At 36.4% G+C, this 922746-nt stretch carries 740 protein-coding genes, 2 tRNA genes, 1 other RNA gene, 1 pseudogene and 2 riboswitches (2 of these 746 cut by a window edge); of the genes and pseudogenes, 395 read left to right on the forward strand and 349 right to left on the reverse strand.

All coding sequences use genetic code 11. From position 1 onward, the window contains the following. Positions 1 to 584, reverse strand: partial view of an NAD(P)H-dependent oxidoreductase gene (locus tag DKG80_RS01255; RefSeq protein WP_109829468.1) — the 5' portion only. The gene continues 46 nt to the left of window position 1, outside the view; only the first 584 of its 630 coding nucleotides appear in the window; its start codon is at positions 582 to 584; its stop codon lies beyond the left edge, outside the window. 193 nt (positions 585 to 777) lie between these two features. Beyond that, complete coding sequence (locus DKG80_RS01260) at positions 778 to 1332, reverse strand: pentapeptide repeat-containing protein (RefSeq protein WP_162555611.1); 555 nt, start codon at positions 1330 to 1332, stop codon at positions 778 to 780. Between the two features lie 55 nt (positions 1333 to 1387). On the opposite strand from DKG80_RS01260, the gene DKG80_RS01265 reads away from it, so the two are divergent. Continuing rightward, positions 1388 to 1957 carry an acyl-CoA thioesterase gene (locus tag DKG80_RS01265; protein ID WP_109829470.1) on the forward strand — a complete coding sequence of 190 codons (570 nt, stop codon included), beginning with the start codon at positions 1388 to 1390 and terminating at the stop codon, positions 1955 to 1957. A 22-nt stretch (positions 1958 to 1979) separates the two neighbouring features. Here the strand turns inward: DKG80_RS01265 and DKG80_RS01270 are convergent, their stop codons facing one another. Next, on the reverse strand, positions 1980 to 2522 hold the full coding sequence (locus DKG80_RS01270; protein ID WP_109829471.1) for a YceI family protein: 543 nt from the start codon (positions 2520 to 2522) through the stop codon (positions 1980 to 1982). Between the two features lie 209 nt (positions 2523 to 2731). Between DKG80_RS01270 and trhO the strand changes: the two genes are divergently transcribed. Continuing rightward, positions 2732 to 3757 carry an oxygen-dependent tRNA uridine(34) hydroxylase TrhO gene (gene trhO, locus DKG80_RS01280; RefSeq protein WP_109829473.1) on the forward strand — a complete coding sequence of 342 codons (1026 nt, stop codon included), beginning with the start codon at positions 2732 to 2734 and terminating at the stop codon, positions 3755 to 3757. Between the two features lie 40 nt (positions 3758 to 3797). Here trhO and DKG80_RS01285 read toward each other — a convergent pair whose 3' ends face one another. The 3 genes from DKG80_RS01285 to queD are packed head-to-tail and all read right to left on the reverse strand — an operon-like array spanning position 3798 to position 5628. After that, positions 3798 to 4031 carry a ferredoxin gene (locus DKG80_RS01285; protein WP_109829474.1) on the reverse strand — a complete coding sequence of 78 codons (234 nt, stop codon included), beginning with the start codon at positions 4029 to 4031 and terminating at the stop codon, positions 3798 to 3800. Continuing rightward, positions 4031 to 5275, reverse strand: coding sequence for a peptidase U32 family protein (locus tag DKG80_RS01290; RefSeq protein ID WP_109829475.1), 1245 nt, complete (start codon positions 5273 to 5275; stop codon positions 4031 to 4033). Before DKG80_RS01290 ends, DKG80_RS01285 begins: the two co-directional genes overlap by 1 nt. Beyond that, positions 5272 to 5628, reverse strand: coding sequence for a 6-carboxytetrahydropterin synthase QueD (queD, locus tag DKG80_RS01295; protein WP_109829476.1), 357 nt, complete (start codon positions 5626 to 5628; stop codon positions 5272 to 5274). The genes DKG80_RS01290 and queD overlap by 4 nt, the downstream gene beginning before the upstream one ends. Positions 5629 to 5954: 326 nt before the next feature. Here queD and DKG80_RS01300 point away from each other — a divergent pair, with 326 nt between their 5' ends. Next, positions 5955 to 6791, forward strand: coding sequence for an energy transducer TonB (locus DKG80_RS01300; RefSeq protein WP_245906939.1), 837 nt, complete (start codon positions 5955 to 5957; stop codon positions 6789 to 6791). Positions 6792 to 6799: 8 nt separating this feature from the next. On the opposite strand, the gene DKG80_RS01305 is transcribed toward DKG80_RS01300, so the two are convergent. Together DKG80_RS01305 and DKG80_RS01310 are read right to left on the reverse strand one after the other, a co-directional pair. Further along, a complete protein-coding gene (locus DKG80_RS01305; protein ID WP_109829477.1) occupies positions 6800 to 7171 on the reverse strand; it encodes a response regulator in 372 nt (123 codons plus the stop codon). A gap of 108 nt (positions 7172 to 7279) precedes the next feature. After that, positions 7280 to 8437 carry an MFS transporter gene (locus tag DKG80_RS01310; RefSeq protein ID WP_109829478.1) on the reverse strand — a complete coding sequence of 386 codons (1158 nt, stop codon included), beginning with the start codon at positions 8435 to 8437 and terminating at the stop codon, positions 7280 to 7282. A gap of 230 nt (positions 8438 to 8667) precedes the next feature. Here DKG80_RS01310 and DKG80_RS01315 point away from each other — a divergent pair, with 230 nt between their 5' ends. Then, positions 8668 to 10695 carry a transketolase family protein gene (locus DKG80_RS01315; RefSeq protein WP_109829479.1) on the forward strand — a complete coding sequence of 676 codons (2028 nt, stop codon included), beginning with the start codon at positions 8668 to 8670 and terminating at the stop codon, positions 10693 to 10695. A 72-nt stretch (positions 10696 to 10767) separates the two neighbouring features. Beyond that, positions 10768 to 11424, forward strand: coding sequence for a fructose-6-phosphate aldolase (gene fsa, locus DKG80_RS01320; protein ID WP_109829480.1), 657 nt, complete (start codon positions 10768 to 10770; stop codon positions 11422 to 11424). 128 nt (positions 11425 to 11552) lie between these two features. On the opposite strand, the gene DKG80_RS01325 is transcribed toward fsa, so the two are convergent. Further along, on the reverse strand, positions 11553 to 12029 hold the full coding sequence (locus DKG80_RS01325; RefSeq protein ID WP_109829481.1) for a GNAT family N-acetyltransferase: 477 nt from the start codon (positions 12027 to 12029) through the stop codon (positions 11553 to 11555). Between the two features lie 398 nt (positions 12030 to 12427). Here DKG80_RS01325 and DKG80_RS01330 point away from each other — a divergent pair, with 398 nt between their 5' ends. Further along, on the forward strand, positions 12428 to 14824 hold the full coding sequence (locus tag DKG80_RS01330; RefSeq protein ID WP_162555612.1) for a response regulator: 2397 nt from the start codon (positions 12428 to 12430) through the stop codon (positions 14822 to 14824). 12 nt (positions 14825 to 14836) lie between these two features. Here the strand turns inward: DKG80_RS01330 and hemE are convergent, their stop codons facing one another. After that, a complete protein-coding gene (gene hemE / locus DKG80_RS01335; RefSeq protein WP_109829483.1) occupies positions 14837 to 15865 on the reverse strand; it encodes a uroporphyrinogen decarboxylase in 1029 nt (342 codons plus the stop codon). A gap of 154 nt (positions 15866 to 16019) precedes the next feature. Further along, complete coding sequence (gene dnaK / locus DKG80_RS01340; RefSeq protein ID WP_109829484.1) at positions 16020 to 17948, reverse strand: molecular chaperone DnaK; 1929 nt, start codon at positions 17946 to 17948, stop codon at positions 16020 to 16022. A 213-nt stretch (positions 17949 to 18161) separates the two neighbouring features. Here dnaK and DKG80_RS01345 point away from each other — a divergent pair, with 213 nt between their 5' ends. The 21 genes from DKG80_RS01345 to DKG80_RS01445 all read left to right on the forward strand — a co-directional run bounded on the left by DKG80_RS01345 (position 18162) and on the right by DKG80_RS01445 (position 40077). Further along, positions 18162 to 18728 (forward strand): M23 family metallopeptidase, encoded by a 567-nt coding sequence (locus DKG80_RS01345; RefSeq protein WP_109829485.1) that lies wholly within the window; start codon positions 18162 to 18164, stop codon positions 18726 to 18728. A 413-nt stretch (positions 18729 to 19141) separates the two neighbouring features. Beyond that, complete coding sequence (locus DKG80_RS01350) at positions 19142 to 20176, forward strand: lactonase family protein (protein WP_109829486.1); 1035 nt, start codon at positions 19142 to 19144, stop codon at positions 20174 to 20176. A 120-nt stretch (positions 20177 to 20296) separates the two neighbouring features. Then, positions 20297 to 21880, forward strand: coding sequence for a peptide chain release factor 3 (locus DKG80_RS01355; RefSeq protein WP_109829487.1), 1584 nt, complete (start codon positions 20297 to 20299; stop codon positions 21878 to 21880). Positions 21881 to 21906: 26 nt separating this feature from the next. Beyond that, the gene (locus tag DKG80_RS01360; protein WP_109829488.1) at positions 21907 to 24351 is read left to right on the forward strand and encodes a DUF5686 and carboxypeptidase-like regulatory domain-containing protein; all 2445 of its coding nucleotides are present in this window, start codon (positions 21907 to 21909) and stop codon (positions 24349 to 24351) included. A 49-nt stretch (positions 24352 to 24400) separates the two neighbouring features. Further along, on the forward strand, positions 24401 to 25141 hold the full coding sequence (locus DKG80_RS01365) for an RluA family pseudouridine synthase (RefSeq protein ID WP_109829489.1): 741 nt from the start codon (positions 24401 to 24403) through the stop codon (positions 25139 to 25141). Then, positions 25141 to 25455 (forward strand): DUF6787 family protein, encoded by a 315-nt coding sequence (locus DKG80_RS01370; RefSeq protein ID WP_109829490.1) that lies wholly within the window; start codon positions 25141 to 25143, stop codon positions 25453 to 25455. The genes DKG80_RS01365 and DKG80_RS01370 overlap by 1 nt, the downstream gene beginning before the upstream one ends. After that, positions 25439 to 26419 (forward strand): aminodeoxychorismate synthase component I, encoded by a 981-nt coding sequence (locus tag DKG80_RS01375; RefSeq protein WP_109829491.1) that lies wholly within the window; start codon positions 25439 to 25441, stop codon positions 26417 to 26419. The genes DKG80_RS01370 and DKG80_RS01375 overlap by 17 nt, the downstream gene beginning before the upstream one ends. Continuing rightward, positions 26403 to 26999 carry an aminotransferase class IV gene (locus DKG80_RS01380; RefSeq protein WP_109829492.1) on the forward strand — a complete coding sequence of 199 codons (597 nt, stop codon included), beginning with the start codon at positions 26403 to 26405 and terminating at the stop codon, positions 26997 to 26999. Before DKG80_RS01375 ends, DKG80_RS01380 begins: the two co-directional genes overlap by 17 nt. A gap of 94 nt (positions 27000 to 27093) precedes the next feature. Beyond that, on the forward strand, positions 27094 to 27714 hold the full coding sequence (locus DKG80_RS01385) for a SiaB family protein kinase (RefSeq protein ID WP_109829493.1): 621 nt from the start codon (positions 27094 to 27096) through the stop codon (positions 27712 to 27714). Between the two features lie 131 nt (positions 27715 to 27845). Continuing rightward, positions 27846 to 28250 carry a DUF1987 domain-containing protein gene (locus DKG80_RS01390; RefSeq protein WP_109829494.1) on the forward strand — a complete coding sequence of 135 codons (405 nt, stop codon included), beginning with the start codon at positions 27846 to 27848 and terminating at the stop codon, positions 28248 to 28250. A gap of 103 nt (positions 28251 to 28353) precedes the next feature. Then, entirely contained in the window at positions 28354 to 29649 is a 1296-nt protein-coding gene (locus DKG80_RS01395) for an ATP-binding protein (protein WP_109829495.1), read from the forward strand. A gap of 17 nt (positions 29650 to 29666) precedes the next feature. Further along, positions 29667 to 30947, forward strand: a complete 1281-nt coding sequence (locus tag DKG80_RS01400; RefSeq protein ID WP_109829496.1) for a response regulator — start codon at positions 29667 to 29669, stop codon at positions 30945 to 30947. Position 30948: 1 nt separating this feature from the next. Beyond that, on the forward strand, positions 30949 to 31614 hold the full coding sequence (locus DKG80_RS01405) for a chemotaxis protein CheW (protein ID WP_162555613.1): 666 nt from the start codon (positions 30949 to 30951) through the stop codon (positions 31612 to 31614). Between the two features lie 10 nt (positions 31615 to 31624). Beyond that, a complete protein-coding gene (locus DKG80_RS01410; protein WP_109829498.1) occupies positions 31625 to 33802 on the forward strand; it encodes a methyl-accepting chemotaxis protein in 2178 nt (725 codons plus the stop codon). A gap of 27 nt (positions 33803 to 33829) precedes the next feature. Next, a complete protein-coding gene (locus DKG80_RS01415) occupies positions 33830 to 34591 on the forward strand; it encodes a ParA family protein (RefSeq protein ID WP_109829499.1) in 762 nt (253 codons plus the stop codon). 4 nt (positions 34592 to 34595) lie between these two features. Beyond that, entirely contained in the window at positions 34596 to 35399 is an 804-nt protein-coding gene (locus tag DKG80_RS01420; RefSeq protein WP_109829500.1) for a chemotaxis protein CheW, read from the forward strand. Positions 35400 to 35408: 9 nt separating this feature from the next. Next, positions 35409 to 36443, forward strand: coding sequence for a chemotaxis-specific protein-glutamate methyltransferase CheB (cheB, locus tag DKG80_RS01425; protein ID WP_162555614.1), 1035 nt, complete (start codon positions 35409 to 35411; stop codon positions 36441 to 36443). Between the two features lie 6 nt (positions 36444 to 36449). Then, complete coding sequence (locus DKG80_RS01430) at positions 36450 to 38198, forward strand: chemotaxis protein CheA (RefSeq protein ID WP_109829502.1); 1749 nt, start codon at positions 36450 to 36452, stop codon at positions 38196 to 38198. 33 nt (positions 38199 to 38231) lie between these two features. Next, the gene (locus DKG80_RS01435) at positions 38232 to 38867 is read left to right on the forward strand and encodes a hypothetical protein (protein WP_109829503.1); all 636 of its coding nucleotides are present in this window, start codon (positions 38232 to 38234) and stop codon (positions 38865 to 38867) included. A gap of 15 nt (positions 38868 to 38882) precedes the next feature. Then, positions 38883 to 39698 carry a CheR family methyltransferase gene (locus DKG80_RS01440; protein WP_109829504.1) on the forward strand — a complete coding sequence of 272 codons (816 nt, stop codon included), beginning with the start codon at positions 38883 to 38885 and terminating at the stop codon, positions 39696 to 39698. A gap of 16 nt (positions 39699 to 39714) precedes the next feature. Next, entirely contained in the window at positions 39715 to 40077 is a 363-nt protein-coding gene (locus DKG80_RS01445) for a response regulator (RefSeq protein ID WP_109829505.1), read from the forward strand. A gap of 273 nt (positions 40078 to 40350) precedes the next feature. Here DKG80_RS01445 and DKG80_RS01450 read toward each other — a convergent pair whose 3' ends face one another. Beyond that, positions 40351 to 40698 carry a 4Fe-4S dicluster domain-containing protein gene (locus DKG80_RS01450; RefSeq protein WP_109829506.1) on the reverse strand — a complete coding sequence of 116 codons (348 nt, stop codon included), beginning with the start codon at positions 40696 to 40698 and terminating at the stop codon, positions 40351 to 40353. A gap of 109 nt (positions 40699 to 40807) precedes the next feature. Here DKG80_RS01450 and DKG80_RS01455 point away from each other — a divergent pair, with 109 nt between their 5' ends. Then, positions 40808 to 41803 carry an acyl-CoA reductase gene (locus DKG80_RS01455; RefSeq protein ID WP_109829507.1) on the forward strand — a complete coding sequence of 332 codons (996 nt, stop codon included), beginning with the start codon at positions 40808 to 40810 and terminating at the stop codon, positions 41801 to 41803. 168 nt (positions 41804 to 41971) lie between these two features. Here the strand turns inward: DKG80_RS01455 and porU2 are convergent, their stop codons facing one another. Next, positions 41972 to 46969 carry a putative type IX secretion system sortase PorU2 gene (gene porU2, locus DKG80_RS01460; RefSeq protein WP_109829508.1) on the reverse strand — a complete coding sequence of 1666 codons (4998 nt, stop codon included), beginning with the start codon at positions 46967 to 46969 and terminating at the stop codon, positions 41972 to 41974. Beyond that, entirely contained in the window at positions 46959 to 48044 is a 1086-nt protein-coding gene (locus DKG80_RS01465) for a putative type IX sorting system protein PorV2 (RefSeq protein WP_109830182.1), read from the reverse strand. Before DKG80_RS01465 ends, porU2 begins: the two co-directional genes overlap by 11 nt. Positions 48045 to 48375: 331 nt before the next feature. Here DKG80_RS01465 and DKG80_RS01470 point away from each other — a divergent pair, with 331 nt between their 5' ends. Both DKG80_RS01470 and DKG80_RS01475 read left to right on the forward strand, forming a co-directional pair. Further along, on the forward strand, positions 48376 to 48711 hold the full coding sequence (locus DKG80_RS01470) for a PadR family transcriptional regulator (RefSeq protein ID WP_109829509.1): 336 nt from the start codon (positions 48376 to 48378) through the stop codon (positions 48709 to 48711). 13 nt (positions 48712 to 48724) lie between these two features. Then, positions 48725 to 51163, forward strand: a complete 2439-nt coding sequence (locus tag DKG80_RS01475) for a PspC domain-containing protein (RefSeq protein ID WP_109829510.1) — start codon at positions 48725 to 48727, stop codon at positions 51161 to 51163. Positions 51164 to 51173: 10 nt separating this feature from the next. Here DKG80_RS01475 and DKG80_RS01480 read toward each other — a convergent pair whose 3' ends face one another. Both DKG80_RS01480 and DKG80_RS01485 read right to left on the reverse strand, forming a co-directional pair. Beyond that, positions 51174 to 52130, reverse strand: a complete 957-nt coding sequence (locus tag DKG80_RS01480) for an MlaD family protein (RefSeq protein ID WP_162555615.1) — start codon at positions 52128 to 52130, stop codon at positions 51174 to 51176. Positions 52131 to 52138: 8 nt separating this feature from the next. Further along, on the reverse strand, positions 52139 to 52924 hold the full coding sequence (locus tag DKG80_RS01485) for an N-acetylmuramoyl-L-alanine amidase family protein (protein WP_109829512.1): 786 nt from the start codon (positions 52922 to 52924) through the stop codon (positions 52139 to 52141). A gap of 77 nt (positions 52925 to 53001) precedes the next feature. Here DKG80_RS01485 and DKG80_RS01490 point away from each other — a divergent pair, with 77 nt between their 5' ends. The 3 genes from DKG80_RS01490 to DKG80_RS01500 are packed head-to-tail and all read left to right on the forward strand — an operon-like array spanning position 53002 to position 57805. After that, positions 53002 to 55914, forward strand: coding sequence for a putative LPS assembly protein LptD (locus tag DKG80_RS01490; RefSeq protein WP_162555616.1), 2913 nt, complete (start codon positions 53002 to 53004; stop codon positions 55912 to 55914). A gap of 9 nt (positions 55915 to 55923) precedes the next feature. Continuing rightward, complete coding sequence (locus DKG80_RS01495) at positions 55924 to 57105, forward strand: MFS transporter (RefSeq protein ID WP_109829514.1); 1182 nt, start codon at positions 55924 to 55926, stop codon at positions 57103 to 57105. After that, a complete protein-coding gene (locus tag DKG80_RS01500) occupies positions 57098 to 57805 on the forward strand; it encodes a lysoplasmalogenase (RefSeq protein ID WP_109829515.1) in 708 nt (235 codons plus the stop codon). The genes DKG80_RS01495 and DKG80_RS01500 overlap by 8 nt, the downstream gene beginning before the upstream one ends. A gap of 21 nt (positions 57806 to 57826) precedes the next feature. Here the strand turns inward: DKG80_RS01500 and DKG80_RS01505 are convergent, their stop codons facing one another. The 3 genes from DKG80_RS01505 to DKG80_RS01515 all read right to left on the reverse strand — a co-directional run bounded on the left by DKG80_RS01505 (position 57827) and on the right by DKG80_RS01515 (position 62895). Beyond that, positions 57827 to 60748 carry a M16 family metallopeptidase gene (locus DKG80_RS01505; protein WP_109829516.1) on the reverse strand — a complete coding sequence of 974 codons (2922 nt, stop codon included), beginning with the start codon at positions 60746 to 60748 and terminating at the stop codon, positions 57827 to 57829. Positions 60749 to 60815: 67 nt separating this feature from the next. Continuing rightward, complete coding sequence (locus DKG80_RS01510) at positions 60816 to 61193, reverse strand: YccF domain-containing protein (RefSeq protein WP_109829517.1); 378 nt, start codon at positions 61191 to 61193, stop codon at positions 60816 to 60818. 37 nt (positions 61194 to 61230) lie between these two features. Next, positions 61231 to 62895 (reverse strand): PAS domain-containing sensor histidine kinase, encoded by a 1665-nt coding sequence (locus DKG80_RS01515; protein WP_109829518.1) that lies wholly within the window; start codon positions 62893 to 62895, stop codon positions 61231 to 61233. A gap of 201 nt (positions 62896 to 63096) precedes the next feature. Here DKG80_RS01515 and DKG80_RS01520 point away from each other — a divergent pair, with 201 nt between their 5' ends. Together DKG80_RS01520 and DKG80_RS01525 are read left to right on the forward strand one after the other, a co-directional pair. Next, positions 63097 to 64794: a 1-acyl-sn-glycerol-3-phosphate acyltransferase gene (locus tag DKG80_RS01520; RefSeq protein ID WP_109829519.1), complete on the forward strand. Its 1698-nt coding sequence runs from the start codon at positions 63097 to 63099 to the stop codon at positions 64792 to 64794. After that, positions 64772 to 65818 (forward strand): NAD(P)H-dependent glycerol-3-phosphate dehydrogenase, encoded by a 1047-nt coding sequence (locus DKG80_RS01525; protein WP_109829520.1) that lies wholly within the window; start codon positions 64772 to 64774, stop codon positions 65816 to 65818. The genes DKG80_RS01520 and DKG80_RS01525 overlap by 23 nt, the downstream gene beginning before the upstream one ends. Here DKG80_RS01525 and DKG80_RS01530 read toward each other — a convergent pair. Beyond that, positions 65808 to 67046 (reverse strand): M48 family metallopeptidase, encoded by a 1239-nt coding sequence (locus DKG80_RS01530; protein WP_109829521.1) that lies wholly within the window; start codon positions 67044 to 67046, stop codon positions 65808 to 65810. The genes DKG80_RS01525 and DKG80_RS01530 overlap by 11 nt on opposite strands. Positions 67047 to 67238: 192 nt before the next feature. Beyond that, the gene (locus tag DKG80_RS01535) at positions 67239 to 69407 is read right to left on the reverse strand and encodes a TonB-dependent receptor plug domain-containing protein (RefSeq protein WP_162555617.1); all 2169 of its coding nucleotides are present in this window, start codon (positions 69405 to 69407) and stop codon (positions 67239 to 67241) included. A 686-nt stretch (positions 69408 to 70093) separates the two neighbouring features. Between DKG80_RS01535 and DKG80_RS01540 the strand changes: the two genes are divergently transcribed. Next, positions 70094 to 70789 (forward strand): DNA-binding domain-containing protein, encoded by a 696-nt coding sequence (locus DKG80_RS01540; RefSeq protein WP_109829523.1) that lies wholly within the window; start codon positions 70094 to 70096, stop codon positions 70787 to 70789. 935 nt (positions 70790 to 71724) lie between these two features. Then, entirely contained in the window at positions 71725 to 72897 is a 1173-nt protein-coding gene (locus tag DKG80_RS01545; protein ID WP_109829524.1) for a T9SS type A sorting domain-containing protein, read from the forward strand. A gap of 192 nt (positions 72898 to 73089) precedes the next feature. Here the strand turns inward: DKG80_RS01545 and DKG80_RS01550 are convergent, their stop codons facing one another. Beyond that, positions 73090 to 73281, reverse strand: a complete 192-nt coding sequence (locus tag DKG80_RS01550; RefSeq protein WP_109829525.1) for a hypothetical protein — start codon at positions 73279 to 73281, stop codon at positions 73090 to 73092. Between the two features lie 154 nt (positions 73282 to 73435). On the opposite strand from DKG80_RS01550, the gene DKG80_RS01555 reads away from it, so the two are divergent. The 3 genes from DKG80_RS01555 (at position 73436) to DKG80_RS01560 (ending at position 74988) form a co-directional block, all read left to right on the forward strand. Continuing rightward, a complete protein-coding gene (locus tag DKG80_RS01555) occupies positions 73436 to 74017 on the forward strand; it encodes a zeta toxin family protein (RefSeq protein ID WP_109829526.1) in 582 nt (193 codons plus the stop codon). Then, positions 74014 to 74172, forward strand: coding sequence for a hypothetical protein (locus tag DKG80_RS21035; protein ID WP_162555618.1), 159 nt, complete (start codon positions 74014 to 74016; stop codon positions 74170 to 74172). Before DKG80_RS01555 ends, DKG80_RS21035 begins: the two co-directional genes overlap by 4 nt. Positions 74173 to 74355: 183 nt before the next feature. Beyond that, the gene (locus DKG80_RS01560) at positions 74356 to 74988 is read left to right on the forward strand and encodes a hypothetical protein (protein WP_109829527.1); all 633 of its coding nucleotides are present in this window, start codon (positions 74356 to 74358) and stop codon (positions 74986 to 74988) included. A 154-nt stretch (positions 74989 to 75142) separates the two neighbouring features. Here DKG80_RS01560 and DKG80_RS01565 read toward each other — a convergent pair whose 3' ends face one another. The 3 genes from DKG80_RS01565 to DKG80_RS01575 all read right to left on the reverse strand — a co-directional run bounded on the left by DKG80_RS01565 (position 75143) and on the right by DKG80_RS01575 (position 76796). Next, complete coding sequence (locus DKG80_RS01565; protein WP_109829528.1) at positions 75143 to 75349, reverse strand: hypothetical protein; 207 nt, start codon at positions 75347 to 75349, stop codon at positions 75143 to 75145. A 54-nt stretch (positions 75350 to 75403) separates the two neighbouring features. Then, positions 75404 to 75685 carry a hypothetical protein gene (locus tag DKG80_RS01570; protein WP_109829529.1) on the reverse strand — a complete coding sequence of 94 codons (282 nt, stop codon included), beginning with the start codon at positions 75683 to 75685 and terminating at the stop codon, positions 75404 to 75406. Between the two features lie 88 nt (positions 75686 to 75773). Continuing rightward, positions 75774 to 76796: a PorP/SprF family type IX secretion system membrane protein gene (locus DKG80_RS01575; RefSeq protein WP_109829530.1), complete on the reverse strand. Its 1023-nt coding sequence runs from the start codon at positions 76794 to 76796 to the stop codon at positions 75774 to 75776. Positions 76797 to 77107: 311 nt separating this feature from the next. On the opposite strand from DKG80_RS01575, the gene DKG80_RS01580 reads away from it, so the two are divergent. Both DKG80_RS01580 and DKG80_RS01585 read left to right on the forward strand, forming a co-directional pair. Next, positions 77108 to 82270 (forward strand): PKD domain-containing protein, encoded by a 5163-nt coding sequence (locus DKG80_RS01580; RefSeq protein WP_109829531.1) that lies wholly within the window; start codon positions 77108 to 77110, stop codon positions 82268 to 82270. A 364-nt stretch (positions 82271 to 82634) separates the two neighbouring features. Beyond that, on the forward strand, positions 82635 to 82907 hold the full coding sequence (locus tag DKG80_RS01585) for a hypothetical protein (RefSeq protein WP_109829532.1): 273 nt from the start codon (positions 82635 to 82637) through the stop codon (positions 82905 to 82907). 71 nt (positions 82908 to 82978) lie between these two features. Here DKG80_RS01585 and DKG80_RS01590 read toward each other — a convergent pair whose 3' ends face one another. Next, complete coding sequence (locus tag DKG80_RS01590) at positions 82979 to 84172, reverse strand: hypothetical protein (RefSeq protein WP_109829533.1); 1194 nt, start codon at positions 84170 to 84172, stop codon at positions 82979 to 82981. 165 nt (positions 84173 to 84337) lie between these two features. On the opposite strand from DKG80_RS01590, the gene DKG80_RS01595 reads away from it, so the two are divergent. Next, entirely contained in the window at positions 84338 to 87076 is a 2739-nt protein-coding gene (locus tag DKG80_RS01595) for a T9SS type A sorting domain-containing protein (protein WP_109829534.1), read from the forward strand. Positions 87077 to 87151: 75 nt separating this feature from the next. On the opposite strand, the gene yaaA is transcribed toward DKG80_RS01595, so the two are convergent. From yaaA to DKG80_RS21040, 4 genes are all read right to left on the reverse strand, one after another. Then, a complete protein-coding gene (gene yaaA, locus DKG80_RS01600; RefSeq protein WP_109829535.1) occupies positions 87152 to 87913 on the reverse strand; it encodes a peroxide stress protein YaaA in 762 nt (253 codons plus the stop codon). A 101-nt stretch (positions 87914 to 88014) separates the two neighbouring features. After that, entirely contained in the window at positions 88015 to 91299 is a 3285-nt protein-coding gene (locus tag DKG80_RS01605) for a CHAT domain-containing protein (RefSeq protein WP_109829536.1), read from the reverse strand. Between the two features lie 67 nt (positions 91300 to 91366). Continuing rightward, complete coding sequence (locus DKG80_RS01610) at positions 91367 to 91825, reverse strand: DUF502 domain-containing protein (protein ID WP_109829537.1); 459 nt, start codon at positions 91823 to 91825, stop codon at positions 91367 to 91369. A gap of 239 nt (positions 91826 to 92064) precedes the next feature. Further along, positions 92065 to 92265 (reverse strand): hypothetical protein, encoded by a 201-nt coding sequence (locus tag DKG80_RS21040; RefSeq protein WP_162555619.1) that lies wholly within the window; start codon positions 92263 to 92265, stop codon positions 92065 to 92067. A 183-nt stretch (positions 92266 to 92448) separates the two neighbouring features. On the opposite strand from DKG80_RS21040, the gene DKG80_RS01615 reads away from it, so the two are divergent. After that, positions 92449 to 93201: a hypothetical protein gene (locus DKG80_RS01615; protein ID WP_162555620.1), complete on the forward strand. Its 753-nt coding sequence runs from the start codon at positions 92449 to 92451 to the stop codon at positions 93199 to 93201. Between the two features lie 9 nt (positions 93202 to 93210). Here DKG80_RS01615 and DKG80_RS01620 read toward each other — a convergent pair whose 3' ends face one another. Both DKG80_RS01620 and DKG80_RS01625 read right to left on the reverse strand, forming a co-directional pair. After that, positions 93211 to 93465: a hypothetical protein gene (locus DKG80_RS01620; RefSeq protein WP_109829539.1), complete on the reverse strand. Its 255-nt coding sequence runs from the start codon at positions 93463 to 93465 to the stop codon at positions 93211 to 93213. 169 nt (positions 93466 to 93634) lie between these two features. Beyond that, entirely contained in the window at positions 93635 to 95185 is a 1551-nt protein-coding gene (locus DKG80_RS01625) for an Ig-like domain-containing protein (RefSeq protein WP_109829540.1), read from the reverse strand. Positions 95186 to 95760: 575 nt separating this feature from the next. Here DKG80_RS01625 and DKG80_RS01630 point away from each other — a divergent pair. Both DKG80_RS01630 and DKG80_RS01635 read left to right on the forward strand, forming a co-directional pair. After that, positions 95761 to 98190, forward strand: a complete 2430-nt coding sequence (locus DKG80_RS01630; RefSeq protein ID WP_109829541.1) for a GDSL-type esterase/lipase family protein — start codon at positions 95761 to 95763, stop codon at positions 98188 to 98190. A 74-nt stretch (positions 98191 to 98264) separates the two neighbouring features. Beyond that, positions 98265 to 99266 (forward strand): anti-sigma factor family protein, encoded by a 1002-nt coding sequence (locus DKG80_RS01635; RefSeq protein ID WP_109829542.1) that lies wholly within the window; start codon positions 98265 to 98267, stop codon positions 99264 to 99266. Positions 99267 to 99274: 8 nt separating this feature from the next. On the opposite strand, the gene DKG80_RS01640 is transcribed toward DKG80_RS01635, so the two are convergent. The 10 genes from DKG80_RS01640 to DKG80_RS01685 form a co-directional block, all read right to left on the reverse strand. Beyond that, positions 99275 to 99970 carry an energy transducer TonB gene (locus DKG80_RS01640; protein WP_109829543.1) on the reverse strand — a complete coding sequence of 232 codons (696 nt, stop codon included), beginning with the start codon at positions 99968 to 99970 and terminating at the stop codon, positions 99275 to 99277. 126 nt (positions 99971 to 100096) lie between these two features. Continuing rightward, entirely contained in the window at positions 100097 to 106789 is a 6693-nt protein-coding gene (locus DKG80_RS01645) for an OmpA family protein (RefSeq protein ID WP_109829544.1), read from the reverse strand. A gap of 305 nt (positions 106790 to 107094) precedes the next feature. Continuing rightward, positions 107095 to 108126 carry a Gfo/Idh/MocA family protein gene (locus tag DKG80_RS01650; protein ID WP_109829545.1) on the reverse strand — a complete coding sequence of 344 codons (1032 nt, stop codon included), beginning with the start codon at positions 108124 to 108126 and terminating at the stop codon, positions 107095 to 107097. 10 nt (positions 108127 to 108136) lie between these two features. Beyond that, complete coding sequence (locus tag DKG80_RS01655) at positions 108137 to 109387, reverse strand: MFS transporter (protein ID WP_109829546.1); 1251 nt, start codon at positions 109385 to 109387, stop codon at positions 108137 to 108139. After that, entirely contained in the window at positions 109384 to 110784 is a 1401-nt protein-coding gene (locus DKG80_RS01660; RefSeq protein WP_162555621.1) for a four-carbon acid sugar kinase family protein, read from the reverse strand. The genes DKG80_RS01655 and DKG80_RS01660 overlap by 4 nt, the downstream gene beginning before the upstream one ends. Continuing rightward, positions 110774 to 111430: a cyclase family protein gene (locus DKG80_RS01665; RefSeq protein ID WP_109829548.1), complete on the reverse strand. Its 657-nt coding sequence runs from the start codon at positions 111428 to 111430 to the stop codon at positions 110774 to 110776. Before DKG80_RS01665 ends, DKG80_RS01660 begins: the two co-directional genes overlap by 11 nt. Positions 111431 to 111434: 4 nt before the next feature. After that, positions 111435 to 112508, reverse strand: a complete 1074-nt coding sequence (locus DKG80_RS01670; RefSeq protein ID WP_109829549.1) for a tartrate dehydrogenase — start codon at positions 112506 to 112508, stop codon at positions 111435 to 111437. A gap of 231 nt (positions 112509 to 112739) precedes the next feature. Next, positions 112740 to 113327 carry an FISUMP domain-containing protein gene (locus DKG80_RS01675; protein ID WP_109829550.1) on the reverse strand — a complete coding sequence of 196 codons (588 nt, stop codon included), beginning with the start codon at positions 113325 to 113327 and terminating at the stop codon, positions 112740 to 112742. 9 nt (positions 113328 to 113336) lie between these two features. Beyond that, positions 113337 to 115166 carry a hypothetical protein gene (locus DKG80_RS01680; protein ID WP_109829551.1) on the reverse strand — a complete coding sequence of 610 codons (1830 nt, stop codon included), beginning with the start codon at positions 115164 to 115166 and terminating at the stop codon, positions 113337 to 113339. A 142-nt stretch (positions 115167 to 115308) separates the two neighbouring features. Next, complete coding sequence (locus tag DKG80_RS01685) at positions 115309 to 117081, reverse strand: OmpA family protein (protein ID WP_109829552.1); 1773 nt, start codon at positions 117079 to 117081, stop codon at positions 115309 to 115311. Between the two features lie 138 nt (positions 117082 to 117219). Between DKG80_RS01685 and DKG80_RS21330 the strand changes: the two genes are divergently transcribed. From DKG80_RS21330 to DKG80_RS01720, 7 genes are all read left to right on the forward strand, one after another. Next, entirely contained in the window at positions 117220 to 117435 is a 216-nt protein-coding gene (locus DKG80_RS21330) for a PspC domain-containing protein (protein ID WP_109829553.1), read from the forward strand. A gap of 61 nt (positions 117436 to 117496) precedes the next feature. Beyond that, positions 117497 to 118441: an acetyl-CoA carboxylase carboxyltransferase subunit alpha gene (locus DKG80_RS01695; RefSeq protein ID WP_109829554.1), complete on the forward strand. Its 945-nt coding sequence runs from the start codon at positions 117497 to 117499 to the stop codon at positions 118439 to 118441. Positions 118442 to 118458: 17 nt separating this feature from the next. After that, on the forward strand, positions 118459 to 119013 hold the full coding sequence (locus DKG80_RS01700; RefSeq protein ID WP_109829555.1) for a 1-acyl-sn-glycerol-3-phosphate acyltransferase: 555 nt from the start codon (positions 118459 to 118461) through the stop codon (positions 119011 to 119013). A 150-nt stretch (positions 119014 to 119163) separates the two neighbouring features. Continuing rightward, the gene (locus DKG80_RS01705) at positions 119164 to 120762 is read left to right on the forward strand and encodes a carboxyl transferase domain-containing protein (RefSeq protein WP_109829556.1); all 1599 of its coding nucleotides are present in this window, start codon (positions 119164 to 119166) and stop codon (positions 120760 to 120762) included. Positions 120763 to 120766: 4 nt separating this feature from the next. Further along, the gene (locus DKG80_RS01710) at positions 120767 to 121552 is read left to right on the forward strand and encodes an enoyl-CoA hydratase-related protein (protein ID WP_109829557.1); all 786 of its coding nucleotides are present in this window, start codon (positions 120767 to 120769) and stop codon (positions 121550 to 121552) included. Beyond that, complete coding sequence (locus tag DKG80_RS01715) at positions 121552 to 123339, forward strand: acyclic terpene utilization AtuA family protein (protein WP_109829558.1); 1788 nt, start codon at positions 121552 to 121554, stop codon at positions 123337 to 123339. Before DKG80_RS01710 ends, DKG80_RS01715 begins: the two co-directional genes overlap by 1 nt. Positions 123340 to 123351: 12 nt before the next feature. Continuing rightward, positions 123352 to 124503, forward strand: coding sequence for an acyl-CoA dehydrogenase family protein (locus DKG80_RS01720; protein ID WP_109829559.1), 1152 nt, complete (start codon positions 123352 to 123354; stop codon positions 124501 to 124503). On the opposite strand, the gene DKG80_RS01725 is transcribed toward DKG80_RS01720, so the two are convergent. From DKG80_RS01725 to DKG80_RS01735, 3 genes are all read right to left on the reverse strand, one after another. Next, positions 124500 to 124988, reverse strand: a complete 489-nt coding sequence (locus DKG80_RS01725) for an asparaginase domain-containing protein (RefSeq protein ID WP_109829560.1) — start codon at positions 124986 to 124988, stop codon at positions 124500 to 124502. The two genes, DKG80_RS01720 and DKG80_RS01725, sit on opposite strands and share 4 nt — an antisense overlap. Positions 124989 to 125151: 163 nt before the next feature. Next, positions 125152 to 125691 carry a hypothetical protein gene (locus DKG80_RS01730; RefSeq protein ID WP_162555622.1) on the reverse strand — a complete coding sequence of 180 codons (540 nt, stop codon included), beginning with the start codon at positions 125689 to 125691 and terminating at the stop codon, positions 125152 to 125154. Positions 125692 to 125862: 171 nt separating this feature from the next. Next, positions 125863 to 127560, reverse strand: coding sequence for an RluA family pseudouridine synthase (locus DKG80_RS01735; protein WP_109829562.1), 1698 nt, complete (start codon positions 127558 to 127560; stop codon positions 125863 to 125865). A gap of 70 nt (positions 127561 to 127630) precedes the next feature. Between DKG80_RS01735 and metG the strand changes: the two genes are divergently transcribed. Beyond that, positions 127631 to 129736: a methionine--tRNA ligase gene (metG, locus tag DKG80_RS01740; RefSeq protein ID WP_109829563.1), complete on the forward strand. Its 2106-nt coding sequence runs from the start codon at positions 127631 to 127633 to the stop codon at positions 129734 to 129736. Positions 129737 to 129849: 113 nt separating this feature from the next. Here the strand turns inward: metG and DKG80_RS01745 are convergent, their stop codons facing one another. Beyond that, the gene (locus DKG80_RS01745; RefSeq protein ID WP_109829564.1) at positions 129850 to 130629 is read right to left on the reverse strand and encodes a prohibitin family protein; all 780 of its coding nucleotides are present in this window, start codon (positions 130627 to 130629) and stop codon (positions 129850 to 129852) included. A 219-nt stretch (positions 130630 to 130848) separates the two neighbouring features. After that, positions 130849 to 131637 (reverse strand): prohibitin family protein, encoded by a 789-nt coding sequence (locus tag DKG80_RS01750; protein ID WP_109829565.1) that lies wholly within the window; start codon positions 131635 to 131637, stop codon positions 130849 to 130851. A gap of 202 nt (positions 131638 to 131839) precedes the next feature. On the opposite strand from DKG80_RS01750, the gene DKG80_RS01755 reads away from it, so the two are divergent. Together DKG80_RS01755 and DKG80_RS01760 are read left to right on the forward strand one after the other, a co-directional pair. Further along, a complete protein-coding gene (locus tag DKG80_RS01755) occupies positions 131840 to 132241 on the forward strand; it encodes a thioredoxin (protein WP_162555623.1) in 402 nt (133 codons plus the stop codon). 153 nt (positions 132242 to 132394) lie between these two features. Next, on the forward strand, positions 132395 to 133261 hold the full coding sequence (locus tag DKG80_RS01760; RefSeq protein WP_109829567.1) for an SOS response-associated peptidase: 867 nt from the start codon (positions 132395 to 132397) through the stop codon (positions 133259 to 133261). Positions 133262 to 133305: 44 nt separating this feature from the next. Here DKG80_RS01760 and DKG80_RS01765 read toward each other — a convergent pair whose 3' ends face one another. Continuing rightward, positions 133306 to 134046, reverse strand: a complete 741-nt coding sequence (locus DKG80_RS01765) for a DUF6261 family protein (protein WP_109829568.1) — start codon at positions 134044 to 134046, stop codon at positions 133306 to 133308. A gap of 116 nt (positions 134047 to 134162) precedes the next feature. Here DKG80_RS01765 and DKG80_RS01770 point away from each other — a divergent pair, with 116 nt between their 5' ends. Continuing rightward, entirely contained in the window at positions 134163 to 134849 is a 687-nt protein-coding gene (locus tag DKG80_RS01770; protein WP_109829569.1) for a 2'-5' RNA ligase family protein, read from the forward strand. A gap of 289 nt (positions 134850 to 135138) precedes the next feature. Here DKG80_RS01770 and DKG80_RS01775 read toward each other — a convergent pair whose 3' ends face one another. Beyond that, entirely contained in the window at positions 135139 to 136038 is a 900-nt protein-coding gene (locus DKG80_RS01775) for a zinc-dependent peptidase (protein WP_221409030.1), read from the reverse strand. Positions 136039 to 136140: 102 nt separating this feature from the next. Between DKG80_RS01775 and DKG80_RS01780 the strand changes: the two genes are divergently transcribed. From DKG80_RS01780 to DKG80_RS01800, 5 genes are all read left to right on the forward strand, one after another. Continuing rightward, a complete protein-coding gene (locus tag DKG80_RS01780; protein WP_109829571.1) occupies positions 136141 to 136899 on the forward strand; it encodes a TerC family protein in 759 nt (252 codons plus the stop codon). Positions 136900 to 136905: 6 nt separating this feature from the next. Continuing rightward, entirely contained in the window at positions 136906 to 138297 is a 1392-nt protein-coding gene (locus DKG80_RS01785; protein WP_109829572.1) for a TIGR00341 family protein, read from the forward strand. Between the two features lie 186 nt (positions 138298 to 138483). Beyond that, entirely contained in the window at positions 138484 to 139338 is an 855-nt protein-coding gene (locus DKG80_RS01790) for an energy transducer TonB (RefSeq protein ID WP_109829573.1), read from the forward strand. Between the two features lie 32 nt (positions 139339 to 139370). Further along, positions 139371 to 139658, forward strand: coding sequence for a YciI family protein (locus DKG80_RS01795; protein ID WP_109829574.1), 288 nt, complete (start codon positions 139371 to 139373; stop codon positions 139656 to 139658). A gap of 274 nt (positions 139659 to 139932) precedes the next feature. After that, positions 139933 to 140334, forward strand: coding sequence for a hypothetical protein (locus DKG80_RS01800; RefSeq protein ID WP_109829575.1), 402 nt, complete (start codon positions 139933 to 139935; stop codon positions 140332 to 140334). A 24-nt stretch (positions 140335 to 140358) separates the two neighbouring features. Here the strand turns inward: DKG80_RS01800 and DKG80_RS01805 are convergent, their stop codons facing one another. After that, the gene (locus DKG80_RS01805; protein WP_109829576.1) at positions 140359 to 141945 is read right to left on the reverse strand and encodes a helix-turn-helix transcriptional regulator; all 1587 of its coding nucleotides are present in this window, start codon (positions 141943 to 141945) and stop codon (positions 140359 to 140361) included. Positions 141946 to 142507: 562 nt separating this feature from the next. On the opposite strand from DKG80_RS01805, the gene DKG80_RS01810 reads away from it, so the two are divergent. The 11 genes from DKG80_RS01810 (at position 142508) to DKG80_RS01860 (ending at position 158475) form a co-directional block, all read left to right on the forward strand. Further along, positions 142508 to 143962: a sulfatase gene (locus DKG80_RS01810; RefSeq protein WP_109829577.1), complete on the forward strand. Its 1455-nt coding sequence runs from the start codon at positions 142508 to 142510 to the stop codon at positions 143960 to 143962. A gap of 260 nt (positions 143963 to 144222) precedes the next feature. Next, a complete protein-coding gene (locus DKG80_RS01815) occupies positions 144223 to 146079 on the forward strand; it encodes a sulfatase-like hydrolase/transferase (protein WP_109830183.1) in 1857 nt (618 codons plus the stop codon). 220 nt (positions 146080 to 146299) lie between these two features. Further along, on the forward strand, positions 146300 to 148909 hold the full coding sequence (locus DKG80_RS01820) for a beta-galactosidase (RefSeq protein ID WP_162555624.1): 2610 nt from the start codon (positions 146300 to 146302) through the stop codon (positions 148907 to 148909). 106 nt (positions 148910 to 149015) lie between these two features. Beyond that, positions 149016 to 149708 (forward strand): polysaccharide deacetylase family protein, encoded by a 693-nt coding sequence (locus DKG80_RS01825; protein WP_109829579.1) that lies wholly within the window; start codon positions 149016 to 149018, stop codon positions 149706 to 149708. Between the two features lie 43 nt (positions 149709 to 149751). After that, positions 149752 to 151158 (forward strand): sulfatase family protein, encoded by a 1407-nt coding sequence (locus DKG80_RS01830; RefSeq protein WP_109829580.1) that lies wholly within the window; start codon positions 149752 to 149754, stop codon positions 151156 to 151158. 575 nt (positions 151159 to 151733) lie between these two features. Beyond that, a complete protein-coding gene (locus DKG80_RS01835) occupies positions 151734 to 151964 on the forward strand; it encodes a hypothetical protein (protein ID WP_109829581.1) in 231 nt (76 codons plus the stop codon). A 47-nt stretch (positions 151965 to 152011) separates the two neighbouring features. After that, positions 152012 to 152758 (forward strand): helix-turn-helix transcriptional regulator, encoded by a 747-nt coding sequence (locus DKG80_RS01840; RefSeq protein WP_109829582.1) that lies wholly within the window; start codon positions 152012 to 152014, stop codon positions 152756 to 152758. A gap of 77 nt (positions 152759 to 152835) precedes the next feature. Next, positions 152836 to 153723 (forward strand): alpha/beta fold hydrolase, encoded by an 888-nt coding sequence (locus DKG80_RS01845; protein WP_109829583.1) that lies wholly within the window; start codon positions 152836 to 152838, stop codon positions 153721 to 153723. Between the two features lie 254 nt (positions 153724 to 153977). Continuing rightward, a complete protein-coding gene (locus DKG80_RS01850; protein WP_162555625.1) occupies positions 153978 to 154703 on the forward strand; it encodes a hypothetical protein in 726 nt (241 codons plus the stop codon). A gap of 173 nt (positions 154704 to 154876) precedes the next feature. Next, a complete protein-coding gene (locus tag DKG80_RS01855; protein ID WP_109829585.1) occupies positions 154877 to 156535 on the forward strand; it encodes an apiosidase-like domain-containing protein in 1659 nt (552 codons plus the stop codon). Positions 156536 to 156843: 308 nt separating this feature from the next. Beyond that, complete coding sequence (locus DKG80_RS01860; protein WP_109829586.1) at positions 156844 to 158475, forward strand: apiosidase-like domain-containing protein; 1632 nt, start codon at positions 156844 to 156846, stop codon at positions 158473 to 158475. Between the two features lie 275 nt (positions 158476 to 158750). On the opposite strand, the gene DKG80_RS01865 is transcribed toward DKG80_RS01860, so the two are convergent. The 9 genes from DKG80_RS01865 to DKG80_RS01905 form a co-directional block, all read right to left on the reverse strand. Continuing rightward, entirely contained in the window at positions 158751 to 160037 is a 1287-nt protein-coding gene (locus DKG80_RS01865) for a TolC family protein (RefSeq protein ID WP_162555626.1), read from the reverse strand. After that, entirely contained in the window at positions 160030 to 163188 is a 3159-nt protein-coding gene (locus DKG80_RS01870) for an efflux RND transporter permease subunit (RefSeq protein WP_109829588.1), read from the reverse strand. Before DKG80_RS01870 ends, DKG80_RS01865 begins: the two co-directional genes overlap by 8 nt. Continuing rightward, positions 163188 to 164348, reverse strand: a complete 1161-nt coding sequence (locus DKG80_RS01875; RefSeq protein WP_109829589.1) for an efflux RND transporter periplasmic adaptor subunit — start codon at positions 164346 to 164348, stop codon at positions 163188 to 163190. The genes DKG80_RS01870 and DKG80_RS01875 overlap by 1 nt, the downstream gene beginning before the upstream one ends. Beyond that, positions 164327 to 164806 (reverse strand): MarR family winged helix-turn-helix transcriptional regulator, encoded by a 480-nt coding sequence (locus DKG80_RS01880; protein WP_109829590.1) that lies wholly within the window; start codon positions 164804 to 164806, stop codon positions 164327 to 164329. The genes DKG80_RS01875 and DKG80_RS01880 overlap by 22 nt, the downstream gene beginning before the upstream one ends. 169 nt (positions 164807 to 164975) lie before the next feature. Next, positions 164976 to 165527, reverse strand: coding sequence for a hypothetical protein (locus tag DKG80_RS01885; protein WP_109829591.1), 552 nt, complete (start codon positions 165525 to 165527; stop codon positions 164976 to 164978). 27 nt (positions 165528 to 165554) lie between these two features. Continuing rightward, positions 165555 to 166481, reverse strand: a complete 927-nt coding sequence (locus DKG80_RS01890; RefSeq protein WP_109829592.1) for a rhomboid family protein — start codon at positions 166479 to 166481, stop codon at positions 165555 to 165557. Positions 166482 to 166492: 11 nt separating this feature from the next. Continuing rightward, entirely contained in the window at positions 166493 to 167284 is a 792-nt protein-coding gene (locus tag DKG80_RS01895; RefSeq protein WP_109829593.1) for a rhomboid family intramembrane serine protease, read from the reverse strand. Between the two features lie 3 nt (positions 167285 to 167287). Further along, positions 167288 to 169159 (reverse strand): DNA mismatch repair endonuclease MutL, encoded by a 1872-nt coding sequence (gene mutL / locus DKG80_RS01900; RefSeq protein ID WP_109829594.1) that lies wholly within the window; start codon positions 169157 to 169159, stop codon positions 167288 to 167290. Next, a complete protein-coding gene (locus tag DKG80_RS01905) occupies positions 169159 to 169518 on the reverse strand; it encodes a hypothetical protein (protein WP_109829595.1) in 360 nt (119 codons plus the stop codon). Before DKG80_RS01905 ends, mutL begins: the two co-directional genes overlap by 1 nt. Positions 169519 to 169640: 122 nt before the next feature. Between DKG80_RS01905 and DKG80_RS01910 the strand changes: the two genes are divergently transcribed. The 4 genes from DKG80_RS01910 (at position 169641) to DKG80_RS01925 (ending at position 176231) form a co-directional block, all read left to right on the forward strand. Then, the gene (locus DKG80_RS01910) at positions 169641 to 172319 is read left to right on the forward strand and encodes a serine hydrolase domain-containing protein (RefSeq protein WP_109829596.1); all 2679 of its coding nucleotides are present in this window, start codon (positions 169641 to 169643) and stop codon (positions 172317 to 172319) included. Positions 172320 to 172348: 29 nt separating this feature from the next. Next, the gene (bshA, locus tag DKG80_RS01915; protein ID WP_109829597.1) at positions 172349 to 173491 is read left to right on the forward strand and encodes an N-acetyl-alpha-D-glucosaminyl L-malate synthase BshA; all 1143 of its coding nucleotides are present in this window, start codon (positions 172349 to 172351) and stop codon (positions 173489 to 173491) included. 80 nt (positions 173492 to 173571) lie between these two features. Then, positions 173572 to 174186: a sterol desaturase family protein gene (locus DKG80_RS01920; protein ID WP_109829598.1), complete on the forward strand. Its 615-nt coding sequence runs from the start codon at positions 173572 to 173574 to the stop codon at positions 174184 to 174186. A 428-nt stretch (positions 174187 to 174614) separates the two neighbouring features. Further along, a complete protein-coding gene (locus DKG80_RS01925) occupies positions 174615 to 176231 on the forward strand; it encodes a SulP family inorganic anion transporter (RefSeq protein ID WP_109829599.1) in 1617 nt (538 codons plus the stop codon). 43 nt (positions 176232 to 176274) lie between these two features. Here the strand turns inward: DKG80_RS01925 and DKG80_RS01930 are convergent, their stop codons facing one another. After that, positions 176275 to 178227, reverse strand: a complete 1953-nt coding sequence (locus DKG80_RS01930; RefSeq protein WP_109829600.1) for a hypothetical protein — start codon at positions 178225 to 178227, stop codon at positions 176275 to 176277. After that, complete coding sequence (locus DKG80_RS01935; protein WP_109829601.1) at positions 178220 to 179167, reverse strand: glycosyltransferase family 2 protein; 948 nt, start codon at positions 179165 to 179167, stop codon at positions 178220 to 178222. The genes DKG80_RS01930 and DKG80_RS01935 overlap by 8 nt, the downstream gene beginning before the upstream one ends. Positions 179168 to 179646: 479 nt before the next feature. On the opposite strand from DKG80_RS01935, the gene DKG80_RS01940 reads away from it, so the two are divergent. Beyond that, positions 179647 to 180273: a thioredoxin family protein gene (locus DKG80_RS01940; RefSeq protein WP_162555627.1), complete on the forward strand. Its 627-nt coding sequence runs from the start codon at positions 179647 to 179649 to the stop codon at positions 180271 to 180273. A gap of 121 nt (positions 180274 to 180394) precedes the next feature. On the opposite strand, the gene DKG80_RS01945 is transcribed toward DKG80_RS01940, so the two are convergent. From DKG80_RS01945 to tilS, 3 genes are all read right to left on the reverse strand, one after another. Continuing rightward, entirely contained in the window at positions 180395 to 181321 is a 927-nt protein-coding gene (locus tag DKG80_RS01945) for a malate dehydrogenase (protein WP_109829603.1), read from the reverse strand. Between the two features lie 137 nt (positions 181322 to 181458). Continuing rightward, positions 181459 to 181983 carry a Crp/Fnr family transcriptional regulator gene (locus DKG80_RS01950; RefSeq protein WP_109829604.1) on the reverse strand — a complete coding sequence of 175 codons (525 nt, stop codon included), beginning with the start codon at positions 181981 to 181983 and terminating at the stop codon, positions 181459 to 181461. Continuing rightward, positions 181976 to 183262, reverse strand: coding sequence for a tRNA lysidine(34) synthetase TilS (tilS, locus tag DKG80_RS01955; RefSeq protein ID WP_162555628.1), 1287 nt, complete (start codon positions 183260 to 183262; stop codon positions 181976 to 181978). The genes DKG80_RS01950 and tilS overlap by 8 nt, the downstream gene beginning before the upstream one ends. A 187-nt stretch (positions 183263 to 183449) precedes the next feature. On the opposite strand from tilS, the gene DKG80_RS01960 reads away from it, so the two are divergent. The 7 genes from DKG80_RS01960 to DKG80_RS01990 all read left to right on the forward strand — a co-directional run bounded on the left by DKG80_RS01960 (position 183450) and on the right by DKG80_RS01990 (position 191099). Next, positions 183450 to 185114 (forward strand): OstA-like protein, encoded by a 1665-nt coding sequence (locus DKG80_RS01960; RefSeq protein WP_109829606.1) that lies wholly within the window; start codon positions 183450 to 183452, stop codon positions 185112 to 185114. 86 nt (positions 185115 to 185200) lie between these two features. Then, the gene (locus DKG80_RS01965) at positions 185201 to 186004 is read left to right on the forward strand and encodes an outer membrane protein assembly factor BamD (protein WP_109829607.1); all 804 of its coding nucleotides are present in this window, start codon (positions 185201 to 185203) and stop codon (positions 186002 to 186004) included. Positions 186005 to 186014: 10 nt separating this feature from the next. After that, positions 186015 to 186338 carry a DNA-directed RNA polymerase subunit omega gene (locus DKG80_RS01970; protein ID WP_109829608.1) on the forward strand — a complete coding sequence of 108 codons (324 nt, stop codon included), beginning with the start codon at positions 186015 to 186017 and terminating at the stop codon, positions 186336 to 186338. Between the two features lie 12 nt (positions 186339 to 186350). Then, complete coding sequence (coaBC, locus tag DKG80_RS01975; protein WP_317048726.1) at positions 186351 to 187550, forward strand: bifunctional phosphopantothenoylcysteine decarboxylase/phosphopantothenate--cysteine ligase CoaBC; 1200 nt, start codon at positions 186351 to 186353, stop codon at positions 187548 to 187550. Continuing rightward, entirely contained in the window at positions 187540 to 188433 is an 894-nt protein-coding gene (porD, locus tag DKG80_RS01980) for a type IX secretion system protein PorD (protein ID WP_162555629.1), read from the forward strand. The genes coaBC and porD overlap by 11 nt, the downstream gene beginning before the upstream one ends. A 131-nt stretch (positions 188434 to 188564) precedes the next feature. Then, on the forward strand, positions 188565 to 190223 hold the full coding sequence (recN, locus tag DKG80_RS01985) for a DNA repair protein RecN (protein ID WP_109829611.1): 1659 nt from the start codon (positions 188565 to 188567) through the stop codon (positions 190221 to 190223). A gap of 60 nt (positions 190224 to 190283) precedes the next feature. Then, on the forward strand, positions 190284 to 191099 hold the full coding sequence (locus DKG80_RS01990) for an enoyl-ACP reductase FabI (RefSeq protein ID WP_109829612.1): 816 nt from the start codon (positions 190284 to 190286) through the stop codon (positions 191097 to 191099). A 62-nt stretch (positions 191100 to 191161) separates the two neighbouring features. On the opposite strand, the gene DKG80_RS01995 is transcribed toward DKG80_RS01990, so the two are convergent. Both DKG80_RS01995 and DKG80_RS02000 read right to left on the reverse strand, forming a co-directional pair. Then, entirely contained in the window at positions 191162 to 191695 is a 534-nt protein-coding gene (locus tag DKG80_RS01995) for an NADPH-dependent FMN reductase (RefSeq protein WP_109829613.1), read from the reverse strand. 104 nt (positions 191696 to 191799) lie between these two features. Then, positions 191800 to 192231, reverse strand: a complete 432-nt coding sequence (locus DKG80_RS02000) for a hypothetical protein (protein WP_109829614.1) — start codon at positions 192229 to 192231, stop codon at positions 191800 to 191802. Positions 192232 to 192389: 158 nt separating this feature from the next. On the opposite strand from DKG80_RS02000, the gene DKG80_RS02005 reads away from it, so the two are divergent. Together DKG80_RS02005 and DKG80_RS02010 are read left to right on the forward strand one after the other, a co-directional pair. After that, positions 192390 to 193211 carry a glycosyltransferase gene (locus tag DKG80_RS02005; protein WP_109829615.1) on the forward strand — a complete coding sequence of 274 codons (822 nt, stop codon included), beginning with the start codon at positions 192390 to 192392 and terminating at the stop codon, positions 193209 to 193211. After that, complete coding sequence (locus DKG80_RS02010; RefSeq protein WP_109829616.1) at positions 193212 to 194189, forward strand: glycosyltransferase family 2 protein; 978 nt, start codon at positions 193212 to 193214, stop codon at positions 194187 to 194189. On the opposite strand, the gene DKG80_RS02015 is transcribed toward DKG80_RS02010, so the two are convergent. From DKG80_RS02015 to DKG80_RS02035, 5 genes are all read right to left on the reverse strand, one after another. Beyond that, the gene (locus tag DKG80_RS02015; protein ID WP_109829617.1) at positions 194182 to 195792 is read right to left on the reverse strand and encodes a cyclic peptide export ABC transporter; all 1611 of its coding nucleotides are present in this window, start codon (positions 195790 to 195792) and stop codon (positions 194182 to 194184) included. The two genes, DKG80_RS02010 and DKG80_RS02015, sit on opposite strands and share 8 nt — an antisense overlap. A gap of 7 nt (positions 195793 to 195799) precedes the next feature. After that, on the reverse strand, positions 195800 to 196486 hold the full coding sequence (locus DKG80_RS02020) for a glycosyltransferase family protein (RefSeq protein ID WP_109829618.1): 687 nt from the start codon (positions 196484 to 196486) through the stop codon (positions 195800 to 195802). A gap of 1 nt (position 196487) precedes the next feature. Beyond that, positions 196488 to 197471 (reverse strand): glycosyl transferase family 90, encoded by a 984-nt coding sequence (locus DKG80_RS02025; RefSeq protein WP_109829619.1) that lies wholly within the window; start codon positions 197469 to 197471, stop codon positions 196488 to 196490. 61 nt (positions 197472 to 197532) lie between these two features. Then, entirely contained in the window at positions 197533 to 199095 is a 1563-nt protein-coding gene (locus tag DKG80_RS02030) for a capsule assembly Wzi family protein (RefSeq protein WP_109829620.1), read from the reverse strand. A gap of 10 nt (positions 199096 to 199105) precedes the next feature. Then, complete coding sequence (locus DKG80_RS02035; protein WP_162555630.1) at positions 199106 to 200338, reverse strand: glycosyltransferase family 4 protein; 1233 nt, start codon at positions 200336 to 200338, stop codon at positions 199106 to 199108. A gap of 155 nt (positions 200339 to 200493) precedes the next feature. Here DKG80_RS02035 and DKG80_RS02040 point away from each other — a divergent pair, with 155 nt between their 5' ends. The 3 genes from DKG80_RS02040 (at position 200494) to DKG80_RS02050 (ending at position 203654) form a co-directional block, all read left to right on the forward strand. Further along, a complete protein-coding gene (locus DKG80_RS02040; protein ID WP_109829622.1) occupies positions 200494 to 201363 on the forward strand; it encodes a hypothetical protein in 870 nt (289 codons plus the stop codon). Between the two features lie 84 nt (positions 201364 to 201447). Next, positions 201448 to 202479, forward strand: coding sequence for an NAD-dependent epimerase (locus tag DKG80_RS02045; RefSeq protein ID WP_109829623.1), 1032 nt, complete (start codon positions 201448 to 201450; stop codon positions 202477 to 202479). Between the two features lie 2 nt (positions 202480 to 202481). Continuing rightward, positions 202482 to 203654 carry a glycosyltransferase gene (locus tag DKG80_RS02050; protein WP_109829624.1) on the forward strand — a complete coding sequence of 391 codons (1173 nt, stop codon included), beginning with the start codon at positions 202482 to 202484 and terminating at the stop codon, positions 203652 to 203654. On the opposite strand, the gene DKG80_RS02055 is transcribed toward DKG80_RS02050, so the two are convergent. After that, the gene (locus DKG80_RS02055; RefSeq protein ID WP_162555631.1) at positions 203641 to 204408 is read right to left on the reverse strand and encodes a rhomboid family protein; all 768 of its coding nucleotides are present in this window, start codon (positions 204406 to 204408) and stop codon (positions 203641 to 203643) included. The genes DKG80_RS02050 and DKG80_RS02055 overlap by 14 nt on opposite strands. Positions 204409 to 204579: 171 nt before the next feature. On the opposite strand from DKG80_RS02055, the gene DKG80_RS02060 reads away from it, so the two are divergent. After that, positions 204580 to 206505 carry a sialate O-acetylesterase gene (locus DKG80_RS02060; RefSeq protein ID WP_109829626.1) on the forward strand — a complete coding sequence of 642 codons (1926 nt, stop codon included), beginning with the start codon at positions 204580 to 204582 and terminating at the stop codon, positions 206503 to 206505. Positions 206506 to 206822: 317 nt separating this feature from the next. Here the strand turns inward: DKG80_RS02060 and DKG80_RS02065 are convergent, their stop codons facing one another. From DKG80_RS02065 to DKG80_RS02080, 4 genes are all read right to left on the reverse strand, one after another. Continuing rightward, positions 206823 to 207938: a BamA/TamA family outer membrane protein gene (locus DKG80_RS02065; protein WP_109829627.1), complete on the reverse strand. Its 1116-nt coding sequence runs from the start codon at positions 207936 to 207938 to the stop codon at positions 206823 to 206825. Further along, a complete protein-coding gene (locus tag DKG80_RS02070; protein WP_109829628.1) occupies positions 207938 to 208588 on the reverse strand; it encodes an outer membrane beta-barrel protein in 651 nt (216 codons plus the stop codon). The genes DKG80_RS02065 and DKG80_RS02070 overlap by 1 nt, the downstream gene beginning before the upstream one ends. Positions 208589 to 208622: 34 nt before the next feature. Beyond that, positions 208623 to 210530, reverse strand: a complete 1908-nt coding sequence (locus DKG80_RS02075) for an ABC-F family ATP-binding cassette domain-containing protein (RefSeq protein ID WP_109829629.1) — start codon at positions 210528 to 210530, stop codon at positions 208623 to 208625. A gap of 65 nt (positions 210531 to 210595) precedes the next feature. Continuing rightward, on the reverse strand, positions 210596 to 211321 hold the full coding sequence (locus DKG80_RS02080; RefSeq protein WP_109829630.1) for an NAD(P)H-binding protein: 726 nt from the start codon (positions 211319 to 211321) through the stop codon (positions 210596 to 210598). Positions 211322 to 211548: 227 nt separating this feature from the next. Between DKG80_RS02080 and DKG80_RS02085 the strand changes: the two genes are divergently transcribed. The 6 genes from DKG80_RS02085 to DKG80_RS02110 all read left to right on the forward strand — a co-directional run bounded on the left by DKG80_RS02085 (position 211549) and on the right by DKG80_RS02110 (position 220786). Then, on the forward strand, positions 211549 to 212415 hold the full coding sequence (locus DKG80_RS02085; RefSeq protein WP_109829631.1) for a YHYH protein: 867 nt from the start codon (positions 211549 to 211551) through the stop codon (positions 212413 to 212415). A 1110-nt stretch (positions 212416 to 213525) separates the two neighbouring features. After that, on the forward strand, positions 213526 to 215724 hold the full coding sequence (locus DKG80_RS02090) for a TonB-dependent receptor plug domain-containing protein (RefSeq protein ID WP_109829632.1): 2199 nt from the start codon (positions 213526 to 213528) through the stop codon (positions 215722 to 215724). A 405-nt stretch (positions 215725 to 216129) separates the two neighbouring features. After that, the gene (locus DKG80_RS02095; protein WP_109829633.1) at positions 216130 to 218334 is read left to right on the forward strand and encodes a TonB-dependent receptor plug domain-containing protein; all 2205 of its coding nucleotides are present in this window, start codon (positions 216130 to 216132) and stop codon (positions 218332 to 218334) included. 565 nt (positions 218335 to 218899) lie between these two features. Then, positions 218900 to 219148 (forward strand): hypothetical protein, encoded by a 249-nt coding sequence (locus DKG80_RS02100; RefSeq protein ID WP_109829634.1) that lies wholly within the window; start codon positions 218900 to 218902, stop codon positions 219146 to 219148. A gap of 339 nt (positions 219149 to 219487) precedes the next feature. Next, complete coding sequence (locus DKG80_RS02105; protein WP_109829635.1) at positions 219488 to 220102, forward strand: OmpA family protein; 615 nt, start codon at positions 219488 to 219490, stop codon at positions 220100 to 220102. A 318-nt stretch (positions 220103 to 220420) separates the two neighbouring features. Continuing rightward, positions 220421 to 220786, forward strand: coding sequence for a hypothetical protein (locus DKG80_RS02110; protein WP_109829636.1), 366 nt, complete (start codon positions 220421 to 220423; stop codon positions 220784 to 220786). A gap of 175 nt (positions 220787 to 220961) precedes the next feature. Here the strand turns inward: DKG80_RS02110 and DKG80_RS02115 are convergent, their stop codons facing one another. Both DKG80_RS02115 and DKG80_RS02120 read right to left on the reverse strand, forming a co-directional pair. Further along, positions 220962 to 221195, reverse strand: a complete 234-nt coding sequence (locus DKG80_RS02115) for a CBU_0592 family membrane protein (RefSeq protein WP_109829637.1) — start codon at positions 221193 to 221195, stop codon at positions 220962 to 220964. 225 nt (positions 221196 to 221420) lie between these two features. After that, the gene (locus DKG80_RS02120; RefSeq protein ID WP_109829638.1) at positions 221421 to 223385 is read right to left on the reverse strand and encodes a hypothetical protein; all 1965 of its coding nucleotides are present in this window, start codon (positions 223383 to 223385) and stop codon (positions 221421 to 221423) included. A gap of 581 nt (positions 223386 to 223966) precedes the next feature. Here DKG80_RS02120 and DKG80_RS02125 point away from each other — a divergent pair. The 6 genes from DKG80_RS02125 to DKG80_RS02150 all read left to right on the forward strand — a co-directional run bounded on the left by DKG80_RS02125 (position 223967) and on the right by DKG80_RS02150 (position 230018). Further along, positions 223967 to 224344 (forward strand): VOC family protein, encoded by a 378-nt coding sequence (locus tag DKG80_RS02125; RefSeq protein ID WP_109829639.1) that lies wholly within the window; start codon positions 223967 to 223969, stop codon positions 224342 to 224344. A 125-nt stretch (positions 224345 to 224469) separates the two neighbouring features. Continuing rightward, entirely contained in the window at positions 224470 to 225723 is a 1254-nt protein-coding gene (locus DKG80_RS02130; RefSeq protein ID WP_109829640.1) for a Glu/Leu/Phe/Val family dehydrogenase, read from the forward strand. Positions 225724 to 225789: 66 nt separating this feature from the next. Next, positions 225790 to 226311: a hypothetical protein gene (locus DKG80_RS02135; RefSeq protein WP_109829641.1), complete on the forward strand. Its 522-nt coding sequence runs from the start codon at positions 225790 to 225792 to the stop codon at positions 226309 to 226311. 89 nt (positions 226312 to 226400) lie between these two features. Then, a complete protein-coding gene (locus DKG80_RS02140; RefSeq protein ID WP_109829642.1) occupies positions 226401 to 227039 on the forward strand; it encodes a hypothetical protein in 639 nt (212 codons plus the stop codon). A gap of 77 nt (positions 227040 to 227116) precedes the next feature. Continuing rightward, positions 227117 to 227479 carry a hypothetical protein gene (locus DKG80_RS02145; RefSeq protein WP_109829643.1) on the forward strand — a complete coding sequence of 121 codons (363 nt, stop codon included), beginning with the start codon at positions 227117 to 227119 and terminating at the stop codon, positions 227477 to 227479. A 157-nt stretch (positions 227480 to 227636) separates the two neighbouring features. Next, positions 227637 to 230018, forward strand: coding sequence for a glycoside hydrolase family 3 N-terminal domain-containing protein (locus DKG80_RS02150; protein WP_109829644.1), 2382 nt, complete (start codon positions 227637 to 227639; stop codon positions 230016 to 230018). A gap of 490 nt (positions 230019 to 230508) precedes the next feature. Here DKG80_RS02150 and secG read toward each other — a convergent pair whose 3' ends face one another. The 6 genes from secG to miaB all read right to left on the reverse strand — a co-directional run bounded on the left by secG (position 230509) and on the right by miaB (position 236340). Beyond that, positions 230509 to 230880: a preprotein translocase subunit SecG gene (secG, locus tag DKG80_RS02155; protein WP_109829645.1), complete on the reverse strand. Its 372-nt coding sequence runs from the start codon at positions 230878 to 230880 to the stop codon at positions 230509 to 230511. 1 nt (position 230881) lies between these two features. Next, positions 230882 to 231103 carry a tetratricopeptide repeat protein gene (locus tag DKG80_RS02160; RefSeq protein WP_109829646.1) on the reverse strand — a complete coding sequence of 74 codons (222 nt, stop codon included), beginning with the start codon at positions 231101 to 231103 and terminating at the stop codon, positions 230882 to 230884. Between the two features lie 80 nt (positions 231104 to 231183). After that, a complete protein-coding gene (locus DKG80_RS02165; protein WP_162555632.1) occupies positions 231184 to 233004 on the reverse strand; it encodes a hypothetical protein in 1821 nt (606 codons plus the stop codon). A 40-nt stretch (positions 233005 to 233044) separates the two neighbouring features. Further along, positions 233045 to 233569, reverse strand: a complete 525-nt coding sequence (gene lptE / locus DKG80_RS02170) for an LPS assembly lipoprotein LptE (protein ID WP_109829648.1) — start codon at positions 233567 to 233569, stop codon at positions 233045 to 233047. Beyond that, positions 233562 to 234872 carry a sigma-54 interaction domain-containing protein gene (locus DKG80_RS02175; protein WP_109829649.1) on the reverse strand — a complete coding sequence of 437 codons (1311 nt, stop codon included), beginning with the start codon at positions 234870 to 234872 and terminating at the stop codon, positions 233562 to 233564. The genes lptE and DKG80_RS02175 overlap by 8 nt, the downstream gene beginning before the upstream one ends. A gap of 13 nt (positions 234873 to 234885) precedes the next feature. Continuing rightward, positions 234886 to 236340: a tRNA (N6-isopentenyl adenosine(37)-C2)-methylthiotransferase MiaB gene (gene miaB / locus DKG80_RS02180; RefSeq protein ID WP_109829650.1), complete on the reverse strand. Its 1455-nt coding sequence runs from the start codon at positions 236338 to 236340 to the stop codon at positions 234886 to 234888. Between the two features lie 153 nt (positions 236341 to 236493). Between miaB and DKG80_RS02185 the strand changes: the two genes are divergently transcribed. After that, positions 236494 to 240696 (forward strand): S8 family serine peptidase, encoded by a 4203-nt coding sequence (locus DKG80_RS02185; protein WP_109829651.1) that lies wholly within the window; start codon positions 236494 to 236496, stop codon positions 240694 to 240696. A 581-nt stretch (positions 240697 to 241277) separates the two neighbouring features. Further along, positions 241278 to 242222: a hypothetical protein gene (locus tag DKG80_RS02190; RefSeq protein ID WP_109829652.1), complete on the forward strand. Its 945-nt coding sequence runs from the start codon at positions 241278 to 241280 to the stop codon at positions 242220 to 242222. Between the two features lie 92 nt (positions 242223 to 242314). Here DKG80_RS02190 and DKG80_RS02195 read toward each other — a convergent pair whose 3' ends face one another. The 5 genes from DKG80_RS02195 to DKG80_RS02215 all read right to left on the reverse strand — a co-directional run bounded on the left by DKG80_RS02195 (position 242315) and on the right by DKG80_RS02215 (position 247418). Then, the gene (locus DKG80_RS02195; RefSeq protein WP_109829653.1) at positions 242315 to 243601 is read right to left on the reverse strand and encodes a cryptochrome/photolyase family protein; all 1287 of its coding nucleotides are present in this window, start codon (positions 243599 to 243601) and stop codon (positions 242315 to 242317) included. Between the two features lie 7 nt (positions 243602 to 243608). Beyond that, positions 243609 to 245027 carry an SDR family oxidoreductase gene (locus DKG80_RS02200; protein ID WP_109829654.1) on the reverse strand — a complete coding sequence of 473 codons (1419 nt, stop codon included), beginning with the start codon at positions 245025 to 245027 and terminating at the stop codon, positions 243609 to 243611. Positions 245028 to 245050: 23 nt separating this feature from the next. Next, positions 245051 to 245518 (reverse strand): SRPBCC family protein, encoded by a 468-nt coding sequence (locus DKG80_RS02205; protein WP_109829655.1) that lies wholly within the window; start codon positions 245516 to 245518, stop codon positions 245051 to 245053. 10 nt (positions 245519 to 245528) lie between these two features. Beyond that, positions 245529 to 245696 carry a Lacal_2735 family protein gene (locus DKG80_RS02210; RefSeq protein WP_109829656.1) on the reverse strand — a complete coding sequence of 56 codons (168 nt, stop codon included), beginning with the start codon at positions 245694 to 245696 and terminating at the stop codon, positions 245529 to 245531. A gap of 210 nt (positions 245697 to 245906) precedes the next feature. Further along, complete coding sequence (locus DKG80_RS02215) at positions 245907 to 247418, reverse strand: fasciclin domain-containing protein (protein ID WP_109829657.1); 1512 nt, start codon at positions 247416 to 247418, stop codon at positions 245907 to 245909. Positions 247419 to 247597: 179 nt separating this feature from the next. Here DKG80_RS02215 and DKG80_RS02220 point away from each other — a divergent pair, with 179 nt between their 5' ends. Further along, the gene (locus DKG80_RS02220; protein ID WP_109829658.1) at positions 247598 to 248476 is read left to right on the forward strand and encodes a MerR family transcriptional regulator; all 879 of its coding nucleotides are present in this window, start codon (positions 247598 to 247600) and stop codon (positions 248474 to 248476) included. Positions 248477 to 248587: 111 nt separating this feature from the next. On the opposite strand, the gene DKG80_RS02225 is transcribed toward DKG80_RS02220, so the two are convergent. The 8 genes from DKG80_RS02225 to DKG80_RS02260 form a co-directional block, all read right to left on the reverse strand. Then, a complete protein-coding gene (locus tag DKG80_RS02225) occupies positions 248588 to 249166 on the reverse strand; it encodes a uracil-DNA glycosylase family protein (RefSeq protein WP_109829659.1) in 579 nt (192 codons plus the stop codon). A 268-nt stretch (positions 249167 to 249434) separates the two neighbouring features. Further along, positions 249435 to 250406, reverse strand: a complete 972-nt coding sequence (locus DKG80_RS02230) for a glycosyltransferase family 2 protein (protein ID WP_109829660.1) — start codon at positions 250404 to 250406, stop codon at positions 249435 to 249437. A 25-nt stretch (positions 250407 to 250431) separates the two neighbouring features. Beyond that, entirely contained in the window at positions 250432 to 251601 is a 1170-nt protein-coding gene (locus DKG80_RS02235) for a hypothetical protein (protein WP_109829661.1), read from the reverse strand. 3 nt (positions 251602 to 251604) lie between these two features. After that, positions 251605 to 252483 (reverse strand): outer membrane beta-barrel protein, encoded by an 879-nt coding sequence (locus tag DKG80_RS02240; protein WP_109829662.1) that lies wholly within the window; start codon positions 252481 to 252483, stop codon positions 251605 to 251607. Continuing rightward, positions 252452 to 254122: a DUF1501 domain-containing protein gene (locus DKG80_RS02245; protein ID WP_109829663.1), complete on the reverse strand. Its 1671-nt coding sequence runs from the start codon at positions 254120 to 254122 to the stop codon at positions 252452 to 252454. Before DKG80_RS02245 ends, DKG80_RS02240 begins: the two co-directional genes overlap by 32 nt. A 5-nt stretch (positions 254123 to 254127) precedes the next feature. After that, positions 254128 to 255912 (reverse strand): DUF1800 domain-containing protein, encoded by a 1785-nt coding sequence (locus tag DKG80_RS02250; RefSeq protein WP_109829664.1) that lies wholly within the window; start codon positions 255910 to 255912, stop codon positions 254128 to 254130. 200 nt (positions 255913 to 256112) lie between these two features. Beyond that, entirely contained in the window at positions 256113 to 257201 is a 1089-nt protein-coding gene (locus DKG80_RS02255) for a BT_3928 family protein (protein WP_109829665.1), read from the reverse strand. Between the two features lie 106 nt (positions 257202 to 257307). Further along, a complete protein-coding gene (locus tag DKG80_RS02260) occupies positions 257308 to 257853 on the reverse strand; it encodes a DUF1599 domain-containing protein (RefSeq protein ID WP_109829666.1) in 546 nt (181 codons plus the stop codon). A gap of 44 nt (positions 257854 to 257897) precedes the next feature. Between DKG80_RS02260 and folP the strand changes: the two genes are divergently transcribed. From folP to DKG80_RS02320, 12 genes are all read left to right on the forward strand, one after another. Then, the gene (gene folP / locus DKG80_RS02265; RefSeq protein WP_245906941.1) at positions 257898 to 258746 is read left to right on the forward strand and encodes a dihydropteroate synthase; all 849 of its coding nucleotides are present in this window, start codon (positions 257898 to 257900) and stop codon (positions 258744 to 258746) included. Continuing rightward, entirely contained in the window at positions 258747 to 259640 is an 894-nt protein-coding gene (cdaA, locus tag DKG80_RS02270) for a diadenylate cyclase CdaA (RefSeq protein ID WP_109829668.1), read from the forward strand. A gap of 244 nt (positions 259641 to 259884) precedes the next feature. After that, the gene (locus DKG80_RS02275; protein WP_245906942.1) at positions 259885 to 260385 is read left to right on the forward strand and encodes an RNA polymerase sigma factor; all 501 of its coding nucleotides are present in this window, start codon (positions 259885 to 259887) and stop codon (positions 260383 to 260385) included. Between the two features lie 4 nt (positions 260386 to 260389). Next, positions 260390 to 260941, forward strand: coding sequence for a hypothetical protein (locus tag DKG80_RS02280; protein WP_109829670.1), 552 nt, complete (start codon positions 260390 to 260392; stop codon positions 260939 to 260941). A gap of 197 nt (positions 260942 to 261138) precedes the next feature. Beyond that, entirely contained in the window at positions 261139 to 262257 is a 1119-nt protein-coding gene (locus tag DKG80_RS02285) for a zinc-binding dehydrogenase (RefSeq protein ID WP_109829671.1), read from the forward strand. 411 nt (positions 262258 to 262668) lie between these two features. Continuing rightward, positions 262669 to 263073 carry a patatin-like phospholipase family protein gene (locus tag DKG80_RS02290; RefSeq protein ID WP_109829672.1) on the forward strand — a complete coding sequence of 135 codons (405 nt, stop codon included), beginning with the start codon at positions 262669 to 262671 and terminating at the stop codon, positions 263071 to 263073. A 33-nt stretch (positions 263074 to 263106) separates the two neighbouring features. Continuing rightward, entirely contained in the window at positions 263107 to 263607 is a 501-nt protein-coding gene (locus DKG80_RS02295; protein ID WP_109829673.1) for a hypothetical protein, read from the forward strand. Positions 263608 to 263704: 97 nt separating this feature from the next. Continuing rightward, positions 263705 to 264340: a LysE family translocator gene (locus DKG80_RS02300; RefSeq protein WP_109829674.1), complete on the forward strand. Its 636-nt coding sequence runs from the start codon at positions 263705 to 263707 to the stop codon at positions 264338 to 264340. 98 nt (positions 264341 to 264438) lie between these two features. Continuing rightward, positions 264439 to 265443, forward strand: coding sequence for a C45 family autoproteolytic acyltransferase/hydolase (locus tag DKG80_RS02305; protein ID WP_109829675.1), 1005 nt, complete (start codon positions 264439 to 264441; stop codon positions 265441 to 265443). Between the two features lie 109 nt (positions 265444 to 265552). Beyond that, the gene (locus DKG80_RS02310) at positions 265553 to 266425 is read left to right on the forward strand and encodes an AraC family transcriptional regulator (protein WP_109829676.1); all 873 of its coding nucleotides are present in this window, start codon (positions 265553 to 265555) and stop codon (positions 266423 to 266425) included. 100 nt (positions 266426 to 266525) lie between these two features. Then, the gene (locus tag DKG80_RS02315) at positions 266526 to 266861 is read left to right on the forward strand and encodes a nuclear transport factor 2 family protein (protein WP_109829677.1); all 336 of its coding nucleotides are present in this window, start codon (positions 266526 to 266528) and stop codon (positions 266859 to 266861) included. 22 nt (positions 266862 to 266883) lie between these two features. Beyond that, complete coding sequence (locus tag DKG80_RS02320; protein WP_109829678.1) at positions 266884 to 267729, forward strand: enoyl-CoA hydratase/isomerase family protein; 846 nt, start codon at positions 266884 to 266886, stop codon at positions 267727 to 267729. A 140-nt stretch (positions 267730 to 267869) separates the two neighbouring features. Here DKG80_RS02320 and DKG80_RS02325 read toward each other — a convergent pair whose 3' ends face one another. The 3 genes from DKG80_RS02325 to DKG80_RS02335 all read right to left on the reverse strand — a co-directional run bounded on the left by DKG80_RS02325 (position 267870) and on the right by DKG80_RS02335 (position 269829). Then, entirely contained in the window at positions 267870 to 268340 is a 471-nt protein-coding gene (locus DKG80_RS02325) for a DUF3291 domain-containing protein (protein ID WP_109829679.1), read from the reverse strand. Positions 268341 to 268536: 196 nt separating this feature from the next. Next, the gene (locus DKG80_RS02330; RefSeq protein ID WP_109829680.1) at positions 268537 to 268872 is read right to left on the reverse strand and encodes a hypothetical protein; all 336 of its coding nucleotides are present in this window, start codon (positions 268870 to 268872) and stop codon (positions 268537 to 268539) included. A gap of 324 nt (positions 268873 to 269196) precedes the next feature. Further along, positions 269197 to 269829, reverse strand: a complete 633-nt coding sequence (locus tag DKG80_RS02335; RefSeq protein ID WP_162555634.1) for a DUF6261 family protein — start codon at positions 269827 to 269829, stop codon at positions 269197 to 269199. 955 nt (positions 269830 to 270784) lie between these two features. On the opposite strand from DKG80_RS02335, the gene DKG80_RS02340 reads away from it, so the two are divergent. Together DKG80_RS02340 and DKG80_RS02345 are read left to right on the forward strand one after the other, a co-directional pair. Then, complete coding sequence (locus tag DKG80_RS02340; RefSeq protein WP_109829682.1) at positions 270785 to 272266, forward strand: ATP-binding protein; 1482 nt, start codon at positions 270785 to 270787, stop codon at positions 272264 to 272266. Between the two features lie 498 nt (positions 272267 to 272764). Then, entirely contained in the window at positions 272765 to 274015 is a 1251-nt protein-coding gene (locus DKG80_RS02345; RefSeq protein ID WP_109829683.1) for a glycosyltransferase, read from the forward strand. A gap of 76 nt (positions 274016 to 274091) precedes the next feature. On the opposite strand, the gene DKG80_RS02350 is transcribed toward DKG80_RS02345, so the two are convergent. The 7 genes from DKG80_RS02350 to DKG80_RS02380 all read right to left on the reverse strand — a co-directional run bounded on the left by DKG80_RS02350 (position 274092) and on the right by DKG80_RS02380 (position 282216). Then, the gene (locus DKG80_RS02350; RefSeq protein WP_109829684.1) at positions 274092 to 275075 is read right to left on the reverse strand and encodes a BspA family leucine-rich repeat surface protein; all 984 of its coding nucleotides are present in this window, start codon (positions 275073 to 275075) and stop codon (positions 274092 to 274094) included. A gap of 590 nt (positions 275076 to 275665) precedes the next feature. Further along, positions 275666 to 276406, reverse strand: coding sequence for an EcsC family protein (locus DKG80_RS02355; protein ID WP_185140153.1), 741 nt, complete (start codon positions 276404 to 276406; stop codon positions 275666 to 275668). A 209-nt stretch (positions 276407 to 276615) separates the two neighbouring features. Then, complete coding sequence (locus tag DKG80_RS02360; RefSeq protein ID WP_109829685.1) at positions 276616 to 278388, reverse strand: sulfatase-like hydrolase/transferase; 1773 nt, start codon at positions 278386 to 278388, stop codon at positions 276616 to 276618. Positions 278389 to 278399: 11 nt separating this feature from the next. Further along, a complete protein-coding gene (locus DKG80_RS02365; protein ID WP_109829686.1) occupies positions 278400 to 278870 on the reverse strand; it encodes a hypothetical protein in 471 nt (156 codons plus the stop codon). A 1-nt stretch (position 278871) separates the two neighbouring features. After that, a complete protein-coding gene (locus DKG80_RS02370; RefSeq protein ID WP_109829687.1) occupies positions 278872 to 280209 on the reverse strand; it encodes a YHYH protein in 1338 nt (445 codons plus the stop codon). Positions 280210 to 280416: 207 nt separating this feature from the next. After that, a complete protein-coding gene (locus DKG80_RS02375) occupies positions 280417 to 281514 on the reverse strand; it encodes an FAD-binding domain-containing protein (protein WP_109829688.1) in 1098 nt (365 codons plus the stop codon). A 3-nt stretch (positions 281515 to 281517) separates the two neighbouring features. Next, positions 281518 to 282216, reverse strand: a complete 699-nt coding sequence (locus tag DKG80_RS02380) for an SDR family NAD(P)-dependent oxidoreductase (protein WP_109829689.1) — start codon at positions 282214 to 282216, stop codon at positions 281518 to 281520. A 103-nt stretch (positions 282217 to 282319) separates the two neighbouring features. Here DKG80_RS02380 and DKG80_RS02385 point away from each other — a divergent pair, with 103 nt between their 5' ends. From DKG80_RS02385 to DKG80_RS02395, 3 genes are all read left to right on the forward strand, one after another. After that, positions 282320 to 282745 carry a hypothetical protein gene (locus DKG80_RS02385; RefSeq protein ID WP_109829690.1) on the forward strand — a complete coding sequence of 142 codons (426 nt, stop codon included), beginning with the start codon at positions 282320 to 282322 and terminating at the stop codon, positions 282743 to 282745. 87 nt (positions 282746 to 282832) lie between these two features. After that, complete coding sequence (locus tag DKG80_RS02390; protein ID WP_245906943.1) at positions 282833 to 283663, forward strand: toxin-antitoxin system YwqK family antitoxin; 831 nt, start codon at positions 282833 to 282835, stop codon at positions 283661 to 283663. A gap of 351 nt (positions 283664 to 284014) precedes the next feature. Further along, complete coding sequence (locus tag DKG80_RS02395) at positions 284015 to 284263, forward strand: hypothetical protein (RefSeq protein ID WP_109829691.1); 249 nt, start codon at positions 284015 to 284017, stop codon at positions 284261 to 284263. A 54-nt stretch (positions 284264 to 284317) separates the two neighbouring features. Here DKG80_RS02395 and DKG80_RS02400 read toward each other — a convergent pair whose 3' ends face one another. The 3 genes from DKG80_RS02400 to DKG80_RS02410 all read right to left on the reverse strand — a co-directional run bounded on the left by DKG80_RS02400 (position 284318) and on the right by DKG80_RS02410 (position 285807). After that, a complete protein-coding gene (locus tag DKG80_RS02400) occupies positions 284318 to 284923 on the reverse strand; it encodes a protein-tyrosine-phosphatase (protein WP_109829692.1) in 606 nt (201 codons plus the stop codon). A gap of 64 nt (positions 284924 to 284987) precedes the next feature. Continuing rightward, positions 284988 to 285461, reverse strand: coding sequence for a DUF6428 family protein (locus DKG80_RS02405; RefSeq protein WP_109829693.1), 474 nt, complete (start codon positions 285459 to 285461; stop codon positions 284988 to 284990). A 16-nt stretch (positions 285462 to 285477) separates the two neighbouring features. Further along, entirely contained in the window at positions 285478 to 285807 is a 330-nt protein-coding gene (locus DKG80_RS02410) for an ArsR/SmtB family transcription factor (protein ID WP_109829694.1), read from the reverse strand. 67 nt (positions 285808 to 285874) lie between these two features. On the opposite strand from DKG80_RS02410, the gene arsB reads away from it, so the two are divergent. From arsB to DKG80_RS02440, 6 genes are all read left to right on the forward strand, one after another. Beyond that, the gene (gene arsB / locus DKG80_RS02415) at positions 285875 to 286936 is read left to right on the forward strand and encodes an ACR3 family arsenite efflux transporter (protein WP_109829695.1); all 1062 of its coding nucleotides are present in this window, start codon (positions 285875 to 285877) and stop codon (positions 286934 to 286936) included. Between the two features lie 126 nt (positions 286937 to 287062). Then, complete coding sequence (locus DKG80_RS02420; RefSeq protein WP_109829696.1) at positions 287063 to 287428, forward strand: DUF423 domain-containing protein; 366 nt, start codon at positions 287063 to 287065, stop codon at positions 287426 to 287428. A gap of 212 nt (positions 287429 to 287640) precedes the next feature. Next, positions 287641 to 288363, forward strand: coding sequence for a hypothetical protein (locus tag DKG80_RS02425; protein ID WP_109829697.1), 723 nt, complete (start codon positions 287641 to 287643; stop codon positions 288361 to 288363). A gap of 135 nt (positions 288364 to 288498) precedes the next feature. Next, on the forward strand, positions 288499 to 289800 hold the full coding sequence (locus DKG80_RS02430) for an Ig-like domain-containing protein (RefSeq protein ID WP_109829698.1): 1302 nt from the start codon (positions 288499 to 288501) through the stop codon (positions 289798 to 289800). 67 nt (positions 289801 to 289867) lie between these two features. Then, a complete protein-coding gene (locus DKG80_RS02435) occupies positions 289868 to 290422 on the forward strand; it encodes an RNA polymerase sigma factor (RefSeq protein WP_109829699.1) in 555 nt (184 codons plus the stop codon). Then, a complete protein-coding gene (locus tag DKG80_RS02440) occupies positions 290406 to 291677 on the forward strand; it encodes a hypothetical protein (protein WP_109829700.1) in 1272 nt (423 codons plus the stop codon). The genes DKG80_RS02435 and DKG80_RS02440 overlap by 17 nt, the downstream gene beginning before the upstream one ends. 184 nt (positions 291678 to 291861) lie before the next feature. Here DKG80_RS02440 and DKG80_RS02445 read toward each other — a convergent pair whose 3' ends face one another. The 8 genes from DKG80_RS02445 to DKG80_RS02480 all read right to left on the reverse strand — a co-directional run bounded on the left by DKG80_RS02445 (position 291862) and on the right by DKG80_RS02480 (position 301380). Further along, a complete protein-coding gene (locus DKG80_RS02445) occupies positions 291862 to 293736 on the reverse strand; it encodes a hypothetical protein (RefSeq protein WP_109829701.1) in 1875 nt (624 codons plus the stop codon). Positions 293737 to 293967: 231 nt separating this feature from the next. Beyond that, the gene (locus DKG80_RS02450) at positions 293968 to 294531 is read right to left on the reverse strand and encodes a Crp/Fnr family transcriptional regulator (RefSeq protein ID WP_109829702.1); all 564 of its coding nucleotides are present in this window, start codon (positions 294529 to 294531) and stop codon (positions 293968 to 293970) included. 93 nt (positions 294532 to 294624) lie between these two features. Further along, entirely contained in the window at positions 294625 to 296976 is a 2352-nt protein-coding gene (locus DKG80_RS02455; RefSeq protein WP_109829703.1) for a KAP family P-loop NTPase fold protein, read from the reverse strand. Positions 296977 to 297263: 287 nt separating this feature from the next. Then, on the reverse strand, positions 297264 to 297914 hold the full coding sequence (locus DKG80_RS02460; protein ID WP_109829704.1) for a hypothetical protein: 651 nt from the start codon (positions 297912 to 297914) through the stop codon (positions 297264 to 297266). A 516-nt stretch (positions 297915 to 298430) separates the two neighbouring features. Beyond that, positions 298431 to 298904 carry a hypothetical protein gene (locus tag DKG80_RS02465; RefSeq protein WP_109829705.1) on the reverse strand — a complete coding sequence of 158 codons (474 nt, stop codon included), beginning with the start codon at positions 298902 to 298904 and terminating at the stop codon, positions 298431 to 298433. A gap of 1 nt (position 298905) precedes the next feature. Then, complete coding sequence (locus DKG80_RS02470; protein WP_109829706.1) at positions 298906 to 299634, reverse strand: hypothetical protein; 729 nt, start codon at positions 299632 to 299634, stop codon at positions 298906 to 298908. Positions 299635 to 299636: 2 nt separating this feature from the next. Next, positions 299637 to 299984 carry a hypothetical protein gene (locus tag DKG80_RS02475; protein ID WP_109829707.1) on the reverse strand — a complete coding sequence of 116 codons (348 nt, stop codon included), beginning with the start codon at positions 299982 to 299984 and terminating at the stop codon, positions 299637 to 299639. A gap of 1 nt (position 299985) precedes the next feature. Next, positions 299986 to 301380 (reverse strand): hypothetical protein, encoded by a 1395-nt coding sequence (locus DKG80_RS02480; RefSeq protein WP_109829708.1) that lies wholly within the window; start codon positions 301378 to 301380, stop codon positions 299986 to 299988. Positions 301381 to 301794: 414 nt separating this feature from the next. Between DKG80_RS02480 and DKG80_RS02485 the strand changes: the two genes are divergently transcribed. The 5 genes from DKG80_RS02485 to DKG80_RS02505 all read left to right on the forward strand — a co-directional run bounded on the left by DKG80_RS02485 (position 301795) and on the right by DKG80_RS02505 (position 306098). After that, the gene (locus tag DKG80_RS02485; protein WP_109829709.1) at positions 301795 to 302073 is read left to right on the forward strand and encodes a co-chaperone GroES; all 279 of its coding nucleotides are present in this window, start codon (positions 301795 to 301797) and stop codon (positions 302071 to 302073) included. 120 nt (positions 302074 to 302193) lie between these two features. Next, positions 302194 to 303831, forward strand: a complete 1638-nt coding sequence (groL, locus tag DKG80_RS02490) for a chaperonin GroEL (protein ID WP_109829710.1) — start codon at positions 302194 to 302196, stop codon at positions 303829 to 303831. Between the two features lie 291 nt (positions 303832 to 304122). Continuing rightward, a complete protein-coding gene (locus DKG80_RS02495; RefSeq protein WP_109829711.1) occupies positions 304123 to 304953 on the forward strand; it encodes a helix-turn-helix transcriptional regulator in 831 nt (276 codons plus the stop codon). Positions 304954 to 305051: 98 nt separating this feature from the next. Next, entirely contained in the window at positions 305052 to 305597 is a 546-nt protein-coding gene (locus tag DKG80_RS02500; RefSeq protein ID WP_109829712.1) for a carboxymuconolactone decarboxylase family protein, read from the forward strand. Positions 305598 to 305687: 90 nt separating this feature from the next. Next, on the forward strand, positions 305688 to 306098 hold the full coding sequence (locus DKG80_RS02505) for a hypothetical protein (RefSeq protein ID WP_109830186.1): 411 nt from the start codon (positions 305688 to 305690) through the stop codon (positions 306096 to 306098). 184 nt (positions 306099 to 306282) lie between these two features. Here the strand turns inward: DKG80_RS02505 and DKG80_RS02510 are convergent, their stop codons facing one another. Continuing rightward, complete coding sequence (locus DKG80_RS02510; RefSeq protein ID WP_109829713.1) at positions 306283 to 307086, reverse strand: PP2C family protein-serine/threonine phosphatase; 804 nt, start codon at positions 307084 to 307086, stop codon at positions 306283 to 306285. Between the two features lie 469 nt (positions 307087 to 307555). On the opposite strand from DKG80_RS02510, the gene DKG80_RS02515 reads away from it, so the two are divergent. Beyond that, positions 307556 to 309850, forward strand: a complete 2295-nt coding sequence (locus tag DKG80_RS02515; protein ID WP_162555635.1) for a hypothetical protein — start codon at positions 307556 to 307558, stop codon at positions 309848 to 309850. A gap of 96 nt (positions 309851 to 309946) precedes the next feature. On the opposite strand, the gene DKG80_RS02520 is transcribed toward DKG80_RS02515, so the two are convergent. From DKG80_RS02520 to era, 3 genes are all read right to left on the reverse strand, one after another. Beyond that, a complete protein-coding gene (locus DKG80_RS02520) occupies positions 309947 to 310972 on the reverse strand; it encodes a threonine aldolase family protein (protein WP_245906944.1) in 1026 nt (341 codons plus the stop codon). A gap of 126 nt (positions 310973 to 311098) precedes the next feature. Next, complete coding sequence (locus DKG80_RS02525) at positions 311099 to 311899, reverse strand: lysophospholipid acyltransferase family protein (RefSeq protein WP_109829715.1); 801 nt, start codon at positions 311897 to 311899, stop codon at positions 311099 to 311101. A gap of 35 nt (positions 311900 to 311934) precedes the next feature. Continuing rightward, positions 311935 to 312822, reverse strand: coding sequence for a GTPase Era (gene era / locus DKG80_RS02530; protein ID WP_109830188.1), 888 nt, complete (start codon positions 312820 to 312822; stop codon positions 311935 to 311937). Between the two features lie 161 nt (positions 312823 to 312983). Here era and DKG80_RS02535 point away from each other — a divergent pair. Further along, positions 312984 to 313056, forward strand: a tRNA-Met gene (locus DKG80_RS02535). Between the two features lie 325 nt (positions 313057 to 313381). Here the strand turns inward: DKG80_RS02535 and DKG80_RS02540 are convergent. From DKG80_RS02540 to DKG80_RS02550, 3 genes are all read right to left on the reverse strand, one after another. Further along, complete coding sequence (locus DKG80_RS02540) at positions 313382 to 315493, reverse strand: leucine-rich repeat domain-containing protein (RefSeq protein WP_109829716.1); 2112 nt, start codon at positions 315491 to 315493, stop codon at positions 313382 to 313384. A 455-nt stretch (positions 315494 to 315948) separates the two neighbouring features. Next, on the reverse strand, positions 315949 to 317271 hold the full coding sequence (locus tag DKG80_RS02545; protein ID WP_109829717.1) for an ABC1 kinase family protein: 1323 nt from the start codon (positions 317269 to 317271) through the stop codon (positions 315949 to 315951). Then, positions 317271 to 317927: a hypothetical protein gene (locus DKG80_RS02550; RefSeq protein WP_109829718.1), complete on the reverse strand. Its 657-nt coding sequence runs from the start codon at positions 317925 to 317927 to the stop codon at positions 317271 to 317273. The genes DKG80_RS02545 and DKG80_RS02550 overlap by 1 nt, the downstream gene beginning before the upstream one ends. A gap of 491 nt (positions 317928 to 318418) precedes the next feature. Between DKG80_RS02550 and DKG80_RS02555 the strand changes: the two genes are divergently transcribed. The 12 genes from DKG80_RS02555 to DKG80_RS02610 all read left to right on the forward strand — a co-directional run bounded on the left by DKG80_RS02555 (position 318419) and on the right by DKG80_RS02610 (position 337364). Continuing rightward, entirely contained in the window at positions 318419 to 320863 is a 2445-nt protein-coding gene (locus DKG80_RS02555) for a T9SS type A sorting domain-containing protein (RefSeq protein ID WP_109829719.1), read from the forward strand. A 102-nt stretch (positions 320864 to 320965) separates the two neighbouring features. Continuing rightward, positions 320966 to 324862: a hybrid sensor histidine kinase/response regulator transcription factor gene (locus DKG80_RS02560; protein ID WP_109829720.1), complete on the forward strand. Its 3897-nt coding sequence runs from the start codon at positions 320966 to 320968 to the stop codon at positions 324860 to 324862. Between the two features lie 110 nt (positions 324863 to 324972). Beyond that, complete coding sequence (locus DKG80_RS02565) at positions 324973 to 326046, forward strand: twin-arginine translocation signal domain-containing protein (RefSeq protein ID WP_109829721.1); 1074 nt, start codon at positions 324973 to 324975, stop codon at positions 326044 to 326046. A gap of 1 nt (position 326047) precedes the next feature. Further along, positions 326048 to 328342, forward strand: coding sequence for a PSD1 and planctomycete cytochrome C domain-containing protein (locus DKG80_RS02570; RefSeq protein WP_109829722.1), 2295 nt, complete (start codon positions 326048 to 326050; stop codon positions 328340 to 328342). A 7-nt stretch (positions 328343 to 328349) separates the two neighbouring features. Beyond that, the gene (locus tag DKG80_RS02575; RefSeq protein ID WP_109829723.1) at positions 328350 to 329804 is read left to right on the forward strand and encodes a DUF1501 domain-containing protein; all 1455 of its coding nucleotides are present in this window, start codon (positions 328350 to 328352) and stop codon (positions 329802 to 329804) included. Then, the gene (locus DKG80_RS02580) at positions 329804 to 331927 is read left to right on the forward strand and encodes an FN3 associated domain-containing protein (RefSeq protein WP_109829724.1); all 2124 of its coding nucleotides are present in this window, start codon (positions 329804 to 329806) and stop codon (positions 331925 to 331927) included. The genes DKG80_RS02575 and DKG80_RS02580 overlap by 1 nt, the downstream gene beginning before the upstream one ends. A gap of 137 nt (positions 331928 to 332064) precedes the next feature. Further along, a complete protein-coding gene (locus DKG80_RS02585) occupies positions 332065 to 333558 on the forward strand; it encodes a 7TM-DISM domain-containing protein (RefSeq protein ID WP_109829725.1) in 1494 nt (497 codons plus the stop codon). Positions 333559 to 333608: 50 nt separating this feature from the next. Beyond that, entirely contained in the window at positions 333609 to 334274 is a 666-nt protein-coding gene (locus DKG80_RS02590) for a hypothetical protein (protein WP_109829726.1), read from the forward strand. A 698-nt stretch (positions 334275 to 334972) separates the two neighbouring features. Beyond that, positions 334973 to 335482, forward strand: a complete 510-nt coding sequence (locus DKG80_RS02595; RefSeq protein WP_109829727.1) for a TIR domain-containing protein — start codon at positions 334973 to 334975, stop codon at positions 335480 to 335482. 10 nt (positions 335483 to 335492) lie between these two features. Beyond that, a complete protein-coding gene (locus tag DKG80_RS02600) occupies positions 335493 to 336395 on the forward strand; it encodes an SLATT domain-containing protein (RefSeq protein WP_162555636.1) in 903 nt (300 codons plus the stop codon). Then, a complete protein-coding gene (locus DKG80_RS02605) occupies positions 336395 to 336931 on the forward strand; it encodes a toll/interleukin-1 receptor domain-containing protein (protein ID WP_109829729.1) in 537 nt (178 codons plus the stop codon). The genes DKG80_RS02600 and DKG80_RS02605 overlap by 1 nt, the downstream gene beginning before the upstream one ends. Before the next feature lie 244 nt (positions 336932 to 337175). Continuing rightward, on the forward strand, positions 337176 to 337364 hold the full coding sequence (locus DKG80_RS02610; protein ID WP_109829730.1) for a hypothetical protein: 189 nt from the start codon (positions 337176 to 337178) through the stop codon (positions 337362 to 337364). An 89-nt stretch (positions 337365 to 337453) separates the two neighbouring features. Here DKG80_RS02610 and DKG80_RS02615 read toward each other — a convergent pair whose 3' ends face one another. Then, positions 337454 to 337792, reverse strand: coding sequence for a hypothetical protein (locus DKG80_RS02615; protein WP_221409033.1), 339 nt, complete (start codon positions 337790 to 337792; stop codon positions 337454 to 337456). A gap of 82 nt (positions 337793 to 337874) precedes the next feature. Between DKG80_RS02615 and DKG80_RS02620 the strand changes: the two genes are divergently transcribed. After that, positions 337875 to 338762 carry a LysR family transcriptional regulator gene (locus tag DKG80_RS02620; protein WP_109829731.1) on the forward strand — a complete coding sequence of 296 codons (888 nt, stop codon included), beginning with the start codon at positions 337875 to 337877 and terminating at the stop codon, positions 338760 to 338762. Positions 338763 to 338778: 16 nt separating this feature from the next. Then, a complete protein-coding gene (locus tag DKG80_RS02625) occupies positions 338779 to 339372 on the forward strand; it encodes a class I SAM-dependent methyltransferase (protein ID WP_109829732.1) in 594 nt (197 codons plus the stop codon). 726 nt (positions 339373 to 340098) lie between these two features. Here the strand turns inward: DKG80_RS02625 and DKG80_RS02630 are convergent. Further along, a complete protein-coding gene (locus DKG80_RS02630; RefSeq protein WP_109829733.1) occupies positions 340099 to 340614 on the reverse strand; it encodes a hypothetical protein in 516 nt (171 codons plus the stop codon). Between the two features lie 475 nt (positions 340615 to 341089). Between DKG80_RS02630 and DKG80_RS02635 the strand changes: the two genes are divergently transcribed. From DKG80_RS02635 to DKG80_RS02645, 3 genes are all read left to right on the forward strand, one after another. Beyond that, complete coding sequence (locus tag DKG80_RS02635) at positions 341090 to 341470, forward strand: hypothetical protein (protein ID WP_109829734.1); 381 nt, start codon at positions 341090 to 341092, stop codon at positions 341468 to 341470. Positions 341471 to 341654: 184 nt separating this feature from the next. Further along, on the forward strand, positions 341655 to 342305 hold the full coding sequence (locus DKG80_RS02640) for a septal ring lytic transglycosylase RlpA family protein (protein ID WP_162555637.1): 651 nt from the start codon (positions 341655 to 341657) through the stop codon (positions 342303 to 342305). 214 nt (positions 342306 to 342519) lie between these two features. Next, positions 342520 to 342888: a hypothetical protein gene (locus DKG80_RS02645; protein WP_109829736.1), complete on the forward strand. Its 369-nt coding sequence runs from the start codon at positions 342520 to 342522 to the stop codon at positions 342886 to 342888. Between the two features lie 44 nt (positions 342889 to 342932). Here DKG80_RS02645 and DKG80_RS02650 read toward each other — a convergent pair whose 3' ends face one another. Further along, on the reverse strand, positions 342933 to 344078 hold the full coding sequence (locus DKG80_RS02650; RefSeq protein WP_109829737.1) for a hypothetical protein: 1146 nt from the start codon (positions 344076 to 344078) through the stop codon (positions 342933 to 342935). Positions 344079 to 344265: 187 nt separating this feature from the next. Here DKG80_RS02650 and DKG80_RS02655 point away from each other — a divergent pair, with 187 nt between their 5' ends. From DKG80_RS02655 to DKG80_RS02690, 8 genes are all read left to right on the forward strand, one after another. Continuing rightward, positions 344266 to 347085 (forward strand): glycoside hydrolase family 2 protein, encoded by a 2820-nt coding sequence (locus DKG80_RS02655; RefSeq protein ID WP_109829738.1) that lies wholly within the window; start codon positions 344266 to 344268, stop codon positions 347083 to 347085. A 20-nt stretch (positions 347086 to 347105) separates the two neighbouring features. Then, positions 347106 to 349949 carry a glycoside hydrolase family 2 protein gene (locus DKG80_RS02660; protein WP_245906945.1) on the forward strand — a complete coding sequence of 948 codons (2844 nt, stop codon included), beginning with the start codon at positions 347106 to 347108 and terminating at the stop codon, positions 349947 to 349949. A 59-nt stretch (positions 349950 to 350008) separates the two neighbouring features. Then, positions 350009 to 351982 (forward strand): right-handed parallel beta-helix repeat-containing protein, encoded by a 1974-nt coding sequence (locus DKG80_RS02665; RefSeq protein WP_109829739.1) that lies wholly within the window; start codon positions 350009 to 350011, stop codon positions 351980 to 351982. A 63-nt stretch (positions 351983 to 352045) separates the two neighbouring features. Next, entirely contained in the window at positions 352046 to 353341 is a 1296-nt protein-coding gene (locus DKG80_RS02670) for a glycoside hydrolase family 117 protein (protein WP_221409034.1), read from the forward strand. Positions 353342 to 353456: 115 nt separating this feature from the next. Next, complete coding sequence (locus DKG80_RS02675) at positions 353457 to 355475, forward strand: agarase (RefSeq protein WP_109829741.1); 2019 nt, start codon at positions 353457 to 353459, stop codon at positions 355473 to 355475. 27 nt (positions 355476 to 355502) lie between these two features. Further along, positions 355503 to 357038, forward strand: coding sequence for an alpha-L-fucosidase (locus DKG80_RS02680; RefSeq protein ID WP_109829742.1), 1536 nt, complete (start codon positions 355503 to 355505; stop codon positions 357036 to 357038). A gap of 161 nt (positions 357039 to 357199) precedes the next feature. Next, the gene (uxaC, locus tag DKG80_RS02685) at positions 357200 to 358606 is read left to right on the forward strand and encodes a glucuronate isomerase (RefSeq protein ID WP_109829743.1); all 1407 of its coding nucleotides are present in this window, start codon (positions 357200 to 357202) and stop codon (positions 358604 to 358606) included. A gap of 178 nt (positions 358607 to 358784) precedes the next feature. Then, positions 358785 to 359642 (forward strand): hypothetical protein, encoded by an 858-nt coding sequence (locus DKG80_RS02690; protein ID WP_162555638.1) that lies wholly within the window; start codon positions 358785 to 358787, stop codon positions 359640 to 359642. Between the two features lie 75 nt (positions 359643 to 359717). On the opposite strand, the gene DKG80_RS02695 is transcribed toward DKG80_RS02690, so the two are convergent. Further along, positions 359718 to 362177, reverse strand: a complete 2460-nt coding sequence (locus DKG80_RS02695) for a right-handed parallel beta-helix repeat-containing protein (protein WP_109829745.1) — start codon at positions 362175 to 362177, stop codon at positions 359718 to 359720. Positions 362178 to 363105: 928 nt separating this feature from the next. Here DKG80_RS02695 and DKG80_RS02700 point away from each other — a divergent pair. The 7 genes from DKG80_RS02700 to DKG80_RS02730 all read left to right on the forward strand — a co-directional run bounded on the left by DKG80_RS02700 (position 363106) and on the right by DKG80_RS02730 (position 372909). Then, entirely contained in the window at positions 363106 to 367020 is a 3915-nt protein-coding gene (locus tag DKG80_RS02700) for an Ig-like domain-containing protein (RefSeq protein ID WP_109829746.1), read from the forward strand. Between the two features lie 306 nt (positions 367021 to 367326). Next, positions 367327 to 369111, forward strand: coding sequence for a T9SS type A sorting domain-containing protein (locus DKG80_RS02705; RefSeq protein ID WP_109829747.1), 1785 nt, complete (start codon positions 367327 to 367329; stop codon positions 369109 to 369111). Positions 369112 to 369324: 213 nt separating this feature from the next. Next, the gene (locus tag DKG80_RS02710; protein ID WP_109829748.1) at positions 369325 to 370188 is read left to right on the forward strand and encodes a bifunctional helix-turn-helix domain-containing protein/methylated-DNA--[protein]-cysteine S-methyltransferase; all 864 of its coding nucleotides are present in this window, start codon (positions 369325 to 369327) and stop codon (positions 370186 to 370188) included. Next, positions 370178 to 370894: a 2OG-Fe(II) oxygenase gene (locus tag DKG80_RS02715; protein WP_185140154.1), complete on the forward strand. Its 717-nt coding sequence runs from the start codon at positions 370178 to 370180 to the stop codon at positions 370892 to 370894. Before DKG80_RS02710 ends, DKG80_RS02715 begins: the two co-directional genes overlap by 11 nt. A 4-nt stretch (positions 370895 to 370898) precedes the next feature. Beyond that, entirely contained in the window at positions 370899 to 371144 is a 246-nt protein-coding gene (locus DKG80_RS02720; protein ID WP_109829749.1) for an Ada metal-binding domain-containing protein, read from the forward strand. Then, positions 371131 to 371733, forward strand: coding sequence for an alpha-ketoglutarate-dependent dioxygenase AlkB family protein (locus DKG80_RS02725; protein ID WP_109829750.1), 603 nt, complete (start codon positions 371131 to 371133; stop codon positions 371731 to 371733). Before DKG80_RS02720 ends, DKG80_RS02725 begins: the two co-directional genes overlap by 14 nt. 750 nt (positions 371734 to 372483) lie before the next feature. Then, complete coding sequence (locus tag DKG80_RS02730) at positions 372484 to 372909, forward strand: SRPBCC domain-containing protein (protein WP_109829751.1); 426 nt, start codon at positions 372484 to 372486, stop codon at positions 372907 to 372909. A 983-nt stretch (positions 372910 to 373892) separates the two neighbouring features. Here DKG80_RS02730 and DKG80_RS02735 read toward each other — a convergent pair. Next, the gene (locus DKG80_RS02735; protein WP_109829752.1) at positions 373893 to 375272 is read right to left on the reverse strand and encodes a BspA family leucine-rich repeat surface protein; all 1380 of its coding nucleotides are present in this window, start codon (positions 375270 to 375272) and stop codon (positions 373893 to 373895) included. Positions 375273 to 375564: 292 nt separating this feature from the next. Between DKG80_RS02735 and DKG80_RS02740 the strand changes: the two genes are divergently transcribed. The 6 genes from DKG80_RS02740 (at position 375565) to DKG80_RS02765 (ending at position 380752) form a co-directional block, all read left to right on the forward strand. Further along, a complete protein-coding gene (locus tag DKG80_RS02740; protein ID WP_109829753.1) occupies positions 375565 to 376953 on the forward strand; it encodes an AraC family transcriptional regulator in 1389 nt (462 codons plus the stop codon). A gap of 193 nt (positions 376954 to 377146) precedes the next feature. Then, on the forward strand, positions 377147 to 377491 hold the full coding sequence (locus DKG80_RS02745; RefSeq protein WP_109829754.1) for a 5-carboxymethyl-2-hydroxymuconate Delta-isomerase: 345 nt from the start codon (positions 377147 to 377149) through the stop codon (positions 377489 to 377491). Then, on the forward strand, positions 377488 to 378036 hold the full coding sequence (locus DKG80_RS02750; protein ID WP_109829755.1) for a cysteine hydrolase family protein: 549 nt from the start codon (positions 377488 to 377490) through the stop codon (positions 378034 to 378036). Before DKG80_RS02745 ends, DKG80_RS02750 begins: the two co-directional genes overlap by 4 nt. A gap of 448 nt (positions 378037 to 378484) precedes the next feature. Beyond that, a complete protein-coding gene (locus DKG80_RS02755) occupies positions 378485 to 378694 on the forward strand; it encodes a hypothetical protein (RefSeq protein WP_109829756.1) in 210 nt (69 codons plus the stop codon). Between the two features lie 17 nt (positions 378695 to 378711). After that, positions 378712 to 379590 (forward strand): DUF3050 domain-containing protein, encoded by an 879-nt coding sequence (locus DKG80_RS02760; protein ID WP_245906946.1) that lies wholly within the window; start codon positions 378712 to 378714, stop codon positions 379588 to 379590. Between the two features lie 343 nt (positions 379591 to 379933). Beyond that, positions 379934 to 380752, forward strand: coding sequence for a hypothetical protein (locus tag DKG80_RS02765; RefSeq protein WP_109829757.1), 819 nt, complete (start codon positions 379934 to 379936; stop codon positions 380750 to 380752). A 641-nt stretch (positions 380753 to 381393) separates the two neighbouring features. On the opposite strand, the gene DKG80_RS02770 is transcribed toward DKG80_RS02765, so the two are convergent. From DKG80_RS02770 to DKG80_RS02860, 19 genes are all read right to left on the reverse strand, one after another. Further along, positions 381394 to 383454 (reverse strand): BspA family leucine-rich repeat surface protein, encoded by a 2061-nt coding sequence (locus DKG80_RS02770; protein ID WP_109829758.1) that lies wholly within the window; start codon positions 383452 to 383454, stop codon positions 381394 to 381396. Between the two features lie 617 nt (positions 383455 to 384071). After that, a complete protein-coding gene (locus DKG80_RS02775; protein ID WP_109829759.1) occupies positions 384072 to 384917 on the reverse strand; it encodes a hypothetical protein in 846 nt (281 codons plus the stop codon). Positions 384918 to 385050: 133 nt separating this feature from the next. Then, on the reverse strand, positions 385051 to 386265 hold the full coding sequence (locus DKG80_RS02780; RefSeq protein ID WP_162555639.1) for a WD40/YVTN/BNR-like repeat-containing protein: 1215 nt from the start codon (positions 386263 to 386265) through the stop codon (positions 385051 to 385053). 88 nt (positions 386266 to 386353) lie between these two features. Continuing rightward, a complete protein-coding gene (locus tag DKG80_RS02785) occupies positions 386354 to 387328 on the reverse strand; it encodes a hypothetical protein (RefSeq protein WP_109829761.1) in 975 nt (324 codons plus the stop codon). A gap of 8 nt (positions 387329 to 387336) precedes the next feature. Next, a complete protein-coding gene (locus tag DKG80_RS02790) occupies positions 387337 to 387702 on the reverse strand; it encodes a hypothetical protein (RefSeq protein WP_109829762.1) in 366 nt (121 codons plus the stop codon). A gap of 20 nt (positions 387703 to 387722) precedes the next feature. After that, positions 387723 to 388415 (reverse strand): DUF3592 domain-containing protein, encoded by a 693-nt coding sequence (locus DKG80_RS02795; RefSeq protein ID WP_162555640.1) that lies wholly within the window; start codon positions 388413 to 388415, stop codon positions 387723 to 387725. 14 nt (positions 388416 to 388429) lie between these two features. Then, positions 388430 to 389131, reverse strand: a complete 702-nt coding sequence (locus DKG80_RS02800) for a DUF805 domain-containing protein (RefSeq protein WP_109829764.1) — start codon at positions 389129 to 389131, stop codon at positions 388430 to 388432. A gap of 173 nt (positions 389132 to 389304) precedes the next feature. Further along, the gene (locus tag DKG80_RS02805) at positions 389305 to 390774 is read right to left on the reverse strand and encodes a BspA family leucine-rich repeat surface protein (protein WP_109829765.1); all 1470 of its coding nucleotides are present in this window, start codon (positions 390772 to 390774) and stop codon (positions 389305 to 389307) included. A 63-nt stretch (positions 390775 to 390837) separates the two neighbouring features. Further along, positions 390838 to 391782, reverse strand: coding sequence for a BspA family leucine-rich repeat surface protein (locus tag DKG80_RS02810; RefSeq protein ID WP_109829766.1), 945 nt, complete (start codon positions 391780 to 391782; stop codon positions 390838 to 390840). A gap of 39 nt (positions 391783 to 391821) precedes the next feature. Then, a complete protein-coding gene (locus DKG80_RS02815; RefSeq protein WP_109829767.1) occupies positions 391822 to 393420 on the reverse strand; it encodes a BspA family leucine-rich repeat surface protein in 1599 nt (532 codons plus the stop codon). Between the two features lie 39 nt (positions 393421 to 393459). Further along, positions 393460 to 394245 carry a BspA family leucine-rich repeat surface protein gene (locus DKG80_RS02820; RefSeq protein ID WP_109829768.1) on the reverse strand — a complete coding sequence of 262 codons (786 nt, stop codon included), beginning with the start codon at positions 394243 to 394245 and terminating at the stop codon, positions 393460 to 393462. A gap of 38 nt (positions 394246 to 394283) precedes the next feature. Continuing rightward, positions 394284 to 396323, reverse strand: a complete 2040-nt coding sequence (locus DKG80_RS02825) for a BspA family leucine-rich repeat surface protein (protein WP_109829769.1) — start codon at positions 396321 to 396323, stop codon at positions 394284 to 394286. Between the two features lie 11 nt (positions 396324 to 396334). Next, positions 396335 to 399505, reverse strand: coding sequence for a VWA domain-containing protein (locus DKG80_RS02830; RefSeq protein WP_109829770.1), 3171 nt, complete (start codon positions 399503 to 399505; stop codon positions 396335 to 396337). A 58-nt stretch (positions 399506 to 399563) separates the two neighbouring features. After that, entirely contained in the window at positions 399564 to 400979 is a 1416-nt protein-coding gene (locus DKG80_RS02835; protein ID WP_162555641.1) for a BspA family leucine-rich repeat surface protein, read from the reverse strand. A gap of 157 nt (positions 400980 to 401136) precedes the next feature. Beyond that, complete coding sequence (locus DKG80_RS02840; protein ID WP_109829772.1) at positions 401137 to 403608, reverse strand: hypothetical protein; 2472 nt, start codon at positions 403606 to 403608, stop codon at positions 401137 to 401139. A 231-nt stretch (positions 403609 to 403839) separates the two neighbouring features. After that, positions 403840 to 405396: a BspA family leucine-rich repeat surface protein gene (locus DKG80_RS02845; protein WP_162555642.1), complete on the reverse strand. Its 1557-nt coding sequence runs from the start codon at positions 405394 to 405396 to the stop codon at positions 403840 to 403842. 434 nt (positions 405397 to 405830) lie between these two features. Further along, entirely contained in the window at positions 405831 to 406235 is a 405-nt protein-coding gene (locus DKG80_RS02850; RefSeq protein ID WP_109829774.1) for a hypothetical protein, read from the reverse strand. A 1417-nt stretch (positions 406236 to 407652) separates the two neighbouring features. Continuing rightward, positions 407653 to 408459: a helix-turn-helix transcriptional regulator gene (locus tag DKG80_RS02855; RefSeq protein ID WP_109829775.1), complete on the reverse strand. Its 807-nt coding sequence runs from the start codon at positions 408457 to 408459 to the stop codon at positions 407653 to 407655. Positions 408460 to 408642: 183 nt separating this feature from the next. After that, positions 408643 to 409446 (reverse strand): helix-turn-helix domain-containing protein, encoded by an 804-nt coding sequence (locus tag DKG80_RS02860; RefSeq protein ID WP_109829776.1) that lies wholly within the window; start codon positions 409444 to 409446, stop codon positions 408643 to 408645. A 383-nt stretch (positions 409447 to 409829) separates the two neighbouring features. Here DKG80_RS02860 and DKG80_RS02865 point away from each other — a divergent pair, with 383 nt between their 5' ends. After that, positions 409830 to 411038 (forward strand): HYR domain-containing protein, encoded by a 1209-nt coding sequence (locus tag DKG80_RS02865; protein ID WP_162555643.1) that lies wholly within the window; start codon positions 409830 to 409832, stop codon positions 411036 to 411038. A gap of 266 nt (positions 411039 to 411304) precedes the next feature. Next, the gene (locus tag DKG80_RS02870; protein WP_162555644.1) at positions 411305 to 415075 is read left to right on the forward strand and encodes an Ig-like domain-containing protein; all 3771 of its coding nucleotides are present in this window, start codon (positions 411305 to 411307) and stop codon (positions 415073 to 415075) included. A 195-nt stretch (positions 415076 to 415270) separates the two neighbouring features. On the opposite strand, the gene DKG80_RS02875 is transcribed toward DKG80_RS02870, so the two are convergent. Beyond that, positions 415271 to 419341: a hybrid sensor histidine kinase/response regulator transcription factor gene (locus DKG80_RS02875; protein WP_109829779.1), complete on the reverse strand. Its 4071-nt coding sequence runs from the start codon at positions 419339 to 419341 to the stop codon at positions 415271 to 415273. A 358-nt stretch (positions 419342 to 419699) separates the two neighbouring features. After that, positions 419700 to 420548 (reverse strand): SDR family oxidoreductase, encoded by an 849-nt coding sequence (locus DKG80_RS02880; protein WP_109829780.1) that lies wholly within the window; start codon positions 420546 to 420548, stop codon positions 419700 to 419702. A 97-nt stretch (positions 420549 to 420645) separates the two neighbouring features. Here DKG80_RS02880 and DKG80_RS21045 point away from each other — a divergent pair, with 97 nt between their 5' ends. Next, positions 420646 to 420978, forward strand: a complete 333-nt coding sequence (locus tag DKG80_RS21045; RefSeq protein ID WP_162555645.1) for a hypothetical protein — start codon at positions 420646 to 420648, stop codon at positions 420976 to 420978. Positions 420979 to 421036: 58 nt separating this feature from the next. On the opposite strand, the gene DKG80_RS02885 is transcribed toward DKG80_RS21045, so the two are convergent. Further along, positions 421037 to 425104, reverse strand: a complete 4068-nt coding sequence (locus DKG80_RS02885) for a hybrid sensor histidine kinase/response regulator transcription factor (protein WP_109829781.1) — start codon at positions 425102 to 425104, stop codon at positions 421037 to 421039. Positions 425105 to 425246: 142 nt separating this feature from the next. Here DKG80_RS02885 and DKG80_RS02890 point away from each other — a divergent pair, with 142 nt between their 5' ends. From DKG80_RS02890 to htpG, 9 genes are all read left to right on the forward strand, one after another. Next, the gene (locus tag DKG80_RS02890) at positions 425247 to 426605 is read left to right on the forward strand and encodes a 3-keto-disaccharide hydrolase (protein ID WP_109829782.1); all 1359 of its coding nucleotides are present in this window, start codon (positions 425247 to 425249) and stop codon (positions 426603 to 426605) included. A 116-nt stretch (positions 426606 to 426721) separates the two neighbouring features. Beyond that, entirely contained in the window at positions 426722 to 428053 is a 1332-nt protein-coding gene (locus DKG80_RS02895) for a Gfo/Idh/MocA family protein (RefSeq protein ID WP_109830193.1), read from the forward strand. Between the two features lie 127 nt (positions 428054 to 428180). After that, positions 428181 to 429002, forward strand: a complete 822-nt coding sequence (locus DKG80_RS02900; protein ID WP_109829783.1) for an FAD:protein FMN transferase — start codon at positions 428181 to 428183, stop codon at positions 429000 to 429002. A gap of 41 nt (positions 429003 to 429043) precedes the next feature. After that, positions 429044 to 430321: a Gfo/Idh/MocA family protein gene (locus DKG80_RS02905; RefSeq protein WP_109829784.1), complete on the forward strand. Its 1278-nt coding sequence runs from the start codon at positions 429044 to 429046 to the stop codon at positions 430319 to 430321. A 196-nt stretch (positions 430322 to 430517) separates the two neighbouring features. Then, positions 430518 to 431114 (forward strand): hypothetical protein, encoded by a 597-nt coding sequence (locus DKG80_RS02910; RefSeq protein ID WP_109829785.1) that lies wholly within the window; start codon positions 430518 to 430520, stop codon positions 431112 to 431114. A 280-nt stretch (positions 431115 to 431394) separates the two neighbouring features. Next, positions 431395 to 432408: a hypothetical protein gene (locus DKG80_RS02915; RefSeq protein ID WP_109829786.1), complete on the forward strand. Its 1014-nt coding sequence runs from the start codon at positions 431395 to 431397 to the stop codon at positions 432406 to 432408. Between the two features lie 393 nt (positions 432409 to 432801). Next, positions 432802 to 433293: a DUF4293 domain-containing protein gene (locus tag DKG80_RS02920; protein WP_109829787.1), complete on the forward strand. Its 492-nt coding sequence runs from the start codon at positions 432802 to 432804 to the stop codon at positions 433291 to 433293. Positions 433294 to 433576: 283 nt separating this feature from the next. Then, positions 433577 to 434488, forward strand: a complete 912-nt coding sequence (locus tag DKG80_RS02925) for a hypothetical protein (protein ID WP_109829788.1) — start codon at positions 433577 to 433579, stop codon at positions 434486 to 434488. Between the two features lie 240 nt (positions 434489 to 434728). Next, positions 434729 to 436621 carry a molecular chaperone HtpG gene (htpG, locus tag DKG80_RS02930; protein ID WP_109829789.1) on the forward strand — a complete coding sequence of 631 codons (1893 nt, stop codon included), beginning with the start codon at positions 434729 to 434731 and terminating at the stop codon, positions 436619 to 436621. Between the two features lie 168 nt (positions 436622 to 436789). Here the strand turns inward: htpG and DKG80_RS02935 are convergent. The 3 genes from DKG80_RS02935 to DKG80_RS02945 all read right to left on the reverse strand — a co-directional run bounded on the left by DKG80_RS02935 (position 436790) and on the right by DKG80_RS02945 (position 439710). Continuing rightward, positions 436790 to 436862 (reverse strand) — tRNA-Thr (locus DKG80_RS02935). A 123-nt stretch (positions 436863 to 436985) separates the two neighbouring features. Next, on the reverse strand, positions 436986 to 439082 hold the full coding sequence (locus DKG80_RS02940; RefSeq protein WP_109829790.1) for a DUF349 domain-containing protein: 2097 nt from the start codon (positions 439080 to 439082) through the stop codon (positions 436986 to 436988). A 49-nt stretch (positions 439083 to 439131) separates the two neighbouring features. Further along, positions 439132 to 439710, reverse strand: coding sequence for a YqgE/AlgH family protein (locus DKG80_RS02945; RefSeq protein WP_109829791.1), 579 nt, complete (start codon positions 439708 to 439710; stop codon positions 439132 to 439134). A 305-nt stretch (positions 439711 to 440015) separates the two neighbouring features. On the opposite strand from DKG80_RS02945, the gene pdxH reads away from it, so the two are divergent. Both pdxH and DKG80_RS02955 read left to right on the forward strand, forming a co-directional pair. Then, entirely contained in the window at positions 440016 to 440663 is a 648-nt protein-coding gene (gene pdxH, locus DKG80_RS02950; RefSeq protein ID WP_109829792.1) for a pyridoxamine 5'-phosphate oxidase, read from the forward strand. After that, positions 440663 to 441907: a glycosyltransferase gene (locus DKG80_RS02955; RefSeq protein WP_109829793.1), complete on the forward strand. Its 1245-nt coding sequence runs from the start codon at positions 440663 to 440665 to the stop codon at positions 441905 to 441907. The genes pdxH and DKG80_RS02955 overlap by 1 nt, the downstream gene beginning before the upstream one ends. A 260-nt stretch (positions 441908 to 442167) precedes the next feature. Here DKG80_RS02955 and DKG80_RS02960 read toward each other — a convergent pair whose 3' ends face one another. After that, positions 442168 to 443616 (reverse strand): lipopolysaccharide biosynthesis protein, encoded by a 1449-nt coding sequence (locus DKG80_RS02960; protein ID WP_109829794.1) that lies wholly within the window; start codon positions 443614 to 443616, stop codon positions 442168 to 442170. A gap of 62 nt (positions 443617 to 443678) precedes the next feature. Between DKG80_RS02960 and DKG80_RS02965 the strand changes: the two genes are divergently transcribed. From DKG80_RS02965 to DKG80_RS02990, 6 genes are read left to right on the forward strand one after another with little or no spacing between them, the layout of a single operon-like run. Then, on the forward strand, positions 443679 to 444578 hold the full coding sequence (locus DKG80_RS02965) for a glycosyltransferase (RefSeq protein ID WP_109829795.1): 900 nt from the start codon (positions 443679 to 443681) through the stop codon (positions 444576 to 444578). A 40-nt stretch (positions 444579 to 444618) separates the two neighbouring features. After that, the gene (locus DKG80_RS02970; RefSeq protein WP_109829796.1) at positions 444619 to 445497 is read left to right on the forward strand and encodes a hypothetical protein; all 879 of its coding nucleotides are present in this window, start codon (positions 444619 to 444621) and stop codon (positions 445495 to 445497) included. Between the two features lie 10 nt (positions 445498 to 445507). Further along, positions 445508 to 446386 (forward strand): N-acetylneuraminate synthase family protein, encoded by an 879-nt coding sequence (locus tag DKG80_RS02975; protein ID WP_109829797.1) that lies wholly within the window; start codon positions 445508 to 445510, stop codon positions 446384 to 446386. Beyond that, positions 446383 to 447531: an acylneuraminate cytidylyltransferase gene (locus DKG80_RS02980; protein ID WP_109829798.1), complete on the forward strand. Its 1149-nt coding sequence runs from the start codon at positions 446383 to 446385 to the stop codon at positions 447529 to 447531. The genes DKG80_RS02975 and DKG80_RS02980 overlap by 4 nt, the downstream gene beginning before the upstream one ends. Next, positions 447532 to 449595, forward strand: a complete 2064-nt coding sequence (locus DKG80_RS02985; RefSeq protein ID WP_109829799.1) for a methyltransferase domain-containing protein — start codon at positions 447532 to 447534, stop codon at positions 449593 to 449595. Then, complete coding sequence (locus DKG80_RS02990) at positions 449595 to 451982, forward strand: YfhO family protein (protein WP_109829800.1); 2388 nt, start codon at positions 449595 to 449597, stop codon at positions 451980 to 451982. The genes DKG80_RS02985 and DKG80_RS02990 overlap by 1 nt, the downstream gene beginning before the upstream one ends. Before the next feature lie 100 nt (positions 451983 to 452082). Here DKG80_RS02990 and DKG80_RS02995 read toward each other — a convergent pair whose 3' ends face one another. Next, entirely contained in the window at positions 452083 to 452658 is a 576-nt protein-coding gene (locus tag DKG80_RS02995) for a hypothetical protein (RefSeq protein WP_109829801.1), read from the reverse strand. A 322-nt stretch (positions 452659 to 452980) separates the two neighbouring features. On the opposite strand from DKG80_RS02995, the gene DKG80_RS03000 reads away from it, so the two are divergent. From DKG80_RS03000 to DKG80_RS21230, 5 genes are all read left to right on the forward strand, one after another. Beyond that, positions 452981 to 453814, forward strand: a complete 834-nt coding sequence (locus DKG80_RS03000) for a prephenate dehydratase (protein ID WP_109829802.1) — start codon at positions 452981 to 452983, stop codon at positions 453812 to 453814. Beyond that, a complete protein-coding gene (locus DKG80_RS03005; protein ID WP_109829803.1) occupies positions 453811 to 454968 on the forward strand; it encodes a pyridoxal phosphate-dependent aminotransferase in 1158 nt (385 codons plus the stop codon). Before DKG80_RS03000 ends, DKG80_RS03005 begins: the two co-directional genes overlap by 4 nt. Continuing rightward, on the forward strand, positions 454965 to 455840 hold the full coding sequence (locus tag DKG80_RS03010) for a prephenate dehydrogenase (protein WP_109829804.1): 876 nt from the start codon (positions 454965 to 454967) through the stop codon (positions 455838 to 455840). Before DKG80_RS03005 ends, DKG80_RS03010 begins: the two co-directional genes overlap by 4 nt. Before the next feature lie 18 nt (positions 455841 to 455858). Next, positions 455859 to 456953, forward strand: a complete 1095-nt coding sequence (locus DKG80_RS03015; RefSeq protein WP_109829805.1) for a chorismate mutase — start codon at positions 455859 to 455861, stop codon at positions 456951 to 456953. Positions 456954 to 457086: 133 nt separating this feature from the next. Beyond that, the gene (locus tag DKG80_RS21230) at positions 457087 to 457362 is read left to right on the forward strand and encodes a hypothetical protein (RefSeq protein ID WP_185140161.1); all 276 of its coding nucleotides are present in this window, start codon (positions 457087 to 457089) and stop codon (positions 457360 to 457362) included. Between the two features lie 159 nt (positions 457363 to 457521). Here DKG80_RS21230 and gyrB read toward each other — a convergent pair whose 3' ends face one another. Further along, on the reverse strand, positions 457522 to 459480 hold the full coding sequence (gene gyrB, locus DKG80_RS03025; protein WP_109829806.1) for a DNA topoisomerase (ATP-hydrolyzing) subunit B: 1959 nt from the start codon (positions 459478 to 459480) through the stop codon (positions 457522 to 457524). A 270-nt stretch (positions 459481 to 459750) separates the two neighbouring features. On the opposite strand from gyrB, the gene murB reads away from it, so the two are divergent. The 3 genes from murB (at position 459751) to DKG80_RS03040 (ending at position 463533) form a co-directional block, all read left to right on the forward strand. After that, positions 459751 to 460758, forward strand: coding sequence for a UDP-N-acetylmuramate dehydrogenase (murB, locus tag DKG80_RS03030; RefSeq protein WP_317048727.1), 1008 nt, complete (start codon positions 459751 to 459753; stop codon positions 460756 to 460758). A 1-nt stretch (position 460759) separates the two neighbouring features. Then, complete coding sequence (locus DKG80_RS03035) at positions 460760 to 461557, forward strand: SDR family NAD(P)-dependent oxidoreductase (protein ID WP_109829807.1); 798 nt, start codon at positions 460760 to 460762, stop codon at positions 461555 to 461557. A gap of 140 nt (positions 461558 to 461697) precedes the next feature. After that, positions 461698 to 463533, forward strand: coding sequence for a DUF885 domain-containing protein (locus DKG80_RS03040; protein ID WP_221409035.1), 1836 nt, complete (start codon positions 461698 to 461700; stop codon positions 463531 to 463533). 95 nt (positions 463534 to 463628) lie between these two features. On the opposite strand, the gene DKG80_RS03045 is transcribed toward DKG80_RS03040, so the two are convergent. From DKG80_RS03045 to DKG80_RS03055, 3 genes are all read right to left on the reverse strand, one after another. Continuing rightward, positions 463629 to 464681 carry a vWA domain-containing protein gene (locus DKG80_RS03045; RefSeq protein WP_109829809.1) on the reverse strand — a complete coding sequence of 351 codons (1053 nt, stop codon included), beginning with the start codon at positions 464679 to 464681 and terminating at the stop codon, positions 463629 to 463631. 80 nt (positions 464682 to 464761) lie between these two features. Beyond that, positions 464762 to 465655: a hypothetical protein gene (locus DKG80_RS03050; RefSeq protein WP_109829810.1), complete on the reverse strand. Its 894-nt coding sequence runs from the start codon at positions 465653 to 465655 to the stop codon at positions 464762 to 464764. After that, a complete protein-coding gene (locus DKG80_RS03055; protein ID WP_109829811.1) occupies positions 465648 to 466526 on the reverse strand; it encodes a DUF58 domain-containing protein in 879 nt (292 codons plus the stop codon). The genes DKG80_RS03050 and DKG80_RS03055 overlap by 8 nt, the downstream gene beginning before the upstream one ends. 49 nt (positions 466527 to 466575) lie before the next feature. On the opposite strand from DKG80_RS03055, the gene DKG80_RS03060 reads away from it, so the two are divergent. Together DKG80_RS03060 and DKG80_RS03065 are read left to right on the forward strand one after the other, a co-directional pair. Continuing rightward, on the forward strand, positions 466576 to 467331 hold the full coding sequence (locus DKG80_RS03060; protein WP_262509891.1) for a DUF4296 domain-containing protein: 756 nt from the start codon (positions 466576 to 466578) through the stop codon (positions 467329 to 467331). Position 467332: 1 nt separating this feature from the next. Continuing rightward, positions 467333 to 469738 (forward strand): endonuclease MutS2, encoded by a 2406-nt coding sequence (locus DKG80_RS03065; protein ID WP_109829812.1) that lies wholly within the window; start codon positions 467333 to 467335, stop codon positions 469736 to 469738. 4 nt (positions 469739 to 469742) lie between these two features. Here the strand turns inward: DKG80_RS03065 and DKG80_RS03070 are convergent, their stop codons facing one another. The 3 genes from DKG80_RS03070 to DKG80_RS21050 all read right to left on the reverse strand — a co-directional run bounded on the left by DKG80_RS03070 (position 469743) and on the right by DKG80_RS21050 (position 471752). Beyond that, the gene (locus DKG80_RS03070; protein WP_109829813.1) at positions 469743 to 470012 is read right to left on the reverse strand and encodes a hypothetical protein; all 270 of its coding nucleotides are present in this window, start codon (positions 470010 to 470012) and stop codon (positions 469743 to 469745) included. A gap of 589 nt (positions 470013 to 470601) precedes the next feature. Further along, positions 470602 to 471564 (reverse strand): sodium-dependent bicarbonate transport family permease, encoded by a 963-nt coding sequence (locus DKG80_RS03075; RefSeq protein ID WP_109829814.1) that lies wholly within the window; start codon positions 471562 to 471564, stop codon positions 470602 to 470604. A gap of 2 nt (positions 471565 to 471566) precedes the next feature. Further along, positions 471567 to 471752 (reverse strand): hypothetical protein, encoded by a 186-nt coding sequence (locus DKG80_RS21050; protein ID WP_162555647.1) that lies wholly within the window; start codon positions 471750 to 471752, stop codon positions 471567 to 471569. Positions 471753 to 471968: 216 nt separating this feature from the next. On the opposite strand from DKG80_RS21050, the gene DKG80_RS03080 reads away from it, so the two are divergent. Next, on the forward strand, positions 471969 to 472238 hold the full coding sequence (locus tag DKG80_RS03080; protein WP_162555648.1) for a hypothetical protein: 270 nt from the start codon (positions 471969 to 471971) through the stop codon (positions 472236 to 472238). Beyond that, positions 472204 to 472836: a leucine-rich repeat domain-containing protein gene (locus tag DKG80_RS03085; protein WP_162555649.1), complete on the forward strand. Its 633-nt coding sequence runs from the start codon at positions 472204 to 472206 to the stop codon at positions 472834 to 472836. The genes DKG80_RS03080 and DKG80_RS03085 overlap by 35 nt, the downstream gene beginning before the upstream one ends. Before the next feature lie 12 nt (positions 472837 to 472848). Here the strand turns inward: DKG80_RS03085 and DKG80_RS03090 are convergent, their stop codons facing one another. The 5 genes from DKG80_RS03090 to DKG80_RS03110 all read right to left on the reverse strand — a co-directional run bounded on the left by DKG80_RS03090 (position 472849) and on the right by DKG80_RS03110 (position 479536). After that, entirely contained in the window at positions 472849 to 473964 is a 1116-nt protein-coding gene (locus DKG80_RS03090; protein ID WP_109829817.1) for a DEAD/DEAH box helicase, read from the reverse strand. A 59-nt stretch (positions 473965 to 474023) separates the two neighbouring features. Beyond that, complete coding sequence (locus DKG80_RS03095) at positions 474024 to 474821, reverse strand: DnaJ domain-containing protein (protein ID WP_109829818.1); 798 nt, start codon at positions 474819 to 474821, stop codon at positions 474024 to 474026. A 107-nt stretch (positions 474822 to 474928) separates the two neighbouring features. Further along, positions 474929 to 475465, reverse strand: coding sequence for a hypothetical protein (locus DKG80_RS03100; RefSeq protein WP_162555650.1), 537 nt, complete (start codon positions 475463 to 475465; stop codon positions 474929 to 474931). Positions 475466 to 475714: 249 nt separating this feature from the next. Next, entirely contained in the window at positions 475715 to 477958 is a 2244-nt protein-coding gene (katG, locus tag DKG80_RS03105; RefSeq protein ID WP_109829820.1) for a catalase/peroxidase HPI, read from the reverse strand. A 210-nt stretch (positions 477959 to 478168) separates the two neighbouring features. Next, entirely contained in the window at positions 478169 to 479536 is a 1368-nt protein-coding gene (locus DKG80_RS03110) for a LuxR C-terminal-related transcriptional regulator (protein ID WP_109829821.1), read from the reverse strand. Between the two features lie 473 nt (positions 479537 to 480009). Here DKG80_RS03110 and DKG80_RS03115 point away from each other — a divergent pair, with 473 nt between their 5' ends. The 10 genes from DKG80_RS03115 (at position 480010) to DKG80_RS03155 (ending at position 495015) form a co-directional block, all read left to right on the forward strand. Beyond that, on the forward strand, positions 480010 to 482031 hold the full coding sequence (locus DKG80_RS03115; protein ID WP_162555651.1) for a T9SS type A sorting domain-containing protein: 2022 nt from the start codon (positions 480010 to 480012) through the stop codon (positions 482029 to 482031). A 263-nt stretch (positions 482032 to 482294) separates the two neighbouring features. Beyond that, a complete protein-coding gene (locus DKG80_RS03120) occupies positions 482295 to 483287 on the forward strand; it encodes a lipocalin family protein (protein WP_109829823.1) in 993 nt (330 codons plus the stop codon). Positions 483288 to 483626: 339 nt separating this feature from the next. Next, positions 483627 to 485813, forward strand: a complete 2187-nt coding sequence (locus DKG80_RS03125) for an IPT/TIG domain-containing protein (RefSeq protein ID WP_109829824.1) — start codon at positions 483627 to 483629, stop codon at positions 485811 to 485813. 353 nt (positions 485814 to 486166) lie between these two features. After that, positions 486167 to 486799 (forward strand): LysE family translocator, encoded by a 633-nt coding sequence (locus DKG80_RS03130; protein ID WP_109829825.1) that lies wholly within the window; start codon positions 486167 to 486169, stop codon positions 486797 to 486799. 525 nt (positions 486800 to 487324) lie between these two features. Then, positions 487325 to 487831 (forward strand): PAS domain-containing protein, encoded by a 507-nt coding sequence (locus DKG80_RS03135; protein ID WP_162555652.1) that lies wholly within the window; start codon positions 487325 to 487327, stop codon positions 487829 to 487831. 199 nt (positions 487832 to 488030) lie between these two features. Further along, on the forward strand, positions 488031 to 488522 hold the full coding sequence (locus DKG80_RS03140) for a MepB family protein (protein WP_109829827.1): 492 nt from the start codon (positions 488031 to 488033) through the stop codon (positions 488520 to 488522). Positions 488523 to 488837: 315 nt separating this feature from the next. Further along, the gene (locus DKG80_RS03145; RefSeq protein ID WP_109829828.1) at positions 488838 to 489602 is read left to right on the forward strand and encodes a peroxiredoxin-like family protein; all 765 of its coding nucleotides are present in this window, start codon (positions 488838 to 488840) and stop codon (positions 489600 to 489602) included. A 2605-nt stretch (positions 489603 to 492207) separates the two neighbouring features. Then, positions 492208 to 492366, forward strand: coding sequence for a hypothetical protein (locus DKG80_RS21055; protein WP_162555653.1), 159 nt, complete (start codon positions 492208 to 492210; stop codon positions 492364 to 492366). A gap of 81 nt (positions 492367 to 492447) precedes the next feature. Further along, the gene (locus tag DKG80_RS03150) at positions 492448 to 493704 is read left to right on the forward strand and encodes a tetratricopeptide repeat protein (protein ID WP_162555654.1); all 1257 of its coding nucleotides are present in this window, start codon (positions 492448 to 492450) and stop codon (positions 493702 to 493704) included. Between the two features lie 72 nt (positions 493705 to 493776). Next, complete coding sequence (locus DKG80_RS03155; RefSeq protein WP_109829830.1) at positions 493777 to 495015, forward strand: tetratricopeptide repeat protein; 1239 nt, start codon at positions 493777 to 493779, stop codon at positions 495013 to 495015. Here DKG80_RS03155 and DKG80_RS03160 read toward each other — a convergent pair. Next, on the reverse strand, positions 495005 to 495484 hold the full coding sequence (locus DKG80_RS03160) for a hypothetical protein (protein WP_109829831.1): 480 nt from the start codon (positions 495482 to 495484) through the stop codon (positions 495005 to 495007). The genes DKG80_RS03155 and DKG80_RS03160 overlap by 11 nt on opposite strands. A gap of 158 nt (positions 495485 to 495642) precedes the next feature. Here DKG80_RS03160 and DKG80_RS03165 point away from each other — a divergent pair, with 158 nt between their 5' ends. Further along, a complete protein-coding gene (locus DKG80_RS03165; RefSeq protein WP_109829832.1) occupies positions 495643 to 495957 on the forward strand; it encodes a hypothetical protein in 315 nt (104 codons plus the stop codon). Between the two features lie 324 nt (positions 495958 to 496281). Here the strand turns inward: DKG80_RS03165 and DKG80_RS03170 are convergent, their stop codons facing one another. After that, complete coding sequence (locus DKG80_RS03170; protein WP_109829833.1) at positions 496282 to 499065, reverse strand: ligand-binding sensor domain-containing protein; 2784 nt, start codon at positions 499063 to 499065, stop codon at positions 496282 to 496284. 285 nt (positions 499066 to 499350) lie between these two features. Between DKG80_RS03170 and DKG80_RS03175 the strand changes: the two genes are divergently transcribed. From DKG80_RS03175 to DKG80_RS03185, 3 genes are all read left to right on the forward strand, one after another. Beyond that, positions 499351 to 501510, forward strand: coding sequence for a M3 family metallopeptidase (locus DKG80_RS03175; protein ID WP_109829834.1), 2160 nt, complete (start codon positions 499351 to 499353; stop codon positions 501508 to 501510). A 77-nt stretch (positions 501511 to 501587) separates the two neighbouring features. Beyond that, positions 501588 to 502337, forward strand: a complete 750-nt coding sequence (locus tag DKG80_RS03180) for a HupE/UreJ family protein (RefSeq protein WP_221409036.1) — start codon at positions 501588 to 501590, stop codon at positions 502335 to 502337. A gap of 110 nt (positions 502338 to 502447) precedes the next feature. After that, positions 502448 to 503071 carry an HD domain-containing protein gene (locus DKG80_RS03185; protein ID WP_109829836.1) on the forward strand — a complete coding sequence of 208 codons (624 nt, stop codon included), beginning with the start codon at positions 502448 to 502450 and terminating at the stop codon, positions 503069 to 503071. Positions 503072 to 503088: 17 nt separating this feature from the next. On the opposite strand, the gene DKG80_RS03190 is transcribed toward DKG80_RS03185, so the two are convergent. Further along, on the reverse strand, positions 503089 to 503499 hold the full coding sequence (locus DKG80_RS03190) for a hypothetical protein (RefSeq protein ID WP_109829837.1): 411 nt from the start codon (positions 503497 to 503499) through the stop codon (positions 503089 to 503091). Positions 503500 to 503834: 335 nt separating this feature from the next. Between DKG80_RS03190 and DKG80_RS03195 the strand changes: the two genes are divergently transcribed. The 3 genes from DKG80_RS03195 to DKG80_RS03205 all read left to right on the forward strand — a co-directional run bounded on the left by DKG80_RS03195 (position 503835) and on the right by DKG80_RS03205 (position 507503). Beyond that, positions 503835 to 505883, forward strand: coding sequence for a hypothetical protein (locus DKG80_RS03195; protein ID WP_185140155.1), 2049 nt, complete (start codon positions 503835 to 503837; stop codon positions 505881 to 505883). Positions 505884 to 506842: 959 nt separating this feature from the next. Then, complete coding sequence (locus DKG80_RS03200; RefSeq protein WP_109829838.1) at positions 506843 to 507055, forward strand: helix-turn-helix transcriptional regulator; 213 nt, start codon at positions 506843 to 506845, stop codon at positions 507053 to 507055. Between the two features lie 28 nt (positions 507056 to 507083). Continuing rightward, the gene (locus DKG80_RS03205; RefSeq protein WP_109829839.1) at positions 507084 to 507503 is read left to right on the forward strand and encodes a hypothetical protein; all 420 of its coding nucleotides are present in this window, start codon (positions 507084 to 507086) and stop codon (positions 507501 to 507503) included. A 64-nt stretch (positions 507504 to 507567) separates the two neighbouring features. Here DKG80_RS03205 and DKG80_RS03210 read toward each other — a convergent pair whose 3' ends face one another. Further along, on the reverse strand, positions 507568 to 508566 hold the full coding sequence (locus DKG80_RS03210; RefSeq protein WP_109829840.1) for a metal-dependent hydrolase: 999 nt from the start codon (positions 508564 to 508566) through the stop codon (positions 507568 to 507570). 439 nt (positions 508567 to 509005) lie between these two features. Here DKG80_RS03210 and DKG80_RS03215 point away from each other — a divergent pair, with 439 nt between their 5' ends. The 5 genes from DKG80_RS03215 (at position 509006) to DKG80_RS03235 (ending at position 513635) form a co-directional block, all read left to right on the forward strand. After that, positions 509006 to 509803, forward strand: coding sequence for a hypothetical protein (locus DKG80_RS03215; protein WP_109829841.1), 798 nt, complete (start codon positions 509006 to 509008; stop codon positions 509801 to 509803). A 125-nt stretch (positions 509804 to 509928) separates the two neighbouring features. Continuing rightward, positions 509929 to 510297, forward strand: a complete 369-nt coding sequence (locus DKG80_RS03220) for a VOC family protein (RefSeq protein WP_109829842.1) — start codon at positions 509929 to 509931, stop codon at positions 510295 to 510297. Between the two features lie 343 nt (positions 510298 to 510640). After that, positions 510641 to 511099 carry a GNAT family N-acetyltransferase gene (locus tag DKG80_RS03225; RefSeq protein WP_109829843.1) on the forward strand — a complete coding sequence of 153 codons (459 nt, stop codon included), beginning with the start codon at positions 510641 to 510643 and terminating at the stop codon, positions 511097 to 511099. A 148-nt stretch (positions 511100 to 511247) separates the two neighbouring features. Then, complete coding sequence (locus tag DKG80_RS03230) at positions 511248 to 513137, forward strand: mucoidy inhibitor MuiA family protein (RefSeq protein WP_109829844.1); 1890 nt, start codon at positions 511248 to 511250, stop codon at positions 513135 to 513137. A gap of 96 nt (positions 513138 to 513233) precedes the next feature. Beyond that, on the forward strand, positions 513234 to 513635 hold the full coding sequence (locus DKG80_RS03235) for a hypothetical protein (protein WP_109829845.1): 402 nt from the start codon (positions 513234 to 513236) through the stop codon (positions 513633 to 513635). A 244-nt stretch (positions 513636 to 513879) separates the two neighbouring features. Here DKG80_RS03235 and DKG80_RS03240 read toward each other — a convergent pair whose 3' ends face one another. The 4 genes from DKG80_RS03240 to DKG80_RS03255 form a co-directional block, all read right to left on the reverse strand. After that, the gene (locus tag DKG80_RS03240) at positions 513880 to 514590 is read right to left on the reverse strand and encodes a cell division ATP-binding protein FtsE (RefSeq protein WP_109829846.1); all 711 of its coding nucleotides are present in this window, start codon (positions 514588 to 514590) and stop codon (positions 513880 to 513882) included. 211 nt (positions 514591 to 514801) lie between these two features. Then, positions 514802 to 514899, reverse strand: an RNA gene (gene ffs / locus DKG80_RS03245) — signal recognition particle sRNA small type. 99 nt (positions 514900 to 514998) lie between these two features. Further along, positions 514999 to 515424, reverse strand: coding sequence for a peroxiredoxin (locus DKG80_RS03250; RefSeq protein ID WP_221409037.1), 426 nt, complete (start codon positions 515422 to 515424; stop codon positions 514999 to 515001). A 22-nt stretch (positions 515425 to 515446) separates the two neighbouring features. Next, entirely contained in the window at positions 515447 to 516343 is an 897-nt protein-coding gene (locus DKG80_RS03255) for a nucleotidyltransferase family protein (protein ID WP_109829848.1), read from the reverse strand. Between the two features lie 140 nt (positions 516344 to 516483). Between DKG80_RS03255 and DKG80_RS03260 the strand changes: the two genes are divergently transcribed. Both DKG80_RS03260 and DKG80_RS03265 read left to right on the forward strand, forming a co-directional pair. Continuing rightward, the gene (locus DKG80_RS03260; protein WP_162555585.1) at positions 516484 to 516840 is read left to right on the forward strand and encodes a hypothetical protein; all 357 of its coding nucleotides are present in this window, start codon (positions 516484 to 516486) and stop codon (positions 516838 to 516840) included. A 19-nt stretch (positions 516841 to 516859) separates the two neighbouring features. Further along, positions 516860 to 517135: an acylphosphatase gene (locus DKG80_RS03265; RefSeq protein WP_109830196.1), complete on the forward strand. Its 276-nt coding sequence runs from the start codon at positions 516860 to 516862 to the stop codon at positions 517133 to 517135. Here the strand turns inward: DKG80_RS03265 and DKG80_RS03270 are convergent. Then, positions 517132 to 517704: a hypothetical protein gene (locus DKG80_RS03270; RefSeq protein ID WP_109829850.1), complete on the reverse strand. Its 573-nt coding sequence runs from the start codon at positions 517702 to 517704 to the stop codon at positions 517132 to 517134. The genes DKG80_RS03265 and DKG80_RS03270 overlap by 4 nt on opposite strands. 189 nt (positions 517705 to 517893) lie before the next feature. On the opposite strand from DKG80_RS03270, the gene DKG80_RS03275 reads away from it, so the two are divergent. Continuing rightward, on the forward strand, positions 517894 to 520230 hold the full coding sequence (locus DKG80_RS03275) for a glycoside hydrolase family 3 N-terminal domain-containing protein (protein ID WP_109830197.1): 2337 nt from the start codon (positions 517894 to 517896) through the stop codon (positions 520228 to 520230). Positions 520231 to 520324: 94 nt separating this feature from the next. On the opposite strand, the gene DKG80_RS03280 is transcribed toward DKG80_RS03275, so the two are convergent. Next, positions 520325 to 522628 carry a SpoIIE family protein phosphatase gene (locus tag DKG80_RS03280; RefSeq protein WP_109829851.1) on the reverse strand — a complete coding sequence of 768 codons (2304 nt, stop codon included), beginning with the start codon at positions 522626 to 522628 and terminating at the stop codon, positions 520325 to 520327. A 380-nt stretch (positions 522629 to 523008) separates the two neighbouring features. On the opposite strand from DKG80_RS03280, the gene DKG80_RS03285 reads away from it, so the two are divergent. The 4 genes from DKG80_RS03285 (at position 523009) to DKG80_RS03300 (ending at position 525627) form a co-directional block, all read left to right on the forward strand. Then, positions 523009 to 523242 (forward strand): cytochrome b5 domain-containing protein, encoded by a 234-nt coding sequence (locus DKG80_RS03285; RefSeq protein WP_109829852.1) that lies wholly within the window; start codon positions 523009 to 523011, stop codon positions 523240 to 523242. Between the two features lie 35 nt (positions 523243 to 523277). Continuing rightward, on the forward strand, positions 523278 to 524123 hold the full coding sequence (locus DKG80_RS03290; RefSeq protein ID WP_109829853.1) for a BadF/BadG/BcrA/BcrD ATPase family protein: 846 nt from the start codon (positions 523278 to 523280) through the stop codon (positions 524121 to 524123). A 126-nt stretch (positions 524124 to 524249) separates the two neighbouring features. Further along, positions 524250 to 525050 carry an N-acetylmuramic acid 6-phosphate etherase gene (gene murQ / locus DKG80_RS03295; RefSeq protein WP_109829854.1) on the forward strand — a complete coding sequence of 267 codons (801 nt, stop codon included), beginning with the start codon at positions 524250 to 524252 and terminating at the stop codon, positions 525048 to 525050. A gap of 7 nt (positions 525051 to 525057) precedes the next feature. Next, on the forward strand, positions 525058 to 525627 hold the full coding sequence (locus DKG80_RS03300; RefSeq protein ID WP_109829855.1) for a hypothetical protein: 570 nt from the start codon (positions 525058 to 525060) through the stop codon (positions 525625 to 525627). 45 nt (positions 525628 to 525672) lie between these two features. On the opposite strand, the gene DKG80_RS03305 is transcribed toward DKG80_RS03300, so the two are convergent. Then, complete coding sequence (locus DKG80_RS03305; RefSeq protein WP_109829856.1) at positions 525673 to 526494, reverse strand: N-acetylmuramoyl-L-alanine amidase; 822 nt, start codon at positions 526492 to 526494, stop codon at positions 525673 to 525675. A 3-nt stretch (positions 526495 to 526497) separates the two neighbouring features. Next, positions 526498 to 526956 carry a 3TM-type holin gene (locus tag DKG80_RS03310; RefSeq protein ID WP_109829857.1) on the reverse strand — a complete coding sequence of 153 codons (459 nt, stop codon included), beginning with the start codon at positions 526954 to 526956 and terminating at the stop codon, positions 526498 to 526500. A 448-nt stretch (positions 526957 to 527404) separates the two neighbouring features. Between DKG80_RS03310 and DKG80_RS03315 the strand changes: the two genes are divergently transcribed. Next, a complete protein-coding gene (locus DKG80_RS03315; protein ID WP_109829858.1) occupies positions 527405 to 530905 on the forward strand; it encodes a hypothetical protein in 3501 nt (1166 codons plus the stop codon). Between the two features lie 28 nt (positions 530906 to 530933). Here DKG80_RS03315 and DKG80_RS21060 read toward each other — a convergent pair whose 3' ends face one another. The 7 genes from DKG80_RS21060 to DKG80_RS03345 form a co-directional block, all read right to left on the reverse strand. Then, positions 530934 to 531221, reverse strand: a complete 288-nt coding sequence (locus tag DKG80_RS21060) for a hypothetical protein (RefSeq protein WP_162555655.1) — start codon at positions 531219 to 531221, stop codon at positions 530934 to 530936. 34 nt (positions 531222 to 531255) lie between these two features. After that, positions 531256 to 532623 (reverse strand): sulfatase-like hydrolase/transferase, encoded by a 1368-nt coding sequence (locus DKG80_RS03320; protein ID WP_162555656.1) that lies wholly within the window; start codon positions 532621 to 532623, stop codon positions 531256 to 531258. A 241-nt stretch (positions 532624 to 532864) separates the two neighbouring features. Then, a complete protein-coding gene (locus tag DKG80_RS03325; RefSeq protein ID WP_221409038.1) occupies positions 532865 to 534004 on the reverse strand; it encodes an MBL fold metallo-hydrolase in 1140 nt (379 codons plus the stop codon). A 644-nt stretch (positions 534005 to 534648) separates the two neighbouring features. Beyond that, positions 534649 to 535320, reverse strand: a complete 672-nt coding sequence (locus tag DKG80_RS03330; RefSeq protein ID WP_162555657.1) for a uracil-DNA glycosylase family protein — start codon at positions 535318 to 535320, stop codon at positions 534649 to 534651. A gap of 1 nt (position 535321) precedes the next feature. Beyond that, the gene (locus DKG80_RS03335) at positions 535322 to 535906 is read right to left on the reverse strand and encodes a bifunctional nuclease family protein (RefSeq protein WP_109829861.1); all 585 of its coding nucleotides are present in this window, start codon (positions 535904 to 535906) and stop codon (positions 535322 to 535324) included. A 92-nt stretch (positions 535907 to 535998) separates the two neighbouring features. Next, complete coding sequence (locus tag DKG80_RS03340; RefSeq protein WP_109829862.1) at positions 535999 to 536949, reverse strand: electron transfer flavoprotein subunit alpha/FixB family protein; 951 nt, start codon at positions 536947 to 536949, stop codon at positions 535999 to 536001. Between the two features lie 29 nt (positions 536950 to 536978). Beyond that, on the reverse strand, positions 536979 to 537716 hold the full coding sequence (locus tag DKG80_RS03345; protein ID WP_109829863.1) for an electron transfer flavoprotein subunit beta/FixA family protein: 738 nt from the start codon (positions 537714 to 537716) through the stop codon (positions 536979 to 536981). Positions 537717 to 538126: 410 nt separating this feature from the next. Here DKG80_RS03345 and DKG80_RS03350 point away from each other — a divergent pair, with 410 nt between their 5' ends. Both DKG80_RS03350 and DKG80_RS03355 read left to right on the forward strand, forming a co-directional pair. Then, positions 538127 to 540007 (forward strand): sulfatase family protein, encoded by a 1881-nt coding sequence (locus tag DKG80_RS03350; RefSeq protein ID WP_221409039.1) that lies wholly within the window; start codon positions 538127 to 538129, stop codon positions 540005 to 540007. Positions 540008 to 540195: 188 nt separating this feature from the next. Next, positions 540196 to 542700 carry a hypothetical protein gene (locus DKG80_RS03355; RefSeq protein ID WP_109829864.1) on the forward strand — a complete coding sequence of 835 codons (2505 nt, stop codon included), beginning with the start codon at positions 540196 to 540198 and terminating at the stop codon, positions 542698 to 542700. Positions 542701 to 542794: 94 nt separating this feature from the next. Here the strand turns inward: DKG80_RS03355 and DKG80_RS03360 are convergent, their stop codons facing one another. Together DKG80_RS03360 and DKG80_RS03365 are read right to left on the reverse strand one after the other, a co-directional pair. Continuing rightward, positions 542795 to 543589, reverse strand: a complete 795-nt coding sequence (locus DKG80_RS03360; RefSeq protein WP_109829865.1) for an SDR family NAD(P)-dependent oxidoreductase — start codon at positions 543587 to 543589, stop codon at positions 542795 to 542797. 235 nt (positions 543590 to 543824) lie between these two features. Continuing rightward, positions 543825 to 544139: a DUF1330 domain-containing protein gene (locus DKG80_RS03365; protein WP_109829866.1), complete on the reverse strand. Its 315-nt coding sequence runs from the start codon at positions 544137 to 544139 to the stop codon at positions 543825 to 543827. A 280-nt stretch (positions 544140 to 544419) separates the two neighbouring features. Between DKG80_RS03365 and DKG80_RS03370 the strand changes: the two genes are divergently transcribed. Both DKG80_RS03370 and DKG80_RS03375 read left to right on the forward strand, forming a co-directional pair. Next, the gene (locus DKG80_RS03370; RefSeq protein WP_109829867.1) at positions 544420 to 546912 is read left to right on the forward strand and encodes a PIG-L family deacetylase; all 2493 of its coding nucleotides are present in this window, start codon (positions 544420 to 544422) and stop codon (positions 546910 to 546912) included. Between the two features lie 89 nt (positions 546913 to 547001). After that, entirely contained in the window at positions 547002 to 548696 is a 1695-nt protein-coding gene (locus DKG80_RS03375; RefSeq protein WP_109829868.1) for a sodium:solute symporter, read from the forward strand. 275 nt (positions 548697 to 548971) lie between these two features. On the opposite strand, the gene DKG80_RS03380 is transcribed toward DKG80_RS03375, so the two are convergent. The 4 genes from DKG80_RS03380 to DKG80_RS03395 all read right to left on the reverse strand — a co-directional run bounded on the left by DKG80_RS03380 (position 548972) and on the right by DKG80_RS03395 (position 553356). Next, positions 548972 to 549790, reverse strand: a complete 819-nt coding sequence (locus DKG80_RS03380) for a DNA alkylation repair protein (RefSeq protein WP_109829869.1) — start codon at positions 549788 to 549790, stop codon at positions 548972 to 548974. A 5-nt stretch (positions 549791 to 549795) separates the two neighbouring features. Next, positions 549796 to 550371: an FISUMP domain-containing protein gene (locus tag DKG80_RS03385; RefSeq protein ID WP_109829870.1), complete on the reverse strand. Its 576-nt coding sequence runs from the start codon at positions 550369 to 550371 to the stop codon at positions 549796 to 549798. Positions 550372 to 550465: 94 nt separating this feature from the next. Further along, complete coding sequence (locus tag DKG80_RS03390) at positions 550466 to 552292, reverse strand: hypothetical protein (protein WP_109829871.1); 1827 nt, start codon at positions 552290 to 552292, stop codon at positions 550466 to 550468. Positions 552293 to 552543: 251 nt separating this feature from the next. Continuing rightward, positions 552544 to 553356, reverse strand: coding sequence for a c-type cytochrome (locus DKG80_RS03395; protein WP_162555658.1), 813 nt, complete (start codon positions 553354 to 553356; stop codon positions 552544 to 552546). 494 nt (positions 553357 to 553850) lie between these two features. Between DKG80_RS03395 and DKG80_RS03400 the strand changes: the two genes are divergently transcribed. Genes DKG80_RS03400 through DKG80_RS03410 form a run of 3 tightly spaced genes read left to right on the forward strand, consistent with a single transcriptional unit; the run spans position 553851 to position 558708 of the window. Next, positions 553851 to 556031 carry a glycoside hydrolase family 3 C-terminal domain-containing protein gene (locus DKG80_RS03400; protein WP_109829873.1) on the forward strand — a complete coding sequence of 727 codons (2181 nt, stop codon included), beginning with the start codon at positions 553851 to 553853 and terminating at the stop codon, positions 556029 to 556031. A gap of 22 nt (positions 556032 to 556053) precedes the next feature. After that, positions 556054 to 556929: a 3-keto-disaccharide hydrolase gene (locus tag DKG80_RS03405; protein ID WP_109829874.1), complete on the forward strand. Its 876-nt coding sequence runs from the start codon at positions 556054 to 556056 to the stop codon at positions 556927 to 556929. Positions 556930 to 556941: 12 nt separating this feature from the next. Beyond that, entirely contained in the window at positions 556942 to 558708 is a 1767-nt protein-coding gene (locus DKG80_RS03410) for a DUF5060 domain-containing protein (RefSeq protein ID WP_109829875.1), read from the forward strand. A 42-nt stretch (positions 558709 to 558750) separates the two neighbouring features. Here DKG80_RS03410 and DKG80_RS03415 read toward each other — a convergent pair whose 3' ends face one another. Further along, positions 558751 to 559176, reverse strand: coding sequence for a DUF2059 domain-containing protein (locus DKG80_RS03415; RefSeq protein WP_221409040.1), 426 nt, complete (start codon positions 559174 to 559176; stop codon positions 558751 to 558753). Between the two features lie 175 nt (positions 559177 to 559351). Between DKG80_RS03415 and DKG80_RS03420 the strand changes: the two genes are divergently transcribed. Beyond that, complete coding sequence (locus DKG80_RS03420) at positions 559352 to 559585, forward strand: hypothetical protein (RefSeq protein WP_109829876.1); 234 nt, start codon at positions 559352 to 559354, stop codon at positions 559583 to 559585. Between the two features lie 2 nt (positions 559586 to 559587). Here the strand turns inward: DKG80_RS03420 and DKG80_RS03425 are convergent, their stop codons facing one another. The 8 genes from DKG80_RS03425 to DKG80_RS03465 all read right to left on the reverse strand — a co-directional run bounded on the left by DKG80_RS03425 (position 559588) and on the right by DKG80_RS03465 (position 570515). Beyond that, the gene (locus DKG80_RS03425) at positions 559588 to 560667 is read right to left on the reverse strand and encodes an ARMT1-like domain-containing protein (RefSeq protein ID WP_109829877.1); all 1080 of its coding nucleotides are present in this window, start codon (positions 560665 to 560667) and stop codon (positions 559588 to 559590) included. Beyond that, on the reverse strand, positions 560667 to 562610 hold the full coding sequence (locus tag DKG80_RS03430) for a tetratricopeptide repeat-containing sensor histidine kinase (protein ID WP_109829878.1): 1944 nt from the start codon (positions 562608 to 562610) through the stop codon (positions 560667 to 560669). Before DKG80_RS03430 ends, DKG80_RS03425 begins: the two co-directional genes overlap by 1 nt. 226 nt (positions 562611 to 562836) lie before the next feature. Then, the gene (locus tag DKG80_RS03435) at positions 562837 to 563538 is read right to left on the reverse strand and encodes a sulfite exporter TauE/SafE family protein (RefSeq protein WP_109829879.1); all 702 of its coding nucleotides are present in this window, start codon (positions 563536 to 563538) and stop codon (positions 562837 to 562839) included. A gap of 2 nt (positions 563539 to 563540) precedes the next feature. Next, positions 563541 to 563978, reverse strand: a complete 438-nt coding sequence (locus tag DKG80_RS03440; protein WP_109829880.1) for a FixH family protein — start codon at positions 563976 to 563978, stop codon at positions 563541 to 563543. Beyond that, positions 563975 to 565396 carry a cytochrome c oxidase accessory protein CcoG gene (gene ccoG / locus DKG80_RS03445; protein ID WP_109829881.1) on the reverse strand — a complete coding sequence of 474 codons (1422 nt, stop codon included), beginning with the start codon at positions 565394 to 565396 and terminating at the stop codon, positions 563975 to 563977. The genes DKG80_RS03440 and ccoG overlap by 4 nt, the downstream gene beginning before the upstream one ends. Before the next feature lie 32 nt (positions 565397 to 565428). After that, positions 565429 to 566337, reverse strand: a complete 909-nt coding sequence (locus tag DKG80_RS03450) for a cbb3-type cytochrome c oxidase N-terminal domain-containing protein (protein WP_245906948.1) — start codon at positions 566335 to 566337, stop codon at positions 565429 to 565431. A gap of 155 nt (positions 566338 to 566492) precedes the next feature. Continuing rightward, positions 566493 to 568613 carry a cytochrome-c oxidase, cbb3-type subunit I gene (gene ccoN / locus DKG80_RS03460; protein WP_109829883.1) on the reverse strand — a complete coding sequence of 707 codons (2121 nt, stop codon included), beginning with the start codon at positions 568611 to 568613 and terminating at the stop codon, positions 566493 to 566495. A gap of 372 nt (positions 568614 to 568985) precedes the next feature. Next, on the reverse strand, positions 568986 to 570515 hold the full coding sequence (locus tag DKG80_RS03465) for a methyl-accepting chemotaxis protein (RefSeq protein WP_162555659.1): 1530 nt from the start codon (positions 570513 to 570515) through the stop codon (positions 568986 to 568988). Positions 570516 to 571043: 528 nt separating this feature from the next. Between DKG80_RS03465 and DKG80_RS03470 the strand changes: the two genes are divergently transcribed. After that, complete coding sequence (locus tag DKG80_RS03470; RefSeq protein ID WP_109829885.1) at positions 571044 to 572573, forward strand: monodechloroaminopyrrolnitrin synthase PrnB family protein; 1530 nt, start codon at positions 571044 to 571046, stop codon at positions 572571 to 572573. Positions 572574 to 572645: 72 nt separating this feature from the next. Beyond that, positions 572646 to 573068: a hypothetical protein gene (locus tag DKG80_RS03475; protein WP_109829886.1), complete on the forward strand. Its 423-nt coding sequence runs from the start codon at positions 572646 to 572648 to the stop codon at positions 573066 to 573068. 404 nt (positions 573069 to 573472) lie between these two features. Here DKG80_RS03475 and hemN read toward each other — a convergent pair whose 3' ends face one another. The 7 genes from hemN to DKG80_RS03510 form a co-directional block, all read right to left on the reverse strand. Continuing rightward, positions 573473 to 574834 (reverse strand): oxygen-independent coproporphyrinogen III oxidase, encoded by a 1362-nt coding sequence (gene hemN, locus DKG80_RS03480; RefSeq protein ID WP_109829887.1) that lies wholly within the window; start codon positions 574832 to 574834, stop codon positions 573473 to 573475. 117 nt (positions 574835 to 574951) lie between these two features. After that, positions 574952 to 575797 carry a universal stress protein gene (locus DKG80_RS03485; RefSeq protein ID WP_109829888.1) on the reverse strand — a complete coding sequence of 282 codons (846 nt, stop codon included), beginning with the start codon at positions 575795 to 575797 and terminating at the stop codon, positions 574952 to 574954. A 78-nt stretch (positions 575798 to 575875) separates the two neighbouring features. Beyond that, positions 575876 to 576409, reverse strand: a complete 534-nt coding sequence (locus DKG80_RS03490; protein WP_109829889.1) for a methyl-accepting chemotaxis protein — start codon at positions 576407 to 576409, stop codon at positions 575876 to 575878. A gap of 162 nt (positions 576410 to 576571) precedes the next feature. Beyond that, positions 576572 to 576928 (reverse strand): STAS/SEC14 domain-containing protein, encoded by a 357-nt coding sequence (locus tag DKG80_RS03495; protein ID WP_109829890.1) that lies wholly within the window; start codon positions 576926 to 576928, stop codon positions 576572 to 576574. Between the two features lie 96 nt (positions 576929 to 577024). Next, entirely contained in the window at positions 577025 to 577177 is a 153-nt protein-coding gene (gene ccoS, locus DKG80_RS03500) for a cbb3-type cytochrome oxidase assembly protein CcoS (protein WP_109829891.1), read from the reverse strand. After that, positions 577168 to 579555 carry a heavy metal translocating P-type ATPase gene (locus DKG80_RS03505; protein WP_109829892.1) on the reverse strand — a complete coding sequence of 796 codons (2388 nt, stop codon included), beginning with the start codon at positions 579553 to 579555 and terminating at the stop codon, positions 577168 to 577170. Before DKG80_RS03505 ends, ccoS begins: the two co-directional genes overlap by 10 nt. A 14-nt stretch (positions 579556 to 579569) precedes the next feature. Then, complete coding sequence (locus DKG80_RS03510) at positions 579570 to 580235, reverse strand: universal stress protein (protein ID WP_109829893.1); 666 nt, start codon at positions 580233 to 580235, stop codon at positions 579570 to 579572. Positions 580236 to 580355: 120 nt separating this feature from the next. Here DKG80_RS03510 and DKG80_RS03515 point away from each other — a divergent pair, with 120 nt between their 5' ends. From DKG80_RS03515 to bcp, 3 genes are all read left to right on the forward strand, one after another. Then, positions 580356 to 581609: a sensor histidine kinase gene (locus tag DKG80_RS03515; protein WP_109829894.1), complete on the forward strand. Its 1254-nt coding sequence runs from the start codon at positions 580356 to 580358 to the stop codon at positions 581607 to 581609. A gap of 1 nt (position 581610) precedes the next feature. Beyond that, on the forward strand, positions 581611 to 582666 hold the full coding sequence (locus DKG80_RS03520) for a response regulator (protein WP_109829895.1): 1056 nt from the start codon (positions 581611 to 581613) through the stop codon (positions 582664 to 582666). 219 nt (positions 582667 to 582885) lie between these two features. Further along, entirely contained in the window at positions 582886 to 583338 is a 453-nt protein-coding gene (bcp, locus tag DKG80_RS03525) for a thioredoxin-dependent thiol peroxidase (protein ID WP_109829896.1), read from the forward strand. 7 nt (positions 583339 to 583345) lie between these two features. Here the strand turns inward: bcp and DKG80_RS21065 are convergent, their stop codons facing one another. Next, entirely contained in the window at positions 583346 to 583603 is a 258-nt protein-coding gene (locus DKG80_RS21065; RefSeq protein ID WP_162555660.1) for a hypothetical protein, read from the reverse strand. A 327-nt stretch (positions 583604 to 583930) separates the two neighbouring features. Between DKG80_RS21065 and DKG80_RS03530 the strand changes: the two genes are divergently transcribed. Both DKG80_RS03530 and nspC read left to right on the forward strand, forming a co-directional pair. After that, a complete protein-coding gene (locus DKG80_RS03530) occupies positions 583931 to 585136 on the forward strand; it encodes a saccharopine dehydrogenase family protein (protein WP_109829897.1) in 1206 nt (401 codons plus the stop codon). Next, a complete protein-coding gene (gene nspC, locus DKG80_RS03535; RefSeq protein WP_185140156.1) occupies positions 585136 to 586266 on the forward strand; it encodes a carboxynorspermidine decarboxylase in 1131 nt (376 codons plus the stop codon). The genes DKG80_RS03530 and nspC overlap by 1 nt, the downstream gene beginning before the upstream one ends. Here the strand turns inward: nspC and DKG80_RS03540 are convergent. Both DKG80_RS03540 and DKG80_RS03545 read right to left on the reverse strand, forming a co-directional pair. Beyond that, a complete protein-coding gene (locus tag DKG80_RS03540) occupies positions 586263 to 588173 on the reverse strand; it encodes a T9SS type A sorting domain-containing protein (protein ID WP_109829899.1) in 1911 nt (636 codons plus the stop codon). The genes nspC and DKG80_RS03540 overlap by 4 nt on opposite strands. After that, complete coding sequence (locus DKG80_RS03545; protein ID WP_109829900.1) at positions 588170 to 589027, reverse strand: PASTA domain-containing protein; 858 nt, start codon at positions 589025 to 589027, stop codon at positions 588170 to 588172. Before DKG80_RS03545 ends, DKG80_RS03540 begins: the two co-directional genes overlap by 4 nt. A gap of 163 nt (positions 589028 to 589190) precedes the next feature. Between DKG80_RS03545 and ddlA the strand changes: the two genes are divergently transcribed. Further along, a complete protein-coding gene (ddlA, locus tag DKG80_RS03550; RefSeq protein WP_109829901.1) occupies positions 589191 to 590288 on the forward strand; it encodes a D-alanine--D-alanine ligase in 1098 nt (365 codons plus the stop codon). A gap of 18 nt (positions 590289 to 590306) precedes the next feature. Here ddlA and DKG80_RS03555 read toward each other — a convergent pair whose 3' ends face one another. From DKG80_RS03555 to DKG80_RS03565, 3 genes are all read right to left on the reverse strand, one after another. After that, positions 590307 to 593357, reverse strand: a complete 3051-nt coding sequence (locus DKG80_RS03555) for a T9SS-dependent choice-of-anchor J family protein (RefSeq protein ID WP_162555661.1) — start codon at positions 593355 to 593357, stop codon at positions 590307 to 590309. An 80-nt stretch (positions 593358 to 593437) separates the two neighbouring features. Further along, on the reverse strand, positions 593438 to 593689 hold the full coding sequence (locus DKG80_RS03560) for a NifU family protein (RefSeq protein ID WP_109829903.1): 252 nt from the start codon (positions 593687 to 593689) through the stop codon (positions 593438 to 593440). Positions 593690 to 593712: 23 nt separating this feature from the next. Continuing rightward, on the reverse strand, positions 593713 to 594798 hold the full coding sequence (locus DKG80_RS03565; protein ID WP_109829904.1) for an Mrp/NBP35 family ATP-binding protein: 1086 nt from the start codon (positions 594796 to 594798) through the stop codon (positions 593713 to 593715). Positions 594799 to 594909: 111 nt separating this feature from the next. Here DKG80_RS03565 and dnaG point away from each other — a divergent pair, with 111 nt between their 5' ends. The 9 genes from dnaG to DKG80_RS03610 all read left to right on the forward strand — a co-directional run bounded on the left by dnaG (position 594910) and on the right by DKG80_RS03610 (position 624214). Next, positions 594910 to 596847 (forward strand): DNA primase, encoded by a 1938-nt coding sequence (dnaG, locus tag DKG80_RS03570; RefSeq protein WP_109829905.1) that lies wholly within the window; start codon positions 594910 to 594912, stop codon positions 596845 to 596847. A 2-nt stretch (positions 596848 to 596849) separates the two neighbouring features. Then, positions 596850 to 598052, forward strand: coding sequence for a bifunctional 3,4-dihydroxy-2-butanone-4-phosphate synthase/GTP cyclohydrolase II (locus DKG80_RS03575; protein ID WP_109829906.1), 1203 nt, complete (start codon positions 596850 to 596852; stop codon positions 598050 to 598052). Between the two features lie 68 nt (positions 598053 to 598120). Continuing rightward, the gene (locus DKG80_RS03580; RefSeq protein ID WP_109829907.1) at positions 598121 to 598672 is read left to right on the forward strand and encodes a hypothetical protein; all 552 of its coding nucleotides are present in this window, start codon (positions 598121 to 598123) and stop codon (positions 598670 to 598672) included. Between the two features lie 404 nt (positions 598673 to 599076). Then, positions 599077 to 602331: a HEAT repeat domain-containing protein gene (locus tag DKG80_RS03585; protein ID WP_109829908.1), complete on the forward strand. Its 3255-nt coding sequence runs from the start codon at positions 599077 to 599079 to the stop codon at positions 602329 to 602331. 18 nt (positions 602332 to 602349) lie between these two features. Further along, positions 602350 to 603849 (forward strand): hypothetical protein, encoded by a 1500-nt coding sequence (locus DKG80_RS03590; RefSeq protein ID WP_109829909.1) that lies wholly within the window; start codon positions 602350 to 602352, stop codon positions 603847 to 603849. 1 nt (position 603850) lies between these two features. Continuing rightward, positions 603851 to 607033 carry a WD40 repeat domain-containing protein gene (locus DKG80_RS03595; RefSeq protein ID WP_109829910.1) on the forward strand — a complete coding sequence of 1061 codons (3183 nt, stop codon included), beginning with the start codon at positions 603851 to 603853 and terminating at the stop codon, positions 607031 to 607033. A gap of 1 nt (position 607034) precedes the next feature. After that, positions 607035 to 608120 (forward strand): porin family protein, encoded by a 1086-nt coding sequence (locus DKG80_RS03600; RefSeq protein WP_109829911.1) that lies wholly within the window; start codon positions 607035 to 607037, stop codon positions 608118 to 608120. A gap of 8 nt (positions 608121 to 608128) precedes the next feature. After that, positions 608129 to 609481: a hypothetical protein gene (locus DKG80_RS03605; protein WP_162555662.1), complete on the forward strand. Its 1353-nt coding sequence runs from the start codon at positions 608129 to 608131 to the stop codon at positions 609479 to 609481. 159 nt (positions 609482 to 609640) lie between these two features. Then, entirely contained in the window at positions 609641 to 624214 is a 14574-nt protein-coding gene (locus tag DKG80_RS03610; RefSeq protein WP_109829913.1) for an Ig-like domain-containing protein, read from the forward strand. 204 nt (positions 624215 to 624418) lie between these two features. Here DKG80_RS03610 and DKG80_RS03615 read toward each other — a convergent pair whose 3' ends face one another. Then, a complete protein-coding gene (locus tag DKG80_RS03615) occupies positions 624419 to 625120 on the reverse strand; it encodes a LytR/AlgR family response regulator transcription factor (RefSeq protein ID WP_109829914.1) in 702 nt (233 codons plus the stop codon). Positions 625121 to 625152: 32 nt separating this feature from the next. Beyond that, the gene (locus DKG80_RS03620) at positions 625153 to 625743 is read right to left on the reverse strand and encodes a riboflavin synthase (RefSeq protein ID WP_109829915.1); all 591 of its coding nucleotides are present in this window, start codon (positions 625741 to 625743) and stop codon (positions 625153 to 625155) included. Between the two features lie 96 nt (positions 625744 to 625839). Between DKG80_RS03620 and DKG80_RS03625 the strand changes: the two genes are divergently transcribed. From DKG80_RS03625 to DKG80_RS03635, 3 genes are read left to right on the forward strand one after another with little or no spacing between them, the layout of a single operon-like run. Continuing rightward, positions 625840 to 626511, forward strand: a complete 672-nt coding sequence (locus DKG80_RS03625) for a protein-L-isoaspartate(D-aspartate) O-methyltransferase (protein ID WP_109829916.1) — start codon at positions 625840 to 625842, stop codon at positions 626509 to 626511. After that, positions 626508 to 627029 (forward strand): acyl-CoA thioesterase, encoded by a 522-nt coding sequence (locus DKG80_RS03630; protein ID WP_109830202.1) that lies wholly within the window; start codon positions 626508 to 626510, stop codon positions 627027 to 627029. Before DKG80_RS03625 ends, DKG80_RS03630 begins: the two co-directional genes overlap by 4 nt. After that, positions 627022 to 627507, forward strand: a complete 486-nt coding sequence (locus DKG80_RS03635) for a hypothetical protein (protein WP_109829917.1) — start codon at positions 627022 to 627024, stop codon at positions 627505 to 627507. Before DKG80_RS03630 ends, DKG80_RS03635 begins: the two co-directional genes overlap by 8 nt. 87 nt (positions 627508 to 627594) lie before the next feature. Here the strand turns inward: DKG80_RS03635 and DKG80_RS03640 are convergent, their stop codons facing one another. The 3 genes from DKG80_RS03640 to alaS are packed head-to-tail and all read right to left on the reverse strand — an operon-like array spanning position 627595 to position 632815. Further along, entirely contained in the window at positions 627595 to 628698 is a 1104-nt protein-coding gene (locus tag DKG80_RS03640) for a TlpA disulfide reductase family protein (RefSeq protein WP_109829918.1), read from the reverse strand. Between the two features lie 21 nt (positions 628699 to 628719). Next, positions 628720 to 630168 carry an Asp-tRNA(Asn)/Glu-tRNA(Gln) amidotransferase subunit GatB gene (gene gatB, locus DKG80_RS03645; protein WP_109829919.1) on the reverse strand — a complete coding sequence of 483 codons (1449 nt, stop codon included), beginning with the start codon at positions 630166 to 630168 and terminating at the stop codon, positions 628720 to 628722. Positions 630169 to 630178: 10 nt separating this feature from the next. Next, entirely contained in the window at positions 630179 to 632815 is a 2637-nt protein-coding gene (gene alaS, locus DKG80_RS03650) for an alanine--tRNA ligase (RefSeq protein ID WP_109829920.1), read from the reverse strand. Between the two features lie 156 nt (positions 632816 to 632971). Between alaS and DKG80_RS03655 the strand changes: the two genes are divergently transcribed. The 4 genes from DKG80_RS03655 to dprA all read left to right on the forward strand — a co-directional run bounded on the left by DKG80_RS03655 (position 632972) and on the right by dprA (position 636752). Then, positions 632972 to 633955 (forward strand): M23 family metallopeptidase, encoded by a 984-nt coding sequence (locus DKG80_RS03655; RefSeq protein WP_109829921.1) that lies wholly within the window; start codon positions 632972 to 632974, stop codon positions 633953 to 633955. Positions 633956 to 634078: 123 nt separating this feature from the next. Continuing rightward, complete coding sequence (locus DKG80_RS03660; protein ID WP_109829922.1) at positions 634079 to 635266, forward strand: CapA family protein; 1188 nt, start codon at positions 634079 to 634081, stop codon at positions 635264 to 635266. Between the two features lie 5 nt (positions 635267 to 635271). Next, entirely contained in the window at positions 635272 to 635613 is a 342-nt protein-coding gene (locus DKG80_RS03665; protein WP_109829923.1) for a MerR family transcriptional regulator, read from the forward strand. A gap of 32 nt (positions 635614 to 635645) precedes the next feature. Continuing rightward, a complete protein-coding gene (gene dprA, locus DKG80_RS03670) occupies positions 635646 to 636752 on the forward strand; it encodes a DNA-processing protein DprA (protein WP_109829924.1) in 1107 nt (368 codons plus the stop codon). On the opposite strand, the gene nadE is transcribed toward dprA, so the two are convergent. The 4 genes from nadE to DKG80_RS03690 are packed head-to-tail and all read right to left on the reverse strand — an operon-like array spanning position 636753 to position 640872. Beyond that, complete coding sequence (nadE, locus tag DKG80_RS03675) at positions 636753 to 638597, reverse strand: NAD(+) synthase (protein WP_109829925.1); 1845 nt, start codon at positions 638595 to 638597, stop codon at positions 636753 to 636755. A gap of 14 nt (positions 638598 to 638611) precedes the next feature. Then, a complete protein-coding gene (rnc, locus tag DKG80_RS03680) occupies positions 638612 to 639328 on the reverse strand; it encodes a ribonuclease III (protein ID WP_109829926.1) in 717 nt (238 codons plus the stop codon). 18 nt (positions 639329 to 639346) lie between these two features. Beyond that, positions 639347 to 640603 carry a beta-ketoacyl-ACP synthase II gene (fabF, locus tag DKG80_RS03685; RefSeq protein WP_109829927.1) on the reverse strand — a complete coding sequence of 419 codons (1257 nt, stop codon included), beginning with the start codon at positions 640601 to 640603 and terminating at the stop codon, positions 639347 to 639349. 32 nt (positions 640604 to 640635) lie between these two features. Further along, positions 640636 to 640872: an acyl carrier protein gene (locus tag DKG80_RS03690; RefSeq protein ID WP_109829928.1), complete on the reverse strand. Its 237-nt coding sequence runs from the start codon at positions 640870 to 640872 to the stop codon at positions 640636 to 640638. A 311-nt stretch (positions 640873 to 641183) separates the two neighbouring features. On the opposite strand from DKG80_RS03690, the gene infC reads away from it, so the two are divergent. The 4 genes from infC (at position 641184) to DKG80_RS03710 (ending at position 644667) form a co-directional block, all read left to right on the forward strand. Continuing rightward, positions 641184 to 641747 carry a translation initiation factor IF-3 gene (gene infC, locus DKG80_RS03695; RefSeq protein WP_109829929.1) on the forward strand — a complete coding sequence of 188 codons (564 nt, stop codon included), beginning with the start codon at positions 641184 to 641186 and terminating at the stop codon, positions 641745 to 641747. Positions 641748 to 641766: 19 nt separating this feature from the next. Then, a complete protein-coding gene (gene rpmI, locus DKG80_RS03700; protein WP_109829930.1) occupies positions 641767 to 641961 on the forward strand; it encodes a 50S ribosomal protein L35 in 195 nt (64 codons plus the stop codon). A 97-nt stretch (positions 641962 to 642058) separates the two neighbouring features. Continuing rightward, positions 642059 to 642403, forward strand: a complete 345-nt coding sequence (rplT, locus tag DKG80_RS03705) for a 50S ribosomal protein L20 (protein WP_109829931.1) — start codon at positions 642059 to 642061, stop codon at positions 642401 to 642403. A gap of 350 nt (positions 642404 to 642753) precedes the next feature. Further along, positions 642754 to 644667 (forward strand): OmpA family protein, encoded by a 1914-nt coding sequence (locus DKG80_RS03710; protein WP_109829932.1) that lies wholly within the window; start codon positions 642754 to 642756, stop codon positions 644665 to 644667. A 5-nt stretch (positions 644668 to 644672) separates the two neighbouring features. Here the strand turns inward: DKG80_RS03710 and DKG80_RS03715 are convergent, their stop codons facing one another. The 5 genes from DKG80_RS03715 to DKG80_RS03735 form a co-directional block, all read right to left on the reverse strand. Further along, positions 644673 to 645080, reverse strand: coding sequence for a sterol desaturase family protein (locus DKG80_RS03715; RefSeq protein ID WP_245906950.1), 408 nt, complete (start codon positions 645078 to 645080; stop codon positions 644673 to 644675). Positions 645081 to 645118: 38 nt separating this feature from the next. Further along, positions 645119 to 645670, reverse strand: a complete 552-nt coding sequence (gene idi / locus DKG80_RS03720) for an isopentenyl-diphosphate Delta-isomerase (protein ID WP_109829934.1) — start codon at positions 645668 to 645670, stop codon at positions 645119 to 645121. Then, on the reverse strand, positions 645670 to 646509 hold the full coding sequence (locus tag DKG80_RS03725; protein WP_109829935.1) for a phytoene/squalene synthase family protein: 840 nt from the start codon (positions 646507 to 646509) through the stop codon (positions 645670 to 645672). The genes idi and DKG80_RS03725 overlap by 1 nt, the downstream gene beginning before the upstream one ends. Beyond that, entirely contained in the window at positions 646493 to 647983 is a 1491-nt protein-coding gene (locus DKG80_RS03730) for a phytoene desaturase family protein (RefSeq protein WP_109829936.1), read from the reverse strand. The genes DKG80_RS03725 and DKG80_RS03730 overlap by 17 nt, the downstream gene beginning before the upstream one ends. Before the next feature lie 120 nt (positions 647984 to 648103). Continuing rightward, positions 648104 to 649426 (reverse strand): sensor histidine kinase, encoded by a 1323-nt coding sequence (locus DKG80_RS03735; protein WP_109829937.1) that lies wholly within the window; start codon positions 649424 to 649426, stop codon positions 648104 to 648106. A 181-nt stretch (positions 649427 to 649607) separates the two neighbouring features. Between DKG80_RS03735 and DKG80_RS03740 the strand changes: the two genes are divergently transcribed. Beyond that, entirely contained in the window at positions 649608 to 651341 is a 1734-nt protein-coding gene (locus DKG80_RS03740) for a DEAD/DEAH box helicase (protein WP_109829938.1), read from the forward strand. A 305-nt stretch (positions 651342 to 651646) separates the two neighbouring features. On the opposite strand, the gene DKG80_RS03745 is transcribed toward DKG80_RS03740, so the two are convergent. The 3 genes from DKG80_RS03745 to xseA form a co-directional block, all read right to left on the reverse strand. Further along, positions 651647 to 652942 (reverse strand): ammonium transporter, encoded by a 1296-nt coding sequence (locus DKG80_RS03745; RefSeq protein ID WP_109829939.1) that lies wholly within the window; start codon positions 652940 to 652942, stop codon positions 651647 to 651649. 372 nt (positions 652943 to 653314) lie between these two features. Next, on the reverse strand, positions 653315 to 653503 hold the full coding sequence (xseB, locus tag DKG80_RS03750; protein WP_109829940.1) for an exodeoxyribonuclease VII small subunit: 189 nt from the start codon (positions 653501 to 653503) through the stop codon (positions 653315 to 653317). Next, on the reverse strand, positions 653500 to 654726 hold the full coding sequence (gene xseA, locus DKG80_RS03755) for an exodeoxyribonuclease VII large subunit (RefSeq protein ID WP_109829941.1): 1227 nt from the start codon (positions 654724 to 654726) through the stop codon (positions 653500 to 653502). Before xseA ends, xseB begins: the two co-directional genes overlap by 4 nt. A gap of 139 nt (positions 654727 to 654865) precedes the next feature. On the opposite strand from xseA, the gene DKG80_RS03760 reads away from it, so the two are divergent. Further along, positions 654866 to 655822 carry an ROK family protein gene (locus DKG80_RS03760; RefSeq protein WP_109829942.1) on the forward strand — a complete coding sequence of 319 codons (957 nt, stop codon included), beginning with the start codon at positions 654866 to 654868 and terminating at the stop codon, positions 655820 to 655822. 55 nt (positions 655823 to 655877) lie between these two features. Here DKG80_RS03760 and DKG80_RS03765 read toward each other — a convergent pair whose 3' ends face one another. The 5 genes from DKG80_RS03765 to DKG80_RS03785 all read right to left on the reverse strand — a co-directional run bounded on the left by DKG80_RS03765 (position 655878) and on the right by DKG80_RS03785 (position 662193). Next, positions 655878 to 656759, reverse strand: coding sequence for a hypothetical protein (locus DKG80_RS03765; protein WP_109829943.1), 882 nt, complete (start codon positions 656757 to 656759; stop codon positions 655878 to 655880). A gap of 511 nt (positions 656760 to 657270) precedes the next feature. After that, a complete protein-coding gene (locus DKG80_RS03770; protein WP_109829944.1) occupies positions 657271 to 659253 on the reverse strand; it encodes an OmpA family protein in 1983 nt (660 codons plus the stop codon). Positions 659254 to 659428: 175 nt separating this feature from the next. Beyond that, complete coding sequence (locus tag DKG80_RS03775; protein ID WP_109829945.1) at positions 659429 to 661018, reverse strand: ABC-F family ATP-binding cassette domain-containing protein; 1590 nt, start codon at positions 661016 to 661018, stop codon at positions 659429 to 659431. A gap of 55 nt (positions 661019 to 661073) precedes the next feature. Continuing rightward, positions 661074 to 661793, reverse strand: coding sequence for a pseudouridine synthase (locus DKG80_RS03780; RefSeq protein ID WP_221409041.1), 720 nt, complete (start codon positions 661791 to 661793; stop codon positions 661074 to 661076). A 40-nt stretch (positions 661794 to 661833) separates the two neighbouring features. After that, complete coding sequence (locus DKG80_RS03785; protein ID WP_109829947.1) at positions 661834 to 662193, reverse strand: LytR/AlgR family response regulator transcription factor; 360 nt, start codon at positions 662191 to 662193, stop codon at positions 661834 to 661836. Between the two features lie 234 nt (positions 662194 to 662427). Between DKG80_RS03785 and DKG80_RS03790 the strand changes: the two genes are divergently transcribed. Continuing rightward, entirely contained in the window at positions 662428 to 665196 is a 2769-nt protein-coding gene (locus DKG80_RS03790; RefSeq protein WP_109829948.1) for a phosphoenolpyruvate carboxylase, read from the forward strand. 65 nt (positions 665197 to 665261) lie between these two features. Here DKG80_RS03790 and DKG80_RS21070 read toward each other — a convergent pair whose 3' ends face one another. Beyond that, a complete protein-coding gene (locus DKG80_RS21070) occupies positions 665262 to 665420 on the reverse strand; it encodes a hypothetical protein (RefSeq protein WP_162555663.1) in 159 nt (52 codons plus the stop codon). A gap of 628 nt (positions 665421 to 666048) precedes the next feature. On the opposite strand from DKG80_RS21070, the gene DKG80_RS03795 reads away from it, so the two are divergent. The 3 genes from DKG80_RS03795 to DKG80_RS03805 all read left to right on the forward strand — a co-directional run bounded on the left by DKG80_RS03795 (position 666049) and on the right by DKG80_RS03805 (position 670611). Next, complete coding sequence (locus tag DKG80_RS03795; RefSeq protein ID WP_162555664.1) at positions 666049 to 668574, forward strand: ATP-binding protein; 2526 nt, start codon at positions 666049 to 666051, stop codon at positions 668572 to 668574. Positions 668575 to 668589: 15 nt separating this feature from the next. Beyond that, positions 668590 to 669735 (forward strand): response regulator, encoded by a 1146-nt coding sequence (locus tag DKG80_RS03800; RefSeq protein ID WP_109829950.1) that lies wholly within the window; start codon positions 668590 to 668592, stop codon positions 669733 to 669735. A gap of 126 nt (positions 669736 to 669861) precedes the next feature. Beyond that, the gene (locus DKG80_RS03805) at positions 669862 to 670611 is read left to right on the forward strand and encodes a hypothetical protein (protein WP_109829951.1); all 750 of its coding nucleotides are present in this window, start codon (positions 669862 to 669864) and stop codon (positions 670609 to 670611) included. On the opposite strand, the gene thiH is transcribed toward DKG80_RS03805, so the two are convergent. From thiH to DKG80_RS03845, 8 genes are all read right to left on the reverse strand, one after another. After that, on the reverse strand, positions 670608 to 671726 hold the full coding sequence (gene thiH, locus DKG80_RS03810) for a 2-iminoacetate synthase ThiH (protein WP_109829952.1): 1119 nt from the start codon (positions 671724 to 671726) through the stop codon (positions 670608 to 670610). The genes DKG80_RS03805 and thiH overlap by 4 nt on opposite strands. Continuing rightward, positions 671719 to 672486: a thiazole synthase gene (locus DKG80_RS03815; RefSeq protein WP_109829953.1), complete on the reverse strand. Its 768-nt coding sequence runs from the start codon at positions 672484 to 672486 to the stop codon at positions 671719 to 671721. Before DKG80_RS03815 ends, thiH begins: the two co-directional genes overlap by 8 nt. Beyond that, positions 672455 to 673186, reverse strand: coding sequence for a thiamine phosphate synthase (locus DKG80_RS03820; protein ID WP_109829954.1), 732 nt, complete (start codon positions 673184 to 673186; stop codon positions 672455 to 672457). Before DKG80_RS03820 ends, DKG80_RS03815 begins: the two co-directional genes overlap by 32 nt. Positions 673187 to 673288: 102 nt before the next feature. Further along, a complete protein-coding gene (locus DKG80_RS03825) occupies positions 673289 to 673882 on the reverse strand; it encodes a thiamine phosphate synthase (protein ID WP_109829955.1) in 594 nt (197 codons plus the stop codon). Then, positions 673882 to 675753 carry a phosphomethylpyrimidine synthase ThiC gene (gene thiC, locus DKG80_RS03830; protein ID WP_109829956.1) on the reverse strand — a complete coding sequence of 624 codons (1872 nt, stop codon included), beginning with the start codon at positions 675751 to 675753 and terminating at the stop codon, positions 673882 to 673884. The genes DKG80_RS03825 and thiC overlap by 1 nt, the downstream gene beginning before the upstream one ends. Before the next feature lie 12 nt (positions 675754 to 675765). After that, positions 675766 to 675969, reverse strand: a complete 204-nt coding sequence (gene thiS, locus DKG80_RS03835) for a sulfur carrier protein ThiS (RefSeq protein WP_109829957.1) — start codon at positions 675967 to 675969, stop codon at positions 675766 to 675768. A 27-nt stretch (positions 675970 to 675996) separates the two neighbouring features. Beyond that, positions 675997 to 676096, reverse strand: a riboswitch (TPP riboswitch). Positions 676097 to 676138: 42 nt separating this feature from the next. Then, positions 676139 to 677428 carry a WD40 repeat domain-containing protein gene (locus DKG80_RS03840; protein ID WP_109829958.1) on the reverse strand — a complete coding sequence of 430 codons (1290 nt, stop codon included), beginning with the start codon at positions 677426 to 677428 and terminating at the stop codon, positions 676139 to 676141. Between the two features lie 3 nt (positions 677429 to 677431). Further along, positions 677432 to 678259: a CvfB family protein gene (locus DKG80_RS03845; RefSeq protein ID WP_109829959.1), complete on the reverse strand. Its 828-nt coding sequence runs from the start codon at positions 678257 to 678259 to the stop codon at positions 677432 to 677434. Positions 678260 to 678397: 138 nt separating this feature from the next. Between DKG80_RS03845 and DKG80_RS03850 the strand changes: the two genes are divergently transcribed. The 4 genes from DKG80_RS03850 to DKG80_RS03865 all read left to right on the forward strand — a co-directional run bounded on the left by DKG80_RS03850 (position 678398) and on the right by DKG80_RS03865 (position 679832). Then, positions 678398 to 678784: a response regulator gene (locus DKG80_RS03850; RefSeq protein WP_109829960.1), complete on the forward strand. Its 387-nt coding sequence runs from the start codon at positions 678398 to 678400 to the stop codon at positions 678782 to 678784. Positions 678785 to 678833: 49 nt separating this feature from the next. Then, positions 678834 to 679082: a type II toxin-antitoxin system Phd/YefM family antitoxin gene (locus tag DKG80_RS03855; RefSeq protein WP_109829961.1), complete on the forward strand. Its 249-nt coding sequence runs from the start codon at positions 678834 to 678836 to the stop codon at positions 679080 to 679082. Next, positions 679079 to 679342, forward strand: a complete 264-nt coding sequence (locus DKG80_RS03860; RefSeq protein ID WP_109829962.1) for a Txe/YoeB family addiction module toxin — start codon at positions 679079 to 679081, stop codon at positions 679340 to 679342. The genes DKG80_RS03855 and DKG80_RS03860 overlap by 4 nt, the downstream gene beginning before the upstream one ends. Before the next feature lie 97 nt (positions 679343 to 679439). Next, the gene (locus tag DKG80_RS03865) at positions 679440 to 679832 is read left to right on the forward strand and encodes a rhodanese-like domain-containing protein (RefSeq protein WP_109829963.1); all 393 of its coding nucleotides are present in this window, start codon (positions 679440 to 679442) and stop codon (positions 679830 to 679832) included. Here the strand turns inward: DKG80_RS03865 and DKG80_RS03870 are convergent, their stop codons facing one another. Continuing rightward, positions 679833 to 681008, reverse strand: coding sequence for an exo-beta-N-acetylmuramidase NamZ family protein (locus tag DKG80_RS03870; protein ID WP_245906951.1), 1176 nt, complete (start codon positions 681006 to 681008; stop codon positions 679833 to 679835). 58 nt (positions 681009 to 681066) lie between these two features. On the opposite strand from DKG80_RS03870, the gene DKG80_RS03875 reads away from it, so the two are divergent. From DKG80_RS03875 to DKG80_RS03895, 5 genes are all read left to right on the forward strand, one after another. Further along, positions 681067 to 682284: an ABC transporter permease gene (locus DKG80_RS03875; protein WP_109829965.1), complete on the forward strand. Its 1218-nt coding sequence runs from the start codon at positions 681067 to 681069 to the stop codon at positions 682282 to 682284. Positions 682285 to 682341: 57 nt separating this feature from the next. Then, the gene (locus DKG80_RS03880; protein ID WP_109829966.1) at positions 682342 to 682914 is read left to right on the forward strand and encodes an RNA polymerase sigma-70 factor; all 573 of its coding nucleotides are present in this window, start codon (positions 682342 to 682344) and stop codon (positions 682912 to 682914) included. Positions 682915 to 682966: 52 nt separating this feature from the next. Beyond that, entirely contained in the window at positions 682967 to 683914 is a 948-nt protein-coding gene (locus tag DKG80_RS03885) for a FecR family protein (protein WP_109829967.1), read from the forward strand. A gap of 77 nt (positions 683915 to 683991) precedes the next feature. Then, complete coding sequence (locus DKG80_RS03890; protein WP_109829968.1) at positions 683992 to 686613, forward strand: TonB-dependent receptor; 2622 nt, start codon at positions 683992 to 683994, stop codon at positions 686611 to 686613. Further along, a complete protein-coding gene (locus DKG80_RS03895) occupies positions 686610 to 687443 on the forward strand; it encodes a DUF4249 family protein (protein ID WP_162555666.1) in 834 nt (277 codons plus the stop codon). The genes DKG80_RS03890 and DKG80_RS03895 overlap by 4 nt, the downstream gene beginning before the upstream one ends. Before the next feature lie 185 nt (positions 687444 to 687628). Here DKG80_RS03895 and DKG80_RS03900 read toward each other — a convergent pair whose 3' ends face one another. Next, entirely contained in the window at positions 687629 to 687988 is a 360-nt protein-coding gene (locus DKG80_RS03900; protein WP_109829970.1) for a hypothetical protein, read from the reverse strand. A 224-nt stretch (positions 687989 to 688212) separates the two neighbouring features. On the opposite strand from DKG80_RS03900, the gene DKG80_RS03905 reads away from it, so the two are divergent. The 6 genes from DKG80_RS03905 to trmB all read left to right on the forward strand — a co-directional run bounded on the left by DKG80_RS03905 (position 688213) and on the right by trmB (position 693481). Beyond that, positions 688213 to 689589, forward strand: a complete 1377-nt coding sequence (locus DKG80_RS03905) for an SPOR domain-containing protein (protein ID WP_109829971.1) — start codon at positions 688213 to 688215, stop codon at positions 689587 to 689589. An 82-nt stretch (positions 689590 to 689671) separates the two neighbouring features. Next, positions 689672 to 690370, forward strand: coding sequence for a MotA/TolQ/ExbB proton channel family protein (locus tag DKG80_RS03910; protein WP_185140157.1), 699 nt, complete (start codon positions 689672 to 689674; stop codon positions 690368 to 690370). Beyond that, a complete protein-coding gene (locus tag DKG80_RS03915; RefSeq protein ID WP_109829972.1) occupies positions 690367 to 690756 on the forward strand; it encodes an ExbD/TolR family protein in 390 nt (129 codons plus the stop codon). The genes DKG80_RS03910 and DKG80_RS03915 overlap by 4 nt, the downstream gene beginning before the upstream one ends. A gap of 3 nt (positions 690757 to 690759) precedes the next feature. Beyond that, complete coding sequence (locus DKG80_RS03920) at positions 690760 to 691587, forward strand: hypothetical protein (RefSeq protein ID WP_109829973.1); 828 nt, start codon at positions 690760 to 690762, stop codon at positions 691585 to 691587. 2 nt (positions 691588 to 691589) lie between these two features. After that, positions 691590 to 692819: a bifunctional folylpolyglutamate synthase/dihydrofolate synthase gene (locus tag DKG80_RS03925; RefSeq protein WP_109829974.1), complete on the forward strand. Its 1230-nt coding sequence runs from the start codon at positions 691590 to 691592 to the stop codon at positions 692817 to 692819. Then, complete coding sequence (gene trmB / locus DKG80_RS03930) at positions 692819 to 693481, forward strand: tRNA (guanosine(46)-N7)-methyltransferase TrmB (protein WP_109829975.1); 663 nt, start codon at positions 692819 to 692821, stop codon at positions 693479 to 693481. Before DKG80_RS03925 ends, trmB begins: the two co-directional genes overlap by 1 nt. Here trmB and DKG80_RS03935 read toward each other — a convergent pair. From DKG80_RS03935 to trpS, 5 genes are all read right to left on the reverse strand, one after another. After that, complete coding sequence (locus DKG80_RS03935) at positions 693478 to 694344, reverse strand: hypothetical protein (protein ID WP_109829976.1); 867 nt, start codon at positions 694342 to 694344, stop codon at positions 693478 to 693480. The two genes, trmB and DKG80_RS03935, sit on opposite strands and share 4 nt — an antisense overlap. Next, positions 694331 to 694861, reverse strand: coding sequence for an RNA polymerase sigma factor (locus tag DKG80_RS03940; RefSeq protein ID WP_245906952.1), 531 nt, complete (start codon positions 694859 to 694861; stop codon positions 694331 to 694333). The genes DKG80_RS03935 and DKG80_RS03940 overlap by 14 nt, the downstream gene beginning before the upstream one ends. Before the next feature lie 139 nt (positions 694862 to 695000). Then, a complete protein-coding gene (locus DKG80_RS03945; protein ID WP_109829977.1) occupies positions 695001 to 695978 on the reverse strand; it encodes a calcium/sodium antiporter in 978 nt (325 codons plus the stop codon). A 244-nt stretch (positions 695979 to 696222) separates the two neighbouring features. Further along, positions 696223 to 697950, reverse strand: a complete 1728-nt coding sequence (locus DKG80_RS03950) for a phospho-sugar mutase (protein WP_109829978.1) — start codon at positions 697948 to 697950, stop codon at positions 696223 to 696225. Between the two features lie 7 nt (positions 697951 to 697957). Beyond that, the gene (gene trpS / locus DKG80_RS03955) at positions 697958 to 698926 is read right to left on the reverse strand and encodes a tryptophan--tRNA ligase (RefSeq protein ID WP_109829979.1); all 969 of its coding nucleotides are present in this window, start codon (positions 698924 to 698926) and stop codon (positions 697958 to 697960) included. 91 nt (positions 698927 to 699017) lie between these two features. Between trpS and DKG80_RS03960 the strand changes: the two genes are divergently transcribed. Then, positions 699018 to 700100, forward strand: a complete 1083-nt coding sequence (locus DKG80_RS03960; protein ID WP_109829980.1) for a DUF1573 domain-containing protein — start codon at positions 699018 to 699020, stop codon at positions 700098 to 700100. Positions 700101 to 700128: 28 nt separating this feature from the next. Beyond that, a complete protein-coding gene (locus DKG80_RS03965; RefSeq protein WP_109829981.1) occupies positions 700129 to 700725 on the forward strand; it encodes a tetratricopeptide repeat protein in 597 nt (198 codons plus the stop codon). A 155-nt stretch (positions 700726 to 700880) separates the two neighbouring features. Here DKG80_RS03965 and DKG80_RS03970 read toward each other — a convergent pair whose 3' ends face one another. After that, positions 700881 to 701474 carry a TetR/AcrR family transcriptional regulator gene (locus tag DKG80_RS03970; protein ID WP_109829982.1) on the reverse strand — a complete coding sequence of 198 codons (594 nt, stop codon included), beginning with the start codon at positions 701472 to 701474 and terminating at the stop codon, positions 700881 to 700883. An 84-nt stretch (positions 701475 to 701558) separates the two neighbouring features. Then, complete coding sequence (locus DKG80_RS03975) at positions 701559 to 703574, reverse strand: dipeptidyl-peptidase 3 family protein (RefSeq protein WP_109829983.1); 2016 nt, start codon at positions 703572 to 703574, stop codon at positions 701559 to 701561. A gap of 137 nt (positions 703575 to 703711) precedes the next feature. Between DKG80_RS03975 and DKG80_RS03980 the strand changes: the two genes are divergently transcribed. Genes DKG80_RS03980 through DKG80_RS03990 form a run of 3 tightly spaced genes read left to right on the forward strand, consistent with a single transcriptional unit; the run spans position 703712 to position 706572 of the window. Continuing rightward, positions 703712 to 704353 carry an O-methyltransferase gene (locus DKG80_RS03980; protein ID WP_109829984.1) on the forward strand — a complete coding sequence of 214 codons (642 nt, stop codon included), beginning with the start codon at positions 703712 to 703714 and terminating at the stop codon, positions 704351 to 704353. 29 nt (positions 704354 to 704382) lie between these two features. Then, positions 704383 to 706167, forward strand: a complete 1785-nt coding sequence (locus DKG80_RS03985) for a LysM peptidoglycan-binding domain-containing protein (RefSeq protein ID WP_162555668.1) — start codon at positions 704383 to 704385, stop codon at positions 706165 to 706167. Continuing rightward, positions 706168 to 706572, forward strand: a complete 405-nt coding sequence (locus tag DKG80_RS03990) for a hypothetical protein (protein ID WP_109829986.1) — start codon at positions 706168 to 706170, stop codon at positions 706570 to 706572. It begins immediately after the preceding gene. 9 nt (positions 706573 to 706581) lie between these two features. Here the strand turns inward: DKG80_RS03990 and DKG80_RS03995 are convergent, their stop codons facing one another. From DKG80_RS03995 to DKG80_RS04010, 4 genes are all read right to left on the reverse strand, one after another. After that, a complete protein-coding gene (locus DKG80_RS03995; RefSeq protein ID WP_162555669.1) occupies positions 706582 to 707034 on the reverse strand; it encodes a hypothetical protein in 453 nt (150 codons plus the stop codon). A 611-nt stretch (positions 707035 to 707645) separates the two neighbouring features. Then, positions 707646 to 708014, reverse strand: coding sequence for a hypothetical protein (locus tag DKG80_RS04000; RefSeq protein WP_109829988.1), 369 nt, complete (start codon positions 708012 to 708014; stop codon positions 707646 to 707648). 191 nt (positions 708015 to 708205) lie between these two features. Then, positions 708206 to 709312: a DNA polymerase III subunit gamma/tau gene (gene dnaX / locus DKG80_RS04005; protein WP_109829989.1), complete on the reverse strand. Its 1107-nt coding sequence runs from the start codon at positions 709310 to 709312 to the stop codon at positions 708206 to 708208. Positions 709313 to 709473: 161 nt separating this feature from the next. Beyond that, a complete protein-coding gene (locus tag DKG80_RS04010; RefSeq protein ID WP_109829990.1) occupies positions 709474 to 709851 on the reverse strand; it encodes a nuclear transport factor 2 family protein in 378 nt (125 codons plus the stop codon). 205 nt (positions 709852 to 710056) lie between these two features. Here DKG80_RS04010 and DKG80_RS04015 point away from each other — a divergent pair, with 205 nt between their 5' ends. Beyond that, positions 710057 to 710302: a hypothetical protein gene (locus DKG80_RS04015; RefSeq protein WP_109829991.1), complete on the forward strand. Its 246-nt coding sequence runs from the start codon at positions 710057 to 710059 to the stop codon at positions 710300 to 710302. Positions 710303 to 710563: 261 nt separating this feature from the next. Next, a complete protein-coding gene (locus DKG80_RS04020; protein WP_109829992.1) occupies positions 710564 to 711634 on the forward strand; it encodes a class I SAM-dependent methyltransferase in 1071 nt (356 codons plus the stop codon). Positions 711635 to 712127: 493 nt separating this feature from the next. On the opposite strand, the gene metF is transcribed toward DKG80_RS04020, so the two are convergent. From metF to DKG80_RS04035, 3 genes are read right to left on the reverse strand one after another with little or no spacing between them, the layout of a single operon-like run. After that, the gene (gene metF / locus DKG80_RS04025) at positions 712128 to 713081 is read right to left on the reverse strand and encodes a methylenetetrahydrofolate reductase [NAD(P)H] (protein ID WP_109829993.1); all 954 of its coding nucleotides are present in this window, start codon (positions 713079 to 713081) and stop codon (positions 712128 to 712130) included. Between the two features lie 42 nt (positions 713082 to 713123). Then, a complete protein-coding gene (gene metH, locus DKG80_RS04030) occupies positions 713124 to 715844 on the reverse strand; it encodes a methionine synthase (RefSeq protein ID WP_109829994.1) in 2721 nt (906 codons plus the stop codon). A gap of 43 nt (positions 715845 to 715887) precedes the next feature. Further along, complete coding sequence (locus tag DKG80_RS04035; protein ID WP_109830205.1) at positions 715888 to 716889, reverse strand: homocysteine S-methyltransferase family protein; 1002 nt, start codon at positions 716887 to 716889, stop codon at positions 715888 to 715890. Positions 716890 to 717022: 133 nt separating this feature from the next. Next, positions 717023 to 717145: riboswitch (SAM riboswitch) on the reverse strand. 120 nt (positions 717146 to 717265) lie between these two features. Between DKG80_RS04035 and DKG80_RS04040 the strand changes: the two genes are divergently transcribed. Continuing rightward, positions 717266 to 717466, forward strand: coding sequence for a hypothetical protein (locus DKG80_RS04040; RefSeq protein ID WP_109829995.1), 201 nt, complete (start codon positions 717266 to 717268; stop codon positions 717464 to 717466). A 99-nt stretch (positions 717467 to 717565) separates the two neighbouring features. Here DKG80_RS04040 and DKG80_RS04045 read toward each other — a convergent pair whose 3' ends face one another. Continuing rightward, positions 717566 to 718378, reverse strand: coding sequence for an ABC transporter permease (locus DKG80_RS04045; RefSeq protein ID WP_109829996.1), 813 nt, complete (start codon positions 718376 to 718378; stop codon positions 717566 to 717568). Continuing rightward, positions 718375 to 719268 (reverse strand): ABC transporter ATP-binding protein, encoded by an 894-nt coding sequence (locus DKG80_RS04050; RefSeq protein ID WP_109829997.1) that lies wholly within the window; start codon positions 719266 to 719268, stop codon positions 718375 to 718377. Before DKG80_RS04050 ends, DKG80_RS04045 begins: the two co-directional genes overlap by 4 nt. 102 nt (positions 719269 to 719370) lie before the next feature. Here DKG80_RS04050 and DKG80_RS04055 point away from each other — a divergent pair, with 102 nt between their 5' ends. The 3 genes from DKG80_RS04055 to DKG80_RS04065 all read left to right on the forward strand — a co-directional run bounded on the left by DKG80_RS04055 (position 719371) and on the right by DKG80_RS04065 (position 723070). After that, complete coding sequence (locus DKG80_RS04055; protein ID WP_109829998.1) at positions 719371 to 720099, forward strand: DsbA family protein; 729 nt, start codon at positions 719371 to 719373, stop codon at positions 720097 to 720099. 50 nt (positions 720100 to 720149) lie between these two features. Beyond that, the gene (locus tag DKG80_RS04060) at positions 720150 to 722396 is read left to right on the forward strand and encodes a patatin-like phospholipase family protein (protein WP_109829999.1); all 2247 of its coding nucleotides are present in this window, start codon (positions 720150 to 720152) and stop codon (positions 722394 to 722396) included. 257 nt (positions 722397 to 722653) lie between these two features. Beyond that, positions 722654 to 723070: a hypothetical protein gene (locus DKG80_RS04065; protein ID WP_109830000.1), complete on the forward strand. Its 417-nt coding sequence runs from the start codon at positions 722654 to 722656 to the stop codon at positions 723068 to 723070. An 89-nt stretch (positions 723071 to 723159) separates the two neighbouring features. Here the strand turns inward: DKG80_RS04065 and bioB are convergent, their stop codons facing one another. Beyond that, positions 723160 to 724164 (reverse strand): biotin synthase BioB, encoded by a 1005-nt coding sequence (gene bioB, locus DKG80_RS04070; RefSeq protein WP_109830001.1) that lies wholly within the window; start codon positions 724162 to 724164, stop codon positions 723160 to 723162. Positions 724165 to 724209: 45 nt separating this feature from the next. Further along, positions 724210 to 725964 (reverse strand): signal peptide peptidase SppA, encoded by a 1755-nt coding sequence (gene sppA / locus DKG80_RS04075; protein ID WP_109830002.1) that lies wholly within the window; start codon positions 725962 to 725964, stop codon positions 724210 to 724212. Between the two features lie 106 nt (positions 725965 to 726070). On the opposite strand from sppA, the gene folK reads away from it, so the two are divergent. Both folK and DKG80_RS04085 read left to right on the forward strand, forming a co-directional pair. After that, positions 726071 to 726550 carry a 2-amino-4-hydroxy-6-hydroxymethyldihydropteridine diphosphokinase gene (gene folK / locus DKG80_RS04080; RefSeq protein ID WP_109830003.1) on the forward strand — a complete coding sequence of 160 codons (480 nt, stop codon included), beginning with the start codon at positions 726071 to 726073 and terminating at the stop codon, positions 726548 to 726550. A gap of 2 nt (positions 726551 to 726552) precedes the next feature. Continuing rightward, complete coding sequence (locus tag DKG80_RS04085) at positions 726553 to 727314, forward strand: sulfite exporter TauE/SafE family protein (protein ID WP_109830004.1); 762 nt, start codon at positions 726553 to 726555, stop codon at positions 727312 to 727314. 55 nt (positions 727315 to 727369) lie between these two features. Here the strand turns inward: DKG80_RS04085 and DKG80_RS04090 are convergent, their stop codons facing one another. Then, on the reverse strand, positions 727370 to 728002 hold the full coding sequence (locus DKG80_RS04090) for an SRPBCC family protein (protein ID WP_109830005.1): 633 nt from the start codon (positions 728000 to 728002) through the stop codon (positions 727370 to 727372). A 94-nt stretch (positions 728003 to 728096) separates the two neighbouring features. Between DKG80_RS04090 and DKG80_RS04095 the strand changes: the two genes are divergently transcribed. The 4 genes from DKG80_RS04095 (at position 728097) to DKG80_RS04110 (ending at position 731151) form a co-directional block, all read left to right on the forward strand. Further along, a complete protein-coding gene (locus tag DKG80_RS04095) occupies positions 728097 to 728525 on the forward strand; it encodes an RDD family protein (protein ID WP_162555670.1) in 429 nt (142 codons plus the stop codon). A 76-nt stretch (positions 728526 to 728601) separates the two neighbouring features. Beyond that, positions 728602 to 729201 carry a YqhA family protein gene (locus DKG80_RS04100; RefSeq protein WP_109830007.1) on the forward strand — a complete coding sequence of 200 codons (600 nt, stop codon included), beginning with the start codon at positions 728602 to 728604 and terminating at the stop codon, positions 729199 to 729201. Positions 729202 to 729265: 64 nt separating this feature from the next. After that, positions 729266 to 729814, forward strand: a complete 549-nt coding sequence (locus DKG80_RS04105; RefSeq protein WP_109830008.1) for an NUDIX domain-containing protein — start codon at positions 729266 to 729268, stop codon at positions 729812 to 729814. Further along, positions 729811 to 731151: an MATE family efflux transporter gene (locus tag DKG80_RS04110; RefSeq protein WP_245906953.1), complete on the forward strand. Its 1341-nt coding sequence runs from the start codon at positions 729811 to 729813 to the stop codon at positions 731149 to 731151. The genes DKG80_RS04105 and DKG80_RS04110 overlap by 4 nt, the downstream gene beginning before the upstream one ends. Here the strand turns inward: DKG80_RS04110 and DKG80_RS04115 are convergent. Further along, positions 731141 to 732187, reverse strand: a complete 1047-nt coding sequence (locus tag DKG80_RS04115; protein ID WP_109830009.1) for an AMP-binding protein — start codon at positions 732185 to 732187, stop codon at positions 731141 to 731143. The genes DKG80_RS04110 and DKG80_RS04115 overlap by 11 nt on opposite strands. A 121-nt stretch (positions 732188 to 732308) precedes the next feature. On the opposite strand from DKG80_RS04115, the gene DKG80_RS04120 reads away from it, so the two are divergent. Continuing rightward, a complete protein-coding gene (locus DKG80_RS04120) occupies positions 732309 to 733586 on the forward strand; it encodes a NupC/NupG family nucleoside CNT transporter (RefSeq protein WP_109830010.1) in 1278 nt (425 codons plus the stop codon). 588 nt (positions 733587 to 734174) lie between these two features. Here DKG80_RS04120 and DKG80_RS04125 read toward each other — a convergent pair. Next, positions 734175 to 735464, reverse strand: a complete 1290-nt coding sequence (locus tag DKG80_RS04125) for a Kelch repeat-containing protein (protein WP_109830011.1) — start codon at positions 735462 to 735464, stop codon at positions 734175 to 734177. Positions 735465 to 735471: 7 nt separating this feature from the next. Next, the gene (locus DKG80_RS04130) at positions 735472 to 736935 is read right to left on the reverse strand and encodes a Na+/H+ antiporter NhaC family protein (protein ID WP_109830012.1); all 1464 of its coding nucleotides are present in this window, start codon (positions 736933 to 736935) and stop codon (positions 735472 to 735474) included. A gap of 127 nt (positions 736936 to 737062) precedes the next feature. Here DKG80_RS04130 and DKG80_RS04135 point away from each other — a divergent pair, with 127 nt between their 5' ends. The 4 genes from DKG80_RS04135 to DKG80_RS04150 all read left to right on the forward strand — a co-directional run bounded on the left by DKG80_RS04135 (position 737063) and on the right by DKG80_RS04150 (position 740364). Then, a complete protein-coding gene (locus DKG80_RS04135; protein ID WP_109830013.1) occupies positions 737063 to 737644 on the forward strand; it encodes a YceI family protein in 582 nt (193 codons plus the stop codon). A gap of 90 nt (positions 737645 to 737734) precedes the next feature. Then, entirely contained in the window at positions 737735 to 739204 is a 1470-nt protein-coding gene (locus tag DKG80_RS04140) for a sodium-dependent transporter (protein ID WP_109830014.1), read from the forward strand. Positions 739205 to 739288: 84 nt separating this feature from the next. Next, positions 739289 to 739759: a pyrophosphohydrolase domain-containing protein gene (locus DKG80_RS04145; protein WP_109830015.1), complete on the forward strand. Its 471-nt coding sequence runs from the start codon at positions 739289 to 739291 to the stop codon at positions 739757 to 739759. Between the two features lie 152 nt (positions 739760 to 739911). Further along, on the forward strand, positions 739912 to 740364 hold the full coding sequence (locus DKG80_RS04150) for an RNA methyltransferase (RefSeq protein ID WP_109830016.1): 453 nt from the start codon (positions 739912 to 739914) through the stop codon (positions 740362 to 740364). 124 nt (positions 740365 to 740488) lie between these two features. On the opposite strand, the gene ilvC is transcribed toward DKG80_RS04150, so the two are convergent. From ilvC to DKG80_RS04170, 4 genes are all read right to left on the reverse strand, one after another. Then, on the reverse strand, positions 740489 to 741970 hold the full coding sequence (gene ilvC / locus DKG80_RS04155) for a ketol-acid reductoisomerase (protein WP_109830017.1): 1482 nt from the start codon (positions 741968 to 741970) through the stop codon (positions 740489 to 740491). A 102-nt stretch (positions 741971 to 742072) separates the two neighbouring features. Continuing rightward, positions 742073 to 742939, reverse strand: a complete 867-nt coding sequence (locus DKG80_RS04160; RefSeq protein ID WP_109830018.1) for an AraC family transcriptional regulator — start codon at positions 742937 to 742939, stop codon at positions 742073 to 742075. A gap of 20 nt (positions 742940 to 742959) precedes the next feature. Further along, on the reverse strand, positions 742960 to 743640 hold the full coding sequence (locus tag DKG80_RS04165) for a DUF6261 family protein (RefSeq protein WP_109830019.1): 681 nt from the start codon (positions 743638 to 743640) through the stop codon (positions 742960 to 742962). Between the two features lie 75 nt (positions 743641 to 743715). Next, positions 743716 to 744954 (reverse strand): ABC transporter ATP-binding protein, encoded by a 1239-nt coding sequence (locus tag DKG80_RS04170; protein WP_109830020.1) that lies wholly within the window; start codon positions 744952 to 744954, stop codon positions 743716 to 743718. A gap of 281 nt (positions 744955 to 745235) precedes the next feature. On the opposite strand from DKG80_RS04170, the gene DKG80_RS04175 reads away from it, so the two are divergent. Further along, positions 745236 to 745670 carry a DUF6436 domain-containing protein gene (locus tag DKG80_RS04175; protein WP_162555671.1) on the forward strand — a complete coding sequence of 145 codons (435 nt, stop codon included), beginning with the start codon at positions 745236 to 745238 and terminating at the stop codon, positions 745668 to 745670. A gap of 11 nt (positions 745671 to 745681) precedes the next feature. Continuing rightward, entirely contained in the window at positions 745682 to 747619 is a 1938-nt protein-coding gene (locus tag DKG80_RS04180) for a methyl-accepting chemotaxis protein (protein ID WP_109830022.1), read from the forward strand. Positions 747620 to 747701: 82 nt separating this feature from the next. Here the strand turns inward: DKG80_RS04180 and DKG80_RS04185 are convergent, their stop codons facing one another. From DKG80_RS04185 to smc, 3 genes are all read right to left on the reverse strand, one after another. Next, the gene (locus DKG80_RS04185) at positions 747702 to 748730 is read right to left on the reverse strand and encodes a DNA/RNA non-specific endonuclease (protein WP_109830023.1); all 1029 of its coding nucleotides are present in this window, start codon (positions 748728 to 748730) and stop codon (positions 747702 to 747704) included. Next, positions 748731 to 749621 carry a 3-hydroxyacyl-CoA dehydrogenase family protein gene (locus tag DKG80_RS04190; protein ID WP_109830024.1) on the reverse strand — a complete coding sequence of 297 codons (891 nt, stop codon included), beginning with the start codon at positions 749619 to 749621 and terminating at the stop codon, positions 748731 to 748733. A 210-nt stretch (positions 749622 to 749831) separates the two neighbouring features. After that, positions 749832 to 753380: a chromosome segregation protein SMC gene (gene smc, locus DKG80_RS04195; RefSeq protein WP_109830025.1), complete on the reverse strand. Its 3549-nt coding sequence runs from the start codon at positions 753378 to 753380 to the stop codon at positions 749832 to 749834. 425 nt (positions 753381 to 753805) lie between these two features. Here smc and DKG80_RS04200 point away from each other — a divergent pair, with 425 nt between their 5' ends. Then, positions 753806 to 755752: a sensor histidine kinase gene (locus DKG80_RS04200; RefSeq protein ID WP_109830026.1), complete on the forward strand. Its 1947-nt coding sequence runs from the start codon at positions 753806 to 753808 to the stop codon at positions 755750 to 755752. Positions 755753 to 755780: 28 nt separating this feature from the next. Here the strand turns inward: DKG80_RS04200 and DKG80_RS04205 are convergent, their stop codons facing one another. The 3 genes from DKG80_RS04205 to DKG80_RS21445 all read right to left on the reverse strand — a co-directional run bounded on the left by DKG80_RS04205 (position 755781) and on the right by DKG80_RS21445 (position 757254). Next, positions 755781 to 756455, reverse strand: a complete 675-nt coding sequence (locus tag DKG80_RS04205; RefSeq protein ID WP_109830027.1) for a DUF4396 domain-containing protein — start codon at positions 756453 to 756455, stop codon at positions 755781 to 755783. 82 nt (positions 756456 to 756537) lie between these two features. Continuing rightward, positions 756538 to 757101, reverse strand: a complete 564-nt coding sequence (locus tag DKG80_RS04210; protein ID WP_245906954.1) for a helix-turn-helix domain-containing protein — start codon at positions 757099 to 757101, stop codon at positions 756538 to 756540. 24 nt (positions 757102 to 757125) lie between these two features. Further along, positions 757126 to 757254: an AraC family transcriptional regulator gene (locus DKG80_RS21445; protein WP_221409042.1), complete on the reverse strand. Its 129-nt coding sequence runs from the start codon at positions 757252 to 757254 to the stop codon at positions 757126 to 757128. A 286-nt stretch (positions 757255 to 757540) separates the two neighbouring features. On the opposite strand from DKG80_RS21445, the gene DKG80_RS04220 reads away from it, so the two are divergent. The 9 genes from DKG80_RS04220 to DKG80_RS04260 all read left to right on the forward strand — a co-directional run bounded on the left by DKG80_RS04220 (position 757541) and on the right by DKG80_RS04260 (position 768086). Beyond that, positions 757541 to 758128, forward strand: a complete 588-nt coding sequence (locus DKG80_RS04220; protein WP_109830029.1) for an alpha-ketoglutarate-dependent dioxygenase AlkB family protein — start codon at positions 757541 to 757543, stop codon at positions 758126 to 758128. 275 nt (positions 758129 to 758403) lie between these two features. Continuing rightward, positions 758404 to 758853: a hypothetical protein gene (locus DKG80_RS04225; protein ID WP_162555672.1), complete on the forward strand. Its 450-nt coding sequence runs from the start codon at positions 758404 to 758406 to the stop codon at positions 758851 to 758853. A 552-nt stretch (positions 758854 to 759405) separates the two neighbouring features. Beyond that, positions 759406 to 761721, forward strand: coding sequence for a TonB-dependent receptor (locus DKG80_RS04230; protein ID WP_162555673.1), 2316 nt, complete (start codon positions 759406 to 759408; stop codon positions 761719 to 761721). A 25-nt stretch (positions 761722 to 761746) separates the two neighbouring features. Further along, the gene (locus tag DKG80_RS04235) at positions 761747 to 762199 is read left to right on the forward strand and encodes a DUF4625 domain-containing protein (protein WP_109830032.1); all 453 of its coding nucleotides are present in this window, start codon (positions 761747 to 761749) and stop codon (positions 762197 to 762199) included. A gap of 140 nt (positions 762200 to 762339) precedes the next feature. Continuing rightward, positions 762340 to 762816, forward strand: a complete 477-nt coding sequence (locus DKG80_RS04240; RefSeq protein ID WP_109830033.1) for a DUF4625 domain-containing protein — start codon at positions 762340 to 762342, stop codon at positions 762814 to 762816. Positions 762817 to 763558: 742 nt separating this feature from the next. Further along, complete coding sequence (locus tag DKG80_RS04245; RefSeq protein ID WP_109830034.1) at positions 763559 to 764185, forward strand: TlpA family protein disulfide reductase; 627 nt, start codon at positions 763559 to 763561, stop codon at positions 764183 to 764185. A 349-nt stretch (positions 764186 to 764534) separates the two neighbouring features. After that, the gene (locus DKG80_RS21075; RefSeq protein WP_162555674.1) at positions 764535 to 765614 is read left to right on the forward strand and encodes a hypothetical protein; all 1080 of its coding nucleotides are present in this window, start codon (positions 764535 to 764537) and stop codon (positions 765612 to 765614) included. A gap of 418 nt (positions 765615 to 766032) precedes the next feature. Then, complete coding sequence (locus DKG80_RS04255; protein WP_109830035.1) at positions 766033 to 766659, forward strand: TlpA family protein disulfide reductase; 627 nt, start codon at positions 766033 to 766035, stop codon at positions 766657 to 766659. A gap of 350 nt (positions 766660 to 767009) precedes the next feature. Then, on the forward strand, positions 767010 to 768086 hold the full coding sequence (locus tag DKG80_RS04260) for a hypothetical protein (protein WP_162555675.1): 1077 nt from the start codon (positions 767010 to 767012) through the stop codon (positions 768084 to 768086). 158 nt (positions 768087 to 768244) lie between these two features. Here the strand turns inward: DKG80_RS04260 and DKG80_RS04265 are convergent, their stop codons facing one another. The 10 genes from DKG80_RS04265 to DKG80_RS04310 form a co-directional block, all read right to left on the reverse strand. After that, positions 768245 to 772483 (reverse strand): Kelch repeat-containing protein, encoded by a 4239-nt coding sequence (locus DKG80_RS04265; RefSeq protein ID WP_109830037.1) that lies wholly within the window; start codon positions 772481 to 772483, stop codon positions 768245 to 768247. Between the two features lie 93 nt (positions 772484 to 772576). After that, positions 772577 to 774652 (reverse strand): tetratricopeptide repeat protein, encoded by a 2076-nt coding sequence (locus DKG80_RS04270; protein WP_109830038.1) that lies wholly within the window; start codon positions 774650 to 774652, stop codon positions 772577 to 772579. A 27-nt stretch (positions 774653 to 774679) separates the two neighbouring features. Beyond that, positions 774680 to 775762: a TIGR03032 family protein gene (locus tag DKG80_RS04275; protein WP_245906955.1), complete on the reverse strand. Its 1083-nt coding sequence runs from the start codon at positions 775760 to 775762 to the stop codon at positions 774680 to 774682. 302 nt (positions 775763 to 776064) lie between these two features. Continuing rightward, positions 776065 to 778014: a putative Ig domain-containing protein gene (locus DKG80_RS04280; RefSeq protein ID WP_109830039.1), complete on the reverse strand. Its 1950-nt coding sequence runs from the start codon at positions 778012 to 778014 to the stop codon at positions 776065 to 776067. A 259-nt stretch (positions 778015 to 778273) separates the two neighbouring features. Further along, the gene (locus DKG80_RS04285) at positions 778274 to 780235 is read right to left on the reverse strand and encodes a putative Ig domain-containing protein (RefSeq protein ID WP_109830040.1); all 1962 of its coding nucleotides are present in this window, start codon (positions 780233 to 780235) and stop codon (positions 778274 to 778276) included. 257 nt (positions 780236 to 780492) lie between these two features. Continuing rightward, entirely contained in the window at positions 780493 to 782451 is a 1959-nt protein-coding gene (locus DKG80_RS04290; RefSeq protein ID WP_109830041.1) for a putative Ig domain-containing protein, read from the reverse strand. Between the two features lie 817 nt (positions 782452 to 783268). Next, positions 783269 to 784330: an NAD(P)/FAD-dependent oxidoreductase gene (locus DKG80_RS04295; RefSeq protein WP_109830042.1), complete on the reverse strand. Its 1062-nt coding sequence runs from the start codon at positions 784328 to 784330 to the stop codon at positions 783269 to 783271. Continuing rightward, positions 784330 to 786465, reverse strand: coding sequence for a LodA/GoxA family CTQ-dependent oxidase (locus DKG80_RS04300; protein WP_109830043.1), 2136 nt, complete (start codon positions 786463 to 786465; stop codon positions 784330 to 784332). Before DKG80_RS04300 ends, DKG80_RS04295 begins: the two co-directional genes overlap by 1 nt. A 224-nt stretch (positions 786466 to 786689) precedes the next feature. Next, entirely contained in the window at positions 786690 to 789650 is a 2961-nt protein-coding gene (locus DKG80_RS04305; protein WP_109830044.1) for a TIM-barrel domain-containing protein, read from the reverse strand. Positions 789651 to 789885: 235 nt separating this feature from the next. Continuing rightward, a complete protein-coding gene (locus tag DKG80_RS04310) occupies positions 789886 to 791562 on the reverse strand; it encodes a hypothetical protein (protein WP_162555676.1) in 1677 nt (558 codons plus the stop codon). A gap of 364 nt (positions 791563 to 791926) precedes the next feature. On the opposite strand from DKG80_RS04310, the gene DKG80_RS04315 reads away from it, so the two are divergent. From DKG80_RS04315 to DKG80_RS04350, 8 genes are all read left to right on the forward strand, one after another. Continuing rightward, positions 791927 to 792883, forward strand: a complete 957-nt coding sequence (locus DKG80_RS04315; RefSeq protein ID WP_109830046.1) for an AraC family transcriptional regulator — start codon at positions 791927 to 791929, stop codon at positions 792881 to 792883. A gap of 130 nt (positions 792884 to 793013) precedes the next feature. Further along, positions 793014 to 793475 carry a DinB family protein gene (locus tag DKG80_RS04320; protein WP_245906956.1) on the forward strand — a complete coding sequence of 154 codons (462 nt, stop codon included), beginning with the start codon at positions 793014 to 793016 and terminating at the stop codon, positions 793473 to 793475. Positions 793476 to 793712: 237 nt separating this feature from the next. After that, complete coding sequence (locus DKG80_RS04325) at positions 793713 to 794756, forward strand: helix-turn-helix domain-containing protein (RefSeq protein ID WP_109830047.1); 1044 nt, start codon at positions 793713 to 793715, stop codon at positions 794754 to 794756. Positions 794757 to 794836: 80 nt separating this feature from the next. Then, positions 794837 to 795955: a type 1 glutamine amidotransferase domain-containing protein gene (locus tag DKG80_RS04330; RefSeq protein WP_109830048.1), complete on the forward strand. Its 1119-nt coding sequence runs from the start codon at positions 794837 to 794839 to the stop codon at positions 795953 to 795955. A gap of 13 nt (positions 795956 to 795968) precedes the next feature. Continuing rightward, positions 795969 to 796583: a MarC family protein gene (locus DKG80_RS04335; protein WP_109830049.1), complete on the forward strand. Its 615-nt coding sequence runs from the start codon at positions 795969 to 795971 to the stop codon at positions 796581 to 796583. A gap of 11 nt (positions 796584 to 796594) precedes the next feature. Then, on the forward strand, positions 796595 to 797188 hold the full coding sequence (locus DKG80_RS04340; RefSeq protein ID WP_109830050.1) for a Crp/Fnr family transcriptional regulator: 594 nt from the start codon (positions 796595 to 796597) through the stop codon (positions 797186 to 797188). Positions 797189 to 797223: 35 nt separating this feature from the next. Then, positions 797224 to 797673, forward strand: coding sequence for a DMT family transporter (locus DKG80_RS04345; RefSeq protein WP_109830051.1), 450 nt, complete (start codon positions 797224 to 797226; stop codon positions 797671 to 797673). A gap of 2 nt (positions 797674 to 797675) precedes the next feature. After that, positions 797676 to 798401 (forward strand): GNAT family N-acetyltransferase, encoded by a 726-nt coding sequence (locus tag DKG80_RS04350; RefSeq protein WP_109830052.1) that lies wholly within the window; start codon positions 797676 to 797678, stop codon positions 798399 to 798401. A 161-nt stretch (positions 798402 to 798562) separates the two neighbouring features. Here the strand turns inward: DKG80_RS04350 and DKG80_RS04355 are convergent, their stop codons facing one another. Further along, positions 798563 to 799693, reverse strand: coding sequence for a hypothetical protein (locus DKG80_RS04355; protein WP_162555677.1), 1131 nt, complete (start codon positions 799691 to 799693; stop codon positions 798563 to 798565). A gap of 217 nt (positions 799694 to 799910) precedes the next feature. On the opposite strand from DKG80_RS04355, the gene DKG80_RS04360 reads away from it, so the two are divergent. From DKG80_RS04360 to DKG80_RS04395, 8 genes are all read left to right on the forward strand, one after another. Continuing rightward, complete coding sequence (locus tag DKG80_RS04360; protein ID WP_109830054.1) at positions 799911 to 800483, forward strand: Crp/Fnr family transcriptional regulator; 573 nt, start codon at positions 799911 to 799913, stop codon at positions 800481 to 800483. A 61-nt stretch (positions 800484 to 800544) separates the two neighbouring features. After that, positions 800545 to 801561, forward strand: a complete 1017-nt coding sequence (locus DKG80_RS04365) for an NAD-dependent epimerase/dehydratase family protein (RefSeq protein WP_109830055.1) — start codon at positions 800545 to 800547, stop codon at positions 801559 to 801561. Between the two features lie 12 nt (positions 801562 to 801573). Further along, positions 801574 to 802440 carry a helix-turn-helix domain-containing protein gene (locus DKG80_RS04370; RefSeq protein ID WP_109830056.1) on the forward strand — a complete coding sequence of 289 codons (867 nt, stop codon included), beginning with the start codon at positions 801574 to 801576 and terminating at the stop codon, positions 802438 to 802440. Positions 802441 to 802496: 56 nt separating this feature from the next. After that, positions 802497 to 803144 (forward strand): class I SAM-dependent methyltransferase, encoded by a 648-nt coding sequence (locus DKG80_RS04375; RefSeq protein ID WP_317048728.1) that lies wholly within the window; start codon positions 802497 to 802499, stop codon positions 803142 to 803144. A gap of 176 nt (positions 803145 to 803320) precedes the next feature. Further along, positions 803321 to 804439 (forward strand): serine hydrolase domain-containing protein, encoded by a 1119-nt coding sequence (locus DKG80_RS04380; RefSeq protein ID WP_109830057.1) that lies wholly within the window; start codon positions 803321 to 803323, stop codon positions 804437 to 804439. A 278-nt stretch (positions 804440 to 804717) separates the two neighbouring features. Further along, a complete protein-coding gene (locus tag DKG80_RS04385) occupies positions 804718 to 805305 on the forward strand; it encodes a YdeI/OmpD-associated family protein (RefSeq protein WP_109830058.1) in 588 nt (195 codons plus the stop codon). 103 nt (positions 805306 to 805408) lie between these two features. Next, a complete protein-coding gene (locus DKG80_RS04390; protein WP_109830059.1) occupies positions 805409 to 805990 on the forward strand; it encodes a Crp/Fnr family transcriptional regulator in 582 nt (193 codons plus the stop codon). A 55-nt stretch (positions 805991 to 806045) separates the two neighbouring features. After that, positions 806046 to 806894, forward strand: a complete 849-nt coding sequence (locus tag DKG80_RS04395) for an SDR family oxidoreductase (protein ID WP_109830060.1) — start codon at positions 806046 to 806048, stop codon at positions 806892 to 806894. A gap of 25 nt (positions 806895 to 806919) precedes the next feature. Here DKG80_RS04395 and DKG80_RS04400 read toward each other — a convergent pair whose 3' ends face one another. Beyond that, positions 806920 to 808203, reverse strand: coding sequence for a glycoside hydrolase family 117 protein (locus DKG80_RS04400; protein ID WP_109830211.1), 1284 nt, complete (start codon positions 808201 to 808203; stop codon positions 806920 to 806922). A gap of 377 nt (positions 808204 to 808580) precedes the next feature. Between DKG80_RS04400 and DKG80_RS04405 the strand changes: the two genes are divergently transcribed. From DKG80_RS04405 to DKG80_RS04435, 7 genes are all read left to right on the forward strand, one after another. Continuing rightward, positions 808581 to 809060 (forward strand): DUF2306 domain-containing protein, encoded by a 480-nt coding sequence (locus DKG80_RS04405; RefSeq protein WP_109830061.1) that lies wholly within the window; start codon positions 808581 to 808583, stop codon positions 809058 to 809060. A 909-nt stretch (positions 809061 to 809969) separates the two neighbouring features. After that, on the forward strand, positions 809970 to 810353 hold the full coding sequence (locus tag DKG80_RS04410) for an HU family DNA-binding protein (protein ID WP_109830062.1): 384 nt from the start codon (positions 809970 to 809972) through the stop codon (positions 810351 to 810353). A gap of 902 nt (positions 810354 to 811255) precedes the next feature. After that, complete coding sequence (locus DKG80_RS04415) at positions 811256 to 811924, forward strand: SLATT domain-containing protein (RefSeq protein WP_109830063.1); 669 nt, start codon at positions 811256 to 811258, stop codon at positions 811922 to 811924. A 284-nt stretch (positions 811925 to 812208) separates the two neighbouring features. Further along, on the forward strand, positions 812209 to 812757 hold the full coding sequence (locus tag DKG80_RS04420) for a hypothetical protein (protein ID WP_109830064.1): 549 nt from the start codon (positions 812209 to 812211) through the stop codon (positions 812755 to 812757). A gap of 527 nt (positions 812758 to 813284) precedes the next feature. Further along, a complete protein-coding gene (locus tag DKG80_RS04425) occupies positions 813285 to 813788 on the forward strand; it encodes a hypothetical protein (RefSeq protein WP_162555678.1) in 504 nt (167 codons plus the stop codon). Between the two features lie 238 nt (positions 813789 to 814026). Continuing rightward, complete coding sequence (locus DKG80_RS04430; protein ID WP_109830066.1) at positions 814027 to 815289, forward strand: site-2 protease family protein; 1263 nt, start codon at positions 814027 to 814029, stop codon at positions 815287 to 815289. A 1156-nt stretch (positions 815290 to 816445) separates the two neighbouring features. Next, the gene (locus DKG80_RS04435) at positions 816446 to 817585 is read left to right on the forward strand and encodes a fibrobacter succinogenes major paralogous domain-containing protein (RefSeq protein ID WP_109830067.1); all 1140 of its coding nucleotides are present in this window, start codon (positions 816446 to 816448) and stop codon (positions 817583 to 817585) included. 1004 nt (positions 817586 to 818589) lie between these two features. On the opposite strand, the gene DKG80_RS21390 is transcribed toward DKG80_RS04435, so the two are convergent. Continuing rightward, positions 818590 to 818715 carry a hypothetical protein gene (locus tag DKG80_RS21390; protein WP_262509892.1) on the reverse strand — a complete coding sequence of 42 codons (126 nt, stop codon included), beginning with the start codon at positions 818713 to 818715 and terminating at the stop codon, positions 818590 to 818592. 482 nt (positions 818716 to 819197) lie between these two features. On the opposite strand from DKG80_RS21390, the gene DKG80_RS04440 reads away from it, so the two are divergent. From DKG80_RS04440 to DKG80_RS04570, 27 genes are all read left to right on the forward strand, one after another. Beyond that, entirely contained in the window at positions 819198 to 820097 is a 900-nt protein-coding gene (locus DKG80_RS04440; protein WP_109830068.1) for a helix-turn-helix transcriptional regulator, read from the forward strand. 27 nt (positions 820098 to 820124) lie between these two features. After that, the gene (locus DKG80_RS04445) at positions 820125 to 820286 is read left to right on the forward strand and encodes a RebB family R body protein (protein ID WP_109830069.1); all 162 of its coding nucleotides are present in this window, start codon (positions 820125 to 820127) and stop codon (positions 820284 to 820286) included. A gap of 61 nt (positions 820287 to 820347) precedes the next feature. Then, the gene (locus DKG80_RS04450; RefSeq protein ID WP_109830070.1) at positions 820348 to 820686 is read left to right on the forward strand and encodes a hypothetical protein; all 339 of its coding nucleotides are present in this window, start codon (positions 820348 to 820350) and stop codon (positions 820684 to 820686) included. A gap of 38 nt (positions 820687 to 820724) precedes the next feature. Beyond that, positions 820725 to 821732, forward strand: a complete 1008-nt coding sequence (locus tag DKG80_RS04455; protein WP_109830071.1) for a hypothetical protein — start codon at positions 820725 to 820727, stop codon at positions 821730 to 821732. A gap of 114 nt (positions 821733 to 821846) precedes the next feature. Beyond that, positions 821847 to 822353, forward strand: a complete 507-nt coding sequence (locus DKG80_RS04460) for a RebB family R body protein (protein WP_109830072.1) — start codon at positions 821847 to 821849, stop codon at positions 822351 to 822353. 74 nt (positions 822354 to 822427) lie between these two features. After that, the gene (locus DKG80_RS04465) at positions 822428 to 822655 is read left to right on the forward strand and encodes a RebB family R body protein (RefSeq protein WP_109830073.1); all 228 of its coding nucleotides are present in this window, start codon (positions 822428 to 822430) and stop codon (positions 822653 to 822655) included. Positions 822656 to 822779: 124 nt separating this feature from the next. Beyond that, positions 822780 to 823049, forward strand: a complete 270-nt coding sequence (locus tag DKG80_RS04470) for a RebB family R body protein (RefSeq protein WP_109830074.1) — start codon at positions 822780 to 822782, stop codon at positions 823047 to 823049. A gap of 31 nt (positions 823050 to 823080) precedes the next feature. After that, positions 823081 to 823350, forward strand: a complete 270-nt coding sequence (locus DKG80_RS04475; RefSeq protein WP_109830075.1) for a RebB family R body protein — start codon at positions 823081 to 823083, stop codon at positions 823348 to 823350. An 83-nt stretch (positions 823351 to 823433) separates the two neighbouring features. Continuing rightward, entirely contained in the window at positions 823434 to 823703 is a 270-nt protein-coding gene (locus DKG80_RS04480) for a RebB family R body protein (RefSeq protein WP_109830076.1), read from the forward strand. 50 nt (positions 823704 to 823753) lie between these two features. After that, positions 823754 to 824020 carry a RebB family R body protein gene (locus DKG80_RS04485; RefSeq protein ID WP_109830077.1) on the forward strand — a complete coding sequence of 89 codons (267 nt, stop codon included), beginning with the start codon at positions 823754 to 823756 and terminating at the stop codon, positions 824018 to 824020. A 152-nt stretch (positions 824021 to 824172) separates the two neighbouring features. Continuing rightward, positions 824173 to 824727: a hypothetical protein gene (locus DKG80_RS04490; RefSeq protein ID WP_109830078.1), complete on the forward strand. Its 555-nt coding sequence runs from the start codon at positions 824173 to 824175 to the stop codon at positions 824725 to 824727. Between the two features lie 30 nt (positions 824728 to 824757). Further along, the gene (locus tag DKG80_RS04495; RefSeq protein WP_109830079.1) at positions 824758 to 826653 is read left to right on the forward strand and encodes an AAA family ATPase; all 1896 of its coding nucleotides are present in this window, start codon (positions 824758 to 824760) and stop codon (positions 826651 to 826653) included. A 5-nt stretch (positions 826654 to 826658) separates the two neighbouring features. After that, complete coding sequence (locus DKG80_RS04500) at positions 826659 to 826994, forward strand: hypothetical protein (RefSeq protein WP_109830080.1); 336 nt, start codon at positions 826659 to 826661, stop codon at positions 826992 to 826994. A 13-nt stretch (positions 826995 to 827007) separates the two neighbouring features. After that, positions 827008 to 828369: a hypothetical protein gene (locus DKG80_RS04505; protein WP_109830081.1), complete on the forward strand. Its 1362-nt coding sequence runs from the start codon at positions 827008 to 827010 to the stop codon at positions 828367 to 828369. 32 nt (positions 828370 to 828401) lie between these two features. Then, entirely contained in the window at positions 828402 to 829637 is a 1236-nt protein-coding gene (locus tag DKG80_RS04510) for a hypothetical protein (protein WP_109830082.1), read from the forward strand. 9 nt (positions 829638 to 829646) lie between these two features. Continuing rightward, positions 829647 to 830417, forward strand: a complete 771-nt coding sequence (locus tag DKG80_RS04515) for a glycoside hydrolase family 25 protein (RefSeq protein ID WP_109830083.1) — start codon at positions 829647 to 829649, stop codon at positions 830415 to 830417. After that, positions 830417 to 831334 carry a hypothetical protein gene (locus tag DKG80_RS04520; RefSeq protein WP_162555679.1) on the forward strand — a complete coding sequence of 306 codons (918 nt, stop codon included), beginning with the start codon at positions 830417 to 830419 and terminating at the stop codon, positions 831332 to 831334. Before DKG80_RS04515 ends, DKG80_RS04520 begins: the two co-directional genes overlap by 1 nt. Positions 831335 to 831393: 59 nt before the next feature. Beyond that, a complete protein-coding gene (locus DKG80_RS04525) occupies positions 831394 to 831870 on the forward strand; it encodes a DinB family protein (RefSeq protein WP_109830085.1) in 477 nt (158 codons plus the stop codon). 30 nt (positions 831871 to 831900) lie between these two features. Next, entirely contained in the window at positions 831901 to 832308 is a 408-nt protein-coding gene (locus DKG80_RS04530; RefSeq protein ID WP_109830086.1) for a GNAT family N-acetyltransferase, read from the forward strand. A gap of 190 nt (positions 832309 to 832498) precedes the next feature. Beyond that, positions 832499 to 832897, forward strand: a complete 399-nt coding sequence (locus DKG80_RS04535; RefSeq protein WP_109830087.1) for an ACT domain-containing protein — start codon at positions 832499 to 832501, stop codon at positions 832895 to 832897. Positions 832898 to 832940: 43 nt separating this feature from the next. Further along, positions 832941 to 833759 carry a VanW family protein gene (locus DKG80_RS04540; protein WP_185140158.1) on the forward strand — a complete coding sequence of 273 codons (819 nt, stop codon included), beginning with the start codon at positions 832941 to 832943 and terminating at the stop codon, positions 833757 to 833759. Between the two features lie 82 nt (positions 833760 to 833841). Continuing rightward, on the forward strand, positions 833842 to 834453 hold the full coding sequence (locus DKG80_RS04545; protein ID WP_109830088.1) for a hypothetical protein: 612 nt from the start codon (positions 833842 to 833844) through the stop codon (positions 834451 to 834453). Positions 834454 to 834604: 151 nt separating this feature from the next. Then, a complete protein-coding gene (locus tag DKG80_RS04550) occupies positions 834605 to 835234 on the forward strand; it encodes a hypothetical protein (RefSeq protein WP_162555680.1) in 630 nt (209 codons plus the stop codon). A gap of 382 nt (positions 835235 to 835616) precedes the next feature. Beyond that, positions 835617 to 836189, forward strand: coding sequence for an RNA polymerase sigma-70 factor (locus tag DKG80_RS04555; protein ID WP_109830090.1), 573 nt, complete (start codon positions 835617 to 835619; stop codon positions 836187 to 836189). 30 nt (positions 836190 to 836219) lie between these two features. Beyond that, positions 836220 to 837227 carry a FecR family protein gene (locus DKG80_RS04560; protein ID WP_109830091.1) on the forward strand — a complete coding sequence of 336 codons (1008 nt, stop codon included), beginning with the start codon at positions 836220 to 836222 and terminating at the stop codon, positions 837225 to 837227. Next, positions 837220 to 838392, forward strand: coding sequence for an STN domain-containing protein (locus DKG80_RS04565; protein WP_109830092.1), 1173 nt, complete (start codon positions 837220 to 837222; stop codon positions 838390 to 838392). The genes DKG80_RS04560 and DKG80_RS04565 overlap by 8 nt, the downstream gene beginning before the upstream one ends. Before the next feature lie 263 nt (positions 838393 to 838655). Beyond that, a complete protein-coding gene (locus DKG80_RS04570) occupies positions 838656 to 841253 on the forward strand; it encodes a T9SS type A sorting domain-containing protein (RefSeq protein WP_109830093.1) in 2598 nt (865 codons plus the stop codon). Positions 841254 to 841755: 502 nt separating this feature from the next. On the opposite strand, the gene DKG80_RS04575 is transcribed toward DKG80_RS04570, so the two are convergent. Further along, the gene (locus DKG80_RS04575; protein ID WP_109830094.1) at positions 841756 to 844269 is read right to left on the reverse strand and encodes a methyl-accepting chemotaxis protein; all 2514 of its coding nucleotides are present in this window, start codon (positions 844267 to 844269) and stop codon (positions 841756 to 841758) included. Positions 844270 to 844707: 438 nt separating this feature from the next. Here DKG80_RS04575 and DKG80_RS04580 point away from each other — a divergent pair, with 438 nt between their 5' ends. From DKG80_RS04580 to DKG80_RS04615, 8 genes are all read left to right on the forward strand, one after another. Continuing rightward, a complete protein-coding gene (locus DKG80_RS04580) occupies positions 844708 to 845790 on the forward strand; it encodes a hypothetical protein (RefSeq protein WP_109830095.1) in 1083 nt (360 codons plus the stop codon). Positions 845791 to 845792: 2 nt separating this feature from the next. Continuing rightward, a complete protein-coding gene (locus tag DKG80_RS04585; protein WP_109830096.1) occupies positions 845793 to 846704 on the forward strand; it encodes a DNA/RNA non-specific endonuclease in 912 nt (303 codons plus the stop codon). 187 nt (positions 846705 to 846891) lie between these two features. Next, positions 846892 to 848088 (forward strand): L-2-hydroxyglutarate oxidase, encoded by a 1197-nt coding sequence (gene lhgO / locus DKG80_RS04590; RefSeq protein WP_109830097.1) that lies wholly within the window; start codon positions 846892 to 846894, stop codon positions 848086 to 848088. A gap of 114 nt (positions 848089 to 848202) precedes the next feature. Then, on the forward strand, positions 848203 to 849132 hold the full coding sequence (locus DKG80_RS04595) for a PLP-dependent cysteine synthase family protein (RefSeq protein WP_109830098.1): 930 nt from the start codon (positions 848203 to 848205) through the stop codon (positions 849130 to 849132). After that, entirely contained in the window at positions 849132 to 849554 is a 423-nt protein-coding gene (locus DKG80_RS04600) for a M67 family metallopeptidase (RefSeq protein WP_109830099.1), read from the forward strand. The genes DKG80_RS04595 and DKG80_RS04600 overlap by 1 nt, the downstream gene beginning before the upstream one ends. A gap of 11 nt (positions 849555 to 849565) precedes the next feature. Next, positions 849566 to 849844 (forward strand): MoaD/ThiS family protein, encoded by a 279-nt coding sequence (locus tag DKG80_RS04605; RefSeq protein ID WP_109830100.1) that lies wholly within the window; start codon positions 849566 to 849568, stop codon positions 849842 to 849844. 3 nt (positions 849845 to 849847) lie between these two features. After that, a complete protein-coding gene (moeB, locus tag DKG80_RS04610) occupies positions 849848 to 850987 on the forward strand; it encodes a molybdopterin-synthase adenylyltransferase MoeB (RefSeq protein ID WP_109830101.1) in 1140 nt (379 codons plus the stop codon). A 209-nt stretch (positions 850988 to 851196) separates the two neighbouring features. Further along, positions 851197 to 851622: a DUF2141 domain-containing protein gene (locus tag DKG80_RS04615; protein WP_109830102.1), complete on the forward strand. Its 426-nt coding sequence runs from the start codon at positions 851197 to 851199 to the stop codon at positions 851620 to 851622. A 167-nt stretch (positions 851623 to 851789) separates the two neighbouring features. Here DKG80_RS04615 and DKG80_RS04620 read toward each other — a convergent pair whose 3' ends face one another. The 7 genes from DKG80_RS04620 to DKG80_RS04650 form a co-directional block, all read right to left on the reverse strand. Continuing rightward, complete coding sequence (locus DKG80_RS04620) at positions 851790 to 852245, reverse strand: response regulator (RefSeq protein ID WP_109830103.1); 456 nt, start codon at positions 852243 to 852245, stop codon at positions 851790 to 851792. A 12-nt stretch (positions 852246 to 852257) separates the two neighbouring features. Continuing rightward, positions 852258 to 856715: a PAS domain-containing protein gene (locus DKG80_RS04625; RefSeq protein ID WP_109830104.1), complete on the reverse strand. Its 4458-nt coding sequence runs from the start codon at positions 856713 to 856715 to the stop codon at positions 852258 to 852260. A gap of 498 nt (positions 856716 to 857213) precedes the next feature. Next, positions 857214 to 859271, reverse strand: a complete 2058-nt coding sequence (locus DKG80_RS04630) for a DUF3352 domain-containing protein (protein ID WP_109830105.1) — start codon at positions 859269 to 859271, stop codon at positions 857214 to 857216. A gap of 9 nt (positions 859272 to 859280) precedes the next feature. Continuing rightward, a complete protein-coding gene (locus DKG80_RS04635) occupies positions 859281 to 860063 on the reverse strand; it encodes an SH3 domain-containing protein (RefSeq protein ID WP_109830106.1) in 783 nt (260 codons plus the stop codon). A 126-nt stretch (positions 860064 to 860189) separates the two neighbouring features. Continuing rightward, a complete protein-coding gene (locus DKG80_RS04640) occupies positions 860190 to 861209 on the reverse strand; it encodes an ABC transporter ATP-binding protein (RefSeq protein WP_109830107.1) in 1020 nt (339 codons plus the stop codon). A gap of 12 nt (positions 861210 to 861221) precedes the next feature. After that, entirely contained in the window at positions 861222 to 861773 is a 552-nt protein-coding gene (locus DKG80_RS04645; protein ID WP_109830108.1) for a DUF4494 domain-containing protein, read from the reverse strand. Positions 861774 to 862199: 426 nt separating this feature from the next. Next, positions 862200 to 862400, reverse strand: a complete 201-nt coding sequence (locus DKG80_RS04650; RefSeq protein WP_109830109.1) for a hypothetical protein — start codon at positions 862398 to 862400, stop codon at positions 862200 to 862202. Between the two features lie 322 nt (positions 862401 to 862722). On the opposite strand from DKG80_RS04650, the gene DKG80_RS04660 reads away from it, so the two are divergent. Beyond that, the gene (locus tag DKG80_RS04660; RefSeq protein ID WP_109830111.1) at positions 862723 to 862953 is read left to right on the forward strand and encodes a helix-turn-helix domain-containing protein; all 231 of its coding nucleotides are present in this window, start codon (positions 862723 to 862725) and stop codon (positions 862951 to 862953) included. 165 nt (positions 862954 to 863118) lie between these two features. On the opposite strand, the gene DKG80_RS04665 is transcribed toward DKG80_RS04660, so the two are convergent. From DKG80_RS04665 to DKG80_RS04715, 11 genes are all read right to left on the reverse strand, one after another. Then, complete coding sequence (locus tag DKG80_RS04665) at positions 863119 to 867048, reverse strand: hypothetical protein (protein WP_109830112.1); 3930 nt, start codon at positions 867046 to 867048, stop codon at positions 863119 to 863121. A gap of 155 nt (positions 867049 to 867203) precedes the next feature. Next, positions 867204 to 867746 carry a hypothetical protein gene (locus DKG80_RS04670; protein ID WP_109830113.1) on the reverse strand — a complete coding sequence of 181 codons (543 nt, stop codon included), beginning with the start codon at positions 867744 to 867746 and terminating at the stop codon, positions 867204 to 867206. After that, the gene (locus DKG80_RS04675; protein ID WP_109830114.1) at positions 867733 to 867960 is read right to left on the reverse strand and encodes a hypothetical protein; all 228 of its coding nucleotides are present in this window, start codon (positions 867958 to 867960) and stop codon (positions 867733 to 867735) included. Before DKG80_RS04675 ends, DKG80_RS04670 begins: the two co-directional genes overlap by 14 nt. Positions 867961 to 867977: 17 nt before the next feature. Beyond that, positions 867978 to 868232 (reverse strand): hypothetical protein, encoded by a 255-nt coding sequence (locus DKG80_RS04680; protein ID WP_109830115.1) that lies wholly within the window; start codon positions 868230 to 868232, stop codon positions 867978 to 867980. 27 nt (positions 868233 to 868259) lie between these two features. Then, a complete protein-coding gene (locus DKG80_RS04685; RefSeq protein ID WP_109830116.1) occupies positions 868260 to 868487 on the reverse strand; it encodes a hypothetical protein in 228 nt (75 codons plus the stop codon). Positions 868488 to 868640: 153 nt separating this feature from the next. After that, complete coding sequence (locus tag DKG80_RS04690) at positions 868641 to 869144, reverse strand: hypothetical protein (RefSeq protein ID WP_109830117.1); 504 nt, start codon at positions 869142 to 869144, stop codon at positions 868641 to 868643. Positions 869145 to 869173: 29 nt separating this feature from the next. Beyond that, positions 869174 to 869665 (reverse strand): hypothetical protein, encoded by a 492-nt coding sequence (locus DKG80_RS04695; protein WP_109830118.1) that lies wholly within the window; start codon positions 869663 to 869665, stop codon positions 869174 to 869176. Positions 869666 to 869727: 62 nt separating this feature from the next. Beyond that, complete coding sequence (locus DKG80_RS04700; RefSeq protein WP_162555682.1) at positions 869728 to 871302, reverse strand: UvrD-helicase domain-containing protein; 1575 nt, start codon at positions 871300 to 871302, stop codon at positions 869728 to 869730. Further along, positions 871295 to 873205, reverse strand: a complete 1911-nt coding sequence (locus tag DKG80_RS04705) for an ATP-dependent nuclease (RefSeq protein ID WP_109830120.1) — start codon at positions 873203 to 873205, stop codon at positions 871295 to 871297. The genes DKG80_RS04700 and DKG80_RS04705 overlap by 8 nt, the downstream gene beginning before the upstream one ends. Before the next feature lie 148 nt (positions 873206 to 873353). Further along, positions 873354 to 873917 carry a recombinase family protein gene (locus DKG80_RS04710; RefSeq protein ID WP_109830121.1) on the reverse strand — a complete coding sequence of 188 codons (564 nt, stop codon included), beginning with the start codon at positions 873915 to 873917 and terminating at the stop codon, positions 873354 to 873356. Positions 873918 to 874094: 177 nt separating this feature from the next. Continuing rightward, on the reverse strand, positions 874095 to 875282 hold the full coding sequence (locus DKG80_RS04715) for an HNH endonuclease family protein (RefSeq protein ID WP_109830122.1): 1188 nt from the start codon (positions 875280 to 875282) through the stop codon (positions 874095 to 874097). 183 nt (positions 875283 to 875465) lie between these two features. Here DKG80_RS04715 and DKG80_RS04720 point away from each other — a divergent pair, with 183 nt between their 5' ends. Next, the gene (locus DKG80_RS04720; RefSeq protein WP_109830123.1) at positions 875466 to 876485 is read left to right on the forward strand and encodes a helix-turn-helix domain-containing protein; all 1020 of its coding nucleotides are present in this window, start codon (positions 875466 to 875468) and stop codon (positions 876483 to 876485) included. Here DKG80_RS04720 and DKG80_RS04725 read toward each other — a convergent pair. Continuing rightward, positions 876470 to 876856: a helix-turn-helix domain-containing protein gene (locus DKG80_RS04725; protein ID WP_109830124.1), complete on the reverse strand. Its 387-nt coding sequence runs from the start codon at positions 876854 to 876856 to the stop codon at positions 876470 to 876472. The genes DKG80_RS04720 and DKG80_RS04725 overlap by 16 nt on opposite strands. Before the next feature lie 142 nt (positions 876857 to 876998). On the opposite strand from DKG80_RS04725, the gene DKG80_RS04730 reads away from it, so the two are divergent. Genes DKG80_RS04730 through DKG80_RS04740 form a run of 3 tightly spaced genes read left to right on the forward strand, consistent with a single transcriptional unit; the run spans position 876999 to position 880693 of the window. After that, positions 876999 to 879047: a hypothetical protein gene (locus DKG80_RS04730; protein ID WP_221409043.1), complete on the forward strand. Its 2049-nt coding sequence runs from the start codon at positions 876999 to 877001 to the stop codon at positions 879045 to 879047. Continuing rightward, a complete protein-coding gene (locus DKG80_RS04735) occupies positions 879037 to 879729 on the forward strand; it encodes an AAA family ATPase (RefSeq protein WP_109830126.1) in 693 nt (230 codons plus the stop codon). The genes DKG80_RS04730 and DKG80_RS04735 overlap by 11 nt, the downstream gene beginning before the upstream one ends. Next, the gene (locus tag DKG80_RS04740; RefSeq protein ID WP_162555683.1) at positions 879704 to 880693 is read left to right on the forward strand and encodes a hypothetical protein; all 990 of its coding nucleotides are present in this window, start codon (positions 879704 to 879706) and stop codon (positions 880691 to 880693) included. The genes DKG80_RS04735 and DKG80_RS04740 overlap by 26 nt, the downstream gene beginning before the upstream one ends. A gap of 52 nt (positions 880694 to 880745) precedes the next feature. Here DKG80_RS04740 and DKG80_RS04745 read toward each other — a convergent pair whose 3' ends face one another. Continuing rightward, the gene (locus tag DKG80_RS04745) at positions 880746 to 883199 is read right to left on the reverse strand and encodes a DUF3160 domain-containing protein (protein WP_162555684.1); all 2454 of its coding nucleotides are present in this window, start codon (positions 883197 to 883199) and stop codon (positions 880746 to 880748) included. A gap of 11 nt (positions 883200 to 883210) precedes the next feature. Beyond that, positions 883211 to 884629 carry a CapA family protein gene (locus tag DKG80_RS04750; protein ID WP_162555685.1) on the reverse strand — a complete coding sequence of 473 codons (1419 nt, stop codon included), beginning with the start codon at positions 884627 to 884629 and terminating at the stop codon, positions 883211 to 883213. A gap of 995 nt (positions 884630 to 885624) precedes the next feature. Between DKG80_RS04750 and DKG80_RS04755 the strand changes: the two genes are divergently transcribed. The 3 genes from DKG80_RS04755 to ygiD all read left to right on the forward strand — a co-directional run bounded on the left by DKG80_RS04755 (position 885625) and on the right by ygiD (position 888134). Next, on the forward strand, positions 885625 to 886452 hold the full coding sequence (locus DKG80_RS04755; protein ID WP_109830130.1) for a helix-turn-helix domain-containing protein: 828 nt from the start codon (positions 885625 to 885627) through the stop codon (positions 886450 to 886452). 158 nt (positions 886453 to 886610) lie between these two features. Continuing rightward, the gene (locus DKG80_RS04760; RefSeq protein ID WP_109830131.1) at positions 886611 to 887180 is read left to right on the forward strand and encodes an ester cyclase; all 570 of its coding nucleotides are present in this window, start codon (positions 886611 to 886613) and stop codon (positions 887178 to 887180) included. A 129-nt stretch (positions 887181 to 887309) separates the two neighbouring features. Further along, positions 887310 to 888134: a 4,5-DOPA-extradiol-dioxygenase gene (gene ygiD, locus DKG80_RS04765; RefSeq protein WP_449421201.1), complete on the forward strand. Its 825-nt coding sequence runs from the start codon at positions 887310 to 887312 to the stop codon at positions 888132 to 888134. Positions 888135 to 888842: 708 nt separating this feature from the next. Here ygiD and DKG80_RS04770 read toward each other — a convergent pair. From DKG80_RS04770 to DKG80_RS04790, 5 genes are all read right to left on the reverse strand, one after another. Next, positions 888843 to 889055: a hypothetical protein gene (locus DKG80_RS04770; RefSeq protein ID WP_162555686.1), complete on the reverse strand. Its 213-nt coding sequence runs from the start codon at positions 889053 to 889055 to the stop codon at positions 888843 to 888845. Between the two features lie 25 nt (positions 889056 to 889080). After that, the gene (locus DKG80_RS04775) at positions 889081 to 890307 is read right to left on the reverse strand and encodes a S8 family peptidase (RefSeq protein ID WP_109830134.1); all 1227 of its coding nucleotides are present in this window, start codon (positions 890305 to 890307) and stop codon (positions 889081 to 889083) included. 36 nt (positions 890308 to 890343) lie between these two features. Beyond that, positions 890344 to 891297, reverse strand: coding sequence for a hypothetical protein (locus DKG80_RS04780; protein ID WP_109830135.1), 954 nt, complete (start codon positions 891295 to 891297; stop codon positions 890344 to 890346). 460 nt (positions 891298 to 891757) lie between these two features. Beyond that, positions 891758 to 893707, reverse strand: a complete 1950-nt coding sequence (locus DKG80_RS04785; RefSeq protein WP_109830136.1) for a glycosyl hydrolase family 28-related protein — start codon at positions 893705 to 893707, stop codon at positions 891758 to 891760. Positions 893708 to 894166: 459 nt separating this feature from the next. Continuing rightward, positions 894167 to 894775 (reverse strand): OsmC family protein, encoded by a 609-nt coding sequence (locus tag DKG80_RS04790; protein WP_109830137.1) that lies wholly within the window; start codon positions 894773 to 894775, stop codon positions 894167 to 894169. Between the two features lie 260 nt (positions 894776 to 895035). Here DKG80_RS04790 and DKG80_RS04795 point away from each other — a divergent pair, with 260 nt between their 5' ends. Continuing rightward, a complete protein-coding gene (locus DKG80_RS04795) occupies positions 895036 to 895938 on the forward strand; it encodes a hypothetical protein (protein ID WP_109830138.1) in 903 nt (300 codons plus the stop codon). A 109-nt stretch (positions 895939 to 896047) separates the two neighbouring features. Here DKG80_RS04795 and DKG80_RS04800 read toward each other — a convergent pair whose 3' ends face one another. The 17 genes from DKG80_RS04800 to DKG80_RS04875 form a co-directional block, all read right to left on the reverse strand. Beyond that, the gene (locus tag DKG80_RS04800; RefSeq protein WP_109830139.1) at positions 896048 to 896257 is read right to left on the reverse strand and encodes a hypothetical protein; all 210 of its coding nucleotides are present in this window, start codon (positions 896255 to 896257) and stop codon (positions 896048 to 896050) included. Between the two features lie 255 nt (positions 896258 to 896512). After that, a complete protein-coding gene (locus DKG80_RS04805; protein ID WP_109830140.1) occupies positions 896513 to 898531 on the reverse strand; it encodes an ATP-binding protein in 2019 nt (672 codons plus the stop codon). 258 nt (positions 898532 to 898789) lie between these two features. Further along, the gene (locus DKG80_RS04810; RefSeq protein ID WP_109830141.1) at positions 898790 to 899803 is read right to left on the reverse strand and encodes a zinc-binding alcohol dehydrogenase family protein; all 1014 of its coding nucleotides are present in this window, start codon (positions 899801 to 899803) and stop codon (positions 898790 to 898792) included. A gap of 327 nt (positions 899804 to 900130) precedes the next feature. Then, positions 900131 to 900667, reverse strand: a complete 537-nt coding sequence (locus DKG80_RS04815) for an NADPH-dependent FMN reductase (RefSeq protein WP_109830142.1) — start codon at positions 900665 to 900667, stop codon at positions 900131 to 900133. A gap of 53 nt (positions 900668 to 900720) precedes the next feature. Continuing rightward, positions 900721 to 901323 (reverse strand): Crp/Fnr family transcriptional regulator, encoded by a 603-nt coding sequence (locus tag DKG80_RS04820; RefSeq protein ID WP_109830143.1) that lies wholly within the window; start codon positions 901321 to 901323, stop codon positions 900721 to 900723. Positions 901324 to 901553: 230 nt separating this feature from the next. After that, a complete protein-coding gene (locus DKG80_RS04825) occupies positions 901554 to 902312 on the reverse strand; it encodes an SDR family NAD(P)-dependent oxidoreductase (protein ID WP_109830144.1) in 759 nt (252 codons plus the stop codon). Positions 902313 to 902557: 245 nt separating this feature from the next. Then, complete coding sequence (locus DKG80_RS04830) at positions 902558 to 903286, reverse strand: hypothetical protein (protein ID WP_109830145.1); 729 nt, start codon at positions 903284 to 903286, stop codon at positions 902558 to 902560. Between the two features lie 2 nt (positions 903287 to 903288). After that, positions 903289 to 903462 carry a hypothetical protein gene (locus DKG80_RS04835; protein ID WP_162555687.1) on the reverse strand — a complete coding sequence of 58 codons (174 nt, stop codon included), beginning with the start codon at positions 903460 to 903462 and terminating at the stop codon, positions 903289 to 903291. A gap of 94 nt (positions 903463 to 903556) precedes the next feature. After that, complete coding sequence (locus DKG80_RS04840; protein ID WP_109830147.1) at positions 903557 to 904159, reverse strand: hypothetical protein; 603 nt, start codon at positions 904157 to 904159, stop codon at positions 903557 to 903559. A 115-nt stretch (positions 904160 to 904274) separates the two neighbouring features. After that, positions 904275 to 904493, reverse strand: a complete 219-nt coding sequence (locus tag DKG80_RS04845) for a hypothetical protein (protein WP_109830148.1) — start codon at positions 904491 to 904493, stop codon at positions 904275 to 904277. Positions 904494 to 904676: 183 nt separating this feature from the next. Further along, complete coding sequence (locus tag DKG80_RS04850; protein ID WP_109830149.1) at positions 904677 to 904895, reverse strand: hypothetical protein; 219 nt, start codon at positions 904893 to 904895, stop codon at positions 904677 to 904679. Positions 904896 to 905041: 146 nt separating this feature from the next. Beyond that, on the reverse strand, positions 905042 to 906448 hold the full coding sequence (locus tag DKG80_RS04855) for a KAP family P-loop NTPase fold protein (protein ID WP_109830150.1): 1407 nt from the start codon (positions 906446 to 906448) through the stop codon (positions 905042 to 905044). 268 nt (positions 906449 to 906716) lie between these two features. Continuing rightward, positions 906717 to 908867: a TonB-dependent receptor gene (locus tag DKG80_RS04860; RefSeq protein ID WP_221409044.1), complete on the reverse strand. Its 2151-nt coding sequence runs from the start codon at positions 908865 to 908867 to the stop codon at positions 906717 to 906719. 41 nt (positions 908868 to 908908) lie between these two features. Further along, entirely contained in the window at positions 908909 to 909232 is a 324-nt protein-coding gene (locus DKG80_RS21450; RefSeq protein WP_394342220.1) for a DUF6660 family protein, read from the reverse strand. A 43-nt stretch (positions 909233 to 909275) separates the two neighbouring features. Beyond that, a complete protein-coding gene (locus DKG80_RS04865) occupies positions 909276 to 909710 on the reverse strand; it encodes a Fur family transcriptional regulator (RefSeq protein ID WP_245906957.1) in 435 nt (144 codons plus the stop codon). 67 nt (positions 909711 to 909777) lie between these two features. Beyond that, positions 909778 to 910029, reverse strand: a complete 252-nt coding sequence (locus DKG80_RS21245; RefSeq protein ID WP_109830152.1) for a hypothetical protein — start codon at positions 910027 to 910029, stop codon at positions 909778 to 909780. A gap of 462 nt (positions 910030 to 910491) precedes the next feature. Next, positions 910492 to 911214: a hypothetical protein gene (locus DKG80_RS04875; protein ID WP_162555688.1), complete on the reverse strand. Its 723-nt coding sequence runs from the start codon at positions 911212 to 911214 to the stop codon at positions 910492 to 910494. 654 nt (positions 911215 to 911868) lie between these two features. On the opposite strand from DKG80_RS04875, the pseudogene DKG80_RS04885 reads away from it, so the two are divergent. Next, a pseudogene (locus DKG80_RS04885) lies at positions 911869 to 912246 on the forward strand (group II intron maturase-specific domain-containing protein); the annotation flags it as partial. 121 nt (positions 912247 to 912367) lie between these two features. On the opposite strand, the gene DKG80_RS04890 reads toward DKG80_RS04885, so the two are convergent. The 11 genes from DKG80_RS04890 to prfH all read right to left on the reverse strand — a co-directional run. Continuing rightward, on the reverse strand, positions 912368 to 913336 hold the full coding sequence (locus tag DKG80_RS04890; RefSeq protein ID WP_162555689.1) for a hypothetical protein: 969 nt from the start codon (positions 913334 to 913336) through the stop codon (positions 912368 to 912370). A 54-nt stretch (positions 913337 to 913390) separates the two neighbouring features. Then, entirely contained in the window at positions 913391 to 913963 is a 573-nt protein-coding gene (locus DKG80_RS04895; protein WP_109830155.1) for a Crp/Fnr family transcriptional regulator, read from the reverse strand. A 75-nt stretch (positions 913964 to 914038) separates the two neighbouring features. Beyond that, positions 914039 to 914227 carry a tyrosine-type recombinase/integrase gene (locus DKG80_RS21410; RefSeq protein ID WP_109830156.1) on the reverse strand — a complete coding sequence of 63 codons (189 nt, stop codon included), beginning with the start codon at positions 914225 to 914227 and terminating at the stop codon, positions 914039 to 914041. A gap of 409 nt (positions 914228 to 914636) precedes the next feature. Beyond that, a complete protein-coding gene (locus DKG80_RS04905) occupies positions 914637 to 915068 on the reverse strand; it encodes a carboxymuconolactone decarboxylase family protein (protein WP_109830157.1) in 432 nt (143 codons plus the stop codon). A 63-nt stretch (positions 915069 to 915131) separates the two neighbouring features. Then, positions 915132 to 915704, reverse strand: a complete 573-nt coding sequence (locus DKG80_RS04910; RefSeq protein ID WP_245906958.1) for a Crp/Fnr family transcriptional regulator — start codon at positions 915702 to 915704, stop codon at positions 915132 to 915134. Positions 915705 to 917166: 1462 nt separating this feature from the next. Beyond that, positions 917167 to 917550 (reverse strand): HU family DNA-binding protein, encoded by a 384-nt coding sequence (locus DKG80_RS04915; protein WP_109830062.1) that lies wholly within the window; start codon positions 917548 to 917550, stop codon positions 917167 to 917169. Positions 917551 to 917876: 326 nt separating this feature from the next. Continuing rightward, positions 917877 to 918929: a hypothetical protein gene (locus tag DKG80_RS04920; RefSeq protein WP_109830159.1), complete on the reverse strand. Its 1053-nt coding sequence runs from the start codon at positions 918927 to 918929 to the stop codon at positions 917877 to 917879. Positions 918930 to 919108: 179 nt separating this feature from the next. After that, positions 919109 to 921019 carry a tetratricopeptide repeat protein gene (locus DKG80_RS04925; protein ID WP_109830160.1) on the reverse strand — a complete coding sequence of 637 codons (1911 nt, stop codon included), beginning with the start codon at positions 921017 to 921019 and terminating at the stop codon, positions 919109 to 919111. A 6-nt stretch (positions 921020 to 921025) separates the two neighbouring features. Next, positions 921026 to 921643: a hypothetical protein gene (locus DKG80_RS04930; protein ID WP_109830161.1), complete on the reverse strand. Its 618-nt coding sequence runs from the start codon at positions 921641 to 921643 to the stop codon at positions 921026 to 921028. Between the two features lie 72 nt (positions 921644 to 921715). After that, the gene (locus DKG80_RS04935; RefSeq protein WP_109830162.1) at positions 921716 to 922228 is read right to left on the reverse strand and encodes a hypothetical protein; all 513 of its coding nucleotides are present in this window, start codon (positions 922226 to 922228) and stop codon (positions 921716 to 921718) included. Positions 922229 to 922239: 11 nt separating this feature from the next. Continuing rightward, positions 922240 to 922746: the 3' portion of a peptide chain release factor H gene (prfH, locus tag DKG80_RS04940; RefSeq protein WP_109830163.1), read on the reverse strand. It continues 198 nt past the right edge of the window; 507 of the gene's 705 nt are visible here — the last part of the coding sequence; its start codon lies beyond the right edge, outside the window — the gene reads right to left on this strand; it ends in the stop codon at positions 922240 to 922242.

The following is a 922746-nucleotide window of genomic DNA, read 5'->3' on the forward strand; positions in this document are numbered from 1 at the left end:
GCATGCTGTGTTGCATCTTCTTCAGATCTATATCCTACAGGAACAACTACAACTGCATTCAAGTTTTTATCATTCAATCCTAAAATTTCATTGTATTGCGCAGGGTCAAAGCCTTCCATAGGACAAGAGTCTACTTCTAGCTCAGCACACATTGACATAAGGTTGGTAGCTGCGATGTATGTTTGTCTAGCAGTCCAATTATTTAAAACGTCTTCAGGTAATTCAGTGATTTTAGATTTCATGAAATCACCATATCCTTTCAAGTTTTCACTAGGGATATTGTTGACTTTAGACTTTAGATCCAGATAAGAATCTATTTCTGTATCTCCTACAGAGGTATTATTACAGAAAACAAAGACATGAGATGCATCAGCAACTTGTTTTTGACCCCATGATGCAGGAACTAATTGATCCTTGATAGCTTGATCTTCGATGATTAATACCTTATATGCTTGAAGACCATATGAAGAAGCTGATAGTCTTACTGCTTCTTTGAGTTGATCCAGTTGTTCAGATGAAATCTTTTTAGTTTGGTCAAATGCCTTAGTGGCATATCTCCAGTTTAAATTATCTATTAAACCCATTTTGTTCTAATTACTTGTTGAAACAAATTAACCCTGCAAGAAACGAATAAGTAAATAATAGGTTCCTTCTTTTTTGAAAAATATACCGTTTAATTGAAAGATCTCTGATTAAAATGGGATGGAGTATCTCTTTGGGTTTTATTATCGATCGAGAGAGTTAGGGAATTAATTTCTGTAGTTCACCGTTCCATGATTAAATGATTTTAACATCCAAATGAGCGACTAACCCTACTAGGTTTTCCCTAGAGAACTTAGCCTTTTTGATGTTGTTTTGATTTGGGTCAATAGTGAAATTGAAGGAGGTGCTGAGATCACATAGAGAAAGGTTAGTGTTTTCGAAAAGAGCTGCTTCTAGATTGCAGTTGTCAAATAGTGAGCTAGAGAGATTGGTTTCATAAAAATCCACAGACTTTAAATTACAATCGATGAATTTTGTCTTGGAAATATTCTTATTAATGAAGGAGCAAGATTCCATTAGGCAATTCTTATAGTTCACTTCTAGTCCCATATCCTTAGCTTCGGAAAATTGAACACCAATGAGTTTACAATTGTCAAAACTTACATCTTGAAAAGACGTGCTTCTCACCTTGGTGTTTGTAAGGTCACAGTCAATGAATTCACATGCTATGAATTTGTATTCTTTGAGATCTACGTCGGATAGTTTACAGTTTTTGAATGAACAGCTTTCATATTCTCCGAAAGGAAGAGAATTAATAGAATTATATTCTTCGTCAGTAAAATAGCTCATATGTTGAAATTGAGTAGGTTTATTTAGTTTTGAAGTTGGAATCAAAGCAAATATAATGAGCGCACCCACATCAAAACCAGTGAGTTTTTCTAAAACCACTATTACCGAATTAATGATCCCTTCATATGCCAATTTTGGAGGGAAAATTCATGGAGGAATTCTACTATCCATGATAGATAAGGTGGCATATGCCTGTGCTAGTAAGCATGCTGGTAACTACTGTGTGACTGTATCTGTTGACAATGTAGACTTTTTGGAGCCAGTAGAGGTAGGGGAGTTAGTTCATTTGAAAGCAGCCGTAGTATATGTAGGTAGATCATCATTAGTTGTTGGGATCAATGTAGTAGCGGAGAATGTGAAAGAAGGAACGCTTAAGAATACCAATACTAGCTACGTGACTATGGTCGCAAAAGGTGATGACGATAAGCCTACTCAAGTTCCTGCTTTGAGATTAGAGTCTAAAGATGAAGTAAGACTATTTATTGAAGCAATGAAGAGAAAAGAAGGTAAACAAGAGTTTAGAAAGCAGGTAAAAGAAGTCTCAGCCATTATCATGGACGAAACTCACGGTGAAGTTCTGGAAGGAGAGCGCTGCGAGTTAGATTTAAAGAAGTTTACACTTTAAAGTCCGCTGCTATGTTCGGGTACTACTTTAAAACACATTTAACAGATACCTGAGCAGTTTTACCTACCATGAAACCACCGCTATAAGCTTTCATTCCTAATTGGTAGTCTGATCTATTTACTTCAAATTTTCCTTCCAAGGTTTTTATGTCCTCAGACTCTGAGGCTGTGAAAGGGATCTCAACATTTTGAGTAACCCCGACCATGGTGAGTTCTCCCTTTACCAGATACTTTTTAGTATCGACTTTGGAGATATTTTTTGACTTAAATTCGATTTCCAAATATTTTGAAACATTGAAAAAATCTTCATTCTGAAGGTGTTCATCTCTTTTTTTATTGTCCGTATCTATGCTTGACGGATCAATAGCCACATTGAAATACGAGGAAGCTAGGTTGTCTTCGTTGAAAACTGCTTCTCCAACCATTCCTTCAATCGTTCCACTTACAGACATCATACCCATGTTTCCGATTTTGAATTCGATATAGCTTTGGTCAGCGACTATAGATTGAGCATTACTAGTGAAAACAGTTAGTGTTAGTAGGTAAATGACGAATACATATTTCATTTTTAAATAGTTAGATGACGTTATTGAATACTGCAATCAAGAATAAAAGGTTCAGTGATTCAATATATAAGTTAAACAAGTCAAAACATTTATTTAAAGTAGTTACTGGTGATTGGTTTTCTGTATTGTTTGAAGAGAAGTTTATCTTTGCAGTTACCGAAAGGACTTTCGGTTTTATACAGAGAATAATTTGAACCAAAAAGTATAGCATGCCACTGTACAACAAAGTCAATAAAGATGTTCTCAGGCAAGAAATGCATGAGAGCAATGAACAGAGAGTCACTCTGTCATTTTACAAGTATCATCAGATAGAAGACCCTAGTGAATTTAGGGATCAGTTTTATGCCACTTTTCAAGCTATCGGAACTATGGGGCGTGTCTATGTGGCTCATGAAGGTATCAATGGTCAGGTAAGTGTCCCCGAAGAGAATTTTGATAAGTTCAAGGAAGCTATGTATGCTATTGATTTCTTGAATCAGGTTAGGCTTAATATTGCTGTAGATGATGATGGCAAATCCTTTATTAAGTTAATAGTAAAGGTCAGGGACAAAGTAGTCGCTGACGGATTGGATGATTCTACTTTTGACCCTTCAGACTGTGGAACTCATTTAGATGTAGAGGCCTTCAATAAGATCACTGATCAAGAAGATACAGTGGTTATTGATATGCGGAATCACTATGAAAGTGAAGTAGGACATTTTAAAGGAGCGCTATTGCCAGATGCTGACACGTTTAGAGATGCATTGCCGATGGCGGAGGAAATGATAAAAGACGATAAGGATAAGAATATCGTCATGTACTGTACGGGTGGGATTAGGTGTGAAAAAGCAAGTGCTTATTTTAAGCACCAAGGTTTTGAAAATGTTTACCAACTAGAAGGTGGTATTATAAAATATGCTCAAGATGCGAAAGAAAAGGGGCTTGAGAATAAATTCATCGGGAAGAATTTTGTATTTGACGAACGACTAGGCGAAAGAATTTCTGATGACGTAATCAGTAACTGTCACCAATGCGGAAAACCATGTGATACGCACATCAATTGTAAAAATGATGCATGTCATCTGCTATTTATCCAGTGTGAAGAATGTGCTAAGAAGTACGATCAATGTTGCTCTACTGATTGCCAGGATGTACTTAAGCTTCCTAAAGACGAACAGAAAAAACTGCGTCAAGGTAGAGATCTAGGAAGACAAGTTTTTAAGAAAGGAAGATGGAATAAATCGTTGATTGATTAAGGTATAATAACAAAGGCTGGTGATATCCAGCCTTTGTTATTTAAGGTTTCCTTCCATTAATCAATATGATTTTTACAGGACAGTTATTAGCAGCTTGAATGTTCTCTTCCATTTCGTGCTCTGGAAGATCCACATGATAGATACCTTTTTTCTCTTTTGCACCTACCAGCGTACACTTACCATCTTTTTTAGAAATTCTCCAGCGATCTGGTGCTACTTCTACACATGCATTACAACCTATGCATTTATCACGATAATGGGTGATTTTGAACATCAGGCAGAAACAATTTTATAAAGCTTATCCGAAGGTCTGATAGTCTCGTCAAGTTTGAGAGAGAAATTATCTCCTTTCTTTACTTGATCCACTACGGAATTGTCCACTCTCATTTCACCTACAGTTAATTTAACGATGCCTGTAGTAGGGCCAGTAATCATAATTTCATCACCCTTATCAAGAGAGTGAGTTTCCATAGCAAATTCACCGACTTGTATATTGTTGAAATATTTAACGCCCCGTCCTAAGAAAATTTTTCTAGTAGTAGCTTTCGAGCCGTGAGCATCGCTCCATTCCCCCATTTTTCTACCTAAGTAGTATCCGTCCCAAAAACCTCGATTATAGACTTTTTCAAGATCGGCTTTCCAGTCCTCGAATTTTTCTTGGCCATATGTACCAACTAGGATGGCGTCTCCAGCATCTCTATAGCACTTTGTGGTAGTGTAAACATAATCAGCAGCCCTTCCTCGGCCTTCTATTTTGAATACAGAGACTCCAGCTTCCACGACCTTGTCCATGAAGTCAATCGTGCAAAGGTCTGCAGCACTCATGATGTATTCATTGTCTATTTTTAGTTCGTTGCCTTGTTCATCCTTGACGGTGTATTCTCTTCTACAGTTTTGGACACAAGCCCCTCTGTTGGCACTTGAAAAATCAGAGTGAAGACTTAAATAACATTTGCCTGAAACCGCCATACAAAGAGCCCCATGAGCAAATACTTCTACTCTTACTAATTCACCTGACGGCCCAGTGATTTCTCTTTTCTTGATTTCTCGTGTGATATCAGCGACCTGCATCAAGCTTAGTTCACGAGCCATGACCATCACATCAGCATATGCAGAGTAAAACTCAACCGTTTCTATATTCGAAATGTTAGCTTGAGTGGAAATATGAATAGGGAAACCAATTTTACGAGCGTAATTCATCACTGAGTGATCAGCAGCGATGATTGCAGAGATACCACTATCTTTCGCAGCATCTACAACAGACCTCATTAGGTTCATGTCGTGATCGTATAGGATCGTATTTAGAGTAATGTATGATTTAAGACCATTTTCATTACATATTTCAGCAATTTTCCTAAGATCTTCTATTGTGAAATTATTAGAAGATTTAGCTCTCATATTGAGCTGTTCTATTCCAAAATATACCGAGTTAGCACCACCTTTGATAGCTGCCATTAAGCTTTCATAAGAGCCTGCAGGTGCCATTATTTCGATATCATGTTTCTCTACTTTCTTCATGCTCCTTTATATATTGCTCCAGACGTAGGTGTTTCGTTTAATTCTAATTTGCTCAAAAGCGGAAGTTTAGGCTTGATTCTATCCCAAATCCATACTACTATTCTCTCTGCTGTAGGATTTTCCAGTCCTTCTATTTCATTTAAGAGTTTATGATCTAATTCATCAATTAATGGCTTAACTACATCTTTTAGATCTTTAAAATCCATTACCCATTCCAGATCAGGTACTAAATCACCTTCCAAAAAGACCGTTAGATGATAGGTGTGCCCATGTATGTTTTTACACTTGTGTCCCTCAGGTACATTTGGTAAAAAATGTGCCGAATCAAATGCAAATTTCTTGTAAATCTCCAATTTCTTTCCCTTTTACTATTTCTGCTGTATTGACCGCGAATTTAACGTGTTTTCAGATTAAAAAATTTCAACGGTTATCAAATAAGACCTAGAAATTAGGTCGATTGATCAACTCATTCGTGAAGCTCTAGGTAACAAACATCCTAGTGTTTTTAAACCTGAAAAGTTAGTTCAGAATAGCTATAAGTCTCTATTTAAAGTTGGAGCCTAAGATCATTCCTTTAGATGTTTATAATCATTATTTGATCACCGCTAAATGTTTTACTTGTTGCCAAAATAGAAAGACAAAGGGTGTCTTTTTAGGAAATCAAAAAACTAGTATAGCCATGAATAATGTAGACAAATCTCGGAGTAGCGGCCTTGATAAAGGTTCTAATAAAAGAAGAGAACATAATGTCGAAACCAGAAAGCAAAGTGTAATATCAACTTCTCAAGAAAAGTCTTTTCTTCTGTTTAAGTCTGACTTAGATGACTTAATGAAGATTAAGCAAGAAAAAAATGAAAGAGGAAGAGTAAATAGATTTCTATTCTTTACTATCGGTTTAGTTCTTTCATTACTGTTTGTCAATTTGGCTTTTCAGTGGAAATTCTATGATGACGCAACTGTTACTTCATTGGGACTTCTAGAAGCTGAAGAAATTGATGAACTATACGAAATACCTTTAACCAACCAACCACCACCACCACCTCCTCAAGTGCAACAGCAAGTAGTTATAGTAGAGGTGAAAGATGAGGTAATTTTAGAAGAAGTTGATATTGATTTTGATGTAGAGGTTACCGAAGAGACAGCGATAGAAGAAATAGTTTTTGAAGAGGTTGCTATTGAAGAGCAAGAGGAGGTTGAAGAAGTATTTCAAATAGTGGAAAAGGCGCCTTTTCCAAAAGGAGGTATGAAGGAATTTTATAAGTATGTAGCCAATAATCTAAATTATCCTAGAATGGCAACAAGACAAGGTATAGAAGGACGCGTTTTTGTTCAGTTTGTAGTAGGCTCGACTGGTGAAATAAGAGAGGTTCAAGTCGTAAAAGGAATAGGAGGAGGATGTGACGAAGAAGCCCAAAAGATTATTGAAAATGCTCCAGCATGGGTTCCTGGAAAACAAAGAGGTAAATCGGTAAGTGTAAGAATGATAATTCCTATCACTTTCATTATGGCTAAGTGAGCATTAAATTAAGTTGTTTGTAGAGCGTTTGAGATTTCATTTGAAATCTCCTCTACATTCATCGGTTTTTGAAAACATTGTTTTATCAAACCATTTTCTATCGCCTGTGATATTTCCCCATTGACATCATATGCTGTGAGTATATAATAGTGTTTATTAGGGAAGGCTGTTTTGGCCTTTTCTATAAATTCTACTCCAGTCATTATTGGCATGCTCATATCTGAAATGATGATATCTATTTCATCATTGTGGAGAATTTCAAAAGCTTGGGATGGTTGAGCAGCAGTTATAATCTTGTATCGACCTTTAAAAAGCTCCTTGAAGATGAATAAGTTGGTGTCTTCATCATCTAGATACAGTATTTTGCTTCCGTTGTTCATACCTTTTCTTTACGGAAAGCTACTGGAACTGAATAGCTAACGAATAGCTTTTTCGATCAAGTGATAATTATGTTGGATGACTAACGATTTACATCGATTAATTACGAATTATTTTCGATTAACAACCAAACCAATTAGAGGGCCTATTGATATTAAACTTAATGCAATAGGGGTGCTAAAGTTGACCAAAGCCCAGTTTACAATCCAAATACTTAAAACTGTAATGCCAAATCCGATACCATTGACAATTGTAATAGCAGAGCCTTTGAATTCAGGAGTAGCGTTTTTGGCCACCAACGTTGAAAACATTGGAGAATCAGGAATGATACTTAAACACCAGAAGAATAGAGCAGTTATGGTCAATATTTGATTTTGTACACCAACTCCGATGCAGTAACCAAAACAACATATCAAAGAAGTACCTAGTGATATTATTGCAATTTTATGCGGCCCAAATTTGAATGAAGCCAAACCTCCTACAACGCAACCCAGACCTCCGAAAGCAATCAATCCAAATGAAAGGTATGAGGTAGATGATTCTGATAATCCAACGATTGTTGACTTTATAAGGAAAGGAACCAAAGCCCAAACAGTGTATAGTTCCCACATATGACCAAAATACCCAAAAGCTGCTTTTCTAAAAGCTCGATTTTTGAAAACTTCAAAGACCATTTTCGGTTCAAAGGCTCCAGATATCGTTCGGTGTTCTCCGTCCGGAACCAATGTGCCAATTATTAGCCCTCCAATTAATGCCAGTACCGATGTAGAAAGAATGGTAATCGACCAATGGAAGTTATTCAACCAACCACTAATCAAATGTGGTAAGGCTGTACCAATCACTAAGGCACCAACCAACCAGCCTAATGACTTACCCAATTTATCACTAAAATGATCTGCTGCTATCTTCATACCGACAGGATAAATCCCTGCTAAAAAAAGTCCAGTAAAAAATCTTGATATTAATAATGTAGGCGTAGGGAAAAAGTAATTGGCAAACACACTGGTACCATTGACAATAGCACCAAGAATAGCACTTATCATAAATACTTTAGAAGGAGAATATTTATCAGAAGCTCCTAAATAGGCGTAAATGATTGTCCCTGCTAAAAATCCAAATTGAACGAAAGAAGCTAGTTGTGAAGATATAGATCTGTCCAGACCTAACTCAATTAATTGGTTGGTAACGGCATTGCCAGCAAACCACATAGAGGTACAGAGAAATTGGGCAACGATAATTATCGTTAAAGTCACTTGAGGTCTTGGCATACAGAGAGTTTAATTGTAAAATGTAATGATCAAACTTTGGTTTGCGGCTTTGAAATTATAGAATTTACAATACTTTTGTGCCGCGCTATATGCCTTGGAACAGGTTAAACCTAGTTTCAAGGCATTTTTTAATTAAAGCTTAAAACAGTTAAATGAGTTCCCGAATATGAAATGATTTTAATTGTAAAAAAGAAAATAGCACGGAGACTAATAGAAATTAACACTTTCAGATGAAAACAATAGACTTACAAGCAGCAGATAATATTAGAGCGCTAGCTGTAGCAATGGTAGAAAAGGCTAAATCAGGACATCCCGGAGGGCCAATGGGTGGAGCAGATTTCATGCATATTTTGTATTCAGAGTATTTGAGGTTTGATCCTGAAAATGGAAACTGGCATGCAAGAGATAGATTCTTCATGGATGCAGGTCACTTATCTTCATTGATGTATGCTCAGTATAGTATGCTTGGTAAATTTTCGATGGAAGAATTGTCAAACTTTCGTCAGTGGAAGTCTCCAACTCCAGGTCACCCAGAGGTGGATCCCGAAAGATTAATTGAAAACACGTCAGGCCCATTAGGACAGGGGCACGTAATGGGAGTAGGAGCTGCTATTGCTGCCAAATTCCTCCAAGCGAAGTTTGGTGACTGGATGGATCAAAAAATCTATGGTTTTATTTCTGATGGAGGTATTCAAGAAGAAATTTCTCAAGGAGCAGGTAGAATAGCAGGTCACTTAGGCCTAAGTAACTTTATCATGTTCTTTGATAGCAACGATGTACAGCTGTCAACGATGGTAGATGAAGTAACTACTGAAGATACAGCCATGAAATATGAGGCATGGGGATGGAAAGTGATTACTATCGATGCGCATAACCATGATGAAATTAGAAAAGCGCTAGATGAGGCGAATGCTGAGACTGAAAAGCCAACCTTGATTATTGGTAAAACGATCATGGGTAAAGGCTGTGTAACTGCTGAAGGTGAGATGTTTGAAGGTCATTGCGAGCTTCATGGACAGCCAATTGGTAATACAGGTGCTGACTATGTTAAGACGCTGGAAAACTTAGGAGCTAACCCTGAAGATCCATTCCAAATCTTCTCTGATGTTAAAGAGAAATATGCTGCGGTCATAGAGAAAAAGAGATTGAATGCTAAAAAAGCTCAGGCTGTAGAAGCTAAGTGGAGAAAGTCTGAGCCTAAGTTGGCAGCTAAGCTTGATCAGTTTTTTACAGGTGAGTTACCGGAAGGAATCGATTGGAGTGAGATAGAACAAAAAGCAGGTGTTGCTACTAGAGCTGCTGGCTCTGCTGTACTTGGTTACTTAGCTGACAAAGTAGAAAATATGATTGTTTCTTCAGCAGATTTGTCTAATTCAGATAAGACAGACGGGTTTTTGAAGAAAACAAGGTCTATTCAAAAAGACGATTTTGGAGGAGCATTCCTTCAAGCGGGTGTTGCTGAGTTGACTATGGCTGCCATTGCGAATGGTATGGCATTACATGGGGGAGTTATCCCTGTGGTAGGAACTTTCTTTGTGTTTTCTGACTATATGAAGCCAGCTATAAGACTGGGAGCCATTCAAGAACTAGCCGTGAAGTATGTTTGGACTCACGACGCCTTCAGAGTAGGAGAGGATGGACCAACTCACCAGCCAATCGAGCAAGAGGCTCAAATTCGATTAATGGAGAAGGTGAAAAACCATAGTGGTAAAAACAGCTTTTTAGCTCTAAGACCTGCAGATGCAAATGAAGCAACTGTTGCTTGGAAAATGGCTCTTGAGAATACAGAAGTATCTACAGGTTTGATTCTTTCGAGACAAGGTATTAAGGATCTGCCTTCTGAGGGGAGTAGATATGAAGATGCGCTTAAAGCTGAGAGGGGAGGATATATAGTAAAGTCTGTTGAGAATCCAGATGTGATTCTTGTAGCAAATGGTTCTGAGGTTTCTACTCTAGTTGCTGGAGCAGAATTGTTAGAGTCTGAGGGTATCAAATCTAATATCGTTTCAGTTATCTCTGAAGGATTGTTTAGGACTCAAGATGAAGCTTACCAAGTAAGTGTTATTCCAACTGATAAACCAGTTTTTGGTTTAACTGCAGGCTTGCCAGCTAACTTGGAAGGCTTGGTAGGTCCAAAAGGAAAAGTATTTGGTTTAGATCATTTTGGCTGGAGTGCACCAGCAGGAGTACTTGATGAGAAGTTTGGTTTCACAGGAGAGAATGTGAAAAATCAGGTGTTAGAGCTATTAGGAAAATAAAATATATAGGCCTGTGAAAACAGGCCTTTTTCGTTTTATTTCAAAGTATAACAGAAAAGAAAACTAAGAGGTATGAAATTTTTTATCGACACAGCTAATCTTGATCAAATCAAGGAAGCGTATGATTTAGGTGTTTTAGATGGTGTGACTACCAATCCATCGCTGATGGCAAAAGAAGGCATCACAGGTGAAGAGAATATAAGAGCCCATTATAAAGCTATTTGTGATATTGTAGATGACAAAGTCAGTGCAGAAGTAATAGCAACTGAGTATGATGCTATGTTGAAAGAAGGTCTAGAACTAGCAGCTATAGATCCAAAAATCGTAGTAAAGGTTCCAATGATCAAGGATGGTGTTAAAACTATCAAAGCTCTTTCTGATAAAGGAATAAGAACAAATTGTACATTGATATTTAGTCCAGGTCAAGCAATCTTAGCTGCGAAAGCTGGAGCTACATACATCTCTCCATTCATTGGTAGACTAGATGATATCGGATTTGATGGCATGGAATTAATAGAGCAGATAGTTGATATCTATGACAATTACGATTTTGGGACTGAAATATTAGCGGCATCTGTAAGAAACCCTCTTCACTTAATTAAGTGTGCTGAAGTAGGCGCAGACGTAGTTACATGTCCATTGTCAGCAATTATGGGCTTATTGAATCATCCATTGACAGATAAAGGTCTTGCTCAATTCTTAGCTGACTATGCTAAGGGTAACAAATAAAGAATTATAAAATTCAGCTGAAAGCCTTGTGCCTTTTTGGTCCAAGGCTTTTTTTTTCAATATTATTTCAAAATGCAGTCAAGTAAAGTGGATACTGAAGTAACAGAGTTTTCTATTCAAGAAGAGATCTACAGGCTAATTTTCATATAAACTACTCCTTCAAGAGGGTTGTCATAGTATGAATTAGTTTTCTCAAAGCCAATTTTTTCATAGAGACTGATTGCTCCTGAAAGTACCTCTAGGGTATCTAAGTACATATTTTTATAGCCAAGCTGTTTTGAAACTTCTATAATATTCTGAGTTAAAACCAATCCATACTTTTTCTTTCTAAAGTCAGGTTGGACATAAAGCCTCTTCATTTCACAATCTTGACCCTCTAGTTTTTTGACAGCTACACATCCAACATAACGATTGGTTTCAATGTCAATTAACAGTAGAATTTCACCATCTGGTTGTTCATATATACCTGGTAAAGAAGCTAGCTCTTGTTCGAAAGATTGAAAACATAAGTCTACGTTAAGTTCTTTTTGATACTCGGTGAAAAGAGTTTTTGTGATTTTTAGTTGATCTTCTGATCTGACTTTATGGATTTGATAGTTGTTCATAAGTGATGTCAAAAATGATTGTTATATGTTACAAAATCTATATGTAGACTTATGTTTTTGATGATTCGATAGAGTTTGTCTCTTTGTAGCTATGGATGAATTTCAAATGAGTATAGAACATTATTTGGTGAATTATTAAACAAAAACCGAGATATAGCTTTGAGTTATAATTTATGGATAGAATGATCTCGTCTATTTTAAAAGTATCATTGATAAGATTACTTTAATTGTTTTAACAAACTGATTTAGCGGTTCAATGTGTTTTTGAATGACAAATTCGCGATCAGCAAAAAAGAATACTGCTCATTTTGAATGAGTACTTCAGGTATTTGTTTTGAGTCTAAGGATTGGTTTTACGAATACTTATTAGATTTACCGATCTAGAAACCTGTTGAGAATTGCAATATTCTATAAAGATCAATCATATTACTTTTTTGTGGCTGTTTATCGCTCTACAGCCATTTACGGTACTTTCCAAAGCACCTTCTCCAAAAATAGAAAATGGTATTGTCGATTTACGAGAATGGGAGTTTCGTACAGACGGTTCAGTTGAATTAGATGGTGAATGGGAATTTTATTGGGAGCAATTATTCTTTTCTGAAGATTTTGATCTGCACAAACCTGATACTGTTCACTATCGAGAGTTTACAAAGCTTTGGAATTATGAAATGGTGGGTAAGGATAAAATCTCGCCGGAGGGGTATGCAACCTACAGAGCACGAGTTATATTAAGCTCTATCACACCAGAACTAACACTTTCTATACCTCATTTCTATAGTGCTTATTTTTTATTAGTAAATGGAGAATTTATTTCTGCAAATGGTCATGTCGGTATATCTGAGGAAACTTCTGTACCTCACTGGCAACTCATTACTCATGATCTCAAAGTCAAAAGTGATACGCTAGATATAGTTCTCCAAGTGTCTAATTTTAGGCATGCTCGTGGAGGAGCTAGATACCCAATAGTCATAGGTGAGAAAGTATACATGCAAACACATCGAAAGAGGGAAGAAGCTAATGACTTGATCATGGCAGCTAGCTTGTTTTTTATAGGCTTGTTTTTCATGATTCTTTATTGGTTTGGAAGGCATGAAAAACATATTCTTTTCTATTCACTGTTTTGCTTCTTCTTTAGCTATAGAGCTATTGGTTCAGGGAATTATGTTTTACACTCATTGCAGCCAGATTTGCCTTGGTTGCTGACGGTGAAGTTTGAGTATGTAACGACATTTTTATCTGCACTGTTTTTTTGTTTTTATTCATACTACTTGTATAAAAAAGAGACCTCAAGAGTCTTTTTATCATTTGCTACAGTCTTCTTTTCAGTATGTGTATTACTCGCTCTTTTTGCTCCGGTCACAGTTTTTACACATGTAGTTGCACCTTTTTCAGTTTTTGTCTCGGTGTCTTTTTTCTATTTACTCTACACTTACATCATTGCTGTATTAAACAATAGGAATGGATCACGGTTGTCATTAGTTAGTTCTTTAGTGCTTTTTGGAGTCGTGATAATGCAGATTTTGGAATACTTTGGTGCATTTGAAGTCCCTATGTTTTATACTTTTATAGGATTCCAGCAGTTTTATTTTGTTCAGTCTATCATATTATTCAATAGGTACAGCAGGAATTTAGAGTTGGCAAAAGAAAAGGCAGAAGAAGCAGCTAAGTCACAGTCTGACTTTTTATCAATGATTTCGCATGAGATAAGAACACCTCTCAATGCAGTAATTGGATTGACTAACTTTTTAATTAGCGATAAACCCAAAAAGGATCATGAAGAGGACCTTAGAACTCTTAGGTTTTCGGCGGAACATTTACATATTCTTATCAATGATGTGCTAGATTACAGTAAGTTGGAGTCTGGAAAGATAGAATTTGATTTGGTCGATACTAATATTATTGAGTTGGCCAAAAACATTATAAAGGGTTTTGAAAAGAAAGCAGAGGAGAAGAGCATTTATCTGAATTTTATCTGTGATGATGACATTCCGAAGTTTGTTATCTGTGATGGGTTAAGATTAAGTCAAGTTCTGACTAATTTAATTGGTAATGCCATCAAGTTCACAAACAAAGGAGGAGTTACTTTAAGCCTCGCTATAATCAGTCGAAATGAAAAAAAGGTTTCTATCAAATTTATTGTTGAAGATTCAGGTATAGGAATACCAAAAGAAAAACAAGCTAAAATATTTGATAGCTTCTCCCAAGCATCTACTTCTACTACGAGAAAATATGGCGGAACAGGTTTAGGGTTGTCGATTACCAAAAAGATACTAGCAATGCAAAATATAAAAATCAATTTGTTCAGCATCGAAGGGCAAGGCTCTAGATTTTATTTTACCCAGCCGTTTACTATCAGTGAAGAGCAAGAGCATAGCACAGAGACTATTAAGAAAGACGAACATGACTTGAAAGGTGTAAGGATATTGCTAGTAGAGGACAATCCAGTTAACGTTATGGTAGCGAAAAAATTCCTTTCTAGATGGGATATTGAAGTTGATTTGGCAGAAAATGGGCGAGAGGCTGTGGAGAAAGTGTCATTAAATGTTTATGATATTATACTGATGGATCTCCAAATGCCAATAATGGATGGTTATACTGCTTCTAAGGAATTGCGAAAGAATGGAGTAGAGATACCAATACTTGCATTGACTGCATCAGTCATGTTAGATGTAGGTGATAAGGTATTTAAAGCTGGTATGGATGACTATATCACCAAGCCGTTCGATCCAAATGACCTTTACAATAAAATTTTGATTCACTTAGGAAAAAAAGAACCCCCGTTAGAAGGGGAATAAACTAATAGACGATCAAGCTCTCCACTTTTTAACCGTTTCTATAAATACTTTTACTTTCTCAGGTTTGATGTCAGGATAGACACCATGACCAAGGTTGGCAATATGTCTGTGACCTCCAAACTCTTCTAACATCTGAATAGTTTGTCTTTCAATTTCCTTGTCAGAGCTGTAAAGAACACAGGGGTCTAAGTTTCCCTGTAGTGTTTTAGAATCTCCTATTAATCTTCTGGACGCAGCGAAACTCATGTTCCAATCAAGACCGATAGTTTCACAATTTAGGTCTGACATTCTTTTTCGAGCAAAGAAAGCTCCTTTAGCGAACACGGTTACAGGTACTTCATTGATTGCGTCACAAATCTTAGAAATGTACTTCAATGCAAATTCATCGTATTGGGTAGGAGAAAGAATTCCAGCCCAAGAATCAAATATTTGAACAATGTCAGCACCACACTCAATCTGCATTTTAAGGTACTTAATTGTGCTTTCCGTAATCATTTCAAGAAGCTTGTGAGATAGTTCAGGCTCAGCGTAGAGCATTTTTTTAGCCTTAGAAAAGGTCTTGCTGCCACTTCCTTCTACCATATAAGAGAAGATGGTCCAAGGTGCACCAGCGAAGCCAATCAATGGAACTCTACCATTCAATTCTCTTTTAGTTATCTTAATCGCTTCAGCAACGTAATTTAGGTCTTCATGTGGATCAGCAATTCGTACTTTTTTTAGGTCAGCCTCTGACTTAATAGTTTCTTCAAAGAAAGGTCCTTTCTTCTCGATCATTTTGTAAGGAAGTCCCATGGCTTCAGGAATTACTAAAATGTCAGAGAAGATAATTGCAGCATCAACGCCTAAGATGTCTACTGGTTGAATAGTGACTTCGGCTGCTAATTCAGGAGTTTGTGCTAACTCAATAAATCCACTCACGCTGTTTCTAACGGCTCGATATTCAGGAAGAATCCTTCCAGCTTGTCTCATTAGCCATACAGGTACTCTTTCAGTTTTTTCTCCTTTTGCAGCGCGAATTATTAAGTCGTTTTGTAAAGTCATATTCTCATATCTTAACAGGTCACAAATATACAACCTCGACTGAGATGTATGATGTTAAAGTAGGATATGTGATTATGGTTTTTGGCAGGAGGGTAAAATAAAAAGCCCACCCCGACAAAGTCGAGATGGGCTTTCATCTATTGCTATGATAAGATTACTTCTTATCGTCTACTTCTTCAAATTCTACGTCTGACACATCAGAGTCTCCTGCACCAGCGTCTGCACCTGGCTGACCTGCTCCAGCATCAGGACCGGCAGCTCCACCTTGTGCGTCTTGAGTTGCTTGGTACATCTCCTGAGAAGCACCTTCCCAAGCTTTGTTCATACCTTCTAAAGCAGTGTCAATAGCAGCTAAATCAGCAGATTTATGAGCTTCTTTCAATTGCTCTAAAGCTCCTTCGATCTTAGACTTGTTGTCAGCAGACAATTTGTCACCAAACTCTTTTAATTGCTTTTCAGTCTGGAAGATCATAGAGTCAGCAGCGTTGATTTTCTCAATCTTCTCTTTTTCAGCCTTATCTGCCTCAGCGTTAGCTTCAGCTTCCTGCTTCATCTTTTCGATTTCTTCATCAGTCAATCCTGAAGAAGCTTCGATTCTAATGCTTTGCTCTTTGTTCGTTCCTTTATCTTTAGAAGTTACATGCATGATACCATTTGCATCGATATCAAAAGTCACTTCTATTTGAGGAATACCTCTCGGTGCTGGTGGGATACCATCTAAGTGAAACCTACCTAGAGACTTATTGTCCTTCGCCATAGGTCTCTCACCTTGAACTACATGGATCTCAACAGAAGGCTGATTGTCAGCCGCTGTAGAAAATACTTCAGACTTTTTAGTTGGGATCGTAGTGTTAGCCTCAATTAATTTAGTCATCACACCTCCCATAGTTTCTATTCCTAAAGAAAGTGGAGTTACGTCTAGTAAAAGAACATCTTTGACCTCACCTGTTAATACACCACCTTGGATTGCAGCTCCTACGGCTACCACTTCGTCAGGGTTTACACCTTTAGAAGGCTTCTTGCCAAAGAACTTCTCAACTTCTTCTTGGATAACTGGAATTCTAGTAGATCCACCAACTAAGATTACTTCGTCGATTTCTGATACAGAAAGACCAGAATCCTTCAAAGCAGCTTTTACAGGTTCCATTGACCTTTTTACTAAACTGTCGGCCAATTGCTCGAACTTAGCTCTTGATAAAGTTCTAACCAAGTGCTTAGGAACACCATCAACAGGCATAATGTATGGCAAGTTAATTTCAGTAGAAGTTCCTGAAGATAACTCAATTTTAGCCTTTTCAGCAGCTTCTTTCAATCTTTGAAGAGCCATTGGATCTTTTCTTAGATCAAGTCCTTCATCATTTTGAAATTCTTCAGCTAACCAATCTATGATAACAGTGTCAAAGTCATCACCACCTAGATGGACATCACCATTAGTCGATTTTACTTCAAATACACCGTCACCTAACTCAAGGATTGAGATATCGAACGTTCCACCACCAAGGTCAAACACTGCAATTTTCATATCAGCGTTTTTCTTGTCTAGGCCATAAGCTAATGCCGCTGCAGTAGGCTCATTGATGATTCTTTTAACGTCAAGACCAGCGATAGCACCAGCCTCTTTAGTCGCTTGTCTCTCAGCATCGTTGAAGTAAGCAGGTACAGTTACAACAGCCTCACTTACATCAGTTCCTAGGAAATCTTCAGCCGTAGACTTCATTTTTTGAAGAATTACAGCAGAAAGTTCCTGAGGAGTATATGTTCTATCACCGATAGATACTCTTACAGTGTCATTGTTTCCACTTTCTACTTTGTAAGAGACACTTTTCTTTTCTTCAGAGATCTCTCCGAATTTCTTACCCATGAATCTCTTCACAGAGCTAATAGTGTTCTCAGGGTTAGTGATTGCTTGTCTTTTGGCTGGATCACCAACTTTTCTCTCTCCTTTGCCACCATCCAAAAATGCAACGATTGATGGAGTGGTTCTTTTTCCTTCGCTATTAGGAATCACCACTGGCTCGTTTCCTTCCATTACGGATACACAAGAGTTGGTCGTCCCTAAATCGATACCGATTATTTTACCCATGATTTATAAATTATTCTCTTTCGAAATTTTTATTCTTAATTGCACTCCACCTTCAACAATGCTTGTGCCAAACGGCTTTGGCAGATTTTTGTATGTCATAGTGGCAGAGGATTGCAAAAGCAAGGTTTTATTAGCTGCCAAGATTTCTTAACATAAGTAAAGCACATAGAACTAATCTGGTGATGTCTCACGATTTTGGTAATATTGATTGCTATGAATAAAATGCTATTTGTTGTTTTCTTTCTTGTTAATTCTAGTTTTTTAGTTGAGTTACCTATTCCGTCAAATCACATCGAATTGACCAAGATTGGTCAGTTTGGTGTAAAGAGAAAGGCTAGACCAAGGGTTCCTGCACATTTACATACAGGAGTAGATATTAAAAGAGCTAATGGAGATTATGATCATGCTCCAATACTAGCTATAGCTGATGGAGAAGTGATTAGCATTCGGCGAGATGCTGCATATGCTCAAATAATTATTAACCACGATGAACAATTTTGGACTTTATATGAGCATGTAGCCGATATTGAAGTACACCTAGGAGATTGGGTTGAGGCTGGAGAACCTGTTGCAAGATTTTTTAATAGAGAAGAACTGGATCGATTTGGTTGGCAATTTGATCATTTTCATTTTGAGGTTCTGAAACGAGCACCTAGACCTCTACGCTACGATGTCAACAATAGCGAAAGAAAGTTTAGTTCTTTTACTTTAGAATGTTTCAATGAAGAACAACTCAAATATTATTTTTATGATCCATTGGAATTTTTAGGCGTTCATTGAGTTTTTTTAATCTAAGAATAGAGGCCAATAAATATGCATTTACAATGAGTTTATTTAGATGTTGTTTTTCGCAGAATAGAAGTGTAGCTAATACTTCCTCCTGAAAAAAAACAGCTTTGATAAGCTAGTTTATTCTTGAATGTCATTGATTTCATATCACAAATTCCCTTCTCTGGTTTAAATATCCCAATCACTCTTAATAACTCTGATATTCATTCCTTAAATGGAGTAGATACCGCCCCATCCAAAAGATATTAATGGTATACTGGTATCTATTAGAATCTATAGGATATGAAATCTTATCTCGACGGTAATTTTAAATAAAATCAGTTGAATAATTTTTGTCAGAATAATGATCTCAGAGGTTCTATCAGCCATATATTCGCATAGACAATGCTCAAAAATAAAAAGGTATGAAGATCATAGTCGGAAGCTATACTGAAAAACTATCTGAAGAAATTATAGGTGAAGGGGATGGGATTTCCATTTTTGAGTTTAACCAAGAGAAGCTAGAATTAACTCTTTTATCTAAACAGCAACAGCGAAATCCAGCTTATCTAGCACTTAGTGAGGATAAGAAATACTTATATGCAGCGGAAGAGTTATTTGAACAAAGTGCTCCTATGCTTTTTTCCTATAAAATTAATAATGGCAGTGCTCTTGAGATTACAGACCAAAAATTGATCGTAGGAAGTTTAGCATGTCATGCTAATATTCATGAAGGAAATTTACTTATCGCTAATTATGGCTCTGGGAATGTGATTATTCAAGGGGTCTTAGATGGGCAATTTGTGGGTAAAAGAAATATGATCCAGCATCAAGGAAAGAGTGTAAATCAATTTCGACAAGAATCACCTCATGCCCATATGACTTGTTTTGTGAATGAAGAAAAGTTTTATGTTCCAGATTTGGGTTTGGATAGATGCGTTGCATACAAGCTGGTTGAAGGTGTTGTTTTTGCGTTGCCAGAAGATGATTTAGTCTTGCCAGAAGGTGAAGGACCCAGACATATGGTGCTATCTGATGATGGGGTCTATGTTTATGTTGTTTCTGAATTAACTGGTAGAGTATCGGTATTTGATGCAGAGTCGAAAGAGCTATTACAACAAGTTGAATCTATTCCAAAATATTTCAAAGGAACACCTAGTTCAGCTGCCATTAGAATGCATCCCAATGGGCATTATTTATATGTAGCCAATCGTGAAATTAATATGTTGACTATATATGAAATGTTAGAAGATGGGTTAATTAGGTTGCTCACCTATACCTATTTGGTAGACAAGACTCCAAGAGAGTTTAATATTTCTTCTGATGGGAAATATTTAATTGTGTTAGGCCAAGATTCTCATACGTTGAGTTTTTATTCAATTGAAGAAAATGGAGGTATTGAGTTACTAAAAACTTTTGGAGGAATCAAATCACCTTCATGCCTGTTATTTTTGGATTGACATTTGTCTCAGTTAGTTATAAGTCATCCCATACAATATTTAAATCTCAAATCTAAACTCTATCTTTGCCGCCAAATTTTGGTATTATATAATTATACTGCTAATTAATTATAAGGAAGAATGAGTCTACAAGGAGAGATAGATAAGAGGAGAACATTTGGAATCATCAGTCACCCTGATGCTGGTAAGACTACTTTGACTGAGAAACTTCTTCTTTTCGGAGGAGCTATCAAAACTGCAGGTGCAGTTAAGTCAAATAAAATCGATCGTCATGCTACCTCTGATTTTATGGAAATTGAGAAACAGAGAGGTATCTCCGTTGCCACTTCCGTAATGGGTTTCAATTACAAAGACCGAAAAATCAACCTTCTTGATACTCCTGGTCACCAAGATTTTGCAGAGGATACTTATCGGACATTGACTGCTGTTGATAGTGTGGTGCTTGTTGTCGATTGTGTAAAAGGAGTAGAGATTCAGACAGAAAAACTTATGGAAGTTTGTCGGATGAGGAATACGCCTGTGATGGTTTTCATAAATAAGCTTGACCGTGAAGGACAAGATCCATATGATTTGCTCGACGAAATTGAAGCAAAATTAGATATCAAAGTCCGTCCCCTGAGTTGGCCAATCAGTATGGGTAAGACATTTAAAGGTGTGTATAGTCTCTACGAAAAGAAACTTAAGCTTTTTACTGCTAGTAAGCAGACACTAGATACTGATAGTGATGTTTTGATTGAAGATATTAATGACCCAAGATTAGAAGAGTTGATTGGTGATAATTATGCAGAAACATTGCGCGAAGATGTAGAACTAGTGGATGGAGCTTATCCAGAATTTGACCTTGAAACATATAGAAGTGGAGAAGTGGCACCGGTTTTCTTCGGTAGTGCCGTGAATAATTTTGGAGTTCAGGAACTATTAGACTGTTTCATTGATATTGCACCTAATCCAATTAAGCGAGAAACAGAAGTTAGAATAGTAGAACCTACAGAGTCAAAATTTTCTGGATTTGTGTTTAAGATTCACGCTAATATGGATCCTAAGCATAGAAATCGAATAGCTTTCGTGAGAGTGTGTGCAGGTAAATTTAAAAGAGGGGACACCTACTATCATTCTAGGCTAGATAAAAAATTTAGATTCTCTAATGCTACTGCATTCATGGCTCAGAGCAAGGAGATTATAGATGAGGCTTTTCCAGGAGATATTGTTGGGTTATATGATACTGGTAACCTTAAGATTGGAGACACTTTGAGCGAAGGTGAAAAAGGAATGTATAAAGGTATTCCAAGTTTTTCACCAGAGATATTTAGAGAAGTGATCAATACTGATGCTATGAAAACCAAACAGCTTGACAAGGGGTTGACTCAATTAATGGATGAAGGTGTTGCTCAGTTGTTTACTTATGAAATGGGATCTAGAAAAGTCGTAGGTACAGTAGGAGCTCTTCAATTTGAAGTAATTCAGCATAGGTTATTGCATGAATATGGTGCTTCATGTCGTTTTGCTCCAATGAATCTTTTCAAAGCTTGTTGGTTTAGTAGCGACGACAAGAAAAAATTAGAAGAATTTATCAAATCTAAATATCGTCATGTTGCTCAAGATAAGGATGGTAAAATGGTCTTTATGGCAGAATCACGTGCATGGCTTCAGATGGTTCAAGATAATTTTCCAGATATTTCATTCCACTTTACGAGTGAATTTTAACTTTACCCAGAAATAAATATCTAATTATGCTAAAAAGACAACTGCGACATTTGACTTTCTGCATTGTCTTCTTAATGTCAATCTTTGATGGTTTCTCTCAGACTATTACTGGGGAGATAAAATCAAAATCAACAGGTGAGCTTTTACCCTTTGTTTCTATAGCCATCGGTGATACAGGGAATGGAGTTACCTCTGACATTAATGGAGCTTATCAATTAAATCTACCAAGTTCTTACCAAGGAGTCATTCTTGTAAGAAACGTAGGTTATCATATGCAAGCTATTACTGCATCGGATCTTCGTAAAAATCCTAATATTTTTTTAGAAGAGGATATACAGCAGTTATCTGAGGTAGTTTTTCAAGCTAGAGAAAACCCAGCTAACGAAATAATTCGCCGAACTATCAAAAATAGAGAGCTTCATGATCCAGATAGATTGAGAAGTCATCAGTTCACTTCTTATGCAAAAGAGATATATAGGCTTGACCCAAATGAAGCTTTTTCAGACTCGCTTTTAAACTTACTTGGTGCTAATACAGGAATGTCTAAGAATGATTCAATAAAGCTACAGATTGAAAAAAACCTTAGACAACGACACATTTTTGTAGCGGAGTCTGTATCTGAAGTCAAATACATGAAACCAGGTATGAGAAATGAGACTGTTTTGGCTACGAATGTGTCAGGTTTTAATAGTGGTTTATTGGCAGCAACAGGTTCAAGCTATCAGCCGCTGGGGTTTTATAAGCCAGTTATTAGTATGCTGGGTACAGAATATGTAAACCCAATTAATCCAGCAGGTCTATCTCAATATGACTTTTATATAGAGGATACTCTTTTCTATCATGGTATTGATACTGTTTGGGTGTTAAGTTTTGAGCCAAAGCAAGGGAAAAAAATAGATGGTTTTGTTGGGGAAGTTTCTATTCATCAGAATGATTATGCAATCACACATGTAGTCGCTGAAAATGCCGATCAAAAGTCTACTGTCGGGCTGAAAATAGAACAAAACTATGATATGGTTAAAGGACAATGGTTCCCTGTGATGCAGTATACTAATTGGGTGTTGCAAGATTTTAAATACTACGGCCATAGAGTGGTTTTAGAAAATTATAGGTATCTGTCAGATATCAGTATAAATCCTAACCTTACTGCCGACGATTTTAGCGATGTGAGTTTAAGTATCCAAAGACAAGATCCTAAGAAGAGTATCAAACTGATTGAGAAGAAACGACCTACAGCACTCGATGTAATGGAATTGGAGACTTTTAATAAAATGGATAGTATCTCCCGCAGATTGAGACCAATTGAAACTGCTATTGAATCTCTTTTCACTCAGAGATATGAGGTTGGGAAGTTAGACCTTCGTTTAAATGATATTATAGGCTATAATAGGTATGAAAAGTTGAGGCTAGGTCTAGGCTTAGAGACCAATGATAATTTGTTGAAATGGTTTAAAGTTGGAGGATATGGAGGGTATGGAACTGGAGACAGAGTTTGGAAATATGGGGCCAATATGAAATTTGAATTTAACAGAAGGAATAGCTCCTATCTGTTACTGAATTATCGTCATGATCTTAGAGAGGTAGGGGCTGTAGATTATTTTGAAAAGAGCTATGGTAATTTGGCTGATTTAATACGATCATTTCAAGGGAATTTATTTGATATGGAAACTCATTATAAGGTCACTGCAAATAGTAGAGTTGCTCCATTTACATATGCTCAGTTTAGTATAAAAAAAGCAGAATTAAATCCAACATACGATTATAGTGTTCAAACAGAAAATGGTGTTTTGGAGGCTTATGACCTTAATGAAATGGCAATCTCGATGAGGTTTGCTAGAAAAGAAAGGTATGTAGACCTCTATGGACGAAAGGTCGCTACTGGTGTAGAGTTTCCTATAATTAAATTTCGATATGCTTATGCAGACCCTTCGCTATTGGGTGGTGATTTTGATTATACTAGATATGATTTATACTTTCATTATGAAAAGAAGTATCGTTTAGGTAAGACTCGAATGATTGCCAAAGGAAACTATACAAATGGTAGTCTACCATATTCCTATTTAATGACTGGATCTGGTAATAGGGATTCATACGTGGCCGTTTGGGGATTTTTTCAGACCATGGGACGTTATGAATTTTTGTCAGATCAATATGCTGCATTGTTTTTGCGTCACAACTTTGGGAATGTCTTGATTAACAGTAAGGTTATTAAGCCTGAATTAGTAGTGTTTCACAGTACGGGTATTGGGGAATTAGAGGATTCTGAAGTGCATAATCAAGTGGAATTTAAGACAATGGAACAAGGCTATTTTGAAGCTGGAGTGGGTTTGAAGAACTTGATTAGAGTAAGTCTTGTTAATCTTGCTTATTTGACCGCGGGAGTTGAGGCACATTATAGATATGGAAAGTATGCTTTTCGAAACAAAAGTGAAAACCTAGTATTTAAGGTCAATGTATCATACAGCCTGTAATAAACCATTTATTGTATAATACTCTAATGTATTCGGTTAATTTTGCTGCATGGTAAAGAAAGCGTTTGTACCTATCTATGAAGATAATCATTTGCTGATTGTTGATAAATCACCTGGGGTTTTGGTTCAGGGTGATAGGACTGGTGACGTACCGTTACTAGATCTCTGTAAAGATTATATCAAAAAGAAATATGATAAACCAGGCGCTGTTTTTTTAGGCAGCGTTCACAGGTTAGACCGTCCTGTCAGTGGAGCGGTTGTTTTCGCTAGAACGTCCAAAGCGCTTGAGCGCATGAATAAGATTTTTAAGGATCGAAAAGTAAGTAAAGTTTATTGGGCCATCGTAAAGAATCGACCACCTAAAAAAGAAGATAAGCTTATTCATTGGTTGAAGAAAGATGAAAAAATAAACAAGACAACCGCATATGATAAACAAATAGATGGTTCTCAAAGAGCCGAGTTAAAATATAAAGTTTTGGGGAGGCTGAATGAACATTACTTGTTAGAAGTGAGGCCTTTGACTGGGCGGCCTCATCAGATAAGAGTCCAATTAGCTAGTATGGGATGTCCAATACGAGGAGATATTAAATATGGTTTTGCCAGACCCAATCCTGACGCTAGCATTAATCTTCACGCACGTCATCTAGACTTTATTCATCCAGTGAGCAAGGAACCAGTTAAGGTAACAGCAGGAGTTCCTCAGAACGACTTTTGGGAGCAATTTCTTGTTTTAGATAAGACTAGTGCCAAGGTTCTTTCAAAAGATAAATATCTAGATAAGTTATTTTAATGAGGTATTTGAAGAAACTTCAATCAAAGTGGAAACTGGAGTCTATGACAGATCTAGTCATTGTACTAATTGTCTTTGCTAGTACAGGATTTACTGTAATGTTTCTGAAGGGAGAACTTCTTGGTTTGATTTCAAAAGAGGTAGCTGATAGTACTTTATACAGTGTCCTGTACTATATTTTTATTCTACCAATTTATAACCTAATTCTACTTTTTTATGGATTGATTTTCGGGAAGTTCAAATTCTTTTGGGAGTTCGAATTAAGAATGTGGAAACGTCTGGTAGGAAGTAAAGTAAATGAAGAGTCTAAGTAAGAAGCTAGCAATTTCTCGCATCAATGAATTGGCAGGTTTGCGAAGACCTTTTTTATTCATTTCGGATTTTTCAGGGAAGAATAACTTTGTTTGGGAAGAGAAGGAGATAGACCCAAATAAAGTATTATATAGAATAAATGGCAGAACGAATGCGCATGGTCTAGGCAAATCTTCGGTTAATCTTTCTATTAAAAAGTCACCATTACCTTTTGAGCATTACAAGCGCTCATTCGATCTTGTTCATTCAGAGTTGGGAAAAGGGAACTCGTATTTACTTAATCTTACACAGCCCACATCTATTGAGTTAGAAGGAGAATTGCGAGATGTATTTATTCAAAGCGAGGCTAGGTATAAATTGTGGTTCAAGAATGAATTTGTTGTGTTCTCCCCTGAGAAATTTGTTCAGATAAAAAATAGCAGGATTTCTTCTTTTCCTATGAAGGGAACAATTGACTCGAGAATTCCTGATGCAAAAAAGATAATTCTTTCTGATGCAAAGGAGATGGCAGAGCATGCCACCATAGTAGATCTTATTAGAAATGATATGAGCAAGTTTGCCTCCAAAGTTACTGTTGAAGATTTTCGTTATGTTGAAGAGGTTTATACGAATGAAAAGAATCTGTTTCAAGTAAGTAGTAAGATTACAGGGGAGTTAGATCATAATTTTCACGATATTTTAGGCGATATTTTATTTTCACTTCTGCCTGCGGGATCTATCAGTGGTGCCCCCAAAAAGAAAACCCTTGAAATTATTAGTAGAGCGGAGCAGTATGATCGTGGTTTTTATACTGGAGTGATAGGGTATTTTGATGGAGATTCATTTGATAGTGGAGTCTTGATAAGATATATAGAAAAGAAAAACGATAAGCTCATTTATAAAAGTGGAGGAGGTATACATTACTTGAGTGATGCCTTTACGGAATACCAAGAGTTAATTGATAAGGTGTATGTTCCAATTCGTTGAAACTATTTGCATTCAAGATGGTCAGCCAAAGTTGTTGAAATATCATCAAGCAAGACTTAATTGGACTTGGGATAATCACTTTAATGGTAGCCCTTTTGTAATAGATGAAATTCTTTTACAGCATATTATGCCTAAGCAAGGTCGTTACAAATGTAGGTTTCTGTATAATGCTTCTGAATTTCGTGTTCAGATTGAACCTTATGTAGTTAAACCTGTATTTACATTGAAATTAGTAGAAGGGAAGGATATGTCATATTCTTATAAATCTTTATCAAGAACATTATTGACCGAGCTGTATTCGTCAAAAGGTAAGAATGATGATATAATAATTGTAAATAGCAAAGGGGAATTAACTGATTCTTATTTTGCTAATTTAGCGTTTTATGATGGAGAAGGATGGTATACGCCAAATACCTATTTGTTGAAAGGAGTAAAACGTTCTTTTTTAATTGATAGAGGAATTTTGAAAGAAATTAAGATTCTAAAAAGTAATCTTCAAAATTTTTCTAAAGTAAGTTTGATTAATGCTTTATTGAATTTAGGTGAATTAGAGATAGATATTGAGAGTATTTATAATTAGGTCATATTATGACTGATTATATATGTTTTATCTTAGAGATTCATATATTTAATTCGCATTTGAGAAAACGAATAAAACGGAAGTAAGTAGGAGTATGAGACGCCCAAGAGCTAGTAAGCAGTATAATATGTTGAATCATCTCAAGAATGTCATGACATTCAAGGAGAAGATGGGTGAGGGACACGCTAATATTGTTTATTATGGTAAAGTGACTCAACCTACTATCGATGGGATTACAGATATGATGGAGAGTCAGATGAAGGATGAAGGTCTTCCTCGTCAGGCGACTAAAAGAGTCTATCATGTAATGATTGAAGCCTTACAAAACATTTGTAAACATGCAGATAGTACTGCAGAATATGCCTCTAGTGATTTACAGACGGGACTTGCTCAAGAAGGGATTTTTGTAATAGGAAATAGTGATACAGAATACTACGTTACTACTGGTAATCAGATAGAAAATGAGAATGTAGTTCGTCTTAGAGATATGTTGGATCATATCAATGCCCTTGATAAAGATGGATTACGAGAGCTTCACAAGCAAAAGATGCAAGAAGGATCAATTAGTAGTGTAGGTGGGGCAGGTCTTGGATTTATTGATATCAAGAAAAAAACAGGAACAGAGTACGAATATTACTTTGACCCAATGGATGAAAAATATTGTTTTTTCGTTTTGACTATTCGAATACTCAAAGAGTCAGTAAAGGATTTTTAGTCTTTTTTTGTTAGGGGTTTTTCCTACAAGATATTAGGTGTTTTAACGTCTTGTAGAGCAATTGTCGTTTGGATAGATTTGTTCTTGTATAATGCGTTAAATTACGAAGAAGTTCATCTTTAAAAATCGCTATGGACGGTTATATTATTAGGTCTACTGGCTCTACTCCTATGGTTGAATTCAATCCAGAGGAAGGATATTTGGACATCACCGGAGTTTCTACTCCTGATGATCCACTAAGCTTTTATGGGCATGTATTTAGTCAATTACATAAGTTTGAGAAATATAAGAATGAAGTTATTACTATCAATTTTGCATTGAAGAATATGACTGGTTCTACTACCTATATTTATATTCTTGTAAAAAAATTGATTTCTCTGGCTAATGCTAATAGGCAGATAGTATTTAATTGGTTTTATGAAAAGAATAATGAAAAAATACTAGATGCAGGAAAGGAAATAAGTCAACACTATAATCATCCATTTAAATTTGTAGGGGTATATAAAATTAAACAGCAATTAAGACAGGCTAGTTAATTGGGTTTTAATCTTATTATTACTAATTTTTAATTCATCATGTCGTCTGATTATCACTGATTTTAAAGTGTTTGGACGTTAAATATTTCAATCAAGTCAAAAAGTGATCAAAAAATCAATCCGCTTACTTTTAATATTTGGACTTTTTGTCCAACCAGCCTTAGCTGCCACCACAGCTGCTTCATCTGAGGCAGGAGGTATCAATATTTTTATGATACTCTTTGCTATTGCCCTATTTGCAGGAATAGGTGTTTCTGTAATGTTCTTTAATAAAACACAGAAAGCAGAGGAAGAAAGAGATAAGGCTATTAGTCGTGAAAACTTAGTCAAGAATAAGTATGAGCAGCAGGTCATAAACTTAAAAGAGAAAGTAAAATTAAAACATAATCAAGGTAGGGAAGTAGTTAAAAAACTTCAAGCATCTAACGACCAAAACAAACAACTGCGAGTTAAGTTTCAGGCAGCATACGATGAACTAGCTCAAAAGTTTAAAGAAGCGCAAGAGAGTTTGAAAAACGTAAGTCAAGAAACAGGCTTTCAAGAAGAGTTGGATAAAGTGTATCATAAACTTGAAGATGCACAGGCAATGATTCTTCATGCTGAAAAAATGTCATCATTGGGTCAGTTAACTGCGGGGATAGCTCATGAAATTAATAACCCCGTCAATTTTGTTTCGAATGGTATCAATACTCTTAAAGAGAATTTTGAGCAAGTAGGAGTATTCATTGATAATTATAGGAGCGTTTGTGAACAAGAGTCTCTAGAGGATGTTAAAAAGTATTATAAAATACTTAGAAGTGACGATAAAGAGTATGATGGTATTATTCAATCAATACAAGAATCGTTAGAAGATGTGGATTATGGTACCAATAGAATTACAGAAATTGTTAATGGATTGAGAATTTTCTCAAGACAGGATGAGCTAGATGTAAAAGAGTCGCATGTTCATGATATTGTAGATAATGCTCTTCTAATTCTTAAACCGAAATACAAGAAAAAGGCAAAGGTTTTAAAGGAATTTGATCACAATATGCCAACTATCAAGTGCCTACCTGGACAACTTAACCAAGCACTGGTGAACTTAATAGGTAATGCATCAGATGCAATAGACTTTAAAGGAACTATTACTATCCGAACTATCAACAAAGATGATGACAACATCGAAATACAAATCAAAGATGATGGTAAAGGGATGTCAGAAGAAGTTCAGCGAAAAATATTTGATCCATTTTATACCACCAAGCCAGTTGGTAAAGGAACAGGTCTTGGTCTTAGTATTACCTATGGTATAATAGAGAAACATGGTGGTACTGTAAAGGTAGAAAGTGTAGAAGGAGAAGGAACTACATTTTTCGTTTCTTTACCAAAGAAGATCAAATTGAAAAAAATCAGAAACTAAAAGAAACTTAATTCAACGTGGCGCAAGTACTCAACAGAACTTATAAGGTAGACAAGGCTAAGAAATACAAGGTTTTGTATGTAGATGATGAAGAAGTCAACTTGCGAATTTTTGAAAGAGCTTTTAGAAACTATTACGATGTTCATACTGCTATATGTGGTGCAGATGCTATTGAGTTACTGGAATCGGTGCCTATTGATTTAATAATGACCGACCAAAGGATGCCTAATATGACAGGTGTTGAACTACTTCTAAAAATTGTTCCTAAGTACCCTAACATAGTTAGGATGATAATGACAGGATTTAGTGACGAAGAGGAGATTTTAAGAGTGGATGATGAAGTAGGTTTAGATAGGTTTATGGTCAAGCCTTGGAATAAAAATGCTTTAAGAGAGGAATTTGACAGGGCTCTTAAACTTAGAAAAGGTTCATTGCAAGAAGAACCTAAGAAGGAGGAAGAGGATTACAAAACTCAGAATGAATCATTAGATCTTTTAGAGTCTACGATGTCTCTTGTTGAGACTCCTGAAACAACCGCTTTAGATAATGAAATTAATGATTTAGTAGAGTCTAACAAGGCAAAAACAAGACCAGAATTCATAGAAAGCGATACTAATGATCTTTTAAAATTAAAAGAGTCATTGATGCCTATACAGCAAGAGTTAAAGCTTTATATTGAAGACTCTATTATTATTTATGATCATCAGTCTGTTAATAAGAATGGTTACTGGTTTGGTGATTTGAATGACCGTGTTGTACTAGCATCTTTTCATTCTAAAACAGATTCTATTCAAGCACTAACATTGAATACTTTTATTGGTGTAATGATGACTGAAATGGTGTACAAGGAAAAGAACATTAAGTCAGATGAACTTTTGAGAGAATTGGCTAATCGAATTAATGTTCGATATGTTAATAGAGGTAAGAAAATGACTGCTACAATTGATATTGCAATTACAGTAATTGATAAAAAGAACGAAATATTATCTATGTCTGGTGCCAATCATGATTTGTTCTTTTATGATCGTTCTGATAATTTAAAAATGATTAAAGGATCTGGCGAATCATTAGTACCAGGAGAGGATGTTGAGTTTGTAACAAATAAAGTAAGTTTTAGTGCTTTGGATGAAGTTTACTTTATTCCAAAAAATATTGCTAAAGAAACTAATGATGGAACTTACAATCCAAAAGCTATTGAAATGTTCTTGAAAGATATTCATAACTATCCAATGAGCATGCAAGAAAGGCTCTTTGATGAGTATAATTATAAGAGTGTCATAGGACTTAGACTTGTATAAAATGTCTCTAGGGAAAAATATTAATAAAGGTGAATCAAAGCCTGCAGAGGTTCAACCTTCCGATGCAGAAAGTGCTGTTCCAGCTACAACATCAAGTATGGACGCTACTAAACTTCAGGAAATAAACGAATCTGTAGCTGCCGTTAGTGCTAGTGGTGGACAAGAAGCATTAAAAGCCCAAGAACAAGATATGCTTGAGGCTGCGATTCTAGATTCTGATCGTGTCATGCTTATTGTATTTCCAGTAGGAGAAGAAGAGTATGCTATTTCTATTGATGATATTAGGGAAGTCGTTCCTATTCCTCCAATTGCTATTATTCCTCAAGTGCCCGATTATGTGAAAGGAGTAGCGAATGTTCGAGGGAATGTATTAGCAATTATTAATCTCTTAAAGATGTTTTCTAAGGCTGAAGAGGTTAAAGAGAAAGCAGACCCAAAATTTGTTTTGGTTATTAAGAGTGAGGAAATGCAATTCGCAATTAGTTGTACTACGGTACCCAATACAATGATCGTATCAAAAGCCGAGATAGATCCTCCTTCTAATATTATTAACAACTCTGGTCAGATTTCTGATTATGTAAAAGGAATTATCAAGAGAGAAAAACGAATGATTGTTTGGATTGATATTCACGACTTGATGGCTCGAACTGAGATTACAAGCGAATAAGAAAAAAACAATGAGACTGGAGATAAATAAACAAGGATTAGTTTTAAGTGGAGCATTGTCTGTGTTGTTATTGACGTTGTCTATGTTTTTCTACTTTTCTACAAAAAAACTTGTGAACTCTGGTATCAATGAGCAACTAGTATCAGATTTTCAATATATTTCAGTTACAGGCCTAATATTAGGATCTTCGGTTTTATTAATTTCTTTAGTTCTATTTATTAGATCATTAACTAGTACAGAAGGAGGAAATGCTAGAATTAATGAAATTAAAACTTTGATCGATAAACTTTCCATTGGAGAGCTAGAAGGAAATTCCGATTTAGTTGAAGACAATACAGAATTGGGTCGCTTATCAGCTTCAGTCAATAGGCTGATTAACGATATGTATAAAAAGGTAGAATTTTCTAAGCAGATTGGTTCTGGCTTTTTAAATGCAGAGTTTGAGGTGAGTAGTGAAAAAGATGAATTAGGGAATTCATTGGTTTTGATTAGAGATCATCTTTCTAATTTAATAAACGAAACACGAGAAGTTATCTGGTTGGTAGGAGATCAGGGTGAGCTTAATACAAGAGTAGAGCTAAACGACAAACAAGGTGTTTGGAGAGATATTAGTGGGTCAATTAATAGTTTAATAGATTCTCTATCTAAACCTTTATTTACATTCAATTCCTTGTTCAGTAAGTTGTCATCTGGAGATATGACTCAGCGTTACAATGAAGAATCAAAAGGAGACATTAAAAGAATGGCTGATAATTTAAATATTGCCTTAGCTAATGTAGATGGTCTTCTCTACCAAATCTCAAAAACAGCTGTAACAATCGACGATGCCTCTGAAGAGATGCTTACTTCTAGTCAAGAAATGAGTACCAATACACGAGAGATAGCCTCAGCTATTTCCCAAATGAGTCATGGTGCACAAAATCAAGTGACAAAAGTTGATGAGTCATCTTTGTTGATAGAAACAATTCTTAGAACTTCCAATGATGTAGGAGATAGAGCTGAAAATATTAACCGCGCTGCTAAGCAGGGAGTAGAGACTAGTGAAAGAGGAATGAAGATGGTTCATAATATGGTAGAAAATATGGACGATATAGGTCAATTTTCTACTCAAGCTAACGACTCAATCAAGGTTCTCACTGAAAGGTCTCAAGAAATAGCTCGTGTTCTAGGGTTGATTACTGAGATAGCTTCCCAAACAAACTTACTTGCTTTAAATGCGGCAATAGAAGCTGCTCAAGCAGGGGATGCAGGTAGAGGGTTTGCTGTCGTAGCTGAGGAAATTAGAAAACTGGCAGAAGATTCCCGAAATTCAGCTAGAGAAATCGAAACTTTAATTAATGATGTTCAAATAGATACAAATGCTGCTGCTAAGGCCATTACCACAATGAATCAAAGTGTGAAAAACGGTCAAGTCACATCTAAACAAGTAGTTGAGGCATTCGAAGATATTTCAAAGTCTTCAACTGACACATTGAATTTTTCAGAAGGAATTTTAGTAAGTACAAAAGATCAGACAGAAGGAATTAACAACGTAGTGACCATAATAGAAGGAGTTGTAGTGATAGCTGAACAGACAGCTGCTGGTACAGAAGAAGTGGCTAGTAGTGCTACAGAACTCTCGACTGGAATGGATGGGTACAATGATAAAATAACTGAGCTGACGCAAATTGCCGATTCTCTTAGAGAAGGAGTAAGTATGATCAAGATCTCGGGAGAGGCAGGTAAAAATGATAAAATGTTCAAAATGAGGGAATATTATGAACGTGAGAAGTTTTTATTGGGTGCTCTATTAGATCATAGTATTGATTCAATTTACTTTAAAGATAAAGACAGTAAGTTCATAAGATGGAGTAAATCCATGGAAGCATTGTTTGGGACTAGTAATTTAGAAGGTAAATCAGATTATGACTTTTTTGGAGAGCATGCTGACTCATCCCGTGAGGATGAGGTCAAAATTATGGAGTCTGGTAAGCCAATGATTAATAGAATTCAGGTTGTGGATCTTAATAATGGTGAAGTTAAGTATGAGACTACTACAAAGATGCCATTATTTGATTTGGAGAATCAAGTGATAGGTACTTTTGGGATTTCAAGAGATTTAACTAAGAATATGGTGGCTGATTCTAGTACAACTGATCTTATTCAACAGCTTAAATTGAAAATAGATGAATCTATTCGCGAAGAATAGAGACAAGTAAACCGGAGGAATTGAGATATGCCTAATACGACCATTTATACAATCATTAACCAAAAAGGAGGAACTGGTAAAACAACTACAGCGGTGAATTTGAGTTGTGCAATTGCCAAGAAAAGAAAAAAGGTTTTGTTAATAGATTTGGATCCCCAAGGAAATCTTAGCTACTGGTTAGGTTGTGGTGAAATAGAATTGAGTGTAGGAGATTGGATGCTTGGAGAGTGCCTTTTGGAGGATGTAGCTATGAGTAGAGAAGGGGTTGATGTAATTCCATCGGATATGAATCTGGCAGATTTGGAAATTAATATTGCTAGTATGGATAATCGAGAAAGTCTACTAAAAACTGCCTTAGGTCAGATTGAAGGTTATGATTATGTAATTATTGACTGTCCTCCCTCATTATCTTTATTAACAGTCAACGCGCTAACAGCTTCTAATAAAGTAATTGTTCCATTGCAAATGGAAGTGCTTAGCCTTCAAGGACTAGATCAAATTATATCTACTGTTGGCAAGATAAAAGACGTATTAAATCCAGATCTTCAAATTGAAGGCTTATTACCAGTAATGGTAGATAATAGAAGAAAATTAAGTAAAGAAGTTCATGATCACATATCACAGAATTATGAAGTGAACATATTTAAGTCTCGTATCCGTACTAATGTGAGAATAAGTGAAGCGCCTTCTTTTGGTGAGAGTGTTTTGAGTTATTCTCCATCGTCAAATAGTGCAGCTGATTATACTGCATTTGCTAAAGAAATTCTTTCATTGAACAAGAAAAAATAAGGACATGCCAATAGGAAAGAACCTTAAAAAGGATACGCTAATTCCTTCAGGAAAGAAGGTGAAGGCTACCAAGGCTGTAACTAAGAAAAAGACTACGCTTAAAAAGAAAACACCTGAAGCTACTCAGGAAATAGCTGAGCAAATAGAGGAAAAAGTAGTTCAGAGTTTAGAAGTCTCCGATGCTGAGAAGCAGGTAATAGATGAGGGAGCTCAAATTAGAAAGCAAATAAGCAGTGGTGAATACATTACTGAAAAAGAATACCAAGAAAGACAACGTCTTCAGGCTAAGTTTGATGATGAAATATTAAGTTATAAGGGTAAAGAACTACAGCTTGTAACATTTACAATTGGAGATGAACGATATGCTATTGACATTGATGCAATTAAAGAAGTAGTTCCAATACCACAGATAGCAAAAATTCCTCATGCTCCATTGTTTATCAAAGGAGTAGCAAATATCCGCGGTGTTATTATGGTCATTATTGACCTTGATTATAAATTCAAATACAAGACAGAAAAAGAAGACTCTGCTGTTTTGGCCAATAAAGAGGGTGTTTATACCGTAGTTATTAAAGGTTCCATTTTTAATGCGGCTATAATAGTGAATGAAGTTCCTACTACCTTAAAAGTAAGTGGAGATAATATGGTAAGTTCAGCCGGTCTATTAGGTCATACAGCATTAGATGAAACTTATATTAAGGGGTTAATCAAAACCGATATAGGAATGGTTATATATCTCGATATCAAGGAACTTATAGAAGACAATGATGTAAAAGTAATGTCTCAAACTATCGCTCAATTAAAATAAGTAAAGGCATTGCAAAAAATTAAAGTTCTCATAGCTGACGATTCTGGCTTCATGCGTTTGCTGATTTCAGATATTCTTGCTGAAAGTCAGGTGATAGAGGTTGTCGGGACAGCTGTAGACGGAAAGGATGCGGTAGAGCAGGTTAAGAAAACTAAGCCTGATGTTCTTCTTTTGGACATGAATATGGGTGACTACAGTGGATTGTACGCAGTAGAGCGTATAATGGAAGAATGCCCACTGCCTATATTGATTTTGAGTGCATTAGGGAATACCGATCTACAACCAATTTTCGAAGCACTTGATTTAGGTGCAGTAGATTATTTAAATAAACCGCAAAGAGGTAGTTCTAAACTTCGATTGATTGAACAAGAACTGCTTCATAAGATACAAAGTGTTAGTAGGGCAAATTTTGAAGTATCTAGTACCATTGATACTAGAATAAATACTAATACACACACCTTCAGCGCTGAGAAGAATTACGATATGATTGTAATCGGTGCATCTACAGGTGGACCATCAGCGATTGAAAAGGTTATCAACTCATTGCCAGGAAATCTTGTAGTTCCTGTTATAATCGTTCAGCATATGCCTTCAAACTTTATTGGTTCTTTTGTTAAAAGACTAGACGGAATGACACCACTAAAAGTAATGGAAGGAAGAGCTAATGTTAAGCCAAAGGCGGGACAAGTAATTGTAGCTCCAGGGAATACCAATATGATATTGGAGAAAACCAGTTTGGGAGATGTTAAAATAGGTTTTACTGATGAAGTGTATAGAGAGTATGACAAACCTTCGATCAATGCGTTGATGCTATCTGCAGCAGAAGTTGTAGGGGGGCGTACTATTGGTGTAATTTTAACAGGAATGGGTAAAGATGGAATGCTAGGTATGAAGGCGATTCGTGATAAGGGAGGTTATACAATTGCACAAAGTCAAAAAACATGTGTAATTTATGGGATGCCTAAGGCGGCAGTTGCATTTGAAGCTGTCGAACGGTCGATTGATATAGATGAAATTGGAGGATTTTTAGTAAATAGTTTGTAAAAGAAGATGTCCAAAGAATCAGAATATATTGAACTCTTTCGTCAGGAAGCTCTCGAGAATTTTGAGCAGCTTAATAACCTGTTTACAGAGCTAGAAAAAAATCATAAGAATCAGGATGCGATTAATTCTATTTTTAGAATTACTCATACACTGAAAGGAAATGCTATGGGGATCGGAGTTGATCCTGTAGCTAAACTGGCTCATGTCATGGAAGATGTCATGGGAGCAGTAAAAAATGGTGAAATATCACTGAATCAAGAGCTTTTTGATAACTTATTCAAGGCTAATGATAAACTTGGAGCGTTGATTCAGGCTTTAGAGACTGGCGAAAAAGTTAGTTTCTTAGGAATAAATACTAAGCTGAAGATTCTATTGAAAAATGCTCTAGAATCGGGTGCAGGGGATGGTGATGGTACTGGAGATTCAGCTGATGCTGAGAAATCTACTTCTGAGATCAATCAAGCAGAGTTAACCGAGGAGATGATTGAAGAGGAGGAGGACGAAGTGGATGAAAGTGCCTCTCAACCAAGTATTACTTTTACTGAAGTAATTCAGATACCAATTAAGAAAATGGATGAGCTGATGAATCTTGTAGGTCAGCTTATTATTGAAAGAGATAGATTAATTAGTGTCAATACAGAAGCTGGAACTGGTACATCTCAGTTTGAAAGACTTCAAAGAATAAGTTCGGACCTTCAATACGCTGTAATGAATGCAAGAATGGTTCAAGTGGGATTTTTATTTAATAAGTTCCACAGAATTGTTCGTGACGTTGGAGCTATTGAAAAGAAAAAAGTAAATCTTGAGATCAAAGGCACAGATGTTGAGATTGATAGAAATATTTTGAAAATCATGAGTGATTCGTTGATTCACTTAGTGCGTAACGCAGTGAGTCATGGAATAGAGCCAGCATCAGTAAGAGCTGAACGCAATAAAAGTGATGTTGGTACGATTACTTTAAATGCACGATATGAAAAAGATAATGTCGTAATAGACGTATCCGACGATGGTAATGGAATAGATGCAGAAGCTATAAGATATAGGGTTGTCAAAAGAGATATGATGACAAAGGCTGCTGCTGACGCCATGAGTGACGACGATATAATAATGAAAATTTTCGAGCCAGGATTTTCAAATGCGGAGAAGGTTACAGAAATATCTGGACGAGGTGTCGGAATGGATGTGGTTAAGAGAGCTACTGAGTCAATAGGAGGTCACATTAGTCTTGATACGGTTGTAGGACATGGGTCTACAGTTTCTCTCCATTTGCCTTCGTCATTGGCATTGAAAGGTGCTCTACTATTTGAGATTGGTACTCAGGAATACGCCATTCCATTGTCTTATACTAAAGCGGTCATTTCAGTTAATATTGAAGAAATTCATAAGATTAGCGATGGATTGATGATTAATTATCTCGATAATACAATTTCAATCGTTTTCCTTAAAGATATTATCAATGCGAAGAAACTATCTGAGCTAAAGAAGGATGGAGCTCTTCATAAGACTTTTGAAGCTTTAGAAGATTCTACGGAATTGGATGTTATTGTAATATCTTACATGGGTAAAGAAATGGGAGTGGTAGTCGATAGATTATTACTCCAAAGAGAAATAATCGAAAAGTCTTTAGTTAAGCCTTTAGATAAAGTAAAAATGATAAGTGGCACTACTATTTTAGGAAATGGTAATGTATGCCCGATCATAGATATTGTAGCTTTGATAGATATGCTATATAAAACCAAAGCTATAGCGGAATAAATTGGATAAAATACTAAACAGATAAGATAGAGGATGTTAAGTAAATGGACTGAAAAAGAAGCGCAAGTAGCTGATAGACTCATCAAGTATGGATTGGCCAAAGGGTCTTTAGCTTTAGAGATGGTAGTACAGTCCCCTGTTGTGATTAAGCAAATAGAAATGGATTTATCTCAGGAGAATGGTATTACTTTATTTACCAACAAAGGGGATTCTAAGTGTCATTTGCTTCGTACGGATTTGGTAGGTGATTTAAAAGGATTTTGTCATTTAGTTTTTACTGAAGATGATGTGACTAAGATCCAACAAAAATGTCTTCCAGCTGAAGTACTTGAGCAGAATAATTCACACAGTCGGATGATGAAAATGGAGTTCATGACTGAACTAGACAATATGGTGGCAGGTGCAGTCATTACCGAGTTGGCGAATTATTTAGAGCTTGAAATGTACGGAAATGTTCCGGCACTAAATGTAGTTAATGCAGGAGAGGCTAACGCTATAATAACTAAAGAAGCCAACGAAGCGGAAGCTCCAAATGCTCTTAGAGGGATTATGCACGTTCCAGAACTCAATGTTTTTGTTGAGTTTATTTGGGCGTTTCAAGAAAGAATAATTGATTTAATAAAAAATTTCTCAGAGAGTGAAAAATCTAGAGATTTAGTAGAATTATAACCAACTAACTACCAAGTGATCGAAAGAATATCAGATGAAGAGTTGAACTCGTTAGTTCAGGCGATGAAAAATCGTTACGATCTTGACTTTTCGAATTATGAAAAGAAGTCGTTTAAACGAAGTATCGTCCGGCTAATGATGAAACACAAGATGGAGTCCATGCTTGAGCTTTGGTCGCGAATTATTCGTGACAAACAGTTCTTTCTTGATAGTATAGATGACTTGTTAGTGAATTTGACGGAGCTTTTTCGTAATCCAGATGCTTGGATTATGATTCGAGATAAGATTCTTCCCGAATTTAGAAGTAAATCTTCCCTTAAAATATGGCACGCAGGCTGTTCTACAGGAGAGGAAGTATATACTATGGGAATCGTCCTCGAAGAGAAAAGATTATTGCACAAGGTGGAACAACTTGCTACAGATTTAAGTTCTACCGCTCTAGCAACTGCAATTAAAGGAGAATATTCTCTTTTAATTTTAAAACAATATATGAAACCGTTCTTGTCGTTTTATCCGAACAAGAAAATGGAGAATTTTTTTGATTTCAGTGATAAATTTGCTGTTATCAAAGATACTTATCGCAAGCATGTTCGCTTTTTGAATCATAATTTGGTTCATGATGAAATGCATGAGAGATTTGATATTATCTTTTGTCGAAATGTAATGATATATTTCGATGAAAATTTGAAAGTACAAGTATTAAAGATGTTTCATGAATGCTTGAAGCCAGGAGGGACATTAGTCATTGGGTACTATGATATAATGCCAGATGCTGGGAAAGAGATTTTTGACGCATTTGATGTGAAAACCAGAATTTATAAAAAGAAATAACTAAATATTTATCAATATGAGCAAGAGAGTATTAGTAGTTGACGACTCTATGTACATGCGTACTTTGATTAAAGATGCTTTGATCAAGGAAGGATTTGAGATAGCTGGAGAGGCTCCAAATGGCGAATCTGCTATTGATTTGGCAATGGAATTGAAACCAGATTTAATTACTTTGGATAATATCCTTCCTGATATGATTGGTACTGATATTTTGAAAGTTTTGATGGATGAAGGTCTTGAGGCTAAAGTCGTCATGGTTAGTGCTGTAGGGCAGCAATCTGTGATCAACGAAGGTATAGAGCTAGGTGCGTCAGATTATATCGTAAAGCCATTTACTGCAGAGGATTTGGTAGAGGTAGTTAAGAAACACGTAGGATAAGAAAAATATAATTGGAGTTGGTATAAGCTAGCTCCTTTTAGTTTCTCCTTAACTTGTCGAACAAAGTTTAAATATTGGAGTATACGGTAGTATATGTACCCTTGAAATATTTGTGCTTTTGCAAAATTTCGAGGTACTGGGCTGGGTCTATCTCATGCTCATAGGTGGACTATGGATTCCAACCCGCTTCTTATTAAGTTTGATTAGGTTAGGTAGAACAAAAAAATAGCCATTTTGAATTTTCAAAATGGCTATTTTTTTGCTGTCAGTCTACTATTCATTATGAAGCCAAGCTTTTTTAGCTATTAGCTCTTCTTCGGTCTCTTCGTAGTCGGGATCATCAACACAACAATCTACTGGACAAACTGCCGCACATTGTGGTTCTTCATGAAAGCCATTGCACTCTGTACATTTACCTGGAACGATATAGTATAAATCATCAGATACAGGTTCTTGCGATTCTTTTGCGTCAACCTGAGTACCATCTTCTAGCTCCACTTCGGTAAGACTTGTTCCTTCAGCCCAATCCCATTCAACACCACCTTCATATATCGCGGTGTTAGGGCATTCTGGCTCACAAGCTCCGCAGTTGATGCATTCGTCTGTGATAATAATTGCCATGTTAGTTTTACTTTAGTTGTCCTAAAAATTAAGTCTGCAAAAATAAGGATTAATTTTGCCTGCCAAACAAATTGTAACATTAGTTACTCAATACTGAATCAATTTAAATATGTTGCTTTCGGAGCGAATAAAGTGTTTTTCTACACTAGGAGAGAAGTTAAAAAGTCTTAGAGAAGACCAATTAGAGAACTTATGCGTAGCTGCTCAAAACGGTAATAGTTGGTTTACTCGAGAAAGTGTAATTCAAGCCATTGAAGGTATTACAGTGTTTTTGGATGAAATTAAGCTGATTCAATGGGTAAATGATTATGAGTTGAACACGACGTCTAATAAAAAAGTAGGTGTCATAGCAGCAGGAAATATTCCTTTAGTCGGTTTTCATGATGTACTTTCGGTTTTAATAGCAGGTCATAGGTTATTGCTAAAACCCAGCTCTGAAGATCAAGTATTAATGCAATTTATACGTCAGGAACTAATTGTCATTGACACAAGTTTTGAAGAATTATTTAATATAGTAGAACGATTGAATGATGCAGATGCTTTCATAGCTACAGGTAGTGATAATTCAGCTAGATACTTTCAATATTATTTTAAGAATAAGCCTCATATTATCAGAGCCAATAGAAGTTCGGTCGCAGTGTTAACAGGTTCTGAAACGAAAGATCAGTTGCATTTATTAGGCAAAGACGTTTTTCAATATTATGGTTTAGGGTGTAGAAATATTTCTAAGTTATTCGTTCCTAAAGGATATGTATTCGACGACTTTTTTGAAGCTATTCAAGATTTTGAGTATGTAGGTGATCATCATAAGTATCGAAATAATTATGACTATAATAAATCAATTTATCTTGTTAACCGAGAAAAGCATTTTGATAATGGGTTTCTTTTGATAAGAGCATCAGAGGATATGGTGTCACCCATCTCTGTTCTATATTTTGAACATTACGAAAGTGAGGAGAGCTTAAAAAAAATTTTAGAAGAGAGAAAAGAAAAGGTTCAGTGTGTAGTTGGAGAAGGATTTATACCTTATGGACATACACAGTGCCCTGCAGTGAATGAATATGCTGACGGAGTAGATACACTTGAGTTCTTACAATCTCTTTAAACTATCACTACTGACTTTAGCGTTGGAATAAATAAGTCGGATAAAATTATTTTTCTGAGAGGTTGTATAGTATTAGCTGGACAATAGTTTTTCTTAAACTGGAATCATGCCATTACTGCATGATAGATCTTTTTTAGTGCACTCTTAAGAATAGTATACAAGTAGGTTTTATCTTAAAATATACATCTTCCCAAAACCATTCTTAAATGCTTTATCCCCTGCGGTGTTTCGGTGTTTAAAGTCTTCTCCAGGATTTTTAATAAGCACTCTGTATAAATAGACGCCATTAGCTAGTTGATCTCCAAAATTGTCTTTGCCGTCCCAAGCATATTCAGTTTTGTTGTTTCCGATATGAATGTAACCAAGTTCATTCATAAATATTTCTCGAACTACGCGTCCGGATATAGTAAGAATTTGAATTTTAATATCCTCTGGTATTTCCATACCAGTAAGAGTAAATACAAATCTAGTGCTAGTAGAGAAGGGGTTTGGGTATGGGTAAAAGTTCGTAATTGTGGATTCATTAATTACCTCAAAGGAGATTTCGTATGGTTGAAAACCAGTGCTGTTTCCAGATCCATCCACAGCTTCAATTTTTAGTGAATACAATCCGTCTTCAAGTCTTGTCGGTTTATAATCTATTTCGAAAGGAGATTCTACTGTTGCAGGTTTCCATGTGATATTCTGGCTACTGAACGGAATTCGTTGATATTCATTATCACATTCTTCAATTTCTTCCGCTAAGCATATTTTTTTCATGTAGATATTAAGCCCAATAGTATCCTCCTTATATATGAAAGATCCATCATCTTTTATCTTTATATTAATGGAAGGTACTGGTGATACAATATCTCCATCCATGATATATACTCCATCAAATAATACATCTACTAGCGGATTTTGTTTATCTGCTTCGATGTTAATGAACTTTGAGAATCGTGCTAGATTATTGAAGAGAATTAATTCTTTACCTGTTGAATTAGCATTAACAATCAGATCACTTTCACCCAAGAAGTTGGATGATTGTAAAGTGACATCAAAGTTTATTGAATCTCCAGCTTCCAGTGCTTGTATTTCCATAGAATCCAATAGTAAACTGCCACTTTCAGTACTTTGTAGATCGTGTCTTACTCTTATAGGTGTTTCTATGTTCTTGTTGGAAATATTCCAGAATGTAAAAGAACTTTTTAATGGCTGACCAGCTTGGATGTAATTAGTTTCTTCTAAATCACTTTGATCATTTTTTATCAGTACACCTTCTGGTGGTGTAACAAAGTTTACCGACCAATCCAATAACTGAGGTGGGGAAAATTGAACTGGATCTGTTACTTCAAGGTTGAGTCTAAGGAAAGGGTAGTCTGTCGTTGAATATGAACTAAGATCAATAGAGTTTCCAGATGAAGCGCTAGTAATCTCCGTTTCTGCACCTGTTTGACTAATTCCAGTAACAGTTATTTCCCAGGTGTCATCAGAAGCGTTTCTAGAGTTCATAATGTCAAAAGTAGCTTCCTGCCATGCCATAGCTGGACCTATGATATTAGAAGTAGCTTTACCGCTTTCTATTGAGCTGCCAACTAATCCTTCTTGCATTCTTAAACTAGCTGCATTATTAGCTCCAGAAATTATTTGTGCAGTACCTGTCGGTCGTCCTTTCATTCCTAGAATAATTAAAGGACGGTCATCTGTTATATAATTCCAAGTGTTGGAACTCAGTCCAATGTCTTCAAATGCATTTAGAACCTCTGGAGTCCAGTTGGTTGCGTTTGTGTAATTAAGCTGTCCTGTTGAGAAGACTAGCAGTTTGTCTCCATCTTCCAACTCATTGATATAAGCTTGTACTCCATTATTCACATCTTTCAATCCACTTTCAGTATATCTAACCAATAGTCCTGGGTATCGACCACACCAACTTAGGTTTAAATTTGTAGGGTAAAATGGTTGATTTGTTTCTTTCTTGAAAGCTAAAAGGTAGAGTCTATTGTTACTACAAGCTAAATTTCCAAAGAGTGTAGAATAATAGTCTTGGCCATTTAGATAGACTTTGGTTTCATTTGGGTTGTTTAATGAGGCGGATCCATGATTTTGAATATCAATGTTCATGGTGGTACTTAAAAATTCCCAAATTCCATCTTCATTGATTTCTACTCCTTCTAAATTGAGTTCTTTGAATTGATCGTGAGAAGTCTGATTCCAACCTTCATCGAAATCGGTGTTATATGTGAATGAACTATTAATCCATTCTGAATTTTCATTTTCATTAGGGGCACTGAGTTTTGTTCTCCAATAGAAGACAGTGCCATTTGGAATCGAACCTTTTGAAATTAAATTTAAATTAATATGACCTACAGAGCTAGCGTCAATGGTTTGGAGTATTCGATAGGAGCTGCTAAAATCAGATGTAGTATCCAGTTCAAAAGTATATGATTTACTTCCTGATTGAATATTAGTGTTCTGGAAAAAGAAATTGACTTCACTATTGTTAACTTGACTATAGTTAAATGGTAGAATATTGAGTGTAGCCCCGTCGGTGAATAGATAGTTAAACGATACTTCATTATTAGTCTTATCTAGTTCATCAATTTTGTTATTTGGATCTACTAATATTCTAAAGGAGTTTACACCTTCTATGTTTTCTATTTCATTATCAATTTTTATTCTAACTGTGTCGGTATTTAAGGTAGGAGTAAAAGAATTTGGTCCATATGTAACAACTTGTCCGTTGAGTAAGGTTCTAAGAATTGTGATTTCAAGTTGTGTATCATCTGAAACATCAATACCAAAATTCTTTAAATCAATATCTATATAAAAGGAGTCTGTTTCAGCTTTGATCGGTTCTCCATCGTAGGTGTCTAACCATATTAATGATTCCTGAATACTAAAATCTGGTTTGTCTGCACCAAATAGTTTGACAGCAGGATCACCTAAAATGTTAAGTGATTCTGCTTGTAGTCTTCTGTTTTCAGATGTTCCAAATTGATTGATAAATCTTTTACTTGCTTCAAGTTTAACTTCACCGAGAGATTTAGTTACCCATTCAAGTTCGTTGTAGCCAATATCATAGAAAAGATTTGAATGACGGTTTAAATCCCCAGATAATCCAAAGTTGCTTAATGCTATAAAACCAACAGCCCCTTTATCTGGAGTGATTGTCCAATCATGACCAAAAGAGTTTTCGTTTGAATCGTAGAATTCACCCGCATTGCACCCATTTACTAAGAAAACAGGATAAATATCATTGTCGTATCCGTTGGCTGGGTCAGAGACATCCCCAATTTCTATGTCTGTGAATTCTCCTCCGGAGTGACCAAAGAAGGTAACTAAACCAGCTCCTTTATTTATTTCATCTGAAATATTAATGAATTCGACAGCATCAAAATTGTTCTTGTTGATTTGAGATGAAGATGCCCCTATATAAGGTTTTGCAGCCTTGTTAGCGTAATTGTCTATATAAGATTTAAATAGAGCTAGTTCTCGTTCACTATTTCCTCCACTAAGATGGATAATGTGTTTTTGTCTGAGGTTATAAAATCCTTTTGATTCTTGATAAATTACTTTGTTCAAATAATCATGGATATGGACTGGTAGTGTCGCATTAAGTCTACCTGTAGCAAAGGTTTCGTAACTCGATCCTCCATCAAATCCAGCCGAAAACAAACCGTCACTCCCAGGAGTTCCAAAGGTTGGTACATATTGAGTATAGCTAGGGGAAGATTGGCGATAATAATTGTATTGAGGCTCTAGCCCTTTCCCTATAAAAAATAGGTGTTTGACTTTATCCGTTTCATACATGTACTTTAAAAAATTTCGAATGGCAAGTGGTGAGGTTTCACCATAGTTGAATTGATTAACAACATCTTTAAAATGTACTGTTTGAACATTGAAATCACCACCAGCACTAGATCCGCGATAATTTTCATAAGCGTCGATTTGGTCTTGCCCTTGGTAAAGTGTTCTTAGTTCAGGAGCTGTGATGATAATGTAGTCGCTAGTAGGGTCAATAGAATGTCTTATTGAATTAAAATCAACTGCTACTATTGAGACTGCTGATTTAGGAGCGCTCTCCCAAAATAGAGTTCGTGAGACATTTGTATTTCGTATACCAGCTTGTAAGTTTCCTATATTATCAAACTCTACTTCGATGGGACTGGAAGGATTAGTAATATCAAATAACCTTGATGAGTTGACCGGTACATTTCTTAAGACCACTAAAGATTTAGTACCACTTCCAGCTATTGGTAACTCAATGGTTTTAGAGTTTTCTCCATTTAGGTCGTATCCTCTTGGATAACGCAAAGACAGGTAACTAAGACTGACTACATCGGCAGCACCACCTACTCCATTGGGTGTTACACTTATTGAAAGTTGGGAACCATTAATATCTGACCAGCTTACATTATTTGATGTGGTTTCATATTCTCTAGCATTGAATGAAAATGTACTCCATAGATTAGATCCAGTATTTACTGAAACGTTATGTTGATTATTATTACGTCCTGTCAACTGAACAGTAAGTGAAGGGTTTCCGGCTGTATTTACAGCATCATTTATTTTATCTAGGTTATATGTTACCGTATTTCCTCTTTGTATAATTGGTCCTGTCCAGCCTTCAGCATCATTATAATAAGCGTGTTGCAGTCTATCGTCAGCTGCTAATAAATCTCCTGCATTGTAGTCAGAGGTGAGTATTAAGTTTTTGGTCTCATAAAAGAAAGGTTCTACTGTTAAAGAGCCGGCATTTTCATCATATGAATCCATCCTTATGCCATCTTCGGAAAGAGTATTGGTTAAGAAATATGCTGTGGTGTCAGTAAATAAATTGTAAAGCTTATGCGGTTGATAAGATTCTTGTTCGTATAAAGGAGTGTCAGACCTTCCATCTATAGCTTCTCCAAAAAATTCAATATAATTGAGATTCGATCCACTGGTTTCTTCAATAATCGGTATCTGCTGACCTTTATGCCACAATTGGTTTTTGTCTGGTCGAGTTACAAAATTGGAATTGAAACTTACTAGTTCTGAAGCGTTGATTCTGTAGATACCTGTTTCAGTAATAGAGATTTTTAAATACGGTTGACTCTTGACTATCCAATCATTTGTGTGTTGAGATATTCCATATAGACTTGCAAGAACAAGAGTAAACAGTATAGCTATTTTCTTACTCAACATCGAAGCTTAATTTAAGTGAAACGACATGAGAATATGGAGTCTCCGCTTGGTTACCAAGATCAGTCAAAGCATAATCAATCTTGAATGTATTCTCTTTTTTCATTTGGAGTTTAATTCCAAGACCAAAATTGGGTTGAAAGACTGTGTTATATGATCGGTCAAAATTTTGAATTTTCTGAAATTGACTTACCCCTCCACGAACATAGAATTTTTGCCGATAATCTAGTTCAAGGCCGAATCGAGGGTCCATAGAAGCAAATTCTGCTTTGATTATAGTATTTCTAGGTCCATCAAAAGTGTTTTCTAGGTCGAATGCTACCAAAACTCCTACTATACTTTTAAAAGAATAATAATAACTAACTCCAAGAATCGCTCTGGGAAGTGTGATTTCTATAGAGTTTTCAGGTATTTCATTTCCTGTTTGAGTATAGATGTCAGCAACTAATTCAGTGTTGTGATACCAGGCATTATAAGTACCAGTAATATCTCTTAGCATCAAACCAATGTTCAAGTTGCCTATGGATTTTTGTGCTCCTAGATCAATACCATATCCCCAAGCTTTGGCGAATTGACCAGCTGAACGGTGGATAATTTTTACATTTCCACCAATTTCAATTCCTCCAAAGTAGGGTAAGATTCGGGCATATGTAAAGAGGAAAGCATAATCGACTGCAGAAAAGAACTTTATATTATCATAGTTAAGTGCTCCATTTGCGTCATACAAAAAACGAGTGTCTGGAATGTCATCTATGCCAAATCTAATAGCTGTGATTCCAAAGGTACTAAGGCTATCTATTCTTGTAGCAAAACCCAAATAATCGTAATTAGCTATTCCTGCAAAGTATTCAGCATGCATGAATCCAAGGTCGAAATCGTTTTGTATTTTATTAAGTCCAGCAGGATTCCAATAACCTGAACTAGCATCGTTACTGACAGCAGTAAAAGCATTGCCCATTCCAAATGATCTTGCATCCACTCCGATGGCAAGGAATTCATTACTGTATTTAGGTGCATTGGACTGTGAATAGACCTTTATCCAACTCAAAATACACAATAAAAATAGGACTCTTTTCAATTCGCTTTTTCTACTTAAATCAAATTTATTAACAATGAAGGAGTATCCAATGATTCCAGATTGCACTAAAAAAAAACTTTACGAATACAGGAGAAGTTAGGTCGATAACGACGGTTTAGAGCCGATTATTGACATGAAATTTGAAAAAAGAGCAAAATTTTAATCAAATATCGAAACATTATCACAAGGTACTATGTATAACAAGGTACTTTACGTAATTTAGTATTGTATAAAAACTCAACAATCTATTCATCATGTTTTTACTATTATTTATTGTTTTCGCCCTAGTGTTTTTGTTTATCAGTAGGGTATTCAGTTAACCATCACAGATATGAAACTGGAGAATACACAGGTACAGATGAGGAAGGGGATATTAGAATACTGTGTTCTGCAAATTATCTCAAGAGGAGAAGTTTATGCTTCTGATATGCTTTTAGAGTTGACTTCGGCTAAGATTATGGTAGTTGAAGGTACGCTTTATCCGCTATTAACTCGCCTGCGAAAGGCAGAGTTAGTAGAATATAAATGGGTCGAATCTACTTCGGGTCCTCCCAGAAAGTACTATACCATCACGGATTCTGGTCGCGAGTTTCTTAAGAGTCTAGATGATACATGGACAGAACTAGTAGCCTCTACAAAACAGATTACTTCTAAGAATATCTCCTAACGCTAAACTCAAAATGAAAAAGAATATAAGTATTAATATCAGTGGTATAATATTCCATATAGAAGAGGATGGATACACTGAACTAAAACAATATCTAGACTCTGTATCTTCCTATTTTTCAGGATATGAAGATAGTAAGGAAATTATTGAAGATATAGAATCTCGTGTGGCAGAGATTTTTCTATCCAAATTGGCAGATGGTAAACAAGTAATCACCGCTGAGGACGTCGATGCTTTGATCAAAAAAATGGGGACTGTCTCCGATTTTGAAGCAGAAAGCGATACTTACGAGTCTCAGGATGAAAAAGAAACCACTGATGAAACTCATAGTCAAGAGCATAGTGATTCTACGCAGGAACCAATAAAAAAACAACTCTATCGAAATTGTAATCGAAAAATATTAGGAGGAGTAGCTTCAGGAATTGGTCATTATTTTGGGATAGATGCACTCTGGGTTCGCTTGTTGTTTGTGATATTGTTTTTCAATGTGGTCTTAAACCCAATCGGTGGTTTTGCCTTTTTGATTTATGTCATTTTGTGGATAGTTGTGCCGGGTTCATTCAAGCTTGAAGAGGACGAAAAAATTAAGAAGCTATATCGAGATCCAAAATCAAAAGTACTTGGAGGTGTTGCTGGAGGTCTTTCTGCCTATTTAAGAGCAGATGTTTCGCTCATTCGAGTTTTGTTTGTCGTACTCATATTTGCAAGTGGGGCAGGGCTCATTATTTACATTGTGCTGTGGATGATTACTCCTAAAGCAATGTCTGTAACCGAGCGTATGCAGATGAAAGGGGAGGCCGTAACACTTAATAATATACAAGAAAGTATTAAAAAGAGTCTCAAAACTGAAGAAGGAGAAGAAAGTGCTTTGGCCAAAATATTACTCTTTCCGTTCAGGCTGATTGCAGTAATTTTTGAAGCGTTAATAAAGTTAATCGGACCAGTTTCGCATATTTTAATAGACATAGCACGAGTTTTGGTAGGAGCTATATTGGTTATCATTGGAGGGTTGTGTTTATTGACTTTAACTATGCTGTTTTTTACAGTGCTAGGTGTGATTCCCTCCGAAACACTGACGCTGTTTCACTCTAATATACCATTGCATTTAATGCCATTTACATTAAGCTCTTGGATCTATCTGTTGGCATATGTTATGGGTTTTATTCCGCTCATGTTTCTAGTATTACTCGGATTGTCTGCTTTTGCTAAAAGAATTGTTTTTCCAGTTTCTTTAGCTTGGGGGTTAATTGTTGCTTTTTTAGTAGGAGGTGTAGTTTCTGTCATTACAATTCCTATGGTGATTTCTAGTTTTTCTACTGAAACTATCCGAAACGAAGAGGTTAGGTTCGAGTTTGATAAAGAAGTTATTACACTCGATGTGAATTATGTAGGAGAATCTTATAATGAAGGTGGATTTGTGAGATTGTATTCTCACGGAGACTCAGTATGGTTACTTCAAAATCAATTTACCAGTTTAGGTAAAGACTTGAAAGATGCGAAAGAACATTCTGAAGAAATAAAATACGGTGTTAGAAAAGATGGGGATATGTTAATGTTTGATTCTAGGTATCAGTTTGAAGATAAAGCTGCATTTAGAAATCAAAAAGTTAGATCAATACTCTACATACCTGTAGGACAAAAGTTTGTACTGTCTCATGGGATGAAACCTTTACTCGGAGAGTCGATTTGGAAATTTGGTTACGATTCCGAAGATATTCATGATGGTAATACTTGGATGTTTGACGGTAATGGGTTGAAGTGTTTGAGTTGTGAATCCGCAATAGGAAGAAGTATTCAATCTAGTGACCGAAAAGAAAAAGTGACTTTTGATTTTAGAGACTTCTCTGATGTCGAGGTGAATGGAGCATATAAAGTATATTTAACTCAGTCAGATTATTTTTCTGTAGAAGTAAGAGGGACTGATCAATCTTTATCAGATATCAGCCTTAGAGAAAGTGCAGGAAAACTAAGAATATCAGACAGAAGTAATGCATGGTCAATTTTTAAAGGGCTCCCGTCAGATGAATGGACAAGTATACATATTAAAATGCCTGATATCGATGAAGTCAACGTACGGGGTTTGAGTACTGTTCAATTGTATGTTGATGATCAGGAAAGCTTTAGGATAGTTACTGATGGTGCTTCCAAATGTATTGCAGACATAGATGTCAATAGGTTGTCCGTAAAAGCCTCAGGTGCAAGCAAAATAAAATTATCTGGCAGTTTGCTAGAATTAACGGCAGATGTTAATGATGCTTCTTTTTTGGATAGTTACGGACTGGATGCTAAAAGGGTGGATATAAAAGCATCCGATGCTTCTAAGGCTAATATTAAAACTAATAAGGAGCTTGTTGCTAGGGCGAGCGATTTAGCTCAAATAAAATACATTGGTAGCCCAGAAAGAAAAGAGATTGATGTCAATGACATTGCTGGAGTAAGAAGAGGAGATTAATAACCTCTTCTTATTTTTGTGCCTTTTGAGCTTGTTTAGCTCTATCTTTTTCTATTTTTCTACTTGATTTACCCAATGGAGCTAAAAAATGTTTAGGATTACTGTTGAAATTCACTAGCAATATGTCAAGATCAATCATAGCTTGATTTAAGCTATTATAAAGGGAGTCGTCTTTCATTAGTTTGCCCATAGTTCCTTCTCCAGCATTTATTCCAGCCATCAACACACTTATTTCTCCTAGAGAATTATTGAGTTCGTTAAATGATTTCTCTAAATCTAAAGTATTTACTTTCTGAAGAGTAGAATCAGCATTAGTTAGGATAGGATCTAGTTTGTTTACTTTATCATTGATATTGGCCAATAAGATATTTGTACTGTTTAATGTTTTTGTCATTCCCTTATTAGTTGAATAGATCATGCTATTAGCATTCTTCAATGTCGTTTTTAGTGTTTGAAGAGTTTCTACTATCTCTTCACCCGCACCTTCCATACCAAGTAGGATTTCGTTCAGTCGACTTATGGTAACACCAATATCATCGGTAAGAGGTTGTGCCCTTTCGATTACAGCTGCAAGCCCTTTATCAATTTCTGAATCTAGAGTATCACCGTTTTCAAGAGGTTGAGTGATATCACCGATTTCAAGAAGTATTTCTTTACTTCCCATGAAATCTGAATTTCGTAAATGTGCTTTTGTACTTTTTCCTAAAACAACATCATCCTTCACACTTATCTCCACTAAGATTTTGTTGTTTTGGTTTTGTAATATCCTAATGTTATTGACTCGTCCAACCGAAAACCCGTTGATTATAACAGGGTTAGAAACGTTTAGGCCATCTATATGGTCATAGATAGCATAATATTTGTTTGAAGGGTCTAGAAAGTCCTTTCCTTTAAGAAAGTTGAAACCAAAGAATAATATGGCTCCTGATATTACGGTAAATAATCCTACTTTGAATTCTTTGCTCACGATGGAGTTTAGTTATTAGATTCTAATTCGTTTTTGTAGTCTCTGAAGGCTCTGAAAATTCCAGAGGCAATATAGGTTTGTTGTAGTTTGTCATTAAGATCCCTTTCCTCTTTCGCATTGCTCAAATAGCCTGTTTCTATCAATACACTCGGCATCGCTGTACTCCAGAGAACGTACAAACTAGATTGCTTCACACCTCTACTTTTTCTACCAACTCGATTTTTAAATTGCTCTTCAACTTTACTAGCCAAAGATATGCTTCTCTCTTGAAAAGCATTCTGAGTTAAAGAAAACAAGATATAAGATTCTGGCGAATTGGGGTCGAAACCCTGATAATTTTCTTCATAATTCTCTTCAAGTAGGATTACAGAGTTCTCTCTTTTAGCTACTTCAAAGTTCCTTCCAGAGTTTTGAAGCCCCATTACATATGTCTCGGTACCGTGAACTTGGTTACTCCAAGGAGCGGAATTGCAGTGAATAGAAATGAATAGGTCGGCATGGTTGTTATTAGCTATTTCAGACCTATTTCTTAGCGTTGGGAAACTATCGTCATTGCGAGTGTAAATAACTTCCACATCCGGCATGTACTCTTTTATGGTAGCTCCAGTTTCCAATGCGATACTTAAAGCAATGTCCTTTTCTCTAGAAAACTGTCCCGAGGTACCAGGGTCTTTACCTCCATGTCCAGCGTCAATTACTACTTTTCTTATAGTGTAATCTTTCACTCCTGTATGGTTGAAAGACATAAAAAGTAGGGCTGTGGAAAAAATTACTATGCCAATAATATTTTTCATCAAGAGTCCTCTGCTTATGTTTGCACGCAATTATTTTTGCACAAAAATGTATATTTTTAGTTGAAACTGGAAACCTAGTGCCCCATATAAAGTACTTCATTTTCTTATCTTTTACACTCTTCTGGGCATTTTCCGGTCAATCTCAATCTCCTTCTATTGATACGCAATCTGCTCAATCTTTGATTTCAGTAGCTTCAGATTCACTAGGAGAGTACGGAGACCCCTATAAGGCTATCGGTCTAATAGACTCTTTAGATCAAGCGGGAATTATTGACAAGGAAGTGATTCAGCAGACTGTTTTAGACTCTATTTCGAATAATTCTGAGCTAGCTCAATTTTGGATGGATTCGCTCACGAGAGTTGCAAAAAATGACCCTCGAACTCAAATTAGACAGGATACTTCCTTATTCCAGCCGTCTGGGCGTGTTAAAAGAGATGTAGAGACCACAGTAGATTACAAGGCGACGGATTCGATGTATTTTGACTTGAAGGCGCAAAAGATATACATGTATGGAGACGGAGATATCACTTATGGAAATATCAATCTGAAGGCCGATAGTATTGAAATGGATTGGACGGAGAATACCCTGAGTGCTAGTTCAAGAAAAGATTCTACAGGTAAAATGATTTCGAAGCCAGTTTTTACCGATGCAGGAGATGTTTATGAAACTAAAGACATGGTATACAATTTCAAGAGTAGAAAAGCACTGATTAATGGAGTGATAACTGAGCAAGATGGTGGTTTTATGCACGGAGAAAGAGTCAAAAAGAATGAAAAAGACGAGTTATTTGTAAGACATGCGCGATATACTACTTGTGACCTTGCTCATCCACATTTTCACATTCAAGCCTCAAAGTTGAAGGCTATTCCAGGAGATAAAATTGTGTCTGGTCCTTTCAATCTTCACTTTGGAAATATTCCTACTCCAATAGGTTTTGCTTTTGGTATATTTCCTGAGCCTCAAGAAAGTAGATCAGGGATTATTTTTCCAGGATATGGAGAGGATCAAAATAGAGGTTTCTTTTTAAGACAGTTTGGATATTATTTCTATATCAATGATTACATGGATCTGAAAGCTACTGGTGACTTATATTCTAATGGTAGCTACGGGGTAAATGGTAATTATAGGTATCGTGTTAGGTACAACTTTAATGGAAATATGAATGTCAGATACAATAAGACCAACAGTACTAATTTTGAGGACGATTCTTTCTCAAAAGACCTGTGGGTCACTTGGTCGCATACTCCTGAATCAAGAGGTTCATCAAGGTTTTCTGCTTCAGTAAATGCAGGGACTAGTTCTTTTACTGCTAACTCTAATGATATTAATCAAGATTTTAATCGAAATGTAAGTGCTGAGTTTAGTTCTAATGTGAGTTATTCAAAAACTTTTAAAGGAACTCCATTTAGTATGGCAGCCAATGCACGTCATAGTCAAAACATAGCAACGGATGTTGTAAGGTTGACTTTGCCAGATTTAAGTGTGAATGCATCAAGAATTCAGCCTTTTAAGAATATAGGAGATCTGAAAAATACCCCACTTGGTAAACTTGGTTTTTCTTACAGATTTGCATCGAAAAATGAACTGTCCAATGGGCCAGCTTCAAAATTTAGTGGTTTTGATGTAGCTAATGAAGACCCATTGGCAGACTCTATAGTTAGTTTTAATTCTGAAAACATGGACATTATTTTAGCCAGAGCAAAGCAAGGAATTAGACATCAGGTTCCTGTTTCGACCTCTTTTAATGTTGCTAAGTATTTTACTGTTTCTCCAAGTTTTAATTATTCGGAAGTATGGTATGGGAAAGAATTAAGTTATACAGACTATGATCAGGATGCTGGCGGAGTAAGAGTAGATACCTTACAAGGTTTTTCTAGAGCTGGATGGTGGAGTACAGGTGCTTCTGTGAACACTAGATTATATGGTTTTTATCCGTTGGGAACTGGTAAAATTCAGGCAATAAGACATGTATTGACGCCTTCCGCAGGTATAAGTTATAGCCCAGATTTTTCATCACCTGGTAAAGGAACATATAAAGAGGTGGTAGTAGATAGTTTAGGGAATACACGTACGTTATCGAAATATGAAGGCTTTGCCTATGGAGGACCAACTGGAGCTGAAAGTGCTACAGTATCTTTTTCTTTAAATAACAATCTTGAGATGAAAGTTCGAAATAATAACGACTCTATTTCCGAAACCAAGAAGATCAAGATATTCGATAACTTATCAATGTCTTCAGGTTATAATTTACTGGCAGATTCTTTTAATCTCAGCAATATAAACTGGAATGCCAGAACGTCGTTTTTTAATAGCGCCATATCAGTAAATATGAGCGGTACTATTGACCCATATGTGTATTTATTAGATAGTGTAGGTGTTTCTGATCAAAGGGTTTATCAGAGAAAAATCGATAAGTACGCTTGGAATAATGGACAAGGCTTGGGGCAACTGACAAGAATGTCATTAGCGGTAGGGTTTAGTCTGTCTCCAGGTAAATTCAAACAAACTGCAGAAGAGGCTCAAGCAGAAATTGATCAGGCAGCAGCACAACAAGCAGATAACCCTTTTGTTCAAACAACACCCGAACAAGATTTTCTCGCTGGAAATGTTAATCACTATATTTCTAAAGATCCGAATGAATATGTTCCTTTTGACTTACCTTGGCAACTCAGTGTTAATTACTCTATGAACTATACCAAAACTGGTTTTGAAGATCATGATATTACTCACGGGCTTACATTTAGAGGTAGTTTGAGCTTGACAGATAAAACTCAAATAAATATGAGCTCTGGATATGATGTGTCTAATAAAGAGTTCACGTATACGCAAATCAGTGCAAATCGCGATTTACACTGTTGGAACTTAAGTTTTAATTGGGTTCCTTTTGGAGTAAGGCAGTCTTATTTTGTTAGTATAAGAGTTAATTCTCCATTGCTGAAAGATCTAAAACTAGATAAGCGTCAAACAAGTCCTCCGGCAGGGCTGTAATCTTTAGGTATGTCTGATCAAAAGGGTATCTATTCTCTTCAGTTTTTCTTACTTTGTTTTAGTGGCTTCCTATTTTTTGCAAGTTTTAATATGATGATACCTGAGCTACCCTCATACTTAGATAGCATTGGAGGAGGGGAGTATAAAGGTCTCATTATTGCCTTGTTCACTGTTACAGCAGGATTGTCCAGACCGTTTAGTGGTAAGTTAGCAGATAAGGTTGGTCGTATTCCTGTGATGGTAGTAGGAGCAGTTGTAAGTGGCGTTGCAGCATTGTTTTATCCTTTGATATCAGGAGTAGTAGGCTTCTTTGCCTTGAGGCTATTTCATGGATTTTCTACAGGATTCAAACCTACAGGTACTTCTGCTTATATAGCGGATTTAGTACCAGTCGATAGAAGAGGAGAGGCAATGGGAGTAATTGGATTCTTTAGCAGTCTTGGAATGGCAGCTGGGCCTTCAATCGGTGGATGGGTAGCTAGTGAGTTTACTCTGAACATGATGTTTTATACTTCCTCAGCATTCGCAGTTTCCTCAGTTGCCATTTTGATAGGTATGAAAGAAACGTTACAAGCACCAAAAAAGTTTAGTGCTGAGTATCTCAAAATAAAAGCAGATGAGGTGTTCGAACCAAAGGTGATTCCTGCATCTATCAATATGGGGCTTTCGGTGTTTTCTTTTGGAGCGATTTTGACTGTGGTACCAGATCTCAGTGACTCATTAGGGGTCTCCAATAGAGGTCAGTTCTTTACTTTCTTTACCTTTTCTTCTCTCTTAATTCGATTGTTAGCAGGGAAAGTGTCGGATAAATACGGACGAATACCCGTCTTGAAAGCTGGGGGAATAGTAGTCTTTTTGGCACTTATTATTATGTCTCAAGTGGATACTTATTTTTGGTTTGTGGTAGGAGGTATATTATTTGGAATAGGAGTAGGACTTCATTCTCCAACAGTGTTTGCTTGGACTGTTGACTTAAGTGATGAAAAGCATAGAGGGAGAGGAATTGCTACTATGTATATAGCGCTAGAAATCGGAATAGGAGTTGGAGCTTCTATGGCAGGCTGGGTGTTTGCTAATGAAATTCAGAATATTGAATACGTATTTTACATGTCTGCCTTTAGTGTTTTAATGTCATTTTTGTACCTATACTCTAAACCAGTAAGAAGACTAAAAGAAAAGAAACATGAGTGATGAAAAGCAAGCTATATACTTGAAGTACGCGTATATTGTAGTTGCAGCGTTGGAGATTTTAGCTTTGATGTTAGATATTGACCGACTCCACCACTTAGCTAAGCCGTTACTTATGCCTTTATTGTTGGTTTATTTTAGAAAAGGCCTAAAAGGCAGGTTGTCATCATCTTTTATGCTGGCAGTTTTAGGGCTGCTCTTCTCTTTCGTTGGAGATTCAGCTTTTATGTTTGCTGATGATAATCAATTGTTCTTTTTACTCGGTCTAGGAGCTTTTTCAATAACTCAAATTATGTATTCGGTTAGCTTCAATAAAGCCATTGATTTAGATTCAGCAAAGCCGAATAAGCTGATGAAAGTATTATATGCTGTGCCATTATTGATTGTCTTAGGGGGTGTTTTGAATATGGTTTGGGACAAGGTTTCGGTTGAATTATTCGCTGCTATGGCTATTTATTCACTGTTGAGTTTGAATATGGTTTTAAGTGCAGTTTTGAGGCATGGAAGAGCTTCTGTTGAAGGGACAAAGCAGGTTATTCTAGGCGCTGTTTTCTTTATGTTTTCAGGTGTTTTACTGGTTCTAGATAGATTCCATGTACCAATGAATAATGCACAAGTTTTTATAATGGCTCCTTATATCCTTGCTCAATGGCACATTATTAATGGTCTACAAAAATTTTATAATGAAACGAGCAGTTATTAATCACTACTCGTTTCATCTCAATTAATATCCAAAAATCTCTTCTAGAGATACCTCATTTACCTCTCCATATTTCGAAAGGTTATCAATGTCTATTTGTTCTCTATCTCCAATGAGTACAATATTGTAAGGCTTGTCCTTTACGTTTTGGGATTGAAAATCCTTGATATCCATTAAAGTTAGTTCTTGAACGTCTTGATAAATATCTTTTCTGATATCGTAGTTAAGACCTTTGTCTTGTGCTCTCACGTAGTTCCAAAGTATACCGTTTTTGGTAATGCGCTCACTCTCTATTTTATTTAGAATACTCTTCTTAGCTATGTCAAAAGCTCCTTCCGACTCAGGCATATTATTTAGAAGATCAGTCATGCTAGACATAGCTTCTGCTTGTTTGTCAGCTTGAGTTCCTACATATGCGAATAAGTAATTAGAGTCATCCGCTTTTTTTGCTTCGACGTAGCGGCTAGTCACAGAATATGCTAGTCCTTGTGCCTCTCTGATCTCTTGGAAAACGATACTATTCATACCACTTCCAAAATATTGATTGTATAACCTTACTTTACTACTCAATTTCGGATTAAAATCAATATTCTTATTAAAGAATACAATTTCGGATTGCTTCATATCGAAGTGCGTCCAAAATATTTTGTTGTCAGCATCTGCCAATTCAAAATTATTCTTAGCAGGAAGTTGTAATTCAGTATCAGTGATTGAGTGGTTCTTTTTGATGAATTCAACTATCTCTTTAGGTGATTTTGGACCATAGTAAAGGATTCGGTGTTTCCATTTAGTGAAGTTTTGAATCACGGATACTAAGTCTTCAGCCTTTAAAGCTTTTAGTTGTTCGTTTGATAGTTTATTAGTAAATGGGTTTTTAGCTCCGTACTTTCCATAGTTGGCCAAACCATCCCAAAGTACTCTTTCTCTATCTTTTTTAGCGTCAACTCTTGATTTCAGATTTCTTTCAACGAGTTTGTCTAAAGCTTCTTGGTTTACAGACGGAGTTGCAAACATGCTTTCAACTAACTCGATCGCTGGTTGCATTTTCTCATCAAGCCCTTTAATTCTAATGGAAGTACGAGTATCATCTACTTTGATACTAAAGGAACATCCTAGTTTATACATCTCTTTTTTAAATTCTTCAGCAGAAAGAGACCCGTTTCCAATGTATTCGCTGTATTGTGCAGCTATTCCGACTGTTTTGTGATCGTTTTTCCCAAATTCATACAAGAAACTCAATTCGAATAATTCATTCTCTTCGTTTTTCTTAGATAAGACTTTCACTGATTCGATATCGTTTTTGGTGATTTCTTTATCGTAATCAAGGAATACCGGCAATAGTTTTTCTGGGGTCATTTCAGTGATTTCTTTATTGAAATCAGATTGAACGCCTCGGTTTACAGGTACTTTGGTGATTTTAGGTTTCTCTACAATTTGCTTGTTTGGGTCTTCACCAGTGCGCTTATAAACGTAAGCATAGTTGTCTTTGAAATGTTCATTAGCAAAAGCGACAATTTCCTCTTTAGTGATACTCTCCATCTTTTCAATTTCTTTAAGATAGTCAGACCATTTAATGTCGAATATGAATGCCTCTTTAAGATTTGAAGCTCTAGTTTTATTGCTTTCAAGGCCTTTCATTTTACTGATTTTAAAATCAGTAATGATAGCATCAAGCAACCATTCTTCAAACTCTCCCTTTTTGATTAATTCAAGCTGTCCCAATAGCAACTCTTTCACTTCATCAAGTGTCTGTCCTTCCTTAGGGTATCCATATAGGAATTGAGTAGAATAGTCAGTCAAGAAATATGGAAAACTACCGGCAGAAAGTACTTGTTGTTGTTGCTTTAGATTAATATCAATTAACCCAGCTTGAGAATTACTCAAGATCATATCAACTAGGCTTAATAGAATGTAGTCTTTTGTCTTGCGACCGTCGAATCTGTAACCGATATATACAAACTCAGACTCAGGTCCCCATACTTCTTTAAATTGAGGAGTTGTAATTGGTTCTTCTTTTGCAGGAACCCACTCGGTAAGGTTTTCATTCGGTTTCCAATCGCCAAAGTACTGATCTATCAACCGTATGGTTTTATCATAGTCTATATCTCCACTGATACATATAGCAGCATTATTAGGTCTATAGTAGTTGTAGAAATATTTCTTAATAGCTGTGATGGAAGGATTTTTTAAATGTTCGGCAGTACCGATAACTGACTGTGTCCCATATTGGTGAGTAGGGAAAAGGTTTTCAAGAACTCCTTGAAAAGCATCGAAACCATCACTTTTTCTATTTTTCTCCTCGTATACAGTTTCTAACTCCGTATGAAATAATCTGCCAACTATAGTTTTAAATCTATTGCCCTCAACTTTTAAATAACGTTTTAGTTCATTGGATGGAATATCAACCGTATAAACAGTTTCATCGAATGAAGTCCATGCATTTACCCTTTTAGCACCTAGGAGGGCAGTCATTTGGTCATATTCGTTGGGAATGGCAAGCTCGGCAGCTCTATTTGATATCTCATCTATTTTAGCATAGTATGCTTTCCTTTCCTCTTTATCTGTTAGTGTACCATAGTGTTCAAACATCATTTCGATGCTATCTAAAAGTATCTTTTCTTTTTCATAGTCTAGAGTTCCAAAATCACCTGTCCCTTTGAACATCATATGCTCTAGATAGTGAGCCAAGCCGGTGTTGTCAGCAGGATCATTTTTACCTCCAGCGCGTACAGGAATCAAGACTTGTGCTCTAGGAGCATTTGCGTAGGCACTTAAGTATACTTTTAAGCCATTTTCGAGTGTATAGATCCTTGTTTTCATTGGATCATCTTCGACGTATTCATAAGTGTACTTTCCGTCGCTAGATGATATCAACTCGTCAGTTTTTGACTGAGTGCAGGCCACTGATATAGTGACTATAAGTAAGATGTATAGTGTTCTTCTCATGATCGAAGTTAATGTTTAGACTAATTTTATAAAATGGTGAATGCTAATACGAATTTATAAAATAGACTTAGATGTCAAGGTCTATTTGTCTACCAAATGGAGTGAATGCCAAAGAAGCAAGCTTGAAATGCTGTTTTGCAAAGGGAATTCCTATGATAGTAATACCAAAAAGGACTCCAAGTAGTAGATGAGTCACCATAATCCAAAACCCACCTACAAAGAACCAAATGATGTTCATGATGATATTTAAGCATCCATTTTGCGGCTCTGGTTCACTGATTTTGGCGCCGAATGGCCATAAAGCAACGAATGCTAGTTTGAGTGTTTGAATCCCGAAAGGAATGCCAATAACGGTAATGAATAAAGCAAGTGAAGATAAAAAGTACTCAATGGCTACCATTAATCCACCAAAGACTACCCAAATAATGTTTCCGATTGTTCTCATAGTAGCTTAGTAGTTAGATTGGCTTCTAGACTTACAGCTAATCGTCTTTTGTTTGAATATTCTTCAAACTTTCAAGGATTTCCTCTCTGCTTAGATTTGATCTTTGGTCAAGCACTTCATTTATTTTCGAAACTATAGTGTCTAATTCAGCTGCTGAAGTCTTGAAGTTTTCAATAAGGTCTTGGTGCTCTTCAGCTTTTACATGGCGAGAAACCAAATCTGCAAGTCCAATCATTCTGGCCAATGGCGCTCTTAAAAGGTGTGAGTTGATAAAACCATATTCAGTGAGTTGTTTATTCCTGTTTTGAAGATCATTCAACATATCTCTAAGGTTCATATTTCGATGTTCTAGCTCACGTTCCATTATTTTGCGTTCTGCTATGTCGATTCCAAAACCTATGATATAGTATTTGTCTTTGTTTCTAAAAGCTACATTTTCGAAATGCCAAAGATCGCCAGTCCCATTTGGCGTATTGATTGGGAATTCGACTGAAAAGACCTTGTCAGGTTTTAGTTCAGCCATAATTTTTCTCATTTGTTCATGATACTCATTTGGGAAGAAGTCAAAAGGTTCTTTGCCATACAACTCATCTTGCGAAAGGTTATAAACTTTTTCGAAATTCTGATTCCATCTTCTAAGACTAAAGTGTTCGTCATTAATTTCATACAAATAGAATATACCAGGTATAGTATCAAGTATTTTATCACTAAAGAGCTTTTCCTCTTTTAAAAGGTTTTCTACCAGCTTATTTTCAGTAATATCTATACCAGTACCAATAAAGTATTCTTCTTCTCCATGTTTGAATGGATAACTCTGAAGAATCATCCATTTGTCTTTATTGGTTTGAAGTTTGACCTCTGTTTTTACAGATTTACCTTCAAGTATCAGTTGGGTCTGTTTGTAAGCGTCTTGGATATAATCAGGATGGATTTGAGCAAATAATGAATCTCCAGAGACTTCATCTTCGGGGACTTCAAATACCTCTGAGGTGTTTTGATTCCAACGAATTATTTTAAACCTATCACCATCTTTTTTGTAAAGATTGAAAGTACCTGGCATACTGTCAATCATGTGGTTCATGAATGCTTGTTCTTTTTTTAACTGTTCTTGGCTTGAATGTAGTTCAGCATTCCTAGTCTGTAAATATTTTACCAAGTTGTCCAATACTTGATTATACTTTTGAGTGAATAACATGACTACGAAAACTATTAGAGATATTAAGACAGCACTTTCTATCCAGTTTTCTAAGGAGAGAATTCGATCGTTAGGATTAATACAAACAATAGCGCCATTTACGTGTAATATACCTAGTATTAAATATCCAGTAAGGCATAAGATATAACTGACAACAGCTGTTCGGAGAGAAAATATGAACATCGCATAAAATGGAGTCATTATCATCAGTATCATATTCAAGGGATGAAATCCCCAAATCCAAACATCTGTAAGCAATACGGCTACTAGGATTGAAAGAACAAGTACAGCTTTTACTTGTAGAGAGAACCTGTTTCTAAAAACATAGACTAAGCCCAATAAAATAAGAGAAGATGTTTCTATCCAGAATATTGAATGAGTATGAGCAAACGGGTAATAGTTGACAGTATATGCCCATAACCTCACAATGCTACACACTAATAAAGTGTTGTGAATAGTGATTTTTTTAAACGTATCTATTTCTTTTTGAAGATTATATCTATTCAATTCTTTGAGGAAGAGTGAGTTAAAGTAAGATGGTTTATTTCTGGACAGGTGCACTACTAAAATAGTAATAGTTTTTTAATTCACAGATTAATGAAGGTTGATACAATAGGCTAGATGTAAAATGCAGTGTAAAAGCATTTATTTGATAAATTTGCGGGCTGTGAGGACAATAATTTTGTATGTCCTTGATCCTTAGGTTATATGAAGCCATTAGTGCTAAGAAGACGTAGAAATAAAAAACAGTACAAGCCCATTCTCAAAAGTGCCAAGTCTTGGCCTGTGGTTCAAATGGCAAAAAAAAGGAATGAATTTATTCAGCTGGTTGTAGAAGAAAGTTATGAAAATCTTCTAGAGGAGCGTAGGGGTAAATCATTGCGTGAGGAACTCGAAACTACAATATTCAGAGAGAAACAACGTGCCAAAAACAACCCTTGGAAAGTCGACCCTAAGGATGACAAGGAGTTTTGGAGTGGTATGCAGCATAAGCTGATGGAGGTAGATGCATATCCAGAGGATGAACAGGAAGCAGGGCAAAAGTCTATTCTGAAGGAAATATTATCTAGATATGGGAATGAAATAGCTGGGAACTTTAACCCATCTCATTACAGTGTGGCTAAAGCCGTTGTTACCATCGGTTTTGGTCGTTTGTTAAATGTAGCGAGAGTTAAAGGCCCGTGGTCAATTTTTAGCAACCAATTGGATTTAGATGATAAGATCCATGTCAAAGGAGAAATTGATCAATTAAGAAAGCTGGCTAAAATAGGTACCATTGTGATGGTTCCTACTCATTATAGTAACCTTGATTCTGTTTTAATAGGCTGGGTCATTCAGCATCTTGGATTGCCACCATTTATCTATGGTGCAGGTTTGAACTTATTCAACCTTAAAATATTTGCCTACTTTATGAACAGTGTAGGTGCATATAAAGTTGACCGTCGTAAGAAGAATCCTCTTTATTTGGAGGCTCTGAAGTCCTATTCTACCACGGCGATAAGAGAGGGATGTCATAGTTTGTTTTTTCCTGGAGGAACTAGGTCACGAAGTGGTAAGGTCGAGAAGCAACTAAAACTTGGTCTATTAGGTACTGCGATTGAAGCTCAGCGTCAGATAATGCAGAGTGATGAAAAGCCTGAGAATAGTAAGATCTTTATAGTACCGATGACACTTCATTATCACTTTGTATTGGAAGCTCCGAGTTTGATCAATGACTATTTAAGAATCAAAGGGAGAGAAAAGTACTATAGAGAAAGAGATGAGTTTACTTCTTCTTATAAGATCTCTAAGTTTCTGATGAAGTTCTTTACGAAGGGTTCTGATATCTCTGTGAGCATAGGGAAAGCTCTAGATGTAGTGGGAAACTACGTTGATGAGAACGGAAATAGCATAGATAATAAAGGGAAAGAAATTGATCTCGAAGACTATTTTAAGTCTCATGGAGAGATTACCGAAGATCGTCAGCGCGAACAAGAGTATAACAGGATTCTAGGAAAGAAGATCGTACAAGAGTTTCATAGAATCAATAGAGGGTTTTCGAGTCATTTAGTAGCATTTACGGCTTTTAAATATTTAGAAAAAATACATCCATCTTTAGATCTGTATAGCTTACTAAGGTTATCTGATGAGGATTTAATTATAAGCTATTCGGCATTTAGAGATGAGTTTTCTAAAAACTTAAGGATACTTAAGGAAAAGAAAGAGGCAGGCGAACTGGGGCTAGCAGATCACATGTATTTGGATATCGATGATGTGGTAAAACACGGTGTCAAGAATCTGGGAATGTACCATGCAATGCTTCCTGCTGTCTGGACTAAGTCTGGAGACTTGAAGATTCAGGATATGAATGTTCTCTATTACTATCACAATAAGTTAGTCGGATATGACATCGAGCTCAGCAAGTGATTTGGTAGGGGTAATCGGTGCTGGTAGTTTTGGTACTGCTGTAGCTAATATCTTGGCGGAGAAAAGCGATGTATTACTCTACGTACGTGATGCAGAGAAAGCTGAGGAAATTAGAACTTCTAGATTGAGTTCATCTCAGAGAATAGAAGATAATATAGAGATTACATCGGATATCTCCGAAATCGGTAATAGATGTGAAGTCATTTTTCCAGTGGTTCCTTCAGCGAACTTTAGAGCAATGATAGAAGACTTAGCTCCGCACTTAAAGCCATATCATGTATTGATTCACGGTACTAAGGGGTTGGATGTCAATGTGCCAGATCATAAAAAAGGAGAGCCACTTACTCGCAAGGAAGTGAAAACCATGAGTGAGGTCATTCGTGAGTTGACTCCAGTATTAAGAGTAGGTTGTTTGGCAGGGCCAAATTTGGCTACCGAGATAGCAGAACGACAACCAGCAGCTAGTGTAGTTGCTAGTCATTTCGAAGAGGTCATTGATATAGGGCAGAAGCTTTTGAAGAGTGATCGTTTCATGATTTATGGTAGCAATGATTTGATCGGCATAGAGCTTTGCGGAGTGCTGAAAAACATCATAGCCATTGGTTCTGGGGCGGTCAGTGGAATGGGACTTGGAGGAAATACTAGGTCACTGCTGATTAGTCGAGGAATGGTAGAGATGATCTATATAGGCAATGCCTTGGGTGGTAATACCAAAGCATTTTTGGGATTGGCCGGTGTAGGTGATTTGATCGCTACTTGTACATCCAACTTGAGTAGAAATTTCACGGTAGGGTATAGACTAGCCAAAGGAGAGACTCTTCAGGAGATTATTGAATCGATGGAGGAAGTCGCTGAAGGTGTCAATACGATCAGAATCATCAAGGATCTGGCACAGACATATAACATTAGAGTACCTATCACCGAAACACTCGACAAGATCATGAAAGGTGAAATGACCGTGGAGGATTCTCACAACTATTTCATGAAGTTCCCTTTCAGAGCCGAGATTGATTTTATGGAATAGTATTCATTGCTTGGATTCTCTGTAGGAGACTAGGGTGTGAATAGTTTACGAATACGTACCAAGGATGCGGAGTCAAATTTCCTAAGTTGTCAGACGTTAATTTTTTCAAAGCAGTGATTAATGGTTCTTTTTTATAGGTTCTGACTGCGTATTCATCCGCCTCATATTCGTTCTTTCTGCTAAATATATTCATCAAGATACCTGTTAACATACTGACAGGTGAGTACAATATGCCAAAAGCCATGATGTTCAATGCGATACTTTGAGTTTGGCCACCAAGCGCCATAGAAACTTCAGGAGTGAATATCACTTTGGAAAGTAACCAGAGCATAAAACCAATTTGAAGTACACTGAGAATCATAGAGTAGATAATGTGCTTTTTCTTGAAGTGTCCCACTTCATGCGCCATCACACCTACAAGTTCTTCGGTTGTGTGATTGTCTATTAACGTATCATATAGCACTACCTTTTTCTTCTTGCCCAGTCCTGAGAAGAATGCATTACCCTTAGAAGATCGTTTAGAACCATCAATGACGAAAATGTTGTTTAGAGGAAAGCCTACTTTTTGGCTGTATTCAGTGATGGCATCTTTCAGTTCGCTATCCTCCATTGGCGTAAGCTTATTGAAAAGAGGCATGATGAGTGAAGTATAAAACATATTCATCACCACTAGGAAGACTGCTACCACTATCCAGAAATAAATCCAGAAGTTGTGCCCGAATGAATCTATGAGTAGTAAGAATACTGACATCAATGCTCCCCCTATGATAGTAGTCAATAGATATCCTTTTAACTTATCCATGACATAGGTCTTGACGGTCATCTTATTGAAACCATACTTCTCTTCGATGACGAATGTACCATATAGATCAAAAGGAATACCTATAAGGTCTGATGCTATGAAGAGAATACCGAAGAAAGCTAAAGTAGCGACAGATTCCATTGGGACCAATTCACGAACTTGACCATCGAGCCAGCCAAATACACCTGTCCAAAGTAATACTAGTGTGACGGTGAAACTAAGAGCTGAGGAGAAAATAGAGAAATTAAAGACCTCTGACTGATACTGCTGCGAACGTGCATATTTTTCATCATCATAGATGCCTTCAAGTTCGGAAGGAATACTTTGTTTGCTACTTCTATTGTTGAGTATGCCTAGGGTTTTTCCGAGTAGGAAGTCAAAAACAGTGATACCAATAAGAATGTAAAGAATAGTCTGCTCGCTCATATCTTTCTGATTTGGCGGCAAATTTATATATCAAAATCCAATTAGATCATTTGGGTTGAGAAGCAATTTATTAGTTAGGCAGTAAATACAAGTTAGGTTCATGTATTTAATGAATGATGTCTAGTATATGATAGGTCAAAATTCAATACCTAACATGAATTTTGACCTAAGAGTGTTTTACTTCTGATTGCTCTAGTATCTCAGGTTTAGACCTATCATGAAGGATCGACCAAGTTTGTCAGATCCGAAACTTTCAGCAGCAGTTTGATCGGTGAGGTTGACACAATTGGCAAATACTTTCAAGCTTTGGAAAAAAGAATATGAGACGTAAGCATTCAGTCTTAGTTTGCTTTTTATTTTGTTTCCGTCAAAATCACTGATATTACCGGTATCTGAGTCCACTTCAGATAGTGAGTTTAATTTATAGCTATCATAATAGTAACTAGACAAACTTATGCTTAACCCTTTAGCAGGATTTGAGATAATATTAACCCCTCCCCAAACCGATGGGGTGAACTCGCTATCAATGTCAGTGGTGTTGTTTTTGTGACCTTCGAAGACAGTTCCAGTCTCTGGATTATCTCTAGCACCTTCTACATTGTCATTGGGGGAGAAGTTTTTAGCTTCAGTGGCTTGCCAAGTCATGTGAGGTCTGATTTGAAGTTTGTTCTCAAATAAGTTGGCTTGAAACGAAACAGTAGTTCCAACTTGCTCTACTTCAAGCGGTAAGTTTTCATAAATCATACTTAGCGTCAAGCCTGTTGCAGGGTCAAACTGAGGAGTTTGAAAAATAGCTGTACTAAAATCAGTGAACCTTTGTGAGAAGAAGGCTACATCAAATACCATGTTTTCGTTGAATTTGGTACGGTAGCCTACCTCGTACATAGTATTGCTTAAAAGGTCTAGATCTTTACTTCCCATAAACCTAAAATTGCCTCTTGATCCAGCCAATGGGTCATCTGTGTTTACCAAGGTTCGTATGATAAATGATCCATTATACGACTTACCTGTCAGTATTCGTAGAAGGTGATTTTCTGCTAGTTTGTAATTAAGTACCCCTTGATACGCAAAAACACCATCATCTGGGTAGTTAAACCTATCATATCGACCTACTAATACTACCCTGATTTTGTCAGTGGGGGTGGCTTCTAACTTAAGTGAACCAGCGATGTTATTGAGAGAAGCTTTTCCACTCAAAATGCCGTTTATTTCTTTATCTACGGAGAACTCTCGGTCATCAATAAATGAGGACTGGTAGCTTACTGCCGGCCTTATGATTAGTTTGTCCTTCAGTGTTTTAAGACTATAGTCTACATAGATATCAGTATTCTTATAGTTGAAATGCCTTGATCGGTCATTTCCTAGCACACCCTGTACACCAGATAGGTGAGCCGCTACAAAAGAAAAGTTTTTTACTACTCCACTCAGGTTGAAGTTTTTAGAATCGTTGGTATGGGTAGAGATGCCTAAGTCCAAGGACAATGGATTAAGCCCTGTGCTTCGATTGACTCCCAGACCAAATCGTAGTTTGACATCCTCTTCGATGTCATAAAACAAGTCTATATTCCCAGAAAACCTTCTCAGGTTTAAGTTGGGTTCAGGATATCTAGCTTCCTTTAGAGATTCCAATGCACTTATAGAATCAAGTAAGACGTATTCTCCTGTACTAGGATCATAATATTTCTCATCATACCTCTCTCTAGACTCATATCCCAACCCCACCTGTGCGGAGAATTTATCATTCAAGTTTTTACTTATCGTCGTTGACATTTGCTCGATGAATGGACCGAATGCAGCGTTGACCGAAGTAGACATTTCCTGCCCTTCTGGTCTGGTGGTAATTATGTTGATCACACCTGATACGGCATTTGGACCATATAGAGGTGCAACTGGTCCATGAACTATTTCTATTCTCTCTACATCGGTGATGTTGATTGGTAAGTTTTGCCAGTAAACACCGCCTTCCATTCGGTCATATACGGGGCGGTTATCGATCATCAAAAGAATAGTGAAGTTAGTGTACTTAAATACATAAGGAGGGAATCCATCGACCCCTCCTCTCAGTGATACATCATAGGTGCCATTGGATATTTCTCGTACGATTACCCCAGGGCACAGTCGCAGTGCCTCTGGTATATTGGTGGCACCGTAGAGTTCAATTTCTTGTTTACTAATCACAAAGGAAGAAATGGGCGCATCAAAAGAATCTTCTTCTTTTCGAGATGCTGATACTATTTTGATGTCCATTAAACTCTCAAGTGACAATTCAAGGAAGTCATTGGAATCTTCACCAGAATCATCCTGAGCATATACCTGAGACAGACAGAAGGTCAAGATTAAAGTTGGTATTAGTACTTTCATTTTTGATTTTAAATTACAGCTTGTACAATAGAATTTAAATAGCGTTGAAAAGTTCTTTGCATACTCTAAGTTGAGGTTGTGTTCATTCATTTGTCGTTTGTTTGAGCTATAAGAGTCTTTATTGAGATGAGATAAAACGAGTTTTAGAGTTAAGGAATTAATACCTGCTATTAGCATTTGTATTAAAACCTTATAATAAGTTAGTGAAAAAATGGTAGACATGTGCACTCTTCAGTCGAGGACAATTTCCTATTATTTCGGTTTATGGGATTCTAGTGTGAATTTCTGGTACTTAAGATATGTTTCTATCAAACCGATTTAAAAGATCAATTGATAGCCTTCTCTAAATAAGAATATGCATTATTTTTAGATTCTAGTTTAATCGTCAGGATACGATAATCCATTGACTTTGACTAGCCACCTCTGTCAGCGCTTTAATAATATTCAAGAATATGTTTTGCCTCTTGGGTGGAGAATTTTTAATAATGAAATTATCTATTAACCTATGTTACACGACTATAATTCAGTCTAGGCTAGTTCAAAGCCAACAATCACAAGAATTCAGATATATCCGAGTAGTAGCGCGTGCTAGCATTTCAAGCTAGTATGTCAGTGTCTTCGATAAGTAGACATACTCTTTGGATTACCAATTGAAAATCAATTATCAATACTAAATATTTTTAATTATGCCTATTAAGTATGCCTTGTTCCGCAACTATTTGACTACTGCACCTGATGATTATTCAGCTGCGATACAGGATCAGGTTTCAAAAACCAAAGAAGATATAATCGATGTAATGATCGGACGAGGAAGTACGGTGACCAAGGCCGAAACTTTGTCTGTTTTGGAAGAGTTTGAAGCGGCTATAGAACATGTGTTGGAACAAGGGTATAGTGTCAAAACGCCGTTGTTTAAAATATTTCCTTCTATTCAAGGAGTATTTCATGAATCAGACAGTTTTGATAAAAGTCTACATCAAGTGAAGTTAAATGTAATGGGAGGAAGTCGGGTGTCGAAGATTGCACCGAAAATAGAAGTGAAGAAAGTGGAAGCTACATTACCACACCCTACCTTGACCAACTTCAAGGATGCGATATCTAATACCACCAATGATGTCCTGAGTATCGGCGGAGCAGGAGAAGTCAAGGGTAATAGGTTAAAAGTAGACCCTTTGGATGTAGAGCAAGGAGTGTTCTTTGTCGCGCAAGATGGAACAACTACCAGGTCTGAAACCATAGTTAGAAACAAACCAAGTAATTTGATATTCATGATTCCTAAAGGCTTAACAGCTGGAGAGTATCGATTAGAGGTAAGGGCTAAGATTAATGGCTCGAAGGAAGCAAAAGTTGGTGTCTTGAATTCTAGTCTTCAAGTATTATAAGATCTGTTTTTTGTGATTTCTTGTGACTGGTTCGGTGCCTTTACAAGGAATCACTTAACGTTCTAATAAGGCGAGGTACGATGCCTTATTAGGCACAACACTCATGCCACATAAGGCACAGCACTCATGCCACATAAGGCACAGCACTCATGCCACATAAGGCACAGCACTCATGCCACATAAGGCACAGCACTCATGCCACATAAGGCACAGCACTCATGCCACATAAGGCATAGCACTCACGCCACATAAGGCACAACACTTAAGCCACATAAGGTATAGAACTCACACCACATAAGGCACAATATGCTCATTCCATCCTGACGGATTGATTGTAGTTAAATGATCAGTTTTGAGGTATAGCGGTAGGGGGGTAAACTCTACGGTAAGGGTAAATTAGTCCATGTTAAGGTTGGTGTTAGGGGTGATTTGTTCTTGGAAATAGTGGAAGATCATTTTCATAAGATGGAATAATCTGGTTTTTCAATCACAATTTCATCGTTCACAAGTTTTCAGGTTATGTGCTATTTCTTTGGATAGGAGGCTTTTCCAGCATTACAACTGTCCTTTACTATTGGTATGAGGCTTTCATTATTGACCATCCCGTATTCTATTCAAGAGGAGTGTTTTTGTATCCAGAATCTAGTGTGTAGTTATAGGTTTGTTAAGTTATTAATGCTTGTAATTGAAGAATTGTTAGTCCTATCTCTTAAGGGTGGTTATTTCTTGGTTCGAAATTAAATAAGGTTGTATTCTGTATAGTGTATCGAATAACGGTGATATATGCTTATCTACAAATGAATATTTGGTTTGTGCTGAAGTAGGTATTTGGTGTAGGTGTATATTCGGGTGTTATTTGACACTATTAACTATGATTATTATGATGCTATAAATGATGTCTGTAACAGATTATTAACTATTTAATTTTTCAAACAATGAAAATAAACTTTTTACCTCGTAAGCTTTTTCTAAGAGCCTTACTAACCATGCCTTGTGCGCTAATGCTATCAGCTACCTCGCTCATGGCGCAGCTACAACCTCAAGTGACGGGTAACCATGCCAAGGAAAAACTGGTAACGAATAAAAACTGGACTAGAGTATGGAACTTGACTAGTGAATGGGATTCTTTCAATTCTGACCACTGGACGAAAACTCCGGTCGAAGGTCCTTGGACTTGGGCAGGAAGATGGCCAGGTCTTTTTGAGGAAGATAATGTATCTATCTGGAACGGAGAGTTACGAATAGAAGCGGAGAAATTTACCTCTCCCAAATTAGCCGCCAATTGGACCCATGGTGGAGGAGTGGTCAGGTCTAGAGCCAAAATGCAGAAAGGTATGTATGTAGAGTGCAGTATGAAAACTACAGAAACTATCATGTCTGGTACTTTTTGGTTGATCAATCCTCCCGGGTCTTGCCCTAGAGTAGAAGTAGACATTACCGAAAGCGTAGGAGTTACCTCCAATAGAGCTACTTGGCTAGGTGGTCAGTTTTCTACTGGTATGAACTCCAACGTTCACGGTAGAGGAGGATGTGTCGATGATGATAGAGACCCTCATAGATCGAATAATTTTGATCCAGACGCTACTTATCATACTTATGGACTCTATTGGGAATCGGAGACTAAGCTGCATTTTTATCACAATGGAAGATTCATGTGGACTATCACACCTCCATCTGATGCGGTCGATGATATGCATATCATGATGGTAGTAGAGACTTATAATCACAATCTCCCAAGTACTGGGCCAAATGCGGATGTGATAGATGGATTCACCAAACCCAAATGGAGAAGATTGACTAGATATCAATGGGTTAGAACATGGAGACCTGTGGCTGGCAATAGTGGAAATAGAGAGCTTGGCGTAGATGAGTTAGGTAGTGATCAATCTTCTACTGCTTCATTGACGGCTTTCCCTAATCCAGCAAGTGATGTACTTACCATCGAAGGGATTTCGGAAGTTACTGATGTGGTAGTCACTGATATGACAGGAAGACAAGTCTTAGCTACATCGACTTCAGGGACTATTGATGTTCGAAGCTTAGAATCAGGAGTCTATCTATTGAAAGTTTTAGGAACGGGTCAATCAGTTAGATTTAAGAAGGACTGATCTATTAAAATAACATATCAAAAACAACATCATAGTATCATTATTAATATTGAGGCTGACCTAGATATGGTCAGTCTCTTCTTTTTTGGTCTCGGAATGCTATGAGTTAATGGGGTTTTCTATTCAAAGAAGGCGTTGATTATATGTTTTTTAGCTTGTTGGGGCAAGTTCAGAAAAGTTCTTCTGTTCACCTTAGTCCAGATTTACCCATTGATTTAATCTGTCCTTGACCTCATAAGAGGAGTAAACTCCGTTAGGTTTTTCATTTTGTTCTGATTTTTCAATGTCAGAAAGCATAGCGAGTTGCTTATAAACATCCTCAAGCGTAGACTTAGGATTCAATTGATCTGTAATTGTATTCAAATGATCTTTGAGAATTTCCATGTACCAAATTTAGCAGTCGTTCAATCAATTTCTGTTTGGTCGCAATAGCATGTATCTATAACATTCATTATCTGAAGTCTTCTGAAAACATAAAGGTGAGTGATGGCGTCTGACGATACGACTTACTCATCAATTCATCGCTTATCTTTACATTGTGAAAAGTAAGAACCTTTACATAATTGCTGGTTGTAATGGAGCAGGGAAAACAACAGCGTCTTTTAATATTTTGCCTGAGATACTGAAGTGCAAGGAGTTTGTTAATGCAGACGAAATAGCTAAAGGGCTTTCTCCTTTTAATACGGATTCAGTCGCTCTAGAAGCAGGTCGATTGATGTTGAAGCGAATAGAGGAATTGATGAGCCAGAATCAAGATTTTGCTTTTGAGACAACTCTTTCAACTCGTAGTTATGTTTCCAAAGTTCGAAAAGCTCGGGAGTTAGGATACAGGGTGACATTACTGTTTTATTGGTTGGATTCTGTAGATCTAGCCAAAAAGAGAGTTGAGACGCGAGTTGAAGAAGGAGGGCACAATATACCTGAAGATGTTATAGAACGTAGGTATAAGAAGGGAATAGATAATTTGTTTAATTTGTATCTTCCTATTTGCGATTATTCGATGGTGTTTGATAATTCAAGTTCGGACCCAGTATTGATATTTGAGCAGATTATTCATGGAGATATCAAGGTTTCGGATCATGTGAGGTTATCTTCACTTAAAGAATATTTACAGAAATGAAGAATTCGGATATATCACAGCTGAGAAAAGCAATTTTGGAAGGTATGTCAATATCTGCTGAAAAGCTTAAAAAGCAGAAAGCACAGTTAGGGAGAAAGCTTGTTGTAAGTGATAACGGAGAGGTTAAATTAGTGTCTCCTGACCCTAACAAATAATAGTGTACAACTATTCTAGTTATTGGCTGTCTTCTGAATTATAAAAATGAGTAGAGTGTCAGTAGACTCTAGGGCTCTATTGTCAGTTTTCAGTATCCTAGTCCTAATATTGAGGATAGTGATTCGGTCAAACCCTTTGGATATTCACTATATACATTACAATCTCTCTCTTATTTTTCTTGCATGGATTTAGATTTATTTAAGGCCTGTGAATTGTGGCTTAAGGGGACTGAACTTTCAAGCTATAAAGTTTATGGGGTTTCAATTCTCTGGATAGGTAGAATAGGTATTCTTATTCAATTTTTTGGTGCTTCCTTAGTTGTGGTTGAAATTATAGGGTATGAGAGGTTGAAAAGGTTCAGTTATGATATTGCAGAGCTAATTAATTTTAAGAAACTTATGAAGTTTGCCACTTACGCTGTTAATACTACACGAAAGTGGTTCAGAAAGATTGGTGAAAAAAAACTGACTGAAGCTGAAAAGGACTCTATTGAAGTAGATTCTTGGTTTGCTTGGGTTATTGTTATTACCGCCAGTTTTAATGGAATTTATAGTTGGGTTGTATTTTCTGAATCAATGCATTGGCTTTTGGCTTATTTCGTTGCTTCGTTTGTTTTGGCCTTGTCTGGATACATAACTCCAATTTTAATAACATTTTTAATGCTATTGGTTTTTTCTCTGCTTTACCTGTGGAATACTTTCTTTTTGGTTCCTATGTTGTGGGTTTTAGCTCAGAAAAAGTTGAATATTATACTCAAAATAATTGCTCTGATATTCTTAATAATCGGAACTTTTATGGACTTGTTAGCTTCCTAGATGAGATACAACTGCTACTGACGCTGTATGATTTTACTACAGTTTGCAAGCATTTTGAATTTTATCAAGTAGTTGTTTTGGGTCTTATTAGTTGGTCCGAAGTCAAAGAAGTTTAATGAATTTTGAGCTGTTTAACTCCAGATTACTTCTTTCATTATCTGTTCAGGATATCTCTTGAGTTGGTGTGCTTCATACCATGATCAGGAGATTCGGTGTCCGCTAATTGAAGGAGTTCAACTATTTCCGATGGTAACTCATCTAACGATAGATTACGGAAGTTTTCTATTTTACTTAAGAGCTTTTCATCTTGTAAATTAGTTATCCAATTGATTAACGATATTTTACGTTGTGCAATAGTCATAATGTAAAACTACAGGATTTAGTGAATGAAGGCAATTTCGCTTGTTTAATGGACTTAAACACCGTCTCCAAATCCTGTTAAGGTTTTCCAATTATCAGTATTGGAATTAGAGTTTCTTTTTCTGTTTTGCTTTGTATAAACTTTGAGTACAGGTTCTTTGATCATCTTTCTGATTATAAAGCCCCAAACATAAGGAATAACCCAATTTAGAATGGTGTTAATAATCTTTTGATTAGGGTTTAATTTGGTCGTTTTCAAAATTATCATTTGAGTTATTACTGCCAGTATTATATGAGGTAAGGAAGTAACTATTATGAAAATTTCGAATTTGTTCATGAGAAAGAAGTAAACGCTACCTAATTCGTAAAAGACAGTTTACTAATTGATTCCGATCTGTCATTTGACCCATATGCATAGACACCAATTAAAACATATAAGGAACGGGACACTGAAGTTCCCTTACATTGCGAGAAGGTTTACGAGGATCACCCCATTTGAAAGAGTAAGTCAGTGAAAATTCATGAGCACCTCCAGTAGCGATACCGAGATCAGATAGTGTAAAGTCAAAGCTATATCCGAAAGCAAAATTGTTCTTTTGAAGACCAAGCATAGCTACGATAGCTTCCGCTCGATTATTTTCTTTGATAGGAATTCCTCTGTACCATAGTCCCATGATGATAGGAGAGTAAGTGAAATACGCTCCTAGGTCTAGCTGGTGAAATCCAGCTTGTGTTCGGTAATTGAAAGTGGGAGTTATGCTTTTTTCCTGACCTCTAGCGTTTACGCCCGGTTTGTAATTGGTACTAAGCGGGAATTTGTATCCGCCGTGTATTGAAGTCTTTCTAGGTAACGGATCAGAAACAACTCCTAAAGATTGATCTGGTTCCAATACATGGTGTACTGCCACCCCGATCCATGCGTTCTTAGAAAAGATGATACCTCCAAGGCCAGTGTCAAAGAAGTTAGCCTTTTGATTTCCGAAGGTTTCAGCAGAAGGGTTTCCAGTAAAGCCATTTTCATCTACCTGATCTCCAAAGATCAAACTTGAGAAATCGATACTTCTAGTAGCATAAGATATTTGAAAGGCAGGTCTGAAAGTATATTGTTGATTGAGACGTACTTGATAAGCGTATTGTAGCGCCACTTCACTATTTCTTAGTCCAGTAGCCCCAGCTTCATCATTGGTAAAGATCAAGCCTACGCTGCTATTCTTTTCGTCAAAATTCACATCTACATACGCAGAGAAAGTTTCAAACTTAGCATCGATAGCAGGCCACTGTAGACGGTAGTTCATACCCGCTCTACCCATTTGATTGATACCAGCGAGAGCAGGGTTGAGGTATAGTGGTGCTGCATAGTATTGAGAAAACTGCAAGTCCTGAGCTTGAAGTGAAGCACTCATCAGTGCTATGAAAGTCAAGAATAAACAGACGAGTCTTTTGATCATTGTAGAGGGAAAATGTCCTGTTACTGCGTGTATATAGAATCGATGCAAATTATAAAATATTGCCCCATTTAGAAAATCATTTGGTTTTACTTGATCAGATGAGCATAGAAAACATTATTCCTATCGTTACTAACTTGAATCCTATGGATTTGGCTTATTTTTAGCCCTTGATTCCGTATTGTGAGGCTACAGTAGCGGAGTCGATTAGAGAATTAGTTGTTGTGTAGACTAGGCGAGGCAAACTCTTGAGTAGAATTTGGTCAGTGTTAAGCCCTGCAACTACCAACAAATAACTTTAACTCCAGACATAAATGACTCTTAACTCCCCGATCAAAATTACTGAATGCATCATTCGAATTCTGTTTGTGGTATTTCTGATGCCTTCATTAGCGCATGCTCAGAACCTATCAGAGTACAACTGGTATCTGGGAACCACAGATGCTTCCATTAGATTTGGACAGTCCAGTGACGAACCACAGTTGATTAATGGAGTCTCGGCTTTAGGAGGGGTAGGATCAGGAGTAACCATAAGTGATCCCGTGACTGGAAATATTTTGATGTACACAGACGGTCAGTCAGCCTATGATCTCTATGATAACCTTATCACTTCAACCACTCTCAACGGAGATCCTAACCTGAATACCTCAGTCGTAGTCATTGCAAGACCTTATTCAGTAGGAGAGTATCATATATTAACCAATACAGGAGCGGCTATAGAGCAGTCTGTTTTTAGTCGAATCACCAATGATTTTGTTTCTTCAAATATCCCAGTAGCAGGACTGAATAATCCAGCAGAGGGAATGATCGTAATTCGTCAAGATATCGATAACTATTGGTTGATCACACAAGATGTCGTCAGTACCGAAATCAGCGTCACGGAAGTTAACTCAGGAGTGGTAGGAGCCACCACGAATTACAATCTCTGGAATACCACAACCGCACTATCCTTCGAAATATCAAGTTTTGCATACGATCCCGTCAATGGTAAATTAGCAGCAGCCCCAAAGACTGAAAATAGAAATGTAACCTTGTTTGATTTCGATTCGGGTACAGGAGTACTTACGCTTGACGATGTTATCCTCAATACTGGGCGATCAGATGGTCTAGGGGAATCCATTTATGATTTGGAATGGTCAGCATCCGGAGACTTACTGTATATCTCTAGATTTGGAAGTGCAGCTACAGACGCTAATGTTTATCAGTATGACGTCAATAGTACAGTGACGGCATTGAATTCAATATTACCCGCATCTGTATTTAGAAGTTTTGGTCTTAAAAGAGGGCCCGACAATCACATCTATCACTTATACCAATCATCCTCTACTAGTAATATTGAACTCGGCGTCATAACAGCAGCTGATAGTACTTTCAATAATTCAGACCCATCTCAGGGACCACAGTATGATCCACAGCCATTGGATGTTACCAATATAGCTGCTCAGCAGTTTCCTACTTCGCCAGAAGAGCATTTCGAAACATTCAACTTTGCAGATATCATGGTACTGGATACCTGTGCCAACCGAACAACTAAATTATTTTCTTCTGTATCACCTACACCAACTAGTTACGAATGGGACTTTGGAGATGGTGGAGATCCATCAGATGCGGTCAACCCTGTCTATACTTATGAAACAGCAGGTAACTTCACAGTAACACTCAGGGTATCGCTCAATGGTATCACGGAAACAGTTACCAAGGATATAGAAATAGTAGCAGGTGATCTGAGTATTGATCTAGGTACAGATACAGTACTCTGTGCTGGAGAAACATTGACACTAGATGCGGGAGCGGGAGCCCTTTCTTACGCATGGAATACCGATGAGACTAGTCAGTCTATCGTTGTGGATACTACTGGGGTCTATTCTGTTAGTGTGATTTCTTCCACAGGTTGTGTGTATTACGACTATATCGGAGTCACTACTTATGGTGACACAACTACCTTCCGAAACCAATGGTACTTCGGTGAAGGAGCAGGGATTGATTTTGATGATGATTCCGCACCTATAGAAGACGCTAATTTGATCATGTCTCCTCAAGCATCGTCTTCAGTATCCGATCTGAATGGTGAATTGTTGTTCTATACCGATGGAGAGACTGTTTGGAATCAAGAGCATAATGTCATGGTGAATGGCGATCTGCTAGGAGGAAATAATGAATCTGTACAGGGAGCGATGATTGTCCCAATGCCTGGAGATACCACGACCTATTACATTTTTACCACAGACTCAGTAGGAGAGGGAACCTACGAACTCAAATACTCTATTGTAGATATGAAGCTGGACCAAGCCCGTGGGGAAGTGGTTGTCAAAGATCAGGTTCTCATGAAAAATTCGTCAGAAAAGATGACCGCCATCGGTCTTGGGACAAATGCTACCATGCTGTATGTGCATGAATTTGGGAACAATAATGTAAGAGCCTATCGATTGACAGAAGATGGCATCGAGCCCCCAGTGATTTCAAGTGCAGGAACTTCGCTGAGGTTTAACAATGACGAAATGGGAACTGCAGAGATGCAGATTGGTACAGGTGTATTAGCCGTAGCGATTCAAGATACACCAGATAACTATGTCGAACTACTTCAGGTCAATGACACGACAGGTGAAGTGTCAGAGTTGGCACTGATCAATATCAATGAAACTGACCCTGTGAAGATTTACGGATTGGAATTTTCTAGTTCTATGGAGAAGCTTTATGTGTCTACTAATGGCAGTGGTTCCAAACTGATTCAATTTGATCTTGATAGCTTATTTGGTGAAACTCCTGTAGCCGATATTGAAGGAAGTAAGTTTGTTTTGGGGACAAGCAGTGCCGAATTTGGAGCCCTGTCAACAGGTTCTGATGGTATTATTTATATGGCAATTAATAATTCGTCAACACTGGGAACAATCACCAGTCCAAATGAAGACGATGCTGGAGCTGGATTCGTGGAAAGTGGCTTTGATTTAGCAAGCCGAACCAGTAGACTAGGACTTCCTAACTTCGTGGCTGACAATCCCGTATCTTCACAGCAGCCTGGTATTTCGATTTCCAACGCCTGTTTGGGGCAATCAACTTTATTCATAGGTACAGGTACATCAATCATTGACGAATATTTCTGGACATTTGGAGATGGAACCTCAAGTACTAATGAAACCGACTCCGTAACATATAACCTAGAAGGTGATTACCCGATCAGCTTGAGAATAACCAACCGATGTGGACTAGATACGCTATTCAATGAGACAGCTACGGTTAATGCCATTCCAGCCGCACCTACTGTAGAAGATGCAGCTAACATTTGTCAGGGAGCAGTGACACTTGAAGCATGGCCTTCTGACTCGGTAGGGCTATCATATACTTGGAGTAATGGAGAAACTACTAGAGAGATTACAGTGGACGAACCGATATTACTATCAGTTTTCATCACCGATACCAATGGCTGTAATTCAAATACCCGAACCACTTTTGTAGATGATACCTCTCCAACAGTAGATCTTGGAGCTGATCAATTCATTTGCCAAAATGTAGCTTTCGCAGACTTGAATGCCAATAACCCTGGTTCATCCTTCGTATGGACGATTAACGGAACCGATACCGGAAATGGTCTTAGTGTACAACCAGTAGAAACATTTACCGCAGGGACATTTGAATATGCAGTGGAGGTAACGGATATCTTCAGTTGTGTAGGAACAGATACTTTACTCCTGACCATTAACCCTACGCCTGACGCCGATGCTGTAGCAGTAGCTACTACGGGCGCTTGTGGTAGCACTGATGGACAAATCGATTTGACAATCAACGAAACAGGAGACTTTTTCTATCAGTTGACAGGAACCGCTGTCGAAGGACCTACAGCTGTAGCAGGAAGTGCAACTTATGTTATAGATAATGGAGGTGCAGGATTAGGAGCCGGTAACTACACAGTCGCAGTCACTAATGTCATTTCAGGTTGTGTGAATTCTATTTCTACACCTATTGCCGATGGAGGAGTTGGATATACTATTGATGCAACCAATACTAATCCGGGGTGTGATGATGCAGGTGAGATTACAATTACATTGGGCACTGCTCCACCTGCTAATATCGACTATGAGCTTTATGATCAGCTAGGAACGCTGCTTTACAATGGTACTCTACCAGTGGCAGCAGGGACTGGTAATGTCGTAATAGCTAATCTTGATTCAGGTAATTATGACTTAGTATTAGAAGAAGTCGGAGGTTGCATCAGAACTCAAGATAATATTCAATTAAACTCTCTGCCATACGCAGACTTTTTGGTGCAGCCAGAAGTAATCTGCGGTACTGAAGGCCAAATTGGAATTTCACCAGTTACCGTTGATGCTGTCATTTCCTACACTTGGACACCAGCTGGAAATATTGTAGGGACTAATGTGGGAGATTCAGTCATCGTCTCCACAGGAGGAACTTATACAGTCACATCTGGAGGTACAGGTTATTGCCCACAAATACAAAATGTTAATGTAACCCAAAACAGTGCTCCAGCAGGAGCCATTACTATTGATGGTGATGTCTGTGATGGGGAAAGATTAGCTACAGCGGAGGTAACGTCTAGTGCTGTAGGTAACTTGTCATATCAATGGTCCGATGGATTATTGTCTACACAAAGAACCATCACAGAAGTTGGCGATTATACTGTTACTTTCTTGGATCAAGGCACAGGTTGTTCGACGACCATTACACAGAACATAGAAGTATATCCAGAGTTGACGGTGTTCCAAGTTTCAGAACCCAATTGTGACAATACAGAAGAGATTTTTATAGATGCTTACGCTAATATCACAGAAGACGTCACTTTCACCTGGACATTACCAGATGGTACCGTCTTGAGTGATACTACTGCTGAATGGACAGCCTCAGAGAGTGGAACCTATACCGTAGATGTAGCATCAACTGTCAATGTTTGTACAGCCACTTCATCTTTCGATGCTCAAGTCGTTCCTATCTTAGACAGTCTTTTGGTGCTACCCAATAGAGATGGGATTTGCCCTATAGACCCTAATACTGAATTTAGTGAAGTAACTCTTGATGCAGGATCATTTGCTTCATATGCTTGGAGTTTGCAAGACGAACCAGATACTTTATCAACGGATCGTTTTTACACAGTCACAGAAGTAGGCTGGTATGAAGTCAGAATCACCAATGGCTTTACCTGTATTACAGATATAGTAGAAATCTATGATGATTGTAGACCTGTCGTTCATACTCCAAATGCCTTCACACCAGATGGCAATGGTGTTAATGACACATACTTTGTCTATGATAACCCTTATGTTCACAATTTCAATATCAAGATCTATTCCCGATGGGGTGAAAAAGTCTACGAAACCAATGATGTAAACTTCAATTGGACTGGTGCTTATGAAGGAGAACTCCTTCAAGGTGGAACCTATGTATACGTGATGACTTTTGAAAGCTGGCTTCAACCAGAGCTAGGAGAAATCCAGCAACGAGGTAGCGTGGCTTTAATTCGATAGGTTTATTGCCACCCGTCTGATATGAGTGGTAATCAAAAGGTTACTATATACTAGTTTGTATCACTTTCAAAATGCACTTTTGAGATTGTCTCATCAGCTTTAAAACTTAAGAATTGATTAATAAACCTTTTTTAGGGTCACTATTACATCCTAATGCAAAGCCTGTAGGTTGAAACGTCGAATTCAACCGATGACTGGTTAATCATACAAAAAGCGTATTTCACCCCTTTAGATTTACGGCTAAACTATTCTCAATAATTCCAGAAAATTGCTCCTCTAACTTTGAATTGTACTTATGAAGATCACCGATACATAGAGTGTTTTTGTAAGGGGAAATGATTGTGAAAATTTAAAGTATAGGAAAATGAGAGTTGTTAAGGTAATAGTTTTAGTGTCAGTATTGGTTTTTGGAAATAATGCTGCAATGAGTAAAGAAAAGGCTTCAAATAAGGATGTAACTGCAATAGGCAGCAAGACTATCAAAAAGCAAAAGATTGGTCAAGAAGCAACTCTAGATAAGTTTGGTGATTTTGATGGAGATGGTATTATCAACTTGTACGACAGATGCCCTTGTCAAAGTGGAAAGAAAACTGATACTGGTTGTCCAGACGAAAGAACGAATTTAAAAATAGCTTAAAGCAACACTGGTAAAGACTAATGGGCCAACATGGCTATAACAATCTTTCGTTTTCCTTTTTTATACAATTGTTAGAATCGTTCTTCCTTAAAAGAACTCATGGTTAGTAACAAAACGCCAAGCCCCATCAAACCACTGAATACCATTAAGGTTTTTGGATAAAATCCAAAACCAAACCCGACCAAAAGAAGTATAGATTCCGTCAATACGAAACCTACCAATAAACAAGATGTTCCAACTTGAGTAACTATACTCGATATCATCCATTCGAGTCTGAGTAGGATATAGAGAAACAGGAATGAAATTACCCCGATTAAACTTAGGTGTATAAATGCAATAATTATAAACCTATTACTGCTAGCATAAATCTGCAAGTTTGGGATTAATGATAGGCCTTGTGCAAGTATTTTGATAAAATAGCATACCAACATCACGATCAGTAGATATGATAGTTGGTTGTTTAGTAGACTTTTAATCGATGTGCTTTTAAAGCTCATTATCAGGTAATACAACCCGATTATTTCCGTCAGTCCAGCAAAAACAGCAAATGGATATATTAATTCTTTGAAACTCATACCCAATAGAGAAAGAGCATATGCGGGTATCACAGCAACCACATTGAGCCAATAGAATATCAAAGCATACTTAATGTTAAATGAAACATTGTTTAATTCCAGTACTCTAAAGAACAGTCCAATTGCCGTAAACAGAAACCAACCGTTGTATTGAAAATGGAGGAATCCATAGATAACTGAATGGTATAGTTCTGAACCTGATAGCCCCTTAGCAGAAATAATTCCTATGGCATATGGTGCGAAAGTTGAAAGAAGTCCTAGCCACATTCCAGCTTTGATCCAGCGTAAAGAATAAGGAGGAGATTGGCTATAATACCTATTTGAATCTCTAATGAAACTCCAGAAAAACCGGTAATTCAAGAACTGAAAAAGCGTTGAAAACAATATTGAGTACAATGCATATCCTTGAATAACAAATGCGATCATGATCAATATAATCAGCGGAATCGTAATTCTAAACTGAAGAGAATACCGGCTTTTCTTGACTTGGAAAGGGTTTAAATATAGGGCAGGGATAAGTAGCAGTATCATTGTATAGATCCATCCTTGAAACCCAATATGAGAATGGGCATGAAGTAAATGAGTGTAATTCCAATTGAGACGTAAATATGGAAATGCTCTAAGAAGTGTACCAATAACCGCTACACTCAATAAAAATAGAAAGCTAATTCGAACCCAACTACGCAACATAACTTATCATTCTAGAATGCAAACTATAAAGACTCTTGCTATGTATAGATGATTAATATCATACTATATGCTAAAAAACATATTAATTTTTCAAGATTAATTTTCTGCTATTACATATTATAAATAGTTTCGAGCTCAATTAATCTATTACTAATAATTCTAATTATGAGAAAATTATCTACTGCCTTACCAACCTTACTATCTATATTATTATTCACTTATTCTTTACAAGCTACCACACTTACCGACAAGGAAATTCTAATTGAACTCTATAACTCTACTGATGGAGCTAACTGGGATAATACTTGGGATTTAGGAGGTGATCATACCCTTTGGTATGGGACCTTGTGGGAAAGTGGGAGACTAACTTTTTTAAGTTTGGGTGAAAATAGTTTGTCGGGAAGTATACCAACATCCATTGGAGGACTGGAAAAGCTTACATCTCTAAATCTCAGTAATAATAATTTGTCTGGAACATTACCATCTGAATTAGGGGACCTTGCTGAACTTGATTTTTTGAGTCTAAGTAATAACTCTTTATCAGGGACAATTCCAAGTTCGTTTTCCAGTTTGACCAAGATGGAGGTTCTCTATTTAAGTTATAATAATTTTGAGGGTGAATTTCCCCAAGCCATATTAAGTATGCTGTCGTTAGAGTGGCTTCATATTTCCGAAAATAATTTTACAGGAGAACTGCCAGAGAATTTATCAAATTTAACCTCATTAGTCAGCCTTCTTTTAGATAATAATAGTTTTACAGGAAATGTTCCTAGTACATGGAGCTCACTTAAAGAAATATTTCAATTTAAACTAGGATCTAATAATTTTTCAGGTGATTTTCCCGAAGTTATTAGGAACTTTAAAAAGTTAGAAAGACTAGAATTAGGTAGCAGCAGTTTTGATGGAGAGCTTCCAGACTGGATTAGTGAGTTTACTCTTTTGGTAGATTTAGATTTAAGCTACAATAGCTTTTCTGGAAATATTCCTAGTTCTTGGAGTAGTTTGGTCAACCTCAATAATCTAAACCTTGGCTCAAACGATCTATCGGGTAATTTTTCACCAGTTATTAGAAACTTTAACAAGTTGGAACAGTTAATTCTCCGAGGCAATGATTTTGAAGGAGAACTCCCAGATTGGATTGGTGAATTGATAGTTTTGGAGAATCTCGATCTCGGTTCTAATGAATTTTCAGGAAGTATTCCAATGGAATTAGGGGATTTGAGTAACCTGAAATTACTTTCACTAGATAATAATCAGTTTGCAGGAGGTGTTCCTAGTACATTGACTCAATGTACTTTACTAGAATCACTGGATATTTCAAGTAATAGATTTACATCATTGCCTGATTTTACAGTATTGACAAACTTGGGAAGTGAATACTATGAAGGTCTGGATGTTCAAGATAATGCTATAGAGATTGCTTCAATTGTCAAAAATCTTGATTTAGTTTCAGCTGGGACAAATTTCAGGTTTGAAGACCAACATATAGATGAAGAGCTTTTCGTTTCATTTGAATTAGGAAAATCTTATACTCTTTCTGTAACGGAACAAATTTCAGGTACTAATTATCAGTGGTTTCACGATGGACAAGAGATAGATGGTGCTACCTCGCATGAGTATGAAATTGATGTAGCAGATGCTACAGATATAGGTTTCTATTCTTGTGAAATGACTCATACAGATGTATCAAGTACTTTTTATCGTAGTGATATTTACTTTAACAAAGGCAGTAATGCCAGTGACATTGATGCTTTGATAGCTTTATACAATGCTACAGACGGGGATAACTGGAATGTTTCGTGGGACTTATCAGGGGATCCTCAGAATTGGCATGGTACTACTTGGGAAGGTGATAGGATTGTTGAGCTAGATCTTGGCGATAACAACCTAAACGGTACTATTCCTGCCGAAATAGGAGATGTGACAATGCTTGAAAGTTTGGATCTTTCTGTTAATGAGTTTCTTTCAGGTCAAATCCCATCTTCTATTGGTACTCTGAGAAAGCTATGGTATTTTTCACTTTATGAAGCAAATTTAACTGGCGAAATTCCAGCATCCATTGGTAGGCTCTATAATCTCTTTGCGGTTTTTTTAGATAATAATAAGCTTATTGGAGCTTTACCAAGTGAATTAGTCAATTGTAAAGATCTCTATGCTCTAGATATATCTTCAAATCAAATTTCAGGAATTCCAGATTTATCTTCATTAGACAATTTTGGTAAAGGTATGTTCAATGGATTTAGAGTAAACAATAATAAAATTGGTTTTGCAGATATAATGGTTAATCTTTCTTTGAAGGATGATGATTCTGATTTTGTATATGATAAACAAACAATAGACAATTCAGAAGATATTGTCTTGACGGAAAATGAAAGCTATACTTTAGAAGTTACTAAACAACCAGATGGTACCAATTATCAATGGTTTAAGGAGGAGTTGCGTATTGATGGTGCCGCAACTCATACACTAGAATTAGAGGAGTTGACCTTAGATGATACTGGAGTTTACACCTGTATCATGTCACACCCCTCAGTTTCTGACCTTATTGTCACAAGAGAGAATATTACTTTATCGGTAGAAGAGGAAGAAGAGGAAGAGGAAGAAGAGGAAGAGGAAGAGGAAGAGGAAGAGGAAGAGGAAGAAGAGGAAGAAGACACTGTAAATGACGTTGAAGAATTTAATTCAGGATTAAAACTATATCCAATTCCTACTAGTAATATGGTCTATGTAGAATCAAATGAAGAATCTATCAGTAAGATTGAATTAGTTAATATGGACGGACTGTTAATCAAAGAATCTTACAATACTGAGTCTGTCGATCTTTCAACAGTTTCAACTGGAGTATACTTCTTGAGACTTTACGGTCAAGGAGAAGTGATTACTAAGAGAGTGATAAAGAAATAATTTCAGGATCTATTGTTATAGATCGTGTTATGCCAAAAATGTTAAAAGCCTTATGCTAGTCGCATGAGGCTTTTTTTATCCTCTTGTAAATACCCAATCTGTATCCGTAGACATACTTGGATTGAAAACGTATCCGCTCGTATCGAATGCTTTGATTTGTTCTACATCTTCGATTTTGTTTTTGATGATATAGTTAGCCATCGTACCACGGGCGTTTTTTGCATAGGTCATTTTGATCTTGTACTCTCCGTTGCTGAACTCTTTAAAGATAGGAGTGATGACTTGAGCTTTGAGTTTTGGTTGTTGAACTGATTTAAAGTATTCAGTCGATGCTAAATTCACTACTGTTTCAGCGCTATCTAAATCTATATTTAGACGTTCAGTGATTTTGTCTCCCCAGAATTGATAAAGATTATTGGCACTGTAATATTTCAGCTTAGTTCCCATCTCTAATCTATATGGCTGAATTAAATCCATTGGTCTTAAAACCCCATACAGTCCGGATAGAATTCTTAAGTGTCCTTGTGCAAAATCAAGGTCGCCATCGTTCATTTCACTAGCATTCAAACCACGAAAGACTTCGCCATTGAAGGCCAACATTGCTTGCTTCGTATCTTCTCTTAAAGGGGTTGGTGTCCATTTTTTGTAGCGATCCATATTGAGAGCTACAAGTTCCGGACTGATCTTCATGAGTTCACCTAGTTTCTTACCCGAAAAAGTATTGAGCTTTTTGATCAGCTTGGTTGATTCTTCTACGAAATCAGGCTGAGAGGTCATTTCAGTGTTTACTGGCGATTCGAAATCTACGGACTTGGCAGGTGAAATAAGTACGATCATATCCTTCTGTATTTGGATGCGAATTTAGTGAACGTGACGAAAATACTTAGTCCGGATAGATCAGAATGAATGATTGTATGATAGAAGATATATATAGGCGCCTACTTTACTAACACAAAAGCTCCCCAGTGATATGGGTTTGGAAATTTTTCTTTGAGCTGTAGCTGAGCTTTTTTGAATGCAAGATCTACTGATTCTTCAGAGAAAAGGTTTTCATAGAAATAGGTCATAAGTAGACTAGTAGCTTCGTCATCAACTTTCCAAAGACTCATGACTAGTTGATCTACTCCTGCATTGATAAAAGCACGTTGAAGCCCGAAAACACCTTGTCCATCTTTTACGGTACCTTGTCCCGTTTCGCAAGCAGATAGAACTAACAAATCGGTATCATAAAGAAGTAGATCTTCAATTTCCTTGGCACTAAGAAATCCATCAATATTAGGGTCTGGAAGATGGCTATTAACACCAGAAAGTAGTAAGCCTGCGTTTAGAGCATTATTTAGATCATTGTCTGTATTCTCAAATACTCCGTGGGTGGCAAAATGAAGTATCGATCCATTCAATTGATTTTTGATGATCGGCTCAATCGCTTGGTCTCCTGCAAAAGAATTGATACGAATATTGTTTTTGGTTAAAGTAGTGTTGATGTTTTCAATTTCTTTTTGAGTACCTGGAAGTCTCGGGACTTTCTCACTGGTGGAGCGAGAAGCTCTCGATGTATACAGCTGGTCAGTATCTATATGAATTTCATAGGGTAGCTGATCGATAGTGGAGGTGATCTCCTGATGTCCAATATCAAAGTTGGGATTGCCTATGATAGTAGCAGTAGTGAATGAGTTCTCATTCTTATCAAATACTTTTCCTTCGAATTTATTAATCAAACGTATGTTGTTTTGTTCAATCAAGTACTTCTTGGTGTCTGGAACATAGAGGGAGTTGGGGTTGATGAAATGATATATTCCATCAGCTACTATCCAAGTATTCTCACTATCATTTAAAACATCAGCCACTTTTCCAAAATACTGTTTGAATGACTTGTCATCTTGGATTTGGAATTTAATATGTGACCGGTAGGAAGAGTAGTATTTGTTTTCTAATAAGTCTCCATTTTCTAAGAAGCGTATTTCAGTGTTTCTGTTCTTGCCTAAAACTATGAAGGCATAAAGTGATTTATTTTCAGTGAAGCTAGACTTTTCAAAATCATAAAAGTCAAATCTTACAATATTGATAACCGCATCTTTTTCAGGAATTTTCTCTTGGTAATCGGTGTAGTCAAGGTAGTCCTGCTGCATTTGAATACTGTAGCGTTCACTAAGGAAATTCAATATCCTAGTTTCACTTTTTACAAATTCTTTTCGATCATCTTCACTTAAGTTGTCATTTCTAAGTCGTTCTTTCACCATTTGAAGCGTGTCCAAATACGATATGGCTTCATGATCTTGACGTTGATGTATTAATCTGAAAAGTTTATTGTTGTTATTGATGATAGCGTTTTTGAAGAAGTTGGAGGCAGCTGCGCCGTAAACGATTTTGTTTTTACTAAGCTTCTCATCTTTATTGAGATACAGGTAACTAAAGTACTTTGCTAGCCACTCATTGTTTTTAGCGTAATGCATGCTTTTCCCTATTTCGCTCATATAGGGGAAGTTGAGGTACATCTCATAGCTGACAGTATTTAGTTTATGCCTCATCACTTGAAAAGCCTCGTGGTTACGATTTTGTTGTACCCAGTAGTCAGATAGTTCGTCAGCGATTAGTTCAGAGTAATAAAATTTGAATAAGCCTGTTTGATTTTTAGACTTTTCAAGCAATTTGAGTGTTTTCGATGCCCTAGTGATATCGTGATTTTGGACATATACTTTGAATTTTAGTTCGTCCAGAATATGTTCCATCTCAGGGGCGGTAGAGAAATCAAATGACTCTGTAGCAAGGTTTATTTCTTTGAGTGCCGCTTTATAGTTTTTGTTTTGAATTTTTAGCTTAATACTTAATTCGAGAAGATGGATAGCATCTTCCAGATTGAATAAACTAGCCTTTTGAATTTCTTTAGCCTTGTTGATATAGGAGTCAGCATAATCATATTCTTCAGCTTCGAGGGCTAAATAAGCCACATTGCTAGCTCCAGTCAATCGGTGTTGTTTGGTAGACTCCATTTTTTCTACTCTCTGAAATGACTCAATAGCATTCTTCATTGCATTAAGTTCATCTCCCATAGCTTGATAATTGTTGGCTATATAAGCGTATAGAGTCGCCTGCTCAGCAGTTTGGAAATCAGATTTATATGGCAAATTGAGAATAGCTTTGGCAAGCTGATTTGACCTTTCATATTCTCTTGTCATATAATAATTAACCACTTGCCAATTGTATGCTGATACTAACATTGCAGTATCCATTGGTGTTTCTTTTCTAAACTCTTCGATGGCCGTTTCTATTAAACCTATTGATTTAGCATACTGACCATTATTAGACTTTTGAATACCAGTATTAAGTAAATCTACGCTTGGCCTAATTTCTACTTTCTTGACAAAATTGTATTCTTTGAGCGCAGGATAATATTGCTTCATATTTTCAACATAGCTCAGATAGGAGGGAACGATCTGAAGCGATTTTTTGAACAAGGAAACGGCCCCTTTGATATTGCCTTGGTAGATTTCGATAGAGCCTAATACATAGTAGGCCATGGCGAAATCTGGACGTTGATCGATACAGATTGAAAGGTGTTTTTTAGCTTCTTCCCAGTTTTGCTGTTGTGAGAATGTACAACCATAGAAATATCTTTGGTAGAAGTCATCCTTGATATCTATACACTTCTTTAGATAAGTTTGACTATTGATATAATCCTTGCTGTTGTAATAAAGCATCCCTAGGTTCATTAGGATATCAGTGCTCTTTGGGTCAAGTTCTAATCCTTTGAGGAGATTAGGGTGCTGAAACATATTGCTGTTTCCAGACGAAATGTCAACACTCCAGTACCAGTAATGGTATTCGGATTCTTGAGGGTTTTTATCTATGAGATCAGTTAGTATAGCTTTAGCTGATGAGAATTGCTGCTGACAGAAGTAACCAATAGCTTGAGCTAAAAGTGATTTGTTATCGGTTGGGAACAAGTTTTTCTTTACGCCATATTCAAAAGCTTTTTGGTACATCAAAGCAGCTGTCTCAATACCATTTATTTGAAGAAATGAGGCCGAATCTGCATAGCTTTTGACAAGGAGTTCCAGTTCATGAGGCTTTAACTCGTTTTTTATATTTAAAGAAGAAATGATATTACCCCACTTAGAGTTTGCGTATAAATCGTCTAAGTCTTTGGTGGTGTTTTGAGCTAAAAGAGAATTTGATAAAAGGGTGAGAGCGACAATGAAGACGCTTAATAAGCATTTGGTCATTTAGACTTTAATTATAGTTGAGCAAAGCAAGATAAACTTAACTTCTTAAAAATTAGCTAAGTGAGCATTAAGTCTTTTCAGGTGTTTGTTTCATTATTCTGTCAGAGCCTGCACCACAGCTGATGATCGATCTCATAGTATCATCAATATTGGCATTGAGCCTAGTGAGGTTTTCTTCTTTTACATGATAGATTGCGCCTGAAGTCGGGTTGGGCCCCGTTGGAACGAATACAGTACAACTGCCATCTTCGTGTTCGTCTGTAATGAAAGCTGTAACCATCGTGTCATTACCAAAAACTTTCACCAAAGCAACTGAAGAGAATGGAGATTTATTCTTTCCAAAAAACTGAGAAACAGTTTCTTTAATGACTTTGTAAAAGGGAATTTTTTCGATCATACTGCCTTCAATCTTTCTGTAGACCACTTGTCCCAATTGTGTCTGTACAAAGGACCCGACACCAAAACATAATAAAATAAAGAATAGCCCTACTAAAAAGGTAGAGGTAGAGTCAGATAGACCAGTCAAGTCACTTAAATATTTAGCATAAGGAGCTAAGAATTTTTTGCGAAACTAAACGCCCATGACACGAAGGTAATTAGGATAAGAAGTGGCAGGATTACAATAAAACCTCCTAGTAAGGTTGATTTAATGAATTCGATTATTTTTTTCATAAGAGATTATTAGATAGATGTCTGATAAGTAAAACTAGCTTTTCTAAACTTCTCTACAAATGAAGGTTTCGTTAATAATCATTGATATCTATGCTAACTGTATCCATAGTTGATCACATGCAGTGCCTGTTTGATAAGATGTAACGTCTGGTTGATCACATGTAATGTATGGTTAATGAGATGTAACGCATGGTTGATCGCATGTAATGTTTGGTTAATGAAATGTAACGCCTGGTTGATCGCATGTAATGCCTGTTTGATGAAATGTAATGCTTGGTTGATGAAATGTAACATCTGGTTGATCAGATGTAATGTTTAGAAGGTCAATTGTAAGGCTTGGTTAATGGAATGTCAGACGACATCTAATCAAACAGTCTTAAGAAATACTACAATATTAATCAGGTTTATTTATCCGATTTCTGTTTGTTGGTATGCACTTTGTTAAGCTAGGTGTAAAATCTATTAACTGATATAAATATGAAAAGCAGAATTCTCCCCATTTGCCTAGCCTCTCTTGTATTGATGAGTTGTACTAAGTCTCAATATTTAGTGTTTTCTAGTGATTTGCCTTACGATAGGTATGAAGGGTTTAAGTCTATAGAGGATGAAGTAGAAGTGAACTATAGTTTTCTGGCTGGTTCGGGATTTATGGTAACTATTTACAATAATAGCGACAGTCTGATTTATGTAGATTGGGACAAATCATCAATGGTTATAAATGGTCGTGCAAAGGCCTTTCGAAAAGGTAGTTTTAATCTGGAGGCAACTTCTTATCAGTTTGCGTCAGCAAAAAGTACCCATGAAATGCAAATTTTAGGTTCAGGAGAGTTTATTCCTTCAGCTACAAGAGAATATATTCCTCCACATTCTACGGTCACCGAGATATATGACGCAGTACACACTTCATATCAACATTTTGCCATGCCAAAAGTCCATGAGTGTGATTCTATTTTTGGAAAGTATGGGTATTACTCATTTGATCCTAACAACTCCGCCTACCACTATCGAAGTTATATTCATATCAATACATTGAATGGGGAACACCCTAAAGTTCTAGATCATAGTTTTTGGCTCTCGGACATTATTAATACCAATAACAATTTGCCTGCAAGGGGTAATGTAATTCGGGAGTCAGAACTTACAGGAGTAGGAAGTTTTTTTACTGTTACCGGAACTTTGTTTGGGATTATATTGGCGGTTCTAGCAGAGGCAGAGACTGTTGATGAATGATGATGAAACTCAACAAACTTTACCATCTCCACTAGGTCTTACAATACAAGCATCGGCTGAGAGAACGTGTTCATTTTCTAATATACTCTTTAATGAATCAAGGTATCTAAACACAGCTTGCTCTCCAATGATCGGCTTTCCATCAAGGACTAAATGCGATTCTTGATCTTGGATGTCTACTATTTTATGAGCCGCAGAAATGTTCTGAAGAAAGTCTTTGATGTCATCACCAAGCTTGTCAGTGTTTTTATGAAAATAAAGCATGCTATTTTTAAACTGTCTAGACTAGAAAAACGAATAATAGAATCTTATGTTCAAAACACTCTCTCAGCCTGATTTATTTTTGTTTATACCCTTAATCGATTAAATCGAATTAGATCATAAGTAGGTCTGTTTAGAATGAGAAAATTTATTTTGATTGAGAACTTAAGGTTTATTTGGGAGTACAGCTAGTTACTACTTGGATTGAAGTACTTTGTCCAGAGGACATTGTCGCAGTTATATTTACAGTAGCCGTTGCTGTTGGGTCTTTAAAGGACATTGTTCCACCAGCATCAATAGAAATTAAGTCAGAATCTGATTTCCAAACTACGTTTTGCTTCGTGTTTTCAGGATAGAATCTAGCTTCTAAAGTGATTGGAGTAGAAGGACAATCTAGTTTGTAAGGTGAAAGTATTTGTTGAGCTTTTACATCTGTGATGACTAATTTTGAGATGTCAAAATCTACCACGGTAGTTACTTCTTTTCTTGCACTAATGGCAGTCACTTGCATGAACTCGCACACTTGATTAAGTGAAGTATTAGCAGTAAGTAAGCCTTTCTGATCGATCGTCGCATAGTCTAGTGCTAATGCTAGTGGTGAAATGATTTCTTCATTCAAAACTTCACACTTGCTTCTTATCGGAATTGCTGTCACATTCCAAGATATTGTTTTATCACTTGCATTTTCAGGGAGGATCTTGACTTCCAATTGTTTTGTCTCTCCAGCTAACATTGAGAAGTTATTAGGTACAATAGAGATGCTAGACACTGGAATATATTCTATACTTACCAAGGCTGAAGCTGAAATTTTGTTGTCACCTTCTACAATTGTAGCAGTCACTTCTAAGCATTCCTTACATTCATTTATACCTTTTATAGTTCCATTCTGGTCAATGGTAGCGTAATAGTCAACAGTTACTTTCTCTTCATTGACCAATGAAAGCGCCCATGTAATATTGCTAGTATTCGTATTGTCGGAGGGAGACTTAGTAACTGTAAGTGTAGAAACCTCTCCCATACCAATTTTGAGAGATACTTCAGTAAAGCTCAATGATTCAATAGGGATATAATTTGAAATGACACTTACTAATGTAGAGGTAGAAATAGTTTTATCACCTTCTGTAGTCGTTGCAGTTAACTCCAAGCATTCATTGCACTCATTAATTCCAGTAATTATTCCTTTTTCGTCAATGGTAGCATAATAATCTGCTTCTACTTCATCCTCAGTTACTAACGATAATGACCACTTTATATCATTGGTATTCGTATTGTCAGAAGGTGATTTAGTTACAGTAAGTTGAAAAGAACTACCCATATCTACTTCAATTGAAGCTTCAGAGAAGCTTATTGATTCTAGGGGGATATATTTATCGACAATTGTTACTAATACGGAGTCTTTGAGATTAGTATTGATTTCTGTAGCGGTGATGGTAGACTGACCCGTGTCGACCGTTTCCAATATGTTATCTTCGATTTTGACTACCTCATTGTCGCTAGAAGTAAAGGTAAATTTAGCTTGGGCGGAGTCTACCCCAGTTATTTCCAAAAGTGAGTCTAAATCAATAGTGGTTCCAAGGACAATGTTTAATGTAGGTTGTTTAAATGAAATTTTTTCAATTGTTAATTCATTTGGTTCCTCAGTTTCTGCTCCGGTACATTGTACTAAAATCGCGGCTATAAATGATATAGATAGTACAATCAGAAAGGGTTTAATAGATTTCATAGTGGATATTTTAATTTCGGTAACGCAAGATACTTACTTATTGAGTCTCAATTTCATTTTTGTATAAACAGAATCATTTTTAATCGCTGGACGATAGCCCTTTGGGTGTAATTCCAAGACCCTTTGGTCTAGCATTTAAATAAAATTCCTAAGATTCTCCATGTACTTGATTATAGAACCTCATTAGCACAGGTTGTAGTCTATTGGATCAGTTGCTTTATTCTTGTGTTCGAGAGCTTGATTTATAGCATCCGGATTAATAACCTTCCATTAGTTAATAAAAAACTACTATTAGTAACTTGTTGCATAGCGATTTCGCTATCGCTTTTAAAGGTGTTAAAACACAGGTTTTAAGATGTCTTTATTTCATTTTGTTAAAGTAAGTGCTTGATTTAAAGAGTAGTGTACAGAGTCAAGTTAAGGTGCCTTTGAGGCTTTCAATAAATCTTGGTTATTTTGTAGAATAGCACTCTCATAAGTAATTACTAAATCATTCAAACTCAACCGATATCAGAACAGCGAAATTCAACTTAAGCGAAGCAGTAGTCTTAAAAAAAGGCTACAAGATTTGTTATATGTACGCCAAAGTGCATTACGTATACTTTTTAAAACAAGGAGAGCTAGCCTATCTACTTAGAGATGAAATATCCAATGAAGAAACTTTACTCTATACTGTCTCCAGAGAGGATACTGCAGTAGGTTGGAATTGTCTCATTCCACCGAAACGATACGCTTGTGATGTAGTGGTTAATTCTGAAGAGGCGGTTCTGTTAAAGATGCCAGTGGAGGACTTCTTGGAAGAAATGGATGATAAGATTCTGAGAACTATCGGAGATAATCTATATCATCAGTTAGATCTTTCTCTCCGCAAACAAACTGCCTTGTTGAGTCCAAAAGTACAGCATAATGCTGTAGAGATGGATAGTTATTTTATATCTGAAGAAAGTACACTTGAAGAAAGAGTCAAGCTTTTAAGTAGCTCACCGTTTTTCGGAGAGTTTCAAGAGGAAGATATTGTATCACTAGCTGAGTTGATGCACATGCGGCGATATGAAGCGGGAGACTTGATTCATGACCAAGACGATTATGCTCATGGTATTAATATACTAATAGAGGGTGATGTTTCTCTTAGAAGGGTAGAAGATGATGTCTTTCTGGATTTAAGGTCGATTTCTACTCCTGGTTATATTTTCGGCTGGTCAAGTGCTTTAGGAGTAAAGGATGTTTGCCGCGCAAGAGCTGAACGTAAGACATTGATTTATCACATTCGTGAAAAGGATTTACATAGATTGGTTTCAGGGACAGAGTTCGGGATTGCATTTTATAAAATGCTTATCTGGCTATTGGGAAATCAGCTAGAACTGTCACATAGCCGTTATATTTATTTACTGGACGAATACGACATCGTATCAGTTAAGCACATCATAGATATCAATAGACCAAAACTCCCGCTATCGTCTATACTTCATCAAATTCCTCATTTACTCAAAGAAACCGCTACTAAGCCTAGTGCTTTCAAGGCATTGCATAAGCTCAGTCATGACGGCACGATTCATGAAAGACACATTGCTTCGATTTGTCTGGACTTGTTGAAAAGTGAAGAATACGAGACTCAATTCTTAGAGAAAATAGGGGAGGTGTACACTGCTGTAGCTGAAAGTACTCCTGATAAAGCGAAGGAGAATAGGGTTATTTGTGCGGAAAAAACTAAAGAAGTATTTAAGAAAACAAATATTCAATTAGATGGATTTGAAAACCTACCTGATGAAGGAGGTAACATTTTTATTTACAATCATCTTTTGAATGATAGCTATTATACATTACCCAATCTTTTTCAGCTGACTTTGGATTCACATTTCCTGAGTTCGGTTCTGTATGAGAAATATGGAGATCCAGGTATGCGGACTGTCAGGTTTGGTAAGAGTATTGAATATGGACATCAGGATTATTATGAAAATCTTGGGTTTATTACAGTATTTACAAAAGATTCAGACATGCATGATGGGCATGTTAGGTCTAAGGCTAAGGAAGCTTTTTATGAAAAAGCTGTCAACTGGATAAAGGATGGAGGTAATATGGTGATTAGTCCTGAGGGTACTTCTTACTCTACAGAGCAGTCTCCTGGGCCATTCAAAATGGGACCTTTTAACGTAGCGGATAGATCTGGAATAGATCCAAATATTGTTCCTGTCGTCTTTTGCAATTTCGATAAGCGCATCTCAGACGTAAAGCTCTATAGTAAAATTCTTAAACCTTTCAAGCTATCTGAGAGAGTCAAAGCAGGTCAATCTCTCAAGGAGTTTGTGTTAGAGTATCAGAAAGAGTTTGCTGAAGAAGTAGAGAAAGCGAAGAAATATTCTAACCAACTGATGCTAGATGAGTATGTGAAGAATATCAAACTGCCTGAGTCTCCTGACATTTGGACAGATGAAATAGAGCAGTTAAAAAAGAAAATACTATCTATCTCTCAACCTGAGGATTTGACTGTTTTCTTTGGTAGTTCGTCTATCCGTCTTTGGGCTAATATGGAAAGAGATCTTGCTCCGAATCGAGTTTTGAATTTGGGGTTTGGAGGATCTACTTATTTGTGGTGCAGCTATTACTTTAAGGAAGTATTTGAGCATGTCAAACCTAAGCAGATCATTCTTTATGGTGGAGATAATGACCTTAGCCATGTGCCCAATCCTAGAGAAGTAATTGCAAATCTTCAGCTTTTGATAGATCAAATAGACCAAAGATTTGGTGATATTACGGTAGCCATTATGACAGTAAAGCCAAGTCCAGATAGGATTTACTTAATGGAGGAGATAAGAGAATTCAATAGACGACTTTCCGAAATAGTTGCAAAACGTCCTAACACTAATTTGATAGATATTCATCCAGCTATGTTGGATCCTGAAGGTAATACTCGTCCAGAATTATTCATTGAAGATATGTTACATATGAATCAAAGCGGTTATGATATTTGGGCGAATATCTTAAAGGAATACTTGGCCAGTTTTTAAGAACAAGAGCACTAAATAAAGGAATCAGCTAAATAACTTTAGTGACTTAATTCACAAATTTGTATTTTGGATTTATGAGTTCTAAATCTAAAGGTCATCCGACCAAAGAAGAGTTGATTGCATATATTAAAATGGATCTTTTCGTGGATGATATGATCCGCATTGAAAGGCATCTTGAAGAATGCGATGCATGTAGGAAAAAAGTTGAAAACCTAAGGTCAACCCCTAATAGAAAACCTTCTTTAAAATTAATACTAAGCCTATTAGTTATAACTGGGATTGGGAGTTATTTTTTAGTCAATTTCTTATTTAATGATAAGAAAGTTGAGGTTGAAGATATACAACCAAACAATGATTTAGTCAATAATGATTCGTTGAGTCGAGATATTGTAATAGTGTCAGAGTTTGTTGAGGATTCTGTTGTAAAGGACGAAGAAATAATAGTTGATGAAAGCCAGGAAGTGACGGTAGATGAGCAAAAAACTATTCCTGATCCTGTGACTAAAGAAGTAATCAGTGAACAATCAGAATCAAAGCAGAACTCATTTAAAACAGCGCCCTTAGTTTCAAAGCAGGAATCTAAAAAGATAGAACCTAAAGAAGAAAAGCCTCAAAAATCGAAACTAATAAAGGAGGAGCCTAATAAGATCCAGCCTCAAGAGGAAGTTTCAAAAGTAGAAGAAGAGGTTCAGAGAACTCAACCAAATTCTGTCATAAAGAAGAAAGAGGAAGCTAAAAAGGTCGTAGAGTATAAGTTAGTAGCATCTTCTCAAAGTTCTGAAAGTCCAAGTCCCGTATCAGGGTTCAGCAAGTATGCAGATGAAATTTTAACCAGACTAAAGAATAAGAAAGTGCTATTAGAGGATGGAAATGCTCAGTTTGCTGAAGTGAGTTTAGAAGTGTCTGATGATGGTAACCCAAATCACGTTGGCTTAAGAAATAGTTCGGATGCAGTTTTTGGGAATGCTGTATTAGAAGCTGTCAAAAATGGATCTAAATGGAAGACTTATATTAGCCCAGAGTATGTAGAGTATAATCAGGCGGTCATTCGTTTTGATCTTACATTAAAGCAATAGCTTAAGGTTTATTTTGGGAGCTTAAAATCTATATTAATCGTTTTTCTAAAGTACACTGGTTTTTCACCATGTTTAGCACCATGCCATCTGGGTGAATTTCTGATTAACCTTTCTGCTTCTCTATTACACTCTCTGGTGAGACCTTTATGTACACAGGCTCCTCCAATTGTCCCATCTTTATTGATAACAAACTGAACCTCTACAGATCCTTCGACTTGTCTTTCTATTGCCTCTTTAGGATATTCTAGGTTTTTTTTAAGATAGCGTTCAAATCTTTTAATTCCTCCATTCGGTTCAGGAGGATGTGAGCATCGTGTATAGAGCTTTTCGTTAACATTCACTACTAGGCGCCATTTTTCTGACATTATTTGTTTGCCAAATACTTTCTCACCAAAATCTAGATCTCTTTTCAGGTTAGCTTTTTTTGCACAAAACAATCCAATTCGATAGGATACATAATTTATCCTTACTCCTTGTTGTTCTAATAAAGAGTCAAAATAATAGACTGATTCTTCGTATTTACCTGAAAAATAAGATTGTCTTTGGAGTTTGCCCCAGACTTTGATTAGACTGTCTTCTACCGATCGATGTTTAGGTAATCGTTTCTGAGCAAAAGAGCTTTGTGCAGATATCAAGAAAATGAATAGTAAGAAGAGCCCTACAGAGGCTTTTCTCCATATTATATTCAGTCTTCTATTTGTCAATGTAATTCTGATTAATGAAATAAAGGCTGTAGTACTTCAAATGAACGTGGTTTTTCTGATTTACTTGTGTCAGAAGTTAACATTTGAAAATACTACAGCCTCTCGTTAGGTTTCTTCAATTAGTGTTTATAGACCTTCGTTGTCGACCATTTTACCACTAAGTGTACCGGTCAAACTTACGAATTCAACTCTTCTGTTTTGTCTCTTACCTTCTTGAGTCAAGTTAGAAGCAATTGGTTTGCTTTCTCCCCATCCTTTGGTATATAGTCTAGAGTCCGCTATACCAAATTTGATAAGAGCTTCCTTAATCGCTTTAGATCTGTTTTCAGAAAGTCTCTGGTTTGCTTCGATAGTACCATCAGCATCCGTGTGACCTTCGATTCGGAATGTCAAGTCCGGGTGCTCTTTCATTAAAGTAGCAATCTTATTCACGATACGGAAAGATTCAGGCTTGATTGTAGACTTTCCTACATCAAACTCAATATTTCTTGTGATGAATTTACCAGTAGTAACAACTTGCTCGTAAAGGTTAAGTTCATCACTATCCAAAGTACGGATCTCACAACCAACAGCATCAGTTACGACTACAGTATATCTACCCAAAATAAGGTTTTGGATATCCTGTGTAGTAGCACCGTTACTCCATTGATACTTGTAAGGTTCTGTACCTCCATTGACAGAGATAAAGATCGCACCACTTTGATCTCCACAACACTTAACGTTGCGAACAGAGTCAATAGTCAGTTCAAGTTCATCAGGTTGCTCTATTGAAGCATTGATAGTATTCAAACAGCCATTGGCATCAGTAATCATGACTGAATAATCATCAGCTACTGCTTCACTGATATTTTGACTAGTAGCACCATTACTCCATGCAAACTCATATGGTTCAACACCTCCAGCAGCAGTGATATCAATAGATCCAGTGCTTTCTCCAAAACAGTTAACGTCTTTGATATCGGCAATTTCTGTTTCGAATGATGGTGGCTGTACGATCTCGGCTTCTAATGTACTCACACAACCGTTACCTTGAGTAATTGATAGTTCATACTTACCAGCAGATAATCCAATGATATCTTCGGTAGTTTCACCATTACTCCAAGCAAACTGGTAAGGTTCAACTCCTTCTAATGCTGTAACGTAAACTGCTCCTGTTTTCTCACCAAAACACTGGATGTCTGTGATAGCATCTATAGTAGATATCAATTTAACAGGTTGTTCTATTTCAGCTGACAATTTGGTTGTACATCCATTTTGATCAGTAACAATAGCTGTATAATTACCTGCCATTACATTGTTTAGTGAAGGCTGAGTACTTCCATTATTCCAGTTATATGAATATGGTGCTACACCTCCAGTTACTTTAGAAGTCAATACGCCAGTTTCGTCACCATAGCAATTGACATTAGTAATATCCTCAACTTTGGCAATCAAAACCTCAGGCTCAGTTACCTCAGTATTGATTTCTTGTTTACAGTCATTGGCATCTTTTACTTGGACAGTATAGGCATTTGAAATAACGTTGATCAAATCCTCTGTGCGTTCTCCATTACTCCAGAAATATTGGTAAGGAGTGACTCCACCACTTACAGTGATGTCTACTAAACCTTTTTTGTCACCATTACAAAGGTTGTGTTGTACCGTATCTAGAGCCAATTGTAGAGGTGTAGGTTCAGTGATGTCAACAATCACTTCTTTGGTACACATTTTATCATCTCTAACTGTAAGCTTATACTGACCAGCTACCAAATTCGAAAGGTCTTTAGTATCATGACCACTGCTCCATTCGTACTGATATGGTGAAGTACCACCTTCAACATCGATAGATACCGCTCCATCACTATCACTGCTACACTTGATATTCGTTTGATCCACAATAGAGGCTAAGAGCTCTTCAGGTTCTTCGATTGTAGTTGCTAACTTCTGTTCACAACCAAGAGTATCTCTGATGATCACATCATAATCTCCAGCTTTAAGGAACTTAATGTTTCTGGTACTGTCTCCAGTATTCCAACTATAAGTATAAATTCCAGCTCCACCTGTAACTTTAGTTTCAATCGATCCCATTGTTTGCTGGAAACAGTTGTTATTAACAATGTTCCCGAACTCTGCCACCATTTTAGGAGGTTCAGTTACTGAAGCAGTCAAGTTTTCAATACATCCATTAGCGTCAGTAATTACCAATTGATAATCATCGGCAATCACGTTATTCAAATTCTGAGATTTCTCTCCATTGCTCCAACTATACTTGTAAGGCTTTTCGCCTCCTAGTACTTCGATTCTGATATTACCTTCATTGTCTCCGTTACATTTTACATTGTCGATTGAAGCAATTTTAGCTTGAAGATCTTCTGGCTCCTCAACTTTGATAGGAAGAGTCTTCTGACATCCGTTTTTATCAGTAACAGTTACTTCGTAGTCACCAGCAGGGATATTCGTCAAATCTTGAGTGTTTTGACCAGTGTTCCAAGAGTAAGTGTAAGGTGATACACCACCGATTACAGTAAGTGCGATAGAACCAGTGGTAGCTCCATTACAAAGTACGTGATCTATATTGTCAATTTGAATGTTCATTCCTATTGGCTCAGTGACGGTAGCAGGTACCACTTCAACATGTCCATTCGCATCCACTACAGTCAAAGCATATTCTCCAGCAGGGATGTTATTTACGTTTTGAGTACTATCACCATTCGTCCAAGAGAAGGTATATGGCTTAACTCCACCTGTTACCACTGACTCTATTGCTCCTGTACTTTCTCCTTGACACATGATATTTGTGATGCGAGAGATTTTAGCTTCCAATGCAGGCGGCTGAGTAATAACAGTATGCAGCATCACCTCACAGCCTTTAGAGTCTTCCACGTTTACAGAGTAGTTACCTGCAGGTAGTGTACTTATATCTTCAGTTGCAGACCCGTTACTCCAACTGTATCTGTATGGCGCTACACCCCCTTTGACTGCTAAATCAATAGCTCCGGTTCTGTTACCAAATGTTCTGATATTTGTAACTTTTTTGAACTCAGCAATCAGTTTTTCAGGTTGAGTCAAAGTAACATTGATAGTAGAATCAGTACATCCATTTTTATCTTTGATAATGACAGCATAGTTACCAGCCATTACATCACTAATGTCCTGAGTTTGTGCTCTATTAGACCACATGTATCTGTAAGGGGTTGTTCCTCCTGTTACTGAAATATTGATCGACCCGTCACTTCCTCCAGCACAAGAGATGTCAGATGAAGAAACCAGAGTGCTTTGAAGAGGTTCAGGTTGTGTGATAACTTGAGTCAATCTCTGGATACAACCATTGGCATCAGTAATACTTACTGAATAGGTTCCTGCTGGTAAATTATCCAGATTTTGAGTTGTAGCACCATTACTCCATTTGAAAGTATATGGTTTTACTCCACCCATCACATTCAATGCAATCTTTCCTGTGTAGTCTCCTGAACACTTAATGTCTTCGACATTTAAGATAGATGCTACGAAAGGAGTTGGTTCTTTGATTGCAGTAGAAGCAGTTTTAGTACATCCTTTAGCATCAGTTACAGTCAAAGTATATTTACCTGCTACTAGGTTTTTGATGTCTTGGGTTTGAGAACCGTTACTCCAGCTATATTTATATGGTGCTGTTCCTCCTTCTACTGAAACATTGATAAATCCAGTGTTATTTCCATTACAAAGAACATGCCCTAACGTATCCAAGTTTAATACTAGCAATGGAGGTTGCTTAATCTCAACATCTATATCATTTTGACAGCCATTACCTTCAGCAATTTGAACTTTGTACTTTCCTGCAGGAACATTTACAAGGTCTTGTGTAGTAGCTCCATTGCTCCAAGAGTATTGATATGGTCCTACACCTCCTGTAATAGAAATATCAATAGCACCTTCTTCTGCACCGAAGCAGTTAACATTAGTAATGTTTTTAACAGTGTACTTAACCTCGCTTGGCTGGTTGATAGTACTGCTTACAATTTGAGTACAACCGTTAGCGTCAGTTGCTGTTAATGTATATTCTCCTGCAGGAATTTCTGCAAGGTTCTGTGTAGTAGCTCCATTGCTCCAGGCAAAAGTATATGGAGTTACACCTCCTGTAGTTCTAATAGTGACAGCACCCGTACTTTGTCCATAACATTTAATATGTTTCTCAGACTCAAGAATAGCGATGAACTTGGTTGGCTGATTAATGACTACATCTCTTATACTAGTACATCCGTTGGCATCTGTTACCACTACAGAATACTGTCCTGTTTTCAAATCTGATATATCCTGAGTAGTGGATCCGTTACTCCACTTGTAAGTGTAAGGTGATTTACCACCTTTTACAGAGAGATTAATAGCACCGGTATTCTCACCATAACATAAGATATGAGTCACGTCAACTGAAGTTTCGATCACAGGAGGTTCAGTTACCTCAGCACTGATAGTATCTTTACATCCATTGGTGTCAACTATTTCTAGCTTATAAAGGCCACTTTTTACATCAACAATATCTTGAGAAGTAGCTCCATTGTTCCATTGGTAATTATAAGGTTTCACTCCACCAGAAACCTCAACATTCACCTCTCCAAGTCTATCTTCAGCACAAAGGTTGTTTGTGATTTTAGCTAAAGTAGTTTTTAACTTAGGAGGGGAGGTAAGAAGTTTGTCATAGCCAGTTTTACAGCCGTTTTTATCCATTACACTCAAAGTATATTTACCAGCAGCTAGTTGACTTAGGTTTTGGATTGAATCACCAGTATTCCAAACATAATTATAAGGCTTAACTCCACCTGAGACATTTAGATTGATTTCACCAGTATTATTACCGAAACAATCAATGTTTCCAACTTTGCCTTCTCTGACAAGTAGAAGTTCAGGTTCTTCTATTCTAGTATTGATTATTTTCTCACAACCATTATTGTCTTTAACAATTACTTCATAATCCCCTGCTTTTACTTCAGCTATATTTTGAGTAGTCAATCCATTGTTCCATTCAAAAGTATATGGCGTGCTTCCCCCTTGAACGTCTACATCAATAGCCCCAGTTCGTTGATCAAAACACAAAACATTTGTGACTTTATTGAATCCAACAACTAATTCTTCTGGTTGAGTGATAGAAGCTTCTAAGTTCAACTCACATCGGTTTGCATCGAGGATTTTAACAGAGTAGTCTCCTGCAGGAACGTCTGATATATCTTGAGTAATCATGCCGTTCGACCAATGGTATTTATATGGCGCAAGACCACCAGTTACATCTACATCTATACCACCTTTCACTTCACTGAAACAAAGGATATCAGTAACTGTAGTGATTTCAGCGGCAAATTTGTCAGGTTGAGATAGTATAGTGTCTAATTGAATTTTGAAATCATTCGCATCCGTAATAGTCACACTATACTCTCCAGCAGGAAGAGCTGTTAGATCCTCAGTTTGTTGTCCACTATTCCAATTAAAAGTATAAGGCTGAACTCCGCCTTCTACAGATATTCCTATTTCACCAGTCTGATCACCAAAACACTTGATGTCAGTTGCATAATCAATTCTAGCAGTAAGTTCTGCTGGTTGTTCTATAGTTACATTTACAATCTTGTTACATCCTGTAGCATCTGTAACTCTTACGTTGTAATTACCTGTCTTCAGACCGTCTACATTTTGAGTTGTAGAGTTATTATTCCATTGATATTTGTAAGGTGCGGTACCACCTTCTACTGAAATAGATACGTTACCGTCTGCTCCTCCATGAAAAGATACATTTTTAGACTCTAAAACCTTAACCTCAAGATTTTCTGGTTGAGTAATACTTGTTTTTAAAGTGTCTAAACACCCGTTTTCATCAACTACTTTGACCGAGTATTCACCTGCTTGAACGCCTGCAATATCTTGAGAGTTCAGACCATTACTCCAATCATATTTATAGGGTTGAACCCCTCCTTGCACATGAATATCTATTGCTCCACCATGATCTCCGAAACATCTTACATTTCTGATTCGATCAAATGAGAGTTCAAGCTTTTCTGGCTCATGAACTTTAGCTGTTGATACTTCAGAACAGCCTTCAGAGTCAGTAACTGTTACTTCATAGTTTCCTGCAGGTAAGTTGCTAATATCTTGCGTAGTTGCTCCATTATTCCAATTGTAAGAATAGGGGGGGCGACCACCATCAACGGAGATGTTAACTTCACCTGATTGGTCTCCTTGACAAAGAATATTCTTTACATCGTCTACAGATCGTACGATCAGAGGCGTTTCCTTTACTTCTGCTGTTACAATTTCTTGACAGTTATTAGCATCTGTTACTAATACTGAATACTCTCCAGAAATTACACCAGTAAGATCTTGAGACCTTGTACCATTACTCCAACTATAGGCATATGGTTCAATACCCCCTTCAACATCAATATCAATTTCTCCCTGATTATACCCAAAACACAAGATATCCTTGGTACCGATAACTTTGGCTTCAAGCTTCTCAGGCTGTTTGATCTCAATTTCTAAAGTATCACTACAACTAAATCCGTCATAGACTGCTACTTTATATGTGCCAGCTGCTAGACCTGCGACATCTTGACTAGTAGCTCCATGACTCCAATAGTACTTATACGGAGGATATCCACCTTCTGCTGAAATGTCAATGGCTCCTTTTTGTTCACCATTACAAAAGTTGTCTTTTGTGGATTCTAAATTGATAATGATTTTTGGTGACTGTGTAATGATAATATCCACCCCTTTTTTTTGCTGACGAGTACTGTCCTGAGCTTGAACAGTAGATTGCATAAAAAGAGCAAATACTAACAACGCTGCTGTTTTACACAGTGGGTTCGCGAGTATTCTCATGTTTAGTTAGCGATTATAAAATTTACTTCTCTACGGCTTTTGACCGAAATTCAATTAAAGTTAAGGTTTTTTTGGTTGCTCCAATTTATTAGCCTTTACAATACTTGTAATTGGTTGACAAATCAGAAAATAAAATGGGTTCAAGCATAAAAAATACTTGAATGAAGGAATTTTACAGATGCAATAGCAAGGTAGAAAGTAGAGTCGATATGTGCAATTCTACATCAAGATTTTACAATAATGTAACTGTCGAATAGTAAGGGGGAAAAGTGTTTTTTCCTTCTTTTAGGGGTGAAAGTAGGCTTTTAGTTATCTATTTTGACTTCTCTCTTTTGCTGATGACTTTGATATACAGCTTCTTGAACTTTGAGATTTTGCAAGTAGTGGTTGCCAGTGATATCAAAAGGAATATTTTTAATCATGCAATCAATAAAATGTTTTTGAGTGTAGTAAACACAATCTCCGGCAAAATTGATTTGGTTGTGCTGGTATTCGATTTGTTCTTCAGGTTTTCCGAGCTTTTTTATAAAAATATTACCAAAAATATCTAATCGAAGACTTCCTCCTTCTGCATCAACACGTGTTTCACCAAAAGTGTATCTTGGATTGGGGCATTCTACTTCATTGTATCGATTGGCATCTAATATTGCTTGAATACCGCCTTCTATTTCAAACATAACAATACCAGAATCTTCTCCTGCAATATGTTGATTTAGTTTTCTAAGTTTTGCATAGACAGATTGAATGTCTCCAAGTAAGTATCTGAACACATCTATAAAATGAATACCGGTCTCATAAATAAGCAATCGAGGCATTTCTCTGAAATAAGGTTGACGAGCTAGGTATGCATCGTCTGGCCATCCATCTCCCATTCTCATTCTGTGATATAGCGAGAAAATTTTGCTTCCAATTATACCACTATTTAAGAGCTGTTTAATTTTTTGGTGCCAAGGTTGGAATCTAAAATTCTCATGTACCATAAACTGAACCCCTGACTGGTTCATTGATTCTACTAGCTTCTTGGCTTCACTGTAAGAAGGGGCAAGAGGTTTTTGACAAAGAATATGCTTTCCATGAGAAGCTGCTTGCTGACAAAGTTTTAAATGACTAGAGGGAGGCGTAATGATATCAACTATATCAAAGTCAATATTATTAAAAGCATCTTCTAAGGTTTCAAAAGTATGTTTGACTTCAAATTCATTAGCCATTTCTACAGCCTTTGGCAAGTCTAGGTCACATATTGCAACCAATTCTACTTCAGGAATACGTTTCCAAGCTTCTATGTGAAATTTAGAAAAATACCCAGCTCCTATGCTTACAATTTTTAATTTATTCATCCTTATTTAATCAATAAGCTAAACCGGCTTTTGCTTTTGTTCTTGACCAAATGACCACCGCAATAATGTTTAGTCCAGCTGCAGTATAAAAAAAGTAATCAACTGTACCTGTCCAAGCTGTAAGGTATGGAAATGCAAGTGCTGTTAAGAATGAGCCAATATTTCCAGCCATATTCATGGCTCCTGAAGCTGTTCCGGCATTGCTCTTACCAATATCTACACATAGAGCCCATGAAGGTGGTAGTGTCATATCTGCTCCTAAAATGGCAATGCTGAGCATAATGACTGCTGTAATCGGTGTTTTCATAAAAATACTTCCTATTAACCCTATGGCTGCTAGGGAGAATCCAATTATGGCTGGTAATTTTCTAGATAGGTTCCATTTTCCAGCAGCGTATATTCTATCAATTAAAATTCCAGCAATCCAGTTGCCACCAGCACCAGCAACAAATGGAGCAATAGAATACCATCCAGCCTCAAGGCTATTTAATGAGTAGGTTTCTTTAAGGTAAGGGAAGAGCCAAGTCAATGCAAAATAGAAAGTGAAGTTGCTACAAAAGTACTGTATGATAGCAATTTTCATATTGGAGGATTTTAAAAGAGTTCCAATAATGAGTTTTTCTTTTTTTGTAGTTTCAGGTTGTTGTCTGTTTAATAGAATATGTTTTTTTTCTTCTTCGCTAATGAAGGGATGCTTTTCTGGGTCGTCTCTAAATACAAACCACCAAATTACAGCCCAAACCACTCCAATAACACCTAGAATATAAAAAGATGTTCTCCATCCAAATTCACTTATCAACCAAGCTACGAACGGTAAAGCGAACGCGGCTCCAAGTCTTGAACCAGAAAAGTTGAGACCTAAAACAAGCCCCCTTTCCTTGAGTGGAATCCATGAAAAAATAGCTCTAGACATGCCTGGGAATGCTCCTGCTTCTCCCGCTCCAAATAAGAACCTAGTAAATATTAGAGATAAGTAGTTCCAAGCAAACCCCGTCATAGCTGTGAAAACTGACCATACCGAAACTATGGATGCTAGTACCTTTCGGGGTCCAAATTCATCGGATAACATGCCACTCGGAACTTGAAAAAGTGCATATCCTAGAGCAAAAGCTGAAAGTACCCAACCCATATATATATCTGATAAACCCAAGTCTGCTTGGATAGTTTCTTTTGCGACAGAGATGCAAACTCTGTCAACATAAAGTAGGAGAGATAAGATAAACATGCCTGAGACGACAATATGTCTGGTTGGTAGTTTCATAAAAGGTTTATAGTTAGTTTATTTATTGCTTCAGTGAGACTGGATTCGTTACCAACATTTCCCGGAAAGATAATATAAGGGATTCCTGGGAACTTACTATCGGCAAGTTGTTCCCATACTGGTACCCCTGGGATTAACTGCCCTTTAACTAAAGCTCGTTTTATTTTAAGACTCTTAGTTGCTAAATCACTAGAGGTAATTCCACCTTTTGCAATAACATATCTTGGCTTTACATCTAAAATTGATACTATGTTGGTTAAGTATTTTGATACTGTAGAACCTATATCTAAGTTCTTTTCTTTGTTTGAACTAGAAACAAGTTCTCTACTAGTGTAAAGAATAACATCAGTTCCTTGCTCAATATGATAATCTATTCTTTTGGCTAGTTCCGATTCATTGACTGCTTGATTCTTTAAAAGGTCATTGACGTTGACTTTTATTGGGTGGAGATTTGTGTTTTTTAAAGTATGATTTAGTTGTTGAGTAGATTTAGGTACATATGATCCTAAAACTATTAATCCGCCATTGGAGTTAGGGCCACATATTTTGTTTGTTATAAAATGTGTGTCTTGTTGGGTGAAGGTAGCAATAGTAGATGCTGCTGTCCTAAAAAGTGGAGTTACCTCAGATTGTAATATTGCAAATATGACTTTTTTTAAGTCATCATAGTTAATTGCATTAACAATACATATGTCACCACTGTTCAGTCGATTTACTTTAGTACATAAAACATCCGTCAATTCGCTTCTTATTTCTGAGAGAGTCAATGAATGGATTTCTTGAAGCAACTCACCATTATATTTCTCACTCACCCACTTTATTAGTTGACTATTTTTAAAACCAAACACTTTGTCCTTGGCAAAAGGCGTCAAATGAGCTGGAGTCATTTTTATACCTTCTTTGACATAGTGTATGTCATTAATAGTGTATCTACCACCTTCGAAGAAAGCAGGTATCAGAAATTGAACCGCTTTATTCGGTTTAAATACTGTGTTAAGTATGTCAATTTCTAATGGATAATGACCTCTTAAGGTGCTATCAGACCGACTTATGACAATGTGTTTTTTTTCAAGTTTTTGTGTAGCCTGTTTTATATTATGGGCTATTTCTAATCCTAGTTTTTTAGCTTGATTTTCGGGAAGGCTGCGGCTATTGGTCAAAATGTAAAATAGAGGAGTTCCAATTTTTAATTCACTAACAATAGCTTCGAATGTCCATTCAGTGAGAACCGGAATATCATGAACTGTTTGTGTACCAGTAGGATCGTCATCTAGAACAATAATTACGTCGGCAGATTCTTTGACTGTCTTAAGTAATTGATTGGTTGATGGTAGATCTACCATTTCTGGAAGGTCATCAACTAATGATTCATATGTTAGATTTGTTTCAGTCTCCATTTTCTTCAAAGGCAATAACTCTCGCAGGTGCACCGTCACCATTTTCTATTTTTAGTGGAAGTGCAATTAAGAATACTTCCTTTTTTTTAATTTTATCTAGGTTCTTAAGTCCTTCTAGTATAACAACCTTTCCTCCTAGGAGTATTTGATGAATTTTCGTTACTTCTTCAATATTTTCAACATCAGCGACAGAAAGCGGTTCTACACCTAAAATTTTTACTTTTTTTTCTACGCACCAAATAGCTAAATCTTCACTGATTCTTGGAAGATCTTTTTTGAAGTTAATATCATTCAGTTTATCAGACCATTTGGTACAGATTAAAAGGCCATTTCCACTGGTGAAATTTTTAGCTAGAGTACCTAGGCTTTCAATCGTAATAAGCTGTTTTGCTTCCTTAATTTCTACTTCTAATATATCCGCAGAACACATTAAGTTTTCAGGAGTGAAATCATCTATAGTTTCATTACTTACTCCAAAATGGAAAGGGGAGTCCATATGTGTACCCGCATGAGAGTATATTGATAGTGTTCGTGCATTCCACCCATCTTTTGTCAACGTTTTAGCAGGCTTTGAGCTAAAACCTACCATTTGATCGTTCAGTGAGTGGGTCAGGTCATGAATGATAAATTTCTCCAGGTCAATCATTGGTCTATACAGCCACTTCGGACTCTAATACAGCTGCTATAGTAGCTTTGGTGATATCATCAGTTGTTGCTGTACCTCCAAGGTCTTTAGTTTTAAGTCCGCTCGAGGTCATTTTATGAATAGCTTTCATGAGATCAGATGCTGCAACGTTTTCACCTAGATGTTCTAGCATCAATGCCCCAGACCAAAATTGTCCTATAGGGTTAGCAATGTTTTTTCCAGCAATATCTGGTGCTGATCCGTGAATAGGTTCAAACATAGAAGGAAAGTCATTTTCTGGATTAATATTTCCACTGCCTCCCAATCCTAAGCTACCCATAATTGCTCCCCCAAGATCAGAAAGTATATCGCCAATCATGTTGGTTGTTAATATTACATCAAATACTTCAGGATGAAGCACGAAACTAGCTGAAGCATTGTCTACATACATTTTTTGATATTCTACATCAGGATATTCTTGAGCAACTTCTTCGATTACTCTATCCCAATAAGATAAAGTATGAATTAGGGTATTAGACTTCGTTACATTAGTAAGTTTTTTTCTTCTCTTTTGAGCTAGCCTGAAAGCGTAATGGGCTACTCTGGTAGTACCTTGCCTAGTGAAAAGTGCAGTTTCTGTAGCAAAACCTTCAGGTGAGTCAGGGTACATCTGACGACCGTTTTGAACGAATTCACCCTCATTATTTTCTCTTATGATAACAAAGTCAATATCCTTTTTACCTTTTGAAGCAAGGGGACTGGCTATTCCATCCCATAAATGAACTGGCCTAAGGTTAACATATTGTTTGAAGTTGGTACGCATGAAATTAGTATAAAGCTTGAATGGTAAAGTATCGTCTACTTCAGGAAGTCCAACCGCTCCAAAATAAATAGCATCGTACTTTTTCAAGGTGTCTAAACCATCTTCTGGAAGGAAGTGGCCATGATCCTTGTAGTATTGAGCTCCATAGTGGTAGGTGTCAAAGTTCATTTCAAAACCATGTTTCTTTGAAATTTCTATAAGAACCTCTACTCCTGCAGGTACGATTTCGTTTCCGATTCCATCACCATTGACAGCTGCTATTTTATAACTTTTCATGATTGAGTTTTATCTAATATTTTAACTTAGGTAAATCTATTAAATGTATAATGAATTCAAAATAATAATTAAGTTCATCCTATTAAATTAGTTAATTGATCATAGGTATAGAACAAAAAAGGCTGAATTAAATCAGCCAAATGAGATGTAACACTTAAAGTGTGTAATGCTTTAAAATTTATATTAGAGTAGAGGGCATCAATAATGAGCTATCATCGGTACAATGAAATATTATTTATAGTCTTTTACACATCTAACGCTATTATGGTGCGATTCATCAACATGGTCATCTGTTATATAATCTACACCCGAATGAATAGTTATGGTACCAGGGTTAGTAGCTGCATGTGTGTCCCTTTTCCAATAATAACCATCTACACCAATATCTATATAAGCTCCATTAGGTTCACCAAAACCAGCTGGCTTCAAGGCTAGTCCACTTTCTCCTCCTTCCTTAATTGCAGGACCTGTTTTCATTTTGCCTCCATATTTCTTCATGACCAGCTCCCATTCAAAAGTTAAAGGGAGATGCCAACCAGGAGGGCATGCTTCCATAGCAGCTCTCCAACTATATAGTCGCCCAAATACATTACAATACTCTGGGTAGTCGTTATAACAAAAAGACTCCTTAGTTTCATAATTAAGGTTGGTACTCATCCACTCAAGGACACTTTCTATTCCATCATCAGTTTTTACTTCCATCAATACGGTTTCATATTCCTCACCGTCACGAGGGTCATAAAAAACACTAGTCATATCTTGAGCTTGACTGATATAGATCAAGTTCAACAGAAAGATCGTTGCTAGAAAACGCTTCATAATAAGGTGCTAAAATTTATGTCCGTTAAAAAGAACGCCAGATTTGATACGGACATTGTCATAATGTACTGTATGGTTTCCAGAAGTCTTATGTCCATAGCCATGATGGTCATGACTGTAATGAGAGATGATTAATTGTCCTCCTTCTACATCATTAATTTTATAATAAAAGTCTTTATATAGGTCTTTTTTAGGATAATGCTCTATTATGCTTTTAATTCTTAAACCTCCAAACAGAAAAGGTTTTATATGGTGAGAATAATTGCTCTCTTTCATTTTAGTAGTATAATGACTTGATATTTCATCACTTACTGTATTAAACTCTTGATGGTCATAATAAAATTCGGTCTTTCTACCTCCCACATAATTTATTTTACTCAGTACGCCTTCTTGGATATTTTCAAGAGAATAATGTTTAGTCTTACCATCTTCATGTAGGACATTTTCGGGTTGACTGTAGTTATAAAAGTCTGATGGAGTAATGTTATGAGGGTCTTCTTCTCCATTATAAAACCCCCATAAATCTCTTGCATGGCTTTCTTTGGAAGGAAGTCCTTTGGTGATTTTATACTCAAAAGCCATCTTTCTAACTTTCTTAGTTTCTATAGTAAGACTGTCAAGCTTTAACCTTCGATGCAAATATCCTAAACTTTCAGTTTGACTTGCTTTGTACATAGAGTAGTTCATTTTACTACTAGCAATAATATTTCCATTTTGTTTTACTACAATACTATCAAGCTGTTGTCTTCCATAGCCAATACTTTGTTTTTGAGCTGTTCTTGTAGAAATGTTTTCAGGAGGGCGCATATGCTCTTGTTCACTCTTATGAAATGTGGCCTCATACTCACCACAAGAGATTGATTTGGGATAAATGTCCTGATGGATATTGATTGAATTGATTTGAACATTTTCAATATCTTCAGGAAAGCAATATGATGAATAGTGGACATCCCAAACATCGCCGTCATTTATATTCATTTTTTGATAAGCTCCTTCACTTATGTATGTGGACAAACCATCCACAGATGTATCATATTTGAAAGACGCAATAGCTCCATTTGGCGAAACTACTTTATCAAGATACCAAGAGGTGGTAGCTATATGCTTAATGTGATCAAATTTGGCAGAATGTGATTCATACTTATAATCTAAATAATAGTTGTGGTTGGTAGTGATTTCACGAGTTTTAAATTGGTAGATAAATCCCCTAGATTCCTTAAACGTCCAGGAATTCTCTTTCAAATTAAATGTCGCAGTCATGTTTCTAGGTGAAATGATTTCAATAGAAATAGATTTAGAATTGGGATCATGATCGGGAGTGAGAAAAAACTTTCCTTTCATTCCAAGAATATTGAAAAAGAAAATATCTGGATCAGAATCAATTTCCCCTGCACACACCTTAGTGTGGAATTCTACATTTTCATTTTCATTACAGTCTTCAAAACATGGTTTAATATGTTCAAAAGGGTATCCTTTTGCATTAGTAGCCTCTTTTTCATCTACTATTCCTAAATCATTTTCTCCTCGAATTATGCGCGTAATTACACCTCCGGCATCTAAATACCATCCAAGTCCTGCCCAACTAGCTTCTTCTTCAACCTTAATTCCAATAGCATGATAGTTCATGCTGATGGGGATAAATAGGTCATCATTAATGAGAGTTCTGATCGGAAACTTGATTTTAGGAATGCCATATGGAATACCCACAGGATGATCACAGTATTTAATTAATGCCGTTGAATTGAAAGAAGGTGGAATTACTTTGTCAATTCTAAGTTGAGCAATACTGCTATTGTAAATAATCAGTAAAGCGAATGCAAGCAGGTGTGTTCTTTTCATATATTCTATTCTATGCCTGTGAAAATTGACTGAATAGTGCTTAAAATTCGAATATAGAAAGATTTTATAGGATTAGGGTAGGGCTGTAAACAAAAAAGCCTCAGTCATAGACCGAGGCTTCTTCATTCAAATGATAAGTATCTTAGTTTAATGCAGTAGCCAGCTGAGAAGCGAATTCTCTGAATTCTAAATCAGCTAGTGCTTTTTCCTTCAATGAAGGATCTTTTTCAACTGCAGTTTTCAAATTCTTAACTAACTCCTCTGCTTTACCTTCTCTAGCAGCAGTAACTGCTTTAGCATAGTAAGCTTTGGTGAACTCACTGTCAAGTTCAATAGCAGAATCGAATCCTGTATTAGCGTTGTCATAATCTTTCTTTAAAAGAGCAGCTAAACCTTTGTTGAAAGCAACCTTAGTAGTTTCCTGAGCTCCATTCAATGAAGCACTGGCAGATGTATAGTCACCTAGTTTGATCTCAATAGAACCTTTAACACCATAAAGGTCTGCTTGGTGTGATCCAGCACCTGCTGCTAATGCACCAGTTACTGCGTCGTAAGCCTGAGCCTTGTCTCCTTGTAAAACTAGTGCTGAAGCTTTATTAGCTTGAACTTCAACAGCATTTTCTTTTTGTGCAGCGATGTCAAGTTGAGCGATAGCTTTTTCTATTAGAGAAGTCTTTTCAGATCCTTCTGCCATTTTAGCTTTCTCGATGTACACAGCACCTAAGTTGTTATGAGCAACCCAGCTAGCTTCTTGCTTAGTAGCAGCCATATAAATAGCTTCTTTTTCATCAAGATCAGGAGTCAAAGTTGCAGCAAATAATAATTCAGGAGTGCTTAAAGCAGCTGTAGTATCTTCAGCTACGATCTGCTTAGCTAGTGCAGCAATTTCCGCGTTAGTTTTCTTTTCGATTACGGTAAGTACTTCTGTTTTAGCAGCTCTTAAACCTGGGTAAATATCTTTGAAAATAGCATTGTATGAATCAAGCTTCTGAAGAGCTTTTTCTTTGTCTTCGAAAGTACCTTGACCATTTACCACTTTTACAATCTCAGACTTTTGTTCATCTGAAACACCTTCGTATGCGTCTAACTTAGTTTTGAACTCAGTCCAATCTTCTACAACAGGCTTCAAAATGAACTCGATAGAGTCGGCCATTCCTTTGTAGTCATACTTTCTCATTTGAGCTCTGTAGTACTTCTCAATAGCTTTAGCTCTGCTTTCAGAAAGACCAGTGTTGACTGTTTCAGATCCCTCAGGAGAGTGAGTACCAGTGATTGTTACTGTTCTTGTTACATTTTTGTCAGCTATAAATGCAGAAAATTCTTTTCCTTTTGAACCGCTTTTCTCAGACCACTTTAATACTGACGATCCTCTGTCGAAGTAGAATTCAACATTAGTTGGCTCAAGTTCTTCCTCATCAGTGTAACCTGAAGCAGCATATGCAGCATACACTACATCTTCAACCATCAAAGATGTTACAATTAATCCTTTTGCCATTGGCTTTCTAGCGGTGCTTTTATTTTCACCTTTAGGATCTACAGCCATTCCGATCACTTCTAAGTCTCCATTCTGCATTCCGTCTGCATAAGCAAAACTGAATGATTGCTCTTTTTTAGAAGTAGTTGTCTTGCTTTCTGGGAAATCAGAAGCATCAAATGTCATTTTTCCAACTTCTAGATCAGATTCTCCATACTTGTAATAATTAGTTACTATGAAAGAATAACCTTCAGGTAACATTTTAGCAGGCAATACTGCAGAAGCAGAATACTTTATAGAGTCGCCATGAAGTTCCAAAGGACTAGGGACAATGTCTAACTGCTGCTGCTCAGCTAGTTTTATCATTTTATTCAGGGAACTACACCCCGATAAAAGAACTAAGCCAGTTAAGGCAGCTAGTAGGAAATTTGATTTTCTCATTTGAATAAATGTTTTAAAATAGATATAACTTTTGGTACTTATATTCGAAATAATGGCAATAATAGGTAAAAAACTAGTATCTGCTAAAAAACTAACATCATATTTAGAATTGCATCGAATCGATTAAATTTGCATTGTATGAAAGGGTTACAGGATTTTTTTGAAAAATATGCCTTTGGTGTTTGTACCAAACTCGGCGAAAAACTAAGGATTCCAACTTCTAGTATCCGGTTATTTTTTATTTATCTCTCTTTTATGACTTTCGGATCACCTCTTCTAATTTATTTAATGCTTGCTTTTATGATTAATATCAGAAAGCATGTTAGAAGAAGATACTCTCTTTGGTATTATTAAATCTTTACGCTTATTAAAGTATAATATGTAGGTTTGCGCACCTATAAGAATGGCACAACATATGTTATTAGAATTCGAGAAACCGATTGCTGAGTTAGAGGAGAAATTGGCAGATATGAAGGCACTAGCGTCTTCAGATGATAAGGAGTTGAGTAAAGCTGTAATCACTCTTGAAAATAAGATTCAGAAGTTAAAAGAAGAGACTTTTGCAAATCTTACAAGGTGGCAAAGGGTTCAATTATCTCGTCATCCTGAGAGACCATACACACTTGACTACATCTATGAGATTACAGATGATTTTGTAGAAATCTTTGGAGATAGATCTGTTAAGGATGATAAAGCAATGGTAGGCGGTTTTGGGGCTATAGATGGTCAAACTTTTATGATCATTGGTCAGCAAAAAGGAAGAAATACAAAGCAAAGACAAATAAGAAATTTCGGGATGGCAAATCCTGAAGGATATAGAAAAGCGCTTCGATTAATGAAGATGGCTGAAAAATTCGGTAAGCCAATTGTTTGTTTAATTGATACTCCAGGTGCTTTCCCAGGATTAGAAGCAGAAGAGAGGGGGCAAGGAGAGGCTATTGCAAGAAATATCCAAGAGATGTTTATGCTTAAAGTTCCAGTAATCTGTATAATAATCGGAGAAGGAGCTTCAGGAGGAGCATTGGGTATAGCAATAGGAGATAAAGTGTTGATGATGGAAAATACTTGGTATTCAGTTATTTCTCCAGAGTCATGTTCTTCTATACTTTGGAGAAGTTGGGAATTTAAAGAACAAGCCGCAGAAGCCTTGAAATTAACAGCTAGCGATATGATGAAGAATGGTTTGATTGATGGCGTAATCAAAGAACCAGTAGGAGGAGCACATAATGATATGAAGGCTGCTTCATCAGAATTGAAGAAAACTATTCTAGAGTCGTTTAAAGAATTAAATGATATCTCAGTAGAAAAGCGAATTGAAGAACGTATCGCTAAGTTTAGTGATATGGGCTCTTACGCTTAATAAAATAGTTATGAACGATGATAAAGTATTTCTTTAAACTCATGTTTAAAGTAGCTGGTTGGTCTATAGACGGTCAGTTGTCGAAAGGGTTAAAGAAATGCGTTATCATCGTTGTTCCTCATACAAGCTTTGCAGATTTTTTTGTTGGAGTAGCGGTTAGAGCCATTCAGGGGTTTAGAGCTAGTTATTTGGTCAAAGAAGAATTGTTTAAGTTCTTTCCGCTAGCTTGGTTTCTAAAAAAAACTGGAGGTATTCCTATTGCACGTAGTGGTGAGGCTAAAAATAATGTGGTTGACAGTGTAGTCAATCTATACCATCAGAGAGAATCTTTAATATTAGCCATGGCTCCTGAGGGGACAAGGAGAAAGGTTGAGCATTTCAAAACTGGTTTTTACAGAATAGCGCTTGGAGCTAAAGTACCTATTATTATGGTTGCGTTCGACTTTGAAAGTAGGGTAGTCAGATATTTAGAGGAATTTGAGCCTACAGGAGATATGAAGTCTGACATGATATATATAGAAAGTCGAATGAAAGGATATATTGGTAAAAAGCCTGAATTGAGTTTTAACTGATTATTTTTATCAAGATTTATAGTTTTTGATTGTAAGTGTACGAGGAATTAGCTCAGTTTCTTAGCATTCACTATACAGACCTGCACCCACTTCATTTGTTTCTTCGTATCTATAAAGTAACTTATAGTTATTACCAACGAAGAACCCTATATGCCAACAGCCTTTCAATCAAAAGTCAGTCATTCAAAAGAGAAATTTCAAAAAAATAAGAATGCATTTGAAGATGTATTGAAACTGTATAGTGAGCGTTTGACTCTAGTTGCTGAACGCAAAAGTGAATCATCAGTTAAAAACCATAAGTCGAAAGGTAAGCTTTTAGTTAGAGAACGAATTGAGAAACTTGTTGATTCAGATACCTTTTTAGAGTTATCATCTCTTGCCGCATTTGGTATTAAAGAGAATAGTTTTCCATCAGCAGGAATAATAACAGGCCTTGGAAAGATTAGAGGTGTAGAAACTGTAATCATAGCTAATGACGCTACTGTAAAGGGAGGGACTTATATAGCTCAGACTATAAAAAAGCACCTTCGGGCACTAGAAATAGCACTTCATAATTTATTGCCGTGTGTTTACTTAGTTGATTCAGGAGGGGTTTTTCTTCCGGATCAAGCGGAAGTATTTGCAGATAAAGATCACTTTGGACGTTTTTTTTATTATCAATCAAGAATTTCATCTCTTTCAGTTCCTCAGATTTCTATTGTTATGGGAAGTTGTACTGCTGGAGGGGCGTATGTTCCAGCAATGAGTGATGAAGTCATTATGGTGAAAAAGCAAGGAACTATTTTTATTGGAGGTCCACCTTTAGTAAAAGCAGCCACTGGGGAAGATGTAACTGCTGAGGAACTAGGAGGGGCAGAAATGCATACAATGGTTTCTGGTGTGGCAGATTATTTGGCTGATAGTGATGAACAGGCATTAGAGATTTGTAGAGATCGCTTTGAACACATCAAACAAGAAGATTATTCACAACATAAACCATACAAAGAACCGATTTATGACATAGAGGATGTTACCGGAATAATTTCTACCGATCTGAGAGTAGGGTTTGATATGCGAGAGGTAATCGCTCGCATTGTAGACGAAAGTAGATTTCAAGAGTTTAAAGAAAGGTACGGACCAACACTGGTAACCTGTTTTGCTAAGGTTAAAGGCATCGATGTCGGAATAATTGGAAATAATGGGATACTTTTCTCAGAGGCTGCTTTGAAGGGAACTCATTTTATAGAGTTATGTACATCACGTAAAATTCCTATTTTCTTCCTTCATAATGTCACAGGTTTTATGGTAGGGAAAAGGTATGAAAATTCGGGTCTTGCAAAAGACGGGGCAAAGATGATTCATGCGGTAGCTAATGCATGTGTTCCAAAAATTAGTCTAGTAGTTGGAGGGTCTTTTGGTGCAGGAAACTATGCCATGTGCGGAAGAGGGTATGATCCTAATTTCATGTTTACTTGGCCTAATGCTAAAGTGTCTGTAATGGGTGGAGAACAAGCTGCTAGTGTTTTAGTAAGTGTAAAGAAAGGTCAGGTAGGTAAAGAGCAAGAGAATAAACCGGCCGACTTGGAAAATTTACGTCAAAAAATATTAGAAAAATACGAGGAAGAAGGAAGCGCGTATTATGGTACAGCCAGGATTTGGGATGATGGGATTATTCATCCATTTGAAACAAGAGAGGTATTAGCAAGAGCTTTACAAGCTTGCTTACATCAGCCAATACAGGATTCGAAATTTGGAGTTTTTAGAATGTAGTGAGATGACTAAAAAATTTTTAATAATAGAAAGAGAGTCTAATATGGTGACTGTCTGGCTTAATCGTCCAGAAGTGCACAATGCCTTTCATAGTGGGGTTTTGGAAGAACTAATTCAAACATTAGAAGAGTTGGCTAGTGATGTTGGTACAAGAGTGTTGGTCTTGAGGGGAAAAGGAAAATCTTTCTGTGCTGGTGCAGATATTTCATGGATGAAGGATGCTGCAAAGCTGAGTTATGAAGAGAATTTCGATGATAGCTTATTGTTGAGCAAATGCTTAAGAGCCATTTATGAATTTCCCAAGCCCACTATAGCGGTAGTTCATGGAGCTTGCTATGGTGGAGGTAATGGTTTTGCTGGTGCTTGTGATTTTGTCATAGCGCATGATCATGCAACGTTTGCTTTGAGTGAAGTGAAAATAGGTTTAATACCTGCGTGTATTTCGCCATACATCATTAAAAGAGTTGGTGAATTCCAAGCAAAATCTATGATGCTTCGAGGAAATAAGTTTGGAGCAAAAGAGGCTGTAAGGATTCATCTTGTGAACTACCGTGGTTCTTATGATCAAAATGATAATGATTTGCATGATTTGGTAGCCGAATTATTGACTTCAGGGCCAAATGCATTACGACGTACCAAAGACTTAATTAATAGAGTTGTTAATCATTACAGTTTCGAAGTAGCAGGCGCTAAAACTGCTGAATGGATAGCTAAAACTAGAGATTCGGAAGAAGCTCAAGAAGGAATGATAGCGTTTCTCGATAAAAGAAGACCTAATTGGATTGATTGATGGCGAAAGTATTACGCATCGGTAACAGTAGTGGTTTTTGGGGAGATGAGCCTCATGCCTTACGACGCCAATTGAAATTGGGGAAGTTACATTATGTAGTAGCGGATTACTTGGCTGAGGTTTCTATGAGTATTTTGCATAAACAGCAGAAGAGAGATCCTGATCTTGGTTATGTTTCTGACTTTATCGAACATGTTGGAATAGGCCTGGAATACTTAGAAAACCAAAAAATTATTACTAATGCCGGTGGAAATAATCCAATTGGCTGCGCTTTGGAACTTCAAAAATTATTGTCAGTCAACAATATTGATAAAAAAGTCATTGCAGTAGTAGGAGATGATTTGATGAACAATGTTTTGTCTTTGTCGAAAAGTAATTCTTTTTCTCATTTGGATACAGGGGTTCTTTTTAATGAAGTTGGAAATAAACTCGTAGCAGCTAATGCATATACTTCATCTGAAGGGATAGTTAAGGCGTTGAAATACGGTGCAGACATCGTAATAACGGGTAGAGCTTCTGATAGTGCATTGACTATTGGGCCTTTAATTTATGAATTTGCTTGGGAAACAAACGATTGGAATAAAATAGCTTCTGCAATGATTGCAGGCCATATTTTAGAATGTGGATCTCAAGCAACAGGAGGGAATTTCAGTGATTGGGAATTGGTAAGCTCATGGGATGATTTCGGTTTTCCAATTGTAGAGATCAATGAGGATGCCCAAATTCTGGTTTCTAAGCCAGGAAATACTGGGGGGCTAGTTTCAGTAAATACTATACGAGAGCAGTTAATATATGAAGTAGGTAATCCAAAAGCATATTTAGGTCCTGATGTAATTGCCGATATGTCAGAAATAGAATTAGAAGAGTTGTCTGATAATAAGGTTAAAGTATCAGGAGTAAAAGGAATACCCCCACCAGATACTTGGAAAGTATCGATGGCTTATCATCATGGATATAAGGCTTCTGGTTCGATTATGGTGGGTGGAGATCAAAGTTTGGAAAAGTGTAAAGTGATTATCGAAGCTTTTTGGAAGCGTTTAGGTTTGGATTTTGAGAAAACTCAGGTGAATCGAATTGGTATAGATAGTTTAGGAAAAGCTTTAAAAAGCGAGTCTAATGAAGTGTTATTGCAATTTGTAGCTTTCGATTCTGATAAAAGTAAGCTTGTAAAATTTGCTAAAGAAGTATCGGGTTTGATTTTGAGCTCACCTCAGGGAATATCAGCTGCCACCAGTAGACCACGAGTTCAAGATGTTATTGCTTATTGGCCTACTTTGGTAAACAAGGCTGATCTAAAAATGGACTTGTATGAAGTATATGAAAAAGACTCAAAACTTATTGATTCATTTACTCCTATTGATCATGTAGAAAGAGCTGAAACAGATTTTCCTAGTGAAAGTTTTGAACCATCTCAGATTGATATTTTGATCGCTGATGTACAAAGTATAGAGGTTAAAATGAAAGAACTCTGTCTTGTTAGATCAGGAGATAAGGGTAATAATGCAAATATTGGTATTCTCCCTCGAACCAAAGATATCTATCAGTTTATGAAAAAGAATTTGACGGAAAAAGTCATTTCCGGTTGGTTCAATGATTTAGGTGTTACTCAGGTGGATAAATATTCGTTAGATAACATGATGGGACTGAACTATGTATTGCACAATGTGCTAGACGGAGGAGGGACTGTTTCAGGACGGATAGATTCACAAGGGAAAATGTTGGCTGCGGCAGTACTATCACAAAAGGTTTGGGTACCTCAATATGTTTATGATTCGATTCAAAAATAGAAGGTAGAAGGGATGGATATATTTTGCAATGAACAACATGATTTACTGAGACAATCCGTACGAGATTTTGCAGAGCATGTAATTAAGCCTCAAGCACAGAAATTGGACCAAAATGAAGAGTTTTCAATAGACATTACTCAACAAATGGGGCAACAAGGAATGCTCGGCATGAGAGCCCCAAAGAAGTATGGTGGTTTGGGAATGGACGTACTATCATATATTATCACAGTAGAAGAATTAGCTAGAGTGGATGGTTCTCACGCAGCTACGGTGGCAGCACATAATTCTTTAGGAGTCGGACCACTGGAGAAATTCGGGACAAGTGAACAGAAAATTAAGTATATACCACAGTTGTGTACTGGAGATGGGCTTTGGGCTTTTGGGTTAACAGAAGCTGAGGCAGGTTCCGATTCTAGAGCGAGTCAAACCAAGGCAGAATTAAAAGGTGATAACTGGGAAATAAATGGTTCGAAAATATTCATAACTAATGCTAACACCCCATTGACTAAAGGGGTTACGGTACAAGCCATTACAGATATTCATAAAGATGGTCGAAAGGAAATATCTACGATTATTGTGGAGAAAGAGACATCTGGATTTTCGGCCAAAACTATGCACGGTAAGCTTATGTGGAGAGCTTCAAATACAGCAGAACTGTATTTTGATGACTGTAAAGTACCAGAGGGAAATATTTTAGGAAAAAGGGGGCAAGGATCTAAGATTATGCTTTCTACATTGGATAGTGGAAGGTTGTCGATTGCAGCCATGGGGTTAGGTTGCGCTCAAGGAGCATATGAGCTTTCATTAACGTATGCTAAACAGCGGAAGCAATTCGGAAGAATGATATCAAAATATCAAGCGATCTCATTCAAATTAGCAGATATGGCTACAAAAATTGAGTTAGGTCGAAACCTCCTCTATAAAGCTTGTTGGCTCAAGCAGAAAAAACGTCCTTTCGGAAAGGAAGCAGCTATGGCTAAGCTGTATTGTTCAGAGATTGCTAAAGAAGTAGCAGATGACGCTGTTCAAATACATGGAGGCTATGGGCTAATGAAAGAATATGATGTAGAACGATTTTACCGAGATCAAAGATTGCTACAGATAGGAGAAGGAACTTCTGAAATTCAAAGACTTGTGATTTCTCGTCATGTATTAGGGAGTTAAAAGACTAATTCGAAAATCCCTTTTTCGGTATTTTTCTTTACTTGGTGATGGTGAAATATTTCTCCATTCATAGCTATATAAACGCTTGCCGGTAATGTTTGCACACAAGATAGAGCAAATCCCAAATTGAATAGAGCATCAGAGTTAACTACTTTATAAGGAATCATTGCTCCGAATAGTACGATAGTTTTATCAAGTCTTAGATTAGCAATTACGTTTGCTGTTTGAACAATAGTATCAGTCCCATGAGAAATAAGGATTTGACTTTCAGAACAAGTTTTACATTTATTGGCTATTTCATTACGGTCTTCCTCTGTCATATCCAGACTGTCAACGTGTTTAGTAGAGTCCAACACATATTCTTTAGTGACTCTACATCTTTCCAACATTTCTTTTAATCGACTAGATGAAAAGTCCAATGTACCTTGAATAGGGTTATACTCTTTAGCTATAGTTCCCCCAGTTTCTATTACTTTGATAGACATATAATTAGTAATGAATATTTATCGTATTGAGTAAAATATATCTGCCAGAGTAATTTTGACTCATTATACCTTCTGGTTAGGTGCCAACAAAGTAAAACATTTTTGACTTTCGTTTTAGTCTAATAAGAAATGAAATTAACGTATAGGTGATTGGTGATTTAGTTTACTTCACGGCTGTTAAATTAGAGTTATATACTTCCGCGGCTAGTACCTTTGATTCTATTACATCAACATTCCAGTCGACCTTTTTTTTGCTGTAGGATAGTCTTATTTTTTTAATACCACCATGTGCTACTTTAAGTGCGTCATCCTGTGATAGGTAAACCTCAAAATAGGTATTGAATAATGTTTGACCTTTCACTTTACTTGAAAACCTCTTTTGTGTTTGAATACCTATAATATCGTCGGTTCCTAATTTGAAAATAACACTGGATCCAATAGGTATACTACGCTGATTAGTATGGTTGAAATTAATGCAAACCTTCATTGATCCTTTTGAGTTTTCATCTCCCAAAAACACGAAGTTCATTTGATTTTGTCTGTGATGTTCTTGAAGTACTAAATCTACCGAGCACTGAATGTCCATAAAGGATGACTCTGAATATTGTGATGGTTTGTAGTAGTTGACTTTTGGATTTTGACTATATCCGATATTAAAAGACGTAACTGCCACTAAAGCAGCCATTAGTATATGGTTGGACATGGTTAGTAGGTTTTAAGTTGGTTTAAGTTTGTGTTTAGAAGTTACTTATAAAACACAATAATCTAAAGGTTGGACAAGAAAAATAGATTTATAAAATGACAATACCATACATTTTATGGTTAACGTTTTTAGCCTTGATGTTAAAGACAATAGGCCTAGTAAAAATTCAAACTAAAATTTCGCTTCCACTTTGAATGTCATTTCTTCGTTATTTTTTGGATGTAAGAACTGAATTTTTTCAGCATGTAAGTGTAGTCGATTTGATATTTGACCATAAAGCTCATCTCCAATTATCGAAGCATTTAACCCCTCTTGATGCGCCGAGTGGACTCTCAATTGATGAGTTCGTCCTGTAATAGGGTAGAAATAAACTCTCGTTTTGCCGTTTTGTCTATTTATGACCCTATATTTTGTTTTTGCGGGCTTACCATGTTCAAAACAAACAAGTTGTCTTGGACGATCATCAAGATCTACTCTAAGAGGAAGATTAATTTCTCCCTCATCATTTTCAATCTCTTTTTCTAAAAGTGCGATATATCTTTTTTGAATTGTTTTAGTTAAAAATTGACGTTGTAGATGTTCATGAGTATCCTTGGTTTTCGCGATTAAAAGCAGTCCAGATGTAGCTCTGTCTAGCCTATGAACCATCAGAGGCCCTGTCGCATTAGGATATTTTTTTTCAACAATAGACATAACTGATTGCTTTATTTTTTTACCAGGCACAGAAAGCATTCCAGCAGGCTTATTCACAACAGCGAGGTATTCATCTTCGAAAACTGTTTCGAGTAATAAATTTTTGTTAGATACCATTTCTCCCATAGGATTCTCATCTACTTCCATACCTTCAAGCATATGACCAAGGATTGGCTCACACTTACTTTTGCAAGCAGGGTAGTAGTTGCCGTGTTTTCTTATTGAAGATTTAGGAGGTTTTCCCCACCAAAATTCTGCCATTGCTAGAGGTTTATAACCTTTCTCAAATGCATACTGAAGCATTCTTGGGGCAGCGCAGTCTCCAGCTCCTGAAGGAGGTATGTCGTTAATAGCTTCAGTAAAAATTGGAATCAAACCTTTAGATTGCCCATTAATATTTAAAAAATGATATTCATCAAAGAGCTTTTTTTGTAGATCGTTTGAACGTGATTTTCTTTCCTTTTTTAAAGTGGCAATTCTATATTTAAGGTCATTTAATACCTCTTGTTTAGACTGAAGTTCTTTTTTCCAATATCTATTTAAATCTTTGAGAGTATAGTGAGCTTTCATACTCTCTTTTTTTAATTTTTGATCTAGTTCTTGAAACTCTTTTTCATCAAGATTCTTTTTAGCTTCTTCTCGTCTTAGAGATCTAATTTTTTTTGCTTTTTTGACTTGAGTTTTGAGGTCATTTATTGCGTCTTTAGATTGACTTAAAGCATTGTCTAGTGATGATTTAGCTTCTTTGTATTGTTTGGATTCTAAAATATCAATGACTTTTTGATTGATCTCGGAGATCAGGTTTTCTCCTTGACGGAAAAAGCTATCTTCCTTTAGCATGTCAAGAATAGGTGGGACAAAACCTTGATGTTGGTTGTTTCCGGCGATTTTTCCAGAAAAACCTGTTAAGTAGCCAATTTTACCTTGTTCAGTTTGTACCAATAAAACTCCAAACATTTTACCAATATCAGCTTTGGAGTCTGAAGGGTCAGGGGAGAAGTTATGATTCCATTTGACTTCATTGACAAGATATTCCTGAAGTTCTTTCGAGGCTAGTTGGCAGAGGGGGTGAGGTTCGTAATAATGAGGGTAGTTGAATCGAACAGGAAGTTTGTATTCAGCGATTGAAGTTTTGAAATTGTGAAAGCATGGGTCGGAGTTAATATTATTACTCATATGTACAAAAGTAGACCAATCTTTCAACCTTTGGCTTTAAACTTTGAACTATGGACTTCTACTTTTAACTATGCCTGATATCTTTGCCGAAAAAATCGAGAATAGCGTGAGCAAAGACTTTAAAAGATACACTATCACTTCAGCCCTTCCGTATGCTAACGGGCCTCTTCATATTGGACATATTGCTGGTGCGTACTTACCCGCAGATATCTATGTAAGATATTTGAGATCAAAAGGAAAGGATGTTGTTTACATATCAGGTAGTGATGAACATGGGGCAGCGATTACTTTGCGAGCTAAGAAAGAAGGGACAACTCCTCAAGCTATAATCGATAAGTACCACGAAATAAATAAAGAGACTTTTCGAAAGTTTGGAATAGCCTTTGATATTTATGATCGAACTTCTGCACCGATTCATCATGAGACTTCACAAGCTTTCTTCAAGGATCTATATGACAAAGGTGAGTTCATAGAAAAGGAGTCGGAACAGTACTATGACGAAGAGTTTAAACAATTCTTAGCCGATAGGTATATTACAGGTACTTGTCCAAACTGTGGTCATGATGCTGCATACGGTGATCAATGTGAAAAATGTGGAACTTCATTGAGTCCAACTGATTTGATAAATCCTATCTCAACCCTTAGTGGAAAAACACCAGTTTTGAAAAGTACAAAACATTGGTACCTACCACTTGATAAATATCAACCTTGGCTGGAAAAATGGTTAGGCGAAGACAGTAAAAAGAAAGAATGGAAGTCTAATGTTTATGGTCAGTGTACTTCATGGTTGAAGGCAGGTTTGCAACCAAGAGCAATGACCAGAGATCTTGATTGGGGAGTAGATGTTCCGATTGAAGGTGCTGATGGAAAGAAATTATATGTGTGGTTGGATGCACCAATTGGGTATATTTCTGCAACTAAGAATTGGGCTAAAGCTAATGGTAAAAACTGGAAAGACTACTGGTTGAAACAGGAGAATGATGAAGACGATTCTTGTCTAATTCACTTTATAGGAAAAGATAATATTGTTTTTCACTGCATCATATTTCCAGCTATTCTTCAGGCACATGGTGGCTATTTGCTGCCGACTAATGTACCAGCAAATGAGTTTTTGAATTTAGAGGGGGATAAGCTTTCCACTTCAAGAAATTGGGCAGTTTGGTTACATGAATATCTAGAAGACCTTCCAAATAAAGAGGATGTATTAAGATATGTACTTTGTGCTAATGCTCCAGAATCAAAAGACAATGACTTTACATGGAAAGACTACCAAACCAGAAATAATTCTGAGTTAGTTGCTATCTATGGAAACTTCGTTAATCGAGCGGTAGTCTTGACTCATAAGTATTTTGAAGGAAGGGTACCGACTTTGGGTGAGTTAGACGGCGTAGATAAAGAGGTGTTGAAAGAACTCGAAGAGTTTCCTTCTAAAATAGCCTCTAGCATTGACAAATTTAGATTCAGAGAAGCTTTAGCACTTTTGATGGATTTGGCTAGACTTGGGAATAAGTATCTGGCTGATACAGAACCATGGAAATTGATTAAAACAGATGAAGCTAGAACTGGAACGATATTGAATATTGCACTTCAAATAGCTGCTAATTTATCCATATTATCGGAGCCTTTTTTACCAAGGACTGCAGAAAAGTTAGCTTTAACTTTGAATCTTGAAGGTAAGAAATGGGAAGATGCTGGAGACTCTGACTTATTACTTCAAGGTCAAGATATTGAGAAAGCTGCCCTGTTGTTTGAGAAAACTGAAGATGAAGTGGTAGATAAACAAGTTCAAAAATTAGAAGATTCTAAAATGGCCAATCAGGCTATAGATACTGAAGTAGAAGCACAGAAAGCGGAAACTACTTTTGATGATTTCATGAAAATGGATATGAGAGTAGGTACAATTCTGACGGCAGAAAAAGTCAAGAAGTCAAACAAGCTTTTGAAGTTTACTGTAGATACTGGAATTGACAAACGTACCATTCTTAGTGGTATAGCCAAGTACTATTCTCCTGAAGAAATGATAGGTAAGCAGGTAACTGTTTTAGCCAACCTTGCTCCTCGTAAGATAATGGGAGTGGAATCTCAAGGAATGATTCTGATGGCTGAAGATCATGATGGTAGTCTAAAACTCATCCAACCAAATGTAGCTATGATGAATGGAGCTACAATTAGTTGATTGATATCGAATATATCAACACATAAATTATAGCCAATTTAGTAAAAAAGAAACCCTGCCGGTCGACTACCAGCAGGGTAACTAACACTATAGTATATGTAAGGAGACCAATCCTATTCTGATTCACTGATGACGAATGGAGTATCACCATCAGTAATAATAATTTTTGAATTTGTGGAGTTAGAAAGCTCTCGGAAAGCTTCAATAGATCTCCATTGTAGTATTTCATCTGTTAGACCTTCAGATAAAACTTTCTGAGCATCTCTAGTACCTTGTGCTTCTATTAGTTTACGTTGAGCTTCTTGTCTTTCCTTTTGAAGGATAAACTCCATTCTAAGAGCGTCTTGTTCAGCCTCGAGTTTATCTTCTACAGCTCGAGTTAATCCTTTCGGGAGTTGTATTGTTTTTAAAAGAACAGCTTCAATTTCAAACCCTCTCGGTTTTAGTATTTCATGCATCCGGTCAGCTATTTCTTGCTCAATTTCTGCACGTTTAACAGTATACATATCTTTAGCATAAAACCTAGAACAAACATCGGCTGCTGCTGACCTGAATACACTACTTATGACAACCTCTTCGTAGTTCACCCCGATAGATTCAATTATATCCGGAGCTTTACTTGGATCTATTCGGTATAGGATAGAAATAATTGTTCCTACATTTATGCCTTCTTTGGAAGGAAGGTTAGATGTGATTTGAACATTGACTGTTCTGACTGGCAATTTGATAACTCTTGTAGTAAAAGGGAAGTATAAGGCTGGACCAGCATCAATTGTTTTGTCGCTTAGTTTACCGAGCTTTCTTTTGACTCCGACTTCTCCTTGTCTTACTACAGTACAACTAGTCAAAGCTATTAAAAATATGCCTATCCAAATATTCTTTAAATCTTTCATTCTTATACCGATTAATGATGTGTAATTTTTACTTCTATCGATTGTCAGAACGAATTAGTTGAGGTGTAAGACTATTTATTTTAATTAATAATAATTATGTTAAGTATTTAATTTATTAAATGATTGTTTGAAAACTTTTACTCTGTCGCAGAAATTTCGATTAAAAAAAGGTCTAACACTTAATCGATTAGACCTTTTTAATAGTGAAAGAACGTTTTTCTATTTCATCATTTGATTTTCTCCTACTATGAAAGGTGTATCACCATCTGTAATTATTATTTTAGAATTAGGGGATTGAGATAACTCTCGGAACGCCTCGATAGAGCGCCATCTCAGGATTTCATTAGTTAAACCTTCGGAAAGAACCTTTTGGGCATCTCTAGTACCTTGTGCTTCTATTAATTTACGTTGAGCTTCCTGTTTTTCTTTTTGAAGAATAAACTCCATACGTAAAGCATCTTGTTCAGCTTCTAATTTATCTTCTACAGCTTGAGTTAGCCCTTCGGGAAGTTGTATTGTCTTTAGAAGAACAGCCTCTACTACAAATCCACGAGGTGCTAAAATTTCATGCATCTTGTCCGCTATTTCGTTTTCTATTTCAGATCGTTTTACGGTGTACATATCTTTTGCATAAAACCTCGAACAAACATCGGCAGATGCAGACCTAAATACACTGCTGATGACTACTTCCTCATAATTCGATCCTATTGTTTCAATAATGTGAGGAGCTTTATCCGGCTCTATTCGGTACAAAATTGAAATGATGGTCCCGACATTTATACCTTCTTTTGAGGGAAGATTTGAAGTGATTTGGACATTAACTGTCCTAACTGGAAGTTTGATCACCCTAGTAGTGAAGGGAAAATAAAATGCAGCTCCTGGAGTGATTGTTTTATCACTTAATTTACCAAGCCTTCGTTTTACCCCTACTTCACCTTGTCTTACTACTGTGCAACTTGATACAAATAACGTGAGTATCAATATCCATTGAAGTCTTATCCTTTTCATATATCGTATTGATTAGTTGGAACTTAAATCTTTCTTGGTTTATAATAAATTACGTCTAGATATATCAAAAGTTAGTTAATGTACAACAGCAATAGGCACTACTTAATGAAAAAATAAGACCGTCATTTGCAAGATTTTGCATTGAAGGAGGGAACTTTCTTTTCTAAGAATCGTGTTGACAGTTCAAACAAATGGTTCCAAAATGAAAAAGTTAAAAGCACTACTATCTCTATCGTTCATCTTAATATCCCTAGTATCTCAAGCTCAGTCAAATGAATTATACATTGTGATAAATGAAGCGTCATGGTGTAAATATTGTAAGGCTAATGGAGAGAGAATTCATGAATTGATTGATAAATATGCTTTGGACCATAAAGTCAAAGTGATCAATAATGACATGACAAATAATGAGACTAAGCAAAAGTCAATTCCTACGCTTAAAAAATATGGTTTATATAACTATATGCAATATCAAAAAGTAACTGCGATGGTATTTGTATTTGATGCTAAGAACTCGGAAATAGCTGATAAGTTTCCTATAAAATTGGAAAATGAAAAGATTCTGAAACATTTAAATGAAACTCTGGAATTAGTTCAAGGCTAGTTTTAAATCCTAGTATCTTTATATTAAATGCATAATACTATCTTAGTATTGGTTTTGCTGTATCAATGAATATTGTACATTGGTTGACTGGAATGGATTATTTAATAAGATAATCCATTTTTGTTATAAGTAGTTGCAAATAAGTAAGGATGAATGTGTTTCGATACTGAATATCAATTAAGAAGACAACTTAAGGAAGCTAAAGAACAAGGCATGCCTGCGGAAGAAGTTGAAAAAATTGAAGAACAGCTACGTAAAATTTTCAATGGAAATAATTTCCGTTCAAATGGAGAGCTGGATTTACCGGTATATTACCATGTAAGTGGGACTGATCATCCTCTGATGGTATCATTAACAAATCAAGGAATGATACTTGCAGAATGGGGATTTATTTCATCTTTAGCTCGTTCTATAGAGGATGTCTACGATAACTATGATAAACCGTGGATGAATAGTCTTAATGTAGTTAGCGAAACTATGTTTGAGAAGAAAACATTCAAAGATTCGGCTTATAACAGAAGATGCGTTGTCTCATTGGATTCTTATTATGAACATCATCACGCTACAGGTAAAACGTATCCTTTTCGAATAATGCAAAAAGAGAACAAACCTCTTTGGATAGCTGCAGTCTATAATAAGGGGGAATTGCTTGATCCTGAGTCGGGTGAAATTATATCTAAAACTTCTCTAGGATTTCTGACTTGTAAGGCCAATGAAGCAATAGCACGAATTCATAATAATCCAGCAATGGTTAAGAGAAACGGTCATCGAATGTTGGTGATTTTGGAACAACATCAGATAAAAGATTATCTCCAAGCCAATCCTTTAGAAAAGTCTGTTGAATTTGAAGAGAAAATTCTCTCATTGTGTCAGCCGTATCCAGAAAATAATCTTTCTTTTCATACTACTAGAAATCTTCGTCATAGAAAGGAAATGCCTTATGTAGGAAATGTTTCTGAAGTCAGAGAACCGTTTGTATGGCCTGAATTGATGCTAGATAGAAATAACGTGCCTTTCTAAATAAAATAAGTTTGTAATTAGAGGCAAGTAAAATCGTATTTAAGTTAAGCAAGTTGAATTTCTAGTCTATCCGTATCTAATTCCTCCATGCTTTCTCTAGTGTTAATCAAAATTTGATACTGTTCGATGTGTCGATTCAGTATTTTGACAACAGCATCGTATTTACCAACAAATTTTGACGTTATCTTTAGATTGGAAATTTGCTCGATTAGCAATTGGTAATTCTCTAATACTTCGTCTCTATATGTTTCAGCGATTTTGGCTGGGATTTCAAAGTCAAGATGTTTTTCATAATGAAGATTATAGAACCTGTTATTTGCTTTTTGAAGTTCTCTTATCCAATCCACAGCAGCGATGGTTTCTAACGCTTCAAAATAGGGGTCTTTATGAAACTCTATCAATAAAGTAGAAATCAAAATTGATTTGCTTCTATAACTTTGATTTAGAGAGAGATTCATTTTTTTGAAAACTTCTCTCAAAAGCGTACCTGCTTCTACTTTTTTAGAGTTATACATAAACGTAGTATTATACTCAATGAAGTCCTTCAGTTCATTAAGAACATACATTCTGTTCCTGTCAGCAGATTTTACTTGCTCACTAGGTCCTCGATCAATATGATGATAGAAAGCAATTTCTATTCTATTACATGATGAAGCTAATTCTGCAAGATAATACTGTAAATTGGGGTCAGATGGTGAGACTTGTTGTACGTAGTTTAACACTTGTTTGTGAAACTGTATGTACTCTCCATTACGGAGTTTATTGAGATTAATATAGTTTATCATAAGTAGTAGTGAAGCGAACTTAATAACAAAAGTCTACATATTTCACTTTCAAATCCTGCCAAATTACTTCATGATTCTGCAATTTTTATTTTTACATTGTACTATTCCAGTATCGAATGAGTTTAATCAAACATTATAGGGAGCTTTATAAAATTGCTTCTAATGAGGTTGTCGAAGGTAATTATAACCTTGATAATTTTTTAATTTCTCCAAAACAAGACAGTAGAAGAGGGGTTTCATTACTTATCAGGCCAACTCAAAAAGTTAAAAATAATATCCAGAAGTTTATTAAAGAAGTAAGACTCCTTGAGCCGAAACAATATTTTTACCCATCATCAGATATCCATATTACTATTCTATCTATTATCTCTTGCTACAGTGGTTTTGAAATTAGAAATATAAATGTAGCTGACTACAAAAGAATGGTCGCTCAAAGTATAGAAGAAGTCGAGTCATTCAATATTCGATATCAGGGGGTAAACCTATCAAAGTCAGGTATTATAATTCAGGGGTTTCCAGATCAGCAAATGATGCAGGTACTGCGAGATCGATTAAGAGACAATTTTAAATCTTCCAGTCTTGAGCAATCAATTGATAGTAGGTATGTTTTGCGAACAGCACATTCTACAATAGTACGTTTTCAGCACCCATTAATTAACCCAGATAAATTGATAGAACTGTTGAGGTCTTACCAAGAGACATTATTCGGTGATTTTATGGTTGAATCTGTAGAACTTGTCTTCAATGATTGGTATCAGCGTAAGGAAAATGCAGTCTTATTAGGAAGGTTTGAGTTAAAATAATATTGATACCCGATCAGACTCCATAATATAACAGATTCTACTTCAGAAGAATCATAGGAATGAAATGCCGTTTTTTGTATCCCACAGATAGTTGTGAGATACTCTATGTGAGTTAAAGAGAATTCAAGGCTAGGATATTAAGTATTCAAAATTTACTCATAACTAATTATTGGTAACGAATAAAACTGTTTTTGCATTCTCAATGCCTACGAATAATATTAGAAAAGTTGGTACTATGAAACAGTAAATTCATGCTGAAATATTGAAACCCTCACGAGAGAATCACCTTTTATTTCATACAACATTTTTTATACTTCTTACCACTGCCACAGGGGCAGTCGTCATTTCTTCCAATTACTTTTTTTGCTTCAAAAGAAGACTTGTTAATGGTATTAGTCATATCCTGTTTGAAAATTTGTTCCAACTCTTCATAGAGTTTTGGATGTTTCTTTTCGAGTAAGTGAGGACGTTCAAAAAAGTATTCAGATGCTACAGCAAAAAACTCTTGTTTGTTTGTAGCTCCGTAGTCATTAATGTCAGATTTGTTATCATGTATCTCCTTTGTTTTTTCTTGGATGAATTCTAACCAAGGTAAAGAGTAAGCTTTGTTCTCATATACTGGAGGGATGCCATCAATATTTCCAGTTTCTTTATCGAACAAATGAACAAATTCATGAATGCCAACATTCTTTTTATCACTGTTGATGTCAAAACCTAAGTGAAGTGAAGGCTTGGATAGAATAACTTTACCTTCCATTGGTCCATTTCCTACCATGCCTGTTATGATTTCTTCTTTACTACCAATCTTAAAGTTGCGATCAAAAGAATCAGGGTACAGAATTACTTCATCTAGATGTGTATAAGTCCAAGCTGGATATCCGAAAAGAGGAATGACAGCACTACTGGCTACTAAAAGTCTGTCCTCAAGATCAACATTTGTTTGTACTCCTGTGATCTTTATATGAGCTAAAAAATTCTTGACATCAGATTCGAATTGTACTTTCTTGTCATCTGACAAGTTTTGATAGAAGGTAACTCTAGCATTTAAAATTGTAATCCACTTAAGAGGGGTAGGTACAGTGGTCACTTCGGTGCTCCTCTTGGTCTGTAGTCTATTTTTTCTTGACTGGAGGATTAACCAATATATTCCCAAGGCTAGAGTTAAGATAACAATTAAGTGTATAGTCATCAGGTTAAAGATTTTTTTAAACGGAAAACTAATACTCTACCTTAGATTATTCAGCACCTTTTACATAATATTGAACTTTGTATAAAACTAATTGACTAAGGTATGATTGAAAATATCCTAACTCTTCTGATGCTTGTACTACTTCAAGCTGTACTAGGTTTTGATAACCTTCTTTACATTTCCATAGAATCGAAAAGAGCTCCACTCGAAAAGCAAAAGATGGTTCGACAAGTCGGTATCGGACTGGCGATCATTTTAAGAATATTACTGCTTTTTGTGTTAGTGAATTTGATTAAATACTTCCAAGATCCCATTCTTCATATAGACTTATTCGGATGGATTCATGGAACATTCAATATACATGCATTGATTGTATTGTTTGGAGGAGGATTTATTCTTTATACTGCTTTGAAAGAAATTTGGCATCTGGTGTATCTCGAAGAGCATGATTCTGAAGAAAAAGAGAAGGTTTCAACTACTAAGATCATTTCTATGATCGTTTTGATGAATCTTATTTTCTCATTTGATTCTATATTAAGCGCAATGGCTCTTAGTGACGTATTTTGGGTAATGGCTACAGCTATTGTGATCAGTGGTCTGATGATGATGTGGCTATCAGATAAAGTTTCTGCGTTCTTGGCAAAAAATCGACTTTACGAAATATTAGGTCTGTTTATTCTATTTTTGGTAGGAGTGATGCTCCTATCAGAAGGAGGTCACATGGCTGAACTTACCTTGTTTGGTAGTCATGTAACGCCAATGAGTACTACTACTTTCTATTTTGTGATTTTTGTTCTTGTAGCTATTGATATAGTACAGGGTCGATATCAAAAAAAGCTCTTGAAAGCGAAGAAAAAGTAATGTCTCATGCTCAAGCGACGAATACAACCCATTGAAGGCCTTAAAGCTTTTGTTCATGATCTTTTTGATTTACACGAGGATAAACAACGAGAAACCAAGACCATAGAGGATATTAGTAAAGGAGTAGAATTCAAAGGAACTAACCTTTGGATTCTAATCTTTGCGATTATCATAGCATCAGTCGGTCTCAATGTCAATTCAACAGCAGTAATCATTGGAGCAATGTTGATTTCTCCATTGATGGGACCCATTATGGGAATTGGGCTAGGAGCAGGGATCAATGATTTTGAACTTATTAAAAAAGCCTTTTGGAACCTGAGTGTAGCAGTTACCATTAGTATACTCACTTCAGCTATTTATTTCTGGGTTACACCATTGCATGAAGCGCAATCAGAACTGTTGGCGCGAACCAACCCCACACTTTGGGATGTGATGATCGCTTTTTTTGGAGGATTGGCTGGTATTATAGCTGGATCTAGAAAAGAAAAATCAAACGCTATTCCAGGAGTGGCTATTGCTACTGCATTGATGCCTCCTTTATGCACTGCAGGCTACGCTTTGGCAAACATGAATTGGTACTTTTTTCTAGGTGCATTCTATTTGTTTTTTATCAATAGCGTTTTCATCACATTCGCTACTTTCTTGATAGTTAGGTTTCTTAATTACCCTAAGAAGAAATTTGACGACCCATCTACAGAGACACATGTCAAACGATTGATCGCATTCTTTGTAGTATTAACGACTATACCTAGTGTGTATCTAGCATATCACTTGGTGCAAAAGACACTTTTTGAGCAAAATGCTAGAAAGTTTGTTTCAGCAGAATTTAGTAATTGGGAGGAAACAGAAGTGATCAATAAAGATGTATATTATAGTGCCGATAGTAGTGCTATTGAGGTTACTTTGTATGGTAGGCCTTTAAGTGCTGAACAAGTGAAGGATATCGAACGCCAACTACCGATTTTCAATCTTGGTAATGCTAATTTGGTCATTCATCAAGGGTACAAAGAAGAACTGAATTTCGACGCAGAATTTGCTGAGATGAGTTCGAAACTGAAAGTTGATATCATTGAAGACTTATACAAAGACAACAAAGAGCTCATAGCTTCTAAAGATAAGCAAATAGCCTTGTTAGAAAAGGAGCTCATTAAACGAAAATCTACCATTTATCCAGTAGAGGCGGTAGCTGCAGAGATGCAGATACATTACTCTTCACTCACCGAACTTGCAATCTCCGACGTAGTAAGAAGAAGTTTGATTGACAGTACTATGGATACTGTAGCCATTGCAATGGTTAAGTTCAAAAAGCCAATTCGAAAGTCTGAGAAAAACAAAATGCAAGATTGGTTGAGAATAAGATTAGATAGAAGCCAATTGGAAGTGTTAGAGGTTAAGTGAGGTTTTAATTCTATTAGAAAATAAAAAGTTGATTAAGGTACCCACTTTTTTAGCAGTGAAGCAAGTATTTGATTTACAATATTGCTCCAGATTGGATTAAATTAGAAACTATAGAATAGTTGATATTCTTGATCAGATCCGGCAGTAACTCATTTATTTTGAATGAAATAACCTAGTTTATTCAGTATGAAACAAATAGCCTTATTCATTCTTAGCATATTGACTACGCTTGCAGTAGATGCTCAAAAGAAGACATATCTAGATGCGAACAGAATACAGTCTTCACCAGAAAAAGCCAAGTACTATAGATTGATAACTAAAGAAAAAGACCTTAATAGAGTTAGAGTACTAGAGTATTTAGTTGATGGTAATAAGTTATTCACTGACTATCTCTACTTAACCAAGAGTATGCAAGTAAAGGATGGGGCTTATAAAACATACTATCCTAACGAAGGTAACTTGAGAGATCAAGGAATCTACAAGGAAGGTAAGCAAGTTGGTTTAAAAACTGAGTTTTATTCATTCGGTGGTAAAAAAGCACAATACGAATTCAAAGAGACTGACAGATATTGTATTCAGTATTGGGATAAACAAGGAAAACCAAAGCTGCAAGATGGAAACGGTACTTTCTCTGAAAAAAGAGAAAAGGATGGAGTGGAAATTTATTACGAATACAAGAATCATAAACTCTATTGTAGCTATGAATTATTGGAAGATGGGCAGAAGCTCTATCATTCTACAGAAGTAAAAGCGATATATAAAGGAGGAATGCCAGCTTTCTATCGGTTTATTGGTGAGCGCATGATTTATCCTAAAGCAGCTAGAAGGCAAGAAATAGATGGGGTAGTTTTTGTCAAGTTTAATGTCAATACTGATGGGCACGTTGACTATATATCTATTGTCAAAGGTATTCATGTTGATTGTGATCGAGAAGTCAAAAGAGTTGTGTCTATGACAATGGCGAGTTGGGTACCGGCAATGCATAATGGAGAAAAGGTAAAATCAACTTTGGTATTTCCGGTGGTTTTCAGGTTGAATTAAGTTCTGTTTCTTTTAATTATTAATATAATTCAATGTTTATTATCAATTTGAAATATAAAACTGAGTTGGCGAAGGTTGATCAGTATTTAGATGAACATGTTACATTCCTAAATCATCAATATGAACAAGGTAACTTTCTTGCTTCAGGAAGAAAAGTTCCTAGAACTGGTGGTATTATCTTATCTAATGTTGAGTCTTCGCAAAAAATAGAACAAATCATTGAGCAAGATCCTTTCAAAATAAATGATTTGGCTGACTATGAAATTATTGAATTTGTTCCTTCTAAAACTGCAAAAGAGCTGAAATTCCTTCTGGAATAAGTTTATTAGATAGTAAGGCATGGTTGATTCTTTGAGTAACGTGTATTATTTCAAATTTGGCCTGGGATGAGATTGTTTTTAAAGTAACTATGTTGGTTGTGCTTTACACAGTAATGTTCTTCTAAACCCTATTTGAACTTTGATCTAATTTTATTCGTTTTGTGATAAGCCTGTAGGATTTCAATCGTCTCATTATGAGAGTAGCAATAGTATAATATTGCTTGAAATTACTTTTTCCTCAGGTTAAAAACCTAAGAAAGTAGCATTTGATTCTATGGGGAAAAGAGCAATAGTAAGGGTTCTAAGCGAATACAACATACTTTCTGTGGACTTTCAAGAGTATCAAACTTTACAAGAGTTCAAGGATGTAGTTGAATATGAGTTCGAATTGATAGCACAGTATAAAATCAAGAAGGCGCATATAGATATTAGAAGAGTGAAGACCTATCCTGAAGGAGTTAAAGATTATATCATTAAGGAGTGGTTCCCAACGGTCAACAAGTTAGGCTTGGAGTATATAGCTTTCGTTCAACCATATGATATAAGAGGGCAGGTAGATATGTTAGCAGTTCACATGGAAATCTACGAAAGCTCAAAAATGGAGATGTATGAAAATATCTATATGGTGCATTTTAGTGATCCTACGAGTGCCTTAAACTGGTTGTTAGGTGTTTGATTTTTTTTGAGGTAGTTAGCGTGGTTAAATACTATTCAGAAATTCAGTTAAATTAACTTCTGTATCCAGATTCATTTTCTTTCGAATTCTATATCTAGAGGTAAATACACCTCTCTCAGATATACCTAGTAGATACGCCATTTCTTTACTAGAAAAGTTGAGTTTGATCAGAGCACAGTGCTTAAGGTTCGTGCTACTGAGTTCTGGATACTTTTCACGAAGGGTATCATAGAAACCTTCGTTGACTGAAGAAAAGCGTTGATTGAACTCTTCCCATATTTTAGTGTCTCCTTTTTTTAGTGCGCGTATTAAAGATTTTGCTTCTTTGTCTTCGGGGTATTTTTTTAAGATCCCACCCGCTTTTTCAAGCATCTCCTCTTTCTCGATCAAGAGTAAAGTATAAGACGTAAGCTCTTGGTTTTTTAGCTCCAATACTTCCTTATTGTGCTTGTCTTTCTCTTTAGATTTTTTCTTGGTCTCTAGCTGCTTACGTTTCATCTTTCGGTACAGGTAGTATAATCCTAGTATCGAAACCATTGCAAATACAACGATCAAAATAATTCGTAGCCTTAAGATAGATTTTTCAGATTCCGCAACAGAGAGCTTTTGTTTTATTAGTTCTTTTTCTTTTCGTTCAAGCTCCTTAAGGTAAACATTGTTTACATCTACTAGGTCACTATTTCTCGAACTTTTCACACTGTTCCATTTTTCAGAAAGGTCTTTTAAAGCTCTCAAAGAATGGTACGCAGCTTTATAATTCTCTAGCCTGAATTGAATTTTTGATAATCTATTGTAGAGAAATAGTTTTTGTCCTAATTGGCTTTGTAACTCATCAATAGTGACAATTGATTTTTTATAATATTTGACTGCTAGAGCTGGTTTATCCTGCTCATAGATAGAAGCCAGCCTAGAGTAAATAGCTATTAGAGGTACAAGTTCGCCGTTTGTATACTCTCCTTTAGCTCTATGGTTTTCATAAAACTCTTTTAAAGGCATCAGAATTGATTTAGCCTCTTTAATCTTTTGCTGATGTATCAGTATACGAGCTTCTGCAATTAGGACATTTCCGAAATGAAGTGGGTTGGGATTTACTTCTTTAGAAATTTGTTTGCAACTGTCGATATACATTAATGCAGAATCGAATTTCTTCAAACTTATACTAATCAAAGACATATCGTGATAGCCTTCAATTAGTGCTATTTTTTTCATATTACCCGATCTTACTGATTCCTTGAGAAGGACCAATGCCTTTTTTTGATACTCAAGAGCTTCATCAAATTTTCTATAGGTGCGGTAGACACGAGATAAGATATTGAGGTTTTCGTATTGGAGTACGGTGTCTTGTAGAGCTTGAGAAAGAATAAGTGCCTCTCCAGTATTTTCTATAGCATCTATACGTTGTACCAGTCTTAGGTTAAGGTCAGACATTTTTTGTAAGCATTGGACTGCCAGTGTTGTGTCTTCAGTATCTATGGCCTTTTTATATAGATCATTGAATAAAGCAAGTGCTGAATCAGGATGGTTTTTACTGATTTGTATGTTTTCCTGAAATGACTTTTTAAGATTGATATCTTTTGCTTCTAATAAGAAAGAGCCCCCTATTTTGAACAATAAAATTAGAAGAATACCTCTAAACGGTGATCTTAAGAGGCTTTTAGTTATTCGTTTTGAAGTGTAGTACGATAGGCTTTTGTTCGGAGATAACAAGCCCGTTTTGGTCTGGTGTATTTTTGGTGTAGTGTGTTTTTCGTTTTTCAAAAGTGCGCGGGTATACATTTGATTTTTCAATTATACACAAAAAAGACATTGAAGAATCACGGTTTGATGTCTTGTGTTAGGAAATTAAAAAGTTCGTTGAGGTAAGGGTGCGTTATCTGAGTTACTAGTCATCAGAAATCTTATTACCATCTGCACATTGGAAATAGAATGAATGCACCTCCTCTTCGGCTTTTTAATCTTAACTACTAAAACACCTCATCATTTACTACTTTAATTTCTCTCTGTTTGTTACAAAGAATGTATAAGGGAAGAATAAATATTAGAGTCTTAATCTTTTCCTGATCAAAAACTGAACTTCTCAATATCTGTCAAAATAGCCCTCACAATCACGGTTTTTTGAATGAATGTAATATGAAGTGACTACCTAACTTAGATTACCAAATGTTAGAAGAGAATGATACGATTGAATAAGACCATTGCCTTTTTACTCTTGTGGGGAGCTATTGTTGGAGTCGCAGCAGGTCAAAAACAACCCAATGTGATAGTGTTTTCATATGATGACCTACGACCAGAGATCGGAGCTTATAATAGTGATGAAGTAATCACTCCAGCACTAGATGCCCTTGCTGGAGATGGTGTTAGGTTTAACAATGCTGTAGTAAGTTACCCTCTTTGTTTGCCCTCAAGATCATCCATGCTCACTGGTATTCGATTTGACAACAAAAATTTTGTAAGAAATGAACCAGTTCCAGAAGGTATGCGAAAAAAAGACTTTCTGTATTTGTCAATGTTGGGGATGCAAACTACTTGGCCTCAAGTATTACGAGAAGCAGGGTACTGGACAGCTACCAGAGGTAAGCTTTATCATGGAAATGTTCCCAAAGGACATAAGAAGTACTGGGACATACCGGGCTCGACTTACAGCGATCCGGGGCCATATCGAGTAAGTTCAGAGCTACTCAAAAAAGTAGTCGATAAAGGAGGTGTACAAAAGGACGTAGATAAAATGATGTCTGGAGGAAGTGGTCCAGGAGCCTTGGCATATCTATCAATAGACTGCGATGATAATGAACTTCACGAAGGAGCAGTAGCCGATGATGTTATTGATTATTTATTGAACAAAAGAGATAAATCTAAACCTTTTGCTATTTGCGCAGGCTTTAGTCGACCACATTTACCTTGGGTAGCACCTAAGAAGTACTTTGACATGTATCCAGAAGATGCTGGCAAATTGGCTCCAGTACCTGAAGGAGTCAAAAAGGTCATACTAAAAAAAGATTATCGACCTATTAGTTCCAACCTATGGAATGAAGGGCTAAGTGATTCGGAAGCCAAGAAGTTGATAAGAGCATATATGGCTACCACCACCTATGCAGATACTCAAATGGGGCGAATAATAGATGCACTGAAAGAGTCAGGAGAGTATGACAATACCATTATCATCATGTGGGGAGATCACGGCTATCACTTGTCAGAGCATGGATTGTGGCAAAAGAATAAGGACTATTTGGTAAGTAACAGATTCCCATTAATTATCAAAGCTCCAGGTATTAAAGGAGGAAAGCAAAGCAACCGAATGGTTCAGAATATTGATATATATCCCACTTTGATGGCACTGACAGGTGTGAAAAAGCCAGAAGATGTAAAATTTCACGGTCATGATCTGACACCATTATTGAAGAACCCCAAAGCAAAATGGAAATATGATGCAAACTATACCTGTTGGGGACATCGTGGAGTAGTTACAGAGCAGTACAGGTTTACAGATTTTGGTAAAGGAGTTTACGAACTGTATGATCTGACTATTGATCCAGAGGAGTGGAATAACCTTGCTAATCAACCTAAGTACGCTGATTTGGTTAAGGAATTTAAATACAAGTCTGATCAAGTAGTATGGAATAAGAAGTAGGTATAAAATCTAAATGATGAAGTATTGAAGTAGTGCTTATTAATGTTAGTATATACTTAGTAGAGAGAAAAAAAACGCATAAATAGGGAGGGGGATTGTTTACCTCTTTTTGTTGATAAAAACTCTCTGCAATTTGATCCAGCAGAACTTAGCTTAGTCATGGATGTTAATCCAATATTAGTTCGCATTTCGTAACAGAGAGATTTAGAGAGTGCAGTTAAAATTGAACTAATTCTTGGTAAATAGAATTTATAAAAATGATGAAGACTAACATAGTACTTTTATTGATGTGTTTAGGCCTGTTTTTAACGAAGTCGGTCAACGCACAGAAAAAACAACCTAACGTTTTATGGATATTGACTGATGATCAACGTTACGACGCTATTCCTGCATTTAATAAGATGCTACACGGTAGAGCGGAAAGCGCATTAGGGTATGTCGAATCACCGAATGTCGATAAGTTGACAGAGATGGGAACTACTTTCATCAATACCTTTTGTCAAGCTCAGGGATGTGCACCGTCTAGAGCTTCAATGCACTCAGGTCGCTATCCATTTAGATCGGGTATATATCAGTTTGAGTATTTTAATAATAACACTGATAATTCTTATCCGATGCTGCCGGAAGAAATGTCCAAGTTAGGATACCAGACTTTTCATATTGGTAAACTCGGCGTGAGGATCAGAACGCTAAAAGATGGCAAACCTTCGAATTATGATCTCTATGAAACAGATGTGAGCTTCAAGCTTTTAGCTACTGATATGATCCCTGAGTGGGGTAAGTATCCACTGCTTAGAGAAATTGAAGGAATTAAACTCAAGAAGCCAATTAGGAATGTGGTATACCTAAAGGATGCTGACGGTAAGGTGTATTATCAATCCAAGCAATTAGAGGAAGAGAACCCCCAGTTTGCAGGGATGGCTCAGGAAGCATACGACCGATACGGCTTATTCTTTAAGTACAACAACGAAAAAGGACAGCCTTTGACTCCTTTCAATTCAGGGATATTGGCAGGTGAAAGTCCTCAGCCAGCTGGTAAAACGCGTGACGGTAATTATACAGAAGGGTTTATTAAATTTTTGAAATCAGAGAATGAAAAGTTTAAGATGGGAAGTAAGTCTTTCGATGGTGTAGATACCTCAAGACCGTTATTTGCTCATATTGGCTATGACTTTCCACATACACCTGTATTGCCACCAAAAGAATATAAAGATCGATTCGCAAAATACGATTATAAGATTCCAGAGCTGACGGATGAAGAATTCAAAAAGATGGCTAAGGCATTTCAAAAAAGAGTAAAGAGAAGCTATTCCGATAATTTTACAGATGAGCAAAAACAGTTAATGGTAAGGGATTATTATGCTTTCTGTGCTTACGGAGACGCTTTGGTCGGTAAAGCTGTAGATGAGTTTATTTCCTATAGTGAAAACAAAAAACAGGAATGGATGATAGTCTATGTATGTGGTGATCATGGCTGGAAGTTGAACGAACATGGTTCGATAGCAAAGAATACACCTTGGGAGATGGACAGTCACAATCCTATAGTAGTAGTGTCATCCGATAAGAAGAAATTTCCAGCAGGTAAAGTAGTCAGAGACTTTGCAGAGTTCGTAGATATCGCACCGACCATATTGACAGCGGGAGGGGCTGATATATCTAATGATCAATTCAATCATTTAGATGGGCTGGACCTTCAAAAAGTAGGTTCGGGTAAAGCAGTATCTAGAGACTACGTGATAGGAGAGAGTCATCATTCCATTGGCCCTAGAGCCTATATCAGAACTAAAGACTATATGTTCTCAGTAAAAACTCGGCCCAACTCAAAAAGAGGTCTGAATATGAATTGGGCGATGAGTGCTAGTTACGAAGAACTAGATCCAGCACTCTATCATACTACAGTAGATCCAAATGAAATCAATAATGTAGCTTTCGATTCGAAGTATGAAGACATCGCGATGGAAATGAAAAAGAAACTGCTAGACATAGTAATAGGAGATGGAAGAGCAGAAATCAACTGGGGAGGTGATAATTTTGGTAAGAATACCAAAGCCATCGGAACTGAAGTCCATCGAAACAATACGAAACCAGGAGCTCACGACTACAAGCTGAAGCTTTAAAGAAATAGAAATGATGAAAGTCATTCTATCAATTGTTAATAATAGCCTCGAGTTTATACTCGGGGCTAATTGACTATATTACTAAAGTCACTTTCAATATCTAGATAGAATGATATTGAAAGAAGTAAATCACCCATTCTAATTTCAAAAAATATATCATTTCAAACTGATGGTAAGGTTTGGAATATGAATGACTAGTAAACCAAAAAAAGCATACCCCATGATAAGACGCCTTTTAAAAAATAGAAACTTGAATGACAGTGGGCTATTCAGTGTATCAATACCGATAACAGAGTTTAAATGTTCTTCTAAATCAAGAATAGCACTATGGTCAATAGTATTATCTACAATAATCATTTCCTGTACTTCACCAAAGGAACCCTCTAATACTTCTCAAAACAATATCACACTAGACGCTCCAGTCAGCTATGACTTTAGTCAATTGACTCAATCTACCTTAAGAGATATACCAGATATGGTAGCAAGTTCTCCCAACGGAAAGGAGATCAAGGTTAATAACCAATATGTAACTATGAACGGAGAACCTTGGATACCATCATATGGTGAATTTCATTATCAACGGTATCCAGCCGAGCACTGGGAAGATGCGTTGATCAAGATGAAAGCTCAAGGTTTCGATGGAGTATCCGCCTATGTGCTATGGATCATGCATGAAGAGATCGAAGGAGAATGGGACTTTTCAGGAGATAATGACCTCAGAAGATTCATAGAACTATGTGCTAAGCACGACCTCAAGTTTTTCGCTAGAATAGGCCCTTGGGTCAATGGAGAGGTGAGAAATGGCGGTCATCCAGATTGGTTAGTGGCAAGGTTAGGCAATAAAAAGAATCCATTTGGTAATAGCGGTCGTGGAGGTAAGCTAAGAACTATGGCTCCTGAGTATTTAGCAGCTGTTGATAAACTTTATGAGAAACTAGCCGAACAAATGAAAGGTCTGTACTGGAAAGACGGCGGTCCCATATATGCGATTCAGTTTGATAATGAATTCTCACATCATGTATCTAAGGGAGATGCATCGCTCATTGATTGGGAAAAGGAGACAGCACTAAAATATGGAATGGATGTACCACTTTATACAGTGACTGGATGGGCACACGCTCCATTTACACAAGACAATACGATACCAACTTATGGTTCTTATGCCGACTACTTTTGGATTCCAGCAGAAGCTGAGCATGTGACCGAAGCCTTCAGTTTCAGTGTCTTCAGAGCCAAGAATGACATAGATACTGAAAACAATAAAGACAGTGGGGTAGAAATTAAGAGCCTACCGCACTATGAAGAGAACCCATACATGACTTGTGAAACCGGTATAGGAATGGATATGGCCTATCATCGACGAACCAATGTCAGTCACCTAGACAATGCAGCACTATCACTTGTAGAGTTTGGAAGTGGAGCCAATGGCTTAGGCTATTTCATGAATGTAGGAGGTAACAACCCCAAAGGAAAACTGACATACATGAACCGAGATATCGAGCAAGGGGCAAATGATAATGGAGTAATTAGCCGTGATTTTCAAGCAGCGATAGGAGAGTTTGGGCAAGTAAGGAAGAGCTTTCATGAGTTGAAAACGCAACTGCTTTTCATGGCTGATTTTGGAAAGTATGTGGCTCCATGTAAGACTTATGTGCACGAGTCCATAGATGATACCAAAGGCTTTAGACTGGGTCAAACCGATAAGCTCCAAAGTGCCATTAGGACAGATGGCAAGACAGGTTTTGTCTTTGTGAATAACCATCACATGTTTGATACCACCTATCAGTTTAGCAATGTTCAGTTTGAAGTGAAGTTCAAAGACGAGACGCTAATGATTCCAGAAAAGCCTATAAATATTGTACCTCATACTTATTTCTATTGGCCTTTCAATTTGATGCTTGAGGGAATCAATATCAAGTATGCTACCGCTCAGCCGGTACTATCATTAGACGAAAGTCAAACTTATGTGTTCTTTGAAAATGAAGGCATTCCAGCAGAATTTGTTTTTGAGAATATCGAAGCAGTGGAAGCTAATAACGCTGATGTCATAGAATCATCTAATGGTGCGATGGTCACTGTTACAAAAGCAGGCTTGGATTGTTATATTGATATCAAGAAAAAGGGAGGGAAAACTATCCGCATATTGATCTTGACACAAGATCAAGCGAAGCAGCTATATAAAAATAATGATAAGCTATACCTGTCAGACGCTGAGGTGTTGAAGTTTGACAGTGTGAAAAGCGAACTACAACTCATTAGTGAGCAAACCAATAACTCAGTTTGGGTTTATCCTTCAAACACGATTGATGGAATAGGAACACAGAAGGCAGGACTCTTTGATAAGTTTGAAGTCAATTTCGAGCCAGAGCAGGTAGCCATGACTTATCAACAGACACAAGACGGGAAGGGCTTGACTTTCGAAAACAGATCTAATAATAGAAAGAAAGGATATAAGATAGCAAGACCTCTAGATTCTGTTTGGCATCAAGGAGCAGTAGTAGAGTTAGCATTTGCGGAAGGAATACCATCAAACTTGAATGACGTCAGAGTAAAAGTAGATTATAAAGCTAGTGCCCTTCGATTCTACAAAAATGGTGAGTTCAAGTATGATAATTACTTCAATGGCAATGTCTTTGAGCTAAGTACCAAACACTTACTATCAGATTATAGTACTGATATGAAATTGGAATTGAAATTCATACCGCTACAACCAAAGGATCAAGTGTACATAGCAGGAGAGTATTGGCCGGAGCTGAATATGACCGAAAATGTGCTAGACATCAATAGTATCAAAGCAGTGCCGGTGTATGAGCGTACTTTTAAACTTTGATAAATCGTAAGATATACCAGAGAAATAGCCGTTGTCCTGACAAGCATTTTTACGCTTGTGTGAGAATGATTGTCAGGATCGGTAGTTTCTCATTAATGAAGAATGGATGTCAAAAATCACAAACATTGCTATGAAACTAATCGGAACACTTGTTTTCGTACTATTGATTCAGCACTCATTTGCGCAAAGGCTGCAACCAATAAAGTCGGTTCCTCAAGCAGGCAAGGCAGTAGCTTTGACTTTTGATGATGGGATACGACCTGAAATTCATAGTCAGATGTTGGATATTCTTCGAAAGGAAAATGTACAAGTCACTTTCTATCCAATAGGGGATAACTCAGATGAAAAGAAGCTCATTAAGAGAACCATCAAAGAAGGGCATGAGATAGGCAATCACTCGATGTCCCACCCTGTTTTGATCTCTTTGAGTGATGAGGAATTGACAAAGGAGATCGTTGACTTTCAAGACAAGTTCAAAGAAGAATTTGGATATACTCCGAAGACCTTCAGAGCACCGAAGTTGAAGTATGATGACCGAGTGATGAAAGTGTTGGTATCACAAAATCTAGTGCCTGTCAATGCCTCAGTCGGAACCCGTGACTATGCTAAAGAAACGACCGAGCAATACATCTATGAAACGGCAACTACTTCTCCCAAACTTGATAATGGACGGATCATATTGATGCATGAAGTACAAAAGACCTTGAACGTGCTTCCTGACATTATCAAATATTATAAGGAACAAGGATTCAAGTTTTTGACAGTTTCCCAGATGTTAGAATTAAGACCAAGTGATTGACCGAACTAACTGAAGTTTAATACCACTTTTGAAAAGAATAAAGATGAGACTAATACTACTATTTCTTTTACCTATCATCGGACTGACTAAGGTCGAGTCTAAAACCAATCCGCCCAATGTCATAATCATCTTCGCTGATGATCTCGGCTATGGAGACTTAAAATGTTTCGGAGGAGCCAAAGGGTACCAAACACCTTCATTAGATAAGATGGCCGCTGAGGGTATGAAGTTCACAGACTTCTCAGTCTCCAACCCAATATGCACACCCTCAAGAGCTGCGTTACTGACAGGAAGATACCCTCATCGATGGGGATACAAAGGAGGAGTATTCTTTCCTAGAGATACTAAAGGTATGCCACAGAGTGAAGAGACCATAGCGGAGATGTTGAAAGCTAAAGGCTATAAAACAGCCGCCGTAGGTAAGTGGCATCTTGGCCACAAACCAGAATTCTTACCTACCAGCCAAGGATTTGACGAATATTTTGGGATACCATACAGCAATGATATGTGGCACGATGGTGATGCACCAATTCACAAGGATGCCAAGATCCTAGAAGGATATACTATAGAAGACTATAAGTCCTATACCAAGGATCAAATGACGAAAGAGAATATCAAGAAATACCGTGACAAAGTTCCCTTGGTGGAAGGTGAGCAGGTGATCGAATGGCCAGTAGATCAAACCCAGTTGACCAAACGCTATACAGATAGAGCCATTAGTTTTATCCAAAAGAATAAGAAAAAGCCATTCTTCCTATACATGGCACACACTATGCCGCATACTCCCTTATTTGCCTCCGAGCAATTCAAAGGTAAAACTGAAAGAGGGCTCTATGGAGATGTAGTCGAGGAAATAGATTGGTCAGTGGGACAAGTACTGCAAGCAATTAAAAAAGCCGGAATCGAGAAAAATACCTTAGTGGTTTTTACCTCTGATAATGGTCCTTGGTTAGTCAAAAAACAAAATGGCGGATCAGCCGGTGATCTCAGAGGAGGTAAGATGACTACTTTCGAAGGAGGAGTCAGAGTTCCCTGCATAGCGCAGTGGAAAGGAATGATTCCAGAGGGCAAAGTATGCAAACAGCATATAGCTTCAATGGATTTGCTACCTACTATCGCTACACTGGCAGGAGTATCATTGCCAAATGATAGAGCTATAGATGGAATAGATGTGTCTCATATTTTGAAAGGTAATTTTAATCAAGACACAGGTAGAGAATTTTATCTCATAGCTTTTAACAACAGAGATATGAGTATACGAGTAGGAGACTGGAAGTACAGAAAAGGCACTCCCACCAATATACCTAATAAAAAGTTGGATCTAGAAATTCAACTTTTCAACTTAAAAGACGATCCAAATGAACGAAACAATCTCGCTGATCAATACCCTAATAAAGTAAAGGAAATGGCTGCGTTATTGGATGAGAAATTCGCTGAAATAAAACAGTAAGCGGACGCCTCAGGTTGATCACATGTAATGCTTGGTTGATAAGATGTAACGTCTGGTTGGTCACATGTAATGCTTGGTTGATGAGATGTAACGTCTGGTTGATCACATGTAATGCTTGGTTGATGAGATGTAACGTCTGGTTGATCACGTGTAATGCTTGGTTGATGAGATGTAACGTCTGGTTGATCACATGTAATGCCTGGTTGATGAGATGTAACGTCTGGTTGATCACATGTAATGCTTGGTTGATGAAATGTAATGTCTGGTTGATCACATGTAATGCTTGGTTGATGAGATGTAACGTCTGGTTGGTCACCTATAATGCTTGGTTGATGAGATGTAACGTCTGGTTGGTCACATGTAATGCTTGGTTGATGAGATGTAACGTCTGGTTGATCACATGTAATGTTTGGTTGATGAGATGTAACGTCTGGTTGATCACATGTAATGCTTAGTTGATGAGATGTAACGTCTGGTTGGTCACCTATAATGCTTGGTTGATGAGATGTAACGTCTGGTTAATCACATGTAATGCTTAGTTGCAGTAAGTCATCGTGTTTGACTTAAGGTATCCAATGTTTACTGTAGAGGAGGCTGTGTTTACGCTCGAGTATGCTGTGTTTGCTTTTAACCCCATTGTGTTTAGAATTGAGATAGCTGTGTTTGAGCTAGAGGGGTCTATGTTTGAAGTCAAGGGGCTTATGTTTGGTTGGGAGATAGCTATGTTTGATGTAAAGGGCCTTGTGTTTAAGATCAAGGGCTTTGTGTTTGGCTCAGAGAGGTCTGTGTTTGAAAATATAGGCTAATCACTATTATTTGTAATTGGATACAGTCGCTTTTAGTATTGTAATAAATGTATATTGAAAAAAAATACTACCCTAGGTATCCATTAAATCAATGTGTAGATATGATATGGGTAGGTACAGCACCTGAGCTTAAAACAAGTTCAAGTCATCATGCAGCATTATTTACTGAACTTATTTTTAACTACGGAGACACCTTCATTTTAGATGGTCAAAACGTCGAAAACATACACTCTAGGTTCGACCATCAAATTTTGTCAGGGTTAAAAACAGAACCATTTCAAGTAAGCGTTTCAGGGAAGTATAACAATGCAGGACTTATATTAAAACCATATTGCTATGGTATGCTTTATAATAAGTTTGGGTCTAAGATATTCGATCAAGTCTCTGAAATAATTTTTGAACAATTTTTTGCAACCTTAGATCCAGATCTAGACAAGTTAGAACGCGACTTGTTCAAGGCATTTGGGAACCCTTCTATAGATCTTGATTTTAAAAAATTTGAATACCATCTAGCTAAGAGCTTTGTACAAAAGGGAAGTTTAAAGCAATTCAGTGATTCAATTTCAAGTTCACAAAAAAGTTTTATTCAGAAGTTTAAAACTCATTATCACATTACTCCTAGCGAATACATAAGATTAAAGCAAGTAAATTATGCTATTCAAATGTTGCAGGATAGTAAATCAAAGAAACTAATTCATATTGGCCTCGATTCTGGATTCTATGATCAGTCACATTTTATTAGAGTTTTTAAGAAGCACTGTGGAGTGACTCCAAAACAATTTTTGCAAGGGTAAATTCTGTACAATTTTATCAAGATTTCCACTTCTACTTTCGATCATTAAATCACTAAGTATTCAATGAAATTGATAAAATGGGAAAGAAATTGAAATCAAAAAAACGCATCGAAGTAAATGGAGGAGCTCTTAACTATTATGAAGTAGGTACAGGTATACCAGTAGTATTTGTTCAAGGTATCTGGGTCTCGTGTAGAATTTGGGATGATACAGTCGATAATTTAGCAATAAATGCTCGAACTTATCAAGTTGAATGGCCTATAGGTGGTCACCGAGAATCATTGAAAAATGCGGATCTATCCCCACATGGTGTAGCGGCATTAGTTTTGGAGTTTATTGAGCGATTAGATTTGACCAATGTTATACTCGTTGGTAATGATTCGGGAGGCGCAATTTGTCAACTTGCTGTCACTGCGGATAACCCTGCGGTCGACCGAATTGCAGGTCTGTTACTTACGAATGTTGACTGCTATGAGAAATTTCCACCTAAGGAAATGATTCCATTAAGAGACTTATGTATTTCAAACCCCTCTGAAGCAAACAATGTATTTGCAAGTTTATTAAAAGGGCCAGAGGGTGTCACCCAATTCATGAAAACGGTTTGTAGTAAAACAATACCTTTAGATCAGGCTATGGCACTTTTGGCTAACGTCAATGAAATTGAGCAAAGCCGTGCAGATTCGGTTACTTTTATAGCAGGCGCTGATAGTCAAACCACTACATTACAGGCAGTGAGTCGTTTTGCTAACCTAACTTATCCAGTGACAATTGTTTGGGGTGATGGAGATGAAGTATTTCCAATATCCGATGGCGAAAAGCTAGCCAGAGATTTTCCAAATGCAACCTTAGTACGTTTAGAGGGGTTGAAAACGTTTATTCCTCTTGAAGATCCAAAAGCATTGGCGAAGGCTCTAAATGAACTCATACAACAGGTGTCGATACCAGCTCCAGCTATCAATAAGTGATAAAGTATTGAATATTGTTATTAGATAGAGTTGATACCTAGTGAAAAAGCACCTAAAAGGTGCTTTTTTATACAAGGTTTTGATGTAGTAAATAACTCAGTAACTCTTCATAGAAGGTTGGTAATAGCGTCTAGTTGATCGCAAGTAATGCTTGGCCGATCATTTGTAATTGGAGACCGTCAGATATAGTATTGCTGATCGAAATAAAAGAAACCAGCGTGTTGCTTACTCAGATACTCGCACAACTTGAATCTATGAAATACAGTACTCAGCTATTGATTTTGATCCACTCACTTCTACTCTCTCTCTCGTTGAGTGCCCAGAACGATGATTATACACCTCCAAAAGCTATTGTAGGAACTAGTGAGTTTTTCGGAGGTATGTATCCAGTTGGTTGGTCTCAAGACGAATATTATTTCGCTTGGATCAGGTACAATACTGACACAGGTGAAGCTGATCCACCACAAGGGTACTTTTTCAAATTGATAATACAAGATGTGAGAAGCGATAAAGAAGTGTATAATAGAACGATATTCGGTAGTGACCTATGTGGAGATAAGGACTGTCGTTTCACACAGGAGTCTATCTGGCAGAATTATGGTCAAGAGCTTAACACAAAGCTTCGTGAATATGGAATAGTCCAAGACAAGAACATCAAACTGTTGAAATTCCCATTGTCCGCAAATGGTATGACGTACGATATCAAATTAGACTTTGAAAAGTCAAATTATGGAGAAAATCAAAATGAGGAAATATCCATCAAGAGTGATCTAGGAAGTAAGGTGATCTACAATAAAACATATAACCAACCTAATCAACCTAACCCGCCGCTTGAATCCGAAGTGAGAGGAGGCTTCCTATCACCAAGCTCCAAGAGAGCTGTAATCGTGAAAGAAAGTAAGTATAGAGGATTTGAAGACGAACGACTATTATTGCCAACGCTCATAGGGGCTCATCTGATCGCTGGATTTAAGAAATAAGTCAACTAAGCACCTTACATAAACTTAACAAAAGGCCTTTAAAATCTATTTGAAGGCCTTTTTTGCTCTCTACTCACCTTACAATAATTGAATTTGGGTATCTAAGATGTTCTAGTCTGTCATTGGTATGGTTAATTTGTCTACAGAAATGATTGATGATTAATTAATACAGAATGAAGAAAATAATCTTTGCCCTAATATTCACCCTTTCCCTCTCTCAATTGGTCTTAGCTCAGGTTAAGAATTGGAAGAATCCAAAATCCAGCACTACTATCGAAATGGCCCAGTGGGAGGTAGGAGACATTATCTATACTACGAAAAAGAAAGTAGAGAAACCTTTCGCACAAGAAGCATATGCTATCGTGACTGGAAACGGTCAGACCCAAAAGATTCCTATGTTTTACAATGGCAACAAAGAGTGGGTATTTCGCTACTCAAGTGACGAAGTAGGAGCGAAGACTTTTGTCATTGAATCAGCCTTAAAAGAATTAAATGGAAAAAAAGGTAACATCAAGATTATCTCAAATACGAAGACTAATAGACATGGAGGTATAGTACTACATGAAGATAATCCTCAGCGGTTCTTCTATGAAGACGGATCTCATTACTTCAATTTGGCTTTTGAATGTGATTGGTTGTTTGCTTTGGATTATGGACAAGATGAATTGAAGAAGACAGATCATCTGCTTTCATTGGTAGAAGAAAATGGATTCAATCAAGTCGTGATGAATGTCTACACTTATGATGTCAAGTGGAAGAAAGATCCTAAGCTAAAAGAACATCCTGAGCATGAATATGGAGGTAGAGAAGATATTTTTCCATTCTTAGGGTCTAACTCAGATCCAGACTATAGCGCACTCAATGTCGACTTCTTCAAGCATTTTGACAAAGTGATGACCAATATGCACGACAAAGAGATAGTCAGCCACTTGATGATCTATGTATGGAACAAACTTGTTAACTGGCCTGAAATACAGTCTGACGCAGATAACATGTATTATGACTATGTCATCAAGAGATATCAAGCGTTTCCCAACTTGATCTGGGATGTTTCTAAGGAAGCCTTGAGCTATGGCAAAGTAGGCGAAGAGTACATTTTGGAGCGTATAGAGCGCACTCGTGAGCTCGATTCTTATAAGCGTCTTGTCTCAGTTCATGACTATGGTTTTTGTAAGCGAAACTCAGAGAAAGTCGATTTCATTTCCCTTCAAAACTGGGACTACACCTTATACAATATCATGTATGATGCGCTGCAAGAGTTTCCTGACAAGCCTATTTTCAATATAGAACATGGAGGATATGAAGAGTCACCATATTGGGTATTTCCGGGAGCATATATCAATGCAGAGACATGTTTGCGAAGAAATTACAAATGTGTTTTCGCAGGAGGCTATTCGACTTACTACTGGCAAGGTACCTCATGGAATGCCATTATTCACAATCCATACGAACAGCCTGATGACTTCATTAAGCCTCATTTTGAGTATTTCAAGCATATGAGAACATTGATGGATTCTGTAAACTTTGAAAACTGTAGAAACTGGCCTCAGTTCAATCACAGTGGATACAACTTAATCAATGAAAAAGATGGGATTTACCTGATCTATGTACCGAAAGAGAGTCACTATGCAGCGACTAGGTTAGCAATGAGAAAATACAACACCGATGACGCAACGATTCAATGGTTCAATGTATTGACAGGTGAGTTTACAGAACTACAGAGCTATAAGAAAGGTAAGCCATCAGCTTGGGATCAACACCATCCACGTCCATTCCGATACGAAGTAGATGCTGTACTTATAGTCCGTGGTCTTAAGCCTCTAGAGAAGTAAGTCGCTGATATAATACTTAATTAAGAGTGTCAGTTCTATTACGATTTTCGATTCCGTAATAGAATTGACACTTTTTTTGTTTCATAGAGTCTTCGTTCATTTTTCGTTGAGTCTTATTTTTCTTCAAGAATTGATGTTTTGAATTCAAAATGAATTTGTTTTGAAACGGGATCACATTTCCCGGTTTAACCGCAGGGCGGTAGCCCTTAGGATTTAATTCCTCGATCTTTGGGTCGAGCCTAAATAAAGTTCCGAAGATACTTCACCTCTTTGGGTCGGGTAACTTCATTGATTTGAATTGATAAGAAATGAACAAAGCATTTTTACTGGGCTTATTGTTAATAGCCTCTTTAGCCCTAACTGCGCAACCTAAAGTATGGAAATCTCCTAGGTCTGTGACTTCTGCACAATGGGAAGTAAACGACCTTACATATACTGTCAAACAAAAGTTTGATAAACCATTCTTACAAGAAGCATTTGCTATTGTAAAAGACGAAGTAGGAGAGCAACGCATTCCTCTTTTCTACAATGGGGGTGATCAATGGGTGTTTCGCTACAGTAGTGCTACTATAGGTAAGAAAACTTTCGTAGTCGAGTCCGACATCAAAGAACTGAACGGTAAGAAAGGTAAAATCACAATTACTAAAAATGCAAAGACTGACCGTCATGGAGGAATAGTCTTGAAAGACAAAGATCCCAATCACTTTTACTATGAAGACGGTAAGCATTATTTCAATCTAGCCTTTGAGTGTGATTGGCTGTTTGCATTAGACTATGGGCAGCAAGAGATTCCTAAGACTAAGCATCTACTTTCTCTTCTCAACAAACATAAGCTCAATCAGATAGTGATGAATGTTTATTCCTATGATGTGAAATGGCCCAAAGATCCTAAGTTGGCAGATCATCCTGAGCATGAATATGGTGAGAGAGAAGATATTTTCCCGTTTTTAGGTTCCAATTCTGACCCTGATTTTAGCTCTCTAAATGTAGACTTCTTTAAGCATTTTGATAAAGTTATTGCTGAGATGCATGATCAAGAGATAGTAAGTCATTTAATGATCTATGTGTGGAACAAGGAAGTAAACTGGCCTGACATGGAATCTGAAGCAGATAACATGTATTATGATTATGTAGTCAAGAGATATCAAGCTTATCCCAACATCATATGGGATGTATCCAAAGAGGCACTTCACTATACTCGTGCGACCAAGGAGTATATACTAGAGAGAGTAGAAAGAACGAGAAAGGTGGATTCTTACAATCGATTGGTCTCTGTACATGATTATGGATTCTGTAGAAACAATGCTGACAAAGTCGATTTCATCTCTATGCAAAACTGGAAGCACACGCTTTATCAGACTATGCTTACTGCCGCAAAAGATTTTCCAAACAAACCCATCTTCAACATAGAGCATGGGGGATATGAAGAATCACCATATGTAGTGTTTCCAGGCGCATACGTCAATGCGGAGACGTGCTTACGTAGAAACTATATGTGCTTGTTCGCAGGAGGGTATACCACATACTATTGGCAAGGAGCTTCATGGAATGTACTGATTCACAATCCATTTGAGCAGCCAACTGATTTCCCTAAACCGAAGTTTGAGTACTTCACTCACATGGCAACATTCTTTGATCAATTTGACTTTTCTAAATTCAAGCCTTGGGAACAAGCCAACTCTGCGGGTTACAATTTGACAAACGAAGAGGACGGAATCATGCTGACTTATACTCCTAAGGAAAATCAGTGGGTAGGATTAGGTGCTGCTAAGAAGAAGTTCGATACCAGCAATGTTACTCGGCAATGGTTCAATACTCAGACTGGAGAATTTAGCAAAGAGGAACCATATGATACTAAGAAACATGGTTTTTGGGATGATAGACCTTGGAAGTATGAGGCAGATGCCATCATGATTGTTAGAGGATTAAAGAAGAAATAATACTCATTACTACCACTTGCTCTTTTTTATAAATTGGATTGTTGAGTCTTCAATTAATTTGAGGGTCAATCTATTGTCAGTGTAACAGAGACTAATACCCCTCAAGAAAAGTATAGATATAAAAAAACCTCGTGTGTGCAGCACGAGGTTTTGTAAGTTAAGGCTATAGAACTTTTTATTAACTGTTATATGAAATTACCAACAGTACAATGATAGTTTACATATGATCTTAATCATATGTTATATTGCAGGGTTTATTATGTTTTTAAACTTTGTTAGTAGCTAGCTTTCAGGATGTTACCACTAAGTTGTAGTAGTGCTAGCTCAGCATTTTTAGCACTGTATTTAGCTTGACTATAATTCAGTTGAGCTGTGAGTAAATTAAACTGAGCTTGGCGAAATACAATATTCGTTACCTGTCCCAGACTGTATTGTTCTTTAGTTCGATCGAAGTTTCGTTGGTTAGTCTCAAGGTTTTTGGCCTGAGCTTCCATCACGAACAGTGCAGTTTGGTATGCTGTCCAAGCGTTGCTAACATTTCGTTCTAAATCTAACGTCGTTTGCTCGAGAGTGATTTCTTGTTTTTCCTTGGCTAGTCTTGAGTTTTGCCTTCTAGTGTTTGAAATTCCTCCATCCCAGATATTCCATGATAGAGATGCTCCTACGCCGATAGTATTTCTAGTCACTTCAGGAAACACATTGAAGGGGTTGATTGATTCGCTCCAGCCATAGCTAGAATACACACCTATCTTAGGAATGATAGAAGCATTTTCAACCTTGATCTGATTATAAGCATTACGAACGTTTCCTTGTTGTTGTAGAATACTTACATTCCTTTCTTTAGCATCACTTAATGAACTACCTAAATTCAAATCTTCAGTAAAAGTCAAGGTTGTATCCACCTCAAAAACAGTATTAATATCTCTACCAAGTAGTAAATTCAAATTGTGTTTTTCATTCTCTAACTGTTGGCTATTTGTCAGGTAGTTGATACTATCCGAGTTGTAGTCAACTTCAGCATTCAGTACATCAAGTTGTGTGTTTTGACCATATTCGAAACTATACTTTGCTCTTTGTAATCTTTCTCTTGAAATAGAAAGGGTTTGCTCTTGATTAATTTGGTTCTGTGTCAGCCTAGCTATTTCATAGTAGCTGCTGAATAGATTCAAAAGCGTATTTTCCATTGTAAATCTAGCTTGAAGATCTGTCAGATTGTAATCCTCCTTCAGTTTTGCATAGCTATACTTTCGACCAAATCCATCGAATACAGTATAGTCCATTCTCAGGCCAGCACTGTAGTTTGTGATTTCAGGTTTGGCTCCGTTTTGCTTTACCCAAGACTTAGAATAGTCTGCACCCGCATTACCACTTAAATTTGGTAAATAACCACTATTCGTAATTTTTGCATTGTTTTCCGCGGCCGATACATCCGTTTTGATGGCCCGGATATCAAAATTGTTTTCCAAGGCGATAGCTACAGCATCAGCCTTGGTTAGTATTTCCTGAGCAGCTACCTTGCTGCTCATTAAAAAAGATAAGGCGATCAATAAGTACTTATTCATGATCATTTCCATTTTCTACTTTTAGTTCTTTTATTGCTCGCTCTACAGACTCTCGTGTAGGTTTTTGACCTGTCCATAGCCATAGCCAATAGACTTTTAGGGAATTTCCTGTAGAGAGCATGAGTGGTAGCATTACCAGTGTTAGCACTGTAGCTAGGACGATTCCGTATGCAATTGCAATAGCCATCGGTATCAGGAATTTCGCTTGACGACTCGTCTCAAAAATTAGCGGCGCTAGACCAGCTACTGTAGTTACTGATGTCAAGAATATCGCTCTAAACCTTGACTTACCGGCTTGAAGCATAGCATCGTTATACTTCATACCTTCTTTTAAGTAGGAATTGAATTTACCTATCAGTACAAGGCCATCATTTACCACTATACCTATCAAAGCAATGATGCCAAGGAAGGATAATATATTGATAGAGAAGTCATGTATCCAGTGACCCCATGCGACACCAATTAAACTGAATGGCACCATAAGTATTAAAATGAAAGGTTGGCTTATAGATCTGAAAGTGAATGCGATAATGACGAAGATGCTAAAAATGATAATAGGTAAGATGGCCTTTGCTGAACTAGTCGTTTTGTTAGCTTCTCTATTTTGACCTTCAAATACCGCCTTTACATTTGGAAATTGTGCATTGATCATAGGTACAATTTCCTCTTTGATTTCAAGCATCATATCTGTTGCACTTGCACTTTCATTTTTCAATTCTCCTTCGATTCGGATTTCACGTTTGCCGTTGAGGTGATTAATAGCAATTTCCCCTCGCTCGATATGATAGTTGGCTACTTCACTGAACGGGATTCTGTTTCCAGTAGGAGAGACGATTCTCATTTCATCCAGATTTTGAATAGAAGATCGAGTTTCCAAATCATAGCGTACCCATACCTTGATCTCATCACGACGGCGTTGAAATCTCTGTACTTGGTATCCGAAGAAACCAGCTCTTACTTGACTGATTACATCTTCAAGTCTAAACCCTAAAGCATAAGCTCGAGGTTTTAGAGAAATACTGATTTCCTTGATACCAGCTGGATCATTGTCTGTAATGTCTTTTAATGCAGGGTTTTGAAGAAGGTATTCTCTCACTAATTTTTTGGCTGCTTTAAGCTCCTTGATATTGTTACTTAATAGAGCCATTGAAATCGGTGCTCCTCCGAACCTTCCACCAGAACCAAATACCAAACTCTCTACACCTTCCACACGACCAGTTCTTTCATATAGTTCAGTAGACATCAAGTGTGCAGGAAATGAACGACTTTCACCAGCTAATAGATTGATTCGAAGTGAAGCAGTAGAGGTACCAGGGCCGATTCTCTTTACAATATTTTCAATGACTGGTTGCCCATCTTTTTGCATGTCTTGAAAGCTCTCCCCGACTTCCCAAGCTTTTACCTCAATGGTCGAAATAATAGAGTCTGTTATTGCTACGTTAGTACCTTGAGGCATATTTAGGGTCACGACTATTTGATCCGACGCTATATTGGGAAAAAATGTAATACGAATAATTCCTCCGCCAATAGCTCCAATAGTTACGATCAACATAGAAAGGGGTATGGCAAATCCTAGGAATCTATTGTGCAAAAAGAAGTTCAAAAAGGGGCCATATACTTTGTCTTTGAACCAATTCATTCCACGATCTGCATAGGCATTGAACCAGTAAGTCTTTTGCTCTTGAGTTAGAGCCCTAGAGTGCGCTACGTGCGATGGAAGAATAATAAGAGCTTCAACCAATGATACTACAAGCGTTAATATCACAATAACGGATGCTTGACTAAAATAATCACCTATTCGACCTTCTAAAAAGAAAAATGTAGAGAATGCTACAACAGTCGTTAGAATCGCTGAGATGATTGCTGGAACTACCTCCATCGTACCATCAATAGCAGCTTGAATTGCACTTTTTCCTTTTTCGTAGTGATGGTAAATGTTTTCACTGATCACTATACCGTCATCTACTAGTATTCCAATAACAATGATCATCCCGAATAGTGAGAGTACATTGATAGTCACTCCGAAATAGCCTGCAAACATGAACATTCCAAAGAATGCAATAGGTAATCCAAAGGCTACCCAAAAAGCTAAACGAGGTTTAAGGAAAATGGCTAGAAAGAACAGCACTAGGAAGATACCTTGTAAGCCATTTTTAAGTAATAATTGTGTTCGTTGTACGATCGGAATAGAGGAGTCTCTAGTAATATCCAGTCTTACATTGGTATGTTTTGCATTGAACTTTTCGATATACTTTTTAGTAATATCTGCTACACCAATTAGGTCTTCAGATATCGTAGCATCTACTTGTAGGCGAATAGCCATTTTACCATTGAAATATATCCTGTTTGGTGATTCAGACCACTTATCGGTTGAATAGGCTACGTCTTTCAGTAATACATGAGATCCTTTATCGTCAGACCTTACTATTATATGGTCTAGTTCATCGCCATGATATGATCTGTTTCTTACCCGTATTAAGTATTCCTCTTCAGTAGTTTTTATTGAACCTCCGGTTACTAGGATATTCGATTTAGATACGGCGTTAGCGACTTCCTGAAAAGTCAGGTCATATGCTCGCATCTTATTTTCGTTTACAGCTATTTCAATTTCTTCATCTGGAAATCCGGATAAAGACAATTGAGAAACCCCTTCTATACTTCTAAGATCATTCTCTATCTCTCTAGAGATTTCTTTAAGTGTTTTCAATGGGACATTGTCGCCACTGACCACAAAAGTTACTGCTTGGGTACGAAGCCGTCCTTTGGCAACAACTGGTGGTTCCATTCCTACAGGGAACGAAGGGATCATATCTACGGCATTTTTGACATCAGCCAGTACGGCATCCATATCGTAGCCTTTCAAGACTTCTATTTTGATAGATGCAGAGTTCTCTTTGGAAGTTGACGTAAACCTGTCTAACCCTATCAACCCTTGAAGATTATCTTCAATTTTTAGAACAATACCCTCTTCCATTTCCTGAGGAGATGCGCCGGGGTAGGTGATGTTTATTGTGATGTTTCTAGATTCAACCAATGGGAAGAAGGATGATTTCAGAGAAGACCATCCCGCGATTCCAAAAACGACAAATCCTATCACTACTACCCAACCTGCAATTGGGTATTTAATAAAATGTGATATTATGTTTTTCATTACTTCGCTTCCTTATTCGATGCTATTGACACTTTCATTCCTTCGTATGCTCCAGAGATTGATCTGGATACAAGCTGTTGTCCATCTTTGAGACCAGAAACGACAGCTGTAGTCTTGTTTTTGTGTAGTACATTGATCGGTATGAGTTGAAGAATGCTATCTGACACTACATAGAGTTGATGGTCATCTACTAGGAGTTTTCTGTGTACCTCATAAGCGTTTGTTTTTTGTATCCCTGGAAGTCTAGCTTCTAGAAACATACCTTCTTTCAAGTCCTTTCCTTTCAAGTCCTTTCCTTTCAAGTCTATGAATACATCTACCGTCTGAGTAGTAGGGTCGACTTTACCATTAATTCTACTTATGATTCCTTTCCAAATAGTTTTAGGATTGTCTGCAAGATAAACTTCTACTTCAACACCTGCCTTTACTGAGTTTACCAAGGATTGACTAACTGATATTTCTAATTCATAAATAGAAGGGTCAATAAACTCACCAAGTTTCTGTCCTGGACGGATTACCGTACCAGGGTTTACATTAGACTCGGTCAATACTCCACTAAATGGTGCTCTCAGAGTGTATTTACCATAAGTGATTTCAAGATTTTTTGTATTGTAATATGTTGTATAAATGTTCTTACCAGTTATAAAGAATTTCTCTTTTTCAGACTTAGGTTCTGGTAATGACGCTATACTTTTATTAATATCAAAGTCCTTTAAGTACTGATTCCAAGTAGGGAAAGATTCGGGGAAATCAAGTCTCAAGTCAGGAAGAATACTAGTTATTAGGTTTTGAAGTACACTTTTTTGTGCTTGTAAATTGGCGTAGAAATCTCCATTTCTAATTTTAAGAATAGTTTCTCCTTTGTTGAAAGTAGTACCAGGTTTGAATTCCTTCTCAAGGGATTGCATTACGCCTTGCACCTCTGAGTATAGATTTACCTTACGTTTGGCCATTAGTCTGCCAGATTCTTCAATTTGGATTGGTATATCATCATTTTTGACAGTCTCTATATAAGCGGTATATAATGGGCGTTCAGCTTTTGGTTTCTTGCCTTTTTTATTGCTAATAATTGATTTAGCACCAAAAAAAGCACCAATGATTAGTAATAATGCCAGAATAATAGATCCTTGACGAATTATTAAGTTGTTTCTGTTGTCCAATGTTGTTCTGTATTAACGTTATTTCTTATTTGCTCTAGTACTTTGATGGTAGTTTGGATGTCTTCAGGTGATATTCCTTGCTGGAATTGGCTGATGACCTCGATGATTACTGGCATTCCGACTCTAAGGATGTCTATTCCTTTTTCAGTAATGAACACGTGATTGACTCTTTTGTCACTGCGGGAAGGTTTACGGTGGACAAGCTCTTTGCGCTCCATGGTAGAAATGAGGCGAGTCAGTGAGGCTTTGTCTCTATCTGTAATAAAAGCTAGATTGTGTTGAGCTAACCCATCCTTGATTGCTAATCGGCGTAATAAGATGAATTGAGCTTTGGTTAGGTTTATGTTGTTACGTTTGAATGCGTCAGTGATATAGAAGTCCAGACCTTTCATGGTTCTGCCTAGCCATGGTAGGAGACTCTTTTCTATTTCATTGATATTCTTGATTACGTTTTGCATCGGACAAAATTACGATACATAGATAAAGTGGTTGCGTATGCAACTAAACTTATTGATGGTTTTTTAAAAATGTTTAGAAAAAGAAAAAGGCCAATACAAAAAAACATGCTTTTTGCATTGGCCTTTTACCTTGTCTAGAGCTTGTATATCAGTGCCTAGCTGTTAAAAACTATTTTATCATAGCTGGCTCTACAAGATTTATGATTTCTTGCATCTTCGCTTTAGTGTATCTCCCAGAAGTAGTGTGAATGATTTTACTTTCTTTGTCTAGTATATAGAAGTAAGGTTCTTTCTTATCTTCCATACCTAATTTATCTCTATACTCTTTCAAAGTCCCTTCATAAAATAATACATATGGTTTCATTTCAGGAGCTACACTTTTTTCGGCTTTAGCCATTTGTTTTTTGTAGGCCACTCTTTTAGCACCTGTGAACATTGGAATAAAGTAAACATCTATGTCGTATGAAAAACCAAATAACGAATTGGGATCTGGTTTGGTTAAAAAGTGGTTGTAGATAGGGTTAAACCAAGTTTGCATGTGTGTCTCAGCTTCTTTAGTAGATGCCATACACAATAGACTGTACCGACCATTGATGTCTTTGGGTATGTCAATGAATTTATGAGTAAGGCTTTCAGTTTTTGTTGCAGGGAATTTCTCAGGTACCTGAGAAATAGCTGTAAATGAAATGGCAACTAGTAAGACGGTAGCTAAATTTTTCATGGTTTAAAGAGTCTTTAATGGTGTTGTTTAGTCTTTTTTACTGGCGTTAAACAGCTTTTGCTTTTCTTCTTTATTTAAACTTTCATATCCAGATTGAGATATCTTATCTAGTATCCTATCGATTTCTGCTTGATCAGCTATATTAGTTGCTGTACTTCCTGAATTAGCGGAGGTAGTCGAATTCGAAGTATTCCTTCTTCTTGTATTACTTCTTTTGTGACTCACTTTGATGCGCTCTTGTCTGACGAAGAAGCTTTTGAAAAATTTCATTACTCCTCCAATCCAAAGTCCCCAATCATTTCCTTGCTGTAGTTGTTTGATATAAACGTAACCCATTATTGCTCCTCCAAAGTGTGCTACGTTACCACCTACATTATGACCTTGAAGCCCTATCAATGAGGATAGGAGAACAAATAATGCTATGTATTTGATTTTAACAGGCCCTAAGAACATTAGATAAAATGTGTAGTTGGGTAGCAATGTTGCAGCTGCTATAGTAATAGCATACACTGCTCCTGAAGCGCCTACCATTCTAGCGTATTCGTTAGTTAATCCAGGGACGGTATTGTATACTACAAGGTACATAAGACCTCCCGTTAATGCTCCTAGTACATACAAGTTGATCAATTTCTGATTACCTAGGTACTCTACTATCAGTTTACCAAACCAATAGAGGTAAAGCATATTGAAAAGAATATGCATTAGCCCACTAGTGCTATGAGCAAAGGAATAGGTGATCAGTGTCCATGGTCTTAAAATGAACTCAGAAAATCTTGACGGCAGTTGAAATTGTTCTATGATAAAACTTGCAATAGAACCAATTCCTGCTGCTCTACTGAATAGACTCAAGAGTACAAGAAATACGAAAACTATCACATTGATTATAATTATCTGTGGTAGAGCATTGTTAGGTCTGTTCCAAGCGTTTTTAAAATCGTCTAAAAAGCTATTCATAGGTTGTTGTATTAATAGAAATCACGACCATTTCTGGCCCAAAATTTTAATAGAATGAACGCAATTAACATACCACTAAGATGTGCAAAGTGGGCTACATTGTCTGTTCCAGCACGGTTAATCTCGGAATATAATTCATAGGCACCATAGAACATGACCAGATATTTTGCCTTGATAGGAATAGGAGGAAATAGTAGCATCAATTGAGTATTTGGAAACAGCATGCCAAATGCCATTAAAATTCCAAAGACAGCTCCAGATGCTCCAATCATCGGGATATCCAGCATACCTTCATAGATTTGTTCTACATAGGATTTTGCTTGACCTATGTAACTACTATTACTTTCATTATCATGGTACTCGTCTGCAAAGTCAGATAATTGAACTAAATCATATCTACGTCCGTGTTTATGAATGTACTTGTAAAATTCCTCAGGGTTGGGGTTTTCGTAAAACGAATAAGCATCATTTCTAACCATTCCTTTTTCCACAGTATCAGCTACACCATAAAGCAAACCCGCTCCAATACCTGTTATTAAATAAAAAGTTAGAAATTTTTTTGATCCCCAAACTCTCTCAAGCATAGGTCCAAAGATCAATACTGCAAACATATTCCCAATGATGTGAGAGAAGCCTGCATGAAGCCACATATAGGTGACATATTGATATATGAAAAAATGATCAGAATAAATGCTATAGACACCAAACAATCCAGATACATCAAATGGAAGGAAGTTGCCTAAAAAGAAGATCGCTACATTGATGATCAAGATGTTTTTGACCATCGGTGTCATGTTGAACATGTACTATTGATTAAATAAGTCTGCAATTTTTTCAAGGCCTAAGATAACAAATGTAGGGGTACCTTTAGGCGTATAATTTGGTTGAGCACAGGCGAACAAACGATCGATCAGAGTAGTTAGTTCTAATTTGTCGCCAGAAATTTTGGTTCTATTGGCTGAGCGTTTTGACATAGATCTAGCCAAGTTTTCGTGAATACTCAGCGATAATTCAGCTTGATTATGTTTAAACTGTTCTAATAGTCCTTCGAAAAGCTCTTTTTCATTCATGTGTTGAGCCTCAGCAGGGATGCCATTGATGGCAATGCTATTTTGGCCGAATTCTTCAAATTCAAATCCAAGAGCGGCAATTTCATCTTTTAAACCTACAATCAATGCAAAATCCGAAGGGCTTAATTCAAGGTTTACTGGAAATAAACAACGCTGAGTACTGCCTTTTTGACTTTTTAGTCTTTCTAGATATAGTTCGTAAAGGATTCTTTCATTGGCGAGTCTTATGTCCATCACCATGATACCAGAAGGCATTTGTTTCATGATGTACTTGTCATGCATCAGTACTGGGATGGATTTTGATGAAGGAGTTTCTGTCTTATGAGAAAATGCTGCACTTAATTTACTCTCCGTTGGTTTAGAGGAAAGGTCAGCAGGAGTGAATGAACCAGCCATTTCTTCCTTTTGGATATCTTGTGGGCTAGGCATGGATTCTTGCATGGCTGATTGATATAGTTGTTCCCAATGAGCTTGTTTGTTGGTGCCTTGATTTAGACTTTTAAAACTTCCATAACTACGATCCTTGCTTGAAGACACCTTTGGTGCTCCGAAATCCATATTCTTAACAGCAAATGATTCAAAATTGACATCTGTACCAAAATCTAATGATGGAGTGACGTTATGAGTACCAAGTGCTTGTTTTACGGCTGCTTTGATGATTCCATAGACACTTCGTTCGTCGTCAAACTTGATTTCTGTTTTAGTAGGGTGGACGTTTATGTCTATATGGACAGGATCTATTTCAATGAATAAAGCATAAAATGGATGTTGTTCATCTTTGAGCAACCCTTCGTATGCTCCAGTAATAGCGTGGTTTAAATATCCACTTTTGATAAATCTATCATTAACAAAGAAAAACTGCTCGCCTCTGGTTTTTTTAGAAAACTCAGGCTTGCCAATGTATCCTGTTACTTTGAGCCAATTAGTTTCCTCACTGCAAGCGATCAGGTTTTTTTGATAGTTTTTACCAAATAGCCCTACAATTCTTTGACTCAATTTTCCACCAAGAAGGTTGTAGGTTTCTTTTTCGTTTTGTCTTAGTAAAAATGATATCTCAGGGTGAGCAAGAGCCACTCGTTGAAATTCATCTAGAATATGCTTGGTTTCTACAGGGTTGCTCTTAAGAAAGTTGCGTCTAGCAGGTACGTTATAAAATAAATTCTTAACTGCTAGATTAGTGCCTTTTGATTGGTTTGTGGGCTCCTGTTTTTTGACTTCAGAAGCTTCTATATGAATGAAGGTTCCTAGCTCTGAGTTACTTTGTTTAGTCTTAAGTTCTACCCTAGCCACCGCGGCGATGGATGCTAATGCTTCACCACGAAATCCCATAGTAGCTATTTTAAACAAGTCTTCTGATTCTCGAATCTTGGATGTAGCGTGTCTTTCAAAACTCATCCGAGCATCAGTTTCAGACATTCCAATGCCATCGTCTATTACTTGAATAAGTTGTTTTCCTGCATCATTGATTACAAGTTGAATTTTGGAACTTTTAGCATCAACACTATTTTCCAATAATTCTTTGACCACGGATGCAGGACGCTGAACAACTTCGCCAGCAGCTATTTGGTTGGCAATTGAATCTGGGAGGAGGTTTATTATGTCAGACATTAAGACTTCTTCGCTCTATTTTTAATTCTGAAATAAAAATAAACTGGAGCTAATAATAAATAGGCATAGAGAAAGTCATTACCCCAAAACAACCAACCAATGAACGTACCCATCAGTGCTGCAGCTATCGCCATTTGAGCCCATGAAGTCTCTTTTGTCTTTCTTTCTCGTTGGCTGAATGCTGCTGAAATACTTGAAGCCCTTACTTCGGCATTATTATTGTCCGAACTATGGTGTTCTGCTTCACGTTTCGCAGCAGCTATTTTACCTTGGATTTCTTCTTTGATAGGGTCATAGTATCTAGGTTCATAGTGAAACCTGCCATACTTCGCAGTCTTGATGAATGATGGAAACTTCATACTCAATTGAATTTTTGTTCATCGATTTGTGTACACAATAGACAGATAAAAGTTGCGAAACTTTTTTTATTATTATTTATTGCCTACAGACGCAAACGTTTAAAAACAAGAGGAAGGTTATAATGATGCAAAGGTATGTAGATAAATGTTTTTGTCGGTCACTTTTTGTAGTGCTGATTAGTTCTGTAATTACAGTCCTTCCTTTATTAGTATTTGCTGGTACAAACGAAGTAGATAGTCTCTACAATGAATGGGAGGTTAGCAAAGGTTCTACTCCGCTATTATGGTATCAATTCATAGACTTTGATCATAATGTGGCGGCATCTGAATTTATTCGTAAGTATCAACCAGGAGTAGTGAGTCTTAGCAATGGAGATGAGAAGGAGGTAAGTGACTGGATTCTAGAAATGAAAAATAATCAGAATCTAACTCCTGTTTTTGTTTGTGAATTACATACCGTTTTTGAAATACCCTTTCGAACAGATAAGAAGTGGCCAACTTATCTTGAAATCCAATCTATAAGAGATACTAAGTTGGTATATAATCTTGGTAGACTCCATGGAAAAGAACTCAGAGGGATGGGGTTTGATTTGGTTTATGTCGACTCGATATCAAATTTTGGAGTTACCGAATTAGAAAAAGTTAAATCGTATTTTGCTGGAATTCGAGATGTTGGATTAAGCTTTTCGCTTGGCTCTCAAGCTATTAATTTAGCAGAGAGAATAGGCTGGAATAATGTATATCTAGTAGATTCGGGCTTATGTCATTTTGGTCAAAAAGTCAGAAAGTCCAGAACTTATTTCAGGAAACAAAAACAATTTGATGGATTGTTTGTTGAAGAATACCAAAGACAACGAAACGTAAATAATAAGTTGAATCAAATCAGAGATGGCGCTGGTTTGATTAGGCATACAGGGGCGGCTGAATTGTCAGCAGTTAATTGGCTGCATTCTAGCGTTGAAACTAAGTCTTATTTCAAAAACGCAGTAAAGTCATATTTTAAGGTCAAAGAAGATTTAGCTAATAGGAAGTTAGAAGTTAAAGAACAAGACGTGGTTGATAGAGATAATTTGGTAGAAGAAATTAATTATCAATCAAAAGTACTAGTGAAAGATGAAGATTCAATTCTACCAATCGGGCGGTTTACAGAGTTTCTGATTACAGTTTCAAATATTAAAGATGAAAATTGGCGTATGCTGATTGATCAACAAAAGGTAGCTTCTCATTGGTCATTCGATCAACTTTTGAAAGCTGACTTTGAGGAAGCCGATAATAGGCCTAATGAGGCTATTGTAGTAGTTGATTTAGCTCATGTAGATCAAGAGCAGTTTATGATGCTAAGAAATCATTTGCTGAGATTGCAAAAAAGCCAACAGATGATACTATTGTCATATGGGGATAAAACTTACAATGCCGATTTACTTGAGTTCAAAGAAGTCATCTGGTCACCAGTCGAAAATATAGACGCTAGAAATGAACTGGCTAGGATAGTGCTAGGTTTAAGAGCTGTTAATGGGCGGTTCCCGTCTTATTATGGTGGAGGTGAGAATTTAGGTATTGAACGAAAGAGAACCAATAGACTTGACTTTAGTATTGAAAATATAGAAGGTATTGACTATAGGAAATTATCTAAGATAGACAGTATTGTGGTAGAATCGATAGCTAATGAAGAAATGCCTGGATGTCAGATAATGGTTGTGAAAGGAGGACATTTGATGTATCATAAAAATTTCGGGTTTCACACTTATGATAGTCTCAAAAGTGTACAATGGAATCATCTTTACGATATAGCTTCAGTTACTAAGACTACTGCATTAGTACCAGCATTGATGAATGAAGTTAAATTGAAAAGAGTATCGATTGAAGATCGATTAGGTACATACTTGTCAGTATTTGATTCGACTTCTAAGGCTGATTTGAAATTGGATAAATTGTTAACTCATCAATCAGGGTTATTGTCATATTATCCATTCTGGAGAAAGGCAGAACTAGATACTTTGACCATGGATTATTATTATAAAAATGAAGTAGAAAAGTATCAACCATTGAACGAACTTACTCCTACCAATTGGGAAGATAGTGTTAATGCCTGGATTGTGAGGTCAAGGTTTAACCGAAGGATTAATGCAGACAGTACGTTTAGATATCTATATAGTGATCTAGGGTTTATCTTATTACAAGAGATAGTTGAGAAATCATCAGGTGAAGAGCTTGATAAATATGTGCAAAAATATTTTTTCGGCCCACTGGGGATGAACTATACCATGTTTAACCCTATTAAAAAAGGAAGTTTTGAAACCGTGCCTACTGAAAATGATCAACAACTTCGTAAACAGCTACTTGATGGTCAAGTACATGATAAAAATGCTGCAATCATGGGAGGTGTTAGTGGGCATGCGGGACTTTTTTCTAATGCGACTGATCTTGCCAAGTACATGCAAATGATGCTTGATGATGGGCGATATGGCGGAGAAATATATTTTAATAAAGGGCTAGTAGAAGATTTTACTACTAAACCCTATAACAGTGACAGAAGAGCTTTAGGATGGGATAAACCCAATGAATCAATATCTAACTGTTCCATGTACGCTTCTTCTGCTTCTTTCGGACATTCAGGTTTTACGGGGACATTGGTTTGGGCTGATCCTAATTATGACCTTATTTACATTTTCTTGTCCAATAGAATTCACCCAGATGCTAAGAATTATAAACTTATTAAAAACAATACTCGTACTAGGATTCATGATGTAATCTATGAATCGTTTTTGACAAAAGATAAGTTTGTTGAAACAGACATGTAGATAAATATTTTGCGAATATTGCAAGCAATATGAAGATCGGTGTAGTTTGTTATCCGACCTATGGAGGGTCTGGAGTCGTTGCCACAGAATTGGGCAAAGCATTGGCTAAAGAAGGTCATGAGGTTCATTTTATTACTTATTCTCAGCCTACACGTTTAGGCTTTTTTATTGAAAATGTGTACTACCATGAAGTAGACATTAAACCATATCCGTTATTTCAATACCCTCCCTACGAAATTGCGCTAGCAAGTAAGATGGTAGATGTAGCTAAGCATGAGGGGTTGGATTTATTTCATGTTCATTATGCAGTTCCTCATGCTTCTGCGGCTTATATGGCAAGAGAAATATTAAAGTCTGAAGGTTATTATGTCCCTTTTATAACAACTCTACATGGTACGGATATTACGATAGTAGGTAAAGATGCATCATTGGAACCTGTGGTGACATTTTCAATAAATCAGTCAGACGGTATTACTTCAGTATCTGGAGATCTTAAAAAAGATACTTATGATCACTTCAATGTCAAGAAAGATATAGAGGTTATTCACAACTTTATAGACCTAGATCGATTTAAAAAGCAAAAGAAAGATCATTTCAAGACTGCTATTTGTCCGAATGGAGAAAAAATGATTGTTCATACTTCCAACTTTCGTAAAGTGAAAAGAGTGGAGGATGTCGTTAAAGTATTCTGCAGAGTAAGAAAGAAAACTCCAGCAAAGCTTCTTTTGGTCGGTGATGGCCCAGAAAGATCCTATATAGAAAGCCTAGCTCGTGAAGTAGAATGTGGTTCAGAGGATATTAGGTTTTTGGGCAAGCTTGAGCAAGTAGAAGAGGTGCTTAGTGTTGCGGATCTGTTTTTGATGACCTCAGAAAAGGAGAGTTTTGGTTTAGCTGCACTAGAGGCTATGGCTTGTGAAGTTCCTCTTATTAGTACTAATGCAGGTGGTCTGCCAGAACTCAATGAGGAGGGAGTGTCAGGTTTTTTGTGTGATGTGGGTGATGTCGAAAAGATGGCAGAGAGGGCTATCGAGGTTTTAGATGACGACAATCTAGCTAGATTCAAGAAAGGAGCTCTAGAGACTGCTAAAAAATTCGATTTGTCAAATATTCTACCTAAGTACGAAGCATACTATCGTCAGGTTGTTGAGGAATTTAAGTCAATTAATATATAATTTTGCCAGAGTTCGCCACTAGCTCAATCAATACACGGGTGAACGGATTTACGAACTGTATTTGAAAATTTTGTTTACTAATGAAAACTCAATTTAAAGCACAAAACACAGGACAGGGAACTATTTTTAAGAATCCCGTCTTGGAAAAACTGACCAAAACCCATATAGCAGCGCCCATTACTGCTTTTACATTGGTTTCGTCTTATGTTGTATTCAAAGGTTTTACTCAGTACAACCTTGTAGTTTGGCAAATTGCTGCATTATTCTTGGCAGGTTTGTTTCTCTTTACATTTGTAGAATACATTATGCACAGGTTTTTGTTCCATATGGACGAATCTACTGACTTAAGAAAAAAAGTGGTTTATACCATGCATGGTGTACACCATGATCATCCAAGAGATAAAGACAGATTGGCTATGCCAGTTCCTTTGAGTTTGACATTAGCTTTTTTATTTTTTCTACTATATAGACTGATTTTAGGAGATTTAGTATATGGGTTTCTGCCAGGTTTTTTAATGGGCTATGCCAGTTATCTAGGAGTGCACTATATGGTACATGCTGTTCAGCCTCCCAAAAAAGGCTTCTGGAAGTATCTTTGGATTCATCATGGAATACATCATTACAAACAGCAAGAAAGAGCATTTGGTGTGACTACTACTATATGGGATAGAATTTTTGGTACGATGCCAAAATAATTCAGGTCTTAAAAAAATATGGAAGCCTTATTTCAGAAATGAGATAAGGCTTTTTTATTTTCTATTATTTGGGATTAAGTAGAATTATATCCTTAACGACTAAAGAAATGTAACTTCTTCATAAGAAGTTCAGCAAAATCCAAAGCTAGACAAGCCATTAAAAAATTCGTTTCAAACCATTTTTCGGTGTGAATGCCACAGAACATTTTTTATCAATCATGAAAATGAATTCTCAAATGATTTTTTACGCTAAGAAGAAACATTTTTATTACTTAGTTTTTGTGATTCATTAATCTAGACACTCATCATATACCATTTTAAATAGATGTTTTTTCTTCTTATTTAAAGATTATAAAAGCTGATTACTCCTGATTTATATTGTCTTGTCTAAAAGGCTATCTTTGCGCCTTCGTAAAAAATAATACCCGATGAAGGCATTGATACATAATTTTACTTCCAATCCTAAAAATGATATTCTTTCAGGTCTTACAGTTGCTTTGGCGTTAGTTCCAGAAGCTGTAGCCTTTTCTTTTGTAGCTGGTGTCGATCCGTTAGTAGGATTGTATGGGGCTTTTATGATGGGATTGGTAACTGCCATATTTGGAGGACGTCCAGGGATGATCTCAGGCGCTACAGGTGCCATGGCAGTCGTTATGGTACATATGATTCAAAAGGGAAATGAAGTAGGTCTAAGTTTAGCTACTCCTGTAGACAATTTAGGGTTGCAGTGGTTATTTATTACTCTCTTGTTTGTAGGGACGATACAAATAATAGCCGGCATTTTTAAACTAGGTAAGTTTGTTAGGTTAATCCCACATCCAGTTATGATGGGGTTTGTTAATGGTTTGGCTATTGTAATCTTTTTGTCTCAACTTGAGATGTTTAAGGTTGGACCTAAAGGTGCCAAAGTATGGTTAGAAGGAACTGAATTGATCATAATGTTAGCTTTTGTAGCATTGACAATGGCCATAATGTATTTCTTGCCTAAAGTGACTAAGAAATTGCCAGCAGCGCTTACAGCCATCATTGTAGTAGCATGTATAACAATTTTCGGTGGTCTTGACGAGGTGAGTACCGTAGGATCTTTTATTAGAGAAGGAGGAGGGAAAGGCCTTCAAGGAACACTTCCTTCGTTTCAATCTCAAATATTTACGCTCATTTATACTTTAGAGAATAATTGGGGTCTAATAATCTCAACAGCATTTTTATTGGCAGCCGTAGGTTTAATTGAGTCACTAATGACTCTTAACCTCGTTGATGATATTACGGAAACTAGAGGTAGTGGAAATAGAGAGTGTATTGCACAAGGAGGTGCTAATATTCTGAATGGTTTGTTTGGAGGTATGGGAGGTTGTGCAATGATTGGACAATCGATTATTAATGTGAATTCCGGAGGTAGAGGAAGATTGTCAGGAACAGTAGCAGCAGTAGCTTTATTGTGTTTTATTTTATTTGGAGCTCCTTTGATAGAACAAATGCCTATTGCTGCTCTAGTTGGCGTAATGTTTATGGTTGTGATAGGAACGTTTGCGTGGAGTAGTTTTCGAATAATTAATAAAATACCCGTTGCAGATGCTATTGTGTTAATCGCAGTTTCAGCTATTACAGTTTGGAAGGATTTAGCTGTGGCAGTAATCGCTGGAGTGATTATTTCTGCACTTGTATTTGCATGGCAAAATGCTACTAAGATTAGGGCTAGAAAATCATTGAAAGAAGATGGTACTAAAGTATATGAAATTTGGGGGCCTTTGTTCTTTGGTTCTACTCAGTCTTTTTTACAGAAATTTGATGTGAAAACTGATCCTGAAAATGTTCAAATTGATTTTATAGAATCAAGAGTTAGCGACCATTCTGGAGTAGAAGCAATTAGAAACTTGTCTAACAAGTATTTGGATTTAGGAAAGACATTAAAATTGACACATCTATCACCAGAGTGTAAGGATTTACTATTACGAGCCGATTTGAAGTTTGAGGAAATTATTGAGACTGCTGTTGATGATCCAAGGTATCATGTAGTTACTAATTTGTTAGATGAAGAGATTTAATTAGCACTCTTGAAGAAATATTGAAGCCTCCTTTGGAGGCTTTTTAGTTTTTAAAAACCATGAAACGTTCTTTGGATATAGGGTCGCAAAATTCGTAATCGATTATTTCTTCAATGAGTGGAGACAAAGGATAAGTATTAGTAGCAATTCCATACCTTATATTATGTTCTTTGATGAAGGATAGCTGTGATTCTGGAATAGATGAAAATATTCCTTGTTTTATTTCTTTTTGAACTAGTCGATAGAACAAGCCTATGTTTCTACTACTTTCAAATCGTTCTTTTAGCAGGCTTGGACTGCTTGGTATAGGTATTTCATAATCCGAAAGACTAATCGTATATGCACCATTTTTGCCTAATGTAAGATATTCTCCCAAGCTATATATGTAAGTCTTTGCATCAATGTCATTTGGGGCGATTTCGTCAAAAGATGCTCCTATAAGATTCGACTCCTCAGACTGTAGAAATTTATTTACTCTTTCTATGTAAGCTTGATTGTATTTGAGATTAGCAGGTATTAAGTAGTTTTTAACAAATAGAATATTTGATATAAGTATGAAACTTAACCAAGTCCAATAAGCAATTTTTAATGAGAGATTGATTCTATTAATAGTTAGTAATGTTAGGCTAATAAAGATCATCATGATCGGTTCGAAGATATTTGTCATCAATTGAATAGCATCTACAAATCTTCCAAGAAGAGAAAAAGCAATAGTACAGAATAATATCATGGACAATAGAATAATTACTTCTACTTTCTTAAGCTGTTTTAGAGCGGAGTCTGGTGAATTAAAAAGAACAATACATAGAGGGAAAACCCAGCTAAAAAATTCAACAATATATCGTAACCCTGATCCGAAAAAAGCATTTTTTACAGTAGTCCAGTATTCTATTGGGGGAACATTTTTTAAAGCAATAATCGAAGAGAAAGAGGTTCCAGCTCTGCTAAGATCAGGATTAGAGAAAAGTAATTTGTTGAAGATGAACAGACCTGAGATTCCTAAACAGACCAATGAAATTTTTCTCAAGTGTTTAAAGTCAGGCAGTATAGTACTTAATAAAAACAATGTTGCTAAAGTTCCTAAAACAGCTGGAAAGGGAGTGAAGTTTACCAGGCTTAGTAAAGTCAGTAGCAGTAAACCTGATTGAGAAAAGCCTTGTTTAATTAGAAAATAGCTACAAATAAGAAAGAGACTAATTTGAGATAATTTTAATGTAGACCCAAGAAGTGGATAAGCAAACCTTAAGTCATTTAAAAATGTCAAAGGAAAAAGGTCTTTGCCGACTGGATAGGGAGCGGAAATAATTAGCATAGTGCTGATAGTGAGTATTTCCCAATTAGATCTATTAGTATGTTGCTGAAGTAATGTTATCAATGCCAAGTGCACTAAAAAAAGAAAAAATTGTTCAGCTATGGAAGAATAGGATTTATGTAGGTTTAATCCTGCTAACTTAGCAATTAAGCTATGAAGCCATAATTCATAGTAATGATAAGAAGTTGTACCGTGGTAAGACTTGTCTAGGGCGTTATAAACATGAAATTCATTCTCCTGTCCAGTTTCGGTCAAATAATGTGTTATGCTAGTATAAAAGTGGTAGTCAGGATGGTATTTTCCTGATTTTGGGAATTCCGTTCGGATTTTGTTTTGCGATAGGTCTATAGTTTGAGAGAATGATAATAAATAAGTAATTGAATAGCTTACAATTATTATAAAAGCACAAGATTTGAAATGATATCTATTGGGTAGGTCTATTTTATTTTTGTGTATAGACCAAATTAAAACCATCAGTGCTAGCAGAATACTCCAATAGATTGTTTTCCCCTGAGTAATGATAATAGCGTAAACACACACTAATACTAGAGAGCCAATTATTGTTTGTAGAATGAATGACATCAATGAAAACGAAAGGGTTTTATACGTGAAAACCCATCCCGTCCCAAAACATACGATAACGGTTCCTATACCAATAAAGAAAAACAGAACCGCATCAGTCATGTTTTTTTACAACTTTTTCAATAATAAATAGAGGTCTTTTTTTGACTTGAAAAAATACTCGAACAATATATTCCCCCAGAATACCTAAAGAAAGAAGTTGAACTCCACTAAAAAGAATAATTGCAAAGAGAAGAGATGTATAGCCTTCTGGGACCCCAGCACCATAAAATTTTTTAATAAGATTGTAAAAAAAGTAAATAAGGGCAATGGAGATCGTAAAAAAACCCAATTTACTAATCAACCGAATAGGGAATTCGCTAAAATTAAAAAGACCATTGAATGCTAATTTGGTAAGTAATTTGATAGAGTACTTAGACTTGCCACCTTTTCTTAGTTCTCTGTCGTATGGTAAGCCTATTTGCTTGAAACCTGTCCATGAACGAAGACCTCTCAAGTAGAGACTTTCTTCTTGCATTTCATTTAAATGGTCAGTCACTCTTCGGCTAATAAGACAAAAGTCTCCAGCATCCAATGGTATATCTATGGTAGCTACTGATTTTTGAAGTCTATAATAGAGCCTATAGCAATTTTTTAATACCCAGTTTTCTTTTCTGTTTTGTCTTATTCCATAGGTGATATCATAGCCTTGATTCATTTTTTTTATAAAACTAGGTAGTAGTTCTGGAGGGTCTTGTAGATCGCCATCTAGGATGAAACATGCTTCGGTAGACTTAGCCACTGAAAGACCAGCACTTATTGCTTTTTCATGACCAAAATTTCTTGACAGAAAAACTGAAGTGTAATGAGGCGTAGAGGTACTAAGATTATTCATCAATACTCCAGTTTGATCAGTACTTCCGTCATCTACTAGAATCACTTCGATATTTTTTTCTAATGAAGTAACTACTGCATTTATTCTCTCAATTAGAATAGGGAATACTTCTTGCTCGTTGAAAAGTGGGATGATAATTGAAATTTCAGGAAGGTTTTCTTTATTCATACGAGATCAAAGTTAATGAACCTCTGGAGATTCTATAGCAACTCAATTAAATCTAGGAAGTCCTTAGTTTTTTGTCTTTTGCATTTAGTCCAGTGAAAATGTTCGTTACTCTAAGTTATAGGAATATTAATCCGAATAGGGAGGGATAGCTACCTTTAATTCCAACAGGTTTTTCTTGAGTTAAACATTATTAAGCTTATATGTGCAGGGAGTGTTTAATATATAAAGTGTGAATTTAGAGTGTTTTTAAAAGGAGTTAGCATTGATAGCCATTAATACAGTTTACATTTTTTGAGTATTCTAGTGTGGTTTTAGAAGTTTGAGGCGAAGGATAGTTCAAAAACATACCTACCAAGATTCGAATTTTATATATCCGTGTAGCAGAGTGTTGTTATTCATATTGTTTATAGTGAAACTATATTCGAACTTATTTATGTCTTATATCGTTATGCTTGCCTAATAGTATTATTATTTCAGATATGGATAAAAAAGAGATAATTGAGAATGCAAAGAATGATGCTGTAGGGTATCATGAGTATATAGCCTTTATAGAATCATTACATGAGAAAAAAAAAGCTACTAGTTTTCAAGATAATTCTAAATATTTCGAGCACTCTTTAATGAGCCTAACTCGAATGAATAGAATTTATAAAAAATTAGAATTAAGTAATGATTCAATAAACATTCTTAAATCAATTCAAGCTAAGCAGAATTGGATTCTTATTACTGAATCATGGTGCGGAGATGCTTCTCAAACAGTGCCTGTTATAGCTAAAATGTCTCAGGTTACGGATAAGATAGATTTAAAAATAGTTTTAAGAGATTCTAATCCTGAGTTTATGGATTTATACAAAACAAATGGGTCAATATCAATTCCAATTCTTGTTCTTTTTGATGAAAGTTGGAATGAACTGGCTGTTTGGGGACCTAGACCTGAACCTGCTCAGGCAAAGGTTTTGGAATACAAAAAACTACCAGACGATAAAAAACCAGCATATTCCGAATTATCCCATGATTTACAAAAATGGTATAACTCTGATAAAGGGAAGACTACTCAAGAAGAGGTTCTTAAATTGATTAATTCTATTTCTGAAGTTCAGATATAACTTAAGATAATACTTGGTTGTGATTAATTTCTCAATTCAAAGCTAGGATTTATCATCTAAAGTAGATAACATAAAAAAGCTACTCGATTGAGTAGCTTTTTTTATGTTATAAAACGAAGGATTAAAGTTCTAATGCTTCGTTCATTTTTCTTACTGCAGCAGCACTTGCTTCGAACTTAGCTTTTTCCTCATCATTCAAGTCAAGCTCAATGATTTTTTCAATACCATTCTTTCCAAGAATAACAGGAACTCCAATACAAATGTCTTCTTGACCGTACTCCCCTTCAAGCAAAACAGAACATGGTATCATTACTTTTTTGTCTCTAACGATTGCCTCAACAACTTCAGCACCAGCAGCTCCTGGAGCATACCAAGCAGAAGTGCCAAGAAGACCAGTCAAAGTGGCTCCCCCTACCATAGTGTCAGCAGATACTTTTTCCATTCTTTCAGCTGAGATATATTCAGAAGCAGGAGTAGAATTATAAGAAGCCAACCTTGTCAAAGGAATCATTGTAGTATCACCGTGTCCACCGATTACCATTCCCTTTACATCGTTAGGATTGCATTCAAGAGCTTCAGATAACCTGTATTTGAACCTAGCACTATCTAATGCTCCGCCCATACCAATAACTTTATTCTTTGGTAGGCCACTTGACTTAGCAGATAGATAAGTCATTGTGTCCATTGGGTTAGAGATTACCACTAAAGTTGCTTCAGGAGAATATTTGATTAAGTTTTCAGTTACGGATTTTACAATACCTGCATTTGTTCCGATTAACTCTTCTCTTGTCATGCCTGGTTTTCTAGGAATACCAGAAGTGATCACTACTACAGACGAATCAGCAGTTTTAGAATAATCACCAGTCGTACCGATTACTTTGCTGTTGAAGCCATTCAAAGTTGCACACTGATTAAGATCCATTGCCTTACCTTCAGCGAATCCTTCTTTAATGTCAAGGATTACTACTTCATCAGCTATCTCTCTCATAGCGATGTATTCCGCTACGCTGGCTCCTACGTTTCCAGCACCTACTACGGTTACTTTCATGATATTGAATTTTTTATGATTAAATAAAACCTATTGCTGCGATTTGGCAGCAAAACTAGGAAAAATCAGCACTTTTTGTGTGTCTAAATGACTGATTTTTCTACAGATAGAGAGGTGTTATAGATTGGTGACAAAGATTAAACCTGATCTTTATATACTTTTGTCAATTCAAAAAAGCCAAAACTAGATTTGTAGACTTTAAAAAGGTTTTTGGTATAGGTATTATACGTTTCAGCCATGTTTGTCATGACTTTTGCTTTTACCTCAGGGTGATTATTAAAGATTTCCATCATATTGATATGAGGTAAAACATAAACTTCCGTCTTATCCGTAGTACAAACGGCATTATAGATACGCTTTGTGTTTTCAATTAATGAGTTATCACCAAAAGCATGTGTTTGACGAAGTTTCATCAAATCCTCAAATTTATCATCAATATCGATAGTTAATGATACACTCCCTTTTTTTACAATGTAAAGTGCTTGGCTTGGGTCTCCACTGAAGAATATAGCTTCGTTTACTCCATAGCTTCTCAGATACATGATTGGAATAAATAACTCAAGTTCCTTATTTGTTAGATTCCAGAAAAGACGAACTTTTCTTAGGAATTCAAACATTTTTATTTCGTCGTCTGCGTAGTCTCTCTTGAAGATTTTAATCATTCTGAAGCCGTTTGATGATAAGGCATCGCTGGGTTTTAGATGTGATCTTGAACTTATCACTGATGCGATGTCCCGCTATCCAGATGATTTCATCTTTAGATTCAAAAATCACAGTCCGTTTTTTCAAGTTTACGGGAATTTTCTCATCAATCATAAAATCACTTACCTTTTTTTGATTCTTCATGCCTAGTGGAATGAACTTATCTCCGTCGCATTTTTGTCGAGCCTTAATCGGGAAATTCAAAAGGTCTGCATCCAAGATAGCATAGTTAGGATCCGGATTGATTTTCATTCTTTTGTTTACAGCTTCAATTTCAAATAGCTGTCCCAGTACTTCGGTTTTTGTAGTTTCAGGTTGGATTAATTTTTCCTCATAGTCTGAAGAATGTTTTTCAATATAAAGACTTTCGCGATCCAAGGTCAGGATATATTCAGTAGAATTATAGGTTTGTCCTGATGTGCTTTCGAAAGCTGAAATGATAGATTTAGATTGTTCAAAATTAAACCCATATTCACCGATAATTCTTTCTAAAAGAATTAGCCCGCCTTTTTTACCTCTTAGCCAATGGAGTCTGAGCTCTATGCTTTTTTCGTACTTGTATAGATGCGTTTTTTTGATCAGTTTAATCTCTGATTCTATCAATTCATCCATTGATCTAAATCTCTCTACATTGATACCTATAGTTTGATGAATATTTGGATTTATTTCTTTTAATCTGGGAATGATCTCATTTCTAAGTTTATTTCTATGGTACTTATTAGATTTATTTGATTGATCTTCTCGCCATTCTATATTATTCTCTTTTGCGTATTCTAATATTTGAGATTTAGTTGCGAAAATTAAAGGTCTAACAATTTTTCCCGCTTTAGGCAGTATACCTCTCATGCCTTTAATGCTGGTACCTTTGGTCCAATTAAAAAGAGTAGTTTCTGTCTGGTCACCTGCATGGTGGGCGGTGATTAAATAATCTAGGTTAAATTGTTCTATGATTTCGTCAAACCATTTGTAGCGTAGTTCTCTCGCCGCCATTTGTATAGAAACCTTATTGTTGGAGGCATATTGTTCAGTTTTAAACCGTTTAGAGGAGAAAGGGGTATTCAGCTTAATTGAAATTTCTTTAACCAAAGCCTCATCTTCATTAGAATCTTTTCCTCGAAGTCCAAAATTGCAGTGAGCAAGATGAATTTGAAAGTCAAGTTGACGAAGGATCTTAGATAAAACTACTGAATCTAAACCTCCGCTTACTGCTAAAAGAAGTTTGTCTTGTTTTTGGAACAAGCTATTTTTTTTAATGAACTGATGAGTAAGATTTCGAAGATTCGACATAGAGTAAAAAATAAAGTATCAAATATCGCTAAAAAACGGCAGGGAAGTTGTTGGTTGTCGATTAGTATAAATCCAATTAATAGGACATTCGTTTTTTTCAATAAAGAGACCTATTAGATTTGTCCTCTCAATTTTTCAAATGGGTAAAAAAGCACTTTTCTGTTTATTTCTTTTGTTGTGCCTGTCAGCACATTTACAGGCTCAAAAGAATGGAGGTAAAATCAAATATAAAGCTGAGAAACTCACCAATGCACGTCGTGAAGATGGTGTTCGCTTTAAGAAATTATTGGATAAGGTTGTCTTCAAACAGAATGAAACTATTGTCTATTGTGATTCTGCATACTTCTTTAAAGAAGATAATAGAATGGAAGCATTCGGACGTGTCCGAATTAAAGATGGTGATTCTGTAACAATTAGATCAAAATCTTTAATCTATGAGGGTAATAGAGGCATGGCTAAATTACGAGATAACGTAGTTTACAAAAGAGGTCATAGCTTGACGCTTTATACAGATTTTTTGGATTATAATCTGATTTTAGAGGTGGCAAAATTTTACAATAATGGTAAACTGGTGGATGATAATAATACTTTGACCAGTAATTCAGGTAAATTTTTATCTAGATCAAACTATGCTTACTTCTATGATGATGTGTTGTTGGTAGCACCTGAGTATAATCTTAGGGCTGATCAAATGGAATATAACACTTTGACAGAGGTAGCTTATACACGAGGGCCTACCTTTATAGATAATAGAGATGGTACTACTGTTGACTCTGATGGAGGGGTGTTCAAGACTAGAATTGAACAAACTACTTTTAATAAAGGTACTATAGAGACTAGGAATTATATTTTAGTAGGTGATGATATTTTTATTGATGATCAAAAACGCTTTTACAAAGCAACTGGGAATGTGGTAATGACTTCAAAGAAGGATAATATTATCATTTTTGGTGATCAAAGTATTTATGATAAGCAGCTTGGTATTAGTAAGGTGTATGGTAATCCATTGATGAAAAAAGTCATGGCCGAAGATACTTTGTTTATGTCTGCTGATACTCTTGTTGCTATTGAACATGCAGATAAAGATAAGGAAAGAGTATTAGCATATCATGGAGTGAAAATGTTCAAAGAAGACTTACAGGGGATATGTGATTCTGTGGCATACTTTTCAGCAGATTCTACGATGCACATGTATATCGATCCACTTCTCTGGAATGAAGACAATCAAATGGAAGCAGACTCTATTAATGTAACTTTCTCTAATGGGTTATTACATGAAATGAGATTGAAAAGAAATTCATTTATGACTTCTCTAGATACCATGGGTCAGCATAATCAAATTAAAGGCCGAAAAATGCATGGGTATTTTGATGATTTAGGTGATTTGGAGATAATGGATGTAGATGGGAATGGGGAAAGCCACTATTTTGTACTAGAGGGAGATAGCCTTTTTGTAGGGATGAATAAAATCTTCTGTAGTAAAATGAGGATGCGCTTTGAGAATAATGATCTCAATAATATTTCATTTTACACTAATCCAGAAGCGAAGTTTATTCCTCCTCATGAATTAAAACAGGCCATAGTTTTTCTTGAGGGTTTTAATTGGAGAATAGAGGAGAGACCTGAAAAATCAGATGTAGCTACATATTATAAGGAAGTTGAAAAAGTAGAAACTAAGGAAAAAATTAAACTTCCAAGTGATTTAGATATGTCCAAAATAAAGAAGGCTATTGATAATTTAGATTTACCTGAAAAAACTGTTGATGAACTTCAGCAAACAGTGCAACCGCTCATTAGTAAATAGCATTCATACATTAGTTGATCTGGTTTATTCTTTGACTCTATTTTAATTATTGTATTTCTATCAAACCCAAGTATATTTGCAACCTTATGCGAAAAAGTAGGTTTTTAGGCTTCTTTTTGACCCTTTTGGCCATTAGTTTGGTTACTTCATGTAGTGAATTTAGAAAACTTCAAAAAAGTACCGATTGGGAAAAAAAGTATAAGGCTGCCATTAAGTATTATGATGAAGAAGATTATTATAAGGCTAGTGTGCTTTTGGATCAAATTCTTCCAATTATCAAAGGTACTACAGATGGGGAAAGAGCAAGTTTCCTAAGAGCTTACTCTTACTATCATCAGCAGCAATTCATCCTGAGTGCTGAATATTTTAAAGAATTTACTAGAGTTTATTCAAGAAGTGAGTATGCCCTAGAGGCTGCTTACTTATCTGCACATTCGCTATATATGCAGTCTCCAGATTATAATTTGGACCAGAGGGCGACCGTTGAAGCGATGGAGGCTTTTCAAAACTTTTTGAATAGAAATCCAAATTCAGAATATGCTCCGAAGACTTCAGCAATGATTGATGAGCTGCAAAGGAAATTGGAGAAAAAGGGGTTTGAGAACGCCAAACTTTATTATAAACTTCGAAAGTGGAAGCCAGCTAGAGTAGCTTTTGAGACATTTGAAGATGAATTCCCAGATTCTAAGCTAATAGAAGAAGTGAAGTTTATGGCTATGGATGCGGAGTATCAGTATGCTGAACAGAGTATTCGAACCAAACAAAAAGAAAGATATCAAAAAACGATTGAGTTGTATGAGGCTTTTGTAGATCGCTATCCGGAAAGCGAACTATTAAAAGAAGCCGAAGAAAGATACGCTAAGTCGTTGGAACAAATAGAAAAGTTATAACTTAAATAATATGGCAGTAAAAGCGTCAATCGAAACTAGAGACATTAATAAACTCTCTGAGCCTACAGGTAATATCTATGAGTCTATCAATGTCATGGCAAAAAGGTCAAGACAAATTTCTTCTAACATAAAGGAAGAGTTGAATGGGAAATTGGCAGAATTTGCTTCTACCGTAGACAACTTAGAAGAAATTTTCGAAAACAGAGAACAAATTGAAATTTCAAAATTCTATGAAAGAATGCCGAAGCCTACTAAAGTAGCTGCGGCTGAGTTCTTGGAAGGAAAAGTTATGTTCAGAAGACCTGAGGAAGAAGAAGGCGGTATCAACGTTTAAATGATGACCCTCATGGAGGGAAAGAAAATTTTATTAGGAGTATGCGGCGGTATAGCCGCATACAAAACTGCTTCTTTGGTGAGACTGCTTGTCAAAGATGGTTATGAGGTGAAAGTTGTTATGACAACTTCATCAAAATCATTTATTACTCCACTTACTCTATCTACTTTATCTAAAAATCCTGTCGCCTCTGATTTTATTAAGAATGATCAAGGTGAATGGCAAAACCATGTAGAATTAGGGCTGTGGGCAGATCTTATGGTTATTGCTCCAGCTACAGCTAATTCAATGGCTAAGATGGCGAATGGAATTTGCGATAACTTGTTGATGTCAGTTTATTTATCTGCCAAATGCCCAGTGATGTTTGCTCCAACAATGGATTTGGACATGTATCAACATCCATCTGTTAAAGCTAATCAGGCTACTCTTATTTCTTATGGTAATATTATCATCCGGCCTGGAATAGGAGAGTTAGCTAGTGGCCTTGAAGGGGAGGGACGTATGGCTGAACCAGAGGAAATTTACAATGCCATTCAGAATCATTTTAATAGTAAACAGAGGTTTAACGGAAAGAAGGTACTCGTAACTGCAGGCCCTACTTTTGAAAAAATTGACCCAGTGAGATTCATTGGCAATCATTCCTCTGGTAAAATGGGGGTGAGTATAGCGAAAAAATTTATTTCAGAGGGTGCTGAAGTGGTCCTTGTGTCTGGACCTGGTGTTGAGCAGCTAGATGAAGTTGACATTCATCAATTGTCAGTTAATACAGCAGATGAAATGTATGAAGCTACAAAATCCAATTACCAACAGGTAGACGTAGCTATATTTGCTGCAGCGGTTGCCGATTATCGTCCGGCTAAAATATCTTCTGAGAAAATTAAGAAGGCTGAAGATGCAATGATAATCGAATTGGTAAAGAATAAAGATATAGCCTATGAAATGGGCAAGTTGAAAACTTTAAAGCAAATCAATGTAGGTTTCGCTCTTGAGACAGAAAATGAAGAATTGCATGCTTTGGGTAAGCTTAAGAAGAAAAACTTTGACCTTGTTGTTCTAAATTCTCTCAATGATATTGGTGCTGGATTTTCGCACAACACCAATAAAATTACTATCTTCAACGCCAATCAAGAATCTCGTCGCTATTCTCTTAAGTCAAAGGAAGATGTTGCGAAAGATATTGTTGATGCGGTTTTCGAATTATATGAAGATTAATCTGTTTTTACTTTTACTTTTAATTGCGTCTTCTGTTTCAGCTCAGGAGTTGATTTGCAAAGTCAAGATTAACTCTCAACAAATCCAAACCACAGAACGATTAGTGTTTGATGAGATGGAGAAGGCGTTGGAAGACTTCATTAACGATAGGACATGGACTGATGATCGATACGAAAATCAAGAAAAAATTAAGTGTGTTTTTCAATTAACGTTAGAGTCTAGTCCAGAAATAGGTAGGTATGTTGCTTCAGCTCAAGTGATTTCGATCCGTCCAGTATATAATACAACGTATGAGACTACACTTATTAATTTTGCTGATCGTGAATTTGAATTTAGGTATATAGAAGGTCAGCCATTAATTTTTAACGAAAGTGGATTTTCTGATAATTTAACTTCTCTTCTAGGCTACTATGCTAATATGATTCTTGCATATGATTATGATTCTTTTGCACTGAATGGGGGCGATCAGTATTATGATCGTGCTTGGTCAATAGTTACCGCTGCTCAAGGTCAAGGTTTCTCTGGTTGGGATCAGTTTAGTAACATAAGAAATAGGTATTGGTGGGTCAATGATATTCAAAATCAAGTAATGACTGATTTTAGGGTCGCTATATACGAATATCATAGAAAAGGGATTGACCTAATGCAACAGGATGAAGAAAAAGCGAGAGTTAATGTGCTTGAAGCTCTAAGAAAAATTCAAACTGTCAATCGTGCAAAACCTAGATCTATTTTAGTAATCGGGTTTATTGATGCTAAGAAAGATGAATTGGTAAATGTATTTTCCAAAGGAGATATGGGTATTCGTCGAGAGGCGTTTGATATACTCAAACAAATCGACCCAGCTAGAGCTAAAGATTTTCAGAAGATTATGTCAAACTAAAAAAAGAGATTTATTCTTTTTAAATAGGATTTGATCTAGCTAGTCAAGAATTGCTAAAAGAGGCTTTCGAATTACAAATAATTATGCTAGTTAATTAATTTTGGTCTCATTGCATTTCCAGTACTTAAAATATGATTTCTAAACTTTCAATTAGTAACTACGCTCTTATTCGCCAACTTGATATAGAGCCTGATAAGGCGTTAAATATTGTTACTGGTGAGACTGGTGCTGGTAAGTCAATAATGTTAGGAGCCATTGGATTGTTACTTGGAAATAGGGCAGATACCAAGGCACTGCTTAATGAGGAACTGAAATGTGTGATAGAAGGAGAGTTTGATGTCTCTTCATTGAAATTGCAGGATTCATTTGAGGAATGGGACGTTGATTATGATGATCATTCAATTTTAAGGCGTGAAATTAGCCCAAAAGGAAAGTCAAGAGCTTTTATTAATGACCAACCGGTTACTCTTGATGTAATTAAAGAGATAGGTCAAAAGTTAGTTGATATTCATTCTCAAAATCAAAGCACATCTCTTAGTGATAAGAAAGTGAAGATGGGAATAGTTGATGGATTCGCACAAACTCAATACGAGTTAGAAGTATATCAGACGGCATTTGATTTACATGCAAAGTTAAAGAAGAAGCTTCTTGACCTGCTAGAACAGCAAACTAAGGCCGATGCAGATTCAGAATATAAGAGGTTTTTATTAGATGAATTGGTTAAGGCTGACCTTAAAGAAGGAGAATTTGAACAATTAGAAGGCGAATTAAAGATGTTGGAGAATGCTGAGGATATAAAACTCAAGCTTTCTCAGATTTATGGTGAGTTTGAAGAGTCTGAGTTGTCTGTAAATGATAGATTAAAAGAGGTGGTAAATACACTTAAGTCGATCAGCGGTTTTTCTTCAGAAATTGAAAGTTTTACAGGTAGGCTTAATTCTGCTACTACCGAAATATTCGACATTATAAGTGGTATAGGCAGTGTGAAAGATACTATTGAGTATGATCCTGAAAGAATAGCAACTGTCTCAGAAAGGCTGGATATGCTTAATCGATTATTGCAAAAGCATAATATTTCAAGTGTGGAACAGTTAGTAGACATTAAGATTCAATTAGAAGAACACACTTCGTTAACTGAAACTTTAACTGAATCAATTGAATCAATAAATAGACAGGTTGATGAAGCCTCCAAGGATTTATTATCAAAAGCCGAGATTCTTTCGGAGAAGAGACGTTCAATTATTGATGCTTTATCTTCAGGAGTGAATGAACTTCTAGGAGAGGTAGGAATGCCTGAAGGGCAATTTGAAATAGCTTATAAAAGAGTAGAGCCATGGAAGCTAGGAATTGATGAAGTAGAAGTGCTATTCTCGGCTAATAAAGGGGTCAGTCCAGAACCAGTGGCTAAGGTAGCTTCGGGAGGAGAATTTTCTAGATTAATGTTTTGTATCAAGTTTATGTTGGCACAGAAAACTGCAATGCCTACAGTAATTTTTGATGAGATTGATACTGGAGTTAGTGGTGAGATAGCACTCAAAATGGGGGATCTAATGAAGAAGATGTCTTTTCGTCATCAAATTATTTCCATTAGCCATTTGCCGCAGGTAGCTGCAAAAGGCGATCAACATTACTATGTCTATAAGGACAATAGTTCTGATAAAACGGAGAGTCTGATTAAGTTATTAGATGAGTCTGATAGACTAGAAGAAATTGCAAAAATGATAGGTGGAGAAAACCCTAGTGAAATTGCTAAAAATAGTGCTAGAGAGCTAATTGGCATGAATGCCTAGAACACATATATTTGCACCGAATTATCTATAAGAAGAGTATTAATTAGAATATAGAATAAAATGGCTAATAACTTATTACAAGGAAAAAGAGGTATCATATTCGGTGCGTTGAATGAAGATTCTATCGCTTGGAAAGTGGCTCAGAAGGCACATGAGCAGGGTGCTGCTTTTACTTTGACTAATGCACCCATTGCCTTGAGAATGGGTGAGATCAATAAACTAGCTGAGCAATGTAATAGTGCTGAAGTAATTGGTGCTGACGCTACATCCGTCGAAGATCTTGATAATCTATTTACTAAATCTCAAGAAGTATTGGGAGGTAAGTTAGACTTCGTTCTACATTCTATCGGTATGAGTCCAAACGTGAGAAAGAAGAAAGAATATGGTGATTTGAATTACGATTGGATGTTGAAGACTATGGATATTTCAGCAATTTCATTTCATAAAGTAATGGCTGTAGCTGAGAAGCAAGATGCTATGAATGAGTGGGGGTCAATTTTAGCACTTTCGTACATTGCTGCGCAGAGAACTTTTCCAGACTATTCAGATATGGCTCAAGCTAAAGCTATGCTAGAGTCTATAGCTAGAAGCTATGGTGAGAGATTTGCAAGATTGAAAAAAGTAAGAGTAAATACTATATCTCAGTCTCCTACGATGACTACCGCTGGAAGTGGTGTAGGTGGGTTTGATGTCTTTATGTCTTACGCAGATAAGATATCTCCTTTAGGTAATGCGTCAGCTGAATCTTGTGCCGACTACTGTATATCTATGTTCTCAGATTTGACAAAAATGGTAACTATGCAAAACTTGATGCATGATGGAGGATTTTCTACATCTGGTATAACAGAAGATATTATAGATCAAATGAGGAAATAGTCTAAATACTATAAGGTATTTTAAAAGGAAGCCTTTTGGTTTCCTTTTTTGTTTTAACCAATTTAATTTTTCAACTCCTTTTTGAAGTTTTCAAATGCAGTTTTGAATTTTTCTTTTTCTTCAGGGTTGGTGATTTCGTTATTGAAATTCTTTTCAAATGAGGGAAGAGAATAACTGCTTGTAACGGTCGCCCCCCTGAAAGGGAAAATACTTTTGGCATGTTCTAGCACACTCATTCCTCCTCGTGGGCCTGGTGAAGTTGCCATTAAAAATACGGGCTTGTCTAACCACATACTTTTTTCAACTCTAGAAGCCCAATCTGTTACGTTTTTATAAGCTGCTGAAAAGCTACCATTATGTTCTGCAAATGAGATTACAAGACCATCTACTTCTCTAATAATAGCTTTAAAGTCATGAACCAGTTTAGGGATTCCCTGTTCTAATTCTTTATCTATACTGAAAATTGGCATTTCAAAATCATTGAGGTCAAGAGTGATTACTTCGACTTCGTTCAATTGATTAGCAGCCCATACAGCCAGTCTTTGATTGATAGATTTTTTGCTATTACTAGCTCCGAATGCTAATACTTTTTTCATGATGATGTTTGTTGGGATCTATTTTTATGCTGCTGATTATACTTTTTTAAAGCATAATAAAGAATTACTGGACAATATTTAATAAGCAAACTTGAAATTAGAATTTAATCATAAAAAGAGAGGTCATGAACTACAGTATGGGCTAAACCTTCATCCGTGTGTTGATTGTTAGAATATTCACTTACATATTCAACTCCCTCTCCGTTTTTGTATAGTTCATAGACTAATTCCCAGTTATTGTTTCTGCAATCATTGCATTCAGTATTGTGGCACTCAACTTTAAGTTGTGTTTTTTCACTAACACCCAGCTCATTTAAATCAATAAGCATCTCTTTTCCACTAACCCAAGTTCTCCTACTATCAAAAATTTCAGTGTTGTCAGCATAAATTTTCACGTAATCATCTATTCTGAAAAAAATCATTGAATACCCACTTTTTAAAGGAGTTTCACCATCTGTGTTTTTGTCACCTTTTATTTGCTTAGGGTTTGGTACACATGAGATTATTACTAGTACTAATAAAAATGTTATTCTCATTTTAAGAAATTTGACTTTAAATCTATTGCAATGATAATTCATATATTTTTGTAATGAGTTTTATGTCACCCTGACAATATTTAAACTACTCTTTTGCGCTTGTAATTCCTTTAATCATATGTTGTAGAGTTACTATATTCGTGCCATATTAATAATCTATGTCGTCTATTATTCAAAGCTTGTGGATAGAAGGGGAGCTTAGCCCTATAGAGCAATTAAGTCTTAAGTCATTTCTTAGAAACCATCATGAAGTTCACCTTTATCATTATGGTGAAGTTTTTGGTGTGCCCAAAGGAGTGATGTTAAAGGATGCAAGAACTGTAATTGCTGAATCTAGAATTTTCAAAGCAAGAGGCAGTTATGCAGCTTTTTCTGATTTGTTTAGGATGGTTATGCTTCAGCAATATGGTGGCTATTGGGTTGATACAGATGTTATTTGTTTAAAACATTTTGATTTTGCTGAGGATTCAGAAGTTTATGCTTGGGAAGATGATGAATTAATAGGTAGTGCGGTACTGAAATTAAATCCAAATAACTATGCTTTGGCCGAAATTATTAAACGGTTTGATAAACCTTGGCTATTTAGAGATTTGAATTTTAAAACAGTTCCGAATAGTTGGAAGAATAGTGATAGTAAAGTTGCTCTTTTTAAGCAATTTATTTGTGAATACGATAGGAGACAGATTTATTATGAAAACACAAAATGGGGAGGAGTCGGAGAACCTATTACACTAACTGAATTAATGAAAAAATACAATCTAGCAACTAAAGCTTTAGATTTTAATAGGTTTTTCCCTATTCATTATACTGAATGGTTTAGCATTTTTTATGATGGAAATCTTCTAGGTAAACTGGATTTATCTCCTACTTATGCGGTTCATCTATGGAATAATTGTTTTAAGAATTATTCTGGTTTTGACAAGCAAAAACCTTTTCAAAAAGGGTCATTAATACATTATTGGTTCGATAAATATAAATAAATGTTGAAACTTTCTGTTGTTATTCCAGTGTATAATGTTTCTAAATACTTGAGAAAATGTGTCGATAGTGTTTTAGAACAGACCCTTAGGGATATTGAGGTTATTTTAATTAATGATGCTTCTCCAGATCCTAAAGATCATGAAATATGTGAAGATTACATAAAGACTGATGATCGAGTGGTGTACTATAAACACGACGTAAATAAAGGGCTTGGAGGTGCTAGAAATACTGGAATAGAGTTAGCTAAAGCAGACTATATAGCTTTTGTAGATAGTGATGATTGGATTGAATCTCAAATGTTTAAGGTTATGCATGAAAGAGCTATTAGTAAAGGGGCTGACATTGTTCAATGTTATTTCATGGAGCACTTTCAGGATTCTGGAAAAACTAAATTAAGACGGGTTAAAAAGTTTAGACGACAGGCTGATATTATGAATTGTATCAACGTGTTAGCATGGAATAAAATCTATAAAAAAACACTTTTTACTGATTACAATGTTTTTTACCCTGAACGACTAGTTTCAGAGGATATCGCTACTACTACAAGGCTTCTGTATGGTGTGAAGAATGTGGAATTGGTTCGAAAACCTTTTTATAATTATAGAGTTAATAGACATGGAGCTATCACTAATAACTATTCGAATCTTTTCTCGGATTTGCCACAAGTATTTGAAATAATACAAAACCATCTAATTCCTTTAAATAGGTTAGAATCAGATCGTTTGTTTTTTGAGAAAAGAGTGGTTAAAAGCCTTTTGCATTATTTGAAAAGGCTGAAGCAGGATGATCGTATCAGCACAAGAGATAAGAATCAGATTATTCTAAATTCTTTTAATAAGAATATTAAGTATTTGAGTGGTTCTGAAAATTTTGAGACAATGTATGAAGCATTAAAATACACTGAGAATAAGAGCAGAAAAATAAATTTTCAGGTTTTAATCAAGAATATATTATACTTGTTCGGGTTAGTTAGTTAGCTATCATGCCTTCTTTTAACTCTATTATTTTGTCCGCTATATCAAAATATTTCTCGTCGTGAGATATAACGATTATGGTTTTTCCCAGTTCCTTTAATAGTGGTAAGATTTTTTGATAAAAAATCCCTTTGAAGTAAGGGTCTTGATTTGCAGCCCATTCATCGAATAAATAAATCTCTTTATTATCAAGCATGTTTGCGATTAAAGCAAGTCTAGATTTTTGTCCATAAGACAATTTGGTAGAATTGAATTTTTCTTTATCTATTTCGACTTTAGAATCCATTTCTAAAAGTTGAATAAAGCTAGAACCATTTTTTTCTAGAAATTCGGAATTAACATGGGAAAGATGTTCGAAAATGTGTGAATCTGCATAATAAGCGGAAAAAACATCGCGATAGCTTAGAAGATTACCCTCGTTAATTGGAGTTTGATTGTAATAAATATCCCCGCTTTTAGGGGTATATAATCCAGTCAATATTTTAGAGAATGTGGTTTTACCGCTTCCATTTCCGCCAATGATAAATGTTATTTCATTTTGGTTGATCGTAAGGTTTAAGGGGCCAAACTCTAATGCATTTTCATGAAGTTGAGTTCTATATTGAAACTTTATGTTACTAAACTCAATTATCGGTTTATTAGTATCTAAATCTTTCGGTAGGCTATTTTGAGATGAAATTTGTTCTTTATCTACTTCTATTCCTAGAAGCGTGATTTGTTCTAATGATACCATCGCACCACTTCTAAGTCTAAAAAAACTTGCAATTTTTGTTGTGAACGGAATTAGAAAGAGAATTGTTGGTAAAATTACTTTGAACTGATGAAAATCAATTGGGATAAAATATATTCCTGAAAACATTAAAGCTCCTGAAAAAATGAATACCAATAGGTCTGATAGTCTATCGGTAGTTTCTAAAAGTACTTTTCTTTTTACTTCCGACTCGTTCCAATTGTGTAAATTCTCTGTAATTACTTTTGAAATATAGTCATTTCTTCGGCCTTCATTTAAAGATAGCTCTTTCAAGCCCAGAACCATTCCTCCTAGATCACTGTATAGATTGTTATTGTATTTTGTAGCTTTTCTCGTCAGTTTTCTTACCAGTGGTAGCGTTGAGGCAATCATTATCACTTGAAGCAAGAACGCAATCATAAAAAATGACGTTAATTGCCAATCTGATGTGAACATTATATAAAGAGTAACTAATACAGTAGTTGTACTGACTAGAAATTGTGGAATGCGGTTAATAAATTCAGAAAGAAGAGTGATATCTCTTGTAAGAACAGGTACTATTCTTTCTGAATTTGATTCTATATATTCATAATTAGCTTTAAGAATCTTATTCGATAAATTTTGAGTTAATTGCCTTATTACTATTGATGTTATTTTGGCCATGAAGTAGCCAGACGAAATCCCCAAAATCGTAGCAATCAAACTAAATCCTAAAATTTGAGAAATAAAATCTAAATCAATATTGTCTACGGTGTCTAATCCACTTTTAATAAGAGTAATAACTCTTGATGTGCAAAAACCAGAAAGAATTCCAGTGATTGCTCCTATCATAAATAATCCAATTCGACTTTTAACTAATGGGAATAATTTTCTCATACAGAGATTATTTTACTTGGTCGAAAATTTTGTTGTATTCTAATTTAATAACAGAGGCGATTTGCTCTTTTGTCATTGCTGACAAATGCCTACAAAAAGTAGTATTTCTCTTGCTGACGATACTGGATGGTAAATATCCAATTAGGTTGTCATATTTTTGTTCTGTCATTAACCCTCTTAGAAGGATGTTCTGAGTTCTTGGATGAATGTTCGCCAAATGTCTTAATTTTCCTTGACCTAGTTCAAGCCACATGTCAATAAACTCATGTACCTCTGTACAGTTTTTCATAATATTAAAACCAGCATTTGGTAAAACCCACCTCCTCAGTTCCCAGCTTAGTTTGAAATTATGAGAAAAATAGATTCCAAATCTATCAGATCCATCTTTTTGAAATAAAATTTTCTTATTTCCATTCATATATTTAGAGATGAGATCTTCCAGTTTTAAACCAAATCGATTATCATATAAGAGAGTGTCTGCGTCAACCATCATTACAAATTCAGCGTCAGTTTTTTTAAAATGGTCTTGAATCATTTTGATTCTACTCCAAGTAAACGCCATATCGGGAATCAATTTTTCTCCATAATGACAAAAATTATACCCATGTTTGTCACAATACTTTTTCCATATTGGAATAGAATATTGTGTATAAATGTCAATATGCTCAGTTGAGAGCATTAATATATCAATCATTTTACTTAATTAATTTTACTCGGTTTGAATATTCTTTGAGTAGTAGGGCTTGAACTTGTATGTCATATTCTGAATCTAAAAATTGACTCATATATTTTTTGCCATTCAAGGCAATATCTTTACATAATTTATCATTATTAGCAGCCCAGTCTAAAATTTCTTCAAGGTTTGATAAATCATCGTTAAGTTCTAAATAGTGAATGTTTGGAGTTAATTTTTCTTCCATAATCCACGAGTGCCAATAAGGTTTAGGCATTATGGGAACTGAGTTTGAGCTAAGTACCCATCTAAGATTACTTGCTACATCGTTTCCTTCTAAGCTTATTATGTATTTGTATTTTAGTTGTTCTGCTATTGAGATTTTATTTTTTTTATATGACTTCAGTTCTGGTTTTTGTTTTGTGGTGGCGAACCCTACATCGTATTTATTGAAGTGTTTTTTTACAAATTCTACTCTCTGTTTTTTTCCAGTAGTAGCTCCTCTCCAGACAACATTATTTCTTTTCTTTTCCCAAGGTATGTCTTCTTGATTAGCGTAATTACATGGAGTTGTTAGCCTGAGTGACCTGAAGTTATAAATGACACTTAATTTGTCAGTGGCTTTTCTTGATTTACGTATACAAGGTATCCCATCAGTATCTCCATGCTCTCCATAAAAAAGTGGATATTGATATTGCACTTCTTCGGTTAAAAGGCCAGTATCGAAGGGGAGAAAGAAGTTCATCAAAGAGTGAAGATCCTTGTATCGTTTGTACATTGGTAATACTCTAATATTCCTGATTTTTGGAAGATGAACAATATTCTTACAATACCAATGTTTAAAGGTGTTTTTTAAAGAATCGTAACTTACATGGTTGACTTCTATCTTTGTCCATTCATTTTTATTTTTGAGTCTATTAAACTCGGATAGTGCGTATTCGTGACTGTCCAGTCCATTGAGATAGTATCTAATTCTCTCTTCAATAGGAATCCAAAAATCATTCATGGTTCAAATTTTATAATCTAGTATACTTTAAGGAGTAAAATTTCATCTTTTATATTTGAACTTATCTGAAATACCTCTGTATGGTTAAACCAAAATAGAAATTGGTGATATTGTTATTTTCTACAAAATATTTATTTTTTCTGTAGGAGTATTCGAATACAGTACCTATTTGGTAAGCATTGAAAAATTTGCTGTATGAACTTGATAATGTCCATTCATGGTCATGATTGTTCTCATTATTAATTTGAGTTTCATAAAAGTAATCATCATCAAACCTAGTTCTTTGGGCAGCTAGTTGTAGATAGCTTGATTTATTGATATAAATCGCTTCGAAATAATCACTGATTGAACCTGGCCCTATCCCCGCGCCGATTAGTTGCCCTTTATTGGTATAACCTGACCTGACGATTGCATGAGTATACCATGAATTGTTATATTTATAGACATAACTTTTAGGTTTATCAAGAGAAGTATGTTCGTAGGTTAGTTTTAGTACATCCTCCTCTTTTAATTCAAAATACTTGCTGAACCCTATAACATAACCTCTTGAATGTTCAGGTGTTGTGCCATGAAGTTTTCCTCCAAAATCATTTTTTGCGAATTCAAAATATGTTTCAAAACCTACTTCTTTGAAGAGCCACCTTACACTAAGAGATCCCAATTGATCGAAATCATCGTTTATCGCAGGATCCCCATCAGTGTCATCAAAACTACCCAAAAATACCAATAGATCTGTAGCTTTGAAATCAGCCATTTTTTTATAAAATGATCTGTTGAAGCCTAATGTTAAACTTGGGAGGAAGCTAGGGCTATATCCAATAGAAGTTCCACTCCAATATCTATAATTCCAAGTATTTGCTTGGTCGAAGTAGTCGGATTTCTCTAATATTCCGTAATAGAATTTAGCTTCAAATAGACCTATTTTAGTATTTATTGGTTTGTTCGTCCCAAGATCTATGTGAGGTATTCCTGCTGCTTGATTGCTCATCATGATGGGGTTTTGTTGAGCAGGTCCCCAAACAATGTTTTCTGTTGAAAGACCGATCGTAAAGTTTTTTAATGCGAGTCTTATTTCTGATTGTCCAAAGTCAAAATCTGAAAATGACTTGTTGCCAAAACGTTGAACATAATCAATCCTATTGCTTTTGAATTGGTAATTAAAAGAATTGTTACTGTCATTTTGAGGAGCCAACTGAAATTCAGAGTTTTCAGAGTAGAAAAATATAGGGGCAAATGTAAATTTTAATATTCCATAGTCTCCAGTAAAACCTCCTTGAATAGAGCCTGTATATCCAGCCCCTTTCCATAGGGCACCGTCATTATAGCCATTCGCTATTTGGGTGTTGTAGTGATTTTCAAGTCTTATTGGAAGTAATTGAGTTTTGTGGTTATAGTCTGTTTTTATTTTCCAAGGATTCCATTCTGCTGAGTCAGTAGAATTATATTGATGCATAATTGAAGGGAAAATATTGAGACGATCTTGTTGGTTATGAATATTCTTTATTTCATAAAATCGATAATAGTTTAAAAGCTCACTGTTTGGGTATAGAACCTGTCCGAAGATTTGTTTTGGGTGCAAAGCAAGTACAAAGAGTATACTAAAATAGAGAGAGTACCTTTTCATGAAAGCAATTTTATCGCGAAGCTAGTTGCTTTTCTTGATGATTAGCTATTGCATTTTCATAATATTTCCACAGTTGTATATGAAGGTTTTCTATTGTTTGCGGTTGGATTAATTCTAAAGCATTACTGACCATTTTATTCCTTGTATCGTCATCATTTAAGAGTTCGATGATTTTTTTAGCAAAAATTTTTGATTTCCCAGTCTTTACTAAGTATCCAGTTTTTTTATCCCTAACTAATTCAGCAGGACCTCCTGAATCGGCGGCGACTACAGCTAACCCTGAAGCCATTGCTTCTATGACAACATTTCCAAAAGTTTCTGAGGCGGAAGGGAAAAAGAAAAGGTCACTAGAAGCATAGATTTTAGACAATTCTTCTCCCGTTTTCTTTCCTGTAAATACGGCATTGGCCATTCTTTTTTGTAAGTACTCTTTTTCAGGGCCATCGCCTGTAATTATCATTTTAATTTTCTCATTACTTCTTTCAAGATGGCGATATACTTTTACTATCGTTGACATCTCTTTTTCTTTAATAAGCCGACTTACGAAAAGTACTTTTTTATAATCTTGGGGGATTTTATTAAAGTAATTAGGATCTCTATATGATGGGGCAAATGAGTTTGTTTTAATTGCTCTACCCCAAATTTTTATTTTGTTAGCTTTTACCCCTCTTTTAATCAGATCCTTTTTGATGGTTCTAGTCGGTGCTAAGGTTATGTCAGACTTTTTATAGTACCAAAGAAAACCTGTGTTAAGAAGTGGTCCAAATATGGCATTTCCTATTTTGCCGATATAATATTGAAAATATGCAGGATAATGAGTGTGATATATGTTTAGTACTGGGATATTATGTCTTTTTCCATAGTTTATGGCATACCTGCCAAATAACGTAGGTGAAGTGAAATGGAGTAAATCAGGTTTGAAATCATCAAGAACTGAATTTAAAATACTCTTTTTAGGTATTCCAAGTCTATAACCTTTCTGAAAAGGTACCTTGATATACGGAAGCAAGATAATTTTGTGAGGGAAGTTAGTAATATCTTTTGGAGGATGAGAAGTTATAATTAATACTTCAAATCGATGTCTAGGGATACTATCCAGAATTTTGTTTAATGTAATACTAACACCGTCAAAATTTTCTTCCAAAACATCTGCAAATATTGCAATTCTTTTTTTCTCATCGATATTTGAAACTTTTACAGGCGTCCATTGATTGAAATTACTTTTTTTCTTTTCTTCGATCAAATGTAATTGCTGCATATTATAATTTGACTTACATGATTGCTTTCTTCCTATAAGTCTTTTTTAAGAATGTTTACCCCTAAATATTGTGGGTTTTTATTTTTATAACTTTTACTTAATTAACAATTATGTTTGCCGCCTAAAATATTGAAAATACTATGAGTAGATTTTTCTCAGAGATATTAAGGTTATTTAGGTTGAGGACTACCTCGTCTGAGTATTGGGTAAAAAGGTTAAAAGGTAAAAAGACATCTGGTGCTGTTATTTCCATGTCAGTGTTGCCATCAAGGTTTGAAGGGTTGACTCCAACTCTGAATTCTCTTACAGATCAAACTGTACTTCCTGAAAAGATTATTTTGAACCTTCCAAAGTATTTCAAAAGGGACAAAACAAATTACGAAATTCCAGATTGTATTAATACTCATCCTTTAGTGCATATTAATTGGATAGAGAGTGATTTAGGTCCTGCTACTAAGCTTTTACCTACTCTGGATTTGTTTGAAGACCAGATTGATAAATTAATCATTGTATTGGATGATGATCAAATCTATCCGAAGGAGTTAGTTGAGAATTATTTAGAGTGGTCAAAAAAACTACCTGATGCAGCAATGACGATTTCTGGATGGGTAGCTCCTGATTCATTTGACCATGCAGATAAGGTGCAGCTTTATGGAGGAATAGTGCGATTTTACAGAAAAGATAATTCTATAAAAAAACCGATACGAGTAGATTGTTTACAAGGTGCTGCAAGTTTTGCAGTGAAGCCAAAGCTTTTTGATAAAAGAGTTTTTGATTTTAATAATGCACCTCGAGAGGCATTTTACGTAGATGATATTTGGTTAAGTGGTAATTTGTCCCGTGCCAATTCTCCTGTTTATGTGGTGCCTGGCCCGTTCCGATTTGGGAGATTTGTTTCATTGAGACAAACAGGTGGTTTGGGATTATCTAATACTGTCAATTCAGATAATACAAATAATAATAAACTCTACAAGTATTTCGAAAAAGAGTGGTGGTCTATGAATAATTAATTTTTATATAGATGTTTCATATCTAAATATTGTTAAAAACATTGAATTAAAAATGGTGGAGTCATCCATCAGGGTAGTAATCACATGAAGAAGAAAGTTTTAGTAACAGGAGCAGCTGGTTTTATTGGTTTTCATACTATCAAATCACTGGTTTCAGAAGAGGTCTATGAGGTGATAGGGTTGGATAATATAAACGATTATTATCCGATGACTTTAAAATTTGAGAGGTTAAAGGCATTAGGGATTCATCCTGATTTTATTAGATATAGTAAGGAGTCGATTAGTGAAACATTTAAAGACTTCAAGTTTATAAGGATGGATGTAACTGATGAAAAAGCACTTTTTAGTTTATTTCAAAAAGAGTCTTTTGATTACGTAATTCATTTAGCAGCTCAAGCAGGTGTTAGATATTCAATAGATAATCCTAATGCATATATTCAATCTAATGTAGTAGGCTTTAACAATATACTAGAGGCTTGTAGAGAGTATCCTGTTGATCATTTGGTATATGCTAGTAGTTCAAGTGTTTATGGACTCAATACTGAGCAACCTTTTTCTGTTAAACATAAGGTGGATAAACCTGCTAGTCTTTATGCAGCTACAAAAAAAAGTAATGAACTGATGGCTCATACTTATAGTCATTTGTTTAATATTCCTACTACTGGTCTTAGATTTTTTACTGTTTATGGGCCTTGGGGACGTCCTGATATGGCTCCTATGTTATTTGCGAATGCAATCTCCAAAGGAGAACCAATTAAAGTCTTTAATAATGGACAAATGGAAAGAGACTTTACATATGTCGGAGACATTGTTGAAGGGGTATGCAAGGTTATGACCACTGTACCTTCTGAAAACGAAAACGGGAATCAATACAAGATTTATAACATAGGAAATAGCAAACCTGTTCAACTAATGGATTTTATAGAAACATTAGGTAATGAGCTGGGTATGGAAGTGAAAAAAAACTTTATGCCTATGCAAGATGGAGATGTAGTCAGTACATATGCTGATACTTCTGAGTTGAGTCGAGAAATTGGATATCAACCTAAGGTGACAATTCAGGAAGGTGTAAAAGAATTCGTTACTTGGTTTAAAGAAATATATAGTAAGTCATAAAGATGTTTACACTTGTTGATTGCAATAATTTTTGGAGTCCATCTGGAGGAGGGGTAAGAAGGTATCATCTCGAAAAGATGGAGTATTTCAAAAATAGAAAAGATGTTAAGTATGTCTTCATTATGCATGATAGCAAGACTTACACTGAGCAAATCGGAGAGACTTCTTTTATAGAGCATCTAGGAGTATCAAAAGTAATGGGTAATTGGGAGTATAGATATTTACTTAATTCCAAGTCCATAGAGCCCTTGATCGTAAAACATGATCCAGATTCTATTGAGGTAGGGTCTCCTTATTTTATGCCAAGAATAGTAAACTCCATCGTTTCTAAAAATAAGCTTAAGGCGCGGGTTTTTGGTTTTTGGCACGCTGATTTTCCAGTAACTTATGTTAAGAGGTTTTTGTCAGGAATGCCATTTAATTTAGCCCAGTACGGAGAGAATTGGGCTTGGTCTATGGGTAGGAAGCGATACAACAGAATGGATGGGGTGTTGGCCTCTAGTCAAGTCATTATTGATAGAATGAGATTGAATGGAATTGAAGATATACATTTCGTTCCATTGGGAGTTAATGAAGTTTTGTTCCATCCGAATAAAAAAGATAACCAACTTAGAGAAAGACTTAAAGCAGGAAATGAAGATAGGTTGATTCTGTTTTTTCCACATAGGTTTAGTAAGGAGAAAGGATTGGATATTCTATTGGGTGCATATGAAAAATTGGTTAATACGATGTCTATAGAGCCCGCATTATTGATAGGAGGAACTGGGCCTTATCAAAATCTAGTAGAAGAAGCTGCCGATAAATATGAACACGTTCATTTTAAGGGATTTATTGATAGTAAAGAAGATATGGCTACTTATTATGCAAGTGCAGATTTAGGTTTTGCACTAAGCGCTTGGGAGACTTTTGGCTTGTCATTAGTAGAATCATTGAGTGCAGGATTGCCGCTAATAGCAGCTGGTGATGGTGCTGCGATGGAACATATTGAAAAATCAGGAGCGGGTTATATTTTGCCAAAAGTCGACGAAGATAGTTTAGTGTCTGCAGTTTTAAAATTCAATGAATCAGCCCAAAAATCGAGCCTAAAAGAAAAAGCCCGAAATTATGCTCAGGAACTGAGTTGGAAGAGTTGCTTTGATAAGCAGTTAGATATATATATGTCTAGTTCGCTTTAATTGCCTTCAATTTTGCATTTTCTTTTCTGTCGGCTATTATTTCCCATCCCCAAATAGTTAGCCACCCAAAAACGCCAGACATAATATGGATAAATGATATATAGATATTGTTGCCAAGAATGAAGTGGTTGAAAACTTCAAATGCAAATATCATTGAGAATAAAAACCATTTTCTAGTACTGTAGTATCCAAGCGCAGCGATTAGTGCGAACACTCCGACAGATCCTCCCATCCATGCTCTAGAGAAGCCTTTTAAAACGACTTCATTGTTCGGGAAGGTTTCAATGAGATAAGTAAATAAAGACCCCATGAAAAGTGCAATACAGACATAGGATAGAAAATATACAACTAATGTTTTCTTTGTACCATGTTGGGCTTCAAATGATTGGACAGGAAAAAGAAAGCCGAAAAGGATGACAAATAATATGTGTACAAAGTCATTGTGGAACCAGATGGTGGTCATACTAGTTGCCATGAAATGCCAAAAATCTTCTTTGAATTGAGCCATCCACATCATCCAGTTACATTGAAATACAATGTTCCAATCGCCTTCCCAGCAATGTCTTCTTGGTGCGAATCCAAATATTAGATTGACGACCAGAATAGCTAATACATAGAATATGCTAAATTTTCTTGAGTATATCCATGACAGGAAAGACTTATATTGTCCTCCTGAAGGAGTAGACCATGGCCACATATATGGTACCAAGCGTTTTACAAATTTGTTTTGTTCTGGTGTATTATTAGATGTCAAAATCTTACTTTTTAGAAATCTCGGCAAAGGAATGTCAAATGTTCTATATCCAAACGCTCTTGGTATTAATTTTATGATAACTATCCTGAAATTGATTGCGAATAAAAGCTATTCCCAAGGAAAAAGTAATGATCGACATCAGAGTTTGATGAATTGATCTAGTTTTATGCCATGTCTGTATTTAAATCTGTATTATCTCTATTATTAATTAGTATAGGTATTCAATCCTATTCTCAAAAATTAAAGTTTAGTAATCTCATTGGTGATCATATGATTTTACAAAGAGATCGTGAAATCATAATGAAAGGAAGCTGTGAACCATATGCTCAAGTGCAAGTAGTGTTAGCTCGAGGCTTGAATCGAACACGAGCTGACAAACATGGTAAATGGAGAGTTGTAATACCTCCATTACCCGCTGGAGGTCCTCATGAAATGAAGATTGTTGCAGGTGAAGAGACCGAGACATTTGAAGATATTTACATGGGAGATGTGTGGTATGCAATCGGAGAGTCTAATATGGATTTTAAGATGAAACAAGGTGTTTTGGATGGGGCTCAAGAAATTAATCAAGCTAATTATGAATTGGTTAGACAATATGATGTGCCAAATAAATATGCAAATACGCCAGAGTTAGAAATAAAAGAGGGAGAGTGGAAAGTATGTTCGTCGCAGACTGCTGGTGAATTTTCGGCGGTTAGCTACTTTTTTGCTAAGAAGGTTTTTGATGAAGTTACTGTACCAATAGGTATTGTTTTAGCATCGAAAGAAGGAAGTTCAATCGAAGCATGGATGAGCAAGGAGTCTTTGTCTAGGTTACCTCATAATAAAGGACCAAAAATTCCGGAAGTTGAGTCTGGTAAGTATTCTTTGGAGGGTTTTGGTCAACTTAACGAACACAAGGTTAAAGTAATATCAAAAGCTTCTACGGATTCATATAATGGATTATCAGTTGGAGTTACAAAACCCAGTTTCAATGATAATAATTGGGGGCAGCTGGATATTGAAAACTGGAAGGCCAGAACGCATCAAGTCTATTGGTTTAGAAAAGTAGTGAATATCACTAGCCGTCTTGACGGTGAGGTGATTTTTGATCTTGGAATGCCTGGAGCCAAAATTGATGTCTATATTAATAATCGTCACATTGGTGTAGCTAAAAATAAACCATTCATCAAGACTGTTTCTGCCAAATTTCTAACTAAGGGTAAGAATATCATTGTTTTAAGGGTTAGTAATCCTTTAGTTAAACCTTTTTTATCACATAGTGATGCTAAACCATCTATTAAGAGTAAGTCAGGACAAATAATTGTTGATTTAAGTAAAAGATGGAAATATTCGAATGATATTGAGAAGTCTCTAGACAAGGTTTTTGAGATACAAACGGTGCCTTCTTCTCTATTTAATGGAATGATTAATCCATTACTGGATAAACAATTTAAAGGAGTTATTTATTATCAAGGTGAGAAAAATGGAAAGGAAGGAGGTCAGTATGAGGAATTGTTGACTTCATTGATAACAGATTGGCGTATAAAGTCAAAACAAGGGTACTTCCCATTTTACTATGTTCAATTGGCGAATTGGGGGCAGCCAAAAGTAGAGCCGGAAATGAAAAATTCATGGGCCTATCTTAGGGAAGCTCAGGAGAAAGCACTCAAACTGCCTATGACGGGAATGGTAGTAACGATTGATGTAGGAGAGTCATATAACATGCACCCAAAAGATAAGAAAAGTGTAGGGGAAAGGTTAGCAGCCATAGCTTTAAAAAAGTCGTATCAACAGGATACCAGATGTGAAGGACCTAAACTTAAAGATATTGAGTACAATAGTCCAGAAGCAGTAGTAAGTTTTGAAAATAGTGAAGGACTAAAAACTTTAGATAACAAAAAACCTCTTGGCTTTGAAATAGCCGGCAGTGATGGGAAATATTATTCTGCAAAAGCCCGTATTGAAAGAGGAAGAATCATTCTTTTATCAAGCAATGTGTCTAAACCAAAATACGTAAGATATGCTTGGGGGGGAAATCCACAAGTTAATCTTTACAATGCTGCGGGGCTTCCTGCATTACCTTTTAGGACAGATCATTTTTTGCCACAAGAGTAGTTTTATGAAATAATATTTCGTTTTTGAACGATATGTGGAAAAGTTTTAAAGTGTTTTAAAGTGTTCTTAACCTTGATTAGATAGTTTAGCAGAGGATTTATTATTCTATTACCTCTTAAACAATTGTAGATACTATGCCCGTGCAGGGAACATAGGATCATTAGAGTCTTTGAATAGAGACTATCACTAACAGAAACCAATTGCTTTTAAAGTACAGTTACATGATGAGTAGTCATGTGAAGGAATAACTAAATCGGTTATTATGATTGGAGCGGTTTGCGTTTTTGTATTAACTATAAATGGCAGCCGCTCTTTTTTTAGAAGGCTTCATTAACACCGAAATAAATACCATTGCTTCCATTTTGACCAAACCCAAAGTCTAACCTAATGCGGATGTCTTCATCTTTTGTTAGTTTGTATCTTATTCCACCACCATAGCTAGATTTTACTGAATTGATCATTTCACTTGTTTGTGGGCCTACATTGCCAGCCAACGCAAATCCTGCTGCAGTCCATCTAGGGTGAAAACGTAACCTATATTCTGCTTGTAAGACAAACATTTTAAGATCCATAAATCGACCTTTGAAATAACCACGGCCTCTTTCTCCACCTCCAAACCAAGCCATACCTTGGAAAGGCACCTCTCCGTAATTATTTTCAGTATATACTTGAAATGCTAAAGTAGAATTGGATGTAATAGGACGATAAGTTCGCAGGTCCGTTACAAACTTATTATAGCCGCTAGTGGCGCCAAAGTTGATGCTAGAGTATTTGGCACTCATTTGAAGGAAGTGTCCATTAGATGTGGAAGCAGTGTTGTCACGACTATCAAAATTAAAAACCGCTCCTAATCCACTTATCACAGCTTTATTGCTGCCTAGAATATTGCCGGGAGCTAATAACCCTTCTTCTTCTACCTTAGTGATGTAATGATGTTCATAGTGATATTCTAACCCGAAATTAAGTGAAGAAGGAATCCGTCTTAAAAAAGCCACTTTAATAATGTTAGAAGTAGAATTAAATTCCTCTCGATTGTCATCTGGAGTATTATTTCCAACACCCCAAAAAGAGTTTGGGAAGACTTTATATTGGTAAACCATATCCAAAAAAAACTCACCTTCAGCTAGATAGATTTGAGGCTTTATGTCAACTATTACTTGTTTTTTTAAAGTATAAATCCCACTTGCTAGAATATTAGATCGTCTTTGATTGAATTTATTGTTTTGTTGTGTTAGGAAAAATTGAGCACCACCTCCAAAACCAAGATTTGTCTCTGGGGTATAAAAAATTATTGGTATTCCGATTGTCTTGATCCAGCCAGTATTAACTATTGTGTCACCTAGGTGGATTTGTTCATCTCTATACTGGTCTTGAGCAAATAGAGGTTTGTTCCAATAAATTGAAAGCAATAAGATTAGAATAACCTTTTTCATCAGAAGAAGAATTTGTCAAGAAGTACATTGAATCCGAATGAAAAAGAAATATCTCCAATGCGGGTATCTCCATTAGATTTTGTACCTGCTACTGTCTGTTCTCCATCTACCCAAAAACTATCAATTGAGAAACCAATGTCAAAAGAAATTCTGTCAAACATGGTATAAGAATACCCTAAACCAAAAATGCCTCCTATTCCTTGACCTTTATTCTCAGCATTTGTAACTATATCTGTTTGATCAAGAATGGAAGATTCTTCTCGAAACTTAACGAATCCAATAGAAGCATTTATTAAAAGTGACCCATTTGAAGATTTTTGGAAATAGTATGATCCAGTAGGACCTATGTATAAAATTTCAGAATCACTTTTTGTAATGCTTCCTATTCTTTGATCTCTCATTGCCAAGAACCGAATACCTAATAGCCATTGATCTTGTATGAATTTACCTGATGAGATATTAAAATTGAAATCATTGGAGGCAGTTTTACTCGCATTTGAGTTATTCGTAGATGAGCTTATTGATCCCGATAACCCTGTATACCACCTTCCTTTTCTAAATGGATTTAGTAGTATACTGTCTGATTCCTGAGCAAAGATGCTTGAATAACCAATCAGTAGAATACTTATAAATAATAGTCTTTGCGCCATGTAAGGTATCTGTGATACTTTAAACTTACATGAATTAGTTTTCTAACTCATCAATTTCTGTTGCTATTGCTTCCCACTGTTCGTTCTTTGTTTCAAGATCCTGTTTTATGGAGGTATAAGCTATGTTAGTTTCTTCTAATTTTTGCGTATTTTCATAGACTTCAGGTAGTGCAAGTTTTGCTTCTAAATCAGATTCATTTGTTTCGAGCCTTTCGATTTCTTTCTCTAACTTTTCGATTTCCTTTTTGAGTTTTGAAAGTCTATTCTGATCAATATTCTTGACTTTAGTACTTTCTTTTTTCTCTTTTGGTTTTGATGTAGTGACGGGTGTCGAATTTACCTTCGGTTGATTCTTTTCTCTCCACCAAAGATATTCTTGATATGTACCAGGATATTCTTTGATTTGTTGGTCTTCAATCCACCATATTTTATTGGCAACTTCGGTTACAAAATGTCTGTCGTGTGACACTAACAAGAATGTACCTTCATACTGTTGTAAAGCTTGAATCAAGATATTCACAGACATCATATCTAGATGGTTGGTTGGTTCATCAAGAAGTAAGAAATTGGCCTCTGAAATCAAAGTTTTGGCTAGTGCTACTCTTGACTTCTCTCCCCCAGATAGAACTTTTATTTTTTTGAATACATCTTCATCTGAGAAAAGAAAACAACCTAAAACACCTCTAAGTTCTTGTTCAGTTTTACCTGAACCAAATTCCTTGAGTTCTTGTAAAATTTCATTTTCAATATTTAAAGATTCAAGTTGATGTTGAGCGAAGAATGCTTGGTCTACGTTGTAGCCAATATTGACTTCCCCTGATATATTTGGATCTCCGTCGACTATCCTTAATAAGGTGGATTTTCCTTTACCATTGGCTCCGATTAAAGCGATTTTGTCACCTCGTTCAATATTGGCTGATGCAGCGTTCAATATGTCAATACCAGGATAAGATTTTGAAATATCTTTCATTTGTACAACATGTCGCCCAGATTGTTTTCCAAAATTGAATTTGAAGTTCACTGCAGCATTTTCTTCTACGACATCTTCAATACGTTCCATTCTTTCTAGTGCTTTTACCCTAGATTGAACTTGCCTCGCTTTAGTAGCTTTGGCACGAAATCGCTCTACAAAAGCCTCGGTTTGTTTGATTGCTTGCTGTTGATTTTCGTAGGCATTTTTTTGAAGCTCATTTCTAAGAGCTTTTTCTTCCAAATAATTGTCATAACTTCCAGGGTAGGAAGTAAGTTTTTGTTGAGAAACTTCGACTATCTTATTGACGCAGTTGTTAAGAAACTGCCGATCATGAGATACTACCATTACCGCACCTTCGTAGGTTTTGAGATAGTTTTCGATCCATTGGATAGAAGGCAGGTCTAAGTGGTTAGTAGGTTCATCCAGCATAAGTAGAGAAGGATTTTCTAGAAGTAACTTTGCTAGAATTACTCTCATTCTCCATCCTCCCGAAAACTCCTTAAGAGGGCGTTGTAAATCTTCCGTTTTGAAACCTATTCCTTCGAGAACTTCTTCTGCTTTACTTTGTAATGTATACCCATCCTTAGCTTCGAATTGTTCTTGAAGTCGAGAAAGACGATCAACCAACTTATCAGTGTAGTTGGTCTCCATTTCATGAAGAGTTTTGTCAATCTGATGTTGAATATCAATTACATCTTGAAAAGCCTCCATTGCCACAGAAAGAATCGAATCATCAGATTGAAAGGATAACATGTCTTGATTCAAAAAACCAATGGTGCAGTCTTTGGATTTCGAAATATCACCACTGTCTTTTTGTAATTGACCTGTAATTAGCTTGAGAAGAGTGGATTTGCCTTTTCCATTGAGTCCAATTAAGCCAATTTTATCTTTGGGTTTAATGTGTAATGAAGCTTCTTCGAATAAGGCGCGACTGCCCAAATAGTAAGATAAATTGTTAATTGAAATCATGCCGCAAATATGCAAAAGGGCTGGACAAAGTGGAAAGGTAAATTTGAGAATAGCTTTAAAAGATACTATTGTTCAGAATTGTAGATCACTGGCATTTGACCTTTCCATTTATTCCATAAATCATCTTCCGTCATAAGTTTTGCCATGAAATTGCCAACATTAATTCTACTTGTCTTTTGCGCAGCGAATATAGGACTGCTTGTAGGGGAAGGATGAAGAGTATATGGCGTTACATTTTTCTCATTGGTTAATGTATCAGGTCTTACGACTACCCAGTTTATTAGATGATGGTTTTGACCTATTCTCAACCTTAATTGTTCTGCAGCTTGCTCATTGTCAGAATGAGGAGGAAGTAGTAATCGAATTAACCCAAGAACTATTTTTTCTCCAACATTATTTGTTTCAGGTATATCATGGTTGTTGTTTCCAGAGGTATTCATCAATACGAATTTTACTGGACGATTTGGAGAGTTCCATACAATAGCATCAGAAAGTAATTTTACTGCATTAGTTACGAGTTTTTGAGGTTTTCCATAAATCCCTTTCCAGCTAAGATTATGTCCTAAGCAGGACGCTATCGCATTACAATCCTTGATGTATTCGGCCATTTGATTGACATGAAGTTCATAAATATTTGCTTTAATAATTTTTACATGAAGGTTATTGTTCCAGCTTTTAGGATATTCTGAGGTCATTCTTATAATAACCTTTACTTCCTGATTCATATTAATAAGTTGATTTACAAGATGTATTCCGGTAGCTCCGTTGGCTCCTATTACTAAAGTTTTCATGATATATTGGTTTTGATCATTTGTAGTAAAATAGAGCGGCAGTCTTACAGTTTTTATAAATTTCTTTTTGCAGTCATTAATTTAGTCAGATGTATTACTTAATCAGGGTTTGAAGTGATGAAAGCACAAGTTTTAATCTATTATTAATGAAAACGTGTTGTTTTATTTCGTTGATCGAGGGATTGAATGTGAAATGTAGTCTAACTGTTTAAACCAAAAAGTATAGTATGAGAAACAGACAGATTTTTTTCCTGTTCTTTTTTCTAATTAGTTCTAGTTTTTATGTCGACACAAAAGTCGATTATGCTGACTTCAAGAAAATTGATTTCAACAAGGAATATCGACTATTCGATGTTAAATACGGAACCCAAACTATTGTGACGTTGAACGATAGTTTTCGAGTTATGAAAACTAATGCGTTGCCTAATCATCCAACTGGAAACTACCCAAGAAGAGGAAATCCAAATACAATTTTATCACAAAATAGAGAATACAAATTCCCTATAGATCCAGAGATAGGGACTCATGCAAAATGGGTAAGGGAACCTGGTGTTGCAGTAAATGGAGTAAAGTTTGAACCAGGAACTGCAGAAAGGTTTGTATGTGAAACAGGTGAGGTATTTAAAATAGAGGCTTTTCAGGATTTGGTGCAATTAGGTTTAGATTTTAATAATGCTCATGTTCAACGTTCTGGAGCTTATCATTATCATGGAGTACCTACTGAGTTAATTAAGTTACTTGATAGGGGTGGAGATATAATTCTGATCGGTTATGCTATAGATGGTTTTCCAATGTACTATTCTAAAAGCAGTCAATATAAGCCAAGCTATGTTTTATCTGAAAAACTCAGGACTGGAAATGCTTGTGAATATTCTAATCCCAAAAGGACTATGTATAAAGATTTCAATAGCACTCAGCCAGATGGGACATTTGTTTCAGATTGGGTTTATAAAGAGGGATATGGACAATTGGATGAATGTAATGGAATAGAAGTAAATGGTCAATATGCCTATTTTGTGACCCAAGAATACCCCTATGTTAGTCGTTGTTTGAAAGGGGTTTTTAAAGAACTTCATCCTCATAGACATCATTAGACGAAGAGTCTACGCATTGATAATCAGTAACAGGTAGCACAAATCAAGAATTATAATATTCATCCTTTCTGGATGAGATATAAGTTATACTTATATCCAAGGGGGGCTTGTTACCCAGTTTTATGTGTTATAGATTTTGTTTTTTGATATTAGCAGAAGAATTCAATCTCTTAGTTAATTTTAATTGCAAAACCACTCATTGTCAGTTAATCAAAGAGTCCTAATACATAGCATTAGAAAAGAGTGCAATTTTTGAGAAAACTCAACAGGTAATCATTTCGGAGAAGCCATTGTTCTGCTAGAAACTATTTTTATTAGCTCTATTCAAACTTTTTGCTAAGTTGATCCAATACTTAATTCCAAAAAGGTCAAATTTATTTTATGCGTACTATATGGGGTGCGCATATATGCGAGGTAGATAAGGCGCGCATATATGCGAGGTGTTTAGGGTACGCATATATGCGTGGTCCCGAGAGGTCGCATAATTTTAAAAAGCTCAAATTTATTTTATGCGTACTATAAAGGGTACGCATATATGCGAGGTGGTTGGGGGGCGCATTTTTTTTTTCTGATGGACAGTGTACCATAAAACGATTTACACTTTTTACTTTTTGTTTGGAGGTTTTTAATAGGTAGATGATTATTCATCTTTAAACCGACTTATGAGTTCTAACTATGTAGTGAAAGTTAAACAACAATTAGTCAAGGACTTTTAACAGAGAGGCTAAGTTCCACGGTAGAAAATGTTTAAAACCTAGTATAGAGACTGGCCTGAAGTTTTCTTTATTTGGAATAAAGTTCTAGTGCATAAAGCAGGTTAATCAAGGGGGCTGCTTTAAGATCAAGAACTAATTAACCAAACTATATTATAAATTACTATCTGGTAAATCGATTATGTAAAAGGTCGAGAGGATAGATGAGAAGGTTCTTTTATAGAAGAATAGGAGTTTTTATCGGGGGTATAATGATTGATACCGTTTTTATAATGGTTGATACCGTTTTTCGAATGATAAAGATCATATTAAGAAGAAACTTGAATTTATATTTGCGTAGCTCCCCAATTTTAATAATCTCGTACTTGTATAATTGTATTAACAAATTTTAAAACCTATGTTTTCTAGAAAAAGCTTTGTTTTTCTAAGCCTACTACTATCCTTATCTTTTTTAATTCAAAACGAATCTTTAGCCCAGTCAATTAATTCTGATGAGGATGATATATTAGATATGTCCTTAGAAGATTTGATGAGTATTTCGATTGTATCTGCTTCCCGTGAAAGTGAATCATTATTTGATTCCCCTTTAAGTTCTTACGTTATAACCTCTAAAGAAATATCTGAAATGGGTGCAACTTCTATTCCAGATGCTTTAAGAACTTGCCCAGGGGTCATTGTTCGCGAAATAGCTCACGGCGCCTACGATGTATCTATCAGAGGAGGGGTAGATGGATTGCCTGCATATAGTTTTTCTAGTGCCAATTCCTCTATTCTTGTAATGATTAATAATCGTCCGGTATTTAGCTATTATAGAGGAGGTACGTTTTGGGAAAACCTACCAGTAGGACTTGCTGAAGTACAGCAAATTGAAGTAGTCTATGGTCCTAATTCACCTATGTATGGTCCAAATGCTGTATCGGGAGTGATCAATATTATTACTAAAGATATCAGAGATCAAAGCACAAGAGTAAGTGGGTTTGTTCAAACAGGAACCCATATAAATAACGGATCTATTTACGCAGGTAAAAGTGTTAATGAAAAGTTGGCTGTTGATCTTTCAGTTAATTATGATTTTCGTACTAGGCCAGATGAAAGGCTTTATGACGCGACAGCGGAAGAATATGTCGATACGGAAGATCATAGTGTGTTGACCGATTTTCAAAAATCTGTTTGGTATCCTGATTCAGAAAAGAGCGCTTCCATCGTGGCGAGTACAGCTAAATTATATTACGATCTTAATGAAGATATTTCGCTTAGGTTGACAGGTGGTTTGAATAAGTCTGCAGCTTTTAAACCTTTAGCATCTCTGACTACATCTACTACAATCAGTACTTATGTAAATGAGAGTCAATTCCTTGATTTGACAGGGCAAATTTATGATGGGGCTATTCAAGTATCATTCCTTAATGGTTTTCAGGGGCTAACAGGTAATGCAGAAGAAAACCAAGCAGATTACTACAACCTTGATATTTACGGAGACTATTCTTTTTATTTATTAGATGATGATTTGACAGTAAGGCCTGCTGTAAGCTTTAGATCTGCTTATGCCAGTGATAAGCCTTATACTGTTGATAAAGGAGTTCAAGGGATTTTTAATAAAGAAGGAACTATTGATAATTTAGCTGGAGCTATTAGTTTAGATTATAATCCAGTCAATCCCTTCAGAGTAGTTTTGTCGGGAAGATATGATGACTTTTCTACTTCAGAAAATGGCTTGTTTTCATACGGAGCTGCACTGAATTATCAAATAGGGAGAAAACACGCGCTCAGAGCCTTTACAGGTAAATCTGGGAATAGTGTTTTCATAGTTCCTACATTTTTAAATACACGCGCTGATTTTTCTACGCCGGGAGCCCCATTTAGTACTTTCATCAATATAATTGGTAACCCTGATCTAGAAGTCATGACCAATACCACGTATGAATTTGGGTATAGAGGTAATTTGACGAATTGGATGAGTATAGATGCTACAGTATTTCATCAAACGTTTGAAAATTTCAGTACGCCAGTATTGCAGCAACCTGATTTAATTAGAGAACCAGGCGTTTTGAATCTTGATCTTGTTTATTCTAATCTTAATTTGACAGCAAACCAGATTGGAGCCACAGTAGCATTTAATTTTGATTTATTGGATCGGAAATTGATCATACGTCCTAACCTGACGGTACAGCAGACGGAACTTGAAAATTACTCACCCAATTATAATGTTATAGGAGCACGAGGTGAAGATTTTACTGGAAGTGTGGATAACGTTAAAAATCAAGAAAGTCAGTTTACTCCTGATCTATGGGGTGGATTCAATCTAATAGCGAAACCTTTTGAGAAGCTTTCTGTAGATATATCTGGTTACTATTTTGGTGACTATGTACTTCACTTACAAAATGAATCAAGTTTCCAAGATGGACAGATTACTAATCAGGCAGCATCTATTATTGATTCAAAGTTCACCTTGAATGCTACTATAAACTATTTTATTGGAGATGGTTTTAGGGTATTTGCTACTGGACGAAATATTACTGATCAGGTCTCTCCAGAAAGCATGGGTAGTGACTATTTAAGCTCTATATATGCAGTAGGAGTGAAGCTTAATTACTAAGTTAAAGCCAAATTAAATTACATAAAGGGTGTTTGTTTAAATGCTGATTATTCGACATTAAACGGGCACTCTTTTTTGTAACAGTAGCATTTTTTGGCGATGAATGTTCATCTTTTTATAGATGATATACTTAGTGGAATACCTATTAGCTGAACAGTTGAAGTTTCTGTAGGAGATAAATTCTTTTACAAATACCATACTTAGGATCATTTTTTGCAGAATAGAACCACAGTGTAATAAACAATTTTAATGAAGATCGCATTTCAACGAGTAAATTATAAAGTTCAACCTACCTTTTTGATAGTACGTCAGAAAATTAAATTGAAAGCTCGGGCATAAATCTATATTTGCTTCCCGTTTGCTTAACCTAGTATCAGCTTAATTTTTTAACAAACTTTAAAACCAATGTTTTATAGAAAAATATCTGTTTTTCTAAGCCTATCCTTATCCTTACTTTTTTTATTTCAAACCGATTCTACTGCTCAATCAAAAGAACCCAAGGATGATGGCTTTTTGGACATGTCATTAGAAGATTTAATGAATGTGTCTATAGTATCTGCCTCACGTGAAAGCGAATCATTATTTGATTCCCCTCTTAGCTCTTACGTAATAACTTCTGCAGAAATTTCTGAAATGGGAGCAACTTCCATTCCAGATGCGCTCAGGACATGTCCAGGAGTATTAGTACGTGAGACTTCTAATGGTACATATGATGTATCTATCAGAGGAGGGGTGGATGGATTACCTGCTTATAGTTTTTCATATACTAATACTTCAATATTAGTTATGATAAATAATCGTCCAGTATTTAGTTATTATAGAGGTGGTACTTTTTGGGAAAACCTGCCTGTAGGTTTGGCAGAAGTACAGCAAATTGAAGTAGTATATGGACCAACAGCACCACTTTATGGACCTAATGCAGTTTCTGGTGTAATAAATATTATAACTAAAGATATTCGAGATCAAAAAAACAATGTCAGTGGTTTTGTGCAAACTGGTACTCATATCAATACTGGCTCTGTTTATGCAGGTAAGAGTGTTAGTGATAAGTTGGCTGTAGACCTTTCGGTCAATTATAATTTTCGAACACGACCTGATGAGAGATTCTATGATGATGAGGTTTTAGAATATGTCGATCTTGAAAACCATAGTATTTTTTCTGATGATATTGAAGAAAGGGTAACTTGGTACCCAGCCCCTGAAAAAAGCGTGTCTGCAGTAGCTAGCACTGCGAAAATATATTACGATGTAAATGAAGATATTTCATTAAGATTGACTGGCGGGCTAAATCAGTCTTCTGCTTTTAATCCGTTAGCAATATCCTCAGCTACGATCAGTACATATATCAACGAAAGTCAATTTATTGATTTGGCTGGTCAATTTTATGATGGAACTATTCAGGTGTCTTACCTTGATGGTATTCAGGGTTTAACAGGCAATGGGGAGGAAAATCAGGCAGATTATTATAACCTAGATATCTACGGAGATTATTCTTTTCATTTATTGGAGGATGATTTGACTGTGAGGCCTGCTATTAGTTTTAGATCGGCGTATGCTAGTGACAAGGCCTATACTGTAGATAAAGGTGTCGACGGAATTTTTAACCAAGAAGGAACTATTGATAACTTCGCTGGAGCAGTTAGTTTTGATTATAACCCTAATAACCCTTTTAGGGTTGTGTTATCAGGAAGATATGATGATTTTTCAACTTCAGAAAATGGACTATTCACATATGGAGCCGCAGTGAATTATCAGATTAGTAAAAATCATATTGTTAGAGCCTTTACAGGTAAGTCTGGTAACAGTGTATTCATAGTACCAACTTTTTTAAATTCAGAAGGTGATGTTACTCCTGAAGGTGCTCCTACAAGTACGTATGTCAATTTAATAGGTAATCCCAATCTAGATGTCATGACCAACACAACTTATGAGTTGGGATATAGAGGGAATTTTACTGAGTGGTTAAGTGTAGATGTAACTATTTTTCATCAAACATTCGAAAATTTCAGTATGCCAATTGTTCAAACACCTAGGGTAGATGAAAGTTTTAATGTAGATATTGATTTTATTTATTCTAACCTAAGACTCAGTGCAAATCAAATAGGAACAACTTTAGCATTTAGCTTAGATCTGTTGGATAAAAAATTAATCTTAAGACCAAATGTGACCGTGCAACGAACAGATCTAAAAGACTATTCTCCATATTATAATGTAGAAGGTGCTTGGGATAGACCAGATTATAGTTTAGAAGGGCATATTGATAGTGTGACTGATCAGAAGAGTGAATTTATTCCTGATGTTTGGGGTGGCTTTAATATCATAGCAAAGCCTATAAATAAATTGTCAATAGATTTATCGGGATATTATTTTGGAGATCATATTCTTCATTTGCAAAACGAATATAGTTTTCAGACAGGTCAGGTTATTGATCAGCCTGTATCCAATATTGAATCAAAGTTTACACTTAATGCTACCATTAACTATTCTCTTGGAGAAGGGTTTAGAGTATTCGCTACAGGAAGAAATATTACTGATCGGACTTCTCCTGAAGGTATGGGGACTGATTATTTAAGTTCTATCTACGCAGTGGGGATAAAACTTAATTATTGAGAACTAAAACTATAAATGAAATATAGACGTCAGTTTGTAAAAGAGTTTTTCTGTTTTTTAAATTGACGTTTTTTTTATGTCAATTTTCACCAACCAAATTTTGGTCTACAGCTGTCTTACATCTTTTTTTAACCCTTCTTATTTATTTGATAATGCCATTGTTTTGCATATCTGTAAGGAAAATTGCCAATAGGTGAGTGCTGTCATAACTAAGGGCTTTATAATAATTGAACCAACAAATGTTCTGCTAACAATTTTCGTTATGAACTATCTGAAATCTATCGGTTACTTTTTCAGTGAGTTTGGTAGAGTATTTTGAGTAATTGAAAATAGGCTCAATTTTATTTTTCGCCAAAGATTATTCGTCGGAATTGAATTTCTTTTTAAGGAAAAGAGTGGTAAGTATTCAATGAATACATAGAGTTGAAAACTAGTTTCTTCAGCCTTAGTTTTACTAATTATTTCGTGCTTATTCACGAAAATAAAATTCAATACTTTCTTATTAAAACTAGTTATGGAGAATAATAATTACACTTTTAGTTAAACTGCAGCCAGTAATGGTTCTATGATTATTACAGTAAAGTTTAATGGTCTGATAGAACTATCGGAATTTGAAAGAGCAGCTCAGGAATTCGGTAGAATAGTCAATACTTACGAAGGAAAACCATTTAGAGTTTTTGTTGATTTAATGGATTCAAAAGTTTTGAAACCGGAAGTAGCAGAAGCTTTTATACAAGCGCAAAACTTTGCAGTGGAAGCAGGTATGGAAAAGGATGTATTTGCTACTGATATGCTATTACTTCAATGCAAATGAAGCGTTTAGCTCAAACTGGTATTAGGTTTGATAAGCTCGGACCAATAATGGTTTTTGAATCTACAGATAAGGCTTCAAAGTTTATAATGGGATGAACCTGATGAATTTTTAAATAATTGAGCATCTGCTTGAAAAACTTTGTTTTTACTATCAAGTAGGTGCTTCTTAATATCTACAACAAATAGGCTGTTTTTGAAGGTACTTTTGATCATTAATACTCCATTTAGCTAATTAGCTTAGCTATAGTATTTTTAGAGTGTTGTCTATTATTCTCTATTAATCCACTATTTAAAGATAAAACTCTTAGCTTAACGTAATAATCAAACTAAAACTAAAACTATGAAACCAAGTTTAATTTTAATTATTCTCGTATTAGCTTTTACCTCTACTTATGCTCAAGTTTGTTGTAATGTTGTAAGTGGAAATGGAAACAAAGTAGTCACTTCAAATGGCCTCTGTGTAATAGCGCCAAATCTATTGGGTGACTCAGGCTGTGGTGAAGCCGTTGACTCTGATGGCGATGGCGTACCTGATGAAAGTGATGATTGTCCAGATGAGGCGGGGACGAAAGATAATGATGGATGTCCAGAGTTAACTAGTGAAGAAAAAGCAGTTCTTAAATCAGCATTAGAGGGTGTTAATTTTGTACTAGGTAAAGCCGTTTTAACTGAAGATTCCAAGCCAAATTTGCATAATGTCACTATGGTATTGAAGGCTCATAAAGGTTTTAAACTAAAGGTGTCTGGCTATACTGATAGTTCAGGAGATGAACAATTGAATTTAAAGCTTTCTCAAGAACGAGCAGATGCAGTGAAACAATACTTGATTGAAGATGGAATAGAAGGGGCTAGGATCATGTCAAAAGGGTATGGTGAAGCTAATCCCGTAGCAAGTAATGATACGGAGGAGGGACGAGCTCAAAATAGAAGAGTTGAATTTGAAATCACCCATTGAATTAAAGTGTGTACTGAAATCTATTGAGTTTAAATTGATAATAATTTAAGCTGGACTAGATTTAAATATTTTCTATTATTGAAAATTAGAGCGTGTGTTGGAATAATAATTATTTCTATTCAAACACACGCTTTTATTTTATTAAATACTCCGGTTGAGGACTCTAGTTATTCGAAATATAAAACGTACAAAATATGTGTTAAATGACTTGGTACAGTTATGAGTTATATCTGTTTTATAGCAGGTCTAAAAATTAGAATTTAAAAGGTTTGAATTGTATTATTGTGATTAACATTTAAATACTAAATATTCAATACAATGTACCTTATCAAAGCCGATGAGCAAAAAAATCTTCTAGTAATACAGCTTGAAGGTTTTTTGACGAACAAAGAACTAACTGAAGCAGCACAAAAAGCTAAAAGTGAGATGGCAAAACTCACTCAAGGATTTACAGTGATCAACGACATTAGCAAAATGAAACCTGCTTCTCCAGAGGGTGCAGAAGAAATAAAGGCTGCTCAGGCGGAAGCGTTCAAAATTGGAGTAGGAAAAATTGTGCGAGTCGTTGAAAATCCAATTTCCAAGATGCAATTCAATCGTTTAACTAATTCTGCTGGGTATACAGCTGTTGAAGTTAAATCTATTCAAGAGGCCTATGAGATTGTTGAGTCAATCGAAATATAGATTTTATAAAATCCTTTAGTCTATTCTTTAATAGACTGGAATTCAAAATTATTCGAGGGTGTAGATTAGTAATGAGAACTTCGGATTTCAAATCGTAGTTTCTGAAATTTTAGAATTGGAGGTAATGTTTAAGTATATTTTAAATTGTATTTACTCAATATCGAGTATAATACAGTTACTTATTCTTTCTAAATAGTTTGTATGCGGAGAATATCACCCATACAAAATTGACTGTTACAAAAGGATAAGCGTTGTTTTGGAAAGCGTTGTAAAGTAATAAGAACGAACCAATAAGGTTTGACAGAATGTAAAAAGTAGATTCTGTGTTAATCTTATTGAAAAGGTTCAAAGCAAAGCCTAATAAAAGAATAATAGCTCCTAGCCATCCGATAAATTCTAATCCATTCATCTAACTTACTTTTTAGATTTATAACCTAGTAACATTGTTTTATTAGAATAAGTTACTTTTTCAAAGCTTCTATATTAATCGAAATAATTGGGACTTTAGGGTATATTGATGTCAAGTTGTTGTGTAAGACTTTTCTTGACAGGTTCTATTTTGTGGGTATTGAGTTAAAGTTATAGAATAAAATACAGGCACAAACGTCTAGCTCGTGCCTGTAGAGTTTTATCATTATCTGTAATCACACAAGACTCTTCCGGATAGATTCGAATTCGAAGAAATGATATGATAAACGAGTAATTCCTTTCGAGAATTAGATATATGATCTATCGAAATGCTAATTTCATTTCCTTTTTGCGTTTTAGAGTAGAGTAGCCTGCCATCTATTGAATGAATAGAAATATCAAACTGCTCTATACTTGTATCTAGTTCGAAAGTTAAAATGTTTCCTAACTGCTTAATATTGAAATACGCAGTTTCTTGGCTATCAATACTGAGTGGATCATAAAAACTTGGAGTACTTCCTAACCCTTCACATGGATAACTAGGGTTTCTTGGGTCAGCACAAGGTCGAAGGTCATCCCAATGATCTTTTACAAGTCTTATCAATCTATTGAATTCAAGTTTGTAACCATGTAATTCTGGCATTCGGCCGTCTTTGTATGGGTCACCATTGTGAGGAATGAATTTTGAAGGGTCGTCTAAATTAGGTCCCCAAGTAATTCCGTAGTTGTCACAACCTTTTCCTCCTTTGTGAGGGTGACAATCAGACTCGTTTCTATCATAAGGGGCTACCGGGTCAGGAACAGTCCATAACCCGCCATCAAAGTTGGGTATTCCATAACCATCATATATTCTGTCCGCCCATAGAAGAATCTCAGGATCACCAGCTGCATATTTATACCAAGGCATTAAATGTTGTAAAAAAGCATAGCTGATAAGAGCTCCTCCTGCTACAGTGATGTAGTTTCTATCTCTTGTTTGACTTTTATCAGGATGTATAGCTCCGGCTGGCCCATCAATATATCGATAAGGGTCCCCAAAAGTTCCTTTATTATCAAGACGCGGATATAGTAAACCAAAGTACCTGTTAACATTAGAAAAAGTGGCGTCAAAGTCGCCCCATACGGCCATGCCGCTTGGACCTACACGTATTTGTGAATCTTCCTGGAAGAAAGAATTATCCTGATAGTAATCATCCAGAGCAATCGCTCTGATTTCTTCTAAAAGTTCTCTGTCATCATAAAGAGCAGCAAAAAGTGTTAAAGGTGGTTTTTTACCAAGATGTTGTCCAGCACCAGAACTAAAAGGTATTTTGGTTTTGAAAACCCCATAATTATCAATACCCTTTTGAATGATTGGAAGTAAACAAGCTTCTTTAGCTTCTGTATCCCCAGGCCCGAATAGTTTCGATATTTGATGCAGCATAGCACGTGCTTGGTCTGCTGCGTATGGGCGTTGTGCTAGATGTGGAATCGTGGCTCTGTGAAATTCACCCAACCCCTGTCGGCCCAATTCAATTTGCGGGCTTAACCACTGCTCAGTGTCTTTCAGCAGTTTATCATAGTCTGTAGAGATTTCGGTTAAGGAAGGTAACCGATCCATTCTGAGTTTGTCAGTAGTGAATAGAGGTTTGAAATCACCGTGAAATGGCGGACGAAATGTTTTTGCTCCGTTTTCAGCTGGAGGCTCGGAAAGAACCGTTAGTACAGTAGCTGTACTAACACAGCCGTCTCTTATTCCTTTTGTTCCGCAGTCCGTGGTTTGAGACTTTATTTTGAATATTGATTCATTTCCATGAGCTTGATAAGGTAGACTATTCATGAGATTTAAGCTCATGTCATAGTGGTCATACATGGGTAAAATTCCTTGTTTTTGCTCCTTTCTATCGATAGGGATGTTATCAGAGTCTCTAAGCAGATCAGGATTGACCATAGCACCATTAGCTTCTCCAGTAGGTGAGATAGAGGTAATTGTAACCACTCCGTCAGGTGTTGAAGGAACGACCCAATAGTCTCCTGTTACAAACTGACCATATTGGCAAGGACCATTATCACAGTTGAACTCAAAAGTGAATGTGATTCCATCTCTCTCATGACTGATAGAATTACCCGATTGTGACCATGAAATATTGCTCGTCAAGAGTAATATTAATAAAGTATTAGGGAGGAGGTTTAACGGTTTATTTGTTTTCATAACGTCGTTAAAGATTATAAACTTGGCCTTCGCCTTTGCAAGAGGTCAAATAGCTTGATTTTACATATTGAATTGAGTCAAAATTATAATTGTATAGTCCTATAAATATTGAAATAGGTTAAGGTTTTATTGATTTATTTATATTATAAAAAAACTAAATCATATTTTTTATGGTAAAATACAGGTGTTAACATCTGTCTTTCGCATACTTTAGGTTTGATTGGAATTAAATTAGCATTACTATAAAGACCTCATCATAATAAACTGTTCGAATTAGTGTAAACAAGATTTTGAGCTTGCCTCTAAATGTAGTCTCTCCTGAAAAGTGTAGAAGAAATACATCAATTGAATAGTGGACTTGTTTTGCTGAGAAGAAAACAGAGTATTGATGCTGAAAAGTTGATATTTTGGACCTTATTCAAAAGAGTTCTTGTCTATCTAAAATTAGATAGTAGATGTTAAGGTAAACCGGTGTAGCAATTCACAAAAGAATAGAAAGAAGGATAAAAAAATATGAAACTCTACTTCTTAAAGACAGTATTCATTTAAGTACTAATTATTCAAATATTAAAACTCAAACTATGAATCTGAATCAAATCACGGTTCCTTCTTTAGATCTTAAAAGGTCAGTGCCATTTTATCAGAAGTTGGGGTTGAAACTAATTGTTGAATCAATTCCTCACTATGCAAGGTTCGAATGCCCTAACGGCTCATCTTTTTCACTGCATAAAGTCGATGAACTTCCAAGAGGTGAAGGAATCTATGTCTATTTTGAGTGTGAAGATTTGGATGCTAAAGTGACTGAGTTACAGAAAGAGGGTGTAAAGTTTGATTTAGAGCCTATAGATCAATCATGGCTTTGGAGAGAAGCTAGACTTAAAGATTTAGATGGCAATCGGTTGATTTTATTTTATGCCGGAGAAAATAGACTTAATCCACCATGGAGAATTAAAAAGTAGTATTGTTAGCCCGTTGAAGATTGGTACCTAGGCCAGATAGATTGTATTTCTTAGGTCTTCAATTGGAATCGAAGACTTTATTCGACAACTTGTCGATATCCCAATAATTTAATCCCAAGAATGATATGTTAGAAGAGAGTAAATATTATTTCAATAAAGCGGCAGATGTGTTGAATCTGCCTGTATTAGGGCGTAAAATTCTAACCACGCCTTTCAGAATGGTAAAAGTGGAAATTGTTTCAGATGCAGATAATGGACAGTTTCACCATCATTTAGGTTTTAGAGTTCAGCATGATAACTCTAGAGGTCCTATGAAAGGAGGCCTGAGATATCACCCCAGTGTAGATGCGGATGAAGCGGAAGCTTTGGCATCATTGATGACTTGGAAAACTGCTGTGGTAAATATTCCTTATGGAGGAGCTAAGGGAGGTATTAATTGTGACCCAGAACAACTATCTGAAAAAGAGCTTCATGATATTACACGTACTTTTGTAGGTCACATCAAAGAAGTAATTGGGCCAAACCTTGATATACCAGCTCCAGATATGAATACAAATTCAAAAATTATGGGTTGGATAATGGATGAATATTCTAAGCACTATGGATTTTCTCCAGGAGTAGTTACTGGTAAACCACTACATCTTTTTGGTAGCGATGGTAGGGAAGAAGCGACTGGACGTGGAGTTACAATAGCTCTAGAACATGCTCTTAAAGATAAAGATATGTCTTGGGAAGGTCTTAGAGTTGCATTCCAAGGCTTTGGAAATGTTGGTAGTCATGCTGCTAAGTTAATGGCTCAGAATGGCGCAAAAATAGTCGCTGTAGGAGATCATAAAGGAGGAGTTTCAAATCCCGAAGGTCTTGATATACCAGCTTTGATGAAGTACGTAAAGGAAAATAGAACAGTTGAAGGTTTTGATGGTGGAGATGCATTTAAAAGTGATGAGGTTTTGACATGGGATTGTGATGTTTTAGTACCAGCGGCTTTAGGAGGAGTTCTTACCAAAGAAAATGCCAATGACGTAGCTGCTAAGATTATTGTAGAGGCAGCAAATGGACCTACTACGCCTGAAGCAGATGAAATTTTTCACAAGAAAGATGTACTAGTGATACCAGATATTCTTGCTAATGCTGGTGGTGTTACAGTAAGCTATTTTGAATGGGCGCAGAATATCCAGCAGTTTCGATGGGAATTAGACCGTATCAATGACGAACTTTATAAAACTATTTCTAGAGCATACATGAGTGTAGCTAAGACTGCTAAGTCTAATAATGTAGATTTCAGAACTGCTGCTTTCGTTCTTGGTATAGGTAGAGTGGCTAAGGCAACTATGGCTAGAACACATGTCTCTACTAGTCGTTTTGATGAATTTGGATAAAAAAGAATATTCAATTTAAGGCTGTCACCAGATAGGAGAGAGTCTTTTTTATTTTATTAATTATATATGAAAAAGGTTAACCTTGTTTTTATGCTGCTATTGGCAGCATTTTTAATGAATGCATGTGATGAAGAAGAAGATGGTTTATTGGACTTTGATGATGGTCAAGGTTATGATTTTAAAGATCAAGTAATTCAAGGAACTATTAATGGGAAAGATTGGGAGTTTAAACAAGGAACTGCAGGCATTGAAGAATCAGAGATTAGTATTCAACTGAGTCCAGAAGAGGCTTCCGACCCTTGTGATGTATTTACAAGAACTCCAGATCAGATAGTTTTTTTTACAGTGAATGCAGAAGTGGGAGTATATGAGTTGAAGTTTGATTTTGATGATTTTGAAGATAATCAAACTATAACAATGCTTGATCGAGATGCTGGAGATGGTGGCCCATTGAACATTATTGCGACAAGTGGGGCTGTTGAGATATTGTCAGTGACGAATACAGAAGTGACAGGAAGAATAGATGCGAGAGAATCTTCATCATCTTCCATCAATGGAAACTTTACCGTTCAGATTTGTCAAAACTAAAACTGGATCGACTTTGAAATAAATTCCCTGATTTTTTCTCGGGGAATTTACTTGCTTCAATTATAGCTAACTTTTAAATAGTTAACCTAATGGACACTTTAACCATTTCGACCATTATTGTCTTTTCAGCGCACGCTGCTGTTTTTATATTTTCTTTTTCCTTAGATTACTTCAGTAAGTCCGCAATTGAATTGCGACGGCTTAAAAGGCTACCTCTGAAATCAATTTCTGAAGTAAAAGATAATGAGGAAATTAAGATTATAGGTAATATAGAACATGTTAATTCCCCTTTGATAGCTCCTTTATCAAAGCGACAATGTTCCCATTATTATGTTCTAGTAGAGGAGGTAAGAGGAAGACATTCAGCGTGGACTCCGATGATTGAAGAAGAAAAATGTGTTGATCATTTGATTTCAGATGGTCATTCTCATGCTGTTGTTAGAGGCGGAACCATCAAAAGTCATATTGAACAAGATAAAATTTATTCTTTGAGTGCTTTAGACAAAATTCCTGAATCACTTGAACAATACCTATTAGAACATGGACAGACAAGTGAAGGTTTTTTGGGACTCTTTAATAAGAAACTAAGATTTAAAGAAGGAATACTCAATGAAGGTAGTCAAGTTTCTGTTTTCGGCAAAGGTAAGTGGATTACAGAAGAGAATATTGATGGGAATAATAAAGTACTTGAAGTTTATCCTCAATACATAAGTGCAGTATTGGATTAACTTTATCAAGTTTTCAACACCAACAAACCTAATTGTGAAGGGCTCTATGTTGAGCATAAAATTTGACCAAAACGTATATGCCGATTAACTGGATTAAAGAAGGAGAAAAAGACATACTGTATGTTGATCTTTCAGGAATATCAGACCAAGTTATTTTAATTGGAAAATCAGAGTTAGCTTTTGAAGAAGTAAGTAAAAGCCCTCATGAAAAAACTTTGATTCTTCTTGACTTTACTAATACTTCTTTAGGGCCGGACTTTATGGCAATAGGTAAAGAGAGGGTGGCAGAAATTCTAGCCGAAAAAAATGTGAAAACGGCCATGATAGGGATCACTGGACTTAAAAGGGTTTTGTTTAAAGGGTACCAAACATTTACATCTAGTAAGGCGGTTTTATTTGATCTAAAGGAGCAGGCTTTAGATTACCTTTCTCAAGATTGAAATTGATTTCCTGTAGCTTCTTTTTGAATGTGGGTGGTAAAAAGCACAAGAGTTAGGGGATAGATTGGATCACCTATTAGTTCTCTTCATAGTTTATTGATTTAAGGGCAAATTGCATTGGTTATATGTGATTGTCACATTTAATTCAAATTCAAATATGAAGACTAAAAAAGTACCCTTTTACGCATTTTTGTCGACACTATTAATAGCAGTACTTATATCAGCCTGTAGTAGTAAAAAGGATTTTGTTGAATATAAACAAAACACTCCACCCTATTCTACTGCTGAAATAGATTCTAAAGTTGATTCAATTATTGCTGATATGTCTTTGGACGAAAAACTCGCACAGCTTATTTCAGTTCGTCCAAGAGATGTTATGAAGGATGGGAAGCTTTCATTAGAATTATGTAGAAAAATGATGCCTCATGGTATAGGTCATGTTTGTCAGTTTTCTTCAGGTTTGACGATAGAGCCAGAGGAATTGAGAGATTTTGTGCGACAATTTCAGAATTATTTACTTACAGAAACGAACACTAAAATTCCAGCAATCTTTCATGAGGAAGCTATTACCGGTTTTGCCACTCAAGGTGCGACTACATTTCCTCAACAAATTGGTATTGGGTGTTCATGGAATCCAGAGATTGTAAAAAACAACGCTAGATCTACTCAGCAAAACATGAGAGCTGGAGGGGCTACATTGGCGTTGTCTCCCATGCTTGACTTAAGTCGAACTGCTCATTGGAATAGAATCGAGGAGAGCTATGGTGAGGATTCTTATTTGACATCATCTATGGCTGTTTCATTTATTGAAGGTCTACAGGGAGATGATTTTAAAACAGGTGTAGCCACTACTACGAAACACTTCGCTGGATATGGGACTCAAAATCATGATACAAAGGAACTCTACGAAGAGTATATAATGCCTCATGAAGCAGTAATAAAAGTAGGCGGGGTGAAGAGCGTAATGCCCTCCTATGGTAAATTCAAAGGCTTGGCAGTCGCAGCAAACCCAGTAATGCTTGATGTAATATTAAGAAAGCAATTAGGGTTCGATGGTTTGATAGTAAGTGACTACAATGCGATTAGGTTGGTTCATAGAGGACACAAGCAAGCTAGAGATTTAACAGAGGCTGGTGCATTGGCGTTGAATGCGGGTATAGATATCGAGTTTCCCGGTCAGTTTGTTTACCCTTTGTTACCACAAGCAATGAAAAAAGGTTTGGTGACACAAGATAGGATTGATGACGCGGTGAGAAAAAATCTTATAATGAAAGCTAAGCTTGGGCTATTAGATGACAATCCAGTTTTTGGTAAAGATGGAGAATTAGATTTTGATAGTCCTGAAAATAGAAAATTGGCTTATGACGCAGCATGTCAATCTATTGTGTTATTGAAGAACAATGGCGTGCTACCATTAAAGAAAGATGTTAAGAAAATTGCTCTATTGGGGCCAAATGGAAATACAGTTCATTGTCTATTAGGTGATTATACCTATCAGTCAATGATATCATTCTGGCACGGGAAGTCATTTGATCCCACTAATCCTAAATTAGTGACACTACAGGCAGGGCTCGAAAGAGCTGTAGGATCTAGCGTAGAAATTATGCAAGAAAGAGGTTGTGATTGGAGTGCACCACTTGAATCTGTTATAGACACGGCCTCTTTAGGGGATGATAGGTTAAGCAGAGCTAAAATAATAGCCATTCAAGGGTTGTCTCAGCCGGACTTGAATAAAGCTGTAAAGTATGCTGAGCAAAGTGATGTAATTATAGCTGCTGTTGGAGAGAATATCTATTTATGTGGAGAAGGACGTCAAAGAAAAGGAATTAGACTGCCTGGAGAGCAAGAAGCGTTTGTAGAGAAGCTACTGGCTACAGGTAAACCTGTTGTGTTAGTTATGTTTGGTGGTCGTCAACAGTTGGTGAGTAAGTTTGAAGATAAATGTGCAGCCATAGTACAAGCTTGGTTTCCTGGTGAAGAAGGTGGAAATGCAATAGCGGATATTTTGACTGGAAAAGTTAATCCTTCCGCCAAATTATGTGTGACCTATCCACAATCTGAAAAGAAAGAGGAAATTAACTACAAAAATGGATTTGAAAATTATCAGTATCCGTTTGGCTACGGGTTATCTTACACAACCTATGAGTACAGCGATTTTAAAATTGATTCAAAGTCTGACATAAGAGGAGATAGGTTTACAATTTCTTGTAAGGTTAAGAATACTGGAGATAAGGATGGTACTGAAATAGCGCAGTTATATGTTTCGCCTATTATGAAACCAACGACTATGAAGCCTATTCAACTGAAAGGGTTCCAAAGAGTAAAGTTGAAAGCGGGTGAAGAGGAAGAAATCAAGTTCAAAGTAAGTCCACAGCAATTGATCCAGTTTGAAAATGATCAATGGTTCGTTCAGTCTGGAAAGTACGAATTTAAAATAGGTGCCTCGGTAGCTGATATTAGACTCTCAGGAGAGATAGATCTCATTGGAGAAGATTTGTTGCTAGAAAGTCGAGAAGTGTTTTTTACAAAATATGAGTAATTAGGTGTTCATTAATTGGACTGTTGCCTTTAAGGAGCGCTTAAGTAACAAAAATACTTAAGCACCCCTTTTTTTTCTTTATATGAAGGAGTCCAGAAAAAAATCAATGCTAAATTTTTGTGGTTTGAAAATAGTCTCAGTCTCCGTCAAATAAGAGATCATCTGTCGAAGTGGAAGTATTGGCCTTGTTCATAAAAGGGAGAGGGGGATGGTTAATTAGAATATTCTTAAACCAGCTTTATAGATTGGTAATCTATTCAAACTCTGACAAATTCAAATCAGCCATTTCACTAAGTTTTAATCAATCACAATAGCGGCTCTGCAAAGTCTCTTTCTCAAAACTCACTGATTTATTGTTGTAACCCCTCATAGCAAAGTGCCAATGCATGAAGCGGTAAAATGCGGGGGCAAGACTTGTCGCTTTGAAAGGTTTAAAAAGAAAAGCCCTGATTATCAATGATAATCAGGGCTTTAGTAAATTTTTTAAATCTTACTGAGCTGAGTCAGTTACGTTAAGTTCTTCTCCCAACGATTCTGTTTCTTCCGCAGAAGGAGTAGCTACATCCAAACTAGGAGCTACTATTTTATCTTTTGCACTTTCAATGTTTGGAGATGTGAATTCTTGTCCGCCTATTTCAGGAATGATGAACTTAGTGGATAACGTTAGTACGATCAGACCGATCGCAAGACCCCAAGTTAAATTTTCCATTAAGTCTCCTGTTTTCTTGACTCCCATTAATTGTGAAGCACCAGCCCCACCAAATTGGCTAGATATACCACCGCCTTTTGAATTTTGTGCCAAAATCACGATGATCAATAGAAACGCAACCAATACGATGAGCATTATTACTGTAGCGAACATATTATATTAACTTCTTTAATTTTTCGATTTGGGAGGCAAAGTAAGTCTTTTTTTCAGGATTTTTCAAAATTAATTTATCGTACATGGAAATGGCTTTTTCATAGTTTTCTTGCTCTTCCAAAATACTCGCTAGGTTCTCAGTCACAAGGTCATCAGGGAAGTCTGCACTGTCAATCGACAAGTCCTCGATTTTATCAAACTTCGTTACCGAACCCTTTTCCATTTTGATGTTACCAGGGTCCGCAGTAATGAACGCGTCAATAATATTGTTTTGTTCTTCTCTTGACGGTTTAGCTTTTGGGTTTATTCGGGCTTTTTTTTTTCACCCTCATCTGTTTTCTTAGATGATGATGCTTTTTTTGTTGGAGTCTTTTTTGCAGTTGACTTAGTGGAAGCTTTTTTAGTCGGTGTTTTCTTTTTAGCAGTTGTTTTCTTAGGTGTTTGTTCTACTGCTTTAGTTTCCTCTTTAGCTTTTGGTTCAGAGGTTGTTTTAACTTCGGGCTTGTTTTTAGTGAAGTTAATGGGGCGTTTCATTACTGAAAGCCTAAACTTTTTAGGAGCACTATCTTTCTTCTCAATATCAAGTTTCAACGCCTGTTTTTCGCTGTCTAGTCTATCAAGAACCTCTTCATTCTCTGTAGTGGAAATGTCATTACTCGAAATCTCCATCGAGATATTTTCCACTTCATCAGGTACTGACGTTTCTAACTCCTCAGAGGTTGATTGTTCATCCTCATCTGTCTCTACTTCAGTTTCTGTAAGTTCTTCTTTCTGCTCTTCTTCGTTTTCTTTAGAGACAAAATCATCTACAGCTTTTTCTGCAGCATCTAGTTCTGACTCAGGCACAGAAGCAACTGGAGCCGGCGGAGTGGGTTCCTGTGCTGGAGCTGGTTTATCTTCCGTAGTGCTTTTGAAAATATTATCAAGGTTTGCAGTTTTAGCTGCTTCCTCTTCTTTTTCTTTTACTTCTTGATATTTGAAAACTTGTTCTGCGGCATCTACGATAGCAGATAGTTCATCTGCAGATATTAAGTCATCTTCAGGAGAAGGAACAGGGATGTCTTCTATTTGCTCCAAAGAAGGGCTTGAAGGTTCTTCAATTGCAGCTATTTGTGGCTCAATAGAAGTGGTTGTCGATTCTTTTTGTACTGAAACAGTTTCTTCAGGCTCTTCCTGAGTAACATCAGGTTGGGGTGAGCTAGAAGGAATAGTTTCCTCTATTTCTTCAGCATCACTAGACTCTGTAATATCAAGGCTGAGGTCTATCTCGAGATCATCGATACTTTCAATAATCGGTTCCGAAATCACCTCATCTTGTGGGATGTCTTTTTGAATCTCATTAGAAGTAGGTTCAGAATTATCTAAAACCTCTTTTACCTCTTCTTTAGTTTCTTGTATTTCTGGCTTCTCAACCACTTGATCTTCTATCTTATCGATAGGAGGAGGAGGGGTAAATGTTTCTTCCGCTGTAAATGCGTCCTCAGCAGAAGATACTAGTGATTCTGCAAGTTCATTTTTTATTGGCTCCGAAGGCTTTTCAATTTTAGGCTCTTCAGGTTCTGGGGTCAACCGTTGTTCTACCTTATTAACAGCTGCCTGGATCTCTTCATTTTCTACTTCTTCAGCAATTTGGCTTTTAAGAGATTCCATACTGGAAGTATCGATAGAAGTAGGCTCAGGAGTTTTTTCAACAGGCTCAATAACAATCTCTTCGGGATGTTGTTTTTCATATTCTAGATATTGTTCTAGATTATCTTTCCAGCCTTTGAGGTTTGAGAGAGTGTCTCTGATTAGAGCATCTTGCTCAGAGGAGTCCATTGTTGGTGGAACCTGTACTTTTTTAACAGGTGGGGCACTTTTCGCGTTTAAAGTTGGTTTTGGAACAGATTGAACTTTACCTATTATGTACTCTTTGAATAAATTTCTATCTGTAGCATAAAGTGCCGCTCTGTTGATTAACCTACCAGATAAGTTCTTTTTATAAGTTTTGCTTCCTTTAGCCAAGACGATTTGACCAGATTGAAAGAAGGGATTGGCAGCAACAACTTTGGCAAGTTCGGCAAAATCGCTCCCAGACATTTTTTCGGGAGCACTCATTAACTCAACAAACTTTTGTTTATTCAAGGGTTTTTGATTTATGCTAAGGTGCTAAAGTTAACAAAAATTACCAATTAGCCACAGAGCTATTAAATATATCCAGAATGATCTGGTCGAAGATTTCTTCAACAAATTCTTCTTCATTAGCTGATAAATCTTGGCTGTTTTGATCGAAATCTTTGAAGAATGAGAATGTTTTATCAAAATCGAATTGGTCATCATATATATTGACATAGCTAGCTTTTACATATATGGTGAGTCTTGTCAAACTAGCAAGATCAATTCCGTTTTCCGATTGATTAGATGAAACTGCTGCAGGTGTCAATGTATAGTTTTCAATACTTCCATCTATTTGAAGATCCCCTTCTTCGTCTACTAATGTAAGGTTTGTGTTTTGTAAAAAGTAATCTCTAATCTCCTCTGTGAAGGTAATACTCATATTGGAAGGACCTAGTGGAGAGTTGTTATAAAATTGCTGTATCGAAATGGTTTTAACTTCAGAAGAAATAGAAGCTCCTGTAAAAGAATAGACGCCACATGAAGTATTCATGACGGCAAAAGCTATTATAATAATGAGGTTGAGTCTATTCATCCAGGCCATAGTATTTGATTTTGCGGTATAAAGTACGCTCAGAAATCCCTAAATCTTTAGCTGCATACTTTCTTTTGTTGCGGTTTTTTTTCAAGGCTTTGATTATCAATTCTTTTTCTTTTTGCTCTATAGACAAAGATTCCTCTTCTTCTGTGACGTCCGAGATATCATGAATGTCGATAGCGGATATACTGTCAGTCGCGGAATCTATAATCAAAGGGGTCGTTTCAGCAGGTTCAATAGACTCATGCTGAGTGTGTGTTGGGTGATTAGTTTCTGTAGTTGGAATTAGAGCTTCAGATGGTGATTCGAGATTTTGAAACAAGCTCTGGTGCTGGTTTAAGATGTCTTCCGAAGCTTCGCCATTTTCTATCATTTTGAGAACGAGCTTTTTCAAGTCATTCATATCATTTTTCATGTCGAAGAGAATTTTATATAAAAGATCTCTTTCTGAAAAGTTCTCTGTGTCCTTAGAGTCTTTGTTTCCAATTACGGCAGGAAGATTAGAGGATTCTCTCGGGATATAATTAGACAGAGTTTCTGCTGATAATAACCGGTCGATTTCTAGTACTGAGATTTGCTCAACTAGATTTCTTAATTGTCTGATGTTTCCAGGGAATCGATATTTGTTGAGTATCAATTTAGCCTCATCCATCAGTTTTACTGGATCTACTCGGTACTTTTCACCAAAATCATAGGCGAATTTTCTGAATAGCAGTTCAATATCATTTCCTCTTTCTCGAAGAGCGGGAACATATATCGGAACCGTATTAAGTCTGTAGTATAGGTCTTCTCTAAACTTTTTATTTTGAACTGCTTCGATCAATTTAACATTGGTAGCGGCAATTACTCTTACATTGGTCTTTTGGACCTTGGACGAGCCAACTTTAATGAATTCACCATTTTCTAGGACTCTTAATAGTCTTGCTTGAGTACCAAGAGGCATTTCACCAATTTCATCTAGGAATATAGTACCCCCGTCAGTCACTTCAAAATATCCCTTTCGTGCTTCATGAGCACCAGTAAAAGATCCTTTTTCATGACCGAATAGCTCCGAGTCAATCGTTCCTTCTGGGATAGCGCCACAATTAATAGCTATGAACTGACCATGCTTTCTCGCGCTGAGGGAATGAATGATTTTAGAAAAAGACTCTTTACCACTACCACTTTCACCTGTAATCAAGACGCTCATATCAGTAGATGCTACTTGTGCAGCTACATTGATGGCTTGATTAAGGAGAGGTGAATTGCCAATAATACCGAACCGTTGCTTGATTGATTGAATTTCGGATTCTTTCAAGATAAAATAGATTTGGTTAAACCATAGTGCCTAATAGAGTAGCGGCAGTACAACTGTTCACGTGAACATTAACATATTGACCCTTTAAACTAGCATCTCCATCGAATACAATTACCTTATTGGCGCTGTTTCTTCCTTGTACTTGCTGGTCTGATTTTTTAGAAATGCCTTCTACTAATACTCTATAGGTATTACCTACGTCTTTTTTATTTCTATCATGGGATAGTTCCATCTGCAAAGCGATGACTTCGTTGAGTCTTCGTTTTTTAACATCCAATGGAATGTCATCTTCGTATTTCTTTTCAGCAAGTGTGCCTGGTCGCTCTGAATAGAAAAACATATATGAAAAGTCATATTGAGCATATTTCATTAATGAAATTGTGTCTTGATGTTCTTCTTCTGTTTCTGTACAGAACCCTGTGATCATGTCACTGGATATACCACATTCATCACCAAGAATTTCTCGTATACGATCTACTTTCTGAATATACCATTCACGATCGTACGTTCTATTCATCAGTTCTAATACCCTTGAGTTTCCACTTTGTGCAGGAAGGTGGATGTACTTACAGATGTTGTCGTAGTTCTTCATGGTATATAATACATCATCTGTAATGTCTTTCGGGTGAGAAGTAGAGAACCTTACTCTTAAATCCGAATCTACTTTAGCGACCATTTCCAATAGGTTGGCGAATGTGACGATTTCGTCACTACCAGACTTTTCTAATCTCTTCTTGTTGTTTTCTTCAGCCGACCATTTGTAAGAGTCTACATTTTGACCAAGTAGTGTCACTTCTCTGTAGCCCTTTTCAAAAAGCTGTTGAGCTTCTTGTACGATGGACTGAGGATCTCGGCTTCTTTCTCGACCTCTAGTGAAAGGAACTACACAAAATGAGCACATGTTATCACATCCACGCATAATAGATATAAATGCGGTAACACCATTAGAGTTTAGTCTAACAGGGCTAATGTCTGCATAAGTTTCTTCTCTAGATAAGAAAGTATTGACTGCTTTTTGACCTGTTTCTACTTCTTCTAGTAGGTTAGGAAGATCTCTATAAGCATCTGGGCCTACTACGAGATCAACTATTTTTTCCTCATCTAGTAGCTTGGATTTCAATCTTTCAGCCATACAACCCAAAACACCTACTACCATTTCAGGTTTGTTCTCCTTAGTTTTATTGATTTGAGATAACCTATTTCTGACCGTTTGCTCTGCTTTTTCCCTGATTGAGCAAGTGTTCAAGAAAGTAACATCTGCATCTTCGATATTGGATGTAGTAGTGAATCCCTCTTTTTTCATGATAGAAGAAACTATCTCACTATCTGAGAAATTCATCTGACAGCCATAACTTTCGATGTAGAGTTTTTTCTTTCCTTCTACTTTATCCTCTTTTGTGATGTGTATTTCTTCAGTCTTTTCAAGGTCTGATTTCTGAAGAATATCCAAATCGCTTATTATCTCTTTCACTTCGCTACAATTAACTAAAGCGCAAAGATAGAAAAATGCGACATATTGGCAGGTTTATATCAGGCTAATAAATGATGAAACTTGTCGTAAATAGTTGTATATTCATAGAAATAGTTTGATGTACCTACTCGTTAATAAATACATTTGAAAACTATGATAATAGGTGTGTGGACTCGTAGATTGATTATAATCATAGCGCTGCTTTTATCGCTCGGTGATAGCTATGCTCAGACGAAAAGGGTCTACATCAAAATGCTGCAAGATGACCAGCTCAAAAAATCAATCGATCATAACAATATTTCTTTAAGTGAATTAACTGGTTGCGTTGGTATTAAAAAAACGAAACCTCTTAGTCTTCCTAGTTCTAAAAATGGGTCTAGTAATCAGCGCACGATACAAAAACACTCTCGGTTAGATAATGTTTTTGTACTAGAAGTAGAAGAAAGTGTTGATCTGGATTCCTTGTGTCGCATTCTTGGTAATTATGATAATATCTCATCGGTAGAGCCAGAGCCAGATATTGAACTGTTGTATATACCAAGTGACCCTTCCTTCTCTATTCAGAAACACCTCGATATTATTGAAGCAGATCGTGCTTGGGATATTACCCAAGGTAGCTCTGACATTGTGATAGGAGTCAGCGATACAGGTGTAGATATTGATCATCAAGATTTATTAGGTAATAGATATGTTAATACAGCTGATCCGGTGAATGGGATTGATGATGATGGGAATGGCTTTGTTGATGACTTCTCTGGAGTAGATATAGCAGATAATGATAATAATGCGGATGATGCTGATGGTCACGGTACTAAGGTGGCAGGTGTCTTTGGAGCTACCACGGATAATGGGCTAGGTGTTGCTGGAGTCGGGTTTAATTCAAGTTTTTTCCCAATCAAAGTTTTTAGGAGTAAAGACCGTTCAGGATATGGTACTTATGAATCCATTTTATACGCTGCGGATTTAGGTTTGGACGTTCTTAATCTTTCGTGGGGAGGTTCAGGAAGGCCAAGTGAAATACTTCAAGATTTGATTGATTACGCAGTCATAGAAAAGGATTTAGTTATCGTGGCGTCGGCGGGGAATACTGATGCTGATTTGGACTTTTATCCAGCTTCCTATCGAAATGTGCTTTCTGTAGCGATGACTGAGGATGATGATCAACGCGTATGGTGGAGTACTTATAGTCATAAGGTAGATTTATGTGCTCCTGGTATCAATATCCAAACTACTACAAAGGGTGGTGGATATGGCACGGCAAGTGGAACATCTTTAGCTTCACCAATTGTAGCAGGTGTAGCTGCTTTAGTAAGGGCTGAATTTCCAGATTACAATGCACTTCAAGTCATGGAGCAAGTTCGGATATCATCTGATGAAATTTATGATGTTGGGACTAATATGGCTTACTACGGTAAACTTGGCAAAGGGAGGTTAAATGCCTATAAGGCTGTGTCGCAGAAGAACAATGCCGCCGTGAGAATCGCTGGATATGATGCCACTAGCTTAGGTACCACCAATCTTTTTGCAGGTGATACAATTGATCTCAGTATTGATTTAGTGAATATTTTGAGACCTGTAGAGGGGCTAAAGGTCAAGGCTAAAGTGGAGACATTGATGGCTGAGCTATTAGATGATGAGTTTTTGGTTGGGAATATAGCTACTCTGGACACGGTCAAAGATTATTCATTGAAGTTGGTAGTATCAGATTTGGCAGATTATAACACTAGGATTCCTATTCGTTTGGAGTTTGAGGATAATAGAGGTTATTCAGATTTTGAATATATAGACATCTATACCAATTCTCCTTGGGCAGATTTGAGTAATGGACAGTTTTCAGTAACCATCAATAGTGCCAGCGCCATAGGTTATCAAATATCTACAAGTTTTGCGATGAGTAGTTTTTCTATGACAATAGGGGACGATATCAAAGTTCCTTATTCTGGAATAATCATAGGAAATCACGCAGACTCAATATCTGATAATGTCATCAATGACTATCCGAATTTTACCCGTTCGAATGATTTTGAAGAAGTAACAAAGATCAATGAATACTATAGAAGTGATACTGATCAATATATCAGAAACTTATTCGCTGATAGTAGAGCTTCTAATGATCAAGGGCTTTTGATTGAACAAGAGTACTTGTTGATAGACGATGAAGACTATTTGATCAGTGAGTATTATGTAACCAATACTAAGAATTGGGATAGGGATAATCTTAAAATGGGATTGTTTGCAGATGTTAATGTAGGACTAGATAATATTTACAACGATAAAGTTGATTGGGATGTGAGTAGTGGGATTTTGTATAGCTATGATGAGTTGAGTAGTCAATATGTGGGAATTTCATTGTTGTCGAGTCAGGTTAATTACCCCCATGCCATAAATGTAAGAAGTGGGAGTAGCGTTTTTGAAGATATAATAGGAGGAAAGTTCTCAAAAACATCGAAATATAATGCTTTGAATTCCTCCAATACTTCGGCAGGAGGAGTATCAGGTAGCGATGTAGCTCAATTACTCATAGCCGACTTAGGAACTTTATCCTCCAAGGGCTCTGCTAAGGTCGCTTTTACTTGGTTGACCGGAAATAGTTTATCTGATTTGATAGTAGCGAAAGGTAGTGCTCAGATGAAGTACTCGCAGTTTTTAGCCACACCAAACTTAGACTGGAATGTTGAGATCTGTGAAGATGTCCCCGTGCAGTTTGAGAATACTGAAACTGTAAAACTGTACAAAGATGCATTGGGTTTGGAACCTATAGTTGGAGCAGAAGGAATCAAACTTAGCGTTCCAGGGTTTGCTAAGGATAGTACGTTCTATTATCAATCAGTCACCGATGGCTACTATTCAGATTTCAAAAGAGTGGACGTCGATATTATGAATATGGTAGCTGATTTTAAGGCAGAGCCTGCTGTTTTGTATTTGGGTGAAATAGAACATAACCGTGTCAATTTTACTGATAATAGCATCGGTGAAGCTTCGGAATGGGAATGGGATTTTAACAACGGATATCTATCTAGCTCTCAAAATCCATCTAGCTTTTTTAATACACTAGGGGAGTATGACATTGACTTACAGATCAAAAATGATAAAGGCTGTGACGCTCAGGTTACCATTAAATACTTAGTAGATGAGAGAAGTCCTGCTCCGATCATCGATGATGAAGTAGTTTGTAAGGGAGGGGTAGTTACCCTTGACGCTTCTAATTCAAATGTTTTAAAATTTTATTTGACAGAGGAACTTAGTGAGTTGCCGTTTTTTCAAGGAACGGAATGGACTACACCAGCTTTGAATGAGCCTACTACTTATTATGTGTCCTCTCATATCGATACTAAAGAAAGCAAACGTATAGCGGTGGACATAGATATCAATCCCGTAGAAGCGATTTTTGAAGATGTGCCTTTTAGAGAGTCAGACGGTAGGTATTCCATGCAGTTGATCAATAAATCTGTAGAGGCTGTATCTGTATCATGGAAGGTGAACAATATAGATCAAGGTAGTTCCTCTTTACTCAAGTTGGATCCAGCAGGTATTTCACAAGTAGACGTAGAGTTGACCGCTACAAGTTTAGAAGGATGCATTGATGTGTCGCAGAGAAATATTCCAATTTTGAAATCAGTAGCTCCTACATCAAAGAGCATAGAAGTATGCAAGTGGTCAGATAGTCTAATAGAGTCGGATAATGGAGAAAAATATGTTTATTATGCTGATGAGGCTAGAAGTCAATTCTTAGGTTACGGTACGGAGTTGATGGTGAAATCTATAGGTCGAGATACAGTGATTTATATGGCAGCCGTGGATAATTATGTCGAGAGTGATTTGGTAGAAATTAATTTTAGTATTTCAAGTAATGAAACAGAGATTCTAGCTACTCCAGAAGTACTTTATTGGACTGAAGGAAATACAGCGACTTTCGAATACGATGGTAATGAGAGTAAAGAATCATTTCAATGGTTTGTCGATGGAGAATTATTAGATCAATCATCTTCTCCTACGATCTCTTTTGGAGAAATAGATATGTATAAAGTGACTCTCGTGACTGAAAGTGCTACAGGATGTATTGATACGGTATCTCTGGATTATCAAATAGAGTTGGCAGCTGATATAGCTAACCCTATGTCTAATATTGGTGCCTACCCAAATCCATTTCGCGATAAATTATTTATTACCGAATCTGTGTCAAGCGACAGGCAAGTCTTTGTTCATGATATAATGGGTAGACAAGTTCCCGTTTACATTTCTATTGAAGATGGTCTAATGATACTTTCTTTTGACGATAAGCAATCTGGGTTATTCTTTGTGAGAGTTTCTAGTTCCGAAAGTTCAAAGATATTTCAGGTATTTAGAGAGAGGTAATAGACACGATTATTCTATATAGAATTATGTACATCCATGTACGTGAGATTTAGGATTAATATCCACTATTGTAAATTCATTTTAGGAATCAAGTAAGGCTTGTCAACTTTCTACAGGGGTCTATTAGCCTAAAGGTATCTTCTACCATTAAAATTTATAGTCCTACCTAATTTATATTGTCTCTCGAGGTATCAAATTACGTCCCCACAATATAAAATAAGCTTCCCTCGGTAAAAAAATAGCTTCCCACGACGAGGGAAACATGAAAATCACCGAGGGAAGCTGTAAAATTTACGAGGGGGGTTATAAAATCTTAGAGGATGTTACTGAAGTTATCGAGGGAGATATAGAAAAAACCGATGGGAATTAATAAAATGACGAGGGAAAGTGATTTTATTACTTGTGGTTAAGTCAATATATAGAGGGAGGTGATTAAATATTTAATTGGGTTCTATTCAGGGTATAGCATCATCGGTTAAAGTTTTTTTATCATTTTTTTATTCTGCATTAAACCTTTCTGACTGACTGTTGTCAAAAGGGCAAATCAATCTTAAAAGTGGAATAATTTAAATGAAATGATTATGAAAAGACTAACTGGAATAATAGGAGTATTTGCATCAGTAGCACTGCTGTACTCTTGTAGTGAAGATGATACTAATCTGATAGATGATAACAATAGTTCGCCAGTAACCGCAGTCACGGAATTTGAAATCTCTCAAGAAGACGCTAATACTTCAGTCACTACCGATGCTGCACTGGAGGATATTGACATTATCTCTGAAGTAAATTTTGCAGCTACCCAGTCAAATGGTAGAAGCATCGAAGACCCTAAACTAACTGAATCAGGACCTGAAGATCATGCCTACGGTGAAGAGGTAGCTATTACTAAGGAAGAAAATGAGGATGGATCTGTTACCACGACAATTGATTTTGGTGAAGGAGTGACTGGTAGAAGAGGACTTGTAAGAGCTGGACAGATCGTAATCACTAAGAGTGGAGATAGAAAAACGGTAGGAAGTACTAAGACTATATCCTTCGTTGATTATTCTTTCGACGGTATTGCAGTAGAAGGTACACGGACTGTAGAGGTCACAGCTGTGTCTGATACTGAAATTACACATGCAATCTCAATGACAGGTTCATTGACCTTCGAAGATGGTACTATAGTCACTAGAACTGCGGACAGAACAAGAGTGATGACCTTAGAGGATGGTAAGGTAGTGCAGACAGCTAAGTTTGGAACTGCTACAGGTGTGAATAAAGATGGCTTGGCATATACATATTCAGTAGTAGAAGAAGATCCAATAGTTCATACTAGAGCATGCAGAGATAGTGAAGATAGAATTTACGCTCCAGTATCTGGAACTAGAACGATCGCTATAGAAGGAGAGTCTGATAAGGTGATCGACTACGGTGATGGTGAATGTGATAATCTAGCAGTAGTGACCATCGATGATGTATCTGAAGAGATCACAGTTGATCCAAGACATAGGAAAAGAAAGTTTAAAAGAGCAACACGCAAATAAAAGTTAGCATTAGGTACGAAGTCTTGAATCCTACTAGGATCAAGTAATAGGTTAAAGTGGAATGCCCTGGTCTCGTATGAGGCTGGGGTTTTTTATGCGGTAGCTAATTTATAGGCTTCCAAAACTCTCTCTCTTGCGAACTTGTGTTCCACGATAGGTGTAGGGTATTCCAATGAATTCAACTCAGGAACCCACTTTTTGATGTATTCAAGTTGCTTGTCAAACTTCTTAACTTGTTCAGTAGGGTTGAAGACTCTGAAATAGGGAGCCGCATCACAGCCTGTACCAGCAACCCATTGCCAATTGCCATTGTTAGCAGACAGATCAAAGTCTAGCAGTTTTTTAGCGAAATATGCTTCGCCCCATCTCCAATCGATTAGCAGATGCTTGATTAGAAAGCTAGCTGTGATCATTCTTACACGGTTGTGCATATAGCCAGTAGCATTCAATTCACGCATTCCTGCGTCTACAATTGGATAACCTGTCTCTCCGTTGCACCACTTTTCAAATTCAACTTTGTCATTTCGCCATTGTATACCTTCATATTTTGGTTTGAAACTTTGAGATACCACATAGGGAAAGTGAAATAGTATTTGCATGAAAAACTCTCTCCAGATGAGTTCACTCAAGAAAGTGGAATTAGTTTCTTCAGCAAAGTTGACCATTTCACGGACACTTACCGTACCAAATCGCAAATGAGGACTTAGATAACTAGTGCTGTTCTGAGCGGGGAAATCTCTAGTGTCGTGGTAGTTGCCAAGCTGAATCAGTGAATACGGTTCGACCTGAATAGTAGAAGGCTCGAATCCTATTTGATTTAATTTAGGAAAGGAGTAATTGCAAGAAAAAAAACGATCGTCTATTGTTGTTGTTTTGACCTTTAGCTTAAGACTAATGGTTTTGAATTTTTCAAGCCATTTGTTTTTGTAAGGAGTATATACCGTGTATGGTTTTCCATCGGCTTTTACGATTTCATACTCTTCGAAGATCACTTGATCTTTGAATGAGTGAAATTGAATCCCTTTTTCGTTCAACAAATCCTTGATAGCTAAATCTCTGTCAATAGCATATGGTTCGTAGTCTTTGTTTGTGAACACAGATTCGATTTCAAACTCTTTGATCAGTTCTTTCCAAGCCTCAATGGGGTTATTATGAATAACCTTTAGAGACTTTCCATGTTTCTTTAATTTCTCATCTATGACCAAAAGACTTTGATAAATGAATTGTACTCTAGGGTCGTCCGATTCTAGTTCAGAAAGAATCTCTTTGTCAAAAATGAATATAGGTAGAACAGGGTTTCCGGAATTAAGTGCTGCAGTCAGACCAACATTGTCATGTAAGCGCAGGTCTCGTCTGAACCAAAAGATGTTAATTTTCATAAGGTTTTTATATAGTGGTTAGTTGTCGAAGCATTCCCTCGAAAATAGCTCCATGAAAAGGATATACACTCCACCAGTATATTCTTCCCCATAGCCCCTTGGGACGAAAAGTAGCCGTTTGAGTGAGCTTTTTGCCACATATTTTGAATTCTAACCAAGCCTCACCTGGGAGTCTCATTTCTGCGAATAGCAATAATCGTCCTTCTTGTCTATTGCTATAAAGTACCCTCCAAAAGTCTACAGCATCACCAGCTTCTATCTGATCTAAGTGGGTTCTTCCTCTTCTTAGGCCGACTCCTCCAGCCAGTTTATCAATGAATCCGCGGATCTTCCATAACCAGTCAGCATAGTACCATCCCGTATCTCCTCCTATACTCCAGAGCTTAGATTTACAAGTCTGAAGATCCTCGTACTCCTTAGATCTTTCATCTTTGAAACAACCAAAAGAAGGCACGGTCAAAAATTCAGAAATGTTAGTTTTGAATCTACCGCTGACCAATGAGTCTTTCCAGCTAGAAACGATCTGGTTGCTCACTACTTTGAGCAGTGTTCGTTTCAATGCTTCATGATAGCTGATAGGGGTAATGTTTAAGATTTGATTGATATTACTCTCTCGACAGATCACTTCCACTTTCATACTGTTGACCAGAGCAACGGCGAGCTTGTAAGAGGTAGATGTGACAAAAAAGAGCCAGTAAGAACTCAACCGAGGAGTCATTACAGGTAAAGTACCTATCCACCTTCTCAGACCTCTTATATGGGCATAGCCAAGTAGCATTTCTTTGTATGAAAGTATGTCCGGTCCTCCGATATCGAAGTTCTTGTCATAGGTTTCTTTTTTGAATAGTGATTTCGTCAAAAATGAAATCACATCTTGTACTCCGATAGGCTGACATTTGGTATTGAGCCATCTTGGCGTGATCATAACAGGAAGTTTTTCTACCAAATCTCTGATGATCTCGAAACTAGCGCTACCACTTCCTATAATGATACCTGCCCTTAATGCCGTAAAATGATAAGATCCAGTAGCCAATTCCTCTTCCACCGCTTTCCTTGAAGCCAAATGTTGACTTAGTGTATCTTGATTGATGATGCCACTTAGATATAATACATGCTCACACTTAGTTTGAGATATTCTCTCCTTGAAGTGCATAGCAGACAGCTTTTCAAGTGTCTCGTATTGAGTCGAGCTAGACATGCTATGCATGAGATAGTAAGCTGCGTCGATATCATTAGGTATAGATACTAGAGTCTTAGAATCAAGAAAGTCTACTTCAATAATCTCTAAGCTTTTCAGTAACGAAGTAGGAGGGGAAAACCTGTTTTTGTCCCTGACACAGCAAACAACATGGTGCCCCTCCTTGATCAAAGCGGGTAATAGTCTTTTTCCTATATAACCAGTAGCTCCTGTAAGTAGAATCTTCATGCGGTCGAGTATGTATTATCAATCTAATTTTTTACTTCTCCGAACTCTCGAATTAGAGCTTCTCTTCGGAAATCGAATATCTCTTTCAGTTTATTTTTAATAAATAGTTGGTTGGCTACTCTACCCAATATTCCAAAAGGGGGAGAATATGTAATAATATCTTTCATCAATACGCCATCATTGTGAGCTTCGATGTGATGCTGATGATGCCACATCGCGTATGGACCTATTCTCTGTTCGTCGACGAAATATTTACCATCTTCTACATGAGTGATCTCAGTCATCCAGTCGGTTTTGATCCCTAGCAGTGGACTCACTTTGTAAGTGATAATTAGTCCAGGGTGCATTCGCTTCGGAACGTCGCTCGTGATATTAAACCCCATGTATGCGGGAGTGATTTTTTTGAGGTTAGAAGGAGAAGATATGAATGACCATACTTCTTCCATACAGGCTGGAATTTTTTGCTCTGCTTTGAATTGATAAAATGCCATGGTTGAGGATTTATTGCTTGAGTTTTTCAATTTCGTCCATTATAGCCTGAGCTTCGCTGTACTTCGCATCACTTTCGGCTCTATTGATAGTGGACAGGCGATGAGACTCCTTGATGAGCTTCTCATACTTCTGCTCTAGCTTTTCGATAGGTGATTTACTTTTGAATAATCCGAACATTGTATTAGAATTTAATTAAGAAAAAAGGTAAAAACTAATGTTCTTAATTCTATTAGCAAGCAATGGTTTTTGTTATTAGCCGATTGATTTCAAAAGAAGTCAAATTAGCTGTTAAAAAAGAGAGTCGGCAACCTTCTATCGCCGACTCTTTAACTCAACCACACCATCCTTCTACTTCTGAGCTATAGAACTAAGTGTATCTTCAATATTTTATTTTTCTGTTGCGATTACTTCGCTAGGAGTGAGATTTGGAACTATTACGACATCAATAACGTGAATCACTCCATTGGATGTATTAATATCAGTAGATGTAATTTTTGCCGTTCCGCTAGATTCTCCTGCTATTGTTAAATTCGTCAAGTTTATAGTGATATCACCAAAAAGGGCCTCTACAGTAGAACCGTCACCTAAAGCATCTTTTAGATCTGTAGAATAAACCCTTCCACTAACCACATGGTGTTTAAGAACTTCTTGAAGAGCAGAAACCCCACCTAGGTCATTTACAAATTCGTCCAAGGTCTGTCCATCCAACAAGGTGGTAAAAGCTGCATCTGTAGGTGCGAATACAGTGTACTCATCACTACCTTGGAAGACACTGACTAGACTTGCTTTTGAAAGTGCTGCTTCGAGTAAAGTGAAATTATCACTTGCTATCACTACATCTGCAATGTTATCTGTTGGAATTTCAAGTACCCCATCGATGACATGAACAACTGCACCTGCCTTGTCATCCGCTACTAGATCAGCACTAGTTACTTCGATACCATTTACATATACACCGCCACCCGCTTCAGTAGATGGTGTAGAAAACCACAGTTTATAATACTCTGTCGCCACTTCCTCTGCTGCTTCTACTGCGGTTGGTTTAACAAGAAAACTGTTAGCAGATCCTCCAAGGCTAGAAACATCAGCAGCTTTAGCTGTTGCTAAGACAACATGATATTTTAAAACATCGGCTAAAACTGAAGCATCTTCACTTCCATCGATACCAGCCGCTTTGAATGCCGCGTTGGTTGGAGCAAAGATTGTTATAGCGTCTTGTGCTAGAATAGTGCTTACTAAATCTGCCTTCACAGCTGCTGCAACCAGTGTAGTGAAGTCTTTGTTAAAATATGCTGTTTCTAATACCGTGCCAACAAAGTCAGCTATGTCTTTAGGAACTAAAACTCCTTCTATAGCATGGATTACTCCGTTAGTTCCTTCTATATCGATAGATCCAGCTACTACAGATATGTCATTTACTTTGACACCTCCACTAGTAGAAAGAGTTATATCAGTTCCTAAAACTGTCTCTACGTTACTATCAGTTATATCTCCAGACATCACTTTAGCTCCAGAGATTACATGGTATTTTAAGATGTTTTCCAAAACGTCGATGGGAATGTCGTCGAGGGTAATATCAGACTGACCACTAATAGTCTGCAATAAAGCAGTAAAAGCGGCATCAGTGGGAGCAAATACAGTAAATGGTCCATCAGTTCTAAGTGTCGTAATTAGTTTGGAACCTTCATTTTCACTTCTAGTAAGTGCAGCAACAAGAGCTGTAAACTCTGCTTCGGAGGCTGTAGATGCAGCTACCGCTATGTCAATGATGTCATCAGTAAGCGTTTCTTCTTCCATCATTTCATCCATCGATTCATCATCTGAATCGCTATCAGAGCAAGAGATCATCATAGTCGAAATGATCGTCAAGCTTAAGAGGTAAATCAATAACTTTTTCATGTTTAACTATTTAGTGATTAAAGTTGAACAGTATAACGGGGTAATGTTCTTTTTTGTTTAAATAAAATTAAAAAAAGTTGAACAAAAATTAGAAACATCTCCTAATTGATCTTTTTGTAGGGTTTTTCGTATAATGATTTGTTTACCTTAGCAGTATTATTGTTGAACAAATTAGAAGAATGAGTATATATTCTGTAGCACAAGTCGAAGCTCTTTCAGGAATCAAAGCACATACATTGAGGGTGTGGGAGCGGAGGTACTCATTTCTGACACCTCAGCGTACTACTACCAATATTCGATATTATACCGATGAGCAAATGCGAAAGCTGCTCAATATTGGAATTCTAATTCGCAATGGTTACAAAATTTCTCACATTGACGCGATGCCTGATGAAGAGATCAATGATGTGGTAACAGATATTTTGTCACAGCCTATAGATGATGAACTAAACGATCAAGTTCAGGCACTGACCATTGCTATGTTGGAAATGAATGAAGATATGTTCAACAAAATTTTCCAGAAGCAAGTTAATAAAGCGGGTTTACTCAATACGATGCTATATCTGATATATCCTTTTATGGCTCATGTAGGTATCCTTTGGGGTACGAGTAAAGCGATGCCTGCACAAGAGCATTTTATTTCTTGCCTTGTAAGACAGAAATTAATCACCGCTATTGACGGAATATCTAACAGTAAAGAAGCTAGTAAGAGTATAGTATTATTCCTTCCTGCTGGAGAGATGCACGAAATAGGTCTTCTATTGGCCTATTATATTGCTAAAGATCTAGGATGGAAGGTTTTCTATTTAGGCGCCAATGTACCTTATGAGAATATCAAAGACGTAGTCGAAATTTCGGATTGTGATTTGTTACTTACTATTTCTGTAGTAAGTTCTCCAGGGGGAATAGAGAAACTGATTAATAGAGTTTCCGAGGCTACTTCGTTGCCTTTACTTATTTCTGGATCTATGATCACCGATAGTTACCAAGCACCAACTACTCAGGTAATTCCGATTTCAGATCCCTTTGAACTAATAAGATTTTTGAAAGCTTACTAATTACATTTATTATTTCCATACTCGCTATCAGCTACAAGTTTATAATAAGGCCTAGAATATGTTTCTGCCTTAAAATGTAGTAATAAAGATTATAACTCATAGGTGACTAGACTATTGAAGAGAAAGTACTTGGCTTGTTAAGTTTTTTAGTATGGGTAATAGCTCTTCTGCAAACCAAGGATTTTTCTTTAGCCAGATATTGTTCCTAGGAGAAGGATGAGGAAGTACAATGGTATCGGGCAAATATTCGGAGAAGTTTTGGACGGTTTTAGTCAGAGAATCCTTTTTTCTGTTTCTTAAATAGTAGGATTGAGCATACGAGCCAATTAAGATGGTTAATTCAATTTGGTTTATGCTACTAAATATTTGACTATGCCATTGAGGGGCACATTCTTTACGCGGAGGTAGGTCGCCAGATTTTCCTTTTCCTGGATAGCAAAACCCCATTGGAATCAGTGCGATTTTCTGCTCGTCATAAAACGTGTCATTGTCTATTCCTAACCAATCTCGAAGTCTTTGACCACTTTTGTCATCCCAAGGTATACCAGTCCGATGGACTTCTGCCCCAGGAGCCTGTCCGATAATAGCAATTTTACTATTGGGATGAGCTGATAGGACAGGGTTAACTCCGTGATTCAATTCGTTCACACAAATTGTGCACTGTTGTATTTCTCTAATAAGTTTTTTCATACAAATGATTAACTCCAATTTAGATGGTAATTCAATCTAATAAATGGCCCAAGAATCTAGTCGGCTTTGTTGCCAGTATAGAATGTTAATACAAGATTATTGAGAAAAGAATTCCATCTAGAGTAAGTATGTAAGTCAAACCCTTACTGTGAGATTTGAAGCGATTTAATTGGCATAATGGTATGCAACACTTTTTTGCTGTTAAAAATAGTCCTTCTCCTTAATTGAAAGGATTAACACTTAAACACTAAAAGCGTTTTGTTGGATTTTAAAGGTACCAAAAGTTCTTTCCTTCGATTAAATCTTGATCTCCAAGGTAAGACTTGATTCTCTGTCTGTCTTTGTCTTCAGGATAAACTGATATTAGGATTTGAGGGGATTTTATATTTTCTATATCCTTGAAATAACCAATTTTTTGTTTCCCAATAAAACTGTCGTTTTTATGCATGTCCATCCATATATAATTTATTTCTAGGTGGTTTAGAATAGATGCTGCTAACTGTCCTTTATCAAGCGCTCCCCAAAGAACCAAAGGTCTATCTGTAAGTTCATTCAGAATAAATTCTCTCACTTTCATATTGAAAAAGGCTTGCTGAACATAATGATCAGAATTGCGAGAAGTTCTAGCACCGTGTTCCCTCCATAGCAATGTAACTTCAGGAATGGTGATTATTTGATAATCATTTTTATACCATTTAAATACTAAATCGTAGTCTTCTGGATAGTTTAAATTATTAAATCCTCCTAGACTTTTTAATTCATTTTTTCGAGTTATCCAGTTTGGAGAGGCAATTACACACTCTCTATAGATGTTTTGCCATTGAAGTCCATTCAGGTTGATTTCATTGATCCACTTTTCATATTTCTTATAACCGTCACTGATCTCCTTCTCGGAAAAGTATTTAACAAGTCCTGTGACAATAGTTTTTGAAGGTGCTTGGGAAATTGCTTCTATCATCGTAGACAGCCTTCTGGGCGGCATTATGTCGTCCGCATCCATTCTGGATATATATGTACCTGAAGCTTTTTCCAAGGCTAGGGTCAATGCGGGTATTATACCGTTTTCACCGTTTTCAAAGTAAAGAATTCGGTAATCCTTATTGGCTTCTTGTTTTGCTAAACTGGGACCTTTGTCAGTAGAGTGGTCATTAACTATGATTAGTTCCCAGTCTTGGAAACTTTGAGTTTGTATTGATTGGATGGTTTCGATGAGAAATGACGCTGCATTTCTCATCGGCATCAATAGTGATACGACTGCCACTTTCTTAATTCAATATATCTTCTATTTCACTGGAGTGAATTTTGTTTAAGAAGGCTCTTTGGAATCTTCCAGATACTAATGTCGATCCTAGTATAAGTAAGTTGTTCTCTGAATCTACTCTAACCGAGCTTAAGTTGAATGGATTGATAAATCCAATGTTTCGAGAACCTTTCAATTCGCCTGTCTCAGCTTCGTAAAAACTAATATTGACTTGTCTAGATTGAGTTTCTGCTGCTATTACAGTGTACTTAGTTTCATTCTCATAAGAAACAATTTTAGCTGCTGTTCTAGCGATGTATTCAGAAGCCGGAAGAGTTAAATAATCAATACTAGAAGTCGTACTATTGATATCTATACTTTGAAGAGGTTGGTAAAAGTTATCGTTAAACTGAAAGCCAAAGATTGCAAAATTGCTCCCATCTACTGGAAGTATTGCGGTCATACCTCCATTGGTTCCCTGACCTTGGATGACACCAGTAGGGGCAGCTAACTTATTGAATACCATCGAAAAACTAAAGTTGTAGAACCCATTGAAATAGTAGCTTCCTGATGATACTTCACCGCATTTAAAAGGAAGCCCTGAACGTTGAGGATCTAAATAGTGATTGATAATGTCATCAGTGACATCGTTTCCTGCTCCTGTGGTGAAAGGGTGTCCATTGGAGTAAACACCATTTATATCATGGAGAGATAGAACCGTTTCTCCATCGTCTAGTGAATAGCTTAATACCAAAAATTGGTTGTCAGAGGTCTTATTAAATGCTAAAGGATATTGGATACCTGAAAGAGTTACAGTTTCTATATTCAATGAATCATCAACTGAAACAATTTCTGCATCTAAAGAACTAGGGTTCATAGCAAGAAAATAATTTCTGTCCTCGATCGTGACGAAATTTCCTGTAGGTAACACGTGGTTGTCGTCCATCGATACGGCTTTGAGAAAATTTCCATCTTCGTCTATTACCATTAATTGAACTCCTGCGTAGGTAATTTCTTCACGGTCTTCTTTGGCCAAGATAATGAAGCCTTCCTCTATCTCTACTACATCAACTGGCTCGTATTTAATATCACTTCTTTTCGTATCATAGATCTTAGTAAAAGAATCTGATGGTTTTAGTTCCTCTTCACATGCCAAGAGTATAACTAAAGTCGAAAGGTATAATAGTTTCTTCATGGCTTAGTACGGTTGAAAAGTGTTGTCAATATATCTCAGAGGGAAAAGGAAACTCACAGCTACAGATAGATGATTGAGATTAAGGTCATCATTCACATCTCCTAAGGTCGTTAGTTCATTGAGTTCATATCTGGCATTTTCATCTGAGACATTGGTGAAGCCTAAATTGTAGAATACATCTATCGCAGTTCGTATATTGAAATAGTCAAATGATACTCCTCCTCCGAACTTCATTCCAAAGAAGTTTTTGAATTGGTCCTGGTTATTTACCACAAAGTTCCCAGCATCATAAGAACGTGGAGTCCCTGAGGTGTTATCTGTGTTTACAATTGATGTTTCCTTCTCAGCACCGATATTAAAAGCGTAATTTACACCTCCACCAACGAAGGGCCTGATTTTGCCATCAGTAAGGATGTCAAATTTGAGTATAAAGGGAATATCTAGATAGTTTAGCTTTTGTTTTGAGTCATAACTAGACTCAAAAGTTTGCTCTGGTGTAGTACCTTCCCACTGTAGTAAGCTTGAGTATCCATATATAAGCTGCTTGAATGTCGGTTGAATTCCTGCAGAAACTCCTCTGTGATAAAAGGTCAAGTCAAGACCAATTAGTACTCCTGGGTTTTTATATTTTGAGTATGTTTTTGATAAGTCCTCTACTTCATAGTCTATTGGGTCTATAGATGAGAATGTCTCTTTAGCCGATGGACCTGATAGAGTAGTTCCAACTCTCATTCCTAGCCACCATTGGGTTTTTAGAAACTTTTTGTAGTCGGAATTAGGAAGTTTGGGTTTCATAGTTCGCTGTCCGTATGTGGATGCAGCGATCAGCAAGAAGCAAACTGTCAATAGTTTACTTGCGTACGAACAGACGTTTGGTGTCATTAAGTTTAGTAGATTTTGCTTTGATAAAATAGATCCCTCCTGGAAGGTTTGAAAGGTCGAAAGTTACATTATGTTTTCCTGGAATCAGATTTCTGAATACAGTCTTAACCACAGAACCACTTATATTGATGAGTTCAATAGTAGTAGGCTGTACATCATTGACTTGAATTTCAATCTGTACGTAGTTTGTCGCCGGATTGGGGTGAAGGTTACTAATCTTGAAGTGTTTTTTCAAGAAGTTATCTTCTACCGAACTGATCAATTCGAGAGGCTGATAAGTTCCACCAGTAATAAAGTTTTGGAAGAAGATATCATTAGTTAGCGTAGATTCATCTACACCCATCCAGTCATTCAGTATACCTGCATAGATTTGACGGTAATCAAATTGCATAGCTATATTCCTGTCATTTAGATCAGGATTTGTTCCGTAAATTCCGGCATTTATATGCTTACCAAAAAGCATTAGAGCACCACCAGTTCCATGGTCAGTTCCATAACTTCCATTACTCTGGACTCTTCGACCAAACTCAGACATGGTCATAGTTAATACCTTATCTGCTAGACCTTTAGCTTCTAAATCCTTTTGAAAAGCATTCATTGCTGTGGAAATATGATAAAGCAAGGCCGCATGGCTACCAACAGTAGGGTCACCAGCTTCAGTTTGATCGGCATGTGTGTCAAATCCTCCAATCCTAACCAAGAAAACCTTAGTTTTAGCACCACCTTCCAATAGTCTTGCAACTAGTTTTAACTGTTTAGAAAGAGGGTTGGTTGAATCTGCTCTAAATGGATACTTGTCTGGATATGTTACACTAGTTTCCGTAGACTTAGCATATATTTCGGCTAGTCTTCTAATATAAATTTCAGACTTATCCTCAAGTCCAAGAATCCAATCCATTTCTTTCCCATACGGACTGTCATTCAAAAATGTAGGTGGTAATCCTCGTGGGTCTATACCATCATCTACAAAACCTTCTAAACCTTCTACCTTTTTAAGTAGAGAGTCAGGTGCTCGGTCTAGTGAGATGGATGTTGGAATATTGTTTTCTTGATGGAAAACTAATGAAAGGCTATTGCCCATCTCTAAAGCTAGGGGGTCGGGCATTTCATCATTTGGGAAATCATCAGGGTAAGATTTTGGTGCGTATTCTTGCTTGAGATATCTACCGATCCATCCAGATGAAAAATAATCATCAGGACCGCCGCCCATATGCCATATATCTCTACCTCTGAAGTGAGATCCGTTATTTCTTTCGTAAGATACACCTTGAAAAACAGCAGCCATTCCATTGTCATACATGTCTTTAAAGTCACGCATATCTGGATGAACTCCTACTTGATCTGCACTAGGTACTGTGCTGTCTAGTGGAATTAAAGTTCGACGTCCAGATTTAAAAGGAATAGCGATATTTGCTCGTTTACTATAGTATTGACTGTAGTTTTCTATTGGAATGAAAGTATTGAGACTATCATTCCCGCCATGCATTTGTAGTATGACTAGTACATTGTCATTTGAACTTTGAGAAGCAAGTCGATGCATCCTTGAATCTGATGCGATTAATTTCAGCGGTACGCCTTGAAAGGCTAATGGAGCACCTGCTGCAAATCCTATTTTTTTTATGAAATTCCGTCTTTTCATGGTATTTACATTAATTGATACTCAGGTGTCTGCATCATCGCATTAAATAAATTCATCAGTTGGACTTCTCTAACCTCTAGATCTAGTCCATTATTCCATCTATTAGTCCAAGCTGCTTCAGGATCAGTATCTATTTGTGGATTCATCAAGAAAGCTGATAGGAAATAGTTTAATCTCTCTGTAGTCAATTCACTATCCGTAGAAACGCTAAAAGTCAAATCAGATTGGAGTGGTAAATAATACTCCGCTAAGGCAATAATTAATGATTTAGCATCTGAAGCTACAGCACCAAAATTGTCTCTCACAAACTCGAACGGGCTAAACTCGCCAGTTTCAATATCTGCGATTTTTACCATTCTAGCTCGAACGAAATCATATCTATTCGTCAGATAGTTGGTAGTAATCCAAGACCTATTATAAATAGGGAATTGATGGAAGGCACTGTATCCTGCTACTTCAAATGGCTCGTAGAAACTCATGCCTTGAGAACCAATAGCTCCTTGTATCTCACCTAAACTGTTATAGTATCCATCTAAGTCAGATTCAGGAGAAGGAATGGTAAGGTCAAAATTTTTGAAAAAGCCTATACATAAATCTATAGGAGATTTAATTAAACTACCATAGTAATTGTCAGCCACGCCTGCAGCTCCGTCATAGAACTCTTCAGAAGAGAACAATGCTTTTAGTACAGGGATTATTTTATAGTCATTACTTACTAATATGGCTGCCATATCTGCAATTATACCAGACTCAGTCGCAGGAGTCACTTCGTGATATACGAAGAATCTATAGAGTTTTCTACAGATGTGAATTGGAGTCTGATCTTGATCATATATCAGGTCAACCAATTGTCCAACTTCATCGATCATTTGATCTTCTTGTGTCCCTCCATCAGTGATGATTTGATTGTCAGGTGCTATGGTTGCATTGCCAAACCTTTTGCTAAATGTTTTGGTTGAGTAATCATGACTATTACCATTGTTTTTGACAACTCCAATAGGTAGACCTGTCTGACGATCAAAATTGCTGTAAGAGTTATCTACATTGAACCCCGATAGAACTTTGGCACCGGCTTGTACATCTTCCTCAGTGAAATAGACATAGTCACCGGGTCCGTCTCCTTTTGGAAGGTGACCTTCTAGACCTCTACCTATAGAATATAATTCTAGGAGTTCTCTAGCATAGTTTTCATTGGGACTTCCCTTTACATTTTGGCGACCATCCAAAAATATAAGCATTCCATTTTCAATACTTATTTTTTTAGTTAGTTGCTTTAGGTTGACAGGGTGAGTCTCGTCAGGAAGTGGGTTGGTTGGCGTACTTTCAGGTGGAGTAACTACTGTATCTTCTTCATCAAATGCAAAGAATCTAAAGAGTGCTCCTTGAAAATACTGTCCTCTACTACGAATCTTCGATATTTTCGAAGTAAACAGAGTATGATAAAATAAAGTAATTCGTTCTCTGAATGAGTAGGACAATTTTTGAGCTTCATCTACATCTGTAGCAAGCATTTGTGCTAGTGTCCATCTTACTAAAAACTGGCTAAGATGAAACTCCCCACTATTTACTCCATCAGTAGCACCTGAGGTAACCCATTCACTTCCAGTTTCTGGATCTATTGGTGGAGCAGGAGTAGTCAAACCAGTTTGAACTAATTCGTCCATTGCTTGTGCGGTAGTCATTGCAGCGATTCTGTCGATTTCGCTTGGAGATGCCCCTCCACAAGCCCTTCTTAGTAAGTGTGCGGCACGCTTTTTACCTAACGCACCTGATAAAGGAGTGAAAGCCATAATAGTGTTGAATAGATAGTAGTCTCAAAAGTATAAATTAATATTCAATCTTATTATTGTTATATATTATTAATTTATGATTACTAGCTATTCGACTGAATTACAGCATTTACAGTCTGAAAAAAGTAGTTGTTTACAGATTTGAAAAGGGGTAATTAGTCCTTATTGACCCTAAATTTATATACGACGGTGCAGTTTTTTTAAAGTAAATCAAGGACTGTGCTGGCAAAAGGAACATCATTATGATGCCATTTACCAACCACCGTACCTTCGTTGAGCAACCAAAGACCTGGATTACTTCTTGCAATAGTTTTCAATACTGTCGCGTCAGTATAGTAGAAGGGTAAATTAAAATCGTTTTCCTGACTAAACTTAGCATAAAAATCAGCTGAAGATGCTGTTAAAACATTCACTTCTACTTGTCCTCTTAATTCTTCTGTTAATTTTTTAATATCATCTAGGTGGCTCAAATCAGCTTTGCTGACGTCGTAAAGGATTACGTATAATTTTCTTCCTTCAAATACACTTTCTGTAAAGTCCCCTTCATCATTCCAGATACCAAAATCCGTAATTTTTGGTGCTGCCTCTGGGTTAAGGTGATTCATTGCTACATATTTATATGATGTGTCTGTAGGGTATTCTTTGAATTTATATTCCTTGCCGTCTTTCGTCATTACAAACTCATAGATGTAGGGTGCTGAAGGCTGCATTTCAGTTGGAATATGATTGCCAATCTTATACGCCCTGAAGTCTAAGAAAGGAAGATGTTCTATCATCCAATAACATAGAAAGAATGAAATGATAGTAGAACTTATTACTATGTAATGCGATATTTTTTCAAACTTTTTTGATTGAACATCATGTTCCAAAAACATAAGAACTAGAAGTAGAACTACCAATACTATGTCTTTATAAAACGATTGCCATGGAGTCAGTTTGATAGCGTCACCGAAACATCCACAGTCTGTTACAGAATTAGTAATAGCAGAATATCCTGTTAAGAATGTAAAGAATACACAAAGTCCTAGAATAGAGTATAATGTTGCATTTTGTTTGTATCCAAGAATCAATGCTACACCAAGGACAACTTCTAATACTACGAAAATGATAGAAATTGGAAGCGCAAGAGGTATTAAGTAATGAAAAAGCTCACTGAAGTTTGTTGCAAAAACTTCGAAGTATTCCTCCATCTTTATAGCCGTACCTATAGGATCATTGACTTTAATGAGACCTGAAAAAATAAACAATCCACCTACTAGATAGCGAATGATAGCTGATAAGTACTTCATGAGTTAAATGTAATTTTTTACTAAGTTATGGCAGACGTATGTTTTCAGAATAGGTTTAACGAATGTTAACATATTCGTCGATTTTAAATACTGACCGATAATATATCTAATCAACGAATTTCATCAAGATCAAGCAAAAGACAGAATAGTTGATCATATCTTGATAATTGGCATCAATACCTTCCGAAATCAAAGTTTTACCTTGATTGTCTTCGATTTGTTTGGTTCTTAGGATCTTCATCAAGATAATATCTACCATCGAAGAGACTCTCATATCTCGCCATGCTTCACCGTAGTCGTGATTTTTATTAGTCAGAAGGTTCAATGTATCTTCAGCGATTCTATCGTATAGAGCCTCTAGTTGATCATAGGGGATATCTAAACCTTCTGATTCATCCATTTCAAGTTGAATGATAGCCATGATACAATAATTGATAATGGCAATGAACTCACCACTAATGTCCTCTTGTACTTTTTGTTCTCCTTTTTCTTGAATAGAGCGGATTCTTTTGGCTTTGATGAAAATCTGATCTGTTAGTGACGATGCTCTTAAAATGCGCCATGCAGTGCCATAGTCCTTGGTTTTCTTTTCGAAGATGTCTTTACAAGCCTTGATAACTTGTCTATATTCGCCTATTGTTTTTTCTTCCAATTCCGCTTATTTATATGTGATTTAAGCGGCTAAAATTAATCATTTTGACCACAACCCAAGCAGCTAAATTTTTAAATCTACAAGGTAGTCTAATGGATTTTTCTACCCCTAGAGTGATGGGGATTGTCAATTTGACCGCAGATTCATTTTATGATGGAGGAAAGATCAAATCAGATACGGATCTACTCACTAAAGTGGAGCAAATGATGGTTGAAGGCGTCGACATATTAGATGTAGGAGCGTATTCAAGCCGACCTGGAGCAAGTGATATTCCACTAGAGATAGAAATGGAAACAGCTGAAAATGGTGTAAAAACCATATTGAAAGAGTTTCCTAAAGCTGTAATTTCTATAGATTCGTTTAGATCGGAAGTAGCTAAGAAATCTTTGGAAGCTGGCGCTCAGGTTATCAATGACATTAGCGGAGGACAACTAGATGAGCAGATGTTTGATCTGCTGGAGAAGGTTAATGTACCCTATATTATGATGCACATGAGAGGGACTCCTCAAACTATGTCAGGTTTGACTGAATATGATGATCTGACAACTGACGTCATAGATTATTTCCTGACTCGCATTAAAAATTTAACTGAAAGAGGAGTAAAAGATATTGTGATAGATCCTGGTTTTGGTTTTGCTAAGACTAAAGAACAGAACTTTGAACTGTTGAATAAGCTTGGACTATTAGGTATGTTGGATACTCCAATGCTATGTGGTGTGTCAAGAAAGTCGATGATTTTTAAAACACTAGGAGGTCAACCAGATGATGCTCTTAATGGAACGACTGCGCTTAATATGGTTTGTTTGATGAAAGGAGCAAACATTTTGAGAGTACATGATGTCAAAGAGGCGAAAGAGACTATATCTTTATACCAATCCATGATCAATAGCTAAATGAACGCACTGCTCGCATTTTATATCGGATTTCTTGAGATCACTTGGGTGGACATAATTGATATGTTCTTTGTAGCGGTACTGCTATATCAGGTCTATAAGCTGATGAAAGGTAGTGTGGCGATCAAGATATTTATTGGGTTCCTATTCTTGTACCTTGTATTCTTAGTAGTCAAGGCGGCTGACATGGAATTACTAAGTATTATACTAGGCCAGTTTATGGGAGTAGGTGTGATAGCAGTTATCGTTCTTTTTCAGCAAGAGATTCGAAAGTTCCTTTTACTACTCGGGAAGACAACGATTTTCGAAGAAGGAAACGTCTTCAGAAATGTCAAACAAATCTGGAGAGAAAAGTTTGATAAGAACCATCTAGACCTATCTCCGCTGATGGATGCAATTAAAACGATGAGCGGATCAAACACAGGGGCACTGCTTGTCTTTTCTAAAGACTCCGAGTTGAAGTTCTATGCTGACTCTGGAGATAGACTAGAAGCTTTGATTTCAAAAAGACTTCTCTTAGCAATTTTTAATAAACTCTCTCCATTACATGATGGGGCTGCTATTATCAATGACAATAGAGTCGTAGCTGCTAGATGCATACTGCCGGTATCTGAAAGAGATGATATTCCTGCACAGTATGGTTTGAGACATAGAGCGGCCTTAGGCATGTCTGAAAATACTGATACGCTTATCATAGTGGTTTCAGAGGAAACTGGGCAGTTAACAGCCGCTATAGGAGGTCGTTTTCAACATAACCTTTCTGTCAAAGAAGTAAGAGGCCTTATCAATCAATACCTCAGTAATGTCGATCAAGACAAAGATAGCCTAATGGCAAAAGCCGAAAAGCCTGTTCAAAAAGAGAAGAAGAAAAAGGATCAGGAAGAGGCAGCTTAAGATAGCTAATCCACCATTTTTGTTGTAGCCAGACTGATTACTAGCACTTATTTACCTTTTAGTCAAGATGCTATTCATATTGCATGCGTTATCACAATGGTCATAATGCAAATTTTTAATAGCTGACCAATAGGTTGTTTATAGATTCAGGTACATATATGGCCAACTCACTTTTACATCTAGTCTAAAAATATTTTCAGATTGACTGAAAGGATTTTTGCTCTTTTCCTACCAATTGGAAAAATTGATAACAGTTAGTTCGATTAGAGCAATGAATGACAAACAGCTTTTTCTAGACTTAGTATTACAAAATCAAGGGATCATATACAAGATATGTAAAGTCTATCGTCACAGCCATGAAGATCAGGAAGACCTCTTTCAGGAAATTGTCTATCAGTTATGGAAGTCATTTGGTCAGTTTCAAGGCAGGTCCAAGATTACAACTTGGATGTATCGCATAGGAGTGAATACAGCCATAGCAGATTTCAGAAAACCATCAATCAAGCAGACTACTTTGGAAGACTCAATACAATTTGAAGCCACGCTTGAGTCTGACAGCGAAAAAACTGAAGAACTATATAAAGCCATTCGAAAACTCAATGAATCAGACCGAGCTGTCTTATCCGCCTATTTTGAAGATCTCAGTTATTCTGAAATAGGACAGGTGCTTGGTATCAGTGAAAACAGCGTTGGTATTCGCCTGACAAGAATAAAGAAAAAACTAAAAGCAATCTTAAACTTATAATCATATGGAAATCGATAGTTTAAAAACACAATTCAATGCTTCAGAAGCATCTAGTATCAGCAGGGAATCTCTCCTTAAAATGCTTGATGTTAACCAACATCCAGCACTTAAAGGTATCAGAATTCAAATGGTAATTGAGAGTGCAGCTTGGGCTATATTTTTGGCTGTGTACTACAATTTCTTTGATGGACATAGCAAGCCTTTAATTTGGAATATAGTATTGGTCATGACATATCTGTTGATGATCGTTCACAATACGTTAAGTCATCGTATAGTATCCAATCCTATAAATGGTGATAGTATTATTCAATCCCTCAAAAATTATTTAGCTCGAATCAAAAGATATGCAAGGATATCTATATCCTCCAGAGTAATAGGGTTATTTACTTTATTTGGTTTCTTTCTTTCAGGGGTAGAGAAGTTTCAACAGATACATTATACAAGTATGGTAGTTGTTATAGTCATGGCTTCTGCTCAGGGGTATGTTTTATGGATTATATGGAAGAAAAGAATTCATTCCATAAGTGGGAAGTATAGGGAAGCATTAGAAGGTTAGTTGTCATTAATACTCTATTTATGCATAGTTAATTCAATTATTTAGCGCAAGTATTACATAATACATCACTTCTTGCACAAAATGCAGAAAGTCATTTAAGGGAGCAATAGTGAGTTTTGTAAAACATAATGATGATTGTGCATATACATCTGTACAGTCTGAATTGTAGATATATTCCCAAATCTAATTTTATTAAAATGATTACATGTAAAGCGGCTGTAGCCCCTGGAGACGGAACTTTCTCGATCGAAGAGACAACAATTCACCCACCACAAGGTGATGAGATATTAGTTAAGATTAAAGCTGCTGCTATATGTCATACCGATCATGACTCGTTGAATTGGGGAATGCCAATAGTCATGGGGCATGAAGGAGCTGGTGTAGTAGAGGCCATTGGAGATGGAGTGACTAAAGTTGAAGTTGGAGATGAGGTGATACTCAACTGGGCGACTCCAGCATATGATAGTTTTCAATCACAAATAGGCAATCAGAATATTTGTGAGTGTAATTCGCCAGTTTTAGCAAGTCATGCAGGAAAAATATCTGGTGGTCATGTGGCTATCGAAAGAAGTACATGGAAAGGAGAGCCCATAGAGCGTTCTTTCAATCTTGGTACATTTTCAGAATATGCTATCATGAGGTCTTCTGCGGTAGTAAAGAAAACTTCAAAGAAGCTATCTTTTGAAGCAGCATCAACTATCAGCTGTGGAGTAATGACTGGATGTGGTTCTGTGTTCAACACAGCTAAGCCAGAGTGGGGTAGTTCAGTAGTAGTTTTAGGAACTGGGGGAGTTGGTTTGAATGTAGTACAGGCTGCACGAATCTCTGGTGCTGCCAAGATTATAGCGATTGATGTCAATGAAAACCGTCTCGAAATGGCAAAGCAATTCGGTGCGACAGATGTCATTTTAGCTGATAGAGAAGACAAAGGCCTTCTGAATGCAGCTGAAATTGTAAAAGGTATGACACAAGGAAGAGGTGCAGATTATGCATTCGAGTGTACAGCCGTTCCAGCCTTGGGAGTAGCTCCATTAGCTATGATTCGAAATGCAGGTACTGCCGTACAGGTAAGTGGTATCGAAGAAGAGATTACCGTGGATATGAGATTATTCGAATGGGATAAAATATATATCAATCCGCTATATGGAGGAGCAAAACCAGATATCGATTTCCCTAAATTCGAAGCGCTATACGAAAAAGGTGATTTGATATTAGAAGAGATGATTACACGCACATATAAGATAGAAGACCTTCAGCAAGGATTTGACGATATGTTGGCAGGTAGAAATGCCAAAGGTGTAATCGTTTTTGATTGATTTAGTTTGGCATAGACAGCCAAAGTTATATTTTGATCCCCCTTTTCTCTTAATGTTAGAAGAGAAGGGGGATTTTTTGTGCTTTAAATTATTTCACAGCCTTGTCAGTAGCTGCCAGTTGTTCCGTTCTCGCTTCTAGTATTTGCTCAAATGATTCATTAGCTGCTTTCAATTCTTTAATTCAGACAAATCTGTTAACAGTAAAACGAGATGATAGAATCTGTCTGCAAAAAGTGCAGGGATTGAATTACTAGCTTGCCTGAATGACCTCTATTTTTATCAATAAAATATCAACAGGTTTCTGATCAACTAAATAGGTTTCTAGAATTCTATATTTTGGTACTATAGTTCGGTAACTGAGTCTCATAGAAAGTAGATTTGGAGCTACAGTTAATTATTGGAAAATACAAAATGAAAAAAGTTGGATTGGCCCTAGGAGGCGGAGCTGTTCTTGGAGCCGCACATATTGGAGTGATTAAGGCGTTAGAAGAAGCTGATATTGAGGTAGTGAAAATAACAGGTACTAGTATTGGGGCATTTGTGGCTAGTCTATATGCTTTTGGAAAGAGCTGTGAAGAGATGGAGAAAATAGGGTTGGATTTAGATTGGGCTGATATAGCGAAGGTCAAGTTGTCCAAGAACGCGTTGTTTTCAAATGAAAAACTAGGCAAGTTGGTATCACAATATATTGGTGATAGAAAGATCGAAGAGTCTAATATTCCCTTATCCCTCGTCGCAACAGATGTTACTAATGGTGAAAAGGTAATGTTAAACAAAGGAACAGCTGCTGTACAAGCATTAGAAAAATTAGATTAGACGAGGTCAATACTCCATCAACTATATAGACATATGAAGAAGCTAGTCACAATTATTTTATTCCTTCCTATTGGGTTAAAAGCACAAGAAAATCCATTGTCCATTTTCAAACCTCTAGAAAACTATATCTGGACGGCAGAAGGTAATTGGGGAGACGGTAGCCAATTCAAACAGGTAATTAGTTTAGAATTTTCTCTGAATGACAAGATTGTCAAAGTAGAATCCAAAGGATTTATTGATACAGCCCAGACTCAGTTCGGGTCGAGGAATCATGGTGTCCGACAGTATGATCAGAAGGCGAAGGCAATACGGTTTTGGGAATTTGATGTATTTGGAAACCTTACGGAAGGCACCGTTGAGAAGGAGGACAGAGATATAATCTATAAATATGTCTATGGAGGAACCTCAGTCACTGAGATATGGAAATATAAAAGTGATACGACGTATGGCTTTATTGTTGGGATATATGAAGATGGTGAATGGAAGCAGAAGTTTCTAGAAACACAGTTTGTAGGTACGGAAAAGAAGGAGTAGTCTTCATATCTTTTGAATTCAACTATTGATGCCGTGAATTAGATAAACTAGCATATCCTATATTGCAGCATTTGTCAATCAGTATAACTCAATATAAATGTTTGGAATCACAAATTTTGAAGCGTTTCTACTTGCAGGAATAGTCTTGAACTTAACTCCTGGTGCGGATACGATGTATATTTTAGGAAGAAGCATATCTCAAGGGAAAAAAGCAGGCATCTTTTCAGCGCTGGGAATAGCTACAGGAGCACTTGTTCATTGTCTCTTTGCTGTATTAGGTCTATCGATACTACTGGCTAAATCAGCTTTGGTTTTTGAAATGGTAAAATATGCAGGAGCAGCATACCTTATCTATTTGGGATTGAAAATGTTGTTTTCTAAGTCGGATGAAAAGTTTGAGCTTAGCGATATGGAGCATCAAAAAATAGATTATCGAAAGATTTACTTCTCAGGTATTTTGACGAATGTCCTGAACCCCAAAGTAGCCTTGTTTTTCCTAGCTTTCTTACCTCAATTCATCAATCCAGAGTATGCGAATAGTTTTCTTCCTTTTTTAGTATTAGGATCAACATTTGTCACTACCGGAACTATCTGGTGTTTGACTTTAGCTATTTTCTCTTCAAAGTTATCGAATGGGCTGAGACAGAATTACTCCTTTAAAAAGTGGCTAGACAAAATCACAGGAGGAATGTTTATAGTCTTGGGAGTAAAATTGGCACTTTCAAAGAAGTAGATATTACACTTCATTTCAAGAAATATTTTAAGATCCAGGGCTGCACATACTAATCCTGAAATTGATATGTGCTAGTGCTGACAAATGAACTTATAAGGATGTATCACCCAAGATTATACGGAGAGTTTTACGAGATGGGATTGAAGTATGGAACACTGCTAAAGGAAAAGGCAGATTTCAAACTTCCAGAAATTAGTACTCAAAAATTCGAATTTGGACTAGAGTCATACAAAGAGCTACATAGCTTTTACCCAGAAGTAGTAGAGGAGATAGAAGGATTTGCTAAAGGGATAGATGATAAGCCAGAAAACTTAGCAGCTTTTCTGTTGAGTCTTGGAATTTTCGACACCAGTGGACAATGCAGTGTGTTTGCTTTTAAAAATAAAGACTCTGTTATAGTAGGTAGAAATTATGATATGCTGTTTGAGTACAAGAAGTTCACCGAAAGCAGTCTAATCGCGCCTAAAGACAAGCTATCATACATAAGTCAATCAGATGTTTTTATAGGTCGCTCTGATGGGATCAATGAAAAAGGACTATCGATAGCTATGTCGTTTGTCAATGGAACAACCGTTCAGCCAGGGATAGGGTTTCATTTCGTCGTAAGGAAGGTCCTTGAAAACTGTAGCACTACTCAACAAGCAATAGAACTCATTCAAAAAACTAAAGTATCCTCGGCAAACAACTTTCTGATAGCAGATAAGAACTTAGACATAGCAGTAGTAGAATCAGCACCACAAAAAAGTGTAATTCGCAGACCTATAGAGGGTGAGAGATATATCTACATTACTAATCAGTTTGTCACCGAAGAAATGAAAGCCTTCGATCGCGGAGGTGTAGAATGGAGTAAAAGCTCAGAGAGATACAATGGGTTGAAAGATCACTTAGCGTCCATTGAAAATCTAAACTTACAAAAGGCCAAAGAGATCTTGTCAGATAAATGTGTTTGCTTGGATTTAAGGAAGGAAAAGTTTGGGACAATATGGTCCGTCGTAGCTAATTTGAATGACTTGATTATAGAAAGAGCAGAGTCCAAACCTAAGTCAACAAATTATAAACCTGAAACCAGACTTGACTGGTGGTTGAAAAAGAAACAGAAATAGGATGCACAGTAAGTACAGAGTACGCCTTCTTGCAAAGGCATTTGCTTTCAGATAATTTTGATTCAAATCAATAAAAAAGAGTTAGTCAAGGTTTACCCATATTAGAACAATGCCAAGAGCCATTTTTGAAGATATCGTAATCGAAAAGTTTGAAGATGTTACTTCTTTGGCTTTCTGTAAATATACGAGCATTCGATTTTTCGAATTACTATTTATAGAAAAAGGCAGTGGCGTTCTGATGATCAATGATCATAGGGTAAACTATTCAGACAATCAGATTTTTATTCTAATCCCAAACGATCAATATAAGTTTGAAATAGAAACGCCTACTACTGTGTCGGCGGTAAAGTTTCTCAACAGCTTTTTCGGAGATATGATGTCGGACGAAAATCAGGCACAGCGAAAGCAGTGGTTTAAGAAAATAGAAACTATTCTACATGCTGCCAATAGAGCATCGCATTTGGAGTTTCTGTCCAAAGTAGATGAGAGCAGTATTTTATCATTATTCACCGTTTTATGTAACGAGTATAACGATGAGAGCTTAAAAAGTGAAACAGTTTTAAAACATACGCTCCATTCGATACTTCACATCATCTCCAGAAATGTCAACTTCGTTATCACCAATGAGGTAGATTCTAGCAGCGTCGCAGATTCTAAGATTCAAGGTATGATAAACTATATTCATTATCATATCCATGATGCGGACAAACTATCAAAGAGAGAACTGGCCGATGAATTCAATATATCAGAGAACTATGTCAGCCAGTATTTTAAGATGAAGACTGGTATTGGTCTTAAAAAGTATATCCTTAACTATAAACTAAAACTGGCAGAAACACGCCTCAAGTATACCAATTTGACTGTTTCTGAAATATCGCACGAACTAGGGTTTACCGACAGTAGCCACCTAGACAAGACATTCATCGCATACAAAGGAATGTCCGCTAGAGCCTATCAAACTAGCATAAAAGGGTCTAAATAATCCAATCCTCGTTTTTTACTAAATCCTCGTTTTTTCTTACCAAAGCTCGCTCTACCTCCCACGGTAGCTTTGTATTATAACTTTTAAAACAACAGTTATAATGAGCAAATCACAGGATGTTTTTGACAGCCATATGAGGGCTGTAGCTACATTAGATGCATCCAATGTAGCGGAGGATTATGCAGACGACGCGCTGTTTGTCACTCCAGACAAAACTTATAGAGGTAAGGCAGAGATATTTGATTTCTACGAAGAGTTCTTGCCCAATTTCAAGGATTTTCAATTCAACACTATCAAGCAAGAGGCCTATGGAGACGTAGTCTATTTTGTCTGGAATGGTAAGAATAATCACATAGATGTGCAGCTGGCTACTGATACCTACATCGTCGAAGATGGGAAGATCAAGCTGCACACATTCGCTTCAGTCAATAACTAACAAATATTAAATATTTAAAATTATGGATTACAAAAATTTCCAAACGTTCACTGCAGAGCAAAAAGGTGGGATTCTGTATGTGACGATCAATTTCGGTCCAGTCAACGTACAAGGACAAGAAATGCTAGCAGACTTAAGTAGTCTTTGTCTAAGACTAGAGAGAGACAGAAGTGTCAAAGTAGTAGTATTCGAATCATCAAATGAAGGGTACTGGGTATGTCACTATGATACTAATCTACTGAGAGATATGTCAGAGGAAGTAGTACCGAGAAACGAAGTGAAGCTACTAGATCTACAAGCAGTATTAGAAAGATTAAGTAATGTTCCTCAGGCAACTATTGCAAAAATAGAAGGATTTGCACGTGGTGGTGGACACGAAATGGCACTAGCACTAGATATGAGATTTGCAGCTCGTGGTAAGGCTAAATTCATGCAAATGGAAGTAGGTATGGGTATCCTTCCATGTGGAGGTGGAGCTTCAAGAATGGCGCGTCAAGCTGGGCTAGGTAAGGCGCTAGAGATCATCTTGGGAGCTAGAGACTGGGATGCTGATGAAGCAGAGAAATTCGGTACGGTCAACAAGGCTTTGGATGCTGATGAAATCGGGCCATACGTGGATGCACTTGCAGAGAGAATTGCGAAGTTCCCAGCGGAGTCTATCGAAGCATGTAAGCGTGCGGTATATGCATCTATCGATTTGCCTATAGCTGAAGCTCTTTCAGAAGAGGCTTACCAGTTGTACCAAGCGACAAGTAAAACACCAGCTATTAAACGATTCACTATAGCTGATCAAAACGGTGCTCAGTTCGATCATGAGAATCAAAAGAACTGGGAAAACATGTTGATTGATTTACAAGAGATAAAATAATTCACATTTAGGGTTCGTGAATAATTATAGGGATGTTCTTTCGAGAGCATTCCTTTTTTTATCGCAGAGCGATGCCAATGGGTTTTATTCCCCGACCCTTGGGTCGGAGAGCTTTATTATCAATGGTCAGTTAGAGCGTATTAACCTTTATACACCTGACCAGATTCGTCATAAATATCCTTCATGCTAAAGGCCTCAGGAGTGGAACCGTTTTTATTCAGTAGGTCTAACTTTTCTTTGGCCTCCATAATAGTAGGGAGGTGACCTTTTTCAATGTACCACATTACGGCTTTGTGTCCCTCTATTTCATTTGACCATTTTTTTCTGCTTTTGAGGAAATAGCTATGGACAGTTTTGTAAGTGTATTCCTTCAAGGACTCATAGTCTTCCCAAACCGACATGTTGACAAAAATTAGCTTGTCTTCATAGGGAGTTTCCAGATCTGTAGCGGCTGCTCCACTGTCATCTTTTAGTCTCCATACGAATCCACTGCTTTCTTCAGCCAATAAGTTGACAGGAGCAAGAAAGTCTTTAAACTCCTTGATGACTGGTGAGTCCAATTCGTCTTTTAGTCGGATGATGTTGTACTGTGCGAGTTGTTTGTTGCTCATGTTTTTAATTCTTGAGTTTAAGTTTTCTAACTATATCAGGCTACTAGTGTTGAAATGCTTTCTAGGTATTGATTGTTGCTTAGCTAAGTAGACAATTTTTAGTTTTTGAAAGAGCATATTTATTAGCATTATACATAACAGATACAAACTGCTAAGTCTGTATCTGCAATATTGTTTGTCATCTGAAATTCAAAGGTTACTCCGTCTTTTTAAATACGTAAGTATGAACGATAGCATTGTCAGAATTGCCACCATTACTAGTGACCAATTCATACCCTTGACTTTTGAGTTCATTGATCTTCTTCAATATCAAAGCAGCATTTTCTCCAAGCTTTTTCTTTTTAAGACCTAGTAACGGAATCTCTTCAAGTTTCCCATCAGGATAGGCTATTGATATTTGTGAAGGCCAAAATATAGTTGTTTCCACAGTTCGCATGATAAGGTATTCACCTTCGGCTTGCGCTTTGAGTGAAGCAGTAGAGAACATAAGGCCGAGTATTGCGGCTAAGAAGATAATTTTTCGATTTTTCATGTTTGTTAATTGATAAAATGGTTAAATGAAGTTAGTAATGATTCCCCCCTGTATTGAGGTGCGTGAAGATGTGGGTTTTATCTAAATATCGACACTATTTTTTTGTTATTAATTCCTAAAGAGTAGGTAGATCTTTCGCTATCCTTTTTAAAGTAGGCAGGTAAAGTATATCGATCAAGGCAAAATGGTATTTTCCATTCTTATGTTTACCGAAGCATTCTATATGAAGTTACTCGCTCGACTTGTTTTGATGTAGCTAAGCTGGTTTGGTGCTATATCCTCAAAAAAAGCACCCCATCCGAGGTGCTTTTAGTTTCTAAATACTTACCCCTCCACTTCAGTTTCGGAGTTGTTCTTTTTGCGCTTGTCGAGGATCTGATTGTAGCTATTGATAATACCATTGAGCTCAGCTATAGCTGTGGTGAAAGGCTCAGTGCCTTTCTTGATGGTATTCAAAGCCGTGATCATGTCTCTGAGCGTATAGTACTCGCTCATCATGGCGTTGCGCTTTTCTTTGACGCTCTCAGGAGATTCGTTGACCATGCTCTTGTTACGAGCTATGTATAGATCACTGAAAGCCACATTGGCACTCTCTATTTCGGTAATCCAGCTAGAGAGGTTTAGCGCTGTGATCGCCTCGCTCATTTCCGGTTTGGTCTTGATATCAGAGATCAGACTAGTCAGTGTACCCGTCTGTTCCTGATAGTTTTGACGCGCTATTCCCGAGCCGTAGAGGCCGATCTGTTTCGATAGGTTATCAGCATGGGCTTTGAGAGACTCGTCATAGTGGTAAGTGTATCCACTGACAACGGTGCTAAATCCCGTAAAAGCCGAATCTCGACGTGTGTCCTCAGACTCTAGATCCTTAGTGAGCGCATTGCCAAGTTCAGGTTTCATAAGTATCACCAGTTCATCAGAGCTGCTTTTGAGTGCTTCATACTCAGCTGCTATTTGCATGACGGCAGGATCATGAGAAAAAGTGACTTTGAGAAAGTCGATGATGAACTGTGAGAATTCGGTGTTGCGTAGTTTGCTTAAATCAATGCTATTCATAGCGATTATTTACTGGTTATTAAATAAAAATTAAAAATCGTAGTTGTTTAGTGGAGTCGGTCTTACCCGACGGTCTGCCATAGGTTGAATAAAGGTGTCGGGTCTTACCCGACGGGTCGCTGCAGGCTGCAGGAAGGTTTCGGGTCTACCCGACAGGCCGCTGCAGGCTGCAGGAAGGTTTCGGTTCCACCCGACAGGCCGCTGCAGGCTGCAGGAAGGTTTCGGGTCCACCCGACAGGTCGCTGCAAGCTGCAGGAAGGTTTCGGGTCTACCCGACGAGCCGCTGCAAGCTGCAGGAAGGTTTCGGGTTCATCCGAAAAGTCGTTGTCCTCTACATCAATGCATCGGATATACCCGATAGGGCTCGATTGTGATGGTGTAAAGAAATATTCGGAAACTGAAGGTATGTTCATCAGAGTTAGGTGTTTTAGATATGTTTCGTCCTGTAGGACGAGGGAGTATTCTATCATGAATTCAATGCTGGTTTAGTAGGTTCAGAATGAATTCCCTCAAATGCTGCCTGCAAATTAGTCATTTATTTGAATAGGGCAAGCTTGGGAGGAGTGATCTATGCCCTTTTGCTAAGTAGGAGGATTTAATATCAGGTTTCAGTTAAGGTTAAGTCGGATAGGGATTAATGGAAATTAAAAGGATACCATCTGCCAGTAGGAGTGGAGATTTTTTCACTAAGTATAGTGATGCAATGGAGATATATTTCTCCATTATAGAATTTTATTTAATTTCGCTCTCGAAAAAGGAGGTCTGTAGAGTAGATCAATGACCTCCGTGCCACATCGAAAGCTCTGGTAATGAGCCACCTGTTAATTAATTCTTATATTTATACAGTAAATGTATTAGGATGAATGCAGTAGAAGCTCGGTTTGATATCGCTAAGAAGACTATTCTGATCTCACCACAGCCAGCGGTTATATTCAATGCTGATTTCAAAGTTTTATTTTCCAATGAAGCTTTTCAAAAGTCCTTTCCTTCCACAGATGACTTGCTAGAAATGTTTAGGGATACAGAGCGTGAAAGTTTGCAGACTAACTTGGAAGCTGATAGAGAGGAGGCCATAGAGTTGTTTTTGACAATAGAGCAAGGTCAGTCACCGAGGCATTCTAAGTGGCGATTTCAGTATATAGAAGAGATTGATTCACATATTGGATTTGGGCAAGTGTTTGAAGAAGAAAAGGCTTCAGTGACACAGGTGGCTGAGCAACTCATGGAATCGACCGATGATATTACTGACTTTTCTAGGCATTTGACCTCTAATATTGATAAGGTTCAGCTGATCACCGACCATATATCAGACGTGGTGTGCTTACATCATCCTGATGATGCTAGATATCTATATGTGTCACCTTCCGTCACTTCTTTGGTAGGGTATCTACCTACAGAGCTAGAAGGTAAGACGCCGTACGAGTTTTTTCATCCAGATTTCTTAGAGCTTTTAGAAAAAGACCACCAGCGCAGTGCTGAAGGAACAGTAGATGGCCCACCTCCAGTGATGGACGTACTATTGTTGACCAAAGGTGGGGGGAAGAAATGGGCTTCTGTGCATAGCCATCCGCTATTTGATGAAGAGGGCAATGTAGCTTTGATTATCAGCTCGGCAAGAGATATCTCAGATCGCAAAAAGTATGAGGAGGAACTAATAAGGAAAAATAGAGAACTGAATGCGTTTTCGTATCGGATATCGCACGATTTGAGGTCTCCATTGACGACGATTATGGCGCTGACCAACCTGATCGAGTCAGAATATGATATCGAAAAAGTCAAGGAGTATTCTCATCTAATCATGGATAGGGTCAACTCTATGGATCGTGTGATTAAGTCGATCATGGATTATGCTCGAAACATGAACAATAAAGTCATCTTTGAGGAGGTCAACCTTCCTGAAATGGTCAAAGAGTTAATAGCAGCCTACAGCTATCATGCTCACTTCGAGAGGCTGTCTATTGCTACAAGCTTTGAAGTATCGATGGTGCATCAGGATCGTATTAGGATGAAAATCATCTTGAACTGTTTATTGTCTAATGCCTATAATTTTGCTGACAAGCATAAAGATAACTCTACCCTAGACCTTCATATAAGTCTGTCAGATTCGATACTGTGTATAGTTTTTAAAGACAATGGTATTGGTATTTCAGATAGAGATCTGGATCGTATTAGGGAGATGTTTTACCGAGGGACTTCATTATCACAAGGAGCAGGGCTTGGTCTCTATATCGTGGAGGAAACGATCAAGCAGCTACACGGTTCTTTGTGCATTTCGAGCGAAGATGGAGAGGGCACAATAATCAGAGTAGGGTTGCCGATAGGTAAGTTATTCAAAGAATGATCCCCTCTTTGGTAAGAAAGAAGACTACCAGTACTCATGAAGTTGTGCAAGACGGCTAATAGTTGAAATAACAAATAACAGCGTCATTGCTAATAGACTGTCGATAGAAAATCGAGAGGCTATGCGGCAATCCGTTCACTGAACTGCTGCATGACCTGAACAGATTGCTTCACTATGTTCGGAATGACGAAATTCTTACGTCTTTATTATAAAAAAACGCAGTAATGTTGAGCAAGGCGAAACATCTCACTAAGGACTTAGAATCTCTTTCGTTTAGACTCAGGGTGACGGCTACCTTTTTATGTTGTGGTAGATTTGGTTTCTAAATTAAAATGACCGTCATCTGAGCACATTCCCACTTTGAAAAGGGGGCTAAAAGACGATCGAAAATCATTCAAACCATAGGCTGACTCGTTTCTCAAAGCAGTTTTACATACCTTTCTGAAAAATCACCTCTACATTAACCTTTATATTTAAATCAACCATAGTAATAAGCACATGAAATTTTTATTGACCGCTGTAGGCACACGAGGCGATATGGAACCGTTTTTGGCATTAGCAGAAATGCTTCAGAACAAAGGTCACGATGTAGTGTGTTTGATGCCTGAGCAGTTTAGATCATTAGCGGAGAGTTCAGGGCTGAGATTTCAGACGATGGGAGAAGATTTTCTCAATATGCTACATAGTCGTGATGGCAAGATCGCTATGGGCTCGGGTGGTGTCAGTAAATGGAAGAAGGTAGTGGCTATTTTGCGCTTGGCTATCAAGAATAGAGACGTCAATCGAGCGTTACTTCAGTATCAGAAAGAGGCTATGGAGGAGGAGGAGCCTGATAAGGTAGTATTTCATGCCAAAGCGCTATATAGTGTGATATGGGAGGTAAAGAACCCTGGGAAGACGGTGATGGTAACTCCAGTGCCATATCTACATTACGTCAAGGGAAAAACGCATTTGGCATTCAATAGTGACTATGGAGAGTTTTTCAATAAGTTGACCTATAAGCTACCCGACTGGGGGATCATAGCGACTATAAAGAGTTCTCTGAAGAGGCTTGGCGAGTCAGGAATCACTCGCCAGCAGATCAAAAATGCCTACCATCGACATACTGTTGTTTATACCATATCACCACAGTTGTTCGCTAGACCCGTCTATTGGGAAGAGAATATGCATGTACTAGGTTATCATGAGCGAGACAAGACGATGAATTGGGCTCCTTTGCCAGAACTCGAAGAGTTTTTAGCCAGACATGAAAAGCCACTTTTAGTAACGTTTGGAAGTATGACCAACCTAGAACCTGTACAAAAGACCAAGGTACTACTAGAGGTGTTGGAAAAACATCAAATACCTGCCATAGTCAATATGAGTGAAGGAGGGTTGGTAGAAGTAGAAGAGTACAATCGCGAGTTGATTTGTTTTGTAGAGAGTGTTCCATATGACTGGGTACTGCCAAAAGTATATGCTATGGTACATCATGGCGGATCAGGGACTACCCATTCTGCCATCAAGTACGGCTGTCCATCGTTGATCATTCCACATATCATAGATCAGTTCTTGTGGAACAAGATTATTTCAGAGAAGGGGCTAGGGCCAAAAGGTGTAGATGTTGGTCAATTCACTGTCCAAAACATCGAACCACTCATTCTTGATCTCTACAATAACGAGACTTATTTTCATAATGTACAGTTAGCAGCCGACCTGATGAAACAGGAGAATTTTGAGGATGAATTGATTGAAGTTTTAGAGGGGTGACGTTTATCTTTTTAGACTCTAGAAGTCTTGTTTTTAAATGAAGTGGGAGTAATTAAGATCATTAAAGCAGCTCCAATCATGGAGCAAAACACCCTTTATTAGGTAAGTGTGATTCTTCTAACGCGGATTTGTAAGAAAAGGACGTACAGTTGGTTACATTTTCAGTATTCCAGCCACTCAAATCTTGATCAAAAGAACTGGCTTTTCTAAACATACTCTTCATATCAGTAACACTAGACACATCCCAATTTAAGGGTTGATTGAATGAAAAGGTAATGTAAAACATATAAGTCATACTTGTGACACTAGAGACATCCCAATCCAAGGGTTGATTAAAGGAAGTGGCTACAGAAAACATACCATCCATATATGCAACACTAGACACATCCCAGTTCAGCGGCTGATTAAATGAAATAGCCCCCTCAAACATTCCTGCCATATTTGTTACCTTCGATACATCCCAGTCACTTAAGTCTTGATCGAATGAGGAAGCGTAAGCAAACATATCGCTCATATCCTCGACCTTCGAAACATCCCAGTGACTTAAGTCTTGATTGAATGATGAAGCGTAGGCAAACATACCGCTCATATCTCTGACTTCACTCAAGTCTGGTGCGTCTATTGCCGTTACTTTCAGGTTGGAACAATCCTGAAAAGCGTGTTCCATTGTCTTCCATTCTATTCCTCCCCAACTGATTACATCTAAAATAGACAGCCTTGATATAGACAGCTTTGGGTCTCCGTTACCGAAATAAATAGCAGGGAATTGACCAGCAATCTTTACGGTATAGATTCCTGATTGTGCATAGGTGTGTGATACATTTCCTGTATGAGTTTCTATATCACTTCCATCTCCCCAGTCTACGCTATAGTCATAGCTATAGTCAGAGTTAGTAGGGATGGTAATCGATTCAGATGCTTTAGTAATCTCCCATCTAGTGATAAATGGATCATATTCATCTATTGCTTGGAGTTCAGCTTCGTTCTCATCACAGGCTGATATCCCTATTGCAGTTATGATGACTGATAAGGCTAGCAATTTTAGATTTTTAATAAACATAAACTGATTATAATTTAACTAGCACGCGGTATACCTAATCCAGACCGTGCTTATATTGATTAAGAGATTTAAGCCTTTGATTTAGAAAAAAACTGGTCGAAGTTACAATTTCGGATTGTTTTAAAATTGTATGTTTCTTTCATTGGTTAAATAATTTGGAGAAAAAGCAGCCGTGCAGAGCAGGGCGAAACATCTCACTAATTCAAAGTGAACTAAGAACAGTATTTGCCAGATCCCTGTCTTCTATCCTGAGAAAACTTCTGGGATGACCATTACTTTTTTGGCTGTGAAAGGCTTTGCTTTTAAAAGGGAAGAAGCAACCCGAGTCCATTGCTTAAAAAACATAAAAAGTAAAATGACCGTTCATTGCGGGCACAGCGCGGCAATTTGCTCGATTAGTGTAGAGTTTTCCCTGAGTAGATTACTTCACTCCGTTCGTAATGACGAAATTCTTACTGTCTTTATTTATACAAAAACGAAGTCATGTTGAGCACAGCGAAACATCTCACTAAGGACTTAGAAGACCTTTCGTTTGGGCTCTGGTTGAAGAATGTTTTTCTACTTCTTATCGTTGACTTTTAGAGGGGGCTTTATTCTTCTATTCTAATGATACTATTCAGCATTCTCATACGGTAGGCGTTGATAGCCATTTTTCCAAGTCGATGTGTGAGGCGATGGTTGACTAGCGCACCTACCATGGCACCGATGCCAGGGATGAGTTGTAGTAACTTAGCCAAATCAATGTGATCTCTGTATTCTAACTGAAATGTACGCCAGTCGAACTCGTTGATATCGCTAGGTAGCGTAGATTTCACTTGATCCCAGTCGGCTACGATTTTGTATACTTCGTTGCGCTGTGATTGGCTAGAGAATGCTAATTGAAATACATAGAGAATGAATAGTCTCTCCTTGTAGTTATTGGTATCGAAGCCGTAGGTCGCCGCGATTTCAAACATCATTTTCATCTTAAGGCTTAGCCAAAGAGGGAAGTCTGCTAATCCACTGATAAATCCTCCGAACCCAGTAATCGCTCCTTCGGCTGCCGCAGAGGAGCAGTAGAAGTTGATTCGTTCCAAGGCTCTCTTTTCGCGTTGCTCTACTGTCACTAGATCATCAGGTAATCTAGTCGTGAAGTTGGCTCCGAACAATACACCTTTGGTCAGTTCTTTGATGGCAGAGGTGATGACTTGGTGGACTTTTTCAGGTATGATTCTATTGATGCGCTTCTGCATATTGCTAATTGCTGAGCTAGAGAGGTTGGGTTTGCGCTGCATGGCATATTGCCAATCTTCCAGTTCGATAGCTGCTAAGTCAGATAGTATTTTTTCCATATTCAATGATCAACGGCATATTGCCGAGTTAGGATATAAGGCTAAGGTAGAAAGAAATATGTAATGACCTTATTAGTGTTCATAAGGAAGGAATTATTACGTTAAGTTGTAATTATAAGGCGGGTTAAACCTTTTTCTACGGCCTACAGCTCATTTGCCATATTTGATTCTGTTGCTATGAAATGTACTGTCGCTTACACAGTCATTCTTCATAAAATAGACAGTTTGCCTCTTTGAGTATCCGACTTTTTGGGAAATTGGATTTCATAGAAATATACTCCTTTGATCCCAGATGGTAGATAGACTTTGGAACTAGTATCAGACTTGTGAAATACTAATCGCCCGTCTAGAGAATAGAGTGATATTTGAAAGGATTCGTTTTGAGGGTTACGTATGTTGATGACACCTCTGCATGGGTTTGGATAGAGAGTAGGCAATGATGAAGTAGAGTTAATAGAAAGCTCAAGTTCATCATCTGTTTGTTCATCGACAGACAGTGGGTCGGTGTCATTTTGATATTCATCTAGGTTAGAAAAACCATCGCTATCCGTATCGTCAGTATCGGAGTACAATGCACCTAGCAAGTTTTCTATTTCCCAATCATCTGGTATACCATCTCCGTCAGAGTCAGATTTGTCAGAAGTAATAGATGGAAGTTTAGCATCGACTGACATCAGATAGTCTCTTAGTTCGATGACTATTTCGGCAGACTGATCACTTGATTCACTATAGAGATTGGTTGCTTCACTGAGGTCTTCTGATAGATCATACAAGTATCGAGTTCCTGTTTCATACTCTACGATAAGTTTGTTTTCTCCTTTGATGATAGCGGATCGAGGTTCCTTGTTGGGATTGGTAGCGTAGTGGGGGGAATGAAATATGAGACCATTTTCTCTGGCTAGGGTAGAGGCATTGCCTTTTAGAATGTTTTTGAAACTGATGCCATCGATGTTGCTAGGAAGACCATCTAGATCAGAGCCGATCAAGTCGACTATCGTTGGAAATAGATCATACCCTATGATAGGTTCAGTAGAGTGCGTGTTAGCTGATATTCCGGGTCCTGAGACGACGAACGGGACACGAATTCCTCCTTCGAAAATCATTGTCTTACCTAGTTTAAGCGGTTCATTGGAGGACTGACTGGTTTGACCACCATTGTCTGAAGTGTAGATGATATAAGTATTGTCATCGATATCTTTTTCATCTACATAGTCCAGAATGCGTCCAAGTGATTCATCTAAGTCTTCGGTCATTGCTGCGTAGCTGACATTGTCGTGACGGGTCCCTGTAGACTTGGCGTTATATTTATCCAGTGAACTCTGAGTGGATTCGATGTCTGTATGAACGGCATAGTGTGAAAGCTGTAGGTAAAAAGGTTGGTTGTTCAGTATAGCGTCGTCCATGAAGTCAATTCCACTTTGAGTAATGGTAAAGATTTTTTTAGGGTCGTCATTGACGGAAGTACCACTATCTCCATCATTATTATCTGTATTACCATCACTTTCATGAAAACCATGTAAGCTGGGACCTCCACCACTTAGGTGCCACTTGCCAAAGTGAGCGGTAGTGTAATTGAGTCCTGTAAGAGATTTTAGATATTCAGGTAAGGTAGTTTCAGATTGGGTGATAGAGGTGATACTTGCCGGAGTGGTCAAAAACTCATCAGTGGTAATTTCGGGATTGGTTTCTGTGAAGCCTGTCCTTGCCGTAGACTTAGCTGTCAGGATACTCATTCTACTTGGAGAGCATTTGGGAGAAGGGGAGTAGGCTCTTGAGAATCGCATACCCGCTGCTGCCAATAGTTCTAAATTGGGTGTTTCATAATAGTCACTTTTTGACTCTGTGTCGTCGGGATCCATCTGTACTGAAGTTCCATTCCAGCCTTGGTCGTCGGCTATGATAAGTATGATGTTAGGAGAAACTTGAGCGAATAGATTTCCATAGATATTGAAAGCAAATAGGGTTGCAATGATCCTGATCATGGTTTTTTTAGTTATTGGGTGAAAGCTATTGATATCGACGTTCTGTCTCTATCCATTTTGAAGCTTCTTTCTTTATCCTTTATGTCAAAATTGACAATGTTCAGATGATCTGAAATTTCTGATATCAAGCAAGTGTTTTTGAAAGTCATCTCAAGAATGTCTCTTGGAGGAAAAAAGATTACTCCTGTTATCTGCAAGTGACCGTTGTTTTGTCTCAGAGAGATATCGCATAGTTCTTGTAGTTCATGATTGATATAGTACTTAGTATTCGTTTGTATGTAGTTTGTGACTAAGTCCTCTTGTTGACTTTTACTTAGCTGATCAAAGTTTGGCCATAGAATGGCCAAATCTTCTACCTCCAGATATGCTTGAAATTCTAACCGATGCTCACTACTGAAAAAATCAAATACTGCGATTTGAGCATTATGACCGTAAGTTATCTCTGCAAGACAAATTAATATGGCACAAAGAAGGAATCTCATTTTACCTGAATGATTCTGCTGGTGTACCTACAAAGCACCTAGGGATCTCAGGGAAGTTTTCTGTGATGACATAGAAGTAACTAAAGGTCTCAGATCCTGACGATGTACTTAAAGTAATGCTTCTTTCTATACCATTACATTCGTCTAAGTCTCCAGTTTCTGCTACGTATTCAAAGTCATTAGTGTATTTGCCGTTGTACTCGCCGCAAGGAGCCGACACGCCATCACCAGATCGATTGCCACTCTTCAATTGATAACTTGGTGTCATTTTCTTCAAGTTTCCATCTTCGTCAGGACCGTATAGGTATAGAATTGGAAACCCATCTGCTGCCCATCCTACTTGAACGGGAGAAGTTGGTACGGTACCTGTACTAAGTCCAGTTTGTATAGTTTCAACATACTCGAACATATTTCCATGATAATGGTAGCCTTGAGGGCCAATATGTGCGCCTGAGCAGTCTAATTGTACTTGTCCGTTTTCAGAGCCTCTGTTCAAAGTAGGTTCAAATACCCAATCCCAGTTGTACTCTCCTGTTTCAGTGTTTTCAAAGATAAAAGGTGTAGCAGGTGCTGGTGCATATATTACTCCATTTAGTGCTATCCCAAACCAGTATTGTGGTCTATTGGTAGCGCTGAGTATGCTTGTAGTTTGGGCAGCTTTAGTTGGAGTCGCATCTAGCGTATATGTCCTAGACATAGCTTCAAATTGATTTCGGGCATCTCCATAATCGTGGTTGGGTACAGAATTGGCGTCTATAATTCTGAAATCATCAGTTATACTCTCAGAGTAAGAGCTAGTGCCCAATGCAGCGTTTGGACAGCCGATATCTGATCTACTGATACTGTTGTCGTTTGGACAGTCTGCTATGGTTTCGGTACCATCATCATCAGAGATAGATACAGTGGCTACAGCAGTCGAGACCGAAATCCCGTCAGGTTGCTCTGAACTTATAGAAACCACGATCGTTTCATCGTCTTCTTCCTCATCATCATCTATCAGCGCAAAACTAAGTTTTGCAGAACTTTCCCCGTCTGCTATAGAAACAGACTCAGCTACTTGTGTATAGTCAGAAGAGGCAGTAGCCGATCCTGATATATTCAGGGCTATAGAAATATTAGCTGAAGTAGTATTCGTTTTATCTAGCGCTATTGTGAAATCTACACTTTCGTCACCTTCAGATACTGAACTAGGTGATACGGATATAGAAGCTACTGCCGAAAATGATGAAGAATCATCATCTGAATCGTTATTAGAACTTCCGTCAGCATTCTCGTCGCAAGAAAAGAGAGTAATAGTCACTATGACTATGGCTATAAGCCATTGGGTACTTTTTTTCATGATTGAGTCTTTTATACTTTGACAGTATTTGAAGAAAAAGGTTTAATCATAGGGCAATTGCCCATTGGATTTATTTCCCAGATCCTTGGAGTGGAGAGCTTCTTTGTTACAGTTTTAAACTTTCTTACTCCTACTATCTTAATTCATACTTAAGACGCTAATGTGTTTTGCTATCCCTCGAAAAGCTTATATAAAAAGTTAATTGGCTTAAACATTAGCTTTCCCAAACAATTCTCTCTTAGCTTTCTTCCAAAATGAAAAGAAGGAAGGAAAATACCCTGACACTGAAGTCATCCAATCTCTAGGTTCTTCTATTCCTTCATACTGATTGAGAGGGTGTTCCTTGAATCTAATTTCTTGATTGGGCTTTAGCATTCTTTTCAAATCATTGAACTCTCCTGTAAAGATTTGAATGTTTGGTATGTTGTCCGCTAAATCGAGCGTAAATTGAATACTGCGATCCGATACTGGGTATTTTTCAAATACGCTGGGTTCTAGCAAAAGGATTCTATTTGCATCTAAACCCTGATGCCATTTCGGATCTAGATTGTAGAAGTTATAAATCAACACTGGCTGATCAGGGTTGATTGTAACTAGACCCGTTTTTGGTAAAGAGGTGGTTAAAGACAGAGTTGATATCTCTTTCAATTCCTTAGGAACATTAATTCCCATCAGTTCCTCATAGCTAGTATCTAAATAGGTTTTGGTTTGGTCTGAGTGGGTGTATTTGTTGATGTTCTCTTGATTAGCTATGTATAGTTTGTTACTATTAGCTCCAGCTACCCATTGCCAGCTCAGTGCGTTACTAGCCCAGTCTGCATCTAATAAATCATAATACATCCATCTTGCTGGTGTCATCCAATGACTCTTACCGATGTTACAAATTAGCATGGCAAGATACATCCTCATATGGTTATGGATGTAGCCTATATTATTCAGCTCATTGATACCCTTATCTAGTGCTTCAATTCCAGTGTTAGTATCAGTTATAGCATTAGGTATGTCGGTGTGAAGGAAGTGAGGCTGCGGGTGTTTGATATCTAGATTTACATCTTTTACCTGCCACACCCGCTGCCAGTAGTCTCTCCATGCTAATTCTTGAATAAATTTCTCTATTCTACGCAGGTCGACTCCTTTAATCACTAAGCTCTTCATTACATCTCTAGTGGAAATCACTCCTCGAGAGATATAAGGTGAAAGACGAGACACTGTGCCGTCTATGTAGTTACGCGAAGCAGTGTACCTAGAAGGGTCGTATGCTTCTAATAGGTTAATTATCTTTTGATAGTCAGTAGTGAATGTCATCTATTAACCTTTTACCACTGACATACCTCCGTCTACAGGAATGATTTGCCCTGTAATCCATGAGGATTTATTGGAAAGTAAAAACAGAGACGCTTCTACGATGTCATCTATTTTGCCGATTCGTTTCATAGGATGTCTAGCGTCATTTGCTTTGATTTTGTCTTCTGATGATAATAATCCACTTGCTAAAGGTGTATTGGTTAATGAAGGAGCTATTGCATTTATTCTAATGGTAGGGCTAAGTTCAGCTGCTAATGCACGTGTTAAGCCTTCAATGGCTCCCTTGGAAGCGCTTACTTGACTGTGAAAATTAAATCCTGACTGTACTGCGACTGTCGAATACAATACTATAGATGCTTCCTTGGATTTTTTTAGTCTGGTTATCATAGCTTGGATGATTTTTACGGCACTTACCACATTCAGCTCATAGTCTTTTACCATGTTTAATGGTGAAATCCGTTGAAAAGGTTTTAGATCTATAGAGCCAGGGCAATAGACTATACCATCTATAGTATCTGGAAGATCTGGAAATTGATAATTATCATTTAGCACGTCCAATTTAAACGTGATCAAATTAGCGTCATCTACTTCAATTGGATGTTGATTGTATGAAGCGAAGACCTTATTGTTTTGAGCTAATAGAGATTTTGTCAGTCCGAGACCTATTCCTGAGGAACCACCTATGATGATGTAATTATTCATGTGCTATTGTCTAATGTTTACAAATAGCTCATAAGATGTAAAGGAATTGATCGCTGATTAAAGATTTGCGTTAGTGCAGAAGAGTTAATGAACAAAACGACATATGCTACTGCAAGTTTCATATTATTCAAAACAAAAAGAGAAAATCATAGAAGAAACGATAGGAAAGCCATTTGGTCTCTTACGTAGGTTTAAAATGAAGGGGATAGGCTCTCAGAAGTTAGTAGTTCGTTCTGCCAATCCTGAAATTACGAATCTTTATCTTCATCAAAATGGGGAGATTTTTACCAATATAGAACTTAGACCCAAAGGTATAGCACTCTGGTTTAGGTCTAGGATAGATGTATATATACTCATGATTCCTTATTATCAGTTATCTGTTTATCGCAATGGAGAGTATTTGAATGTGTACGGAGGACAGTGGAAAGTAATGCTCAAACCAGCCCATAATCAGGTCATTAACACTAAATTTTTAACTAAGCTATTCGATATCAGAAACGGGGTGGTTGGTGATTCTGTGACATATTAAACGCCCAACTATCTCTACAGTACGCAATAAAATGAGCCTGTGAATTTTACGTTATCGGTTAGTCCATTATTTTTGAATACCCGAATTATGAAATACAATTTTCGATACGTATTAGCAGTCAGTGCTTTATTGACATACCAACAAACTTTTGCTCAAGAAGAAAAAAAGACTGAGGAAGAAGATATTTTGACTACTCAATATGAAGTTCCTTTGACTGTCGATCTCGATGGAGAAGAAGAAAAGCCAATTGAGATAAAAAAGAAGAAGGTCAAAAAGAAGGTATTTTATGGTGAAAAGACCAGAAAAGGCTGGACAAGATCTGGCTCTGGTAATAAGGTAGTTTGGGAACAATTCTATATGCTCAAGACCTATAAAGAGCCAGTACCATATGTCAGAGACGTATACTGGTTTGACTATAGAAAACGTAAGGTCGTAAAATCAAGAAAGATAGATACAAAGAATGCGGGTATTCTACATGGTCCCTATAAAAAACTGCTGGATGACCAAGTCATAGAAGAGGGTATATTCTATTATGGTGTGAAGCATGGTCGATGGATGCGATGGAACAAATATGATATTCTTCAAGAAAAAGAAAAGTATTACAAAGGCTGGCCAAAGGAATCTATGATCGCTTATCATAATAAAGAGGAAAAGAAGATCAAAGAAGCTATACCAGTGCACTTTGGAGAGAAGGAGGGATATTACTTTGCATTTCACCCTAGTGGGAATATGGCTGCATATGGAGAATATAAGTTTGATAATAAAGTAGGTACTTGGCGAGAATTCTACGATATCAAAAATCGCCGTAAAAGAGAAATAGTTTACCCAAAAGATCCTTTCGATGATGAATTTAAACCATTCGTCATTAGAGAATGGGATGAAAGAGGTAAGCTTATTTATGAGGTAAAAAAGAAATAAGCTTGAAATCTATAGGAAAGCATTATTGTTAATTGCTTTTGAATATTACTAAAAGTAAAAGTCCTCCTAATCATGCATCCTAATGAGTGAGTTTTGCGTTGAAGTTTAACGAACCCTTAAGAACTTACTCTACTCCCCAAATTTTAATAGCAGGCGATAGCCTATTGGATTCAACTCTTCGATTTGTCGGTTGAAGAAATTATAGAACCCAGAAAGTACTCCACCAATTGAGTAGGGTAGTTTTCATCAGAACTTTCTAAAACGGTGTTATTGACTGCTTTTAAGCTGGCTATACTCCTATATCCTTTGAAGAAAGGATGGTAGTATTTGTTTCTATATAAAACTAGGATTATGAGAAAGGATAAAAATATTTTCACTCAAAACGGTTTAAAGAGTTTTATTAGACTTTTTAAATCAGTTATGGTGGTTGCAGCAGTGATTATTTATGGCTCAATCAACAATAGACACAATGAGGAAATGAATATAGCATCGGAAAAACCATTTATATCTGATATAGATACTGAATTTATGTTAGCAAGTAATCATGCAGTTTTAACTAATAGGCGAGCACTTAAATACTTGAGATGGGGTGTTACATAAATATTAAATAAAAAAAGACCGGAGTCGACTTCGGTCTTTTTTTATTCTATTGCTTTATCTGACTATTTTACTAAAAGTATAAAACAATTCTGCACCTATTTGCCTAGACCTTTCATCATACTTGTCAGCCTCTTCTGGTAAGTCGTCGAAAGCTTTAGGGTCTTCATATCTTACAGGAATTCTTGCTTCTGTTCCTGGAATAAAAGGACAGTTTTCATCAGCATGGTCACAGGTCATGACAGCTGCAAATTTTGAAGCGTCGTTCTTCCTATCATCAAAAAGTTTAGAAAACATCTTCAAAGATTTTCCTTCTTCCGCATCAAAAACCGAATAAATTGGGTTTTGTTCACGAGCAAAAAATACTCTAAATCCCATTCTCTTGATAGAAGCAACTGCTCTTTCGTTAAAAAAAGTAACTTCTACTCCACCAGACATACTCTTTACAGGTATATCATAGTAATGAGATGCTGTATGTGCCCACAATTGAGCGAACTGACTTCTCCTAGAATTGTGAGTACAGATAAAGTTTAGATTGACATCTTCACCTAGACTTACTTTTCCTTGAATGTAGTCAATCAATGGTTGAAGTACTTCTTTCCTTTCTTCAGAGATTTCATTGATAGGTAGACTATCAATTACCTCTTGAAGTTTCGTAGTCATTTGGTAGTTAGTTTGTGTTAGCATTTAACTGTTGGCTTTATTTATAAGTATAGTTTTACTGTTTTCAACAACATCCGGAGCCGGGAACACAGCAAGATTCTGCTTCTTGTGGTCTGGTTGATATACGCACGCGAGGCTTTTCTTGAGGGATACCGCAGTTATCCTTCGCTAGGCAATCAGTAAATTGGTTTTGCAATATGAATTGTCCATCGACAAAATCCAAATCATATTTACCTATTGTATGTCCTTGATATTCAACTTCAATCACATTGTCTTTGATTCCTAATTTTTCTTCAGATAATTCTATTATGTTCCTGAGTTTTTGAGCACTTAATCTATGATCATAATCGTTACTAGTCCATAATTGAAAGTTTACCCTTTCCTCATTTCTCAATGTTCCGCCACAATCAATAAATTTTTTTGTGATAGCACCCACCTCTGTTATATGGAAATGAGCAGGCACTTTACTACCATCACTTAATGAGAAATTAACTTCGTCTAACTCCTTTAGTATCTTTTTTAATTCTGATAATTTCATCTTTCTTATTATTTAGTTAACAACAAGTATTTCGTTTTTTTACAAGCTCAGACACACTGTTCAAAGCTTCTTTCAGTTCGTTCCATTTGGCTTCATTGATACAATAGCATATGTTCTTACCTTCAATTGTACCTTGTATTAAGCCCACTTTTTTCAGTTCACTTAGATGCTGAGATATCGTTGGTTGTGCAAGAGGTAACTCGTCAACTAAGTCATTGCAGATGCATTCAGGACTTTGAGCTACATATTCTAGAATTGACCAACGAGCTGGGTGCCCAATAGCCTTGAAGATTTGGGCTAGATCATTTGTTCTATCGTCAAAACCCGATGTTTTTGTAATTCCCATATTGCAATATTACGATACGTTAAATTCTTTTATGTAATATTGCGATAGAAAATAAGCATGTCTATTTATGGCGACAAAGAAAAGGTTAGGATTCATTGATCAATATTTGACACTTTGGATCTTCATTGCAATGATAATTGGAGTAGGTATAGGTTACTTTGTTCCGTCATTTCCTGTAGTTATTGATTCGATGAGTAGTGGTACTACTAATGTACCAATAGCTATTGGTTTGATACTAATGATGTATCCACCACTGGCAAAAGTGGATTATGCACTGCTTCCGAAGGTTTTTAAGAATGTAAAAGTTCTTTCGGTATCTCTTCTGTTGAATTGGGTAATAGGTCCTGTGCTGATGTTTGTCTTGGCAATAATTTTCTTAAAGGATTATCCAGAGTATATGGTAGGGCTTATTTTGATTGGATTAGCCAGATGTATTGCGATGGTACTGGTGTGGAATGATCTTGCAGAAGGTAGTAGCGAGTATGGTGCTGGCTTAGTAGCACTGAATAGTATATTTCAGGTTTTTGGATACAGTTTTTATGCATGGTTGTTCATTACTAAACTTCCACCTTTGTTCGGTTTTCAGGGAACAATTATTAATATTTCTATAGTTACTATAGCTGAGAGTGTAGCTATATACCTCGGAATTCCTTTTTTGATGGGGCTCCTTAGTCGACTTGTTTTAGTAAAGGTCAAAGGTGATGAATGGTATAAGACTGTTTTTATACCTAAAGTTTCTCCCATGACTTTAATTGCTCTTTTGTTCACGATTATTGTGATGTTTTCGTTGAAGGGCGAATTAATTGTCCAAATACCTCAAGATGTAATGATTATAGCAATTCCAATGTTGATCTATTTTGCTCTGATGTTCTTGATTGGTTTTGTAATTAGTAAATCATTAGGTGCTGAATATGACAAAAACGTGGCTATTGCTTTTACAGCTGCAGGAAATAATTTTGAATTAGCGATAGCGGTGGCTATAGCTGTATTTGGGCTGAATTCTGGACAGGCATTTACAGGAGTCATTGGACCGTTGGTAGAAGTTCCTGCTTTGATTTTATTAGTTCGTGTAGCTTTTTGGTTGAAGTCAAAACTCTACGATGATAAAAAAGTACTGGTTGAACAATAAAATAGAGGGAGGCTTAATGGTCTCTCTTGTTATTGTGTTGAAGGGCTCACGTTTGTGAGCCTTTTTCAATTGAAAAGGTTGAATATTCTCTTGGTAGCTCTAATTTGCGCTTCTAAATTGATTGAAATGAATAGAAGGTATTTAGCAATAGCAGCAATATTAGGAGCCTTAACGGTAATCATTGGAGCATTTGGTGCTCATGGGTTGAAGTCAATCCTTATTGAGAATGGCAAACTTGAGGTTTTTGAAACGGCAGTGAATTACCAGATGATGCATACTCTTTCTCTTTTGATTGTAGGGTTTCATTTTGAGACCATCAGATTAGCTAACTGGGTGTCGAATTGCTGGATTATAGGTGTTTTTATATTCAGCGGATCACTATATGCTCTTTCCATTACTAATGTTAGCATATTAGGAGCTATTACTCCTATTGGGGGTACTTTTTTTATTATTGGTTGGGGAGTTTTGATCTATTCAATTTTGAAAAAGTAGTTCTCTATTTACATCGATAGAAGTTTAGTAATGATTTGAACGATCTCTTGACTCAGAGAGACGTCGATTAGTCTGTTCTGTTTAGCTTTTGAATAGAGTATAAATATGCTATTTATTTATCGAAAAATACATGTGTTCTGTCGTAAAGTATAGTGAATCAAGTCTTTGTGTGTTATAGATTTAAGCTTAATCTATTTAAATCCATTAGTATTATGAAAAATCAATTAACACAGATTACCTATTTACTGTCAATTCTATTTATTTCATTTTTGGTCTCTTGTGGTGGAGATGAAGAATCCAATGACGAAGAAGCAGGAGAAACTATTTCTGACTTTGATGAAGTCGCTGTTTCTAGCGAAGAGTTAAAAGAAAATGTACCTACTAGCGTTTTGAGTGATCCTACATATGGTGCATTAATTGACGCACAGATTGAATCCATGGCAGCATTTGTAACAGCACAGTCGTTGAATCTATCCCCAGCTGAGGATGCTGCTAAAGCAGGAATATCTATTTCAAAATCAATGGTTGGATGTTTTTCAGGTTCAGAACCATTGACAGGCCAGTATACCTGGAGTTATGGAGGGTTCGGATATACACTTGCTTACGGAGAGGATGAAAGCAACTACTATTGGTTGTCTGACTACACTGGAGACTATGATGACGGATCAGGTACTACAACTACCGTTACTTATACAACCAATTCAGTGACAAGTAAGACTGGTTTTAATGGGTGTATCTATTACGAATTAGATGGTACTCAGCTAGCAAAGATGACTTGGAGTACAAACACTGCAGGTGATATTTCTTTTGTGTACGACTTTGGGACAGATATGATAGAACTCAAGATAAACGCTGACGGTTCTGGGTATTTGAAGTATTCAACAAGTACTTATCAGTGGGATGCAAGTGGGGTAATTACAACTTCAGAGGAATAAAACAAATAAACAATATTTTTAAAATGCGCCCATTAAGATAATAGGGCGCATTTTTTTTATCGAAAGAATTTTTTTTGAAATTCTTTCCAACGTTTTGATTCACGTCTATGTCCTTAAAATAAAAACAAGATCTTTATGAATCAGCTTAAAAAAACCAATCTACTTAGCATTGCCTTGGCAATGTTAGTAGCAGTAATGATGATCTCGTGCGATGAATTTCGCGACGATGCGTCTCCAGAAGGAGAAGAACTTTTAACTCTAGATGTAGATAGACAAATTAGAGCAGGAGGATCCATTCTCTTTGATCTGAGTAAGGTTACAAATACCAACAAGACTGTAGAGTTTAGTATCTCTCAAAGTCCTACAAAAGGTGACCTTTCTTTTTTAAATCCAACCTTATTAAAGTATCAAGGTTTGCAAAATTTTAATGAAGGTAAAGACCTTTTTGTTGTTGAAATTTTGGATGGCCAACAAGTATTAGACGAAGATACGATTGTTGTAGAGATCATTAAAGGCGACTCTATAGGGTGTTTTGCTGGAGCTCAATCAGATTTGTTTCAGGTTTACGCCAATGAGCCAGATACGTTTAATGTCCTCACAAATGATGGTATTTGTCCAGAAAAGTTAGATTCTGTAGGTTTCTCATATGAGCAAATAAAGAATGGTAAATTGACACTCGTGAATGATGGAAAGTTTGTTTATGAACCCAATCCGAAATTTGTTGGAAGTGATTCGTTTGTATATACCTTGTATTTGATAGATGAAGAGTCAAATGTATATGAGAGCATGGCACAGGCGACAATATTTGTTCAAGAATTAGACTCACAAAACGTTTGTGTAGATAAAGTTTGGCCAAACATATTTGAACACTATACTTTCCCATTGCAAGAAACTTACCCAATACAAATTCAGTATCCAGATCCAGCTTGTTCATTGCCACCTGTCACGACTTCAATTATAGGAGTATCTAATGGAAGTGCTTTATTAGTTGAAAACGATATTGTAATAGTCTATCAACCAGAAGCACCAGTTGACAGTCTTGAGACCATTGAATACCAATTAACATTTGAAGATGGAAGCCAGTTTACAAGAACTATTTCAATGACATTCACGAGTGATCGACCATGTGAGGATCAGTTCTATGCACTGGAAGATACATTGACATTCCAAGGTTATCCTATTGAAGTCGCTGATCGAACTTTTGATCCAGTTGATAATGATTTTATATGTGCTGATATCAATTATTATGAAATGTTCATCAGTTCCCAACCAGAATTCGGGAAACTGACAGTAAATGAAAATAGAGAAGTAGAGTATGAATACTCTCTTGAAGATGTGTTTGGCGAAACTATTGTTTCAGATGCTGAATATACACTTTGCATAGGCAATGTCTGTGATAAAGGTAAAATCCACCTAAGGGTGGAAATAGCGGATTAAGTTAGTAAGTAGTTAAGGTTAATTGTTAAGGTAAGAAGGTCGAAGGTTCTCTTTGGCCTTCTTTTGCATGAAAAGGGATTTCGGACATATTATCAAAAAGTGCCTAGAGGGTAATGCTAAGTATCAATCGATACTTTATGATCATTTTTGTCAAATGGTAATGGGGATATGCTCAAGGTATGGAGCTTCAAGTTCTCAGGTAGATGATATGTTTCAAGACGCATTTATCAAGATATTTGGAAACTTGAGTAAAGTCAGGGAAGCAGACGCTCTTCCTGGCTGGATCAAGCGTTTGACTGTCAATACTTGTTTAAATGCTTTAAGACTCGAAAATCACTCATGGATAGCACCTCTCGAAAATGAGAACGTAGAGGATAGCTCATATGTAGAATTACTGGATCAATTGAGCAATGAAAAGTTAATTGAATTGATCAATGAACTACCAGAAGGATGTAGAGCTGTATTAAATCTCTTTATAATGGATGGATATAATCACAAAGAGATAGCAGAGCAATTGAGTATTACAGTTGGGACTTCTCGATCTCAACTCAACTATGCCAAAAAGCTCTTGAGAGATAGATTAGAAAAACTAGGAATTGGAAGATATGAGTCAGTCATTTGAAGATAAGCTAAGAGAGAAATTATCTTCACATCAACCGATGCCACCTGTTTCGGCAAAAGAAAAGCTTTTTGCCAAAATCCCAACTTCCCCCGCAAAGCCCGATAGGCGGTGGAGAATTTTTGCTCTATTCCTGCTTGGAATATTTATCACCATTGGCTCATGGATGCTAATAGATGGTGAAAAGGACCATGAGAATACGCCGGTATCGAAAAACAAAGTCGACAAGTCTACGTCTATTGCGCAATCTACTCCGCAAGTCACCACTATTGAAGCAATTCCTAATACGCCTCAAATCTCCGATGCTTCGTCAATAGAGCAGTCGGTTGAAGAAGGACCGACTTCAAATATGGCTATCTCTAGAGTCATAGAAGATGTCTCTCAATCGAATAATGAGGTAGGTGTAGAAAGCTTGGATAACGTATCAGAGGTAGTTAATAGTAATAATAACAGGACTCAAGAACCAGACAAAAGCAGAAAGTCAATTGAAAAAGTAGAATCTATAGCATTAGAAAACTCATTATCAGGAGATGAAACATCAGCTTTAGTATTTGACAACCTTACCATGACTGGAAAAAGAAAGGTTAAGTCAAGAAAGTCTTTAAATCTAAAATTATATGGAGACATAGGAACCTTCTTGCTGTATCAGCAAATCCAACCCAATTTGAATGATGATTTGGTCATAGAAGGGTTAGAAGGAGAGAAAGGGCTTTCACCAAAGAGGTTAGGATTTCTGGGCGAAGTAGGAGTTTACAAGAGCGTATCAGAAAAAGTGATCTTGAATTTTGGGGCTACATTCAGTATGTACAATCAGCATTACTCTTTTAACATTCGTGAGTCACAGTCGACTGAGGCAGAAGCATCCCAAAGTGGTAGTTCTGTGAGCTTGACACCTATTTTTGAAGAAGATAGAATCAATATTGATCGTAGACTATGGGTGGCAGGAGTCAAGGCAGGTAGTAGCTTTTATATTTTACCTAGTAAGACCAATAGTATCTTCTTTGCTTTGGAATATGGTAAGATACTCAATGACAATCAGCAGTTTCGATTTGCAGAAGAGGACTATAGCATCCACTATACAGATCAGCTGTTGATCAATATTGGACTTAGGAAAACACTATTTGAACTACCAAGTGGAGATATCACAATAGTGCCAAATCTTCGATATTCATTACTAAATAGCAGCCCAACGTCTCAGCCAATTTCAGTCAAACCATTTAGCGCTGGGTTGAGTATTTCTTATTTGATCGGGAGGTGATATGAAATCGCAATGATATAACCGCTGAAAGGTATTAAAGCATAAGAGGCTGTCAAAAGAGAATCACTTTTTTAACATGATATATGTTGGATTGATTTCTACTTTTGACAGCCTCTTTATATTAAGCACGGAGTGATAGCCCTTTAGACTTTGTCCTTCGTACTCTATCTGAATTTTATATGAATTATTCCTTCACTAATTTTTGATACAAACCGTTTTCAAGGACTATGTAATACGAGCCAGGCTTTAAATCTTGTATATCTAGCGACAGATCCTTTTCTATCACGATGTCTCTGATTTTAGTAGCTGAAGAGTCATACAGTCCACCTTTTTGCTCTTCGGTGAGCCCTCTTACGGTAACGAAACCCTTAGATGGATTAGGGTAAAATGATATTTTCTGATTCGTGATGCTACCTGTGCTCAAAGTACTATTTTCATTACCCGCAGGAGTAATAATATTCTCTATTTTATAGATCTTATCCTCAAAACGTACTGCGATATATAAGCTATCACCGTTCTGCCATAATCCGGCAGGGCCATTGAGTCCCGTCACTATATCGGTGGCTATAGGGTTGCTATCCGTTATGTTAATTTTAGAAACTTTATCATCACCGTACTGAGAGAAATACAATTCGTTTTCAACGATGAAAATACCAATTGATGGAGTGTCAAGGCCAGTGATTACATCAATGGTCGTTGGGTTAGTATCCGAAATATCTATTTTCGAAATCTTATCATCTTCCACCTCTAGAATGTAGAGATCATTTCCATTTAGCGCTAGACCATTTGGAAAACCCAATCCAGTCACGACATCAGTCGGCGTTGGGTTAGTAACAGTCAAGTCCACTTTAGAAATCTTGTCTCCTGTAGATTCAGCGATATACAAGAAATTGTCTTTGATCACCATACCCTGAGGACCGCTCAACCCTGTGGTGACCACGTCAGTAGGAGTAGGGTTATCCTCCGTTAAATCTATTTTAATGACTTTGTTACCCGTATAATGCGCTATGTACAACTCGTCACCGTGAACCAAAAGGCTAGAACCATTGGTGAGGTCAGTAACCACATCTACCGGAGTGGGATTAGATTCTGACAAGCTGATTTTAGAAACTTCGTCAAGTTCAGCAATATACATTTCATTATTGTAGATAGCGATAGAAGTAGGGTCATCAAGAGAAGTAACTACTTCTACCAGATCAGAATCATTTTCTTCTATTATTTCTTCTTCTTCCTCTACATCATCGTAAGTCTCAGTAGTAGAAGCAATATTTTCGATTTTCAGTACTTTACCTTCATTAGAAACAGCAACTAATAAATCATCTCCGTACATCAATAAATGTGTTGAACCGTCTGCATTGATCAATACATCTTCTATTTCTGGATTGTCTTCAGTGATATCAATTTTAGAAACCTTCTGACCAGTGTTTTGAGAGAAATGCAATTCATCACCAATCAATACCAGACCAAAAGAAGGAGTGTCCAGATTCGTAAGAACATCTATGACTGTAGGTGTTGATTCTGTAAGGTCAATCTTAGATATTTTATCATCGTGAGCCTGTGTGAAATACATCTCATCACCAATTATCAATAGACCATTTGGAAAGTCTATTCCTGTCACCACATCGACGACAGTAGGGGAGTCTTCAGTTAAATTGATTTTCGATATTTTATTCTGAGTAGATTGGCAGAAGTAAAGTATATCCCCCTCGACGATCATACTTGTAGTGCCATATATTCCCGTAACCACATCGCTAGGGGTGGCGTCATCATCTGATAGATCTATTTTCACAATTTTACCACCCGTATACAGAGCTATGTATAAGTAATTATCTACTACGAGTAAAGAAGCGTCTTTATGTTCTCCAGTCAGGAAGTCAACAGAGGTTGCATCAGGATCAGTTAAGTCTATTTTAGAGATTTTTTCCTCCTCACCTATATACAATTCATTGTCATGAATAGCCATCGAGATAGGTTTGTCCAGAGCTGATACGACAGTGCTAAGTTGAGCATGAGTGTCGAGGTAGAGTAAGATCAAAATAGAGGCAAGTACGTGCTTCATAAAAATTAATAGTTGAAATTTTTCAATACTGACAGGTGGAGCTTGGATGTAACAGAAGGATCTGTTTTTATTTTCAATTAAACCTGACACTGACGGATTGAGGCAGTATTGCCAAAATAGGGCAGTGGTTGAAAGTCGATTGAAAAGAACTTGCTGGTTCTATGTTCTCAGCAAAGGTCTCTGAGAGAAACCAGAAAAAATTTCATCTATCTTAAAAAAGGACGTGAAGCATTAATTTTTTTGTGATCTCACGACGCTTAGCGTTTGCTGAGTTACACCGAGGAAGGAAGCTGTATCACCGAGAGAAACTCTATTGATGAGATTAGGATACATTTTTTGGAAAGCCCTATACTTATCTGCAGCTGTTTCGAACTGAAGTAGGTTCAGCTTTTGAGAGAATAGATCCAATAGCATCATCGCTAAGTTTAAAGCCAGTTTAGTCAATTTAGGAAATTGATCTTGCACCCTTTCGAAGTCCTCGTATTTAATGAGTTTCAATTGGCAAGGTTCCACAGCTACCCAATCGTAGGGCTCAGACTCATTGTGAAATATGCTTTTGACAGGTGCTACGAATGAATTTTCATCAAAGAAAAAGTGAGTGATGTCTTTTCCATCCTTTAGATAAAATACTCTGATCAATCCCGACTCTATAAAGATTAGCTTATTCGAAAAACTATCGGCCTTCACTATAGTGTCACCTTTCTCGAAAAATTGCGCCTCACAAGCGGCATCAATGGTGTCGCATTCATCATCAGTGAGAAGTCCAGAAAGTTTTAGGAATTGGCTCAGTTGCATCGGATTGCTTTTTATACAGAAATTGGGGTTCAAGAATACTCACTTTATCCTCGATCACCAAATCCAACCCACTTGGAGCACTCGCTCTTCTGTCTACAAATATTTAACGATCATCTCATTGGTCAGGTGATCACCTACCAGACTACTTACCTCTGGGTATTCGTTTTCATCCTTTAAGCTCTCAAGGGTCGTTTTCTTTTTTCTGATTTGATCATTTAGAAATGGATACTCATTGGAGAACAAAACATATCTGATCAATGCATCGTCAGGCACGTATCGTTTCGTGCCGTACAGAATGAGTGTTTGGAACTTAATGGATAGCTGATTGACCAATCGCTTCATTTGTCGAGGATTTCTAGGAATGACATCACTATACTCCTCTAGGATATGTCCTTTTTGCTCTTCGATCAGTCTGTCTGCTTTTCTAGCAGCCGCGTAGCGCTTATTGATATTAGAAGTATTGGAAGAATAGTCTTCGATTTCATCCGTCGTTCTAAACTTATCCGTCTCTTGACGAGTCACCTCTTCGTCATAAGCCTCGTTGTCTTCTACATTCGGTTCCAGTCCCAAGAAAACACTAAGTAGCTCCTTGTGCTGTCTGTCATCGATTTGAGGTACATCTACGATCATTTGGAAAGTTTTTTCTAGAAACTTATGACCGATTTTACCATCACCCACTTTGGCATTGAACTCATTGTACTTTTGAGCAAAACAGCTACTAACCCACTTGCCATCCGCAGCTATGACATACAAAACTTTAGACTCTTTGAATAAATTTTGTATACCCTCCAATAGACATACTGTAGCATCCACCTCGCACCTGTCGAGGTCATCGATGAAGATGGCTACATTTTTATTAGCGACTACTTTATCAAATCTATTTTTGATAGGTTCGTACGGGTCTGCAATATTGGCTTTGAATAAATTAGAAGTAGAAATTTTTTTACTGAAAAGGTTAGTTAGGATGCCAATTATAGAGAGTACGAGTGTTACTGCTAATGAAGCGGTCCCTAGATAAAGTTGTGTTTGTTTAGCTTCTATCCCATTGTTGATTAATGAATTGATAACTAGTCCGCTACTGCCAAGAAATAATAAAATCAATATTATTGACATGACTGGAAATTGGTGTTTCATTTTAAAGAACCACCATTGGTGAGAACGAAAGTAGGGGATGTTATCAGGTACGGAAAAAGAGGAAAGAGCTTTACTCACTTTATTGACCAATACCCACCATTGATCTGGCTGATGCTGGTGACGCCATGCGTTGTATTCGATTACTTCCCAATCTGCTAGGTTTTCTTTCAAGTAATAAAGCATGGACGATTTACCGCTTCCCCATTCACCATTGAGTAGAACTGTATAGGATTCATCCTCAGGTTGTGTTTTCCATAGAGTCTCTATCTTCTGATGCAATAGATCCATCAATAGTTTCCTTCCTAGATCATCCTTTTTGGAAGGGTTGTCTGATAATATATCAGAGTCAGTGTTTTTGCTGTTGGCGGTGGGGGTAATGCCACTAAAGGTAATAGGAGAATAGCCTAGTTGTTCTCTTTTCTTGAAAGTTTCAGAGAGCTTTTCATTGAATCTTTCATCACTGATTTCAAACTCAGAAGCCAGGTTATGTTTTTCAATGATTTCGTTGATCTGTTTTAAATCTTTATTTAAAAATTCAGTGAATTTGACAAACCAGTTTGGCGTAGTTGATTCTTTATATGGGTTAGATGAAGGTGTGCTTTTATCCTTAAATACTCTTCTTTGAATATCATGATAGCACCGGATTATATCTTTATTATCTTCATTCAAATATGAGATCGAGCAGAGTGTTCCTATGACGCTCTTTTCTATGACACCTATTTGAAAAGATATCGAACTTCTAGAGGAGTTAAAATCTATCCTTCTTGTGAAATCAATATGAATATAAGTCTCATTTCCTTTTGCCCATTGTTTGAATTGAGTGTCTGACTTAGAGGTAGAAATCGAAAACTTGAGATTTGGGTAGCGTTCTTTTCTTAGGAGAAGTTCTTTGAGTATAATGTTTTGGATTTCATCAACTAAAGAAATAGCATTGGTACTTTTACCACTTTTGATTTTAGAAGGGACTTCTTCGCCCTTGGCTAGTAGTTTTTCATAGCTACCAAGAAGCGCGATAGCCCGATCTTCAAACCTGACCTTATCAAATACCCCAGTATTACTATTAGTATATGAAATTCCCTTTTTCGATATTCTAATAGTTTCTTCTTCAGGTTTTTCTATTAATTCATATCGGTATAGTCCATTGACGGTTCCATTGATTTTATTTATCAACTTATCCACTACTAAGTCTCCTACCCAAAACGATAGGATACTAAATGGCGATAGATAGACTTCTTCACTATAGTTTTGATAAACATCATGCAAGTTGTACAGTAAGTACTTCTCTTCTTTAGTAAGCTCTATTTTTTCCACTAACTGGTGTCAATTAAAAGATTAACAAACAGCTTCAAAAATAGATCACGACTTTCAGAGTAAAAACGAAAAGTCATCTTAGGATTCAGGATAAACGACCTCTAAAACTAACTTTCAACTATTAATGAGGTTTGTTTTGAAAATTATAACCTCGATTCACATTTACAGACTTGACTTCTTTGCTACTTTCTTGATCAAGAAAGAAACTAGAGAAATCTTTTATACTACCGACTAGAACACTCTCTCATATCAACCACACTTCTAGCCAGTAGTATCACCGTTCAATTTTAATTAGGTGTAATAATGCCCAGCATCTCCATATACTGCGGACTATCCTCTAGTGCAATTTGCGCCACGGTGATGTAGTCCGAATACCATTCGTTCAACTCATCTAGCTTTACGTTTCTATTCTCAGTCGACTGCTGTGCCTCACCAGTTTCCTTCTTCTGAACAGCCAAAGCCTTAGCCACTTCCTCTACGAGTTGTTGACCCTCCTGAAGTTTTTCGACAGTGATATTAAACTGAGCCATCGCATCTATACTAGAAGGACTAGCCAATATGTTAGTATAGAAAGTAGAAGCTTGACTGATCCACGAAGCGAACGATTCCTTGCGTCTGCCATTGATCTGAAGAGACTCGGACATCCCACGATCCTTGCTAAAAGCAATTCTAGCCAGTTTTACTTGAGGAATGTACAGTTTGTTAGAAGCCTCACGAGCATCATGTAAGTTGTCCGTCGAAGCGATTTTCTCACCATACTCCAGTTTTTGTTTGCTCTGAAGAGACTGTACCTCAGCAAGTAGGTTTCTGCCCTGCTGCATTTTGTTCTCATCATAGCCATAGACCGCCAAGGCCCTAGAGATATCTACATTACTAATCCCGTTGTTGATCGCTACACTAGCGTCACTGATTTGTTGGTCAATTGTTTTACGTGCCATATTTATAATGTTAAAAAATTAGATATAATACTTTTTGATTGAGAGAGTAGGTTGGAGTAAAGGCTAAGATTAAATCTTGTGGACTATTAGCAGATAACCATGTGCTAGAGATTGCCGACCTCGTACTGATGACCAACTACTATGTACCAGAGATTGCCGACCATGTACTTGTTATCCACTACCGTGTACTGGAGACAGCCGACTAGGTACTGTAGACTCACGACCATGTACTTTTGATTGGCAACCACGTACTATTTATCCACTACCATGTACTAGAGATAGCCGACCATGTACTGAAGACTCACGACCATGTACTTTTGATTGCCGACGGTGTACCGAGGACTGCCTACTAGGTTTCTAGTAGTAATACTGAAAAAAGATTTGCTGATTGAAATGATCTTGCGATACTTGGTTAAGCTCATAGACTATATTCAAGGTTATGCTTAAAAGATTTTTGTAAATATAGGAGTTAACTGTTATTAAAGAATAGTTGTCGCGTTTTTTTTGAAATCGTATTCATTTTTTTACCAACTCTTTAATTATTTGCAGCTCTTCAGATAAAGATTGTAGATCAGACTTTTTGTCACTCTCGATAGCAGGGTCGTACTCAGAAAAGTCCAAAGTCTTACCAGTCTTCCATCCTCCAGAGTACCTTTTAAAATCTTTCAATATTCTACCCAACTCGATATAGATGGAGTAGTCGAACTTTCTGAAATAATGGCTCGAAGTAGTGTCTTCTGTGTCAGGGAAGCGATTATATGGTTTGATTTCTTTTAATACTCTCTCACTATATAGTGTAGAATCTCTTGTCGATATTTTGCTTAGTCTTTGATTGATAGTATTCAGCGATCGATTGGCTATTCTGATTCCAATGTATTCACGCTTTCTGATCTTAACGGTATTAGGGTCTGAATTTGTAGTCCCACCTCCAGAATATAGCTGACAGGGAAATAACAAGTACACAAAGAACAAAACGAACCAACCTCTCATATCATTTAACAAATTGAAGGATTACAGTATCAGCTAAAACATTTTCACTCTCATCCAAAGTACTTAATCTAAGTGAGACTACTCCAGTACTATCATTGATGTTTTTAATCGTCACGTTTGCCATGCCATTTTCAGTTAGCACTATAGGAGCAAAGTTTACATTAATGGTATCCGAAGAGGGAGTAGGGGTAAGCTGTTCTACCCAGACCTTTATGTCATTAGATACCGTGCCTAATTCTCTGAGTAGGTGAGAAGTCACAATGATGTCCTGACTTATGTTTTGGCTGTAGCTATCTGCTGAGACATACATGGTGTCCGGGTAGGCTGTTTTTAGACTTATGGAATCCGATGTGACCAGAATAGAATCAAGTTCGGCAGTAAGTAAAACGCCTTTTTGATAATCCAGTGAAGACGTGTAAACAAAATCAGCATGACGACTTTCTATACTCAATGCCAATGTGTTGGTAGCATTGGACGTATCAGTAATAGGTACTTGGGTTAGGAAACCTGTATTGACAGTAAGACTTATATCTTGATCCGGTTCTGCTAGTTCTCCTAGTTTGACAGACATCCGTAGGTAAGAAAAACCGTCCGCACTGATCGTATCTGCACCTTCTATTTCCAAAACCTTACTAGAGTCAATCCCTTGCATAGGATCTTCTAGTTCAAAAAGACCATTGCAGGATGCTAATAGCAAAGAGGTGGCTATGTATTTTAAATATTCCTTCATGATTAACAAGAGATATATCCAGCAGGAGATTCATATTTATGCACTTGATCTCCTCTTTTATTTCTTAATACAACTTCATATTCAATAGTACTTCCTTCAAAAGTATCCTTGCATTCGAAAGAAGCTTTGATTGTTACTTTTCCATAATTCTTTCCTTTCGCTTCCGGAGCACTTACACATACTTCACCGTCAATAGCGTCAACTAACTCGCAGTCCATTTGGCCTTTGATCCTAAGACAAGCTTTGCCGTCTTCTGAGAGCTTATATTTCACACTTACTTCAAGTCCTTTGTCACAAGTCGTTTCCCAATTGCTTGGAGTAGGTTTGACTTTTACAATTCTATTTTTCATATCATTTGCTGTAATACTTATCTCTCTTACTTAAGGAATTAATTATATCCACATCAAAGCTCAAGCTAATGAACCAACTTGCCTGTAGGTTGGAATGATCTATGGCAGGACTGATAGATGGTTGATTATACATTACCATACCAGATTCGATACTGATAAATCTATTCAGATCTACACCTGCTCCTAGAACTGGCTTGATCCCCAGTCCTGTATTTTCTAGTTTTTGGTTCTTAAATTCTAAATCCGTGGAAGTAACCATTCCCACTAAGCCATACATTCTATACCAAAACTGAAAAAACTTCTCACTTAGATAAGCATTCTTTAGCCCTTTATCCACTGGGAATAAATAGAACTTAAAAGCAAAGTATGTGAACAAGTCTGCAGTGCTTTGACCTTGTCCTTCTTCACTATTATATTTTATCCGACCAAATCCAAAAGAGGTACCAATCATTACAGCCTCTAGCTCAGTGACCGCTATATCACTTTCTGATTTGACTATTCCGTTTTTGTAAACGCTTTTCAGCACTTTCCTCATCTCCGTTTTGACTTTAGGAAGGCTCTCATCTATGACCTTATTGGATTTATTTAAATAGATGTACGCTTCAATTTGCTCGTTTAAAAAATCAATATTTGCGTCTATAAGAACGGTATCTGAGGGGATCGTAAATATGCTTTTTAACTCGATTTCCCTTTGAACTATATCTTTATCATCATCAGGGTCTTCTTTGGCCATTTTCTCCAGTTGAGGAATGAATTTCAGAAGTTTAGGATTATTATTTCTCCACTTTTCGATGTCGTCTTCTCGTTCGGTTTTTAAAGAGATATTTTTAATCCAGGTTTTACCAAGGCTCTTTAGTATAACATTTATTCGTTCTGCATCATCCGTTACCTTTGGTTGTACTTTAAATGCTGAAACCAGTTTTTCGTCATATTCTTTAAAGTTTATCTTAAATTGGGTGGCATCAATTTGATCATTTGTCCCGATAGATTTTAAAGCTACTTGCTTAGAATAGGACATTAAGGAATCAAAAAACACATCACCAAGTTCTTTTACAAAGACGTATTTAAACTCATAGGTAGACTTAAACTTTAAAGGAGTATCAAACTTGATCTCGAATTGAGTGTCGTTATCATTTGCATTTTTCTTCTTCCATGTGCCAGTCATATCAACTCCTGTGAATGGTCTTTTTTTATCAATTACATGAAAGTAAATACTATCGGCTCCGTCAGCAGAACCGGTTATTTTGATTTTTTTGCCATATGGCAAAGGATCCGTTTTGAGGGAATTGTCTTCGAACTTTATCTCCGCATAATCCTGTGAGTATGAGTTATAAAAACCTATACATAGGAGGATTGTGAAAAAGAGAAAAACATGGTGAGAAAAGGATAAATTCATCTGCTCTATTAGTTGACAGTGGTAACAACACTATTCGATCACTATGGTGATCAATGATTTTTCTCAACTAACTGAAACAGTTATAAAATGCAGCTGATTCAATGTTAGTAAATCAATTAAATATCTAACTAATTGAAAGTCATGCTTTTTCGCAGGAAATGAAAACTTCGTCGCTATATCCAGATCGATCTTCAAATGTGAATATTAAAGACAAGGGGTTTTAAGGATTCGGTGGATTAGGCTGTCAATTTTTCATCGAATAGAGTCCGAAATGAATCTCTGTCATTCTAATTGTTAAAGACTCATAATCTATGCTGTCACAATGTCCGATTCCTGCCATTAGTCAGTTTTGGCACAGGAAATGCTGAGAGCGAGGCATAGTTTTTAATTAAATAAACAAAACATATTTAACACATGTCAAAAGTAAGCTTTAAGCCAAACGAAGACAGAGTCTTAGTTGAGGCAGCAGCAGCAGAGACTACAACTGCATCTGGAATCATTATCCCTGACACGGCTAAAGAAAAGCCACAAGAAGGTACTGTAGTAGCAGTAGGCGAAGGTACAGAGGACAAACCTGTGACTGTAAAAGTTGGTGACAAGGTACTATACGGTAAGTACTCTGGAACTGAGATCGTGATCGAAGGTCAAGATTACCTTATCATGAGAAACTCTGACATTTTCGGTACTATTTAAACACGCAGCATAGGGCAGTTATTTGAATCATTCTATTATTAGGTAGGTTCTTGAAATTCCCAATTAGCTGTTTTTGAAACTGATCTATTCAACAAAAACAAAATTTAAACATTTAGAAAAATGGCAAAAGATATTTTCTTCAACACGGACGCTAGAGATAGCTTAAAGAAAGGTGTTGATTTATTAGCTGACGCAGTTAAAGTAACCTTAGGACCAAAAGGTAGAAATGTAATCCTAGACAAGAAATTTGGTGCTCCGACTGTTACTAAGGATGGTGTTTCTGTAGCTAAAGAAATCGAACTAAGCGAGCCAATCGAAAACATGGGTGCTCAATTAGTAAAAGAGGTAGCTTCTAAAACTGCTGACAACGCAGGTGATGGTACTACTACTGCTACTGTATTGACTCAAGCGATCTTCGGAAACGGAATCAAGTCTGTAGCTGCAGGTGCTAACCCAATGGACATCAAGAGAGGTATCGACAAGGCAGTATCTGCTATCGTTGAGAACTTGAAAGGACAGTCTAAAGAAATCAAAGACAACAGTGAAGTAGCTCAGGTTGCTACAGTTTCTGCTAACAATGATGCTGAGATTGGTAAAATGATCGCTGATGCTATGGACAAAGTTGGTAAAGACGGTGTGATCACTGTAGAAGAGGCTAAAGGAACTGAAACAGAAGTGAAGACTGTAGAAGGTATGCAGTTTGACAGAGGTTACTTGTCTCCATACTTCGTAACTAACACTGACAAGATGGAAGCTGAGCTTGAGTCTCCATACATCTTGATTTATGACAAGAAGGTTTCTACTATGAAGGAGTTGCTTCCAGTACTTGAAGCTACTGCTCAGACTGGTAAGCCATTGTTGATTATCGCTGAAGATGTAGATGGTGAGGCACTTGCTACATTGGTAGTAAACAAAATCAGAGGTTCTCTGAAAATAGCTGCTGTTAAGGCTCCAGGTTTCGGAGACAGAAGAAAAGCTATGTTGGAGGACATCGCTATCTTGACAGGTGGTACTGTTATCTCTGAAGAGAGAGGATTCAAACTAGAGAATGCTACTCTTGATATGTTAGGTACTGCTGAGAAAGTGAACATCGACAAGGACAACACTACTATCGTAAACGGTGCTGGTACTGCTGATGATATCACTGCTAGAGTAAACCAAATCAAGCAACAAATCGAGAACACTACTTCTGATTACGACAAAGAGAAGCTTCAGGAGAGACTAGCTAAATTGGCTGGTGGTGTTGCTATCCTTTACATCGGTGCTGCTACTGAAGTAGAGATGAAAGAGAAGAAAGACAGAGTTGACGATGCTCTTCACGCGACTAGAGCTGCTGTACAGGAAGGAATCGTACCTGGTGGTGGAGTTGCATTGATCAGAGCTATCGAGGCACTAGACGGTTTGTCTTTAGAAAACGAAGATCAAAACACTGGTGTAGCTATCGTTAAGACTGCTATCACTGCTCCATTGAGAACTATCGTAGGAAACGCCGGTGGTGAAGGATCTGTAGTTGTTAACAAAGTAGCAGAAGGTAAAGCTGATTTTGGATACAACGCAGCTACTGATACTTATGAGAACATGTTCGCTGCTGGTATCATTGATCCTACTAAGGTGACTAGATTGGCACTAGAGAATGCTGCGTCTATCGCATCTCTATTGTTGACTACTGAAGCTGCTATCGCAGATCAGCCAGAGCCAGAAGGTGCAGCTGCTCCAGCTATGCCTCCAATGGGCGGAGGAATGGGCGGAATGATGTAATTCATTCTCCTTTCGGATAATATTAAAGCCTCTTCGAGTGATCGGAGAGGCTTTTTTGTTGGAGAAGATGTTTCATCTTGAAATAACATTACATAAAATACGGTTGTATTCATTTTGAAAATTCTCCCAAGACAAATTTCCTAATCTCATTTTATGCTCTGATATTCGTGCTTTATTATATAAAGTACGTTTAGGAGATCTATCAAAATCTATTGCTGAGCTGTTCAAACGTACTATTTTGTGTAATTACCTTATGGTTTTCATATAATTAGGCTTGTTTTTGGTAAGACAATGAGAATACAAGGAGATCTACAGGATTTTATTGAGTTAAAAGTAATCGAGGATAATGCGTCCAATTCAATTGGTGCCTCCGAGGCGAGTAGTTTGACAGTATTGTGGTTTTTGGAAGATGATAATCAATTGTTGATCGATGGAAAGGAATATACATTCAGTAAAAATCAGATTGTCTTTTTTACCGAGTTTCACCGCGTCAAGGGATTGAATATTAAAACTTCAAACTTTCTTAGGTTCAATAGGCCTTTCTATTGTGTGATCGACCATGATGATGAAGTAAGTTGCAAAGGGGTGTTATTTTTTGGAGCATCGAGATTACCCGTTGTTCAGATACCCGATGATATGGAAGAGCATTTTGGGATCTTATGGAAGATGTTCTCTATTGAAATGGATGCGAAGGATAATCTTCAAATAGAGATGCTTCGAATGATGCTAAAAAGATATCTTATCCTCTGCACTCGACTATACAAAGAGCAACATGAATCTACAGGAATGGACACTCATCATGATATAGTTCGTGAGTTTAATTTTATGGTGGAGCACTACTATAAGACCAAACATACCGTTGCAGAATATGCAGACCTCCTCAACAAATCTCCTAAAACGATATCAAATATTTTTGCCAAAATAGGTTCCAAAACGCCTTTGAGCTACATACATGATAGAAAACTATTAGAAGCAAGGCGTCTACTTTTTTATTCAGATCTGCAGATACAAGAAATAGCCGATCAATTAGGATTCGAAGATATTCAAACGTTTAGTCGGTTTTTTAAGAAACAAGAGGGAGTCTCACCCAAATTATTTCGAGAAAATTTAGCAGAGGGATAAATTGCCAATCTTCAGGGAAAGTTGACCTAACAACACGTGTCGAGTCTGGCCCACATTTGTATTATCAATTTTGATAAACAACAAAAACAGATAAACACATGGCAACTTTTAATGTACCTACTAAATCAGAAGTATCACCAGCAAATCAAGGCATATTTGACAATCTTGAGAAAGCCGTAGGGTTTGTTCCAAACCTATATGCAACCATTGCATATTCTGATACTGCATTAGGTAACTATCTTCAATTTCAACAAGGTAAGACTTCACTTTCTAACAAAGAAAAGGAAGTGGTGAACTTAGTGGTTAGTCAAGTTAACGATTGTAAATACTGTCAATCAGCACATACTGCAATTGGTAAAATGAATGGTTTTTCTGAGGAAGAGACTATTCAGCTAAGACAAGGGTTCTTTAGTGCGGATACCAAACTAGATGCTTTGGTAAAACTTGCAAAGTCTGTGACTATTAATAAGGGTAAAGTAGAGGAAGATGTTTTAACAAACTTCTTTAATGAAGGGTATTCAAAAGCCAACTTAATCGATGTGATAGTGGCAGTGGGAGACAAAGTAATCATGAACTATGTTCATAATCTGACACAAATAGAAATTGATTTTCCTATCGCTCCTGAATTAGAGGCAGCAGTTTAATCATAAACTGAATATCGGCAAGGGCTGTTTTTTTAGCCATTGTTAAAGATGTTAATTGAAACTTATCAACAAAATAAAAGAAGAATAATCATGAGTGCAGCAAAAATAAATTGGAAAAACGCGATAATAGGAGGAGTGCTAGGCACTGTAGCATTTGACCTTATAGGATTGGTATTGACGGGTTCCTGGTGGGATATACCAGCTCTATTGGGAGAGAAAACAGGGTTAGGTTTGGCATATGGTGTGGTTGGACACTATTCTAACGGAATATTGTTAGCTGTTCTTTATGCAGGTATTGCTCCATCACTTTGGGGACCTAGCTGGGCTAGGGCATTGATTTTTGTAGTAGCTGAAACTATAGCTCTTGTTTGGTTTTTCATGTTCCCATTATTAGGAGCTGGGATAGCAGGAGTAGGTATGTCTCCGATGATTCCTTTCGTATCAATGTTGAGACATATAATCTACGCTGCACCTCTATGGTACTTTGTACATAAAAGATAAACAAGTAATGTGTGAATGATGTAATTCATTCTCCTTTCGAGTAATGATAATATTAAAGCCTCTGCGAGTGATTGAAGAGGCTTTTTACTTTATAATGTTATTGACCACAATGATTGAAAGAGTCAAAATGCAGTAATATATATAGTAGAGTTAAATCTCGATAGGAATAGATAAGCGTTTGCAGTTAAATTTTTAGTCCAGTAAATAGTAAATCATCTACAGGTTTATTCGGTCCTGACCAAAGTTTGAAATACTTTTTTAACTGTTTTTTCTGAGTTTCAAAAGGTTCGTCTTTGACTCTCTCAAGTAGCTCTTGAAGATTGGCATATCCTAATTTCTTATTTCTAACACCACCTACTAAATCTGTGACTCCATCAGAGAACAGGAACAATACTGCTTTTTTGTCGACTGGTAGTTTCATTGAATGAGAAGTATATGTTCTGTCAAAGTCAAAAAGGTCGCCTACCTGTATTCGATCCCCTTTAATCCTATCTATATCTCCATTTAAATTATGCACTAATGCTGTTTTAGCACCGGCGTAATGAAGTGTTCTATTCACACCATTGAAGTCTATTCTCAAGACAGCAATGTCTGCCGCACAGCCTACTATAAGCTCTTTATTGTCTGCAAACTTTTTTTTGATTTCTAGGTGTACATCAAGTAAAATTTTGTCAGGAGTGTGAACTTTATCGACCACTATTACATTATTGAGAGCTTGAATGTATGCCTTAGTCATCACATTGGCTGATTTACCATGTCCCATACAGTCAAAGACACTGATAAATACCATGTTTTCAAATTCATAAACCCAATAGCAGTCACCTCCGACTTCTTCCAGAGGTTCATTGATTACAAAAGTGTCTTCTAATATTTTCTTGAGATTGCTCTCTTTTGGAAGCGTCGAATAATAAGTTGATAGAGGTTTGTCTTCTATTACTATTCCCTCATCAGATGTATTGGGAATAATAATGTCAAGATGTTCTGCCATAGAAATGTATTAATTTATTCAAATATGATCTTATTATAATCTAATAGCCACATTTACTTAATGATTTTTTCTTATTGAGGATTACTGATGGGTAGGTTTGAGTAAGACAATAATTGTTTTTGATAAAATGTCTTCTATAAAAGACTTTATAGAAGAGTACATTATATGGCCATTAAGTTACCTGATTAACTAGGATAGATAAATCATGATTTATATTCAAAAAGGAATAAATAGACTTGATTTTTTATATGTCGATCCTGTCTAATCTAAGCCTTCATATGGTGAGCTTGACTTTTTTATAAAGTATAATCTATCCTAATAGGAGAAATTTTCTTGTTATTGTTTCCGTAAAATCCCCCTACAACAACAGTATTTTGTTTCTTATGCTATATGATTTTAATGCTTTATTTGTTTGATGTGGATCATTGTTATTTAATGATTCGGTGATGATAACTATCTATTAAAAGCTATGACTAGTAAACTTTTATTATTTGCAAGTGCGATGGTGTGCAGTACCTTTTCACTGCTAGCCAAGGACTATCATGTCAATAATCAGGCTAAATCGTCTGATGAAACGGGCTCTCTTGAGCATCCCTATTTAACGATCAGTGATGCTTCCGCAGTAATGGTTGCAGGGGATATCTGCTATATTCATGAAGGTGTTTATCGAGAAACTATCGATCCTATAAATTCTGGGACATCAGGAAATCCAATTATTTATGCTGCCTATGGGGATGATAATGTGATTGTAACAGCTACAGATTCTTTATCGGTTGATTTACAAGAAGTAGATGTAAACATTTACGAAGCTAAGGTGGAAATGGATCTTGGAGATAGGAATATGGTCTATCTCAATGGAGAAAAAATGCAGATAGCTCGTTGGCCAAATGACAAGGATGGAGACCCATTCACGATTGATGCTATTAAGATCAATCAGAAAGGGACTTTTTCGTCATTTTACAGTCCTGATATTCCTAATAAAGCATGGACAGGCGCATATCTTTATTATTTAGGAGCACATAGTGGATGTAGTTTGCAAGAGGAGATTACCAGTTTTGGAGGAGGTACTGTTAGATTTAATGAGTTATCGACTCTTTGGCCATCAGGTACTCACAATCCAGCTAGATTTGAAAATAAGCACTACGGAACTTTCTATATCTACAATTCAATTCATGCACTAGATACTTTAAACGAGTGGTACTATGGTGATGGGAAGTTGAGTCTTTATTTGAACAGAGAACAGATTAAAGATGCTACCATCGAGTATGCTAAACGAACAGCTACTGCGACTATCGATAAAGACTACATTGTTTTAGAAGGCTTAAATTTCTTTGGAGCAGGTGTATATGTGAAAGGTGATAATTTCAAGATTACAGAATGTCGTGTGAAACAAGGTTCTAATATGCTATTGGTTCCTAGACAAAGTAGTGGTAAATCAAATGCTGTAGGTAGTGATGCAGCTATTTCTATCCTTTCCAATGCTAATAATGCAACGATAGAAAAATGTATTGTAGAATACGGAGATACCAATGGTATAATGACAAGTGGTAACTCTTCTGGTCATGTGATCAATAATAATATAGTTAGGTATTTTGATTTTATAGGAAACCACTCTACACCAGTAAGGTTGACCAGTCCTACTACCCACTTTAGTAATAACACAGTTAAGTATGCGGGGCGAGATGGGAGTAGAATGTCTGGGGAGAATAGTCGATTTTCATACAATGACGTATCACATGCATTGAAGATTTGCTCTGATGGTGGATTATTTTATATCACTGGGAGTAGTACTGATAAAGATATTGAATTAGATCATAACTGGTTCTACGAGGCATATTCTCCAGAATCATACTCTGGGCTAAAGGCTAATGGAATTTATTTGGACAATAATTCAGGGGGGTACGATGTGCATCATAATGTGGTTTGGAGAACACAGTGGAGAGCAGTACAGATGAATTGGACTGCAGTTTACAATAATATTCACAACAATACTTTTTGGGATGTAGGAGAGGGGCAGGAAACTTTTGGTTGTTGGATTCCTTGTAAGACTAAAGATCCTTCAGGGAATTGTTTAGAGAGGCACGACGTCAGAGACAATGTGATATATAACAATTTATCTGATGTTAGAACTTGGTGGTTATCTGTAGATGGTAGTTTCACAGAAGATGAAACACTTGATAATGATTTTCAAAACAACTTTCAAAGTTCTTTATCGCCATTTGAGAACTTTGAAGAACAAAATTTTATGCTTAAAAGTGGGTCATCCATGGTTGATAAAGGAAAGATTATTTCTGGAGTCAATGATGGTACTAAGTTGCATCATGCAATGAGTGATGTAAGTGAAAAATATACAGGGGCTGCTCCAGATATAGGAGCTTATGAAGTAGGAGGTGTGAACTGGAAGCCGGGTAGTTCTCTGACTTATGAAGAGTTTGTTTGGGATGACAATGGAGTCGAGCTTAAATTTGATACAATAGCTCATCCAGAAGTATCAGAGCCTACTGCTATCAGTCAGACTAGTGGGGCCACTATTGAGGTGTATCCAAATCCATTGGAAAATGGAACTGACTTAACAATTAAATCATCTGATCCTATATTAGAAATAGTAGTGAGGGATATTAATGGTAGAGAATTAGAAAAGGTTAATCCTTCTGATTTTCAAACAAGTCAAGTTTCACTCTTGACACCAGACTATACAGGCATTGCTTTGGTTTCAGTTTCTACCATCAAAGGTGTTGAAATTATTAAGCTACTTATGAAGTAGTCTGCTTGACTTTCGAAGTATTTAGTTAATGCAAACCCTCTTGATGTAGCCAAGAGGGTTTGCATTTAATAGATATAGGGAAGTATGTAAGTTATATTAAACCAAAGAATCTCGGAGTTTTAATAACATGTCGTCGTTGAAATCCATATGAGTTACTAATCGGATTTCATTTTTACCATAAGGTAAAGCCTTAATGCCCTTGGCATTCCAGTCTCTAAGAAGCTCATGAATAGATACCTTAGGGTCAATTGATAAAATGACAATGTTCGTACCAGCGGCCAATATGTTGTCAATATATCCTTTGTCCTCAAAGATGTTTGCAAGTTCGTTTGCTCTTTTATGGTCTATATCAAGTCGCTTGATATTTTTATTCAATGCATAAATAGCAGCAGCAGCTAAATATCCTACTTGGCGCATGCCACCTCCCATAACTTTCCTGAGTCGTCTTGCTCTAGCTATAGTACCTTTCTTTCCTAATAGTGCTGCTCCCATCGGAGCTCCTAACCCTTTGGAAAAGCAGACCATGATAGTATCGAAGCAAGACCCAATTTCAGTAGGGTCAACACCTGATTTTACTATAGCATTGAATACTCTAGCACCATCAAGGTGCATTTTGATATTGTTTTCCTTAGCAATCTGGGAGATTTGCTTCATGCTATCAATATCATATAAAGATCCACCTCCTTTGGTCACTGTATGTTCCAAAGCAATCATGGTAGTTCTATTATATGTGATATCAACAGGGTTAATATTTTCAGTAATATCAAGAGGGCTCATACGTCCATGATCCCCTTCTAGAGATCGCATCGAAACTTGAGAGTTGAAGGCTGTACTTCCTCCTTCATATAAATAAATATAGGAGTTGCGATCAACAATCATTTCTTCACCAGGGTTGGTGTTAATATTGATTGCAATTTGATTGGCCATGGTTCCAGACGGACAGAAAAGAGCCGCCTCATGTCCGAAAATGCCAGCTACCTTCTTTTCAAGTTCTGCTACAGTAGGATCTTCACCTAGTACATCATCACCAACTTTAGCCAACATCATGTGTTCCAACATGCCAATTGAAGGCTTAGTTACTGAGTCGTTTCTCAAATCAATAATCATCTCTTTCTTGCTCATTCCCTTTCTTTGACTTTGCTTTTTTGAATTCGAGAAAGTTATACAGAATCAAAGGAAATCAAAACTTGATTATATCCTATCTTAATTTTTTTATATAAGAATACAAGTAGACAACTATGTCTGATATCATTGATCTTTTTGATTCAACTTATCAATTCCGTTTTGAATAATTTGATAAACGTCATCTTGAAAATCTTGAAGGTTTTCCAATGAATATTTTGACGGCTCTATAGGTTGATGAACAATGATTCTACATTTAGACCTGAAAAATCTAAATGATTTGTCATCAGGGAACATATGCCAGTTATCACCAAAAGAAACTGGAATGAGAGGGGTTCCAGTTTCTACAGCCATTCTAAACGGGCCCTCTTTAAAAGGAGCCATCGTAGGAATGTTTTTTGATTTTATCCCACCTTCAGGGAAAATCCCCAGCGAAAATCCTGATTTTAAAGCATCTACTGCTCTTTTATAAGTAGCATATCGTTCTCTCATCGATGACCTATCAACTGTGATGTGAAACCTTTTGAACATGTATCCAAAGATTGGGACTTTGCCTATCGAAAGTTTACCTACAAATTGAATTGGTACAGGCATCAATGGCATAATGGCTATGTCTAAATAAGAAAAATGGTTTCCACAAAATAGGTAGTTTTTAGTTCTATCAATTTTGTGTTCATATTTGATATTAACAGGGACTCCGATCATTGGGAAGAAAAATTTCGCCCAATAATGGTTTATCCGTAGTCCGAATTTATCTAGTTTAAACTTGTCAGCGATGACGAAAAGAGGAAAGAGCATTAGGAAAGTTATAATCCAAAAGAGACCCGCATAGATCATATAGATCGTATTCAAGATTTTGAAGACTAGTGTTCGCTTGTACCAAGTTTGTTTTCTCCCCAGAGAAAATGTTGTAGAGTTGCTTGACATGAATTGGGTAGTAAGATTTGGGTAAATTAGGAGTGTTAGTTCTTATATCCGAATTTTTTGAGGAGCTTGTCTTTTTTTCTCCAGTCTTGTTCCACTTTTACAAAAGTTTCTAGATGCACTTGCTTCCCAAAAAAGGCTTCCATTTGTTTTCGAGCTCCAATGCCTACCGCTTTAATTGATTCACCACCCTTACCTATAATAATTCCTTTTTGGGATTTCCTCTCTACATATATTTCAGCTCTCATTCTGATGATACTATCATCTTCTTTGAATTCTGAAATTTCGACCTCCGTACTGTAAGGTACTTCTTGTTGATAATGTTTGAATATTTGTTCTCTGATCATTTCTGAAGCGAAAAATCGCTCAGGTTTATCAGTTAAAGTATCGTTTGGAAAATATGGCGGGTGGACAGGTAGTATTTCTAGTATGCGATCAAAAAGCTTATTAGTATTATCTTTTTCTAAAGCTGAAACAGACATGATTTCAGCTTCTGGGTAGAGCAATTGCCAATAGTCAATTTTATCTTTTAAACGAGATCCTTTATTTAAATCGGTTTTATTAATGATTACAAGAGTAGGAGTGTTAGAAGCTAGTATTTTTTCTAGTAGTTCTTCCTCTTCTTGTTTTTCCATTAAATCTATTACATAGAGGATAAGGTCTGCATCTTCCAATGATGAACTTACAAAACTCATCATTGATTTTTGTAAGTTGTATTTAGGGTTTAGGATCCCAGGAGTGTCTGAATATACTATTTGGAAATTTTCACTACTCAAGATCCCCATTATTCTATGTCGGGTTGTTTGAGCTTTAGAAGTAATTATTGATAAATTCTCTCCCACTAATGCATTCATTAATGTTGACTTACCCGCATTAGGTTTTCCAATGATGCTAACGAAACCTGATTTAAACTCTGTGTTACCCATATGTAAATTTATTTTACAAAGGTACTTGTTTTTAAGTAATGAGTCTTCTACTTTTGCCATCCAATTCAGAAACAGAGTAACAGAGAATTGGACAAATCAGAAAAAGTTCTGATATCGTAAACGGAGTAATGAACTGAATTTAATTACGGTGAAAATTATATCGCGGGATGGAGCAGTTGGTAGCTCGTCGGGCTCATAACCCGAAGGTCGCAGGTTCGAGTCCTGCTCCCGCTACTAAAATGTGAAAAGGTCGGTACGAAAGTGCTGACCTTTTTTGTTTACGGTACTAACAGTTCTAGTCGTGTAGTAAGGGAGACTGACCTTGGCTTATCTCTAAAGTCAAGGTCAGTAGTATATTTCGACTAACTAACATTTACGAAGAGGAGACCATTTATTTTTGAAATGACCATCTTTTTTAAAAAATCTTTTTCTTGAAGGGGCTTTAGTATTATACCACTTATCTCATTCTTCTATTGAGCGATGTGAGGAAATGAAAATCTTTCCAAATATTGGTGAGATTAGTATGAAATTTGAAAACTATAATGTCTAACTAGCAAATCTATTTTTCAATTACTATTCTTTGATAATTAGTGTTTATTTTAAGCATATATACTCCGTTAGACAAGTTTGATACATCCAATACGAAATCTGCTTTATTAGGTAATGCTGAAAGTTTTTTAATGCCTAAAGCATCATAAATGACTACTTTTTGATCAATAGCATTTGGCAAAGTAATCAAACCATTTGCAGGGTTAGGGTAAGCTAAAGTTTGGTGTTTAGTAAAAGAAATATTTGTTATCTCATCACTATTATCGACATCATCATCTTTAATCTCCTCATCTTTTACTTTTTTCACAATGAGAGTTTTGTCTTGATCTGCCTCTCCCATGTCAAAATTACCCTGTAGACTTTCGAATTCATCTAAATCTATAGAGTAGCTTAGTGTTTCTGGTAATACACTTGGATAAGTTACTTGTCCAAGTTCATTGGTAAAAGTAGTGCCATAATCGACTAATAATACTTTAGCATTTTTTAAAGGGCTGTTTTGTTCGTCAGTAACAGTAATTACCAGCTTTTTACCCAAAGGTTCTAAGACTATGTTTTCTGTTCTTACAGAGGTTGATGTGGTGATCTCTTCTTCTACGGTGGAATAACCTTTTTTACTCACTTTGTAATTCCATGTGGAGTTATTAGTGGTATTATTAGCAACTGTTCGACCTTCTTCATCCGTTAGGTCAAGTTCCCAAGGGGGCATTGTTACCAGAGCATCTGCTAAGGGGTTAACCCCATCAGTTACTATAAAAGTTATGTCTGGTTGATTAATGATATTGGCTCGATATTCATTTCTTGTTTCTGCTAAGCCTTCAAAAGGGATTTCTTTATTTTTGTTTTCATACCAGTGATTGAAAATAAAATCAGCTGTTGTTACTGTATTTGGTAGTTCGAAAGTCTTAACACCGTTAAAACTATAAAAACAGTCATCCTCAAGAACTGTTAAATTTAGGCAATTGCTTAAATCTATATCAATGAGTTTATTATTTAGAAATGCATCTGTTTGGATTTCTGACAGACTTGTTGCTTCGGTCAAATCAAAAAATATCAATGGATTATTTCTAAAGGCATTTGCACCTATTACCTGAAAAGTCGATGGGATCTTGAGAGATAATATATTTTGATTCCCCATAGACCCAAACCAAGAAGTATTAGCTCGAATGCCTGGATATGAGCTTATTGTTCTTTTTATTTTTTCACCATTCAGTTCTTCAGGAAAAATAATGTCAGTATATATACCATCATATTTCGCTCCGTAAAGTGTATTGTTTCTAATATCTAAATCATCATCTTCGTTAATAGTATGAGAAACAAGAGCACCGTACATCATATCAAAATCGGTAATAGCTATATTTCCATCAACAGTATTACCATTAACATCTATCCATCTTTTAAAATTTTCATGAGTTATTTCAGGTAACATAAATGAGGTTAAGGAAGGATTTTCTTTAAAAGCTCCTTCTCTAATTATCACCAAAGCATGGCAATCACTGAAATCTAGAGTAGATAATTTGTTTTTGTAAAATGCTCGAAAACCAATAGAATTAAGGTTTACACAGTTTTCAAAGTTTAGAGTTTCTATATCATTGTCATTGAACGCATTAAAGCCTATTCTTTTCAGCGTAGTACAATCTTTAAAGCTAACACTTGATATGCTGTTTCTTGTAAAGGCATTATTACCTATCAGGCTTAGGTTAGGGTGATTTTCTAGTTTTAAAACAGTTATATTGTTATTTGCAAAAGACCGATCTCTTACAGTTTTTAGGTTTGGGTATTTTGTTAGATCTAGCGTACTGATTGCATTATTATAGAATGCATTGTCGCCGATATATTTAATAGTTGAAGGAAGTTCAATACTGGTAATTCCTTTTCCTCCAAAAATAAGGGTCTGTCCAATTTGTTTATCTAAAATACCGGTTACGGTTTGTCCATCTATTACATCAGGTATAATGATGTCTTTAATGGAGAAATCATAAGAGCAGCTTTCAATATAACCATAGGGGGTCATTTCTATGTCATCATCAGTTAGTGTATACTGCTGTGCTAGAGAAGTCCTTGCGTTAAAAAGAAAAAATATTGCAGTGAATAGGATTGAGAAAAGTCTAATTAGTATTTGCATTGTTTGGCTTTGATTAAATATGATATTACATATGGTATATAGTAATATTTAAAGAAATTAAATTTCAGCCCGAATCTCTTTTAAAAAACACAAAACTCCAACTTCTTGAATATGAATATTATTCCGAAAGGATTGGATATTAAATATTGCTTGATTTTTTGTAGAGGATTAGATTTTAACAATGAAAGCTAGATTATCAACCTAAACGACAGCTTAATTCATTTTCTTAGTTAATAGAAGGAGAAGGTTTTTTCTAATAAATATTGTTTGAAGCTGTAGAAAAAGGTGTTTATAAGGTAAGTAAGAGTTGACTTATAGGGTGTGATAAGTGAATTCTGCTTGATTTATCTAGAAATGACGACTTTCTGACTATACCTTTTAATGAAAAAGAGGCTGTCTCAAAAGTCCGAAATACAATTGTTTTTTTGTGTTTCAGGCTTTTGACACAGCTTCAATTAATATTGTTCAGTTAATTTCAAGAAACTTGATTTATTGGTTTTGATCTTTACTTTTAGATTGTTGAGGATATTGTAGAGTCCAAAGAAAGTTCTATTGAAGTAAATGAAATGTCTGCTTCCCCTTGCCTGTAGTTTTTTCAATTCAGGATCTTTAGAAATTATTTCTCCCATTTGATATATCTCCTCAAAAAAGGCATTGTCACTGAAATCAAATTCATCATAATTAATAGGTCTTGCAACAAGTCTTATTAGATCAACAAACATATTGGTAACCAGCTTTTCCTCTTTCTCAGAATCAGAAGGTAGAATTATTTCTAACTCTTGAAATAATTCTCTTACTTGTTTCTCGTCGTCTAAAACTTCGTGTTTAGCCAATTTAAAATAAGGTTCATAAAAATCAGAAGGCACATGTTTTACACATCCAAAGTCAATCACTCCAAGTCTGTTACTTTCATTTATAATATAGTTACCAGGATGCGGGTCTGCATTCATCATCTTGAGATGGTGAATTTGATACATGTAAAAATCCCATAGGGTTTGACCGATCAATTGCCTCGCTTCCAACGAATGCTCACTTTTCATCCATTCTCCTAGAGGTACTCCACTAAGCCAAGTCATCGTTAAGACTTGTTTGCCACTGTGCTGAGGTAAGTATTGAGGAAATTCTACATTAGGAACATTTTTACATAGTTTCGCAAATTCTAGAGATTGTTTGAGTTCGAGCTCATAATCTGCCTCTTCTAATAGTTTTTCTTCTACCTCCTTAAGATAAGGATCGATATCCTTAGCAGATACTTTCATCAAACTCAAAGCAAAAGGTTTAGCTAGTTTTAAATCACTTTTAATACTGTCTCCTACGCCAGGGTATTGAACTTTAACTGCTACTTCTTCACCGTTCAGTTTCGCCTTGTGCACCTGTCCCATTGATGCAGCGTTGCTTGCTTTAGAAGAAAACGAATCAAATATTTCATTTGGGTAGTTCCCCAGATTACTCATGATAGTTTTTTTTACCAATGGATAAGATAATGGTGGGGCACTATACTGAGCCATTGTAAACTTATCCGAATATGCCTTAGGAAGAACATTTTGATCCATGCTAAGCAGCTGTGCCATTTTTAGAGCACTTCCTTTCAATTCGCTTAATGAACTATAAATATCCTTGGCATTGTCTTTATCAAGTTCTTCCTGATCTACTGATCCATTGATCATTGCCTTAGCGTAATGCTTGGCATAATTCCCACCTACTTTGGCTCCCGTAGTGATAAATTTGCCAGCACGGCGTACCTTTCCTATTGGAATTCTATCTAATTCTTCGCTCATTATGCTGGTACTTTATTAAAACCTAACTTTTGTAAAAAGAACTTTCCTAGGTCTAGAACTGAATCTAACGCTGGAATTTGCCCAAGGTCGAAAAGGGTTCTTGTAGATTTTTCAATATAAGCATCGGTATCCTTGGTATCTGTGGAATTGTCTTTAGCCCAAAAATAGATAACAGATATACTATGTTTCCAAAGGACTTTAGAATAAGTAGATGAAGCAAAGCGTTGGCCTCTTTCAGGAATAAAGCTAGGAGGTTTGACCCAGTTTAGATCGGCCTTGTCAAGTACCTTTAATGTTTTAAGTAAGAATTTAGGCATAGGATTTTTTGTCTTATGCAATAATCTATACTGAATGTAAGAACGATCTGACTTGATCACCTCTTCTAAAGTGTAAAGAAAAGAAAGGTGTTTTTCTCGATCAGTCATATTTTCGAACTCAGGATCTTTGTCCAATACATTAATAACCTTATGATAATAATCTTCCCATAGAGAAGATTCTACTGTATCTATTGATCCGAAGTGCTCATAAAATTCAGCTTCCGTTATTTTTAGATAAGTTGTAAAGACGCGAACATTATCTGGAAAATCAGAGGTATCTAATAAGTAATTCTGATAACCTTTTTGAATAGCAGATTTAGTTATTTTCTTTTTAGCCATAGTGAATAGTTGTTAATCACTAATTGATCGTAAATGAGATGATATAGTTGTCTGTTTTATGATTGAATGTGTCGTGTTTTGGCTTAAATATTAAATTAGGCAGTGATAGGTTTCCTACGTTTCCCAACTAGCTTGATTTAAAAACAGCGACAATTGATAAATATGAGAAGTTAGGTAGTCGGACTAGTCGAATAAATAATTAATTAAGCTAAGATTCTTATAGATATAAATGAAGTAAGAATTACTTGTACTCATCGGTTGATAAAGTTAATATCTAAGTTCAATTAGATGGTAACTCATTGTTAAATCATGAAAGTTGGCAGCAACATTTTTCGAAATCAACTTAATAATAGTGTATCAATTCAAATTCTTACATATTCTTTACTTATTCATTTACCAAATAGACCCCATATTCCATATTTTTTGTTTCTCTGAATTGAGTTAGTATTATAATATTGCTCCAGTGAATTAATATTATAACAAGATTCAATATGATTAAACTTAGACTCGTTAACGTGTTACCTAACCGTTATTCGTTGTGTTTGTTCTTATTATTTATTTCTCTAGGTGGTATTGCGGCTGATGTCCATGTATCTCCATCTGGTGTAAATGAAAAGACAGGAAGAGGTACAAAAGATGCACCATATCAGACAATAAACTATCTCTTCGCGAATAGTCTTGTTAGTACAGGTGATGTAATACTTCTACACGAAGGAGTATATAGAGAAACAGTAACTGTTAATGTGGCTGATGTTACTATAAAACCATTCGAAGATGATAGTGTTGTAGTTTCAGGGGCAGATAGTTACAAAGCTGGTAGTTGGCAGGCCGACACCGAGAGACCAGGTGTTTATAAAATGACTTTAAACAGCAGTGAGGTAGAAACGAAATTTACACAGCTTTTTGTAAATGGTCAGCATAAGCAAATAGCCAGATTTCCTAATAATACATCGGATTATAAGAAATATGTCTATGGAAATAATCGAGAAATGATGACTCCTATGATTCAAAAAAGTGGTTTTGCTATTCTCTTAGATGCCAGTAAGCCAACAGGAGAACATGCCACTGGTAAAGTGACATTTTCGCAACATGATGGTACTCCTACAATACCTAATGTAACCTTTACTGATGAAGCAATTGTGAGAGGTTTTATAGGTAAACTTAGAAATAACATTTTTTGTTACTCTCAAGATGGTGGTAATGTGACTAGAGCAGGAGATAGACTGGTAACTTTCAAATCTTACAGCGAACAAGGAAACAACTGGGCTGCAAATGAGGCTTATAGTCAGCCAGAAGGCTTTGGTTATGTAATGGACCTATCAGTGTTAGATTATGAAGGAGAGTGGTTTTATAAAAAACTTGATAACACTATTTACTATAAACCTGAAGGAGGGTCAATGAAGAATAAAGTGTTTGATATCAAGAAAAGAAAATATGCCTTTAAGATTAACGCAAATCAAGTAAAACTTGAAAAGATAAACGTGACGGCAGCTACTATAGAAGTCAAAAACGCTAATGATTTCACGGCTACGAATTGTACGTTTACCTATCTTTTACCATTTCACTATAGAAGAACCTATGGTGTATTGAAAGAAGGTATTGTTATAAAAAATGCCGACAATGCTACATTTGATAAATGCTATATTGGACATACATGGGGTAGTGGAATAGTGATTGAGCCCGGTTCGGATAATAGTGTTATCAATAACTGTGTTATCGAAGATATAGGATGGATGGGACAGTTTACTGTTTCACTGTATAATGAAGGAGGCAGTACTAAAGTTACCCAAAACACTTTTGGAAAGGCCTCTCGTTTTCACATCCGTATGACTGAGGCTATTTATGCCGAAATCACCGATAATGATTTTTATGGAGCAATGTCTATGGGAGAAGATGCAGGATCTATAATGTTTACCAGCACGGGCAAGCCAATAGGGCTTGATGTTAAGAACACAGTGATTGCTTATAATAAAATACATGATATGCATGGTATACCTGCTTATGATACCGATCCGGCTGGATATAGTAGACAAAAAGTAGTAGCACTCTATTTAGAGGATACAGAGAATTATACAGTGCACCACAATTTGATTTACAATATCAGAGGTAATACTTATACCAGTAAGCGCCCAGGTGCCAAAACGGAGAGCAAGGGAGATGTTATGTATCTAGGTCCAAGAACTAAGACATTGACCAAAAAAATGTATTACTACAATAATACCTGCTGGAATTATGATTATTTCTTGACCTTTTGGCACAAGGAAGACGATAAAGGCAATAAGGGTTACGTAGGAGATCTCGTTTATAAAAATAATTTATTGATGGAAGGTAAATCGAGTCTTGTTGGAAAAGTTACCGATGCAGATCTTCAAAATTTTGCTACTAAAGTTGCAGCTGATCCTACTTTATACAGTGTATCGGTGAGTAATTCGGGAATGGTTTCCAAAGCAGAGGATCACTATTTAGACGCGAAGAATGCCGACTTTAGATTGAAATCAAGTTCTTCATTTAATTCAGGAGGAGAAGTTATTGCAGGTATTACATCCTCTCCAAATCCCGCAATTGGTGCTTGGGAAGGAAATGATGACGCATCTAGGAATAGAGTTTTTAGAGCTGGTTCGGATATAGAAATCCCAACTAATCCTGGGGATATTATTGTAGATCCAATTGATCCTGACGAACCAACGGGTATAGAAACCTTAGAAGATATTGGTGTTGTTTTTCCAAACCCTTTTAATGATGAAATTCATGTTTCGTTGGAAGAAATTGATGCTATATCGGTTAGTTTAAGAAACATGAACGGTAGAGTTGTCGCTACAGAATTGCTTAAAGGTCAAAAAGATGTGGTTTTAAACACGAGTGATTTACCTTCAGGAATATATTTCTTGCTAGTAGTGCACGAAGAAGGTCAATTGGTCAGTAAGGTCATTAAGTAATTCTACTAACAATTTATTCCATCTAGATGGTGAAAAAATCCATCGATGGTTTAATTGAAATAGCCTTTTTTATCTTGTGTTTCAATAATTGAATTTCACAGGATGAAGAAGGCTTTTTTATTGTTGTTGTTTCTATGGTATTTTGAAGAGGGAGTTACAGCTTCGTCTACAAATTTCACTGTTACCAGCTTTCAACTTCCTGTTGAAACTAAAATGTATGATATTTTAGAGGATAGAAATGGTTTCCTCTGGATAGCTACAGACAATGGGCTTTGGAGATGGGATGGAGGCGACTATAAACATTATCAAAAAGATCCTACTGACAGCACAGGTCTTACAATTAATCATATCTCATGTTTATTTGAGGACTCTAAAGATATTCTATGGGTAGGTACTTATGGCGGTGGCCTTCTTAAGTATATCGAAGACTGTGATTGCTTTAAAAGATACCTTCATCTAGATGAAGACAAGAAAAGCTTAAGTTTTAATGAAGTTAAGGTGATCATGGAGTCATCGGATCAGAACCTCTATGTTGGTACTGATGGTGGAGGTTTAAATATTCTAGATAGGAATTCTGAGATATTTAGATCGTATGAGTTTATCACCAATGACTCAACATCTATCAGTCATAATAATGTACTTTCACTAGCTGAAGGAGAGAAAGGAGACGTTTATATAGGTACTTGGAGAGGTCTTAATAGGTTTAATCCGGCGTCAAATACATTTAAAAAAGTAGGTAATTCCCAAAAACAACACAACAGAGCCTATTTTCATCTTCTTAATTATAAAAACCGAATATTCTCTTTAGGAAATCCACCATTTCAGGTCGATAGAAATAATAATTTGAAGAAAATTGAATTTCCAGCAGAATGGAATAATTCGGGAGCAATTGACTCAAAAAGTCAGTTGTGGCTCTCAAATAGGGAAGGGATACAAGTACTGAATAATAACCTTGAAGTGCAGTTATCACTACCATATTCATTGTTTTACTCTACTGCTAATAGGAGAATTGGGAAAATTGCACACAGGAAAAATGATACCGGAACATGGGTATTGGGAGACAAAGGTCTTTTTTTTCTATTGCGTAAGGAGACAGATACTTTCCAGTCTATATTTAAGCAATATCAGGTTGATGAGTTGATTGAAACACGAAGTAACTTCTGGGTTGTTGATGGAGAAAGTGTTTCTATATTTCAAAAACACGACAATAACTTCCTTCAGTCTATTTCAGGATTTGGTCAGAGACTAAGATTGGTTTCTAATAAGGGAAAGTATGTATGGGCAGAAAGTAAAGGGCAGCTTTATCAATTTTCAGAAGATGGAAATTTATTGAAGCAGCAAAAAATAGATACTTCAATTTATTCCACATCTATTCAATTAGTTAGTGATTCTATCATTTGGTTAGGACATATATTAGGAGCTACGAAATATAATATTCAAAATGAAAGCTTTCGGAAATATGAATGTAATAGGAATATACCAGATGGTATAGGGTATTTTCATAGGGTTAATAAAATTTTTGAAGATAGCAAGTCGCAAGTTTGGATAGGGACAGATGGTGACGGACTCAAGCTCTACCTACCTCAGACCAATACCTTTAGGCACTTCAGGCATAGAATAGGTAATACAACCTCGGTTCAGGATAATTTTATTATGGACTTAATTGAAGATAGGTTTGGTAACCTTTGGATTGGAACTAAGACAGGGCTCTGTTATTTAGATAATTTCGGTCAATTTCATTGGGTTCAACACAGGCTACTAAATGACTTATTGGTTAACTCTTTAGCATTTGATCAACGCGATAAATTATGGATAGCCTCATCTGAAGGTCTTTTTGAATATAATCCTAGGACTAAATATGCACGAAGGGTAAATGGGAATGCAGACTTGAAATCAAAGAAAAGTAACGATATTCAGGCGCTTGAAAATGGTTCAATGATGGTTCGATATGGCAAGACAATCAAAACGTTTGAGCCTCAAAAAATACTACCAAGATCTACAGTGCCTAAAGTCTATCTTTCGAACCTTTGGATTAATAATCAGCCTGTAAAAGCTGGAGCCAGACAACTGGCTAAAAACATAATATTAGCTAATAAAATAGAACTAGATCATTCGGATGTCAAATTTGAAATTGGGTTCAGAGCTATTCATTATGTTAATAATAATAGATGTAGGTATGCTTATCAGCTTGAAGGTTTTGATAAGGACTGGATCGAAGTATCTGGTGAACCAAAAGCTACTTATACCAATATTCCAGCAGGAAAGTATACTTTTCGAGTGAAGGCAAGCAATGAAGATGGGATATGGAATGATGAAGTAAAAGAAATATATGTGTCGATCTTACCTTCATTTTGGGAGCAAATATGGGTTCGAGCTTTATTAGTGTTAATCCTTGTTGTTGTGGTTTTATGGCTATTTCGATTGAATACCAAGAGAGAGAGAAACAGGTCAAAGTTTGAAATCGAAAAAGCTAGGGTCAAACAAGTGGAAGAGATGACTCAAATGAAACTAAGGTTTTTTACAAACATCTCTCATGAGTTACGAACGCCATTGACTTTGATAGCCTCTCCGTTGGAAAAGTATGTCAGAGAGAATACTGCGCCTAAAAAGAGTGTGCTCAATATGATGCATAAAAACACGACTAGACTTTTAGAGTTGATCAATCAAATTTTGGATTTTAGAAAACTCGAGAACGAACAGCAGCAGTTAAAAGTAAGTAAGCATCGTACTTTTTCTTTGTTTGAGAATATTCAAAGTGCATATTCCTATTGGTCGGATGAAAAACAGATCACTTTTAAAGTAAGTCTACCTGATGAAAATTACATTCTTTATTATGACAAAGATGTAGTTGAAAAAATTGTAACCAACCTCATTTCAAATGCATTTAAGTTCACGCCTACAGGAGGAAATATAGATCTAAAAGTTTCTCTCCATGAATCAGTAATTCACGACCATCAAGTGCTTGATGGCCAAATGAAAATTGAAATTATTGACAATGGAGAGGGGATGCCAAAAGATGTTCAAGAGAAGGTTTTTGAACGATTTTACCAGTTAGACGATAGTAAAATGTCTGCACATGGTAGTGGAATAGGGTTATCATTGACAGCCGAATTAACTGAGCTACATCATGGACAAATAAAACTACAAAGTGAGTTGGGGCAGGGGACACACTTTACAATTTCAATTCCCATAGGACAGAATTATTATGGTCAAAATCAAATACAAGGTAATGTGGAGTATCCGCAAATTGACCCGAAAAGTACGGTCATACTTGTCATTGAAGATCATGAAGATATACGTAGCTATATGGTGGAAGAACTAAGTGAATCCTATGAAGTAATCGAAGCAGAGGATGGGAAAATAGGGTTACAAAAAGCACTATCTGTTATTCCAAATGTAATTATTAGTGACGTCATGATGCCAGAAATGAATGGTATTCAATTAGCCAATCAATTGAAAAGTAATGAACTGACGGCTCACATTCCTATATTGTTTTTGACAGCAAAAGGATCGGTAGAAAATAAGCTAGAAGGACTGGCATCAGGGGCAGAAGATTACATACAAAAGCCATTTAATACTACTGAAGTCAAACTTAAGATTCGTAATCTATTAGAGTCTAGAAATTCTTTGATCAAAAAATACCAACTAGAAGAAACTAAGGCAGTGGTAGATTCTCAATCTGACCATTATTTATCCAAAGTCAATAGTATTATTAGTGATCATTTAAGTGACTCAAAACTAAGTATCGAAATGCTATGCGAGGAATTAGGAGTAGGTCGATCTCAGCTCTATCGTAAAATTCTAGCTTTAACAGGAAAGTCTATTATTGAGTACGTTAACTCATATCGATTATCAAAGGCTATGGAACTGATTCATCAAGGAAATTTATCCATTAAAGAAGTAGCTTTTAGAGTAGGGTATAATGACAACCATTACTTCAGTAGATCATTCAAAAAGGAATTTGGTAAATCACCAACTTCTTTTCTGCCAAAGCGCTAAAAAAGGCTTTTTAATCTTTAATGACAGTATTGTCCACCTAAAAGCACAATAAATCCAACTAATTTGAAGCTGTGTAAGACTTCTTTGTAGGGTATAAGACTACCCAATCAATGAAGCAAATACCCAATGCAAGAAGAGACTTTATAAAAAAGTCTGCAATGGCCGGTGCGGCCTTGAGTTTACCCCTCTATAGTTTCAATATTCTTACTACTCCAGATGTAGATGACGAGGTAATTGGTCATGGAGATTTTAAATACCGCGTTCACAAATCTTGGGGAAACCTTAACCCTAGCGCTACGCCAGTCAAGAACTGTCATGAAATGGTTATGGATTCGCAAGGTCGTTTGATAATGATCACCGACGAGACGAAAAATAATGTCATAGTCTATGATAAATCTGGTAAGCTTCTGACAAGTTGGGGTACAGAATACAAAAGTGGTCACGGACTGAGCATTTTTAATGAAGGAGGAGAGGATGTTCTCTTCATTTGTGACCCAGATAATAAAAATCCTAAAGTGGTCAAGATTACGGTAGAAGGAAAAGTAATGATGGAGCTACCTGATCCACGAAAAATTGGCGTCTATCAACCCAAACAACGCTACAAGCCAACAGAGACAGCTATTGCTCCCAATGGAGACATTTATGTTGCCGATGGCTATGGTTCAGACTTTATTTTACAATTCAATAGTAAAGGAGAGTTTATTCGAAAGTTTGGAGGGAAGGGAGACGCTGACAAGAACCTTAAAAACGCTCATGGAGTAGCCATTGACGACCGTGACCCTAACAATATTACGCTGCTTTGCACATCACGAGTTGAAAACTCTTTCAAAAGATTTACACTAGACGGAAAATATATATCGACCATATTTATACCAGGTGCATATGTGTGCCGTCCTGTAATTCATGACCAGAATATCTATGCAGGCGTATGCTGGTCGAGAATGAAACATTTAGAGCGTGTAGCCAATTCAGGTTTTGTCACCATTCTAGATGAAACAGACAAAGTAGTCTCCAACCCTGGAGGAACCAAGCCTCGCTATAAAAAGGGAGAACTACAGATGATCATACAAGATTCGCCAGTATTTAAACACGGCCATGATGTCTGTGTGGATGAAGATAAAAACCTTTATGTCTGTCAATGGAATGCAGGACAGTCTTACCCTATCAAACTAGAGAGAGTATAAAATGAAGAACCTTATACATGTAATAGTGTTATCTTCTTTGTTCTTCTCATGCGCAAAGAAGCAAAAGTTGGATAACATGAAAGTTCCCAAAGTGGTAGATTATAACTTTCACGTTAGGCCTATATTGTCTGATAAATGTTTCGCCTGTCACGGGCCAGATAAACTTAATCAAAAAGGTGGATTAAGATTAGATACGCCAGAGGGAGCGTATGCAGCACTGGAAGGACACAAAGAAGCCTATGCTATTGTAAAAGGTTCTCCAGAAAAATCAATGGCCTATCTACGAATCATGACAGATGATTCGACATTGATGATGCCACCACCTGTTTCCAATTTGAAACTAAATGAATATGAAAAGAAAGTAATAGGTAAGTGGATAGAACAAGGAGCAGAGTACAAACCACACTGGGCCTTTGTTAAGCCAGAATCACCAACTCTTCCACAGGTAGATATGGGAGAATGGACAAATAATGAAATTGATTACTTCATCCTAAATAAGCTGGAAGGAATAGGACTGACGCCTAACCCTGAAGCTGACAAAGCCAGACTACTCAAGCGTGTTTCATTTGATCTCACTGGCTTACCACCTTCCCTAGAGTTACAAGAAGCCTTTATCAATGACGATTCCGAGGAAGCATATGAAAAAGTAGTAGATAAGTTGCTGTCCAATAAGCACTACGGTGAAAAAATGGCTGTTCATTGGTTAGATATTGCTCGATACGCAGACTCACATGGATATCAAGATGACGGACTTCGCACGATGTGGCCTTGGCGCGACTGGGTGATTCATGCGTTCAACCAAAACTATTCATTCGATAAGTTCTTGACATGGCAGTTGGCTGGTGATTTATTACCAGAAGAAAACATAGAAGCTACTTTAGCGACAGGCTTCAATAGAAACCATAAGATCACACAAGAAGGAGGGGTGATTGATGAAGAGTATAGAGTTGAATACGTTACGGATCGAACCAATACGCTAGGGAAAGCCTTTTTGGGAATGACGTTCGAGTGTGCAAAGTGTCATGATCACAAGTATGACCCTATTTCACAAAAGAATTACTTTGAGACCTTTGCCTTCTTCGATAAGGTTCCAGAGAAAGGTTTATACAAAATAGACCGAAACTTTGCTGACCCACCGTTAATGAAGATTACTTCTGAAATGATCGATAGCCTTTTGACTTTTATCAATAAAAAGGCAGAAGAGCCTGTGGAGGTCATGGTCATGAAAGACAAACCAGGTATTCGTGATACATATATCCTAGGAAGAGGCGTTTATGATGCTAAAGGTGAAGTCGTCACTTTTGGAACTCCGAGTGCTATTCTTCCATTTGATACAATGAAGTTTGACCAAAATAGACTGGGACTATCAGAGTGGTTATTAAGTGAAGAACATCCATTGACCAGTAGAGTATTTGTCAATCGTATTTGGCAAGAATTCTTCGGAAAAGGTATTGTGAAAACTACTGGGGATTTTGGAATGCAGGGTGATCTACCTACTCATCCTCAGTTGTTGGATTGGCTAGCGACAGACTTCAAAAGTGATTGGGATATCAAGAGATTGATCAAGACCATTGTCATGTCAGCTACCTACAAGCAGTCTTCAGTTACCGATAAAAAGAAGTTATCCATAGATCCAGAGAACAAGTATTATGCTCGAATGTCTCGATCAAGATTCGGAGCAGAGATGATTCGCGATATGGTCTTCGCCAGTAGTGGATTACTGAATCCTGAAATAGGAGGGCCAAGTGTCAAACCTTATCAACCAGATGGACTTTGGGAGGCTGCTGCTTCGGGAAGAGGAATGCTTAGTATTTACGATCAGGATCATGGAGATGCCTTGTACCGAAGAGGAATTTACACCTTCATCAAGCGTACAGTGCCACCGCCAGTTATGCTTACGTTTGACGCATCATCTAGAGATCAATGTGAAGTAAGAAGAGTGACCACAAGCACACCATTGCAAGCTTTGATCATGTTAAATGACCCTACAGTACTAGAAGGGGCTAGGGTATTGGCAGAAAACTTGAGCAGTGAAGATATAGCAGATGACAACAAAGTCGAAAAAGCATTTAAGTTGATTGTCTGTCGATCACCCAAGCCACAGGAAAAAGAGCTGCTTATCAGTTATTTGAAGGAACAAAAAGAACACTTTACCGATCATCCAGAGCTAGCAGAAGACTTCATCAAAGTAGGAGAATATCCTGCTAAGGAAGGGCGAGACTCTGTACAAGTTGCTGCATTGATGCAGGTCATTCACTCGATTTATAATTTGGAAGAAACTATCACCAGAAGCTAAGAAAGTCATGGACAAAGAATTTTTAGAGAATAGACTTAATATCAACCGTCGTCACTTTTTAGGCAAGATGGCATTGGGATTGGGAAGCGCTGCTGTAGGTTCACTGATGCTCCCTGACCTTTTTAAAGGATCAGCAGGAGGATCGGCAGATTTGCCATTAGGTATTAAACACTTTGCCTCCAAGGCCAAGAGAATAATTATGCTTACGCAAAATGGTGCACCTTCCCAGTTGGAGAGTTTTGATTATAAACCATTGTTAAATAAGCTTTATGGGCAGGACTTACCCGAATCTATTCGCCAAGGACAGCGAATAACAGGTATGACTTCCAAGCAAGATAGATTGCCGCTAGTAGGTTCGAAATTTGGCTTCAAGCAATATGGCCAAGCAGGAACTTGGGTCAGTGAGCTATTTCCTAACATCGCTAAAATGGCGGATGACATTTGTGTAATCAAAACCATGCATACAGAGGCGATCAATCATGATCCAGCATTGACCTTTTTCCAGACCGGAGCACAGGTAGGTAACCGACCAAGTATGGGAGCGTGGTTGAGCTATGGACTGGGAAGTGAAAATGAAAACCTTCCAGCCTACACTGTATTATTATCAAAAGGAAAAGGAAATGGTCAAGGGGTATATTCTAAACTCTGGTCCAATGGCTTTTTAGACAGTACCCACCAAGGAGTACAGTTTAGCGCAAGTGAAGATCCTATTCTGTACTTAAATAATCCAGAAGGTACCAGTAAGCAAGGAAGAAGAAAGATGTTAGATCACTTGTCCGAGATGAATCAAATGGGGTATGAAGAGTTTGGTGATCCGGAGATTCAGGCTAAGATAAAGCAGTATGAGATGGCATTTCGTATGCAAACAGCTGTTCCCGAAGTAACAGATCTAACTAACGAACCAGATCATATTATCAAGATGTATGGCTCTGATTGTCTGGTGCCAGGTACCTATGCCTCCAACTGTTTATTAGCAAGGAAATTATCAGAATCAGGAGTGAGATTTGTTCAACTCTATCATCAAGGTTGGGATCAACACAATAACCTAGGCAGAGATATGCCACTACAGGCCAAAGATGTAGATAGAGCTTCAGCAGCCTTGATTCAAGATCTCAAGCAAAGAGGATTACTAGATGAGACTCTCGTAATATGGGGAGGAGAATTCGGCAGAACCAATTATTGCCAAGGGGAGCTTTCAGAAAACTCATATGGAAGAGATCACCATCCTAGATGCTTTAGCATGTGGATGGCAGGCGGAGGAGTCAAAGCTGGTATCACTCATGGAGAGACTGACGAGTTCGGCTATAACATCATCAAAGACCCAGTCCATGTTCATGACTTGCAAGCTACCATATTGCATTTGATGGGACTAGATCATGAAAAATTGACCTACAAATACTTGGGTAGACGATTTAGACTGACCGACGTGCATGGCCATGTAGTTAAAAATATTATCGCTTGATGGAGAAGTTGGAGAGAGTAATATCAGCTACTGTATTTTGTATGCTGAGCATATTGACATTGTTCCTAGTGTTCGAAGACTATGTGCAAGTACCTATCTGGCTACAACCACTCGGTAGGATGCACCCCATGATTTTGCATTTTCCTATTGCATTTGTTGCACTATTGGTTTTGTTAGATCTATTCAGAAAACAGCTAGATGAGTCATCATATCGCAAAGTCAATCGTTTCTTACTGTGGTTGACATCTCTGTCTACGATAGTAGCCGTTTTGATGGGTTTTTTTCTATACAAAGAGGGTTACGACTCAGAGCTAATGACCATACATAAGTGGACGGGTGCTTCGATAGCATACTTGTGTTATTTGTTGCTTTTGCTTGACGCAAAATCATGGATATACAAGACCCTACTATATGGAAGTTTCCTGAATGTCATTGTCATCGGACATTTTGGTGCAGGACTGACACACGGCACTGAGTTTATTCTAGAACCTGTGATTTCTAAGGAGTCCAATGAAATCCAAGAAGAAACACCGGTATTCGAAGCTGTCATTCAGCCGATACTAAAATCAAAGTGTCAAAGCTGTCATAACTCAGAAAAGCATAAAGGAGACTTAGACCTTTCTACACCCAAAGGTATTGCAAAAGGAGGAGAGAATGGCCTTGTTTGGATCGCTGGCAATCCTACAGAGAGCGCCATTATACATAGAGCTTTTCTACCGATAGAGGATAAAGAGCACATGCCGCCTAAGGGAAAAGCACAACTCTCGAATCCTGAAATAGAATTGCTAAAGGTATGGATTCAAGATGGAGCTAATCAAGAACAGACCATAAGTGAACTAACAAAAGGTGATACTTTAGAAATGCTAGTGAGTAATCTGATGAATAAAGAAAAGAAGTCGTCTAAACCTGCTTACACTTTCGCCTTTGCTGATAGTGAAGTCATAGAAGAACTCAATAACTCTTTTCGAAATGTTATTCAAAAATCACCAAGTTCACCAGCTATCGAAGCGGCTATCTACGGTAAAGAAACCTACACTCCTGATCTTTTAGAAGAGCTCATCAAAGTCAAGGAACAAATAGTAGATCTTCACCTTTCGTATTTACCCATCGGGACAAAAGGACTTGAAACCATTAGTCAATTTGAAAATCTGGAAGTCTTGAATTTGAATTACACAGATGTGACCTCTAAAGAATTAAGTGTATTGACGAAGTGTAAAAAACTTCGGTCGCTTTCTCTGGCAGGAACCAATCAGAGCGAAGAAATTGAAGAAGTAATCAGTCAGTTTGAAAGCTTGGAAAGTGTTTATTTATGGAATACCCCTTTGACCAAGAATCAAGTATCACAAATACAGCAGCAGATGCCAGCGCTCAAGATTGCTTATGGGTATATAGTCACGGATGAAGAAGAACAGCAACTCACACCGCCTCTTCTAAAGAATAAAAAGCAAATCTTAGCAGCGGGAGAACGTGTTCAACTCGAACACAAAATGAAAGGAGTAGAGATTCGCTACACGACAGACGGTACTAAACCAGACAGTACTTCCATCAATTATACAAAGCCAATAAAAATAGCAGGTTATACAAATATTAAAGCCATTGCTTATAAAGAAGGCTGGGGAAGAAGTAAGGTATCTAGTTATCAAATATTCGATAGAGGGTTTACTCCACAATCTGTTGACGTACTGACTACACCCATTCCTAGATTCAAAGGCACAGGTGGTGCAGGACTTATAGATGGTCGCAAAGGAAGTGGAAACCTGAGAAGAGATGAGTGGATTGGATTTGAAAAAGATCCCCTGATAGCAGTAGCTGATTTCGGGAATGCTCCACCCATACTAGACAAAATTACCATTAGTTTCAGCATTGTCAAATGGCAACGAGCTAGCCCACCAGAGACAGTGGAGATTTGGGGAGGTGATCAAAAAGAAAATATGAAGCTGATACAGAAACAGAATTTTGATTTCAAATCTTTGAATGTTTCTCGTATCGCAGAATTAAACTTTGACTCCGTTTCCTACCAATATTATAAGGTAGTAGCTAAGCCGATTAGCAAGCTTCCGAGTTGGCATATGCATAAAGGTAAGAAAGGTAGAGTTTTGGTGGACCAACTGTTTTTTTATTAGTTAGTAGCTGATTCGATGGCTTTTTGAGAATGATCTTTGGGTTAATCAAGATTTGCTGTTGGACGTAGTCATTTCTTCCATTAGATTTAATAGAATATGCAGTATAAGCTGCACTTCTTATTACTTAAGTCTACCTGATGAATCTACAATTGTGGAAGATACTATTTTTTGTCTTTGTTATTTTATCTCTCGCCGGAGAGGCAAAGTCTCAAGAGCGATTGAAGGTGCTAGACAATTATCATTTGTATATAGACCATGATGGTAGTATCAATCCTTTACAAGCAGGGCAATTGTTTGAAGAAGGAGATTTTAGCCACATTACCACAGATAATATACATGTTGATATAGCAGATTCCGTCATATGGCTAGCACTAAAAGTAGACCCTTTACTTGAAAAACAATATTTGACGCTCGGCAATCAAATGGAAGTTTGGTCAGCAGCTACCTATGTCAAAGATTCGACAGGACAGCTTTTGAAAACCTATGAAAAGAAACATTTAGCTCCTCTTGATTCCAAAGGGGCTAGTTATAGTACTACAGTTGTAGAACTGTCAGGGTCTTCCAGCTATTACCTTATCAGGATTAGGTCTACATTCAATCGCAACTACAGGTTCATGATAGGAGGAATAGAACCTACAATAGAGCATTTAGTATTCAAAGAAAGTATCCCAAAAGCCTTCATAGCATTTATGCTGTGCGTCATTCTTTACAATACTTTTTTGTTTTTATCTACAGGCAACCGAGTATTCATACCCTATCTCGTTTATCTAATAGTATTGACTTATGGAGTTTGTTTTCACAGTGGGTATATTCCATTTAGTCACAAGAGCATGTGGCCCCAGCAATGGTCCTACACGATTTGGTTGAGCCTACTTTATTCATCAGGTACATTTTTTGCCATTAGATACCTCAATCTCAAGAATATGGCTCCAAGACTATACAAATGGTTACTATTCCTAGTATTTGTATTAGTCATAATCGTGCCTATTATAGACAATACCAAATGGATCAATGTCAGTATTTGGGCGGCACTAGTTCCTACATTAGTATTTATCCTTAACTCAAGTCTGCTGTATGCTGGTATATACGTGTGGAAAAAAGGAGTAAAGCATGCCAGGTTCTATGTCATAGGATGGCTGTTTATCCTCAGTGGTATCGGTGTTTATCTGATCGTTACCATTGGTGTTATTCCATATGATCGTATCTATGATTTTACATTGTACTTTGGCTCGGCTATGGAATCAGTTCTATTTGCCTTTGCGATAGGAGATCAGATGAATCAGTTTGCTAGACAAAAAGAAAAGATAGAAGCAAAATACATCACCAGAACCCTAGAGAAAAACCGCCTATTGGCTAAGCAGCTATTTATGAACTCACACATGCTGCGAGCACCTATTTCTAGAATACTTGGGTTAATTAATCTGCTTCGACCATTCAATACGGGTAAAGAATCAAGTTCTTTTTTACATCACATAGAGACTTCTACACACGAACTGGACGACATGACTAAAAAGATGTCCAACTTATTGGAGAATGAAGGTTATCTCAATCAATACCAAAGGGACTTCAAAGAAGTCAAAGATGGTTCCTACCAAGACCTTAAAACTGATCATAAAAACACACAGTCTTAACGCTCAACTCTTACATATCTATCCCGTACCAAACTTTCAAAATAAAATCTATGCATACCATACTGAATGATATCGATCTCAATACCATTTATCAGCGTGTTTTAAGAACCAGTACAGACCAACCGGGTTTCTATTATAAAGACCTAGGCAAAGACTTAGACTCGTATACCTTCAGACAAACTATGGTAGAAGTCAAAAATGGACTTTCCGAACTTTGTCAAATGTATACTGAGTTTCAGCTCAACTATCAGTGGCTCGGTCGATTTAGTCATCAAAGTACTAGTGGATTTCACAGAGACAGTTCGACACCGCATTCTGTTTTGATGCTGGGCTATGAACCCACAGAGATAGATAGTAGCGTGTCTTTGGCGGATTATACCAAATTGATCAAGGAAGAAGGATTGGCCGTTGAAGAATACTTCGGCGCCAAAGAGGAGATCAATGGTGCTAACAAAGACTACCCAATAGAAGACTACGCGACAGAATTACTACCCTTTCCCAAAGACCATTACAGATTGGTGATACTGAACAACAGCCGTTCTTTTGAAGAAGAAACTTATGGAATATTTCATAGAGGTGAAATATTGCAAAAAGACTTATCCAAAGATCGTATCCTAGACTCAATCATGCTGACTCTATGTAAGAAAGGAACAGCAGAACAATACTCCGACGAATCTGTTCGAGAATTCATCCAAACGGATAAGGTCGAAAGATAGAATAAGAGTATAATTTCTCTGTCTGATCTGACTCAATGGAAATTTTATTAGAAAGCTCTAGCTTAATTTTTAAACTTGATTGAGGACGATACAGAAATCCTGACTACGCATATTTTTTCAAAAACGTCACCCACGCATATCTTTTTTCAGACGAAATAAATATGCGTAGTTGTTTTTTTTGAGTTACGCATATATGCGTAAGGTGGTCACGCATATATGCGTGGTTCATTTTTAAGTCACGCATATTTTTTTGAAAATCTTAACCACGCATATTTTTTTCAAACACACTTACGCATATTATTTTTTAAAAACCAATCACGCATATTCTGAAAAAAAATCTAACCACGCATATTATTTTGAAAATGTCATCTACGCATATTTTTTTACAGATTCTAACTGCGCATATTTTTCTAAAAATTTCAACTACGCATATTTTGAGTAAAAATCTAATCACGCATATATTTTAAGGTCGACTCGCTAGTATTTGCTCATTACTACCCTTGCTAAAGGTTTCGGATAACATGTGAGAGCATGTAATTTGAAATAAGAAGCAGTTAAGTGTAATTTGAGTTTGTTTGTAGCTTTGGATAGTCTATTTTGCGAGAGCAATAATTGACACTTTATAAATAAACCTAATTTAACAATAGGTGACATATGTTATCTATTCGTACGTTACCACACGTTCACCACCAGAACAAATGAGCTACAGAAATAAAACCTATGTGATTTTTGATGGAGATAATGATATGTGGGCATATGCACGCATGAAGGGTTGGAAGGCTTTAGAAAACATTGACTTCAATTTTTATGATGCCCATGATCTTAATCCGTTAACAAAGCAAGCTAGTAATGAACAGTATATCAAACAGCGATTGCTTGAGCGTATGAATAATGCAAAGCAAGTAATTGTTCTCATTGGTGGAAGCACAAAAAACCTTTACAGATTCGTCAGATGGGAGCTTGATCAAGCACTTTCAATGAAGCTTCCAATTATTGCTATTAATCTCAATAATTCAAGGAGAATAGATGAAGCATTATGCCCTTCAATATTAAAACTCCAAAACTGCGTTCATATAGCATTCAGAATGAGGATGATTAGACATGCTCTTGATAATTTCCCTCCTTTCTTTAAATCAATTAAACCTACCGAGAAAAAAAACTGGTATTACGAGGACAAAGTGTATTCGGACTTGGGAATCTCTAATTGATTATTGGGATATGATAAACAAAACCGAATTTGATCGTGATCTTGTTGGCCCTGATTCCTATGAATATTTTAATGACCTATCAAAATTCTGTCAAAATAAGTATTTAGGATTCCATAAATGGCAATTGTTATTGCTTTTAGTCATTGCCATCGTGTCCACTGCTCCAATACTTCCCGAAAGCATAGAAACAGGAAAGCTCTTTATTGAATTAGCCCTAATTATCAGTGTTTTGATTTTAATGATTATTCAATTCCGTACCAAGTATATGGATGGGTGGCAGAAATCAAGGTTTCTGGCTGAAAGTATACTAAGCACTGTTTGGCTTGTGGTGTTTAAAATTGACAAATACGATTGTGAATGGTCAGATGCTTTAAAATCTTTCCATGAAAAGATTAAGGAAATAAAGAATGAAATAAACCTTGATGAATATTTAAAGTATGTGCAGCACAAATCATCGGACAATGACTCACCTGATTGGATGAAAGAAGCATTTGATCTTGATTACAAAGAAAGAGTTGAATTTTATATAAAATACCGCCTGAATCATCAGGAAGGATATTATTTCAAAAAAACAAAGTACAATACTAAAAAGGGAGAACTGTTTTTTTGGCTTGCACTAGTATCAATGGGATTAGGTGCTGTTCTAACCATTTTGATTCTAACCAAAACACTCCCTAATTATTCTTACCTGGGATTATTCACAACGCTATCAGCAACAATGTTTTCTTGGAAACAAACCAAACGATTTGATGAGTTGAGTTCTACTTATAGTGTTGCTATTGAGGAGCTGAAAGATTTTAAGAAAAAATTACTTATTGAATCAACGAATACTGGTTATCAAACAATCGTGTATGATTGTGAAAGATCGATAAGTAGAGAACACAAACTCTGGGTATCTAGAATACAAGAATAATGTCCTATCTAACTTTTAACGATTTAACAGAGACCAGATATTTCAGCAAGGCTGAGGTTATTAATGAGTCACTAAGCGGTAAATACGTCAGTTATGATAAGAAGATATTTCTCTCTTACAGGAGAAAGGATCGAGCCTATGTTGATCCTATTGTTAGATTTTTAAAAGAGATTGGTGTTAAAGTCTATATAGACTACCTCGATGATTCACTACCAGATGATCCTAACTCCAAAACTGCTGAGATACTTAGGTCAAGAATAAAGCAATCCGATAAGTTTATTTTGCTAGCTACTCCTAATAGTAAAAATTCAAAGTGGATTCCTTGGGAACTTGGCTTGGGGGATGGATTTCTTAGCGATAAACACTTAGCTATCTTACCCTTAGTTCACTACTCAAGTAGCTGGTCTGAACAGGAGTATTTTTCAATATATGGATACATTAAAAAAGCTTCTTCGAAGGATAATACAAAATATGACTGGGCTATTTTCTATCCTGATGGAAGTGCCGATTGGTTAGTTAATTGGCTAAGAACATGAAAATAACGTGTGGTAAGTAAATGCTATGAATGAATGGGGTTTTATAGGTCAAGATATTTCCTTGTTCTTTTAAGAATCTTTTTTAAAAGATAAGATGAACCATAGAGTCTCCTGACTAGGAACTCTGGTATAGTGTATTGCTAAACTATCTGTGTCGGGAGACACTTATTTTTCAAGTGTCGTTGCACTTAACACGTGAAACAACAGGTAGAACCAAACGTCAGATTTTTCATGTTTTTGTAATATGAGTAGAGAAGAAGTCAGAACAGCGATCGATGATCTTTTAAGTAATACGCCTGAACAAGGCTTACTTGAAGTGCTAGCATACCTTAAGTCTTTACAAGGAAAAGCTGAGCAGGATATAACAACAGCTAACAACCTCAGAACAATTCTTATGGAAGATTCTGACCTTCTTAAGCGTTTGGCTCAGTGATATCAGTTGAACAGGCACTTGAAATTTTGATTATTAACCGTCATCATAGGCTGTTAGAACTAATTTTCAAGGTGACAATAGCCACCTAACTACTCCATACCATCACCCATCAGCAGAGCTTTCATTTCAGGGTATGAACCTTTGTATTCCCAAAAAACCAGTCTACCGAAACCGTAAGAAGTAAGAATATATTTCTCACTGATAGACTGAATTCTATCCACTTGAAGTAGTTTTTTAATAGGCTTCTCTACCTCCACTTCCTCTATTATTTCCTTATTGTTTTCGTCAAACCCATGTAATATGATGTGGCTTTGAACCGTAATTTCTACAAACTTTGGAGTATTCATCGTCTTAGAATTTTGAGTGCCGCATCCGCTCATTAGAGTGAAACCAATAGCGAAAACAGAATATTTAAGAATGTTCTTCATCTTTTTTTCTGCAAAGGTCTAGGATGTATTTTGATAATAGAAATAGAATTTTTTACATTGACTGATAATAAATAAGTATCAAATGCAGATAAGGCATATTCAATACTTCCTAACCTTAGCCGAAGAGCTTCATTTTAGAAGAGCAGCAGAAAAACTCTTTATCGCCCAGCCAGCGTTGACACGTCAGATAAAAGATCTCGAAGAAGAGCTAGGAACAGTACTCTTTAGTCGAGATAAGCGCAAAGTATCACTTACAGAGTCGGGAAAGTTTCTACAAAAGGAAGGCTACCAATTGCTGCAAAAGGTGGAGTCTATCAAGTCTTCTATAGCTGAGATGGGAACAACTTTATCAGGTGTAGTCAATATAGGGTGTATCGGTTCTGCGATGGTTGATATAGTACCTAATTTAATCAGCGAGATTGAAGATCAATTTCCAAAAGTGAAAACAAATATCGTAGAGACCACTAGTCAAAACCTTCTTAACCAGTTACATGATGGACAAATAGATGTGATCATCGGAAGACCACATAAAGAAATGCCATTCATTAACTCAGAAACAATTTTCACCGACTCTACCGTATTAGTCAAGGCATCAAATAGTAAATGGGATATTAAAAAAGGAGCTAGTATTTCTGACTTGAACCATGTGCCATTCATTTTATATCCTCGGTCGGCTGGAACATATTTTCGAGATCAAATTATACAAGCGTGTAGTCATAGAGGCTTTTATCCGCAAATAAAGCATGAGAGTTTAAATGCATTTTCAATACTTAAGTTGGTAGAGAAAGACATAGGAATATCCATTCTGCCTAAAAGTATAGCACAAGGATACAAGTTGCTAGAAGTGGACTATTTAGAATTGGATGAGTTGGACATTTCATTAGACATGGTGGTGTCCTATCGTAGTGATATTGAAAATGAGTTACCAAAGACAATTGCTCAGATATTAAGTAAACAGGCTAAGGACTGAAAATCAAAAAACACAAATGAACCCAAACGACACAGGACTGAGATATGATAAGATAGCTTCATGGTGGGATGATCAACATCGCGAATCAAACTACGGAATGGAAGCATTCGAAAGAGCTTTAAAGTATTATGAAGGAATTAAAACGGCATTAGATGTAGGCTGCGGAGCAGGAGGGAGATTTATTAAAAGACTCGTTTCAAACGATATTCAAGTTCATGGAATAGATGTCTCCAAGAACATGATAGACTTAGCAAAATCCAATCACCCCATTCAGCAATTTGAAGTACAGGATATATCCATGTATACGATCAAAAGGAAGTATGATTTGGTATACGCATGGGATAGCATCTTTCATCTTCCCCTAGACCAGCATAGGTCAGTGATTAAGAAAATGTGCAACGCCCTACATCCAAGAGGAATAATTCTCTACACCTTCGGAAATGCAGAGGGAGAGCACACAGATCAATGGATGAATGACACCTTCTACTACAGTTCCATCGGTATCAATGAAAACCTAAAAGTGCTCCTAGAATGCAACATCAAAGTCCTACACCTAGAACTAGACCAATACCCCGAAAAACATGTAGTGGTAATAGGGCAGCGTGATTAATCGCAGGGAAAACTTTATTGGGACTTAATTTCCCAACCCTTAGATCGGGGAGCTTCAATTGAAAAATGAACCGTGCCGAATAGATTGGTAGAATAGGCTAGAAAATTTTTTAGCGACAGCATTTCCAGACTTCAAGCAGAGAAAAAAAATATTTTTTCGCCGCCGACGGGATCATTCCAAAAAAAATCTTTTTTGGAGCAAATCAGCTGGATAACTCCGCGAAAATTCTTTTTTGCTTCAAGTCAGCTGGATTATTCAAAATGAAAAATTTTCGAGCTTCTCGCCGACTGAATTATTGAAAATAAGATCTTTTTTGGAGTAAATCAGCTGGATAACTGCGCAAAAACTCTTTTTTGCTTCAAGTCAGTCGGATTACTCAATCAAGAAAATTTTCGAGCTTCTCGCCAACTGGATTATTGAAAAAAAGATTTTTTTTGGAATAATCCGGCTGAAGCTCTCTGCGAAAATTCTTTTTTGCTTCAATTCCATAGAATTACTCAATCCAAAAAATGTAGAAGCCCGCTGAGCTTGTCTGATAGATCAGGGACTCAAGAGCATGATACGATTTAACAGACCTTGTTAACTGTGTAAACAAACTGGCTTCATCAGGTCGTATGATCAACTAAACTGATCACTCAAGTCCCCTACAGCGTTTCGGAAGGCTATTATCATTCTGCTCCAGAGATATCAGAAGAAGAACGATAATAGTCAGAATTGATATTTTGGTTATTTACCAGTGAGCGTATACGTCAGATTCAACACGAATCTATTGTTGAAAATCATCTCTTCGTCTTGATAAGCCAGTCCAGTACAAAGCACTACTCCCAAGTTCATTCTTTGTACCTGTACATTTGGGAATAGACATAGTCCACCAGTATATATCCATGTTCCATCAGAGATGCCTGATTGCTCTGGGAAGGTGGTGACCTCACCAAACATACTTGTGTTGAGGTTGAAGTTTTTGCTTAGTTCGGTACGCTTGATCGTAGACCCAAAGAAAGTGTAGTAACCATAGTAGTTATCTTCCAAGATTACAGGAGCAAGTTCTATAAACAGAGATTTGTGGTACAGGCCGATTCCAGCAGATAGTCCTTCAGTATAGGAGGCATCATTCGTGTTGAAATTGTAATTCATGAATTGGGGAGCCCTGACTATGGCATACACACCAGTGTTTTGAGCATAAGACTTAGGTATGGCTGATAATAATAGTAGCGTAAATAATGCGCCAATAATTTTTCTCATATTATGATTGATTAAATGAGCGCGCAAGTTCTCAGGTTTCACATTGAAGAACTTTGAACTAGTTCAAGAAATGGTATGATATTCTTAGAAATTGAATTCAAAAAAGAAAAAATAAGCCTTGTGTAGAACCGATTTGATCGAAGTAGATCAACATAGCGATCTAGCCATGAAGAAACCAACGAAGCAATAGTCAATGATTTTGATAACTTCTTTAAAACTGTATTTGAGAGCTTTAGTCGAAGCCATATAAGGAATAAGAGTCGTCTAATAATAAGACCGTCATTTAACTTGCTCCAAGTTGAGTACAATGAAAACCAATAAAAATACTTTGGTATTAATAACTTATTAAAATCAACTTAAATTAAGGGTTTTAATCTGGGTTTATTGTTTTAAAAGTGTTTTTAGTGATTTTAATTTAGTTGTTAGTAAATGTGATAACAATTTAAAAGTTTAAATATTATTAAAAATAACAGCTATGAATACTATTGGAAGTCCTTCTGAAATAATTGATTTTAACAATTTGAAAGTCTATTGTTTTCATTACAAAGACTGTAAGAACCAAGAGCAAATGATTAATAAGTATAATGCTCAACTTGATTATTTAAAGCAAAATCCAAAAATGAAATATTTACTATTTGACTACACTGGTGCCTCTATAGGCACTACTTATATGTCAGTAGCCAAGTCAAACAGCGCGTTTTGGGATTCTAAAGAAGTGGCTTTACTAGGAGTAGAAGGCTTAAAAAAAATCCTTTTGAAAGGCTATAATGCTGTAGCTAGGATTAAGATTTTGTCTTTTGATAGCAAGGAAGAGGCTTTGGATTCATTAATACAGAGGTCAAATCAACTTATCTGAATTGCAAACTATTGAATAAGATTTCTTGAAGATTAAGTAAATACACTTTTGCCTCATTACTTCAGTAAAGGCAAAAGTGTACGAGGCTAGGTTATGTGTTTGATTTTAAGTATATCCATTGTTTTTTTAATCTGGGTTTTCTTTCCGCTTAATAGCATCTTTGACTCGGTTAATAATATGCCATATGATGAAGTCTTTTATTCGATTATGTTTTCTATTATCAGTGTTAGCATCATGCAAAAGCACTAACGTTCTTACCTCTCAGGGTACAAACGCTAAAGGAACGACTATTGAAACAGGAGTGGCTAGTTGGTATGGTCCAGGTTTTCATGGTAAGAAAACAGCCAACGGCGAAAAATTCAATACAAACGCATACACAGCCGCACATCGTACCTTGCCATTTGGAACTGAGCTACGGGTAGAGAACAAAAGAAATGGCAAATCAGTCGTAGTAAGGATCAATGACAGAGGGCCATATGCTAAAGATAGAATCATAGATTTGTCAAAAGCAGCAGCTTCCAAGTTGGATATGATTGAAAGAGGAACAGCCCCTGTTGAGCTGTTTTTGATCGGGAAGAATCAATCAGATTTAGAAGTAGAGGATTTAAAGAAACCCACTTACACTGTCCAAATAGCCTCATTTGGAGATAAAACCAACGCTTCAGCTAAAGCGAAACAGCATAAAGGCGCATGGGTGAAGCGATCAATTTCAAATAAAAAGACAGTTTATAGAGTTTATGTCGGAAAGTATTCGAATACCTCAGGTGCTGAACTCAAGAAGAAACAACTTAAGTCTAAAGGAGTCAGTGGTTTCGTGAAACAGGTCGAAAATTGAAGTTATTTTGCTAGTTTTATCAAATTATAAAGTAAATTATGTATCACGATAAATTTTTATTTTTAGTTATTTACTAAAGAGTAATCTTCACACCTCAAATTTATTTAATCGCAGGATAATGACTGATTTTGTTTATTCCCCTGAGTTTAAGTGAAATTACAAACATTCTTTCTTTTTGGGGACAGTAGAACTGCACCACTATAAATTAGACAATATGGAAACAAATGAAAATCTTACCGAACTACTCGAATATCAGGGTTTAAAGGTTCATTACCTTCACTACAATGACTGCAAGAGCCAAAAGCAAATGGTTGAAAAGTTTAAGGATCAAATTGATTACTTAAAAGAAAACCCAGAGATTAAACATTTAATTGTTGATTATAATGGAGCATCTATAGGTACAGAATACATGGCAGTAGCCAAATCTCACAGTGCGTTTTGGGATTCGAGAGAGCTAGTCATGATAGGAGTTGATGGATTGAAAAAGATCCTTTTGAAAGGTTATAATACTGTGGCTAGTAATAAAGTAATCGCTTTCGATACTAAAGAAGAGGCCTTGGAAGCCCTGTTACTAAGACCATAAATTCATAAAACCAACCTAGCCTCAACAAGTCTAACTTTCCTGTCTTAGAAACTTATTACTAACAACTCCTCTAGGCTCAAGTCGATACGCTTTTTTCCTTTTGCTAGATAAATAGCAGTAAAGTTATCCTTGCCATCCAAGTGTCGTTCAGTAAATGATTTGATAGAATCAGGGTTCGTAAAATACTTCACTGTAGACATCACACCAATGTCATGATTCGAAAAGAAGAGGAATTGCTCCGTTTGATTAGGGCCAGAAACTCTAGAAACGATTGTCAGATCGTTTTCCGTTCCTAGTCTAGGTATATTGATAGTGGTATCAGGGATATTTGGTAGCTCCTGTACAATGATCTTTTTATCAAGAATTTTAACATTAGTATTCCTTTCATTGAACAAGTAGACGAAGTCTGTTTGGTTGAAAGTTTTACCTACATAGATCACATTGCTTTTCTTGATATCATTGAATGACACCTTAGTAGCGTATTTGAGGTCAAATTCCCCCTCCAGTTCAGAAAAGAACTTGGTCAAGTCGTGCGTGGCATTCTCAGCCATACGAGTAGAATAGGAAAGATCCATCGGTCTGGTAATGTCTTTCAGTTCAGGTTTTCTTTCCAACAGTTCATAATAATCATCCAAACTATTGATACTAAAATCTCTCGTCCAGCCCGATTTACCAGAGATGGTTTTGCCACCAAACCCAAAAGCATCACCTATGTAAAGACTAGTGGTATGTTCATTGTCAAAGAAATCTTTCCAGATCTCAGGCTTAGACTTCGGTAAGTGAGAAACGATAAGAATAATCAAAAGAACGACAGCCAATAAATATGGAGCTACCTTACGATACTTTGGAATAGAAATAGGTGGCGCTGAAGTTCGTTTTTCGAATCGTACTCCATATTGACCTTTGTCGATGATCAGCTGCCAAGTATCGTGTTCACCTTCTTCATCATAATACTTCAAGAGTTTCTTTCGAAGGTTATAAACATTTACACGCACTTTAGGATTGGACTTACCAGAGTCCGGCTTAGTTCGGAAAAACTCTATGTCAATAATGCCCTCCTTCAGCTGCCTATCCTCAATGTTGGCTTGGATAAGGTATTGCAGTAGTGCAATACTCGTGGGAGCGTTTTTGAAAGTTTTACTTTCTGTAATTCGCTTCGATATATTCTCTTTCTCCTCAGTAGAGAGCATTTTTCCTATTCTTAGTCTAAGTCTTATTCTAGCGCTATAGCTATGATGTCACTACGATTTGAACGGTTATAGATACCGTTAACGCTGCGTTAAAGTTAATGATTTTGATGAGTTGTAGCTTTATTTGGTCAAGCGAGTTGGTCACCCTTGTAACCAGCGGTCAGAAGATATGAAATAAGATACAATTATGGATAATAGGACAATCCTTTATGCGGCAGCACTTGTGTTGCTGCATTGTTTAACAACAATCGCTCAGCCTCGTACTCAAATCAAATACCTGTCAGGCACTGATAAGGATAACTTAGTCGAGTGGGATTTCTTCTGTTCGGAAGGTCGTAAGAGTGGCGAATGGACAAAAATAGGTGTTCCATCCTGTTGGGAGCAAAAGGGCTTTGGAAACTATAACTACGGTTCGGACAAAGGAGAGCGTGCCAAGGAGTATGGCTTATATAAGTATGATTTTAATGTTCCCATAGACTGGAAGGGGCAAGATATCAAGATAGTTTTCGAAGGGGTAATGACTGATGCTGAAGTCAAGATCAACGGAAAGTCAGCAGGTCAGCTTCACCAAGGATCTTTCTACGAATTCAAATACACGATCACTAAGCTCTTGAAGTATGGAGCGACCAACACACTAGAGGTCAAAGTCAATAAAGTTTCAGCCAATGAATCCATTAACCATGCTGAACGAGTAGCAGACTTCTGGATTTTTGGAGGGATATACAGACCTGTTTACTTGACAGTAGCTCCCAAGGACAACATCGACAGATTTGCCATAGATGCTAGAGCTGATGGGGAAATCAAAGCAGACTTATTTTTAGATACTAAGAAAGCCAGCGATGTTCGACTAGCACTCTTAGACCTTGGAGGCAAAAAGCTTCAAGACTTACCTGTCAAGAACATCGAAGAGTTATCTGGAAAGTGGACAGTATCAGCTAACGCAAACAACATTAAAACTTGGAATCCTGAGTCTCCTAATCTTTACAAGCTTCAAATCACTTTATTAGATAAAACAGATAAGCCACTTCATCAAGTAGAGAATAGAATAGGGTTTAGAACGGTCGAAGTACTGGAAGGAGACGGTATCTATGTCAATGGTCAACGAATCAAGTTCAAAGGAGTAAATAGACATGCGTTTCACCCGTCTTCAGGTCGTACGACATCAAAGGCCATCAGTATAGAACATGTCGAACTGATGAAGGACATGAATATGAATGCCGTGAGAATGGCGCATTATCCACCAGATGTTCATTTTCTAGATGTATGTGACTCGATAGGGCTGTTCGTCATCGACGAACTCTGTACTTGGCACAACCCAATGATCGATACAGAAGTAGCACGTAAGTTGGTCAAAGAGACAGTAGTAAGAGATGTGAACCATCCGTCAATATTATTGTGGGCAAATGGAAACGAACAAGGTTGGAATCCAGAGGTAGATGAAGATTACACCAAGTGGGATATTCAAAAGCGTGAGGTAGTACATCCGTGGAGTATCTATAAAAAGACCAACACCATTCACTACAGCCACTACCATTCATTAGTGAATGATGCATATACTAAAGACAAGATTCTATTTCCGACAGAGTTTCTACACGGATTGTACGATGGCGGTCACGGAGCAGGATTGCAAGATTATTGGCAGCAAATGTGGAATTTGCCATTAAGCGCAGGAGGGTTTTTGTGGGATTTTGCAGATGAAGGAGTAGAGCGTACTGATAGAAACAATGAAATAGACTTGCAAGGAAATAAAGCAGCTGATGGAATAGTAGGACCTTATTTAGAGAAAGAGGCCAGTTACTTTTCCATCAAAGAAATTTGGTCCCCGATCTATATAGAAGATAGGTTCATTACAGATGACTTCAATGGGATTTTTAGAATTGAAAACCGCTACCATTTTACGAACCTTTCCAAGGTAAGAATGTCAGCTACGTGGTTGAAGTATGGTGGGCCAAAAGGAAAATCAAATACAACAATTATCTCTGAAAGTAATGTGAAACTACCGGCACTAGCGCCTGAGGAAAAGGGCAAATTCTCGGTAGATATGCCACAGAACTGGAAGAATGCAGATGCACTTCAATTGACGGCAGTTGATGAGAGAGGGATGGAAGTTTTTACTTGGTCATACCCTGTTTCCTCTCCTGCTAGAGTGAATGAATCTCAGGTTGATTATTCAGGAAATGGAGAAATAAATGCCGAAACGGGCGATAAGAAAATCAAAGTAGAAGCAGGTGATATGACCTACCTATTTTCAGAGACCAGTGGTCTGCTACTAGAGGCTAAGAAAGGTGGTAAAGTCATCCCACTGACCGAAGGCCCAATCATTCTCAATCAAAAGGATAAAATAAAAGACATCAGTCTGAATACTTCCAAAGATAAAGTAGAGCTGATAGTCATTTTTGAAGAAAAGAAATGGATGCCAGCATGGTCTACCATCAAGGAAAAAAGGTCGGACATCATTAAGTGGACGATTCATTCAAATGGATTGCTCGACTTAAGGGTAGAGTTCAAAGGTTTTAGAAACCTAAAAGGATTCAGAGGAATCACTTTCTCCTTCCCAGAAGAAGAAGTAGCAGGAATGGAATGGCTAGGAGATGGACCGTACAGAGTATGGAGAAACCGAACCAAAGGAACGAGGTTTCAAGTCTGGGAAAATGACTACAACAATACAGTCACAGGAGAGTCAGGGTTTGTTTATCCAGAGTTCAAAGGTTTCTTTTCCAGTCTTTATTGGTCTACCATTAGAGGTCGAAATGACAATGGATTTACAGTCTACTGTCGCACACCTCATACCTACTTGAGAATGTTGACTCCTCAAGAACCAAAAGAAAATAAGAAAGGGAAAACACACCCAGATTTTCCAGAAGGAGACATCTCTTTCGTCATGAACATTCCAGGTATCGGCACGAAGTTTCAGTTCCCCGAAAGCACTGGTCCTCATGGTCACAAAGAACATTACTTTGGAAACGATGATGAGCCTATAGTCTTGGATTTAACATTTGAATTCTAAGCGATAAGAATAAGTGTGATATGATATATAAGATTAAAAAATTGAATAGAGAGTTGATACTAATGGCTTGTATGCTGGTAGGAACTATCCTTACGGTCACAGGACAGAAGACTCAAATTCAATATCTCTCGGGTACGGACAAGGACAATACAGTAAGTTGGAATTTCTACTGTTCAGAGGGAATGAATAGCGGAAAATGGACAGAGATACAGGTGCCATCCTGTTGGGAGCAACAAGGCTTTGGTAACTATAACTATGGCCGTGATTACAAAGCGAAAAAGTCATATCACAAGGAGTATGGTTTGTACAAGCATACATTCAATGTTTCTGAAGACTGGAAGGGTAAAGTAATCAAAATCGTCTTCGAAGGAGTAATGACTGATTGTGAGGTCAAAATTAACGGTAAGCTTGCAGGGCCAATTCACCAAGGAGCTTTCTATGAATTTAAGCATGACATTACTAAGCTCTTAAAATATGGTCAAGACAATCTTTTAGAAGTCAAAGTCAATAAAGAATCAAGCAATGAATCTCTCAATTTTGCTGAGCGCAGAACTGATTTCTGGATTTTCGGAGGGATTTATCGCCCCGTCTACTTAGAAGTATTACCAGAGGATCATGTATCAAGATTTGCAGTAGATGCCCAAGCTTCTGGAGATATAAAGGCTGATGTTTTTGTATCATCTTCAAAAGCAACTTTTGTAAAGCTGACTCTTCAGGACCTGTATGGAAACAAGGTACAGGATTTGAAAGTCTCTTCATTGGATAAAACAAAAGAGAGACTATCAATAGAGTCAAAAGCTTCCAACATTAAAACTTGGAATGCTGAGCAACCGAATTTGTACCAACTTCAAATTGATCTATTAGACAAGAAAGGTAATTTGCTTCACTCAGTTTCAGACCGAATAGGATTCCGAACGGTAGAGATTAGAGAAAGTGACGGGATATACGTCAATGGAAATCAGATCAAGTTTAAAGGAGTCAATAGACATAGTTTTCACCCTTCCTCCGGTCGAACTACCTCAAAAGCGCTCAGTATCGAACATGCCTTGATGATCAAGGATATGAATATGAATGCCGTACGCATGTCACATTATCCACCAGACAAGCATTTTTTAGACGTTTGTGATTCCTTAGGACTATTTGTGATTGATGAATTATGTACATGGCATGTGCCATATCTAGACACAGACTTGGGTGAGAAATTAGTTGAAGAATTGATTGTTCGTGACGTGAATCATCCATCCATATTGATTTGGGCTAATGGGAACGAAACAGGTTGGAATCTAGAGATGGATGATGATTACGACAAGTGGGATATTCAGCACCGAGAAGTGATTCATCCATGGAATGTATTTCGAAAGATTGACAACATGCATTATCCCGACTATTATAAATTCTCATTTGACTCACCAAATAGGGATAAAATCTATTTCCCTACTGAGTTCTTACATGGTTTGTACGACGGAGGACACGGTTCAGGGTTAGATGATTATTGGAAGCAGATGTGGAATACGTCTTTAGCAGCAGGAGGTTTTTTGTGGGATTTTGCTGATGAAGGTATAGAGCGAAGAGATAAAAACAATTTCGTTGATACAGACGGTAATCATGGCGCGGACGGAATCGTAGGGCCATACGGAGAGAAAGAAGCCAGTTATTTCACGATCAAGGAAGTCTGGTCACCTATATATGTAGCTGATAGATACATTAGAGATGATTTTACAGGGATATTCAAGGTTGAGAATAGATATCACTTTACCAATCTGAATGAATGCACCATGACTGCTAAATGGGTGAAATTCAATAGTCCGAAGGGTAGAGCAGATTATAGTGTGTTGAGTCAATCTGAGGTAGAGCTACCAGCTTTAGAACCCATGACAAAAGGAACATTTAGGGTAGAATTAGCGAAAGAATGGAAAGAAGCTGATGCACTATACCTGACAGCAACCGACCCACATGGCATGGAGGTTTATACTTGGACATATCCAGTTAAAACGGCTACAAAGATCAATGCCGAACTAGTCACTTTTCCAAAAGAAGGAAGTGTGAAAGTGGAGAAAGAAGGAGGTATTATTAGCGTCAAATCAGGAGTGAATGAATTTAAGTTTTCGGCAGAGACAGGTATCTTAAAAGAAGTTAAGAAATCTGGAGAATTGATTCCTATAACTAAAGGGCCAATTATGCTGGGAAGTAAGTCTAAGCTAGAAAGTGTAGAAATAAAGACCTTTAAAAACAAAGTTGAAATTATCGCTTTGAATCAAGCTAAGCCCAAATATTGGGATTGGAAAGAGAATAAAGAGACGACACGAGATTTCTTTAAGTGGACGATTTACTCGAATGGTTTACTAAGCCTAAAAGCGGAGATAAGAAATAAGAAAATAGTAGATGAATATTTCGGTATCACATTCAATTTCCCGGAAGAAGAAGTAGCCGGAATGAAATGGCTTGGTGATGGTCCGTATCGAGTATGGGCCAATAGAATGAAAGGTACACAGTTTAGTGTTTGGGAGAATGACTACAACAATACCTTAACTGGAATTCCTGATTTTGTATATCCAGAGTTCAAAGGGTTCTATTCTAATTTGAATTGGGTAACCGTCAAAGGCAAAAATCAAAATGGGTTCACGGTGTATTGTCATTCAGATTTGACTTTTCTAAGAATGCTAACACCAGAGCAGCCTGAAGATCCTGGTAAAGGAGCAGCAGTTAAAGATTGGCCAAAAGGCGATATTTCCTTTGTGAAAAACATCCCCGGAATGGGAACCAAGTTCATGCCATCATCATCATCTGGTCCACAAGGCAGTGCTAAAAAATACTTTGGGAATGTAGATGAACCAATTGTAATCGACTTGACTTTTGAGTTTTAATAATGAAGTAAGAAGACCTGAACATACTCTATATTGGACTGATAAAAAAAATAGATAAGATGATAAGAATTATAAACACAATAATCCTCAGTACACTTACTGTGTGCAGTGTCTTCGCTACTGACTATCACGTAGATCAGCGTAATACTAAAAGAGGAGACGGTTCAGAGAAGAACCCTTTTCAGACAATAGCACAAGCTAGTCAGATAATGAAGGCTGGAGATATTTGCTACATCCATGCTGGAACTTATAGAGAGATAATTAATCCGAAGGTATCAGGAACAATTTCTAAACCGATCACTTTCACTCGATACAAAAAAGATAAGGTTATTGTCTCAGCTACCGAACCCGTATCAGGATGGCAGCAGTATAGTGGCAAAATCTACCAAGTGAAAGGAATACAAATGTTGCTCGGAGACGCCAATAATGTTTACCTAGGTACAGATAAGATGCAGATTGCTCGTTGGCCGAATGACACAGATAATAATGAGTATTCACTGGATGCGAAGTATATAGATATTACGAAAGGAACGTGGTCTTTGTCATTTGTTAGTAATAATGAAATTCCTAAAATTGACTGGACTGGAGGAACTATACATTATCTAGGATCACATAGTGGTTGTGCATGGGAGCGAACTATTACAGGCTTCGACAAGGATTTAGGCAGAGTACATTTTGAGGAGCTACCTAAGAAATGGCCATTTCATCCTACCCACAGCCCACAAAGAAAAGAGAACGATCATCGAGGAATTTTCTACCTGATGAATAAGCTAGAGGCGCTTGATGCCCCACGTGAATGGTATTATGATCCACTGGCACAAACACTCTACTTTTATGCGCCAAATGGCAAATCTCCAAAAGAACAGGCTGTAGAAATTTCTGCTAGAAAGTATACGGCGGACATCAAAAAAAGCAATATAAAACTAGATGGGCTCAACTTTTTTGGAGGAATGGTATCGATCAGCGGCGACAACAATCAAGTCATCAACTGTATGGTCAAGCATGGAGCGGAAAGATTAGTAACTAATCTGAAAGGTGCAGCTGTCAGTGATGCGGCTATTCAAATTAAAAAAGGAGATGGTAATGTCGTTGAGAAATGTGTCTTAGAAAATGGAACAGTAAACGGTATATTAATCACTAGAGCATCGACCAACTCTCGCATAGAAAATAACATTGTCCAGCATTTTAATACCATAGGAATTCATGCATGCCTACTTAGTAGCGCTGGAGAAGGAGATAAGATTCTTAGAAACTCTTTTTATGGATCAGCCAGAGATGGAGTAAAAGTATCAGGAAAAAACAGTGAATTTGGATACAACCATGTTCAAAAAGCATTGATCTCAGGTGCCGATGGAGGTTTGTTTTATGTGACTGGAAGAAGTATTCCAATGAATATTGAATTGCATCATAATTGGTTTCATGATGCCTATGCAGATACACACGCAGGTAAAAAAGCTGTAGGTATCTATCTAGATAATAACTCCGCTGGCTACATAGTCCATCACAATGTGGTCTGGGATGTAGAGTGGGGAGGTCTTCACTTCAACTGGAATGCACTCAAAAATGAGATTTACAATAATACATTTTGGAATGTAGGACCACCAGACCAATCGATGATCGATTGTTGGGTACCTGAAAGAAATGGGGTAAGAACAAATGTTAGAGATAACACACTTTACAATAACATCAGTGATGTTCGTCCTTGGTGGCACTCTGGTTCTGGGAAGTTTATCGTCGATGAAAAGGAATACATGGGTGATGAAGCAGACAACACCTTTGATTACAATGAACAGTTCAAAGAAGTGCCATTTGAGACTAGCAAAAGCAATCTCTTCATGCCACAAAAGAACTCACCTCTGATTGACAAGGGGCGAAAAATCAAAAAGATAACCAAAGGATACAAGGGAGAAGCGCCAGATCTAGGAGCCTATGAATTTGGAGGCGAATACTGGGTGCCAGGAGTAGACTGGACTCCAAAAGGATTTGCTTGGGAAGCAAGTTCAGATTATTTGAATCTGGGAGATATTAAATGACATCAATAGAAACCCAGCTTAGAAACAGTTTTACGGCAAAAGATCAAAATGAAAGACAATAAAATGAGACAGATACTTTACCTATTTGCGGCATTGTGGCTATTAGCTTCATGTGAGCAATCAAAGACTCAGACCGAAACCGTTTCGGAGGAATTTCCATTTTTCATTCCCGCGGAGAAGCCTGATAGACCACTTAGTGCTGCGGTAGCAAGAAACTACGATAACTACGAAGCAATTCGTCCTGAGCAGACTGAGCTCTATACACAGTTTAAGTATACTAAGCTTAAAGGGTTTGACTATAATGGTGGAGACGGCACTGTGACAAGAAGAGATCCATCTAAAGTAATCTTTGAAAACGGTAAATATTACGTGTGGTATACAGGACGCAAGACACCTGTAAAGTCTGTAGGAATGAAAAATGCCAAATTAGCTAATGACACTATTCCTTCTTCAGATTGGGATTTGTCAGACATCTGGTATGCAACTTCTGAAGATGGTTTTACCTGGGAAGAACAAGGAATAGCAGTTCATAGACCAGAGAAACCAACACCAGGATGGAGATCAGTGACTACAACAGATATTTTGAAATTTAAAGGTAAGTACTATCTATACTTTCAGGCATTTATGGAAGCAAGCGGTCTAAGAGGAGACTTCTGTCCAGTATCTGTAGCTTGGGCAGACTCACCAGATGGTCCTTGGCATCATACGGGCAAAATTGTTATCCCAAATGGCCCTGAAGGATCTTGGGATCAATATTCTATCCATGATCCGTATCCATTGGTTCATGATGGTAAAGTCTACATCTATTACAAAGGAGACTTTGACAAAAGACCTGAATTAAGACCTTCAAAAATCAGAATGCAAGGTTTGGCTATAGCTGAAGATCCATTAGGGCCATTTGTGAAACATCCTTTAAACCCGGTGATCAATTCAGGGCACGAAACCACTTTATTCCCATTCAAAGAAGGAGTAGCAGCGATAGTACAGCGAGATGGTCAAGAGCACAATACTATACAGTATGCTAAGGACTGGGTGAACTTTGAGATAGCTTCAATCACAGAATTGCTACCCATAGCAGCTGGACCATTTGTACCTGATGCTTTTACAGATACTAAGGATGGTAGAGGTATTACATGGGGTATTTCGCATATCATCAATGCCGGAGGCGACTGGAGTAAAAACCATACGATTTTGCTACGATTTGATTGTGATTTGAGCCAAGATGTAGACGATCAAGGAATGAAAGATCATCATATGTACTATAGTCCGGAGTTTCACTATACCCATAGACTGAGTGGTAAGCAGAAGCAAAGAATTGCTGAAGAAACTAAGAAACTAAAGGAGCAAACAGCTAAATGAAGCTCCCCGACCCAAGGGTACGGGGTATCTTTTGGATTTTATTTCTACTCGACCCAAGGGTCGGGGAATTAAACCCAAAGGGCTATCGCCCTGCGATTAAAAAGTAATAATTCAAGTGAGAAAGAATCTTATCAATGCCATCTGGCTGATTACTGCCACAGTGATGTTAGTGGCATCTATCAATTTTACATGCAATGCTCAAGTAGCTGAAATTAGCGTTTACTTGGATACCAAACATGTAGTAGGTGGTATTGATGAGTTCGACCGTGAAAAGTATATTACTATACACGCCAGTCTTCCTAATGATTGGAGTGGAGATCATGCCATAGACGATATTCGTAATGATTTTTTGAATGGCTACGATGTTTACTTTGGACGCGAAACTGGCGGGCTCAAAGGAGCTCTCAATAGAGTGAAAGAAGATCCAAAACGCACAGGGTTTGCAGATATCTCCCATATCCAGCAAATGGGTCTTCAATCCAGAAGGAACTATAGTAAAAATAAAAGTCTGCACCAGTACGAAAATCGACTCAATAACATGGTAATCGGCGCGCAGTTTCATCCATTTTGGGTCGATGGAACTAAGACCAGACAAGGATGGTCATTGTCACAGAAAGACACAAAAAAGCAACCTCTGGGAACTGCAACAGGTGAGTTCATGGCTCACTATATCAAAGAATTTTTTGGAGGAGAAGGTCATCCTCGACCTAAGTATATCGAGGTAATCAACGAGCCCATGTGGGATATTTTACCTAGAAAAGAAAGAGGTATTGCTGAAAAAGAGATTCCAGCCGTTCAGAAGATGGCCAAGTTTCACACTACTGTAGCTCGTGAAATAAAAAAAATAAATCCAGATGTAATGGTAGGTGGCTATACCTGCGCATTTCCTGATTTTGAGTTTTATGATTTCAAGAGATGGGAGTATAGATGGAAACAATTCATAGACCTTACAGAAGATGATATGGATTTCTGGTCATTTCATATATATGATCAGCCATGCAAACCGAAGTATAATAAAGGTAAAATCAGCTATATCAAAAGATATCGAAAGGGAAGTAATGTGGAAGCTACACTAGATATGCTTGAGCAGTATAGCATGATTAAGTTAGGTAAGATTACTCCTATGCTGGTTACAGAATATTCTACACAAGCACACAGATACAAGGAACTAGCTTGGACTCCTTGGAGAGACTATCTCTATGTGAAAAGTGCGAATTCTTTGATGATGACTTTTATGGATCATCCACAGTCTATTGCTGCTGCGATTCCATTCATTATGTTGAAATGTGAATGGGGAAGAAATAAAGAAGGTTACCCATATCGTAGTCGTTTATTTAGACAAGAGTTTGAGTTAGAAGGAGAGACTGGTGACCAATGGGTGTACAGTGATATGGTTAAGTTTTACCAACTGTGGTCGGATGTAAAAGGAAAACGGGTACAGATTAAAACTGACAATCAAGACATTCAGGTGGACTGTTATATAGATGGGAAGAAGGCTTATGTTATTCTGAATAATCTAAAAGAAGTACAAGTCCCTGTAAAGCTCAACCTCTTTGGACAAGGTCAAAATGAGCTAATAGCTATCAAAACGAAACACTATTATTCCCCTTTTAAGCCCGTTGAGACAGAAAGGGAAGGAATAATAGAACAGAAGACCTTTAAATCAGCAAAGGAGTTTGTAAATCTAGAACCTGAGGGAACTATGATTTTAGAATACAATTTTAGCGAGCCTGTCTTAATCAAAGAAACCTCTGAAGAAACCAAATACTACGCGACAGATTACTATAAGCCCATTGAGGCAGGTCAGAGGGTAAGTTTTACGATCAAAGACGTTAACAAAGTGAAATATGGATTTGCGACTCTTAGAATAGGAGTAGGGCGCGATCATGGTTATTCTCTCAATCCTATCATCACTATCAACGGAACCAAAGTTAAGGTGCCTGAGAAAGCTTATTCAGGATATGATCAGGCTCCTAGAGATCGGTTTTATGGAGTATTAGAAATTCCTGTAGCCTATCAGTTATTGAAAGAAAACAATCAAATAGAGATCTCATTTCCAGATACAGGTGGACATGTAGCAAGTGTCACAATGAGAGTCTTCAACGATAGCAAAGATCTATCAAAAGAAAATTAGTAGATAAAAAGACTGAATATGAACTTAATGAAAATAAACAAACTATTATTCTTTGGGCTATTTGCGCTGCTAATCGCTGCCTGTAGTTCAAAAAATCAGGAACCAACTCAGGCTTCCTCAGAGATAACAAAATACGAACCCAATTGGGAGTCAATTAACAGACACAAGGCTGCTCCTGAGTGGCTCGCTGATGCCAAATTAGGAATGTACTTTCATTGGGGCCCATATAGCGTGCCAGCCTTCGGTAGTGCATGGTATCCACACAATATGTATAAGGATAAGAATAGAGTTCGAAGATATCATGAAGAGAACTACGGCAGTATCTATGAGTTTGGTTACGAAGACTTTATTCCGATGTTCAAAGCTGAGAAGTTTGATCCAGAAGACTGGGCTAAATTATTCAAAGCTACCGGTGCGAAATTTGCCGGGCCAGTAGCCCAGCATCATGATGGATTTGCGATGTGGGACAGTGAGGTCAATCCGTGGAATGCAGCTGATATGGGACCTGAAAGGGATATTTTGGGAGAAATATTTAAAGCTCTTCGCAAAGAGGGTTTAAAGACCATTGCAACGTTCCATCATGCCAGAAATGGTCAAAGAAATGCAAAAGACACGGCTGAATGGAAGAAAGCATATGACAGTCACTACGTCTATCACCCAGATTTACCTACTTCGACTACTGATCCTAAACTGAGAATGCTATTTGGTAATTTCGAGACGATAGAGGAGTTTAATCAGTATTGGTTAGATCAAGTAGTAGAAGTTATTGACAAGTATAGCCCAGATATCTTGTGGTACGATTCATGGCTCAACCTTATCCCAGAGGAAAAGAGAATGGAAATGATGGCTTATCATTTTAATAATGGATTGAAACAAGGAAAAGAAGTAGCGACAGCACATAAGCAAGAAGATTTACCTCTTGAATCCAGTGTTTTGGATTTCGAACAAGGTGGTCGTGGAGATGTGCACCCTTTACCGTGGATGACGGATATTACATTAGGGAAGAGACGGTGGATGTACGTAGAAGGACACCCTTATAAAACTGCCGACTTAGTAGTAAGAAATATGATTGATGTATGGAGTAAAAATGGAATTGTTTTACTCAATGTATCGCCAAGAGCCGATGGAGTTATTAATCAAGAGCAAAGAGATGTATTGAAACAAATAGGAGACTGGATGGACGTACACGGAGAGGCAATTTATGGAACACGTCCACATGTGTTGTTCGGATATGGTCCATCTAGAGGAGGTGATGGTCATAATGGAGCTTTCTCATCCACGGTAAACTATGGTGTAAAGGATGTAAGGTTTACAATTGCTAAAGACAAATCAGCGATGTACACTTTTCTATTAGGAGTACCAGAGGCAGGTGAAAAAGTATCATTCAGATCAATTGGAGGGTATCATAGAAATATTCCTCCAGGGAAAATCAAAGATGTTAAGCTATTGGGATCTGATGTAGACGTAGAATGGAGTCTAACCTCTGGAGATTTTTTTATTACCATGCCAGATGTAGAATACAATCCTATTGCGACTGTATTTAAACTGGATTTAGAAAAATAACACTTAATTAAGCAGTCTGTAATTACAAACTATGAATCAAGAGAACGATGTTTGTCACGCAATCCAATCTTTCCAATTCAAAGAACAAAAACGTGTGACTTTTAACCTCTTCTCAAATATTGCCTTGTAGTAGACAAGGCTATAAACTTATTAAAATTGCTATGAAACCATTTATTCACGACGATTTTTTATTGTCAACAGATACTGCAAAAAAGCTTTATCATGAGTACGCAGCTAATCAACCAATCCTCGATTACCATTGTCATATTTCTCCTCAAGAAATAGCCGAAAATAAGCAATTCAGAAACTTGACAGAGTTATGGTTAGCTGGGGATCACTATAAGTGGAGAGCTATGAGGACTAATGGTATTTCTGAAGATGCCATTACTGGAGACCTTAGCGATTGGGATAAGTTTTACAACTGGGCCATCACAGTACCATATACCTTGAGGAATCCACTTTACCACTGGACACATATTGAATTGAAAAGAGTATTTGGGATCGATAAGTTGTTGAATAAAGATACAGCTAAGGAGATTTGGGATACCTGCAATGAGATCCTTCAAAGACCGGATTTTACCTGTCAAGGATTGATTAGAAAGGCAAATGTTCAACTTATTTGTACGACTGATGATCCGATAGATTCACTAGAATACCATCAGCAGATTAAAGATTCAGGTTTTGAAGTATTGGTACTGCCAGCATGGAGAGCGGATAAAGTTCTAGCAATAGAAAATTTAGGGCCTTTCAACGAGTACCTAGATAAGCTTGCTGAAGTAGCGAGTGTAGGTATTTCATCCTATGAAAGTATGATGCAAGCCTTGCAAAATCGTCATGACTTCTTTGCAGAGATGGGATGTAAATTATCGGATCATGGATTAGATAAGTTTTTTAGTCAAAAATATACTGCTGAAGAAGTAGATGTAATCTTTGAAAAGGCAAGAAATGGACAACCTATTTCTAAGGAAGAAGCGGATAAGTATAAGTCATCAGTCCTTTACGACTTAGCAGTAATGGATTACTCAAAAGGGTGGACACAACAGTTTCATGTAGGAGCTATCAGAAACAACAATTCATTTATGGAGGAACAAATAGGTCCTGATACTGGATACGACTCTATAGGTGATGAATTAGTGGCTCAGGACATGTCAAACTTTCTAAATGGTCTACAAAGTGAGGATAAGCTTTGTAAAACCATTTTATATAACCTGAATCCAGCTCATAATGAGGTCTACGCTACTATGATTGGAAACTTCCAAGATGGCAAGACTCCAGGTAAAATCCAATGGGGATCTGGCTGGTGGTTTTTAGATCAAAAGGATGGAATGGAAAAGCAGATGAATGCATTATCCAACTTAGGTTTGTTAAGTCGATTTGTAGGCATGCTGACAGATTCCAGAAGCTTTTTAAGTTACAGTCGCCACGAATATTTTCGTCGTGTTCTTTGTAATCTACTAGGCAATGATGTCGAGAATGGTCTAGTTCCGAATGATGAAAAACTTCTAGGAGAAATGATAGAAAATATCTGTTATTACAATGCCAAAGAGTATTTTGGATTCTTTGATTAAATAATGCATTGATCATTAAAATGTTTTTCAGATTCAAAAAACAACTCTTTTAATAAGTTAAAAAAGGGGGGATAATACTAAAGCTGCAGGGTTCTACTTCGCAGCTTTCTTTTTATTTTTATATTGATGTTCAGATAATTTTATAAGAGCAGCAACTTAGAAAATGTGCATGATGATGATGAATAGAAGAAAAATTATTCCTTATTCAAGGGTAGCCTTATACAGTTTTTTATTGATGTTTAGTATCGGGTTTGAGCAGGTGGCTTTAGCTCAGGAAGATCCAAAAGAGGTAGAAATGATTAAGGCTGATGTAGCCAAAAGAATTCCGAGTTTTGAACTGAAAAAAATAAATTACAGACCTTGGGATTTTTATTGGGCTATGGGAGTAGGAGAGATGATCCCTGGCCTAAGAACAAGAATGAGAGTAGACTATGATTCTAACGGTCAATGGGTAGAGTCTAGGCAAAGTATTCCTCGATCAGCTAAAAATGCCAATGATCTAATCGGTGATATGGTAGGAGAAGAAATGAGAGAGAGTTTTAGAGGAGCAGATTATATTCAGAGTTATCATTCTGATCCTTACTATTTAGTTTCCATGAAGTCAGGAGAGGTTTATTGTCTGAATAAAAAGTTTAAGAGAATGAAATCAGGTCCTATGCATATCAAAGGTATTTTGACTAAGTCTGTGAAAAAGGATATTGTATCAAGATTGGAAAATGTGTACATCCTAGAAGGAAAAAAAGCAGATGAGCCTAACTGTTATCAGTATCAGGTGGTGTTCAAAACTGATATTGTAGATTATCAAAAAGGTAAGATAGTATATACTGAAGATGGAGAATGGTACTATACCCGCTACTATATGAATAACTATGATTTCCTTCCATTAAACCTAATGATGTATGTAGCTGATAGAGGAGGATTGAAAAATTTTGGTAGGTTGAATTATGACAAGAGCAAAGAAGGAGAGTATTTTTCTATTGAATTCAAAGATGGAAATGTCATTAAGATGAACTCTGACTTCGAAGAAATAAAGTGATACTTAAGTTTAGTAAAAGATGCTATCTCATTAAGTTGTTTGAGACAGCACCTTTTGTTTTTAACTTTTGAGAACCTATTGTTTTATTACTTTTCTAATAATCTGACCTTGTTTATAGTTCACTTCTAAGAAGTAAACTCCAGCTACTAACTTAGAAGTATTTATTCCTAGATTTTCAGAAGAGTCAACACTTTTACTTAAAACGGTGTTTCCATTTACATTTTTGAGTTTCACTTCTACAGTACCTTCAATTAAGTTATTGGGGTCAATCGAAACCTGAAGAAATTGATCAAAAGGGTTAGGGTAAACGATGCTCTCAGTTTCAATAATAGTTCCTTCCTCTAATTCTTCAGTAATGTCTCTGCTATTAGAAGCGAAAGTAGTGCTGGTGATGTTAGCTCCAGCGTTGAATACTCTCTCTCGTTGCCAGTTGGCCTTACCTTCCCATGCACCAATAGCAGGAGTAGTTTCAGTAGTAATTCCTGAAATTACAATACCGTCATTGTTATAGGCTGAGTTAGACTTAAGTCTATAATTACCATTGTTTGCATTTACGAAATGATCCGATGCATTTATAACTGTTCTATTTCGAGCACCACTGATGGTATAATTCAGAGGAGACTTCGCAACTTCCAAAGTGAAGTTGTAAAAGCTTGATTCAGTCACACTATTTGCCCCTGCACTTACACTATTGGATCCACCTTCCATTAGTATGTTATTTTTAACGTTGCAATTGTTAACGTCAGCCGGGGTATTGCTATGATGCCAAAAGGTCATGAAGTAATCATAGTTCCAACAAGTGTTATTATAGTAATCCATTTTCCGAGTTAGGTTTCTGTTTCTCGGTCCTAGATACATGACATCTCCTTTACTCTGCGTTTCCTGAGGTTGCCCATTCGATTTCAACCTTTTACTTACATAGCTGTCTCCTTTGATATCATAAATTAGATTGTGATGTACGGTGTAATTGTCCACATCCTCTAGATACAAAGCGACTACTTTTTGTCTGTTGTATTTTGGGTCTGTATCATAAGCAGGAATCCCACTAATGCTATGAATCTTATTCCAGGCGATAAGGGTGCCATTCATGTTGAGTTGAGCAGATTTCCCAGTACTAGTGAACATAATAGAACCAGCATCTTCTCCCATACTCATAGCATGGTGAAATTCATTATCTGTGATCTTGGTGTATACCGATTCGGTAGTACGAATATGGAACCTTGAAGCCTTACCAAATGTGTTGTTGGTCACTTGGGTATTATTCCCATTATTTTCAAGAGAAATGGTGAATTGTCCCATCCATCCTATGTCCTCCAGTATACAGTTGTTGATTTTCGTGTTGTCAGACCCTTTAAGGATGATTATTCCGCTACCCCAAGTATGACCTATGTAACAGCTTTCAAATTTAGAATTGTCAGCGTTATCCAGAACAATACCTTGTCTGAATACACCATATTGCCTTCTGTAATGAAAAGGAGTCATGTATGTGAAAGTACATCGGGTAAATGATGTGTTGCTAGAGTTTTTTAATTCTACTTCCCCAGCCTTGATATCAATATCCTCAATGGAGACATTATTAGCTCTTACTTTTAAAGCATATTTTCTCTGTCTTACTTCAACGCCTTTACCAGACATCGAGCCGCCAATAGGTTTGTAATAAAGTGTGTTTGCAGTTTTCTTGTAGAACCATTCACCATTGTAGTCAAGCACAGAAAGATCCATGATATAGCCAAATCCTTCAGGAGCCGAATAAGCCGCTGCTTCAGCCCAGTTGTTTCCTTGAGTATTGAAAGCTTTGAAGGTTACTAGTCGATTCCCTGCTCTTTTTATATTTCCGCCATCTTGAGAATATGAAAAAATATTATTTCGAAGCTTTCCGATAAACCCTCTTAAAATGGCTTCATTCGAAAACGTTACATTGGGTAATTTTGGAGTGCCATTGTGCCAAGAGAAAGTGACTTTTCCAGTTTGATTAGCACCAGAAGGTTTACTGGCATTTAGTAAAACAGCAAACCCACTTTTCTGATCGAGTGGATTCATCATTTCTCTATTCGCGCCAGACATATAGTTTTTCACTGGAGCGGTATTATTCGGAAACCTAGCAATTTGCTGATGTTGACCATTAACGAATAATTGAGTGAAGTCAGTCTCTACATTATTCTTGTTCAAGGTCATTTTAAAAACGCCTGGTCTACTATTATCAGCTTGCCAACTTGCGCTACCATACCAATTAGCACCTGAGATTGATACTATATCATTTCCTCTTGGTCTGATAGTTACATTGTTTACATTGACAGTCACAGTCTCTCTATATACTCCTTCATGCACAAGGATTACATCTCCTGATGTTACTAGTCCGTTATTAAATAAGTAACTAATGGTTTTGTACGGTTTGGAACTTGAACCTCTTCCTGAGAGCGCATTAGTTCCTGATTTTGCTACGTGGACAGTTGCCGCGTAGGTAGTTAAGGTAAAGGATAAGAAAAGTGCATACAATACACTTCCTCGCCCTAATAACTGGGTAAAGTTTTTCATAGTCTTAATCATAATTTGTAGGTAAACACCGTAATTTATTGTGGTATAGTGGTTTAGGTAGGGGTGGGAAAGAATGAAAATAGAGACGTTAAGTTATTACTCAGTAAATGTTAAAACCTGCCGTATGGCAGTTTTTGATAATATTAACTTAACACATTAGCGTTTATAAACTTTACTGCATTAACTGAAAAAGTGTGATTCAGGGTTTTTTAGCGGTGTTTTGTTAAATTTTCTTTTAATAGAAGAGGAGATTTTGCCTTATCATAACTTGAGTTAAGAACGTTTCCGTTTTTGTCTATTAAGTACCTAGTTCGTGACCCTAGAAAAATTGAATATCCGAGTTACCCTATTTCATTCAAGCCTTGTGAGTAGAAAATGTCCCCCTTTACAGGCTATGCAATTATTCCAAGTCTATTTCAGAGAAGTTTGGTCTAACATATTGTCAGATATAGAGTCTCCAAATTCCCGTTGTCTTAAAAGTCGATTTTCCATAGACCTTTTCTTTTGGAAACCTTAGGAGAACTCCATACCTGTCTATTGTATATGATGTGTCTTAAAATGATTAAGGTAATTAGAGGTTCACAATCAGATGATTTTAGTGGTTGAAGAATATGTTCTAAAATCAATTATGATTCTCAGTCATACAAGTTATAGAGGATTGTATTCAAAAAGACAGCTTAAAAACAACGGCTTTACCCCCCATGTTGGAGTACGCATTTAAGAATTATTGATGTTTATAAGCAAATTATGATTTCACCCGTAACTTTTTTTGCTTGAGGGGATTTGGGTAGGTATTTCTAAAGAAATGGTGGGTATTTATAAATCATTCTGTTTTTGCCAACCTTATTCTTATTTCTAACAACGGCAATTGCCTACTGGTATCATTAGATTGATTGTACAACTGATTTTTAACTAAACACATTTTCAAATGAGAACTAAACGTTTACTCATTGTGGCTCTGATGTGTCTATCTATTGTGCAGAATAGCTGGGCAGGAGGGCCAAACTACTATCAAGGCAAAGGAAGAGTAGCCTTAAGTTCGGATGGCAATAAGCATGATAATGACGACATGCTAGCGACCATGATGACACTGATGATCCTCGCTAAAGGAGGGTTGCATGAACAGACGGTGTTGTATACCTATGCAGACCATGTCTGGGGCAGTGAGAGCAATGATCTTGCAAGAATGAAAGCCAGTATTGAAGGTTCTGATGATTATTGGAATTTTTGGAATACCAAATTCATGGCAGCAGTAGAAGATCCTGACGCAGCGTATGATGCTTTCAAAGATGAGATAGTTAAGTCCACTTCTGATGACCCATTGTTTATTGTGGCAGCAGGACCTATGCAAGTTGTAGGGGAAGGACTTAATAGAGCTAATGCAGAACTGGGTAGCTCACTTAACCATGTAACCGTCATTTCACATTCGACTTGGAACGAAAGACACTCAGACAGTCCCGCCAATGGTGAAAATCACAGTGGCTGGACATGGGCTGAAATGAAAAACTCTTTTGGGTCTAAGGTCAACTTTGTAGAGATCGATGATCAAAATGGTGCTGAACCAAATCCGTATGGAGACGAAAATGACTTCAGCGCATCCTGGAATAAATGGACTTGGATGAGTACACATCCTGATCCTTCAGTCAATTGGGTATATACTAGAGGTAAGTCAATTTTAGGAAGAGGAGACTACTCTGACGCAGGAATGCTCTATTATTTGATTCATAATGATGAGTATGGTAACTATAACACACTGAGAGACTGGATAGGTAATGAATTCATACCCGTAGGTACAGATGATCCCGGAGCAGTCAGTGGAGTAGTCATCAACCCAAGTTATCATCTAATAGCTGATATAGGTGGAACGGTTCAATTAAATGCAGTAGTCAGTCCAGCGACTGCCACTGATAAATCTGTAGTATGGACCACCAGTAATAGTGCTGTAGCTACAGTCAGTACCTCTGGATTAGTAACTGGCGTTAAAGCAGGAACGGTTACAATAACAGCCAAGACGAATGATAGAGGCTATACCGCCAAAGCGACCATTGATGTAGGTACTGTGGACGGCAGTAGTTATTGTGTAGGAGATGATTTTATCAGCTTCGAAGCAGAAGCAACCAATTCTGACCTTGGTAAATGGGTAATTCGTCAGCCTAGTCATCCTCAATACATTGAAGGGACTTCAGGAGTATTACCATTGAATAACGCTTACCTAGAGTATACAGGAGGAACAGAAAATGGCAACACTTCAGGACAGGATATTCTGATTTACAAATTCACACCTAAGACATCAGGCAATTATAGATTGACAGGTAGAATGGCTCAAAACTTACAAGGAGCAGTTTGGGATAAGTGTAATGATATATATGTGAAAATGGCGGGTGATTTCACCTCTGGGAATAACGCCTCATTGAGTATTTTGACGAGCTGGTCTAAGCTCTATGGTAGGGGCCATGATGGAGGAAATCCACTGAAAGGAGACTGGGGAGCATTTGTCAAGCTTGATGTTAATCATACTAAATACAATCCTGTCTATAACCTCAAAGCTGGCGAAGAATACACCTTCTCAGTCAGTGGTAGAGCACAGCGAACAGCTATTGATTACTATCTATTTGTCAAAGAACAAACAGGAGTCACCATAGCTGAAAGAGCTGATTTGGCCACTAATACTCCCGTACGAATGCGTCCAACTTGTACACCTGTGGTGAACATTTGTAGTACGATCAATGCACATGACTTTGATGACATAACAGTTGCAGGATACGACCCTGCTACTAAAAATACAGTACCGGGAACTCCAGCGGATGGAGTGAACAAAGGAGCAGAAATAATCGGTGCGGCTAGTAGCAATGGTCTTACTCAGCCGATTGCAGCAGAGGAAACTTATACCGGTGCAGATGGCAATGTCTATTTTACTGTCAAGGCTGTAGGAGAGCCAGATGGAGAATGTACTTACGCAGTTTACCTCAATGGAACTAAAGTAGGAGAGAAGCAAGCTGCTAGAATCTTTGGAACTTCTACACCAGCCTATACATATGAAGATTTACTGATGAATGATACTCCTATCGCTATCAAAACTGGAGATGTGATCAGAGTCACTTCAAATCAAGTTTCAAATAACCTAGTTCCAGAAGGAAATGGTTTTGCAACAGCACGAGGAAGGTGGAGAAGTTTGAAAGTATGTGATACAAAAGATACTACTGATCCTCCAATAGATGATGAAGTAGTAACTATTGTAAGTTCACCCGCTTCTATTCTACCTACAGCACTCGAAGTTCCTGTGACTGTAAGTTATACAGCTGAGGCAGGTCGCGATATCAACGTAGCTATCAAGACACCGCAAGATGTTTACATTGCGAATAATCAAATAGCTGTAGGTGCTGGAACTAGTCAAACGACGATCACAGTAACCTTACCTCAAGGATTAGCTATAGCTGATGATTACATTATTGATGTAGCGCTTCGCCCAAATGGAGGTAACTGGCAGACAAATATTGTTGAGGATGATACCACGTTTGATGTAGCAGAAGAATCTGCAGATGAGGCTATTTCAATAGTGAGTATTCCCACTTCTATCACTGACTCACAAACCCAGATTCCGGTCACGGTAAGTTATACTGCCAATGAAGCTAGAGATATCAATGTGGCCGTAAGAACACCGGGAGATACATACATCGCCAATAACCAAGTCAATTTTACAGCAGGATCTGGTCAGTCGACGATTACAGTTTCACTAGCGTCACCATTGACAGTAGCCAGTGACTATATTATTAGCGTAGCCTTAAGGCCTGTTGGAGGCAATTGGCAGACGAATATTCTAGTAGATAATGGCACATTCGATGTTGTACCAGCTAGTGTAGCTGTAGATGGCGTGACTGTCAACCCTGTGAGTGCTACTCTTGACTCACAAGGAGCGACTCAACAACTGAGTGCTACTATAAGTCCAGCTAATGCGGCTAATCAAGGTGTGACATGGTCCTCTGACAATGATGCAGTGGCTACGGTAGATGGAAATGGATTAGTGACCGCAGTGGCAAATGGTACAGCAGCAATTACTGTTACCACTGATGATGGAGGTTTCGAGGCTGTTGCCAATATCACCGTAGCTATTCCTGTAAGTCAAACAGTCAATTTGAGTGCTATACAAGATGCTTACTTACAAAACTCCACTCGATTCAACTCTACAGACCTAAGAGTAGAGTCAGGAAAGAGAGTAAGCTATCTGAAGTTTGATCTGAGCTCGTTAACTTCTATAGAAAGTGCTGAGCTAAAACTAGGAGTTAGCTCTGACGCAGGAAATGGTGTGATTCAAATAGCAGCTGGAAATGGCAATAGCTGGACAGAATTGAATTTATCTACTTCCAATGCCCCATCTTCAAGTGGCGTACTAGCTACCAAAAATTCTACCTATGCTAAAGGAAGTACTTATGTATGGACCTTGGATCATACACAGCTAACAGCAGGTGGAGAGTTGACTTTAATAGTATCTCAGGTATCTGGTAATGATGTATCATTCGCTTCGGATGAAAACGGCAACGCTACTCTGAGACCAGAACTAACGGTAACGGGTACGGCATCCAATGCTAGAATAATAGATGAAGATTCAGCTATTGACAGGCCTGTGATATCCTTCTATCCAAATCCGTCATCAGGTATAGTAAACGTAAAGTGTGAAGAAGGAGCAGTCATCATGATTATGAACAATGTGGGTGGTATAGTAGAAGCTCAAGTTGCTACTAAAGCTGATCCAGTATTGAATCTGACAGGCCTGAGTAGTGGAACCTATTTGATTCAGATCAACTCTGATACAGGTAATGTGACACAAAGACTTATCATCAAATAACTCTTAATTATTGCGCACAACAATGAGGAGGCTTCGGCCTCCTTTTTGTTTTAAAAGAATACTTGTCAGGGAGATAATTTATTGATTTAAAGCAAATTGAATTAAGTAACCGTTGTTTAGTAAAAAGTTGTGTGATTCAAAGATACATATGGTTATTTCTCACCTAAATGTTGGGTAAATACAAATCACACTCTTTTCGACAGCCCCAATTTTTAACTCCCCATAACTACGTTTTTCACTTATCAAATCGACATCTGTATTTTTTAAATTCTGTAGACAACAATTTTCAACCAAGCACACCATAATATGAAAACTAAATGTTTACTAATTGTAGCTATGATGATTTTATCTATTGTTCAGAATAGCTGGGCAGGAGGACCTAACTACTATAAAGGCAAAGGAAGAATAGCCTTGAGTTCTGATGGTAATAAGCATGACAACGATGATATGCTCGCTACCATGTTGACACTAATGATCCTTGCTAAGGGGGAGTTACATGAACAGACAGTGCTCTATACTTATGCAGACCACATCTGGGGTAGTGAAAAAAATGATCTAGCTAGGATGAAAGCGAGTATCAATGGTTCAGATGATCGCTGGAACTTTTGGAATACCAAATTCATGGCAGCAGTAGAAAACCCTCAAGCAGCCTACAATGCATTCAAAGATGAGATAGTCAAGTCTACCGCCAATGATCCTCTCTTCATAGTAGCAGCTGGCCCTATGCAAGTCGTAGGTGAAGGTCTCAAACGAGCCAATGCAGAACTCGGCAGCTCACTCAATCATGTGACTGTCATATCTCACTCTACTTGGAACGAACGACATTCTGACAACCCTGCCAAAGGTGAAAACCATAGTGGCTGGACGTGGAAAGAAATGAAGAATAACTTCGGATCAAAAGTCAACTTCGTAGAGATAGATGACCAAAATGGAGCCGAGCCAAACCCATACGGAGATCAGAATGATTTCAGCGCATCATGGAACAGGTGGACTTGGATGAAAAACCATCCAGACCCATCCGTCAACTGGGTGTATACTAGAGGTAAATCTATCCTAGGTCGAGGAGATTATTCAGACGCAGGAATGGTGTACTATCTCATTCACAACGATGAATTTGGTAATTACAATAAACTCAAAAACTGGATAGGAAGTGATTTTATACCTGTAGGTAAGAGCAACCCAATAGTTAAAGAACTGATATCTATCGCAGAACTGCCGGCTACTGTATCTCCTACCACGCTAGAAATACCAGTCAAAGTAAGTTATACTGCCAAGACAGGACGCGATATAGATGTAGTGATCAAAACTCCACAGAATGTGTATATCACCAACAAAACCGTATCAATTAGTGCTGGTAAGAAGCAAACCACTATCAAAGTGAAGTTGCCAAATGGACAACCAGTAGGCAAGAATTACCTAGTTCGTGTGGCTCTGCGTCCCAAAGGAGGTAATTGGCAGACCAATATTGTACAAGAAGATGCATTTTTCGATGTCGTATCAAAACCTAAGAAGGAAGCTATTTCGGTCGTCAATATCCCTGCTTCTATTACCAATGCTCAAACTCAAATCTCGATAAAAGTAGGGTATACAGCTACGACAGGACGTGATATAGATGTTGTAATTAAAACACCTCAGAATGTCTACATTACCAACAAAACCGTGTCTGTAAGCGCAGGAACTAAACAAACGACAATAAAAGTTACATTGCCGAAAGGGCTGGCAAAAGGGAATAATTACCTAGCTCGTGTCGCACTCCGTCCCAAAGGTGGTGATTGGCGAACAAACATTGCACAAGAAGATGCATTCTTTAATATGGTTGCATCCAATGCTAGAGTAATAGATACTGATGAACCGTCAATAGCTCAAGTTAAGATTTCTTCTTATCCTAATCCCACAACCGGTATCCTGAATGTTACATGTCAGAAAGGGGCTGTTATCAAAGTAATGAATGCTGTGGGTCGAGAGGTAGACTCACATATTGTTACTACTACCAATACAGTATTGAACTTGGAAAGCCTTAGCAAAGGGACTTACTACCTCAATATCAGTTCAGGCAAGGGAAGTCAGACACAAAGACTGATAATCAAGTAAAAGAAACGGCTTTATTTTGTATACAAATATGGGGAGGCTTTGGCCTCCCTTTTTGTTTGTTAGTTTTAACCAAATCTTAAAATTTAGAATAGTATTGTTTAAATCAATCTTTAGCAAGAATCGGGTTTTCTAACAATGGGATCAATTCTATTTTCGTCACGAATAAAATTAGTTGACTCAAGAAGAAGAGTTGTCATTTAGAAGTTGACCCTAATGAACGAGCAAGAACTTATCAATTACAATAGAATCGCTGAAGCTATTGAGTACATACGACTTCATCATACTGATCAGCCAACACTGGATGAAGTAGCCAATAAAGTGCATGTAAGTCCTTTTCATTTTCAAAAAATGTTCACCGAATGGGCAGGAGTCAGTCCCAAAAAATTCTTACAGTTTATCAGTATTCAACATGCCAAGCAAATATTGAAAAGTTCTGAAGCCACTCTATCAGAGACAGCATACCAAACGGGACTCTCAGGTACCGGTAGATTGCATGATTTATTCGTGAGAATAGAAGGTATGACACCTGGGGAATACAAAAGCAAAGGAGAAAGCTTGAGTATAAACTATTGCTTTGCTGATAGTCTGTTTGGACAAATATTAGTCGCTTCTACACACAAAGGGATTTGCTACATGGGCTTTTCGGATGATAAAAAAGAAGCCTTTTCAGAACTGAAACAGCGCTTTCCAAAAGCAAAATTCATCCATCAGACCGATGAAATTCAACAAAATGCATTGCAAGTCTATAATAAAGATTGGAACGCATTGGATACCATCAAACTCCACTTGAAAGGGACAGAGTTTCAGTTGAAAGTATGGGAAGCCCTTCTGAAAATACCAACAGGTAATCTAGTCACTTACGGTAATGTTGCTCACCTTATTCAAAAGCCCAAAGCCTCTAGAGCAGTAGGTACAGCTATTGGCAATAACCCCATCGCTTTTTTGATCCCGTGTCATAGAGTCATACAATCCACTGGGGTAATAGGCGGGTACATGTGGGGAACTACCCGAAAAACAGCCATTATTGGATGGGAAGCATCAAAACAACACGTTTCAAGCGACTCCCATGATAGCTAGTATCGAAGAAAAAATAAAAGCTACCAATTGGGAATATGTATCAGAAACTATGCATGATAGAGGCTATGTTACCATCCCGAATGTACTGACTGACCATCAATGTGAGGGGTTAATACAAGAATATAGTAACGAAGCACTGTATCGAAAAACAGTGGTAATGGAGCGTTACCGCTTTGGAATAGGCGAATACAAGTATTTCGACTATCCGTTGCCTAAAATTATTCAAACCTTAAGAGAAATCACTTATCCCTACTTGGTACCAATAGCCAACCTATGGATGAAAGCTTTGAAGATAGATAAAGTCTTTCCTCCCTCTTTGGAGGAGTTACATCACCAGTGTCATCAGAGTAAGCAATTCAAGTCCACACCATTGATATTGAAATATGGTAAAAGTGGGTTCAACACCCTCCATCAAGATTTATATGGAGAAGTTTATTTCCCTCTTCAGGCTGTTCTTTTTTTGAACCAACCCAATCAAGACTTCACAGGAGGAGAGTTTGTTTTGACACAGCAAACACCAAGAGCCCAATCGAAAGCGATAGTTCTACAACCTAATAAAGGTGATATGGTCGTTTTCACAACTAATTTCCGACCTGTAAAAGGGTCAAGAGGATATTATAGAGTAAATATGAAGCATGGTGTGAGCGAAGTCAATAGTGGAGAACGACATACCTTGGGAGTTATATTTCATGATGCGATAAGTTAGCTAGATGATAAAACACGTAGATATGCATGATGTAGCGCTTCATCAAAAAATAAAACAAAAGGAAGTCGTCTACGGAGGAAACCAAAAATTGAAGATATACGGTACATTGAAATGCAGATCAGGCAAAAGAATGAAAAAACAAAACCGTGTGTTTTTCAAAACCATTGAAGAAGCGAAAGAGTTAGGTTTTAGGCCATGCGGACATTGTTTACGAGATGAATATAAAACTTGGAAAGATGGACTTGTTTGAAACTTCAGAGAATGAGAACATACTACCCTTCGACGGAGAAGTGAAGTATTATGGTTCGATATTGAATATTGAAAAAGCTAGATATTATTACGACCGATTGTTCGAAGGCATTCAATGGGAATGTGACAAAGCCATCATTTTTGGAAAACTGATCTATACGAAAAGGAAAGTAGCTTGGTATGGAGACAAACCATTTAGCTATACCTATTCCAAAACTACCAAATCAGCTTTGCCATGGACGAAGGATCTTTTGGAACTCAAAGCGTTGGTTCAAGAGAAGACAGGGGAGTCGTTTAACTCTTGTTTACTGAACCTCTATCATGACGGAGAGGAAGGTATGGCTTGGCATAGTGATGGCGAAAAGGATCTAAAGAAGAATGGAGCCATAGCCTCCTTGAGTTTTGGTGCCGAACGCAAATTTTCATTTAAGCATAAAGAATCAAAACAAACAGTATCGGTTCACCTAGAGAAAGGAAGCCTATTGGTCATGAAAGGCGAAACACAGACACACTGGCTGCACCGTCTACCACCCACTAAAAAAGTAAGAACACCTAGAATAAATCTGACCTTTCGAACTATTGATAGATAAAGTAATATGAATTTAGACTTTGCTAGATTTTTGATTGTATCAGGGATTCTCTGTTAAATCATATATGCTCTTGAGCCGAGCAGGCTTCTACTTTCTTTCTTTACAAAGAAAGTAGACAAACAAGAAGTCAACCCAAAGCAGGACTAAATCCTAGCCTGTCTACTGCACATAGGATTATACATGTCCTTGTAAAGTACAATTAGGATTAATGAGTAACATTGTAAACTAATATTAGTATTAGTGTAAAACCCGTCAACTTTCTTAGGACGCCTCACACACTTTGTTGAACAGACTCGCTGACTTTCGCGAAAGTTCCCTGCAGCTTGCAGCGCCACGTCGCGAGCCCGCGAAACTCTCCTGCACATTGCAGCTTTGCGTCGCGAATCCGCGAAACCACCAAACAATCTACATGGCCTCGTCGCGAATCCGCGAAAGCTTCAAACACACTGTAACTCGACGTCGCGAACTCGCGAAAACTTCCTGCAGGTTGCACGAGCCTGTCGCGAACTTGAGATAGTCTCTAACATATCTTCGTGCAAGGAGCATCTAAAGTGTTGCAGGGAGGTTATCTAGCGCTGGAATAAGCAGGTTTATACCTCCTCAAAGCATCGTTATCCTTCCAGAAGACAAACTTATGGGATTTGGCATATTTCAGATTATTTTTGGCTAACTGTTGTATGAAAATAATCGCCTAAATAGTATCCAAGTACTAGTGATCATAGTAACAAACAACACATTTTACCCTTACCAATGAGCAAAGAATACGTATCTAAAACGTCCGTTGAAATAAAGGCGACACCACAGAAAATTTGGGAAGCACTAATCAAGCCTGAGATCGCTAAGGAGTATTTCTTCGGCGCAGAAATTACTACAGATTGGAAAGTAGGAAGCCCTATCAAATTCAAAGGAGAGTACAATGGGAATAGCTATGAAGAAAAAGGTATTATCCTAAATGTAGAACCTAATATCCAGCTCCAGTATTCTCATTGGAGTCACTTCGATGGACTACCAGACCTACCAGAGCACTACCGTACATGGACATTTGACATCACCCAAGAGAACGATAACACCACTTTGGCAGTAAGTGAAGACAATATCCCTACTGAAAAACAAAAGAATCGATCAGATGAATTTTGGAATGGCGTACTTACCCAGGTCAAACAGATCGTTGAATAGTAGATTCGTTTTAATAGACGATATCGTCGTTCAGAATTAGAAGGGCATTTTTGCTACTCATTATCCTGAAAATCAATTTTATAAGTGTGAGAATTGGTCACTAAATAGCAGTGAACATCGTGAAGCATCTCATTAAGGCCTTAGAACACCGTCATCGCGAGCACAGCGCGGCGATCTGCTCGACTAGGGTAGTGCTTCACCTGAATAGATCACTTCACTCTGTTCGTGATGACGTTGTCTCCCGAATAAGCAGGGACGAAACATCTAACTAATTCAAATTGAGCTACGAGCAGTATCTGCCAGATCCCTGATAGCTTTTCTCTACTATCGTGAGAAAAACTTCAGGGATGACGATTACTTTTTTACCTGTGTTAGGCTTTGTTTTTAGAAGTGAAGAAGCAACCTGAGTCCATTGCTTAAAAAACATAAAAAGTAAAATGACCGTCATCGCGAGCGCAGCGCGGCGATCTGTTCTGGTAGGGTAGTGCTTCACTTGAACAGATTACTTCACTCTGTTCGTGATGACGAAATTCTTACGGTCTTTATTTATACAAAAACGCAGTCAAGTTGAGTACGGCGAAACATCTCACTAAGACCTTAGAAGGCCCTTCGTTTGAGCTCAGGGTGACGGTTACCTTTTTTAGGTTGTGAGCGACTTTTAGAAAAGGGTAGACAAGCGATTTACTATCGCTAAACTCACCTCATGTAAGTAGCAAACCAACTAGGTTACTCGAAGTAACCTAGTTGGTTAGTCATTTGTTATGTTCGAAGCGGGAACGGAACTAAGGCAATACACACTATTAAATAAAAAAAGAGGCTGTTTTCCCAAGCCAAAAAACCATCAAGAATAGCAAAGCGAAACATCTATTAAGATCTTAGAAGACCCTTCGCTATGATTTAAGCTTGACGAAATTTTCAACCTTTGAAACAGCCTCTTACTAATCATCCAATCATACGAGATTGGTTTGAATAGAGGTTAACTACTACCGAAAGCCAAAACAGCCCTTAGTTGGTAGGTTCGAAGTTTCTAGTGCGGAGCCTCTAGAAAAACCACCACATGATAAGACATTGTCTGTTTCCCATTCGCTCAAATCTTGATTAAAGAGCGTTGCAGAATAAAACATATCAAACATGTTTGTAACGCTAGATACATTCCAATTTAAAGGCTGATTAAAGGAAGAAGCTTGATAAAACATTCGACTCATAAAGGTAACGCTCGATACATCCCAGTGACTTAAATTCTGATTAAGTGATCTAGCGTCTCGAAACATAGCCCCTAGATTACTCACATCACTCAAATCCGGAGCGTCAGTAGCGGTTACTTCTAGGTTGGAACAACCCCAAAAAGCGTTAACCATTGTTTTCCATTCTGTATCTCCCCAGCTTATTACATCTTGTATGTTTAGTATAGAGCCTTTATTGTTAAAATAAATAGCAGGGAATTCACCAGTAATTTTTACGATATAGGTTCCTGCTTCAGTATAGGTATGTGAAGCATCTCCTGTATGTGATTCTATATCACTTCCATCTCCCCAGTCTACTGTGTAATCATAAGTATAATTAGATTTCGTAGGTATAGTAATCGCCTCTGAGGCTGTAGAGGTTTCCCATCGAGTGATAAACGGATCATATACCTCTATCAACTTAATAGTGATTATTGCTTGTGCAGTTAGCTCTCCATCTGATACTTCTACAGTGATCTCATGACTATTTATGGCTTCGTAGTCTAGAGACATTCCCGATGCTAGACTTAGTCTACCATCAGTTGATAGTTCAAAAACATCGTTGCTATTCTCTACTAGAGTATAGGTCAATGCTTGCTCGTCTGTAGCGATGATATTTCCTATCTCTACGTCTTCAGCAATATCTTCTGATACTGTGAAGGATTGATCAGCCATTGATGGAGCTTTATTTTCTTCCTCTGGTTCTAAGGGTGCTTCTGGTTCGTTTGGTTCTACAGGCTCGTTTGGTTCACCAGTTATTTCATCGACGTCTAAGACATTGATGGTGATAGTAGCTTCACTGGTTTCAGAAGCGTCTTTAACTTGTACAGTTATAGTATGGCTCTTGTTCGTTTCGAAGTCTAGACTTTTGTCTGCAGCGAGAGACAGTTCACCTGTAGCGGTGATTTCAAACAGATCGTCTGCGTTCTCAGAGATAGAAAATGATAATTTATCTTCCTCGGCATCGGTAGCAGTCACGGTACCGATTACTTCTTGATCAGAAGCATTTTCTAAGACAGAGAATGATTGATCTGCGATTTCTGGCGCAGTATTTTGGCGTCCAGCATCGTTCTCATCACAGGCGAGTATTCCAATGACAGTCAAGATGACTGATAAGGCTAGTAATTTTAAGTTTTTCATAAAAAATGTATTGATGATTCTCAAATAACGCACGGATCATCTAATCCATACGGGTATAATTAATTGTGGAGGTTAGGATGTCTTTTTTTAGTTATATATGATATTGCAAAAGTGCATTTTCAATTTGTGAAAAAATTGTAGTTTTCTTTCAAGGAGCATTTTTTTTAAAAAAATTGGAGGTGTATTAAATAGGTTACCTCAGAAGAGAATGGTAAATGAGGCTTCTCAATTTTCTAAGCCGAAAATGAGGTGAATTATTACCTACTCCTATAAGTTTATACTCTACTATTTAATGAGCAAAACAAAACGAGACTATATCAAACGAATCAATGCAGTCTTAGACTTCATAGAAGAAAATCTCAACGAAGACTTGTCACTTCAATTGCTATCACAAAAAGCCAACTATTCCCCTTATCATTTTCATAGACTATTCTCAACAGTGGTCGGCGAGCGACTCAATGAATACATTACTAGGAAACGTATCGAACGAATAGCGTCCATCGTGCTAGTTCGACCCCATCAAGCCTTAAAAGAGATTGCTTTTCAATATGGATTCAACAGTGATAATTCATTTTCAAGAGCTTTTAGAAAATATTACGGTGTTACCCCCACGCAATTTAAGTCCAAAGGCAAAGAAGTACTTAGCAAGATCGGTATAGAACCATTTTCTTCCGAAAAATACATTTGTTCTATTGATAGCATAAAGCAATGGATACAGATGAATGCTCAAATAACAATAAAAGAACTACCCAAAATGGAATTAGCCAGTATGTCTCACTTTGGAGAATTTGATCAGGTAGGAAATATGTTTCAAAGATTAATGGAATGGGGACATAGTAGAGGTGTGTTGCCTAATGAAAACTTTAGCGCCATTACCGTCTATCATGATAATCCTAATGTCACGGAGCTATCCAAAGTAAGACATAGCGCTTGTGTCACTACCAATAAGAAAATAGCATCAGATGGTGAAATTAGGCCTTTAACTATAGAGAAAGGTATCTATGCCGTAGGACGATTTGAAATATTAGGACAAGACATACCCCAAGCATGGAAAAGCATGAACACATGGGTGATCGAAAATGAATATGAGTTCGGAGACGGACAGTACTTTGAAGCCTATCTCAATGATCCCAAAACACACCCCGAAGGGAAATGCATGCTCGAAATCTCTATCCCACTACAGAGCACAAAGAATCTTGTGCTCGGAAAGAAAGACAGTTTTAAAATATCAAAAAGCAGCTCGGCTACCATCCCATTGGACTATCATACTTTGGTAGCCTATATGAAAGAGCTGAAAGCACATATTCAAAAAGGGTATGATACTTACTTCAAGTATGGTAGCATTTATTTAGGCAATCCAGACTATTCGTATTTTTCCTTGACCACCGAAGATTTCAAAAGACAAAAGCTCAAGTTTGTACTAGTCTTGAGTCACAAAACGTCCACGTTTACCATTTGTTTATCAGGTCAAAACAAAAGTGTTCGAAAGAAGTACTGGGAGATGTTTAGCTCCAGTGACTGGAACAAATACCCATTAGTCGAATCAGTAGAAGACAGCTTATCTATCATCAACCATCAGATCATATACAATGCTGACTTTAACAATAGAACTCAACTGACAGAATTGATAGAGAGAGAAGTATTCGTATTCATAAATGACTTGAAAGAGATACTTGGCTGATCAATGAAAAAGTAAAGAAGAAATGCCAAAGGCTTAAGGTTCATTCAGCTATCTCTAGCTTTTAAAAGATATTGGTCAATCAAGTGAATTTGTTATCCAAATTGACCTTAAAGGTTATCATTCTATTATTGAAGATATGACTAGTTTTACCAAGTCAACTTTATCTATGAATGGTGACTAAAAGCTAAATACTATGCCGCATTGTATTATCGAATACTCTAGTGATCTAGATAATAATGAACGAATCAAGGAAACCGTTCAAATAGTCACAAGAGACTTAGAAGATTCGGGGTTGTTCGACAAAAGTTCTATTAAAACGAGAGCAATACCATACGCAGTCTATCTAGTAGGCGGCGAAGAGAAATCATTTGTTCACCTTACGATCAAGATACTCAATGGAAGATCGTATTGTCAAAAAAAGGAGTTGAGCAGCAGGCTTTTGAATACTTTAATAGGGCAATTTGATATCGAGAATATTACAGTAGAGGTAACCGAAATAGACAAAAATACTTACAGTAAAAAAACAGTAGCAGTATGACAAAAAAGGCGTTGATAGTCATTGATATGCAAAAAGGATCTTTCACTCCACAGACTCCGAGGTATGACACTGATGGAGTTGTATATCGAATCAATCAGCTTGCTGAACAATTCAGGAAATTGAATAGCCCCGTTATCTATGTTCAGCACGATGGTACTGGATCAGGTGAGTTTGAAAAGGGAACTACAGAATGGGAGAACTTGGACGAGCTGGAGGTACGATCTTCTGACATCATAATAGATAAATACGCCAATGATGTGTTTTATCAGTCTGACATACAAGGCAAGCTTTCTGATTTAGGTATTGAAGAATTAGTCATCACGGGCTGTGCGACAGACTTCTGTGTGGAGTCATCCATACAGTCGGCACTGACCAAGGACTATAGCATTACTGTAGTAGAAGATGGACATACTACGGGAGACCGTCCAGGTTTATCAGCCAAACAAGTGATCGATCACTATAATTGGGTTTGGAAAAATATGATTCCTACTAAAGGCACAATAGTGGTGAAAAACACAGCGCAAATTTTAGAAAATATTCAATAAGGTACATAGCTGAAATTATTCCTAGAGATGGTTTCACATTTTGTTTTCCCTTTTTTCTAAACTGATTTTAGAAATATAGAATCTCTATCTTTACAGCCTGATTTACTAATTCACATATCTATTCGATTCTTCCTTCATGGAAGATCAGATTAAGGCTTTGAAAGCAGGATAGCCTTCAACCAACGGATGGCTCTATCCAATCCTAATAATATTATTCGTACGGAAGTACTTCTAAGAACTCTAATATTCTTGATAGACTTGAGAAAATGGGGGTATATGAAATTGAAAGAATAAATACTCTTATAGAGAAATATATCTCCATTGATCCATTGAGAATATTAGACATAGGCAGAGGTACCGGTCACTCTACTAGAAATAATACAAAACGATTCAAGCCTATTGGCATTTAGCCCTCAAATGATGATATCAACCCAAAAACAGAATAACTATGAACATTAAAGATAAATACTTAGATCTATTGAAAAAGAATGACGGTCAACTCAATGAAATTGAGCTGGGAGAGAGCATAGGTCTCGATGAAGATGAGATGCAGGAGATCATCTCGATGCTACTTTTCGAATACAAAATAGAGTATGTTCAGCATAGAGCATGTAACTATCGGATCTATAAAAAGTCAGCTGATAAACACTATCGCTGATAAGGTGTCAGCGCTATTTGCATAGACTATTGCAATCTGATACTTTCGCAGAAATTTTAAAAGTCCAGCTATCGAGTGGTAGCTGGACTGATGAAGTAACCCATCATATGAATAGAATACAGCACATAGAAAATGAGATTTCTGATTTAAGAAATCAACTTCAGACACATCAGCTTTATAGCGCATTAGATGAGATAGAAGACGTGAAAGTTTTCATGGAAAACCATGTCTTTGCCGTGTGGGATTTTATGTCTCTACTGAAGGCTTTGCAGATAGAGTTGACCCATGTACAGACTCCTTGGATACCTGCTAAGAATCCTACATTGAGTAGGTTCATCAATGAGATAGTACATGGCGAAGAAAGTGATATCAACGAGCTGGGAGAGCCGAAGAGTCATTTTGAGATGTACGTGGAAGCTATGCAGCAAGTCAACGCTAGTACTCAAGCGATAGACAAATTTATCGAGCTGATCAGTTCCGGTAATACGGTTGATTATTCATTGAATGAGGTGGAGATAGACCAAAGAGTAGTTGATTTCGTGAAGTATTCATTTGCCATCATAGATACGAATCAGCCGCACATGATTGCGTCAGCATTTACATTTGGTAGAGAGGATGTGATACCAGATATGTTTATGGAGATTTTGAATTCGGCGGATGCTGATAATACTTCTTACAACAAGCTAAGGTATTATTTAGAGCGTCATATAGAGCTCGATGGAGACGAGCATGGTCCATTGTCGCTATTGATGATTTCAGAGCTGTGCGGTGATGACGAGGTCAAGTGGGATGAAGTATTGACGATCGCTAAAGAGGCTTTGACAAAAAGAATCGCACTGTGGGACTGTATCGCTGATTTGATTCAAAAGCAAAAGCCCGCACTTAGTCTTGCTTAAGAATCAGCGTGTTAGAAAAGGTTAATCTTATGCTATTGTGAAAAATCTTCTGTCCTGCTTTTCGACGACGAGTTTTCACAAGCTGTTAGATCCCAGATAGCTTTTCTCTACTATCGTGAGAAAAACTTCTGGGATGACGATTACTTTTTAGTAGGGCTGTAACGGCCCCGTATTTTTATGGGGTAAAATTTAGCTTTCTGATTTATAGATTTGACTTCTTTGCTACTTTCTTGGTCAAACAAGAAAGTAGATAAATATTTTATCTTGAATGATGGTGAGTTTCGCAGCAATTCTAGATTAAAAGTCTAATGATTGTTGCTAATAGGAATCAAAGCAAATGTTTATGCTAAGAATAGTGTTGCTATCAATAAGTAGTTTTTGTTGGCTATCAGCTATAGGTGGAGATGTGAAATTTTACCTTGATAGCGATTCCATTCCTGATAGCATGGAAGTCATTGATAATAGAGAAGTTTGTTTCCGGCTGTCTTCGCTTGATCACCCTATCTGTAAGCACCTTGATGACGAATCTTATGAGCTGGGAAGCAAGGTATATGTACAATATAAAGCCCCTCAGATTGTAGCTATATATGAATATTGCTGCGATGTCAATGTAGTGCCATATGTGACTTACTATACATATAACGAACAGCAAAAGGATCTAATTGAATTTGCGTATGTATCAGGAGTAAGTACCCGTGAAATGATCGATTCCGACTTGTCAATAAATACAAGTACAATAGAGATAGACTATAGCTCAACAGACGCAGAAGATAAAGTAACCAGAATAGCGGAGCATTTAGAGGCAGTCATCGAACGTAATAAGAAAGGAGAGGTGGTAGGTCTAATAGCGTTGGATCAATTTGACCTACTCATGATACTAAAAGAACAACCCATAGTAAGAAGTAATGTTTCTAAGTATCTGGATATAGCGGACTACTTGATGAAGGCACGTAAGTTTATCGGAGCAATGCTAATTGTTGATAGTGTTTTGTCGTTTGACCCGACTTTGTATCAAGCAAAACTTTTGAAAGCCAATGTCTACTATGACAATCAACAAAAAGACTTAGCGCTGCCAGTTTATCAAGAATATATACAGATCATGAATGATGCAGGGATGTCAAATAGCATTCCTGATTATGTCTATAGTAGAATACCTGATTGAGTAGGAGTAGGATATCTATCTTCACGAATAGCTTCTCTATAGAAAGTTGAGACGCTATGTGGCTATCTGTTCAATGAACTGCTGCATGACCTGAATAGATCACTTCACTCTGTTCGTGATGACCTTGTCTCCTGAATAAGCAGTGTGATACATCTCACTAAATCAAAGCGAACAACGAACAGTATTTGTCAGATCCCTGATAGCTTTTCTCTACTATCGTGAGAAAAACTTCTGGGATGACGATTACTTTTTTGGCTGTGTTGGGCTTAGTTTTTAGTGGGGGGGAAGAGAACCAAGTCCACTATTAAGAAATGTTGAAAAGTAAAAATATCGTCATCTCGAGCGCAGCGCGGCGATCTGCTCGACTAGGGTAGCAAACCAACTAGGTTACTCGACGTAACCTAGTTGGTGAGTCATTTGATATGCCCGAAATAGGAACGAGGCTTAAGCAATGCACATTATCAAATAAAAAAGAGGCTGTCCTCCAAAGCAAAAATCCGTCAAGAATAGCACAGCGAAAGATCTACTAAGACCTTAGAAGACCCTTCGCTATGATTTAAGCTTGACGAAATTTTAACTACTGAAAACAGCCTCTTACCGATCATCCAATCATATTAGAGTTCGGTTTGAATAGAGGTTAACTACCGAGGAGCAAAACACCCCTTAGTCGGTAAGTGCGAAGCCTCCAATGCAGAATTGGAAGAAAAATTAGTACAAACAGTAACAGCAGAAGTATCCCATCCATTCAAGTCTTGATTAAAAGAACTGGCAGAATAAAACATATAACTCATATTTAGAACACTAGACACATCCCAATCCAAGGGTTGATTAAACAAACTCGCTCTATTAAACATATCATCCATATATGCAACACTAGACACATCCCAATCTAATGGCTGGTTAAAAGAACTGGCTCTAGAAAACATAGAATTCATATATGTAACACTAGATACATCCCAATCCAAAGGTTGATTAAAGGAAGTGGTTCCATTAAACATAGCATTCATATTCGTAACACTAGACACATTCCAATTCAAGGGTTGATTAAACGAACTAGCCTCTGAAAACATATACCTCATATTCGTAACACTAGACACATCCCAATCTAACGGTTGATTAAAAGAACTCGCTTCAAAAAACATAGCATTCATATTCGTAACACTAGACACATCCCAATCTAACGGTTGATTAAAAGAACTCGCTGCAGCAAACATCAAAGTCATATTTGTAACACTGGATACATCCCAATCCAAGGATTGATTAAAAGAACTGGCATCTTCAAACATAGATTTCATATCAGTAACGCTAGATACATCCCAGTCACTTAGGTTTTGGTTCAAAGATGAAGCACCACTAAACATAAAGGACATATCATTTACTTCACTCAAATCTGGCGCGTCTGTAGCAGATACTTCTAGGTTGGAACAACCATAAAAAGCCCTCCTCATTGACTTCCATTCAATTTGTCCCCAGCTAGTTACATCTAGGATAGAATGTTTTGAACCTTCATCATTGAAATAAATAGCAGGGAATTCGCCAGCAATCTTTACCGTGTAGGTTCCAGCTTCTGCATAAGTATGAGAAGCATCTCCTGTATGGGTTTCTATAGCACTTCCATCTCCCCATTCTATAGTATAGTCATAGGTATAATCAGAATTATTAGTAGGAATTGTAATCTCCTGCGAAGCTATCGTAGTCTCCCATATTGTGATAAATGGATCATATTCGTCTGTTACATTGATAGTGATTTTGGCTTGTGTAGTTAGCGCTCCATCCGACACTGCTACGGTGATCTCATGACTCACCTTGGTTTCGAAGTCAAGTATCTTTCCTGTTACTAGACTAAGCTTACCCTCGGCTGATATCTCGAATAGATCGCTGTTGTTTTCTACTATTGTATAAGTTAATGTTTGCTTGTCCGTGGCTACGATAGTTCCTATCTCTACGTTATCGGCTATATTTTCTGCGACTATAAAGGACTGATCAGCTACTACGGGAGCTTTATTTTCTACATTGATAGTGATTTTAGCTTGTGTAGTCTTTTCTCCATCCGATACTTCTACAGTGATCTCATGACTGGCTTTGGTTCCATAGTCCAGAGATTTTTCTGCTGCTAGACTCAACTTACCTTTTGCTGATAGCTCAAATAGATCATTACTATTCTCTATTAAGGTAAAAGCCAGTGTTTGCTTGTCAGTTGCGATAATCGTTCCTATCTCTGAGCCATCGGCTATATCTTCTGCGACTGTAAAAGACTGATCAGCCACCACAGGAGCTTCATTTTCAGTCTCTGGTACTTCTGGCTCACCAGTTTTTTCATCAACGTCTAAAACATTGATAGAAATAGTCGCTTCACTGGCATCAGAAGCGTCTTCAGCTTCTACCATTATCGTATAGCTCTTAGTCGTTTCAAAGTCTAGGCTTTTGTCTGTAGCGAGAGACAATTCACCAGTAGCAGTAATTTCGAACAGCTCGTCAGTATTCTTAGCGATAGAGAAGGATATTTTATCATCCTCGGCATCGCTAGCAGTCACGGTACCGATTACTACTTCGTCAGAAGCATTTTCTAAGACAGAGAATGATTGATCTGTGATTTCTGGCGCGGTATTTTGGCGTCCAGCTTCGTTCTCATCACAGGCGGATATCCATATTGCAGTCATGATGACTGATAAGGCTAGCAATTTTAGATTTTTAATAAACATAAACTGATTATAATTTAACTAGCACGCGGTACACCTAATCCAGACCGTGCATATACTAATAAGAGGTTAGGGCCTCTGATTTAGATTATAAATAATTGGGCGAAAGTACATTTTCAGTCTGTTCAATAATTGTATATTTCTTACAGTTGGGAAATAGTTGAAGAAAAAGCAGTCGTGCAGAGCTGGATGAAAAATCTCACTAAATCAAAGTGAGCTACGAGCAGTATTGGTCAGATCCCTGATAGCTTTTCTCTACTATCATGAGAAAAGCTTCTGGGATGACGATTACTTTTTTGGCTGTGTTGGGCTTAGTTTTTAGTGGGGGGGAAGAGAACCAAGTCCACTATTAAGAAATGTTGAAAAGTAAAAATATCGTCATCGCGAGCGCAGCGCGGCGATCTGCTCGATTAGGGTAGTGCTTTACTCGAACAGATCACTTCACTCCGTTCGTGATGACGAGATACTTATGTTCTTTACTATAAAAAAATCAGTAATGTGGAGTAGTACGAAACATCTGACTAAGGCCTTAGAAGACCCTTTGCTTGGACTTAGGGTGTTTATGTTAGATCTTATTTTGGAGTTTTAACACTTCATAAATAAAATAAATACCTGTGCCTCTAGTCGGGGAGCGGTAAGCTGACATTGATGGTATTAGAGTATATCTTTTCGCCATTGGCTAATTGTAAAAAGACTTGAAAGTCATATTGGCCTTTGACTAGTGAGTTAGGAAAGAATATGGCTCTTTTACCTCCTCTAGATATGGTATAGTTGCCATTCTCATCAAGCTTCAAGTAGTTGTCATCCAATAGGCCTGATGGATTATTAATGGAATACACTTTTGAACTGTATCGCTCATCACTATCCAGATGTTTCATAGAGATATGCATGTCTACTTTGCCTAACATTTCTCCTCTACTCATACTGTCATCTATATCAATGACATACTCTCCATTATTGTTTAGGTATGCAATATCTAGGGTGAAAAGGTTATCACTAATGTAAACGTCGAGTTTGAATTGACTAAGGTCAGACGGCTCAAAAAGTTTTATATCACTTAATGGGATTTTTTCACCATTATCTAGTTCTAGGACTTCCATAGTGCCATATTTGATCATAACAAAAGCTTCTCCTCCTGTTAGATTATCATACTCTTTAGCAATGATTTTGTGTCTGATGTTGTATAAAAAGGTTGTTGTTGAAAATCTGGAATCTTTGCTAGTATGAGTTGAATATAGGATAGCCCATATTCCAGATTGCGAAATTTGATCTATACCGAAACTAACGTCATTGTTGGGATCGCTAGTGGATTGAAATACGAGTTCTTCATTTCCATTGTCATCGATGATGTAGATGTTTCCGTTTTTTTCTTCTATATCTAAAGCAGAAGTTTGCCAGCCTGCTAGTAAGAAAAACAAGCAAATGGTAATTCGTCTCATGGTCATTGATACTCTTCTATTTTTCATTTTAGTAGTAGAATAAATGTCTTATTTACGCACTTAGTTAATTCCAATAAACATCTATTATTATAGGTAAACAAGTTAGATAACTAAAGCCGGCAACTTGTAAGAGCCGGCTATGATGAAATTTTCTGGTTATCTATAGATTAGCTTCTTCCCACATGAAATAGCCTAACTGACCTTCGCTACCTGCATACCAAATTTTGCCATTTTGATAGTCTACAGCAGTGATGTCGTCACCTGATCCGACAGTGTGGTTTTGCGTGATGCCATCATACCAGCTTTTTCCATCGTTGACCATCAAATAAACATGTGAATCATTAGAGACCGCCAGTAGTCTCTGGTCGTCTACTCTTGTGATGTCACGCATCATAGGACGGTTTTTTAATATGCTCGGAGAGATAAATGGCCAGCCATCGCTATTCTTGAAGTTTAGATCGGTATTTGCGTAGAACCCATCATATCCGACCACAAAGTGTTTGTTCTTACTTTCTGTGATCACTCGCGTCAGTGTTTGATCGTATTCAAACTTTCTGAAATTCCAGCTCTTACCTCCGTCACCAGTGGTGAAAATGGTATTATCTGACCCTACAGCGATTCCATTCTCTTCATCGCTGAAATCTACACTCCATAGTGTAATAGGATATTTATGGTTGGCGTAAGCTATAGGGATATTTTCCCAAGTTTTTCCACCATCTTCTGTATGGAGAATTAAGTTGTGACCAACTACTACACCATTATTTTCATCAGTAAAGTACACGCTGCGGATAGTAGTATGTCGTAAACTGGCATACTGTTCATCGTATTTCCTGATATCATTAGCGGAGAATGTGGAGTGGACACCTTTCCAAGTCAGGCCAGCATCTACTGTTTTATAAATAGTGGACTTACCTACAGCGTAAGCCACCTTATCAGTGACAATTTGTACACCAAACAGAGAATTGTCACGCTGAATTCTTATGTGTCTCCAAGTCTCACCACCATCGTGTGTCACACTGATGAGCTTATACCCTCCAACAGCTATTCCAAATTGGTCATCATAAAAATCAATATCAGTATAGTATCCATACCCAGTTGTTTTACACTCTATGGCTGTAAGCTTATGTGTTTTTCGTTCAGACTTATCGTCGAAGTTGGCAAGTAAGACGGGTTCAATAAAGCCGCTAGTCGTCCAGTCTTTATGGAAGCTGCTATCTTCATCAAAAAGAATCACATCCCTGTTTTTAAACTCTTTTTGCTTTTGCTCTTTGATAGCCTGTTCTTCAGCTGAAGCTTCTTTGTAAAAGTATAGTCGTACTTCTGATACAGTTATGGCTAGGGCTATAGGTATGATAATGAATAATGCTTTTTTCATTTGTGTTTTTGAAAATAATGTCTTTGGATCTAAAGAGAACAAAGCCAATGCGATAGCTTTATAATGAGTGATGAGGTTAATGATTGTATTACATTTTCCAATTGATAAGCCCTGTAGCAGCATCAATGGAGATGACGTTTTTACTGCTTCTGAATCCGTTGGTGAGAATTAATTCTTTTTCAGAAAGGTAGAGAACCTCATAGGAATCATTCTTGATATCTCTGGGAGCATTGATAGTCCATAGCGTCTGACAGTTTTTGTCAATTAGGGATATGAGCTTTTCAGACTTTTTGCTTAGCGTTTGACGATGCTGAAGTACTACAAATTGCCCATCATCGTAGACTCTAGAGCAGTTGATAAAAGACTCTTTTCCCTCGGATACCATTTTGCCGTTCTGATATCTCACGATGATAGCATGGCTTTGGCTTTGTTCTTTGGTTTTGAAATAGAAATCTTGAGGTGATGCATCAGAAACAGCTCTTTTGTATTGATTATGACTTTTCGAAAATACTTTTAGTTCTGGGTTGAAGTATACTTGATTGCCACTTTCGAACGTCAATACTAGAGAGTGCTCATCTGCTCCATCAACACTAAAAACTGCTTCGGGTAAAACGGGGAATAGTGCATTGACTTGTTTAGGGTCTCTGGTAATCGAGTAGTCTTGACTATTGATGATGGCCAACTCCTCATTAGGGCTATCGACTATCCAAAGATTATCTCCCCATTTGGCACTTTCTATGCCTATGAATGATTTTAAAAAGGGTAGGGGAATGCGTTTCAGTAATTCTTTGGTCTTTGGGTTATAGATAGAGACATTCATACCTTCTTCATTATTACTGTTCTTGTCGACAGACCAAATGGTGCCTTGCGTGTCGAAGTAAAATACACCATCACTATGCTTGAAAATAGGTTCTTGCTTAGAGGATTTGTTGGATGATGAAGCGTCACTGGCTTGTTTTAGCTGCCACAGTTGGAGAAGCGCATCTTTTTGTTGGTATAAGGTGAAAATGGTTATGACTACACCGATTAATACTAGAATGGTTTTGGCGTTAGTTCCTTTCATGTTGTTTATTAGTATTTTAAGTAAGATTCTTTGAGGTTATTAGGATTAGCTTGTATAGAGATAGAATCACCAGTACTGAACTGATGACTAAACTCTGGGGGTAACTGTTTGAAAGTTTTAGTTACATTTCCATAAACTACCGTCACGTTGTAGGTTTTTTCTGTATTGAGTCGAAAAGTGCTCCATTTGATGGAAGTGATTTTGCCTACAAAATGTTCTGTACATCGATTATGGTCTACTTTGGGTTGATATATGCTATAAGCAAACCAAAAAGGTATCAAGGCCATGACTCCACTGATGAAATCATCCATGTAAAATGCTTTGGTAAGTAACCCAAGCCCTAATAGGATGGCAAAATAGAAGTATGTCTTCATTTGAAATTCTGATAATTGATCTACAAAACAATGGAAACGGTTCCGAAGGCTTCTCCATCTGTGTAAGCGGCTAGCAGTTTACCAGGTACAATGGTTGAGACGAAACTTTTATCTAAGACTTGCTCAATTTCAGTTTGGAAAGAGGCTCCTTGGTCTGGGAATACTTCTCCTATGACTAAGTAGGTATTAGGCGCATGCTCAAACTTGGGCGTAATTTCTGTTACCTTGAACATGGCATTACTTTTACTGGAGTCGGAGGAAGCCGTAGATGTTTTGCTCTTAAGTGCAATAGATGCTTGTACGTCGATGGAAGCGCTCCTAGGATCACTCGGATCAGTCAGTATTACGATTTGATCACCAGCTTCTGGTTTGAATGATACTTCATTGCCCACTGAATAGAATGTCCTTTGAATATCCAAATAATCAGCAGTGATATTATATCTGACTCCATCGTGATCTTTCATGCCAGCGTATTTGATGCTTACAATACTGCCAATTACCTCTTTGGTTTGTTTTCTTTTCCGAGATGAACGCAACTTACTTCCTACGACTCCCCAGATTACTACCAATAGAGCAGTACCTATTCCAAGTACTGCTCCATATGTGTTCATGTTGTCTTGTAGAGGAGCATTCGGGTCCCATAAGGCATACAATCCGTAACCGCACGAGACCATAATCAAAAATACGATCGCTTTTCTGATGAATTTGTTCATAGTGAGAAACGCTACTAAAAGACAAGAGAATTATCCAACCCCATTACTAGTTTGCTTATTTCATAAAGCATAGGTATTAGGCCTAACCCTCCCAATACCAATAGAATAATCCGCTTTGTTTGGTTTTCTACGGTGAATGCGAGGGCTAATGGGATGAAGCTACCAATCAATGATGTAATCATATTTAATACATTGAACCAACTAGTATCATATAGTTGACCTGCGATCATTCCGTAGAATAAATGCGATATAAGCATCCAAACGACTACGATGACAGTGATGGTATCTCTTGTAGAACCGTTCGATGCAGCCGCAGCAGGCACTGATTCATTAGAAAAACTGGTTTCGTCAGAATTGGCCTTTGGATTTTGTCCATATTGATTAGGTTCAGGATCACTGTCGGTGACTGTCAGTACTAAAAGCCATATTGCTCCCAATATTGGAATTAGAGAAATGAGCATCATCCATCCACTCTTACCTACGTCATGAAGTCGTCTTGCTGTAACCGCTAGCCCTGGAATAAACATACCAAGTATATATAGAATAAACAGTGGTCCAAATCCGATTCCATCAATCGCTAGTTCAAGTACATTGTCCAGTATCAATAAAACAATCGCGAATATGAAGTTGAACAATACGAACATCCAATATTCTGCTCTTCTAGCTCTTCCTGTAAACACAGCATATTGTTGTAGAACTTTTAAATACCAATCCATAGTTGTTGTTTTTATTGTTTAATGGTGGCTTCCGGCTAATTAATACCATCCGCTATTTGTGTTTTTAACGTTTTGGAAGCATCTGAATATTTCTATTAGAACTCCAAATACTGATTATATAATTCTTTGAAATGCTTGTAAAAACTTGAGATTCTCTTAATTCTTGAAATAGATCAGAACAGGTCTTCTTTATTAGATATGTTCCAGCCATCTATGAAGTCTCTATTGAATGAGCTAGCTGCATAAAACATGTTTCGTGTATTGGTTTTTGGGTTGACTCTCCAGTTACTTAGGTCTTGGTTGAAGAATTCTGCGTTAAAAAACATTTTTTCCATGTTGGTTACATTCCGGACATCCCAATTGCCGATGTCTTGGTTGAATCCAGATCCCTCAAACATACCCTTCATTTTTGTTACTTTACTCACATCCCATTTACCGATGTTTTTGTTGAACTCATATGCGTTGTAAAACATCTCTTTCATATTGATTACATTACTGACATTCCAGTCCCCGATATCCTGATTGAAGAGGATGCTCAAATAAAACATAGCGTTCATATTAGTTACTTTACTGGTATTCCAATGGCCGATATCCTGATCGAATGCGTAAGCTTCACCAAACATAGCGGTCATATCGGTAACTTTGCTGACATCCCATTTTCCTATATTTTGGTTGAAGACGTCTGCTTTGAAAAACATGCCAACCATCCGTGTAACCTGTGCCGTATTCCATGTCGATATATCGGAGTTGAAGACAGCTGCCTCATTAAACATGTTTGACATATTAGTAACATGACTAGTATTCCAGTTTGCAATATTTCCATTGAACTTATAAGCCTCATTGAACATGCCACTCATATTCGTTACTCTACTGACATCCCATTTATTTAAGTCCTGGTTGAAAGAAGTGGCTTTTTGAAACATACCACTCATGTCCGTGACCTTGCTGACATTCCAATCATTAATGTTTTGGTTAAAATGCGAAGCTTCTAAAAACATCACACTCATGTCAGTGACCTTACCGGTATTCCAGTTGCCAATATCTTGATTAAAAATTATGGCTTTTAAAAACATACCACTCATATCGGTGACAGAGCTGGTGTTCCATTTACCGATGTCTTGATTGAAATCAGATGCTGCAAACATCTCTTTCATGTTGGTCACATTGCTAACATCCCAACTGCCGATGTTTTGCTTCATTTTATAAGTGACGGCAAACATCCCTTCCAGATTTGTTACAGTGGCAGGTAGTTTCAAGGGTACTTGAGTTAAGTTTGCAGCTTTGTAAAAGGCGTATGATAAATCTGTCAAACCAATATTTCCGAAGCTTTCAACTTTGACCAGTTTGTCTTGCATTTGTCCGATTTCCTCGTGGCCAAAGTGCTCCAATGAACCATCAATGCTAACGATATAGGAACCTTCTTCTTTATAGGTGTGATCCAGGTCTCCCGCAGTATTAATGGTCTGTTTACTTTCATCTCCCCAATCCACGACTACATTCACTTTACCATGAAGCGGCAATGTAATCGTAGTTCCAGAAGAGAGATTAGTGTCATAGATAAGTATCATTGGGTCTGAACTGCAACTCATTAAGAAAAGAGATACGATGAATAGAAGCGATAGCGTGGTTGTTCTTAGTTTCATAGAGTTTATAGCTGTTTGTGGTCTACTTTAGGTTAAGTCTAGTTAGCGATAGTCTTGCTAAGATCAGAATAAATCCTCTTTATTGGATATGTTCCAATCTTTGATGAAATCTCGATTGAATGAAGATGCTCCTAAAAACATCCCTGTCATATATGTGACTTGACTAGTATCCCAATTTCCAATATCTTGATTGAAGGCAGATGCGTTATAAAACATTTCTCCCATATCAGTTACATTGCTTACATTCCATTTACCAATGTTTTGGTTAAACTCTATTGCTCCAAAGAACATTATTCCCATTTTGGTCACATGGCTAACGTCCCACTCACTGATATTCTGATTGAATGAATGTGCTTCATAAAACATAGCTTCCATATTCGTCACATTACTTGTATTCCATTTGCTAATATCTTGATTGAATGCTCTTGCATAATAAAACATAGCTTGTAGATTGGTAACCTTGCTAACATCCCAATTACCAATTTCTTGATTAAAGTTGGATGCTTCCATAAACATGGCTCTCATATTCGTGACGTTGCCTGTATTCCAATTACCAATATCTTGATTAAAACGGGAAGCTCCGCTAAACATCCCTCTCAGGGTAGTGACTGTAGTAGGTAGAGTATGAGGTACTCGTATTAGATTAGAAGCTTCTTTAAAAGCATAGGATAAGCTTAACAAGCCGAGTTCTCCAAAGCTTTTAACTCGGATAAGTTTATTTGCTGTTTTTCGATTAATCTCCTTGTCACCAAAATGCTCTAAAGTACCATTGATAATTACTGTATACTTACCTTCCTTCGTATAGGTGTGATTAATATTTCCTGCTTGAGTAATGGTTTGCTCTTTACTATTGTCCCCCCAATCAACGGCAACATCGACTTTGCCATGAAGGGGTAGAGTAATCGTAGTACCAGACGAGAGGTTAGTATCATACTGCAAGATCATTTGTGCTTGAGTATTCCAACTGAATAATACGAAAATGAGAAGTAGTATATTTTTAATTTTCATATATGATCTGAAGAGCTTTGTATTGAAAAAATGAAGGGGTTAGAATAAATCCTCTTTATTGGGTATGTTCCAATTTCGTATAAAATTGGAGTTAAAAGAATATGCATTTCTTAACATATTAGTGAAATGGGTAACACTATTTATATCCCATTGGCTAATATCCTGATTGAAAGAGTATGCTTTATAGAACATTTCGGTCATGCCTATCACATTACTCGTATTCCATTTTCCAATATCTTGGTTAAAGGCTTTGGCTTCAGCAAACATTCCTACCATATTGGTCACTTTACTAACATCCCACTTGCCTATGTCTTGGTTGAAAATAGATTCAGAAAATAAACCTGCCATGGAGGTGACATTGCCCACGTCCCATTGACTTATGTCCTGATTGAATACTGACCTCAAAAATAACCCTGTCATGTCAGTCACTTGACTAACATTCCAATCACCAATATCCTGATCGAAAGAAGAACTATATGCGAACATGAAAGTCATGTTTGTCACTTTCTTAGTGTTCCATTTCCTTAGCGCCTGATTGAAAGAGGAAGCACCAGAGAACATGTGGTTCATATCGATCACTTTACCCACATCCCATTTCTCTATATTTTGATTAAAAGCAGATGCGTTGTTAAACATCCAACTCATATTAGTCACGTTACTGACGTCCCAACTGCCTATATTCTGATTGAAGGCGGGTGCCCCATTAAACATTGCAGACATAGTCGTTACGTTACTGACATTCCAATTCCCGATATACTGGTTAAAGGCGAATGCTTCTTTAAACATACTTTCCGTATTGGTAACATTTTCAATGTTCCACTTATCAATTTTTTGATTGAAGATGGACTCAGCAAACATTTCTTTCATCGTGGTCACCTTACTTACATCCCATCTCCCGATGTCTTGATTGAAGACCGACTTCTCAAATAACCCAGTCATGTCAGTCACCTCACTAACGTTCCAGTTACCAATATCCTGATTGAAGATGGACTCAGCAAACATTGCAGACATATCTGTGACTTGACTAACATTCCACTTTCCAATGTCTTGATTGAACACCGTGTTGGCGAACATTCCTTTCATATTGGTGACCTTACTTACATCCCAATTCCCAATATTCTGGTTAAAGACAGAGGCTTTATAAAACATACCCTCCATATTGGTTACCTGACTGACATCCCAGCCGCTGATATCCTGATTAAAGCGGTATGCTTTGTAAAACATGCCTTCCAAATTAGTCACTGCAGACGGAAGGTCATTTGGTACTTTTGTTAGGTTATTCGCATTCATAAAAGCAAAAGACAGATCTTCAAGCCCAATATCACCAAAACTGATTACCGCTACCAGTTCTTCGTTTGAATAAGAAGACCCGTATTGGCCAAAGTGTGTTAATGTGCCAGAGATGCTTACAGTATAGATGCCATCTGAATCATAGGTATGGAGCGCATTTGCATCTTTAGTAAAATTTTGAGGTATGCTTCCATCCCCCCAATCAACGCTTACATTTACCTTTCCATTGAGAGGCAATATTATACTTGTGTCTGACGAGAGGTTGGTATCATACTGCAAGATCATTTGTGCCTGAGTATTCCAGCTGAATAATACGAAAACGAGCAGTAGTATATTCTTATAGTTCATATATGATCTGAAGAGCTTTGTATTAAAAAAACTTGAAGGTTAGAATAGATCTTCTTTATTGGATATGTTCCAATTGTCAATGATTGATGGATTGAATGACGATGCACCTCGAAACATAGCTTCCATATCTGTGACGTTACGAACGTTCCAATTGCTTATGTCCTGATTGAAGCTAGTAGCTTTATGAAACATTGCTTTCATATTGGTCACTTGACTTACATCCCAATTACTGATATTCTGATTGAACACTGATGCCCCTTCAAACATCCCTACCATAGAAGTAACATTACTTACACTCCATTTATTAAGGTTTTGATTGAAGGTGAGTGCTTTAAAGAACATACCGTCCATAGTGATGATATTACTTACATCCCAGCTACTGATGTCTTGATTAAAGGAATAAGCGCTATAAAACATCCCAGATACATCGGTGATGTCGGAAGGAATATTTTTAGGTACATTTGTTAAGTTCCTTGCACCTTTAAAAGCAAAGGATAAATCAGTTAATTCCGTAACATCAAAGCTTTTTACACTAACCAATTTCTCTGCATTATCAGCATTATAGTTTCCAAAATGCTCTAATGAACCTTTTACAATTACTGTGTAAATACCGTCAGTATCATATGTGTGGTCTATATTTCCTGCTTCGGTAATGATTTGTAAACTTGCATCACCCCATTCTATTGTTGCTGTTACTTCTCCTTGAAGGGGTAGAGTAATCGTAGTACCCGATGATAGATTAGTATCATACTGCAAGATCATTTGTGCTTGAGTATTCCAGCTGAATAATATGAAAATGAGTAGTAGTATATTCTTATAGTTCATATATGATCTGAAGAGTTTTGTAATGAAGAAGCGAGGGATTAGAACAAATCTTCTTTATTGGATATGTTCCAATTGTCAATGAATGCTGGGTTGAATGAAGTAGCTCCATAAAACATGTTTCGTGTATTAGTTTTTTGGTTGACCCTCCAGTCACTTAGATCCTGGTTGAAGGATTCTGCTTTAAAAAACATCTTTTTCATGCTGGAGACGTTACTTACATTCCAATTACCAATGTCTTGATTGAATCCGGATGCCTCAAACATGCTATTCATTTTTGTTACCTTGCTGACATCCCAGTTACTAATGTCTTGATTGAAAGCAGTCGCTTCTTGAAACATTTCTCCCATATTGATTACTTGGCCTACTTCCCAGTTACCTATATCTTGATTGAATACTGCATTCTTAGTAAACATGCCATTCATATTAGTCACCTGACTGGTATTCCAGTTACCAATATCCTGATTGAAAGAGTAAGCTTCTTCAAACATAGCCTTCATATTAGTCACCTGGCTGGTATTCCAGCCACTAATATCCTGATTGAAAGAGTAAGCTTTTATAAACATAGCAGTCATGTCATTAACCTGGCTGACATCCCAAGGACCAATATCTTTATTGAAAACTTTAGCGCTGCAAAACATCCAACTCATATCAATGACATTACTGACGTCCCAGTCTCCAATATCCTGATTAAAGGCAGTAGCTCCATAAAACATTTCAGACATCTCTTTAACATTTCTCGTATTCCATCCTCCTATATTCTGATTAAACTGTGAAGCATCCTTAAACATCCCGCTCATTATGGTTACTTTGCTGGTATTCCAAGTTCCTATATTCTGATTGAAGGAAGTAGCTTCCTTAAACATTTCAAACATAGCCTCGACATTACTTGTATTCCAGCTTCCTATAGGCTGATTGAACGAAGATGCTTCTCTAAACATCCAAATCATATTGGTGACCTTACTCACGTCCCAAGAACTAATGTTCTGATTAAAAGAATAAGCACCGAAGAACATTGACGACATATCAGTTACCATGCTGACATCCCAATTACTAATGTCTTGATTGAAAGCAGTCGCTTCTTGAAACATTCCTTTCATATTGGTTACTTGGCTTACTTTCCATTTACCTATGTCTTGATTGAAGGAATCGGTTCCAGAAAGCATAGCATACATATTGGTTACTTGACTTACCTCCCAATTCCCTATGTTTTGATTGAAGGAAGATGCATTAGAGAACATCCAGCTCATGTCTGTTATTTTACTTACATCCCAGCTACTGATATCTTGATTGAAAGAGGATGCTTCAAAAAACATACTTGATATTTTGGTGACATTACTTGTATTCCATTTTCCAATAGCTTGGTTAAATGCAGGTGCTTCAGAAAACATGCCGCTCATGTTTGTCACTTTACTCACATTCCATTTGCCTATATCTTGATTGAAGGCAGAGGCGCCATAAAACATCCGGCTCATATCTGTCACCTGACTCACATCCCAATCACCAATATTTTGGTCAAAGGAATATGCCTTTCTGAACATTGATTTCATATTCGTTACATGACTGACGTCCCAGCCACCAATATCTTGATTGAATAATGAAGCTTCATCGAACATCCCTTCCAAGTTAGTTACCATTGGAGGAAGGCGAGAAGGTACAAGGACTAGATTCTCTGCACTGCTGAAGGCGAAAGACAAATCAGTTATTCCAATAGTACCAAAACTGATAACACCTACGAGTTTTTCAGCATTTGTACTACCGCCAAAATGCTCTAGTTTACCTGAAATACTCACAGTATATAGGCTATCTGATCCATAGGTGTGCTTGACTATAGAGGCTTCAGTAATGGTTTGCAATGCACTACTATCACCCCAGTCTATGGTGACATTGACTTCTCCGTTAAGAGGTAAAGTAATGGTAGTGCCATACGAGAGACGAGTGTCATATTGTAGTATGAAGAGATTGGTGTCATATTCTACAGTTGGAGGAGTGCTTTTTGCTGAAGAGCTTACATTACAACTTATCAGCAGGGGGATGATGACTATTAGTAAAACTAATTGTCCGATTATGTTTGTTTTCATTTATTGGGTAATTATTTCAATAACTTACTTTGTGCTTCTTTGATCAGTTTAAAGCCAATATTGTTAGGTTGGATGTGCTCAAAATTTCCATGTCCTTTTTTAGTTAGCGTCTTTAGGTTTTTGACAGGAGTTTTTGCATCTCCAAAGTTGAAGACGGATAGGTAAATTCCCTTGCGCGCATTTTTTTCTACCCAACTGGTCATCGTTTTATTCAATTGAAATTCCCCATCGGTGGCGAGTATGATTCGTGTGTTTTCATCTGGGAAAAAACTATTCCCAATGGTTTTATAAGCTAGTTTGATGCCTGCTTCTGCATTGGTCTGTCCTTTAGACTTTAGTTTATCCAAGGCTTCTTCTATAATCTCATTATCAGAAGCTGAAGTTGGTTTTAGTATTACCGTAGCCTCTCCAGCGTAGGTTACCAGGGACAGTTTATCTTCAGGACGCATGATGCTGATGAGATATTTTAAGGATTCCTTGAGCAGTGGCAATTTGTTTTGATCGCTCATCGACCCCGACACGTCTAGTAAAAGGAGCAGGTTGTTATGAGCAAATCCATCCATGCTTGTGAATTGGGTTCGTCTCTGCTCACAGTCACAGGGCTCTTGCTCTTTGGCATATTTGGCTTCACTTTCTCTTTTGCGCCAAAATTCTTGTACCAATTGCTTGCTCAGGTTGTCTTCATTGACTGGAATATAAAATCCTTTGGCAAAACGAGTAAGCGTGGTAAGGTCTTTCCATGAATAGTAGGTATTGGCAAAACTAAGAATAGACAAGTCTACACCTTCAGCTTCTTTGTTGGAAACCATATTGTGCCACTTGTTTCGATCCACAGGATCACGAAATCCATCAGTGATGTAGACCAGTCGGTTGTTGCCTTCTCTTTTGAAGTTTTTTTGCAAAAAATCGTAAGTCACTTCAAAAGAAGCTACGGGTTTGTAACCAGGATATGGTGATTCTACTATTTTGTCAAAGGCTTCAATAATTTTTTCTTTTTGACTTCCGTCGAAAGTGGGTAGGTCATAATACCCAGCAGAACCTCCAGATTTTACAAAAAATCGGTTATCCTCAATATGATTAAAACCACCGATGGCTATGTTGACAATAAACACATGATCTTGAGGGCGTAAAGTAGGAGCCAAGTGTCTTACCGCTCTTTTGAGCATATGCTTGCGGCTCTCCATTTCATCACTAGATAAGTTTAAGACTATGCCTATGTTATTCGGGGCGGCTTTTGGATCTACTTTAGACTTCTCTTCACAAGCACAAGGGACATAGCCCTCGTAACCCTGATAGGCTCCTGCCAATATGCCTTGATTAATAATGAAGTCATTTTGCATGAAGGGCATTTTTTCTAAATCATAAGCAGATAGTGTTTCATTGTAATGGGACACTAAATAGTTGTATTGAAGAATGATCTCTCTGATGGTTTTAAAATCAACCCGAAAGTTGCCTTTAGCTTGGTCAAAACTCTCAATATGGTCAACGATGGTTCTTAAACTTTTATATTCAGAGCCATATTCTTGGTTGATTTTGTCTCGATAATCTATTAGCGATGTGAAGTTGTCAGGATTAAGTATTGACTGAGGGTTTCCTTTTTCGAACTGTTGAATAGCCTGTATTACTGGTTGGCAGAGTTCCAATATTTTTAATGCTTCTTTTTGGGCTGTAGAGGCTTTGACGGAAGTGATATTCTGAGTGTATTCGGAATGAAGTTCCTTTAATCTAGAATACATGCGCTTAACTTGACTTTGAACCTGATGTACTTGCTGGCTATGACTAGCCAAGCGTTTTACCAGCACTTCTAAATCATCCGATAACCTTTTTTCCTTAAGGTAACTATCTAGGGCATTTTGACTTATAATTAGTTCTTCAATACTGCGAATAATATTTCCTGCTTTTTCTTGCAGTTCTTTGCGGTGAACAGGGTACAAATCTTTACCATAGTAGAAAGCTTTAAAAACCTCTGACCGCTTATAGCCCATATGACGGATAGTAGGATAAGTTTCGGGGAAGATGGCTGCTTGGCTATTTTCAATAGTACGTTTTTTTTCTTTTTCTATACTCCATAATAGCCTTTTGTAATCATTAAGCGAATAAGAACCAGATGTCCAACTAAGGAGCTGAACATATGCATTGAGTGAACGAACCGCAGCTTTTACCTCCAGTGTGTCTTGGTTTGGTTTGAACAAATCTATGGAAACTGCATTTTCGTCATTTTTATTATCTCTGTTATCAGTTGGAGGAGAACTTATACGGAAGCCGATGTATACAGGAATTGCTCGTAAGTGACTTGCTTCTAAGTCATTTGTTTTCAACACTCGGTTATATTGACTTGTAAATGATTGGAGACGCCGGACGCTCAAAATCCCTACGTCTTTTAACCTTTCATCCATACTAAGATCTAGATGAGCTAGACATGATCCGCCGAGTGAGTGGGCACTTGATTTGAAGCTGTTCCAAGCGTAATTGGTTGTTCTATCCAGTAGAAAATCATTCTTCTTTGCTGCTTTTATGCGCCTTACTTTTTCTTGCCATTCTAGGATGGCGGTGAGATAGTTTTCTACTTGAGGAATGGAAATATCTACAGATCTATCAGGCAATCCATAGTATCTTATTTGTCGGTGAAAACTGGCATTAATGGCCAGTAATTCATTCATTAAATTCAGAACTTGATCCAAATTGCTGGTTGAAGCTATATTCTTAGATTGGTGCGACAGTACTGTTTTTCTAAAACTAAGACTGTGTCTTTGCATAGAGTTACTAGCTTTTTCGAATTTGGCTAGTTCTTGATATTGTTGGGGGGAATTTCCTTCCTTGTAAAAGGCTTTACTGGCATTATTGGCATGGTTCATTTGTATGACGGCTTCCAACATTCCGAGCAAGTCTTTGTTCAGTTGAGGATACTGAGGATGAGATGCAGTTTTTCTTATAGACTCTTGAAAAGAATCGAATACCGGCAATAATTTATTGCCTAAACTATGTAGGGGTCGATCATTTTGAGATGCTTCTAAGTATCCGCGCGTTTTAAAAGTATAGTCAGTGGCTTTATGATACAAAGACATGTAGGCTTTGATATAGGCATTGATTGTTTGCTCATTTGTTTGTGTTCTTTGCTGAGCTTGAGAAATGCTTACAGTCATAAATAGTAAGCATAGAATGACTAATGGTTTTGTTTTCATAAAAACACGGTATCCAATTTTTAAAATCAACACTTTTACTATCTAAAAACAGAGATAGTTAGAACATATTCTCTCTATTAGGAGTTTTCCAACTTCTCATGAAATCTGGGTTGAATATAGATGCATCCTTAAACATTGCCTTCATATCGGTAACATTACTCACATCCCAGTGATGAATATCTTGATTGAATAAAGATTCTGCGAACATTGCCCTCATGTTGGTAACGTTTTTGACATCCCATTTACCTATTTTTTGATTGAAACTGGACTGCCTAAACATTCCCATCATATTCGTTACATTTCTGACATTCCACTGTCCTATATCCTGGTTAAATGTGGTCTGTCTAAACATCTCACTCATGTTATTTACCTTGCTGACTTCCCATTGACCTATATCTTGATTGAACGAAGACGCTCCTGAAAACATATAGTGCATTTTAGTCACATTACTAACATTCCAGTTTCCTATGTCTTGATTGAAAGCAAGTGCTTCATAAAACGTCCAACGCATGTCTGTGACATTGTGGGTGTTCCAATTACCGATGTTCTTATTGAAGGAAGAGGCATTTCTAAACATCATGCTCATGTCAGTCACTTTACTGACATCCCAGTTCCCAATTTCTTGGTTGAAGGCTTGCGCTTCCCAAAACATTCCGTTCATATCAGTGACATTACTGACATTCCAATCGCCTATCTTTTGATTAAAGGCAATTGCTTTGCAGAACATTTTCTTCATGTTAGTGACCTTACCAACATTCCATTTTCCAATATCTTGATTAAAAACTACTGCGTTGTCAAACATCTTATTCATGTTGGTGACATTACTGACATCCCAATCAAGAATCTCTTGGTTGAAGGCGGCTGCGCAGTAGAACATTTCGCTCATATCGTTTACACTACTGGTATTCCAACTTCCTATAGGTTGATTAAACGCTTTAGTCCTACAAAACATACCTGACATGTTGGTGACATTACTGACGTCCCAATTTGATAAATCTTGATTGAAGGAAGATGCCTTGCTAAACATATAGCTCATGTTAGTGACATTACTAACATCCCAAGAGTCAAGACTTTGATTAAAACTATTTGCATTGCAAAACATGCCTTCTGTATTAGCCACTGTAGAGGGAAGATCAAAAGGCACTTCAGTTAAATTTTGGGAAGAATAAAAGGCGTATGATAGATCGATTAGACCTAAATCTCCAAAGCTCTCCACCTTGACTAAAGAGTGTTCATTTCTGAGGACATTGTATACTTTTTTTCCAGTTTTCTCAAACCCAAAATGCTCTAAAGAACCTGTGATTTTCACAATGTATTTATTGTTTTTTTCATATGAGTGTTGGATGTTTCTTGCTTCTGTAATGGTCTTAAGTGCACTGCCATCCCCCCAATCAATTGATACATCAACTTTTCCATGCAGGGGTAAAGTAATCGTAGTGCCAGATGAAAGACGGGTGTCGTAGTGTAGGATCATTTGTGCACTAAGCTGGTAGGATGTTAGAAAAAAAGTTATAGTGATCAGGAATGACCATACTTTTTTACAAGTATTAGTAAGTGTCATATTTTATTGTTTTGTATGGCTGATTGATATGGTTTTATTTTTTTAAAATGTTTACAAACGAAAAGGGTAATTAGTCATCGGTAACAAAAACAGGGTAGTCCTTTTGGGTTCCAAAATCCCAGATGTTATCATTCCAATTGGTGAATGGATTGTCTTTACATGTTTGATCATTCACGCTGATGGGGCATTGGAGTTGATTTGAAAATACCCCTTTTCCCAAACTGCTTTTGGTCTTGCCTGTTACATTAATATCCCAAAAACTAGACTCAGCAGTACTTTCTTGGAAGCGGCTCTGATAGCCGATTAACCCTCCAGTTACTTCATCACAGACTACATGGGATCTAGTGTAGCTTTCGATAATTCTGCTGTCTTGCACATATCCAATTAATCCGCCTGTTTTCTTACCTTTACTTTTAGCAGTTCCTTCGGAGAAGGTTTGCATTACTTCACTAGAATATGCGCACCCAAGCAAACCACCAACACCTCTCGAATTATAACTGGTACCTTCAGCTGAACTGTTGGCATGGCTTTGGACCAATTGACTGAACTCACTTAGTGAACCTATTAATCCGCCTATACAGGACGCCTCACCTTTAGCCGCACCGCTTGCCGAGCAGTTGGAGACTTTGCTTTCAACGACTAGGCCTGCTAATACACCCGCTTCCGAATCCTCACTAACAACGATGCCAGTGACTGAAGCGTTGTGAATAGTACTATTTTTAGCATAACCAACAAGGCTTCCTACATTCGAGTATCCGTGCACTTTGAGTAGTTTACCAACTAAACGGATATTAGATACTTTAGCATCCTTAATAGCACCAAATAGTCCGATATCTTGTTTTGTCGAGCGATTGATATACAGATTCTTAATGCTGAATCCGTTGCCTTCGAAAATAGCCTGAAACTCATTGTCATATCGGCCTATAGGCTCCCAGCCCTTACCTTCGTTCCAAAATGCATCTTGCTCATTGATCGCACCATCTCCATTGGTGTCAAAATCCAGGTCTGCGGCTAATTCGAAACCGGTACAGCCAGGACGGGGACAACCTGCCGTTTTTTTTGGAAGCCGAAGTATGTTAAAATTGGTACGTACCGCATCCAGCTCTTTCCGTATGGCATCCAGGTCTTCGAGGGTATAGATTTCTATTAGTCCATCACCGTCCTTGTCTACTGCGTCAGCCTTCACCTGCCCACTAGGGTCAAGAGGAAAGGCATCTTTTTTGTCTGGTACATTATCATTATCATCATCCTTGTCAGCAGAATCGCCAATACCGTCATTATCCCAGTCACGGTATTCCTTTGGGTCTGTAGGAAACTGATCTTCGTTGTCGTCGGTGCCATCATTGTCGAAGTCACGGGGGAATTTATCCTTAGGGACTAAAATACCGTCGTTATCATAGTCGTCAGGAAACCTGTCAAAATGGTTCAGTATACCATCGCCATCATCATCCCGGTGAGAAGTGCCATTTATCACCAAGGCCGGAAAGTTGGACGCACGGCCAAAGTCCCAAACCGTAGCGTCCCAACCCTCATAAAGTGTTTTGGAGCACGCGGGGTCATTTGGTCTTTGTGGGCATTGCATTTCAATGTCAGTATAACCTGGATTTCTTTTATCTAGGTATTGGTTAGTTTCACTGACTCTCCAATAACTATTAACTACACTGTCTGGTCTGCCGCCAACTAGCCCACCAATGGTACCTTCGCCACTCTTCTTGGTTAAGGTCTTCACCGTCCCTGAATACAAGCTATATTTAATTTGTGTTTCAGTATCAACTCCTAGCAGCCCACCAGCACGATAGTATTGGACGGTTACATCACCTTTTGCATAACAGTTGAGCACTAAACCTGATTGCAGTCGTCCGGCTAATCCGCCAGCAATCTTTTCAGCTTCTACCGTGCCTTGAAAGTAACTCTTGATGATTTTACTATCATCTAAATAGCCAGCTAATCCACCTACAAACCTATCTGTTCCTATAATATTGCCTAATACATAGCAATTAGAAATAGTTATATTCCTCCCAACACCTACTATTCCTCCCAGTTGACTTCCACCATAAATATGTACCTGACTACCTGCAATACCTAAATTAAGAATCATTGCGTCACGGGCATACATAAATAAGCCACCTCCGTTAAGGTTTCTGATTTCATAACCATTTCCCTCAAAAACCGCCGAAAAACTATTTGAGCCGTCTCCAATTGGCCGAGTGCCAGAACCATGGTTCCAGTAATCATCTTCTGCAGTAACAAAACCATCAGAGTTGGTGTCAAAATCCAGATGCCGGGTCAATTCAAACCCAATACAACCTGTTTCAGGACAACCCATAGAATTGCCATAGAGGGACTTTCCTTCAAGGTTGTTTTCAATTTCGAATAGGTCCTCCAGGCTATTGATTTCAATTAGGCCATCGTTGTCAAGATCATAGTCAGACCGACCGCTTTGCGCTTGTACCGAGGTTGTAATTAACGAAACAGTAATACTTAATATGCAAAGTGAAGCATGAAACAAAGTAATTTTATTTGGTTGGATTAAATTATGCATTACTTATTTCTGTTTTGAGTAGAACTACCGAGTATAATACTTCCTGCCTTATTGTACTAATATCTTTCCATAGGGGTAAGGTAATCGTAGTGCCAGATGAAAGACGGGTGTCGTAGTGTAGGATCATTTGTGCATATGTGTTCCAGCTAAGCAGGAATAGGCATATTATCGCAAAAATTGTTTTTGAATTCATGTTTGATTTCACTGGTTTAAAAAAGACTTGATGAGTTGTTAAAACATGTTTTCTTTATCAGCTACTTTCCATCTACTGACGAAGCTCTTATTGAAAGATGAAGCTTCTTGGAACATTGCTACTGTGTTTAATACCTTCTGAGTATTCCATCTATTTAGATTTTGATTGAATGCTGTAGCCCCCAGAAACATACCTTGCATATATTCTACATTGCTCACGTCCCAGTCGCTTATATCTTGGTTAAAGTTTGATGCTTTGTAAAACATGGTTCTCATGGAAGTGACGTTACTCGTATTCCAGTTGCCGATATTTTGATTGAAGGAGGATGTTTTAAAAAACATATCATCCATACTAGTTATGTTGCTGGTATCCCAATTGCCAATGTCCTGATTAAAAGCAGTTGCGTGACCAAACATTTGAGTTGACCATTTTACCCCACTCGTATTCCAGCGTCCAATATCTTGATTGAATCTAGCTGCTTCATAGAACATAGCACTCATGTCGGTGACTGTCGAAGTATTCCAGTTTCCTATATCTTGATTAAAATTAGCGGCACCAGAAAACATCCCTTCCATAGTGGTAACCTTTCCAGTATTCCAATTTCCTATGCTTTGATCAAATACAATAGCACCATTAAACATATGCTGCATAGTAGTCACTTCACTTGTATTCCAATCGCCGATATTTTGGTTAAAAGATGATGCATCCATAAACATCCATCTCATATTGGTGACTTTGCTAGTATTCCAGCCATTGATATCCTGATTGAATTTTGTGGCCTCCTCAAACATGAAGCTCATGTCAGTGACATTGCTAACATCCCAATTCGATATGTCTTGATTAAACGATGTTGCCTCCTGAAACATGCCAGACATATTTGTGACATTACTAACGTCCCATCTGGAAATATCCTGATTGAAGTTGGGCGTTTCCTCAAACATGGCTTTCATATTAACTACTTTGCTGGTGTTCCAATCTCCAATGTTTTGATTGAAGTTCGTATCGCCGCTAAACATCGAACTCATATTTGTGACATTACTTACATCCCAGCTACTGATGTCCTGATCAAACGTCATAGCATTACAAAACATCAAACTCATATCGGTGACCTTGCTGACATCCCAGTTGCTGAGATCCTGATTGAAGGAGGATGCATAATGAAACATGCCCTTCATGTTTGTGATATTGCTAACGTCCCAATTGCTGATGTCTTGATTGAAAGATTCAGCTAGTAAAAACATATGGGCTGTCGTATGAACTGTAGAAGGGATAATATTCGGAACTTGTTTTAAATTTTTGGCCCAATGAAATGCATATGATAAATCGACTAGATTAAGTTCTCCAAAGCTTCTAACTCGGGTTAATTTGTCCGCTTTTTCTTCCTTCATTTCCTTACTCCCAAAGTGCTCCAAAGTGCCTTCTAACTTTACGATATATACACCTTCTTCAGCGTAAGTGTGGTCGATGTTTCCCGCAGTGGTAATGGTTTGATCTTTCCTTCCGTCTCCCCAGTCTACTGTAATATTTGTCGATCCGTCCAGCGGCAGTGTGATAGTCGTACCTGCAGAGAGATTCGTGTCGTATTCTAATACCATGGTTTTTTTAGTATCGCAACTAATCAAAACCTTAGCAATTAGAATTGCGGAAAGAAGTGTAGTTTTCGTTATCGTTTTTATTGAAATCATTATTGTTTCTAGTGCCTTTTTTGACAAAAAATATTCTTAAACTACAGGTGAGTAAGTGCTTTTTTGAAGCTGTTTTAAGTGAATTATACTATTTCTTTTATGTCGATTAAGGTGGTTGTTTTTAACTCAAGAGACTTGATGGAGAGCTGTTTAGGTCACAGGTAAATAATTTAAGTTTGATAGATGACGTCTTCTTCTATTACAATGAAATAGAGAAATTGGATAGTATAGACTATCCAATTTTAACTCTAATTTATAACACCCTATAACCTTTATTTAAAGAGTTTCTTATTTAATTCATTTATGGCAGATCAGCTGGTTTTGCATTGCTAGAATATCTAAAGTCATAAAATCACGATACTCGATTTATCTTGTGGATCATATTTTATTTCTATTCTTTGACCTTCTTGAGGAATAGTTAAATTAGAAAAAGCCATAGTTGTTTCTATTTCAAAAAACACACAACTATTTGGTATTACTTTTAGCTTAAGAGTAAGGATAGGGTCTGTAAAGTTTAGAAGCTTTCCAGTTTTTTTGACTTCGGTTACGATAGCTTCCGCACTAATACCTTCAATAATCAATTGGTTTTGCTTTTCTATCAGTTTCATTTGATTGTTCGCTATTTCTAGAGAATCATCCACTTCATTTTCAAAACCTTTACCAAAGAAAACTTTTGATATCCATCCCTTAAGACCATTAATTCCTACCTTTTGAGGGCTTTGAACAGCATACATCGGATCGTTATTCATATTCTATTTAACTAGACTATTTTTTTACTAAGATGTAGGTTGGAGTTTTTGGTAATTCTTCCATGGTATTAGAAGTATGCTATATGACAATCTTGGTTTGAAAGCCAAACAGAATAAACTTCATCTACCATGACAGCAGACACGAATCTAAACAGGAGAGATTTCTAAAAATTGTATATTTCTTTCAACGGGTAAAAAATTGAAAAAAATATAATCTATACTGAATGGTTGGTGTTGCTTTTATCCCGCTTTACGCACTAGAAGATTCGTCCCAAGTTTGGAAAACTTCAAGCAAAAAGTGTGAATCGTCTTATAGTACAACTATGTGCCAGAAAAAAAAAACTCGAATAGAGCCAATAAAAATAGTTTGTGGAGGGGTATAGTTTTCCAGAAATGATTTCCCCTTGAGTTTTGTCAACAATTGTTCGCTTTTCTTATGCTGTGCGTTAGAACGCTCTAATTAACTGAAAAGGAAGGCTTTGAAATTAAACTTGTCTAAATGATTGAATTATTCTGATAGCATCGAAATGACGAAGTCTCTCATGCTTAAAATTTATCCGTCTAGAGAATAGTGCGATAGTTTAGGTGATGCTGGTTTTATCCAAGTTTCATCGATAATTAAAAGGTTGTCGATTTTTAATGTTGATGTCTTTTATCGATTGAGAAGTAGGTCTATTAGTATACAGATATTCAACCGGAATCAACTAAGTACACCTCTTGATACTTAGACATCTACTAATGGGGGACGCTAAATACCGGAAGTGACATTAGAATATTCTATATCGATGTAGTATCACATTTGTTCAATCAACAAGAAGAATTTCATAGACCACCTTGAAATTTAATTTGCTCCTCTTGTGTTTTGATTTGTGACCTATTTTCGACAAGAAACTCCAATGACAAAATCCGGCTTTATTCAACTATAATCAGTTACGATGTTTATTTTTCTATCTGTATAATAAATGAACAACAAGCGCTGACAGTTCAGAAGGAATGTTCATAGTTGCCTACAAAGGCATACAGATATTTATAATTTCATGATTTATTAGTTAGACTATAATCCATTAGTGCCTTGATGAATATTTAAAGCTCACCTTATAATGGAGATATTTTTCTCAGTTATTTTAACGTGGTTATTTACTAGCAAAATTCTGTGCTATTTAATGGTGTGCGCGAAGCTACGTTGTATACCTTTTTAATAATTGTATTTTTCTTTCAACACACTAAAAAGTTGAAAGTTCCATCATAAAAACTTATTCAATTGATACTAGTTATTTCTGTACATTGCTGAAATTCATTGATTTAATTTCAATACAAAAGCTTGAATACTTAATTAAAATTTTAAGAATTTCTTTGGGTGCATTTTCAGTGTTTTTATTTCGGATTAAGCTGTGTTGATTTTGGAATAGAAAGTGGTTTACAGATCTAAGTTCAGTATTGCGAAATCCGAAAAGGTAGAAGAGGAGTATGTCGTATTCTGTCTTATGATTTGAATATACTCTTTCGGTGTAACCCCTACCAGATCCTTAAATTCTTTCACAAAGTGAGGCTGATCATAGTATCCAGAATTGGTGCTGACTTTTGTGAGCCTTTCATTGGTCTGAAAAATACGATAATTAGCAATTCTAAATTTGACTAATCTCACAAATTTCTTTGGAGTAATGTTTAGTATTCGCCCAAATAGGCGATAAATAGACATGTAGCTTATTTTCTTTTCATCACAGAAAGATTCTATTGTTGATTCCTTAGGTGAATTAATTACATACTCATAAAGGTCCCTTATGATACTTACTTCATCTGCTCTCGATTGAGAAAATTTCGTTTCTAGGTAGTCGTATATCTGAGTTATATAATTTTCTATATAACTCGGATCATCTTGGTCTTGATATCTCAAAGAAAAGTCAGTGATGGGCATACAGCCTTTTATGTCTAAATCCCAGAATGAATAAAAACAGGATGGGTAAAATCTGACTGAAAGTAGCTGAGAATCCTTAGGTATCTTATACTTTGAAGACGTTAGGTTTATATTTTGAACAGTAGGTTGATCGAAAAATTCATCATTGTAGTAGAACCCACAATTATTCAAAGGAATAATCCATGGATGAAAAGGGATTGGAATTTGAAAATGATCAAAGTCACTTTCTTTGGCATATCCAAAACTAAATCGTTCTATATATGATGTGAGTCTTTCAGGTTTATAATGCTTAAGAATCAAGTTTTCCATGAATACTTATTGATAAATTTTTCTCTATTTAGTCTGTACTTATGGATAATTCATGGTGTGGAATATTGAATGAGAGGTTGAGCTAGTTTGTCACGGCCATACTGGTTAAATAGGATCGTGAAATTGCAATCAAATACTTTAAAAATCAAAACTTCTTTTTACTTTAAAATCCGAAAAGACACACTATATATCTAAATAAAGCAATGAAAAATCCTTAAAGGCAGACGAAGAGTAAATTTCATTTTGTTTGATTATTTGAATGTACTCTTTTGGGGTGACTCCTACGAAATGCTTGAATTCTTTTACAAAATGTGGCTGATCATAATATCCCGAGTTTGACCCTATACCAGTAAGGCTTTTACTACTATGAAATAGATGATAATTAGCTACTCTAAACTTACATAACCTCACAAATTTCATTGGTGTCATGTTTAGTTTATTTCCAAATAAACGGTAAAGAGACATATACTTAATTTCTCTTTCATCACAGAATGACTCTATAGTGGACTCAGGGTTATTGATTATATATTGGTAGAGGTCTTTTATAATATTTACCTTATCAGCTCTCGACTGAGAAAACTTCGTGTCCAAATAGTCATAGATTTGTGATAAACAAATTTCTAATCGCTCAGGATCTTCACAATCCTCTTGATTGGGAATAAAATCTAGAATCGGTTGATATTTTTTAAGACTGAAATCCCAAAAAGGATAGAAACTACCAGGGTAAAATCTCACAAGTAGCATTTGTGAGCCTTGAGGCATTTTATAAGTGGCCGGTACTAAGCTAATGTTTTGTACAATGGGTTTATCAAAGAAATCGTCATTGTAATAAAACCCATGATCATTTAAAGGAATAACCCAAGGGTTAAACGGTAAGGGGATTTGAAAATGGTTGACATCATTCGTTTTGGCATATCCAAAAGAAATTCGTTCTATGTAGTTGGATAGTTTTTTTGGTTTGTACTGTTTAATAATAATGTTTTCCATGAATGCTGATTCAAAAAAATATATACTTCTTTCATGGATAATTAGGTTTGAAAATTAATGTTTAGTGCGTGATTGGGGAGGTCTGAATGTATGTTCACGCCAACAAATTCAGGATGCTAATTTGCATCTAATATTGATAAAAAAAAATCTAATTAATAGAACCTTTATTCAGCTACTAATACATTGTATCAGCTTAATAAGCTGTCTTGTTTTAATAAATTCTTTAAAAATTGATAATAAGGTTTTAGCAATTGGTGCTGCATATAGCTTTTCATGTTGTACAAAATCACTCCTGATACAGTTCTATTTTGACCATGTATGGTTTTTACTTGGCTATTTATCTTAGTGGTAGATATTTTATTCAATTTTTAAGTGCAGGTATGATGATAAGAAGTAAGATGATGTTCTTCATTTTTTCTTTTCTGGTCATGGCTATGAGCTGTGATGAGAGTGAAACAAATAATAGTGATGGAACAGAAGAAGAAAATGGTGTTAAAGATGAAATAGATCCAGTTATCAGTTGTCCTAGTAACATAGAACACATGGTAAAAGGTTCTGAGCAGGCATTTGTGTCTTTTGATCCGCCAGTAGGTACGGATGACAACGATCCTGTTACCAAACTGGTAGAAGGATTACCTTCGGGTTCAACTTTTCCTGATGGGACAACTACCAATGTCTATACAGTAACTGATAAAGCTGGAAACACAAGTTCTTGTAGTTTTGATATTACGGTTATTAGAGATTTGGAAGGTTTAGAGGAACCTTTTGTCATAGGAGGTGTAGATACTGGGGGTAAAAAATGGGAAAGAGTTGATGCTCTTTCCGATGAATTCAACGGTACGGAGTTTGATGATTCCAAATGGTGGAGAGACCCAGAGGATGATGGTTTTAAATGGTATGGTAGAGAACCGACACTGTTTAGACCAGAGAATGTAAGCGTAGGAGAGGGGAACATGAATGTGGAGGTTTTCAAACTAGAAGAGCCTGAATCCAAAACGATAGGAGGTAATCTAGTGTCTTTCGATTATGGAGGGTGTATTATCCGTTCACAGGCCACTGCTGGTCCTGGGCAATTTTATGAGACACGGATGAAAGCTAATGCTACTGTATTGTCATCTACCTTCTGGATTGCATTTCAGCAGAGTTGTACCGAGGGTCCGACTAGAAAGTTGGAACTTGATATACAGGAGTGTGTAGGAAGAGTGCACTCTGAAACGGAAACATGGGCTTTGAAATGGGATAATATATTTCATTCTAATACTTGGAGACATGCTCGTAGTTGTGATGTGGATGAAGCACAAAACTCCCCAGCTAAGACTTTATTAGAAGAAAAAAATCATTCTAGATACTTTGTTTATGGATGTTGGTGGAAATCACCTTCAGAAATTCTATTCTACCTAGATGGTAAACTAATACACCAAATCACTGATCCTCCGGCGGATTTTGATCTGTCTGGTCATATTACAATGGCCATAGAAACATATGATTGGAATCCTATGGATGATGATAACAATCTTGTCATCAATGGAACTTTAGATCAAAGGACCACTAAGTATGATTGGGTCAGAACTTGGAAGTTAGTTGACGAATAAGGCTTTTTGTTTATCAAAATTAACTCGCATATCTAATCATTTAATGATTGATAGATGTGCGAGTTTTTTTGTGCTATATAAGTAGAGGTTTATTTAAAATATGCACCATTTCTATCTTGGTAAGGCTTGAGAATTGTGATGAAGAACTACTGATGTATGGGTATATAGCCCATTTGTACGTTTACCCACCCTATCTTTAATTATCTCCCTATTTCACTTAGTCACATCTAGATACCTTGGTTCTCAAGACCAAAAATTATGTGACTATGACAATCAAAAAAATACTATTAACGTGTGTGCTCTGTCTTTATTTTTTAGCTGGAGCAATTGCAGGTGCATCCAACTTATGGGAAGGCAAAGGAAGAATAGCCTGTAGCTCTGATGGAAATAAGCATGATAATGACGACATGCAAGCCACCATGATGACCCTAATGATATTGGCGAAAGCTGGATTACAAGAAAATACAGTTCTATATACGTATGCCGATCATGTCTGGGCAAGTGAAAACAACGATCTAGCGATCATGAAAGAAAGTGCAGAAGGAGGAGGAGAACGATTTGGATTTCAAAGTACAAAGTTCTTAGCAGCGGTATCTGATCCAGAAGCTGCCTATAATGCGATGAGAGATGAAATCGTAAAATCTACTGCCGAGGATCCGTTATATATTATTGCGGCAGGACCAATGCAGGTGGTTGGTGAAGGTTTGGATAGAGCGAATGCTTTGACTCCTGCTTCACTGAACCATGTAACTGTTATTTCTCATTCAGTATGGAATGATAAACATGCTGATAACTATTCCAAGTCTGGGTTTCATGCAGAGTCTGCACATAGTGGCTGGACTTGGGATGAAATGAAAACAGCTTTTGGTACTAAAGTGAACTTTAATCATATCAGTGATCAAAATGGAACAGGTGAGGGGTCTCAAGCTTATAAGAGTAAAGATAAGTTCAGTGCTCCTGCATGGAGTAACTGGGCATGGATGGGAGCTCATAAAGACCCAAATATAAATTGGGTTTATACTAAAGGGCAGGCGAACCCTGGAGGACCAGATTATTCGGATGCTGGTATGGCCTATTACTTCTGTGCAGATTTAGATGGAGTTCGTGGAGATGAATTTGGAAATCCTGTAAAACTGGAAAAGTGGATCGGAACGGAAGAGATTCCAGTGGTGATTGACCCTACTAGAGTATCTAAGGTTTCATTAAATACAACTTCTCATCATATCAAGGATTTGAATGGTACTTTTCAGCTAACTGCTACAGTTGAACCAAGTACGGCAGTAGATAAATCAGTAGCGTGGAAGTCTAGTAATGAGGCTGTAGCTACAGTAAGTGCTACTGGGTTGATTACTGGACATAAGATAGGTTATGCGGAGATTACAGTTACGACCACTGACAATGGTAAAGTTGCTCGCGCAACTATTCAAGTAGGAGAAGTAGAGGCTGCCGATTATTGTGTAGGAGAGGACTTTATAGCATTTGAGGCAGAGGCCACCAATTCTGATTTAGGTAAATGGAAGGTAAGAACTCCAGGTTGGTCTCAATATGTAGAGGGAACTTCAGGGGTTCTTCCTTTGAATGATACATACTTAGAGTACACAGGAGGTACTGAGAATGGTAATCCTTCAGGTAATGATATATTGGTGTATAAGTTTACTCCTATCTCTGATGGAGCTTATCGACTGACCGGACGTATGGCTCAAAACCTACAAGGCGCAGTCTGGGACAAGTGTAATGATATCTATGTGAAGATGCAGGGCGATTTCACTTCTGGAAACGCCACTCCGATGAACTTATTGACTAGTTGGACCAAGCTGTACGGTAGAGGACATGATGGGGGTAAACCTCTTAAAGGAGACTGGGGAGCATTTGTCAAAATGGATGTAAACCATAAGAAATATACTCCAGTATATAACCTTAAGTCAGGCGTGGAATATACTTTTTCAATCAGCGGTAGAGCCACTCGAACATCGATTGATTACTTCCTTTTTGTAAAGGAACAAGATGGTGTCACCATAGCGGAACGAAAGGATCTAATAACGCATACTCCTGCTAGAATGAGTCCTACCTGTATCCCTGTCAATGGATGTATGACTGTCAGAGCACATGACTTTGACGTGACAAATGTAGCAGGATTCGACCCAGCAACTAAAGGAAAGATACCTGGTACTCCAGCAGATGGAATTAATAAAGGAGAACAAGTAATCGGATGCGGGGGGAATAATGGTAAAACAAAACCAATCGCCGCAGAAGAAATTTATAACGGTGCTGATACTGATGCGACTTTTACAGTGAAGGCGGTAAGTGAACCTGATGGTGAATGTACTTATGCAGTTTATGTCAATGGTGTCAAAGTTGGGGAAAAGCAGACTAGTAGAATATTTGATACGGATATCCCTCCATATACCTATGAAGATTTAGTGATGAACGATACGCCTGTCGCTATTAAAAAAGGAGATGTAATCAGAGTAACATCTAATCAAGTATCTAACAATTTGGTGCCAGAAGGTGATGGTTTTGCTACTGCACGAGGTCGTTGGGTAAGTTTAGATATTTGTGGACTAGGGATTACGTCAAGGTCTGAGGCTTTAGGAGTGGTAGATTTTTCAGGTTTTATATTGAACACTGTCGATGAGATACCTGTGAAAGTAAGCTATACTGCGAATGAGGCTCGTGACATTTATGTAGCAATTCACCAACCTACGGGAGAGTTGATAAAATCAAAAACGGTTTCAGTTGAAGCTGGTAAAAGCGTGGCAACTGTGACTATTGCGCTGGATGGATCTTTAGCTCTTGCCAATGATTATAGCGTAAAAGTGGAGCTAAGGCCAGATGGTGGTATTGACGGTTCAGCAGTCTTGAATGAGGTTGAGACTTTTAATGTAGTTGAGACTTTGCCTACACTTGAAGATTTAGTCAGTTTTTCTTCTTTTCCGTCCCAGTTGACCAACGGTATGACGGAAATAAGTGCGGTGATTTCATATAGTGCAAGTGAAAACAGGTATATCAATTTTGCTCTTCATGAAGCTGTAGGAAATAAATTCATCACTAATATCAAATACGATGTGACACAAGGATCGGGACAAGTTACTCTTACTCTTCCCTTAACGGCTGCATTAGCAGTAGGTACGGACTACAAACTTAGTACCGCTATTCGTCCTCCAGGTGGAAATTGGAGTTCTAATATTGATGATGATGATAAAGTCTTGAGTACGGTAGATGCTTCTTCAGCTCCTAATATTCCTGTTACTGGAGTATCACTTACCATTACGAGCTTTTCTTTGGATGCTAAGGATGCTACGCAGCAACTGACAGCTACAATTGAACCAGTTGACGCTACGAATAAGGGGGTGACATGGGAATCAAGTGATGATGGTGTAGCTACTGTAGATGGATCAGGATTAGTTACTGCGGTAGCTAATGGAACGGCTGACATTACTGTTAAAACCAAAGATGGTAACTATACGGCCGTAGCTAAATTAACTGTGACTATAGATGGATCTGCTACTCCAGATATTGCCGTAACAGGTGTCTCGATTGCGGCAGAATCTGTGACCTTAGAGTCTGAGGGTGCAACGGAACAACTTATAGCAACAATTACTCCCAGCGATGCTACAAACAAAAGTGTAACATGGGAGTCAAGTGACGATGGGGTAGTTACAGTGAATGCCTCAGGAATGGTTACAGCTATGGCTAGCGGCACAGCAACTATCACTGTAAAATCTCAAGATGGAAATCACACTGCTGTATCGACCATCACGGTAGAAATAGATGAAGATCCAGGTGAGGTGTCAGCTATTGCAACATTGGAGGGAGGATTGAAAGTGTTTCCAAACCCATCTACTGGTGAAGTTCAGATCAATTGTAAGCAAGGAACGGAGATTCGAATATTAGGTATGTCAGGTAGACTATTGAGGGTTATATATGCATCCAAAAGAAACCCAATAATTGACTTATCAGGTCTAGGCTCTGGTCTATATGTCATTCATTTGACTTTAGATGGTGAGACCGAAGTAAAGAGACTTAACCTTATCTAAAGAGATAAGCTAAGTATATAAATAGTTAATAGTCTTTAGGGGCGGTTTTCAATTTGTGTCACCTTGATGACATAGATTTTAACTGCCCTTTTTTTGATTTTTAAATAGAGAACAGAGAGACTACTTTTTTAGGTTTTTTTCTTTCGAAGTAGATGTTTGGACTCTTGTTCTATTGACTTGAATCTATTGATATCTCTATAGGGTTGACATACTGGCTTTATTATGAAGTTTACGATAGTCTCTAGGAGTTACATTGTAGGTCTTCTTGAACTGTTCTCTGAAATAGCGTAGATCACTAAAACCTACATTATAGATGATTTCAGTTACGTTATACTCATCTTCTAGCAGCATATCAGCTGCTTTTTTGAGTCTAATGGAGCGCATATATTGATTAGGAGTCACACCTACGATAGACTTGAGTTTTTTGAAGAAAGTGGTGTGAGACATGTTGAAATTAGAAGCTAATTGTTCTACAGAGAATGATGATTTTGAAAGGTTTTCATCGATCAGATCAGAAACCTTTTTCAGAAAACTTTGATCTGCACTTGTTACTTGAGATTTAGATGGAATAAAAAGTGGATTTTCCTTAAATCGAGTCCAAATATTCTGTCTTGATTTCCCGATAGCTTTTATTCTGGCCTTAAGTACAGTCATATTGAAAGGTTTAGACACATACGCATCTGCACCATGTTGAAACCCTTGAAGTTCCGACTCTATTGAGGTCTTTGCAGTGAGTAAAACAACAGGAATATGGCTTAGTCTCTCGTTGTTTTTAATCTTACTACATAGCTCAATTCCGTCCATCACAGGCATCATTACATCACTAATGATGAGATCAGGGATTTGTTCCGCACAGAAATCAAGTGCTTCTTTACCATTTTTAGCAGTTACTGTTTGATAGTCACTGTTGAGACTCGAAGTGAGGTACTGCAAGAGTTCAGGGTTATCTTCAACAATCATTACTGTATATATGAATGATTCAGAACTAGTCGGTTTCGATGGCGTTTCTATGTCTTGTACAGCTAGCTCTTCAACATCAATTTCAGGTCTAGTGATCAATTCAGTCTCTAAGGTCGCTTCTAGTTTTTTGCTGAATTTTAGTAGGAAGGTCGTTCCTTCATTTGTTTTGCTAATAAGGGATATTTCACCTCCATGCATATCAACTAGACTTTTAGTAAAAGAAAGGCCTATTCCTGAACTATTGATATTAGAATCTTTTAGAGAGTTGGCGACATAAAAACGTTCAAATATTCTCTTTTGCATTTCTTCAGGAATTCCAACACCTGAATCTCTAACTTCAATTTGAACAAACTCTGAATCTTCTGAAACTGATATTTCTACATGACCGCAATTTTGAGTGTACTTGAGAGCATTCGATAAGAGGTTATTTAGGATTTTCTCCATCATGTCATGATCAAATACAAGGCTTATTTTATCTGTACTAGATTCAATGCTCAAAGTGATATCTTTTTGGTCTGCTAACACTTGGAACGAACGATATACGTCTTTTACAAAACTCACAATGTCTCCCTTGGCAGCATTTAGAGACATTTTTCCTTGTTCAAACTTTCGGAAATCAATCAATTGATTGATAAGTCTAAGCATTACATTGGCATTTCGTTTGATGATCGAAAAGTCTTGTTTAGCACTCTCTTTATCGTTTTTATTCCAATGGTCTGACAGCTGATCTAGATAACCTAGAATAATAGATAAAGGTGTTCTGAATTCGTGGGAAATATTCGTGAAAAACCGGAGTTTAAGTTGAGTTAGCTCCTTGGTTTTTTCACGCTCAATACTATCCGCTAATAAAGTGTTCTTAGTGTTGGTTTTAATGATAGAATACCTCTTTCTCATCGCAACCGCCCCGATAATTAGAATAGTATATAGTATTAGAGCACCGTTGCTCAGCCAAAGAGGTCGGATGATTTTTATAGGTAAAGTAAGTTCTTGAGTAGTTCTTTGTCCATTACCATTTATTGCCCTTATCCTAAGCGTATAATCACCGGGTAACAAACTCGTATATTTAGCAAAGCGAGATCTCCAATCTGTTTTTATCCAATTATCATCAAACCCATCCAGTATGTATTCATATTGGACTTTTTGTGGAGAAGAATACTGAAGTGCAGTAAACCCTACTACAAAACTGTTCTCTTGATATTGAAGTTCTAGATTAGGGATTTCATTGAGGTTGGCTTTTATAATGACACGTCCATTGATTTTCTGACTAGGTCTAATTTGTTGGTTAAGAACTTGTAAATCAGTGAAAAAAAGTTTGGGGTTTGCGATGTCATTATGAATCAAATTAGGATCTACAACATTGATTCCATTTACACCACCAAACGCCAAATGTCCATTGGAGAGTTTACACATGGACAGATCAGTGAATTCATGGTCTTGAAGTCCATCATTCAAGTCAAAGTTGGAGATTGACATGCTCGGCAAGTCTATCTTAGATATACCTTTATTGGAAGATAGCCACATATTACCATTATCATCCTCAAGAAGTGCTTTTATGCTGTTATTGGATAGACCATCATCTGTTGTGATTTTTTGGAATGTATCTGTATTCTCATTTAGAATATTGACCCCACCTCCAAGAGTTCCTATCCATATTTTACCAGTCGAAGATTCAGTTATGGGTAAAATATAGTTATGAGAGATGGAATGTGGGTTTTGTATGTCAGGAGTATATACTTTGAAAGAAGGTAAATCGCTATCTCGTTGACCTTTGGATATCACACAAAGTCCTTTATCTGTACCGACCCATATTCGTCCTTTAGAGTCCTTCATTAGACTTCGAACTATTTTAGAAGGGATATTTGTATTGGAAGGTAAAAAACAATCCAATACATCAATTTTGTAATTGTACCTGGCTAAACCTTGACCGTATGTTCCTATCCATAGATAGTCTTCATCAGAGATCATTGCATAGGTGGCGTACACTACAGAATCTAATACAGCAGACATGTCACTATTGGTAAGAGTGCCATTTTCATGGATTATATGTTTTTTATGATTGACCTTGAAGTGAGTGCCTGTTACTAGATAGTTTTGATTATCAATATTTAACTCGGTCATAGCAAGTACTTTTGTAATTCCTTCAAACTCAAAATCTACTGGCGTAAATGCTATGTGATTATATTCTTTTACTGTTCCCTTGAAAACACCACCAGCAGTAGTTCCTACCCAGATGTTTTTTTTAGAATCTTCATAAATACAATTGACACGACGATTGTTAAAATCATTGTATAGAGCAATGTTTTTACCTCTTTTGTCAATTCTAATAAGACCGTCATCGCGTAATCCCACCCAAATGATACCTGAGTGATCAACTGACATATCTAAAGCTTCACGTCCATTGATAGGTTCCCCGTCTTCATATTCAGTATATAGCGCTGTTTGTAATAGTGATTGGTTGATGAGGTCTACTTTAAAGACATGGATACCGTGCTTCGATGCTGCCCAAAGATCTCCTTCATGATCGAGAACCATACTTTTAAACTGACCATCGATCAGGTTTGTCAATTTGCCATTCGAATCACGGTAGATAATAGAATTGTCAATGGAATAGATTTGACCATGATTAGGAGTGTCTATTATAGATCGAATGTGTTTTTGGTTTAGCAAATGAACTTTTTCGAATTCAAATTCTTCTTCCTTCCATTCGTAATAGTATAATCCCTTTATGCTACCAAGAAGGACTTTGCTTTCAGATACAGGGTGAATGAATTTAAAAACACCATCATCAATTTCTAAATGGTTTTTATTCCCAAACTTTCGAATCTGGTATTCGCCATCCTTTTTGTCATAGACGAAAAGTCTAGTGGGTGTAAGAATAAGCGTTACGTTTTCATTGATGAATTTAAAATCTATTACACGATGGTTGAGAATATGATTAGGTAAAAAATCAGGTTTGAAAGGTCTTATTACTTCAGTTTTAGGATCGTATACACAAATGCCTTGGTCTGCTGTGCCGATCCATATTTTTTGATCAGGAGCTTCTTCTAGAGTGAGTATTAAGTTACTACTAAGGCCAGTGTCGCTGTTTAGGTTTATTCGAAATGTTACAAAATCATAACCATCATATTTATTGAGTCCATCGTCTGTGCCAAACCATGAATACCCATATTGATCATGTAGAATACAGGCGACATTATTTTGTGATAGGCCGTTTCGAGTATCTATTTTTTGAATAGAGGGAGTTTGGGACATTGCGGGGAGTATGGATACAATGCCTCCTAGAACTACAATTAGGGAGCGTAGCATGATAGTTAATAGTCTGGTCTTATCTAATTCTTATACTATCATAAAAATACCCATATATCGTTTTTTAAATATGAATTTTGAATACAAAAAATACATCGAATTACAGGGGGGATTAAGGTCGTATTAGATTTGAAATGTTCGAGGTGTACGCGAAACCTAAAAGTAGGTATTGTAAATACCTGATCAGTTTCCTATCTAGTTAAAAATGGAGAAATAATATCGAAAAGAACTCTGATAATGTACTTGAAAGTAGATTTGATATAGTTCTAGAATTTTTAATTTGTCAGTTAATTGTTAGAAAGTCAATGAATTACAAAGTGTTTTAAAAGATGCCTTTTAAACATGACTAACACCAAGTCTATTTATTGTTTTTGAAGAGTTCTATGGTTTCCTTGTGAGGTATATGAGGTCTACTGGCAGCTTCCAAATAGTCTGACGGAATATTGTTGTCGCCATTTCGAATACCCTCGTAAATTCCAGAAATAACTTTACCCAGAAATTCTCCGAGTTCTACTTCTCTTTCCACTCGGTATTCCTCAACGGTAACAGGTTTGTATTTAAGGTTAGTTCCAAACGCATTATTCATTAATTCAGCCAATTGGTCTTGCGATATCGCTTCTCCAGATAAATTGTAAATTTTTTGATCACTTTCATTTGTCAAAAGCTGAGCATAGGCATAGCCTAGTTCCGTCCGACTTGTGTAACCACATTTACCGTCAGCAGCACTGTTCCTGATACAACCTTCCTTGATATAGGTGCTCAAATATTCTAAATCAGGCTCGATGTAAATTCCGTTTCTACCAATAGCCCATTCTAATCCAGAGCCTTGTATATCCTTTTCTGTTTGACGATTGCTCTGAACTACAGGACTGAAATCTGTGTTAATTTCACTGCCAATGATACTAGTGTATACGATTTTTCTTACTCCGTTCGATTTTGCTGCATTGATTACATTTCTATGTTGTTGAATTCTTTTGTCAGGAAGATCCATACTGGATACAAGTAATAGTCGATCGATACCTTTCAAAGCTTCATCAAACTCTTCTGGACTGTCATAATTACCTTTTCTAACTTCCACGTTCAAGTGTTCAGCTTTTTTAGGAGTTCGAGCGATAGCGATTACGTTTTCTTTTCCTACCTCTTTGATAAGAGCTTTGACGATTGCCGTACCCAGTTGTCCATTTGCAGCAGTTACTCCAATTTTCATCTTCTATGTGTTTTAAAGTTTAATGTTAGAGGTTGTACAAATATCGCTAACCATGTATTGGGATAGATGGTGATTCTTAATCTATGAATGGTAAAAGTTGGAACTAAAAGAGAGTTGTCGTTTTGGTAGCCTCATGCGGCGGGAAGAAAAACGACGGTCAGTTTTCTTCCCTCATCCGTCCGCAACAAAAATGACGGCTGTTTTTCGAGCCTCACTCGTCCGCAACAAAAATGACGGCTGTTTTTCAAGCCTCACTCGTCCGCAACAAAAACGACGACCATTTTCCGAGCCTCACTCGTCCGCAGCAAAAACGACGCTCGTTTTTCGTCCCTCACTCAGCGGGAAGAAAAATGACGGCCGATTTTTCTCCCGCCGACTGGCGGCAGCTGTTCCATTAAAAAAGACAAAAAAGAAGGTTTTCGTAAAGTGAAAAGCAAAATCAAATAATTTATTTCGGGTGTTTTAAAAGCTTAAAGAATAGGCAGAAATCACTTTCTAAACTCAGATGGAGTCATTCCAAACTGTTCCTTGAATTTATTTCGAAACTGCTCTACACTATCAAAACCGACCTGAGCACTGATAGTCGAAATCGTGTCATGACCATCTTTTATTAAATCTGCAGCGACTTGTAGTCGCATCTTTCTAAAGTAGTCAGCCGCATTTTCTCCTGTCAGAGATTTAAACTTTCTGTAAAAAGTAGACCTGCTCATATACAGCTGCTCGGCAATAGACTCCATAGTAAGGTTGGTGTCAGAGATGCCTTGTTTCATGATATGGTTAGCGTTTTTCCAAAAGTCCAAATCCCGTTTAGAAATCTTAGTTTGATCTATGTTATCACTAGCTTGAACGGTGATCAGTTGTTGTTTAAAAGCTTTACGATTATCAAGTAAAGAGCGCACTCTAGTGAGGAATAGTTTTTTGTCAAAAGGCTTTTCAATATAGTCATCGATTCCAAGCTCAAACCCCTCGATCTTTGATCTGTTATCAGTTTTTGCTGTAAGTAGAATGATGGGGATATGAGAAGTCATAATCTCGTCTTTAACAGCTTGACAAAACTCAATACCATTCATTTCGGGCATCATAATATCCGAAATAATTAAATCCGGTAAGTGATGATCAAGAGCCTCAATCCCTTCCTTTCCGTGTTCAGCACTGATTACTTGATAGTTTGGAGATAAAATACTGATCAGATACTCTCTCAAGTCTAAGTTATCCTCCACTATCAGTATAGAATATTCTTTCACAGAAAGACTGTCTATGGAAGGTTGGTTTTCTACTTCTGTAGGAAGACTAATTTTCGCTGAACTACCTCCGAAGTCAGCTTCGTCAAAATGTTGTTTACCTTTCTTAAATGAAACTATGAAGCAAGTGCCTTCATTGACTGTAGATTGAACATCTATAACCCCATGCATCATTTCTACCAACTCATTGACAAGCGAAAGGCCAATACCATGTCCATCAGCCATCTGTTGATGTTGGCTATCACTACGGTAGAAACGATCAAAAATAGATTTCAAATCAGACTCTTGAATACCAAGACCTTCATCTTTGACGATGAAATCAATCGTACTATCACTAGCCTCAATACTCACCGATACCACTTTATCTCTAGGCGTATATTTAATGGCATTTGAAATGAGATTATAAAGAACCTTGTCAAGTTTGTCAGGGTCGGACCATAAGCTTGGAATCGTTTTATTTTCATACTCAAGATTGATACCCTTTTTGTCGGCCAAAATTTGAAACGATTTTACAATGTCTTCTGTGAATTTGGAAGGGTTGATTTCAGATACGCTAAGCTTAGCCTGTTGAAGATCTATTTTTCTAAACTCAATTACCTGATCGATGAGACGAAGTAGACGAATTGCGTTGTTGCGAATTATACCTCGTGTCTTCTTTGAGTTATCTTGATCAAGTCCATCTAAGTAGCCAAGGATAACAGTAAGAGGTGTTCTAAATTCATGAGATACATTCGTGAAAAAACGGAGTTTGGCTTGGTCAGCTTCGTGTAGTTGTTCTGAAATTTTTTGAATCTCTTCATTTTTGATGCGCAGGTCCTTCGTTTGTTCATCAACCTTTTGACTAAGTAGCTTATTTTGAATTTCGATCTGATGAATCCGATACCTTACAAAAGCAACAATCAATAATATTACAAAGACCAGTATAGCAATCTTAAACCAAGTCTCTTCCCAAAAAGGAGGAGTGATGACCAATTGAAGCTCTTTAGTACTTTCCCAGTTCTCTTTATTAGAACTTACCTGTATCAGCAGCTTGTATTGGCCAGGAGAAACGTTCGTAAATGAAACGACTCTTTGATTGTTATCAACTAGTTGCCAATCTTTATTCCAACCTCGTAGCATATATCTGATTTGGTCATTATTAGGAAGGTCAAAAGGAGTGACACCTACTTTGAAAGAAAATGTGTTTTGAGTGTAATCAAGTTTGATAGATTTGGATTGGTTTATGTTGTGCTCAAGTAGATTACTTGAAGGTGTAATAATTTGGTCTAGAACACTAAAACTCTCCAATGAAAGTCTTTTGATGGATTTTTGATTGGAAATTGAGTTTGGATCAAAAGACACAGTGCCAGAATATCCCCCAAAGTAAAAGTTACCCGCTTCGTCTCTACTGGAGGCATCATCCATAAAAAAACGATCGGTCAAGTAACTAGTAAATTGTTCCGTATTTGTATCTAGAACCGATATACCCCAGTTGGAGCTAGTCCAAATTCGTCCCTGTTCATCGGCATCTACTGAGTACACTACATTATTGGCTAGACCGTCTTCTTCGAAGTATTTTGCCTCGACAACCATATTAGAGAGGTTGAGTTTATTCAGACCAGAATTCGTAGCGATCCATAAATAGCCATTGAGAAATTTGAGATTGTAAACTTTATCATCACTGATGTCTATTTTGTCAGCAGACCAATGGTAAGCAGAGTCCATTTCTGCATTCACGAAGACAATACCTTTATTATCTAATGCCAGCCAATAATTCTTCTGATCATCAAGTTCGATATCTCTGATAGTTATATTGATATTAAGCTTGTCTTCATAATTAAAGACTTTTTGCTCACCTGTCAGGACATTGAAACGAGCTATTTTACTAGCATTAGACAATATTATTTCCGACTCATTCAGTTGCTCGAAAGCATAAGTACGCTTATTCCATCCATCTTCTAGAATATTACTAATATGTACAAGTCGTTTTTTTCGTTGATCAAACTTTGATATTCCTCGCATAGAACCCACCCATATATTACCTAAGGCATCTTGGAATATTGCTCGGACAGAAAGTAGTTTCTTTTTATTACCATCACTACCCAAGTAGCTGTCGATAGACGATTGTGTACCATCAGAGTGTATAATACCAATTCCAGTTCGATCGAACCCCAGCCAGAGATCACCATTCGTTGTTTTGCAAATAGCACGGATTGGATCTATGGCTTTAGTTTGATCTTGACTATAGTCCCAAGAAATATGCTCAAATTGATTCTTAGAGTGACCAAAGTAATTAAGCCCATGCTTCTGAGTACCAATCCAAATGTTTTGGTTTTGGTCTGTTAAAATATGGCTGACATAATGCCCTGTAAAAGAATTGGGGTCTGAAGGGTTGTGCTTAAATGATTCAATAGAGCCAGTTCCGTCCAAAGCTTGTCTGGCAAGATTGAAATTTTGTTTAGCCCATACATGTTGATCAGTTAAGACAATAGGAATTGAAGACTGTGAAGAAACAGAAGTAGATATTTTATGGTTTTGGAGAATTATTTTAGTCTCGTTACGTGATACATTAAAATTGATGAGGTCATTTTTTGTAAGAAGATGAATTTGCCCTTTTTGAACCGACGCTCCATAAATAGATTCCTTTAGTAGAAGCTTTTTAATGATTTTATGATTGTTGATTTCTAACCGGTAGAGTCCTTCGTTACCGAAAATGAATATTTGAGAATTCAAACTAAATATACCTCTCCAGTTGACTGATGATCTCAGTCTTGAGATAGCTTTTTTCTCTGTATCATAAGCTAAAATGCGTTTTCCAATTAAAATCCATAGACAATGGTTGGAAAAGGTCATGTCAGTCATCAAATCCAAATTGATTCCTTTGAATATCGAATCAGTAACATGCTCAAATCTATATTCTGAGGCATTGTACCGGTCAATTCCACCATCTATCGTATAGACCCACATATTTCCATCGATACCTGACGCCAGAGCTTTTACACTGTTGGAAGTGATAGAATTAGAATCTGACAAGTTGGGTTTGAAAACTTCAAAAGAGTAACCATTGTACTTATTGAGTCCATTGAGCGTACCGACCCACAAGTTTCCTCGTGAATCGAATTTCATACTAAAAACATTCTTTTGAGATAATCCATCTTTGATATCAAGATGGTCAAACTTCACATTTTGAGCCTGTAACGATACTGTTAAAAATACACTCAATAAAAGTCCGTATGTGCAGTGTCTTATATTCAATCCTCTAGTACTTCGGTAGATGTAAAAGTAGTAAAAGGCCGTTCGCTGCCAGCTATTCAATTGGTTCAAATATGTATTCAATAAGCTAACAATTAATTAAAGAAATAGGAGGGTTCAATAGAATGATACAAAACCAAGGCTATTTGATACAAAACTGTGGGTAGCTAAAAAAGGGCTCTTATTACGTTTGGAAGCATAATTTGTTAAATACAAATTCAAACGGATGAAGACACAGAGACTAATAATGTTATTGATGGTTTGTGCGACTACAGTATTCGCCAAACCAAAGACCAAACCTCTTTTTAATGGTAAAAACCTAAAAGGATGGGTAAAGTACAATGGAGATGCTGAGTTCAAAGTGGAAAGCGGAGAGATAGTAGGAGTATCTAAAGCAACACGATCAAGTACCTTTCTAGCTACAAAGAAGGAATACACCAATTTTATTTTAGAATATGAATTCTTGCTTGGAAAGGATTTGAATTCAGGAGTTCAGTTTCGAAGTAAAGTTAACAGCGAAGGAGTAGTGTCGGGACTACAGGTGGAAGAAGATGACTCTAATAGACGCTGGACTGGAGGCATTTATTACCAAGGTAGTAAAGGCTGGAGATATCCATTAGAGTATAACAAAGCGGCAAGATCAGCATATAAAAAAGGTGCATGGAACAAAGTCAAACTAATAGCTTTTAAAAATCATGTTGCCACCTTCGTAAATGGTGTCAATGTGGCCAACCTTTTAGAAGAAGTAGTAGAACCTGGCTTCATAGCTCTACAAGTTCATGGAGCTGGCAAAAATAAGGATGGTCGTGAAAATAGATGGAGAAACATCACTATCACGGAGTTGGAAGAAGAACCTTCATTTGCAGAAGCTCAAGCACCAGTAGTTAGTTATTTGAAAAATGAATTGACCGCAGAGCAAAAAGCCGATGGATGGAAGTTGCTATGGGATGGTAAGACAACCAACGGATGGAGAGGAGCCAAAAGAGATGATTTTCCAGATAAAGGTTGGTCTATCAAAGATGGGGTACTAACCGTTCATGCATCAGGTGGAGGAGAATCCGTTCATGGCGGAGATATTGTAACAACACGACCTTACAAGAACTTTATACTAGAGCTTGATTTTAAATTCACTGAAGGAGCCAATAGCGGAATCAAGTACTTTGTCGATACAGAGCTTAATAAAGGAAAAGGATCAGCTATCGGATGCGAATTTCAAATTCTAGATGATAAAAAACATCCAGATGCCAAGAAAGGTACAGCAGGAAATAGAACTGTAGGTTCATTGTATGATTTGATCACAGCAGATTCAAGGTTGTTTGTAGAAGGGTTGAAGCCTAAGAAATATGTCAATAAAGGAGCATGGAACAGAGCTAGAGTTGAAGTGAGAGGATCTAAGGTCAAGCATATTTTAAACGGCTGTACTGTAGTAGAGTACGAAAGAGGTACACAGCAGTGGAAAGCTCTGGTCGCATATAGTAAGTATAAAAAATGGCCCAACTTCGGAGAAGCAGAAGAAGGTTTAATCTTACTTCAGGACCACGGAGACGAAGTGCATTTCAAGAGCATCAAGATTAAAGAATTATAATAAGACATTAACCTCAAGTGATACTGGCTTTAGGGCGGAAGTGAATACGAAAAGCAGCTTGTTTTTATAGAAGTTAGAATTCTTCTATAGTCAGTATGACAACAAAAAAACATAAGATGAAATCAAGAAGAGAATTTTTAAAAAATACAGTAATCAGTGCAGCAGGACTGACCATGATGAGTTCAGCCAGTGCATTTGGGAAAATTATCGGCGCGAATGATAATATCAATATTGCCATTATAGGTACAGGTGGTCGAGCACATGGATTGGCGCAAGCCGCTGGTATTGTGAAGCAAATGACCGTATCACATATCTGCGATGTAGATCAAAAGAGAGTTCAAAAATTTCAAGGCTTTTGCAAGGATAAACTAGGGTATGAACCAGAGATGGTTCAAGATTTCAGGAAAATTTTAGACAATAAAGATGTTGATGCAATAGCTATAGCCACACCAGAACACTGGCATGCACCTATGGCTATTATGGGAATGCAGGCTGGTAAGCATGTATATGTCGAGAAACCGTGTAGTCACAATCCTTATGAAAATGAATTGTTGGTTCAGGTTCAAGCTAAGTATGGTAAAGTGTGTCAGATGGGCAACCAACAGCGTTCGTCTTTCACCTCAGCGATGGCCAAAAAAGATATTATGGACGGTGTAATTGGCGAAGTATATGCTGGTAAGGCCTTTTATGCAAATACTAGAAAATCAATAGGAAAAGGAAAGAAGGTGTCAGTTCCCTCTACTTTAGATTGGGAATTATGGCAAGGACCTGCTCCAAGAGAAGATTATAGAGATAATGTGCATCCCTACAACTGGCACTGGTTCAGAACATGGGGAACAGGAGAGATTCATAATAATGGTACCCACGAGATAGATATATGTAGATGGATGCTAGGAGTAGACTATCCTACAAGAGTAGTTTCTACAGGAGGACGATTACATTATAAAAATGATGATTGGCAGTGGTTCGATACTCAGATCGCAAGTTTTGAATTTGATAATGGTAAAATGATCACCTGGGAAGGGAGAAGCTGCAATGGTTACAGACCTTCCGGAGGAAGAGGTACTACCATACATGGTACTGAAGGAACTATCAAGTTGGATAGGGCTAAGTATGAATTACTGGATTTAAAAGGTAAGAAAATCAAAACAGAGTGGGAGAACAAGAATGCGAAAGCAGCTAATGATACGGCTGACTTGACAGGGTTTGACACATTGTCTGTGAATCATATGAACAATTTCGCAATGGCTATCATTAAAAATGAAAGCTTGAAAGCACCGATCGCAGATGCAGCTATTTCTACCCAGCTTTGTCACTTAGGAAATATCGCTCAAGATTTGAAAGTAAGTCTAGATGTAGATCCGAAAACAGGTAAAGTAATCGGAAACAAAGACGCCAAAAAAATGTGGAAGCGAGATTATGAAAAGGGTTGGGAACCAACTCTATAACTAATTTTACTACACATCTCATCAATTAAAGTAGTCACTAAGAGCGATGATGAAAAGCCTTTAGACACCGATAGAAGTCTTTTCCTATGTTTTTAGTGATTCTTTAGTTGAAAAAATATTCAATGACATGCAAACAGATATAGATCTTTTCTATGAAACGACAATGGGGATGAATACTCGTCTTGAGGTCGTGATGTGGGGACAGTCTGAGTTAAAACAGCAAGTATGTTTTAATCAAATCTGTGCTGCCTTGGAGTATTGGGAAAGGTTGTTGAGTAGATTCGATCCTACAGCAGAGATATATCATTTTAATTCTTTAGTAGAAAATGAACCAATGCAATTAGGGGATGATTTATTGAACTCATTCATACAGGTCATTGAATACCGTCAAAAGACTAAAGGACTATTTGACGTGTTTTATTTATCAAAAAACAGTGAAACCCGTCATGAAAAAGATCTTGTTGATGTAGACCCTGTACTTAAAACAATTGTCAAAAAATCACCAGATGTACAAGTAGATTTTGGAGGGGTTGGGAAAGGTATTTTATTAGCTAGAGCGATAGAATTACTAGATCAAAATGAGATTAAAAATGCTTTTATAAGCTTTGGAGGAAGTTCTATCCATTGTCGAGGAATTCACCCAAAAGGAGGCGCTTGGCCATTTGATTTTCAAGTTGAACAAGGTATAGACACAACCTTAGAATTATATAATACTAATCTATCAGTCAGTGGTCTTTACCATGGCAAAGGGCACATTTTCGAATCTGGAGAAGATATACCAAAGCAAAGTGGAAAAAGCGTAACCATACAGAGTCAAAACCCCATAGAAGCAGAGGTGTTATCCACAGCTCTATTCATAGCCAGCGAACAACAACGCCATGATATCTTAAAGAATTTTGAAATAGAGAAAGTTCTTATAGGAAGCGAACAGCTCGTACTTAACGAATAAGACCGGCAAATAATCCAATCAAAATAAGAGACTAAAGAATTATGAGTAATAATAGAAGAGATTTTATCAAGACATCCATAGTAGCTGGTACGGGTCTAGCGCTCGGGTTATCTTCCTTCCAAAGTTGGGGAGGAGTTTTTGGTAAGAAAGTGAGATTAGCAGTAATAGGTACTGGAGGACGAGGAAGGTTTCTAATGGAACACTTGCTTAATCAAATGTCCAATAATGATACTTATGAATTGGTAGCCATTTGTGACAATTACCAGCCTAGTATGGATGCCGCTAAGAAGATTTGCAATAAGTATAAAATTACTCCTAAAACCTTCGATGATTATAAAAAGTTAATGGCGGATGCTCCAGTAGATGGAGTAATTATTGCGACTCCTTTGTATCAGCATGCTCATATCACGATTGATTGTCTCAATGCAGGGATTCATGTCTTATGTGAAAAGTCAATGGCTCGTACACTTAGCGATGCCAAAGCTATGTATGATGCTAGTATTAAATCTGGAAGTATTCTTATCATAGGTCATCAACGAATGTTTAACAAAAAATACCTCAATGGTATAGAAAGAATACACGCTGGTGAGTTTGGTCCAGTAGGACAAGTGAAAGCTTATTGGCATCGAAACAAAGACTGGAGAAGACCTATCCCAGAGGGTAAACCAGAGCTAGAGCGACAGTTGAACTGGAGACTTTACAAAGAGTATTCTGCAGGGTTATTGACCGAATTGATGTCTCATCAGATTCAAGTGTCCAATTGGGCATTCCAAAATACACCAGTATCTGTACAAGCCTCTGGAGGTATTCAATTTTGGAAAGATGGTAGAGAAGTACCAGATAACCTAGCAGCCATATTTACCTATGCCGATGGTTCGAGATGTATAGCTGATTACATGAATATGAATCGTAACTATGGGGTTGAAGAACATATCATAGCAGACTACGCCACGCTGAGAATGGAAACTAATAAACTTCAATGGGATAAGCCCAATCAAACAGTCAATGGCCCTATGAAGACTCCAGTATCAAAAATGGTGGATGATATCAAAAAAGGAGAAAAGAAGCCAGCAGCAATAGGAGGAGCAAGTTGGAGGCCAGAGACTGCTAAAAAGACTAAAGAAGAATCAATATATGAAGGTCAAAAAGGAGATGGAACTGTCGAAGAGCTATTGACTTTTGTAGAATTTATCAAAACAAAATCTGCTCCGGACTGGATGCTACGTGAAGGATATAATGCTAGTCTATGGACCCTATTGACCGAAAAAGCTATAGATACAGGTAAAACCGTGACTTGTCCTAAAAAATACATGATTTAGGCAGTAGATCATTTGATGCGGAATTTTGTTTATCGATGCTATAGGAGCTTCAAGAAGGTTCTTCTTTTTAGAATTTTTATTTGTAGAAATCAAACATTCGCATGATGTTCAATAGGAATGGTAAATTATACTACCATTCCTTCCATAGGTGGATTGTTTGTGTAATTATCTTATTCATTACATATAACTTCGCCGAATGATATATCAATTCCCCTTTCAGGTCGCATGGATATTAGCGGCTATCGACTTAGTATTATTGATCATGGTATTTGTCGCTCAGACCAGGGTGCAAGGAATGGTTAAAAAAGTCTTGATGATATTATCAATCTCATTTTTTGTAGCGCTTGCTTGCTATAAGTATACAGGAAGCTCCCCAGGATATGACTCAGCTAAACCTATTGACGTAGAGATGTACAGCGGGTCGAAAGTCAGACGACTATTTCTAGCGACAGACCAAGGTGAGGAATATTCACAGTTTTGGAGAGTTTGGACGTTAAAGAGTGATGTAGAATTGACTTTGGATTTAGAGGGATTAAAGAACAATACTTTAGTCCTTGTTAAGAAAATAAATGGCAGTTATTTTGAACGAAAAATAGATCTGACCAATAGCTCTGATCAGTCTATTCCATTGAAAATAAACATCAGAGACGAAGAGTTCAATAACCTGTCTAGTCAAGGTCATCAGTTAGTGTCCAGATCTAAATGGATAAACGGAGCCAACTTCGCTACTAATCTTATATCCATGGTTTATCTTATCTACCTACTAGTCCTTTTAGCATGGATGTTTGATTAGATCATGCTGTGATAAACAAATTTTACTTATTGTATAAAACTTATGTAGTACTCAACTCTACCTGAACATGCCTTGATTAAAACTCAACTTTGTTGAGTTTTGAATTCAAAATAAGATCTTGTTTTCTATGTTTACAGAGTATAGGTCGCTAATTGGTCGAAGAATGCAAACCTACTTTGGTATTGGAAATACGGCTATTTAGTACAGTGCGCTTGGACTTTTCGTCCAATCTCATACCTATCACAGAATGATATATTTCAATATGAATGATGATTAAGCTATGAAAATTCAGATTACCACATTGTGCCTAATTTTTTTGGTAGGAGTATTGGCATGTGAAACCGACGAGGAACTCGAGCAAGCTGCCAAAGATGCTCTAGAAGAACAGCAAAATAAAGACGAATCTACCGATGAGGATGTCTCTGATGAAAATACAGATGATGAAACAACTGACGAGGATTCAAGCAATAACGATAATGAAGGTGATTCAAGTGATCAAACGACCAATGAGATCGTACTAACTGATTTTCCAGTTTGTGAAGGAATCACACAACCAGCAAGGACATTATTTTCAAATAGAGATGATGCTAATTCGGGTAAGTGTGGGACGTTTTTGGAAGAAAATGGAATGGTGATTTTTGAAGCTGAAAATACGATTTCAGAATTAGGGGACTGGACACTAAGTAGTGCTGATACAGAGGTCCTGGTAAGTAAAGATTTAAAAGTAGAACCATTAGAAACCAAAACTATTAACGATCATATTGGAGAAGGGTATCTAAAATATGTAGGAGGTTTTTGGAGTAAGGATAAAGCCAATTACAATCCGTCTCCTCTAGTATATAAAATTAAAGTTCAGAATACTGGTAGCTATAGATTAATGGTTCGAAGCATTAAATCTGTTGATAAGAATCAAAAGAGACATGATACCTTCAACGACTGTTTTGTGAAAATGGAAGGCAATTTTCAAAACGGACAACTTAATGAGGAGTGTAAAGAAAGAGAAACAGATAAAACACTAGTCTCTAGTACTTACCATTTGAAAAAGGAAACGAAGTATTTTGGAGCATCAAATAAGTTTTGGGCAATTACAGGAATGCTAGATGCGCACTTAAGCTTTAAACCATGGGCAGTTTATACATTAATAGCTGGTGAAACCTATACTTTTACCGTGACAGGTCGATCTAACAATTATCATATTGATAGATGGATGTTGTATGATCTACACAAATATACCGATGCAGATATGAGAAATTATATGAAAAAGGCCGTTCAAAGTCCTTGTGTACCTGAATAAGAATTTTTTAAACCTCCCTGCATAATTTTTTGCACTCCCTGCAGAGCAGGAAGGGTGCCAAATAGCGCAGGGAGCATGTCTTCCTCGGCAGGGAACAGTTAAATTGACGCAGGGCGAAAGGTTTATTCTGAAGGAAGCCTACATTATACTACAGGAGACCCAAAAATCGACGCAGGGAGACTATAATTGTCACTTATCTTCTATTAATGAAATGATCAAACGTTGAAATAACTTCCTCTGCTCCAGAAGAGATTATTTTCTGCATAAATCAGAGAGGTAATAAATAAACTGATCCAAAGAGCTTTCACATAGTAGTAGACTTTCTAAGCCATAAAACCAGTTAAACTTTGAACTTTTCCGCTCGGCTCATACATTTGCCGAAAATTCAATGATATGCTACAAAGAGTACAATCAATATTTCTATTTTTTACTGCGGCTTGTATGATTACTATCTTGTTCTTCCCGATGTGGCAGAAGCTAGATGTTGATAAAAATGAAGCCATGACCTTGACAGTGATGTCACTTAAACTAGAGAAAACAGATATCGAAACAGGCGAAGTAGCTGTCATATCAGAAAAAAACACCATTTACATTGCAGTGCTCTGTATCCTGGGCGCTGCTATAGCTATGTACTCTATTTTCAGATACGATAATAGACTATTCCAAATGAAACTCAATGCCGTCAATTCATTAGTAATGGGAGGAGCTCTTGGGCTATCAGTTTACTTGACCATGAATGCAGAAAAAGAGTTTCTTCCAATGATAAGAGGTGAATACATGCTGGGTTATTACTTTTTTGTAGGAGGTATGATCTGTAATATCCTCGCCAATAGGTTTATCAAGAACGATGAAAAGTTGGTAAGGTCAGCTGATAGAATTAGATAAATAACATCCTTTTTAAATAAAAAAATTGTAAAAGCGTTTGCTACACTGTAGAATGAATACAGTGTAGCAAACGCTTTTTTTATTTAATGATCTATGAATTATTTTATTAGTGATACTACTAGCCAAGTGTTTACGGGTTTCTCTTAGTGCTGAGTGAAATTTAATCACTTGTCTAAAAATAAGGTTTGTTCATCGAACAATTACATCTGCTGTTCGAAACATAAGTCATCATTGCTGCTAATTAATTTTAACAAAATCACTTACTTATTTAACAAACAAACTAATGAAACTAAAAACCTTAATTCTGGCATTTGCTGCCGTACTGACTATTTCATTTTATTCTTGTGATGAAGACTTTGATGATTCGCAGCTAACAGGCGATGTAGACTCTATTTTTACTGCAACTGATTCTATTTCGGGCGTTACTGATTCACTTTCAAATGTTACTGATTCTTTAGATTCTCATCTTGATTCTTTGGCTACCGCTTTGGATTCAATTAATGATATTTATGGAAGTACGTACATTAAGTCTCCTTTAATTTTTAAAATAGATGGTGAATTTGAAGATGAAGAATCTGAGGAGTCTACTATTGCATTCAGTTCTACGAAGGAGTTGATCAAACTGGCTGGGCCTAAAGAGTATTTTCTTTCGATGTATGAAATTACCGACATTGATGATGTAGAAGGTCCAAGGTTCTCTCTTGAAAGTGAAGTTCCTGTTGAGGAGACTCTTGAAGGGGTCTATGGTGTTACAATTGCATTACAAGGAGCTACATCTAATACTAGTTTTGTTGGTCCTCCAATTGGAGATGTAGCTTTTATCAGTGCTGTAATTGATACAAAAGAAACGGGAGCGGCTTCAGTTCTTTACTTTAGCTATGATGTTTATGGAATCATTAGTTTAGAAGAACAAAAGACGGCTAAAATGATAAATGTAGAGAGTACATATTATGCAGAATCTGAAGAAGCGCCAGAAGATGGTCCAGGTGATGTAATTGTTTCTCCTTTAGCAATAGAAGAAGATGAAGATTTCACTTTTGATTTCAAAACTGTGGCACTTGATGTTGATAACAAAACTTTCAAATTCGAGGTGTCTATAGTTGATAATGATAATCTAGACTATGAAACAACTTATTCTCTTAGCTATGACGGAGAGTTAGTATGGGGATTAGATATAGACGAGCTTCGTTTCTAATAGAAATAGATTCTAAAGTGTCTGTTTTGTAAGATAGATACTGTTATAAGTAGAAAAGCATTGGGGAGACTCAATGCTTTTTTTAATTTTTGCTATACTGCCAACATAACCATCTCTATCTGACATCCTGTCACGCATTTTTGTATCATTCCTCTTTGGAACAGCTTTTGTAAATAAGCAGCTTGATGGAAAATTTAAGAATCTGTCAAAAAATAGAATCACAACAAAAGCAAAATACAAATGAGCGAGAAAGGTAATATTTCGATTCACACCGAGAATATTTTTCCAATCATCAAAAAATTCCTCTATTCAGATCATGAGATCTTTTTAAGAGAGTTGGTGTCAAATGCAGTAGATGCTTCGCAGAAGCTAAAGCAACTATCAGGAATGGGCGAGTTCGGAGGTGAGCTTGGAGACATGACTGTAGAAGTTAGTTTCGATGAGAAGGCTAAAACTATCACTATTAGCGATAGAGGTATCGGTATGACTGCCGAGGATATCAAAAAATACATCAACCAAATCGCATTTTCTGGAGCAACTGAATTTGTAGAGAAATACAAAGATAAAGGTGATGAGCAGCAGATTATTGGACACTTTGGTCTAGGATTTTACTCTGCTTTCATGGTAGCCGACCAAGTTGAAATTCAGTCATTGTCGCATGTGGATGGTTCGGAGCCAGCACATTGGATCTGCGATGGATCAACAGAGTTCGAAATCAAAGCAGGTACTAGAACTGAAAGAGGTACAGATATCATCCTTCACATCAACGAAGAGTCTGAAGAGTTCTTGAATCAAGCTAGACTACAAGGTATTTTAACTAAATACTGTAAGTTCTTACCGGTTGAGATTAAGTTTGGTCAAAAAGACGAAAGTCAACCTGACGGTGAAGATGAAGAAGGTAAGCCAAAATACAAGCAGGTAAAAGTTGATAACATTGTCAACAATCCATCACCAATCTGGACAAAGTCCCCTTCAGATCTTTCTGATGACGATTATTTGAAGTTCTACAAGGAGCTTTACCCATTTTCTGAGGAGCCATTATTCTGGATTCATTTAAATGTAGATTATCCATTCAACTTAACAGGTATTCTTTACTTTCCTAAGGTGAAGAATGATATCGAGATGCAGAAGAATAAAATTCAACTGTACTCTAGACAAGTCTTTATCACTGATGAGGTGAAGGATGTAGTGCCTGAATTCTTAATGTTACTTCATGGAGTGATTGATTCTCCAGACATTCCATTGAATGTGTCTAGAAGCTTTCTACAGGCTGACGGTAATGTGAAGAAGATAAATACTTACATTACTAAGAAAGTAGCAGATAAGCTCAATGAGCTATATAAGAAAGACAGAGAACAGTTTGAGTCTAAGTGGCCTGATGTTGGACTGTTTGTTAAGTATGGTATGCTTAGCGATGAGAAGTTCTATGACAAGGCTAAAGACTTTGCACTTCTTGAAAACGTGGATGGCCAGTTTTTTACTTTCAACGAGTATAAAGAGAAGGTAGAGGCACTACAAAAAGATAAAGACGATAATTTGGTGTACTTGTATGCTACAGAGCCAGCTAAGCAGCACGCTTTTATCGAGTCTATTAAAAACAAGTCTTACGATATTTTGAAGCTAGACGGGCCTCTAGATACCCACTTCATTGGAACTTTAGAGCACAAGCTTGAGAAGACTCAATTAAAGAGAGTAGATGCCGAAACTGTTGATAAGTTAATTGACAAAGGAGAGACACAAGAGTCTGTTTTATCTGACGACGAGAAAACTAAGGCTAAGGAAATCTTCGAAAAAGCTATTAATGACAAGAACTCAACTGTTAATGTAGAGAGTTTAGCTTCAGACGAAATGCCTGTTATTGTAACGATGCCAGAATTCATGAGAAGAATGAAGGATATGCAGCGACAAGGTGGCGGAGGAATGATGATGATGGGAGATATGCCTGATCAGTATTCAGTATCCGTCAATGCGAATCACCCATTAATTTCTAAAGTACTGAATGCTGACTCAGATGAAATTAAGGAACGTTTGGCAAGACAGTCATATGACTTGGCATTGTTATCTCAAGGGTTATTAGAAGGGTCTGCATTGACAGACTTTATTAAAAGAACAGTTGATATTTCTGCTAATTGAAATCAGGAATTAATAAATGAATCAGGTGTCTGATTCATTCAAATATAGAAGGCTACTCGAATAGGGTAGCCTTTTGTTTTTTGGAGGTGAACCATATTTATTTTTGATTGGGGCTAAAAAAGAAAAACCTTGCAAAATTAATATTTGCAAGGTTTGTTTCTCTTTGAGAGCCCCCTGTCGGACTCGAACCAACGACCGCCTCATTACAAGTGAGGTGCTCTACCAACTGAGCTAAGGAGGCCTTTTGTTTTGCTCTCTGTGACCCTTTTGGTCATTTGCGAGTGCAAAACTAGAGCTTTTGATTTACTGTGCAAGTGTAAGAAATGAAAAATATTACACTTTTTTGTAACTAGTTGAAAATGAATTATCCAGCGTATGAAATAATTTTCAACTCTTCTTTTAGCTCAAGGAGTTCTGCTTCTGCTTTCTCAATCTTAGTTTCAAAATCAGCTAATAGAGCATTCGCGTTTTTCGAACTTGCGAAGAAACCAATGTTATTCTTCCATGTCGATATGTCGTTCTCTAGATGTTGAATCTTACGTTTCAAGGCTTGCTCTTTTCGTTGAAGTTTTTGATCTCCATGAGGGCCTGCTTTGATTCTATTGATACTGACCAAAGATTTGAATTCATCAAGTTGTTCGGTATCCATGCCTTTAGCTTGATTCATTACTTTTGATAAAGCTTCCTTGTACCTGTTCTGAATTGATTTGATTGCTTTTTTAGGTACAAATCCTATTGCATTGTATTTGTCTTGCAATTCGTAGATAGATTCAGGATCTAATTCTTCAGAAGTCGCAAGAGCTTCGATTTCGTCACATATTGCTTGTTTCTGTTTCAGGTTATCTTCGTAGCTAGATTCTAATCCTTTTGAGTTTTCTCGTTTTCGATTAAAGAATTCATCACATGCTGCTTTAAACTCCTTATAGATTGACTCTCTTTTCTTCTCAGGAACTGGACCTACTTCTTTCCATTGCTTTTGAAGGTCTTTAAGAGCATTGGCTGTTTTATTCCAGTCAGAGCTCTCTTTTAATTCTTTAGCTTTAGATATAAGTTCCTGTTTTAAGACAAGATTCTCTTCTCGTTTATTATCAAGAGCTTTAAAGAAATCAGACTTGTGTTTGAAAAACGTTTTAAAGCCACTCCAGAATTTTCTGTTAACTTCCTTAGCCTTTTCTTTAGGCATGCTTCCAATTGCTTCCCATCTCTTTTGTAGCTCTAGGACTTCTTTAGTTTTAGCATTCCATTCACCTATATTCTCAGAAGTGTATGACTCAAGTAATATGGCCTCTTCAGCTAGTGCTGTTTTTTTGACAAAATTTTCCTCAAATGCCTCCTTTAGGTGAGCAAAATAATCTTTTCTTTTAGCATAGACTTTGTCAGAAGCAGCTTTGAATCTTTGCCAAGTTTCTTCCTGTTGTTCCTTCGGTATAGGACCTATGTGCTTATACTCTTCATGAAGCTCATTAAGCTTAGTAATAGCTTCATTAAGGTTTTCTAGTTTATCGAGAGACTCTGCTTGCTTACAAAGCTCCAACTTAGCTGTTAGATTCTTTTTACGATCTAATTCCTTTAGTTCAAAGTAGATGCTTCTATGGTCATAGTATCGATCCATCAAAGCATTATAGTTAGCCCAAAGAGTCTTATTGTGTACATGAGGAACAGGGCCAATTGTTTTCCATTCTTCTTGCATTACTTTAAGCTCATTGATACTAGCAGTGTTTTCGTCATTATCAACGAAAACTCTGATTCTTTCTAGAAGCTCAGTTTTCTTGGCTAAGTTTTGTTCCTTTTGTTGTTCGAGTTCTCGAGCGTTTCTTGTTCGTTTCTCTCTGATTATTTTGAAGTAAGCTTCGAATTGTTGAGAAATTTCATCAAGACGATATTCAAAATCATCTTCTGATTCTCCGTCAGCTATAAATTTTTCGAGCGCTGTGCTTTTTTCTTCTTCAAAAATATGGTCATAGGCTTCTTTGATAGCAAAGATTGCCTTTCCTTTTTTATAACCGTCCTCGTCTTTAGAAAATGACGCAATGGCTTTGCAAAGTTCTTTTTTACTGTAGTTAGAATAATCGATTATTTCTTCATGATCCTCTTCATGTAATTCTTCATGGTCAGAATGAGTATTATCTTCATCTTCAGAATTAGTGGCAGCTTTGGGAGTTTCTTCTCCTATATCTGCTGTAGAATATACTGAAGCAGTGGCTTCAAGATTTTTTTCTGAAATAGCGTTTTGAGAATCCTGGTTAACTGATTCAGATATTTCAGGTGTTTCGCCACTAACCTTTTCTGAAACTTCATTACTTAATTTTTCAGAAAAGTCAGTTTTAGTTTCTTCCTCGGCTTTAGGTGTATCTACAGCCGATTGATTTTTAGTTTCATCTGTTTTTTCAGGGGATCCCTGAACAGCCTCTGACTTTCTAGGTTGTTCTTCTAAATTGCCAGCCATTGTATTATCTTCCATGTGATTGTACTTTATGCAGTTAGCAATTTAGCTATTTTTTAAATCAATGCTAATTCAGTCGCGGGTCTGTTGGATATTTTGAGATCATTTTAAATTTCCCTCCAAGATCTTCAAGTATTGATTTCCACAACATATCTGACGGAATATCAAAAAGTTTAGTGGTTAAAGGGTTTTTATAGATAAACCATGATTTCTGATTGATTTCATCTTGAAGTTGATTAGTGCCCCAGCCACTGTATCCAATAAAGAATTTAAAATCAGATTCGACTACAAGTCCAATATTTATTAATTCAATTAACCTGTCGTAATCTCCACCCCAAAAAAGCCCTTCATTAATTTCTTGGCCTCCAAGTAGTTTATCTTCACATCTGTGGATGAAATGTAAAGTATCCTGTTGGACAGGACCACCTATATGTATGGGGTGCTCAAAGCCTTCTACTTGTTTTACAATTTCTCCAAAATTAACTTCAGCATTTTGGTTTAGTACATATCCGAAAGTGCCTTCATTATCATGTTCACAGATTAAAACAACAGTTCTATCAAAGTTAGGATCAGGGAGGTAGGGTTCTGATATTAATAAATCTCCTTTTTCAGGTTTCAGGTTCTGAAAGGGGTGAAAATAATCCATAGGCAATTCAATAATGCTATTTAAATCTGGCTAATACCAATATATAATTCAACTACTGATTCTCAATCTCTTCAAAACTTTTACTTCTTCAAAATAGTTACATGGTTTTTTGTAAAGGTTCGTACCAACCATAGAATAATAGTTTCATTCATGTTGTAATGTCGCATATTAGCATGCATTAGGGTCAAAAAGTGCGTAGGCAATGAAAACGAAGTTCTTTTTGTGATTTGAATCTTATTTCAAAAAGAAACTTACTCGGTGATTTATACAATATTTGTAATTATAATTTAATTAGTAAAAGACCAATGGATCAAGGTAATTTGTACGATATGCGCAAGGATTATGGCGTAAGGGAGCTAAGAGAAGAAGATGTAAATCCTAATCCTTATGATCAGTTTGAAGAATGGTTTAAACAAGCAGTGAAAACGGAAGGTAGCGAGGCAAACGCATTTACGCTATCAACTATTGGAGAAGACGGAATGCCTGAAGGGCGTGTTGTATTGTTGAAATTTTATGGTGAAGACGGGTTTACTTTTTATACAAATTACAATAGTAGAAAAGCTAATGATATCGAATCAAATCCAAAAGCGGCTATGACATTCTATTGGAGAACTAAAGAACAGCAAGTACGAATCAAAGGAATTGTTTCTAAAGTAGATCCAATAATATCAGATGAATACTACAAAGAGCGTCCATTAGGAAGTAGAATAGGTGCTTGGGCTTCTCCTCAAAGTCAAATAATACCTAATAGAAGCTTTCTTGAAGAACAGTATAAGGAGTTTGAAGATAAATTCAATTCATCTGTAGAAATTCCTCGTCCAGAGTATTGGGGAGGCTATCTAATAGATCCAACTAGAATAGAGTTTTGGCAGGGACGTTCAAGCAGACTTCATGATCGTATTGTTTATGAGAAGGATGGTGACATTTGGAAGACCTATAGACTTGCTCCTTGATGACGCAGGAGAAAAATGTATATCTAGAAAGATACGCTGTATCTAAGACATATATTCAAGCTTCTGATTATGGAAATCCAGACATGGTTATTGTCATTCCATGTCACAATGAGCCTGATTTGATATCGTCTCTTAATTCACTTGAAAATTGTCACAAGCCAGAAGGACAAGTTAAGGTTATTGTGGTAATAAATGCGGGAGAACATTCCTCAGAAAAGGTGAAAATGAGGAATCAAGAAACTCTATTTGAAGCTAAGAAATGGCAATATGAAACCTCTAGGAAGTATACCTATCACTTTATTCTGGATAATAAATTACCAAAAAAGCATGCAGGTGTAGGCTTAGCACGAAAAATAGGGATGGACGAGGCTGTTCGTATATATGAATCGACTAGAAAGAATGGGCCAATAATTTGTTATGATGCAGATAGCAAATGTAGGCCAAACTATTTGATAGAGTTAGAGAAGCTATTTCGAGATTCTTCTGTAAAAGGCTGTAGCATTCATTTTGAGCATCCATTAGATGGTGATTTAGACAGGAATGTATATGAAGGAATAATAAACTATGAGCTTCACCTTCGTTGTTATGTAAATCTGCAAAAACTAAGTGGATTTCCTTATGCTCATCAGACTATTGGGTCGAGTATGGCAGTCAGATCTTCAGTGTATCAAAAACAGGGGGGCATGAATAAGAGAAAAGCAGGAGAAGACTTTTACTTTTTACACAAAATTATTCCACTAGGTGGCTTTGTAGATTTAAACACGACAATGGTAATCCCTTCTCCAAGAGTTTCTGATAGGGTTCCATTTGGTACCGGAAAGGCAATAGGCGACTGGATAGAAAGCGATCAAGATCTGTATTTAACTTATAGTCCAAAGAGTTTTGAAGTGTTAAAAAGTTTTTTTGAGAAGTCGGACACTTGGTATAGGTGTACTACATTAGAATTAGAGTATTTTAATTTATCAGTACAGATAAAGTCTTTCATTTCGAAAGAAGAGTTCATTTCCAAAATCAATGAGTTTAATAACTATTCGACAAGTTTAAAAGTCTTTCGTAACCGGTTTTTTCAATGGTTTGACGCTTTTAAGTTGATGAAGTGTGTCCATCATTTTAGGGATGAGTTTTTTGCTGATGAGGAAGTGAGGGAAGTAGCTAGGAAAATATTAAATATAAATGTTCATTCAAATAAGAAAAACAAAGAATTACTTGAGGAAATAAGAGGGGTGGAAACAAGTTCTCATTGATGTGTTTCGAGGAGTCAGATATTATATTTTGAAGTGAATGTTGATTTAACAAGAACAGCTAATCTGGTTGTAGGGGTATTGTCAGTTCCAACAGGAGAAAGTAGATATAGATATTTTAAAAGTAAAGTTGATGATGTAAGAATATATAATAGGGCTTTGACAGGCTAATAAATTTTTAGGCTTTATACGGAATAACGATACATAAAGTATATTTCATGCTAAAGTTCTATTATTGAATGCTTTCTTACTAGAACTTTTAGTTATCGCCTTTCTTTAAAATCGAAGTGTTTTCTTTGAAGTAATTTAAAAGAAAATAAAGAAGCAATAAAAACTATACTGACTCCACTAGACTTTAATATCAAATCTAGATATATGTTTTCTAAGTTAAATACTAATGGTTTTACTATAAATAGAATTGCTATTAATGCAACAACACCAAGGCTATTGTACGTGAATTGAAAAAAGCCAAAATTATATTTGATATAGAACAATTTGAATATTTGACTTAATCCTATTACCAAAAGAGTCGCAATTGCGGCTCCATTTATCCCCCAATATTGAATAAAGTAATAATTTAAAACTATAGCAACGACTGAAGTTATTGTGCTAAGGATTAAGTTTATTTTGTATTTTGAGGAGAAAGAAATAATCTCATTTACTGGACCAAAACCTGAAATAATAACTTTAGTGAATAGTAATATTATTAATGCTAATGCTCCTTCTGAAAATTCTTTTTTAGGTAAAATGGTAAACATACTATCCATCCCATAGTACAATGCGAGTAGAATCGTTGATGAAAGGATTAGTTGGATAAGTGAATATTGTTTATAGATTTGGTCAATCTTATGGCTATTGTTTTCATGCCACGCAGCAGCAATTTGTGGAGACGCAAATTGCATTAAGATTCTTTTTGGTATTTCTGCAACAGTAGCGATATATATCATAGTAGTATATATGCCAACTTCTCTTAGGCTAAGTTGTGCTCCTAACATTATTACATCAAATTTTAGGAAAAGCATTGTAACCGTCCCGTTTAGAACTGCGAAGGTTGAGTAGTTGAGAATTCCCTTGATTAAATCAGACTTAAATACTTTAAAGTCTAGTCTTAAATTGAGTTTTTTCAGAAAAATAATGTAGAGGATGAGTGCTATGCATTGGATTAAATAAATTCCAGTGAAAAGCCACCAAAATAAACTTCTGTCCCAAGAATATATTCCAACAACTATAATCAGAGCCAAAAATAGTAGCCTAGATGAAAATTCTCTAAAGAATGTTGGTACCAACACTTTGTAATAGTTTCTTAAATAAGACTCAAATAAAGTGATAGATAATAGTGCAAAAGTAAGAGGGAATATTAAATAGAAATATTCAATGAATAAAGGAGAGTTGTTATAGAATGAAAAAAGGAATCCTTTTCCTATTAGAAGAATACTTGAAAGGAAAATGAAGTTTAGAATTGGAATTGAGAAAATGAAAGCTAAATATCCTTTTTCGTTGACTTCTTTGAATGGAGAAAAATACTTTATAGTAGCAGAAGAAAAACCAAATAAGCTTAATTGAAAAAAGATGGTGGCAAAATCAATAAGGTAATTTCTAAGTCCAATTTCTTCAATTGTGAAGTATTTTGGCATTAAGATAATCATGTTGAGATATCCTAGACCAATGCCTATGTACACAATAATCATACTTAATAGTCCTTGTTTCTTCATATTAAAAATACTGGTGTGTTTGAGGCCGGCAAAGTATTACATTTGTAGGAAAAAGTTAAACATTGCTGCTATCAGTTGTTATTTGTACCTATAATAGGGCGGAATTATTAAAAAAAACGGTTAAAAGCCTTTGCAACCAAGATTTTTCAAGATCAGATTATGAAATACTGATAATAAATAATCAAAGTACTGATCATACAAATCAGGTAATTCAAAGTCTTATTAAAACATATCCTGAGAATCGAATTTTGAATTTTTTAGAAACTAGTCAAGGATTAAGTTATGCAAGAAATCGTGGTGTTAAAGAATCGAAAGGTAGTTTGATTTGTTTTTTAGATGATGATATAATTGCATCCAGAGATCTAATTAGTGTTTATTGTAAGTTTTTTAAATCACATCCTCAGGTGAGTTCAGCAGGAGGTAAGGTTGTTCCATATTTTGAAGTTGATCCTCCTGTTTGGTTGTCAAGTTACCTATTGCCATTATATGCTCAGCAAAATTTAGGTGATTGTGACTCAGTATTTAGAAAAAATTCCTTTCCAATAGGAGCAAATATGTGTTTTCGGAGTAGTTTTTTTCATACTTACGGTCTTTTTGATACGAATTTGGGAAGAAAAGGAGTAGAGTTATTAGCTGGTGAAGAAAAAGAGCTGATTTCTCGAGCTCATTTAAAAAGTGATTTCTCTAACTATGTTGCTGGTGCTGTTATTCAACATTATATTCCAGAGAAAAGACTGAACCTCAATTATATCAAACGACAGGCTTTAGGTACAGGATTAAGTGAAAGATTCAGGTCTAAAAGTGAAGAGAGCTTTATTAGTAGATGTCTTGTAGAAGTATTTAAGTGGCTAGCAACCTTAGTCCTTTTTTTTAGGTATCTGTTTACCTTTTCTTTAGGCAAAGGAATAGTTCTTGTAAAATTCCGGTATTGGGTAAGTCGCGGACTTTTAATAGGTAGATAAACACTTTTAGAGATTTAGTAAAATTGATTTAACAAAACGAATGCTGTTTGTAATAAAAGTCTGGTTAGAGAATGCTTGGAAAACACTTGTATCAATATTGAGAGTAGCTTTTTTAAGCAAGTACAATGTTAATCTACCTAAGTTGGCTGAGAAAGAACAGGGATTAGTAATCTTAGGAAATGGCCCTTCACTAAAATCTGATTTGACTAATTGGATACATACTTTAGATAGTAAAGATATTATGTGTGTTAATCATTTTCCGATTACCCAAGAGTACATTGATCTAAAGCCAAAGTATTATATAACATCGGCACCTGATTTATGGTTAGATGATATTGATGAGAAGTTTGTTATTGCAAGTAAGAAATTATTTGAGACAATGGCTGAAGTAACTGATTGGTCAATTACTTTTTTTATTCCTTTTGAAGCTAAAAAGTATACTAGATGGAAAGAGCAATTGGTTGGTAACCATAATATTAAAATTGTTTATTTCAATAATATTGGTGTTGAAGGTTTTTTGAGTTTTAGTCATTTAGTGTATCGATTAAAACTTGGTATGCCTCGACCGCATAATATTATGATTCCAAGTATTACCAATGCTATTATTATGGGGTATAAAAAAATATATCTTTGGGGTGTAGATCATTCTTGGCTTCCTGAAATATCAGTGACCAAACAAAATGATGTGCTCCTTCATCAAAAACATTTTTATGATGAAGGAACTTCTAAAGCTTCTACCCTTGATAAAAGGGGTAAGGGGAAAAGAAAATTGTTTGAAGTCTTGCATAAATTTATGCTGGCATTTGAAGGTTATTTTCTTTTAAAAGATTTTGCAAACTCAATGAATGTTGAAATAATTAATACAACGGAAGGTTCATTCATAGACGCATTTGAAAAAGTCTCATTGAAAGATTTATAGAAAAATTAGAATGGTAGAAAAATATCAAGAACCTAAGGTAATTGCTGAAATTGGATGTAATTATATGGGGGATTTTGACATAGCCAAAGAGCTTGTTCAATTGGCTAAAACATGTGGATGTGACTACGCTAAATTTCAAAAGCGTAATGCAAAAGAGTTGTTAACGGAGGAACAATATAATGCTCCTCACCCGAATCCACGTAATAGCTATGGAGATACCTACGGTGAACACCGCGAATTTTTGGAGTTGAGTATTGATCAACACAAAGATTTAAAGAGGTTCTGCGAAGAAATAGGAATTGGTTATGCTACTTCAGTATGGGATATTACTTCAGCAAAGGATATTATAGCGCTTAATCCAGACTTTATTAAAGTACCTTCAGCGTGTAATAATCATTATGAGATGTTAGGTCTATTACGAGATAACTACGATGGAGAAGTACATGTTTCCACAGGGATGACTACCAAAGATGAAATTGACGATATTATTTCCTTCTTTGATCAAAAGGAGACAGCTAAAGAGAGATTGGTAATATATAATTGTACCTCAGGGTATCCAGTTCCGTTTGAAGATATTTGCCTTCTCGATATTTTGACTTTTTATGAGAAGTATGGTAATAAAGTCAAGAATATTGGGTTCTCTGGTCATCATTTGGGAATTGCTGTAGATGTAGCTGCCTATGCACTGGGAGGTAATTGGATAGAAAGACATTTTACCAAGGATAGAACTTGGAAAGGTACAGATCATGCTGCTTCACTTGAGGCTCCAGGGATGATTAAGTTGGTTAGAGATTTAAAAGCGACTCATAATTCATTGACTCATAAACAAGTCGATATTTTGCCTATTGAGGCCGAACAAAGAGAAAAACTAAAATTCCGAAAAGCGTGAGTGTAATAGCATTCATTCCAGTTAGAGGAGGTAGTAAGTCTATTGAATCAAAAAACATTAAAGCCTTTTGCGGTAAACCGTTAGTTTATTGGACAGCTATGGCATGTCAAGAGTCAGATTCAGTTAATAAGCTTGTAATCGCAACTGATGATAATGAGATTAAAACTACCGTGCTAGGGTTTGGGTTTGATAAATTGGAAGTTTTTGACCGAAACGATATCAATGCTACTGATATAGCATCAACTGAGTCAGTGATGCTAGAATATTTATCTTTGAGACAACATCAAGCTGATGATCAATTTGTATTGATTCAGGCCACTTCACCCTTAACCAATTCAATTCACATTGACAAAGCTGTATTACTGAGTCAAACGGATGAATTTGATTCTGTATTGAGTGCTACTTTATCTAAACGTTTTTTTTGGGATAAAGAAGGTAGATCTATTAATTATGACTACAAATCAAGGCCTAGAAGACAAGATTTTGAAGGGGTATTTCTTGAGAATGGTGCCATTTATATCAACTTAATAGGGAATATTTTAAAAGATAGAAATAGACTATCTGGTAGGATTGGGGTATTCCAAATGGGCGATGAAACTAGTATTGAAATAGATGAGCCAGAAGATTGGATAGTGGCTGAAAGGCAAATGAGAAAGTATCACCCATATTTCTCAAAAAAGAAGTCTTCTGAGATAAAAATTGTCTTAACAGACGTTGATGGGGTATTGACTGATGCTAGTATGTATTATACTGAAAAGGGAGATGAGATAAAACGTTTTAATACCTATGATGGCATGGCTTTCTCTATGCTTAGAGATAATGGAATAAAAGGAGGACTTATTACAAAAGAAAACACTAAACTGGTAAAAAGAAGAGCCAAGAAGCTTAATCTAGATTATGAGTATAGTGGTATTGATGATAAGCTTGCCATATTAGATGAAATATGCCAACAAGAAAAGATTGAATATTCTAATGTTGCGTATATTGGGGATGACGTGAATGATATTCCTGTATTAAGTGTAGTAGGTTTGGCTGCGTGCCCATCTAATGCTCAATTTGAAGTTAAATCATTATCTAATATACTTCAATTAGAAACTAAAGGAGGTAGCGGAGTTATCAGAGAGTTTATTAAACATATTATTTAATTGGAAAGCAGTCGATCAACTTGTATCATTTGTTCAAGTAAGAAGGTAGAGACTTTTAAAGTTACAGCTCGTGATATAGAAGAACTGGAATTGGTAAAATGCAATAATTGTCTCCATGTTTATCAGCCTATTGAAGAATACAAGGATCTGTATACGTCTGGGGAGTTCTCAAAAGTTGCCCGTAATAATTCTAATGTTCCATCGAATGATAAAATTAAGAGTCTTGATAAAAAAGCATTTAAACGACTTGAATTTTATAAAGGAATAATTAGTCAGTTTTCTAATACTCTTGAAATAGGTAGTTCTATAGGTTCATTTATCAGCTTGTTGAAATTGAGAGGTATTGAAGCGAGGGGAATAGAACCAGATCTGGACTACGCGAAATTTTCAATGAGTCAGTATGGTTTTCAGCAAGATTCAGCGCTACTTGAAAATTATAATTCAGATAAAAAATTCGATAGTCTTTGTTCTTTTCATGTCCTTGAGCATGTAAAAGATCCTAAAGAATTCATAAAGAAAGCTCAGGAACTTTTAAACGAAAACGGTCAAATACTTTTTGAGTTACCGTCTATGGAAGTTCACTCTTATGGTGATTTAAAGTTCACTTATTGGAGCCCGCATATACACTACTTTACCATGAGTAGTTTGTATTTTCTTTTCACACAGTTTTTTGAAGTGAAGAATATAGGTTTTTACGGGAGTGCTTTGTATGTATATGCTGTAAAGAGTTCTTCCTCTACCTTTGATAGTAAGGAGTTTAGCTCACTGAAGAAAAAAAGTATTAGGATAAAAAGTTTGATGAATATCTTTCCTTCTGTTCCAGTATTAGGTAAGAATAAGACTTTTCTAAGGCAGATGGTTGTTCAGCCTTTTCTTCAAAAGAATGTAAAGGAAGTTTTTGATCGCTATTATAGAATTGGATCTTATCATACTATCAAGGACAAGCTCTATCTGAAGAAAGAAACAAATGGTAGTGGAGGAAGTCTAAAAGCGTTTCATGTCTCTTATTACAACCTGTGGGAGAACGCTGGTGATACAATATTATCGAAATGTGTTAGGGATAATTTCAATGTACATTTTAAGCAAAAGTGGGATCTTGAAAGGGTAACAAATGTCGTTACAGATAAGACTATTAACAGAATTAATCAGAGCAAATATGTTGTTGTCGGAGGCGGGGGGTTATTCTTACCAGACTCTAATAAAAACGATGTTTCTGGATGGCAATGGGCAATCAGTAAAGAACAACTAGAGCAAATTAAAGTGCCATTATTAATCTATTCAGTTGGTTTTAACTATTTCCATGGTCAATCTACGAATTCTGAGTTTGTAAAGAACTTAAATGCCTTAGTAAATAGAGCTGATTTCTTTGGGTTAAGAAATTTAGGTAGTATTGAAAGAGTGAAGAGGTTGCTTAGGCCTGAACTTAAAGAAAAGGTGAGGTGGCAGCCCTGTACAACTACAGTAATTAGGAAAAGACTGTCGAATCTTGCAAACAAACCATCAATGCCAACTAAAAAGGTAGCTATTAATATGGCTTTTGATCGTTATGAAAAGCGATTTGAAGGAAATATGCATCAAGTAATGATTGAGACTGCTAAGGCAATGATGGATTTACAGACCAAGGGTTATCAGATATATTTAGTTGGTCATCTTGTTCAGGACTTTTGGTTTGGGTTGAGTTTAGAAGCAGAAGGGGTTAATTTTGAAAGAGTTGATCTACAATATGCTTCTCCAGAGTATGCATACACATTCTATAATGAAATGGATATTGTATTTGGAGCAAGAGGCCATGCACAGATGGTTCCTTTTGGTGTGAACACAAGGATTATTTCTCTTGGATCTCATAACAAGGTGAAGTTTTTTCTTGAGGATTTAAAAGCTGGAGATTGGTTTATTGATCTAAGAGAAGATCATGAAACTTTAAGAGAAAGAATAATTGATAAGTTTGAGTCGGTAAATGAGAAGAATGTTGAAGAGACTAATTCTAGACTTTTAGATCAACAGGATAGATTGTTTGATCAAACTTTAAAGAATTTTGAAATAATTAAAAAGATACTAAACTAATGGATCTAAAAAAGGTTCTTAACCATGTACTACCTGTATTACTTTTTATAGTTGTACTTTCAGCTTATTTCGCTCCAGTCTTTTTTGAAGGGAAACATCTAAAACAGAATGATGTTTTACAAGGAATTGCAGCAGCACAAGAAACTAGAGATTATCGTGCAGAATTAGGGGAAGAACCGTTATGGTCTGGGACTATGTTCTCAGGTATGCCAGCATATTTAATAAGTGTTCATTATTCTGGAGACTGGATGATGCATCTTAATCACTTCCTTCGTTTTTTACCGAATACAGTAGATGCAATCTTTATTAATTTTCTCTGCTTCTATATTATGTTACTCTGCTTTAGAGTTAACCCATACCTTGCTTTTGTCGGAGGGTTAGGATATGCTTTCTCTACATTTACTATGGTTACCGCGGAAGCGGGTCATTTGTTTAAAGTTTTAGCAATAGGTTATTTACCATTATTGTTTGGAGGAATTAAGCTTGTCTTCACTAATCGAAAAGTTTTAGGAGCAGCTTTAATTGCTGTAGGTACAGGACTTGAATTGGCAGCGCAACATTATCAAATTACATTCTATGGATACTTGTTGGCGGCGATTATGACCTTGACTTACATGGTAAGAGAGATTAAAAGTGTAAAGCTAGTAGTTGTTAATGGTGCCATTGTGCTTTTTTCAGTGATTTTAGGAGTAGGTCCAAGTACAGGTAGACTTTGGGGAATACAAGAATATAACCCGTATACTATCAGAGGAGAAAAAGAATTAACACCACTTCCAGGACAAACTTCTCCTAAGAAAGGACTTGATAAGGACTACGCTTTTGCATGGAGTCAAGGTGTTTGGGAAACGATGACTATGGTTATTCCAAATTTATATGGAGGAGCAAGTGGACAAGAACTAGGTAAGAACTCGAATACTTTCAAGAAACTAAAAGCTCAAAATGTTCCAAGAGGTAGCATTAAACAGTTTTGCAGTAGTGTTCCTACCTATTGGGGACCACAGCCTTTCACCTCTGGACCGGTATATTTCGGTATAACTATTTTAGTTCTTTTTATTTTAGGCTTATTTACTCTTCCAACTGCTGATAAGCAATGGTTATTAATAGGTACTATATTTTTTACTCTATTGGCCCTAGGAAAGAATTTTGCAACCTTTAACTATTTCATATTCGATTATGTGCCGATGTTTAATAAGTTCAGAGCAGTAACCATGACTTTAACCATTACTGCATTTTGTATGCTTTTGATTGGTTTATTTGGTTTACAGAATTGGTTAGAAAAACCAAAGACTGAACAATTTCAAATATTAAAAAAAGTAGCTTTAGTATCTGCCGGTGTAATTGGCGGTGTATGGATTTTTAGCTTAATGTTCTTGTCGTTCAAAGGAGAAAGAGATGCTTCAATGCAATTTCCCTCTTGGTTGATGGATGCGATAGTTGAGGACAGAAAAGCATTGTTTCATAGAGATTCCTTAAGATCTTTGTTCTTTGCCTTGACAACTCTTGGAAGCTTGTTTTTGTTTTATTTAGGTAAAGTCAAAAAAACAGGCCTTTTGGGATTGATAGTCTTATTCTCATTGCTTGATCTTTGGTTTATAAATAAAAGGTATCTTAACTCTAATGATTTTGTAAGACAAAAAATTACGGATCAAATAAGTCCAAGTAAGATTGATTTGCAGATTCAGAATGATAAATCAAATTATAGAGTATTGGATTTGAATAACCCATTTAATAATGGAATTACTTCCGCACATCATAAATCAATTGGAGGCTATCATGGTGCTAAGATGCAGAGATATCAAGATTTGATCGAAAGGCATATTTCAAAAAATAATCAGAAAGTGCTAGATATTTTGAATTGTAAGTATTTGATTACAAATCAGCCTCAGCAACCATTTATTGAAAGAGAGACTGCGTTAGGAAATGCTTGGTTTGCAAATAATATTATAAGGGTATCAACTGCTGATGAAGAGATTGCGGAATTAGCCACTTTCGATCAAAAAAATGATGCTGTTGTGGATGTAAGTAAGTTTAAGTTGTCTCGCAACGCAATAAGTAATGCCGAGGCATCAATTAAATTAGATTTATATCAGCCAAACTATCTAGTATACTCTACAAATAATGATGATAATGGTTTTGCAGTATTTTCTGAGATATATTATGCCGAAGGTTGGGATGCATATATTGACGGGGAAAAGGTTCCTTATTTAAGAGCTGATTATATTTTAAGAGGTTTAGAGGTTCCAGCAGGTAAGCATAAAGTTGAGTTTAAGTTTCAGCCCCAATCTTACTTTATAGGTAACAGAGTTTCTATGGGGGCATCAATATTGGTAGTTTGCTTAGTACTTGGGGCTGTTTTCGTTGAAGTGAAAAAGCAAAAAGAGGTTTAGTCGAAAAAATTGCACTGAGTTTAATTCCCCCTCCCCCCTTTTTGTTTGGTTGAGCTTAACTTAAATTCCGAAATACCAGATTTCTTTGAGTTGAAAAAATTTATTCAAAAGGTGTATAAAGTTCTCCTTTAAGATATTCATTGTATTCATCACAAGTCATTCTACCAGAGAGTCCGGATACAGGACAAGTTTGATAAATAGCTCCAAATTTTCCAGGGGTAATTAGTACTCCAGTTCCTTGGCACACAGGGCACATTACTATAGGGGCGGGGCAATCATAGTATTCTTCTTCTGTTAGTTTTTTTACTGTCTCGTTAAGAATATCATCCTTTTGTTTTTGAAAAGCAATAGTGGAGAGTTCAAGATATCTAGAAGCTTCATCGAAAAACTTACCAGGTGTACCTTTTAGTTCAACGTATTTTGTTAACCAATTTATTGACTGCTTGTATTTTCCAAGATGGAATGAGTTTCTTCCGAAATAGTATGCTAGATCACTAGGTAGTTTTTCAAGCAATCCCATTGCCTCTCTAAATAGCTCATCTGCTATTACATACTTGCCATCTGCCATAGCATCAGCTCCCTGATCCATTTTCATAAGACCATCACGCTTCATTATTCCTTGTCCCAATCCAATATGAGTAATGAATAAAAAACCAATTAGGAAAAAGTATTTCATAAGTAAAAACTTAAACTAAAAATGCAATTTTTGAGATTGGGGTTGCAATCTAATTAGTATAAGGTAAAACTCTTTTAAGACTTAATCATAAGTAATTTATAAGTGTTATTTTGACAATAAAAAAGAATATGTTTTGAATCTTACGAACCATTTACGATAATTGCAACACGATATAAAGTATGAACAAAAATAAATCATATTACAACTACTTCTATTACTTCTACTATTCAGTAGAGGCGAGGTAGTCTATAGGTTCTTGTTCAATAAGAAATTATAAAAGCCTCGATCAAAAGTCGAGGCTTTTTTTATAACAAAATTTTAAATGGAAGTTGGAATTCAAGGCGTATTAGGATCTTTTCATGATCAGGCGGCATCTATCTATTTTGTTGAAGAGAATGAGATTTGCCTCAAGCCATTCCATGATTTTAGATCATTGGCAAAAGCTGTATCTAGTAAAGAATTGGATTATGGAGTAATGGCTATTGAAAATACGATTGCAGGTAGTATTTTACCTAACTATGCCTTGATGAATGAATACGATTTGGAAATTTCTGGAGAGGTTTATATTCGAATTCAAATGAATTTTATCGCACATCCTGGGACTAAAGTAGAAGAGTTGACACATGTTTATTCTCACCCAATGGCTTTATTACAGTGCGCCGATTACTTGTCAAAATATCCAAACTTAAAGTTGACGGAATCTGATGACACAGCTGACAGTGTGAGAATGGTCAAGGAAGAGGGGATGATGCATGCAGGGGCGATTGCTAGTAAGAAAGCAGCTGATATTTTTGGTATGCAAATGCTGGATGAAGATATCGAGACTAATAAAAAGAATTATACACGTTTTTTGATCTTGAAGAGTCGCATGAATGGGCATGAAGGAGTTCCATATAAAGCTTCTTTGAGAATTGTAACTAAACATGATCCAGGAGCATTGGCCAATGTGTTAACTGCGTTTAAAGATCACAATATTAACCTGACTAAAATTCAATCAATGCCAATCATAGGTGAGCCATATAGATATGCTTTCAATATAGATGTGATATGGGAGGATTATGCTGAATATGAGCAAGCAATGAAAGAAGTAGCAAAAAGCTCAGAAAGCATTAAAGTACATGGAGAATACGAAAAAGGAACAATACCAACGCAATGATAGAGGTAGCAGATAGAATATCGGAAGTAAAGGAATACTACTTCTCAAAGAAACTAGATGAAATTAGGGGAATGATTGCTGCTGGTCATGACGTGATCAATTTAGGAATAGGTAGTCCTGATCTTCCTCCAGCTGAAGAAGTGGCTCAGCAGTTGATTGATAGTGCAAAAGATACTTCCAAGCATGCATATCAATCATATCGATCTATTCCAGAGTTACGTCAGGCAATCGCTGATTTTTATATTGGACATTACGAAGTGGAGTTAAATCATGTGACTGAAATTTTACCACTTCTAGGGTCAAAAGAAGGTGTGATGTACATCTCAATGGCGTTTCTGAACCCAGGAGATACCGTATTAGTACCTAATCCAGGGTATCCAGCCTATAAAACAGCTGCTGAAATGATGGGGGCAAATGTTGTTTTTTATGATCTGACTGAAAAAACAGGGTGGTTACCAAATTTTCAAGATATAGATTCAGAAATAATAGAGTCTGCCAAGTTAATGTGGGTGAATTATCCAAATATGCCAACGGGCAAAAAGGCAGATGAGAAGATTTTTGAAAGTATAGCAGCTTTCGCGAAAGAGAATGAAATTCTTGTTGTCAATGATAACCCATACAGCTTTATTCTAAATGATAATCCAATCAGTTTATTGTCTGTTGGGGGCAGTAAAGAAAATTGTCTGGAGCTGAATTCTATGAGTAAAGCTTTTAACATGGCTGGCTGGAGAGTTGGGATGGTGTGTGGTCGTCAAGAATACATAGACGCTATATTGAGAGTAAAATCAAATGTTGATTCAGGAATGTTTAGACCCATTCAAGATGCAGCTATCAAAGCGTTGCAGCTTCCATATTCTTGGTTTGAAAGTATTAATGCTGAGTATCAAGAAAGAAGGAAATTAGCTGAGCAAATATTGGGTGTTCTAGGATGCGGATATGACGAAGAACAATCAGGCATGTTTATGTGGGCTAAGATTCCAGAAGGAAGAAAGAGTGAAGAGTTTGTAGATGAGATTCTTCATGATAAACATGTATTTATTACACCTGGAACTGTTTTTGGGACTAATGGAGAAGGGTATTTGAGGATTTCACTTTGTTCTAAAATAGAGGTTTTTAACGAGGTTATAGGAAGGTTGACAGCAGTGAACGCATGAAAGTTGTAGTTGTTGGATTAGGTCTTATTGGAGGTTCTGCTGCTTTGAAGCTTAGACAGACTGGTTTTGCTACAGATTTGGTAGGAGTTGACCGTAACGATAAAAATGCTGATAAGGCCGTTGAGTTAGGACTAGTAGATAATATCTCGGATTTGTCTGTAGTTGCGGAGGCAGAGTTGGTGTTACTGGCAATCCCAGTCACTAGTATGGAAGCGGTATTACCAAGTATTCTAGATCAAATAGGAGAGCAGACCACAGTGCTTGATTTAGGATCTACCAAAGAAAGAATTGCTCTAGCTGTAAAAGGTCATGATAAGAGATCACAATTTGTAGCTGGGCATCCAATAGCAGGTACTGAGAACTCAGGTCCGGAAGCAGCTTTTGCTGAATTATTTGAAGGTAAAACTGGTATTTTATGTGATGTTGAGGAGAGTTCAAAAAGTGCATTGTCTATATCTAGAGACTGTTTTAATCATTTAGGGATGCACTTAATCGAGATGGATAGTAAAGAGCATGATAGGCACATAGCTTATGTATCACATATCTCGCACATAAGTTCATTTGTACTAGGACAGACAGTATTGGAAATAGAAAAAGATGAGGCTAGTATCTTCAATATGGCAGGTAGTGGTTTTGAATCTACTGTACGATTAGCGAAGAGTTCTCCAGAGATGTGGGCTCCTATTTTTAAACAAAATAAAACGCACATTTCTAGTGCTTTAGAAGCGTATATAGATAATTTAGCGCGATTTAAAAAGATGATTGATGCTAGCGATGAGGTTGATTTAATCAAAACTATGCGCGAAGCAAATGATATTAGAAGGGTCTTAGACGGTATTAACGGTAAGGCAAAAAATAAACAATTGGTATAACGGGAATTTTTTATAAACATGAAGATTGATTTGAATTTGACTCCAATGGATCAATGGATCGAAGGTGTAAAGTTGCCTTTGATAATTGGTGGTCCATGTAGTGCGGAGAGTGAAGAGCAGGTTTGTGCAACTGCTAAACTGATAAAAGAGCATACAGATATTCAGATTTTAAGATCTGGAATTTGGAAGCCAAGAACTAGACCTGGTAGTTTCGAAGGTATCGGAGTAAAAGGCTTACAATGGTTGAACAAGGCTAAAGAAGAAACTGGTCTTTTGACTGCTACAGAAGTAGCTACACCTGAACATGTCGAGTTGGCTTTGAAATATGAAATTGACATATTATGGGTTGGAGCTAGAACTACTGTAAACCCTTTTTCTGTTCAGGCAGTTGCTGACGCTTTAAAAGGCGTTGATGTTCCAGTATTAGTAAAAAATCCTATTAACCCAGATTTAGCACTTTGGATTGGTGCATTGGAAAGAATTAATGGTGCTGGCGTTACTAAGTTAGGAGGGATTCACAGAGGTTTCTCTGCTGCAACAGGTTCTAAATATAGAAATGATCCTACTTGGAGTATTGCTATCGAGTTGAAAAGATTAATTCCAGATTTACCAATTGTATGTGATCCATCTCATATTGCAGGTAATAGAGATTTGATTGAGCCTATTACTCAAAAGGCATTTGATCTTCAAATGGAAGGTGTAATGATTGAGTCTCACTTGGACCCAGATAATGCTCTTTCTGATGCTAAGCAGCAAATTACTCCTCAAAGACTAGGAGAGATTTTGAATGATGTAGTGATTAGACATGGTGAATCTGATAACACTGATTTCGAAATTAAATTGAAAGAATTGAGAAGCGATATCGATAAGATTGATGCTGAGTTGATCGAAACATTGGCTCAAAGAATGAAGATCGCTGAGAAAATCGCTGAGCACAAGAAGGATAATGAAATCACTATTCTACAGCCAGGTAGATATGATGAAATCATGGAGAATAGAGTTGCTCAAGGTAAAAAGGTAGATTTGAAGGAGTCTTTTGTGCACGATTTGTATGAATTGATTCATGACAATTCTATCAAAAGACAAACAGCCATAATGAATGGTGAAGGTTAGTAGTAAATGAAAATGGCATTTTTAAAAGTCTGACTCTTTGAGAGTCAGACTTTTTTGTGTAATACTACTAGTTATAGTTTTGTTTTGATGTACAAATCACTAAGTTTGCACACCAAAATTTAAAGGCGGAACGATGGCTGTAACAAGATTAAAAAGAAAAGGAAGAAGAAATAAAGTAGTTGCTAAAAGTAAATTGGCTAACATCCAAAGACTTAGTGCATCTCCAGTGATAAAAAATGTAGATGTAGAGGCAATCAAAGAAGAATTTAAAAAGAATGCTTCTAAAGCTGCGCCTAAAGCAGAGAAGAAAGAAGTAAAAGAGGAACCAAAGGCTGAGAAAGCTGCTCCAAAAAAGAAAGCCACTCCTAAGGCTAAAAAAGAGGAAGAAGCCAAAAAAGAAGAAAAATAATAAGCATCCGCTTACACTCATGAAGGGCTGTTTCGATTCGAGACAGCCTTTTTTGTTTTATACTATTTTGTTATAGCTAATTATTGATTTATCTGTAAACAAAAAGCCCGTTCCGAGTTATTCGGAACGGGCTTTAGTCTTTTTGACTCTTTAGTAGTTTTACACGTCTACGTTCGCGTATTTAGCATTCTTCTCTATGAACTCTCTTCGTGGTGCAACTTCATCTCCCATCAGTACTGAAAACAAGTGGTCAGCTTCAGCAGCTGATTCTATAGTAACTTGTTTAAGTGATCTGTTTTCAGGATTCATAGTAGTCTCCCAAAGTTGCTCAGGGTTCATCTCTCCAAGACCTTTGTATCTTTGTAGTCCTACAGAGTCTTCTTTGCCTTCTCCTGCCATTTCAAGAGTTGTTCTAGCTCTATCTTCTTCGGACCATGCATATCTCTCTTTTTTACCTTTCTTCAATAGATAAAGAGGAGGAAGAGCTATATATAAATAGCCGTTATCAATTAGTTGCCTCATGTATCTAAAGAAGAATGTTAAGATTAATGTACGTATGTGAGAGCCATCAATATCAGCATCTGTCATGATGATAATTTTATGATATCTCAGTTTCTCCATGTTCAAAGCTTTAGGGTCATCATCTGTACCGAATTTAACTCCTAATGCAGTTATCATATTTTTAATCTCGTCGTTGTCGTAGATTTTATGCTCTTGAGCTTTTTCCACATTTAGGATTTTACCTCTAAGTGGGAGAATGGCTTGGAAAGCTCTATCACGCCCCTGCTTGGCAGAACCACCAGCTGAGTCACCCTCTACAAGGTATAATTCGCAAATTGCTGGGTCTTTTTCTGAGCAATCTGCAAGTTTACCAGGAAGTCCAGTTCCAGATAGTACATTTTTTCTTTGTACCATTTCTCGAGCCTTACGAGCTGCATTTCTTGCTTGTGCAGCAAGAATTACCTTTTGGACTATTGCCTTTGCTTCTTTTGGATTTTCTTCCAAGAACTCTTGTAGCATCTGCGAAACACTTGCGTCAACTGCTCCAGAAGCTTCTGAGTTACCAAGTTTTGTTTTTGTTTGTCCTTCGAATTGAGGCTCTGCTACTTTTACAGAAATAATAGCAGTTAATCCTTCTCTAAAGTCATCTCCAGTGATATCTATTTTGACCTTATCAAGCATTCCTGACTTATCAGCATATGCTTTCAAGGTTCTAGTCAATGCTCTTCTAAAACCTGCTACGTGAGTACCGCCTTCAATGGTGTTGATGTTGTTTACGTATGATACTACATTCTCTGAGTATGAAGTATTGTAAGTTAAGGCTACTTGAACAGGTATTTCACCCTTTTCACCTTCCATGAAAACTGGATTTGGAATTAGCTTTTCTCTAGACCCATCAAGATATTCAACGAATTCTCTTAAGCCTCCTTCAGAGAAAAATTCTTCACCTATGAAATTTCCTTCTTCATCAGTTTCTCTCTGATCTTCAAGGTATATTTTAATTCCAGCATTGAGGAATGAAAGCTCTCTAAGTCTGGAGGCAACTGTTTCATACTTGTATTCACCAATAGTGAAAATTTCCATATCAGGAACAAAGTGAACAGTAGTACCTGTAATGTCAGTAGTTCCTATCTCTTTTACATCATACTGAGGGATACCTCTAGAGTATTCCTGTTGGAATATCTTACCTTTTCTATGAACAGTAACCTCTAACTTAGTAGAAAGTGCATTAACACAAGAAACACCTACACCGTGTAGTCCGCCAGATACTTTATAGGTATCCTTGTCGAATTTTCCACCAGCATGAAGGACAGTCATTACTACTTCAAGAGCAGATTTTTTTTCTTTAGGGTGCATATCGGTTGGGATACCTCTACCATTATCCTTGACAGTAATGGAGTTATCTTTATTAATAGTTACGTAAATAGTGTCACAGTGCCCAGCCAACGCCTCATCTATAGAGTTGTCAACAACTTCCCAGATCATATGGTGAAGACCTTTGATACCAACATCTCCGATGTACATTGCAGGCCTTTTTCTTACCGCTTCGAGTCCTTCGAGGACGGTAATATTACTTGCTGAATAGTCTGTCTTTGGGGCTTTATTTTCTTCGCTCATTTTCCAAAATTATGCTTCGTCATGTAGAGTTCTTTGAGTAAATAACATGTCATAGTTAAAACTATTAACATGCTCAAGAACAGATGCATGATCATCATATAAAATCTTTCAAATCTAATCAAAATAGGTTCGATCATAAGCTTAATATTAGGATAATTTATACGTCATCTAGCACTATAGAGTAAGTCTGAAAATTGTTAATGGTTTTACTTGATTAAATTGCGTTTCATTGTAATTAAAAAATAAGAATACGTGTCTCAATCACCTATTTTGAAGGATATATCCCTTCAGCCATATAATACATTTGGACTAGATGTCAAGGCCAATTATTTCTTGGAGTTTACTAGTTTGGAAGAATTGAAATTTGGACTCAATTGGTCAAAGGATAATTCAGTAGAAAACTTCATCTTAGGAGGAGGCTCTAATATTTTATTGACTACAGATTTAGACTTCTTAGTAATGAAAAATTCTTTGTCAGGTATAGGGCAGATAAAAGAAGATAAGGAGCATGTATGGGTCAAAGCACAAGGTGGAGAAATTTGGCATGACTTTGTTATGTATTGTATTGATCAAGGCTGGGGAGGAATAGAGAATTTATCTTTAATTCCAGGTTCTGTGGGTGCTGCACCAATGCAAAATATAGGTGCCTATGGAGTAGAAATAAAAGATGTTTTTGATTCTCTTGAGGCTCTTAATATAGAGACTGAACAGACTGAAGTTTTTGAAGCAAAAGCTTGTCAATTTGGATATAGAGAAAGTGTATTTAAAAGAGCGTTAAAAGGGAAGTATGTGATTACGTCGATGACATTGAAACTTAGTAAACAGCCAAGAATTAGTGTTTCATATGGAGCTATTGAGGAAGTGTTGAAATCTCATGACATAACTGAACCTACCATCAAAGATGTAAGCAATGCGGTAATTGAAATTCGTCAATCAAAACTTCCAGATCCAACTAAGATCGGTAATTCTGGGAGCTTTTTTAAGAATCCAGTGATTCCTGAAAACCAGTTTGAACAATTGAAAATTAAACATCCAAATATTCCTTCATATTCTCAATCTTCAGGAGACGTTAAAGTGCCAGCAGGTTGGTTGATAGATCAAGCAGGTTGGAAAGGCTACAGGAGAGGTGATATTGGTGTTCATGATAAACAGGCATTGGTCTTAGTAAATCATGGTGGTGGAAATGGTAGTGAAATCCGTCAATTGTCTGAAGATATAAAAGCATCTATCAAGGAGCAGTTTGGAATCACTCTTGAGACAGAAGTGAACTTATACTGATATGATAAACTTAAAGGATTACTGGGTATTAGTAACTGGAGCATCATCTGGTTTGGGAGAGTCTATAGCCTTTGAATTGGCCTCTAGATATCAGGCTAACTTAGTATTAGTAGCGAGGAGGGAAGAGAAGTTGGAGGCTCTAAAAAACAAAATTGAAGAAGCAGCGGATGTTGAGATTAAGTTGATATCTGCGGATTTGAGTGAGGCGAAACAAATCGATGAAGTAATCAAAGAGTGTTTGAATCTCAAAAACTTCTATGGCGCGGTATTGAATGCAGGGATGACTTATTTAGGTAAGTATGTAAAGCAACCTTTGGATAGTCAACAATCAATTATTCAGCTCAATATTCAAAGTTCAGTGCAGTTGACTGATGCTTTCGTAAAACATTTTGAACTGTCTGGTGATACTGGTAGACTTATGGTCATTTCTAGTTTGGCGGCAAAAGTACCAGCTCCCTATCAGTCTATTTATTCAGGGACAAAGGCATTTCTAACTAATTTTTACCATAGCTTAAAGCATGAGTTAAGAAACAAGAAACTAAAGCTATCAGTTTTTAGCCCTGGGGGAATCAAAACAGAAATGACCGATGCTGATGGGTTCCAAGATATGGAGAAGTTTCTAATGCCAGTCAATGAAGCAGCTGCATTAGCTGTAACCACTTTTATAAAAGGTAGTCATGATTTTATCCCAGGTATAGGTAATAGAATAGGTATTGGTGCTCTTTCATTGTTTCCAACTAGAATATTCTCAAAGGTGATGGGAGGGAAGTATTTAAAATCTATCGAGAAAAACAAATGAAAGATATAGCAGCTCGGATTGTTAAAAGTTAAGAGTGTGACTATTAATGTTTCAATTCGATGTCGTAGGGTTTCTTGTAAGACATCGGTTTTATAAAAATTGTGGTTGGTTGCGTGAATAGTTCTATAAAAACTTAATTTGTGAACAAATCATTAAACACAATTATGAAACTCATTACTTCTATTACCATCCTTGCCTGTTACTTTCTATTGCTTTCTTGTACTTCTGTAGAGAAAGCTCCGACTCCCGAGCAAATTGAACTTGAATCTAAACGAGCCAATGATTTTTTTGAAAAGTCATTTAATCAGTTGCTAGATCGAACACCTTCATGGCAGTCTTATCTGGGAATTAAAACTGACTATGACAAATGGGATGATATTTCTCAAGAAAATGCTCTTAAGGAAATCGAAATAGCAAAAGAACAACTTCAATATCTATTAGATTCTATCAATCCCAAGTTATTAGATAAACAAACAGGTATTAGCTACCGATTGTTTAAAGAGAATATGGAGAATCAGATAGCAGATTATAAATGGAGGTTACATGATTATCCAGTAAATCAAATGTTTGGAGTTCACTCCGGAACACCAGCTTTCTTAATCAATATACATCAAGTGTCAGATTCTAGTGATGCCGTGGCCTACATAGAGAGGTTAAAAGGAATAAAACCATATTTCAAACAGTTAATTGATGGGTTAAAGCTAAGGGAAGACAATGGAATAGTACCTCCTAAGTTTGTATTCCCTAGAGTAATAGACGATAGTAAAAACGTTATTAGTGGAAAACCTTTTGAAGGTGAAGGGACAAATGCTTTGCTTGAGGACTTTACTAGAAAAGTGAATGGAATCGAATTGATGGATGAAACCAAAGAAGCTTTAATAGCTGAGGCAGAGGCAGCCTTGATGAATTCCGTAAAACCTGCTTATGATGAGTTAATTACCTTTCTTATTAATCAGGAGAAAAGAGCTACTACAGATGATGGTGTTTGGAAGATGCCAGAAGGGGATGCCTTTTATGCTAATGCTTTGAAACGTACGACTACCACGGATATGACCGCAGAAGAGATTCATGAAATAGGTCTTAAAGAGGTCGCTAGAATACATGATGAAATGAGAGCGATCATGAAGCAAGTAGAGTTCGAAGGTACTTTGCAAGAGTTTTTTGTATTCATGAGAGACGATGAACAGTTTTATTATCCAGATACAGAAGAGGGTAAGAAAGCGTATTTGGACAGTGCTGTTGTCATCATAGATGACATGAAAAAGGAGTTGGATTCATTGTTTATCACAAAGCCAAAGGCCGATATTATAGTAAAACGTGTTGAGGCATTTAGAGAGAAATCAGCAGGAACTGCTTTTTATCAATCTCCAGCGCCTGATGGATCCCGACCAGGAACGTATTATGCCAATTTATATGATATGACTAATATGCCTAAGTATGAAATGGAGGCTTTGGCATATCATGAAGGAATTCCGGGTCACCATATGGAGAGAACAATCTCTCAAGAGTTACAGGGTATTCCTGAGTTTAGAAAATATGGTGGATATACAGCTTATGTTGAAGGATGGGGACTTTATTGTGAACTCGTTCCAAAAGAAATCGGGAAGTATTCAAATCCATACTCAGACTTTGGAAGATTAGCTATGGAGCTATGGAGAGCTTGTCGTTTAGTGGTAGATACTGGTATTCATTTGAAAAAATGGACTAGAGAAGAGGGGATTAAATATTATCAGGAAAACACCTCTGCTAGTGAAAAGCAGTGTATTAAAATGGTTGAACGTCATATAGTAATGGCTTCTCAGGCTACTGCATATAAAGTGGGTATGTTGAAAATCTTAGAATTGAGAGCTAAAGCCAAAGAACAAATGGGAAGTAAGTTCGATATTAGAGAGTTTCACGATGTAGTCTTGACAAGTGGAGCAGTTCCTTTGAATATTTTAGAGTCTCTTGTAGACGATTACATTAGCTCAAAATAATTAGGCTTTTAGTCAATTTAGACTAGCTATGGGTGATAGTGAAATGTTGAATATATGTTTCACTATCACTTTTTATAAATAGAACTTACTGCAAATTAATCTTGTAGAATATTACTTACGAATGTTGATTTTAATAACATCCACAGAAGGAAGAATACAATAGCCCATTTCAAATAGATAGGGTAGAAGTCGGTAGTGTCCTTGAATCGATTTTCTTTGATCTCCGCTTTTTCGTATTTGTCGATAAGCGAAAACACTTGTTCAAGTGCTTGATTGTCCGAAACTCTAAAGAACTCTCCATGACCTATCTTGGCTATTTCTCTGAGTGTAGTTTCATTTAAAGAGTTTTCAACATATCTAGGTCTTCCAAAAAAATCTTTGCCGAAAGGTACTTTTCCTTCCTTACCAATAGCGATCGTATAGATTTTAATATTATATGCGTCTGCTAACTCTGCGGCTATAATTGGATCAATATTTCCAGCCGTATTATCTCCATCTGAAAGTAGAATTATAACCTTAGACTTAGTCTCAGATTCTCTCATACGGTTTGTACCAACCGCTAAAGCACTTCCAATGGCAGTACCGCTCTTTTCAATTAGACCAAAATCTATATCATCGATATATGTATTTAATAAGTTGTAGTCTGAAGTTAACGGTGATTTAGAAAATGCTTCACCAGAGAAAACTACTAGCCCGATACGATCTTGGAATCGACCTTCGATAAAACTCTTGGCAGTTCGTTTTGCGGCTTCCAGCCTATTAGGTTTGAAGTCTTCGATTTGCATGGACTCAGATATGTCAATCAACAGCATGATGTCAATTCCCTCAGTCCATTGTTCTACTTTTTCATTTGTTTTCTGAGGTCTGGCCAGTGCGGTAAGAAGTAGTGCGAAAACAATAAGCAGGATGATGTTAGGAATGTGGCGAAGAAGACTTTCTGCGCTCCATTTGATATCTCTCTCCATTAAGGCTACCGAGAGTTTTTGTCCTTGTAGGATAGTATATAGCCACCAACCGATTAAAAGTAATGGAATGCCAGCCAAACCATAAAAGGCTATCTTATTTTCCCATTGAAAATTCTGAAGTATAGACCATGAAAACCACTTCAGAGATACCCAATCAGATGTGTTGCCAAATTGCTCACCCATTTCGTATTTGTTTATTGTTTTCCTATTGCCAGTTGTAAGGAGTTAAACATGTTCTTGATATAATAATGAGTTAAAATCAATTAGACTGATTTTAACTCATTTACTTTCTCTTGATACTTGTTCGCAGTGAAATCTTCTAATGATTCGAAATTTTTATGAATTTCTTCTAATGTGACATTGCTATAAATAGCCCTATCTATGTTTTTGAGCGTGTCGATAAGTAAAGATTCATAACCAACTCTTTCAATTTCTTTAGATGTGTACTTAGTGAAAGGTTTATCCTCTAGTTTCTCCATATAGGTCTTCCAAACAATCAATACTTCTTCTATCAATGTCTTATCAGATTGGTTTTTTCGAATATTTGAAATTCCGATCTCCAGATTGATAGAGAACCTTTCAAAGTCTTTTTTCATTCGATATAGTTTAATCCTCATTTTTATCTTCTTGCCGAAGAGAATTGCTGCTCCTATTATTAATACTGCGAAAATTCCGAGACCAATCATCAAGTATGGGTAATTAAAATCATAATCCACATCGAAGTAGTCTACATTCTTTATTAGACTCAATGAGTCTGGAACTTGAGCCACATATTGAACTAGAATGACCGAATCCAAATTGGACATTATTTCAACACTATCAGCACCGTTGAGTATATAAATAGGAAGTTGTAGGCTCTGAATAGGATCGATTTCAAAAGTAGAAATACCGTATACTACGCTATCAGTAGCCATAGTACTGTCTACCGTCGTTTCGAAATACTTCTTACTATAGAATTCGAAAGATCCAAAACTGTATGTAGAGTCTGGATATATAATTTGCAGCCTTTTAGGATACTTAACAGTAAGTGCATAGCCAATTTCTTGACCTATTTTGATACTGTCGGACAAGAATTCTCCACGAGGCTTGATTTCTTGAGCCCTTAATTGGGAAATCCCTAATACGAAAATGATGATGGCTAAAAGTCGTTTATCCACTTTTTCTAACCTTGTTTCTGATTTTAAATAATTTAATCAACTTCGGAACATAGTCCTCAGCAGTATTGATATTGAGGTAGTCAGCCCCATTTCTCCTACAAAATCCTTCTAAATCGACTTGCTTATTGCCAAACGAGTTATCAAGTTTCTGTCGGAAAGATTTAGAATTAGTGTTTTTCCAGAAAGTCTTTCCTGATTCTTTATCAATCATCGGGATAATACCCAGTTTTGGGAAAGAAGTTTCTCTAATGTCACTAAGATGTATGACTACCAAATCGTGATATCTGGCTAGCCCTTTCAAGTCATGTTCATAGTTTTCATCAATGAAGTCGGAGATCATGATGATCACACTTTTCTTCTTGAACATACCAAGAGCAAACTTGACAGCAGCACTAATGTTGGTTCTTTTTGATTTGGGCTTTAGTTTAAAGATTTCGTTGACAATCTGAAATGAATGCTTCATTCCTTTGCCGGGTTTGACATATTTTTCTTTCTGATCAGAAAAACAGATTAGCCCTACCTGACTGTTTTCTTTCAAAGCAGACGTAGCCAATAGTGCACATATCTCCTTGCTGACGTCTATTTTTTGTTGTCCTTTGGCTCCTATTTCTTGAGAAGCACTGACATCTAGCATGAAAAATACGCTTTGCTCTTTCTCTTCTTTGAAAGTCTTGACAAAAGTTCCATGACCTTTTGCTGATACATTCCAGTCGATCGTTCGGATATCATCTCCATAGGCGTATTGACGAACGTCATCGAATTCCAATCCAGAGCCCTTGAAAATAGAGTGAAAGTCACCTTGCATCTGAGAATTAATGGCCTTTCTGATTCTTATCTCGTATTTTCTTAACTTTTTGAGGATGTCCTTCATTCCTTGTACTTTTGAATCCGTAAAATTATTCTTTTACAGAACTTTTCAAATGTTGAAAAACTTCATTTTTGGAGCGTTAGTGACGCTCTTTTTTATTCAATGCAGTTCGCGGCAAAATAGCGAAAAAATACTCACACGTGCACAAATGGTATCTGTTTTAACAGATATTCACATTTTGGAAGCCAAAGTTCAACAATTATCGATTCGTAAAAAGGACTCGGCTATCAAAATCTTCAATAGCTATCAACTGGACTTATTCGAAAAGCATAATGTCACTAAGAATCAGTACGAAAGGAGCTATACATACTATGCTGAAAGACCCAAAGAGCTAGAAGCCATTTATGCTATTATAGTAGATAGTTTGAATCTTCAAGAACAGAAAATAAATATGCTCGTATTGAAGCAAGAAGAATTGGAAGCGTTGGCTGAAGAAGCTAGACAAGATTCTATTGCACAAGTAAAATTGAGAATGGATTCTTTAAAGGTTTTGGCTGATACATTAGATATATCTGTTGATTCTCTGATTTTCTTGACTGATTCCATGCAATACAATCTAGATTCGCTAGGGTTGACAGGGTTCTATGATGCGTATTTTGATTCATTGGCTAGAGTAGATTCTATTCAATTACTGGCTGATACTCTTGGGATATCGACAGATTCATTGAAGTATTTGGGAGATTCTCTAGGTTATACCTTGGACTCGATAGGCATGGTAGGACTGTTTGATGAGGAATTAGATTCTTTATCAGAGGAATTGATTGTTGAAGATTCTTTAGAGAATAAGGAAATAATAGAAGCGAAATAAATTGCGAGCATACCCATTAGATTTAGAGGCTAAACTCAGCTTCGATAAAGTAAAAGACATACTTGAGGAGAATTGTATTAGCGATATGGGTAAAACCTATGCGCAAAAGGTAGCTATCTCCAGTCATACTAAAAAAATTAACGAGTGGCTGAGTCAAACTCGTGAGTTTATTCATATTCTGACTTCCAGTACAGGCTTCCCTCAGTCGGGTTATATTGATGTATCCACACATCTCAAACAATGTGAAATACCCGGTACATTTCTAGATGAGGATTTGCTATTTGATATCAAGTTGGTTTTGGATACACTGATCAAAGTCAATAGATTTTTCAAAGAAAATGGAGAGGAGTATCCTATTTCCACTGAGCGTTTTTCCAATGAACTATTAGATGAAGGTCTGCATCATCATTTAGACCTAAAGATTGATGAAAAAGGGCTGCTTAGAGACAATGCTAGTCGTGAATTGATGGAAATCAGAGAGAAGATTTCCAAAGCTCAAATTAGGGCTAGGACTTCTGTCAATAAAATATTGAAACAGGCTAACGGTCACGGGTATACACCTGAAGATGCAGGTTTAACAATTCGTGACGGGCGATTAGTGATCCCTGTATTAGCTGAGCACAAGCGTCATATCAAAGGATTCGTACATGATGAATCTTCTACTGGACAGACAGTATATTTAGAACCAGCTGAAGTTCTTGAAATTAATAATGAAGTACGAGAGCTCAAATATGCAGAGCGTCGCGAGATCATTCGTATACTGACAGAGTTAACCGATCACGTTCGTATCAATTCTGAAGGAATCAAGAAAGGGTTGAAGATGCTTGGGATTATTGATTTTGTACGAGCAAAAGCCCAGTTTGCTGTCGACTACAATTGTATTTGTCCAGAGCTTTCTAATCAGCAGCTGGTAGAATGGCAAAATGCCAGACACCCTATTCTTGAGAAGTCTTTAAAATCCACAGGTAAGAAAATAGTTCCGCTCAATATTAAATTAGATAAAGAAGATAGGATACTATTGATATCAGGTCCAAATGCAGGTGGTAAGTCTGTATGTTTGAAGACGATTGGATTGATCCAATATATGATCCAATCTGGTATTCCAGTATCAGTAGGAGAAGGGTCTAAGTTCGGAACCTTTGATTCGATCTTTATTGATATTGGGGATGAACAATCAATAGAGAATGACCTCAGTACGTATAGTTCGCATTTGACGAATATGAAGTACTTTCTTGAAAATGCAGGTAAAAAGACTATTTTCTTAATTGATGAATTCGGTACTGGTACTGAGCCACAGTTTGGAGGAGCTATTGCAGAGACAGTTCTATTTGAGTTGAATAAAATGCGTACTTATGGTGCTATCACAACTCACTACGGTAATCTTAAAAAGCTGGCAGATAAGCAAAAAGGCATCATCAATGCCGCAATGAAGTATGATGTGAAACGCTTGGAACCGATGTATGAATTGGAGATAGGAAAACCAGGTAGTTCGTTTGCATTGGAAATAGCTGGTAAGATCGGTCTAGATAAAGATATGCTAGAACGTGCAAAGAAAAAGGCTGGTGTTTCGCATGTTCAGTTTGATCGATTGCTCAATGAATTGGAGAACGAAAAGAACCATATTGATAAGCAAAAGAAGGAGATAGAGGCAAAAAACCAGCGGTTAGCAGATAGTATCAAGGACTATGAAGATCTTAAAGTTTATCTCGAAAAGCAGAAATCAAAGGTCATCTCTGAAGCTAAGCAAGAGGCTTCTCGCGTCATAAAGGAGTCCAATAAGAAGATCGAAGCTACGATCAAACAGATTCAAGAATCTAAGGCGGATAAGAAACGAACTTTGGAAGCGCGTGAAAAACTTAAGTCGCACGAGGCGAAGTTGGAACGTCAGCCTAAGAAAAAAGAAGCTCCTAAAGTAGCTGTTGCGATCAAAGATATTGACCCAGTAGTCAAAGTAGGAGATAAGGTTAAGATCATAAAGTCAGGAGCAGCAGGAGAGGTAGTTTCCATTAAAGGAAAAGATTTAGAATTGCAGCTAGGTGGACTGACTTCAAGAGTCAAGTTGAAGGATGTAGAAAAAATCTCGTCCAAGCAGTATAAACAGACAGCTGAAAATAGAGTGCAGCAGATTACGGGGATCGATCTCAATAAGAAGATGGCGATGTTCAGTCCTACATTGGATATTAGAGGAGTTCGTGCCGAAGAGGCCATAGGTAAGGTGGAAGATTATATAGACGAAGCATTGCTACTTGGTCATACTGAGGTTAAAATTTTACACGGCAAAGGACACGGAATACTTCGTGATTTGGTCAGAAACGTACTTCGTGGTAATCACAAAATTATAAGTGCTGTAGATGAGCATGTCGAACGAGGTGGTGCTGGTATTACAGTGGTAACTTTAGAAGAATAGATTATCAAATCTGTAAAATAGATTCGTCAATTTGCTCTAGGTACAAATCCAAATTAATCGGTTCGTAGGAGCCATGAATAGATAAGTTCTCTAGAGTTTCCGTGTGATAAACAACTTCTACAAATAATCCCAAACAATAAAATAACGCTGTAGAGAAGTGGTCGAACTCTTTACTTCCCAGTGGTATCCGGTTGTAAAACAATATTCTTAGTTGAGCTTCTTTGTTTAAAGACTGGAATACTTCCAGTGACATATCTAGATGCTTATTATTCATTTTTTTTATTGGGATTGATTTGTGCTCCTATTGATTCCAGAAGCCAAAAACCTTACTGTACTACATTCATACGATGATGCTATTTTTAAGATTGTCAGATGAAGGTAGGTTTCGCGGTTTATCATTGAATATGTCAATATTGTTCTTTTGGGGTTAAAACCATCAGAAAGTATCGGCGTCTCTTTATAGGGTGAAATTCGCTGAAATAAGTCCCTACAAGAGCAGACACTCTGCTCACATAAGGACACGATGTCTGCTAAGTACTGAGCAGAGTGTCTGCTCAATAGTGAGCACATATTCTGCTCTTATGAAAGTAATTATACATGAGTCATTAGATTCATTGTATGAGGACTAGTAAGCTGTATCGATATCTATTCAATTTTGTCAATTTTTGAAAGGTCTTTTATAATAGCCTTACCTGTCCAACACTTGTCCCTTATGCGGGACAACACCTGTCCAGCATAAGGGAAAGAACCTGTCCTGCATAAGGGATCAAAATAGGATAAGCTATGATGATAGAATAGGATAACAGAATTGCATTCTTGTGATCAATATTTTCGACAATATTCTTTAGCTCTGTTACTATTCATCAGATACATTGAATGACATACATATACAGAGGCATTCCTATAGTGATATTGAAAGGGAAGGTGATAGCCAGTGCCATTGGGAGGTATAAACTTGGGTTGGCTTTAGGAGCAGCTATTCTCATTGCAGCAGGAACAGCGATATAAGAAGCACTAGCAGCTAGTATGGACAGTAAGAATCGATCTCCATCTTGGGATAGAAATAGTCCAGATAAAGCCGCAATGAATATGCCATTCACAATAGGAACTAAAATTGAAAAAGCAAGTGCAAACCATCCTTGTTTGAGTAATGAACCAATTTTATGTCCACTTGATATTCCCATATCCAATAAGAAGACGGCAAGAAACCCTTTGAATATATCTGTTGTAAATGGTTTGATACCTTCAGCTTGTGCGTCGCTTGCTAAAAACCCTATTACCAAACTTCCAAGAATCAAGAGTACACTACCATTCGTCAAAGCGTGTTTGATGACGTCAGATATTTTTTTCGAAGAGTCACTTTCAGTTGAATGTATGCGCATAAGGAGAACTCCTATGATGATTGATGGAGCTTCCATCATTGCCATCACTGCGACCATATGACCTCCAAAATCAATTTGTTTCATTTCAAGAAAACTAACCGCTGTCACGAACGTAACCGCACTCACAGATCCATAGGCAGCAGCTATAGCACCTGAATTCTCTACATTGAATTTAAGTCTCAATACAAAAAATGTGTACACAGGGACTAGCAGAGCCAGAGTTATTCCACCTATTACTGCATACACGATTTCATTGTTAAATGTGCTATGCGAAAGTTCTTGACCGCCTTTGAAACCAATCGAGAGTAATAAATACAGTGAAATGAATTTGGAAGATTGCTTTGGAATTTCAAGATCACTTTTGATTTGAGATGCTAGTATTCCTAATACAAAAAACAGTAATGCAGGGTTGGTTAAGTTGTCAGCAAATAGTTGTAAATCCATATTTAGTTGAGATTGTTTGAGTAGTTTGATAATAGTGCAATGGTGGCAAGCATTGCCAGTATGATTGAAGCCTCAAGTAGGTAAGCAAATAAACCATTCGAGAAAATATAAGTAATGGCTAGTGCCACTGATAGAATTGCCAAAAGCAATATGTAAACGGATTTGCGATTCAGTATTCTGTTTTTCATGCCTTCTTCTTTTTTACATAAAGTCACGCAAAACTATCTTTTTGGTTTATTAATCAATATTTATATTAATAATGAAAACGTTTAACAATGATAAATGTGTTATGGTGCTAAATTGGGGAAATAGCAGACAGCTGACAACTTATAGATTCTATGATGATAGATGTTAACAAAAACATTATCAGTTCGTTAATCCTGATAAATCAAAACATTAGAAGCATGAAACGATACTTTAAACTATTACTGAAACTGAGTCTAAGTCTTTATCTTCTAATTGGAATTCAGCATCAAATCCAATCACAATCTCTTAAGCATTATCGTAGTTTGGACGAGGCGTTGTTAGAACCAGAAACCGTAGAATGGTTGGAATTGAATTCCGAGTCGATGATTAATTTCCCTGATGAACTCTTTACATTTCCTAATCTTAAGTATCTAGATTTATCAAATACTAGAATTGAAAAAATATCCAGACAATATTTCGGATCTTGATAATTTAATGTCCCTTAATTTGTCTGGAACAAGTATCACAGAACTTCCCGAAACAATAGGACAGATGCCTTCATTAATGTCTATAAACCTTTCACACTTGGTAGACTTCAATGTTGATCAAACTATTCCTAAACTCGCAGAGATTTCTACTTTAAGAAGTGTGGATTTGGGGTATGATAATATTTCTCAACTACCTCAATCCATGGGGCTTTTGACAGATTTAGAGGTGCTGTATCTTTCTGGTAATCCATTGAAAACCTTACCGGTGGAGTTCAAGGAAATGTCTCACCTACATACATTATATATCAATGATGATGAGTTTTTGGAAATAGAAAATACGATGAACGTATTGGCTACTGTCCCTACGCTATACGAGTTGCATTTGGATAATTATGGGCTGGAAGACATTCCTAAGGAATTTCACAAATTGACTCAGCTGCGTTCGTTGTTTATCTATGATAATCAAGCTACATTATTTCCTGAGCTGATCAAAGAAACTAATATGAGGTCATTGGATATGAAGTACAATCCTGTACCTAGAGACTTTGGATACGACTATAGACTTTCCCCATTAGTTACATTGACATTGGGGGACTGAGGCTTTCAGTGGTTATCTTATTAATTTCATTTTCATATTAAGTCCTTTCTCAAAGAACTTAATTTTCGCAGTTTCATTCTCTTCCGCAAGACAAAGTGCTAAACCTTTGTTCCCTGCACGGCCTGTACGACCACTTCTATGCGTAAATTCATCTAAATGCATAGGTAACTCATAATGGACTACAAAACCTAAGTCCTTCACATCAAGACCTCGAGCGGCGACATCAGTCGCTACTAGCAATTGAATTCGTTCTTTTTTAAATGCTCTCATTACCTTATCTCGTTCAAGTTGTTTCATTCCTCCTTCGAGCACATCAACAGACACATCTTTTCCGATCAATAGGTTGGTTAAGTTGATAGCCGATTTTTTAGTATTACAGAAAATCAATCCTCTCGAATTTGATTGAGAGTTGAGGAAAGAAAGCAGGATCTTAAACTTTTCGGGAGTCGTTGAGACCGTGTATTGATAGTTAATGTCTCGATTGGCCTCTAGACGCATCTCAGCCCCAATAGATTTAGCCTTAGGAGAAAGGTAAGTTTTGATAATTTGTTTTACATGGTCAGGCATAGTAGCGGAGAACAACCAGGTTTGCTTTTTAGATTTAGTGATTTCTAAGATTTGGTTGAGTTGCTTCTTGAATCCCATACTCATCATTTCGTCCGCCTCATCTAAGACCACCGTGTTGATACCGTCAAGTTGAATTGCCTTACGCTCCACTAGATCAAGTAATCGACCTGGAGTAGCTACGATTATATGAGTAGGTCTCTTTAGGCGTCTGATTTGTTCGTCGATCTTAGCGCCTCCATATACAGACTCGATAAAAATCTTCTCAGTATACTTCGTGAACTTGAAAAGCTGTTTGGCAATTTGCTGACAAAGTTCACGAGTAGGAGATAAGATTAGAGCTTGTATTTGTTGAACTTCAGGGTCAATATTCATTAAGATAGGTAAGCCAAAAGCTGCTGTCTTACCACTTCCAGTTTTCGCTTGAGCGATGAAGTCTGTTTCCATTTCTAAGAGAGTCGGTATAGCCTTAGCTTGAATTTCTGTTGGTTCTTTGATACCTAGTTCGTTCAGCCCTTTTCGTAGACTCTTTGATATTCCTAATTCTCCAAATGAAATTGCCATGATTATGTATCGTGTTTGAGTCGCGAAGTTACATGAAGGAGAGGATACTTATAGATACGCTAAACCACAAAGAACAATACCAACTCAAATAACCCACAAACTACCAAAATGATACTTGTATTGAAAGCTTGTGAAGGACGTTTAAGGTAAAAGAATAGACATATACATAATAGTGTGACAGGGATGATATAGCCAAAAAAATTGTAGATATTGTAGAGCTGATGATGAGCTTCTTGATGACCATTGATATTCAACATTACGGTCATAGGCTTAGAGAAAATCGGAGTGATTAAAACGACAGCTTCTTGTAAATAAGTTCCATGTCCTATGATTTCTCCTCCTTCAAATCTCATTTGGTATTTCTGAAAGTAGATGTCATCATATCGATAGTGACTAGTACCACTACTGTATTTCCCTCCACCAGAACGTTCGAATACTTTGTTAAAGCCAATGATTTTATCTAAGTATTCTTTTCTAGGTAGAAGGTAGTCTGCTGCTAGAAGCAAGTTGAAAATAAGAATAATTACAGCGACAGATCGAAAGTATTTATTACACTTAACCATCATCTGGTGAAGCATTTGCTGCTGTTGGATTTTTTCTTCTCGTTTCTTACGCATGTATTCGCGTTTGAATACCTCTCTTGGGTCTTCGTAGTGAGAAGGAGTGTCTATATATTTAGGCTGAGGAGAAGTAAGGTAATCATATGCCTCCTTGATTTCTATAAATTTTGATTTGGCATCAGCAGCTTGATTTAGGTCAGGGTGATAGCGCTTAGACAGCTTTCGGTACGCTGATTTTATTTCGTCTTCGGTTGCCGACGGATGTAGGTTTAGAATATTTAGATAGTGCTCTCTCAAGTCATTCTTATTATTATAATGCTAAGATAATGACTTGCTGTATGAATGAAGTTTCAAATTATACCCTACTAAGCAATGCATATCATTTGCACATCACTTTACCTTCATCAATTTTCATGAACTCCGCTTTTGATAAGTTTCATTGCGAGAGTAAATGTGTCTTTGTTGAGCAAAGTCAAACGGGTCTGAAAATCATTGATTAAAGGCTTTCGATGAATCAATGGTGAGCTTGTAAGGTGCTTGTCACAACTAAGTACTGTTTGAATGACTGGGTTGTACCGGTCAGCATCATATCGTTCAAATACTTCTTTTCTATAAGTCCTATATCTATACCAATTGCTGGATAGAGCGTTCATATCTTCGAAATAAGAATTGAGTGAAGGTTTATCGCCATCTATGCTCTGTATGTCTTTATTTCTTATATCAGATAAGCAGGTACCTGTGTATAATGCCCAGAGTTTAATGATGGCAGAATTAAGACAACTTTCTGCATTATAAATGAGGTCTGAACGAAATCTAGTAGGTATAATCATAACTCTACCAGAGGTGATAGCCCTTAATAGGGCTTTGAAATCAGGGATTAAGGCACTTTCCATAAAAAAGTCCCGTGCACTCTCACCCTGTATACTGATGAGGTGTAACATATTGAATGGTAATAACAGTTAATAATCTTATTTATTTACGGTAATGAACCAACAAAAGGTACATTTCGACTTCCCTACCCTAATCAATAGCGTCTGATATCCAGCCCAATGATTGGTGATTTGTCAGTGATATCGAAATACAATCTCATTATTCTGAGCGAAGCGAAAGATATAGATATGTGTCAATCGTTTCGCTAGCGCTCAAAATAACAAGCTTTTAGTCTTCACCTTTTAATGGTAAAATCAGACTTAATTCAAATCAAAACGATCCAAATTCATCACTTTTGTCCAAGCAGCGGCGAAATCCTGCACAAATTTCGTATCTGAGTCTGTTGATCCATAGACTTCCGCGATAGCTCTCAATTCGGAATTGGATCCGAATACTAAGTCTGCTCTGGTTCCAGTCCACTTGACAGCTCCAGAAGATCTATCTCTACCTTCAAATACTTCTGCATCATCAGTTGTTGGAGTCCAAACAATACTTAGATCTAGTAAGTTGGTAAAGAAGTCATTCGTTAATGTTCCTTTACGATCTGTGAATACACCGTGATTAGATCCATCATAGTTGGTGTTCAATACTCTCATACCACCTATTAGGACTGTCATTTCGGGTGCTGTTAAACCTAATAACTGCGCTTTGTCTACTAGTAGCTCCTCAGAAGAGATTCGATGATGAGGTTTGAGGTAGTTTCTAAAACCATCCGCTTGTGGCTCAAGTACAGCAAAAGACTCTTCATCAGTTTGATCAATTGCAGCATCAGTTCTACCTGCAGTGAAGCCAACAGAGATATCACTACCAGCGTCTTTAGCTGCTTGCTCGACAGCAGCAGTTCCTCCTAATACAATTAAGTCTGCTAGAGATACCGCTTTGTTTCCCGATTGAGCGTCATTGAATTCCTTTTGAATACGCTCATAGGTACCGAGTACTTTGTCAAGTTGTGAAGGGTTGTTAACCTCCCAAGTTCTTTGCGGAGCTAAGGCAATTCTTGCACCATTCGCACCTCCACGTTTATCTGAGTTTCTATAAGTGGAAGCAGAAGCCCATGCCGTAGAGACTAATTCATCTGTGGTCAGTCCTGATTGAAGTACTTTTTCTTTTAATTGTTGGATATCTGCTTCCTCAATAGTTTCATATTCTGATTTAGGAATAGGATCTTGCCAAATCAATTCTTCATCTGGAACTTCTGATCCTAGGTATCGATTTACAGGTCCCATATCTCTATGAGTAAGCTTGAACCAGGCTCTGGCAAAAGCATCAGCAAACTCTTCTGGGTTCTCGTGAAATCTTCTTGAGATAGGCTCGTAAATAGGATCCATTCTTAGCGCCATATCTGCTGTAGTCATGATAGGGGCATGGTATTTTCCTTTGACATGGGCATCTGGTACAGCTGAAGAAGCCGATTCTGCTGTCGGAATCCATTGGTGTGCACCAGCAGGACTTTTAGTAAGTTGCCACTCATATCCAAATAGTGTATCGAAATAACTATTATCCCATTCAATAGGCGTAGGTGTCCAAGCTCCCTCAATACCGCTTGTAATTGTGTATTCGGAATGTCCCGAACCAAAAGTATTCTTCCAACCTAAACCTTGTTCTTCAATGGAAGCCCCTTCAGGTTCTCGACCAACATATTTATCTGGATCACCTGCTCCATGAGCTTTTCCAAATGTATGTCCGCCAGCTACTAATGCTACTGTTTCTTCATCATTCATAGCCATTCGGCCAAATGTCTCTCTGATGTCAAGTCCAGAAGCTACAGGGTCAGGAGTACCATTAGGACCTTCGGGATTTACATAGATCAGTCCCATTTGCACAGCGCCTAGCGGATTTTCTAATTCTCTATCTCCTTCATATCGCTTATCACCCAGCCATTCAGTTTCAGGTCCCCAGTAAACATCTTCCTCAGGCTCCCACATGTCTTCTCGGCCTCCACCAAAACCAAACGTCTTGAATCCCATAGTTTCTAAAGCTCGATTTCCTGCTAAAATCATCAAGTCAGCCCATGATATTTTATTGCCATACTTCTGCTTGATAGGCCATAGTAGTCTTCTAGCCTTGTCTAGATTACCATTGTCAGGCCAGCTATTGAGTGGTGCAAATCGCTGCATACCAGCACCACCGCCTCCACGTCCATCTTGGATTCTGTAGGTTCCAGCACTATGCCAAGCCATTCTTATAAAGAAAGGTCCGTAATGTCCATAGTCTGCAGGCCACCAATCCTGAGAATCGGTCATTAAATGATCGAGATCTTTGACAAGTGCATCATAATCAAGGCTATTGAAGGCTTCTTTGTAGTTAAAGTCAGCGTTCATAGGATTCGATAAGTTAGAATGCTGTCTTAGGATGTTGAGCTTTAATTGATTCGGCCACCAGTCTCTATTAGCTGTGCCTCCACCAGCACTCTCTTTCATGGATCCTCCGTGAAATGGACACTTACTAGCGCCATTTGAGTTAGTATTCGTACCTGAGAAGGTACCCGTATTTGAGTCTTTCATTCTAGGATTAATTTATAAGTTGTTTAAAAAAGTAGGTACAAGTAAATCAATCCAGTAGGCAATACCTTTTAGATTTTATCTAATGGATTTATTCTCGTATAGAGAATTCTTATAGATAATACGAAACCTACCATAACCTATAAGTTACGGAATTTGAAGCGCAATAGGAAAAACACCCCCAATACTTACTTAGTTAAGAAAAAAGAGGGTTTATTGATTGAGTCTGGAAGACCAATCTACTAGTTCGGAAAGTTTGTTGATGTTAAGCTTCTTATATATGTTCTTTTTATGTTGCTCTATGGTACGGACAGACCTTACTACTTTCTTAGAGACTTCTCTAGTAGACATTCCATTTGAAAGTAAAGCAAACATTTTCTTTTCAGTCCTAGTCAACTGTTCAAATTTCGACAGCTTTTCTTTTGAATTAAAAGAATTGTTAAGTGCGTCAGAGATCTTTTTACTAAACACTTGTAGCTGATCCGTAGAGTTGGTCATACAGTAGAAAATCCCATTTTTCACATCCAGTCTCACACTGGTAATCACCATCGTATAGCCTTCTTGGTTTTCAGGTTTCAGTACGATTCTGTGAAAATAGGTTAGTATTTTGTTCTCATCATTGGACTCAACTAAACCCTTGAGAAGACTTTTAACCCTAGGGACATCTTCTGGATGTGTCACTAACTCTAGAAATTTTCCACCAAGTGACTGGATTTCCTCAAGGCTACTCTCAAACTCTTTGCATGTTTCTTCATCCATGAATAGTACCGTAAAATCATTTGTGTAATGAAGGTGGTAAAATCCTGGATATTTGGGAGAAGAATAACCTTTGCGCTGATGAAAGATCTCTGGTAATAGAGACTTAGCACTATTGATATTTTGATTTTTTGGTGTTTCGCTCTTTACTAAGTCAAATGCTCGTCCATACTCATACAATTGAACAAATGAATTGACTTCGAGTTTTTTAAATATTCTTTTCTTATAGGTCTTGATGGATTGTGGTGTGAGGTTAAGCTTTTTCTGAATCTCGTCCGTTGTTGTATTATTAAGCCAATAGGGGAGTAAGCTTCTTTCTCCAGAAGATAGTAATTGGATCTTTTCAAAATTAGTCCGTGCGAATTCAGTGTCCTCTATAATTTGATCAATTCTACCAAATTGATCCATTACATTTTGTATTTCAACACTGAATTGTAACAGACCTCCTAATTCTTTAACGACCATTCCTGTCGTATACAGAGCATGATAGTTGCCATTCTTATATTTAACTCGCTGAACAAAACTATAGGTGCTATAGTCATCAATATGCTCTAAATAATGAATACAAACCTTTTTTGCATGTTCTAAATCATCTGGATGGCATATGTCAAGATTGACAGCCGAATCTCCAAGTTCTTTGAGGGACTTGAATCCAAGATTGCGGCAGAGTCTAGGGTCCAGGTATAATAACCTAAAATCGTCAATAGCATTGATATGAATGGAACAAGGGAGAGAATTGGCAATGACATCTAGATTGTCTTTATGAGCAATTAGAGTTTCTAATAAGCCTTCGCTGCACTTTATATCAAGAGTAGTGGATTTCATGTAAGTAGGGTAATAGACGGTATGTATATTCAGTTAGGCTACAGGCTGGAATCAGCAAGATAAGATATTAAGAGTGAAATCGATTTAATAAGATGCTAAAAAATGATTCAGAGCTCAAAAGATATGCAAGTAATATGTAGTTCTCTTTAATAGGTTGGTTTTGTCGGTGAAGAGTTTTGTGGAACTAAAACTACTTAATGCATGTTCCTTTCAAGGCTGAATTCATAAGTAAGGTTTTAGAAGCGATAAGTAGAAATAGTTAAATAAGTGTACGAGTAATTATTTCAAGATTCGTTTAATCTTATATCTCACGTTTCACTCCCTACATATTATGTCTTTACGCCACTTATTAACCGTTGAGTTTAAAATAAATAATCAATAGGCTCTTAATTGAATTCGTTTTTTTACTTTCGTGTATCCAACTTGATCATAGAATATTCATATACTATTGCTGTTACTTTAAATATTCAATGATGACAAATTGCTACTACTCACTCATTCAAAAGCTAAAGAGGGGGGGAATCTTTACTTATTTTATACTCTCCACTTCTCTAGCGTTTGCCGTTGATGAAACTGTCACATCGCTTAATACTGATGCAGAGGCAAAGGCAAAACTGATCAATGTTTTTTCTAATGGAGGTACTATTACTTTTCAAGAAGGCTCTTGGTCAATAAACTTAAATTCCGGCGAAGCCAAATTGAAAAAGGATGTTACTATCATAGGTAGTAATATAGCCGGAACGGCAGATAACAGAGGTGCATATGACTCTCCTGCATCCAATATTAAATCTATAGTTACTTTCACAGGTGAACGTGTACAGATCACATCTGGATGTAACAATCTTAATATTTCAAATATCCAAATCAATAGACGAGGGTTTCATGCTGTGAATAGACATCAACCTGATGTCGACATATCCAATTGTATATTTGATATTGAAAGTGCTCCTAATGCATTTTTAGATAAGCAGATATTTAGATGCCCTGATGGTTTGGGAGGAAGTATTAAGAACTGTACTTTCTTAGGTTTTGAAAAGTCAATCGTATCGAACCGAACAGCTTCCAAAAGTTTTGATCCGTTTGTGGATAGAAAAAAGCTGGTAGTAGAATGGTGTAACTTCATTCCTTCAGTGGTTTATCAATCTGAGATTGCAGAGTTTCTAACCATAGATGCTGGTAATGATGAATTCCCTGCATTATGGGATCAGAATTTCACAGAAGTCAAAAATTCGAAAATGAAGAATTGTAGAACTTCGATTTCTAAAGGAAGCAATGTGAAAATCACTAATAACATATTTGACTTTGATATCTACAAAAAAGAAGTTGTTCATGCGGAGGAGTTTAGCCAAAATATCATCATGGATGGTAATACGGTTAATCTATCAGGAACTTTGACGAATAGACAGATATTCAACTTAGGAGCAACACAGTCTTGTACCAATATTACAATGATTAATAACACTGTCAATCAACCAGCTGGTTCTAATTTGTTGGGATTTTTTGCTATTGGTATGGCGTTGGATGATATTACTATTACTGGTAACACTATCAACAATCCTGTTGCAGGAAAAGACTACATTAGATCATGGGGATGTGGTTCGACAGGTTTAAACATTGGTTCAGGTCAGCCAGGTTTAGGTGTCGATCATCAAGATATTACTACCAAAGCCTGTCCAGATGAAGGAATTGGCCCAGATGGCACATATTTAATAAGATGGAACGATAAAGAGTATTTGGCCAACGATGGTGGTCTAGTGAAATTAATAGAATCAAGTAGTCCCGATTCTGATGATAATTTTCTTTGGGAAATCGAACAAGACCTAAAGGAAGCTTCTACCTTAGGTAATTATTATATTATTAAAAATGTAGGAACAGGAGAATACCTATATGTTTATAAAGGACCAAATGCTCCGCAGCAACGTGCTCAATTGAATAATCGGTTTTCCAATGGAGGAGAAGGTGCAACCAATGCTGAAATAAGATCCTTTTCTACCGAAAGAAAACCAGGGTGGAGTGTATTTAAAGGTACTAATGGAAAGTACGTATTCTCACCTGGAGGGAATGAACATAAAAGTGCACTAAGAAAGGTTGGGGATTTGGCTTCTCTATTTGTGATAGAGAAAAGGGAAGCATCTACTTCTGAATGGAGCTTCATCAAAGCCACAAAGAAAGATACACCAGATCCAGATGATCCTGATGCACCAGATACTCCTGACACTCCAGATGACCCTGATACCCCAGACCCCGATGAGCCGATAGTAAGTGATATAGAGGAGGTAAATTCTAAGGAGGTGGTGGTATTCCCGAACCCTGCAGAAAACATATTGAGCATAAAAGGGCTGTCTGAAAACCTGGTATATGAAATACACAATAGTGTTGGTGTTGTAGTATTGAAAGGTACAGCATTCGCACAAATAGATATTAGCAATCTTGACTCAGGTGTTTACATATTGAAACTTGAAGGAGAAAAATCTATAAGGTTCGTAAAAAAGTAATCTTTCTATAAGTAGTACTGAACATTGGTACTAAAAATCAAAACCTCGAATTTGACCTTAAGGTTGAGTATCGAGGTTTTTTTATTATTGTTAATTCAGGTTCTACATTGCCATTTGACTCTTAGATAGATGGTAGTGTATGGAATATCGGTATTGATTGAATTCCTATTGCTAAGACGAGAAAGAAAAAATAATTTCTATAATCATACGATATTCAAAACGAGTATCGTTTGTTGGTTGTTTACAATTTTATCCCTGTATTAATGAATAGAATAATTAGAATAACCGCACCGTACATAGCATCAGTTGTTTTCAGCTCCATTATGTTGTTTTCATGTGATTCGACTGATGATGAATCTTCTCAAGGTTCGCAAACTGAGCAAGAAATAGAAGTGATCACACAAAAACTATCTGGAGAATGGAAATTGGTAAGTAGTATGGTAGATGGTGAGAACGTTTCGGTAGAAGATTTTGAATGTTTAAAGAATTCTGAAGCTACATTTAGCGAAGACAAATACTTTATCAAGTACGTGAACATGGGCTCTAGTTCAGGTCTTTGTTCTATGATATCGGAAAGGTCAGGAACTTATTCGGTCATAGATTCAACCAGTATTTCCTTCTTTGGATCTGATGATAAAGTTGAACTAATTGATGAATCCGTTCATATTACTTATAGTAATGAAGCTAGTGAATCTCAAACAGATGTCTTTATCAGAAAAGACAGTGAAGCACTTGTAGTAAGTGATCAAGAGAAAACCACGAATATCCAGACTTCTCCAGAGGAAGAAACCGACAAGACAGAAAAGGAGGAGATCAAATTTGATGGGTCTGCAGTTATCGAAAAATTAAAAGGTACATGGACACATGAGTCTTCTGATGAATGTTCTAAAAAGAATACTTTAGAGTTCAAGTCCGATGAAGATTTAGAATTTGTTCAATACAAAGCGACATTTAATCGAAACGATTTATTGGACTACAACATAGGGGTGAGTTACCCCATTCCTAGTAAATTCTCAGCTAAAGTGTCCAAAGGTAGAGATCAGGTTACTTTTGATACAGAAGCTTCTTGTCAATTCATTAAAAAGAGTCAACTAAACTATATCGTCAAAGACGATAAGACGGTTCTATTGGAAGGAGTATCGGCAGTTACGATTGAGGTAGAGAGTGACGATACCATTGTCTTGATTTATAAGTATCTGGATAGTGATTCCAAAGATCAAACTGTTGAGTATTCGTATAGAAAAATGGTGAAATAGATTTAGGTTCTACTATCGTATACTAATATGTGATAATAGCACCTGTCCGTTTCTGAAAGTATTTAATTAATAATAGAAGCTCGATCAACCGAGATGAAATACTCTGTTGATCGGGCTTTTGTTTTAGATCATCATTCATTTACTCATACTCAAGAGTAAAAGTTTTGATCATCTAATATTGAAAACACTGAAGTTATTAGAATCGAGAAATGAAACCCAGTAGGCTATAGCTCCACCACTAAAATCGACTCGATTTATAGAAAAATACCAAATTAGGGGACTATCAATTGATGTATCTGATTAACATCTTTGCGGATCTTTAATTAATCAAGTGCATTTATGAAAAATTATTACTTTTTAAATAGGTATTTATGCCTGTGTATTTTATTTGTAGGGCTCTTCTTCGGGTGCGGAGGAGACGAAGAACCAAGTATCTCAGATGATCCTGATACGGCTACCTCTCCTAAGCCTTCATTAACCAGTTTTAGTCCGTCTAAAGGTATGGTAGGTACAGAGGTTATTTTGACAGGAGTAGACTTCGATACGAATTCAGATAATAATGAAGTCGAGTTCAACGGGACTGATGCAGATGTGATATCATCTACAGAAACTGAAATCAAAGTGCTAGTTCCGTCTGGAGCCACAGACGGGAAGATCACGTTGACTACTCATGAAAAGACCCTCACTAGCGAAACTGATTTTATAGTAGAGCCGACACCTAGCACAGCGCCAGTGATCTCAGGGTTTTCACCCGAGAGTGCTGATATAGGAGAAGAAGTCACCATCACAGGTAGCAACTTCGGCGAAACAGTTTCAGAGAACTTAGTTGAGATTAATGGAGTCAAAGCAGAAGTGATTTCAGCGAGTAAGACTGAACTCAAAGTAACAGTGCCAGTGGGTGGAACTACTGGTAAAATCAAAGTAACAGTGAATGATCAAATCGGACTCACAGAAGCCGACTTTGAAGTCCTCCAAACCCCTACTATCACTGCGATTTCTCAGGATAGAGGATTTGTGACAACTAAGATTACCATTACAGGAACCAACTTCAGTACTGAACTATCTGATATAGAGGTGAGGTTTGGAGGGGAAGAAGGTAAGTCCGCAGTATTGTTTTCTTCTACAGAAACTGAAATAGTACTATTTGTTCCAGATAATGTAGGTTCTCGCAATATCTATATTTCTGTCAATGGATTGTCAGTAGAGAGTACTGAGACTTTCGAAGTTATAAGGCCTTACAGACATTGGTTTTTTAGTTCGTCTCCTATTGAAGTTGGAGCAGAGTTAACCATTAACATGTTTGACCTTCCATCAGAGGATATTTACACAGTTAGCTTTATTCAAGGTGATAATGAAGTATTTGCTACTGTAAAATCTTTTGATAACAATAAACTAGTAGTAGATATACCAGATGATTTGACAACTGGAAACCATGCTGTACGGGTACAAGCTTTAAATTATGTATTGACTACTAGTTCTATCAATATTTTCAAAAATTGGAAAGTTGCAGGTACGGACGGTCTAGACATAGCACCTGGTAGTACCAATGGACATCACGATATAGCAGTAGCCGAAGATGGTACTATATACTATGCCTTTAGAGAAGAAGGGAATGGAGATAAGTTATCAGTCAAAAAATTCAATGGTACCAGCTGGGAGTTAGTAGGTAGTCGCGGTATTTCTGCTGGTGGTATTGGTAATTTTCCTACCATTTCTGTATTTGATAATGTTCCTTATTTAATTTATAACAGTTGGCAGGGTGAGGCTGATGATCAGCGAGGAATGAAGGTGAGAAAGTTTAACGGGTCTACTTGGGAACAAGTTGGAACCAATTTGGTGACTACCGATCTTAATGCTCGAGAAGCTATACTGATAAGAAAAAAGAGAGCTCCGATTAGTGAATTCTACGATTACTATATAGGATTCATCGATCCCGATAATATGAATCGAGGTCAATTGGCAGTTTCTAAGCTTGGTAGTGATAACACTTGGACACCAGTAGGAACTAATCCAATTATCTCCAATTTCCTTAATCTCTATGCTTTTGGATTTGATGGTGATGGCAACTTGGTGGCCGGAGGGAAATCAAATCAGATCGCCACATTTGCACCTAGTGCGTCTGACTGGACTGTCACTACTATGACTAATTTGACTACTGTAAGAGAAGGAGCTATGGTATTCGATAGTAAAGGAGATCTGTGGTATGCCTATACTGATATCAATTCCAATGTCGTATTGAGAAAGAAAACAGGGAATAGCTGGGGACAAGTAGTTAATGCTAACCCTCCAAGGAATTGGTTGAGAATAAATTTGACAATAGAAAAAGACGTTTTGTATTTATCTGGAACCGAGAATGGGTCTGCTAATGTAAATGTGTACAGTCTGGAAGATGATGCATGGGGAATAGTAGGAAAAGAAGATTTTAGATCGAATGTCGGACAACCACGAACAGTATTCAGTCAAGGAAATCCATATATAATGTTCTCAGCACCTCGTAATGTAGCTGTATACACATTGGAGTTATAAGCAATAATTAATTGGTTTAGTGTTAAAAAAAGGGCTGGTCTAATGGAGATGTGTTTCACCATTGATCAGCCTTAGTTTTATCAGTCAAGTGAGCAGTCTACGCCCTATCAGAAAGGAGTATTTCTCGTAATTGAATACCCTTATAAGTAGATTAAAACTTTTCATAAACTAACAGTTTTAATCTTTTCAAAACAAAAAGTCATCTCATTGGTGATAGGACGATGAATTAATCCACCTGTATAATAATTGTCGATTTTAGTATGGTGTGTCAACTTAAAAACAAAAAACAGATGGAAAAAATATTAGGTTGTTGTATAATACAATAACTCGAACAATTTATTATTAGAAATAATATGATGCCACTCAATGATATACTTCTATTTGGTTTAGCTGCTTTAATAATGGTGATTTCACCAGGCCCAAATATGATTTATCTAATTTCAAGGTCATTATCCCATGGAAAAAGTGCTGGAATTATCTCGCTTTTCGGTGTAATGTGTGGCTTTTTGTTTCATATACTTATGGTTTCATTTGGTTTAACTGCAATATTTTTTGCAATTCCTTATGCCTTTCTTGTAGTGAAAGTTTTAGGTGTAGGATATTTACTTTACTTAGCTTATCATTCGATTAAGTCAGAAAATAGAGTTTTCAATGCTAACATGAATCTAAAGCCAGATAAGCCATTGAAACTGTTTAATATTGGACTTATGACAAATATTCTGAATCCTAAAATGGCTATATTTTATTTGTCTTTTTTTCCTCAATTCATAAGACCTGAAAATGGTTCGATTTTAGGTCAAAGTTTTCAATTAGGAATAGTTCAAATAGTGATAAGTTTCACAATAAATTTATTAATTGTTATTTCCGCTGCTAAAATGGCTTCTTGGTTTTCAAAAAAGCCGATTTGGTTAAGGATTCAAAAATGGTTTATGGCTTCAGTGTTAACTGGACTAGCTATGAAAATGGTAATGGTTAAAGCAAAGTGACGTTCTAAACCATTTATTCTTAATGCAGCTAACAATCTTTAAATCCTAAAAGCAAGCCAACCTTAATAAAAGAATCAAAAGAAAGTCTTGTTTATATAGATCCATTCCCACCTAGATAAACACGCTAAACATAGCCCTTTACTTCTACCTATACTAGCAGCTAAGTATGCTGAGCTATTTAGATGAAAAAAAATCGTAGAGATTAAAAGATTCATTTAAAAACCGTTAGTTCAATGTAATGGAAGCGACATCTGTTATGAATAGTAAATAATTTAGGTTGTGAATCAAACCATTAAAGACTAGCCTTGCGTTAGTCTGGAAAAGGATTTTTCAATTCCTTAGCATCCAGATAATTTAACTCAATCAATAGTTTCAGGGAATCCCAAAGGATTTTTAGTCCAATTGTTAATTGGCACTAGTCTTAACCCAAATTTTCTACACGAGCTAGAATCGAACGCTGAAGATATTCAGTATTGTCGTGGAGCTTGGTTTTTTCAAATAGATACTTATCTAATTGTTCTAAATATGATTGCGAAAGAGAAGAAAAGCAAAACCCAAACACCACAAGTCAACCCCATGCCGTTGATGAGTTGGGATATTTTTATGTTTGAATATCAAAGGAGACTGGTTCAGTTTAAAAAAGAATCAGAGATGAAAAAAGTCCTTTCTTTCACTAAGAAGTTCAATTGGAAAAATGACTTAATCACAGAGTTTTCTAAGAATCATTACGAAGCACTGATCATTACAGACAGGAATCAAAATATCATTTGGGTCAACGATGGTTTTACGACTATGACAGGGTATTCCAAAAGGCATGCAATTAACAAGACGCCTAGATTCCTACAAGGAGACCAAACTTGCCAAGAAACTAAGAAAAGGATTAGGCAGAAAATAACACAAAACCAACCATTTCATGAAGTGGTGGTAAATCATAGAAAAGACAATTCACTATACAAGTGTGAGGTTAAAATAATTCCATTATATAATGAAGATACTACGCATTTTATAGCCTTCGAAAGACAAGTCGGTTAATAGGCTTAGATGCATTATTGCCGTATGCTTTCTAATCTGTATCAGTAAAGAAAAAGGTTATATAAAGGTCCTTTAAGAGATAAGAGAATTATAAAAATCTATCACCTAGCTGTTCAAACGTACTATTTTGTGTAATTATCTCAAGTGTTCCGTATAATTACTGAAGTTTGCCTTTAAAGAATAAGCACAAAGCAACAGTATGAATCAAAGTCTAGAACTGGTCAGTCGGGAAGTATATTCAAAATTAGGACTTCCAGTCTCTAACTATCAAAAAGAGTCCGAAAGCCAAGATTACCAAGCATGTAGGTTTCAGCTCAATGGAAGGAATGTCATTTGCAGAGATGCTAAAATCACTCCAAAGAAAGTGGGGCAGTTTGTGACGTTTTGGAAAAGAGAACAGGATGGTCCCATAGAACCATTTCAAGATTCTGACCCCTTCGATTACTTTATTGTCAATGTAAGCCAAGGTAATGAATACGGACAATTCGTATTTCCGAAATCTACCTTAGTTAATAAAGGTTTGATTTCAACTATGATAAAAGAAGGGAAGCGAGGGTTTAGAGTATATCCATCGTGGGATGAAACGCAGAGTAAACAAGCGCAAAGGACTCAACAATGGCAACTAAACTACTTTTATAAAATTGGTCAAAACACTGATTTCGACGCAGTATCTAAATTGTATAGTAGGTAAAAATGTTGTGTTAGTCCATTATTTAGTGAAATATAGAGACTAACAATTTGACGATTTATTTACTTCACAAATAAAACCTCAGTTTTCAAACGTTTTTTGAACTATAACCGGATCGGTTACGTTAATCGTGCAAAATATGAGAGGAGTATTTCAATGGCAAGGTGATAACCTTTTGTGGTGATTCAGAGCCTCTATGGAATAGTGAGACAAAATCCCATAATATATTCCGCTTTCCAAGGTCGAAGAATTTTCCGTTTTGTGAATTGTGATACTATCTCAAATTGAACTTAATAACCCATAATTTTTTAATAAGGTATGAATTACAAAATTTTAACCGCGTTCGTATTGAGTGGTTTCATGATGTCGTGTGGAGGAGGAAAACAAGCCAAGCAAGTCGAACAAAGTCTAGATACTGAAAAAGTAGAAAATGAGGCTGTGAATACGCTTAAATCTAAATTAGAAGAACGTAAATCGACTTTTAGTCTCAAGGCCGATGAGGACACTAAAAAGGTCTACAAGGAAGGTATAGAGTCAGTAGAAAAGAGTGGGATAGTCACTTCAGCCAAGCAGGTAGGGGATAAGGCGCCAGAGTTCACCTTGAACAATGCCCTCGGTGAGCCGGTTTCTTTATCAGAATATCTCAAGAAAGGTAAAGTAGTGCTTACCTGGTATAGAGGTAACTGGTGTCCATATTGTAATCTGACATTGCATGCACTGCAGGAAGAGTTGTCTAACTTCAAAGCAAACGGTGCAAACTTGATCGCTTTGACTCCAGAGCTACCAGATCAATCGATCACTACCAAAGAAAAGCACGAATTGCAGTTCGAGGTATTAAGTGATATTGGTAATACAGTAGCCAAAGAATATGGTATAGTATTTAAACTTACTGATGAAGTAACTAAAAGATACAATATGGCCTTTGAACTGAATAAGCATAACGGAGACGAATCAAACGAGCTTCCATTAGCAGCTACCTATATCATCAGCCAAAATGGAGAAATAGAATATGCTTTCTTAGATGCTGACTATAGAAATCGCGCAGAGCCTACAGAACTAACGAAATTCTTGGAGAAGAAATAAGTTATTTCTCAACACTTTCGAAAACCAAAAGCCGATCTGGTGCATAAACTATTGCATTGGATCGGCTTTTTATTGTTAGTTGATAAACTGCTCTCAGTCGAGCTCTCTTGACAGGTTGAATCATTGCTAATCATGATGCATGAAAGTCGTTTCTACCAGTCTGTATTCTATAAAGGTTTAGTTGATGAAATAGAAGTTGATTCTAAGTAATACTATATAGAAAAGCAGATTATCAAAGCGCGTATCATAGAAATGAAAGAGGTTCAGATATGAATGCTGAAAAAAAAGAGCAGCCACGAATGTGAACTGCTCCTTTATCTAATTAACCTAACCTGATGCAAAGCTAAAATGCCTCTCTGATACTTACAATGATTTTCTAAAAAAAAAACTCAACAAAATTTAACTCTTCGCTACAAAGTAAAGTATCAGTATAAGAAGCAGTTTTAGTCGTAGTAATATATACTAGGAGAGGGGAGTCACACGACTCGTTTGATAGAGCAGTCACGTTTCCGTTAGTCATCTTATGGAAGATTAATGAATGATAATAAAGAGTAGTAAATGTACTGTTCTAGGAAATGAGAATTACTCAAAAGGTGTGTAATAGTTCTCTATTACTATATGCACAAAAAAAATAGAGCAGTCACGAATGTGAGCTGCTCCATATCTAATTAACCTAACCTGATGTAAAGATAGAATGCTTCTTTTACACTCACAACGGTTGTAATTGTTTTTTGTAAAATTTAATCAGCAGCGATAGCTAAGTGGTTTGGCTGAACTTTAGGCTAGTCAAGCAATATAATGTTGAAGGTACTTTTATGTACTTAGTAAAGGAGGCCTCACTATTGGCTGAAATCCGAAATTGAATGGTAGTTGTTGATACTTTTAAGAGAATCGCCTTAAGTAAGGCTTTTATTATAGGTGCAAAAAAATAGAGCAGCCACGAATGTGAACTGCTCCATTATCTAATTAACCTAACCTGATGCGAAGGTATTAAGATTTTCTTGTATTCCCAATGACTCGTATTGATTTTAGTAAAAAATATTTCGTTTGTTGATCGTAATAGGTGTGATTTTGCCCGGAGAGGAGTTTGGTTTTGGTTTTGGTTTTGAAACAGTATTAAAAAAAGTAGCAGCCACAAAGTGAACTGCCCAACTATCTAATTAATCTGATTTTTGCAAAGCTAAAGTTCTCTATAAATATACACAACGGTATTGTTAAATTATCTACTGTTCTATACTACATGAAGATTGGAATTCAAATGCTAATTATTAGGGTGCTTTGTGGAGGAGAGGCTTAAAAAATGTTAGAGAATTACCTTGATGTATTATAGGTGAAAAAAACAGAGCAGCCACGAATGTGAACTGCCCCATATCTAATTAACCTAACCTGATGCAAAGGTAAAATGTTGTTTTTACACTGACAACGGTTTTGTTCTTTTTTTAGTAAAAAATGTTAGTCTAAAACTGTACGATGAAGATTGGTGAATAGAGTGTCTATATATGAACACTATTGCTATGAGAATGGCTTTTTAATAGTCACAGCCTTGATAAAAAAAATAGAGCAGCCACGAATGTGAACTGCCCCATATCTAATTAACCTAACCTGATGCAAAGGTAGAGTGATGTTTTTACACTAACAACGGTTTTGTGATTTTTTAGTGAAAATAAATGGTTTAAAAAACCTGATATGATGGCTGATAAATGAGTGTCTAAATGGAGATGCACTTGTTAAGAAGTGAGCTTAAAGTCAGTCCTGAGATATTTGTAAAACAAAAGAGCAGCCACGAATGTGAACTGCCCCTTTATCTAATTAACCTAACCTGATGCGAAGTTAAAATGATGTTTTTACACTAACAACGGTTTTGTTCTTTTTTAGTGAAAATAAATATGCTAAAAATCTATGGAAATGGTTAGAGAGTAATCGCCTAAATCAAAGACGTAATTGAAGGGGGGAAGCTTAAAGTCAGTCCTGAGATATTTGAAAAACAAAAGGGCAGCCACGAATGTGAACTGCCCCTTTATCTAATTAACCTAACCTGATGCGAAGATAAAGTGTTGCTTTATATTTCAATAGCTATTTGAAATATTTTTGCAAAAATTATATTTCGAATGGTATGGTTTCAGGTGAAAACCGACTTCATTTTAAGTCTTACTCCAATTTTCTTCAATTTTTTTTGTTCGAGTCTCTACTCTGATCCTTTCTAGGAAAAGTGCTCTTTTTCAGGGAGTTATTTATTACGAATCATCTACAATTTGACATTGCACATCATTTAATCTAATGGTTAAGGAGTATTCGTTGATTGTAAAACTCATTTATGGTGTTAGAAGATCTTATTCTACACTTAATAGTTGTTCGAAACAGTTTTTGTTTGACTCGGTCTTATTTCATGAAAATATGTGTGATTAATGTAGAAAAATATAGTAGGAAATAGGTGGAGGGATAATAATGCGGATATGCTCATGTGATAGGGCAAAACCTGTGTAAATACCGATTAAATCAAGAGAGTAGTAGTAGTTAACGGGCAAAGAATAGCCAACTCTTTTAGTTTTAACTCTAAGAAAGTCACCTAGGTAGGTGATGGTATTTACAAATAATCATTATTATCATGAAAACTTTTTTTAAATTGTTCGCAGTATTAGTTTTTCCATTTATCTGTAGCTCTTGTGCTGAAGATGAAATGCCTGTAAAGGAAGAAAAACAAAACCAAGAGGTTACTAGCCCAGAATCAGGTAGAGGAGGGGGATTGCCAGATAGTGGTATATAATCCAGATAGAAAGTTTAAAGAGTACTGGAAGAAATAAAGAGTTTCTTCCAGTTTTAGATTGAGATATAAAAGATTGGTCAAATGGGTCTAAAGTGGTTGACAATTTACATAATTATGTTTGCTAATATTTTATCAGTTCAAGCTGACTCTTCTTATTTTCAAAAGTTAATAAGTGAGGCTGAAGATAAAGATGTAGCGGAAATTTCGATAAAACTATTAGATGAGTATTTGTCTCAATCCCAGAATACAAATCTTAAGGAGCTTGCTGAGTTTAATTTTTTAATAGCAAAGCAGTTTTATAGGCAGAAAGAATATTTAGAAAGTTTGTCTTTTCTTCTCAAGTCAAGAGAGCAGGTTATAAAACATGGAGACCTTCGAAAACTTGAATGTGAAATAATTTATCAGTCTGCTTTGATCAATTATTTCATGAACAATTTTACAGAAGCGCAAAAACAGTTTGAGCTTGCATTATTGATTGCCAAGGAATTAAATGAAACTCGTAAAGTGATTTCATGTGTTTTTAATATTGGTTTAGCCTTCCGTAATCAAGGGAAATATGAAGCTTCGACTGAGAAGTTTTTTGAATGTCTGGAATTAGCCAAGAAGAATAATATGAGTGAAAAAATTTCTTCTTGTTTGAACGAATTAGGCTGGAATAGTGAAGATATAGGTGATTTAGAAATGGCTTCAAGGTTGTATTATGAATCAGGACAAGTTTCAGGAATCAGTCAAGAGTCTATAGCGATATCTGAATTAAATCTGGGTCATGTTAATTTGGTTCAAAATAATTACAGGAGAGCAATAGTATTGTTATTACAAGCAGAAAAGCGAATTAATGAAAATTACCTTTTTACTTATGTACCAATATTAAATAGTTTGGGTAGAAGCTATTACCATTTAAAATTGTATGATTCTGCTCTATTTCATCTCAATAAAGCATTTCACCTTAATCTTCCAGACTCTTCGAATATGGCCTATCATCCTGCAGAGTTGAGAGAGTCTTATCAGTATCTAAGGTTGGTAGCCGAAGCAAAGGAAGGGAAGTATTTATTGACAGATCTAGGCGTGGTAGAAAAAATGGCCGAGTATAATAGTAATCTGATGGTCAATTTGAATGATGTTGAAAAAGCTAATGCTCAGCTGATGATTCAGGACTATGAAAATGGACTGATGAATGAAAAACTTGAAAGCAATTATCTCATTTGGGTTGCCATTGCCTCTGTATTAGTGATTGCTATGTTGATTTGGGGTGTTGTGGTATACTATGCTAGAAAAAGAAAGAGAGACAGCTACAAGTCTCTACTAGATGAGATAGACCAATCATTAATCAATCATTAAGGTATTAAGTTGTACTCCTTACTTTCTGATTGTTTTACTAACTTAAAATTGTTGAGAAATAAGACCAATACAATGAGCCTAAAACTATCAGTCTTTTGGCTATTTATTTTTACTAGTACTTTTCTTGCCAAAGCAGATCTTGACTTATCCAATTTACAAAAACTCAAAGTAGAAGCGGAAGCATTAGATTCTGCTGATCTATCGATTCAATTATTGGATGAATATCTTTCTGAAAATGGCAATGTGAACAAAGCTGAGCTTGCAGAGTTTTATTTTTTAGTAGGAAACCAATATTACGAACTTAGGGAATATATGAAAAGCCTGTCTTTTCTACTCAAATCAAAGGAACTAGTTCTAGAGGATAGAAGCCTTCGGGAATTAGAATTTGAGATAGTTCAGAAGTCTGCTTTAATCCATTTTTTTTTAAACAGTTTTGATGAAGCTAATAATGAATTTAAAGAAGCTTTGGTAATAGCGGAAGATTTGGGGATGACACCTCAAAAGCTTAACTGTATTTACAATATAGCCTTATCGTTTAGAAAACAAGGAGATTATGGTGCTTCCACGGAAATGTTTTTGAAATGTCTAGAATTGGCTAAAAGTAATGGGATGAGCGAAATGGTTTCGTCTTCATTGTGTGAGCTTGGATGGAATAGTGAGGATTTAGGAGATTTGGATGAGGCTGCCAGATTATATTATGAATCCGGACAGGTGTCAGGAATAGGAGAGGAGTCTATTGCAATATCAGAGCTGAATGTCGGTCTTATTTATATGAAGCAGAAGCGATATGACAAGGCTCTAAGTTTAATTCGCAGTGCTGAAAGGCGTATGAATGAGGATTACCTTATGACTTATATTCCCATATTATATAGTTTGGGAGAAATATATTATCATTTGAAGTCGTATGATTCTGCATTAGTATATCTAAATAAGGGGTTTAATCTTAATTTCAATCCTTCAGGTCAACCTCATCATCCAGCAGAATTGAAGGAGTCTTTTGAATACCTCAAGCTGGTGGCTGTAGCCAAAAATGATAGCGATCTATTAGAGGATCTTGGTATAATAGAAAAAATGGCCCAGAACAATTCTGAACTGGAAAATAGTAATGTCAAATTGATGGTGAAAGACTTTGAGATAGGCCTTCAGAATCAAAAGCTTGAAAAAGAATATTTGATTTGGGTGATATCTGCGAGTATGTTGATGATCGCTATTATTTCATTAGTCAGTTGGCTATACTATTCTCGTCAAAAGAAAAGAAATAAATACAAAACTTTTATCAAGGAACTGGATCAGACCTTGGTCAATCCATGATATTGAGGTCTTTTCTGACTTTGGTACGTAACTTCTCATAGGCTGTCATAGCCGATATTCTACTATCTTGTTGCTCAGCTATCTGTTGATACAGCCCTGCCACCATCGAGTTGATTTTACTAATTATTTCCGTTGGGAATACTCTGAGCTTTTGAAGCTCTTGCATGTATTTGATGATCGATGTTTCATCCTGATGGTCAGTAGAATCTAAAAATGTCTGTAGAGCATCATTGTCGAACTCAGACTTGCTTTCGCCTAAGATCATCGTGCCTTCTCCAGTAATTAACCATCTCAGGTTGATTTCAGGGTATTTGGCTACTGCATTTTGAAGAATTTTAGGACCTATTTCTGACTCACGCCTTATTTGTGCCTTTAGATATCCAGGTTTCACTCCAATATCGGATTCAAAAGCACTGTTTTTTAGTCCTTTTGAGTCAGCAAATTCCAGTAATCTAGAGGCAATACTCATTTATTGAGATTTATTTCGTTCAAATGAACTTTATTTTCGTTCAATTGGGTTATTTTTGTTAGCGTAAATACGAAGGTATTCACACAAATATAGTTCTAGACTGATAATTGTTTCAATATTCGGTCAATTGATCTAAAACAAAATGAAAAGTTTTCTGAATGGATAGGAATAGCCTCAGTTTAATGCTTCAAGAACATACTAGACTTTCTCATGAGATTAATAGATATGTTTCTAAGGGCAGCGAGAGTACTTATTTAGACGAACTATGTGAAATATACACTGTTCAGGAGCGTGAGCTATTGGCGATGGTTCCATCAGGACTGGAAAGTGAAATTTCTAATGCATTGAATATAAAGGTTGTTTATAAGGATATGACCCCACTATTCATTCATATGGTAAAATATAGTGACTTGGACTCTAAGAATATTTTAGTCCGTCACGAGTCGGATAGAGATTATCCGAGAAATAAATAAAAATACCTTTCTAGCTTTTATAGATAAGCAAGAGGGGCAGCAGGATCAACCTAATTACACGAAACGGATCCAGCAGCATTACAAGGTGAAGTCTAGGTTAAAATTTGAGACCCGGTCTGTTAATCAGACCGGATCTCAGGCCTAATTTCCAGAGTTAAGTCTGCTTATCTACCCTAACTAAGTCTAACCAAGCTTTCAACTACATTTTCTATTTACCCCGCTTGATGAATTGGAAATGCTGTTTCCAGTCGAAAAAGATTGTTAGAACTCCTTTATTTATTGTTTTTAGCCCTTCTTATAGTTTCGTGAGTAACGCCAACTAGATTAGTTTTTACGCTCATTTCTTAACATTTCTTGAATTTTTCTAATGTATCCATCAAGATTTCTTGCGGATACTTTGAGCGTATCAAAAATCTCCCTTTTGCTGATATCATCAGGTCTTAGATCAAATAATTGAATCAATCCCAGTATGTTACTTACAGGTTTTCGAAGCATGTGAGAATTGAAAAAAGCATGATCTTCTAGGATTTGATTCTTTAATTTAAGGTCGTTCGTTCGGGCATTTACCATTTCTTCCAAAGAATCGTTATAGGTCTGTAGTTCCTCAGCCTGCATTTGGATAGTTCTATACTGCACTTCCAACTCTTCTTTTTTGTGGTTGATTTCTTTTGTTCTTTTTTCGACGATTCGTTGAAGAGTTCTTTTAGACTTTTCTAGACTCTTCGTTCTCCAAAAAATCAGAAGCCTTATGGCGAAAATGCCTAATAGAATGAATCCTGATATTGACCATGTAGATGCCCACCAAGGTTTAGCTATTTGGATCTTTATTTTTTTGATGCTATCACTCCATGAACCGTCAGCATTTTGTGTGGTGACATGGAAGGTGTACTTCCCTGGCCTTACATTTTTGTAGGTGATTTCAAAGTCGTTTGTTCTGTGCCAGTCGTAGTCAAAACCTTCAAGCTTGTATCTATACATGATTTTGTTGCTGTAATTGTAATTGGCACTAGCAAATGAGATATTAAATCTTCGATTAGTTGTAGGTAGGTTGATGACATCAGTATTGATAATGGGACCATCATCTATTTGTTCATATTGTTCTGTACTGGTATTGTATGATGTAAATTCAGTAATGAATGTTTTGGGGTGTTCGATTTTTGTCTCTAGGATACTATCAGGATGAAAGAATGTGATTCCTTTCCATCCACCAAAGTAAATATTACCATCGGCGTCGGTCATGCCAGATCGGCTTTGAAAAATGTTGCTCATCAGGCCATCATCTTTACTAAATGTCAGCGTCTCTTCTGTTTCAGGGGCGTACCGAAATATTCCATTTTCTCCAGATACCCATAAATTCCCGTTTGAATCGATTTGGATATTATCAGTTGTGTTAAAAGGTGTATTTGCGCATTTATGTACTTTACTATATTGGCCATTCTTAGCATTTATTCTTAATAAACCATTGTTTTTGGTACAGGCGTATATTGTTTCATTATGAACAGATAGATAGTTTATCATTACTTTGGATAACAGAGAGTCGGAAGGAAGGATTTTTGAAACTTCACCTGTGGCAGAGCGAAATTTCAACAGTCCTTTGTCAGTACCGATCAGAAGCTCATCTTTTGATAGACGAGCCATACAATTGAGAGGAAGATTAAATTCGAAATCTAATTTGGGGTAGGTGACCTCAAGTGTATTATTATTCAATTTCCCCATTTTTCCCCAGCTCAATAGCCAAGTAGTTTCATCATTTTCTTTGAAAGCATTTAATAAAAACCTACCCGTAAAGAAGAACTCTTTTAAAACCTTTCTTTTTTTGACATCATAGATTGTGGTTATTCTTCTACCGCTCAACAAGAGCTTGGACTCATCAATTTTCTTTATTAGAAAAATGTTTCCATTAATAAGATGACCATCAAGGGGCAACATCTCAAGAATGTCTTTTTTAATGTCGTATTCATATAGCTCGCCTTTACTGGCATTGATATACAGTTTTTTATTGAGAAACTCTATGCCTTCAACGAATTCGCTTTGAAAACACTTGTCGTCATTTCCACTGAGTATGGTTTGGAACTTGTTGCTTTGATTATCTAAGAACATAATGCCAAAATTCCAGGTCGAGATCCAAATGTTTCCCATTGTGTCTACAAAAGCCTTGTGAAAGACATCCGTTACTAATCCTCTTTCTGGGTTTTTCTTGATGATTGTAAAATCTTCATTTTTGATATCATATATTTCAAGTCCGTCGTTACTACAGGTGTACAACTTGCCATTTAGATCTAAGGCTGTGTCAAAACATAAGACTGTAGGTTGATTTTGAGAAATGATTTTCATTTCGTAAGTGTCCAAGTCGAGTTCAAAAGTTCCTTTTTTGCCGGTTAAGTAGATTTTGTTTGAATTTTGATCATAAGTCGATGCTACTATAGGTCCTATCCTAAAATCTTTATTCCCAAGCTTTTTAATTAGTGGGGTGATATGTACTGGAGTGTTATTTCCTTTTTTGTAATAGAGATCGTAGTGCCCAATAACCCATCCGCCATCTGGTAAATTCTCTATAAATAAACTGGGTGTATCTAATACTAATTTTAACCTATTACCTTTTTCTTGAGAGTTGAGATCATAGGAAAAAAGTCCTTTTGGAGTTGCCAAGAAAATATGATTTTCAGCGATACTTATTTCTGAAACGTGATCAATCTTTAAGTTGAGAAATTCTTTTTGTAAGTGGAAATATTTAGTGACAGTATCTAATGAGTAATCATATTTGTAGAAGCCTCGATTCATAATATCGAAAACAATATCACCGTTTTCTAGAGTGGCTATTCTTTTGGTTCTGCCAGTGGGTACATAGCTATGATCGTCAGTTAATATCCATACTCCTTTTTTGTGAATGCGGACTACGCCTTCTTCAGTAGCTGCCCATACGAAACCTAATTTGTCCTGAGTAAAATCATAGATCCTATTGTGTGGTAATCCATGTTCAGTGTTGATATTAATGAACCTTAGGTGTCTATTTGGATTCTTTGAATAGGCGGATAGAGAAATGAATATAACAAAGCAAAAGGCTGTTAAATTCCTAATCAAATGCTTCACTACCATTCTCTTATTCATGCTACTTCGTATGTCTCTATTAAATTGGCCTTCTTACTAAAAGTTAATCATACTATTGCTCAAAGCCAATCATTTATGGATCGAATGAGTGTCATTCATTCTATTACTATCACTGACATGTCGCATGAAGCCATCTGTGTTTTATTAGGTGTAAACATGAGGCTTGGAATTGTTTTATTTTTTCTTGAGTATATCTATAATTTTGTTCTTTTCAATCTAAATTTTCATCGCTAGGTGTGGTAAAAAGAAAAACTATATTTGCCCACATAACAATACACCCCATTTATGAAAAAACTATTTATTATAGCGACAGTGGCGCTTTTTGCTGCTTGTCAAACTCAAAAAGATCAGACTGAAATGCAGGCTGTAGAAAATCCTTTTTATGTGGAGTGGGATACTCCATTTGGTGCTCCTCCTTTTTCACAAATTAAAGACGAACATTACAAGCCGGCTTTTGAAAAAGGGATGAAAGATAATCTTGCAGAGATCGATGCAATAGTCAATAACCCTGAAGCCCCGACTTTTGAGAATACCCTTGAGGAATTGGAAAGAGTAGGTAAGCTTTTGACCAAAGTGCAACGTGTGTTTTATAACCTAACAGGTTCAAATACAAATCCTAAGATGCAAGAGTTAGAGCGAGAATTAAGCCCATTGATTTCTGCGCACTATGACAAGATCACATTAAATGCAGGACTGTTTAAGCGTATCGAAGCAATTTGGCAATCGCGAGAGAGTCTTGGGTTGAACAAAGAACAACTTAAGCTACTTAAGGATACTCGTAAGCAATTTGTGAGAAGTGGAGCATTATTGAATGAGGAAGAAAAAGCGCAAATCACAAAGATTAATACGGAGATATCTGAATTGACTACAGCATTTGGTCAGAATCTTTTAGCTGAAACGAATGGTTTTGAATTGGTTTTGGATTCAACGGACTTAGATGGTCTTTCTGAAAGTATCATTGCTGCAGCTGCTGAGTCAGCGACTCAAAAAATGGAGAAGGCTGAGACTGAAGAAGAGAAAGCTAAGTACAAAGATAAATATGTGTTCACTCCTCATAGAAGTAGCATGTATCCTTTCTTGACTGAGTCTAATCGTCGTGACTTAAGGGAGCAATTGTACAAAGCATATGTCCAGCGTGGAGATAATGATAATGCAACGGATAATAAAGAAATCACTGCTAAAATAGCGAAACTTCGTGCTGAGAGAGCTAAGTTGATGGGATACGAAACTCATGCTCATTTTGTACTAGAAGAGCGCATGCTAAAGACTCCTGAGGAAGTTTACGATTTGTTGATGCAGCTATGGAAGCCAGCTTTGGAAAGAGCCAAAGTGGAAGTGGCAGATATGCAAGCAGTAGTGGATGCTGAAGGTAAAGACTTTGAAATCGCTGGCTGGGACTGGTGGCAGTATTCAGAGAAAGTGAGAAAAGCTAAATATGATTTAGATGAGGCAGCTATACAGCCTTACTTATCTCTTGACAATGTACTCAATGGAGTTTTTGCTACTACAAATAAACTTTGGGGGCTGACTTATACGGAGATTTTTGATGTAGAAGTTTATCACCCAGATGCGAGAGTATGGGAAGTGAAAGACAAGGATGGAAGCCATTTGGGCATATTTATAGGTGATTACTTCACTCGTTCTAACAAACGAGGAGGAGCATGGATGAGTAGTTTCAAAGGCCAGTCTAATCTAGATGGTAGAAAGCGTCCTATTGTTGTCAATGTATGTAATTTCCCTGCTCCTATAGGAGATGCTCCTTCGTTGCTTACTTTCGAGCATGTGACTACATTGTTTCACGAGTTTGGTCATGCTATGCATGGTATCATGACTGACGTAACTTATGGTAGTATGTCAGGTACCTCAGGTCCAAGAGACTTTACAGAGTTTCCAGCGCAGCTATTAGAGCACTGGGCTAGTGAGCCTGAGATTCTTAAAACGTTTGCTACACATTATGAAACTGGAGAAGTAATCCCAGATGAGTTAATCGCCAAGTTGCTCAAAGCCTCTAAGTTCAACCAAGGTTTTGCTAATACAGAATATCTGGCAGCTTCATTGCTTGATATGGATTGGCATACGATCAAAGCAGACGAAGAGCTGAAAGATGCAGATGCTTTTGAAAAAGCTTCATTAGATAAGATTGGTTTGATTGATGAAATAGCTCCTAGATATCGCAGTACTTATTTTGCACATATTTTCTCTGGAGGATACGCTGCCGGATACTATGGATACGTTCATTCTGCTGTTCTTGATTCAGATGCTTTCGAAGCTTTCAAAGAAACTGGAGATGTTTTCAATCCTGAACTTGCTGCTAAACTTAGAAAGTATGTCTATGAGAAAGGTTCTACTGAAGAGGCTAAGGATCTTTATGTTCAGTTCCGAGGAAGAGAACCAGAGATCGATGCACTATTGAAAGTGAGAGGTCTTGACGGCTCTATGGAATAAATAATACCAGAAAAAGACTAAAAACGGCTCGGGAATCCGAGCCGTTTTTGTTTAGTGAAAATACTATTCTTATGATTATGAGGTTTTTATTTCCTTTCATTTTCTTATCTATTCTTTGTTTGAGTTTTAGAGCTCAATCTCATCCAGAAGACGAACTTATTATTCGTGAGATAGAAGAAGGACAGCTAGAGGTTCAAGATCAGCAAGTCAGTGCTGAGTATGCTGCTGCCTTGAAACGACAGAGGATTCGCAAACTTTCCGCAATGCCTTGGTATGAAAAATTTTTCGTGTTTGTCAAAGCGGGTATAGAACATATTATACCTAAAGGGCTCGATCATATTTTGTTTGTTTTGGGTCTGTTTTTTTCTAGTCTTATTTTAGGATCATTGCTCTGGCAGGTATCAGCTTTTACACTAGCCCACACGATCACTTTAGCCGTTGCCGCCTTAGGGATAGTTCAAGCGCCCGCTGGAATAGTAGAACCTTTGATAGCTTTATCTATTGTATGGGTAGCAGCGGAAAACTGTATATTCAAAGAAGCTAGTAAATGGAGGCCGTTTGTTGTTTTTAGTTTTGGGCTTTTGCACGGATTAGGTTTTGCATCTGTATTGAGCGAATATGGATTGCCTCAAGGCAATTTAGTTCCTTCACTATTAGCCTTTAATATAGGTGTAGAAGTAGGGCAATTAATTGTATTAGTAGTAGCAGCATTATTAGTTTGGTTCATTAGGGACAAAAGTTGGTATCGCAAAAGAGTACAAATACCAGCTTCTATAATGATTGCATTAGTGGGTTTGTTTTGGTTTGTAGAAAGAGTATTCTTATAAATACCATTTACTATTCATAATAGTACGTCCTTGCAACTTTTCAGAAAGTATGAAAAACTGAGTTGATCTTACCAGTCTCATAGAAAGGTTCGAAAATAAGAATAAATTTTATGATAGAATTTCTTCAAAGTCGTTGGGATAAATTAACCTGTGATCTACCAGATGTTAAGACTGATTTTTACAATCAAATAATCGAACTATACAGTAATTCTAAGAGGCATTATCACAATCTTAATCATATTACAGCTCTTCTAAGGCTAGTACAGCAATACAGATACCTTTTAAAATCTCCTCAAACCATTGAATTTGCGGTATGGTATCATGATGTAATCTACAATGTCTCCAAAAGCAACAATGAAGAAAGTAGTGCAGAGATGGCAAGAAATCATTTAACTCAATTGGGAGTCGAAGAGTCAGTAATCTCTGAGTGTCAAGAAATAATAATTGCTACGAAGTCGCACCGGTTGCCCAAAGGCCTAGATTCTTTTGATGCTAAATTCTTTTTGGATATTGACCTCTCTATCTTGGCTGCCGATCAAGAAGGGTACCTAACATACACTAAACAAATAAGAAAGGAATATGGCTTATATCCTGACTTCTTATATAATCGAGGGCGTAAGAAACTACTTCTAGAGTTCTTAAATGTTGATAGAATATATCAAACGAATTTATTTTTTGAAAATTGGGAAATACAGGCGAGGGATAATATAGAAATGGAAATTGGTGGTCTATGAGTTCAGAAGTATTTGGGTCATGTTAATTTGTCGGTTCTAATTTCGGCTATTAAATCATTCGCTTCTTCTAGACTAGTTACTACTATTCTGAAATCCTTGCTGCTTACTTTTTGTGCAGTTTTATCGATACTCATCTTCGTCACGCTTCTATTGATTACTTGAATAGATTTGTACATGCCGTGATCTAATGCATATTTCATGCATTTAGCTATTACCGCTTTAGTTTCAATAGTCGGTGTTCCAAACTCACTCAAATCAGCAAGTGTTATAAAATCTTTTGATTCGAAAGAATCTACTACTGATTCGAATTTTTGGATCAATCTTTCTCCTTCTGTTTCGGCATCGGTCTTACTCCAAAAGCCTTTCAGTTTCACATGCAATATTTCATTGTCCTCATTCCGTACTTCAAAAAAATCAGAATCTGTCATATCATATTGTTTTAGTTATCATTCATTAAACAACTAAAGAAATCTAAAAAATAATGATTAATTAAAAATTGTCGTTCAAACAACAATATCTGTCGACGAAGAGGAGATCAGTCTGATTCGGGTATTGACATCATATTTCATCGAGTGATAGTACTATTTTATCTATCTCTTCTATGAAATAACCTAATTGAAAAAGATGGTAGATAACTATCATGGTCTGGTTTTAGATTTCAGTGGCAGTTTGACCCGAGGTCTAATTTAAACCTTGGTATATGATTCTTCAGTGAAGACAAGCCAATTCAATTAATTTCAATTTATTAACACAATTAATTTAAATGATACGTTTATTATCTATCCTTTTTCTAACTACTGTGGTACTATTCTCATATTCCCTGGCGCATGGAGAATCGTCACCAATAGTTCTTGAAAATGATCAAATCAAAGTAACTATTGATGAGTCAACAGGCTCCTTTTCAGTTTTGGAAAAAAAGTCCAATCACCTGTGGAAGGAAGATCCTTGGGTGAAAGCAGCAGGGCTTTTGTCTATCCGAAACAAAGGGAAAATAGAGGATGTGAATATTTCACTTTGTGAAAAAATTCAAGTTAAGAAAGAAGGGGATTACAAAGTAAGAATTGCGTTTACAAATCCTGTTTTTAAGGACGGTTCAGTAGCTAGAGGAATTAGTATTGATACTGAGTTGCGACTCATAGAGAACCTTATGAAATTGGAGGTCGAGGTAGTATCTGTGAACAAAGGGGGATATGCCTTGACCGAGTTAAGATACCCTGTAAGAGCCTTCAGCTTAGAGACCGATGTTGATAAAGGGGCTGCTGTAATTCCACAGAAACAAGGTGTAATTTGTCCATCGTACATTTTTCCGATGAATGGAGGTTCTTTCTGTCTATGGGATGATGCTACCTATTATGGGAAAACTAGAGGGAAGTTACCATTATTTGATAATGGTAATGGTCTGACTATGCCATGGTGGGGAACTCATACTGAGAAGACGGCAGTAGTTGGAATAGTGGACATATCTGCTAGACCTAAAATGTTTTTCAATATCAATAATAATGGCCAATATCTGTTCAATAAGGAAGGAGTGATGTCTCCTTACAAAAGAATTGAATTCTTAGATCCGGTTTGGAACTTGAATAGAATGAATGAACGTAAATTGATTACTTACGAGTTTATTCCTGAAGGTACACATGTCGAAATGGCGAAAGCCTATAGAAAACAAGCTATTAAGGATGGGTATTTTCTATCATTAAAGGAAAAAGCAAAAAGAGACCCTGATGTGAATAAACTATCCGGTGCAATATATATGGGGGTCTATGGAGCATACCCTCATTATGTAGAGATGCCAGGTATGGCTTTTACTTTCAAAGACTTGCAGGACATTATCAAAGCTACTCATAAGGAACTTGGAGTGGACAATGCATTTTTCCATGCTTGGGGTGTGTTTTCAAATTTTGTTCCGAATTGTTGGCCAATAAATGAGAACTTAGGTGGAGTATCTGGGCTTAAAAAGGCTGTGGACTTGACGAAAAAGTATGGGTATCTATATTCATCATACCATGCATATTCGGCCACCTTAGAGCATGCTCCTAATTTTGACACAGATTTGTTCGCTACCGATAATGAAGGGAAACTCAAAAATACAGGAAGTAGATGGGCTAATATAGATCAGGATAAACAACTAGGGTTAGCCCAAAAAAGCTTGCACAAAGAGATATCAGCTCTAGAGCTGGAGGCTGATATTACGGACATTTCGTTTGCTACTTTTCCAGACGAAGACAATACGGGATTATATAATTTGGCGAAATATGTAGATTCATTGAATCTGGTAAATGGTACTGAACACGGACAACAACAATTTATACCTTACTTTGATATGTTTGAAGGATTGACCTATTTACCAAATCCAAATTTGGTGCAGTTTTCTCACAGGGCACCATTGTTCAATTTAGTGTATCATGATGCAATTGCCATTTTTGGAAAGATTCAAGATCCAGATAATCAAATTTCCATCAATGGAGACTTTAGAGTTAAATCGTTGAGGAATATACTTTTTGGTATGGGAACGACGATTTTTTTCTCTCCATATGAATTCGAAGGAATGAAAGAAATGATAAAAATGGCTAATGAGATAGTCAGTCCAGTAAATAGAGAAACATTCTTTGCCGAATTGACAAATCATGAATATCTAAGTGATGATTTTAAATTACAACGTTCAGAGTTTTCATCAGGCACTGAGGTAATAGTTAATTTGGGTCCAGTAGATCAGGATACAAAAGACGGAATTAGAATTCCAGCTTATGGCTACAAGGTGACTTTTAGCGATGGAAAGGTATCTGAAGGTAGCTTTAAAATTTCGTTGAATTAAAAAGCCATACATACGTACATGTTTGATTAAGCTTCAAACATGTACGTACTTTTAATATCATCCAAATGATGCGTGACCAGTTTATTTATGCGTATCCAAAAGGTGTCATCTGTAATGAAAACTCTCAAAGTTATAAAGGGTTTTCTGGGGATTTAATTAGAGATCATATCTTAGATTTCAGTGTCTTCCTACTTAGGTTGATATGTGTACACATCTTCTTCAACAAATTTCCTGTCCTCTTACCAAGAAAGATTATAACTCCTAGTGTCTAATGTAAAGTGGTACGGAGTCACCTTTATATTTTAAGTGTCTTTGTACTAATCTCGGATCAAGCGGAAAACCTGTGGGGAAATAGTACTATGCATAGATTTTATAGAGTCTGAACAAGAAAAAAGGGGTTAAATATATTTTATGCACACCCTTAGACCCTTGCATATATGCAAGGGTCTAAGGGTGTGCATATTTTTAAAAGGGTCAAATAGAAATTATGCACACTATATGGGGTGTGCATATATGCAAGGGGGTTAGGGTATGCATATATGCAAGGGGACTAGGGTGTGCATATTTTTTTTGATAGATAGGTTGTATGATTTACATCTTATATTTTTTGTTTGAGGTATTAAAATAGCAGGATGGTTATTCATCTTCAGACCGACTTATACTTTGGAACTATGCAGTGAAAGTTGAACAACAATAAATTAAGGAGTTTTGACAGATTTGGTGCCGCTTTAATGAATGATTAGAACCAAGTAAAGCTATTGGGTTGAAGTTTTTTAAAATTGAAATAAATTTTCTAACAACATAAAGCGGATTTAAAAATTCTAAGTCCCATCCGTGTAGTGTATATTCTGGAATTTTATTATAATTCACTCAGGGCACGGGTTGAACCCGATGTATGCATCGAAGATTGTATGATAAAAACCTAACAAGCTACGCCCTGCTGTTGAAACCAGTATACTATGGATATAAATGAGATTTGTGCTAGGGTATTTCTATACTCTCGAAAGTATCTTAAATTAAATCAAAAGCAATTTGCAAAAGAGCTTAGAGTCAATCAAACGACTATCTCTAAAGTAGAAAGGGCTATTCATTTTCCTAATGCTATTACTTTGCAACGGCTAGAAGCAATCATGGGCAAAAGTGTAAGAGAGTTAGCAAGGTTGTCTAGGTAGTTCATTCTTCAATTAACAAAAATAGAATATGATAGCATTAGAAGAAATGACACAGATACAACTAAGATACCTGAGAGATAAATTGTCTGTGGAGGCTGTAGAGTTAGATCAATATATTGTCAGAATACAAGAATTATTGTCTACAGAACTTTTCAAGAAAGAAATATTTCTAGGCGAGATTGATGGATTGAAAGAGAGTCTAACAAATGCTAAAAGTTTGTTAACTCACCTACAGCATACAGATACTCCTCAGAAAATGATTAATGACCAAAAGCTGACAGTGGATAAGATCCAAATAGAATTGGATAGAACTATCAATAGCAGTACTATTAAAGTATTGACTGACGAAGAGGCTTTTCTTCAACAATTTAAGATCGATGATTTAAAATCGGAGAAGCAACGTCGAGAAGATAAAGTGATAGAAATAGAGAGACTTCTTACTGCTTAACACTTTCTGGAATAGCTACTAAGTTTTTGCTATAGGAATAAATGGAGGTAAGTTGCTTTGTAATTCAATTACCCTTCAAACGTCCCCATAGCTGGGTCAAAAGCTTTTTAGCATCTCGTTTTTCTTTTTTGACTTCGACGAACTGTACATGATCAGAATCGTCCGCTACGATTTGATAGCTAAATACAAAGTCTTTAGCATCAGCTTCCATACTCATAAGTCCAAATCGAAGGTCATTGAAGTATAGTATTCTATCTTTCTTAGTGATAGTATACCAGCCCTCCGAAATATTGATCATTTGTTTGACTTTTTCATTGTCAGATAAACTTCCGAGAAGATGATGGTTCTTAGGATAGGAAATAAATTCGATAGGCTTCGTGTCAAAAAATGAATAATTACCTAGGAGATAGGCTTCATCAGTATCCACGTTGGCACTCCAGAGGATCGTATTTAGTGGGGAAGGTCTTGTATCTAGTTGAGTGTATGAGATATTTTGAGATTTCAGCGCTACTTCAAACTCTGAGTAGGTTAACCATTTAAGAAATACAGTGATAGCCAAGTAGGATGAGCTAACCCAAAGGCCTAATTTATTATAAAATTGACGTTTAGGATTTGTTCGTCTATGAATCATCGTGATAATCAAACAAATCAAAAAAGGCAGCGTGTATAATGGATCTATGACAAAAATGGTCTTATAAGCAAGTCGAAGGTCATATGGCCATAGAAGCTGTGTACCCCATGTAGTATGAGCGTCTAGTAGAGGATGTGTGATGAATGCCCAGAAAAATAGCCAAGACCATGCTTTGAAGTCCTTGAGTCGTTCATATAACGATACGATCCATCCAAAAAATGGCGCAAATAGGACTGAAAATACTATGGAATGAGTAAAACCTCTGTGTACGGCTAGTGCAGTCACTGTATCGGTGAAGTGAGAGGCTATTACATCTAAGTCTGGAATTGTTCCACCTATAGCTCCGTAGAGCATAGCCTTATTCCCCACTTTCTTACCCAAAACAGCTTCTCCCACAGCTGCGCCTAATACTATTTGTGTTACAGAATCCATATCAGGTTCAAACTTACAGTATGATCAGCGAATCAGTGATACTGGCCCTTTCTGACTTACAAATATTCCATAGTTAAACTTGGGATAATTTTTCTAACGCATTAAGCAGGTTAAAAAGGAAGAGGAAGAATTATAAAAACTTTGTAGTCTATGGTATGAAGTGTATTTTAGGATTTTATTTTGAAAATATATAAATGTTTGATTATCAACCTTAATGAGGTGGTGACCTGAGACTGAATTAAATAAGGTGAAAAAAATAACTAGATATCTGTAACATTAGATTTCTAAAAGTCGTTGGTGTTCGGATTCAAGTCAAAGTGATAGTGATAAGCTAAAAGAAAATTGTACTCCATAGTATAGTCATGTTCTTAGGTGGAATGATCGAATATGATGGAGTTGATAGAAAAGTATTTTAAATCTTAAACTGTCTCAATTGAACATGATAGAAGCACTCTTTTTTGTTAAGCTACTTATAGCTATTTCCTTTGTAGTAGGCCTTTCTCTTTTAGCTGAAAATGTAAGTACTAAAGTAGCTGGTATTCTATCCGCTTATCCTACAGGCTCTGCTATCTCTCTCTTTTTCTTTGGCTTGGAAGTAAGTCCAGAGTTTGCAGCAGATAGTGCCATTTATAATATGCTGGGATTGTCAGCAGCATTATTTTTTGTTTTAGCCTATTACTTGGCTTCTACATATTTTAATAAGTTCAGTATTTTGTGGTCTTCCATATCTGGGATACTTGTATATCTAGTTGTGGTTTGGTCGATACATTATATAGAAGTTAATAGGTATATAGCATTTTTGATTCCTTCCACGATAGCAGTTTTGTTTGCGTTTGCCTTTAGAAATATTAAAAATATTGATATTCAATCCCGAGCTAAGCTTAGTTATCGAACCTTATTACTGAGAGGTAGTTTCGCAGCATTGATAATAGTGGTAATCACAAGTCTCCCCAACTATGTAGGAGCATCTTGGTCAGGGCTCTTTTCAGCATTTCCGACGACTCTATTTCCTTTTATGTTAATTATTCACTTCACTTATACTAAAGATCATGTACACACGATCATTAAAAATGTACCAATAGGGGTGTTTTCTTTGATTATATACTCATTAGTGGTCTCTCTAATTTATCCGGTATTAGGGATATACTGGGGAACTCTAGTCTCGTTTATAGCTGCGACTCTTTACTTGTTGCTATTTAGAGAAGTGAAAAAGAGAATGGTGTTGAGCCAGGTATGAAAGAGAGTCAAATGGTATTGAGCGTGTTTAAAAGAGTTACATGTTATACTTAACACTCAGGTCACAGCTTTGTTAATGTGATGCTGTACCTTTAGGAGTACTTTTAATCACTAATACCATACAACATGACAAATGCAATCAACTGGTTCGAAATACCAGTAATAGACTTTGAAAGAGCCAAGACTTTTTATGAAACAGTACTAGGGGCTAAGATGATGCCTTTCGACATGGGAGGGATGAAATCAGCTTTTTTTCCTGCCGATCTAGAAAATGGAATCGGTGGGTGTATTTTGAAAAGCGAAGGTTTTGAACCGTCTACTACAGGAACATTAGTGTATTTGAACGGTGGTGATGATTTACAAATTCCTCTTTCTAGAGTAGAGGAAGCAGGAGGGAAGGTGACACTTGCCAAAACTGATATCGGTGAAAACGGGTTTATGGCTAAGTTCATCGATTCGGAAGGTAATCAAGTGGCTCTTCACTCGATGAAATAATAATTTAATCGCAGGACGATAGCTCTATGGTTTGAATTAACCGACTCTTTGATCGGATTTGAAAAATTTAGAAGATACCTTATACACTAGAGTCGGGGAGTTTTATCAATATTCAATTAACACTGGTAGAAAGAGTCTGTTGGATTCTATAATAGTATTGGTCATGTCGGATGCTTTTCTCAAGATATTGGAGAAGAGCTATTCGAGATCTGACAGATACTGTTTGTATCAGCCTCAGATCCGTAATGATCTATTCTTGTTTTCGTAGAATTTCAAGATGAATATTGTTACTATACAATACCCCAATTTTTGACAGAGATAAAATAGAATTTGATTAATTAATATGTCTTTTGAAATAACTCCTTTGACCTCAAATGACCAAGTACCTTATCATCTTCTTGAGTTAGCTGATCCTGATAGAGAGAAAATAGATTCTTATCTGTCAACAAGTATGATTTATATAGCTAAGTCAAGCTTCCAAGTGATAGGGGTGATAGTTATTTCTGATAAAGGTTTTGATAGTGCAGAGATTAAAAATTTAGCAGTAAAGGAATCTGAACAAGGAAGGGGCATAGGAAAGAAATTAATTAGATATGCTCTTCAAGTATGTTCTCAAAAAGGAGTGGTAAAACTAGAAATCGCAACGGGAAATTCTAGTATAGGTCAGTTAGCTCTCTATCAGAAAGAAGGTTTTGAGATCCGAGAGATCATCAACAATTATTTTGTGGATCACTACCACGATCCCATTGTTGAAAATGGTATTCCATGCAAACATAAAATTGTACTGGAGAGGTGGGTTTGAAGTTTTTTCCCTTAAAGACCTTTAATAAATAGTCTTATGGGTTTCTAATTATTCAATGATGTACGTACGGTAAAGCCTTATGACTATCTATTAAATAGTTTGTGATTAGTTTACACTAATTTTCAAGAATTAGAATTTGATTAATCTTATGAAATACCTTTTTGTATTAGTTTTTATTGGGATTACGTTCAACTTATTAGCTCAAGAAATTCCTGAGGAAAAAGTCAAAACATCGGTAAAGGATGTGACAGTATTTTTAAAGGGAGCCCAAATAACTAGAAGGAAAAACGTCAAATTGCCAAAAGGTAAATCTGTTGTTAGGTTCACAGGGCTTTCACCTTTTATTGATGCCAAAAGTATTAAGGTGAAGGTCGGTGGCGAGGTGATAGTATTGTCTGTGAGTCATGAGCAGAATTATTCTGCAAGTGTCAAGAAGGATAACGAACTTGTTGAGTTGGAGAATGAAGTTCAAAAACTTCAGGATAAAATCGAGATAATTTCACTAAAACGGTCGATAATTCTTGAAAGAGTTAGTTTTTTGAAAGACAATAAGGTGATTTCTGGTTCTGATCAGACCACCTCGGTTAACGACCTTCAAAGTACATATAAGTTTTATAGTGATGAGCTTACTTCATTGATGATGGAGAAACTGGATCTTGATAGGCAATCAAAAGAGCTTGAGGAAGATAAGAAGGATCTTAATGACAAGATTAAGAAACGCTACGATACTAAAGAATATCCTACTGGAGAGGTGTTAGTTAGCGTGGATTCAAAAAAGGAAGGTACTTTTTTATTTGAATTAGCTTATTTGGTAAGTAATGCAAGCTGGTTTCCGTCTTATGATATTAGAGCGAATAATATTGAAGAACCTATTAGTTTAACCTATAAGGCCAATGTAAAACAGGATACAAAGGTTTCTTGGGATAATGTTTCTCTCAAATTATCTTCAGCAGATCCAAATGTCTCTGGTGTAGCACCGAAGCTAAAGACGTATTTTTTGGATTATTATACCTTGCCTCCGAGTTATAAAAATGTGGATATAGAAAGAGTTACTGGAGTAGTGTTAGATGAGAATGGAGCACCAATGCCAGGGGTAAATATATTGATCGAAGGAACCACGATTGGAACCATTTCAGATATTGATGGAAAATATGATATTACCATACCTAATTATGCCCAAAGCTTAAAGTTCTCTTTTATTGGATATAAGGATCAGTTAAGAACAATTTCTAGAAATGCACTCAACGTTACAATGGAACTTGATGAAAGCCTTTTAGAAGAAGTTGTAGTCGTAGGGTATGGAGAGTCTAGTGATATAGGATATGCTTTATCAGGTGCAGTTGCTGGCGTCAATGTAGAAAGAGGAGTACGGGTTAAGTCTAATCTGTCTGATAAAAGAAATGGAATCCCTATTACTCAGGTAGAAAGACAGACTTCGGTAGATTTTACAATTAAAAGACCTTATTCTATTAATTCTGATAATAAAAAGTATACTGTTGATATTGATGCTTATCTGTTGGATGCTCAATACCATTATTATTCGGTTCCTAAAATTAACAAGGATGCTTTCTTGATTGCTTCTGTTACAAATTGGGAAGCTTATAACTTGTTAGAAGGAGAAGCTAATCTATTCTTTGAAGGTACGTATATTGGAAAAACAGTTTTGGATGTGAAATACGCTTCAGATACAATGCAGATTTCCTTGGGGAGAGATAAGCAGATTTCGGTTAGTCGTAAGAAGGTACGAGATTTTACGAACAAGCAGTTTATCGGTAGTAAAAAAGAAATATCTCGAGCGTATGAAATAGTGATTAAGAATAATAAAAGTCAGGAGATAGATATAACGATAGATGATCAGATACCTGTCTCTACAATGCAAGAAATTGAAGTTACACCTATTGATATTTCAAGTGGTGAGTTTGCTGAAGAAACTGGCAGTGTTTCTTGGGATATCATTCTAAAACCATCAGAATCTAAGAAAATAGAGTTCAAATACTCTGTGAAGCATCCGAAAAATAAGAATCTAACTGTGGAATAGGTTATGAGTTTGAAGTAACAAAGTTTTCTTTGAAACTGCTGCTCTATCAATCTCTAAACAAAAACAGCTAATTTCGGAGTTTATTTAGATATTGCTATGGAAGATAATGATCGCTATCACGAACTTGCCAAAGAATCAGGAAATACTCTCAAAGCTTATGTTCTTTCAGTAGCATCTGGAGGTACAGGTGTGTTTTTTGTGGCTTTAACTAGTAATGATGCTCTTAAATTTACATTGTTACAGAAGACATCATTGTTGATTGCTTTGCTTTCCTTTTTGAGTACGGTGATCTTTTGTTTGATTGAGTTAAGGGTGGATGCGCGGAGGTTCTATGCTACTGCGCAAGAGCTCGAAAAGGAGGAGTCAAAACAAAATTGGACTAAGATTAAAAAATATAAGTCAGTAAGAATGAAGCTTATTAATTCCTCTTATGTTTCGCTTGGGCTAGGCATACTTTCTGTAGGAGTGTATCTAACAAGTAAGATATTAATGTATTGAACGTTATTTTTACGTTTATTTGATCACACTATAGAAAATAGCAGATTAATCACTTACTTTTGGAAGTCGGTAAATAATTACTCTGACCATCCAACCAATTAAAGAAGTTGTTTTTGATTACAGCCCTGATAGAGAGATTTATCGGGGCTTTTTTATGATCAATGAATACTAAGAATACTAATAAGAGATGACCTTGTTCTGTACTTGAAAGTTTTCTTCCTTAGTACTCAATCTATTTTTGTATTTAATAATGACCGCTAAGTTCGAATTTCTCTTTTAAAGAATCGAGTAGGTTGCCTTCTTCGCATTTCAAAGTACGAGCAGGATAGTCATTTATGAATTTGTGATTGTGGGTAGCCATTAAAACAGCTGTTCCACTTCTGTTGATTTCTAAAAATAAATTAAAAATACCATCAGATACTTCGGGGTCAAGGTTTCCAGTAGGCTCATCAGCGATCAATATAAGAGGTTCGTTTAGAAGAGCTCTCGCTATCACCACTCTTTGCTGCTCTCCTCCGGATAGCTGATGTGGCATTTTATCTGCGGCTGCTCCTAGTCCTACGCGCATCAATACTTCAGCCAATCGGGTTTTCATCTTGGTTCTGTCTTTCCATCCAGTTGCCTTCATGACGAAATTTAGATTTTCCGTAACTGTGCGGTCAGCAAAGAGTTGGAAATCTTGAAAAATAATGCCGATTTTCCTTCTAAGGAATGGTATGTCTTTACTTTTTATATTGCCAATGTTGTAATCAGCGACGATCACTTCACCATTGATCAAAGGAAGATCTGCGTAAAGAGTTTTGAGCAGAGAGGACTTTCCACTACCTGTTCGCCCTACTAGGTAAACAAACTCACCCTTTTCAATTTCAAAACCTATATTTCTTAAAACGGCATTGTCTTCTTGGTAGATGTCAGTCTCTTTGACAGAAATCACAGGTTTTGATTCAAATTCCATATTATTAGTAGATTTAATCGCTAGGTGAAACTATAGAGTTTAATCGATTATAATTAGAGATGAGTATGAATAAAGTTGATAAATTTCCTTAGAGAAGGTAAATGAAACTTACGACTAACTCATCAGCACGAAAATAGAAAAATAATATAAAACCTTAGTCTGGTTAATTAGGGATTATAGAAATAAGGAAGAAACGAAGGGAAAGGAAATAAAAATGGCAAACCAACATCGCACCGCTACGACTATCTACCCTTGCTTCTTTCCAGACCTGGGGGAGTTCGATAGGAGCTGGTCGTATCGATTTGCCGCTGCAAAACTAGTTCTAATTTCTTATTATCCGAATGTTATTAACTGAATTTGCAATTCAAATTTTCTATAGCGTCTTAACTCTTTGTATATCAGGGAGAATTATTTTGATAAAGTTTTTAAAGCCTCCTGCATGTGTTTCTTGCCATTGAACCTTGATTCAAAAACCTCAATTAAGATTCCATCTTCATCGAAAATAAAAGTTACACGCTGAGCCATTAAGCCAAAAAACGACCTTTTGAGTCCAAAAGACGCTTCTACAGATTTGTCTTCATCACTAAGTAATGTGTATTTTAAGCCATGTTTCAAAGCAAAATTAGCATGAGATTCAGGGCTATCTGCACTTATTCCTATTACTTGAGCATTCAAATCATTGAAGGTCTCATATTCACTTTGAAAACTACAAGCTTCTGCCGTACAGACTGGAGTTTCGTCTTTTGGATAGAAAAAAATAACTGTTTTTTTACCTAAAAGAGAACTACTTTCTACCTCTTCTTTGTTTTGATCCAGCAACTTAAAAGCTGGCATTTTTGATCCTTTATTTAGCATGTTATTTCCATAGAGGGTTAGGGTATTTACCGTTGTTTACTTCGTTTGTGACAGATGCTCTGGCCGTTTCAGTGTCTTCTTTATAAGTTACACCAAACCATTTAGCATCCGTTTTTAATACTGTAACTGTAGCTCGTCCGTCATGAATCATAGCGTCTACTACTGAGGGTATATAATATTCGTCTTTAGTAATGTCTTTAGCGTTTTTGAGAAACTTTTGGAAGCCTGTTTTGATCTCATCAAATACGCTTTGTTGAAATCCCCAAAAGTTCATGGAAGCTACGCCTTCACTGATAAGTTCCTCTCCATTTTTTCCTTCACAGTATATTTTTCCATCTTTTTCATAGATGCCATGAGTTTCTACTATAGATGTTAATAAACTGTTTTGATCACTTTTTGATAACCCTCTTGATACTGTACCATTTTCGGAGAGAGTATTGATCATGTCATAGCCAACCATCGCAAAGTCACTTGGTTTAGTGTTTTGAGTTAAGAAGCTGGCCATAGCTTCAAATGCCTCTTTGCCATAGAAGTCATCTGCATTGATCATGGCAAATGCTCCGTCTATCTGATCAATAGCACTGTAGACAGCGTGACCTGTTCCCCAAGGTTTTAACCTTCCCTCAAGTAGTTCATCTGGGATTACTTCTGTAAAGAGATCTTGATAAGCGTACTCTACTTTAGATTTTAGATCGCCCAATTTTTCGATCAATTCGAAAGTGTCTTGCTCCACATCTTTATTAATCACTAAAACGACCTTTTCGAAGCCACTACTGAGTGCATCATAGATAGAATATTCCATGATGGTTTCCCCTTTTGGTCCCATAGGTGCGACCTGTTTTGCACCTCCGAATCTACTTCCTCTTCCTGCTGCTAGTATTAAAAGTGTTGGTTTCATTTCTTAAAATTTAGAATATTAACTCTTCGTCAATAATTGTGTTATCTATGCGTTAACCAAATGTCAAATGGCATGAAATTGGTAAGAGAACACGCCGTTGAGACGCAATTATACTTTGATTATTTCTTAATTTGCACATGATGAAACGTATCCATTACATTATATTTTTGATGGCTTTTGGCCTTTCTATGTTACTTGCTGATGAAGCGGCTGCACAGACGTCAAGAGATTCGGAAGTGAAGGAAAAGTCCAGTAGTAGTAGAAAGGTTTTTAAGAGTAGAAAAGTAGGTTCTAAGAAGTATACTATTAACTACGAACAAGGTCTAAAAGAATATGAGGCACTCATGAAGCAGAATAAGAAAAAGTATGCGAAAATGAGTAAGGATATGGAAAAGCCGCAATACAGTGACCCTCTGTACTTCGGACACAAAAAGAAACCTAAAAAACGACCTTTAAGCAAACGGAAGTTTTGCGATGAATGTGGGATCGTACATTAGCACTATCAATCAAATTATCATGAAAGCCGGCAGATCACTAATTATCAAAGGAAAAGTTCAAGGAGTATTTTATAGAGCCAGTACTATAGCGCAAGCACAAAAATTAGGTTTGAACGGTTGGGTTCGAAATCTATCCAACGGAGATGTGGAAGTTAAAATGTATGGGGAAACGGAAAAACTTGATGACCTAACAGTTTGGTGTAAAGTAGGTCCTGAGATGGCAAGAGTAGAAGAAGTGAATATGGAGGAAATACCTTTTGAAAAGATATCAGGATTTGAAGTAAAGTACGATTAACTAGCTTTTTTCAGTTGTACCTTTTTCTCTTTCACTACTACTCGTTTTACACCATTTCTTTTTAGAACTTTTATTTCAAAGTGGTTATTAATTACAGACTTAACATAGTTTCGGATGAAAACAGGATTTGATCCAGGCTCTTTTAATGCTGTAAGATGAAGGATTCCCTTGATAAAGGTAGTATTGTTTGTTAGGTCATCTATCCATTTATCGAATACTTCTGTCCACTGCTCTCTGTAAACTTCTTCATGTGTACGACCATCCCACATGATTTCAAGTTGATTATCACCATGTTTGTATCGGTAGATTACGCAAAGGTTTTCATAGATTCCTGAGAGATCTGATTTGTCTTCGTAGTCGTAATCTAATATTCTTTGGAAAGTGCTATCCACAAGACCAAGTGGATTGAACAGTACTTTGTACTTGTCAAAAGATTTTTTGATCATATATCCAGCTAAAAAATTAAAAAGCCCTTCTTGAGCCTTTTTTAGAAGGATATTTCTGTCCTTATCAAAGTTTTGAAGAAATTCAGAAGATTCCAGTTCTCTAGTCAAAGTATCGTTGTTCACAAGTTATTCACAAAAGTAGGAAGCTTATTGTTGATAAAAAAGTAACCTATTCATAATGATTAGAATTGAACCAAAAAAAGAGGTGTGTTTTATTAAGTCAGCTGAATTTGAATTTGAAAAGTCAATTTGTCCACCTACACTTTCGCCAATTTCATAGTTATTTGAAGATTCAATTACGAACTAAGTATGATGAACGTAACTAAATCTTTAATAATTGGATGGCTTTTTACAGGTCTTCTTTCGTGTCATTCAGCTTCTCAACTAGATATTAGAACAGAGGTCGATTCAAGAGTTGTTGAACTCATGTCGAAGATGACATTAAAGGAGAAGGTAGGACAAATGACCCAGCTTACCATAGGCTCTATGTCTAATAAAAAGGTTAAAAGGCATTTTGGTCTGCCTATTACCTTAGATACAGCTAAAGTTCGCAGGTATATAGTTGAATACGGCATTGGGTCTGTGCTAAACACAGGAAGGTTTGCTCATACCAAGGAACAATGGAATGAGCTAATAGGTTACTTTCAAAAACTGGCCTTAGAAGATACGAAAAATGGAATTCCTATTCTTTATGGTATTGATGCTATACATGGGACTAATTATACCGTGGGTGCAACTTTATATCCACAGCAAGTAGGTTTAGCGGCAACTTGGAATCCTTCGTTGGTTGAAGAATTGGCAGAATTGACTGCTTATGAAACTAGAGCCTCTGGTATTCCGTGGACATTCAGCCCTGTATTGGATCTAGGAATAGACCCTAGATGGCCTAGAATATGGGAGGGGTTTGGTGAAGATCCTTATTTGACTGCTCAGATGGGGTTGGCGATGCAATCTGGGTTCCAAGGTGATGATATATCTGATAGCAGCAGAGTAGCGGCTTGTATTAAACACTTTATTGGATATAGCAATCCTAGAAGTGGAAAAGATAGAACTCCAGCTTGGATTCCTGAGAGAATGATGCGAGAACTTTTTATTCCCCCATTTAAGGAGGCTATTAATCAAGGTGCAACCTCTATTATGATTAACTCAGGAGAGGTGAATGGAATACCTGTACATGCTAATTACGATATCTTAACTAAGCTATTGAAAAAGGAGTTGAATTTTAGTGGTCTGGTAGTTACTGATTGGTATGATATATACAACCTAGTAGAACGTCACCATGTAGCTGTAGATAGAAAAGAAGCTACAAAAATGGCTATAAATGCAGGGATTGACATGGCTATGGTGCCGAACGATATTGAATTTGCTGATTGCCTAACAGCTTTGGTCAATGAGGGAGAAGTTCCTATGTCAAGAATAGACGATGCGGTTCGTAAAATTTTGAAGCTCAAGTTTGATCTTGGACTATTTGATAGCCCTTTGACAGATTTTAAAAATTATCCTGATTTTGGGTCTGATAAACATATTGCTAAAGCTAAAGAAGGGGCATTAGAGTCCATTGTGTTGTTGAAAAACGATAACGATATCCTTCCTCTTAGTAAGAGACAAAAAGTACTGGTATGTGGACCAAATTCCGATAATATGAGAGTATTGAATGGAGGCTGGTCTTACACTTGGCAGGGGCAAATGACTGACCAGTTTGCCAAAGAGAAGCTTACGATACTGGAGGCGATTCAGGGGAAAGTAGGTCATGATAATGTTTTGTTTGAAAAAGGGGTGGCTTATTCAAAAGGGAAATATTGGAAAGATGAAATAGTGGATATGAAAGCCCTAGAATCGGCTGCTATGAATGTCGATGTGGTGGTAGCTTGTATCGGAGAGAATACATACACTGAGAAACAAGGAGATCTTGATGATTTGGTTCTGTCTGTGAACCAAAAGGAATTAGTAAAGTTATTGAGTACAACAGGTAAACCGATAGTATTGGTAATAAATGAGGGGAGACCGAGAATAATAAGAGACGAGGTTAAACTATCTGATGCTGTAATTGATGTTTTATTACCTGGTAATGAAGGAGGAGAAGCTTTAGCAGATATTCTATATGGTGATGCTAACCCTTCCGGAAAACTTCCTTTTACCTATCCAAGCTATACTAATGATTTGATCCCTTATTTTTATAAGTATTCTGAAGCTTCTCCTCATGCTGATGGTAGCGAATACAATGACCCATTTATAAAGTCACAATGGCCTTTTGGCTTCGGTTTGAGTTATACGAAATTCAAGTACTCCAATTTGAAGATTGATAAAGAAGAATATGGAGCTAATGATGTGATTAGTGTTTCAGTAGATGTTGAAAATATTGGTGACCGAGGCGGAAAGGAAGTTGTGCAGTTGTATTCGTCTGATTTGGTAGCGTCAGTGACTCCTTCTGTGAAAAGGTTAAGAAAGTTTGAGAAGTTATATCTAAATGAAGGTGAGTCAAAAACTGTTTTCTTTGAGTTGCCGATCAAAGATTTGGCTTTTGTCGATAGAAACTACCAGAAGTTAATAGAGAAGGGAGATTTTAAAATTACTGTAGCGGATCAGTCTACTTCCTTCAATGTTAGTGAAACCTTGGTGGTGGAAAAATTGCAGGATTGGAGGTTGTAATTAAAATTATAAACAAAAAATGCTCCTCACACTGATAGCCATAGCTATAGAGGAGGAGCATATAATTAGAAGTTAGAAAAATTTAGGAATCTCTTTATCTAAGTTTGAATCCCATGATCAGAACATCATCAGTTTGTTCTGCTCCTGTGGACCAGTTGTCAAAGTCTTCTTTAAGAATGCGTTGCTGATTGACAAAGGACTTGTCCATATTTGTTTTTAGGATATCAAGAAGAACCTCCTTAGTAATGGGTTCACCAATTAGATTTTTTTGATCATAGTAACCATTGGTAAACAAATAGACAATATCACCTGTTTTGTATTTGATAGACTCTCTTTTAAAAATACTGTCATTTGACATGTCTTTTCTGCCAATAGAGCAATTGTTGCCTAAGAACTCTTTTAATGCTCCATCATTTCCAATGTACAGATTGCTATTTGCACCTGCAAAATGCAGCTCTTGCTTCAGCTCGTCTATTACTATTATTGACATGTCTAGTTTGTCCATCAATTGCTGGCCTAGAGATTTTGCACGCAGAGTTTTGACAAACTTTCTATCGATTATGTCTAGTACTTTTTCAGGGTAGAGCACTTTATTGCTACTAAATATCTCATTGATCATTGACATACCTAAGATTGATAAAAAGCCACCAGAAACTCCAGAGCCAGTACTGTTGCAGCATAAGACTATCTTGTAAGTTCCGATTTTTTTAAACCAGTAAAAATCACCAGAAACTTTGATTTTAGGTTTGAAGTAAATCATACTCTCTTCGAAGAGGTTTTGAAAAGTATCTATGCTGCCAAGCAAGGCACTTTGTAGTTTACTGGCATGTGAGATGTTTTTCGTAGTCTGTTTTTGCTCTTCAATGAGCTTGTCTCTTTCTTCTTCTATTTGATGCTTTTCATTTTCTAGTTGTTGTCCTAGCTGTCTGACTGCTATCAAAGGAGACATAATATTGCCTACTTGATCCATATATTTGACCTTGTCATGTCGAACAAGTTCACTGCGCTTGTCTTGTTCGATTTTCAGATATTCTTCTATTGAATACATGTTGTATCCACGAGCACTAATCTGTACGGCTACTTGAGTTACTTTTCTGTTTTCATCGACCTCATCATTCATTTCGTCTGCTATCTGCCCTACAAACGCTCCTTTCATTTCTTCTAGAGGTGATACCCTTAGCCCTATTGTTTTTTTAATTAGAATAAACATGCCTAGCGAGATGACTGTAGTGAATCCAAAACAGGTTATAATTCCAACTACTTGAATGCCTAATTGAAGCCATCTGTCATGTACTAATAGGTCAGCTTCTCCAAAAAGGGCTACTGCTAGCGTACCGAAGATGCCTCCGATACCATGTACTGCTATTGCCCCAACAGGATCATCAAGTTTTAGGTTTTCCGAAAGGTATACATAGAAGAGGTTGTGAATTATTCCAGCAATAGCACCAATCAAAATAGCTGATATAGGAGAGACAACATTACAACATGCGGTAATGGCTACTAGTCCAGTCAAACTCCCGCCTGCAAGCTTTTCAATTACATCTTGTTTGTCTTGAAAGAAAACGGCGTAAAAGAAAGCTGTGAAGGCTGCAGCAGCCCCTGCCAAATTCGTGTTCAGAATTATCTTTACTACATCCTCATTGAATGCAAGAGTACTTCCTCCATTGAATCCCCACCAGCCAAGCCAGAGGATCATTACACCCAGAATACTGTAAGAATAATCAGAGGCAGGCATCTTTTGGAGTTTGCCCAAGGCATCATATCGACCGATTCTTGGTCCCACCATATAGATGCCTACTACGGCTATCCATGCTCCAGTACTATGAACCACAGTAGACCCTGCAAAATCCATGAATCCTAATCCTGCTAACCAAGGTGTATTATCTTCAATAAGAAGATTACCCCATGACCAGTATCCAAATACTGGATAAATTACCATGGCAGTCATCATAGAGGCTATAAAATACGGTATGACCCCAGTACGACCAGACATAGCTCCTGATACTATTGTGAGGGCAGTACCTGTAAAAGCCAACTGGAAAAGGAAGAAAATATACTCCTTACCTGTGTCAATATTATTACCTGCAAAAAAATCGAATCCAAACCATGCACTGTCTGAACTTCCGAACATAATACCGAAACCTACAACGAAAAAAGCTATACTTCCAGCAACCCAGTCTAAGAGGTTTTTAGCCCCTATACCTGCTCGGTGCTGTTTTTTAACTAATCCAGTTTCTAATACTTTAAATCCTGCCTGCATGAAAAACACCAGTGCGGCAGCTACCAAAACCCATAAATCGTCTAGATTCATGGTTACCATTTGATTTGAATACGTGTCTGCTTTTGCGAAAGCTGGAGCTAATGCAAAGAGCATGAATGGGATAATTATTCTCTTCATTTTTTTCCATAATAGGACATAGTCGTCCTGTCAACTGTTAATCTTTTAGTACAGATGGATTTCAGTCTTCTAAACAAAAAGGACTAATGTTGTTATGGGTGCCTCTTACTTGAATTTTGTGAAGAGAAAGGTCAGGGTAGCTCTGTTTAGTTGATTGACTTAATTGTTATATTTTCACATCCAACAAAAGTATTTTCTACGTAGTTGGATTAAAATGCAGATTGTGAGGAATTAAAGTGTCTTTTAGTTGGTGTTTTTAATGAGTTATGGTTGTTTTTAATATGCTTTTAGGTCACTAAAAACATTGTTTTGCAACTATAAATGATGAATCTCGCTAGTAATAAGCGTTTCGGCGATAGATATTTTAATTTCGAGTTTCTATGACAAGAACATATACTAGAAGTCAATTGGCCCTTAGAAATGGTCAAGATAGGGAAGAAATTTGGGTAGCATATCAAGGTAAGATTTATGATGTGACTAGATCTAGAATGTGGAAAAATGGTAAACATTATGAACACTGGGCAGGTCAGGATTTGACTTCCGAATTGGATACTGATGCACCTCACAACGCTAATGTTTTTGATAAATTTGAAGTGGTTGGTCAACTAGTATAAGCGCTTACTATCACCTCTCTTAAAAGTAATAATACATGATAATAATTGCGGATAGTGGATCGACTAAGACTGATTGGAGATTTATTGATTCTAATGGAAATGTCACACAGGCTAAATCAGAGGGAATCAATCCAAACTATATGACCGAGGAAGAAATTAAGGTCAATATCACTTCTGTTTTAAAGGATTACAAATCAGAATCTGTAAAGCTGTATTTCTATGGTGCAGGCTGTAAGGCTGAGAAGAATGTTGCTTTTGTCCATAGGTTATTTATGTCTTTCTTCTTTTCTGCCAATGTGTATATTAATCACGACATGTTTGGAGCAGCTAGATCGCTGTGTGGGCATGATTCTGGAATAGCCTGTATTTTAGGTACTGGTTCCAATTCGTGTTTATATGATGGGCAAGAGATTACTGCCAATGTTCGTTCATTGGGTTATCTTTTAGGAGATGAAGGTAGTGGTTCTTACATAGGAAAGAAGTTATTGCAGAACTATTTTAGAGGAAACCTATCAAGTCAAGTAACCAAGAATTTTGAAAAGAGATTTGGTGACAATCAAGATGAACTGATTAGAGAAATTTATAATGCTGAGAATTCAGCGCGCTACATTTCTAAATTTTCCAAGTTTGTTTTTCAAAATATCAAGGATCCGGGAATGTATAAAATGGTCTATAGCATTATGGTAGAGTTCCTTGAGCTTAATGTGCAGCAATACGAAGGGTACGAGACTACACCTGTTCATTTTACAGGCTCAGTGGCTTATTACTTTAGCAATATTCTACGCAAAGCTGGTCAAGACAAAGGCATTACAATAGGGCATGTTGTAGAAAGCCCGATAGCTGGTCTCACACTTTATCATAAAGAGGAATCTATTTTATAATTTCAGGGTAAAAATTTATTAAAACCTTATGATTCATTTCTTAGGTCTTAGCTGAACAAAATTTAAAACAGTCTCTAAACTTAGTTCAAGGGTTTACTTTGAACTTTTATTTCAACAACATTCTATATGTCTACTACAGAATCTGCATCTAATTACAATGATCTCCAAAATATGTCTACTGAGGATCTTCTTATCAATATGAACAAGGAGGATCAAACTGTCCCGTTAGCAGTAGAAAAGGTTATTCCTGAAATAAAACTGCTCGTTGAAAAGATATTAGAGAAAATGATGGCAGGTGGACGCATTTTCTATATTGGAGCAGGGACAAGTGGTAGATTGGGAGTAGTAGATGCGTCTGAAATTCCCCCTACTTATGGCCTTGATCATGGAAGGGTAGTTGGGTTAATAGCAGGAGGTGATGGAGCTATTAGGAAGGCTGTGGAATTTGCAGAAGATGATACCCAACAAGCTTGGAAAGATTTAGAGGCCAATGATATATCAGATAAGGATGTTTTGATTGGAATCGCAGCGTCAGGGCGAACGCCTTATGTTATAGGTGGAATCGAAAAGGCAAGAGCCAATGGAATTGTTACAGGTTGTATTGTTTGTAATAGTGATTCGAAACTTGCTGCAGCTTCAGAATATCCTATTGAAATTGTTGTTGGACCAGAGTTTGTGACGGGTAGTACGAGAATGAAGTCCGGAACTGCACAGAAACTAGCTCTAAATATGATTTCAACATCTGTCATGATTAGACTAGGTCATGTGAAAGGAAATAAAATGGTCGATATGCAACTGAGTAATGAGAAACTTGTAGATCGTGCTGCTCGTATGGTGATGGATGAAACCGGTGCCGATAGAGCTACTGCTGAGAAATTGGTGGAGAAATATGGCTCAGTGAGAGCAGCGGTGCAAAACTATAAATAGTCGTACAATGCATCAGTTAGAACCTTACTTTGGTTGGCTTAAGTATTATGATTCCAGCCTTGATTCACTTTCTCCATTCAACGGTAAAGAGTATAACTATGATCTGTACTCGGATACTATATATGGCTATTACATAGCACCAGGCTGGGACTTTATGGGGTCAGAGACACTTTATTTGAAGCTGCTTTATGTGAATTATGATGCTGGTTTTGCAGTAATTGAGTTCATAGGAGAGTGGAATGATGCCATAAATAATGATATCATGAACCTTAAAAGAAATATCGTTGATGAGATGATTCATCAAGGAGTTAATAAGTTTATTCTAATAGGGGAGAACGTAATGAATTTTCATGGTTCGGATGATAGCTATTACGAAGAATGGTTTGAAGATGTAGAAGACGGTTGGGTAACTGCTATCGGTTTCAGAGATTTCGTATTAGATGAAATGAATAACTATGGTATTGATAGTTATGTTAACTCAGGGGGGCAGTTGGAAGCAATTAATTGGAGAACAATGAAACCACATCTACTTTGCCAAAAAATAGATTCGCAAATCATGAAAAGACTTGGAATGTAAAAAAGTCAGGAGAGTTATGAATGTTAGCTCTCCTGTCTATTACTATTATTTAATATCTACATACTGTCCAGCTACCCAGCCTTCAATTTTAGTTTCAACTTTTAGCCACCCATTGTGTTGTTGGAGCACTTTGAGTTTTGTACCTCCTTCAAGTGGAGCTGCTGCTAAATCAGCACTTCCAGATGGCATTTCACGAATATTAAGTCTGGGAACATCTACAATTCCTTCATAATCATCGCTCATCGGCAATTCTTCTTCTCTGCTCTCCAAGAAACCATTTCTGACTTTGTCTAATGGAAATGCAGGGCCTGGATCTTGTTTGCGTCCTTTAGATATCTCCTCATGTCCTAGAATATTGGTAATGGTAGGATATCTATCCATCAGCGCCTCGATCATTTCTATAGTCTTGTCAATCTGTACCTCAGTGTAAGTGTGCCAAAACCTAGATGCTGACTCATTTCGATGGACTGCTTGCATAACCTCTTCCTCTGGATATGTCTTGCCAAACCAAGATTTGTACTTGTTACCAACTTTCTCTAAAACCCCAGCATTATCTATTTCAATTCCTATAGAAAACTTGTTGAATCCTGATCTACCCTCGTATGAGCTTTTACCAGCATGCCAAGTGACCGTATCAAAAGGAACTAATTGATAGATATGACCAGATCTATCTAATACTATGTGTGCAGAAGCCTTGACCTTTTTTCTACAAAGATATTTGGCAGAGCTCTCACCAGATTTACCAGCAGTATAATGGATAATGATAGTATCCGGCTGGCCGGGTGCGAATTTGACAGTATTCTTTGGACAAGAAAGGTGACTGACTGATTCACCTTTTTTGAATAAGTGATCTTCTATTTCCATCATAATTTACCCAAAGATGTCTTTACGGTCTTTTTTCCTTACAAAAGGAATATCGACATTTTTAGTGACGGTCGTAGCTATCTTTTCCGCAGACCTACCTACTACATACCCACCGATACCGATTTCTAGGAGAGTCCAAAATTTAGGATCAATGTTTTTGCTAATAGGGTCTGCTGTATTGACAAATGCAGGTTCTATGAAATATGCATACACTACTATAAAAGCGAATGTAAGCATCACGATTGGTCTCCAGCTACGTTGTAGCCAGTTGCCCGAAGCCTCAGCAGTGATGATGTCTCGCTGAGCATTTTGGACATTGTTCATAGCGTTGAATACGATATTAGAGAGTTCATTTTTTGCTCTCAATTTTTCGTCATCGCTCGTAGATAAGTTGTCTACAATCTTGCCACCTTCCGACAAGATGTCTTTAGCACCTTTGCTAAAGATTTTCGAGAATAATCCCATAAATCTAGTATTGGTTAGAAATAAGAAATACGCTCACCACCTTGATGAGCTAATGGTCGAAATTGGTTAATTCTTATTGAAAATACTAATAATACAAACGAGGCATCAAAAGCAGTCATATTATTCGATCCATTAGAGAAGATATGCCTTTAGCATGGCCAATGATACAGGTCACGAAATAGTAATAAGGTCATGGTTTAGATGATTGGTGAAATTTATACGTGTACGAGCACGAATTTTTTCGTGTAGCTGCACGGGCAATAATATGATGTGATCGTTAAAACATGATCAAGATCTAGAAACATATGATCTACGTCCTGTTTTCAAGAATAGGTCTAGTCCATTTTTACAATCGGATAAGGCAGGTTAAGCCCTGTTTGCCAGTAGATACTTATTAAGAACTAACTAATCTCTACTGACATCATTTCTACCAAAACGGAAACTAAAGATGGAAGAACAAAACAACGAAATCAGTCAAAGTCGAAAGGACACAGTTCAGTACCTTAACCTTCAACTGGCAGCACTAGGACAGCCAGTATTCGAAGACAGGGATGGGGCATTTTGTAACCCTAATTTTACAGCGCTTACAGATGGTTTTATTCAAAGTACTCGTGAAGTATCTCGACTTGTGGATCAACCACTTTCTCCAGCAGATCAGAGAATTCAAGATTTTATTGATGATTATTTGAAGGATGTTGAGATTGATAAAGCCCCTAAACTTGCAAATAACACGCTAGTTCTGACTAAGAAAGGTCATGCAAGAGAATTGAGTCTGCCTCCAGATGCTAACTATTTCAAAAGTGCAGATGTAACGTCTCATAGAATAAAACAAGGGGTTCTAAATAATCCTTTGAAGGATAAAAGAACTACTAAAGGTACTTTCCATATCGTGGAAGGGGACTTACCAGTTCCGCTAGATAAAAAAGAAGTTCCTAAGATTGTATTCGCACATTTCTTGAATGAGGCTTTTAATCAGCCGAGTGATGTTAAGGTATTACCATTCACAGCAAATCAAGACGAAAAGGCAAAACTGATGGTCTCTTCATTGTTAAGACCTGTAGTCTGTCCCGAGGTAAAGGGAGTCGTGCCCAAGAAACGTCTAGAGGTTAGATTTTTCGTGCCAGGAACTTTGGTCTCGAACATTGATTTTGTGGAGAATATCTTCGGTAACGCTGGAGATCCATACTTAGCAGAGAATGATTCTGCTTTAGATCCAGAGCACTGGACTGGACATACTGGTTGTATCATTTTAGCACCTCATTTGAAGACATTGAAGATGAAAGATCTTGGTCTTCCACATTGGGATGCTGCTACAGAACGTCAGCGCAACGATGGTATGGCTTGGAAGGATGAAAATGAACTGTATAATGATGGTGGTGCATTCAAATTGACCTGTAGAGATGATAGAGGTGTAGTGGTGACATTGATTGCTGATAACTATTACGGGTATTCTAAGAAGGAAATTAAAACTCAGATCAGTTACTCCGCTAATCTATATGGATTGCTAGAAGAAGAGCATGCTGGAGGAGCTATTGCTTACCACAGGGCCGTACTGGGTGATAGAGTGGATGGAAGAAGAGTATCTGCGAAGCTGGGTAATCTTCACAAGTTTGAGGATGCAATGAAACTTCTAGGTGATAGGGTAGACGTTAAACCAGAAAAATATGCGGTAGATAAGAAGTATCCCAATATCATATACATACCGGAGTATGCCTTGATCAATACAAATACCAACAGTATCAGTTGGACGTATCAGGGCAAAGAACAGAAGCTAACATTGTCTCCTTATAAAACTTATATTCATCCATCTGGAAATAAATATAACCTGGAGAAACATCCAGCTATTTCTCTCTGGAGAATAGTTACCACTCGGGCAGAAGGAGTATTCTGTCACAAGCCATGTACCGTATCAGGGGGAGGTAAATCTGAGATTTCAAAGTCTATGCAGAATGCAATCTCATACAATGCTTTCCATATCCATAATTTGGAAGAGGATATTAAAATGGCTGATGAGATTATTGAGAAAGATTACTCTGATAGATATCGAGAAGAAAAGGCTAAAAGACCAAAGTCCAGAGCATTTTTGAGCCCAGATCGTTCTTTGGGGTCTACGGTTAAGCTTTTAACCGTATCGGATAAACATTCAGATAAATACAATGAGTGGGTACGCAGTATTCCTGATCATATTAGGTCATTGGTATTATTCATCAAACGTCTGTATAGACAAAATGAAGGCGGTTTGAACTGGAAGGATAGCATGTCGGTACAGATCATTAATAACCATCAAGGGACTAAATTCTTATATAATAATCAGCCTGTAGTAGGGAGTTATGTAAGAATAGGTTTCAACCAGCAAGGAACATGGTTGTTACACAAACTAAGATCAGATTTTTCAGCGAGTAAGAAAATTCAGACAGAAGATGATATCTCAGCATCTATTGTTCTTCCTAAAGACCGTATCAAGAACCTAAATCCAGAATATTCTAATAGGAGTGTCAAAATTCTTGAAAACTGTGAGGCTCACCTATTTCAGAGACCAGATGAAGCTATCGTCCGTGGGTATGATAAGAAAGCGGAAAAGGATCTAGTATCTGATGGAGTATTCTTGACTAACTATGAGCCACTATCTCGGCAAGATGCGATTGATCTGTATGAGGATACCATCAATTTTGATAAGTATACTCAGCCTGTGAAGGATTTTCTGATGGATATCATTGAAAACGGTAAGGATGATGAATTCTTTGCTGTACCATCTCATACTAGAATTGTAGACGGGACCCCTACTGTAAACCCAAGATACCTTGAGAAAAATATTCATTTTGGAGAGACAGAAGATAAATACATCGCGGAAGTTGGTACAAGATTGTTCAGGAAGATAAAATCCGAAGATCCTGTGATTTATACTGTCAATGCTGTATTGCCAGGTCGAAGAAATAATCCTGTAGACAGGAAAAACGGGATCAGACCATTGGCTGTATACAACCCTATTCACTATCAAGAGACTCCTGAACTGTTCATGGACTTTATTAGTAGTTTGACCGGTAAGTCTCCATCTACTACAGGTGCTGGATCTGAAGGTGCTTTGACCAAAGGCCCTTTCAATATGTTGACACCTACATCTGACTTGAACAATGCTATGCTAGCACACATCTTAACCGAATCTAGTGCATTTAGTACGGCAGCAGGATACGTAGGAGCAGAGAATAAAGTAGATCATGATATTAGTTTACTGATTCCAGAGATTTGGGCAAGGATGATGCCTGAGGATAGAGATCCTAAGGAATTGATTAAGCACAAAGCCCTTGAGAAGTTAGACGACTTTGAGTTCGAAGGCAAGAAAGTTTTAGCCAGTAGACTTGGCTATAGAATTACCAACATGTTTGCCTTTAGGTGTATGAATAGACTGTTTGATGAACCAGGAGCAGTATTCACAGAGAGAATGTTGAAGCCAGAGCTTCAGGGTATGGAAGACTATGTAGATGGTATCAATAATATCGTCGAAACTCAGCAGAAAGTAGCTAAGAGATATTTCGATGACAATAGTGTGAGCGCTGCGATACCTCCACTACAAATTCTACTACACGTAATGGCTTATGGTCACTATGAAGGTAAGGATATCAGCGACCCAGAACTCAGAAAACAGTTTGATCGCGATCATGTATTGGCAAGTGACTGGTATCAAGAGCGACTGAAGCTGAAGCAAGAGAAAGACATTTCTTTCGTGGAGAAGCAGATCAAATACTTAGAAAACTTCATAAAGCTGCCTCAAAATGCTCCTCTTACCGTTGATTTAGATATCGAGTCCAAATTAAAAAGACTGAAGGTAGAATTTGAAAGAGTGTCAGCATCTGCGTACTTGGATACATTAGTAGGAACTATAGGTGCTGATCCATTATTTAGGAAGCAACCTGCAGTAGAAGAAGAACAGGTGGAGTTGGCAATGGAATAGGCATTCCTGTTATAGTAGTTAATACGAATTATTGAGCCATGTTTCTGTTGAGGCATGGCTTTTTATATGAATGACAGTTGATGAATTGTAATATCTGGTTGATCGCATGTAACCCTTGGTTGATGAAATGTAACGTCTGGTTGATCGCATGTAATGCTTGGTTGATGAATTGTAATGTCTGGTTGGTCACATGTAATGCTTGGTTGATGAAATGTAAAGTCTGGTTGGTCACATGTAATGCTTGGTTGATGAAATGTAACGTCTGGTTGATCACATGTAATGCCTGGTTGATGAGATGTAACGTCTGGTTAATCATATGTAATGTCAGTGAGGCTTCTCAACAATAAACACTACTTCGGAGTATTTGACATATAAGGGCCATCCTTGCTCTTTTTGTCTTTAATTTTTGTCATATACCGGAGATAGAGAGAATCTTGGCGGGAAGGAGCAGGGATCTCTTTGAGGACTTTTTTTATTATAGCTATTTGGTCAGCAAATTCGACAGAATTTCCACTGATGAGTTTGTAAGGTCCATGATCCATTTGGTGCCAATACATGTTATACCCATCTTTTAGGATGTCTTTAGTACGGACCATTTGATGAACCGTCATATAGCTGTAAATCCATTCACGATGTGTTTTGTGTTTTCCGTGAAGTACAGGGACTAGAGAAACACCGTCAATATTTTGAGAAAGTTTAGCACCTACCAATTCTTCGATAGTAGGGAAAATGTCCGTTAGGTCAGTCAAAGCATCAGACCTACCTATTGCTTTTACCCCAGCGCCACTAATGATGAGTGGTACTCGGGTACCTTTCTCTAGAGATACACTTTCTTTTCCAAAATCCTCACTAGCGTTATCAGAAGTAATAATGAAAATAGTGTTTTCCAGTTCCTTTATTTTATGGAGTTGGAGTTTAAGTTGTCCAATCATCATGTCTATGTAGTTAGCATGAGCAGCCATGGAGTTGTCACTATAGATATAGGTTCTTCTAGGGAAGAAAGAATATTGAGGGGTTTTAGGAAGGTTGTTGTTCCCATTTCTATTCCCCAAGTGTAGCGGCATATAGAGTAAGAATGGTTTATCTTCTCTATGTGCGCGTCTAATGAAATCCATTGAATATCGAAGTACCATCTCAGGACCAAAGTCATTGTCTGTTGTCTGTAGCCATTCTGCGGTATCTTCCTCATGCTTATAAATACTTACATAAGGATTCCAGTAGCATGAAGGTTTTGTTTTTCCTTTCTTGGTTACGTATTGACCAAAACCTTCTGGTCCATGCCAATCACCAGTGATGAAGTATTCATCAAACCCGTGATCAGTGACTTTTCCATTGAGTTGAAACTTTCCCGCCATCAAAGTCTTATATCCAGCTTCTTTAGCCACATTCGAAAACAATTTGTGCTCATGTAGGTGATGATTTTTTTCTTCTATGCTGGGTCTCATAGATCCATGATACCATTCAGTTTGGTGAGCATATTTGCCAGTCATGAGCATGGCTAGCGTAGCTTGATTTTTAGGTGTAGCCCATGCCGTTTTAAAAAAGACTCCATTTTGAGCTAATAAATCTAGATGAGGAGTTTTGGCAATTTTATTCCCATAGATTGGTAATTCTCGTGGGCTCATGTCATCTGCCATCAACAATATGATGTTTGGACGCTTCTTTGCCAGAGTACTAATGGAAGCCAAAAATAGAAATACGAACATAGTGTTCCTCATACTTTCTTTTTTCAATTGTCTCAGGTATAGTAGGTTGAGAACAAAGTAGGGATGGGGAAGAGTTCATTTAAGTTAACGAATTCGACTAATATATTAGTGCTTTACAAAAGAAAACTATTCTGCATGCCTACTACTTTTTGAGAAAGTACCGGATTTCAAGTCCTTTATTTTGAATTTTTATTGGAAATTATGCCGATAAATCAGCTATTCATAGAGTAGAGAGATCTAATCATTTTTTGACTTACTGTACAGTTTTCCACCAATGATCAAACTTTTGATCTTTGCCAATCAATATTTCTTCACCGATACGAGGTGTTTTAATATCGATGCCATGCTTTAGGCTAGCAGCTAGTACTCTGTCAGCGCTGTTATACCATTCATGATTGGCCAAAGTAAAAGCGCCCCAGTGAATTGGAATTAAAGTTTTTCCTTTAAGATCAATATGGGCTTGGACAGTCTCTTCAGGGAACATGTGAATATCACTCCATAATGAGTCATATTGCCCACATTCCATTAGACATAAGTCAAAAGGACCATGTTCATCTCCGATTTTTTTGAACCCATCAAAATATCCAGAGTCCCCACTAAAATAGATTTTATTCTTTCCTTCAATAACCCATGAGCACCAAAGAGTTTTGGCTCGATCACTAAGTCCTCTTCCGCTGAAATGCTGTGAAGGAGTACATACGAACCTGATTCCATCAATATTAGTTTCTTCATCCCAATAGAGCTCAGTGATTTTTTCGCTGGGAACGCCCCATCCTTCAAGGTGTGATCCTAATCCCATAGGTACTAAAAAGTGCTTAGCCTTGTTCTTGAGTTTAAGTACCGTAGGGTAGTCAAGGTGGTCATAGTGGTCGTGAGAATAGACAATTAAATCAATTTCAGGGAGGTCTTCTATTGCTATGGGAATAGAATCAGAGTTATAATACCTCTTTCCTGTTAGATAAGGAAGAGGGGCAGGGTATTCACCAAACATAGGATCCAGAAGTATGTTTTTATTGTTCATTTTCAGATAGAAAGATGAGTGCCCATACCAGATGGCAGAGCTAGTAGAGTCTGCTATGTTTTCTACTTCTTCCTTAGACCATCTTTGTACTGGGACATTATTAGCAGGTCTACCGTTTGGGTTTCCTTTGAGCATTTTTGAAATCATCTTTTTATAATCCGAAAAGGAGAATTCAAGCTTTACAGGAGATAGGTTTACAAAATTGTCATCTTTATATGTTTTCAACGTTTTAATCTTTTCTAATCTTTCACCGCTTGGTTTAGCTCCGAATGAAGGGTAGAAGTTGATAATTAAAATGCCAATAAGCACTAAGGTGCTTACAATGCTCAAAATTGTTAAAAGCATATACTTTATGATTTTTGAAATACTCATCTAGGAAATACTAAAGCCAAAACGAAATCGGCTATTCATATGTTTTTAGTTAAGCTAAACTATAAAAAGTCTACTAAGGAGGGAAAGAAGAATTCTATCTGTATAAATCCAATACAGAAATTAAGAAATCGTATTTTACGTTGATTTGGGCTCAAGTAGAAAAAAAGGACTGCTCTATGAACAGTCCTACACATTTTTTACTTGAATGAAGTTGTACTAAGCCAACACTTATCTTTAAAATAGGCTGGTTTTTGGTATCAAACTAAAATCAGGTATAAGGCTACACTTGCTGCTTTGAAAGCAATGGCATAGAATAAAATCGATGTTTTAAGAGCTTTAGTTTCCAAGGGCTATAATAGTTTATTTTACGATTCAAATTTAGATATTGATTGAATTAAATCAATGGGTATAATCACGTAATATAGAATATAAGGGTTTTACTTATTTATGATTATTTAAAGATAAAATTAGTAATCGGTTATTTATTTAGGATTTATCTAATAATTAAAGCTTCTTTTAAAAGGGGTTTAGTATCTCTTTGAATGTATTTTTATTGTATTATTTTAATAAGTGGTATTATTCCAAGAAAGACTTGTTGGTAAATTATGTGATAGGTTAAGGTGTTGGTTTTAATGTGCAGTATTTCAGTTGGTTAAGGGTAGTTTTTCTTTGTATTCTTCTAGAAAAATATGCTTTGATTTTAATCTGTATTGCATGACCCATCTTGGATGTGGTAAAGATTCGATCTTTTCGAAGAAGTTGTGTTTTTTGTTGACGTATTTCAGGAATTTTATATTTTCTCCTTTACCAATACTATAGGCTATGGAAGTATCTATGTTGAATTGCAACTGAGCTTTGATCCACTGAACCACAGACTCTTCAAAAATCTCCTTCCAACCCTTGATATCGTAGTAGTTTAGGTTTTTACCGTCAGATATATAGCCAAGAGGAGAAATTCCTGTTATAAAATAGTTGGCGTAGAAATTTTTTGGGCCACCTATAAAATTAATCATTTCGTAGACGAATTTTGAGCTCAATTCGTGCCTTTTTGGAAATGGATTAGTGATGCCACAAAAATCTTCCATACAGATCGGGTCGGTAAATGGAGCACCAGTTAATCCTCCTCCTAGTCTACCAGGATTGATCCCAAATAAGATTTTACGAAAGTTATTATCGTTATAAAACTTATGGTAAAAAGCTTCTGTAGTATCCCAACCTTCTTTCGTGATATAAGGGTTAAGAGTTTCCACATTAGCAGGAAGTAAATCTGGAGGAGTTAGGGATTGGTAGAAATCAAGTATCTGATTAGCTATCAAATTAATTCCTTTTATTTAGTTCGTCTCTGATTAGAGCCGCTTTTTCATAGTCTTCATTTTGAAGAGCTTCTTCCAGCATACTATTCAGTTTATCCAGAGATTGGTTTTTAAGCTCATCGTTTTCTTCTTCCTCTTGATCAGCTGCTACCGTTTCCAGTTCATCTTCTACTTCGTCAGTTACTAAGATACCAGCTTCTTCCATTACTTTTTCATTAGTATAGATTTCAGCGTTGAACCTAATACCTATAGCAATAGCGTCAGAAGGACGAGCGTCTATCTCAACATTATTGCCACTGGAGTCTTCACAAATGATTCTTCCAAAGAAGACACCTTCTTTAAGGTCAGAAATGTATATTTCTTTGACATCAACATTGAAGTGTCCTGCAAAAGATTTGAAGAGATCATGAGTCATTGGTCTGTTAGGGGAAATCTTTTCAATTTCAATAGCTATAGCTTGTGCTTCAAACATTCCTATAATTATTGGTAATCGTCTGCTGCCATTGCTTTCTCCTAATACTAGTGCGAAAGAACCTGATTGAGCGTGACTAGATGATAGTCCAATAATTTCAAGTTTTAATTTATCCAATGCTTCTTAATATTAAATGCAAGTACCCACGCTGAGCCTAGATACTTGCCAAAATTCTAACTTTTAAGGTAACTAGTGTTCCAACTATTGGATTAACTAATTGCCTTGATAGCTTCAGTTAATTTAGGAATCACCTCAAACGCGTCGCCTACGATACCATAGTCCGCCGCTTTGAAAAATGGAGCTTCCGGGTCTTTATTAACTACTACGATATATTTCGAAGAGTTGACCCCAGCAAGGTGCTGAATAGCTCCTGAGATTCCGACCGCAATATACAAGGAAGGCGCAACTTTTATACCTGTTTGACCAACATGTTCATGGTGTGGACGCCAATCCATATCCGATACAGGTTTACTACATCCTGTAGCTGCACCTAAAGTAGTAGCAAGTTCCTCAATCATACCCCAATTTTCTGGGCCTTTTAGACCTCTTCCGCCAGAAACTACTAAATCGGCCTCTGGAAGTAGAATCTCTCCTGTTGTTTTATTTTGTGAAGTGATTTTGGCCTTGAAGTCTGTGTCAGTTGATGAAGGAGTAAAGGATTCTACTGTAGCAGCGTTACCATCTTCTTTGATGCCGATGGCATTTTTCTTTATGCTTATCACCTTTTTGTCTTCAGTTAGTTTAGTGATCGCAAAAGCTTTTCCTGTATATATGCTCGTTTTTACTGTGAATCCATCGGAGGTATCAGGTAATTCTATTACGTTGGACGCTAGAGAAGCACCTTGTTTGATAGCAACTCTGGCAGAGATCGGATCGCCTAAAGAGGACTTACTCAAGACAAGAGTATCTGCACCAATAGACTCCATCGCTTCGGATATTGCACTGGAGTATGCCTGAACATTGCCTAGATGGTATTTTTCGTCCGATACATGCAAAACCTTACTAGCTCCAGAGAGACCAGCTTTTGCTAATTCTTCGACTGATATCTCACCAAATGCGATGGCGGTAACGTCACCAAGTTGAGCTCCATAACTTATTGCTTCCAGTGACGATTTTTTTATTGTTCCTTCAGTTATTTCTATAAATACTAATATTGACATTTCGTTATAATTCTTGGGTTGTACATTGATTATATGACTTTTGCCTCATTCTTGAGAAGGTCTACCAGCTCTGATACGTTATCCGCATCAATCATTTTGACAGCACCCTTCTCTGGTGGTAGCTCGTAGTTTTTGAACTCGGTTTTGGTCGTATTAGCCGATGGCTCCTTGACTTCTAGAGGCTTGGTTCTTGCTGTCATAATTCCTCTCATGTTTGGAATCTTCCATTCAGCAATTGGCTCTTGGCATCCAAGAACTAGAGGTAATTCGGCTTGGATAGACTCTTTTCCTCCTTCAATTTCTCGTGTCATTTTAGCTGTCGCATCTTCTATATCTAAAGTCATCACAGGAGATATCGATGGGATTCCTAAAATTTCGCCTACCATACTGTGAACAACTCCACTATTGAAGTCGATAGATTCTCGACCCATTAGTATCAAGTCATATTGACCTTCTTTGGCAATAGTTGCTATTTCATTAGCAACAAAGAAAGAATCAGTTGGGATAGCATTTACTCTGATAGCGTCGTCTGCACCGATCGCTAATGCTTTTCTAATCGTAGGCTCTGTCTCAGCTTCACCGACATTTAAGGCTGTAATAGTTCCTCCTAGTTGCTCTTTCAATTCAACAGCCCTAGCTAATGCATAATCATCATAAGGTCCAATGATAAATTGCACGCCAGTTTTATCAAATTGAGTGTCATCTTCAGTAAATGCAATACGGGATGTAGTGTCAGGTACGTGTGTAATACAAACAAGTATTTTCATAATCAATAAAGAGTTGAAGTTGTATTTAATTAATCAGACGTTCTGAATGATCATTTACTTAAACTAAACAATCATTTAGATATCACTTCTATTTAAAACGGAAAATACAAGGTTTAGGCTTAAAATATAGAAGAGATCAATTTTGATAGAATTAACTTCTGGATTGGTCTTAGTACTATTCATTTATAGCTACACAGTGTTGTCAATTGAGTATTGCCAGCTTAGTTAAAATAAAAATTGCGGTATTTAATTGGCTTAACTTTTGCTGAATAGACTCAACATATCCTGAATTTTAAGGTTAGGCGTGTGGTGTAATATTAGATATTAACAGGGGCATTTTAGACATCATATGTATATGTCCCTATTGCTCACAGAATCTTCTTAATTTGCCAAGAATTGAATAGTAATATATGATGAACAGAAACACTTTAAACTTGTTTTCAATATTGAGTCTGATCCTTTTGACTCAATTTGTACAACCATTAGAAGCTAAACAAGATCGACCTAACATAGTATGGGTTGTATCCGAGGATAATTCAGCTAACTGGTATAGGTTATACAATCCAGAGAATGGTGCTGCGATGCCAAATATTGAAAAGTTAGCGGAACACGGCTTAGTATTTAACGATGCATATTCATGTGCTCCAGTTTGTTCTGCGGCAAGAAGTACTATTATTTCAGGTTGTTACGGTCCAAGGTTGGGATCTCATTTTCATAGAAACCAAGGTCCAGTGACTATGCCTAAAGGGTTAAAAATGTTTCCAGCTTATTTAAGAGAAGCAGGTTATTATACTTCTAATTGCCACAAAGAAGATTATAACTTCAATAAGGATGAAAAGATAGGAGTATGGGATGAAAGCTCTAAGAGAGCATCGTATAGAAAAAGAGCAGAAGGCCAACCATTTTTTCATGTTCAGAATTATCATAGAACGCATGAAAGTCAAATGTTTAAAGGCCTACCTGAAGGAAGAACGCCTGTAGTAAAGAAAAGTGAGGTTCAATTGTTTCCTTACCATCCAGATACAGAGTTATTCAGAGAGAAATACGCTCAGTATGTAACTCTAAATACTATAGTAGATGAAGAGATAGGTAGACTAATCAAGCAGCTAGAGGATGACGGTTTGATGGATGATACATTTATCTTTCATTATGGAGATCATGGAGGAGTATTGCCTGGAGGAAAGGGGTATGCTCACAATGACGGTTTGCAAGTAGCTATGGTCGTTTATGTACCGGAGAATTGGAAGCACCTAGCACCTGCCGCTGCAGGGTCTCGTGTAGATGGAATGGTCGAGTTTGTGGATTTGTCTGCTACTGTATTGAATCTTGCAGGGGTTGATGTTCCTGAGCAAATGGATGGAAAGCCATTCTTAGGTAAAGGAGTTACTACTGAAAGTCTCAAAAAGGATGATGTAGCTTTTGGATATGCAGATAGATTTGATGAGAAGTATGACCTAGTTAGATTCTTAAGAAAAGGGAAGTATACTTACTGGAGAAGTTATCAGCCTTTCAACTACGATGGATTATTTAACGAATACCGTTACAAGCAGCCAGCATTTAGAGAATGGAGAGACATGGCTTGGAGTGGTAAATTGAATGAAGTGCAAGGTGCTTTTTATGAGCCGAGACAGCCTGAGCAGCTTTATGATCTTGAAAGTGATCCGCATGAAACGAACAACTTAGCAAACGATCCGAAATTTGCGTCTGTATTAAAAGAAATGAGAAAAGAGGTTCAGAAAAGGGTAAAATGCATGAACGATTTGAGTTTTATTCCCGAATCTGAGTTTCTTAAGAATAGTAGTGGAGACGGAGAGGCGTATGGAAATGAAAATTCAAGCAGAATTAGTGATTTAGTGGATATTGCTGACTGGCAATTACTCAGTTTTAAGAAAGTAAAAGGTAAACTTAAGTCTGCTCTAGAAATGGATGATCCTTACAAGCGGTATTGGGCTTTGATTAATTGCAGTGCCTTTGGTAAAGAAGCTGCTATTTTCTTACCCAAAGCGAAAGAATTGGCTAAGAATGACCCAAGTCTCTTAGTAAGAACAAGGGCAGTTGAATTTATTGGTTTAGTAGAAGGAACTGAAGGGCTAGCTCCTCAAGTAATGGATATTTTATCAAAGAGTACAGATCCAGTTGAAGTCAATTTGATTTTGAATACAGTGGTTTTGTTAATGGATGGAGCTGGTTTAGAGCTTCAAAAGGCTGAAATTGAAAAATCACAATGGTCTAAGATGGAAGGAAAAGTAGTGCCTCGTAGAGTCGAGTACTTACTATCTAAGGCTAAATAAGTAAATGGTCTATTCATTGTACTATGATTAGACCGTTTAAGATGTTATAATGTGTTGATTCCCAATATTGTCTTGATTTTAACAGTTTTGGGAATTTTCATTTAGAATAAGTTTTGAAGAATATCTTTTACTTATTATCACCAATAAAATCTAGTCATAAAATTATGATTGTTTAACTATTACTTCGAATGAAAAAGTCCATCTATTTAGCCATGATATTACTGGCGTTTGTGAGTTTGTTAATTAGTTCAAAAAGCAAGCTGTTGGAAGATAAAGTAGCTTCAACTTTCTTGAACTATCAAAAGTACAACGCACAAGAAAAAATCTACCTCCATTTTGATAAACCTAATTATGCCAGTGGTGAGACTGTTTGGTTTAAGGTTTATCTACGTAATCTAAATGGTCTGATGAGATCAAATTTGAGTACCACTGTTTATGTGGAGCTAATTGATGCTGAAAGAACTGTTATAGATAAGAGATTAATTTTTGCTGGAGACGATTTTGGAGCAGGAGATTTCAAACTGAAAGATGATTTGTCATCAGGTATTTATAGTGTTCGTGCGTATACCAACTGGATGAGGAATTTTGATCAGAGCTTGTTTTTTGAAAAAGATATTAGAGTCACTTCTGTTGGAGATAAAATAGCTATTGAGACTAGTCAAAAAGGCTCGCTATCAGAAGAGGTTAATGAAGAGCAGCAGGTGGCAGAAGAATCTAGTAGAGGTGAAAAAATAGACGTTCAGTTTTTTCCAGAAGGTGGACAGATGGTTAATGGTTTGACATGTAGAGTTGCTTTCAAAGCTGTTGGTAAAGATGGTAGCAGTGTTCAGGTTTCAGGTGAGCTTTTGGACGGTAAGAATGAAAAGGTTAGTGATATAAAGACTGTACACTCGGGAATGGGTAATGTGTTTTTATTACCAAAAACAGGAGAAGAATTCACAGCGTTGATTACTGAAGTCAATGGTAAACCGACTAGTCAAAGGTTTACCTTACCTAAAGTTCAGCAAGCAGGGTATACACTTACTACAAGGAGCAAGGCTAATGGAGATGTATTGGTACAGATTCGTGCATCTAACAATGATGATTTGTTGAATACTACTTTGGCAGTAACTCAGGCTGGGGAACTGTTGATTGTAAAGACTGTTGACGAGTCTAAAAAAGCGCATAATTTCAATATTCCAGTTAGGTATTTGAATGATGGGATTGTTCAACTAACACTGTTTGATGATCAATTGAGACCAAGGTCTGAGAGACTGGTTTTTGTATATCAGACTCCAAACCAAATCAATACTTCATTGCAGGTTTCTAAAGACAGGTTCAAAAAAAGAAGCAAGATTGAAGTTGATGTCGCTATTAGAGATAAAGAAGGTAACCCTTTGAACTTCGATGGTTCTTTGTCCGTGGTCAACGAAGAACATGTTAATCTGATGGATAAGAAATCAAATATTGTCTCACAACTTTTATTGACTTCTGATCTTAAAGGGAAAATAGAACGGCCAAGAGAGTATTTCATGGATTTTAGTCCTGATAAAGCTAAAAGACTAGATCTAGTGATGTTAACCAATGGATGGAGAAGGTATAGTTGGCAGGATATGTTGGTTTATGAGCCAAAGTTTCCTGATTTTCAGATTGAAAAAGGAATTACTTTCCAAGGTTCTACCACAGGCTGGGTATCTACCCAAAAGGAAGTGCAGACGCAGATTACTGCAACTGCCTTTGCTAGTCCTATGATCAGCGACACACTAGTTACTTATGCTAATGGAAAGTTCTTCTTTTCGGGCTATGTGTTCTTCGATACGCTGGATTTTTATTTCCAAGCTAGAAGGTTCAATGCTAAGAAAAATACTGCCACTAGAGCTAACAATGTGAGTGTGAACCTTGAAGAGAAGACCCCGCCACAAGTGGAAGAACTAGACATATTGCCAAGTTCGATATCTGCCGAAACTATTGAGAAAAACAGACAAGCAAGAATCAAAGCTGCTAAAATAGATTCAGCTTTCGCAATGGCTAACCGGACGATTATCCTAGAAGGAATTGTCATAGAAGACGAAGAGATCAAAGAAGATGAAGAATGGGTAATTCACTCATATGCTGATCAGACTCTGAGCATGGATGATTTAATTCCTACTGGTACTATGTGGGATTTGATTAGTTCTAGACCTGAGTTTATCAGGATAATGAGATTTCTTCCTAGAGATCCTATATTGGGTGACTCATCAGGCGGTGATGGTTTTGTAGTCAATGGTATAGTGTTTATTCTGGACGGCTTTGAAGTGTCACTTGATCAGTTGACATCGATCCAGCAGTCAGAGATCAAAAAGGTAGACGTTTTATATGACTTTGAAGCGACGGTATATAATTCAAGAGCATTCAATGGAGCGGTAGTGATGTTTTCAGATCCAAATAGGTCAGTAGAAACTATTGTAAAAGGGATAGGGTCATATACACATCCTGGTTTCTACAATAAAAAAGAGTTCTACTCACCTAACTACGATGTGCCATCAAAAGACCATGCCAAAACAGATATGAGGTCTACCTTGTATTGGAATCCTAATTTGAAACCATCAGAAGATGGTCAGATCAAAGAGGTGTTTCACGCAAATGATGTATCTGGGCAATATTATGTCGAGGTGGAAGGAATTACTGATGGAGGGAAGCCTTTTACTGTCTATAGTAGATTGGAAGTGAGATAGCGTATTTATCTAACATCCATTGTTGTACAAAAAAGTTAAGGGTGTTTTGTCCATGGACAAAACACCCTTATTTATAATCTGGTGAGCTAGAAGTTTATTTTATAACCTTATCGGTGACATCTAACAAATCTTTTATTTTACTTGGATTATAAGCATCAGGGTGAGCTTGTTTATATCCGCCTGAGTCATTGTCAAAATACTTTCCTGATTTGTCAGCATGTTGCTCTCCCGTAGCCAATTCAAACAAAATGTTACTGCCCTTGTCAGGAGTAGACCAATAATCACCATAAGCTTCCAATGCCATTTTGGTTTTAAGTAATGAGCCTGGGTTAACTGCTATAGTAATGATATCTGGATGTTTTTCTGCAAAGTCAAAACTCCACATAGTCAGTGCTAATTTGCTTTGAGCATAACTTTGACTAACTCCAATTGTTACCTCGCCTGTAAGAACACTCTCTGTAACTGGTGATTGAGCTGCAGAACTAAGGTTAATTAATCTTGGCGAATTGCCATTTTGAAGTAAAGGTAAAAGTTCATTGGTAAGAGTGTACGGTGCTAAATAGTTGACCATCATTCTTAGATCCAAGCCATTCGGTGCTTTAACATTTGGGCTTTTAAATACACCAGCATTATTAATCAATACGTCCAACTGATCAGTGCTTGCCTTGATGCTATTACTTAATTCCTTGATCGAGGCAAAATCAGATAAGTTTCCAACAAAACCTTCAATATTCTCATTATTCGACTCTTCTTTGACTTTTTTGACCGTCAAATCTACTTTTTGCTCATTTCGGCCATGTACAAAAATCCTATGGCCTTCTTTCGCTAATTCAATAGCTACTAGCTTACCTATGCCATCAGTGCTTCCAGTGATTAATATTGTCTTCATTTTAGTATGTATTCAGATTGTTGATGAAATTCTACTATTATTTTATTGACTACTTTTCAATTCCTTCTTGAGCTAAGGATCAAATAGCGTATTCAATTTATTGTAAATGTTTGATGCTGTATCAAAAGTCAGAAAAGTGTTTCATCGATAAAATCGAAAAATATAGGGCTTAATATTCCCTTTATTAATTACTCAATATGATGATTTCTTCTTTTGAAACAGCATCAGTTGACCTCTATGCAAGGTCGTCTTTTGCTTCAATTAGATAATGATGGCTAACAGATCCATTAGTTCTAGCCTCTAAATGAGGAGCGTACCCCGTGTCATTCATAAAATCAAGAGCAGCTTGTTTTGAAGGCCATTCAATGATAATTCTTAAAGCAGCTTCTTTTGTTTCTCCTTCTAGTTGCTCATGAGATCCAGTACGTGCTAAATATGTTCCTCCATATTTAGCTACTAGTCTATTAGCTGGTTCTAAATAGTCGGGAATCCAGATATCAGTAGTAGGAGTTACATCTAGTACTGAAAAGAATTTCTTTGAATTTTCCATTGTTCTACATTTTGATTGAACAAAGGTCACTTTTCTTAAAATGGAAACTATTGTTAATATATTGGTATGTGTTGTATTTGTATTGGTTTTAGTCTCTTTTTTAGTGTTTTTAAATATCTTAAAGTTCTTTTTAGGTCTTTTTGGTGAGTTTTAAACCTTTTATTGTACAGTTAAATTACTTGCTTTAAGTTTGGGCTAATTCACAACCTCCACCTATTCATTTCGTTTTGTTCCATTCCTGCCTGATCAGAATTATAATTGCGATCTCAATTAAATAAGTATGAAGATAAAATTCTTGATGCTGGCAATATCAATGTCAGTATACCAAGCTTTTGCGCTAAAACCTAAGTCTTACCCTTCTTCGCAGATTCAGCATATGCTGAATAAACTAGAAGTGCTAGGTTCAGTTTTGTATGTAGCAGCCCATCCAGATGATGAAAATACAAGAGTAATTAGCTATATGGCTAATGATCGACATTATTACACTTCGTATCTATCGGCTACTCGTGGTGATGGAGGGCAAAACTTGATAGGTCCTGAGATTCGTGAATCGCTAGGCGTGATTCGAACGCAAGAATTGCTAGCAGCTCGTAGAACTGATGGAGGAACCCAATATTTCAGTCGAGCAAATGACTTTGGTTATTCCAAGACTCCAGAGGAGACGTTTGAGATTTGGGACAAGCAGCAAGTGCTGGAAGATTTTGTAATGACAATTCGTAAGCATAAACCAGATGTGATCATCACCAGGTTTCCAGAAGATGGAGGAGGAGGACATGGTCACCATACCGCTTCTGCTTTGTTGGCAGCTGAAGCATTTAATCTAGCTGCTGATGATAAAGCCTTTCCAGAATCTGCAGCGATATATGGTACTTGGCAGAGTAAGCGTTTGTTTTTCAATACAAGTGTTTGGTTCTACAGAAGAACGAACTCGAAAATGGACACTGCTAAATTCTACACTATAGATATTGGGAAATACAATTCGCTTTTAGGAGAGTCTTATTCTGAGATAGCTGCTAAGAGTAGAAGTCAGCATAAAAGTCAAGGTTTTGGTACCATAGGTACTCGTGGTAAACAAACCGAATACTTTGAATTCTTGTATGGAGAAAAACCAGAAGGAGCACCTTCAGAGGTGGATTTGTTCCAGTCGATTGATACTTCTTGGGATAGGTTAGATGAAACTAAATCTATCTCTAAGATAGTTTCAAAAATTAAGTCAAATTTCAATCCAGCAAATCCTTCAGGCATCGTTCCTTCTTTGGTTACGCTTAGAAAGCAAGTCAATGTATTAGAAAATGAAACTTGGAGACTTAGAAAACTAGCCGAAATAGATGAGCTAATTTTAGCCTGTTCAGGTCTATATGTAGAGGCAGTAGCTTCTGATTATAGCTATACATTAGGAGATGCTATAGATTATACTTTGGAAGTGGTCAATAGATCTTCAATCTCAATGAAATTAAAGGAAGTATCTATCGGATCAGAGGTATCAGTAGAGATTGATTCGCGCCTAATTGATAATGCTAAATTCAGCCAGAAAGGGGAATTAAAAATTCCAACTGACTATTCGTACACAAACCCATATTGGCTGGATGAACCGGGAACAGTAGGGATGTATGTGGTGAAAAATAAAATGCTTATCGGAACTCCAGAGAACCAACCAGCATTTACTGTTCGATTCAGACTCGATATAGAAGGACAAGAAGTAGTTATCCGTACTCCTTTGATTTATAAAAAAAGAGATCCTGTACGAGGAGAGGTTTACAAACCTTTAGAAATCGTTCCTCCAGTAATGGTCAATATTTCTGATCCTGTATATGTGTTTGGGAATGGATACTCCAAGAATTTAGAGGTCAATGTTTTGGCAGGTAAGTCAGGAGTAAAAGGTCAAGTAAAATTGGACGTTCCTAAAGGCTGGAAAATTGAACCTCAATCTTTTGAATATAGTTTGAAACAAAAAGGGTCAGAGAAATCTTTCACTTTTAAGGTTTCACCTCCTGATACGCAGTCAGTGGGATATGTATCAGCCATAGCTAGTTACAATGGAAAAAACTTTGATAAAAGTATTGTCAGAATAGAGTATGATCATATTCCAAACCAGATCATTTTGCCTGAGGCTAAATCTAAGTTGGTAAAAATTGAGTTGGAAAAGAAAGGCCAAAACGTAGCTTATATTAAAGGAGCTGGAGATCAGATTCCAAATAGTTTGCGTCAAGTAGGTTATACTGTTACAGAGCTATCCAATGACCAGATTAAGACTGATGTATTGAGTCAGTATGATGCAGTTATACTAGGAGTAAGAGCCTTCAATACTAATGAATCACTCAAGTTTCATACTGAGGATTTAAAAGAGTATGTGAAGCAAGGTGGGAATGTGGTAGTACAGTACAATACTTCACATGCTTTAAAGACAAAAGATATTGCGCCCTATGACCTGACATTGTCAAGAGATCGAGTGACAAAAGAGGAAGCTGAGATTAAAGTATTGGCTCCAGATCATCAAGTATTGAATTTTCCTAATAAGATAACCCAAAAGGATTTTGATGGATGGGTACAGGAGCGAGGATTGTATTTCCCTAATAAATGGGCAGACGAATTTACACCTATATTATCTAGTCACGATCCAAATGAACCCGCCCGTGACGGTGGATTATTAGTTGCCAAATATGGAAAAGGATATTATGTCTACTCAGGCTATTCTTGGTTTAGACAGCTGCCTGCTGGGGTGCCTGGAGCTTATCGTTTGTTCACAAACTTGATTTCAATCGGACAAAAATAAATGAACTGGAAAAGGATTTATATAGCTGTAGTACTATGGCTAGTCGTAATGGTAGGGCTAATGTTCACTTTTAGTCAGGTATTTACAGTATGAGTATATTAGATTTTATCGTACTATTCGGTACGTTGGCTCTTATCGTAGGATATGGAGTATATAAGACAAGAGGAACGCAGGACTTGTCAGATTACCTCAAGGGGGGAAGTTCAATGAAATGGGGAACCATAGGGCTATCAGTAATGGCTACCCAAGCGAGTGCAATTACATTCATTTCCACTCCAGGGTTAGCATATGAAAGTGGAATGGCTTTCGTCCAAAATTATTTCGGTTTACCAATTGCCTTGATCATTGTCAGTGTAGTATTTATTCCTATTTACTACAAGCTCAATGTTTTTACAGCCTATGAATTTCTGGAAAAGCGATTTGATAAGAAGACGAGGTTATTGGGTGCATTTTTGTTTTTAGTTCAGCGTGGCCTTGCAGCAGGAATAACTATCTACGCACCTGCTATTATACTTTCAACCATATTAGACTGGGATTTGGCATTCACGGTAGTATTAGTTGGTATGCTGGTGATCATCTATACAGTGAGCGGAGGTTCTAAGGCTGTCAGTATTACTCAAAAGCAGCAGATGACGATTATATTGATAGGTATGATTATCGCCTTTGGATATATAGTGTATTATCTCTCGCCGTTTGTTTCCTTTGGAGAGGCACTTGATATAGCAGGAGCCTCAAATAAGTTGGATACTGTTGATTTTTCACTTGATCCTGAGAAAAGATACACTGTGTGGACTGGATTGCTAGGAGGTTTATTCTTAGCACTTTCATATTTTGGTACAGACCAGTCCCAAGTACAGAGATATCTTGGAGGTAAAGACGCTACGGAAAGTAAAATGGGCTTGATGTTCAATGCCGTATTGAAAGTTCCTATGCAGTTCTTCATTTTGCTGACTGGTGCGTTGCTTTACGTTTTCTTTGTATTCTACCAGCCACCAGTTCATTTCAATTTGTCTGCAATGGATGAAGTCGCTTATCATCAAAAAGATAAATACGAAAAGATAACCAGTGAGCATGATGATTGGGCGTTTAGAAGAAAAGTATATGCTCTGGACCTGAGAGATGCACTGAATAATGGTGACGAATCTAAAGTCTCAATAGCTAAGCATAATTTAGATTCTGCAGCTAATGGTCTCAATGCTTCAAGGCAGAAAATGAAAGATTTGATCACCTCTCAGGATGAATCTGCTAAGACTAAAGATTCGGATTATGTGTTTCTTACTTTTATTCTTAAGTTTTTACCAGTGGGGTTAGTAGGATTGTTGATTGCTGTAATATTTTCGGCAGCGATGTCCTCTACTTCAGGAGAGCTCAATGCATTGGCTTCTACCATGACGGTTGATTTTTATAAGAATATTATCAAACCAGAAGGTGAAGAGTCTCATTATGTAAAGGCTTCCAAATGGTTGACTTTCGTCTGGGGGATTATTGCTATTTTCTTTGCGTTTTGGGCACACAAGTCAGAGAACCTAATTGAAATGGTTAATATTCTGGGTTCAATATTCTATGGTGTGATTTTAGGAATCTTCCTTGTCGCTTTTTTTCTAAAGCGAGTAGGGGGTAGTGCAGTATTCTTCGCGGCTGTTATTTCTCAAATAGCAGTGATCGTACTTTACAATACTACAGAGATAGGTTATTTATGGTTTAATGTAATTGGATGTCTAGGAGTCGTGGTATTAGGGGTAGTTTTCTCTGTATTTGATAATGCTAAGGCTGCAAAATCGTAAATAACCCAAAAAATCAATAATAGGCTGCTCCGCGGCGGAGGAAGGAATTGTTTAGCGTAAAAACCTTCCTCCGCAGCGGAGCAACGTTTTGTTTGGCGTAAAAATCGTCCTCCGCCGCGGAGCACACTTTTGTCATGCGTAAAAACCTTCCTCCGGAGCGGAGCGAGCTTTTGTCACCAGTAAAAACCTTCCTCCGCCGCGGAGGAAGCTAAAAAAGACTTTTTAGTTTGGAATATGTATGATCGAGAATGAAAGATCATAGCTAGAATGACAACTTATTTTTTGTCGATAGTTCTTCTAGCTCGTTTGATGATTTTTTCCGTCTCCTTTGAAGAAGAGTCTTTCTTCCATTTTTCGCATAGACTTATGACAAAATTAGCACTGGTTTTGCTAGCATCATTTAGCCAGTTTCCGACACTATCCTGAACATATTTAGAACTGTCAGACTTTAAAGGTTCCAATATTGGTAATGCTAATTCTGGGGTTTCTTTGAGTGCTTCTATGTGTTTACACCAGACACCTCTAGGTCTAGTAGATTCAGTAGTGAACCGTCTTATATTTTCGTCTCCGTCGGTAGTCCACTGACTTAAGATTTTGATTGATTCTTCCAAGTTAGTGTCAATTTCGGGTCGTAATGCCATCCAAACTACTTCCCTTACCCCGAAGTGCTTATCGGCTACTAGCTTTTGAGCTTTAATAAGCTTCTCTTCGATCGAAAACTTTTCATTTAATCCAATCAAATAGGGGGCATAGCAGCGAATAGAATCAGACGTATGAGAGCTTAACTTGTTGAATATTTCTTCGAGATCCTCAGTTTTAGAATACAGTTCGTAGAGTGATGAGCCAACGAGCTTAGTTGTATTCATTGTTGAAGGCTTTTTTTGCGCCTCAACCTCTTCAGTAATTAATTTGACCTTATCAGAACTAATACCTAAATCTGTGAAAATAGCTTTGATAAGTATCAAATGATCTATGGCCAACCACTCAGTTAGGTTTACTGTCTCTATTTTTCCGTTGTTCAGTAACTCTAAAACTTCTGCTGGAATATCTTGAGCTTTTCGAGCTCCTTTTCTTTCTAGTATCTCTTGCGTCATGTTGCTCAATCCCTTACGCACCTTACACTATTGTAGTGTGTTTCATCTACTTGATCATCTGTGATGTATTCTACACCTCTATGAATGGTGATAGTCCCTGGAGTAGAGGAAAACTTGTCATCACTTTTCCAATAGTATCCATTGACACCTATATCGATGAACTGCCCACCTTTTTCACCAAATCCAGCGGGAATTAGGTTGAGATTACTGTCGCCTCCTTCACGCAGAGTGTTAGCAGCGATCGCTTTAGTGCCAAATTTATCAATGACTAGTTTCCATTCTTTGTCGCTACTCAAGTGCCAACCCTGAGGACATATGCTTTTAGCATCCTTCCAACTATACAGTCTTCCGTAGGTATTACAGTATTCAGGGTAGTTTTTGTAGCATTTAGATTCTTCAGATTCATAGTTAAGATTGGAAGCTATCCACTCATTAGTAAGTAACACACCATCTACTTCAAATGTGAGAAGAATAGTTTCGTATTCTTGACCATCACGGTCATCATACATAATTCCCATATCTTGAGCTTGGATCTGAAACCATGCTAGAGTTGCGAAAGAAAAAGTTAATAGAGATTTCATATGCTTATTATTTTCTTGTTAGTGGTCTTACAGAATATATCATTCCTCAATACTCCTTTTCCGTTTCCGGAATTAGAATAGAAGTTTTATTGATTTAAAATTTTTGTCCGTTGTGCATTTTACCGGATTTGATAGACACCTTTTGATATTTGACACAGTGATTTCCAGATGTTTTGTGACCGTATCCATGATGTGAGTGACTGTAATGTGTGATAATTAACTTACCGTCTTCACGTCCATCCATTGTATAGTCAAACTCTTTGTAGATCGTTTCGTCAGGGTACTTTTCTTGGATCTCTTTGATTCGAAGTCCTCCAAATAGAAATGGATTTAGTGCATGATCTAAATTTGATTCTGCCATATTCTTCTCGAAGTGACTTGATATCTCTTCATCAATATGAAAAAACTCTTGGTGATCATACAAATATGAAACCTCTTTCCCACCAGCATAGCTTACTTTATTGAGAACACCTTCCATGATGTGGTCAAGAGAATAATGCTTACTCCTTCCTTCCTCTTGCAGCATTTTTTCAGGCTGGCTGTAATTGAAGTAGTCTGAAGGTGTAATGTTGTACAGGTCTTCTTCGCCATTATAGAAACCCCAAAGATCTCTAGCATGACTTTCTTTGGATGCTAATCCAAATTTCTCTTGGTAACCGAAGTCCATTGTTCTCGTTTTTGAGCCAGTTGTAATGGATAGACCATCAAGTTTAAGTCTTGAATAGAGCATGGGTAAATCTTTGCCATCTCCATTCCAGAAGTAAGAGTATTTAAAGTCTGCTGTTTGAATCTCTTTCCCATCTCTAGTGATAGATATTTTATCAAGTTTTTGACGGCCTAGCCCATCACCGATATCTGAAAAGTGTCGTTTAGAGTCGTTACTTTGGATCTCTTCTTTTGGGTGAGAATGTTTTTGTTCTGAAATAGTGAATTCAGCTCTAAAACCTCCTAAAGTGATAGATTTCAGATAGACATCTTGATAATTACTCTGACCAGTGATTTGTACATTTTCGATATTTTCAGGGAAGCAATAAGATGAGTAATGTACATCCCAAACATCAGCATCATTGATATTCATTTTTTGGAAAGCTCCATCGCTCTTATAACCCATGTCGTCATATTCGAAATAAGCATTAGCTCCTTTGGGTGAGGTTACTTTGTCTAGGTACCAGGCATTCGTGGCATGGATCTCTTGAAAATCAAAATGGATTTTATGAGACTGAAACTTATAGTCAAAGTAGTTATTTAAGTTGTATGTGGTAGATCTTGTTTTGAATTCGTATTTGTATCCTCTACTATCTACGAACTCCCAGCTGTTTGACTTTAGGAAGTATTTACCCGTCATCTTTTTAGGAGAAACGATTTCTATCTCAACATACTCTGCATCTGGTTTGTGGTCAGGAGTCAATAAAAACTTGCCTTTAGTCCCTAGAATATCAAAAAAGAAAATATCTGGATCGGAGTCTATTTCTCCCGCACAGACAGACTTGTGAAATTCGTCATTCTCGTTTTCTTCACAATCATCAAAACAAGGTTTGATATGTTCAAATGGGTAGCCTTTAGATTTGTTTTCATCAGGAAAATCACAAAGAGCAAAATCGTTTTCACCTCTTACGATTCTAGTAATCATACCTCCAGCCTGCAAATACCATCCAAGTCCTACCCAAGTAGCTTCTTCTTCCACTTTAATACCCAGAGGGTGGTAGTTTAGCTTAATTGGAACATACAGATCCTGATCAATCAAAGTTCTCATAGGAAATTGAATTTTAGGAATTCCATACTTGATCCCGGTAGGGTGATCACAATACTTGATGATCGCAGCTGCATCAAATGATGGAGGGATAGCCTTATCAATTCTGAGTTGGCTAAATGTAGAGGTGGAAAATAGAAATAATATTATAAAGGAAATATATAGTCTCATGGGCTCTTTTTGTTCTTTTTTCCGATTGCAAGGGTAAGACAAATCTAATATAAGTACAATTAGTATTTGTGGTATGATGAATTGATTGATATCTATTGCCTATTTTGTAGGAATAGTACAATTCGGTAAATAGTTAATACTTTTCCTAGTTTGCAAAAGAAAAGTATTGCCTCTAATAACCTATTCTATGAATAATGATATAGCTATTTAATAGGTTAAAACCCTTATAGTTAACGGTGTATCTAGGTTGATCAGTTTAAAAACATAGGTATAGTAGTAAACTGTTGAGTTTTACCACTTAGGTATAGTAACTCTACTTTCTCTTCAGAATCAATTTGCTGAAAAGTTAAGGTGAGTGTATGCTTTCCTTCTTTTAGTTCAGCTACTGCTTCTTGATCATGTTCCTTTATTGAAATTGAAGTCTTTTTGTCAATAGATAATTGAGCAGGAGTGGAGCCTTTTAATCGAAATATATACTTAGCCAATTCTGAGATTTCAATATTAGCTTGAAGTTGAACGACCTCATATTTTTTAGGTTTAAGAGTTTGAATTAATTCGTCTGTTTTAATTTCCTTTTGCTCCGAAGACATAACAAGAGTAGAATCAAGAACATCGAAGGATTTTAGTTCCTTAGAGTAGCCAAATCTTAGAATATCGAACTTGACCTTTGAATTCGACAGTAACTTAATATTTTCTAGTGAGTCGATCGAAAGTATCCAATCTACCATGCTTTCGATTTCTTCATTTTTGATAAGAGGATGCCCTGACATCACTCCTCCATACCAGAGTCCTCCTCCACCATTTTTAATTTTGTCGATGAGGATTGGCTTTATATTATTGTCTCCAATATATCTTTTTGAAATGTCTAAATAAGGTGGCCCTACTACTTTATCAACCACACCATGACAGTGAAGACAATCATGCGACATGATGTGCTCAACTGATGTCTTTTTAGCAATAAACCTTTCTATTTTTTTCGAGGGTTTAGGTTGGCTGCAAGATGCTACAAATAGCACAGGTAGGAATAAGAATGGTAGGATGTTGATATTGATAATTTGAGTCAATTTTTACTTGAAGTTAAAGTTATAATATGGGGTGCTTTCAAGCTTATTGCTAAAATGCATGCAAATATATCTTAGAACCTTGATTGTTCTAAAAAGTCGGTTGAATCTCTCTATTCACTGATTGCTAAAAATATTAGACATTGTTGGGGTTTTTAAACCTAGTTAATGATATGTTGTCTTAAGTATTAGTGAATCAGAAAGATATGATTCTGCACCTAAATTAAATTATAAGCTAATTTTGCAAGGCGGAAATCTGATTGGATAACTCATAGAAGACTGATAGATATCATTTGATATTAATAATATACTTATAAGTTTGTGCTCGATCATTTTGAATTCAAAATGAGAGTTTTGAGTTGAGCTAAAGAATTTAATGATGGTCAAATAATAAGATTTCAGGGGGAATTGTAAACTCGCTTTTCATATTAAGAATATACCCCCTAAGGTCTAATGTAGTCGATCTAAATTGCACGTAACATTAGTAATAAAACACGATGATAAGAATAAGCCTATTACCCCTATTTGTATTCTCATTGATATCCATTGCGAATGCACAGAGGCCTTGGTTAGACACTTCAAAACCTTATAAAGACAGAGCCACAGCTTTAGTGTCGGAGATGACATTAGAGGAAAAAATCTCACAGATGGTGGATCAGAGTATGTCCATAGAGAGGCTTAATATTCCAGAGTATAATTGGTGGAATGAGGCGTTACATGGAGTGGCTAGAAATGGTCGTGCCACTGTCTTTCCTCAAGCAATTGCGTTTGGCGCTAGCTTTGACCCCGAGCTTATAGAAAAAGTGGGAAATGCGATTTCTGATGAAGCTCGTGCAAAGTTTAATGCCTCTCTAGCGATAGGAAATAGGAATCGATATGCAGGTATTACTTTTTGGTCGCCTAATGTCAATATCTTCCGCGATGCAAGGTGGGGAAGAGGTCAGGAAACTTATGGAGAAGACCCGTTTTTGACTAGCCGTATTGGAGTGTCTTTTGTCAAAGGACTGCAAGGAAATCATGATAAGTATATAAAAGCAGCAGCTTGCGCCAAGCACTATGCAGTTCACTCTGGACCGGAAGAATTTAGACATGAATTCAATGCCATTGTCAATAAAAAGGATTTATACGAAACTTACTTGCCAGCATTTGAAGCACTAGTCAAGGAAGCTAAAGTAGAAGGTGTCATGGGAGCTTATAATAGAACCCTAGGAGAGCCATGTTGTGGTAGTCCTTTTCTACTTCAAGATATTTTAAGAGATGATTGGGGGTTTGATGGGTATATCGTTTCGGATTGTGGAGCGATTTCAGATTTTCATCGATTTCACAAAGTCACTAACTCCCCCGCAGAATCTGCTGCTCTGGCTCTGAAGTCAGGTACAGATGTCAACTGTGGTGGGGTTTACAAGGCATTGGATAAAGCAATAGAACAAGGGTTGGTTGAAGAGCAGCTGCTTGACGAAAGGTTGGTCCAACAGTATACCACACGATTCAGACTAGGTCTATTTGATCCTGCGGGTTCTAATCCCTATGATGACATCTCCACAGATGTGGTTGATTCTGACGAAAATCGTGCATTGGCTAAAGAAGTGGCTCAGAAGTCTATCGTGATGCTTAAAAATGACGGGGTACTTCCTCTAAAAAAAGATATTAGATCTATTTACATAGCTGGACCTAACGCTCATAGTGAAGAAGTTTTATTAGGAAATTACTTTGGCTTGACGTCAAGTACTCAATCAATATTGGATGGTATTGTTTCAAAAGTTTCGGTTGGTACTACCATCAATTATAAATACGGTCAACTTCCTTGGGATAAGAATATAAATCCAATTGATTGGGCAACGGGAAGTGGAGCGAAGTCAGATGCTTTGATAGCTGTGATGGGGATATCTGGTTTGCTTGAAGGAGAAGAAGGAGAAGCTATAGCATCAGATGCTAAAGGAGATCGCAACTCACTGAAACTACCTCAAAACCAAATTGATTTCGTGAAAAAGTTGAAGAAGAGGAGTAATAAGCCTTTGGTACTTGTCTTAACTGGAGGGAGCCCTATCGCAATTCCAGAGTTGTACGATATAGCAGATGCTATCTTATTTGTGTGGTATCCAGGCGAAGAAGGAGGGAACGCTGTAGCTGACGTGATATTCGGTGATGTTTCACCATCAGGAAGGCTTCCTATTACCTTTCCTAGATCTATTGACCAACTTCCTCCTTACGAAGACTATAACATGAAAGGAAGAACGTATAAGTACATGACAGAAGAGCCTCTGTTCCCATTTGGGTTTGGTTTGTCATACGCTGATTTTACATATAGTGACTTAAGCGTATCAAGAATAAGTAAAGGCAAAGCAGTTGCTAAAGTCAAGGTTAAGAATAACAGTAGTATAGCTGCTGAAGAAGTTCTTCAATTTTATATCAGTTCTCCGATAGCAGGTCAAGGTGATCCCATTTATGATTTGAAAGCTTTCAAAAGAGAGTCTTTCCAAGCAGGAGAAGAAAAAGAAGTGTCCTTTGATCTGACATTGGCTCAATTTCACCAGTTTACCGATGAAGGGCAAAAGGTAGTACGTAAAGGAAATTACCAAATTTATGTGTCAGGTTCATTACCTTCCAATAGAAGTGTGGAGCTCGGGGCAAAATCAAAGACTACAATCACAGTCAACGCTAGAAAATTGATGAAATAACCCTAATTATAGAATATAAATTATGAGAAGAATATTTGTAATAGTGCTATTGGTAATAGCGCAAAATGCATTTGCACAAAAGTCATGGACACCAATGCTGGATAAGGATCTTTCCAAATGGGAACTATTTATGGGGGTTCCTCATACTACAGTTCAAGGCCTTGATGTACCGCAAAGTGATGATATTAGAAAAGGAACACCTCTAGGATTAGGAAATGATCCTAAAAACGTATTTTCGGTAATAGAAGTGGATGGTGAAATTCAACTTTATATCACAGGGGAAATATATGGAGGTCTAACTACTCTTGCTGAGTATAGTGATTACCACTTGAAAGCTGAGTTTAAATGGGGAGAAAAGAAATGGGCTCCAAGATTGGACAAACTTAGAGATAATGGCATTCTGTATCATTGTCAAGGTAAGCATGGAGCGTTTTGGAATGTTTGGATGAAAAGTTTGGAGTTTCAGGTTCAAGAAACGGATTGCGGAGATTTTATCACACTTTTGGGTACTTTAGGAGACTTGAAGGTGAAGTATAAGCCTAAGGAAAACGGCAAAAAGTATGCTTACTTCCATCCAGACGGAGAACTAAAATCATTAAGCTGGGTTGAGCATTTAGAATATCCTGATCAGGTTGAAAAGCCTAGTTTCGAAAAACCCAATGGTGAATGGAATACTCTTGAAGTTTTGACTATTGGACAAACATCCATTCATGTAGTAAATGGCATCGTAGTGAACGCAGCTACTAATACACGAATGAAAGTCGATGGAGAAGAGTTACCTCTTTCTTCAGGAAAAATTCAACTTCAATCTGAAGGTGCTGAGTGCTACTATCGAAACATCCAAATGAAGAGCATTAAGAAGTTTCCTAAGAGCTATGTAAAGCAAGCCAAGTTATAAATCTAGCATAGTATGAAGATGAGATTAATATTTGTATTATCCTTGATTTCTCCACTACTATCATATGCTGCTGATATTTCAGGTGAATTGAAACAATGGCATACAATAACCCTTCAATTCAAAGGTCCAGAAACGAGTGAGTATGATACTCTGAATCCTTTCTTGGATTATCGATTGGACGCTACCTTTACTATGGGTGATCAGTCAATAACAGTGGCTGGGTATTATGCAGCGGATGGAGATGCTGCTGAGACAAGTGCTAGGTCCGGAAATGTTTGGGAGGTTAAGTTTGTTCCTAATCAAATAGGGGAATGGAATTACCATATTTCGTTTAAAAAAGGAAAACGAATCTCGATAGCTAAAGATGGCTCAAAAGGTGAATCAGTGTTTTTTGATGGAGAGTCGGGCAAGCTAAATATTTCTAAATCAGATAAGACTGGTAAAGACTTGAGAGCAAAAGGTAGATTAATATCTAATGGACATTATCCAATTTTTGAAGGCTCAAGGGAGGTTTTTATAAAAGGCGGAACTAATAGTCCAGAAGATTTATTGGCTTACTATGAATTTGATGGAACTCGGCAAAAACATAAGTATCCTTCACATGCTAAAGAATATGAAGAAGGTGATGTGACATGGCAAGGAGGAAAAGGTAAAAACATCATAGGGTCATTGAACTATTTATCCGGTAAAGGTGTGAATACGGTCTATTTTCTTACAATGAATGTACAGGGTGATGGTAAGAATGTATGGCCCTGGACTGAAGATTATGAGAGATATAGGTTTGATATCAGTAAGTTGGCGCAGTGGGAATTGGTGTTCGACCACATGGACAAAATCGGCCTAGTGAAACATGTTATTACTCAAGAGACAGAAAATGAGAACTTACTTGATATTGGTCATGTAGGCATTCAAAGGAAACTGTATTATAGAGAATTAGTGGCTCGGTTTGGGCATCACCTCGGTCTTATTTGGAATATGGGTGAAGAAAACGGTTATGCAAAATGGACACCTGTTGCTCAAACTAATAAGATGAGAATTAAGATGATAGAGTATTTCGATAGTATAGAGCCTTATGGAAATATAGTAGCTATTCATACTCTTCCCGGTTTGAAGGATCATGATTTTACTATGACGCCCCTGTTAGGAAATAAATCTCTTGATGCTGTGTCATTTCAGATACATCATTTGCACGATGCAGCTAAAGTTACAGCTTCTTGGGTAGAGAAATCTGAGAATAAAGGTCAGCCTTGGGCGGTTTGGATAGATGAAATTGGACCTGCTAAAGTTGGATCTTGGGATGATTCCAGACCAGAACAACAGGATACAGTTCGTAAATATGTAATGTGGGCAAATCTAATGAAAGGAGGAGCGGGGTATGAGCATTATTTCGGTTACAAACAAAAGCATTCAGATTTATCTAGTGAAGATTGGCATACGAAAGATCGACTTTGGTCGATGACAGCAGTGGCGACTAGTTTTTTTGAGAATTTACCATTGCAACAAATGAAATCTTCGGATGAATTAGTATCTGGAGATCATGTTAGCTGTTTAGCTAAGGAAGGAGATACTTATGTCGTTTATATGGATAGTTTTAAGCCCGTACAGCTTGACTTGTCCTCTGTGGTTGGGAAATATGCTATACAGTGGTATGATCCAATTGGAGGGAAGTATCTTAAAGGGTCTTTAAAAACGGTATCTGGTGGTGAAAAAGTGAATTTAGGGTTTTCTCCCAAAGGATATAATAAACAAGACTGGGCTGTTTTAGTAAAAAAGAAATAATCAAAATTGCTCAGGTTTTCATTTACCTGAGCTTTCATTCTCTTATTTACCTTCCTGTTGTTCTTGCATCTTAGCCGCTATTTTCATTCCGATTTGCATTCCCCACTGTTGACCTACTTGCATGGATTCTTGCGTAATGAAAGGCTGTTTTTCCGCGAATTTTTTTCCGAGAGGACTTTCATAGAAACTAATGATTTCTTTCAAGTCATCTTGTGTTAGGTGCTTTTGGTAAATAGGAACTAACATACCTACTAAGTCAGTCAAAGAAGTACTTTTAAATTCTTTTTCCATATCATCCCAATATTCTTGAGGAACGCTTTCGTATTGAGGTCGCATAGCTGTCATCATTTGTTGGATTACCATACTGAATGTCTTTTCAGCACCACTTACTTCTAATAGTTTAGTTAAAGAGCGTTCATAGTCTGATTCAGACTGCGCAAAAGAGTTCAGAGTAGCTATACAAGCCAATAATATTATTGGATAGTCTTTTTCATTTGGATTATAACTTTTTGTGTTTAAGTAACCTAGCGAATTTAGGGTGTTCTATGTTAAGCAGAATACTTAATTTATAGAATACGTTATACTGCTACTATTACAGTAGTCATATTTTTTTCATCTTTGTATTGAGAAAAATTATAATAAAATGGCTAGAGAGAATTATGAAAATCCAGCCCAGTATTTGCTAGATTATTTAGCGGATCTGGAGCAGGTAATAGAGAAGCATGCTCAAATCACTTATAGAAAGAAGTATCTGATATACAGAGACGGGTATTTATATACTGGAACAAATGAGTTTTCGGATGTACTGAAAGTAGTGAATGCACAAAAAGGATTATATACTTACAAGGTAAATCAAAATGCAGATTTGGAGGAATAACTTTAAATCTGTTGAATTAAACCATACTGACCATTAATAAGCCATTTCGGATCTGAAGGTATAACTCCTTCATAGCCCACAAGATGTTCTGACTTTAATGTTCGGATAGCATAGGTACTTCCATCAATATAATTCGCAGCAGATTTTGTGGATAAATTGATGGGGTATTTTCTATCGTTAAACAAACGACGATAGTTGGCATCACCCTTTACTATTGTACAATTTTTTTTTTGAAATATTTCTAGCTCTTTAGGGCAATATTTAAACCAGTTAGGGGAAGACCAAAATTCAGACTTTCTAAGTTTTAACTTTTTCATTTTGATATGATCCTGAACTTTTTGAGTAAGTTTTTGGATACTCAAACTATTAAGTAAAATCCAAAGATCGTTTTCTAAAGCATCTGATACGAAAATAGGGGATGCTTTGAAATGAATTGTGACAGGTTTGTCTTCATCCTCAATTATTTTCAAAGACAGAAGAATATCTGAAAGCAGTTCTTGCCCTGAATTGTCAAGAATAATATGAATCTCCTCTGCTCTTCTGATATCACTTATAAGATTGTATCTGTCATTTAGGATGATAATTAATTCAGAAGATTTTACTTCTGATAATTGACTTAGGTCGGCAGTATTTCCAGTTAGAGATATTTGAACTAGGTCTTCTAATGAATATTTCTTAGCTAAAAATTCATTAGAAAGCTGAATAAGACTTAGTGTCTTATTATGATCTTTTTTCAACTCTTTTGTAAATCCAAATGGATCGATAGGCAGTTCTACGGCTTGGTAAAAAGAATTTATTACTGAGAATAGATATATCTCTGCATATAAAAATGGCACTTGAATAAGTGGTTTACCTTTATATTGATCATAGAATGCCCTCCATAATTGTGGTTCTTCATGAGTTAGTTCAATTACTTCGAATGTTAGGAGGTTTTCTTTAAGTTCAGATAATTGGTTTTGAAGGTAAGGAGTGGACTCTACTTGACTGATCAAGTCATTTAATAACTTAGGATATCTTACTTTGAACGTGAAGGCAGCAAATGAATCTTTTTCCGAAATTTTCAGCAGTGGGAATTCATTCATTAAGCTTTCTCAGTATCTTCTTCTATTATATCTAACTCTACTATGAAAGTAGTACCTTTTCCTTCCTGACTTTCATGCCATATTCTCCCGTTCATTTCCTCGACGTACTTTTTTACAATTGATAGTCCTAGTCCGGTACTTTCTTCATTTCCAGTTGGTTTAGCACTCAATCTTTGGAATTTTTTGAAGATTTTAGCTTTATCTTCTTCCGTGAGCCCGGGTCCTTGATCTTTAACGGCAGCCCTTACTTTACTTCCATGTTTAGACAAATTGATATTTATTTTTTTGTCGCTTTCAGAAAATTTGATGGCATTGGATAGAAGGTTCTCTAAAACTTGATGAAGGTGAATTTGATCTCCTAATACATAAATAGGCTCCACAGGAATCTCTATTTCAAGTTCTATATTCTTGTTTTTTGCAGTGTTTTTATAACCAGTAACTACTTCTTCTGTCACCGTATTGATACATAGCTTTTCAAGCTTAATATTACTTTCATCATTATCTAAAGATTCTACATTTAGAATTTTAGAAATCATATTAAGCAGTCTGTCAGATTCACTTTTGATTAAGTTTAGTGTGTGATTTTCTGCTTCACTAAATTGATCGGCATGATCCATTTGATGAACCATTGTCAAGCCTTTGATATTGTTTATTGGAGATCGTAGGTCATGCGACAGAATCCGAATAAGATTGTTCTTTTCGTTGTTAAGGTCAATCAGTTTGTTGTTATGTCGATAAGCGTTTTCCTTTTGCTTTTGGATTTGTTCGTTCAATCGGTTTTTTTGGATGTAAGATTTATACGCCATAATGGCCATTACCAAAAATAATACTGCCGATACTGCTGCTAAGAATATTACAGTCTGCTGTCTATGAATGGTTGTCTGGTCTATCTCTGTTTGAGCTTGAAGCGTTTTTTTCTCAGATTCACTTTTTTCACTGGTGTAAGTATTGTAGATGTTGGCAATTTTTCGGGTATTTTCTTCGCTGAAAACAGAATCTTTTACACCAATATATTGCTTGAAGGTATATAAAGCATATTCAGTTTTTCCAAGTTGTTCTAAAATCTCGGCTTTGTTTTTGAGAACCAATATTTCTACACTCTTTAAATTATGTTTTCTACTTATGTCAAGAGCCATTTCAGAATACATTAAAGAGGCATCGAGATCTTCTTTTAACCTTAATGCTTTGGCAGTGTTAAAGTAATTGTCAGCAAGAGTATTGTAATGACTAAGCTTATGAATGTTTTTTAGGTTGTCTTTGAGCAGTACTAGAGCGTCATCTGGTTTTTTCATAGCCATGTATAAATCTGCTAATTCATTATTGACAATAACAATGGCTTCTAGGTCATTTGAAGCCTCTCTAAGTTTTTTAGCTTGTGTAAAATGTACATCAGCATCAGAATAGCGTTTTAAACCAGCTAGAGATCTACCTATATGTAAGTGGCAATAAGCTGTCAACTGTGAGTCTGTAAGATCTAGCGCATATTGAAGTGCTCTTTCAAAATATTCGAGTCCACCTTTGAAATCTCCTTGTATCACATAGATATTACCAATATTTAAGAGGGTATAGCTTATTTCTTTAGCGTTTTTTTCCTCTTCCGATATTTTAAGGGCATCAAAGTACAAAGTCATTGCTTTTGAATACTCACTTTTGTTACGGTGGGCTATCCCCATGAAATTCATAGCTCTAGAACAACCAGCCTTGTAATCAATTTCTTTTGCTAAATCACATCCTTTTTTGGCATAAAAAAGTGCAGAGTCAGCATCAATGTTTCTATAGTTCCAACTAAGTTCTAGAATCAAGTTGACCTCTGTAGTATCCTTTCTATCATTTAGTTTAGACTGCAAAAGGTGTATTTTTTCCTTTGGCAATTGAGCTATTAACTGCGACGGTATTAAAACTATTACCTGAAAAAGGATATATGCTATTAAAAGCTTTTTCATCACATAAAAGTAATTATACAAACGGGTAAGAGGTGGGATGAATCATTTAATAACATTCACAAAATGATAATTATCATTTACACTGCAATATAACTAATGTGTTTCTGGATAGAATCTCTACCCGTCAGAATGTTTCAAATTAACTCACGATAAAGATGATTTTATTGGTGCTAACCGTCTAGTTTCATTCGATGAATGATTGATTTTTTTCGTTCGCTGAATACTCTTATCGACAAATACTAGGTGTAGATAAATCTGGATACAAAATAGAAAGAGCTGGACTAAGGTATGGTATATCAAGGTGAAGACCACGTGTGACCAATAAGCATCCAAGAATAAGTGTGAATACTGGTGTGATTTTAGAAAATGCTTGATTAAACTTTGTTTGAGAAGAGAAGCCGATTATTGAAATAGATAGCATCATTGGTATGGTTCCAAGACCAAAAAGTGTCATGTACAAAATGCTGTCAGACAAATCTGAAAAACTAATAGAGGCCAACAAAGCGATATACACAAGTCCACAAGGTAGGAATCCATTTACTGTCCCTGTCAAGAAAGGGAATAAAAGACTTTTAATATTGACACATCTTTTGAATGATGCTTTAATCCTAAAAATAATTGGTGAAATAGAGTTGGATAGTTTTCTTTCGAAAGATCTATTCAGGATTGAAAATGAAAGTAAAATGATTATGACCCCAGCACCAATTGAAAGTAATTCTTGAAATTTGTTGATGAATATAAATCTAAAGTACCCAAAAGTTATTGCTAATGTTACATATGTGGTTATTCTCCCAACATTGTAAAGTATTCTAGATAGTAAAAATCTAATTAGGTTTCTTTGGCCAGATATGGATAGACTCAATGGCCCGCACATGACTCCACAATGCGTACTTCCTAACAACCCAAGAATAAAGCCACTCCACAACATCTTTATATAACTATTGACTGTTCGTAGTAATACTCTACGCCACTGTTAGAAACCCAAGTAAGTTTGGTCTTCCAAAGTCCATGCTTGGTATCTTTTAAATCAAAAGCTTGAATACCTTCTTCATTGAATTTTAAAGAAAAGGTTTTATCAATATTTCCTTCTGAAGGACGAAAGAAGTGAATCTTACCTTTATCTAATTGTGTAATAACTGAAACTGGAAATTGTAGAGAAATCATGCTTCCATTTTGAATAATAGCTGGTTTTTCTGCTAATCGGGTGTAGTTATTGATTCTGTCAATTTGGTCTTGATAGGCTAGTTCCTCTTCATAATAGTTGTTGGCTACAAGGTTAACGTCTTGCTTCATGCATAGAGTGACCATGGTAATTATCAAACCTGCAAAAAGGACGAATGCTAATGTTACGCTTTTTCCCCAGTTCATAGTATTTCAAATTTTGATGGTCCTGTAAATTTAGTTTGGTATGTATCTATCAGTTTTTCGTCTTGATCAAACAATCCGATTTCTATGTTCATAGTTCTGCCTTTTAGTTCTTTTCTCGGAATCTTTATGATGAAAGTGCCTTCCGATTTTTCATTCGGACCCAATTGTATGGTTGATTTACCAATTTTTTCGGTTTCTGCATCATTTACTCCTACTGTTTTAATTATGAGTGACTTATGGTTAAAAGTCTTATTTACAAATTCTATATTATACAGATTTGTGATTCTACCATCTTCAAGTTTCTCATATACCTGGCCAGGAGCTTTAAGAATTGTAACTTCAATTTCCTCTCGAGACACCAACATATAAGATAGGAAAGTAACTAATGCAATTAATACTAGAATGTATCCTGCAATTCTAGTAGTGAATAATCTGCTGATACCATCTTTGACCGAATTATAGGAAGCGTACCTAATTAACCCTTTTGGACGTCCGACTTTAGTCATGACATCGTCACAGACATCCATACATGCAGTACAGTTAACACACTCTAGTTGCGTACCATTTCTTATATCAATGCCAGTAGGACAGACATGAACACAAAGTTTACAATCGATACAAGCTCCCGCTTCGTTGGACGTTATTCCTTTTTTGATTCGTTCTCTAGGTTCGCCTCTCACCCAATCATACATTACAGCGATAGAATCCTTTACAAGAAGAACGCCTTGAAGTCTTCCGTATGGACAAACTGTTACGCAAGCCTGTTCTCTAAAGAATGCAAATACCCAATAGAAAATACCGGTAAAGAACATTAGTCCAACAAAGCCAGATAAATGTTCAGTTGGATACTGTGTCACTACTTTTACCACTTCTTCAACTCCTATTAGATAGGCCATGACGGTATGAGAAATCAATAAAGAAATTAACAGGAAGATGGTTTGTTTGCTGATTTTCTTGAATATCTTTTCTCTAGTCCAAGGAGCATCATTTAGTTTTCGCTGTTGATTAGCATCTCCTTCGATCCAATATTCAATTTTTCGAAAGACCATCTCCATGAACAAGGTCTGAGGACATGCCCATCCACACCATACCCTTCCAAAGGCTACAGTAAAAAGAATAATGAATACGAATAAAGTGACTAGAAGTAATGCGAGTAGAAAAAAATCCTGAGGCCAAAATGGTAGCCCTAGGATTATAAATTTTCGTTCAAAAAAGTTTAGAAGTAATAATGGTTGTCCCCCAACTTTTAGAAATGGCCCCAAAAAGAGTAAAGAAAGTAGTAATGCTGTTACTATTACACGTTTCTTGTGAAAAGCTCCTTTAGGTTTTTTAGGATAAATCCAGACTCTTTTTCCTTCCTCATCGACAGTAGATATTGAATCTCTGTATTCTTCTTCGTACTCAAATTGGGTCTCCATTTCGTTAATTATGTGTTCGCTTTTTTGAGCTTTTAATTTGCCGCTTCTATGTATTTTTCACCTTGAGGCGCTTTAGCATTAGGCGGATTAGTCCCTCTCAGAGTAGCTATATAGGAGTTTACCTCGTAGATTTTAGCTGGTGATAATACATCTTTCCAAGCTATCATACCTTTTTCAGGAATACCGTTTTTAATTGAATAATACGTTTCAGAAGCAGACCCTCCATGCAACCAATATTCATCTGTAAGGTTTGGTCCGATTCCTCCTTCTCCAGAGGCTTTATGACAAGCAACACAGTTACGGTCATAAGTGGTTTTTCCATTAGCTATAATACTAGCATCTTCAGAATAAACAATATTACTTTCATCGATTGTGACTTCTTGTTCACCGGAATTGGCTTTGGAAGATTCAGCTTCTGCCATAGCTATTTCATATTCCTCAACTGGTAAAGGTGCTGTTTTTAAAATGTGGTAATTGAACATATAGACTACAGCAAAAACAATAGTGACATAGAATAATGCTGTCCACCAAGGTGGAAGGTGATTATCTAACTCTCGAATTCCGTCGTACTCATGATCAAGCTCAATAGTAGATTCTTTTTCAATAGGAATTGAATTGGTTAACTTATTCATCCAAACAGACCACATACTTGGTTCAGGAACATACTCTTCACCCTTTTCTACAGCCTTTTTAGTAGCATCTTGAGTAATTATTACTTTTAAAATTTGTAAAAGAACAATCGATATAATTAATACTACTACTAGAATAATTACCATTAGCGAGAATATTGCTACAGTAAAATAGTCTTCTCCCATAAAAGTACCTGATGTATTTTGAGCTTGACCTGTTGACAGGAATAGAGCTGATAGAACTACTGTCAGTAATCCTTTAATCCATAGTTTTTTATCAATTGTCATAGCATTAAGAATTTTTAGTCTCATTAACAGGTAGATTTCTCATATCATTGATATATTTTTTATCGGCTTTAAAAACCCACCAGAGCAACCCGATGAAGAAGACGAAAAAAATCGACAGTGAAATAATAGGCCATATGGCTACATTATGAATTTGTTCGAAATAGTACTTAAACATCGTTTTACTTTTTATCTCCTTGAATATCTGTTCCTAATCTTTGCAAATAGGAAATCAAAGCAATGATTTCCATGTCTTGACTGATTTCAATACCATCACCCCTTAGATTTTTTACTATACCAGCTGCTTGAGCTTCTAGTTCCTTACTAGCTCTTTCTTCATACCCTTCTTCATATGGAACACCGACAGCTCTTAGAGCATTAATTTTGGCCCCAGTAGATGATTTGTCGATTTTTTGATCAAACAACCAAGGGTAATTTGGCATTATTGATCCTTCAGATACTGCTGCTGGTTCTAGCATATGGTTAAAGTGCCAAGTATCTGATTTTTTTAATTTACCCACACCTTCTCTAGCTAAGTCTGGACCTGTTCTCTTTGATCCCCAGAGGAATGGGTGATCATACACAAACTCACCAGCTTTAGAGTATTCACCATATCTCTCGGTTTCTGATCTAAATGGACGGATCATCTGTGAGTGACAGTTGTTACATCCTTCACGGATATAAATATCTCTGCCCTGAAGTTCGAGTGGGGTATAGGGTTTTACAGAAGATATAGTAGGTACATTCGATTTTATCAAGAATGTAGGAACCATCTCAATTACACCACCAATTACAATTGCTACTGTAGTAAGTACGGTGAATATTACGGGTTTTCTTTCTAGTACATTATGCCAGTGACCACCAGTGATTTCTTTTTTCTCTAACGCTAGAGCTTCATCAGCTTCCTCTGCTTGGAATTGGCCAGATTTAGCAGTTTTTATCAAGTTGTAAATCATTAAGAATACACCTATTAGGTATAGTCCACCACCAACTGCCCTTAGAGCGTATAGTGGAATGATTTGGACAACTGTTTCTAAAAAATTACCATAAGCTAAAAAGCCTTCGCTATCAAACTCTTTCCACATAAGACTTTGAGTAATACCAGCTACATACATAGGAAGAGCATAGAAAATGATACCAAGAGTACCTAACCAGAAGTGGGTATTGGCTAATGGTATGGAGTGAAGTTTGGTTTTCCACATTTTAGGTATTAACCAATAAAAAATGCTGAAAATGATAAAACCATTCCAACCAAGTCCTCCAATGTGAACATGAGCAACGATCCAGTCCGTATAGTGCGCAATGGCAGAGACATTTTTCAATGATAGCATAGGCCCCTCAAAAGTTGCCATTCCATAAGCCGTTACAGCTACCACCATAAACTTTAGTACGGGGTCCTCTCTTACACGATCCCATGCACCTCTCAGAGTTAATAAACCATTTAACATTCCTCCCCAAGAAGGTGCAATTAGCATTATGGAGAAAACCGTACCTAACGATTGTGCCCAGTCAGGAAGTGAGGTGTATAATAAATGATGAGGTCCAGCCCATATATAGATAAAAATCAATGACCAGAAATGTATGATTGATAGCTTGTATGAATATACAGGTCTGTTTGCGGCCTTTGGAAGGTAGTAATACATGATTCCTAAGAATGGGGTAGTAAGGAAGAATGCTACAGCATTGTGGCCATACCACCATTGTACCAATGCATCTTGCACACCAGCATACCATGAATAACTTTTAAAAAGTGAAACAGGCATCTCGAAGGAATTCACCACGTGTAATACGGCTACAGTGACGAATGTTGCTATATAAAACCAGATAGCCACATACATGTGTCTTTCTCTTCTTTTTATGATGGTACCAATCATATTAATACCGAATACTACCCATATCAATGTTATAGCTATATCTATTGGCCATTCGAGTTCAGCATATTCTTTACTCGTAGTATATCCCAGAGGTAGAGTGATTGCAGCTGCTAGGATAATTAGTTGCCATCCCCAAAAATGAATCCATGATAATGTGTCATTGAACATTCTTGCTTTTAGCAATCGTTGCATAGAGTAGTATACTCCAGCGAACATTGCGTTTCCTACGAAAGCAAAAATTATGGCGTTAGTATGAAGTGGTCGGATACGACCAAATGTAGTGTATTGCAAATCGAAGTTGAATACGGGATAGAATAGTTGAATAGCAGCGGTAAGTCCGCCTAACATCCCAACTACTCCAAAAATGATCGATGCAATGGTAAAGTACTTGACAATTTTATTGTCATAGCTAAATTTTTCCAGTTCCATAAAGATTCTAGTTTGTATAGTTGCTGGCTAAAGTAGCTGAATGGAGTATTGGGGTAAATGACGTAGTTTGATCATTCACATGATCTAAGTCATATCTAAATATGACTGGATATTTAACACTTTATAAGTGCTTGTTAGTTAGTGTTGTATGTAAGTTTTGTTCTTTGGTGAGTTAAGTTTCTATAGCAATCTTTTTGCTTTGGAAGATGGAAGCAATTTTATTTTAATGATGGGTGTCATTTTTTAGTCAATCAGATAAAAGTTATTTGTTCCAGTTAAAGATTGAATTATTCATTTCTCTGAGCAACTATTTGGTTTTAAGTCAAGTAGTTGCTCATTATTTGGAGTTGAAAAGTTATGTTTAGTCAGCTTTTACTTTCTTTTCTCTAAAGTGAACATATTAAGAGTGCTTTGCAACTGATTAGAAAGTACATTGAAGTTTTTGGAGTGCTCTAAAAATTGCTTCATACCTGCTGCAAGTTCTGTTGCAGAACTTGCTACTTGATCTGTTGCTGTAGAAGTTTCTTCGGCTATAACAAGGACGTCACCTGAAGATTTTACTATTGATGAAGCATTGTTAGTCTGCGAATCTGCTGAAGATAGAATTTGTTTAGATAAAGAAAGAGTAGAGCTTGATGCACTCGAAATGTCATTAATGACTTCTGAGACAAAAGTAGAGGAGTTGACACCTTTACTTACTTCAGTGAGCATATTGGTGATCATTTCTTCGGATACTTTGGTATCTTTTTGAATATCATTAATAAGTATTTCAATTTCTCTAGCTGATTTTTTAGAGTCTTCAGCTAGTTTTCTAATTTCTTCCGCTACTACAGCAAACCCTCTTCCATAATCACCTGCTTGAGCAGCTTCAATAGCCGCATTTAGTGCTAATAAATTAGTTTGAGCTGCAATCTCAGTGATTACTCCAAGGACTCTAGATATATCCGTTGACCTTTGATTTAAATTGTTTATAGAATTGCTAGCTTTTTCAGATGTATTTGCAACGACTTTGATTACTTCAATTAAACCACTTACATGATTATTACCTTTTTGTGAAGCTTCAGCGCCATTATTTGCCAACATGTCAATTTTACCAGATAGCTGTTGCATGTTTTTTGATGATGAAAATATATGCTCTATTAAGACAGAAGTTTCTTCAAGTCTTGTCAATTGGTCTTGAGCTCCAGAACTGATTTGATTTATAGCTCCTGCAATTTCTTCAGTAGAGACGTTCATATCCTGTCCTACGGTCATCATTTCCTCAGAATAAGTGTTTATGTGAGATGAACTAGAGCTTACTTCTTTTAATAACATTAATAAAGCTTCAAGCGATGCATTTAAGTTATCAGATAGCTTTTTAAAATCACCTTTAGCTTTGATTTGACATCTTCCAGAAAGATCCCCGTTTGACATATTCTCTAGAATATCAACTACTTCAGTAAGAGGAGTGTCGATTGATTCTAATAGATTGTTAAATGATTGTGTTAAATCTTTCCATACTCCAACACGTTGCTCGTTATCTATTCTAATTTTTAAATTTCCATTTTGACCAGCTTCTTGTACAGCATCATTGATTTCTTCAAAGGATCGTGTAAGCTTAGATTGCATAGTTTTAAGAGCTATTCCAAGTCTATCATCCTCACTAAGTAAATCAAGTTTATTATTGAGATTACCTGAACTAATATTTTCTACATACTTGGAGATAGAGTACAAATTACTATCCAGAGCTTTTAAATTGTGTATGGCTTCTCCTATTTCGTCATCAACGGTATATTCAATGTTATTTGCAAGTTTACCTCTTGATAGATTTCTTACGTAAGAATTTATGATGTCAAAAGACTTTAATAACGTTCTGTTGTTATAAAAGAATATACCGCCAATCATTCCTGTGTTTATTAACATTATAAACACGCCTAGCCAATCAAATAAGGCTTCATATGAAACGTGACTAAGGAAAAACCTGAAATTCAGTATAGTAAGTATTAAAACTAGTAGTGGAGTAATAAGAGATTTGAAGCGGATACTTTTATGAAAGTCTTTGCGTAATACTATTTTCCTTGATAAGCTTAGTTCCATAACACTTTTAATGATTAAATACAATGATTGCCGTTACTTACTATCGAGAGTAAAAGCGGCCAAGATAATGACTATTTTAAAAAATGGAAGCTACGAAATATTAAAATAATTGTTACTCAATTGTCACTTAATTGGTCAAATAAAAATACCTGAGTCTGCCGTTATTTTTTATCGATTTAAGTGTGAAAATATAAATGAAAGTTTTACTTTTAAGAAATAGGAATGTACATAACCACTGAGACCAGCCGTGATAATGTCCTTAATAGCTTAAGGATTTTCCACCTTATTATTTTTTACGAATGCCAATTGGTATTTAAATGAAGCAGCATTTGGGGTTTAACTTAAATCCTAAAGATGAGTAATTACGAGATTTTAAAAGAGACTTGGTGTCAGGTATGGTTTGATGAAGAATCAGAATCGGTAAATGTTAACTGGGAAGGTTATTTGACTTATGCTCAAATAACAGAAGGTTGCAATGCAGTGTTAAATTATGTAAGGCTGAATAGCGTTAGTTTGTTGTTTTGCAATCAGTTAAGTATGAAAATACTCAACGAAAAGTCTAAAGACTTTTTGTCTAAGAAATGGTTGGGAGCATTGGAAGATTTGGGAATTGAGAAAATGGCCCTGCTTACGGCTCTAGATCCATTTGCTAAAGCCTGTATGAATCAGGTAATTGAGAAATATGAAGGAAGTAATTCAATGTCTTTTTTTACTTTCGGCCTAGAGAAGGATTTTTTAAATTGGCTAAAAAAAGAGCAAGAAGGAAAGACTACTGAAGAAGATGTAGAATCTAAAATATCTGCCTACCAACTTCTAAGAGTAGATGATGAAGTTAAGTTATTGGATCCTCTAGGGTTAGATCATGATTTAGGCCTTATTCGCGATTACAATAAGGAAGGAAGAACAGAACAGTTAGTAAGTTTGTTATTCTCTAAATTACCTTTACCAGAAGCACTAAATAGCTATGATTATTATACGGCTTTAGCGGCTATGAGGGACATTGGTATTCTGCTAGGTTCGATAAAAAAGGCCGGTGTTGAGCCATTATCTGTTATACCCGAACTTGAATATGTTTTGCATGAACTCAGTAGGATTACTGAACTGCCGGCAAGGGAAACTCTTATGCACTATACCATCTGGAATCCAGATGGTGAGAGAATGAGAACCTATACTCACTATAAAGATGAGCGTTCTCTTATTCAAAGTGTAAAAAATGCATTTCCAGCATTAGATAGTTGTATAGACCTTTTGTTACAATTACACCATACACCCTTTGAATCCTCAAAATTTGAAGAGATTTGTGATCAAACAACCCGCAAGTTTAAATATGTTGTAGAAGCTATAGTTTTAGCTTATAGAGAAGTCTCTCCGGAAATTTTTGCTAAGGAACTCAGATTTTATTTTGATCCTATTAAAGTGGGAGAAGAAGAGTTAATAGGTCCAGGCGCTGTTGAGATGCCTATGTTTGTATTTGACCACTTGTTATGGAGTTCTATGGTGCTTGATGAGGAATATGTGAAATTTAAAAAGACATATTTGAAATTCAACATGGGCTTTATGCAAGAGATATACGACAAGTATGATGGCTGGGATAGTCTTCTAGATAAAATGGTTATAAAATTGAGCCGAGAAGGATCTAATGATCAAGTTTTGAGGTCTGCAAAATCTCTCATGAAATTATGTAATTCACAAAAGAGCTTCAGGAAGCCTCACAAGAAGTTAGCTGATAAATCTTATGAGCATCAGGACGAAACAGGAAAAGATAAAGGTAGCGGTGGGTATTCTACAGATATATTAAGTTATATTTATAGTATTAATCTTGAAAAAATTGGAGAGTTAGAAAACGCTTTGGATCAATTTGTCGAAATTAAAGTGATCAAATAGATGATTTTTGTCAATAATTGAAGAACTTAGTCAGAGTCTAATTAACTCTCTCAAATTATAAATCTAAAAATAATGGAACAGTTATCAGCCTCAATTAAGGAGAGTCTTTTAGATGAAGACTATTGTAAAATCGCTATGCTAGATAATGGGATTTTATATGCTAAGTGGAATGGTTTCTTAACAATCGACCAAATTAAAAATGGGTGCGGTGTGTTGACAAACTACATCAAGAAAAACGGATTGAAAATTCATTTAAGCGACCACTCTGAATTAAAGGTATTGAATGATGAATGTAAGACCTACTTGTCAACAGAATGGTTTCCAGAAGTAGAAGCTTTAGGAATTACTAAAATCGCTGCCTTGATATCTCCGAATGTCTTCACTCGTAAAAGTGTGGATGATGTGAACGAGTCAAACAATAGAGTGCAAATGAGGAATTTAACAATTGAAAACTTCAATACTCAAGAGGACTGTGAAAAATGGTTATTGGGTTAATTGATTGTTTTATCTGTTAACAAAACACACGAGTTGAAAAGCTCGTGTGTTTTTTTATACTTTGATTTAAGAGTAGTTTGAAATTTTACCATTTAGGTGACATTTATGATTAAATGATAGAGGTGTTTGTAATCATTTCAAATTACCTAAACTTGAGTAAAAAATATTTTAAGACTTTTTTTGTATTTGCTCTATTAGAATTTCTCTTAATATAGAAGCTCTTTTTGTGTTAATAACACATAAACCCGAGCTTACTTCTTCCATTTTCTTTTTGATGCCTTTGCGTATTTTGCCTGTTGTAATACTAGTGCTAAGTGAATCGATTACGAATACAGTTGTGCTATAATGATTAATTTTATGACAGAATGGAGGTGTCAAATTATGTAGATTGATAATAGAAATAGCTAAATTATTTTACTGTACACTGGTTTTGTTTCTTTGATAGTATTTTTCCAAAGGTGAGGGTCAAAAGCCATGCAAACGTTCCGAACAAATGGTACTCCAGCTTTGGTAATGCGAATATTATTCTTGGTGCATTCTATGATACCATCTTTATAGTATTGCTGTAGTCGATTGTTAGTTTCTTCGAAATAGTAATCACCGCTATCTATCCACAAGGTTTGCATATTACACATAAGTTCCGTTATGTGTTTTCTTGCAATTCTCTCTTTTTCCGATAGATAATGTCCTTTAATTACAGGGAGTTGGGTTTTATTAATCAGCTTATAATAATCCTCTACTTTTTTTGTGTTTTGAGAATAGCCGTGGAAAGTATCACCAATAGCAGATACTCCAAGACCAATCGTAATTTTAGACTTCGAAGTGGTGTATCCCATGAAATTTCTGTTTAGCCTTTTCTCAGTCAAGGCTATATATAATTGGTCTGATACTAATGCGAAGTGATCCATTCCAATTTCTTTAAAACCCATTTCAGCTAACATATTTTTAGAAAGTTCATAGAGAGACCTTTTATTATCACCATCAGGTAGCATTTCTGGAGTAAACATTTTTTGCGCTGGATTAGCCCAAGGAACATGAGCATAGCTATACAAGGCTATTCTATCAGGTAGAAGTTTTTTCACAAGGTCAATTGTCATGCTTATACTTTCCAATGTTTGAAGAGGAAGTCCATAAATCAAATCGAAGTTAATAGACTTATAACCTATGTTTCGAGCTTCTTTTACTACTTTTTGTACTTGACTGAAAGATTGCTTTCGATTAATTATTTCTTGAACTTTTGGATCAAAATCCTGAATGCCAAGGCTCATTCGATTAAAACCAACATCGTAGAGAACTTGCATGTGTTCTTTGGTTGTGTTATTTGGATGACCTTCAAAAGCGAACTGCCTATTATCGGCTATATCTACATCGTTAAGTATAGTTTCAATAAGGTGCTTTAGATTATGCGGATGGAAAAAAGTAGGAGTGCCACCTCCTAAATGAAACTCGGAAACAAGAGGTTTTTCATCGAAGGTCATTAAGTACATCTTCCATTCTTTAAGAACTGCTTCGATGTACGGAACTTCCACATTGTGATTTACAGTGATTCGTTTGTTACATCCACAATAGGTGCATAGACTTTCACAAAAGGGCAAATGAATATATATGCTTATTCCAGTTTTAGCATCCTCAGAGTTGTTTCTTATTTTTAGATGATTAATCCAAGTTTCTGGATTTGTGAAGTCACCATTCCAATTAGGAACTGGAGGATAGCTAGTATACCTTGGACCTGCCACATTGTATTTTTTAATGAGATCTTTATTCATTGCTATTTGATTGGATAAGAATAGCAAATGAATAAAAGGAGAAGGGGAAGCTTGGTGAGGTTAATTAGTAGAGTAGGTGATCTTGATCATGAATGAAAAACACCTACTCTTTGATAATTAATTTAATGTTATTGTCAATACTGGAATTGGACTGTGGTTGATAGTGTCTTCAGCAATACTACCAAGTAAAAAATGAGCTAGTCCTTTTCGGCTGTGCGTAGAAATAGCGATAAGTTCAGCTCCTAGTTCCTTTCCAAAGGTAATAATGCCTTCCTCTGGCTTTAGACCTGGGGCAATGTGAGACTCATAATTTTCTATACCAGCTTTCTTTGCAATTTTATTCATTCTATCATTGATATCGTCATGGTGGTATTCTTCTTTAGGAGTATTAACCCATAGCATATGAATAACTGCACCTTGAACTTCTTGAATCTTTTTAGCAGCAGCCAATAGTTGATCATTATCACTAGAGATATCAATAGCAACTAATAGATTTTTAATTGGTTTGAATACAATGTCAGAATGAAGAGTAACGACAGGGCATTTGACCTTTCGAACGATCTTTTCTGCGTTTGATCCTACTAACATCTCCTCTAGACCTGTGGCTCCTTTAGTACCCATTATGATCAGGTCGATTCCCATCTCATCTACAGCTTCTGTAATTCCTTGGTATGGACGGCCTACTACAAGTTTAGATACTATATTTTCATCTTTATATTTAGGAGAAGACATGATCTCTTCTAGATCTCTTGAAGTCTTTTTAATCAAGGCTAATACATAAGCTTTCTCTTCTAAGTCCAGATTCCCCATTTCTCCTTCCACATTGAAAGTGTTCGTAACAGGAAACTCTATAACATGAAGAAGGTGGATTCTTCCTTCATTTATTTTATTGATTTCTATTGCGTAGTCCAAACCTGCTATCGCATGTTCGCTAAAGTCAAATGGTACTAAAATGTTGTTCATCGGTCTATTTTTATTTGTCAACTAATATACTTTATTGGTAACAAACGGCATGATGAGCGGACTGTTAAATGATACATATCAGTCCCCAGAGTACTTTTCATATTCTCTAATCAAAACATTAATTACATCGATGATTTCATTTGCTTCATCTAGAGCTTGTTCCGAAGTCCAACTATCAATGTCAGTTTTAAAGTATATCCATTGCATTTTTATATTTTCAATTTGAGATAGGGTGTAATCTGAGTTAATGGAGGCTTCAGAAATTATATCTATATTTTTATCAAAACCCTCTGTAGTTTTTTCTTGAAGCTCTTTGTTGTTAAGGATTTTAGCATTTACGATGCGCATGAGTAGCATACGAAGACTTCCTGTTTTATTAATGAGTTTCGATAGGATAGCAATTTCGTTAATGAGTTCATTAATTTCTTCCAGTTTATCCTTGGATTGAGTGCTCATTTCTTGTATTTCCCGCGCCAAAACTTTGAAAGCCGCTCCTTCACTATTTGTTAGTTTACTTGCGCGAATAGAAGCATTAATTGCCACCATATTGGATCTAGAAGAAAAACTATCCATGCTTCGAATGACACGGTTCAAGTTGCGTTTTATAGTCATAGAAATCTATTTCTAAGATTAAATAATTAAGACTATGGGTGCTGGACTTGCTGCTCTTCTAAATATCGGGAAAGTTTTTTCTTGGGCTATATGAGATTATACAAATTGAATTAAAATGAGTAAAACGCATGTAACTGTATGCAGATTGGCATGGTTAGCAAATTAACTGGTGAGGTATTCTAGAGCATCTTCTTCATTTTCAAAAGGCTTCAAACCATCATTATATAAATTTTTGTTTAGGTTCTCTAGAATAATTCGTTTGCTTCCATCTGCTCCTATGATTGCTCCTTTTTTTGATAAATGTTGAGTTCTGAGTGCAAGTTTAAATGCTTGATCCATTACTCGCTTGGTAGCAAACACTCCACTGATAATGGTGAGATTTAAATTAGGTTCTTGATTTTTCATTAGTAGCTCTTCGGCTTTTATCAATGTTTCAATGATCTCATCTTCAATCATTCCACGGTAATCAAGAACTAAAATACTTTGGTTTTTATATTGGATAACGGATAATCCAGGCATAAAATACTACTAGCTTAAGTTGGATGGTTTTATTAAAAGTTAGTTTAAACACAGCTAAATAACTATGCCTTATGACATTGAATTGAATTTCATACGTTACTTCTTCTTCTGATTATTATCAAATAATATCCGAACGGCAGGGGACTCTGTATCATCATATTGACCAGACTTGACAGACCATACGAACAGATAAAGAAAAACTATAGCCACAACTAGGCTGACAACAATTAACCCGATTATTATTTCCATGTTCTAAAAATTCGATTTCCTAAAGTTCTAGTAGCTAATGTTGAGAAGATAACGACAGAAATGCTACTTACAGGCATGAGTATCGCTGCAAATACGGGAGTGATATAACCTGCTACCGCCAAGCTTAATCCTACAAGGTTGTAGGCGAATGAAAGAATAAAACCAGCAATTATGATTGACTTCGCGGTCTTGACAAGGCTGAAAACTTGATGCAACTGACTTACCTTATTTCCCAAAATGATAATATCACTAGCTGGAGTAAAAGATGAAATGTTCTCTGCGACTGAGACTCCGATATTACTTGCTTGTAGTGCTCCCGAATCATTTAAGCCATCGCCCAACATCATGACTTTTTCATTTCTAGAAATATGCTCCACGTATTCTAGTTTGCTTTTAGGTGATTGTTCAAAAAGGAATTCTGTGTTTTCTGGAAATATTGTCTTTAAGTTGAGTTCCTCAAGACTATTGTCCCCAGATAGAATAGTGAATTTGTATTCATTTAAATGTTGAATACACTGAGCAAGGCTTTTTCTGTATTGGTTTTTTATAACAAAATACCCCTTGTACTCTTGGTTGATCGATACAAAAGCCTGTGCTCCTGATATAGTTTCATTCTCTATTCCTAAAAAAGAGGCATTTCCCAATCTGACTACGGATCCGCTGATAGATGCTTGTATGCCTTTTCCTTTAACCTCTATAAATTCATCAATTTTAAATGTTTCCACGTCAGAAAGGTGCGCTGAAATTTGCTGACTTATTGGATGAGTTGAGTTTTTTACCAGGCTCTTTATCATTCCAAGTTCCTTATTACTTAGGCTTTCTCCCTCGAAAGAAATAAGATTATCTCTTCCTGTTGTTAATGTTCCAGTTTTATCAAAAACTAAGTGCTGTATTTTCCAAAATCTCTCGAGGATGGAAGTGTTTTTGAGGTAAACTCCTTTGCTACCTAGGAAATTAAGCACTGTACCTAGGGTGAAAGGAGTAGCTAAGGCCAAAGCACAGGGACATGCAATAATCAGTACAGAAGATACCACAAACAGCAACTTTGAAGAATCTATTACTGCCCAATAAGCCCCAGAAACAAAAGCAATTAATAAAACAATAGGAGTGAAGTACTGACTTACCTTGTCTATGATTGAGGCTTCTTCTTGATCTTGAGTTTTATCAAATACAGGATTATTCCATAGATCAGTTAAGTAGCCCTGAGATACTTTTTTAATCGCCCGTATTTTGATCGAAGGCCCTTTAACTCTACCTCCTGCATAAAGTGTAGTTTTTCTCTCTACTTCAAGTGGTTGTGACTCTCCAGTGACAAAACTGTAATCTATATATGAGTTTGTTGATAATAGAATACTATCACAAGGTATGATTTCTTCATTTCTAATTTCTAATACATCGTCTATCTGTATATCACTAACCAGTATGCTTTTTAACTTTTGCTCTATTACTTTATTGACAGCAAGAGGGAAATAAGATTTAAAGTTCCTGTCAAAAGACAAACCTTCATAAGTCTTACTTTGAAACCATCTGCCTATCAAAAGAAAGAATATCAATCCCGCCAACGAATCCAAATAGCCTGGGCCAGAATTTGAAATTATATCGAATATACTTCTGAAAAAAAGAGTAGCTATTCCAATAGTGATGGGTAAATCTATATTCAGTATTTTTTTCCTAAGCGCACCAATGGCCGAAGTGTAAAATTCTTGCGCACAGTAAAATATTAATGGTAGTGAAAAAGCCAGATTAATGTAGGCAAAGTAATCTTTGTATACACTGTCTGATTCTAACCCCAAATACTCTGGAAATGAGAGAAGCATGATGTTTCCAAAAATGAATCCCGATACTCCTAATTTCACAAAAGTCTCTTTTGAATTGTTTTTGACCTTTTCAGAATTTCCTTCAAGAGAAATATTCGGTTCATAGCCCAATTGACAAAGAAGGTCTACGGTTTTTCTGATTGTAGTTTTTTGTGGGTTGAGATCTACAGTTAATCGTTTTTTACTGAAGTTAATTTGAGATCGAATGATACCATCATCGAATCTATGTATATTTTCTAGAAGCCAAATGCAGGAACTACAGTGAATAGAAGGTATATGAAAGGTGATTTTTTGAAACTCTTCAGAATTAAAATCCAACAGAAGTTGAGTGATTTCTTCATTGTCTAGGAAAGCATATTTCTCTTTAAAAAAATGTTTGAGTTGATTGCCAGGAGTATTTTCAAGGTCATAATAGTCACATAGATCATTTTGATCCAGAAGCTCAAATACAGTTTTACATCCATAACAGCAAAATTGCTTGTCATCTTTCCATATTTCTGCTCCTTCTGTAGGCTCACCACAGTGATAGCAAACCGACTCTACTTCAGTTACATTTTCCAACCTTTCTTTGATGATTAAGTGGACTTATTGAAATTAACTATCCTATCTGCAATGCTTGAAAGCTTGCCTGTGAACTGTTTTTCATGGTCAGGAGATGGATACACCAAATAGGTCTGATCTGGTAGTTTGGATAGTTTGTCCAAATTGCGATCCAGATTACCTACAAAAGCGGTGTTCTCCATAGATAATATATCATATTCTTGGTGATCCGTTTTGAAAGTATACCCTTGATCCACCACTAGCACTGGGATAGCAGTTTTCTTGATGATTTCTTCGAACCCCTTTCGTGAGTCAATGGGTTGTCTAGCATCCGTTCCCATGATGATAAGGTCTATGTCATTGTCGGAGACATATCTCGATACAGAATCTGGTGTGAAGCCAAGTTCTAAGGTGAATAGATAATTGTGTGCTTTCCTAAAGTCTACTTCCTCCTTGAATTTTTCAAATGTTCTCATCTTTCTAGAGATAATAGATTCTCTAATCTCACGAGGAGTCACGGCACTTTTTTCGTCATCAGAAGCGATGAGTCTATATGTATGTAATAGAATCACGTTACATTTTAGTAGCGATGACCATTCGAATGCCAGTTGCGTTGCTGCCTTCGATTCTATTGAGAAATCAATAGGCACTAAAATGTTGGATACCGTATTCATTGTATTGTTAGAATGGGTTTTTAACATAGTTCAAAATTAGGTGTGGTATGTGCGCTTTATAAGGATATCAGTCAAGGCAGAATATGATGTAAATCAGTTTTTCAAATTTTCCATTTCGTAGATTTGTCTTATTAAAATTTTGACGACTTGGAATCAACACAACTAGATCATTACAAAGAGATATTTTTAACCTGCGTGGAAGGGATCATGGTCTTCCAAAGAGGAAAAGTAATACTCGCAAATCCTCAATGCACGAGTCTATTCGGTTATTCTCATGAAGAATTAATAGGTATGAGTGTTGAAAATTTCATACCACAATCTGGGCGAATAGCTCATGAAAAACAACGGTCTGAATACATGAAAGCACCTGATACTCGTCAGATGGGCGTGGGCAGAGACCTGATGGCTGTCAGAAAAGATGGTTCTACTTTTCCTGTAGAAGTCAGTCTAAACCCTGCTATGATGGATGGAGAACAAACCATTATTACCCATATCATAGACATATCAAAGAGGAAACAAGCCGAGGATAATCTAAAAAAAAGTGAGGAACAGTTATTAAGGTACGCTGCTGAACTAGAAAAGAGAGTCCATGAAAGAACAGAGGAGCTAGCTACTACAGTCGAACGTCTGAAAGAGGCTAATGAAAGTATGAAAAAAGAGGTCTCGGAAAGAATCAAAGCCGAGAATGAAGCGCAAATAGCCCTTTCCAAAGAAAAAGAACTGAATGAATTGAAAACCCGATTCGTGTCTATGGCTTCACATGAGTTTAGGACTCCTTTAAGTACAATTCTGTCTTCGGCATCATTGATATCCAAATACAATGCTCCAGATACAGAGCCTAAGCGAATGAAGCATATCAATAGAATCAAAGGTAACGTCAGTGAACTTACAAATATTCTGAATGACTTCCTGTCTCTGGATAAGTTAGACGACGGTAAGATGTCCGTCACCCTAGCCGAGTTCGATGTCTGTCATATGCTTGAAGAGGTGGTCTCAGAGTTGCAAATTGTAACTAAGCCAAATCAGGAAATTATCTTAAAAGCTGATATCCAAAACTGTATTATCAATAGTGATATTCAGATACTCAAGCAGGTGTTGACTAATCTAGTATCCAATGCCATCAAGTATTCTCCTGAAGGGTCAGATATCAAGTTGGAGGGAAATACAGTGAAGAATACCATTATTATCAAGGTAATAGATCAAGGTATAGGTATCCCAGAAGGAGACCAAAAGCATTTATTCCAAAAGTTTTTTAGAGCACACAATGCCAGTCATATTCAAGGAACTGGGCTTGGGCTCAATATAGTATCAAAATATTTAGAGTTGATCGGAGGCGAAATCAGCTTCGAAAGTGTAGAAGGAAAAGGGTCAACCTTTATCGTAAAATTAAACTCAATATAAAATGGCTAGAATATTGTTAATCGAGGATAACGACGCGGTACGCGAGAATACCTCAGAGATCTTAGAGTTAGCAGGCTACGAAATGATCACTGCAGCTAATGGTAAAGAAGGAATAGAAATACTAAAAACAACTACTCCAGACTTAATCATCTGTGATATAATGATGCCAGAGTTAGATGGCTACGGTGTACTCCATATTTTGATGAAAAACCCTTCTACTGCGCATATACCTTTCATCTTTTTGACTGCCAAGGCTGAAAGAAGCGATATGAGAAAGGGAATGAACCTTGGAGCAGATGATTATTTGACCAAGCCATTCGATGATATCGAGTTATTGGATGCCGTAGAAGCTAGAATCAGTCGAAGCGAGCAGATGAAGAAAGATTATGAGCCTTCGATCTCTGGATTGGATAGTTTTTTCAATGATGCCAAAGAAATTGAAAGTCTCAAACAGTTATCCAAAGACAAGAAAGTCAGAAACCACAAGAAGAAGACTAATCTTTATTTGCAAGGAGACTATCCTAATTACCTAATCTATGTCAATAAAGGGAAGGTAAAGACTTACAAGACTAATACGGATGGTAAGGATTTGATTACAGGGATATTTGGTGAAGGAGAGTTTATAGGATTCAATGACTTGATTACTCAATCAGATCATACAGACTCTGCTATGGCTATCGAGGATACAGAGTCATACTATATCCATAAAGATGACTTCCTTCAATTAATATATAAGGATAGATCGGTAGCCAGTAGGTTTATTAAAATCCTATCCAAAAACATTAAAGAACAAGAAGAAAAGATGCTTCACATAGCCTACAACAGCGTTCGTCAGCGTGTGGCCGAAGCGCTAATCTCAGTAGAAGGCAATTTCGGAGTTGGTAAAAGTTTCGCTATCTCAAGAGAAGATTTATCAAATATCGTAGGAACTTCTCCAGAGTCCGTAATCAGAACACTGTCAGATTTCAAAGATGAGAAGCTGATAGAAATAAAGTCCAATCAAATTAGGTTGTTGGATTCTACAGAGCTAGGAGTGATTATCAAGAGAGGATTCTAAGGATTACTAATATTTAATTGAAGGGCAATAGCCTATGAAGTTTAATGCTTACCCCCATGTGTTGACCTTAATTAAAATTGAGAAGACACCATGTACCCTTGGGATTGAGCGCTTCATTTAGAGTTATGTTATTGAGATGGTCGTCAAATTGGCGACCATTTTTTATTTGTAGTGGTATGAAGATCATAAACATCTTAATTTGCACAAAAATTTAAACCTATGACTACATTAAAAGCAGGAGATAAAGCTCCAGAGTTCGAAGGCGTAATCCAAGACGGATCAACAATTAAGCTTTCCGATTATAAAGGGAAAAAAGTTATTCTTTATTTCTATCCAAAAGACAATACACCAGGATGTACAGCTGAATCATGTAACCTGAGAGATAACTACGAGGTCCTACAAGAAAAAGGCTATGTAGTACTTGGGATTAGTAGTGACGGAGAAGCTTCTCATCAAAAATTCATCACTAAGCATGAACTACCGTTTGATCTGATAGCAGATACAGATAAGAAAATTCATGAACTGTTTGGCGTATGGGGAGAGAAGTCCATGTATGGAAGAAAATATATGGGGACATTTAGAACTACATTCGTAATAGATGAAGAGGGAGTTTTAGAAGAAGTAATCACTAAGGTGAAGACTAAAGATCATACCGCACAGATATTGGCATAATGAGTTTTTAGCCATATTCTTGGTAGTCTATTGTTCGGGAATGGTCGTGAGTCATTTGTACGCGGTCGGCGGCCTCCAGTACATGGTCGTCAGTCATTAGTACATGGTTGGCAGTCTCTAGTACGTGGTCGTTGGTCATTAGTACGTGGTAGGCAGTCTCCAGTACGTGGTTGTGAGTCATTGGTACATGGTAAGCAGTCTTTAGTACGTAGTCGTGCGTCATTGGTACATGGTTGGCAGTCTTTGGTACGTGGTCGTGAATCATAGGTACATGGTAAGTAGTCACTAGTACAAGGATGTGCGTTTATAGTATATCGTCAAGTAGTTGTTGACCCGTAGTCAACTATCATTCTAAGCTAAGTATCATTAAAACGGTTTTCTACTTTGATGTAGGAAACCGTATTTTATAAGTCTCATGTTAAGGTAAAAGATTTGAAGAAGGATAACCTTTTTGAAAAGCTGAGATTTGATTTCGAATTGACTTTAAGGGTATTAGAATTCTTTTAAGAAATCGGTGAACTTTTTCTCTAAAGTATAGTGTTGTACAGCGAGCCCTGCATATATCTTTGCGGGAGTATTTAACCTTTATGAAATGTCAAAAGTATTGATAATCGGCGCTGGTGGTGTCGGCAGAGTTGTGGCGTTTAAGTGTGCGCAAAACTCAGATGTATTTACTGAAATCTGTATGGCTAGCCGTACAGAATCAAAGTGCAAGGAAATTGCTCTAGATGTAGAAAAACAACTAGGTGTTAAGATTCATACTGCCCAAGTAGATGCTGATCATGTTGATCAATTAGTTGATTTATTTAATAGAGAGAAGCCTTTCATGGTCATCAACGTGGCACTTCCGTATCAGGACTTGACCATAATGGATGCATGTTTAGAATGTGGTGTTCATTATCTAGACACAGCCAACTATGAACCGAAGGATGAAGCCAAATTTGAATATAGCTGGCAGTGGGCGTATAAAGACCGTTTTAAGGAATCTGGGTTAACTGCTATACTGGGGTGTGGGTTTGATCCGGGCGTCACCAGTGTGTTTACAGCCTATGCTGCCAAGCATCATTTCGATCAGATGCACTACTTGGATATTGTAGACTGTAATGGCGGTGATCATGGCAAAGCTTTCGCTACTAATTTCAATCCTGAAATCAACATCAGAGAGGTTACCCAAAAAGGGAAATACTGGGAGAATGGTGATTGGGTAGAGACAGAACCGCACGAAATACGTCAAGAACTAAGTTATCCAGAGATAGGGAAGAGATCATCATATGTGATATACCATGAAGAGCTTGAGTCTTTAGTGAAAAACTTCCCCACTATAAAAAGAGCAAGGTTTTGGATGACATTTGGAGATGAATATCTTACTCACCTTAGAGTAATTCAAAATATCGGTATGGCTGGTATAGAGCCTGTAATGTTCGAAGGAAAAGAAATCGTTCCACTTCAGTTTCTCAAAGCAGTATTACCTGATCCAGGTAGTTTGGGAGAAAAATATGTAGGGGAGACTTCGATAGGGTGTCGTATCAAAGGCATCAAAGATGGTGAGGTCAAGAGGTATTATATTTATAATAATTGTAAGCATCAGGATGCTTTTGAAGAGACTGGAGCACAAGGGGTGTCTTATACCACAGGAGTACCTGCTATGATAGGGGCGATGATGCTGATAACTGGAAAATGGACAGGAGCTGGAGTGTTCAATGTAGAAGAGTTTGACCCAGATCCATTCATGGAGCAGCTCATGACTAAAGGCCTACCTTGGGTAGAGCTACACGATATTGATTTGGAGGTACAATAATGAGTGCCTCTAATATTCCATCTCCATGCTTTGTACTCCAAGAGGAATTACTGGAGAAAAATCTTCAAAGGATTAAGTCAATAGCTGATGAAGCAGGAGTTGAGTTTATTTTGGCATTCAAAGGTTTCGCCATGTGGAGTGCTTTTCCTCTGGTTAGGCAATACATCAATGGTGCAACTGCTAGTTCTCTCAATGAGGCTAAACTTTGTAATGACTACATGAATACGAAGTCACACACTTATTGTGTGGCTTATAGAGAGGAGGAAATGGATGAGATATTGAAGTTATCTTCTCACATCACATTCAATAGTCTTAGTCAGTTATCCCATTATCATGAAAAGGCACAGAAAGCGGGTGTAGGTATAGGATTGCGTATCAATCCAGAATTTTCAGATGTAGAAACTGACCTTTACAATCCCGCTTCCCCTAGTTCCAGACTTGGAGTTACTGAAAACGAATTGAAAGATGGGTTGTCTATGCCTATAGATGGTATACATACTCATGTATTGTGCGAGTCAAGCGCTGAGTCTTTGGAAGGGTTGCTTAATGCCGTCGAGCAAAAGTTTGGTCATTTACTACCTCACATCAAGTGGCTTAACATAGGTGGAGGACATTTAGTAACACGAAAGAACTATAATGTCGAACTGTTGGTTCATCTATTGAAAAACTTCAAAGCTAAGCATGGAGTAGAGATAATACTAGAACCAGGTAGTGCGTTTGCCTGGGAGACAGGCACTCTTCATACATCGGTACTAGATATCGTCGAGCGAAACGGAGTGAAGACAGCTATTATTGATGCTTCATTCACTTGTCACATGCCTGATTGTTTAGAAATGCCTTACCGACCCAATCTTGAAGTAGGTTCAAGTGATTCCGCTAAATATGATTACAAGTATAGGCTAGGAGGTGTTAGTTGTTTAGCAGGAGATTATTTGGAAGAATATTCCTTTCCTGAGCCACTAGTGATAGGTTCACCTATAGTTTTCAAGGATATGATACACTACACAATGGTGAAGACAACCACTTTCAATGGTGTCCATCACCCTTCAATAGGTATCGCGAAGAAAGGAGGGGGATTTCAACTTATTAAAGAGTTTGGGTACGAGGAATACAGAGATAGACTCTCTTAGTGGGCTATCATTATTTTTTGAGAATTCACGTACTCATCAGTCACAACATTTAGTATGTAAATGCCTTCTGAGAAGCTAGAAATATCAACTTTCTTTTCTGTCCCAGCTTTAGCTTCATTACCAGACATATCCCTTAATGAGTAACGCTGGAACTCTCCATCGATCTGAATGAAATTGCTAGCCGGGTTAGGATATAGCTTAATGATGTTTTTGGAAGAGACTACCGTTTCAGCCGCATTTTCTTCGCCAAATACTGGTCTAATCATCAATGACCCTACTGGCATCACGTCAGTACCTTCGAACCAGTCCAGTCCACCAGTGTTGTAAGTCATTTTGCTCATACTACTAGTGTTTTTGTCCAATCCAATAGGGAAGTATTCGTCTGTTTTTTGTTCGAAAATGATATAGAAGGTACCATTGACAGTAGCCGTATTACCAAATGTAAATCTTTGAAACTCATTAATGCTGGAAAAACCACTGGCAAAGTTGCCTGAAGTAAGAATTGAAGCGGCATCCGTGACAGTTAGCTTATTGGTGATAAGTAGGTTAAACGAGTTGTTGATAGCCCCTGTTGCATTTACAATTTTTGGAAAATAAATATCCACAGCTTCAACATAGTCAGTGACTGGGATATTAAATTCTATAGCAAGACGAGTATTGAATCCTCTACCACCAGCTGCTACTTCAGCTGTGCCATCATCATAGGCCAGTGAATTGAGAATAGTCAAGTCTACTCTTGAAGTGTCATTTATAGTGAAATTGTAAGTTTCGCTGGGAATGTCAATGCCATTTTGGTCTTTGAAGTATTTTTCCTTATCCCTTACTTCAGTATATATAACTTCTGATGTCAAAAACAAGGTGTCTTCTGATAATGTTTCGATCAGAAACTTGTCGGTCGAAAGTGCTGGAATGTTACTGACAAGGTGTTTTCCTACTTCTAGCCTTCCAGTTTCATCATCAAGAGATCTACTATCTGTAAGAGCTCCATCATCACCAAATGATTCCGTGTAAACTAGTTCTTTGGTATTTGCAACAGTGTCACTACTGTATAGGTTATAATCATATTTTGCTGGACGGTCTTGTGGACCCAAATTATAAATACTGAAAGATAATTCTTCAAAAAGATCATTAGCGAACCCGTTCCACATGCTTTTGGTGATCATTGTGTAGTTTGAGAATAACTTAGAGACAGGAGTTGCTATTGTTTGATCAATAATAGCTTTTGATGCAACATTGAACCTTTTAGCATTCATATATACATAGTCTAAATGCCATGCGTCAAACATTCCTGTAGGGCTACCTACATTCTCAAACTTAAACTGTAGACAATCATGTAGATATTTTGGTTCAGTTATATTAATAGCTTCATAAATAAATTCTGTACTATCAGAGACTAAATCATCACCTCCATCTACTCTTAATATTTCATTCCATTTATTATCAGAATCGAGAAAATGTACCGAGAAATAATCTCCTTCAGAAGGCATATAGCCATTGCCACCTCGTTGTAGAAAAAAACTAAGAACCACATCATTTGCATCCGTAAGACCTGAGAGGTCTATAGGTCGGGATACTAGTACGTCACAAAGGACAGGTTGAAAAGATACAGTGTCTCGATGAGTGAAACCTTCCCTTGTAGTTCCATCAAATGTAGCCACATTTATGCTAGGAGGATCTATCGCCCAAGTCGCATTAATATGAACATCACTACCTGCTTCCCAGAGTGTATCCGGTACGGATTCAGAAAAGGAAAAATCATCCCAAAAGGGTAATGATAATACTCCATCCGTTTCTAAAGTTCTTTGTTTTGAAATAGCCTTTTTGGGTTTCTCAATAGGCCTAATGAAAATTTGTGCTTGTGCACTGCTAATTACAAAGGTCAGTATAACAATTAGGAATGATTTCATTCAGTTTCTTCTGCTAGTGTTAATGAAGGGACAATTTGATTTGAAGTAGTAGAATCCATTTCTACGATCCACAGATCTACGGATTGACCAATCTTAGCTCTTTTTTTAGGACTTGGAACTTGTTTAAAAATAGTACCTGGTTCAGCGTCTTTTACATCATATTGATTACTGCCATCTGCATTTTTTTCATCTACTTTAATATGAACCTTACCAGACTCTTTGTAAAACACGTCTCCAAGTTTCAGACCATATCCTCTTAGAACAAAAGTAGCTTCTTCTAGTCCCATCTCTCTTAAGTCTAGCATAGGGAAAGTTTGGCTTCCAAGACCGTCACCGACTTCGAAATCAATTCGTGAGCCTTTTGCAATACTAGACCCTTTACTGACTTTTCGACCTTTATAGTATTGCTCAAGTACAGTATTTAGAGCAAAGTCCGGTTTATAAGTAATATCCCCCATCAGCAGGCCTAGACTTCTTAGTTCCAGTTGCGCATTCTTAAGTGATCGTCCATGTAGCGATGGGATTTTGACCTTTGGCGGGTTGGCACTATTGAGCGTTACATAGATCTTTCTATTCTGCTTCACTTTTGAATTTGGAAGTGGAAATTGTTTAAGAACTGCAAGTGGCTCATATTTAGGAGAGTAACCTGAATCCGCTTCAACTTCATATCTTAAGTCTCTATCCTCTAAGAATTTATCGAGATCTTCAAGAGGAATCCCTTCTAAATTGGGTACAGTCATACTCTCTCCATGATTGGTGATTATCGGGAATACAATATAAAATGTCCCAAGTACGAGCGCTACTAATACAGCTATTGCAATACCTCCGTGGATGAAAAGATCTTTTTTAGTCATTAGATTTTATTCTATGATTATGTTTCAGAAACATGGCAAATTAATATATCATTTTATGAATTAAGGAGGACTTTGTAAAAGAATCCTCAAGGATCTTTTTTCCAGATGAATATTTTTAGCTCTAAATCTATCCTGTAAGGGTTTATTCATAGATTTGCTGTCTATGAAAGAAGGAAAGTTAAACATTGGGATATTATTTGGTGGTAAGTCTGCTGAACATGAAATTTCATTGAAGTCAGCTAAGAATGTTATTGAAGCATTGGACAAAAATAAATTTAGTCCTGTTTTAATAGGTGTTGATAAGGATGGCAAATGGTTATTCAATGACGTGGATGGAGTGCTAGTAGAAGATCCTGATGGCTCTTTGACTATTAACCCAGACAGTTTACATGTAGCATTGGTACCTCAGTGTAATGGAAAACTTTTCAATTTAACTAGTGAAAAAGAGCTTCCTACTTTGGATGCTGTATTTCCAGTTATGCATGGACCATTGGCTGAGGACGGGACGATTCAAGGGCTGCTCAAGTTAGCCAATGTACCTTTTGTAGGAGCAGATGTTTTGGGTGCGTCTGTTGGAATGGATAAGGAAGTGATGAAACGCCTATTGGTAGAAGCTGATCTTCCAATTGGAAAGTATGTTACGGTTAGAGAACATGAAGAAAGACCATCATTTCAAACTGTAGTTGATCAACTTGGTTTACCTTGTTTTGTAAAACCGGCAAATCTAGGTTCATCAGTAGGTATAAATCGTGTAGATGATGAATCACAGTATCAAAAGGCATTAGATGAGGCTTTTAGTTTTGATACAAAGATTATTATTGAGGAATTTATAGACGGACGTGAAGTAGAATGTGCTGTATTAGGTAATGAGATGCCAAAAGCTTCGGTAGCAGGGGAAATTTCATTTACGCATTCCTTTTATTCATATGAAGCGAAGTATGAAGATGAGAAAGGGTTTAAAATTGATATACCGGCTCATATTTCAGATGATCAAATGGTAAAGGTAAGGCAAATGGCTATTGATACTTTTCAAGCTTTGGAGTGTGCAGGGTTTGGTAGAGTAGACGTATTTTTAACTAAAGATGACCGTTTACTTGTCAACGAAATAAATACTATTCCAGGGTTTACAGCAATTAGTATGTATCCTATGTTGTGGGAAGCTACAGGTTTATCATACAAAGATTTAATTTCGGAGTTAATCGGTTTGGCTATTGATCGTTTTCAAAAAGCTTCACGTCTGAATAGTTCTAAATCTAAATAAAGGTTCTCAGTTAAATATTTACTTATTTATCATGACCGTCGAACTAAGAAAGGTTTGACCTCCAAAAATATGAATTACATATATTCCATTCGGAAGCTTAAGGTCTTGAAGTGTATAGATCTGATTCAGTGAATTAGGGAAAAACTGTTTGTGTAATACGTCTCCACTCATGGAGATTAATTGAATCGTTATATCGTCTCTATTATTAAAATTGAGTTGAACATTAATTTCGTTTTGTGCAGGATTAGGAAAGGTTGATATTGGCTCATCAATTTTACTAGGAGGGGTAGAGGTTACAAAGAATTCAATGTCATCAACGAATATATTGTTACCATTTTGGCCAGTTCCCTTAAAAGCCACCCTCACATTTGATAAACCTGTAAATTCTGAAATGTCAACAGTCTCGAGTCTCCAATCTTCGTCTTCTTCAGGAATCCATTCCGTACCAGTTTCTGCTGTGGCTAAATCCTCATCTTTTTTATCATAAATAATGGAATTATAGTTTTGACCACAATCTTTAGAGACTAAAACTTGTAGTCTGTCATCTCCACCGCCTCTATAGCCATAGGATACTTCAAATCGTAAAGATGCCGAATCAAGACCTGAAAGGTCAAGAACTGGGCTAATAAACCAGTTTTCAATACCTAAATCTTTAACTGAAAAGTATGGCCATTGAAGGTGTTTTTGTCTAAAGTCTTCGGTTGTATAAATCTGCAAATCAGTAGTTTGATCTGGGCGTATCATTGTCCAATCTTGATAGTCAAAGGTGTTGGAGAAATCTAATTTAATTGGAATGATATCCTCTTCTTCTGCATAAACAAAGAACGAACTGTCATAGTTATCTGAGGGGTTGTCATCTTCTTCGCCATTCGGACCAGATAGTTTAAATTCAACCTTTACGGGATCTTTTAAAGGCGCATTGATGGTAAATCTAATTTTTTCAGTTTCGCCTCTATTCATCTCTAACTCATTAAACTCATTTACCGTGGTAGTTTCTCCATAAGTGGTTGTAAGTGTGAAATTGTTGACTACTACTGGGGCGTCTACGCTACCACCATTGTTTTTTATTTCTGCATTTATTGTTAAAGTTTCACTGCATGTCGTTAGAGGTACTTGACTAATAGATTCAATTTTCAAATCGTAATCGAAATACTCTATTTCTAACATTAGATTATCCAAATAGATATTGTTACCGTTGCCGTTTAATCCTAATATCGCAATTACTATGTCATCTTTATTAAGGTATTTATCATCAGTAATATCAATCGAATATGATTTCCAATCACCTGGACCTACCGGAGTGAAATCCAGTTTGTTTGATGTGGTGGTTGCAAGTTCGGTAGCCCACATGGTCTCAAGTATGTCATCCTTTTCAAATGTGGTTCCACAATCTTTTGATATCATAATGGCCAGACCATCAGACTCTATACCTGAAAGCTTACTGTAAGCATAGTCAAAGGACAGAGAGAACCTAGAGGCTCCAGATAAGTCTAAACTAGGGCTAATCAAATAATCCATTCCGTCATCAGATGAGCCATAGTAAGGTAGTTTTAAAGCATAATTTGGATCTGTTTCAAAAGGTGTATTGCGAATGATCCAATTACTTGTCGTTGCGTCAGGGTTTACGGTCGCCCATTGGCCAAATGATTGATCTTCAAAATTATTAAAAACCAGGTTTGGCGAACTAGTATCTACTGCTACAAATACTGTGGTTTCTTTATTGTTATTATCTACGTTTTCATCTCCTGTTCCATTAACTGACAAGATTTCAAATTCAATAATGTCTGAAGATTTAATTTCTATTTCCGAAAACATCACCTCATATGTTTCGAGTTCAAGTATAGGAATCTTACTATCTGAACCATCAAGGTCTTCGACCGTAATGCTTTCTACAACAATATTGTTTTTGATAAGTCGGATATCGAAGTTGTCAATATCATTTGAGCCATAATTCCTAACCATAACTGATGGATTGACCAAACCACTACAGTTTCCAAATGTTGGGGATATGATTTTACTAATTCCAAGATCGAGGTCATAAGAAATTGGATCTTCAAGAGCTTTACTGCTAAATAGACTTTTTCTGCGAGGGCTGTTTTCCAGAATGATATTCATTCTGGTTGATTGATCCTCTGTAAATAAGTTCATGCATTCATCGTTGGTGTAGTCCATGTAATTTTGAAACATTACTTTATGCGTTCCACAGCCTCCAAACACATCTTCATCAGGACACTTTCTCTGAAAATCAATGGATTGTGCAGGAGTATCGTAAAGCCAATCACCACCTATAGCTATTTCACGGTCATCATCTCGGATTTCACAGTTTCCTTCAAACGTATGAAATAATCCCAACCAGTGTCCTATTTCGTGAGTTAGGGTACGGCCATAGGATTGAAATTTTGTTGCGGTAACGTAGTTTTCACCTATATATCTATAGTTCATTATTACACCATCTGACTCATAGAATAACTCTAGTTCTCCTTCGAGTCCAGGCTCATCACTATTTGGGAATTGTGCTTCTCCCAATTTTACGACTTCCATATCAACCACCCAAATATTTAGGTATTGGTCTGTTGGCCAATGAATAATCCTAGAGATTTTATCACCTTCTTCGAATCCAAATTTAGAGGTAGGATTGTAAGTTCTAGTTATACCATTTGTAGGAAGACCCTCGGGATCTTGCTTAGCCAATTCAAATTTGATTTTGGTATTTGCTGCTACATCAACAAAATAAGAAGGGGTTTCCGTAGCATCTGGGTTTTGACGCAAATAATCTTCATTTAATGTGACCATTTGATCCAATATCCTAGCCTCTTCCAAGTTTGAGTCGAAGCCATTATAAATCACATGAAAAACTACTGGGATGGTTTTTACTTCATCACTAGAAGTAGAAAGTGTTCTAGATTTATTAATTCTTTTGGATCGAATCCACTCTTCAAATTTCGGTCTTTGTCCATTGAATGCAGGGTGATTGATTTTCTCATTGTGGATAGATGTTCCACAGCGATGCTGAGCATTTAAAGAATAGGCTATTGAGACAATAGCCAATAAAAGCGCAATGTTTTTCAATTTCAAGGTTCTAGACAGTCATATATCTTGTGAAGATACAACGGTTAACTAGATAAAAAATTGAATAATTGAGAAAAGAGTTAGGCAGTAGTTGCATTTACTGCTTTTACAGCTGTAATCTCTGGAGCCATTTTTTTAATGGCTTCCTCTATACCAGCTTTCATAGTCATATGAGACATAGGGCAAGTTTCACAAGAACCTAGCAGTTCTACGTTAACTACATTGTCGCTATCTATTTCTACCACCTTTACATCTCCGCCATCTTCCGCAAGATAAGGTCTTATATTTTCGATAGCCTTTTCAACTCTTGTTAACAAATCTTGATTTTCCATATTGTAAAGTAATTAGAAATCTTCTAGTTTATTTCTACGACTTTTGATTTTTCTTGTGTCGCATTTCGTATTGCTACCTTCCTAGCTACTGTCTGAGCTAGTTCAGTAAAAGCATTTTCCGTTATACCATCTTTCATTACAGCAGGAAAACCGCTGTCTCCACTCTCCCTAATTGATTGTACAATGGGGATTTCACCTAAGAAGTTTACGTTTTCTTTCTCGGCTAGGTTTTTTCCTCCATCTTGTCCAAAGATGTAGTATTTGTTTTCAGGAAGCTCTTCTGGAGTGAAATAAGCCATATTCTCTATAACTCCTAAAATAGGAACATTGATCTGTGGCAATTTGAACATTGAAAGACCTTTTTGAGCATCCGCAATAGCTACCTTTTGAGGAGAGGTGACAATAATGGCGCCAGTAACTGGAACTGATTGTACTAGGGTTAGGTGAATATCACTTGTTCCGGGAGGTAGATCAATTAATAAATAATCTAATTCTCCCCACTGCACATCACTGACAAATTGCTTAAGTGCGGAACTTGCCATAGGTCCTCTCCAGATGACAGCGTTATCTTTTGGTACTAAAAATCCGATTGACGCTAATTTAACTCCATATTTTTGAATAGGGACGATTAAGTTCTTATCCCCTTCCTTAATCATTTCAGGTTGTTCATATTCGCAATTGAACATGGTTGGGATAGATGGACCAAATATGTCTGCATCAATGATTCCGACATTGGCTCCGCTTTTCGCTAGAGCCACGGCTAAGTTCGAAGTGACTGTTGATTTTCCTACTCCTCCTTTGCCAGAGCTTACAGCAATGATGTTTTTAACTCCAGGAAGAGTGAAAGATTGTTGGCGAGTTGAAGTGACATCGGCTGTCATATTAATACTAATCTCTTCTCCTGAAGCAATTTTTTCAACTGCTTTGATACAGTCGTTCTTGATTTTTTCTTTCAGAGGACAGGCTGGAGTAGTCAACTCTACAGAAAAAGAGATTTTACTGTCATCAATTTGGATATCCTTAATCATATTTAAAGTGACCAAGTCTTTCTTTAAATCAGGATCTTCTACTGTACTTAATGCTTTGAGTAAATCTTTCTCAGTAACCATATCACTGCTCTTATTTTCAATTTTGCCGCAATTTAAGGTATATGGTAAATATTGACTCACTACATCATTTATTTTAGTTTTAGATTTGTCGTCTAATCCAAATTCAATTAAATGATAAATGACCGCACCATAGAAGAGATAAAAAATAGAATGGATATCTATGAGGTGGTCAGTGATTTTGTTCAGCTCAAAAAGGCAGGTTCCAGCTACAAAGCTTTGAGCCCTTTTACAGACGAAAAAACGCCTTCTTTCAACGTTTCTCCCTCTAAGGGAATATTCAAATGTTTTAGTACTGGCAAGGGAGGGGATGCGATTACATTTTTAATGGAGATGGATGGTTTGACATATGTAGAGGCATTAAGATACTTAGCAGATAAGTACGGCGTGGCAATACAGGAAGAATCAACTTCACAAGAATATAAAGATGCTCAGAGTGAGAGGGAAAGTCTCTTTATCATAATGAATTTTGCTAAAGAACATTTTGTCAAAAATCTTTGGGAAGTAGCAGAAGGTAGGAATATTGGACTTACCTATTTTAAAGAAAGAGGGTTTTCTGAAGATACAATAAAGAATTTTGATTTAGGCTATTCTTTAGATCAGTGGCAGGGACTTATTGACGCGGCCGATTCGGGAGGGTATAATCAAGATTATCTGGAAAAAGCAGGCTTAAAAATAGTTAAGGATGATAAAGCTTACGATCGTTTTAGAGGTAGAGTCGTTTTTCCAATTCATAACATTACAGGTAAGGTAATAGCTTTTGGAGCTAGAAAACTTAAAGATGGTGATAAAAAAAGTCCCAAATACATTAACAGCCCTGAAACTGAACTTTATCATAAGAGTAAAATTCTGTATGGTATTTTTCAAGCCAAAAATGAAATACGAAATTTAGATAATTGCTATTTAGTAGAAGGTTATACAGATGTTATTTCTTTGGCGCAAGCTGGCGTTAAAAATGTAGTAGCATCGTCGGGAACTGCTCTCACTGAAGATCAGATTAAATTAATTAAGAGATTTACAGGAAATGTAACAGTCTTATTTGATGGGGATAAGGCAGGTATTAAAGCATCTATGAGAGGAATAGATATGATGCTTGAAGGTGGTCTTAACGTGAAATCTGTACCTTTTCCAGAAGGGGAGGACCCTGATAGTTACTCTAAGGCTTTAGGTTCAAACGCTTTTAAAGAGTACCTATCTAAAGAGTCTAAAGATTTCATTACTTTCAAAACTGATGTCTATATGCAGGATGGTTCAGATCCTATTAAAAGGGCTGATTCTATTCGTGAGATAGTCAATAGTATAGCAAAGGTTCCAGATCCTATACGCCGTACGGTTTACATTCAAGAATGCAGTTCCTTGTTAAAAGTGGATGAACAGACTCTGATTACAGAACTGAATAAACTAATACTTAAAACACATAGAGAAGGTAATCAAGTTGCCAACGTTCTTAAAGATTCAAGAATCATTCAACCCAGTATTCCTATTCCTGTACAAGAAAAGGTAGTTTCAATTGATGAAGCAATTAAGACTCAAGAAAGGGATAGTTTGAGAATGTTAATTAATTATGGGGAAGAGTTAGTGGAAGAAGTTACTGGGAGCGGGGTAGGTTATAGGCTGGTTGATTACTTTATGGCAGAAATTGACGATATTGATTTTCAAGTGCCTGTCTATCGTGAGATTTTGAATTTGTACAGATCGGCTTTAGAAAAAGGTAACATTCTTTCAATATCGGACCTGGTAGGGCATGATGATAGGGCAGTGAGTCAAGCAGCTGTAGATATTTCAACAGAGCGCTATGAGGTAAGTCCTAATTGGAATGATAAATACGAGATACAAGTTTCTCATGAGAGAGATACACTTAAATCTTCTACTTTTACGAATATTTTAAGGTTGAAATTTCGTATTGTTCAGAAGATGATAAATGAGAATATGGAAAAGATCAAATTGGCACAGCAAGATTCAGAAATAGAAGAGTGTCTACAGATACAAAAAGATTTAAAAGCAATGGAAATGACAATAGCCCAGTCTTTGGGTAACGTCACAACGAAGTGAGAATGTTAGACAACATAGAAGAGGCTATTGAGGCCATCAAAAATGGAGAAGTCATCATTGTAGTAGATGATGAAGATAGAGAAAATGAAGGAGACTTCGTATGTGCAGCAGAAAAGATAACTCCTGAAATTGTTAATTTCATGGCTACACATGGAAGAGGATTAATTTGTGCACCATTAATAGAGGAAAGATGTGAACAACTGGGGCTTGAATTAATGGTCGGAAAGAATACTGCCGCGTTTGAAACTCCCTTTACAGTGTCTGTAGATCTCGTAGGGCATGGTTGTACGACAGGTATATCGGCAAGCGATAGATCGAAGACAATAAAAGCACTTGTGGATCCCAATATAGATCCAGAAGAATTAGGTAAACCAGGGCATATTTTTCCACTGAAGGCCAAAAAAGGAGGAGTATTGAGAAGGGCAGGCCATACTGAAGCAGCTATAGATTTGGCTAGATTGGCAGGGTTAGAACCAGGAGGTGTTCTGGTTGAAATAATGAATGAGGACGGTACTATGGCTCGCTTACCAGACTTGATTAAGGTGGCTGAAAAATTCAATCTAAAACTAATTTCTATCAGAGATTTAATTGCCTATAGGATGAAGAAAGAGTCTTTGATTGAGAAAGAGGTGACTGTTAAAATGCCAACAGAATGGGGTGAGTTTAAATTGACTCATTTTAAACAAGTGAATACTGGGGAAGATCATTTGGCACTGGTTAAAGGTGAGTGGGATGAAAATGAACCAGTTTTAGTTAGAGTACATTCTTCTTGTGTAACTGGGGATATTTTTGGTTCATGCAGGTGTGATTGTGGCCCTCAATTACATAAAGCTATGGAAATGGTTGAAAAAGCTGGAAAAGGTGTTGTTGTTTATATGAATCAAGAAGGTAGAGGAATTGGTCTTCTTAATAAATTGAAAGCCTATAAACTTCAAGAGGATGGTTTGGATACAGTTGAAGCGAACAATGAACTTGGGTTTGAAAGTGATCAAAGAGATTATGGTGTTGGAGCTCAAATTTTGCATAGTTTAGGTGTGTCTAAGATAAAGTTGATGACTAACAATCCTACAAAAAGAGTAGGACTAATGGGATATGGATTGGAAATTGTTGATAATGTGCCTATAGAAGTAGAGCCTAATCCACATAACCAAAAATATCTAGAAACTAAGCGAGATAAGATGGGGCATACCATACTGAAAAAATGAAACTGGGCTTAGTTAGCTTAGTGATATGTTTTACTGTTGTGCATTTTGTTAATGCACAACAGTTTTCTATGAGAATTTGGCACCCAAATGGAATGCTTGTCACTTTAGATAAAGATACTCTTAGAGGTACTCTTAAATATGACATTCCCACCAACAGCATTCATATTTTTTCCCCACAAGACCCAAATAATCGTATACTAACTTTTAGTAGTAAAAAAGTTATGTATTTCGAATTCTACGACAATAATCGAGATCACTTTCGTCAGTTTTACTCTATTCCCTATCATATTAGATTAAACTATAAGGCCCCGATACTTTTTGAGATTCTTTTTGAAGGTAAAATGAGCTTGCTCGCCAGAGAGAAAATCGTAATAGAGAGCGAGCCTTATGATGGTTTTTCTTCCTTTGGAGGAAGTGGAACTCGTGAGCGTTTAGTTTACAGTTATTATTTTGTTGATGAAGTAGGAAAAATACAATTTTTCGAGGGTAGAAAGAATGATTTGTATTCCATTTTAAAAGGTAATCAAGAAACGGTCAGGTTCTATGTGAAAAAGAATAAGTTGAAGCTAGAGAATTTAAATGATTTGATAAGAGTTGTTGCTTTTTATAACTCTTTATAACGAACAGAGTATCCGTATTATTACCTATGTCCTCTAGTTTATTTACTTATCAAGTACTGTAAGGATTAAGAGAACTTACTAAGCTTACTGGATGTTAGTTGTATTATTTTAATTTTTACTTGTCTTAAATTAATCATTTCTGTTTTTTATCATTTCAAGCCTTGAAAAAGGGTGTAATAGGTTTCTCAATTTGATGATTAAAGCTAAGTTTTTTCTATGTTTGATGGATAGACCACAAATCCACCCATGAATTGGTGTGCCAAAGCGACTAATGTTTTGTTAATACTACTATTTGAAGTGTGATAAAATATGAGTGCTGTATTATTAGAATAGTATAATTTGGTGCAATAATTAAGTGTTTAAGATTTGGAAGGTCTTAGGACTGAAACTAAACTTAAACAAGAGTGCTCCAATCATTTTTAGAGTTTTTAGGAGGAAAACCAGGAGAGGAAAAAACTATCCTCTTACTATTGGCTAAAGGGTTCTTCATGGGAGTCTTTCTAGCTACTTATCAAGTTGGTGCAGAAACTCTATTTATAGATACTTTAGGAGAACAATATTTAAGTGAAGCATTTTTCATTTTAGGTTTTTTAGGAGTTGGGTCTACTGCTCTCTATGTTTTTGTACAGAAAAGAACCAATTTCTCTACTTTGGTCACTTCTAATGCAGCTCTCATTTTTCTTTTCATTTCTCTATTAAGGCTTTCTTTTTGGTATTTAGATAATCCAAAGTTTGGAGGGGTTGAGGCATTGCCTTTCGTCTTATTTGTAATGACAGGACCAATTACAGCAATAACACTTCTTGGTTTTTGGGGTGTGTTTGGGAGAATTTTTGATTTAAAGCAAGCAAAGAGAACAATTGGCGGTATAGACACAGGACAACTTACCGCCACGATGATTGCTTTTTTTTCAATTCCTCTTTTGACAGAATTAGATCTTATAAATGAGACTTATGATTTGTTATCTATATCTGCTGTTTCAGCATTAGGAGTATTAGCAGTTACTATTTGGATAGTCAAAGATTACAATCTTGATATTGCAGCAAGGATTCGAAAAACGGACAATGTCAAACAAGTTAAATATTCAGACTTATTCAATAATAAGTATCTAAGGCTTCTTTGTCTTTTCATGATTTTCTCTGCTAGTTCGGCTGTATTTGCAGAATATATCTACATGACTGCTACAGAGATCATGTATAAAGATCCTTCAGATGATTCAGAGTTGAGGAATTTCATTTCTTTCACCAACGGTGCAATCATGGTATTGAGTTTTATCATTCAAAGTTTTATCAATGACATAATTATTGGGCGTTTTGGACTTAAAGTATCCTTGATGGTTATGCCATTGATTCTGGGACTTTTTACAATTGGAGCTATCGTTTCGGGACACCTATTTGGTTATGAAGTAAAAACGGCAGAGTTCCTGTTCTTCTTTATTTTCATAGTAGTGGGTAAAGTATTTACTTCCTCTCTAAGAGATGCTCTGGAAAATCCAGCTTTTAAATTGTTTTTCCTGCCTTTTGATGTGAAAATTCGATTTGATATTCAGTCAAGGGTAGAAGGTGTAATGGCTCAAATTGCAACATTGATTGCAGGTTCATTGCAAATTGCTCTGGGGCTGATGGCGTTTTTTGAGTTGATCCATTACGCTTATTTCGTATTGATTCTGGCAGGATGTATTATTTATTATGCAGGTAAATTATATACAGAGTATAAATCTCAGCTCACTCAGACACTAGAGGATCAAAAATTGAAGTTGCAAGGTGGTGGGACTAAGAACGAATATAGTACCATTAACGTTTTGAAGAAAGAGCTTAGAAAAAGACAGCCAGATCGTACTCTTTTTGCTTTGAAATTGATGGAGAAAATGGAGCCTATTCTGTTGGATTTCTCGCTACTTGATTTTATTCGTTCAGAACATAAAGAGGTAAGGGAATATTCTTATTGGAGATTAGGTTACCTGAAAAGTTTCAATACCTTGGATATTCTTGATAGAGAGGTAAGAAAGGAAGATGAAACAGAAGTTAAACAGGCTGCTGCAGATACTTTAGAAATTCTTCACGAAATGGAGGATTATGAATTATCAGAATTGGCAATAAAAAAGCTTGTTAGGTCTACTGATATAATAGACAGAATATACGCAGCGCGAGTATTGGCTAAGATGGAAGAGGATAAATTTATTCCCTTTCTGACGGAATTATTAAGAGATATAAATCCAGCTGTGAGAAAAGCAGCAATTGTTACAGCAGGAAAATTAAGGAGACCAGAGTTTTGGAATATTTTAATAGAAAATTTACATCTACCTACCTATAGTAATTATGCTGATTCAGCATTGATTTCTTCTGGAGAAACGGTATTCTATGCGATTGATTCTGCCTTTTATAAAACAGGGCAATATCAAGACACTATGCTCAGGATTATTCAAATAATGGGTAAGATAGGTGGTAGGACAGCGACTGAATTGTTATGGAAAAAAATTGATTTTCCAGATAAATTAATCATTTCTGAGATACTTCTTTCTTTAAGTTATATCGGGTTTGAAGCAAGGGACTTTCAAGCTGCTAGAATTCGATTAATGATAGAGAGCACTATCAGTGACTTGGCATGGAATTTAAAAGCGGTTCAAGAGATTCCTAGAGATGATTTTTATGATAAGTTGATTCACTCTGCTTTCGAGGAGGAGAATAAAAGAAACTTTGATCATATGTTTATGCTGTTGTCCATGATATATGATGCTCAAAGTATTAAACTAGTAAGAGATAACATAGAACTAGGTACTACAGATAGTGTTTCTTTTGGTATTGAGATGCTCGATATTTTTGTAGATGAAAATCTAAAACCTAAGCTTTCTGCTGTTCTTGACGATGTGCCTGTTGATGAGAAATTAAAAAAATTAAACGATTTCTTTCCCCCAGAAAATTTTGATAATTATTCGGATTTACTGCTACAAATTGTTAATCGAGATTATAACAATATTAATAAATGGACCAAGTGTTTGGCCATGTACAAATTATCTCATATTGCTGACCAAGGAGTAACTATGGATTTAGTAGCTAATTTGTTTAATCCAGACTCGACGATGGTTCAGACAGCCGCTGCAGTAATATATAAGCTCGATAAAAATTTATATCAAACACATACAAAGAGACTTAAAACTTCGCTGAAAAAGAGGCTTGATAAGGATATTGTTCCTCCCGTGTTTAAGAATGATGAGGATTTTCATCAAAAACTTATTGTAATTGAAAGAGCAATATTTTTAAAGCAAATAGAATCGTTCGAGCAAATCTCAGGAGTTTTATTATTGGATCTAGCGGCGCGTTTTAAAGAAATAAGAGTAAGTCAGGGTACAGTGGTGACAGAAATCGGAGATGAAGGTAATACTCCTGTCTATGTAATTCTGAAAGGGGCTTTGCTAGTTGAAAATGAAGATGGCTCTGAAAGAACAGTTGAAGAAAAAGGAATAATTGGACATAAAATGATCCTTTCATCAGATTTTTCTACTTATCGCTTGACAAGCCAAACAGAATGCTTGTTGTTGACAATAGAGAAGGATGAACTGTATGATGCTGTTTCTAGAAATGTAGAAATGGTGGATGGGATACTTGATATCATTAATGAGAGCTATGATAAAGTTGAAGAAGAATCAATCTTCAATGTGTAGTAAAAATTATTGGGTTGAATGAATTTTGAATACGACATATTACTTGCTTATCACACGGAGGATGATCAACCTATTGGTGGAAGCAGCAAAGGTTGGGTAACTAATTTTCATAAATTCTTGCAAACATTGGTTGAGCAAGTATCAGGAAATAAGCCAAAAATTAAACTCATTTCAGAGAATGATAGTCATGTTGACCTTTATTCCAAAGGCGGAGTATTGGTGACTATTCTGTCTAGGAATTTTTTAAATAATCCTACTTTGGTCAATGGTGTGAAAGTGTTTGCTGGAAATGCGAAAGATACTGGTAACCTTCATATTCGTGGACTTTCAAGATTATTTAAGGTAATTAAATTCCCTGTAGATGTAGATGCAAGTTTGTCTGATTTGTCCGATATTTTGTCGTATGATTTTTATCAAATAGATGCTCTGACAGGTGAGCCTCAAGAGTTTAAAAGATTTTTTGGAAACGAAGCTGAGCGAAGCTATTGGATGAAAATGGTAGATATGGCCTACGATATCAATCAAATCATAAATAGGGTTTTAGAGTCAGAAGTTACAGTTGGTAAAAAATCCGAGATTGTAGGGAAAGAAAAAACGATCTACTTGGCTAATAGTGGAGTAGATATGATTATTCAAAGAGATATTGTTAAAAGAGAACTGATACGTCACGGCTATAAAGTACTGCCTGATCAATCTTTACCGAAAGAAGCAAATGCATTGGAAGGAATGGTGAAAAACGATTTATCTAATTGTTGTTTGTCAATTCATTTGATAGGTGAAGATTATGGTTACAAACCAACGGGTTCAGACTTGTCTGTAGTTGATATCCAAAATCGAGTAGCTTCTAGATATACTTTTGAAGTACAAGATTACAATCAAAAGCATGGAGGTACGGAGAAATTTAGTCGTTTGATTTGGTTGTCACCAGATTTGAAAAATGTTTCAGAAAGACAAAAACTTTTTATAGAAGACTTAAAAAGTGATGCAGCTACTCTGGATGAGGCAGAGGTTCTTCAAATCCCACTGCAAGAACTAAAGTCTATTATAAGAGAGGAGTTAGTTACTGGAGGTAGATTTAAAACCAAAGAAATTGAAATAGACAACCAGTTGCCTGATGAGGGTAACATTATCTATTTAATCTGTGATCAGCAGGATAGAGATGATATGGAGAAGGTTCAATCTTTTTTGAAAACCAATGGTTATAATGTAGTTACTTCAATGTTTGAAGGAGCTTTAATGGATTTGAGATACCTCCATCAAGAAAATTTGAGGAGATGTGATGCTTCATTGATATACTGTGGTAAATCGTCTGAGGAATGGATAAGAACTAAGCTTCAGGATTTGTTAAAGGCGCCTGGTTTTGGAAGAACAAAACCAATGAGAGCTTCTGCAATTTTATCTCAGGATAAGGAGAAGCTAATCAACCAGAATATAAGGAATACCAAAACTATGATTTTGGAGGAAGGAGAGTTTACACCGGATAAATTGAAACCATTCTTGGCTAAACTGGATAATTAAGATGAGTGAAAAAGAAGTTTTAGAAGGCAATCAGCACTCTGTAGAGATAGAAGAGTCAATTAACCCTTTTCCAGGTCTACGTCCTTTTGGTGTTGAAGAAAGTCATTTGTTCTTTGGGAGAGAAGGACAGAGTGATGAAGTATTGTTGAAATTATCAGAGAACAAGTTTGTTGGTATTCTTGGTGCTTCTGGTAGTGGTAAATCCTCATTAATGTATTGTGGTTTAATCCCAACATTACATGGTGGTTTTATGACCCAAGCTGGATCCAATTGGAGAATAGTAGTTACTAGACCTGGTGGTGGCCCTGTTGATAATTTGGCTGAGGCACTTCTGAAAAAGGATGATCATTACAAGAGATTAGATGAAGAAGAGCAATTAATCAAAAAGACAATTACATCTACTGTTCTTCGAAGTAGTTCTTTAGGCTTAATTGAGGCTGTAAATCAGTTGAAAAGCTCTGATCAAGAGAACATATTGATATTGGTTGACCAGTTTGAGGAGCTTTTTAGGTATAAGAAATTAGAAACCCTGTCAAGTGATTTAGATGAGTCATCCGCTTTTGTCAATCTGCTTTTAGAGGCAGTTCATCAATATGATGCACCTATTTACGTAGCATTGACGATGAGGTCCGATTTTATAGGTGATTGTGCACAGTTTCCAGACTTAACCCAGATGATAAATGATAGTCATTACCTGATCCCTCAGATGACTAGAGACCAAAAACGTTTAGCTATAGAAGGTCCTGTGGCAGTTGGTGGTGGAAAAATAGCACCAAGACTAAGTCAGCAGCTTCTCAATGACGTAGGAGATAATCCGGATCAACTTCCTATTCTTCAACATGCTTTAATGAGAACTTGGCAGTTTTGGGTCGAGCACAGAAGAGAAGATGAACCAATGGATCTTAAGCACTATAATGCTATTGGTACTCTCAGAGAGGCTCTTTCTCAACATGCTAATGAAGCCTTTGATTCTCTTTCGAAGAGAGAGCAACAAATTTGCGAAGCAATGTTTAAGGCGCTTACGGAAAGAGGAACAGAATCTTCAGGTATACGTCGTCCTACCAAAATAGGAACCATAGCAGCGATTGCTGGGGTAAATGAAGAAGAAGTAGAAAGGGTTGTAGACAAGTTTAGAGAGCCTGGGCGGTCACTTTTGATGCCTCCATACGGTGTTAGGTTAGAGTCAGATACTGTAGTTGATATATCTCACGAATCATTAATGAGGATTTGGACGAGATTGAAATCATGGTTGGACGAAGAATCTCGTTCTGCGGAAATGTATTTAAAACTAGCAGAGTCAGCAGAGAGGTTTCAACTTGGTCGAGCAGGATTATGGAAGATGCCTGATTTACAACTTGCACTTAATTGGCAGGAAGAAAATAAGCCAACTCTTGTTTGGGGACAGAGGTATGACCCAGCCTTTGAGAGAACAATGGTTTTCTTGGAGACCAGTAAAAAGGCTTATGAGACGGAGCAACGTAACAAAGAACTTCTTCAGAAAAGAGCGCTTAGAAGATCAAGAGTTGTTGCTATGGTTTTAGCTGGAGCCATGATGGTTTCTATTTTCTTTGTGGTATATGCTTTTATTAAAGCGAGTGAGGCAGAAAAGGAAAAAGGAAGGGCTATTGCTTTATTTGAAGAAGCTGAAAAACACAGACTTGCAGCAGAAGCAGCAGAAGGAAAAGCAACAGAATTAGCGGCTAAGGCGATCCAAGAAGAAAGAAAAGCTAAGGAAGCTCAAAAAGATGCAGAGAAGGCTGCAGATGAAGCAAGAAAGTCACAAGCTCTAGCAGAGCAGCAACGTTTAAAAGCTGTAGCTGCTACAGATAGAGCACTTAAGAATGAAGAGTTAGCCAAAGAAAAAGCAGTAGAAGCTAAGCTTGCTCAGATCGAGGCTAAATCACAGGCTGATGCTGCAGAAACTGCCAGAGAGGCAGCAGAAGCTCTAAGATATCAAGCTATAGCTAACTCAATGGCGATTAAGTCAATGAATATTGAAGATGATGCAGCTAAGCGTGCGTTAATTGCAGGTCAAGCATGGCAGTTTGATGAAGAGTATGGTTTGGAGGGGAAAGATTATAATCCTGATATTTATGCTGGTGTGTATTATGCATATCGTGAACTAAATGGAGGAGCTGATTCTTCATCATTCAATCACTATAAGGGTCATCGTGAAGCTGTAAGGTCTGTTTCTTACAGTAAAACTGGATCAAGAATGTATTCTGCAAGTAGTGATGGGACTATTCTTTCTTGGAATATGACCAATGATAAGAGAGATCATGTAGCCATATTGGAGAGCCATCAAATCAATAGAGTAGTAGATTTAAGTGCTAATGAAAGATGGTTAGCAGTAGGGTCAGATGATGATCAGATTTTACTGTATGACCTAAAAGACCCAGGAGCAGCCCCAAAGCAACTGGCAGGACATAAGGGTAAAGTTTTTGATTTAGATTTCTTGCCTAATGGAGAAGGGTTTGTCTCTGTATCAAGTGATAAAGTAATACGAAAGAATGATTTTAATACTACAGAAGAAATTGCTAGAGTTTCGTCAAGAGTAACAACTTTAGCTATAAGTCCAGATGGTAAGTATATCGCTGGAGGTAGTGATGCTGGGAGTGTATATCTATGGGATACTGAAAACGATTATGAGGAGACAACTTTATATGTAAAACAAGGATCTGCAGTTCATTCTTTAGTATTTAGTAATGATGGACAAATGGTTGCTTTTGGTAATGAAGAAGGAGATATCACGCTGTGGGATATTAAAAGAGGTGAACTGATTAAGAATTTAACTGGTCATCAAGCAAGAGTATCTGATCTTGAGTTTAGTCCGGATAATACTTTGTTGGCATCAAGTAGCTATGATGGTACAGCTAAGATTTGGGTAATGAATTATCTTAATGACCTTCCTATTAACCTTGATGATCATGGACATGGTATCGGAAGTAGAAATTGGGTATGGTCAGTTTCATTTGCTCCTGATGGTAAATCACTCATGACTGGAGCTGGAGATGGTATAATAAGATACTGGCCAGTTGAGCCAGATGAGATGGCAAACGAAATTTGTGATTTTGATATCATTAAGTATAATCTGGATCAAAATACATGGGATGCATATGTCGGAGAAGATATTGACTATCGATTGACATGTGAAGGAAAACCTAAACTTGAGGAATCGAATTAATATGTTGAATAATCTAAAGTACTTGGTCATAATTTCCTTTTTTCTAGGGTATTTAGGACCGAATTACGCAATAGGTCAAGAAAATTGTACTCAGAACTTAAAAGAAGCCAATGATCTGTACGATCAAGGAAGATTAGTAGAAGTTCTAAGAAAGCTAAAAGAAGGTGATTGTTTGGAAGATGGCTTTTCTAAAGAGGAGAGGACGAGGGCCTACAAGTTATTAGCTCTTGTATACATATTTATGGATGACGAAATAAATGCTGAAGAAGCGGTGATTAATTTGTTGACGGTAGATCCTGAACATCCGTTGGATGAGAATGAGCCTGCCGAATTTGAATATATGTATAATAAATATAGATCTGAGCCAATTTTTAGATTGGGGGTCTATTTTGGAGGGAATTTCACCTCTGTCAATACAATTTCAGAATATGGTACTTTTAGTACAACCGAGGGCATTGAAAAGGAATACACAAGTGGTTTAGGCTTTCATGGAGGTTTTTCATTTGAATATAAGCCCATAGAGAATTTGGAAATTGTCTTAAGGGGGCAGTATTCTTCTCAAAACTACTCGGTGAGCTATCCTATAAGCAACGTGTTCTTCGTTGATAATTTAAAAGAAACTATGTCTTGGTTATCTCTACCAGTTTTACTGAGATATAATTTTGAATTGGAAAAAATTACACCCTATGCATTCGGTGGAGCTTCCTTTCAGTACTTACTTTCTTCCAAAACTACAGGTGATCGTCAAGGTACTATTACGCGTAGCGTTAGTGGTTTGGATTTGAAAAGTGCAGGGTTGCGAGATCAAATCAACTGGAATTATATAGCTGGCGCAGGAATTAAGCTGCCTATAAAGAGAACGAACTCATTTTTCGCTGAAGTGAGTTACAATATAGGAGGTGCCAATATTGTAAATGCTACAAATAGATATAAGGATCAAGATAACAACTTTAATCTTGCTCATGTGGATGATGATAAATCTATCAATCATATAGGTTTAACAGTAGGATGGATTAAATCTATTTATAATCCAAAAAGATATTCTGATAAGAAATTAGCTAAAAAGTCTGGTAAGCGAGATATATAATGAAGCAAATGAAAAAGCTGTCAATTTACACTTATGGAATGCTTACTCTGGTAATGGGCATATTTGGATGTGCAATCGAAGACTCAGATAGGCTGGATCAAGAAGAAGTTTTTATAAAATATTTTGGATCTAGAGATGAAGAGGAGCTTATAGATATGATTCAATTGGAAGATGAAGGCCTGTTATTATTATCATCTACCAAAAATACGGAGTTTGATAACCGAGATTTCTATCTATTGAGAACGGATAGAGGAGGCAATAGACTTTGGGATATTCAATATCAAGAGGTTCCAGAACTTCTTAATGGAGATGATGTTCCTAGTTCTATCAAATTGAGTGAAGATGGGTCGCATGGTATACTTGTAGGGACTGTGGACTATGCTTCAGAAAATGAAGCTGCAATGATTATTGAGTTCAGTTTAGATGATGGATCTGTACTTGAGTATTATAGGTATCAATATTTTGAAAAAAGAGGGGATCCCGAATTTGAAGGTTTCAAAAGAACTAGAGGTGTGGATGTTATTGAAAATGGCGATGACTATATTGTTTTAGGTGGTACGATGACTTATTTAGAGCCAGCCAGTCCCCAATTAGTAACTACATATAACCTTTTACTATCAAAAATTCCGAATGATCTTGGTTCAATACCTGCAGATAACCCTGAAGGAAGTCAAGTTTATTATAGGGTTTATGGTGATGATAGAGTAAATAATGAAGGGGTAAAATTAATTAAAACTTTAGATGATGATTATTTCTTTCTTGGAGTATACGATGATATCAATACATTAAGAAAAGGAATTGTGGTAGCTTCTTTCAATGAAGAAAGTGGAATAATAGATGATGGAGGTTCTGAATTGTATGGAACCGATGCTAAAAATGAAATCCCTACTAATATAATAGTTGATGGAAGCTATTTGGTAATCACTGGTAGATCAGTAATTAGCGATGAAAATGACCAATCTCCTGAGCCATTTATGCTTAGAGTAAATAAGGATAATTTGGGATTGAATTCACCAATTGTTACATGGACCGAATTTACAGAACAATTTATTGAAGGTGGAGCAGGGTATGATATTGCTACAGTTTCATCAAATGGTATTTATCCAGGTTCTTATTATTTGTCAGGGAGAGTTAAATCTTTTAGCAGCGACAAGCAAGACGAAGTATTTATTGTAAATGTTGCTACTGATGGTTCATTACTCAGTGATTTTGAAGTTTTTGGTAGCGATGGAAATGATGCTGGAAACTGCATAGAGATAAATGAAGACGGTAGTATCCTAATAGGTGCAACAGTGGATTTTGGTTTTGATGAACAAGTCTTATCAGTTATTAAGACAAATAAGTTTGGCAAAATTGAATAATTGATATTTCAAACGAAATATTTAAATAATTCATCGAAAAATAATTTAAGTACAATATGGCTTTTGCTAGCTTTGAAATGTTCAAGTTTTTAATTGTGTTATTATAATAATAGTGCATTTTCAAGTTTGTTGATTAGTAAAGACCATAAGATCATAGCTATGATTAGAATATATACTCAAATAAAATATACATTATCAGTTTGCCTGCTGTTATGTATTTCTTTTGTTGGTTTTGCACAAACTGTAGATCTTAGTTTAAGTTCTCCTACAGCTACAGAGTCAGGAACAACAGTTATTACTGTGACAGCAACTACGAGTGCTAATGTTACTGGTGGAGATAAAACAGTTGATGTAACTGTTACAGGTACAGGGATAACAGCTGGTGATTTTGGAGAAGGCTTGACTCAAGTAATAACTATTCTTAATAATCAATCTACAGGTTCTGTTGATTTCACGGTAACGGATGATTCAGATGCCGAGGGTGATGAGACAGCGACTTTTTCTTTAAGTAATTACGCTTCCCCACTTACAGCCGGGACGACAACTAGTGATGATGTTGTCATCACTGATGACGATACATCTGTTTCCATCGCTGCAACGGATGCTGTAAAAGTAGAAGGAGCATCAGGAACTACCTCTTTTACTTTCACCGTCACTAGATCAGGAGACTTATCAGGTGCGAGTTCTGTTAATTATTCTGTTACAGGTAGTGGAGCTAATCCAGTAGATGGTTCTGATTTTGGAGGTTCCTTACCGAGTGGTTCTGTGAGTTTTATTGCTACAGAAAACTCTAAAATAATAACAATCGATATTGTAGGAGATAATGATTTTGAAGCTGATGAAGAATTTACGGTAACCTTGAGTGGTGAAGTAGGAACAGATTTGGGGACTACTACTGCTATAGGAACAATAACTAATGATGATACATCCGTTTCTATAGCTGCAACAGACGCTGTGAAATCAGAAGGAGCATCAGGAACTACTTCTTTTACTTTTACAGTTACTAGAATAGGAAATCTTTCAGGTACAAGTGATGTTGATTATGATGTATCTGCTTCTATGACCAACCCTGTTGATGCTGCCGATTTTGGTGGGGCTTTTGCTAGTGGAACTATTAATTTTCTCGCCTCAGAAAATTCAAAACTAATAACAATAAACGTTAGTGGGGATACTGATGTTGAAGTTGATGAAGAGTTTATTGTAACCTTAAGCAATGAAGTTGGTACCGACTTGGGAACCACGACTGCTACAGGGACAATTACTAATGACGATACATCTGTTTCCATAGCCGCAACAGATGCTACAAAAGCCGAAGGTAATTCTGGTACAACAACCTTTACTTTTACAGTGACTCGTTCAGGATTGTTGACAGGTACTAGTTCAGTAGATTATGCTGTTACAGGTACTGGTGCTAATGCAGCTGATGCTACTGATTTTGGAGGTTCGTTACCTTCAGGAACAATTAATTTTGCAGTCAGTGATGCTTCAGAGGTTATTAGTATTAATGTATCTGGTGATGCAACTTCTGAGTTTAACGAAGAGTTCACAGTTACTATTGATAATCCGTCATCTACTCAAATCGGAACTTCAACTGCTACAGGAAGTATTACTAATGATGATATAGACACAACACCTCCAACACTTGATGCAGCTAATAGCGCGCCTGCTGATAATGATAATAATGTATTATGGTCTCAGGACATAGTTTTACATTTTAACGAAAATGTACAAGCAAATAATCCTTCAGTAACGGGAGACATTGTTTTATATGATGGATCTGGTGAGGTAGAGAGGTTTACCCCTGGTACAGTAGCGGTTGGAATTTCTAATAATCAAGTTACAATTAATCCAACAGTCGATTTTGTGCTTGGTGAAGATTATTATGTTTTAATAGAAACGGGTGCTTTAGAAGATATATTCGGGAATGACCTAGTAGCTATTACTGATCCTACAGTTTTAAATTTTTCTCCGGTACAAGTAGTTATTAATGAGATAATAAACGATCCACAGAGCGACTGGAGCTCTGGAAGTTTTACAGGGACCGTGAGCGGAACTACAGTGAATGAAGATGATGAATGGATTGAATTATATTCTGTTTCTGATAATGTTGATCTTTCAAGTTGGACTGTAGAAATTGATAATGGAAATGATGCCTCTATAGAGTGGAGTGGGAATTTTACTTCTACGTTTAATTTTCAGGTAGCTTCTGGTGCTGGATCATTAACAGATATTGACAATGGTGGTTATTTAGTACTTGGAGACCCTACAGGAGCTGATAATCTGTCGCTCGATGTTACGCTAACTTTGAAAGATCCTAATGGTGTTGTAATTGATGAGGTCGTACTATCAGATGGTGGTGATCCTGATGGTAATGCTACTGATGGAAAAATATTTGATGAATCTGTTTTTAGGTTTCCAAATGGAGTTGATACGGGCGTAGATGCTGACGATTTTATTAATGGAGCAGCGAGTATAGGAGCAGCTGGAAATGATGGGCCAACTTTAACATTTGCCAGACAAGATCCATCAACTTCTACAACTGGTAGAGACAATGTGGTATTCAGAGCAACTTTTAGTGAAGATGTAACTAATGTAGATGCAACTGATTTTGTGGTCAGCGGCGTCACGAGTGCCGCAGTAAGTGGGGTTAGTTCAGTAGATGCATCCAATTATGATATCACCGTTTCAGGATACGGAGTAAATACAGGTACATTAAGTATTACTCTTGGCGCCTATACAGGAACTTACAATATTGTAGATGTTGATGGTGGAAATGCAGTGTCGTCAATTACTTCATCCCAAACATATTCCATTGTTGCTCCTGAAGTTAATTCTACAATTGCTGCTGTAACTTCTAGTGAAAGTGGGCTTATTGCGTATGAAAATTTTACTGCTGCAAATACATTGACTACAAGTAATGCAGTAAAATTATTTTCTTTTAATGTAGCAGATGATGCTGGCGATGAATTACCGACTTTAATTAATTCAATAACATTAACACTTGCAGCAACTGATTTGTCAGAATTATCTGCGGTAGCAATTTTTGATGAGAGCAATAATAATATTGGAGAAATAACAGGAGGTTCGTTAGCTGCTTTTGAGGAAATAACTTTAACATCTACAGAATCCATTGGAGAAGGGCTTGATGAAGATTACCATGTTTATGCCACGTTTTCTACTACTGTAACTGAGGGAAATCAATTTACAGTAGGTGTTAGTGTAGTGAATCAACCAATTACAAATACGTCAATAGTGGCTGTACCAATTTCAGCGACCAGTGTGAATACTGGATCTGAAAATACCTTGGAAGTAACAGCTAATGATATTTATATGACGAGCATTGGAGGGGCAGATCCAACGATTGTATTATCAGAAACTAATGTTCTTAGTATTGCTTTGGGTGTTCCATTTTCTGTTTCTGTAGAAATGAGGGATGCAAATGGTAGTATTGATTTAAATTACGGAGGGACGGTTGCTGTTGTAGACCCAACTCCTGACGCTAATTTTACAGGTACAAATATTTCCGCTCTCTCTCTTACAAATGGTACAGCAACTTGGACTGATTTACAATTTGATAACGTAAGATCGGGAGTTACTTTAACTGTAGAGGATAATACCAACAATTATCAAGATTCGCCCGTATTCACTTTTGATGTTTCGGCATCCACATCTGATATTATAGAAGATCCAGCATTTATTTATCCTCAAAACATTGACTATACTCTTCATCAAGGGTCAATTAATAATAGTACAAATCATGGTGTGCAAATTGCTCAATTTATAATTTCAGACGGTGTAAATGGCGTTCGTACTGATGCAGATTCAAATCCTACTCGTCTTGATGCAAATGGCTGTGGAGGAGGTAATAATTCTCCAGTTTGTCCAAATTCTGCGGATGGTTTTAAGATTAGAGTTACTAACGGTCTGGATAATATTGATAAAATAGCTTTATATACTATAGATGCTGTTGGTGCTACTGGAAATGTCATTCCTGCTGATACAGAGATAGGAGAGTATAGTTCATCAGATAATGGAGGAACTGGATTGTATACTTTTAATTTAGATGATGATAACTCTAACTGGACTAACAATGATAATTTTGATATTCCCGATGGTGAATTTAGAAGAGTAGGAGTTTATGTTACTTTTAAGCAAGGAGATGATGAAGTGACAGATAATGAGATTATTACATTAGAAATTGAAGAGGCTTATTTTGATCAAAATAAATCAGGATTGGCTAATCCAGATGGTGCCCCTGCTGGCAACCCAACTTTAAAACCGAAAACTAATCCTACTACCGACGAAAATAAGATTGAAGTTACGGCTACTGATATTTTCAGATTGGGAGGTACTCTTAATGATAACGTTACCCTAGAAAGAGATAACGGTTTTTCTCTTGATTTAGAAGCTGTTGATGGAAATGGAAATTTAGATTTGGATGTTAACGGAGCAGTTGAATTTACTTTTAATGATGCTGACTTATCAATTTACGAATTAGATGAAGCGAACTTTTCGTCTGGTACGATCAATATAGCAAGTGGTTTCTTTGGAGGAGTTTCTAATGGAGGTATTGCAGATGATATAAGTATTGGTGCTACAGGAGTTTCGACTCCAGTTACAGTTACTAACGTTACAATAAATGATTCTTTTATTCCTGAAATAACATCTCCTTTGACGGATTTAATTCCTGCAGATCTGTCAGATACAGGTACCGATGAAGTGTTTTCTACAGATGAATTAGTAATGGTTTTTTCTGAACCAGTAATAGCTAATGGAGGAAATATTAACGTTTTTAGTTTGAAAGACCCTTTAAATCCAGCTTACAGCTTTAGTGTTCTGGATATTAATTCAGTAAATGTTAATTTGGAGACCGTTACCATTTCTTTGGGAGAATTGTTACCAAAAGGTATTGGATATTTTGTGCAGATAGATGACGGTGCTTTTGTAGATGCTGGCGGAAATAAATACGCTGGAATAAGTAGTGCCAATGGTTGGAACTTTAATGTAAAAGATGAGGGGATCTCTATTGCTTCAACCGATCCTTCAAATGGTGACACTGACATTCCAGTAACTAAATCTATTCTTTTGACATTTGATGAGATCGTTCATGCACCTACTGGTCTATTTAATATTACAATTACAGGAGATGATACTTATTCAGAAACTCTTACAACTCAAGATACGGATGGTGTAGCAGATAATGTAGGAAATGATCCAAGAATAACAGGTTGGGGGACAAATGAAATTGTATTAAATCCTACTGCTAATTATGGTTTGTCAGAAGTTATTACTGTTAGTATTCCAGCAGGTGCATTTGAGGATGTGTCTAATGTAGGAACGTTAAACCCGACCACATTTTCCTTCACTACTTCGAATGACGCAGGAGATATTGACCCTCCTTTAATAACACTCTTAACGCCAGCAGATGACGCAACTAGTGTAGACCCTAATATAGGAAGTTTAGTACTTACTTTTAATGATAATGTAGAAGCTGGAAATGGATTGATTCGTATTCTAACAGATACTTCACCTAGGATCACTGTAGCTCAGTTTCCGTCTTCTAGTGTTCGTGTTTCCTATAGCAGCAATCAAATGACTATAAATTTGACGGGGATTACGCTTTCAGGTAATACTCCTCATATAGTTCAAATTGGTTCAAGAGCGATTGTTGATGATGCAGGTAATGAATTTGCTGGTATTTTAAATTTTACTGATTGGACTTTTACAACTGATTCAGATGCTATACCACCAGTTATTAGTGCGTTAGACCCTATAAAAAATGCTTCAGGTGTAGGGGTAGGTTCTATTTTAAGTGCTACTTTCAATGAGCCAGTAAACTTCGGGTCTTCCTTCGAGATAGAGTTGTTTACAATTACTTCCACTACCCCAGTAGAAACTTTCACTGCTGCGAGTATAAATGGTGATGCCACTTTAGATGATGGTGAAATTGAAATAAGAGGAAATGTACTTCGTATTAATCCAACTAATGATCTATCAGGTTTGAACACTTACTATTTCAAAACGGTAACAGATGATGGTGTAGCTATACAAGATAATTCGATGCAAGCATTTGCAGGGATTGAAAGTGCAAGTGTTTGGAATTTTACTGCTGCCATCGAAGAAGATGACCCAACTTACTCCAGTATAGATAGTCCAGCCAATGGAGCTAGTAATGTCTCTGTAACACCTACACTTACCTTCACTATGAGTGAGCCGGTAAGAGGTATTTTTAAGAGAAATATTAGAATCCGACAACAAGGAGCTTCATCAGACGCAGAAGTTTTTTCTGCGGATAACATTGAAAAAGTACAAGTATCTGGTAATACAGTAAGTGTATCTGGTTTTACTCTTCAAAATTCTACCACCTATGAGATTTCAATTGATGCAGCAGCTTTTGAAGATTTTTCTGGTAACGCTGTGGCAGGAGGAATAACAGGATCTACACAATGGAGTTTCACGACAATAGATGATGTTGAACCACCAATTCTCGTTTCTGAAAGCCCTGCTGATAATTCAACTGGAATTGTGGCAGCTACAGGCGCTGGAAATGAAGTGACTTTTGAATTGACTTTTGACGAACCAGTGCAATTAGGTAGTGCCGGAAGTATTACGTTGTTTTATGACGAAGCTTCAGGAGCGGATTTAGAAGTTATATCATATGATGTAACTCAATTAGCTGCATTTGCGGAGAATACTGACAATGATGAGGTTATTGCTTTTACAAGTTTCATTAGTTCAGGTGATTCTGAATATTATGTGTTAGTAGATGAAGGTGCTATAGTAGACCTTTCTACTTCTGGTGTCAATTCGTTTGTAGGTATTTCTTCTCCAAATACATGGAATTTTGAAACAGATCCTCTTTCAGCATCTCCTCCTCTGCATTATTTCCAATACTCTAACCCTATGGATGTAGTTAATGGTGATGAAGTTCGGTTGTATTTTAGCCAGTATGTAACACCACAGTCGGGTAAAACTTTAGATTTCTATTTTGGAGACAATGACATGAATCTAGCTAATGATACGCTGGCTTTTAGTATAGATGTCGACGCTGTATCACTTTCAGGTTCAGATCCAATTACGGGTTACTTTGGGTTTTTCTATGATATTTCTGATTTAACTGGTCAACAACTTCCAGGGGGAACTTCTTACTATATAACATTCCCAGGAGATGCTTATGTGGATAATGAAGGTGAGTTTCATTCTGGTGTTGCAGCAGGTGTTGAGATGTTTGATACAGATCCGGCAACAGACGTGATTGTGCCTGAAATGACCTTAAACCCGCTAGATGGCTCTCCAACTGTTTCAATTACAAATAATATTGTAATAACATTTGATGAGAGGGTAATTCCTCAATCAGGTAAGTCATTACATCTCTATTATTCCAATGGAGAATTAGTTGAATCTTTTGATGTTGAAACCGATGGAACGTATTTAGAAGATGCTACTGTAGCTCCAGGGTCCTCTATAACGTTTAATAGAACTTTATCTGGTAATACTTCTTATTATATTTTATTGGATGATGAAGCTTTTAGTGATGCCTCTGGTAATCTAACCTCTGATATTTCAGCTACTAGTGATTGGAACTTTACTACTAATTCAGCTAGTGATACTTCAGATCCAGTGGCTATTCTTGATCCGTTGAATACTACTACCAATGTTGATATTAGATCGAATCTTGTATTGACTTTTGATGAACCAGTATTTTTAAGTACTGGTAACTTGACTATATCTGACGATAATGGGATACTTCCTGATGTGGTTATTTCTTTAATAAATAACCCTGAAGTTTCAGGTAGTGGTACTACTATCATTACTATAGACCCTACTAATGACCTGTTTGCAAGTAATGATTATACCATTGATATAGATAATGGAGCGGTAAAAGACGGATCAAATAATACATTTACTTTAGGAACTTGGTCTTTTACAACTCAATCAGGAATGCTTATTGAGAATGCTGGAGCTTCACCAGTAGATATTCCTACTATTGACGTGTGTCCATCAGGTGCTATTATTGGATTGAATGGTGTTGGTGATATTGTACTGAAAGAATCAAATATGGATGATTTCAGAGATGGTGCTGGTACTTATACTATAGAACTTGAACTAGGGTCAGGATTCTTTTTTGAGTCAAATACTGTAGTAAAAGGAGCTTCATCAGTAGAAGGAGATATTACGGTAACTAGTGTGACAAATGATGGTAGAAATATCATAGTTACTTTTGATCATGATGGAACATATGGAACACATGATCAAATTGTTCTGGAGGGAATAGCTATTAATAAAGGTACTGCGACTCAGACAACAGCGACAATTTTCAGGTCGGGTGGTAATGCAGATTTATATGGCAACAGTGTTTCTCACGGCAGGTCGCATCTTGATGTAACATATAATGCTCTTCAGAATAGCAGTCCTATTATTACAAATAATAACGGTGGTTTAGATGTGTCAAACGATGTCTATGCTATTGTTCCAAATAGTTCAATAAGTTTAACAGCATCGCCTCAGTTAGGAGATTCATTTGACAGTTATAACTGGCATTATTATAATTCAAATACAACACAATCGGTTTCAGCAACTGTTACTGAAACAGAACTAAATGGTGGTACATTCCCAAGTAATTTTGATAATACTTCTGAAGGAATATATCAATTAACAGCTTATGGAGTAGAAGAAAATGGTTGTATTAGTACAGGAACTAATGTGGATGTAGCTGTTGTTGAAATTTTACAGTCTCCTTTGGGCAGTCAGTTTTTAGTTACGGATGATCCTGTTACTATTTCAGGTTCTAATCCAGCTAATCATACAGTCTTCTTTACAGGAGATAATCTTCAAGGTGCAAATACAGGAACTGATCCAGCGACTGTTAATTTTGTCCCCAGTTTAGGTGTTATATCTGCTTCAACTTTTAGTTATAATATTCAGAATACATCTACAGGATCGAGTTATGTATATACGAAAAATTTCGATGTTGTAAATCAAGCTGAAATTTTCACCAATGGTACTTCTGACATTTTTGTTGAAGCTGATTATTGTTTTGGTGAAAATACTAATGTGGTACTTAGCGTAAAAACTGCTGATTTGACAGGTGATATTTCATTCTACAATTTAGAAATTAGATCTAAATCAAATCCAGGTTATACTATTCCAACCGGTACATTGACAGCTCCTGCTGGCCACACATTATCAGAAGGAGGTACGATATCTGCAGGTTGGACATTTAACCCTCAATCTTTAGAAGTAGGAGAATATCAGTTGGTAAGAATTGCCATGGATAAATCTCAACCAGGAGGGTATAATGCTACGAATGCGTTTGAATTTTTTAATAATACTTTGATAGTTAATGATTTGCCTACAATAGAGCTGATTGGAATACAAGACAATTGGTATTATTGTGAGGATGGCACTGATGTAAATTTAACAATTGACTTTTCAGGTACATCAGGTACATTTAGTAGCCAAGCAATAACTAATATTGATACGTCTCGATACAATCCAGTTTCGATGATTTATGAAAATGAAGATAATTTAGCTTCTGATTTATTTTCGCCAGTAGCATGGGGGCCAGGAGAATATAGAATTTCTCACACTACAGATGCTGTTGACAATCCAATTGATACTGATGGTATAAATAATACCAAAGGTTGTGTGAATACAACTTTTAAAGATGTAGAAGTTCTGGCAAAGCCAGATCAGCCAGCATTATTGACGTCTTTGACTGGGTTTGGAGTTGAAAGTTCAGGAGACTATGTGGTTGAATTTAATGCAGACGGTATTGAGGTATTTCCAGATTTGATTTCAGAATATACTCCTGCCACTGATGTAATCAGCTGGTATTTATTTTCAAATGGTCTAGGAGAGTTTACCAGTTTGACTGACGAAGAAGTGATGACTCCAAATGATTTTATTGGAACGGACCAACCAAATAATGCACTTTCTACAGATTTATTTTTCTCTAATACATTATATACAGATATAAATAGCTCAGGTTTTGGAGGTTGTGAGTCAGATTTATCTAAGATTGATATTGAAATAAGAAGTAAACCTAGCATTCCAATAATAGACTTGGCTGTAGATCCTGCAGATGGTGAGGTTTATCAAGAAAATAATGAATATCTGTATTACTTCTGTTCAGACGGAGTTGTTGCAAGCACTGGAAATGAAGTGGTATTAGAAGATACTAAGGATACTGATGAGGCTACCGAATCATATTTTGTATTATACTCAGATGCCGCAGGTTTGAGTCCTTATGACTCTTCAGCAAATCTGAACTTTATTAATCCATTCTTGCTTCCAGGATCAGTTTTTAAGGATCAGAATGGAGCAAATTGGACAGGTCAAGGAGGACAGTATTTATCCTTCTGGGTGGCTCAAGTTTATTATGATAATAATTTCGATGGGGGTGGTACTGATAAGGAAATTGATCCATTGTATACTGGTTATAGAGGTTATAGGAGTGATTTGGTAAAAATCACAGTAGAGGTTAACACAATTCCGATATCGCCCTATATAAGTGATTTTAGAGGGATTACTTCAGATAGTACCTTCCAGTTTTGTAGTGGAGCAGTTTCTGATAGACTAGAAATTGATTTGCAGGACTATGATGATCAGTCATTTGCGTGGTATACCGCTGCTAACGGAACTGGTCAGATTCCTCTTGTTTCTATTGATGGTTCTAGAGCCAATAGGACAGAGTTAGGATATGTGAATACCAATACATCAGGTAATAGCCCTGAAATTGAAACGTACTACGTTAGACAATTTAATGCACCTAATAGGTTCGCTACAAATGCAAATAAAACTGCCTCTTATTTAGGCTGTCCTTCACCAATTTCGGCAGCTCCTGCAGATACTTTAACGACAGTACAAGTTATTGTTTATCCAGCTCCAATTGCTCCATTTAATACAGAGGTAAACGATGGATCAAAGGATGTTTATTTGTATTGTGAGCGATATAATGTATCAGACAGTTTGTTGACGATTACCGATGCAGAAATGGAAACAGGGTCTAGTAATATTTATAACTGGTATCCATCGGATCCAACGAGTGTTTCTGTTGCCCCATTTATCAATACTAATCAGGATGATCTATTGACTCCTGAAGATGAAGGTGCATTTAGTTTCCAGTTTTTGGACCTTAATAATATAACAGACATTAATACAATAGGGACGAGTACTATTTATGTAACTCAGACAACTTTTGGTTTATGTGAAAGTGCACCAACTCAGGTAGACATAGTTATAAATCAAACTCCTACCGTTGAGATTTTTGATCAAGATGGAATTGATATGAAGGACGGTTCAGCATTTGATGCTACTGTTTGTTTTGATTTGGAAAATAGTTATCAAGCAGAAGTAGACGGAGATGTATATAATTCAACCTACTCTGGAATAGCTGGTACGGCATCTTGGATTGCAAATGATGATGATGGTACTAATGATGGTTTTACAGCAGATACTTATTTCTTTACCATCAATGGTGAAGCTGCTCAACTAGACGGTTATAATTCAAGCACACCAGATGTTGTACAGTTTCAGCCAGCACTAAATCATGAATTTAAATTTGCCTATGAATATACCGCTACAGGTTGTTCTGATACAGTTTCTGCTATAGTGAAAGTTGACCCTATACCAGAGTTAACTTTGTCAAGTACATCAACAGGAGCTGCTTTCGGAATTTCAGATACTGAATTTACAATTTGTGAGGGCTTGACTGATACTAGATCTCTTGATGATCCAGAAGGTGTAGGAGATAATTTCGTCATTAATGCAGGTAGAGGAATAACAACAACAGGAAGCAGGTCTTTCATTATTAATTATGATAATGATGGAGATGATATTGATGATTATACTTCTACACTTTTGGATTTGAACGCATCAGTATCCACTAATACAAGTATTGATGAGATTACTGTAGATTCAAGACTATTAGGAAGTCAAATTTTCGGGACCGATTTGATGCCGAAGACTCAAGGTGATTTTGAATTGGTTTTTGAGTACACGGATGGAATCACAGGTTGTAATGATACTATTTACAAAACTATGCATATTAATGTCATACCTGAATTCTCTTTTGATGTGGATGGTGGATGTGTTGACCCTCAAGTTAACATTTCATTCGAGTCAACCTATGATAGGGTAGTTCGGGAAATAGGATTAGGTTCAACTGATCCAGTTCCTAGCTATACTGGTATTGATAGAAGTGATTTAAATTGGATATGGGACATAACAGATGCTGATGGAGGTGTTTTTGCGAATAATAAAGCCACTACTCTTGTTGGTCCGTTGACTGATTTATCTGTTGCTGCGGAGTTTGACACGATTACTGTAGATTTTACTATAGCTCAGGGGTCTAGTCAAGCGGATTATCAGTTATTAACTATTGGTGAACATAAGATGACTGGTTGTAAAACCGATTTTATTGATGATTATACTAATAGAGAATTGTCAATTCAGAAGAGGCCTGAACCTTCAATAGTTTGGGAGGGAGGCACCGAAGGTTTACCGATCCAGTTCTATGTAAATGAAACATTCCTTTCTCCTGAGAATATTAGTGAAATTCATATTTCAACTGATGCTACATTAGATGATACTTATGATGTGGATAATTTTGATGTAAGTACTTTAGGCGGTTATTCGTATGATTTAAATATAACAGGTCTTTCTGTAGATATTAACCCAGATGTTAGTATAGAAGAGTATGAAGTTGTTGAGGATTATAGAACTCTATATAAGGAAGAAACAGAAGTATTTGGGTATAATAGCACTGGTGCATTTCCAAATGAATTCTCTACTCAGTTTACTGCTGGAACATATGAATTGACAGCACTTGTAATTTCTAATCAAGGATGTCATGATATTATTACTAGAGAAATGGAAATACTTCCTTCCATTGTTTCAGATCCGGTTATAAATGATCCAGTAAATCAGTTTTATGGATATTATGAGGATTTCTCCACTGATGCTGAGTGGTTTATGGAACGCTACAATTCAAATGTTGTTCTTTTAGGATACGACTCTATTGATTCAAATAATGATGGAAACTTAGATGCAATAATCGATGCAGGCCTACACAGTAAAGCATCATGGGGATGGAATTCTGATATTGCTTCAGGTGTCACTGATCGAAATGGAAATGTGATAACTGGAGAGAAAGGTGCTGATAATGGTGGTTGGGGTACAATATTTGACTTCGAAAATGGATCTAAAATAAACTATTATCAGTCTGATGAAAGTGTTTGGCTATACAGTCCAGCATTTGATATTTCAAACATGTCTTTTCCTATTGTTTCTTTTGATTATGCTTACAATTTTATGGAATCCAATGAAGGTGTCGTTTTGCAATACTCGGTTGATGATGGAATAAATTGGATTAGATTAGGAAGTTTTGACGAAGACAATAGAACGGCATCTGGTTTAGAATGGTATAATGATGAAACGGTATTGACAGATCCAGGTAATCAAACACAAGAGTTTGGAGAGGAGTCATCTCATGGCTGGTCTGGAGGTGACGCTACCGATGATTTGTATACTTTCACATGGAGACAAGGACGTCACAAGTTAGATGAGGTGGCTGGAGCTACCAATCTTAGATTTAGGTTTGCTTTAGCATCTTCTTCGACTGTTACAGATGAAAGAGAAAATTACTTTGGCTTTATTCTAGATAATTTTGCTATCGAAGAAAGAAGGAAAAAGACTTTAGTAGAAAACTTCTATTCGTTATCCCCAGAGTCAGAAAATGTAAATGATGAAACTGAAGGTATCAGATCTAGTATTGAAGGTATACTTGGAGACCAATCATTTATTATGGTAAATTATCACGCAGACTTTGGATATGAAGATCCATTTAATCAAATGAATCAGTCTGACGTAGATGCTAGGATGTCGTATTATAGTGTTGAAAGTGTTACTTCACTATTAGGAGGTCAAGAAGGAGCCATTGAAGCTGATCAAGGAAGTTTGACTTGGGATAAGAATAACTTTGATCTGGATGGACTTATTAGACCGAGAGTTCTTTTAGACATTGAAGGTGATCCTAATGCTTCTGAAGGTGTGATTTCTGGTACAGTGAAAGTCATAGCTAATGATGATATAGCAGAGAATGAAGAGCTAGTTCTAATGGTAGCTATCATAGAGGATACAGTATCGGCTGAGATAGCAGGAGTTTCGACAACTGAACATGCAAGTGTACTTAGAAAGTTACTTCCAGATGCTTCTGGTCAGTACGTAAAAATAGGAACTGGAGGAACCACATCTGGAGAAATTATTCAGTTTGCTAATGGAGTGGATGAGTTCCCAATAGAATGGGAAGTGGTAGGAATTTCTGATCCTACTAGATTGTCAGCAATCGTTTTCGTTCAGAATGTAATTACTAAAGAGGTATATCAAGCTGAAATAGTAAGAGCAGCAGATGGTGATCTTTTTGTCTCTAATAAAACATCAAAAGATGGGCCTGCCCTAGGTATTTCAGAGAGCTTATCAAATAATGATTTCATCATGTATCCAAACCCAACTGATGATTTAGTGAAGGTTAAATTTGATAATGCTGTAGGTGAGAAAGTAGATTGGATACTGGTAGATCAGATGGGAAGAGTAAGGGATAGAGGTAGCTTGAATCCTGGAATGGAAAAATTTGAGATTCAAACTCACTCATATCCTCAAGGATTGTATTATTTATCAATTAAAGGAGCTTCTCATGAGTTCAAATATAGAAAATTGATGGTTTATAGATAATTGTAAGAAAAAGATACACTACAGGAAGGCTTGGTCAATATAGATCAAGCCTTTTCTATTAGTATAAAACCAAATTTATAAGTTTTTACGCTATGTTGAGTTTGACTATTAATCTGGGAGTTTTTAACAGACTTACTCAAAAAAAAGTCCTTGAAATAGAAAATTTCAAGGACATTAATAAAGTTTTTAAAAACTATTGATCAGCTATAAAACATTGATTCTATCAAATACTTTTTCTCGATATGAAACTCCAACAGGTATGTATTTATCGTTTATGACTACATTCATGTCTTCGAAATAATCGATTTTATTGTAATTGATAATATATGATCGATGAACTCGTCCAAACATGCTTCCAGGTAGTTTTTTTTCAATACCTTTCATAGTATGATGAACTATATGTTTACCTCTAACCGTATTAAATATAACATAGTCTGCCATCGCCTCTATAAAAAGAATGTCATCTAGAATAATTTTGTACGTTCTAGAGTCAGATTTCACATAAAGTTCATGGAAGCTCTCTGCTTTTTTCTTGATGTTTTCAAGCGTTTCATTGGCTTTTACAGCTGCCTTAAGAAAACGACCATAACTAAATGGTTTAACTAGATAATCAGTCACATTCTTCTCAAAAGCTCTAACAGCATATTTTTCCGCGGAAGTAATTAAGATAACTTGATAGTCAGCAGTTAATGATTCCATCAGTTCAATTCCTGACATTTCGGGCATTTCGATATCTAGAAAAATAATATCTACGTCAGGATTATCCTTTTGAAGAAGAATATTGGATGCTTCTATACCGTTTGAAAGCTCATGAGTCATTTCTAGAAAGTCTGTTTTCTCAACGTATTTTCTAATCATAAGCCTTGCCAATTCGTCGTCATCGACTACCATGCAGTTTAGTGCCATACGGGGTTCGTTTTTAGGTTTCAAATCTTAAGTTAGTTTTTATTTAGAAGTTTGGAAACGTATTTTCCAATAATGTCAAATTCAAGATTGACCTTATCTCCAGATTCAAGGGTTTTAAATACAGTATTTTCGAAAGTGTACGGAATAATTGTTACAGAGAAGCCTTTCTCTGTTGTGTTGAAACAGGTAAGACTTGTTCCATTAATAGTAATTGATCCTTTCTCAACTGTGACATGACCTGCTTCTTTAGAGTCATATTCAAAATCATATAACCAACTACCATCAAGAACTAATTTGTTAACACATTTTCCAATTTGATCGACATGTCCTTGGACTATGTGGCCATCTAAGCGTCCATTCATTTGCATACATCTTTCCAGATTAACAAGATCACCTTCTTTCCAATCACTAAGGTTTGTTTTTTTTAATGTTTCTTCAACAGCTGTTACTGTATGTGTATTATTTTTAATAGAGGTAACGGTTAAGCATACTCCATTGTGAGCAACACTCTGATCCACTTTTAGTTGACTACTTATTTTACTCTCAATATTGAAATGCACATTAGTACACTCTCTTACAACATTCGAAATGGTTCCAAGTGATTCGATTATTCCTGTAAACATACTTTGGTTTTACGATTATCTATGATTTTGTAATGATAGTAAAATTAAGGTGTGTAGAAATCGAGAAACATAAATATTGATATAATTTTGGCCACGATGAATTATGACGTTAGCCATATAAAAGATACATATAAGCAAAAAGGAATGCGTCGATCTCTAGTTCGAAAGCTAGTGGAGAAAGGAATTAGTAATAAGAAAGTACTAGATGCAATAGGTAAGGTTCCTAGACATGTATTTTTCGATGAAATTTTTTTAGAACATGCTTATCAAGATAAAGCCTTTCCTATAGCTGAAGGGCAAACTATTTCTCAGCCTTATACAGTTGCTTTCCAAACAGAACTTTTGAATATAAGTGAAGGTCATAATGTGTTGGAAATTGGTACTGGCTCTGGTTATCAATGTTGTATTTTATTGGAAGTAGGGGCAAACGTTGTGACCATAGAGTATAAGGAGCGATTGTCTTTAATTGCACAAAAGCAATTAGGCATTTTAGGATATAATCCAACTTACATAATTGGAGACGGCTCTTTAGGTAATGATCAGTATGCTCCGTATGATGCAATAATAGTAACAGCAGGTGCACCGACTGTACCTCAAGCATTAATCTCGCAACTAAAGGTTGGAGGTAAATTGGTAATTCCCGTAGGGGATGATAAAGTACAGAAGATGCTTCGAATAACGAGAGTAACTGATTCAAAGTTATCACAAGAAGAGTTTCATAATTTTAGTTTTGTACCATTATTAGGAAAGCAGGGATGGAGGAAATGAAAAGAATAAATAAAACGCCAAAGGAATCAGAAGTAGTTAAGACCGAATTAGTGTTACCGAATGATACTAATTCTCTAGATAATTTATTTGGAGGCAGACTTTTGGAATGGATGGATGTATCAGCAGCAATAGCAGCGCAAAGACATTCTAATTGTGTAGTGGTTACGGCATCAGTTGATAACGTGTCATTTGTTGAACCAATAAAACAAGGAGATGTAGTAACTTTAAAAGCAAGGGTAACCAGAGCTTTTAATTCCTCAATGGAGGTGTATATTGAGGTGACTGCTGAGAACCCTCGTACTAAGCAACATATAGGAAGTAATTCAGCTTTCTATACACTTGTAGCTATGGACAATGAAGGTCATAAAGTAATAGTTCCAGAAATTAAACCAGAAACAAAAGAAGAAAGGAAATTTTTCAAAACAGCTTTACAGCGAAGGGAGTTGAGGTTAGTTATGGCAGGGAAAATGAGACTAAAGGAAAGTCTATCTTTAAAAGATGTATTAACCGATGAGTAGTGAGTTTTTGAAGTATTTGATTAATGAGGATATATATATAATCGAAGATGAAATGTATTCCTCTACTTCTAATCAAGTTTCTATTCCAAAACCTGGTTCAAAGGTTTTAGAGGCAAAAGAGCCAGTTTCTGAAGTGTCTAGTTCATATGAGCCTAAAAATGATATCTTGATACTCTATGAAGGTCAGGTTACAGATGAAATGCATATTGCAGATATGGAATTGCTCTCCAAAATTTTAGGAGCTGTGAGTTGTTCTTTGGATCAGGTAGATATACGTCCAAATGCCATTCCTATTCCTTTGAGTGTTTATGAAAAAGTGATAGCATTCACATCAAATTACAACTTTACACAGAAGGTAAAATACTCTATGTACAATGAAGGGGGTACAAAAATTATAATTTCTGATCCATTGTCTAAGGTTGCTATCTCGACAGAAATGAAGAAGTCTTTATGGGGTGCTATTCAGCAATTATTTTAATAGAGTTTTGAGACTTGTGAAAGACAGTCACTATCACAATAATTTTTTGAATAGTGATAGTGACCGCCATCAGTGGATTGTATGAAGTTATCCAAAAATCTCTTTTAGCTTAGCTTCTAATGATACTCCTCGTAAATTTTTAGCCACTATTTTTCCATCAGGCCCGATTAAATACGTAGCAGGTATTGCATTGATTTGATAAGTTTGAGCAGCTTTCGAGTTAAAGTATAGAAGATCAGATACATGGTTCCAGATAAGTCCATCTTGTGCTATAGCTTCTACCCACTTATCTTTACTTCGGTCTAAAGACACGCTTAGGATCTCAAACCCTTTATCATGATATTCTTGATACATTTTTACGACATTAGGATTCTCTCTTCTACAAGGACCACACCAAGCTGCCCAGAAATCTATTAAAACATACTTTCCTTTGAATGAACTCAGTTTTAAATTCTCACCAGAAGGAGTAGGGAGGTCTATTTCTGGCGCATCAGCTCCAATTGCTAATACTTTAAAACTGTCCGCTGTTTCTCTTAACTCAACGGTATAAGGTGAACTAGGAAGTTGTTGTTCATATTTTGTAGCAAGACTATCTAAAAATAATGCTTCAGACTCCAAGTCTTGGATAAAATTAATTGCCAAAATACCCGCAATTGAATTATCCATTGCCCATATAGAATTTTTGATGTTCTGGGCATGCTCCTTGTTTTTTCTGATATATAACTGCTGAAGGCTTTGCATTGAAGTCATATCTTCTCTACTTCTTGCTTCGTTAAACTCATTATTAAGTCGCAAAACCTCACTTTCAAAATCAGTTTGGCTTTTTGCAATGTTTTGAATCAATTCTGTATCTGTAGATCCTTTAGCTAAGAAGGAGGGACCACTATCTTCGGTATTCTTGTATATTTCTACATCTTCATCATTCAATACAAGGTTTATATAGTTTCGTCTATCGAAACTAACTCTATAAAAACCAGGTTCATCTACTTTAATATATTTCTCAAAATTACCATCGGGCTTGATCTCAAAAGAATCCACCGGGATCTTTTCTTGATTAATTATTAAATCAATATAGGCTATTTTGCCTTCTTCCAAATCTGAAAGTTCGCCGCTGATTTTGATACCTTCTGGTTTACTACATGCAGTAACCAAAAGTATACATATAGCTAATGTGAATAATTTAAAGTTCATGATTTTAGTAACTAATATGAATTACTTGCTCAACGCTTCTTCTAATAATTTGTTTGCAATTTGAGGATTTGCTTTGCCTCCTGACTTTTTCATGACTTGTCCCATGAATAGACCTTTTAATCCTTTCTTTCCATTTTTATAAGCTTTAGTCTTGTCTGGCATAGAATCGATAACCTCGTCAATTATTTTTATTAATTCATCTTCATTATCATCTTGGAATAGCTCAAGTTCTGTAGCAATATCTGTTGCTGATTTTTCCGATTTCAACATTTTAGGGAATACTCGAGTAGAAGCTGTAGAAAAACTCAATTTGTTTTGATCGACTAATGTAATGATCTCAACCATTCTATCAAGTGATATTGGAAAGTCACTTATCGATATGTTATTCTCATTTAAATAATTCTTTATAGGTCCCATAGTCCAGTTGGCGATACGCTTATACATATTGCATTTTTGAGTCATAGCAATAAAGAAATCGGCCATATCCTTTGAATTAGCAAGGAATTCTGCATCGTATGCTGTTAGCCCATACTCTTCTGTGAAGGTTTTAACCATATCAGATGGAAGTTTAGGCATCTCGGATTTTATTTTATCAAACCATTCCTGAGTAACTTCAATTGGAAGTAAATCGGGACAAGGAAAATATCTATAGTCATTAGCCTCTTCCTTAGAACGTTGGCTAGTAGTTTCACCATTATTGTCATTGAACCCTCGGGTTTCTTGAAGAATAGTTCTTCCATTATCAAGTAGAGTGCCCTGTCTTTTAACTTCATGTTCTATAGCTCTTTGGACATTTTTAATAGAGTTCATGTTTTTGATCTCTACTCTTTTACCTAATTTGTTAGAACCTTTAGGAGCAAGTGATATATTACAATCACACCTTAATGAGCCTTCTTCCATATTTCCATCACCAATTTCCAGATATCGAACAATCTTACGTACTTCAGTAAGAAAGTTACCTGCTTCTTCAGCAGAGTGAATCTCTGGTTCAGTAACCATTTCGATTAGTGGGGTACCAGCTCTATTGAAGTCAAGCATTGATCCCGTGTGCTCAGTATCGTGCATAGACTTTCCAGCATCCTCCTCAATATGAATACGGTTGAGATTTATGGCTCTCATAGATTCGCCACTCTTTACCTTTATATATCCACCTAGAGCAATAGGGAAATTGTCCTGAGTCGTTTGATACCCTTTAGGAAGATCCGGATAAAAGTAGTTCTTTCTATCAAAGGAGGTCTTTTTAGCTATGTCGCATTGACAGGCTAATCCCATTTTGATAGCGTACTCAATAGCCATTTTGTTCGGCTTAGGCAATGTACCTGGGTGCGCTAAAGTAATCGGACTAATATTAGAATTGGCAGTATCGCCAAAATTGTTTCGGTCAGGTGCAAAAAGCTTACTTTTGGTGGCTAATTGAACATGAACCTCAAGACCTACTGTGAGGTCGTATTTTTCAAGATACTCTTTCACTGTCTATTAATTAGTTAGTGACACTTTTGATTAACTCTTTCGCTTTTACAATTACTTGTGATAATCCACTAATGTCTTTACCACCTGCAGTAGCGAAAAATGGTTGACCTCCTCCGCCACCTTTTATTTCTTTAGCAAGTTCTTTGACCATTTTACCAGCATGTAAATCAAGTGTCGATACCAAATTTTCTGAAACTACTACAGAAATTTGTGGCTTACCTGAAATGTTTGCTGCCAATACCATGATTAAATTTTCTATTTCATTCTTAAATTCAAATGAAATTTTCTTAAGTGATTCAGCATCAGGAAAGCTAGCTTCTGAAACAAGGATTTTATAACTATTATACTCCTCAATATTTTTTGCTAAAGTTACTTTTTGTTCTTTTGTTTTATCAGCATTTACAGATTCAATGGCTTTAGCTAACTCAGCTCTTTCATTCACTAGTGATTCTATTGCTTTTACAACATCCTTAGGGTTATTTAAAATTTCTGATACTTGCTTAAGTACCCCTTCTTGGACGTTGTTATATTCTTCGGCTTTGTCAGCAGTAATAGCTTCAATTCTTCTTACACCAGCTGCTACAGAACCCTCTGAAATAATTTTCAAAGAACCGATTTGGCCAGTGGCTTGTACATGTGTGCCTCCACATAGCTCAACGGAATAGTTTTTATCAAATGTAATTACCCTAACGAAATCCCCATACTTCTCACCAAACAATGCCATAGCACCTTGTTTTTTTGCATCTTCGATAGGTACATTTCTTTGTTCATTCAATTTGATGTTCTCTCTTATTTTGCTGTTGACTATTTTTTCGACTTTAGCAATTTCCTCATCAGTCATTTTTGAAAAGTGCGAAAAGTCAAACCTAAGAGCTTTGTCATTTACTAAGGAACCTTTCTGTTGAACATGGTCTCCTAATACATCTCTAAGAGCTGCATGAAGTAGGTGAGTAGCACTATGATTATTTTCAGTGAGCTTTCTTTTACTAGCATTTACTATACAACTAAACTCAGCTTCAATGTCTGTAGGTAATTCACTAGTGAAATGAATTATCAAATTGTTTTCTTTCTTCGTATTTATAATACTGGTTTTTTTACCATCAGATTCAATGTATCCTATATCACCTACTTGCCCTCCACTCTCAGCATAGAAAGGCGTTTGATCAAGTACAATCTGATATAGTTTTTTACCTTTTTCTTCGATTGCTCTATATTTTGCTATTTTAGAAGTAGATGTTAAAGAATCATATCCAAGGAAAAGAACTTGATCTATTGACATCAATTCAACCCAATCTCCAGTAGCAGTTTCAGCGTCTTTTTTAGATCTATTCTTCTGTACAACCATCTCTTTGTTGAAAGCTTCTTCATTTACAGTCAGCCCGTTTTCCCTTGCAATCAAAGAGGTTAAGTCAAATGGGAAACCATAAGTGTCATAAAGTTCAAAAGCGGTTTTTCCATCAATGGTTTTAGAAGTTGACTTTACATCTGTCATGATACCATCTAGTTTTGTCAAACCTTTTTCAAGAGTTCTTAAAAAGGAGGTTTCTTCCTCCTTGATCACTTTAGCTACAAAATCTTGCTGGGCAATTAATTCGGGGAAAACATCATCGAATTGTTCTGCAAGGGTTGGTAATATTTTATTAAGAAAAGGCTCTCTGAAATTCAAAAAAGTATAACCATATCTTACCGCTCTTCTTAAAATTCTTCTAATAACATAGCCGGCTTTGTTGTTTGAAGGGAGCTGACCGTCAGCAATAGCAAACGATATTGCTCTAATGTGGTCAGAAATTACCCTGAGTGCAATGTCTGTTTTACTATCCTTGCCTTCATAATTTACTCCTGAAAGCTTTGATACAAAATCGATCAATGGAGTGAAAACATCAGTATCATAATTGGATTGTTTATTTTGAATAGCCATACATAGCCTTTCAAAACCCATTCCAGTATCTACGTGTTGAGCGGGTAGTTTCTCAAGCGATCCATCAGCTTTTCTATTGAATTGCATAAAAACAAGGTTCCATACCTCTACTACTTGTGGATGATCCATGTTAACAAGATCTCGACCTGGTACCTTGTCTATTTCTTCTTGAGGTCTCAAATCAATATGGATTTCAGAACATGGTCCACAAGGACCTGTATCCCCCATTTCCCAGAAGTTATCTTTTTTATTTCCCTCAAGAATTCTGTCTTCCGGTATAATTTGCTTCCATAGGTCATAAGCTTCTTGATCCAAAGGCATTTTATCTTCTTGGTCACCTCCAAAAACGGAAGCATAAAGTCTTTCTTTCGGTAAGTCAAACTCTTTAGTCAAAAGCTCCCATGCCCACTCGATTGCTTCTTTTTTGAAATAATCACCAAAAGACCAATTTCCAAGCATTTCAAACATGGTATGGTGATAAGTATCCATGCCTACCTCTTCAAGGTCATTATGTTTACCAGATACACGCAAACATTTTTGTGTATCAGCAATACGGGGTGAAGAAGGATCTGAATCTCCCAAGAAATAATCCTTGAATTGGTTCATCCCAGCATTTGTAAACATGAGTGTTGGATCATTTTGGAGTACCATAGGTGCAGAGGGTACTATCTCATGCTGTTTGTTTTTAAAGAATTGTAAGAACTTTTGTCTTATTAGTTTAGAATTCATCAATGATTAGCCGATAAAATGTAAGTATTTTCTAATACACTACGTGTTTATTAAAAATGCGCTAAATTGCGTGTTATATTATTATTTATAAAGCCGTATATAGAAAAATATTAACTACCACAAACGAAGTACAAAGTTAGGCTATTCTAAGTTAATATGGCGAGAATAAAATACTATTACGATACCGAATCCTGTAAATATGAACGAGTCAAAGTTTCAACTTGGGACATTGTTCTAAATGCACTTGGCTTCCTGTCTCTATCTTTGATATTGGCTGTAATTATATTTTATGTGTATAACATAAATTTTAAGTCACCAGTTGTCACTCAGCTTGAGAAAGAAAACGAGGAGAAAGATTTCTATTACAAGATATTTTTTGAGGAATTAGATGAAATGTCAAACATGATGTCATCTTTACAAGAACGAGATGATAATGTTTATAGAGTAATTTTTGAAGCTGAACCTATTCCTAGCACTATCAGAAATGCTGGAGTTGGGGGAGTAAATAGGTATAAGGAATTACTAGATAAGGGTCTAGAAAGAGAGGATTTGATATTAGAGGGACATCAGAGGATTGACAAGCTTAAGAAGCAAATGTATATTCAGACGAAGTCTTATGATGAGCTGATGGAAATGGCAGCCAACAAGGATAAGTTTTTTAAATCCATCCCAGCGATTCAGCCAGTATCTAATAAAGAACTTAAAAGACTGTCATCTGGGTTTGGTATGAGGATTCATCCGATTCTGAAAGTGAGAAGATTGCATCCTGGTGTTGATTTTGCAGCTCCTAAAGGAACCCCAATCTATGCTACAGGAGACGGAATAGTGAAGAAAGTTACATCTAGTTTAGGAGGCTATGGTAAGCAAGTAGAGATAGATCACGGATTTAATTATGTTACCAAATATGCTCATATGAGTGCTTTCAATGTTAAAAAAGGACAAAAAGTGAAGAGAGGTGAATGTATAGGTTATGTAGGAAATTCTGGAAGATCTACTGCTCCTCACTTACATTATGAGGTTCATAAAGATGGTAAGAAAATTAACCCAGTACATTATTTTAGTAAGGATCTCAACCCTACTGAATATGAAGAGATATTAAGGTTGTCATCCATTGAAAACCAAGCTCTTGGTTCGTTCTAAGACTGAGGAAAATATGAGTTAAAAGCCCAGTGATATTTTACTGGGCTTTTTTATTAGCACATTGTGGAAAACTTCATTGTGAACTTTAAGTGACATTTTCGTTCACAGAGATATTTTTGAGGTATGAAACGAATTACTGTTTTTCTTTTACTACTAGGTGGCTTTTTGTGGGGGTGTAAAACCCAAAAAAAAGCTGCATTAGTGTCTGATAATTCGTTAAAACCTGACACAACAGAAGTAATAAGGGAGCCAGTTTATTTAGTTACTCAACTAGGTGATACTCTTGATCAACTAGGGGATGAAGTTGATATCGAAATAGTTCGTGTCAGAAAAGATACAGTCACTCTCATAGGTGTTGGAGATATAATGATGGGAACCAACTTTCCTAGTAAAAATTACCTTCCAGCAAATAACGCCAGTGACTTATGGGAAGAAGTAAAAGACACTCTTATGTTGGCTGATGTCACATTCGGAAATCTAGAAGGGGTTATTTTAGATGATGGAGGTGAGCAAAAGAAATGTAAAAACCCCAAAGTTTGTTATCTCTTTAGATCACCCGAGTCCTACGTTGAGAATTTAATTGAATCAGGGTTTGATGCAGTAAGTTTAGCAAATAATCATGCAGGGGATTTTGGTCAATCAGGAAGAGATAATACCATGAGAGTTTTAGACTCTGTAGGAATTCATTTTGCAGGTTTGTTATCACGTCCTATTACTATCTTTAAAAAAGAAGGAATGATGTATGGTCTGGCAGCATTTTCTCCAAATAGAGGGACTCAATTAATACATCATGAAGATGAAGCAATAAAACTAGTTTCTAAACTGGATTCTTTGGTAGATATTGTAATCGTTTCTTTTCATGCAGGTGCCGAAGGTGAAGATCACCAACATGTGACACGTAAGCGTGAGTTTTATTATGGAGAAGATAGGGGGAATGTTTACGATTTTTCTAGAAAGATGGTTGATGCAGGCGCTGATGTGATTTTTGGGCATGGTCCTCATGTGACAAGAGCATTTGACTTGTATAAAGACCGCTTTATAGCTTATAGTTTAGGTAACTTTTGTACTTATGGAAGGTTTAGTTTGAGAGGAGTAAAAGGAATTGCTCCAATTGCCAAAGTTTATACGGATGCTGATGGACGATTCTTAAAAGGTGAATTAATATCGGTGAAACAATTGGGGGCAGGTGGCCCTAAACTTGATTCAAAAAAGAAAGCAATAAAAATTGCAAAAGAGTTAACGGAAAAAGATTTTCCAGAAAGCAAAATTCAAATTGATGATTCAGGTTTTATTTTCTATATTGATCGCTAATAATCGTGCCGTATAAAGAGAGACAAATAGAAAAACGATACTACACCATCGGCGAAGTGGCTGATGATTTGGGTGTAGCTACCTCATTAATTCGTTTTTGGGAATCTGAGTTTGATATTATTTCTCCCAAAAAAAATAGAAAGGGTAATCGTCAGTTTACAAAAGAAGATATTAAAAAAATCAAACTAATTTATCATTTGGTTAAAGAACGAGGTTATACTTTAAATGGAGCTCGTGAATTTATCAAAAATGATGTTGGAGCAGCAATGGACAAAATCGATTTAATAGAATCTCTTAAAAGCCTTCGGAGTTTTTTAGTTGAAATGAGAAACAGCTTGGACAAGTAGATACTTAATCTTCATATTTAATTAACCTATTTATGTCAATTGATTTCTTACATATTATCGCGCTTAAATCAGTCTCCGGAGTTGGAGATGTTATAGCTAAACAACTAATTAGTTATTGCGGTTCTGCAGAGGCGGTCTTCAATGAAACCAAGGGTAATCTTCGTAAGATTCCCCAGATTGGAGATAAAGTAATAGATGCACTAAAGAGTAATGAAATTTTAGAGAATGCAGAGAAAAGTGTTTATGAGTGTGAAAATCAAGGAGTAGAGATAATTCCGTATTATCATAAAGATTACCCTGAAAAACTCAAATTAATAAATGATTCTCCATTATTAGTTTACTACAAAGGAGTAAAGTCCTATCAAAATAGAAAGGTTGTTGGTATAGTTGGTACAAGAAATGCTACATCATATGGTAAAGAGATTACTGAAAGAATAGTGGAGTCACTTGTTTCTCATGATGTTTTGATATCCAGCGGTTTAGCATATGGAATTGATATTACAGCGCATAGAGCCGCTCTTAAATATAATTTACCTACTGTCGGTGTTTTAGCTGGTGGTGTAGATTGGATATACCCTGCTATACATAGAAAAAGTTCTGATGAGATGCAGATGACGGGAGGTATCATGTCTGAACAACCGATAGGTACTCAACCAGATGCTCATTTATTTCCAGCAAGAAATAGGATAATAGCAGGTATGTCTGATGTTTTGATAGTAGTAGAAGCAGCTAAAAAAGGTGGAGCGTTAATTACTGCGAATATTGCACATTCATATAATAGAGAGGTTTTCGCAGTACCAGGAAATCTTAATTCCCCTCATTCCGAAGGGTGTAATCATCTAATTAGAAATCAAAAAGCAAATATTTTCACGAGGGTAGAAGATATTGAATACTTGATGAATTGGGATAAGCAAGGCGAGAAAGTAGTGAACATGCCTGCTTTTGACTTTTCTGGTTTGTCAGAAAAGGAGAGGAGTGTTTTGACTGTACTTTCCGACTTTCACTTAGGGCTTCATCTAGATGAGTTGAGCTGGAAAACTCAGATTTCGGTTAACCAAGTTGTAAGCTTACTCTTAAATTTGGAATTTGCTGGTTTGGTCAATTCTTTGCCAGGTAAAATATATCAAATCAAAAAATAATTAAAGTTTTTCTAGGTCTTCCAGCTCTTTTTTGAACGAACCTGATAGTATAGGGAATCTACACCAAGTCTTGGGATCGACATTAAAGTCATCGATATGAAATGAGGGAGCTAATCTTTCTCTTTTCCATTGGTTAATTGACCACAGTCGGTAAAATTTACTGATGTAACCTTTCAAAACTTTTCTTTCGATGTCCAATTCGTCTAGAAGAGTATAGAATACTTCTAATGGAGATTTTCTTTGATAGATACCTAACTTTTCTATTTTTACCATAATCCAGTATGGCATTAAGTCATCCTCATCAGTTTGTACATATTCTTTTGGACGAAGTTCAGCAGTAGGAGTAAGGCTATTTACATATTTGAGCCCAGTATACCCAAGCTCTTTTTCTGCAAATTTTAGCCACTGTATTATGAAAGGTTTGTCTATACCAGCAATAGGAGCTAGACTTCCACTAGTGTCACCATCCATAGTGGTATATCCTACATCTCCCTCACTTCTGTTTGAGGTAGTTAGCAAAATTGAATTTTGAATGTTAGCAATCATCCATATCAAAGGACTACGGGAGCGAGCTTGGATATTTTGAAGTGCGATATCGTCTGTCTCCCAGGTGAGTTTTCTGTCAATAGCTTCTTCTACAATATTATGTGTCTCATGAATGATATTGTCAATTTTCCAGTCAGTGAATTGTGCTCCAATAGAACGGGCGAGTTCACGGGCCGATTCTAACGTTCTATTTCCAGAATTTTTTGTTCCTTGGTAAGCTGTAAATAAGATTTGACCAACAATAGCTTTTACAGCTTCTTGTGAATTAGAAGAGTTTACAGAAGGAAGGTTGAGTTTTTTAATACACTCTTCAATACCTAATTCATCGACAGCTCTACGAATTGCTTCTGCAACGAGTACCGCTATAGAAGAAGAGTCAGCACCCCCACTTAGAGAAAGCGTATAGCCTTTGGATCGACTCTTTCTCATGTAGTCGAAGAGGGCAAGAGAGGCAGCAGCTCCAAACTCTTCGTTTTGACTTGGGTGTTTTTCTAGTTTAGCTTGACTATTCGTACCTAATATATGTGTTGCTAAAGTATAGTCTTTGAAAGATAGTCGGTTTGCTCTAGTATTTAATGTACCATAACTTGCAATTAAAACATCCCCATCGTAAATCACACGTCCTGATTCGTTACCCAGTTGATTAACGTACAAATAGTGACACTCAAATTTTTTACTGCTATCGATTACAAGTGTTTCTCGTTGATGTATTTTATTTAGTGCAAAATGACTAGCACTGGGATTAGCTATAAGATCAATGTTTTTCCCTGCAAGTCGACACGCTGGGCGGTCTATGTGCCAGGCATCCTCGCATACCTCAAACCCAATATTGATACTATGTGAACTTATTGTAATATCTCCTATAGGATATAATTGTCCTTCAATTTCAATATTTTTAATCAAGTTACTTGGCCATGGGTCAAACCACCGTTTTTCATAATGAATGCCGTCATTTGCAAGAAACTGTTTACAGTAGAACCCAAGAATGTTAGTATTACTTATGTAACAAATACTGTTATAAGTTTTACTTTCATGTATAACGGGTAGACCGACAATTATATCTATATCTTCAGTAAATGGAATGAGCTCTATTAGTTTCTTTAGAGCTGTTTCTGAGATCCATTCACTTAAGAACAAGTCTTGACACCCGTACGCAGTAATGCTCAATTCAGAAAGACAGAGAATATCTACCTGTTGATTTTTTGCATCTTTAATAGCAGATAGAATGTTTTGGAAATTTTTTTCCCAGTCAATTGGTGTTTGATTAAGTGCTGCACCACCGATTTTTACTTGTTTCATCGGTTTATCGAGTTTTATATCAAGTTCAGAATCTGACAAGATTTTTCTGCAGCATTTTGTTCTGCTTTTTTCTTACTTAGCCCTTGACCTTTACTCACTTCTTTTTCGTCTACTAAGATAACAGCTTCAAATTTCTTGAAGTGATTGTTGTTGCTAATTTCGTTGACCTCAAAAATTAAATTTCTATTTTCTTTCTGCGACCATTCGATAATTTTACTCTTAAAGTTGGTTGTAGTACTTATTATAAGATCTAAATCTACGTGTGGAATTAGGAGTTTTTTAAGGATAAAAATTTTCGTCTTTTTATACCCTTTGTCTAGGTAACATGCTCCTATTAGTGCTTCTAATGCATCTCCATAAATCGATTTAAATGATAGAGTGTTACCCTTTGGGCTACCACTATACTCTATTAAATCAGATAATCCTATTTTTTTTGCTAATTGGTTTAGATGCTCTCTATTAACCAATCTCGATCTGACTTCTGTTAGAAATCCTTCGTCTTTAAAAGGGTATTTATTAAAAAGGTATTCTGCGACTACCATGCCAAGCACAGCGTCGCCTAAATACTCTAATCTTTCGTTGGATTCAAGAAACCCTTTTCTCTTTTCTTTAGCTACTGACGTATGTCTCATAGCTAAGTGATATAAATCGAGATTTTTTGGGGATTGCCCAGTAATTCGATTTATAGCATTAGAGTATGCTCGGTTTTTTGATTTACTAAAGAAAAACAGACTGCTCTATTTTGATTGTTATTCTTCGAATTTTTTAAAGATGATAGAGGTGTTATGACCTCCGAAACCAAATGTGTTACTTACAGCCACATTAATTTCTCTTTCTTGTGCTTTATTGAACGTGAAATTCAATTTGGCATCAAACTTCTCGTCATCTCCAGAGTGGTTGATTGTTGGCGGTACCATTTGATTTTGAATAGCTAGAATACAGGCCGCCGCTTCAATAGCACCAGCAGCGCCAAGAAGGTGACCAGTCATTGATTTTGTAGACGAAATATTCAAATTATATGCATGCTCTCCAAAAACATCTTTTATTGCCAATGCCTCACTTAAATCCCCTAGTGGTGTAGAAGTTCCATGAACATTGATATAATCAACTTCGGTTTTATCTATTCCAGCATCGTTAATTGCATTAATCATCACGTTTTTAGCACCTAAACCCTCGGGGTGTGGAGCAGTCATATGATGAGCATCAGCAGACATGCCACCTCCAATCAATTCAGCATATATTTTGGCGCCTCTTGCCTTAGCATGTTCATATTCTTCAAGAATTAAACCTGCAGCTCCCTCACCCAAAACGAAACCATCTCTTTCCCTGTCAAAAGGTCTGGATGCTGTTTCAGGAGAATCATTTCGTTCAGATAAAGCTTTGAGTGCATTGAAACCACCGATTCCAGCCTGGCAAACCGCTGCTTCAGAACCTCCAGTAATGAATACGTCGGCCATGCCCAACCTTAAATAATTGAAAGAATCAATAATTGCATTTGTGCCTGAAGCACATGCACTTACAGTAGTGAAGTTTGGACCTCTGAATCCGTATTTAATAGAGATTAATCCCGGAGCAATATCCGCTATCATTTTAGGAATGAAGAAAGGATTAAATCTAGGAGTATGTCCGCCCTCTGTAAAATCAATTACTTCGTCTTGGAGAGATCTTAATCCTCCAATTCCAGACCCCCAAATGACCCCAGCTCTATCAACGTTGATTTTTTCAATGTCTAATCCAGAATCAGCCATTGCTTCAGCTGATACAATTTGAGCGAATTGAGTGAAAAGATCCATTTTACGAGCCTCCTTACGATCAAAATGATCTAAAGGGTCATAGTTTTTTACTTCACAAGCAAACCTTGTTTTGAATTTTTCAGCATCAAATCTAGTGATCGGCGCAGCACCGCTCACACCTTTCGAAAGGTTATTCCAATAATCTTCAGAAGTATTTCCGATAGGTGTGAGAGCACCAATGCCTGTTACTACAACGCGTTTGAGTTGTTGCATATTTGGGTGTTATTTCTCGTTCGAGAAGTTAATTATTTTGCGTTTTCTTCTAAATAGCTTATAGCTTGACCTACAGTGCCAATGTTCTCAGCTTGGTCATCTGGAATAGAAATGTTGAATTCTTTTTCGAATTCCATGATCAATTCTACTGTATCAAGAGAATCAGCACCTAAGTCGTTTGTGAAGCTAGCCTCTGCAGATACTTCAGACTCTTCTACTCCTAATTTGTCGATAATGATTGACTTTACTTTTTGTGCAATATCAGACATTCTTTTTATTGTTTGGTTTAAAAATCTGTGCAAAGAAATGTATTTAGATTCTTAAAATCAAAATATTTATTTCAATCTACTTAAGTGTTAGAATATCAGTGTTATAGGTTCTAGGTCGAGTTCATTTTGTAGCTGATTGAAGTATTTTAAATAGACTAGGTATTTAAGATTGTCTTTATAAAGGTGGACACTTTGATGTGGGAAGCCACTATTATTACTATTTATATTAAGGGATCTTTGATTGTATTATAATAAAATTATCTTGATATTTGCAGCTTGAAAAAATTCAGTAACCTAAAATATAATTAAAGATCGCTAAGCAAGGTTTTAGAGGAAGAAGGGGGAATCGCGGACGCGTAGAGGAGCCCTACAAAGTAAATGATAAGATTACGGCTCGTGAGGTTAGGGTTGTAGGAGAGAATGTTAAAGTGGATGTTTATTCTACTAAGGCGGCTCTTGCAATGGCTAGGGAGCAATCGCTGGATTTGGTTGAAATATCGCCAAATGCAGATCCTCCAGTTTGTAAGATCATTGACTACTCAAAGTTTAAGTACGAGCAAAAGAAAAAGCAGAAAGAGATTAAAGCTAAAGCTCATAAGTCCGTGTTAAAGGAAATTAGATTTGGTCCTAACACTGATGATCATGATTTTAATTTTAAACTCAATCATGCTACAAAATTCTTGAGCGAAGGTGCTAAGGTTAAAGCTTATGTACACTTTGTAGGAAGAACAATTGTATTTAAGGAAAGGGGTGAAATATTGTTACTCAAATTTGCTCAAGCTTTAGAAGAACATGCTAAGGTTGAGCAGTTCCCAAAATTAGAGGGTAAGCGTATGTTCTTAATGCTTGCACCTAAAACAGCTAAGAAAAAGTAATATTTATTAATAAAGTAAAATGCCAAAAGTTAAAACTAAAGCAGGAGCTAAAAAAAGGTTTAAACTGACTGGAACAGGTAAGATTAAGAGAAAGCATGCTTTCAAAAGTCATATCTTGACCAAGAAGGAAACTAAACAAAAGAGAAATTTGACAAAAATGGGTCTAGTACACAAGTCAGATGTCGCTAATGTTAAAGAAATGCTCAATATTTAATTCTGTTAGATAATAGAATTAGGTTTTATTTTTCACCAGGTGGTTGGTATTAAGTTCTTGATTTAAAAGACGCCAATTATCAAAAAAACTTAAAATTATGCCAAGATCGGTAAACACAGTAGCTAGTAGGGCTAGAAGAAAGAACGTAATGAAATTAGCCAAGGGCTATTTCGGACGTCGTAAAAATGTATGGACAGTAGCTAAAAACGCTGTCGAAAAGGGACTTGGATACTCTTATAGAGATAGAAAAGTTAAGAAAAGAGAGTTTAGAAAACTTTGGATTCAAAGAATTAATGCTGGGGCTAGAGAACATGGTTTATCTTACTCTCAGTTTATGGGTAAATTAGCTAAAGCTAATGTGGAGTTAAATAGAAAAGTATTGGCTGATCTTGCAATGAATCATCCTGAAGCTTTCAAAGCTGTAGTTGATCAAGTGAAGTAAACTAGTAATACTTAGAATATATTGGGCCATTTCGTTTTACGGAATGGCTTTTTTTATGCTTACTAAGCATTAGTCAATCAAAAGCATGATACTTTGAAATTAATTTGTGCTTTGCTTTTATAAGGCCATTGTTATTTGTAATCTGTCATTGTTTAGAGAGTATAAATGATGCTAAAAACAATATTATTGATTTTTAAATTCTAACCTGAAAGTTGTGTAACCAATATGATTAGTGAGTTTTTAAAACAGGAGTCAAAGTCATTAGAATTTGTCATTATGGTAGTCAAAGAGATCAATTTTATAGTTTTAGGTTTTTAATGTTAAATTGAGTTTTTACACAATATTACTTTATGAATTTGATCCAAAAAACATTCGTCATTTCATTCTGTTTTTTATTTCTTTCAATAGTAGCATTAGCACAAGATTATAAGAATTCTTATAATAAAGGTGTAAGGGCTTATAATAGAAGAGCTTATCCTGAGTCTATTAGTTTTTTAAAGGAAACTTTGAAATTAAAGCCAGACATGGAGCATGCTTGGTATTTGACTGCTATGGCTCAGAAGAATCTAAAACATTATAAAGAAGCTTCTTATGCCTTTAAAAAGATTGAGTATTTGAATCCAGACTTCAACTCTATTTTTTATTTAGAGGCTGGAAAGATGTATGTAGAGATGGGAGAGTTCTCTTCTGCTAAAAAGTACTTACGGAATTATTTAAAAAAGACTTCTAAATCACCAAAGAACACATTAAAACGTCATGTTGGATATAATAGATTAAAGTATGCTGAATTAAGTAGAGACGTAAGGGTTATGTCTCCAACTACTTCAGATCCTGTAGAGGTGTCTTCTATAAATAGTTCATCAAATGACCTTACTCCACAAGTAAGTCCAACAGGTACTAAGATGTATTTTACAAGTTCACGGTCAGGAGGTGTATTATCCGATTCTGGTAAAGTGGCTCAAGATATCTTTTATTCTGATTTGGTCAATGGTCAATGGAGTACACCTCAATTAATGCCTGCTCCAATTAACTCTGATAAAGATGATTTTGGGGCTTCCTTTTCAGGGGATGGTCAAACAATGGTCTATGTTCGATGTGGTGAAAAAGAAAGTGTAGGCAATTGCGATTTGTATATTACTCACTTAAAAGGAACGAAATGGACTGAACCTGTTAATATGGGCAATGTAGTTAATAGTCCTGAGTGGGATTCTCAACCTACAATAAGTTCAGATGGGACTCGTATTATTTTTGCCTCTGCTAGAAAAGGAGGGTATGGAGGTATAGATCTATATATGACTTCGAAAAACCAGTATGGACAATGGGGAGTAGCCGTGAATTTAGGAAGTATTGTAAATACCCCTTTTAAAGATAGTAGTCCATATTTAGCTCCCGATGGAAAGTCACTTTACTATGCAAGTAATGGACACCCTGGATATGGAGGTCAAGATATTTTCTTTGCAGTATTTAATGAAGGTAGATGGATGAAACCTCAAAATGTAGGTGCGCCAATTAATTCATCAGGTGATGATAAAAATTTCACTACTTCAGCTTCTGGAAAAGCTTACTTTGCATCATCCAGATTAGATCCAAAAAATTATGACATATTTGAAGTAGAATTACCAGAGTTTTTAAAACCAGAGCCTTCATTGGTGATTCAAGGTCTTGTAAAAAATTCTAATAATGATGCTCCTATTGAGGCTGTGGTAATGGTAGAGGATCTTGATAATGGAGAGATGTTAGCTTTGAATAAAAGTAATTCTATAACTGGAGAATATTTGGTTGTGTTGCCAGTAGGTAGGAATTATAGCGTATCTGCAAGTAAGGATGGCTATTTCTTTTATTCTCAAAGTTTTGATTTGCCAAAGGATACTTCATATTTAGAAATAACTAAAGACATATTGCTAGAACCAATTGAGAAAGGTACTAAGGTTGTTTTAAATAATATTTTCTTTGAGTCTGGTCGCGCCGAGTTAAAACCTATTAGCTATGTAGAGCTAAATAAGGCTGTAGACTTGATGAAGAAGAATTCGACGATGGTTATAGAAATAGGTGGACATACGGATAATGTTGGTGCTGAAACTCTTAATTTAAAACTGTCCCAAAGTAGGGCAGAAGCAGTTAAGGATTATATGAAATTAGCAGGGATTGATGATAATAGGTTACAGGCTAAAGGATATGGAGAGTCGATGCCAATAGCTGATAATACTACGAAAGAAGGTAAAAAGGCCAATCGTCGCACAGAGTTTGTAATTGTAGAGTTCTAATTGTTTTATACTTTTTTAAAGTATTTCATTGGTACAATTAGCATTCCAAAACACTCACCATCTTTCTTACTCAAGTGTTTATGATGTACTTTATGGGCTCTTCGAATGGCTAAGAAATATCTATTTTTAGTCTTTCGAAGTACCTTAATGCGTTGATGAATAAATAAGTCATGAACAAAGAAATACGCAACGCCATAAATGGTAATTCCGATTCCAATTGGTAAAACAAAAGGGATAGAAAGAGATGTTCCTAAAATGATGCAAATTATAGCAGGGGTAGCAAATATGATGAAAAATGAATCATTCTTTTCTACCCAATGTTCTCCAGGGTTTTTTACGTGATGATCTTCGTGTAAGTGCCAAAGGAAGCCATGCATAATATACTTATGAGCAAACCATGCAAAGAATTCCATAAAAAAAAACGTGGCGAAAATTATTATGATGGAGAGTGTCATTTGACTAAAGTCGTAGATTTTATAATGTGGCTTTGCACTTCCTGAAATAACATTTTAAACCATTCAGTATAGTTTTCAGGATGTAAACCTATATCTTCTTGAAGTCGATTAAACTTGATTTTTTTCCAATTTTGCACCTCATCTGGGTTAGGTTTTGGGGTTTCGTCAGTCTGAAGAATAAAAATATGATCAAGCTCGTGCTCTATTAAATTATTGTCTAATTCAGCTTTGTATTTGAAGTTAAATACTTTGGACGGGGTTCCAGACATTCCCATTTCTTCTATTAACCTTCTCGATGCAGCCTCTTTAGAAATTTCGTTTTGATATGGATGACTACAACAAGTATTTGACCATAATCCTTGTGAATGATATTTGTCGTTAGCCCTTTGTTGAATAATCCAATTACCTTCAGAGTCATAGGCAAAGACTGAAATAGCTCTATGTAATTTACCTTTTACATGAGCTTCCATTTTAGGCATTAATCCTATTTCATTGTCATGCTCATCCACCAATATAACAACATTTTGTTTGGTCTGATCTTCTTTCATTAAACCAAGTTAAGTTGATATCTGAAATATGACCCTAATAGTAATGAAGCTTTTTGAGTATTTGAAACTCTTATTCTTCTATTAGTAAGTTCTTCCAAAGGCATACTTTTAATTTTACTTAGGAGTCTTCGGTAATAAATATATGCTACGTAAACGCCGAATTTTGCTTCTTTTGGTAATTGCTGAATTCCAATGAGAGCATCTGCAAAGTCCTTTTCAATATCTTCTATGATTTGGTCTCGTTGGGTCATTGTCATAGATTCCATATTGATTCCAGGGAAATAACTTCTTGATAGGTTTTGAACATCATGTTTGAGATCTCTTAAAAAGTTCACTTTTTGAAAAGCTGACCCCAATTTCATAGCTGAAAATTTCAGATGATCATACCTGTCTTGATCTCCACCAACAAATACTTTAAGGCACATCAGGCCTACAACGTCAGCAGAACCATATATATATTCGTTTATTTCTTCTACATCCTCATATTTTTGAACTGATAGATCCGCTCTCATACTTTTAAGGAAAGCCGAGACCAACTCATTGTCTATATTGAAGGATTTAACCGTCTGCTGAAAAGAGTTTAATATAGGGTTAAGACTGATTCCTCTGTCTAGAGATTTATAATATTCGTTTTCGAATTCATTCAAAAGCGTTTCCTTATCATAGTCATGAAAGGTGTCTACAATTTCATCAGCGAATCTTACAAATCCATAGATGTTATGTATGTGAGATCTAATTGATGGAGCAAGCATAGTTACTGCCTTAGAAAAGGATGTGCTGTAATGATGAGTAACATATTCACTACAACGACAACTTACTTCGTCAAACAGCTTTTTCATAGATAAGTGTTTTATTAAAGATACGAATTATTTGATTAGCGACAACTTTTCCAGATATGAGAGAAGGAGGGACTCCAGGTCCTGGAACGGTTAGTTGCCCAGTGAAAAACAGGTTGTTTATTTTTGAGCTTTTGATTTTAGGTCTCAGATATGCAGTTTGAAGCAAGGTATTTGCTAATCCATAAGCATTTCCTTTGTAAGAGTTGTAATCTGAAACAAAATCAGATACGCAATAAGACTTACTAAATAGTATTGAATCACCTACTTTTTGATCAATTATAAACTCAAGTCTTTTCAAGATTATTTCTAGGTACTTATTCCTTATGTCTTCGTTATCTTCTATTCCAGGAGCGATTGGAATTAGAAAAGTTCCTACTTCCTTGCCTTCTGGAGCAAAAGATTTGTCCGTCACACTAGGGAAGTTCGCATAGAACATGGGTGATTCTGGCCAATTTATATCATCATAGATAGATTTAGCATGCTTTTCAAAGTCAGTATCAAAGAATAAAGTATGATGTGATATGTTTTTTAACTTTTTGTCAAAGGCTATATAGAATAATAATGAGGACGGAGCAAAAGTTTTTTTCTTCCAGTACTTTTCTGAATACTGTCTGTATTGTAAGGGTAAAAGTGTCTCTGTGAAATGATAATCAGCTCCACTAAGTATCAAATCGGATTCTATATACTCTTTAGAAGATTGTATTCCTACTGCTTTTTTATCGGATACATTGATTTTAGTAACATCTTCGTCAAATCTGAAAGTAACACCTAATTCAATAGCCAATTCGTACATGGCTCTTACCACCTCAAACATGCCGCCTTCAGGGTGCCAAGTTCCAAGACCAAAATCTGCATGATTCATGAAGTTGTAAAATGCAGGAGTATTTGAAGGTTTGGCACCTAGGAAAAGTACTGGGAACTCTAATATTTGTCTAAGTTTGGGAGACTTTATTTTCTTTCTTACTGTTTGTTGAATGGTTTTAAAGAATTGATCCAGTTTTTTAGCTGTTTCTACAGTGATAAGTTCACTTAATGACAAACCAGGCTTGTAAACTAGATCTAGTATTGCAATGTTGTAGTTGTCTTCAGCACTTTTTAAGAATGATTTTAAATGTTTAGAGCTACCAGACTCTTCATTTTCAAAAAGAGTGTAAATATCTTGAAGACTTGCTCCTATATCAAATCTATCAGCTTTATTAAAATAAACCGAATAGCCTGGATCTAGTCTATTTAGTTGATAATAGTCTGAGGGTTTTTTATTAAAATCAGCAAAAAAACTTTCGAATACATCGGGCATCCAATACCAACTAGGTCCCATATCAAATTTGAATCCATCTTGTTCGTATACTCTCGCTCTGCCCCCTGGTTGTGTGTTTTTTTCAATAACGGTTACGTTGTTTCCAGCTTGGGCAAGATAGCAAGCAGCGCTGAGTGAAGAGAAACCAGCTCCAATGATTGAAATTTTTGTGCTCATGTATTCCTTGTACTTTTTTGACTAACAAAAGTTGTGAAAAGTTAGACAAAAAAATGAAGAACCGAGTTTTATTAACGTAATACTGACCATTAAACATTGTAATGTTTTAATTGTGAGTATCTAAACTTTTGGTAGTGAAATTTTGAACGTAGCACCTTGATTAGGTTTACTATCACATTCTATTGAGCCGTTCATTTTTTCTATATATGTTTTCACTAAAGAAAGACCTAAACCGGTAGAGCCTTCGCCGTTGGTAGGTTTAGCGCTCATTTGCGCAAATTTTGAAAACATAAGTTTTTTCTCTTTTGGTTGAAAACCAGGCCCTTGATCTTTTATAAATATAAAAACATGAATTTCATCTTGTTCTATCCAAACGCTTACCACCTTGTTTTTTTCTGAGAATTTAATGGCATTGGATAGCAAGTTTTCTATTACTTGACACAAGTAGGTCGCATCTGCATGGGCTTTAGGATGTATGCCATTTCTATATTTTAAAAGGATGTTTTTCTTATCAGCTTTTCCTTGAAAGTCATTTAGGCAATTAGTTATGATTGTATTTACATCAGTGGCTTTTAGGTCAACATTAATCTTACTTTCAGATAAACTTACATCTAGAACCTTTGCTATGAGTTGAGTAGCTTTTTGGTTAGAGTCGTGTATAAGGTCAACTAGTTCTTTTTGGTCAGCGGTAAGAGATTGTTTTTGCAATAGGTGGAATAGGCTTTCTATATTTCCAAGAGGATTTTTTAGATCATGTGATAAAATTTGAATAAAAAAATCCTTTTCGTTGATATGTTCTTTTAGCTGCTCTGATTGGAGAGTTATTTTATTCTTCTGTTTGATGAGTTGGAGATTTGATTTTTCAAGTTCTGATAAGGCATGAGATCTGTTGAATTCAAATACGAAGGTGATAAACAATAAAATCATTAATAGACCTGTGAGTACAGAAGTGTACCATAAAGCTCTCATTTCAACATTGTATTCTACGGGAAGATCATTTTCAATAATAGCTTGCCATCCAAACCAAATCATAAAGCCTAAGGCAAGTATCCCCCAAAAAAAAGCTGACTTTCTTCCCACTACAAGTAGGGATAAAATTGGAATTGAAATAATCCAAGGATATATTCCTGAATACATTCCTCCGGAGAAGTAAGTAAGAGTAATTACAGCAATTGCTCCTATAGTAGTGTAGAAATTACCAATAATAGTGATGTGAACCCGTGTTTTGACTAGGAAAGGTAAGAGTAAAAAACCTACAACATTTGCTATCATAAAGGTTACACCTTTGTCATATTCAAAATAATAGCTGAGGTATATATATGAGTTGCTAATTAAACTGGTAAGAAAACTCGTTCTGACTAATAATCTGACTTGTCTTAAAGATTTAGTGTCGTTGAAATAGGATGGGTGTATAAAAAAATCTACGATATCTTTTATTCTCATAACTACTAGTACATTAGTAGGTAGGATTAATTATCTCAGATTTGTTCTTAAATGAAGACTAGTAAGATACAACGGGGCTTATTGAAACAATAATTTTTTCGTTTAATTAATTTGATATGGCGACTATTTCGGGTACTGTAACTATGAATACCTACCTTTGCAGCTCATTTAAGAGAAAAGATTGAGCGAATTTAAAAAATTAGGACTCTCAGCACAGCTGGCAGACGTCCTTCAAAATATGGGTTTTGAAAACCCTACCCCAGTCCAAAAAGAAGCTATTCCTTTATTGCTTCAAAATGATCCAACTGATTTCATCGGAATGGCGCAAACAGGAACAGGTAAGACAGCAGCTTTTGGTCTTCCATTGATTGAATTAATCGATGTGGAAGAAAAGGCTACACAAGCATTGGTAATGGCACCAACTCGTGAACTTGGACAGCAGATTGGGCAGCAATTGAAAGATTTTTCAAAAGCGGTTCCTAAGATGAATATAGAGGTAGTCTATGGCGGTGCAGCGATTACTAATCAAATGAAGGCGCTTAAGAAAACGACACAAATTGTTGTAGCTACTCCTGGTAGACTTCTTGATTTGATTAAGCGTAAGGCTATTAAACTAGGAAATGTTCGTTTCGTAGTTCTAGATGAGGCAGATGAGATGCTCAATATGGGCTTCAAAGAAGATATTGATCAGATACTTTCGCATACCTTGGATATAAGATCGACATGGTTGTTTTCAGCAACTATGCCTTCCGAGATCAGGAAAATTATTAATAAATATATGGTTCAACCTCTGGAAGTTAAAATCCAGTCTGAGGTTAAGTCTAATAAGGATATTACTCATCAGTATGTTGTTACTAAGACGGCTAATAAAGTTCCAGCGTTAAGAAGATTCTTGGATATTCAACCAGATATGCGAGGAATTATGTTTTGTAGAACCAAACGTGAAACTCAAGAGATTGCAGATGCATTGGGTAGTATGGGCTACGGAACAGAGGCTTTACATGGTGACTTATCTCAAGCTCAACGAGATGCTGTGATGAAGCGTTTTAAAAGTCGTTCAATGCAGTTACTGGTAGCTACAGATGTTGCTGCGAGAGGTATTGATGTCAACGATTTAACTCATGTACTTCACCATAAACTTCCAGATCAGCTTGAAAGTTATACGCACCGTAGTGGTAGAACGGGTAGAGCTGGTAACAAAGGGTTTTCTATAGCTTTTGTCAACCCTCGCGAAGTGCGTCGAGTAGATGAATTAGGAAGGAAAATTAATGTTGATTTTCAGAAGGTTGAGGTTCCAAGTATTCAACAAGTGAAGTCTGTTAGGATAAGTAAATGGGCTAATCTGATAGTCAATACAGAAGTGGATGAGCAGGCAGATGAAATTTTAAGTGGAATAAAGGAGAAATTTCAAGGTCTTTCAAAGGATGACCTTCTGAAAAGGTTGATCACCACTCAACTAGATCATTTGATAGCCCAAAACGGTGAAGAAGATGATCTCAATGAAATTCAAGGTAAAAAGAAAGAGGGTAAGGATAGAAAATTCCTTCGTTATTTTATCAATGTAGGAACCATGGATGGTGTAACTAAATCAGATTTAGTTCACTTCTTATCAGATGTTTCTGGTATAGATAGAAAGGCTTTTGGTTCTATAGAGTTGCAAAAAACGAATGCTTTCTTTGAATTAGAAAAAGGCAAACAAAGTGGGCTGCTTCAAAAATTTGAAAATATCGATATAGAAGGAAGAGCTATTCGTGTAAATCTTGATGAGGATGCAAATCGCAAGAAGTCATCTACGGATAAGCAGGGTAAAAAGAAATCAAATTCAAGAAATAATAGATATGGTGGAAATCACCAAGGTAATGGCAAGAAAAAGGTGTCTCGTAGAGATAACAGGGATAGAAGAAGAAGGAGATAAATTGGGAATCCATGTTCAAAAGAGTTGTATTAGTTAGTAAATTTCTTTTTGAAAGATTTATGTTTTCGTAGAAACGTAATTCACAGATAAAGTGGATTAAATATAACTTTAGGAGTGCTATCGCATAAATAAAACGGCCTTTTGCAGATTTGCAGAAGGCCGTTTCATTAATAAACTAACGTTTCACAAGTCTGATAAACGCTGCTTTATGGATGAAACAGTATCTTGCAGTTTTGCGGAAGCTTGTTTCACCCATGTAATGTGTTCTGATGCCCAAAGAACTATTTTGGATTGGTTATTTACTTCTAATCCATTTCCACATTGATACTCGACTCTCCGTGATATCCTGTATCCATTCCTTGATCTTCTAGCTCCTCATGTACTCTGCCGCCTTTAGTAAGTAAACTAGTAATCTTAAAAAGTACAATTGAAGCTATACTGGCATACGCCATTGTTACAAGAACGGCTTTCGTTTGGTGCCAAACTTGAATTGGATTTCCATAAAAGAGACCAGTTCCAAAATTGATATCAGGATTAGCCAATAAACCAGTAGCGATTGCACCAAAAATACCTACCAGTCCATGTATTCCAAAGGCGTCAAGAGTATCGTCATAACCTAATATAGATTTGATTCTTACCACTCCGATATAACCTACCACTGCTCCAAAAAGACCAATGATTAATGCTCCTGTGACGTCTACAAATCCAGCTGCTGGTGTAATAGCAACCAGTCCTGAAACTACGCCAGATGCGGAGCCAAGTAATGTTGGTTTTCTTTCCTCTCTATTCCATTCGATGATCATCCAAGTAAGACCTCCAATACATGCAGCAACATTGGTGACTAAAAGTGCATTCGCTGCGATTCCATCTGCTGCAAGTTGGCTTCCGCCATTGAATCCGAACCATCCAAACCATAGCAAGGCAGACCCTAAAATCATTAACTTCAGGGATGCAGGTTTGTTGGTATGATTGTCGTGGTATTTTCTTTTACCAATGAATAGAGCAATAAGTAATCCAGAGATACCTGCATTGATATGGATGACAGTTCCTCCTGCAAAGTCTAGTTCGCCATGATTACTTAGGAATCCACCACCCCATACCCAGTGAGCGATTGGACAATAAACTAGGGCTACCCATAGTCCCGAGAAAATTAACCAAGTTGAAAATTTTACTCTTTCGATGATAGAACCACTCACGATGGCTACTGCAATAGCTGCGAAAGTTCCTTGAAATCCAACGAAAAGAAGAGTAGGGATTGTTCCACTGACGCTGTCCACAGGTATGTTTCGTAGCATGAAATGATCTAATCCACCCCAGATTGCATTGCCTTCACCAAAAGCGATGCTGTATCCAACAATTACCCATACCACTGTAGCCACACAGAATGAAACATAGCTCATTCCGATAGTATTTAATACTGATTTTCGTGTAGTCAAACCACCATAAAATAGAGTTAGTCCTGCAGGAGTCATCAGTGCTACTAATGCCATTGAGATAAGCATCCATGCGGTATCTCCGCTATCAATGCCCCCTTTTCCTTGGGCATAGCATGACATAGCTGAACCAAGTAAGAGTATTACTGCTGTAAATAATTTCTTCATGTTGATAAAGTTTTGAATTAATAAAAAATTGGGCAGCCTCAAAAGTACAGAAGGAGAGTGCAAAAACTACGTAGTTTCTATTTCATTATCTGATATACATTATCAGCAGAGGCTTACACTATGGTGAGTGCATTTTACTTTATCAAATTAGGTGTATGGTAAGAATTGTAAGGCACTTCAGAATTTTCGAAGCGAGATTTACTCAAGAAAAGAACCGTCTATAAAGTCTCTTACTCTTTAGTTGTTGGCATATTCTTGATAATCAATATTTATTGGTGAGGATTTTAAATAATTCCTTTTCAACAAGACTCTATCAGAATATTGGAAGTTAGTTATTTATGCTTTTGAAAATGTCTAAATAAAGCTTTTAAATTATTGTTCAGACTTTTTGATTTGTTCTTGTGTAGATCTAAGTTTTTCTTGACAAAAAAGAACTAATTCGCGACCTCTCTTTACTAGTTTCTCTAAGTCGTCAATGTTAACGTTATCGTCTTCTAATTGACTAGCTATATTGTTTAGTTCTTCTGAAGCCGATTGATAAGTAAGTTTTTTCTTGCTCATGATTTTTCTACTTTACTGATGATTTTATTAGTTGCGGTTTGAGTTTCAATTATATCTCCTTCTTTGATGTTTTGTCCGTTAATGGATTTGCCGTTTACTTTGGTGATTGTAAAGCCTTTCTTTAGGATTGATTTAGGGTCTCTGGCTTCTAGAATTTTAGAAGTTAATTGGAGTCTAGATAGCTCGCTTTTAAGTAATGTCTGGGAATTCGATTCTATAGATGAGCTTATCTTATCTAGTTTGTTTTCTTCGCTAAGTATTTTTATTCCTGCTTTTTGAGCTAAATCATGCTTTAACTGCTGAATGATGAAAGTTTCATTGGATAACTGTAGCTCAATTAAATTTTTAATTCTATCAAATACTTCGGTGATTTTGGATTCGAAATCCATAAATCCGCTAAGTAGAAACTCAGCTACTGCAGTAGGAGTTTTAAGACTTATGTTGGCGACTAGATCTGCGATAGTTTCATCTCGGTCGTGTCCTATACCGGTAATGATAGGGAGTGGAAATTGAGCTAGATGTGCATTTAACTCATAATCGTCAAAACAATCCAAATCCATTTTTGAGCCACCACCGCGTATTACTACTACAGCATCATATTCCTCTTCTAGTTCGTAAATTCTATGTAGTTGGTCAAGTATTGAAATAGGTGCTCCTTCACCTTGCATAGTAGCATTGAAGAGTTTAGTATGTATCACATAGCCATAAGAATTATTGTTCAATTGATTCATAAAATCTCCATAACCAGCAGCTCCCTCAGCACTTATCACAGCTATTCGTTGAGGGACAAGAGGTAGTATTAAAGATTTATTTAAGTCCAGAATACCATCTTCCACTAATTGCTGAATGGTTGCTTGACGTTTTCTCTCTCTTTCACCAAGAGTGTAATTAGGGTCAATGTCCTTTACATTTAAACTCAGCCCATAAACTTCGTGAAACTCTAAAGTCGCATTTATTAATATTTGCATTCCTACTGATAAATCACTTCCAGTGATTCGGTGAAATAGCCGATGAATATTAGCATAAGTGTATGACCAAATGGTAGCTCGTATTTTAGCTAAGATTCTGCTGTCTTTTTTTTCAACTAGTTCAAGATAGCAATGCCCATTTCTGTGCAGATTAAGTTCTCCTATTTCACAAACTATCCAATAAGATGGTTCTAAGGCGTTTTTTAAAGTTTGTTTTACTTCGACGTTAAATTGAGAGAGAGAATAGTGTTCCACTGAGCTAAATTAGTTTAATAAATGATTTCATGCATAGACAGTGAATAGAGATGACCTAATTGTATGAAGTTTGTTAAATTCGAACTTTATCCCTTCTGCTTTGCATTAGGGTATTTTGGACTATATATACTTTATTAAAATGCTTCAAATCATAGCCGGTGTTGATATCGGAGGAACTAGTACTAAATATGGACTAGTTGATAATGAAGGTAATGTTCTTTACCAAGGTAGTGTCAAAACTCAGTTTCCAGATGTAAATGATTACATCGATGAATTAGAAAATGCAATCAGGGAGGGACTAGAAAGTCTTACTGATACGTATGAATTAGTAGGAGTAGGAATCGGAGCTCCGAACGGAAATTATTTTAAAGGAACTATTGAAGAGGCTCCAAACCTCCCTTGGAGTGGAGTAGTTCCTATTGGGAAATTGATTGAAGATAGATTTGGAGTGCCGGTAGCTTTGACCAATGATGCTAATGCTGCAGCAATAGGAGAGATGGTCTATGGTGGTGCTAAAGGAATGAAAAATTTCATTGTTATTACACTGGGGACAGGGTTAGGTTCAGGGCTAGTTTCTAATGGAGAAATGATTCTTGGTCATCAAGGGTTTGCTGGAGAGCTAGGACATCAATCTATAAAGACAAAAGGAGGTAGACAGTGTAAGTGTGGACAAAAAGGGTGTCTGGAAACTTACGTATCTGCAACTGGTATAAAAAGAACTGTTTATAAGTTATTGGCAGATCATCATATTGATTCCGAATTAAGAAATTATAGTTTTGTTGACTTAAATGCTAAGATTGTTGCTGATCACGCAAAGCAAGGTGATGCATTGGCTATTGAAGCTTTTGAATATACGGGTAGTATTTTAGGAGCAAAGTTGGCTGATGCTGTTGTCTATACAGATCCAGAAGCTATTTTTATTATGGGAGGTTTAGCTCAGGCAGGAGAATTGTTATTTAAACCTACAATAAAAGCTTTAAACGATAACTCAATGGCAATTTTCAAAGACAAGGTAAAAGTTTTGCCATCTAAACTTGACAACCAAACAGCTCCAATTGTTGGGGCAGCTAGTTTAATAATTCAAAAAATGAAATAGGATCAGCTTAGTAACAGAAAAGGCTTTAATACTTGATTTTAGAGCCTTTTTTTACTTAATCTTCTGCTGAACTAACATTTCTTATATCCGAGAGTTGTTTTTTGATGTTGTAGAATATTCCTTCGAACCCAGATAGTCTTTTTATTTGCTCCATATTATCATATTTTTCATGGTGCGCCATTTTACGAACGTAGTCTATTGCTTCTAAGGTGAGAAGTTCAGTTTCGATATAATTTTTGGATTCTAAAAAGTAATGACGGGTGCTAAATAAATAATTGTATAAATGTAACTCAGTTACTTTATTACTGTTTGATTGTTGATAGACATCTCTCGCAATTGAATATTCTGTCATTGCCATGTCTTTTTCGTTAAGCAAATAGTGGGTAAATCCAAGCATATCATGGATTTGCCAGTGATCAGAATCTAAATTCGAAAAGGATTTTAACTCGTAATTCAATAATGCTGCTAAATCTTTTATTTCATTATTAGGGTTGTTTTCAAAATCTAATTTCATGATAGACTTTGTAATTATATCTCCCATCAAGTAAGCGTTTCTATATAGAATTTCCTTGGCTTCATCTATGATAGGATTGCTGGAAACACTATACTCTACTGCTGTTTTAATATCTGAAATAGATGATTTGAGAATGCCAGGATTAGTTTTAATACTTGACATATTTCCTTTATTTAGATTTGCTTCAAGGTATCTATTCTTTATCAATGCCAAATAAGCATAAGCGATAGGAATATCTTTACCTTTCATGAAAAACTTCTCATCATTAACAGCAATCTGCAAGTGTTTCATTGCATCATGGTTTCTACCTTCTTGATATGCTTGTTTTCCTAATTTGAAATTTTTGCTTTGTGCGAAAATTTCAATGGACCAAAACGGTATAAGTATAACCGCAATAGCTGCTACAAACTTAGTCTTCATCATGCGTCGATAATTTTTCTCTAAAAGGAATATCTCTGCTGATTTTCAAGGTGTTAATAAATTGCTATTTAAGCAAGTATTTTTTGGATAATTTTAATTTTATTAGAATGTTATTTTGTTTTTTGATTTTTAAAAAGGTTTTATTTTAATTAAATGTAATCGAGTTAAAATAATATTTTGAATATGGCTTTTGCAAGGTAATTACCGGTGTTAAGTATCAATGGCTTATAGGAGGTAATCAAATAAGCCTCAATACTTCAAAAAGCAGATAATATTAAATTAGAGATTTGATCAAATTTGGGAGGAAATAAACTATTGGTCTAGGTTCGATGAAATGCTATAAATAGGCGATGATGGTGTTATAAATGCTGACTATTAAAGCGAGGAAAGTGGGGAATTAGAATTTATAATATTTTTAAATGAAGCATTATTTCTTAAATCAGTTAATAATCTTAAAGTTCAAGCTATAAGTCTAGTGTGTAACTACTTAAACAACAAAAAATATTAGTCACTTTCAATTCATCACGATTACCTCAATTCTTCGATTCAATTCGCGACCATCAGCTTCATCATCATTAGAAGCTAGAGGTTGACTAGAACCATATCCCTTTGTAGTAATGCGATTAGACTCTATGCCTTTTGATACCAAGTATTTTTTTACGCTTTCTGCTCTTGCTTTTGACAGTTGGTTGTTGGAATCTGCCGTACCTGTACTGTCAGTGTGTCCTCCGATTTCTATCTTTAGAGTAGAATTATCTTTCATAGTAATAAATAGAGTCTCTAAAACATCTTGTGACTCATTCTTTAAATGAGCGGAATGAAGATCGAAATAGACATTTTTTAGCATTGCTTTTTCACCTGTTCTAAATTTACTTCCCAACATATTAACCTTTTCATATGCCGCTTCAGGTTTAGAAGTATCGTATAGTGCTATGAAATCTGTTTTTTTATCCAGTTGATCTGGTACAGTGATATGAAAGTCTTTACTGAATGTCTTTTTTAGTTCTTCGTGTTTCGAAATCACACTTTCTTTATAAATGACCTGCCCATTAATGGAGAACTCTACTATAAAGTCTTCTTCTTGAAGGATTTCTACACTGAAGGATCCATCATCACTTGTGTAGCTTCTAAACGTTTCGTCCTTATATTTTTGAGGGTGAAAATCTAATTGTATATTAGTTAATGCTTTGCCAGTCTCTTTTTCAAAAACAGTACCTTGGGCAAGCACCTTGCCTTGTTTGTGGAAATGGTAAATATCAAAATCGCCACGCCCATGAAGTCTATTACTACTTATAAATCCAGAAATATTGTCTTCATTTAATTCAAAGTTTAATTCATCATCAGTCGTATTGATAGGAAAACCCATATTAACAGGTTTACCCCATTCTTGAAGGTTGTTGTCCCACTCTGATTTATAAATATCAAAGCCGCCTACAGATTCAGATCTATTGGAACTAAAGTATAATGTGTTGCCATCATGTGATAGGAAAGGGCTATCTTCATCATATTTAGAATTAACTCCTCCTAATACAGGAAAAGGATCTTCCCATTTGTGTGTTTGAGGATCTTTATGCGATTGATAAAGGTCTAGACGTCCATTTGCAGATTTGGAAGAAAAGAAAATTAGGTTTTCTCTGTCATTGATAAAGAAGTGAGATCCAATTTTTCTGTTTTGAAGGTCTGTGTCAAATTCAATCGGTTTACTCCAATCATCACCTTGTGGTTCACTGTAAAAAAGATCGTTTAATTCCCCATTATAGATAAACAAACGTCCGTCCTCATTTACGACCTCGATTTTATTGCAATTTTTTTCTAGTGGTCCTATTGATTTTAGAGAAGAAGGAGTTCCCCAAACTTTTCCGTTTTTTTTGGTATGAAATACACAATAGCTGTTTTTTGCAATTTCTTGATTTACCACATCAGGTCTAGACGAAACGAAAAGTAATTCATCATGATCAGAAAAAAACGCTGGTGAAACATCAGCATATTCTGAATTGATAGGATAGGATAACAACTCTACTTCAAATTCATTTGGGCTAAGGTAAAACTCTTTGGCTTTGATTGCTCTTTTTAGCCGTTGTTTGCTTTCTCTTATAATTTCCTTTGTCTTATAGATATCCAAAGCTAGAAAAGCCTTGAAATGCTCTTCTGCTAGTTCAAATTCATACCGACCATAGTGAATTCTACCTAACCAATAGTTGTAAAATTTGTCGGTCTGGCCTTCGTTTTTCTCAAACTCTTGTAGACCAGTTAGATCTGTACCTCTTCCGTTCGTTAAATGGTGAGCTACATACTGGTGATATTGTACATAATGATTTTTAGGATAGTTAATTAGAATTTTTTCATAAAGCTCTAATGCTTTAGGGAAGTTCTCTTTAAAAAAATAGTAGTCAGCTTGCTCTATTAATTTTTTCTTGCTGAGCTTTTTTTCATTATCAGCATGAGAGGAAGAGACAGTAAAAACAAGTGATAATATAAGGAATAATACGTTTCTCATTCAACAATGTATCTGGTGAGACAATCAAATGTAAATAATCTTATCTCATAACTATAGATGTAGGTTTGTCATTGCGTTTGAATTACGCAAGAACATTAGTAAATTAAGAAAAAACACTATCAAAACCACGAGTTTTTTCATGGTTTTGAAGCATATAAGTGTTTAATAATGAATGCTATTCGGTAATTGATTGAATGTATTCATCGAAGGTTGATAGTTTGTCAACAAAAGTCTCTCCTTTGATATGAATAATTCGATTAGCCACAGTTTGGACAAATTCATGATCATGAGAAGTGAACAGGACCGTTCCTGGGAAGTCTTTCAATGCATTGTTGAAAGCCTGAATAGATTCAAGATCGAGGTGATTGGTAGGCTCATCTAACATTAACAAGTTTCCACCAGTTAACATCATCTTTGAAACCATGCATCTGACCTTTTCACCTCCTGATAGAACATTACATTTCTTAAATGTTTCTTCTCCTGAAAAAAGCATTTTACCTAGGAAGCCTCTGATAAAAACCTCATCTTTTTCTCCGTCTGAATATTGTCTTAGCCAGTCAATAAGGTTTAAATCTGATTGGAAAAATTCTGAGTTTTCATTTGGTAGATAAGCAGTAGTTATAGTTTGGCCAAATTTAAAAGTTCCAGAATCCGGATCTATTTCCCCTGCTAATATTTTGAATAGAGCGGTTAAAGCCTGACTATTGTCTGCTATAAAAGCTATTTTATCTCCTTTGTTTACAAATAAATCAAAATCCTTAAATAAGAAATTACCTTCATTTGATTTAGAGAGACCTTTGATTTCAAGGATTTGATCACCGGCTTCTCTATTCTGATTAAAAATAATTGCAGGATATTTTCTTGAAGAAGGTTTGATTTCTTCAACATTGATTTTATCCAACATCTTTTTTCTTGCTGTAGCTTGCTTGGATTTAGCAGCATTAGCGCTGAATCTAGCGATGAATTCTTGAAGCTCTTTCTTCTTTTCTTCAGCTTTTTTGTTAGCAGAGGATCTTTGTGCAAGAGCAAGCTTACTTGACTCATACCAGAAAGAATAATTACCAGTAAAAATTGAAATTGCACTAAAGTCAATGTCAGCAATGTGTGTACAAACAGTATCTAAAAAGTGCCTATCATGCGATACTACAATTACTGTATTCTTAAAATCTAAAAGGAAATCTTCTAACCAAGATATCGTTTTAAGGTCAAGGTCGTTGGTAGGCTCATCTAAAATCAATATGTCAGGATTTCCAAATAAAGCTTGAGCCAAAAGAACTCTTACTTTTTGATTTCCACTTAGATCTTTCATCAAGTTATAATGAATACCTTCTTCGATACCTAACCCACTCAAAAGTGCCGCTGCATCTGGTTCAGCATTCCATCCGTCCATTTCAGCAAACTTTTCTTCTAGTTCTGAAGTTCTAATACCATCTTCATCAGAGAAGTCTGGTTTGGCATATAAAGCATCTTTTTCCTGCATAATATCCCATAAGATGCTATGCCCTCTCATAACAGTGTTTAGTACTGTTTCTTCATCAAATTCAAAGTGGTTTTGTCTTAAAACAGCCATTCTTTTACCCGAATCTAACACAACTTTACCTGAATTTGGCTGAATGTCACCTGCTAGAATTTTAAGGAATGTAGATTTTCCAGCGCCATTGGCACCTATTACACCATAGCAGTTTCCTTGGGTAAACTTAATGTTTACCTCGTCAAAAAGTACTCTTTTACCGAACTGTAGTGATACGTTATTTGCTGAGATCATAGTATTCCTAAATTATAAAGCCGCAAAAGTACGCTAATGATTCAGAATCAAAAGTCTAAGACAGTGTAGAATAATTAAAATTCAAGAGGTTTATACAATTTAAGAATTCAGATTGAGGCTTTGCACTAATGGTAATGCACTCTTTTGTGAATGGGTGTACAAATGAAAGTGAAGATGCATGTAGAAACATTGTTTTGATTCCCCATCTTTCTAAGAAGAGTTTGTTCTGTTTATTGCAGCCATGTGGGCGATCACCTATGATAGGGTGAAAAATATGCGCCATATGTTTTCGGATTTGATGCATTCTTCCTGTTTCAGGAGAGACTTCTATTAAAGAGTATCGAGAGGTTTGGTGCTTCCCAAAAGGGATATTAATTTCTGTTCTTTCTATTGTTTGAAAATGAGTGATTGATGGCTGAGAAACTCCTTTTTCATTCGTAAGAGGATAATTTATTGATTGTTGATTAGGAGTATAACCACGAACAATCGACAAGTATTTTTTTGTAATCGATTTATTCTCAAAAAGTTTCCTGATTTCAGAAAGAGCATTTCTCGACAGAGCGAATAATAGAATACCCGATGTTTTTCTGTCTATTCTATGTGCTGGGTAAACTGCCTGATTGATTTGGTTCCTCAATTCCTGTAGTGCAAAGATAGTAGCGTCCTTAGCTAAATTAGAGCGATGAACTATTAAACCATGAGGTTTATTAATAGCTATAAAATGTTCATCTTGATATATTATTTCAAGCATATTAAATAGAAAAGGTCGTCTCATAGAGAAACGACCTTTAAAATTTTCTTTAATGTTATTGTTATTACATTGACATTACTTCTTTAACAATTTCCTCTAATTGTTCAGGACCTTCAAGTGGTTTTCGTACAAATTTTTTAACATCAATTTTCAATTCATCAGTTTCATATTCTAAATGTGATGAAACGATTATGATTCTAGGCTTATCTTCAAGTGTTGAAATAGTTTCATATCCATCCAAATAAGGCATTTCAATATCTAGAAATAGAATCTCAGGTTTGAGCTTAGAAACTCCCACAGCTCCATCTATAGCACTACTAAAAGTACCTACTAAATCAATAGAATCGACTTTTTCTGCAAGTTTTTTGAATATTTCCAAATAAACTAAGTCATCGTCTATTGCAACGCATTTATATTTTTCCATAGGAACGCCCTATCAATATTTAATGTTTTCAAAAATCAATCTTAGCTAAATTAAACAAATAAATGAAACCTCAAGACTCAAAAAACAAGTCAGGGAATATTTACTTGTATAAATAAAGGAGACTATACGAACAATCATGTTTAAACCTGTTTTCAATCTTAATAAATTTCTAAATTGCGAGGAAATTTGCAGGTGCAAATAAGGACGATGTAAAGTACTCTTAAAGCCAATTATATGAATTCAATTCTTAGTGAAGTACAGGGTAAGCTTGGTAAACCATACCGAGATTTAGAATTTCTTTTAACGAGCCTCAAAGAGGTGATGGAACAAAATGGTGAAGCAGAAATAGCTCAAGATATTCCTTTTATCAATGAAGTACCATTCAAAGATGGAGCAGAGATGTCTTCCAAACATGTTCAGCTTTATTCATTGGTGTTCCAGCTTGTTAATATGGTTGAAGTAAATGCTGCTGTACAGAATAGAAGAACTACAGAAAACGATAAGGCTCTTTATGAAGTAAACGGACTTTTTGCTAAAAATTTCAAAGAACTAATCGAAAACGGTGTTTCAGAAGATGATATTCTAGAGATGCTCCCTCAAACTGTGGTTGAGCCGGTATTAACGGCACATCCAACTGAAGCCAAAAGAGCTACCGTTCTTGATCATCACCGAGAGCTTTATTTGCAAATTGTCAGTCTAGAGAATAAAATGTACTCAGATAATGAGTTGAAGAATATCAGGCATAATATTAAACTTTCCCTTTACAGACTCTGGAAGACTGGTGAGATATATCTTGAAAAGCCAGATGTAAGCTCAGAGATTAGGAATATCATGCATTATTTGGTCAATGTGTTCCCAGAGGTTATTCCAGTATTAGACAGAAGGTTGATTCAAGCTTGGGTAGCATGTGATCTTGATAAGTCTAAACTTCTTGAACAGCATGCTTTTCCACAAATCAACTTTGGTGACTGGGTAGGTGGTGATAGAGATGGTCATCCATTAATTACTGATGTAGTGACAAAAGACACTCTTCATTCACTTAGGTTGAATGCGTTTGTAGTCTTAAAAAGGAAGTTGACGAAATTAGTGAAGCAACTAAGCTTTACTTGTTCACTTGAAGATTGTTCTAAAGAGTTTCAAGAAAGAGTAGTTCAATTTAAGGTTGACCTTGGTGAAATAGGAGAGGAGGCTTTCAATAGAAATAAAGGTGAAAGTTTCAGACAATATGTCAACCTCATCATTGCAAAATTACCTGTTCACATAGAAAGAGGGCACGCTACTGAGCTGTCAGAACACGAAGGAAGCTACACAAAGTCTAAATTTTTAAAGGATGATTTAGCGCTTTTGAAAAAAGAATTGATGGGCTTTGGTGCTTCGGCAGTAGCTTATGATGATGTCAATTTAGCTATTCGATGCGTTGAGGTTTTTGGTTTCCATCTTGCAAAACTTGACGTAAGACAAAACAGCGCATTTCATGATAAGGCAATAGAACAGCTTTTAACTGCAGCTCAGTTTGAAGAAACTAATTTCTCTGAATGGTCTGAAGAGAAAAGAGTACAATTTTTAACTCATGAGTTGAACTCTAACAGACCGTTTACTCATCAAAAAACCGAATTAGGTCCAAATGCAGATGCAGTAATTTCTTGTTATAGAGTAGTCGAAGAGCAAATTTCTAACTACGGAACAAATGGTATTGGGTCTTTTATCGTAAGTATGACTAGATCATTATCAGATTTGTTATCAGTGTACTTATTAGCTAGAGAAGCGGGGTTGACGGAGATGACTGAAGATGGTTTGATATGTAAAATTCCTGTGGTTCCATTATTAGAGACAATTGAAGATTTAGAGAATGGACCAGAAATTCTTGAAAAATGGTTAAGTCATGAGTTTACGCAGCGGAGTCTAAAATACTTGCAGACTGAAAATGATATGCCTAAACCATCACAACAAATAATGGTAGGCTATAGTGATAGTAATAAGGACGGTGGTATCATAGCTAGTCAATGGAATCTCTATAAGGCACAATACAAGTTAAGTGAGATAGGGAGTAAGTTTGGTGTTCAGTTAACATTTTTCCATGGAAAAGGAGGTTCTATTAGTCGTGGATCAGGTCCTACTCATTATTTTATAAAAGCACTTCCGTATGGGGCTATTCAAGGCAATATTAGACTCACTGAACAAGGTGAAACAATTGCTCAGAAATATGAGAATAAAGTAAATGCTGAATATAATTTAGAATTGCTTGTAGCAAATTCTTTGACTAAAAGAATTCTTGATGAAAAATCAGAGTCGAATTATCACCCGCTAGCAGATATTCTTAATGGATTAGCTAAGGAAAGTAAAGTCCATTACGAAAATTTAACTCATGAAGAAGGGTTTATTGAATACTTTAGGCATGCGACACCAATAGATGCTATTGAGACAAGTAAAATTGGTTCTAGACCCGCCAAAAGAACTGGTGCAAGTACTTTGGAGGATTTGAGGGCAATTCCATGGGTGTTTTCTTGGAGTCAAGCTAGATATCACATGACAAGTTGGTATGGAGTAGGTACAGCATTGACTAAGTTAAAAGAGAATGATCCTGATAATTATGCTAAATTCAAAGAAGCAACGAAGACTGATACGTTTGTCAGATACGTATTAACTAATGTTGATACAAGCTTAGCTGCAACTGATGAGGATATAATAAGTATGTATGCTGATCTCGTGAATACTAAAGAGGTTAAGGATAAGTTTTTGGATCTTTTTCTTTCGGAGTTAAAAAGGACAAGAACAATTTTGATGGATCTTCTGGAAAACCCTATTGAAGAGAGAAGAAGAAATCATCATTACTCAAATTATTTGAGAACTCCTTTGATGAAACATCTTCATGAGAAGCAAATTGATTTATTGACCAAATGGAGAGAGGCTAAGAAGAATGAGAATGCAGAAATGGATTCTATTCAAACAGAGCTAATGTTGACCATAAATGCTATCGCTAGCGCAATGAGGAATACGGGGTGATCAAGTTCCATAATCAAAGACACAAAAAAAGGGAAGTTTCAACTTCCCTTTTTTTGTGTCTTTGATTATCCAAATTGACTCATATAAGTCTTGCATTGTTCTTCTTGTCCCATGAACATAATGCTGTGTCCCTTTAAAACCATCCATATACCTTCTTCCTTATTGAACTTGAGCTTTAAAGCTCCTTCTTGAGGTCTTACTTTTCTTAGTAATGATTTAATCATATTATATACAGGTTTAATAAACGGAAATATTACTACACTAAAGTATGCTTAATATTTTAAAAATCAAAATAATTATTGCAATAGTGCAAAATACGTTTTTTAAAATAAACAAAATTTAGGTTGATCGAAGTTAAATGCATTTAATAATTGTATTGTTTTGTTTGTGTTTATGATGAAGGTCTTTAATTTTTTGTATTATTTTAAGAATGGAAGTGTTTTCTGACTTGAGAACTTCCCTAAACCTTAACGCTTAGAGTTTTTGCATCCATAGAATAAAACTATAAGTTGGTCGAATATTTCTCTGTTATGGTCTACTAATTCATTTTTTAAATACTTTTTATCGCAATATTGTGGTATTTTAATTTTTGATCGAGATTTGGATTTAGGCAATAATTACTTCTGGTTGGAAAGAAGTGACAAGAATTAAGGGTATGTTCTCTATGCATGTATGAACAGATATAATATTATGAGATTGGTTTTCCGATTATTTACATTATTGGTATTTGTGTTTGTTACAGGAGTTGCTGTTTCTCAGAGTTTTAATTCGGATGATGCTAAGGACCTGCTAGAGAAAACTAAATTCAATAAAAAAAGAGGTAACCTAGAGGCTGCCAAAGGTTATGGCATGTTGGGGTTAGATCAAGCAGAAGGTCTAGGAGATGAAAATTTAGTTTTAGAATTTAAAGAGCTTCTTGGAGATATATATCTCACTAAGAGAGATTATAAAAAGGCGGTTTCAAATTATTATTCTATTCTTTCATATGGAGATAGAAATAGAAATAACGATAGAAGAATAGATGGTTTTTATTTCTTAGCCAATGTTTATAAGGCTATGGGGGCTTATAATAAGGCTAGTGATTATTATAAGGAGGTGCTTGTTCTTTATGACAAAAAGCAAAACCTCAAAGGGCGAGCGAAAGTTCTATCTGCCTTGGGTGATAACTATGCAATATCTAATCAATCTAATAACGCGATCGAAGTTTATGAAAAGCTATTAAAATTAGCTTTGACTGATAAACAATACTCATACGTAGGAAAAGCACATGAAATGCTTTTTAAAGAATACATAGTTGCTAAAAATAGTCAAAAAGCTATTGAATTTGGAACACTGTATTTCGAGCGCATTAAAGACAAAGGAGATAAAAGAAGGAAGGCTGATGCAGCAAATATGTTGTCGAGACAGTATTTGAATGTAGGTAAGGGAAAAGAAGCTCTGAGTTATGCCGAATTAGCTATTAAAAATAATGGCGATGTTACAGAATATTATTCCTCTCTAGGTTTAGCTTTAGCAGCAACAGGAAATCATTCCAAGGCTATGGCCTCTTTTGAAGAAGCTATTGAACAATATGAACAGAAACGTCAGACTTCATCCATTGCCGATGTTTACAACGAGATGGCTCAAGTATCCTATGATAAAAAAGATTATCGTTCAACGTTAAGCTTTTTAGATAAGGCTGAAAGGATAGCCAAATCAAGAAATTCTAAGGAAACTTTATTGGAGACATATAGATTGCTAAATCTTGTTCATACAAAAAAAGGAGCAATGGCTTTAGCAGCCGATTATAAAAAACAATATGAAGCGGTCAAACTTCAAGTGGGGGAGTCAGGGAAGTACCGCCCAAAAATTTCGCAATCAAAAGAGAACCTTGCAGAAAGTTATGAACAACAAGCAAAGGCATTATTGTCTAATATAGAGAATCAAAGACTCGCAGAAGAGCAAGAAAAACTTAAATCAGAGCAAAAAATCAAGCAACTTGAATATGAAAATCAGCAGAGTAGATTAAAGGCTATTGAGTTAGAACAAAAGGCACTCGAAGCAGAGAGGGTGCAACAAGATTTATTGCTTGCAGAACAAAATTATGAGGCTCTTGAAAGGGAAAAAAGGCTTAAGGAATTAGAAGTAGAAAAAGAGAATATAAGTTTAAGAGAAAAGGAAAGAGAAAAACAATTAGAAATAGCTAGACAGCAACAACAAATTTTAGAACAACAAAAAGAGTTTGAAGCAAAAGAAGCTGAACAGGCAAAGCTCATTCAATATGTTATTATTGGTGCCTCAGTACTTGTTTTAGCTATTTTAGGAGTCGCATTTTATAGAACTATTAATACTAATAAGACTATAAGTGAACAGAACCAAAATTTAGCTGAACAACAAAAGACTATTTTAAATAGAAATATTCAGCTCAAGAAAAGTTCAGAAGCTATGTTGGCTATGAATAATAAGTTGAAGAAGGCGCATCTTAATTTGAAGGTTATTCTTGAAAAAGAACAAGAAACTAAAAAAGAACTCGAAAAAGCTAATCAAGAAATAAAAAACACTCAAGTTCATTTAGTTCAAGCTGAAAAAATGTCTTCTTTAGGTTTATTGACAGCAGGTATAGCACATGAAATTAATAATCCTATCAATTTTGTTTCAAGTGGTGTTCAGTCACTACTAAGGAATTTTGAGGAATTAAGTGTTTTTATAGCTAATTATCAAAAAGTTTTAGGACTTGACGATCTTGCAGAAATAAAAAAGTACGCGGCTATTCTTCAAGAGGACGAAGATGCATTGACAGATCTTCAATCGAGTAGTGAAGAACTTCTTGAAGATGTCAATTATGGTATTAACAGAATTACCGAGATTGTCAATGGATTGAGGAGTTTCTCTAGGCATGATGAAGCAGAAGTTAAAGATGCGGATATCAATGAGAGTTTTAATTCAGCATTATTGATATTAAAGAATAAATCAAAAGATAAGGCTCATATAGAGTTGCATTTAGATGATAGCCTTCCTCAAATACAGTGTTTCCCAGGTCAAATCAATCAAGTTTTTGTCAATCTAATAAATAATGCATTAGACGCAATAGATGGTCAAGAGGGAGTAATTACTATTTATACCAAAGATCTTGATGAAGATTGGATTGAAGTAAGGGTACAGGACAATGGCTCTGGAATGCCTGATGATGTAAAAGATAAAATTTTTGATCCGTTTTTTACAACTAAAGATATCGGTAAAGGAACAGGTCTAGGATTGTCAATTTCACATGGTATTATAGAAAAACACAATGGTGAGATAAGAGTTGAGAGTGAAATAGGAGTTGGTACCACTTTCATTATTAAATTGCCGAAGAAACTAGAGGTTGACGAAAAAGTATTAGAAGATCAATTATTGTAATCGTAATAGATAAGAATGGAGTTAGTATTACAGCGTCCACAGAGAAAAGAGTCCGTTAAGAAATATAGTGTTTTGTATGTGGACGACGAACCTGTGAATTTGAGAATATTTCAACATGCATTTAAGCGGGACTATAATATTTATACCGCTTTAAATGGGTTTGATGCTTTAGAGATATTAAACGAAAAACATATTGATCTAATTATTACAGACCAGCAAATGCCGCGTATGTCAGGTGTTGATTTACTGGCCAAGATCGTTCCTAAACATCCTAACATTGTTAGAATGATTATGACTGGATTCAGTGATATAGGTGCTATCATAAGAGCAGTCAATGAATTTGGTCTAGATAAGTATCTTGTTAAACCATGGGATAGAGATCAACTTAAGGTTGAGTTTGACAAGGCTTTGGCTAAAAAAGAAAAGGAACAGAGTGCAATGAGTGCTGCTACTTCGGGTGAGTCTGTTGTAAAAGTTAGTGACTCAATGCTTCCTAGAGAATCGGATTTACAGAAAATAGTTGAAAATAGCTTTATTGTTCATGATAGTACTCCAGAGAATAATAATAGCTACTGGTTTAGTGAAAAAGATGGGAAAATATTAGTTTCTCTTTTAAGTACTAGTAAAAACTCTGCCTCACTCGTTGGTCTTAAATCGTTTATTAGTTTAAATCTTATAGAGTCCGTATATAGGATTGGAAATTTGGACCCTTCGGAAGTTTTATCAGTAGTATTGACGAAAGTAAAAGAAAGGTATTTCGATTCATCTGAGACATTAGGTGATTTGGATATTTCTATGGTTGTCATTGATCCTGATAATAAGAAAATAGAGTTTTCAGGAGTAAATCAAAATACATATTATTTTGATTCGAATGAAAAAATGAAAATGCTAAATGGAGGTAATGAGTCTTGGAATATTAAAGGTAATGATCTTCCTCAACTAAAAACTAATAAGGCTGACGATGTCACGGAGGTTTACTTTATAAGTAAAGGATTATTTAATCAAACTGTGACAGATGATAATGGCGCAGCTGATGGGGTCTCGTTTTTACAATATTTAAGGTCAATACATCAGTTACCAATGTCAGAACAGTCTTCTAAGGTTGCTGATAATTTAAACCTTGATAGTGCGAAAACTATGATAGGATTGAGTATTAAATAGATATTACTCGACTTTTACTTTTAATAAAAAAATTATACCTCATTTTGATATAGAGGGAACTTCATTAAAAGCCTTTGCTTATTGTTTGAGCTTGATAAAAATGTCCTCCTGTTAATTACGTTTTTAATGTCGCTTAATTTAAGTGCTCAAAAAGACGTACACGTAATAGGTGAGTCTATGAAGAGTTACATAAAGGAGAATCACCTTGAAAAGATTGAAGATATGATCCATCATCTGTCTTCATCTAATAATTTCGTTGAACAATTCGTAGAAGAAGAGAAAAGACACTTATTGTCTTCTAATCAATTCCATAAAAAGAATATTAGTATAGGGGACGATCTGGATATCTTTGTAAAGCACTTTACAGAGCATCAAAATTATACAATGATACTAGTACCGATTAGTATTTATAGTGCAGCTATTTATGATACTTTGTTATTTTCAGTACTAGAGGTAACGGATACTTGGATTGAAAAGGAATTTCCTTATGACAACATAGAAGATGATTCAATTAAGTCCTCATTGTTGTCTTTAAAAAATCATGATTTGTTTGCCCAACATTTATATGAGCAGGCATTAAAAGGAGTAAAGTCTGATATGGGAAGATTTAAAATTTCAGTAAAGGAATCATATATCACTGCTAATTCTATTCATACAAGTATTTCAAAATTAACCAAAGATGAAAAGGACGAGATTCGTAGGAATTGGGGGCTTCTTAAAAAAGCTCTAAGTCACGATGTAAATCTGAATATAGAGTTAAACATGTATGTATTTGGATTTAATGATATGGAAGTGCACGTTCAAAATGAAAAAGGGCAAACCAATTATAAGATTAACCCTTCAAATATTTTTACACGACATCAATTTCAAGATTAGACTCCTTCAAGAGCTATATCCCAATCTTTCCATACAGGTTCATATCCATTATTCTTAATCATTTCTGCAACTTGCTTAGGTGATCTTTCATCTGATATTTCAAATTGCTCTAAAGATTGAGGTTCAACTGCATATCCACCCGGGTTGGTCTTGGATCCAGCACTCATTGTAGTTACTCCAAGTTTCATTACATTGTCTCTAAAGTTTTCTGTCTCTCGCGTTGACAAAGAAAGTTCAACTTCTTGATTGAATAGTCTATAAGCACTTATAAGCTGAACCAACTCTTTATCTTTCATTTCTACTTTAGGTTCCAAACCTCCGGAGAAAGGACGAAGTCTAGGAAATGATAATGAGTACTTAGTTTGCCAGTAAGTTCGCTCTAAATAGTCCAGATGAAGCGCAACAAAAAAGCTATCTATTCTCCAATCTTCTAGTCCTATCAAGGCTCCAAGTCCCATTTTATGAATTCCAGCTTTACCTAAACGATCTGGAGTATCTAGTCTATAGTAGAAATTAGATTTTTTACCTTTAGGATGATGGGTTTTATATTCTTCTTGATGATACGTTTCTTGATATACCAAAACGGAATGAAGGCCTGAATCAATTAGTCTCTCATAATCTTTCTGATCTAAAGGCTGTACTTCCATACTTACATTAGCAAAATGAGGTCTTATTCTTCGTATTGCTTTGTCAATGTAACCAACTCCTACAGATTGATTTGCCTCTCCAGTTACTAATAGGATATGGTCATATCCTAAGTCTTTTATTGCTTTAACCTCTTGATCAATTTCTTCATTTGATAGTGTCTTTCTCTTAATCTTATTGTTCATACTAAATCCACAATAAGTACAGATATTTTGACACTCGTTAGACAGGTACATAGGAGTGTAGAGCTGAATTGTATTGCCAAATCGTTGCAAAGTTAATTCATGGCTTAACTGTGCCATTTGTTCTAAATACGGTGTGGCAGCGGGAGAAATTAGTGCCTTAAAGTCTTCCAAGTCTCGGGGATATTTCTTCAATGCAGACTCAACATCCTGATCAGTTTTGGAATAAATGTCGTGTTCTAACTGAGACCAATTATATTGATCAAATATTTCTCGAAAACTACTCATCCAAAAAGGCTGTTAGGGGACTACTTGCAACAGCATTAGTTACCGGAGATGCTAATTTGGCTTCATAGGCCATCCTGCCTGCTTTTACGGCTATTTTAAAAGCTTTTGCCATTTTAGTTGGGTTTTGACTAACAGCAATTGCTGTATTTACTAAACAAGCATCAGCACCGACTTCCATTGCTTTAGCTGCATCAGAAGGAGCACCAATTCCTGCATCTACCACGACAGGGACTTTTGCTTGCTCTATTATGATTTCAAGAAAATCAATCGTTTTGAGACCTTTATTACTTCCGATAGGGGATCCTAGTGGCATAACAACTGAAGTTCCTACTTCTTCTAGCCTCTTACAAAGAACTGGGTCAGCGTGTATGTAAGGCATAACTATAAACCCTTTTTTAGCTAGTTCTTCAGTGGCTTTTAGCGTTTCTATAGGATCTGGCATTAAATACTTTGGGTCTGGGTGAATCTCCAGTTTAATCCAATTTGTTTCTAATGCTTCTCTCGCGAGTTCGGCAGCAAATACTGCTTCTTTAGCACTTCTTACCCCCGATGTGTTAGGTAGCCAATTGATTCTTTCGTGTTGTAGATGAGTTAGAATTTGATCATTTTGATCATTTACATCTACTCTTTTTAAAGCTACAGTAATCAATTCCGATTCTGATGCTTCTAAAGCTTCTTTCATTTCACCGTTATTTCTGAATTTTCCCGTTCCAGTAAATAACCTTGACTTAAAAGTCTTGTCCGCTATCTTCAGTTCCATAATTGTTACTTTCTAAGTCATTGAATTTATCTTCGATTTCGTTCGATACTGAATGGTCCGTTATTCCAAATTCAGTATTGGGAAGAAGGCTTTTTATTTCTTCTACCATCAATTCCTTGTTGGGTGCTTCATTTATAAGGCTAGCTACTGCAACACCATGACATCCAGTCATTTGAATATCAAAGATATCATCTATGGTAATACCTCCAATAGCAATAATTGGTGTGTCTATATTGCTAATAATCATATTGTTTAGAATAGTAGAGTACCCTTTAATTCCAAGTATTGGGCTCAGGTTTTCTTTTGTTTCAGTGAATTTAAAAGGACCTAATCCAATATAGTCAACTCCGGCACGGTTTAGACTAACAACATCATCCCAAGTGTTTGCAGTACCTCCTATATATGGCTTATCTCCAAGGATTTCTCTAGCTTCAATAGGGTTCATATCGTTTTTACCCAAGTGTACTCCATTTGCCTTTACAGCTTTAGCTATTTCTACATGGTCATTGATTATAAGTTTGGCTCCGAATTTCTTACAGATACTTTTAGCTTCAAAAGCGATCTCTTCAATTTCATCCTGCGATTTATCTTTCACTCTTAGTTGAACCCAATCAATACCGAGCCTGCATGCCTCACGGATATTTTCTACATGAGATTTGTCAAAAGTTTCTTGAGAAATATAGTGTAGCGTACTAATCATATGCTTACTTAATTATTCTATGTTTTTACTAGGGGTAGTTTAATGGTTTGATATTATTCCTTGATTTGCTTTGAATGAACCTAAAGTGTTTAAAAGGAAAATCTATTTGTTCTTTTTGGCCATAGTATTTATCAAAAGATGATATTTCTCTACTCTTGAATTGATGTCTACGTTCTGCCAAATAGCTCCCAAAACAGCAATACCGTTAAGTCCCGTTTTATCAATTGTACTAACGTTAGTAGTGTCAATTCCTCCCAAACCATAAACAGCCGTATAGTTCATTGATGTCATAATCCCCTTTAGTTCCTTGATCGAATACTTACCTCTGTATCCTGTTTTAGAAATGCTATCAAAAATTGGGCTGATAAACGCGTAATCAACATTTCCATCAATGTCCATTAATTCATTAAATGAATGACATGATTTGGATGTGAGTTTTTCAGACTTTAATATTTGATCATTTCCCTTAAAATGAACACCTCCAAGACTAAGTTCAGAAGCCAATTCATGATGTTCATGAACTGAAATTTGACTTCTAAATTCAGTATTTATCTGTGTTAGATAATTTCTAAGTCGATCTTTGGTCCAATTAGGTTTCCTTACATGCAATCTCTCAAGTCCGCATGACAATAAGAGATTGCATGTCTCTACTTCTTGGTCAACAGATTCTTCAGGAGTGATGACCAATACTTTCATTACTGTTCTAGGTAAATTTCTTTTCCTTTTTCAGCAAATTCTTTTGCTTTTTCCTCAAGTCCAGCTTGTAATGCTTCATCAGCTTTTATTTGTTTAGAATCAGCATACTCTCTTACATCTTGAGTAATTTTCATAGAACAGAAATTTGGCCCACACATAGAGCAAAAATGAGCAACTTTAGCACCTTCTGCAGGAAGAGTTTCATCATGAAATTCCTTAGCGGTGTCCGGATCCAAAGAAAGGTTGAATTGATCTTCCCACCTGAATTCAAATCTTGCTTTAGAAAGCGCATTATCTCTATATTGAGCCCCAGGATGACCTTTTGCTAAATCAGCCGCATGTGCAGCTATTTTATATGTGATCACACCATCTTTTACATCTTTTTTGTTTGGTAGCCCTAGGTGTTCCTTAGGTGTCACATAGCAAAGCATTGCGCATCCATACCAACCAATCATAGCAGCACCAATCCCAGAAGTAATATGATCATAGCCGGGTGCAATATCAGTCGTTAATGGTCCCAATGTATAGAATGGAGCTTCGTCACATTCTTTAAGTTGCTTGTCCATGTTTTCTTTAATCATGTGCATCGGTACATGACCAGGACCTTCGATCATTACTTGGACATCATGTTTCCAAGCAATTTTCGTTAACTCTCCAAGAGTTTCTAATTCACCAAATTGTGCGGCATCATTAGCATCAGCCAAAGAACCAGGTCTCAAACCGTCTCCTAGAGAGAAAGCAACGTCATAAGCTTTCATTATCTCACATATTTCTTCAAAATGAGTGTATAAGAAATTCTCCTTATGATGGGCTAAGCACCATTTAGCCATAATAGAACCACCTCTAGAGACTATTCCAGTTACTCTTTTAGCAGTAAGCGGAACGTATCTTAGTAAAACGCCAGCATGGATTGTAAAGTAGTCTACACCTTGCTCAGCTTGCTCTATTAAAGTGTCTTTAAATATTTCCCAAGTAAGATCTTCAGCTTTACCATTAACTTTTTCAAGAGCTTGGTAAATTGGAACTGTTCCGATTGGGACGGGGGAATTTCTAAGTATCCATTCTCTGGTCTCATGTATGTTTTTTCCAGTAGAAAGATCCATGATTGTATCACCACCCCAATGACATGCCCATACTGCTTTCTCTACTTCTTCTTCTATTGATGAAGTTACAGCTGAGTTGCCAATATTAGCATTTATCTTAACTAAGAAATTTCTACCAATTATCATTGGTTCAGTTTCTGGATGGTTGATATTATTAGGGATGATAGCTCTTCCAGCTGCAATTTCATCTCTAACGAATTCAGGAGTAATTTTGCCTTTAGGAGTGTTAGCTCCAAAGCTATTTCCCTCGTGCTGATCATTTAGTTCTCCCCACTCTTCAATCCTTTGATTTTCTCGGATAGCAATATACTCCATTTCAGGAGTTATGATGCCCTTTTTTGCATAGTGCATCTGTGTTACATTTTGACCTTTCTTAGCTTTTCTCGGTTTAGCCAAATGCTCAAAACGTAAATGGTCAAGTGACGAATCATGTAATCTTTCCTTTCCGTATTCAGAGGTAATCCCGTCAAGTTCATCTGAGTCATTTCTATCTATGATCCATTGTTCTCTTAGTTTAGGAAGACCTTTTTTTACGTCGATATTTACATTGGGGTCAGTATAAGGCCCGCTAGTATCATATACAGTAACAGGAGGGTTTTTTTCTACGGGGGCAGATGGGTTGAATTTCAACTTCGTGTCATTCAACGATATTTCCCTCATCGCTACTTCAATGTCATGAATTTCCCCTTTTACATAAATCTTTTTTGAATTAGGAAAAGGGTCTCTAGTTATTTTTTCTTCCGAAGGAATTTGATCGGGTCTTGTCATAATAATTAGTATTTAACCGCCTTGAGTTGCCGTGATAATTAAAATATTGTCCTTGTCTTGTATTTGATATCCTTCCCATTGACCTTTTGGTAGGATTTCTTCATTGATAGCCACAGCAATACCACTTTCATGATAGAGATTTCTCTCTTTCATTAAGTTTATCAAGTTACTTTTTTCTTTGATTATAAGCTCCGAATTATTGAGTCTGACTTTCATATTCATACAATTAGACTTCAGGAGCAGAGATATGCTTCAACTTTTCCCTACGTCTGCATAACCAGCATCAGGTATTGAGGGTATTTCTCAGTCTTTAGTTATTAAAAAGACACCCCTAAAGTCGCAGCAAAGCTATGGTAAAAAACTTATTTGAGAAAGTCGTATTTCATCATTCGCTAATAGGGCACGACTTTTCGTAATTTATTGTTGGTCCGACAAATTCTTTCCATTCGCTATCTGTCATATTTCTATTCAAAAGATAACAAAGTCTATTTGCTAAGACTTCATGGTTAAGTTCCCATATTCGTATATGCTTATCCTTGGAACCAGATACTACTTGATTTCCATTTGGTGTAAATGAGGCAGTGAATACCCAATCGGAGTGGTCATCCATTATCAATGGTAATTTTCTAGGGTTTTTAGTGTCCCATATTCTTACGGTTCGATCTCGACTGGCAGTTAAAAGAAGTTGGTCATTTGGAGAGAAATCTACATCTGTCACCGCTGATTGATGTCCAGCAATGGTTCTTAATATCTTATTTGTATTTAAGTCTATAAGGATAGCATCTCCTTTTTCTCTTCCTACAGCTAATAATGTTTGATCATGACTAATGGCAATAGCATTAATACTAAATAATTCAGGTATTGCTTTAGAAAGAGGAAGTTCTTGTTTAGGAATAATTTCAAGTTTACCAGAGTCCGAGCCTAGAAATACAGTTTTAGAATTATTGCTTATGACGATGTCGTTAATATCTGCTTTAGAATCTCTCAATAGGGTAGAGTCAATATTTAAACCCTTAATTCTTATTTGACCGGATTTGTTCACTCCAAGATAGCGGTAATCTTTTGGGTAAAAAGTTACTTCTTGAAATATTTCGTTATCTGAAAATATTGCTGACTTGATTTCTTTACTTTTCTGGTTTGAAAGGTCAATAAAGTAAATACCTTCTTCCTTAGTATTAATCAATAATAGTTTGTCGTCATGACTTAGGTCTATAGATTTAATGATAACGTCCTTGCTAAATACTACTTCTGGAAGTAGTTGGATATTTTCAAGGTTCCATTTCAATACACGGCCATCAGATCCTGCTGAATAAAAAACATTTTTCTTTTGACCGAAAATAATAGAGTTAACAGATTCACTATGACCAAAAGCTTGATTGAATGATTTGGAAGAAATACTATCATAGTCAAGATATTTATTTGCATAATAAAGCGAACTATATACATTTTTATGGGATACAAGTTTCTCGACATCATTATCAATCCAAAAGTTGTATGCCTGTCTGGCTACTAATGCTTTTAGTTCTTTATGATAATTTGGGATCAATAAAGAGCGCTGAGACATACTCTGAACAAGTTCTGATTTGAGTAGTTTTTCATAATCTTGTTCAGAATGCTGAGAAAACCCTTGTGTGGAAACTAGGATAGAGGTAATTAAGAAGATGACTCTTCGCATGGTTTAGATTAAGCTTATTTTTTTATTGTTAAGATTAACTTTTTTTAGTTTATACAAAATTCCCAAAGAGCGTTTAAAATTCTTTTTGCTCATTTGGAGTATTAGTTGAACTTCCTCGGGTGAACTTTTGTCATGTAATGCTAAGGTTCCACTGTTCCTTTTTAACGCCTCTAGTATTTTTTGAGCACCTTCTTCTAAATTTTCAAGACCTGCTTTTCGAAGTGAGATGTCAAGTTTTCCATCTTCTCTAATTTTTTTTATGTAAGCAATTTTTTTTGCTCCCATTAATAGTTCCTCAAAGACTTCGTTTTCATACAGTAGACCTTGGAATTGATTATTGACAATTACCTGTATTCCAAATGGGGAAGTAGTACCAATTATTATCTCAACTTCACTTCCTTCTTCTAAATCAGATGTTTTTTTAGATAAATACCTATGAGTATAAGAAGAAGCCACCATTCTTTTTGTTAGTGGATCTAAGTATGCATATATAAGATACCATTGTCCTGAACGCATTTTTCTTTCTTGTTCTTTGAAAGGAACGAATAAATCTTTTTCCAAGCCCCAGTCTAAAAATGCTCCATGACTACTTGTATCTTTCACTTCTAAACACGCAAACTGGTTTCTAATGACTTTAGGGTGGATTGTAGTAGCAACTAGTCTGTCTTCTGAATCAGTGTAAATGAAGACTTCAATATTATCACCTTCACTTAGATTTTCTTGAACATACTTATTGGGAAGAAGCACTTCGTTTTTTTCTTTATCAATTAGATATGCTCCGTTAGAAGTGAACCTATTTACGAGTAGTGTATTGAAAGTTCCTGTTTCCATTACTAAAAATTTGTGTAAATCTACACTTAATAACAGGTACTAAAGAGTATGATATGATAAAGAATTAGTAATTATTGTTAACACTGAAGTTCTTTGTGCTTACAATCGTTTAACTTCCGTTTGTATTTAATTTGAACTATGCCAAAAGTATACGTTATTGACGATGATCCATTCATTCACAAGTTAATGAACAGAATGCTGTCAGATTATGATGTCAATATTGAAGTAGAATTTTATAAGGATGGTTATGAAGGTATTGAAGCTCTGAAGTCATCTACCCAATTGCCTGACTTAATATTTTTAGATGTTTTTATGCCTAATTTAGATGGGTGGGGATTCGCTGAAAAATATATTAATACACAAATACCAAAGGTTCCAGTTTATATTTTATCTTCATCAGTAGATAGAAGAGATATAGATAGGGCCAAAAGTATCCCCTTAATTAAAGGTTATAAAATCAAGCCAATGAAAAGAGAAGAACTTAAAGAAGTTTGTGATAAATATTTGAAATGTAGTTCGATATAGTCTTAGTTTAGTTTTATTATTTTATATCTTAATTAACATTAAAACAACGATGGACTTAACAACTTATACTAATTTTCGTCAAAATTTAAAATCGTATCTTGATATCGTATATGAAACTCACGAACCTCTAGTAGTGACTAGGGCACATGGAGAGGATGTCGTAGTACTATCAAAGAAAGACTATCAAAGTATCATGGAAACTTTCTATCTAATGAGGAGTCCCAAAAATGGGCAAAGGATATTTGAGTCTCTAGAAGATTTAAATGTAGGTGGCGGATACGACAAGACGAGAAAATGATTTCTCAAATCAAATATTCTCCTAATGCTTGGCTTGATTATATATATTGGCAAAAAACTGATAAGTCTGTTCAACAACTCATAGATCAAACTATTGAAAAAATTTGTAATGATCCTTATGGTGAAGAGTCTAAAGCAATACAACTCAAGTTTGACTTGTCCGAGATATGGTCAAGGCGGATAGATTTAGAAAATAGAATTGTTTATCGGGTGGTAGAAGATACAGTTGAGATTGTTCAGTGCAAGTATCATTATATTTAGTAATTAGTATTCTGTATTAATTCCTACTAATTAGTAGTTCATTATTCAGTTCAAAAGAAAATTGATTATAGATAGTTGATTAGCGAATTTTAATGATATGAGACAATTGGTAATTTTAGTTTTCTTCTTATTGAGGCTTTCCTTTACTAGTCAAGGTCAGCAATTGAACCAAAAAAGTGTGCTGATTTCTCCCTCAGAGCTGGAAAGCACTATTGTCAATGAAATGGATGTTCTAATATTAGATGTTAGAACACCAAATGAGTATAATAATGGTCATATTGCTGGAGCAGTTAATTTGAATTATTACGATAAGCGTTTTGTTGATAAGGTTAAAAAAATGAATAGGTCTAAACCAATATACCTTTACTGTAGATCAGGAAATCGAAGTAACCGTGCAATGTTAATTCTGAAAGAAGCTGGGTTTAAAGAGATTTATGACCTTAAAGGTGGTATAAAAGCTTGGGAAGAGTCAGGTTATGAGCTTCACTAATTAATCTTGGTAAATTATGTACTTTTTCCTCATTTCGCGATATTGGTTTAATTCCTTAGCCCAACTATTTCGAATCTCATTCTCAGGTATTTGATCTATTATTTGTGTTTTAAGCTGATCCGTTCCTGCTAAATTTTGAATGAAATTGTTAAAAAAAATGTTCTTGTCAGGGAATGCTTTATAAGCTTTTATTAAATGGCTAATATCTAATGAGTTTGGTTTGCTAGCATTTCTTAAATCTACTCCGTAACATTTCTGGTTTTCAAACTTCGGATATTTGGCTGCAAATGGTTTGCTTGTAGGAGTGAACTCGAATGAACCTAACGACGGGTATGGGGCTCCATATATTTGAAATGGGAAATCGGTGCCACGACCTGCACTTATCTTAGTGCCTTCAAAGAAACAAAGCCCAGGGTATAAAGAAATTGCTTGGTCATTTGGGAGGTTTGGTGATGGAGGGATCACGATAGTATATGGTGTGCTGTGGGTCCAGTTTTTGCTAGGTACTATCTCTAGGTTTAGTTTTGATTTAGAGTTTAACCATTCTTCACCAATTATCATTTTAGCTAGTTCTCCGACGGTTAATCCATGTAGTACTGGAATAGGGTGCATTCCAACAAATGACTTATACTTCATGTCTAGAACAGGTCCATCAATTATATGTCCATTGGGGTTTGGTCTATCCAGTATAATCATTTTAATCTGGTTGTCAGCACAAGCCTCCATCATGTAATGCATGGAACTGATATATGTGTAAAATCTAGTGCCTACATCCTGTATGTCGAAAACTAGGATGTCTATATTTTTCATTTGTTCTTTGCTAGGTTTTTTGTTCTTTCCATATAAGGAAATAATTGGTATACCAGATTTTAAATCGATTCCATTTTTTACAATTTCTCCATTAGAAATTTGGCCTCTAAATCCATGCTCAGGAGCAAAAACTTTCGTTACTTGGATATTTTGTGATATAAGGGTGTCTAGCAGATGAATAGAGTTTATTACCGAAGTATGGTTTACTAGCAAACCGACTTTCTTTGATTTTAACTCAGGGATATACTCTTTCATTCGTTCTGCACCTACAATTACTCCTTCTTGTCTTTTACCATAGCAAGATAGACACATAAGGAGTGGTGCAAATAATAATAGATTAATGTATTTGGTGATCGATGAAGTCAATAATCTAGCTTTTGTGTATAGTTTTACATCTCATTTTTGAACGAAAATACTTCAAATATTGAATTTACCTTATTTCATATCCAGAAGAATTTCTAATGTTCAATCTGGATCCTTCTCTTCTATAATTTCTCGTTTGGCAGTGGCAAGTATAGGTGTGGGACTAGCAGTGATGGTGTTATCTTTTTTTATACTAGGCGGATTTCAAAAGGTTATCAAAGACAAAATTTATGACATTAAAGGTCATATCGAGATTAGTAAATTTGATATGGGTAGCGCTTATGATGAAAAACCTATAACCGTAACCCAACAAGTTTTGAATCAAGTTTATGAATATGCAGAAATTGAACATGTTCAATTCTTTGCTCACAAAGCTGGAATGATTAAGACTAAGGAAGAAGTTGAAGGTATTCATTTCAAAGGCGTATCAAGAAATTTTAGTGCTAATAGGTTTCAACAAAACATGGTTGAAGGTCGTTTTGTTCAATTTGATAATGATGAATACGCTAGAGAAGTAGTTCTTAGCAGGATGATTGCTAATCGTTTGAAGTTGTCCTTGGATGATGAAGCGATTATCTATTTTGTTCAAAATCCTCCAAGGGTAAGAAAGCTAAAAGTAGTAGGTATTTATGAAACCGGGTTGGAGGAAATTGATAAAACAACTGTACTTGGAGATATTGGTCTTGTGCAAAAACTAAATAATTGGCCAGACTCTTTGGTGGGTGGTATGGAGGTTTTCGTTAAAGACGAGAGTATGATAGATTATATAGATAATGAACTATATGAGAATCTAGATTCCACTTATTACGTTGAAATGGTTCAAAAAAAGTATTCACAAATTTTTGATTGGTTGGAGCTTTTAGATCAAAATGTTAGTGTCTTTTTAGGATTAATATTGATAGTAGCTTGTTTTAATATGATTTCTATCATTCTTATTTTAATAATGGAAAGAACTAATATGGTAGGTGTATTGATATCGTTAGGAAGCAGTAATCAACAAATAAAAAAAGTGTTCTTATTGAATGGAATGATCTTAGTATTTAAAGGTATTCTTATTGGTAATGTTATAGCGATCGGTTTTGCATTATTACAGCAGGAGTTTTTAATAGTACCTCTTGACGCCGCTAATTATTATATGTATTACGTTCCTATTCATTGGGATATAAAATCTATGGTTGTAGTTAATTTAGTAACTTTTGGAGTGGTGTCAACGGCTCTTTATCTACCTCTCTCTTTTGTTTCTAGAATATCTCCAACAAGGGCACTTAAGTTTGATTAACACTTGTGTGTTTAGGTGTGATATTTTATGTTTAAACCTGTCTACCCAAGACACTGAATGACTGAAGAAAAACTAATAGAAAGAATCAAAAATGATGATAAGTCTGCATTCGAAAGTCTTTTTCGAATGTTCTATCCAGATTTATGTAGGTTCTGTGTTAGATACGTACGGGATGAAATTATAGCTGAGGAGATTGTTCAAGAGGTTTATATCAATATTTGGGATAGACGATTCCTAATAGAAATTAACACTTCTGTAAAAGCATATCTTTATACAGCTGTCAAAAATAGATCTTTTAATTATTTAAAACTTCAACTTCCAAAAGAGCAAAATAAAGTAGAATTAGAGCATATCGCTTACATGGAGGTAGATGGAGAGGACGATGACCAGGTTAAAAAAGAGCTCTATCGTCAAATCAATTTAGCAATTGATAGATTACCTAATAAGTGTAAGATTATTTTTAGTTTAAGTAAAAATTCTGGGATGACTTATAAAGAAATTGCGGAAGAGCTTGATATTTCTGTAAAGACAGTAGAAAATCAAGTGGGACATGCATTACGAAAGTTGAGAGCTGAACTCAACCCGCTTTGGAATAAAATAATTGTAATAATTATAATATTATTTGTCTGATTCATAGGGGGGCTTTTGAGTTTTCTTGACATTATTATGAAAGACAACAACAATGCAAAATCTGGAAGAAAATTTATTAGGATATATTCAGGGTACTCTAAGTATCGAGAGGAGAAAGGAGATAGAAGCTTGGATAGAAAAATCTGAAGAAAATAATATTCAGTTTGTTCAAACTAGAAGTATTTACGAAAATTCAGCTTCGTCTAATCATTTTTTACCAAATGTCGATGAAGCTTGGTCGAAAGTGGAATCAAGAATATCTAGAACTTCGAAGAAAGGTTATTCATGGATCTATAGAGTGGCGGCTGTTTTAGTTTTTGCATTGAGTTTAGGTGTGTTGAGTTACACTTTTATGAAGAATGACTTGACTACTTTAACTACAAATCACAAAGAACTAAAGGAAATAGTTCTTCCAGATGGTACGAAAGTATTAATGAATCAGGATACTGAAATACAATTTGATAAGGGTTTTAATGATTCGAAAAGAATTGTTTATCTAGATGGACAAGCGTATTTTAATGTGCAAAGAGATGAGACTAGACCATTCATAATAAAAGGACAAAAATCGTCAATAGAAGTATTAGGTACGTCTTTTGATTTTAAGTCCAATGGCAAGGTAGAGAATGTGAATGTAACATCAGGAGAAGTGGCTTTTTATTCAAATAAGGGTGGTAAAAAAGCCAAATTGATGAAAGGTAAAAAAGCTTCTCTAAACTCAAATGGGAAAATTTATATTCAACATATCTTGGATGAGGAAGTCATGAAGTGGCGAGCCGAAGACATGAATTTCAAAAGTACTCCGTTGTCCGAGGTGATAGTTGTTCTCTCTAAATACTATCAAGTAGATTTCAAAATGAAGGGAAGTATAGGGTCTTGCCTAATTACCTCATCCTTTAATGGACAAGATTTAGATGAAGCTTTAAAGACGCTCGAGATAATAGCTGGAATTAAGAATAAAAAGAAAGGTAATTTGGTTAGTTTAGATGGTCCTGGTTGTTAGATTATTGTTTCAAGAATAAATATATAAATCTATATCTTTCTTTTTAATTTTGATTGCATATTTAGAAGTGCAGTCATTTGATAAGATATTTCCTTTTCTTCTTATTCTTTCCTTTTTGCTTGTTTTGTCAATCTAATCCTGATTGGCTGAATAAGGAAATTTATATTGGGTCAGATTCGCCATCGGTTAAAAGTATATTTGACGTAATTGTAGATGAATATCAAATTCCTTTAGCTTTTAATGATGATATTATACCTTTTAAAAAAAGGATTATTTTAGAAAAGCATAAATACTATAGACTTTCCGTAATTCTTTCTAAAGTTTGTCAAAATGAAAAACTAGATTATCTGGTAAGAGGAGATCAGGTTTTTATTAAATACTATAACCGTCCTTTATCTGAATATAAGTATTCGCTTTACGGTTTGGTGAAAGACAGCGCGTCTGGAGAAGTCCTTATAGGTGCTACAATTTATGTTGATTCATTGAAGATTGGAGTGATTAGTAATAGTTACGGCCAATACTCCCTCTCTTTGCCACACGGTTTACACAGAGTAAAGGTGTCTTATGTAGGTTATGAATCTATAGATATCCAATTAGACCTTAAGAAAAACGAATATGTTTCTTTAAGATTGGTGCCAAAGCCAATTGAACTGGGTCAAGTTCTTGTTGATGACATTAATTATACAGATTTAAGTTCTATAAACATACTGACGGGCACAAATAGGATGGATATGGAACTGATGGGGAATATTCCATATTTGGGAGAAGTAGATGTTGTTCAGAGTGCATTATTACTTCCAGGTATAAATAATATAGGAGAAGGCCTTTCAGGTATTAATGTAAGAGGAGGGGCATCAGATCAGAATTTGGTCATGCTTGATGAAGCAGTGATTTATAATGCTAATCACTTCTATGGGTTAATATCCGTTTTTAATCCTGATATAGTACAGGATGTAGAAATTGTAAAAGGGGATTTCGCTGCTAAATATGGTGGACGTAATTCATCATTGATTCATGTAAGGCAAAGAGAGGGTAGTGATAATGAATTTCATTTGTCGGGAGGGGTAGGGTTAATTACGAGTCGATTGACAGCTGAAGGTCCTATTGTCAATCAAAAACTAAATTATTTGATTTCAGCTAGAAGTACTTTCTGGGATTATATTTTGCCTGCTACCACAAGTTCTACTTTGAACACCATTCGAACAAACTTTAATGATTTTAACCTTAATTTAAAATATAATATAAATAGAAGGAATAAAGTTTATGTGTCTGGTTATTATGGTAATGACAGAAATAATTTTGGAGTAGGTACATCTCAGCGATGGGGGAATAGAACCTTCTCAATAAGATGGAATAAATTAATGGCTAAAAGGCATTTCTTTAATTTAACATCTTATTATACTCAGTATAAATATGTAAGTCTTAATGAGAACGAGTTGAGCTCATTTGTTGGAGAGTCTAATATTAGAGATGCAGCGGTTAAAGTTGATTTAACTTCGTATTTTGATCCTAAGAATATCTTAGAATATGGAAGTCAGATAATTTATCATAAGCTCAATCCAGGAAAGAGAACGCCTTTACAAGGTTCTGGTCAAAATGAAATCTCTTTACCTTCAGAGGAAGGTTTAGAGTCTTCAGTTTATTTGTCTTACGAAAAACAAATAACAAATAAAGTAAGTGGGTATTTAGGCGTTAGGTTATCATCATTTTACAATTTCGGTAAAAATGATCAAATAGTTATTTCTGAAAATATTAGTCTTTATGACACTCTTCAATCAAACTTAGATGAAACAAACATTCTATATGTGAATTGGCTTCCGAGGATGATTTTTAAATATCAATTCAATGAACAAACCTCACTAAAATTAGGCTATTTTGAGACTATTCAGTATTTACATCTACTTTCACCTACTACTACTCCATCTTCCTCTGATATATGGGATATTAGCAGCGTAGGTGTTGAACCCACATTGATGAGGCAGTTTTCAATTGGTGCATACAGATACTTTCCCTTTCTTGACTTTAATGGTTCTGTCGAATTTTTTCACAGGAGACAGTACAATACAATTGATTTTAAAAACGGAGCTAATGTACTATTTAATGAATTTATTGAAACTGAGATTTTAAAAGGTGAGGAAAGGGTATTTGGTATGGAAATCTTTGCTAAGAAAAGTTTTGGAAAACTAAAAGGGTGGTTAAGTTATACGTTGTCTAAAGCTGAAAAAAGAGTACCAGGAAATGGTATTAGTGAAGGGATAAACAACGGTAATTATTTTCCCGCTGATAATGACAGGACTCATGATTTTGCCATTACGGGAGTATATCAATTAAATAATAGATTGTCTCTTTCGTCTAGTTTTGTTTATTACACTGGAAGACCTTATTCTTTTCCAGATAAGAAGTATGAAGTTCAAGGGATATTGGTTCCAAATTATCCGGACAGAAACCTTGACAGACTAGAGGATTATCACAGGATAGATATTTCTGCAACCTTAAAAGGGAGGAAGAATAAAAAAAATGGTAAACCTCGAAAATTTGAATCAAGTTGGGTATTTACACTATACAACGCTTATGCTAGAAGAAACGCTCAAGATTATTTCTTTACTTATTCTTCTGAGGATGTAACAAAACCTCAAGTTCAGAAAGTATCAATTCTCGGTTCAGCAATTCCTTCGATAACCTATAACTTTAGATTGTGAAAAATTTATGGTTGATTTTTATTCTTCTGATGCTAATTCAGGTGTCATGCATAGATACGGTAGATTTGGAACTTTCAGAGGGGGAGAGAGAAATATTTATTGATGGTTGGCTTACTGATGAAAGTGACTCTCAGAAAGTTCAAATTAGTTGGACTAATGGGTTTTTAGATGAATCAGGTTATGAAGGTGTTACTGGAGCAGAAGTGTATGTGGTTAATCAGAGTGACCAAAGAATAAAGTTTAAGGAATCCAGTCCAGGAATGTATGAATCATTACCAGAAGGGTTTACTCCAAAATTAGGTGAGGAATATATTTTAAAAGTAACCTGGGAGGATTATGAAGTTCAATCCAACCCTATTCGATTGGTAGCTAATTCTGAATTAATTACTACTTCTGTAGTTTCGTTTGCAGACCTTAATCAAGTAGATATTAGTTCGGAGGAGAATAATTGGTATGTAAGAGGTGTCATAGACGATAATCCGCGATCAAATAACTTCTACGTCTGGAGATTAATTGTGGACGGTGAGCCAAGAGTGGAACCATCGGATATTGTTCTTTTTGATGACAAATTTACAAATGGCAATTTATTTGCATTTGATGCAAGCAATGTTCTCTTTAGAAGAGATGCATCTATAAAACTTATTCACGCTTCTTTGGATAAAGAGGCCTATGATTACCTTACCCAATTAAAAAAAATTACTACTAATAATTCTATTAGTCCTAGTTCTCCTCCTTCAGAACTAGTTGGTAATCTAAAAGATGTAAGAACGGGGAAAAGAATTCTTGGGTACTTTGGTGCTTCCTCTGTTATAGAAATAGCGGTACAATAATACTAGATCTAAGGCTTGTTCGTTTTACTTGGACTTAAACAGATTTAATTATTATAATTCTATGCAGCACAGAAAATTTCTTCTAGGGTTTTTACTTCTGGTGTCATTATTAGTTGTTAAAAAGTTTTTGAATTCAGAAAAAGGAGCTTCAAATATGAAAAGTGATTTTTCGTCAAGTTTTATTTCTAAATAGTTTTATCAAAGAGAATAGCTTCACGAACTAGTCCGATAGCATTGATACGAACTCTAAGGTATTTTTTATTACTTTTTTCATTCTTGCAATCAAGATGGTAAATAAAAAACTTTTCTCCTCTATCTAGAAGTAGTGACTCTGTTGGGGCGTCTAAAATAGTGTAGAGATGGTCAACATTAACGCCAATCAATTCACTATTTGTGCCAGTTAATCTATTGATAGTCAATTGGTCAGTTTGGAAGCAATTTTGTTCAGTTTTGTTCCATTCTATCTGGCTAATTTTCTTTTGATTACAACAGATAATGAAAAGAACTAAGGTCGATGGAATAAAAAGTTTTGTAAATAGTTTCATGTCTTTTTTAATTTGAACAAAAATACTATCAAACTAGTATTGAATAGCTAAAATTATTTGGACAATTCTAAGAGTAATTATCCTTGAATCACAAATAATTAACTGTATGTATAGGTGTCAATTGTATATATCTTAGTACAGCGTTAAAGTTGTATTATCAAAATATTTTCCTAGATTTAAGCAGTTAATTAATAAGTTTGCCTAAAAATAATAACAAACGTATTATGACCGACGATATATTGAACGATGGTTCTGAAGAGGAAAAAAAATCATCCGATGATCAATTTGGTGATGATTTTGGTCTTCCAGATTTGGAATTTGATGAATTACAGGAGCTGGACTTAGGTTTTGATGGTGATTCATTAGCTGAAGAAGGAGAGGACGCAATAAATACTCCAAGTTTGCCAGAAGAGCCTTCAACAGAGTTTGATATGGGTATGTTAGAAAGTTCTGTGCCAGATTTATCTAGAGAAATTGACCTTGATCCACCAAAAGGGACAATTTTAGAAGAAGGTATTGATGAGGTTGAGGATGTTTTAGACAGTGCTCAACTCATTTCTGATAGATTGGGAGATGATTTAGATAGCGGCGTATCTGTATCGGATTCTTTACCAGCTCCTGAGCCAGAAGTCGATTTAGATGCTTTAATGAACGACTTCGCAGAAGAAAGTGGTGGGTCAGATGAGAGTATTCTTTCTGAAGGAACTCAGGGGGATACAATTACAGATTCTGGACTAGATGACTTATTCGGAGATATTGACAGTCCAGATGATTTAGCAGCTTTAGGATTTGCGGATGAAGATGAAAATCCTGTTGAACATTCTCCAGTTGTAGAAGAATCTGTTCCAGAGCTATCACTAGGAGAACCTGAACCTGAATTAGAAACAGGAGGTTCTTTATTCGCATCAGACGAAGATTTAACAGCTAACTTAGATTCAGATGATGAAGACTCCATTTTTGGGTCTGACCTGTCTCTGGAGACTGAAGAAAAAACGGATTTTGAACCAGCACCAGATTCATCTTTACCTCCAAATTATAAATCATATGAATATAATGAATCATCAGGAGGGTTTTCAAAATATATCATTATAGGAGTTGTTGTGATCGCAGTAGCTGCTTCTGCCATGTTGTGGTTTAGCAAGAATTCTGACGATGATGATAAAAAATTGGCTAAGACAGAGGTTAAGAAAGTAGTTCCTAAAAAGAAAGCCGAAGAAAAGGTGGATGAAGTAGTTGATAAGCCAGAAGAAACTACTGAAGTACCTAACAAAGAGGTTATAGTTGATTCTCCAGAGGAGCAGGTGTCAACATCGGTGGTACAAAATACGGATTTGGATGAAGAAGGAACTATTATTAAGGTAAGTGAAAGAACTTCACAATCTTATATTATAATCGGTAGTTTCATTGATGAAGATTTAGCAATGGATTATGCTAAGACAATAATTAAGAAAGGAAATAGTGTTAAAGTTCTTCAACCATATGGTAAATCTAAAAGGTACAGGGTTTCTATCGCTGATTTCTCATCTTACGGAGACGCAGCAAGTCAACTGGAATCTTATAAAGGTCAATATGGTGATCAAATTTGGGCTTTAAAGTATTGATTATTATAAGTTGTTTTTAATTAGAAATATAAAAAATCAAAAAGGTCAATTGTTTGGCCTTTTTTTTGTTTAGTCCAATATCATGAATTTACTAACATTAATATTACTTACCATACTTCAACTGAATGAAGACATTCCTAATGAGGAGGTTATTGAACAGATTTCTTTATTGGATTTAGTTTTGAAAGGAGGTTATATGATTGCTCCTATTGTATTACTTTCATTGGCAGCCACATATATTTTTATCGAAAGGCTAATGACTATCAGAGATGCTGCGAAGACTCCTGATAATTTATTAACTGATATAAAGTCCAAGGTGCTAGAGGGTAGAATTAATGATGCACAAGCTTTATGTATAGCCACTAGTACACCAATAGCAAGAATGTTAGAAAAAGGGTTGACAAGAATTGGTAACCCTTTGCAGAGCATTGAAGCCTCAATAGAAAATGTTGGTAAAATTGAAGTATATAAACTAGAGAAAAACCTAAGTTATTTAGCTACAATATCAGGTGCAGCACCGATGATCGGTTTCTTAGGTACGGTTACGGGAATGATTCAAGCTTTTATGTCTATAGCCCAAGAAGAAGGTGCTGTAAGCCCAAAACTACTTTCAAGTGGCATATATGAGGCCATGATAACTACTGCCGCTGGTTTGTTGGTAGGGATATTGAGTTATCTTGCTTATAATTATTTAGTAACTAGGGTAGCTAAATTGATACATAGTATGGAGTATACAACGATTAACTTTTTAGATCTTTTACAAGAGCCTCAAAGCAAATGAATTTAGGGTCAAAACATAAGGTTGAAGCTTCTTTTTCTATGTCTTCAATGACAGATGTGATATTCTTACTACTGATTTTTTTCATGCTGACTTCATCTTTCATTACGCCTTCTGGTCTACCAGTTAATTTACCTAGTAGTAAAAGCTCTAGTATAGTTATGCAAAAGGTGAGTGTAACTATTACTCCAGACTTAAAATATTATGTAAATGAGAGCGAAGTAAGACTTGGTAGATTGGAATTGGTTCTTAAAAAGGAATTGAAAGGTAAGGAAGGTGTGGTTGTATTGCATTGTGATAAGTCTGTACCTGTTGAACATTTAGTCAATGTGGCTAGTATTGCTACATCACTTAAAGCAAAGATTTCACTGGCAACTAAGCCAGATTAACGGATGGTGAAACAAAATAAGAATAAGGCTACTGGTTTATATATCTCAATAGGTATACACTTGATATTTGCCTTATTATGTGTATTTATTCTAGCTTGGACAGAACCTGATCCTCCTATTCCTGAATATGGGATAGAGTTTAATATGGGTAATGCTTTACCTGTAGAAAATGCTTCTGAAAGTAATACAGTTTCGGAAACTGTTGATAAAGCTGAAGAGTTGGTACAAGATTCAGAACAAAGTCAAAGTGAGCCAAATACTTCTACGTCTGATGCTGTTGAAACTATAGATGATAATGCCTTAGATGAGGCAGATGTAATTGAAGAGAGTGTTATAACTGAAGATAACCAAAGCCCTGATATTGTAGAAGATAATAAAGTTGTTGAAAATTCTGAAACGGAAACAGTGAAAGAATTAGAGGCTAACAATGAGCCCCTTCCAAAAAATGAAAATCCTCAAAATTCAGATGCGACAGAAGAGAAGAAAGTTGATAAACCTAAAATTGATAATAGAGCTATCTATAAGAAAAGTAATTCTTCTAAGACAGGAGGAAACAAAGGTGCAAGTCTCGATATCAGCGGATGGATGTGGGACTTTAAACCAAATCCTAATGATAAATCTTCTGAAAATGGAAAAATTATTTTTCAATTTACTATTGATGATGAGGGGGAGATATTAAATGTTAGAACTATAGAAAAAACAGTCTCGCCAGCATTGGAAAAGGTTTATAGAGATGCGGTGATGGAGCTTACTTTTAGTCCTACATCAGATAATAGGTCAATTGCATCTCAAACTACTGGTAAGGTTACTTTTATTATTAAATCTAATTAAATATGAATTATCAGGAGGTTTTAAACTTCCTTTATACGCAGTTACCGATGTATCAAAAAGTTGGTAAATCTGCTTTCAATAAAGACTTGAGTAAAACCATAGAATTGCTCTCTGTTTTAAATAACCCCCATCACGGATTCAAATCTATTCATATAGCTGGGACGAATGGAAAAGGAAGTGTGACTCACATGTTGGCATCAATCCTACAAGAGTCAGGATATAAAACAGGAATTTATACTTCACCCCATCTAAAGTCTTTTACGGAAAGAATCAAGATTAATGGTGTTGAAATAGAGGAAGATTATGTCGTTACGTTTGTTGAGAAAGTAAAAAATACTATCCTCAAAATTGAACCCTCATTCTTTGAGATTACTGTTGCTATGGCATATTCATATTTTAAGGATATGCAAATAGATATTGCCATCATTGAGACGGGGTTAGGAGGGAGATTAGATTCAACTAATGTTATTTATCCAGACTTATCTATAATAACTTCTATAGGTTTAGATCATCAAGATATTTTAGGTGATTCATTGGCAAAAATTGCTAAGGAAAAAGCTGGCATCATAAAGCAAAATACTCCCTTAGTTATAGGTGACATGGAGTTGGCAGCGCGGGATTCAATCATTTCTGTGGCTAGAGAAAAAGAATGTAAAGTGTTTGATTTTCAGGGGCATAACTTTGATAAAAATTATTTTTCTTCTGATTTAAAAGGAGCAGCCTATGAAAAGAATATTGATACCGTACTAATGAGTATTGAGGTTCTAAATTCGAAGGACTATGTTACATCTGATGATCATATAAGCAAAGGCCTTCTATATACTTGTAAGAATACTGGATTTAAAGGAAGATGGCAGAAACTGTCAGAATCCCCACTGATATTTTGTGATATAGGACATAATGAACAGGCTATTACTTCAATGCGGGAACAAATTGACAAATACGACTATGAGACTCTTCATGTTGTATGGGGGATGTCAAGTGATAAATCGGTTAATGATGTAATAGCATTAATGCCCAAAAGTGCAGTTTACTATTTTTGTGCAGCGGATATTCCGCGTGCCATTGATGTCGTCCATTTATCTAGTATAGGTAAAGAGTTTGGATTGACAGGGCAAAGTTACAAATCCGTTCATGAAGCAATTAATTCAGCCAAGAGTACGGCAGGGGCTAAGGATATGATCATAATTGGTGGAAGTACTTTCGTGGTTGCAGAAATAGAAGATCTATAATGGGGAGAAGAGGAAAAATGGAGCGTTTTGCTGAAAATGCTGAACGCAATAATGTTATTGAGATAGGTAAAGAGAGTTTTGGAAATCTTGTTAACAAATGGAAAACGGATCATTTCAAGAATACTAATGACGTAGTAGTAGAGCTAGGCTGTGGTAAAGGAGAATACACCGTTGGTTTGAGCAGATATTTTCCCGAAAGAAATTTTATTGGTGTTGATATAAAAGGTGCAAGAATTTGGGTTGGCAGTACCCAAGCGGTAGAAGAAAGGTTAGAAAATGTAGCTTTTCTTAGAACTCAAATAGAGCTGTTAGATAAACATTTTGGCGAAAATGAAATAGATGAACTTTGGATTACTTTTCCTGACCCTAGGCCAAAAGAAAGAGATGAGAAAAAAAGATTGACTTGCCCTAAGTTTTTAGATATGTATCGGAAATTATTGGTTGATGATGGATGGGTCAAATTTAAAACTGATAGTACTTTCCTATTCGATTATACACTAGACGTTCTTAAAAGTCAGAGAATTAAAAATTTAGTCTACACACATAATCTTTATGATTCGGAATATATGGACGAACACTATGGAGTAAAAACAAAGTTTGAAAAAATGTTCTACGAGAAAGGTGAGGACATAAAGTACTTACGTTTTCAGTTCGATTATTAGGAACTTATTGTAAGCGTAATTGCTGGTATTAGTTGTTTAAGGCTCTTGGTTAAATATATCTCGGGACCTATTCCTATATTTTTATTTAGTCTTTTAATTGCTGAAAATCTCAAAGTTTGCCCAGAAATAGGGCTTAAATTGTTAGGTGTAACTAAATAACCTGCAGAATATTCCCAACCCATTCCATTAATTTCTGTAGTTGTTTTGTGTTTAAGGTTTACGAAAATTAGAGGTGTTATTTTAGAAATGGTTGATTCTTGATTAATGGGGAGCCATTGAATATTAGAAGTAATGAATAGACTTTTATTCTGTATATTATTACTTAAATCAAGAAATTTAAAGCCTAATCCTAAGGATGGCGTAACAATATTATTTTGGCTAGCGCTTATCTTGCCCTCCATTTCAATTCTATTTAAAATTTCTTTAGTCTTCTTGTTTTTTACTTCTATGTTTTCTTCAAAGCCATTAATTTCCAATTTTTTAGATCGGTTAATTGGTGAATAGTCCATTTTAACCGGAATAGATGCGTTTAAATGCATCTTTTGATTGAATTGTTCTTGTTGAGGTTGGATTTCCTCCTTAGCGATTGAGTAATGAGATGTTTCTTTATTTGGATAATGTAGTAGTTTATGTTCAATCCTATTATATGAAATATACTCTAATCCAGCTGCTATAAGCATGGTTACCGAAGTTGCAGTAACCATGAACCAAGAAAGGATTTTTTTATCAATATTTTCCAGCTTCAGACAAATTTGCTTCCAAATTTTTGACTTATCAATATTTGTTACTGATACAGATTCTATTTTATTGACCGCCTTCTGCGCAGCCTTGTCAACCCAGTTTATTTTTTTATCTGTTTTCATGCTGTGCTAGAGATTTAATTAATGAAGATCTTGCTTTGCTTAGTTGAGACTTAGAAGTGTTTTCTGAGATCCCAAGTTTCTCCCCAATTTCTTTATGGCTATAACCTTCAATTACATACATATTGAATACTGTTCGGTACCCTTTGGGTAGGTTGTATATTAGGTTTAACAATTCTTCATATAAAATGTCATCATCGGCTCCATTAGAACTATCAAGTTTAATAAGGTGATCAATATCTACTTTATTAACTTGTTTTTTTCTGAGAATCATGAGACACTCATTTACCATTACTCGTTTGATCCAGCCTGAAAAACTACCTTTGCCTCGGTATTCAAATTGGTGGATTTTACGAAATACTTTGGTAAACCCTTCTATTAGAGCATCTTCTGCTTCTAAAGTTTCTGGAATATATCTTAAGCAAGTATGTAGCATGGTATTATAGTATTGATCATACACCATGCTCTGTGCTTGCTGATCATTCTGCTTACACAGATTTATGAGATTCTCTTCCTTCAATGTTACAGCAGGTGCCTATTTATAGATTAAAATGTTCTTAATTAAGGATTAGTTGCCTTAATACTTGAGCAATCTATTATCAATAGAAATACGGTGCTGTTAAAGAGTAGTTAAAAGATGTTAATGTGTGTTAATTAGGTTAGAATCTATTGAAGAAAAGGAAAATTAAATAAGCAACAAACCCTAACAGATATAATCCACCTTCAGCCCTATCTAGTTTATATTTTTGGAGTGTAAACATGAAAATAAACAGCATAAAGGTTCCAATCATCACTATTATTAAATCTATATTGAGATCTGGATCATAATGAATAGGTGAATTAACAACTGCCGTTGCACCTAATACGAGTAGGATGTTGAAAATGTTGGACCCGACAATATTTCCTACTGCTAAATCCGATTTTTTATGAAAAGCTGCAACTGCTGTTGTAGCTAATTCAGGCAATGAAGTGCCTGCTGCTAAAATAGTAAGACCAATAACTTTTTCACTTACTTCAAATATAGTAGCTACTTCTATGGCATTGTCTACAATCAATTGCCCACCAAAAGCGAGACCACCTATACCAATTAGTATCATTATTGTGGTACGGAGACTTCCATACATTTCGATTTCGTCCATGTCGCCACCCAAATCTCCCGTTCTTTGCATGTTTTTGAAAACATAGAACAAAAAACCGCAAAACATTCCTAATAAGATTAAACCATCCCAAAGGGTTAACTGATTATCACTATTATTAAAAATAAAACTATCGTTGACTAAGAAAAATAGAACAATAGTAGCTACCAAGGAATAAGGGACTTCTTTCCACAGTGCGTTCTTCTGAACAGTTAATGGATAGATAACGCTTGAAACCCCAAGTATCAAAAACATATTAAAGATGTTAGACCCTATAATGTTTCCAAAAACAACATCGCTGTGTCCGCCTGAACCAGAAATAATATTGACCACTAACTCTGGGGCCGAAGTACCCATCGCCACTACCGTGAGTCCAATGGCAATATCTGAAACATTATATCTTTTAGCTAGTGATGATGCTCCATTAACCAGGAAATCAGCTCCTTTAATAAGCATCACGAATCCGACGATAATAAGTGCAATAGCCTTTGCAAGGATCATATAGTAATATTTAGAATTCGGGTGGTCGCTATTATTTGGTTTGAAATATAAATATTTTCATAATACTTTCTTCTCTTTTCTGTTATTAATGGAGATATTATTATTATGAAAAATTTCGTTAAAGCTAGTCATAAAAAAAGTAGTATTCTATCTTTAATAAGGTCAATTAAATAAAAAAAAAGGAGTTCCATATCGAAACTCCTTTTTTTTTATTTAATTGACTGATAGTCAGTTGTAAGAGTCTCTATATATTAAGCTCTTGTTCTATTCTATTTATTTTGTTTTGTAGATCAACTTTAATTTCGTCCTTGCTTCTAGAGTCTCCAATAGTTGACTTTACACTGAAATAGAATTTAATCTTAGGTTCCGTACCTGAAGGCCTAAGTGATATCTTTGTATCGTCTTCTGTAATAAATTGAAGAACATTGGATTTTGGGAAGTTTACTGTTGTGTTTTTCCCAGTATCAAGGCTGATTGAAGTTGAAGATTGATAGTCTATTGCTTTTACCACTTTAGATCCTCCAAGTGATTTTGGAGTATTATCTCTAAAATTCTTCATCATACTTTGAATTTCATCGGCTCCAGATTTTCCTTTTTTGGTTATTGAAGTTAAAGATTCAAGGTACATTCCAAATTGATCATAAATACTATCTAATAATTCGTAAAGCTCCAGTCCATTATCTTTCGTCCAAGCAGCAAGCTCGGCGATCATCGCACATGACGCTACGGCATCTTTGTCTCTTACAGCATCCCCAATTAAGTATCCATAGCTTTCTTCACCACCACCTATGAATTCTTTTTGGCCTTCCCATTCCTTGATTAAGCCTGCGATGAATTTAAAACCTGTTAGAGTATCGTGGCATTCAATATCAAAGTGATTAGCGATATCTTTGATTAGCTCTGTAGTGACTATGGTTTTTACTACAAATTGCTTACCATCTAGTTTGCCGTTTTCTTTCCATTTTTTACATAAATAGTAAATCAAAAGCGAACCAGTTTGGTTACCATTGAGAAGTTCGAAATTGCCACTTTTGTTTTTAATGGCAATACCAACTCTATCAGCATCAGGATCAGTAGCCATTACAATATCAGCATTTACTTCTTTAGCTTTCTTTAGTGCAATACTCATTGCTTCTTGCTCCTCAGGATTAGGATACACTACGGTAGGGAAATTACCATCAGGAGTAGCTTGTTCTCCCACTACTGTAATATTTTTAAAACCGAACCTTTCTAGGGCAGGAGGGACTAACGTTACACCTGTACCATGAATAGGAGAAAATACGATTGACATATTTTCTTGATTTTTAATGGACTCAGGAGAAAGACTGAGCCCAGTAAGCATATCCAAGTATTTTTCATCGATATCTTCACCAATCATTTCTATTAATTCTGATTTAGCGGAGAATTTAATGTCGTCAAAAGATGTTATTTTTCTAACTTCATCAATGACATTTGTGTCGTGAGGAGCAATCATTTGAGCACCATCTTCCCAGTAGGCTTTATAACCATTGTATTCCTTTGGGTTATGTGAGGCAGTTAATACAACTCCACTTTTACAACCAAGTTCTCTGATGGCAAATGAAAGTTCTGGGGTAGGACGTAAAGATTCAAACAAGTATACTTTGATATCATTTGCAGAGAAAATTTCAGCGGTGATTCTAGCAAAGAAAGAACTATTGTTTCTACTGTCGTGCGCTATGGCCACAGATATGTCCTGTCCAGCAAATTCTTTTTTGAGATAGTTTGCCAGTCCCTGAGTAGCCATACCTATAGTATACTTGTTCATTCGGTTACTGCCAAGTCCCATAATACCCCTTAGTCCTCCAGTACCGAATTCAAGCTCTTTGTAAAATGAGTCAGTTAGTTCAGTGACTTGATCATTATCGATCATTTTTTGGATTATTTCTTTGTCAGATTGGTCGATGCTACCATTCATCCACCTGTCTATTGATTCTTGAATGTACTGTTCCATGGTTTGCTTAAAATCCTACTTTATCTTTTACTCTTTTAAGTACTTTAATTCCTATTTCTCGAGCTTTTGACTCGCCTGCTTCTAGTTTAGCGTTTAATTCAGATTCACTATTCATATAGTGTTTGAATAATTCACGTTCGTTCTTGTATTTTTCAATGACTAATTCTAACAAAGCAGTTTTGGCATGGCCATATCCAAAATTTCCAGCCAAATATTTTTGTCTGAGGGTTTCAGTCTCTGAGTCAGTTGCTATTGTCTTGAAAATTTGAAAGACATTGCAAGTATCAGGGTTTTTAGGAGCTTCTAAAGGCAGACTATCAGTGACGATAGACATAATGTTCTTTTTTAAGGGTTTACCTTCCGCAAAAATATCGATTGTATTGTTATATGATTTGCTCATTTTTTGACCATCAGTGCCAGGTATGGTCATTAGTTGTTCGTCAATTTTAGCGTCTGGAAGAACAAAAGTTTCACCATAGGTGTGATTAAAAGAACTTGCCATATCCCTAGTCATCTCAATGTGCTGTTGTTGATCTTTTCCAACAGGGACTAACTGAGCATCATACATCAGTATGTCAGCAGCCATTAATACGGGGTATGTAAATAATCCTGCATTAACATCAGATAGCTTGTCAGCTTTGTCTTTGAAGGAATGAGCATTAGCAAGCATTGGGAAAGGAGTGTGACAATTGAGATACCATGCAAGTTCACAGACTTCTGGAATTTTAGATTGTCTATAGAATATAGTCTTGTCAGTGTCTAAACCGAAAGCAAGCCAAGCCGCAGCAACAGCTTTGGTATTTTGTTTTCTTAATTCAGGGTCTTTTATACTTGTTAAAGAATGAAGATCAGCAATGAACAATAGAGATTCATGTTTGTCTTCTTTTGAAAGTTGAATTGCTGGAAGTATAGCACCTAGAATATTACCTAAGTGAGGTTGTCCAGAACTTTGTATGCCTGTTAGGACTCTTGCCATCTGAAATTAGTCTCCTAAATATTTAATTCAGCCAAATAGTTGACTGGTGTTTTATAGATTTGTTGCGAAAATAAAGGCATTCGAACTAATCATGAAAGCAAACGAACTATTATATATCAGTCTTTTTATACTTATTTCAAGTACGGTTTTTGGTCAAGGGAAGGGGCAATTTGAATTTGAGGAGTTAGAACACAACTTTGGAACTTTTAAAGAAGAGCTTGGAGCGGTCGAGTATGAGTTTGTTTTTAAAAATATAGGTGATGCACCAATAGTGATCACAAGAGTGAAGGCGTCGTGTGGTTGTACTACTCCTGGTTGGTCAAATGAACCTGTTTTGCCAGGAGAGAAGGGTTTTATTAAGGCTAAGTTTAATGCTCGAAATAAACCAGGTTCGTTTAGAAAAAGGTTAACAATTACTAGTAATGCACAGAAGCCATCTCAATATCTCTACATTAAAGGTAATGTTATACCTAAGGTGAAAACAGTAGAGGAGAGATTGAGTGTTAAAATGGGAGCAATTCGACTAAAGTCAAAAAATTTAAACTTTTCTAAAATTACAACAGAAAAGCCTATTACAAAATCATTTGAAATTTATAACGATAGCGATTCTTCTATTACCCTTTTGAATAAGTTTGATGGTCCAAAGTTCATACGAATTGATCTCGATACGACAGTTTTACTTCCTAAAAAGTCAACAAAACTAAATGTTTGGTACAATCCTGATCATAACGACAATCTAGGTATGAATAATCACTCAGTCTCTTTTTACACCAGTGATAGTAACGTGCCTAAGAAGATTTCGGTGATTGCAAGAATAGAAGAGTACTTTGCTCCATTATCAGAAAAGGAAGAAGCTAAGGCTCCCAAGTTATTAATAGAAGATAGATTACAAGATTTGGGTAATATCAAAGCTGGAGCAAAAGTGACAGCCAAATATATATTAAGAAACGGGGGGGTAGAAAAACTTAATATTCGAAAAATCGACACTAATTGTACATGTATGACAGCTACTTTAGATACATATGATTTAAAAGGAGGAGAATCCACCTGGCTGCATGTAACTTTTGATTCTAAAGGTAGGAGAGGACGTCAAACTAAATCGATTTCCGTATTTTCCAATGATCCCAAAGATCCAACACAGTTAGTATCAATGAAAATTTCAGTTACCCCATAAAATAACTAACTAGTACAATTTAAAAGCTATGAGAAAAGTAATATTACCACTTGTGTTATTCATGAGTATATTGATTTCATGCCAAAAGGGTGAAATATCTAAAGGAGATAAATTTTTTGGACAAAAGAATTATAAAGAAGCGATAGTGGCTTATACAGAGTACCTTAAGTTGCATCCGAATCATATTCAATCATTGTATAACAGAGGAAGGTCGTATGAGGAATTGCATCAAAATGATAAGGCTGAAAAGGACTTTCTAGAAGTAATAGAAGTAGATAAAAAAAATACAAGTGCCAGATTGAGTCTAGCAGAGTTGAAGTATAAAGCTAAAGACTTTGAAAAAGCTCGTTTCTATGCAGAGGAAGCTGTGAAACTTAAAGATGATTTGGCCACTGCACATTTTTGGTTAGGAAGAGCATATCATCAATTAGGTGAATTTGATGAAGCAATGAAAGGGTATAATGATGCTATAGCTTTGGATCCTAATTTGGGAAATGCTTTTTTAAATAGAGGCGCAATTAAGATAACCAAAGGAAGTAAGTCTTCAGGATGTGAAGATCTTCAAAAAGCACAATCACTAGGAGTAGGAAGTGCGACAAAGGCTATAGAGAGGTACTGCAATTAATACATTCTTATGAAGGGAAAGAATATTGATCAAAATAATCTTTCCCCAGTTTTATTAAATAACCAATTACTAGTGCGTTGATAAAGTTAAGTTGTGTTGATTTTGGATGTTAACTATAATGGCTTTTGTCAATCAGGTTGAAAGCCATTGTGTAATTATAGTTTTATTCCGCTTATAATCAACTGTGTAGCATCTATTACAAGATCTCTAATTCTATGCCAATCTTCTAACTCTGGAGGTTTTTCCATGTATATGCTCAACTGGTCAAACTGAATACTAAATTTTATTAGAGAAAGAGTATTGGCTACATATTTTGTGTTACAGGCTTTGAAAATGCCCATTGTTTGACCTTCTTGAATACAATTAGCATAAAAATCAATGCTGCCTTGATTTATATCATCTATGAAGGATCGATACATGTTGCGAGTTTCAATAAAAGCCTTAATTGGAATTTCATTCTCTATAACTAGTTGTTCGTAATAATCTAGTGATTGTCTAATGTAGGTTATTAGTTTGGTTTCAGGATCTTTCGACTTGTTGGCTTCAGCTCTAAATTCAGAAAATATCCGTCTCCATTCATTTTCAGATGATTGAACAAAAATGTCCTCTTTGTTTTTGAAGTAGTAATAAAGAGAAGACTTCCTCATGCCAATTGCTGCTGAAATATCATCTACACTAGTTTTTGAATAACCTTGTGTGTTGAACAACTGCTTAGCGGCTTCGAGGATTTCTTGTTTTTTATCTGGCATAATCGGTGGTAATAATTGATCAAAAGGGTTTTTAGGTGAGATGAATTAATAATTTTAAACGTTCATAGTTATTATACGAAAATTTTATAGGAAAGAGTAATTTTTTGCGTAATACAGCATTTGTTTGGTGAAATCATTAGGATATTCAACTCTAATATCAATTATTTCACCATTATCACTTTTTACAGGGATCAATTCAGGGTTAATGAAACCGCTGTAAGGTGCCGAATTTAGTTTATCAGCTCTTTCTAATATCTCTTTATGAAGGATAGGGTCAATTTTTACACCATAGTTTTCAACTAGCATTTTTGCTGATTCAAAATCTCCTTCAGATTTAATGCGTTGAGTTTCCTTAAGAAGTTCTCCAAATAAATGCCTTAGTTTATTGAAGTCATTCACTACGAAATAAGTCTTTCCATTTTTAACTATCTTTTCTATAACATTATTTTTTTTACCTTTTTCGAAGCACCAAGCTGATATCCAAGCTCTATTTCTCATATGAGCTTCTTCAATGTTTTGACCAAGTTCTATTCTTCTTAATTGTGTTATTAAACCGTTAGTGATATAACTGCTGTATTGCTCTTTGCCAACAACCAAGTCTTGAATTAGTCCGAGTTCGATAAGTTTTGGGTCTAATAGAAAGTATAAAGCAACTAAGTCTGCACGTCCTTCTTCTATGGTTGAAGCATAGTTTTTCAAAGTCTCTTTAGGAGTACCGACCCCTTCATTGATTTGACCACTAGCATGACCTATTACTTCATGCAGAGCTGTATGCATTTTATCTCCCAAACTTCCGTACTCTTTGGTCCATGCAATTTCCTCATCTCTATGATAGAATTCTTCTAAGAACCCTTTAGTACCTACTTTGTTATATGCGTGAATGATATTTCCTAGGCTCACAGACTTAGAACCATATTCTTTTCTTATCCAGTTCGCATTGGGAAGGTTTACACCTATAGGAGTACTCGGTGAAGAGTCTCCGGTTTCGCTTGCAACATTGACAACTTTATAACTTACTCCAACTACGTTTGATTTTTTATGTTCATCCGAGATAGGAGAGTTGTCTTCAAACCACTGAGCATTTTTTGATAAAATTTCCATTCTCTTAGATGCCTCGAAGTCCTTTATTTGAACTATTGACTCATATGCTCCTCGATAACCTAATGGGTCATTATAAACCTCAATGAAACTGTTAATGTAGTCTATATCTCCTTCTGTGGTTCTAGCCCAAATGATATTATATTCATCCCATGTTTTAAGGTCACCAGTTTGATAATATTTGATAAGCAGCTCTAAACCTTTTTTTTGATTAGAATTTTCAGCGACAGTAACAGCTTTCTCAAGCCAAAAAATAATTTTGTCAATGGCTTTGCCATACATTTCACCAGATTTCCAGACTTCTTCTTTTATATTACCATTTTCATCTCTGACCAACTTAGAATTAAGGCCATAAGAAATAGGTCTGTCTGTGCTTTTATTTATTCTATTAGAATAAAACTCATGTACTTCGCTCTCAGTGATATCAGGAGCATAGAAGTTAATGGATGAGCCCGTTAAGAGGCCTTTAGATTCGTCTAAGTTTACTTTTTTATTGTCAATATCAGGGTTGAAGACAATCTCGATTATTTCTTCAGAGGGAAGTTGACCAGAGAATCTTAAAAGTTTATTTAAATAATCCCTGCTGAATTCTGGAATCAGTTTATTGTTGGAGTAGTGATGATGAATTCCGTTTGAGAACCAAAACCTTTTCATATAAGTCATAAATAATTTCCACTGGGGATCTTCGCGATTTCCAGAGTAATTAGTGACAATGCTTTCCAGTTTTTTTCGGATTTTTATGTTGTGTTGATAATTCTGATCATATGTAATATCACGACCGCTTTTACCAGCTTCTGACAGAAAGTACACTAATTTTTTTTGATCAAGAGTTAGTTTTTTGAAATCTGGAATCTGATATCTAAGGATCTTCAAATCAGCAAAAGTCTCTGAGAGAAATTGAAACTCCTCTAAGTTTTCGGTAGTAGCAGTATTGTTTTCCTCGGTATTATTACAAGCTACAAGTATTGCAAAGACCAATAATGATAAAATCGTACCTTTCATGCCTATTATATATATTGAGTTGCAATATAGCTGGCTGGCTTAACATTATCATAATATTAGAGTCTTGTTGCTGAATGACAAATGGCATATCTGAAGTCTTTTTTGTAGAATTGCTTCACATTTAGATTACAAGAATATTGGACTTTATAGATACCGAGATTCAGCGTTATAGCGAACGTCATACTTCTTCTGCATCTGACTTATTAAATAAAATTGAGAGAGAGACTCATATTGAAGTATTAAGACCTCGTATGCTTTCAGGACATCTTCAGGGCAGGATTCTTTCCATGCTTTCAAAAATGATTCGTCCTCAATATATTTTAGAAATTGGGACTTATACAGGGTATTCAGCACTTTGTCTATGTGAGGGAATGCAAGAAAAAGGTAAATTAGTAACTATCGATATCAATAAGGAGCTTGAATCTAGAGTAAGAGGCTATTTCTCAGAGTCAAAATATTCGGACCAAATCGATTTTCGAATTGCCAAAGCATTGGATGTAATAGATGCATTGGATGAAGGGATAGAAATGGTGTTTATTGATGCAGATAAATCCAATTATTGGAACTATTTCGAAGCTATTTTACCCAAGATGAAAAGAGGTGGTTTTATACTCGCTGATAATGTTTTGTGGAGTGGAAAGGTTGTAGAACCTCTTGATAGTAAGGATTTTGATACTAAGGCATTACTCGATTTCAATCGAAGAGTAAATGAAGATTCTAGAGTAGAAAATGTGTTGATGCCAGTAAGGGATGGGGTAACATTGATTCGAGTTCTATGAGGCTTTTGTTTCTAATATTGTCGGTTTTTATGAGTCTAAATTTCACTCATGCTGCCGAATTGGTGAGGCCTAAGGTGCCTTCTACTTTGCAGTTTGCTGGTATGCAACTAAAATTAACCGATGGAGCGAGGAAAGAAATTCAAAAAGAAGTCGATGCTCTTACTAAAAGCGCTACTTATTATAATATCAAAGCAGATCGTATAAAGTTGTACTTTCCGATCATAGAGAAGACTTTGGAAGAAAATGGAGTTCCGGGAGACTTTAAGTACTTGGCTGTTCAAGAGAGCGCCTTAATATCTGATGCTGTTTCTTCTGCAAAGGCTGTAGGTTTTTGGCAGTTTAAAGATTTTACAGGTAGGGAAGTAGGCCTTAGAATTGATAAGAGAATTGACGAACGTCTAAATGTAGTTGCATCCACTAAAGGAGCTGCTAAGTATTTTACCAGAAATAATTTTTATTTTAAGAATTGGGTTTATGCAATATTAGCTCATATGACAGGACGTGGCGGGGCTGCTAAGTATGTGGATAAGAAGCTTTTTGGAGCTAAGAAAATGACTATCGATCGTCATACACATTGGTATGTTAGGAGGTTCTTGGCTCATATGATAGCATTTCGAGATGCAGATAAAGGATCTCATAGTGAGGGAATCATTATGGATGTATTTTGGAAGGCTGGTGGTATGAGTATAAAGGAAATTGCTAAAAAGACGAAATCTGATGAACTGGTACTGAAGAAGTACAACAAATGGTTGAAGTCAGGTTCTGTGCCAACGGATAAACCATATGCAATATTAATTCCCAAGAAAGGGACTAAATCAAATTTTAAAGGAAGCAATACCGTAACTCCGATTGCTGCCGGTACAAGAGAACGTTCAAAACCATCAAAAGCTACTTCGTCTTTGGTCGAAGACCCAAAAAGATCCAATACAATTTTTATCAAGATAAATGGTTTGCCTTGTATATTGGCAAGAGAAGGCGATACGATGGAAAGTCTTTCCGAAAAAGGAGAGATTCATATGGATAAATTTGCCAAGTATAATGATTTGGCAAAGAATGCTAAGATTAAAGAAGGACAGATTTATTATTTAAAGAAGAAGCGCAATCGGGCTAAATCATATTTTCATACTGTACAGAGGGGAGAGTCACTTTGGGATGTTTCTCAGAAATTTGGAATAAAACGAGCGAAGCTTGCTAAGCTAAATCGAATGTCCATCATTGATGAACTTCAACCTGGTCGAGTACTTTGGTTAAAAAATCGTAGACCTGAACAACACGCTGTTGAAATTAAGGATTTGCCAATGTTACCAGTTGATGAAGCAATTCCTCTAAAGGAAATTGTAAAACAACATGAAAAAGATGATAAATTAAAAATAGATACCGTTAGAGTCGATGAGCATCATGAAAAAATAATTGTAGCTGAAGAAACAGACACTAATGTAAAGATCAAATTAGTAGAACATACGGTTCAAAAAGGAGAGTCTCTATATGCAATATCCAAACAATTTGGTGTTTCCGTTTCGGATATTATGGAATGGAATAGCCTGGTGCAGACTTCTTTGTCTATAGGGCAAGTGCTAAAGATTCATGGAGAAAGACGAATAAGTGACCCGAATCCAGTTGAATTAAAAAAAAATGAGAAGAATATTAAAAAAGAATTGGAGCCGGAAAAGGTTCTATTTCATGTAGTTGCACCAGGAGATACTATGTATGGAGTATCACGTAGATACGGTGTATCTGTAAATGACTTGCTTAGGATGAATCAAAAGGATAATTTCGATCTAGCTATTGGAGAGAAATTAATTTTAAGAGAGTAAATGTCCGCATTATTTAGTGACCGAAAAGTATTGTTGATTGAAGACAGTACTGAAGGTATCTATAACACTAAAAATACTATCATTCGGTCAGGCTTGGCTAAACATGTTGTAGTAAAGCTAAATAGTCAACTCGCGGTCGAATATCTTTCAATGCAGGAGAACTTTCCAGAGTTGGTGATTTATAACAACGAAATACCTGATGTTAATGGTGAATTATTATTGAGTGATCTTCAGAGTCTACCTATAATTCTGGCTGGTCGATCTAAATTTATCATTTTATCTTCAAAAAATATTCATCATTATTTTAATATGATGGTGTCAAATGGACAATTGTTCGGGCTATTAGAGGGACCTTTGACAACCTCTGTGTGTAAATTTATAGCTAGTGCAATTAAGGAGAATTAGCTTTGCTATTTAAAGATGGTCGTTTAATTGAAACTCATGTAATTCGGCTTCAAGCCCACTTAGTTTAGCTCTTAGCCGTAGGTCTTCATAAGTAAGATCGCTTAATTTGTCCTTTAAGTGAGTTTTGTTGAGAGTAAACCATTTCTTTTCTTTTTCAGTCAATTCTTTACCCTCGAGGCTCGTAAAGCAAGCATGGAAGGCACGTCTCATCATAGACCTTTTCGATTCTATGGATTCTAGCTTTTCTTTCGTTGATCTTATTGATTTTTCAATTTTTAAGATCTCTTTCTTGATTATTTCCCGAGTTTCAGAATTTATTTCTGGGTTAGAATGAGAGAGTGATTCAAGAGGTTGATCTAGCTCAAGAGCTTGGTCAAGCTTTATTAATGTCTGTATATGCTTCAGCTCAAACGAGCGTCTTCCGGTTGCCAAGGATTTTGCATGATCGATAGATGTCTCCATTATATACGCCATGGAATAGTGGGTGACGTCATAATACCTTTTCAATTTATGGATTAACGAATCTTTGTACACTTTTTTATTTTTATTAATTGGAACGTGTACAAAATTCATATGTTATATGACGATGTTAATTTTGTACACTTTAATTTATACATTTTTTAAAAAGTGTACAGAAGTCAAGTGTAATTCATTGTACACTTTTGTTGTTGATGTTTTTAAAAAGTGTACAATATGTGTTTTTCCAAATATTACTTGAAAACTTCAGTTCGATTCAAAAGCCAACTGATTGATATTTATTTGACGTTTCACGAGAAAGAATGAAAATTATACTGTCTGATCCCGATAGCGTAGCGTATCGGGACAGTTAATAATTTTTTAGACTTTTTTTAGCTTGTCCCGATTAATCGGGAGCTTGAAGAAAAAAGCTTGATTAAGTGTAATTGGTTGAGATTTTACAAAATGTTTGAATAGAATCACTTAATCGAACTCAGGTTGAAAGCAACACAGGTCTATGTCAAGAAGGTTTGTTTTGGATAGAAGAAACGTAATTGTAGCTGCTAGCTAGATAGTGGCGGGATTGCCTTGATTATGTAGTGTAGATTAGTATAGATTTAAAAATCAGGGTCTAAACCAAGAATGTTCTTGAGCTTCAATAGGGAAGGGTTCTTTTTGACCATTACTTCGAATATTTCAGAGCTGGTATAGGGTTTACGTTCTGATGAGTCAGATTCAACTATTCTATATGAAAAACCAATAGCAGTATTTCTGAGTTTCTTTCTAAGAAACTCTAGAATTTCTGGTTCTACAGATTTCATAGTGTCAACTTCTATCTTATTGAAGATCTTAAGTTCTATTTTATTATCTGGTAAAAGCTCTCCCTTTTTACTCAGGACTATTTTAATAGTTGGTAATGGTTTGAATTTTTCTATGTAATCTTCCAAAACCTTGTCGACACTCTGTTGGGTGATCGGCTCGTTCATATCCTCAAGTTGTATTGAGACTTCTTTTTGAACTACCTCTTGTTGCTCAGGCTTCTTGTCGAATATGGTCTTGAGATTAGGAGATTCCTTTTTAATGTCAGTTTTAATGACAAGAGGTTTTTCTCGCTTTTTTTCCAGAATAGAACTGCTACTTTGAGCGGCTTTGGCTTGACTATTGGTAGTCGACGGCGCTACGCCGTCACCATCTTTTTTGCTCCTGAGGATTTAGCTAAATTGAATGCCTCTTCAAGATAAGCAAGTTTCATGAGTGTAAGCTCAACATGTAGACGCTGGTTTTTACTTGATTTATAATTAAGATCACAAGTGTTTAAAATATTTAATCCAGACATCAAGAAACCGAGAGATGTGTTTTTAGCTTGATCTACATACTTAGCTTGGACGTTGCCAGATACATTGAGTAATTGAACGGTTTCGGGGTCTTTACAAACCATTAAATTTCTAAGATGCTCTGAGAGTCCAACTACGAAATTGTGACCATCAAATCCTTCTTTCAGTATTTTATCAAAAACCAGTAAAGCTTGAGAAATTTCTCCACCTTTTAATTGATCAGTAAGTTGGAAGAAGTAATCATAGTCAAGGACATGTAGATTTTTTATAGTGTCTTGGTAGGTTACCTTATTGCCACTAGAAAAAGTTACAATCAAATCGAAAATCGATAAGGCATCTCTTAAGGCTCCATCAGCTTTTTGAGCAATTAGGTGCAATGCTTCGTCTTCTACATCAATTCCCTCAGTATCTGCAATCTTTCTTAGTTGTAGAGCAATATCCTCGATTTCAATCCTATTGAAATCAAAAATTTGACACCTTGACAGGATGGTAGGTATTACTTTGTGTTTCTCTGTAGTCGCTAATATGAAAATAGCATATGAAGGAGGCTCTTCTAATGTCTTCAAAAATGCATTAAAAGCTTGATTTGATAACATGTGAACCTCATCAATGATATAAACTTTGAATTTTCCTTGTTGAGGGGGGTATCGAACTTGGTCGATAAGATTTCTTATATCTTCTACAGAGTTGTTCGATGCAGCATCTAATTCATAAATATTCAGAGAATTGGAAGATTCGTTGCTTTCGTCTTCGAAATCATTAATAAGCCTTGCAAGTATACGAGCACAAGTTGTCTTACCTACACCTCTTGGCCCACAGAATAACAATGCCTGTGCTAAATGGTTGTTATCGATAGCGTTTTTAAGAGTAGTGGTAATGTGTCCTTGACCCACAACTTCCTCAAAGCCCTGAGGACGATACTTACGTGCTGAAACAACGAAATTTTCCATGGCTGCAAATTAACATTGGGAAGATGAAATGGGAAGGTTTGAATTAGATAATTATATTCAAAGTCTAATTTGAATGAATAGTAAACTCTAACTATCAACTTTAGAGTTAGTTTACAGACTTACTGTAAAATCTTCTATTCATTTGCATATCAGGTGTATTACTAATACATAGTATTTGGGTTCGCAGATTTTTGTGGTATTTGTTGTATTGAATCCCAATGTTCTACGATTTTACCATTACTATCAAACCTGAAGAAATCCATAGTGACATATTGATCATTACCTGGCCATGTTTGATGAGTATGTAGCGCTACTAAATCACCTTCAGCTATGCATCTTACAAATTCGATTGATTTTTCAGGATATTCTTTTTGCATTTTTTCGAAGTAAGTAATAAAGCCTTCTGTGCCGTCTTGTACGTCAGGATTATGTTGAATGTATTGATTTCCAACGTAATGATTGACAGCTTCTCTTGGATTTCCTTCATACGCAGTTCTATAGAAGGCAATAGCATTTTGTTTGTTTTTTTCTTGATTCATGAGTTATTTACATTAAAAATTATTTTATGATTTTAAATTATTCAGTGAAGTCTTATTAGCGATAGCCTTAAAATTGACAATTTATGATTGTCGAACAAAATGTCTTGTATATCGTGAAATATTACTGGTTGGACGAAAATGGTAAAAAATTGTACTTTGAAGGTTGGTAGACCGTTAATTTAGCAGAGCATTTAGAGATAAATAGATGACAAATTCTGTTGATAAATACTTTAACGAACATGTTATAAGCCAGGTGAAAAAAATCGAGGCGGGATCTACTATTGAGGAAATGGTAGCTGGGTTAGAGTATATATCAGAGCAGTATCATGCTAACCACGATGCTCAAGTAAGAAAGACCATCAGAGCAAAGATGAGTGAAATGCTTGATTATATTTTTGATCATGGCCTAGAAGAAAAAGTACAAATTACCAATTATATGCTTTATGATTAAATGCTGAGCTTAGCTAGCTCTAATTATTCACTAGCTTCAAATTTAATGGTAAGGAATAGCCATTTGGATCGAATTTCTTAATGTTTGGGTACAGTAGTTTTTTAATATCTTGATGGTACCTAGTATACTTGGATTAGGGAATTTCTATTTTTTCAAAACCATTTTATCGTACTAAGAAATACAGTTTTATTTTATTTAATAATTTGTCTTTTGAGTAGCTACTAAGATTTGTTAGTGAGTAGTACCTACCTTCGCAGTAATATGGCAAAATACAACGGAAGGAACTTTGAAAGATATGATCTATCAGAAGATCGATCTCTAAGAGCATGGAGTGCAGCAGATGAATATTTATTATCAGAACTGAAACCCGAAGATGAAAATATAGCCTTATATCATGATAGGTTTGGCTTTTTAACAGCGAACATTGCAGACAAAAAACCACAAGTAGTAGTCTCTCATATGAGTCAAGAGAGGGCCATTAGCGCCAATCTTGAGAATAATGAGTTAACGCACACACAGTTTATCTATCCACTAGATTCTTTAATCCAACCTGCTAACCTTGCTTTATTAAAGGTTCCTAAGTCTTTGGAGCTGTTTGAGTTTTATCTACAGCATATTGTTTCTAACTCGACTAGTGATGTGGTTGTACTTTGTGGTTTTATGACACGACATTTTAGTCCGAGCTTAGTTTCTATTGCACAAAAATATTTTGAGGTAGTAGAACAAAGCCTTGCGAAAAAGAAAGCTCGGATATTAATTCTTAAAGTAAAGAAGAGTAAGAAAGTAACAACTATTTTAAATACGATAGAATACAATGGTACCACTTACTCTCAGTACCCTGGCGTATTCTCTTCAGGTCATGTAGATTTTGCGTCTCAGTTTTTAATTAATCATTTAGAGATTGACATTAATGAAGGAAGGGTCTTAGATTTAGCCTCTGGCAATGGGGTTATTGCATCTGAGATTTCTAAAAGTGAATCTAACTTAGAATTTCATCTACTAGATGATTCGTATCTGGCTGTAGAGTCGGCTCGTAAAAATCTAAGTACAGAAAACTTTCATCACCATTATGATCAAAATTTAGCGAGGTTTGAAAATGGTTTTTTTGATCTGATTGTAACTAATCCACCTTTTCATTTTGAATATGAAATTAATATTCAAATCCCCTTATTACTATTGAAAGAAAGCTACAGATGTCTTAAGAAAGGAGGGGAATTGTGGATAGTAGCGAATCAGCATCTAAATTATAAAACGCATTTAACTAAATACTTTGAGTCTACAGAATTAATTTCTGAAGATAAAAAGTACGTAGTTTATAAGTGTGTTAAATAATTAAAATAGGTTAAAACAAAAGTTGAATGATGTAAATCATTCCTACAATGAAACCTAGTATTGCTATACTAATAAACTCTCCTTTAATTACACTACTGGTTGAATCTTTTTTCATAGGTTGTATTATTGCAGTTGTCGGTTTATCGTAATATAGAGAATCTAATTTGAATTAGATGTCTGTTTTATAGTGAGTTATAAATTATTTGTAATTGATTTTTAATTTAACACGAAATAATGCAACGCTTTACCGGAATATGACAAAGTATTTTCTCTGTTTAGATTTTTACTCTTAAAAATAACGGTCGTTAGACTTCTATAATATTATTTGTTGGGTATTGGATTGGATAATGAATGCAATTTAGGTGATTCAATTTCTTTAAGAAGTTGTTGCTAAGCTCCAGAGATAAGCAATGGAGTATGTTTAAAATGATAGTATGTGACTATTTTAAACTATAGATTACAGTACTGTTGCTATTTGTAATAAATGTTGTTTTTAGAAAACCTGTTCGGCAATTCTTTGAACACTTGTGGATTTACCCATAGAGTAATAATGCAATACTGGTACGCCTGCTTCTTTTAATTCTTTTGATTGTTTAACACCCCATTCTACACCTATTTCTCGTGCCGCTTTGTTGTCTTTACAGGCCAATAACTCTTTTGCTAATTCTTCTGGCATGTCAAGGTGAAAAATACTTGGTAGAACGGTAGCCTGACTTTTAGTACTTATAGGTTTTAATCCTGGAATAATAGGGACATTGATACCTACAGCCTTACATTCTTCTACGAATTTGAAAAACTTATCATTGTCAAAAAACATTTGTGTAACTATGTACTCTGCACCAGCATCGACTTTATCTTTTAATCTTTGCAAGTCGGTTTGCAAATTCGGAGCTTCAAAGTGTTTTTCGGGATATCCTGCCACTCCTATGCAGAAGTCAGTAGGGTTTGGGTTTTCGAGATCTTCTTCTAAATATTTACCAGTGTTTAAATCATTTACCTGATGAAGCAAGTCAATGGCATAGTTATTTCCTCCTTCAGTAGGAATAAATCTACCTTCTGACTTGATAGCATCACCTCTAAGTACTAATACATTATCAATACCCAAGAAGTTAAGATCTATTAGCGCATTTTCAGTTTCTTCTCTAGTAAAACCACCACAAATGATATGAGGAACAGGATCTATTCCGTATTTATGTTTAAGTGCAGCACATATTCCGACTGTACCTGGTCTTTTGCGAGTAATTTTCTTTTCAAGTAGACCGTTAGATAACTCTTTGTATACGTATTCTTCTCTGTGATAGGTGACATCAATGAATGGTGGTTTGAACTCCATAAGAGGGTCTAAATGATCATAAATGTTCCTGATACTTTCGCCCTTTTTAGGAGGGATGATTTCCAAAGAGAACAGCGTGTTTTTAGCGTTAGATATATGTTCGGTTACTTTCATCTTATTAGTCAATATCTATCGGTTCCAATCGATAGTGCTTTATTAGTTATAGTTCAGATTTGGAGCAAGCCATTTTTCGGCTTCTTCTAAGCTCATTCCTTTTCTTTTAGCATAATTCTCTACTTGGTCTTTTTCAATCTTCCCTAGTCCAAAATATTTTGATTCAGGATTAGCGAAGTAAAAACCACTTACTGAAGAGGCAGGGTACATGGCATTGGATTCTGTCAGTTTGATTCCAGTTTCGGCTTCTACATTCATAAGATCCCATATAATTGGCTTTTCAGTATGGTCTGGACAAGCTGGATATCCGGGAGCTGGCCTTATACCTTTATATTTTTCAGATATGAGGTCTTCATTTTCAAAATTCTCATCTGATGCATAACCCCATATTTCTTTCCTTACTTTTTCATGCATTAGCTCGGCGAAAGCTTCTGCAAGTCTGTCAGCTATGGCTTTTACCATAATACTATTATAGTCATCATGGTCTTTTTCGTATTTTTCTAGAATAGGCTCTATTCCAATTCCTGCAGTCACGGCAAAGCATCCTATATAGTCCTGTAGACCTGAATCCGCTGGAGCTATGAAATCAGCTAACGAATTGTTGGCTAGACCACTTCCTTTTTTACCTTGTTGACGTAGAAAATGGAAAGTAGTTAACTCTTCGCCATTTTCTCCCTTTAACTGAATATCATCACCATTAGTATTGTTAGCCGGGAATATTCCAATTATTGCGTTTGCTTTGATAGAACCATTTAAAATGATTTCATCGAGCATTTTATTAGCATCGTTGTAGAGGTTGGTAGCTTCTTTTCCAATTACCTTATCTTCTAAGATTTTTGGGAAACGACCTTTCAACATCCATGTTTGGAAGAACGGAGACCAATCTATATACTGTCTAATTTCCTCTAAAGAATAATCAATAAAGGTTTTGGTACCGATAAAATTAGGTTTTTGAATTTTAGTATTCTCCCAATTTAGTTTGATATGATTGGCTTGAGCCTGAGCAAATGGGATGTAATTTTTAACTTTAGTTCTGCCAGCGTGCTTCTCCCTTGCTTCCTGATATTCACTTTTGATCGAAGATACGAATGCGTCTTTTTTTCCACTTAACAAGTCTCCGGCTACAGGAACGCTTCTAGAAGCGTCCAATACGTGTACTACAGGTCCAGAATATTCTGGGTCTATTTTTACTGCCGTATGAATACGTGACGTCGTAGCACCACCAATCAATAATGGGTATTTTTCTTCTTCCTTTTCAAGAAGCTTGGCAAAATCAACCATTTCATCCAATGAAGGAGTGATTAGTCCACTTAGACCTATTATATCTGCTCCTATTTCCCTAGCCTTTTCTAGTATTTTTTCATTTGGAACCATGACCCCCATATCCACGATTTCATAGTTATTACAAGCCATTACTACTCCGACGATATTCTTTCCAATATCGTGTACATCTCCTTTTACTGTTGCTAGGAGTACAGTTCCAGCATTCATTGCATCTCCTTCTGATTTTTCTGCTTCTAGAAAAGGAGTGAGGTAGGCAACTGCTTTTTTCATAACTCGTGCAGACTTTACTACTTGAGGAAGAAACATTTTTCCTTCACCGAACAAGTCTCCTACGACATTCATACCGTCCATTAAAGGTCCTTCAATTACATGAAGAGGTCTAGGAAGTTTTTGTCTAGCTTCTTCTGTATCCTCGTCTATGAACTCAACTATACCTTTTACCAAAGCATGTTCAATTCTTTTTTCAACTGGAAGAGAACGCCATTCATCATTTTTCTTTTCTGTTTTACCTGTTCCTTTTACAGATTCAGCAAATTCCATTAACCGCTCTGTGGCATCATCTCTTCTATCAAGAAGTACATCTTCTACATGCTCGAGTAAATCCTTAGGGATGTCATCATAAACTTCGAGCATAGCTGGGTTTACAATACCCATATCCATTCCTTCTCCAATAGCATGATAAAGAAATGCTGAATGCATTGCTTCTCTGACAGCATTGTTTCCTCTAAACGAGAAAGATACATTAGAGACACCACCACTTACGTGTGCAGCAGGTAGGTTTTCCCTTACCCAACGAGTGGCTCTGAAGAAATCAAGGGCATTTAATCGATGCTCTTCCATCCCTGTTGCAACGGGGAAAATGTTAAGGTCGAAAATTATGTCTTCAGGCTTAAAGTTAATCTTTGGACCAACCATTAATTCGTATGACCTTTTAACAATTTCTACACGACGATCATAATTATCAGCTTGTCCATCTTCATCGAAAGCCATTACAATAACAGCCGCACCATACTGCTTAATCAATTTGGCTTGACGAATAAACTCTTCTTCACCAACTTTGAGCGATATTGAGTTAACAACAGATTTTCCTTGTGTACATTTAAGTCCCGCTTCAATAATTTCCCACTTAGACGAGTCAATCATCACAGGAATTCTTGCAATGTCTGGTTCTGCTGCCATTAGGTTTAAGAACTTTGTCATGCATTCAGCACCATCAAGCATGCCTTCATCCATATTGACATCGATGATTTGAGCTCCGCCTTCTACTTGGTTTCTCGCGATTTCAAGTGCTTCTTCGTAACTTTCTTCCTTTATCAAACGAAGAAATTTCCGAGAACCAGTTACATTAGTTCTTTCTCCTACATTTATAAAGTTGAGTTCTGGTGTTACTATTAATGGCTCCAATCCACTCAATTTCATTGGATTGTTTTTTTGCCACTTGTATTCGTATTTGCCTTTATAATCTGGATGCAGACTCATCTTTTAAGGTTCAGTATTGAGTTTGTGAATATTTTTATTTTGTTCAGACAGTGTGTTCTTTGTCTCTAGGTTGGTATTTAGATGCAAGATCAGCAATCGCTTTAATATGATCAGGGGTTGTTCCACAACATCCACCGACAATATTAATAAGACCTTCATCTAAAAATTCTTTAATCTGTCCAACCATATCCTCGGGAGTTTCATCATATTCACCAAACTCATTCGGAAGACCAGCGTTTGGATGTGCACTGATATTAAAGTCTGATTTGGTGGATAGAGTCTGTAAGTATGGTTTTAATTCTCTGGCACCAAGAGCACAGTTAAGACCAACACTCAATAAATCAAGATGAGATATAGAGATTAAGAAAGCTTCAGTGTTTTGACCAGAAAGGATTCGTCCGCTAGCATCTGTAATAGTACCTGATACCATTATAGGTATTCTAGTTCCTCTATCTTCAGCTATTTCATCAATGGCCATTAGAGCAGCTTTAGAGTTTAACGTGTCTGTTATGGTCTCTACCAGTAGAATATCTGCTCCTCCGTCAAGTAAAGCTTTTGCTTGTTCTCCAAATGCTTCTTTTAGTTGATCAAAAGTAATTGCTCGATAACCTGGGTCATTTACATCTGGGGACATGGATGCTAATCTATTGGTTGGCCCCATAGAACCTGCCACGAATCTTGGTTTGTGAGGTTCTTTTTTAGTAAACGCATCAGCTACTTCTTTAGCGATTTTAGCAGATTCATAATTGATTTTGTATACCCAATTTTCGAGCTTATAATCTTCTTGTGCTATCCAAGTACTTCCAAAAGTGTTGGTTTCGATAATGTCAGCTCCAGCTTCGAAGTATTGAGCATGAATCTCTTTGATTACATCTGGGCGAGTTACAGAGAGAAGGTCATTGTTGCCTTTCAAATTGATCGGATGATCTTTTAGCTCTTCATTTCGGAAATCCTTTTCCTCTAACTTGTAACGTTGGATCATAGTACCCATTGCTCCATCAAGTATTAGGATTCTTTCTTGGAGTAAATCTAAAATGTTGTTCACTTCATACACAGTTAAATAGTACGTTATTGTGCAACAATTTAACCTGTTGTCCAATATCTAACTATAGTTATCACAATAAGCTGTTGAACTTAATTCGACAGCTACTTATCTAGAAATGTAATCTTTAGACAATCATTTATCTTTTTCAATACCTGATTGATATTGATTGGGAGTTGGCACAACATCCAATATTGCGGCTATGGATATGTTGCCAAGACGTCATAGGGCCCAATCCCTCGGTCTTTCTTGATAAGTGAGCCACAAAGATATCAGGAATGTATTAAATTGCAATGAAGGGATGGGTTCATTATTAGCTATTTTCATGACAATTTGGAGTTGTTTTAACTCTTAAGGAAGATTTTATTACCTCTATTTTATGAGAACCCAAACCATTGTAAGTTTAGTAGTCGAATTTGATCGTAATAAAAGAAAGCTTCCTGTATTGACAGAATTAAATAATCAATATGGCTCTAGTATTAATAATGTGTATCAAAGAACAGCTACTCTAATTTCTGTATTAGGCAATCAAGTGAATGGAGGAGTTTTAGAAAGCAGTAATACTCTGAATGATAAGTAAATGGATTAAAAAAGTAATTCTCACGCGAAATGTGATGATTTTGTACTGTGATTGACAACAAGGTGTCAATTACGTATTCTCTGTTGTAATGCGGTAGAATTAATACTCGTATATATTTCCTCTATTAATTTTGACTAATGATAATAGAAAAAATAGAATTGTCCATGCTAATCCTAAAGTGATGGACTCATAGGATACTGAGGTTTGGACATTATCTGGATTTAAAATACTAAAAGGAATTTGAACTAAATCGTTAATTACATGAATTGGCATGTATTGAGAAACAGAATTCTCGAAGCCAAATATGATCCAGAAAATAAAAGTTTCCAGAAACAAGCTCCATACCAACATAAAAACAATAGCCAATCCTGTTGATTTAATTAACATTCCTATAAACATACAAAAAGAAAGAAATGTCAGAATCTGGATAAAATGACCAAGTATGAAATCGACTTTTTCATTTGTGTCATAATCTACGGTTTCCCCGTAAGTCATTCCAAAGTAAGTTGTTAAACCTAGAAGCAATAAAGTAGAAGCAATAGAGAGTATTAGGACAGTAAGGAATTTAGACCCTAAAAATTCTATTCTACTCAATCCGTCAATAATATTTTGGCGAAGGGTCTTTTGACTAATTTCATTTGAAATGGCACTTATTACAATAATTCCTAAAAAGACTTTAACAAACGAAGCAAGATATGCGAGATTGTGCCAAATATCTGGATAGTTGTAAATGTTGAAATCAGGTATCTGAGGAGGTATATCTCCAGAAGTGGTCATTTCGAAAGTGATATTCATTAGAACAGTACCTAATGAGCAAGCTACATACATAGTAGCTCCATAGAGTCCCAATAATATCCAAAAGGGTAAGTTGTTTTTATTTTTAAGCCATTCTAATTCGAGCAGTCTGATCATGATTGTTGCATTAGGTTAATGAATTTTTCTTCAATAGAAGATTCAGTTTTTAATAAATGTGAGGCTGTAATGCCTTTCGTAGCAAGTGCTTCACTGATAAATTCAGTTGTTACTTCAGGTTCTACCGATATGCTTAAAAATTTGCCAGTATGGGTAACTGTTTTGACACCTGCTAAAGAAGTAATGGTATTCTCTAATAGAACCATGTCTTTAGCCGCTATTTGAATTATTGTTTCATCCTGTCCGAGTTCTGAAAGACTCCCTTGATGGAGTTTATTGCCTTTCTTTAATATCATGAAATGAGTACAGACTTTCTGCACTTCACTCAGAAGATGGCTGGCTAACAATATGGTCTTTCCAGATTCAGCAATCTTTAGAATTAAATTTCTAATTTCAATAATCCCTTCAGGGTCTAGTCCATTAGTAGGCTCATCAAGAATTAGAACTTCTGGATCGGATAATAGCGAAGAAGCTATAGCTAGCCTTTGTTTCATACCTAAAGAATAAGATTGAAACTTGTCACTTTTACGCTCATATAAACCGACTTCTTTTAAGACTATATTGATTCTAGACTTATCAGCACCTTTAATTTTGGCTACTATTTTAAGGTTGTCAGTTGCAGAAAGATATGGATAGAAGTTAGGTGTTTCCAGTATTGCACCTATGTTCTTTCTTGATTTTGCTGAAGGTATTTCTCCAAACCATTCAAAAGATCCTGATGTTGGAGAGATGACTTGTAGAAGCATTCCCAAAGTAGTAGTTTTTCCACTACCATTAGGGCCTAGAATACCAAAGACTTGCCCTTTTTGAACACTAAATTCCAGATTTGAGACGGCCAATAATTTTCCATACTTTTTGGTAAGGCCTTTAGTTTGAAGTACTGTATCCAAGTTTCAGTGATTTCGTTTATGTTGACAATAATATGAACTAATCATCTAGTGATTGGTGTATTAGATAAATACATTAGAATATTTATTACATAAAGTTCCAATATGGGTTCAAATAAAGTGAATTGTGAGAATGGTACATGTGAGGTACCTCTTGATAACAATGTTAATAACAATGAGTCGAATACGGATAAAGTGGAAAGACCAAGGCTATATTACTTTGGAGACCCGATGTGTTCTTGGTGTTGGGGTATAGCGCCTTCTTTAGATCGACTGAAATCAGATTATCAAGATCTGTTGGATTTTGAAATAGTATTAGGTGGTCTTAGACCAGGAGGGGGAGATGAGTGGACTCGCGAATTCAGAGAAATGATTCGTACACATTGGGAGCATGTTAACGAAGCTTCTGGTCAGCCATTTGATTTTACTTTTTTAGAGAGGGAAGAGTTTGAATATGACACCGAACCACCAGCAAGGGCAGTTCGAGTAGTTAGAGATATAGCACCAGAAAAAGAATGGGAGTTTTTCAAGTATTTACAGAAAGCCTTTTATGCCCTAAATCAGGATATTCTTGATTTGAAGGTAATGGAACAAGCGTGTAAAAAGCTTGATATTGAATATGCTGAGTTTGAACCTTTGTTTTTATCAAAGGGGTATAAGCAATTGGTTAACAAGGATTTTATGAAGTCTCAGAAGTTTGGGGTGAGAGGGTTTCCTTCTCTAATACTTCAAACGGGGGATGAATATTTTGCAATTTCAATGGGATATTCTCCATATGATCAAATAAAGAGAGCCGTAGAAAGTGTTCTTTCTGCATCAGAAACAGTGAAATAATTGAATAAAGAATAGGTTCGTTTTGTATTTTCGGGAGACAATCGAATAGTATGAAACGAATCTTAGTTTTACTAATTACAATTTCAATTTTCACAGTCGTACATGCTCAAAATCGGACTCCAAAGCTAGGTTTGGCGCTGAGCGGAGGCGGAGCAAGAGGACTGGCTCACATAGGAGTACTCAAAGTCCTTGAAAAAGAGGGGATATATCCGGATTACATAGCAGGAACAAGCATGGGATCTCTTATAGGAGCGCTATATGCGATAGGCTATACTCCAGAAGAGATGGAAAGGATTGTTCTTAGTCAAGATTGGGACTTATTATTAGGGAATAAGATCCCCTTATCAGATGTTACGATTGAGGAAAAGCCCTATTATGGTAGGTATCTGATGGACCTTAGAGTAGAGAATGGTAAATTAAATTTACCCACAGGAGTAATAGAAGGTCAGAATTTAAACATACTTTTTTCAAGAATTACTCGATCCGTTCATCAAATAGATGATTTCAAACAATTTCCCATACCATTTTCTTGTGTAGCTACTGACTTAAGCAATGGTGAAAAAGTGGTTTTAAATAAAGGGTTTCTTCCAGAGGCTATGAGAGCTAGTATGGCCATTCCTTCAATATTCACCCCAGTAGAAATAGATAGTAAGCTATTAGTAGACGGTGGACTTGTAAGAAATTTTCCTGTTCAGGAGGTTAAAGATATGGGTGCTGATGTCGTAATTGGAGTATTTGTAAGTAACGATCTTAGTTCAAAGGAAGAATTGACGGATATGATTGGTGTCATGACGCAATCAGCTTTTCTCTACAGCTCCAAAGATTCTAAGACTCAGATTAAAAAGACTGACTTATTGATAAGACCAGAGCTCACTGGGTTTAGTGTTAGTTCATACAATGATGATAAAGCTATAATAGACGCGGGAGAGAAGATGGCTCGCTTGATGTTAGAATCAATAAGAGAATTTAAAAATTATCGTCTTCAAGGAAAGTCAATGCAAAGAATTCAGAAGTTTCCTAAGTACGATACTATTTCTTTAGATAGAGTAGAGGTACATGGTAATAATAGAGTTGATGATAAATATATTATTAGCAAGCTCAATCTGAAAACGAATGAAGAACTGTCAATGGCTCAAATAGAAAAACGTATAGATCTTTTATATGGAACGGGTCATTTTGATAAGATTAATTTCTTAATACAGCCAGATAGCAACAGATTAGTTTTACAAGTGAATGAAATACCAGCAAAAAAGTTGTACGCAGCGCTTCACTATGATACTGAAAATAAAGTTGGGGTGAACTTTAACCTTATGATGCGCAATGTACTGTTTCGTAATTCTCGTGCATTAATAGAACTTGATGTTGCTGAAGCACCGAGAGTTAACCTTTCGTATTTAAAATACATGGGTAAACAACAGAAAGGAGCGTTGATTTTAGCTGCGGATTGGGAGAAATTACCTCTGCCTGTCTATAGTGAGAATGGCAACCGACAAGCAGTTTTTACTACAAATTACTTTCGGTATTCTGGCGATTGGCGTACAGCTGATTTTCAGAATGCTGCTTTTGGTTTTAGGTACATTGGAGAATTTACCCATCTAAAACCAAAAGTTTCCAATAATCAATTTAACAATGTGAATTTGTTAAAATTAAATAGTCAAGGAATAGGCGTGTTTGGAGAAGTAAATACATTGAATAAATTGTATTTTCCTCAAACTGGATATAAATCCTCATTTCATTTCAATTATAAGTTTAGCTTAAAAAATGACATTGATTTTATTGAACCTGAACAGCCAGATTCAGAAATAATCATAAATGAAGATGAGTTTTTGCAGTTTGACTTTGATTTAGATTACTACTGGTCATTAGGAGACAAGTCGACTGTTTCAATGTCAATGGCCATGGCATTATCCGATATGAAAATAAGTACTTATAATGTTACTGATTTCAGATTCATAGGAGGGTTCAATCCAAGATATATACACTCAAATCAGTTTTTAGGAGCTGGTGCTCTTGAATATAATGCTGTTAACTACAGTTATTTTAAGATCATGTTCCAATATGAATTATTTCGATCTTTTTATTTACAAGCTATTGGCAATTATCTAGAATCAGAATACCCTATGAATTGGATAAACTTTGATTTTGATATTTCAAATTTTGGAATGCGAAAAAGAAGAGTTGGGTATGGCATTATTGCAGGGTATGATACTAGACTTGGGCCAGTTTTATTTGGTTTAGCAAAGGACGTAGATCGGTCAGGTTGGAAGGCATATTTTAATGTTGGTTTTTATTTTTAATAACAGAACATAGTCACGAAATTTTCAAATAAGTAATTACATGATCTTCGACATGTTTTTAATTCTCATAGGTGTTAAGGTTGGTATTGCAACCTTTTTTTTTTAAATTGATTATTGAATAATGTTAATGTAATTAGCTTATATTCAGATATAATTTATGCACACCTAGAGCCAGCTAACCATGGGCGTGAAGCTGCAGTTGATAAGTCGACTGTTATTTGACAGATCAAACATACTACTTTTAACTACTACTACAGATGATGATGAATAAGCCCAGTAAGGAAGTGCTAAATGTTTTTGGAAAAATTCTATATTCCTTAGCCATGGCAGATGGTGAAATACAAGACTCGGAACTGGCAGTTCTCAAAAAGATTGTTTCAAAAAATGAATGGGCTAAAGAAATTGAATTTTCATTTACAGAAGCTATGGAACTTAATATGGATCCACATATTTCTTTCTTAAAAAATATGAGGGTGTTTAGATCTAAGGAGATGGATGAGCATATTCCTTTTTTTATTGAATTGATGGAGAAAATAGCGGAATCACATAATGGTATTTTCCCTGCAGAATTATCAATGATTCAGGAGTTCAAAAGCTATTGTCATAAAGACGCCATTGATTATGAAGAGCATCAATTAAAATCCGAAGAGCATTTACAAATCCAAGTGATTTAAAACATTCATAATAAAGTTTAGATCATTGAATTTTAAACAAAAAAAGGCAGTTTAAATAAACTGCCTTTTTTTGTTATTTTATTACCTTCTTAAACTTGTTCAGGTATTTTCTGTATATCTACAGCTGTTTCTTGACCGTCTTTGAAAGATGCCCTAGGTCTTAAATTAAGCGTTTGGAACATTTGTTTATCTTGATCAATATCTGGATTTGGTGTTGTTAAGAGTTTTTCTCCAGCGAATATTGAATTTGCTCCTGCCATAAAACACATAGCTTGCTCTTCCAAACTCATTACTTCTCTACCCGCAGAGAGTCTTACCATAGAAGTAGGCATAATTATTCGTGCCGTAGCTATCATTCTAATCATCTCCCAAATAGAGACTCTTGGTTGATTTTCTAGAGGAGTCCCTTTTACTGGAACCAAAGCATTAACAGGTACTGACTCTGGATGTTCTTCTAATGTGGATAAAGTATGAAGCATTCCTATTCTATCTTCATCTCTTTCTCCTAGACCTATAATACCTCCTGAGCATACAGATATTTTAGCTTTTCTTACATTTTTTAAAGTATCCAGTCTGTCGTCATAAGTACGTGTAGAGATGATTTCTTCATAGTGTTCTTCACTGGTGTCTAAGTTGTGGTTGTAAGCATACAAACCTGCATCTTTAAGCTTTTCTGCTTGCTCCTCTGTCAACATGCCAAGTGTACAGCATACTTCCATACCCATGTTGTTAACTCCTTTGACCATTTCTAACACTTTGTCAAAGTCTCTATTATCACGGACTTCTCTCCATGCAGCTCCCATACAGAATCTGGTGCTACCAGATTCTTTTGCTCTTTTGGCAGAGTCGATTACTTTTTCTACTTCCATCAATTTTTCTACTTTGACATCTGTATGATATCTAGCAGCCTGTGGACAGTACGCACAATCTTCAGCACAACCACCAGTCTTCACTGAAAGCAAAGTACAAACTTGAACTTCATTGGGATCATGGTATGCTCTATGAACGGTAGCCGCTCGATAAATAAGATCCATGACAGAAGTATTATATATTTCAGTGATTTCCTCTCTCGTCCAGTCGTTTCTGATGATCATTTTGACTCCTCTTTTAGTTGTTTGAAATAGTGGACGTGAAATTAATTACTTAATTTCTAATTCAAATGGCAAACGGGCTTGGATCCCTTGATATTTTTCCATGTCTTTAATCATATTGATGTATTTCGCCATTTCACCATATTGATGATTGAGGATTTTCGTTTCTGTTTCTCCAGCAATAGAACTGAAAAATTCTTCCCATTTGCTCTTTAAAGTAGGATAGAAGGTTACCATATAATCTTCTTCTATACCTGCAGCAGCAGCAGCAATTTCAAGAGCATCGTTATAAGATCCTAGTTTATCTACTAGTCCATGCTCTTTAGCTTGAGCCCCAGTCCATACTCTACCAGAAGCTACTGCTTTGAGGTCTTCGATATTCATATTTCTTCCTTCTGAAGCCTTAGTTGTGAAGGTTTCATAGCCACGATCGACTGAGTTTTGAATAATTTGTTTTTCTGCATCTGTCAGAGAGCTAGAAACTCTATAAAGGTTTGAAAATCTTCCAGTATTTACTCCGTCGAAAGTAATTCCAAGTTTGTTTTCCATGAATTTCCCAAGATTTGGAAGTAAACCAAATATTCCTATTGAGCCGGTAATGGTCATAGGTTGAGCGATTATAGTATCGCAAGGCATAGCCATATAATACCCTCCTGAAGCTGCCATATCTGACATAGATGCTATAACAGGTTTCTCAGCTTTAGTTAACATGATTTCATTCCAAATAACATCAGAAGCCAGCATTGATCCTCCTGGAGAATTTATTCGGATTACAACTGCTTTCACTCTTTTACTTTCTCTAGCAGCTTTTATAGCTTTTACGAACTTAGCTGACCCTATGCTCTCCGAATCGCCTTTACCGCTTACAATTTCTCCACTGGCCACAATAACTGCTACACGGTCTGAAGAGTATCCTTTATCTAGTGTCTTGATATAATTTAGAATATTCACATATTCTATCTTATCGTCAGCTTTAATTCCAAGGGCTGTTTTGATTTGATCTTTTATTTCGTTTTTGTATCCAACTTTAGATATAAGACCATAGCTAAGTGCATCTTCTGGTTCTCTGACTAACATTTCACTTGAAATATTTTTAAGTTCTTCAATTGAGATGTTTCGTGAGGTACTTATACTTTTCAATACATTACCATGAATATCATTGATAAATGATGTCACTTGTTCACGGTTGGCATCACTCATATCTTTTCTAAAGAAAGGTTCTACTGCACTTTTATAGGTTCCAACTCGAAAGATTTGAGCTTCTATATCTAGTTTATCAAATAAACCTTTGAGGAAAACCACATTGGCACTAAGGCCATTAAATTCTAAAGAACCTATTGGGTTGAGGTAAATTTCATCTGCTACAGAGGCTACATAATAGTTGGCTTCTGTCATAATTTCACCGTAACTGTAAATGAACTTGCCACTTTCCTTGAAGTCTTCAAGTGCTGACCTGATTTCATGTAAAGAGGAATAGCCTGCTGCGAGAATTCCATTATCTAAGAAGATTCCCTTAATCCTATCGTCGGTTTTAGCATTTGATATAGCCTCTAAAGTTTTTAGTAAAGGAATGCGTTGTTCTACATCGTCACTAAATATTTCTTCGAATGGATCTTCAATGACTCTTTCCTGAACCACACCATGAAGACCTATGTAGAGTACTGAATTATTCTTTACTTCAGGTGCGTCTTGTTCAGATAGAGCGATGATTCCTCCTACAGTTACTGCAAAAAATATTGCACCAATGAAACTGTATATAAACAGGGCTGTGAGAGTGGAAAGAACGTTTTTGAAAAATGTCATACTTTGGGAAATCTATTTTAACGAATATTGCAAAACTATTAATTAAACCCGCATCAAATATGCGAATTAGTAGTATTCACTATTAAAATTTTCAGATCAATTATTAATGAGTAAATGTTATCTTCTCTTGGGGACGAACCTTGGTGACAAAAGTGCCAACTTATCGACCGCCATTCATGAAGTAAGTGATCAGATTGGTCAAGTTATTACAAAATCTTCCATATATCGTACTGCAGCTTGGGGCAAAGAAGATCAAGATGACTTTTTGAATCAAGTGATAGAGGTCGAATGTGACCTAGATCCTCATAAAGTATTAAAAGCTTGTTTAAGTATAGAACAGGAAATGGGACGTATTAGATATGAAAAGTGGGGTGAACGATTAATTGACATTGATGTACTTTATTATGATGATTTAGTGATCGAAACATCATCACTTGTAATACCTCATCCTGAATTACAGAATCGAAGATTTACTTTAATTCCACTTGTAGAAATTGCACCAAATTTTATTCATGTAGGTTTCAATCAAACTAATAGAGAGCTTCTAGAATGTTGTAAAGATCAATTGGAAGTGTTAAGAGAATAGATATGGAAAATTTAACAATTTGGCATTACCTGTTGGTAATAGTTTTAGGTACTGTAGCAGGGTTTGTAAATGTAGTTTCGGCAGGAGGTTCATTGATGACAATGCCATTATTGATATTTATGGGACTGCCGCCTTCTACGGCTAATGGAACAAATAGAATTGGTATCATGATACAGAACATTGTTGCGATTTATGGCTTTCATACTAAGGGTGTCTCTACCTTCAAATTTTCATCATGGCTATCTATTACAGCTATTTTAGGAGCATATTTGGGGGCTAGGTTAGCTATTATAATTCCCGATGATCTATTTAATAAAATACTTGCTGTCGTTATGGCGATGGTTATGCTATTTACTATTTTTCATACAAAAAAAATAAGAAGGCCAGAAGAGGAGAAAACAGATTTTAAAAGCCAACTGATTTCTGTATTTATGTTTTTCATTGTAGGAATATATGGTGGGTTTATTCAGGCTGGAGTAGGTGTGCTAATTATGCTAACTATGTCATGGGTGAATAAAATGACTTTGGTAAAAGCTAATAGTGTTAAGGTGTTTGTGATCTTAATGTACAATCTATTAGCGTTTTCTGTTTTTTTATTAGATGATAAAGTAAACTGGGGTCTAGGGTTATGTTTGGCTGCGGGAATGGCAATTGGAGGTTGGATTGCGGCTCGATGGTCCGTGAAGAAAGGCGATGTTTGGATCAGGAGGGTTTTAATAGTAGCTGTGACTGTTATGTCAATAAAGCTTTGGTTCTTTTCTTAGAAAAAACAAAAGCCGCCTAAAAGGCAGCTTTCGAGGTATATTTTGATTAAATGCTTTATTCTACTACTTCTTGTACTTCTTGAAGATGCTGTAGAGAATCTACCAGTGCATCACCTTCCAATTCAAAATCCAACTCTTCTTCCCCAAGGTGTTGAGCTTCTAGATATTTTTTCATATTTCTCAGTCCTTTTTCAAATATAGGGCCTAATTCAGGTTCAATGAATAGGTAGCCATAATGAGCAAAAGGGTTGGCACCAAAGTTCACTTCAAATTGCCATGTTACCTCAGTATAGCCATCAAACTCGTCAAAAAGAAAAGTAGCATAAGAAGGTTCGGCATATCCTTCAAATTCTATTTTATTAATAATTTCCTTATTATGAATACATGTTTGCCAAGTCTGTTGACCAGATCCAACTTCTTTGTGATCACTGGACCATTTTAATATTGCACCTTCGCCGGCACTAGGTCCTTCATAAGTCCATGTGGTGCCTTCAGGATCTATTTTAGCCCATGGAGACCAATTAAGATTTTCTGAAGGTGTAATTAGCATTTTGTATATAGGATCAGTCGGAGTATTGATGTCAATAGCACGTTCTACAATAGCCTTACTAGGTAATATCCAGCCGATTACAGCTAGTAAAACTCCTAAGAGCACAACCGCTTGAATGACAATTTTTAAAGCTTTCATGAATTACATATTGTTTGTTTTGGGACAAATTAAGGAAAATGCCTCGACCATTCAATAAATTACGGTTCATTTCGACTTGATTAACTCATTTGTATTGAAAACTGCTGCGTTTCCCATTCGTCTATTGGCATATAATGTTGACATATCTATATTCATTATTGTAGCATTAGTATTATCTGTTTTTATAGAAAGTAATTTAGTGCTATATGCTAGTTGTGCTCTCTTTGTGATATTGTATCACGCTACCTTAGAATCATCAAGTTGGCAAGCTACGCTTGGGAAGAAGTATGTGAAAATGAAAGTGGTAGATGATAAAGAACAACCTATAAGTTTCTTCAAGGGGATATGTCGAATATTGGCTAAATTTCTCTCTTTGATTTTAGCTTTTGCAGGTTTTTTTATGATCTATTTTCGTTCGGATAGGAAAGGGTTACACGATTTGATCTGTGGGACAAAAGTGATTTTGGTTACTGAATCTAGAGAAAGAAATACTATAAAAAATCATAAAGTGAAAAAAACCTGAATAGGGGTGTGTTTTTAAAATAGTCCATTAATTTTAACCCGGTTTTAAAACAGTAACTGATAAAATCAGCAAGGGAATGGCTAAAAATAAGTTTTGGACAAGCATAGAAACCTTTTTTGAAGGGTTTATTTTTTGGAGTAGATGGGTACAAGCTCCTATGTATGGAGGATTGATCATTGGAGCAGTCTTGTATCTACAAACTTTTTTCGTGGAGTTAGCACACATGTATCACCAAGTAATAGAAAACGAAGGTGAGTCTAAAATCATGTTGACTTTATTGAGTCTAGTAGATATATCAATGGTAATGAACTTGGTAGTAATGGTTACTATCGGAGGGTACTCGATATTTGCTAGTAAAATAGATGTAGAGATGCACGAGGACAAACCGCTATGGTTAGAAGGTTTGGATGCAGGTATGTTAAAAATTAAGTTGGCTACATCTTTGGCCTCTATTTCTGGTGTTCAGTTATTGAAGACTTTTGTAGACTATAGAGAGGCAGCAGAAAAAGCAGGTATCGAAGGGATTCAAGCTGAGATTATCATACACATGGTATTTATTTTCTCTGCATTGCTATTAGCTGTCACTGAGAAATTAATCCACTCATATGCTCATGCACATCATGATGATGCTCACGATGATGAGCATACAGATGAAAATGGTGAAACCAGCCATTAAGCATTCAAAAATTTTAAATTGAAAAGGTGCTCTTTTGAGTGCCTTTTTTTTTGCATAAACCAATATGGAGAATAACTGGACCACGCTTTCAATTAAGAAGATCTACGATAATCCTTGGATTACCGTGGAAGAAGATAAAGTTTTAAATCCATCAGGAAATGAGGGTATTTATGGTAGAGTTCATTTTAAAAATAAAGCAATTGGAATTATCCCACTGGATGAAAACTATAATACTTGGTTAGTAGGGCAATGGCGCTATTCACTTGGTGAATACTCTTGGGAAATACCTATGGGAGGTGGTCCATTAGAAATAGACCCTTTGGATTCAGCCAAACGTGAGTTAAAAGAAGAAACGGGTTTGATTGCTGATAAATGGCAAAACGTTATGAGAATTCATACTTCAAATTCTGTAACAGATGAAGAAGGGTTTGTGTTTTTGGCTCAGGGATTGACTCAAGGGGAAACGGAGTTTGAAGAAACAGAGGACTTACAAATCAAGAAATTACCTCTAAAAGAGGCTATAGAAATGATTATGAATGACCAGTTAACTGATAGCATATCTGTGGCGGGTTTATTGAAAGTTCATATTCTAGTAGAGTCAGGAAAGCTTTGAATCTTAAGCAACATATAAAGGAAACCGTAAGGTTAGCTGTTCCAGTGATGTTAAGTCAGATTGGCCATATGATGGTAGGTGTGTCTGATAGTATAATGGTTGGGCGTGTTGGTGCCATTCCTTTAGCAGCCATTTCTTTAGCCAATAGTGTTTTTATTCTGATTTTATTATTTGGTATTGGGGTTTCTTATGGATTGACACCACTAGTAGCTACTGCACATGGTCAGGGGAGTAATCGTGATATTACCTATGTTCTTAAAAACGGAATGTTACTCAACATCATTCTTGGTGCAGTGCTGAGTATATTATGTTACTTTTTGTCATCTATACTTTGGCACATGGATCAGACTCCTGAAGTGGTAAAGCATGCTGTAGATTATCTACACATTATAGCATATAGCATGATACCTTTAATGGTTTTTCAAACACTAAGGCAGTTGATCGAGGGTATGTCTCTTACAAAAGAAGTGATGAAAATTTCATTGTTGGGAAATGTTGCTAATATCGGACTCAACTATGTTCTTATATACGGTCACATGGGTTTCTCTCCAATGGGGTTGGTTGGTGCAGGGATAGCAACCTTTATCTCACGAGTTTTAATGGCAGCAATGTTATATGGATACTATAGGAAGTCTAATCGATTTAATTCTATACGTTTTCATGATAAAGTAGTAAGTATAGAGCTAACTGAACTTAAAAAAATCTTGAAGATAGGTTTGCCAACTGGAGTACAATTTATCTTGGAAGTTAGTGCCTTCAGTGGTAGTGCTATTATAATAGGAAGGATGGGTACTTTACCTTTGGCTTCTCATCAGATAGCTATGAATTTGGCCTCGGTTACTTATATGGCAGCTACAGGGTTTGCTGCGGCCGGAACAATAAGAGTTGGTAATTTGATGGGAAGTAAAAACTATCAAGGAGTCAGGGTAGCCGGTTTTACTAATTTTGGAATAACAGCTGCAATGATGTTTTTGTTTGCTTTGGCATTTGTTTTTCTAAGGTTCAGGCTACCATGGATTTATATATCAGACGGTGAAGTAGTAAGCTACGCTGCAAAGTTGTTGGTTATAGCGGCGGTATTTCAGTTGTCCGATGGAGTTCAAGCGGTTGGTCTTGGAGTTTTACGTGGTTTGGCAGATGTAAAGGTACCGACATTGATGACGTTGATAGCCTATTGGGGTATTGCTATTCCGGTAGGTTATGTATTGGGAATGTACTATCAACTAGAAGCAGAGGGAGTATGGGTTGGGTTACTTTCAGGGCTTACAATGGGTGCTATTTCTCACCTGATTAGATTTAATAAACTAACAAGAGAGTTGCAAAACTCTAAAATCTAGCTCTTTTAACTTTACCGGAAGGAGTTCTTTCAAATTGACTTAAGAAAACCACTTCTCTAGGAATATGGTATTTGCTAAATTGATTTTTTATAGGTGTCGATATGATTTCTAAAATATCTTGTCGCCAATCAGTCGATTCTATGACTAGTATAAGAGCCTCCCCAAGCTGAGCGTCGGTCTTTGCAGTAAGGTAAAATTCGTCATTGATGTCCTGTAGTTTAAATTCATCTTTGATGAATCGTTCCAGTTGCTCTGGATGAATTTTTATACCTCCACTATTGATTACATTGTCCTTTCGACCTAGCCACTTGAAGGTCGAGTTGCTAGTCAATTCAACTATATCATTTGTTTGAACCTTTTGAAAGTCCGTCATTCCGCCCTTGACCCAGAGACATTCATTATTTTCTCCAAACTCGACTTCAGGGAGTACATAGTATTGAGAATCTTCATATTTGCCTATAATAGGCATTAAAGCTATATGGCTAACAGTTTCAGTCATTCCATAAGTCAAGAAAGCATTGCAGGTAAGACTCGCCAGTACTTGATATCCACTTGAGTCAAGTGGTGCACCACCTATTAGTATGTTCTCAATTTTATTGACTTTAGTGATAGAGCCACTTTTTATCATGTTATACACTTGAAAAGGTACGAATGAAGCGAAATCAACCTTTTTGCTAAGGTGCTGAAGTGGATCAGATGATGGTTTGGTTATCAATATGTCAATATCCAATATCAGAGCTCTAGCCATCATCATGATACTAGCAATATAGTCTGGGTTGAGACACAGTAATATCCTTTTTGTATTGTCAAGGTTTAATGCACTGGCTGTGGATTTGACACTAGAGGTTATTTGAGATCTTTTGATTTGGATAGGTTTTGGAATTCCAGTAGATCCCGAAGTGTGAAAAGTGAATAATTCTTGACCTTGTATCCACTCTTTGATAAACATTCCAAGTCTAGCGTAGGATGAGTCTAGAGCTACGATTTTATCAAACTCATCGGGTTTACAAGAGGTGTTTTTAAACTGAATCGTCATTTGTGGTGCAACATTACCAAAAAGCTATGATCTAATTAGTGTATTAACTATTCGTTAATGTAGGTTGTTGGTCTTTTGATGTAAAAAATGTCTGCATATCTTGGCGGCTAGTTCGAATATTATGGAATACGTCAGAGGAATATTTGGTTTGTTGGTGTTAATAGGTATTGCTACAGTACTAAGTGCTAATAGGAAGGCGATACCTTGGAAAACGGTAGTTTATGGATTGGGCGCTCAAATTGTTCTGGCTATTTGTATTCTTCATTTTTCATGGGTGAGATCTCTTTTTGAAATTATAGGAATTGCATTTACAAGTATGCTTGATTTTACTGAAGCAGGGAGTAATTTTCTATTTGGTTCATTAATGGATACAAGTAGTATAGGTTTTGTGTTTGCTCTTCAGGTACTTCCAACTATTATCTTTTTTTCAGCTTTAACTTCTGTTCTTTTCTATTGGGGTATTCTTCAAAAGGTCGTCAAAGGACTGGCATGGCTCATGACCAAGACTTTGAAGATTAGTGGAGCAGAAAGTCTTAGTGTAGCAGGGAATATATTCCTAGGTCAGACTGAGGCACCTATGATGATAAGGCCATATTTGCCAAAAATGAATAAGTCAGAAATATTGCTGGTAATGATAGGTGGAATGGCGACAGTTGCTGGAGGTGTATTAGCGGCCTATGTTGGTTTTTTGGCAGGTGATGATTCCGAACAGAGACTGTTCTTTGCTAAGCACTTACTGGCAGCATCTGTATTAGCAGCTCCAGGAGCAGTTGTAGTTTCAAAGATATTGTTACCTCAATCGGAGGCCATAGATGAAAGTTTAAATGTAGCACATATCGATTCAGGAGATAATTTTTTAGATGCTTTGACAAGTGGTACTTCTGAAGGGTTAAAGCTAGCGCTGAACGTGGGAGCTATGCTATTGGTATTTTTTGCTATGTTGGCTTTGGTCAATAATATTCTGTTCAAAGTAGGAGAGGTTACTACAATTAATGGATGGGTTACCGAAGTCTCAGACGGGAACTTTTTTGCTTTGTCTTTAGAGTTTATTCTTGGATATATATTCGCACCTTTGATGTGGTTGATAGGAGTGACTGATCAAGATATGGTACAGTTGGGAAGATTACTGGGAGAAAAGATAATTGCCAGTGAATTCGTAGGCTATGAAAGTTTATCACGACTCAAAGCATCCGGAGCAATAGGTGAACGCTCCATAATAATGGCTACTTATATGCTTTGTGGGTTTGCTAATTTCGCATCAATAGGTATTCAAATAGGGGGAATTGGAGGAATGGCTCCTTCTCAAAAAGTAATGCTTTCAAAACTTGGCTTTAAAGCGCTGGTAGGAGGGACTTTAGCATCACTACTTTCCACCACGGTGGTTGGTATGTTGTTGTAAACAACATGATATCAAAAGTTTGCCTCACTACATAGTTCATTTTACGTTAGAAAATATCCTTTCATACAAAAAAGCCGCTCAAAACGCTCGGAATCCATTACGTGGATGAGTGGGGCTTCCGCAGACTTGCGGAATAGTGGTTTATCCATGAACCAGCATTACGCAAACTTGCAGAACGTAAGTTCATGCGTGAAACGGCTTTCTGCAAGGCTACGGAAAGTAGATTTATCCATGAAACACCTTTCGGGAGTTTCCCGATAGCTGCTTTACCCATGAATCTACCTTCTGCTATCGTTAGGAAGTTAGCATAGTAGATATTTCCATGAAAGCTTGATCCAAGATGTTGTCAGATCTGGTTGTATAGGTGTATTGCTATTATTTATACACCCCATAAGAGCAGACATCCTGCTCAGTAGTGAGCAGGATGTCTGCTAAGTACTTAGCAGATATTGTGCTCTTATAAGGGCAGAAAATCAGTCGTTTTTGTTTTTGAATATTCTTTCTTAAAAATATCCCTCAGCAAATTCGATTCAAGTGTGAAATGGATTTCTACCAGTCTCGGGAAAGCTGTTTACCAAAAGTGAAATTCTAAATAGAGCTTATTTTAAAACTCAATTTTTCATTTCCATTGTAATAGATCATCACTGTGCCTTCATCTCCTGCTTTATTGCCTGTATGTTTAATGGACAATTGAAAGGAGTCTTTTGGGTTGACAAGAAAGTCAGAAGCTTTAGACTCCAAATTAAAATCTTCTCCTTTGATTTCTACAGAGGTTATAAAGCTTGCTGCATTACCTCCGGTATTGGCTATTGTGATATCAAGTGTTTTTCCTAATTGTATATCAGTCTGATCCGGTGTACTAAGCTTCGAAGCTTTAATCGGCTTTCCTTTAGGAGAGTTTTTGTTGTACACTTCCATATTATGCTGTCTTCCACCACCACGATTGGGTGATCCACAGGCAATGAAAATACCTTTTCCAGAGCAGATGGCTTGTGTACCGTGACGAGGATGATTCATATCTGCTTTATTAGACCATTTGCCAGTTATGGGGTCATATGCTTCTACAATCTTGTATGCGGGGCCTTTCTTTTCACCTTCACCACCCATAAGGTAGAGTTTACCTTTGTATACCGCCGTTCCAGGTGCAGCTCTAGGAGTAGGCAAAGGATTAGTCAGTTTTGACCAACTGGATTTTTCAAAATCATATACGTCTACGGTAGTAATCACGGGTGCAAATACGCCTCCTTTTCCTCCAGATCGTCTACCACCAGCTGCATATAGCTTTCCATCAATTACCCCTGCATAGAAGTGGTCACGCTTTTCTGATGCATTTTCAAGGATATTCCAAGTATTGGCATAGGGATCATACTCATCAAACCAATTGACGTATCCACCATTATGACCTATAGTGTTGCCACCTACTAAATAGAACTTGTCATTGTAGACGACCAATCCAGCACCACCTCTTTGTCGGGATTTAGGGATTTCAGGTCCTTCTATCCATTGATCAAGATCAGGATGATATATCCATACATTGCTTTCTGGCGGTTCATTGGGAAAGGAGTTTTTGTTGAAGGCGCCAATAACCCAAACTAAGCCTTTATATGTAGTAGCTTGGAAGTGATTAAAAGCCTTAGGAGCCTGTGCCCCTGTAGACCAAGTGTCAGACTTATAATCATAGATGTCCAGTCTTTTTGATTGTTCTCTTCCTCCAAATAAAATGAATTTATCACCTGCTTGGACGAATGAACATTCATGTCTAGCTACATATTCTTCGTTTTCGTCCAGGTCAATCCATTGATCAGTTTGAGAATAACTAGGTAATGACCCTGAAAGAATAATAGCAATAAATAAAGGTAGAAGTTTTGAAGTCTGCATTAGGGTGCTAAATAAGTCCGAGGATTAAATATAATAGAAAAGATGCCGCACCAGCTACTAGTGCATAGGGTAGCTGTGTTTTTACATGATCAATATGATCAGTAGCGCTGGCCATGGATGAGATGATGGTAGTATCAGATATTGGAGAACAGTGGTCTCCGAATATTCCACCACCTATCGCTGCAGCTACAGCCATATATGGGTTTGCATTCATGGTTTCGGCCATTGGAATAGCTATGGCTAGCATAATGGCGAATGTTCCCCACGAAGTACCTGTACTAAAGGCAATAAAACATGATACTAAGAAAATGATAGCAGGAACAAAGGATGGAGATAACCACGCTTTGGAAATTTCGGCCACATATTTTCCAGTTTCTAGTTCTTTACATAAAGAGCTCAACGAAAATGCAAATACCATTAGGAGTGCTAATGAAGTCATTCCTGACATGCCTTTCAAAGTAAGATTGATACTGTCTTGTACTTTTAAAATTCCTTGAGCTTTATACATGAAAGTAGAAACAATGATGGCGGCAGTTAATGAATAAACTACAGCTGCCGTGCCAGATCCGTTGCTTAAAGCGTCTAACAGTTGATTCGGTAGGCTACTAGTTTTGTCTATGGCATCCCAACCAGTGTAGAGCAGGAGTATAGGCATACAAGTAACTAGAATTAGTATTGGAATGATCATGTTGAAAGCTCTTTTTGGAGTTCCTTCTTCTGGTTCGATCATAGATACTTCATCAGATATCATTGGTTTAGAACCATCATTCAAAAATTTACCTTGCTCAAATACTCGTTTTTCTGCATGCTTCATTGGTCCGAAGTCTTTTTCGGTGACAATGATGTATAACAAGATTGCGACAGCAAGGAAAGGATAAAAATTATAGACTAAAGAATTCATCATTACGCCAAATGGCTGGTCATATCCATTGAGTATTAATAAACTCATGATATACGCTCCCCAAGAATTGAAAGGAAATATTACACATGAGGGCGCCGAACCAGAATCTGCTAGATAGGCGAGCTTTTCTCTTGAGATTTTCAACTTATCAAACAACGGTCGGAAAACTGCTCCGACTACTAGTATGGAAGTATTGGCTTCTACGAAAATCAATAATCCTGTAATAGCCGCGTAGAGTTGAGCTTTTAGTCGACCTTTTGGAGTTTCGTCTATGCTTCCTTCTGATAGTTTTTTGACTAGCCCTTGAACTCCTCCTGATCGTTGTAAAAGTGCGATTAATGCTCCTACAAGTAAAGTATAGATGATCGTTTGTGTATTACCCTCGTTTTTAAAAACATTCACGAATGCATTTAGGGTTTCGAAGGAAGCTAATAATGGGTTTCCTTGTTGTAGGATGAGGTGTCCAATCCAAATTCCCGTGGCAAGAGAAAGATAAATCTGTTTAGTTCTAAGCGCTAAAATAATGGCAACAACTGAGGGGATAAGGGACCAAAAACCGTATTCTGTCAAGACGTATTCTATTTAGTAATGAGATAAAGCAGGCAATATAAAACGAATAGAGTTTTCATCAACCATGTAAATAGCTATCTATTGATATTATTCGTATCTTAATAAGTAACCAATTATTTATCCGATTATGAAAAAACTATACTTTTTAATTTTGATGTTTATTGTAAGTGTTGGACAAGTATATGCGCAAACAGTATGGAAAGCTGATCCGGTGCATTCTAATATCCAATTCGAAGTTACTCACCTAGCTATATCAACAGTGACAGGCAGTTTCAATGATGTAAACTGTACTGTAAAATCTAAAAGCAAAGATTTTAATGGAGCTAGTATTCTAGCTACGGTCAATGTAGATGATATTTCTACTGAAAACATGACCAGAGATAAGCATCTCAAACAGGATGATTTCTTCAATGCTCAGATGTATCCCAAGATCAAGTTTGTGAGTAGTTCATTTAGCAAGCTTTCTGATAGTGAGTATGAATTGAAAGGAGATCTGACTATTAGGGATGTCACAAAGAGTGTTACTATACCTGTTGATTACTCTGGACAAATTACGTTGGGTAAGAAAGTAGTCAGTGCTTTTAAAGCTAATTTTAAAATCAATCGATTTGACTACGGCTTGAAATGGAATGATACAATCGACACAGGAAGTTTGGTTGTCGGTGAAGACGTAGATGTCACCTTGAATCTAGAACTAGTCAAACAATAGCCTATCCGATAGTTCCATTATTTTGTGATATTCTCTTACCGTCAAGGGAAATAGATATTTAGAAAGAGATAAAATGTCTATTATTGAGGAATGTCAAAGAATGAATTTAGCAGTAGATGGGGGGTGGTCTTGGCCTCTTTGGGAATGGCAATAGGAGCTGGTAACCTATGGAGGTTTCCTAGATTAGCAGGACAATATGGAGGAGCATTCATTATACTATGGATGCTTTTTTTGTTGGTATGGTCGATTCCTCTTTTAATGTCTGAGTTTGCTATTGGTAAAGCTTTTCGAAAGAGTGTCATTGGCTCTTTTGGGAAATTAGGCGGAGCTAAGAGTACTTGGATGGGTTTCTTTGTGACTATCTGTACGCTTGGAATCGCTTTCTATTACACAGTAGTAGTGGTGTGGTCTATTAGCTACCTAAAATGGTCAATATTAGAATCACAAACACTCACTCGGACTATTACTAATCTTGATATTCTAAAATCACAATGGCAAACTGTTTCGTCTGGAAGTCTTGAATCAGTGTTCATGCTAATAATGGTCGTAGTCGTGGCTATTTTGATTCTTAGTAGAGGAATAAAAAAGGGGCTTGAATTGGCAAATAAAGTATTAGTTCCTTCTTTGTTTATTCTTTTGATTTTTATAGCCTACTCGGCACTCAATTTACCCAATGGTGCTGAAGGTTTTCGATATATGTTTCATATAGATTGGGAATTGTTTGTTCATCCTAAGGTTTGGATTGAGGCATTGTCTCAGTCTGCTTGGAGTACAGGCGCCGGGTGGGGACTACTAATGACCATATCGTCATACACTCGTCAAAAAGAAGAAGTGACCTTCAATGTAATAATGGGTGCGGTAGGAAACAATCTTGCTTCTGTAATGGCAGGTCTAGCCATATTGCCAGCTGTTTTTGGGTTGTCTGTCTCTAACGAATCTGCTATCGAATATCTTCAGTCGGGAAGTCAAGCGTTAGCCTTTACCATTATACCACAATTATTCGCTACTATATCTGGAGGGAGTTTGCTAATGATCATCTTTTTTCTAGCACTTACTTTAGCGGCATTCACTTCTTTATTAGCCATGTTTGAATTAATGTCAAAGCATTTAGAGGATGCTGGCTTGACAGGAAATGTTAGGTGGGTATTAATAGCTATAGTATTTATTCTATTTGGAATTCCTTCCGCATATTCATTAGACTTTTTTAATAATCAGGACTGGGTATGGGGAATAGGTCTGGTTGTTAGTGGATTGTTTATAGCGATTTTGGTGTTGAAGAATAATCCCGAGCAGTTTAAATCACAATTAATAGATCCAGACTCTGATTTCGTACTGCCTACATGGTTTTTTAAGTATTCGTTGATTTTGGTAGTTATTCTCGCACCAGTGCTAATAGTGTGGTGGATGAGTCAGGGCTATAGTGCCAATCCTTGGTTTGATGAGTCGGGATGGAACTGGTTTGATACTTATAGCAATGCGAGCATTGCGACACAGTGGGGAGTCGTTATCATTATTGGATTAGTATTGAGATCATGGCTTTATAAGAAATTCGTAGGCTAATCTTCCAATACAATTAGTAATTTCGAGCCTTTAAGTAATACATGAAGAGCCTTTATTAGTAGCTCTTTTCTAATCTCTAATAACATGGATAAAATAGATTCACTCAATCAAGTAGCCGAATTTCATAAAACTTTTAAACACCCAATCGTATCTTCTCCGGCTATTCCTGATCAAAAGAGATGTGATTTAAGAGTGGAATTGATTTCGGAAGAGCTTAAGGAGCTACAAGAGGCTATCAAAGACAAGGACATAGTAGAAATAGCAGATGCACTTTGTGATATTCAATATGTATTATCGGGAGCGGTATTAGAGTTCGGATTGGGAGACAAGTTTGTAGAACTATTCAATGAGGTCCAAAGATCTAATATGTCCAAAGCTTGTAAGACTATGGCTGAAGCGGAGGCTACTGTCAAGCATTATAAGGAAAATAAGAATACTGAAAGCTATATAAAAGAAGAAGACGGCTTGTTCTTAGTTTACAGAAAAGAAGATGATAAAACGCTGAAATCAATTGAGTATTCTCCGGCTGATCTAAAGTCTATATTGAATAAGTGATTTTTAATTTAGAGTAGTTGAATCCATTTTTTGAAATCGCCTTATATTGTTTAGAGCACAGTCTTTTTGAAGAGAGAATTCGGTGATGGGTTAGAGATGAAGATGTATTTATATATCTAGTGTTTGAGGAATCATTCAATAAGATTCATGCGATGAAGGTAGATAACTTAGAACAGGGTTATTTTGGAATAGGAATTCAAAATGGTAAAACGCCTGAAAACTTGGGTGTACTTTGGAGATCTGCTCAAAATATGGGTGCTAGTTTCATTTTTACAATTGGTAAACGGTATGCTAAGCAAGCATGTGATACCCATAAAGCTACTGGTGCTATGCCTTATTTTCACTATGAGAACTTTGATGAGTTTTATAAAATGCTTCCAAAAGGAGCAATGTTAGTAGGAGTGGAGCTGGACGATCGATCGGTTGCTCTAGAGACTTTTGTACATCCTAAAAATTGTGTTTACCTCTTAGGAGCTGAAGATCATGGATTACCCAAAGTGGCAATTGAAAAATCTCATCATTTAATCAAATTTAATACTACACTTAGTGTGAATGTTGCTGTAGCTGGAAGTATTGTTATGTATGACAGAAATGCCAAAAGCTGATATATCGTAACTGAGTGATTAAAAATCAGTAGGAAGGAAATAAGAAAGCCCCTTGAATGTCTGACATCCAAGGGGCTTTGTATTTCTATAGGTTCAACTTTGCTTTAAAGTCGAAACGTGCATATTACCCAAGAGCAATTTGCTTCATAGCAGTCATTGCGTCTCTTAATTCGCCACCTACATACTCAATTTCGTGGTTTCTTAAGATAGTATTTACCTGAATCAATTGAACGTTATCAACACCATTGTCAATGCCATCATTGTAGTCTTTACCGATGATGTTAGAAGAAACAGTCTTCATGAAATCAGCTAATAATGGCTTACAAGCATGATCGAATAAGTAACATCCATACTCGGCAGTATCAGAGATCACTCTGTTCATTTCATAAAGTTTCTTTCTAGCGATCGTGTTTGCGATCAATGGAGTTTCGTGAAGAGACTCATAGTATGCAGAAGGGCCTTGGATACCAGCGTCTACCATAGTTTCGAAAGCTAATTCAACACCAGCTCTTACCATAGCTACCATTAAAAGACCTTTGTCATAGTACTCTTGCTCAGAGATTTCTACATCAGCATTCTCAGTTTTTTCGAAAGCAGTTTCAGCAGTAGCTTCTCTCCAAGTCAACAAGTTTTTGTCATCATTAGCCCAGTCTGCCATCATAGTAGAAGAGAACTCTCCTGACATGATATCGTCTTGGTGCTTTTGGAACAATGGTCTCATGATGTCTTTCAATTCCTCTGAGATTTCGAAACACTTAATCTTAGCAGGATTAGATAGTCTATCTAACATACCAGATACACCACCATGCTTCAATGACTCAGTGATTACTTCCCATCCGTTTTGAATAAATTTAGCTGCCCATCCAGCGTCTACGCCTTCTTCAACCATTTTGTCGAAACAAAGGATAGAACCAGTTTGCAACAATCCACAAAGAATAGTTTGCTCACCCATCAAATCAGACTTAACCTCTGCTACGAAAGAAGACTTCAATACACCAGCTCTGTCTCCACCTGTAGCTACTGCGTAAGCTTTTGCTTGAGCCCATCCTTTACCTTCTGGATCATTTTCAGGGTGAACAGCAATCAATGTAGGAACACCGAAACCTCTTTTATATTCTTCTCTTACTTCAGAACCTGGAGACTTAGGAGCAACCATGATTACCGTTAAGTCTTCTCTTACTTGCATACCTTCCTCTACGATATTGAATCCGTGAGAGTATGAAAGAGTAGCGCCTTTCTTCATCAATGGCATTACAGTCTCTACTACATTGGTATGTTGCTTGTCTGGAGTCAAGTTGATTACTACGTCTGCAGAAGGGATTAATTCTTCGTAAGTACCTACAGTAAAACCAGCTTCAGTAGTATTGACGAAAGAAGCTCTCTTCTGATCGATGGCTACTTGTCTCAAAGCATAAGAGATATCCAATCCAGAATCTCTCATATTCAATCCTTGATTCAATCCTTGTGCACCAGCACCTACAATAACAATTTTAAGACCTTTCAAAGCCTCTACACCTTCACTGAACTCAGAATTGTCCATGAACTCGGCTACACTCAATTGGTTCAATTGCTCTCTAAGAGGCAATGTGTTGAAGTAATTTCCCATATTTTTATTTAATAAGAATTAATGCTATTTCAATAATTGCTGCAAATGTGCAGAGATAGCATCAATATCCTATGGTGCAAAAGGAAATTATTTAGGTACTTTTCAATGATTTTCACGATACTCAATCGGAGTAATACCTTCGGATCTTTTAAAGAATTTGGTGAAATACGATTGGTCTTTGAAGTTGAGATGAGAAGAAATTTGTGTGACTGATAAATCAGAATATTTCAAAAGTCTCTTAATTTCAATGATTTGCTTTTGGCGAATCAGTTCTTTGGAGGTTTTAGAAGTTCTTTCTTTGACTAATTGTGTTAGATGGTTTTCACTTACCTTAAGAAGATCGGCATATTCTTTGATAGAAAGATTGTCTTGGTATTTTTCCTCTATCAGTTCTCTAAATCTCTTTACTAATACATGTCCTTTTTGTTTGACGCCGTCCCTGTGTTCTTTTGGATATAATCTTTCACAAGTTGTTAGAATTAGCTCCAATAGCGCGTGTGCAAAATCTTGACTATCTGATGCTTCGCGTTTTATTTCTTCACAACCTTTTTTAAACAAGCCTGTTAAAAACTCTTGATCAATAGGGGATAATACTCTTAATGGAGGGTTGTCCTGTTTTACATTAAAAAAGAAGGGATACTCTAAAAGTCTATTCTGGTTACTTTTATCCAATAAGTAGAACTCTCCAGTAAACAGGAAGATATAACCTTTTACGTCTTCGGATAGCTCCAACTTATGAGCTTGTCCTGGGCTAAGAAAGAAAATAGAATAAGGCTCTATTTTGTAACTGTTGCTATCTATAATATGCTCACCAGAGCCCTGTGTTAGGTAAAGTACTTCAAAGAAATCATGGCAGTGTGGGTACTCAACTTCAAAGTGACGATTTGCGTCAAAAACTTCGATCGAGTAGGGACGAGGATTATCACTTTTGAATTGGTCAATACTGTAAGTAGGAATCCCCGTCTTCATTTTATCTGGTATAATTTTCTTTATACTGAAGTATTAAATTCAGCAATTGTCAAGTTTAGATCATCAACTGTCTTTTTAATTCCTTTAGGTCTATTGAAAGTCCACAGAGAATTAATTGTGCTCACAAGGATTTTAAGTTCGTCTGTTAAGGATGCCTTTATGGCTTGATCTGTAGATGGTTCTGCATCTTTTTGATCTCTTAGATGATCCTCCATGACTGTCTCAAAATCTTGATTCGATTTAATAAGTTCCTGTAACCAACTTGTAGCATGAATAATCCCTAGTTCATTCGTTAGAGGTTTAAGTTCTTCGAATAATTGGTTTAGAGCTATGGTTTCTTCATCATAGGGTAAAGAGGCCAAAAGTGTATTGTTCTTTTTGAAAACCTGCCAGAGTCTTTTACAAGCTTCCTGATAAGCAAGGTTGGTTTCTCTTCCCATACCAGCCTGAATATGATCCCTTAGTGATCTATAGCATACGTCTCTAAGGTCGTCAGCTTTACTGATGTTTTTGGAAAGGTAAGTGTCAGCACCTGTATTGCCAGCTTCTCTTGCTTTTTCTATAGCCGTTTCTACTCTAGAAATACATCCTCCGATCATTAATTCATCAGGGTGTACGGCTTTTAGCAAACTGATTATTTCTTCGGAGAGGTTGACTAGGTTGCCCAGAGTGTAAGAAGCGTAAGGGATTCTATCAAGCATAATTTAGTAATATTTATATATAAGCGGATATCCAATTTATGGACTCTTAGGCATTCAACGGATGTATCTTCAAAATTATTTTATATGATTTGAATCTTTCTCTCTATAATCATATGTATGAGCAGTTGATCCTTGGGGCGAGGGAGATAATTCTAAACCATGCGAGGGCTTAATTCCTTCTTCTAATCGATGAGAGACATAGATGATAGTAGTGTGACTTTCTGATGCAATTTTATTGATTAGATGAGTCATTTTTAAAGCACTATTTTCATCAAGATCTACTGATGGTTCATCTAGGATCAGTAAAGGTGGGTGTTTTACCATAGCTCTTGTTATTAATACCATCCTTTGATGACGTAAGGAAAGTTTTATGAATTGCGTCTTTTCTAAATGTTCTAGTTCAACATATCTTAACCAATCCTTTGCTAATTTTTTTCTATGGTCTCCAGGTTTTGTGTATAGTCCGATGGAATCATAAAATCCTGAGATGACCATTTCAAGTACTGTTTGAGTTCTCCAAAAGCCAAATGTCATATTTGAGGTAAAATATCCTATCTTTCGTTTAATGTGCCAGATAGATTCACCACTTCCTTTTTGCATTCCAAATAGCCTTATGTCTTGTCCATAGGCTTTATGGTTATCACCGGTGATCATTGTTAATAATGAAGTTTTGCCAGTACCATTTGGTCCATACAAATGCCAAAATTCACCAGTATTTATTGTCCAGTTTATGTTCTGAAGTATAGGTTTCTGCTTATAAGCTAGATTCACATTAGTGAATGAAACTAATTCACCATCGTATGTCTGACCTTTATTTGAGCTAGGAGGCAGTTGAGCGTGTTCTTTTTCAATTTTATTTTCAAGGACACTATTTATAGTGTTATTTGAATACCGTTCTGTAGAATGTATAAATGCTAGATTGTCTCTTTGTCTTGTATAGATGTTAATGATTAGGATTTTATTAGAAAGGGTTTCTATTTTATTGGTGTATGACAAAATAGACGATTGGTCTAGATGCTCCATAAAATGATCCAGAATTAAAATATCTGGACATTTCTCAACTGACGATTCAAACAAAGCTTTCATGCGCTCTCCAGATGACATAGACTCTAAACTCTGTCCATATTTACTCAAATAGAAATTGAAGTCATGAATTTGTTCTTCTAAAATCTGTTTTTTAATGGTCTTTACAGAAATAATTTTAACCTGTTTGTTATCAAGTCTGTCGGCTAAATTATTGATTATTAGATTTCTGTCTTCTGGATTAACTATGTGAATGTTGAGACTTTCAACAATGTTAAGAGGTTTATTCAATTTCTGTGTCTTAGATTGCTTTCAATTTAGAGACAATAATATGAACTTTGTCTTTAGTAATTCACATCCTGTACCCCAGAAGAACAAGTCTTCGACCACCAACCATAAAATGACCTTTTTATCTTATATGTTGAAATTAAATTGTATACATGAAAAAAAGTGTGTCGGTACTTTTTATGTCCGGATTACTTTGTTTAATGATTTTTATACTGTGGAAAAGTGAGTACAGAAATTTGAAAAATTCATTAAATCATTCAATTCCTTCTAACTATAGCTCTCTAATGATAAATCAATTGATTGGAGATATGCATAGACCAATCTTAATACATTTCTTTGATAACAGTTGTCAGTTTTCAAGAGCCAATATGAAACACCTTGTTAGTGTATCAAATCAGCTTTCTGGTAATGTCATCGCAGTAGTAAAAGGGATAAAGCGTATAGAAATAAATCGTCTGAGAGAAGAAACTGGGTTTATAATATTGGAAGATAATTCGGGTGAAATATTTAAGGACTTTAATATTACATCTACTCCTGTGGCTACGGTGTGGAATGAAGAAAAGAATCTAGTATTTTCAGGGAATTATACCAATGGCATTACCATGTGCGGAGCTGCAGATATCATGTATTCAAATCCGATTTTAGCTTTGAAGGCTCAACAAAAAAAGAGTTTAATACCATACTTGGTTAAAGCACCAGGGTATGCGTGTGAAATTTAAAATTACCAATCATGAACATAGAAATAACAGAAGAATTAGATGGAATTCGAAAGAAAAATGAAATAGTTATAACGTACCTGATGGTCTGCTTTTTCATTTTTGGTGTAGGAATATCCTTTCATTATGATACTTTTTTATTGGGGTTTGGGCTTGGAGGAATAAATCTTGTATTCTTCATGACAGCTCGATTTGTTTTTCCGGGTCAGTTAATTTCCAGAATTGCAGCCTCGATATCGATGGCTGTATATATGTTACAATATGTAGCCCAAATGCATGGAATGTATGAAATGCACTTTTGGTTTTTCATTATGCCTGTAGTGCTGATTTTTTATATGGATTGGAGAGTATTTGTGCCATTGGTGTTAATTGTAACAATACATCATACATATTTCTTCGTTGCTTTTTTACAAGGCAGCGATACCTTTCAGCAGTATTTTCTCAATTTAAGTAGCCTTAACTGGAGTATTTATTTATACCACATGGGGATGGCAATTGTTGGACAGTTGGCAGCTATATGGGCAGCATATAAATTGAAGAATGAAACTGTAAATAATCTTCTTTCAGGAAAACAAGTTAAAAATCAGCTGATAGAACTGAAAAGGTTGACATTGGAGGCAAAGAAAGTTTCGAATGAACTGACCTTTGTAAATAATGAAGGTGAGCAAGATACCGATGAGGATCAATCAATCGAAGATATACTTTCATCTATGGGTAATGATTTTTCTAATGGTATCAATACTTTAATTAATGAAACCAATACAGTAGTAGATGAGGCTGGAAGGAATGGAAAACTTTCTGCCAGAATGTCTGTAGATGGTAAAACAGGAGCGTGGGTTGATATGGCGTACTCGATTAATGATTTACTAGACTCAGTATCAAAGCCAATAGTTGAGTTGAATACTATAGCGAATGAAATGTCTAACGGAAACCTCACGAAACGGTTTGATGTCAATTTAGCGAAGGGAGATGTGAATGAATTAATTATGAATTTCAATAAATCGATGGATCAACTTGTGGGTTTATTGAAAGTAGTAACTGATAATGTCAGTGAGCTGAAATCTGAGTCTGAAGAAATGAGTAGTTCTGGATTAGAAATGACTAATGCCACCACTGAAATAGTTTCGGCTATGACCGAAATCAGTACTGGAGCACAAAGACAGGTGAATAGCATTGAGGGGGTTTCTGAGACTTTAGAGTCAGTTCTAAGAGCTGCGAAATCTATGGAAGAAAAAGCTTCGACTGTGTTGGGTTCAGTATCGGATGGATTGTCAAACAGTGAAAAGGGACAAGTGATAGTTGGAAATGTGGTTTCGGACATGAAAAGTATATCTTCATATGCAGCTGAAACTAATAACTCAATTCAAGTGCTTAATGAACGATCGAATGAAATTTCAAGGGTACTTGGAGTAATTACAGAAATATCTTCTCAAACAAACTTATTGGCCTTAAATGCTGCAATAGAGGCGGCTCAAGCTGGTGATGCTGGTAGAGGTTTTGCTGTTGTAGCTGAAGAGATTAGAAAACTTGCTGAAGATTCTAGAAACTCTGCTAAAGAGATCGAGAAATTAGTAGAAGATGTAAAACTTGATACGGCAAATGCTACTAAAGTAATGGAGACAATGTCTGAGAGTGTTCAAAGTGGAGTGAAGTCTTCGCAGGAAAGCGCTACGGTTTTTGAATCTATTTATAAAAGTTCGACTTCCTCATATGAACTAACTGAGCAGATTATGAATCAAACTAAATCTCAAACGGAGAGTGTATCCACTGTCGTTAACAATGTGGAGTCTGTAGTAGTAATAGCAGAGGAAACAGCCGCAGGGTCTGAAGAAGTAAGTGCATCGGCTACAGAATTGTCTTCGGGTATGAAAACTTACACTGATAAATCTTCAAGATTCAACCAAATGGCAACTGATATTACTTCAAAAATGAAACAATTCAGATTAGGTTAAGTTTTAACCAAAAAAGCACTGAGAAGACTGATTTTGATTCTTGTCTCAGTGCTTTTTTATTCTTTTATACTACGATCGATTACTACCAAGCGCTGTAGCTATACTTGCTTTCAATTTTCTTTTCTAAGTCATCCGGCATAGTTGGGAAAAAATCCAGTTTAGTTACTTTTTCTACTTCGTCTATGCTAGTTGCAAAAGAGCTAAGCGTTGATGATGTCTTTTTATTAGGTAATATGAACCCAATTCCTTTCACATTATTACCTTCCAATTCTAAAATGACTTTGTAGTATTTTGAAGGAACAGCTACTTTATTACTACCTATTTTTTTAGACCTGCCGGTATATACAGGTCCTGTCACTACAAATATTTCACCATTATCATTGGCCATTTTTCTAACTTTTTCTTCTAATTGTTTCCAGATACCTCTATTGAATCCTGGTTCTTGCGGACTCATATTGCTCATATAAAATGAATCATCAAGTCCTTCTTTCGTCCAGGTAAAATCTGCAGCAGGAGCGAGGTGACCTCTATCATAACCTGACCCCTTATAATCTGCAATTGTGGCAGACTTAGAACTGACTAAAGGGTCTTCTCTGAAGTTATCTTTTCTATTGTAACGCGAACTATTTAGATTGTTTCGAGTAAGCTTATAAGCTACCCAATCAGCTTGCTCCGTTTTTTCATTGTAGCTCAGAGTGAAAAAGTCATGCTCAATGATCTGATCATCGTTAGTGTAAGCAGGCCATGCAAAGTCAAAGCTGGAAGAGAAATAGTACTTGTTTTCGCTTGTATATGATGGTAGATTTTTGTTTGTAGAATTTTCTTCTTTTTTACCATCATAGCTAGATGAGGTAGTTTTCTTTTTTGTTGGAGTAGATGTTTTTGTATAAGATTCTGTTTTAGAAGGTTTCTTTTCTTCTTTTTTTTCAATGTTAGATTTGGGGGTGGGCGATGGTTTTGTGTATGATTCTGCACTTTCAGTTAATGACTTTGTTATCGTTCCTATCTCACCGCCATTTTGTTTGTATCCATAGTATATTCCAGCGCCTACTATTAGTAGAATCAAAATTCCAACTAATCCACTTCCTGAACTTGAATCGCTTTTTGCCATTTACTTTTTAAATCTATCTGCTACTATTAATTCTTTACTTCCGCTAACGTATCTATAAAATCCTTGTCCTGTTTTTCTACCCAACTTACCAGCCTCTACCATATTTATAAGTAGTGGGCAAGGTGCATACTTTGGGTTTTTAAAGCCATCGAACATCACATTAAGAATCGCCAAACATACATCTAAACCGATGAAATCTGCTAATTGTAAAGGCCCCATTTGATGTGCCATTCCAAGTTTCATTACTGTGTCAATTTCTTCTACACCTGCGACACCTTCAAACAATGAAAAAATAGATTCATTGATCATAGGCATAAGTATCCTATTGGCCACAAATCCTGGGTAGTCATTTACTACGACTGGAGTTTTTCCAAGTTTCTTAGATACATCTATAATGTTTTCGGTTGTCTCATCACTAGTTTCATACCCCTTGATGATTTCTATTAGTTGCATGACCGGAACAGGATTCATGAAATGCATACCAATGACTTTGTCCATTTTTGTAGTGCTAGCGGCAATTTTGGTCAATGAAATAGAAGATGTGTTTGATGCCAGTATACAGTTGTTATTTGTAAGCTTATCTAGTTGCTTAAATAAGTCAAGTTTAATTTGTGGATTTTCGGTTACAGTCTCTACTACCAAGTCTGCATGTTCAACACCTAAACGGATATTGGTATTAGTAGATAAATTTGAAAGAGTACTTTGCTTCGTTTCTAGTGTGATTTTTTCTTTTTTAATTAATCTATCAAGATTGGTATTGATAGTTTGTTCTGCTTTTTGCAGCGCAGCGCTAGAGGTATCTATTAATTGAACTTGAAAACCTTTTTGAGCAAATACATGTGCGATTCCATTGCCCATTGTTCCAGCTCCTACGACCGAAATATTCTTCATGATTTTTAGGGTTGATTTAGGCTTCAATTTTAGCACATAATAAAGACTAGTCCGAATAATTTAATATCGATATTCACTGTAATCGGTCTTAAAATTACTTGCCTTCATCAATGAATTTTTGGAGTACGAGTAGTGAGGTTTAAGTTAGTTTTATTCTGTTTTAAGCTTTAAAAAGTTAAAAATGTAGGTTCATCGATTGGTGACCTTTTTTTACTCCAACTCTTTTAGATCTACTGGGACAACACGAGAGACACCTTGTTCGATCATGGTAACGCCATAAATAATATCCGTAGCAGCCATTGTACGTTTGTTGTGGGTCACTATAATAAATTGGGATTCGTTAGAGAAGTCTCTGATAATATTATTGAACTTGTCAATGTTCGCATCATCTAGAGGAGCATCGACCTCATCAAAAATACAAAAAGGTGCGGGCTTCAATAGATAAATCGAAAACAGGAGAGATGTAGCTGTCAATGTTTTTTCTCCTCCTGATAATTGATTGATAGTCAAAGGTCTTTTGCCTTTTGGTTTAGCAATAATATCAATGCTCGATTCCAATGGATCATCAGGGTTGGTCAATGTCAAATCACATTGATCTTCTTCCGTGAATAAAGATCTAAAGACACGAATGAAATTTTCTTTGATCTTTTCAAAAGACTCCATGAAAGTACCTCTAGCAGCAACATCAATTTCGTCAATAGTACTCATCAAAGACTCTTTTGCTTTTAATAGATCTGCCTTTTGATTAGTTATGAAGTCATACCTTTCTTTTATTTCTTGATAAGCCTCCATGGCCATTGGATTAATTGGACCAATATTATCAAGACGGCTTTTCATTTTATCCACCTTTTCTCGCAGCGTCATTTCGTCCATTTCGCGAAGCTCAAGTGCAAGTTCACTTTCTTCATCTTCATCGATCAATAGTTGATCAATATTAACCTGAAATTCTACAGATAACCTTTCTTTGATCCCTGTCAATTCCAACTTTGTCTCGTTAAGGTCATTTTGAAGATCCATGATTTTCATATCGGTCTCTTCTTTTACCCTATGTATCTCTCGAGCTTCTTTATCAATACTATCTATATCCTCTCGTTGACCGTAATAATCTTTTTCTGCTTCATTAACGGCCTGCTCAATTGATTCTTTTTCATCATACATGCCAATAAGCATATCATCATTAGCATCTGACTTTTCTATCAATTGCTTGACTTCAGAATCTGTATCGCGTAGTTCTACATAGGATTTTTCAATTCTTTCTTTGGTTGTATCTAGATTGGCCTGTTTATGGTTGATTTCTTGGGTGATACTAGCTACTTTATTTTCTTGCTGATGGTAAAGAATGTTTTCTTGATTAAAAGCAGATGACTTCTGACTTAGTTGTTGGTCAAAAATGCTCAGTTCTTCTTTATATGCTTCATGTCGTTCTTGGAGCTCGTCAAGAACTTTTTGTTCATCTGACTGTTGAGGAGTCAGTTGGTCAATTTCCTCAGTCAATAGACCTATTTTTTCAAGAACCTCGTCCTTTCGAAGTGCATTTTTAGTCAATAGTTCGGTGATTTGTTCTTGCTTTGTCTTCAGCGATATATGCTCTTCATTGACTTTGCTTAAGGTAGCTTGTACCTCTTCCAGTTGTACTGAGTAGTTGTTTTCTTTGAGTCTTTCTAAATCATTGGATTTTTCCTCTAGGTTTTGTTTGACCTCGTTTTTCTTTGTCTTGAGTAACTTTATACTCTCTGCTAATTTTTCTAGGTTTTTTGCACGACCAATACGTTTTCCTTCGAATAGCCCTACAGAACCACCCGTTACACTGAACCTTCTATCGATCACTTTACCATTCTTGGTGATCAGTACTGTACTCTTTTGATCTATTTTGGTGGTATCTTCATACTCTGTGATATAGACATTGTCGAGTATGAAAGCAATTAGCTTTTTATACTTCTGATCATATTCAACTACTTCAGTAGCAGGGATGCTATTTTCTAAAATTTCCGTAGCAGTTGGTTTGAAATTCTCAAATCTATCCAGTACAAAGAAGTTTGCCTTACCCATAGAAGCATCACTCAAAACATTTATCCCCTCAAATGCTTCAGCCTCACTATTGACCACATAATAGTTCATGTAGGCTTCCAGATAATTTTCAATAGTTACTCGATATTCATCAGGACAAGTTAAAATATCCGAAAGGAGAGGAGCGTCTTTACTCCATTCGGTATTCTTCTTTAGGAATTTAATAGCCTCAGGGAACCCTTCTAAGTTATCCACTAGGGATTTTGTCAGACTGTATTCGTTCTGAGAAGAGTCAAGCTTTCGATTCACTTGATGTAGCTCTTCACGAATCATTTCCACAGTCTTTTGTGTGTGTTCTATTCTATGTTTTAATTCTTCGTCTTTAGATTTTAGATAGTTATATTCTTCTTGTTTGATTTTTTGTTCATTCTCTACCTCAGCTAGTCTTTGGTCAAACGATTGAATATCTTCATTATGAGAAGTAGAATCTGTGGTGGCTTTCTCAAGTTCTTGTTTCATGGAAACTAATTGAATATTCTTGATTTCAAGAGACTTGATAAGTTGATATACTTCTTCTTTTTTAGTGTTGTATTGTAGTCCGAGTTCTTCTCCTTGTTGTTTTAATTGCTGGTTCTTTAGTTTTTCTTCTTCATAGGACGCTTTTAGAGATTCAAGCTTGTACGATATTTCATGCAATATCTTTTCAGAGGTCATTTTTTCCTTACTCAACGAGGCAATTGAAAACTCAGATCTTTCACTGCTTTTTCGATCCTGTTCAATAGTATCTTTTAATTGATCACTGCGATCGTTAAGGAATCTAAGACGCTCATTTTTAATCTTTTTCTCACTCTCGTATGATCTTATTTTATTGACGTGTTCATTCAGAGTCTTTTGTCTTGTGGCCAATAATTTTTCTTTATTGATAAGATCAGCTTTTGACTTCTCCACTAATGCTTCACGTTCGGTCACCTGCTTATTTAAACTGATCTTTGTGTCATTGAATTGCTCCAAAGACTTTTTCAAATCATCAAGCTTTATCCGTTGTTGTTGGACGGTTTTCTTAGCGAGTTCTACAGAATAGACTTTATAATCCTCTTTAATCTTGTAATACTTCTCAGCTTGCTTAGCTTGTCTTTCAAGTGATTTGAGGTTTTTCTCAATTTCAAAAAGAAGATCCTCAACACGTTCTAAATCTGCATCTGTATCCCCAAGCTTTCGCATGGTTTCTTTCTTACGTACCTTAAACTTTGAAATTCCAGCAGCTTCTTCAAATAATGCTCTTCTAGAGTTATCCTTATCATTGAGGATATTATCTACCATACCTAATTCTATGATCGCATAGCTATTGGAAGCTATACCTGTGTCCATGAATAAAGCAGTAATGTCTTTTAGTCTGCAGGTGACACCATTGAGTTGATATTCACTTTCTCCAGATCTATAATATCTTCTTGTGATTGTTACACTTGTATATTCTGTAGGAAGAAGGTTTTTGGTGTTGTTAAATGAAAGAGATACTTCAGCTAATTGGGTAGGTTTTCGATTCTTTGTACCATTGAAGATTATATTATCCATCTTCTCAGATCTAAGAGATTTAACTTTTTGTTCACCTAGTACCCAACGAATGGAGTCAACGACATTTGATTTTCCACAGCCATTTGGACCGACGATTCCGGTTATTCCCTCATCGAAGTTTATAACTACCTTATCCCCAAAACTTTTGAATCCTTTGATCTCTAACTTAGTCAGCTGCATGTAAATTGACTTTGATTGACTTTTGTGAAGCCTTCAAATTTATAGTTTCTAAGTGATTTATCTATTGAGATGAAGCTAAAAGCAGTGTCACAATTCGATTTGTAGTTTCAATAAGATTTAGTGTACGGCAATCTGGTAGATTAATAAAATAGAACTGAGGCTATCTGTGACAAAATTTACTAACTCAAATATTTTTAAATTTTATTCTAGGCTTAAAGGTTTCTTGACTTGAAAACTACTACTTTGAATATTTATTAAGGTATCTTAATGAAAATATTTATCCCTTTAATTATAATGGCTTTAGAAAAACACTAGTTCTTACATTTCGAATATTTTCGGAAAATGTTCAAAAATAAAGTTCTGATATGAATCTATTGATATAACTTTAAAATTCTCAATTTCATTTGTTGTAATTAAATATCCGAATGAGCTTCAGTCAACATGTCTTAAGTTCCTCCTGTATTCTTTTTACCCTCTTCTTTTTCAATCTTCAGTCGATAGAGGCTAGATTAGTTACATTCGATTCAGAGGACGATTTACGATTTATTAGTTCTCATGTAGGGCTATTAGATGACTCAAGTAGTCAGATGACTGTTCAGGATGTGTCCAAAATTTCTTCTTCTAATTGGAAGAGAAACAAAGAAGGTAGTAAGTTTTTTACCAATAAGTACTCAAATGGAAATCTATGGTATCGATTTGATATAAATAATAAAACCCGTGAGACCATTTGGCTCCGTACAGAGAGCAGTGGAGCTTGGATTTTAGACTTTTATTCACCTCAGTCAGGTGGAAAATATGATAAGATAGAACTAGGTAGAACGAGACCTGATGAGAATAAGGTTTTTCCTGCAGACCATTATGTAGTGCCCATCAAGCCCGGAAATCATACTTATTACATAATGATTCAAAATAAGTTGCCTTCGAATATTATGTATGTTTTAGGTAAGACTCAAGATTTATCTGCCTTTAACCAAAGACAAATTGAAATACCTAAGTATTTGTTTATAGGCTTAATGATAGCCATGCTACTCTACAACGTTTTTGCACTGATCACAATCGGAGATAAGTTATACATCATATATATAGCGTATTTAATAGGGATACTTTTCTTTGTTCCTTTTGCGATGGATGCTCCGATATTTTCCCATATATGGTTTTGGGATAAACTGTTGGTTTGGGCTAATGCTACTTATTTTTTGGCTGGTATTTTCAGTATTAATCATCTAAGCTTAAAAAAACGGACTCCAAGGCTATACTATCTTGTGATGATATGCATGATAATACTTACTGTTCCATATTCCATTCTTAATTACCTAGATATAGTTGAATTAGGAACACTTATGAAAACTTGGCAGGTGTTTTTATTCGTTTATATAATATCAATGTTTGTGTCGGGTTTAGTGATATGGTTTAAAGGTTATCAAAATGCTCGATTCTATGTGGTAGGTTGGGTGCCCCTGATGTTGTGTCTTTTCATATACATTACTGACCTCAATGGAGTGTTGAATCTTTATATACTGGATGGATTATCTCTTTACATAGGATATGGGTTTGAAGCTATTTTATTCACAGTGGCATTGAGTGATAAAATCAACATGCTTAAGAAAGAAAAGTATGATTTGATAATGGCCCAAAATGAAATGTTAGAGTCAAAAGTACAGACTCGAACAGAAGAGCTTAGGAAAACTAATACTGCTAAGGATAAGCTCTTTGCAATTATTGGGCATGATCTCAGGTCTCCGGTCAATTCTCTCAAAGGTTTATTGGGTTTAATCGATCAAGGATTAATGACCAAAGAGGAATTTGAAATATTGACATCGAAGCTAAAAGATAGTGTAAATCACATGTACGAAACACTGAACAACATGCTTCATTGGGCTAATTCTCAAATGAATGGTTTTGATGTGAAAGCAAAAGTTGTAAAGGCATTTGATCTAGCTGAGGAAAATGTAAGATTGACTAAATCAATTGCTAGTGAAAAGAAAATAACTGTCACTAATGAAATAGAAAAGGATCTAACAGTCGAATGCGATCCAGAGCATATTAAGCTGGTTTTTAGAAACCTCATAAGTAATGCGCTGAAATTCACACCAGATGATGGTAATATTCGAATAGCTTCAAAGCCGAGTAAGAAATATATAGAATTCTGTGTTCATGACTATGGAGTAGGAATGACTCAAGAACAAGTCAAGAATCTTTTTGGAGATAATAAGCATAAGAGTGAAAATGGAACACGAGGAGAGAAAGGGACAGGTTTAGGACTAACCTTGTGTAAAGACTTTGTGGAAAAGAATGGTGGCAAAATCAAAGCAGAAAGTGAAAAAGGTCGTGGGACTTCCATATTTTTTACTGTCCCACGCGCAAAGTCTTAATATATCTACACTTTTATCAATTAGATGCCTAATGACAAGCCTTATTATACTTCTCTAGTTTGTAATAGTTGTATGGGAGAGGAGCTAAGAATCCAGCTATCATAGCTATTAGCAAAGCTGTCCAGTACATTGGGTCTTCAAAAGCAGCTTTGCCACCAGTGACTACAAAATCAGTAGTATTCATTGCTATTTCCATTCCTACCATCGAGATAAAAGACATCCCAAATGCCGTTTTTATCGCTAAGGTCCAGTTGAACTGCTCACGGTACTTCAATATTATAGTTTCCAACGATATGGAGGTGAATAGCCCTGCGATGATGGCAAGTATCATTTGCCACATCATGCTTGTGTCTGGATAGAATGCCTGAAGAAAAATGATCATTCCAAAGTCTCCGATAGAACATCCAATTAGACAATTCAGGGTATTAAAAGAGGCTCTTTTCCAGTTGTGGATATTCTTCCAAGAAAAGTTGCCTGTAGCATTTAATGGAGTATTACTTGGTAGTATTTGATAACCTTCTGTTGATAATATTGAGTTGACGTAATCATCTGAAATATTATTGCCAGTGACAATGAGTGTTTTTATTTCTTTTTTTAAGTCAAAATTCCATTTAATAATATTTGGGTCTTGGTCAAGATGAGGTGAAATTTTATCTACACAATTACTGCAATGTACATTTGTGTTTACCTGTATCGTATTCATCCTTTTCGTTTTCATTCCTAGCAAAACTAAGGGAAGGTTCTACAAGCATTCTTACGAAATTCTGGTTAATATTTATAGGTTATCAAATACTGTCTAAACTCTGTCTATTGCGAGTTCCAAGTTTCTTGAAATGAGAAGGAGTCATCCCAGTTTCTTTTTTGAATTGAGCTGATAAATGTGCCACACTACTGTAGTTTAGATTGATAGCTATTTCTGACAGATTGAGTTCATTATAAACAATCAATTCTTTCACTTTTTCTATCTTTTGTTTGATAATATACTTTTCTATTGTGATTCCCTCAGTTGACGAAAATACTTTGCTTAGAGAAGAATAATCTTGCCCCAGTTTTTCAGATAAAAGAGTAGAATAGTTGAAAGAATAACCTTCTTCTTTATGATGAATTTGATTAATAATGATTGATTTGATGCTTGCTATCAATCTAGATGCTTTATCCTCCAGAAGTTCAAAACCTTTTTGTCGTAGTGCATTTTCTAACAATACCTTTTGACCACCTTTAACCTTTTCTGCGGTTTTTACTTCACCTAGATCAATATGCAGGATTTCAATCTCTAGGCTTTTGAATATGTCACAGACCATTTCTATGCATCGGGGACAAACCATGTTTTTAATACAGACAGTGTTCACAAATAGATTATTTATGTTGTTCGACTAAATATTAGTTTGGGCATGTAGCAATACATATTCTCCATTTCGTCTGAATTCACTCATAGACATACCGTAATACTTTTTAAATGTTTTCGAAAGATGGCTGGTATCTTTGAATCCTAATTCTATCAAACGTATAGTCAGAATTTAGAAGCCGAATTTCGACTTGTCTTAGTTTTGCTTTCATTATATACTCTCTTAAGGAAGAGTTAGTTTGTCTCTTGAAGTACTCACATATATAATTAGGTGAAAGAGAACGTTTCTGTGCTGTTTCTTCCATTTTGAGTAAAATAATGAAGGTGTTAGTACTGCTACAAAACCTTTCAGTATTTTTTTGGTTGAACCCTAAAGCAAATGGAGTTCCTATAGATAGGTACAGCATATTGGAACTCGTAATGAATTGAAATGTATTAATGGTATGGACTTATTTAGTCATTTAATAAAAGGTGATGAGAATTACTTACCCAAAGATGGTATAGTGAATTACTTCGGTCCAGTACTTTCTGTCCAAAAGGCGGATTTCTATTTTCAAGAGTTACAGAAAAAGATAGCTTGGCAAAACGATCAGTACTTTATTGCAGGTAAAAACATTACAACCAATCGTCAAATTGCCTGGTATGGAGATGAAAAATTTTCATTGAATTATTCAGGCTCTAATAAGAAGGGGTTGATTTGGATAAATGAACTTTTAGAGCTGAAAAAGGTAGTAGAAGATAAAACAAAAGAATCTTTCAATAGTTGTTTATTAAACTTGTATCATACCGGTGAAGATGGATTGGGGTGGCACAGCGATAGTGAAAAAGGGGCGGTAGCTTCTTTGAGTTTAGGAGCTACTCGAAAGTTTGTTTTCAAACATAAAATCACCAAAGAAAAAGTTGAATTTACACTTTCGCAAGGAGACCTTTTGGTAATGAAAGGAGATACACAGCAGCATTGGCTTCACAGAGTGCCTCCGACTAAAAAGGTAAAATCTCCTAGGATCAATATTACATTTAGAAATATATAATAGCTTAATCTTTTCACTGTTTTAGATAGATAACTATCATATCAGTAATTCAAGTTTTCAACTTGATAGACAGTAATAGGCTGTAAGAAATACGTGTAGAGCTGATCTGCTAATGCGATATTGAAAATGATAACCTAGTTTTTACTTATCATTGCTATTGATTGATAGTGTATTTGGTATTTTATCAAACACCATTCAAGTATTGATACCGTACCGATTTCTATAGAGATTGGATTGAATATTTTGGTAATGCATCAGTAACCAGTGAATTACAGTTGAAAAAGATATTTACGCTTCTTTTATTGTTAGCCCTACTCATCAATATCTTCGGATCGATGATGGTAAGTAGTGTACATGAACTGGTACATATAATAGATGACGCAAATGATGTATCATTTCAATCAAATGAGCAAAAATCTGCCACTGAAAGTAACATAATAGAGCATAGGCACACTCATGATCACGGACATGGTCATCACTCTCATGATTCCTACTTAATGCTGTTGATCAATTCATTGGACTATGAAAAGATAGTTTTAGTACTCAAAGATGTTAGAAATGCTCTATCATGGATGTTACACTTTCCAGAAATATTTCGAGAATTCGATTCTTCGCTAGATAATACATATCAGCTAACAGTAAGCGGTTTTACTGTTTATTCAAGGGTTCTAAATCTTTCTATGAATATTGATACACCTACGCCTCCTCCAAAAGTATTCGGTTAACAGGTAGTTCGCGTCACATTATGTGCACTTCAGAGTATGGAAACTTTTTCGTATAAATAGGTTTAATATTCTTCTAATGAAGCTTTTCGACTTAGGGGGCGGAATTAACCTAGTGGGTTATCGCTTCTTTGTGATTAAAACAGCTTTGATATGATTTAAGGAACAATCGCAGCCTTAGACATATCACTTTACCATCTGTTTTAGGAGTAAAAAATTTATAGCCTTTGAATCAAGTGTTCATCTGAATTCGACATTGAGAACTATCTATTCAATACCAATAATTCTAGGTTTTTAGTCCGAGATTGATCTAAATCAGATAAACACTTTTATCAGATTACTCTCTTAGAAAAGCCTATTGGTATCATTCAAATTTTATCAAACTCATACAGAGTGTTCTGTTGAACAGGATAATAGAGCCAATAAAGTTCTATTCATCCAGTAGCATATAATCATTAGTCGTTGAAATCAATATTCGAACATAAAACGCGCAGCAATTTTTACCTCATACATAGAGGCTTCATTTTACTTTTTTGTCTCCACTCGTTTTTGGACGTGTCAGGTCAGTCGACTGTTAGGGGTGTCATATTAGATGAGTCTGGAAAACCATTTGCTGGGGCAAATTTGTTGTTGAATAGTAGTAAAAGAACTGTTTCGAGCACCGAAGGGAAATTCGTATTCAATGATGTAAGGGCCAGAAAATTTGAAATAAAAGTCTCAGCCATTGGATTCGAAGATATTTCCGTCCAAGGAACTACCGATACTCTTACTCAGGCTTTATCGATAATTCTAACTCCAAGCGTGCAGGAATTAGAAGGGGTGACCATTAATGGAAACGCTCAAGAAGAGCTGAAGAGAGTAGAGAGTATTTCAAAACTTCAAGTAGATAAAAAATTTTTGTTAGAATCTAAAGGAGCAAGTTTAATGCAGTCGCTTAATGCCATTCCCGGAGTGAACTCAATGGATATAGGAACAGGGATCTCAAAGCCAATGATAAGGGGAATGGGGTACTATAGAGTCGTAGTAGCTCAAAATGGTATAAGACAAGAAGGTCAACAATGGAGCAGTCATCATGGCCTGTCAATAGATCAACAAGCTGTGGGACATGTGGAAATTATCAAAGGTCCTGCTTCTTTAGAGTTTGGCTCAGGAGCTATAGGTGGAGTGATCAATGTACTACCCGAGCGAGTACCTTCAACTGATGGCTTGACTGGTGAATTATCAATGGTTACTAAAAGCAATACACAATGGTTCGGTGGATCTGCTGAGTTGTCATTTAGAAAAAGAGACTTCTATTCGCATATAGATATTACTTATAACTCATTTGGAGATTTTCAAATTCCAGAAACGGAATCGTTCTTATTGCCTGTTCCAGTGAGTGCATCCGAAGCTTCGCATGAGGTCGTATTAGGAGATCAAGTATACAATACGGCAGGCGAAGAAAAAGCTATTTCTCTGACTACTGGCATAGTCAAACCATGGGGACGTAGTTCACTGATATTGAATTATTATGCTACCAAAGTTGGCTTTTTTGATTGGCAAGGAATTCAAAATGATTCCATTAGAATAATACATGATCAGAGTAGGAGAGATCTACAGCTTCCTTACCAAGAGGTGAATAACTACACCATTCAACACATTACCAGTAGGTACTTCAATAATGATGAATTAGAGATTGGTATTGGGTATCAATTTAATGATTCAAAGGAGTATAGTTATTTAACTGATAGGACAGGAAATAGAGAAGAAGATTTAAACCACTACACCAATAAAGGCAACCTTAACTTAGGATTGTTTCTTCATACAATTTCTACCAATGTGGTGTACAGTTTTAATCAATCTGAAAAACACTCTTTTAAATTTGGTTTGAATACCCAGTTTCAGATTCATACTAATGATGGATACAATCATATTTTACCAAACTACAACAGATATGCTGGAGGAATTTTTCTCACCCACAAATACACTATTGCAGATCAATGGATATTGAATAGTGGAGCAAGAATAGATTTCACCTATTTAAATATTGAAGAAACACTAAATCCTGATGTGGAGTTTGGAGATCCAGTGTTTAACCCAGCTTTGGAAGAGACTTATCCCGGATCGGCTTATTCTATAGGGGTCAACTTTTTACCAAGCAGGACTACTATAATCAAAGTCAACATAGGGAAGAGCTTTAGAGTGCCCTCCGTATATGAGCTAGCAGCGTATGGGTTGCATAGGCACGGAGGCAGGTTTGAGAAAGGAAACATCGAAAACGAACCTGAGCAAGCTTGGGAATTTGATCTAGGAATAGAGCAGAAATGGAGCGACTTTAGTATTGGGTTAAGTCCATTTATCAACTACTTCACCAATTACCTTTATTTAAACCCTAGCTCTGAATTAAGACCAGTAGGACAAGTTTTCGAATACAGACAATCCAGAGCCTCATTATTAGGAGGCGAAATTACTGCCAATTATCTCTACAGAAAAAAACTAAACCTGAGTGTAAATGCAGAGTATGTCTATGCAGTCAATTTGGATTTGAAAAGCGCCTTACCATTTACACCACCACTTAATCTGCGCACTGAGCTAAGCTACCTATTCAATGACTTGAAACCTCTACAACAGAATAAGCTGGGCATTGAACTCTTGACGGTAGCATCTCAAAATAATACGGTTCCTAATGAACTAAGTACTTCTGGATATAATTCAATTAATCTTTTAGGAAGAACCGAGATTCTATTCGGAAGTCAAAGAATCAACCTAATGCTGAAGGTAAGAAATCTATTGAATGCTTCTTACTACAATCATATCAGCTTTTATAGAAGAATGTGGATTCCTGAACCGGGAAGAGATATTCAACTATATATAAGTGTACCCATTAAATAAATTTAAATCATAACTAATTTCAAAAATGAAAGGATTAACCAGATTGTCAATTGCTTTATTCCTATCAACAGCTTTTCTTTTTTCGTGTGATGACGAGGATGATAAGACTGAGCTAAGCATAACCAATATCGAAGCTAAAAATCATGATGCTGAGGGTGTCGAAGTAAAACATGGAGGTACAATAGAGCTTAACTTTACGGCTATAGCAGGCGATGAGGCACGATTGGATTATTATCACATCGAACTACATGACCATCCAGAGTCAGGCAAAATAGAAGATGAGTATAGAATTATAGATGAATCTTTTAAAGACAAGGCTACTTTCAAAGGATTACGCAATGCAGATGTTCATCAGCATATAACTGTACCAGATGAAGCTAATCTAGGTGAGTACCATGTAGTGATTGTGGTAGTGGACGAAGATGGTAATTCAGTAGATACAGAGGATGGTGATGATCATATTATTGTAGTAGAATAATAGTTTTTCAAGGCTGACAAACTTTCTATTTGTCAGCCTTGAATCATATAAACGTTAGATGACATTTTGCTAAAAATTATTAGATATAGCATATATACATCGTACCTTTAATAAAGAACCTTAATTAGACACCCATAGAAATGAAATATACACTCTACGTTATCCTTATAGCTGTTATAGTTTCTGCTTGTATAGAGGAAAAAGATACTGAAATAGAACAGCCTGTGATTGAACTGCTATCACCTTCGCCATGTGATACTTTGAGGTTTGGCGAGTCCTTTAATTTTAGAGTTAAAATCACAGATAATACAGGACTAGGTAATATCAGTATGGATGTCCATCACAACTTTGGTCATCATAATCATGGAGTCCATGAATCTTGTGATATGGATGAGAAGAAAGACGCCGTGAACCCTTACTCCAATGGTTGGGTGTTTTCATTACCAGAAGAAAGAAAAGAGTATGTTTTTGATACTGGGATTACTTTTCCAGCTATGAAAGATGAAACTACAAATTATGATACTGGTGACTATCACTTTCACATCTATGTGACAGACAATGATGGCTATCAAGTATTCACCACTCTGGATATAAAAGTGTTAGATCAAGATAGTTGACTTAAGCTGTGTAAGAAACAGTATTGGAGAGCGCTTGGTTTATGTAACTGAAACAAAAAAGAGTTTTTTCTCTAAGTCTATTTGCACATTTAGTCTTAAATGTAAGTTCTACCATGTCAAGAGTGGTGTATTCCTTAGGATGGATGAGTTATTCCATATGAGAATGATTTCTACCATTAAAAAATGAATTCTACGACTTCAGGAACGAGTTCTACCACTTGACTAATCAATTATTCTAAGTGAAAAATCAGTTCTACCACTGTAGGAATGAACTATTCCATTATAAAATGGATTCTACTATATCAGGAATGAATTCTACCATTGTAAGAATGGTTTATTCCAAGAATATATATGTTGAATCTGTGAAAAGGGGCTTGGCTTAAAAATAAAGACCGTTTTAACAGATTGTTATTACACTCTGACTCGGAGTGGATCTAAGCATTTTATAGATGTTAATTACGTTAGGTGGGAAGCTTTTCGATTAACTAGTCTTTAAGCTTTATAACCGTTTTATGAAAAAAGTAATGAATAAGGTTATAAATACTGCTGATGGGCAAATTTATAGAATCAATATAAATTCTATAAAGTGCAGATTAACAGCGTTAAATTGCGTTTGTATTTAGTTTTCTAATGATGCTTATTGACTCTGTTAGATAGGATATAAATACTTAAAAATATTTTTAAACCGTTATGTATTGAATTAATTAGAACAAAACATATTTTTGTTTTAAAATTTACAAGAATGAAGAAACAATCAGCTATTATTTTTTTTACACTACAAATAATCACTCTAATAGGGGTATGTGGAATAAGTTATCAAACGTATACTACGGAACAAAATTTAAGAACAACTCAGAGCAGCTTGGCTAATACCATAGCGTATATGGATGAGCTCGCCGAAAACAAAAGAATTCAAGAGGAAATGAACAAACCGCTCATGATCGGGGATAAGGCTCCAGATTTTTCGCTAACAACCGATAGTGGGCAGCTGGTGACACTAGAATCCTATAAGGAAAAGCCGCTACTACTTGTATTTACAGAAGCAGGATGTGAATACTGCGAAGAATTCTTCCCTGTTCTCAATGATTTTGAAGAACAGAAATCAGACATAGCAGTAGCTGTCATGCAGTTTAACTCTACTGTAGAGGAGAATAAAGCCTACAAAGAGGAGCGAGGTATAAAGGCTACATTTCTGAATGCCACCGAACAAGAACTACTCAATTACAAAGTACACAATACACTGACAGCTGTATTAATAGATAAAGAGGGAGATGTAGCTAATATTGGTGAAGTTTTTGAACTGAGCGATATTTTAACGCTTACAGAGGCACTAGATCCATTAGTATCAACACCTGTTGGTAATATTTAAAAGGACAAACTGTAAAAACTCATCTCTTTTATAACCAATCGATCGTTTCTATCAATTGTTCACTCTATAAAAAGAGAGACTAACCATTTCTTATTTCAATAAAAACGTTTTGTGTTATAGACTGAAATCTACGCAGCGCAAATCGAATTATCTAGCATCCTAGACCCGCAGGTAAGGCTAAGTATCAGTATGTGATACTGGAAAAACTATTATTCTAATAAACAGAACAAGCCTAAAGAGTTTGCAAGAAGAGGAATCTTCATGTGAAGGGAGGTATCCGAAAATCCCAAATAGAGTAGGTGTTAAACAACAATTATATTTTATGATAATGAAAAATTGTAATTTTTTTATGTCAGCAGTATTGCTGATGTCATTTTTCATCTTTACCGCGTGTGAAGAAGAAAGTGAAGTACTGAATGAAGCAGAGGTTGCTGCTGAGAATGAATTGGCTATAGTCGATGTCGAGGATTTTAAATTTAGTGACAATGCAATGATCATCTCCAAGAATGGAGAAAACATGCGTCTAAAAGACTATGAGGCAAAGCAAAAAGAGGGAACTACAAACTCGTCAGGTAGATCAATTAGTACATCGAATGTAGAAACATTCACGGCACCAATTCCTACTTCAAAGAGAAGAAGTTTAATGGCAGATGATGCGGTAAGAAGAGTTTATAATTATATAAACAAAAAATTGCCACAGGGACAAGGAGCAGCTTCATTGGCTAATGATGGTATACTTAGGATTGTGAGCAATAACTATGTATTATATGACTTTAAAAATGTTCATACATCGAATGCAAGTTATGGTGTTGGTCCGAGATCCAACGCCTTCTTTCAAGTTAGACGTACTGTCAGACATCAGAGTGATGTTAAGGATATTGGACGTATCAGGAGAGAAGGTACTAATAAAATCAGAAATGAAAAGAATAAACCTATTTGGCCAAAAAGAAGGTTCGCAACCTTTACAGAGTCTAAGACTAATTCATGGGAAAGAACATACACGCATAATGTTAGTATAAATACTGGCTTTAGCGTAGAGTGGAAGTCTAGTTTTATATTCGGATCGAGCAGTTTTACTGCTTCTGTTGATTTAGGTTATTCACATTCCAATGCGTTCAGCAAAGGAGAAAGTAAGACCACTACAAAAGCAGAGGAAGCGCATCTTGATGGTGGTATTAAAATACCTGCGCGCCAAAGTTGCGAACTCACTCTTTTCACTCAGCAAAGGAGATCAACAGATTACTTCAAATTCGTGACAAGTGTAAAAGGCCAAGTGAGTGTTATCTACAGGCGAAACAATACTAATAATGCATTCTGGATAAAAATACCTGCCAGTGTAGTATATCCTATGAGAATAGTCAATAATATAAATGTAATGTCTGATGAAACGGTATATGAGATATTGCCTACGAAATGTTGGAAGATATAAGATCTTCATAGTGTAGATAGAGTGTATAAACAACCAAGGGAGAAGTTACTAGTAGCTTCTCCCTATCTACATATATATTCGTAATTGAGTCAAACTAAATGACTAGTGTTATACGAGAATAGAATCAAAATATTTAAATAGTTTAAAATGTTAACTGGTTTAATCGTAATAAAACGTTATTTAAGATAATGTAAACTATGTTAGTTATAACTTTTTCTAAAAGTCATATTAATAAGATACATACAGTGCTTAAAACATTGTAAAACAGGTGTTTGTTTTAATTTTATTACGAAACATGAGTTTTAATTCAATGTTAATTAATTTAAAAATATAAAGATTAAATTGTATTTTAATATAAATACACCGTTGTTTGTGGAGTGCAGAGGTAAATAAGATACGAAGTATAAATATTGCAATTATGAAGAAGCAATCAACTATTATCTTTTTTACATTACAAATAACAACTTTAATTGGAATATGTGGCATAGGTTATCAAACATATACTACTGAACAAAGTTTAAAAACAACCAAGAGCAGCTTGGCTAATACCATAGCGTATATGGATGAGCTCGCTGAAAACAAAAGGATCCAAGAAGAAATGAGCAAACCGCTCATGATCGGGGATAAGGCTCCAGATTTTTCGCTAACAACCGATAGTGGACAGCCTGTGACGTTAGAATCTTATAAGGAAAAGCCGCTACTACTCGTATTTACAGAAGCAGGATGTGAATACTGTGAAGAATTTTTCCCAGTTCTCAATGATTTTCTAGAACAGAAATCAGAAATAGAGGTGGCTGTCATGCAGTTTAACTCTACTGTAGAGGAGAATAAAGCCTACAAAGAGGAGCAAGGTATAAAGGCGACGTTTCTAAATGCCACCGAACAAGAACTACTCAATTATAAAGTACATAATACACTTACAGCTGTATTAATAGACAAGGAAGGGGATGTAGCTAACATTGGTGAAGTTTTTGAACTGAGCGATATGTTAGCACTTACAGAGGCACTAGATCCATTAGTAGCGATTCCTGTAGGTGAGATTTAAAAGGACAAACTGCAAAAACTCTTTTCTTTCAAGGCCAGTCTAATCATTTCTATCAATTGTTCACTCTTTAAAAAGGGATACTAACCATTTCTTATTTCTATAAAAACGTTTTGTGTTATAGATTCAGATCTATGCAGCACAAATCGATTTATCTAGCATCCTATACCCGCAGGTAAGGCTAAGTATCAGTAGGTGATACTGGAAAAACTATCATTCTAATAAACAGAACAAGCCTAAAGAGTTTGCAAGAAGAGGAATCTTCATGTGAAGGGAGGTATCCGAAAATCCCGAATAGAGTAGGTGTTAAACAACAATTATATTTTATGTTAATGAAAAATTGTAATTTTTTTATGTCAGCACTTTTGCTGATGTCATTTTTCATCTTTACTGCGTGTGAAGAAGAAAATGAAGTATTGAACGAAGCAGAAGTTGCTGCTGAGAATGAACTGGCTATACACGATGTCGAGGATTTCAAATTTAGTGACAATGCGATGATCATCTCGAAGAGCGGGGAAAACATGCGTCTAAAAGACTACGAGGCGAAGCAAAAAGAGGGAACTAAAAACTCGTCAGGTAGATCATTCACCACATCGAATGTGGAAAAATTCACCGCGCCAATACCTACTTCGGAGAGAAGAAGCTTGATGGCCAATGATGTGGTAAGGAGAGTTTATGATTATTTACTCAAGCATAAACCACATGGTACGCCAGCTTCGATACATAATAAGGGTATACTTAGGTTGGTAAGCAATAACTACGTATTGTATGATGCTCATAATCTTTATGAACCCAGTTCAAGTTATGGTCTTGGTCCGAAAGCCAATGCATACTTTGAAGTTAAGCGAACGGTCAGACACAAAAGTGATATTAAGGATATAGGACGTATCAGAAGAGAGGGCACTAATAAAATCAGAAATGAAAAGAATAAGCCTATTTGGCCTCAAAGAAGATTCTCGACATTTACTGAGTCTACGACTGATTCATGGGAAAGAACATACACTCATAATGTAAGTGTAAATGCGGGCTTTAGTGTAGAATGGTCGTCTAGTTTTATATTCGGGTCTAGCAGTTTTAGTGCATCGATTGATTTAGGTTATTCACATACCAATGCGTTCAGCAGAGGTGGCAGTAAAACCACGTCTAAAACAGAGGAAGCGCATCTAGATGGAGGTATTAGAATACCGGCGCGTCAAACTTGCGAACTCACTCTTTTCACTCAAAAAAGAAGAGCAACAGATTACTTTAAATTCCTAACAACTGTACAGGGTAAAGTAAGTGTTGTTTATAGGGGCAACAATACTAATAATGCGTACTGGACACAGGTACCAGCTAGTGTTATTTATCCTATGAGAATAGTAAACAACATTAATGTAATGTCTGATGAAACCGTGTATGAGATATTGCCTACGAAATGTTGGAAGATATAATATCTTCGTAGTGTAGATAGATTGTATAAACAACCACGGGAGAAGTTAGTAGTAGCTTCTCCCTATTTTTTATAATAATTCTAGAAAATCAATAGCCTCGTAGATTATGAGAGATACGAAGAGCAAACTACCGAACTCAGCTTTAGGCTTTTCTTTGATTAAAGTACGACAAGTCTTTTATACTCAATGGTATTCGAGGTTTTTAAACAAACAATATAAATACCGCTGTTTAGAGAACTTATATCTACTGCACTTGATGACTTATGAAAGTCCAAAGATCTAATAGTAGCTCCATATTGATTTAATATCTCTATTTGTTTAAGCAATGGGCTACCCGCTTTGGTTAAGATTCTAAATTCTTGATTCGCAGGATTAGGGTATATCTCAAATAGCGTTTCAGATAATCTTGTTTCTTCTACTGATAAGTTTTTATCCTCATCTTTGACTTCACCCTCATCTTCGTCCACTTCCTCGACTTCGAATCTACAGCCAGTTAGGAGAACACTTTTTGATAGTTCATTATCATAATTTATCACTAGTTCAGCTTCAGCATCTCCAACACCCTCAGTACAGTTAATTTCTAAATTAAGCTTGTCTTTATCAAATAAGAGTACTTTAGAATGGGTATCATTAAGATTGAATCCCTCAGCTTTTTCACCTTGAATTTCAATGTTTTGAATGAAGACACCCGTGTTTCCTTCGTTCAAATAAATTTCTAGCTTATTTTGACTTGAGCTAACGTCAATTGTATTAGAGGATACTTTTAATTCGCTATCTTCTAGTGCTGTACCTGAAGGAGAGTAAGTTCCTAAGTACTCCATGTTTCTTTGAGCACCGCCTCCCAATCTAGGAGAGCCAGCTGTAATAAAAACACCAGATCCTGAGCTAATTGCTTGCGTTCCGTGTCTATTAAAATTCATGTCTTCTAAAGTCGTCCATTGTAACCTAGTCGGATCAAACTGTTCCGCTGTTTTTAACGCATCAGAAGTAAGAACACCATTGATCATCTCTTCTCTGACCTCACCACCGAGTACAACTAACTTACCTTGATGATTCACAACTGCTGGAGCTGCTCGTGGTGTTGGAATGTTTAAAGATGGATCGAGTGTAATCCACTTATTGGTTAGAAAATCAAAAACATCAACTTGACGAATCAAGGGTTTAAATACACCTTCATCTCCTCCAGACTGTCTACCACCTATAGCGTATAGCTTATCATCTACGACTGCAGCAAAGAAATGATCTCGGGCTGTTGGTGCATCTGGCATGGTCTTCCATTCACCGGTAGCAGGGTCGTATTCGTCAAACCAATCGACATAGCCACCTCCGTGACCATTGGTACTACCACCTACTACGTAGAACTTATCATTGTAAACTACCGTTCCTGCTGAACCTCTTCGTCTTGATTCAGGAACTTCTTGACCTTGAATCCAAGAAGTAGTGATAGGGTCATAGATCCAGACGTTTTCATTAGGAGACTCTGAAGGAAAGCTGTTATTGGTAAGAGAGGACACGATCCATATCAAACCCTTGTAGGCCACAGCTTGATAATGATTGAGCTGTTTAGGAGCACTGGATTCTGTATGCCAAGTCCTAGCCGTATAGTCATAGCTATAAACTGTTTTATTACCACGTCCTGGTAAAAAATAGAATCTTTCTCCTGCCTGTGCAAAACCACATTCATGATCACCAGCATAGTTTTCATCTTCACCTACCATGTGCCAAATTGGTTTTTCAAATGCTTCTAAAACGTCCCATGTTCCTTCTACTTCAATATTATCAGCATTCGAAGTACCAATAATACCCGTAATGAATGGAATATCTACCGTTTGTAGAGCCTCAAGGGTTTTACCCTGTAGTGTCACGGCAGTAAGGTTTGACCTCCCATGGTTTTTGTCAAAAGAATAAGATAACGTGACTACTCCATTAGTTGGGTTAACTTCGAAATAGAAGTCTACATAGTCTGATGGTCGATTAGCTTCTAACACTTCAAATGTCAAATCATCGGTGAGGACATCATTGACTTCTTGTTGTACTAAAAACCCATCTTTCGTTAGAGCAAACTTCAGGTAATTGGATTGAGTTCCATCTCCCAAGTAAAAACCAAGTTCTGCATCTGGAGCAGCAGTTTGTCCATAGAGTTGTAGCGGATCATTAAAGTTTAAGAGACTACCATGAACAATAAAAAGGGGAGAGGTTATATCTACATTGAGACCATATTGAAAAGCTTTTTCCTGATCATTTGATGAACCACTTGCTGTACCATTGGTCATTTGCATCGTCATTACACCTATGGCACCACCCAATATATCATTTGGATTAGGGTCACTTGGATCATCTCTTCTATCCAACCATTTTAGCCAGTTGCCATCTTCTTCGCCATTGTTCATCAAGCCTGTAAAGCCTAATCCTAAATATCCACCAAGTTGAGTGTCTGAATACAACTCATTATTAACTGGCAAATCAAATGCGTCACCATCAGATAAAGGGTCGCCTAATTGTAATGGATCATCTTTGTCAAGTATCCCATCATTATCGTCATCGGTGTCGTTGAGATCAGATAGTTTAGGGCCCGGAACTTTCTGATCAAAGTCATTTGGTCTTGAAATTCCATTGCAAATATCAGATCCGTTATCTATTTCATCCCAGTTCGCATATCCATCAAAATCGTAGTCATCATTTTCATCAAAGCTAGGATCGGTGTCACTTACACATTCGATAAGGTCTTCAGGCTCCATGACCAAAAGGTCACCGAATAAGGTGGCAATCCAGATGGTTCCAGCGAAAATCTCATCATCTCCATTACATGTTATACCTAGGGCATTGCCTGATATTCCAGATGCAAAATTTTCATGAAGCTCCTTAAGAGAACCATCACCATTGATTTCAACTCTCCTTAAAAGTCCTTGGTTAGTTCCTGCAATTAAATTTCCTTGCATTGCCCCGCTAAAATTAGAAGCGGTGTATTCATCAATACCGTTAGTATTCGTTCCCCAAGTCAAGAAGTTAGTATCTTCATCCCCGTCAGGATTACTACTAATAGAACTTCGCCAATCTGATTCCACTGTATTCGCTGCTGGTACAGGAGGCCAGTTGGCTGGAAGAGCTATACTAACATCAGAGGTAGTATTGACACCAGATTCATCCGGATCATATTTTAGAGTTCTGAATACATCATCATCCCCACTTGTATACAAACCAGCGCTTAAAGGGTTGGCTCGAATAGGAGTAGGGTGTCCACCATAGTGGCTACCAAAGGTATAGGATGAAATGTTAGTTGTAATTTGATGTAGATGATCAACATTATCTATTTGTTCTCCATCTGATTCTGTAGCACTACCAGGTTCTAAGGGATCATAATCATTACTTACCGTTGATAATCCTTCATCAACAGGAAAACCACCCCATCCTGGATTGGATCCATTTTCTGTTGCGTATACTGCACCATTATCAGTGACTACAATATCATAACAATTTCTAAATCCAGGAGAAAAAATTTGAACAGGACCAGCTGGATCAATAATAGCTTGATTCATTCCATCATTTCCACCAAAAGGGTCTCCAATATCAATTCCATCATATCCTACATCATCTGGATCAGTGATTCCATTGATATTAGGCCTAGTAGGGTCGTCAACGGTAGGAAGGTCATAGATATACGATCTTCCATTATCCGATAGAATAGGCATGGACTCTATCATCGAAAGGTCAATGGCTAGTATAGCAGCCGATAATGCATATTCACATTGAAAAGCAAAATTCTTAGAAGGTGCTCCAGCATTGGTATTACCTCCTTGTGCTAATATTAGATAGTCCTTACCACCTATAGTGACAAACTCTAAGCCGTTGGCACTGTGATTCTCTTCTGATCTTGGTAAACCTCTAACTATATCTACACCTTCCCAAGCTGTCCCATTCCAACTATATCTAGTAATTATACTTGAATTAGTATCTAAGTTTAGATCATTGCCACTAGGACCTGCACCTATTCGAGCATCACTTGAAGTAACATATAATATTGGGTTGGTAGAAGTTCCTGTTACAGTGAGACCAAGTGTCAGTCTTGCATCTGAGTCATCCAAAGTTCCATCATCATCATGGTTTTGGATATTACTCAAATCATCTATAGACTCATATCCTTCTACTTTATAATCTCCATCATCATATCTTCTAACAGAATATATATTGATCTTGCCCCTGAGGGATGTAGCGTAAAGCCTATCATCAGGTCCAAACATGATAGATGTTCCCAGTTCCAAAGCTGGAAAACCATTAAAATCTAATCGATGCAATGAAAAATTTTGAGCATCTACAACACTTGAGATAACCTGAATATATAGAAAAAGAAATATTACTATTCGAACTACTCCGTTAGTACCCAATATAAGTTTGGACATAGTCTGTATTAAGAAATGAAAAGTATAGATGATATATTAAGAAATAAACGTGAAAAGCGTAGTTATCAATATAAGATCTTGAAGAAATTTAAACTATTGCAATTCTGGATTTTTAGCTGCTTGTTCTATAAAGTCTGAGAACATATTAACCGCACTTTGGTCTTCGAATAACACACTACTCTTTTCTTTTAACTCGATACTCAATGTATTTCTCAAAACTGCATCACTTGCAATCTCAACGGCTTTAGATACATAAGATTCAATAGAATCAACGGTATAATCCAAGCCTATTTGTTGGTAGGCAGCGTATGCATATCTGCTACTATGAAATTGACCAGGTAACGAGACTACAGGTGTACCACAGATAAACGCATCATAGCAGGTATTAGCACCTCCTCCATAGTGTAGCGTATCTAGTGCTACATCTACTTGTGCTAGCAATCCTAAATAATCCACTTCAGACATTCTAGGTAAGAATACAATTCTATCTTGATGCTGAGTACAAGTTTTGGCCAATCGATCTTTAAGTGATTGGGTGATTTTAGGATGTTTATCATCTATGAATAGAACCAATCCATCAGGATCTTTTTCTAGTATTCCTAAGACAATTTCATCAAAGTCAGGGTGAACCTTTTTAAGGTTTTGAGCACACAAATACAGATTGTTTTTGTTACTTAAACCATATTCTTGGAGTGGTTTAGGTTCATCAGGGACTGGTGGGTGATAGTAATAAACTGGAATATGATCTAACCTAACCAGTTTCTCAGAGTAGTGATCATCAGCAGTGTCAATCTCCAAATGCTTGGAGGAAACAAAGTAATCAACATTTGGAATACCACTGGTCGTAGGCCATCCCCAACTGGTTAGTTGTACAGCGGCTAGACGTAGGAAAGGAAGAAAGTAGTTGATCGTATCTGTTCCAATTTCCCAATAGTACAGCACGTCAAATTTGGCATCCATAATTTGTTGTGCCGCGTAATCTAGCCTTGTATGAAGTTCAATAAAGTCAACGTTTTCCTTTTTTTTCAAGGCCGGCTCTATGATTCTCTTTCCATTAGGTTGACTACATACCACACTTACTTTGAATCTGGTTTTATCCATTTGGCTAATCATGCCAGACATACACTTATTAAAGACTCCCTCGTGACCATTAGTTACCACAAAACCTATATGAGGTATGGTATTTGGCTTTCGCACGGGAGTGGCTGGGATAAAGTCAGTATATTTTTCAGCTAATTTTTTCTTTATGGACAGCACATCTCTTCCGTGATAGATCATATCTGAAAAGATGTTGTGATTGGATTCAGAGACTTTGTCAGGTTGGAAAGAAAGCTGATTGTATTCGTCTAATGCTTTGTGAACTTCTTGGTGATAGTTGTCTATAGAATCATTACTATCGAAAATCACTGGACTTAGTGTCTTTAGCGTAAAGTTGACTAATATATCGTTTGGAGAAATAGATGCTAAATTTTGATAGTACTTCTTTGCTTTGTCAAACTCGCCCATGTTTTCATAGAGCTTTGCGAGGTTGCTATGCGCAGAATAGAATTTAGGATCGATTTCAATTGACTTTTCATAATGAGAAATAGCTTCATCATTTCGATCCCAGTGTTGAAACATGATACCTAAATTATTGTGAGCTAGGTTGTGTTTTTCATTTATTTTGAGACACTTTTCATAGCAAGACATCGCAGTTTTATAGTTGCCCATGTCCTGTTCGACATTTCCCCAGTTATAATAGGCTTGAAAAAAACTAGGGTTACACTCTAGCGTCTTTTGATATCCAGTTTTAGCTCCTAAAAGATTGCCCATTTTCTTAAGCGCGTTGGCTTTACCAAAATGACTTTGTGGAGAGTTTCCGTCGATGTTGATAGAACTATCATATGCTTTTAAAGCCATATCAAGTTGCCCCATTCGGGAATATGCTTCCCCCAAGTTATAATGGTACATAGCATTGGAACTATTTACTTGAATAGCTTGACTGATATAGCGAATAGCCTCCTCAAAATTTCCTTGTTGCGCATAGGTCAACCCTAATAAGTGTAAAGCGTCTGGATGGCCTTTAGCGTCTCTTAGAATCTGCTTGTAGGAAGCCTGAGCATTCTTGAAATCCCCTTGCTGATGCAGTGAAGTCGCATGACTGAATAATTGATCTAAATAATTTTTCATGAGTCTTTCTAGTCTAACCTACAATATCTATTGATCTTCAGATGGCTCAGACCAGTAGTTGTCCGTAGGAGTTACCAATGCTCGTCTGTGTTCGTCCCTATCTACACCTAGTACACCGGGTCTTCTAAAACCATTAAGCATTTTGACATCATACAGTTCCTCTACACTAGCTTGATAAGTCAAATTAGCAACTACAGCCCCAGTTGGTAAGTGAAGAACCTGTATACCAGATGACAGTGCCTTTTTGGCTATGGGTAGATCTCTAAAAGTTGAGGAGTTTTGGCGGAGTTTAGACAAACCAATAAATAAGTAATCACCAATTTTATCCATTCCTCTCAAGAATCCATCAAAGGCAGCGATTACTTCATAAGTGCCCTTACTTACATCGACCTTGATTAGTTCACCAGTAGCGGATAAGAGTGCATAAACTTCTCCATCAAATATTCTTGGCGAATGTGGCATAGCCAATCCTTTTAGAATGAACTCATTTGATTCTACATCCATCAATACGCCTCCAGTTTCTACTGATGGTCGCCAACCTTTCTCTTGATTAGATACTCCTAGAGCAGTGACATATTTAGGTTGACCATTTTGCATCACCATTCCATTCAGGTGGCATCTATCTATTGGGTCGAGGTCAGTAATGAAGTGAGGTTGCCAAACAGGCTCAAAACTATATTTGTTGTTGATCAATGAAATACAAGAGAAACGAGTATTGACTGCATATAAACCTTTTTCTCCCCACTCCATATCATGTAAATCAACTTCACCTGTATAATACTTAGCCCTAGGAACATATAAACCATCATAAGTATTTGGTTGTGGGGGATAATTAGGAGCCAAGCCCGGTGCATTTCCTAGAATTACTACCTCATCTTTTGTAGCTACAGCTAATTGATGATCTTTTACAGCCATTCCCATGGCTTTTTTGAAGTTTCTAGGCAATTGAATTAGCTGATTATCATCTACTGCACTTATAAAAATTACTTTTCCAGCTTGATAGGTACTAATCGCTAGGGTACAATTGAGTTTGCTAATTAACTCTGGTAGGTTAGGAGAGTAGGTGCACGAAAACGGTGCAGGTGGATGAATAGGATTTGGTGTATTCAATGTGAACTATTTATAAGTAGGGCAAAAGCCCAATGGGTTAAATTGCCCATCCATCGGAATGAGCTTAAATAAAATTCCGAAGATGCTAATACTCTTGGAGCAGTGCAACTTCAATATAAATAAATGTTGCTAAGTTGATGTTTTTTATTGATTCTTCCAGAAAACTTTAGCTAAAAGGACTGGTTATAAATCACTTTAGGAATTAAGTCTTAATTATTTGAATGAGATATAAAAAGGCCAGAGAATATCTGGCCTTTACTTTCTAATATCGCTGTTGTTGTGAATTAGAAATCCCTTTAAGGTTATTTCTTAATAAATCTCATGGTTTTTACTCCATCAATGCCTGATACTTTTAGCATATAGACTCCAGTTGGCAAATCAGCTATTGAGATTGATTTTTGAGCTAGTAAATTACCAGCTTGAACCAACCCACCAGATAGGTCTGAAATCTCATAACTATCAAATACTGAAGATTCACTGTTCAATGTAATTTCAGAAGTAGCTGGGTTTGGGAATAAAGTAACATCTTCTAGTATTTCACCGTCAACTGATGATACACCATCAGGAGCTGCTAGCTTATCAGAAACTGTAATTTTGAAAGCTTCACTATCTGTCAAGTCTCCATCGCTAACTGTTACCGTTACATCATATGTTCCTGATTGATCTATACTAGGTGTCCAGCTAAACTCTCCAGTTTCTGAGTTAATAATCATACCTAATTCAATTGACCCTGCATCTAGACTATAAATAAGTTCATCGCTGTTAGCATCTGTGGCCTGAGTAGTAAATGAGATCAATTCCTCTTCTTTAACCTCTTTATCATCTATAGACTCTAGTTTTGGAGCAAATCTAGGTGCCATGTATCTCTGGGCATAAAGATTATACCCTACTTGGTCATCATACCAAGAAATGATAAAGTCACCCTCATTATCTATACCAACAGATGGATGCTTTTGATTATTGGAGGTTATAGAGTTTACTAAGAGTTCTTCTTCTTGTGCTACGCCTAATGAGTTGTAACGTTGTGCATAGACGTCATAAGTAAAGTTTCCTTCTTGATTATAGGTATCCCAAGTGATCACAAATTCTCCTTTACTATTCATAGCTACTGATGGTTTTTTAGCGGAACCACTACCACTAGCTTTAAATGTATTAACTAAAAACTCATCACCCTGTTTAATTCCACTTGCATTGTATCTTTGTGCGTATATATCTAGGTATGAGTTATCATGGTCACTTTTCCATGTAATTACAAAATCACCATCACTGTCCATCGCTACGTCAGGTTGGGTTTGATAATTTGTGACAGATGTATTAACTAAAAACTCATCCGTTTGTGCAACACCAGATGCGTTATAAATTCTAGCTTCTATACCAAAATCATCTCCGTCAACGTATTCGTCTTGCCAAGTGATTACAAAGTCACCATCACTATCCATAGCAATTGAAGGGTTGGCACTGGTTTGAGAAGCTGAAGTATTAATACGAAATTCATTGCCTTGTTTATTACCTAAAGCATCAAATCGTTGAGCAACAATTTCATCACCACCACTGCTAAAACCACCATAACTTGTCCATACTATAACAAAGTTACCATTATCATCTATTGCAATATCTGGATTTTTCTGGCCATAAGATGTATAAGTATTCACTAGAAATTCATCACCCTGCGCCTCGCCATTAGCATTGTATCGTTTAGCATATACCCCATAGTTATCACTATCAAGGCCAGAAGCATTTTTTAAGTCCCAAGTAATTACGAATTCACCACCTGCGCTCATTGCTATCTGGGGGTTAGGAGAGGTGGCATATCCACTTACATCATCTACTAAAAATTCATCACCTTGAGTTTCACCACTGGCATTATAACGCTGGGCGTAGACGCTTCCCTTAAAGCCCCAAGTGACTACAAAATCACCGTCATCATCGATAGCTATTGAGGAATTTATTCTATTATTGGATCCAGCATTTGTATTTATTTTAAACTCGCTTCCTACTTTTTCGGCTTTTTCTTGCGCAGTAGCGTCAGAAGTATTTAGCATCATCATACCAGCAGCTAGAGTTCCAGTAGCGGCTGTTTTCAAGTTGACATTTAATTGATCCAATTGACGCTTCAGTCTATCAAGTCGCTTGAGAAGCATTTGACGCTTTTTGTAGGTGTAATTAGTAAATGATCCGTTTTGGATAGCTTTATCCAGACGAGATTTGAATTTCAGGTATTTCTGGTAGATTTCTTGGTAATTGTATTTCATAAAAGGTAGATGTGTAAGGTTAAACTACTATTGTATTATTTTATGTGAAAGTAAAACTATACTAATATTGTTAATCTGCAAGTGACTTTTAATAAGAATGTTATGTAAACTGATCTTCTGATGATGGATTCTTTGAGGAAAATAAGACTCAACATTTAGAACAGGATCTTCAATAAAAGGCACAAAAAAAGACCAGAGAAACTCTGGCCTTTATTTTCAATTATTATGTGTTGTTGAGAATTAGAAATCGCCTTAAAAGTTATTTCTTAATAAACCTTATGGTCTTCACTCCATCAACACCAGATACTTTTAACATATATACCCCTGTTGGCAAATCAGCAATCGATATTGACTTTTGAGCTAACATATTACCAGTCTGAACCAACCCACCAGATAGGTCCGAAATCTCATAACTATCAAATACTGAAGATTCACTACTCAAAGTAATTTCAGATGTAGCTGGATTAGGGAATAATGTAACATCTTCTAATATTTCACCATCAACTGATGATACACCATCAGGAGCTGCTACCTTATCTGTAACTGTTATTTTGAATGTTTCACTATCTGTCAAGTCTCCATCGCTAACAGAGATAGTCACATCATAAGCTCCTGAGTGATCTATACTAGGAGTCCAGCTGAATTCACCAGTTTCAGAATTAATAGTCATACCTAAATCAATAGATGGTGCATCTAAACTATAAGTAAGTTCATCCTTGTTAGCATCAGTAGCTTCAGCGGTAAATGAAACTAATGATTCTTCTTCAACCTCTTTGTCTTCAATGGCTGGAAGAATAGGAGATCTAGTAATGTCAAATAGCTGAGCAAATACATTATCTGAACCTCCATTATCATTTTTATAAGCAATTACAAAATCACCATCATCATCTATGGCTATGGAAGGTAAGGTTTGTTCTCCAGAAGTCTCTGTGTTGACTAAAATTTCGTCACTTTGAGCAATTCCAGAAGCATTGTAATGCCTCGCATACACTTCATATTCAAAGCTTATATCACTATTTGGCGCATCCCATGAAATTACAAACTCACCATCTGCGTTCATTGCGACTGTAGGCTTTCTGTTGGAGTTACTATAACTACCTCTTGTAACATTCACCAAAAACTCACCATCTAATGCAACTCCTGAGGCATCGAATCTTTGCGCATAGATGTCACCTGAATACGAAGCATCATGATTACTGGTCCAAGCAACTACAAAATCTCCATCAGAGTCCATAGCTACAGCAGCTTTGCGTTGATTTCCGTTCGTAGAAGTGTTAACTCTAAATATACCAATTCCTTGAGATTCTCCAGCTGCATTATAGCGTCTAGCTTCTATACCATCCAGACTCGCATCTGCGTAACTATCTTCCCAAGCGATTACAAAATCCCCATCACTATCCATTGCAACCGATGGATTTTGGCTGTATTGAGAATGACCAGAATTGGAATTAACAAAAAATTCACTCCCAACTTTGTTACCTGAGGCATCGAATCTTTGAGCAATTATATCAATACCACCGCCAGTATCCTCTCCTCTGCCACTCCATGCAATCACAAAGTCACCATCGTCATCCATCGCAATAGCTGGAGTTTCTTGATTACCTGTAGTATACGTGTTGACTAAAAATGTATCTCCTTGAGATTCTCCTGCTGCATTATAGCGTTTGGCATAAATACCATTCTGATCGGTATCTAAACCTGTAGGATCTTGAGTGTCCCATGTAATTACAAAATCGCCATTGGCACTCATTGCTACCGCTGATTTTCTAGGGTTATAGAATCCAGTTTTATGATCAACTAAAAATTCTTCTCCTTGAGCTTCTCCTGTATAGTTATATCTCTGCGCATAAACACTACCTTCAAAACCCCATGTGATGACAAAATCACCATCTGCATCCATAGCCACAGAAGGATTTGGAAGGTCACCTGATACTGCTGTTGCATTTAACTTAAACTCGCTTCCTTCTTTTTTCGCTACGCCTTGTGCATTAGCTTCAGGTGAGTTTAACAATAACATACCAGCCGCCATAGTACCTGTAGCAGCGACTTTCCAACTAACATCTAGTTGTTCTAATTGACGCTTGAGTCTATCAAGTCGCTTAAGAAGCATTTGGCGCTTTTTGTAGGTGTAATTAGTAAATGATCCGTTTTGGATGGCTTTATCTAATCGAGATTTGAATTTTAAGTACTTGTAATAAATAGAGTGGTAATTGTATTTCATGTTAATGAAAAATTAGAATTTGTGTTAGTTTAACTTTTTTTAGTTAAAGTAAAACTATACTAATATTGCTAATCTGCAAGTGACTTTTAATAAGAATGTTATGTAAACTGATCTTCTGATGATGGATTCTTTGAGGAAAATAAGACTCAACATTTAGAACAGGATCTTCAATAAAAGGCACAAAAAAAGACCAGAGAAACTCTGGCCTTTATTTTTAATTATTATGTGTTGTTGTGAATTAGAAATCGCCTTAAAAGTTATTTCTTAATAAACCTTAAGGTCTTCACTCCATCAACACCAGATACTTTTAGCATATATATCCCTGTAGGCAAATCAGCAATTGAGATTGATTTTTGAGCTAATAAATTACCAGTCTGAACCAACCCACCAGATAGGTCTGAAATCTCATAACTATCAAAAACAGAAGATTCACTACTCAAAGTAATTTCAGATGTAGCTGGATTAGGAAATAAAGTAACTTCTTCTAGTATTTCACCATCAACTGATGATACACCATCAGGAGCTGCTACCTTATCTGTAACAGTAATCTTGAATGTCTCGCTATCTGTCAAGTCTCCATCGCTAACAGAGATAGTCACATCATAAGCTCCTGATTGATCTTTACTCGGAGTCCAGCTGAATTCACCAGTTTCAGAGTTAATAGCCATACCTAAATCAATAGATGGTGCATCTAAACTATAAGTAAGTTCATCCTTGTTAGCATCTGTAGCTTCAGCGGTAAATGAAACTAATGATTCTTCTTCAACCTCTTTGTCTTCAATGGCTGGAAGAATAGGAGATCTAGTAATGTCAAATAGCTGAGCATACACATTTGAACCTCCATGATCATTTTTATAAGCAATAACAAAATCACCATCATCATCCATGGCTATAGAAGGTAGGTTTTGTTCCCCAGAAGTCTCTGTATTAACTAAAATTTCGTCACTTTGAGCAACTCCAGATGCATTGTAATGCCTCGCATACACTTCATATTCAAAGCTTATATCGCTATTGGGGGCATCCCATGAAATTACAAACTCACCATCTGCGTTCATTGCAACTGCAGGCTTTCTGTTAGGGGTACTATAACTACCTCTTGTAACATTTACCAAAAACTCACCATCTAGTGCAACTCCTGAGGCATCGAATCTTTGCGCATAGACGTCACCTGAATACACAGCATCATGACTACTGGTCCAAGCAACTACAAAATCTCCATCAGAATCCATGGCTACGTCTGCATTGCGTTGACTACTTGTTGTAGAAGTGTTAACTTGAAAGAGACCACTTCCTTGTGATTCTCCAGCGGCATTATAGCGTCTAGCTTCTATACCATAACCACTTGCATCTGCGTAACTATCTTCCCAAGCGATAACAAAATCTCCTTCACCATCCATTGCTATAGATGGGTTTTTACAATATTGAGAATAACCAATGTTTGAGTTAACAAAAAATTCACTTCCTACTTTGTTACCTGAAGCATCGAATCTTTGCGCAATTAAATCAATACCACCGCCAGCATCCTCGCCTTTACCACTCCATGCAATCACAAAGTCACCATCATCATCCATTGCAATAGCTGGAGTTTTTTGATCCCCAGTTGTGTATGCATTTACTAAGAATTTTTCTCCTTGTGCTTCACCAGCTGAATTGTAGCGTCTTGCATAAACTCCATAACCACTGCCATCTATGGCACCAGCTCCTTTTATATCCCATGTAATTACAAAATCACCACTAGCATTCATCGCTACTTCTGGTTGCTTGGTAGTAGAGAATCCCGTAACATTATCAACTACAAACTCATCACCTTGAGCTTCACCTGTTGAATTGTATCGCTGTGCATATATACTCCCATAGACACCCCAAGCGACTACAAAATCCCCATCAGCGTCCATACCTATTGAAGTAGGTACTATACTGCTTGAGGCTGGTGTAGTATTTACTTTAAACTCACTTCCTTCTTTTTTCGCTACGCCTTGAGCATTAGCTTCAGGTGCGTTTAACAATAACATACCAGCCGCCATCGTACCTGTAGCAGCGACTTTCCAACTAACATCTAGCTGTTCTAATTGACGCTTGAGTCTGTCAAGTCGCTTAAGAAGCATTTGACGCTTTTTGTAGGTGTAATTAGTAAATGACCCGTTTTGGATAGCTTTATCTAATCGAGATTTGAATTTTAAGTACTTGTAGTAGATTGTGTGGTAATTGTATTTCATGTGAATGAAAAATTTGAATTTGTGTTAGTTTAACTTTTTTTAGTTAAAGTAAAATTATATCAATATGCTCAACTCGCCAAATCACTTTTATTGATTGATTAGTTCACTTTACTGATTACCTATAACTCTTTATTACACCCAATTACACCCAGTTTTCAAACTTTAGGCTTTGAAACTTTTGGTATCATACAAAAACAGTATTTAAGGGATATATCAAAACTCGTATAAGTTATTGAGCACTGTTAGAGTTTCACTTGGTTCATAATTGATTAAGACAAACAATATCTAATCGCAGCACGTTGATTTCATACAGTAAAGCAACACATCATCTGAATTCGCTTCATGCATTAGAAAAATTATTCTGAGTCTAAACCTTCAAATCAGTTGTTTCATTAAGTTTAGACCAATCACAGCAGCGGTACTACGCCTATTTATCAAAACTCCCTGATTTATTGTTCTTTAATTGCTCATTACAAAAGTTCAATGTATGAAGTGAGTTAAAGGCCTCAATTTCAGTATCCCTCACAAGTTCGCGACAGGCTCGTGCTATCTGTAGGAAATTTTCGCGAATTCGCGACGTCGGGTTGCAGTGTGTTTGAAACTTTCGCGGATTCGCGACGAGCCCATGCTGATTGTTTGGTGTTTTCGCGGATTCGCGACGCAAAGCTGCGATGTGCTGGAGAGTTTCGCGGTCTCGCGACGTGGCGCTGCAAGCTGCAGGGAACTTTCGCGAAAAGTCTGTGTTTCGGTTTTATTGTAAGTTCGGGAGAGGTCGAAACATACATGTTTCAATGAAATGTAGGCTTCAAAAGACCTCTTACTGTCTTCTCAACCAAAATTTACTTTCAGAATTAGAAACTTTAGCGTATTCAATTTTTCGTTTTTTAAGATAGGAGAGGTAGTTCTGTTGTAGAAGTTGTTGGTAGGTTTTAAGGTACTCTGGTTGGTTGTGAAAAAAGCGCATGATGGCTTGAGATCCATAGAATGCACTTGACATGGCCGAAGTCATCCCAAATGATGACAGAGGATCAAAGCTCATTGCTGCATCTCCCATAGCTAACCAGCCATCACCTACACAGTTTTGAATGGCAGAAGAGTAAGCAGCATTTCGCATGAAGGTTGTGGGAATAAAGTGCTTATCTAGTAGTAATGCTTTTAGTATTGAATTTGATTTCGCTTTGTCTTGTAGATGATTGATGGTTTTATGCTGTGGTAAATCAGCGTCTGTAAAGTAGGCCAAGCTGCCTTTGTCGCGGCAGTATTGTGCGTAATACCACCAGCCATCGGTATCGCTGATGATCGAAGCCATTCTATCTGTTTTGTCAGATTGACCTTCTAAGTGACAACAGGTGGCTAGTAGTTTATCTGAATGGAATTTCTTAATTCCGATTCTACGGGTAAAGGCTCTAGCTCGACCACTAGCGTCGATCACGAATGAGGCTTTCAACTCATTAGTTTCTTTACCGCTAGTCAAGATTTCCCAAAGACCATTGTGAGATAATTGATCTATTTTTTGTTCCCAAAAGAAAGACACCTCATGTTCTAAGCATTTCTGTAAAAGCATGTCGTCAAATACTTTTCTATCGACTACCCAGCCAGTACCTGTAGGACTACTTACTAAATGTCTTTGATAGGTCTCTTGGTTTCCCCATTTCACTTGATAAGCTTCCAGCGAAAGGTGATTGCTTGCTAAAAATTCATAGGCATATCCAAGTTTCTTCATGATTGGAAGTGCATCAGCCATCAGACATTCACCCGATTTTAATACGTGAGGGATTCCTTTGTCCACTATAGCAACATGCAGCCCTCTGTTGGATAAAAATGAGGCTGCAGATAACCCTGCAACCCCGGCCCCAATAATTAATATGTCAAATTCCATCAACTGTCCTCAGATCCAAATCTTTCTTGACGAGTATATCTTTTGCGTTCGGTGGTAGGAGATTGTGCAAATGCTAAGTCGTCTTGTTCTAGCTGTCGAAGTCTTTCAGCGTATTTACCTTTTTCTGGATTTGGAACCTCTACTTTTCCTTCTGCATTGGCGAGTGCTTCCATGTGAACTAGCATTCTGAAAGTAGGATCATTAATGGTGAATTTCTTATTGACTTCTGATTCTACCCAAAGTGAATCAAGTTCAAAACCATCGATTTTGAGAGGGTTATCCAATTTTTGTTTGCTAACAATTCCGATTTTGTCCCAGTCTTGAACCATTCCGTTGATCTCGGTTTGGTAGGTAGTATGAGGAAAGAACCTTAACCAATCTTGACGATAATCTAAGTGCTTTAAACGTTGCAAATTGGGTAAGTCGGGATCGTTAAGCCTTTCTAGACCTTTGGAGCTAAGTACTTGGTTAGGAACTCGAGCAGACCAAAAACTAGCCAATGGCAGATAGTAAGCTGGATCATAATCTTGTCCCGAACGACAGCTAGCCTCATCAGTTTGCCAAGGTACTCCCATAAAACGAGTCAATGTTCCTGGGCCGCTGGCATTGAACATTTCCGCAAGAGCCACTTCAGGAGTCAATATCTTACCATAGAAGTCGCGAACCTTTTCGTTTTCGGCTAGGATATTTAGTCTCATAGGGTCGAAAGTATCAGCAGTATTCCACATACTAGCTAATCTTAAAAACCATGTCAGTTCAATACCTGGATGAAAAGGCCCTCCAAGACATTGGGCAAGTTGACCTTTGCTAAGTGACTTTGGTTGATCTTGTAAATCAAGGTCTTCTAAGGAAGTAGTTTTAGAGGGTTCTCCCGTTACAAAATCTCCTATTGACCACCTTTCGAGCATTTCGTACTGACGATCGGTCAGACTTAAATTAGCTAATGGATTGTCGTAATAGTCTCCATAAGCATCTCCATAAAACGGAGGAAGTTGATCTGCTTGGATTTCTTGTTGGCTACTGAGAATAGCTTCATTAGCTATTGAACCTAGTTCTAATGCAAGCCCTTTGTTTTCAATATCCCGTTCTTTGGCAAGTTTCTTTAGTAGATCCTCTCGATTTTGATTTGTTACCGCTACCGAGGGTCTGAATTGCTTGAAGATGAATTCGCGGACTGCTTTATTTTCTTCACTGTTGCTGCTTATTTTTTGTAAAAGATCTTTGCTCGTAAAATCTCCAGGTGAGTTTTCACCAAAAGCAAAATAGAAACCAGAGTTGACGGCTTGGTTGTCTACAAGACTTTTAAAAATAGGGTAGAGGTCTCTGTAAAAATCGACTTCAGTGACTGGGTTGATTAGTTTTTCTTTTTCGAAAAGGTCTTCTACCACATCCAGCATTGTCACTGTTCCTTCTATTCCGGGCGCAAAGTTGGGAGGAGTCACAGCAACCATTGCTGGTTCGGCTTCGACCTGTGTGCCGTTGATGGTCAAAGTAGCACGGACTGTTCCATCAGAAACATCATCGTGCCAGCCGTTGTTATTTGCGAAGGTTATCGCTGGTTTACCATCAAAACTTGCGGACTTGCCTCTACCTCCTAAAACTAGTAGCCTACCTTTTTCATCTGTCCTTAACTGTCCTAAATAGACATCTTGCTGGTAGGAAGTACCTTCGTAAAATTTGGCACTACCAAATACGAAATCTTCATCTACTTCAGCGTTGCTTTGGTCTCTTGATATTCCTTGAATAAATCTGGTACCCGGATCTAGTAGTAATTTTGTCTTACGCTCTTCGAGATCGGTGATGTGAGGATTTCTTAGTGGACAATCTTTACTAAGTTTTCCAAGATCCATCGCATTTTGGAAGGTGTAGTTGATGGATTTACGGTTGGCCAAATGTACTCGCCAATTGATCTCAGTACTTTTATCAGCTACGACTTCTTGTAACACTTTACCTTTATCATCTACCTCATAGATTCTGAATCTAGCTGCATGTGGTTTGACTTTTCCTTCATCGTCCTTGTACTTGAAGTTAGGTTCGACGGGTAAGTAGGGGAGGTCTGGAGTGAGTAGAAAGTCTGATTCACTATTTCCTACACGTGCGATACCTATAGCGGGGTAGATGTAATATTTGTTCATGTTAGTATTGGTTTATGAAGGTGATTTCTGGGTTGGAGTCGCTTAGCTGCTTATCTCATTAATTATCTTTTCTTTAAATGCTTCTGGCTGATATAGATTATGTGTTGTTTATAAATTTTCCTCTTTCATATAGGTGTAAAATCAGTTACAAATAGCACCGGGAACAATCCCGGTGCTGAATCTTGAGTCCTTTACCCGTTTGGTTCAGGATTATCTATTTGACTTTACACTAACTCGGCTGTTGGCAATTCTATTTTCTCAAATGTGTAGTCGAACAAATGATCAATGTCTACAGTAATCTGTGAAGCATTGTCAAATACTTTTACTACAACTTTTTGATCAACCGAATCAAAGTAATAAGCGTTTGATTTGGATTTTTCTACCTCTTCTTGAGTTTTAATTTTAAGCTTCTTACCATTGACAGAAAGCATTGCAGGTTCAGCATTTACGCCTAGGAAAGAAACGAAGAAATATTCCTCCAATGGAGTGTAGAGTTTGCTTTCATATGTTCGGTTGAAAGTCACTGTTTTACCAGTCTCGGTATTATTCGCTGCTATAGCTGTCGTACGATACGCACCTTCTTCAAATGCAGTAGAGATTTTATCATCTTGATAAAGCTCATAAGTACTATCTTGACCTGGGTAGATAAAGAAATCGAGGTAATTGGCCTTCTCAGCATCTACAAATAGAGTCAGTTGGCGAATAGGAATAATAGCACCTTCTCTAATGTACACTGGTACTAGGTCTAATGGCACATACCACTGATAAGCTTGTCCTCCCTCTGTAGGTCTATTTAATTTACCACTTAGGTCAAAGACAAACCAATTAGAATCTTTAGGCACATATACTTCCTTATACCAGTTCTCATCCGTCACAGGTGCTACGAGTATATCCTTTCCTAAGAAGAACTGCTGATCTGCGTAATCAAATACCTTGACATCATTAGGTTCATTTAGGAATAGTGCTCTACATACTGGTAATCCATTCTGCGTGTTTTCGTACATCAAGTCGTAGAATACCTGTAGCAATTGGTATCTCATCTCAATGTACTTTTTACAATTATCAGGAACAGGATCACCGTATTTGAATGGCTCTTGGAAACTCTTGTTATAACCATCATAGTGGTTTCTATACCAAGGTAAAAACGCTCCTGCGGTCATCCATCTGGTGAATAGTTCGTATTGAGTCACATTATGTGTACCACCTTGAGTAACACTACCTGATCCTGTAGCAAAACCTCCTATATCACATCCAGAAATAGGTAGTCCACTAAGACCAACGTTAAGTACCTCTGGGATATTAATTTTTAGGAAGTCCCAGCTACTTGCCGAGTCTCCTGTCCAGATTCCAGCATATCTATGAACTCCAGCAAAACCACCTCTTGAGATAATGAAGTTCCTTTTCTTATAGTTGTAGCTACCTACAGCTTCTTCATTCTCTCTAAGGTTAGTCAATCCTTCAAAGGTTGCCTTGACTAAGTTCAAAGAAAAGGAGTTGTGGATTTTAGCATTGGGCTGGTAACTTCCAGTGACCTTATCATACATCTGTAGATCCAAAGGCAGAGATTTTACAGCAGTGTTATTATCTACATTGGGAATCAAAGCCGGACATGTCATGTCTTGCCAAATCATATCAAGTCCTTTGCTGAGTAAGTATTGGTATTGTGCTCCCCAGTACTCTTTGACTGATTGAATACCCATATCCATGTAGTACCCATAGGTGCCAAGTGTAAGTTGACCTTCAGGGTAGCCTGGAGATGGATAGTTTCTTACGTATGGGTTATATGGTTTTCCATTATACTCAGTGTCAGTACCATAGCCTTCTTGTGCCATGAAGATTTTATCACTTTCTCCATCATCATATCTGGTGTTCCAGATAAAGGCTTGCGGGTAGGGCTTTTCTGCGCCGTCACCATCGTCTGTGGTTGCAGTGACAGTATCGTCATGGTACTTAGACTCCATTGCGTTTGTTACGTCTAACTCAACCAAATTGTCACGAGTAGGATAGGGTACATATCCCTTCTCACCGGGAAGTTTCCCATCTTCATCGTACGGGTTAGCAGTGATGATGCCAGTGATGTTTGTACTGCATTTAAAGCCCATTTTGTGAAGCTTGTCAAACATTTCTTCAACATCTGGGAATTTCACTTCACTATTGGTGAAAGTTCTATAGTTATTTTGGAAATCTACATCTATGTGAAGACCGTCAATCGGAATTTTGGCTTCTCTGTATTCCTCTGCAATTTTTTCAAGCTTCCACTTATCATAGTATCCGTAGCACCCTTGCTGAAATCCTAATGCATACATAGGAGGCATAGCCGAAGCGCCTGTCAATTTAGAGTACTGGGTGATAACACTTGCTACTTCGTTGATACTACCATCTGTATCACTTCCGACCATGATGTAGTAGTCCAATTCACCGTATAAAGCTCCAAAGTAGTATTTGCCATCCATGTTAGAGTAATCATTCGAACCCATGTTGAAATACGTTTGAGATACATTATCAAGGTATATACCATAGGCATACTCAATCCCACTGTCACCTTTACCTATAGCTAGGCAGTAAGGCATAGAGTTGTAAAGAGGTCCTGAAGGGTTTAGTGGACCACCAGCATTTCCAGGAGGTACTACTCCAGGGTCGTCATATGAAAAGTTATCATAGTTGAAGAAAGTCATGGTGTACTCTTTCTTATCAAGCATTGAACCTGCTTTTTCTCCAAATCCAAAATAGCTTTCATTTAACGGAGCTTTTTTTAGGTTAGCGACTGCTTCATTACTGAAGATCAGATTTTTACCATACGTGTCTTCAGTGATTACTTTTCCGTCCTTTTGAACAGAGATACCATATGGAGCTAGTCCTATGAACACGTCTAGTTTACCAGTAGTAATATGAAGTGTACCACCATTATCATTCAAATAGGTATATTCAATAGATACAGATCCCAAGTTTCTATCAACTACTGCATACGATTCTTGGCCACTGTAATCTGGGTCGACTACTGGTTTGAACCGTACTCTCATTGCGGTGTCTGACAAGAAAGATATCTTGATTTGATAACCAGCTTCATTAACTAATAAAAGGTCATTGCCTTCGAAACTATAATCTGTAATAGCTCCGATTTGGTTCCAGCCAGTGTTTGAATTGGGCTGGAACTCGTTTACTTGAACAAAGTCGAATTGTGACATGATTGTTTAATTAAGGTTGATTTATGGATGTTGATAATTTGTCTTAGAGGTAGAGGATCATTTAGATGTAGTATCGATCATGGAGTGACTATGGGAGCACCAGAGTTGAGGCTGTTTGGAAAGTTACCTACCGACCCGTCTAGCCGGTAGATAATTATAACAATGTATAACACTTAAAAACTTTTCAAACAGCCTACAACCAAGGCTCATAACACATTTAAATCTCTTTTACTTCTTACTTAGTCGGTAAAAAGCTAGGCTTTTGGTTTAACAACCAACTGAAATCTGCTGATGAAGGCCTGCTGTTGAATACTGGAGTCTTATTTCCGTCTTTATCTATTGTGAAACCAGTAGCGATGGTACTTGAGAAGTGACATCCTATACAACTCTCCGTTCCAAATATCAATTGATGCGTATTCTGTGTGTCAAATGCTACTGGGCTAGAATTCATTTGGAAATAAGCCGGTTCGTTGGCCATGTAAATATCAAAACCTAGTCGATGTGTGGTAGGATCATTACCTAGTGTATCTATATAGACAGTTTCGTATGGTTCACTACTATCTGATCTTTGTTGAAATGTCTGTATTACCTGATCATCAGTCCCTACTATCGTACCTCCTTGAAAATAAGTCTCCATGATCATATTGGTTAGATAGGTAGGAGTTGGTTTTCCTCCTGACTTATTCGTAACAGATTCAGGTAGAGTATATACAGTGTCAATGACACTTCCTCCAGGACCTCCATAGGTGTATGGTTTAGCGCTAGGGTCTGTTGGTCTTTGAGTACCGATCTGCTGATAGTATTGAAGCTTAGATCCAGCAGCTGCTAGAAGCGCTCTTACATTAGCGTTCAACTCCTTAGTAGCACCAGCAATAGGTAAGACACGTTGAATTTGAGTTCTGAATGTTTTTCCTTCTTGCTTCATCTTAGCAGTATCAGGGAAGACATTAATGGCGGCAATTGAGGTCGGGTCGTTATAGGATGCCTTAAGAGGCTTTCCGTCGATTACCTCCAACTCGTTTACTTCTAGATTGTCAACATGCTCATAGGTTGTCCATATCCATTGTGGAGCAGATTCAGTTTTTGAAGAAATGTGCATTCCGACCATACCTACTTTCTTTCTTTCATAAGATTTAAGGTCTTCATTGATCACATATCCATGGGTAGTAAAGTATCTAGATTCTATATCCGTATCTTCTAGAATCTTCCAAGCCACTTTGATTTCTATTACTCCTTCATCTTTTCTATTTCCTTCGGGAAAATGAACGTCTCCATATTCTTTAGAGAACTCGATCTGACCATCATAATTATAGAGTTCGTGCTTCAAGATATAGTCAAACTCAACTTTGTTCATTCTGACTTCATACCTAGTGATATTGCCATTTTGATCCCAGATAGGTCCAGTGAATGCTTGATCAATTTCGTCCTCTATATCTGGATCAGAATAATCAACGAACTTATTACCTCTGAACAAGACCTTTTCTTCTTGAGAGGCATCTTTTATAGGGAAATCTGGAGGGAAAGTAAATTGTCCCCAAGGAGCAGGCATCTCTCCATAAGGTCTGAATACTTCATAACTCTCTTTCCATCCAAACCATTCAGGATTTCCTTTGTCTGATATCTTTGGTTGAGGCTGACCATCAGCCGTCAGAGGCCAATTAAGTGAAATAAACCACTGCCAAGATAAGATTTCATACAGGCGCTGTATTTCAATGTTTTTGCCTTCTGCCAATAATCTAACCTGCAATTCACGATCTACATCCCAAGGTGTATCAGGAGATAGGGGAGTTGGAAATGAAAGATAGGGAGCTCTACCTGATCCAGGAGGGTTTGGCGTGTGAGAAGTACATGACAATGCTAAGACTACGGAAAGTAGTATGCACACAAGGTGCGAGTAATTTACGGTTTTCATGGTGAGTTAAATTGGTTAATTAAATCTATCGAATTAAAGCAGATAATCAACCTTAAATCGTAATATTAACACAGTCTTAATATGGTTATAATAAATAGCGGTTTAATATGTGGTTTTTGAAAAAATTCTATTCATGAAGCGATAAGTACAAACTTCTAAATACCATGATAAGTCATATTTATAGCCATTCTTATTTTAATACTATTATGGTTTATTGTTTTGGTGAGAGAAATCGACAAGTTTTAATTTAGGTATCTTTTTTGCACATCACTTCTGTGAGGCAACAGATACTTGCAAGTGTTGAATTTCTGATAGATTTGGAATTAATATCAATCTAAGCTCAATCAGTCATGGAAATCGGATTATGATTAGATACAATCAAAAAACTTCAGTTAAGGATTATATTCATAGAGTAAATAAAGTAATTGACTTCTTAAGGTCGAATATTATTAATGATATTAAGCTTGAAGAGTTAGCTGAGATATCGAATTTTTCGAAATTTCATTTTCATAGGATTTTCAAGACAATTACCAATAAAACACCAAATGATTACATTATACAATCAAGAATAGGGAGGGCAGAATACCTATTAGACAGTAGCCTCGATATTCCTATTTCTGAGGTTGCATATTTAACAGGTTTCTCTAATGTATCATCTTTCTCAAAAACGTTTAAAAAATTAAAAAAGGCAAGCCCTTCTCAATGGAGAGAAAATAGAGAAAAGAACCTTAGCAAGATTGGACAAGAAAAGAGCAATATTGGACAATCGCTGAGTTCAAAGGAAAAGTACCTTGCATCCATATTAATGAACCAAAAAAACACAGATATGGAGATTAAAAAAAACTTTAAAGTTGATGTCAAAGAACAAGAGGATTTGAATGTTTCTTATGTAAGAAATCACTCTATTCATGTACATGATTCAGATGCGTTTGGGAAAATGTTTGACCAATTAATTTCATGGGCCGACTCTAGAGGTTTGATAGACTTTCCGAATACTAAAGTATTGACAGTCTATAGAAGTATGCCTGATACTAATGGTATGGTTACAGCGGATGCATGTATATCCGTGCCTAACAAAGTTGAGGCTGAAGGAATATTTGGAAGTACTATTATTGAAGGAGGAAAGTATGCTATTCTTCATAAGGAAGGCACACTGGCAGAGTGTTTTACTGCTTGGGATTATTTGTATAATAATTGGTTGCCAAATAGCGGGTTTCAACCAGATACTAGGGGAGTATATTTGAATCACCTAAATGATGCAAATAACCATCCTATGGGGCACCATATATTTGATATGTGTATTTCTATAAAAGCTCTATAATATACCTAGATCATAGAAGTAGGTTGTGTATGATAGACTCAATTATATGTTTATATAAACAATAGAAATATTAAGTAAGGTGTAAATCATATTGAGTCAATACATTATTATTTAAAAACTGAAAGAGGAAATGGAAATAGAATTTTTATTCAAAGCGTGGAAGACAAGTCGAAACCTTTATTTGGAGTATTTTGATAAGTTCACATTGGAACAACTCAATAAGATACCCCAAGGCTTCAACAATAATCTAATATGGAATATCGGCCATGTGATTGTCGCTCAACAAGCACTGATATACAAGGGGACTTCTCTTAGTGGACACATTCCTGATGAATTATTTGATATGTATAAACCAGGGACAAAACCTACCAAGGTTGTCTCTAAATCTGAAATTGAGGAATTACGAGGTTTGCTGACCTCTGTGATAGAAAAGACAGAAGAAGATTTTTACAATGGTAATTTCAAAATTTATAATGAGAGAAAGACTGGAACAGGGTTTCACCTGAGCTCACTGATGGATGCTTTTGAATTCAATAATTATCATGAAGGATTGCATCTAGGTCATATGATGTGTATTAAAAAGTTCATTTAAAACGACTTTTTTATACACATCAATTTGGTGTTTCAAGGCTTCTAATTTTATTTTCAAATAGATATTGAAGTTGTTTTTAAGTACCTTCTGAGTGATGTTTGTGTCCACTCAGGAGGTGTAGATAGTAAAATAAATAGCTTAGAACATCCGAAATACTCTTTATTTAGAGCTAGTGAGCTACCTTTAGAATTATATACCGTGACTCGTTTGTGAGGGTCTTTTAAGATGTGATATTAAATGTCAGCTAGTCAAGTATTTCTTATAGTTGTAAGTGGGTTAGGAGTAATACATGGATTATTCCTAGCGATATATCTTTGGTCAGTTCTAAAGGGCAATGTTTTAGCTAATCGATTACTTGGTTCCCTACTTGTTGTACTTTCATTTCGTGTAGGTAAATCTGTTTTTTTAGAATTTCTTGAAAACTTAGATGCTAAACTCATCTTTATTGGTTTAGGTACTATGATGGCAATAGGCCCACTCTTTTATCTCTATACTAGAGCTATCTCAGATAAGTCATTTCAGTGGTCTAAAAATCAACTATGGCATTTTATACCTTGTCTTTTGGCCATCTTGTTTGGTTTCTGGATCAATGATGAAGATATGGAAACCTTGCCCATAGCATTGTTTCTAGTTCTTTTTCTTACCTACTATATTCACTACTTGATATATCTTATTATTACAAAAAGATATATCTCAAAACAGTGGAAAAATGGCTTGTCTGATAAAACATATAAGCTGCTAACATTACTCTTTTATGGATTACTGATTATCTGGATAGCTTATGTTCTCAACTTATTCGATGAGTCAATCCCATACGTGATAGGTCCAGTGCTATATTCTATTGTAGCATATGTAATCAGTTTCATTGTGATATCTAAAGGATATCTACAAGACGTTCAACAGGATAAATACAAGACCACTCGAGTTTCTGATCAACAAATGGAACAGCTATTTTCAAAAGTTAGCAGAATCATTATTGATGAGAAACAATTCAAAAACGCTGAATTGACACTTAAATCTCTAAGTGCAGACCTGAAGGTAAGTACGCAAGTACTATCCATGGTAATCAATCGAAAAAGCCAAAAGAATTTTAATGCGTTTGTCAATCAGTATAGAATACAAGAAGCCATAGAATTACTAATGGATGTGAATAACCAGCATCAAACCATATCGGCTATTGCCTATGAAGTAGGTTTTAATAGTATCTCAAGCTTCAATAGTGCTTTCAAAAAACAAACTGATAAAACGCCTCAAGTCTATCGTCAGCAGTTGATGAATTGATCTTTTACTCTTTCGAAATGATCATTTAAGAAGAATTCAAGTCATTTGATCTATTGGTTTGCATCAAAAATCAAATCAAAATGTCAAAATTTAAGAAAACTCTTATGTGGTCATCGATCACAATTTTAGGACTAGTAATAACTCTATTTATGTTTGGGTATTGGTTTATTAGTCTAATACCCAAACCAGATCCTGAGAATGCTATTAGTAAAGTCACAGTAGAAGAACTTCCTTACTTAAGCAAAGACATAATTGAAAAGAGGGGTAAGGTATTAGCAGTCGTCACGAGTACAGAAATCATGGGTACAAGTGGTAAAGCTACTGGCTTTGAACTCACTGAACTCTCGCGTGCGTACTATGTCTTTCTTGCAAATGGTTTTGAAGTAGATATAGCAAGTCCGAAAGGAGGGAAGGCTCCTGTAATTATTGACGATGAAGATATGGGAGCATATGATTTTGCTTTTCTTAATGACTCTATTGCTCAAGAAAAGATAGAAAACACGTTGACTCTTAAAGAAATAGTAGCCTCAGACTATGCTGCTATTTATTTTGTAGGAGGTAAAGGTGCGATGTATGACTTTCCGGACAACACCTTTATTCAGGATATTGTCAAATCATACTATCAGAAAGGTAAAGTAGTAGGTGCGGTTTGTCATGGTCCAGCAGCACTAGTGAATGTCACGTTAGACGGTGATGAACCTTTACTAGCGGGTAAGTCCGTTTGTAGCTTTACCAATAGTGAAGAACTGCTATTGATACCTGAGGCCAAATCTATTTTCCCGTTTCTATTGGAAGATAAGCTTGTACAGAGTGGTGCCAACTTTAATGAAGGTACGATGTACCTGGAGAATGTAGTTCATGATGAAAACTTAATAACAGGCCAAAATCCATGGTCTACATGGAAAGTAGCTGAAACTATGGTTTCCCAAATGGGATATCTACCCAAAACTCGAATCATCACTGCTGAAGAAAATGCGATTCAAATTCTTGGTCTTTTTCACAAGCAAGGATATCAGTCTGCAAAGACTAGAATCTCTGAATTGACAGAAAGTCAGTTAGAAATAGACAGAACCTTGATAGCAATGCATAGTATTGTAGCGGCAATGCAATGGGATCTTGTCAATTCTATTAAGCTTATTGGCTTATTGAAATTTGCAAAAGAGGAATTGGAGGCCAAATACAGTCTACAAAACGGTTAACTAGAAGTTTCAAATGGAAAATTTACTTGCTTATTCACTATCAGTTTTTATGGGTTTTTTCGCTATCATGAACCCAATAGCAAATACGCCTATTTTTCTAGGTTTAGTAGAGGGAGAGGATAAGGAAACGAAAAACAAAATTGCTAAGACTGCATCTATTGTTGCCTTTATTATAGTCGTAGCTTTCATAGTGGGAGGCAAGTATATTTTCGGATTATTTGGGATTACTATTCCAGCGTTTAAAATCACAGGAGGTTTACTGATATTCTATGTTGGATTTGAAATGTTAATGTCAAAGAAATCTAAAGTTCAGAATCATGATCATGACTCTGAATCATCAAGCAACATTGCTATTTCTCCTTTAGCTATTCCGATTCTGGCTGGACCGGGTACCATTGTGACAGCTATGAATTTCGTTACCCATGCGAATTATATTCATACAGGAATCGTGATTTCTATTTTTGCAGTAATGATATTTCTAACGTATTGTGCCTTTGCGTTAAGTGATTTAATTGTTAGAAAATTGGGAGGAAACTTAATCGCTGTTATCGGAAAGATAATGGGATTGATTCTAGCTATTATCGGTACACAAATGGTCACTGAAGGAATTAAATTATCCTTTAATTAACTGTAAACAAGTTGATTGATCTCAAACTAGCGATAGACAAGTACTACCGAATTTCTGACAGTGCTTGGCAAGCCTTACAAGAAATCGTTAAAATTCAAGAGGTTTCAAAAGGAGAGCTCGTATTAAGGGCTGGAAATACGGCAAGAAATATTCACTTCATCAATAAAGGAAGCTTACGAACTTTTTACATTGATAAAAACGGTAATACTTATAACAAGAATCTATTTCTAGAAGGAAAATTTGCCGCGGCCAAAGTTTCCTTACTTACTAAATCAGCTTCCTACTTTTCTATCGAAGCGCTGGAAGATACCATTTTGTATAACATCAACTTTGAGCAGTACAAAGCACTTCAAGACGAATATGCAGATCTTCAGAAGTTTTATATAGCCTACATCGAGCAGAGTTGGATCATCTATAGAGAGCAAATTGAAATCGCAATAGTCATGTTGGATGCGAAGGATCGATACTTGAAGTTTTTAAATGAGCATCCAGGAATAGAGGAAAGGATTGCACAGCACCATATCGCCGCTCATTTAGGAATCACACCGACACAATTAAGTCGTATTAGAAAATCAATAAAAAATAATCCCAATCAACATATGTAAATGCTATTGATATGTGGACAATACAACTTTGCCACATGAACAAAATAGTATTATTAACGCTAGCATTTATTGGAGGTGTTTCCTTGGCCATGCAAGGTGGACTAAATGCGAAACTAGGAGTGCTTCTTAGGAATCCATTTCTCGCTTCAATAGTTGCCTTCACATGTAGTACTTGTTTTGCTGTATTGACTACACTTGTAGCAAATAGAAACATCCCATCCAGTGTTGAGCTAAAACAAATTCCAACATACTTATGGTTTTCAGGAGGCCTTTTTAGTGTGCTAGGTATCACTCTTTATTATTATACAATACCCAAACTGGGTGTCTCCACCATGATTTCAATGGGACTTTCAGGGCAATTGATTTTCGCAGTGATTGCAGGACACTATGGTTGGCTTGGACTTCCTGTAGAGCCTGTTTCCCTAAAACGATTCCTAGGAATAGTCTCAATGATTTTTGGCATTTTATTAATCAACTCAAAATAACGATGAATTCATCTATAGAAAAGAATATTTATAATTTGACCTCGCTCTGGCAAACTGTTGGGGAGGAGCATCAATCATTTTTCTCATACTCGAACTTTGAATATTCGATTGTACCCCATTCACAATGGCCTAATCGGCTGTGGTTTACTAAAGAAATGAACGACGAGGCTGTTCATCAAGCTAAAAGCAAATTGGAAAGTATACCAGAAAAACTCATAGTACCAATCTGGGATATGGGCAATCAAGATTTAGATCCTTTTCTGAATGAGCTCGGTGTTCAACCTGTATTTCAACAAATAGGAATGTCATTAGAACCAAAAGATATCTTGGCTACTAGTCCCTTGCTCAAGTTAATCAAAGTATCGAATGAGGCAGAAGCCACAGTTTGGTCTGAAACATTTCTCCAGAGCTTTGGATACAAGATCAGTTCAAGTACCTTATTGAAAACCTATAATAGCATTGATTATTTTTTAGTACATAAAGAGGGTAAACCGGTGGGCACTGTTATTACATTCGAAACGAAAGATACATTGGGTATCCATGCAATGGGAGTGATTCCTCAATACCGCAAACAAGGAATCGCCAATGAGATAATGGGCAAGGTGATCAACGCGGCTATAGAAAAAAACATAAGCCTTTTGACACTTCAAGCTTCTGATATGGGCAAAGGACTGTATTTAAAGCTAGGTTTTCAAGAGGAGTTTTTAGTTAGGAATTGTTTTTTGTAATACACATTCTAGAAGCTTTTTGATACTACACTTACATGAGTTACGACTCAACAAAAATCTAGCAATAATCATGAAACATTATTGCTAGAGTTCATCAAAAATATCGTCAAATAAATGTATCTGAGATAGTATTACTTACTCAGAACTTCTAAGAATCTCTTTTAAGAAGTTCTTGGTTTGGTCTTTAGAATCATATCATTAACTGTTACGTTCTCTATCTCTCCTTCAAATTCAAAATTAGTTGGAACTCCGTTTCTTAGAAGTACAGACTTAGGATTATCTCCTTCGAAATAGACTCCGGATACATAAACATCATCATCATGTAAAATAAGACTGATACTCTGTGTCATTTTAGAGCTAAATGATTGCGCTATGTCATCCACATAGTATTTCAGCTTAGTATCTAGACCAGTACCATCACTATTTGTAACATAGTAAGCTGCAATCGCATGAATTTTCCCATTTTTTACTGCAAAATCTTCTATGTACTCGTTTGAAGGATAAGACTTGACAGGGACATCGTTTTTATAGATTGTATATATATCGTTGCCACTATCTCGCTCTAATACAGATATATAAATATCCTTACTGTCTTCTCTAATCTGAGACGCTTCAGAACTTTTTGAAATGGCTGTTAGTAAGTGCTTTTCTCCATTTTTCCAATAAGCTGCAGTCTCAGGTTCATCAGGGTCAAAAGAAAATCCCCCAGATCTATTGTCTTCGCTTCCGACAATATAAACATCATCATCTGTTACCAATAAGTCATTGGCTTTAGCACTTTTATCAGCTGCAGATATTCTTTGACGAACTCCATTTTTCCAATAAAAAACATCTCCATACAGCTCTGTATTTAATTCTTTAGCTACAATATGAACATTTCCATCTTTTACAGAAATTCCAACAGGTATGATAAGGGAAGAAAGTGTCTCATGTGGTAAATGAATTGGATTACCATTATGCCAGTATAACAATTTACTAGGGGTAGTAGACTCTCCAAGTATGTGGATATCTTCATTTTCTATTGATATGTAACTTGCTCTTGTATTATGATCAGCGTCTAACTTATTTAACTCAATTACCTCATTGTCTTTATAATAAATGGGCCTCACATTTTTATCTTTCTTGAACCAGCCAGTGGTATATAAAGCATCAAAAACACCTTCGTTAATTTTCTTTTCTCCAGATTCATCAACATCAGATTTTGAAGCAAAGGAATCATCATCGTCATCTGAATTACAAGCGGTAAAAACACTCAGCGGAATCATAACCAGTGCAAAAAGTATATTCTTCATTTTGTTTTTTAGCCTACTAACGAGATTTTGATCTTTTATTGTCATCTTCAATCATACATTTTAAAAAGCATTAGTTTTTTGTAATATATATTCTTGTAGCTTTTTGATATTGCATATACATCAGTTTGGAATTTAGAAGTTGACTTTTTCTTGATAGATAGGTTAGCTTAGTTCATTTATTGGTCTTTACAATCACAGTCTAAAAAAGAATCGTTCAATGGTAGAAAGCTTGATAGAGTATATAAAGTCTAAAGTTACTATTACCGAAAAGGATGTCAATCTAGTAACAAGTTGTTTTGCTTATGAAGAAGTTTCTCCTAATACAAGTCTTTTGAAAGCAGGTAATATTGAACAGTATATATACTTTTTGAAATCAGGAATTGTAAAAGGATATCAGAGCATTGATGGGAAAATTGTGATTCAACATCTCATTGCAGAAAATAATTTTTTCGTATCCTTAGATAGTTTTATGACAGAAACAGGATCACTAGACTTTTATGAAACCATTACAGATTGTAAGATGCTAAAGATCTCAAAAGCGGATTGTGACTATCTAAATAAAGAAACAGAGTTTTGGTCAATTTTAGTGAAAAAAGTTACCAATGAGCATCTAAGCTGTAAAATGGAAAGAGTAAAAGACTTTCAAACTTTGACTGCAAGAGAGCGATATATAAAATTTCTAAACCAATATCCTAAGTTGGCTCTAAATGTGTCAATTGACAATATTGCTTCATTTTTAGGTATGGAACCGCAGTCATTAAGTCGAATTAGAAAACAGATTGCTTTCTAACATTTGTTATTTTCTTCTATTTAAAACTTACGGAGTTTTGTTCAAGCATAAAGAACAAAAGATGAGAGAAGAAATTTCATTAGTAACAGGAGGAAACGGGCATTTGGGAAACAACTTAGTGAGGTTGTTACTATCCAAGAACCAAAAAGTAAGAACAACAGTAAGAGATATTAGTAACAAAGAACCTTTCAAAGATTTAAACTGCGAAATTGTAAGTGCTGACATAACAGATAGACAATCACTAGCAAAAGCATTCAAAGGGGTAACAAATTTATACGCTGTAGCAGCCAACTTTAACATGTGGGCTAAAAATCCTAAAAAGGAGATTTATGATAATAATCTGGAAGGAACACAAAATGTTTTTGATATAGCCAAAGAAAGCGGCATTAAAAACATAGTATATGTAAGCTCTGTGGCTAGTTTGGATTTTACAAAACTCCCTGCTAATCCGGATAATGGATATAATAAAGACAGACGGAATTGGTATTATAATTCTAAAAACGATTCAGATAAATTAGCTTTAGAATTGGGTAAAAAATATGCCATCAGAACAGTATTGATTCTACCATCAGCAATGATCGGTTCTGAAGCATATAAACTGAGTTACTCGAATAATCTTATTCTTCAAGCTTTAAAAGGAGAAATACCAGCGGATACTGGTATCACATTAAATTGGATTGACGTCAAGGATGTTGCTCTCGGTGCTTATAGTGCTATGCTAAATGGGAAAAACTTAGAGCGCTATATTCTATCCAATGAGCGGCATACTACTTTACAAGAAACTGTAAGAATAGCATCGGATTTATTTCCTGAACTTAACTTGAAAAAACCAAAAAAACTCCCAAAAGTTTTATTGTATTTCATAGCTGGAGCTATGGAGTTCGTGAGTAAAATATCAGGGAAAGAACCACTTCTACAAAGACAATACTTAGATATGTTCTATGGTTTAAAACAAGACTATGACATCAGTAAATCTAGACGTGAATTAGGTTTTAATCCTAAACCTTCCAAAGATGCATTGGAAGATGCATTCAAATATTTAAATCTTGAGTGGGGAGAATGTACAACCAGTGTATGATAGAGTAGAGAGATGAAGCAAAATAAGTCAATCCCAATACGGAAGTTATCAGAGGCATTTGATTCGTTGTCAGAATTCAGAGCACTAGATATTTCGGAATTGACAAAAACTTCACCAATGAATGAACGACTACATCGTCATGAGTTCTTTTTCATGATGATCGTTTCTAAAGGTGGAGGAGTGCATACGATAGATTTTAATACCTATCAAATTGAACCTGGAATAATATTTCTAATGCGACCTGGCCAAGTTCATGAACTTAACTTATCTAAAGGAAGTGAAGGTTTTATTCTACAATTCTCGTCACTGTTTTTAACTAAAGGTTCAACTTATTCACAATTTGATCTTAGAAGATTGACTATCCAGAGTTCGTTTTCTTTTGGCTCTGAAGCTGCACAACCAATACTTCAATCAGCAGAAAAAATTCATAAAGAGTGTTTAAATAATATTCATTGGAAACAAGATGCAATTTGGCTACACCTACAATTAATACTTATAGAGTTGCATCGTCAAGTTCAGTCAAAGAATCCTCTAAGGATAGAAAAAAAAGATGCTTTTGTACAAACTCAGTTCTATCAGCTACAAGAGTTGATTGAACAAAACATTCATCACAAAAAGAAAGTCAGTGAATACGCTGAAATGATGAACCTTACAGCTTATCAGTTAAACAATATCACCAAGTCAATATTGAATAAGTCGGTATCTACACTCATCAATGAGCAAATACTGCTAGAAGCTAAGCGTCTATTAACTTCTACTTCGAACCAAGTGAGCCAAGTAGCATTAGAACTTGGTTTTGATGACGTTTCCTATTTCATAAGGTTCTTTAAGAAGCAAACAGGGTCATCACCCAAAGTCTTTCGAGAGAACTTTACTTAAGTCCTATACGACTCTAGTTTTGTCCTAATAATTAACTTCGGTTTCGGTATTCCTTTGTGAAAGAAACAGATATAGATACTATGCAAGATCAATGGTTAAAAATGTGGGACAATAGGTATAAGCAGCAAGTGTATGTTTATGGAGAAGAACCTAATAATTATTTCAAAGAACAATTATCAAATATAAAGCCCGGAAAGATTCTATTGGGTGCAGAAGGCGAGGGGCGCAATGCCGTCTTTGCCGCCAAGTTAGGATGGCAAGTTTCTGCTTTCGATATCAGTCATGAAGGCAAGAAGAAAGCCCTGGAGTTGGCTAAAGAAAATGATGTGAACATTGATTATCGTGTAGGTTCTTTTCCAGAGTTAGGTTTCGAATTAGACCATTATGACGCAATAGCACTGATATACGCTCATTTCCCTCCCAGCTTAAGAAAAGACTATTATCAACTTCTAGACAATTGTCTAAAGAGTAAAGGACACGTGATATTTGAAGCTTTTGGTAAAAGTCACCTGCCATATCGAAGTAAAAACCCAAAAGTAGGAGGACCTCAAGATATAGAATCGTTGTACTCTATAGAGGATTTAGAGCTCTGTTTTCCTAACTATAAGTCAATAGAATTAGCTGAAAAAGAAATAGAATTGAGTGAAGGTATTTATCACAATGGAGTTGGCTCTGTCACTAGGTTTCATGGTGTAAAAATGTAGAAGACTCAAAAAGCATCACAATGAGTAAGGTGTAAGGGAATAGATTTTCTAATGTAAAGAGATTATTCAATGCCAATTCAATTGCTCAAGATTGAATTCAAAAACAGATTCACTATTTTAGATCCTTCAGAAAATCGGAACCTGATACATATCTAAGTATTTACTATAAAACCATCATGAGACAAGTCTTCAATATTGCCGTTTGTTTTTGCCTTTTCTTTTTCTTTTCATGCACATTCAATAGAGCTCAAAAGAGTGTTAAAAATATCGATAAAAAAGAGTTTGAGGTATTCTTGAATCAAATTGTCGAAGAAGAGAAAATACCTGGCGCTATTGCAGCAGTTTTCGATTCAAAAGGACAAATTCTCATTCAATCAGCGGGCGTCAGACATGTCGATTCAGTTCAAAGAATACTCAATACTGATAAGTTCCATATTGGATCGTGCACTAAGTCTATGACTAGCACACTAACTCAAATATTAGTTGCTAAAGGACAATTAAATTGGGATACTACCATCAAAGATGTTTTTCAAGATTCGATCAATTCTATTCATCCGAACTATCATGATATCAGTATCCATGAACTGGTTACTCATAGATCTGGAATAGCTCCGAATGCATTCGATTACGGTATTTATCCTGAACTGGATACTATAAACCGAAGGCTGAAGATTTTTTTAGAAAACACCAAGACACCACCACCATTTGATAGAGGTACTTTTAATTATTCTAATCTTGGATATCTAATGGCCGGTTGTATGTTAGAACGAATTACCGGACAAACTTGGGAATCGCTGATGAAAGAGAATCTGTTTGTTCCTTTGGAAATGAAAAGTGCTGGTTTTGGAGTGCCCAGTACATCTGGGATGGTAGACCAGCCTTGGGGACACGATTATTATGTAGGGGAAGAAAAGGTAGATACTATTCAACCCAAACAACTGGACAATCCCATGCCATTAGGTCCAGCGGGAACCGTCTATTGTAACTTCGAGGATTGGAGTAAGTATGGTTCTTTGTTCTTGGCTAAAAATGACATAGTTAAAGAAAAAGGGGGCAAATTCTTAGTAGACCCCGTTGAAGACTATGCTTGTGGTTGGTTTGTAGATTACAGGTTTTGGGCCAAAGGCTTAACTTACTCTCATTCAGGCAGCAATACTATGTGGTACACCTCGATATGGTTAGCTCCTAAAATTGATAGAGGGTTTATAGTAGGAATCAACTACGGAGGAGAAAATGACGGGGCGATTTGTAATCGAATTACTGAAAAGCTTATTGCTTTAAGTAAGATCGAATAAGCAGCTCATCTCTTCTTGTCAATAAACTATTAAAACTATTCCTACCCCAAAAGAGATTTACGGGATTTGGGAAGTAACATAAGTCAATCAAGTAGATTTATTAAACTCTTTTGAATCGATCAATTGAATCCTCCAGCCCACCTTTTAAAGTCAAAGTATTGTGGATTAGATAATATTTCAATTAGTCAGCGTGTTATCCGTTTTTAAGGAATGAAATACTTAAAAAGTAGAACCTAAGTTGATTAATATAGTAAGTTAAATAGGCTCAGAAATGCATCATGTCTAAAAGCACTACAGAAACTTTTTACCCTAAAAGTAGAGCAGAATGGAGAAACTGGTTGGAAAACAATCATCAGTCAAAACAATCTATTTGGCTCATATACTACAAGTCTTCTACAAAAAAGCCGTCACTAAGCTGGAGTGAAGCAGTAGACGAAGCATTATGTTTTGGATGGATAGACAGTACCAAGAAAACAATTGATGATGAAAGCTACATGCAATATTTCAGCAAAAGGAAAGCAAATAGCAATTGGTCAAAAATAAACAAGGAAAAGGTCGATCAACTGATTCAAAACAAACTGATGACAAAGTCAGGGTTCGAAAGCATTGAAACGGCCAAACAAAACGGATCTTGGAATAATCTAGATGAAATAGAAGCACTCATTGTTCCTGAAGATTTGAAAAATAAGTTATTGACCAATAAGAGTGCAATGGAGTACTTTGAAAACCTAAGCAAGTCAAAGAAAAAGTTGCTGCTACACTGGGTGATTTCAGCGAAAAGAACTGCTACTCGAGAAAAAAGGATCAATGAAGTTTTTGAATCTGTAAGTCTTCAGCAGATGCCTAAACAGTTTCGTTCAAGCTAACCGATACCATCAAAGCAATATAGGTCTAACTAAGAATGAATTAATTTAAGTTTAGGTTGGTGCAAATGATGATTAATTTAGATTGATCATAATCGATAGAAGTATGAACAAGCTGATCGAATACATAAACACCTACACAAGTTTTAATGAAGAAGAAGTTGAAGCCCTAAGGGGCACCTTTACTGTTAAGACATTTGACAAAAAAGAGGTGATATTCAGAGCAGGCAAAGTTTCAAATGAACTCTATTTTGTCACTAAAGGCTGCGTCCGTTTGTTTTACATAGCAGACGGAATAGATAAAACAGCCTTCTTTTATACGGAAGGTCAATTTATTTGTGCTGGCGAAAGCTACACCTACAATGTACCGGCGATAGAAAGCTATGAAGCAGTCGAACCTTCCGAGATTTTGGTCTTTTCTAAAGCAGCTATCGAAAAATTAACGCTTAAGGTTCCTAAAATGGAAATCATAGCCAGAGTCGCAGTAGAGAATGAACTAATCACGAGCCAAAAGGTAATAGCTTCGTTCGTGACTAAATCTCCAGAGGAGAGATACATTGATCTTTTAGAAAAACAAAAACAACTATTTCAGAGAGTGCCACAGCAATATATAGCTTCGTTTTTAGGGGTATCACCAGAGACATTGAGTAGAATCAAAGCCAGAGTACATAAGAAAATACGTTCTTGACGATCGTCAAGAGAAACCAAAATGCCAGCATCTAAATTAGTCTTAAAAAAAAGACATGAAAAAAGTATTAGTAGCTGGAGCAACAGGATATCTAGGACAGAATTTAGTCAAAGAACTAAAGCGACAAGGGTTTTGGGTTCGGGTTTTGATTAGATACGAAGACCAAAGAAGCAAGTTTGAAGACGTTGATGATTTTCATATTGGTCAAGTCACAGAGAAAGATACAATTGAAGGAGTAACAAAAGACATTGACTGGGTATTCACAACTATTGGTATCACTCGTCAAAAGGATGGTTTGACTTATATGGATGTTGATTATAAAGGCAATTCTAACTTGCTAGAAGAAGCTTTAAATAATAGAGTTGAATCGTTTTTATATGTATCTGCAATTAATGGAGATAAGCTAAGACATTTGAAAATCTTCGAAGCAAAGGAGAAGTTCGTAGATGAATTAAAAGCTTCAGGATTGAACTATACGGTAATGAGACCCAATGGCTTTTTCTCTGATATGAAGGACTTTCTTGAGATGGCGCAGCGTGGCAAGGTATACTTGTTTGGTGATGGAGAAAAAAAGCTCAACCCAATTCATGGAGAAGATTTAGCCAAAGCTTGTATCAATGCTGTACTAGAAGGACTTAAAGAATATACAGTAGGAGGCGACGATGTATTGACACAAAATGAGATCGCAGCGTTAGCCCTGAAAGCTTGGGGAAAACCTATCAAAATAGTTCACCTTCAAGACTGGATCAGAAGATTAATCATTTGGAGTCTAAGAACATTCACATCTTCCAAAACGTACGGGCCTTTTGAATTCTTCCTTACTGCGATGTCTATGGACAATATTGCTCATCAAAATGGTTCAAAGAGATTAGCGGAATTTTTTGACAGTCAGGTAATTCAATAAGTATTGTTATATAATGACTTCATATTCACTTAGAATTCATGATTCTTTCTTTCTGCTTTTCACTTAGCCCAAATAGAAAACTGATTTCAGGGTGATTGAAGATATCAGTTTTTTTCATTTCAGGATCATCTAGGTCTAAGCTTAGATCACAATCAAATCGAGCAAGCATACTATAGCTTTGACTAGGACTACCTTTTTTCAGTATATCTCTGAAGTGACAAAGTCCCCAAGTAATGCCACGTCCGTTGCCATTACCTAAGAATGCATCTGGGATATGAGGGCCAGGAGCAACTGGAAGCAACGACGTAATAGCAGCTATTTCAAAGTTGACACCATCTGGTGAATATTGAATCGTATTATGTTCTAAACCATGACGACTTACAATGGCTGCAATTCCCTCTTTGAATGGGAAGAGAGCGGTTTCATGACCAGAATTAATTACAGGATTAAGAGGGTGTTTAGTGAACGGACCGAAAGGATTATCCCCAATAGCAAGACCTTGTGCTTTCACTCGATGCTTACCACCCATCTCACCCTTGTAGTAAACATAGATCTTACCATTATATACCATGGGAAACGGATCATGAATGATAAATTGATCCCATGTACCCTTTGGGCCATTTTCGATTACTACCTTATTGGAAGGAGTCCAAGGGCCATCAGGACTATCAGCTACAGAAGCAGCCACGGGGCAATTGTCACCACGGTTCTTACTTTCACCTCCGGGCATTTCAGTATATGCTTGATAATAGAGGTAGTACTTATCCTTGTAAACCAGTATATCTGGCGTAGATACTGATCGCCATCCAGGGTATGGCTTTTCTAATCTAGGTACAGCTACTCCCTGTTCCTCCCACGTAAAACCATCGTCACTAGTGGCATACCATATTTCCGAAAGGTCCCAGTCTCTAGAGGGAATCGTATCATTTCCACCAAAAGCATCAGGAGGAGTAGGAGTGTCTCTATGGGTATACCAGACGTAGTATTTTCCATTGATTTTAACCACTTTGGAGGGGTCTCTTCTAGAGATACAACCGTTCTTCTTTCCGTAATCAAATCCCTCTAGAGGAGTGTATTTAAAAGTCGAGTACAGTTCATTGCTTTGTACCTCAAGTCCTCCATATGTTCCATCATAGATCCGTTCAAACGCTGCACTCATTGGCGTGTTAGGCTTTTCTCTCGGTACTAGACCGTACGGAAAACCATTTGGATATTCATCTATTACTTGAGTGGAAGGCTGCGATTGCTGGGGTGTATCGCAAGAAAAAAGAAATAAGGAGATCACACCCAATAAAAAAAGAGTTTTCATACAGCCCTGATTTAGTTGATTCATTTAGTCTAGTAATCAAGTAATATATCAAGATTATACTAATTATCACTCGTTTATGGATTTAATACATGTTGTTACTGTGTTGATAAACAGTTAATTATAAGCTGTAAAACTTTCCCTCTAAAGTGCCTAAATCGGTTAACTGATATCACATCCTATTCATATTGAGACGCTCTAATTGACACTTGAAAACTCTTTCATCTGCGTCTTAGGTTAAATATCTACTCCTATTAGGTTATTCATACTTACCTGAAATAACAGTTCATCATGTATAATCAACAGCTCAGCATAAAATAATGTGAGAAAAATTGAGATCGGGGAAGTTTTGAGCATTGAATGATTCAAAAACTATAGACATGGAAATATTACTTCTTGATACAATCGGAATGACTCACTTAGTTTCTTCTTGCTTTGCACTGATATTCGGAACGATTATTTTGTTTGCCAGAAAAGGAACTAAGAGACACGCTAAAGTAGGCTACTTATACGTGATCAGTATGGCCGTCTTAATTGCTACCGCCTTCATGATATATAAGCTGTTCAACACTTGGGGTATATTTCATTACTCTGCAGTGGTTAGCCTCATCTCTATCATTCTTGGTATGGTACCAATTTGGATCAAAAGACCAATCAATAGATGGAAGTATCTTCACTTTTCGTTTATGTACTGGTCGGTCATCGGTTTGTATGCTGCTTTTGCAGCAGAGATGTTAGTCAGAATACCAACCATACCTTTCTTCGGGATGGTAGGAATAGGTACTGGTGTAGTGTTTCTAATAGGAGTTATCATGTTTGCTTTCAACAAAGCTAAATGGCAAAAGGTATTTGGGGATTAGACTTACTCATCGATCGTCATCCCAGAAGGTTTTCTCATGAGAGTGAAGAAAAGCTATCAGAGATCTTTTTTGTTTCGATATGACGAAAAGGGGAGTAATAAGTTCTCAAAAATCCTCGTCAATTACGAGGAAGAATGACGAAGTAATCTGTCAAAGTCAAGCAGTACCTTACCTGAATAGATCGCCACGCTGCGCTCACGAAGACGTTTTATATTGTAGGTTATTCTATACTTGAACTTAAAAAAACAACGTCTATTGCGAGGAGGTACGACGAAGCAATCAATCACCATTAAGTACAAATAATTGTCATCTCAGAAGGTTTCTAACGAGAGTAAAGAAAAGCTATTAGGGGTCTCTCCGCTATGGTAATGATCAATGGGTACATTAACTGAGAGATCCCAAATAACCAATTCTTGCTTTCGCATCATTGCTTTTTGGGATGACGATTAGTTAGGTCGTATTTTCATTCTGATGTGAGGAAGAATCTACATCATCGAGAAAATAACTCCATAGTAGCTAGATCTTTCCTTGCATTAAGGTAACAAAAAGTGGAGTGAAGGGTTCTCAAAAATCATCGTCTATTACGAGGAAGTATGACGAAGTAATCTGTTAAAGTGAAGCAGCTACATTACCTGAATAGATCGCTGCGCTGCGCTCGCGAAGACGGCTATTTGTTAAACTACACCGTTATTTTAGAAAAAACTTACAATCTGTTGGCAATTCCGTAATACTTTCTTAATGTTGTGATGCTAATCTTAGATACACAGGAAACCTAACCCATCTAATCTGCCTAGCCTGCAGCATCAATAAGCGTTTCCCAAGGACATAAGAGCAGTAAAGCAAAGCAATGTCAGCATTGACAAGGCTTGCGTATTTAATTATTTAAGTAACTTAAAAACATAATTAACCATGGCAGTTAAATTTAAAGTAATTGAAAAAGGACAACCAGGAGTAGTAGGGGGTGGAACTAAGAAGTTCTATGCCAGCACAAAATTATCAGGAGAAACGAATATTGAATTGTTGACCGCGCACATCGAGAGAATGAGTACGATGAGTGGAGCCGATATCCGAGGGGTATTATATGCACTAGTAGATGTTGCGACTACAGAACTATCCAATGGTAGTATCATACGCTTAGGAGATTTAGGCAGTTTACGACTTTCGATTAGCAGTATGGGAATGCCTACAGAAAAGGAAGTAACCGCAGGATCGATCAAGGGAACAAAAATTCTTTTCACCCCAGGTAAAAAGCTAAAGGACATGCAGAAGACAGTACAGTTCCAGAAAGACTAGAATAAATAAGCATGAAATCATGAATTTCATGCTTAAAAAGGTCTAAAATGACGCTTACAATTTTTAAAAATCACACGTGGAAAAAAAAATACCACGTGTGATTTTTTTTTTTCGTAGTTAGGGGATGAAAAAACGATAGTAAGTGCTTTTTCAAGTGGTATTTAAGGAAAAAAGAGAACACAATTAGTTGTTTCTTCTTTTCTCGTATCCAAAGTACCGTTATTCATTAACACCTTTAAAATGGGTTTTTTGAAGATCATTTCACTAAGGCTTTTTCTAGAAAAATAGTATGAAATGTAGTGTCTTTTTGCTCTGTATTTTTGTAGAATCACCTTACTAAATAGCCCATTTATCAGCACTTCCAAAGGGGTGTTGGGAACTCAAAAAGTAACCCAAGTCAAGCAAGTTTTTAATATTATTCTACTTTTTGGATTCATAGATTAATCCCCCCAGCCCCCTTATCAAGATAGAGTATTGTACCTTCTACTCTATATAAAAAGCTTCAAAAGTCATTTCATTATAAAAAAACGCAGTCATATTGAGCGGAGCGAAATATCTAACTAAGGACTTAGAAGACCCTTCACTTGGGTTCAGGGTAACTATCACCATTTTAGGCTGCATTATGCTTTGTTTCTAATAAGATGGAAGCAACTCAAGTGCATCATTAAAAAGGCTAGGGACTTCTATATAAGCTAGATTTCAGTCGCAAAACATTTGCGACCGAGCGTATATTCGATATATACAAATATTACTAGGACACAAATCCACAAAAACCACCGAAATCTATACACAAGTAGCGAACTCCAATTTCATGAATATCAAGAATCCGTTAGATTTGACATAATGCTGTATAATCACCATTATACACATTAACATTATAACTACGTTAGAGACAATCAAAAATGGAAAAACCTAACTCAAAATTCCCAACCTACAAAGACCATCTTAACAAGACTTTTCTTGAAGAGTTGAACTACAAATTTTGGTCAACTAAAGCCATCAGGTTCGGAGCAAGTAAAAGGCTACTGACTCAAAACGACTTGTCAAATAAGGCAATTGGCTTCTTGTCAGCTTACTTAATCATTTTAGGACTGTTATCAGTTTATAAAATAACAGGAGAAACTGCTATAAGTGACAATCTTATTGCATTTGGTTCGACAACGTTATCTATCCTCTTACTTGCATTTAGCCAGATGGAAGCGGCTCAAGATTTCAAGATAAGGGCTCGAAACTATCAAGACTGTGCCCTTAAAATATCTGCTCTCTATGACGAATTAAGAATATACAAAACGTTAGAAGATAAATCATTTAAACCTGATACAGACTTTTGTAAATCCATTAGTAACAAGTACCAAGACATATTGGAAAGTTATCCTAATCATGACAGCATAGACTACGCTAAATTTAAAGCAGAGCATAAAGAATATTTCGAATTAAGTACGATGAATTGTTTGAAAATCAGACTAAAATACTATCTCAAGGTACAGCTTGCATATCATCTGATGATCGTCATTCCTCTTGTGGTAATAGTTTTTTCTGTTGTCCATTCATTATCCGAAAAAAGTCTCTAACAATAGATATAGTTTATGGGCACGCTGTCTTTAGCTGACTAGGTTTCGAACTAACCGTGAATTCTATCTACCTAGCAGCGATTCTGTATATAAGTAACTTTCTGCTCGGTCGGTGCAAGTGGTGGAAAGCAGGTGGCTCAATGGACGGCTGAACATCAGAGAAATCAGCTCACCTTTGCTTTTCGTGAAAAGCGTCCTACATTCAAGATAGATTCACTACTTTAGTACCTTTAGAAACAATAAGCACACAAAGCTATATCTGGTCGTTATGATTTATTAAGCACATGAAAACTTATAACCTAACAATAATCTTCGCGCTTTGTGTTATTCTGATTTCAGTAGCATGTTCTGAATTAGCTGATTCGACCTGTCAATGTACTGAACGTGCATGCTTCTCGAAAGACAACCCTGTGATCACTTTAGCTTTTGAGATTACATCGAGTCAACAACTTAACTCCGAAGATTTCGATAGCATAACGGTGGTTCAACTCAAACTTGATAACACACCCTTAGATAGTATCGAAACAAGCTTTGTTCCGATCGAATTTGGTAGCTCAACGCTTCAACTTAAAATTGGTGAAGAATACTCAAACTTTCGCTTCCCATTTTCTGAATCCAAATTGCTCATAAAAAATATTGACCTTCAGCAAAACGATACAATTTCAAATATCAGCTATAATGCAATTGAAACAGAAGAAGTCTGCAACGTATGCTCTGGAGGTCCTAATTGTCAAGACGAAACTTATATTGTAATCACTTATAATTCTCCTAACCTTAGCTACAACCAACTCGACTTAAGCAGTTTTGAAATTCCATACACCGTAAAAGAATAAAAATCATAATCGAGTAGACGGCCGTGAGCCATAAGCTCACGGAGCGCCTCTCACACCACCGTATCCCGTATCAAGTACGGGACAGGTTGTACCGATCTGGTATACGGCGGTTCATCAAATCAACTAACTAGACAAAATTGCATTACGATTGTATCTACATATAGCAACTCTGATGCGACCTCCATATTCAACCTAATCCTATAACTTCACTCTCCTGACACCATCAAGTTTATAATGGTAAAAGTCAAAAAGTACAACCCTTCATTATCACGAATCTTGTACCGGTTAGCCATAGCTACCAATTAAAATTAAGAACACCGAAATGAAATTGCTAGATACTTCTATATAAGCTTGATTTCAGTCGCAAAACATTTGCGACCGAGCGGGTTTTAAGTAAGAAATAGTATACATGTGATTTTGGTTTGTTTGTAGTTTCGGATATTCTATTATTGTAGGTATCAATTGAACTATTATGTGATATATATAATGTGAATAGATGGAGTATGTTAGATACCAGATTATCTAAAATGACCTTAGACAAACTAAATATTACATTTGCGACAATTCTGTTATTCAGTGTTACATATTTGCTGGATCTCTTCTTGCCGAAAGATGAAATTAAACTCACAGAACAACAAACTTCCTTTTATTCAGAGTCAGGAAATCAACCTTCTATCACAAAACTTGATTACGGATACGGTTCGCACACAACTTCCTATAATTCGGCCCAACTTAAGTTTGGAAATAACAGCATGCTAATGCCCTTGGGTCGACAGGCTGGAAAGCTTAGAGTAGAGTTGATCAAAAAAGGAATTGATATCAAGGTATCGAAAATATTCAGACTGGTTACCTCTTATAAACTTTCTAATATTAAGTATAACAGTAGAGACTATATTTTCATTAACTGGAGCCTCTTCATCTCATTAATATTAATGACGATTGAAAAAGCGTTTCGACCAGGAGGTGATATTTTGTATTGGATGTCAATTCTTGCATTTGCATTAACCTCTTATATAATGTTCATAATTTAAAAAGTAGCTAACAAGCTGTGATAGGGCATGCCCATGTTCACTTACAGAATCATTACAAGAAGATATTCAACCGATCCGACCAGAGAGTGTTTATGATGGCCTTCCTAAGTATTCCTAAATCTAAAAGTGCGGCAATATTATTGAAAGGATAATGCTATTTAAGCAAAGAACAATCTTCAAGCAGAAAGATTAAAATGATAATATTATCTTGCGATCGCAAAAATAACCTAATACCAATATGGCTTCATTCTTTCCGGTACTCGGCTTCCTTATTGTTAATTCCATTTATTTAATAGGAAAATTTATCACTTCAATCTTATTAGGTGTACATGATACAAGGGTCTTTATTGGCTATGGTACTAAGCAATTATTTAAGCTAAAGTTAAAAAAATTAGAACTCCACGTAGGTTGGTTTATTCCGTTGCCTTGGTTAGCTAAGTTCTATAAGTATGATGAATTTGTAAAAGAACCTATTAGTTATGAATGGCAGCTTACGAAGCATTCTATTTTAACGAGACTTTTGACAATTTATAGTGGAGCTATATTTAGTTTCCTTATGGCGATGGTAATATTTACGGGTGTTAACTACATGACCCCTAGAACCATTCTATCTATAGAGGAATTCAATAAATATGGTGTGTATCCTTCACAAGATGGGATGACATGGTTCGAAGAAGGAGACAAAATTCTACAGGTCAACGGTTCTGTGCTAAAAGAATACAGGGATATTTTTATACAGGAAAGTGATAGAGACTCGATTCGATTGACTGTAGAGAGAGATGACACATTGATTGACATATTCATACCAGCTAACCAGCTAAAACCAGATAGCTTATTTACTATAAATGCTCCATTTACTATAGATAGCATTGTTTCGAGTTCATTCGCCTATTTTGCCAAATTGAAGAAAAGAGATCAAATCATAAAAGTAGATAATAAGCCTGTGAAATCTTTGGCTTCTTTTAAAGATGAGATTAGTCAATCCAAATCAAACTACGTTTGGCTTACTGTACTTAGACAAGGAGAAGAGATAATACTCGAGTGTCAAAAAGATCAAGACAATATTTTGGGGTTTACCAGTAGGATAGGATTGGAATATGATCAAGAGAGATTATCCTTATTACAATCTATTAAATCGGGGGCTACTTATCCATTTGAGGTTTTTTATGTAAATAGCAAGGCATTTGTGAGTCTGTTTATAGGGGAAGTGAAAACTAAAAATAGACTAGGAGGCTCTATAGGTTTAGCCAAATTATGGTCTTCAAATGATTCTTGGTCACACTTCTTGAGAATAACCGGATTCCTTTTGTGTTTGATTTTGTACTATGAGATACTTCCAATTCCAGGTCTAGGACTTAATAGATCTATTCCATTGATTTCTGAGGCAATAGGCAGACCGATGAATAGAAAGGGATATTTCAAAACAAAGAAATACTTTTGGTGGTCTTTGTTTTTACTCTTTGTGGTGAGTGTAGTAAAGGATTTGAGTTCATTGATTTAGTCAATTTAAAATTGGAAGACTAAATAAAATATACTATTGATCTTGCCATTGTGGGCAACTGCTATATTTTTTAAATGCCATTACTCGATTTCTCATTTTGATCTTGTTTTCAAAATGTCTTGAGATATCCATATACTTCTGATCAAAGTCTCTCTTACCATCATCTGAATTGTCATTAGGGTTGTTCCAGTGATATATTCTTATCTGGGAACAATTATCATGCTCAAAAAGATATCTAAGTAGTGTTCTATCGGTTAGCTATAGCTACTAATTAACATTAAGAACACCGCAATGCAATTGCTAGATATTTCTATCTAGACTAGATTTCAGTCGTAAAACATATGCGACCGAGCGGGGTGATGGCTCTGCCCATTGGTACCATGGCGTCTGCTGACTTCTTAGTCTCCATCTCGTGGAGTTTAAGATCTCCCTTGGTAAGGCGAATATCCTTGTATCTAATCCTGCAAGATCTACTATGTCGACACTAACTCTTTCGAGCTTTGGACTTCGGTAAGATGTGTTACCTCATCCCATCAAATAGCCTCTGTATCTAGTTTCTGTTCATCAGTTCAGATACCGCAGTCTGGCTTACTTCACTGCATACCTCACGGTAAACCAGCTTGCCACTTGCTTAGCTTCGGGTAACGACTCCCGCGCTTACAGGACTCTCACCTTTTGGAACGTTTCTCTTTTGAGACTATATTCACCATTCAAGGCACACACTAGCTGTGATGAAATCATGCTTGGAGAATGCTAGCTGAAAGTTTTGCTACATTCTGGTAGCTCCGCCAATTCTGCGAATTGGCCTACTGAGAAATAAAAAAGTAAGAACCCATCTCGTAGAGTTGGCTATTTAGTATATGAAACATTATCTTCACCAAGACGCACGATTCATACAGGATCGTTAGCATTCAACACAACAAACTGCAAATTATCTCATCATAAATAACCATTTTATATTTAATCAACACTCATAAGTTTACCAAACTTAAGGTTGTAAATTAACTAACATATTAGTTTGACGATTGTGAATTAACTTACTTGAATTTTACGTGATGTAATAAAATTATGTGATTTGTCCATATCCTTGTACTTATAATTACTTTTACATTGAATTGGTATTTGATTCGATTTTAGATAACTTAATAATAAATAAATGAAGAAAATAAATCTATTTACTCTAATTCTATTAATTCACATGATTGTGGCTTGCAATAAGGATAACAATCCCATAACAAAAGAATTTGGATCTGGATCCATTACTTTTAGCCCTAAAGAAACCAAACAGTCTTTTAGTAGATCTTACTCAACCAACTTTGAAAATATACATTCTATCGTTGTTTCGATTACTGACAATGATGGCCCTTTAGCTGATTATAATAAAACTGAAATACCTATTAGTAAATTCGACGCTAGTTCAATCGCAATTGATCCAATCGAATTGAATCCTGGAGATTATTCTATCAGCTTTTTTGAACTTAGAAATATTAATGGATTTACAGAGTATGCCACTCCTTTAATTGGCTCTGAACTTGCTGAAATGGTAAATTACCCACTGCCAATCAATTTTACAATATCTTCAGACAATGCAACGAATGTAACAATAGAGGTTATAAATACATTAAATCGTGATGCCTCAGAATTTGGTTATCTCGAACTCGACATTGCAGAAGCAGCTGAATCTGAAACTATAGTTGATTATGATGGCAACGAGTATCGTGTAATAAAAATCGGAAATCAATGGTGGATGACAGAGAATTTGCGCTCAATACATTATAGTGACGGAAGACCAATAGAATATAGTTGGTATAATAATGAATCATCTTATGCTGAAATATATGGTGCTTTATACGATTGGGCCTCAGTTATAGATGCTTCTAAAACTTCAAATAATACACTAAATGGTATTCAAGGAGCTTGCCCTACAGGATGGAAAGTTCCTTCCGATCAAGATTGGAAAGAACTTGAACTATTTGTAGGTATGTCAGAAGATGAAGTGAAAAAAACAGGCTATAGACTTGGAGCTGGAGGTAAATTACGTGCATTAAATGACCTATGGAGAGAAGGTGTTGCTGGAACTGATGAATTTGGTTTTAGTGCTTTGCCAGCTGGGTATTATTTTTCAGATATGAATGAATTCATTGCTGTTGGTACAGATGCTGCTTTTTGGACATCAACAGAGACTTCATCGGCTTTAGCCTATTGGAGAGATATATTTCATGACCAGGATCTTATTACTAGACAGGGAGTTTCAAAAAACAACAGATTATCATGTAGGTGCATAAAAGCTCAATAATATGAAGCTACCAAATGTTTTAGGCCCGTGCTATATCTTATTTCGCATTAATAAGAAGTCAATATAAATGAAGTTAATAATGATCTTATTAGCAATTTGAAATACCATATTCATTTTGTAAAAAACAACTGACTACCCAAAGGGAGTATATATGCCTTTGAAATAAAGTCAAAATCTCCAAGTGTTGCTTATGCACTTGAAATTGAACGGAAAACTAAAGGAGATATTAAAAAGAATTGACAGAACAATTATAAACAGTTTAAGTTGGATAAATCAATTCCCAATAAGACATCATGAAAGAATATTATGCTTGCTCAGACGGAGATTCTTTTTATATCAATTGCATTCATTACAAGATTTAACCTTGGTATGCCCCAACTCTTGAGTGCGAGAAAATTTTAGTAATTCAAAGGAAAATCTATGATTCCAAAAAATCAGACAGAATAACTTGACAACCAAGCTTAACTTGGAAACATATTTTGGGGCAATTGGTGGAGTAATTCAGGGAGCAAAATTGGCTTCGTTAAGGTTCATTTATGCGATTGATAGAGAACCAAACTAAAACTATATAAATTAATTATTTAAGTAAACTATTAGCAGGCACTAGAATTCTTGAAGCAGTATGAGGCAGAGCAAGAAAAAGTGGATCAAGCTTTATTCATTAAATATCTGATCTGAGCCTTCTGAATGAACAAAACTGATGCTAATCGTGTAGACGGCTCCGCCCCTTATTAGGAACGGAGTGCACCTCTCACACCACCGTACCCCGTATCAAGTACGGGACAAGCTGTACAGATCTGGTATACGGCGGTTCATCAAAACTCAGTTTTACAATTTCAAATAGTAACCCCGCTCGATCGCAATTCCATTGCGATTCTATTTTTGATATAGCCTTATCCATAGTCAAACTAGTCCGAAATTTTTACTTTGATAACTCCATCAAGACCTGTGTAATTAATTGTACTATTATATAGGTACTCTTCTGACTAGTCAAGCCAATTAACTCAACCAAAGCCTCTTCCATCAAAGTAATTCCTCAAGACTAAACTACCATCATCAAAGTAAAATGATACTGGTAGTTTGGTCTTTCTTTTATGCCCTATGGATACTACAAAAGAGGTATTTACCATAGTCACCCTTTTAGGGTAAATACACTAGAGATGAAATCCTCACTTTTGAATGTGATCAAAAGTTGAGTGAATCATCACACTAGATGATGCGATAGACTTTGATTTCATATTGTAAACTATAATTCCCGATCAAAATGTATTCTATTGCCACCCAAATTACTTTCTATCGTCAAGGTGTAATTGATTTGATTACCCCATTGATATCAAACACTTCATTGTTCTCACAAAGAATAAAACTGAAGTTGCATTCAACAAATGTCTTAAAAGGTTTGATACCCATCTGATCAGAAGACAACTGATCCACAGATCAATTGTACTAGCTGAGCTAGATTATTTCTTCAAGCAAAAGTAGTCTCTCAAGTCAGCAGTAAAGACCAATATTAGGCAATTGCCTAACTAGGTTCATACTATCCATTCTTTAAAAATTTTAAACCCATCCCTAAAAGTCAAATCGACTCTAGGGAATAGAATCACTGTGCCCAATGAAATACAATACCATCAAAACCCAGCTAGAGCCTAATTTACTTTCTCAGCGATTGTCCGAAGAAGAAAGCACACTTCTTCATACTACAAAGGCCAAAATCTTAAACAACCTATCTAATGCATATTATGATCCTCAGTCATTGTCCGAAGAGATGAATATGTCTCACGTTCAACTCACACGAAAGATAAAGGCATTGACAGGATATACACCCGTAGACCTGATCAAGTACTACCGGCTAGAATACGCCAGTGTATTGTTGCTTGAGACCAATGATTCGATCAAAGAGATTACCTACAAGACAGGTTTCCTTTTACAAGGTAACTTTTGTCGAACCTTCAAAAAATGGTTTCATAAAAGCCCTTCAGATTATCGATTGGAACATAAGAAGGAGCCATTGTCATTTAAGTATCACTGTAATAGTCCCTTCTCTAAAAATGACGTTCAGTACCTCACTTGGCTTCAAAACTCACATCCATTCATAGGTCAAGTGCTGTCTACTATTATAGAGAATATCCAGCAGGATGGATTAAATGTAAGAATACTCGCTGGGTATTTGGCGGTCGAACCTGACTATATAGATAAGACAATAGATGAATTACTGAGTCTATCGGTAAAAAAATTTATCAAGAACGTTCGTTTACAGTATGCTGCGGAAGCTTTAGTGTATGATGATGCATCTGTCACCAGTATAGGCTATACCACTGGTTTTTTTGATACAGCCCATTTCAGTAGATCATTCAAGGAAGCGTATGACTGCACCCCATCAGTGTTTAGATCTACTATTCAGAAGGGGTCATTTCCACCTTTTTTAACCATAAATCTACTGAAGTCAAAAAAAGATAAGACGAGCCGTTTTTTATACAATCAATCAAAGCATTCAGAAGATAGGTTTGTATAAGAAATTAAATAATAAAGATACAAAACTATGAGTCCTACATTGATACAAAGCTTTATTGCCATGACAGGGTCGATTGGCATGGTCATGCAAAACGGTGCTTCAAATCAGAAAAATGGTCAAATGGTTTCGACAGCGTGTACCGGAGTAGCCTGTGCTATGATTGTGAAAAAAGGGGGCAATGCTAAGTGATAGATAGGTAACAGATAGAAAAGATAATAATCGATTAAATCCAAAAAATAGAACTAATACCATGGCAAATCAGCAAAATTCTTCAATTGGAGTCGTATCACAAGCTTCTACTCCGGTGTCTACTGTAGTAAGACAGGAGGGAGCAGGGAAAGCATACCAGTCGGTGGCGCAGTCTACTGCGATAGCCATTCAGGATGCTACGGATAACTTAAGAAACGTCAACACGATGAGCACTACAGCTCAGGGGGTAGCGATGGCACAGTTTCTCGCAACTGGTGAATCAAAGTACGCAAAGGCTCTGGAACTGGCTCAGTCTATGTCTGTAGCTGCTTCGGCTAACTTCTTAACCGTTAGTACTAATGCGGCAGATGCACTTAAAGGATATCCCTCAGGACAGTAATATTTATTTACCTATAAACAACAACACACATGGTTTTCATGGCTGGTAAACAGATTGACAATATCAATGCATTTTCATCGCAGTTTCTGACTACTTTGAAATTGATCAATGACGGATACGCATGGTTGAAATGGGCATTGACCAATCCTGGGCTGTCAGTATACTATGCTCAAAATGAGCAGGACTTGTTGTTGAAGATACAGAGCGGTTTGCATGAGACGCTTTTGCTTCGATGCAAAGCATTTACCATCCATCTTGAGACCATTCTTACTTTTGATGAGGCTGATTTGGAGTTGCTTATTGAGTTGTTTGATACCAATGCCAGTCAGTCTGCCAGCATAGCTTCACTGTCCAAAAGGTATTCACTGACGACTAATAAGCAGCTAGTGACGAATGCATCTTTTCTTAAGCAATACAATCAAACCGATGCTCCAGTTTTCCAAGGAATAGGATTTGAGGATCAATTGGAGCTATACAAGTTTCAGAAATCTATCAAGGAAGGAGAGGAAACAAATGAAGCGATAGCCTTTGCACTGAGTAAGGCTTCTAACAGTAGTGAATTTGTGCACTACTCTAACTTCTATATCAATTGTATCAATCATCAACTCACTGATCAGCCTGACTCTGCAGCCAGATCAGAGCAGATCAATGATATGTACAATATGTTGGACAATGTGTGTTTTAACCTGATCTACGTGCCTCAGGTAGGGTCTTTTAATTCACAGAAGGAATTGATGGATCATCTGAAGGATTTTATTTCAACTACCAAATTCGTAGGGTATCAGATGAAGGCATCAGCTATGGATAGCTTATCTAAAAACATACCTATTCATGGGGCATCGGATGAGCAACTACGAAAGAACATAGAACAGTTTTTGTCATTCATCAAACAAGAAGTGGCTAGAGGACAATTTGAACCCGAACCTATGCCACAGGATGGTCAAGAACAGTTATTTAGTATAACGACTGAAAAATACAAAACAACCATAGTAGTAGATACGGAGAGCAATTTGTTCTTATCACCTACTTCGGGGTCAATTGAATAAAGCTGCCAGACGGGCATCTACGAGATTTTTAAACTATTCGACCAAAGGGTCGAGAAATAAACTCAAAGGGCTATTGCCTTACGAACAACTAGAATTAGAAAAGAAAAAATTATCATGGACAATTCAGAGATAATAAACAACCTGAAGCAGCTTCAGGATTTGCTTACCGAGAGAGAGGAGTCTAAGTCAATGACTATGGTAAACACCGTGATGGCGGAGACTCTGGGAATGTCGATGCACAATGCAGTCTCCGCTCAGCACAATGCCCAAATGGTCAATGCTGCTGCGACTACGAGCACCTGTGCGAGGATCATTGCAACAATAGGAGAGAAACCTCATACTCCAGGCCCTCCAGGTCCTCCGGGTCCAAAAGGTCCTGCGGGTGAAATAGGACCAGATGGTTTGAGAGGACCTGTAGGAGCGACGGGGGCACAAGGTCCGATTGGCATCGTAGGTGAGCAAGGTCCTAAAGGAGAGCCTGGCAATCCATCTGAAACGGTGAAGGTGGAGATCGTAGATAATCCGAGCAGTACACCTAGCAAAACGGATCCGCCGGCTACTCCAACGACTCCAACTACACCTAGTAGTCCTTCGAACCCTAATCCGGGTGGTAGTCACTGAACTGCAAAAGTGGCTGGACACTTAGGAAAGTTGTACGGACACTTAAAACGAAAGAATAACTCATAGATAAGAATATGCAGAAGTCAACCGTAAATGCTCAAGTAACCGATTCACTAACTGAGACCAATACTTTGGTAGTGGGGCAAGCACCATCAGTGGCGGTAAGTACGCTCTATCAAGCGACTGCTCAGGCGATGGGTAATGCTGCTCACAATTCGACGGTGATTCAGCAGCAAGGAAGTATAGTAGCGCAAGCTGTAGGAGCACAGGCTGTTAATCTAGTCTATTCGATCAAGTTTTAATCGCAAGGCGATGGCATGTTGAGTTAGTTGATCAAACGCTGAAGATAGAGATATCACTAAGCTTTGAAGCAAAAAAGAAAGAATAAGAAAAGTAAAATAATTCATTAATTAAAATTCGAAAATTATGGCTCAGAATACACCAGTCAACAGCCAGATTACCGACTCGGTAACTCAGGCAAACACAAAGGTACTAGGCGATGCAGCTGCGGTAGCTATGGGAAACCTCTATCAAGCGACTGCACAAGCACTAGGTAATGCAGCACACAACTCTGCTACTGCGATACAGCAAACTAATGTAACTGCTCAGGCAGCTACTACTATGGGAGTGGCGACGTTGTACGCTATCGATACGGCATCTACTGGGGTAGCTACCTCTAAGGTTCTTAATTCCTAAAAATAAATTGTTAAACTAAAATCGAAATCAAATGGCATTTCCAACCGCAGTAAACAGTCAGATAACTGACTCAGTTACTCAAGCAAATGTGATGAGCCTGGGCGTTGCTCCAGCTGTTGCAATGGCCAATTTATACCAGGCAACAGCACAAGCATTAGCCAACGCTGCTCACAATGCGACTACTAGTCAGCAACAAACCAATATCACAGCGCAAGCTGCAACAGCTCAAGGAGTGGCTCTATTGTATTCTTTGGATACGGCTGCCACAGGCATAGCTACTAAAGACATCTTAAATAGCTAACTATAAGATAAAGACTATCAATGGTTTAATACTATTGATAGTAAGTGAAAATACATTTAAATAAACCAATAAACATTTCAATTATGGCATTTCCTACATCAGTTAATGATCAAATCACAGATTCAGTTACCCAAGCCAATACCAAAGTATTGGGTGACGCTCCTTCGGTAGCTTTAGGTAATCTTTATCAGGCTACAGCACAGGCACTGGCAAACGCTGCTCACAACGCAACGACTAGTCAGTCACAAACCAATGTTACTGCTCAGGCAGCGACAACTATGGGTGTCACGACGCTATATGCGATAGATACTGCTTCTACAGGAGTAGCAACTAGCGACATCTTGAATTCTTAATCAGTAAACAATTTCATTTAAATTTTTTTACAACTTAAATTTTATCAATCATGGCTTTTCCAACTGCAGTTAATAGTCAAATAACAGACTCAGTAACCCAGGCAAATACTAAAGTATTGGGTGATGCTCCATCGGTAGCAATGGGTAACCTGTATCAAGCAACAGCGCAAGCTTTAGCTAATGCAGCTCACAATGCTACTACTAATCAGCAGCAAGCTAATATCACAGCTCAAGCAGCTACTACTCAAGGTGTAGCTACGCTATATGCTATCGATACAGCTTCTACTGGTAAGGCGACTAGCAAAATATTTGCTTAGTCCTACCTACACATTGAATTGAAATACAAACAGGTATAGGCATTTCCGGTTTTTCATCTAGAAATGAATCTGATCGGGATTGTTACCTAATGATAGACTTAGATGCTTTCCTGTTTGTATTCTTTAGATACTGAATCAAAAAGCAACTAATCATGTCATCTCCAAAGCCTCAGCAGAACCATCCCGCCGAACAAGATTTGGCGGTATTTGATGAAAGTAAAAAGCAATTTCAACATGAGTTGGAAGTGCTAAAGAGTCAGACAGAGATGGCTAGACAAAAGACTTTAGCATCTATTAAAGAAGGTATTCTCAAAGCTAAGCAGGACGGCCTTCACCAAACTTTATTTCCAGGAACTGATTTATTCAAAGACATGTCACAAAAACAAAATCAAGAACAAGTATCTAACGCTAACGATCCAACACCACAAATAGCTAATGCTCAAGAGGCTATGGCTTACACTGATGATCACATGAAGGAGTTGATTAACAATATGTCCAATCAACTAAAGTCCGCTATGACTGGTGCTACTCAGGCCACTGAAGAGGCTAAAAAGATAACAGGACTAGCCAATGATAATATGAAGCAAGCTGTCCAAGCAGAACAAAGCACTATCAATCATAGCAATGAGACTGTGCAGCAAGAAATGCTAAAAGCACAAGAAGCCGTGGCTAAGACCATTAACAGTGAACCTTCTAACGAAGCATAATTTTTCAAACATAAAACAAGCTCTATCAACATGCCTATTCAAGAGATACAATCATTAGCCCAATTTGCTGATGAGACATTAGTTCTCGTTGGCAAAGCCAATCAATCATCGGCAAGCGAGATGACTCCATACCTACAAGAGTGGAGTCAAAAACTATCGCAAGCCGTTACAGGTATGGGGGCTTCTAACCAAGTACAATTAATAAAAGAACAGTTCAATCTGGACGATCAATCCATTGCATTTATCCTACTCACCTTATTGCCAGCACTGGATACTAAGTATACAGACTTCTTCAAGGAAGCTTCATCAAACCCTGCAAGAAAAATACCCACTATTGATTTGGTGAGCTCTTTGATGTGTGATAGTTACGATCAAAAAACGACTTTCATCAATCAGCTAAGAGATGATTCTCCGATCTTCAAATGGAGAATGCTAAAAAGGCTAGGAGATGATTTTATCCAATCTGAGTTACTTCCTGGAAAGGATTTGGTGTTGCATTTGGCTTCTACCAATGAGCTCACAAGAGACGCATCTGGACTGGTCAGCCAAATAACAAAGCCAGCGCTAGGCATACCCGCAGATCAGGTAAAGAACAAGCCTATCGGTCAGATTATTAGTATTATTGGAGGAATCGATGCTCGAAGGAAATCTTATGCCTTCAACTGTAGTCAAATGCTACAAAGACCATTGTATCAATTCAATGCTGAACTTTTTCAGTCGATCAAAGATCCAGTGGGAGAGTTGACTGAGACCTTGCTCTTTGTGATGCTTAGAAACGGAGTACTCTATTGGGAAGATGGTATATCTACTTTTCAAGAACAAGCTGATGTAGCCAAGCTCATTCGCTCATGGTTAAGCATGAAGAATAGCCTGTTGATTGTAGGACAAGACGAACATAAAACGCTACCTACTATATTCAAGAATATTAATACCGATTCAGTTACACTGGTCAAGGCTGATCAGAAGATCAATCAGTTGATATGGGAAAGTGTAGGCAATGAGTTTTTGCAAGTCACCAATGTCGATTATAAGCAGCTCAGCAATACTTATACAACCGACTACACTCGGATAGAAGAAACCATGCGCCGAGCCGCTGAGGGGAAAGAAAAAACTGGAGTTGCAGTGACGACCGAGGCGGTTATTAGTGATTATTTGGCTACAAGTCCTGAGAAAGTTACGGACATGGCTAGCAGAGATCATTCGTCCTATAGCTTCGAAGATATGATTCTGCCCAAGGATACACAGTCAGGCATTGATCATCTGGTAAAAGCCTATCAACAAAGGGCTAAAGTGAACCCAGCTCATCCTGCGGGTATCATAGCCATATTTGAAGGAGCTAAAGGTACAGGCAAAACTATGGCAGCGATATGTTTAGCCAATCAGCTAGGGATACCACTCTACAAGGTTGATTACAGTGCGTTGGTTGGAGTATCTCAAGATGCTGAGAAGACGCTCAATCTATTGTTTGCAGAAGCAGAACGAAATACGGCTTTATTGCTATTCGATAATGCTGACAATTTGTTTACTGAGTCGGAGACTTCCGATACGCATCGTGCACTGATATCTACCTTGATTCAAAAAATGGAGTCCTATGGCTGTTTGATCCTATTGGCCACGAGTGATAAGCCAAAGGTCAGTAAGGAATTGTTCCAGAGAGCCTTGATGCAAGTAGACTTTCCAGTTTTAAATAGTAAGGATCAGTATGCCTTGTTTACTAAGATTTTGGCTCAAAAAGGAATAAAAATTAAGAATGAAAGCCAGCTTCAAGACATGGTTAAAAAGCTAGGCGCCAATGGAAGACAAATCCAGAATATAGTACAAAATGCCATCATTTCATCGGATGGAGAGCATGTTCCACTGCAAGAATTAGAAATCACAGCCAATGACCTAGCTAAGGCCATTGATTTAGAAAAAAAGAAACAATAACTGATATGAAACCTGAAGATTTTCCTATAGCTAGTATTATTAAGCCAGAACCTGTTGAGAATGAGTCTAAGCCTAATAATGATTCTTCTTCACCTATTTCTAAGATGCCCGAAAATGATGAGAATACAGTTTCGAGCCCAAGCGCATCATCCTCAAATGCGAATCAGAATGAAAACAACTTGAATTCTGCTAGCGCTGAACCTGAAGTAACTAATGCAGAAAATAAACAAGAGGATACGCGAGTGAACACCACGGAAAAAGCCCCCATATCTAATGGATCATGGGAGTTAACATTTGAAGAAAATTTATTTCTTCTGGAATTCGACCTTTTCAATGAATAATTAAATAGAACCAATGAGACTTTTTATATACAAAAACAACAGACTACTAGATGTTATAAAGTCTAGTTATACTGGTCAATCAACACTGTCAGATGTATTTAGTCCTACGATTACTTCTAAGTATTTATTGGATAAGGATAAGGGTACGGGTACGGATACAAGAGAATCAATATTTTGGGCAACAGCCATGCTGGCCATAAAAGCAGTGAAATTCAAAGCTTCAATAAATGTTCTAAAAAATATTGCTAAGGAGGATAATTCTGGTCGGACTATTCTAGTAGATCAATCTTCAAGCACAAAAGAATCAAACGGTTATGATTTCTATCTTGATCGAGATACAGGCTGGTGTGCTCTAGCAAAAAACTATACTATTTATCGCGAAATAGGAGGAGCAGGAAATATCCCAGATAAGAATTCTTATTTGCAGTCTGTACAAACCCCTCCTTGGCTGGACTACAAAAATCATTATGGATTTTTCTCAACTGATGGGTCTGAGAGTTTCGCAAAGAAGTTGATTAAAGGAGAGGAGTCTATAATTCCTTTTGGAGCAGGTAATTTCTATGGAGAGAAGTTTGCCATGACTTTGAATCATTTGCAGGATATGTCTAGAGTATCAATGCTAGTGTCTGAAACGGTCAGAGCAGTTTTAATAGTCGAATGGCCTGCGGCAGTATATGATGTTTCAATATTTAGCTACATACAAGGAGAAGATCAAAAGAAAACAGCCCTAAACGAGTATAACAAGTTTATGAAAGAAATGGATGTGTCTCACCAAGATATAAGCGCTTTCAATTATCCATCAACTCCTGCCATCGGAACAGATTCTTTTTTGGACAAATTGCAAAGAGTTGAATTATACATTATAGCAGCATATCAACAGTTAAAAACATTGATTTCCTGTTATCATTTTGACAACACTTCACTAAATAAAGAGCTTTATCAAAAAATATGTAGTGGCATTCTTTATGCCTTGAGCAAAGTTTGTAAACATCTTGGAAATCTGATCAGTGGGGCTATTCATTCTGCTTTAGGGCCTGCGGATCTAGGGATAAGCGATTTAGGTAAAGAACTGTTTAACAGTCTTTCTGATACATTGGATAAGAAGCATGCACTCTATGAAAATGGTGGACATTCTGAGGGCGTAAAAGTGGCATTAGATAATATGCTTGATACAATCGTTATCTCTTATGTGATTTTCGATTTATTTCTTCTTAAATGGGGGGTAGCGGAAGTGGTGACAAAACGAACTCCAGATCAAATTAAAGACAAGTTGGATATGGTTCGTAAACTAATAGTTGCTAAAAATAAAAAAGTGCCGCACTCTGTCATAGAAAGACTCAAAGAAGAACTTTCTCCACAAATGAAAGGAAAATAGATCTGTTGAACATTTGAAAATTCAATCATACCATGACACCCACACCTTCTTCACATACTACATCAGGGGCACCTATGCCTCCTATGCCGTTAGTAACGGCAAGTCATTCAGGTAGATCTGCTGCAAGCTCTACTGCACCTCCCTCAAGTGCTAGAGAAATATTACTCATCTGGTTTAACGGAACAGGTACACCAATGGAAGATATGGCGCCTCTATTGACACACCTGCATCTATCACCTAGTCAGATGCAGTCTATTTCAGGACTGGGAACAGAAGACAACCTCATATCCTCCAAGGCTTTGTCTTCCAATTCAAATCTTCATAGTACAGGAAGCTGGTTTGATCCGACTTCATATACGCTATTCAATACAATACTTGGAACCAAGGATACTACAGCAGGGTATGCAGAGAGAAACCAATTCGCGTCTATCAATGCTGTATTTAATACCATAGACAAGATTTCCACTTCTTCTAGTTCCAATATAGAATTGATCATTGGGGGACATAGTAGAGGAGCGGCAGCAGGAATAATAGGATTTCTATCATCACTATTAGAGGCTATTTCCAAGGACAAGAGTTTTAGGGAAAGTCCCTTGTACAAGAAAGTGAAGAAAATACACGTGATCTCGGTAGATCCTGTAGCTGGACAACGAGGAAACGATTTGACAGGAGGGGAAGATATACGAATAGATCAGCTATATAAAAGCATCCAGAGTAAGTTCGAAAACACCTCTTTGATCAGTACTACTTTATACCAAGCCAGATTTGATTGTCGAGATGAGTTCAAAGCAGATGATAAATGGTTAAATTATCTAAAAGCCAACTACAACTTTGTCACAGCAACTTCTACTAACCCTAGTTTTAGGTATTACATAGCAGGTTTTAGGCATTCAATAATGATCTATCCCAATGATGGAGAACTATCAAAATCATTGTATGCCAATACACAAGTAACCCCATTAAACTTATTGATCAATATCATCAATGATATAGTAGGCAATACGAATACCGCACAGACCATATTTGATCAATTAATAGCCCTAGAAAAGGAAACTGTTTTCAATCTAAAACTATATCCATTAGGCTATCCAAAATTATCCTACGCTACTTCAGTAGATGGGTATAGCGCCATAGAGAAAGCATTGTCTAAGATATATGTTTTCACAGGAACAAGTCTGGTAGATACGGTCAAGGACAAACCAGACAGCATTCTTGTATCAAGTACACCAGTCAACAATAGATACACTTTTTACTTCTTCAATAAATAATCAACCACTATGAAAAAGCTACCCAACTACGTACTCGTCATTTTGATTGTATTATTGGTTAGTGCTTTGATATTCGCACTATTCGTTCGAAAAAAGGACCATAGGAACAAATACCTAGCACCCACCACTCATAGTGACACAGATGGAAGTGTTTCACAGAATATGCTCCACGGCTGTGATATTTCTCACTGGAATGGGCAGGTCAATTGGACGGCACTGAAGAAAACAGATATTACATTTCTATTTATCAAGGCCACTCAAGGATTGACCTATGTAGATCCTGATTTTGAAGAAAACTGGACCACGGCTCGTAACTATGGTTTTCTAAGAGGAGCCTATCACTTCTACCAGCCACAGAATGATCCTCAGCTGCAGGCAGAACATTTTCTGAAAACTGTAGAACTTGAAAAAGGAGATATTTTACCGGTATTAGACATTGAGATATCTAATGGGGTATCCAACGAGACACTGTCAAAGGATATCGGGATATGGATCAATACGGTCAAGGACAAAATAGGAAGATATCCAATCATTTATACCGACCTATATTTTTGGAATGCTCATATAGTAGACAACTATAGTCAATGCCCCCTTTGGCTCGCTGAATGGGAGACATCAGGAAAGCTTTATATGCCAAAGGGATGGGTGGGCGAAGACTGGGTGTTTTGGCAGTATTCTAGTACGGGTACCTTATCGGGGATACCATCTTCAAAAAACCGTACGGACATGGACTATTTCAATGGTAGCCTTCATGCGCTTAGACACTATACTATCAGATGATGAAAGAGATCACCATATTAGAGTCTAGATATCATATTGGGCTATTGGTCATGGTAGCTCTAGCATGGTTCAATCCATTCTATGCTAATACCATAGAGTCATTAGATAGGAGTGTTGAAAAAGCCACCGAAAGCTTAGTTTTACTTGAAGATCTATATCTACTGTCTAAGTCAGCCTCTTCTAGCAAAATACCCTTAATATCAGGGACTTTTGATGGTGCGTCAGAAGCATTAAGTGAAATTAGTCATTACTTAACCATTGCCACAGTAGGCCTATTAGCCAATGACCTTCTGGTAAGGATTACTCATTATAAACTGGTGGTATTAGTGATGTTAGTATTGTGGGTATTTACATTTTATGGTAGGTATAAAGAGCAAGCCCATAGACTATTGGTTATGTTTTTATTCTTCAATCCAGGGATGAGTATATATACAATGGTTTTAGTAGAATTCACCGAGAAAATAAACTTAAACGAAAAGACCTCTTTAAATGCTCAAGTACAATGCATATATGATGACTATGCTAAGAAAGAAGAACTACGAAAGAAAAAGGTAGCTGAAAGAAGACAAGCACAACTTAATAAGGATAAAACTAAGGGTAAGAATCACCTCAGTCTTTTACAGAAAACCGAAGATGCCGCGATAAATAAAATAGGTGGAGCAGAAGAATCTATATCGAAGGATTTCACCATGACTGTAAAAAGCATAAAGTTGGCAGTCAAGAATCTAAAACCACTGGTGCTAGAGCACTTTACTATTACATTATTTGTTAATGTATTGATACCTGTAGGTCATCTGTTGATCAGTTATCTATTGTTGATGAGGGTATTCAAAGTCAATGAAGACGAAATAGTATCTGAGGCTGATACCATCGAAAAAGAAGGAGAGCATGTTGTAGATCATTCGATAGTTCGTTAAGTACTATATTCGAAGATATTAACTAGGCCTTCGAACTATTAGAATTAATTGTATCAACAATGACTGACAAGCTTCAAAAGCTAATCAATGCTGCTATAGAATCATTTGAAGGAGATCTGTGGTTAGGAGATTCATTGATGGGTAAGCTGAATGACATAGATTTTAAATCGGTCAATAGGAGTTTACCTAATTCCACTAATTCAATTGCTAAAATTGTACAGCACATTATCAATTGGAGAGTATTTATGCTCGAAAAGCTTAATGACAATCATTCATTTGACATAGTGTTAAACACAGATAACGACTGGACAGATATCACGATCAATAGTGAGTCAGAATGGAAATCATTGTTAGAAAAATTGATTTCTACGCAAAATGAACTGATACAGTTTTTAGAAAGCTTAGACAGTGACGATTTCCTCAACAGAATCACCTCTGGTAAGGAATATAGTTTTGAGTACTTGATCGAAGGAATAATTCAACACGATATTTACCATAGCGGGCAAATAGGTCTAATTTACGCCTCAGTAAAATAAAGGTCTATGTAAACTCGATAGCTAGTAAGTATGAATATTAAAATCTCCGAGACTCGATCCATTGACGAAGAACAAATTTTAGAACTGTATAGAGCCAACGAATGGAGCGCGGTCAGTAAGCCATCTGAACTTAGAAGTGGATTGCTAAATTCACATTCGTTGATTTCTGCTTGGGATGGAGACAAGTTGGTAGGAATAGGGAATGCTATTTCGGATGGGTATTTGGTAGTGTATTACCCACACCTATTGGTACATCCAGCATATCAAGGCAAAGGTATCGGGAAAATGATATGCGACAAGTTTCAAGAAAAGTACAAGGGGTTTCACATGCAGATGCTGACAGCAGATGGAAAAGCAATTGAGTTTTATGAAAAAGTTGGCTTTGAAAAAGCTGGAAAAACGGTACCTATGTGGATCTATAATGGTAATGAACACTAACGTGTTAGCGTTTTGGCTTAATGATTTATAGTCTTGTAATTTTAAGTTTAAGCAAAAAATAAGGAGGGGAGGATTACCGATTGATTTGAAGTTGATTAGACTTGGAATAAATTGCCCAATGAATAAAGCTTGTTAGAGACTAAATTCGGGTTTTATGACAAATGTTTAAGCAGGTACTGACCTTAAAAAAATGGCTGGAGAAAAGAATCTCTCTGAATTGATAAGAAACATGACTCCAAAGCTGAATAGTGGAGAATATGTATTTTCAACCATAACTGATGTTAGTGAAATCGATCTCAACGATACTATTTGTAAGTTCAATGAAGAAGAAGGTACAACAATAGTGATTGAGAAAAGCAAAGCTGATGATCTTAACCTCAACTATGAATACATTGCCTCTTGGATTACCTTGACAGTTCATTCATCTCTTGAAGCAGTGGGGTTAACTGCAAGGTTTTCAACAGAATTGGCAAAACACAATATTAGCTGTAATGTAATTGCAGGGTATTATCACGATCATATATTCGTAGATAAAAAAGATGCTAACAGGGCTATAGATGCCTTGACAAGATTATCTCAAGGAGAATGAACGATTAGGCAACTAAGTTATTATCAATTCATACTAATGCTGAATGAGTAAAAAACTTCTATCACAAAGACATCCGATATTTTACTTTTTATCGATTTGGGTCAAACGAATAGGAAGGATGATAGAATGGAAATTGGATAGTAAGGTTTATTCTAAGACATTTCAAAATGAAAAGCTTCCCTACAGAGTCAAAAAACATCAGTCCAAGCTCATAAGAAAACTTGGAGATGCTGAGATGCAACTACAGTATAATAAGGTTGACAACCTAAAGATAGTCATTGACTGTATCAATGGGTTGATCATCAAACCAGGAGAGACCTTTTCATTTTACAATATTGTAGGACGGCCTACGAAGTCAAGGGGATTTAAAGAGGGAATAGAGTTGTCTTTTGGAAAAGCAAGAGCAGGAGTAGGGGGAGGCATCTGTCAAAGTACTAATCTGCTGCACTGGTTGGCACTGCATTCTCCATTGACTATTACTGAGCGACATCATCATAGTATCGATCCATTTCCAGATAATGGACGCGTTTTACCTTGGGCAAGCGGTTCAGCTGTGTTTTATAACTACCTTGATTTCCAATTAACTAACCATACCAAATGGACTTTTCAAATTAATCTTTGGCTTACTGATAAGACTATTGATGGCGAGATCAGAGTTAATAAAGAGTTGGACTTTGCCTATCATGTATTCGAAACAGACCACAAGTTTTTGAAAAAAGATGATCAATACTTCCGTACCAATAAGATCTGGAGAAAGAAAATAGCAAAGTTTGAAAGTGGGAGGTTACTAGACGAAGAACTACTCTATGAAAATTACGGAAGAGTATTATATATCCCTACGGTAGAACAATTAAGAAGCTAATGTGAACAAGATCAATTACATTAGTATTTCATGATAGTCACGATCAATTCGCCGAGCTTCTGATTATCAATACCTACAGCTAATGGCTTCAACATTCGAAGAAAAACTACCTTTGAAAACAAATCAAGAGCTTGAGAAGTACCTTAAAAACCAAAGGTTTTATAGGGAAGAGGTAATTGAAGCTATAAATACTGAACTTAAAAACAGAGGTTTATACGACCTAAAAAAGGAACCTTCCACCAAGCCAGCACAAGAGTTAAGTCATCAAAAGGAGGCTCAAGGTGAATTTGAAAGTAAAATACACATGCCAAAATCAATCCATACTGCAGCAATGTGTCTATATATCTCAGCAGTACTAGGTATTATTAATCCAATTATTATTCAACGGACTCATCAGATTAATTATTCTCATACGCTTCTTCTGTTGGCAGCCATTCTATTTAGCTCTGTTTTGACGTCCTTCTTTGCCTACCAAATCAGCATAGGTAAAAACTGGGCAAGAATTATAATTCTAATACTGTTCACTATAAGTCTTCCACCTACATTGTTTTTCATTCCTGAATCATTAGACCAGAGTATAGTAATAGGACTTATGTTAATAGCCCAACCTACGATACAACTCTACTCTATTATCTTGTTGTTTAATAAGACTTCTAATGATTGGTATCAGTATTCAAATGAGGAGATTAATTAAGTCCTAGTAATTAAAATTAATGGACTCATTAAATGAGTGGCTAATATTTGAGTAGGGGTTTTTAGGAAATAAAGAATAGTTTTGATTTCAATACAAGTGGTTTAAAACTTCTTTTTAACAACATTTTTACCTGATGCTATAACTTATGTTTTTGGGAGATAAATTCGTCAAAGGCTTTCAAGATCAAGTCAACCGTTTGGGGTTAAAGTTATCAACGGATGACAATATCCACTACGCTACTTCTGAAGACACCTACCTTTCATTAGAGGTTTTAATAGAGAATTTTGGTTCTTCGCATCTAGTATTTGCACAGACTACAGTGATCTTGGGAAACTATCAGGAAGCTCTAAATAGTCCAGATCACAATGAGAATTCACAAGTCAGTCCGGTTGAAACCAATAATTCTTCGTACGATATCTATTTAAAAGATTCGGAATCCAACTCCCAATCTAAACTTAGCGAACATAAGCTCGAAAAGTTGGAGGCTTTCAAGGCACTTGAATCCAAGATTTATCACGATGAAGGGTACCTATACTTTCAACAAAAAGGTACACATGACCTGATACTTAAAGACCCAATAATGATAGAGGTCCTCAGAGGTAAAATGGAGCTAAAAACCGTACTCGATCAATTAAAGCAACTTGACTTACCTTATGGGAGATATATCCAAAAACCAAAGGGACTGGGTAAGAAAAGCGTCATTAGAGGCTGGAAAATTACGGCTAGAATACTATTGATCATATCTATAATATTTGCTCTGTTAAGGCTGTATATGTTGTAACTTGACTTTTACTGAATTCTTTTTTCTTTGTTCCCTTTCTAAAGTAGGAGTATTTCATATTTAAATGGTTTCACTAAGAGCTGTCTTCGTGAACCTTGTAGGGAGATTTAGGCACTAAGGCACTCCCTCAATAAATATATGGAGATAAATTTCTCCATTAGCTATTTTAATTATAGATGCTTAGTTATGAATATCATTTTACTGCATAGACAAATTGCATTCCATATAGCTTAAGTCTATCTTTTAAATCCTTGCAGTGTTAATCATAACCCAACTACCCATCAGCCATTTTTTACTTTTGCTAAACCTCAATTATTTGCATAAGACTATTAATGGCTGTAAATATGCCCTTCCATTTGAATACCGAAAAAATTAGCCGTCATTGTCAGTACCCCAATCCCAAATCATTGAATCTATCAAGTCTGGAAATTCCCAGGTCTATGAAGAAATATTCAATCAATACTATCCACCACTAGTCAATCTGGCCACAGGTATCTTGAAAGATAAAACCCTTGCTGAAGAACAAGTGCAGGAAGTTTTTATTAAGCTATGGGAGAGAAGGTCTCAGTTAGATGTAGATATGAAACTGTTGCCTTATCTGATGGTCAGCGTACGAAACCGATGCTATAACCAATCCAGAAATGACGCTGTAGCAGATAAGTATGTGAGTAGTCAACTACAACAGTATAGAGACCAAATCTTCAATGAAGAGTACTCGGAGTTTGAAGAGAGTACAATAGATAGATTATATCAGGTAATAGACCAGCTGCCAGATAAGTGTAAGGAAGTCTTTAAGCTTAGCCGGTTCGAACATATGAGTCACAGGGAAATTGCTGAAAAGCTATCAATTAGCACCAAGACTATAGAGAACCATATCACTAAGGCCATGAAGATATTAAAAGCAGAAATGCTGGTGCTGATCATTTATTTTTTGTCAAGAGTAGGGGATTTGTAATAGGAAGGTGTTGTTAGTAATAGAAGAGATATGAAAGGTAAAATACCAGCACATAGTACCGAAGATATGAACGAATATTTGATCGTTTCTTACTTGAATGGTAATCTCACTGATGCACACCAGATCCAGCAAATGGAAGACTGGTTGTCAACTAAAGAGAATCTCCAAGCAGCACGAGAAATATACAAAGCTTGGGAACTGTCTATGCTAGCAGTTCCTACTTCGTCTGACACGGCTAAGGCTTATAGTCAAGTGTCTGACAAGTTGAATATTGGCAAGAAAACAGCACGTGTCGTTTCACTATGGTGGTATGCTGCAGCTGCTTCAGTGGTATTGGCCGTTGGTTTGGTTTTTTCACTTCAGACAAAAGAGGAAAAGTTTACCACACTATCATCCGCAGAGCAAAAAGAAGACTACCTACTACCAGATGGATCTCAAGTAAGTCTGAATAGTCAAAGTTTGTTGAGCTATGTAGAAAACAATATGACTGATGCTGATCAGAGAGTGGTAAAATTAACTGGAGAAGCATTCTTTGAAGTAGCACATGATCCTGAGCATCCTTTTATCGTGCAAACCAATGACGCTGAAGTAAAAGTACTGGGTACTAAATTCATGGTCACTACCGATCTCAATAGTCCAACAAAAGTGCTCGTAACAGAGGGTAAAGTACAAGTAACCTTTAAAGAAACAGGAAAGGTGGTAATACTTGAAAAAGAAGAAGAAATAGCGCTAGAGACTTTAGACAATAGTAGTGAAGAAGATGTTGTCGTCAAATCTTCAGATACCAATCAGCTGTATTGGAAAACAGGAGTGATGAAATTTGAACATGCGACACTGGAAAAGGTTTTTCAAACGCTCTCCGAGGAATTTGACACGACGATAGTATCTGACAACAAAAAGATACTTGCTTGTGATATCACAGCTACTTTCAAAAAGAAATCTCTGGACACAATCATAGAGGTGATAAAAAATATTCATCAGTTGGAGAGTCGAACAGATGATCAAGTCATCATTATAAGTGGTGAAGGCTGTGAATAGAAAAACGCTCGTTTTTTTCCTTCTTGTATTTTCGATTCAGGCACAGGCGATTGCTCCAGGTAAGAAATCTTTTTCTTTTCAGTCTGTTCCGCTATCTGAAGTCATCAAAACAGTCGTGGAGAAGTTTGGTGCTTATGTATCCTATGACCCTAAGATTTTAAAGAATCAGCCTCCGGTAACCTTGAAATTTAGTTCTTCAACGCTGGCGGATGCTTTGAATAAGATATTAGCAGATAGATTTGACTACACAGTATTGGATGACTATGTCGTCGTCAGAGCTGCTAAAAAGAAAGCACCACCACCATCAGTACCTCCTGTGATCAGGACTAAAGAGGTTATTGTCTATGATACTATCGTAGTAGAAGAGACAAAAGTCATCTATGATACAGTAGAAGTGGTAGAGCGTCGACAGGTCTATGATACGCTAGTAGTGCAAAAAGACGTGACAGTCTATGATACGATTAAGATCATAGAAACAGTAGATGTTTCCCTAAATTCCAAGGGAATCAAAAAGAATGAAATGTCTGTTTATTTGGCTTCTGGCTATTGGACACTTGAACAATCTTCCGAAACCGTGAGGCTTCCAGGCGTTTCTCTTGGCTATTCTTATACTTATTCATGGGACAAGTTTCATGTCAAAGCAGGACTAGAGTATAATTATAGTATTCAAGATCTAAGCTATTCTAAATTGGAGACTATTACGGAGGTGGTAGTCGATACGGTGTCTACTTTCTTCATCTTAGAGGATGGTGAACGGAAGCCCAGATATGTGATCGAATCAAATGAGGTCTCTACGGATCTAATTCGTGAAGTAAATAAAAATCATGCTGTACATAGACTATCGGTGGTAATGGCCATTGGAAAAAGATTTCAAGTCAATCAAAAAATTAATATAGGAGTCAATGCAGGGACTACATTAGACTGGGTATTCTATACAGATAAGATTCAAGGGGATGTAGCAGAAGAAGCAGTACTCATAGAGTCGTATGAAATTTGGGAGCCGTGGCAAAATATTCTGATCGAATTACCAGTTAGGTTTCAAAAGAAAAACGCCTACGAAGGTTATTACATCGCACCTTCTGGAGAAGTGATGATTCGCAATGAAAGCATTGATTCTTGGTTCGACAGATACCGATTAGGTTTAAAATTGGGAATATTTTTTTAATAAAAAACCATAGTATTATCAATGCTAATTATTTGAACTATAGCTTGTTGTAAAGAACTGTTTCAACAGCATCATTCATCAAGAATAAAAAATCATAAATATTAGAAAAAAGAGTAGGGGATATGGAACCGCTTCGGGTTCTTAGAGCGACAAACGAAGCTCCTTGATAATTAGAAAGGGGGGCTTCAGAATTTTAATTAAAAACGACAAGAAAGTCGAGATTTGAACCGAATGGGCTAGTGCCCTTAGATTAAAAAGCATTTATGAAAATTCTAAACTCTACCGAACTCAGAAACAACATAGCATTGATAGCTATGGTGTACCTTATTTTATCAGCATGGCTGATGCAATCTGCAAATGCTGCGTCAACTGATCCTTGTGATGCTGCTTTTACCTATACGATTGATAAAACATCTACAGGAAACTGGATTTACACTTTTTCTACTGACTGTGATAAGTCGAATATTTACTGGACTTTTAATCATGCAACAATAGGACGTCAAGACCTTGGATATGGTAAGGAGTTTCAACATGTTTTTTCAGAAGCTGGGGATTGGAATGTAGCTCTTTTTATAGATGGAGGGCCTTTTAAAGATGTTCAAACTATTTCAGCTCCGGACCCTTCAGAATGCTTTATCAATGCTTCAGACCTAGGGTTTCACTCAAGTTCTTCTCCAAGTCCTTCAGAAAGTGCACTATTTCATTATTATGTAACGGCTCCTTCCTCCGTTATTAATCCTAAATATACTTTTGACACCGGAGATGGAACAGTTTATACTAGTCTATTGGACAGTCATGATCATTTAGCCCCCATTTTTCATAGCTATCCTGTAGAAGGAACTTTCAATGCATGTTTTTCAATCACTGATGATGCTGGTTTTTCTTGCACCGTATGCGAAGAAGTAGATGTAGTCGCTAAAACATGTACCTCTTCATTCGACTATGAAACAAATGATAGCGATCCGTTTCTATACAAGTTTACAGCGCAGGATATAGACTCAGATCTAAAATACACTTGGAGAGTGGATGGAGAGATAGTCAGTAGTAATTCAATTATGGACTATAAATTCCCTAAGACAGGTACATATGATTTGGAGATGTTTTCCTTGAATGAAACTACAGGTGATCTTTGTGTATCTACAGAGTCTGTGTATGTAGTAGGTTGTAATACTGGTTTTAGTTATACAATAGATAAATCTTCTACCGACAACTGGATATATACTTTCACTGCAAATTGTACAGAGTCAAAAATCTACAATTGGTTTTTTGCTAGTGAAGATGGTAGTTCTATTGAAGCTTTATATGGTCAAGAAGTAAAACATGTATTTGCCAAAGGAGGTAATTGGGATGTATCTCTTTCCCTAGATAGAAGGACTCGTGAAGAACAGATAGTTACAGTGCCAAACCCTAAAGAATGCTCTTTTATTGTGTCTTACGTAGACTTGTCGTTTGTAAGCTCTCCAGAAGGGGAGTTGAAAGGGAATTACATACATTTTAATTTAGCTGTTCCCCCTAATGATAAGGCAATGCAGTATTCATTAGATCTCGGAGATGGTAGAATTTATACTGATGAGCAATTAAAAAATAGTACCGGACAGCTACACAATATATTTATTCCTTATCGTGAAGATGGCGTTTTCACTGCATGCTTCTCAGCGACAAACAATAATGACTTTTCTTGTGAATTATGTAATGATGTCGAAGTAGTAGCAGAACCCTGTGGTACATTATTCAACTATAGTCAGGATGAACATAATTCTTTGAAATACACATTTATTGCTGATAAACCTAAGGACATAGACAGTAGTACGACTCCTTTCTTATATGAGAAGAGATATTCATTCATCTGGAGAGTAAACGGAGAAACTATAACGAATACTGATTCAAGTTTTGAGTACGAATTTCCGTCAGCTGGCAGTTGGAAAGTGGAGATGTTTATGTTTAATGAAAATACAGGGGAACTTTGCACAGCATCTGAGACAATAGAAATCAAGCCTGAAGGAAACCTCTATATTCAAGGAGAACTATTTGCTGATTTGGTTCCTATAGATGGGGGTAAAATAATACTTTATAAATTAAAAAATGACAAATGGGAAAGAGTTCATGAAGAGCTAGTTTCGAATGGAGAATTTAAATTTAAAGGTTTGGCCAAGGGAAAATACCTTATTCACGCTAGAGGAGATGAGTTCATTCATCAGGCTTTTATCCCTACTTATTTTGTGAATGGAATAGGGTGGCAAGATGCTTATGAAATTGATCTAACTGGATCTGCCGAAGATATTAAAATCACTTTGATTCGATCACAAAACGAGATAGAAGGTCAGGGGAAATTGGCGGGTCGTATCATCTTGACAGATCTGACGAATATAAATGATACTGAGGCTGTAGTTATATTAAAGGACCGCCAGTCACAGAGAGCAGTAAAATGGACAGTATCAAACCAAGACCATGATTTTAGTTTTGATGAATTACCATTTGGTAGTTATCAAGTAACATTAGAAATGCCATCTCACTCTGTTACTAAGAACTTTGACATCACAGAGAGTCAACAGAGTATAGAAGACATCCAATTGAAGCCGAGTGATGTACTTGGAGTTGATGAAACTATTTTGACTACGATGGAAGTATATCCCACAGTGATCACTGACCGTCTTTTCATCAGTAATAGTGGATATGCTGGTGAGCAGTTCGAATTGGAACTAGTCAATATTTTAGGAAACACTACGTTGAAGGAAAAATTACGTCTAAATAGACAAGAAACTGTTTCATTGCCTCTTCCAGCTATGGAACCAGGAGTGTATTTTCTAAAAACAAAGAATCAAGAAGGCAAAGCTGTGACTATAAAACTTATTAAGCAATAAGTGGTCAAGAACCATAGCAGCAACATTTTTGAGACCTGTCATAGACAGGTCTCATTTTTATATCTAGCTAAACCTGTCATTCTGAAAGTGTCAATTTGCAAAATAAGAAATGTAAATTCTTTATTTAGTCAGAATTATTTAATAGCCAAAGGCTTAGAATTGTCTTGGAAAGTTTATTTCATCTAGGCTTGAGAGGTTAGGGCTTTAACTCCTAAAATCATTTACCTGCGACTAAAACACCTATATCTTTTGAAAAACTATTCGATTCATATTTAGACTCTCCTTACCTCAGAATAGTAATTAATGCTATGGAAGAGTTTTAACAATCTTAATTAAATCCGAATTCTACACTAAAAAACCTATTCAAATGCTGAAGAATTTCAAATCAGTTGATTTACAAAGTATTTATCAATCAGCATAGCAGTGTTACTTCTCTTTTGCAAAACTTCAGATGTACTACTCATTAAACTTTTCATACAAAGTGCTAATGGCTAAATAAAACTTAAGATTGGTTCAATTGAAAGTTTTTCATTTTGTCCATCAAACCATTCGCTACATCTGTCATTTGCTTCGATTCATCCTTATATTCCTTCATTCCGGATGATAAATGCGTGGCACTGGCAGCGATTTGTTCAGTTCCAGTGGCCGTTTGTTCAGCAATGACGACTATACTTTCGATAATGTTTACAAGGTTGTTCATGTCCTCAATTTGTTTTCCAGAGGAAGAAAGAATTTCTTCTGAGAAAGTGAAGGTACTTGTAGTAGATTCTGATATAGCTTTGAATACTTTAGAAGCTTCTTTAGATGCAATCTCACCATTCTTTACATTTTCAAGCATGTCCTTGATTACATTACTAGCACTCTGAGTATCTTTTTGTACTCCGTCTACTAAACTTTCAATCTCTTTGGCAGACCCTCTAGAATCTTCGGCTAGTTTCCTTATCTCTTCAGCCACAACAGCAAAACCTCGACCAGCATCTCCAGCTTGAGCCGCTTCTATTGCGGCATTCAATGCTAATAGGTTGGTTTGAGCAGCTATTTCTGTAATCACGTTAAGAACTCTACTGATTTCTGAAGACCTTTTTGTTAACTCTTCGATAGAAGTAGAAGTCAATTGTGAAGACTTAGATATACTATCCATACTGGAGTGGATTCTTTCAGCCATCTCTACACCTTCTTTACTTCTTTGAAGACCTTTATTAGCTGCTTCATTGATAGAAGTGGCTTTATTCCCCATTTCACTAGAAGACCTCATTACCTCTTCGACAATATGAGAAGACTCTTCTATTTTAGTTACCTGAGAGTGTGCACCACTACTCATTTCAGAAATAGCTGTGGCAATATCTTGCGTAGTATTGGCCATTTCCTCACTTTTTTGAAATGCTTCAGAGCTCTTACTTTTCACTATAGATGAACCACTACTGATCTGTTCTATTAGAGTGTTTAAGTTGTTGAGAGCCAAGTTAAAGTTCATTGCTAGTGTTTTAATCTCTCCTTGAGCATCTTGATCATAGCGCAAAGTCAAATCACCTTTTGCCATAGCGTTAACGATTTGATTAACTGCTTGTACTGGCTTTGACATAGTCTCCAAAAGACTATTGGTCAAATCACTTAAATCACGCCATGCACCTAACTTATCTTGACTAGGAACTCGATTACTAAGGTCTCCCTCTTCATCCGCCTTGAGAATTACTGTTTTGGTTTCATCAATAACAAGTTTGAGATTATCACGCATGTCTGTTAGAGACTTTCCAAGTACATCATGCTCACTAGCAGGCGTGTATTGAGTATCCAAATTTCCACTTTTGATGGCTTCAGAAAACTGAGCCTTTAACTTAATGTCATCAATAAGGTAATTTAGTGAACGAGCCATCGAACCTATTTCATTGCTACTCGCTTGATTGAGCTTACTCAATGTATTTACTTTTCCTTCTGACAATTCCGTCAATACAACACTGGTATCATTGATTGATTTACTTATCGGAATAGATATTTTCCAAATTACAAAAGCTAATACACAGAACCCAATAATGGCTACCATCAGAGACCACATGAATGTTTGATTGTAATAAGCTGTAATCTCTGACATAGGAACTATAGTGGCCGCAGACCAGAATTTACCTGATCTTCCTAACTCCACAGGTGCGAAGAATAAGAATACTTCTTCTCCAAACTTATCATCATATATAGTTGCTGAAAAATCTTCTCCGTTTTGTATTCTTTTGACAATATCAAAAGACATTGAATTAGCAAATTCAAGATCGTTAACTGATGATTTGACTACGGACGAATCTTTATGACTGATGATGACGCCTTCATTAGTGATAAGGAATGAGAAGCCCTGTTCATAAAATTCCAACTTATACATATCTTCAAAGTCTTCCAGCGTCAAGTCCGTACCTACGATTCCTAGAAACTCACCATCTTTAAGAATAGGTGCTATAGGGGAGCAGCCGAATATGGAATCATTGCTATTCGTAGAATAATCATAATCTGCCCAAGTATATGGTTCAGAAATTTCCTCCTTTCTCTCTTCTTTGATCCTTAAATAAACGCTACCCGGGGTGTCACCTTCTGTGTTTGCTAATTCTGAAGATGTTTGCAACTGACCATTTCTAGTATAATAATTTAATCTTTGTCTACCGTATGGCAATTTCCAAGTGGAATCAATTGCACTAAGCTCCCAACTCATAAATACTGCCTCATACTTTGGAGTACTTCTAAGAACACTCTCTAGTAAGTTGGCAGTCAATGAGTCACGCTCTTCACTAGGCTTGTCAACATAGTTGTTTAAGATATCTGCCATGGTTCTTGCCACAGCAATGTCTTCGTTGAGTCGAGCTTTTACATCATTTGCTTTGAGATGAGCGTATGTACCCGCAAGTTGCTTAGCTTCCCGTATAGCTGTTTTTCGCAGATTGTAACTGATATAGCCAAAAGTGGTCAAAAATGTTAATAATGCTGTTCCTAAAATAAACAACAGCATTTGTTGCTTTATACTAAAGTTCCAATTCATATATCTATATTCCTAATGGATACTTACCATTATGACTGTGAATCACAACGTTCATACAACTGACGTTATGTGGTAGGTTGATATTGATTGGTGGATCAACTTCAAAATTAGCATTAATATTTAGATCAAAAAGAGTTCTTAGTATCTAGTTGGTATATGTATTTTCTCTCCGTATGAAAACGAATGTTTTACCCTGCAATTCGGCAGGATATATTTGAACAATTACGAAGTTAGTCTCTTTGGATCTGATTGCACTTCAAAATACTTATAACAGATCTCTTAACTAGATGATTTCTATTTTAATTGTGAACTAAAGTTTACTATAGTTTTCGGAAAACTATTTCTAAAAACCGTGTTAACACATTCATAATATGTAACTTGAGATACAATCGCTTCAACTATTTAATTTTAAATGACTTATTAAAATCACCACCTAATATGAAAACCACCTTATCCCTAGTAGCTTTCATACTACTATCTGGCTTTTATAGTTATAGTCAAAATCGTACGATCCCTATAATTGACGGAGTCTATTTAGAAACAGATTCTTCCTTTCAATCTCTTGATAACACTAGAATAGTAGATGGGGCTGTCATTGCCTTTGATATCCCAGGAATTCATGATTACATTGAAGAGAATGCGTTAAATATGAACAATATTTCTTTGATGATGGACAATATAGTTCTTCAAGAATTCCCTGCATTCATGCTAGATCGAGAGTCCGATTTATTGATGTATACATTTTATGAAGATCAATTGTCTACTGAAAACAGTTTGGCTCTATATCAACTCAAAGGACAATCTGAAAAGAGAGTTTTGATCGGTTTGCGATTCAATGAAAAACAGTTCGTCAACCACCATGAAAAGGTGAATCTGTATTTATCTCAAGTAGAAAAATGGGGAACGTTTGGATATTGGGTAATAGGACTTGTTTCGATACTTTTTATATTCCTATTGTATAAATACCCTTCTTCTATCAAGGATACTCTGAATTATTCTCCAGAACAATTGGCAAAAATATATGGTTTGGATGAGCAGACTTGCATGCTCAATGTGAGTTATAGTTTCAGTAAAACTCAACTAGCTTTTTGGATTTTGGTGATTACCGCAAGTGCGATCTACATATGGGGATTTACTGGACATTTGGATTCTTTTAATTCCACAGCCTTTTTGTTATTGGGAATCAGTGCTATCACGACTGGAGTCGGTGTTACGATTAATCAAAAAGAAGATAAAGAAACTAATGCCTCTACTAGTGACGATCAAGATAATTCAGAAGAACATAAGAAATTAATTGAGTTTCGCAGATCTGAAGGTTTTGTAAAAGATATTCTTTCTGATAACTCTGGAGTCAATCTACATAGATTACAAGCATTGATATTCAACATCATATTCGCAATAGCCTTTCTTAAAACCGTATTGATAGACTATCAGATGCCAGATTTCAATGAGACTCAATTGGCTCTACTCGGGCTGAGCAATGGAACATATGCCTTCCTTAAAAACAAAGAAGCTAAGTGATCATGAAACGTTTAATCTTACTCACTATCAAAACACTTCTTATTCTAGGAATGTATCCATGTCACGCACAGTCTTCTTATCAAGATTTATCAGCTCAGGAAAGGAAGTATTATGACGAACACATATATATGGGACAGCCAGATGATTCTAAAGTGTTTGTCAAAAACGCTTTTGTTTTTAGGTATAATCATGAACAAAGAATCCCTGTTTGGTCAGCATATCACGTAGTTCCTGATTACCTGAATACGCCATCGAGAAAGAAGAAGTACAAGAAATTTAGAAAAGACCCTGAGATACCAAATGCTGTTGTGACAAGCGATTATACGGGATCAGGATATGCTAGAGGGCACTATGTACCATATTTTGTACTTGGAGGAGATCGTGATAAAGATGGGATTTACTCTGATTTATATGATGATAGTAAAGACCCTCAAGATGACCAAACTGTATTTGAAGGGAATATGATGACCAATATAGCACCACAGGATCATAATGCGTTGAATGGGGCTGGAGGTCCATGGTATGCTCTAGAAACGAAGATTAGAACAAAGATGATTCCTAAACTCAAAGAGTTACACCTAATAGTAGGAGGTATCGTAAGCGATCCAGATAATTATGAGCAAGTAATGCATCGTCAATCAAAACCTACAGGCATAGCTATTCCCGATAAATTCTATCAAGTAATAATTTATCAAGACCCGATTTCAAAAGAACATATGACAGCAGCATTTCTTTTTCCTCATGTTAGGGAGAGATATGAATTACCTTATCAGGAGACTTTAGATTATATGGTGCCTGTAGATTCAGTAGAACTATTGACTGGTTTAAACTTCTTTCATGAGCTTGATGATACTGAAGAAGACGCAATAGAGTCTGAGACGAATAGAGGTTTTTGGGAGGGTTTCTTTGAATAGGCTTGGTACAGGATGTTTAATTGTAAATGATCCTAAATAGATCCTTATTTAATTAGATAGTATGAAATTGTAACTCTTTGTAAGGGGGAATATGTAAACATCCTGACCAAAGTCTCTTGTCATGGCGGTAACTCATACTTGACTACAACCTCTTGACTGCATAAATTCGCACCCAAATCACAGATGTATGCAAGATGTAATCGTCATAGGAGGGGGGATAGTAGGATTAGCTACTGCTTACCAAATCAAAACTAAATCTCCAGATACTAAAATCACCATTCTCGAAAAAGAAGATCGAGTAGCAAAGCACCAAACTGGTAATAACAGTGGAGTAATACACTCAGGGCTCTATTATAAGCCTGGTAGTTTAAAAGCCACTAATTGTATCAAAGGCTACAATATGCTTTTAGATTTCTGTCAAAAAGAGGAAATTCCTTATGACTTGTGTGGTAAAATAGTAGTGGCAACTGATGAATCAGAAACTGCATACTTGGATATTTTAAAAGGTCGTGGTGAACAAAATGGCTTGACAGGCTTAATTTCTTTGGACTCTAAAGAAGCACTGCAAGAATATGAACCACATGTCAATGGCGTAAAAGGAATTTATGTCCCTCAAACAGGTATTATTGATTATACAGCAGTCTGTGAAAAGCTCAGAGACAAACTTCTGGAACAAGATGTAGATATTGTATTCAATAGTAAAGTTTTGAGCATCAAAGATTCTCAGGATTCCCGAATGGTGGAAGCTTCTTCAGGTTCTTATGAAGGTAAAATAGTGGTCAATTGTGCTGGATTGTACTCTGATAAAGTGGCTCACATGTCACCTACTAAACCAGACTTAAAGATCGTTCCTTTCAGAGGTGAATACTATGAATTGAAAGAGGATAGTAAGCATCTGGTAAAGAATTTGATTTATCCAGTGCCAGATCCAAATTTCCCATTCTTGGGAGTACATTTTACAAGAATGATCAATGGTGGAGTAGAGGCAGGTCCAAACGCAGTGTTGGCTTTCGCTAGAGAAGGGTATAAAAAATCAGTCATTAATGTACCAGAGTTGCTAGAAACATTAACATGGCCTGGTTTCCAAAAAGTGGCAGCTAAATATTGGAAAACTGGTTTTGGTGAGATGTATAGATCGTTCTCCAAAGCTGCATTTGTCAAAGCTTTACAAAAGCTGATGCCGGAGATTCAAGAGTCTGATTTGAAAACAGGTGGAGCAGGTATCAGAGCACAAGCCTGTGGTAGAGATGGAGTTTTATTTGATGACTTTCAAATCTATGAAGATGAACACTTTGTGAATGTTTGCAACGCACCTTCTCCGGCTGCTACTTCTTCGCTTGCGATAGGTGATACAGTTTCTGAAAAGATTATCAATAAGTTATAACACCTTGGCAAGGTTGCTAGTTTAAAATACAATAACGTTTATATTGTGATTTGGTAACAGCTGGCCATTAGTTTCGTTGTTACTGATTATTCAATTGATAACCATATATCTTAAATGGAATCATCTCAATCATCTACTCTTGTAGATAGAGTGCTCAAGCTAGGTAGGCAAATTGGTAGTACACCGCTGTTTGAAATCAGTCATTTATCTCCCAAACCATCTGTCAAGATTTATGCAAAGTTGGAATGGATGCAGTTTGGTAGTAGTGTCAAAGCAAGACCCGCTTACAACATTATCAAAAATGCTATAATTGAAGGAGAGCTTGGGCAGGGCAAAACGCTATTAGATGCCTCAAGTGGAAATACAGCAATAGCTTATGCATCGATTGCCGCTCAATTGGGTATACCAGTAACTATTTGCTTACCAGAGAATGCTTCTTGGGAGCGAAAGAGGTTACTTAAAGGACTCGGAGTCAATATCGTTTATACTTCCAAATTTGGTTCTACCGACGAAGCTCAGCAGAAATCAGAGGAATTAGCTAAAGCGTATCCTGATAAATACTTTTTAGCCAATCAATATGGCAATCCATATAATTGGAAATCACACTATGATGGGACTAGCGAAGAGATATTGAAGGAATTAGGTGATCAAATAACGCATTTTGTAACTGGACTTGGTACTACTGGCTCTTTTATGGGAATTAGTAAAAAGCTGAAAGAAAAAAATCCAGATGTAAAAGCTGTGGCACTACAACCTGATAGCGCAATGCACGGCTTAGAAGGATGGAAAGACATGGAGACAGCAACAGTTCCTAACATTTATGACAAGTCCAAAGTGGATCAATTTATTTCAATTGATACATTTGATGCTTATGATACCTTGAAGGAAGCTGCTAAGCATGAAGGCCTTATGCTCAGTCCTTCATCTGCTGCTAACCTTACAGGAGCTGTCCAACTAGCAAGTGAAATAGAAGAAGGAACTATTGTGACATTGTTTCCTGATAATGCAGAGAAGTATAGTGAAATCATTAAATCACTTTTTTGATGCAAATCACTGTAAGTCAAGAAATAATGGAAAATATGAAAAAGCATGCTTTAGAGGATTTTCCCAATGAGTGCGTAGGTTTTATGATCGGAGATTATACTGAAAACGAGAAAACCGTGCTTGAATATCTCAGAATTAAAAACAGTCAAGAAGGAGATAAGAGAAGAAGATTTCAGGTAAGTCCATCAGATTATATCAAGGCTGAAAAACTAGCCCTTGAGACAAAAAGAACTTTACTCGGTGTACATCACTCTCATCCTCTTCATCCAGCTATTCCTTCAGAGCATGATTTGAAACAAGCACTACCATTCTTTTCGTATATCATTTCGTCTGTGTCAGATACAGAAGTGAGCAATGTAACTTCATGGAGTTTAAATGATGCGGGAACTAAGTTTGAAGAAGAGACTATCACCCTAAACTAAGATTACACAACATGGCAAACATTATTATACCTACACCACTCAGAAAATTCACAGGTAATGAAACCATAGTAAAGGTCGAAGGTGATACAGTCAAGGCTTCGATTGATCAATTGGTATCTAAATTTCCTGATTTGAACAAGCATATTCTAGATGCTGACGGTAATATCAGAAAGTTCATCAAAGTGTATGTGGGTGATGAAGACATCTCAACACTTAATAATGAAAATACAGTAGTAAAAGATGATACTACAATTGGAATCATACCAGCAATAGCGGGAGGAAAAAAATAAAGAATGTCTACAGGATTTTCAAAAGAAGAGTTAGAACGATATAGTCGTCATTTAATCATTCCTGAATTCAATATTGAAGGTCAGAGAAAACTCAAAGAAGCTAAAGTACTCGTTATAGGAACAGGCGGTCTCGGCAGTCCAGTACTTTTATATTTAGCAGCAGCCGGTATTGGTCATATAGGTATTCTTGACTTTGATGTAGTAGATGACTCTAATCTACAAAGACAAGTATTGTTTTCTGTAGACGATGTGGGTAAGCCAAAGGCTGAAGTAGCCAAAGCACGCCTCGAGAAGCTCAACCCTCATATTGACTTTACGGTTCACAATGAAAAACTTACCTCTGAAAATGCTTTGGAAATCATCAGTCAATATGATTTAGTAGCAGACGGTACTGATAATTTTCCTACGCGGTATTTGGTCAATGATGCCTGTGTGATATTGGGCAAGACCAATGTATATGCTTCGATATTTAGGTTTGAAGGACAAGTTTCCGTTTTTAATTATCAATACGAAGATGGGACTTTTGGCCCCAATTACCGAGACCTTTTCCCGACACCACCACCTCCAGGTTTAGTGCCGAGTTGTGCAGAAGGAGGGGTTTTAGGCATTCTCCCAGGTACAGTTGGTTCATTTCAGGCCAATGAGGTGATTAAAGTTATTAGTGGAATAGGGGAGCCTTTGGTAGGAAGACTATTTCTCTATGATGCCTTGAGATTCGACACCAGAACTCTTAAAATCAAGAAGAATCCAAATACTCCAAAGATTGAAGAACTGATAGATTATCAACAATTCTGTGGAATTGGTGGTAAGGAAGATGTGGTAGCTAATGTTAAAGAAATTTCGGTTTTAGATCTTAAGAAATGGAGAGAAGAGGAAAAAGACTTTCAGTTAATCGACGTTCGTGAGCCATACGAATATGATATTGCTAATCTAGATGGGGAACTTATTCCACAAAAAACTGTAAAGGATCGTCTATCAAAAATCTCTTCCGATAGGGATGTCGTGATCCATTGTAGGAGTGGCAAGCGTAGTGCCGAAGTCATCGAATCTTTAGAAGAAAAGGGTTTTAGAAACCTGTACAATCTTAAGGGAGGCATTTTAGCGTGGGCTAATGAGATAGATGCTAACATGGCTAAATATTAATGCGATGAGCCTGACTAGTACAAAATGTTAGTTATCAGTGATCTAATAGCAGCAGAATGGATGTATGAGAGTCCCTCAGATAGGCAGTTCATGGATTAAGGTTGATTGTTATACCATAGCACGGAAGAAAATGAACTATATTATGGTTTTAACGGTATAGCAAGTAGAACTATAATGAAGTTAAATTGAGATCATTTCTGTTGTATTGTATGCTATTCATTGTTAGTGGTTTTGGTAATAGAAGTTCAGAATTTGATCAGCTAACCGTGCACTTAGAGAATGTACAAACCACGAAAGGAAAAATCGTAGTAGGTATCTATATTGATTCAGATAGCTGGTCCAAAAGAACCCCTATAAGAGAGTGTTACTTTTCCAAACAGGATTTGAAAGAAGGTCGAATGACTATAAAAGTTCCAAATTTAGCTTATGGCACCTATGGTTTGGCATTTTTAGATGATACCAATGGCAACAGCAAAATTGACTTTGGATTGCTATTGCCCAAAGAAGGTTTTGGTTTCTCTAATTATTATCACAGTTCATTTCTATTACCTAGATTTGATGATTTCAAATTCCAGTTTCCTAGAATAAACGATGTGCATGTCAAATTTCGATATTTGACAAAAACAGATTCTTAAACCTACTTTATAATCAAGACTTAGTGAAACAACTGATTTGAAGTTGATTAGACTAAGAAATAATATCCTAATGTATAAAGTAGGTTTGTAGTATTACTAATTTTTGAGTCTAAAATTGAGTGTTAATTTAAATGTCGTACAAGTTTTTATCATCTATTATGACTGATTTATTGAGTTTTAGAATCTAGAGAAGAATGATGGTTCTGATTAAAATACTTATTCATTAAATCTATAAGATTCTGCTCTGTCAAAGGTTTATTGAAGAAGTCTTCAACATTCGAAAAAGAAAGCGCTCTTTCTCGGTCTTTCTCAAGAAAAGAAGTCGTCAACATGAAAATCTTAGAATACTCTATGATGGATTCGTCCAAATCATGATAACCTTCTAAAAACTCAAAGCCATTCATACCAGGCATGTTAATATCTAAAAATATAGCCTCAGGAGAAGGGTAGGGTTCATCGTTTGATTCATATTTCCCTTGTCTTGTTATATAATCTAGACCTTGTTTTCCATCAGTGACCGTATATATTTGACGAGCAATACCTGTACTATTGATAATCGCTCGATTGTAAAAATTCGTAATATCATCATCGTCGATGAGTAAAATACAGTTAAGTTTTTTCATAGTTAGCTGAATTTATTTTTCTGCGTACACTTTTATTTTTTCCATGTAAACCTTGAAAGTAGAACCTTTACCCACCTGACTTTCTACTTTAATTTTACCTCCATTTCTTTCAATAGCTTTTTTAGTCATATATAGACCTAGTCCACTACCTTCTACACCGCTGTGAGCTCGCTTAAATAAACCAAAGATTTTATCCTTATCTTTTTCTAGGTTAATTCCCATTCCATTATCCTCTACCGATATACATAAGTATCCGTCTTCTTCCATAGTTCTTACTTGTATTACCGGAGGTCGATTAGGGTCTTTATATTTTATGGCATTACTAATCAGATTCAGTAGAATACTTCGAATGTACATTTTAGGAAAAACGGCAACCGGAAACTGCTTAAAGTCTTTTTTGAAAGTAGCACCAGTCGCTACTATATCAAACTGTAGCTCATCTAGAGTTTCTTGATAAAGTTGCTCCAATGAACAATTCTCACTTTCTAAAGTTTCATTATTTACCTGTACAATCTGAGCCAAATCCTGAATAGTACTTTTAGCTATCTCTACGGATTTGCCAATCCATTTTACTGCCTCTTGGCTTTGTTCACTATCTATTGTTTTATCTGCCTCTATAAACCTCATAAAACTCTCGATATTGGTTATCGGAGACTTTAGATCATGTGCAGCTATGTAGGTAAACTGCTCTAGATCCTGATTTGTTTTTTTGAGCTGTTGTTCTGCCATTTTTAATGGTGTAATATCAATATGACTTCCTACCATCCTAACAGCTTCACCATTTTTATCCCATTCTATCACCTTACCTCTGCAATACACCCAAACCTCAGAACCGTCTTTGTGATAATACCTAACCGTATTGTCGTATGGAATTTCGCCTTTAGAATTTATATGTTTCTCAAAGCAATCTAAGGTGATTTTAAGATCGTCAGGATGAATGTTTTGTTGGCGCCAGGCTGGTGTATTTTCTATTTCGTAGTCTTTGTAGCCAAACATAGCCTTGAAAGTAGGACTCATGTACTCATAGTTTTTCTTAAGATGCCAATCCCAATATCCAGCTAATGTTCCTTCGATAATGGTATCGTAAATCATATTAGCTTCTTTAAGTTTATTTTCTGCTTCCTTTATCTCTGTAACGTCAGTCGCTATTCCGAGATTTCTTAGGACTTTTCCCTCGTTGTCTCGATCAAAAACCGTATCAATGGATAGAAACCACCTATATCCGCCATCCTTGTGTCTCATTCGGTACTCAAGCTTAAGAGATTCTCCATCTTGCATGCTATTCATTTTATCAAAATGAACTCCTATTCTATATAAGTCTTTTGGATGGCATACCATAGCTATGAATTCTACCCCATAGTATTGTATTTCTTCTTTGCTATACCCGAGTGCTGTACCTATTTCTAAATTGGTATACTCATTGGACATGGTTTGTTGATTAAATACATATATGATACTAGGTATTAGGTTAGTGACCTTATCCTGAAAGTATTTTGCAGTTTTTAATTGATTTTCTGCCAATTTTCTATCGTGGATGTCTGAGATAGAACCGGCCATACGAACCGGTTTTCCTTCTTCATTTCTAATTACATTACCTCTTCCTCTAAACCACCTGTATTTCCCAGATTTAGTTCTAAATCGGCATTCTACATCGAAAGGAATATCTTTTTCGAAACAATTTTTTTCGGACTCAATAGCCATTTCCAAATCCTCAGGATGTAAAAGCCCAGCCTTAAAAGTCTCTAGACTAGGTTTTATTTCTCCTTCCTTATAACCTAGTAATTCATAAAACCTTGGTGACCACCATTCATCATTCTTATTGACATCCATCCAATCCCAAACTCCATCGTTAGTACCTTGTATAGCTAGTTGAAGTCGTTCTTCGTTAAACTTTAACTTTTCCTGTTGCTCTTTTAACTTTAATTCAGCTTTTTTAATCTTAGTGATGTCAACAAAAACGACCACTATCCCATCGATAATGTCTTTGAGTGTACGAAAAGGTAGAACCTTTTTCAAGAACCATTTATTCCCAGCTTCATTAACAACCTCTTCTTCAATAGGTAATAGGGTTTTCAAAACTTGATTCGCATCACTCTCAATATTTAGCTTATTGGAAAACAGACTAATAGACCTACCAATGTCTTGGTCTAGTAAGTCAAAATGTTCTTTCAGAGCAGGTGTAAATCTTCTAATTTTCAGTTCTTTATCTAAAAACAAAGTACCTATCTCTGTACTTTTCATCAAGTACTCCATATCATCATTGACTGATGCTAGTTCTTTATTTTTAATTTGAAGCTCTGTATTAACAGTGTGAAGTTCCTCATTGACTGATTGTAATTCTTCATTAGTACTTTGAAGCTCTTCATTAGAAGCTAATAGTTCCTCATTTGTAGCTTGTAATTCTTCATTTGAAATCTCTACTTCTGCAACAGTTGATTGAAGATTCTCCTTGGTCTCTTTTAGTGCAACTTCCAGCTCATTGATTCTAAATGACTGGTTAGAATTTATATCCTGTAGATCAACTGGACTCTTTGATATTGAATGATCTACTGCTTGATTAAAAACCAAAATACAAGTCTTTCTTTTACTCAAAGGGTCGAGTGATATAGGCTTGGCGAACAGCTTGATTTTTTTAATTTGATCATCTATTCTGACTATGAGATTGGGTTTATTAATTGTAGCATTTTGTTTGAAAGCTTTTCTTAATACTGATGTTACCTCATACAAGATGCCTTCAGGCATCATTTTTTGAATGTTCAGTATTAGCTTATTATCAGGAAAGTTTAGGTATTCTTGATATTGTCCTAAAGCTTGTAATATCTCGTAATTTTCATCTACCAAGACACAAGCTGCGTCTGACTCTTGAAGAAGCGCAGTACATATTAATTCAAAAGTTTGATTGACCTGGCTAGTGATTCTTGAAGATTTGTTTGAGCTTAAGCTCGACTTTTTTTGTATATTATACGAGCTCCTAAGAGTAGGTTGCTTAGTAGGACTAAGGCTTTTGAATACTTTCCATTTCTTCTCGATAGTTTCAAAAGATACAGCTAGATTTTTGTTAATACTTTCACTTGGTCCGAGTATTAAATAACCATTTAGATTCAAGGCAAACTGAAGAATCGAAATAACTTTATTTTGCAATATTGGCTGCATATAAATCAGCATATTTCTACAAACTGCTAAATCTATTTTATTGAATGGAGGATCATTAGTTACATCATGACATGCAAAAATCATGGATTCTCTAATGCTAGGTTTGATGTAATACATGTCCTCATTCTTAATAAAACAATTGTCTAATAATGAACGAGGAATTTCAGAAACAATACTCTTATGATACAAGCCTTTACTTGCTAATTCAATTGATTCAGAATCAATATCTGTTGCAAAGAGCTTGAAAGTAACATCAAGCTGATTTTCCGAAATATAATTATGAATTAAAACAGCAAGTGAATATGCTTCTTCTCCAGTAGAACATCCCACCACCCATATTTTAAGTGGTTTACCTTTGTCTTTTTGTTTAATTAATTTGGGAATTATTGAGGTTTCTAGAATGTTGAAAAGGTGTTCATCTCTAAAAAACCTTGTTACACCAATAAGAAATTCTTTGGACAAAATCTTTATCTCGTTGTCATCTTGAATTAAGAAATCTAAGTAGGAAGTGATAGTAGTGAACTTATTTACACTCATCCTTCGAGAAATTCTCCTTATTAATGTTGATCGCTTGTAAAGTGTAAAGTCAATATTAACTCGATCTTTGATAATACTCAGTATCCTCAAAATCATTGATTCCTGATTACCTATACCAAGATCATCATCAAGAGAAGATATGACAGGATGATTAACATACTCTACCAAGTCATTAAACAATTCGTGTGCAGGTAAGACATAGTCAACTACTCCTGTATCAATGGCACTGTTAGGCATTCCATCAAACTGTGCCGTATTGGGGTCTTGAACCATAGAAATACCACCATAATTTTTTATGTCACGCAACCCTATAGCTCCGTCAGCCCCTGTACCTGACAAAACAATTCCTACAGCTCTTTCTCCTTGATCTTCAGCTAGAGATTTAAAGAATACATTGATTGGTAGGATTAGTGAATGCACTGGAATCCTGTCGGTCAAAAAAAGACATCTATTTTTAATAGTCATTACCTTTTTACTTGGGATTAGATAGATGTTTCTAGCTAAAACTTCCATCCCTTCTTCGGCTTCATGAATAGGTAAATCGGTATTTTTTGACAGAAGCTCCTTCATCAAACTTTTATGATCAGGAGATAAGTGCTGAACAATTACAAAGGCAAAATTTCCAATTTCAGAAATGCTGTCAAAAAAGAGTTGTAATGCTTCTAGCCCTCCTGCTGAAGTACCAATTCCTACAATATACAGTTCTGATTTTTTTCTTTCATCGTTAGAGGTTTTTGTTATAGTTGGTATTGGCTTTTTAGTTCTTTCAAAAAGTGACATAAGTTGATTGGTTCTATTAAGTAGGGAAGGAGAATTAGAGCATATTAAAAAGTTACCTTTTTTTACATGACAAACAAAAGGTGATTTTGCCTACCTGAGCATTTAAGGATAGAAAAACCTTGATTAGAGCTTAAATTACGTGTTTCCCTTAGTATAACTAAGTAGTGAAGTGAACGCCAGTCGGATGGTATTGGAGGTAAAGTAGAGGTTTAAAAAGAATGAAAAGTTAGCCCCTTGATTGAAGTAATGAATGAAGTCATTTTTTACTGCTAATCGCAGTTAAAGTAATTATTAAAGTCCCATCAAAACGCTGATTTATCGACCTTAAAGTATTACTGATAATAAACAATAATCATTGCCTTTCTTTAGGCACTAGTTAATGTAATAGTTTAAAAAGAAAAGAATCCATCAATCGCTTGAAGTAAAACTTCAAGCGATTTCATTAGCATTAAGGTTTTACTTTGAATACCTATAAGAACAACTTTAAAGAACAAATAATCAGTTCAATTGTCCCTTGCGATACTTTACTTTCTCTATCAGTTTTCCATTTTCGTCATAGTGCTTCCAAGTACCTTCTTTGAGGTCGTTTTTATACTTGCCTATGATTTTGATGTCTCCATTAGGATAGAACTCATAAAAAGCACCGTGCTTTTTACCATTCTTTGTTTGGTAGTCATATTTAGGGTTTCCATCTTCGAATAGCTCTGATTGATTTTCAGCTTCTAAATCCTCGACTTCAACCTCTGACAGGTTTAAATGCTCTGATGAAAAAAACGGATTGTTTTTAAACAACTGCAAACTATCAGGAACAGCAACAGGAGAGGAGGGAACTACATCTGTACTTTCAATAGATGCCATAATCGAAGTTTTATAATATCCTTTCTTAGCTGAAACTCTAAATCCAAACTGTGGTGTATGCTTGAGAATGTTACTTTTTTCATTGATATAATCAATCAACGATTTATCTATCATTCCATCTTTACTTTTCTTCAACAAGTCTAACTGGATATAGGTTAGTAAGTTATGCTTCTCACCGAGCTTTGAAATGAATTCTTGATAAGCTAATTCATCACTCAAAGTAGTATTATCTCGAACATGATCAATCACAGACATTAGTGCTTCTGGAGAGCTACCAAATATCACATATTCATCTATAATAGTGTAAAACGGCCTTTCTACTTTAGTAAACAGCTTGCCTAGCACTAGCTTAAACAATCCCTTTACTGCCATGTATTTGATTTCGTAATTCTGATAAGGGATAGTTTTGAACTTGACAGGTGATCGTCTTTTAATTTGCCGACTGAGAAAAGCCATCTTCTCATTGACCTGAGACTGATTTTTGCCTTTGAGTACGAATGCAGACTCTGACCGGCCATCCGTTTCTATCTGCAACAGAGCCATCTCATCATCAATCCATGATACTATATCTTCTTCAATATCAAAGTTCAAGAACTTTTGAGTCTTCTTAGCATAATACCAGTAAGCCTCATTAGCTTCTGGATCAGAGGTCAAACTCGTAAGAAAATTCTCATAAAACGAACTAAAAGAATCAAAGCCAATGCTAAAGAATACAGAGGTACTATTGGGTGCAAAAGTAGCTATATCTAACGTTCCTTCTTGGCCAGGTTTGAATAGTTTGAGATAACTTGAAGAGTCTATATTGTAGTTGGTAGCACCTTGAAGCAAAAAAGAGTTTTCATTAATGTCAAAATAATACCCTCCGAAATTAAGAGGAAAGTACTCTAAATACTCTTCAAACTCTTTGCCTTCTTCTGTACTGAGAAATGATTGGTAAGTTTCTTCATAATTCGTGTATATCCTCAATAATCCTTCATCGTAAACCTCTTTTCGCATACTGATAAAATCAGGATTACGAGATAGAGTAGGATTGTTGATTTCGTCTATTGCTTGTTCTACAAGTGAGTGTGTATATGAGGTGACCAGATAGCTGTCTACGAAAGTAAAACTGAATGAATCCTTAGACACTTTATCAATCTTCTCATAGATGGTATGTTCACCGTATTTCCTTTTGGTTACGTCACTTAGATTGACCATCCAAGTTTGTATCAAACCTAAGGCTTCTAAGTCTGCTATATAAAGAAGGTCCGACTGTTCGCGATAGGTTTGGTGTTGGGATATGTAAACTTTTCTATGGCCAAGTAGGTCAAGTGCCCTATCAAAGTTGGACAATGAGTTTTCAATATCTACGAGCATTCTACCATATTGTGCCCATTCCTTGTCTCTCTCCAGTATCTTCCAAATATTCGTTTGGCTAAGCTGAGACCAGAGCTTATAAGGTTTGTCAGTTTCTATGATTACCTGAGCATTTGCAGGTATAAAATCAAGGGGATTAATTCGAGGGCCGGTTGAGTCGGGATTGATGACTCGATAAGCATATACTCCAGCTATTAGCAACAGAACTACAATAAAAGACCAGATGATGATCCTCTTTTTTTTGTTCTTCTTAGGAGGGAGAGTTGACTTAGGTGAACCTTGATTTAAAGATTCACCCAAGTCATTCTGAGTTGATTCAGAATGGTTATCTGTATTATCCACAGCGGTTTATTAGTTGATAGTTAAGCTATCAGTAGATGTACTAGCTGACAACGAATCAGAATCAGTTTCTACCATTTCGGTTTCCTCTATCATAGGAGTAGCCCAAGCTTCTAAAGAATCCTTGATAAGTGAGTTGAATGTAGATTCAGTTAAATCAGTATTACTAAGTATGTTTTCCAACTCTTCTTTCTTCTTGCTATCATCTTTGATACTGAAAGCTTGAGAAGTGAATTTAGCACCGGCAATATCGATAGAAGAGTAAGAAACATTGTTTCCTTTGATCCAACCTTCGTCCATCCACTTGGCACCTGATCTTTTTCCTTTGACCTTCATCCAAGAATCTTGCTCTTCCATGACAGCCAAGATGTCCATTGGCTTGAATACTTTGTCCGTCTTAGTAACCAAATCAGGTCTTGAATAAAGTGTAGTTTCATTGACCACTACAGCCGCCTTAGCTTCTGGTACTATGAAATCTTTCAATGCCCAACCTTGAGTACCGTCATTTAATTCGACTAGGGTATAGGTACGCTTATTGGTAGAGTCTTGACCCAAAGACTTTAAAGATTCGCCCAGACTAATAGAAGCTAGAGACTTGGCTTTGGAGTCTGGTGATTTTCTAACTAAAATTCCGTCCCAAATACAAACTGCCTCTACAGTCGATGGTTTGGTTTCTTCGGCAGATACTTCGATAGACTCTGATTCGGTTTCAGAAGATGTTGATGACTTTTTTGATGAACAAGCTACAAACAGTAACGTACTGAATGCTAAGCCAATTAGACTTGATAATTTCATGTAATAAATTTAGTTTTAGTTAAACCCTTGTTATTCACTTTTTGAACAACTAGGAGTGAAGGCTCAAATATAGAAAGGTCTGACAAAAACTAAAATGACAGAGGTAGGGTCTGTCATGTATTCTGATTATTCTGAATAGTCAAACTTGATTTCTGTCCCCACTTCGAACTTCTCTTTCGAATAAATGGTAATCTCCTCTTGACTCATGTCACTCTCAACCTTATTCAAATAGTGAAAACCGTAGAATGTTGATTCCTTGACCTTCCCTGTATAAGTACCGTTATCAGATAATCTAATTTGCTCAGGTCTTACGAGTAGGGTAGCATCTTCTATTTTAAGAACATTGACAGGACCGAAGAAACCAGCTACATATTCATTCACAGGGTTTCGATAGATCTCCTCAGGAGTACCAGACTGTTGAATGATCCCTTCTCTCAATACGACTACTTTATCTGCTACAGCAAAAGCATCATTGGCATCGTGGCTTACGAATATAGTAGTCATGCCCAATTCGTCTAGCATAGTCATTAGATCCTTTCTGATCTCTGCCTTCAGTGGAACATCGAGATGGCTAAATGGTTCATCTAAAAGTGCTACGTCAGGTTCATTGGCCAATGCTGCACCAATAGCAATTCTTTGTTGTTGGCCACCAGAAAGCTCAGGAGGGAAGGCGTCTACTTTATCCTCCAGCTTGGTAAGTTTCAAGAGCTCTTTTACTTTGTCTTCTCGGAACTCTGGCTTGAATTCGTAAGTAGCAGATTTCAAGTTGTCATGGATCGTCTTGAACTGGGACAACTTAATGTTTTGATGAATGAGTTTAATGTGTTTATAGCCCGGAACTAACTTATCAGTAGGGCCTTCGATCATTTCCTCATCTACGTATATTTCACCACCGTCAGTGTCGAGGTGACCAGCAATTAGTTTTAAGAGTGTGCTTTTGCCAGATCCACTTTCACCAAGGATACAAAGGGTTTCACCTTCGTCCACTATGAGGGAGATATCATTGACTACGACTTTGTCACCGTAGGATTTGGATACACCTGATAGAAAGATATAGTGCTCCGAAACTGCCTTAGCTAGATCCGGAGCAAGTTCTTTCTTAGGTTCTGTACCACCAATATCACCGTATACACACTCTTCTACCATATTTATGTTTTGTTATGCGCCTTCTTCATAGTCTTCTGATTCATTGTCAGAAAACATTTCGTTGATCTCGTCTGTGACGTCTATATCAAACTTGGCTGGTTTTTCTTCCTCTATATCTTCGTCTTCTTCAGAATCATCTTTGTGATACGGATATACCTCTTCGATGTTTGTTTTGACGATAGAAGGGATCTCAAAAGGTACTAACATAGAGTCTAAAGCTTCTCCAACCTTAGTGTAGGCGTCCTTTACGTCTTCCGCATTTACTAAGTAGTAAGTATTGATTTTGATTTCTTTTTCAGTGTTTTCTGCAACAGTAGAGTAGGATACCTTGCACTTGTACCACCAATCAGCAGGCTCGAATTGCACCAATTCACCGATATTCGTTTTGCTGATATTAGAGACGGTGAATTCGCCAAATACATCACGCTCCATAGCTTCATAGATTCTAGACTCAGCCTCAGTATAGGTCATAGCGTCTACCAAGAAATTATCGGTAGTTAATTTACGAACGCCTTCGTCATTTTCTTTTTCGTATTTGACTTTACAGCTATACCAAGTTGCCATATCTAAGATTGTTTTAGTGTGATTGAAATAAAATAGTTCAGCGTCGCAAAACTAGAATCAAAATTCAAATGGAAATGACTTTCTAGAAATTCTTATCAACAAACTGAGAGATTGTCTGGCAATGGGGATTTGTTTTAGTTTTTCCCAATTGACAACTGGACCAGTGCTTAAAGTAAGTTCTGATGATTCATAACTTGCAGAAAAACAATAAGTAAAGTCAAAGTGATTAAATAGGTAGGCCTTAATCTTTATTTATTGAATTTAACATAATATAAATTATATAACATAATCCATGTTTATGTTAAATAGGTTTACAAATTGTTCAAAGCTCATGTATCAGATAACTAGAAATGTATATCGGACAATTAGAATTGTTGATTCTATGTCTTAAATCAAATTGTTCACACTAAACAAAACATTTATCATCTATTCGTTGTCTTCGTCTTCTTGCTTTGATCTATCAGAAAACTTTACAAAAAACGGATCATAGAATCTCAAGCTACCATCGTAAAGCTCAACTAAAGCTTTTGTTTCACTGTAGTTGTGATTGAACTGATACACGAATCGATGAAAATACCCTTTAACTTTTTTTCCTCCTTTGGAGACTATTACTGGTCTAAGACTCAATTAAATAAGATCATAAATCGTTCAACATTTTCTTTTTTAATTCAACTTCATATTTAGACTTCCAATCTTCAAGAATATGATACATTAAATCGGCCATTGGAATATTATAATGGCTAGAAATCCTCTTGTAAAATAAGTGTAAATGTTCATCGACATTAACTGTTCGATACTTTCCAATTCTTTTATTGGTACGCTCCTTTAAAAACTGTTCCAAATTCATTGCTCAAATTCCTCTTCTGAAAGCGTCCAATATATAAAAACTATATTACATCTTGCCCTTTAGGCTATGGTGTAGCCTATTGTTTAAAATCAACTTGCCTCTGTGATAGATGATGAAAAAATCATAGCGGCATTTGGGAAGATTCTAAAGGAACATCGAGAAGCTAAAGGGTTAACTCAAGAGCAATTAGCTCATGCCATTCAATCACATTCGACGCATATCTCTAGACTAGAAAACGGTCATAAGCAGCCAACTTTAATTACTATCTTTAAAATTGCAGCTTGTCTAGATATGAAACCAGTGGAGCTAATTTCGAAGATCAAATTTCAATAGTCACGAGCTTAAATTAAGCATTCGGATTTGTTTAAGCTTTCACCAATTTCTTCATATAAGCTTCTAGTTCTTCTTTCAGCATTCGTTTTGTGTATACAGTTTCGCACAATTAATGCTATTCTCTTATTGGTTTAGATTACCCTTATTTATTGATGATCCTCCAAGTTAATTTACTTTATAATTCATGTTGAGCATGATATGATATAGGATTGTATTTTTACCGTGCCTCGCCTTCCCCACCTTTATAGCGGATTCAACTACATTAAACTCATCACAAACATCTTCAACCTTCTTATCCTTCAGCTCAAATCCTTTTGGAAAATTACAGTTGGGAACAGTTTTTTCACAATAATTTTTCCATTTGGTATTGAATCCTCTGTGGGTACCTTGTGTATTGTATACTAGAATGGCGAAAGCCCTTCTATGATGGTAATAATTAAATACTTTGAATAAGTGCGATTGAACCAATTCTTTACTTCTTAATATAAAAGCCTCACACACCAGCATTTCTTCATTAGAGTCTTTTATTACTAAGTCCCGCTCACCAAGACTCTTATGAGAAGCTGAAAAAGCAGCTCTTGATTGATCAACTACAACCCATTTGAGAAAACTTAGCCTAGCGCCGAGAATCACCTGAATTAAGTCATTGTACTTATCTTCATAATGAACAGACTCTAAAGCTTTTACCTTATTCAACAACTCATTAGAAGATCTCACTATTTCTTTTACCATAAAAGGAATCAAGCCAGACTGATTATGGTAGTTAGAAGGCAAAATTTTCACTACGTTTTCTGGAGAATTCCCAATGATCTCTAAGTATGTTGAACCCATTTTTTGAATTGAGCTCTCATCATATAAGCCCCTCTTTAAATCCAACAATAACTTTGGTATGCTCCTTCCTCCTATCGTATGATAGTTGATACTATCTTCAATAAAACGTTTGGCTTCATCTCTATTTCCTAGTGTCAAAAGTTGTTCTATTCTCAATTCAATTACATCGAGGACAAATCGAACATTATCTTCCAGATTAATGAAGAATTTTTTAAAAGCATCATGATCAGATGTCTCTAAGTATACTTTGAGCTTATTTACAGCTATGGAATCCCTTATGTGAGTTAGGTCTAGTTTTGTTTCACTTTCAAAATCATCCCACTCTTTAAGTCCTTCACGATAGCCGCTTATACTCTTCTCTTTATCGGCCCAGCGTATCCTAGCTGCGAAACGATTAATCCGACTCGACACATTTCTTGGTTCAGACGAACATAATAAATTAAAGTCCTCATAGGCTTTTTTAGGGTCTATTTCAAGATTCATGAGACCCCGATAAAACGTTTCCGTTGCCTGAATATTCCTTTTGTCTGATTGTATCAACTTCTCTTTATTGGGAAAACTAAGGCTTTTCATTGTAGACCAATCCTTCTTTAAGTAGGCAAGTACACACTTTAGACGAAACGTAGATTCAAGTAAAGACATATCACTTTCTTTCTGTAGTTTGCTTTCCCAATGCAGAACAACTTTTTCACAGGATAGTGTTAACTCAGGTTCTTCAATCAAATTGTATAGTAACTCCTCAACCTCTTTCCACCAGCCTTCTTTTAGCAGTTCTTCGAATCTTTCTTCTTTAAGTTTATCAATGATTATAGCCTTTAGTCCTACTGTGCCTACCCACTTAAACAGTCTTATTACTCTTTTAAAATCCTTTTTATCATAAAAAGCCTCAATCAGATTTTCTTTATCAGAAAACAGCTCAAGTCGCCTTCCTAGCTCTGGAATAAGCGGTAACTTGACAACAATAGAACTACCCTCAAATAGAGAAGAATCAAATAGATGGGGCTCTCCTTCCCCATACCTTTTTATGTAATCTATCAACTGAATTTCTGCTCGATTTTTAACATCTACCTTGAGTTTGGAGTCAATATTAATAAGCTGTTCTTTTATCGAGCACTTCTCTATGATCAGCAATAAAATCATGAAATGACTTCTAATCCTGCTTAAAGAATCGACCAAATTAGGGTTATAAGACAACTCATCTTCATAAGTTTCAATATTGGGAGCAAGAATATCAGAGAACCAACCATATTCATGCATAACACACGCAGGATAACTCCAATCAATATATTGAAGCTTATCATTGGGACATACCCAAGTAATACTTTTCCCATTAGTATCCACTTGACTAGTAATAGCAATTTGATACTTTTTAATAAACAATTTTAAAACTTGCTTGAGTACATCTTCAGCATCTCGATATGATTGTCTTAAAAGACGTATAAGACTACTCAGAGCACCTAATTCAGCTAGAGGAAACCTGATATAACTCGGATTATGAATCCTGTATGAATTCCATTGATTAATTCTGTCAAGGAGTTTTGGGGTGATTAACGGTAACAGAAATTGATTAGAGCCTGATATGTTATAACCGTGCAGAGGACAATTTTCAATTAGATCCAGTGTGATTTTTTCTTTTTGACGGTCAAAACCTACTCTATTTTGTTTTTGCTCAAAGGTTAAAAATGTAGAATTGTGTTCATATTTACCCTTGTAAAGTAGATAATATATTTGGGATATGATTAGTGACCTATCCTCTAAACTAAGCGTAGTCTTCTGCAAGTTTGAATTAAGTACTAGCCTAACACCCTCTGACCACAACCTCAACTTTACATCTCTATCTTCCTGCAATAAGAGTTCGTCTAACAAGCAAAGCCCCAAGCAACAAAACTTTTCTGTCGACAAAAGGAAAACTATTAGTTCTGGTCGATTATGGCGAATAAGTAAACTTGTTTCTCTGAGTAAATGATTCTTGTTTAGTCCAGCGCAGAATAACTTAAATACATTGGCATATTTCGAGTATTTAATCCCACTATTTACATAAGGAACATTAGAATGTTGCTTATCTAGCAGGATAACTAAAAAAATCAAACTATTTAAATAGTTACGACTTGGAAAATCGTATTCATTAATACCGTATTGATCATCAATATAACTTGTATGGTAATACTTAGACATTGCATCCTCAGGTATTTCCATTAGCTCCTTTGGAACTTCTATATTGAATCTTTTATACGGGGAGTCTCGATGATCTAGCCACCTTTTAATAAAATCATCCTTTTCATCTAATAAGTCCTCTTCTTTGGTAACTAGAGATATTGCAGCATGTATAAACCGTTGGAGAGAAGTGCTTACAATATATTTTGAAAAGTCGATGTAACCATCAAGTGAAGAGGTAAACATAAGCCATACCCTAACTCTCTCTTCATCATTATCAAAAGAATCATCTTGTATGAGCAGCTCCCAATATTGCCCTAATATTTTCGATTGAAATGGTGTAGAAAAATGAACCCCCTCACCCTGAAACTTAATTTCATACTCCTCTCCTAAATCCTTGAAGGAATATTCTGAGATTAATTCGTCTAATGATGGAGTACTGCTAAAAAAGGATTGGTGGTTATCAAAGATTTCTACTAGTTGCTCTTTCTTAACTGTTATTTTTGACCTTTCATGATTTAACAGCCAGCTTAAAAAACCTAGTTCGTTCCAATTATCAGTAAGTAATCTAAAAAAATTAGGGTTGTTGAATTGATGTAATCCACCTTTAACTTGGAGAAAACTGAAGATTCCCTTTTTATCGACTTCCTTTCCTTCATTATCTACATAGGCTTCAATTGATTGATTAATTTCTTCTTTGCTAAAAGCTGTCTTACCCAGCTCATTTTCGAGTTGCAGCAAGAAAATTATCTCCTGTAATTGCCCTTCTCTTTTTTTATGTTCTCTTGCCAACGATGAAACCCCTCTAGATACCTTAACCCACCCCAATACTGTTCTGAGCCAGTTTCTTTCAAACAAAGAATCTAGGTCTATCACCACATCTCGCTCTTTACAAAAGGAATCCTTGAAATGTTCAACTTGATTCTTACTAAAAAAAGTACCTTCAACACGAGATACCATTAGTAACCTTGAAAAGAAATGTGTATTACCCCAACGAATGTCTTCTTCATCAGTCTTTGATAGAGAGTAAGGCACCTCTTTTTTAGCCTTCAATTGTTTGATTTGGGAAATCAATTCTTTCTCCGATAGATCCTGAAGATAGTTACTCATTTTTCGACTTATTTTACAGTGCTTGCCAAATTGGGTTTATAGTTCGACAATGATTTGAGGGTGATCTTTGATATTTTAGCTATTCCAGATTTACGCTATAGTGAATGATGAACATTGACTTTTCACCTGCTCATGATCTAGGTTTTTCGAGATTATTATTGTCTTCCCAATATGGGATTAAATCTATCCCTTAGCTTCATTTCAACATAGGGCATAATGAAATCGTAATTGTTAACAGCAACTTTTAGGAAACGTAACCTAAACCTTTCTTTATACATGTTCTTTCTAGCTAGCAATTTTAACGCTGTTGTTGGTTTCTTTAATTCAATATTTAAATGACTATGAACTCTCCGTCCAATATCCTTCGATCGACCTAAATACAGAGGCAACCATCCCGAGAGGGTATTTTCGCGATGGTAATCAAGCCTTATCTTTCTACTATTCGGAGTAAAATTTCTTCGGTATTCATCATCCTGCCACCTTTCCAAGAATTCTGAAGACCATTCATCAAAACTATCAGGCACACCCATGTCAATCTCAAATAAGTAGATGCCTGGGAAATTCAATTCGTTAACATTCAATTTACTAAACTGAGCAAGTTTAAACTCATCAAATATTCGCAAATTGACCTTTGAAATTTCGTTGTCAATTTTATCCTTATAGAGGTCAATTTCAGCATCTATTTCATGAAGATTCATCAGCTTCGTTTTGCAGGACTTTTACAATCTTCATTGACATATCAATTTTGGTCTGTAAAGCTTTTAGGTCTTCTATCTGTGCCCTGAGTCTTTGACAGACTTCAAGTTCGATATCAGAAAATTTCTTAACATCTGCATTATTTTGAACATTGATATCCAAATCCAACTGAACTAGCTCGTCAATTATACCTTGAATTCGATTTTTAATATTCATTGCATATACCTTTCATATTACTTTAATTTTTTCAACAATTGATTTATTTCCGAATTTGAATGGCCTATTGAGGTAAGTAATTCATCAAATTCATTGATACAGCCAATGATTGCTGCCCTCTGATTTCTTTTGAGAAGAGTTTCTGGATATTTAAGCTCTCCTGCTACTCCTTCAAAGCGAGGTTTCCAATCAGCATCATAATCTAATCTCAACCCAATTGCTTTATTAATCATAGCTTTTTCACTCTGTGTGAAAACAATTGACTTTCCCATTTGTTATTTGTTCGTTTTGTTATCTTACTACTTTCTCATTTCTTTATCGCTCAAATCGCTTCGATACCTCTTTCCATCTTTCCCAAACGACCACACATTTGAAACCTCTCTCAGTTCAGATATTTGCTCATCACCTTTTTTTACTTCTTGCTTAGTCTTCCTTCTGAACTTCCTGTTAGCTTCTCTTTTATCTTCTTTCTCAGAATCTGTACTAGCTATTCCTTGAATTTTAGTTTTCTTTCTTGACCTACTCATTTCATTAGTAGTTTAATCATACTTCTGATTCCGTCACGGAATCTATGTAATCAAATTTTTCTTTAACAATTGGCCCTAACCAAAGTGCTAGAAGCCCAATGATAATAAGTGCCACAATCAACAATATTGTATTTAAATCCTTTTTCATTAGAATTATGATACAACAATTTGACCTGCATTCTTGAACACCTTAGTGCACACTGCTCTAATTCTACCACATCCAGCGGGTAAGACATTTACAACAGTTAGATCATCATTAAATTCGTAGCTTCTATTATCTGCATCGTTAGACTGAAAATTTACCTTTACATAATTATATTGCTCTGCTCCACTCATGCCGTTGAATCTATTATTGCGTGAAATATCTCCACTGTTGTGAGTCCAAGCATTCCTGACAATCTTCATTGATTTTAAGACTTCTATTAAAGTACCTCCGTAATCCTCTATCCATTTGTTAGAATTTATATCAGAATCATTCAGGACGTTTTCACAATAGGTCATACTCGCAATTAAGACCGTATTGTTTGGAAAATGAGGATTATTCTGCAAGTAAGCTTGCCTTCTATGAGTATCCTCACTAACAAATTCTGCACCTTTTGGTATCCCCAAACTTATCAATTGAAAGAACATTCTATGTTCGTAGCCTTCTGTAATCATTTGTTTTGTGAGTCTAAAGTTGTGTATTACTATTTATAGACTTTCCATGAATTTTCTTCCCAGAACTGACTATTGTGATATAGTGAGGTTACTGAATATGGTAGTGATTTTTTCTTCCCGTAGTTGAGTATAACTATGTCTTTCTCCATATTAAGGTTTTGAATGTTGCTAGAATTATAAGCAGGTGTACAGTAGTGTATTAATAGCCTTTCTGCTTCAGCTATATCACTTGACCAATTTTTCTTTCTTGTCTTTTCAACACCTCCAAGTCTACCAACGTAGATATTCAACTCAGAAGATTCCCACTCGAACCAATTGTTTCTATGCTCCATCAACCGTGTACTAAAAAGCCTCTCTTGAGCCTTTCCTAAATATAGAAGACTGTCTGAGCCATAAACTTCATGGTGACCATAAATTTGATAGATTCCATAATCAGAAGATTTATTTAAACTTTCAATATCACCTATCTTCAATGGCCCATCCCAAATAACCTCAATAATTTTAATATTGTTCTTAGTCATGTTCGTTTCGTTTTGAGAAACTGTTTAATCAATAAAATCTTTGGGAAGCAAACAATCTGAATTCAGAATAACGATTCAATTTTAGTTTGAGCATTGAGTTCACCACCCACGATATAAACATTAAGCGATGTCAAAATATTTCTTGTGAATTCTGAAATCTGTTCCAAACAACCAATACATAATAATTCTTCTGCTCTGCTAAAAGCAACATAACCTATCCTTGGATAGTCTGTATCCTCCTTACCCCTTTTTGTTTCTCGAATGGTTTGATCAATAGTAAGCCAAAGTTTTAGTTCCTCTTCTGTTTTTGCAATAGTTAAAACTGCTTTTGCCTCTAACCCTTTAACCTGATGAATGTTACCAACTAAAGTAAATTCCTTTGAGTCAGTGTTCTCCACTCTATATTTAAGACCATTAATGTTAATTGGAATTTCTGTTTTAACTGTAATTCCAAAGTTTTCCGTGATAAATTCAAAAAATGAAGCCTCATTTGTAATTCTTCCATCGCTCAAGGCAATCATAGTTTCAACACAATATTGTCTAAGCTTCATATTACTGCAATCATTTTTTTTACAAAACTCAGACTGTGTTAATTGTGCAGATGCAAGAATTGTATCTTTTATGGCATTCAAAGGTGTAATAGCTCCATTTTGGTTTGGAGATACAGATCTACCTTCTAGTACACTCTCAATTCGTCTTATTACATCATTTTTTTTTGCAATTATGCAGCGATCATTCTCTTGTATTTCAAGGTTTTCACAAATTGCTATAAATCGTTCTACAATTGGTTTTGTATCAGTATGCTCATCAATAAATTTTATGTCATGCCCTTCATCATCACTATATGGTAATTGTTCGAAAAAATCAGAGCCGTACTGGCGTTTATTAAAATTATTAAGGAACGTTGTAATTTTTTTAGAACATCTTCGGTTTGTTTGGTTAATGGAAAGATCATATACGTTAGTCCCAGCAGCTCTGAGTATTGGTATACGTGTATAATTCTTAATACTAGAATCAAAACTAGTTATGTATTGTTCTGGGTCACCTACAATATAAATCTCTGTCTTCTTCTGTTTTCTAAGAATTTCCAATACTTCATAAACCTTGTTATTGGTATCTTGAAATTCATCAATGAACAAATACTGTAATCTATCTGCAACCAATTCAGCAATTTCCTTTACGGCCATTGATTGAGCAGCAATATTTAAGGTTTGATCAAATGATATATATCCCTGCTTATTTAAACTATTCTTAATATTTGCTTTAACAATGCCAGATTCTTTTTGAGAATAGGTTTTACCACTATCCTTTATATGTCGTTCAAAGACAGCTTTCAAAGAACATTGAATAAATCGCTTCTCTTTCCCTACCTCTTCTTCAGAAAAAGAACCAAAAGGAATTACAATAAACCTATTCATAAAAGCATGAATTGTTCCAATAAATAGATTCTCAGGTATTTTTATCTTCTTAGAAAGCCGTTTTCTGATATTATTGGTAGCAGAATTAGTATAGGTAATAACAACCATGTATTTAGCCGGTGACAAATATGGTAATGCACCAATTATGGTTTCTACCATATTATGAGTTTTACCAGCACCTGGACCGGCTATTACCAACCTTGGCTTAGGGCTAGGCATCAGTTGAAGATTTAGGTTGCTCAAGAAATTCAAAGCCGTTAATAATATATTGTGGAACAGCAAAATCTTCATATTCTCCTGAATCGAGAGTAATCATTAATTCATATGCAAAAGAGGATTTATGCTTTTCTATAAGTCCAAAAAACGCTTCTACATCAATCAGATCCCCATCATTTAAACTTTCAACATAGGCTTTACCTGAATTAGGTCTTACCTTTTGAACAACCAGCTTCAAACATTCAGCACCAATACCTTCTTTATTAACCTCTATCAGATCTTTTTCAAATGTTGAAAGTACCGTCTTTTGTATTTCAATTACATCAACATCATTATAATCATTAATTAAATCCTCAGCCCTGTTTTCAGTTTTTGTGCCTGTATCACTATCAGTTAAAACAAGACATTTTTGAAAGAATCCATTTCTTACAATTTCAAGAAAATTTCGAAAAGCAAGACCATTTACATTAATGAGGCAAGTGCTTTTAGCTTCTATAGTTTTTCCAAAGTGCAGCTTATGAAGAACAGGTATCACTAGTTGTTCAGAAATACCCTCTACCAAAAGAATTTTCCTAGAATAGAACATATTAGTATTGATAGCATCAAAATACTTTTTGAGATATTTTAATTCCTTCGCTTTTTCATTTGCAAATCCACCAAGTATATAATGAGTTTCAACCTTATCTCCATTTCTATATAATGCGACAGTATTATCAAAATCAATTTTTGTAGTTATGTAAGTGGAATGCGATGTTATTACTACCTGTAGATCCTTTCTGTCTTCTTCAGCACCTTCATTTTTCATCAAGTTTTCAAAATTTTGGGCAAGATGATTCTGCAAATTGGGATGTAAATGTGCTTCTGGTTCTTCTATGCCTACTACACGCCAATAAACTTTTTTAGATAGATTATTGTCCTCTAAATAAGAGAGCATTAGAGATATGAATAGCAAATTGTTTCGACCAGTACCATTATAGTCTATCAGGGTTGCACCAGTTCCATACATCAAGCTTAGTTTCTTTAAAAGATCCGAAACATTTGGCATTGAAAAAAGAAAATCAACTAGATTGTTTTCGTTCTCTGTTTCAAGGGAAATTTTGTCGAGTTGGGTAGATATACCTGTTTTAATTTCTTGCAGAGCTGGGTTATTATCAATGGCCGATTGCAGATTTGCTAACTCAGCTTTTAATTCTTGATACTCATTTTCTTCCTTTGAATTAAGAACTCTAAATAATAGTCTTCCGCTACTACTAGCACTTAATTCTCTTTTCGCATCTCTCAAGGCATCAAGTAACTCAAATTTTAATTGATTAAGATGATAGTTACTAGCATGACTTCCACCTTCTTCCCCACCAGTAATACTATAATAGTATTTAGAAATCGGAAAATTGATAAGATTCAGTTTTTCATTATCACCCAAATTGTCGAAAGTAGTTTGACCTTTATCTGCAATAAATTTTGTAATAAACTCTCTTTGTTGTGTTACTTCTTCTACAGAATTAAAGTTCGAAACAGGACTAAAAGTATATGTCAATTTAGCTTCAGAAAACGTACCACTTTCACTTTGTGCACACATCCAGTCTCCAATAACTGAGCTTTGTTCTCCTGTCCAGTCCTTTAACGTTGCTTCAACCTTAATGGTAGGATATTCAATTTGGTCTGGAGCACAGCCAGTATCTAGAATCTGTTGTTTTAGTTGTTTAACTACATCAGTATTAAAATCGGATGCTTCCAACGACCTCTTTTTAAAAAACGATACATCTTGACTGAAAATTAAACCAATAGCATCCAACAAATTTGACTTACCAACATTGTTTTCACCAATAATTAAGGTTAACGGTTTTAGATAAATTTCAAACTCTTTGAAATTTCGATAGTTTTTAATCTTTAATTTAGAAATGTACATACCAAGCTGTTAAGAAAAAAAGCTTGAATGTACATGCAATTTAGAAATGAAGCACTTCAAGCCCAATCTCAAAATGCTGCCTTTAACAATTAACTATGCAAAAAGTTAAAATGCAACGAACATTGATTTTAATCACTTAAACTCTATGTCATTTTATCCCTTCATTCCTTAAATACTGATACAGAGTTGATCTGCTAATGTTCAATGATTTGGTAATTTCGGAAATTGGCAAGTCTCTTTGATAAAGAGTTACTGCAGCCGCGGCTTTATTCTTGTCGTAAGATCCCTTTGGCCTGCCTCCTTTTTTTCCTCTAGCTCTTGCAGCTGCCAAACCATCCTTAGTCCTTTCACTTAAAACTTGTACTTCCATCGCTTTGAGGATAGCTATGATTTGAAATACAGCTTCTCCCATCGCCGATGTGGTATCAAAGATACCCTCTTGAAGACTCTTGAACTGGATTCCTTTCTCTTTGAAATCTGAAAGTAAGTTAATCAACTCCTTAGATGTTCTTCCAAGTCTGTCAAGACTATAAACGACCACCATATCACCCTTTCGAAGTTTAGAAATGAGCTCTTCTAGTTTCGGTTTCTTCTCAGAGCGTCCGGACAGCTTTTCTGAGAATACATCTTCGCAACCTGCTTTGGCCAAAGCATCAATTTGAAGATCCAGATTCTGTTCCTTGGTACTCACACGAGCATATCCGAATATCATTTATTAGAGTTTGATTTAACCATAGTAAGGTAATAAATCAGAATTAGAATTCACGAACTAGTTTTTCGAACTATAGAACCCTAATTAAAGGGTACCTTTCAATGCCCATTTGTGAAATTCGAAAAATCGGTCGTTTTATCATACTCACTTAATACTTCAGTTGAATGCTATGATTCTTTATCCGCATACTTTATAAATCCAATCTTTGCATTGTTTTGCCGTCCAAACATCACCATCCTTCATTCTAATTCGGTCTTGAGTGTCTGGAATTCTCCACAGTACGTTAAGCTCATTATCTGGGGCTTTAAAACTTTCAAAAGATTGATTTTCGACTGTGTCAGGAATTAGCCAAAATTTGATGTTGTTTAATTTCTTATCCAGACATATAACAGTACTCCCGTTATAGTTAAATGAGTACTCATTTCCAGTACCATTATTTAGGTCATATCTATTTGAATAGTTAAGGAGCCTATTCCAATTATCACGAGTTGTTGTTAATAACTTGTAATAATCAGAGTCCTCTTTTCTCTCCAAACCTAAAACATCAACGAATTCCTCAAATTCCTCATAGAATTTCTTATAATTGGTTGTGAAATCATCCAGCACATGGACAAGGTCTTGAAATTCCTGTAATTTAAGATGGACTGCATTTGATTCTATGACTGTAAATATCCTCGTATCGTTATACGAGTTTCCATATTTGATTATGTCGCTGATACCTTTGGATTCCTTTTGTTTAATTAATGACATGATTTGATAATGAGTCAATGAAATCATTGTTTCAATATTTTTAAACTCTATCACGCAATTACCTATTTCATCAAATTTTGATGGTAAGTGACCATTCATTGCTAAAGTCTTTTGAGAATTCCATAGATGATGAGTATCGTATAAATCATTTCTAAGTGTCAATTTTCGACTAACTTCAAACTCATCATGTTTTCTGATAATTTCAGTTGAAACAGGTTGATCAAATTTCCACTTTTCTTGCCAATATTTCTTTAAAGCATTTAATTCCTCGTTTTTTTCAAGTCTTTTGAATTTCTCTATTTCATCAAGAACTTTGAATTTCTTTTTTCTTGCCAGTTCAATAAAGAAGAATTCTGCATTCGCAGATAGTGGCCGGCTTCCTTTCTGTTGATTTGGTCTTTTTGTAGTTGGTAGAAGGTTTTCTAATGAATTGATCTGGAAGTTTTGGTCGAGATCATATTTCACAATCTTTTGATCAATCATAGCTTGAATCGACTTTCGAGGAATTATATGGTCAATTTGAAGATTGTCAAAATTATCTATTCTATGACCTGTATAGGCACACCTTTGATCATAGGCTTTCCAAACAGCATATCTAATTTCCGTTTTCAACATCTATTTTTGAATTAGTAAGTTGCGAATATATGCACCTCCAACTTCTACTTTTTCTTATCTGAAATCTATGGAATCACGATTTATGTACCTCTTCTCTATAGGATCGTTTTATCAAACACTTATTGTATAAGAATTATAATTCAACGTATTTGATTTTAGTGTCCAACTTAAAATTCAAAAGTTATGTCTTTAGCTATAGATAGTAGCTGGGAATTTGAGCCCAAAAAGTATATCCTCGAAACAGCAGTTCCAATTCTTAAATCCAGATTCGATATGTCTCAGAAATTGGCACTTGATGTATTAGCTAAGTCTTTGTTGTTCGAATCAATTAATGATTTTTATGAAGAGTACACACCAGATGAAGATGGATATTACTCAGATAATCAACTTATTTTTAGTGAATTTGTATTAGCTCAAAAACTGAACTTATGTTTTGAAGAAGCATATAGGCTCAAACAGGATTTGGACTACTTCTATTGTTATCACTCAGGTATTTCTGCAGGTAACATCAATTTTGCCAATTTCGGCTTAATGAAAACCTACTCTTATCAGATAAATCAAGGTAATGAAGCTAGACTTATGTTTGACTATCCACTTGGATTTTATTGTAGAATCCACAATCAAAAATTTGAATTTGATTCGGGTAGAAGGTTTGATATCGAAGCTCTGTGGTGTGATGGTTTTAGTTTTCACTACTCTAACTACAACAATTATTTTGTCAGTACCGAAAATATGCTACTATATGTGAGAACAATTTTAGAGATTTTGCTTTCATATAACCATCTTGTAATAAGCAACCTGGTTGTTACAAGATGGTTTAATCATCATAATTACTTGTACACTTATCTCATAGACAACTTTGAGACTCATCGTACCTATGTAAATTGGAAAGAAGGTATAGATGAACATGGACTGTTTATTCCGAAAGGCAGTAAAAGTTTAGAAACTAAACTAGGTTTAACCAATCCATTACAGGAGTTAGTCTTAAATAAAACAACTGGGTTTAGTCTAGGACAAAGGCTTCAATATTGGATGACTAATAAGTGCGTTAATCAAAAAGAGCTTTCAGTATTATCTCAAATCACTACTAGAACAATAAGAGATTTTCTCAAAGACGTACGTGATCCGGATCTATATACAATAAAAAAAATTTGTACAGCACTGAATATCTCTTTAGCGAACTTCTTTCAAGAAGTGAAATAGTCTTGTGAATCATATGAGTTCAAAAAGTTAGAGCCTTTCTTCATAAGGTGTAATTGAATAACTCTTCTCATCGATTCTATAACAAATCTTTTTTCTTTTATCGGAAGTGTTTTGCACTCACTGAAACAAGTTTCTAGAGCCTCATCATCTTTCGAATAGTCGGTTTGATCCCCAAAACAAAGCCATGAACTTGATACCTCAAGGGCTTTGGCTAATTTGTCCAAAATTATAACCGATGGATCTTTTAACTGGCCGCTTTCATATCTACTCACAATACTTTTGGTAATTCCACTTTTGATAGCTAACTGGGGTTGAGAATACCCTTTTTTTATTCTTCTAAGTCTAATTCTTTCGGCAATTTCCTGAAGCATGAAAATAATGATCCTATTCGAGGTCAAAATAATTAATTATTGACTCAAATGATCCCAATAAGGATCAGCGGAAACAGATTTCCGCCTGACTTTTAGAGTATATCTCTAATTTGAGTCTTCCTCAAATAAGACCACTATGAATATGTCAAAAAGCATTCTTACCGTTAATGTTGAATTTATAAAGCGCTTATTTTCATTATCAGACTTAGAAATTCAGAGCAATATCTATTCAAGTTTAAAATCAGTTGAAGAACAGGAATGGAGAGTATCTAGTCGAATTTCAATTCATTATCCTATTCGAATTGTTGTTAACTCATTACCAAAGAAATACAGGAAGAGTGTTTGCTCAAAAACTCAATCAAACAAAGAAGAATTCTTTCAGGAACCTGAAGATTTAGCTTCTTACAAAGAACTAGATTTAAGACTCAGACTGAGGTCAAAATTTCTCGAAAATCCAGATATAAATTTTACAACCGAGTTATATGAATACTGCATTTCTGAAGAAGATAGAATGGCTCTTTACAAAAAGATTGAAGTGTTTGATTATTGTATTTCAATTTCATCTACAGACAGGGTCACATCAAAAGAGCTTTGGCGAGCTCTCATGTCGATTGGCCTAGACTACTATAAGAATGAGTGTTCTTTTACACGAAAACTCAAGGAATTCAGATCGAATGGACCATCTGTTTTTCTTCATGCAGGACGTGGCGCTTCAAAACCATGGAAACGAAAATTGACACCAGCACATACTGCCAAGATTTTGGATTTGTACAATCAAAATTTTGACAGTCTTCAAATTACTGAAAAACTCAAATCATATTGTGAAGAATTTAACCTAGCATATATATCCAGATCAACCGTAAAAAGTATTATAGGGCACCCAAGGAATAAGGTGATTTGCGGATTAGGCAGAAATGGATCTGCTTATGTGAAGAACAAGGTGATTTCTTTCATTGAGAAGAAAAAGCCCGAGTATAAACTTCAAGTTGTTGAATGTGATGGGTCAAGATTACAACTCCCCTATCAGAGAACAGATGAGTCTAAATGGAAAATAGGATATCTCACCTTATATATAATCATGGACGTAGCATCTAACAAGGTGATTGGCTATTGGGTAGATGACTTTGAAAACAAAGACATGGTATTTATGGCATTTTATATGATGCTTTCAACTTTCCGATATCTACCAGCTTTTATACGCATAGATCGTAGTTCCACACATCAATCTGATCGGTTTAACATCTTTCTAGAGAGAGCAAAGGAATATGGCATGTCGCATAGAATATGCTACGAACCTAGAGAGAAAGGAACAGTTGAAAGTTTCTTTCACTGGTTTCCTGAAAAGGTATGTAAGAAATACCCTACATATACAGGTCTTGGTCCCTTGATCCATTCTTGGGATAAAAAGCCTAGTCCTGAACAAATAGACAAAATCGAGAAAAGTAAAACACTTCCTAGCCGATCCGATCTAACTTTTTTCATCCCTCAATTAATTGACCAATGGAATCAGCGTAGAAATTCAACAAATTCGATGTCTCCTGATACTATACATGAACAATTAAAGTATGATGCAGCAAAGCACATTACAAAAGAGATAATAGCTCAATTCACCTGGAAACATAAAACCAGAAAATCATTTACCCGGAATACTATCCGAATAGGCAGTGGTGATAATATCAGAAGCTATAGATTGGAAAGTAAAGAAGCCATCATGAACTGCTTCGAGCAACCATTGAACATTTATTATTTGGACTCTGAACCTGAACATATATTCGTTTTTAATGAAAAAGGTGATTTTGTTGAAGAGGCTTATAAAAAGACCAAATACCTAGATGATCCCATCCGAATTTCAGACCCAGAAAATCAAGCTATGTTGAAAGAAAGCAACGAAAACTATGATTTGATTCGGGAGATTAAAAAGGAGATAAAACAAAACAATTCACTGATTCTTCGAAAGAAGAAAGATAAAATACCTTTTTCAATCACTACCGGCTACCTAGCTGATAAAGAGTTGCAAAATAATGTTGTAGATGAATTCCTACTGGAACATTCTGAACCGAATACTAGCAATTCTACCACAAAAGATAAATTCAACACAGACAGCTCAGAACTTGATAAGAATATTACTAGTACCAAGATTAAAAGAAGGTACAAGCATAAAAAACAAAACATAATTAGAGATGTGGAATAAATATAAACTAGCCCCAATTAGTTCATTTAATATGATTCAAGACAACATGCACGAGGCTCACGAAAAAAAACAGCTAATGGTAATAATAGGTGCGACAGGATTCGGTAAAACCGTTGGTTTCCATCATTATATGAATTACACAAATTACAAATGCTATTATACTCAAATCAAGCCAGCGGAAGCAGCAAAACCGTTCTTTTATAGGCTGAACGACTTGATAAATGAACGTGATATAGGAATGGATAATTACCGTTCGTCGTCGAGTCTTAATTGGCTCATTGAAAAATCTTCTTATGATTTTCTCAACAAGAAAGATAATCCCATGTTAATTATCGATGAAGCAGGAAATTTCAAGAAAAATTCTCAGTCCTATCTAAGGCAGGTATGGGATAATATAAAGGGAAATTCAGCTATGATTATTTCAGGTCCAGATAGATATGATAAGAATTTAAAGACATGGAATAGGGATCTTTCTACCGGTATTCCTGAGCTAGTTTCAAGAATCAATAATTGGAAATATGTGCCAGCACCAACTTATGAAGACATAAAACTTATTTGCCTAGAAAATGAAATAGATGATAAGAGAATAATTAAATTCATCTATGAAAACTCTCATAACCTTAGAAATGTGAAAGATTATGTATTAGCATACCACAATGGAGAGTTGCCTTATGACAGTTGAAAACTCAGTCTTAGATAATACTTACATTTATCTAGTCATATGTCCACTTTCGGGTAATGTTCTACACATTGATTATGGCTATAAACCCAAAATAAGTTCCCAGATAAAAAAATCTACTTTTTATGGTGAATGGAGAAACTCAATGAAGGTAGCTAAAGAGAAACCCATCTATTTAATAATAGATCATGTTAAGGCTAAAGAGGTAGGTTTTTGGCTTGAATATTATGAAGGTCTTTACAGTACTTGGGGATTTGAATTATGGAACTCTAAGGTTAAGGATCAATTAAGAACTGCATTCGTGCGTCGTTCAAACAATATTGTATATCATTTGGTTGATAACATGGATAATATCGAAATTTCCAATCACGTATATAATTATGGTCACTTAATTCAGCTTATTGGAAGCTTATTAAAAATCAAATTTATTGCTAGAGAACTTGATGAAATGACGGTAGTGATAATTCTATGTTATTTCTATGGAAAGGATTTGCACCATTTCATATCGAAAAGCATGGGGGAGTTAAGAGACTTAATTCTCTATGGAACACCTCAAGACAGTCCTCTTTACTATGAAAAATTAGACCAATTTATTTTGGACTATGTAAAACAATATTCTTTCGGTAAAAGCCTTACGAAAGCTTTCGAAAATAAGATAAACTCTAAGAAGCTTGACAATAGACTAAAGAACGTTTCTAAATATTTTGGTTACCAAATAGAGATTAAGTACTCTGACCATCAGACATTATCCAAACTTATGATGTTCGAATTAGCAGAAACTTATGGGGTAGAACAAAAACATCTTGAATCAGCAATCCAATCCTCAAAAGGTTACTTACAATACATGTTAATGACTAACAATAGTAAATCGTTTTATCTGGATAACATTCTGTTTTTTAAAGAAGTTTTTAGCCTAGATATTAAGAAAAAAAGAGTCTATAAGACTCTTTTAAATAAATGTTATTAAGCCAGTGTGTAAATATAGTTTGCTCTTCTTCTCTTATTGAAATTGATTGTTATCAGTAGTAACTGAGTTCCTCAGAATACCTGTATTCCATTTGGCCTTCTGGGGATCTGACGGCTCTGATAAGTGGTGCGATCCACTCTGGCCTTTCTGGAGTTTCTTTGACTGAAGCAGTTCTTCTCCATTCTTCATCGTTGTAGATCTCTCCCTTGAATTCGTAGTATGAGAAAACTGAACCTCTGGCTATCTGATATTCTCCATTGATCGGTACTACAACATATATATCGTCAGCATGACCAACTGCTACATTCAAGTTGGTGCCATTGTAAATGTAGACATCCGTGATCAAAGCCATCGACTTTTCACGCTCTGGAAGGTGATCCGTTTCTAGTAGTCCAAGTAGCGTATATTCTATTCTAGCTCCTATTCTGAAGAGGTCTTGATTCAGTTCATCGCTTAGCCTTTTGCCCGCCAGCTGCATCTCCGTGGCTTTCTTTAGATCAAAACCAATCTCTTTGATGTTGGTTAGCTCTGATTCAAAAGAGTTCTCAAAGTACAGCAGTTTTTCCAACCACTTGACCAAGCTCAGAGACTCGTTCCAAAACTCAAGGTTTGGCTCTACGTAAGAATAGTGCTTTGGAGGTCCAGGCCCACCACCTTGCCCCGCTTCTGCGGCATAAGGCTTCTCTTGATACAGTACCAAGTCATGCTTGATATGCGCCCAAGAAGAAAGCATTGTACTCAATTCCTTTCTGTTGTAGGCGTCAGACTTCATGAAGTCAGGATACATATCTTTTTGATTCATAGCACTTAGCGCTGTCTTCAAGCCTTTCATGGCATAGCTTACCTCCCATCCATTGAATTCGTCAAATTGCTCTTGAAGCTCTTTCAGTTTAGGCTCGTATTCCTCCCAATATTCGCCATCTTTATATTCTGACAAAAGAATCTTTTCAGCAGTAGTGTCTCTAAATACCGCAGGAACATCCAACCCTCTCGGAAATGGTCGCTTGGAATCATTTCCATCGATATGAACAAACTTAGAAAAGATCTCACCACTCACGCTGTAGGTACTCGATAGGAAATAGACCCTTTCGGCCATGCGGTCTGGAGTTCGGAACTTAGGTCCAATATTCTTCTTTATCCTTTCTTTGTTGAGCTCAGAGAGTTGCTTTTGAATATTGTCCAGCGTATTGATATCCAATGCATCTTCTATATGATCTATATCCTCTATAGCCGTAATGATGTCTCGAATAGAAAGGTTAACCTCCTGTCCCGCTAGTTTCTCTACTATATCGACATAATTCTTGTAGTTAGCATAGATCTTCTCATTAGACTTGATCACAAAGGCTAGCGCCACCATGGCTCTGAATTCAAAACCATTTTCTAGTTTCACACCATTCAAGCTCATCCACTTAAAGGCTTTGAAGTATGACTTTAACTCTTCACTTTTTGTGTAGTGACTACGTGGTTTAAGCTCTGCATAATCCACATCCATATTTTTAATAAAGAGTGGTTTACCCTTGGCTTCCATGGCTCTTTCAAACTCCGTAGCAATGATCTCTGTATCACTGGACGCTGCACCAAACAGTAAAGAAGAACCTATTTGACAGTATGTATCTACCCATCCTATGGTTTCTTCTAATTCTAACCTTTGATAATTAGGAAGCTCCTGTCGAATATCGTACAGCAAATCATCCAGCTTATCTCTCATGTAGTTTTGCTCCAGTTTTTCTAAGAATCTAGAGAAGTACTTGTGTAAGATGTATAGATATAGATCCGTGGTGATGTAGTGAGGAATAAACTCATACGCATTGCGATCATAGACATAGAACGGCATCTTTCTATTGGCGTCTAGGATACTGAAATTGTTTTGGACCAGGTCATTCTTAAGCTCGGTGGGTAGCTTTTGAAACTGCTTTTCATTGACCACCATTTCATAATTGTAGAAGTCAAGCCCTTCCCTATTGACCGTGCTAATACTATCCTTGCGCAGTTTCTCCTCATTGAGTATTCGCTTCACAAGCTCTTGCTCCTGACGGTTCATGACGATCTTGAACGTGTCCACATCAAAAATTGGACGATACCACTTGAATCGATTAAAGTACCCCCTCAGGAAAGGATCATTAAACAAATAGCCATTTCGAGCAAAGACTTCGTTTCTCAAAAGTCTAAGATCAGCATAGGACAACGAAGACAAGTCTTCTGGTACATTCAAATCTCTAGGCGGCAAATAGGGTAAGTCCTCCATGTACTCGTAATACTCCTCTATGTGAGGTAGTTTATAGAAAGCCTGTAAGTATTCCTTAGACTCACTGACGATGACTGTAGGCCCTTGAGGGATCTCTTCAGGTTCCGTTTCTGGGAGCTTTTCTTCTACCTTCTCAGTCTCTGCTTTAGTGGCAACCGGTTCGGCAGCTTCTGGTTTTTCTTTTTTGCTTCCACCGCATGACGCTAATATCAAAACAGTGCATAGTGAAGCTACATACAGGCGTGGGGAGAATAAGTTCATAAGGCTAATCATTAGTTAAGGTTCTCAAATCCAAATTGATCCCATTGGTAAGTTCGAATATATGTGTTTCTGGCTGAATCAAATTCATGGGTGCGCAGATAGTTCGTGCCATTTTCATGGATGATGCTAAACTTGGCCACATCATGTAAAAACTTAGTCCCCATCCAGACGGTCTTTACGCCACCATCCTCAATCCTGAATACATTGATTCGTTTCTTGATAGAAGGGTCAAACCTGACCTTTTTCTTGATCCCGAATACGAACTCGGTCTCGCCGTCATTCGTGACATCTCCTATTTGTATATCTGTCAATTCGCCATGCAAAGTCATGGACTTAATTGGCGTTCCGTCCTCCCATAAGGTCAACAACTGATCTCCAGTCTTGAGTTTCTTGATCAAGATATCGTACTGATCTTCAATGTGAAATAGCCACTTACGTTTCGACTTATTGAAAGTCACTTCTTCCAAAGCTTTAGGTACCCAAAGACTATCTTCTTGATAGGCATAACCCAGGTTTTGGCTGTACTTAAGATTATTTCCAAGCATCTTAACTTGGGACTTAAAGTCCATCGAATGTGGAAAATAGGAAGACAGATCTACTGGCTTCAAGGCAACACTGACAGTACCTTGATCAACAGTCAAATGAGCGACTACCCCCTGAGTGGTATTCGGTAGATAGGCATCGGCTACGAAGTTGCCAAGGCTGTAAAGTATCGGTTTGCCCTTGTACAGCTCAACTTCCTGAAAGACATGCGGGTGATGCCCTATCACTGCATCCAGTCCTGCATCTATCAACTGACGAGCAAATTCTTGCTGCCAAGGCTTAGATGCCAATTGATACTCCAGCCCCCAATGTACGTAAAGCACAGTGGGAACATCTGGGCTAAGCTGAGTAAACACCTGGACAGCATCTAATAAAGCCTCCCGAGAGTTTAGACAAAAGGGCTCACAAGAAGTTGTCAAGCACGCTGAGAACACTGCTATTGGATGTTCCCCTACTCCTATCAACTTAGGTTCGCAACTATTTCCTAATTCCTTAATTTGATTTTCGTATAAAGCATTTAATGTTACTTCAATGCCTTCCTTACCATAATCATCGGCATGATTATTAGCGATACTAGCATGAGTAACATTTCCTTCTCGGAGTAGCTGAGCCCATTCGCTTGGAGCTGCTAGTTTTCCATTTTGCCTTCTGATTGGTACACTATCCAACAGCACACACTCTAGGTTGATGATGTTGTTATCGCCTTGTAGATATGGTTGGATGGACTGGACCAATAAAGAATCTCCGTGTAGAGTTATGTTTTCGGATACGCCTCCGTCTAGGATGAGGTCGCCGGTAAAGGTTATGCTATAGGATACATGATCGGTACAAGATATAATACCCCATATACAATGAAGTATGAGTCCAAAAACAAGAAATCTCCTCAAAACTATAATTTCGATTGCTTTGTCAAAGAGCACAAAGAAACTAACTAATTTGAAATATACATTTCTAATTATCCGATGAGGACATTTGATAGGATAATATACATTTATAATTAACCTGAATAGCGCAACATACAATTCTAACTATCTTGTACATTATCCTTACAGTTTAATTATATAATGATATTATGTCTGCACTCGTTCCTCGCTTGCCTGGCTCTCGGCAGCCAGGTAAATAAATCACACAAGCCAACCCTCCAAGATGTAGAATGAAAAGTTCGTGCTACTAGCTGGGTTGTTATATAATTTGATGTTATGTATAAATAGCCGCTCACGCCACCGCAACGATCTCGCAGAAAAAGCGAGATCTTCCCAACGCTGTGCCGTGCCCTGACCAGCTATTAATAAAGTTTCCCCACGCGCTTTTCCGCTCTAGCGGAATTACCAACCCACAGCCAAGAGATTTCCATGCAAATGATTTTGTTCAAAATTTCGATATTTGGTTAATTGCTCGATTCATTTTCAAATACACTACTCTCAGGCGTTAGAAATTTGCCTGTAAAACACTTGTCTTTCCAACGCTTTGTTTGGCTCACAGCACAAGCCATATACGGACGTCATTCCTGCCGAAGTGCAACGGAGATCAGGAATCTCATAAAACAACTATTGTTAATAGTAGCCTGCGGCAGCTAGGTGTTTATTTGATCGCTCAAGCCGCTGGGCTCATACTTTTCCATTGATGAAAAGTATGCAAAAATCTAGACAGAAAAATGCTTCAACCCACAGGCCAACGCCAACCCGCTTTTCTATCAGGCCGTCCCGCCAGAATGCAGAACTCTATTTAACATAATATTGAGTTGCAAGAAATTTCACAAGTTCTGATCTCATTAATATCTCAACTCTTTCCTAGTATTTAGTGTTATTGTAAATAACTTGGATAACAAGATGATATGAGTCGCAAAAACAAGTACAGGGAAAATTTTATACATATTGATTAAATGAACGAGTTGATCGAAATAATTGAGGTTCATCCGAATGATGTTAAAAGGATTGAATCAGAACCACCACCTGAACCCCATCGTCATGATTTTGAAGAACTTATTGTTGGGATTGAGGGTATGGTTGAACATTTCATAGATTTTCAAACCGAACAATTTGCAGCTCCTTTCATAAGTTTTGTAAGCCGACAGAAAACTCATAGGTTCATTCCAAAGACCTTAGACGGCAAGTGTCATATTTTGGGTATTCGCTTCAAAAGTGAGTTTATCCCGGAAACAACATTTCACCTGTATTCCCTATTTCATAACAACGCTAACCTTTCGCTAAAAGCAGACAGTTGTTTTGATCGAATTGAGCAGATATGTTCAATTATGCAAGACGAGCTAAAGCAGTCCAATCCGGATTTAGGAGTAATAAGGCATTTGCTTAGTGCATTGTTTGTAATGATCGAGTCAGAGAGACAGAAGCAAAAGCCAGAAACCAAACAACAAGTTGCCCAAAACGAAACATATACCACATTTCTCCAGATCCTTGAGGAAAATTTTAGAAGACCTGAGGGAGTTGAATATTATGCCGAGAGACTATTTATGTCCTCACGCAACCTCAATCATATCACACAGAAAATGTTCTCGCAAAGTGTTTCTGAAATCATAGAAACCAGAAAATTGATCGAAGCGAAAAATTTACTTACATCTACAGACAAAACCATTTCTGAAATTTCATTTGAACTAGGATATAACGAGAAATCATATTTCTCCAAGGTATTCAAAAAAAAGTCCGGTCAAACTCCGTCGGAGTTTCGAGATGAAATGAGAAAGTTAGTTTAAGACTCTCTTGACAAAGCTTTCTATCCCTATTTCTTCGAACCTGTTACCATACTTCCGAATACTACTACCCTTCTTCCGATTAGTATTACCTCCTGCTTCAGACTCTAACTGACCTTTGTTTCATCAAAATGATTATTAAAACAATAAACACGATAACGATGAAAACAAAACGGATTTTGACAGTAGCGATTACATTAATTTTCGCATTGGTCATCGCAAGTTGTTCTAACAACACTGATAAATTAGAAGTTGAGTCTTTGAGAAATCAGCTTGCGGAAATTGCAAAAGTCAATGAAACTATTGCTAAAAACCTAAAGACTTTTGATGAGTTAGATTTTGAGATTTATTCAAATGAACAGTGGACGCGCCTTCATGAAAGTCACTCAAAGGACATCCTAGTTCATTATCCTGATGGTCATACAACTAAAGGAATTGAAGATCACATTGAAGAATTGAAGCCGATGTTTGTATTTGCACCTGACACAAGGATAGAAGAACATCCTGTCAAAATAGGGTCGGGAAACTTGACTGCCGTGGTTGGTGAACTAAAAGGAACATTTACAAAACCTATGCCTATCGGTGATGGCAAGTTTATACAGCCAACTGGCAAGGCCTTTGTTCTTCCAATGGCAACAATTGGTTTGTGGAACGATGATGGAGTGATGTATGAAGAATACCTCTTTTGGGATAATCAGGCTTTCATGAAGCAAATTGGTTTAGCTAACTAAAGGTATTAGGTATTATTCGTGTTTAACCTGATCGTTCTTGTGCGGTCAGGTTAATTTAAAATACCTTTTAAAATGAACAGGAACGGATTTCTTAAACTATTGGCAGCTTTGTCAGCAACATCAGTAGCGATGAAATTAAAAGACTTGGATAAAATAACAGGAGCTCTTGATTCTACTCCTAGCATGCCAGTGCTATTCCTTGGACATGGAATTCCAATGAACGCCATCGAAGAAAATGAGTTCGTTAAGGGGTTCAGAAAAGTATCCTCAGAAATAGCACTACCAAAGGCTGTCCTTTGCGTTTCAGCTCATTGGGAAACACGAGGAACATTGGTCACAGCTATGGAAAAACCTCGAACCATTCATGATTTTGGAGGATTTCCTCAGGAACTCTTTGAGGTTCAATACCCTGCTCCCGGCAGCCCAGAACTTGCACAAAAGGTCAAAGACCTGATCAAAAGCACAGATGTACATCTGGATGATAAATGGGGACTTGATCATGGAGCTTGGTCAGTTATTAGGCACATGTATCCAGATGCTGATTTACCAGTGATTCAACTAAGTCTTGATCATACTCAAGGCCCTAGGTATCATTATGACCTGGCCAAAGAACTTGTAAAGCTTCGTGATAAAGGTGTACTCATTGAAGGTAGTGGTAATATGGTACACAATCTACGAATGGTTGCATGGAGTAAACTAAACGAGCAATATGCATATGACTGGGCGAATGAAGCTAATGACCGAATGAAACAGTACATTCTGAATGGTAATCATGATAGACTTATCAACTACTCCAAGCAAGGAAAGGAGTTTCAATTGTCGATTCCCTCGCCTGAGCACTATTTACCCCTGCTTTATACACTTGCGCTTCAAAAGGATTCAGATGTTATTGAATTGTTCAATGACCAGCCTGTTGCCGGCTCACTTTCAATGACTTCAGTGAAGATAGGGTAAGAAATACCGCACACATTTGCCATTTCCTCACTCCTCCCCTCCTCTCAAAAATGTCAAAAGAGTGCTCGTTACTGCTAAGAAAATGAAGTGTAGTTTTTAATTGATGTTAGAGGCCTTCCCTAAACAATTAATCCCACCCCTGAACCGAAGCTATATTAACATAACGCAGGACATTATATAACACAAGTAGATTTGTACGACCGTAGAGCTGTTTAGTGCTCTTGTTATATAATTATATTATGTGTAAATAAGGATTCTGCTCTCTAACAAGATTCGTGTGATTCTGCTAGCGAGATTAATTCTGCTCCGTGTTATATAATTTATTCAGCACTGAGTTTATTTTCAATGGACTTCATGATGTGCTGCGCAGTTGATGTTATAATAAATAGCCGCACGGCGAGCGCTCAAGTCCTCACGCTCGGCCGTTCCCTGACCAAACGGCTATTAATAGTTTCCCACCGTCTTTCAGGCTAAGGCCTGATCACCAGCCCAAATGCAAGAGAATCTCAGGCAAAGCTTGTCGTGCTTCGCTATTCGGGTAATTGTTCAGTTCGTTTTCAAATACGCCATTCTCAGGCATAAGGATTTTTGCCTGTGATACACTTGCAGGCCAACACTTTGTTTTGGCACAACTCAACACCAGTGCGTCATTCCGGAAGTAGTGCAACGGATGTCCGGAATCTTTTTAAAGTTCTTAGTAGATTAAACTTAGGAAATACCTACCTCTCCATCTAGGTCAATGTTATCAACATAGGCTTCTTGTGAGATTACTGGAATCATTTCATCATCAACCGAACCAGTTATAACCCCAAAAGGAAAAGCTTCTTCTATTTCGATACTATGTTTTAGAAGGTCATCAGAAACTGCTTTTAGATCATCAGAGAATTGCTCTTTTATTGTTATAAGTACCTTGCGTTTCACAAAGATAAATTTAATAAATTCAGAACTATGGTGCAAGAACTAAACCCGCACCATAATCGCCTACGGGAACACTTAGCGGTTTAGCCTGTGATGTCAGTGCCCCCCATAATTGTATAGGAGTGTGTATCGGGAATTTCTCAGCATATAATCCCGCAATTCCAGCTACATGTGGAGTTGCCATACTTGTTCCAGATATTGTATTGTATGGTTTGGTACTAGTAATCCACGAAGAATACACTCCGACCCCAGGGCCGCTAATTTCCATCATAGTTCCTGGATTAATTGCTCGATTGGAGAAGCGCGCAACCTTCAAATTAGAGTCTACAGCTGCAACTGACATGATGGATGGAACGTTTGCTGGGCTACCAATTGGATTGATATTAAAGGGACGATGACTATCATTTCCGGAAGCCGCAATGATCAATGATCCTTGCTTAAGTGCATATTTTGCAGCTCTTTCATAGGCCAATTTATGACCTTGTCCTGGAAATACACGAGAACCCAAAGACATACTTATAATTTGGCAATTGTTTGACACGGCCCAGTTGATTCCGCTGAGAATCCAGCTGTCTGTCCCTTGTCCCTTTTTTCCCCCGAGTACCTTACCAATAAAAATATCAGAGTCATAAGCTACACCATATCTTACTCCACTTGAATCTTTATGACCACAAGCAGTGCCTGTACAATGTGTTCCGTGCCCATTGATATCGTCAGCAGATTCATTTGGAACAAAAGACTTAGACTGTATCGTTCTACCTGAAAAATCAGGGTGCTTAAAATCAAAACCAGTATCAAGAATTGCTATTTTAACTCCTTTCCCACTATAACTTGATTTGTCTACGTCAGTTGCTGTGATTCCCCATGTTGATTTGTTTTGGACACTTAACGCCTGTGGATCAGGGGCCATAATTACTTCTTCAGGTTCCAAAATGAAATTACCCCGCACTGATAATGCAGACGCAACCTCGCTTTGATCTTCGTCAATCCCTAAGAGCGCCACACCAATATCTTCAAATATCATCATATCTGAGTCTTCATATTCTTTTTCAGTTACGCTTTCCTTATCGTCAAAGTCTCCCATTTGAGCAACCTTCAGCCCAAGCTCGTTTTTTAGTACATTTTTCACCCCACTGAAATCCATGTCTTCATGAGTAAGTGACATTAAATATCTTCCAGTATAAAAATTACTTTGATTTGAGAGTTGTTGTTCGTTAGAAGCCATCGGCTCTTCTGTGGATGCTAATTTTATCATATTGATATTTATTTCGAGTGTACAAAAATTATGTTCTTAAAAAATTGGGTTTTTCAGGAGAATCAAAGCATCCTTGATTGCGAATTGGTACAAACTACTTTTACCCTCTAATCCCTCGATGACAGTCATAAGTACTGATTCACGTTCCTCGGCAGTCAGTAAATATGCATTAGCTAAATCATCATTGAGATACCCTATTGATTTTTCTGCGTCTTCAAAGGCATTCGACATTAGTGTGTTTACGCTATTTTCACTGGTGCCAATAGAGGCTATTTTGTTTTTCTCCAAATCGATAAGATTATCAATTTGCTGTGAAAGCGCAGAATACTGTGCGACAGATATATCTTCCTTCAGGAGCTTATTCAAATAGAGCGTTTTTGCGTCAGAGAGCTTAACAATAGCCGTTGCAGAATTCAGCACTAGAGAGTAAGCAACTTCATTTTTTGCATTCTCAACCGAAGTATACAGGCCATATTGAAATAAAGTAGCAGTAACTGATTCCTCTCCAAATGTATCCTTATCTCTTATTGAGGTAGATCGCGTTGCAATCAATGACCATGCTCCTGGCGCTAATTTGTTCGCATTAAAGCTAACAGCAGCATCTGCTGAAGAACTACTCTTTGCTGCCTCAGCGATAGAAGTAACCAGCGAAATATAGCTATTAATAGCATCTGGTGAAGTTAGAACTTTTAGGCCAGCCGAACCGGGAGCCAACGTTGATGCAATTAGTTGAATTGATTCTGTTATAATAGGCACTAATAGATCTAAACTGAATTCATGTGAATATTCTACTTTCACAGTTGTGGAATAATTGGCTTCTTTAAAATCACTTACACCAAGGTTACTTTGTAGATCATTTTTTCTCTTGTTGAATTCCGCTTCGTCAGCTATTTGCAGGGATTCAAGTTGTTTTTGCAGCTTTACAACTACAGCTTTGGCTGCGTCTGTTTTCTTAACTACTTTCTCTAATGAGGGGCTTTTACATGCCATTTTATTGTTATTTTAAGTTTCTAGTCTTTTTTTACAATTGAATGTAGAAACAGAATGAACATCAACCAATACCCACTTTTGGGTAATTTTCAAATGAAGGTTGTATCGTTCTATGAAGTATTTGTATTGTGCTAATAATTTCGCACACATTTGCCACTCTCCTCCCCTCCTGCCAGCGTTCCTCACTGCGGCATGGTAATTCCTCACTCGTGACGAGTGGCAAAAGAGTGCTCGTTCCTGCCAAGAAATGAAGTGATCGTTTTTAATTGATGTTAGAGGCCTTCTTTAAACTATTAATCCCGCCCCTGAACCTAAAGCTGATTTAACATAACGCAAGACATTCTGTAACACGACCCATGCTTATATTAAATAGAATCACAAATTATTCAGAACTCACTAACAACGTTTTTAAAGAACCAAAGAATCTTCAACAATAGATCTTTAAGAATATTTTGAGACTCTACTCATTCCAACTATTGTTTTCATTATTAAATTCATCAAAAGTACTTAGAGTCCAGTGGGTGATACTTCGAACCGTATTATTGTATGTATTATTCTTAATATTTACTATGCCAAAATTCGACATATTAAGCCTTATGGCTGCAGCTTCAGGCTCTAAAGATTGATTAAAACTATTATCTAAAATAGTGACATTTAGCTGGGTTGATTCTGTATTCTTAACTCCAGCTCGATCAATCATGAGCATTCTACCTCCTACACTTAAAGTAGATAATCCATCAGAAAATTGATTACCATTAATTTCAATCAGTTCTTCTTGCGCTGCAAAATCATCTGTAGACGTATTAGTAAATTGAGTAGCTCCCTGAGCGATAATATTATTAGAAAGTTTAACAGCCTTGTTTTCATAGAAAGACATGGCCATTCTCCCCTTTTGTTCAATAAAGCTAACGCTGTTATTTGTTAGTACTACATCATGAAAATGCCTGACATTAATTATACCTCCTAAATCTTTTTTAAAACCCGATTGACCTTCAAAATAGTTATTGTCAATGACTATGTTCTGATAGCCACTCTCATAACCCTCAATAAGTGATCCATAACTCCCTAGAAAGTTTAGAGCAAGATTATCGGTCTTAAAAATGTTATTTTTAAATATAGAATTTTGATCGAAGTCCGTTTGAATAGCTGTTTTGTTTTCAAATACTGCGGTAAATCCTATTACATCAAATAAATTATGCTGAACTGTAATGTTTTGAGTACCATGAAATAAATCTGCCATTTGCTTGGTAGTTTCTTCTACATCCAATTGCTGAGCTCTCCCTATTATTTCATTATCCTCGATTACTATATTTTTGGAATTGTAAGGAGAAATTTTAGCACCTGACTCTACTAAGACATTATTGCTTGAAATATCTGCAATCTTAAAAATCCTATTAGGGTTATCACATCTTATAAAGTTACGTTTTATCTCTACTCCATCGATTCCATTGATTGTAATCAAATCATTCTCTACATAATATCTCCTGAATTTTGTAAAATCTCCGTGTATGTAATTATCATTGAATACAAAGCCTTTTCGGTGAACTTCTTCTTGATTTCTGTGGATGATGCGCCCATTAATAAGAGTGGTATGGGAAATTTCAAGATTTTCCATATTGAGGGCATAAACAAGAAATGGAGCTACGTCAATACCTCCTTGCTGGCCTAAGGTAGATTCTAGCTCAATACCTCTGATAAATATGTTGGATTGCTGTGCAAAGAAAATCAATTTTTGATTTGCAATAATTTTACCTTCTCCGTAGACACCATTTAGAAGTGTAATTTTATCCGAGATTAAAAACGTCCCTTCTGGTATATACATAATTTTACCAGTTGCCGCTACTTCTTTAATCACGCTGGTATTGTCCGTTATTCCGTCACCGATCGCTCCATAATTGGTGATATCAACAACATCATTTTGATTGTATTCTTGGCATGGTATGTTATTTACTTGAGCTACCTTATACCTTGGCCCACGATCTACAGTAAGCAATACATTATTGTCTTCTGGATAACATGTCTTAAACGTCTCGTTTAGACTTTGACATTCTTGTTGATCGGTGACGGTAATTGATAGTACCTTCTGACCGCAAGCTAAATATGTCGTAAAAGAAGATACCTCAAGTAATTCACCAGATTCTATGCTCTCGTCGTCAAATCTTAATTCATACTGGTAAGGCCCGATACCTCCATCTATGTTAATCTCAAACTCCTTTTTATTAATACAACGGGTGGTTATTGCTATATCAGAGCAATCCACATTAGGAAAGTCAGCATCGCTGGCAGAATCATTTGACGAATTAGAATTTTCTGCTTCGGATGTCAATTCACTTTCTTCACTTACACATGATGCTAGTACGAAGAGCCCTCCAAAGAATATTGGGTAAAGGATAGAACATAGTATCTTCATGTCCGGTATCTTAAGCTATTAATTATGATTAGTTACTTCAATAATTTGAGGGAATTAAAGAAACTTTATAAACAGAAAAATCAATATAATACTTACAAGCTAAGCACTTTCCATTTTTCGACTAATTATAGCAATTAACCGATTGAACTATATTTTATTCATATTTCCAGTGTGCTGCTTCTCTTTCATTAAGTAAAATGGAGAATTAGAAATCAATATGGCTATTCGAAGACTTATCTCTAATTCCTAACCGAGGATATCCTTACTCCTTTTCAATCCTAATTACTTAGTAACCCTCTAAGGCTGCACTAATCCAAAGCAAGGAGGTTAGAATACCAATGGATTATATAAAATAACCCAATATAGAGTTGATATAGGTTCACGAAAGTCTCTACCAAAAAGAACTCTCAATAAACAGTATATCAACTCCTAACAATCGATCTTAATTAAGCCCTTAGGTTAAGCTCCTAGGTTTTCAGAGCTTCTATTGATGGCCTCTTTGCCGTTGTAAACTAATCTAGTCGACCATGGAATTGGGTTTCTTAGAGCGTAATGCGCCATGCAACCGTTTTCAGCTTCGTTGAGTAGGTTTTGGATGTTTTCTTCTGGCTCAGGACTTTCGATGATCACATGAGTCTCTACCATATCACATCGACCGTCTGTCATGTATCCATGCTCACGCATATGACCTAAGTTAGTCGCAAATATGATGCGCTGTTCAAGTTTAAGACTATCTACTTGAATCTTACGCGCAGTCAGGATGTCTGTCAGGTGTGTCATCAAGCAGAAACCTATACCAGCCGAAAAGAAAGCCAACGGTGGCGGCGCTGTGTCTTGTCCTACAGGTGGCTGTTCATCACAATATAATTTCACAGGACTAAACCCAGGTATATTGACCGAAACTACCCCTGTCTTACTTTGCATGTTACCAGCTTCTGCACTGAGATTCACTTCAAAACGATAAGGCTCTGGATGCTTGGCCTTTTTAAACTTCTTCGATTCGTATTGAGTTTGGGTGGGTGGTTCAGGACTGAGTTCGCCTACGCGATATAATTTCTCTTCTGACATTTTTATTGTTTAATGATTTGTTTTTGGATCTGTCGATCCATGCTAGGCAATAATAGAGTCATAATATGAAACCGAATTATTTTACTTCAGAATAAATAAAATACCCATAATTAGGTATTGTCTTTTGAAGTTAACAGAGTGAAATTTAAGCGACAAATAAATCTTATCATAGAATTTAAATTAGACTATTGTATTTATCTACAGTCTAATTTTTTGTCAATCTAATAATAATTATCAGTATCCCTAAACTATATAGTAAAATGAAAACACTCCTTACAATCTTCATCATTCTCACAACTTTATTTTGCTCATTTGCTCAAGGTGACAGTAATACAAGAAGGGTAAAATATCGTCTTCCTAGAAGTTATGACTCTATATATGTTAAAGCTAAAAAAAGTATTATCAGGCCAAAAGGGGCTTTAGTTACAAAAACGTCAGGTGGTTATACATGGCAGGAAAAACTTGAAAAAACTGATACGATTAAAGTAGATTTCTACAAAAAAATAAAAATGAACCATGTATGGTACTTTGATGAAGTAAAGTATGATGATAAGACTATCGAATGGGTTAGACTAAATCCTAGAAAATTTAAAACAATTAAAAATGGAGTGGAAATTAGAAAAACTAAAGAGAAAAATGCTAGTCACCCTACTCAGGAGGAAATGCGATTAAAAATTGATCCCAATAAATTTGTTAGGTTAAATATCAGATATTTCTCAATTGACATACTCACTCTTCCATTCGTTTATCGTCCAGCATTAAATGATACCATTGGAAGTCAACTCTCAACTAATCTTTCTCTTGGGGTATCTACGACATATAATTTCGGACGAGAATATTTTAGAAACAGAAGACTCACAGCTAAACGAAGCATTACAAGTTTCTCTAGTGGTTTGGGTTTTGGATTTAAAAAAATTGATTTGGATAAATCGAGCACAAGCCTTTCTGATAAACCAATTATGAATGAAGAAGATGGTTTAGCATTCTTTCTTTCTCCTGGTATTGGATTTCACACAAGAGGACTAACTTTTACATTAATGTATGGTTGGGATCTTCCTATTACCGAAAATGTAAAAGATTGGAATTATGCTAATGAAGGCTACATCGCTTTCGGTTTTGGACTTGGTATTGATTCTATCGGCAAGGTTTTGAAAGTTAATTAATAAGAATTAATGCTTTTATGGATTAAGCTAAGTTTTAACTTTTAAGACATTTAAAATGTACCAACCAATTAACTTTATTAAGGGAATATCAGGACTTTTATTTACTTCCTCAATCATTATAATTGTGGTTTTTATCAATTTCATATTGAAAAAGGAAAACGTTTGAAACTTCTCTAAGCTCTGATAATGACTCTCTACCATTTTTAACTTCTTGTTTTGTTTTTCTTCGAAACTTTCGATTGGCATCTCTTTTATCTTCTTTCTCAGAATTAGTACTCGCTAACCCTTGAATCTTAGTTTTCTTTCTTGATCTACTCATGTTCTGAACTTTTCACAAAAAAATTCTTCACGGACCGATAAGATTTTTGGAACAATTTAAATACCCCTAACACAATTCCTTCTATGATAATCTCAACGAATATTCGTACGATGAACTCAAAGATCACTTCAATAATTATCATAAGTCAGGCTCGTTTTATGTTATCTTATATTCAAAGGCTCAATTAAACCAATACAATAATACCACCCTATCGGCTTAACATTACTGTTTACTTTTATGAAGTCAAAATTATACCTATCCCCTTGGAAAAGAAATCAAGAAAGTAGTCCCTTCTCCTAGTTCACTTTGTACGGATATTTCTCCATCCATAGCTTCTACATACTTCTTGGCTATTGATAGCCCTAGACCAGTAGAAGATTCGCCATCTGTCGGTTTGGCTTCTAACTTTTGATAAATGCCAAAGAGCTTTTTCTTATCCTCTTCACTGATCCCTGGTCCCTCATCCTGAATACGAATGGTCAAAGTATCCGCTTCGACAGAAAGCAACAGTTTTACTTCCGTGTTAGGCTTAGAAAACTTAATGGCATTTGATACAAGATTTTCAAGTACTTGAATAAGATAATCCTTATCCACCTTTGCCACGGCATTGGCAACGTTAGTATTTGATACTGACAGTTTGATGCCTTTCTTTTCTAAGGTCGACTGAAACGAGAATGCTACACCTTGCAATATTTCAGACAGATCATGTTCTTCCATATTCAGCTGTAGGTTTTGCGCCTCTATAGCACTTACATCTAAGATACGTCTGATCATATGGCTCAACCGTTGACCTGTTTGTTGTATGTATCCGAGATACTTCTTATTATCTGATTGAAGACCATCTTCACTACTCAAAACAATTCCAGTCAGCCCCATGATGTTATTAATCGGACTCATGAGGTCATGAGCTACCAATCCAATCAGTAAGTTCTTTTCGTTATCATACTGTTTGAGTTGTTCGTTTTTCAGTTTGACTTTTTTAGTCAGCTGACGCAATGTCACATAAAACCATCCAATAATAAACAACAAAGTCAGTGCAATCAAAAGGCCAATAAAATTGTATTGTGCTCTTTCTTGCAACCGCTTATTATCTTCGGTCAATACCAACTGCTCCTTTTCATTTTCAAATAGAATTTGTTGCTTTTCTTTTTCAAACAAATATTTGTTCTCAAGGTCTGAAATACGCTTGATATTTTCACTATTGAAAATACTGTCATTGTATTGTGTGAAAAGTACGTGATGGTCATAGGCTTTACGAAAACTCCCTTCGGCAGCATAAATTTCAGATAGCTGACTGTGAGCGTTTGTTATTTCATCAAGCAATGACAATTCAGTCGCAAGATGTAGTCCTTTATTGGTATTTTGCTTTGCTAGATTTAGATCACCTTTTTTAAGGTATACGGTCCCGAAATGAATATAGGACATACACATACCATATTTGAAACCAATGGATTCACTGACTTCTAGTGCTCTAGAGAAATTATCAATAGCAGAGTTCAAGTCATTCTTCTCTAAAAGTATCAAACCAATATTTCGTAATATCGATGCAATACTAGTTTGATCACCCACTTTTTCTTTAATAGCCAGTGCCTCTATAAAGTAGGTATTGGCTTGATCATACTCTTCAAGTTCAAAATACAATTCACCTATGTTATTAAGACTAGTGCCGATACCGCTCTCATCCCCAACTGATCTTCTGAGTTCCAGAGACTGTTGGAAATACTCTATTCCATTCTTGTAGTCTTTTTGCTCACTATGAATGATGGCAATATTGTCTAGGCATCTACCTATGCCTAATTGATCTTCATTCTGCTCGAATATTCTTAGTGCCCGCTGATAGAAGTCTAATGCCCGAGGATAGTTACCTTGACGGTAATAAATCACCGCCGAGTTATTCAAACATGAAGCCTCAATGGAATGGTCTTGTGCTCTTTTATTGACTTTTAAAGCAGAATCATACAAATCAAGTGCAATATCAAAGTCTGAATGATAGTAGTAGTAAAGACCTAATATTCTTGTTCCCTCAGCCTTGCCATAGTCATAATTGATACTATCAGCCAACAGAATAGCTTCCTCTAGCAATGGCGGTATTTGCTCAAGATTAACCGTGAAAAGTTGGTAGGCCGCTTTATTTAACCTGTTTACCCTGACCGTATCACGCAATTTATAACCTTCTAATTCCATTCGAAGGCTATCCACTAAGGGTTGAGCGACTGAACTATTGAGGATATTTAGAAATAGGCAAATTAGGGATACTAGAAGGGTTCGATTCATATATTGCGTAGTTCTTAATTCTAAATAACATCATTAAGATGCATTCACCTTGACAATGAATTGACGAGAACTGTACAATATAATGAAATTCAATTTCATACTTGATACGAAGTAAGAAGATTGAATGAAAAGGTAATTGGGGGAGTTTTGAAATGCATTATAGCTCCGTATGATTCATTGCGTATCCTTAAGAATGCAAATTCCCCAAACCATTCACAAGCTATTAACCCGCTTTATGTACAAAGCGGGCTACCCCCCTTAAAATACAATCACATTCTTACCAATGGTTTTATTAGTTTCCTGCAACCTATGCGCTTCCTTAAGATTGTCGGCTGTGAAGCCTTCCAACTGCGTAGTCATGGTGGATTGTATTGTACCATTATCAAGCAACTCCGATAAATGATTCAGAATATCATGTTGACGCTGAATGTCATCTGTATTGTGCATGGACCGTGTATACATTAGCTCCCATGAAAACGATACACTTTTGTTTTTGAGAATATTGATATTGATCGGGTCTTTACTTTCCGTGATAGATGCTATATGTCCTTGAGGTTTGATAATCTCTGCATAAGACTCCCAATAGCCCCCTAGATTTACAAGATCCAGAATATAATTTACCTGCGAATGACCAATCTTTTCTAATTCATCTTGAAGATGATAATGGTTGACTACATGGTCTGCACCCATCTTCTGACACCAAGCTTGGGTATCTGGTCTAGATGCTGTTGCGATGACTGTCAAGTTGCCCAGTTTCTTAGCCAATTGAATAGCTATACTACCTACTCCACCAGCACCAGCCATGATCAGAATAGTTTTACCCTTATCCAGTTCAGGATTGATTCGAATTCGATCAAAAAGAGCTTCATAAGCCGTTAGTCCTGTAAGAGGCATAGCAACTGCTTCGGCCACTGATAAGTTTTTAGGTTTGAAACCTACAATTCTCTCATCTACCAGTTGGTATTCGGCATTGCTACCACTTCGTGTAATATCTCCAGCATAATACACTTCGTCTCCTATATTAAACAATGATGTTTTCTCCCCAACAGCCTCTACAGTACCTACTGCATCCCAGCCAATGATTTTAGGAGTCTCCAACACTTTGTCCTTTGCTGCGTTCATTCGGACTTTAAAATCCACCGGATTTACTGAGTTGGCGCTGACTTTGACTAATATGTCATAGCCTTCTGGAATTGGTTTCTCGGTTTCAAACTCTACGAAACTTTCAGGGTCTTCTACGGGTAACGATTGTTTAAATCCAATTGCTTTCATCTTCCTTTTTGTTTTGTTCTTATCTGATATTGTTCAACCTTTCTTGAATCAAGATATCTAATTTCAATGAATAAATACATCCTACTTATTCAATCACAGATACCTCTACAAAATGAAGACTATTCTTTCTGATTCCAGTTGTATCTTGACAGGTTATCTATGTATAATGATTGGTTTCACTATTGAAATGAGCTGCATCTTTACAGTATAGAATACCATAATATAGCTACTAGGGTATCCATTTTCTATGAATACCCTACTATCACCAGTATTCGTCTAAAGTATTTCTCGATGTCATTTGAGCTGTTTAAAATCTGTGAATGACTCTCATTTTTCCAATGACTGCTCAAATAGCTCTACTTTATCATTGAGCTCTGATGCCAACTTTTTATTTGAAATCCCTGCGCTAGAGTAGTTGTCGTAAAAAGAAGGTAGTGCAAAATCGGCTATAATATTTCCCTGCATAAATGGGAAATAAGACTTAGCCGCAGCCAATACACTAGCTCCTCCCCTTTGCCCTGGAGAAGTTGCCATTAGTAGCATGGGTTTTCCTTTCCATACATTCATATCTATTCTGGTCAACCAATCCAGTAGATTTTTAAAAACAGCAGTATACGTTCCGTTATGTTCGGCTAGTGAAATAATCAAACCATCAGCAGATTTGATTATTTCATCAAATTTCCTTGCTTCCTCAGGGATACCGATTTCGGCCTCTACGTCTACGCTATAGAGTGGTAAGTGGTAATCTTTGAGGTCAATGACTGTGATGGAGGTATCAGCAACTTTGCTGGCTACATGAACAGCTAGGGTCTTATTGATTGACGTCTTGCTACTGCTCGCTCCGAATGCTATTATCTTTTTCATGGAACAAAGAAGCCATGTCTTCCTACGTGGAAAAATAAAGTAGTTTAAGAAAACTAACGCTTACTCATTTTGCTCCGAATCATACTTAAAAACTCTGGAGTAATGCCCAGATAGGCCGCTAGGTTTTTTTGAGTAATACGATTGGCTATCTGTGGGTACTTTGCTAAAAATATCTCATACCTTTCCTCTGCTGTCAATGAAATTCCTTCATTAACTCTTTCAATATAACTGACTAAGGATCTTTGGTATAAGTTTCTGTAGAACCTTTCGAATTTTGGGATCTTGATAAAAAGCTGTTCAAAACTTTGCTTGGACAGCATCAAAAACTCTGAATCTTCAAGTGCCTTGATAAAATAGGTAGAGGGTTGCTGACGTGTAAAACTAGCCATATCTCCCGTCCAGTAATCTTCTATGGCAAACATGGACACATGCTCTACACCATTTCTATCCAGTGTATATACCTTTAGACACCCTTTAGTTACAAAATACTCGTATTTCATGACTTCACCAGGCTGCATGATGAACTCTTTTCGTTTGGCACTCCCCTGTCTTAGTAGAGATTTGAATAATTCCTTCTCTTCATCATTCAGATCAATAAAGCGAGCTACATTATTGAATATTAAGTCATATGGAGCCTTCGAGTCTTGATTTCCCATCCATCGGGTTAAATGTATAAAGATATTGGCTAAAAACTTTCGAGTCTAGGAGTTAAAACCCATCTAATCTTTCTGTAAGGCAAAGATTATTACTCCTATCAGAATAACCCAACCAATAACCAACCCGTCATCTTAATGCCAGGAAATATCCATCTATAGATCAAGCAAACATACTATTATATCACGTAGATTTTTTCTAGCGTAGGTATGACCAGACAAGTAGCCATTCGTTAGTTATTTTTATAAATAGTAGTAGCGGCTGACTGGGCTTTCGCAAGTATCGTGACATCAGCTATGGTCACCCTATTCGGTACATTGACAGTGTACCAGATCACATCTGCAATATCCTCGGCTAATAATGGATCATAGCCATCATACACTTTGCTCGCCTTATCTTCATCTCCTTTGAACCTTACGTTTGAGAATTCGGTAGATACTGCACCTGGAGCGATATTGGTAATTTTGATACCATGTTTGGTTAGATCCAGTCGCATACCTTCACTCAGTGCTTCAACTGCCCGTTTAGAAGCGCAGTAAACGCCCCCATTTTCATAAGTTTGCTTACCAGCAATCGAACTGAGATTAATGACATGTCCTGTTTCTCGTTTTACCATCTCAGGTATGATGGCTTTGGAAACATATAATAGTCCTTTCACATTGCCATCTATCATCGCATCCCAGTCATCTATTTCTCCTTTATCGATAGAGGAAAGACCATGAGCATTTCCAGCATTATTGACTAACACATTTATTTCTTTCCATGAGTCAGGAAGTGAATCAATGGCTTTCTGCACTTCAGTATTATTCCTAACATCGAATAATAAAATCTGGCTTTCGACATCTTGAGAGAACGATTGTCTCAATTCATTCAGTTTGTTTTCTCTTCGTCCACAGAGAATGAGTTTATATCCTTCTTTAGCAAATCGAATAGCTGTTGCTTTGCCGATACCAGAACTAGCTCCAGTAATCAAGACTGTTTTTTTTGTCATTTTATTGGGGTTGACGAATGTCTATATTAGATGAACAAAAATATTACAGCATGGGCTAAAAACTCTTCATTTCTCAAGATTACTGCATTAAACCCGTTTTATTCATTCGAAAATTTATGCTGAGTTTAAACAGTTATAAATCAGTCATTTCAGCAACTTGACGCTAGGAAAGATCTAATTAAGAATTAAAAAACTAACTAATCAGCTTAGATTCTTCCCCGCGTACCCCTATGCAATGGAAAACCTTATTTCTGGGAAGTAAACTTTTCTACCTTTTCAAAAAAGACATTTGCTAACTTCACTGGTAGCAGCATGCCTTTGACTATATCTTCCTTTGATTGATTCATACCTAATCCACCTACTTGTGTTTCGGTAGCAAATCCTTTACCAAAGCCTACCTGATCGTAGATGAAAAACTCATACTTTTTCTCAAGTGATGAGAATCGCAATTTTTTCATCTGACTGTTGTCGATCTGATCACCACTTCGACCACCACCTTGCAGTTGAAATGACATAGACTGCTTTAGATTGTCTGTTAGTTTCCCTTGCTCCAATACCAAATCTTCTATATTTCCTTTTTCAAACTCCCAATGTTCGGTAGCTTTTTTAGTTTGTGTACTGTATTCTAGATAATGAAGGGTATCATCGGTCAGTACCAGTGTGTGAATGAGATTACTTTCTACTACTACACCAGTCACCATCGTCTTAGCCGTATCAGTGACTGCACCTAACACATCTTTTGGTTTTTTACAGACTACGATGGCATTAAAATCTTTGCCTATGATGTCTATAATGGGTTTGAAAGTCTCTTCATCACTCTTTAGGTTCTGAAAATGCATCTGAAAATTTTGCTTCATATCCTCTTCTGCATCTATGTGGTTTTGCTGGAACGCTCCTAGTTTACCAGATTTTTTGATGTAAAACAGGTATCCAAATACACCTACGATAATGATGACGGGTAATATAAAAGTCATAGTTATTTCTTTTTCTTAATAGCGTTGCCGCTATGGTCTACTTTGATTTTTTTATTGGGAATCAGAAAGTAACAGATGAGGCTCCCTATCGAAACAATACCTGTTGCTTTAGCCTCTGTATATTCCTCACTATAAAAGAAAAAGAGCGTTAGAATCATACCGAACCCAAAGGTCATACTCATTAGATATTTGATCCTAACCCTCATTTTTTTGTCTAATTACAGTGGGCTGTGAATGTTCTTGTCCACTTAAAGCGCCTGACAACAAAAATTAATCTTCTTTTAACTCTAGTTCTTGATTCTCATTCATCTTAAATGAGAACTGATAGTAGTTGGTAATCACGTTTCTACCAGACATCGTAGTGCTTTCTCCTATTAAAGTAGCTTCTACCATGAATTCTGCTGTAATAGTTCCATCATTGGCTACCTCGTATTCCCAGCTATATAGCACGAAATCAGTGTACTGCTCTGCAAGAAAGCTGATGGCTTCTTCATACTTCGTATTAATAAGTTCAAAGTCAATGTCCTTCACTTTCAGTTTTCCTTGCTTATTTCTCATGAAAAATTCAGTCTGAAAGCTCTTACTGGCCATTTCTGGTTCTTCCAACTCATTTCCTTCACCATTGATTAGATCATAGCTTCTTTCATAGTCTACACCATCCTTGATATAATCTACACTGATGTACCTCATTTCACTAGATAGATGATCTTTAGAGCCTAAGCTGAACCCGTAGACTTCTAGGTCTTCGCCAAAACTATCTATGGCTAGCTCTTTCATTTCTTCATAGCTATCAGGATCATTTAGGTCTATGTATCCACCACCACATGAGGCCAATAGTACTCCGGCTAATATTGATAATAGTAATTTTTTCATCTGCTTGTATAGTTTAATGGTCGGATGATTATTGTATCATGTTCGATAGACAGCCCGCATGGAGTCACTTCTATTAGTATCATCCTAGTTATAAATTGTTTGTAAATATTGTTAGCTATTCGTCGTCATCATCTGATGGACTGAATATAAAAAACATAGCTCCACCACCTACGATGAGTAATATCCTTATGATCCAGCCTATACCATTGCCCCAGATATCTATCCAGGCTAGCAGACGTAAGTTGTAATTGAAAATGGAAAGTATCATCGACACTACCCCCATTAATGCTAGTAATTGACCGAGCTTTCCTATTTTCCCTTTAATGAACTCCATACTGCTTATTTTTCTATTGTTTGGACGCAAACATGTACAAGTACGAATATCCTTGAAATAGGGAATCTATATTCGTGATGATCCAACCGATATCTGTAGTGAATGAGCGTATATTCGTTATCGGACGATTAGATTACCACTTAGACACATCTTTGGTGAAACCACTTCTCCTAGAAATCCTTGTTAGGATCGTATAAGCTTAATGAGACGGCACTTTATTCTGAATGTTCCTGACCATTTCTGTTCTTTTTGAGCGATGGATTCAGTCCAGATTTGTAGAAGAACCTGTTCATCTACCTCTAGCTCCTTCAGGGCTTTTCGGTACTCTTTCCAAAATAACTCAGGATCAAAAACAAGTTTAGAAAGAATCAGTTTTGAGTATTCTAAATATGAACTTGACATCTTTTTTTGATTTAGAAGACTATTAGACGTGACTTTTTGATTTGGTCACACCATAAAACATAATCTGGAATTATGAAATTAAAGTAGTTAGGTGTTATACTATCGCTAAACGCACTATTGAGGTCTATCAATTTATAGAGAATGTCTTAATTGATTTTTATATCAATATCTATTGCATTTAGAAAAGGTTCTAATCGAGGAATTGTTAAATCAAAAGCTTGTTTTAAAGATATAATCTGATCTTCAATTAGGTTAGTTGAATAATTAAAATGCGTCATTGGGCTTTTTATTTCATCACGATCTCGGTACTTATATCCTCTTTTACTATTTTGATATAAAGTCAATAAAGTCCCTGATACTAAGGCAATAGGTCTCCTGTTATCATCATCACCATCTCGTATTGTAGGGAATAACTTATCATGAAAGTTCACAATCTCTTGACAAGTAATATTGAACTCTTGAATTTTATGATAGAACTCATAATCGTACTCGCGACACGCATATAAAAATAAGGCTACCGAAGGAAAGAAAGGATATCCTTGTTGTCCCCAAAGACCAACTATTGTTCTAAACCTTGAAAGTATTTGATCAGCTGATCTAAGTGTTATTTTTAAAGCTTCAAATAGTAAGACTGCGTAACTCTTAAAAGTTTCGGCGTATTCTTCTTTTAGCACGTTAGGATTCCATCTTTTTATTTCGAGATCAAATAATTTTTCAAAACCATAATATTCTAATAAATAAGTAACCCAATCCTTCATTGATGGACTTGGTATAGAGTATTCAAGGTCTATGAATTTTTTCAAGTATGTATTTGCATCCAATTCATTACTACCATAAACACCTTTAAGCGCTGCACTTAACTGGTTTTTATCAATAGAAAGTACAAATACTATTCCTGGTACGGAAAAAAGGTGCTTAATCTGTTCTAGGACTTGAACAGAATAGTTTGGCCTGCAACGATCTAGTTCATCAATAAAGAATACCAAAGGGTTGTTTCCAGAAAAGGCATTAACATATGTCATCAGAGCTTTTTTGAAAGCTTCTATACCTTGCTTTTTCTTACTCTGCTTTTCTACTCTTTTGAGTATCCCATCTACTGTAACATTTGTTAAGGAATCCAAAACTTCGTTAGTAGTGCCCTCACCTATATAGTTATCTACTAATTTCTTGGTGAGGATAGGCAGGACCTTCTTTGCTAAAGGTACTGCCGCTGTTGCTACTTGTCTGAAATTCTTCTCCGTGTCAACATCTTCAAACTCTTTCAATACCGATAACATCGATATCAAAACATCCTCTTCAAAGTCAGTTTCCCACGCATTGAAATACAACGTTTTGAAGCGATTTTTATTTAATTGTTGCTGCCACATTTTGATAAATGTTGTCTTACCTGTTCCCCATTCATTGTTTACAGCTAGTACAAACCCATCACTATATACATCAATAATATTAGTAAGAATGTCAGCGTATTGTTTTCTGTTTAATTGACAGTTTTCAAATGGGTCTTCCTCTTTTCCTTTAGGGATTTCAACGTCTTTATGTTTAATATTACTCATAGATGATTAATTAGTTTTCATTCACTTGTTGAATTAACTATTTTATGCATTTTGATTTTTCTAAGCCTTCTATCAGATTTTTAAACTCATGTAAAATGCTCGAGTTAACCCTTTTATTAGAATTGTAACCTCTTCTTTCCAGACCATAAATTCTGACTCGAATATCTTTAAACCGTTTGAAACTAACAACGGTTTTTAAAACCCAAACACTAAGTATAGCTCCGTAAAGCTTGATCGCATTTGTCAATACTTAGTGAATATTCATATCCTATAAGTCAATAATGAGTCCTGCATTTATTACCCTTCCATCAGTCGGTGCCCATAGCTCTGGAAAGTCAGGCTTAGTATGAGAATCTACTTGAAACTCCTCTAATTGATGTTGTCTGGTATCAGTGAAATTTTCAAAATTGATGTATAGACTTAGACTGTTGATCTTCCTCATCACCATAAAACCCATCATCCAAAAACCTTTCGTTTGACTGCCATCACTTAGGTGTTGGCTTCCTGTATAATAAGCCTCATATCCGATTCTCCATTCATCATGCACTTCGTACATCAGTACAGAGCCAATATTGTATTTGGGCGTCAATGGCTTTTGTTGATTTAAGTTATCATATTTCAGTTGAGTGTTGATATAGGCATAGTTGGCAAAGAGTTTAAAATCCTTGTACCCCAACTTAACATTCGTTTCAAACCCTTGACTGGTCACAGTTCCATCTGCATTTTCATAGTAAAATTGACTTCGTTCGTTTTGTCTAAATACCAAAGCATCATCTAACTGAGTGAAAAAGAATAATTGGTTGACAGAAAGTGTCCAGTCACTACCTAATAGGGTGCTGTAGTTGATATCAAAATTCCCGCCAATAGATCTTTCAGCATCAATTTGATCAACATCAATAGGCAGTATGCTTTGATAAGTTAGATTCTCAGCATCTTCCGTGAAAATCGTAGGAAGCTTGTAACCTAAGCCCCCTCCTAACCTTGCAGACCATTTACTATTAAGTCTAGTCAAGAATGACGCTCTTGGCAAAGCAAACAGACCAAAATCAAAGGCATAGTCAATTCTGACTCCACTTTCCAAGGCATACCTTTCTGAAATATCAAAGGTGTTTTGAGTAAACATACCTACAGTGGTATAGTTATAATCTCGTAGTAGAGAATCATACGGCTCTTCAGAAAATTTATCTGTATATAAGTTGGCTCCCGATATCCAGTTCGTACGAGACGATCCATAGTTAAGAGCAATCTCACTAAAAGATGACCATTGCTCACCTATAAATTGAAAGTCAGGTTCTGTGATCTTTCTATTGAAGTTGGTCAGACTATTTTTAACTGTTAGGGCTTTATACTTATTCAATTGATTTTGATACGTCAATTGATATGAGTAGCGATCTGACTGGTTTTCTTCTGTAAACTGATGAATTCCATTTTGATTATTTTCGATGACTTGCATATCTCCTCCCAACCTGTTCTCAATTGTTGAATTGAGTGTCAATCTCAAACTTGATTTATCGTCAGGATAGAAGAAGAAAGACGGATTAATAGTCAAACTGCGAATTCTAGGAATATCACTAAAGTCATCTTTGTTAGGATCATAGGCCTCTTGTCGATTGGCAGAAGTGTAGAAGGTCATACCGAATTGATCAAAACGCTGACCATAAAAGCCATTTAGTGTTGTACCGAGCGCATGGGTCTGATCAATCATGAAGCGTTGTTTTTTTTCATCTTCTGGTTGATAAGTCACTAGATTAATCAATCCGGCAATAGCGCCACCACCGTACAACGTCGAATTGCTTCCTTTAAGAATTTCAACTTGTTTTAGATCTAGTGGTGGTATTTGCATAATGCTCAACCCACTGGAAAAACCTCCGAATAGCGGAAAGCCATCTTTTAATAGCTGGGTATATCTTCCGTCCAATCCTTGAATTCTAATACTCTGGTTGGCCGAACTTGCCGAAGTTTGTTGCATCTGGATACCCGTACTTTCCCGCAATACCATAGCGATATTAGAGGATTTCATTATAGCCTTTTCTTCCAACTCTTCCGAATCTATAGCTTCTACACGGGTAGGTATTTCATCGATGGTTCGTCCGCTCCTGGTTGAGGTAACAATCACCTCTTCTAATTCCTCTCCATGATTTAAGGAGATTTTTTGAATTCCATTGATCGGCAGTGAGTATGTTTTATAGAAGGTTTCATACCCGACAAAAGATACCCTGACTCGAATAGTATCATCCTTGATATTGGTAATTTCTACATAGCCATTATAGTCTGTAACCGCACCTTGAGTAGTGCTGATGTGAACCGTAGCTCCTATTAATGGTTCATTTTCGTCATCGACAATAATTGCCTCAAACGTATTTTGAGCTTTTGCTAGCATTCCAGAAAGGAATAGATAGCATAATAAAATATACTTCATTGAATGAAATGAGCATTTAAGTAATGAAATCAGTAAGCGGGTTAGGCTTTAGCGATTAAATCATTACTTGGAGGTGGGTCCCAAATAGAAAATGATATTCTAGATAGAATTAGCTCATTTCGGCTGGATAGAGTGCTTTTAAAAAATGAAAGTGTGCCTAGACAAAATGTACTTGCTTGCTCAAAACATGAATGACAACAGTGACAGGAACAAAATGGAGAACAGTGATCTTGATGCTCAGAATCATGATCATCAGCGCTAACTGACAAATGGCTATCAGGATCATGATCGTGTGGTACATCATCACATGGCATAATGATCATGAAAAGTATCAATGATGATAATATGACTGAAAATACTTTCACATCACAAGACTACCCATAAAGCCATGCAACCTAATTGCAAAGGTTAAGAACAGTTGGCACAAATACCCTTATATACCATACTAGCACTTGCAGCTATAAACCCTGTAGGGATTTGTACCTCAGGGATTTTGGAGTTAGTAAGACAGTATGTCTCCTTGCAATGGACACAATGGAAATGTAAATGCTGGTCTTTAGGTACACATTCACAACCTTCTTCACACAGAGCATATTTAATAGCCCCAGTCCCATCGTCAATACTATGAATTAGCTTTTTCTCCTCAAATGTTTTGAGCGTTCTAAAAAGAGTAGCCCTGTCTGCTTTATCAAACTTGGCTTCAAGATTTCTGAGACTAGTAGCGACACCACTTTCAACCATCTGACGAAGTACTAAAAGTCGCATAGCCGTTGGCTTGATATGATGCTTTTCTAATTTTTGTTCGAGCATTTTGTTGTCAATAAAACCTTTCTCTAGTATCATGTCATTTAAATGAAGCTCCCTGACCCAAGGGTCGGGGAATTAAACCCAAAGGGCTATCGCCCTGCGATTAAAATAGGGCTACAATACATGCATACAAATTTAGCCAATGACTACAATGCTCCCCACTGATAGCAACAATAACTTTTGAAACTCTTCTATAGAATAAAAGGTAAAATACTCCCCTTTGATAAGCGGGCTGGGGACATTTATATGAATCCAGAAAGTTGATTCCTAACATGATTCTTACTTGACTTGTATTACTTCTCAAATCCTCTTTGCCTCCTTTGGAAGGAGGAATAACTTTCGAAGTTCTTTTCATATAATAAAAGGTACAATACTCCACTTTGATATGGGGGCTGAGAGGATTAATTGATCAATCTAGAAAGTAGATTCGTAACATGAATCTTGATTGACTTGTACTTATTTCCCAAATCCTCCTTACCTCCTTTGGAAGGAGGAATAATTTTTGAAGTTCCTTATTATGGAAATCTATGCTTAAAGAGAAATATCTAACAGCTTCATTGCGATGTTCTTTATGTTACTATGTGCTTAATGATAACCGAAATAAGGTTAGAGACAACAAGTGATTGTACTTTGTGACTATTACCATTAGAGATGCTGTTGTAGATACAATCGTAATGCAATTTTGTCTAGTTAGTTGATTTGATGAACCGCCGTATACCAGATCGGTACAGCCTGTCCCATACTTGATACAGGATACGGTGGTGAGAGGTGCTCCGTGAGCTTATGGCTCACGGGCATTTACTCGATTATGGACTTTTCACTTGTAGAAGTCTTCCCAGCCTTTTGAATATGGATTCGGAGAAAATTCTCCAGTACCTTCATCCAATCCTTCAGAGAATGGGATTCTATATTCACCCCAATTACAAATTTTGCTTTTCGTTTTACCGTACTGTGTCCAATTACCAGCGTATTGATTGTTTTTATAGTTGTCCGAGTATGTTTCTAAATCGTCAAACTTAATTTCACCGTTTTTGTTTACGTACCACCAAACGGTCATAATACCTTCAAACGTTCCTACAAATTTCTGCTCTGGGTTTTCATTAAATAAGTATTTTCCAATAGCAATGCCTTGAGCTTTGAATCCAGCATCTGCATACTTATCATCTATTCCGTAATGCATGTTCTCGAATTCACGGAACTGTTCGATTGTGATTGTTCCCTCGAAGTCACAGATGTTGTCACCAACTTTAGTTGTTCCAGTTATAAAATAGAGATTGGAAGTATTAGTACTTTTTTTAATTGAACTATAGTTGATCTTAATTCTTCGAAAGTCTGTACCAATGAAACCAAGAAAATCGGTTTTTGGCACTAGTACATCTGATAAATCATACTTCAGATAGCGATTTAAAAGATTGCCCTTTTTTAGCTTCTGAAACATTCGGGATTTTGGATTCTCTAAACTGTTGAGCCATTTAGTTTTCTGCTGACCGAACACGTTAATCGAAAGCAGAACAAGTATTATAGGTATTAGGTTTTTCATTTCTGTTTGTTGTCCATAACATAGTTGTATTGTTAATGTGTATAATGGTGATTATACATATTATGTCAAATCTAATGGATTCTTGATATTCATGAAATTAGAGTTCGCTACCTGTGTATAGATTTTGGTGGTTTTTGAGGAGTTATGCCCTAGTAATATCTGTATATCGAATATCTGTGCCTGATTCCAACAAATACATGGCAAATAAATACCCGCTCGGTCGCAAATGTTTTACGACTGAAATCAATCTTGTATAGACGTACTTGGCAATTGCATTGCGGTGTTCTTAATATTTTTTTAGCTATGGCTAATTACTACAAGATTCGAGATAATGAAGGGTTGTACTTTGTCTCTTTTACCATTATAAACTTGATGGTGTCAGGAGAGTGAAGATATAGGATTAGGTTGAATATGGAGTTCGCATCAGAGATGCTGTATGTAGATACAATCGTAATACAATTGGATTTAATGAACCACTTGAGATGGGATCAGTACTGCCTCTACAGTACAAGATAAGTGATGTGAGAGGTACACCGTAGGCTTATAGCTCACGGCAGTCTACTCGATTAAGTGGATTTTATCTTGGGTTTGGTTCTCCTATATGCTCTACACCTAGATCAAATTCTAACTTAGGGTTGGGATAGACTCAAGCGTAAACTCAAACAGCTTACCAAGAAAACGTTACCGTACAGTTTCGAAAATCGATTACAACGGCTCAAAGAAGTCTACCGAGGTTGGTTGAACAACTTCCGTATGGCCAATATTCAAACCAAACTTAAGACCCTCGATGAGTGGTTACGTAATCGATTGAGATATTGTATATGGCATGATTGGAAAAAGGGAGAGCGTAAGCGTAAGAATCTAATTCGACTAGGCGTACCACAAAATCAAGCTTATGCTTGGAATCGAACAAGAATGGGAGGCTGGGCAGTAGTTCAAAGCCCAATTTTAGGTACGGCTATTACTTTGTCACGGCTACGTCGAAAAGGATATGAGAGTATGTTGGGTTACTATTTGAAAGTGAAAGTCTGAGTTTTGTTGAACCGCCGTGACCGGTACGTACGGTGGTCTGTGAGGCGCACTCCGTTCCTAATAAGGAACGGAACCGTCTACACGATTGTAGCACGTTTTTTCGCAGGACTTATTACATTATCTATAAAATAGCTAATGTGTATTCGCTTAATTTTAATACTCCATCTTCTTCAATTAACGTCCAAGTAGTTATATTACTTAAATTCATAATTCCCATTCCAGTAATATCTCCTTCAAAATGAAGAACAAAAGTTACTTTAAAACCTTTTTCGTTTTTCTCAACTTTTATGTTTGTTGGCGTATGTACTGAATAGTTTTGACTTTCTTTTTGAGCATTTAAAAATGCTTTAAGACCTTCTTTATTATCTACTTTATTTCCAAGAATATCTATATTTAAAGGATTATGACTTGTTAGCTTCATTAAGGAATCTGCGTCTCCAGCATCAATTAAACCAAACCATTTATGTGTGAATGATTGAGCATCTGTAAAAGAAAAATCACCTTTTTTAGTGTCTGTTATATTTTCAATTTTACTTGCTTCAGGAGTATTTTGTAAAACTACTTTGTAGGCGGTTACTTTAAACAAAGTACCACTTGGGTCTTTTTTTGTTTTAAGATTGGTTTCTATTTTCATTCTACCTACAAAATCCATTTGCATCATTTTATCATCTGCGGTTAAAGCGTGATAAGTATGTGGGCAAATTATTTCAAATTGACTCTCTCCAGTTTTGTATACAGAAATTTCGTTGATATAGTGTGCACTTGATTTTATTGCTGAAAAACTTTGTTCTGCATAGGTGACTAATTCTTCTACAGAGTTTAGAGTGGCTTGTGGATATACAAACTCTACTGTTGAGTCTGGCAAAAATGGAGTTATTTCATCCATATTGGTTCCTTTGTCAAACCTGCTATACCAAGCATATACGAATGACTTGATTTCGTTTTCTGTTTTTTTGTCTAATTGTTTCTGATTCATAATTTTTGTTTTTTCATTTTTAAGTTCAGGTGTTTGCCCCATACTTGTTATGGCAAGTAATAGAGCTCCTATTATCATTATTTTACTTCGCATATTTTCTTTAATTTTTAACACAATGCAAAGGAAATAAGACTAAAAATGATTTGACTTGCCAAATGGCAAGAAACACTAAATTGTTGAAATAGCTTTTCTAACTCTGCTCAATGAAAAAGGTGTGATTCCCAAAAATGAAGCTATATATATCAGAGGTGTACGCTTTGAAATATTAGGATAGGTGTTTAAGAATTTTAGATATGAAGCCTTGGTATCTGAATTGATAAGACTTCTTTGAAAATTAGTTTTTTTTATTAAAACTTCATTTATTATTTTCTGAAAAGTGTTTTCCCAATGTGGAATTTCTACACAGAATAATTCCCAAGATTTTCTCGGAACAACAATTATTTCACATTCGGTTATTGCTTCAATAGTGCCAGAACTTGGTATGTGCTCAAAGAAACTTGATACATTGCCTACAAATTCATTTTCCGCCATAAAAAAGGAAGTGATTTCATTTGCTTCATTGTCGTAAAAATAATACCGAAATATTCCAGATGTAACAAATCCAATTTCATTGCTGCGAATCCCAGTTTTTAAAAACATTTCGCTAGGCTTGTATTTTCGTAAACTAGTATTTTGAGTAATCAATTCAATATCATTTTTAGACAGTTTATGATATGAATTGAAAAGATTTTGTAATTGCATACTCTTTTAAGTTCCTGTTTTTAATGTGCTACAACGTAGTTGTAATGTTAATGTGTATAATGGTGATTATACACATTATGTCAAATCTAATGGATTCTTGATATTCACAAAATTGGAGTTCGCTACATGTGTATAGATTTCGGTGTTTTTTGTGGAGTTGTGTCCTAGTAACATTTGTATATTTTGAATATCCATGCCTGATTCCTGCTCAGTCGCAAATGTTTTGCAACTTAAACCTAGCTTATATAGACTTACCAATTGCATTGCGGTGTTCTTAATGATAATTTTTAGCTATGGCTAACTGGTACAAGATTAGAGATAATGAAGGGGTGTACTTTGTCTCTTTTACCATTATAAACTTGATGGTGTCAGGAGAGTGAAGATATTGGATTAGGTTGACTATAGATAACGCATCGGAGATGCTATATAAAAATACAATCCCAATGTAATTGCGATCGAGTGGGAAGTTCCAATTTGTAGCCTGCTTACTACAAGATTTATTTGAAACTAGGTTTTCAGAGAATAATCTTAATTCACATAAGGTTCCAAAGCGTGTTAAGTTGCTAGGTTTTCATTACTAAAACTAAAGCAATAATAAAGTGCAAAACTTTGATATCTTGCACTTAGTAAGCTATTTTTCATCTACATTGTACCTGCTGGTATTTCTCCTTTACTATTCAATTCTTGTACTTATGGCTATTCTATTCCATGCATTTATTGTAGTTATAGCCATAATGATTGCTATAATTGTTTTATCATTAAATAAATTCTGAGCACTTTGGTATGTTTTATCAGTTAATCCATTCTGATTAATCAATGTAACTTTTTCTGTGATCTCAAGCATGACCTTCTCTTCATCTGAAAATAGGTTCGATTCTTTCCAAGCATTAAGCATGTGCAAGCGTTGATATGTTTCCCCAGCTTTAACTGCTTCTTCGGTATGCATATTAATGCAATAAGCACAGCCATTAATTTGGGAAGCACGTATTTTAATTAATGAAATTTGCTGTTTACTTAAAGGTGATTTGTTAAGAAACTCTTCTAAAGCAAACATTCCTTCGTATGCTTTAGGTTCAGATTGATAAATATTAACTCTTTGTTCCATTTTAGTATAAATTTTAATTTGCACAAAGGTCAATACAAGAAAAGTTAATCTTCTTAAGCCTGTTTAAGAAAAATTTTTTGCTCGAATTTCACTTACATATTCAGGTGTTAGACCAAGAAAAGATGCTATAAGATATTGTGGTATTCGTTGTGCAAATTCAGGATGATGTTTTATAAAATGAAAATAGCGTTCCGCTTTTGATGCTTGGTATAAGAATTTGATTCGGTATAATGAAGCACCAAGAGCAACTTGATAAATTATTCTGAAGTATCGCTCTATTTTAGGAAACTCAATTAATAATTTTTCCTGATTTTTTTTAGAAATTGACAATATTTTACAATTTTCTACAGCTTGAATGAAAAATACACTTTTTTTATTACGATGTAAACTTAATAAGTCACTAATCCACCAATTTTCAATAGCAAATTGAACAGATTGATTTTCTCCTTTATCATTTATAAAATACATGTTTAAGCAACCTTTTACTACAAAAAAGTTATAGTTCGAGATGTTTTTAAAGGAATTTATATCTTGTTTTTTTTTAACTTCAAAGCATTCAAAATACGTTTCTATTTGTTTAAACTCTTCCTCAGATATTAAAATATATGCTTGTAAATGTTCTAGTAATTCTTTCAATATTTTAGTGGTTAATTCAACTTCCCGCTCGGTCGCAAATGTTTTGCGACTGAAATCTAGTCTATATAGAAGTATCTAGCAATTGCATTGCGGTGTTCTTAATGTTAGGCTAACCGATACAAGATTCGAGATAATGAAGGGGTGTACTTTGTCTCTTTTACCATTGTAGGCTGGGTAGAATAATTTTTAAGATCTCTGCGCTGCTCTTTGGTGAAGATAATTCTACTTTTCAGCCTTCTTTAATGATACACTTGAGTTACTTCTATCCTATTAGAAACAAAACATAATGCAGTCATGGTAATCTTTACGCTGAGCCTAAGTGAAGGGTCTTATAAGACCTTAGTTAGATGTTTCGCGCTGCTTAACATGACTGCTTTTTTGTATAGAAAGACCGTAAGTATTTGGTCATTACGAACAGAGTAAAGTATTCTCTGCTCAACGAAAGAGCTACCCTTCCAGAGTAGATCGCCGCGCTCTGCTCGCGATGACGGTCATTTTTCTTTAGAAACAAAGGCCTAACACAGTATAAAAAGTAACCGTCATCCTGAGCCCAAGTGAAGAGTCTTATAAGGCCTTAGTGAGATATTTCACTCCGCTCAATATGACTGCGTTTTTTTTTAATGAAATAACTTTTGAAGCTCCTTTTATAGAATAAAAGACACAATACTCCCCCTTGATAAGGGGCTAGGGGAATTAATTGATCAATCCTGAAAGTAGAATAATATTAAGAACCTGCTTGACTTGTATTACTCCCCAAATCCTCTTTACCTCCTTTGGAAGGAGGAATAATTTTTGAAGCTCTTTTTATAGAATAAAAGACACAATACTCCCCCTTGATAAGGGGGCTGGGGGGATTAATTGATTAATCCAGAAAGTAAAAATCATAACACGAAAATTACTTGCCTTGTACTACTTCCCAAATCCTCCTTGCCTCCTTTGGAATGAGGAATAATTTTTGAAGCTCTTTTTACGGAATAAAAGATACAGTACTCCCCTTAATAAGGCAGAGGTAGAGGCATTATTTTATCAATCCAGAAAGTAAAATCGTAACAAGAACCTGCTTGACCTAGGTTACTTTTCTAACTCCCTTACCGCCTTTGGAAGTGCTAATGAATGGGCTATTTAGTAAGGTGATTCTACAAAAATACAGAGCCAAAAGACGCTATATTTCATACTATTTTTCTCGAAAAACCCTTAGTGAAATGACCTTCAAAAAACCCATTTAGAAGGCGTTAATAAATAACGGTACTTTAGATACGAGAAAAGAAGAAACAACTAATTGTGTTCTCTTTTTTCCTTAAATACCACTTGAAAAAGCACTTACTATCGTTTTTTCATCCCCTAACTACGAAAAAAAAAAATCACACGTTGTATTTTTTTTTCCACGTGTGATTTTTAAAAATTGTAAGCGTCATTTTAGACCTTTTTAAGCATGAAATTCATGATTTCATGCTTATTTATTCTAGTCTTTCTGGAACTGTACTGTCTTCTGCATGTCCTTTAGTTTTTTACCTGGGGTGAAAAGAATTTTTGTTCCCTTGATAGATCCTGCGGTTACTTCCTTTTCTGTAGGCATTCCCATACTGCTAATCGAAAGTCTTAAACTGCCTAAATCTCCTAAGCGTATGATACTACCATTGGATAGTTCTGTAGTCGCAACATCTACTAGTGCATATAATACCCCTCGGATATCAGCTCCACTCATCGTACTCATTCTCTCGATGTGTGCGGTCAACAATTCAATATTTGTTTCTCCTGATAATTTTGTGCTGGCATAGAACTTCTTAGTTCCACCCCCTACTACTCCTGGTTGTCCTTTTTCAATTACTTTAAATTTAACTGCCATGGTTAATTATGTTTTTAAGTTACTTAAATAATTAAATACGCAAGCCTTGTCAATGCTGACATTGCTTTGCTTTACTGCTCTTATGTCCTTGGGAAACGCTTATTTAATTCTGCAGGCTAGGCAGATTAGGTGGGTTAGGTTTCCTGTGTATCTAAGATTTGCATCGCAACATTAAGGAAGTATTACGAAATTGCCAACAGATTGTAAATTTTTTCTAAAACAACGGTGTATTGGCTTTATTTTTAGAATGATCTAATTGTCTAGTCACTTATTCATAGATACCTCTTTTTCAATAGGATACAAGAACTAACTAGTAATATGACTAACTACTTAGTTACAACATCCTCATTAACTGAAATAGAATCTACCTGCTGTGCTTCATAGAACTCTACTAAAGTATAGGAGTCTTTTACTATATCGTCACAGGCCGAAACATATATATCCAGCAGTTTATGTAATTCTACTTTAGCTGACGAATCGGCTATATGCTTTATATCTTCAAGTACTTCTCTGTTGTGCTGATTCCTCTGTCTATTACTAAACCAGTAATTTCTATTGTCTATTAATTTTCCTTTCAACTTGATTTCTTCTTCTTTCTTAGATTTAGAAATTTCCTTTGAAGTCTGAATCAAATTTTCTGCCGAAGGAAGTTGATCTACCGAGTAATAAACGCTTTGTATATCAATGACTTTCTTTTGAAAAACCTCATGCATGTCTAATGGACTAATCCCTTTGATCAATTGACCATCAGGTTTGGTAGGTATTGATTTATCTTTCGTTCTTCTATCATCCTCCAAGAAGGATTTATAAGCTTGATAAAAATATTTCATATCCTCAATACCTGGAATGATTCGATCTTTCAAGTCCAAAACTACTAACTCTCTAAGCTGATCTTTTTCAACCACTCCGAAAACCACATCTCTTGCTAAATCAGCCTGCGATTTTGTCAATTCAAAGCTTGCTTCAAACTGGTCTTTGTTTAAATCCATTTCTTGTAAGAATAGTTTGACTTCTTCTTTAGCTATTTCTTCTGTTTGGACGATCTGCTGCCTAGTTATATAGACCGTAGTATCAAACATTAGATTATTAAAAGACATTTCTTGTTCAAACTGCTGCCTCAGTAAAAGAAGCTCTTTCTCAAGAAATTCCTCATTTTGTTTTAGTTGTGTTTCGAATTGTAATTTTGAAGATTCTAACTGTGAACTAGTTAGCCATATAGTAGTAATCAGAGCACCAAATGCTAGCAATGTTGAAATACACGCTGAAATAGCACTTATAGCATTCCAATTGTACTTATTAGTTGATTTTGCCTCTTCTATATTGGACGTTACTTCCTCTTTTGGCAATTGTTTTCCTTTGTCTGATTCAAGATCACTCATCTTAATCAATGTTGGATAGGCAAGTAAATTTCTAGTATGCTGCTTTGATATTCAATACCCACTTTTAGGTATTTTTCTATGTATCAATCAAAAACATAGTTCAAAGAGTGTATCAGTAACTGTTTATATTTTATGGGGTGAAGTAAAACATTTTGGTAATTGTAAATGTTATACCAAAGCTAATTACAAAATACAGCAGTCTTTTCTTTTGCTGCGATATTTCCCAGTGCACTTGACCTTCTCATATTAATACATGCACTTTTCATATCATTTAAAGCAGCATATGATTCCGCTAAATAATAGTGCATATCACCATTTTCAGGGTTTAATTCAAGCGACTTAACAAAATCATCTATTGCTTGGCGATACTTTCCCTGGTTATAATAAATCACACCTCTTATATAAAAACGAACCTTGCTAGTTGAACCAAGTTGTATCGAACGATTAGCATAATAAAGAGCTGAATCTAGTTCTTCCCTTTGTACTAAAACCAGACTGATTTTTTGACAAGCTTGGAAATTGTTAGGATTCAGATTTATACACTGTCTTAAGTAAAACTCTGCCTCCTTTTGATTATCTAATTTTTCATTAACTCGAGCTAATCCTAGTAAAGCATCGTCATTATTAGGGTTTATGGAAAGAATGCTATGATAATCTGACATTGCCTCTTCAAATGAATTTAATGCTAGAAAACAGTAAGCTCTATCCGAAAAATTTCTAATTGAGTTACGTCCGTTTTTAATTACAAATGTCAGGTCGTCGATCGCTTGTTCATAATTATCCAGATCATAGTTTAACCAGCCTCTTACTTCACGTTCATTTATTCCGTCAGGCTTTAATTTGATAGCCTTGGACAGAGCGTCATAGGAATCATAATAATCATCTAATCCATAAGAAATTCTTCCTTTCAAGGAATAGTATTCATGCGTTGGATTAGATGTTTTTGCGTCTAATATATGTTCGTTTGCCACTTCAAAATTTCCTAACCTAAAATGAAATTTCGCAAATTTCAAATGATCAAATGGACCCAAATTAGTGAACAAAGAACTAACGATTAATAATAAAAATATAGAACCAAATAACTGAATACAGAGCTTCAATCGAAGTTTTATTGACTTAAAATAGAAGCGCCTATAAATAGGCTTGATTAGCAACATCAAAATAATAAAGTTAGCTGTCATTGCACTAGATCCAATATTCAGATCTGCAGGTACCATTATATATGATATGTCCGCACATATATGAATCGCTATTAGCAGAAATAAATTTCTGTCTCGTAAATAAATTATTGAGGTAAAAAATGAATAAAAAAACGTAAATATTAAATGCCCAAAATCAATCCCTCCAAAAAACACATTGTCTCGAGGTATATGCCATAATGCAAATAATATTGAAACTACAAATACGATAAGGTACTTGGAATAACTAGACTTCTGAAACAATCTTGTTAATTGGTTTAGTAACAACCATTTATGAATCACTTCTTCAACTATTCCAATGAGAATCAAATATATCAGATTACCCAAAAAACTTCGAAAAGAGTTGTATCGAACTATCGCGCTAAAGGTGTACTCATCATCAAATAATGTTTCAAACATTAGAAGAATTATCACACCTAACCCAACTATGATAATAGCATATTGAAATTGCGTGTTGTCATCTTTGATGAATCGCTTAATTCTATTTTTTGTAGTAAGAAAGAATAAAAAAAAAGCTACTAGATTAACTATTATACTTATAGATCCTGCACTAAGTAACCCTTGTGTAAAAAGAGAAATATTCTGATATATCTCGGAATTGGGCAATGAAGTATTTGCAAGGACAAGAAACCATGTTGAAAGAATTAAAAAGGCCAGTATCCAATATGGGGAAAAATCATAGGTTGAGTAAAAACCTTTTTTGTCAAATCTACTTTCTTCGTCTTCATTTAATACCTTTTCAAACGAAGGCTTAGCTATTTCTTCACCCCTATGTAAAACAATATAGTAAGCTGTTCGCCTTACAGGTATGGAAAACCCTTTTTCATCTCTAACTATAGATTTTAGCTCGGCAGTAGATAATGCCTTGAACTGTTCATATATCGTGGACATATCCAGTTAGAGCTTTGAGACTTTATAATAGTCTGCTTTTATACCAGTGCCTCCAGATTCAGTAAATAATCTTAACTCCCTCCAACTAGTAGCGCTAAATTTATTTTTACATACCTGCTGACCGTTAATATGAAAAACAAAATCTTCATCATGAACTTCGAGACTTAGTAATATGGGAGTATTGAATCCAAATTCGGAAATGTTCTTTGTTTCAAAAGAATATGGCTGATTCAAATTGTAATCGTTTTGATAAACTTGAACTAGACCTGATCTAGCTATTCTAAAAATGCACTCTATAGCACCTTGACTATACAGTTTGAATCCAAAGCCAGATTCTTTATTGCCATCGAAGGATTCTATTGACGTTTCAAATTTCCAATCCTTTCCAAGCGTTCCAAAGATACTTCCATCTGCAGGTCCATTACTTGAAAGTCTACCAACAGTATCAAGAGACTGTAGCATAAGTTTACCATCGATAAACTTTGTAGTATGCATCACTGTCTTTTCTTCTGCCCATCCATTATCGTTATTGTCAAAATTCTCTAAATAATGATATTCCGGTTGTTTTGTGCATGAAGAGGAAATTACAAGAAATATAAATGATGTGTACTTTACTAATTGCATTGAATGAGAAAGATTATTTGTGACTTCAAAACTATATATATAACATATATAACCAATTGTTATTTAAGCATCTTACTCCAGATGATACCTTACCCCCTGAATCATCTGTTGCTTCATTTCTATACGTTTTAACTCAGCTTGAAGAAATTCGATGTAGCTGTCATCATAACTTTCTTGAATGGCATTAATCAACCAGATACGAGCCATATCAAATTGCTTCATCAGTTCATAAGTAAGCGCTTTCAGTCTTAAAATTTCAGGAATTAATACCCCTTTTAGCTTTAATGTAAACTCAATGAGCTTCAAGGCTTCTTTGAATCGGTGCGTACGAATAAATAACCAAATCATGCTTTCACAGGTTTTTACATTACTTGGGTCAATAGACATAGAAGTAACCAGATGTTCTTCCGCTTGTTCATACTTCTGAAATTGCTCCATGTATAACTTCCCCATCAGGTAATTGGCATCTGCGTGCTCAGAGTCATAGCTAAGCGCATAATTCAAATTCTCCATTACCTCATTGTAACAATACCCATAATCATCTAACGCTTTTAAATAATATTGGTCTGCTATTGTAATTGACATCTTTCTAATTCTTAATATTCTAATCGTCGAAGAAAATCCTGTTTATCAGACTTCCTATTCGACTTATACTTTTGTTTTTTGTGATTGGGCATAAAATCTGTGCCCTTAAATATTCTGGTTGGCTTCCCCCTATCCAGCTCATTGTGATTTTGCCAGCCATCTTTAGCTTGGCTTTTTACCATATCAAGAGACTGTTTATCAAGCAAATCTTTCAACCGCACTGTGGCTTCTTTTTTGTTCTGCAATTGTGACCTACTATTAGATTCGAATACAGAAAGCCGAGTAGGAATATGAGTTGCCCTGACTGCAGTACTTACTTTATTAACATGCTGACCGCCTGGTCCTCCTGATCTAGTGAATTCATATTTCACATCTTTTTCATTGAATGAAATACCCTTACTCTCCTCCAATTTATTGACACCGACAAACCAGTTCTTTCTTTTATGAAACTTACGATAGTGACTTTGTCCAATCCATTGAATTGTACCTTTCCAGGAATCGATAAATGTCTCAAGGTC

The organism is Reichenbachiella versicolor (assembly GCF_003171675.1).
GTDB lineage: Bacteria > Bacteroidota > Bacteroidia > Cytophagales > Cyclobacteriaceae > Reichenbachiella > Reichenbachiella versicolor.

What these genes read in the sequence shown, in the direction of transcription:
- porD (WP_162555629.1), top strand. Translation starts at nt 187,540, where the DNA reads ATGAAGATTAATCTGTTTTTACTTTTACTTTTAATTGCGTCTTCTGTT.
- nspC (WP_185140156.1), top strand. Translation starts at nt 585,136, where the DNA reads ATGAGTGCCTCTAATATTCCATCTCCATGCTTTGTACTCCAAGAGGAA.
- DKG80_RS03760 (WP_109829942.1), top strand. Translation starts at nt 654,866, where the DNA reads ATGCTTCAAATCATAGCCGGTGTTGATATCGGAGGAACTAGTACTAAA.
- DKG80_RS21245 (WP_109830152.1), bottom strand. Translation starts at nt 910,029, where the DNA reads ATGAAAAGAACTTCGAAAGTTATTCCTCCTTCCAAAGGAGGCAAAGAG.
- mutL (WP_109829594.1), bottom strand. Translation starts at nt 169,159, where the DNA reads ATGTCTGACATAATAAACCTCCTCCCAGATTCAATTGCCAACCAAATA.
- DKG80_RS04800 (WP_109830139.1), bottom strand. Translation starts at nt 896,257, where the DNA reads ATGAGTAGATCAAGAAAGAAAACTAAGATTCAAGGGTTAGCGAGTACT.
- DKG80_RS01705 (WP_109829556.1), top strand. Translation starts at nt 119,164, where the DNA reads ATGCCAACAGCCTTTCAATCAAAAGTCAGTCATTCAAAAGAGAAATTT.
- DKG80_RS03240 (WP_109829846.1), bottom strand. Translation starts at nt 514,590, where the DNA reads ATGGAATTTGAATCAAAACCTGTGATTTCTGTCAAAGAGACTGACATC.
- DKG80_RS02355 (WP_185140153.1), bottom strand. Translation starts at nt 276,406, where the DNA reads ATGGAAAAAATACTATCTGACTTAGCAGCTATCGAACTGGAAGATTGG.
- dprA (WP_109829924.1), top strand. Translation starts at nt 635,646, where the DNA reads ATGTCAATTGATTTCTTACATATTATCGCGCTTAAATCAGTCTCCGGA.
- DKG80_RS02290 (WP_109829672.1), top strand. Translation starts at nt 262,669, where the DNA reads ATGAAAAAAGTTGGATTGGCCCTAGGAGGCGGAGCTGTTCTTGGAGCC.
- DKG80_RS03175 (WP_109829834.1), top strand. Translation starts at nt 499,351, where the DNA reads ATGAAAAAACTATTTATTATAGCGACAGTGGCGCTTTTTGCTGCTTGT.
- DKG80_RS01990 (WP_109829612.1), top strand. Translation starts at nt 190,284, where the DNA reads ATGGCTAATAACTTATTACAAGGAAAAAGAGGTATCATATTCGGTGCG.
- DKG80_RS02150 (WP_109829644.1), top strand. Translation starts at nt 227,637, where the DNA reads ATGAAGACTAAAAAAGTACCCTTTTACGCATTTTTGTCGACACTATTA.
- DKG80_RS04200 (WP_109830026.1), top strand. Translation starts at nt 753,806, where the DNA reads ATGAGCTTCAGTCAACATGTCTTAAGTTCCTCCTGTATTCTTTTTACC.
- DKG80_RS01735 (WP_109829562.1), bottom strand. Translation starts at nt 127,560, where the DNA reads ATGAGTAATAATATTAACTCCGACCCATGCTTTCACAATTTCAAAACT.
- DKG80_RS21035 (WP_162555618.1), top strand. Translation starts at nt 74,014, where the DNA reads ATGAAGAATTCGGATATATCACAGCTGAGAAAAGCAATTTTGGAAGGT.
- DKG80_RS01560 (WP_109829527.1), top strand. Translation starts at nt 74,356, where the DNA reads ATGGATTTAGATTTATTTAAGGCCTGTGAATTGTGGCTTAAGGGGACT.
- DKG80_RS02745 (WP_109829754.1), top strand. Translation starts at nt 377,147, where the DNA reads ATGCCGCATTGTATTATCGAATACTCTAGTGATCTAGATAATAATGAA.
- DKG80_RS02185 (WP_109829651.1), top strand. Translation starts at nt 236,494, where the DNA reads ATGATAATAGGTGTGTGGACTCGTAGATTGATTATAATCATAGCGCTG.
- DKG80_RS02555 (WP_109829719.1), top strand. Translation starts at nt 318,419, where the DNA reads ATGATTAAACTTAGACTCGTTAACGTGTTACCTAACCGTTATTCGTTG.
- DKG80_RS04000 (WP_109829988.1), bottom strand. Translation starts at nt 708,014, where the DNA reads ATGAACGAGCCGATCACCCAACAGAGTGTCGACAAGGTTTTGGAAGAT.
- DKG80_RS04850 (WP_109830149.1), bottom strand. Translation starts at nt 904,895, where the DNA reads ATGTCAAGTTCATATTTAGAATACTCAAAACTGATTCTTTCTAAACTT.
- DKG80_RS03725 (WP_109829935.1), bottom strand. Translation starts at nt 646,509, where the DNA reads ATGAAAAAGCTGTTTGACGAAGTAAGTTGTCGTTGTAGTGAATATGTT.
- DKG80_RS01450 (WP_109829506.1), bottom strand. Translation starts at nt 40,698, where the DNA reads ATGGCAATTATTATCACAGACGAATGCATCAACTGCGGAGCTTGTGAG.
- DKG80_RS04020 (WP_109829992.1), top strand. Translation starts at nt 710,564, where the DNA reads ATGGCAAAATACAACGGAAGGAACTTTGAAAGATATGATCTATCAGAA.
- DKG80_RS04825 (WP_109830144.1), bottom strand. Translation starts at nt 902,312, where the DNA reads ATGACAAAAAAAACAGTCTTGATTACTGGAGCTAGTTCTGGTATCGGC.
- DKG80_RS02330 (WP_109829680.1), bottom strand. Translation starts at nt 268,872, where the DNA reads ATGAAAAATCGAAAAATTATCTTCTTAGCCGCAATACTCGGCCTTATG.
- DKG80_RS04520 (WP_162555679.1), top strand. Translation starts at nt 830,417, where the DNA reads ATGAAAGAGATCACCATATTAGAGTCTAGATATCATATTGGGCTATTG.
- DKG80_RS04390 (WP_109830059.1), top strand. Translation starts at nt 805,409, where the DNA reads ATGAACAAGCTGATCGAATACATAAACACCTACACAAGTTTTAATGAA.
- DKG80_RS03250 (WP_221409037.1), bottom strand. Translation starts at nt 515,424, where the DNA reads ATGCCAGCTTTTAAGTTGCTGGATCAAAACAAAGAAGAGGTAGAAAGT.
- DKG80_RS04055 (WP_109829998.1), top strand. Translation starts at nt 719,371, where the DNA reads ATGGGTTCAAATAAAGTGAATTGTGAGAATGGTACATGTGAGGTACCT.
- DKG80_RS02740 (WP_109829753.1), top strand. Translation starts at nt 375,565, where the DNA reads ATGAGCAAAACAAAACGAGACTATATCAAACGAATCAATGCAGTCTTA.
- DKG80_RS01430 (WP_109829502.1), top strand. Translation starts at nt 36,450, where the DNA reads ATGTCCAAAGAATCAGAATATATTGAACTCTTTCGTCAGGAAGCTCTC.
- DKG80_RS01840 (WP_109829582.1), top strand. Translation starts at nt 152,012, where the DNA reads ATGTATATTGAAAAAAAATACTACCCTAGGTATCCATTAAATCAATGT.
- DKG80_RS04040 (WP_109829995.1), top strand. Translation starts at nt 717,266, where the DNA reads ATGAGAACCCAAACCATTGTAAGTTTAGTAGTCGAATTTGATCGTAAT.
- DKG80_RS02800 (WP_109829764.1), bottom strand. Translation starts at nt 389,131, where the DNA reads ATGGATTGGTATTTAAAAGTTCTACAACAATATGCTGTGTTTACAGGA.
- DKG80_RS03285 (WP_109829852.1), top strand. Translation starts at nt 523,009, where the DNA reads ATGACAAGAACATATACTAGAAGTCAATTGGCCCTTAGAAATGGTCAA.
- DKG80_RS02550 (WP_109829718.1), bottom strand. Translation starts at nt 317,927, where the DNA reads ATGGCTAAAAAGAAAATAACTAAATCTGCTATTCAAAAAGGTTATCAG.
- DKG80_RS04380 (WP_109830057.1), top strand. Translation starts at nt 803,321, where the DNA reads ATGAGACAAGTCTTCAATATTGCCGTTTGTTTTTGCCTTTTCTTTTTC.
- DKG80_RS03540 (WP_109829899.1), bottom strand. Translation starts at nt 588,173, where the DNA reads ATGAAATCATTCCTAATTGTTATACTGACCTTTGTAATTAGCAGTGCA.
- DKG80_RS04100 (WP_109830007.1), top strand. Translation starts at nt 728,602, where the DNA reads ATGGCTAAAAATAAGTTTTGGACAAGCATAGAAACCTTTTTTGAAGGG.
- DKG80_RS01630 (WP_109829541.1), top strand. Translation starts at nt 95,761, where the DNA reads ATGTACGCCAAAGTGCATTACGTATACTTTTTAAAACAAGGAGAGCTA.
- DKG80_RS21040 (WP_162555619.1), bottom strand. Translation starts at nt 92,265, where the DNA reads ATGTTACATTTCATCAACCAAGCATTACATTTCATCAAACAGGCATTA.
- DKG80_RS04385 (WP_109830058.1), top strand. Translation starts at nt 804,718, where the DNA reads ATGTCTAAAAGCACTACAGAAACTTTTTACCCTAAAAGTAGAGCAGAA.
- DKG80_RS03255 (WP_109829848.1), bottom strand. Translation starts at nt 516,343, where the DNA reads ATGAAACCAACACTTTTAATACTAGCAGCAGGAAGAGGAAGTAGATTC.
- DKG80_RS02385 (WP_109829690.1), top strand. Translation starts at nt 282,320, where the DNA reads ATGCTACTGCAAGTTTCATATTATTCAAAACAAAAAGAGAAAATCATA.
- DKG80_RS02765 (WP_109829757.1), top strand. Translation starts at nt 379,934, where the DNA reads ATGCTAAGAATAGTGTTGCTATCAATAAGTAGTTTTTGTTGGCTATCA.
- sppA (WP_109830002.1), bottom strand. Translation starts at nt 725,964, where the DNA reads ATGACATTTTTCAAAAACGTTCTTTCCACTCTCACAGCCCTGTTTATA.
- DKG80_RS01850 (WP_162555625.1), top strand. Translation starts at nt 153,978, where the DNA reads ATGAAATACAGTACTCAGCTATTGATTTTGATCCACTCACTTCTACTC.
- DKG80_RS01885 (WP_109829591.1), bottom strand. Translation starts at nt 165,527, where the DNA reads ATGAAAAATTTAGCTACCGTCTTACTAGTTGCCATTTCATTTACAGCT.
- DKG80_RS01505 (WP_109829516.1), bottom strand. Translation starts at nt 60,748, where the DNA reads ATGAGAAGAACACTATACATCTTACTTATAGTCACTATATCAGTGGCC.
- hemN (WP_109829887.1), bottom strand. Translation starts at nt 574,834, where the DNA reads ATGAATAAAGATCTCATTAAAAAATACAATGTGGCAGGTCCAAGGTAT.
- DKG80_RS02865 (WP_162555643.1), top strand. Translation starts at nt 409,830, where the DNA reads ATGATAAGAAGTAAGATGATGTTCTTCATTTTTTCTTTTCTGGTCATG.
- DKG80_RS04220 (WP_109830029.1), top strand. Translation starts at nt 757,541, where the DNA reads ATGGACTTATTTAGTCATTTAATAAAAGGTGATGAGAATTACTTACCC.
- DKG80_RS03400 (WP_109829873.1), top strand. Translation starts at nt 553,851, where the DNA reads ATGATAAGAATAAGCCTATTACCCCTATTTGTATTCTCATTGATATCC.
- DKG80_RS01775 (WP_221409030.1), bottom strand. Translation starts at nt 136,038, where the DNA reads ATGACTATACACTTAATTGTTATCTTAACTCTAGCCTTGGGAATATAT.
- DKG80_RS04860 (WP_221409044.1), bottom strand. Translation starts at nt 908,867, where the DNA reads ATGAAGTATATTTTATTATGCTATCTATTCCTTTCTGGAATGCTAGCA.
- DKG80_RS02435 (WP_109829699.1), top strand. Translation starts at nt 289,868, where the DNA reads ATGAAAAGGGATTTCGGACATATTATCAAAAAGTGCCTAGAGGGTAAT.
- DKG80_RS02000 (WP_109829614.1), bottom strand. Translation starts at nt 192,231, where the DNA reads ATGAGAATAACATTTTTATTAGTACTAGTAATAATCTCATGTGTACCA.
- DKG80_RS03775 (WP_109829945.1), bottom strand. Translation starts at nt 661,018, where the DNA reads ATGATCTCAGCAAATAACGTATCACTACAGTTCGGTAAAAGAGTACTT.
- DKG80_RS04515 (WP_109830083.1), top strand. Translation starts at nt 829,647, where the DNA reads ATGAAAAAGCTACCCAACTACGTACTCGTCATTTTGATTGTATTATTG.
- DKG80_RS01680 (WP_109829551.1), bottom strand. Translation starts at nt 115,166, where the DNA reads ATGAAAAGAACACACCTGCTTGCATTCGCTTTACTGATTATTTACAAT.
- DKG80_RS03470 (WP_109829885.1), top strand. Translation starts at nt 571,044, where the DNA reads ATGAGTAATTACGAGATTTTAAAAGAGACTTGGTGTCAGGTATGGTTT.
- DKG80_RS02445 (WP_109829701.1), bottom strand. Translation starts at nt 293,736, where the DNA reads ATGAAGCACGTACTTGCCTCTATTTTGATCTTACTCTACCTCGACACT.
- DKG80_RS04730 (WP_221409043.1), top strand. Translation starts at nt 876,999, where the DNA reads ATGTCAAAAAGCATTCTTACCGTTAATGTTGAATTTATAAAGCGCTTA.
- DKG80_RS03635 (WP_109829917.1), top strand. Translation starts at nt 627,022, where the DNA reads ATGAGTAGTGAGTTTTTGAAGTATTTGATTAATGAGGATATATATATA.
- DKG80_RS03090 (WP_109829817.1), bottom strand. Translation starts at nt 473,964, where the DNA reads ATGGCAATTTCATTTGGAGAATTAGGAATATCAAAGAGTCTACGAAAA.
- DKG80_RS04060 (WP_109829999.1), top strand. Translation starts at nt 720,150, where the DNA reads ATGAAACGAATCTTAGTTTTACTAATTACAATTTCAATTTTCACAGTC.
- DKG80_RS04470 (WP_109830074.1), top strand. Translation starts at nt 822,780, where the DNA reads ATGGCTCAGAATACACCAGTCAACAGCCAGATTACCGACTCGGTAACT.
- DKG80_RS04775 (WP_109830134.1), bottom strand. Translation starts at nt 890,307, where the DNA reads ATGATAAAATTAGCATCCACAGAAGAGCCGATGGCTTCTAACGAACAA.
- trhO (WP_109829473.1), top strand. Translation starts at nt 2,732, where the DNA reads ATGCCACTGTACAACAAAGTCAATAAAGATGTTCTCAGGCAAGAAATG.
- DKG80_RS03560 (WP_109829903.1), bottom strand. Translation starts at nt 593,689, where the DNA reads ATGGAAAATCAAGATTTGTTAACAAGAGTTGAAAAGGCTATCGAAAAT.
- DKG80_RS02440 (WP_109829700.1), top strand. Translation starts at nt 290,406, where the DNA reads ATGAGTCAGTCATTTGAAGATAAGCTAAGAGAGAAATTATCTTCACAT.
- DKG80_RS03450 (WP_245906948.1), bottom strand. Translation starts at nt 566,337, where the DNA reads ATGAGACTAAAAATTCTTAATGCTATGACAATTGATAAAAAACTATGG.
- xseB (WP_109829940.1), bottom strand. Translation starts at nt 653,503, where the DNA reads ATGAGCAAGAAAAAACTTACTTATCAATCGGCTTCAGAAGAACTAAAC.
- DKG80_RS04165 (WP_109830019.1), bottom strand. Translation starts at nt 743,640, where the DNA reads ATGCTTGATAGAATCCCTTACGCTTCTTACACTCTGGGCAACCTAGTC.
- DKG80_RS04325 (WP_109830047.1), top strand. Translation starts at nt 793,713, where the DNA reads ATGTCAGCTAGTCAAGTATTTCTTATAGTTGTAAGTGGGTTAGGAGTA.
- DKG80_RS03055 (WP_109829811.1), bottom strand. Translation starts at nt 466,526, where the DNA reads ATGAAGGACATCCTCAAAAAGTTAAGAAAATACGAGATAAGAATCAGA.
- DKG80_RS04875 (WP_162555688.1), bottom strand. Translation starts at nt 911,214, where the DNA reads ATGAAAAACCTAATACCTATAATACTTGTTCTGCTTTCGATTAACGTG.
- DKG80_RS02830 (WP_109829770.1), bottom strand. Translation starts at nt 399,505, where the DNA reads ATGAAAACAAAACCATTAGTCATTCTATGCTTACTATTTATGACTGTA.
- DKG80_RS03035 (WP_109829807.1), top strand. Translation starts at nt 460,760, where the DNA reads ATGATAAACTTAAAGGATTACTGGGTATTAGTAACTGGAGCATCATCT.
- DKG80_RS03110 (WP_109829821.1), bottom strand. Translation starts at nt 479,536, where the DNA reads ATGAAATCCACTACTCTTGATATAAAGTGCAGCGAAGGCTTATTAGAA.
- DKG80_RS04645 (WP_109830108.1), bottom strand. Translation starts at nt 861,773, where the DNA reads ATGGCAACTTGGTATAGCTGTAAAGTCAAATACGAAAAAGAAAATGAC.
- DKG80_RS02450 (WP_109829702.1), bottom strand. Translation starts at nt 294,531, where the DNA reads ATGCAACTGAGCCAATTCCTAAAACTTTCTGGACTTCTCACTGATGAT.
- DKG80_RS03745 (WP_109829939.1), bottom strand. Translation starts at nt 652,942, where the DNA reads ATGAAGAAATTATTTACAGCAGTAATACTCTTACTTGGTTCAGCTATG.
- DKG80_RS03420 (WP_109829876.1), top strand. Translation starts at nt 559,352, where the DNA reads ATGGCTAGAGAGAATTATGAAAATCCAGCCCAGTATTTGCTAGATTAT.
- DKG80_RS03155 (WP_109829830.1), top strand. Translation starts at nt 493,777, where the DNA reads ATGAGCCTAAAACTATCAGTCTTTTGGCTATTTATTTTTACTAGTACT.
- bshA (WP_109829597.1), top strand. Translation starts at nt 172,349, where the DNA reads ATGAAGATCGGTGTAGTTTGTTATCCGACCTATGGAGGGTCTGGAGTC.
- DKG80_RS02835 (WP_162555641.1), bottom strand. Translation starts at nt 400,979, where the DNA reads ATGATCCTACACTACGACACCCGTCTTTCATCTGGCACTACGATTACT.
- DKG80_RS02700 (WP_109829746.1), top strand. Translation starts at nt 363,106, where the DNA reads ATGAGAACTAAACGTTTACTCATTGTGGCTCTGATGTGTCTATCTATT.
- DKG80_RS04150 (WP_109830016.1), top strand. Translation starts at nt 739,912, where the DNA reads ATGAAGGTAGATAACTTAGAACAGGGTTATTTTGGAATAGGAATTCAA.
- rpmI (WP_109829930.1), top strand. Translation starts at nt 641,767, where the DNA reads ATGCCAAAAGTTAAAACTAAAGCAGGAGCTAAAAAAAGGTTTAAACTG.
- DKG80_RS04245 (WP_109830034.1), top strand. Translation starts at nt 763,559, where the DNA reads ATGAAGAAACAATCAGCTATTATTTTTTTTACACTACAAATAATCACT.
- fabF (WP_109829927.1), bottom strand. Translation starts at nt 640,603, where the DNA reads ATGCAACAACTCAAACGCGTTGTAGTAACAGGCATTGGTGCTCTCACA.
- DKG80_RS01715 (WP_109829558.1), top strand. Translation starts at nt 121,552, where the DNA reads ATGGCGAAAGTATTACGCATCGGTAACAGTAGTGGTTTTTGGGGAGAT.
- DKG80_RS01260 (WP_162555611.1), bottom strand. Translation starts at nt 1,332, where the DNA reads ATGAGCTATTTTACTGACGAAGAATATAATTCTATTAATTCTCTTCCT.
- lptE (WP_109829648.1), bottom strand. Translation starts at nt 233,569, where the DNA reads ATGAATAGACTCAACCTCATTATTATAATAGCTTTTGCCGTCATGAAT.
- DKG80_RS03440 (WP_109829880.1), bottom strand. Translation starts at nt 563,978, where the DNA reads ATGAACTGGGGAAAAAGCGTAACATTAGCATTCGTCCTTTTTGCAGGT.
- trmB (WP_109829975.1), top strand. Translation starts at nt 692,819, where the DNA reads ATGGGGAGAAGAGGAAAAATGGAGCGTTTTGCTGAAAATGCTGAACGC.
- DKG80_RS03290 (WP_109829853.1), top strand. Translation starts at nt 523,278, where the DNA reads ATGATAATAATTGCGGATAGTGGATCGACTAAGACTGATTGGAGATTT.
- DKG80_RS02955 (WP_109829793.1), top strand. Translation starts at nt 440,663, where the DNA reads ATGACGCAGGAGAAAAATGTATATCTAGAAAGATACGCTGTATCTAAG.
- DKG80_RS02600 (WP_162555636.1), top strand. Translation starts at nt 335,493, where the DNA reads ATGATAAACAAAACCGAATTTGATCGTGATCTTGTTGGCCCTGATTCC.
- DKG80_RS02295 (WP_109829673.1), top strand. Translation starts at nt 263,107, where the DNA reads ATGAAGAAGCTAGTCACAATTATTTTATTCCTTCCTATTGGGTTAAAA.
- DKG80_RS02545 (WP_109829717.1), bottom strand. Translation starts at nt 317,271, where the DNA reads ATGAGCGAAGAATTAGATAGAATTCCAATAGGAAAGGTACGCCGTGCT.
- DKG80_RS03015 (WP_109829805.1), top strand. Translation starts at nt 455,859, where the DNA reads ATGAAGATTGATTTGAATTTGACTCCAATGGATCAATGGATCGAAGGT.
- DKG80_RS02515 (WP_162555635.1), top strand. Translation starts at nt 307,556, where the DNA reads ATGACTAGTAAACTTTTATTATTTGCAAGTGCGATGGTGTGCAGTACC.
- DKG80_RS02095 (WP_109829633.1), top strand. Translation starts at nt 216,130, where the DNA reads ATGTTTTATAGAAAAATATCTGTTTTTCTAAGCCTATCCTTATCCTTA.
- yaaA (WP_109829535.1), bottom strand. Translation starts at nt 87,913, where the DNA reads ATGATCGTACTTATTTCACCTGCCAAGTCCGTAGATTTCGAATCGCCA.
- DKG80_RS04045 (WP_109829996.1), bottom strand. Translation starts at nt 718,378, where the DNA reads ATGATCAGACTGCTCGAATTAGAATGGCTTAAAAATAAAAACAACTTA.
- DKG80_RS01870 (WP_109829588.1), bottom strand. Translation starts at nt 163,188, where the DNA reads ATGAAAAACATAATATCACATTTTATTAAATACCCAATTGCAGGTTGG.
- DKG80_RS03970 (WP_109829982.1), bottom strand. Translation starts at nt 701,474, where the DNA reads ATGCCAGATAAAAAACAAGAAATCCTCGAAGCCGCTAAGCAGTTGTTC.
- DKG80_RS04305 (WP_109830044.1), bottom strand. Translation starts at nt 789,650, where the DNA reads ATGTCACAATTCGACTTTGTTCAAGTAAACGAGTTCCAGCCCAATTCA.
- DKG80_RS01385 (WP_109829493.1), top strand. Translation starts at nt 27,094, where the DNA reads ATGAGACGCCCAAGAGCTAGTAAGCAGTATAATATGTTGAATCATCTC.
- DKG80_RS01940 (WP_162555627.1), top strand. Translation starts at nt 179,647, where the DNA reads ATGGATAAAAAAGAGATAATTGAGAATGCAAAGAATGATGCTGTAGGG.
- DKG80_RS01700 (WP_109829555.1), top strand. Translation starts at nt 118,459, where the DNA reads ATGATAAAGTATTTCTTTAAACTCATGTTTAAAGTAGCTGGTTGGTCT.
- DKG80_RS04735 (WP_109830126.1), top strand. Translation starts at nt 879,037, where the DNA reads ATGTGGAATAAATATAAACTAGCCCCAATTAGTTCATTTAATATGATT.
- hemE (WP_109829483.1), bottom strand. Translation starts at nt 15,865, where the DNA reads ATGACTTTACAAAACGACTTAATAATTCGCGCTGCAAAAGGAGAAAAA.
- DKG80_RS03310 (WP_109829857.1), bottom strand. Translation starts at nt 526,956, where the DNA reads ATGGGATTATTCTCGAAAATCTTTAGCAAAGGTGCTAAAGACATCTTG.
- DKG80_RS01810 (WP_109829577.1), top strand. Translation starts at nt 142,508, where the DNA reads ATGATACGATTGAATAAGACCATTGCCTTTTTACTCTTGTGGGGAGCT.
- DKG80_RS02625 (WP_109829732.1), top strand. Translation starts at nt 338,779, where the DNA reads ATGAACCCAAACGACACAGGACTGAGATATGATAAGATAGCTTCATGG.
- DKG80_RS01910 (WP_109829596.1), top strand. Translation starts at nt 169,641, where the DNA reads ATGATGCAAAGGTATGTAGATAAATGTTTTTGTCGGTCACTTTTTGTA.
- DKG80_RS03950 (WP_109829978.1), bottom strand. Translation starts at nt 697,950, where the DNA reads ATGGAACAGTACATTCAAGAATCAATAGACAGGTGGATGAATGGTAGC.
- DKG80_RS04490 (WP_109830078.1), top strand. Translation starts at nt 824,173, where the DNA reads ATGTCATCTCCAAAGCCTCAGCAGAACCATCCCGCCGAACAAGATTTG.
- DKG80_RS01830 (WP_109829580.1), top strand. Translation starts at nt 149,752, where the DNA reads ATGAGACTAATACTACTATTTCTTTTACCTATCATCGGACTGACTAAG.
- DKG80_RS04600 (WP_109830099.1), top strand. Translation starts at nt 849,132, where the DNA reads ATGCAAATCACTGTAAGTCAAGAAATAATGGAAAATATGAAAAAGCAT.
- DKG80_RS04190 (WP_109830024.1), bottom strand. Translation starts at nt 749,621, where the DNA reads ATGAAGAATATTTCGGTCGTAGGAGCTGGAACAATGGGCAATGGAATC.
- DKG80_RS02585 (WP_109829725.1), top strand. Translation starts at nt 332,065, where the DNA reads ATGAATCTACAATTGTGGAAGATACTATTTTTTGTCTTTGTTATTTTA.
- DKG80_RS02470 (WP_109829706.1), bottom strand. Translation starts at nt 299,634, where the DNA reads ATGAAGGAATATTTAAAATACATAGCCACCTCTTTGCTATTAGCATCC.
- DKG80_RS02615 (WP_221409033.1), bottom strand. Translation starts at nt 337,792, where the DNA reads ATGAAGAACATTCTTAAATATTCTGTTTTCGCTATTGGTTTCACTCTA.
- DKG80_RS01855 (WP_109829585.1), top strand. Translation starts at nt 154,877, where the DNA reads ATGAAGAAAATAATCTTTGCCCTAATATTCACCCTTTCCCTCTCTCAA.
- DKG80_RS04705 (WP_109830120.1), bottom strand. Translation starts at nt 873,205, where the DNA reads ATGTACATTTCTAAATTAAAGATTAAAAACTATCGAAATTTCAAAGAG.
- DKG80_RS04640 (WP_109830107.1), bottom strand. Translation starts at nt 861,209, where the DNA reads ATGGTAGAAGAGTGTGTATACGGTGATATTGGTGGTACAGAACCTAAG.
- DKG80_RS04675 (WP_109830114.1), bottom strand. Translation starts at nt 867,960, where the DNA reads ATGAATATTAAAAATCGAATTCAAGGTATAATTGACGAGCTAGTTCAG.
- DKG80_RS03120 (WP_109829823.1), top strand. Translation starts at nt 482,295, where the DNA reads ATGAATAGAATAATTAGAATAACCGCACCGTACATAGCATCAGTTGTT.
- DKG80_RS01945 (WP_109829603.1), bottom strand. Translation starts at nt 181,321, where the DNA reads ATGAAAGTAACCGTAGTAGGTGCTGGAAACGTAGGAGCCAGCGTAGCG.
- DKG80_RS01635 (WP_109829542.1), top strand. Translation starts at nt 98,265, where the DNA reads ATGAGTTCTAAATCTAAAGGTCATCCGACCAAAGAAGAGTTGATTGCA.
- DKG80_RS01790 (WP_109829573.1), top strand. Translation starts at nt 138,484, where the DNA reads ATGAAACAAATAGCCTTATTCATTCTTAGCATATTGACTACGCTTGCA.
- DKG80_RS03140 (WP_109829827.1), top strand. Translation starts at nt 488,031, where the DNA reads ATGAATCAAAGTCTAGAACTGGTCAGTCGGGAAGTATATTCAAAATTA.
- DKG80_RS04480 (WP_109830076.1), top strand. Translation starts at nt 823,434, where the DNA reads ATGGCATTTCCTACATCAGTTAATGATCAAATCACAGATTCAGTTACC.
- DKG80_RS03355 (WP_109829864.1), top strand. Translation starts at nt 540,196, where the DNA reads ATGAAAAAGTCCATCTATTTAGCCATGATATTACTGGCGTTTGTGAGT.
- DKG80_RS01890 (WP_109829592.1), bottom strand. Translation starts at nt 166,481, where the DNA reads ATGAATAGCTTTTTAGACGATTTTAAAAACGCTTGGAACAGACCTAAC.
- DKG80_RS03880 (WP_109829966.1), top strand. Translation starts at nt 682,342, where the DNA reads ATGACTGAAGAAAAACTAATAGAAAGAATCAAAAATGATGATAAGTCT.
- DKG80_RS02050 (WP_109829624.1), top strand. Translation starts at nt 202,482, where the DNA reads ATGTTTACACTTGTTGATTGCAATAATTTTTGGAGTCCATCTGGAGGA.
- DKG80_RS02605 (WP_109829729.1), top strand. Translation starts at nt 336,395, where the DNA reads ATGTCCTATCTAACTTTTAACGATTTAACAGAGACCAGATATTTCAGC.
- secG (WP_109829645.1), bottom strand. Translation starts at nt 230,880, where the DNA reads ATGTTCGCTACAGTAATAATGCTCATCGTATTGGTTGCGTTTCTATTG.
- ccoS (WP_109829891.1), bottom strand. Translation starts at nt 577,177, where the DNA reads ATGGAAATAATAATCGGGTTAATTGTTGTCAGCCTAGTTGTGGCTATA.
- DKG80_RS04290 (WP_109830041.1), bottom strand. Translation starts at nt 782,451, where the DNA reads ATGAAATACAATTACCACACAATCTACTACAAGTACTTAAAATTCAAA.
- DKG80_RS03790 (WP_109829948.1), top strand. Translation starts at nt 662,428, where the DNA reads ATGAATTCAATTCTTAGTGAAGTACAGGGTAAGCTTGGTAAACCATAC.
- DKG80_RS02240 (WP_109829662.1), bottom strand. Translation starts at nt 252,483, where the DNA reads ATGACACCAAACGTCTGTTCGTACGCAAGTAAACTATTGACAGTTTGC.
- DKG80_RS02350 (WP_109829684.1), bottom strand. Translation starts at nt 275,075, where the DNA reads ATGTTTATTAAAAATCTAAAATTGCTAGCCTTATCAGTCATCATAACT.
- DKG80_RS03530 (WP_109829897.1), top strand. Translation starts at nt 583,931, where the DNA reads ATGTCAAAAGTATTGATAATCGGCGCTGGTGGTGTCGGCAGAGTTGTG.
- DKG80_RS03910 (WP_185140157.1), top strand. Translation starts at nt 689,672, where the DNA reads ATGAATTTACTAACATTAATATTACTTACCATACTTCAACTGAATGAA.
- DKG80_RS04065 (WP_109830000.1), top strand. Translation starts at nt 722,654, where the DNA reads ATGATGATGAATAAGCCCAGTAAGGAAGTGCTAAATGTTTTTGGAAAA.
- thiS (WP_109829957.1), bottom strand. Translation starts at nt 675,969, where the DNA reads ATGAAAGTCAGACTCAATAATTCGGAGCTTATAATCAAAGAAAAAAGT.
- DKG80_RS03820 (WP_109829954.1), bottom strand. Translation starts at nt 673,186, where the DNA reads ATGATTAGTACGCTACACTATATTTCTCAAGAAACTTTTGACAAATCT.
- DKG80_RS01300 (WP_245906939.1), top strand. Translation starts at nt 5,955, where the DNA reads ATGAATAATGTAGACAAATCTCGGAGTAGCGGCCTTGATAAAGGTTCT.
- DKG80_RS01520 (WP_109829519.1), top strand. Translation starts at nt 63,097, where the DNA reads ATGAAGCCATTAGTGCTAAGAAGACGTAGAAATAAAAAACAGTACAAG.
- DKG80_RS03280 (WP_109829851.1), bottom strand. Translation starts at nt 522,628, where the DNA reads ATGAAGAGAATAATTATCCCATTCATGCTCTTTGCATTAGCTCCAGCT.
- DKG80_RS01525 (WP_109829520.1), top strand. Translation starts at nt 64,772, where the DNA reads ATGACATCGAGCTCAGCAAGTGATTTGGTAGGGGTAATCGGTGCTGGT.
- DKG80_RS01960 (WP_109829606.1), top strand. Translation starts at nt 183,450, where the DNA reads ATGGGTAAAAAAGCACTTTTCTGTTTATTTCTTTTGTTGTGCCTGTCA.
- bioB (WP_109830001.1), bottom strand. Translation starts at nt 724,164, where the DNA reads ATGATCATCAGAAACGACTGGACGAGAGAGGAAATCACTGAAATATAT.
- DKG80_RS21075 (WP_162555674.1), top strand. Translation starts at nt 764,535, where the DNA reads ATGTCAGCAGTATTGCTGATGTCATTTTTCATCTTTACCGCGTGTGAA.
- DKG80_RS03615 (WP_109829914.1), bottom strand. Translation starts at nt 625,120, where the DNA reads ATGGCACTAAACTGCATGGTAGTCGATGACGACGAATTGGCAAGGCTT.
- DKG80_RS02160 (WP_109829646.1), bottom strand. Translation starts at nt 231,103, where the DNA reads ATGGAAAAGGGTTCGGTAACGAAGTTTGATAAAATCGAGGACTTGTCG.
- DKG80_RS04830 (WP_109830145.1), bottom strand. Translation starts at nt 903,286, where the DNA reads ATGACTTTTATATTACCCGTCATCATTATCGTAGGTGTATTTGGATAC.
- DKG80_RS02510 (WP_109829713.1), bottom strand. Translation starts at nt 307,086, where the DNA reads ATGGCAGAACATCTTGACATTATTATTCCCAATACATCTGATGAGGGA.
- DKG80_RS04560 (WP_109830091.1), top strand. Translation starts at nt 836,220, where the DNA reads ATGAAAGGTAAAATACCAGCACATAGTACCGAAGATATGAACGAATAT.
- DKG80_RS01665 (WP_109829548.1), bottom strand. Translation starts at nt 111,430, where the DNA reads ATGATTGACCTGGAGAAATTTATCATTCATGACCTGACCCACTCACTG.
- DKG80_RS04500 (WP_109830080.1), top strand. Translation starts at nt 826,659, where the DNA reads ATGAAACCTGAAGATTTTCCTATAGCTAGTATTATTAAGCCAGAACCT.
- DKG80_RS03215 (WP_109829841.1), top strand. Translation starts at nt 509,006, where the DNA reads ATGATAGAAGCACTCTTTTTTGTTAAGCTACTTATAGCTATTTCCTTT.
- DKG80_RS02390 (WP_245906943.1), top strand. Translation starts at nt 282,833, where the DNA reads ATGAAATACAATTTTCGATACGTATTAGCAGTCAGTGCTTTATTGACA.
- DKG80_RS04205 (WP_109830027.1), bottom strand. Translation starts at nt 756,455, where the DNA reads ATGAATACGATACAGGTAAACACAAATGTACATTGCAGTAATTGTGTA.
- DKG80_RS02015 (WP_109829617.1), bottom strand. Translation starts at nt 195,792, where the DNA reads ATGAGAAAATTATTCCCATTAGTTAAAAGTCGAATTGGATTATTTATG.
- DKG80_RS04810 (WP_109830141.1), bottom strand. Translation starts at nt 899,803, where the DNA reads ATGAAAGCAATTGGATTTAAACAATCGTTACCCGTAGAAGACCCTGAA.
- DKG80_RS02085 (WP_109829631.1), top strand. Translation starts at nt 211,549, where the DNA reads ATGAGAAACAGACAGATTTTTTTCCTGTTCTTTTTTCTAATTAGTTCT.
- ccoG (WP_109829881.1), bottom strand. Translation starts at nt 565,396, where the DNA reads ATGGAGACCCAATTTGAGTACGAAGAAGAATACAGAGATTCAATATCT.
- DKG80_RS02595 (WP_109829727.1), top strand. Translation starts at nt 334,973, where the DNA reads ATGAGCTACAGAAATAAAACCTATGTGATTTTTGATGGAGATAATGAT.
- DKG80_RS04855 (WP_109830150.1), bottom strand. Translation starts at nt 906,448, where the DNA reads ATGAGTAATATTAAACATAAAGACGTTGAAATCCCTAAAGGAAAAGAG.
- DKG80_RS03595 (WP_109829910.1), top strand. Translation starts at nt 603,851, where the DNA reads ATGAGTGAAAAAGAAGTTTTAGAAGGCAATCAGCACTCTGTAGAGATA.
- DKG80_RS01415 (WP_109829499.1), top strand. Translation starts at nt 33,830, where the DNA reads ATGCCTAATACGACCATTTATACAATCATTAACCAAAAAGGAGGAACT.
- DKG80_RS04905 (WP_109830157.1), bottom strand. Translation starts at nt 915,068, where the DNA reads ATGGAACAAAGAGTTAATATTTATCAATCTGAACCTAAAGCATACGAA.
- DKG80_RS04805 (WP_109830140.1), bottom strand. Translation starts at nt 898,531, where the DNA reads ATGAATCGAACCCTTCTAGTATCCCTAATTTGCCTATTTCTAAATATC.
- DKG80_RS02990 (WP_109829800.1), top strand. Translation starts at nt 449,595, where the DNA reads ATGGATCTAAAAAAGGTTCTTAACCATGTACTACCTGTATTACTTTTT.
- DKG80_RS04920 (WP_109830159.1), bottom strand. Translation starts at nt 918,929, where the DNA reads ATGAGTGATCTTGAATCAGACAAAGGAAAACAATTGCCAAAAGAGGAA.
- thiH (WP_109829952.1), bottom strand. Translation starts at nt 671,726, where the DNA reads ATGAGTAGTTTTCGAGAAATATTTGATCAATATAATTGGTCTCAGTTA.
- DKG80_RS03655 (WP_109829921.1), top strand. Translation starts at nt 632,972, where the DNA reads ATGGCGAGAATAAAATACTATTACGATACCGAATCCTGTAAATATGAA.
- DKG80_RS02890 (WP_109829782.1), top strand. Translation starts at nt 425,247, where the DNA reads ATGAAGACACAGAGACTAATAATGTTATTGATGGTTTGTGCGACTACA.
- DKG80_RS02860 (WP_109829776.1), bottom strand. Translation starts at nt 409,446, where the DNA reads ATGGAAAACATTATTATTAAACAGTACAAACCAAAAAAACTATCCAAC.
- DKG80_RS03115 (WP_162555651.1), top strand. Translation starts at nt 480,010, where the DNA reads ATGACAAATTGCTACTACTCACTCATTCAAAAGCTAAAGAGGGGGGGA.
- DKG80_RS02040 (WP_109829622.1), top strand. Translation starts at nt 200,494, where the DNA reads ATGAGTAGATTTTTCTCAGAGATATTAAGGTTATTTAGGTTGAGGACT.
- DKG80_RS04745 (WP_162555684.1), bottom strand. Translation starts at nt 883,199, where the DNA reads ATGAACTTATTCTCCCCACGCCTGTATGTAGCTTCACTATGCACTGTT.
- DKG80_RS01445 (WP_109829505.1), top strand. Translation starts at nt 39,715, where the DNA reads ATGAGCAAGAGAGTATTAGTAGTTGACGACTCTATGTACATGCGTACT.
- DKG80_RS02130 (WP_109829640.1), top strand. Translation starts at nt 224,470, where the DNA reads ATGTTAGAAGAGAGTAAATATTATTTCAATAAAGCGGCAGATGTGTTG.
- DKG80_RS03475 (WP_109829886.1), top strand. Translation starts at nt 572,646, where the DNA reads ATGGAACAGTTATCAGCCTCAATTAAGGAGAGTCTTTTAGATGAAGAC.
- DKG80_RS04270 (WP_109830038.1), bottom strand. Translation starts at nt 774,652, where the DNA reads ATGAAAAATTATTTAGATCAATTATTCAGTCATGCGACTTCACTGCAT.
- DKG80_RS01905 (WP_109829595.1), bottom strand. Translation starts at nt 169,518, where the DNA reads ATGAAGTTTCCATCATTCATCAAGACTGCGAAGTATGGCAGGTTTCAC.
- DKG80_RS02375 (WP_109829688.1), bottom strand. Translation starts at nt 281,514, where the DNA reads ATGACATTCACTACTGACTATCAAAAGATAATTAACCTATTAGAAGCA.
- DKG80_RS04330 (WP_109830048.1), top strand. Translation starts at nt 794,837, where the DNA reads ATGTCAAAATTTAAGAAAACTCTTATGTGGTCATCGATCACAATTTTA.
- DKG80_RS04575 (WP_109830094.1), bottom strand. Translation starts at nt 844,269, where the DNA reads ATGAATTGGAACTTTAGTATAAAGCAACAAATGCTGTTGTTTATTTTA.
- DKG80_RS04570 (WP_109830093.1), top strand. Translation starts at nt 838,656, where the DNA reads ATGAAAATTCTAAACTCTACCGAACTCAGAAACAACATAGCATTGATA.
- DKG80_RS04395 (WP_109830060.1), top strand. Translation starts at nt 806,046, where the DNA reads ATGAAAAAAGTATTAGTAGCTGGAGCAACAGGATATCTAGGACAGAAT.
- DKG80_RS04260 (WP_162555675.1), top strand. Translation starts at nt 767,010, where the DNA reads ATGTCAGCACTTTTGCTGATGTCATTTTTCATCTTTACTGCGTGTGAA.
- DKG80_RS02620 (WP_109829731.1), top strand. Translation starts at nt 337,875, where the DNA reads ATGCAGATAAGGCATATTCAATACTTCCTAACCTTAGCCGAAGAGCTT.
- DKG80_RS04785 (WP_109830136.1), bottom strand. Translation starts at nt 893,707, where the DNA reads ATGAAGATACTATGTTCTATCCTTTACCCAATATTCTTTGGAGGGCTC.
- DKG80_RS02460 (WP_109829704.1), bottom strand. Translation starts at nt 297,914, where the DNA reads ATGGCACGTAAAACAATTGACCAACAAATCAGTGACGCTAGTGTAGCG.
- DKG80_RS01405 (WP_162555613.1), top strand. Translation starts at nt 30,949, where the DNA reads ATGTCTCTAGGGAAAAATATTAATAAAGGTGAATCAAAGCCTGCAGAG.
- DKG80_RS02120 (WP_109829638.1), bottom strand. Translation starts at nt 223,385, where the DNA reads ATGAAAACAAATAAACCGTTAAACCTCCTCCCTAATACTTTATTAATA.
- DKG80_RS02755 (WP_109829756.1), top strand. Translation starts at nt 378,485, where the DNA reads ATGAACATTAAAGATAAATACTTAGATCTATTGAAAAAGAATGACGGT.
- DKG80_RS03385 (WP_109829870.1), bottom strand. Translation starts at nt 550,371, where the DNA reads ATGAAATCTCTATTAACTTTTTCTTTCGCAACTCTAGCATGGTTTCAG.
- DKG80_RS02790 (WP_109829762.1), bottom strand. Translation starts at nt 387,702, where the DNA reads ATGAAGACATACTTCTATTTTGCCATCCTATTAGGGCTTGGGTTACTT.
- ddlA (WP_109829901.1), top strand. Translation starts at nt 589,191, where the DNA reads ATGAAAGAAGGAAAGTTAAACATTGGGATATTATTTGGTGGTAAGTCT.
- ygiD (WP_449421201.1), top strand. Translation starts at nt 887,310, where the DNA reads ATGAAATTAAAAGACTTGGATAAAATAACAGGAGCTCTTGATTCTACT.
- arsB (WP_109829695.1), top strand. Translation starts at nt 285,875, where the DNA reads ATGGCGACAAAGAAAAGGTTAGGATTCATTGATCAATATTTGACACTT.
- DKG80_RS02380 (WP_109829689.1), bottom strand. Translation starts at nt 282,216, where the DNA reads ATGAATAATTACATCATCATAGGTGGTTCCTCAGGAATAGGTCTCGGA.
- DKG80_RS04530 (WP_109830086.1), top strand. Translation starts at nt 831,901, where the DNA reads ATGAATATTAAAATCTCCGAGACTCGATCCATTGACGAAGAACAAATT.
- DKG80_RS01565 (WP_109829528.1), bottom strand. Translation starts at nt 75,349, where the DNA reads ATGACTATTGCACAACGTAAAATATCGTTAATCAATTGGATAACTAAT.
- DKG80_RS01925 (WP_109829599.1), top strand. Translation starts at nt 174,615, where the DNA reads ATGAAGGCATTGATACATAATTTTACTTCCAATCCTAAAAATGATATT.
- DKG80_RS04145 (WP_109830015.1), top strand. Translation starts at nt 739,289, where the DNA reads ATGGATAAAATAGATTCACTCAATCAAGTAGCCGAATTTCATAAAACT.
- DKG80_RS04405 (WP_109830061.1), top strand. Translation starts at nt 808,581, where the DNA reads ATGGAAATATTACTTCTTGATACAATCGGAATGACTCACTTAGTTTCT.
- DKG80_RS02995 (WP_109829801.1), bottom strand. Translation starts at nt 452,658, where the DNA reads ATGAAATACTTTTTCCTAATTGGTTTTTTATTCATTACTCATATTGGA.
- DKG80_RS03075 (WP_109829814.1), bottom strand. Translation starts at nt 471,564, where the DNA reads ATGGATTTACAACTATTTGCTGACAACTTAACCAACCCTGCATTACTG.
- DKG80_RS02645 (WP_109829736.1), top strand. Translation starts at nt 342,520, where the DNA reads ATGGAAACAAATGAAAATCTTACCGAACTACTCGAATATCAGGGTTTA.
- DKG80_RS04450 (WP_109830070.1), top strand. Translation starts at nt 820,348, where the DNA reads ATGGCAAATCAGCAAAATTCTTCAATTGGAGTCGTATCACAAGCTTCT.
- DKG80_RS02640 (WP_162555637.1), top strand. Translation starts at nt 341,655, where the DNA reads ATGATGAAGTCTTTTATTCGATTATGTTTTCTATTATCAGTGTTAGCA.
- DKG80_RS03180 (WP_221409036.1), top strand. Translation starts at nt 501,588, where the DNA reads ATGAGGTTTTTATTTCCTTTCATTTTCTTATCTATTCTTTGTTTGAGT.
- DKG80_RS01755 (WP_162555623.1), top strand. Translation starts at nt 131,840, where the DNA reads ATGAAAAAGTTAAAAGCACTACTATCTCTATCGTTCATCTTAATATCC.
- DKG80_RS04820 (WP_109830143.1), bottom strand. Translation starts at nt 901,323, where the DNA reads ATGGGAAATCAAGACTCGAAGGCTCCATATGACTTAATATTCAATAAT.
- DKG80_RS02630 (WP_109829733.1), bottom strand. Translation starts at nt 340,614, where the DNA reads ATGAGAAAAATTATTGGCGCATTATTTACGCTACTATTATTATCAGCC.
- DKG80_RS03885 (WP_109829967.1), top strand. Translation starts at nt 682,967, where the DNA reads ATGCAAAATCTGGAAGAAAATTTATTAGGATATATTCAGGGTACTCTA.
- DKG80_RS02725 (WP_109829750.1), top strand. Translation starts at nt 371,131, where the DNA reads ATGGACTTGTTTGAAACTTCAGAGAATGAGAACATACTACCCTTCGAC.
- DKG80_RS04545 (WP_109830088.1), top strand. Translation starts at nt 833,842, where the DNA reads ATGGCTTCAACATTCGAAGAAAAACTACCTTTGAAAACAAATCAAGAG.
- DKG80_RS04465 (WP_109830073.1), top strand. Translation starts at nt 822,428, where the DNA reads ATGCAGAAGTCAACCGTAAATGCTCAAGTAACCGATTCACTAACTGAG.
- groL (WP_109829710.1), top strand. Translation starts at nt 302,194, where the DNA reads ATGGCAAAAGATATTTTCTTCAACACGGACGCTAGAGATAGCTTAAAG.
- DKG80_RS03405 (WP_109829874.1), top strand. Translation starts at nt 556,054, where the DNA reads ATGAGAAGAATATTTGTAATAGTGCTATTGGTAATAGCGCAAAATGCA.
- DKG80_RS03070 (WP_109829813.1), bottom strand. Translation starts at nt 470,012, where the DNA reads ATGAATAATAAGCATCTAGATATGTCACTGGAAGTATTCCAGTCTTTA.
- DKG80_RS03575 (WP_109829906.1), top strand. Translation starts at nt 596,850, where the DNA reads ATGTTAGACAACATAGAAGAGGCTATTGAGGCCATCAAAAATGGAGAA.
- DKG80_RS02370 (WP_109829687.1), bottom strand. Translation starts at nt 280,209, where the DNA reads ATGAAAAAAAGTACCCAATGGCTTATAGCCATAGTCATAGTGACTATT.
- DKG80_RS04105 (WP_109830008.1), top strand. Translation starts at nt 729,266, where the DNA reads ATGGAGAATAACTGGACCACGCTTTCAATTAAGAAGATCTACGATAAT.
- DKG80_RS03845 (WP_109829959.1), bottom strand. Translation starts at nt 678,259, where the DNA reads ATGGAAACAGGAACTTTCAATACACTACTCGTAAATAGGTTCACTTCT.
- DKG80_RS01965 (WP_109829607.1), top strand. Translation starts at nt 185,201, where the DNA reads ATGCGAAAAAGTAGGTTTTTAGGCTTCTTTTTGACCCTTTTGGCCATT.
- DKG80_RS02325 (WP_109829679.1), bottom strand. Translation starts at nt 268,340, where the DNA reads ATGAGCAACAAACAACTCGCACAGTACAACATCATCCGACTAAAAGAC.
- DKG80_RS03860 (WP_109829962.1), top strand. Translation starts at nt 679,079, where the DNA reads ATGATTTCTCAAATCAAATATTCTCCTAATGCTTGGCTTGATTATATA.
- DKG80_RS01285 (WP_109829474.1), bottom strand. Translation starts at nt 4,031, where the DNA reads ATGTTCAAAATCACCCATTATCGTGATAAATGCATAGGTTGTAATGCA.
- htpG (WP_109829789.1), top strand. Translation starts at nt 434,729, where the DNA reads ATGAGCGAGAAAGGTAATATTTCGATTCACACCGAGAATATTTTTCCA.
- DKG80_RS03060 (WP_262509891.1), top strand. Translation starts at nt 466,576, where the DNA reads ATGTTGAAAAACTTCATTTTTGGAGCGTTAGTGACGCTCTTTTTTATT.
- DKG80_RS03265 (WP_109830196.1), top strand. Translation starts at nt 516,860, where the DNA reads ATGAAAGCCGGCAGATCACTAATTATCAAAGGAAAAGTTCAAGGAGTA.
- DKG80_RS21330 (WP_109829553.1), top strand. Translation starts at nt 117,220, where the DNA reads ATGAAAGGGTTACAGGATTTTTTTGAAAAATATGCCTTTGGTGTTTGT.
- DKG80_RS03425 (WP_109829877.1), bottom strand. Translation starts at nt 560,667, where the DNA reads ATGAATGAATTCCCACTGCTGAAAATTTCGGAAAAAGATTCATTTGCT.
- DKG80_RS03850 (WP_109829960.1), top strand. Translation starts at nt 678,398, where the DNA reads ATGCCAAAAGTATACGTTATTGACGATGATCCATTCATTCACAAGTTA.
- DKG80_RS03320 (WP_162555656.1), bottom strand. Translation starts at nt 532,623, where the DNA reads ATGAGGAACACTATGTTCGTATTTCTATTTTTGGCTTCCATTAGTACT.
- DKG80_RS01880 (WP_109829590.1), bottom strand. Translation starts at nt 164,806, where the DNA reads ATGCAAAACGTAATCAAGAATATCAATGAAATAGAAAAGAGTCTCCTA.
- DKG80_RS03220 (WP_109829842.1), top strand. Translation starts at nt 509,929, where the DNA reads ATGACAAATGCAATCAACTGGTTCGAAATACCAGTAATAGACTTTGAA.
- DKG80_RS02895 (WP_109830193.1), top strand. Translation starts at nt 426,722, where the DNA reads ATGAAATCAAGAAGAGAATTTTTAAAAAATACAGTAATCAGTGCAGCA.
- DKG80_RS03325 (WP_221409038.1), bottom strand. Translation starts at nt 534,004, where the DNA reads ATGAGTATTTCAAAAATCATAAAGTATATGCTTTTAACAATTTTGAGC.
- DKG80_RS04420 (WP_109830064.1), top strand. Translation starts at nt 812,209, where the DNA reads ATGAAAACTTATAACCTAACAATAATCTTCGCGCTTTGTGTTATTCTG.
- metF (WP_109829993.1), bottom strand. Translation starts at nt 713,081, where the DNA reads ATGAAAGTAACCGAACATATATCTAACGCTAAAAACACGCTGTTCTCT.
- DKG80_RS02310 (WP_109829676.1), top strand. Translation starts at nt 265,553, where the DNA reads ATGCCAAGAGCCATTTTTGAAGATATCGTAATCGAAAAGTTTGAAGAT.
- DKG80_RS03150 (WP_162555654.1), top strand. Translation starts at nt 492,448, where the DNA reads ATGGGTCTAAAGTGGTTGACAATTTACATAATTATGTTTGCTAATATT.
- DKG80_RS04845 (WP_109830148.1), bottom strand. Translation starts at nt 904,493, where the DNA reads ATGGAGTTCATTAAAGGGAAAATAGGAAAGCTCGGTCAATTACTAGCA.
- DKG80_RS02805 (WP_109829765.1), bottom strand. Translation starts at nt 390,774, where the DNA reads ATGAAACTAAGAACAACCACGCTATCGCTTCTATTCATCGTATCTCTT.
- DKG80_RS01730 (WP_162555622.1), bottom strand. Translation starts at nt 125,691, where the DNA reads ATGTCCAACCATATACTAATGGCTGCTTTAGTGGCAGTTACGTCTTTT.
- DKG80_RS04175 (WP_162555671.1), top strand. Translation starts at nt 745,236, where the DNA reads ATGATAAATCAATTGATTGGAGATATGCATAGACCAATCTTAATACAT.
- DKG80_RS03100 (WP_162555650.1), bottom strand. Translation starts at nt 475,465, where the DNA reads ATGTTACACCTCATCAGTATACAGGGTGAGAGTGCACGGGACTTTTTT.
- DKG80_RS04715 (WP_109830122.1), bottom strand. Translation starts at nt 875,282, where the DNA reads ATGTTGAAAACGGAAATTAGATATGCTGTTTGGAAAGCCTATGATCAA.
- DKG80_RS02045 (WP_109829623.1), top strand. Translation starts at nt 201,448, where the DNA reads ATGAAGAAGAAAGTTTTAGTAACAGGAGCAGCTGGTTTTATTGGTTTT.
- DKG80_RS04435 (WP_109830067.1), top strand. Translation starts at nt 816,446, where the DNA reads ATGAAGAAAATAAATCTATTTACTCTAATTCTATTAATTCACATGATT.
- DKG80_RS01455 (WP_109829507.1), top strand. Translation starts at nt 40,808, where the DNA reads ATGTTGCTTTCGGAGCGAATAAAGTGTTTTTCTACACTAGGAGAGAAG.
- DKG80_RS04475 (WP_109830075.1), top strand. Translation starts at nt 823,081, where the DNA reads ATGGCATTTCCAACCGCAGTAAACAGTCAGATAACTGACTCAGTTACT.
- DKG80_RS01835 (WP_109829581.1), top strand. Translation starts at nt 151,734, where the DNA reads ATGTTTACTGTAGAGGAGGCTGTGTTTACGCTCGAGTATGCTGTGTTT.
- DKG80_RS02425 (WP_109829697.1), top strand. Translation starts at nt 287,641, where the DNA reads ATGAAAAATCAATTAACACAGATTACCTATTTACTGTCAATTCTATTT.
- DKG80_RS02690 (WP_162555638.1), top strand. Translation starts at nt 358,785, where the DNA reads ATGAATAGAAGAAAAATTATTCCTTATTCAAGGGTAGCCTTATACAGT.
- DKG80_RS02060 (WP_109829626.1), top strand. Translation starts at nt 204,580, where the DNA reads ATGTCTGTATTTAAATCTGTATTATCTCTATTATTAATTAGTATAGGT.
- DKG80_RS02110 (WP_109829636.1), top strand. Translation starts at nt 220,421, where the DNA reads ATGTACCTTATCAAAGCCGATGAGCAAAAAAATCTTCTAGTAATACAG.
- DKG80_RS01570 (WP_109829529.1), bottom strand. Translation starts at nt 75,685, where the DNA reads ATGAACAAATTCGAAATTTTCATAATAGTTACTTCCTTACCTCATATA.
- DKG80_RS02220 (WP_109829658.1), top strand. Translation starts at nt 247,598, where the DNA reads ATGAGTATATATTCTGTAGCACAAGTCGAAGCTCTTTCAGGAATCAAA.
- DKG80_RS03205 (WP_109829839.1), top strand. Translation starts at nt 507,084, where the DNA reads ATGATAGCATTAGAAGAAATGACACAGATACAACTAAGATACCTGAGA.
- DKG80_RS02960 (WP_109829794.1), bottom strand. Translation starts at nt 443,616, where the DNA reads ATGAAGAAACAAGGACTATTAAGTATGATTATTGTGTACATAGGCATT.
- DKG80_RS03435 (WP_109829879.1), bottom strand. Translation starts at nt 563,538, where the DNA reads ATGTTGTGGAGTGGCTTTATTCTTGGGTTGTTAGGAAGTACGCATTGT.
- DKG80_RS01590 (WP_109829533.1), bottom strand. Translation starts at nt 84,172, where the DNA reads ATGTTGCGTAGTTGGGTTCGAATTAGCTTTCTATTTTTATTGAGTGTA.
- ccoN (WP_109829883.1), bottom strand. Translation starts at nt 568,613, where the DNA reads ATGGAACTGGAAAAATTTAGCTATGACAATAAAATTGTCAAGTACTTT.
- DKG80_RS01860 (WP_109829586.1), top strand. Translation starts at nt 156,844, where the DNA reads ATGAACAAAGCATTTTTACTGGGCTTATTGTTAATAGCCTCTTTAGCC.
- DKG80_RS01265 (WP_109829470.1), top strand. Translation starts at nt 1,388, where the DNA reads ATGAGCGCACCCACATCAAAACCAGTGAGTTTTTCTAAAACCACTATT.
- DKG80_RS01475 (WP_109829510.1), top strand. Translation starts at nt 48,725, where the DNA reads ATGAAAAAGAATATAAGTATTAATATCAGTGGTATAATATTCCATATA.
- DKG80_RS03590 (WP_109829909.1), top strand. Translation starts at nt 602,350, where the DNA reads ATGAATTTTGAATACGACATATTACTTGCTTATCACACGGAGGATGAT.
- metG (WP_109829563.1), top strand. Translation starts at nt 127,631, where the DNA reads ATGCCTGATATCTTTGCCGAAAAAATCGAGAATAGCGTGAGCAAAGAC.
- DKG80_RS03815 (WP_109829953.1), bottom strand. Translation starts at nt 672,486, where the DNA reads ATGGAACTGAAGATAGCGGACAAGACTTTTAAGTCAAGGTTATTTACT.
- DKG80_RS02710 (WP_109829748.1), top strand. Translation starts at nt 369,325, where the DNA reads ATGAACGAGCAAGAACTTATCAATTACAATAGAATCGCTGAAGCTATT.
- DKG80_RS02655 (WP_109829738.1), top strand. Translation starts at nt 344,266, where the DNA reads ATGGATAATAGGACAATCCTTTATGCGGCAGCACTTGTGTTGCTGCAT.
- DKG80_RS01750 (WP_109829565.1), bottom strand. Translation starts at nt 131,637, where the DNA reads ATGAAAAGGATAAGACTTCAATGGATATTGATACTCACGTTATTTGTA.
- DKG80_RS04085 (WP_109830004.1), top strand. Translation starts at nt 726,553, where the DNA reads ATGGAAAATTTAACAATTTGGCATTACCTGTTGGTAATAGTTTTAGGT.
- DKG80_RS03005 (WP_109829803.1), top strand. Translation starts at nt 453,811, where the DNA reads ATGATAGAGGTAGCAGATAGAATATCGGAAGTAAAGGAATACTACTTC.
- DKG80_RS04345 (WP_109830051.1), top strand. Translation starts at nt 797,224, where the DNA reads ATGAACAAAATAGTATTATTAACGCTAGCATTTATTGGAGGTGTTTCC.
- DKG80_RS01765 (WP_109829568.1), bottom strand. Translation starts at nt 134,046, where the DNA reads ATGATAAACTATATTAATCTCAATAAACTCCGTAATGGAGAGTACATA.
- DKG80_RS04160 (WP_109830018.1), bottom strand. Translation starts at nt 742,939, where the DNA reads ATGAAGACGGGGATTCCTACTTACAGTATTGACCAATTCAAAAGTGAT.
- DKG80_RS04930 (WP_109830161.1), bottom strand. Translation starts at nt 921,643, where the DNA reads ATGCAATTAGTAAAGTACACATCATTTATATTTCTTGTAATTTCCTCT.
- porU2 (WP_109829508.1), bottom strand. Translation starts at nt 46,969, where the DNA reads ATGTTGAGTAAGAAAATAGCTATACTGTTTACTCTTGTTCTTGCAAGT.
- DKG80_RS02205 (WP_109829655.1), bottom strand. Translation starts at nt 245,518, where the DNA reads ATGGCATTTTATCAATTCAAAGCAGAGCAAAAAATTCCAGCCTGTATG.
- DKG80_RS04795 (WP_109830138.1), top strand. Translation starts at nt 895,036, where the DNA reads ATGAAAACACTCCTTACAATCTTCATCATTCTCACAACTTTATTTTGC.
- DKG80_RS03620 (WP_109829915.1), bottom strand. Translation starts at nt 625,743, where the DNA reads ATGTTTACAGGAATAATCGAATCACTTGGAACCATTTCGAATGTTGTA.
- DKG80_RS02430 (WP_109829698.1), top strand. Translation starts at nt 288,499, where the DNA reads ATGAATCAGCTTAAAAAAACCAATCTACTTAGCATTGCCTTGGCAATG.
- DKG80_RS02770 (WP_109829758.1), bottom strand. Translation starts at nt 383,454, where the DNA reads ATGTTTATTAAAAATCTAAAATTGCTAGCCTTATCAGTCATCATGACT.
- DKG80_RS03430 (WP_109829878.1), bottom strand. Translation starts at nt 562,610, where the DNA reads ATGAAAAAGCTTTTAATAGCATATATCCTTTTTCAGGTAATAGTTTTA.
- DKG80_RS01375 (WP_109829491.1), top strand. Translation starts at nt 25,439, where the DNA reads ATGAAGAGTCTAAGTAAGAAGCTAGCAATTTCTCGCATCAATGAATTG.
- DKG80_RS02915 (WP_109829786.1), top strand. Translation starts at nt 431,395, where the DNA reads ATGAAAATTCAGATTACCACATTGTGCCTAATTTTTTTGGTAGGAGTA.
- DKG80_RS03490 (WP_109829889.1), bottom strand. Translation starts at nt 576,409, where the DNA reads ATGACTATAAAACGCAACTTGAACCGTGTCATTCGAAGCATGGATAGT.
- DKG80_RS04335 (WP_109830049.1), top strand. Translation starts at nt 795,969, where the DNA reads ATGGAAAATTTACTTGCTTATTCACTATCAGTTTTTATGGGTTTTTTC.
- DKG80_RS01410 (WP_109829498.1), top strand. Translation starts at nt 31,625, where the DNA reads ATGAGACTGGAGATAAATAAACAAGGATTAGTTTTAAGTGGAGCATTG.
- DKG80_RS02125 (WP_109829639.1), top strand. Translation starts at nt 223,967, where the DNA reads ATGAATCTGAATCAAATCACGGTTCCTTCTTTAGATCTTAAAAGGTCA.
- DKG80_RS03995 (WP_162555669.1), bottom strand. Translation starts at nt 707,034, where the DNA reads ATGGAGACATCTATCGATCATGCAAAATCCTTGGCAACCGGAAGACGC.
- DKG80_RS03640 (WP_109829918.1), bottom strand. Translation starts at nt 628,698, where the DNA reads ATGAACTTTAAATTATTCACATTAGCTATATGTATACTTTTGGTTACT.
- DKG80_RS04665 (WP_109830112.1), bottom strand. Translation starts at nt 867,048, where the DNA reads ATGAGTAACTATCTTCAGGATCTATCGGAGAAAGAATTGATTTCCCAA.
- DKG80_RS04265 (WP_109830037.1), bottom strand. Translation starts at nt 772,483, where the DNA reads ATGTCCAAACTTATATTGGGTACTAACGGAGTAGTTCGAATAGTAATA.
- DKG80_RS01535 (WP_162555617.1), bottom strand. Translation starts at nt 69,407, where the DNA reads ATGAAAGTACTAATACCAACTTTAATCTTGACCTTCTGTCTGTCTCAG.
- DKG80_RS02505 (WP_109830186.1), top strand. Translation starts at nt 305,688, where the DNA reads ATGAGTGCAGCAAAAATAAATTGGAAAAACGCGATAATAGGAGGAGTG.
- DKG80_RS02135 (WP_109829641.1), top strand. Translation starts at nt 225,790, where the DNA reads ATGAAAAAGGTTAACCTTGTTTTTATGCTGCTATTGGCAGCATTTTTA.
- DKG80_RS02100 (WP_109829634.1), top strand. Translation starts at nt 218,900, where the DNA reads ATGATTATTACAGTAAAGTTTAATGGTCTGATAGAACTATCGGAATTT.
- DKG80_RS01350 (WP_109829486.1), top strand. Translation starts at nt 19,142, where the DNA reads ATGAAGATCATAGTCGGAAGCTATACTGAAAAACTATCTGAAGAAATT.
- DKG80_RS03365 (WP_109829866.1), bottom strand. Translation starts at nt 544,139, where the DNA reads ATGGAAAATTCAAAGAAATTCTTTTCAGTACTAGATGTAACTCCTACT.
- DKG80_RS01310 (WP_109829478.1), bottom strand. Translation starts at nt 8,437, where the DNA reads ATGCCAAGACCTCAAGTGACTTTAACGATAATTATCGTTGCCCAATTT.
- DKG80_RS02480 (WP_109829708.1), bottom strand. Translation starts at nt 301,380, where the DNA reads ATGAATTTATCCTTTTCTCACCATGTTTTTCTCTTTTTCACAATCCTC.
- DKG80_RS03510 (WP_109829893.1), bottom strand. Translation starts at nt 580,235, where the DNA reads ATGTTAAAAACCCATTCTAACAATACAATGAATACGGTATCCAACATT.
- DKG80_RS02910 (WP_109829785.1), top strand. Translation starts at nt 430,518, where the DNA reads ATGATATATCAATTCCCCTTTCAGGTCGCATGGATATTAGCGGCTATC.
- DKG80_RS02025 (WP_109829619.1), bottom strand. Translation starts at nt 197,471, where the DNA reads ATGAATGATTTTTGGATTCCTATTGAAGAGAGAATTAGATACTATCTC.
- DKG80_RS02485 (WP_109829709.1), top strand. Translation starts at nt 301,795, where the DNA reads ATGTCAAAAGTAAGCTTTAAGCCAAACGAAGACAGAGTCTTAGTTGAG.
- DKG80_RS03315 (WP_109829858.1), top strand. Translation starts at nt 527,405, where the DNA reads ATGGAAGAACAAAACAACGAAATCAGTCAAAGTCGAAAGGACACAGTT.
- DKG80_RS03375 (WP_109829868.1), top strand. Translation starts at nt 547,002, where the DNA reads ATGAGTATATTAGATTTTATCGTACTATTCGGTACGTTGGCTCTTATC.
- DKG80_RS02565 (WP_109829721.1), top strand. Translation starts at nt 324,973, where the DNA reads ATGAAGCAAATACCCAATGCAAGAAGAGACTTTATAAAAAAGTCTGCA.
- DKG80_RS02280 (WP_109829670.1), top strand. Translation starts at nt 260,390, where the DNA reads ATGGAAATCGATAGTTTAAAAACACAATTCAATGCTTCAGAAGCATCT.
- DKG80_RS01420 (WP_109829500.1), top strand. Translation starts at nt 34,596, where the DNA reads ATGCCAATAGGAAAGAACCTTAAAAAGGATACGCTAATTCCTTCAGGA.
- DKG80_RS02880 (WP_109829780.1), bottom strand. Translation starts at nt 420,548, where the DNA reads ATGAAAATTGGAGTAACTGCTGCAAATGGACAACTGGGTACGGCAATC.
- DKG80_RS03010 (WP_109829804.1), top strand. Translation starts at nt 454,965, where the DNA reads ATGAAAGTTGTAGTTGTTGGATTAGGTCTTATTGGAGGTTCTGCTGCT.
- DKG80_RS03975 (WP_109829983.1), bottom strand. Translation starts at nt 703,574, where the DNA reads ATGAAAGGTACGATTTTATCATTATTGGTCTTTGCAATACTTGTAGCT.
- DKG80_RS03185 (WP_109829836.1), top strand. Translation starts at nt 502,448, where the DNA reads ATGATAGAATTTCTTCAAAGTCGTTGGGATAAATTAACCTGTGATCTA.
- DKG80_RS01670 (WP_109829549.1), bottom strand. Translation starts at nt 112,508, where the DNA reads ATGAAAAGTTATAAAATAGCAGCTGTCAATGGTGATGGAATCGGAAAC.
- DKG80_RS02695 (WP_109829745.1), bottom strand. Translation starts at nt 362,177, where the DNA reads ATGAAAAACTTTACCCAGTTATTAGGGCGAGGAAGTGTATTGTATGCA.
- DKG80_RS01650 (WP_109829545.1), bottom strand. Translation starts at nt 108,126, where the DNA reads ATGAATAAATTAAAAATTGTAAGCATAGGAGCTGGGTATTTTTCTAAA.
- DKG80_RS02065 (WP_109829627.1), bottom strand. Translation starts at nt 207,938, where the DNA reads ATGAAAAAGGTTATTCTAATCTTATTGCTTTCAATTTATTGGAACAAA.
- DKG80_RS02735 (WP_109829752.1), bottom strand. Translation starts at nt 375,272, where the DNA reads ATGAAAAACTTAAAATTACTAGCCTTATCAGTCATCTTGACTGTCATT.
- DKG80_RS03925 (WP_109829974.1), top strand. Translation starts at nt 691,590, where the DNA reads ATGAATTATCAGGAGGTTTTAAACTTCCTTTATACGCAGTTACCGATG.
- DKG80_RS21065 (WP_162555660.1), bottom strand. Translation starts at nt 583,603, where the DNA reads ATGATTCACGACCACGTACCAAAGACTGCCAACCATGTACCAATGACG.
- DKG80_RS01595 (WP_109829534.1), top strand. Translation starts at nt 84,338, where the DNA reads ATGAGAAAATTATCTACTGCCTTACCAACCTTACTATCTATATTATTA.
- DKG80_RS02500 (WP_109829712.1), top strand. Translation starts at nt 305,052, where the DNA reads ATGGCAACTTTTAATGTACCTACTAAATCAGAAGTATCACCAGCAAAT.
- DKG80_RS02665 (WP_109829739.1), top strand. Translation starts at nt 350,009, where the DNA reads ATGATAAGAATTATAAACACAATAATCCTCAGTACACTTACTGTGTGC.
- DKG80_RS04355 (WP_162555677.1), bottom strand. Translation starts at nt 799,693, where the DNA reads ATGAAGAATATACTTTTTGCACTGGTTATGATTCCGCTGAGTGTTTTT.
- DKG80_RS04460 (WP_109830072.1), top strand. Translation starts at nt 821,847, where the DNA reads ATGGACAATTCAGAGATAATAAACAACCTGAAGCAGCTTCAGGATTTG.
- DKG80_RS03370 (WP_109829867.1), top strand. Translation starts at nt 544,420, where the DNA reads ATGAAGATAAAATTCTTGATGCTGGCAATATCAATGTCAGTATACCAA.
- DKG80_RS03765 (WP_109829943.1), bottom strand. Translation starts at nt 656,759, where the DNA reads ATGATGAAGACTAAGTTTGTAGCAGCTATTGCGGTTATACTTATACCG.
- DKG80_RS02705 (WP_109829747.1), top strand. Translation starts at nt 367,327, where the DNA reads ATGAAAACTAAATGTTTACTAATTGTAGCTATGATGATTTTATCTATT.
- DKG80_RS02810 (WP_109829766.1), bottom strand. Translation starts at nt 391,782, where the DNA reads ATGAAAATTAAAAATATACTACTTCTCATTTTCGTATTATTCAGTTGG.
- DKG80_RS02850 (WP_109829774.1), bottom strand. Translation starts at nt 406,235, where the DNA reads ATGAATAACGATCCGATGTATGCTGTTCAAAGCCCTCAAAAGGTAGGA.
- DKG80_RS01920 (WP_109829598.1), top strand. Translation starts at nt 173,572, where the DNA reads ATGAAAACTCAATTTAAAGCACAAAACACAGGACAGGGAACTATTTTT.
- DKG80_RS02570 (WP_109829722.1), top strand. Translation starts at nt 326,048, where the DNA reads ATGAAGAACCTTATACATGTAATAGTGTTATCTTCTTTGTTCTTCTCA.
- DKG80_RS03345 (WP_109829863.1), bottom strand. Translation starts at nt 537,716, where the DNA reads ATGAAAATACTTGTTTGTATTACACACGTACCTGACACTACATCCCGT.
- DKG80_RS01950 (WP_109829604.1), bottom strand. Translation starts at nt 181,983, where the DNA reads ATGATTAAAATCTTCAAGAGAGACTACGCAGACGACGAAATAAAAATG.
- DKG80_RS21055 (WP_162555653.1), top strand. Translation starts at nt 492,208, where the DNA reads ATGAAAACTTTTTTTAAATTGTTCGCAGTATTAGTTTTTCCATTTATC.
- fsa (WP_109829480.1), top strand. Translation starts at nt 10,768, where the DNA reads ATGAAATTTTTTATCGACACAGCTAATCTTGATCAAATCAAGGAAGCG.
- DKG80_RS04620 (WP_109830103.1), bottom strand. Translation starts at nt 852,245, where the DNA reads ATGAAAAAACTTAACTGTATTTTACTCATCGACGATGATGATATTACG.
- DKG80_RS03965 (WP_109829981.1), top strand. Translation starts at nt 700,129, where the DNA reads ATGAGAAAAGTAATATTACCACTTGTGTTATTCATGAGTATATTGATT.
- DKG80_RS04505 (WP_109830081.1), top strand. Translation starts at nt 827,008, where the DNA reads ATGAGACTTTTTATATACAAAAACAACAGACTACTAGATGTTATAAAG.
- DKG80_RS04495 (WP_109830079.1), top strand. Translation starts at nt 824,758, where the DNA reads ATGCCTATTCAAGAGATACAATCATTAGCCCAATTTGCTGATGAGACA.
- DKG80_RS04725 (WP_109830124.1), bottom strand. Translation starts at nt 876,856, where the DNA reads ATGCTTCAGGAAATTGCCGAAAGAATTAGACTTAGAAGAATAAAAAAA.
- DKG80_RS01625 (WP_109829540.1), bottom strand. Translation starts at nt 95,185, where the DNA reads ATGAAATCTATTAAACCCTTTCTGATTGTACTATCTATATCATTTATA.
- DKG80_RS03630 (WP_109830202.1), top strand. Translation starts at nt 626,508, where the DNA reads ATGAAAAGAATAAATAAAACGCCAAAGGAATCAGAAGTAGTTAAGACC.
- DKG80_RS01785 (WP_109829572.1), top strand. Translation starts at nt 136,906, where the DNA reads ATGCTCAAGCGACGAATACAACCCATTGAAGGCCTTAAAGCTTTTGTT.
- DKG80_RS02070 (WP_109829628.1), bottom strand. Translation starts at nt 208,588, where the DNA reads ATGGCGCAAAGACTATTATTTATAAGTATTCTACTGATTGGTTATTCA.
- DKG80_RS04670 (WP_109830113.1), bottom strand. Translation starts at nt 867,746, where the DNA reads ATGAATCTTCATGAAATAGATGCTGAAATTGACCTCTATAAGGATAAA.
- DKG80_RS02660 (WP_245906945.1), top strand. Translation starts at nt 347,106, where the DNA reads ATGATATATAAGATTAAAAAATTGAATAGAGAGTTGATACTAATGGCT.
- era (WP_109830188.1), bottom strand. Translation starts at nt 312,822, where the DNA reads ATGGGTAACACAGAGTTTAAATCAGGTTTCGTTAGCATCATTGGAAAA.
- DKG80_RS03840 (WP_109829958.1), bottom strand. Translation starts at nt 677,428, where the DNA reads ATGCGAAGAGTCATCTTCTTAATTACCTCTATCCTAGTTTCCACACAA.
- DKG80_RS02825 (WP_109829769.1), bottom strand. Translation starts at nt 396,323, where the DNA reads ATGAAAACAAACATAATCGGACAATTAGTTTTACTAATAGTCATCATC.
- DKG80_RS04695 (WP_109830118.1), bottom strand. Translation starts at nt 869,665, where the DNA reads ATGACTAAGAACAATATTAAAATTATTGAGGTTATTTGGGATGGGCCA.
- DKG80_RS01305 (WP_109829477.1), bottom strand. Translation starts at nt 7,171, where the DNA reads ATGAACAACGGAAGCAAAATACTGTATCTAGATGATGAAGACACCAAC.
- DKG80_RS01695 (WP_109829554.1), top strand. Translation starts at nt 117,497, where the DNA reads ATGTTATTAGAATTCGAGAAACCGATTGCTGAGTTAGAGGAGAAATTG.
- DKG80_RS03230 (WP_109829844.1), top strand. Translation starts at nt 511,248, where the DNA reads ATGAAATACCTTTTTGTATTAGTTTTTATTGGGATTACGTTCAACTTA.
- DKG80_RS04115 (WP_109830009.1), bottom strand. Translation starts at nt 732,187, where the DNA reads ATGACGATTCAGTTTAAAAACACCTCTTGTAAACCCGATGAGTTTGAT.
- DKG80_RS03000 (WP_109829802.1), top strand. Translation starts at nt 452,981, where the DNA reads ATGGAAGTTGGAATTCAAGGCGTATTAGGATCTTTTCATGATCAGGCG.
- DKG80_RS03300 (WP_109829855.1), top strand. Translation starts at nt 525,058, where the DNA reads ATGCATCAGTTAGAACCTTACTTTGGTTGGCTTAAGTATTATGATTCC.
- DKG80_RS02320 (WP_109829678.1), top strand. Translation starts at nt 266,884, where the DNA reads ATGGATTACAAAAATTTCCAAACGTTCACTGCAGAGCAAAAAGGTGGG.
- ilvC (WP_109830017.1), bottom strand. Translation starts at nt 741,970, where the DNA reads ATGGGAAATTACTTCAACACATTGCCTCTTAGAGAGCAATTGAACCAA.
- DKG80_RS01510 (WP_109829517.1), bottom strand. Translation starts at nt 61,193, where the DNA reads ATGAGAACAATCGGAAACATTATTTGGGTAGTCTTTGGTGGATTAATG.
- DKG80_RS03715 (WP_245906950.1), bottom strand. Translation starts at nt 645,080, where the DNA reads ATGGAATTCTTTGCATGGTTTGCTCATAAGTATATTATGCATGGCTTC.
- DKG80_RS03625 (WP_109829916.1), top strand. Translation starts at nt 625,840, where the DNA reads ATGAATTATGACGTTAGCCATATAAAAGATACATATAAGCAAAAAGGA.
- coaBC (WP_317048726.1), top strand. Translation starts at nt 186,351, where the DNA reads ATGGAGGGAAAGAAAATTTTATTAGGAGTATGCGGCGGTATAGCCGCA.
- folK (WP_109830003.1), top strand. Translation starts at nt 726,071, where the DNA reads ATGAGTAAATGTTATCTTCTCTTGGGGACGAACCTTGGTGACAAAAGT.
- DKG80_RS03485 (WP_109829888.1), bottom strand. Translation starts at nt 575,797, where the DNA reads ATGAACAACATTTTAGTACCATTTGACTTTAGCGAACATGCGATAGCA.
- DKG80_RS03690 (WP_109829928.1), bottom strand. Translation starts at nt 640,872, where the DNA reads ATGTCTGATATTGCACAAAAAGTAAAGTCAATCATTATCGACAAATTA.
- DKG80_RS03915 (WP_109829972.1), top strand. Translation starts at nt 690,367, where the DNA reads ATGAATTTAGGGTCAAAACATAAGGTTGAAGCTTCTTTTTCTATGTCT.
- DKG80_RS04525 (WP_109830085.1), top strand. Translation starts at nt 831,394, where the DNA reads ATGACTGACAAGCTTCAAAAGCTAATCAATGCTGCTATAGAATCATTT.
- DKG80_RS04605 (WP_109830100.1), top strand. Translation starts at nt 849,566, where the DNA reads ATGGCAAACATTATTATACCTACACCACTCAGAAAATTCACAGGTAAT.
- DKG80_RS02680 (WP_109829742.1), top strand. Translation starts at nt 355,503, where the DNA reads ATGAAAATAAACAAACTATTATTCTTTGGGCTATTTGCGCTGCTAATC.
- dnaG (WP_109829905.1), top strand. Translation starts at nt 594,910, where the DNA reads ATGATAAATGACCGCACCATAGAAGAGATAAAAAATAGAATGGATATC.
- DKG80_RS01435 (WP_109829503.1), top strand. Translation starts at nt 38,232, where the DNA reads ATGTTAAGTAAATGGACTGAAAAAGAAGCGCAAGTAGCTGATAGACTC.
- DKG80_RS03900 (WP_109829970.1), bottom strand. Translation starts at nt 687,988, where the DNA reads ATGAAACTATTTACAAAACTTTTTATTCCATCGACCTTAGTTCTTTTC.
- DKG80_RS02730 (WP_109829751.1), top strand. Translation starts at nt 372,484, where the DNA reads ATGAGCAAAGAATACGTATCTAAAACGTCCGTTGAAATAAAGGCGACA.
- DKG80_RS03865 (WP_109829963.1), top strand. Translation starts at nt 679,440, where the DNA reads ATGAGACAATTGGTAATTTTAGTTTTCTTCTTATTGAGGCTTTCCTTT.
- DKG80_RS01820 (WP_162555624.1), top strand. Translation starts at nt 146,300, where the DNA reads ATGATAAGACGCCTTTTAAAAAATAGAAACTTGAATGACAGTGGGCTA.
- DKG80_RS01270 (WP_109829471.1), bottom strand. Translation starts at nt 2,522, where the DNA reads ATGAAATATGTATTCGTCATTTACCTACTAACACTAACTGTTTTCACT.
- DKG80_RS04180 (WP_109830022.1), top strand. Translation starts at nt 745,682, where the DNA reads ATGAACATAGAAATAACAGAAGAATTAGATGGAATTCGAAAGAAAAAT.
- DKG80_RS04360 (WP_109830054.1), top strand. Translation starts at nt 799,911, where the DNA reads ATGGTAGAAAGCTTGATAGAGTATATAAAGTCTAAAGTTACTATTACC.
- DKG80_RS03610 (WP_109829913.1), top strand. Translation starts at nt 609,641, where the DNA reads ATGATTAGAATATATACTCAAATAAAATATACATTATCAGTTTGCCTG.
- DKG80_RS02235 (WP_109829661.1), bottom strand. Translation starts at nt 251,601, where the DNA reads ATGAAGAAACTATTATACCTTTCGACTTTAGTTATACTCTTGGCATGT.
- DKG80_RS01370 (WP_109829490.1), top strand. Translation starts at nt 25,141, where the DNA reads ATGAGGTATTTGAAGAAACTTCAATCAAAGTGGAAACTGGAGTCTATG.
- DKG80_RS01655 (WP_109829546.1), bottom strand. Translation starts at nt 109,387, where the DNA reads ATGAAACTACCAACCAGACATATTGTCGTCTCAGGCATGTTTATCTTA.
- cdaA (WP_109829668.1), top strand. Translation starts at nt 258,747, where the DNA reads ATGAACGCACTGCTCGCATTTTATATCGGATTTCTTGAGATCACTTGG.
- DKG80_RS04255 (WP_109830035.1), top strand. Translation starts at nt 766,033, where the DNA reads ATGAAGAAGCAATCAACTATTATCTTTTTTACATTACAAATAACAACT.
- DKG80_RS01530 (WP_109829521.1), bottom strand. Translation starts at nt 67,046, where the DNA reads ATGAGCGAGCAGACTATTCTTTACATTCTTATTGGTATCACTGTTTTT.
- DKG80_RS02815 (WP_109829767.1), bottom strand. Translation starts at nt 393,420, where the DNA reads ATGAACTATAAGAATATACTACTGCTCGTTTTCGTATTATTCAGCTGG.
- DKG80_RS04310 (WP_162555676.1), bottom strand. Translation starts at nt 791,562, where the DNA reads ATGAAAACCGTAAATTACTCGCACCTTGTGTGCATACTACTTTCCGTA.
- DKG80_RS02250 (WP_109829664.1), bottom strand. Translation starts at nt 255,912, where the DNA reads ATGGCTTTCACTCCTTTATCAGGTGCGTTAGGTAAAAAGCGTGCCGCA.
- DKG80_RS21050 (WP_162555647.1), bottom strand. Translation starts at nt 471,752, where the DNA reads ATGAAAAACAGAATACTGAATCGCAAATCCGTTTACATATTGCTTTTG.
- DKG80_RS04790 (WP_109830137.1), bottom strand. Translation starts at nt 894,775, where the DNA reads ATGTCAGAAGAGAAATTATATCGCGTAGGCGAACTCAGTCCTGAACCA.
- DKG80_RS01930 (WP_109829600.1), bottom strand. Translation starts at nt 178,227, where the DNA reads ATGACTGATGCGGTTCTGTTTTTCTTTATTGGTATAGGAACCGTTATC.
- DKG80_RS04485 (WP_109830077.1), top strand. Translation starts at nt 823,754, where the DNA reads ATGGCTTTTCCAACTGCAGTTAATAGTCAAATAACAGACTCAGTAACC.
- DKG80_RS01660 (WP_162555621.1), bottom strand. Translation starts at nt 110,784, where the DNA reads ATGGAGACTGAAACAAATCTAACATATGAATCATTAGTTGATGACCTT.
- DKG80_RS03260 (WP_162555585.1), top strand. Translation starts at nt 516,484, where the DNA reads ATGAAACGTATCCATTACATTATATTTTTGATGGCTTTTGGCCTTTCT.
- DKG80_RS02560 (WP_109829720.1), top strand. Translation starts at nt 320,966, where the DNA reads ATGAAGAAGGCTTTTTTATTGTTGTTGTTTCTATGGTATTTTGAAGAG.
- DKG80_RS02195 (WP_109829653.1), bottom strand. Translation starts at nt 243,601, where the DNA reads ATGAAAATTAACATCTTTTGGTTCAGACGAGACCTGCGCTTACATGAC.
- DKG80_RS04755 (WP_109830130.1), top strand. Translation starts at nt 885,625, where the DNA reads ATGAACGAGTTGATCGAAATAATTGAGGTTCATCCGAATGATGTTAAA.
- dnaK (WP_109829484.1), bottom strand. Translation starts at nt 17,948, where the DNA reads ATGGGTAAAATAATCGGTATCGATTTAGGGACGACCAACTCTTGTGTA.
- DKG80_RS04430 (WP_109830066.1), top strand. Translation starts at nt 814,027, where the DNA reads ATGGCTTCATTCTTTCCGGTACTCGGCTTCCTTATTGTTAATTCCATT.
- DKG80_RS04280 (WP_109830039.1), bottom strand. Translation starts at nt 778,014, where the DNA reads ATGAAATACAATTACCAAGAAATCTACCAGAAATACCTGAAATTCAAA.
- DKG80_RS01545 (WP_109829524.1), top strand. Translation starts at nt 71,725, where the DNA reads ATGAAAATAAACTTTTTACCTCGTAAGCTTTTTCTAAGAGCCTTACTA.
- DKG80_RS04350 (WP_109830052.1), top strand. Translation starts at nt 797,676, where the DNA reads ATGAATTCATCTATAGAAAAGAATATTTATAATTTGACCTCGCTCTGG.
- DKG80_RS04285 (WP_109830040.1), bottom strand. Translation starts at nt 780,235, where the DNA reads ATGAAATACAATTACCACTCTATTTATTACAAGTACTTAAAATTCAAA.
- DKG80_RS02820 (WP_109829768.1), bottom strand. Translation starts at nt 394,245, where the DNA reads ATGAACTATAAGAATATACTACTACTCATTTTCATATTATTCAGCTGG.
- DKG80_RS01815 (WP_109830183.1), top strand. Translation starts at nt 144,223, where the DNA reads ATGAAGACTAACATAGTACTTTTATTGATGTGTTTAGGCCTGTTTTTA.
- DKG80_RS04540 (WP_185140158.1), top strand. Translation starts at nt 832,941, where the DNA reads ATGAGTAAAAAACTTCTATCACAAAGACATCCGATATTTTACTTTTTA.
- DKG80_RS02395 (WP_109829691.1), top strand. Translation starts at nt 284,015, where the DNA reads ATGAGAAAGGATAAAAATATTTTCACTCAAAACGGTTTAAAGAGTTTT.
- DKG80_RS02785 (WP_109829761.1), bottom strand. Translation starts at nt 387,328, where the DNA reads ATGAAAGGAACTAACGCCAAAACCATTCTAGTATTAATCGGTGTAGTC.
- DKG80_RS01325 (WP_109829481.1), bottom strand. Translation starts at nt 12,029, where the DNA reads ATGAACAACTATCAAATCCATAAAGTCAGATCAGAAGATCAACTAAAA.
- DKG80_RS03935 (WP_109829976.1), bottom strand. Translation starts at nt 694,344, where the DNA reads ATGAAAACAGATAAAAAAATAAACTGGGTTGACAAGGCTGCGCAGAAG.
- DKG80_RS01970 (WP_109829608.1), top strand. Translation starts at nt 186,015, where the DNA reads ATGGCAGTAAAAGCGTCAATCGAAACTAGAGACATTAATAAACTCTCT.
- DKG80_RS02975 (WP_109829797.1), top strand. Translation starts at nt 445,508, where the DNA reads ATGGTAGAAAAATATCAAGAACCTAAGGTAATTGCTGAAATTGGATGT.
- DKG80_RS04685 (WP_109830116.1), bottom strand. Translation starts at nt 868,487, where the DNA reads ATGAGTAGGTCAAGAAAGAAAACTAAAATTCAAGGAATAGCTAGTACA.
- DKG80_RS03160 (WP_109829831.1), bottom strand. Translation starts at nt 495,484, where the DNA reads ATGAGTATTGCCTCTAGATTACTGGAATTTGCTGACTCAAAAGGACTA.
- DKG80_RS03210 (WP_109829840.1), bottom strand. Translation starts at nt 508,566, where the DNA reads ATGGATTCTGTAACACAAATAGTATTAGGCGCAGCTGTGGGAGAAGCT.
- DKG80_RS02795 (WP_162555640.1), bottom strand. Translation starts at nt 388,415, where the DNA reads ATGAACAAATTCATCAGAAAAGCGATCGTATTTTTGATTATGGTCTCG.
- DKG80_RS03135 (WP_162555652.1), top strand. Translation starts at nt 487,325, where the DNA reads ATGATTGCGAAAGAGAAGAAAAGCAAAACCCAAACACCACAAGTCAAC.
- DKG80_RS04455 (WP_109830071.1), top strand. Translation starts at nt 820,725, where the DNA reads ATGGCTGGTAAACAGATTGACAATATCAATGCATTTTCATCGCAGTTT.
- DKG80_RS01380 (WP_109829492.1), top strand. Translation starts at nt 26,403, where the DNA reads ATGTTCCAATTCGTTGAAACTATTTGCATTCAAGATGGTCAGCCAAAG.
- DKG80_RS02335 (WP_162555634.1), bottom strand. Translation starts at nt 269,829, where the DNA reads ATGCAAATAGCAGCTGAGTATGAAGCACTCAAAAGCAGCTCTGATGAA.
- DKG80_RS01995 (WP_109829613.1), bottom strand. Translation starts at nt 191,695, where the DNA reads ATGAAAAAAGTATTAGCATTCGGAGCTAGTAATAGCAAAAAATCTATC.
- DKG80_RS04740 (WP_162555683.1), top strand. Translation starts at nt 879,704, where the DNA reads ATGGAGAGTTGCCTTATGACAGTTGAAAACTCAGTCTTAGATAATACT.
- DKG80_RS01605 (WP_109829536.1), bottom strand. Translation starts at nt 91,299, where the DNA reads ATGACCAAATGCTTATTAAGCGTCTTCATTGTCGCTCTCACCCTTTTA.
- DKG80_RS01795 (WP_109829574.1), top strand. Translation starts at nt 139,371, where the DNA reads ATGTTTATTATCAATTTGAAATATAAAACTGAGTTGGCGAAGGTTGAT.
- DKG80_RS01575 (WP_109829530.1), bottom strand. Translation starts at nt 76,796, where the DNA reads ATGATCAAAAGACTCGTCTGTTTATTCTTGACTTTCATAGCACTGATG.
- bcp (WP_109829896.1), top strand. Translation starts at nt 582,886, where the DNA reads ATGACTACATTAAAAGCAGGAGATAAAGCTCCAGAGTTCGAAGGCGTA.
- DKG80_RS01825 (WP_109829579.1), top strand. Translation starts at nt 149,016, where the DNA reads ATGTCAAAAATCACAAACATTGCTATGAAACTAATCGGAACACTTGTT.
- DKG80_RS04320 (WP_245906956.1), top strand. Translation starts at nt 793,014, where the DNA reads ATGGAAATAGAATTTTTATTCAAAGCGTGGAAGACAAGTCGAAACCTT.
- DKG80_RS21390 (WP_262509892.1), bottom strand. Translation starts at nt 818,715, where the DNA reads ATGGTAAATACCTCTTTTGTAGTATCCATAGGGCATAAAAGAAAGACC.
- DKG80_RS04690 (WP_109830117.1), bottom strand. Translation starts at nt 869,144, where the DNA reads ATGATTACAGAAGGCTACGAACATAGAATGTTCTTTCAATTGATAAGT.
- DKG80_RS02090 (WP_109829632.1), top strand. Translation starts at nt 213,526, where the DNA reads ATGTTTTCTAGAAAAAGCTTTGTTTTTCTAAGCCTACTACTATCCTTA.
- DKG80_RS01550 (WP_109829525.1), bottom strand. Translation starts at nt 73,281, where the DNA reads ATGGAAATTCTCAAAGATCATTTGAATACAATTACAGATCAATTGAAT.
- DKG80_RS03605 (WP_162555662.1), top strand. Translation starts at nt 608,129, where the DNA reads ATGAAAAAGCTGTCAATTTACACTTATGGAATGCTTACTCTGGTAATG.
- DKG80_RS01725 (WP_109829560.1), bottom strand. Translation starts at nt 124,988, where the DNA reads ATGTCTATCAAAGTAATAGAAACTGGGGGAACTATAGCTAAAGAGTAT.
- DKG80_RS02590 (WP_109829726.1), top strand. Translation starts at nt 333,609, where the DNA reads ATGCATACCATACTGAATGATATCGATCTCAATACCATTTATCAGCGT.
- DKG80_RS02140 (WP_109829642.1), top strand. Translation starts at nt 226,401, where the DNA reads ATGGACACTTTAACCATTTCGACCATTATTGTCTTTTCAGCGCACGCT.
- rplT (WP_109829931.1), top strand. Translation starts at nt 642,059, where the DNA reads ATGCCAAGATCGGTAAACACAGTAGCTAGTAGGGCTAGAAGAAAGAAC.
- DKG80_RS04720 (WP_109830123.1), top strand. Translation starts at nt 875,466, where the DNA reads ATGTCTTTAGCTATAGATAGTAGCTGGGAATTTGAGCCCAAAAAGTAT.
- DKG80_RS02360 (WP_109829685.1), bottom strand. Translation starts at nt 278,388, where the DNA reads ATGATCAGGATCATTGCAACCCTATTTGCTTTCAATATCTATGGAAAT.
- DKG80_RS04235 (WP_109830032.1), top strand. Translation starts at nt 761,747, where the DNA reads ATGAAAGGATTAACCAGATTGTCAATTGCTTTATTCCTATCAACAGCT.
- DKG80_RS01770 (WP_109829569.1), top strand. Translation starts at nt 134,163, where the DNA reads ATGAGTTTAATCAAACATTATAGGGAGCTTTATAAAATTGCTTCTAAT.
- DKG80_RS02410 (WP_109829694.1), bottom strand. Translation starts at nt 285,807, where the DNA reads ATGGGAATTACAAAAACATCGGGTTTTGACGATAGAACAAATGATCTA.
- trpS (WP_109829979.1), bottom strand. Translation starts at nt 698,926, where the DNA reads ATGGCAAGAGTCCTAACAGGCATACAAAGTTCTGGACAACCTCACTTA.
- DKG80_RS04580 (WP_109830095.1), top strand. Translation starts at nt 844,708, where the DNA reads ATGAAAACCACCTTATCCCTAGTAGCTTTCATACTACTATCTGGCTTT.
- DKG80_RS04535 (WP_109830087.1), top strand. Translation starts at nt 832,499, where the DNA reads ATGGCTGGAGAAAAGAATCTCTCTGAATTGATAAGAAACATGACTCCA.
- DKG80_RS04315 (WP_109830046.1), top strand. Translation starts at nt 791,927, where the DNA reads ATGATTAGATACAATCAAAAAACTTCAGTTAAGGATTATATTCATAGA.
- DKG80_RS03565 (WP_109829904.1), bottom strand. Translation starts at nt 594,798, where the DNA reads ATGGTTACTGAGAAAGATTTACTCAAAGCATTAAGTACAGTAGAAGAT.
- DKG80_RS02105 (WP_109829635.1), top strand. Translation starts at nt 219,488, where the DNA reads ATGAAACCAAGTTTAATTTTAATTATTCTCGTATTAGCTTTTACCTCT.
- DKG80_RS04680 (WP_109830115.1), bottom strand. Translation starts at nt 868,232, where the DNA reads ATGGGAAAGTCAATTGTTTTCACACAGAGTGAAAAAGCTATGATTAAT.
- DKG80_RS03275 (WP_109830197.1), top strand. Translation starts at nt 517,894, where the DNA reads ATGAACGTAACTAAATCTTTAATAATTGGATGGCTTTTTACAGGTCTT.
- DKG80_RS01800 (WP_109829575.1), top strand. Translation starts at nt 139,933, where the DNA reads ATGGGGAAAAGAGCAATAGTAAGGGTTCTAAGCGAATACAACATACTT.
- DKG80_RS02080 (WP_109829630.1), bottom strand. Translation starts at nt 211,321, where the DNA reads ATGAAAACTTTAGTAATAGGAGCCAACGGAGCTACCGGAATACATCTT.
- DKG80_RS02720 (WP_109829749.1), top strand. Translation starts at nt 370,899, where the DNA reads ATGATAAAACACGTAGATATGCATGATGTAGCGCTTCATCAAAAAATA.
- nadE (WP_109829925.1), bottom strand. Translation starts at nt 638,597, where the DNA reads ATGAAACAAGTAAAAATCGGTGGTGCAGCACTTAATCAAACACCAATT.
- DKG80_RS03580 (WP_109829907.1), top strand. Translation starts at nt 598,121, where the DNA reads ATGAGAATTTGGCACCCAAATGGAATGCTTGTCACTTTAGATAAAGAT.
- DKG80_RS02840 (WP_109829772.1), bottom strand. Translation starts at nt 403,608, where the DNA reads ATGCATAATTTAATCCAACCAAATAAAATTACTTTGTTTCATGCTTCA.
- DKG80_RS04370 (WP_109830056.1), top strand. Translation starts at nt 801,574, where the DNA reads ATGAAGCAAAATAAGTCAATCCCAATACGGAAGTTATCAGAGGCATTT.
- DKG80_RS03800 (WP_109829950.1), top strand. Translation starts at nt 668,590, where the DNA reads ATGGAGTTAGTATTACAGCGTCCACAGAGAAAAGAGTCCGTTAAGAAA.
- DKG80_RS03200 (WP_109829838.1), top strand. Translation starts at nt 506,843, where the DNA reads ATGGATATAAATGAGATTTGTGCTAGGGTATTTCTATACTCTCGAAAG.
- DKG80_RS01470 (WP_109829509.1), top strand. Translation starts at nt 48,376, where the DNA reads ATGAAACTGGAGAATACACAGGTACAGATGAGGAAGGGGATATTAGAA.
- DKG80_RS01935 (WP_109829601.1), bottom strand. Translation starts at nt 179,167, where the DNA reads ATGAATAAAGAAAACCTTCCTGAAATTTCAATTATCATCCCACTTTTC.
- DKG80_RS01365 (WP_109829489.1), top strand. Translation starts at nt 24,401, where the DNA reads ATGGTAAAGAAAGCGTTTGTACCTATCTATGAAGATAATCATTTGCTG.
- DKG80_RS02210 (WP_109829656.1), bottom strand. Translation starts at nt 245,696, where the DNA reads ATGTTCGGATTATTCAAAAGTAAATCACCTATCGAAAAGCTAGAGCAG.
- DKG80_RS03125 (WP_109829824.1), top strand. Translation starts at nt 483,627, where the DNA reads ATGAAAAATTATTACTTTTTAAATAGGTATTTATGCCTGTGTATTTTA.
- DKG80_RS04415 (WP_109830063.1), top strand. Translation starts at nt 811,256, where the DNA reads ATGGAAAAACCTAACTCAAAATTCCCAACCTACAAAGACCATCTTAAC.
- DKG80_RS02845 (WP_162555642.1), bottom strand. Translation starts at nt 405,396, where the DNA reads ATGGTATTAGAATACGACACGAATCTCTCTGCAGGTACGACTATCACA.
- DKG80_RS02525 (WP_109829715.1), bottom strand. Translation starts at nt 311,899, where the DNA reads ATGTCAAGCAACTCTACAACATTTTCTCTGGGGAGAAAACAAACTTGG.
- DKG80_RS21060 (WP_162555655.1), bottom strand. Translation starts at nt 531,221, where the DNA reads ATGATTAACCAGACGTTACATCTCATCAACCAGGCATTACATGTGATC.
- DKG80_RS01675 (WP_109829550.1), bottom strand. Translation starts at nt 113,327, where the DNA reads ATGAAGCGTTTTCTAGCAACGATCTTTCTGTTGAACTTGATCTATATC.
- DKG80_RS01360 (WP_109829488.1), top strand. Translation starts at nt 21,907, where the DNA reads ATGCTAAAAAGACAACTGCGACATTTGACTTTCTGCATTGTCTTCTTA.
- DKG80_RS02610 (WP_109829730.1), top strand. Translation starts at nt 337,176, where the DNA reads ATGAGTAGAGAAGAAGTCAGAACAGCGATCGATGATCTTTTAAGTAAT.
- DKG80_RS04510 (WP_109830082.1), top strand. Translation starts at nt 828,402, where the DNA reads ATGACACCCACACCTTCTTCACATACTACATCAGGGGCACCTATGCCT.
- DKG80_RS03130 (WP_109829825.1), top strand. Translation starts at nt 486,167, where the DNA reads ATGATGCCACTCAATGATATACTTCTATTTGGTTTAGCTGCTTTAATA.
- DKG80_RS02420 (WP_109829696.1), top strand. Translation starts at nt 287,063, where the DNA reads ATGAATAGAAGGTATTTAGCAATAGCAGCAATATTAGGAGCCTTAACG.
- DKG80_RS02670 (WP_221409034.1), top strand. Translation starts at nt 352,046, where the DNA reads ATGAGACAGATACTTTACCTATTTGCGGCATTGTGGCTATTAGCTTCA.
- DKG80_RS02520 (WP_245906944.1), bottom strand. Translation starts at nt 310,972, where the DNA reads ATGAGCAAGAAAGAGATGATTATTGATTTGAGAAACGACTCAGTAACT.
- DKG80_RS02945 (WP_109829791.1), bottom strand. Translation starts at nt 439,710, where the DNA reads ATGGATTATTTTCACCCCTTTCAGAACCTGAAACCTGAAAAAGGAGAT.
- DKG80_RS03920 (WP_109829973.1), top strand. Translation starts at nt 690,760, where the DNA reads ATGGTGAAACAAAATAAGAATAAGGCTACTGGTTTATATATCTCAATA.
- alaS (WP_109829920.1), bottom strand. Translation starts at nt 632,815, where the DNA reads ATGAATTCTAAACTAATAAGACAAAAGTTCTTACAATTCTTTAAAAAC.
- thiC (WP_109829956.1), bottom strand. Translation starts at nt 675,753, where the DNA reads ATGACAAGACCCGATCAAATTCCTTCGGAAGAAAAAATAACTAGAGAC.
- DKG80_RS03730 (WP_109829936.1), bottom strand. Translation starts at nt 647,983, where the DNA reads ATGAGCACAAAAATTTCAATCATTGGAGCTGGTTTCTCTTCACTCAGC.
- DKG80_RS02030 (WP_109829620.1), bottom strand. Translation starts at nt 199,095, where the DNA reads ATGAAAAGGTACTCTCTCTATTTTAGTATACTCTTTGTACTTGCTTTG.
- DKG80_RS02715 (WP_185140154.1), top strand. Translation starts at nt 370,178, where the DNA reads ATGATAGCTAGTATCGAAGAAAAAATAAAAGCTACCAATTGGGAATAT.
- DKG80_RS03165 (WP_109829832.1), top strand. Translation starts at nt 495,643, where the DNA reads ATGGATAGGAATAGCCTCAGTTTAATGCTTCAAGAACATACTAGACTT.
- DKG80_RS21070 (WP_162555663.1), bottom strand. Translation starts at nt 665,420, where the DNA reads ATGATTAAATCATTACTAAGAAAAGTAAGACCTCAAGAAGGAGCTTTA.
- DKG80_RS02365 (WP_109829686.1), bottom strand. Translation starts at nt 278,870, where the DNA reads ATGAGATTCCTTCTTTGTGCCATATTAATTTGTCTTGCAGAGATAACT.
- DKG80_RS03600 (WP_109829911.1), top strand. Translation starts at nt 607,035, where the DNA reads ATGTTGAATAATCTAAAGTACTTGGTCATAATTTCCTTTTTTCTAGGG.
- DKG80_RS02075 (WP_109829629.1), bottom strand. Translation starts at nt 210,530, where the DNA reads ATGATTTCAATTAACAATTTATCTTACTATTTGGGCAGTCGCGCCTTA.
- DKG80_RS04445 (WP_109830069.1), top strand. Translation starts at nt 820,125, where the DNA reads ATGAGTCCTACATTGATACAAAGCTTTATTGCCATGACAGGGTCGATT.
- DKG80_RS04015 (WP_109829991.1), top strand. Translation starts at nt 710,057, where the DNA reads ATGACAAATTCTGTTGATAAATACTTTAACGAACATGTTATAAGCCAG.
- DKG80_RS02230 (WP_109829660.1), bottom strand. Translation starts at nt 250,406, where the DNA reads ATGCCGATGAGAAATGCAGCGTCATTTCTCATCGAAACCATCCAATCA.
- DKG80_RS03735 (WP_109829937.1), bottom strand. Translation starts at nt 649,426, where the DNA reads ATGAGAATAAAAGATATCGTAGATTTTTTTATACACCCATCCTATTTC.
- DKG80_RS04295 (WP_109830042.1), bottom strand. Translation starts at nt 784,330, where the DNA reads ATGGAATTTGACATATTAATTATTGGGGCCGGGGTTGCAGGGTTATCT.
- uxaC (WP_109829743.1), top strand. Translation starts at nt 357,200, where the DNA reads ATGAAACCATTTATTCACGACGATTTTTTATTGTCAACAGATACTGCA.
- DKG80_RS02405 (WP_109829693.1), bottom strand. Translation starts at nt 285,461, where the DNA reads ATGAAATTATCAGAATTAAAAAAGATACTAAAGGAGTTAGACGAAGTT.
- DKG80_RS03225 (WP_109829843.1), top strand. Translation starts at nt 510,641, where the DNA reads ATGTCTTTTGAAATAACTCCTTTGACCTCAAATGACCAAGTACCTTAT.
- DKG80_RS02300 (WP_109829674.1), top strand. Translation starts at nt 263,705, where the DNA reads ATGTTTGGAATCACAAATTTTGAAGCGTTTCTACTTGCAGGAATAGTC.
- DKG80_RS01780 (WP_109829571.1), top strand. Translation starts at nt 136,141, where the DNA reads ATGATTGAAAATATCCTAACTCTTCTGATGCTTGTACTACTTCAAGCT.
- DKG80_RS21410 (WP_109830156.1), bottom strand. Translation starts at nt 914,227, where the DNA reads ATGCAATTGGTAAGTCTATATAAGCTAGGTTTAAGTTGCAAAACATTT.
- DKG80_RS02020 (WP_109829618.1), bottom strand. Translation starts at nt 196,486, where the DNA reads ATGATTGATATATTAATGCTCTCAACTGAGCATATTGACATTTATACA.
- DKG80_RS03520 (WP_109829895.1), top strand. Translation starts at nt 581,611, where the DNA reads ATGGCTAGAATATTGTTAATCGAGGATAACGACGCGGTACGCGAGAAT.
- DKG80_RS04300 (WP_109830043.1), bottom strand. Translation starts at nt 786,465, where the DNA reads ATGAACAAATATTACATCTACCCCGCTATAGGTATCGCACGTGTAGGA.
- DKG80_RS04835 (WP_162555687.1), bottom strand. Translation starts at nt 903,462, where the DNA reads ATGACCTTTGGGTTCGGTATGATTCTAACGCTCTTTTTCTTTTATAGT.
- DKG80_RS03710 (WP_109829932.1), top strand. Translation starts at nt 642,754, where the DNA reads ATGAATTTGATCCAAAAAACATTCGTCATTTCATTCTGTTTTTTATTT.
- DKG80_RS04125 (WP_109830011.1), bottom strand. Translation starts at nt 735,464, where the DNA reads ATGCAGACTTCAAAACTTCTACCTTTATTTATTGCTATTATTCTTTCA.
- DKG80_RS02940 (WP_109829790.1), bottom strand. Translation starts at nt 439,082, where the DNA reads ATGGAAGATAATACAATGGCTGGCAATTTAGAAGAACAACCTAGAAAG.
- DKG80_RS02225 (WP_109829659.1), bottom strand. Translation starts at nt 249,166, where the DNA reads ATGAAAAAACTTATTAGAGAAATACAACAGTGCACAATTTGTGTGAAC.
- DKG80_RS02650 (WP_109829737.1), bottom strand. Translation starts at nt 344,078, where the DNA reads ATGCTCTCTACTGAGGAGAAAGAGAATATATCGAAGCGAATTACAGAA.
- DKG80_RS04410 (WP_109830062.1), top strand. Translation starts at nt 809,970, where the DNA reads ATGGCAGTTAAATTTAAAGTAATTGAAAAAGGACAACCAGGAGTAGTA.
- DKG80_RS04090 (WP_109830005.1), bottom strand. Translation starts at nt 728,002, where the DNA reads ATGAAAGCTTTAAAAATTGTCATTCAAGCGGTTGTGCTCTTAGGAGTT.
- DKG80_RS01540 (WP_109829523.1), top strand. Translation starts at nt 70,094, where the DNA reads ATGCCTATTAAGTATGCCTTGTTCCGCAACTATTTGACTACTGCACCT.
- DKG80_RS04010 (WP_109829990.1), bottom strand. Translation starts at nt 709,851, where the DNA reads ATGAATCAAGAAAAAAACAAACAAAATGCTATTGCCTTCTATAGAACT.
- DKG80_RS03855 (WP_109829961.1), top strand. Translation starts at nt 678,834, where the DNA reads ATGGACTTAACAACTTATACTAATTTTCGTCAAAATTTAAAATCGTAT.
- DKG80_RS03785 (WP_109829947.1), bottom strand. Translation starts at nt 662,193, where the DNA reads ATGGAAAAATATAAATGCGTTGCAATAGACGATGACTTAGTTTATTTG.
- DKG80_RS02400 (WP_109829692.1), bottom strand. Translation starts at nt 284,923, where the DNA reads ATGACTACGAAACTTCAAGAGGTAATTGATAGTCTACCTATCAATGAA.
- DKG80_RS03660 (WP_109829922.1), top strand. Translation starts at nt 634,079, where the DNA reads ATGAAACGAATTACTGTTTTTCTTTTACTACTAGGTGGCTTTTTGTGG.
- DKG80_RS02925 (WP_109829788.1), top strand. Translation starts at nt 433,577, where the DNA reads ATGAAACTAAAAACCTTAATTCTGGCATTTGCTGCCGTACTGACTATT.
- DKG80_RS03195 (WP_185140155.1), top strand. Translation starts at nt 503,835, where the DNA reads ATGATACGTTTATTATCTATCCTTTTTCTAACTACTGTGGTACTATTC.
- DKG80_RS04135 (WP_109830013.1), top strand. Translation starts at nt 737,063, where the DNA reads ATGAAAAAACTATACTTTTTAATTTTGATGTTTATTGTAAGTGTTGGA.
- DKG80_RS04400 (WP_109830211.1), bottom strand. Translation starts at nt 808,203, where the DNA reads ATGAAAACTCTTTTTTTATTGGGTGTGATCTCCTTATTTCTTTTTTCT.
- DKG80_RS03190 (WP_109829837.1), bottom strand. Translation starts at nt 503,499, where the DNA reads ATGACAGATTCTGATTTTTTTGAAGTACGGAATGAGGACAATGAAATA.
- DKG80_RS01580 (WP_109829531.1), top strand. Translation starts at nt 77,108, where the DNA reads ATGACTCTTAACTCCCCGATCAAAATTACTGAATGCATCATTCGAATT.
- DKG80_RS04935 (WP_109830162.1), bottom strand. Translation starts at nt 922,228, where the DNA reads ATGTCAATTACAATAGCAGACCAATATTATTTAAAAGCGTTAGATGAT.
- DKG80_RS03905 (WP_109829971.1), top strand. Translation starts at nt 688,213, where the DNA reads ATGACCGACGATATATTGAACGATGGTTCTGAAGAGGAAAAAAAATCA.
- DKG80_RS03170 (WP_109829833.1), bottom strand. Translation starts at nt 499,065, where the DNA reads ATGAATAAGAGAATGGTAGTGAAGCATTTGATTAGGAATTTAACAGCC.
- DKG80_RS02190 (WP_109829652.1), top strand. Translation starts at nt 241,278, where the DNA reads ATGAAAAGACTAACTGGAATAATAGGAGTATTTGCATCAGTAGCACTG.
- DKG80_RS03945 (WP_109829977.1), bottom strand. Translation starts at nt 695,978, where the DNA reads ATGATCCTTGCAAAGGCTATTGCACTTATTATCGTCGGATTCGTGATG.
- DKG80_RS04760 (WP_109830131.1), top strand. Translation starts at nt 886,611, where the DNA reads ATGAAAACAAAACGGATTTTGACAGTAGCGATTACATTAATTTTCGCA.
- DKG80_RS01845 (WP_109829583.1), top strand. Translation starts at nt 152,836, where the DNA reads ATGGGAAAGAAATTGAAATCAAAAAAACGCATCGAAGTAAATGGAGGA.
- DKG80_RS03305 (WP_109829856.1), bottom strand. Translation starts at nt 526,494, where the DNA reads ATGATGGAAATAGAAGATCACTTATTCAAAAAAGGTGAATCAGTCAGT.
- DKG80_RS04240 (WP_109830033.1), top strand. Translation starts at nt 762,340, where the DNA reads ATGAAATATACACTCTACGTTATCCTTATAGCTGTTATAGTTTCTGCT.
- DKG80_RS02005 (WP_109829615.1), top strand. Translation starts at nt 192,390, where the DNA reads ATGTCGTCTATTATTCAAAGCTTGTGGATAGAAGGGGAGCTTAGCCCT.
- DKG80_RS04840 (WP_109830147.1), bottom strand. Translation starts at nt 904,159, where the DNA reads ATGAAAAAATTACTATTATCAATATTAGCCGGAGTACTATTGGCCTCA.
- DKG80_RS03410 (WP_109829875.1), top strand. Translation starts at nt 556,942, where the DNA reads ATGAAGATGAGATTAATATTTGTATTATCCTTGATTTCTCCACTACTA.
- DKG80_RS02775 (WP_109829759.1), bottom strand. Translation starts at nt 384,917, where the DNA reads ATGAAAAATAGAAGAGTATCAATGACCATGAGACGAATTACCATTTGC.
- lhgO (WP_109830097.1), top strand. Translation starts at nt 846,892, where the DNA reads ATGCAAGATGTAATCGTCATAGGAGGGGGGATAGTAGGATTAGCTACT.
- DKG80_RS03495 (WP_109829890.1), bottom strand. Translation starts at nt 576,928, where the DNA reads ATGCCTGGATTATCCGTTATCCAATATAAAAACCAAAGTATTTTAGTT.
- DKG80_RS01685 (WP_109829552.1), bottom strand. Translation starts at nt 117,081, where the DNA reads ATGAGAAAATCAAATTTCCTACTAGCTGCCTTAACTGGCTTAGTTCTT.
- DKG80_RS04895 (WP_109830155.1), bottom strand. Translation starts at nt 913,963, where the DNA reads ATGCAATTACAAAATCTTTTCAATTCATATCATAAACTGTCTAAAAAT.
- gyrB (WP_109829806.1), bottom strand. Translation starts at nt 459,480, where the DNA reads ATGAGCGAAGAAAATAAAGCCCCAAAGACAGACTATTCAGCAAGTAAT.
- DKG80_RS03340 (WP_109829862.1), bottom strand. Translation starts at nt 536,949, where the DNA reads ATGTCAATATTAGTATTTATAGAAATAACTGAAGGAACAATAAAAAAA.
- DKG80_RS03770 (WP_109829944.1), bottom strand. Translation starts at nt 659,253, where the DNA reads ATGAGAAACGTATTATTCCTTATATTATCACTTGTTTTTACTGTCTCT.
- DKG80_RS02495 (WP_109829711.1), top strand. Translation starts at nt 304,123, where the DNA reads ATGAGAATACAAGGAGATCTACAGGATTTTATTGAGTTAAAAGTAATC.
- DKG80_RS02855 (WP_109829775.1), bottom strand. Translation starts at nt 408,459, where the DNA reads ATGGAAAACTTGATTCTTAAGCATTATAAACCTGAAAGACTCACATCA.
- DKG80_RS02115 (WP_109829637.1), bottom strand. Translation starts at nt 221,195, where the DNA reads ATGAATGGATTAGAATTTATCGGATGGCTAGGAGCTATTATTCTTTTA.
- DKG80_RS03985 (WP_162555668.1), top strand. Translation starts at nt 704,383, where the DNA reads ATGAGTCTAAATTTCACTCATGCTGCCGAATTGGTGAGGCCTAAGGTG.
- DKG80_RS04815 (WP_109830142.1), bottom strand. Translation starts at nt 900,667, where the DNA reads ATGAAAAAGATAATAGCATTCGGAGCGAGCAGTAGCAAGACGTCAATC.
- DKG80_RS03080 (WP_162555648.1), top strand. Translation starts at nt 471,969, where the DNA reads ATGAAACGATACTTTAAACTATTACTGAAACTGAGTCTAAGTCTTTAT.
- DKG80_RS03380 (WP_109829869.1), bottom strand. Translation starts at nt 549,790, where the DNA reads ATGACGCAAGAGATACTAGAAAGAAAAGGAGCTCGAAAAGCTCAAGAT.
- idi (WP_109829934.1), bottom strand. Translation starts at nt 645,670, where the DNA reads ATGAAAGAAGATCAGACCAAACAAAATGTTGTTATATTGGTGGATGAG.
- DKG80_RS02255 (WP_109829665.1), bottom strand. Translation starts at nt 257,201, where the DNA reads ATGAAGTACTTATCAGCTATCATTCGCTATCTAGTAGGTGGATTGTTT.
- DKG80_RS02540 (WP_109829716.1), bottom strand. Translation starts at nt 315,493, where the DNA reads ATGCAAATACTAATTAGACTTTTCTCAATCCTATTCACTGCAATATTT.
- DKG80_RS04635 (WP_109830106.1), bottom strand. Translation starts at nt 860,063, where the DNA reads ATGAAATTATCAAGTCTAATTGGCTTAGCATTCAGTACGTTACTGTTT.
- DKG80_RS01290 (WP_109829475.1), bottom strand. Translation starts at nt 5,275, where the DNA reads ATGAAGAAAGTAGAGAAACATGATATCGAAATAATGGCACCTGCAGGC.
- DKG80_RS02285 (WP_109829671.1), top strand. Translation starts at nt 261,139, where the DNA reads ATGATTACATGTAAAGCGGCTGTAGCCCCTGGAGACGGAACTTTCTCG.
- DKG80_RS02875 (WP_109829779.1), bottom strand. Translation starts at nt 419,341, where the DNA reads ATGCTACGCTCCCTAATTGTAGTTCTAGGAGGCATTGTATCCATACTC.
- DKG80_RS02305 (WP_109829675.1), top strand. Translation starts at nt 264,439, where the DNA reads ATGTATCACCCAAGATTATACGGAGAGTTTTACGAGATGGGATTGAAG.
- murQ (WP_109829854.1), top strand. Translation starts at nt 524,250, where the DNA reads ATGTCTACTACAGAATCTGCATCTAATTACAATGATCTCCAAAATATG.
- DKG80_RS03390 (WP_109829871.1), bottom strand. Translation starts at nt 552,292, where the DNA reads ATGAGACTATATATTTCCTTTATAATATTATTTCTATTTTCCACCTCT.
- DKG80_RS01620 (WP_109829539.1), bottom strand. Translation starts at nt 93,465, where the DNA reads ATGCTTTATTTTCATAAAAACACTGACAAGCTTGGTGATGACATCAAA.
- metH (WP_109829994.1), bottom strand. Translation starts at nt 715,844, where the DNA reads ATGAGTCTGCATCCAGATTATAAAGGCAAATACGAATACAAGTGGCAA.
- DKG80_RS01495 (WP_109829514.1), top strand. Translation starts at nt 55,924, where the DNA reads ATGTCTGATCAAAAGGGTATCTATTCTCTTCAGTTTTTCTTACTTTGT.
- DKG80_RS04925 (WP_109830160.1), bottom strand. Translation starts at nt 921,019, where the DNA reads ATGTCCACGATATATGAACAGTTCAAGGCATTATCTACTGCCGAGCTA.
- DKG80_RS02245 (WP_109829663.1), bottom strand. Translation starts at nt 254,122, where the DNA reads ATGAAAAGACGGAATTTCATAAAAAAAATAGGATTTGCAGCAGGTGCT.
- DKG80_RS01585 (WP_109829532.1), top strand. Translation starts at nt 82,635, where the DNA reads ATGAGAGTTGTTAAGGTAATAGTTTTAGTGTCAGTATTGGTTTTTGGA.
- DKG80_RS04140 (WP_109830014.1), top strand. Translation starts at nt 737,735, where the DNA reads ATGTCAAAGAATGAATTTAGCAGTAGATGGGGGGTGGTCTTGGCCTCT.
- DKG80_RS04780 (WP_109830135.1), bottom strand. Translation starts at nt 891,297, where the DNA reads ATGGCATGTAAAAGCCCCTCATTAGAGAAAGTAGTTAAGAAAACAGAC.
- DKG80_RS01355 (WP_109829487.1), top strand. Translation starts at nt 20,297, where the DNA reads ATGAGTCTACAAGGAGAGATAGATAAGAGGAGAACATTTGGAATCATC.
- DKG80_RS03350 (WP_221409039.1), top strand. Translation starts at nt 538,127, where the DNA reads ATGATGAACAGAAACACTTTAAACTTGTTTTCAATATTGAGTCTGATC.
- DKG80_RS01895 (WP_109829593.1), bottom strand. Translation starts at nt 167,284, where the DNA reads ATGTTCAACATGACACCGATGGTCAAAAACATCTTGATCATCAATGTA.
- DKG80_RS03825 (WP_109829955.1), bottom strand. Translation starts at nt 673,882, where the DNA reads ATGAAAGTATTGGTCATCACTCCTGAAGAATCTGTTGACCAAGAAGTA.
- smc (WP_109830025.1), bottom strand. Translation starts at nt 753,380, where the DNA reads ATGCAGCTGACTAAGTTAGAGATCAAAGGATTCAAAAGTTTTGGGGAT.
- DKG80_RS02900 (WP_109829783.1), top strand. Translation starts at nt 428,181, where the DNA reads ATGCAAACAGATATAGATCTTTTCTATGAAACGACAATGGGGATGAAT.
- DKG80_RS02465 (WP_109829705.1), bottom strand. Translation starts at nt 298,904, where the DNA reads ATGAGAGGTTGGTTCGTTTTGTTCTTTGTGTACTTGTTATTTCCCTGT.
- dnaX (WP_109829989.1), bottom strand. Translation starts at nt 709,312, where the DNA reads ATGGAAAATTTCGTTGTTTCAGCACGTAAGTATCGTCCTCAGGGCTTT.
- DKG80_RS02010 (WP_109829616.1), top strand. Translation starts at nt 193,212, where the DNA reads ATGTTGAAACTTTCTGTTGTTATTCCAGTGTATAATGTTTCTAAATAC.
- DKG80_RS04710 (WP_109830121.1), bottom strand. Translation starts at nt 873,917, where the DNA reads ATGATATTCGGATATGCTCGTGTGAGTACCAAGGAACAGAATCTGGAT.
- DKG80_RS04625 (WP_109830104.1), bottom strand. Translation starts at nt 856,715, where the DNA reads ATGTCACTTTTTGAAAGAACTAAAAAGCCAATACCAACTATAACAAAA.
- DKG80_RS03045 (WP_109829809.1), bottom strand. Translation starts at nt 464,681, where the DNA reads ATGGGTGAGCAATTTGGCAACACATCTGATTGGGTATCTCTGAAGTGG.
- DKG80_RS01345 (WP_109829485.1), top strand. Translation starts at nt 18,162, where the DNA reads ATGAATAAAATGCTATTTGTTGTTTTCTTTCTTGTTAATTCTAGTTTT.
- DKG80_RS03360 (WP_109829865.1), bottom strand. Translation starts at nt 543,589, where the DNA reads ATGAAGACAATATTAATCACTGGAAGCACTGATGGCATAGGTAAGCTA.
- recN (WP_109829611.1), top strand. Translation starts at nt 188,565, where the DNA reads ATGATTTCTAAACTTTCAATTAGTAACTACGCTCTTATTCGCCAACTT.
- DKG80_RS02580 (WP_109829724.1), top strand. Translation starts at nt 329,804, where the DNA reads ATGGAGAAGTTGGAGAGAGTAATATCAGCTACTGTATTTTGTATGCTG.
- DKG80_RS02215 (WP_109829657.1), bottom strand. Translation starts at nt 247,418, where the DNA reads ATGAAAAAGTTATTGATTTACCTCTTAAGCTTGACGATCATTTCGACT.
- DKG80_RS02575 (WP_109829723.1), top strand. Translation starts at nt 328,350, where the DNA reads ATGGACAAAGAATTTTTAGAGAATAGACTTAATATCAACCGTCGTCAC.
- DKG80_RS01745 (WP_109829564.1), bottom strand. Translation starts at nt 130,629, where the DNA reads ATGAAAGATTTAAAGAATATTTGGATAGGCATATTTTTAATAGCTTTG.
- pdxH (WP_109829792.1), top strand. Translation starts at nt 440,016, where the DNA reads ATGGATCAAGGTAATTTGTACGATATGCGCAAGGATTATGGCGTAAGG.
- DKG80_RS02345 (WP_109829683.1), top strand. Translation starts at nt 272,765, where the DNA reads ATGAAATTTTTATTGACCGCTGTAGGCACACGAGGCGATATGGAACCG.
- DKG80_RS03545 (WP_109829900.1), bottom strand. Translation starts at nt 589,027, where the DNA reads ATGACTAAAAAAGATCTTTTCATCCACGGAGGTATTGCAATAGCTGTA.
- DKG80_RS04595 (WP_109830098.1), top strand. Translation starts at nt 848,203, where the DNA reads ATGGAATCATCTCAATCATCTACTCTTGTAGATAGAGTGCTCAAGCTA.
- DKG80_RS02750 (WP_109829755.1), top strand. Translation starts at nt 377,488, where the DNA reads ATGACAAAAAAGGCGTTGATAGTCATTGATATGCAAAAAGGATCTTTC.
- DKG80_RS01865 (WP_162555626.1), bottom strand. Translation starts at nt 160,037, where the DNA reads ATGAATAAGTACTTATTGATCGCCTTATCTTTTTTAATGAGCAGCAAG.
- DKG80_RS01615 (WP_162555620.1), top strand. Translation starts at nt 92,449, where the DNA reads ATGAAAAGCAGAATTCTCCCCATTTGCCTAGCCTCTCTTGTATTGATG.
- DKG80_RS02905 (WP_109829784.1), top strand. Translation starts at nt 429,044, where the DNA reads ATGAGTAATAATAGAAGAGATTTTATCAAGACATCCATAGTAGCTGGT.
- DKG80_RS03780 (WP_221409041.1), bottom strand. Translation starts at nt 661,793, where the DNA reads ATGAGACGACCTTTTCTATTTAATATGCTTGAAATAATATATCAAGAT.
- DKG80_RS04120 (WP_109830010.1), top strand. Translation starts at nt 732,309, where the DNA reads ATGGAATACGTCAGAGGAATATTTGGTTTGTTGGTGTTAATAGGTATT.
- DKG80_RS01645 (WP_109829544.1), bottom strand. Translation starts at nt 106,789, where the DNA reads ATGAGAATACTCGCGAACCCACTGTGTAAAACAGCAGCGTTGTTAGTA.
- DKG80_RS02145 (WP_109829643.1), top strand. Translation starts at nt 227,117, where the DNA reads ATGCCGATTAACTGGATTAAAGAAGGAGAAAAAGACATACTGTATGTT.
- DKG80_RS02870 (WP_162555644.1), top strand. Translation starts at nt 411,305, where the DNA reads ATGACAATCAAAAAAATACTATTAACGTGTGTGCTCTGTCTTTATTTT.
- DKG80_RS04865 (WP_245906957.1), bottom strand. Translation starts at nt 909,710, where the DNA reads ATGATACTAGAGAAAGGTTTTATTGACAACAAAATGCTCGAACAAAAA.
- DKG80_RS01720 (WP_109829559.1), top strand. Translation starts at nt 123,352, where the DNA reads ATGGATATATTTTGCAATGAACAACATGATTTACTGAGACAATCCGTA.
- DKG80_RS04915 (WP_109830062.1), bottom strand. Translation starts at nt 917,550, where the DNA reads ATGGCAGTTAAATTTAAAGTAATTGAAAAAGGACAACCAGGAGTAGTA.
- DKG80_RS03145 (WP_109829828.1), top strand. Translation starts at nt 488,838, where the DNA reads ATGAATTACAAAATTTTAACCGCGTTCGTATTGAGTGGTTTCATGATG.
- DKG80_RS21230 (WP_185140161.1), top strand. Translation starts at nt 457,087, where the DNA reads ATGGCTGTAACAAGATTAAAAAGAAAAGGAAGAAGAAATAAAGTAGTT.
- DKG80_RS04700 (WP_162555682.1), bottom strand. Translation starts at nt 871,302, where the DNA reads ATGCCTAGCCCTAAGCCAAGGTTGGTAATAGCCGGTCCAGGTGCTGGT.
- DKG80_RS02340 (WP_109829682.1), top strand. Translation starts at nt 270,785, where the DNA reads ATGAATGCAGTAGAAGCTCGGTTTGATATCGCTAAGAAGACTATTCTG.
- DKG80_RS04365 (WP_109830055.1), top strand. Translation starts at nt 800,545, where the DNA reads ATGAGAGAAGAAATTTCATTAGTAACAGGAGGAAACGGGCATTTGGGA.
- DKG80_RS02970 (WP_109829796.1), top strand. Translation starts at nt 444,619, where the DNA reads ATGCTGTTTGTAATAAAAGTCTGGTTAGAGAATGCTTGGAAAACACTT.
- DKG80_RS04425 (WP_162555678.1), top strand. Translation starts at nt 813,285, where the DNA reads ATGACCTTAGACAAACTAAATATTACATTTGCGACAATTCTGTTATTC.
- DKG80_RS02315 (WP_109829677.1), top strand. Translation starts at nt 266,526, where the DNA reads ATGAGCAAATCACAGGATGTTTTTGACAGCCATATGAGGGCTGTAGCT.
- DKG80_RS03805 (WP_109829951.1), top strand. Translation starts at nt 669,862, where the DNA reads ATGTCGCTTAATTTAAGTGCTCAAAAAGACGTACACGTAATAGGTGAG.
- DKG80_RS02635 (WP_109829734.1), top strand. Translation starts at nt 341,090, where the DNA reads ATGAATACTATTGGAAGTCCTTCTGAAATAATTGATTTTAACAATTTG.
- DKG80_RS01315 (WP_109829479.1), top strand. Translation starts at nt 8,668, where the DNA reads ATGAAAACAATAGACTTACAAGCAGCAGATAATATTAGAGCGCTAGCT.
- DKG80_RS02475 (WP_109829707.1), bottom strand. Translation starts at nt 299,984, where the DNA reads ATGAAAAATAGAATTGTAAAAGTCAAACCTACTCCAAGCAATTGGGAA.
- DKG80_RS01485 (WP_109829512.1), bottom strand. Translation starts at nt 52,924, where the DNA reads ATGAAAAATATTATTGGCATAGTAATTTTTTCCACAGCCCTACTTTTT.
- DKG80_RS03960 (WP_109829980.1), top strand. Translation starts at nt 699,018, where the DNA reads ATGAAAGCAAACGAACTATTATATATCAGTCTTTTTATACTTATTTCA.
- DKG80_RS03235 (WP_109829845.1), top strand. Translation starts at nt 513,234, where the DNA reads ATGGAAGATAATGATCGCTATCACGAACTTGCCAAAGAATCAGGAAAT.
- DKG80_RS04185 (WP_109830023.1), bottom strand. Translation starts at nt 748,730, where the DNA reads ATGGCAAAAAGCGATTCAAGTTCAGGAAGTGGATTAGTTGGAATTTTG.
- DKG80_RS01500 (WP_109829515.1), top strand. Translation starts at nt 57,098, where the DNA reads ATGAGTGATGAAAAGCAAGCTATATACTTGAAGTACGCGTATATTGTA.
- DKG80_RS03990 (WP_109829986.1), top strand. Translation starts at nt 706,168, where the DNA reads ATGTCCGCATTATTTAGTGACCGAAAAGTATTGTTGATTGAAGACAGT.
- DKG80_RS02780 (WP_162555639.1), bottom strand. Translation starts at nt 386,265, where the DNA reads ATGAAAAAAGCATTATTCATTATCATACCTATAGCCCTAGCCATAACT.
- DKG80_RS01760 (WP_109829567.1), top strand. Translation starts at nt 132,395, where the DNA reads ATGTGTTTCGATACTGAATATCAATTAAGAAGACAACTTAAGGAAGCT.
- katG (WP_109829820.1), bottom strand. Translation starts at nt 477,958, where the DNA reads ATGAAAGACTCAAATACGGGTACCTTCTCAGGTACGAATACTAACTCA.
- DKG80_RS04440 (WP_109830068.1), top strand. Translation starts at nt 819,198, where the DNA reads ATGAAATACAATACCATCAAAACCCAGCTAGAGCCTAATTTACTTTCT.
- DKG80_RS01710 (WP_109829557.1), top strand. Translation starts at nt 120,767, where the DNA reads ATGACTAAAAAATTTTTAATAATAGAAAGAGAGTCTAATATGGTGACT.
- DKG80_RS02920 (WP_109829787.1), top strand. Translation starts at nt 432,802, where the DNA reads ATGCTACAAAGAGTACAATCAATATTTCTATTTTTTACTGCGGCTTGT.
- DKG80_RS03465 (WP_162555659.1), bottom strand. Translation starts at nt 570,515, where the DNA reads ATGTTAATAAACACAGGAATGATTGGCGGTATATTCTTTTATAACAAC.
- DKG80_RS04615 (WP_109830102.1), top strand. Translation starts at nt 851,197, where the DNA reads ATGCTATTCATTGTTAGTGGTTTTGGTAATAGAAGTTCAGAATTTGAT.
- DKG80_RS01390 (WP_109829494.1), top strand. Translation starts at nt 27,846, where the DNA reads ATGGACGGTTATATTATTAGGTCTACTGGCTCTACTCCTATGGTTGAA.
- DKG80_RS04585 (WP_109830096.1), top strand. Translation starts at nt 845,793, where the DNA reads ATGAAACGTTTAATCTTACTCACTATCAAAACACTTCTTATTCTAGGA.
- DKG80_RS02200 (WP_109829654.1), bottom strand. Translation starts at nt 245,027, where the DNA reads ATGAAGATTCTACTTACAGGAGCTACTGGTTATATAGGAAAAAGACTA.
- moeB (WP_109830101.1), top strand. Translation starts at nt 849,848, where the DNA reads ATGTCTACAGGATTTTCAAAAGAAGAGTTAGAACGATATAGTCGTCAT.